This is a genomic window from Methanosarcina acetivorans C2A, from assembly GCF_000007345.1.
GTDB lineage: Archaea > Halobacteriota > Methanosarcinia > Methanosarcinales > Methanosarcinaceae > Methanosarcina > Methanosarcina acetivorans.
This window is the reverse complement of record NC_003552.1, coordinates 519045-1441790: the sequence shown is the minus strand read 5'-3', so window position 1 is coordinate 1441790 and position 922746 is coordinate 519045. Positions and strand designations below refer to the sequence as shown.

756 protein-coding genes, 12 tRNA genes, 3 rRNA genes, 1 other RNA gene and 34 pseudogenes (1 of these 806 cut by a window edge) are annotated in these 922746 nt (G+C 43.3%); 378 read left to right on the top strand and 428 right to left on the bottom strand.

Going from position 1 to position 922746, the window contains the following annotated elements; translation table 11 throughout:
- On the top strand, positions 1-1388 hold the 3' portion of the coding sequence (gene anfK, locus MA_RS06285) for a Fe-only nitrogenase subunit beta (RefSeq protein ID WP_011021230.1). It extends 1 nt beyond the left edge of the window; 1388 of the gene's 1389 nt are visible here — the last part of the coding sequence; the start codon is cut by the window's left edge — 2 of its three bases fall inside, at positions 1-2; the stop codon is at positions 1386-1388.
- 405 nt (positions 1389-1793) lie between these two features.
- A complete protein-coding gene (gene anfO, locus MA_RS06280) occupies positions 1794-2483 on the top strand; it encodes a Fe-only nitrogenase accessory protein AnfO (protein ID WP_011021229.1) in 690 nt (229 codons plus the stop codon).
- A 116-nt stretch (positions 2484-2599) separates the two neighbouring features.
- Here anfO (MA_RS06280) and MA_RS06275 read toward each other — a convergent pair whose 3' ends face one another.
- Positions 2600-3133: a pyridoxamine 5'-phosphate oxidase family protein gene (locus MA_RS06275; protein WP_011021228.1), complete on the bottom strand. Its 534-nt coding sequence runs from the start codon at positions 3131-3133 to the stop codon at positions 2600-2602.
- A 311-nt stretch (positions 3134-3444) separates the two neighbouring features.
- Positions 3445-4272 (bottom strand): nitrogenase iron protein, encoded by an 828-nt coding sequence (nifH, locus tag MA_RS06270; protein WP_011021227.1) that lies wholly within the window; start codon positions 4270-4272, stop codon positions 3445-3447.
- Between the two features lie 888 nt (positions 4273-5160).
- Here nifH and MA_RS06265 point away from each other — a divergent pair.
- From MA_RS06265 to MA_RS06255, 3 genes are all read left to right on the top strand, one after another.
- Positions 5161-6954, top strand: a complete 1794-nt coding sequence (locus MA_RS06265) for a radical SAM protein (RefSeq protein ID WP_011021226.1) — start codon at positions 5161-5163, stop codon at positions 6952-6954.
- A 352-nt stretch (positions 6955-7306) separates the two neighbouring features.
- Complete coding sequence (anfO, locus tag MA_RS06260) at positions 7307-7696, top strand: Fe-only nitrogenase accessory protein AnfO (RefSeq protein WP_248698083.1); 390 nt, start codon at positions 7307-7309, stop codon at positions 7694-7696.
- An 848-nt stretch (positions 7697-8544) separates the two neighbouring features.
- Positions 8545-8919: a hypothetical protein gene (locus MA_RS06255; protein WP_011021225.1), complete on the top strand. Its 375-nt coding sequence runs from the start codon at positions 8545-8547 to the stop codon at positions 8917-8919.
- A 434-nt stretch (positions 8920-9353) separates the two neighbouring features.
- On the opposite strand, the gene MA_RS28470 is transcribed toward MA_RS06255, so the two are convergent.
- A complete protein-coding gene (locus MA_RS28470; RefSeq protein ID WP_226990779.1) occupies positions 9354-9587 on the bottom strand; it encodes a hypothetical protein in 234 nt (77 codons plus the stop codon).
- Positions 9577-9762, bottom strand: a complete 186-nt coding sequence (locus MA_RS28465; protein ID WP_226990778.1) for a pyridoxamine 5'-phosphate oxidase family protein — start codon at positions 9760-9762, stop codon at positions 9577-9579. Before MA_RS28465 ends, MA_RS28470 begins: the two co-directional genes overlap by 11 nt.
- Before the next feature lie 550 nt (positions 9763-10312).
- Here MA_RS28465 and MA_RS06245 point away from each other — a divergent pair.
- The 4 genes from MA_RS06245 (at position 10313) to MA_RS06225 (ending at position 14555) form a co-directional block, all read left to right on the top strand.
- Positions 10313-11404, top strand: a complete 1092-nt coding sequence (locus MA_RS06245) for an iron ABC transporter substrate-binding protein (protein ID WP_048065059.1) — start codon at positions 10313-10315, stop codon at positions 11402-11404.
- Between the two features lie 174 nt (positions 11405-11578).
- Entirely contained in the window at positions 11579-12622 is a 1044-nt protein-coding gene (locus tag MA_RS06235) for a FecCD family ABC transporter permease (RefSeq protein WP_011021223.1), read from the top strand.
- Positions 12613-13395 carry an ABC transporter ATP-binding protein gene (locus tag MA_RS06230; RefSeq protein ID WP_011021222.1) on the top strand — a complete coding sequence of 261 codons (783 nt, stop codon included), beginning with the start codon at positions 12613-12615 and terminating at the stop codon, positions 13393-13395. Before MA_RS06235 ends, MA_RS06230 begins: the two co-directional genes overlap by 10 nt.
- Before the next feature lie 83 nt (positions 13396-13478).
- Positions 13479-14555 carry an ABC transporter substrate-binding protein gene (locus MA_RS06225; RefSeq protein WP_052279122.1) on the top strand — a complete coding sequence of 359 codons (1077 nt, stop codon included), beginning with the start codon at positions 13479-13481 and terminating at the stop codon, positions 14553-14555.
- Between the two features lie 254 nt (positions 14556-14809).
- Here MA_RS06225 and MA_RS06220 read toward each other — a convergent pair whose 3' ends face one another.
- Positions 14810-16312 (bottom strand): DUF4139 domain-containing protein, encoded by a 1503-nt coding sequence (locus MA_RS06220; RefSeq protein WP_011021220.1) that lies wholly within the window; start codon positions 16310-16312, stop codon positions 14810-14812.
- Positions 16313-16641: 329 nt separating this feature from the next.
- On the opposite strand from MA_RS06220, the gene MA_RS06215 reads away from it, so the two are divergent.
- Complete coding sequence (locus MA_RS06215; protein WP_048066190.1) at positions 16642-18138, top strand: PGF-pre-PGF domain-containing protein; 1497 nt, start codon at positions 16642-16644, stop codon at positions 18136-18138.
- A gap of 258 nt (positions 18139-18396) precedes the next feature.
- On the opposite strand, the gene MA_RS06210 is transcribed toward MA_RS06215, so the two are convergent.
- Positions 18397-19689 (bottom strand): condensation domain-containing protein, encoded by a 1293-nt coding sequence (locus MA_RS06210; protein WP_157860110.1) that lies wholly within the window; start codon positions 19687-19689, stop codon positions 18397-18399.
- Between the two features lie 43 nt (positions 19690-19732).
- Positions 19733-20674 carry a nucleotidyltransferase domain-containing protein gene (locus tag MA_RS06205; RefSeq protein ID WP_048065056.1) on the bottom strand — a complete coding sequence of 314 codons (942 nt, stop codon included), beginning with the start codon at positions 20672-20674 and terminating at the stop codon, positions 19733-19735.
- A 531-nt stretch (positions 20675-21205) separates the two neighbouring features.
- Between MA_RS06205 and MA_RS06200 the strand changes: the two genes are divergently transcribed.
- Positions 21206-22465: a M20 metallopeptidase family protein gene (locus tag MA_RS06200; protein WP_048065055.1), complete on the top strand. Its 1260-nt coding sequence runs from the start codon at positions 21206-21208 to the stop codon at positions 22463-22465.
- Positions 22443-22880 (top strand): GNAT family N-acetyltransferase, encoded by a 438-nt coding sequence (locus MA_RS06195; protein WP_011021215.1) that lies wholly within the window; start codon positions 22443-22445, stop codon positions 22878-22880. The genes MA_RS06200 and MA_RS06195 overlap by 23 nt, the downstream gene beginning before the upstream one ends.
- Before the next feature lie 38 nt (positions 22881-22918).
- Here MA_RS06195 and MA_RS06190 read toward each other — a convergent pair whose 3' ends face one another.
- Together MA_RS06190 and wrbA are read right to left on the bottom strand one after the other, a co-directional pair.
- On the bottom strand, positions 22919-24946 hold the full coding sequence (locus tag MA_RS06190; protein WP_011021214.1) for a glycoside hydrolase family 15 protein: 2028 nt from the start codon (positions 24944-24946) through the stop codon (positions 22919-22921).
- A gap of 1254 nt (positions 24947-26200) precedes the next feature.
- Positions 26201-26830 carry an NAD(P)H:quinone oxidoreductase type IV gene (wrbA, locus tag MA_RS06185; RefSeq protein ID WP_011021213.1) on the bottom strand — a complete coding sequence of 210 codons (630 nt, stop codon included), beginning with the start codon at positions 26828-26830 and terminating at the stop codon, positions 26201-26203.
- Between the two features lie 387 nt (positions 26831-27217).
- On the opposite strand from wrbA, the gene MA_RS06175 reads away from it, so the two are divergent.
- From MA_RS06175 to MA_RS06155, 5 genes are all read left to right on the top strand, one after another.
- A complete protein-coding gene (locus MA_RS06175) occupies positions 27218-28363 on the top strand; it encodes a glycosyltransferase family 2 protein (RefSeq protein ID WP_011021211.1) in 1146 nt (381 codons plus the stop codon).
- 9 nt (positions 28364-28372) lie between these two features.
- Entirely contained in the window at positions 28373-29536 is a 1164-nt protein-coding gene (locus tag MA_RS06170; RefSeq protein WP_011021210.1) for a glycosyltransferase family 4 protein, read from the top strand.
- Between the two features lie 518 nt (positions 29537-30054).
- Positions 30055-31005 carry an SDR family oxidoreductase gene (locus MA_RS06165; RefSeq protein WP_226990845.1) on the top strand — a complete coding sequence of 317 codons (951 nt, stop codon included), beginning with the start codon at positions 30055-30057 and terminating at the stop codon, positions 31003-31005.
- On the top strand, positions 30981-31925 hold the full coding sequence (locus MA_RS06160; protein WP_011021208.1) for a glycosyltransferase family 2 protein: 945 nt from the start codon (positions 30981-30983) through the stop codon (positions 31923-31925). The genes MA_RS06165 and MA_RS06160 overlap by 25 nt, the downstream gene beginning before the upstream one ends.
- Positions 31922-33061: a glycosyltransferase gene (locus MA_RS06155; protein ID WP_011021207.1), complete on the top strand. Its 1140-nt coding sequence runs from the start codon at positions 31922-31924 to the stop codon at positions 33059-33061. Before MA_RS06160 ends, MA_RS06155 begins: the two co-directional genes overlap by 4 nt.
- 162 nt (positions 33062-33223) lie before the next feature.
- On the opposite strand, the gene MA_RS06150 is transcribed toward MA_RS06155, so the two are convergent.
- Positions 33224-34186, bottom strand: coding sequence for a lysylphosphatidylglycerol synthase transmembrane domain-containing protein (locus MA_RS06150; RefSeq protein WP_011021206.1), 963 nt, complete (start codon positions 34184-34186; stop codon positions 33224-33226).
- Between the two features lie 1303 nt (positions 34187-35489).
- Between MA_RS06150 and MA_RS06145 the strand changes: the two genes are divergently transcribed.
- Positions 35490-37679 carry a hypothetical protein gene (locus tag MA_RS06145; protein WP_011021205.1) on the top strand — a complete coding sequence of 730 codons (2190 nt, stop codon included), beginning with the start codon at positions 35490-35492 and terminating at the stop codon, positions 37677-37679.
- A 555-nt stretch (positions 37680-38234) separates the two neighbouring features.
- On the opposite strand, the gene MA_RS06140 is transcribed toward MA_RS06145, so the two are convergent.
- Genes MA_RS06140 through MA_RS06115 form a run of 6 tightly spaced genes read right to left on the bottom strand, consistent with a single transcriptional unit; the run spans position 38235 to position 46319 of the window.
- Entirely contained in the window at positions 38235-39401 is a 1167-nt protein-coding gene (locus MA_RS06140) for a glycosyltransferase family 4 protein (protein ID WP_011021204.1), read from the bottom strand.
- Positions 39398-41821: a glycosyltransferase family 4 protein gene (locus tag MA_RS06135; RefSeq protein ID WP_048066188.1), complete on the bottom strand. Its 2424-nt coding sequence runs from the start codon at positions 41819-41821 to the stop codon at positions 39398-39400. Before MA_RS06135 ends, MA_RS06140 begins: the two co-directional genes overlap by 4 nt.
- A gap of 11 nt (positions 41822-41832) precedes the next feature.
- Positions 41833-43263 carry a class I SAM-dependent methyltransferase gene (locus tag MA_RS24405; protein ID WP_052279119.1) on the bottom strand — a complete coding sequence of 477 codons (1431 nt, stop codon included), beginning with the start codon at positions 43261-43263 and terminating at the stop codon, positions 41833-41835.
- Positions 43251-44480, bottom strand: coding sequence for an ABC transporter ATP-binding protein (locus tag MA_RS06125; RefSeq protein ID WP_011021201.1), 1230 nt, complete (start codon positions 44478-44480; stop codon positions 43251-43253). The genes MA_RS24405 and MA_RS06125 overlap by 13 nt, the downstream gene beginning before the upstream one ends.
- Positions 44480-45262, bottom strand: a complete 783-nt coding sequence (locus tag MA_RS06120; protein WP_011021200.1) for an ABC transporter permease — start codon at positions 45260-45262, stop codon at positions 44480-44482. The genes MA_RS06125 and MA_RS06120 overlap by 1 nt, the downstream gene beginning before the upstream one ends.
- Positions 45249-46319, bottom strand: coding sequence for a glycosyltransferase (locus tag MA_RS06115; RefSeq protein WP_011021199.1), 1071 nt, complete (start codon positions 46317-46319; stop codon positions 45249-45251). Before MA_RS06115 ends, MA_RS06120 begins: the two co-directional genes overlap by 14 nt.
- Before the next feature lie 389 nt (positions 46320-46708).
- Here MA_RS06115 and gmd (MA_RS06110) point away from each other — a divergent pair, with 389 nt between their 5' ends.
- The 3 genes from gmd (MA_RS06110) (at position 46709) to MA_RS06100 (ending at position 51387) form a co-directional block, all read left to right on the top strand.
- A complete protein-coding gene (gene gmd / locus MA_RS06110; RefSeq protein ID WP_011021198.1) occupies positions 46709-47731 on the top strand; it encodes a GDP-mannose 4,6-dehydratase in 1023 nt (340 codons plus the stop codon).
- Positions 47732-47757: 26 nt separating this feature from the next.
- Positions 47758-48786 (top strand): GDP-mannose 4,6-dehydratase, encoded by a 1029-nt coding sequence (gmd, locus tag MA_RS06105; protein WP_048066186.1) that lies wholly within the window; start codon positions 47758-47760, stop codon positions 48784-48786.
- Between the two features lie 99 nt (positions 48787-48885).
- A complete protein-coding gene (locus MA_RS06100) occupies positions 48886-51387 on the top strand; it encodes an oligosaccharyl transferase, archaeosortase A system-associated (RefSeq protein WP_048065054.1) in 2502 nt (833 codons plus the stop codon).
- Positions 51388-51620: 233 nt separating this feature from the next.
- On the opposite strand, the gene MA_RS06095 is transcribed toward MA_RS06100, so the two are convergent.
- On the bottom strand, positions 51621-53087 hold the full coding sequence (locus MA_RS06095; RefSeq protein ID WP_048065053.1) for a DHH family phosphoesterase: 1467 nt from the start codon (positions 53085-53087) through the stop codon (positions 51621-51623).
- 720 nt (positions 53088-53807) lie between these two features.
- Here MA_RS06095 and MA_RS06090 point away from each other — a divergent pair.
- The 6 genes from MA_RS06090 to MA_RS06065 all read left to right on the top strand — a co-directional run bounded on the left by MA_RS06090 (position 53808) and on the right by MA_RS06065 (position 59638).
- Positions 53808-55310, top strand: coding sequence for a bifunctional ADP-dependent NAD(P)H-hydrate dehydratase/NAD(P)H-hydrate epimerase (locus MA_RS06090; RefSeq protein ID WP_011021194.1), 1503 nt, complete (start codon positions 53808-53810; stop codon positions 55308-55310).
- A gap of 302 nt (positions 55311-55612) precedes the next feature.
- A complete protein-coding gene (locus MA_RS06085; protein ID WP_048065052.1) occupies positions 55613-55798 on the top strand; it encodes a hypothetical protein in 186 nt (61 codons plus the stop codon).
- A 243-nt stretch (positions 55799-56041) separates the two neighbouring features.
- Positions 56042-56509 carry a cyclic pyranopterin monophosphate synthase MoaC gene (moaC, locus tag MA_RS06080; RefSeq protein WP_048066185.1) on the top strand — a complete coding sequence of 156 codons (468 nt, stop codon included), beginning with the start codon at positions 56042-56044 and terminating at the stop codon, positions 56507-56509.
- Between the two features lie 96 nt (positions 56510-56605).
- A complete protein-coding gene (locus tag MA_RS06075) occupies positions 56606-57457 on the top strand; it encodes a ribose-phosphate diphosphokinase (RefSeq protein WP_011021191.1) in 852 nt (283 codons plus the stop codon).
- Between the two features lie 61 nt (positions 57458-57518).
- Positions 57519-58259, top strand: a complete 741-nt coding sequence (locus MA_RS06070) for a hypothetical protein (RefSeq protein WP_011021190.1) — start codon at positions 57519-57521, stop codon at positions 58257-58259.
- A 584-nt stretch (positions 58260-58843) separates the two neighbouring features.
- The gene (locus MA_RS06065; RefSeq protein ID WP_048065051.1) at positions 58844-59638 is read left to right on the top strand and encodes a C15orf41 family protein; all 795 of its coding nucleotides are present in this window, start codon (positions 58844-58846) and stop codon (positions 59636-59638) included.
- Between the two features lie 39 nt (positions 59639-59677).
- Here the strand turns inward: MA_RS06065 and MA_RS06060 are convergent, their stop codons facing one another.
- Together MA_RS06060 and MA_RS06055 are read right to left on the bottom strand one after the other, a co-directional pair.
- Positions 59678-62902, bottom strand: coding sequence for a DNA double-strand break repair ATPase Rad50 (locus tag MA_RS06060; protein ID WP_011021188.1), 3225 nt, complete (start codon positions 62900-62902; stop codon positions 59678-59680).
- Positions 62899-64743, bottom strand: coding sequence for a metallophosphoesterase family protein (locus MA_RS06055; protein WP_011021187.1), 1845 nt, complete (start codon positions 64741-64743; stop codon positions 62899-62901). Before MA_RS06055 ends, MA_RS06060 begins: the two co-directional genes overlap by 4 nt.
- A gap of 489 nt (positions 64744-65232) precedes the next feature.
- Here MA_RS06055 and mmrce1 point away from each other — a divergent pair, with 489 nt between their 5' ends.
- From mmrce1 to MA_RS06025, 7 genes and pseudogenes are all read left to right on the top strand, one after another.
- A complete protein-coding gene (mmrce1, locus tag MA_RS06050) occupies positions 65233-66102 on the top strand; it encodes an MmRce1 family CPBP family CAAX prenyl protease (RefSeq protein ID WP_011021186.1) in 870 nt (289 codons plus the stop codon).
- Positions 66099-67430, top strand: coding sequence for an MFS transporter (locus tag MA_RS06045; protein ID WP_011021185.1), 1332 nt, complete (start codon positions 66099-66101; stop codon positions 67428-67430). Before mmrce1 ends, MA_RS06045 begins: the two co-directional genes overlap by 4 nt.
- 31 nt (positions 67431-67461) lie before the next feature.
- A pseudogene (locus tag MA_RS29300) lies at positions 67462-67721 on the top strand (MmRce1 family CPBP family CAAX prenyl protease); the annotation flags it as partial.
- A 150-nt stretch (positions 67722-67871) separates the two neighbouring features.
- Positions 67872-67994 carry a hypothetical protein gene (locus tag MA_RS29740; protein ID WP_394295986.1) on the top strand — a complete coding sequence of 41 codons (123 nt, stop codon included), beginning with the start codon at positions 67872-67874 and terminating at the stop codon, positions 67992-67994.
- Between the two features lie 173 nt (positions 67995-68167).
- Positions 68168-68443 carry a hypothetical protein gene (locus MA_RS06035; protein WP_011021183.1) on the top strand — a complete coding sequence of 92 codons (276 nt, stop codon included), beginning with the start codon at positions 68168-68170 and terminating at the stop codon, positions 68441-68443.
- A gap of 86 nt (positions 68444-68529) precedes the next feature.
- Positions 68530-69042 (top strand): GNAT family N-acetyltransferase, encoded by a 513-nt coding sequence (locus MA_RS06030; protein WP_011021182.1) that lies wholly within the window; start codon positions 68530-68532, stop codon positions 69040-69042.
- Positions 69043-69352: 310 nt separating this feature from the next.
- The gene (locus MA_RS06025; protein ID WP_011021181.1) at positions 69353-69901 is read left to right on the top strand and encodes a rubrerythrin family protein; all 549 of its coding nucleotides are present in this window, start codon (positions 69353-69355) and stop codon (positions 69899-69901) included.
- 173 nt (positions 69902-70074) lie between these two features.
- On the opposite strand, the gene MA_RS06020 is transcribed toward MA_RS06025, so the two are convergent.
- From MA_RS06020 to glpX, 4 genes are all read right to left on the bottom strand, one after another.
- Positions 70075-70680: a sarcinarray family MAST domain-containing protein gene (locus MA_RS06020; RefSeq protein WP_048065049.1), complete on the bottom strand. Its 606-nt coding sequence runs from the start codon at positions 70678-70680 to the stop codon at positions 70075-70077.
- A gap of 18 nt (positions 70681-70698) precedes the next feature.
- Positions 70699-74844: a DUF7286 family protein gene (locus tag MA_RS06015; protein WP_011021179.1), complete on the bottom strand. Its 4146-nt coding sequence runs from the start codon at positions 74842-74844 to the stop codon at positions 70699-70701.
- Positions 74845-75182: 338 nt separating this feature from the next.
- Positions 75183-76490 carry a tRNA (N(6)-L-threonylcarbamoyladenosine(37)-C(2))-methylthiotransferase gene (locus MA_RS06005; RefSeq protein ID WP_011021177.1) on the bottom strand — a complete coding sequence of 436 codons (1308 nt, stop codon included), beginning with the start codon at positions 76488-76490 and terminating at the stop codon, positions 75183-75185.
- A 76-nt stretch (positions 76491-76566) separates the two neighbouring features.
- Positions 76567-77655, bottom strand: a complete 1089-nt coding sequence (gene glpX, locus MA_RS06000) for a class II fructose-bisphosphatase (protein WP_011021176.1) — start codon at positions 77653-77655, stop codon at positions 76567-76569.
- A 364-nt stretch (positions 77656-78019) separates the two neighbouring features.
- On the opposite strand from glpX, the gene MA_RS05995 reads away from it, so the two are divergent.
- Entirely contained in the window at positions 78020-78766 is a 747-nt protein-coding gene (locus MA_RS05995; protein ID WP_011021175.1) for a type 1 glutamine amidotransferase, read from the top strand.
- 32 nt (positions 78767-78798) lie between these two features.
- On the opposite strand, the gene cgi121 is transcribed toward MA_RS05995, so the two are convergent.
- The gene (gene cgi121 / locus MA_RS05990; RefSeq protein WP_011021174.1) at positions 78799-79329 is read right to left on the bottom strand and encodes a KEOPS complex subunit Cgi121; all 531 of its coding nucleotides are present in this window, start codon (positions 79327-79329) and stop codon (positions 78799-78801) included.
- Between the two features lie 227 nt (positions 79330-79556).
- Between cgi121 and MA_RS05985 the strand changes: the two genes are divergently transcribed.
- On the top strand, positions 79557-82106 hold the full coding sequence (locus MA_RS05985; protein WP_011021173.1) for a PAS domain S-box protein: 2550 nt from the start codon (positions 79557-79559) through the stop codon (positions 82104-82106).
- A 663-nt stretch (positions 82107-82769) separates the two neighbouring features.
- Here the strand turns inward: MA_RS05985 and MA_RS05980 are convergent.
- The 3 genes from MA_RS05980 to MA_RS05970 are packed head-to-tail and all read right to left on the bottom strand — an operon-like array spanning position 82770 to position 86499.
- Positions 82770-83534, bottom strand: coding sequence for a formate dehydrogenase subunit gamma (locus MA_RS05980; RefSeq protein ID WP_011021172.1), 765 nt, complete (start codon positions 83532-83534; stop codon positions 82770-82772).
- Between the two features lie 11 nt (positions 83535-83545).
- Positions 83546-85336: a nickel-dependent hydrogenase large subunit gene (locus MA_RS05975; protein ID WP_011021171.1), complete on the bottom strand. Its 1791-nt coding sequence runs from the start codon at positions 85334-85336 to the stop codon at positions 83546-83548.
- Positions 85336-86499: a hydrogenase small subunit gene (locus tag MA_RS05970; RefSeq protein ID WP_048065047.1), complete on the bottom strand. Its 1164-nt coding sequence runs from the start codon at positions 86497-86499 to the stop codon at positions 85336-85338. The genes MA_RS05975 and MA_RS05970 overlap by 1 nt, the downstream gene beginning before the upstream one ends.
- A gap of 596 nt (positions 86500-87095) precedes the next feature.
- Here MA_RS05970 and MA_RS05965 point away from each other — a divergent pair.
- The gene (locus tag MA_RS05965) at positions 87096-88058 is read left to right on the top strand and encodes a peptidoglycan-binding domain-containing protein (RefSeq protein ID WP_011021169.1); all 963 of its coding nucleotides are present in this window, start codon (positions 87096-87098) and stop codon (positions 88056-88058) included.
- Positions 88059-88508: 450 nt separating this feature from the next.
- On the opposite strand, the gene MA_RS05960 is transcribed toward MA_RS05965, so the two are convergent.
- The 4 genes from MA_RS05960 to MA_RS05945 all read right to left on the bottom strand — a co-directional run bounded on the left by MA_RS05960 (position 88509) and on the right by MA_RS05945 (position 92905).
- On the bottom strand, positions 88509-88994 hold the full coding sequence (locus tag MA_RS05960) for a hydrogenase maturation protease (protein ID WP_011021168.1): 486 nt from the start codon (positions 88992-88994) through the stop codon (positions 88509-88511).
- Positions 88995-89131: 137 nt separating this feature from the next.
- A complete protein-coding gene (locus tag MA_RS05955; protein ID WP_011021167.1) occupies positions 89132-89944 on the bottom strand; it encodes a formate dehydrogenase subunit gamma in 813 nt (270 codons plus the stop codon).
- A 14-nt stretch (positions 89945-89958) separates the two neighbouring features.
- The gene (locus tag MA_RS05950; protein WP_011021166.1) at positions 89959-91746 is read right to left on the bottom strand and encodes a nickel-dependent hydrogenase large subunit; all 1788 of its coding nucleotides are present in this window, start codon (positions 91744-91746) and stop codon (positions 89959-89961) included.
- A gap of 7 nt (positions 91747-91753) precedes the next feature.
- Positions 91754-92905: a hydrogenase small subunit gene (locus MA_RS05945; protein WP_011021165.1), complete on the bottom strand. Its 1152-nt coding sequence runs from the start codon at positions 92903-92905 to the stop codon at positions 91754-91756.
- A gap of 1440 nt (positions 92906-94345) precedes the next feature.
- On the opposite strand from MA_RS05945, the gene MA_RS05935 reads away from it, so the two are divergent.
- The 8 genes from MA_RS05935 (at position 94346) to MA_RS05900 (ending at position 100231) form a co-directional block, all read left to right on the top strand.
- The gene (locus MA_RS05935; RefSeq protein ID WP_011021164.1) at positions 94346-94624 is read left to right on the top strand and encodes a HypC/HybG/HupF family hydrogenase formation chaperone; all 279 of its coding nucleotides are present in this window, start codon (positions 94346-94348) and stop codon (positions 94622-94624) included.
- Positions 94625-94658: 34 nt separating this feature from the next.
- Positions 94659-95744, top strand: coding sequence for a hydrogenase formation protein HypD (gene hypD, locus MA_RS05930; protein ID WP_048066181.1), 1086 nt, complete (start codon positions 94659-94661; stop codon positions 95742-95744).
- The gene (hypA, locus tag MA_RS05925) at positions 95737-96138 is read left to right on the top strand and encodes a hydrogenase maturation nickel metallochaperone HypA (protein ID WP_011021162.1); all 402 of its coding nucleotides are present in this window, start codon (positions 95737-95739) and stop codon (positions 96136-96138) included. Before hypD ends, hypA begins: the two co-directional genes overlap by 8 nt.
- Before the next feature lie 220 nt (positions 96139-96358).
- Positions 96359-97030: a hydrogenase nickel incorporation protein HypB gene (gene hypB / locus MA_RS05920; RefSeq protein ID WP_011021161.1), complete on the top strand. Its 672-nt coding sequence runs from the start codon at positions 96359-96361 to the stop codon at positions 97028-97030.
- Positions 97031-97079: 49 nt separating this feature from the next.
- Complete coding sequence (gene hypE, locus MA_RS05915; protein ID WP_011021160.1) at positions 97080-98126, top strand: hydrogenase expression/formation protein HypE; 1047 nt, start codon at positions 97080-97082, stop codon at positions 98124-98126.
- 493 nt (positions 98127-98619) lie between these two features.
- Entirely contained in the window at positions 98620-98817 is a 198-nt protein-coding gene (locus MA_RS05910) for a hypothetical protein (RefSeq protein WP_048065045.1), read from the top strand.
- A 157-nt stretch (positions 98818-98974) separates the two neighbouring features.
- Entirely contained in the window at positions 98975-99520 is a 546-nt protein-coding gene (locus MA_RS05905; protein WP_011021158.1) for a gamma carbonic anhydrase family protein, read from the top strand.
- Positions 99521-99607: 87 nt separating this feature from the next.
- The gene (locus MA_RS05900) at positions 99608-100231 is read left to right on the top strand and encodes a GyrI-like domain-containing protein (RefSeq protein WP_226990775.1); all 624 of its coding nucleotides are present in this window, start codon (positions 99608-99610) and stop codon (positions 100229-100231) included.
- Between the two features lie 248 nt (positions 100232-100479).
- Here MA_RS05900 and MA_RS05895 read toward each other — a convergent pair whose 3' ends face one another.
- The 3 genes from MA_RS05895 to MA_RS05885 all read right to left on the bottom strand — a co-directional run bounded on the left by MA_RS05895 (position 100480) and on the right by MA_RS05885 (position 104008).
- Complete coding sequence (locus tag MA_RS05895; RefSeq protein WP_011021156.1) at positions 100480-101286, bottom strand: ABC transporter ATP-binding protein; 807 nt, start codon at positions 101284-101286, stop codon at positions 100480-100482.
- A gap of 4 nt (positions 101287-101290) precedes the next feature.
- Entirely contained in the window at positions 101291-102361 is a 1071-nt protein-coding gene (locus tag MA_RS05890) for a FecCD family ABC transporter permease (protein WP_048065044.1), read from the bottom strand.
- A gap of 333 nt (positions 102362-102694) precedes the next feature.
- A complete protein-coding gene (locus MA_RS05885; RefSeq protein ID WP_083755879.1) occupies positions 102695-104008 on the bottom strand; it encodes an iron ABC transporter substrate-binding protein in 1314 nt (437 codons plus the stop codon).
- A 167-nt stretch (positions 104009-104175) separates the two neighbouring features.
- On the opposite strand from MA_RS05885, the gene MA_RS05880 reads away from it, so the two are divergent.
- The 3 genes from MA_RS05880 (at position 104176) to MA_RS05870 (ending at position 107974) form a co-directional block, all read left to right on the top strand.
- A complete protein-coding gene (locus tag MA_RS05880) occupies positions 104176-105594 on the top strand; it encodes a cytochrome c biogenesis CcdA family protein (protein ID WP_011021153.1) in 1419 nt (472 codons plus the stop codon).
- A gap of 301 nt (positions 105595-105895) precedes the next feature.
- Positions 105896-107122 carry an iron ABC transporter substrate-binding protein gene (locus MA_RS05875; protein ID WP_052279118.1) on the top strand — a complete coding sequence of 409 codons (1227 nt, stop codon included), beginning with the start codon at positions 105896-105898 and terminating at the stop codon, positions 107120-107122.
- 24 nt (positions 107123-107146) lie between these two features.
- Entirely contained in the window at positions 107147-107974 is an 828-nt protein-coding gene (locus MA_RS05870; RefSeq protein WP_011021151.1) for a class I SAM-dependent methyltransferase, read from the top strand.
- 165 nt (positions 107975-108139) lie between these two features.
- Here MA_RS05870 and MA_RS24400 read toward each other — a convergent pair whose 3' ends face one another.
- Positions 108140-110734 carry a PGF-pre-PGF domain-containing protein gene (locus MA_RS24400; RefSeq protein WP_052279117.1) on the bottom strand — a complete coding sequence of 865 codons (2595 nt, stop codon included), beginning with the start codon at positions 110732-110734 and terminating at the stop codon, positions 108140-108142.
- Positions 110735-110825: 91 nt separating this feature from the next.
- On the opposite strand from MA_RS24400, the gene MA_RS05860 reads away from it, so the two are divergent.
- Entirely contained in the window at positions 110826-111743 is a 918-nt protein-coding gene (locus MA_RS05860; protein WP_011021141.1) for an IS481-like element ISMac4 family transposase, read from the top strand.
- A gap of 41 nt (positions 111744-111784) precedes the next feature.
- Here MA_RS05860 and MA_RS26590 read toward each other — a convergent pair whose 3' ends face one another.
- Together MA_RS26590 and MA_RS05855 are read right to left on the bottom strand one after the other, a co-directional pair.
- Positions 111785-112198 carry a hypothetical protein gene (locus MA_RS26590; RefSeq protein WP_157860108.1) on the bottom strand — a complete coding sequence of 138 codons (414 nt, stop codon included), beginning with the start codon at positions 112196-112198 and terminating at the stop codon, positions 111785-111787.
- 583 nt (positions 112199-112781) lie between these two features.
- A complete protein-coding gene (locus tag MA_RS05855; protein ID WP_011021148.1) occupies positions 112782-113480 on the bottom strand; it encodes a hypothetical protein in 699 nt (232 codons plus the stop codon).
- A 687-nt stretch (positions 113481-114167) separates the two neighbouring features.
- Here MA_RS05855 and MA_RS05850 point away from each other — a divergent pair.
- From MA_RS05850 to MA_RS05830, 5 genes are all read left to right on the top strand, one after another.
- Positions 114168-114623, top strand: a complete 456-nt coding sequence (locus MA_RS05850) for a MarR family winged helix-turn-helix transcriptional regulator (protein ID WP_048065043.1) — start codon at positions 114168-114170, stop codon at positions 114621-114623.
- 22 nt (positions 114624-114645) lie between these two features.
- Entirely contained in the window at positions 114646-116073 is a 1428-nt protein-coding gene (locus MA_RS05845) for an MATE family efflux transporter (protein ID WP_011021146.1), read from the top strand.
- Positions 116074-116245: 172 nt separating this feature from the next.
- A complete protein-coding gene (locus MA_RS05840) occupies positions 116246-117184 on the top strand; it encodes an ABC transporter ATP-binding protein (protein WP_011021145.1) in 939 nt (312 codons plus the stop codon).
- A 9-nt stretch (positions 117185-117193) separates the two neighbouring features.
- On the top strand, positions 117194-118627 hold the full coding sequence (locus MA_RS05835) for a COG1361 S-layer family protein (protein WP_011021144.1): 1434 nt from the start codon (positions 117194-117196) through the stop codon (positions 118625-118627).
- Between the two features lie 35 nt (positions 118628-118662).
- Positions 118663-119883 carry an ABC transporter permease gene (locus MA_RS05830; RefSeq protein ID WP_011021143.1) on the top strand — a complete coding sequence of 407 codons (1221 nt, stop codon included), beginning with the start codon at positions 118663-118665 and terminating at the stop codon, positions 119881-119883.
- A gap of 256 nt (positions 119884-120139) precedes the next feature.
- On the opposite strand, the gene MA_RS05825 is transcribed toward MA_RS05830, so the two are convergent.
- From MA_RS05825 to MA_RS05815, 3 genes are all read right to left on the bottom strand, one after another.
- The gene (locus MA_RS05825; RefSeq protein WP_011021142.1) at positions 120140-121015 is read right to left on the bottom strand and encodes a cation diffusion facilitator family transporter; all 876 of its coding nucleotides are present in this window, start codon (positions 121013-121015) and stop codon (positions 120140-120142) included.
- Positions 121016-121492: 477 nt separating this feature from the next.
- A tRNA-Leu gene (locus MA_RS05820) sits at positions 121493-121577 on the bottom strand.
- A gap of 106 nt (positions 121578-121683) precedes the next feature.
- Positions 121684-121771: transfer RNA gene (locus MA_RS05815), tRNA-Leu, on the bottom strand.
- A gap of 154 nt (positions 121772-121925) precedes the next feature.
- On the opposite strand from MA_RS05815, the gene MA_RS05810 reads away from it, so the two are divergent.
- From MA_RS05810 to MA_RS05795, 4 genes and pseudogenes are all read left to right on the top strand, one after another.
- Entirely contained in the window at positions 121926-122843 is a 918-nt protein-coding gene (locus MA_RS05810) for an IS481-like element ISMac4 family transposase (protein WP_011021141.1), read from the top strand.
- Positions 122833-123009, top strand: coding sequence for a hypothetical protein (locus MA_RS26585; protein WP_157860107.1), 177 nt, complete (start codon positions 122833-122835; stop codon positions 123007-123009). Before MA_RS05810 ends, MA_RS26585 begins: the two co-directional genes overlap by 11 nt.
- Before the next feature lie 698 nt (positions 123010-123707).
- Positions 123708-125237 (top strand): tetraether lipid synthase Tes, encoded by a 1530-nt coding sequence (gene tes / locus MA_RS05800; RefSeq protein ID WP_011021139.1) that lies wholly within the window; start codon positions 123708-123710, stop codon positions 125235-125237.
- 365 nt (positions 125238-125602) lie between these two features.
- A pseudogene (locus tag MA_RS05795) lies at positions 125603-126740 on the top strand (glycosyltransferase family 4 protein).
- A gap of 595 nt (positions 126741-127335) precedes the next feature.
- On the opposite strand, the pseudogene MA_RS05790 reads toward MA_RS05795, so the two are convergent.
- From MA_RS05790 to MA_RS05740, 11 genes and pseudogenes are all read right to left on the bottom strand, one after another.
- Positions 127336-128137 (bottom strand): annotated as a pseudogene (locus MA_RS05790) (DNA-directed RNA polymerase subunit D).
- 72 nt (positions 128138-128209) lie between these two features.
- Positions 128210-128590, bottom strand: coding sequence for a 30S ribosomal protein S11 (locus MA_RS05785; protein ID WP_011021138.1), 381 nt, complete (start codon positions 128588-128590; stop codon positions 128210-128212).
- 2 nt (positions 128591-128592) lie between these two features.
- Positions 128593-129249 carry a 30S ribosomal protein S4 gene (locus MA_RS05780; RefSeq protein ID WP_011021137.1) on the bottom strand — a complete coding sequence of 219 codons (657 nt, stop codon included), beginning with the start codon at positions 129247-129249 and terminating at the stop codon, positions 128593-128595.
- Positions 129250-129272: 23 nt separating this feature from the next.
- Positions 129273-129761, bottom strand: a complete 489-nt coding sequence (locus tag MA_RS05775) for a 30S ribosomal protein S13 (protein WP_048066175.1) — start codon at positions 129759-129761, stop codon at positions 129273-129275.
- Between the two features lie 418 nt (positions 129762-130179).
- Positions 130180-131754 (bottom strand): hypothetical protein, encoded by a 1575-nt coding sequence (locus MA_RS05770; protein ID WP_226990774.1) that lies wholly within the window; start codon positions 131752-131754, stop codon positions 130180-130182.
- A complete protein-coding gene (locus tag MA_RS05765; RefSeq protein ID WP_011021134.1) occupies positions 131741-132448 on the bottom strand; it encodes an ATP-binding cassette domain-containing protein in 708 nt (235 codons plus the stop codon). Before MA_RS05765 ends, MA_RS05770 begins: the two co-directional genes overlap by 14 nt.
- Positions 132449-133016: 568 nt before the next feature.
- A tRNA-Ser gene (locus MA_RS05760) sits at positions 133017-133099 on the bottom strand.
- Between the two features lie 112 nt (positions 133100-133211).
- Positions 133212-134228 (bottom strand): RNA-guided pseudouridylation complex pseudouridine synthase subunit Cbf5, encoded by a 1017-nt coding sequence (locus tag MA_RS05755; protein WP_011021133.1) that lies wholly within the window; start codon positions 134226-134228, stop codon positions 133212-133214.
- Positions 134229-134540: 312 nt separating this feature from the next.
- Positions 134541-135083, bottom strand: a complete 543-nt coding sequence (cmk, locus tag MA_RS05750; protein WP_011021132.1) for a (d)CMP kinase — start codon at positions 135081-135083, stop codon at positions 134541-134543.
- Positions 135083-135703, bottom strand: coding sequence for a DUF106 domain-containing protein (locus MA_RS05745; protein ID WP_011021131.1), 621 nt, complete (start codon positions 135701-135703; stop codon positions 135083-135085). Before MA_RS05745 ends, cmk begins: the two co-directional genes overlap by 1 nt.
- Positions 135704-136131: 428 nt before the next feature.
- A complete protein-coding gene (locus tag MA_RS05740) occupies positions 136132-137031 on the bottom strand; it encodes a formylglycine-generating enzyme family protein (RefSeq protein ID WP_011021130.1) in 900 nt (299 codons plus the stop codon).
- Between the two features lie 668 nt (positions 137032-137699).
- Between MA_RS05740 and MA_RS05735 the strand changes: the two genes are divergently transcribed.
- The 3 genes from MA_RS05735 (at position 137700) to MA_RS05725 (ending at position 141366) form a co-directional block, all read left to right on the top strand.
- The gene (locus MA_RS05735; RefSeq protein ID WP_011021129.1) at positions 137700-137936 is read left to right on the top strand and encodes a transcriptional regulator; all 237 of its coding nucleotides are present in this window, start codon (positions 137700-137702) and stop codon (positions 137934-137936) included.
- Between the two features lie 573 nt (positions 137937-138509).
- A complete protein-coding gene (locus tag MA_RS05730) occupies positions 138510-139502 on the top strand; it encodes a hypothetical protein (RefSeq protein WP_011021128.1) in 993 nt (330 codons plus the stop codon).
- Between the two features lie 1318 nt (positions 139503-140820).
- Positions 140821-141366 carry a carbonate dehydratase gene (locus tag MA_RS05725; RefSeq protein WP_011021127.1) on the top strand — a complete coding sequence of 182 codons (546 nt, stop codon included), beginning with the start codon at positions 140821-140823 and terminating at the stop codon, positions 141364-141366.
- A 47-nt stretch (positions 141367-141413) separates the two neighbouring features.
- Here the strand turns inward: MA_RS05725 and MA_RS05720 are convergent, their stop codons facing one another.
- The 28 genes from MA_RS05720 to MA_RS28060 all read right to left on the bottom strand — a co-directional run bounded on the left by MA_RS05720 (position 141414) and on the right by MA_RS28060 (position 157241).
- On the bottom strand, positions 141414-141692 hold the full coding sequence (locus tag MA_RS05720; protein ID WP_048065040.1) for a winged helix-turn-helix domain-containing protein: 279 nt from the start codon (positions 141690-141692) through the stop codon (positions 141414-141416).
- Positions 141693-141884: 192 nt separating this feature from the next.
- Positions 141885-142532 (bottom strand): adenylate kinase, encoded by a 648-nt coding sequence (locus MA_RS05715; protein WP_011021125.1) that lies wholly within the window; start codon positions 142530-142532, stop codon positions 141885-141887.
- Positions 142533-142624: 92 nt separating this feature from the next.
- Positions 142625-144100 carry a preprotein translocase subunit SecY gene (gene secY / locus MA_RS05710; RefSeq protein ID WP_011021124.1) on the bottom strand — a complete coding sequence of 492 codons (1476 nt, stop codon included), beginning with the start codon at positions 144098-144100 and terminating at the stop codon, positions 142625-142627.
- A gap of 142 nt (positions 144101-144242) precedes the next feature.
- The gene (locus MA_RS05705; RefSeq protein WP_011021123.1) at positions 144243-144665 is read right to left on the bottom strand and encodes an uL15m family ribosomal protein; all 423 of its coding nucleotides are present in this window, start codon (positions 144663-144665) and stop codon (positions 144243-144245) included.
- 10 nt (positions 144666-144675) lie between these two features.
- The gene (locus MA_RS05700) at positions 144676-145137 is read right to left on the bottom strand and encodes a 50S ribosomal protein L30 (RefSeq protein WP_011021122.1); all 462 of its coding nucleotides are present in this window, start codon (positions 145135-145137) and stop codon (positions 144676-144678) included.
- 1 nt (position 145138) lies between these two features.
- The gene (locus MA_RS05695) at positions 145139-145768 is read right to left on the bottom strand and encodes a 30S ribosomal protein S5 (RefSeq protein ID WP_011021121.1); all 630 of its coding nucleotides are present in this window, start codon (positions 145766-145768) and stop codon (positions 145139-145141) included.
- Positions 145769-145777: 9 nt separating this feature from the next.
- A complete protein-coding gene (locus tag MA_RS05690; protein WP_011021120.1) occupies positions 145778-146302 on the bottom strand; it encodes a 50S ribosomal protein L18 in 525 nt (174 codons plus the stop codon).
- Between the two features lie 16 nt (positions 146303-146318).
- Complete coding sequence (locus MA_RS05685) at positions 146319-146774, bottom strand: 50S ribosomal protein L19e (RefSeq protein ID WP_011021119.1); 456 nt, start codon at positions 146772-146774, stop codon at positions 146319-146321.
- A 1-nt stretch (position 146775) separates the two neighbouring features.
- Positions 146776-147252, bottom strand: a complete 477-nt coding sequence (locus MA_RS05680; protein WP_048066173.1) for a 50S ribosomal protein L32e — start codon at positions 147250-147252, stop codon at positions 146776-146778.
- A gap of 11 nt (positions 147253-147263) precedes the next feature.
- On the bottom strand, positions 147264-147794 hold the full coding sequence (gene rpl6p, locus MA_RS05675) for a 50S ribosomal protein L6 (protein ID WP_011021117.1): 531 nt from the start codon (positions 147792-147794) through the stop codon (positions 147264-147266).
- A 14-nt stretch (positions 147795-147808) separates the two neighbouring features.
- Positions 147809-148201 carry a 30S ribosomal protein S8 gene (locus tag MA_RS05670; protein ID WP_011021116.1) on the bottom strand — a complete coding sequence of 131 codons (393 nt, stop codon included), beginning with the start codon at positions 148199-148201 and terminating at the stop codon, positions 147809-147811.
- Between the two features lie 10 nt (positions 148202-148211).
- Positions 148212-148364 carry a 30S ribosomal protein S14 gene (locus tag MA_RS05665; RefSeq protein WP_011021115.1) on the bottom strand — a complete coding sequence of 51 codons (153 nt, stop codon included), beginning with the start codon at positions 148362-148364 and terminating at the stop codon, positions 148212-148214.
- Complete coding sequence (locus MA_RS05660) at positions 148365-148862, bottom strand: 50S ribosomal protein L5 (RefSeq protein WP_011021114.1); 498 nt, start codon at positions 148860-148862, stop codon at positions 148365-148367.
- Between the two features lie 4 nt (positions 148863-148866).
- The gene (locus tag MA_RS05655) at positions 148867-149574 is read right to left on the bottom strand and encodes a 30S ribosomal protein S4e (RefSeq protein WP_011021113.1); all 708 of its coding nucleotides are present in this window, start codon (positions 149572-149574) and stop codon (positions 148867-148869) included.
- Between the two features lie 13 nt (positions 149575-149587).
- Positions 149588-149938, bottom strand: a complete 351-nt coding sequence (gene rplX / locus MA_RS05650) for a 50S ribosomal protein L24 (protein WP_048065039.1) — start codon at positions 149936-149938, stop codon at positions 149588-149590.
- Between the two features lie 10 nt (positions 149939-149948).
- Positions 149949-150347, bottom strand: a complete 399-nt coding sequence (gene rpl14p / locus MA_RS05645) for a 50S ribosomal protein L14 (protein WP_011021111.1) — start codon at positions 150345-150347, stop codon at positions 149949-149951.
- Positions 150344-150673 carry a 30S ribosomal protein S17 gene (locus MA_RS05640; protein WP_011021110.1) on the bottom strand — a complete coding sequence of 110 codons (330 nt, stop codon included), beginning with the start codon at positions 150671-150673 and terminating at the stop codon, positions 150344-150346. The genes rpl14p and MA_RS05640 overlap by 4 nt, the downstream gene beginning before the upstream one ends.
- Positions 150674-150677: 4 nt before the next feature.
- Positions 150678-151010: a ribonuclease P protein component 1 gene (gene rnp1, locus MA_RS05635; RefSeq protein WP_011021109.1), complete on the bottom strand. Its 333-nt coding sequence runs from the start codon at positions 151008-151010 to the stop codon at positions 150678-150680.
- Complete coding sequence (gene rpmC, locus MA_RS05630; protein ID WP_011021108.1) at positions 151000-151203, bottom strand: 50S ribosomal protein L29; 204 nt, start codon at positions 151201-151203, stop codon at positions 151000-151002. The genes rnp1 and rpmC overlap by 11 nt, the downstream gene beginning before the upstream one ends.
- A complete protein-coding gene (locus MA_RS05625) occupies positions 151203-152159 on the bottom strand; it encodes a 30S ribosomal protein S3 (protein WP_011021107.1) in 957 nt (318 codons plus the stop codon). Before MA_RS05625 ends, rpmC begins: the two co-directional genes overlap by 1 nt.
- Positions 152160-152615, bottom strand: a complete 456-nt coding sequence (locus MA_RS05620) for a 50S ribosomal protein L22 (RefSeq protein WP_011021106.1) — start codon at positions 152613-152615, stop codon at positions 152160-152162. It lies immediately after the preceding gene.
- An 11-nt stretch (positions 152616-152626) separates the two neighbouring features.
- Positions 152627-153037 (bottom strand): 30S ribosomal protein S19, encoded by a 411-nt coding sequence (locus MA_RS05615; protein ID WP_011021105.1) that lies wholly within the window; start codon positions 153035-153037, stop codon positions 152627-152629.
- 15 nt (positions 153038-153052) lie between these two features.
- Complete coding sequence (locus tag MA_RS05610; RefSeq protein WP_011021104.1) at positions 153053-153769, bottom strand: 50S ribosomal protein L2; 717 nt, start codon at positions 153767-153769, stop codon at positions 153053-153055.
- Positions 153770-153779: 10 nt separating this feature from the next.
- The gene (locus MA_RS05605; protein ID WP_011021103.1) at positions 153780-154028 is read right to left on the bottom strand and encodes a 50S ribosomal protein L23; all 249 of its coding nucleotides are present in this window, start codon (positions 154026-154028) and stop codon (positions 153780-153782) included.
- A complete protein-coding gene (gene rpl4p / locus MA_RS05600) occupies positions 154025-154786 on the bottom strand; it encodes a 50S ribosomal protein L4 (RefSeq protein WP_011021102.1) in 762 nt (253 codons plus the stop codon). The genes MA_RS05605 and rpl4p overlap by 4 nt, the downstream gene beginning before the upstream one ends.
- Positions 154787-154792: 6 nt before the next feature.
- Entirely contained in the window at positions 154793-155806 is a 1014-nt protein-coding gene (gene rpl3p, locus MA_RS05595) for a 50S ribosomal protein L3 (RefSeq protein WP_011021101.1), read from the bottom strand.
- A gap of 981 nt (positions 155807-156787) precedes the next feature.
- On the bottom strand, positions 156788-157081 hold the full coding sequence (locus MA_RS05585) for a hypothetical protein (protein WP_011021100.1): 294 nt from the start codon (positions 157079-157081) through the stop codon (positions 156788-156790).
- 4 nt (positions 157082-157085) lie between these two features.
- Positions 157086-157241, bottom strand: coding sequence for a hypothetical protein (locus tag MA_RS28060; protein ID WP_162829676.1), 156 nt, complete (start codon positions 157239-157241; stop codon positions 157086-157088).
- Between the two features lie 1254 nt (positions 157242-158495).
- On the opposite strand from MA_RS28060, the gene MA_RS05580 reads away from it, so the two are divergent.
- A complete protein-coding gene (locus MA_RS05580) occupies positions 158496-159017 on the top strand; it encodes a VanZ family protein (protein ID WP_011021099.1) in 522 nt (173 codons plus the stop codon).
- Positions 159018-159574: 557 nt separating this feature from the next.
- Here the strand turns inward: MA_RS05580 and MA_RS05575 are convergent.
- Positions 159575-160207 (bottom strand): CPBP family intramembrane glutamic endopeptidase, encoded by a 633-nt coding sequence (locus MA_RS05575; RefSeq protein WP_157860106.1) that lies wholly within the window; start codon positions 160205-160207, stop codon positions 159575-159577.
- Between the two features lie 1351 nt (positions 160208-161558).
- On the opposite strand from MA_RS05575, the gene MA_RS05570 reads away from it, so the two are divergent.
- The 10 genes from MA_RS05570 (at position 161559) to MA_RS05520 (ending at position 177110) form a co-directional block, all read left to right on the top strand.
- Positions 161559-163091, top strand: a complete 1533-nt coding sequence (locus tag MA_RS05570) for a glycosyltransferase family 2 protein (RefSeq protein WP_157860105.1) — start codon at positions 161559-161561, stop codon at positions 163089-163091.
- 103 nt (positions 163092-163194) lie between these two features.
- On the top strand, positions 163195-164919 hold the full coding sequence (locus MA_RS28160) for a polysaccharide deacetylase family protein (RefSeq protein ID WP_011021096.1): 1725 nt from the start codon (positions 163195-163197) through the stop codon (positions 164917-164919).
- Between the two features lie 112 nt (positions 164920-165031).
- Positions 165032-165808: a hypothetical protein gene (locus MA_RS05555; protein WP_011021095.1), complete on the top strand. Its 777-nt coding sequence runs from the start codon at positions 165032-165034 to the stop codon at positions 165806-165808.
- On the top strand, positions 165805-166494 hold the full coding sequence (locus MA_RS05550; protein ID WP_011021094.1) for a class I SAM-dependent methyltransferase: 690 nt from the start codon (positions 165805-165807) through the stop codon (positions 166492-166494). The genes MA_RS05555 and MA_RS05550 overlap by 4 nt, the downstream gene beginning before the upstream one ends.
- 56 nt (positions 166495-166550) lie before the next feature.
- Positions 166551-167591, top strand: a complete 1041-nt coding sequence (locus MA_RS05545; protein ID WP_011021093.1) for a DUF354 domain-containing protein — start codon at positions 166551-166553, stop codon at positions 167589-167591.
- Positions 167592-167618: 27 nt separating this feature from the next.
- Positions 167619-168956 carry a phenylacetate--CoA ligase family protein gene (locus MA_RS05540; RefSeq protein WP_011021092.1) on the top strand — a complete coding sequence of 446 codons (1338 nt, stop codon included), beginning with the start codon at positions 167619-167621 and terminating at the stop codon, positions 168954-168956.
- 2 nt (positions 168957-168958) lie between these two features.
- A complete protein-coding gene (locus MA_RS05535; protein ID WP_011021091.1) occupies positions 168959-170128 on the top strand; it encodes a glycosyltransferase family 4 protein in 1170 nt (389 codons plus the stop codon).
- 5 nt (positions 170129-170133) lie between these two features.
- The gene (locus MA_RS05530; protein WP_157860104.1) at positions 170134-171384 is read left to right on the top strand and encodes a glycosyltransferase family 4 protein; all 1251 of its coding nucleotides are present in this window, start codon (positions 170134-170136) and stop codon (positions 171382-171384) included.
- A gap of 408 nt (positions 171385-171792) precedes the next feature.
- Positions 171793-173421 carry an IS1634-like element ISMac5 family transposase gene (locus MA_RS05525; RefSeq protein WP_011021089.1) on the top strand — a complete coding sequence of 543 codons (1629 nt, stop codon included), beginning with the start codon at positions 171793-171795 and terminating at the stop codon, positions 173419-173421.
- 752 nt (positions 173422-174173) lie between these two features.
- On the top strand, positions 174174-177110 hold the full coding sequence (locus MA_RS05520) for a disaggregatase related repeat-containing protein (protein ID WP_048065037.1): 2937 nt from the start codon (positions 174174-174176) through the stop codon (positions 177108-177110).
- Positions 177111-177447: 337 nt separating this feature from the next.
- Here MA_RS05520 and MA_RS05515 read toward each other — a convergent pair.
- From MA_RS05515 to MA_RS05500, 4 genes and pseudogenes are all read right to left on the bottom strand, one after another.
- Positions 177448-177951, bottom strand: a pseudogene (locus MA_RS05515) (ISNCY family transposase); the annotation flags it as partial.
- Between the two features lie 98 nt (positions 177952-178049).
- Positions 178050-178821, bottom strand: a pseudogene (istB, locus tag MA_RS05510) (IS21-like element ISMac9 family helper ATPase IstB).
- Positions 178818-180062: an IS21-like element ISMac9 family transposase gene (istA, locus tag MA_RS05505; protein ID WP_011021087.1), complete on the bottom strand. Its 1245-nt coding sequence runs from the start codon at positions 180060-180062 to the stop codon at positions 178818-178820. Before istA (MA_RS05505) ends, istB (MA_RS05510) begins: the two are co-directional and overlap by 4 nt.
- A gap of 78 nt (positions 180063-180140) precedes the next feature.
- Positions 180141-180738, bottom strand: a pseudogene (locus MA_RS05500) (ISNCY-like element ISMac19 family transposase); the annotation flags it as partial.
- 68 nt (positions 180739-180806) lie between these two features.
- On the opposite strand from MA_RS05500, the gene MA_RS05495 reads away from it, so the two are divergent.
- Entirely contained in the window at positions 180807-182435 is a 1629-nt protein-coding gene (locus MA_RS05495) for an IS1634 family transposase (RefSeq protein WP_011021085.1), read from the top strand.
- Between the two features lie 25 nt (positions 182436-182460).
- Here MA_RS05495 and MA_RS26575 read toward each other — a convergent pair.
- The 3 genes and pseudogenes from MA_RS26575 to MA_RS05485 form a co-directional block, all read right to left on the bottom strand.
- Positions 182461-182679 (bottom strand): annotated as a pseudogene (locus MA_RS26575) (ISNCY family transposase); the annotation flags it as partial.
- A 102-nt stretch (positions 182680-182781) separates the two neighbouring features.
- Entirely contained in the window at positions 182782-184926 is a 2145-nt protein-coding gene (locus tag MA_RS05490; RefSeq protein WP_011021084.1) for a DUF2206 domain-containing protein, read from the bottom strand.
- Between the two features lie 137 nt (positions 184927-185063).
- Positions 185064-186623 carry a flippase gene (locus tag MA_RS05485; RefSeq protein ID WP_011021083.1) on the bottom strand — a complete coding sequence of 520 codons (1560 nt, stop codon included), beginning with the start codon at positions 186621-186623 and terminating at the stop codon, positions 185064-185066.
- A gap of 241 nt (positions 186624-186864) precedes the next feature.
- Between MA_RS05485 and MA_RS26570 the strand changes: the two are divergent.
- Positions 186865-186978, top strand: a pseudogene (locus MA_RS26570) (IS1 family transposase); the annotation flags it as partial.
- 67 nt (positions 186979-187045) lie between these two features.
- Here MA_RS26570 and MA_RS05480 read toward each other — a convergent pair.
- A pseudogene (locus MA_RS05480) lies at positions 187046-187582 on the bottom strand (transposase); the annotation flags it as partial.
- An 82-nt stretch (positions 187583-187664) separates the two neighbouring features.
- Between MA_RS05480 and istA (MA_RS05475) the strand changes: the two are divergent.
- A pseudogene (istA, locus tag MA_RS05475) lies at positions 187665-188908 on the top strand (IS21-like element ISMac3 family transposase).
- Entirely contained in the window at positions 188905-189678 is a 774-nt protein-coding gene (istB, locus tag MA_RS05470) for an IS21-like element ISMac3 family helper ATPase IstB (protein WP_011021079.1), read from the top strand. The pseudogene istA (MA_RS05475) and the gene istB (MA_RS05470) overlap by 4 nt, the downstream one beginning before the upstream one ends.
- Before the next feature lie 100 nt (positions 189679-189778).
- Here the strand turns inward: istB (MA_RS05470) and MA_RS05465 are convergent.
- Positions 189779-190030, bottom strand: a pseudogene (locus tag MA_RS05465) (IS5/IS1182 family transposase); the annotation flags it as partial.
- Between the two features lie 224 nt (positions 190031-190254).
- On the opposite strand from MA_RS05465, the pseudogene MA_RS25140 reads away from it, so the two are divergent.
- Positions 190255-191352 (top strand): annotated as a pseudogene (locus MA_RS25140) (IS630-like element ISMac17 family transposase).
- 17 nt (positions 191353-191369) lie between these two features.
- On the opposite strand, the pseudogene MA_RS05450 reads toward MA_RS25140, so the two are convergent.
- Positions 191370-192185, bottom strand: a pseudogene (locus MA_RS05450) (IS1182-like element ISMac20 family transposase); the annotation flags it as partial.
- Positions 192186-192444: 259 nt separating this feature from the next.
- On the opposite strand from MA_RS05450, the pseudogene MA_RS25135 reads away from it, so the two are divergent.
- A pseudogene (locus tag MA_RS25135) lies at positions 192445-193028 on the top strand (IS1 family transposase); the annotation flags it as partial.
- Here the strand turns inward: MA_RS25135 and MA_RS29735 are convergent.
- Complete coding sequence (locus tag MA_RS29735) at positions 193011-193259, bottom strand: transposase (protein WP_083755878.1); 249 nt, start codon at positions 193257-193259, stop codon at positions 193011-193013. The pseudogene MA_RS25135 and the gene MA_RS29735 sit on opposite strands and share 18 nt — an antisense overlap.
- A gap of 142 nt (positions 193260-193401) precedes the next feature.
- Between MA_RS29735 and MA_RS05440 the strand changes: the two genes are divergently transcribed.
- Positions 193402-194886: an IS1182-like element ISMac1 family transposase gene (locus tag MA_RS05440; protein ID WP_011021076.1), complete on the top strand. Its 1485-nt coding sequence runs from the start codon at positions 193402-193404 to the stop codon at positions 194884-194886.
- A 17-nt stretch (positions 194887-194903) separates the two neighbouring features.
- Here the strand turns inward: MA_RS05440 and MA_RS29730 are convergent, their stop codons facing one another.
- Together MA_RS29730 and MA_RS05435 are read right to left on the bottom strand one after the other, a co-directional pair.
- Positions 194904-195263 (bottom strand): transposase, encoded by a 360-nt coding sequence (locus MA_RS29730; protein WP_011021075.1) that lies wholly within the window; start codon positions 195261-195263, stop codon positions 194904-194906.
- 449 nt (positions 195264-195712) lie between these two features.
- Positions 195713-196969: a right-handed parallel beta-helix repeat-containing protein gene (locus tag MA_RS05435; protein WP_011021074.1), complete on the bottom strand. Its 1257-nt coding sequence runs from the start codon at positions 196967-196969 to the stop codon at positions 195713-195715.
- 1576 nt (positions 196970-198545) lie between these two features.
- On the opposite strand from MA_RS05435, the gene MA_RS05430 reads away from it, so the two are divergent.
- The gene (locus MA_RS05430) at positions 198546-200081 is read left to right on the top strand and encodes a right-handed parallel beta-helix repeat-containing protein (RefSeq protein WP_011021073.1); all 1536 of its coding nucleotides are present in this window, start codon (positions 198546-198548) and stop codon (positions 200079-200081) included.
- 6 nt (positions 200082-200087) lie between these two features.
- Positions 200088-200240: pseudogene (locus tag MA_RS28455) on the top strand (RNA-guided endonuclease TnpB family protein); the annotation flags it as partial.
- Between the two features lie 345 nt (positions 200241-200585).
- Here the strand turns inward: MA_RS28455 and MA_RS25120 are convergent.
- A protein-coding gene (locus MA_RS25120; protein ID WP_085984836.1) for an IS1-like element ISMac25 family transposase occupies positions 200586-201681 on the bottom strand; the annotation gives its coding sequence in 2 pieces (ribosomal slippage) (positions 200586-201270 and positions 201269-201681; 1098 coding nt in all).
- Between the two features lie 75 nt (positions 201682-201756).
- Between MA_RS25120 and MA_RS28450 the strand changes: the two are divergent.
- Positions 201757-202052: pseudogene (locus tag MA_RS28450) on the top strand (transposase); the annotation flags it as partial.
- 151 nt (positions 202053-202203) lie between these two features.
- On the opposite strand, the gene MA_RS05410 reads toward MA_RS28450, so the two are convergent.
- On the bottom strand, positions 202204-203490 hold the full coding sequence (locus tag MA_RS05410; protein ID WP_011020086.1) for a transposase: 1287 nt from the start codon (positions 203488-203490) through the stop codon (positions 202204-202206).
- A 92-nt stretch (positions 203491-203582) separates the two neighbouring features.
- On the opposite strand from MA_RS05410, the pseudogene MA_RS25115 reads away from it, so the two are divergent.
- Positions 203583-203852: pseudogene (locus tag MA_RS25115) on the top strand (RNA-guided endonuclease InsQ/TnpB family protein); the annotation flags it as partial.
- 17 nt (positions 203853-203869) lie between these two features.
- Here MA_RS25115 and MA_RS25110 read toward each other — a convergent pair.
- A pseudogene (locus MA_RS25110) lies at positions 203870-204967 on the bottom strand (IS630-like element ISMac17 family transposase).
- Between the two features lie 106 nt (positions 204968-205073).
- On the bottom strand, positions 205074-205988 hold the full coding sequence (locus tag MA_RS05395) for an IS481 family transposase (RefSeq protein ID WP_011021069.1): 915 nt from the start codon (positions 205986-205988) through the stop codon (positions 205074-205076).
- 18 nt (positions 205989-206006) lie between these two features.
- Here MA_RS05395 and MA_RS29725 point away from each other — a divergent pair.
- Positions 206007-206124: pseudogene (locus MA_RS29725) on the top strand (zinc ribbon domain-containing protein); the annotation flags it as partial.
- Between the two features lie 412 nt (positions 206125-206536).
- On the top strand, positions 206537-207079 hold the full coding sequence (locus MA_RS05390; protein ID WP_226990773.1) for a metal-dependent hydrolase: 543 nt from the start codon (positions 206537-206539) through the stop codon (positions 207077-207079).
- 340 nt (positions 207080-207419) lie between these two features.
- On the opposite strand, the gene MA_RS05385 is transcribed toward MA_RS05390, so the two are convergent.
- The 10 genes and pseudogenes from MA_RS05385 to MA_RS05340 all read right to left on the bottom strand — a co-directional run bounded on the left by MA_RS05385 (position 207420) and on the right by MA_RS05340 (position 218991).
- Entirely contained in the window at positions 207420-207944 is a 525-nt protein-coding gene (locus MA_RS05385; protein WP_011021067.1) for an acyltransferase, read from the bottom strand.
- A gap of 141 nt (positions 207945-208085) precedes the next feature.
- On the bottom strand, positions 208086-209219 hold the full coding sequence (locus MA_RS05380; RefSeq protein WP_011021066.1) for a DUF362 domain-containing protein: 1134 nt from the start codon (positions 209217-209219) through the stop codon (positions 208086-208088).
- A gap of 272 nt (positions 209220-209491) precedes the next feature.
- Positions 209492-210484 carry an NAD(+) synthase gene (gene nadE / locus MA_RS05375; RefSeq protein ID WP_083755877.1) on the bottom strand — a complete coding sequence of 331 codons (993 nt, stop codon included), beginning with the start codon at positions 210482-210484 and terminating at the stop codon, positions 209492-209494.
- A 78-nt stretch (positions 210485-210562) separates the two neighbouring features.
- A complete protein-coding gene (locus tag MA_RS05370) occupies positions 210563-211579 on the bottom strand; it encodes a hypothetical protein (RefSeq protein WP_011021064.1) in 1017 nt (338 codons plus the stop codon).
- Positions 211560-213038 carry a class I adenylate-forming enzyme family protein gene (locus MA_RS05365; protein ID WP_011021063.1) on the bottom strand — a complete coding sequence of 493 codons (1479 nt, stop codon included), beginning with the start codon at positions 213036-213038 and terminating at the stop codon, positions 211560-211562. Before MA_RS05365 ends, MA_RS05370 begins: the two co-directional genes overlap by 20 nt.
- Before the next feature lie 15 nt (positions 213039-213053).
- Positions 213054-213299 (bottom strand): acyl carrier protein, encoded by a 246-nt coding sequence (locus tag MA_RS05360; protein WP_011021062.1) that lies wholly within the window; start codon positions 213297-213299, stop codon positions 213054-213056.
- 228 nt (positions 213300-213527) lie between these two features.
- Positions 213528-215137: pseudogene (locus MA_RS05355) on the bottom strand (IS1634 family transposase).
- A 256-nt stretch (positions 215138-215393) separates the two neighbouring features.
- On the bottom strand, positions 215394-215996 hold the full coding sequence (locus tag MA_RS05350) for an indolepyruvate oxidoreductase subunit beta (protein WP_011021058.1): 603 nt from the start codon (positions 215994-215996) through the stop codon (positions 215394-215396).
- Positions 215993-217795, bottom strand: a complete 1803-nt coding sequence (gene iorA / locus MA_RS05345) for an indolepyruvate ferredoxin oxidoreductase subunit alpha (protein WP_048065029.1) — start codon at positions 217793-217795, stop codon at positions 215993-215995. The genes MA_RS05350 and iorA overlap by 4 nt, the downstream gene beginning before the upstream one ends.
- Positions 217796-218199: 404 nt before the next feature.
- The gene (locus MA_RS05340; protein ID WP_011021056.1) at positions 218200-218991 is read right to left on the bottom strand and encodes a zeta toxin family protein; all 792 of its coding nucleotides are present in this window, start codon (positions 218989-218991) and stop codon (positions 218200-218202) included.
- A 506-nt stretch (positions 218992-219497) separates the two neighbouring features.
- Here MA_RS05340 and MA_RS05335 point away from each other — a divergent pair.
- The 3 genes from MA_RS05335 to MA_RS05325 all read left to right on the top strand — a co-directional run bounded on the left by MA_RS05335 (position 219498) and on the right by MA_RS05325 (position 223839).
- The gene (locus MA_RS05335) at positions 219498-220655 is read left to right on the top strand and encodes a mechanosensitive ion channel family protein (protein WP_011021055.1); all 1158 of its coding nucleotides are present in this window, start codon (positions 219498-219500) and stop codon (positions 220653-220655) included.
- A gap of 543 nt (positions 220656-221198) precedes the next feature.
- Positions 221199-222539 (top strand): dihydrolipoyl dehydrogenase family protein, encoded by a 1341-nt coding sequence (locus tag MA_RS05330; protein WP_011021054.1) that lies wholly within the window; start codon positions 221199-221201, stop codon positions 222537-222539.
- Between the two features lie 292 nt (positions 222540-222831).
- On the top strand, positions 222832-223839 hold the full coding sequence (locus tag MA_RS05325) for a type II glyceraldehyde-3-phosphate dehydrogenase (protein ID WP_011021053.1): 1008 nt from the start codon (positions 222832-222834) through the stop codon (positions 223837-223839).
- A 268-nt stretch (positions 223840-224107) separates the two neighbouring features.
- Here MA_RS05325 and MA_RS29720 read toward each other — a convergent pair whose 3' ends face one another.
- Entirely contained in the window at positions 224108-224620 is a 513-nt protein-coding gene (locus tag MA_RS29720; RefSeq protein ID WP_011021052.1) for a DUF134 domain-containing protein, read from the bottom strand.
- A gap of 2920 nt (positions 224621-227540) precedes the next feature.
- Here MA_RS29720 and cdhA point away from each other — a divergent pair.
- From cdhA to acsC, 6 genes are all read left to right on the top strand, one after another.
- The gene (cdhA, locus tag MA_RS05310; RefSeq protein WP_011021051.1) at positions 227541-229961 is read left to right on the top strand and encodes a CO dehydrogenase/acetyl-CoA synthase complex subunit alpha; all 2421 of its coding nucleotides are present in this window, start codon (positions 227541-227543) and stop codon (positions 229959-229961) included.
- Between the two features lie 2 nt (positions 229962-229963).
- Entirely contained in the window at positions 229964-230476 is a 513-nt protein-coding gene (gene cdhB / locus MA_RS05305) for a CO dehydrogenase/acetyl-CoA synthase complex subunit epsilon (RefSeq protein WP_011021050.1), read from the top strand.
- Between the two features lie 24 nt (positions 230477-230500).
- Positions 230501-231910 carry a CO dehydrogenase/CO-methylating acetyl-CoA synthase complex subunit beta gene (gene cdhC, locus MA_RS05300; RefSeq protein ID WP_011021049.1) on the top strand — a complete coding sequence of 470 codons (1410 nt, stop codon included), beginning with the start codon at positions 230501-230503 and terminating at the stop codon, positions 231908-231910.
- A 55-nt stretch (positions 231911-231965) separates the two neighbouring features.
- Positions 231966-232727: a carbon monoxide dehydrogenase accessory protein CooC gene (locus MA_RS05295; protein ID WP_011023761.1), complete on the top strand. Its 762-nt coding sequence runs from the start codon at positions 231966-231968 to the stop codon at positions 232725-232727.
- 236 nt (positions 232728-232963) lie between these two features.
- Entirely contained in the window at positions 232964-234274 is a 1311-nt protein-coding gene (gene cdhD, locus MA_RS05290; protein WP_011021047.1) for a CO dehydrogenase/acetyl-CoA synthase subunit delta, read from the top strand.
- Positions 234275-234277: 3 nt separating this feature from the next.
- On the top strand, positions 234278-235684 hold the full coding sequence (gene acsC / locus MA_RS05285) for an acetyl-CoA decarbonylase/synthase complex subunit gamma (RefSeq protein ID WP_011021046.1): 1407 nt from the start codon (positions 234278-234280) through the stop codon (positions 235682-235684).
- A 202-nt stretch (positions 235685-235886) separates the two neighbouring features.
- Here the strand turns inward: acsC and tnpA are convergent.
- Positions 235887-236242: pseudogene (tnpA, locus tag MA_RS05280) on the bottom strand (IS200/IS605 family transposase).
- Positions 236243-236326: 84 nt separating this feature from the next.
- On the opposite strand from tnpA, the gene tnpB reads away from it, so the two are divergent.
- Positions 236327-237439 carry an IS200/IS605 family element RNA-guided endonuclease TnpB gene (tnpB, locus tag MA_RS05275; RefSeq protein WP_011021045.1) on the top strand — a complete coding sequence of 371 codons (1113 nt, stop codon included), beginning with the start codon at positions 236327-236329 and terminating at the stop codon, positions 237437-237439.
- A gap of 195 nt (positions 237440-237634) precedes the next feature.
- Here tnpB and prf1 read toward each other — a convergent pair whose 3' ends face one another.
- From prf1 to MA_RS05255, 4 genes are all read right to left on the bottom strand, one after another.
- The gene (prf1, locus tag MA_RS05270; protein ID WP_011021044.1) at positions 237635-238882 is read right to left on the bottom strand and encodes a peptide chain release factor aRF-1; all 1248 of its coding nucleotides are present in this window, start codon (positions 238880-238882) and stop codon (positions 237635-237637) included.
- Between the two features lie 287 nt (positions 238883-239169).
- Positions 239170-240213 (bottom strand): cytochrome d ubiquinol oxidase subunit II, encoded by a 1044-nt coding sequence (gene cydB / locus MA_RS05265; RefSeq protein ID WP_011021043.1) that lies wholly within the window; start codon positions 240211-240213, stop codon positions 239170-239172.
- Between the two features lie 2 nt (positions 240214-240215).
- Positions 240216-241532: a cytochrome ubiquinol oxidase subunit I gene (locus tag MA_RS05260; RefSeq protein WP_011021042.1), complete on the bottom strand. Its 1317-nt coding sequence runs from the start codon at positions 241530-241532 to the stop codon at positions 240216-240218.
- Positions 241533-241752: 220 nt separating this feature from the next.
- On the bottom strand, positions 241753-242166 hold the full coding sequence (locus tag MA_RS05255; RefSeq protein WP_011021041.1) for a Fur family transcriptional regulator: 414 nt from the start codon (positions 242164-242166) through the stop codon (positions 241753-241755).
- A 1493-nt stretch (positions 242167-243659) separates the two neighbouring features.
- Between MA_RS05255 and MA_RS05250 the strand changes: the two genes are divergently transcribed.
- From MA_RS05250 to fumC, 4 genes are all read left to right on the top strand, one after another.
- Positions 243660-244466 carry a hypothetical protein gene (locus MA_RS05250; RefSeq protein WP_011021040.1) on the top strand — a complete coding sequence of 269 codons (807 nt, stop codon included), beginning with the start codon at positions 243660-243662 and terminating at the stop codon, positions 244464-244466.
- Positions 244467-245136: 670 nt separating this feature from the next.
- Positions 245137-246237: an alkene reductase gene (locus MA_RS05240; protein WP_011021039.1), complete on the top strand. Its 1101-nt coding sequence runs from the start codon at positions 245137-245139 to the stop codon at positions 246235-246237.
- 447 nt (positions 246238-246684) lie between these two features.
- Entirely contained in the window at positions 246685-247077 is a 393-nt protein-coding gene (locus tag MA_RS05230; protein ID WP_011021038.1) for a malic enzyme-like NAD(P)-binding protein, read from the top strand.
- Positions 247078-247111: 34 nt separating this feature from the next.
- Positions 247112-248596 carry a class II fumarate hydratase gene (fumC, locus tag MA_RS05225; RefSeq protein WP_342636662.1) on the top strand — a complete coding sequence of 495 codons (1485 nt, stop codon included), beginning with the start codon at positions 247112-247114 and terminating at the stop codon, positions 248594-248596.
- A gap of 646 nt (positions 248597-249242) precedes the next feature.
- Here fumC and MA_RS24395 read toward each other — a convergent pair.
- The 5 genes from MA_RS24395 to MA_RS05195 all read right to left on the bottom strand — a co-directional run bounded on the left by MA_RS24395 (position 249243) and on the right by MA_RS05195 (position 254662).
- A complete protein-coding gene (locus MA_RS24395) occupies positions 249243-249818 on the bottom strand; it encodes a methyltransferase family protein (protein WP_052279113.1) in 576 nt (191 codons plus the stop codon).
- Between the two features lie 314 nt (positions 249819-250132).
- Entirely contained in the window at positions 250133-251020 is an 888-nt protein-coding gene (locus tag MA_RS05210; RefSeq protein WP_011021035.1) for a class I SAM-dependent methyltransferase, read from the bottom strand.
- Between the two features lie 733 nt (positions 251021-251753).
- Positions 251754-252272: a hypothetical protein gene (locus MA_RS28435; protein ID WP_226990772.1), complete on the bottom strand. Its 519-nt coding sequence runs from the start codon at positions 252270-252272 to the stop codon at positions 251754-251756.
- A 714-nt stretch (positions 252273-252986) separates the two neighbouring features.
- Entirely contained in the window at positions 252987-253727 is a 741-nt protein-coding gene (locus MA_RS05200; protein WP_011021033.1) for a class I SAM-dependent methyltransferase, read from the bottom strand.
- Between the two features lie 182 nt (positions 253728-253909).
- Entirely contained in the window at positions 253910-254662 is a 753-nt protein-coding gene (locus tag MA_RS05195) for an AAA family ATPase (protein ID WP_048065023.1), read from the bottom strand.
- Positions 254663-255099: 437 nt separating this feature from the next.
- Between MA_RS05195 and MA_RS05190 the strand changes: the two genes are divergently transcribed.
- From MA_RS05190 to MA_RS05170, 6 genes are all read left to right on the top strand, one after another.
- Positions 255100-255552 carry an alpha/beta fold hydrolase gene (locus MA_RS05190; protein ID WP_011021031.1) on the top strand — a complete coding sequence of 151 codons (453 nt, stop codon included), beginning with the start codon at positions 255100-255102 and terminating at the stop codon, positions 255550-255552.
- A 542-nt stretch (positions 255553-256094) separates the two neighbouring features.
- On the top strand, positions 256095-256916 hold the full coding sequence (locus MA_RS05185; RefSeq protein ID WP_011021030.1) for an alpha/beta fold hydrolase: 822 nt from the start codon (positions 256095-256097) through the stop codon (positions 256914-256916).
- Between the two features lie 31 nt (positions 256917-256947).
- The gene (locus MA_RS28430; protein ID WP_226990771.1) at positions 256948-257181 is read left to right on the top strand and encodes a hypothetical protein; all 234 of its coding nucleotides are present in this window, start codon (positions 256948-256950) and stop codon (positions 257179-257181) included.
- Positions 257150-257443 (top strand): DUF302 domain-containing protein, encoded by a 294-nt coding sequence (locus MA_RS28425; protein WP_011021029.1) that lies wholly within the window; start codon positions 257150-257152, stop codon positions 257441-257443. Before MA_RS28430 ends, MA_RS28425 begins: the two co-directional genes overlap by 32 nt.
- 113 nt (positions 257444-257556) lie before the next feature.
- The gene (locus MA_RS05175; protein WP_226990770.1) at positions 257557-258045 is read left to right on the top strand and encodes a nuclear transport factor 2 family protein; all 489 of its coding nucleotides are present in this window, start codon (positions 257557-257559) and stop codon (positions 258043-258045) included.
- A 412-nt stretch (positions 258046-258457) separates the two neighbouring features.
- Positions 258458-259177 (top strand): polysaccharide deacetylase family protein, encoded by a 720-nt coding sequence (locus MA_RS05170; RefSeq protein ID WP_011021027.1) that lies wholly within the window; start codon positions 258458-258460, stop codon positions 259175-259177.
- A 143-nt stretch (positions 259178-259320) separates the two neighbouring features.
- Here MA_RS05170 and MA_RS05165 read toward each other — a convergent pair whose 3' ends face one another.
- Complete coding sequence (locus tag MA_RS05165; protein WP_011021026.1) at positions 259321-260175, bottom strand: MerR family transcriptional regulator; 855 nt, start codon at positions 260173-260175, stop codon at positions 259321-259323.
- A gap of 332 nt (positions 260176-260507) precedes the next feature.
- Here MA_RS05165 and MA_RS05160 point away from each other — a divergent pair, with 332 nt between their 5' ends.
- Positions 260508-261056, top strand: coding sequence for a YkgJ family cysteine cluster protein (locus MA_RS05160; protein WP_048065022.1), 549 nt, complete (start codon positions 260508-260510; stop codon positions 261054-261056).
- 120 nt (positions 261057-261176) lie between these two features.
- Here MA_RS05160 and MA_RS05155 read toward each other — a convergent pair whose 3' ends face one another.
- A complete protein-coding gene (locus MA_RS05155; protein WP_011021024.1) occupies positions 261177-261917 on the bottom strand; it encodes a site-2 protease family protein in 741 nt (246 codons plus the stop codon).
- Between the two features lie 249 nt (positions 261918-262166).
- Here MA_RS05155 and MA_RS28420 point away from each other — a divergent pair, with 249 nt between their 5' ends.
- Together MA_RS28420 and MA_RS27880 are read left to right on the top strand one after the other, a co-directional pair.
- Positions 262167-262310: a DUF433 domain-containing protein gene (locus MA_RS28420; protein WP_226990769.1), complete on the top strand. Its 144-nt coding sequence runs from the start codon at positions 262167-262169 to the stop codon at positions 262308-262310.
- Between the two features lie 51 nt (positions 262311-262361).
- Positions 262362-262592 (top strand): hypothetical protein, encoded by a 231-nt coding sequence (locus MA_RS27880; RefSeq protein ID WP_162013056.1) that lies wholly within the window; start codon positions 262362-262364, stop codon positions 262590-262592.
- 90 nt (positions 262593-262682) lie between these two features.
- Here MA_RS27880 and MA_RS05145 read toward each other — a convergent pair whose 3' ends face one another.
- Complete coding sequence (locus MA_RS05145) at positions 262683-263402, bottom strand: CDGSH iron-sulfur domain-containing protein (RefSeq protein ID WP_226990768.1); 720 nt, start codon at positions 263400-263402, stop codon at positions 262683-262685.
- A gap of 897 nt (positions 263403-264299) precedes the next feature.
- Here MA_RS05145 and MA_RS29625 point away from each other — a divergent pair.
- Complete coding sequence (locus MA_RS29625) at positions 264300-264488, top strand: hypothetical protein (RefSeq protein ID WP_345939368.1); 189 nt, start codon at positions 264300-264302, stop codon at positions 264486-264488.
- A 754-nt stretch (positions 264489-265242) separates the two neighbouring features.
- Here MA_RS29625 and MA_RS05140 read toward each other — a convergent pair.
- Positions 265243-266394 (bottom strand): ISH3 family transposase, encoded by a 1152-nt coding sequence (locus tag MA_RS05140; protein WP_011021021.1) that lies wholly within the window; start codon positions 266392-266394, stop codon positions 265243-265245.
- Between the two features lie 775 nt (positions 266395-267169).
- Between MA_RS05140 and MA_RS05130 the strand changes: the two genes are divergently transcribed.
- Positions 267170-267385, top strand: a complete 216-nt coding sequence (locus tag MA_RS05130; protein WP_048065020.1) for a type II toxin-antitoxin system HicB family antitoxin — start codon at positions 267170-267172, stop codon at positions 267383-267385.
- Positions 267386-267564: 179 nt separating this feature from the next.
- On the opposite strand, the gene MA_RS05125 is transcribed toward MA_RS05130, so the two are convergent.
- From MA_RS05125 to MA_RS05110, 4 genes are all read right to left on the bottom strand, one after another.
- On the bottom strand, positions 267565-267909 hold the full coding sequence (locus MA_RS05125) for a type II toxin-antitoxin system VapC family toxin (RefSeq protein ID WP_048065019.1): 345 nt from the start codon (positions 267907-267909) through the stop codon (positions 267565-267567).
- Complete coding sequence (locus MA_RS05120; protein ID WP_048065018.1) at positions 267906-268109, bottom strand: hypothetical protein; 204 nt, start codon at positions 268107-268109, stop codon at positions 267906-267908. The genes MA_RS05125 and MA_RS05120 overlap by 4 nt, the downstream gene beginning before the upstream one ends.
- A 427-nt stretch (positions 268110-268536) precedes the next feature.
- Positions 268537-268806: a type II toxin-antitoxin system RelE family toxin gene (locus tag MA_RS05115; RefSeq protein WP_011021018.1), complete on the bottom strand. Its 270-nt coding sequence runs from the start codon at positions 268804-268806 to the stop codon at positions 268537-268539.
- Positions 268796-268990 (bottom strand): hypothetical protein, encoded by a 195-nt coding sequence (locus MA_RS05110; protein ID WP_048065017.1) that lies wholly within the window; start codon positions 268988-268990, stop codon positions 268796-268798. Before MA_RS05110 ends, MA_RS05115 begins: the two co-directional genes overlap by 11 nt.
- 516 nt (positions 268991-269506) lie before the next feature.
- On the opposite strand from MA_RS05110, the gene MA_RS05105 reads away from it, so the two are divergent.
- Together MA_RS05105 and MA_RS05100 are read left to right on the top strand one after the other, a co-directional pair.
- Positions 269507-270904 (top strand): hypothetical protein, encoded by a 1398-nt coding sequence (locus MA_RS05105; RefSeq protein WP_011021017.1) that lies wholly within the window; start codon positions 269507-269509, stop codon positions 270902-270904.
- A gap of 1 nt (position 270905) precedes the next feature.
- Positions 270906-272306 carry an argonaute/piwi family protein gene (locus MA_RS05100; protein ID WP_011021016.1) on the top strand — a complete coding sequence of 467 codons (1401 nt, stop codon included), beginning with the start codon at positions 270906-270908 and terminating at the stop codon, positions 272304-272306.
- 257 nt (positions 272307-272563) lie between these two features.
- On the opposite strand, the gene frhB is transcribed toward MA_RS05100, so the two are convergent.
- From frhB to katG, 8 genes are all read right to left on the bottom strand, one after another.
- A complete protein-coding gene (gene frhB / locus MA_RS05095) occupies positions 272564-273439 on the bottom strand; it encodes a coenzyme F420 hydrogenase subunit beta (RefSeq protein WP_011021015.1) in 876 nt (291 codons plus the stop codon).
- Positions 273440-273449: 10 nt separating this feature from the next.
- Positions 273450-274256: a coenzyme F420 hydrogenase subunit gamma gene (frhG, locus tag MA_RS05090; RefSeq protein WP_048065016.1), complete on the bottom strand. Its 807-nt coding sequence runs from the start codon at positions 274254-274256 to the stop codon at positions 273450-273452.
- Complete coding sequence (gene frhD, locus MA_RS05085) at positions 274243-274722, bottom strand: coenzyme F420-reducing hydrogenase, FrhD protein (RefSeq protein ID WP_011021013.1); 480 nt, start codon at positions 274720-274722, stop codon at positions 274243-274245. Before frhD ends, frhG begins: the two co-directional genes overlap by 14 nt.
- 6 nt (positions 274723-274728) lie before the next feature.
- The gene (gene frhA, locus MA_RS05080; RefSeq protein ID WP_226990767.1) at positions 274729-276105 is read right to left on the bottom strand and encodes a coenzyme F420 hydrogenase subunit alpha; all 1377 of its coding nucleotides are present in this window, start codon (positions 276103-276105) and stop codon (positions 274729-274731) included.
- Between the two features lie 190 nt (positions 276106-276295).
- The gene (locus MA_RS05075) at positions 276296-276622 is read right to left on the bottom strand and encodes a DNA polymerase Y family protein (RefSeq protein WP_011021011.1); all 327 of its coding nucleotides are present in this window, start codon (positions 276620-276622) and stop codon (positions 276296-276298) included.
- A 437-nt stretch (positions 276623-277059) separates the two neighbouring features.
- Positions 277060-278346: a transposase gene (locus MA_RS05070; protein ID WP_011021010.1), complete on the bottom strand. Its 1287-nt coding sequence runs from the start codon at positions 278344-278346 to the stop codon at positions 277060-277062.
- A gap of 124 nt (positions 278347-278470) precedes the next feature.
- The gene (locus MA_RS05065; protein ID WP_048065014.1) at positions 278471-278656 is read right to left on the bottom strand and encodes a catalase-related domain-containing protein; all 186 of its coding nucleotides are present in this window, start codon (positions 278654-278656) and stop codon (positions 278471-278473) included.
- Positions 278657-278680: 24 nt separating this feature from the next.
- Complete coding sequence (gene katG / locus MA_RS05060) at positions 278681-280876, bottom strand: catalase/peroxidase HPI (RefSeq protein WP_281085471.1); 2196 nt, start codon at positions 280874-280876, stop codon at positions 278681-278683.
- Between the two features lie 255 nt (positions 280877-281131).
- On the opposite strand from katG, the gene MA_RS05055 reads away from it, so the two are divergent.
- Positions 281132-281581, top strand: a complete 450-nt coding sequence (locus tag MA_RS05055) for a Fur family transcriptional regulator (RefSeq protein WP_011021008.1) — start codon at positions 281132-281134, stop codon at positions 281579-281581.
- A gap of 423 nt (positions 281582-282004) precedes the next feature.
- Here the strand turns inward: MA_RS05055 and MA_RS24390 are convergent, their stop codons facing one another.
- From MA_RS24390 to MA_RS05040, 3 genes are all read right to left on the bottom strand, one after another.
- The gene (locus tag MA_RS24390; protein ID WP_052279112.1) at positions 282005-284440 is read right to left on the bottom strand and encodes a PAS domain S-box protein; all 2436 of its coding nucleotides are present in this window, start codon (positions 284438-284440) and stop codon (positions 282005-282007) included.
- Positions 284441-285504: 1064 nt separating this feature from the next.
- The gene (gene pyrF / locus MA_RS05045) at positions 285505-286170 is read right to left on the bottom strand and encodes an orotidine-5'-phosphate decarboxylase (protein WP_048065013.1); all 666 of its coding nucleotides are present in this window, start codon (positions 286168-286170) and stop codon (positions 285505-285507) included.
- Positions 286171-286174: 4 nt separating this feature from the next.
- Positions 286175-287128 (bottom strand): deoxyhypusine synthase, encoded by a 954-nt coding sequence (locus MA_RS05040; protein WP_011021005.1) that lies wholly within the window; start codon positions 287126-287128, stop codon positions 286175-286177.
- Between the two features lie 521 nt (positions 287129-287649).
- Here MA_RS05040 and MA_RS25095 point away from each other — a divergent pair.
- From MA_RS25095 to MA_RS05025, 3 genes and pseudogenes are all read left to right on the top strand, one after another.
- Positions 287650-287937 (top strand): ATP-binding cassette domain-containing protein, encoded by a 288-nt coding sequence (locus MA_RS25095; protein WP_052279111.1) that lies wholly within the window; start codon positions 287650-287652, stop codon positions 287935-287937.
- A 74-nt stretch (positions 287938-288011) separates the two neighbouring features.
- Entirely contained in the window at positions 288012-288170 is a 159-nt protein-coding gene (locus MA_RS28415) for a hypothetical protein (RefSeq protein WP_226990928.1), read from the top strand.
- 149 nt (positions 288171-288319) lie between these two features.
- A pseudogene (locus tag MA_RS05025) lies at positions 288320-288935 on the top strand (ABC transporter permease).
- Positions 288936-289108: 173 nt separating this feature from the next.
- Here MA_RS05025 and MA_RS05020 read toward each other — a convergent pair.
- A complete protein-coding gene (locus MA_RS05020; protein WP_011021003.1) occupies positions 289109-289501 on the bottom strand; it encodes a thioredoxin family protein in 393 nt (130 codons plus the stop codon).
- Positions 289502-290044: 543 nt separating this feature from the next.
- On the bottom strand, positions 290045-290479 hold the full coding sequence (locus MA_RS05015) for a hypothetical protein (protein WP_193589515.1): 435 nt from the start codon (positions 290477-290479) through the stop codon (positions 290045-290047).
- 583 nt (positions 290480-291062) lie between these two features.
- On the opposite strand from MA_RS05015, the gene MA_RS05005 reads away from it, so the two are divergent.
- Entirely contained in the window at positions 291063-291806 is a 744-nt protein-coding gene (locus MA_RS05005; RefSeq protein ID WP_011021001.1) for an RNA ligase partner protein, read from the top strand.
- Between the two features lie 345 nt (positions 291807-292151).
- Positions 292152-293384 carry a methionine adenosyltransferase gene (locus MA_RS05000; protein WP_011021000.1) on the top strand — a complete coding sequence of 411 codons (1233 nt, stop codon included), beginning with the start codon at positions 292152-292154 and terminating at the stop codon, positions 293382-293384.
- A gap of 134 nt (positions 293385-293518) precedes the next feature.
- Here the strand turns inward: MA_RS05000 and MA_RS04995 are convergent, their stop codons facing one another.
- Positions 293519-294388 (bottom strand): geranylgeranylglycerol-phosphate geranylgeranyltransferase, encoded by an 870-nt coding sequence (locus MA_RS04995; protein ID WP_011020999.1) that lies wholly within the window; start codon positions 294386-294388, stop codon positions 293519-293521.
- An 813-nt stretch (positions 294389-295201) separates the two neighbouring features.
- On the opposite strand from MA_RS04995, the gene MA_RS24380 reads away from it, so the two are divergent.
- Complete coding sequence (locus MA_RS24380) at positions 295202-296662, top strand: PGF-pre-PGF domain-containing protein (protein WP_226990766.1); 1461 nt, start codon at positions 295202-295204, stop codon at positions 296660-296662.
- A 450-nt stretch (positions 296663-297112) separates the two neighbouring features.
- On the opposite strand, the gene nadA is transcribed toward MA_RS24380, so the two are convergent.
- Both nadA and MA_RS04980 read right to left on the bottom strand, forming a co-directional pair.
- The gene (gene nadA, locus MA_RS04985; protein WP_011020997.1) at positions 297113-298027 is read right to left on the bottom strand and encodes a quinolinate synthase NadA; all 915 of its coding nucleotides are present in this window, start codon (positions 298025-298027) and stop codon (positions 297113-297115) included.
- 314 nt (positions 298028-298341) lie between these two features.
- Complete coding sequence (locus MA_RS04980; protein ID WP_011020996.1) at positions 298342-299157, bottom strand: aspartate dehydrogenase; 816 nt, start codon at positions 299155-299157, stop codon at positions 298342-298344.
- Between the two features lie 632 nt (positions 299158-299789).
- On the opposite strand from MA_RS04980, the gene MA_RS25090 reads away from it, so the two are divergent.
- The 3 genes from MA_RS25090 to nadC all read left to right on the top strand — a co-directional run bounded on the left by MA_RS25090 (position 299790) and on the right by nadC (position 305276).
- The gene (locus tag MA_RS25090) at positions 299790-303380 is read left to right on the top strand and encodes a disaggregatase related repeat-containing protein (RefSeq protein WP_011020995.1); all 3591 of its coding nucleotides are present in this window, start codon (positions 299790-299792) and stop codon (positions 303378-303380) included.
- A gap of 492 nt (positions 303381-303872) precedes the next feature.
- A complete protein-coding gene (gene queD, locus MA_RS04970; protein WP_011020994.1) occupies positions 303873-304244 on the top strand; it encodes a 6-carboxytetrahydropterin synthase QueD in 372 nt (123 codons plus the stop codon).
- Positions 304245-304442: 198 nt separating this feature from the next.
- Complete coding sequence (gene nadC, locus MA_RS04965; RefSeq protein WP_011020993.1) at positions 304443-305276, top strand: carboxylating nicotinate-nucleotide diphosphorylase; 834 nt, start codon at positions 304443-304445, stop codon at positions 305274-305276.
- Positions 305277-305312: 36 nt separating this feature from the next.
- On the opposite strand, the gene MA_RS26555 is transcribed toward nadC, so the two are convergent.
- The gene (locus MA_RS26555) at positions 305313-305456 is read right to left on the bottom strand and encodes a hypothetical protein (RefSeq protein WP_157860103.1); all 144 of its coding nucleotides are present in this window, start codon (positions 305454-305456) and stop codon (positions 305313-305315) included.
- A 1052-nt stretch (positions 305457-306508) separates the two neighbouring features.
- Between MA_RS26555 and MA_RS04960 the strand changes: the two genes are divergently transcribed.
- From MA_RS04960 to MA_RS04940, 5 genes are all read left to right on the top strand, one after another.
- Positions 306509-307777 (top strand): BatD family protein, encoded by a 1269-nt coding sequence (locus MA_RS04960; protein WP_011020992.1) that lies wholly within the window; start codon positions 306509-306511, stop codon positions 307775-307777.
- 55 nt (positions 307778-307832) lie between these two features.
- Positions 307833-308948 carry a tubulin/FtsZ family protein gene (locus tag MA_RS04955; protein ID WP_048066160.1) on the top strand — a complete coding sequence of 372 codons (1116 nt, stop codon included), beginning with the start codon at positions 307833-307835 and terminating at the stop codon, positions 308946-308948.
- 464 nt (positions 308949-309412) lie between these two features.
- Positions 309413-310621, top strand: a complete 1209-nt coding sequence (locus tag MA_RS04950; RefSeq protein WP_011020990.1) for an iron ABC transporter substrate-binding protein — start codon at positions 309413-309415, stop codon at positions 310619-310621.
- 18 nt (positions 310622-310639) lie between these two features.
- Positions 310640-311710 (top strand): FecCD family ABC transporter permease, encoded by a 1071-nt coding sequence (locus tag MA_RS04945; protein WP_011020989.1) that lies wholly within the window; start codon positions 310640-310642, stop codon positions 311708-311710.
- A complete protein-coding gene (locus tag MA_RS04940; RefSeq protein WP_048065008.1) occupies positions 311707-312501 on the top strand; it encodes an ABC transporter ATP-binding protein in 795 nt (264 codons plus the stop codon). The genes MA_RS04945 and MA_RS04940 overlap by 4 nt, the downstream gene beginning before the upstream one ends.
- Before the next feature lie 163 nt (positions 312502-312664).
- Here the strand turns inward: MA_RS04940 and MA_RS04935 are convergent, their stop codons facing one another.
- The 5 genes from MA_RS04935 to MA_RS28410 all read right to left on the bottom strand — a co-directional run bounded on the left by MA_RS04935 (position 312665) and on the right by MA_RS28410 (position 316325).
- Entirely contained in the window at positions 312665-313123 is a 459-nt protein-coding gene (locus MA_RS04935) for a 30S ribosomal protein S15 (RefSeq protein WP_011020987.1), read from the bottom strand.
- A 238-nt stretch (positions 313124-313361) separates the two neighbouring features.
- The gene (locus MA_RS04930; RefSeq protein WP_011020986.1) at positions 313362-314669 is read right to left on the bottom strand and encodes a DUF7284 family protein; all 1308 of its coding nucleotides are present in this window, start codon (positions 314667-314669) and stop codon (positions 313362-313364) included.
- A gap of 114 nt (positions 314670-314783) precedes the next feature.
- Complete coding sequence (locus MA_RS04925; protein ID WP_226990765.1) at positions 314784-315419, bottom strand: hypothetical protein; 636 nt, start codon at positions 315417-315419, stop codon at positions 314784-314786.
- Positions 315394-316026, bottom strand: coding sequence for a hypothetical protein (locus MA_RS04920; RefSeq protein WP_011020984.1), 633 nt, complete (start codon positions 316024-316026; stop codon positions 315394-315396). Before MA_RS04920 ends, MA_RS04925 begins: the two co-directional genes overlap by 26 nt.
- Positions 316023-316325, bottom strand: coding sequence for a hypothetical protein (locus MA_RS28410; protein ID WP_011020983.1), 303 nt, complete (start codon positions 316323-316325; stop codon positions 316023-316025). The genes MA_RS04920 and MA_RS28410 overlap by 4 nt, the downstream gene beginning before the upstream one ends.
- Between MA_RS28410 and MA_RS28405 the strand changes: the two genes are divergently transcribed.
- Together MA_RS28405 and MA_RS04905 are read left to right on the top strand one after the other, a co-directional pair.
- A complete protein-coding gene (locus MA_RS28405) occupies positions 316324-316509 on the top strand; it encodes a hypothetical protein (protein WP_226990764.1) in 186 nt (61 codons plus the stop codon). The two genes, MA_RS28410 and MA_RS28405, sit on opposite strands and share 2 nt — an antisense overlap.
- A 611-nt stretch (positions 316510-317120) precedes the next feature.
- Entirely contained in the window at positions 317121-318605 is a 1485-nt protein-coding gene (locus tag MA_RS04905) for an IS1182-like element ISMac1 family transposase (RefSeq protein ID WP_011020521.1), read from the top strand.
- Positions 318606-318722: 117 nt separating this feature from the next.
- Here the strand turns inward: MA_RS04905 and hisS are convergent, their stop codons facing one another.
- Complete coding sequence (hisS, locus tag MA_RS04900; protein ID WP_011020981.1) at positions 318723-319964, bottom strand: histidine--tRNA ligase; 1242 nt, start codon at positions 319962-319964, stop codon at positions 318723-318725.
- Positions 319965-320435: 471 nt separating this feature from the next.
- On the opposite strand from hisS, the gene cobD reads away from it, so the two are divergent.
- From cobD to MA_RS28045, 16 genes and pseudogenes are all read left to right on the top strand, one after another.
- Positions 320436-321926, top strand: a complete 1491-nt coding sequence (cobD, locus tag MA_RS04895) for a threonine-phosphate decarboxylase CobD (RefSeq protein ID WP_011020980.1) — start codon at positions 320436-320438, stop codon at positions 321924-321926.
- A complete protein-coding gene (locus tag MA_RS04890) occupies positions 321923-322882 on the top strand; it encodes a cobalamin biosynthesis protein (protein ID WP_011020979.1) in 960 nt (319 codons plus the stop codon). Before cobD ends, MA_RS04890 begins: the two co-directional genes overlap by 4 nt.
- Before the next feature lie 288 nt (positions 322883-323170).
- Entirely contained in the window at positions 323171-323713 is a 543-nt protein-coding gene (cobZ, locus tag MA_RS04880; protein WP_048065005.1) for an alpha-ribazole phosphatase CobZ, read from the top strand.
- 17 nt (positions 323714-323730) lie between these two features.
- A complete protein-coding gene (gene cobS / locus MA_RS04875) occupies positions 323731-324567 on the top strand; it encodes an adenosylcobinamide-GDP ribazoletransferase (RefSeq protein ID WP_011020977.1) in 837 nt (278 codons plus the stop codon).
- Positions 324552-325163, top strand: a complete 612-nt coding sequence (locus tag MA_RS04870) for an NTP transferase domain-containing protein (RefSeq protein ID WP_011020976.1) — start codon at positions 324552-324554, stop codon at positions 325161-325163. Before cobS ends, MA_RS04870 begins: the two co-directional genes overlap by 16 nt.
- A gap of 45 nt (positions 325164-325208) precedes the next feature.
- Positions 325209-325916, top strand: a complete 708-nt coding sequence (locus MA_RS04865) for an ABC transporter ATP-binding protein (RefSeq protein ID WP_011020975.1) — start codon at positions 325209-325211, stop codon at positions 325914-325916.
- A gap of 3 nt (positions 325917-325919) precedes the next feature.
- Positions 325920-326882, top strand: coding sequence for a SufB/SufD family protein (locus MA_RS04860; RefSeq protein WP_011020974.1), 963 nt, complete (start codon positions 325920-325922; stop codon positions 326880-326882).
- A gap of 118 nt (positions 326883-327000) precedes the next feature.
- Complete coding sequence (locus tag MA_RS04855; protein ID WP_226990763.1) at positions 327001-327366, top strand: hypothetical protein; 366 nt, start codon at positions 327001-327003, stop codon at positions 327364-327366.
- Positions 327367-327635: 269 nt separating this feature from the next.
- The gene (locus tag MA_RS04850; protein ID WP_048065004.1) at positions 327636-327833 is read left to right on the top strand and encodes a hypothetical protein; all 198 of its coding nucleotides are present in this window, start codon (positions 327636-327638) and stop codon (positions 327831-327833) included.
- A 2-nt stretch (positions 327834-327835) separates the two neighbouring features.
- Positions 327836-328486 (top strand): dimethylamine corrinoid protein MtbC, encoded by a 651-nt coding sequence (gene mtbC, locus MA_RS04845; RefSeq protein WP_048065003.1) that lies wholly within the window; start codon positions 327836-327838, stop codon positions 328484-328486.
- Positions 328487-328492: 6 nt separating this feature from the next.
- Positions 328493-329899 (top strand): annotated as a pseudogene (gene mtbB / locus MA_RS04840) ([dimethylamine--corrinoid protein] Co-methyltransferase).
- A gap of 589 nt (positions 329900-330488) precedes the next feature.
- Positions 330489-331976: pseudogene (gene mttB / locus MA_RS04830) on the top strand ([trimethylamine--corrinoid protein] Co-methyltransferase).
- 20 nt (positions 331977-331996) lie between these two features.
- The gene (locus tag MA_RS04820) at positions 331997-332650 is read left to right on the top strand and encodes a cobalamin B12-binding domain-containing protein (protein ID WP_011020969.1); all 654 of its coding nucleotides are present in this window, start codon (positions 331997-331999) and stop codon (positions 332648-332650) included.
- A gap of 124 nt (positions 332651-332774) precedes the next feature.
- A pseudogene (locus MA_RS04815) lies at positions 332775-333817 on the top strand (EamA family transporter).
- A 3-nt stretch (positions 333818-333820) separates the two neighbouring features.
- Complete coding sequence (locus tag MA_RS04810) at positions 333821-334117, top strand: hypothetical protein (RefSeq protein ID WP_011020966.1); 297 nt, start codon at positions 333821-333823, stop codon at positions 334115-334117.
- 15 nt (positions 334118-334132) lie between these two features.
- A complete protein-coding gene (locus tag MA_RS28045) occupies positions 334133-334282 on the top strand; it encodes a hypothetical protein (protein ID WP_162829675.1) in 150 nt (49 codons plus the stop codon).
- Positions 334283-334371: 89 nt separating this feature from the next.
- Here MA_RS28045 and MA_RS04805 read toward each other — a convergent pair whose 3' ends face one another.
- On the bottom strand, positions 334372-335055 hold the full coding sequence (locus tag MA_RS04805; protein WP_011020965.1) for a DUF5591 domain-containing protein: 684 nt from the start codon (positions 335053-335055) through the stop codon (positions 334372-334374).
- Positions 335056-335455: 400 nt separating this feature from the next.
- On the opposite strand from MA_RS04805, the gene MA_RS04800 reads away from it, so the two are divergent.
- A complete protein-coding gene (locus tag MA_RS04800) occupies positions 335456-335857 on the top strand; it encodes a helix-turn-helix domain-containing protein (protein ID WP_011020964.1) in 402 nt (133 codons plus the stop codon).
- A 547-nt stretch (positions 335858-336404) separates the two neighbouring features.
- On the opposite strand, the gene MA_RS04795 is transcribed toward MA_RS04800, so the two are convergent.
- The 3 genes from MA_RS04795 to MA_RS04785 all read right to left on the bottom strand — a co-directional run bounded on the left by MA_RS04795 (position 336405) and on the right by MA_RS04785 (position 338610).
- Complete coding sequence (locus MA_RS04795; RefSeq protein ID WP_048064998.1) at positions 336405-337586, bottom strand: aminotransferase class I/II-fold pyridoxal phosphate-dependent enzyme; 1182 nt, start codon at positions 337584-337586, stop codon at positions 336405-336407.
- Between the two features lie 81 nt (positions 337587-337667).
- Positions 337668-338159 carry an Lrp/AsnC family transcriptional regulator gene (locus MA_RS04790; RefSeq protein WP_011020962.1) on the bottom strand — a complete coding sequence of 164 codons (492 nt, stop codon included), beginning with the start codon at positions 338157-338159 and terminating at the stop codon, positions 337668-337670.
- Positions 338160-338232: 73 nt separating this feature from the next.
- A complete protein-coding gene (locus MA_RS04785) occupies positions 338233-338610 on the bottom strand; it encodes a 30S ribosomal protein S8e (RefSeq protein ID WP_011020961.1) in 378 nt (125 codons plus the stop codon).
- A 546-nt stretch (positions 338611-339156) separates the two neighbouring features.
- On the opposite strand from MA_RS04785, the gene MA_RS04780 reads away from it, so the two are divergent.
- The 6 genes from MA_RS04780 to MA_RS29295 all read left to right on the top strand — a co-directional run bounded on the left by MA_RS04780 (position 339157) and on the right by MA_RS29295 (position 342982).
- Positions 339157-339483 (top strand): DUF6951 family protein, encoded by a 327-nt coding sequence (locus tag MA_RS04780; RefSeq protein ID WP_011020960.1) that lies wholly within the window; start codon positions 339157-339159, stop codon positions 339481-339483.
- A 251-nt stretch (positions 339484-339734) separates the two neighbouring features.
- Complete coding sequence (locus MA_RS04775) at positions 339735-340421, top strand: DUF169 domain-containing protein (RefSeq protein WP_048064997.1); 687 nt, start codon at positions 339735-339737, stop codon at positions 340419-340421.
- A gap of 508 nt (positions 340422-340929) precedes the next feature.
- Positions 340930-341436, top strand: a complete 507-nt coding sequence (locus MA_RS04770; protein WP_048066159.1) for an NOB1 family endonuclease — start codon at positions 340930-340932, stop codon at positions 341434-341436.
- A 167-nt stretch (positions 341437-341603) separates the two neighbouring features.
- Positions 341604-342218 (top strand): orotate phosphoribosyltransferase-like protein, encoded by a 615-nt coding sequence (locus tag MA_RS04765; RefSeq protein ID WP_011020957.1) that lies wholly within the window; start codon positions 341604-341606, stop codon positions 342216-342218.
- A 169-nt stretch (positions 342219-342387) separates the two neighbouring features.
- A complete protein-coding gene (locus tag MA_RS04760) occupies positions 342388-342828 on the top strand; it encodes a GNAT family N-acetyltransferase (RefSeq protein ID WP_011020956.1) in 441 nt (146 codons plus the stop codon).
- 31 nt (positions 342829-342859) lie between these two features.
- Positions 342860-342982 carry a hypothetical protein gene (locus MA_RS29295; protein WP_281085335.1) on the top strand — a complete coding sequence of 41 codons (123 nt, stop codon included), beginning with the start codon at positions 342860-342862 and terminating at the stop codon, positions 342980-342982.
- A 118-nt stretch (positions 342983-343100) separates the two neighbouring features.
- Here the strand turns inward: MA_RS29295 and MA_RS04755 are convergent, their stop codons facing one another.
- A complete protein-coding gene (locus MA_RS04755) occupies positions 343101-345233 on the bottom strand; it encodes a DHH family phosphoesterase (protein WP_048064996.1) in 2133 nt (710 codons plus the stop codon).
- Between the two features lie 565 nt (positions 345234-345798).
- Here MA_RS04755 and MA_RS04750 point away from each other — a divergent pair.
- Both MA_RS04750 and MA_RS04745 read left to right on the top strand, forming a co-directional pair.
- Positions 345799-346596, top strand: coding sequence for a slipin family protein (locus tag MA_RS04750; protein ID WP_011020954.1), 798 nt, complete (start codon positions 345799-345801; stop codon positions 346594-346596).
- Between the two features lie 51 nt (positions 346597-346647).
- On the top strand, positions 346648-347952 hold the full coding sequence (locus MA_RS04745) for an NfeD family protein (RefSeq protein WP_011020953.1): 1305 nt from the start codon (positions 346648-346650) through the stop codon (positions 347950-347952).
- A gap of 87 nt (positions 347953-348039) precedes the next feature.
- Here the strand turns inward: MA_RS04745 and MA_RS04740 are convergent, their stop codons facing one another.
- The 3 genes from MA_RS04740 to MA_RS25085 all read right to left on the bottom strand — a co-directional run bounded on the left by MA_RS04740 (position 348040) and on the right by MA_RS25085 (position 350500).
- Positions 348040-349374 carry an AIR synthase-related protein gene (locus tag MA_RS04740; protein ID WP_048066157.1) on the bottom strand — a complete coding sequence of 445 codons (1335 nt, stop codon included), beginning with the start codon at positions 349372-349374 and terminating at the stop codon, positions 348040-348042.
- Between the two features lie 193 nt (positions 349375-349567).
- Positions 349568-350176, bottom strand: a complete 609-nt coding sequence (gene hisH / locus MA_RS04735) for an imidazole glycerol phosphate synthase subunit HisH (RefSeq protein WP_011020951.1) — start codon at positions 350174-350176, stop codon at positions 349568-349570.
- 177 nt (positions 350177-350353) lie between these two features.
- Positions 350354-350500, bottom strand: coding sequence for a hypothetical protein (locus MA_RS25085; RefSeq protein WP_157860102.1), 147 nt, complete (start codon positions 350498-350500; stop codon positions 350354-350356).
- A 384-nt stretch (positions 350501-350884) separates the two neighbouring features.
- Between MA_RS25085 and MA_RS04730 the strand changes: the two genes are divergently transcribed.
- The gene (locus tag MA_RS04730) at positions 350885-351238 is read left to right on the top strand and encodes a carboxypeptidase regulatory-like domain-containing protein (protein WP_226990762.1); all 354 of its coding nucleotides are present in this window, start codon (positions 350885-350887) and stop codon (positions 351236-351238) included.
- A 24-nt stretch (positions 351239-351262) separates the two neighbouring features.
- A complete protein-coding gene (locus tag MA_RS04725) occupies positions 351263-351709 on the top strand; it encodes a hypothetical protein (RefSeq protein ID WP_011020949.1) in 447 nt (148 codons plus the stop codon).
- A gap of 114 nt (positions 351710-351823) precedes the next feature.
- Here the strand turns inward: MA_RS04725 and MA_RS28400 are convergent, their stop codons facing one another.
- From MA_RS28400 to hisI, 4 genes are all read right to left on the bottom strand, one after another.
- On the bottom strand, positions 351824-351970 hold the full coding sequence (locus MA_RS28400) for a hypothetical protein (RefSeq protein ID WP_226990761.1): 147 nt from the start codon (positions 351968-351970) through the stop codon (positions 351824-351826).
- A gap of 108 nt (positions 351971-352078) precedes the next feature.
- Positions 352079-352945 (bottom strand): hypothetical protein, encoded by an 867-nt coding sequence (locus MA_RS04720; protein ID WP_226990760.1) that lies wholly within the window; start codon positions 352943-352945, stop codon positions 352079-352081.
- A gap of 223 nt (positions 352946-353168) precedes the next feature.
- On the bottom strand, positions 353169-355091 hold the full coding sequence (locus MA_RS04715) for a PINc/VapC family ATPase (protein ID WP_011020947.1): 1923 nt from the start codon (positions 355089-355091) through the stop codon (positions 353169-353171).
- Positions 355092-355566: 475 nt separating this feature from the next.
- Positions 355567-355929 (bottom strand): phosphoribosyl-AMP cyclohydrolase, encoded by a 363-nt coding sequence (gene hisI, locus MA_RS04710; RefSeq protein WP_011020946.1) that lies wholly within the window; start codon positions 355927-355929, stop codon positions 355567-355569.
- Between the two features lie 229 nt (positions 355930-356158).
- On the opposite strand from hisI, the gene MA_RS29715 reads away from it, so the two are divergent.
- Genes MA_RS29715 through MA_RS25080 form a run of 3 tightly spaced genes read left to right on the top strand, consistent with a single transcriptional unit; the run spans position 356159 to position 357232 of the window.
- Positions 356159-356248: a hypothetical protein gene (locus tag MA_RS29715; RefSeq protein WP_394295985.1), complete on the top strand. Its 90-nt coding sequence runs from the start codon at positions 356159-356161 to the stop codon at positions 356246-356248.
- Positions 356211-356567: a S8 family serine peptidase gene (locus MA_RS27875; RefSeq protein WP_162013055.1), complete on the top strand. Its 357-nt coding sequence runs from the start codon at positions 356211-356213 to the stop codon at positions 356565-356567. Before MA_RS29715 ends, MA_RS27875 begins: the two co-directional genes overlap by 38 nt.
- Entirely contained in the window at positions 356564-357232 is a 669-nt protein-coding gene (locus MA_RS25080) for a PKD domain-containing protein (protein WP_011020945.1), read from the top strand. The genes MA_RS27875 and MA_RS25080 overlap by 4 nt, the downstream gene beginning before the upstream one ends.
- Before the next feature lie 105 nt (positions 357233-357337).
- On the opposite strand, the gene MA_RS04700 is transcribed toward MA_RS25080, so the two are convergent.
- Positions 357338-359317: an amylo-alpha-1,6-glucosidase gene (locus tag MA_RS04700; RefSeq protein ID WP_048064995.1), complete on the bottom strand. Its 1980-nt coding sequence runs from the start codon at positions 359315-359317 to the stop codon at positions 357338-357340.
- A 160-nt stretch (positions 359318-359477) separates the two neighbouring features.
- Here MA_RS04700 and MA_RS04695 point away from each other — a divergent pair, with 160 nt between their 5' ends.
- The 4 genes from MA_RS04695 to MA_RS04680 all read left to right on the top strand — a co-directional run bounded on the left by MA_RS04695 (position 359478) and on the right by MA_RS04680 (position 363649).
- Entirely contained in the window at positions 359478-360623 is a 1146-nt protein-coding gene (locus tag MA_RS04695; RefSeq protein ID WP_048064994.1) for a hypothetical protein, read from the top strand.
- A gap of 291 nt (positions 360624-360914) precedes the next feature.
- Positions 360915-361232: a HesB/IscA family protein gene (locus MA_RS04690; protein WP_011020942.1), complete on the top strand. Its 318-nt coding sequence runs from the start codon at positions 360915-360917 to the stop codon at positions 361230-361232.
- Between the two features lie 87 nt (positions 361233-361319).
- Positions 361320-361682 (top strand): nascent polypeptide-associated complex protein, encoded by a 363-nt coding sequence (locus tag MA_RS04685; protein ID WP_048064993.1) that lies wholly within the window; start codon positions 361320-361322, stop codon positions 361680-361682.
- A 587-nt stretch (positions 361683-362269) separates the two neighbouring features.
- The gene (locus tag MA_RS04680; RefSeq protein ID WP_011020940.1) at positions 362270-363649 is read left to right on the top strand and encodes a sodium-dependent transporter; all 1380 of its coding nucleotides are present in this window, start codon (positions 362270-362272) and stop codon (positions 363647-363649) included.
- Positions 363650-363983: 334 nt separating this feature from the next.
- Here MA_RS04680 and rrf read toward each other — a convergent pair.
- The 3 genes from rrf to MA_RS04665 all read right to left on the bottom strand — a co-directional run bounded on the left by rrf (position 363984) and on the right by MA_RS04665 (position 368750).
- Positions 363984-364106: ribosomal RNA gene (rrf, locus tag MA_RS04675) — 5S ribosomal RNA — on the bottom strand.
- Between the two features lie 73 nt (positions 364107-364179).
- A 23S ribosomal RNA gene (locus tag MA_RS04670) occupies positions 364180-367083 on the bottom strand.
- 189 nt (positions 367084-367272) lie between these two features.
- Positions 367273-368750: ribosomal RNA gene (locus tag MA_RS04665) — 16S ribosomal RNA — on the bottom strand.
- The 16S, 23S and 5S rRNA genes sit together here, the layout of an rRNA operon.
- Positions 368751-369630: 880 nt before the next feature.
- On the opposite strand from MA_RS04665, the gene eif1A reads away from it, so the two are divergent.
- From eif1A to MA_RS04650, 3 genes are read left to right on the top strand one after another with little or no spacing between them, the layout of a single operon-like run.
- Positions 369631-369960: a translation initiation factor eIF-1A gene (gene eif1A, locus MA_RS04660; protein ID WP_048064992.1), complete on the top strand. Its 330-nt coding sequence runs from the start codon at positions 369631-369633 to the stop codon at positions 369958-369960.
- A 1-nt stretch (position 369961) separates the two neighbouring features.
- Positions 369962-370750 carry a serine protein kinase RIO gene (locus MA_RS04655; RefSeq protein WP_011020938.1) on the top strand — a complete coding sequence of 263 codons (789 nt, stop codon included), beginning with the start codon at positions 369962-369964 and terminating at the stop codon, positions 370748-370750.
- A complete protein-coding gene (locus MA_RS04650; protein ID WP_011020937.1) occupies positions 370747-371295 on the top strand; it encodes a KH domain-containing protein in 549 nt (182 codons plus the stop codon). Before MA_RS04655 ends, MA_RS04650 begins: the two co-directional genes overlap by 4 nt.
- A gap of 31 nt (positions 371296-371326) precedes the next feature.
- Here the strand turns inward: MA_RS04650 and MA_RS04645 are convergent, their stop codons facing one another.
- The 9 genes from MA_RS04645 to MA_RS04605 form a co-directional block, all read right to left on the bottom strand.
- Entirely contained in the window at positions 371327-372730 is a 1404-nt protein-coding gene (locus MA_RS04645) for a dihydroorotase (protein WP_011020936.1), read from the bottom strand.
- 283 nt (positions 372731-373013) lie between these two features.
- A complete protein-coding gene (phoU, locus tag MA_RS04640) occupies positions 373014-373664 on the bottom strand; it encodes a phosphate signaling complex protein PhoU (protein ID WP_011020935.1) in 651 nt (216 codons plus the stop codon).
- 6 nt (positions 373665-373670) lie between these two features.
- Entirely contained in the window at positions 373671-374447 is a 777-nt protein-coding gene (gene pstB / locus MA_RS04635; RefSeq protein ID WP_011020934.1) for a phosphate ABC transporter ATP-binding protein PstB, read from the bottom strand.
- Between the two features lie 50 nt (positions 374448-374497).
- Complete coding sequence (gene pstA, locus MA_RS04630) at positions 374498-375421, bottom strand: phosphate ABC transporter permease PstA (protein WP_011020933.1); 924 nt, start codon at positions 375419-375421, stop codon at positions 374498-374500.
- A gap of 2 nt (positions 375422-375423) precedes the next feature.
- Entirely contained in the window at positions 375424-376314 is an 891-nt protein-coding gene (gene pstC, locus MA_RS04625; RefSeq protein ID WP_011020932.1) for a phosphate ABC transporter permease subunit PstC, read from the bottom strand.
- Between the two features lie 31 nt (positions 376315-376345).
- Positions 376346-377269: a phosphate ABC transporter substrate-binding protein gene (locus MA_RS04620; RefSeq protein WP_048064991.1), complete on the bottom strand. Its 924-nt coding sequence runs from the start codon at positions 377267-377269 to the stop codon at positions 376346-376348.
- Positions 377270-377685: 416 nt separating this feature from the next.
- Complete coding sequence (locus tag MA_RS04615) at positions 377686-377973, bottom strand: hypothetical protein (protein ID WP_011020930.1); 288 nt, start codon at positions 377971-377973, stop codon at positions 377686-377688.
- A 344-nt stretch (positions 377974-378317) separates the two neighbouring features.
- The gene (locus tag MA_RS04610) at positions 378318-381125 is read right to left on the bottom strand and encodes a DNA-directed DNA polymerase (protein WP_048064990.1); all 2808 of its coding nucleotides are present in this window, start codon (positions 381123-381125) and stop codon (positions 378318-378320) included.
- A 190-nt stretch (positions 381126-381315) separates the two neighbouring features.
- Positions 381316-383448 (bottom strand): S-layer protein domain-containing protein, encoded by a 2133-nt coding sequence (locus tag MA_RS04605; protein WP_052279108.1) that lies wholly within the window; start codon positions 383446-383448, stop codon positions 381316-381318.
- Between the two features lie 936 nt (positions 383449-384384).
- Here MA_RS04605 and MA_RS04600 point away from each other — a divergent pair.
- The 7 genes and pseudogenes from MA_RS04600 to MA_RS04570 all read left to right on the top strand — a co-directional run bounded on the left by MA_RS04600 (position 384385) and on the right by MA_RS04570 (position 394013).
- The gene (locus MA_RS04600; protein WP_011020927.1) at positions 384385-385959 is read left to right on the top strand and encodes an ABC transporter substrate-binding protein; all 1575 of its coding nucleotides are present in this window, start codon (positions 384385-384387) and stop codon (positions 385957-385959) included.
- A 3-nt stretch (positions 385960-385962) separates the two neighbouring features.
- Positions 385963-389865, top strand: coding sequence for a cobaltochelatase subunit CobN (cobN, locus tag MA_RS04595; RefSeq protein WP_011020926.1), 3903 nt, complete (start codon positions 385963-385965; stop codon positions 389863-389865).
- The gene (locus MA_RS04590) at positions 389862-390149 is read left to right on the top strand and encodes a hypothetical protein (protein WP_048064989.1); all 288 of its coding nucleotides are present in this window, start codon (positions 389862-389864) and stop codon (positions 390147-390149) included. The genes cobN (MA_RS04595) and MA_RS04590 overlap by 4 nt, the downstream gene beginning before the upstream one ends.
- Positions 390143-391087, top strand: a pseudogene (gene nikB, locus MA_RS04585) (nickel ABC transporter permease). The gene MA_RS04590 and the pseudogene nikB overlap by 7 nt, the downstream one beginning before the upstream one ends.
- Before the next feature lie 115 nt (positions 391088-391202).
- The gene (gene nikC / locus MA_RS04580; RefSeq protein WP_226990759.1) at positions 391203-392057 is read left to right on the top strand and encodes a nickel transporter permease; all 855 of its coding nucleotides are present in this window, start codon (positions 391203-391205) and stop codon (positions 392055-392057) included.
- Complete coding sequence (locus MA_RS04575; protein WP_011020923.1) at positions 392054-392995, top strand: ABC transporter ATP-binding protein; 942 nt, start codon at positions 392054-392056, stop codon at positions 392993-392995. Before nikC ends, MA_RS04575 begins: the two co-directional genes overlap by 4 nt.
- Positions 392988-394013 carry an ABC transporter ATP-binding protein gene (locus MA_RS04570; protein ID WP_011020922.1) on the top strand — a complete coding sequence of 342 codons (1026 nt, stop codon included), beginning with the start codon at positions 392988-392990 and terminating at the stop codon, positions 394011-394013. The genes MA_RS04575 and MA_RS04570 overlap by 8 nt, the downstream gene beginning before the upstream one ends.
- On the opposite strand, the gene MA_RS04565 is transcribed toward MA_RS04570, so the two are convergent.
- Complete coding sequence (locus MA_RS04565) at positions 393994-396108, bottom strand: putative cobaltochelatase (protein WP_011020921.1); 2115 nt, start codon at positions 396106-396108, stop codon at positions 393994-393996. The two genes, MA_RS04570 and MA_RS04565, sit on opposite strands and share 20 nt — an antisense overlap.
- A gap of 20 nt (positions 396109-396128) precedes the next feature.
- Positions 396129-397886, bottom strand: a complete 1758-nt coding sequence (locus tag MA_RS04560; RefSeq protein WP_011020920.1) for an S-layer protein domain-containing protein — start codon at positions 397884-397886, stop codon at positions 396129-396131.
- 362 nt (positions 397887-398248) lie between these two features.
- Between MA_RS04560 and MA_RS04555 the strand changes: the two genes are divergently transcribed.
- The 9 genes from MA_RS04555 to MA_RS04515 are packed head-to-tail and all read left to right on the top strand — an operon-like array spanning position 398249 to position 411995.
- Complete coding sequence (locus MA_RS04555) at positions 398249-398842, top strand: hypothetical protein (RefSeq protein WP_011020919.1); 594 nt, start codon at positions 398249-398251, stop codon at positions 398840-398842.
- Between the two features lie 39 nt (positions 398843-398881).
- Positions 398882-400405 carry a WD40 repeat domain-containing protein gene (locus MA_RS04550; RefSeq protein ID WP_011020918.1) on the top strand — a complete coding sequence of 508 codons (1524 nt, stop codon included), beginning with the start codon at positions 398882-398884 and terminating at the stop codon, positions 400403-400405.
- 4 nt (positions 400406-400409) lie between these two features.
- On the top strand, positions 400410-402122 hold the full coding sequence (locus tag MA_RS04545) for a WD40 repeat domain-containing protein (RefSeq protein ID WP_011020917.1): 1713 nt from the start codon (positions 400410-400412) through the stop codon (positions 402120-402122).
- 9 nt (positions 402123-402131) lie between these two features.
- On the top strand, positions 402132-406040 hold the full coding sequence (gene cobN, locus MA_RS04540) for a cobaltochelatase subunit CobN (protein ID WP_011020916.1): 3909 nt from the start codon (positions 402132-402134) through the stop codon (positions 406038-406040).
- 16 nt (positions 406041-406056) lie between these two features.
- Positions 406057-407634: a hypothetical protein gene (locus MA_RS04535; RefSeq protein WP_048066150.1), complete on the top strand. Its 1578-nt coding sequence runs from the start codon at positions 406057-406059 to the stop codon at positions 407632-407634.
- 33 nt (positions 407635-407667) lie between these two features.
- Positions 407668-409569, top strand: a complete 1902-nt coding sequence (locus MA_RS04530) for an ABC transporter ATP-binding protein (protein WP_226990758.1) — start codon at positions 407668-407670, stop codon at positions 409567-409569.
- Between the two features lie 25 nt (positions 409570-409594).
- A complete protein-coding gene (locus MA_RS04525; protein ID WP_011020913.1) occupies positions 409595-410488 on the top strand; it encodes an energy-coupling factor transporter transmembrane component T family protein in 894 nt (297 codons plus the stop codon).
- On the top strand, positions 410485-411252 hold the full coding sequence (locus MA_RS04520) for an ABC transporter ATP-binding protein (protein WP_048064988.1): 768 nt from the start codon (positions 410485-410487) through the stop codon (positions 411250-411252). The genes MA_RS04525 and MA_RS04520 overlap by 4 nt, the downstream gene beginning before the upstream one ends.
- A complete protein-coding gene (locus MA_RS04515; protein WP_011020911.1) occupies positions 411252-411995 on the top strand; it encodes an ABC transporter permease in 744 nt (247 codons plus the stop codon). The genes MA_RS04520 and MA_RS04515 overlap by 1 nt, the downstream gene beginning before the upstream one ends.
- Before the next feature lie 327 nt (positions 411996-412322).
- Here MA_RS04515 and MA_RS04510 read toward each other — a convergent pair whose 3' ends face one another.
- The gene (locus MA_RS04510) at positions 412323-413327 is read right to left on the bottom strand and encodes a phosphate signaling complex PhoU family protein (RefSeq protein WP_011020910.1); all 1005 of its coding nucleotides are present in this window, start codon (positions 413325-413327) and stop codon (positions 412323-412325) included.
- A gap of 894 nt (positions 413328-414221) precedes the next feature.
- Between MA_RS04510 and MA_RS28395 the strand changes: the two genes are divergently transcribed.
- From MA_RS28395 to MA_RS04490, 3 genes are all read left to right on the top strand, one after another.
- Positions 414222-414869: a PAS domain-containing protein gene (locus tag MA_RS28395; RefSeq protein WP_011020908.1), complete on the top strand. Its 648-nt coding sequence runs from the start codon at positions 414222-414224 to the stop codon at positions 414867-414869.
- 30 nt (positions 414870-414899) lie between these two features.
- Positions 414900-417149 (top strand): GAF domain-containing protein, encoded by a 2250-nt coding sequence (locus MA_RS04495; RefSeq protein ID WP_011020907.1) that lies wholly within the window; start codon positions 414900-414902, stop codon positions 417147-417149.
- Positions 417150-417268: 119 nt separating this feature from the next.
- Positions 417269-418069 carry a helix-turn-helix transcriptional regulator gene (locus MA_RS04490; RefSeq protein ID WP_011020906.1) on the top strand — a complete coding sequence of 267 codons (801 nt, stop codon included), beginning with the start codon at positions 417269-417271 and terminating at the stop codon, positions 418067-418069.
- A gap of 896 nt (positions 418070-418965) precedes the next feature.
- On the opposite strand, the gene MA_RS04485 is transcribed toward MA_RS04490, so the two are convergent.
- The gene (locus tag MA_RS04485; protein WP_048064986.1) at positions 418966-419883 is read right to left on the bottom strand and encodes a hypothetical protein; all 918 of its coding nucleotides are present in this window, start codon (positions 419881-419883) and stop codon (positions 418966-418968) included.
- Between the two features lie 16 nt (positions 419884-419899).
- Positions 419900-420382, bottom strand: coding sequence for a hypothetical protein (locus tag MA_RS04480; protein WP_011020904.1), 483 nt, complete (start codon positions 420380-420382; stop codon positions 419900-419902).
- Positions 420383-420880: 498 nt separating this feature from the next.
- Between MA_RS04480 and MA_RS04475 the strand changes: the two genes are divergently transcribed.
- From MA_RS04475 to mtaA (MA_RS04455), 5 genes and pseudogenes are all read left to right on the top strand, one after another.
- The gene (locus tag MA_RS04475) at positions 420881-422785 is read left to right on the top strand and encodes a methyltransferase cognate corrinoid protein (protein WP_048064984.1); all 1905 of its coding nucleotides are present in this window, start codon (positions 420881-420883) and stop codon (positions 422783-422785) included.
- Between the two features lie 724 nt (positions 422786-423509).
- Positions 423510-425444: a hydantoinase/oxoprolinase family protein gene (locus tag MA_RS04470; protein ID WP_048064983.1), complete on the top strand. Its 1935-nt coding sequence runs from the start codon at positions 423510-423512 to the stop codon at positions 425442-425444.
- A 418-nt stretch (positions 425445-425862) separates the two neighbouring features.
- Entirely contained in the window at positions 425863-427470 is a 1608-nt protein-coding gene (locus MA_RS04465) for a TCP-1/cpn60 chaperonin family protein (protein WP_048064982.1), read from the top strand.
- 689 nt (positions 427471-428159) lie between these two features.
- Positions 428160-429263 carry a CobW family GTP-binding protein gene (locus tag MA_RS04460; protein WP_011020900.1) on the top strand — a complete coding sequence of 368 codons (1104 nt, stop codon included), beginning with the start codon at positions 428160-428162 and terminating at the stop codon, positions 429261-429263.
- A gap of 422 nt (positions 429264-429685) precedes the next feature.
- Positions 429686-430750, top strand: a pseudogene (mtaA, locus tag MA_RS04455) (methylcobamide:CoM methyltransferase MtaA).
- Positions 430751-431629: 879 nt separating this feature from the next.
- On the opposite strand, the gene MA_RS04450 reads toward mtaA (MA_RS04455), so the two are convergent.
- Positions 431630-432151, bottom strand: a complete 522-nt coding sequence (locus MA_RS04450; RefSeq protein ID WP_052279106.1) for a GNAT family N-acetyltransferase — start codon at positions 432149-432151, stop codon at positions 431630-431632.
- Positions 432152-432392: 241 nt separating this feature from the next.
- On the opposite strand from MA_RS04450, the gene MA_RS04445 reads away from it, so the two are divergent.
- From MA_RS04445 to MA_RS04420, 6 genes are all read left to right on the top strand, one after another.
- A complete protein-coding gene (locus MA_RS04445; RefSeq protein WP_048064981.1) occupies positions 432393-433316 on the top strand; it encodes an ABC transporter ATP-binding protein in 924 nt (307 codons plus the stop codon).
- Positions 433313-434089 carry an ABC transporter permease gene (locus MA_RS04440; protein ID WP_011020896.1) on the top strand — a complete coding sequence of 259 codons (777 nt, stop codon included), beginning with the start codon at positions 433313-433315 and terminating at the stop codon, positions 434087-434089. Before MA_RS04445 ends, MA_RS04440 begins: the two co-directional genes overlap by 4 nt.
- A 720-nt stretch (positions 434090-434809) precedes the next feature.
- Positions 434810-442510 carry a PKD domain-containing protein gene (locus tag MA_RS29290; protein ID WP_011020895.1) on the top strand — a complete coding sequence of 2567 codons (7701 nt, stop codon included), beginning with the start codon at positions 434810-434812 and terminating at the stop codon, positions 442508-442510.
- A 1007-nt stretch (positions 442511-443517) separates the two neighbouring features.
- A complete protein-coding gene (locus MA_RS28380; RefSeq protein WP_011020894.1) occupies positions 443518-450345 on the top strand; it encodes a PKD domain-containing protein in 6828 nt (2275 codons plus the stop codon).
- Between the two features lie 562 nt (positions 450346-450907).
- The gene (locus tag MA_RS04425; RefSeq protein WP_011020893.1) at positions 450908-452599 is read left to right on the top strand and encodes a methylamine methyltransferase corrinoid protein reductive activase; all 1692 of its coding nucleotides are present in this window, start codon (positions 450908-450910) and stop codon (positions 452597-452599) included.
- A complete protein-coding gene (locus MA_RS04420) occupies positions 452559-453101 on the top strand; it encodes a DUF6951 family protein (RefSeq protein ID WP_011020892.1) in 543 nt (180 codons plus the stop codon). The genes MA_RS04425 and MA_RS04420 overlap by 41 nt, the downstream gene beginning before the upstream one ends.
- 230 nt (positions 453102-453331) lie before the next feature.
- Here MA_RS04420 and MA_RS04415 read toward each other — a convergent pair whose 3' ends face one another.
- The 8 genes from MA_RS04415 to MA_RS04380 form a co-directional block, all read right to left on the bottom strand.
- Positions 453332-454408: a uroporphyrinogen decarboxylase family protein gene (locus tag MA_RS04415; RefSeq protein WP_048064979.1), complete on the bottom strand. Its 1077-nt coding sequence runs from the start codon at positions 454406-454408 to the stop codon at positions 453332-453334.
- A 172-nt stretch (positions 454409-454580) separates the two neighbouring features.
- Positions 454581-455345, bottom strand: a complete 765-nt coding sequence (locus tag MA_RS04410) for an ABC transporter permease (protein ID WP_011020890.1) — start codon at positions 455343-455345, stop codon at positions 454581-454583.
- Positions 455342-456334: an ATP-binding cassette domain-containing protein gene (locus MA_RS04405; RefSeq protein WP_048066146.1), complete on the bottom strand. Its 993-nt coding sequence runs from the start codon at positions 456332-456334 to the stop codon at positions 455342-455344. The genes MA_RS04410 and MA_RS04405 overlap by 4 nt, the downstream gene beginning before the upstream one ends.
- Positions 456335-456495: 161 nt before the next feature.
- Positions 456496-458217 carry a dipeptide ABC transporter ATP-binding protein gene (locus MA_RS04400; protein WP_011020888.1) on the bottom strand — a complete coding sequence of 574 codons (1722 nt, stop codon included), beginning with the start codon at positions 458215-458217 and terminating at the stop codon, positions 456496-456498.
- A gap of 2 nt (positions 458218-458219) precedes the next feature.
- The gene (locus MA_RS04395) at positions 458220-459158 is read right to left on the bottom strand and encodes an ABC transporter permease (RefSeq protein ID WP_048064978.1); all 939 of its coding nucleotides are present in this window, start codon (positions 459156-459158) and stop codon (positions 458220-458222) included.
- Positions 459159-459171: 13 nt separating this feature from the next.
- On the bottom strand, positions 459172-460155 hold the full coding sequence (locus MA_RS04390) for an ABC transporter permease (protein ID WP_011020886.1): 984 nt from the start codon (positions 460153-460155) through the stop codon (positions 459172-459174).
- A gap of 27 nt (positions 460156-460182) precedes the next feature.
- Complete coding sequence (locus MA_RS04385) at positions 460183-461043, bottom strand: class I SAM-dependent methyltransferase (RefSeq protein WP_048064977.1); 861 nt, start codon at positions 461041-461043, stop codon at positions 460183-460185.
- A complete protein-coding gene (locus tag MA_RS04380) occupies positions 461021-462712 on the bottom strand; it encodes an ABC transporter substrate-binding protein (protein ID WP_011020884.1) in 1692 nt (563 codons plus the stop codon). Before MA_RS04380 ends, MA_RS04385 begins: the two co-directional genes overlap by 23 nt.
- Positions 462713-463748: 1036 nt before the next feature.
- On the opposite strand from MA_RS04380, the pseudogene MA_RS04375 reads away from it, so the two are divergent.
- The 4 genes and pseudogenes from MA_RS04375 to MA_RS04360 all read left to right on the top strand — a co-directional run.
- Positions 463749-464213, top strand: a pseudogene (locus tag MA_RS04375) (transposase); the annotation flags it as partial.
- Between the two features lie 62 nt (positions 464214-464275).
- On the top strand, positions 464276-465106 hold the full coding sequence (locus MA_RS04370) for a DUF1670 domain-containing protein (protein ID WP_052279092.1): 831 nt from the start codon (positions 464276-464278) through the stop codon (positions 465104-465106).
- Positions 465094-465843, top strand: coding sequence for a DUF1670 domain-containing protein (locus tag MA_RS04365; protein ID WP_011020881.1), 750 nt, complete (start codon positions 465094-465096; stop codon positions 465841-465843). Before MA_RS04370 ends, MA_RS04365 begins: the two co-directional genes overlap by 13 nt.
- Positions 465844-465871: 28 nt before the next feature.
- Positions 465872-466600, top strand: a pseudogene (locus MA_RS04360) (IS630-like element ISMac13 family transposase); the annotation flags it as partial.
- A gap of 245 nt (positions 466601-466845) precedes the next feature.
- On the opposite strand, the gene MA_RS04355 reads toward MA_RS04360, so the two are convergent.
- A tRNA-Met gene (locus MA_RS04355) sits at positions 466846-466955 on the bottom strand.
- A gap of 842 nt (positions 466956-467797) precedes the next feature.
- On the opposite strand from MA_RS04355, the gene MA_RS04350 reads away from it, so the two are divergent.
- The 4 genes from MA_RS04350 (at position 467798) to MA_RS04335 (ending at position 472042) form a co-directional block, all read left to right on the top strand.
- Entirely contained in the window at positions 467798-468181 is a 384-nt protein-coding gene (locus tag MA_RS04350) for a molybdopterin dinucleotide binding domain-containing protein (protein WP_011020879.1), read from the top strand.
- A gap of 77 nt (positions 468182-468258) precedes the next feature.
- Positions 468259-469563 carry a formylmethanofuran dehydrogenase subunit B gene (locus MA_RS04345; RefSeq protein ID WP_011020878.1) on the top strand — a complete coding sequence of 435 codons (1305 nt, stop codon included), beginning with the start codon at positions 468259-468261 and terminating at the stop codon, positions 469561-469563.
- Position 469564: 1 nt separating this feature from the next.
- Positions 469565-471283, top strand: coding sequence for a formylmethanofuran dehydrogenase subunit A (locus MA_RS04340; RefSeq protein ID WP_048064976.1), 1719 nt, complete (start codon positions 469565-469567; stop codon positions 471281-471283).
- Positions 471284-472042, top strand: coding sequence for a formylmethanofuran dehydrogenase subunit C (locus tag MA_RS04335; protein ID WP_011020876.1), 759 nt, complete (start codon positions 471284-471286; stop codon positions 472040-472042).
- A 537-nt stretch (positions 472043-472579) separates the two neighbouring features.
- Here the strand turns inward: MA_RS04335 and MA_RS04330 are convergent.
- The 3 genes from MA_RS04330 to slmA all read right to left on the bottom strand — a co-directional run bounded on the left by MA_RS04330 (position 472580) and on the right by slmA (position 476450).
- Positions 472580-473395 (bottom strand): IS5-like element ISMac15 family transposase, encoded by an 816-nt coding sequence (locus tag MA_RS04330; protein ID WP_011020875.1) that lies wholly within the window; start codon positions 473393-473395, stop codon positions 472580-472582.
- 285 nt (positions 473396-473680) lie between these two features.
- Entirely contained in the window at positions 473681-474262 is a 582-nt protein-coding gene (locus MA_RS04325) for a hypothetical protein (RefSeq protein ID WP_011020874.1), read from the bottom strand.
- Positions 474263-474434: 172 nt separating this feature from the next.
- The gene (gene slmA / locus MA_RS04320) at positions 474435-476450 is read right to left on the bottom strand and encodes an S-layer protein SlmA (RefSeq protein ID WP_011020873.1); all 2016 of its coding nucleotides are present in this window, start codon (positions 476448-476450) and stop codon (positions 474435-474437) included.
- Between the two features lie 1036 nt (positions 476451-477486).
- Between slmA and MA_RS04310 the strand changes: the two genes are divergently transcribed.
- The 5 genes from MA_RS04310 (at position 477487) to MA_RS04290 (ending at position 484482) form a co-directional block, all read left to right on the top strand.
- Complete coding sequence (locus tag MA_RS04310) at positions 477487-478062, top strand: hypothetical protein (protein ID WP_011020871.1); 576 nt, start codon at positions 477487-477489, stop codon at positions 478060-478062.
- Positions 478063-478578: 516 nt separating this feature from the next.
- Entirely contained in the window at positions 478579-480222 is a 1644-nt protein-coding gene (locus MA_RS04305; protein WP_011020870.1) for a tRNA uridine(34) 5-carboxymethylaminomethyl modification radical SAM/GNAT enzyme Elp3, read from the top strand.
- 1445 nt (positions 480223-481667) lie between these two features.
- Entirely contained in the window at positions 481668-482063 is a 396-nt protein-coding gene (locus MA_RS04300) for a DUF1699 family protein (RefSeq protein WP_048066143.1), read from the top strand.
- 483 nt (positions 482064-482546) lie between these two features.
- Positions 482547-483089 carry a hypothetical protein gene (locus MA_RS04295; protein WP_011020868.1) on the top strand — a complete coding sequence of 181 codons (543 nt, stop codon included), beginning with the start codon at positions 482547-482549 and terminating at the stop codon, positions 483087-483089.
- Positions 483082-484482, top strand: a complete 1401-nt coding sequence (locus tag MA_RS04290; RefSeq protein WP_048064974.1) for a DHHA1 domain-containing protein — start codon at positions 483082-483084, stop codon at positions 484480-484482. Before MA_RS04295 ends, MA_RS04290 begins: the two co-directional genes overlap by 8 nt.
- A 110-nt stretch (positions 484483-484592) precedes the next feature.
- Here the strand turns inward: MA_RS04290 and MA_RS04285 are convergent, their stop codons facing one another.
- The 3 genes from MA_RS04285 to MA_RS04270 all read right to left on the bottom strand — a co-directional run bounded on the left by MA_RS04285 (position 484593) and on the right by MA_RS04270 (position 487371).
- Entirely contained in the window at positions 484593-485351 is a 759-nt protein-coding gene (locus MA_RS04285; protein ID WP_011020866.1) for a DUF128 domain-containing protein, read from the bottom strand.
- Between the two features lie 304 nt (positions 485352-485655).
- Positions 485656-486396 carry a glucose-6-phosphate isomerase family protein gene (locus MA_RS04275; protein ID WP_011020865.1) on the bottom strand — a complete coding sequence of 247 codons (741 nt, stop codon included), beginning with the start codon at positions 486394-486396 and terminating at the stop codon, positions 485656-485658.
- Positions 486397-486621: 225 nt separating this feature from the next.
- Positions 486622-487371 (bottom strand): ribonuclease H-like domain-containing protein, encoded by a 750-nt coding sequence (locus MA_RS04270; RefSeq protein WP_011020864.1) that lies wholly within the window; start codon positions 487369-487371, stop codon positions 486622-486624.
- A 436-nt stretch (positions 487372-487807) separates the two neighbouring features.
- On the opposite strand from MA_RS04270, the gene mdh reads away from it, so the two are divergent.
- The 8 genes from mdh (at position 487808) to MA_RS04240 (ending at position 496430) form a co-directional block, all read left to right on the top strand.
- Entirely contained in the window at positions 487808-488731 is a 924-nt protein-coding gene (gene mdh / locus MA_RS04265; RefSeq protein ID WP_011020863.1) for a malate dehydrogenase, read from the top strand.
- Positions 488732-489610: 879 nt separating this feature from the next.
- Positions 489611-489868, top strand: coding sequence for a PRC-barrel domain-containing protein (locus MA_RS04260; protein ID WP_011020862.1), 258 nt, complete (start codon positions 489611-489613; stop codon positions 489866-489868).
- A gap of 20 nt (positions 489869-489888) precedes the next feature.
- Positions 489889-490314, top strand: a complete 426-nt coding sequence (locus MA_RS29710; RefSeq protein WP_011020861.1) for a tRNA(His) guanylyltransferase Thg1 family protein — start codon at positions 489889-489891, stop codon at positions 490312-490314.
- A gap of 27 nt (positions 490315-490341) precedes the next feature.
- Positions 490342-490620 carry a hypothetical protein gene (locus MA_RS29705; RefSeq protein ID WP_011020860.1) on the top strand — a complete coding sequence of 93 codons (279 nt, stop codon included), beginning with the start codon at positions 490342-490344 and terminating at the stop codon, positions 490618-490620.
- A 38-nt stretch (positions 490621-490658) separates the two neighbouring features.
- On the top strand, positions 490659-491612 hold the full coding sequence (locus MA_RS04250) for a tyrosine--tRNA ligase (protein ID WP_011020859.1): 954 nt from the start codon (positions 490659-490661) through the stop codon (positions 491610-491612).
- 175 nt (positions 491613-491787) lie between these two features.
- The gene (locus tag MA_RS04245) at positions 491788-492960 is read left to right on the top strand and encodes a hypothetical protein (protein WP_048064972.1); all 1173 of its coding nucleotides are present in this window, start codon (positions 491788-491790) and stop codon (positions 492958-492960) included.
- A gap of 440 nt (positions 492961-493400) precedes the next feature.
- Complete coding sequence (locus MA_RS26535; RefSeq protein WP_157860101.1) at positions 493401-493544, top strand: hypothetical protein; 144 nt, start codon at positions 493401-493403, stop codon at positions 493542-493544.
- Positions 493545-493874: 330 nt separating this feature from the next.
- Positions 493875-496430 (top strand): CARDB domain-containing protein, encoded by a 2556-nt coding sequence (locus MA_RS04240; RefSeq protein ID WP_162013069.1) that lies wholly within the window; start codon positions 493875-493877, stop codon positions 496428-496430.
- A 71-nt stretch (positions 496431-496501) separates the two neighbouring features.
- Here the strand turns inward: MA_RS04240 and MA_RS04235 are convergent, their stop codons facing one another.
- The gene (locus MA_RS04235; RefSeq protein ID WP_011020856.1) at positions 496502-496858 is read right to left on the bottom strand and encodes a DUF5518 domain-containing protein; all 357 of its coding nucleotides are present in this window, start codon (positions 496856-496858) and stop codon (positions 496502-496504) included.
- 372 nt (positions 496859-497230) lie between these two features.
- On the opposite strand from MA_RS04235, the gene MA_RS04230 reads away from it, so the two are divergent.
- The 6 genes from MA_RS04230 to MA_RS04205 all read left to right on the top strand — a co-directional run bounded on the left by MA_RS04230 (position 497231) and on the right by MA_RS04205 (position 501361).
- The gene (locus MA_RS04230) at positions 497231-497650 is read left to right on the top strand and encodes an HIT family protein (protein WP_048064971.1); all 420 of its coding nucleotides are present in this window, start codon (positions 497231-497233) and stop codon (positions 497648-497650) included.
- A gap of 186 nt (positions 497651-497836) precedes the next feature.
- Positions 497837-498064, top strand: coding sequence for a sulfurtransferase TusA family protein (locus MA_RS04225; protein ID WP_011020854.1), 228 nt, complete (start codon positions 497837-497839; stop codon positions 498062-498064).
- Positions 498065-498083: 19 nt separating this feature from the next.
- Positions 498084-498503 carry a DsrE/DsrF/DrsH-like family protein gene (locus MA_RS04220; RefSeq protein WP_011020853.1) on the top strand — a complete coding sequence of 140 codons (420 nt, stop codon included), beginning with the start codon at positions 498084-498086 and terminating at the stop codon, positions 498501-498503.
- A 167-nt stretch (positions 498504-498670) separates the two neighbouring features.
- Positions 498671-499825, top strand: coding sequence for a cysteine desulfurase family protein (locus MA_RS04215; protein ID WP_011020852.1), 1155 nt, complete (start codon positions 498671-498673; stop codon positions 499823-499825).
- Positions 499826-499881: 56 nt separating this feature from the next.
- Positions 499882-500544, top strand: coding sequence for an iron-sulfur cluster assembly scaffold protein (locus MA_RS04210; RefSeq protein WP_011020851.1), 663 nt, complete (start codon positions 499882-499884; stop codon positions 500542-500544).
- A gap of 52 nt (positions 500545-500596) precedes the next feature.
- Positions 500597-501361 (top strand): DUF5602 domain-containing protein, encoded by a 765-nt coding sequence (locus tag MA_RS04205; RefSeq protein ID WP_011020850.1) that lies wholly within the window; start codon positions 500597-500599, stop codon positions 501359-501361.
- A gap of 99 nt (positions 501362-501460) precedes the next feature.
- Here MA_RS04205 and MA_RS04200 read toward each other — a convergent pair whose 3' ends face one another.
- Complete coding sequence (locus MA_RS04200; protein ID WP_011020849.1) at positions 501461-502630, bottom strand: cation diffusion facilitator family transporter; 1170 nt, start codon at positions 502628-502630, stop codon at positions 501461-501463.
- Between the two features lie 868 nt (positions 502631-503498).
- Here MA_RS04200 and MA_RS04195 point away from each other — a divergent pair.
- From MA_RS04195 to MA_RS26530, 3 genes are all read left to right on the top strand, one after another.
- Positions 503499-503636 carry a hypothetical protein gene (locus MA_RS04195; protein ID WP_226990757.1) on the top strand — a complete coding sequence of 46 codons (138 nt, stop codon included), beginning with the start codon at positions 503499-503501 and terminating at the stop codon, positions 503634-503636.
- A gap of 446 nt (positions 503637-504082) precedes the next feature.
- Positions 504083-504778, top strand: a complete 696-nt coding sequence (locus MA_RS04190) for a class I SAM-dependent methyltransferase (RefSeq protein ID WP_048064970.1) — start codon at positions 504083-504085, stop codon at positions 504776-504778.
- A gap of 149 nt (positions 504779-504927) precedes the next feature.
- On the top strand, positions 504928-505104 hold the full coding sequence (locus tag MA_RS26530; RefSeq protein WP_157860100.1) for a hypothetical protein: 177 nt from the start codon (positions 504928-504930) through the stop codon (positions 505102-505104).
- 208 nt (positions 505105-505312) lie between these two features.
- On the opposite strand, the gene MA_RS04185 is transcribed toward MA_RS26530, so the two are convergent.
- Together MA_RS04185 and MA_RS04180 are read right to left on the bottom strand one after the other, a co-directional pair.
- Positions 505313-506182, bottom strand: a complete 870-nt coding sequence (locus MA_RS04185; protein WP_011020847.1) for a helix-turn-helix transcriptional regulator — start codon at positions 506180-506182, stop codon at positions 505313-505315.
- A 531-nt stretch (positions 506183-506713) separates the two neighbouring features.
- The gene (locus tag MA_RS04180; RefSeq protein ID WP_011020846.1) at positions 506714-507607 is read right to left on the bottom strand and encodes a helix-turn-helix transcriptional regulator; all 894 of its coding nucleotides are present in this window, start codon (positions 507605-507607) and stop codon (positions 506714-506716) included.
- A gap of 464 nt (positions 507608-508071) precedes the next feature.
- On the opposite strand from MA_RS04180, the gene MA_RS04175 reads away from it, so the two are divergent.
- The 5 genes from MA_RS04175 to MA_RS04155 all read left to right on the top strand — a co-directional run bounded on the left by MA_RS04175 (position 508072) and on the right by MA_RS04155 (position 513698).
- A complete protein-coding gene (locus MA_RS04175; RefSeq protein WP_248698078.1) occupies positions 508072-508776 on the top strand; it encodes a cupredoxin domain-containing protein in 705 nt (234 codons plus the stop codon).
- Between the two features lie 1711 nt (positions 508777-510487).
- Positions 510488-511450 carry a TIGR00374 family protein gene (locus MA_RS04170; protein ID WP_011020843.1) on the top strand — a complete coding sequence of 321 codons (963 nt, stop codon included), beginning with the start codon at positions 510488-510490 and terminating at the stop codon, positions 511448-511450.
- A complete protein-coding gene (locus MA_RS04165; protein ID WP_011020842.1) occupies positions 511426-512556 on the top strand; it encodes a glycosyltransferase family 4 protein in 1131 nt (376 codons plus the stop codon). Before MA_RS04170 ends, MA_RS04165 begins: the two co-directional genes overlap by 25 nt.
- Positions 512531-513247 carry a polysaccharide deacetylase family protein gene (locus tag MA_RS04160; protein WP_048064968.1) on the top strand — a complete coding sequence of 239 codons (717 nt, stop codon included), beginning with the start codon at positions 512531-512533 and terminating at the stop codon, positions 513245-513247. Before MA_RS04165 ends, MA_RS04160 begins: the two co-directional genes overlap by 26 nt.
- A gap of 127 nt (positions 513248-513374) precedes the next feature.
- The gene (locus MA_RS04155; protein WP_011020840.1) at positions 513375-513698 is read left to right on the top strand and encodes a carboxymuconolactone decarboxylase family protein; all 324 of its coding nucleotides are present in this window, start codon (positions 513375-513377) and stop codon (positions 513696-513698) included.
- A gap of 201 nt (positions 513699-513899) precedes the next feature.
- On the opposite strand, the gene MA_RS04150 is transcribed toward MA_RS04155, so the two are convergent.
- The gene (locus tag MA_RS04150; protein ID WP_011020839.1) at positions 513900-514829 is read right to left on the bottom strand and encodes an SPL family radical SAM protein; all 930 of its coding nucleotides are present in this window, start codon (positions 514827-514829) and stop codon (positions 513900-513902) included.
- Between the two features lie 221 nt (positions 514830-515050).
- Here MA_RS04150 and MA_RS04145 point away from each other — a divergent pair, with 221 nt between their 5' ends.
- From MA_RS04145 to MA_RS04135, 3 genes are all read left to right on the top strand, one after another.
- Positions 515051-516196, top strand: a complete 1146-nt coding sequence (locus MA_RS04145; protein WP_011020838.1) for a radical SAM protein — start codon at positions 515051-515053, stop codon at positions 516194-516196.
- A gap of 116 nt (positions 516197-516312) precedes the next feature.
- Entirely contained in the window at positions 516313-517320 is a 1008-nt protein-coding gene (locus tag MA_RS04140; RefSeq protein ID WP_226990756.1) for an L-histidine N(alpha)-methyltransferase, read from the top strand.
- A gap of 32 nt (positions 517321-517352) precedes the next feature.
- Positions 517353-518324: an arginine deiminase family protein gene (locus tag MA_RS04135; RefSeq protein ID WP_048064967.1), complete on the top strand. Its 972-nt coding sequence runs from the start codon at positions 517353-517355 to the stop codon at positions 518322-518324.
- A 41-nt stretch (positions 518325-518365) separates the two neighbouring features.
- Here the strand turns inward: MA_RS04135 and MA_RS04130 are convergent, their stop codons facing one another.
- The 5 genes and pseudogenes from MA_RS04130 to MA_RS28375 all read right to left on the bottom strand — a co-directional run bounded on the left by MA_RS04130 (position 518366) and on the right by MA_RS28375 (position 523135).
- Entirely contained in the window at positions 518366-519331 is a 966-nt protein-coding gene (locus tag MA_RS04130) for a prenyltransferase (protein ID WP_226990755.1), read from the bottom strand.
- 188 nt (positions 519332-519519) lie between these two features.
- Positions 519520-520413, bottom strand: coding sequence for a prenyltransferase (locus MA_RS04125; RefSeq protein WP_048064966.1), 894 nt, complete (start codon positions 520411-520413; stop codon positions 519520-519522).
- A gap of 390 nt (positions 520414-520803) precedes the next feature.
- Positions 520804-521525: pseudogene (locus MA_RS04120) on the bottom strand (amino acid ABC transporter ATP-binding protein).
- The gene (locus MA_RS04115; RefSeq protein ID WP_011020831.1) at positions 521509-522150 is read right to left on the bottom strand and encodes an amino acid ABC transporter permease; all 642 of its coding nucleotides are present in this window, start codon (positions 522148-522150) and stop codon (positions 521509-521511) included. Before MA_RS04115 ends, MA_RS04120 begins: the two are co-directional and overlap by 17 nt.
- Positions 522151-522700: 550 nt before the next feature.
- On the bottom strand, positions 522701-523135 hold the full coding sequence (locus tag MA_RS28375) for a hypothetical protein (RefSeq protein ID WP_052279104.1): 435 nt from the start codon (positions 523133-523135) through the stop codon (positions 522701-522703).
- Positions 523136-523558: 423 nt separating this feature from the next.
- Between MA_RS28375 and MA_RS04105 the strand changes: the two genes are divergently transcribed.
- From MA_RS04105 to MA_RS04095, 3 genes are all read left to right on the top strand, one after another.
- Entirely contained in the window at positions 523559-524143 is a 585-nt protein-coding gene (locus tag MA_RS04105) for an IMPACT family protein (protein ID WP_048064965.1), read from the top strand.
- Positions 524144-524408: 265 nt separating this feature from the next.
- Positions 524409-525536 carry a DUF5050 domain-containing protein gene (locus tag MA_RS04100; protein ID WP_048064964.1) on the top strand — a complete coding sequence of 376 codons (1128 nt, stop codon included), beginning with the start codon at positions 524409-524411 and terminating at the stop codon, positions 525534-525536.
- A gap of 83 nt (positions 525537-525619) precedes the next feature.
- Entirely contained in the window at positions 525620-526480 is an 861-nt protein-coding gene (locus MA_RS04095; RefSeq protein WP_011020826.1) for a GNAT family N-acetyltransferase, read from the top strand.
- Positions 526481-526682: 202 nt separating this feature from the next.
- Here MA_RS04095 and MA_RS04090 read toward each other — a convergent pair whose 3' ends face one another.
- On the bottom strand, positions 526683-527414 hold the full coding sequence (locus MA_RS04090; protein WP_011020825.1) for a cupin domain-containing protein: 732 nt from the start codon (positions 527412-527414) through the stop codon (positions 526683-526685).
- A 107-nt stretch (positions 527415-527521) separates the two neighbouring features.
- Here MA_RS04090 and MA_RS04085 point away from each other — a divergent pair, with 107 nt between their 5' ends.
- Positions 527522-528496, top strand: coding sequence for a DMT family transporter (locus MA_RS04085; RefSeq protein ID WP_011020824.1), 975 nt, complete (start codon positions 527522-527524; stop codon positions 528494-528496).
- Here MA_RS04085 and mtaA (MA_RS04080) read toward each other — a convergent pair.
- Complete coding sequence (mtaA, locus tag MA_RS04080; RefSeq protein ID WP_011020823.1) at positions 528488-529513, bottom strand: methylcobamide:CoM methyltransferase MtaA; 1026 nt, start codon at positions 529511-529513, stop codon at positions 528488-528490. The genes MA_RS04085 and mtaA (MA_RS04080) overlap by 9 nt on opposite strands.
- A 166-nt stretch (positions 529514-529679) precedes the next feature.
- On the opposite strand from mtaA (MA_RS04080), the gene MA_RS26525 reads away from it, so the two are divergent.
- Together MA_RS26525 and MA_RS04075 are read left to right on the top strand one after the other, a co-directional pair.
- Positions 529680-529826, top strand: coding sequence for a hypothetical protein (locus MA_RS26525; RefSeq protein ID WP_157860099.1), 147 nt, complete (start codon positions 529680-529682; stop codon positions 529824-529826).
- Complete coding sequence (locus tag MA_RS04075; RefSeq protein ID WP_011020822.1) at positions 529796-530050, top strand: hypothetical protein; 255 nt, start codon at positions 529796-529798, stop codon at positions 530048-530050. The genes MA_RS26525 and MA_RS04075 overlap by 31 nt, the downstream gene beginning before the upstream one ends.
- 39 nt (positions 530051-530089) lie before the next feature.
- Here the strand turns inward: MA_RS04075 and MA_RS04070 are convergent, their stop codons facing one another.
- The 3 genes from MA_RS04070 to MA_RS04060 form a co-directional block, all read right to left on the bottom strand.
- Positions 530090-531784 carry a histidine kinase N-terminal 7TM domain-containing protein gene (locus MA_RS04070; RefSeq protein WP_048064963.1) on the bottom strand — a complete coding sequence of 565 codons (1695 nt, stop codon included), beginning with the start codon at positions 531782-531784 and terminating at the stop codon, positions 530090-530092.
- A gap of 785 nt (positions 531785-532569) precedes the next feature.
- The gene (locus MA_RS27855) at positions 532570-532737 is read right to left on the bottom strand and encodes a hypothetical protein (RefSeq protein ID WP_162013068.1); all 168 of its coding nucleotides are present in this window, start codon (positions 532735-532737) and stop codon (positions 532570-532572) included.
- 239 nt (positions 532738-532976) lie between these two features.
- Complete coding sequence (locus tag MA_RS04060) at positions 532977-534032, bottom strand: hypothetical protein (protein WP_011020820.1); 1056 nt, start codon at positions 534030-534032, stop codon at positions 532977-532979.
- A gap of 664 nt (positions 534033-534696) precedes the next feature.
- On the opposite strand from MA_RS04060, the gene MA_RS04055 reads away from it, so the two are divergent.
- The 7 genes from MA_RS04055 to MA_RS04030 all read left to right on the top strand — a co-directional run bounded on the left by MA_RS04055 (position 534697) and on the right by MA_RS04030 (position 540272).
- Positions 534697-535236 carry a GNAT family N-acetyltransferase gene (locus tag MA_RS04055; protein WP_011020819.1) on the top strand — a complete coding sequence of 180 codons (540 nt, stop codon included), beginning with the start codon at positions 534697-534699 and terminating at the stop codon, positions 535234-535236.
- Between the two features lie 426 nt (positions 535237-535662).
- Complete coding sequence (locus MA_RS04050) at positions 535663-535923, top strand: hypothetical protein (RefSeq protein WP_011020818.1); 261 nt, start codon at positions 535663-535665, stop codon at positions 535921-535923.
- Between the two features lie 311 nt (positions 535924-536234).
- Complete coding sequence (locus MA_RS04045; RefSeq protein ID WP_011020817.1) at positions 536235-537164, top strand: NADP-dependent oxidoreductase; 930 nt, start codon at positions 536235-536237, stop codon at positions 537162-537164.
- Between the two features lie 500 nt (positions 537165-537664).
- Complete coding sequence (locus MA_RS04040; RefSeq protein ID WP_011020816.1) at positions 537665-538057, top strand: YkvA family protein; 393 nt, start codon at positions 537665-537667, stop codon at positions 538055-538057.
- A gap of 400 nt (positions 538058-538457) precedes the next feature.
- Positions 538458-538622, top strand: a complete 165-nt coding sequence (locus MA_RS26515) for a hypothetical protein (RefSeq protein WP_157860098.1) — start codon at positions 538458-538460, stop codon at positions 538620-538622.
- Positions 538623-538669: 47 nt separating this feature from the next.
- On the top strand, positions 538670-538939 hold the full coding sequence (locus tag MA_RS29700; protein WP_083755873.1) for a protease inhibitor I42 family protein: 270 nt from the start codon (positions 538670-538672) through the stop codon (positions 538937-538939).
- Between the two features lie 340 nt (positions 538940-539279).
- Positions 539280-540272, top strand: coding sequence for a medium chain dehydrogenase/reductase family protein (locus tag MA_RS04030; protein WP_048066138.1), 993 nt, complete (start codon positions 539280-539282; stop codon positions 540270-540272).
- A 138-nt stretch (positions 540273-540410) separates the two neighbouring features.
- On the opposite strand, the gene MA_RS04025 is transcribed toward MA_RS04030, so the two are convergent.
- Together MA_RS04025 and MA_RS28370 are read right to left on the bottom strand one after the other, a co-directional pair.
- Positions 540411-541112 carry an alpha/beta fold hydrolase gene (locus MA_RS04025; RefSeq protein ID WP_226990754.1) on the bottom strand — a complete coding sequence of 234 codons (702 nt, stop codon included), beginning with the start codon at positions 541110-541112 and terminating at the stop codon, positions 540411-540413.
- Between the two features lie 18 nt (positions 541113-541130).
- Positions 541131-541367 carry a hypothetical protein gene (locus MA_RS28370; protein WP_226990753.1) on the bottom strand — a complete coding sequence of 79 codons (237 nt, stop codon included), beginning with the start codon at positions 541365-541367 and terminating at the stop codon, positions 541131-541133.
- Between the two features lie 281 nt (positions 541368-541648).
- Here MA_RS28370 and MA_RS04020 point away from each other — a divergent pair, with 281 nt between their 5' ends.
- Entirely contained in the window at positions 541649-542413 is a 765-nt protein-coding gene (locus MA_RS04020; RefSeq protein ID WP_011020814.1) for a class I SAM-dependent methyltransferase, read from the top strand.
- 51 nt (positions 542414-542464) lie between these two features.
- Here the strand turns inward: MA_RS04020 and MA_RS04015 are convergent, their stop codons facing one another.
- The 5 genes from MA_RS04015 to MA_RS03995 form a co-directional block, all read right to left on the bottom strand.
- Positions 542465-542971 carry a hypothetical protein gene (locus tag MA_RS04015; RefSeq protein ID WP_048064960.1) on the bottom strand — a complete coding sequence of 169 codons (507 nt, stop codon included), beginning with the start codon at positions 542969-542971 and terminating at the stop codon, positions 542465-542467.
- A gap of 239 nt (positions 542972-543210) precedes the next feature.
- A complete protein-coding gene (locus MA_RS04010; RefSeq protein ID WP_011020812.1) occupies positions 543211-543561 on the bottom strand; it encodes a HepT-like ribonuclease domain-containing protein in 351 nt (116 codons plus the stop codon).
- Entirely contained in the window at positions 543558-543854 is a 297-nt protein-coding gene (locus MA_RS04005) for a nucleotidyltransferase family protein (protein WP_011020811.1), read from the bottom strand. Before MA_RS04005 ends, MA_RS04010 begins: the two co-directional genes overlap by 4 nt.
- A gap of 238 nt (positions 543855-544092) precedes the next feature.
- Positions 544093-544326 (bottom strand): type II toxin-antitoxin system HicA family toxin, encoded by a 234-nt coding sequence (locus MA_RS04000; protein ID WP_011020810.1) that lies wholly within the window; start codon positions 544324-544326, stop codon positions 544093-544095.
- Positions 544323-544535 (bottom strand): type II toxin-antitoxin system HicB family antitoxin, encoded by a 213-nt coding sequence (locus MA_RS03995; protein ID WP_226990752.1) that lies wholly within the window; start codon positions 544533-544535, stop codon positions 544323-544325. The genes MA_RS04000 and MA_RS03995 overlap by 4 nt, the downstream gene beginning before the upstream one ends.
- A 443-nt stretch (positions 544536-544978) precedes the next feature.
- Between MA_RS03995 and MA_RS03990 the strand changes: the two genes are divergently transcribed.
- Positions 544979-548842 (top strand): ATP-binding protein, encoded by a 3864-nt coding sequence (locus MA_RS03990; protein ID WP_048064958.1) that lies wholly within the window; start codon positions 544979-544981, stop codon positions 548840-548842.
- Positions 548843-548877: 35 nt separating this feature from the next.
- Here MA_RS03990 and MA_RS03985 read toward each other — a convergent pair whose 3' ends face one another.
- The 10 genes from MA_RS03985 to MA_RS03940 all read right to left on the bottom strand — a co-directional run bounded on the left by MA_RS03985 (position 548878) and on the right by MA_RS03940 (position 567149).
- A complete protein-coding gene (locus tag MA_RS03985; RefSeq protein WP_011020807.1) occupies positions 548878-551745 on the bottom strand; it encodes a DEAD/DEAH box helicase in 2868 nt (955 codons plus the stop codon).
- A 502-nt stretch (positions 551746-552247) separates the two neighbouring features.
- The gene (locus MA_RS03980) at positions 552248-553897 is read right to left on the bottom strand and encodes an amidohydrolase (RefSeq protein WP_048066137.1); all 1650 of its coding nucleotides are present in this window, start codon (positions 553895-553897) and stop codon (positions 552248-552250) included.
- Between the two features lie 474 nt (positions 553898-554371).
- A complete protein-coding gene (lysS, locus tag MA_RS03975) occupies positions 554372-555907 on the bottom strand; it encodes a lysine--tRNA ligase (protein WP_011020805.1) in 1536 nt (511 codons plus the stop codon).
- A gap of 610 nt (positions 555908-556517) precedes the next feature.
- The gene (locus MA_RS03965) at positions 556518-560363 is read right to left on the bottom strand and encodes a PAS domain S-box protein (protein WP_011020804.1); all 3846 of its coding nucleotides are present in this window, start codon (positions 560361-560363) and stop codon (positions 556518-556520) included.
- A 414-nt stretch (positions 560364-560777) separates the two neighbouring features.
- On the bottom strand, positions 560778-563924 hold the full coding sequence (locus MA_RS03960; protein ID WP_157860097.1) for a PocR ligand-binding domain-containing protein: 3147 nt from the start codon (positions 563922-563924) through the stop codon (positions 560778-560780).
- A 298-nt stretch (positions 563925-564222) separates the two neighbouring features.
- Positions 564223-565077 carry a metallophosphoesterase gene (locus MA_RS03955; RefSeq protein WP_011020802.1) on the bottom strand — a complete coding sequence of 285 codons (855 nt, stop codon included), beginning with the start codon at positions 565075-565077 and terminating at the stop codon, positions 564223-564225.
- A 374-nt stretch (positions 565078-565451) separates the two neighbouring features.
- Positions 565452-565601, bottom strand: coding sequence for a hypothetical protein (locus MA_RS27845; protein ID WP_162013067.1), 150 nt, complete (start codon positions 565599-565601; stop codon positions 565452-565454).
- 170 nt (positions 565602-565771) lie between these two features.
- The gene (locus MA_RS28365) at positions 565772-565915 is read right to left on the bottom strand and encodes a hypothetical protein (RefSeq protein WP_226990751.1); all 144 of its coding nucleotides are present in this window, start codon (positions 565913-565915) and stop codon (positions 565772-565774) included.
- A gap of 11 nt (positions 565916-565926) precedes the next feature.
- Positions 565927-566748, bottom strand: coding sequence for a linear amide C-N hydrolase (locus MA_RS03945; RefSeq protein WP_011020800.1), 822 nt, complete (start codon positions 566746-566748; stop codon positions 565927-565929).
- Between the two features lie 50 nt (positions 566749-566798).
- On the bottom strand, positions 566799-567149 hold the full coding sequence (locus MA_RS03940) for a hypothetical protein (RefSeq protein ID WP_011020799.1): 351 nt from the start codon (positions 567147-567149) through the stop codon (positions 566799-566801).
- A gap of 24 nt (positions 567150-567173) precedes the next feature.
- On the opposite strand from MA_RS03940, the gene MA_RS26505 reads away from it, so the two are divergent.
- Positions 567174-567326, top strand: coding sequence for a hypothetical protein (locus tag MA_RS26505; RefSeq protein WP_157860096.1), 153 nt, complete (start codon positions 567174-567176; stop codon positions 567324-567326).
- Positions 567327-567900: 574 nt separating this feature from the next.
- On the opposite strand, the gene MA_RS03935 is transcribed toward MA_RS26505, so the two are convergent.
- The 3 genes from MA_RS03935 to MA_RS03925 all read right to left on the bottom strand — a co-directional run bounded on the left by MA_RS03935 (position 567901) and on the right by MA_RS03925 (position 570170).
- Positions 567901-568305 (bottom strand): hypothetical protein, encoded by a 405-nt coding sequence (locus MA_RS03935; protein ID WP_226990750.1) that lies wholly within the window; start codon positions 568303-568305, stop codon positions 567901-567903.
- A 300-nt stretch (positions 568306-568605) separates the two neighbouring features.
- Positions 568606-569523, bottom strand: a complete 918-nt coding sequence (locus MA_RS03930) for a S16 family serine protease (RefSeq protein ID WP_011020797.1) — start codon at positions 569521-569523, stop codon at positions 568606-568608.
- Between the two features lie 188 nt (positions 569524-569711).
- Positions 569712-570170 (bottom strand): CU044_2847 family protein, encoded by a 459-nt coding sequence (locus MA_RS03925; RefSeq protein ID WP_193589514.1) that lies wholly within the window; start codon positions 570168-570170, stop codon positions 569712-569714.
- Positions 570171-571050: 880 nt separating this feature from the next.
- Here MA_RS03925 and MA_RS03920 point away from each other — a divergent pair.
- On the top strand, positions 571051-571902 hold the full coding sequence (locus MA_RS03920) for a winged helix-turn-helix domain-containing protein (protein ID WP_011020795.1): 852 nt from the start codon (positions 571051-571053) through the stop codon (positions 571900-571902).
- Between the two features lie 32 nt (positions 571903-571934).
- Here the strand turns inward: MA_RS03920 and cysS are convergent, their stop codons facing one another.
- Together cysS and MA_RS03910 are read right to left on the bottom strand one after the other, a co-directional pair.
- Positions 571935-573356 (bottom strand): cysteine--tRNA ligase, encoded by a 1422-nt coding sequence (gene cysS, locus MA_RS03915; RefSeq protein ID WP_011020794.1) that lies wholly within the window; start codon positions 573354-573356, stop codon positions 571935-571937.
- A gap of 155 nt (positions 573357-573511) precedes the next feature.
- Positions 573512-574105 (bottom strand): Maf family nucleotide pyrophosphatase, encoded by a 594-nt coding sequence (locus MA_RS03910; RefSeq protein WP_011020793.1) that lies wholly within the window; start codon positions 574103-574105, stop codon positions 573512-573514.
- Between the two features lie 201 nt (positions 574106-574306).
- Here MA_RS03910 and MA_RS03905 point away from each other — a divergent pair, with 201 nt between their 5' ends.
- Positions 574307-575305 (top strand): NAD(P)/FAD-dependent oxidoreductase, encoded by a 999-nt coding sequence (locus MA_RS03905; protein WP_011020792.1) that lies wholly within the window; start codon positions 574307-574309, stop codon positions 575303-575305.
- 218 nt (positions 575306-575523) lie between these two features.
- Here MA_RS03905 and MA_RS03900 read toward each other — a convergent pair whose 3' ends face one another.
- Together MA_RS03900 and MA_RS03895 are read right to left on the bottom strand one after the other, a co-directional pair.
- The gene (locus tag MA_RS03900; protein WP_226990749.1) at positions 575524-575934 is read right to left on the bottom strand and encodes a rhodanese-like domain-containing protein; all 411 of its coding nucleotides are present in this window, start codon (positions 575932-575934) and stop codon (positions 575524-575526) included.
- A 308-nt stretch (positions 575935-576242) separates the two neighbouring features.
- Positions 576243-576878 carry a hypothetical protein gene (locus MA_RS03895; protein WP_011020790.1) on the bottom strand — a complete coding sequence of 212 codons (636 nt, stop codon included), beginning with the start codon at positions 576876-576878 and terminating at the stop codon, positions 576243-576245.
- Between the two features lie 235 nt (positions 576879-577113).
- Between MA_RS03895 and MA_RS03890 the strand changes: the two genes are divergently transcribed.
- The 7 genes from MA_RS03890 (at position 577114) to MA_RS03870 (ending at position 582893) form a co-directional block, all read left to right on the top strand.
- Positions 577114-578088, top strand: coding sequence for a phosphotransferase (locus MA_RS03890; RefSeq protein WP_011020789.1), 975 nt, complete (start codon positions 577114-577116; stop codon positions 578086-578088).
- Positions 578089-578258: 170 nt separating this feature from the next.
- Positions 578259-578726: a MarR family winged helix-turn-helix transcriptional regulator gene (locus MA_RS03885; protein ID WP_226990748.1), complete on the top strand. Its 468-nt coding sequence runs from the start codon at positions 578259-578261 to the stop codon at positions 578724-578726.
- 235 nt (positions 578727-578961) lie between these two features.
- Positions 578962-579222: a hypothetical protein gene (locus MA_RS28360; RefSeq protein ID WP_226990747.1), complete on the top strand. Its 261-nt coding sequence runs from the start codon at positions 578962-578964 to the stop codon at positions 579220-579222.
- Positions 579171-579461 (top strand): GNAT family N-acetyltransferase, encoded by a 291-nt coding sequence (locus MA_RS28355; protein ID WP_248698076.1) that lies wholly within the window; start codon positions 579171-579173, stop codon positions 579459-579461. Before MA_RS28360 ends, MA_RS28355 begins: the two co-directional genes overlap by 52 nt.
- A 1451-nt stretch (positions 579462-580912) precedes the next feature.
- Positions 580913-581080, top strand: coding sequence for a hypothetical protein (locus MA_RS26500; protein WP_157860095.1), 168 nt, complete (start codon positions 580913-580915; stop codon positions 581078-581080).
- Between the two features lie 316 nt (positions 581081-581396).
- Complete coding sequence (locus tag MA_RS03875) at positions 581397-581990, top strand: DUF3267 domain-containing protein (RefSeq protein ID WP_011020785.1); 594 nt, start codon at positions 581397-581399, stop codon at positions 581988-581990.
- A 279-nt stretch (positions 581991-582269) separates the two neighbouring features.
- Entirely contained in the window at positions 582270-582893 is a 624-nt protein-coding gene (locus MA_RS03870) for a 4Fe-4S binding protein (RefSeq protein ID WP_048066132.1), read from the top strand.
- Between the two features lie 1083 nt (positions 582894-583976).
- Here MA_RS03870 and MA_RS28140 read toward each other — a convergent pair.
- Both MA_RS28140 and MA_RS03855 read right to left on the bottom strand, forming a co-directional pair.
- Positions 583977-584993 carry a hypothetical protein gene (locus MA_RS28140; RefSeq protein ID WP_048064954.1) on the bottom strand — a complete coding sequence of 339 codons (1017 nt, stop codon included), beginning with the start codon at positions 584991-584993 and terminating at the stop codon, positions 583977-583979.
- A gap of 314 nt (positions 584994-585307) precedes the next feature.
- Positions 585308-585988 (bottom strand): dienelactone hydrolase family protein, encoded by a 681-nt coding sequence (locus MA_RS03855; RefSeq protein ID WP_011020781.1) that lies wholly within the window; start codon positions 585986-585988, stop codon positions 585308-585310.
- Between the two features lie 341 nt (positions 585989-586329).
- Here MA_RS03855 and MA_RS03850 point away from each other — a divergent pair, with 341 nt between their 5' ends.
- On the top strand, positions 586330-586737 hold the full coding sequence (locus tag MA_RS03850; protein WP_048064953.1) for a PaaI family thioesterase: 408 nt from the start codon (positions 586330-586332) through the stop codon (positions 586735-586737).
- Between the two features lie 130 nt (positions 586738-586867).
- On the opposite strand, the gene MA_RS03845 is transcribed toward MA_RS03850, so the two are convergent.
- The 3 genes from MA_RS03845 to MA_RS29620 all read right to left on the bottom strand — a co-directional run bounded on the left by MA_RS03845 (position 586868) and on the right by MA_RS29620 (position 588353).
- Positions 586868-587494: a methyltransferase family protein gene (locus MA_RS03845; RefSeq protein ID WP_052279101.1), complete on the bottom strand. Its 627-nt coding sequence runs from the start codon at positions 587492-587494 to the stop codon at positions 586868-586870.
- Between the two features lie 214 nt (positions 587495-587708).
- The gene (locus MA_RS28350; RefSeq protein ID WP_226990746.1) at positions 587709-587912 is read right to left on the bottom strand and encodes a GyrI-like domain-containing protein; all 204 of its coding nucleotides are present in this window, start codon (positions 587910-587912) and stop codon (positions 587709-587711) included.
- Positions 587913-588164: 252 nt separating this feature from the next.
- Positions 588165-588353: a hypothetical protein gene (locus MA_RS29620; RefSeq protein ID WP_342636702.1), complete on the bottom strand. Its 189-nt coding sequence runs from the start codon at positions 588351-588353 to the stop codon at positions 588165-588167.
- A gap of 599 nt (positions 588354-588952) precedes the next feature.
- On the opposite strand from MA_RS29620, the pseudogene MA_RS25020 reads away from it, so the two are divergent.
- Positions 588953-589276: pseudogene (locus MA_RS25020) on the top strand (transposase); the annotation flags it as partial.
- A 57-nt stretch (positions 589277-589333) separates the two neighbouring features.
- Here MA_RS25020 and MA_RS03830 read toward each other — a convergent pair.
- Positions 589334-590104: an inositol polyphosphate kinase family protein gene (locus MA_RS03830; RefSeq protein ID WP_011020776.1), complete on the bottom strand. Its 771-nt coding sequence runs from the start codon at positions 590102-590104 to the stop codon at positions 589334-589336.
- A gap of 418 nt (positions 590105-590522) precedes the next feature.
- Between MA_RS03830 and MA_RS03825 the strand changes: the two genes are divergently transcribed.
- Together MA_RS03825 and MA_RS03820 are read left to right on the top strand one after the other, a co-directional pair.
- The gene (locus MA_RS03825; protein ID WP_011020775.1) at positions 590523-590789 is read left to right on the top strand and encodes a hypothetical protein; all 267 of its coding nucleotides are present in this window, start codon (positions 590523-590525) and stop codon (positions 590787-590789) included.
- A 433-nt stretch (positions 590790-591222) separates the two neighbouring features.
- On the top strand, positions 591223-591633 hold the full coding sequence (locus tag MA_RS03820) for a hypothetical protein (protein ID WP_048066129.1): 411 nt from the start codon (positions 591223-591225) through the stop codon (positions 591631-591633).
- A gap of 144 nt (positions 591634-591777) precedes the next feature.
- Here MA_RS03820 and MA_RS03815 read toward each other — a convergent pair.
- A tRNA-Gly gene (locus tag MA_RS03815) sits at positions 591778-591849 on the bottom strand.
- Between the two features lie 211 nt (positions 591850-592060).
- Here MA_RS03815 and MA_RS03810 point away from each other — a divergent pair.
- The 3 genes from MA_RS03810 to lysA all read left to right on the top strand — a co-directional run bounded on the left by MA_RS03810 (position 592061) and on the right by lysA (position 597384).
- A complete protein-coding gene (locus MA_RS03810; protein ID WP_011020773.1) occupies positions 592061-593803 on the top strand; it encodes an ATP-dependent DNA ligase in 1743 nt (580 codons plus the stop codon).
- A 94-nt stretch (positions 593804-593897) separates the two neighbouring features.
- Entirely contained in the window at positions 593898-595664 is a 1767-nt protein-coding gene (gene polX, locus MA_RS03805) for a DNA polymerase/3'-5' exonuclease PolX (RefSeq protein WP_011020772.1), read from the top strand.
- A gap of 457 nt (positions 595665-596121) precedes the next feature.
- Positions 596122-597384, top strand: a complete 1263-nt coding sequence (lysA, locus tag MA_RS03800; protein WP_011020771.1) for a diaminopimelate decarboxylase — start codon at positions 596122-596124, stop codon at positions 597382-597384.
- A gap of 171 nt (positions 597385-597555) precedes the next feature.
- Here lysA and MA_RS03795 read toward each other — a convergent pair whose 3' ends face one another.
- Complete coding sequence (locus tag MA_RS03795) at positions 597556-598110, bottom strand: ferredoxin domain-containing protein (protein WP_011020770.1); 555 nt, start codon at positions 598108-598110, stop codon at positions 597556-597558.
- 326 nt (positions 598111-598436) lie between these two features.
- Between MA_RS03795 and MA_RS03790 the strand changes: the two genes are divergently transcribed.
- Both MA_RS03790 and MA_RS03785 read left to right on the top strand, forming a co-directional pair.
- Entirely contained in the window at positions 598437-599033 is a 597-nt protein-coding gene (locus MA_RS03790) for a hypothetical protein (protein ID WP_011020769.1), read from the top strand.
- Between the two features lie 115 nt (positions 599034-599148).
- Positions 599149-599487: a winged helix-turn-helix domain-containing protein gene (locus MA_RS03785; protein WP_011020768.1), complete on the top strand. Its 339-nt coding sequence runs from the start codon at positions 599149-599151 to the stop codon at positions 599485-599487.
- Between the two features lie 359 nt (positions 599488-599846).
- Here MA_RS03785 and pscS read toward each other — a convergent pair whose 3' ends face one another.
- The 8 genes from pscS to cofD all read right to left on the bottom strand — a co-directional run bounded on the left by pscS (position 599847) and on the right by cofD (position 609425).
- The gene (gene pscS, locus MA_RS03780; RefSeq protein ID WP_011020767.1) at positions 599847-601007 is read right to left on the bottom strand and encodes an O-phospho-L-seryl-tRNA:Cys-tRNA synthase; all 1161 of its coding nucleotides are present in this window, start codon (positions 601005-601007) and stop codon (positions 599847-599849) included.
- A gap of 333 nt (positions 601008-601340) precedes the next feature.
- Positions 601341-601619 carry a DNA-directed RNA polymerase subunit L gene (locus MA_RS03775; protein WP_011020766.1) on the bottom strand — a complete coding sequence of 93 codons (279 nt, stop codon included), beginning with the start codon at positions 601617-601619 and terminating at the stop codon, positions 601341-601343.
- A gap of 117 nt (positions 601620-601736) precedes the next feature.
- A complete protein-coding gene (locus tag MA_RS03770; RefSeq protein WP_011020765.1) occupies positions 601737-602672 on the bottom strand; it encodes an exosome complex RNA-binding protein Csl4 in 936 nt (311 codons plus the stop codon).
- Positions 602673-603299: 627 nt separating this feature from the next.
- Complete coding sequence (locus tag MA_RS03765; RefSeq protein WP_011020764.1) at positions 603300-603893, bottom strand: METTL5 family protein; 594 nt, start codon at positions 603891-603893, stop codon at positions 603300-603302.
- Positions 603894-604024: 131 nt separating this feature from the next.
- A complete protein-coding gene (dph2, locus tag MA_RS03760) occupies positions 604025-605032 on the bottom strand; it encodes a diphthamide biosynthesis enzyme Dph2 (RefSeq protein ID WP_011020763.1) in 1008 nt (335 codons plus the stop codon).
- Positions 605013-605582 (bottom strand): hypoxanthine/guanine phosphoribosyltransferase, encoded by a 570-nt coding sequence (gene hpt, locus MA_RS03755; protein ID WP_011020762.1) that lies wholly within the window; start codon positions 605580-605582, stop codon positions 605013-605015. Before hpt ends, dph2 begins: the two co-directional genes overlap by 20 nt.
- Before the next feature lie 458 nt (positions 605583-606040).
- Entirely contained in the window at positions 606041-608113 is a 2073-nt protein-coding gene (locus tag MA_RS03745; RefSeq protein WP_011020760.1) for an FmdE family protein, read from the bottom strand.
- 388 nt (positions 608114-608501) lie between these two features.
- On the bottom strand, positions 608502-609425 hold the full coding sequence (gene cofD, locus MA_RS03740) for a 2-phospho-L-lactate transferase (RefSeq protein WP_048066127.1): 924 nt from the start codon (positions 609423-609425) through the stop codon (positions 608502-608504).
- 124 nt (positions 609426-609549) lie between these two features.
- Here cofD and MA_RS03735 point away from each other — a divergent pair, with 124 nt between their 5' ends.
- The 5 genes from MA_RS03735 (at position 609550) to MA_RS03715 (ending at position 612702) form a co-directional block, all read left to right on the top strand.
- Entirely contained in the window at positions 609550-610767 is a 1218-nt protein-coding gene (locus tag MA_RS03735; protein WP_011020758.1) for an HD domain-containing protein, read from the top strand.
- A gap of 5 nt (positions 610768-610772) precedes the next feature.
- Positions 610773-611153, top strand: coding sequence for a hypothetical protein (locus MA_RS03730; protein WP_011020757.1), 381 nt, complete (start codon positions 610773-610775; stop codon positions 611151-611153).
- A complete protein-coding gene (locus tag MA_RS03725; RefSeq protein ID WP_011020756.1) occupies positions 611153-611704 on the top strand; it encodes a UbiX family flavin prenyltransferase in 552 nt (183 codons plus the stop codon). Before MA_RS03730 ends, MA_RS03725 begins: the two co-directional genes overlap by 1 nt.
- A 150-nt stretch (positions 611705-611854) precedes the next feature.
- Positions 611855-611929 (top strand) — tRNA-Pro (locus MA_RS03720).
- A 344-nt stretch (positions 611930-612273) separates the two neighbouring features.
- A complete protein-coding gene (locus MA_RS03715) occupies positions 612274-612702 on the top strand; it encodes a hypothetical protein (RefSeq protein WP_011020755.1) in 429 nt (142 codons plus the stop codon).
- A 295-nt stretch (positions 612703-612997) separates the two neighbouring features.
- Here the strand turns inward: MA_RS03715 and MA_RS03710 are convergent, their stop codons facing one another.
- Entirely contained in the window at positions 612998-615154 is a 2157-nt protein-coding gene (locus MA_RS03710; protein WP_011020754.1) for an ATP-binding protein, read from the bottom strand.
- Positions 615120-616460, bottom strand: coding sequence for a DNA double-strand break repair nuclease NurA (locus MA_RS03705; RefSeq protein WP_011020753.1), 1341 nt, complete (start codon positions 616458-616460; stop codon positions 615120-615122). Before MA_RS03705 ends, MA_RS03710 begins: the two co-directional genes overlap by 35 nt.
- A gap of 403 nt (positions 616461-616863) precedes the next feature.
- Between MA_RS03705 and MA_RS03700 the strand changes: the two genes are divergently transcribed.
- Positions 616864-617454, top strand: a complete 591-nt coding sequence (locus tag MA_RS03700) for an O-methyltransferase (protein ID WP_011020752.1) — start codon at positions 616864-616866, stop codon at positions 617452-617454.
- Between the two features lie 398 nt (positions 617455-617852).
- Here the strand turns inward: MA_RS03700 and MA_RS03695 are convergent, their stop codons facing one another.
- From MA_RS03695 to MA_RS03685, 3 genes are all read right to left on the bottom strand, one after another.
- Positions 617853-618215, bottom strand: a complete 363-nt coding sequence (locus MA_RS03695) for a hypothetical protein (protein WP_048064952.1) — start codon at positions 618213-618215, stop codon at positions 617853-617855.
- Between the two features lie 56 nt (positions 618216-618271).
- Positions 618272-619636 carry an NAD-dependent succinate-semialdehyde dehydrogenase gene (locus tag MA_RS03690; protein WP_048064951.1) on the bottom strand — a complete coding sequence of 455 codons (1365 nt, stop codon included), beginning with the start codon at positions 619634-619636 and terminating at the stop codon, positions 618272-618274.
- Between the two features lie 227 nt (positions 619637-619863).
- A complete protein-coding gene (locus MA_RS03685; RefSeq protein ID WP_011020749.1) occupies positions 619864-620361 on the bottom strand; it encodes a hypothetical protein in 498 nt (165 codons plus the stop codon).
- A 208-nt stretch (positions 620362-620569) separates the two neighbouring features.
- Here MA_RS03685 and MA_RS03680 point away from each other — a divergent pair, with 208 nt between their 5' ends.
- Positions 620570-621574, top strand: coding sequence for a PHP domain-containing protein (locus tag MA_RS03680; protein ID WP_011020748.1), 1005 nt, complete (start codon positions 620570-620572; stop codon positions 621572-621574).
- Here MA_RS03680 and MA_RS03675 read toward each other — a convergent pair.
- On the bottom strand, positions 621565-621807 hold the full coding sequence (locus tag MA_RS03675; RefSeq protein WP_011020747.1) for a hypothetical protein: 243 nt from the start codon (positions 621805-621807) through the stop codon (positions 621565-621567). The genes MA_RS03680 and MA_RS03675 overlap by 10 nt on opposite strands.
- Positions 621808-622166: 359 nt before the next feature.
- On the opposite strand from MA_RS03675, the gene MA_RS03670 reads away from it, so the two are divergent.
- The 5 genes from MA_RS03670 (at position 622167) to MA_RS03650 (ending at position 627705) form a co-directional block, all read left to right on the top strand.
- Positions 622167-623966, top strand: a complete 1800-nt coding sequence (locus tag MA_RS03670) for an ABC transporter substrate-binding protein (protein ID WP_011020746.1) — start codon at positions 622167-622169, stop codon at positions 623964-623966.
- Positions 623967-624159: 193 nt separating this feature from the next.
- On the top strand, positions 624160-625107 hold the full coding sequence (locus MA_RS03665) for an ABC transporter permease (protein WP_011020745.1): 948 nt from the start codon (positions 624160-624162) through the stop codon (positions 625105-625107).
- Complete coding sequence (locus tag MA_RS03660; protein ID WP_011020744.1) at positions 625104-626075, top strand: ABC transporter permease; 972 nt, start codon at positions 625104-625106, stop codon at positions 626073-626075. Before MA_RS03665 ends, MA_RS03660 begins: the two co-directional genes overlap by 4 nt.
- Positions 626072-627025: an ABC transporter ATP-binding protein gene (locus MA_RS03655; protein ID WP_011020743.1), complete on the top strand. Its 954-nt coding sequence runs from the start codon at positions 626072-626074 to the stop codon at positions 627023-627025. The genes MA_RS03660 and MA_RS03655 overlap by 4 nt, the downstream gene beginning before the upstream one ends.
- On the top strand, positions 627016-627705 hold the full coding sequence (locus MA_RS03650) for an ABC transporter ATP-binding protein (RefSeq protein ID WP_226990743.1): 690 nt from the start codon (positions 627016-627018) through the stop codon (positions 627703-627705). Before MA_RS03655 ends, MA_RS03650 begins: the two co-directional genes overlap by 10 nt.
- 91 nt (positions 627706-627796) lie before the next feature.
- Here MA_RS03650 and MA_RS03645 read toward each other — a convergent pair whose 3' ends face one another.
- The 4 genes from MA_RS03645 to MA_RS03630 all read right to left on the bottom strand — a co-directional run bounded on the left by MA_RS03645 (position 627797) and on the right by MA_RS03630 (position 631465).
- On the bottom strand, positions 627797-628516 hold the full coding sequence (locus tag MA_RS03645) for a dihydromethanopterin reductase (acceptor) (protein WP_011020741.1): 720 nt from the start codon (positions 628514-628516) through the stop codon (positions 627797-627799).
- A 147-nt stretch (positions 628517-628663) separates the two neighbouring features.
- Positions 628664-629302: a DUF447 domain-containing protein gene (locus MA_RS03640; RefSeq protein WP_011020740.1), complete on the bottom strand. Its 639-nt coding sequence runs from the start codon at positions 629300-629302 to the stop codon at positions 628664-628666.
- Entirely contained in the window at positions 629299-630339 is a 1041-nt protein-coding gene (locus MA_RS03635) for a triphosphoribosyl-dephospho-CoA synthase (RefSeq protein ID WP_011020739.1), read from the bottom strand. The genes MA_RS03640 and MA_RS03635 overlap by 4 nt, the downstream gene beginning before the upstream one ends.
- Positions 630326-631465, bottom strand: coding sequence for a methanogenesis marker 9 domain-containing protein (locus MA_RS03630; RefSeq protein WP_011020738.1), 1140 nt, complete (start codon positions 631463-631465; stop codon positions 630326-630328). The genes MA_RS03635 and MA_RS03630 overlap by 14 nt, the downstream gene beginning before the upstream one ends.
- A gap of 496 nt (positions 631466-631961) precedes the next feature.
- On the opposite strand from MA_RS03630, the gene rnpB reads away from it, so the two are divergent.
- Positions 631962-632323: RNase P RNA component (rnpB, locus tag MA_RS24895), an RNA gene on the top strand.
- A gap of 19 nt (positions 632324-632342) precedes the next feature.
- Here the strand turns inward: rnpB and MA_RS03625 are convergent.
- The 6 genes from MA_RS03625 to hdrE form a co-directional block, all read right to left on the bottom strand.
- Positions 632343-633512: a geranylgeranyl reductase family protein gene (locus MA_RS03625; protein ID WP_011020737.1), complete on the bottom strand. Its 1170-nt coding sequence runs from the start codon at positions 633510-633512 to the stop codon at positions 632343-632345.
- Between the two features lie 227 nt (positions 633513-633739).
- The gene (locus tag MA_RS03620) at positions 633740-634864 is read right to left on the bottom strand and encodes a geranylgeranyl reductase family protein (protein ID WP_048064950.1); all 1125 of its coding nucleotides are present in this window, start codon (positions 634862-634864) and stop codon (positions 633740-633742) included.
- Positions 634865-635039: 175 nt separating this feature from the next.
- Positions 635040-635672 (bottom strand): DUF116 domain-containing protein, encoded by a 633-nt coding sequence (locus tag MA_RS03615; RefSeq protein WP_011020735.1) that lies wholly within the window; start codon positions 635670-635672, stop codon positions 635040-635042.
- Positions 635665-636300 carry a DUF116 domain-containing protein gene (locus tag MA_RS03610; RefSeq protein ID WP_011020734.1) on the bottom strand — a complete coding sequence of 212 codons (636 nt, stop codon included), beginning with the start codon at positions 636298-636300 and terminating at the stop codon, positions 635665-635667. Before MA_RS03610 ends, MA_RS03615 begins: the two co-directional genes overlap by 8 nt.
- A gap of 113 nt (positions 636301-636413) precedes the next feature.
- Entirely contained in the window at positions 636414-637643 is a 1230-nt protein-coding gene (hdrD, locus tag MA_RS03605; RefSeq protein WP_011020733.1) for a dihydromethanophenazine:CoB--CoM heterodisulfide reductase subunit HdrD, read from the bottom strand.
- 1 nt (position 637644) lies between these two features.
- Positions 637645-638427, bottom strand: a complete 783-nt coding sequence (gene hdrE, locus MA_RS03600; RefSeq protein WP_048064949.1) for a dihydromethanophenazine:CoB--CoM heterodisulfide reductase subunit HdrE — start codon at positions 638425-638427, stop codon at positions 637645-637647.
- A gap of 256 nt (positions 638428-638683) precedes the next feature.
- Between hdrE and MA_RS26490 the strand changes: the two genes are divergently transcribed.
- A complete protein-coding gene (locus MA_RS26490; protein ID WP_157860094.1) occupies positions 638684-638860 on the top strand; it encodes a hypothetical protein in 177 nt (58 codons plus the stop codon).
- Positions 638861-639195: 335 nt separating this feature from the next.
- Here the strand turns inward: MA_RS26490 and MA_RS03595 are convergent, their stop codons facing one another.
- Positions 639196-639870 carry an NAD(P)/FAD-dependent oxidoreductase gene (locus tag MA_RS03595; protein WP_048064948.1) on the bottom strand — a complete coding sequence of 225 codons (675 nt, stop codon included), beginning with the start codon at positions 639868-639870 and terminating at the stop codon, positions 639196-639198.
- Between the two features lie 945 nt (positions 639871-640815).
- The gene (locus MA_RS03590) at positions 640816-641199 is read right to left on the bottom strand and encodes a ferritin-like domain-containing protein (RefSeq protein WP_011020729.1); all 384 of its coding nucleotides are present in this window, start codon (positions 641197-641199) and stop codon (positions 640816-640818) included.
- Positions 641200-641605: 406 nt separating this feature from the next.
- On the opposite strand from MA_RS03590, the gene MA_RS03585 reads away from it, so the two are divergent.
- The 6 genes from MA_RS03585 to MA_RS03560 all read left to right on the top strand — a co-directional run bounded on the left by MA_RS03585 (position 641606) and on the right by MA_RS03560 (position 647013).
- Positions 641606-641803, top strand: a complete 198-nt coding sequence (locus MA_RS03585) for a 4Fe-4S dicluster domain-containing protein (RefSeq protein ID WP_011020728.1) — start codon at positions 641606-641608, stop codon at positions 641801-641803.
- 36 nt (positions 641804-641839) lie between these two features.
- Complete coding sequence (locus MA_RS03580; protein WP_048064947.1) at positions 641840-642598, top strand: RNA methyltransferase; 759 nt, start codon at positions 641840-641842, stop codon at positions 642596-642598.
- 117 nt (positions 642599-642715) lie between these two features.
- The gene (locus tag MA_RS03575; RefSeq protein ID WP_011020726.1) at positions 642716-644821 is read left to right on the top strand and encodes a minichromosome maintenance protein MCM; all 2106 of its coding nucleotides are present in this window, start codon (positions 642716-642718) and stop codon (positions 644819-644821) included.
- A 146-nt stretch (positions 644822-644967) separates the two neighbouring features.
- Positions 644968-645258, top strand: coding sequence for a DUF424 domain-containing protein (locus MA_RS03570; protein WP_011020725.1), 291 nt, complete (start codon positions 644968-644970; stop codon positions 645256-645258).
- A gap of 137 nt (positions 645259-645395) precedes the next feature.
- Positions 645396-646019, top strand: coding sequence for a hypothetical protein (locus tag MA_RS03565; protein WP_048066125.1), 624 nt, complete (start codon positions 645396-645398; stop codon positions 646017-646019).
- Positions 646020-646050: 31 nt separating this feature from the next.
- The gene (locus MA_RS03560; protein WP_011020723.1) at positions 646051-647013 is read left to right on the top strand and encodes a coiled-coil protein; all 963 of its coding nucleotides are present in this window, start codon (positions 646051-646053) and stop codon (positions 647011-647013) included.
- 588 nt (positions 647014-647601) lie between these two features.
- Here MA_RS03560 and MA_RS03555 read toward each other — a convergent pair.
- The 5 genes from MA_RS03555 to MA_RS03535 all read right to left on the bottom strand — a co-directional run bounded on the left by MA_RS03555 (position 647602) and on the right by MA_RS03535 (position 654026).
- Positions 647602-648225, bottom strand: a complete 624-nt coding sequence (locus MA_RS03555) for an S-layer protein domain-containing protein (RefSeq protein WP_048064946.1) — start codon at positions 648223-648225, stop codon at positions 647602-647604.
- Entirely contained in the window at positions 648209-649186 is a 978-nt protein-coding gene (locus MA_RS03550) for a biotin--[acetyl-CoA-carboxylase] ligase (RefSeq protein WP_011020721.1), read from the bottom strand. Before MA_RS03550 ends, MA_RS03555 begins: the two co-directional genes overlap by 17 nt.
- A 117-nt stretch (positions 649187-649303) precedes the next feature.
- Complete coding sequence (locus tag MA_RS03545) at positions 649304-650785, bottom strand: acetyl-CoA carboxylase biotin carboxylase subunit (protein ID WP_011020720.1); 1482 nt, start codon at positions 650783-650785, stop codon at positions 649304-649306.
- Between the two features lie 22 nt (positions 650786-650807).
- Positions 650808-652526 (bottom strand): sodium-extruding oxaloacetate decarboxylase subunit alpha, encoded by a 1719-nt coding sequence (gene oadA / locus MA_RS03540; RefSeq protein ID WP_011020719.1) that lies wholly within the window; start codon positions 652524-652526, stop codon positions 650808-650810.
- Between the two features lie 528 nt (positions 652527-653054).
- On the bottom strand, positions 653055-654026 hold the full coding sequence (locus MA_RS03535; RefSeq protein WP_011020718.1) for a class I SAM-dependent methyltransferase: 972 nt from the start codon (positions 654024-654026) through the stop codon (positions 653055-653057).
- 314 nt (positions 654027-654340) lie between these two features.
- On the opposite strand from MA_RS03535, the gene MA_RS03530 reads away from it, so the two are divergent.
- Positions 654341-654562, top strand: a complete 222-nt coding sequence (locus tag MA_RS03530) for a histone family protein (protein ID WP_226990742.1) — start codon at positions 654341-654343, stop codon at positions 654560-654562.
- A gap of 135 nt (positions 654563-654697) precedes the next feature.
- Here the strand turns inward: MA_RS03530 and MA_RS03525 are convergent, their stop codons facing one another.
- The 3 genes from MA_RS03525 to MA_RS03515 all read right to left on the bottom strand — a co-directional run bounded on the left by MA_RS03525 (position 654698) and on the right by MA_RS03515 (position 656789).
- Positions 654698-654961 (bottom strand): 4Fe-4S binding protein, encoded by a 264-nt coding sequence (locus MA_RS03525; protein ID WP_011020716.1) that lies wholly within the window; start codon positions 654959-654961, stop codon positions 654698-654700.
- Between the two features lie 178 nt (positions 654962-655139).
- Positions 655140-655652, bottom strand: coding sequence for a COG2426 family protein (locus tag MA_RS03520; protein WP_048064945.1), 513 nt, complete (start codon positions 655650-655652; stop codon positions 655140-655142).
- 132 nt (positions 655653-655784) lie between these two features.
- Complete coding sequence (locus MA_RS03515) at positions 655785-656789, bottom strand: replication factor C small subunit (RefSeq protein WP_048064944.1); 1005 nt, start codon at positions 656787-656789, stop codon at positions 655785-655787.
- 232 nt (positions 656790-657021) lie between these two features.
- On the opposite strand from MA_RS03515, the gene MA_RS03510 reads away from it, so the two are divergent.
- From MA_RS03510 to MA_RS03500, 3 genes are all read left to right on the top strand, one after another.
- Positions 657022-657855 carry a hypothetical protein gene (locus MA_RS03510; RefSeq protein ID WP_048064943.1) on the top strand — a complete coding sequence of 278 codons (834 nt, stop codon included), beginning with the start codon at positions 657022-657024 and terminating at the stop codon, positions 657853-657855.
- Positions 657856-658325: 470 nt separating this feature from the next.
- Positions 658326-659378, top strand: a complete 1053-nt coding sequence (locus tag MA_RS03505) for an epoxyqueuosine reductase (RefSeq protein WP_048064942.1) — start codon at positions 658326-658328, stop codon at positions 659376-659378.
- 172 nt (positions 659379-659550) lie between these two features.
- Complete coding sequence (locus MA_RS03500) at positions 659551-660048, top strand: DUF2284 domain-containing protein (protein ID WP_011020713.1); 498 nt, start codon at positions 659551-659553, stop codon at positions 660046-660048.
- Between the two features lie 210 nt (positions 660049-660258).
- Here the strand turns inward: MA_RS03500 and MA_RS03495 are convergent, their stop codons facing one another.
- Genes MA_RS03495 through mmcA form a run of 8 tightly spaced genes read right to left on the bottom strand, consistent with a single transcriptional unit; the run spans position 660259 to position 666878 of the window.
- Complete coding sequence (locus tag MA_RS03495) at positions 660259-660594, bottom strand: DUF4870 domain-containing protein (RefSeq protein WP_011020712.1); 336 nt, start codon at positions 660592-660594, stop codon at positions 660259-660261.
- Between the two features lie 49 nt (positions 660595-660643).
- On the bottom strand, positions 660644-661429 hold the full coding sequence (locus MA_RS03490; RefSeq protein WP_342636699.1) for a Fe-S cluster domain-containing protein: 786 nt from the start codon (positions 661427-661429) through the stop codon (positions 660644-660646).
- A 1-nt stretch (position 661430) separates the two neighbouring features.
- On the bottom strand, positions 661431-662021 hold the full coding sequence (gene rnfA, locus MA_RS03485; protein WP_048064941.1) for an Rnf electron transport complex subunit RnfA: 591 nt from the start codon (positions 662019-662021) through the stop codon (positions 661431-661433).
- A gap of 1 nt (position 662022) precedes the next feature.
- On the bottom strand, positions 662023-662640 hold the full coding sequence (gene rnfE / locus MA_RS03480; protein WP_048064940.1) for an Rnf electron transport complex subunit RnfE: 618 nt from the start codon (positions 662638-662640) through the stop codon (positions 662023-662025).
- Position 662641: 1 nt separating this feature from the next.
- The gene (gene rnfG / locus MA_RS03475; RefSeq protein ID WP_011020708.1) at positions 662642-663208 is read right to left on the bottom strand and encodes an Rnf electron transport complex subunit RnfG; all 567 of its coding nucleotides are present in this window, start codon (positions 663206-663208) and stop codon (positions 662642-662644) included.
- Entirely contained in the window at positions 663201-664067 is an 867-nt protein-coding gene (gene rnfD / locus MA_RS03470; RefSeq protein WP_011020707.1) for an Rnf electron transport complex subunit RnfD, read from the bottom strand. The genes rnfG and rnfD overlap by 8 nt, the downstream gene beginning before the upstream one ends.
- Positions 664064-665380, bottom strand: coding sequence for an Rnf electron transport complex subunit RnfC (rnfC, locus tag MA_RS03465; protein ID WP_157860093.1), 1317 nt, complete (start codon positions 665378-665380; stop codon positions 664064-664066). Before rnfC ends, rnfD begins: the two co-directional genes overlap by 4 nt.
- Before the next feature lie 4 nt (positions 665381-665384).
- Positions 665385-666878 (bottom strand): methanogenesis multiheme c-type cytochrome, encoded by a 1494-nt coding sequence (gene mmcA / locus MA_RS03460; protein ID WP_048064939.1) that lies wholly within the window; start codon positions 666876-666878, stop codon positions 665385-665387.
- A gap of 1199 nt (positions 666879-668077) precedes the next feature.
- On the opposite strand from mmcA, the gene MA_RS03455 reads away from it, so the two are divergent.
- Entirely contained in the window at positions 668078-669097 is a 1020-nt protein-coding gene (locus tag MA_RS03455; RefSeq protein ID WP_011020704.1) for an FAD:protein FMN transferase, read from the top strand.
- A 201-nt stretch (positions 669098-669298) separates the two neighbouring features.
- Here MA_RS03455 and thpR read toward each other — a convergent pair whose 3' ends face one another.
- Positions 669299-669844, bottom strand: a complete 546-nt coding sequence (gene thpR / locus MA_RS03450; protein WP_048066123.1) for an RNA 2',3'-cyclic phosphodiesterase — start codon at positions 669842-669844, stop codon at positions 669299-669301.
- A gap of 427 nt (positions 669845-670271) precedes the next feature.
- Between thpR and MA_RS03445 the strand changes: the two genes are divergently transcribed.
- Together MA_RS03445 and MA_RS03440 are read left to right on the top strand one after the other, a co-directional pair.
- A complete protein-coding gene (locus MA_RS03445) occupies positions 670272-671147 on the top strand; it encodes a DNA integrity scanning protein DisA nucleotide-binding domain protein (RefSeq protein ID WP_048064938.1) in 876 nt (291 codons plus the stop codon).
- A 147-nt stretch (positions 671148-671294) separates the two neighbouring features.
- Entirely contained in the window at positions 671295-672014 is a 720-nt protein-coding gene (locus MA_RS03440) for a DUF1614 domain-containing protein (RefSeq protein WP_048064937.1), read from the top strand.
- A gap of 345 nt (positions 672015-672359) precedes the next feature.
- On the opposite strand, the gene MA_RS03435 is transcribed toward MA_RS03440, so the two are convergent.
- From MA_RS03435 to MA_RS03415, 5 genes are all read right to left on the bottom strand, one after another.
- Positions 672360-674549, bottom strand: coding sequence for an S-layer protein domain-containing protein (locus MA_RS03435; RefSeq protein ID WP_226990741.1), 2190 nt, complete (start codon positions 674547-674549; stop codon positions 672360-672362).
- 348 nt (positions 674550-674897) lie between these two features.
- Positions 674898-675950 (bottom strand): mRNA surveillance protein pelota, encoded by a 1053-nt coding sequence (locus MA_RS03430; protein WP_011020699.1) that lies wholly within the window; start codon positions 675948-675950, stop codon positions 674898-674900.
- Entirely contained in the window at positions 675947-678313 is a 2367-nt protein-coding gene (rqcH, locus tag MA_RS03425) for a ribosome rescue protein RqcH (RefSeq protein WP_011020698.1), read from the bottom strand. Before rqcH ends, MA_RS03430 begins: the two co-directional genes overlap by 4 nt.
- 354 nt (positions 678314-678667) lie before the next feature.
- The gene (locus MA_RS03420) at positions 678668-679363 is read right to left on the bottom strand and encodes a hypothetical protein (RefSeq protein WP_011020697.1); all 696 of its coding nucleotides are present in this window, start codon (positions 679361-679363) and stop codon (positions 678668-678670) included.
- Positions 679364-679618: 255 nt separating this feature from the next.
- Positions 679619-680542 carry a formylglycine-generating enzyme family protein gene (locus tag MA_RS03415; RefSeq protein ID WP_011020696.1) on the bottom strand — a complete coding sequence of 308 codons (924 nt, stop codon included), beginning with the start codon at positions 680540-680542 and terminating at the stop codon, positions 679619-679621.
- A gap of 511 nt (positions 680543-681053) precedes the next feature.
- On the opposite strand from MA_RS03415, the gene priS reads away from it, so the two are divergent.
- From priS to MA_RS03345, 15 genes are all read left to right on the top strand, one after another.
- The gene (priS, locus tag MA_RS03410) at positions 681054-682298 is read left to right on the top strand and encodes a DNA primase catalytic subunit PriS (RefSeq protein ID WP_011020695.1); all 1245 of its coding nucleotides are present in this window, start codon (positions 681054-681056) and stop codon (positions 682296-682298) included.
- Positions 682264-682989, top strand: a complete 726-nt coding sequence (locus tag MA_RS03405; RefSeq protein WP_048064936.1) for a hypothetical protein — start codon at positions 682264-682266, stop codon at positions 682987-682989. Before priS ends, MA_RS03405 begins: the two co-directional genes overlap by 35 nt.
- Before the next feature lie 399 nt (positions 682990-683388).
- Positions 683389-683667, top strand: a complete 279-nt coding sequence (locus MA_RS03400; protein WP_011020693.1) for a 50S ribosomal protein L44e — start codon at positions 683389-683391, stop codon at positions 683665-683667.
- Between the two features lie 6 nt (positions 683668-683673).
- Positions 683674-683862 (top strand): 30S ribosomal protein S27e, encoded by a 189-nt coding sequence (locus tag MA_RS03395; RefSeq protein ID WP_011020692.1) that lies wholly within the window; start codon positions 683674-683676, stop codon positions 683860-683862.
- A 72-nt stretch (positions 683863-683934) separates the two neighbouring features.
- Positions 683935-684741 (top strand): translation initiation factor IF-2 subunit alpha, encoded by an 807-nt coding sequence (locus MA_RS03390; RefSeq protein WP_048064935.1) that lies wholly within the window; start codon positions 683935-683937, stop codon positions 684739-684741.
- 6 nt (positions 684742-684747) lie between these two features.
- Positions 684748-684903 carry an RNA-protein complex protein Nop10 gene (locus MA_RS25015; RefSeq protein ID WP_011020690.1) on the top strand — a complete coding sequence of 52 codons (156 nt, stop codon included), beginning with the start codon at positions 684748-684750 and terminating at the stop codon, positions 684901-684903.
- Between the two features lie 9 nt (positions 684904-684912).
- Entirely contained in the window at positions 684913-685683 is a 771-nt protein-coding gene (locus MA_RS03385; RefSeq protein WP_011020689.1) for a proteasome assembly chaperone family protein, read from the top strand.
- Between the two features lie 118 nt (positions 685684-685801).
- Complete coding sequence (locus tag MA_RS03380) at positions 685802-687205, top strand: endonuclease Q family protein (RefSeq protein WP_011020688.1); 1404 nt, start codon at positions 685802-685804, stop codon at positions 687203-687205.
- A gap of 216 nt (positions 687206-687421) precedes the next feature.
- Positions 687422-687501 (top strand) — tRNA-Ser (locus tag MA_RS03375).
- Positions 687502-688708: 1207 nt separating this feature from the next.
- A complete protein-coding gene (locus MA_RS03365) occupies positions 688709-689476 on the top strand; it encodes a hypothetical protein (protein WP_011020687.1) in 768 nt (255 codons plus the stop codon).
- A gap of 185 nt (positions 689477-689661) precedes the next feature.
- Entirely contained in the window at positions 689662-690153 is a 492-nt protein-coding gene (locus MA_RS03360) for a rubrerythrin family protein (RefSeq protein ID WP_011020686.1), read from the top strand.
- A gap of 330 nt (positions 690154-690483) precedes the next feature.
- A complete protein-coding gene (locus tag MA_RS26485; protein WP_156157252.1) occupies positions 690484-690630 on the top strand; it encodes a hypothetical protein in 147 nt (48 codons plus the stop codon).
- 96 nt (positions 690631-690726) lie between these two features.
- A tRNA-Trp gene (locus tag MA_RS26480) sits at positions 690727-690918 on the top strand.
- A 276-nt stretch (positions 690919-691194) separates the two neighbouring features.
- Positions 691195-691998 (top strand): hypothetical protein, encoded by an 804-nt coding sequence (locus MA_RS03355; protein WP_011020685.1) that lies wholly within the window; start codon positions 691195-691197, stop codon positions 691996-691998.
- 200 nt (positions 691999-692198) lie between these two features.
- A complete protein-coding gene (locus MA_RS03345) occupies positions 692199-693287 on the top strand; it encodes a PEGA domain-containing protein (protein WP_011020684.1) in 1089 nt (362 codons plus the stop codon).
- A gap of 210 nt (positions 693288-693497) precedes the next feature.
- On the opposite strand, the gene MA_RS03340 is transcribed toward MA_RS03345, so the two are convergent.
- The 6 genes from MA_RS03340 to groES all read right to left on the bottom strand — a co-directional run bounded on the left by MA_RS03340 (position 693498) and on the right by groES (position 699866).
- On the bottom strand, positions 693498-694682 hold the full coding sequence (locus MA_RS03340; RefSeq protein ID WP_011020683.1) for a pyridoxal phosphate-dependent aminotransferase: 1185 nt from the start codon (positions 694680-694682) through the stop codon (positions 693498-693500).
- Positions 694683-694986: 304 nt separating this feature from the next.
- Positions 694987-695622, bottom strand: a complete 636-nt coding sequence (locus MA_RS03335) for a hypothetical protein (RefSeq protein ID WP_048064931.1) — start codon at positions 695620-695622, stop codon at positions 694987-694989.
- Between the two features lie 152 nt (positions 695623-695774).
- Positions 695775-696458, bottom strand: coding sequence for a queuosine precursor transporter (locus MA_RS03330; protein ID WP_011020681.1), 684 nt, complete (start codon positions 696456-696458; stop codon positions 695775-695777).
- A 131-nt stretch (positions 696459-696589) separates the two neighbouring features.
- Complete coding sequence (locus MA_RS03325; protein WP_048064930.1) at positions 696590-697417, bottom strand: hypothetical protein; 828 nt, start codon at positions 697415-697417, stop codon at positions 696590-696592.
- Between the two features lie 434 nt (positions 697418-697851).
- Positions 697852-699462: a chaperonin GroEL gene (gene groL / locus MA_RS03320; protein ID WP_011020679.1), complete on the bottom strand. Its 1611-nt coding sequence runs from the start codon at positions 699460-699462 to the stop codon at positions 697852-697854.
- A 125-nt stretch (positions 699463-699587) separates the two neighbouring features.
- Positions 699588-699866: a co-chaperone GroES gene (groES, locus tag MA_RS03315; protein WP_011020678.1), complete on the bottom strand. Its 279-nt coding sequence runs from the start codon at positions 699864-699866 to the stop codon at positions 699588-699590.
- A 255-nt stretch (positions 699867-700121) separates the two neighbouring features.
- Here groES and MA_RS03310 point away from each other — a divergent pair, with 255 nt between their 5' ends.
- Together MA_RS03310 and MA_RS03305 are read left to right on the top strand one after the other, a co-directional pair.
- Positions 700122-700529 carry an ArsR family transcriptional regulator gene (locus tag MA_RS03310; RefSeq protein WP_011020677.1) on the top strand — a complete coding sequence of 136 codons (408 nt, stop codon included), beginning with the start codon at positions 700122-700124 and terminating at the stop codon, positions 700527-700529.
- A gap of 93 nt (positions 700530-700622) precedes the next feature.
- Positions 700623-701762: a DUF362 domain-containing protein gene (locus MA_RS03305; protein WP_011020676.1), complete on the top strand. Its 1140-nt coding sequence runs from the start codon at positions 700623-700625 to the stop codon at positions 701760-701762.
- A gap of 36 nt (positions 701763-701798) precedes the next feature.
- Here the strand turns inward: MA_RS03305 and MA_RS03300 are convergent, their stop codons facing one another.
- Together MA_RS03300 and MA_RS03295 are read right to left on the bottom strand one after the other, a co-directional pair.
- On the bottom strand, positions 701799-703763 hold the full coding sequence (locus tag MA_RS03300) for a PRC-barrel domain-containing protein (RefSeq protein ID WP_048064929.1): 1965 nt from the start codon (positions 703761-703763) through the stop codon (positions 701799-701801).
- Positions 703764-703912: 149 nt separating this feature from the next.
- Positions 703913-704710, bottom strand: a complete 798-nt coding sequence (locus tag MA_RS03295) for a PRC-barrel domain-containing protein (RefSeq protein ID WP_048066121.1) — start codon at positions 704708-704710, stop codon at positions 703913-703915.
- Between the two features lie 567 nt (positions 704711-705277).
- Between MA_RS03295 and MA_RS03285 the strand changes: the two genes are divergently transcribed.
- A complete protein-coding gene (locus MA_RS03285; protein ID WP_048066120.1) occupies positions 705278-705496 on the top strand; it encodes a transcriptional regulator in 219 nt (72 codons plus the stop codon).
- A gap of 60 nt (positions 705497-705556) precedes the next feature.
- On the opposite strand, the gene MA_RS03280 is transcribed toward MA_RS03285, so the two are convergent.
- Both MA_RS03280 and MA_RS03275 read right to left on the bottom strand, forming a co-directional pair.
- A complete protein-coding gene (locus MA_RS03280) occupies positions 705557-706219 on the bottom strand; it encodes a hypothetical protein (protein ID WP_011020671.1) in 663 nt (220 codons plus the stop codon).
- A gap of 299 nt (positions 706220-706518) precedes the next feature.
- Positions 706519-707352 (bottom strand): helix-turn-helix transcriptional regulator, encoded by an 834-nt coding sequence (locus MA_RS03275; protein WP_011020670.1) that lies wholly within the window; start codon positions 707350-707352, stop codon positions 706519-706521.
- Positions 707353-707790: 438 nt separating this feature from the next.
- Between MA_RS03275 and MA_RS03270 the strand changes: the two genes are divergently transcribed.
- A complete protein-coding gene (locus MA_RS03270) occupies positions 707791-708894 on the top strand; it encodes a hypothetical protein (RefSeq protein ID WP_011020669.1) in 1104 nt (367 codons plus the stop codon).
- Positions 708895-709455: 561 nt separating this feature from the next.
- Here the strand turns inward: MA_RS03270 and MA_RS03265 are convergent.
- The 3 genes from MA_RS03265 to MA_RS26475 all read right to left on the bottom strand — a co-directional run bounded on the left by MA_RS03265 (position 709456) and on the right by MA_RS26475 (position 714281).
- The gene (locus tag MA_RS03265; RefSeq protein ID WP_394295999.1) at positions 709456-711423 is read right to left on the bottom strand and encodes an MASE3 domain-containing protein; all 1968 of its coding nucleotides are present in this window, start codon (positions 711421-711423) and stop codon (positions 709456-709458) included.
- Positions 711424-711967: 544 nt separating this feature from the next.
- Complete coding sequence (locus MA_RS03260) at positions 711968-713932, bottom strand: MASE3 domain-containing protein (protein ID WP_011020667.1); 1965 nt, start codon at positions 713930-713932, stop codon at positions 711968-711970.
- A 148-nt stretch (positions 713933-714080) separates the two neighbouring features.
- Complete coding sequence (locus tag MA_RS26475) at positions 714081-714281, bottom strand: hypothetical protein (RefSeq protein ID WP_157860092.1); 201 nt, start codon at positions 714279-714281, stop codon at positions 714081-714083.
- Positions 714282-714365: 84 nt separating this feature from the next.
- Here MA_RS26475 and MA_RS03255 point away from each other — a divergent pair, with 84 nt between their 5' ends.
- From MA_RS03255 to MA_RS03230, 7 genes are all read left to right on the top strand, one after another.
- On the top strand, positions 714366-715016 hold the full coding sequence (locus MA_RS03255; protein ID WP_048064926.1) for a phosphoribosyltransferase: 651 nt from the start codon (positions 714366-714368) through the stop codon (positions 715014-715016).
- A 15-nt stretch (positions 715017-715031) separates the two neighbouring features.
- On the top strand, positions 715032-715739 hold the full coding sequence (locus tag MA_RS03250) for a dienelactone hydrolase family protein (protein WP_342636689.1): 708 nt from the start codon (positions 715032-715034) through the stop codon (positions 715737-715739).
- A 36-nt stretch (positions 715740-715775) separates the two neighbouring features.
- On the top strand, positions 715776-715937 hold the full coding sequence (locus MA_RS26470; protein WP_157860091.1) for a hypothetical protein: 162 nt from the start codon (positions 715776-715778) through the stop codon (positions 715935-715937).
- A 191-nt stretch (positions 715938-716128) separates the two neighbouring features.
- On the top strand, positions 716129-717124 hold the full coding sequence (locus MA_RS03245) for a cation diffusion facilitator family transporter (RefSeq protein WP_011020666.1): 996 nt from the start codon (positions 716129-716131) through the stop codon (positions 717122-717124).
- 337 nt (positions 717125-717461) lie between these two features.
- Entirely contained in the window at positions 717462-717923 is a 462-nt protein-coding gene (locus tag MA_RS03240; protein ID WP_011020665.1) for a peroxiredoxin, read from the top strand.
- 708 nt (positions 717924-718631) lie between these two features.
- Positions 718632-720251 carry an MFS transporter gene (locus tag MA_RS03235; protein ID WP_011020664.1) on the top strand — a complete coding sequence of 540 codons (1620 nt, stop codon included), beginning with the start codon at positions 718632-718634 and terminating at the stop codon, positions 720249-720251.
- Positions 720252-720840: 589 nt separating this feature from the next.
- Positions 720841-721743 carry an NAD(P)-dependent oxidoreductase gene (locus tag MA_RS03230; RefSeq protein WP_011020663.1) on the top strand — a complete coding sequence of 301 codons (903 nt, stop codon included), beginning with the start codon at positions 720841-720843 and terminating at the stop codon, positions 721741-721743.
- A 466-nt stretch (positions 721744-722209) separates the two neighbouring features.
- On the opposite strand, the gene MA_RS03225 is transcribed toward MA_RS03230, so the two are convergent.
- Together MA_RS03225 and MA_RS03220 are read right to left on the bottom strand one after the other, a co-directional pair.
- Positions 722210-722281: transfer RNA gene (locus MA_RS03225), tRNA-Thr, on the bottom strand.
- 449 nt (positions 722282-722730) lie between these two features.
- Positions 722731-723741, bottom strand: a complete 1011-nt coding sequence (locus MA_RS03220; protein ID WP_011020662.1) for a class I SAM-dependent methyltransferase — start codon at positions 723739-723741, stop codon at positions 722731-722733.
- Between the two features lie 146 nt (positions 723742-723887).
- On the opposite strand from MA_RS03220, the gene MA_RS25010 reads away from it, so the two are divergent.
- Positions 723888-724313 (top strand): hypothetical protein, encoded by a 426-nt coding sequence (locus tag MA_RS25010; protein ID WP_083755872.1) that lies wholly within the window; start codon positions 723888-723890, stop codon positions 724311-724313.
- Between the two features lie 64 nt (positions 724314-724377).
- Here MA_RS25010 and MA_RS03210 read toward each other — a convergent pair whose 3' ends face one another.
- From MA_RS03210 to MA_RS03200, 3 genes are all read right to left on the bottom strand, one after another.
- Complete coding sequence (locus MA_RS03210; RefSeq protein ID WP_048064923.1) at positions 724378-725031, bottom strand: LysE family transporter; 654 nt, start codon at positions 725029-725031, stop codon at positions 724378-724380.
- Between the two features lie 199 nt (positions 725032-725230).
- Positions 725231-726244: a transcription initiation factor IIB gene (locus MA_RS03205; protein ID WP_011020659.1), complete on the bottom strand. Its 1014-nt coding sequence runs from the start codon at positions 726242-726244 to the stop codon at positions 725231-725233.
- A gap of 194 nt (positions 726245-726438) precedes the next feature.
- Complete coding sequence (locus tag MA_RS03200; RefSeq protein ID WP_011020658.1) at positions 726439-726699, bottom strand: Gar1/Naf1 family protein; 261 nt, start codon at positions 726697-726699, stop codon at positions 726439-726441.
- A gap of 318 nt (positions 726700-727017) precedes the next feature.
- Here MA_RS03200 and ppdK point away from each other — a divergent pair, with 318 nt between their 5' ends.
- Positions 727018-729669 carry a pyruvate, phosphate dikinase gene (gene ppdK, locus MA_RS03195; protein ID WP_011020657.1) on the top strand — a complete coding sequence of 884 codons (2652 nt, stop codon included), beginning with the start codon at positions 727018-727020 and terminating at the stop codon, positions 729667-729669.
- Positions 729670-729881: 212 nt separating this feature from the next.
- Positions 729882-730100 (top strand): hypothetical protein, encoded by a 219-nt coding sequence (locus MA_RS03190; protein WP_011020656.1) that lies wholly within the window; start codon positions 729882-729884, stop codon positions 730098-730100.
- A gap of 33 nt (positions 730101-730133) precedes the next feature.
- Here the strand turns inward: MA_RS03190 and MA_RS03185 are convergent, their stop codons facing one another.
- Positions 730134-731099 carry a polyprenyl synthetase family protein gene (locus tag MA_RS03185; protein ID WP_048066119.1) on the bottom strand — a complete coding sequence of 322 codons (966 nt, stop codon included), beginning with the start codon at positions 731097-731099 and terminating at the stop codon, positions 730134-730136.
- Positions 731100-731137: 38 nt separating this feature from the next.
- Complete coding sequence (locus tag MA_RS03180) at positions 731138-732481, bottom strand: RNase J family beta-CASP ribonuclease (RefSeq protein WP_011020654.1); 1344 nt, start codon at positions 732479-732481, stop codon at positions 731138-731140.
- Positions 732482-732559: 78 nt separating this feature from the next.
- Between MA_RS03180 and MA_RS26465 the strand changes: the two genes are divergently transcribed.
- On the top strand, positions 732560-732700 hold the full coding sequence (locus tag MA_RS26465; protein WP_156158777.1) for a hypothetical protein: 141 nt from the start codon (positions 732560-732562) through the stop codon (positions 732698-732700).
- A 1192-nt stretch (positions 732701-733892) separates the two neighbouring features.
- Here the strand turns inward: MA_RS26465 and fni are convergent.
- From fni to MA_RS28340, 12 genes are all read right to left on the bottom strand, one after another.
- A complete protein-coding gene (gene fni, locus MA_RS03175; RefSeq protein WP_011020653.1) occupies positions 733893-734990 on the bottom strand; it encodes a type 2 isopentenyl-diphosphate Delta-isomerase in 1098 nt (365 codons plus the stop codon).
- Positions 734991-734993: 3 nt separating this feature from the next.
- Positions 734994-735776, bottom strand: a complete 783-nt coding sequence (locus tag MA_RS03170) for an isopentenyl phosphate kinase (protein ID WP_011020652.1) — start codon at positions 735774-735776, stop codon at positions 734994-734996.
- A gap of 99 nt (positions 735777-735875) precedes the next feature.
- Complete coding sequence (locus tag MA_RS03165; protein ID WP_048064922.1) at positions 735876-736781, bottom strand: mevalonate kinase; 906 nt, start codon at positions 736779-736781, stop codon at positions 735876-735878.
- A gap of 215 nt (positions 736782-736996) precedes the next feature.
- Complete coding sequence (locus MA_RS03160; RefSeq protein ID WP_011020650.1) at positions 736997-737800, bottom strand: MEMO1 family protein; 804 nt, start codon at positions 737798-737800, stop codon at positions 736997-736999.
- A 68-nt stretch (positions 737801-737868) separates the two neighbouring features.
- Positions 737869-738612 (bottom strand): 30S ribosomal protein S2, encoded by a 744-nt coding sequence (rpsB, locus tag MA_RS03155; protein WP_011020649.1) that lies wholly within the window; start codon positions 738610-738612, stop codon positions 737869-737871.
- 72 nt (positions 738613-738684) lie between these two features.
- On the bottom strand, positions 738685-738867 hold the full coding sequence (locus tag MA_RS03150) for a DNA-directed RNA polymerase subunit K (protein WP_011020648.1): 183 nt from the start codon (positions 738865-738867) through the stop codon (positions 738685-738687).
- A 112-nt stretch (positions 738868-738979) separates the two neighbouring features.
- Positions 738980-739054, bottom strand: a tRNA-Pro gene (locus MA_RS03145).
- A complete protein-coding gene (locus tag MA_RS03140; RefSeq protein WP_011020647.1) occupies positions 739055-739243 on the bottom strand; it encodes a DNA-directed RNA polymerase subunit N in 189 nt (62 codons plus the stop codon).
- Positions 739244-739251: 8 nt separating this feature from the next.
- A complete protein-coding gene (locus MA_RS03135; RefSeq protein ID WP_011020646.1) occupies positions 739252-739656 on the bottom strand; it encodes a 30S ribosomal protein S9 in 405 nt (134 codons plus the stop codon).
- A gap of 13 nt (positions 739657-739669) precedes the next feature.
- Positions 739670-740092 (bottom strand): 50S ribosomal protein L13, encoded by a 423-nt coding sequence (locus MA_RS03130; protein ID WP_011020645.1) that lies wholly within the window; start codon positions 740090-740092, stop codon positions 739670-739672.
- A 10-nt stretch (positions 740093-740102) separates the two neighbouring features.
- Positions 740103-740483, bottom strand: a complete 381-nt coding sequence (locus MA_RS03125; protein ID WP_048064921.1) for a 50S ribosomal protein L18e — start codon at positions 740481-740483, stop codon at positions 740103-740105.
- 566 nt (positions 740484-741049) lie between these two features.
- Positions 741050-741217 (bottom strand): hypothetical protein, encoded by a 168-nt coding sequence (locus MA_RS28340; RefSeq protein WP_226990740.1) that lies wholly within the window; start codon positions 741215-741217, stop codon positions 741050-741052.
- A 38-nt stretch (positions 741218-741255) separates the two neighbouring features.
- Between MA_RS28340 and MA_RS03115 the strand changes: the two genes are divergently transcribed.
- Positions 741256-742908, top strand: a complete 1653-nt coding sequence (locus tag MA_RS03115; protein ID WP_011020643.1) for an alpha-keto acid decarboxylase family protein — start codon at positions 741256-741258, stop codon at positions 742906-742908.
- Positions 742909-742987: 79 nt separating this feature from the next.
- On the opposite strand, the gene MA_RS03110 is transcribed toward MA_RS03115, so the two are convergent.
- From MA_RS03110 to MA_RS03095, 4 genes are all read right to left on the bottom strand, one after another.
- Complete coding sequence (locus tag MA_RS03110; protein WP_011020642.1) at positions 742988-743506, bottom strand: DUF2240 family protein; 519 nt, start codon at positions 743504-743506, stop codon at positions 742988-742990.
- A 165-nt stretch (positions 743507-743671) separates the two neighbouring features.
- Positions 743672-745243 (bottom strand): phosphoglycerate dehydrogenase, encoded by a 1572-nt coding sequence (serA, locus tag MA_RS03105; protein ID WP_011020641.1) that lies wholly within the window; start codon positions 745241-745243, stop codon positions 743672-743674.
- Between the two features lie 145 nt (positions 745244-745388).
- Entirely contained in the window at positions 745389-746255 is an 867-nt protein-coding gene (locus tag MA_RS03100; RefSeq protein ID WP_048064919.1) for an RPA family protein, read from the bottom strand.
- The gene (locus MA_RS03095; protein ID WP_011020639.1) at positions 746248-747600 is read right to left on the bottom strand and encodes a Single-stranded DNA binding protein; all 1353 of its coding nucleotides are present in this window, start codon (positions 747598-747600) and stop codon (positions 746248-746250) included. Before MA_RS03095 ends, MA_RS03100 begins: the two co-directional genes overlap by 8 nt.
- Positions 747601-748187: 587 nt before the next feature.
- On the opposite strand from MA_RS03095, the gene MA_RS03085 reads away from it, so the two are divergent.
- Positions 748188-749300, top strand: coding sequence for a NosD domain-containing protein (locus MA_RS03085; RefSeq protein WP_011020637.1), 1113 nt, complete (start codon positions 748188-748190; stop codon positions 749298-749300).
- A 134-nt stretch (positions 749301-749434) separates the two neighbouring features.
- On the opposite strand, the gene MA_RS03080 is transcribed toward MA_RS03085, so the two are convergent.
- The 43 genes from MA_RS03080 to MA_RS02875 all read right to left on the bottom strand — a co-directional run bounded on the left by MA_RS03080 (position 749435) and on the right by MA_RS02875 (position 805068).
- Positions 749435-751150: a glutamate--tRNA ligase gene (locus MA_RS03080; RefSeq protein ID WP_048064918.1), complete on the bottom strand. Its 1716-nt coding sequence runs from the start codon at positions 751148-751150 to the stop codon at positions 749435-749437.
- Between the two features lie 427 nt (positions 751151-751577).
- Complete coding sequence (locus tag MA_RS03075) at positions 751578-751883, bottom strand: hypothetical protein (RefSeq protein ID WP_011020635.1); 306 nt, start codon at positions 751881-751883, stop codon at positions 751578-751580.
- A complete protein-coding gene (locus tag MA_RS03070; protein ID WP_011020634.1) occupies positions 751883-752617 on the bottom strand; it encodes a fumarylacetoacetate hydrolase family protein in 735 nt (244 codons plus the stop codon). Before MA_RS03070 ends, MA_RS03075 begins: the two co-directional genes overlap by 1 nt.
- 77 nt (positions 752618-752694) lie before the next feature.
- The gene (locus MA_RS03065; RefSeq protein ID WP_011020633.1) at positions 752695-753474 is read right to left on the bottom strand and encodes a dihydroorotate dehydrogenase electron transfer subunit; all 780 of its coding nucleotides are present in this window, start codon (positions 753472-753474) and stop codon (positions 752695-752697) included.
- Positions 753474-754379, bottom strand: coding sequence for a dihydroorotate dehydrogenase (locus MA_RS03060; RefSeq protein ID WP_048066118.1), 906 nt, complete (start codon positions 754377-754379; stop codon positions 753474-753476). Before MA_RS03060 ends, MA_RS03065 begins: the two co-directional genes overlap by 1 nt.
- 38 nt (positions 754380-754417) lie before the next feature.
- A complete protein-coding gene (gene hemC / locus MA_RS03055) occupies positions 754418-755371 on the bottom strand; it encodes a hydroxymethylbilane synthase (RefSeq protein ID WP_011020631.1) in 954 nt (317 codons plus the stop codon).
- 63 nt (positions 755372-755434) lie between these two features.
- Entirely contained in the window at positions 755435-756709 is a 1275-nt protein-coding gene (gene hemL / locus MA_RS03050) for a glutamate-1-semialdehyde 2,1-aminomutase (RefSeq protein ID WP_011020630.1), read from the bottom strand.
- A 489-nt stretch (positions 756710-757198) separates the two neighbouring features.
- On the bottom strand, positions 757199-757450 hold the full coding sequence (locus MA_RS26460; protein WP_011020629.1) for a hypothetical protein: 252 nt from the start codon (positions 757448-757450) through the stop codon (positions 757199-757201).
- Positions 757451-757570: 120 nt separating this feature from the next.
- On the bottom strand, positions 757571-758488 hold the full coding sequence (locus tag MA_RS03040) for an IS481-like element ISMac4 family transposase (RefSeq protein WP_011020628.1): 918 nt from the start codon (positions 758486-758488) through the stop codon (positions 757571-757573).
- Between the two features lie 498 nt (positions 758489-758986).
- Positions 758987-759961, bottom strand: coding sequence for a porphobilinogen synthase (hemB, locus tag MA_RS03035; RefSeq protein ID WP_011020627.1), 975 nt, complete (start codon positions 759959-759961; stop codon positions 758987-758989).
- A gap of 147 nt (positions 759962-760108) precedes the next feature.
- Positions 760109-761491 carry a glutamyl-tRNA reductase gene (gene hemA, locus MA_RS03030; protein WP_011020626.1) on the bottom strand — a complete coding sequence of 461 codons (1383 nt, stop codon included), beginning with the start codon at positions 761489-761491 and terminating at the stop codon, positions 760109-760111.
- A gap of 141 nt (positions 761492-761632) precedes the next feature.
- The gene (locus MA_RS03025; RefSeq protein WP_011020625.1) at positions 761633-762295 is read right to left on the bottom strand and encodes a precorrin-2 dehydrogenase/sirohydrochlorin ferrochelatase family protein; all 663 of its coding nucleotides are present in this window, start codon (positions 762293-762295) and stop codon (positions 761633-761635) included.
- A gap of 194 nt (positions 762296-762489) precedes the next feature.
- Positions 762490-762948: a siroheme decarboxylase subunit beta gene (gene ahbB, locus MA_RS03020; RefSeq protein WP_048064915.1), complete on the bottom strand. Its 459-nt coding sequence runs from the start codon at positions 762946-762948 to the stop codon at positions 762490-762492.
- 4 nt (positions 762949-762952) lie between these two features.
- The gene (gene ahbA / locus MA_RS03015) at positions 762953-763516 is read right to left on the bottom strand and encodes a siroheme decarboxylase subunit alpha (RefSeq protein WP_011020623.1); all 564 of its coding nucleotides are present in this window, start codon (positions 763514-763516) and stop codon (positions 762953-762955) included.
- On the bottom strand, positions 763513-764562 hold the full coding sequence (gene ahbD, locus MA_RS03010) for a heme b synthase (protein ID WP_011020622.1): 1050 nt from the start codon (positions 764560-764562) through the stop codon (positions 763513-763515). The genes ahbA and ahbD overlap by 4 nt, the downstream gene beginning before the upstream one ends.
- A 652-nt stretch (positions 764563-765214) precedes the next feature.
- Positions 765215-765637: a hypothetical protein gene (locus tag MA_RS03005; RefSeq protein ID WP_048064914.1), complete on the bottom strand. Its 423-nt coding sequence runs from the start codon at positions 765635-765637 to the stop codon at positions 765215-765217.
- A 330-nt stretch (positions 765638-765967) separates the two neighbouring features.
- Complete coding sequence (locus MA_RS03000) at positions 765968-766426, bottom strand: hypothetical protein (protein WP_011020620.1); 459 nt, start codon at positions 766424-766426, stop codon at positions 765968-765970.
- Between the two features lie 929 nt (positions 766427-767355).
- On the bottom strand, positions 767356-767766 hold the full coding sequence (locus MA_RS02990) for a hypothetical protein (RefSeq protein ID WP_011020618.1): 411 nt from the start codon (positions 767764-767766) through the stop codon (positions 767356-767358).
- Between the two features lie 291 nt (positions 767767-768057).
- Entirely contained in the window at positions 768058-768318 is a 261-nt protein-coding gene (locus MA_RS26455) for a hypothetical protein (RefSeq protein ID WP_157860090.1), read from the bottom strand.
- 253 nt (positions 768319-768571) lie between these two features.
- Positions 768572-768985, bottom strand: coding sequence for a hypothetical protein (locus MA_RS02980; RefSeq protein WP_011020616.1), 414 nt, complete (start codon positions 768983-768985; stop codon positions 768572-768574).
- Positions 768986-769095: 110 nt separating this feature from the next.
- On the bottom strand, positions 769096-770052 hold the full coding sequence (locus tag MA_RS02975) for a hypothetical protein (protein ID WP_011020615.1): 957 nt from the start codon (positions 770050-770052) through the stop codon (positions 769096-769098).
- A 375-nt stretch (positions 770053-770427) separates the two neighbouring features.
- On the bottom strand, positions 770428-770676 hold the full coding sequence (locus tag MA_RS26450) for a hypothetical protein (protein ID WP_226990924.1): 249 nt from the start codon (positions 770674-770676) through the stop codon (positions 770428-770430).
- Between the two features lie 363 nt (positions 770677-771039).
- A complete protein-coding gene (locus MA_RS02970) occupies positions 771040-771705 on the bottom strand; it encodes a hypothetical protein (protein ID WP_011020614.1) in 666 nt (221 codons plus the stop codon).
- A 112-nt stretch (positions 771706-771817) separates the two neighbouring features.
- Entirely contained in the window at positions 771818-773089 is a 1272-nt protein-coding gene (locus tag MA_RS02965) for a C39 family peptidase (protein WP_011020613.1), read from the bottom strand.
- Positions 773090-773455: 366 nt separating this feature from the next.
- Complete coding sequence (locus tag MA_RS02960; protein ID WP_048066117.1) at positions 773456-774634, bottom strand: outer membrane lipoprotein-sorting protein; 1179 nt, start codon at positions 774632-774634, stop codon at positions 773456-773458.
- A 71-nt stretch (positions 774635-774705) separates the two neighbouring features.
- Positions 774706-775212, bottom strand: a complete 507-nt coding sequence (locus MA_RS02955; protein ID WP_011020611.1) for a hypothetical protein — start codon at positions 775210-775212, stop codon at positions 774706-774708.
- Between the two features lie 188 nt (positions 775213-775400).
- Positions 775401-777740 (bottom strand): DUF3160 domain-containing protein, encoded by a 2340-nt coding sequence (locus MA_RS02950; protein ID WP_226990739.1) that lies wholly within the window; start codon positions 777738-777740, stop codon positions 775401-775403.
- Positions 777741-777827: 87 nt separating this feature from the next.
- Entirely contained in the window at positions 777828-780164 is a 2337-nt protein-coding gene (locus MA_RS02945; protein ID WP_048064911.1) for a DUF3160 domain-containing protein, read from the bottom strand.
- A gap of 972 nt (positions 780165-781136) precedes the next feature.
- Positions 781137-781661, bottom strand: coding sequence for a hypothetical protein (locus MA_RS02940; protein WP_011020608.1), 525 nt, complete (start codon positions 781659-781661; stop codon positions 781137-781139).
- Between the two features lie 182 nt (positions 781662-781843).
- Entirely contained in the window at positions 781844-784090 is a 2247-nt protein-coding gene (locus tag MA_RS02935) for a DUF3160 domain-containing protein (protein ID WP_011020607.1), read from the bottom strand.
- 189 nt (positions 784091-784279) lie between these two features.
- Positions 784280-786565, bottom strand: coding sequence for a DUF3160 domain-containing protein (locus tag MA_RS02930; RefSeq protein WP_394295984.1), 2286 nt, complete (start codon positions 786563-786565; stop codon positions 784280-784282).
- Positions 786566-786652: 87 nt separating this feature from the next.
- Positions 786653-788833, bottom strand: coding sequence for a DUF3160 domain-containing protein (locus MA_RS02925; protein WP_011020605.1), 2181 nt, complete (start codon positions 788831-788833; stop codon positions 786653-786655).
- Positions 788834-789083: 250 nt separating this feature from the next.
- Entirely contained in the window at positions 789084-790271 is a 1188-nt protein-coding gene (locus MA_RS02920) for a hypothetical protein (protein WP_011020604.1), read from the bottom strand.
- Positions 790272-790309: 38 nt separating this feature from the next.
- A complete protein-coding gene (locus MA_RS29280; RefSeq protein WP_281085424.1) occupies positions 790310-790432 on the bottom strand; it encodes a hypothetical protein in 123 nt (40 codons plus the stop codon).
- A 3-nt stretch (positions 790433-790435) separates the two neighbouring features.
- On the bottom strand, positions 790436-790648 hold the full coding sequence (locus tag MA_RS26445; RefSeq protein ID WP_157860087.1) for a hypothetical protein: 213 nt from the start codon (positions 790646-790648) through the stop codon (positions 790436-790438).
- A 349-nt stretch (positions 790649-790997) separates the two neighbouring features.
- Positions 790998-791858 carry a hypothetical protein gene (locus MA_RS02915; protein WP_011020603.1) on the bottom strand — a complete coding sequence of 287 codons (861 nt, stop codon included), beginning with the start codon at positions 791856-791858 and terminating at the stop codon, positions 790998-791000.
- 16 nt (positions 791859-791874) lie between these two features.
- On the bottom strand, positions 791875-792024 hold the full coding sequence (locus MA_RS26440) for a hypothetical protein (RefSeq protein WP_157860086.1): 150 nt from the start codon (positions 792022-792024) through the stop codon (positions 791875-791877).
- 338 nt (positions 792025-792362) lie between these two features.
- Positions 792363-796229 carry a PAS domain S-box protein gene (locus MA_RS02905; protein WP_048066113.1) on the bottom strand — a complete coding sequence of 1289 codons (3867 nt, stop codon included), beginning with the start codon at positions 796227-796229 and terminating at the stop codon, positions 792363-792365.
- An 812-nt stretch (positions 796230-797041) separates the two neighbouring features.
- Complete coding sequence (locus MA_RS25000; RefSeq protein WP_011020600.1) at positions 797042-801091, bottom strand: PAS domain S-box protein; 4050 nt, start codon at positions 801089-801091, stop codon at positions 797042-797044.
- 307 nt (positions 801092-801398) lie between these two features.
- Positions 801399-802496, bottom strand: a complete 1098-nt coding sequence (gene aroC, locus MA_RS02890) for a chorismate synthase (RefSeq protein WP_011020599.1) — start codon at positions 802494-802496, stop codon at positions 801399-801401.
- Positions 802497-802501: 5 nt separating this feature from the next.
- The gene (locus MA_RS02885; RefSeq protein ID WP_048064910.1) at positions 802502-803392 is read right to left on the bottom strand and encodes a cation diffusion facilitator family transporter; all 891 of its coding nucleotides are present in this window, start codon (positions 803390-803392) and stop codon (positions 802502-802504) included.
- 222 nt (positions 803393-803614) lie between these two features.
- Entirely contained in the window at positions 803615-804358 is a 744-nt protein-coding gene (gene ribB / locus MA_RS02880) for a 3,4-dihydroxy-2-butanone-4-phosphate synthase (protein ID WP_011020597.1), read from the bottom strand.
- Positions 804355-805068, bottom strand: a complete 714-nt coding sequence (locus MA_RS02875; RefSeq protein WP_011020596.1) for a winged helix-turn-helix domain-containing protein/riboflavin kinase — start codon at positions 805066-805068, stop codon at positions 804355-804357. Before MA_RS02875 ends, ribB begins: the two co-directional genes overlap by 4 nt.
- 157 nt (positions 805069-805225) lie before the next feature.
- Here MA_RS02875 and MA_RS02870 point away from each other — a divergent pair, with 157 nt between their 5' ends.
- From MA_RS02870 to MA_RS02815, 11 genes are all read left to right on the top strand, one after another.
- Complete coding sequence (locus MA_RS02870) at positions 805226-805711, top strand: HVO_0476 family zinc finger protein (protein WP_011020595.1); 486 nt, start codon at positions 805226-805228, stop codon at positions 805709-805711.
- Between the two features lie 286 nt (positions 805712-805997).
- A complete protein-coding gene (locus MA_RS02860; protein ID WP_011020594.1) occupies positions 805998-806633 on the top strand; it encodes an HVO_0476 family zinc finger protein in 636 nt (211 codons plus the stop codon).
- Positions 806575-807330 carry a protein-L-isoaspartate O-methyltransferase gene (locus MA_RS02855; protein WP_011020593.1) on the top strand — a complete coding sequence of 252 codons (756 nt, stop codon included), beginning with the start codon at positions 806575-806577 and terminating at the stop codon, positions 807328-807330. The genes MA_RS02860 and MA_RS02855 overlap by 59 nt, the downstream gene beginning before the upstream one ends.
- Before the next feature lie 140 nt (positions 807331-807470).
- A complete protein-coding gene (locus MA_RS02850; RefSeq protein WP_011020592.1) occupies positions 807471-808187 on the top strand; it encodes a protein-L-isoaspartate O-methyltransferase in 717 nt (238 codons plus the stop codon).
- A gap of 112 nt (positions 808188-808299) precedes the next feature.
- Positions 808300-808764: a bifunctional nuclease family protein gene (locus tag MA_RS02845; RefSeq protein WP_011020591.1), complete on the top strand. Its 465-nt coding sequence runs from the start codon at positions 808300-808302 to the stop codon at positions 808762-808764.
- A gap of 596 nt (positions 808765-809360) precedes the next feature.
- Positions 809361-810182 (top strand): imidazole glycerol phosphate synthase subunit HisF, encoded by an 822-nt coding sequence (gene hisF / locus MA_RS02840; RefSeq protein ID WP_011020590.1) that lies wholly within the window; start codon positions 809361-809363, stop codon positions 810180-810182.
- Positions 810183-810229: 47 nt separating this feature from the next.
- A complete protein-coding gene (locus MA_RS02835) occupies positions 810230-810517 on the top strand; it encodes a MazG nucleotide pyrophosphohydrolase domain-containing protein (RefSeq protein ID WP_011020589.1) in 288 nt (95 codons plus the stop codon).
- 347 nt (positions 810518-810864) lie between these two features.
- Entirely contained in the window at positions 810865-811266 is a 402-nt protein-coding gene (locus MA_RS02830) for a hypothetical protein (RefSeq protein WP_011020588.1), read from the top strand.
- A 256-nt stretch (positions 811267-811522) separates the two neighbouring features.
- The gene (locus MA_RS02825; protein WP_011020587.1) at positions 811523-814090 is read left to right on the top strand and encodes a DUF3656 domain-containing U32 family peptidase; all 2568 of its coding nucleotides are present in this window, start codon (positions 811523-811525) and stop codon (positions 814088-814090) included.
- A 66-nt stretch (positions 814091-814156) separates the two neighbouring features.
- The gene (locus tag MA_RS02820; protein ID WP_011020586.1) at positions 814157-814648 is read left to right on the top strand and encodes a nucleoside 2-deoxyribosyltransferase; all 492 of its coding nucleotides are present in this window, start codon (positions 814157-814159) and stop codon (positions 814646-814648) included.
- A gap of 151 nt (positions 814649-814799) precedes the next feature.
- Entirely contained in the window at positions 814800-815057 is a 258-nt protein-coding gene (locus tag MA_RS02815; RefSeq protein ID WP_011020585.1) for a pro-sigmaK processing inhibitor BofA family protein, read from the top strand.
- A 176-nt stretch (positions 815058-815233) separates the two neighbouring features.
- Here MA_RS02815 and MA_RS02810 read toward each other — a convergent pair whose 3' ends face one another.
- From MA_RS02810 to MA_RS02750, 11 genes and pseudogenes are all read right to left on the bottom strand, one after another.
- Positions 815234-816034 (bottom strand): class I SAM-dependent methyltransferase, encoded by an 801-nt coding sequence (locus MA_RS02810; protein WP_011020584.1) that lies wholly within the window; start codon positions 816032-816034, stop codon positions 815234-815236.
- Between the two features lie 39 nt (positions 816035-816073).
- Positions 816074-817687 (bottom strand): lysine--tRNA ligase, encoded by a 1614-nt coding sequence (gene lysS / locus MA_RS02805; protein ID WP_048066108.1) that lies wholly within the window; start codon positions 817685-817687, stop codon positions 816074-816076.
- Between the two features lie 704 nt (positions 817688-818391).
- Entirely contained in the window at positions 818392-819012 is a 621-nt protein-coding gene (locus MA_RS02800; protein ID WP_011020582.1) for a PepSY domain-containing protein, read from the bottom strand.
- 752 nt (positions 819013-819764) lie between these two features.
- Positions 819765-821168: pseudogene (mtbB, locus tag MA_RS02790) on the bottom strand ([dimethylamine--corrinoid protein] Co-methyltransferase).
- A 60-nt stretch (positions 821169-821228) separates the two neighbouring features.
- A complete protein-coding gene (locus MA_RS28040) occupies positions 821229-821378 on the bottom strand; it encodes a hypothetical protein (RefSeq protein WP_162829674.1) in 150 nt (49 codons plus the stop codon).
- A gap of 18 nt (positions 821379-821396) precedes the next feature.
- On the bottom strand, positions 821397-821693 hold the full coding sequence (locus MA_RS02785; RefSeq protein WP_048064905.1) for a hypothetical protein: 297 nt from the start codon (positions 821691-821693) through the stop codon (positions 821397-821399).
- A 1-nt stretch (position 821694) separates the two neighbouring features.
- Positions 821695-822756 carry a DMT family transporter gene (locus tag MA_RS02780; RefSeq protein WP_011020579.1) on the bottom strand — a complete coding sequence of 354 codons (1062 nt, stop codon included), beginning with the start codon at positions 822754-822756 and terminating at the stop codon, positions 821695-821697.
- 471 nt (positions 822757-823227) lie between these two features.
- Positions 823228-823878 (bottom strand): cobalamin B12-binding domain-containing protein, encoded by a 651-nt coding sequence (locus MA_RS02775; RefSeq protein ID WP_011020578.1) that lies wholly within the window; start codon positions 823876-823878, stop codon positions 823228-823230.
- A gap of 28 nt (positions 823879-823906) precedes the next feature.
- Positions 823907-825394 (bottom strand): annotated as a pseudogene (gene mttB, locus MA_RS02765) ([trimethylamine--corrinoid protein] Co-methyltransferase).
- Between the two features lie 26 nt (positions 825395-825420).
- Entirely contained in the window at positions 825421-826062 is a 642-nt protein-coding gene (gene mtbC / locus MA_RS02760; RefSeq protein WP_011020576.1) for a dimethylamine corrinoid protein MtbC, read from the bottom strand.
- Between the two features lie 927 nt (positions 826063-826989).
- Positions 826990-828138 (bottom strand): (Fe-S)-binding protein, encoded by a 1149-nt coding sequence (locus tag MA_RS02750; RefSeq protein ID WP_011020575.1) that lies wholly within the window; start codon positions 828136-828138, stop codon positions 826990-826992.
- Between the two features lie 341 nt (positions 828139-828479).
- Between MA_RS02750 and MA_RS02745 the strand changes: the two genes are divergently transcribed.
- Entirely contained in the window at positions 828480-829064 is a 585-nt protein-coding gene (locus MA_RS02745) for a CDP-alcohol phosphatidyltransferase family protein (protein ID WP_011020574.1), read from the top strand.
- Positions 829065-829241: 177 nt separating this feature from the next.
- A tRNA-Pro gene (locus MA_RS02740) sits at positions 829242-829319 on the top strand.
- 392 nt (positions 829320-829711) lie between these two features.
- Here the strand turns inward: MA_RS02740 and MA_RS28335 are convergent.
- Positions 829712-829951: a hypothetical protein gene (locus tag MA_RS28335; RefSeq protein ID WP_052279100.1), complete on the bottom strand. Its 240-nt coding sequence runs from the start codon at positions 829949-829951 to the stop codon at positions 829712-829714.
- Between the two features lie 521 nt (positions 829952-830472).
- Here MA_RS28335 and mutS point away from each other — a divergent pair.
- The 4 genes from mutS (at position 830473) to MA_RS02715 (ending at position 837730) form a co-directional block, all read left to right on the top strand.
- Positions 830473-833175 carry a DNA mismatch repair protein MutS gene (gene mutS / locus MA_RS02730; RefSeq protein ID WP_011020572.1) on the top strand — a complete coding sequence of 901 codons (2703 nt, stop codon included), beginning with the start codon at positions 830473-830475 and terminating at the stop codon, positions 833173-833175.
- 199 nt (positions 833176-833374) lie between these two features.
- A complete protein-coding gene (gene mutL, locus MA_RS02725; protein WP_011020571.1) occupies positions 833375-835345 on the top strand; it encodes a DNA mismatch repair endonuclease MutL in 1971 nt (656 codons plus the stop codon).
- A 645-nt stretch (positions 835346-835990) separates the two neighbouring features.
- On the top strand, positions 835991-837010 hold the full coding sequence (locus MA_RS02720) for a cobalt-precorrin-5B (C(1))-methyltransferase (protein ID WP_011020570.1): 1020 nt from the start codon (positions 835991-835993) through the stop codon (positions 837008-837010).
- A 132-nt stretch (positions 837011-837142) separates the two neighbouring features.
- Positions 837143-837730: a cobalt-precorrin-7 (C(5))-methyltransferase gene (locus MA_RS02715; protein ID WP_011020569.1), complete on the top strand. Its 588-nt coding sequence runs from the start codon at positions 837143-837145 to the stop codon at positions 837728-837730.
- 94 nt (positions 837731-837824) lie between these two features.
- Here the strand turns inward: MA_RS02715 and MA_RS02710 are convergent, their stop codons facing one another.
- Positions 837825-838589: an A24 family peptidase C-terminal domain-containing protein gene (locus MA_RS02710; protein ID WP_011020568.1), complete on the bottom strand. Its 765-nt coding sequence runs from the start codon at positions 838587-838589 to the stop codon at positions 837825-837827.
- A gap of 248 nt (positions 838590-838837) precedes the next feature.
- Between MA_RS02710 and MA_RS02705 the strand changes: the two genes are divergently transcribed.
- Positions 838838-838911, top strand: a tRNA-Val gene (locus MA_RS02705).
- Positions 838912-839268: 357 nt separating this feature from the next.
- Here the strand turns inward: MA_RS02705 and MA_RS02700 are convergent.
- From MA_RS02700 to MA_RS02690, 3 genes are all read right to left on the bottom strand, one after another.
- Positions 839269-839619, bottom strand: coding sequence for a hypothetical protein (locus MA_RS02700; RefSeq protein ID WP_011020567.1), 351 nt, complete (start codon positions 839617-839619; stop codon positions 839269-839271).
- On the bottom strand, positions 839616-839894 hold the full coding sequence (locus tag MA_RS02695) for a hypothetical protein (protein WP_011020566.1): 279 nt from the start codon (positions 839892-839894) through the stop codon (positions 839616-839618). The genes MA_RS02700 and MA_RS02695 overlap by 4 nt, the downstream gene beginning before the upstream one ends.
- A gap of 137 nt (positions 839895-840031) precedes the next feature.
- A complete protein-coding gene (locus MA_RS02690; protein ID WP_226990736.1) occupies positions 840032-840508 on the bottom strand; it encodes a GyrI-like domain-containing protein in 477 nt (158 codons plus the stop codon).
- Positions 840509-841306: 798 nt separating this feature from the next.
- On the opposite strand from MA_RS02690, the gene MA_RS02685 reads away from it, so the two are divergent.
- The 3 genes from MA_RS02685 (at position 841307) to MA_RS02670 (ending at position 844723) form a co-directional block, all read left to right on the top strand.
- Positions 841307-842179 carry a hypothetical protein gene (locus MA_RS02685; protein WP_011020564.1) on the top strand — a complete coding sequence of 291 codons (873 nt, stop codon included), beginning with the start codon at positions 841307-841309 and terminating at the stop codon, positions 842177-842179.
- 1109 nt (positions 842180-843288) lie between these two features.
- On the top strand, positions 843289-843495 hold the full coding sequence (locus MA_RS02680; RefSeq protein WP_048066103.1) for a hypothetical protein: 207 nt from the start codon (positions 843289-843291) through the stop codon (positions 843493-843495).
- A gap of 643 nt (positions 843496-844138) precedes the next feature.
- Positions 844139-844723, top strand: a complete 585-nt coding sequence (locus MA_RS02670) for a sugar O-acetyltransferase (RefSeq protein ID WP_226990735.1) — start codon at positions 844139-844141, stop codon at positions 844721-844723.
- Positions 844724-845046: 323 nt separating this feature from the next.
- On the opposite strand, the gene MA_RS02665 is transcribed toward MA_RS02670, so the two are convergent.
- The 8 genes from MA_RS02665 to MA_RS02625 form a co-directional block, all read right to left on the bottom strand.
- A complete protein-coding gene (locus MA_RS02665; protein ID WP_011020561.1) occupies positions 845047-846432 on the bottom strand; it encodes a beta-propeller fold lactonase family protein in 1386 nt (461 codons plus the stop codon).
- Between the two features lie 135 nt (positions 846433-846567).
- Positions 846568-847182 (bottom strand): UPF0228 family protein, encoded by a 615-nt coding sequence (locus tag MA_RS02660; protein WP_011020560.1) that lies wholly within the window; start codon positions 847180-847182, stop codon positions 846568-846570.
- 515 nt (positions 847183-847697) lie between these two features.
- The gene (locus tag MA_RS02650; RefSeq protein WP_011020559.1) at positions 847698-848561 is read right to left on the bottom strand and encodes a hypothetical protein; all 864 of its coding nucleotides are present in this window, start codon (positions 848559-848561) and stop codon (positions 847698-847700) included.
- 422 nt (positions 848562-848983) lie between these two features.
- Positions 848984-850420, bottom strand: coding sequence for a beta-propeller fold lactonase family protein (locus tag MA_RS02645; RefSeq protein ID WP_048064900.1), 1437 nt, complete (start codon positions 850418-850420; stop codon positions 848984-848986).
- Between the two features lie 182 nt (positions 850421-850602).
- Complete coding sequence (locus tag MA_RS02640; protein WP_011020557.1) at positions 850603-851532, bottom strand: C39 family peptidase; 930 nt, start codon at positions 851530-851532, stop codon at positions 850603-850605.
- An 814-nt stretch (positions 851533-852346) separates the two neighbouring features.
- Positions 852347-852865 carry a pentapeptide repeat-containing protein gene (locus MA_RS02635; protein WP_011020556.1) on the bottom strand — a complete coding sequence of 173 codons (519 nt, stop codon included), beginning with the start codon at positions 852863-852865 and terminating at the stop codon, positions 852347-852349.
- Positions 852866-853612: 747 nt separating this feature from the next.
- On the bottom strand, positions 853613-854536 hold the full coding sequence (locus MA_RS02630; protein WP_011020555.1) for a hypothetical protein: 924 nt from the start codon (positions 854534-854536) through the stop codon (positions 853613-853615).
- A gap of 12 nt (positions 854537-854548) precedes the next feature.
- A complete protein-coding gene (locus MA_RS02625; RefSeq protein WP_048064899.1) occupies positions 854549-855286 on the bottom strand; it encodes a DUF6345 domain-containing protein in 738 nt (245 codons plus the stop codon).
- Positions 855287-855483: 197 nt separating this feature from the next.
- On the opposite strand from MA_RS02625, the gene MA_RS02620 reads away from it, so the two are divergent.
- Complete coding sequence (locus MA_RS02620) at positions 855484-856026, top strand: winged helix-turn-helix domain-containing protein (protein ID WP_011020553.1); 543 nt, start codon at positions 855484-855486, stop codon at positions 856024-856026.
- A 484-nt stretch (positions 856027-856510) separates the two neighbouring features.
- On the opposite strand, the gene MA_RS02610 is transcribed toward MA_RS02620, so the two are convergent.
- The 3 genes from MA_RS02610 to MA_RS02595 form a co-directional block, all read right to left on the bottom strand.
- Positions 856511-857068, bottom strand: coding sequence for a hypothetical protein (locus tag MA_RS02610; protein ID WP_157860085.1), 558 nt, complete (start codon positions 857066-857068; stop codon positions 856511-856513).
- Positions 857069-857677: 609 nt separating this feature from the next.
- Positions 857678-858205: a hypothetical protein gene (locus MA_RS24355; protein WP_011020549.1), complete on the bottom strand. Its 528-nt coding sequence runs from the start codon at positions 858203-858205 to the stop codon at positions 857678-857680.
- A 335-nt stretch (positions 858206-858540) separates the two neighbouring features.
- Positions 858541-859017: a GyrI-like domain-containing protein gene (locus MA_RS02595; RefSeq protein WP_226990733.1), complete on the bottom strand. Its 477-nt coding sequence runs from the start codon at positions 859015-859017 to the stop codon at positions 858541-858543.
- A 554-nt stretch (positions 859018-859571) separates the two neighbouring features.
- Between MA_RS02595 and MA_RS02590 the strand changes: the two genes are divergently transcribed.
- On the top strand, positions 859572-861854 hold the full coding sequence (locus MA_RS02590) for a carboxypeptidase regulatory-like domain-containing protein (RefSeq protein ID WP_048064897.1): 2283 nt from the start codon (positions 859572-859574) through the stop codon (positions 861852-861854).
- Between the two features lie 95 nt (positions 861855-861949).
- Here MA_RS02590 and MA_RS02585 read toward each other — a convergent pair whose 3' ends face one another.
- The 3 genes from MA_RS02585 to MA_RS02570 all read right to left on the bottom strand — a co-directional run bounded on the left by MA_RS02585 (position 861950) and on the right by MA_RS02570 (position 864260).
- Entirely contained in the window at positions 861950-862276 is a 327-nt protein-coding gene (locus tag MA_RS02585; protein ID WP_011020545.1) for a hypothetical protein, read from the bottom strand.
- Between the two features lie 313 nt (positions 862277-862589).
- A complete protein-coding gene (locus MA_RS02575) occupies positions 862590-862997 on the bottom strand; it encodes a hypothetical protein (RefSeq protein ID WP_011020543.1) in 408 nt (135 codons plus the stop codon).
- A 612-nt stretch (positions 862998-863609) separates the two neighbouring features.
- A complete protein-coding gene (locus MA_RS02570) occupies positions 863610-864260 on the bottom strand; it encodes a YggS family pyridoxal phosphate-dependent enzyme (RefSeq protein WP_011020542.1) in 651 nt (216 codons plus the stop codon).
- Positions 864261-864557: 297 nt separating this feature from the next.
- Here MA_RS02570 and MA_RS02565 point away from each other — a divergent pair, with 297 nt between their 5' ends.
- Positions 864558-865235, top strand: a complete 678-nt coding sequence (locus MA_RS02565) for a hypothetical protein (protein ID WP_011020541.1) — start codon at positions 864558-864560, stop codon at positions 865233-865235.
- Positions 865236-865587: 352 nt separating this feature from the next.
- A complete protein-coding gene (locus MA_RS02560) occupies positions 865588-867804 on the top strand; it encodes a cation:dicarboxylate symporter family transporter (RefSeq protein WP_011020540.1) in 2217 nt (738 codons plus the stop codon).
- Between the two features lie 273 nt (positions 867805-868077).
- Here the strand turns inward: MA_RS02560 and MA_RS02555 are convergent, their stop codons facing one another.
- The 3 genes from MA_RS02555 to MA_RS02540 form a co-directional block, all read right to left on the bottom strand.
- Positions 868078-870624, bottom strand: coding sequence for a PocR ligand-binding domain-containing protein (locus MA_RS02555; protein WP_011020539.1), 2547 nt, complete (start codon positions 870622-870624; stop codon positions 868078-868080).
- Between the two features lie 443 nt (positions 870625-871067).
- Entirely contained in the window at positions 871068-873941 is a 2874-nt protein-coding gene (locus tag MA_RS24350) for a PGF-pre-PGF domain-containing protein (protein WP_083755870.1), read from the bottom strand.
- A gap of 490 nt (positions 873942-874431) precedes the next feature.
- Positions 874432-875721 (bottom strand): PGF-CTERM sorting domain-containing protein, encoded by a 1290-nt coding sequence (locus tag MA_RS02540; RefSeq protein WP_011020536.1) that lies wholly within the window; start codon positions 875719-875721, stop codon positions 874432-874434.
- Between the two features lie 279 nt (positions 875722-876000).
- Between MA_RS02540 and ygiD the strand changes: the two genes are divergently transcribed.
- Positions 876001-876777 carry a 4,5-DOPA dioxygenase extradiol gene (ygiD, locus tag MA_RS02535; protein ID WP_011020535.1) on the top strand — a complete coding sequence of 259 codons (777 nt, stop codon included), beginning with the start codon at positions 876001-876003 and terminating at the stop codon, positions 876775-876777.
- A gap of 49 nt (positions 876778-876826) precedes the next feature.
- Here ygiD and MA_RS29695 read toward each other — a convergent pair whose 3' ends face one another.
- Positions 876827-877162, bottom strand: a complete 336-nt coding sequence (locus MA_RS29695) for an N-6 DNA methylase (protein WP_248698127.1) — start codon at positions 877160-877162, stop codon at positions 876827-876829.
- Between MA_RS29695 and MA_RS29690 the strand changes: the two genes are divergently transcribed.
- The gene (locus tag MA_RS29690; protein WP_162829673.1) at positions 877120-877314 is read left to right on the top strand and encodes a hypothetical protein; all 195 of its coding nucleotides are present in this window, start codon (positions 877120-877122) and stop codon (positions 877312-877314) included. The two genes, MA_RS29695 and MA_RS29690, sit on opposite strands and share 43 nt — an antisense overlap.
- Positions 877315-877744: 430 nt before the next feature.
- Entirely contained in the window at positions 877745-878734 is a 990-nt protein-coding gene (locus MA_RS02525) for a hypothetical protein (RefSeq protein WP_011020533.1), read from the top strand.
- A 158-nt stretch (positions 878735-878892) separates the two neighbouring features.
- On the opposite strand, the pseudogene MA_RS29610 reads toward MA_RS02525, so the two are convergent.
- Positions 878893-879282: pseudogene (locus MA_RS29610) on the bottom strand (SAM-dependent DNA methyltransferase); the annotation flags it as partial.
- A gap of 237 nt (positions 879283-879519) precedes the next feature.
- On the opposite strand from MA_RS29610, the gene MA_RS02520 reads away from it, so the two are divergent.
- From MA_RS02520 to MA_RS02500, 4 genes are all read left to right on the top strand, one after another.
- Positions 879520-879786, top strand: coding sequence for a hypothetical protein (locus tag MA_RS02520; protein WP_048064896.1), 267 nt, complete (start codon positions 879520-879522; stop codon positions 879784-879786).
- Between the two features lie 251 nt (positions 879787-880037).
- On the top strand, positions 880038-880610 hold the full coding sequence (locus MA_RS02510; RefSeq protein ID WP_011020530.1) for a hypothetical protein: 573 nt from the start codon (positions 880038-880040) through the stop codon (positions 880608-880610).
- Between the two features lie 4 nt (positions 880611-880614).
- A complete protein-coding gene (locus tag MA_RS02505) occupies positions 880615-881010 on the top strand; it encodes a hypothetical protein (protein ID WP_157860084.1) in 396 nt (131 codons plus the stop codon).
- A gap of 356 nt (positions 881011-881366) precedes the next feature.
- Positions 881367-882143 carry an SDR family NAD(P)-dependent oxidoreductase gene (locus MA_RS02500; RefSeq protein ID WP_011020528.1) on the top strand — a complete coding sequence of 259 codons (777 nt, stop codon included), beginning with the start codon at positions 881367-881369 and terminating at the stop codon, positions 882141-882143.
- Positions 882144-882696: 553 nt separating this feature from the next.
- Here MA_RS02500 and MA_RS29275 read toward each other — a convergent pair.
- The 7 genes from MA_RS29275 to MA_RS02475 form a co-directional block, all read right to left on the bottom strand.
- A complete protein-coding gene (locus MA_RS29275) occupies positions 882697-882825 on the bottom strand; it encodes a hypothetical protein (protein WP_282679619.1) in 129 nt (42 codons plus the stop codon).
- 732 nt (positions 882826-883557) lie between these two features.
- Positions 883558-883929 (bottom strand): PRC-barrel domain-containing protein, encoded by a 372-nt coding sequence (locus MA_RS02495; RefSeq protein ID WP_048064894.1) that lies wholly within the window; start codon positions 883927-883929, stop codon positions 883558-883560.
- An 827-nt stretch (positions 883930-884756) separates the two neighbouring features.
- The gene (locus tag MA_RS28320) at positions 884757-884975 is read right to left on the bottom strand and encodes a type I restriction-modification enzyme R subunit C-terminal domain-containing protein (protein WP_226990922.1); all 219 of its coding nucleotides are present in this window, start codon (positions 884973-884975) and stop codon (positions 884757-884759) included.
- A 146-nt stretch (positions 884976-885121) separates the two neighbouring features.
- Complete coding sequence (locus tag MA_RS02490) at positions 885122-885565, bottom strand: hypothetical protein (RefSeq protein WP_011020525.1); 444 nt, start codon at positions 885563-885565, stop codon at positions 885122-885124.
- Positions 885566-885613: 48 nt separating this feature from the next.
- Positions 885614-886228, bottom strand: a complete 615-nt coding sequence (locus MA_RS02485; protein ID WP_011020524.1) for a hypothetical protein — start codon at positions 886226-886228, stop codon at positions 885614-885616.
- A gap of 66 nt (positions 886229-886294) precedes the next feature.
- Positions 886295-887173 carry a hypothetical protein gene (locus MA_RS02480; protein ID WP_048064893.1) on the bottom strand — a complete coding sequence of 293 codons (879 nt, stop codon included), beginning with the start codon at positions 887171-887173 and terminating at the stop codon, positions 886295-886297.
- Positions 887127-887333: a hypothetical protein gene (locus MA_RS02475; RefSeq protein WP_048064892.1), complete on the bottom strand. Its 207-nt coding sequence runs from the start codon at positions 887331-887333 to the stop codon at positions 887127-887129. Before MA_RS02475 ends, MA_RS02480 begins: the two co-directional genes overlap by 47 nt.
- A 110-nt stretch (positions 887334-887443) precedes the next feature.
- Between MA_RS02475 and MA_RS02470 the strand changes: the two genes are divergently transcribed.
- Positions 887444-888928, top strand: coding sequence for an IS1182-like element ISMac1 family transposase (locus tag MA_RS02470; RefSeq protein ID WP_011020521.1), 1485 nt, complete (start codon positions 887444-887446; stop codon positions 888926-888928).
- 106 nt (positions 888929-889034) lie between these two features.
- Here MA_RS02470 and MA_RS02465 read toward each other — a convergent pair whose 3' ends face one another.
- Positions 889035-889355 carry a hypothetical protein gene (locus MA_RS02465; RefSeq protein ID WP_011020520.1) on the bottom strand — a complete coding sequence of 107 codons (321 nt, stop codon included), beginning with the start codon at positions 889353-889355 and terminating at the stop codon, positions 889035-889037.
- Between the two features lie 1112 nt (positions 889356-890467).
- Positions 890468-891373 (bottom strand): hypothetical protein, encoded by a 906-nt coding sequence (locus MA_RS02455; protein ID WP_011020518.1) that lies wholly within the window; start codon positions 891371-891373, stop codon positions 890468-890470.
- A 521-nt stretch (positions 891374-891894) separates the two neighbouring features.
- Between MA_RS02455 and MA_RS02450 the strand changes: the two genes are divergently transcribed.
- Positions 891895-892089: a hypothetical protein gene (locus tag MA_RS02450; protein WP_048064890.1), complete on the top strand. Its 195-nt coding sequence runs from the start codon at positions 891895-891897 to the stop codon at positions 892087-892089.
- A 251-nt stretch (positions 892090-892340) separates the two neighbouring features.
- Positions 892341-892811 carry a hypothetical protein gene (locus MA_RS02445; RefSeq protein ID WP_011020517.1) on the top strand — a complete coding sequence of 157 codons (471 nt, stop codon included), beginning with the start codon at positions 892341-892343 and terminating at the stop codon, positions 892809-892811.
- Positions 892812-892983: 172 nt separating this feature from the next.
- On the opposite strand, the gene MA_RS02440 is transcribed toward MA_RS02445, so the two are convergent.
- From MA_RS02440 to MA_RS28310, 3 genes are all read right to left on the bottom strand, one after another.
- Positions 892984-893976: a metallophosphoesterase gene (locus MA_RS02440; protein ID WP_248698072.1), complete on the bottom strand. Its 993-nt coding sequence runs from the start codon at positions 893974-893976 to the stop codon at positions 892984-892986.
- 7 nt (positions 893977-893983) lie between these two features.
- Positions 893984-894187, bottom strand: a complete 204-nt coding sequence (locus MA_RS28315) for an AAA family ATPase (RefSeq protein WP_226990731.1) — start codon at positions 894185-894187, stop codon at positions 893984-893986.
- 395 nt (positions 894188-894582) lie between these two features.
- Complete coding sequence (locus MA_RS28310) at positions 894583-894798, bottom strand: hypothetical protein (RefSeq protein WP_226990730.1); 216 nt, start codon at positions 894796-894798, stop codon at positions 894583-894585.
- A gap of 110 nt (positions 894799-894908) precedes the next feature.
- On the opposite strand from MA_RS28310, the gene MA_RS28305 reads away from it, so the two are divergent.
- The 4 genes from MA_RS28305 to MA_RS02420 all read left to right on the top strand — a co-directional run bounded on the left by MA_RS28305 (position 894909) and on the right by MA_RS02420 (position 899171).
- Complete coding sequence (locus MA_RS28305) at positions 894909-895118, top strand: hypothetical protein (RefSeq protein WP_157860083.1); 210 nt, start codon at positions 894909-894911, stop codon at positions 895116-895118.
- Positions 895119-895299: 181 nt separating this feature from the next.
- The gene (locus MA_RS02430; RefSeq protein WP_011020516.1) at positions 895300-896799 is read left to right on the top strand and encodes an FAD-dependent oxidoreductase; all 1500 of its coding nucleotides are present in this window, start codon (positions 895300-895302) and stop codon (positions 896797-896799) included.
- Positions 896800-896857: 58 nt separating this feature from the next.
- Positions 896858-898819: an SWIM zinc finger family protein gene (locus MA_RS02425; RefSeq protein ID WP_011020515.1), complete on the top strand. Its 1962-nt coding sequence runs from the start codon at positions 896858-896860 to the stop codon at positions 898817-898819.
- A gap of 172 nt (positions 898820-898991) precedes the next feature.
- On the top strand, positions 898992-899171 hold the full coding sequence (locus MA_RS02420) for a 4Fe-4S binding protein (RefSeq protein ID WP_011020514.1): 180 nt from the start codon (positions 898992-898994) through the stop codon (positions 899169-899171).
- Positions 899172-899326: 155 nt separating this feature from the next.
- On the opposite strand, the gene MA_RS02415 is transcribed toward MA_RS02420, so the two are convergent.
- A complete protein-coding gene (locus MA_RS02415; RefSeq protein WP_011020513.1) occupies positions 899327-899803 on the bottom strand; it encodes a DNA-deoxyinosine glycosylase in 477 nt (158 codons plus the stop codon).
- Between the two features lie 170 nt (positions 899804-899973).
- Here MA_RS02415 and MA_RS02410 point away from each other — a divergent pair, with 170 nt between their 5' ends.
- Positions 899974-901893: an SWIM zinc finger family protein gene (locus MA_RS02410; RefSeq protein WP_011020512.1), complete on the top strand. Its 1920-nt coding sequence runs from the start codon at positions 899974-899976 to the stop codon at positions 901891-901893.
- Between the two features lie 89 nt (positions 901894-901982).
- Here MA_RS02410 and MA_RS02405 read toward each other — a convergent pair whose 3' ends face one another.
- A complete protein-coding gene (locus tag MA_RS02405) occupies positions 901983-902774 on the bottom strand; it encodes a helix-turn-helix transcriptional regulator (RefSeq protein WP_048064889.1) in 792 nt (263 codons plus the stop codon).
- Positions 902775-903010: 236 nt separating this feature from the next.
- Positions 903011-903865, bottom strand: coding sequence for a helix-turn-helix transcriptional regulator (locus MA_RS02400; RefSeq protein WP_011020510.1), 855 nt, complete (start codon positions 903863-903865; stop codon positions 903011-903013).
- Between the two features lie 392 nt (positions 903866-904257).
- Between MA_RS02400 and MA_RS02395 the strand changes: the two genes are divergently transcribed.
- The 3 genes from MA_RS02395 (at position 904258) to mtaB (ending at position 906947) form a co-directional block, all read left to right on the top strand.
- The gene (locus tag MA_RS02395; RefSeq protein ID WP_048064888.1) at positions 904258-904488 is read left to right on the top strand and encodes a hypothetical protein; all 231 of its coding nucleotides are present in this window, start codon (positions 904258-904260) and stop codon (positions 904486-904488) included.
- A 286-nt stretch (positions 904489-904774) separates the two neighbouring features.
- Positions 904775-905551 (top strand): methanol--corrinoid protein MtaC, encoded by a 777-nt coding sequence (mtaC, locus tag MA_RS02385; protein WP_011020507.1) that lies wholly within the window; start codon positions 904775-904777, stop codon positions 905549-905551.
- Positions 905552-905561: 10 nt separating this feature from the next.
- Complete coding sequence (gene mtaB / locus MA_RS02380) at positions 905562-906947, top strand: methanol--corrinoid protein co-methyltransferase MtaB (RefSeq protein WP_011020506.1); 1386 nt, start codon at positions 905562-905564, stop codon at positions 906945-906947.
- 62 nt (positions 906948-907009) lie between these two features.
- Here the strand turns inward: mtaB and MA_RS02375 are convergent, their stop codons facing one another.
- Entirely contained in the window at positions 907010-908008 is a 999-nt protein-coding gene (locus MA_RS02375) for a PHP domain-containing protein (RefSeq protein ID WP_157860082.1), read from the bottom strand.
- Between the two features lie 811 nt (positions 908009-908819).
- On the opposite strand from MA_RS02375, the gene MA_RS02370 reads away from it, so the two are divergent.
- Both MA_RS02370 and MA_RS02365 read left to right on the top strand, forming a co-directional pair.
- Positions 908820-909986 (top strand): UDP-N-acetylglucosamine--N-acetylmuramyl-(pentapeptide) pyrophosphoryl-undecaprenol N-acetylglucosamine transferase, encoded by a 1167-nt coding sequence (locus MA_RS02370; protein ID WP_048066094.1) that lies wholly within the window; start codon positions 908820-908822, stop codon positions 909984-909986.
- 57 nt (positions 909987-910043) lie between these two features.
- Entirely contained in the window at positions 910044-911183 is a 1140-nt protein-coding gene (locus MA_RS02365) for a UDP-N-acetylglucosamine--N-acetylmuramyl-(pentapeptide) pyrophosphoryl-undecaprenol N-acetylglucosamine transferase (protein ID WP_011020503.1), read from the top strand.
- 81 nt (positions 911184-911264) lie between these two features.
- On the opposite strand, the gene MA_RS02360 is transcribed toward MA_RS02365, so the two are convergent.
- From MA_RS02360 to msrB, 3 genes are all read right to left on the bottom strand, one after another.
- Positions 911265-911921, bottom strand: a complete 657-nt coding sequence (locus MA_RS02360; protein ID WP_011020502.1) for an HAD family hydrolase — start codon at positions 911919-911921, stop codon at positions 911265-911267.
- Positions 911922-912230: 309 nt separating this feature from the next.
- Positions 912231-912440 (bottom strand): hypothetical protein, encoded by a 210-nt coding sequence (locus MA_RS24980; RefSeq protein WP_011020501.1) that lies wholly within the window; start codon positions 912438-912440, stop codon positions 912231-912233.
- Between the two features lie 223 nt (positions 912441-912663).
- Positions 912664-913086 (bottom strand): peptide-methionine (R)-S-oxide reductase MsrB, encoded by a 423-nt coding sequence (gene msrB, locus MA_RS02350; protein WP_048066093.1) that lies wholly within the window; start codon positions 913084-913086, stop codon positions 912664-912666.
- A 209-nt stretch (positions 913087-913295) separates the two neighbouring features.
- On the opposite strand from msrB, the gene MA_RS02345 reads away from it, so the two are divergent.
- A complete protein-coding gene (locus tag MA_RS02345; protein WP_048064885.1) occupies positions 913296-913745 on the top strand; it encodes a hypothetical protein in 450 nt (149 codons plus the stop codon).
- A gap of 70 nt (positions 913746-913815) precedes the next feature.
- Here the strand turns inward: MA_RS02345 and MA_RS02340 are convergent, their stop codons facing one another.
- Positions 913816-915027: an ABC transporter permease gene (locus MA_RS02340; RefSeq protein ID WP_011020498.1), complete on the bottom strand. Its 1212-nt coding sequence runs from the start codon at positions 915025-915027 to the stop codon at positions 913816-913818.
- 137 nt (positions 915028-915164) lie between these two features.
- Between MA_RS02340 and MA_RS26430 the strand changes: the two genes are divergently transcribed.
- Positions 915165-915311: a hypothetical protein gene (locus tag MA_RS26430; RefSeq protein ID WP_157860081.1), complete on the top strand. Its 147-nt coding sequence runs from the start codon at positions 915165-915167 to the stop codon at positions 915309-915311.
- A 44-nt stretch (positions 915312-915355) separates the two neighbouring features.
- A complete protein-coding gene (locus MA_RS24975) occupies positions 915356-915487 on the top strand; it encodes an N-acetyltransferase (RefSeq protein ID WP_157860080.1) in 132 nt (43 codons plus the stop codon).
- Positions 915488-915626: 139 nt separating this feature from the next.
- Here MA_RS24975 and MA_RS02330 read toward each other — a convergent pair whose 3' ends face one another.
- From MA_RS02330 to MA_RS02320, 3 genes are all read right to left on the bottom strand, one after another.
- Positions 915627-916175 carry a flavodoxin family protein gene (locus MA_RS02330; RefSeq protein ID WP_011020496.1) on the bottom strand — a complete coding sequence of 183 codons (549 nt, stop codon included), beginning with the start codon at positions 916173-916175 and terminating at the stop codon, positions 915627-915629.
- 123 nt (positions 916176-916298) lie between these two features.
- Positions 916299-916904: a flavodoxin family protein gene (locus MA_RS02325; protein ID WP_011020495.1), complete on the bottom strand. Its 606-nt coding sequence runs from the start codon at positions 916902-916904 to the stop codon at positions 916299-916301.
- 183 nt (positions 916905-917087) lie between these two features.
- Entirely contained in the window at positions 917088-917828 is a 741-nt protein-coding gene (locus MA_RS02320; protein WP_011020494.1) for a hypothetical protein, read from the bottom strand.
- 348 nt (positions 917829-918176) lie between these two features.
- Here MA_RS02320 and MA_RS02315 point away from each other — a divergent pair, with 348 nt between their 5' ends.
- On the top strand, positions 918177-918386 hold the full coding sequence (locus MA_RS02315; protein ID WP_048064884.1) for a hypothetical protein: 210 nt from the start codon (positions 918177-918179) through the stop codon (positions 918384-918386).
- A 236-nt stretch (positions 918387-918622) separates the two neighbouring features.
- Here MA_RS02315 and MA_RS02310 read toward each other — a convergent pair whose 3' ends face one another.
- Positions 918623-920692 (bottom strand): DUF2341 domain-containing protein, encoded by a 2070-nt coding sequence (locus tag MA_RS02310; RefSeq protein WP_048064883.1) that lies wholly within the window; start codon positions 920690-920692, stop codon positions 918623-918625.
- A 275-nt stretch (positions 920693-920967) separates the two neighbouring features.
- On the opposite strand from MA_RS02310, the gene MA_RS02305 reads away from it, so the two are divergent.
- Positions 920968-921483 carry a deoxyuridine 5'-triphosphate nucleotidohydrolase gene (locus MA_RS02305; protein WP_011020492.1) on the top strand — a complete coding sequence of 172 codons (516 nt, stop codon included), beginning with the start codon at positions 920968-920970 and terminating at the stop codon, positions 921481-921483.
- Positions 921484-921594: 111 nt separating this feature from the next.
- The gene (locus MA_RS02300; RefSeq protein WP_011020491.1) at positions 921595-922398 is read left to right on the top strand and encodes a 2-amino-3,7-dideoxy-D-threo-hept-6-ulosonate synthase; all 804 of its coding nucleotides are present in this window, start codon (positions 921595-921597) and stop codon (positions 922396-922398) included.
- The last annotated feature ends 348 nt before the right edge of the window (positions 922399-922746 follow it).

The window sequence follows — 922746 nt, the reverse complement described above, 5'->3', positions numbered from 1 at the left end:
TGTCTTGTGAACTAAAAGAACGAGAACGTCCGGGAATTATCAACCCTATATTCACATGCCAGCCCTGCGGAGCACAGTATGCCAGTATAGGAATAAAGGACTGTATCGCAATCGTTCATGGAGGGCAGGGATGCGTAATGTTCGTCCGTATGCTACTCGCACAGCATTTCAAGGATAGCTTCGAGATCGCATCCTCATCTCTACATGAGGACGGTGCAGTATTTGGAGCTCTCAATAGAGTTGAAGAGGCTGTCGATGTGCTCTTGACGAGGTACCCACGTGTGAAGGTTGTACCAATCATCACGACGTGCTCGACTGAAGTTATTGGAGATGATATTGACGGTCTTATTCGGAAACTAAACAAAAAGCTTCTGAAAGAGAAATATGCAGATCGGGAGGTACACCTTATTCCTATCCATACTCCAAGTTTTAAAGGAAGTATGGTAACTGGCTATGATGTGGCGGTCCATGATATAGTAAAGGAATTTGCCAAAAAAGATAAACCTAATGGAAAAATCAACCTGATCACCGGATGGGTCAATCCTGGAGATGTTACTGCACTCAAGCATCTTTTGTCAGCAATGGACATCGATGCAACAGTCCTTTTCGAAATCGAAAGCTTTGATTCTCCTTTGATGCCGGATAAAAGTGGAGTTGCCCATGGCAGTACAACGATAGAAGATCTGACCGGAACTGCAAATGCAACAGGAACAATTGCACTGAACAGATATGAAGGTGCAAAAGCCGCCAAATATCTTGAAAGCGAATTTGATGTTCCTGCAATCATAGGACCGACTCCGATCGGAATCCGTAATACGGATACTTTCCTGCAAAATTTGAAGAAAATGACAGGAAAACCAATTCCAGAATCACTTGTTTGCGAAAGAGGAATTGCAATCGATGCAATTACTGACCTTACTCACATGTTTTTCGCAGACAAGAAGGTTGCTATATACGGAAATCCAGACCTTGTCATTGGTCTTGCTGAATTCTGCCTCGATATGGAGATGAAACCTATGGTTCTTCTTCTTGGAGATGACAACAAAACTTATCCGGATGATCCACGCATCAAAGAATTGCAGGAAAAAGTCGATTTCGATATGGAGATTATTATGAATGCAGATATGTGGGAACTTGAAAGGAGGATCAAGGATAAGGAAATTGAACTTGATTTGATTATGGGGCATTCCAAGGGTCGATGGACTGCTATCGACAACAATATCCCTATGGTACGTGTGGGTTTCCCCACTTTTGATCGTGCAGGGATGTACCGCCATCCAGTTGTTGGATATGAAGGCGCTATATGGCTTGCTGAACAGATGGCAAACACGCTCTTCGCAGATATGGAATATAAGAAAGACAGGGAATGGATATTGAATGTATGGTAAGGCTTATTCGTTGAATAAAACCTTTGAACTCTCAAGCATGTGAGAGTCACTTGAGATTTTTTTGGGGTCTGCCAGTTCACAGTGTTACTGATTTCTGGCAGGATCAATTAACAGTAAACATAAACTCAAATGTGATGATGCATCCGATTGCAAAAGATAAGCTTTCGCCCTCTTGCTCCTTTGCGAAACAAAAAATGCAGGGGTGCATCTACACTGCTTTTATCAGCTGCCTGTTTTTATGTTATCTTACCTTTATGTTAAATTGTTGTAAAGTTAGAATCATTTTACTTAAGAAATACAACCCTTCGGAACTTATGTGAAGGAGCAGAACGTTTCAGAGGAAAATAACTATTTTAGTTTTAATATAAATATACTCTAATTTCCAATCTGAAAGGAGGAAATATCTTGAAAATTGCAGTTGTGGAAGACAATAACCAAAAAACGAGTTCAATATTTGAACCTGGATTTATTTCAGTATATGAGGAAGACGGAGGAGAATGGAAAATTCTTAAACGTTTTGAAAACAAAGTTTGTGATGCGAAGGGTATTTCTGCTGTACGGGTAGCTGTGGGAGATGCCGTAAAGCAGCTTGACGATGTAAGGATATTGGTTGCAAGTGACATTCCAGGGATAGCTTTCGGAGCTTTTCAAGCAGCAAGCCTTAATATATTCCTTGTGGAAGATCGCGTACTGGATATTCTTGGTTCCGTCAAAAAAGGGATGCTTGAGATCGCTAAAAAGAGGCAGGAAGAACCCTCCAGATTCGATATTATGCAATTTTTGAAACCTGGTGTGAATAAAGGTGATTTTTCCCTTAATCTGGAAGAAGTCATGTTAATAAATCCTGATTTGAGTTCAAAGAAAATTTTAATTCCTTATCTAAAAGATAAAGGGTTTAACAAACTGGACATACTTTTCAGTCATATTCCGAAGTGGTTTGACACGGAATTAGCAGGTTTTGGGTTAAAGTATGAAATCATGAGTGAATTGCAAAATAAGGTGACTCTCAGAATAATGAATGAGAGTAATGAATGCACAAAATCTTTAACCAGCAAATCCATGACTCTCAGAATAATGAATGCACAAAATCTCTGACTAGCAAATCCATAGTGGACTCCACTATCTGATTTATTGCTGATAACGGCAGTATCAAGAGGCGTTTTTGGAGCTTTACCCCAAAGCGCCTTCTCTTTATGGAACCTGGCATATAATTATTTTATTTCCAAATTAAACAGGTTTTCGGACTCCACTGAGTTTTCTTTGGCTGTCATCCACTGCGGAGTTATTCGATAAACAGAAACAGGATTTTCGTCAAGTGATGACCGATACTTCTCAACAAAAGTACCGGTTAAAGGGTTATTGTAATACCCTGGCATATATTTATTAACCAGCTTCCAGAGGGCTTCAGCAGCTTCTTCCTGGTCACTCACCTTTTCAGCCTTTCCGAAAATCATTACGCTCATGTATGCAGTATCAGCATGGCAGGGAACCGGGTCGGTCACTGTACCATGTTCCTTATATATCGTGAAACAAACAGGCGGACTCCGGGAAAGAATCTCTTCCTTTTTGCCTGATCCCATTCCATGTAAATAAACAGAACCTTTGTGCCATACATAATTCATCGGGACAGCATAAGGGAAAATACCGTTTACCATCCCCAGTACACCGGTTCTTTCCTGCAAAAGAAATGATTCTATTTTCTCCTTATCTGTACAGTTTCTCTGGGTATAACGAACCTGATCCATTAAAGAACACCCTATGCATATTTGTTCTAGTTGAGTAAGAAAGATATTAGCGACTTAGTCCTGCTGGCATATTAAAGGCAAATAAGCAATTTTCCGGTATATTCAGCGGATAAAAGATTTTTTGGAAAATATTTATTAAGGAATAATGACTTCTGCCAGGTATTTTTCCAACTTCTACTTTCTATAAGAAGTTTTTAAAGCGATAATACCCGGCTTCTGCCAGTAGTCAGTTATTTTATTCTCTCGGCCAGACAATACATGGAGTAACTATTTATATGGAGTAACTATTTTTTCGACCTTCCCTGGAAAAATTAATCCATAAGACCGTATCTTGCCACCATTTTCTCCAGTTGATCCATACTTAACGGTTTGGGGATCACGAACATATCATTCTCAAGAATTTTCTTGGCAAGTTTTCCGTATTCTTTTGCCTGGTTGCATTCCGGGTCGAACTCCACAACTGTCTTTTTATTAAACTCCGCCTTTTGAACAATGTTATCTCTTGGCACAAAGTGTATCAGCTGTGTTCCAAGCGCGGAAACAAACTCCTCCATCATTTCCAGCTCATTATCGACCTTACGGCTGTTACAAATGATTCCACCCAATCTCACCCCGCTCTGTTCTGCATACTTCAGCAGACCTTTGCAGATATTATTTGCTGCATAAGTCGCCATCATTTCTCCCGAAGCGACTATGTATACTTCCTGAGCTTTACCCTCCCGAATTGGCATTGCAAATCCGCCGCAGACAACGTCGCCAAGCACGTCAAAGTGAACAAAATCCAGGTCATCGGAATAGGCTCCCAACTCCTCCATAAGGTTAATAGCAGTGATTACACCCCTGCCAGCACACCCAACACCCGGTTCCGGACCTCCGGATTCAACACATCTGATTCCTTTGAAACCGGTGTTAACTACATTATCAACTGTTACGGCTTCTTCTCCCAGTTCCCTGAGCGTATCCATTATTGTGGTCTGGGGTACGCCTCCAAGGGCCAAACGAGTACAGTCTGCTTTGGGATCACACCCGTGGATGAAAACATTTTTGCCATGATAATATGCCATAGCCGCTGCAGTATTTTGTTGAGTGGTGGATTTTCCAATACCACCTTTCCCGTAAAAAGCAATTTTTCTTGTCAATTACAACTCTCCAATACTTTTTGCAAATCGAATCTCAAAACTCAGAACTTACTTATTTGAATATCGAATTCGGAACAACTGATCGCCATATCCGACAGAATGAAAATACTTTTTCTGTAGACCTACTCCAGTTACACACCTCCACATATAGACCATAAAGTGTTATGTTTAATCAAACATAACTAAGCTTTATATTAAGGAATACAGTTTCCTATTTCCTATTTAATACTATAAATAAATATCTATTAACAAATTAGAAACACCCACAAATTAGAAAGAGAAAATGTCCGGGAGGTAAAAAGAAAGTCCAGAAGGAATAAACAGCATCAATAGACGTTTCCACTAAAAAAGAATACTGCAAAATTTGAATTCAAGGTAGAAAAGTAGATATGTTTATATAAACATAACGAAGTACCTGAAGAGAAAAAATAACATATTTGGGAAGCCAGATGAGTTATGAGACAGATGATACCGTTATGTTTAAATACATAACGCTCAAACACACAAATCGCGAACATGCAGCTGTTTTGGTAAAAAACATACCAAACAGTACATCACCATGTTTACGAAAACAGAACTTTCCTCCCCAAAAAGTGTAATATTTTTACTCATATCCGAGCAGATGCACGTGGTTATGTACAGTTATACATAATAAATTAACCAAAAAACGGTAGGTAGATTGCTTTTCTGGGAAAAAAGACCTGGAGCACAGAACTAATAGAAAATTGATACTGTATGTTAAAAAAAAGCCTATCAATAAAAATTCATCCCGGAAAAACTTGAGGCCATTAAGAAAACTTGAAGGTAGACAGCCATCCCCTGCCGTGCGGTTCAGGAGGAATCCGGCCGGTGCGGAACCGGACAGTGTTAAGCAACGGAGACTAAAAAATGCAATGCAATATATGTGAAGTCAGGTGCGAAATCGGAGGATGTAGCATGGGCAGATGTGGAGCTTATGTGTGTACAGGCGACAATATTGCCCAGTGTCCTGGGATGGGATACCTTGGGGCATATCCAATTTCAATAGAAGCAGTTCCTTTGCTTCATTATTATCCTTCAGGTAAATTCCTTCAGGTTTTTAGTACGGGCTGCAATTTCCAATGTCCCGGCTGCATGGCCAGGGTGCTGGCTTCAAGCAGACCCCTTAACCAGCTGGCCCTCAAACCCTCTCAAATAGTGGAAAAAGCCCTGCAGCAGAATTGCCTTGGTGTGGTTTCCACAATGAATGAGCCTGCTGCAAATTATTATCTCTTCAGGAACCTTGCGGTGAAGGCAAAAGAACAGGGTTTGCTTGCAGGCTGTTCAACCAATTGTTATTTCACAGAAGAGACTTTAGAAGAGCTTGGACAGCTTGTAGATTTCATGAACGTGGGAATTAAAGGATACTCTGACAGGAGCTACATGAATTGCGGAGTTCCTTCGTCAGCCCCGGTTTTCCGCAACCTTTCAAAGCTCTTCGACATGGGAGTACACGTCGAAACTTCAATCGTTTATTCCAGAGGAAATGAGGAAGAGATGATAAAAGTTGCAGAAGCAGTGGCTGAAATCTCCCCCACAATTCCCTTGCAGGTCATGAGATTTCTTCCTTTCGGCTATGCTCCGATGGAACTTGAACCTTCAATAGGAGAAGCGGAAAAATTGTGTTCTTCCCTGCGTAAGCATGTGGACTATGTTTACCTCTTTAATTCCCCGGGAACGGAATTATTGGGCACCTATTGTTCCGAATGTGGCAGCCCGTTAATAGAGAGGGAATTCCAGGAATTCATGGGTTCCAGGTTTGTAAAGGTGAGTTATAAGTGTGGTTGTGGCAACAGCATTCCGGTTAAAGGGACAACTGCCAATGAAAGTTTCAGTGAAACTGGCTTTATGGACGGTCACAGAGTAGTCCAGGCTTTCCGTATGGTCCACGCAGTGCTTACGTGCCTGGATATACGGGACGATAAGTTAGTGGATTTCTGGATGGATGATAAATTAATGGATGTCTGGAGAGAAGTTTCCGATACCAGAACCCTTATACACATACATAAAATGACACAGCAACCACATTCTTATCTGGATTTCATAGAACTTGTCGCTAAAAAAGCCAACGTACCTAAAAAAGGAGGAAAGCTTGTCTCTTTCATTCGCAGTCGCCTTGAAATTGTCCAGAATATTGCAGCAGAAGATGAAGGTTGTAAAAAAGCTTATTATTGCATGGGCTCTCCCCTCTTTGCCCTGAACGCCGAGAGAATGGAAAACAACCTGGTGACGCTTTCCGGAGGCATTAGTATCAATAAACAGCTTCAAAAAAAAGGAAAACCGGGAGTGAATGTATCTCCTGCATTTATCAATGAGCACAATCCGGAAGCCATTTTCATTTCCAGTTTCCTTTCGCGGCCCCTTAATGAGTTCTATGAGCTGTGCCAGAAATATGGAATACATGCAGATGCTGTAAAAAAAAGGCAGGTTTATGCGGTTCCGGCTGCATGGGATTTTGGAAACCCCCGCTGGATACTGGGCCTTTTATATATAACAGACAAACTACATCCCGGAAAACTTGGAATCGACCTGAAAGAGGAAGCTGATGACTTTTACATGCAGTTTTATGGTATGCGGTTTAAGGAAGCCATGCCTAACAGATCTTTTCATAGACCTTCTTCAGGTATCTGGCCACGGCATGCGATGAGATGTACTCATGCCTAATTACATCCAGATTATTACAGTAAAATCAAAGTTGTGCTAGCGCACCCCATAGCAACTGGGTATGTTCACGTTGTCGCAAACGTATATTCCTTTGATTGCAGAATTAATTCCACAGGATTGTAGGCGAATAGAGCAGATCGTTGCAACGGCGATCAATTGTTTTGATGATACCTGAACCTATCATGAATTTCAACATGCAAGGAGGACATGTCTTGAAAATTGCAGTTGTGGAAAACGATAACCAACAAACCAGTTCAATATTTGAACCGGAATTCATTGCAACATATGAGGAAGACGGGGGAAATGGAAAGTCCTGAGCCGTTTTGAAAATAAAGTTTGCAACGCGAAAGGCATGGCTGCGGTACGCATGGCTGTGGCGGATACCATAAAGCAACTTGGTGATGTAAAAATAGTGGTTGCAAGTGAAATTCCGGGGATAGCGTCCGGCGCCTTTCAAGCAGCAGGTTTTGACATATTCCTTGTGGAAAGTGACGTGCTTGATGTCCTTGATCCAATCAAAAAAGAAATGCTTGAGGCAATTGAGGAGCGACAGAAAGAACCCCGTAAGTTCGATATCATGGAATTTTTGAAACCTGGTATGAATAAAGGGGATTTTTCTATTAATATGGAAGAAATCATGTTAAAGAATCCGGGGTTGAGTTCAAGGAAAATTCTGATCCCCCATCTGAAAAATGAAAAATTCAACAGGCCGGATGTCGTTTGTAGTCATATTCCAAAGTAGTTTGTCACAGATTTAAGATCCATGGGGTTTGAATATGGAACTGTGAACTAATCGCAGAATAGGAAGACAGTCAGGATAGTGCGTGCGCAGACTCCGTGAAAGGCGGGAATTTTCCGGAAACAGCAAGTTCAAACTTGATTCTTTGAGGCTCGTTCAGCCTAATGTGGACTGCCATCTGGACTTGATAGACAAGTATAATCCAAAGCACTGATTTTAATACATGGGACTCACGATAGGTGGTAAAAAGGGTGCTGGAAAGTCACTTTACAGGACCTCTTCGATGAAGGCAGAGGGTAGAAAACTGCTATTAAAAATGATAGGAATACGGTTGAACTGAAAAATCATATGTATTAAACCTTCAACAGTCTAAGAGCCTATCCGAAAAGTCAATAACTGCATGTTGTAAAACTTGTAAGGTCTATAGGATTAGGGCATCCGTTCCGGTTTTGCATATTGCAGATTGTAAAAGTTATAGCAGGCAACCACTTTTTGGATAAGCTCTAAATCACGTTTTTGACATCAATATCTGTCGTTCATGATTTAGTCTCTCAAGTACGTAAGTCCGGACTAATTTATTTTTCGTGCAATTATTTGATGGATTTTCTATATTGATGGGTTTCATATATTTAATAAAAATTTTCCTTTCTAATCCATGTTTCTTTATATATTATATCACTTGAATTCTAATAGTTAAGTGTGGGGTTTTAAAGTTATTTCTGGGATTTAATAGTCAGATTTGAGTATAATATCGTCGTACTCGGTTTGTTTCTGACTGAACTATTTGACTAAAAAAATGTAAAATTATAACTTAAGTTATATTAACTAAATTTGATACGGGGGTAAAAAGTATGAGTAAATATAAAGGAACAAAAGCACTATCCCTATTTGTAGGGATGTTAATTTGTACAGCATTAACAGGGAATGCACTTGCTGCATGGAATATACCAGAGGATATGCAGCGGAATTGGGAAAACATAGATTGGGACGAAATTAGAGGAAACGCAACTGATGGGAATACGACAGGGAATTCAACAAATAGTTCTGTTTCTCCTTCAGATCTTGAGAATATTTCTGAGGTAATCAATCTCATGAATAATACGTTAAATTCAACAAATGGTCCTGTTTCTCCTTCAAATTTTGTGGATTTTTCTAAGTTGACCGATCTCATAAATAATTCAATACCTGAAAATGCAACTGTAACTAATGAAACTAATGGAACCTGATGTAATTAAAAAAATAATAACTAGTTTGTAAAATTACAAGATGGGCTACGGATCAAATCCGGCAAAAATACACAGGACTTACGTACTTGAGAAACTAAATCAAACTCGAAAAGCACTGAGATTAAAAGCTGTCTCCAGATGTTTCAGTTAAAATTTATTGGTTTTTCATTCAACTGCGTAAGTCCCATACTTTTAAACTGAAACAAATAAAGGGCAAGACCCTCTGGTTAATCCCCAACAACTCGCACAGAGCTTTCATATCTGATTGAAGGTAGCTTCCTTTATCCCTTATGAAAAAGTGCAAACTTCACGAGCATGTGGGATTAACCAGTTCGGCTTTATTAAAATTTGTTTTCTTGATTGTGAATCCAACAGACTAATTCTTCATGAATTTCTCCCAAAGTACCTTTGTTTCGTGTGACTACAGCGCGTAGTTACTGCGCTTCCAGGTTAAACAATTTGCCAGATTCTACCGAGTTTTCTTTGGCTGTCATCCACTGCGGAGTTATTCGATAAACCGAAACTGCATTCCCATCAAGTGAAGATCTATACTTCTCAATAAAGGTGCTGGTCAAGGGGTTACTGTAGTACTTCGGCATATATTTGTCAACCAGTTTCTGGAGAGCCTCAGCAGCTTCTTCCTGGTCAATCACTTTTTCACTTTCCAAAAAGCATTACGCTCATATATGCCGTATCAGCGTGACAGGGCACCGGGTCAGTCACGATACCCTGTTCCCTATATATTGTAAAACAAACAGGTGGATTTTGGGAAAGAAGATCTTCTTTCTTACCTGAACCCGTTCCACGAAAATAAACAGAACCGTTGTGCCATACATAGCTCATCGGAACAGCATCCTCAAAACAGGGAAATAGACTGTTTTTTTGCCACAAAGGAATCGAAAGAAATAATTTATTGAAAAATTAGTACAGTCAGCCGGAAATGAATATCCATCCAAGAGAAAGTCTCAGTTCTGAAGGCCTTCTTGGGATCAACTCGTTTATTGATCCAGTTTGTCGAGAGTTACAACTCCTTACTTTGTTGTTTTCAAGATTAAGAGCTATTTTTTTGCGACCTAAACTCAGAGGCCTCAGACCTTTCCTCTTATGATAAATTCTGATATGGAAGAGATACGCGCATATTTTGTGATAATGTTTGCAGAGTATTCGAGTTCCACACGAATAAAAAAATATTTATATGATTACTAGGAAATAGGTAACCGTTTTCCTATAATATATGAAGCGTGAAAATTCGAAAAACGCTACAAAAACGCAGGAATTATTAAATAACCATGTTCGACAGCGTTTTTCAATTTCTCATAAGATAGGACATCGACTTGCATTATGTTTATTCGAACATAACAACTATATACTCAAAAGTTTGTCAGGTATCTCTATGGGTGGAAAAATAGGTACAACATTGATACTTTATCTTCTGGTTCTAGTTGTTGCTTTCAGTGGATGTGCAGGAAATGCAGATCAACAGGTTGTTCCGAACTCAAGCACTGTGCATATCACCGACATGCTGGGCAGGCAATTAACCGTGCCTGCGGAAATATCCTCGACTATAGGTACTTCTTCGCCTTCCACCATCCTTGTGTATATGCTCGCCCCGGAGAAACTTGCGGGCTGGAACTCCAAACAAAATCTCACCCAACCCTTCATGGATGAGAATTACTCAAACCTGCCTGTAATAGGAAACTGGTTAGGATCCAAAACCGGAAATTATGAAACCATTATCGAAATGCATCCTGATATTGTTATTGAAAGTACCTCCACGGAAGGACAAATCAATGAAGCCATAGAACGCAGGCAGGAAAGTCTTGGCAGAATCCCGGTGGTGGTTATTGATGATTCTATTCTCCTTGTGACACAATCCGATCCCACTATCGAATATACGGGTAAGCTGCTCGATTGTGAAGCCAGGGCCGAAAAACTGATCGAGTTCCGCAGTTCAATCCTCAACGAGATCAACAGCACTGTAAAAGACATTCCCGAAGATGAAAAAGTACGGGTTTACTATGCCGAAGGCCCGAAAGGCCTGATGACCGACCCTTCGGGTTCTCCACACTCCCAGCTCATTGATATCTGCGGGGGCATCAATGTTGCCGACTGCCCCCTCAAGTCCGGAACCGGCATGACCCAGGTTTCAATAGAACAGGTCATGGACTGGAACCCTGAGATAATTATCACTTCCAATCCGCAGTTTTACGCATCCGTATATTCTGACTCTCTATGGACAAGTGTGGATGCTGTCCGGAACAAACGGGTATACCTTGCCCCTCAGAATCCTTTCTGCTGGATCGATAGGCCCCAGGGTCCTCACCTCATAATAGGGACTGCCTGGACTGCAAAAATGCTGTATCCGGATCTTTTTGCAGATACGGACCTCTCCGGGCTGACCCGTGAGTTCTACTCGGAATTCTTCCACTATGAGCTCACGGATGAAGAACTGGATATGCTCCTTAACCCTCAGGCAGGGACCTGAACATGAGCGAGAAGGGAAAATTTCCGGTTTTGATCCCGGAAACCGGGTTCTTTGGATCCTTATATACCGGAGCTCATGTAGAAACCGACGCTATCGGAAATATCCATTGCGGCAGCAGATTCCATAATACCATGTCCGACAAACGAGGTCTTCAGGTCAGGAGGTTGCATAGTAATGGAATTTTTTTTGCGAAATAAAAAAGAATTTGAGCTGCCTGTATTGACACTTCTGGCGATTGTACTTATCTTAACATTTTTCATTTCTGTATATATAGGAAGATACACGATTACCCCGGGTCAGCTAATAATGGCAGTGGCAGGCAAAATTGCAAATGTTGATTACACTTTGCCTGATACGGCTGACACGATTCTGTTTAAGGTAAGACTGCCAAGGATAATTGCCGCGATACTTATCGGTGCCAACCTGGCTACTGCAGGAGCCGCGTATCAGGGAATGTTTAAAAATCCAATGGTATCTCCGGACATCCTGGGAGCGTCACATGGAGCCGGATTTGGAGCAGCAGTAGCAATATTACTTTCATTTGGAACTGCCGGCATACAGATGTCTTCATTATTATTCGGACTCGGAGCCGTTCTACTCAGTTACACCATAAGTAAAATTGTAGGGCATGGAGATAATGCGACACTGACAATGGTTTTGACCGGAATGGTTGTTTCGACAATGTTCGCGGCATTTACCTCAATGACGAAATATGTTGCCGATACGGACGAAAAGCTGCCTGCCATAACATTCTGGCTAATGGGAAGTCTGGCATCGATAACAAGAAAAGATGTCCTCATTTTGTTGATCCCGACCGTATTGGGTATGATCCCCTTATTATTTTTAAGATGGAAACTGAATGTTTTGGCCTTTGGGGATGAAGAGGCACAGGCGATGGGAGTGGATACAAAAAAAGTGAGGTCAATAATTATTTTTTCTTCCACGCTACTTGTCGCATCATCCGTTTCGATAAGCGGAATGATTGGCTGGATAGGGCTTATTGTTCCTCATATCGCAAGACAGTTTGTCGGACCCAATTACAAACACCTTCTTTTTGCATCCATGTTTGTGGGCGGTTCGTTTCTGTTGATTGTTGATGACGTTGCAAGAAACGCTTTCTCAGCAGAAATACCACTGGGGATATTAACAGCACTTCTAGGAGCGCCGTTTTTCCTGTATCTTTTACTAAAAGAAAGGAGGAAAGCAAAATGGAACTGAAAGTTGTCAATGCCAATTGCGGTTATGGGAAAAAAACAATTGTCAGCAATATTTCGATGAAAATCAAATCCGGGGAAATTATGTGCCTTTTGGGTCCAAACGGTGTGGGGAAAACAACCCTGTTCAAAACTATTTTAGGCCTTCTGGCACTGCAAAGTGGAGAAATTCTCCTGGACGGGGAGAACGTGAAGAAATGGTCAAAAAAAGACTTTGCAAAGGTAATAGGGTATGTCCCGCAGGCCCATACCCCTCCATTTCCGTTTACCGTTTTAGAGGTTGTGCTTATGGGACGAACCCCATACTTAGGGGCCTGTGCCTCTCCGACAAAAAAAGATACCGTAATTGCGGAAGAGAACCTGGATTTGCTCGGAATTACATACCTGAAGGATAAAGTGTATACGGATATCAGCGGGGGGGAAAGGCAGATGGTCCTTATTGCAAGAGCCCTTGCCCAACAGCCAAAAATTTTATTTATGGATGAGCCCACTTCAAACCTCGATTACGGCAATCAGGTAAGGGTTCTGGAAAGAATAGTTACTCTGGCAAAGACGGGCCTGGGTGTGATAATGACATCACATTCACCGGATCACGCTTTTCTCTGCTCGACGAAAGTAGCACTTTTACAAAGAAACGGGATCTTTGAAATTGGGGCTGCCCACGAAATAGTAACCGAAAACAACCTGCGCTCCGCATATGGAGTTGACATAATGGTTGCAAGTGTTACTGGCAAAAATGGCGATTCAATTAAAACCTGTATTCCGATGCTGAGCTGATGTTCAATTTATACCACAAAAAGGGAGCTGCAACTACGAAGCTGCAACTACGATTATCAATAATCATCATGGAGAAATTTAATATGAAAACAATAAAAATAACGCTAGTTCTGCTTATTTTGCTGCCCTGCCTGCTGATAAGCGGATGTTTACAGCAAACAAATGATGTGGTAGAAACATCAGCCGAAACACCCACAGTAAAAGGCACAGGGCAGGAAACTGACGCGGAGGCGGAAACCAGAACCATAACGGATATGGACGGAGTGGTGTGGACAATTCCGAAGGAAGTAAAAAGCGTAGTAGCAAACGGAGCGGGAAATCAGATCGTGTTTATGGTCGGAGGCGCTGACAAGCTGGTCGGAACAGCTTCTGTCGTTCAACAGAACGAAATGTTCGTAAAGATATATCCCCGAATTACTGAAGTAGAAACCATCTTTGTTACAGGCCAGGATGTCAACTTTGAAGAATTGGTCAAATTAGATCCGGATGTTATCATTGGAAATCTTGATGACGCCGAAGAATACGGACTTGTTGATCTGGACATAAGAAACCAGAGTCCGGAAGACATTAAAAAAGAGGTTTTGCTTGTAGGCGACCTGTTTGGAGAAGAAGAATATAAAAAAGCTGAGGAGTTCTGCAATTATTATGACGGGAATTTAAATTATGTTACGGAAAGAACAAAAAACCTTACTGATGAAGAAAAAGTAAAAGTATTCGTTGCCGGAGCGGATATTCTTTCCACCGAGGGGATCGGTTCGATCACTACCTCATGGATTGAAAATGCCGGAGGAATAAATGTTGCGGCCGAAGCCGGAGTCAAAGAACGCGGCACTATCTCAATGGAAGATCTGATTACGCAGAATCCCGATATCATAGTAACAAGGGATAGCAAGACAAAGGAGGAACTGCTGACAAACGATCAGTATCATGATATCTCCGCGGTTAAAACCGGAAAGATCTATGTCAACCCAAAAGGCGTTTACCTGTGGGGAGTAAGAAGCGCAGAGACGGCGATGCAAACACTGTGGTCGGCAAAAATTACCCATCCCGAACTTTTCGAAGACCTGGATATGAATGCTGAGACAAGAAAGTTTTATTCTACATTTTACAATTATGAATTAAGTGAAGAGGAGCTGGACTTAATATTAAACCCCCAATGAAGGAATTAATTTATGTACCCTGCCTTCTGCAGATGTTTTCGAAAAAACGACACCTCCAATCGTGAATAATCTCATATGAGGTTATCAAATTAATCGGTAAAAAGAATACGAAAATCAAAACTACCAGCACCGAACGGAGGAAACTAATTAAGAAGGTATGAACCCTCTTAATTAATTTCTCAAAAATTTTTCATCCGGTTGGAACCCTGGACATTTTCAGTATATTGAATCAGGAGTTCACTAGCTTTGGAAACTCAATATCTGTATTCCACTGTGAAAGTGACTTTTTTCGAACCATCCGATGGCACGGTCACTTCCCATTCGACAGTATAAGCATCCGTCTTTTCAGAACTATCGGAACTTGTGATAATTTCCCAGTCACCATAGAAATGTTCCACAATCCTGACTGTCTGGGCTTCGGATTTATGGTTCTTTAATTCAACCTCATAACTTTGCCGCCGGACATCATTGCTTACCTTGTCGTAGTCGGTTTGAGTCCTTGTGGCAGTAACATCAAAGGAATCTCCGACAACAACTTCGACATCCTCGTCTTTAGGGGTGTGGTCTATACTGTCTTCTCCGAGGAACTGGAGCTGCCCATCGGAATCGCTTTTATAGACCCTCACAACTCCGGCAGGGAGAGGCATTCCAAGACCCTTTTCCTCGGAATTCTCGAGGTTCAGGACTGCCTGGACATTCTCGCTTTTTGAAACGTCAAAGATAAGTTCCTTTTCCACGGGCACGGAATCCGCAGAGAGCAGGGAAATCTGCTTTACCTGATTATTTTTCAGGGTAGCCGTCCTTTCAAGAGTATAAAGGTGGTACTCAAAGAGGGACTCTTCAACAAAACTACCCTTTCCCCCATCATACGCTACTTCTTCTTCTGTCTCAACCACATAATCATAGTACATAGGCTGAGGTACAGTTACGCGGTGGACTTCTCCTGCAACAAGCTTCAACCTGGCATCCTCATAGGTGGTCCCTGCCTCATTGTCAATACTGACCCAGCCCTGGATGTCAGCCTTTGTATCATCCGCATTCGTCTTCACGATGTAATCCGCATTCCAGCTCATGCCGCCCGTAAGATAGGAAGTAAGGACATCCCGGCTGCCTGCAACAGGGGAATAAACCTGCCAGACCAGGGTTGGCTTTGTAAGCAGCCCTGCAGAGTCAGGAAACTCGAATTTTGAGACTTCGGAAAGGCTTACTACCTTTCCGTCGCTTAACTGGAGCACAACCCCGCCGTCATGGCTGAGAAGCGTGCCTGTATAGGTCTCTCCTTCCTTTTCAGTTGCAGTGATCTCCTTTCCAAGGAATTTGTCCAGCAGCTTGTAACTGCTTACCAGGTCATACTCATAGTTCTGTTCAAGCACTGCAGTATTTTTGTTTTTTGTATCCTCAAACATAACCGAGGTAGGGTCAATGAGGGCGGCAACGTCCATATACTCAACGCTGTTGACCCCGGTCTTCAAATCGAGAGACCTGCGTTCTTTCACAAGAGCCAGGTTATCGTTGTAGACCGTAACTTCGGTGCTGGAATCAGTAACTGCGGCTCCGGCAGTAAGGAACTCCAGAGGATTTGAAGGTTCTACCTTTGTGATTACACTGGAAGAGGACTCAATCCCGTTCACAGCGATTTCCTGCTCATCAGCCTGAACCGTTTCCCTGGTAGAGCCGGGATAGGCAAACGCTGCGGTTGTGGCTATAATCCCTACAAAAAACAGAGCAAGCCATGGATAACTTTTTTTCGTTCTCATAACAGAAAATAGAACACTGTTTTATTTATATGTGACTTTAACTGCGGATTCACTCGCAGTTATCCCTCATCGGCTCAGATTTTTCGAAGCCAGAAGATACTGAAAAATAAATAGTCCTCAAAAATTAAAGAAATATCCGGTGGTTCACAGTTATAATAATATAGACCAAGACAGAATATAGAAATTAAGATAGATAAGAAGAAGACAGATGTTAAGATAGTTGCTAAAATGTTGCTAAAACAGCTGTTAAAATGGTTGCTAAAATAGCTGTTAAAATGATACCAGAATATATGCCAGTTACTCCCCACAAAACTAAAGGACTCGTTTTCATGAAAACTATTGAAACTTTTAAAGTAAAAAACCGGATCAAAAGCTCAAGTCTTACCTCCGGTTTTATATTTCTTCTATTTTTTGCTGTCACAGTACTGCCGGTTTCAGCCTCCGGAATCGAGGCGAGCAGGGAGCTTTCTGCAGGAACGGTTTATGCAGGCGAAACCTTTACAGTAACCGTGAATATAAAAGCAGCCCAGTACATTGAAGCCCCTACGCTTGATGAAAACCTTCCCGCCGGATGGGATGTAACCGTAATTGAAAATAACGGGGCTACATTCCAGAATTCCGAAACTTTCAAAGCGTCTACCCTGGAATGGATCTGGGTAGAGAACCTCCAGGCGGGAGGGAAAAAAACCGTAGAGTATAGGGTTACAGTGCCATCAAATACTGAACCCGGAAATTTCACAATCTCAGGTAATGTTTCGGCATATTCAATCTCCGCGGTGCCTGTTACGGGAGCTTCGGAAATAATAGTCACATACCCTTCTCCTGAAGCCGAATTTTCCGCAACCCCCCTCTCAGGCAATGTGTCTCTTGCAGTCCAGTTCACGGATCTGAGTACGAATAACCCGGATTCCTGGCAATGGGACCTTAACGGAAACGGAAGCATCGACTCTACAGATAAAAATCCGACATGGATCTATGAAACGCCGGGAACCTATACTGTCACCCTCACAGCAAGCAACAGTACCTACGGAAACGATACCGAGACAAAAACAGGCTTTATTACAGTCACTGAAGAAGCCTCGTCTTCCGAAGGAAGTAGCAGTAGAAGCAGCGGAAGCAGCGGAGGGGGAGGAGGAGGAGGGGGAGGCTCTCCGGAATCAAGCCGAAACGTAGAGCTTAAAGAGGTTGCAAATGAACAGGTCTTCAAAGGAATCCACACCTGCTACACCTTCCAAGGGGAAACAAACGAGATCGTTAGTATTGAGTTTGATCCGAAAAAGAACTTCGGGAAAACAACCACAATTGTGGAAATGCTGAAGAACACATCCTCAATAGTGGAAGAACCTGCCCCCGGAACCGTCTACAAGAACCTGAATATCTGGGTCGGAAACAGTGGCTTTTCAAGTTCCGATAACCTTGAAAATGCCCGGATAAACTTCAGGGTAAACGGGACCTGGCTTTCCGAAAACCGCATAAGTGAAACCACAATGACCCTGTACAGGTACAGTGATGACACCTGGAACGCCCTCCCCACTAACCTGACTGGAGAGGATCAGAATTACTTCTACTTTAGTTCAGAAACCCCAGGATTTTCTCCATTTGCGATTGCAGGGCCTGAAAAAGATACTCAGGTAATAGAGATAACTCCAATTAGAAATAAAGAAAATAATATAATGAGTACAGGAGAAACATCTAAAGAAGATGAAGAAAACCTGGCCTCAGATAACGAAAAAACCGATGAGGATTCCCCGGGAGCCGGTATTTCTTTTGCAGCAGCCGGACTTCTGGCATCGTATGCAGCCCTGAAGAAAAAGAAGATAAAATAAATCTCTAAAGACCTGGGGAGGTTCGGAGAAACCTTCCTTTCGATCTACTATTTTTTTCTTCTCCATTCTTAATTTCGAGTAATTTCGATTTAGTATTTAGGAAAGCCTTTCCGGTCCTCCTTTTACAAAAAAAGACCTGAACCAATTAAGCGGCACACTGGACTGGTATGGAATAACGGAAAACAACCTTAAATCGCGATGCCCCACTGATTGCAATCCGCCTGAATAACGGGTTGGTTGTTTCCTTTTCGTTGTTGGCTAAGCACGATCTGTTCGAATATCACAGGAACTCAGCCCACCAACAACCAGATCGAGAAAATGGTCGACGTCCTCTTTCTTTGTGGCAGACTCGTAATAGCCTGCCGTAAGAGTCAGTACCTCATTATATGTTGAAGCCCCTAGCATAAAGGCAGGAGCATGGAAGGCTGGAGTGACCACGTAAGCGTCTTCAGCTTCTACTTCTCCAAAAAAAAGCGGAGTTGGGCTGATTACTCCTAAATTGGTGAGCATAGGGGAAGATTTTCCGCTTACCAGAGATGTTTGCCACTCTTTTTTAACCGTTTCCAGGACTTCCTGAGAATTCATTCCGCGCATTAATTCGCAGGCAAGAGCACTTTGCATACCTGGAAAGTGAATTTTAATTCTTTTCATGGCGAGTACAACCCTTTCCAGTGTGGAAGTAAAGGATTCGCATTTTATCCCGGGAAGTCTCAAACTCTCGATCCCGGATAAGTTGGAGATGGATATATTTTCTTCTTCTGGCAAATAACGGCGTAAGTCCACGGTAAACTGGATTTCCATTGGAGCATAAAGTTTAGGTTCTATCATGTCAAATAGCGCTCGAAAATAAGCTGTCAGGATAATATCGTTTATTGTTGCTCCGTGGGCCCTTGCATAGGCCGCAATGTTCCGAAAATTTCCGGAAGGGATTCGAGTTACAGAGAATTGCATCGATTCCTGCTCTGCAGATCGCTGCCAGGGAAAAGCCCATGTAGGCTCCGTTTCCTCAGGAATGAGAGAAGATTTGAGTTCAGTTATTCCCTGGGCTTCAAGCACAGCACTCTGGTCTCTTTTTCCCTGCACATTCGGTTCGGGTTCAAAAGAAGGATCTCTGCAAAGCTTAGTATATAAGCCAGCCAGCAGTTTAAGGTATTCTCTGGCGCTCCTGCCATCGCAACAGGCATGGTTGAGCTTGATGCACAGGGTGTCTTCCTGACAGTAGCGCAGCAGGAGCGCCAGTATCTGCGGGTCAAGGTCCATATTCAAAGGTTCAAGCAGAAACTTCATAACCGAATCTTCCCTGTCCTTAGTCTCTTCCAGCCTGCACCAGGAAATTTTTTCCGGATCAAAAAGGCGCTGCCAGAATGGGCTGTTTTCCCTTTCTACAAAAAAGCAGCCCAGAACAGGCTCGGCATCAATAGAGAGTCTTACAGCCCGGGCCAGTTTCGCCTCATCCAGCTTATCTTTAAAATGTATTACAGCCTGAAGAGTATGATTTGAAATCCCATAACGAGCCGCATAATTAAACATATCCTGCGATGTGACGGGCATCGTTTGGGGAATATTTTGAGACTTCATTTCCAAACATACCTTTTTACCTATACCCGCATTTTTCAAGCCAGGTAAGGGATCGGATCCATTCCCCTTTTGGCTCCCTTGAGGTGCCAACGACCAGCCGCTTTATGTCTCCGACTTCTTCGACCACCCCGCGGGCTTCTATTGTCTCTCCGGGGAGAGCCTGGCCTGCATAGGTATGGGTGTAGGAGAGTACATGGTCGATCTCGTCGTGTTCCACTTTGTAGTAAGCAGGGCTGTCAAAGGCAAAGTCAGCGTTTGTGACCTCGGCTTCTATTTTCATTTTGACCGTATCTTTTCCCCGCAGGAGAGGCTCTTTAATCTGGTCCCATTCCCGCACGAAGAGGAGGTCAAAATAAGTGCCTTCGACCATGCCGCGGTTGCCTTTCCTGGACTCATGAAGCATGAATTCGTCAAAAGAAATCTCAGGGATTCTTTTCCTGTAGATCCTCTGCCACATCGCCTCATCGATTTCTTCAATGGGGCCCTCCTGCTGTTTTGCAATGGTTATGGCATCCCTTGCCCTGAACCACATGGGACCGTAGACAACAAAATCAATATCAGAACTCTCATTCTGCAGACCTGCAAGCATAGAACCCGTAACGCCCATGCTTGTCCAGGGAATTCCGGCCAGGTCAAGCACCTTTACGATCGCCCTTACCCGGCTGTCGGAATTTACGAGTTCGGGGATTACATCCGAGGGGCGCAGCACCTTTTTTACTTCGGACTCAGGGACAACATGCACGTCCCGGACCCACTCAGGCCTGTTTTGTTTCATAAATTCGAAAGCAGGGCCGAAATCGTATTTTTTGTATCTTTTCCCGTTTAACTCCCTCTCCCCGGTTTCATCCAGAACGTAGCGGAGTGTAGCTCTTATTCCATCGCTACGGAAGTAGTCCGAAACCGCAAAAAGCCAGTCGTCTTTTGTAAGAAGAAAATCTCTCAGGCGTGTTTTGAGCATTTGTACCATCCCTGTAAATATGAAGAGTATTCGGGTCTACTGAAACTTATTAACTGCCGCAGATTATCGTTCAGTTAAGAACATTTAAGAACATTTTTAGTTGCAATTAAGAGCACTGTTTTTAAGTTAGAACACTTTTGATTTCAATCAAAAACAACATTAATTGCAGCCAGAATAATTTTGATTTCAATCAAAAACACTATTAATGTAGCTAAGAGCACTTTATAATAACATTAAAGTGACTTCATAATGACAGTAATAACGTACTTAAAAAGACAGGTTAATAACCCTTCAACTGCCAATCCTTTAACTGCCGTTATTCAAAATTAACAGCAGGATAAAATGTATTGTGCCATTAATGTATTTAACTGTCAGTGTCTTAATTCCTGATTAATGGGGAAGAAAATGGAGTAATGCATACCTGGACTAATATATACATGGATCAATATATATTGAAGAAGTAAAAAAATATCGAATATATCGAAAATAAATGGAAGAAACTGCATATGCAGAAAATCCGAGGTAATACGTTTGAGAGAGGACCCGAGCGCAGAAACGTTTGAAGCCTGGATTATCCGGCTGAGGCGAGAATTTCACCGATATCCCGAACTCAGTTTCGAAGAATATGAAACCCAGAAACGAATCCTGAAAATCCTTGAAGAACTGGGAATAGAAGCCAGGAAAATTGCGGACACCGGCGTGCTTGCAAGTATAAAGGGCACGATGCCCGGACCCTGCATTGCCCTGAGGACGGATACCGACGGCCTGCAGGTGCAGGAAGAATTCACAGAAAGAAACGAAGGCTATATTTCCAGAAACGACGGGGTAATGCATGCCTGCGGGCATGATGGGCATATGGCAATGCTTTTTGGGGCTGCCCGGCTTTTTGTAGAAAATCGGGACTTTCCGGGGGAAGTCCGCCTGATCTTCCAGCCTGCAGAGGAGATCCCTCCGGGTGGTTCGGAGAGAGTTATTGCCGAAGGAGGGCTAAAAGGCGTGGATGCGGTTATGGGCATGCACATCTTTACCAACCACGAATCCGGAAGCGTGGGTTTTCGCCCGGGGCCTTTTATGGCAAGCACAAACCGTTTTGAAATCGTCTTTAAAGGAAAGGGAGGCCATATCTCAAAACCCGAAAGCTGCATCGACCCCGTCCGGATGGCAACGGACTTCATAAGCAGCATCTACCCAGCCCTTGAAAAACAGCTTGAACCTGATAAGTATGTCCTGGGAGTAGGCAGGATTCAGGGAGGAGCCCAGTTCAACAGGACCCCTGACAGAGTGGAGGCTCTCGGGAGCTACCGGACATTTGACAGCAGGACTACAGAAATCATCGACCTGACAATAAAAGAGTGCCTTGAAAGGATAAAGGAAAGATACGTAAAACCCGGAGAGGAGTTTGCAGGGCTTCCGGATTACGAACTTGATGTCCTTCACGGGTACCCGGTCCTGGTAAATGACCCGGTTTTCACAGATGCGGTTAACTTAAAACTGCAGGAAAGCTTCCCTGAGCTCACAATCTATCCGGAACTTGAAAAGACCTTTGCTGCCGAAGACTTTGCAAGCTATCTGCGGGTAGTGCCCGGCATCTTTATTTCCCTTGGCACTCTGAACCAGAAAGAAAGAATTGTGGAGATCAACCACTCGTCTACTTTCGATATTGATGAAAAAATCCTGCGCACAGGCACTGAAATTTTCTACACCATTTCCCTGGATTTCCTGAAGCACCCCGAAAAATACCTCGACCCTCAATCAAAGGAGAAAACAAATGATAATCCAGAGCTACGATGAATCCAGAAAGGAAGAAGTCCGTGACGTCGTCCTGGAAGTTCTGCTGGAACACGGCTTTGCGTACGACAGGCTTAAAGATTCTGACCTGAATGACATCAACGGCTACTATTTTGCAAAAGGAGGAACCTTTTTTGTAGGCCTGGCCGACGGCAGGGTGGTGGGCACGGCAGGAGTGCGCAAACTTGAAGGAAAACGCTGCGAAATCAGGCGCATCTACCTCAAAGAGAACTTCAGGGGCAAAGGGAACGGAAAAAAGCTTTTTCTGGCAGCCCTGGATTTCGCCGAAAAAAATTGTTCAGGTGTCGTGCTCAAAACCGATTCGACCCTTAAAAAAGCGATAGGCATGTATCTCAAGCACGGCTTTACTTTTTTAAAAGAAGAAAAAGGGTACCTGTACTATGAGAAAGAGTTTTAAAAAAACTTTCCAGATAAAGCAGGTATGAAATAACTGTTTTATTCTCCCGGTAAGGCACAGATACCGCCCTCGCTTTTCTCAAGGGCTTGCAGATATTCAAGCACAGCAAGCACAAAAGCTGAATGGGACCAGGCAAGCGGAAGTACAGAAAGGGGCCTGCCCCTATCATCCACCTGTTCTGACATAAGGCCTGTTGGATGGGCGTGATCAGCACACCACTCCAGAAGCTCGAGGGCTCTTTCCAGGTTTCCTATTGCAGAGTGCCACTGGGAAAGCCAGAGAGTACAGATTATCCAGCTGTTCATGTAGCCATAGTAACTGTCATGGAGATATCTGGCAATTCCGCCTGAGGGGCGCAGTAATTCACGCTCAATTGCTTCCATTGTCCGGACTACCCGGAGATCATCGGGGGGAAGGACCCCAAAGTACCAGACTGCAAATAAGGAGGAATCAAGGGTTGCTTCTTCCAGGGAACGCCGGAAACGTTTGAGTTTATTGTCATAAAGCCTCTTAATAATTTCCTCCTTTACCCGATCCGCAGCCCCTTTCCAGATGTCTGCATTGCCGTAATCTCCAAGGGAACGAGCGAGTTCACAGGCTCCCCTGAGCCCTGCATAGACCGTGCAGGCACTGTAGGTATGTACACCTTTTCGCTCTTCCCAGAGATCAAAACTCGGGATAGGAAGACCTGTCTCCTTTTCAATTGCTTTTGTCAGGTAATTAGCTGCAGGAATTACAAGACACCTATAATACCTGCCTGTAGTCCATACACTCCTTGCAATCTCCCAGTTGTTGTAAAGGGCATAGAGGGGAAGACCTGTCTCATCAATCTGGACCATGGGCACAGGATGCCAGGTGCTCCCGAAATCTCCTGCAGGCGTATATTTGTGAAGGAAGTTGCCCCTGGGAGTGAGGGTTTTTGAAAAGAATTCAAATGTCTCGGCACTCAGATGGTGATACCGTGCCCGATCGAGAGCAAGGCAGACCCAGGCGGCATCTCTGGGCCAGCAGTATGTATAGAGATCTGCTCCAAACTGTTTAATATCCGAATCGCAGGATGCGATTACTGAACCCTTGATATCCATATGTGCTACAGCCGTGAGGAGACTTCTATAGAAGCATTTTATGACCTTTTCCGGAAGCTGCGGCATCCAGGCATATTCGGGAAGCACGGATACCCGTTCGATAAATGAGCGCCAGAAGTTGAAATTGTAGTGGAAAATGTCCCTTTTTCCGAATTCTGTTACCCTCTTATGGATTTTAAGTACACTGCAGTAATTTTTCCCGAGAACGATCCAGTAATGAACCCTTGTTGTCTCCCCAGGTTTTAGTTCGGGCAGGGTCCAGCCCAGAGTGGAATCCACAGAGCCGTGCGCCACAGGGTTTCCACTCAGATTCGCATCTATTTCCATGTCTTTCCAGGTACCTTCAAGCCCCTTCCACTCAGCTGTTCCTACAGCATGCTGGTCAAAAGCAGGTTCACTTGCATGCAGGAAATAGCGGTCGCGTTTGTAATGGATAAGGGTATGCTTATCAATTACAGCAGTTTCTCCGATCTTATGCTCGAGGATCCTGTAATTCTGGTTGGAAAAAAGGCGGAGGCGCCTTGAGGAGTTGGAGATATTCCTGACTTCGAATGTTCTGTAGAAAATATTCACAGATGGGTGGACCGTCTCCCATACAGTAATTCTGAGCCCAAGCTCAGAATTTTCAAAAACAGTTTCCCCGATATTGGAGACTACTCCTTTGCAGACTTCAGGCACTCCTTCACCGCTTTTTTCCTTTTCATTCCCTTCCCCGACTTTGTCTTCTTCATGTTTTCCTGAGCTTTCAAGAATCCTGCGACAAAACTCCACCCCGAACTCTGGCTTATACCGCTGCCGGATCTTCCAGTTTTCAAGCCAGCTGCAGTAAAGGGAATCAAGGTCACATACACCGACCTTTATCGAGTTCCCGTGGTTCTCAAGCCCTACATATGGGAAATAGACGTCCCTTATAGTCCCTTTCTCATCTTCACAAATCAGGATTTTTCCATTCCCGAATATCAGCGGCCTAATTCCGGACACCTCCGACTCTTTATTATATCATTTTTCATTTTAGTTTATAAGTTCGAATGTATTCTGTGACTTATAGCTCAATTCCGTGATTTCGCATTCTATTCTGTAATTTTGAGTCATATTCTGTAATTTTGAGTCATATTCTGCACTTCAAATTATATTCAATAATTTCAAGTCAGATTCCATGATTTCAAATTATATTCTGAACTTTTCTTTGATTAAGTTATATCATAAGTAAGCAATGCAAACGTGATATGGTTATCAACGGAAACATGATATGGGTTACGGTTTACCCGGATTATTAGCCCTCACATGTAGAGCTTAATATTCTTTTTTGACTGTTTGTCCTGAACTATAAATAAACCTGTACCAGTCCCTGGAATTCATTAAAATTGAACCCCTCCCTTTACGGCTGCTTATGTAAAGGTTAAACCGTTTTAAAGGACGAAACCTCTTTTAAATTTTACTGTGGGCTGAACATGCTCAGGGTTTAAGTTTGAAAAATACATTTTTTTGCCTAAGTTGACCAGTAAAATCAGATAGATTTTCAAACTTAAGTTTCTATAATAGGACTTACACACTTGAGTACAAAATCAAGCACATTCGGCGTTGCAACCTGGTTATTGTCTTATACCGTTGAAGGTTTAATGCCATTGATTACTCGGTTCAACCGCGTAAGTCCTATATAAGAATTGAATATATTGTTGAAACATTTAAGGGGAAAGAAAGGTCCGGAAAAATAATTACTTTATACATAAAAACTGTTTTCTTCGGGGATTACATTGTGAAAAAAATGATGTTGACAACTGAAGGGCAGAAGAAATATAAAGTTACTGTTCACGATTGTGTTAAGTATTATTGGACCCACCCGTCAAAAAGAATTTAATTTCTTGTTAAAGATATATATAAATTTCATACGAAAGTTTATATCTAGTTGAGTTGTTGTTAGTATTGCATATAAAACTAAGTCTTTAAAGGAAGTATCCACATACGAAAATGTGCGTGTCTACTATGGTTTACGTAAAAAAAATATGCCCCGTTTGCGGGAAAGAATTCTTTGTCCTCAAGAGTGCTGAGGAAAAGGCAATATACTGCACTCTGGCATGCCTGGCAACAGCTCAGGAAAGATTTGAGCGCAGAGGCAGAGCCTTACCAAGCTTTAGCTGAGCATCCTAATTTAAGGCAAAAGAACTCTAAAAACTGAAAGGGAAAACACCCCGCAGAAGGGAACGTTTTTCCATACTTTTTTATTATTAAAGGTTTTTACTTTCCAGCGATTTTCTTTGCAATCAGAGTTACGTGCCTTCCCTGGTAACGAGCCATTGCAAGTTCGTTTTCTGACGGCTGGCGGCTCCCGTCTCCTCCGGCAATCGTGGAAACCCCATATGGGCTGCCTCCTGTGATTTCGTCCATCCTTGTCTGCCGCTTTTCCGAATACGGAAGACCCACGAGGATCATTCCGAGGTGAAGCAGGGTAACATGAAACGTGAGGATAGTGGATTCCTGCCCCCCATGCTGGGTTCCGCTAGAGGTAAAGACACTGCCTACCTTCCCTACAAAGGCATCCCTGTTCCACAGCCCTCCGAGACCGTCAAGGACTGCACGCATCTGGGCAGTCATATTTCCGTAACGGGTGGGGGTTCCGAAAATAAGCGCATCGGCCCCTGCAAGTACTTCCTCATTCATCTCCCTTGTCAGCACAGGGATGTGGGCAAAAAGTTTTTTTGTTTCTATTGCTCCCATCTTTTCCAGGACTTCTTCAGGAAGGGTTTCAGGCACCTGATATATCCCCACCTCAGCGCCTTCAACTTCCCTTGCCCCGGCAGCGACAGCTTCTGCCATCCTGTAGACATGGCCGTACATACTGTAGAATATAATGTTCACTTTAACCATTCGATCCCTCTGTCAAAAACCAGTTAAGAGTATATTCACTTTAACCATTCGATCCCTCTGTCAAAAACCAGTTAAGAGTATAATCAGGCTGTTTGAATTCCAACTCCATGCTGTTTGAATCCCAAATATCAAGCAATTTATTTCCCCAAATTTGTTTAAATGACCTGTGAGTTCCGGAAAACTCCAAAACCCTTCATAAAAAGAGTTTTCTGATACAATATATAGATTGCTAACAGAAACTGAAGCTTGTTAATAGAAGTCTGGATCTTTTTCTTCACTTTGTGTTTCAGCTCCTCCAATCCCCTGGCTTCAAACAGTACTGCAGGAAATATCCGGGAAGAATTAACTCCTGCTGCATGAGAAGTATCAAAATAGTTATTAGGAAATATGCTGTATAAGCAGGACATGCCCTCCCTTTCTGTCGTAATGCCTTCTATGAACGAGGAAGAAACTATCCGTATTTGCATACAGAAAGCTCAGACAATATTCAAAAACTATGGCATAGAAGGGGAAATAATCGTTGCTGACAATTCATCGGATAGAACCGCTGAGATTGCAGCGTCCATGGGTGCAAAGGTAATAGGCCCGATAAAGGGTTACGGGAATGCTTACCTCAAAGGGCTTGCCGAAGCAAAGGGAGATTATATTGCTATTGCAGATGCGGACAATACATACGACCTCCTTGAGCTTGATAAATTTCTGGATCCCCTTATGGCGGGAGAAGCAGATTTCATAATGGGCACAAGGCTTAAAGGAGAAATAAAAAAAGGAGCTATGCCCTGGCTGCACCAGTATATTGGGAACCCTATCCTGACTGCAATGCTCAATTTCCTTTTCAAAACAAAAATATCGGATGCACACTGCGGAATGAGGGCTTTTACGAAAGAATCCCTGGAAAAAATGAACCTTAAAACTCACGGCATGGAACTTGCATCCGAGATGATAATCGAAGCTGCAAGATGCGGGTTGAGGATTAAAGAAGTCCCCATTACCTATTACTCACGCAAAGCCCCCTCCAAGCTGCGCTCGTTTCAGGACGGCTGGCGGCATGTAAGGTTCATGATGCTATACAGGCCAGGCCCTTTCCTTTATATTCCCGGCGCTTTTGTGTTTGTCCTGGGTTTTCTCATAACTGCTTCCCTTTTGCTCACGGAAAATGCTGCATATAACCGGCTGCATTCATTTATTTTGGGCAGTATGCTCTTAATCATTGGCGGGCAAATACTGGCAACTGGCGGATATATGAAAACTTATGGCCTGATCCACGGCATGTATCGGGATGAAAAGGCAGGCAAGAAGCTACTCAGCTACCATTCCCTTGAAAGAGAACTGCTCGGAGGCTCCCTTATTCTGGCTTTAGGGCTCGTTATCGGGCTGAAAGTCGCCTATACATGGGTCATTTCCGGATACGGCTCCCTTAAAGAAGTAGAATCTGCAGTTATTTCAATGGTTCTGGCAGCAGTCGGGCTCCAGCTGATTTTCTCTGCAGTCTTTGTAAGCGTAATGCTTCTCGAAGTTGATACTGACTGGTAAAGTGATGCAATGAAAATTGCCTTCGTATATGATGCTGTATATCCCTGGGTCAAAGGGGGCGCAGAAATACGCATCTATGAACTGGGGAAGAGGCTTTCTTCACAGGGGCACGATGTGCACCTATTCGGAATTAAATGGTGGGAAGGCGAAGATGTTATTCGGCACGAAGGCATGACCCTTCACGGCGTCTGTCAAGCCCGGGAACTGTATGTAGACGGCAGGCGCTCAATTCCCGAAGCGCTCGTGTTTGCTGCAAAGCTGTTTCCACCCCTTATGAAAGAGAAATTTGACCTTATTGACGTAAGCGTATTTCCCTATTTTTCCTGTTTTACCGTAAAAGCCGTTTCAGTCCTGAAAAAGACTCCTGCAGTGTTCACCTGGCATGAGGCATGGGGAGATTACTGGTATGAATACCTTGGAAAAACAAAGGGTCTCCTCGGACTTTTAATCGAAAAAGCGGTTGCAAGAATCTCTAAGAATGATATTGCGGTTTCGGACTGGACAAAGGACAGGCTTGAAGCCCTAAAGGGAACGAACAGCAAGATAGCCGTCCTGCCTAACGGAGTTGACCTGAAGTTAATATCTGAGATCAAGCCTGCAGGGAAGGGGTCGTCGGACGCGCAGGGAGGCAAAATTTACGATGTTATCTTCGCAGGCAGGCTCATAAAAGAAAAAAATGTTGACGTTCTGATAAAAGCCATTTCCCTGTTAAAAAAAGATTTTCCCGAAATCTGCTGCTGTATTGTTGGAGACGGACCAGAAAGGAAAGCTCTGGAGAAACTCACCCGTGAGCTTGGGGTGCGAGAAAATGTGATATTTGAAGGGTTTCAGGAGTACAGGGCATTAATCGGAAAAATCAAGGCTTCAAAGGTGCTTGTGCTGCCTTCTTCAAGGGAGGGTTTCGGAATGGTCGTAATCGAAGCTTTTGCCTGCGGAGTGCCTGTAGTGACGGTTAGAGAAAAATATAACGCAGCACAGGGGCTTGTTGAAGATGGGGTTGAGGGGTTTGTTGTGAGGCTGGAGGGGAAGGAAATTGCAAAAGCCGTTGAAAAAATCCTTCAAATTGAGAATAATTATACGGAAATAGCATCCCACACTATCAAAAAAGCTGAAAATTTTGACTGGGATATACTATCTACAGAACTCCTTTTGAGTTACAAGAAATTATTATAACTAGTTTCCATTATTAATAGAACATTTCACTATTACAATAGAACAGCGACATGAGAAAAAGTTGGTTCCGGCCCTTACCAGGAGAGATTGATACAGATGTAATTGCTGCATATGTGGAGACATACGAAGTCAAAAATAAAGTTATTTTATATGTAAAAATGACTTAGTCCTCGATAAACGCTAAAAACGCTGCAATTGGAACAAATTGACGGGAAAAAATCTGAAAATAATTAAATGAGTTCATCCTGAAACTTAGAATTTGCTCCTGAACCGTACATGCTGAATAATCGTTCAATTTCTGTTCATGAAAACAGTTATAGAAATTATTAACTGGTAAAAGTGAAATGGTTTTTGGGATAGGCTCGATAAGAAAAAAGCTTTATATGGCATTTGACCTTCAACAAGTAGAAAAAACCTGTAAAAAGAACTTTCCTGTAGAATTATTCATTAAAAAATCTCAGATTTTGGATATGAACACGAATGTGGTATTTAAACTCTAAAAAGAAAAAAATATCTAAATAGGGGTATCAATCATAAATATCTTAGTAACTGGCGGAGCAGGCTTTATTGGTTCCCATTTGATAGAGAAATTGCTTGGTGAAGGCAACGAAGTCATATGTTTGGATAATTTTGATAATTATTACGATCCTCAAATAAAAAGAAATAATGTGGAACTTTTTCTGGAGAATGAAAACTTTCAGCTCATCGAAGGAGATATTAGAGATAAAGTTCTTTTGGAAGAAATTGTCCAGACAGTTGATTACGTTTTTCATGAGGCTGCCCAGGCAGGCATCAGAATATCAGTTAAAGAACCCATGAGACCTCATGAAATTAACGCGACAGGTACTCTAAATTTACTGGAAGCTACCCTTAATTCCAATGTTAAGAAAATTATTAATGCCTCTTCATCTTCAGTTTACGGAAAAGTGGAATATCTCCCTTTTGATGAAAACCATCCCAACCATCCAGTATCACCTTATGGAGTTTCAAAACTGCTGGCCGAACATTACTGTAGGGTTTTTGAGGAACTCTATGGCTTAAAAAGTGTATCTCTGCGCTATTTTACGGTTTACGGACCAAGGATGAGACCGGACCTTGCAATCAACATTTTTACTAAAGCCGCCCTGAAGAATGAAACAGTCGCCATTTTCGGAGATGGAAAAAAAACCAGGGATTTCACCTATATTGATGACATCGTGAGGGCAAACCTGATCTGCATGAAAAAAGGCAGCGATGTTTACAATATTGGTAGCGGGCATTCTATCACCATCAATGAACTTGCCTCGAAAATTATTGAGATCAACGAAAGCGAATCGGAAATTGTTTACACGGATTCTATGAAAGGAGACGCAGAACACACTCTGTCAAATTCTAAAAAAGCATGGAAGGAGATCGGGTGGAAACCTGAAGTAACGATAGAAGATGGTCTTGAGAGGTATGCAAAATGGATCTCGAACTCTCAGTTGTGATTCCCGCTTATAATGAAGAAGAAAATATCGAACCCTGCTACAGGGAAATCACATCTGCCCTTGAGCCTCTCGGGATTAATTACGAAATAATTTTTGTGGATGACGGTTCAAAAGATTCTACTTTTAAGGAGCTTCAGAACCTTAGCAAAAATGATAATAAGTTGAAAGTTATTAAGTTTAGGAAAAACTTCGGGCAGAGCGCAGCCTTAAGAGCCGGGCTTGATCACGCCGCAGGCAGAATAATTGTTACAATGGATGCGGACCTCCAAAACGACCCGAAAGATATCCCGAAATTGCTGGAAAAACTCGAAAAAGAAGATCTTGATGTTGTCTGTGGATGGAGATTTGATCGAAAGGACCCCCTTTCAAAAAAGTTTGTTTCAAAGTTTGCAAATCGGCTAAGAACGAGATTTACAGGAGAAACTATTCATGATTCCGGTTGCACTCTACGAGCTTATGTGAAAGAAAGCACCGAAGACCTGGAACTATACGGAGAACTGCACAGATACATCCCCGCCATGCTTTCCTGGAAAGGATATCGAATAGGAGAAATAAAAACGAATCACAGGGAGAGAAAATATGGGAAAACAAAATATGACTGGAAAAGAATTGTTAAAGGTTTCCTTGACCTTCTGGTTGTAACTTTCTGGCAGAAATATTCCCTGAGGCCAATCCATATTTTCGGAAGCATGGGAATTGTTTTGAGCTTTTTTGGTGGAATCGTTTCCTTGTATATAGTTATTTTAAGATTATTTTATGGAATCGGGATTACCGACAGGCCGTTATTTACAGTTAGTGTTATGTCCCTGGTTATAGGCATACAATTTTTTACTATTGGTATTCTTGCAGATATTTTGGTAAAGATATACTATGGCCAGAATGGACGGAAGAATTACCTTGTCGAGAGGATCATTGAATGAGGATTTTAATGTTAAATTACGAGTTCCCTCCGCTGGGGGGTGGAGGAGGGGTTGCTGCCAAAAAACTTGCAGAAGGTTTTATTAAACTTGGTTATCAGGTTGATTATGTTACAACCGGATTCAATGGCTTAAAAAATTATGAAAATGTTGATGGAATTAATGTTTATAGAGTTAATGTCATCGGGCGAAAAGAACTATCTACTGCTACACTTCCTTCTATGGTCAGTTTCCCTTTTTTAGCTTACACAAAAACTTGCAAACTGTGCAAAATAAATCAGTATTCGTTTATTAACACTCATTTTGCTGTTCCGAGCGGACCCCTGGGAATCTGGATATCTCGTAAATTTAACCTGCAGAATATTCTATCCATATATGGAGGAGATATCTACGACCCTTCCAAAAGTTATTCTCCTCACAAAAAATGGTACTTAAAGAAAATTGTAGAATGGGTATTAAGTAATTCAAGATATGTTGTCGCTGAATCATCGGATATTAAAGATAATGCATTAAAATACTATAATATTGAAAAAGACATAAACATTATTCCTTTAGCTTACGAGCCTATTATGTTTGAAAAAATCAACCGCAAGGGATTGGGATTGGATGAGAATTTATTTTATACTATAAGTGTGGGGAGATTGGTGAAAAGAAAAGGCTTTGATTTTTTGATTAAAGCTATAAAAAACACTCCTGATAATGTTCATGCGTTGATTATTGGAGAAGGCCCCGAAAAAGAGAATCTGGCTAATTTAGCTGAAGAATTGAATATTTCAGACAGAATTCATTTTTTAGGATTTGTTTCAGAAATCGAGAAGTTTCAATACCTTCAAAACTCTGATATTTACGTGCTTTCTTCAGTACATGAAGGGTTCGGGATCGTTTTGCAAGAGGCTATGCAGGTTGGTCTTCCAATAATTTCAACTGATAACGGTGGTCAGGTTGATTTTATAAAAGAAGGAAAGAATGGATATCTTGTTCGTTATGGAGACGTTGAAACTTTGGCTGGGATGATAAATAAATTCGAGCAAGACAATCAACTTAAAATTAATTTTACAGAGTACAATAAGAAGGAAATTAAAAAATTTGAAGACGAAAGAATATGTAAAGAATATCTTGGAATGTTGGATAGGAGTTAATTTAATTACAAACTATCTCTTGGGATGTTGGTATAAGAGATAATAAAATTACAAACCAATTTAAGCAACAAATTACTCCTTTTAAAACACTCTGAGATATATGAAACTTATATCTGGCAAAGCATCTACAATAAAGTAATTAAATACGGGATGGTTGGGATATTATTTTTTACATAAATATTGATATCCATACAATCCTAATAACACATAGTAAAAAACTCCGATAATATGAACAACTATACCTGAGTTGATTGCAAGCTCCTTAGACAATCCTATTCCAACAAAGCCAATTGTCCACCCAACTTCATAAGTTCCGAACCCTCCCAGTCCCTGGACAGGAAGAACGGACATAAAAACTACAAAAGTAGAAGCTAATAAAACTTCAAAAAAACCAATATTGATGTCTAAAGATTTAATTAAAGTATAATTCATAAAATATAAAGTAAACCAGATGATAAAAGAGATTATACACAATTCCATCATTTTACCGCTATTCTTTATATTTTGGAAGCTGTCAACTATCTCTTTTGATTTTCCTAAAAAGAGGTTAACTAAACCGTTTTTATCCAGTTTGAGAGTTATGAAAACTGCATCAGTAAACCTCAAAAAAATTTCACCTGCATAAAGCAAGACTATCAAAAAAATAGCCAGCAAAACCGTAAATGAAACGACTAACCAGATAATGCTAGAAAACGTTTCGGGAAAATCATGTACAAAAAGCGAAGAGATAAAAAACAGTAGTGAGATTGTAATAAAATCAAGTACCCTTGCAACCAATAATGTTGCAACTCCTTCTCCGGTAGATTTATTGTGATATCTTTTCAACATGTATATGTAGGAAAGTTCACCAGACCTTGCCGGAAGAATACTATTTACCATATTATGGACGCACACGACATGAAAAAGATCGTTGATAGATATTTTTTTGTCTAAAAGGAGATGGAATCTTAATCCTCGAAGAAGATAACTTAAGATATACAAAAAAAAACCCAGGATCAAATAAGTTATATCAATATTTTTAATTGTTGAGATAAGGTCCTCTATTCTGATCTGAGATAATATAATTCCAAGAAGCAAAAAAGTTACAAGCACAGATATAAGCTTTTTTCTAGTAATATATTTCATAAGTAATTACCCATTTTAGCCAAGACCAGATAGATTGCTGAGATAGTAAAATATTGTTAGCAACGGTCATAATATATCTATTTTACGCCTGTTCTATTTAGAGCCTATCCGAAAAGTGGTTACTTGCTGTAACTTTCACAATATGCAATATGCAAAACCGGAACGGATACTCTGATATTATAGACCTATTGTGACTTCTCAACATGCATTACTGACTTTTCGGATAGGCTCTTAGGCCTATTAGAACTTTCATATTCCTCAATGTTTAATATTAAATTCTGATGTTAAACTGAGAACAATACCTTACTTCAATTGAACGCTTGAATACGCTTTTCGTTGAATCGATTCTTTGTCCCCACTTTTAAGATATGAACCGCCATATTTGAAATGTTAAAAGAAGCATTAGTGATATTGCTGTTAGCGGAATTACTTTAGAACTATAAAAATATTTCTATTCATTATTTTGTGTATAGAGTTGAAGAAGAGTCCATCACCCATACCAATATAAAATTGGAATCATGAATTTAGAATCATATCTGTATGAAACCGATGATGTTCTACAGATAATAAAATATTATCTCCCATCATAGAATTTAGACATGGGGAAACTTTGTTCCGACTTAAGGAATTTAACGAATGGAGTTTTGTGCTTTGTTATGGATTTATACTTGGAAAAATGTTTCCGTAACCAAGGTTTAAGTCAACACTCATTAATTATAGTAACTGGAAGAAAGTAACAGGAGTAAAATTGAATATTTTAATTGTCTTGTTTATTTGGAGAGTTTGTCTTCCCTATCAGTGTTGTTCCTGCAAATAAGAGCAACTTAACTCTTTATATGATTATTTACAAATTAGTGCAGGGATCTAAAGGAAGGCTTATTCGCAGATCTTCTACATGACAGCTGATTCAATACACCAGTAAACATAAGAAATCTAAAGTAAAAGGAGAAGGAGATTCGGAAGGAAAATTGGGAAGAATTTAAAGAGAAAAATGCAATAGAAAGGTTTTTAGCCGAATAGAGTCGTGCAAGAAAGTATTAACAGGACATGAAATCAAAGAAATATCATACCCGAAAAATGTAGTTCAGGAATCACATAAGATAAATAGAGTTTGAAATAGGCTTTAAGAAACTTCCAGCTTAGCGGTTTTATATGGAAATAGTTCTGGGAAAAATATCGATAAAAAAATTATTTTTACATAAACCCAAAAGTGATAAAACCTTTTTAAGTTTGAACTTTCTGAATAAAAGTATATGGTATACATAATTTTATAATAACATATTTCTATTTAGAAGAGGATACAATGGTATTTAGCATCCCAGATAGAGAAAAATTAAAAAAACATATACATGTCCCAATTTGGTATTTTCAGAGAAATAAATTAAATGAAAATATCAAAATTTTAACATTGTATACCTTATTTACTTTTATACTCACTTATCCTGTAATTTTTAAAATACGCACACATATTCCGGGAATGACAGATGCATTTCAATGGATAAGATCACTTTGGTACACGCCAACAGCTTTATTCAATCCCGACCTCACAAAATTAACACATGATTACTTAATATTTTATCCTTATGGAGTGCCAGTAACACCATTACATTCTGCATTTAATCAAGTTGTCTCGTATGTATTATCTAGAGTAATGGAGATCCATATAGCATACAATATACTATTTTTATTCTCGTTTATTTTTGGAGCATATGGCACATATTTACTTATAACCTACCTCTCCGGGGACAAACTGGCTTCATTTATAGCTGGACTGGTGTTTGCATTCTCGCCGTACCACTTTGCACATTCTCTTGGTCATTTGGGGGCTGTCAGCATCGAGTGGTTACCCTTTTGTGCTTTATACTTAATGAAAATGTTTAGAGAAGGGGGAGTTCGAAACAGTTTTTTTGCAGGAGTATTCTTTATTTTTGTAGCCATGAGCGATCTTCAATACATGGTATTCATGGGAATTTTTGTAATGTTATTATTTTTATATGAAATCTATATTTTTTTAAGAGAAGAAAAAAAAGACTACAGAGAAATATTCGAAAAAATCTTTTATAAGTACGCTTTATTTGGAGTGGTCTCATTCTCAGGTTTGATACCTCTCACAATAGACAACCTCCTAATAGCTATATCTAATGAAAATTTTTTGAAATTAAACCCATTTGAAGCTGTTACGTTCTCGACTGATTTACTAAGTTTTTTCCTTCCATCTGTTTTTCACCCAGTATTCGGAGATTTTACTAAGGACATTTACAGCAATTTCTCAGGAAATGTCAGTGAGAATACAACCTATATCGGATATACTGTCATTTTACTCTCTTCGTTCGCAACCATTAGACTTAAAGGAGATAAATGTGTAAAATTTTGGTCAATAGCTGCATTGTTTTTTTCGTTAATAAGCCTTGGTCCACTTCTTCACATAAATGGTAACACAACGTTTACAGTGTTCAATACTACTGTCCCTCTTCCCCATTTAGTTTTATATTATTTGATCCCATTTCTGGACAACTGCAGGACAGTTGGGAGATTTTTTGTAATCGCTTCCCTCTCATTCGCAGTTTTGACTGGTTATGGAATTTCAGAATTACTAAAATCTAATAAAAATAATAAAAAGATAATTGCAATTATAATAAGCAGTTTGATAATTTTTGAATATTTAGCAATTCCTTTTCCGGTATCAGCTGTGAGCCGGCCATCATTTTATGAAGAAATCTCACAGGATAAAGACAATTACGCACTGCTCGAAATACCTGCAACTCTAAATTATAATGCAGGTGTAAGTATTATTTATTATCAAACAATACATGGAAAACCTGTCGTAGGTAACTGGGCTGCCAGATTACCATCCAATGCAAGAAATTTTGAATTAAATACACCTGTGGTAAGAGAATTAACCTATTTACAGCCTTTTACTGTCGATATTCTGAACCAGGATATAAATAGAGTCGGAACATCCATTTTGAATAATTATAACATATCGTATATTATATTACATACAGATTATATGGATAACAAAGAGGTTAATCTAGCCAAGAGATTGATACAGGAATCGCTCCATACGGAACAAAAAACATACGAAAAAGATTCTCTGATCGTATATCGTGTAAAAAAAGAGCCTGTAAAACCATTTATGATTTTAAAGGATAATTGGTATGCTCTGGAGGAATGGGACGGAGTCCCAACTAGATGGATGTCGAACAATGCTACACTAATAATATGCTCAAACGAAAAAATAAATAAAACCCTTAGTTTCCGAATACTCAGCCATCATAGTCCAAAAAACATAGAAATCTATGCTGGAGATGACTGTTTCGAGGAAACCATACCAACAGATTTCACTTATATGAAAATACCATTAACTCTTGAAAAAGGAGAGAATATTATAGAATTTTCTACCTGGGAGAAATCCATTTCTCCTGCACAAATTAGCGATAGTCCGGATACGAGAGAACTTAGTTTTGCAATGCAAAACATTACAGTATCTTAAAGAGTTTCTTATTTTCTTATGAAAGAAACTTCAGGTTGGTAAAGATGGAGAGTAACTCCCCATTTTCGGTGGATTAGAACTCTCCAGTTTTCAAAGATTGAGAACAGAAGACCCTGCCCTGTTTTTCTCGCCTCTGTCGGAAATTAAAAGACGGGTTTTGAGGGAGAAAATCAATGGTTAAAGGCTTTGTGAGAGAGGTTTGACCCTACTTTCGGCAGGTAACTTGATTTTTTCCAAGTATTTTTACTGATAGCGTTTTTGTGGGAAAACACATTTTCTTCCACATTAAACATTACTGCAAAAATGGTTCGTTACTTATATAGGGCGTAAGATTTGAGTCATATGTTAACCAGCTCCAAGTATATTACAAATTTGCAGAATGTTTAAAAAACAATATCAGCAAAAATATTTAATTCATAATGTCGACCTGCCGAATATAAGTTTGACATAATAAGGGATTCCTATGGTATTGATATGGATAAAACCGGTGTACAGGAGCAGGCAGGTTAGGCAAGATAGTAACAGTTAAAGTTGATAAAAAGGTAGTAGGACCACCTATTTTTTTACCAACTCCCCCAGTAAATGTAAATACTTCATTTCCACTTTTTCCCATGTATAAATTTTTTCAATAAATTTTCTTCCATTATCTCCCATTTTATTCAGAATATCTCTGTTTGAGCATAAGAAATTCAGACATTCACGAAATTCATCGTAACTCTGATACCAGAGACCTGCATTACTCCTTATGCAGTGACCTTTTAAGACATCACATTCCCCGTTTACAAGTACAGGAGTCCCGCATCCCATCGACTCAAGTGTAACTAATGATAAGCTTTCATAGGGGGATGGCATAATCAAAAACTGAGCATTTTTAAGAAGAGAGTATTTTTCAGCCTCGGAAACAAAACCAAGATATTTTATCTTATCATGTTTTGGAACACCTATGGCATCATATCCTGCCAGAACAAGAGAAGGAATTTCTGGAAACTCCTTTAACAATTTAAGATAATATTCGAACAACTTGTAACAGCCTTTAGAACCTTCAATCCTGCCGAGGTAGAAAATATAATCCTTATCTTCCAGACCCTTGTATTCCGTGATAATTTCAGGAATTTCGATTCCACACCCAACAATATCAAAGATTTTTCCTTCTTCTTTCAGGTCCGTTTTTGCTTTAATTAAGTTTTGTTCTTCAGGAGTGCTGTATATGATACCCCTGACATTCATAAATAGTTCTTTCGTAGTAGACAGGTCAAGAGCAGGGTCATTTTCTGCGAAAGGGGCAACCAAAGATTTGTTTCCTACCTCTTTGATCCCATAATAACTGGGGTAATACCTGAATGTAAAAAATACAAAGGCATCGTAGTTGTCTTTGTTTTTGGAGATATATTCTATCAATTCAGGGCAGTAAGGCCCCTGTTCATTTATCCATAAAATTTCGTCTTCCCTGTTGTGAGTGGTAAAAAAAGCCTTTTCCTGAATCTTGCTGTGCTTATTTAGATCTCGTTTTTTTGAATTTGCAAATCTTCGAACCAGGACACCATTTATGGTTTCAGTTCCTTTTTTGTAATCATTTTTCCATGTATGGTAATCTTTTGCACAGGTGGAGAGGACTTCTATTTCATGATATTTTATCATATGTTCAGCAATAAGTCTGGTTAGATATTCCGCACCTCCAATTATATCCTCGCCGTATCTCTGGACGACAAATGCGACCTTCATAAATCAACTCCCTCCTTTAATTTATCAACAATTGATTGGGCTATTATTTCCCAGGAGTACTTTCTTTCTACCAGATTTCTTGCACTTATTTTCAGTCTTTGTTGCAATTCCTCGTTCACCAGTAACACAGAAATTTTTTCCTGGAACTCTTCAGCAGGACAGATGAGAGCATGCACTTCATTTTCTGTATCCAAACCTCTTGCCCCTACAGAGGTACTGACTACGGGGATTCCTGCACTCATATAATCCAGCATTTTGAGGTTTGTACCTGATCCGCTAAACATGGGGTTTATGGCAATATCTGCCAGCTTATAGATCTCATACTTTTCGTCCTCGTCAACAGTTCCAAAAGACAGAACGCTTCGAGGCAGTTTCCCGTATTCGTCTAAATAATAATCTTTGACGCTCCCAACCACTAAAAATTTATATTTCGTATTTATTCTGCACAGTTTGTCTGTTATAAACTTTAAAGCTTCAAGATTTGGAGGGTGCCAGCTCCCAACAAAAATAATAGTGGTAAAGTCTGATAATCCTGTAAGTTCCTTTTGTTTTTTTCTTTCTTCATTTTTTATAAAATGTATTTTGGTGGTATCAACTCCATTTGGAGTAACCAGAATTTTTTCAGGATTAGCCCCATAAACTTCAATTAAATTCTGTTTATCCTCTTCAGATGTACAGAGTATTAGATCTGATTTTAAGGATGCCTCTTTTTCGGTATCATATATTTTAGTTATATACCCGGAATCCTTAACGTAATCTTTTTTAAGTAAATATTCAAGGTTGTGAGCTTCATAGATTACTTTTTTATTTTTGTTTATAAATTTATTTAAAGGCCACAAATATGGATGTGAAAAAACTACAATATCCGAATCTACTGCTAGTTCTTTTATTTTTCCTACATATTCTTTTGAATAATCAACGAAATCTATCATAGCTACATCATAAAGGTTTGCCCCAACTTTTTTCTCGGCTTCCCATTGATACCTCGCATGTTCTGTACTCTGAGGAATACAGATTTGCTTTAATCCATTGTCCAGAACAAGATTCTGATATTGCTTATTTGCTTCAATTATTGAACAGATTGTTACATCAAACTCTTTTGCCAGTAGAGAATATATATTATATAATCGGTGTTGACCTCCCCCTCTCGGGGGATAACATGAGTAAGTGGCCAACACAAGAATTTTCTCTCTATTAGACGTTATAATGTTCTTTTTAGCAGGACTAAAAATATCCTTCTTAACAGGAGCAGAAACACCCTTTTTAGCAACAAGTTGAGATGAAAAATTCTTCCATGTTATGCCCTTCACGCTCTGGTATGCAGCAAACCCCATTTTTCTGGCGATTTCCGGATTTTCAATAAGATAATTAATTTTTTCAGCAATTTTTTGAGGTTCCGATTCTACAATATACCCGGTTTCGGAATCTTTAACAAATTCCAGAGGTCCTCCACTGTCTATTGTAGTGATAACCGGTTTTTTGCTCATCATTCCCTCAATTGTAATTAAGCCGTAGTCTTCGTCAAAAGGAACAAATAGAACGGCAAGAGAATCAGAATATAATTTTATAAGTTCATCTTCGCTCACAAAATCAAGGAATTCTATTCTGAGATCGTTTTCTGCCATTTTTTTTAGTTTATCTTCATCTGGACCGGTTCCCGCAATTTTCAATTTCACATTATGGGGGACATGTTTCATTGCCTTAATTAGAAGATCGATCCGCTTTGGACCATCAAGGCGGCTTGCAGTAAAAAGGTAACTATATGAATTACACTCAAAATTCTCTATTTTTGAAGGAGGATAATTTACATCTACCTGCACATTGAGAGGAAAGTAATTTGCTCGCTTTTTTACATTATTCGACATTGTGAGGTATCTATCGACTCTTTCAGGAGCAAGTGCATATTCATCAAAAAAATGGATAATCTGCCTGATAAAGGGTCCCGGAAATCTGAAAGTTTCGTTATCATATTTTTTTTGCTCTTTTTTCAACTCAAAAAGCCTTTCAAACACTCTATCAACATTCTGTTCGGATTTATAAGTATGAACAAGATCCAGAACCTCTTTGACAAGGCCTGTTCTGAGTTTAGGTGCAACCTCGTAAGCCTCGTTGCAGAAGTGATAAGTATCAAACAATCCTCGCAAGTGATGCACCATATAGACAGTATGATTATCATGTTTAAGCATCCAAGAAGGATACTTGGTAGAAATCACCATATCAAAATGAGAAAGGTCTAGCTGATAAAACTTATAATAGGACTCGATTAGATCCCAGAAACTGTTTTCTTTAATTGGAACTTTTATAAGTTCACATTGGTGGGATGTATGTTTATTTATTGAACTTTGCATTCCAAGAAAAAGTAGTTCTGCTCCCCCAAGAGTGAAAGGTACAGGACTCGGTGCAACAATTGCAATTTTCATTACTTTCACCGTCATTTTTTACCTATTACAGCATAATCCTGTGCCCCATACAGGATACCATTCAGCTTCTCCAGATTATGGTTATAAATATCAAGATAGTTCTTTACCCATTCTTCCATATCGTTATTAATTGGAACTTTTTGCAGTCTTGCCTTCTCGGACACAGGAGAAAAAAACATAGTATCTACATCTCTAAATCCGGCTGAAGTTAGCAGGAACTTGAGGGTTTCCGGATGTATCGGTTTTTTATGAGTCATGTCTATGTAAAAATTAGCAAATGATACAAAAGATAGCGGATTTACAGTTTCCGCAAAAATATAATATCCATATTTAAGTTTCTGGAAGCAAAGCTTGAGCAACTTGATCAAGTAGTCAGGTTCAAGATGCTCGACCACCTGATCTATGAAAATTCCATCAAGACTTTTATCATCAACACTTTCTAGATACGAAATCGCTTCTTGCTTCACTACATTTAATCCCTTAGAAAGGCAGAAATCCACCATGGTATCATCAATATCAACACCTTTTGCACCGATACCATGCTCACTTGCTAATTCCAGAAATTCGCCTCTTCCACATCCAATATCCAGGACATTAGAGCATCCGAGGAAATAATTCATGAAACAAGACTGTCGCTGCTTTATATCTTCTCTTGAACCCCTGAACTGTTCCTCAAATCTGAAATAATTAATGTCTAAATCACCGGGATCAGGAGTTCCAGTCTTTTTGTTTTTATACCCTTTTTCAATTTTGCCGTCAAGTACACTGGCCAACCATGCCTTATTTTCAATGTCCAGATTCATTAAAGAAATTATGGAGTTAACTTCTGCTTTTATACTATCATCTATTTCAGACTTAAGCTGTTCAATCTGATTCTCAAATTCGGATCTGAGTCGCTCTATCTTATTCCCTAATTCCGGCCTGAGATGTTCTATCTTTGAATCCATTTCGGATTGGAGCTGCTCTATCTTTGAATCCATTTCGGATTGGAGCTGCTCTATCTTGTTGTTGTAATAGATAAACTTACCTGCAGTATCATTAAGAAGACGAACCGTACTCCCATTAAACTCTGTTTGCTTCCAGAAAACCGGATCTACATACCGCCTGATCTCTCCATGAACCAGGTCTCTGCCTCTAACCAGGAATTTTCCTACAAACGGACGATGAGAACTGATGAAATAACTATTGTTCTGGATATCCCAATTTGAATTTATATAATCAAGATCTCTCTGGATATTACTTTCACCTGGAGTTACCTCAAGCAAAGAACCTTGTTGAAGATCCCCATGAATTTTTTCTGGAAAAATCCCTGCTCCTTTCTGCTTACGGATGTTTTCTCTTATTTTTTCCATTATTTTCTCAACGTTGATTTCGTCTTCATTAATTTCAGTATTAATGTCAAAAGTATCCACAATTTCACATCCTGAACTCAGATCTTCCATTTGCAAGGGACTTCGAAAAGCCCAACATTTCTACAGGTCGGGATTACATCAAAAAAATACTGTTTATCATGCCAGTCGTAAGGTTTTTGGTCACGAGTATGTACCGCTACCGTAAGTAAAAACCTTCCTGCTATCATAGGGATTTTCTCTATCATGAGGTCAACATGTCCTTTGCCCTCGATAGTATAAAGCTCGACATTTTTTAATTCCGTATTTGTTCCAAAAAGGTTTTCCCTTTTTTCGGAATACAGAGAAATGCCAAATACCGGGTCGGAGACTTTTTTATGTGCATGGTAAAAGATTCTGATTGTCATAGGATCCAGAGAGTTGAACCTGGAACCTCTATTGCCAAATTTATCGTAAAACTCCACATCGGTAATCTCAACAATTCGATCTCCCCAGCGGGAAGCCTTATCCTCAATCGTTTCCTCTATTTCGGAGGGTTCGGATTCATTTTCTGATACAGTATTATCCGGACTGGAGGCCTCTTTTCCACCCCCGTATACATAACGGTCAATTACTTCTCCAGTGTCTCCTAAAACGACCTGTTCTCCTTTATTAAGAAGTAAAGTCCTATCACAAAACCTCCTTACTGCCCCAAGGTCATGTGAAACAAAAACGATAGTAACCCCTTCCTTTCGATACTGACTCAGGGTATCAAGGCACTTTTGCTGAAATTCCATATCTCCTACGGCGAGCACTTCATCCATCAAAAGGATCTCAGGGTCAGTTTGAATTGCCGTTGAGAAGGCAAGCCTTACCTGCATGCCCGAAGAAAAATTTTTAAGCTTCGTGTCCCTGAATTTTTCAAGTCCCGCAAACTCAATTATATCGTCCAGCTTATCATTAATTTCCCTTCTTTGCATACCCATGATGGTTGCATAGATTTTTATGTTCTCTGCAGCCGTAAGATCGGGCTGGAAACCAACTCCCAGTTCCAGAAAAGGAGTGATTTTCTTATTAATATTTACATTTCCTCCCGTAGGAGGCAGAATATTAGCTATAATCTTTAATAAAGTGCTCTTTCCACTCCCGTTTACTCCAATGATTCCAAGTGCCTCCTCGTCTTCAACTGTAAAATTGATATCTTTGAGTGCATGGAAAGTTTCATAGGTTGGAGGCTTGAAGACTCCGGTCAAAGCCTCAAATATGGTGGTTCTTTTTTCATGGGGTATGCGGAAAGTTTTGTTCAGGTGCTTAACTTCAATTGCAGGCATCAGATTTCCTCCGCAAATCGGGGTTCCAGTCTGGAAAAAATAATGTATCCTACAAGAAGGAAGATTATTGCTGAAAAGCAAATAAATAAAAGATCCTCTGTTTTCGCTGGAGAAGAATAGATAATAGTATCCCTCGCTGAAGTAAGAATCCGGGCAATTGGATTCAATAAGATGAATTTCTGCAGATTTTCAGGAAATATGTCGATGGTATAGATTACAGGGGTTGCAAAGAATCCTATTTGTAAAAGAACCTGCCAGATAAATTGCACGTCTCTGTAATATACATTCAACGCGGAAAGTACCAGAGAAAGCCCAAGTGAGAGAATAAAAAGGAACAACAGAATAAACGGGGCATAAACCAGGTTGATGGAAATTGGTACCCTGAAAAATGCCATAAACATTATGAAGATAAAGGACTCGAAAATGCTCATGAGCAGAGCTGTAATGCATGAGGAAACTACAAAAATATCCCGTGGAAAGTAAATTTTCTTTACCATACTTGGTTTTCCTACTATGGAAAACATTCCGATGGTAGTTGCTCTGCTAAAAAAATTCCATAGAATGATTCCGAGAAGTAAAAACAACTGGAAGTATTCAACCTGAACTCTCATCAAATTCGAAAAAACCACATATAGAACTACGAGCATAAGCATGGGCTCAAGTAGTGACCAGAAATAACCCAGTATAGAATTTTTATATCTTAATTTAAATTCACTCCATGCCAGCTGCCAGATAAGGTTCCTGTATCCATAGAGCTCTTTCAGATGCCTAACGATCATCATTTACCACATTTTTTATCTTTTCACTAAAAATCGAAAGATCAAAGCATTTTGCCTGCTTAAGACAGGCATCCCTGTAACTTTCGGGTTCACGAGATACGAATTTGACAGCTTCTATGACGCTGTGAATATCCGCATTTATAAGAAAACCCGTTTTTTCAGTAACGGTCTCTTTAAACCCTCCTTCGTTTGCCGCAACAACAGGTTTTCCGCTTGCCATTGCTTCTACAGGGGTCAGGCCAAAGTCTTCGTCAAGTGCCGTGCAGATAAAACCTCTGCATCTGGAGTAAAGGTCGATTAATTCCGTTTCCGAAACTTCTCCAAGTATGTTCACGTTGTCAGGTAGTTTATTACTTATATGTTTTGCATATTTTTCAGCATGGTCCCCCTTTGCATAGCCACCCACGATAATGAGTTTCTCATCAGGCATTTTTCTGAACGCTTCAATTTGCAATTCGACTCTTTTTTCAGGATAAAGCCTGTTCACCGAGAGCCAGAAATCCCCGTATTCCTTACATTCAAACTTAGAAACATCAACAGGGGGATAAATTATATCAGCGTTTCTGTGGTGATACTTCTCTATTCTTTTCTGGGAATTTTTTGAAATCGTGACAATCTGATCGATATTCCTAATGGATTTTTGATCCAGCCACCTGTGGCCGTATACCCAGATACGAAAAGCCTGCCTTGTAATAAAATCCTGCCTCTGTAAGAAAGTATCGTAGAGATCGTAAAAAGCTCTTACAGGCGTGTAGCAGTACCACATGTTAGGATGATGCCTGTGAGCTGCATAATGGCTCCAGTTCCCTGTGAAGATGAAAAAATCATAATCATTTGAAAAATTACAGGAATAAAATTTTTCTGTTGCAGAAATCTGTTTTAGCGGGGGGATTTTCTGTGTATGCCCTAGAGATATCACATTTACTTCGGTGTCCAGTTTATCAACTGCATCCATGTCTGTAGTGATAATATCAGCATTCAATAAATTTGCTAGAGTGATGACAACTTTTTCTCCACCACCAATAGCTCCGAAGTAATCATGAAAGATTGCTGTTTTCATGTTTGTTCTCATTTTTTAATTATTTCACGTTAAATTTAAATTGGGATTTATATGTGTTTCGAACCGAATTCTAACTTGGATAAAAACTTCGCCGCTTTATACTAAATATCGCCCTGTTTAATATCCAGATCTACTTAGCTGGACTTTACTTATCCCACAGGAGTCTCCAGTCACAACCTGAACAAAGGATTTAACAGGAATAACCTGGAGGCATCCATTCAAATCATATAGAGTAATAACAATTTAACAGTACGTTAACAAAAATATTGTGTATCAATTAGTTTATATAGATTAAGAAGATATGCTTTTTGCAAAGGGAGCTACGTTTTTAAGATAATAAATATCCGATCTCCTGCAGGAGAAGAATTGGGAGCAAACCAGGTGATTCCTTGACAAAGGTCGCACTGATAACAGGCATAACAGGCCAGGATGGAACATACATTTCAAAGCTTTTATTAGATAAGGGGTACGTAGTACATGGAATAAAAAGAGAATCTTCTACCAGAACCGAAGATAAGGATAAAGAGCAAAAAAACACAAATCTTCATTTTCACTTCTGTGACATGACCGATTATTCGAAGCTTCTAAGAATTATTCAAGAGATACGTCCGGATGAGATCTATAATCTGGCGGCCCAAAGCAATGTGCAAACCTCTTTTGACCGACCGGAATATACAGCAGAAATTAATGCACTTGGCACCCTGCGCCTCCTCGAAGCTATCCGTACTCTTGGGCTGAAAAAGAAAACAAAATTTTTCCAGGCTTCTACCGGGGATTTATTCGGGAACTCCCTGGAAATCCCGCAAAATGAAAATACCCCCTTTCACCCTAGGAACCCTTATGCAGTGTCCAAGTTGTACGCCTACTGGATTGCCATAAACTATCGTGAAGCTTATGATATGTTTGTTTGCAATGGTATCCTTTTTAATCATGAATCCCCGATAAGACCCGAAAATTTTGTTACGAGAAAAATTACCAGGGCTGCGGTCAGAATAAAAAAAGGATTTCAAGAAAAACTTTACCTTGGGAATCTGAATGCAAAAAGAGACTGGGGATTTGCAGGAGACTACGTTGAAGCTATGTGGCTGATGTTGCAACAGGATAAACCGGATGATTATGTGATTGCAACAGGTGAAACCCGTTCGGTACAGGAACTGGTGGAATTCGCATTCAGAGAGGTCAGTATTGAACTCGAATGGGAAGGAGAAGGGCTTGAGAAAAAAGGGAGAAATGCTGTAACAGGTGAGATTCTGGTCGAGGTAGACCCCAGGTTTTACAGGCCCCTTGAGTCAAGCTTATTAGTTGGAAACCCTTCAAAAGCCAGAGAAAAACTTGGATGGATTCCGGAAGTAAATTTTGAAGAGCTGGTTAAAATGATGGTCAAAGATGACCTGGAATTCGTAAAATGTTAAAATAGATTTGAAATTGCGTGGTAAAAATGTCTAAAGTTGCATTACTTACAGGAGTGACCGGGCAGGATGGAGCATACCTTGCCGAACTCCTGTTGAATAAAGGATATACTGTGCATGGGATGCACAGAAGATCGTCTCTGAGCAATACCGGACGTATAGATCATCTCCTGCAAGATCCCCATCAAGAAAACTCCAAATTTATTTTGCACCACGGAGACCTGACCGATTCGGCAAACGTTTTCAGACTTATTAAGGACATCGAACCTGATGAAATTTACAACCTCGGCGCCCAAAGTCATGTCCAGGTTTCTTTTGAGACTCCCGAATACACTGCGAACTCGGATGGACTTGGAGCCCTTCGTATTCTGGAAGCAATAAGAATTCTCGGGCTTGAAGACAAATCTAAGTTTTATCAGGCATCAACCAGTGAATTATTCGGGAAAGTACGTGAAGTCCCACAAAAAGAAAGTACTCCTTTCTATCCCCGAAGTCCCTATTCGGTAGCTAAACTGTATGCTTACTGGATTACCGTAAACTACCGTGAAGCTTATGATATGTTTGCCTGCAACGGCATCCTTTTTAATCACGAATCTCCTTTGAGAGGAGAAACTTTCGTTACCAGGAAGATTACAATAGCTGTATCAAAGATTAAAAAAGGGCTTCAGGATAAACTCTATCTTGGAAATCTCAATGCCAAACGTGACTGGGGATTTTCAGGGGATTATGTGGAAGCCATGTGGCTCATTTTACAGCAGGATAAACCCGAAGATTACGTCGTCGCAACAGGAGAAACCCATTCCGTTAGAGAATTCACCGAACTTGCATTCAGAGAGGCAGGCATTGACATCGAATGGGAAGGTGAAGGAGTTAACGAGATTGGCAGGGATGCTAACAGCGGAAAAATACTCGTGGAAGTTGATCCGATGTTTTACAGACCGACTGAAGTGGATATTTTGATAGGAGACCCTTCAAAAGCCAGAGAAAAACTTGGCTGGAAAACAAAGGTCAGCTTTGAAGAATTGGTCGGAATGATGGTAAAAGGCGATATGAGATAAGTACCTCTGGGATGAGGTAGAAATCCTTTTTATTGAAAAAGTTTGATTTCTTAAATAGAACTAAAATATATAAGTAGTCAAAAAATAAACGTGAGTGATATGGAGAAGCCAGAAAAAATCAACCAAAACAGAAATGCACGAAACGGATTTTCAAAAAATCTTCTCGTGCTTGGAGCTGTGCTCTTAGCCGGCTTCATTATCCGCATGCTCACCTATGCTCCACTCACTGCAGACGGGGGCATAACCTTCACGGGGTATGATGACTATTATCATATGCGGCGCATTCTGTATACGGTCTCCAGTTTCCCTCATTCCCTTAACTTTGATACCTATCTTAACTACCCTTATGGTTTTGAGATCGGGTGGCCGCCATTCTTTGACCTCTTAGGCGCCTTCCTCGCAATAATTATAGGAGGAGGACAGCCTGACACGCATACTGTAGAATTTGCGGTGGCTCTTTTGCCAGTACTGCTCGGAGTCCTGACAGTAATTCCTGTTTATGTGGTGGCAGCCTCAGTCTTTGACAAAAAAACAGGGCTTCTTGGAGCTCTCATTTTTGCCGTTCTCCCTGCCCATCTATACATATCCCGCTTTGGGGCAGCCGACCATCACGTAGCTGAAGTGCTCCTCTCAACGGCAGCCTATGCACTATTCATACTTGCCATAAAACTGGCAGGGGAAAGAAACCTTACATTAAGTTCGCTCAAAAACATATCTTCCGATAAAAACCTCATAAATCCCGTGGGACTTGCAGCAGCCTCAGGGATCTTTTTTTCGCTCCTAATCTTTACCTGGGTGGGGGCTCCGGTCTTTATCAGCTTTATTGGCCTGTACGCACTGGTTCAGAGAACAATAGACCTTAAAGCAGGAAAAGAATCAGATTATCTCTTCATCTGCTCGGCTATAACTCTATTTGCCACGCTCTTGTTCACAATTCCTCTCGCCGCAGGAGAAGTCCGGTCCGGGCTCGAAATGAGTGCAATATATCTTTCCTGGTTCCAGGTTGTATATGTACTGATCATGCTCGCAGGTTTATTCCTTTTATGGGGCTTTTCAACATATATCTCAAAGAAAGAAATGGACTGGAAATACTACCCCGGCGTTTTAATACTCGTTTTAGTCTCAGGGCTTCTTCTCGTCCGGATATTTTCCGTCGAATACTATGGTTTCATTGTTGAGGGCCTGAGGTTTTTTTCGGGGAAAGGAGAATACATAGGCACAATTTCCGAAGCAATGCCTCTGTTTCTGACCTTACAGGGAAAGCTTACCTTCTCATCGGTACTGGGAAGTTTCGGGCTTACTTTCCTGACGGCACTGGCAGGACTTTTCCTGTTCAGTCTTGAGTTAAAAGGAGAAAAGGCAAAACCTGAAGGGGTATTTTTCCTCTTATGGACACTTTTCTATACATACCTTGCTCTTTCCCAGAGACGTTTTACCTACCTTTTTGCAGTAAATGTCTCAATCCTTTCAGCATATATCCTCTGGGTGTTGCTGGAATCCCTTGATTTCGAAAGAGAAGTTAAAAAACTGATAAAACCCGAAAATAAAAAGGAGAAGGTACCGGATTCCTCACTTAAAAAAGGAAAAAAAGCAAGCTCAAAAACGAAATTTAAAAACAGACACGCAACAGAATCAAAGAACACGTCAGCCGAGCCTGATTACTTCAAACTGGTTTCAGGAGTGGCTTTGATAGGACTTATCTTCGTGCCCTCCATATGGTATGGGGTTTCTTTTGCTAAGGATCCGGCTTCAATCGATCCTGAATGGAAAGACGCTCTCAACTGGCTTGAAGCCTCGACCCCTGCAACTTCCTATTATCTTGAACCCACAGAAACCCCCGAGTACGGGGTCCTTAGCTGGTGGGACTACGGGAACTGGATTGTATACATAGGAAAACGGCCCGCAGTCTCCAATAACTTCCAGACAGGAGTAGAAGATTCTGCAAATTTCTTTATTTCCAATTCCGAAGAAGAAGCTAAAACAATAATAGACAAGCTCAATGTAAAATATGTAATAACCGACACACAAATGGCAAAAGGTAAGTTCGGATCTATTGTTGAACTCGCAGGAAAAGAGATCGAAGACTATTACAACGTCTCAACTGTTCAGGAAAAAACAGGTTTCAGAACCGTTGCAACTGCCAAACAGGCCTATATGGATACAGAGATATACAAACTCTATGAAATTGACGGGATCGGGCTTGGAAACCTCAGGTTGGTCCATGAAAGCACGCCGAATACCACAGAGGATAAAAACAGTAGCGGAAACACTGTAAAGGTATTCGAATATGTTAAGGGAGCCACACTTTCAGGCACCACAGCTCCTAACGCGACCGTGATTGCAAAACTTGAGGTCAGCTCGAACACTGGGAGGGAATTCTTATACCAGAACGGGGACGTGGCAGACGAAAAAGGTTCATTTGAAATAACTGTGCCCTATTCTACCGAAAATGCCGGAAACGGGGTTCATGCAACCTCTGCTTATTCCCTGACCGCTGGAGAGAATTCAACTATTGAAGGGATTCAGGTAACTGAAAACGATATTCAAAAAGGGACCATAATAGAGGCAAACATTCCCCAAAGTGAAGCCGAAAACGAATAATAAAGCTTGAAAGTGAGAAAACATAGGAATGAAAAATATTAGGAAGTAAAAGAAATCAAGAGAATAAAAAAATCAAGAGAATAAAAAAATCAAGAGAATAGAGGGAAAGAGAAAATCTTTCCTCCATTTCTACTTTTGAAAGATAAAGGATGGCTTTTCGGCTGAAAACACTACTTTTCCGAGTACTAATTTTTCCGAGTACTAATTTTTTCCGAGTACTAATTTTTTCCGGCTTATTCTGCCGTACTTTCAACTCCAACGGCATTCAGGAATCTCTTGACGACTGCTTCGTTAACGAGCCTCAAGAGGGTCTGTCGATCTTTTGTGGCGCTGAAAACTCCGAGGGGGATCTGGGCACCTGCTGCATTTGCATGCCCTCCTGCGTCTTCTCCGAAAGCCTGGCGCATAATTTCTCCCAGGTTGACTCTGATATCCGTGCTGCGGCCCGAGATATAGATGCGGTCTTCGGTGACTCCGAAGACAACGGTTGTTGAGATCCCTTCAAGGCTAAGGAGATAATCCGCAGCTTGAGGGAGAGTATCCCTATCACGGATGTTCCCCACATTTGAGAGGAGGTAACTCCCGATTACCTGTCGGTTCCGGATGGCTTCCCCGAGCACTTCGAGGGTTTCGGTAGCCATTGAGGGCTGCTCTAGCTGGTCCAGAATCCCGTGATTTGAGAGGGGATAGAGATACGAAGCAGCTGAGAGGTCTGCAGGATCGGTTTTCCGCTTGAAGTCCTGCGTGTCCGTCCTGATCCCGTAAAGCAGAGCCGTTGCAAGGGTCTTTGAGATGTTGATGTTGAGCTGCTGCAGGTACTTTGTCATTATAGTGGCTGTTGCCCCGAAGTTGGGCCGGATGTCTATGTAATCAGCCTTTATCTCAGTCTCTCCGGGAGGGTGGTGGTCTATAACGATCCCCACATAAGAGTTGGGGGGTACCATATTATTAACGCCAGGGATAGAGCAATCTATCAGGGCAATTTCATCAAAGTCCTTCGGGTCATGCTCTTCCATCTTGCTGAGGTCGATCCCGAGAAGGTTTACAAAAGCCTTGTTTTCCTGATGCCCGATCTTGCCGTGGTAAAGAATATTGGCTTCGACCCCCAGGCTTTTTGAAATTTCCTTTAACGCAAGCCCGCTTGAGATCGCATCGGGGTCGGGGTTGTCATGGATTACTATAGCAAGTTTTTTGTCTCTTATCCCTTTCAGCCACCTGGCAAGTCTGTTACCCCTGTGAACTGACTCGGCTCTCTCAAGGGAACGGGAAAGGGAGCTTGCAACAAGCTTAGAGGGCATAAAAACGTAATCTGCCCCCAGGTCTTCCATCTTTTCTTTGTTGATTATATCCGAAGAACGAGAAAAGATCTGGATATCAGGGTTTAATACTTTCTTGAAGTTTTCAATTCCTTTCCTGTTAGCCTCATTGTTAGAACTAAGGAAGAGTATTGCAACGACATTTTTAAGGTCAATATTATTAATAAGCTCGGGGTCAGAGATATCGCCGAGAATGGTTTCAAAGCCTTCTTCTCTGAGAGTCTCAACCTTGGCTTCATCCTTATCTACAATAATTACAAGTTTATTACTTTCCCTAAGCTCTTTTGCAAGCGCAAAACCAATACTGCCGCTCCCCAGGATAAGATACCTGGGTTTAACCGCGCTCTTAAGGCTGCTATCCGCATCTTTTAAAGAATTAGACAAAAGTTGTCCTCCTGCTCTCCTGTAAGTCCAGACATGTGAAAAGGAAAGCAAACATTTAGTATATACCTGCCTGGCTACAATTTTTCACATTTTTCTCTATTTGAATCACGATTAAGGAATGAAGTAAAAACATTAATTGTTAGGCATAAGGCTATTTAAGATTATTTCAATACCGAACATACTATATGAAATAATTTTAAGACTCAACTTCATTTTCGGTTTTAGAATTTAAATACTGAACATTAATCCGTTTTTAGATAATGAAGAAGCTACTTCCTCAAATCTGCTAACTTTAGTTTTTAGTTCCTCCTACTATACATCTGTTACCGTTAATGAAGCTACTTATTCCGAGTAAGTATGAAATCAAGACTCAAAAGAATACTCCGGCTCAAATCTCCGTACAGACTTCTTTCCTGCAGCATAGCCCGGTTTCCTGAGGTTTTCAACAGGGCTCTACACGGTGTGGATCTACACGGTATGACTCTACACGGTATGACTCTACACGGTGTGGATCTACCGGTATGACTCTACACGGTATACATGTTATATTGGAATGTAGCGTATATACTTAATGACACCAGATGAATTTTATTCAGCTAAAAATATCTCAGTATAAAAGCAGTCAGGAAATTCAGGTAATATAGAAAATTCGGATTATTAATATAAAGAATTCAGATTTCATAAAAAGATAACAGATTAAAAGACCTGCAGGCAACCAGCATGAAATATATAAGTTCTTTACGGATGAAGGCGATCGATACCAACTGTTCATATCTGGGACTGTCTCCACTTCAGTTAATGGAAAATGCAGGTGCAGCTATTGCACAGAGTGTAAAGGAAAAACTTGGCAGCGGAAAGGTACTGTTTGTGGCAGGCAGAGGAAATAACGGTGGTGACGCTTTTGTTGCTGCAAGACACCTTGCAGGCATTCCCGGATACATTGTAAGGGTGATTCTGCTCGGAAAAGACCGGGATATAGGAACTGAAGAAGCGTATCACAATTATTCCCTGTTAAAGTTCAGCAGAGTACAGACCCTTGAAATCAGAGATTCAGGCCAGCTTGCAGTTTCCGAGTTGTTTTCGGAAGCCGACCTGCTTGTTGATGCCATCTTCGGCACAGGGGTTAAGGGAAACATAAAGGAGCCCGAGTCAACTGCAATAGACCTTATAAATAACGAAGGGAAAGCAGGAAAAATCATAATTGCCGTCGACGTCCCTTCCGGGCTTGACCCTGACAGAGGAAACTTTGAAAAAGCCGTATATGCCGACCTTACCGTAACTTTTCACCGCATGAAAGCCGGACTCCTAGATGAGCAGGCAAAAGAGTATACAGGCACGATAAAGGTTGCAGAGATCGGAGTCTGCGCAGATGCAGAACACTATACAGGCCCCGGTGACCTGCAGATGCTTAAGAAGAGAAAGCTTGAAGCACACAAAGGAAATGCCGGGAGGATCCTGGTCATAGGGGGAGGCCCTTACTCCGGAGCGCCGGCGCTTGCAGCCCTTGCAGCCCTCAGGGCAGGAGCGGATCTGGTAACAGTAGCAGTGCCCGAATCCGTAGCCGGAATTGTAGCTTCTTACTCTCCGGACCTTATTGTCCGGAAACTCTTTTCCAGCGTACTCTGCCCCGAAGACCTGTCCATCCTCCCTGACCTTATCAACTCCCATGATGTGGTTGTAATGGGAATGGGGCTTGGGAGAGCAACAGAGACTCTTGAAACCGTTCGAAAGCTCCTGCCCTTCTGCCGAAAAGCAGTCCTGGATGCCGATGCCCTTGCAGCCCTCTCAGGCACTCTCTTTGAAACCCTTGCAGGGAACTGTGAAATAATAGTGACCCCGCACGCAGGAGAATTTGCGCGCCTGAGAGACATGGAAACTCCGGATTCCCCTGAAACCCGCGAAAAAGCTGTCAGGGAATTTGCGGCGGAAAAAGGCGTGGTGACTCTCCTGAAGGGAAAGGTGGACATTATTTCTGACGGAAAACAGACCCTTCTGAACAGGACAGGAAACCCGGGCATGACCGTAGGAGGGACCGGAGACGTACTGGCAGGCATTACAGGATCGCTATTTTCCAGAAACCCGGCATTCCTTGCCGCAGCCTGTGCAGCTTACATTAATGGGGCAGCCGGAGACCTGGCTTTCGAAAAAGCGGGAAATGCACTGCTTGCAACTGACGTGATTGGGAAGATTTCTGAAATAATCAAAGAAGCAGGAATCGGATGAAAGACTTGCAGCTAAAATAGCTCTGAAAATGGTACGGAAGCAATAGAAGCAATATATAGATAAAAATCAGGCAACACTCAGATCAAAGTAAATCATATAAAAAAAGCTCAGATAAAAATGGTTCGGATAAAAATGGTTCGGATAAAAATGGTTCGGATAAAAATGGTTCGGATAAAAATGGTTCGGATAATACTCAAATAGTAGCTGAAAAAACTGAAGTAATGCAAAAGTGATTGAAGTAATGCAAAAGTAATATTTCTGTATTGCAACATAAATTCTATACCATGAAGGGGGAACAGAGTATGACACACGATTTTGAGAGAAAAATAGATGTGGAAATCGAAAGGACAAGAATAAGGCTTACGATTTTCCATGGGGAAGATGAAGAAGTTGTAAAGCTTAACCTTGAAGAAGCCGAGGAACTGGTAGAAAAAATGGGACAGGCAATTGAGGACTATTCGCAGCGGAAACAAATTCGGATTGACTGAACAGAAAGTCTGCTTAACAGAAAATATGCTGAAAAGAAAATTCACTAATAAATTTGCTTAACAGAAATTACTGAACAGAAATTTGCCTAACAGAAAATAAAACAACCCGGGACTGCGGAGAAAATATACTTCTAGCAAAGAGATCCCGGGTAAAAGTTCAGAAATTACAAAAAGATTAAAAGTTCTATAGCCTTCCAGATAGATACGTAGAGTTCCGGAGCTAAGAAAAACGCGGTGATTTTTGTGGAAAAATCATTTACTCATATTGAAGCCGACAGGGCGCGAATGGTTGATATAAGCGAAAAAAACAATGTTCTCAGGATGGCAAGGGCTGCAGGAGAAATCGTACTTTCCGCAGAAACCATGGAAAAAATAAGGACAGGAACCGTGGAAAAAGGAAATGTGTTTGCAACTGCAAGGGTCGCAGCCGTGCTTGCAGTTAAAAAAACTCCCGAGACCATTCCTATGTGCCATCAGATCCCGATAACCGGGATAGATGTAGACCTGGAGATAGGGAAAGATTCGGTTTCTGCGGTTGTGGAGGTCCGGACCGTCGGGAAAACAGGAGTTGAAATGGAAGCTCTGACAGGAGTTTCGGTTGCGCTGCTTACCGTCTGGGACATGGTAAAATCTGCCGAGAAGGATGAAACCGGGAACTATCCGCATACCCTGATAAGAAATATCAGGGTGCTTGAAAAGCTCAAGGGGTAAAGGTCCGAGGGATAAAAACCGGAAAAATGGGGGTCCATTTAAAATAAGATTTTTAAAGGATGGAATATATCAAGACGGCAAACTGAGGTATGAATCTTGAAGATCATAGGTGGACCAGCATCACAGTTACTTGCCAGCCGCACGGCCAGGGCTCTCGGAACAGAGCCTGTACTCTGCGAGTTTAACCGTTTCCCTGACGGAGAACTTTACCTTAGAATCGCAGACGAAATAGAAAACGAAAAAGTGACCATTATCCAGAGCACGCCCACGGATTCCGATTTTGTTGCCCTGCTCCAGCTTATCGATGCCTGTGAGGGCGCAGCCGAAATAAATGTTGTGATCCCCTACATGGGATATGCCAGGCAGGACAAGAAGTTCAAGCCGGGCGAGTCCATAAGTGCCCGCGCTATTGCTCGCTGCATTAACGCCAGCCGGATCTTTACGATAAACATTCACGAAAGAAGTATACTTGATCACTTCCCCTGCCCTGCCGTAAATCTTGATGCGGCAAGCCTTGTGGGGGAATACATTGCAGGTTCGGGCCTCGAAAACCCAATGCTGGTCGCCCCCGACGAAGGAGCTCAGGGACTTGTAAAGAATGTGGCTGCAGGGCATGGTTTTGACCACGACCACCTTCAGAAAACAAGGCTCAGCGGAGATACCGTTGTGATCAAGACAAAAAACCTTGATGTAACCGGCAGGCACGTTGTCCTTGTAGACGACATGATTGCAACCGGAGGGACGATGGCAGAGTCGGTCAGGATGCTCAAAGCCCAGGGAGCAATTGATGTACACCTTGCCTGTGTGCACCCTGTCCTTACAAGAAATGCAGCTTTAAGGCTGTTCAACGCGGGAGTAAAAGATATAATCGCAACCGATACCCTCGAAAAGGCCGAAAGTCTGCTGAGTGTTGCTCCTCTTATTGCAGAAGCCCTGAAAAGGCTCTGATCATTTTACTTCTATTTTATTACCGTTAACTATTTTTTATATTCTGCGTATTCATAGTATTATGACCCTCCCAGAAGTTTGCCCACTTGATGAAAACCAGACATGTAAAGGGCGGGAATGCCACCTCTTCTGCCTGGAATGGAGAACAAGAGAACCTACCTGTATTATAGGCTACAATGCAACAAGTAAAGTAAGGTCCGGCAGGGATGACCGGAATAAAGATACCTACGCTGAAGACACCTTTCGTAAGTTAGGGAGACAGCCTCTGCCCCGAATGAACATCTCCGGAAAAGGAGATTGGACTCCTACAAGACCGGTAGAAAGACCTCCCGAAGGACATCTTGAAAGAAAGGGAGCAAAACCTTCTCAGGAAAAAGATGCCCGGAAATGTTTCTTCGGACGCCAAGAAGCAATTGTGGACGAAAAAATGGAGAAAGATTCGGAAGAAGATTCCGAGAAAAGGCTTCAAGGCAGGCAGGTTTCTAGCGAGGCTGAGAAAGCTTCCCTCAGGCTGGAAGCAAGGCTGAAAAAAGACCCGGCCGAAGAAGAAAGCAAGATTATATATGCCAAGCTCCAGCCAAAGGCTCAGGAAAAACCAAAAGTTCAGGAGAAAATAATCTCCAGGGATAAGCATTCAACAATATTTTCCTCCTGTGACGAAGAAGAAAAGAAAAATATTTATCTTTCCAGTAGGGAGGAAAAACCAGGAAAAACGGCTGAAAACAGGGATAAACGCAAAAAACTTGATGAAGTTATGGATATAGACCTCCCCGATAATTACGAGGAGGAGTTCTGGAGTTAAAAATTCCTCTTTGAGAAAAGAGATCTTTGAGAAAAGAGATAAAACTGAAATAAGTCAAAATTAACTTATAAGAGCAGAATTAATTTAGGGTAACTTCAGGCAAATTCGAAATTAACGAAGTGAACCGAAGTTCGTCGAACTGGTTAGAGGAAATGTAGAATTGACCTTTGGAATTGACCTTTGGAATTGATCTTTGGAATTGACCTGGAGTGAACTTATCATTATCCGGAATTATTCAAATTAATTTAAAACGGAGCCGCAGGTCGGAGTTACGGAAAAAACGTACGAGCCCAAAAAATGAGAAAAATGCTTTCTTCGTTTCCTGAGTTTCCAGACAGGCATGCAGAACCAGCCTGATGAATGCCTTCCGGCATTGGGCTTGACTCCGTTTATTACCTTCTTAGATTTTACTTTCTCAAGTACAGCAGGAGAATTGTTGTAAGAGTGTGAAGAAGAGGGATTAACGGTTTGGATTTAAGAAAACTCCTGCAAAAACTCCTGCGTGCTGTAAAAAGTTCACATTCATTCATGTTATTTGATTTTATATTTCTATTTTAAAAAGAACAGGACTATGATGATTGAGAATGGACCTCCAGACATACCAGAAAATATACAGTTCCCTGCACAACTTTGGAGACGTTTTTCGCCTCTCAGAAGAATATTCCAGACCTGCGGGCATGCTTGCTACCATTCTTAACCAGAAGATCGTGAAAATGACAAGATTCAAACACAGGAGGGTCTATTCCAGGGAAAAGGAGCTCTTTATGAAGTGGAAGCAGGGCAGGTCTATTCTTGAACTTGCAGAATATACGTACTTCCCTCCGACCCTCATGGCTTCCCTGATTCTCAAGAACTGCGACTTCTCCCGAAAAAGCATTAACTGGCTCTTCAAGCACCTCGACTGCATAGAAAACCGCCGCCTGAGAAAAGAGGTCCGAAAAGCCCTTAATGCCGATTATTTCTTTTCTCCCCGTGCCCATGAGATGCAGTGCAGAAAAGGCGAAATGGGGGAGGAGATCGTCCGTAAATGGCTTGACGACAGGGAGATTGCCTACTGCACCGAAGCTGAAATCAGGGCTAAGGGAGATGGCAAGACCCCGGATTTCGTCCTTTCAAACCCGATCTTCATAGAAGACCATATGGTCAGCTGGATTGAAAGCAAAGCCCTTTTCGGGGACGACTTCGAACACAAACATTACGCAAAGAAACAGTTCCGGGAGTATGCCGATATTTTCGGAGAAGGCATGGTTGTCTACTGGTACGGCTTTCTTGAAGACCTCTCCTCTGAGGACGAAGGCTACCTGATAAAAGACTACAGATTTTTTGAAGGATATCAGGAGCAGACTGACGAACTGTTCAACTACCTCGTGTACTGGTAATAAAAGCCAAAAAATGAAGCCTTTTTGCAGCCTTGTTTTTTACAGCCTTGTAATTGAGGACATATTGGTGAGAGGATCTTTTTCTACCTGGAAGACGTGATCTGCGGAATCGATGAGGGAGTCGTCGTGGGAGACCACTATGATCTGGCCGACTCCGATGCTGCGCATCATGTCTATGAGTTTCAAGAGCTGCCTGATGTGCCCGCGGTCCAGAAAAACGGTGGGTTCGTCAAGGATCATGGGAGGGAGGCCGTCGGCTTTATCTCCGCCAAAGCCAAGGGCAAGGAGCCTGTAGATGGCACAGCGCAGGACAAGGTTGAAGATTGCACGTTCACCTCCGCTGAGGAGTTTGGGTTCGAGGGGGGTGCCGTCTTTTCTGTAGACGGTCAGGTTGTATTCGGGATCAAGCTCGATGTGAGAGTAAGCGTTGTTTGTGTACATGAAAGCAAACATCTCATTTAAGAGGACGGAGAGGGCACCTATGTTCCTTGCCCGCATATCTGCCCGGACGCGGATATAGGTATTTTCAAGTTCTTCGGCATTGCTGTAGACGGCTTCAAGGTAGAGCTGCCTGTTTTCAAGGGCTTTCAGTTCCTTTCTAAGTTCCCTGAGGCGTTTTAAGCTGTTTTCAAGCATGCCGATTTCTTTGAGAAGGGAATCTTTTTCTTCGGTTTTTTCCCGGATGTTCTCGGTGATTTTTGCCTGCGCCTGTTCAAACTGGGCTCGCTTCTGCTGGAGTTCGGAAAGCCTGTTTCCTTCCAGTTTTTCTCCCAGCTGCCTTATCCTCTCACTGCGTTCAAGGATCTCACGGTCTAAGAAACCCACCTTTTCTGCAAGATTCCTTATGGCAGCCTCAAGCTCGGAGATTTTATGTTTGATGTTTTCCATGCTAAGCAGGTTAGCCTGGAGCTTTTTTGCCTGCCCGAGGAGTTTTTCACTTTCGGAGTGGGCTTTTTTGGCCTCGTTTTCCTTTTTCTGCGCAGCTTCGAGGGCGAGTTCAAGAGCCTTGAGTTTTTCTTTTGAGAGGTTTTCCTTTTCTGCTAAAGCCTTTAATTTATCATTTAATTCCCCGAGCCTTTCCCCGTAATTTTCGATCAGGGCAAGGGAGGTACGGATTTTTCCGTTAAGGGATTCGATTTCAGCGGTATTTTCGGCAAGCTTCCTGTCAAGGGTCTTTACCTCAATGAGAGTTTTTTCACCTTCAATATGCGCTTTCCGAGCCTCAGCTTCCTGGACCTGCAGGGTCTTGATGTCCGAAAGGAGTTGTCTCCCTGAGGTTTCAAGTTCCTGTTTTCGCTTATCAAGGCTCTCAAGCTTGAGAGCGTCTTCCTCTATCCGGGCCCTGTGCGTCTCTATCAGTTTCCCGGAGGCTTTTGCTTTCTCCTGGAGTTTTTCGATTTCAATATCATAATCCGAGATTCGCTTTTCCAGCTTCTTTGCATCCTTGAGCCGGGTGATTTTTTTCTCAAGTTCCGCGTGCTGGACTTTTATGTCCGCAAGTTCCGAGGCGAGTTTTTCCTTTTTATCTTCGCATTCCTCGGCTGTACAGGCAATTTCCGACCCTTTGAGTTCCTGCCCGCAGGTGGGGCACTTTCCCGCGGCGAACAGTTCTCGGTTTTTACGAATGTTGTTTTCAAGTTCCCTTAGAGTAGCCTCAAGCTCTTTTTCCTTTCCATGCAGCCTGCTTTTGTTTTCCAGCAGGAGCTCGCTGAAATCTTCAAGGTTTTCGAGCTGGTCTGCGGCAAAACCGAGCCCCTTCAGCTCCGCCAAAACCTCGGACTTCTGCTCCTGAATATCCAGTACAGCTTTTGAGTTCTCCCTGAGTTCCTTTTCAAGAGCCTCGATTTCCGTGCTTCCTTTCCGGACTGCAGCCCCGGCGTTTTGCAGCTCCTTTTCGAGTTCGACAAGGTTCAGGTCGCAGGTTTCTTTTTCCTTAAGGGAAAGCCCGAGTTTTGTTGATGCCTCGTTTTTCCGGTCTCTGAGAAGGCTTTCCTTTTCTTCAAACTCCTTTATCAACAGGGCAATTTCATCCGCAGCGCCTGAGGCTGCTTTAAAACCTGCTTTTTCTCTAAGCCCTTTGCTTTCCTCTTCGAGCTTCCTTATGTTTTCCCTGTACCCTTCAATTTCCTTATTTGCAGCCCCGATACTGGTCCTGCACTCAAGCAGGGTGCGCTCAGCCTGAGTTTTTTCTTTTTCAAGCTCGCATAAGGCCTGTGAACCTGTTTCTCCTTCTTTCAGGAGGAGAGCAAGATCTTTTGATACGGCATTTACCTTTTCCCTAGCAGAAGATTCCTCTTTTTCCTGATGTAAAAGCAGGGCTTCAATTTCAAGGTCTCCAAAGCCGCAATCATCTCTTAAACCGGTGTTTTCTTCCCCGAGCTCAAGCAAAATGCGCCTCTGTCCCTGGACTTCCCCGGAAAAAGCTTCTTTTTCCTTAAAACAGCCGGCTTTATCTTCCTGAGTCTTCCGGATAGCCTCTTTCAAAACCTCAATTTCCTGCAGGCGTTCCCTGTACTCGGCAATCCTGAGGTCAAGTTCTCCTTTACGGGCAGCAGCATAATCTTTTTTCTCGTTAAGTTCTTTTAATGAGCCATCAGTTTCTTTCGCCTTTTGCTTGAGCCCATTTAGGGCTTTAACTGGCTCCGTACTCTCAATCCCTTCGATTTCGGCTTTCACGCCCACGAGGCTGTTTTTTGTATCCCTTTCAAGCCTTCGGACAGCTGTCTTTGCATACCCTGTCCTTTCGCGATATTCCTCAAGCTTTCCAAGCTGGAGCAGGTCATCGATCATGCGCTGCCTGTCCTTTGGCTTTGCATTGATAAGCACGTCAATTTCCCCCTGCCGGATGTAAGCGCAGTTCCGGTATGCCTCTTCATCCATATTCAGGAGGGTACGGACCTCTTCATAGGTGCGGGTCGCCTGGTCAATAATATTTTCCCCGTCAGCATAGAGCACGCACTTTGAGCTTGAAGCGTTTTCACTTTTTGAAGAATACCTGAAAGCCTGTTCAATAAGATACTCCTTTCCGAGATGTTCGAATCCCAGATTGATTTTTGCAGTCTCAGCCCCCTTGAAGATCATATCCGCAAGCACAAAGTCCTTTGAAAGGATTTTGCTCCCGAAAAGCCCCATGAAGCAGGCTTCAAGCAGGCTTGATTTCCCGCTCCCGTTTACCCCGGAAATTACGGTCACTCCGTCCTCAAAAGTGAAGTCCAGCTTTCTGTAACTCCGAATATTTTCTATGTACAGGTTTTTCAGCTTCACAGGTAATCACCAAGGTTATACTGTCTGGGCACAGCAGACTTTCCTTTTCCTTTCCTCTGGCTCTGTTTTACCGGTTTTTCAGCTTTATCCGGAACATGAGCAGGTTTTTCAATCCTATCCGCATCTTCTTTTTCGGAACCTGCTTCTACTCCGAACCCGGAAAGCTTTCCTGTCTCTTTTTCGGTTTTATTTACGGCATCATCCTCAAGCTCAGTCCTTTCCCCGCCCTTTTCAGGAACCTCTGATGAAACAGTAGTCTCACACGACCCGAAGGTTTCAGGGGAGCCGATATTTTTAAATGCCGGAAGGGGTTCAGGAGGTTCAGGGTTCACATCAGGGGCTTCACGTACCTTATCAGGAGCTTCATAACTCTTCTTGAGAGCTTCGTTAAGAGATTCAGAGTTTTTAATTCTGACAGGAGCCCGAAAGGTTTCAGTTTTACCGGCAATTCCCGCCACAAATTCGGTTTCTCCGGCAGGGTCAAGAGTTTCAATCTTTTCAGCCTCAACTGCCGGAATAGGTTTTTCATTATTTTCAATTATGTCGGGACTGACATGGTCAGCAGAGCTTTCAGGACTAACAGCGCTGACCGAGTCAGCAGAACTTACAGGGTGGTTTATAGGGCTTACAGGATCAATAGAGTCTGTAGAACTTATAGGGCTGGCAGGGATCTCTATCCTGAAATCCGGGTCTTCGAAATCTATCGTTTCAATCAATCTCAAAAGCCGGTTTTCGGTTTCTTCGTCCACCCTTGACCTTACCACATCAGGGCTCCGGATGATTTCATCGACTATCAGGCCACCATCGTTTAAACTCATCCTGCGGATCTCTTCGGCAACCGCATGGTCCGGATCGGAAAATGCGACTTTCGCAACCTCTTCGGGAAGGGTCTCTTTTATCCTGGCATCTTTCACCTTTGATACAAGAGCTCCTTTGCTTAACAGGTATTCTTCGATCTCGCTGAAAGAAAGAACTGAGTCTGAATTTCCTGAGATGTCCAGAAACACGACAGATTCGGGAATCTCTTCAAGATGTTCATTTATTGCAGAAAAGATCTGCTCGTAAGGCTTTTCTTCTCCGTCGATTTTTGCCGTGATAAAAAGGAAATTGCGGGTAGGAATAGTCCTCCTGCTGATTTCCAGCCCTTCCCCGGAAAGAGTGATAATATTGTAAGAACGGGGCTCATTTTCAGACGCACTGTTGCGTTCGGTACTGCCTGAGTATGTGGCCCAGGTCTCTTCTTCCCCTACCTTTATTTTCTCGTATTTGTGGTAGTCCCCGAGGAGAATTGCGTCAACTTTAAAGGGAAGGTTTTCGAGCACCTCGGCGCAGTCCCAGTCCGCATACGGGAAAGGCTGTACGATCTGGTGCATCACAAGAAGCTTTTTGCAGTTTTCCGGCAGGGAATCGGGCAATTCAAACCCTGAATAATCGTAAAGAGGAATCTTTGACTTGGGGACGCTGTCAATCCCGTAGATTGTCGTATTCCCGACAAGCTTAGGCGTTTTTCCGAGCCTTTCCGCAAGCCCCATCTCCTCAAAGAGGTCCAGCCACTGGGTATTTTGCTTGCTTTCGTGGTTCCCGACAATGCCAAAAAAAGGTATGTCTACAGCCTTCAACCGGGAGAGGATATTCATGGTTTCAAGGAGGTCTTCAAGGGTCGGATTCCTCGAATCAAAAAGGTCTCCCGCATGCACGACAGCATCGACCTGCATGTCAACTGCGTCCTGAATGACCGTCTCAAAAGCCTTAAAAAAGTCCTGCCTCCGTACCTCGCTGTGGTACTGCCGGTATCCCAGGTGCGTGTCTGCGGTGTGGAGTATCCTTATTTCCCGGTCCATAATATCAGTCTCCAGTTTTTACGGTATAGGGATTTGTATATTAGTATTTAACTGATTTCCACAGACTCGTGGCTAAGAGTTTGTGTTAGTCCGGCGAAGCCTAAACACTATTCTTAATCATTTCGACCAATACGCTGGAATGGTCAGAACAGGATACTGGAATTAGATAAAAACATTCATTTATACAGGAAAAATTAGACTATCAAATACCATATATTTCATTTATTCACATCTTTCCGGTAAATTATTTATTGTTACTCATTATATAAAACGCATCTGTGTGATTCAAATCTATTCGTTACATAAAACGTCATGAATGTTCAAATGAAAATGCACATATGACATAAAATAATGTAAACCGCGATTATAACCAGTCATGTTTTTTATAAAATAAAAAATTGAGAATGAATTTATTACTTTTGACTGCAAAAATAGGGGTGAATAGCAAAAAATCAGAAACTGTCATGGTAATTAAAAGGTGGAAGAAAGATGATTCCTAGCTATAAGTACAAACCCAGAACCTATTATATTATGGTTTATATTATAACCTATGCTCTCTGGTTTTCAGCGGCATATTTAAGTTTTCATGATGATAGTGGACTGTATATATTATTAGCGTTACTAGGACTGATGGTACCTTTTTTTGTTGCACTATTTATGATATTTACATCCAAAAATTCGGATTTAAAAAAGGATTTTATCAATCGGTTTATTAATCTCAGGTTAATAAACCCAAAAGTGTTACTGGCATTTATGTTACTAATGCCACTCACTGTTCTGGCATCTATTTTCCTTTCTCTTCCATTTGGTGGATCGACGTCCCAATTTCAATTTGCTGAAGAATACTCTTTTTCATCAGGGTTTGTCCCCGCGTTTCTTACTCTTATCCTGGCTTCGATTTTTGAAGAGCTTGGATGGAGAGGATACGGCTTTGAAAGTCTGCAAAGCCGGCACACTTTCTTTACGGCATCGATTTTTTTCAGTATACTCTGGTCGCTCTGGCACTTCCCGCTGATCTTCGTTAATAACATGTATCAGTACGAGATTTTTCATGAGAATGTCTGGTATGCAGTGAATTTTTTTGTCAGCATCGTCCCTATGGGAGTGATCGTCAGCTGGATCTACATAAAAAACGGAAAAAGTGTTCTGGCAGCTATTCTCGTTCACATTTCCATCAATTTCTTGCAGGAAGCTCTGCAGATGACCCAATTTGCAAAGTGTATTGAAACTGTGCTTATTACTGTCGTTGCTGCCATTATTATCATATTAGACAAAGAGATGGCTTTTTCGAAAGAACATCTTACTACTGGAGTTGACGAGTTACCGAGAATGAAAGGACCACTGGAGTTAACTGAGTGACAAATAATTGTACAGATCACTATTCCAAATTTCTTTTTATCTGGTTTGGACAATTCATCTCAATAATAGGTAGTGGCCTTACTACTTTTTCCTTAGGAATATACGTATATCAACAAACCGGTACAGCTTCAAGCTACGTCTTTATACTTATGTGTGCTTTTTTGCCCCCCTTCTTACTAAAGCCCTACGGAGGTATACTGGCAGATCGTCATGACAGACGTTTAATGATGATCTTAGGGGATTTAGGATCAACGCTTGGGCTTCTCTTCATATTTGCTATGATGCTAAAAGGCAATATTGAACTCTGGCAAATTTACCTTGGGATTGCAATCAGCTCAGTTTTTTCAGCTTTTCAGGAACCAGCCTATAAGGCCCTGATTACTGACCTTCTACCTGAAAATCAATATGCTAAAGCAAGTGGATTAATGCAATTAGCAAGTTCAGCTCAATACTTGATTTCCCCATTTTTAGCCGGGATTATACTCACAATAATGGATATCAAATTTGTTTTTTTAATTGATGTTACCACATTCTTAATTGCCAGCTCCATTGTTATATGGATAAGAAAAATCTTAAGCAGAACCCAAATAACGAAACAAGAACAAAACAACATGGCTGATCTTAAAGAAGGCATTCAGGAATTTTCAAAAAATAGAGGAATAGTTAATCTGGTAATAACTACCACACTCATACTCTTTTTTGTTGGATTGCTTCAATCTCTTTTTATTCCAATGATGCTAAATTTAACAACAGTAAAAGCAGTTGGAACCATTCAATCAATCTGTGCATCCGGCATATTAGTTGGAAGCTTGTTTATTGGGGTATATGGCAGCAAAAACAAATATGTAAAAACATTATCTATCTCATTATTTGTATCAGGTATATTTTTTGCTAATCTTGGACTCTCAACAAATGTAATTTTTATTACTTTAGCAGGATTTATGTTTTTTTCCACATTGCCTTTTATTAACACCGCTATTGAAGTTTTAATTCGAAAAAACATTGAGAACAGTAAACAGGGGCGTATATGGTCGATTATTTCTATGGTTACCTATCTTGGCTCCATCATAGCTTTTGCAGTTGCAGGTTTTTTAGCAGATAAGATTTTCAATCCACTTTTAGAATCTGACGGTTTGCTGGTTGGAACAGCTGGTTTAATTGTAGGATCGGGAGAAGGCAGAGGAATTGCCTTAATGTTTATAATTTCCGGAATAATGATTTCTGTAGTTGCTCTGTTAATCTGGAAAAATAGAAAAATAAAACAATTAGACGATGTTGAAGATAAGGATGGGGAGCTATCCCAAAATAAATACTATGTTGAAACGTAAATTTAGAATTCTCAGGAAATTGGATACGGCTATGGGAGTGATTATCAGCTGATCTGCATAAAAAACGGAAAAAGTGTTCTGGCAATGATTCTCATTCACATTTGCATCAATATCTAGCAGGAAGCTCTGCAAATGACCCAATTTGAAAAGTGCATTGAAACTGTGGTTGTTACTGTCGTTGCTGCCATTATTATCATATTAGACAAAGAGGTGGCTTTTTCGAAAGAACATCTTACTACTGGAGTTGACGAGTTACCAAAAATGACAGGATCACTGGACTTAACTGAGTGACAAATCTCTGAGGTTAACTGAATTTCCCTATCAATTTTTGCCGTAATGAAAAGGAAATTGCGGGTAGGAATAGTCCTCCTGCTGATTTCCAGCCCTTCTATGGAAAGAGTGATAATGTTGTAAGAACGGACCTCATTTTCGGACGCACTGTTGTGTTCGGTACTGCTCGAGTATGTGACCCAGGTCTCCCCTACCTTTATTTTTGTATTTTTGATAGCCCCCGAGGAGAATTGCATCAACCTTAAACGAATGGCTGAAACCGATGTGCTTTGAGAATCAGAGAGAAATCATCAATCGCGCCGGAAAAAGTAGAGAGAGAAATCATCTACTTTTTTAATAGTCTCAATCAAAAATATCACAAGATCTCTGAAAAATGAGCATGCACTGAAGAATCATCACTTTGAAAACGTATCAACGTTGGATATCATCATTTTAATGGTGTCAAAATGAGAATTGTAACCTGGAATTGTAATATGACATTCAGGAAAAAGTATGAGAAAATTCTTCCATACAATCCAGATTTACTGATTGTTCCGGAATGCGAACATCCGGGCAAATTTACTGATGATTTTTATTCCAATGTTTTGTGGATAGGAGACAATAAAAACAAAGGCTTAGGAGTTTTCAGTTTCAACGACATCGAAATTCCGTTGCATGAGTCCTATTATGAAAAATATAAATATGTTCTCCCGATTAAAATAGCCAACCTGAAAAATGTTTAAAAATATTATATCTGCAACTCTTACATTTAGGAAATGGATATTAATTACCCACTCGAAACACCGAAGAACCGAAAAAGGAGAATAAAATGAAAATCACCAGGGAAATAAAAACCGAAAGGCTGGTAATCCGAAAATTTGAAAGAGGAGACTTTGAAGCTTTTCACAATTTTATGACAGATCCCGAAGCTACCAAATATCTATTATTTTCTAATGAGCAGAAAACTGAAAACGGAATCAGAGAATTGTTTGATTATACTATAAATTCTTATTCAGAGGACATGGATGCAGTGTCTTTTGCAATTGCAATTAAAAACACAAATGATTATATTGGTTCTGTGGGTTATGCTCCTGATTTCAACGGAAAAGACATACAGATTTATTGGTCCATTAACAGGGAGTTCCAGAATAATGGCTATGCAACCGAGGCAACAAAAGCATTGTTGCAGAATCTCAAATCTCAAAGTGAGAAAAAGATAAGGGCATATTGCCATATTGAAAATGCAAGCTCCGAAGCTGTTGCAGAGAAAGTTGGCATGAAAGATTTAGGAATATTATTTATTAAGGAAATTGCACAGGAAAGCAGAGTTTTTGAAACATAGTTTGCAATACCTCTGTAGAAAATAATGTAAAAGTCGATGTAAAAAATGCACGTTCACCTATGTAGTGTGTAATCATAATTTAGAAAAAACTGTACAAAATAATTAAACAGATTAAAAAGACTTTTATTCTCTAAACTCAAATAAAGCGTGAACTCGGACTTACACAGTTAAACCGAAGAAATAGCATGAAACTTCAAAAGGTCTCGATAAGAATATCTGTGACAGACCTGACCACACTTTATTTTACTCATTAAGTACGTAAGTCCTGAGCATATAAACTGTCGAATTTTATAAATTAGGGGTTATTTAAATGAAAAAAATGACAGAACAGCATCTGATCAATGCATTTGGTGGGGAAAGCCAGGCCCATATGAGATATTTGCACTTTGCAAACCAGGCCGAAAAAGAAAATTACACAAATGTAGCCCGCTTATTCCGGGCAATCTCCCATGCCGAATATGTACATGCAGGCGACCACTACAAGGCGTTGAAACACCTCAACGGGGGCTTTGTCGCAAACAGCATGGCAGCCTTCGGGCCGGGGGATACCCTGAAAAACCTTCAACTCGCAATCGACGGCGAGACATTCGAAATAGAGGAAATGTATCCCGTGTACATAGAAGTAGCAAAGTTCCAGGAAGAAAAACTCGCACAGAGAAGTTTCGAATGGTCCTATGCCACTGAAAAACTGCACAAACAGCTCTTTGAAAAAGCATTCGATGCGGTTAATGCAGGAAATGACGTCGAACTCGGGCCCGTCCACATCTGCGAAGTGTGTGGGTACACTCTCGAAGGGGAGGCTCCAGATAGGTGTCCTGTGTGCGGTGCCGTGAAAGAGAAGTTTACCGGATTTAGATAAGTATCTATCCTGTTTTGGCAGTTTTTATCGGGTAAGTTCATCTGTCGCAGGGTTCAATGAACCAGCTTTTCTGACAGGCGAGCTTATCTCAACTTAAAATTTACTTCTTTTGTTCCCTCTTTTGATGCACATATCTCAGGATAAGCTCAAAAAATGGAGTTTTAAGCAAGATTTCACCTGCGGAACAGGGCAAAAGCCAATGCAAGAACCAAAAGCGCACCGGCAAGTGTAAAAGCTGGAGCAGATGCAGATGTGGACGAAGGCTCGGTTTCTGAGGCTGGTTGCTCTTCAGAAGTGGGAATTTCGCCTTCGTAGTATTCGTTGGAAATATATGGATAAGCAATTGTGAATCCACTGTTAACTAAAATTTTCCCCGTTTCAAAATCATTAATTTGATAAACAAAGTTAACTGGTATAGAACCACCAGCCCAATTTTCAGTAGGAATTACCGTCCATTCAAATACCTTAGAGGAGTCTTTTTCCATGACTTTTGAGCCATATTTATTCATTTCTTTCGTGAATCCATTCAAAATTACAAAATCTCCATCACCAATTTCACTTAACATTACCGAGACTTCGGATTTTTGGTAAACAGTGAGATTTATACTCACGTTAAATGGCTCCCCTATTTTTAAAGTAGGTTTTGCAACTTCAGAGCCAGGCAATAATCTGTCATTGAAATAAACCTGCATTTCTCCATATGGGCTGCTTGCAGAAGATATGTTTGGAAATGCCACCAAACATATAAGGAATCCTAAAAATAGAGTTTTCATTTTCATTTTATCCACCAATCTTGTTTATAGCTCAACAAATCCAACTGATTTTTCTGAATAGCCCCCTTCTTTATCACCGACACCTTTAGGACCAGTTCCAACAATGGTAGACGCATATCCATTTATTTGGAATTGTATCCTTGAATTTTCACCTAACCAAATGCTACTTCCATCTGGATTCTTTTTATAAGGATGGCTTATGTGTTCATACTTTCTAACATATTTCTGTCCTTTATGCCCAAAGTAAGGCTTTGGGATCACTTCATTATCATTATCGATGAGAGTAAACGTCTCGTACTCTCCTTTTACCTCATACGTCCAGACATTAACCGTAAAAACCCAATGCGGTGGCAACACAGGCAGCCCGCAGGGAACAGCTGTCATAGTCCTATCCAACCTTTTTGTAACCCTGTCAGCTACCTCTCCCGAATACATATCAACGGTCTCATTTGTCAGGTTTTTCAGTTCACCATCAATATGTTCAAAAAGAATATCAATTGTTTCCCCTTTGCTGGCTGTAACTGCACAGATGCCGTTTGCAATGCCGATTCTAACATCCGTATCGACCCTGTTCAAAACGGCTTCAAGTTCATCAGGTTCAACCGAAGGCTTTGAGTTTCGAATATTTGTTTTTACGATGGCGGCAAGTTCGGTTGCAAGCTGGTCCGTTGTAGATTTTTCAATAATTTCTTCATCGGAGAGACTTTTAAGGTAACCGGCTGTGACTGCACGTACGCGTGTTTCGCTTATCCAGCCGGAAACAACAGGATTTGAACTTACCTCAGCGGCTACCTCTTCAGTAATCTGGAACCTCATTTCCCGGGCATAGACCAGTTTTAGGTTATGAACTTCTGTGTTAAGGCGGGCTGTGTCCAGAGAAACTCCCTGTTCGCTGAGGTTCTGCTCCAGCAGATTAACTTCCGTGTTCAGGGTGGAAATACTCCGGCTGATCTGCTGGGAAGTTTCGGTTTTTACGTATTCACCACTTGAAGAGATGGCATCTGCAATTTCTTCGGAGACGTTGGCCGTAAAAATGCAGGTGTTCCTGACGCCTAGAGGATAGATGGTTTTTCCGCCCATGGAATCAGCCCATTCGTATTCTCCTCTCAGGTCGAAATCAGGGTCATGGTAGAGGTAATTCGGTTTCTGGTCAACGATGAGGGTGAGGTTTTCGGTCCAGCTGTATTTGCTTTCGGGTTGGCCTGTAACTTTTATTGTGGAGATTATGCCCATGTCCTGCCCGAGAGCCGAGGCAGCCTTCTCCATTGCAGGGTTATCGAAAAGGGTCATGGGACCTGAGGTCACGCTGTCAAACGCGCCGGTACTGAGGCCTTTTTCCTCAAGGGCATCCAGAATATAGGAGTTGAGGTCAGAGTCCAGTTTTTTGTTTTTCTGCTCGATATCTTTAAGCAGCCTGTTGTAGGCTTCGTTTCTTGCAATATAACGGGCAGAGTCGCTGCAGACGTACATCTTTCCGGAGGGGGCTAGGTGCTGCTTTTTATTTACATAGGCTTCCCGGTTTGCTTCAAGGTTAAAAATGAGTTTTTTTGCAGTTTCCACCTGCAGGTCGGTTGGGTCCTCTCCGGGGGATTCAAGGAGCGAATAGCTGAAATTCAGGTTGTCTTTTTCGATGGCATCAAGCATTGCCAGCACTTCTTCAGCCATTACCCTGTGCAGCCAGGATGGGATATCGCAGTTGACGGCGCGCTCTGCGAGATACATCCTGTCGGGATAAGTCAGGAAAGTGCTTTCAAGCGTCCTGATATTCACATAGGCAGCCCTGTACTTGTCTGCAGCATCGGAACAGCAAGGGTCAAACCTCTCTGCTCCGGCAGTATACAGGGTTGTTTTCCTGTATTCTCTTTCTACAGGGTCGGTATAGGTTGAAAGTCCCGTGTAGCCGCCGGTGGGTGGGCGCTGGTGATAAATTACAGTAAGGTTTTCGGATTCGGTTTCTGTATGGTAGAATGACTCCAGATCGGTTTTGCTAACGGTTTCGGAATCCGAGCCTCTCGATGTGCCGTAATTTGCTTCTACGGTTTCGGTGCCGTCCGCGCTATGGCTGACAGTATACCAGACATACGTGTATTTATAGTCGTAATCGATTTCCCATGTTGTCCTGATGTTGTAATAAATAGCATAACGGATACCCCAATCAAAGATATGGTCCTCGCTACTGAGATAGCCGTCACCGGTCCTGTGCTCGGTAAGAAGCTGGTCATTAGCCCTGTAATAATATTGAGGCTCAACTCTTACGGCAGCTATATCCACGGACTTTAAACGAACAGAGGCAGCTGTAATATACCACCTTTTTACCCTCCCTCTCGGAGGGTCGATATTGGGGTCCAGGGTTTTTGAGTATGAGTTCGTAACGGAATCATTCCAGGGGTACGAGGGCACAAGTGAACCTCTGTGCGTACCCGATGCTAAATAATCCGAGTCCCAGCTGACGGTGTGCCCGCTATATGAAACCGAATCCGTGTCAAAATTCGCTGTAATTGCCGAAGCCAGAGGGACAGGAGAATTGAAGCCGTCCCTCAGGATCTGACCCTGAACCGGAGCCGTGTAAACGCTGTCGGCAATATCGTGGATAAGGTCAGGAGTTTCCTCGGCCCACACATGGTCGTTAAAGACCCAGCCATCGAGGACTCCTTCCGTATAGTCTGAGGCTGAAACTGTTATTTCCGAATATTCGGAAAGCTCGTCGTAGGAGATGTTTACCTCTTTAAGAGACTGTTCTATACCCTCCTCCACATCCAGGGAAAAAGACCTGTTTGCTGCAAGGGAAGAGTATGCAGTCGTAAGGTTTACTCCTTCATCTGCCTCATAGAAGGACGCAGAAGCACTCGAACCGGTCGTATTAAAACCGGTTGTATTCAAATTGGCAGAATCCAACAGGCTTGGGCTGGTTTTTGAATTGCTGGAAGAACAGACGTCTTCATACAGGACCTTTCCGTTGTAGAAAGTTGTGTATGTAAGGGCCAGGGGGTCAACCGAGTCAAAAACCCGTTTTTGAGTGTAGAGCGTGGCCCCGTTAACCGAACTTGCAAGAGCAGGATTGGTCAGGATGTTCAGAGGCCCGTTTGCATAGTGCTGCCAGGGGCCGTAGATAAAAGTCCTCAGGTTTGTTGCCCCAAGCACGATATTTGAAGTCGAGTCCAGGCTTGAGGAGGTTCCGAGGGCGGTTTCATATTCCCGTACAAGTTCTTCAAGCAGAGGTTCCCTTGAAGGGATAAGGGTGGAGAGGTTCATACTCAGATTGTACGTTTCTCCTGATTCAAGATCCACAAGGGTGTAATTCAAAACAGGGACTTCGAAGACGTAGTAGATCGTGTATTTTTTGTTTGTGTATTTTTTGTCATCAGAGGAAATTTCCCGCTGCAGGGTCCCGTTAACCTTCCTGACCTTTATCTCTTCGGGGGCTATGTCAGGTTTGACATTAATGGCATATTCCAGGAAAGTGTGGCTGTTGCCCTGGTAATTTGCCAGAAGCAGCCGGTTAAAAGCCTCTGCCGTAATATCTTTTATGGGGCTTGCTTCGATCTGAAACCAGTCCGAAGCTTTGAGTTCGTCTCCGTAATAAAGTTCTATGGATGCATATCCGGCTTCTGCACTTTCCGGGACTTCCAGGTATTCTTCAAAAGATACTTTCTGAAGAAAACCGGTAGCCTGCCCATAGTTCACACGTTTGATTTGCCGTCCGGCAGAGTCGTTTACGACCAGGACAATATCCCTGTTCTTCCAGAGGGATTCGATTTTGCCCCAGACATCTGAAGGCATGTTTATGGAGATTTGAAGAGTGTCTCCTTTCTCAAGGTTCTGGTTTTGCGGAGTTACCATAAAATTGTCTTCAGAGGACCTTTCAACCGGAGAGCCCTCAGGCAGGATAACAGGGTGTTCTCCCTGCCATTCCAGAGCCTCCATTCCGGCATAGTTAAGGCAGCGAGCAAGATCGGATGCCGCAAGGGATATAGCCGTCTTCCTGGGATTGCTTTTCTCTGTAGTATAGATTGTTTCGGCAACCTCACTGTCCATTTTCAGGAGGTAAACAGAGGTGAAGGTTGCAGCAAGGACAATGAAAATCCCGATTATGGAATAAGGAATATAGGCGCGGGTATCCTTAAAAAAACAGGAACACTTGGTAGATCTTTTCCCAGCTATGTGCTTCACCCCGGAAAAATAAACGATAGAAGAATTGAGATTTAGAAAAACTGAGATTTTAAAGTAAAAAATATTACAGAGTTATATACATAAATACTTTACTTTCGATTGGAAAGAATTAAAATAAAAAGAAAAGATTTTGATGGTTAAAAACCAGCAGGAATCAAAAACGAAGAAAATAAAACATCTAAACAGGGAAAAAAGCAGAATGAAGAAAAAAACTGATCATTTTTATTTGCTGATTTTTTTGGTTGAGATTTTCCATCCTTTGTTGAAACCATCCTTGCTTCTGCTGATATTTTCCTGCCTTCAACGGCAGCCCCTATCCTTTACGAAGATTTTCAACCTCAATCAATAATCCTCCCCAGGAAATAGCCGGGCTTTGCACCCGTAATTTCTACATTAGCGTATTCCCCAGGTTTGAGGTCGGAGCCGCTGATCACAACAGGACGGTAGGCGTCCGTACGTGTGAGTACATCCCCAATTTCCGTGTATTTTGAGACAAAAACCCTTCCCTTCCAGCCGATCATTTCCTGCTTGGACCCAAGCTTTATCTGCTCGCACACTTTGTGCAGCTCGTGAGAGCGCTGTACGGAAATCCGGGAATCAAGGTTCCGGAAAGAAAAAGCTTTCGTGTGAGGGCGGGGAGAGTATCTGGAAATATTGATCTTTTCCGGTCGGTATTTTTTTACCCACTCTATGGTTTCTTCGAAATCCTCATCTGTTTCATCGCAGAAACCAACAATTATGTCGGTAAACAGGGAGAGGTCTTCGAAGCGAGCCCGGAATTTCGTAATGATTTCATCCACTGCGTCCATTTTATGCAGACGGTTCATTTTCTTCAGGACCGAATGGGAGGCTGACTGGATAGGGAGGTGCAGGAGCTTAAAAACCTTATCAGAGTCGAAGGCATCTACAAGCCCGTCCAGGATGGGAAGAACCGAAAAGGGATTCATCATCCCGACCCTCACCTTGAAGTCCCCGGGGATTTCCGAGATCATGCGCAGAAGCTCAGGGAGTTTGACTCCCGTATCCATCCCGTACTGGCTGTCGTCTTGAGAGGTGAGCCAGATTTCCCTGCAGCCGTCAGCAACTGCGGAGCGGATGTCTTTTACGATTTTCTCAGGCGGGAAAGAGCGGAGCTTGCCCCTTGCATGCTTTACGATGCAGTAAGAGCAGGCGAAATTACAGCCCTGGGAGATCTGACAGATATGAATATTCGGGTTTGACCGTTCGCGAGGGACATTAAGAAAGCCCAGAGGCTCGGAAGTCCGCAGTTCCAGATGCCCTCCTGCAGGCAGCCCTTCCATTCTCCTCTGTTCGATTGAGGAGAGGAGCTCCCCAAGACGGGAAATCGCATTTACTCCAAGGATATGGGCTTCAGGGTTTGCATGGAGGATCTCTTCAAGCTGGACTTCAGGCATGCAGCCGGAAACTATAACCTGCACGCCCTTTTCGCCCATACTGCGGATCTTATAGAGGATCTTTTGTTCTGTTGTGTACTTGACCGTACAGGAGTTGCAGATATAGACCTCTGCCTCTCCGGCAGCAGCAGGGTTCAATAACTCGTGACCGAGCCTCTCAACGCTTGCTTTCATGATTTCGGCTGATGCCAGGCTTGCAGAACAGCCAAAACTCTCAAGATAGACCTTCATGTTTTAACTCGAAATTTTTGAAATTTGTGTTTCAAAAAAGGGTAAAGAAAATGGATGAAAAAGATGAAAAAAGGATTTACAGGTAGAGTGGAGTCTCCCGCTTATCCTTGATATAGATACTGTCCGTGAACCTGACAGCTCCGGATGCCCCCATAGAAACCGTGTGTACTCTGGCATCCCCGCCTCCGAAAAGGTTGACTTCGCGCAGGAAGTGGCCCGGAGTTACGGCTGTTGCGGAAAAAATGACATCCTTACCAGGAACAAGTTTATCAATATCAAGAATATCATTAATGTTCTCAAGGGTAATTCCCATCGCTTCGAGCCTGGGCATCTTTTCCTCTATTTCTTCGTCGATCTTTTCCTTGGTTTTACCGTTTGCTACGGTTGGCAGGACAAGCCTTGCAAGGATTTTTCCACCCAGGATCTTGATTGCTGCAGCAGTCAGGACAGCTTCTCCCGAACCGCCTGCCCCCATGACCACGTGAATGCCTGAACCTCGGACCGCAGTTGCAACGCCTGGCATGAGGTCTCCATCGGTAACCAGCCTCACACGGGCTCCAGCTTCCCGAATTTCGGTTATCTTCTGGGCATGCCTTGGGCGGTCAAGGATCACGACTACAAGTTCCTCAACCTTTCTTCCGAGGGCTTTTGCAACGATTTCGAGGTTATGACTGACAGGCGCATCAAGGTCGATCCTTTCGCCAGGATGCTCTTCTTCATACCGAACGACATCGGGCCCTACAACAATCTTGTCCATATAGATATCAGGGCCGTGGAAGATCCCTCCCCTTTCAGCCATTGCCATAACTGCAACCGAGCCCGGGCAACCGTCTGCCGTAAGGTTTGTGCCTTCCAGGGGGTCGACTGCAATATCAACCTCGAGATCTCCGTTCTCTGTCCCGACCTCTTCTCCTATATAAAGCATGGGAGCTTCGTCCCTCTCTCCTTCCCCTATTTTAATTATGCCTTTCATGTCAAGCTTGTTCAGCATTCTTCGCATGGAGGCGACTGCTACCTGGTCAGCAAAGTGTTTGTCCCCGCGTCCCATCTGATAGGCTGCTGCAATTGCAGCAGCTTCGGTCACATGAATGAGCCTGGGCAGTAACCTGTATTCAATCGGCCCGGCAGACTCAAACATCTCTTCTACGGTCTTTGGATGAGGCATGATGATCGACTCTTGTTTTTTGCTTCCTGATAATATCCTGATAATAAAAACTTTTTCTAACTATTCCCTTTGTTTTTTAATGTGATCTGTTGACACAATACTATATTAATGAATCTATTAGAAGGACCCGAAAGCAGATATTTATTTTATGAAACGTTTATCGAAGGAAACTCTATAAAAAACCAATAATAAAATAGCATCTGGTTGAGTTGAACCTCTATCGAATATGAAAAACCAAACACTAATGAAAAACCAAACACTAATGAAAAACCAAACACTAATGAAAAACCAAACACTAAAACTTATTATTTCATATGACTGAAATAAAAACTTAGAGAAACAGATAAAAACCGGGTGAAAAACGATGGAAATACATTGCCTCCTGCACCTTGAAAACGAGACACTTGGAAGCATAGGGACCTGGGTGTCCCTGAAAGGGCACAGACTTACAAAAACCCTGCTCTATGAAAACCCTGTCTTTCCCGAACCTGAAGAGTTTGATCTGCTCCTGATAATGGGGGGCACCATGAGCGTCTATCAGGAAGAAGAGTTCCCGTGGCTGAAGCCTGAAAAAGAGTTTGTGAAAAAAGTGATCGATGCAGGCAAACCTGTGCTTGGGAGCTGCTTTGGGGCACAGCTGATTGCCGAAGTCCTGGGTGGAAAAGTTACCAGGAACAGGTTCAAGGAAATAGGCTGGCACAGGGTAAAAGCTCCAGCAGGGGAAAACCTGAATAGCAAAGCAGAGTTAAACTCAGAACTTCCTTCATGCCTGTTCCCCGAATTTACCGCATTCATGTGGCATGGAGACACCTTTGAAATCCCGGCAGGCGCAGTAAGACTTTTCGAAAGCGAAGCCTGCCCTAACCAGGGTTTCATTTACAGGGAAAATGTTCTCGGGCTGCAGTTTCACCCTGAAGCCGACAGGCAGTGGATAAGAAACCTTATAGAGGACTCGGGGCATGAGCTGGTTGAGGGAAAGTTCATCCAACCCGAAGAGGAAATACTCAGACACGAACACCTTCTTGAAGACTCTCAGAGTATTGCCTTTTCTTTGATGGACTGGTTCGAGAAAAAGTGTGAGAAATTGAAGTTAAACCAAAAGCTGAAATAAGCCAGGCAAATACGTATTAATTTAAAGCCTGCTTATTTTAAGAAATCTGCCAGCGCAACCCTCTCGATCACGAGTTCCGGGATATGTTCTTCTCCGGAAGCCTCTATTTCTGCATCTGTAATTCTGAAGAGAGAAAGAATTCCCTGCCTTTTGGAATCGGAATAAGCAAGCAGTTCGGAACAGGGTTTTTCTTCAATGAACTTCCGAAGTTCGGAGAAAGCGAGAAGCAAGTCGTTCATTGTTCCAAGCAGCACGAAAACCGCATTATTTTCTCCTTCGTGCAGTCCTATAGAAAAACTCCTTTCAATCTGCCGTTCTCCGGCTGCATAACGCATGATCTCGATGCCCGGATCTTTTGCCACATTTGTGCCTGCTGCGACAGCTCTGAGAGCTTTTCCCACTGCAAAATGAAGATGCCTTTCACCCGCGATCAGGTCGGCATTCAGGCCCTGAACGGTTATCTCTTTTTCGGAAGCGATTTTGTTTATTGTTTTTAGAAAACCGGGAAGGTCCGAAATTCTCACCGCTCCGCAAATAAGCTGGATTTCCCTTTGCATTTCCATACTCCTGCCATATCCCGGGCTTTACAATAAGGATTTCGGTCGGAAAAAATGTGTGAGGAAATGAACAGACAGTCGGGATCATGATATAAAAGCTTTTATTCTTCGAGGGTGTAGACATAATTAAGAATAAAATAAAAAAAGTAGACATATATATATTACATAAGTTTACAAGATATTTTTCATTCAAAAGGGGGGAGTGGAGAACTGAGTTCTTCTTTTCCGGAGAGGTGTTAGGAATCCTGAAGAAAAAAGTCAAGTCAGAGTTCTGTTTCTGTTCGACTATTCCAGCCAATGGCCTTACTGCTATCTATAAGGAGACGGAAGAAAGGACGGACCTTATAGCAGCCTATATAAAAGCAGGCCTGCAACAAAACGAACATTGCATCTGGATTGTCCCGGATCCTGAGAGTGCAGAATTAGCAAAAGAATTACTTTCAAACTCAGAGCTTGATATCGAAAACTACATAGAGAAATCCAGGCTTAAGATAATTCCCCTGCAGGGAACAGAAGCCATTTCTGCCGAACAGACTGAGGGCTCAGGGAGCTATTTTGATTGGAATGCAGGAGTTTTCCAGAAAGAGATTCTTAAATTTATTCACACAGGAAACTGGCAATACCTGCGCATCAATCTTGAAGTAAAACCTTTGGGAAAGTCAATCCCCGGCTCCCTTAAGGAACTGAAGCGCATCCTTGACGAAAACAGACCTGAAAAGAAAATCTGGCCTCTTTTTACGATTAAAGAGGAAGACCTTTCCCCCGGAGAGGTTTTTGACATTATAGAAGCCGGGGGAAAATTGCTGATCTACAGAGACGGCAGATGGAAACATTTCAAAATAAAACGAGAAAGTAAGGATAAAAAATTTAAGACATTAATTGAGAGTTCAAATGACTCTATTCTCATACATGATATGAAAGGCAGAGTCATGGAAGCAAACCATGTAGCCTGTGAAATTTTCGGGTATACGCGCAGCAAAATTCTCGGAAAACACATCAAGGATTTGCAGACCGGCATCCACCTGATCGAGTTCGGACAGCAAATAGAGAAACTAAAGCAAACCGGATATTTTATTTTTGAGACGGATTCCCTGAGAAAGGACGGTACGGTCACTCCTCAAGAGATCAATAACAGGCTTATTGAATACGAAGGAGAAGCCGCCGTACTGTCCATAGGAAGGGACATCAGTGAACAAAAGAAAAACGAAGAAGCCCTGAGGGCTTCGGAAAGAAAATACAGAACCCTTTTTGAAGAGTTTCCCGGAGGAATAGCCCAGTTCGATACCGGGGGAGTTATTACTCTCTGCAATGAGAGTTTTGTAAACCTCACCGGAAACCGTGAAAAAGAAAAAATCAGCTTTAGTTTGCTGAGCCTTTTAGACGGAGGAAACCCGGATGAGAAAAGTGGAACATATCTCCCCGAAGTTTCCGTTCACAATGATCTGAAGTACATCTCCAGAAACGGAAAAGAGGCGATACCCGTTGCGATAACGTACAAGCCATTAATGTCTGAAAACTCTGAACTTGCCGGTGGAATTGTGCTTGTTGAGGACCTCACGGGAATAAAGAGACTGGAAGCTGTACGGCTTCAACAAACAGAATGCCTTCGAAAACTGGTGGATTCTGTACCTGTTCCCGCATTTTGTAAGGACAGAAATGGAATATATATTGCCTGCAACACGGCTTTTGAAACTTTTATGAGTATGCAAAAAGAAGAAATCCTCGGGAAGTCCATGCATAATTTTGCCCCCTCCGAAATTGCCGAAAAATGCCACACGATGGATATAGAATTGTTAAAACATAAAAAAACCCGGGTCTATGAAACTTCCATTAAGTTTGCTGACGGTTCGATACATCAGATAATGTTCAATAAGTTAGTCTTCAGCGGTGTGACCGAAGAAGACTCGATGCTTCTCGGCATTATGATTGACATAACCGAACACAAGCAGGCCGAAGAGAAAATGCTTCAGGCAAAAATGGCTGCTGAAGCTGCAAACCGCGCGAAGATCAATTTCATTGTCAACATGAGCCATGAACTGAGGACTCCCCTGAACGCGGTCATAGGTTTTTCGGACCTCCTCTTAAGTGAAACTGCCGGGCCCCTTAACGAGAAACAGAAGAGGTACACGGAAAATATTTCAAAAAGCGGGAGTCACCTGCTTGACGTGATAAATGATGTGCTGGATATCTCGAGGCTTGAACTCGGAAACATCGAACTTTACTATGAAACAGTGGACATACCCGGAGTAATTGAAGAGGTACGGAGAGTTCTCTCCTCCCTCTCCGCGGAAAAAAATATCCGCATAGAATATAAGGTTGAGCAGGGCCTGAAAACCATAGACGTGGACAGGGTAAAGTTCAAACAGATCCTTTACAACCTCCTGAACAATGCAATTAAATTCTCATCCGAAGACGGGAAAGTAAACATCAAGGCAAGATCTGAGGGAGACATGGTTGAAATCAGTGTAAAGGATGAAGGGATCGGCATTAATGAAGCTGACTATGCCAGAGTTTTCCTGCCGTTTGTGCAGATCGATGAGTCCATATCCAGGAAACACGGGGGGGTCGGGCTTGGCCTTGCGCTTGTAAAAAGATTTGTAGAACTCCACGGAGGACAGGTATGGGTTGAAGCCAGCCCCGGAAAAGGGAGTACCTTCACCTTCAGAATTCCAAAAAGACCTGAAAAAGAAATTAAGGAAAAAGAAGTCACAAATCCTTTACAGACCCTGTACAGCCTTGAAATTGAAAAAGAAGAAGAAAAGTTCGGAGAAAAAGGAACATAAAACAATTTGAAGAGAAGGAATCAAAGGAAAAGAATGGAAAAAAAGAGAAAAAAGGAAAAAGAAAAAAGGAAAAAGGAAAAAGAAAAAAGGAAAAAGAAAAAAGGAAAAAGCCGATTTTTCAGTATGGGCCCTGAATTATCAAACATTTGAGAGCAACCTCAACCACAACTAACCCGAGCATCACCATCAAAAAAAGAATGAAAAGGTTGAGGATGATCTGGCCGACTTTCGTCCTGACTGACGCCAGCTCATACATGCATATTCCCATATATTAATTATGTAGGAAACGATATATAACCATTTGGAAATTTTCATACTTATTAAGATATTCATACATGACAAAATATAAAAAATGTAGATAAAACCTTATCCTGCTTTTCTTACCTATTCCCGGCAAAATATCCCATAATTACCAGGAACTTTTTTTTCTGTGAACGTTAATTTTCAGAAATATTTATTGTTCTCCACTAGGTCATATTAAGCGAATTAATTCTTATTTAGCCCTTACCATCATTAATCGACCTTTATTATTCCCCGATAAGTCCGTTAGTTCCGCCCTTATAAGCCATTATCAGTCTCTATTACCTCATCAAGTCCGTTAGTTCTGCCCTTATCAGCCATTATCAGTCTCTATCAAACTCATTCAGTCAAGTAGTTCCGTTATCAATCTTCTTCCACTACCTTGACAAAATTCCTATCTGACAAATCTTCCTTTCCGGACCAGAAGATTGCTTTGTGGTATTTCCATACTTTAGGATCAAACTCAAGAATACCCACGTGGACGACAAGCTCAAAGACAAACCAGTAGCCTGCAAGCAGATGTCCCGTACGGATCAGGCCCAGAGCATTAACGTTAAACATAGACGCAAAATACCAGACTATTGAAAGGATCCATTCGGATACAGGGAGTCCGAGAGGAGCCCAGTTAATATCGTAAAGCACTATTCCTGTTATGGCAATAAGAACAATTGCGGTGCTTTCGAAAATAATCAGCAGCTTGAGCATGGGATGAAGTTTTGTAATATAATACCCTTCCCGTTCATCATAGAGCGTAAAAGCAGGATATCTGCCTTTCCCGAAAAAATTCCTGATGATGTCAAAAAGGCGTTCCGCATCCTCCTCCTCGAATATATAAGCTTCCCTGAAATGGTCTATCCTGGACCTGACACACCACCTTTCCCCCTTGCAGGAAAAGATATTGTAGGGAACAAGGATCCAGTTCGCGGCCAGAAAAAAAGGAACCGCAATCATATGGATCGCCCGGGCAGTCTGAAATTGCATGAAATCCCAGCCGAAGTAGATCCTGAATCCCGTGATCAGAAGGATAAACATGGCAAGCAGGTGAACCAGGTGAGTAATCCTCTCAAGCCAGGTATAGCGCTCAACTACCATCCTTCCGGAAGCAAGTTTTTCATCATGCCGTACCATACCAATCCCCCTTAAAGCACCCTGATAGTATGCCCCGGATGCTTTCCGGTTCTGTCGATTGTATGGACCGCACAGGCCAGGCAGGGGTCATAGGAGCGACCCGTATGTAAAATCCCGAGAGGATTTGCATAGTCAACACCGAGGGCATTTTCCGCAGCCGAGATTTTTGTGCCTATGAGGGCCTGCTCAACAGGACCCGGAATTCCCTGCGAGTTCCTCGGAGCAAGGTTCCAGGTACTCGGAACCACAGCCTGATACAGAGTAACCATCGAATCCGAACCTGTAGCAATCCAGTGCCCCAGAGCCCCTCTCGGGGCTTCCCACAGACCCATCCCTGTCGAATCCTTTGCCATCGAAAGATCGGTGTGCACTGCAACCTTTGCATCTGGCTCAAGATCCTGCAAAATCCATTTCATCAGTTCGGACATCACTACAAGGACCTCCTGCATCCTTGCAATCATGCGGGTATAATTGTTTACAGGAGAGTAACCGTTTTCCTGAAAAGTCTGAACCAGTCCGGTTGTGAGGGGCTCTCCCATGATCATGAGGCGGGCAAGTGGCCCTACTTCACAGGGAATGCCGCCATAATTAGGGGCCTTTGCCCAGGAGTAACGACTTTCCGAACCTTTTGTGTAATCAATTTTGTCAGGATCCCCTTCAGGAACCGTAACTCCGTTCCATGGAGAGCGGTCTTCTTCCTCGTCAATGTAAAAAGAGTGAGTAATGCTTTCAGAGATTATTCTGTAGTCGAATTCTTCAAGCTCCAGATTTCCGTTCATATATCCGGAAGGTATAACCCTTTCATCGGCAGGACTTGTGGGGTCATACCCGTCCCCATTTTCAGGCTTGAAGAAAACTCCGTAAGAAAGAAAACCGATTTTGTCAGGATCAGGATAAACTCCTGCCCGGTCCATTTTCATACTGATAGGCAGCCCGAGAAGCTGTTCTCCGACCAGTTCCGAGCCAAAAGCCGCAAAAAGAGGAACATCTCCCCAGCCGGAGGAGTGGGAGAAGTCATTGCTGACAAGGGAATTATCCAGAAGTTCCTGCAGGCGTTCCAGGACGAAATTGACAGCTTTTTGCGGAGAAGAAGCTTTGTAAGTATTTTCAATCCAGGTGTCGGGAGAGACCCCGAGAGTAAATGCTTCAACGAACTCCGCAGTTTTTTCAACATAGGCTACAAGCTCATTAATATCTGCAATAGTCGGGGAATAAACCACTCCTCCTACATGCTGTAAAACGGAATGAGGCATTTTGCCTGCAACAAGAGAAATGGCATCATGCATGTGACGCTGTTCCCTGATAGCACCGAGGTAAGAAGATCCGGCAGGATAACGTATTCCGTTAAACTGATTTACTATAGGCATAAAACGTCCGGCCAATTCTCCCCACACCGCATTTCCCATTTCTCCGTATTGCATAAGGATATTATGATAAGCCGGATTTGCGAGGTCCGGGCCCCAGAGTATATAGATGTGAGCTGCGTGACTGGCTATGAAATTAAAACCCTGATGAATATTTCTCATTACAAGAGCATCTTTGGGAACCTCTTCTATAACTCCGAAAAGTTCATCCAAAGCATTTGCTGCAGCTATGCTATGGCAGACCGGGCAGACCCCGCAGATCCTCTGGGTTAGAAGTGCCGCATCTCTCGGGTCTTGATTCAAAAGAAATTTCTCAAAACCTCTAAAGAGCAGGGCATTGCTCTGGGCATCGGTAATCACGCCATCTTCGTCGACTTCAGTATTAATCCTATAATGCCCTTCAATTCTTGAAAGAGGATCTATGGTCACCTGTACCATTACTTTTCACCTCCGGTCTTCTCGGAAATATTCTCTTCTGCACTCTCCTCTTTATCTACAGGTTTTTTCAAAACAGTCCTTCTTATAGCATGAGCACCTGCAGCAAGAAGTGCCCCTCCTATTGCCACACCTGCTACAGTATCAAGATGCGTCCCGACAATTCCAGCATCTTCACTTTCCACGAAAAAAGGCCTGGTACTATCCGGAAACCCCGGCTGTACGCAGCCTATACAAGGAGACCCTGCCTGCGGACAGAAAGATTGATGTCCGTTCCAGTGGCGAGTGGCACAGTCAGCATGGGTATACGGCCCTTTGCACCCCAGTTTCCAGAGGCAATTCGGTCCGCCTACTGTCAGGTCAAGTTCCCCACGGTCATAATATCCGCGGCGTGGGCAGTTGTCGTGTATAACATGATCCGGAGGGAAGAAAACTTTCGGACGGTTCCATCTGTCCAGCACGTAAGGGAGATCATCAGGTACCTTGATTTTTCCCAGGACAACCGCGCTTATTGTCAGAAACACCCAGTCAGGATGGGCAGGACAGCCGTTAATGTTGATAACCGGTTTGTCGATCCCGAGCAGATCAATAATTCCTTTTGAAGAATCTTCCATCGTAAAAGCTATTCCACGGTGGTCAAGAAGTTCTTTTACATCACTTTTCGCAGCATTTACTCCACTATTAGTAGCACATTGCCCGATTGCTATAATTACCGAGGCGCTTTTTGCAGCTTTCTCATAAATTTCCTTATATGTCCTGCCTCCGAGTACCAGATATTTTCCCGTACCATCAGGCCCGTTCGGGACCCCGCCTTCAGAAATGAAAACATAGTCTTTTTCGTTTTCCAGAATCTCATCCAGCAGAAGCTCAGAGTTCAGATCACTGGTATTTGCAGGTTTTCCGTCTACGAAAATTCCCTGTTGCATCATCAGGACCTCCTGATAGAGCAGGTTGAGGTTTAAATATTGGAGTAGTTCTACGATATCAGGTGTCCCTCCGTCAAGCATTGATATGCTGCAACCGGTACACTCTACCCCATGGAACCACAATACTTTAGTTTCCGAAAGTTCGAGGGCTTTTGCCAGGTCACTTTTATAGGTCTGTAAAAACAGCGAAGCTCCCAGTACCCCGACGGCTTTTATAAAAGTCCGACGGTCCATTTTCATGAAGTCGAGATTTTTAAACTTTTCAAGTAAAGATTCTTCACTCGTTCTGCTTCCCCCGGGATAATTAATATTTTTTTATATAGAGATATAATAAGACAAAGACGCTATTGTATTAAAAGACTATTATGGAAAAGCCTATTGCAGCCTTGAATAGCCTGTTAAGGTTCAGAGATCTAAGAGAGCCTCTTCTAAGGACCTGGTTTTAGTCCACCGGTTCGATGGGGAAACTATGCTCCTCCCAGCTCTTACGCGGATAAGTTCTGGAGAAAATTAAATATTAATTAGAAAGAATATTTACAAACATATCAAATATGAAAGAATTCCTCTTAAACCGGATATACTGGAGATATTACCACCATCCAGTATCCTGTTACTTATTCTGTTACTTATTATATTTTCTTTTAATTTATCTAGATATCCCGATTACAGTTAAAAGAAATATAGTTTTTCTAAAGATTTATATATTTTAATATCTATTTTATATATTGAAATATATATTGAAATTTTAAATTTAGTATTTGTAGTTAATATAGAAAAAAACAAGATGCGCTACGTATACATGGGGCTAGAATTATATATCAAGTGGGGTATGGAATATGACTATTGGGGACGGTCACGATTTAAAGTCGCGGAGATTTGCAGGCGACGAGGTTTTACAGGCTTGCTATGACAAAGAAAGAGTCCTGGGCAGAGGCGACAGCGGTCCTGCAGTGAAGAAAGTTCAAGAAGCTCTGATAATTCTGGGTATTCCCGTGCCAAAAGTCGGAGCCGACGGCGTCTTTGGGGGCGAAACCGAGCTAGCTGTCAGAAGTTACCAGGAAGCACGAGGATTGAAGGTTGATGGTATAATAGGGGCAGAGACTATAGGCAGCCTGGACTCGGAATTTTACACCGGACCCCCGGAGCCTTCAGCTTCGCCATCAACGGAACCTCAGATGTCGGAGATTCCAACTCCGTTAAAACCGGAATCTCCGGTCAGGTCACCGAGGGCATCGACAATTATACTGGAAGGGGAATCTCCGGTTGAGCCGAAAGTACCTCCTGCCCCTTCAGTAAAAGAACCAAAAGTTCCTCCTGTGGAGGAAGCTCCGGATCTTGAACCACTGCACGTACCTCCGGTCAAACATGCACATGTACCACCTGTCCCACCGGTACGGGAAGTTTCGGCTAGACCAGAACATACACTCAGGCATGTAGAAACAAAACCACCTTCAACTGCACCATTCGCTGCACCTGTGACTCCGGAAATCCCTCAGGCTGACAGCCAGGGCCGCAAATTCCACTCCTCAGGAATATGGAACGAGGATAGTTACCTTGAAATTCAGGGTGGTCAATCAATGCATTTTAAGGTAAAAAATCTCCATGTCCATGCGTCAACTATCCGGATAAAAGCCAATAACGGAGAATCCCAGGGTGCTGCGATTCAATCTCAAAATAGTTCCGATTTCGAGTTTTCCAGGGATGGTAAAGAGCCATGTGACTGGAGATTTGACATCGAAACTGACAGTGATACGGCTTTACTTGAGTGGTATCTCTACAGTAACTGGATACCGGAGTAAACAAAAACAAATAAGCCTTAAGATAATTAGAAACTGCACCTGATACAATCGATTTCTGGGTTACAATTGCTAAATCATAGAGTCGAGATCCAGGCTACAAAAGTGAGATAGTTTCGAAGCATCGGGTTTTTAGGTATTCTTCCTCCGATGACTCTATTTATATTTTAGCTCGAGGACTCTACTCATATTTTAGCTCCGGTGCCTCATCCTGAACCGGTTTTTGTTCTTCTAACTTTTCCCGTTCTACCGTTCTATTTTTTCCCGTTCTACCGTTCTATTTTTTCCCGTTCTACCGTTCTATTTTTTCCCGTTCTACCGTTCTATTTTCCCGAAGTCTAAAATTTGACAAGCACTTGACAGGGGAAAAACAAGAATACCTTCCAGAAAAATGATTCGATACACAATTATGGGAAAAAATGAAATCGAGTTACAAAAATATGATCAAAGAGGTCAAAATAGAGAAGAGACCTCTTTCCTGATAAGTTTTATAGTTTCATCCACAGCCCCGAGGACTTCAGGACTGATATCCCGGGAGATTTCAGTAGCCAGTTCTCCGATCTCTATTCCTATTACCACAATCTCCGGAAGAGTCTGCACCTGCTCTCCTATTCTCAACACATCGGTAATTGTGAGATCATGAACCGAGACCAGAGTGTGCGGTTCAGTTCCCTCTATCAGGTCCCTACCTTCGATGCGGTGTACCGAACCTTTCCGGTTGCCGGTCAGGACTGCATCGACAATTATGACTTTGCTCGCCCCGTCGAACAGGTTAAGGAGGTCAAGCCCGCAGACCCCGGCATCCGCTATATCAAGCCCGTCAAGCTCGTCAAGTTCCGTTTTTTTAAGGGCTTCGATAACTTTCAGGCCAACACCGTCATCTCCCATTAGCGGGCTTCCGCAGCCCAGAATCCGTATAGGAGCTTGCAATATAGGCATACTCTCACTTTATAAAGCACATATCAGTTTTAAAGCGCACATAAACTCTATAGATAAACTGTACATCCATTTTACAGGTTTTTCCGTTTTTTCGAACATGCCCGTATTATTTTACCCGGGAATTTAATTAGGGAAAATTACTCCTTTATGGCTTCAGGAGCCTTTTCTGACGAGTCGTGCCAGAGCTCGCTGTCAGGAAGGTGTTTTGGTTTGGGTTTAACGATTTCTGCGTAGCGGGAATCTGAAAGGTCCTCTTTTCCGGACCAGAAGATTGTTTTGTGGTACTTCCAGACATGAGGGTTAAACTCAAGGATACCCACGTGAACAACCAATTCAAAGACAAAAAAGTAAGTCATTAACAGGTGGAGAGCCCTGTAAAACTGCAGGGAAGACATATTGAAAGCAGGTGCAACCAGGTCTCCTGCCAGAAGGATCCATGACCCTATAGGGAGTCCTAAGAGTGCCCAGTCAAGCCTGTAAATGACAATGCCTGAAACAGCGATCACAAAGATGGCGGTGCCTTCAAGCACGATAAGGATCTTCATTAAGGGGTGGAGTTTGGTCTTATAGTGTCCCGACACCTCATCATAAATGGTGAATGCGGGGTACTCACCCTTTCCGAAGAAATTGAGAATTATCGCCTTCATGCGATTTGCATCTTCAGGGCCAAAGACATAATGGTCCATGAAATGTGCAATTTTTTCCTGAACCCCACCTTCAGTTGCAGAGAAGATGTTGTACGGGATAAGGATCCAGTTCACTGCAAGCAGGGCAGGAACCGTGATCATGTGAAGGGCGCGGGCATTGTGGAAACTCATAAAGTCCCAGCCTGCGTAGATTTTAAACCCGGTAATGATGAGCACCAGCATCGCCACGGCGTGAATGGTGTGGGCCGTCCGGTCAAGGACGGTATAACGCTCAACAACCATCGGGTTGTCTTTGGGTTTCATTCTGGATCGCCTCTTTATACTATTCTTAAAGTACGTGGAGTATTTTTCCCGGTGAGGTCAATGGTGTGAACTGCGCATGAAACGCAGGGGTCATAGGACCTACCAATATGAAGGATGTTAACAGGATTGGTATAATTGACACCAAGAGAGTTTTCTGCGGCATTGATCTTTGCCCCTATAAGGGACTGCTCAAGAGGTCCGGGGACACCTGCACTGTCTCTTGGAGAGAGGTTCCAGGTACTCGGAACGACCGGCTGGTAGTTAACGACCTTTGAGTTGCTGTCCGTAGAAACCCAGTGCCCGAGAGCGCCACGTGGAGCTTCCCAGAGCCCCATTCCCGTAGAGTCCTTGGCCATCGAAAGATCGGTGTCAACAGCGATCCTGCCGTTCGGGTCGTAATCTTCAGTTACCCATTTAAGGAGCTCGTTTGCGATAATTGCTGTTTCCTGGATGCGAGCCATCATTCTGGTATAGACGTTGGCTGCAGAGTAGCCGTTTTCATTAAAGGCCAGAGCAAGTCCGGTCACAAGGGGCTCTTTAGCTGCAAGCATACGTGCAAGAGGCCCTACCTCACAGGGGATGCCGTCATATCTCGGAGCCTTGTTCCAGGAGTACCTGCTATCGGAGCCCTGGTCAAAGCGGATCGCGTCAGGATCGGTAAACGGGTTTGTCTCACCTTTAGAGGGATGGAGATCAGCTGTGTCTTCATAGAAAGCGTGAGCAACACTCTCGGTAATCTTGCTCGTATCGAGGTTCTGGTACTCGAGGCTTCCGGTTACAATACCTGAAGTCAGGAAGCGTTCGCCTGCCGGGCTGCTCGGATCGTATCCGTCCCCGTTCTCGGGGTTGAAGAAGCCACCATATGCAAGGAAAGCGATTTTTGAGGGATCGCTGTATCCGCCTATCTTGTCGTGTTTAAGGCTTGCCGGAAGCCCGAGCAGAGTTTCTCCGACAAGTTCGGAACCAAAAGCTGCATAGAACTCCGTATCTCCCCAACCGGCTTCCCTGGAAAAATCATTTGAGGTTACGGATTTGTCAACAAGGTCTGTGAGGTGTTCTACCACGAAATTCACGGCTTTCTGAGGAGAGCTTGCCTTGTAGGTGTTTTCAATCCAGGTATCAAAAGGAACCCTCAGTGTGTAACTGGAAACGAAGTCCATTACCTGGAGATAATAAGAGGAAAGTTTGCCAATGTCTGCAACATTTGGCTTGTAAGTATATCCGCCAGGATAGGATGTGACCTGGTGGGGCATTTTGCCGCCGATGACTGCAATGGCTTCCTGGAGACGTTTCTTTTCAGGAATTGCTGCAAGGTAGGAAGATCCTACAGGCACGGATTCCCCGTCGATCTTGTAGCTGATCGGGGCAAACCTGCCAACCATTTCTTTCCAGACTGCAGTTCCGGTCTCTCCGAGGGGGGTAAGGACATCCCGGTATGCAGGATTTGCGAGGTCGGGCCCCCAGAGAATGTAGATGTGGGTTGCGTGACTTGCAAGGAAGTTCAGAGCCTGGTTAATGTTCCTTGCTACAAGGGCATCTTTTGGAATAGTGTCAGCCACCCCGAAGAGGTCATCAAGGGCGTTGGCAGCTGTAAGAGAATGAGAAGTTGGACAGACCCCGCAGATCCTCTGGACAAGAAGGGCAGCGTCCCTTGGGTCCTGATTCTGCAATATGCGTTCAAAGCCTCTGAACATGAGGCAGGAACTCTGGGAATCAGTGATGACGCCGTTGGCATCGACTTCAGTGGAAAGACGAAGATGACCCTCTATCCTGGTTAAAGGATCGACTGTAACGTTTACCATTTTTTACTCACTCTCCTTTCATTCTCCGAACAGCGTGTACCCCGGCAACTACGGTAGCAGCCCCGACTGCAGCTTTGGATAATGTGTCAATGTTTGCGCCAAGCAGCACTCCCTTGTCTTCAGCTTCAACATAGAAAGGTCTCGATGAGTCAGGGAAGCCGGGTTCAACGCAGGCAATACAGGGAGAGCCTGCCTGAGTACACATACTTACGGAACCATTCCAGCGGCGGATGGCACAATCTGCGTGAGAATAAGGAGCTTTGCAGCCTAATTTCCAGAGGCACTTTTCTCCACCGATCTGCTCATCGAATTCTCCGCGGTCATAGTAGCCACGGCGCGGGCAGTTTTCATGTACTGTGTGATCTGTTGGGAAAAAGACGATAGGTCTTCCATACTGGTCAAGAACGGTATCGAGGTCGTCGGGAACCTTGATCTTGCCAAGGATTACCGCACCTACGGTAAGGAGAATCCAATCAGGGTGTGCAGGACAACCAGGGATATTTATTACGGGTTTGTGGATCCCGAGCTCTGTGAGCATGCCTTTTGAGCTGTCTTCCTTTGTGAAAGCCACCCCCCTGTAATCCGTGACATCGGCAATGGCACTGTCAGCACAGGTGATTCCTCCGTAGGTGGCACAGGTTCCGACTGCAAGGATAGCATTGGCATTTTTTGCAGCTTTTTCAAAGAGCTCTTTGAAGGTCCTGTTCCCGATAACGCAGTAACGCCCTGAGCCATCTGGCCCGTTTGCAATTGCGCCTTCAACGACAAGGATATAGTTGCCTTCTTCGATGAGTTCGTCAACGAGAAGTTCGGAGTTCAGTTCAGAGGTGTTTACAGGCTCATCGTCCACAAAAAGCCCCTGTTGGGCAAGAAGAGTTTCATGATAAGCAAGGTTGACATTGAGCTTGTTGATTGCCTGAATAATATCAGGATTGCCTCCATTTAAAATAGATTCAGAACAGCCAGTGCATTCAGCACCGTGAAGCCAGATAATCTTGGTTTCTGCAAACTCAAGCGCACTTACAATCTCTGTTTTATAGGTGCCAAGAAAAGCAGTTGCTCCGAGAGCACCTACAGCCTTCATAAAAGTACGCCGGTCCAGTTTTAAGAAATCCAAACTATCCAGTGTACGGGCAAGGTTTTTCATTCCAGTACTCATCTCTACCACATCTTGTTTTTTACCCAAATATTACATCCGAATGAAAATCTAAATTTAGATTCGTATTAATTATATAAATGTGTATATAAATATACCAATAATGTTTTGAATGAGGGAATAGTATTTAAGGTTTTTTACAAGATGAGATTAATATATTAATTCAGTGGATAGAAGTTATATAATATACAATAAAATATAATATTTTAACAAAATTAATAATAAGCTTTAATATACCCAATAAAGCAGTAAAAAACGATTTAACAGGACCTGTTGACCCCAAAGAATGATAAAATAATTTCCATTTCAAAAGGATTTTTTACCCGAGAAGTTAAAGCCAAACTGCGGAAAAATAAGACTGAAAAAGGAGATATTTTTTAGATATAATAAATAAAATAAATACAAAATCAATAAATCCCCGGGAAAAGCAAAAAAACAGTTGCAAGATATAAAGACAAAATTTAATGATACGGAGCTCGTGTACTAAAAACAAAGGCTTTGTAAGCTCCGATCAGACCCCTGAAAGAACTACAACCTTTATTTACATAAGTTTCCATTTAAAAAGCTCCTCTCTTTGTTGTTAACCTAAATCTTAATAACCCATTAACCTGTATTATGTTCTCTTTCTGCACCTTACTTTATCTTTCTGCACCTTACCTTAATACCTAAGCTGTGTTTCAAGTCCTGCACCAGAGGGATCCCCTTTCAAATCTTGTTTTATCAGTTCTCAGATAAAGCCTCAACTTTTGGAAACAAAATCAAAAACAAAAAAGATATAAAAAATAACTATACAATTGTTTAAAATAATATTTGCCATTATACGTTTTTAAACCCGGATTTTCAGTTCCAGGTGTACTCTGTTGTCCAAGTGTACTCTGTTGTCCAGGTTTATTATGTTGTTTTACTAACTCTTGCTTATTATCTGCCTCCTTCGATCTCCGGGAAGTCTGAGCAAAATGAAAAAGGAGATAGGGAAAACGGGATATTTTGGTAATGGGCAACTTTCCCATTCGTTAGCCCTGCAAAACAAATATTGTAAAGGTTTCTTCTCAAAAGAACAATCAAATTTAATCCAGATATTAATTCTCCAAATATTAATTCTCCAAATATTAATTCAGATATCAGTTAAATATCATTTTGAGCATCATTCAAATAGAATTTGAGTATCAATTCAAGTATGATGCGAGTACTATTCAAACAGAACCCAAGAATTATCCAAACAGAATATGAGTATTAATTTAAATAAAATCCAACTATAATTCGAGTATCATCAGATAGAATTTGAGTATTTGAGTATATCAGATAGGAGTAATCGATTAAAGTCAGTTCATTTCAAGTAATTGCATTAAAGCCATTCTTATTAAAGGATTTAGCTCACTGGAAAGTAAATTTCATAATTATCAGATTTTGAAAAGAAAAACAGGGAAAAACAGTAGAGGTAATATGTGTATAGCTATTCCTGGTAAAATCAAGGCCATCGTCAACGAAAACACTGCAACGGTTGATATGGGCGGGATCTGCAGAGATGTAAATATGGACCTGCTCGGAGGTGCCAGTGAGGATCTGCTCGGGAAATATGTACTTGTCCATGTGGGATATGCAATATCCGAAATCTCAAAGGAGGAGAGTGAAGAGACCATGCGCCTCCTCAAGCAGATATCAGGCCTTGAAGGTACGGATATCTTTGAACCGGGGTTCTCCGACGAGACGGACGCTGAGTGAAATGAAAAACGAGGACTCTTCTTTAAAGCCTTCAATGCCCGAAATTGAAAAAAAGCTCCTGGAAAGAATTCAGAAATCCGGGACCTCGCTCCGCATAATGCATGTCTGCGGGACGCATGAAAGGACCATAGCAAAATACGGGCTAAGAAGTGTACTTCCTGAGAATATCGAAGTAATAAGCGGTCCCGGATGCCCCGTCTGCGTCACCCCCGAAAAAGACGTTGACATTGCAATTGCCCTTGCGAAAAGCGGAGCAACTGTAGTCACTTTCGGAGATATGATGAGGGTTCCCGGTTCAGCGGAAAGCCTTCTGGATGCAAAAGCAGAAGGAACAGACGTAAGGATGGTCTACAGCATTGATGATGCCGTAGCCCTCGCAAACAAAAAACCTGAGCTCGAAGTAGTCTTTTTCGGGATCGGCTTTGAGACTACAGTCCCTGCCAACGCAGCAGCTCTTCTGAGAAATCCCCCCGAAAACTTCAGCCTCCTGGCCTCCCAGAAACAGACTCCTCCTGCAATTGAGCTTCTTGCCAGTGATACCGTAGTTGATGCTTTCATTGCCCCCGGACATGTAGCAACCATCATAGGGACAAAACCCTTCGAACATCTTGCAGAAAAAGGTTTTCCTGTTGTGGTAAGCGGGTTTGAGGCAAGGGATATCCTCCTTGGGATAAATCTTCTCCTGACCCAGACGGAACAGGGGGTTGCAAGGGTGGACAACGGCTATCCGAGGGCCGTAAAGCCCGAAGGAAACCCGATAGCCCTGAAAATGATGAATGAGGTATTCGAAACCTCGGAGTCGGAGTGGAGAGGCATTGGAAACATAGAGAATTCAGGGCTCGTGCTCAGGCAAGAGTACGAAGAAAAAGACGCCTCAAAGAAGTATGAAGATTTTTATTCGGCTTCCCTTGCCGAGATAAAGGCAAAAGCTGAGAAAAAGGATAAGAAGCGCTGCATCTGTGCAGCGATACTCACAGGGAAAGCAAAACCCTCCCAGTGCCCCAATTTCGGGAAAGACTGTACCCCGAAAAACCCGGCAGGCCCCTGCATGGTCAGCCAGGAGGGCATGTGCTACAACTGGTTCAGGTACTCACGGGAAGGGGGAAGCAGGTTTGCATGAGTATTCCATCGCCTGTGAGATATTTGAACAAGTAATAGAAACTGCAAAAGTTCACGGAGCCCTGGAAGTGAGGCATGTAACCCTGGAAATGGGACGGCTCTCCCATACGAATCCAGAGCAGCTGAGCTTCTGTTTTAAGGCCATTGCCGAGGGGAGCATTGCAGAAAATGCGGAGTTCATCGTAGAGACGATCCCACCCTCCCTGGAGTGTGAATGCGGATATACAGGCACTGTCGATGAAACACAGATCGGAAAGAACGATGAACTCCAAAGTGAACTTCTGGAATACATTGCAGCGCTCGAATGCCCGGTATGCGGAAAAAATGCACGTATCATAGGCGGCAGAGAACTGATCGTAAAAAGCATTGAGATAGAGACAGAAGTAGAACAGTGAACTTTCGGGCAGGCAAATATATAAATGTGGTAAAAGGTTAGCAGGTCTATCAAATTATAAGGGATATTATAAGGGATATCAAATCTTAAATCCTGCCATACACGCTGCTCTGCAAGATCAGATTGAATGCAATAGCGGATTTTCCATCAAGATTTCCATCAAGATTTCCATCAAGATTTCCATCAAGATAACCAAGCAACCCCGAGTGATGTTTATGTTAATGCATGTAATCCACATGGGACACGATGTCTTCAAGGCAAATGACAAAGTTGCCGAAAAAAACAGGAAGAACCTTGACAAACACGGAGTCTTCTCAGTCAACGTCATGGGAGCCATCGGGTCAGGAAAGACCACCCTGATCGAAGAAGCGGTCAGGCACCTCAAAGATAAGTACAGAACAGCAGTAATCGCAGGTGACGTTATCGCAGAGATGGACGCCTCCCGTTTCAGGAAACTCGGGGTGCCGACAACCCCTGTGAACACTGGAAAGGAATGCCACCTTGACGCAAAGCTGGTGGAAAAAGCCCTCGGAGAGGTTGACCTTGACAATACCGACCTCCTTATTATTGAAAACGTGGGCAATCTGATCTGCCCTGTGGACTTCAAGCTTGGAGAGCATCTCAGGGTAGTTGTGGTAAGTGTCACCGAAGGAGACGACATCATCCTCAAGCACCCCATGATTTTTAAAACTTCGGAACTTGCAGTCATAAATAAGGTTGACATTGCCCATGCGGTTGACGTTGACGCCGAGAAAATGAGGGACGATATCCATTCCTTAAACCCGGACATACCGGTAATCCTCACTTCAAAACATGACTGGGAAAGCCTTGAAACCTGGATTGGCTTTATCGAACTCGGGATCGGAAGAACACAGGAAGCCCGGAAAAAGTAAGACAAATAAAAGCGGTTAAAACGGGAACGCAAAGAAAAGGAGACAGGATATGAAAGCCAACACGATTTCTCTGGAACACGGCGCAGGCGGAGAGGTAATGCAGGCGCTGATAGGAGAGATTATCCTTAAAAACTTCCGCAACAAAAGTGCAGGCTCGATAGGACTTGAAAACCTTGATGACGGGTCCACTATCAGGCTTGAAAACTTTAACCCTGCCTCCGAACTTGTGCTGACGACAGACAGCCATGTAATAACCCCTGCTTTCTTCCCGGACACCAATATAGGTCGCCTGGCAGTTTCAGGCACCATCAATGACCTCACCGTAATGGGAGCAAAACCCCTTGCCCTTACCTGTGCAGTCATAGTCCCCGAAGGCTTTCCGATCCTTGACTTTGAAGAGATAATCAAAACAATGGACGAAACCGCTACCGAAGTAGGAGTCCCTATAATTACAGGCGACACCAAGACCGTGGAAAAAACCGCTCTAGACTCAATAATCCTGAACACGGCAGGCCTCGGCATAACTGACAGCCCTATCAGAGACTCAGGCCTGAAACCGGGAGACAAACTCCTTGTTACAGGCACGATCGGAGACCACGGGATCTCTCTTATGGCCCACAGGGAAGGCTTTGACTTCGATACCGACCTTGCCTCGGATTCCGCCCCCCTCTGGAAACTCATAGAACCCGTCCTGAAACTCCGGACCCCGGAAGGAACCCCTGTTATAACGGCTATGAAAGACCCGACCCGCGGCGGACTTGCAAATGCCCTCAACGAAATGGCAGCAAAAGCCGGAGCAGGAATCCTCCTTGAAGAAGACCTGATCCCCTTCAAACCCGCAGTCACCGCAGCCTGCGAAATGCTTGGCCTTGACCCCCTCGAAGTTGCAAACGAAGGAAAAGCCGTCATCGGAGTCAAAGCCGGCTTTGAAGAAGAAGCCCTCTCCCTCCTCAGACAGCACCCTTACGGCAAAGACGCAGCCCTTATCGGAGAAGTCACCGCAGAAAACAAAGGAGAAGTAATCCTGAGAAACCGTTTCGGCGGCATGCGTTACGTGGACATCCCCGCCGGAGACCCGATCCCCAGAGTCTGTTAATCACAGGCTTTCCGATCGCTTTTAATTGGCGGTTTCTTTTGCACATTATCCCCCTATTCCCCCCCTATTCTTCTCAATTTCTTACCGGCTACCGGGCTTTTTTAGCTTTATTTTTTCCTTTAATTCCTGACTTCCGTCTTTTTAAGCGCATACATGTTTTTCCGCAAATCTGCGAAGTCAGTTGATTGCGGTTAAAAGATTCTACCTTGAATCTAATGTGCTTAAGTTTAAGCGCATAAGTCAGCATCAGACGACGTTTATGCCTTAAAAATGCGGAGCTAAAGTTAATTAGTCCTCTTGAGCGAAGCGGAGCTGAGCGAAAAGGAATGTTATTTGTCCTTAAATTAGTCTGCTTGAGCGAGCAAAGCGAGCGAAACGGACGGCGGGCTCCCGAATCGCAATTCGGGAGACACAACATATTTAAACTCGTGGTCAAAAATAAGCACGTAACAAAAAAACAGATACTGAAAGGCAAATAAGAAGGAGCTAAGGCTTGAAACGTGATCACATTGTGGAAGGCAGGAAAAAGGAATATTTGACAGACCCTTCAATCAGTTCAATAATCGGCCACATGCTTAAGCGACAAAAGCCTGAAAGAAAGAATACAGGATATACGGAATTGAAACCAAACCTCAGCCCTATTCTAACGATACTGGTCATCGCATATCTCGTGTATCGTTATGCGGTCTGAACCGTTTGCAGTTTGAACCTGAATCTATTTTTGAGACCTGCAGAAAAGTCCATACGTAGCTGAAGCTAAAATTAAGAAACGAAATAAACAATGCCGACAAAGAACAAGATAAGGAAAAGAAAACAAGGATGACGCCTGAAAAAGTAGAGGGATAAAAATGAGGATATATTTTAACGGGAAAACCCCGAAAATCTCAGAAACGGCTTTTGTTGCGAATTCGGCAGACATAATCGGAAATGTTGAGGTAGAGAGCTTTTCAAGCATATGGTTCAATGCCGTGATAAGAGGGGATCAAAACAAAATAAAGATCGGAAACCGAACAAGCATTCAGGACGGAGTTGTGATTCATGCAGACCCTGAAAACGGAGTTCAGATTGGAGATAATGTATCAGTCGGGCACGGGGCTGTACTTCACGGGTGCAGGATCGAAGATAACGTGCTTATCGGCATGAATGCAACCGTGCTGAACGGAGCAGAGATCGGAAAAAATTCCATCGTCGGAGCAAATGCACTTGTGCCCCAGGGGAAGAAATTTCCACCTAACAGCCTTATTATCGGAGTCCCGGGAACGATAAAAAGGGAGACAAACGAAGCAGAGGTCGAGGCTATAAAGGAAAATGCTGACGAGTATGTAGAGATGGCAAAAGAGTACAGGGAAGAGATGAAGAAATTTGCTTTCGCAGCATCAAATTCAATGACCTGAACAGGAAGTTATCGCGGGAAAAGGGGCAGGAGTAAGGGTTAAGGAAAGAGCAGAAATAGGGGGAGACTAGAAATGTCAAAGTTAGACTTGAAAAAGGAAAACAAAGAACTTTACAACCCATCCGCAAAAGAAGTTTCAATTATAGATGTTCCCGAAATGAATTTTTTAATGATAGATGGAGAAGGAGACCCCAATACATCAAAGGAATATCAGGACGCAATAGAAGCATTGTTTTCGGTATCTTTTAAAGCTAAATTCATTTCTAAAAAAGAGATCTCGCAGGATTATGCAGTAATGCCGCTTGAAGGGCTCTGGTGGATTGAAAATATGGAGGACTTTGATATTCAGAATAAAAGCAACTGGAATTGGACAGCAATGATAAGGCAGCCCGACTTTATCACGAAAAACATTATAGAAAAAGCCATCGAAGAAGTGGAAAAGAAGAAAAATCCTCCTGCCCTTGCCAGGCTAAGATTTGAAAGCCCACATGAAGGCTTGTCAGCCCAGATAATGCATATCGGTCCTTATTCCAAGGAAGGGCCCACGATAGAGAAACTGCATAATTTCGTAAAAGAGGAAGGGTATGAATTTGACGGCAGCATGCCTGGGGAGAGACACCACGAAATATATCTGAGCGATATGCGCAGAACGAAACCGGAAAAACTTAAGACTATTATAAGACAACCCATGAAAGAGAAAAAAATAGAGTGATGATCAGGAGAATAATCAGAAATAATCAGAAATGATCAGAAATGATCAGAAATAATCAGAAATAATCAGAAATATCAGAAATAATCAGTAAAATAATCAGTAAACAGTAAAATAATCAGTAAACAGTAAATAATAGTCAGATTACTGAAATTGCTCCTATTGTTATTGCGAATACGTAATAATGCTATCATCAGCAACTTTTAACTTAAAAGCGCTTATACTGGCAGCTTACCCGTCCGTTAATAATTTTATAACAAATCATTGTTTATAGTAGTTATTGGACATTCGGCCTGAATGTTTTTCGGGTATACCATCATCAGACGATCCATGTAGCCTACACTGCAGATATCACTAAATATAGTGCTTAGTAATTCTTCGGATACTACACTTTTTGGATTACCCTTTGCGACCAGGCCTCCCCCGTACATGACTATGACGTCATCACAGAACCATGAGATATGGTTAGGGTCATGGCTGCAGGCCAGTATGGTCGTCCCTTTTGCGGAGATTTTCTTCAGAATGTTCCAAATCCGTATCTGATTGCAGAAGTCCAGAGCGGAAGTGGGCTCGTCCAGCAGCATTAACGGCGTTTCCTGTGCCATAGCCCTCGCGATGAGTACGAGCTGGCGTTGGCCACCACTAAGCTGGTTGTATGGCTTATCGGCGATATGGGAGATCTCAAGCATTTCCAGAGCCTCCATGACCTTACTCTTGTCATCCTCAGAGACGCCGAATATACCACCCATGTGAGGAGTCCTGCCCATCAGCACGACTTCCTTGACGAGGTACGGAAAAGGCGGCTTATGTTCCTGGGGCACGTAGGCAACAAGTTTTGCCAACTCCCCTATCTTCTTCCTCTTAACATCGCATCCGTCAATGCATATGCTGCCGTTATCGTACTTAAGAAAGCTCATGCAGCACTTAAACAGGGTTGTCTTCCCGGACCCATTTGGCCCGAAAAGCCCGCATAAAGAACCTTTTTTTACCCTGAATGAAACGCCTTCGAATATGGGTATGCCACTATACCCAAAGCCCAGATTATCTACTTTTAACATCTAATCACCCGAAGATCTCCTTTTCTTTGCTACGCAGCAGATATATGAGGTATGGAGCACCTACGATGGAAGTGATGATTCCGATTGGGATTTCCGCCGATGTCAGCGTGCGTGCGATCGTATCGCAAAAGATAATGTAAACACCGCCCATCAGTGCTGCTGTAGGAATGACAAACCGGTTATCCGGCCCCTGGATAAGGCGGGCAGCATGGGGCATCATCAGGCCGACCCACGCAATAATTCCCACCGAAGATACACAGACGGCAGTCACAAGCGTGGCCAGGACAATAAAAATAAACTTGAAAATTTCCGGATTCACGCCCAGCGCCCGAGCTTCTTCATCACCCATGGAAAGGACATTTAGCTTCCATCCGAAGAACCACATGATAGCTACAGATATTAACACGACAGGCACAGTCAGATATACATCATTCCACGTGGTATAGTAAAAGCCTCCCATCATCCAGAAGACGATCTCTCTCAGTTGTGTATCATCGGAGATGTATTTCATGATGGAAACGCAAGCTCCAAATATCGAGCCAATAATGATGCCGGCAAGCACCAGCGTGACTACGGGAGTTTGTCCTCTGTTCCTTGCCAGCGTATACGCCAGGAATACAGAGAGCGAGGCAAACACGAAAGCACTTACCTGTATAGATATAAAGATATGAGGATAGACAATACCCAGCGCTGCGCCGAATGCCGCACCCGAAGATACTCCAAGGATGTATGGCTCCACAAGAGGATTGCGGAAACATCCCTGATAAATCGCCCCGGCCACAGAAAGGCCGATACCTACGGTTATGGCCGTGATGACCCTCGGGAAACGGATGTTCCAGACGATAGTGTTTCTCAACTTATTCAGGGAATCTACGTTATCCGGTGAAAACAAGTGAGTGGCAATGATGGTGTATACTTCCGGCATAGAAATTTTATAAGTCCCTAAACAGATAGTGACCATGCCGCCTGCCACCACAACGACAGCGAGAAAGAGCATTATAGACAGCTTCCTCGCCTCAAAAAAATCAAGGGCAGTTCGAGTCGATTTTTTCACATCAGTCGATATTTCTTCCATGACAAACACCTAGAAATCAGGTCCACCGTCAGTTCAGCCACTGGTTTGAGCAAAGACACGTTTGTATCCTTAGTCGCTTTCACCTGCAAGCCACATATGCCCTTAATAAGCCACATATGTCCTTGAATACTGCATCCATCCTAATCCGAGCCCGGCCCATGCAGGCGTCGACTTGACACCAGCATCTGAATTACCGGCCGGCCCGGTATAGTCTGCAAGAGGAGCAAGCAACATTATGACGATAAAGGATTACAACGTGCTTAATAAATCAGAATACACAAATCCGACCAAGTTTTGTTCCCATACTCTTTCATCATTGGTCTCACAGCGTTTTTAGAAATCGTACTCCACAGTCCAGTCAAGGTATTGAGCAGACCTGATTTTCTCTGCTGTTGTACGGTCCACTCCGTACACGTCCTGATACAGTTTCAATGCAAACTCATGGACCTTGATATCCTGGAACCGATCAGGATAGCAGCCCTTCGCGACAATCATGAGGTCAAGCGGATACTCGACACGACGGTCACAGTTTCTCGGGGTGTAAGGCATGGAATAGATACGCTTGTCTTTCACAGCCTGAAGTTCCTGCAAGTTTTGGTAATATATCGCATCTTGAAGTTCGATAGGCGGATGATACCCGGAATACGTGGGTAAAAAAATCACATCAGGGTTTAATGCCAGCACCTGTTCGGCATTGAGCAGCTTACCCGAGCCTGTATCCCTGTAAGCATTCTTGCCATTGGCAACAGTCTCGAGAATATACGATTCCGGAGTGTCAATGCCACTTACATACCCGGCACCACCACTTTTTCTGGCCTTTGAAGAGAGCCCAAGATACAATGCGGTGATCTTTTCCTCATCAGGGATATCCTGCGTCCTGTCCCGGATCATTTTTTCCGTATCACTCAGATAGTCTGCCAGGGCCATCGCCTCCTGCTCCTTATAGAACAACTGTCCGATTATACGCATCTCGTCACGCATGGTATTCAGATCGGAATTCTGGTAAGTATTCGGCGAATAAAGCACAATTACAGGTATGCCCAGCGACTCGATCATCGAGATCTTTTTATCATTGTCTTCGAGATTGGTGGCACTCATCTCGCAGTCACCGATCCGTATAATAAGTACATCAGGATTCGCACTGGCAAGTTTTTCGTAATTAATAATGGTCATACCTGACGAAGACTCCGTACAGGACACATTAGCTATCCACGGATTAACGATACACATTGTATTTGATCCGCCGCTAAAAGTGTAGTTTGTGCCGGAGTTCAGAGTAATATTTGACTGATAAAAGGATCTAGAACTAAGCCCGGCCGAGCCTATGGAAACTACTTTGTCAACCTCACTAAGATTCGTCAGGACGCCTTCGACAAAGCCGTCATCGATGGTAGCTACACGCTTGATCTCCTTAGGCACTTTCACCTGCACGCCACGCATATCAGTGATATATTGGTATTGCTCATCAAGAGAGGCTACTATCGCTGAGTCTGTGGATGTTGTCGTACCTGGATCTGTCTGCCCCGTGCATCCCTCTACAGAAACAATAAGGAGTATTACAAGTACACATAACACGAAGTCTTTTTTAAAATAACCCGAAGACTTGCCGATTCTGATTCTATCACTATTGTTAAACTTATCATTCATACAAAATACCTGTAGCAATAATTAATATCTTTGTATTACATTTTACTACATAATATTATCGAATTAGTGTTTGTAAATATGACTATTTGAAAATGTAGCAATTATTGTTAAAAAATAACGTATGATACACAGATGTGTAAAAGGTAAATTTAATATAAAGGGTTAAAATGGCAAGCCATCGCTACAATCTACTTCTCGAAAATCAAAGGATTGAAGCAATATGTGAGTCATGCATAGCGATAATAATCATATTTTTACTTCTATGTGTTCTGCCATCTGTCGCTTATGCCGATGATACAAAGCAAATAACTGTCTTGTATCTCTATGATGAAAGTTGCAATCGATGTACTGAAACGACACCTTTAATCAGGCAGGCCATTGAAGAAGCCTGCGATGAAGGTTTGCCTGTCAATTACCGGGAAATCAGGGTCAATTCACGAGAAGGCGCATCATATATCGACCGGTATCGTCTAATCGATATACCGGATCTGATCATCGATAACCATACCATCATTGGGCCTGCAAATCTGGAAGGGGAGTACGATACGGTTCTAAGGAGTATTAAAGATACAATCGTATCTTCTTATGGGTATGATTCTCCAGTGATCGTACATACGACTGCGGTAAAAAGGAGTAATAACGACAGCGAAGTCGCAGTGACAGTATATATATCCAATCAAAGTAACACAACAATCAACGCCAGTCTCTCTGGAGGGCTGACAGAAGGCTCTCGCTTAACTTCAGGAAAATTTTTCTGGAACGGTCAATTACAGCCTGGTGCCGAGGAAAAGATCACATATGTACTTTATGGCGGCAACACATCTTATGTATTCCCCTCGATCGTATATTATGAAGATAACTGCGGCAGTCACGTTGTTACAGACAGTTATGTGCCTATCAGGACGATACCGGCGCTGTCAGTTCCCATCGCATTTGCATCTGGCATCATAGCTGCGTTTTCCCCATGTATCCTCGCAGTCATGGCATATATGGCCACACTGGCAGCCTCCGGTGGAAGGCGATACTTGTTGCTGATTAATGTAATGGCATTTTCGGCAGGGCTACTCTTCATGTATTCACTTATAGGAATCTGTTTTTACATGTTCAGTGTAACCATACCCTCCCTGTATAGCATAGTCAGATATGCGATCGTTACTTCTATGCTCATTATCGGCTCCACCATGATAATCAGGACGCCACCCCTTCATGAACGCAGCTTCTCGGATGCGGGGTTCAAAAGACTTGTTTTACTGCTCAGGCCATATAGCCGAATACACACGACTGGCTTCAGCTTTGCCATGGGGCTTGGATTTGGCTTGATTAAAATGCCCTGTGCAGGCGGGCTGTATCTCGCGATACTCGGCATGATGGCCGCCCAGAACAACTCATTTCAAGGATTATATTACCTGCTGGCCTATGATGCCGGTGTTGTGTTACCTGTACTGGGGTTAGGGATGTTGCTTGCCACAGGGCTTTCCGCCCGCCGGTTGGATACGATCAGGACACGATACCGGACCTCTCTAAACACCGCAACAGGGATCATGCTCTTTATTTTGGCCACAGTGCTGGCATTTAACAAAATATAAACACATGAGCTGAAACAGATCAATATGATAAAACTTAGTAACTTTATAACATACAATAACACATATCTAATAAAATAGTCAATTTTATTAAGGATAAGATGGATTAACGTGCTACAAATCATTTATCATTAATTAACGATTTTCATGCACAACTTCGGATGCACACATGGTGATTTTCCGTACTTGAATGTTAAATATTTTACATAAAGATCGTGTACTTTCAGACATTTTTGTATCTTAACCTAATACAAAAAGTTACAATTAACGATTAACTAGTAAGCAATTGAGGTTGAGATTTTTTATGACTAAAATGATAGTTTATATGTTTCTAATTTTACTCATTAGCCTGCCGTTTGCCGGATGTATATCAGAAAAAACCACTTTGCCAGTAGCAGCTCCATCGACAAATGATGAATCTAATACTATCACGGATATGAGGGACGTCCAGGTAAAAGTGCCGAAAAACATTACAAGGGCCGCTGTAATCAGTGACGGTTTCGTCGAATGTGTGATGATCAGCCTGGGTGTCCAGGATACTATCGTGGCTGTTGGTACTACAATCACCAATGACTATACTTATGTATTCCCGAGTGCCAAGGGAGAAAATTTCACGTATGAAAACGGCAAAAACACGATGCTTTACTTGGACCCTTCATTAAGTGATACGGTCAGGTTGACACCCCAGCAGTACAACGTTATCAGCTACGAAGCGCTTGCGAGTTCAAACCCTGACATCATTATTCTTAGGGTAGGGGATTGTTCGGTCGGTTGGGACAACCGTGATACGATGAATAAGACGATCGACACGATGGAATCGCTTGGAATCCCTGTGATAGTCCTGTATTCCCCTACATATTACTCGAACTCAGACCTCTCTACTATGAGAGACGAGATAAAAATTATCGGACAAATTTTCGGTAAAGAGAAAGATGCTCTTGAGTTGGCCGATTACATTCAAAACACGGAGAAAATGATATCGAACAAAACCAAGGATATACCTGAGTCAAACAAACCTACGGTGTTGTACTTCGGCCTTTCGCCCAATGCCAGAAAAGCCGGGGGTGCAGGTCACTCCTGGGGCATCGATACACCTGAGTCGTACACCATCGAGGGCATTGTACATGCGAAGAATGCCTATCGGGATACCGGTACCGCAAAGATACTGAACACCGAGCAGGTTCTAGCCCTGGATCCTGATGTTATATTGCTGGCTACATCGTGGGGATACCATCCTGCCCGGGAACTTTATGAAGCGCCGTATTACCAGAACCTGAATGAGTTGAGTGCGATAAAAAATAAGAGAGTCTATTCGATGCCGTGGACGCCCTCAAACTGCGCCCGGCGTCTGGAATACCCTATCGACCTGATGATAACGGCGAAAGCAGCTTACCCGGATAAGTTCCAGGATATCACGGTCCACGAATGGGTACTGGACTTCTACAAGCAGGTCTATAATGTCGATGACGAAACTGCCAGAGGTCTCAGATCAGCACAATGGCTCGAATGGATGGAAGAGGAGAACTTTTGAGGTGGATTTTTAAGGAGGATTCCAATGATGAACAATGTAATCGACTATGGAGAGATCTGGAAAACGATGATGGCCGAGAGTAAGAAGACGAACTTCGAAACCGGCAGGTTCTGGACAATTGAGGAGGCGATTAAGTATGACACACAGATCAAGATGGACAACTGGAATTTTTCCAGAAACATAATCAAGAGAATCGATTTCACACCAGATTCGAAAGTCCTGGATATCGGGGCAGGTCCCGGTACCCTGACCATACCGCTCGCTGACATGGTTAAGCACGTCACTGCAGTCGAGCCCTCTGATGGTATGCTATACTGCCTGAAAGAGAATATCAAAGCAAAGGAGCTGAATAACGTATCCTGGATCCAGAAAAAATGGGAAGACATCGACCTCAAAGACCTGGATGCCCCATATGATGTGGTCGTTGCCTCGTTTTCCCTGTCAATGCCGGATATAAAAGAGGCAGTGATTAAAATGAACAATGTTTCCTCGAAATACGTCTATCTGAACTGGTTTGCGGGAATGCCGTCCTGGGAAAAAACGTATGCTGAAGCATGGAAAAGGATCCACGGCACCTCATATAACATTCACCCGCAGATCGACTGCATATACAAAGTGCTGTACGATATGAGAATATACCCGAACGTCACCGTATACCCTGATTACTGGGAACTGGTCTATCCTAGAATGGAAGAAGCAGTTAATCACTACAAACGAATCGTCAACGCGACCACCACCGAACACGAGGCGATACTAAAGAAATACATATCCGAGACCTTTTCCTGCGAGAACGGAAATCTCAGGATGAAGGAGAAATCACACACTGGATGGCTGTGGTGGAAAAAATCGTGAGTCGGTCCGGATGGCATATAAGATGCCATTCCACATATTTTCCATATCTATGTCTTTGCAATTTCTCTATTATGCTTTTAATTAAATTTTAAAGCATTAATAGAGAAATTGGCAAAGGATCAAATAATTAGATAGTAGAGTAAACTATCCCACCATCTAACTTAATTATCTTCTTCTATACAGGAACAATCCAAGCAACCAGATAACACAGTAAATCATTTCAAACCCAGGCGTACTTCTTTCCCTCTGCTCAGAAGTCTGTTCGATTTCTAATGTTGTATTGTTTTGCTTATTTTCCTGTGTTTTAGATGTAGTCGCTATTACATTCCCTGTTTCATCTACTATTGTTTTGCCCGCTATTGCAAAGGGAGAGAATTCAGGGGTTTTAGCTGTGAAATACATATATTTGTCATCCTTCCCGAGAAGGGTGGTTGGAAGCTCGTTCCATTTCTTGTCGCTGTACCTGTTCAGGATGATTGAAGACTGGTCAATCCCTTTATCCTGTATCCAGGATTTTTCAACTTTGAAGCATACAGTCGCGTTTTCAATGTTCATTTCAGTTGCATATCCGCCGTTGCCAACCCAGATATTGAGATAATTGTAGACTTCACCGGTGAGTGCATCGGGAGTAAGCGTAGATTTATTTTTCAGCATCTCAACAACGGTTGTGGTTTTTCCTGCAGTCTTTTTTGCATCAAAGCTCACATATACCACAGAAGTAGCATTCCTTGTGAGATCAAACCTTACAGGTTGTCCGTTTGTAATAAAAGCCTGTGAAAGTTCCCTCACTTCAACATTTCTTGCAGGTTCAGGGGAACCCCCACCACCACTGCTGCTGTGGCTGCTGCCACTGCTACTGCCGTCACTACTACTGCCTTCACCGCTACTATTGTCACTATTACTGTTGTCGCTACTACTATTGTCACTGCTGTCGAGAACGCTTCCTGATATAGTATACCTAAGCAAGGGATAGAAATTTTCAATTGCCTTTTCTTCATCTCCGCTTGCCCAATCCAGTTCGACATTAACGTCAGATACTTCCTCACAATTTTTAAGAGACACAATTGTTGTTCCAAACAAATACTTTCCCTGAGAAGGAATGTATTTAAAGGCAGTTACAGAATAGTTTTTTCCATATTCTAACCAACTGTCGCTGCCTAAATCACCGGATTTGTAATTTCCATAATCATCACACTTTCTAATCCCCGTAATACCGTTTCCTTGGATTACAACGTGTGTGTTAGAGACATTTATGTTTTCATTTTGAATATTAGAAAAAACGCTTCCTGAAAAAGAATATTTAAACAGGGGAAAGAAGCTTTCAATTATCTTTTCTTCAGCTTCATTTGCCCAGTCTAATATAATATTAACATCAGAAACGGTTTCAATATCCCCAAGAGATGTATTTGTTGTTCCAAATAAGTATCTTCCCTCAGGAGGAATATATTTAAAAGCAATTAAAGAATAATTTCCATACTCTAACCAATAATCAATACTGAGGTTACCGAACTTATAATTCCCGTACTCGTCACTTTTTCCAAGCCCAGTCATGCCGTTTCCCTGGATTACAACGTTTGTGTCAGAGGCGTTTACGGTTTTGTCTTGTACATCGGAAAAAACGTTTCCTGATATAATATATTTAAGCAAGGGATAGAAATTTTCAATTGCTTTTTCTTCATCTTCACTTGCCCAATCAAGTATGATTTTAACCTCAGATACATCCTCATAATTATTAAGAGACACATTTGTTGTCCCAAATAGGTATTTTCCCTCAGAAGGAATATATTTAAAAGCAATTAAAGAATAATTTCCATACTCTAACCAATAATCAATACTGAGGTTACCGAACTTATAATTTCCGTACTCATCACTTTTTCCAAGCCCAGTCATGCCGTTTCCCTGGATTCCGATGTTTGTGTATGAAGTATTTATACTTCCATCTTCTATCTCGGAAACAATGCTCCCTGATATAGTATATTTAAGCAAGGGATAGAAATTTTCAATCGTCTTTTCTTCATCCTCACTTGCCCAATCAAGTATGATTTTAACCCCAGATACTTCCTCATAATTTTTAAGAGACACATTTGTTGTTCCAAATAAGTATCTTCCCTCAGAAGGAATATATTTAAAAGCAATTAAAGAATAATTTCCATACTCTAACCAATAATCAATACTGAGGTTACCGAACTTATAATTCCCGTACTCGTCACTTTTTCCAAGCCCAGTCATGCCGTTTCCCTGGATTACAACGTTTGTGTCAGAGGCGTTTACGGTTTTGTCTTGTACATCGGAAAAAACGTTTCCTGATATAATATATTTAAGCAAGGGATAGAAATTTTCAATTGCTTTTTCTTCATCTTCACTTGCCCAATCAAGTATGATTTTAACCTCAGATACATCCTCATAATTATTAAGAGACACATTTGTTGTCCCAAATAGGTATTTTCCCTCAGAAGGAATATATTTAAAAGCAATTAAAGAATAATTACCATACTCTAACCAATAATCAATACTGAGGTTACCGAACTTATAATTTCCGTACTCATCACTTTTTCCAAGCCCAGTCATGCCGTTTCCCTGGATTCCGATGTTTGTGTATGAAGTATTTATACTTCCATCTTCTATCTCGGAAACAATGCTCCCTGATATAGTATATTTAAGCAAGGGATAGAAATTTTCAATTGTCTTTTCTTCATCCTCACTTGCCCAAGCAAGTATGATTTTAACCCCAGATACATCCTCATAATTTTTAAGAGACACATTTGTTGTCCCAAATAAGTATTTTCCCTCAGAATGTTTTATCCCGAAATTATTTCGCGCTAAATATGTCGGTTGTAATCCCTTATCTTTTGTGAAACTTAATGGAAAAAAGATACGTTGGATCATTGCTCAAAAATCGAAGGGTGAATCTACCTCGACGATAGCTGAGATCCAGGGGATCTCAGCCCGTCGAGTTCAGCAGATCTACAAAGAATACGTTGAAACTGGTCAGCTTCCTCAAGTTGGCATTAATCTTGGAAGACCAAAGAACCCCTTATCCTCCTCTGATAAGGAATTGATTGACCAAACTTACTCTGATTATAAGTTTGGAGCCTGTTACCTTGAGATTCTCATCGAAGGCAAATATAATCGTAAGATATCTCATAACAGAATCCATAACTATCTACTTAGCATGGACCTTGCCAAGGAAAACCGAAAAAAGAAACAGAGAAGAAAATGGTGTAGATACGAACGCGAACACAGCATGTCTGCTGCACACATCGATTGGCATGAGAATCCCCTGTTAGGACTGCAAGTCTGTGCCATTCTTGATGATTCATCAAGAATGATAATTGCAGGTGGAGAGTACGTTCATTGCAACACGGAGAACACCATTAAAGTGATTGATGAACTTGTTAAAGAGTACTGGGACATATACCCTTTAAGAGAGCTCATTATGGATCATGGAAGTGAATTCGGAGCTCACAGGATTAATAAGGATGGTTCATGGGATAGTGACTTTAAAAGATGCATTGAAGAACTTGGAATCAAACCAATACTTGCAAGGGTAAGACATCCTCAGACAAACGGAAAAATAGAGAAATGGTTCGATACATATCAAAGGTTTAGAGGAGAGTTTGAATCATTTGAAGAATTCGTACAGTGGTATAACAAGAGGCCTCATGGAGCTTTGAAACTTGAACAGTTAGAATCGCCACAGGAAGCATTCTGGAATAGATTACCAGTTGAGGCAAAGTTCAGAATAGGAGTGAGATTGTTTGGGTGGTGAAAACATGGACAAGAGGAAAAAAGTTTCAAAGCGAAATTATTTCAGGACAAAACATATTTTCCCTCAGAAGGAATATATTTAAAAGCAATTAAAGAATAATTTCCATACTCTAACCCATTGTAGTTGTCTAAATCACCGAACTTATAATTTCCATAGTCATCACACTTTATAATCCCCTTCATACCGTTTCCCTGAATTACAACATTTGTGTGAGAGGCATTTACAGTTTTGTTTTGTACATTGGAGAAAACGTTTCCTGATACTGAGTATGGGTTCTCGAGACCAGATGAGGAAGTGACAAAACTTTCATTATTACTTGTCGAGCTTACTGGACACAGAGTAAAAAAAAGTAAAGCGAGAATTATAAAATATCGGCAATAACTCAATTTATACCACCCAAACATGCCTGATATACAAGCTAATAATTTTTGACTTGAGGTTTTGACATTTTCCATATAGTTCCTTATTTTCAAATAATATCTACTAATAAAATTTATTTTGCAAAAAATTTGTTTTTAAACAGCTTAAAAGCAGTTTAACATCTTATAATGTCATTAACCATGAATGAAATTATTTTCAATCATTTAATGGCGAAAAAACTGTAATTAGATTTTAAACACATTACCAATATTTATATAAATATGAAATCCATTCATGCGAAATTTTGTGAAACAACCATATAAAATATTAACAATTTACACATATATAACAGTATTTGAGTTTTTACATAACATTGTTTAAGTTCATACAGTTAAACCTTGCATATGATAATATTGAATGGTAATTTTTTAAAGGTTTTAAATGTAATTTTTTGATAGAATAATCATTTAAGATCCTTTTTTAGTTTTTAAAGCCTTTTTGTCAATTTTGGCAAAACCTTAGTTGAGAAGAAAAGAATCAGGATTTCGGTATAATTTGAGAAGAAGCCGTTTATTGCCTGCTAAGGTTCAGTGAAAAGATGAGGATTCCCCGATTAACCAGGACTTGAGATGAATGCCAAAAAAAATAAAACAGGACCTGTGAGAATCACTATTAACTTCAACCCACCAGACCGACACTGAACTCATAATATTCACCCTCGATCTTGAGATACGACCTCATGTCATACGTGTTACTTATGTAATAGACTTGATCCCCGAATTTGAGAAATACACCACTATATTCTTCATTATACCCATTTGTGAATTTCAGAAAACTATCCCATTCATCCGAAGAGATCCCATACCATCTATCCACAGATGGATACGGTTGACTGATAGTCTTTTTAATGGGGGGAAATTGTTCAAGATCTTCAACAGTAATCTCCGTATAAGGAGGGGTATCAGTCGGGACTTCATCCGTACTCCATACCGTGGCACGGACCAACATTTCAAATGGATAAACCGGTTCAGCTTCTTTTTGTGATATCAGGTAAGATAACCGGTCCCTTTCATCACTAGTTGTTTCCAGTTCGGTGATGTGCCCGTATGTACTCTTATTATTCAAACCCTGAAGTGTGGGAAAATCTTTCAGTTCTTCAGGTGTTATTTCCACATAATACTCAGGTTCGTAGTCTAATTTAGCGAGCCATAAAGTAGGACCGTAGGAAAGCCTCTGCAATATGAGCGGGGAGATCATGACAACAACAATAACAAATAATACGGCAACGGCTACAGCCAGTACTTTTAAAACCCTGAAACTCTGGTTCCTCTCTCCTGATTTTGGATTTACTTTTTCTTTCTTATCCGGATCTTCCATTCTTATCCCATCTGAATTTACTTTTAAATTTGCAGCTTACCATAATTTTACAGATTTGTCCCCACTCCCACATGCATAAAACATGAATACACAGGGACAATTGCGAGGAAATCTTCTCTCAAGAGAGTTTAACCACCCTCTATTATTTCCTCAGAGACGCCTTACATTGATTCTTGTAACGAATGTCATCCGATTAATAATAAATTATACATATATAAATTAAAGAGAGATGATTATTCATTCTTTTTATTAAAATATTCACACCCTCAAGGCCCTAAATAATCAGACTTTTCTGTTAATTACAACAAGAACTCTTCAGTATGAATAAAATACTTTTCTATTCTACCCTGAAAACTATTTTCCATTACTTCAAATCCTCCAAATTCTCCCTGATACCAAAATTGGCACTCAATTTTAATTTCATGTGAAATTAAAATTCACAGAATAAATTTGTGCCGATGGTAGGTGTAATAAGTCCCTTGTTTTTTATTTTAGACAAAATAATCCTCCTTAGTCATATTTTTATACGAAAAATTGAGGATTATCACCCACATATTAGTTTCATACGAAACTAATATATACTCCATAATACAATTAAGCATCATATTAGTTTCACATGAAACTATTGCAAAAATAGTCTTGATTTCAAAAAAGCTTTCAGTTCCATAAATGAAGAAAGGAAAAATTATGGCAGACCCAAAAGAAATATTCGGCCCGATTGTCCACATCTACCGGACCCATCTAGAGTACATGGCAAAAGAACTCGAAGTTTACAGGATTGGAAGCGGGCAATATGATTTTTTAATGGTTTTATACCACAAAGACGGCATCTCTCAGGAAAACCTTGCAAGAATGTTGAAAGTAAGCAAAGCGACAAGCACAAGGGCAATCCAGAACCTGGAAAAAGAAGGGTATGTGTACAGGGAAAAGGACGAAAATGACCTTCGGGCTTACAAAGTTTACCTGACAGATAAAGGGAAAGAAATGAGAGGTGTGATTTTTGAAAAACTGGTTTCTTTTATTGATGTCCTTTTTTCGGATTTTACACCGGAAGAAAAAGAAATTTTCAGACTACTGGCCCATAAAGCTGCATTAAAATTTTTCGAACCCGGGTTTGAACCCCCATCTGAAAAGCCGGATTGAACGGAGTAAATAGCGACTGAGAATGAAGACAGAGACGAAAAACATGGAAGAAAAAAGTGAGTTTCTGGGAAAAGAGAGTACAGGAAAACTCCTGTTCAAACTCTCAACTCCTGTGGTAATAGGAATGCTGGTGCAGGCCATCTACAATGTTGTAGACACCTTTTTCGTAGGAGTGGCTTATGGAACGGAAAGTGTCCAGGCCATTGGTGGGCTTTCGATAGCTTTTCCGGTCCAGATGATAATAATGGCTTTTGGAATCGTTCTCGGGACAGGAGGCTCCTCCATAATCTCCCGTGCCCTTGGAGCAAGGGAAAACAAAAAAGCTGAGAGAACTCTTGGAAACGTTTTTTCCCTGAGTTTAATTTTAAGTATGCTTATAGCCGTCCCCTGCCTTTTCTATCTTGAACCGATTCTAAGAGTATTCGGAGCAACTCCCGGAGTCCTGCCATATGCGAGAGATTATCTTAACATTATAATTTTGGGAGGAATTTTCTTTGTATTCGGAGTGGCTGTTCAGAATATTGTCAGGTCCGAAGGAAACGCCCGCCTTGCAATGAATGCCATGCTTATAGGAGGCGGCCTCAACATTTTACTTGATCCGGTCTTCATGTTTGGTTTCGGGATGGGGGTTAAGGGTGCTGCAATTGCAACCGTACTGGCCCAGGCCGTAGCTTCAGTCTTTCTCCTGCTATACTACCTTAAAGGAATGGGGTCTGTTCATTTCAGGTCAGAAACCTTGAAACCGGACCTGAAAATCATTAAGGAAATCGGAGCTATCGGTACCGGGTCCTTCGTGATGGAAAGTGCGAGCAGTTTGATGATGATTTTCGTGTACAATGCGCTTGCAGATTACGGCGGGGATGTAGCAATTGCCGTTTTTGGCATAACAATGAAAATTAATTCCTTCATCTTCCTGCCCCTCCTGGGTATGGCTTTTGGCCTGCAACCGATTGTCGGGTTTAACTACGGAGCAAAGAAATATGGAAGAATAGTCGAAGCCGTAAAACTGGCTTTAGTAGCTGCAACGACCTTTGGGCTTCTTGGATTGCTTATCGTTTACCTCTTTGCAGAAAAACTTCTCATCATTTTCAGTGCAGATCCCGAATATTTGGAGCTTGGGAAAATTGCTGCAAGGATTATGTTCCTGGGAACGCCTTTGATAGGTTTGAATGTAGTTACAACCATCCTGTTCCAGGCACTTGGAAAAGCCAGACCTGCATTCATTCTTTCTGTTAGTCGACAGCTTCTCTTCCTGATTCCTGCCGTTGTCCTTCTTCCCCGTTTCTATGCTCTAAACGGGGTCTGGGCAGCCTTTCCGGTTTCAGACTTACTGGCGTTCATGCTTTCCGGGTTCATGCTTATCAGGATATACAGGATTTTCAGAAAGAATAAAACCTCTTCAAAAGTTGCCACAGAGTTGGAAGTGACAGATAAGCCGTTACACATCTGACAACTCATAACTGAATAATCAAACCGTACCATGAAACCGTTTGTTGAAAAGATGAATATTATGAACCAGAAAAGCTCAAATCTCCAAAAAAATGAAACTAAGCCGCCTTAAAAAGGTAAAGCACAGCCTGAAAAATTAAACCTGGATACAACTAGCTTTTTAGAGGAAATTTATGACACTTACTGAAATGATAGAGACCTTCAAAAAGGAGCTTAATCCCTCAAAAATTATGGATTCACTTGAAAAAACCGCGAGTTTCTACGATGAATCGGAAAACGATTCAAAGGCAAGTGGTTCATGGGAGGAGCTACAAAACCAGGAAAGAAGTTCAGCCGCTGGTTTTTTCCACAGCTCTGAAAGGAGCAGGCTCACCAGTGACGAAAGAGAACCACTTATCAAACTAACCGATGTCTGGAAAATATACCAGATGGGAGAGGTTGAATTTGCAGCTTTAAAGGGAATAGATCTGGAGATCTACGAAGGAGAATTTCTGGTTATTCTGGGTCCCAGCGGAAGTGGAAAAAGCACACTTATGAACCTGCTGGGCTGTCTTGACATACCTTCAGAGGGCACGGTTTACCTGGATTCAAATGACATCTCAGAACTCGAAGAATCCGAGCTTGCCCGCATCAGGGGACAGATGATTGGCTTTATTTTCCAGAGTTTCAACCTGATTCCCACATTGAGTACGGAAGAAAACGTGCTCTTGCCTCTGGAGTTTCAGGAAGAAGACGCACATTTAGCCCGAAAAAAAGCCGAATATCTGCTTGACATAGTAGGGCTTTCAAACAAGAAAACAAACCTGCCATCCCAGCTCTCTGGCGGGCAGAAGCAAAGGGTTGCCATAGCCCGGTCCCTGGCTGTGAACCCGCCTATAATCCTGGCAGACGAGCCTACGGGAAACCTGGACAGCAAGACCGGAGATTACATCCTGGAATTTCTGGACGGATTGCATGAAAAGGAAGGCAAGACGATTATCATTGTGACCCATGACCTGGACCTGGTAAAATATGCAACAAGAGTTGTGTACATCAGAGACGGTGAAATCGAAAAAATTGAAATACGCACGAAAAAAGAACCAAGTACGATAAACGAATCGGATATGAATTGAGGAATAAAAATGAAAAAGTTTTCTTTGCTAACAATTTTGCTGTTGTTTTCAGCGTTCATATGCCTGGGAGCCGTAACAGCCTTAGGGTCTACAGGGGACATAACGTCCTCATCCCTGGAGGTAAGCCTTACTAATCAGAACCCGGACTCTGCTCGCCCAGGAGAACCAGTTGAACTTACCGTTAGCGTGCAGAATGTGGGAACAAAGGATGCAAAAGATATTACGGTCACCGTCAACCCGGAATATCCTTTCAGCAAAATTTCAGGAGAATCCCTTGTAAAGACGGTTTCGTACCTGAATGCCCGGCAGGACGACGACGAGGGAGCTGTTCTCAAATTCAAACTCATGACAGATACCAACGCATCTGCCGATACATACGATATAGACATTGTAACAACCTATAAAACCGGATCAGGATCCTCGGCAACTACATACACCACTACAAAAACTGTCACTATCGAGGTCAGAGGGAAAGAATACGCTCAGATTGTGACCATAGACAAGGCGAATATCGACATTGCAAAAGAAGAAACTCTTGAGTTCATCGTAACGAATACCGGAACATCCCCTCTGAAAAACATGGTGATATCCTGGAAAGACCCTGACGGCGTGGTCCTCCCGGTATATTCGGACAACACCAAGTATATCAAGTATCTGGATGCCGGAGAATCCGTAACTATCACTTATTCAGTAATGGCAGATGTAAACGCGGATCCGGGACTCTACACCCTTGACATAACCCTGACCCTTGAAGACTATGACTCAAATGAACAAACCATCAATACTACAGCAGGAGTTTTCGTGGGCGGTGAAACCGACTTTGACGTTTCGTTCTCGGAAAGCGATGAAGGAGAAATTTCGCTTTCAGTTGCAAACGTGGGCAACAACATCGCATATTCAGTGAAAGTCTCGGTTCCGGACCAGGAAAATTACAAGGTATCGGGGAGTTCCTCAACAATTGTAGGAAATCTTGAGAAAGGAGACTATACAATCACTACCTTTGACGTTGCGAGCACACAGGGTGCCGTAGGAGCTGAAGGTAGTACAGGTGGACCGGGTACTGCAAAAGCAAGTACTGAAGAAGGAAATTTAACCGCTGCCTCCGTGGAAAACAATCCCCTGTTAGTCCAGATTGAATATACGGATGCAAAAGGAGAGAGAATAACCGTCGATAAGGAAGTAGAACTCGAGATTACCGGCGGAACCATGGGTCCACAGACAGGAGGACCTGGCAACAGCGGTGGCATCACTTCGTACCTGCCATATATCGCGGTAATAATACTTGCGGGCGGAGCATTCGTGTACCGGAAGAAAATAGGAGAAAAGATCCGGGAAAGGAAAGAGAAAAAATCCGGAAACAAAAAGCCTGAAGGCAACCGAATAACTGCAGCTAGCAAAAAGCCGGAAGAGCAGAAATACGTCAATGAGACGTCAAAAGACTGAAAGACCAACATCCACGGAAAACGGAAGGATGCAAGATGAGAAATTCAACCTACCTGAAAATGGGCCTGAACATGCTCCTGCACAGTAAACTCAGGAGCTGGCTGACCATTATCGGGATAGTTATAGGGATCGGGTCTGTTGTTGGTATCCTTTCTCTGGGAGAGGCGATGGAAGAACAGGTGCAGAGCAGACTTGACGAAATGGACCTGACCATAATTACCATTTCCCCCGGATATACCAGAGCATCTTCAAACATGCCAGGCCCCCCCAGGGGTGGAGGCACATCAACTGATGTCGAATTAACCGATGATGATATCAAGGCGCTTCAAGGTCTGGACGGGATCGAATATATAGCCGGGCAGATTTCCGGCAGCGAACCGGTGGTTTATGCAGGGGAAAATGCTACTATGACAATCACAGGAGTGGATCCCCAGGTCTGGCAGTATATGACCACGCTTGAAACGCAATCAGGAAGGCTGCTTGAGCCCTCAGATAAATATGTAGCAGTCATAGGAAGCGGTGTTGCCACTGATACTTATGACCAGGAAATTGGAGTCAATCAGGTAATAACAATCAACGGAAAATCAGTGAGGGTCGTCGGCATCCTTACGGAAGAGGGGTGGGGAGATAGAAGCATCTACATGCCAATAGATACGGCAGTAAACGTAATTGACGATGCAGAAGACGATGTCTTCGATACTATCACGGTAAAAGCCAAGAGTGAAGACCTGGTAGAAGGGCTGATGGAAGATATTGAGGACAAGCTCATGGTCTCAAGGCATATTATTCAGGAAGATGACCAGGACTTCTCCGTAAGCGCTTCAAAGTCGATGGCGGAGTCCGTTACCGAGATGACGAGTTCGATGACCCTCTTCCTCGGAGCAATTGCAGCCGTTTCCCTCCTTGTAGGGGCTGTGGGGATTGCAAACACCATGTTTACCTCTGTCCTGGAAAAGACAAAGGAGATAGGGACTATGAAAGCCATTGGAGCAAAGAACAAAGATATCCTCATGATTTTCCTTTTCAACTCCGCAATGGTAGGCTTTGTTGGAGGTGTCCTGGGAGTTACACTGGGAGCCTTTGTTTCATCCGGGCTTCAGGCAATGATGGGGCAAATGACTTCGGGAAGCGGAGTAAGTCTTCACCTAATAGTTGAAGGCCTGGTCCTTGCAATCACAATAGGTATTATCTCAGGAGTGGTGCCTGCGTACAGGGCCTCGAAGTTAAAGCCAGTAGATGCATTGAGATATGAATAAACAGATAAACGGAAAAAAGAAAGGGAACCAAACCCTTTCTTAAAGCCTGATGATTTTCAGGATTTGAAACAAGACTAATTTTCGAAGGTTGAGTTCTCGAAGGTTGAGTTCTCGAAGGTCGAACTCTCAAAAGCAGAATTACAGGAAAGGAAGACAAAAGGTCCTCAAACGGGCTTAAAGTATAGCACAGGGTTAATGGCATAGAGTTATTTAGTTTCAGAAATTAAAGATTTGCCTCTATGTCTTTCTCCGTACATCATCCTTTCAATTCGAAAATACATTCCGTTCCAGAACAAAATCCTTCGCTTTCCAGTTCAAGCGTTGAGTGTTCTATTTGATGTTTCTCTAATCTGCTTTTGATAGACTGTCTCATTTTATCCGGTCTTGCCAGATATTCGTCTTCCACAACAACGTGAGCTGTTAAAATATCCGTTTCTCCTTCCAGAGACCATATATGGAGATCATGAACCGCCTTCGTTCCTTCGACCGATAAGATGGATTCCTTAACCTCATCAATGTCGATATACTCCGGGACCCCTTCCAGAAGAAGGTTAAATGTTTCCTTTGCATTTTTAAAAACCCCCCATAATACAAAAATAGTGAACCCTATCGTCATTATGGGATCAATGATAGGTTGGTTCCAGAAGCCTATGATTACCGACCCGATGAGCAGGACTACCCATCCCAGAATGTCTTCCAGAAGATGCCATGATAATATTTTCTCGTTCTGGCTAATTCCTTTTTTCAATCTGAAATATCCCAGTCCGTTTATAGTGACCCCGATGATCGCAATTAAAAACATTCCTTCGGCATTTACGGGTTCCGGATTGAGCAGGCGCGGGATTGCCTGAGACAGTATAAACAAAGACCCGGCTATAAGTACAATGGTAGCAAACGCTGCAGATAAAAGAGATAACCTCCGATACCCGAAGGTCATCTTACTCGTTGCAGGTTTTTTTGCTTTCTTTTCCGCAAACCATGCAACTATTAATGCCAAACTGTCAGCAAAATCATGCATCGCATCAGCCAGCAGTGCCAGGCTATTTGTTAAGATTCCTCCGATTAATTCTATAATTGTGAAGAGTATGTTCAGAGATGCGGCAAATCCCACATTTTTTTCTCTATCCCCCATAAACAGTTCATTATTTCATATTGCTGTTAAACCTTATGTTCGCATGGAACTGAAAACCAAAACGCCAGAATGTGAGGTTTTTCTGAGAATCTTAAATTTATAACGGGAAAACACTTATAAGGGAATTATTGGCCGTTGAAGACGGCAGCGATCCCTCATAAACTGGAAGAGCCATCCCAGGACTGGAGGAGAAAGCCTTGCATTTATCTCTTCCTGCACGGCAATGGATCCAGACCAGCCGCTAACCGGATAAAAGCTACCTGAAAAAAGGCACCAAAGTTAAGAGGAAAATACTGAAGAAACATCTGTAATTTTAGTCTGCTTAAACAGAATTTACTACTCTCATTCATAAGTTAGTCCTCTTGAGCGAGCTAAGCGAGCGAAAAGGGCAGCGTGCTCCCGAATCGCAATTCGGGTGGCGCAACTCGGGAAACAAAAGGATTAAACAAAATAGTTACTCAAAAAGAAAAGATTGGATGCGAGGGATGGGATTCGAACCCACGAATTCCTACGAAACTAGGCCCTCAACCTAGCGCCTTTGACCTGGCTGGGCAACCCTCGCAATTTGATTAAGTAGATGAATAAGTAGATGAATGGATTTCAATGACTTTTTATAAAATTTTTCTGGGAAAACATACCGAATTTAAATTTGACACAATTAAGAAATCTGGTGCGAGGGATGGGATTCGAACCCACGAATTCCTACGAAACTAGGCCCTCAACCTAGCGCCTTTGACCTGGCTGGGCAACCCTCGCATCGTGTTTTTCCTGTAAAATTCCGGCGCTCCTTGCGCCTTGCACTCCCTCACAATATCATGGATAATATATAAACGTTTCGAGTCGGGAAGGATAATGTTTTATCCCGAAATTATTTCGCGCTAAATATGTCGGTTGTAATCCCTTATCTTTTGTGAAACTTAATGGAAAAAAGATACGTTGGATCATTGCTCAAAAATCGAAAGGTGAATCTACCTCGACGATAGCTGAGATCCAGGGGATCTCAGCCCGTCGAGTTCAGCAGATCTACAAAGAATACGTTGAAACTGGTCAGCTTCCTCAAGTTGGCATTAATCTTGGAAGACCAAAGAACCCCTTATCCTCCTCTGATAAGGAATTGATTGACCAAACTTACTCTGATTATAAGTTTGGAGCCTGTTACCTTGAGATTCTCATCGAAGGCAAATATAATCGTAAGATATCTCATAACAGAATCCATAACTATCTACTTAGCATGGACCTTGCCAAGGAAAACCGAAAAAAGAAACAGAGAAGAAAATGGTGTAGATACGAACGCGAACACAGCATGTCTGCTGCACACATCGATTGGCATGAGAATCCCCTGTTAGGACTGCAAGTCTGTGCCATTCTTGATGATTCATCAAGAATGATAATTGCAGGTGGAGAGTACGTTCATTGCAACACGGAGAACACCATTAAAGTGATTGATGAACTTGTTAAAGAGTACTGGGACATATACCCTTTAAGAGAGCTCATTATGGATCATGGAAGTGAATTCGGAGCTCACAGGATTAATAAGGATGGTTCATGGGATAGTGACTTTAAAAGATGCATTGAAGAACTTGGAATCAAACCAATACTTGCAAGGGTAAGACATCCTCAGACAAACGGAAAAATAGAGAAATGGTTCGATACATATCAAAGGTTTAGAGGAGAGTTTGAATCATTTGAAGAATTCGTACAGTGGTATAACAAGAGGCCTCATGGAGCTTTGAAACTTGAACAGTTAGAATCGCCACAGGAAGCATTCTGGAATAGATTACCAGTTGAGGCAAAGTTCAGAATAGGAGTGAGATTGTTTGGGTGGTGAAAACATGGACAAGAGGAAAAAAGTTTCAAAGCGAAATTATTTCAGGACAAAACAAGTCGGGAAGGATAATGACAAGAATTTAAGGAAGATTCCGAAAAAAACATTTCAAAAAGGTGTTCATATACAGGTTATGTCCTTGAATTACTGGTCAGTTCTAAAAAAATGAACAAATATCCTGCGCTTAATCAGCGGAATATAGCACAAAGAAATTGGGAAATTTTAGTCGGAAACAATCATTATAGGTCTTATAACCTGAATAAAAGATATTTCCTTTGAGCTCATCCCAAAACCCAGTTTTAATCTCAATTATCAGAATAATTCAAGATTGCTTTCGTAATCAGAACCTTTGTTGGTTACTTAAATTAAGAGATCCAAAAAAGCAAATTTTGAGTTTTGGGATAGACTCTTTAATAAAGTCAATTAAAGGCCAAAAAATGTTTTCTCACCTTTTTCATTATTTATTAAATATAAATTCAATGAATTTAAATAATAATAGAGCTTTATTTAATAGAAGGGGAAAGAAAAACGAAGGGGAAAGAAAAACAAACAATTCTATGAAATGGCAGAGGAAAAAGCTTAAAGAAGTATTTGAGAATTGTAACGTATCCTTCACACTTCATATTATAATCCAAAATATTATCTGACAGAGCTTTGATTGTGGGGGACTTTGTCCGATAAAATCTGGAAACTGGATTTTATGTAAAAAAATCGAAGATTTCGATTTTATTCGGGAAATGTGGCGATATATAACCAAACTGGGAAGGAACTCTACTAACAAACTCAAAAATCTTTGGTAGTGGGAGCTGTGGAAAAACTGCAACAAAAACCTCTCAAAACCTGACTACGCAACCGAGGTTGTGAATTATGGGATCAGCAGGTGTTTACAAAAGTTTGGTTTACAAAAGTTTGGGTAAGAAAAATGCGAGACAAACGAACTCTGTTTGCCCTGAATGCAAAAGAGTAATTGCAGCTTCGATCTTTGAGGAAAACGGAAAAGTAATAATGGAAAAAGACTGTCCTGAGCATGGAAACTTCAGAGATGTCTACTGGTCAGATGCAGAACTCTACAGAAAATTCGAAAAATATTCATACACGGGGCCAGGAGTCCCAAACTTCCAGATTTCCAGTTCACTAAACTGCCCTTTTGATTGCGGGATCTGTTCTGCTCATGAAACAGAGACTTTGCTTGCAAACATAGATGTTACCAACAGATGTAACCTTGCATGTCCTGTCTGTTTTGCAAATGCAAGAGTAAAGGGGTTTATATGCGAACCAGGTTTCGAAGAAATCAGAAAAATGATAGAATTACTGAGAAAAGAAAAACCTGCTCCCTGCAGTGCCATTCAGTTTACAGGCGGGGAACCGACAGTAAGGGATGACCTCCCGGAACTTATTGAACTGGCTGAAGAACTGGGTTTTGCGCAGATTCAGATTGCAAGCAATGGAGTTCGCCTTGCAAAAAGCACTGAATATTGCAAAAGGCTAAAAGATGCCAGGTTGCGTACTGTTTATCTCTCCTTTGACGGGGTTACTCCGGAGCCGTATATCGAAAATGTAGGTTTTAACGCTCTGCCTGTAAAGAAAAAAGCCATTGAAAATTGCAGGAATTTTGGGCCTGAAAGTATCGTACTTGTGCCAACCCTTGCAAAAGGTGTAAACGATTCCCAGCTAGGAGGGATTATCCGTTTTGCAGCCGAAAACCTTGACGTCGTAAAAGGAGTTAACTTCCAGCCAGTTGCATTTACAGGAAGAATCGACCAATCCCAGAGAGAAAAGAAGAGGATTACCATACCCGACGTCATGAAACTCGTGGAAGAACAGACCGGCGGGGAAATTCCCTGCAATGCCTGGTACCCGGTATCTTTTGTGGTTCCTATAAGCCGTTTCCTATCAGCTATGAGAAATATCCCGATTCCTGAGTTGACAGCCCACCCTCACTGTGGAGCCGGAACCTACGTTTTCTATGAAGAAGGGCATTTTATCCCCATTACAAACTTTTTTGATGTTGAGAGTTTTATTGAACTCCTGAAGGAAATAACCCCTGAGATAAATGGAAGAGTGAGCAGGGTTCTAAGCCTTGCAAAGGTTATCAAGCAAGTACCCAAATTCATCGACGAAAAAAAAGGACCGAAATCAGTAAATACCACCAGAATGATCCTCGACCTCCTTAAAAAAGGCGACATGGAGAATACATCACGTTTTCACAGAAACACCTTATTTCTCGGAACAATGCACTTTCAGGACTTATACAACATAGATCTCGAAAGGGTCAAAAAATGCGGGGTACATTATGCAACGCCGGACGGTAGAATAATTCCTTTCTGCACATACAATATCTTTCACAGGGATTCCGTTGAGTCAAAATTTTCAGTGCCTTATTATTCTGAAGCATAGACCTGAACAAAAATAACAGGTTTAAGAAGCTCGGAAAAAAAGTATGGTAACTTCCAGCTTGGAAAAGAATCATTACAAAATTGCTGAGTTAAAGGATGCATACTTTTCTTCATTATAGGCTAATCCGATCGGAAAATGCCATTAAGGTTGCTCTGGATAATACCAGTTGATTAACCAGAGACCACTAAGCCATTTGATGCTGAAAATAACGGTAAATTTTGACCAGTCCAGAAGACGTCTTAAAGTTTCAGATATATAATGGCATGTAACAGGTAAGGGAGGCCTGTTACTCTCCATTACTCAGTTTCTTAATTCTAATTTTAACAAAAAGGAGTCAGTGGGTTTATGAAAAGATCCGGATAGGAATGTTTTCCTGGGAAAGCTTGTATTCGGTACGTATAGGAGGAATTTCACCTCATGTGTCTAAACTCTCTGAAGTTCTTGCAGCAGAGAGACATGAAGTCCATCTCTTTACACGAAGCCGTGAAAACAACGACGAAATAATCAACCGTGTCCACTATCACAGAGTTGCCTGTGATCAAAATGGGGGGTAGTGGAGCAGATGAACAGGATGTGCGACAGTATGTACTGTCGGTTCCTGGATGTGAGAGAGAAGGTGGGGGAGTTTGACGTCCTGCACGGGCACGACTGGCATCCGGTAAATGTTCTCTGCAGGATTAAAGCCCGTTTAGGGCTGCCTTTTGTGCTGACCTTTCACAGTACTGAATGGGGACTTAACGGAAACCGTCACGGAGAATGGTGGGAGGCAAAGGAAATATCTCACAGGGAGTGGCTCGGAGGATACGAATCCTCTGACGTGATCACGACCTCGGCAATATTGACAGAAGAAATTCGGCACATTTACAAAATTCCCGATTACAAGCTCTGGGAAGTCCCTAACGGCATAAATGTGGGAAGGATAAAAAGAGAAATCAATACAGGAAATATAAAAAGGCACTATGGCATCCATCCGTGTCTTCCAGTTGTACTTTTCACCGGAAGGATGGCATATCAGAAAGAACCCGACCTGCTGGTTGAAGCTGCGGCAAAATTCCTCAAAAAAAGGCATGCTCAGTTTGTACTCATTGGAGAGGGGAAAATGCGCGCTTACTGTGAATATAAAGCTCAAAAGCTTGGCATAGGTAATTCCTGTAACTTCCTCGGGTATGCCCCTGATAATACTGTAATCGACTGGTTTAATGCCTGCGACCTTGTTTGCGTGCCCAGCCGGAACGAACCCTTCGGAATTGTTGTGCTTGAAACCTGGGATGCAAAGAAACCGGTAGTTGCAAGCGATGCAGTTGCCCTTGTGGAAAACTTCAGAACAGGTGTTGTTGCTTATAAAGAACCTTCTTCCATTGCCTGGGGTCTTAATTACGTTGTTGAAGGACTTGGCCGTAACAGAATGGGGAAAAAGGGTATGATCTTCTCCTAAAGAAATATAACTGGAAAACAATAGCTGAAAAAACCCTTGAAGTATATGAAAAAGTGATTGGAAAATAAGGTCCTATCATAGCTATCATAAAATTATGCAGGAAAAAACGGATAGGGCCTACGCACCTGAAGTGACTTAAATGCAAGTTTAAACTACTGTGTTTGATGTAATTGATTCTATACTTCCAGTGCGTAAGTCCTAAAATTGTATTTTTTCTAATTGGTATAAGAATAATTTAGGCTCTTCGCTGAGATTTCAACTCTAGAACTCGCCTGAAAAATGTACAGGCTCTCACCAGGGCTCCGATTAACAGAGTAATAAAAATTACATAGACAAATGTACCTTTTAATCCCCTTGAAGTTACAAACCAGATAAACCGGTTTAGTTCAAGTTTAACAGATACATATTTTCCGGCAACAAATAATTTAGTAATTTTTTTACAGCCACTTTACCACTTTATACATTAGCTTTTGTAGTAGGGCTCATATTTTCTTATTATTTCTTACTTATCAGAAATAGTTAATTAGCCAAGTTTTTAGCTTTGTCTGAAGGAAAAGAAGAAGAGAAACAAAATGAATCTCCAGAGAAAGAGCAGCCCCTTAAGAGTTCTCAAAATAAGAAGACATGAAAAAATGAGATTTGGGCCTGCATCTGAGCAGAGGCTCAGAGCTGGTCCAGAATTGCCAGCATCTCTTCAGCTTTGCCCTTAATCACATTCGCAGCGTTGAGGACAAGGTCTTTAGCTGTATATGAACCATCGGACTCCATGGTAAAGACAAAAGAGTTTTCATAGAAGTCCACTTTGATCGCGTTAATGTCGCATACCTGCTCACAGAGCCTGCAGATGGAACACTTCATGATGTCTTCCTCGGCAATCTTAGCTCCGGCCTCTTCAACACTGATAATTCCCTTCGGACATTCTGCCGCACAGTGTCCGCAGGCATCGCAGTTTTCAATGGTAATTACAGGCATGTTTTTGTAGCCGCATGCAACACCGGCCCTGCCACTTAACGCTGTCTCTACCGTAACCCATGTGGGCAATAGCCTCAAGCACAAGTTTCTGTCCCTTTTTCAGCTCAACAATCGGAACATTAGGATCTGCCGGCTGTATCTTGGGGTCAGAGGAGATCAGGTCCCGAGAATAAACGGTTCCTGGGCCTTCCGCACTGAGGGTCAGGGAGACCTCGCAGGCGGGACAGCCCTCTCCTCCGCAGACATCGCACTCAGCCTGAGGCAAATACGTCTCTATATCCGTTGCAAGCGGGATTAAGGAGAGACGGAGAGCCAGCTGTTCATCATAGAGTACGGAGGTGTTGTCGTAAAGATTTACATACTCGATTGCAAGAGTGGGTACATCGGCGACCATAGCGCGCCGGATGCCGTTGGCAAAAGCCGTGCTTACATTTGATAGCACAAACTTTGCAGATCTGTCCGATAACTCCAGAATGTCTACTTCCATCGTCATATGCCTTAATTCCCCTTAATTTTGAATACCTTAAAAAAAGAGAATTTTGAAGAATTCTCTGAATAATTCGCTTTATACACGCCTTCCGCCTTTCGGACGAGTGCCGTCGTGCGGGACAGGAGTGACATCCTCGATTCTGCCAATGCGGATTCCTGCTCTTGCAAAAGCCCTGATTGCAGCCTGTGCACCGGGCCCGGGACTTCTCTGCTTGTTTCCTCCGGGAGCTCTTACCCGGATATGGATTCCATTAATACCCTTGTCCTTGAGCTGGTCAGCAAGCTGGCCTGCCATCTGCATGGCAGTGTATGGAGAACTTTCGTCCCTTGCAGCCTTTACAACCATACCACCGGAAGACTTTGCAATGGTTTCAGCCCCGGTAATATCAGTAACTGTGATAATTGTGTTGTTAAATGAGGATTTGATGTGAGCTACAGCCCATTTCATATCTGCCATGTTTATCTCCTCCCTCCTCTCTTCCTTCTTCCGCCGCCTCTCTCAGGAGGCTTTTCTCTTGCCTGTTTTGCTTCGGCAGCAGCTTTAAGGGTTGTTCCGCTGTCCGCAAGGAAGGATGCAACCTGGACAGGTCTTTCAGGGTGGGATTCATTCTTAAGAGGGGAGTTTCCATAATACCCGATATGCATCTCGTCCTCCTTTGAGACCAGCATTCCCGGAATTGTAGCTTTTCTTCCGTTGATTGCAATGTGGCCGTGAGTAATAAACTGGCGCGCCTGGATAACGGTCCTGGCAAGCCCTAGGCGGAGAACCTGGGTCTGGAGCCTCCTTTCAAGGATATTTTCAGTCTTTAAAGAGAGAATATCGTCAATGTTGGCATCAGATTTTATAATACCGTAGCGAATGAGCTTGGAAAGAATTTCTTCTGACTGAGTCCTGTAGTGGCCCTCGAGTCCTCCTTCCTGCCCGCTAGCGACGTGTGCAAGAAGTTTCCTGGCTTCGGACCTGTACATCCTGAGCATACTGGCTGCTTTCCAGACTTCCTTCTTGTTCCTGAGGCCGTATGCCTTTACGAGCTGGACTTCAGTAGCCATCCTGGCTTCCTGCCAGGGATGCTTGGGAGTCTCATAACTTTTACTTTTCTTACCTGGATATGCCATTTCAAATCACCTTAACCGAAAAATTACTTCTTCCTGCTCACACCGACAGTTGATCCGCGGCGGCCTGTGGATTTTGTCCTCTGTCCTCTGACCTTGAGGCCTCTTTCGTGCCTGAGCCCTCTGTAGGCACGGACCTTCTTCAGGTTGTTGATGTCTTCCCTGAAAGTCAGCAGGATATCCGTTCCAAGCAGGTGCTTGTCCTGGCCGGTGGCAAGGTCTTTCTGCCTGTTAAGCATCCAGCTAGGGACAATGTCTTCAAATTTTCCGATTGCAGTGTCGAGTTTGGCTACTTCCTCTTCCGGAAGATATCCAAGTATAGCAGACGGGTCAACCCCTGCGCCCTTTGCAATGAGTTTTGCAGTACGTCTCCCGACTCCGGGAAGACCTGTAAGAGCATACTGTACGGGCTTTGCCCCCTGCAGGTCGGTATTCATAATCCGAACAAGATGCCTTAGTTCTTCGTTGTTATTTTCTTCTACCATATACTTCCTCCATTGGAGTGCATACAGCATCCTGTAGCCCCTGTCGAATACCCTCAAAGAATATGCGGAAAACTCAGGAGCAGCTCTCAAAAGGAGCTTCTTTACAGCACATACTGATGAGTTCCTTTACATGAAGCTGCCAGTATATAAGGATATCTGCGCTCACCCCCCACTGAAAGCGGATGTTCGGAGGAACTGAAAGCTGATAGCGGAAGAGTTACTGAATAATTAAAAGACGTGAAGAAAGGATGCATAATTAAAATTAAGCTAAAATTGTCATGACCTTTCTGCGTATGTGTGCCCACGAATAATTTATTTTCTTGAACGGTGTTTTTTCTGAGGATTAAAAGTAACCTGGGTCCGGATCAGGCACAAACTTATTTGACTTGCTACTGCAGAAAAGGGCGGTTCAACATCTGCCCTTTTTTTAGTTTACATAAGTCCGCTATTACCGCAGCTTAAATGTCTTTGGTGCAAGCTTGTATGCAAGAAGCAAGGCGACGGCGATATATACAATGCAAAATACGGAAACAAACGTGCCGAAAATTAGAGTTGGAACTTCCTTGCCGATAGCAAGATAACAGACGATATAAGTAAATGAATTGACAATGGCAAAAGTGCCGCTTTTCATTTCAAGATTGATATTGTAAGGCTGCAAAAGATAATAGAGCACCATGTTGTGCACCGAAAAAAATACCGACATGGCGATAATGGAAACAAACAGCAGTACATAATTGAGCGCATTATCCGTTCCGCCTGTAAACCATAACAGAAACGGTAGCCCAAGTGCAATTACCGAAGCTGGCATCAAGTTAATCAATAGAATGGATTTCAGCCGTTCCGTAAAGAGGAGCAGAATTGCACGCGGTTGCCTGTAAAACCTGTAGGCAAGCATACTGTGGTCACAGTTCATGAACATGGCCTGGGTGATAACCTTTCCGCGATTAACAAAATACATGACGAACAGAAAATAAGGCAAAAAGGTCAGCATCATCCCGTTTATTATCGGCTTTGCCTCCTGAAGAAGAAAACAGGCCATGATGGAAAACGCAAGCGCTACAAGGGAAATCAAGGTGATTTGTTTGGCCGATTTGGTCAGCAGACTGCTGTGCCGCTTAACAAAAAGGTCGTTGAAATACCGATAGCCGCTTTTGCTACTTGTTGCCTTAAGGTCTATTTTCTTTTGCAAAGATTTTTGAGTAGCCCGTGCAACCATATCTTTTCTGTTCATAGCAAAACTATCCGCTGTGAGAAGTTCCTTGCAAATCCTTCGGTATTCGGGGAATTTGAGCACATACAAAAAGGAAAACAACGCCATAACAGCGGAAATGACAAACAGAGCGAGGAAAACAGCTCCGTTCATGGCATAGCCGAGAAACGGCGGGAGATATGCCGCAGTCGATGATACAGCAATGCCAACCAGAGAAACCGGATTGAGCTGATTTTCATTTTTTGCATGGCCGGTCCTGACATAACTATGAAGCGCGAGGGCAGTAAAAATAAGTTTTACGGAAACAACAAAAAGCGGCATCAAAAGGCAGATAGCAAGATCTACCCCGGAAAGCAGTCCTAAAAGCAGCGTGGCAGGCAAAAATCCGACAACAGTTTTCAAAAGGAAATAGAAGTAATTCGAAAGCGTATACTCCCGCGCGCTCATTCGCATGAGAAAAATGGCATAATACTTGTCTCTGGTGGGGCGAAATATCTGCGTGTTAAGAAAACCACCTGCTATGGTCAGAAAGAAAAACATATGCATGAAGCTGTTTGCAGAACTGCTTTTCATAGAGTCTTTTAGAAGGAAGACCAGAATAAACATATAAAACAGCTTGCCCAAAAACATCGAGACAAGCTCCCACAGGATGCTGACAAAATTGGCAAATCTTTTCAGCCCCGGGCTTCCATAAAGCGAGACCGGTAGCAGCCCGTTGATTACAGGGATGGATTTGAGCGAATAGATGACGCCATTGGCTCTATATGTGTTTTTCAGCCTGAAGGACGTAAGAAAAGTTTCAATCACTCTCATCCCTTCTGAGGGCCTGAATAATCCTATCCTTAAAGGCCTCGTTACTGAGGCCATCCTTTTCCATTTTTTCCAGAACCCCCCCGCTCAGGATCACGATCTCGTCGCATAAATCCAACGCAAGCTCCATAATATGAGTGGAAAAAATAATAATGTGGTCTTTTTTGATTTGGCGCAGCAGCGTCTTCATTTCGTCGGCGACCACAACATCAAATGAGGTCAGTGGCTCGTCTAAAAGCAGAATTCCGGGATTTGCGATGAAGTTTACAAGCATTTGCATCTTGTTCTTCATGCCATGGGAATAATCTTTCAAAAGCCTGTCGCGATCCTCGCTTCCAATCATTATAAAATCGAAATATTCATCAATGGGCTTAATGTCCGGAATATTTTTCACGTTGATGTCAAGAAAGAACTTTAAAAATTCCCTACCTGTTAAAAACTCCGGAACAACCGGCGTCGACAGAACATATCCGATATCGTCCGGACAAACCTCTCTCTTCACTCCGTTTTCTTCAAGGAGAATTGAGCCGCCGTCAATCCTCAAATCTTCATTGATGCAATTAAACAGCGTAGTTTTGCCTGAGCCGTTTCTTCCGAGGAGGCCGTAAATTTCCCCCTTTTCAAAGGCAAAGCTTGCACCCCGCAAAACCTCTTTTTTGTCAAAGCTTTTCACGATATCGTTCAGGATCAGTTTCATTTTCAATATTCCTTCTCTGTTTGTTTCCGTTTATTTCTTTCGTTCCCGCCTGAAATCAATCGATCATTTTTCAACGGGGTCCTTGCCTTAACATTGTCAGATTAACTTCTTTTTTCGATCCCAATTCCTTTATAATCCCGTCTACTCCATGCTTATAGATTTTTATTCACTTTTTCATTATTCACATCCTATTTCTTTTTATTGAGAGCCTGATCTGTTGCAAATTTGCAACCAGTACCAGGAAAATGTAGATTTACCAGTCTCAAGAGCAAGAATTAATTCAATTTCATGCGTTTTCGGTTAAGTGAGGAAACGTGACAAATTGCTTCCATTTCCACAAAAGTTAATAAATAGTTTGATAGGTTACGGGATGAAAAATGGTATCGATTTCATGTAAACAGGCCAAAATTTAATTTATTGGTTAGTCTGAAGTATGAAAATTAAAACTTCTTCTCTTATTCCTTCCTGGCTATCAATAGCTACAGATGTAAACATAATTTAGAAAAAAACTTAAACATAATTTAGAAAAGGATTGTAAACGTAATTTAGAGAAGACTTGAAAACATGACGCCGAGGGGGAGATTTGAACTCCCGAGGGGCTAAGCCCCACAAGCTTTCCAGGCTTGCGCCCTACCGCTAGACTACCTCGGCACAGAGCTTATGGCACGGCTTATACCATAACGGAATAGTGGTATATAAATCTTATTCTAAGAATAGATAAGGAAGAAAGAAATTAAAAAGCAGGAAGAAGGAATTTTAAAGGTCAGAGCCGGACACTCTCCTCTTTTTTAGTCCAGCCCTTCGGGTAAGTTCCTGCTTCCATAAGCACGCGGATAGGAGAAGCTGCAATCCCGGCAGATGCTTTGAGAATCTCTTCAGTGTTCATTTCAGCTTTTGCAAGCGCAACGAGTTCCCCTTTTAAGGTAAAGAGCGCTGCAAGTTCCCCTTCAGCCAGACTGGAGTCCAGGCTCGTAATGCCCGGGACTGCCAGGGAAGCGCCTGAACAGACCGCATCCACTGCACTGTCCCGCAGGATAATTTTGGGGAGGTGGGATACGGCAGATTCCATTGGCCGAATCACCCTTCTCAGTTCGGACTCATCCCCGTCCTCCTTCCAGAACACATAGGCATCTTTCAGCTCATGGAGAGTGACAAGGGTTTTTTCCGTAAACGGCCCTGCTTTAGTCCTGCGGAGGGCCTGCATATGTCCGCCACAGCCCAGAGCAAGCCCGATATCGTGGCAGAGTTTCCGGATATAGGTTCCTGCCTCACAGCCAACGCGGAAGAGTACGGACATGCCCTCGATTTCGAGCACCTCGATATAATAGATTGTCCTTACCCTTATGACCCGTTTAACAGCGGACTTGATCGGGGGCATCTGGTAAATGGGCCCTGTAAATTCCTCGCAGACCTTGCGGACAAGCTTCGGAGGCATAGCCCTGTGAAGCTTCAGGTGGCAGACATACTCTTTTCCCGAAAGTCTCAGGGCAGGCACGGCTTTTGTGGCTTTCCCGAGCAGGGTAGGTAAAAGCCCTGTAACCTTCGGGTCAAGAGAGCCTGCATGCCCTGCAGTATTAACGCCAAGGATGGCTTTTACCCAGGCTGCAACTTCGTGGCTTGTGGGTCCACTGGGCTTGTCGATGTTCACCACTCCTTTTTCGATATATTCGAGGATAGGGCGCTTTTCCGGAGCACAGCCGTAGACCGGATTTGTCCAGGCGCCGGACTTCCGGACAAGGGTTCTTTCAATCTCAGATGGCAGTTTGCCGGCGGATGACATGGTTTTTCAAAACTCCTGGGTTCTGGTTAAGGATCAGGCACACATATCGTGGGCAGATATCCAGCAAGCACATAGATTTCCGGTATGGATATCCGGTTGAGATTCTCAGTAGGGATATCAGTTGAAAGATCAAGTTGAGATTCTCAGTAGGGATATCAGTTGAAAGATCAAGTTATGAGATCAAGCTGGGATTTTCAGTTGAAATTCTCAGTATGGATATCCATAGTATCAGGGTTTGCAGATAAAACCCTGCGCCTGCTTAAAAATCTGCCCGAGAAAAATGTCCCGAAAATAATCGGACCGGGAGAAAAATCACTCCGGTCCGACAAGAGCATCAATAGCGACCCTGAGGATATCAAGAGTCTGGTACTGGTTCCATTTTTCAGAATCGATAACGATGTCGTAAATTGACAGGTCCGTGATGTCAATCCCGTAGTAGTTCTTATAGCGAAGGGCTTCGGACTTTTCCCTTTCAACTGTTTTTGCCAGTTCTTCGTCAAAGGAAATTGTTTTCTCACGCCTCTGGATGCGCTTAACTCTTGTCAGCAGGGGGGCCTTTATCCAGATTTTAAGCACATTGGGCACTCCTTTGGCCATGTGACCTGCAAGCCGGCTTTCGAGAACGAGATCGTCCTGGGTGTGGATGATGGATTTCTGGTTTTTGTCGATATCAAGGTCAATTGAGGGGTCTTTTTCAGCCATAGCTCCGAAATCTGCCAGGCTCATTCCTCTCTCCTTTGCCATCCTCCTGAAAATTTCTCCGGAAGAAATCAGCTCGAGCTCATAGTAATCAGACAGGAGCCTTGAGAGGGTTGTTGTCCCGCTTCCGGGAAGCCCGCTCACTGTGATCTGCATCAGACCCCACCGATATTAAGGCCCTTCCTGATAAGCTGGCTGACCCCGAGAGAGGAGATAAAGTACCAGTAGATCCAGTGCTGGAAGGGACCAAAAACCGGAGTCGTAAGCAGCTGTTCGCCCCAGAAAGGAAATACCATGGTGGCATTCCCGTGCCCGCTTATGAAATAGTAAGCCCACATGAAGAGAGGCAGGGAGATAATACTGATGTAAGCCATGGGCTTGAACTGCTGCTTTGACATCTTCATCTGGTCTTCCATCATCTCCTTACGCTGGTCTTCAAGCTTTTTCAGCATATAGGTGTTCTGGGAAAGCTGTGCCTCCCTAAACTCCTTCTGAAAGACCTTCATGCGCTCCTGGGTATTTCGCATGAGTTCCCAGTCGATAGTGTATTTCTGTATAAGGGATGCATAGAGGGCAGTGATAATCGCCATTACCAAAAGGATCAGATGGAAATTTTCCTGTCCGACCAGAGAAAGTACGGGATCCATTATCACCCCTACCGCTTCTCCCATAGATTGCCTGAATTCCTGTCCAAGGATCATTATCCCGAACATGAGGGAAAAACCAAAGGCCAGCAGGAACCGGTCAATTTGCTTTTTTAATGTCTCCGAAACCAAGTTGTCCTCACCATTAAGGTTCGATAAATGTTAATTCTGAAATTTTGATTATGATTTTACGATTCCTTCAAATTAAGAACGAATCCAAGAAAATGAAACCTGATAAAACATAACGCACAAATAAACAAGCTCTAAGGAGAGCCCTATTTAAATTGTTTACGCAGGGTTTTCAGGTTAATAAGTTTCGATGTATATATAAGTTATACTATTTACTCAAAATTTGGTAGTGGGGTTTTCAATCTGGAAACATAAAGAGATGTTAAGGAGGAAAGCCATTTTCAATGCTCGATAACTTCAAGTCCCGGACCTTCTAAAATGCGGACCCTGCGCAATTATCTGCCTCTCCTGGCATAAACGTTATTACTGCAACGGATTCATTAAAAATTTTTCACCTTTTAGCTTCTCTAAGCAGATAAAGTAGAAGATGCTTAAATTTCCCTCAGGACTCGAAAACCAAGATCGTTGCGGTCGAGATCGGAGTAGCCTTTGCCAGCATACCCACAGTTCTGAATTCTATAAACATTAAGGCCACCTCCATCTTGAAAGCCGCCTCCTCGAATCCTACGGAAAACACTACTTTCATCCTCCCCGTCTTTATCCCGTTCCAGAATATTCTCATTAATCCATTCCATAACACTCCCATGCGTGTCACTTTCATTAACCCATTCCATGACATTTCCATGCATGTCATAAAGACCCCAGGGATTTGGCTCCTTTTGCCCTACAGGATGAGTTTTACAATCGGAATTTGGCACATACCACGCATAATCCCCAAATTTTGCTTCATCGTCTCCAAAAGAGTATCTGGTTGTTGTCCCGGCCTTGCAGGCATACTCCCATTCAGCTTCCGATGGCAGACGATATTTATCGGTACCTTCTATTTCATTGAGTTTTTCGATAAACTCCTGAACCTCATCCCAGGATACCTGTTCGACTGGAAGATCATCCCCTTCAAAATATGAAGGATTGCTGCCCATCACTTCACGCCACTGTCCCTGGGTAACTTCAAATTTACCCAGATAGAACGGTTTTTTAATCTCAACTTTCTTTGCCAAATCTTCATCGATATATTCTTCAGTTATAATTTCACCTGAAGGCGTCCTGACGTATCCCGTATTATAAATAGGCCCCATCATGAATTCCCCTGAGGGAATCTTCACGAACTCCATACCTATCGAATTTGTGTAGTTAGGTTCCGGCCCGATTGAACTTGCGTTGTCAGAGTCATCTGCTGATTTTCCGAATTCGGTACAACCCGGTACCCCACAAAAGAGAAGCATAACTATCACAGTAATGAATACCGTTTTATTCGCTCTTTCAACCATCATAACACCATTAAAAATCCAAATTTCAGTCCAGGTTAGCGGGCTCAGTACTCAGTCCTGGCGGCTTCGGAAGCCTCGGTCGAGGAGGTAGTTTTGCCGGATTACAAATCGGTTTTGCACTCAGTCTCAATTGAGAGTCCGAATTTCATATATCTCAGCTTACAGTCTGATTCAGTTCCAGACTAGGAATAAAAGTTAGTTTCACCTGCATATATAATGAAATTTTCGTTTTAAATTCGGAATCGATTTTTGTACAGACTCATGGACAATATCAGTACTTCACTAATTTTCATTTCCTCATAAACAAGTTCCTCCGTTATCATTATATGATGAAAACGCCACCATATATCTCATTCATCGTATAATCCCGGCTATAGCCCTAAAATTGAATTAAAATCAAAAGAATGCATTGATACCGTATTAAGACCCCTCAATGACCATGTAACTATAAAGATCAATGATTCTCTTACAAGTGAAGACATTTTTCGTACTGTCGTAAGTATGGCAGTTAACAGGAATTCTGTTCATACAGTCTCAACACAGTATCAGGATGTTGCTTGTGAAACATCCCTGCGATACCACCTTAATAAACTAAACATGGATGAACTGATCAAATCGAATGAAGAGATTCCCCTTCAAGAACTAATGAAAACCCTTTGCCCTTTTGCTGAATGCAATTTATCACAGAGTCCGAAATCTACGGAATGCCCCTTAAAGACATCAAGTATTTCATTGATTGGTGCTCCCAGGGAGATTGCACCTTGCAGCAGCGCCATGACATGTTTGTGGAACGGAAGGCAGTTGTAAGTGCTCAAATGGAAGAACTGAAAAAAACTATGAAAATTATCAATTTTAAATGCTGGTATTACAAGACTACATTGGAAGCCGGAACAGGAGATATTCATTAAAAAAATAGGGTGGAACAGCGCAAATGTATGAGCATAGGAAATTCAAACCTGTTGTGAACTACCGCTAAACTAAAGATTTAGCGGCTTCCTGAGTCATCCCCCCAACCAATGTTAGCGAGTCGTACAGGCTCTGCCCCTCGTTCCAAAGGTGAAACAGAATATGAACGTGAGATTATACTTGAGATGCTTTTCAGCTTCCGGTTTTCTCCGGCTTGGCGTTCCCGATCCCTTCAGGTATGAGGATACCCTGTTATCCAACTCCTCAGCTTGGTTTTCGCATTTTGGTTGTGGTGACAGTATTAAATATTATAATATAGTTAAGAATACAAACTTATTTGCAGAATCAATATCAAGAGAATGTTGAGAAGTTGACGCTTATACCCCCTGAGCTTAAAGCCTCAGGGGTTTTACGCTTCTTCATATAAAGTATAAAATATGTAAATGTATTGACAATAGTATATAATATAGTTAACAGGATAACCCCCCTTTCTTCATATTTTGTTTTGTGACTTGTTTCAAGGGGGATTTTCAGCAAATATATTGTCATTTAATTTAAGTTATGGGGATTAAAGTATGGATGAAGATTTAGTTTCGCGCAAAGATTTAGAAAAGCGCCTGCGTTTAGCCCGGCATGAAATGGAGGTTGCTCAAAAGCTGGAGAGTAAACTTGCGGTTGCGAGACAGCAACTTAAAACAGCTCAAACGGATAGCAAAAAACTGGCAAAAGAACTAACAAAAGAAAAAAATGATGTAGAAAATCTGGAGAAGCCCAGTATTACTCTGATTATAGCTAAAATTAAAGGAACTAAAGACAAGAAAATAAAAAAAGAACGCCAGGAGTATTGGGCAGCACAATTAAAATATGAAGCTTCTGAAAAAGTTATTGAAGAACTGGAAAAGGAAATAAATTCGCTATTGGGGCAAAGAAAGAAATCGTTCTATGATATAGAAAGTGAATACGGACAGTTGCTGCGAGAGAAAGAAGAAGTATTAAAAGGACAGCCTGGGGAAACCTCACAGAAACTGCTATATATTGCTGAAGAAAAGGGCAGGCTGGCAGCCGAAGAAAAAGAATTAAGGGAGGCTGAATATGCTGCCCAAAATGTTATATCCTCTTTGAATCAACTGATGGAAACCCTTAAGAGCGCCGATAATTGGGGGAAAGTGGACATACTTGGCGGCGGTTTAATAACAACTGCTATCAAACACTCCAGGATAGGGGATGCAAGGGAGCAGATTGCTGCTGTACAGAAAAATCTAAACAGCCTGCAGAGAGAACTTGGAGATATAAAAAAAATTGATCCTGATGAAGTTAAGATAAATATTGGAGGATTAGCTACATTTGCCGACTATGCCTTTGATGGATTAGTAGTAGACTTGATTGTTCAATCAAGGATAAATGAGGCCCAAAATAGATCCCAAAACCTTCATGGCCAAGTAGAAAGTATTTGTTGTACTATATATGAATGGCATAAGAATGTAAAAAGAGAAATGAAAGAATTAAATGAGAATAAACAGTCATTAATTGAGAAGAGTACTATTGATGAACATCAACCGGAAAGGTAAAGAAAAGAATTTGTAAAAGGGGCTGTAACAGGAAGCTGAACTGGAAACTGAACTAGGGTATAACAAACAGGAACACAAGGCCGATTTCGATGAAAAAGAAGCGAAAAATTACAGAAACGGATACAGCAAAAAGACTGAAAAAACGCAGCTTGGAGAAGTATCAATTCTTGATATAAACTCTGCAATCGAAAAACTTAATCATGGAACCTATATTCAGCAGCAAGCACATTTTAACATTTAAATATCCTTTATCGTTATTTTTTGTCGTTTCGGTTGAAAATCAGCGCCATAGGACTGGATATCTAATCCAGTTTGTCATTTCTCTCCATTTTCTATAAATATATATTAATACTGTTATGATTGATGTTTAGTAATTTTTAATTTAAATTTAATTTAAAAATTTCTGAAAAAAACGATATCAATAGAAAAATTGAATGGATTTTTATATCGACCTGCCGAAAGCAGGATGGAGATTCAGTTCAACCCATAAAAAGCATCAATAAACCTGTAGAAATTAACGAAATAGAGATTGACTACTATTCGGATACACCGGGAGAGAAACAGGATTTCTATAAACCAGTCTGGATTTTCAGAGGAACGGATGAGGAAGGAAATGACATAGTGAGGTATGTGGATGCAAACTCCTAATAAGAATCTTTGGCTTTTATCTTGTTAAGCCCTGGAAAAACCCAGATGAAAACTTGTTTCCAAAAAGAACAAATACTGAGGGGGTATATCACCAAATAAGGCTTTATTGCGCTCATTTTAACTTTTGCAGAGAACATGAGGGTTTAACAAAAGAAAACTAAAATGGTCTTTTGGATAAGATGACTCCCTCACAAGAATGTGGAATAACTCAGAAAAAAATGGACTTTAAAAGAGTTGTTGAATTATAAGCCTTTTAAAATATCAACCGCTTAATGGGAGCACCAGAACCTTTGAAGACTCAGAAGAGAAGGCAGAAATTACTGTTGAAGCAAAAATATCACCTGTCAGGAGCTATCCAAAAGAAAGAGAATCCAAAAGAAAGAGAAAAAAGATTAAAATTTTTAAGTCAAAATTCTAATTTGAGAGCCTCGAAGAGCCTCCAGACAAGCTGGCGGAGGTGCTGATTTTTACGCGAATTAAAATGAGGCTCTCAGGATCAAGAAATTACTCTTCGACCGGGAAAGTAAAGATCAAAACATAGATTTAAATAACTTATCATAATTTATCATAAAAATCATCGAAGCCTGAAAAATAGCGAACCGGATTCGGGATAGAAAATTCAAACGGGATTCGGGGCAGCCCCTTCAGGCATGGAAAAAGGAGTTTTAAAATGAACCTTCCAAACCCCCGTAAACAGCACCCGAGAGTCAGTAAAAGGGCGTGGATATCCGAAACTGCAGTAATAATAGGGAACATAAGTATTGCAGATTACGTATTCGTAGGGCCCAATGCAGTCCTCAGGGCAGACGAGCCCGGGTCGTCCATAACCGTTCAAAGCGGCTGCAACGTACAGGACAATGTTGTCGTCCATTCCCTCTCGCATTCCGATGTGCTTGTCGGCAAAAATACTTCCCTTGCGCATAGCTGCATCGTACACGGCCCCTGCCGGATCGGAGAAGGCTGCTTTATAGGGTTCGGGGCAGTGGTGTTTGACTGCAATATCGGGAAAGACACGCTTGTCCTTCACAGGTCCGTTGTCCGGGGGATAGATATTTTCTCAGGCAGGATAGTTCCTGACGGGACTGTGATCACCAGGCAGGCCTATGCCAATGCGCTTGAACCTATCACAAAAGAAATGACCGAGTTCAAAAGGTCGGTGGTCAGAGCAAATATCGAACTTGTGGAAGGGTATATGAAACTCAGAGAGGAAAGCTAAGGGAAAAAATAGAGCAGGAAATCAAATCGAAAAATTTTGGCAGGAGGTTAAAGGTATTTACCCTCCAGCTTTTCCAGAACCGTTTTTCCTTTATCCGTAAGCACGTATTTTTTCCATGTCGTTTTTTCAGGAGTCAGGCATTCGATTAAACCCCTGTCCTCAAGTTCTTTTAAGGCACGACTAATATTTTGCGTGGACCTGCTTGCTTCATGGGCGATATCCGAAGCCCTTACTGCAGTGTGCTTTTTCATGTATTGCATGAGTATCAGGCGGCGGTCAACGCTGATAACCCATTTCATCAGTTCTTCAATTGAGTTTTCAGTCATATGATTCTCCAGCAAAAGCTTCCTAGGGAAATAAGCAGCCGCATAATATTTAAAATTTAATCACTCTGTCGCATTGGGAATCATAGAGAGAGAGGATTTACGGACCTAAAAATACCAAAATTTCAAGGATAGATTGAAAACATGGGAACTTAAATGAAGAAAAGAAAAAACAAAGGAAAAAAAAGGAGGAATTCAGGCAAACTTTGCCAGAATTGCCTTCAGGTCCTCAAAGACCACATCTATCTCCTTTGTCCCGTCAAGGGTGACAAGGATGCCTTTCTCTTTATAGTAGTTGATCAGCGGCTGGGTCTGCTTTTTGTAGACATCCAGGCGGTTCTGGACGGCTTCTGCGGTATCGTCAGCACGCTGGAAGACCTCACCGCCACATATGTCACAGACGTTATCCTTCTTTGGGGGATTGGAAATAATGTGATAACTTGCCCCGCATTTGCACATAAGACGCCCACTTATTCTTCCTACAAGCACTTCGTCAGGCACCTCAAGGTTGAGGACGACATCGATGGGTTTTTCGATTTCATCGAGGATTGCTTCCAGGGCATCAGCCTGAGGGACAGTCCTCGGGTATCCGTCGAGAATGAAACCTTTTTCGCAGTCTGCCTCATTCAGACGGTTTTTAATTATGCCGATAAGCACCTGGTCAGGGACAAGTTCTCCTTTGTCCATATATGCCTTGGCTGCAAGGCCCAGTTCTGTTCCTTCTCTAACATTTGCCCGCAGGATATCCCCTGTGGAAATCTGCGGAATTCCGTAGAAATCAACCAGTTTTTTGGCCTGGGTACCTTTGCCGGCACCCGGGGGCCCGAAGAGTATTATATTCATTCGAAGATCCCCTTTTTTATCCTTTTTTACTTGGGATTGTTTTCTTTCTGCTCTATCATTTCAGTTATCCTGTAGTTAGAGGTTTACCAGCCTTACTGCTCCCCGAAGAAGGAGCGGATCATCGGGTGCATCTCCATCATCTGTTCGGATGCGATATCCTCGTACAGCCTGTACACAATACTGACAGTAAGCAAAAGCCCTGTACCTCCGGCGCTTCCGAGCGTACCGAGCAAGCTTGCGACCAGGGTAAGAATCCCAATGAAAGCTCCACCTATAACGGTAACCTTTGGAATGTAACGTTGCATAACTTTTTCAATACTGCCGATGTTCCGCCTAAAACCCGGAATCTGCATTCCTGAATTGAAAATCTTCTGGGCTGTGGGCTTTGCACCCATACCTGTGGTCTCTATCCAGAAGAGGGCAAAGATAATCCCGCCTCCGATCAGCATAATAGCGTCCGCCAAGACGTGAAGCCCGATCTGCCAGATTGCCGGAGCAGTTGCACCATAGCTTGCAAAGGATTCCCGTACGAGAGACGGGATCCAGTCATAGGGGCTGTGGATGGGAGCTAGGTAATACATTATCCCGTTCAGGGGCTTTGAGCCACTGAATTCTCCGAGGAAAGTAATCCCTCTGCTGGCAAGAATGATTCCGACCATCTGAATGTTAGCCTGAAGAGCCCTGACAAGGATCATGGGCAGAACTGAGGCGTATATGAGCTTGACAGGGAAACGGCCCCTTGCCCCTCTAACTGCGCTGTGGGCGAGAGGGATTTCTATTCTCGTACTCTCCACGTATACGACGAGCAGGAAGATAGCGACCGTGCTCAGAAGGGCAAGAATTCCTCCTCTGACCAGCAGGAACATCAGACCTTCACCGGAGAAGAGGTAGTCTGCACCTGTATTCTGGGCAATGTAGATCCATTTGGGAATGAGTCCTACTGGAAGCCCTTCCTCAAACTCCCAGTTAAATATTCCTGTAACGATCTGCTGGGAGATTCCCGCAACAATGAACAGCCCGACTCCTGACCCGATGCCCCACTTGGAAACCACTTCATCCATAAAGAGGATCAGCGTGCCTCCGATAAAGATCTGGACAAGGAGCAGTAAAGTGATCACTCCCAGGCCTACATTAAGAGTAGCAGCAAGCCCCGGATCCGGTTGGATGTATCCGCCAAGAAGCTGCGGTAGAGCCTCCAGTATGATCATGACAAAGACAAGAAACTTCTGAGCTCCCTGGAAGAATGCCTGATCTTTGGGGTCCGAAAGATCCATTTTAATTATATCTGCCCCAACAAGAAGCTGCAGAACAATCGAAGCAGTGACAATTGGCCCGATCCCGAGAAGGACTAAAGATCCCGAAGCCCCGGCAAAAAAGGCACGATAAGATTCAAAAAGGTCAATAGAATCCTGAGACATCCCGAAGAGCGGTACATTCGCAAGAGCAAAGTACAGCACCAGAACTCCCAGAGTCCACCAGAGTTTATCCTTGAAGTGGACGTGTTTTTCCGGACTCGCTACTGCAGGTAACTTATTAAAAAACGGTTCTAAGGTATCCCTGAGAGTCATCGATTACACCATTCAAAATATACGTTTATTGATACTATACTAAATATTAGATTATGTTTTTACCGTAAGATAATGGTATATATCACATCTAATATAAAAAGTTATTAAAAGAATAAAATAAGTAATGTCGGATTGACACTACTTATTCGGCATCGATGCAGCTTCCACCAGCATTTTCAATCTTTTCACGGGCAGAGGCGGAAAACTCCTCTGAAGTGACCACAAGATTCTTTGTGACACGTCCGCTTCCGAGTACCTTCTCGATTCCGAGGTTTTCAAGGTTAATGTGGTATGCCCCATCCTTAACTTCCGCAAGCCCTTCTTCAACAAGGTAGGAAGCAAGTTCGTCGAGCTCTCCGACATTTACTATGGAAACGTCCCTTGATACTTCATCAGGGCGCTTGAAACCGTGCTTTCCGTAGCTGTACCCACGCATCATAGCTCTTACGAAGTGGTGTTTGCAGCCCCCGGCTTTCCCGCGGCCTCCGCGGTTACCGGCTCCACGCCTGTTTTTGTGGGTCCCGCCCCCGCAGGTCCTGGACCCTCTAAACTTTTTAGTATCCATTTAAACCACCTTATCTCATCTTGTGCAGAAGCACGTTGATATTTTCATCGTGGTTTCCGAGTACTCCGCCCTGCTGGACTGTCCTCTTAATCCCTGCATGCCCTTTTCTTGGTGGGTGAAGCCTGAAAACAGGCTTCAGTTTGGGGATATCCTTAAGGGAGGATTTTCCCTCGATAACGGCTTCGGCAAAGGCCTGTATGGAATCATAGTCCGTGTTTTCACGGATGTATTCTTCTGTGAGGCGGGTGTCGCCTTCAAGCCTTCCGCGATTTTCAAGGACTTCCGCAAGGGTCTTTGCATCAATCTTGCCGTATGCAACGTAGTCCTTCACTTTCTGAACCATACCCTTGTAGTGAGGATTTTCCGGCACAAACACACAGTGGTTAACTTTGTGCAGGCGGAGCATCTTCATTGTGTCCTCAATAGTATAGCGTACGTTGACCTGACCTCTGAGTCTCACAACTGCATACATCTCAGACTTCCTCCTTACCGTAGTAGACAGGCAGCCTTACCACGTTGACCTGGTTAAGGGCATCGTAGGTAGCCTTTGCGAAGTTGAGGGTTGACCTGGTAGTCCCGAAGGTCTTGGTCCATACATCTTTAATGCCGGCTTTTTCGAGCACCTTGGTTGCAGTGTTTCCTGCGGCAATCCCGAGGCCCCGGGGGGCAGGGATGAGGGTCACACTTACACTGCCTGCCTTTCCTGTAACCTCGTAAGGTACGGTGTGCGGCAGCCCGCAGGCGCATTCCCAGGAACCGCAGCCTCTGCGGATATAGGTAATGTTGAGCTTTGCAGCGTCTATTGCCTTGCGTATTGCAGGCCCTACCTGGACGTCCTTTGCCTGTCCGAGTCCTACATAGCCGTTTCTGTTTCCTACGATTACGGTTGCTCTGAACTTTACACGGCGTCCGGAGTCAGTCATCCTCTGGACCATGTTAATGTCGAGCACCTCATCTTCCAGGTCAGGAAGCAGCATATCAATTATCTGGGGTTCCCTTATAGGCAGGCCTGATTTGATTGCCTCGTCCATGGAAGCAACCTGTCCTTCAACAACTAATTTTCCAAGCCTGGTCTTCGGAACCCAATCTTGATCGAATGCCATTTAATCACCTTAACTAAACTCAGCAAAGATTTTCTCTTTGGTTGCTTCAAACTGCTCTGGCAGGTCTGAGCTCTCTTCTCTGTATCCGGCTATGTGCTCTCCGCGGATCCTCTCGTCTGGGGGGAACACTTCAGGGCTGCAGGGGATTTCAAAGCCAGAGTCTACAACCCCTTTAAGGGCAGCATAAACTCTTGAACCTGCAGAGGAAGCCTGGAGACCGATATCCAGAATGCCTCCTTCATAGCCCTTCTGCAAACTCTTCAGCCCGAATAAGAGCCCTGTAAGGTATGCAGCCGTTGTATTTCCGGTAGCTCCTGTGTAACCGTATTTTGCAAGCTCATTCGAAACGGCTGAGGAATAAGTTATGTCCCCATCAGGGGTAGGAGCTATTAACTGGATCTGAACGTTTCTTGAACTTTTTCTGACGACCACACGGTCCTGCCTTGAGAGTAGTAATTTAAGGCGGAGGTGGTAGTTAGTGCGTCCTTCTCTTCTTCTTCTAAAAGGAACCTTATATCTTGGTCCTGTTGCCATCTTCAGCTCCTCCAGGTTATTCTTTCTTTAACAGTTTTTCGGACTCAAGGTGGGAGTTAAGGTGAGAAACGCTTCTGTATTCTCCGCCTTTTGCCTTTCTGTAGAGTCTGCAGTACACAGACTTATCAAGGGCTCCGTCTGCACGCAGCTCCTTGAGTCTTCTTCTGAGAGCCCTGATCTTTTTGATCCACTGCTCTTTCTTGGGAGTACGGGCTCCTTTCTTACCCTTTCTGGAACCATGCCCCTTGCAGTGCCCGTACTTACGCTTGGCAGCAAGTGCTCTGGCCCTACCTCTGCTGACCCCTTTTACAGGTTTTGCTTTAATTGTGCCTTCCTCAATGAGCCCGCGGATATCTTCTCTTGTGATCGCGGAGGCTATTTCTTCGGAGGCTTCGGGATTAAGCCATACCCTATCAAGCCCGCATCCGAGAACTTTGGAAGCCAGTTTCCTCTGGTTGGACAGATCGGACATTTTACTCACTCCTTCCAGAGTTCAGGACTTTAATCCCGGCTTCTTCAGCTTTTGCGAGAATAAGGGCTTTCTTTTGTGCGCCTATCGTCCCTGCTATCCTGATAGCTTCGTAAGACGGGTCAACAAGCTCAAGCTCAGCAATACTGGAAATAAGAACATCAGAATAACCCGAAGGGTGCAGGCCTTTAACTGCAGCCGGGCTTCCGTATCCTACCTGGACAAGCGCACCTTTTGAGACATACTTTCTGCGCTGCTTACCCTGAGAACCTCTCGGACGCCTCCAGTTGTCATCAAGTCTTTTGAACTTATGGCTGCAGGTTCTCTTGAACTGAGGTTTCTTTCCTTTCTGAACCTTTCTCACATTGAATAAGCGCCTGGATTCAGGATCCATATCAAGAGTGGAAACCGAAGTACCTTCAACTTCATTGATATCTTCAACTTCATTGGTACCTTCAACTTCATTGAATTCTTCTGCCATCATAATCACCTTCAGGCCTTCTGCACTATGTAGATTCCATCCTGGAAGATCCTCGGATCGAACCTCTTAATCTTGGTCTTCTGTTCTATATTTGCGGCAGTCTGCCCGACATCTTCCTTGTTGATTCCGGTAATTGTGACATCGTTCCCACTTACCTTAACCTTTGTCTCGCCAATGATTTTTGCAAATCTTGGCTTTTTTTCTCCAAGGAAGTTTCCGATTATGAGGGTTTTGCCATCAACTTTGACCTGCATCGGGAAGTGAGCGTACACAATGGACATCTTGCATTCAAAGCCTTCATTTACGCCTTTGACCAGGTTCCTGATATGAGAAGCAAAGGTTCCTACCATGGCTTTCTGTTCCTTCCTGGCGTATTCGGCGTCGACGACTACTTCGCCATCCTTTACGTCGATCATGATTCCGGGGTACCACAACTTTCTTTCGACAGTTCCCTTGGGACCCGTGGCTGTAAAGACATCCTGAGCGAGAGAGACGGAAACTCCTTCAGGAATCTCTATTGTTCTTGCAATTTCCTTAACCATTTCCTGTTCCCTCCTCAGTACACATAAGCAAGAAGTTGCCCACCAATCTTCTTATCACGGGCTTCGTATTGAGACATAACCCCGCTTGAAGTGGTTACTATAAGGGCACCAAAGTTCTTTGCCGGCAGGAACTGCTTTTCCCAGCGTTCGAAGCTGGCTGTTCCTACGGAATACCGCGGCTTGATTGCACCGCATTTGTTGATTCTTCCCACAAGGGTAACGCTGTAGATTCCGGCTTTCCCATCGTCGATAAATTCAAAATCTCCGATATAGCCGAGATCCTGCATAACCTTCAGGACATTGCCAATATTTTTAGAAGCAGGCCTGACAACACAGGAGCTCTTCCCAATGGCTTCCGCATTCTTGATAGTGGAAAGGGCGTTTGCAAGAGGATCAAGTAATACCATTTAAATCACCTTACGAATACTTCTCAAAGCCCATCTCGTGGGCAATCTCCCTGAAACAGTGCCTGCAGAGGTAAATGTCGTACTTGCGGACAAGGCCCTGTTTTCTTCCGCACCGCTTGCATTCGTTTACTCCTCTACCGGACTTTTTTATTGTCTCTGTCATTTACATGACCTCCACGCCATAACTTTCATTAAGGAAGGCGATCGCATCGTCCACCGTGACCCTATGGCCGGCCGGGATCTTTCGGGCTGCAATTCTCCTCTTGCAGATCCTTTCTCCCGGGCGCTTGAGTACCACGGTTACGTCCATTCCGAAAACCCCTATGTTAGGGTCATATCTCATACCCGGGAAGTCGGTGTGTTCTTCAATGCCGAAAGAGACGTTTCCGAAGGAATCGAACTGGGACCTGTTCAGGGTCTTTTCGACAATCCCGAGAGCGGTTTCAAGGAACTCCTGGGCTTTCTGGCCCCTGAGGGTTACCTTACAGCCTATGGGTTCGTTCTTTTTGATCGAGAAAGCGGGAAGGGTTCTTTTGGCAAAGCACCTTACGACTTCCTGCCCGGTGATATTCCGGAGAATGTCTTCGGCATTTACCAGATGCTGGCCACTTTCTCCGACACCCATGTGGACAATTACCTTTTCAACAATCGGGGTGCGCATAGGATTATTCACTTATCTCACCGCCAAGCCTTATTTCGGGTTTGTCCTCGCCGATAACGATTACGTAGTCTTCGATTGTTTCGAAATCGGTTTCTCCGGAAATCATTACTGTGTTGTGCCTGGAACTTTTAACTTCCCTGATCTCCATAATCTTTCCGGTTTCGCCCGAGTGCTGACCGCCTACAACCATTGCAAGGTTGCCGACCTCAAACTTCAGGTGTTTTACTACCTGCTTGTCAGGAATGGAAAGAATCAGGGAGTCCTTTGTCCCGTATTCATTGGATCCGATGATGTTGGTTCCGTCGTTGAGGTTAAGCTGGAATTTTCCTCCCTTGACGGTTGTCTTGTTGTTGATCCTGCACAGCTTGTTTACATTGGTTTCGTTGAGCTTGTGGAGGGTCAGACGTCCCTTTTCATCCTGGAGCATCCTGTATGCTTCATTTACGAGGGGGAGTGTAATTACATCAAAGAGCCCTACAGGGAACCTGAGGTCTTTTCTGGGAATCCCGTCAACAAGGACTTTTCCTTCGGAGAGGATCCTTTTACCTTCCCTGCTGTTGTCAACAAGCTTGAGAATGTCCCGGATGATAATTCCGAGCGGAAGACTGCGTGCCTGGCTGTGAGGCCCCGGGCGGGTAGTGGAGATCCACTTGTTACCTTTTTTCCCGACCTTCCAGCTCTTTGGGACTGATAATCTTTTCTGGTGTGTCACAAAATCACCTGCCTCACTTCTTAATGCTTGACGCTCTGCGCCCGTCCTTCATTTCCAGTTTTGTGATCATAACATTGGAAGGGTTTAAGGGCCTCGGGACTTCGGTGCCGTCCACCTTTGTGGAAATGACTCCGTCCACTGTGATCGTGCCGTCCATAAGGGATACGGACTGGACTTTTCCTTCGGTGCCCTTGAAGTCTCCGCGCATGACCTTTACTGTGTCGCCAGTGATAACTGCAGCGCTTCTTGTGCCGTACTCCTTGGTAAGCGCCTCACTGAGTCTTGCACCCATGAATTTCTGCCTGATATGGAGAGGTGCGGCGTATCTTGCCTTTCTCTGCTTTCTGGGCTGTTTGGATACCATTGCAATCACCTCAGACAATAATGGATGCGGTTGTCCCGATCTTCGGGAACCTTTCCGCCACTTCCCTGGCAACAGGGCCTTTTATGTCCGTGCCTTTCGGAATTCCTTCTTCGTCCGTAATTACCATTGCATTGTCTTCAAATGAGACATGCAGGCCGTCAGGACGGCGGAACTCCTGCTTCTGGCGAACCACAACTGCAAGGAGAACCTGTTTCCTCATTTCGGGTGTACCTTTCTTTACGGACACAACGCACATGTCCCCAATTCCTGCGCAGGGCATTCTGTTCTTGACACCCCTGTACTTCTTGACAGAGATAATCTCAACCACTTTTGCCCCGGTGTTGTCCACGCAGGCGATCTGGGCACCTGCATTGAGGGCTCTCGGGATGTTTGAGCGCATACCTTTCATTTGGGCACCTCTGCTTTGACGACAACGTAGGATTTGGTCTTGCTTATAGGTCTGCATTCCGCAATCGTGACAATGTCACCGACTTTTGCGGAGATGCAGGCCGGATTATGTGCATGAATCTTCGAGCGTCTCTTTTCATATCTCTGATATTTCGACACCATTTTCATGTATTGCCTTTCGATGACTACCGTATTGTCCATTTTGCTGCTGACCACGGTACCCACAAGGATCTGTCCTCTTACCGGGAGTGTTCCGTGGAAGGGACAGTATGCATCGTCACATTCCTCTGATGGCGCCGGTATATTTAATCCAATATCTCTTGCCATGAATTTAGCCCCATTTACGTAGCTTTTTAATGTTCTTGATCCGATTTTCGGGTTGTGAGAGCAGCAGGTTTCCCTGAATTTTAACGAATGTATCGGATCTGCGGCCTTTTTCTGAGAGCTCGGCAGGGATCCGGAAAAGAAATTCCGAATCCGCCTTGGGAATCTTCAGTTCCCGGGACTGAGAGTTTTCCACAACAAGCATATTTTTCGTCTCGTTGATTACTCTGCCCCGGATTCCTGTTAATGATGGATTAGTGGAGTTAATCACCTTGATTTCGAGCCCTATCAGTTCATGAAAGATAAGATTCGAAGGCAGAATTTCCACTTTAGATCTCATTTAGCTCATGCTGAATTGTCTTTATCCGGGCAATCGTTCTCCTGATTTCTCCGATCCTGCCAGGGTTTTCCGGAGCTCCGCCCGCAGAGGTAAGAGCTCTTTCCCTGACCAGTTCGTTATTCAGGTTTTCGAGTTCATCAGCCCGTTCTTCAATCGTCATGGTCCGGATTTCGCTGGTCCTGAGAATTGCCATTATTCCTTAGCCTCCTTGTGGACCCTTGCCATGGGATGCCAGTAATCATAGCTCCCATGCTTGTGCTGCCAGACGCCGTTGACCTGCCTGCGGACTTCATCCGAGCCTTCGACATAGACAAGTTCGGCTCCTTCAATTTCTTCGGATGTTTCAGCCTGGACTTCCTCTGCTTCTTCGGGTTCTGCAACTTCAGCTTCCTCTACGGGTGCCGGTGCAGGAGCTTCAGGAGCAGGTGCAGGAGCTTCAGGAGCAGGTGCAGGAGCTCGGGCTTTTGCTGCTTCCTTTTTGGGAGCGGCGGCTTTCTCAGCTGGTTTTTCTGCAGGCTTTTCTGCAGGCTTTTCTGCAGGTTCTTCAACTTCGACGGATTCCCTGACTTTGTAGGAGTCGGGCAGGACAACGCCAGGCTGAATGATCCTGACTTTGCAGCCAAGGGTTCCGAGCTTTTTGACTGCTACTGCAAACCCTTCGTCCACGACTTCTTCTACAGGGTTTCCGGAGTGCTTTATGTACCCGTCAACGAATTTCTCGACCCTGGACCTTGCTCCGGTAAGCTTTCCGGAGATTACGACTTCACAACCAAGGGCGCCTGCGTTCATGACTGCTCTGAGGGTGTTGTGTCCGGCTTTCCTGAAGTACCAGCCTCTCTCAATGGAAGCTGCAAGCCTGGATGCCATCATCTGGGCGTTAAGTTCAGGCCTCTTGACTTCCTGAGCGTCAATCTGCGGGTTTTCGAGGCTGTATTTGTTTGCAACGTCACGGGTAAGTTTTCTAATGACCTTCCCGGCTTTCCCGATTACCATTCCCGGTTTTTCGGAGTAGATAACAATCTGGGTGCCCATGGGGGTCCTGTTTAACTCCATGCCGCCGTATCCAGCCCTGCTGAGCTGTTCTGCAAAATACTCGTCCATGGAAGCTTTGACGTACCCGTCATTGACGAATTTTTTCTCTATTGCCATTTAGCGCACCTCGGAGAGAATCATCTCGATATTTACAGTTTCAGTATCTTTGGGCGTTGCTCTTCCCCTGGCCCTCGGCATGAACCCATGAATCACTCTTCCGCGCTGGATGGCGGCGTGGATGATGTACATGTTTGCAGGTTCAAGACCTTTATATTCGGCATTGCTCTCTGCGTTTTTAAGGACCTTTAAGATCTCTTTTGAGGCGCTGATGGGATATTTTCCTGCAGCCATGGGCCCTTTCCTGTGGCCGCTACCGTCATGGTGTTTCTTGAAGGGGACTGCCTGCTTCATGGCAATTACGTCTTCAAGGAACTTCCTGGCTTCGGAAGCCTTCATGCCCTTAATCTTGCAGCAAACCTCACGGGACTTCTTAGGGGAAATGTGAAGTTCGGAACCCATTGCCTTAGAGGTAGTTTCAGGGTCTCCGTTGATTGAGTAATTGATTCTTGCCATTCCCTTTCACCTCATTTCAGCGGTACGAACTTGCTTGAACGGGTTGCTCCCACCCCGGCACTGCCGTGTGAAACTCTTGATCTTGTGGGTGCAAATTCTCCGAAACGGTGCCCGACCATTTCAGGCTGGAGATCCACACTTACAAAGCCTTTTCCGTTGTGGATTTCGATAGTTTTTCCGATCATTTCGGGAAGGATGATCATGTCCCGGTGGTGGGTCCTGATCTTTTTTCCTTCCTTGAACTCATGCAGGACTTTCTTCTGGCCGTCGGTGAACCCGCGCTTGAGGCTCCTGCGTTCTCTTGAAGGCAGAAGTTCTGCAAACTCTTCAAGGCTCAGTTCCTGAAGTTCTGAGACGGTCTTCCCGCGGTAGGTATACTCACCCTTTCTCTTTGGTAACCTTGATGATGATTTTTTTGCCATAACGAATACACCTCATCAGCGCTTCATTCCGGTCCTTCTTGCTGCAATCAGTCCGACCTTTCTTCCGGGAGGGGCGTTTCTGCTAACTGTGGTTGGCTTACCCGGGTGTTTCCAGGCACCGCCACCGAACGGGTGGTCACGCGGGTTCATAGCAACAGCTGAAACCCTCGGATACTTTGCAGCCCTTGTTTTCATTTTGTGATACTTTTTCCCGGCTTTAAGCCACGGCCTGTCCACTCTGCCACTGCCGGCAACAATCCCGACGACTGCCCTGCACTTGGGGTTGAGCCATTTTATGTTCCCCGAAGGCATGGACACTGCAGTCCTGGTCGCTTCGTGGGTTACAACGGTTGCGTATACTCCGGAGGAACGGACAAATTTGCCGCCGTCGTTTGGCTTTGATTCAACATTGCAGATGAAGAAACCTTCGGGTACATTTCCGATAGGTACAATGTTTCCGGGTTTTACTTCAGCATCGTCTCCACACTCGATAATGTTTCCTACGGCAATGCCTTCGGAAGCAAGAAGGAAAAGTTCTTCCCCGTTTTCAAAGGCGACTTTTGCGATAGGAGCTGAACGAGCAGGGTCGTGCTCGATGCCTACGACTTCTCCCCGAAGGGAGCTGTTTTCATCGACACGTGGGTGCCTCAGGTCTGCCTTGTACTTGTGAGAAGGAGCTCTGTAGGTCGGAGTGCCTCGACCCCTATTCTGTGATATTAGTCTTTTACCCATGGATCACACCTCACATAAGTCCTATTCGGGTTGCAATCTCATGTGCCGCTTCAGGCTCTTCAAAGGCAAGGACTGCTTTTTTCATACCCTTCATTGTGGTCATGGTCCGCACGGATTTTACTTTGAACCCGTACATCTTCTCAACATCCTCTAAGATCTGCTTTTTGTTTGATCTGGTATCAACGATAAACTGGAGCTTGTTTTCATCAAGCAGCATCATCGCTTTTTCAGTAACAAACGGATAATTGATAGAACTCATTGGAACGCGCCCTCCAGTTTTCCAATTGCAGACTCCGTCCAGACAGTAAGGCGACCTGCGTGAGTGCCAGGTGCGAGCAGTTCGGCATTCAGTGAGTCCACTGTTACGACGTCTACTCCGGAAAGGTTTCTTGCCGCTTTCAGGATAGGAGTGTTTTCTCCTGCAACGATCAGGACGCTCTTTTTGTGCTTGTATTTCCTGCCTCTGAGCTTTCCGCGGCCTGCCCGGATGTGCCTCCCGTATTTTGCCCTGAGTACGTCTTCATAGAGCCCAGCAGCTTCGAGAAACTCGATTACCTGCTTTGTCCGCTCGAGACTTTCAAGGTCGTTTACTGCGACAATGGGAAGTTCGGCTTCAAAAATGTGCCCTCTCAGGCTTACAAGGGTAGGGTCTGTTGTTGCTGCGATTGCAGAGCGGATTGCATAGCGGCGCTCTTTTGTGTTGACCTTCTCGCTCCTGTCGGCTTCCGGTTTTGGCGGGTGAGCTCTCCTTCCGCCCTTAGCATGCGGGACTCTTGCAGCCCTGCTGCTGTTTACGAGCCTCGGGACATGGGACACTCCCCTTCCGGAACCCCAGCCTCTTGCCGATGTCTCCATGCCTGAGTAGAGGCGGGGACCGTAGGGCTGAAGCCTGTTTGCCTGGGCTGCGAGCACTGCCTTTTTAATCAGGTCAGGGCGGTAGTCTGCATCAAACACTGCAGGGAGCTCGACTTCCCCGACAGCTTTTCCTGTAAGGTCTATGGTTTTTGCTGTAGCCATCTTAGATCACCCCTGCTTGGATTCCCTGCTTATGTACAGGATGTTGGGTTCGCCAAGGTCGGCTTTCTTTGCCCTGATCGGGTCTCTGAGCCTTATAAGCCTCTTGGAAGGACCGGGGACGCTGCCTTTTATAAGGATGTAGTCACCACGGACAAGCCCATAGTTAATGAACCCGCCTTCCGGAGTGACTTCTTCCCCATCGGACCCGATCTTAAGGATGCGCTTGTTAAACTCAGTCCTCTGGTGATATCCCATCTGACCCATCTGCGGAACTCTCCAGGAGACCCTGGAAGGATTGAAAGCCCCAAGGGTACCGACCTGTCTAAGGCTGCCCTGCCTGGAGTGCTTGCCTTTCATAAGCTGAATACCCCAGCGCTTTACAGGACCCTGGGTGCCTTTACCTATGGTAATTGCTGCGGTGTCAACAAGAGTTCCGTTCTTGAAAACATCGGTGACACTTACCAGAGTGCCGAGGATTGTCTTTGAGTATTCGAATTTGGTACCGAGGTCTCTTGCACTGATCCCGGATTCCATGATGTCCGGTACCTTTTTGGGGACACCGGTAAGGCTCTTTGGCAGGGTGTAGATAACTGCCCTGACGTCGCTTACTCTGCCTTCTTCGATCAGTTTTCCGATATTTTCAAGAGCTTCAGCCTGGTTCCCTGCTGCCGGAATGGGGATCCTGCGTTTGAGTTCAGGATCAAGGTCTGCTGCCCATACCTCAGCGATTGCCTTTTCCCCGGTGCTGTCTTCTGCGTAAGCCCGGATGGCTGCGACCCTTATTGCAGGAGTTTCGATTACAGTCACAGGTACGGAGATTTCCATACCCTGGGTAAGGCTGTTCTTAGTATCATCAACCATGATCACGTGGGTCATACCCACCTTATAACCTGCAAAACTCTGCAGCTTTGGCTCACCTGTCGCTTCCGGCCAGGCTCTGAACCTTGGAATGTGGCTCTTAGCCCTCTTGCGCGGACTGAATGCAAGGGAACCTCGTTTTGGTCGGTGTATGCTTGCCATATTTCTACTCCGTAAACTTCAATTGAAATACCAGCCCCTCCGGTCGGGACAAAACGAGTGACAGAAAAGAAATGCTCTGGATTCCCCGAACGCTACCAGGTGGGGGGAGGGATGTCCATTTCAGACCTGCCGGCTTAAAAGCCTCGAGCAGACCGGAGCCCTGTGCTCCCGGTACCCTACATTCCTTCAGGCATCTGCAGATATTCGGTTCCTTCCGTTCCTGCCTCTGCAGGAAAGCTCTGATTGAAGGACCGACCTTACGATCCTGGCAGACCCAAATCCAGGCACCTTGCCCTGATTTGAAACATATAGCAATCTGATTTTGAAACTTCAGTATTCAGTAACCTGATTTCTAATTCAGTTAACCTGACTTGAACCTTCAGTATTCAGCAACTACAACCGCAACTCATCGAAAACCTGGAACAGTTTCGTGCGATTTCAGGCACCTTCAGGCGCCAAAAGCGGGCGTTTCAAAGCATTGGCCCTTTGACACTCATGTTGATCCGACTTTTCTCACTGGTTTATATTCAATGCAGGAAATTCAACCGTAAAAACGGTAGAAAGCCCATACTTCCGGAGATTTCCGGGAGTTTAGCATTAAGCATCACATTGATCTGATAAAGAGTTCCAGACACCTTATGCCTGAAACCTCACATCTCTGATGTACTTTGCCTTTAAATAGCACATCTAATATATAAAGCCTTTGCAGGGGGAGAAGTAAAATGAGGAAGAAGAATCAATTGCAGGGGAGAAAAAAGTCAGTAAATTAAAAAGTTGAAGGCTTCGAGGGTTATACAGATTAACATGCCGTTCCGAGCTGGCCGGTTAATAAGCCGTTGTGAAGCATCTTAATTACACCGCATGAAGCATCTTCACATATTGTGAAGCCCCTATATAATACATTCAGGACAACAAACCAGACAGCAAGCCGTCAGCAGCAGCGATTTATCAGCAGCGTCTGCAAGTTATAGCTCCCGGGAGTTAGTTCGGAAAACGGAGCCCTGTAAAAAAGAAGCAAAAAAGTTTTCGGATGGAAAAGAACCTGAAAAAGCTCAGGGCTCTGCCTGGTTCGGCAGAAACATTTTTTACGATTTTAGGGACCCTCCTGCCCCTGAAGTTTATCTCGCCTGCAAGCTCCACGCCCGATGTTCTCTTAACCAATTTGGCAGAGTTGCTATCAAGGCCGGCGATGATCGCCCTTCCGGCTACCATTTCAACCCGCCCTCCGACTTCCAGAACCACTTTAAGAATTCCCTGGATCTGAAACGAAAGCACTAACTTATACAGACATAAAAGAAGAAATATCCTCTCCCTTCATCCTTTCCTGAGAGATTAAAAGACATTCGAGAGTACAGTAAACTGCCTTTTCTTCCACCTCTTTCAGGACTATGAGCTCACTTCCGCAAATCGGGCAGATTTTTTTTACATATTCCATTAAATATCACCAACCTGTTTTAGTATCCAGTTTCCAGGATGTGTTCTGGCATACAGAACCATCCGTCCCTCTGCAATCGTAAGGGTCATTTTCGAATCATTCCCCCAGAGAGAACATTAAAAAGTTCCGGATCGACAATTCCCATATCATTGATCTCCTAACAATTAACAAAAATTGATTAAAAGAATAAGACCTCAACTTATAAGAAACTTTGTAAAAAAAATAATATGTATTTTAAAATATCTCTATGAATATATTACCCAAGCATACACAAAACTTTGCCTGGTAACAGTAGCAATGGGAAAAAACCACATAAATAAAAGAAGAGACCGGGAGTTAAAAATAAAAAAAACTAAAAAATAAATAAATCATACTGTTTACGATGAAACAGAATGAATTTATACAGACATGAAGGAGGAAGCTTTCTCTCTCTTTATCTTCCCCTGAGATGCTGAAAGGCATTCAAGCGTACAATAAATTGCCTTTTCCTCAAATTTTTTCAGGACTGTAAACTCGCGCCCACAAATAGGGCATATTTTTCTTACATACTCCAGAATATCACCCACTTGTTTTAACTTCCATTTTCGATAACGTTTTTTAAAAGGCAGCAGCCACGTATTTTATTCCACGAAAAGAAATTAAAGGCGTAGCGGAGCATTGTTAAATAAATATATTAATTAAGTAGGATATTATGCTGCCAGAACACTAACTCCCCAGAATTTTGCTCAAACCCACCTATCTAATCGTAAATACGATTGTAAATAGCTAGATATCAGATGAGTAAATAACTTTAGGAAACATAGTTTCTGAAGATAGACACTTGAGAAGTGAAGAAGTTTTGCAGGGTTTTAAAAGGAAAAAAATTAGTTAATAAAGAAAAAAAAGTTTGAAAATTTTAAGGAAAAGAAGAGTTGTGGGGGGAATTACAGCCCTTCTTTCTTACGTCCGATGATGAAAAGAAGCCCTAGTATACCTGCCATAGAAGCGGCAATGGTTGGGAATTCAGGTACATTTGCTGTTACATATACTTCAACTGTTTTAGAACTTAAGCGCATAAGTCAGCATCAGACGACGTCCATGCGCTTAAAAATGCAGAACTAAGGTTATAAGGCTCTTCGATGTTTTGAGTGGGTAACTATCAAATTCAAGCTTGATGTTTCCCTGTTTTTCCTGATTACTTTCTAACTGAGTAATTATTTTCAACCCATACGAAACAGCGAAGAGCCGGTTATAATTACCACATTATATTCAATTATGGTTTTTTACCTCTCAGTCAGCGCCGGAATAGGGTACCTCAAAAATCTCCTGAAAATGGACATGGGATATCCGATCAGAAATGCTCTCCTTGCGAATGATCTGTCTTCTGTAGTAGACTTTTTTACTTGCCTCGCTTCATACAGTTCAGAACGCATCCATAGACCTTGGGCATGTGGAGATATACTTCGGACTCGGAGTTTTACTATACTTCGTTTTTTAAGCTCAAAAAACTCGGCACTTGTAAAATATTCGGCAATTGGTGCAGTATTCATTGGGACTGCTTACGGCATATTGAACGAAATATTCCAGACTTTTCTGCCGTACCGTGATCCGAGTGTAGCAGATGCGATCTCAAACCTCATCAGGCTCGTACTTGCACATATCTGTGTTATCTTTTTTGTACTTACTCTGAGAGCAATTATAGATAAGAAAAAAGAACTGAAGGATCGGCGGACTAAAAAAATTGAGAAAAAAGGAAAGGCTGAAACCTTCCTGATTCAAAAAAAAGGAAAGATTTAGCTTTCCTCTACCTTCTGCCTTCCCATCTCAAAAGCCCTGACATTAATCTCAATTGTCTTCTGCGGCACAAGAGCCTTCACACTCTCAAGCAGAGCCTTTTTCGGGATGGGCAGGTAACCCCGAAACTACCCCGACCATTGCCACGTTTATTGCAAGCCTGCTCCCGGCTTCATAAGCCACTTGCTGAATTACAAAGCATTAAAAACACGATAAATGATTATCCAGATAAATAACAATAACAATGGAAAAATCCCCATATTGAAAGAACTTTCTGTAAACTCTTCCCAGAAACTTGATCCTGAAAGGACATACTTGATACTAAGAAGTAAACTCAATCCGACCATAGAGAAAATACAGTAATCTGGGAGACTGCACACCATATTCGTAAAAACTGTACTTGATAGTGTAGTATTGATTATGCTTGTAAACATACGAAGTCAACTCTTATAAAATTGAACATTTATGCTATTCGAAGCTTGGTACTTAACAATTTTGTATATTATCCAGAGAATTAAATATTAAAACTTGATGTTTTTTCCAAAAATGTTGACTCACATTCAGAAAAAGCCAAACCCATAACCCATAAGAGGTAGAATTCCAAACGAAAATACGTTTATAAAGCCGTGTGTCAGTGCAATGAAAGGAAGGCTTCTTGTCTTATAAAACAAATATCCAATTATAAATCCTGCAAAGGAAGCGTATAAGATCTCATATGAAGTCCCATAACCGGAGTTCATGAATCCAAAAACCAGGCTTGAAAGAACCAGACCACTTCGTGTCCCAAATATTTCCTCAAGTCTTGTCTGGAGGATTGATCTGAATATTAATTCTTCAATAATTCCGACAAATAAAACCATTACAACTATAAGTTTTAAGATATTTATAAAAGAAAGATCAGGAATAAGTGAGGTTGTCTGGATGAGAAGAGATTCACCGTACCCGAGGACGAAACCGATAAGAATAGAGATTGGGAGATAATAGCCTACATTTTTGAAATTGAGTCCTAGTTGTTCATATGTAAACTGTTGACGAATCACAACAATGGTTAAAGGAATTAGTATAGGACTGTAAACGAACACAAAGAAGAGAAGAGGGCTTTCCGGGAAGAACGGCACTGAAAAATTCGTAAGGCGGAGAATAGGAAATAACAGTAAAACCTGGCAGATGTTGCGGATTTCCTGCTCTTTCACAAATATTGAGATTGAAGATAGAGCTACCAGTAGAACTGCATACAGCAAGAGAGCAGTTTGAGTATGTTCAGAATAGATTAAAGATTCGGGTAGAGCGATAAGAAGAAGGAGAAAATATGCAAGGGTTTCCTTACCCTGATGCTTTGAGTTTTTCTGTCGTACTTCTGGATTTCCTGCTAATTTCCAGAAAATTCTTGTTTGTTTGTCGAAATATGTCATACTTATTTCTCCGTATTTGCTCAGCCTCTCATATATTTATCCAGATGTAAGAATCGCGATAGGAGAGATTTTCTTAATAGAAATAAAGCGGGATCTTAGGTCCCACTTTTTACTTCAAACGAAGGCAACTTAAGATGGTACTCTCCAAATCTGATTAATAAGCACGAATGTATTGATTGATGCTATAAAGATTATTATGGTTTAGAGATTGTAAGAAATTTTTGAATCCAGAGATTAATTCGCCAGGAATATAAATATTCTCTGAAAACGTTATCCATGAAACAATCACAAGTATAACCTATAAAGAGTATACATATAAAAATAATAGTTCAAAACATTCAAATATAATAGTTCAAAACATTCTTTTTTGATCAAAGATTTTTATAATTACTTGGAAACTTTTATTTCAGTCTTAGAACAGTCATTAGAAAATAACCAGGTGGATTACAATGATTAAATAAGGATTCAAATTTCCTTATATTATATGTACATGAAAATGACACTAACTTTTTAATATAGTATAATTAAAAAAATATATAATGTCTTGATATAGGTCCGGATTTTTCATAAAATAATCATGCTCCTCCTCTTTCTTTTTTGGATTACATTTTAAATAGAATCTTCCCTTATTTCTTAGGAGGAATACATTTCTTAAAAAAAATAGTTATGGGAGCCTCTCTTCTAAAATTATTGCTCTCACATCGAACTTTTACGGTTAATTGAATAAATTAAAGAAGAATTGGACAGAGATTATAAACAACTACGGAAATACTAATTATATATTTAATAGGATATCCCATTTATTAATACAATTTTCAGTAAATAGTTGTAAAAATACATCATTTAAAAAAGATTCCAGTTTAATAGATATTTATCCTTTATGAAATAAAGGAATATCCAAAGCTATTTATATTGATATGTTCAATTTGCAAATCAATCTTACAAACAATGGAATGTTAGGAAGAAATAAGAATTCTTTGCTATTATTTAGCATGTATTACATTATAAAATGATTTGTAGTTGGTGTACTACAATTTAGATACAGTTATTCCGAATTTAGTTGGTGGGTTAATCTTTTCCGATTCAAGAAAACTAAAATGAAAGATAGTATTTCGGCTGTGGGTGTATGAATATGTATAAGGAGGGTTTATCGGAGATTACAGTTATTCTTCCTGCTTTTAACCAAGAATTGGAAATAGGGACAGTCGTGCTTATCGCTAAGCGTTATGCAGAACGGATAATCGTTGTAAATAACTGCAGTTCAGATCAATGTTCAGAAGTGGCCGAAGCTGCAGGAGCTGAAGTAATTCAGGGTTTTTCAGGCACAAACAAAAATTTATCACTGAGAAAAGGTGTTGAAGCTGCAAAAGGTGCCGATATTCTGGTCACAATGGATATGGATGTTTGTAGAGATCCAAGATTAATCCCGGAAATGATTAAGCCTATTAGAGAAGGAAACTTTGACCTTACGGTAGGAACGTGTATTGGCAGGCATAAAAGGAATCACGAGAGCGTTCATTTGATAAAAAATAAAAAGACCGAAGAAAGACCAGTTGGGTTTCTGGCAATCTCAAAAGCCTGCCTCGAGGAACTTGATCTTTCTGATGTATATCTTAACTCAATTCGTTCTATTATGTCCATATGTGAAAGAAAAAAAATAAATGCCTATCACATAGACCTGCAGGAAGAGCACGAAAAAAATCTCTTTAAAGCCTACAAGATCGGAGTTGTGGTTCCGGCTTATAACGAAGAACTTTTGATCCAGGAAACAATTGAAGGAATCCCGGATTACATAGATAAGATCTATGTCATAAACGATAGTAGTTCCGACCGAACAGGAGAGATCATTGACAGAATGACCGATCCAAGACTAGTGCCAATACACCACAAAGTCAACAAAGGTGTCGGAGCAGCCATAATAAATGGGTATAAGTATGCTCTGGCTGATGAAATGGATATGGTTGCGGTTATGGCGGGAGACAACCAGATGGACCCCTCTCAACTACCCCGGTTACTCTTTCCTATTATTGAGGGAAAAGCCGATTATACTAAAGGCAACCGCCTTCTTTCAAAAGAAATGAGGAAAGGAATGAGCACCTGGCGAGCCTTCGGAAACGGGCTCCTAACTCTAATCACAAAAGTAGGAAGCGGATATTGGCATATTACCGACCCTCAAAACGGTTATACAGTAATATCCAGAGAAGCACTTGAAGATATTGATCTGGATTCAGTTTATACTTACTATGGTTACTGCAACGATCTTCTTATAAAACTCAACGCCCTTGGACTGCAAACAATAGATGTAGCCATGCCTGCACGTTATGGAAGAGAAAAGTCAACCATCAAATATAGTGCCTACATAATAAAAGTTGCCCCCATGATTTTTAGAGGTTTTTTGTGGAGATTGAAGATGAAGTACATGATTCTCGATTTCCATCCCCTTGTACTATTTTATATTCTCAGCATGGTGCTTGTGCCAGTAGGATTTTTGTTTGGGCTATGGATTTTTTTACAAAAAATAGTTTTACATGGATCTGTTTCGGCAAATTACCCACTTTTGGATGTGTTTATTTCGCTCATGGGTATGCAATTACTTCTTTTTGCCATGTTCTTTGACATGCAAGTTAATAAGACGACATCGCTGAATTATGCAAAACCAAACTGATTAATTGGGTGAAGTATGCCTTCAACCGGGAATAAAAATTTTCATAGAAAAGTAGAGGCTTAATGTCTCGCATACATTCCCCTAAAATTTACGGTGATCCCTGATGTTTATTAGTAGTGAGACTCGTGATTTTACCAGCCATAAATTCCTTAGGCTCTGTGAAGCAATATCGAGTAATTACCCCACAATAACGATGGCCGAATATATGGAGAAAGAGCATCCAGAATGTTTTGTATTGATGCGCCACGATATTGACAGGATGCCGGAACGTGCCCTGGTTACTGCCCGAATAGAACATGAACTTGGAATAAAGTCAACATATTATTTCAGGACTGTAAAAAATGTATTCAAACCTGAAATCATAAAGCAGATAAAAAGTATGGGTCATGAGATCGGTTATCATTACGAAACCTTAAGTGAGGCAAAGGGAGATCACAAAAAAGCACTTGCCCTCTTTCAATCAAATCTGGAAAAGTTGAGAGAAATGTGTGAGATAAAAACGATCTGCATGCATGGAAAACCTCTCTCAAAACATGACAATCGCGAGCTCTGGAAAAATTATGATTTCAGGGATTTCGGTGTAACCGGCGAAGCCTACCTATCCGTAAAAGACGACCTCAACTATTTCTCAGATACCGGAAGAACATGGGGTCATAGAAATAGTATAAGAGACTGTATTCCCGGAAAAACCGAACGGGTTTTTGCCGAAACAACTGATGAACTTATTGAGCTCATAGAGAAAAGAGAATTAAATAATTTTTATATTTTAGTGCATCCTGAAAGATGGCCTTCAAGTTTACTCGGATGGGGTTTATATTACTCTACAGATACGTCAGTTAATCTTGGGAAGAAAATCTTGATAAAATGGCGTGAAAAAAACAGAAATTTCCGGGTTATAAGTAAAAACAAGATGTTAAGTAAAAACAAGATGTCAATTACGGTTGACGTTGAAGACTGGTATCATATTCCATCGGTCTGCGGGTCCAGTTTTTCCGTATATAAAGATGTGAACGAATTTTTTAAAAAATGGAATGACAGGTATGATTACCTGAGTGAACCGACAAGAAAAACACTGGACCTTCTTGATGAGTTCAATATCACTGCGACATTCTTTATTGTTGCAGATGTTGTAAAACGTTATCCTGGACTTATCGAATCCATTTCTGAGAAAGGGCATGAGATTGCATGTCACGGAGCGGATCATAGATGTGTGGTCGATACGAAAACAAAAGAGCCTCTTATCGATGTTGAAGAATTTGAAGTAACGACCCTGAATGCAAAAAAATTACTTGAAAGGACATCCGGTCAGGAAGTTATCGGATATAGAGCACCAAACGGAGCAGTTACAGGATGGATGCTTGACTCTCTAGAAAAAATCGGTTTTAAGTACGATTCATCGGTATCGGTGAATTCACTGTATAATAAATCGGATTCTTCTTTAAGACATGTTTCTTCCTTTCCCTATTATCCGGCCCCGGGAAGCCTCGAACCTTCCTCCGAAAAGAGAAATTTTGTTGAATTTCCCTGGGCTTACTATGATATAGGTATTAAGATTCCTACATATGGCGGGCCTACTCTGAGGTTTTTAGGTTCTCATTTGAAATTCAGAGGACTGAAGCAAAGTTTGAACAGAGGCGATACAATCTTTTATTTTCACCCTATTGACATTTCCCGGGAAAAATTTCCATCTATCGGAAACAGGAGGCCTTTCTACTGGACTATAAAAGGAAAGATCGTTGAAGAGAGGCTTCGTTACGTGTTTAAAGAGATTGAAAATATCAATAAAGTTCCGTTAAAAAATCAAGCAAGAAGTTATTTTGAAATTTGAATAAAAATTAGAATGTTAAATAAAATTATAATGTCAAATAAAAATTGCGCCCGCTGCTTATCGATAGGACAATTGGATCGGAGAGCCAGATAATTGGGAATGGTGAATTTGAATGCTAAACTTTCATAATCTGGATTTTACACATGATAAATATCGTCAGCTTTGTTCTGCCATATCTGATAGGTACACATTCCTCACCATGCACGAATACGTGATAGCAGGCGACAATCTTCCTGAGAAATTTGTATTAATTCGTCACGATGTTGATAAACTGGCAAGGAATGCGCTCGAAACAGCAAATATAGAAAAAGAGTACGGCATAAAGGCTACTTACTATTTCAGAACCCATAAGAAAGCATTTGTTCCCGAAATCATACAGAAAATTGAGAAAATGGGACATGAGGTAGGATATCACTATGAGGTACTGAGCACTGCAAAAGGAGACCATGAAAAAGCCATAAAATTATTTGAAAGCGATGTGCAGAAGTTCCGAAAAATTTGCAACCTCAAAACTATCTGTATGCACGGAGCGGTACTGTCAAAGTATGACAACCGGGAACTATGGAAATTCTACAATTTAGAAGATTTCGGGATTCTTGGAGAAGCTTATTTATCTACAGGAGAGGACCTCAACTATTTTACAGATACTGGGAGGAGCTGGAATTCAAAAAATAATCTCAGAGACTTCATTCCAGGTAAAAAGGAACGGATTTTTGCCGAAAAAACGGATGACCTTATCGAATTAATCGAGAAATGTGAGATCAGCAATTTCTATATCTCCGCACATCCGGACCGCTGGAAGTCAAATATAGTCAATTGGAGTTTGTTCTGGATATATGATTTTATACTTAATTCGGGAAAAAAGATTTTGATGGCTGTGAGACCGTGAAATTCATTGACGGAATTATTCACAAACTGGTCTTAAGCAGGGGATTCAGATACTATCCGGAAGACAGATACTTCATAAAGCAGATTTTGAAATTTTCTGAAAATAAAAATACTAAGGTTCTTGACGTTGGGTGTGGAAACGGACATTACTCTTTTTTGTTTGAAGCTTGTGGAGCAGAAGTAACTGCTTTTGATTATGATAAAGCCCTGATTAAAAAAGCAAATGAGAGAAAAAAAGAATTGAACTCAAAAGTCGAGTTTCTGGTTGCTGACGGCAGGTATCCTGAAAAATATTTTACTGATAAATTCGGGATTATATTTCTTTCCGGATTTGCACTATTTGGCATTAAACAAGACAGCGAACTGATGGAAAAATACCTACTGCTACTTGACAACGGAGGTAAACTGGTTTTTGTGCACAGCTCCAACCTGACAGGAGATATCAGAAAAACGCGCTGGAGAAATCATAAGATAGAAGAGTTAAAGCTATTTTTTGAAGATCTTGACTGTATAGTTGAAGAGGTGTATTTTTATGACAGGCAGTTTATTATAAAAATGTTTCATTCTTTGGTATTTAACAAATTTTCAACAAAAATACACATTTTGATATCAAAATTAACAAAACTGCCCTGCTCTTTAGTCTTCATTGTAAAGAAACATGGTCAAAATGCGGAGTCATGCATTTAAACCAGGCATTCAAACCAGGCATTTAAATTAGAGAAAAAAATCGTAGTGGTGAGGAAATGAGAATACTCTTCAATATAGGTCATCCTGCTCAGGTCCATTTGTTTAAGAATTTACTCTGGAATCTGAAAGAAAAAGGGCATATTTGTAAAATTACAGCTGTTGATAAGGAAGTTTCATTGAATTTGCTGGATGCTTATGGATTTGAATACGATGTAGTAGGGAATGCAAAATTCACATCCTTTACTAAAGCAACTGAAATGATAAAAATAGAATATATATTGTACAGGATTGCTAAATCATTTAAACCCGATATCCTGGTTGGCGGCGTTGGGAATGTATATCTTTCACATCTTGGGAAATTGATTGGAAAAACTTCTATTATATTTGATGACACCGAACATTCAAAAGTTGAACATTTTTTGATGGATCCTTTTGCAACTGTTATCTGTACGCCATCAAGTTACAGGACTGATCTGGGTGAGAAGCAAATACGGTATAGTGGAAATCATGAACTTGCCTATCTCCATCCTGATTATTTCACACCCAATCCAGAAGTTATAAAAGAACTTGGGATCAAAGAAAACGATACTTTTATTATTTTGCGATTTGTCTCCTGGGGCGCAATTCACGATGTTGGACATGCCGGTTTAACTTTAGAGGATAAAAGAAATGCCGTAAGAGAATTTGAAAAATATGGACGTGTCCTTATAAGTTCAGAAAAACCTCTTCAGAAAGAGTTTGAGAAATATCGGATAAATGTTTCACCGGAAAAGATGCACGATCTGTTATATTATGCAACATTACTGTACGGAGACAGTGCAACAATGGCTTCAGAATGTGCAGTTCTGGGCACACATGCAATATTCTGTGATTATGCAGGTAGAGGATATACAGACGAAGAAGAAAAGAGATATGGATTAGTATACAACTTTTATAATGAAGGCTCGATGGGCAAAGACTCTTTAGCAACGGCACTGCAACTATTGAATAATCCGCTTCTAAAAAAAGAAGGTAGACAAAAAAGAGAAAAATTACTCGTAGAAAAAATAGACGTGACGAAATTTATGACGGAGACTGTAGAAAAATACGGAAAATAGATAATTGATTCATCAAGCTAACTGCTTATGGAAGAAAACATGTTTCATAAATCTTTATTCATATTCGCCCATCAATTAGGAGAGCGGGGATTTTATCCAACATATAAAAATTTAGTAGCCACTCAGTGGAAACCTTACTCTGAACAGAAAAAAGCTCAGGAAAAACAACTGAAGCATCTGCTCAACTTTTCTTATAAAAATGTGCCCTACTACCATAAATTATTTAATAAACTCAAGCTGGATCCCGGCGAGATCAGGACACTCGAAGATCTTGAAAAGCTTCCCATCCTGAATAAAGCAATAATCAAAGAGAACTTTGAAGATTTCAAACCACTTAACCTGAACTCGATGAAATACTACATAAATTCAACAGGAGGGTCAACGGGCAACCCCCTTCATTTCAGACTTTTAAAATATGATAGATTTTTCAATGGTGCCTCTCTCTATCGCGGGTGGGGATATGCGGGATATGAATTAGGAGATAAGATGGTATTTTTGGCAGGTTCCTCCCTGGACGTTGGCTCCAGCTCCTTTATTGTCCAGAAAGCTCATGGAATCACAAGAAATCTTCGGAAACTGTCTTCTTATGACATGAGTAATGAAGATATGCAGCAATATATAAAAACAATTAACTCCTTCAAACCCCAATTCATAAGAGGCTATGCTTCTTCGTTAAATTTTTTCTCAAAATATCTTGATAATAATGAAATTGATATTATTACTCCTCAGGCAGTTTTCACCGCTGCAGAAAAATTAATTCCCCATATGCGGAAAAACATTGAAAACGTATTCAGATGTGATGTATTTGATGGATATGGATTGAATGATGGCGGTTTGGGGGCTTATGAGTGCCAAGAGCATAATGGCCTTCACATTGACACTGAGCGGAGCATCCTGGAAATTGTGGATGATGAGGGTTTTCAATTAGAAAACGGATCTGGAAGAATAATTGCAACAAGTCTTCATAACTATGCAATGCCCTTTATCAGATATGATACCGGCGATATGGGGCATATTGTAAGTGATGATTGTGGATGCGGCCGTGGTTCCAGATTATTAAAGGAAGTCATGGGAAGACAACAGGAAATTTTGCAAACCCCGGAAGGAAAATTTATTTACGGGGGTTTATTTTCACGCATTTTCTGGGAAATTGATGGAGTCAAAGAATTCCAGATAATACAAAAAAAGTTGAATTTAATAACCATAAAAATGGTTTTAGAAGAGAATTTTGATGAGAATCAACTGGATATTATTAGAAAGATAATTAAAAGTAAATCTGAGCAATGGGAAATAGAATTCCTCTATGTAGACGAAATCGAAAGGACCAAAGCTGGAAAATACAAATTTATATTGAGTGAGTTATAAATATGACATCAAAAAATTTACTCATAATATCCAATGATTTTCCAAATGCTGATAATAAGTATGTGAGAGAAATCTTCGTAAAAGAACAGGTTACGGTTCTCAAAGAACATTTTGAGAACATATATGTAGTATCTCCAGTTGCTTTTGGAATGGAACTTTTAAGACATACACGGCATGAGAATTATGAATTTGACAACGTTCACGTATATTTTCCAAAATACTTAAATTGCCCGCTATTTTTCAAATACGGGCGAGATCTGTGGATACATTTTGAAGAAAAAACCATTAAAAAATTAATTGAAGATAAAAATTTGCACTTTGATTTAATTCATGCTCATTTTACATGGAGAGCTGGAACGGTCGCTATAAAATTAAAGGAAAAATATGATGTCCCGGTAGTTATTACAGAACATACTTCTCGGACATTCACCCATGCCGTAGAAAAGAAAGAATCTCAATTTATTCGAGCATGGAACTTATGTGACGCAATAATTCGTGTTAGGAAAGGTGATATATCACTTTTCCAGAATGTTGGAGTCCCCCTGAATAAAGTGTATTATGTCCCAAATGGTTATAGCCAAAAATATTTTCATGCTCTAGATTCACAAAGTTGCCGAAAAAAACTTGGATTACCCCCAGATAAGAAAGTAATATTAAATGTTGGGAGCCTGTACGGGGAAGTAAAAGGACACAGGTACCTTATTGAAGCTATGAGCAAAATCACATCAAAGAGAAAAGATATAATGTGCTTCATAGTTGGAGGAGGAAAATTAGAGAAGAAGTTAAAAAAGCAGGTTAGATCTGCAGGGCTGGAGGATTGCATAAAGCTTGTAGGGAGCAGGCCACATACTGAAATTCCATTATGGATGAATGCCTGCGATGTTTTTGTCTTACCGAGCCTGCTTGAAAGCTTTGGGATAGTTCAGATAGAAGCAATGAGCTGTGGTAAACCTGTAGTTGCAACATACAATGGGGGAAGTGAAGAAGTTTTGATTTCTGAAAATTATGGTTATCTGGTTGAACCAGCGAACTCAAAGGAATTAGCAGCAAAAATACTGGTAGCTTTAGATAAAGAATGGGACAATGAACAGATAAAAAAATACGCTAAGAATTTCAAATGGGATACCGTTGTTGGAGAAATTCTGAAGGTATATAAAAAAGTGGGAGTTTGAAACCCGTGAGAGTTCTACATGTAATGCCATATATCCCTTTTACTATAAGTGGTGCCCCTGTTAGAGATTACAATATTATAAAAAAACTTTCTGAGAAAAAAATCGAGTCACAGATAATTTGCAATTATTATAATGATAATAAATTTGATAATTCGATGTATAACATAACTCAACTTGAAAAAGAGTTAAATGGAAAAATATACACAAGAGAAATCCCGGATTTATCAGCATTAAAAAAAATAAAAACCGTTCTTTTAGATGGGATGTATCCCCCATTTTACAGATACAATTCACCAATTAATATAAAAACCATTGAATCTGTACTAAAAAAAAGCAATTTCGATATTATTCACGCCCAACACACCATAGAAGCAGCGCCTGTAATACAGGCTGCATCAAATTCCCACTTTGAAGGAGCTAAGGTCATAACTCTTCATAACGTTGACCATCTGAATTTTATAAGACAAATCAATCATCAAAAAAGCTTATTGATGAGATTTGCACATAAGCGAGTTGTTTCTGGATTCAAGGCATATGAGTTAAATATTCTTAACGAATTTGACCATATTTTTGTAGTTTCAGAAGTAGACAGAGATATATATATATCTTACGGAATTTCAAAAGATAAAATCAATGTAGTTCCGAATGGAGTAAATTGTGATTTTTATAAAATTGAAATAATTGAAAATGACATGAAATTAGTCCATCCAAATTTATTATTCATGGGGAATTTAACATATCCTCCAAACGAATTCGGGATTAAAAATTACTTGGAACATGTACATCCATTAATAAAAAAGAAATTCCAGAGTATAAAACTCTATATTATGGGTAAAAACTGCCCAAACTGGCTTAATGACTACTCAAAAACAGATAATTCAGTAGAGATTATTGGATTTGTAGAGGATGTGAGGCCATACATCTCAAACTCAGATGTTTGTATTGCACCGCTAATGAGCGGTTCAGGGACTCGTTTGAAGATACTCGAATATATGGCTATGAGTAAACCTGTGGTCTCAACTACAATTGGTGCTGAAGGTTTGGAAATTAGCGACAACAAAGATATTTTAATAGCGGATGAGTGGCCCAAATTTGCGAGTTTAATTATATCCTTGTTGGAAGATGAAGAACTTTCAAGTCGAATCGGTATGAATGCAAGAAAACTGGTTGAAGCCAGATACGACTGGAAAAAGTTGACAGAAACCCAGATAAATGTTTATAAAAAATTGATTGCTTACAATTCTTCACCTAATTGAGCAAAGGCCCTCTAAAATAAGTGTTCCTAACATTTCACTTATATGCTCAAGGGAATGAACTTAAACCTCCTATCAGAAGCTCTCCCCTTGATTTCGTCATTCAGAAAAGGCATCTAAATCCTTTTTTTAATCTCAGATTTTTGTCAATCCCACTGAAAGTTCTCAGCTAAAAAATAGTACTTTTGAACAAATCTCTGTATAATCCTTGAAATTCTACAGAGAATATGCCTTCTTCACTTGCATCTTCTAGATTGATTTCACGGATCTGAACTATCTCACAAATCTGAACTCCTTCTATTTGCGTATTAGTTCTTTGAAATATACAAGTATTTCATTATAAAACCTAGATTCGGCAGGTAAACAAATATCTTAATATTATTACTTTTATATCTCTTTCCTGGTCTTCCCATGGCAGAAAAAAACAGCAGTAGAAGAGTTGAATCCTCCCTAAAACGTACAAGGTTCTTAGGTCACCTTGGTCTTATGGCTGGAGTTTTCCGAGAACTTGAGGTTGACAAACTGATCGATGAAAAACTTCCCAAAGAAAGGGATCATACTGTCCCTCACTCAGTCTGCATCCTTGCCATGTTGCTCAATGGTCTTGGTTTCGTAGGGCAACGTCTATACCTGTTTCCTGATTTTTTTAAAAACATTTCTACGGAAAGGCTTTTCGGAGACGGTATAACAAGAGAGGATCTGAATCAATACGTTATCGGAGAGACTCTTGACAGAATCGTAAAATATGGCCCTACAAAACTGTTTACGGAAATTGCTCTTCACATTATGACTCGTCTCCCTATTCCTGTTCATTGTTTACACGCTGACACTACAAGTGTCAGCGTTTATGGGGATTATGATGACGAAGAAACTGAGTCTATTGACATTACTTTTGGAATTCCCAAAAACGGAAGATGGGACCTCAAACAATTTGTACTTAGTTTGATTGTTAATCAGCATGGGATACCTCTTTTCATGAACACACATTCAGGAAATTCTTCCGACAAAAACACAATTCTGGAAGCGATCCAGTCTCTCAAATCAGTTTTAAGACCTGAAAGCGAAGTTTACTACGTCGCTGATAGTTCCTTTTACACAGACAATAATATCAAGAACATGGGAAAGTCATTCTGGATCAGTCGTGTTCCTGCAACAATTACCGAGGCAAAGGAACTGCTAACTGCAAATCTGAACCTGAAAACGCTAAAAAGCGACGAAAGATACTCATTTTATCAAACCTTTGTGGAATATGGTGGAATCAAACAAAAGTGGGTTTTGCTGCTTTCTCACAAGATGAAAGAGAAGAAAGAGCAAACTCTCAGGACGAAGCTTGAAAAAGAGGTTGAAAAAGCAGAGAAGTCTTTTAAAGAACTGAAAGGAGAGGACTTTTTTTGCGAAGAGGATGCATTAAAAGCTGCAGAAAAATGGATTCAAGATTTCCCTTCTGTCTCATTTGAAAAAGTAGATGTGAAATCCATTAAAAAACGTGAGTTGGGGAAAAGAGGCAGACCTTCAAAAGATGAGCAATTAAAGACTTATTACAGGATTAATGGAATCATAAAGGTTAATGATGCTTTTGTTTTAAATGAAATGGATAAAATGGGACTTTTTATTCTTGCAAGTAATGATATCAATCTTTCTCCTGAGGATATGCTGAAGTATTACAAAGGTCAGGATAACGTGGAAAAAGGATTCAGATTCTTGAAAAGTAACACCTTTAGCATATCGAAGGTTTACCTCAAGAACAAAAAGAGAATTGAAGCGCTGACTATGATAATGGTTCTCTGCTTGATGATTTATTCAATTGCAGAATGGAAATTAAGGACAAAATTAGAAGAAGAAAATGAAACGATTCCAGATCAAAAAGGGAAACAAACAAAAAGACCTACAATGAGATGGATATTTTTCAATTTTCAGGGAATTACAGAACTTATTTATCAGAACGAAGGACAAATGAAGTCAGAAATATTGAATATGGAGGAGATTCACTGGAAGATACTGGGTCTAATGGGAGAGAAATATGAAAATATCTATCTCTAATTACGTTAACCTGCCGAATCTAGGATAAAATATTATTTTAAGTATTATTGTTTTTTGGATTAAAATTTTATATAAGATAGCTTAGTATATTGAAAAATTTCTTAAAAATTGCATTTCATTCCTGGAAAAATGAGTGTTCCACATTAAACTTTATGATATATAAGGAACAGTTTATATGAAAATTGTACCATCCATCAACATACACAAAGTCTTCTGCATTTATAATATCTTTTTTTTGACCCCCAAAATTACGATAAAAATTGAGTATTTATTAAGATGGATAATCGTGTAAGAATAATAATTATCCAGATTCATAAATTAATCATATGTAATCTATAAAATTAAAAAGTAATAAAAAAAAACAACATATTTGGGTATTTTTTAGATTGTTTAAATATTTATTTGGATAGTTTCATACATTATATTGGAAATTAGAAAATTTTCACCCCTACTGGGGCAAAGGACAATAAAGACAAAAAAGCTGTTCAAATTTCATTGAAACCTCTGAAATGTAATACTACTTAAAAAACAGAAAAATGAAACAGAGCCGTAAAAATGGAAAAGTCCCGAAACTTAAGCACAAAATATATAAAGTAAACCATCAAAACTATTAAAAAAATATGAAATAAAAAAAGAGTTGTATTTAAAACACAAAATATATTTTTTAAATGAGAATGTGGACTATACGAGGGGGCAAAAAACACTCAAAGTCCACTAAAAAAATCACGATGGAGTGAAAGGTAGTGAACACTATGGAAAGAAAGTTACTGATGCTATTTCTAGTAGCATTAACTCTATTAATAAATATTCAAATAGTACTATGCGCTTCGCCTACAGCGCCAATTGTATACATCGACACAGACGGTAGTGGTGACTACAACTGCGATGGAAAAAATGATCATATCGAAATAAATGAAGCACTTTCATTTGTAAACAAAAACTCTGATTTTACAACCGTCCATCTCAACGGTTCAAATACGTATTGGATAAACGATACGCTATATATTGGAAGCAACACAATATTGGAAGGAGATTCAGATGCTGTAATAAAACTGATTGATTACGCAAACTGGAATATAGAATATAAAGGATTTATTGAAGCAAAACAGGATCTTGAAAAGAATATAACCATACGCGGATTTGAGATAGATGGAAACTGCAAAAACCAGTATGAAAAAATTGGAAACAGTTTCTATAACATGATCAACCTGAAAAAAAGTTATAATGTAACTGTCCATGACATGTATCTCCACGACGGACTGGGGGACGGAATTAAAGTATTCCATGATTATTCAAGAGAATATGAAACTGTTCCGACAAATATCAATGTGTACAACAACACTATATTTGAAATTGGACATGATGCCGTATGGTTAAAACATTCGTCAAACGCGTCCATATATAACAACAATATCACTATAAAGGCAGACGCAGCCATTCGATTAACAGAAACGATGCATATCAAGATTTACAATAACACGATAACATCAAATTATAAAGGATATGCTGGAATAGAGCTGGATAAAAAAATGACTGATCGTTTAATGGACGATATAGAAATTTACAATAACTTAATTTATCATACACATGCATGGGCAATCTGGTTAGTAGGCTACGGCAAATATGATAAAGACAAAGCTAAGGGAGTATGGATTCATCATAACGTAATTTATGACACAGGAACATCGTCTACCCTTCATGAAGCAGGTGGAATTGTAGTTCAGGGATTTAATAACACCATAATTGAAAATAATGTAATAGATGGAAACAGAAAGTACGGTGTTGCATACGAACTATATCCAGCCTACGGAATCCCAAAAGATAATGGATTCGTGACTATTGTTAGAAATAATATAATTTCAAACACTATTCGAAATGTCGCAGATGTAGGTTCAGGCTGGGGAGTGAAAGATTGTGATCCTTCGAATCACACGTTTATACTGGAATACAACTGTGTATACAATAGCGCTGCTGGAAATTACGTAAATGTCGCCCCGACTACAGACATAAATGTTGATCCATTGTACGCCGACATCTCAAATCGTGATTACCACCTCAAATCAAAAGCCGGAAGATGGAGTAATGCCGGATGGACAACTGATAACGTAAGTTCCCCCTGTATTGATGCAGGGCACCCGTTGTCTGATTATTCAAACGAACCTGAAGATAACGGAGACAGGATCAATATAGGAGCTTACGGGAACACAAAATACGCTTCAAATTCAGGAGACGCACCGATAAACATCAACCATCCCCCTGTAATGGATCCTATCCCATCTGCTACAGTTGAGATCGGAAAAACTCTTAATTTTGAAGTAAATGCTTCAGATGAAGACGGAGACAGCCTTACATACTCCGTTTTAGACATTCCGGAAGAAGCAACATTTGATGGAAATTCCAGAATATTCAGCTGGACCCCGATTTCAGGCCAGGAAGGATCCTACACAGTAATTTTTGAAGTGAGTGACGGAGAATTGAAAGACTCCACTACTGCAAATATAACAGTAGTCGAAAATGATAGCAACCCGGATGAGGACATAAAAATATATGATAACCGCCTGCGGGAAGCTTCCCCAGATACGGTTATCCAGAACAAACCTTTCATTGATGTAGGGGGCACTGACAACGTAGGAAGGTACAGAGACGTTATGTGGTTTAACCTGAGCGAATATTCAGACCAGAAAATCAGTAAGGCAATTATCTCTCTTTACTGGTACTATCCAGAAGAATCAAGGCCTGAAGATACAGTCATTGAAGTTTACAGGCCGGCTTCCTGGAATCCCAGTTATGTGAGCTGGAATAACAGGGATAATGGCGTGAAATGGACGAATGCTGGAGGAGACTGGTACGACAAAGAAGGTGTTTCTCAGGGAAACACACCATATGCTAAGTTCACCATAAAAGGAAAAGAACTTCCAGACAACAGGTATTACGAACTTGATATAACTGATCTTGTTAAAGAATATGTAAGTGGGGAATACGAAAACACTGGATTCCTGATTAAAGCCCGCAGTGAAAGCAATAACTATATTGCATTCTACAGCAGTGACTGCGGAAACGAAAGTCAGGAGCCAAAGCTTAAGATAACAAAGCAAGTACCCGCAGAACCAGTAAACGTAGCAATTACTGGTGCCAAGGATAACCGCCTGCGGGAAGCTTCCCCGGATACGGTTTTCCAGGACAAACCTTTCATTGATGTAGGGGGCACTGACGACGTAGGAAGGTACAGAGACGTTATGTGGTTTAACCTGAGCGAATATTCAGACCAGGAAATCAGTAAGGCAATTATCTCTCTTTACTGGTACTATCCAGAAGAATCAAGGCCTGAAGATACAGTCATTGAAGTTTACAGGCCGGCTTCCTGGAATCCCAGTTATGTGAGCTGGAATAACAGGGATAATGGCGTGAAATGGACGAATGCTGGAGGAGACTGGTACGACAAAGAAGGTGTTTCTCAGGGAAACACACCATATGCTAAGTTCACCATAAAAGGAAAAGAACTTCCAGACAACAGGTATTACGAACTTGATATAACTGATCTTGTTAAAGAATATGTAAGTGGGGAATACGAAAACACTGGATTCCTGATCAAAGCAAAAACTGAAAGCAATAACTACATTGCATTCTACAGCAATGACTGGGAAATCGAAAGCCAGAGACCGATACTGAATATGAGAATAGTACAATAAATTTTCCTCATTACTCAAATGTGGAAAAGATATCAAAATACGCTGCACAGAAGGAATAATCTTTCTGTGCAGGCAATTTTTTGAGTTTAATGGATATTTTCATGCTGTGCCCGACACAATTCCATAATTTAGTGATTTCTCATTTTTTTCCATCCTTTAAACTTCAATTTCTCTGCTAACTTCCTAAATAAACTGTAATATAACCCTTGAGAAACAATTTTTTTGGCATTTCTGCCAAAGAATTCTTTTACTTCTGTAATTTTTCACTGAACCTATTGACTAAAATCGACACGCTCCGCTATGTCATTCTGAACTACTCTCTCAAAAATAGATATTACTAAAGCTTAAATGGAGAAAATAATCTGAACAATTCCATAAATGACTTTTGTGGTTTCTTAAGTAAATTTAATCTTCTCATCTGAGTAAGTTTAATCCGATTTTCAATTCCTTTGTCAGTTCTAAACTTCTTCTTGTTATCCGTTTTTAGACTTTTTGAATAATAGCTTTCGATAGGGTTATTTGTCGCTGGCGCTCCTGGAAGATAATGGAACAAAGTAAGATTTAACCAGTGTTTATTGATCATCCACAATCGTTTTTGAACCTTTTCATCATATGTTCTTATATTTTCCATTAATTTATCAAAGTTATATTTTGCTTTTTCAAGACTATTACGTGGAAGATTTTCCTTTTTTCTTCTGATTTCAAGCTTTAATTTATGTCTATACTGGCAAAATTCCTTTTTTGCTTTTTTAATCCATTCTTGATGCTTTTCTTTGTTATTAATTACGTTGAGTTCTTCAGATTGAAGTTTTTGCAGAAATTTAATCTCATTCTCTCTATTATTGTCAACAGCGGTTTAATTTTCCCCACATTGGTCGGTTTAAATTTCCCCATCTTTTGATATAAATTTTACTCAATTTTTCATAAACTTGTTAGAAATTACTGGTAAATATTTCCTGATTTTATACCATGTTTCTTCCTTTCTTTCAGCCTGTAACTTTCTCCTCTGATGTTAATTGTAGTACAGTGATGGAGAATTCTATCAAGTACAGCAGCCGTTATTACCTGGTCTTTGAATATCTCTCCCCATTCCATATGATTTATTTGACGTAAAGATGGTCGAACTCTTTTCATAACGTCTGGAAATCAACTGAAATAAACAGTGAGCTCCTTCCTCATCAAATGGGAGATAACCCATTTCATCAATGATCAGAACTTTAAATTTCATAAAGCCTTTGAGTTTCTTTTCAAGCATTCCTTCTCGATTTGCTATTTTCAACTTCTCGATAAGGTTTCCTGTATTGGTAAAGTAAACCGAAATCCCTGCTTTTGCTACTTCAATCCCAAGAGCGATTGCAAGATGAGACTTTCCAACTCCGGGAGGACCAAGGAAAACAACGTTTTCTACGTTATGAACAAATCTCAACGTTGCAAGGTCTTCTATGACTTTTTTATCAATAGATGACTGAAACTCAAAATCGAATTCATCAAGCGTCTTTTTCACAGGAAATGCTGCACTTTTCATCCTTCTCTCAATTGCAGCAGCTTCTCTGTGCTTCTTTTCCTGTTCAAACAGATAATCAAGTACTTCCATTGTTGTCTTGCTATCTCTTGCAGCAATTTCAAGATAGTTGTCCAGAACCTCTTCAATAGTATTCAGTTTGAGGTATTGCAGGTTACTGTGAAGTCTCTCATAGCTGAAATTGTTCATTCAAAATCACCGTCACTGAATGTTTCATAGATGTCAAGAGACCTCTTTTCAACTTCAGGACCTGAGAACTTCAACGGAATCTGTAATTCTTTCTTGCATTTTGAATTCTCTTTAAGAATCTCACTCAGGAGGCCCTGAAAATGTTCCTTTTTTCTGGAAACCCTACAATTACCTGAAAGAATTTCATGTTCACAAACCTTCTCATAATCAACATAGACCTCGAATATTCCTTCAAAAATCTGAAGCTCTGCAGTTCTTCCTGCAAACCTGTAAGGAACAGAATACTTATTTCCAAGGAACGAAATATAACAGTCTCTGGAGACCTTTCTGGTCTCCTTATGGACAACTTTGTAAGGAGGAACCTGATCCAGAGGGATCAGTTTCTCCTCCTTAAAACGTTCAAGGGGGATTTGATAGGTTGTTCCGTGGACAGTTGAATTTACCCTTTCCAACCACCTGTGAACTTGGGCGTTCAGGTCTTCGAGAGAGGTAAATCGTCTTCCAAGGAAGAAATCCCTCTTGACATAGCCTACCGTATTTTCAATTTTACCTTTTGTCTGAGGCCTGTAAGGCCTGCATAACCGTGGAATAAAACCAAAGCATTTGAAGAAATCCTCAAACTGTGAGTTCCATTCAGAATCTGATGATTTTAAGGCTCTTTTGATAACAACCTGTTTCATGTTATCATAGAGAATCTCCTGTGTAAATCCTCCAAAGTACTCAAAGGCGTTCAGATGACACTGGATAAGAGTGGAAGTGTCTATGCCCAGTGTAAATTCAACATATTTCATCCTGGAATATCCAAGAATCATGTTGAAGCAAAAGAGTTTCTTTATCTTTCCATCAACCTCAACTGTTCCCATCTCTGCCCAGTCAACCTGAGCCTGTACACCTGGTTTTGTTTCATAGCGGAATACAGCAGGGACTCCCTGCTGAGGTCGGACTTCTCTTACAAAGTCCTTGACGATGGTCATTCCTCCATCAAAACCCATTTCTTTGATTTCCCGATAGAGCCGAGCAGTAGTGTAGGAGCCTTCTTCAAGCTTTTTGAGCATATAAGGTTTATATGGATCAAGCTTGCTCTTTCTTCCGGGACGTTTCTGGGGTTCAGGTAAGGTTTTCAGCTGGAGATATTTCCTCACAGTTTTCCTGTCAAAACCGGTTTGTCTGGCGATTTCACTAATGCTCAAGTTTTGTGAACTTAAATCTCGAATCAAGAATAAATCCTCCTTTTTCAGCATGATTCACAATCCTCGAACTTTTCTCAAGGATTGAGAATTGGGGAATTTTAATCCGCCGAAAATGGGGAATTCTTAACCGCCGTTGACAATTATAAAATATACTTAATAACCTGTACTTCAAAAGTTCCTGTTCTATCGTTGTGTTCTTTGGAAAATCATTAACAATAAGCTTATTTAAATGCATCAAACAATATTGATGGACTAACTTATCCCTAAAAATTTCCTTTAATATATCAGGGTATCTCTTATCAAAATCCGTAACGATAAACACTGGCTCTGATGCATCAAGATTTTTCTTTAGAAATTTCTTGATGGTTTCTGGACTCTTATCTTTGAAAAGTTCATCTGCTATCGTTCTTTGAGCTTTTGCATCCAGTAAAGTTAAACGGTATTTCTGACATCTTCCTTCTTTTGGATGTTGTTCGTCATAATGCACCATATGTATATTTTCTGAATATGGAATAGTTTCCTGTTCCATTTCTTTGTAGAATGCTCTAAAAATCGTGCTTCTTGATCTTGGATATATGAAATCCATTAGATCAGAAATTCCATCATATGAAACGTTATGGTATCTGAGTAACTGGAAAAAATCATTGAATGTATCAAAAAGTAAAGTCTTCATATCTTCCCAAAAACTATAATCTTCTTCGTGTGTACTACCACAGTTTGAGCATTTATCCTAGATTCGGCAGGTAAACAAATATCTTAATATTATTAATTTTATATCTTTGTCCTGGTTTTCCCATGGCAGAAAAAGACAGCAGTAGAAGAGTTGAATCCTCCCTAAAACGTACAAGGTTCTTAGGTCACCTTGGTCTGATAGTTGGAGTGTTCCGAGAACTTGAGGTTGACAATCTGATCGATGAAAAACTTCCCAAAGAAAGGGATCATACTGTCCCTCACTCAGTCTGCATCCTTGCCATGTTGCTCAATGGTCTTGGTTTCGTAGGGCAACGTCTGTACCTGTTTCCTGATTTTTTTAAAAACATTTCTACGGAAAGGCTTTTCGGAGACGGTATAACAAGAGAGGATCTGAATCAATACGTTATCGGAGAGACTCTTGACAGAATCGTAAAATATGGCCCTACAAAACTGTTTACGGAAATTGCTCTTCACATCATGACTCATCTACCTATTCCTGTTCATTGTTTACACGCTGACACTACAAGTGTCAGCGTTTATGGGGATTATGATGACGAAGAAACTGAGTCTATTGACATTACTTTTGGAATTCCCAAAAACGGAAGATGGGACCTCAAACAATTTGTACTTAGCTTGATTGTTAATCAGCATGGGATACCTCTTTTCATGAACACACATTCAGGAAATTCTTCCGACAAAAACACAATTCTGGAAGCGATCCAGTCTCTCAAATCAGTTTTAAGACCTGAAAGCGAAGTTTACTACGTCGCTGATAGTTCCTTTTACACAGACAATAATATCAAGAACATGGGAAAGTCATTCTGGATCAGTCGTGTTCCCGCAACAATTACCGAGGCAAAGGAACTGCTAACTGCAAATCTGAACCTGAAAACGCTAAAAAGCGACGAAAGATACTCATTTTATCAAACCTTTGTGGAATATGGTGGAGTCAAACAAAAGTGGGTTTTGCTGCTTTCTCACAAGATGAAAGAGAAGAAAGAGCAAACTCTCAGGACGAAGCTTGAAAAAGAGGTTGAAAAAGCAGAGAAGTCTTTTAAAAAACTGAAAGGAGAGGACTTTTTTTGCGAAGAGGATGCATTAAAAGCTGCAGAAAAATGGATTCAAGATTTCCCTTCTGTCTCATTTGAAAAAGTAGATGTGAAATCCATTAAAAAACGTGAGTTGGGGAAAAGAGGCAGACCTTCAAAAGATGAGCAATTAAAGACTTATTGCAGGATTAATGGAATCATAAAGGTTAATGATGCTTTTGTTTTAAATGAAATGGATAAAATGGGACTTTTTATTCTTGCAAGTAATGATATCAATCTTTCTCCTGAGGATATGCTGAAGTATTACAAAGGGCAGGATAACGTGGAAAAAGGATTCAGATTCTTGAAAAGTAACACCTTTAGCATATCGAAAGTTTACCTCAAGAACAAAAAGAGAATTGAAGCGATGACTATGATAATGGTTCTCTGCTTAATGATTTATTCAATTGCAGAATGGAAATTAAGGACAAAATTAGAAGAAGAAAATGAAACGATTCCAGATCAAAAAGGGAAACCAACAAAAAGACCTACAATGAGATGGATATTTTTCAATTTTCAGGGAATTACAGAACTTATTTCTCAGAACAAAGGACAAATGAAGTCAGAAATATTGAATATGGAGGAGATTCACTGGAAGATACTGGGTCTAATGGGAGAGAAATATGAAAATATCTATCTCTAATTACGTTAACCTGCCGAATCTAGGATTTATACCGACCAATGTTGATTTCCCCAAGACCGTCTTTGGTATGGGGATTATAGCCATTATGAACCATTGGAGTATTACAAATTGAACAGACGGGAGGAATTTTTCTACGAAAAATTCCTCGTGTAGTATATTCATAATCGTTTCCAAAACAACCAAAAACGTCTAAGAGAGCATGGAGCTCAGAAAAGTTATTAAGTGTAAGATTTATAGTCACCATTGCTTCTGCCGTAACATCATTACATAATTATAGGATTATAATTTTGTGTAGTGATGTTACACTTACTTTTATCACTAGATTTTGGGACTGAGTCCTGTGCCCTTAATATTTATATATAAAATTATCCTGGTTTGAATAAATAAGATTTTTTTGATCAAGTAGTATGGGGTTATCAACAATGTTCCACTTCATCCCCTGTTTTGGCCCAAACATGAGACCATAATGGACGTTAGGATACCTTAAATAAATATAGGAACCTTGTTCTACCTTCGTGTTATTGGATAATCTGGTCTCGTTAGGAATCATACCATAACTGGAAAATAATAGGTCTGTCGATGACAAATCAGCGTATATCTTTGTCTGTAAGTTTCTATTTTTTGATAACCATTTAATACTGAAAACATCTTGAATGGGAAAATGCATTTTGTAGAGGAAGTACTGATATTCGAGATTATCTGAATTTTGTATCCATTCTCGATTAATAGAAACCGAAGTAGGGTTATCATGTATTATTTCCTGACCAAGTCCGATATTAAAAATCATAAACATTGCAAAAAAAACAGACAAGATTCTTAATGAGTGCTTAAAAGATTCCTCAGACCATTTTTTATTGAGAGCATTATAAATTAAATGAATAAAAGTAATCCCACCAATCACGCAAAAAACTGCTAAAAAAATTGATGTAATATGATACAACCTGTGGATATTCATACCTGTAAAAGAAGTGAAAAATGAAGTGATTAGTACAAGTAGAAGAATGAACGAGAAACTAAAATATTCACTGGAAATTCTAAAATATTTTGATTTAACAAATACTCGCACGAATCCAATAATTACAAAGAATTGAGACAGCAGATATAGTATCTTTAAAATTTGCCCACTCAAAAAAGGAGAATTACTGGTAGCCAGTTCAACTGATTTTGTTGCAAAAAATTCCATCATTATAGTTGCGTAAATGTGACTAAATATATTAACTATTGTTTCGAATAGGGATCCGCCAGATAGATAAAGATACCAGATAGATGCAGAAACAAAGAATATAAGCATAAAATTAATCGTATAGGTATCACTCTTAGCTTTTAAAACATAAATCATGAATAGATATCCTACTGGCATGAATAAAATAGTCAAATAAGACAAACCATAGTGAGACGTGATTAAACCGAATGTAAATAAAACTAGCAAAACCCGTTTTTTAAACAGATCTAAATTACTTAACATAATTATGAAGATTAAAACTAAAAACAATTCTGCAATTTGTTGTCTTGCTAATGCCAGCATCTCTGTATAAAATGTGTATATAGATATGAAATAAAATACTGACAGGAAAGAAATTTTGTCATTAATTCCCTGTTTTTGAGATATGTGGTAAATTCCAACAGGTACTATCGAGAAGAGGAAGGGATATATTATTTTAAATACGTATGTCAGCTCTAAATTGCATATCTCTGAATATATGGGGGCAAGCATTACAATACTTAACATTGCGTTAATGTTTGAGGGTATTGTAAAGTCCCATAAAGAGTGCATCATAACAAGGTTCGAAAAATAATATTCATCGTGAATATCCCATCCATCTAAAAAAGTGGATGACAATGAATTATGGTATAAAATTGAAATTGAAATTATGAATATTGCAAAAGGATATAGACGCTTTGGCAATAAATCTGTAAATGTGATTAGAATTGGTACCCCACAAATCAAGATAACAAATAAAATCATAAGGACGTTAGTATGAAAAAAGTTAATGAGATAACTTCCAAAGATACTGAAAAATGGAATCGTACATAAAAATAATAGAGATAAAGATAATGAATCTTCTGTATTACCTAAATGCAACACATCAGACGTATTTTTATCCTTATCACTCATATAGTATAGAAGAGATAAAATAGATACTATAGCACATAAAATTAAAGTTAGAGAAATAGATGAAATTGGATTTGGTAGAATAGAAGAGTGAAACTCGTTTATAAAAAATCCTGAGAACATTACGAATAATAGACTCAGACCAATAATACATGCAACTGATTCAAAAAAACTTAGTTTTTGCAGCTTGAAGATTCTATAAATAATAAGCCCAGGTACAAAAGTAAGAAAAATGAAACCCATTACTTGCCTTAAGATTGGAATCGGAAAGTTCAGAAAGTCCAATATAATTGAACCTACAAGTGCAAATTGTATAGAAAATACAATAATTATAAATTTTTTAACATCGCTATTGATTATTTTTTCGATGAAACTCATATACCCACCTAGTAAACAATAAAGTTATAAATAATTTAAAATATTGAGGATTTGGTTGAAGATATAAAATATCGAGAAAGTCATAGATAATACAGTAAATTCAAATTCTTGGAATGTTTTAAAAAAAATCTGCGAATTTAGTTAACTCCTTTATCACCCCATAGTTTTAAAAATTTGTGGAATGAAAACCTGATCCCACTGGTTTCCCAAATTTCAGCCATTAGTTTTAGATCATCTTTATCCAGTGATTTTGTATATAGCACAGAAATAGCATAGATTAGCAAAAACAAGGAATACAAAATTACCAAAGTCCAAAATGTTGTGAGAATTAAGTGCGTAACAAAATAAAAAAAACACACAATTGAGATAGCCACAAATGTAAACCTTAAATAGACATTTGTAAAGGGATGGATTTTCAAAAATTTATACAATTTTACAGTCATGTATACTTCTATAGAGGCAAAAGATAAAGCTGATGCAATAGCTGCTCCAACCATCCCAAATGGAGGAATCAAAATCAGATTTAATATTATGTTTAAAACGGAGCTGATTAAAGAGCAATTCATAAGGAAATAAGATTTCCCAGCAGACATTAAAGTATGATAGTTAAGACCAAAATAAGCGTTTGTAATAAATCCCAATACTAAAATCTGGAAAACAGTACTTGACGCGACATAGCGAGAATCATAAAAAAACGTCAGGATAAAATCGGGATACAAAAAGAATAAAGCGAACATTGGAAATGTAAACATGAAAGCCCATTTAGTTGAAGTTGCATTAACAACCCCGAGTTCTTCAATTTGATTTTTACTATACAGTTGAGAAATGATTGGAACATAGAGATAGCCTACAGAATTAATAAAGACTGAAAGAAGATTAGCTATAGTGTAAGCAGCGTTATACATCCCAACTACTTCAGGTGTTCTGAAATAACCGAGCATTAAAGTATCGGTCCATGACATTACTGTAAGCAGTATATTTACTGCAAGAAGTGGCAGAGAATACACTAAAAGTTCTTTTGTAATATGATTAATGCGTACCCTGTTCCAGTTCAGCTTAAGCGGAGGTTTTCTGATAAAATAAAACAAAAATGCAAGAAACGTTATTAAAATAGATATGACGTAGACGTAAACCATAGTATGAAACGAGAATTGTAAAAAGACTGCAGGGATCAAAAACAAGAGATAAGTAACGGGTCTTAAAATTTCATTTAAAAAAACCTTTATTTTAGACTCACCAAACCCTCGGAAGATTGATATGAATATATTGCTCAAAACCGACAAAGGAATTGCAATTAGCAATATATTGAATACTGGAGAAAGTTCAGGTAAATCGTATATATTTATAGCTATGTAGCCGGAAGCAGTGTAGGCTAGTATAGTAATCAAGACACTGGAAATTAATGCGATTAACATTGATGAAAGAACAGTATCTTGTATGTTATCGGATTTATTTTCTGCTCTAAATTTTGCAATATACCTAGTAGTTCCATCATACAAACCGAGAGTAGATATTGTGATAAGAACACTCATCAATGTAAAGGCCATTGAGTAAAGCCCATATTCATTTTGAGTTGTGAATCTTATAAGAAGAATTCTACCTAAAAACCCCAAAAACAAATTAATAATTGTTCCAATAAAGATAATCGTAGCACTTTGAGCTACCCTCTTAAGAGATTTATGAGTAATATGAGACATTAGGTAACACTGTTTTACAGATTAATATTCTTATTTCATTTTTCTAGAACAGTTCAACTTACTGCTATGATATAATTCTTTCTAAATAAACATCAATTTCGATTGTCTAACAAATGAAAGTATTTTAGTCACAACAATTTCATTTTGTTGGGGTTCCCACAATTTTATAGATATAAAGTATAAAAATATTAGGTATTGGTAATTAATTATAGTTACATATTATGAAAACCTATATTTCTGCATGAACTACCCAAGATGCAAAAGTTCCAATCACACAAAAAACAGTATAGTTTGTGGACGTCAACGCTACAAATGCCACGATTGTGGATATAATTATTCAGTCGAGCTAAAATCAAAGTTGCGGTGGCGCACCCCGCTGCAAGGAGGCTGTCCGACAATTACTGGTGGTAATAAATTAGCAGTCATCGGTTGTGAAACTGGAACTTTTTAGCTCTATTAAATTTGATTCTATCCACTATTTTTTTCTTAAAGTGAAAAGTTCCATTTATTCCATTTCTCTTTCTAATGATCTCGTTTTTATTTGAGTAAATCCATATTTTCTTTAAGTTAACTGCTGTACATACCAAATTAAATTCATTTCTGACTGATTTAATTCCCCTTGTGAGAAATTCTCTAAACCCAAGATTCTCTTTATAGTTTCCAATTGCAGGTTCTACTACCTGCTGCCTTTGTCTGTATATTTCTTTTGCTTCTTCAGTTTTCATTTTTTCGGCTAATTGCTTTCTTTCTTTTGAAAACTCTGCTATTTTTAAATGCCTAATTCCATCCTTTCTTTTTGTACAATTTTTGCTGAATTTACACTTTTTACATTCAGTTCCCTTATAAAGTCTGTATTTTCTCTTCCTTTCTTTCTCATAACCCTCATACAAAAACTTCAAGCTTTGTTTTTCAGGGCATATAAACTCATCATTTTCTTCATCATATTCAAACTTTGTCAAGGGCGGTTAAGAATCTTCCAATTTCGGCGGTTTAAAAACTTCCAATTCTCAATCCTTGTGAAAAGTTCGAGGATTGTAGATAATGCTGAAAACGGAGGAATGGCTATTGATACGAGATTTGTATTCACAAGGCTTCAGCATCAGTGAGATCTCTAGAAGAACAGGTTATGCTAGGGAAACTGTGAGGAAATATCTTAAAAAGAAAACTGCCCCAGAACCTCAGAAACGTCCGCCAAAACCGAGTAAACTTGATCCTTTCAAACCTTACATACAAGAAAAACTCAAAGAAGGTCCTTATACTGCTGTTCGCCTTTATAGGGAAATCAAAGAAATGGGTTTTGATGGAGGAAAAACCATAGTCAAGGACTTCGTAAGAGAAGTCCGACCTAAACAGGGAGTCCCTGCTGTACTCCGCTATGAAACAAAACCAGGTGTACAGGCTCAGGTTGACTGGGCAGAGATGGAACAGTTGAGGTTGATGGAAAGGTAAAGAAACTCTTTTGCTTCAACATGATTCTTGGATATTCAAGAATGAGATATGTTGAATTTACACTGAGCATAGACACTCCCACTCTTATTCAGTGTCATCTGAACGCTTTTGAGTACTTTGGAGGATTTACACAGGAGATCCTCTATGATAACATGAAACAGGTTGTTATCAAAAGAGCCTTAAAATCATCAGATTCCGAATGGAACCCACAGTTTGAGGAGTTCTTCAAATGCTTTGGTTTTATTCCACGGTTATGCAGGCCTTACAGGCCTCAGACAAAAGGGAAAATTGAAAATACAGTCGGTTTCGTCAAGAGGGATTTCTTCCTTGGAAGAAGGTTTACCTCTCTCGAAGACCTGAACGCCCAAGTTCACAGGTGGTTGGAAAGGGTAAATTCAACTGTCCACGGAACAACCTATCAAATCCCTCTTGAACGCTTTAAGGAGGAGAAACTGAGCCCTCTGGATCAGGTTCCTCCTTACAAAGTTGTCCATAAGGAGACCAGAAAGGTCTCCAGAGACTGTTATATTTCGTTCCTTGGAAATAAGTATTCTGTTCCTTACAGGTTTGCAGGGAGAACTGCAGAGCTTCAGATCCTTGAAGGAATATTCGAGGTCTATGTTGATTATGAGAAAGTCTGTGAACATGAAATCCTTCCTGGAAACTGCAGAGTTTCAAGGAAAAAGGAACATTTCCAGGGTCTCCTGAGTGAGATTCTTAAAGAGAACTCAAAATGCAAAAAAGATTCACAGATCCCGTTGAAGTTCTCAGATCCCGAAGTTGAAAAAAGGTCTATTGATGTCTATGAAATATTTAGTGAAGGTGGTTTTGAATGAACAACTTCACCTATGAGAGACTTCACAATAACCTGCAATACCTGAAACTTAATTCTATCAAAGAGCTTCTGGATAACTACCTTGAAATTGCTGCAAGGGACAACAAGACAACAATGGAAGTCCTTGATTATCTGTTTGAACAGGAAAAGAAACACAGAGAAGCTGTTGCAATTGAGAGAAGGATGAAAAGTGCAGTTTTTCCCGTTAAAAAGACTCTTGAGGAATTCGATTTTGAATTTCAGAAATCCATTGATAAAAAAGCAATCGAAGACCTTGCAACCTTGAGATTTGTTCATAATTCAGAGAATGTCGTTTTCCTTGGTCCTCCCGGAGTTGGAAAGTCTCATCTTGCAATCGCTCTTGGGATTGAAGTAGCAAAAGCAGGGATTTCGGTTTACTTTACCAATACAGGAAACCTTATCGAGAAGTTGAAAATAGCAAATCGAGAAGGAATGCTTGAAAAGAAACTAAGGGACTTGATGAAATATAAAGTGCTGATAATTGACGAAATAGGGTATCTCCCATTTGACGAAGAAGGAGCTCACTGCCTATTTCAGCTGATCTCAAGACGGTATGAAAAGAGTTCAACGATCTTGACATCAAATAAATCATATGGAGAATGGGGAGAGATATTCAAGGACCATGTAATAGCGGCTGCTGTACTTGATAGGATTCTCCACCATTCAACTACGATTAACATCAAAGGGGAAAGTTACAGGCTGAAAGAAAGGAAGAAACAGGGAATAAAAACAGGAAATATATGCCAGTAATTTCTAAAAGTTTATGAAAAATTGAGTAAAATTTATATTAAAAGGTTGGCAAATTCTAAACCGCCCAAAATGGAAAAAAGTTAACCGCCCTTGACAACTTACTAATATCGAACCTTAGATCTTCAACGTTTTCTGTTATTGTTTTAGTTACTTCTTGCTCTGGAATATATGGATCCAATTTTTTATCATTCAAATAATGTATGTTGTTTCCGCTATAGTATCCAGTGTCTGCACATATTTTAGTGCCTACTTTTAATAAACCACAATTTTTTTCTACCATTTCAATTTGAGGCTTCAATTGATAGGTATCGTTTCTGTCTTGACATACATCGTTTGCAACTATAATTCCTAGTACATCGATTCCATATATCCTCAATAAACCATGAATAAAAACAAGTGAACACAAATATTTTCAATTCGTGTTTATTCTTGTCCGCTTGTGGTTTTCTCATAGAAAAAACATTGACCAGTGCTGATTTCAAAGTCCAATTCTTCCCATAATTTGGAATCGATGTACTAGTACCTTGACAGCTTAGTTGTGAGTCACTTATATACTTTGAGTTCTTTTTATATCTTATGTTAAATATTAATCTTAACAATAATGAAGTGAAATTCCTTACAAACTTTATAAAAAAAGGACTGAAAAGTGCAAGATCAATTACCAGAGCACGTATTCTACTACTGGCAAATCAGGGAAAAGGAGACACCGAGATTGCAAAAACGTTAGGTGTTGGTAGGAGCACCGCTTTAAGGATAAGGAAAAGATATCTTGAAGAAGGTCTACAAAGTGCTTTGGTAGATAAGCCAAGATCAGGCCAACCTAAAAAATATAATGAAAGGCATACTGCAGAAATAGTAGCTTTAACATGCACCAAGCCTCCTGAAGGAAGAAAGAGATGGTCGCTTGCACTGCTCTGTGAGGAATTGAGAAAAAAAGAAGGCTTTGAAACGATAAACAAAGAAACTATCAGACTTATTTTGAAAAAGAATAAAATTAAACCCTGACTGAAAAAAATGTGGTGCATTGAAACGATTAATTCTGAATACAGAAAGAGAATGTACGACGTTCTTGACCTGTACGAAGAAGATTACGACCCGAAAAGACCTATTATCTGTCTCGATGAGAAACCCAAACAACTTATCGAAGATAAGCGAAAGCCCATTCCAATGAAGCCTGGAAGTCCAGAGAAGTATGATTATGAGTACACCAGGAATGGAGTGGCAAACATATTCATAGCTGTAGAATTCAAAGCAGGAAAAAGGGTCACTCAAGTTACTCAAAGAAGAACAATGACAGATTTTGCACGATTCATGAAACTTCTTGTCATCGATGAATATTCAGAAACTGAAGTAGTCCGGGTAGTTACAGATAATCTCAATATCCACAAAGAGAAATCATTCTATGAAACATTCAGCGAAGATGAAGCTGAAAAGATTCTGGAAAAGATAGAATTTCATTACACGCCAAAACATGCAAGTTGGCTCAATGCAGCCGAAATAGAGATTAGTGTGATGGATGAAGAGTGTACTGATAGGCGAATAGGTGACATTGGAATGCTGACGAATGAAGTGGATGCTTGGACCAGGAGAAGAAATGAAGATAAAAAGAAAATAAACTGGAAGTTCACAAAGAAAATTGCTAATGAGAAGATGTCCAAATATTATGTTTCATAATTAAATTGTCAAGGTACTAGTTTATGATCAACTGTTATTTGAGTATTATATGCCAGTTCAATCGTTCCTTTTTTGTTAATCATAATCCGAGATTCTTGATCAGTTAAGCTCACATTATCAATACTGTCTTTTTCAAATTCATTAAGTGCCTTCTTAATCGTATTTTCAATCTTCCCATTTCTATCGCTAGATTCATCCTTATTTACTTGCTTTATGTACTTCACGGCTACAGCTCTTACTTTATGTTTTTCACTTTCATTCAACTGATCATAACCACGGCACTTTCCAAAATGCTCATCCTCAACTTTGTCTATTTCAATACCTTTTTTTAATTCATTTTTGACATATTCTTCAATTACTTCCAAGACATTTTTCATAACCGCACTTTTTCTTGACGCAGAGGCTTTTACTTTGGATCCATCAACGCTTAATTGTTCAAGACCTATTACTCCTAGATCTTTGGCTGCCTTAACTGTGTTTTTGAACATTGCAGTAATCAGTTCTTCATTCTCTTTTCTGAAATCACTGATTGTTCTAAAATCAGGTTGTAGGTTTTCAGCTAAATACATGTAAACTATATTTTCTCGAACATTGCGAGCTATCGCTCGCGATGAACGAACTCTATCAAGCATAGATTGAATCAAAATCTTACACATTATGCAAGGATGATAAGCAGGGTGTCCAGAACCGTCATACCTGGTTTCAAATTCACTAAAATCCATCTCATCCACAAAAGACTCAACCAAATAGCAGATATGATCTGAAGGAATAAGATCTCGGATATCTGGAGGTAAAGTCCAAACTTGATTCTTTAAAGATTTAATAAAAACCATAAACCAAAAAATTAGTAGAATAGTATATAATAATTAATATATTAAAAGCGGAGACCTCGATTACCTAAAGTAATTGTCGGACAGCCTCCAAGCAACGGGGTATGTTCGCGCCATCGCTCAAAATTCCGTTAAAGAAGGCAATAAACCTAAATAATTTAGTTTAAGCAGAAGTTAACACCCAGAAAATGGAATTGATAAACCATATTATCATTAACGGTTGTCGGGGAAGTTTTCCATCCTCGCAGCAAGCTAGCGGGGTATTCGACTGAAATCAACTGCTAGTTCTCCTTTAGTTAAGAGACAGGCTTTGCAACTTTATCTTGAGGGATTAGGATTTCGCTCAATAGGACGATTTTTAGGGGTAAGTCATGATTCTGTCCAAAAATGGATAAAGAAATTTGGTCAGGAGATAGAGGAGCTAAAAAGCGAAAATGAGATCTCTATTGTTGAACTGAATGAGATGCACACTTACATCGGTAACAAAAAAAATATTGCTGGATCTGGATTGCTGTTGATAGAGTTGGGAAAAAGTTCATCAACTGCTCTTTTGGTAGCAGAGGAACGAAAACTGGACAACTACTCTGGGAAAAATTAAAGAAGAAAGAGATTAGAGAAGTGGTGACTGATCACTGGAGGGCATATGCAGAGTTTATTCCTGAAAATATTCATACTCAATCCAAAGCAGAAACGTATACAGTTGAAGGATATAACGGCATATTAAGGCACTTTCTGCCAAGGTTGAGACGAAAGACAAAGTGTTATACGAAGAGTCTTGAAATGCTAAAGTACTCTGTTCTTCTATTGATGAAACACAGAAATAAAAAGTTATCTATATTTAATTAACAATACCCTAATCTTAACTGTGTCATACATTCCATCAGCTGTCACTTTGGAAGGCCTGTTAACAGGCCTTCCTACAGGTCTCATAATCTTGAAGTTTTTAAGTGAAGGTATGTAAAGTGTTGAGTCATTCTTATTTGCAGGGACAACGATAATAGAAAGAGGTAGACCCTGTAAATCTACTAAAACGCTTAATTTTATTCCCTTTACTTTCTTGTGACCATCATAGCCGATATTTCCCCTTTTTTAGCCGAAATATCTTTTGTATCAGTAAAACAATGGGAAACAGGTTGTCTCAAAACTATACTCTATCATACATTTGGGTCAGAAACCCGTAATCTTTATCTTTTTTACAAAACAAATTCCAGTGTTTCCCATGTTTCGAAAGTACGATCAAAAGCAGCAGTTTTTACTTCCATTAAACCTGGAAGATTTTGTTCCTGAAAACCATATCGCCAGAGTACTAAACGACATCGTAGATGTCGTTGATATCACTGCTATTGAATCCACTTACTCTAAGGAAGGCTGCCCAGCCTATCATCCAAAACCTCTTTTAAAAATATTACTTTATGGTTACCTTATAGGCATTAGAAGTTCACGTAAACTGCAACAAATGACTCAAACTGATACTGCATTTATGTATCTGGCAGCCATGCAAAAACCTGATTTTCATACGATTTGTCGATTCCGTTCAACTCATCTTGGCCCTATAAAAGAAATCTTTTCCCAGGTTGTCACATTTTGTAAAGAAATGGATATGATTGGTTCCAGTATCTCAATTGACGGAACAAAGGTTAAGGCAAATGCTTCATCAAGACAGAGCAAGAGTTCGGATGCTCTCGAAAAAGAAATAGATAAGATACTCAAAGAGAGTATTGAGACAGATAAACATGAAGATGAAATTTATGGTGACTCGACACCATATCAGATTCCAGAAGAGCTTGTTGACAAGAAGAAAAGACTGGAAAAAATAAAAGCTGCTAAGAAGAAGCTTGATGAAGAAAAGCTGAAAAAAATAAACATCACAGATAACGATGCTCGAATTATGAAGCATAAAGATGGAAGCAAGAAACCTTCCTACAATTGTCAGGTTGCTGTTGATGAAAAAGAGCAAATAATCGTTGCAGCAGACGTTGTCAACGAAGAAAACGACCTTCATCAAATAGAACCAATGATACAGAATGTAAAAAACACACTGGGATATAAACCAACAATAGTACTTGCAGATGCAGGTTATTTCTCATATGGGAATCTGGAATTTTTACAGGAAGAAGGCATTGATGCTTATATTCCTGACAATTTCTATAAAGCTGAAAAAGAAGGAAAAACCAGGAGGTTCAGGAAGTCTCTTTTTACATACGATGAACAAAAAGACTGCTATTATTGTCCTGCTGCATTTGAAATCCCCTTTACAAGAATACAAAAGAGGAAAGGTGAACCTGATTTAAGGTATTATGTATGTAGCTATTGTTCTCAGTGTGTGCTGAAAAATGCATGTACTAAGAGCGGAAAAAGGACAATAACAAGAGATCCTAGGGAACATTTGATGGAGGATATGAGGGATAAACTGAACACAGAGAAGGGGACGGAAAAGTATCAGAAAAGAATGTCTACCGTAGAACCTGTGTTTGGTCAGATGAAACAGGATAGAGGGTTCAGAGAATTCTTATTGAGAGGAAAAAGGAAGACAGGAATTGAATTTGTTATGATGTGTACTGTACATAATATAAAGAAAATAGCAGACTTTATAAAAAGAGAAGGGAAAAACCTGAAAAGTATGCTGAAAATGATAGTTGGAGGAGGAAGTAAAGGATGGAATAAAGGGGGAATTCGAGCGAGAATAACAAATACTCTATGTTGACCCATGAAAATTATCTCTCATTGTTGAAATGAAATAAAAATTGAAATGGGTATTACCCAATTGTACAATTTAAAATGGTTATGAGACAGTCTGGAAAGATCTATTTTCTTCAAATCATAACCTTTGTTTAAAAGTTCATTGAAGATCTTCTGATAAATGCCATGTTCACACAGGTAAAGATGAAATCTATGAACTGTTGACTTAGATCCATAGCGGCGAGGAACATCTTTCCAAGCACAACCTGTCATAACAACGTATAAAATACTGTTAAATAACTTCCTCATATTTGCACGTGGTCTTCCTGTATATGATTTATGTGGAGGAAGATAAGGTTCTATGGATTCCCATAGAGCGTCATCGATTTCATGAAATGACATCAAAGTAAATTTATAATTTTAATATAATATTACTTTTGGGATGAGCTCCTATACATAAAACTAATTCAATAATTCGGGGAGACGACCTGAAAATCCATTAAATTTGAAGAGGATACTTCTTGCCTTGTATTTAGTTCTACACTTCCGAAAATAAAAATTGTAGATGCGGATTTGAAATTTGAATACCCCGTGATTTAATGATCCTGATGGATAACTAACCCTCCAGCATATCGAAATCATTGAAGCCTTCAATATCCACATCACTATATTCAATTTCAGTGTCAGAATATTTAGTTTCAATCCTTGTTGTGTAAGTAGCCGTTACAGAACAACCTATGCAGATTTCCTATTTGACGTTTTGATTTTCAATATCAAGGTCGCCAATCGAAGTTACAATAAATAATTAGTTGCATAGGTTATTTCGTTGCGGGCACTAAGGATCTACTCGATCAACATAAATAATTTTTCGTCTCGCTTCCACTAACGGTATTACCCTTCAAAACGAAAACATGATTACTATCAAGGATATTCGCTACACCATACCCCTGTTTATCTTTGGGATATTCAGATTTTACAGTATTCCTAATATTGTTATTTTTTAGAATGACTGTAAACTTTTCTCCTGCAGGTGGTTTGTAAGATTCACCAAGCTTACTATAACTCCAGTATTCAAAGGCTACCCCGAATTTAGCATTATCATCGATTATGTTATCCTCAATCAGAGCGTTAAAACCTTGAATGATAATTCCACCAGCTTCTCTATATTGATATGAATTCTCAGATCTTCCGCACCTAAGTATGGAGTTATCATGAATATGGATATTGTTTATTTGATCTGAATCATAGCCGGCACCATTTTTATAATATCCATACAGCCATATTCCCCAGCAACGTAAATCGTGAAGGTTATTATTATAAATTTCAATATTTTCCATTGATGTGCTGGAAGCACCCTTATCCAGTTCAATTCCTGCAAATCCCCTGTTATTCGAAGAAATATCATTATCATAGATCTGGACATTGCTACATTCAGTTAGCCGAATTCCACTATTCCCTTTGAGAGTAATTTCATTATCATAAATATCGACACTTGATGAATGTTTGATCCAGATACCATCATGACCGGACTCGAAAATTACATTATCATGAATTTTGATGTTTGTAGGGACTGTCGCATATTCATTAGTATAATCATGATGAATACGGATCCCATCGGATAAACCATCATGCAAATACATTCCATAAATTTCTACATTATATGGATGGGAAAGCATTATCATATCATGGTATCCTTTACCGTAAATCTCATCTTGATTTTCACAGTTACCATCAATCTCAAAATTCCTAATGACAATATTCTTCTGTTTAGTATTTTCAACTTCGATCATTGCTTTTTTAGAAGGCCAGCCTGCATCATCAACAAGTATTATTTTTGACAAGAGCTTCCCATTTTTTACGGTTCCCTCAAGTGTAGTACCATCCGGGATATAGATTGTATCTTCAATTTCAAATGTCCCAGCTGGAAGTTTGTAAGTGCCTCCTGCATGAGACTGCAATTTTGAGTTTATCCAGGTTTCATCACCAGCTCCCACTACTCCTACAAATAATAATAAAAAAATTGATACTAAAATGAATTTTCTACCACGATTCTGTGTGTAAATAAATTTACCAGTTGCTTTTATTTTATGTCTAAAATTCCGTACCATTTAAAAACCCCCTAATGAAAAATTCCCAATAAGTATATTCTTAAGTTTGATCCAGTAAAACAAAGGACACCAAACCTCGTAATTGAACTAATCTCATTTTTGGCCCTGATAGCTCGAGATAAGTTTTTACGAGCTTCTCCGCCATGCTCCCAAACGCAATCTAAAAAAAGATGATCACAAAAGGAACAGCTAGAGCAAGAGCTTCCACGTTGTTAAAAGCATACTGCATTAACTACTAAAATATCAGATATCTCGTGGTTAATCAACTAAAAATATCAGTGAAAAAATAACCACCCGAACCTGAAGTACTGTGCAGCAGTGAGGTTTTAATCCATGTTTGAGTGGATCTCACTTGCAAATATACAATAGGTTTTAAGTCGTCATCTTATTTAACTTTTTTTTATTGTAATTAGATAGTCTTCACTGAAAATCTGTGGTAATGAGCAGTTAAAAAAATAGAGGGATTTCAATCCTTGTTTTAGAGGGATTTGATTTCGAATTGACAAGATATATCGCTAAGTGCCTGAAACAAAATAAGAGACTTTTTATTATTTTCTGGTCTTCTTATTTTCTTCTCTCACCATGCAAAACAATAAAATTTTAATTATATTGAGATAATACATTTGTGGATGGGAAAAGGTAACATCGCAATAGACAAATCAATGGTAAAAACGGTTGCTTGTGGAAAAATAATAATTCCTCTACCAAAAGTTTTGGTTGAAAATCGATACTATCCTATGTTCTCTATACTTTCTCCTACTCATTGTGATGTTTGTGGCAGAAAATTACATGTGAACTCTCATTACACTCGTTTTCTTTTATCAACTTACGGCACTATAGCTCGGAATGTTACATACTGGTTTTGCCCTGCTTGTAAGAAACATTATCATAATCAGGTTATTGGTGTTTAGGGTTCTGCAAATTACAGTTCTGAATATTTGCTTCTTTGTATCTCTGATTTTCAGTGACCAATCGAACTTCTGATTAATAAAGTAATCATAAATAAAAGCGTCTTATAAAGCGATTTCTTATGCCGAAGAGATTTTCAGCAAGAATGTGAGCTTCTTGAAAAAAGGTTTTACGCTGAGATAGATAATACAATGGAACAGATATTTTCTTTGATATGTGATATCGTGGACAAAGCAAGGTCGTTCAAAACCGGTAATGTGCTAACTAATTTTTGTTACAATCTATTTACTTTTTTCAACAAACCGTGTTTCAGCACTGGAAAATGGAACGGTTTCTCACCTTTAATGAGAGCAAGATTCCAATATGGATAATGCTAGAATTGGAGAATAATTAGTTCTTAAACTTGATGGCTTTATAGCTGTAGCTGTCGGAAATTCCCACAAAAATAGTTCCACAATTTAGAAAATTTCGGTGAGTGATTGCGTGAATGAATCAACATTTCTAAATGAGTGAATTGATTTGCTCAAATTGGAATGAAATTTTGTGATTTTCTTAAAATTGAAGGAAAACCAGAAAAAATTAAAAAGAAAAGATAACATTTTTAATTAAAAAACTATATAATTATCATTCTCTTCGGGTCACTGGAAAAATAAGAGAGGAAGGTTTAATGAGTAGTAGAAGAGATTCAGAAACAAGAAGAGATATTATATTTTTTATATTTGTAACCATAATAATTATCGGGATAGTAATCTCTACCAAAACGACCTCCCACTTTCCTACACCACACATTATATATATTGATACAGATGGTAGTGGTGATTATAACTGTGATGGAAGAAATGACCATATCGAAATAAATAAAGCACTTTCATTTGTAAACGAGAACTCTAATTTTACGACCGTTCATCTCAATGGTTCAAATACATATTGGATAAACGATACGCTATATATTGGAAGCAACACAATATTGGAAGGGGATTCAGATGCCGTTATAAAACTGGTTAATCACGCAAATTGGGGAAAAACATATAAAGGGCTTATAGAAGCAAAACAGGATTTTGAAAAAAATGTAACCATACGCGGGTTTGAAATTGACGGAAACTGCAAAAAACAGTATGAAGACATTGGAAAAGGTTTCTATGACATGATTAACCTGAAAAACAGTTATAATGTAACTATCCATGATATGTATCTCTATGATGGACTAGGGGACGGAATTAAAGTATTCCATGATTATTCAAGAGAATATGAAACTGTTCCGACAAATATCAATGTGTACAACAACACTATATTTGAAATTGGACATGATGCCGTATGGTTAAAACATTCGTCAAACGCATCCATATATAACAATACAATCACTATAAAGGCAGATGCAGCCATTCGATTAACAGAAACGATGCATATCAAGATTTACAACAACACGATAACAGCAAATAATAAGGGATATGCTGGAATAGAGCTGGATAAAAAAATGACTGCTCCATTAATGGACGATATAGAAATTTATAACAATAGAATTTATCATACACGTGCATGGGGAATCTGGATAGTAGGCTATAGCAAATATGATAAAGACAGAGCTAAGGGAGTATGGATTCACCATAACATTATCTATGACACAGGAACATCGTCTACCCTTCATGAAGCAGGTGGAATTGTAGTTCAGGGATTTAATAACACCATAATTGAAAATAATGTAATAGATGGAAACAGAAAATACGGTGTTGCATACGAACTATATCCAGCCTACGGAATCCCAAAAGATAATGGATTCGTAACTATTGTTAGAAATAATATAATTTCAAACACTATTAGAAATGTCGCAGATGTGGGTTCAGGCTGGGGAGTGAAAAATTGTGATCCTTCAAATCACACGTTTATACTGGAAAATAACTGTGTATACAATAGCGCCGCAGGAAATTACGTAAACGTTACCCCGACTACAGACATAAATGTCGATCCATTGTACGCTGACATCTCAAATCATGATTACCACCTCAAATCAAAAGCCGGAAGATGGAGTAATACCGGATGGATAACTGATAACGTAAGTTCCCCCTGTATTGATGCAGGGTACCTGTCATCTGATTATTCAAATGAACCTGAAAATAACGGAGACCGGACCAACATTGGAAGATATGGAAATACTTATGAGGCCTCAAAAAGTTTAATCAATCTCACCATTTACGCAAATCCATAATTGAAATTTCGAGAGAAACATGGATTTCCAAGGTTTAAATCTAAGAAAAACCCTGTTCAATCATTTCCCGTTCCTCAACATTATGTAGTAGATTTTGAAAGAAATGTTATTAAACTTCCTAAAATAGGAGAAGTTAAAGCTATTCTTCACACTGCTTTCGGCAGGTCGACAAAAAATCCATTCAATTTTTCTATTGATATCGTTTTTTTCAGAACGTTTTAAATTAAATTTAAATTAAATATTACTAAATGTTGACCATAAAATCATTAATATATGTTTATAACAAAAGGAGAGAAATAACAAATCGGAGCAGATATCTAGTCCTCATGATACTGATTCATAACTGAAACTACAAAAAATAATGATAAATGATATTTAAATATTAGAATGTGCTTGCTGCCGAATGTAAGTTCACAGAAAGTTTGAAGGAGATTTGCGAGTAGCAACTAGTTCAAAAACTTCTACAGGGAAATATTTCATTAGCATTCTTGTGATGGTCCATCTTTATCCGATTGATGTTTTAAAACACCTGAATTTCATCAGCTCCTTCAAAGTCCATTTTGAATCCGCAATTCCTGCTTTTCTTGCAGGTGTATTTTTGCATTCAACCCCTCTTTCATCTTTGTACCTTAATCCTCCATGCCCTCTACAGAAGTTAAAATGCGTGCAATAGAGCTTCATCTGTATTTCTAACCATTCTTTCATTTTTGAAAACCCTATTGTTTTCCTTGACACTCTGTTGTTATCCTGCCTGAAGGTTAGGTTTTGTCTTTCCAGTAAAGTTGTTGAGATTTCGCTTTGTTCAATGTTTTCTCCAAAAATGATCTTCTTCTCTACTTTCTCAAGCACCCCATTTACTCTTGTTTTGACTACCTGAGCATACCTCAAATCCTCAGAGGGAACTATTTTTGGTTTCTTTGGTCTTCCTCTTTTCCCAGTTCTTGGAAACTCTCTCAAAACTCCAAATTGTTTCAAAAGCGCTTCTCTATAAAAGTTCAACCCATCTGTGACAAAAACAGGGATTTTATCCGAAATATGCTTATTAACTAACTCAATAAACTTATCCGCAACATACTGCTTTCTTGGCCCTATTACAAAGTCAAGTATTAGCCTGCAACCTGGTACAAAAGCTACCCACATCCAGGGCCCATCATCTTCATAATTTTTCATTCTTGGAACTATTTTTTTGGATTATAACCCATAGTTCGTCCATTTCTACCTTTAACACATCCACGTTCTTCATCAGAGTATCATTTAGTTTATCGCATTGTTCAGCTGCACGGGCTAGCCAGCGCTTTACACTGGCAGGTTGTACCTCTAAAACTTCGGCAATGGCTTGAATGCTCATACCTTTCATAGACATTTTTAAAGCTAAATCGATTGTTTTATCATCTTTGCGAAGATCATGATAAAAAGTGCCTGTATGGTCGCAAAATGCTTTGCCACATTCATTGCAACGATATATTCTTGTTTTTTCTCCACGGCTGATGTAAGTTCCATTTCCAGTAACATTGCCTTGACCAGTAAGGCCGTAGAGCTCGCAGCTTTTGTTCGGACAGGCAACGTCAGTAAATTGTGGTTTAGGACCTCTTTTTCCCATAATATGAACATATAATTTCTAATATATAATACCAATCAAATACAAATTGACCATCATTCTTGTTGAATGCAATAAAAAATACCTGAGAAACAGGAGTTTTCAGAATCAACTACGGTAGGTCTAGATGTAGGTATCAAAGATTTTGCAGTTCTTTCTACGGGTGAAAAAATTAAGAATCCTAAATCCTGAAACACTCACTTCAAAGGCTTAAAGTTCTTCAAAAGAGGTTTTCAAGAAAACCGAAAGGCTCAAAGAACAGAGATAAAGCAAAACACAGATTATCAATTTTGCATGAGAAAATTAGAGTCTTTTTAATTTTTTCTGGTTTTTCTTCAATTTCAAGACAACCACAAAATTTCATCCCAATTTGAGCAAATCAATTCACTCATTTAAAAATGTTGATTCATTTACACAAGCATTCACCAAAATTTTCCAAATTGTGGAACTATTTTTGTGGGAATTTCCGACAGCTACAGCTATAAGCCATCAAGTTTAAGAACTAATTATTCTCCAATTCTAGCATTATCCATATTGGAATCTTGCTCTCATTAAAGGTGAGAAACCTTTCCATTTTCCAGTGCTGAAACACCGTTTGTTGAAAAAAGTAAATAGATTGTAACAAAAATTAGTTAGTCCATTATCGGTTTTGAATGACCTTACTTTGTCTACTATATCACATATCAAAGAAAATATTTGTTCCATTGTATTATCTGTCTCAGGTGTAAAACCTTTTTTCAAGAAGCTCACATTCTTGCTGAAAATCTCTTCGGCATAAGAAATCGCTTTATGAGACGCTTCAGAAAGTTCAAGATCAGAGTTAAATTCTCGTATCTTCTGAATATGCGCAACAGCACTGATAACCGTATCAGAAAGTATCAATTGAGATATCTCATTGTAGGTAATCTTATCGTTATCTGGAATCTCTTCAACAGAACTGAATTCCTCATAATACCTCTTACTAACGTTTTTTAATTGATGAAACACACAAAAAGAATGAGTCACTTCAGGAAAGACCATTTTTACGGCTCCAATGATCGCTTTATCCTCATCAGAAACAATCTTTTTGATTTTATCTTCAGGAAATCGGTTCTTTATTCGTATGAAAAGAGGCATCAGAGCCTCAATTGTTGGTAACCTCTCAGTTACTTCAAAATCTAAAATGACCTTCTCTTTGGTAGCAACAACGTAAACAGATTTATATCGCATTTTTTTCCATTCTTTCTTTGTGAGTTTCGTTCCAATAAATTCTTCAAGCTTTTTTTTCCATCCATTCTTGATCCAATTCCCATCAACATACAATGTTTCTTCAAAGCTAACTCCTTGGTTCAAAAGTTCTTGCTTTGAAAGTTTTGCTAGTTTCTGTTCATATAACCACAATGAAGTGGGACAAGGAGCTCTTCCACAGACATTTATTACTCCTTCTGTATATGTTTCCCCAATTCGCCGAGAATTGTGCAGACTGCATCGTCCATCGTATCTGACATTTATTTGTGTATCATAATATTCAGAACTGTAATTTGCAGAACCCTGAACACCAATAACCCGATCATGATAATGTTTCTTACAAGTGGGACAAAGCCAGTATGTAACATTGAGAGATATAGTGCCGTAACGTGATATAATAAAACGAGTGTGATGAGAGTTAACATGTAATTTACTTCCACAACTATCACACTGAGTAGGGGAGAATATAGAGAACATAGGATAGTATCGATTTTCAACCAAAACTTTTGGCAAAGGAATTATTATTTTGCCGTCAACTATCGTTTTTATCATAGATTTATCTATTGCAATGTTTCCTTTTCCCATAAATAGAAAAAATATATCAATATAATTAAAATTTTATTGTTTTGCACGATATAGAGGGAAAACGAAAAACCAGAAAATAATAAAAAGTCTCGAAAATTAACAATCAGAGAAACGATTTCCAGCATAAACTCTCTTCTAAACTTGTTAGCGAGAACCAAGCTATTGCACTGGAAACTCTGAATGTAAAAGGTATGCAGAAAAATCATTGCCTTGCACAATCAATTTCTGATGCATCATAGAGCAGTTTTGTGACAAAAATGGAACATAAAGCTGAATGGTTAGGCAAAACCGTTTTAAGAACAGGACAGTTCGAGCCATCAACTAAAATCTGCCATGTTTGTGGATTCCATAACTCTAACCTAGTACCTTGACAATTTAATTATGAAACATAATATTTGGACATCTTCTCATTAGCAATTTTCTTTGTGAACTTCCAGTTTATTTTCTTTTTATCTTCATTTCTTCTCCTGGTCCAAGCATCCACTTCATTCGTCAGCATTCCAATGTCACCTATTCGCCTATCAGTACATTCTTCATCCATCACACTAATCTCTATTTCGGCTGCATTGAGCCAACTTGCATGTTTTGGCGTGTAATGAAATTCTATCTTTTCCAGAATCTTTTCAGCTTCATCTTCGCTGAATGTTTCATAGAATGATTTCTCTTTGTGGATATTGAGATTATCTGTAACTACCCGGACTACTTCAGTTTCTGAATATTCATCGATGACAAGAAGTTTCATGAATCGTGCAAAATCTGTCATTGTTCTTCTTTGAGTAACTTGAGTGACCCTTTTTCCTGCTTTGAATTCTACAGCTATGAATATGTTTGCCACTCCATTCCTGGTGTACTCATAATCATACTTCTCTGGACTTCCAGGCTTCATTGGAATGGGCTTTCGCTTATCTTCGATAAGTTGTATGGGTTTCTCATCGAGACAGATAATAGGTCTTTTCGGGTCGTAATCTTCTTCGTACAGGTCAAGAACGTCGTACATTCTCTTTCTGTATTCAGAATTAATCGTTTCAATGCACCACATTTTTTTCAGTCAGGGTTTAATTTTATTCTTTTTCAAAATAAGTCTGATAGTTTCTTTGTTTATCGTTTCAAAGCCTTCTTTTTTTCTCAATTCCTCACAGAGCAGTGCAAGCAACCATCTCTTTCTTCCTTCAGGAGGCTTGGTGCATGTTAAAGCTACTATTTCTGCAGTATGCCTTTCATTATATTTTTTAGGTTGACCTGATCTTGGCTTATCTACCAAAGCACTTTGTAGACCTTCTTCAAGATATCTTTTCCTTATCCTTAAAGCGGTGCTCCTACCAACACCTAACGTTTTTGCAATCTCGGTGTCTCCTTTTCCCTGATTTGCCAGTAGTAGAATACGTGCTCTGGTAATTGATCTTGCACTTTTCAGTCCTTTTTTTATAAAGTTTGTAAGGAATTTCACTTCATTATTGTTAAGATTAATATTTAACATAAGATATAAAAAGAACTCAAAGTATATAAGTGACTCACAACTAAGCTGTCAATGTTTTGTCCTGAAATAATTTCGCTTTGAAACTTTTTTCCTCTTGTCCATGTTTTCACCACCCAAACAATCTCACTCCTATTCTGAACTTTGCCTCAACTGGTAATCTATTCCAGAATGCTTCCTGTGGCGATTCTAACTGTTCAAGTTTCAAAGCTCCATGAGGCCTCTTGTTATACCACTGTACGAATTCTTCAAATGATTCAAACTCTCCTCTAAACCTTTGATATGTATCGAACCATTTCTCTATTTTTCCGTTTGTCTGAGGATGTCTTACCCTTGCAAGTATTGGTTTGATTCCAAGTTCTTCAATGCATCTTTTAAAGTCACTATCCCATGAACTATCCTTATTAATCCTGTGAGCTCCGAATTCACTTCCATGATCCATAATGAGCTCTCTTAAAGGGTATATGTCCCAGTACTCTTTAACAAGTTCATCAATCACTTTAATGGTGTTCTCCGTGTTGCAATGAACGTACTCTCCACCTGCAATTATCATTCTTGATGAATCATCAAGAATGGCACAGACTTGAAGTCCTAACAGGGGATTCTCATGCCAATCGATGTGTGCAGCAGACATGCTGTGTTCGCGTTCGTATCTACACCATTTTCTTCTCTGTTTCTTTTTTCGGTTTTCCTTGGCAAGGTCCATGCTAAGTAGATAGTTATGGATTCTGTTATGAGATATCTTACGATTATATTTGCCTTCGATGAGAATCTCAAGGTAACAGGCTCCAAACTTATAATCAGAGTAAGTTTGGTCAATCAATTCCTTATCAGAGGAGGATAAGGGGTTCTTTGGTCTTCCAAGATTAATGCCAACTTGAGGAAGCTGACCAGTTTCAACGTATTCTTTGTAGATCTGCTGAACTCGACGGGCTGAGATCCCCTGGATCTCAGCTATCGTCGAAAAAGATAAGGGATTACAACCGACATATTTAGCGCGAAATAATTTCGGGATAAAACACAACTAAGCTGTCAAGGTACTAGCCTTAAAGATAGGGAATGGATTTGTCCTGAATGTAATACATTGCATGAGGGATGTAAATGCTGCAATCAACATTAAGAAATTTGCACTTCAAGATCAAAATCTAATTACAGTCTGAATTATAATTCAACACCTACGGAACGTGGGGAAGAGCCTATGGACTCGTCTTCAGAAGAAGAGGGAATGAAGTAGGAAGCTCCGTCTTCTCTTTTGAAGAAAGCATGAAGGAGCAATTCACTATTACTTTATTTCAATTGTTATGATAGCCGGTTGTAGATCACTTCGGCACTTAATCTGAAAATAGATCAAAACGAAGATGGCAGACTTTCTATTAAGTTCTAATCCTCAGATAAAATAAATAAAATGAGTTATAATTTATTGAAAATAAATAATTTTTATTAAATTCTCAAAGAATATTTGTAATAAATCTTATATATTTTCGAAACATATTCTTTTTGACATATATATATTTCAAAAAGTGTCTTGTCATGCCCTATCCCGTTGCACATGTTCTGTTCTTTATATTCTGCATGAGCGCAGTAGCTGTCTACGCCATATTCAGGTTAACTTCCCTTAAAGAGCTTTCATTCAGGAGACTGCGGCAGCCCCTGTTACTCCTGTTTGTAGGCAGTCTGTGCACGTTATTTCCGGACATTATGATCCTGTATAATTTACCCGTAAAAGGTACTCTAGAACACTGCTGGATCGGTCCGATTGCAACACATTCGATTCTGTTCAGCTCTACTGCAATCCTTTTCGGAACGCTAGTAGGATACATTGCATACAGAAACCTCGGAAAAGCAATTTACCTGGGGCTCTTTGGAGAAGCTGCTTTCCTTACGCATTTATTGCTTGATGATATAGGAGAAGGTGGTACTGAATATTTATTCCCTTTATATGAAGAAAAGGTGAGTGTATTTTCGTTGATGGACGTGGGCTTTCAGGAAAATGGAATTCTTTATTATATGACAGCATCTCTTGCATCGGTCTTTTTTATCTGTTCGGTGATAATGATGGCGCTCTTTGCCCTGAGTCATCTTGGTTTTGAGTTCAAATACAGGCCCGAAAAGTGAACTTTCCTTTTAATCTTTCAGCTTATTTTTATTATCTTTTTTTCATTTTCTTTTCATTTTCTTTTCATTTTCTTTTCATTTCTCTTTTCATTTCTCTTTTCCAGTTATCTTTTCCAGTTATCTTTTTTTCGTTTCTAATTTCTTGTTTTCTTATCTCATTTTTCTAATTTATTTTCCACTTTATTTTTATAAGAGTATTCGGGGCTGAGTTATAACAAAAAACAATAAAATTTGGCTCAGAATTTACAGGACAAAAAATAGAAGAAAGAATTTGAACCTCCAAAGTTTGAATAAAAGAAAAAAGTATCGAGACTCAAAAAATAAGCAGGAAACATCAAAATCAGGTTTGGAGCTCACCTACGCCATCAAGCTTTTTAACAACTCTGGCAGGGTAGCCAAGAGCAAGACTGTTTGGGGAGATATCTCTCGTAACTACGGACCCTATTCCTATTATCGAGTTTTCACCAATCTCGACTCCCTGTATAATGATACATCCCGGGTTAATAGAAACTCCGGATCCTATTTTGATTGGAGCCATGGTTCTCGGATACGCTTGTCTTGTAGTTAAACTGCCTCTTGTATGGGCAGACAGTATACACCGGTCACCAATCTCTGCATAATCTCCAATTGTGATTAGCTCAGGGTGGAGCCGATCAAAAACCACACCATAACCGACGTATACGTTTTTCCCAATATTTACTCCCCTCATTTTGTGCAATTTTGCTCTCCAGGAAGGAACAGGAAAAACTGATGCAAGCTGTTCTAAAAACCAGTTCTTCAGATACCTGAATCCAAATAAGATTTTATTACTATGATAGTGATTGGATACTTCACCAAAAGTCACTTTATCTCTGTTGGATATCATGGTGTTGCCTTCCCAATTTTATAATGAAAAATAATTGTTGCTTATCATACTCTTTCACCAGAAAGTACCCTTTTCCTGCGTCCAGTATTCGAAATGTGAGAGAATATTGATACAGAAACTGATATTTAAATAAACTTTTCTTTAGCGTTTAATCCTGGTCACAAGCTTTAAAAGCATCGATTTCTTTATTTCCACCGCGTCGCTAGGACATAGTTCCCGGCAGCAGTAACACTGGATACATTTTTCCTGGTTGATTTTGAGTGCACTGCCTGTTTCTTCAATGGCATGTACCGAACAGTTCAAAACGCAAGCTTTGCAAAGTTTACAGTTTGAGGTATTGATAAAAGGTTTTACAGTTAACTGAGTTCGAAGTATCCTCATTAGAAAAGAGGGGACATAAGCAGTAACTCCACCCTCAGGGCTTTTAAACCTGACTTTTACTTCTTCAAAAGGTGTACCAACAACCTCTGGATGTTCCGTCCCAAACCCTCTTGAGATTGCAGCTCTGTTTGTAGGAACTTTCATAGGGTCGATCCCTATAAGCTCGGAAGCTATGATATCCAGAGCCACGCAGTCATGACTTGCCATTATCACTCCTGCCTTTACAGGCGTACCTCCCGAAGGGCCATTTCCTTCCATTCCGATCACGCCATCCATAACTGAGATCTGAGGCTTGACAACCGAGTATATATCAACAATGGCATTTCCAAAACGGTTACGGTCTTCAAGGGCATGTGCCTGTTTTCTTGTTTTCTGAGGAATGGCCCCAAAGAAATTTTTGACCGCTCCCGTATAGAGCGTGAGCTCATGTGTCTTGAGTTTAGGAAGGGAAATTACTACATCTGCTTCAAGTACTGCTTTTGCTATGTGCAGACGAGGGAACTGCCTTGAGCCAGGAACATCAACCTCTACATATCCTGAAGTCTCAAAATTGATGAGTTCTGCCCCGCAACTGAAAGCAACAGCTTCAATACCTGACACCTTCAACGCCTGAGAAGTACTGGTAGACCCGGGCCTTATAATTCCGGACCCATCACCTACTACCGGAACACCTCCTGCCTCTTTAACCAGTTCGCACATTGCAGCGACTACTGCCGGATGAGTGGTGACAGCGTCCTCTGGAGGTCGAATGGAAAGGACATTTGGCTTAAGCAGTACTTGGTTGCCGGGAGATATGATAGTCTCAAGACCGCCTATCAGGCTTAGTGATTCTCTGATCGCATCTTTTGCTTCCGAATAGTCATTGCAGCGGACAATAGAAACCCTGGTATTCATAGTTACACACTTGAGCTACTGAATTAATTTATGTTAGGCTATAACAGTTCACCTTTAATTAAATTCAAGTTATCTGTCTTAAAGAAAAAAATTTATGTTTGAAACATCTTCTCAAGTACAGATTGTTCAGATACGTTAATGGTTGGTTTTATGGTGTTCTTACAGAAGGCAAAGCCGTAAAAACCTTATTTATGACCATAATAATTTATTTCTGGCTCTGGCTAAAAAATCATTTTTTCTACCCGTTGCCTTCAATTTATCTATTAAGATAATTATCTATTAAGATAATATACAGGCGGAACAGCCCTAATATATTCTGTGGTGTTTTTAATTCTTCTGATGTGCTTTAAAGCCTTCTCTATCTTATCCGTTGACAGATCTGTGTTTTCACTAATAACACCAGGAGGTAAATCGTGTTCCTGAGAATACAGCAGCTGATCCATGATGTGCATGGGCATACGCCAGTAGAATTCCTCATCAGTCGTATAATGGCTCCATGTGTCAGCACTTGGGGGGCGTCTCATGATCTCGTCATTGATATTCAAATGTTTTCCAAGAGCATAGATCTGGGTCTTATAACAGTCAGCCAGAGGTTCGAGGTCCACACCTCCATCTCCATATTTGACAAACTGACCAAGGGCAACTTCAGTCTTGTTGGTTGTGCCGCACACAGCGTAATTCATCTTCTCAGCATACATGTACTGGACTATCATTCTGGACCGCTGTTTGACACCCTGCAACCCGATCAGCTCCAGATAGTCATTAGCCTTCAACCTGTACTTTCCGACCGTCTCGCCGTCCTTTATCAGCCGGATATAAGGAACGTTCAGGAGTTCCTGGTCAAGGAAATCCGGGAAGATTAGCGAAGTTTTGTGTATTGCAGGATCGTATTCAGGACAGGCTCTCTTTATAACCTGCTCTTTCTTCTCATAAATGTTAAGGGATTCCACAATTGGAGAGATTGGGACTTCCTCGTATGCTACACCCAGGCTTTCACAGATTTCTGCGCCCAGAACTTTACTTGAAGGGGCTGACTCTTTCTCAGGAAGTATAAGACCATAAACATGTTCCTTTCCCAGTTCCTGTACGCAGAGGGTAAGGGCTACAGCTGAATCAATTCCACCCGATACTCCCAGAACAGCTCCTTTTTTCTTAAAACCTGAGATCTGGCTTTTAATAAAACCCCTGATGTTTAATGCCAGATTTTCAATATCCTTGTTGAGTTCTTCCGTTATCTTAACACTGGGTTCTTCCGTTTCCTGCATAATATTTTCTCCTGAAGTGATTTTAATGTTCAATTAAAAGAATTTGAGTGTTTATTTTGAGCTTCTTTAAAACTCAACTTAATCTTCTTTGAGATTCAACTTAAGCTTCTTTGCAGCTTCTTCTATTAACGGTCTTGAAAGTTCCTGATTAATTTTTTCAAGCCCTTCTTCCCTTGACATTTCTCCGCTTCTGACAAGCCCTGCTATATCAAAGGTATATGGATGGAACCCATATTTTTCCAGATGGTTATAGCAGGCAAAAGAGTTTAATGTACAGTTGGTTGAGTTACTGTCATTGATTCCAGGTGGTTCCCATCCGATCTCCAGAAGTGTCTCAAGTACTTTATCCTCGCTATATTCCCATAGACAAAGTGGGTGAAGGATACTCGGAGCACTTCCCTCCAGATCTTCAATAACTTTATTTTTGACCAGGAAAAGTTCGTCCTTGTCATGGATGCCTATCTTTTGAAGTTGTGTTTCAAACATGTTTCTGGACCATTTTATAAAATTAGGTGAAAGGTTTATTATGGGGTTTGGAGATTGCCCGGCCGTGAAAGCAAATACAATAAAAGGTACTTTCTGAACAATTGCCTGCTCTATCAGTTTCTGTTTGATGATAGTTATACAGATATTGCATATGTCGCTGGCTCTATACTTAGCGAACTTGGGAAACGCATCATATGATTCGGCTGCCTTTCGGAATGTATCATAAAGAATCTTATTTTGCATTGTCAGCTGGTAGTAGTCGGAGCCTGTTATTTTGCATATTTTTTTTGCGTTTTTTACTGCGCCTTCGGAAATGAATCCGTTATTAAACTGGACAGCAAGAACCTTCAGGAAAGGATAGTCTTTTTTGAGTTTGTAAAGCGTGTATGAAGAGTCTTTCCCACCGGAAAGTGCATAGATAACATCGTAGTTGCCTTTTCCCCGGTGTTTTTCAAAAAGTTCTTCAATTTTTGCCAAGTACTCGCCCTTTTCCTGAAGAGAGAGAGGAGCATAAGTTTCACAAAAATGGCAGAAACCAGTTTCCATATTAATAGTTATACCTGGAATATCAGAATCCAGAATACACTTTTTACATACTACTTTTGACATGCTGGTATTCCTCTATTATTGATCTATTGGATATTTTCCCGTTCTCGCTCAACGGGATATAATCGATAAAAAGTATTTCTCTTGGGCAGAGATAACCTGGAAAATTCTTCCTGCAAAAAGCATAAAGGGCTTCAATTTCTGTCCCTTCCGCAGGCATGACCATGAGGCTAATAGCAGTCCCCATAAGTTCATGAGATACAGGCACAACAAAAACCCTGGAGACCGTGTTATTCTCCTCTATATATCTTTCAATTTCTCTGGGATTCACACGATGGTCCCCGATTTTTATAATGTCATCTTTGCGCCCAAGCAGCCGGATATATCCATTGGGCAGTTTTTGTGCAAGATCTCCTGTATGAAGCCATCCGTTTACAACCTTACTCTTAGTAGCAATTTCATCATCAAGATAACCTATCAGGATATTTTCCCCTCTGGCAACCAGCTCACCTTCTATGTTTGGCTCTACCGATCTGCACTCAAAGTCAAAGACGTCCAGAGTAACTCCAGGAATTGCTTTTCCTATCGTATCAATAAATTTATCCACGTCTTCTGCCGGCACATAGGCAAGCCTTGCCGTAGCTTCGGTCTGCCCATACATTGGCAGAATTTCAAGCCACGGAGCAAGCTCTCGGATCTCTTTTACGATTGACCTATCCATACCTCCGCCTGCTGAAGCAGCGGTTCTGACACCGGTAAAAACCTGCCTGAACCTATCTGGATACTTGAGAAGCATGCGATAGGTGCTGGGCACGCCATAAAAAATTGATACTCCTGACCCTATCAGATTAAAAACAGAATTCATAAAATTCATTGTTCCTATTCGGACAGAACCTCCAGCCATCAGATGGGAATTGAGAATAGAGTTTCCAAAAGCGTGATGCGGAGATATCACAAGCGCTCCTTTATCTTCAGAAGTTATGCCAAGCACTCCTATTATTGATTCTCCGTTTGCTATCAGGTTCCTGTCACTCAACATGACCCCTTTTGGAGTACCTGTTGTGCCGGAAGTATAGAGAACCAATCTCAGTTCAGGATTGTTGGTTTCGTCTTTAATCTCCTTACGGAGGATATTTACTGACATATCATTGTAAGTAACAACGACAGTTCCGAAACGCTCAAAAAAGCTCTTCCCAAACCTTGAGTACTGAGTATCTGTTGTAATTATATTGTTGACATGGGCAGAATCAAGAATTCGTTCAAGGCTGAACCTGGGAAATTCTATTGGCAGTGGGATTGCAATATTTTCAGACCGGTATACAGCCAGGAGAAGTTTTACATACTGTATATCGGATTCTGCAAGTATTGTAAATCTGGAACGTTTAAAATCCTTCAGATATAAAGCTATATTACTTATGTCCTTCTCGAGACAGCCATAGGAAACCGAGTTTTTGCTATCTTCCAGGGCAACGCTTTGAGGAGTTTTTCTGGCGTATTCTGATATATACGCATCAATTCGCATATTTTTCACTTCTTTTTACTTCGCCAGTTTGTGTATCATATTGCTAATTCCCTGTAGAGTGTCAAAATTTTCCGGTGTCAACATTTCTTCTGGAATTTCGATAGAGTATTTCTCAGTAATATAGTCAATTAGTTCCAGAAGGCCAATCGAATCTATGATGCCGTTTTGAGTAAGAGAATCGCTGTCTTCCAGGTGAGTATCTTTATCCATAAAAGAATTGGCTTTCAGATAATCAATTAAACAGTTTTTTATCTGTTCCATCCACCATTATCTCCTTCATTTTCACTTAAGGGTCATAGAGTTTAGTAATCGCACTCTTTAAAGTTAATTTCATATTAATTGAATATATTTTTTACTATTTAATTAAAAACCTAGTCTTTAATTACAAAAAACTTCTACACTTTATATTAATAGGAGATAATTAAAATAATTAAAGTAATATAATTATTTAATGTGGATATATAACGTTTATTCGGCATGTTAACTTAATCAGAGATAGACATTTTCATATTTCTTCCCCATTAGCCTCAATATCATCCAGTGAATCTCCTCCATATTCAATATTTCTGATTTCATTTGTCCTTCGTTCTGAGAAATAAGTTCTGTAATTCCCTGGAAATTGAAAAATATCCATCTCATTGTAGGTCTTTTTGTTGGTTTCCCTTTTTGATCTGGAGCCGTTTCATTTTCTTCGTCTAATTTTGTCCATAATTTCCATTCTGCAATTGAATAAATCATTAAGCTGAGAACCATTATCATAGTCAGCGCTTCAATTCTCTTTTTGTTCTTGAGGTAAACTTTCGATATGCTAAATGTATCACTTTTCAAGAAGCTGAATCCTTTTTCCACGTTATCCTGACCTTTGTAATACTTCAGCATCTCTTCAGGAGAAAGACTGATAACATTACTCGCAAGGATGAAAAGTCCCATTTTCTCCATTTTTTTCAAAAAAAAGCATCATTAACCTTTATGCTGCCATCTATCCTGTAATAAGTCTTTAATTCCTCATCTTTTCAAGGTCTTCCTCTTTTACCCGATTTACGTTTTTTAGTGGATTTCACATCTACTTTTTCAAGTGAGACAGAAGGGAAATCTGCAATCCATTTCTCTGCGGCTTTTAATGCATCCTCTTCGCAGAAGAAATTTTCTCCTTTCAGCTTTTTAAAAGACTTCTCTGCTTTTTCAACCTCTCTGTCAAGCTTCATCCTTAGAGTTTGCTCTTTCTTCTCTTTCATCTTGTGAGAAAGCAACAAAACCCACTTTTGTTTTATTCCGCCATATTCCACAAAAGTTCGATAGAATGAGTACCTCTCATCACTTTTTAGCGTTTGCAAGTTCATATTTGAAGCTATCAGTTCCTTTGCCTCGGTAATTGTTGCAGGAACACGACTGATCCATAATGACCTTCCTATGTTCTGGATATTATTGTCTGTATAAAAGGAACTATCAGCGGCATAGTACACTTTGCTTTCAGGTCTTAAAACTGATTTAAGAGATTTTATTCCTTCCAGAATTGTGTTTTTGTCTGAAGCATTTCCTGAATGTGTATTCATGAAAAGAGGTATCCCATGCTGATTAACAATCAAGCTCGGCACAAACTGCTTGAGATCCTATCTTCCGTTTTCAGGAACTCAAAAAGTAATGTCAATAAACTCAGTTTCTTCGTCATCATAATCCCCATAAACGCTGACACTTGTAGTGTCAGCGTGTAAACAGTGAACAGGAATAGGTAGACGAGCCATAATGTGAAGAGTAATTTCCGTAAACAGTTTTGTAGGGCCGTATCTGACGATTCTGTCAAGAGTCTCTCCGATAACGTATTGATTCAGGTCTTCTCTTGTCATACCGTCTCCTAAAAGCCTTTCCGTAGAAATGTTTTTGAAAAAATCAGGGAACAGGTACAGACGTTGCCCTATGAAACCAAGACCATTGATTACCATGGCAAAGATGCAAACTGAGTGAGGGACGGTGTGATCTCTTTCTTTTGGAAGTTTCTCATCGATCAGTTTGTCAACTTCAAGTTCTCTGAAAACTCCAGTCATAAGGGGATGTCCGACAATTATTGGTAGTAATAAAAAAGTGCTAAAAAGAAAGCAAATAAGCCCTTTAAATCAAAAAAGAAGGATTTCATTTATTACCGGAGGTAATTGTAGGACAGCCTGATAAGGCCGAGGTTACCTAAGAACCTTGTACGTTTTAAGGAGGATTCAACTCTTCTACTGCTGTTTTTCTCTGTCATGGGAAGACCGGGAAAGAGGTATAAAATTAATAATATTAATCTATATGTTTACCTTCCGAATGAAAGATACAAAACAAAATAGAGAAAAAAGTAGAAGACTGAAGTCTTCCCTACTTTCAGCTTTCCTCTACTTTTCTTCTCCCCATCTCAAAAGCCCTGACATTAATCTCGATTGTTTTCTGCGGTACAAGAGCCTTCACGCTCTCAAGCAGGGATTCTTTCGGAACAGGCAGGTAACCGGAAACTGCCCCAACCATTGCCACGTTCATTGCAAGCCTGCTCCCGGCTTCATAAGCCAGGTCGTCTGCATTAAAGGCTTTGACTATGTATTTTTCCGAAAGGGTGTCAAGGATTTCCTGGACATCCGGGTACTTTGCCATTCCGGAAGTAACGGTTACGGGGATGATAGGTTGAGTATTAACTATAATCACTCCGCCGTCTTTCAGGAAATCAAGGTACCGAACCGCTTCCATGGGTTCAAGGGCAAGCATGATATCGGCTCCTTTTTTAGGGATCATTGACCCGAAATCGGAACCCAGCCTTATGTGGTTTACAACCGAACCTCCGCGCTGTGCCATGCCATGGGTCTCGGCTGCCCGAATGGGAATCCCTGAAACGACTGCGGCTTTTCCGATAATGTCCGATGCAAGGATTGCCCCCTGCCCGCCAACACCCGTGATCAAAAGGTCGATTTTCTTTACTCCGGCTCTCTCGCTCATCTCTTCACCTCCCGGATAGCATCAAACTTGCAGATTTGCGCACAGACTCCACACCCGCTGCAGAGGGCAGTAATAACAGCACGCTTGTTTTCCTCATCAAATTCGATTGCAGGGCAGCCGAACTTAACACATTGCTTGCAGCCTTCGCACTTTTCAGGATCAACGACATACGGGATCCTTTTGATCCCCGCCCTCTTGCCTGAGATTACACAGGGCTGTTTTGCAATAACCACGGCTGTGCCTTCGAAATCCTTTGCGGCTTTGAAAGCTTCCTGAGTCTCTTCCAGGTTGTAGGGGTCAACAACCGCCACGGATCCGGTTCCCATAGCCCTGCAGAGTTCGGCAAGCGAGACCTCAACAGTTGGCTCTCCGGTAATCGTATAGCCGACTCCGGGGTTTGGCTGGTGCCCGGTCATGGCCGTGATGCGGTTGTCAAGAATTGTGACCGTAATATTGGCTTTGTTGAAGACCGCATTCAAAAGCGAGTTCATACCTGTATGGAAAAAGGTTGAATCCCCGATGGAACAGCAGATCGGGCGCTTTTCTCCTGCATGGTAAAGCCCCGATGCAATGCTTATGCTTGAGCCCATGCAGAGCGTGGTCTCAACGGTTCCGCTCTGAATCCCGAGGGTATAACAGCCGATATCGCTCGGGTAGATAGCATCTTTTCCAAAAACCTTCTTCATGGAATAGAAAGTTGCCCTGTGAGAACAGCCGGCGCAGAGGGCAGGCGGGCGGGGAGCAAGTTCAAGGGAAATGCTTCCTGTTTCGGGTTCGACATCCAAGTCAAAAGCTTTCTTCAGGGCTTCGAGGAAAGCGCTGATGTCCAGTTCTCCTTCCCGCGGGACAAAGCTGCCAGCTTTTCCCATGACCGTAACCGGAAGGCCGGCTTCCTGCGCAATCAGCTTTACCTGCTCTTCCACAATCGGTTCGAGTTCTTCAAAGATAAGAACAGCATTTACTGTTTCAAGCATTTCCAGAATAAGCTTTTTCGGGACAGGATAGGTCCCTATCTTCAGGAAGGATGCTTCAAGCCCCAGTTCCTCCAGGGCCTCTTTTGCATAAACGGATGCGATACCTGCTCCTATTACCCCGAGTTTTGCATCAGGTTTCAGTTCCAGGGAGTTCCAGGGGGATTCGGCAAGCGCGTCCTCCATTGCCTTCTGGATCGAGAGGAGATGGGTATGGCGGGGCCGAGCATTCTTGGGCAGCATGACCCAGCGGTCGAGCAGTTTTTCAAAATTAGGCTCGGGTTTGTCTGTCGGAATTCCCCCTAGCTCGATATCGGATTTCCCATGGGAGATCCTGGTTGTGGGTCGGAAGATAACCGGAATTTCAAATTTTTCAGAAAACTCAAAAGCATAAGGAATCATATCCTTGGCTTCCTGAGGGGTTGAGGGATCAAAACAGGGCACAAGGGCAAACTGGGCATAACGCCTTGTATCCTGCTCGTTCTGGGAAGAGTGGCAGGAAGGGTCATCAGCCACAATTGCGATCAACCCGCCTTTTGTCCCTGCATAGGCGAGGGTCATGAAGGGGTCGGCTGCAACATTTAACCCGACGTGCTTCATGGTCACCACCGAACGCACCCCGGCCCAGGCGGCTCCGACTGCCACTTCCATTGCAACCTTTTCGTTCACGGACCATTCTATATAGTAGTCCCGGCCCTCCCGGGAAGCAAGCGTGTCTATAATCTCCGAAGAAGGAGTTCCCGGATAGCCTGCAGCTAGCTGTACGCCGCCTTCCAGAAGGCCCCGGGCGATTGCCACGTTTCCAAGCATGTACTCGCGTGTAGTCATAATCATCATCTCCACAATTAAAACAGGGAAAATGCAATTCTAAAAATGCATTTCCCTGTTAATCAGTGTTAAATAAGTAAGAAATCCAGGAAAAGACAGCTCCGGTAAACAAGACCTGCTGTCCATAGACTAAGTAAAACTTTTGCATTATTCAAATAACACGATCAATAATATACTTTCGGATAATTGTCCGGAATTTTCCCGTGGAGTTGCACTAGTCGAGTTAAGGCTCGTCAGTGCTCCGTCCGTTTCATCGTCTTCACTCGCTTAAGCAGACTAATAAGAAAGAAAATTCACTCAGGGCTGAGTCCCTGAAAGTAAAGTATCAAAAAAAGAGAAGGGCTGCCCGGAAAAATTAAAATGGGCAAAATTAAATGTACTGGTTCACAGGCCCGGTTCATGAATCAATTCTGATCCAGGAACTCCGCAAGTTCTGCGATTCCATCAAGTTCAATATCGAATTCCGCACCTTTCAGGGACGCCCTGAAAAGTTCCCTGTCTGCCGGAATCACCGCGGCAACTTTCGAGGAATCAACCGCTTCAAGTAGCTCGCCTTTAATGTCCTCCTCAACTTTGTTCAGCACAAAGAAAACCCTGTTTCCGGCCTGTTCCCCGAGCTCATCGAACTTTTTGGACAACTTAAGGGATTCAAAGGAGGGGTCTACCACAACCAGGATCGTGTCAAAATCCTTTGCAACTCCTCGCCCGAAATGCTCCACGCCAGCTTCCGTGTCCACGAGAACGATATCATCTTCTGCAAGATCCAAGTTTTCGAGAAATTCCCGTGTGAGGACCCCCATAGGACAGGCACAGCCTTCCCCGAACTCATGGATTTTTCCAATTGCCATGAGCCTTATCTTTCCCCTCTCTTCCACGAATTCCGGAGGCAGGTCGGAAAAGCTCCACCTCTCTTCAAAAAAGCGGGACTTCGGCTGGCCTCCCAAAGCCCCAGGAACTGCAAGCCCGCCTAGAGGAGCAGTCTTCGGAGCTCTCTGTTTTTGCTTGAAACCCTGTTTTCCTCCGAAGTACTCCATAAGGTCCCTTGGAGCCGCAAGCCCGAGCTGGCCATGTAGCCCGTAGTTGGATTCATCGGTATCGAGCACAAGCACGTTCTTTGTTTTTGCCATCTGCTTTGCCAGGAGCGCAGAAATCGTGCTCTTTCCACTTCCGCCTTTCCCGCATACTGCGATTTTCATATCCAGTTCACCTATCACAAGAATTTATCCACAATAATTTATTTAAGAGCTTTTAAAGTTATTTCCCGCAGGACGGGAAGAAGAAAATTACGGCCCACGAGATCAGGTAGGAGTAAAAGTAAAAGTACTTTCCTTTTCAGATAGGAGTTTACCCATACCTTCCCCCCATGCATTTCTACGAATTTTTTGACAAAGACAAGACCCAGACCTGAGCCCCTGCTTCACCCACAAGTTTTGAAGTTAATAATATCAAGCATCAGAAACAAATTAACAGTAATTGACAGGATACGAAAAGAGCTAACAGGACGTAATAGGGTATAACAGGATGTAAGAAGATATAGCCGAGCTTGACAGAAAAAAATTATTTAAGGGAATCATGACGGCAAAAAAGAAAAAAGGAGAAGTTAAAAATTAGAGGAAGAAATTAGAGGAAGAAATTAGAGGGGGAAAAGAAGCTGAGCTATTTATCCCAGATTCTTGGGGACTATCTTGTAAGTATTATTACAGTGGCGGTTACCCTTTTTCTGATTTTTGCAGTTGACCGCCTGCTTGCCAGGACAAAGCTTCTCCACACAGACGTGAAATTTGCAAAGCAGCTAATCCAGTTTGTCATCCTCAGTATCGGCCTCATTTTTGTCGTGTTCAGCCTTCCGATTGCAGTCCAGTACAAGGAGTCGATTCTCAGCCTGCTCGGAATTATTGCCGGGGCTGCAGTTGCGCTTTCCTCCACCACTTTTATTGCAAATGCGATGTCCGGGATCATGCTGAAAGTTATAAAGCCCTTCCGGGCAGGAGATTACATTGAAAGCGGGAACTTCTTCGGGAGAGTTACCGACATCCACATCCTGCACACGGAGGTCCAGTCGATAGACAGGGACCTGGTAACCTTTCCGAACCTCAAACTGGTCTCAAACCCATTAAAAACAATCAGGACTTCGGGAACCATTATCTCTACCTGCGTCTCCCTTGGCTACGATGTCCCCCGCCAGAAAATCGAAAAAAACCTGCTCCTGGCCGCAGAAAAAATAGGGCTTGAAAACCCTTTCGTCCACGTCCTGGAACTCGGGGACTTTTCGGTCACGTACAAGGTCGGAGGGCTCTTAAAGAACATTGAGAGCCTTATCACAGCTCGATCGGACTTCAAAAAAGCTGTCCTGGACTCCCTGCACGAAGCTGATGTAGAAATCGTCTCCCCCAACTTCATGAACCAGAGGATCCTGAAAGAAGGGACCGTTTTCATCCCCCCAAAAGAGCCCCTGAAAGCCGAAGTGCCTGAAAAACCTCAGGAAAAGAAGCCTGAAGAAATCATCTTTGACAAAGCAATAGAAGCCGAAATCCTGGGCAAGATCGAACTTGTTCTCCTGAACCTGGAAAGAAAAGAAAAGGACCTGAAACAGCAGGTAAGCAGTGTACCGGAACAGAATAGAAAAGCAGAACTTTCAGGAAAACTGGAATTCTTAAAAGCCCGGAAAGAAGAGGTCAAAACCGAGTTCGAATCCATGAAAAAACAAATGGAAGAAACAGAGGAAATAATTGAGCCGGAAATGCGTTCAAGACAGCTTCAAAGCCTTAACCTGAAAGCCGATCACCTGGATATAAGGAGGAAAAAACTGGAAAAGGAATTGAAGGAAATTCTGGAAAACAAAAATCCGGAAAAGGTTTGAAATTTACAGGATTTAAAAAACCGTTTCCCGGTCAACAAGGATTTTCTCCAGTACGAAGCTCCTGATCAGTATCATTGTATGTTCCAGATCAGTATCATTGTATGTTCCTGATCAGTATCATTGTATTCTTTTCCATTGGTCATCGGTTAAGGAATTTTCTTGCCTGAAGGATATCGATTTCGCACCAAAAGTCGCCTTAAATTTTGTCCTATTTACATGAAATCGATACCCAGTTCCAACTCCCGATGGGATACAGTTTTTGAGAACTATTACGAAAATGGAGGCAATTTATCATGATTCCTTACTTAACCGAAGACGCATGTATTCTTTTTAGATCTGCTGAACTCGAAGAACTGAAACTCCCTGATTCAAGCCGTAATAGAAATCTTTCCTCCTTTCTTCATTGTATCAGGAACTTTTTTCAGGAAAAAAGTTCAGGTGAATTACTTATTCCTATAAATAAAATGAATAAAAGGATACAGGGGAGTAGCTATTTCACACTATCGTTTTTCCGGGAAGTCGCGAATAAAAAGGAAGGAAACTATGGAAAAGGACTACGATATTATAATTATCGGGACCGGAACCTCAGGCAGGACTTTTGCGGACAAAGTTGCAAGCTCAGGATTAAAAACAGCTATTATCGACTCGAGGGAATACGGGGGTGTCTCTCCTCCCATAGGTTGTGATCCGAAAAAGATGTTTGTAGATATCGCAGAGATTACGGACTGGAATAATCGACTTATAGGGAAGGGTGCGGGAACTCAAAATCCATTAAAGATTGACTGGCCTTCGCTTATCGAGTTCAGGAGGACATTTACGGAAAAATGTTCCAGAAAAACTGAGAACCATTTTGTGGAACTGGGAATTGATACATATCACGGAAAAGCTTATTTTGAAAATAAGAATACGGTCGCTGTCGGGGAGGATAAGCTTAAAGGAGAATATATTTTTCTTGCTACAGGTGCAAAGCCAAGAAAACTCAACATTCCCGGGGAAGAATACATAATTACGAGTGGGGAATTTATGGAAACCGAAAAACTCCCTGAAAGAATTATTTTCATCGGAGGCGGGCATATATCCATGGAGTTTTCTCATATTACACTGAAAGCCGGATCAGAAGCTATAATTCTGCACAGGAGTGAAAAACTCCTTAAATCCTTTGATTCCGACATGGTAAATTTTCTTATAAATGAATCCGAAGCTGCAGGAATCAAAATCTTCACAAATAAGCCGGTGATTGCGGTCGAAAAAGAAGGCAACAGCTTTCTGGTCAGGGCCGGGTCTGAATCCGAAATCCGGAGTTTCCGTGCGGATATGGTAGTTCATGGAGCAGGTCGTGTTCCGTATATAGAGGAGCTGCATCTCGAAAAAGCCGGGGTCAGGGTTGAAGGGGGAGCTATTGAAGTTGATAAGCACATGAGGACTTCAAATCCCCGAATCTATGCAGGTGGGGACTGCGCCTCGGAGGGTATGCAGCTTACTCCTGTGGCAGCCTATCAGGGAGAAGTTGCAGCAGTTAACATCCTTACCGAAGATAGTGTCGAGGCTGACTACAAAGGCATTCCAAGTGCGGTCCACACCATGCCTGTCCTGGCTTCGGTAGGAATCAGCACCGTTAAAGATAGCGATAAGTATAAGATAATCTTCCGGGACAGGAGCAGCGAAAAAACAGGCCGGAGCGAAGGAGCGGATTTTGTGGCTTCAAAGGTAATTATCGATGAAGCAAATGACCGTATAATGGGAGCTCATATTCTGGGTCCGAATGCCGGAGAAGCTATCAACATTTTCGCTGCAGTAATGAGGCTTGGACTCAAGGCATCTGATATGAAAAAGATGATTTTTTCCTATCCAACTGTATGTTCGGATATTCCTTATATGCTGTAAATATTCCGGCAAGAGCCAAACAGATAATCAAAATTATCTTCCAGTGCCTGATTTCATGGGGGTAAACAGGATTCCGGATCTCTTTGAGTTATTCAAGACTGGTTCAATATTCGGATCGTGCATTGTTCACGATATAAGTTTTCACGATATAAGTTACGAGATTGGGCTGAAAAATCAATATCGTTAAACCTGAAATTGCCCAAAAAGTGCAACAATAACGACTATTGCACTTGATTTAAGACATAAGAATACATAGGTTTCAGGATAGAATAAATACAGGACAGGATGACAAATGGCTAAAGCAAAGATTGCAGTAAACGGTTACGGAACCATAGGGAAAAGAGTTGCAGACGCCGTTAAGGCTCAGGACGATATGGAAGTTGTCGGAATTTCCAAGAGGACGCCAAACTATGAAGCTGCAGTGGCCCATCAGTTGGGGTATGATATATATGCCCCTGCTGAGAATGTCGGAGCTTTTGAGAAGGCAGGGATGCCTGCAGCCGGATCCGTTGAAGAAATGATAGAGAAGGCTGACCTGGTTGTGGACTGTACGCCAGGGGGAGTCGGGGAAAAGAATAAGCCTTTATATGAGAAAGCAGGGGTAAAAGCGATCTGGCAGGGAGGGGAGAGCCACCCGATTGCGGGTTTTTCCTTTAATGCAGTCAGCAATTACGAGGGGGCTCTGGGCCGCGATCTGGTAAGGGTTGTCTCCTGCAACACCACAGGGCTTTGCAGGACTATCACACCGATAGACAGGGAACTCGGGGTAAAGAAAGTAAGGGCGATTCTTGCAAGAAGAGCAACCGATCCCAATGATATTAAAAAAGGCCCGATTAATGCAATAGTACTTCACCCTGTCAAACTTCCGTCCCACCACGGACCCGACGTAAGAAGTGTGATCCCGCATATAAATATCACATCTGCAGCCCTGCTGGTCCCGACAACTCTCATGCACCTGCACACCGTAAATATGGAAGTCGACACGGATTGTACTGCAGAAGACATCAAGAAAATTTTCTCTTCCCAGTCCAGAATCCGGTTCATTGGACAGGGGATTACTTCGACAGCAGAAATTATGGAAGTTGCCAGAGACATCAAACGCCCCAGAAACGACATGTGGGAGAACTGTATCTGGCCCGAGTCCATAACAGTGGACGAAAAAGAATTCTACTTTTTCCAGGCCATCCACCAGGAATCCATAGTAGTTCCCGAAAATGTGGACGCTATCAGGGCCATGATGGAACTGGAAAGTGACGGTGCAAAGTCGATCGAGAAAACTAATAAAGCTCTTGGAATGTAATAAAGACTTTGGACTATAAGCCTCTATGGAAATCCCGGCTTTTGAAGATTCCGGATATTCAATCTGGATATCCGGAGTTTTGTTTCGGATTCGAAGGCTCAAGTTCGGGATTTTGAGATTCTGGCTCCGTAGAAATCCTCCCTGAACAGGGGGTATCATCAGGTCAAATTTGAATCCGGAAACTCGACATTAAAAACCCAATGCACCCATGAGCCAAAATGGGCTCATACATAAGACTCCAGTCCAGTATCACTTGTCGATAGTATAGCTATTGTAACTTTTTTTTGCTTCCTTCACTAGTATTCCTGCTGCTTCCCTTTTCTTTAGGACAACAGTAATCATTCTCGACAAATCTCTTTCCTCTTCCATCGCCGCCGAGTCGGAAAATTAGACTTGAACCACAACTCGGGCAGTTTGTCGGACGGTTCTGGTCGAACTTTGGTTCCCACATATGATCGCATTCTTTGCAGAGAAAATTGACCCTACATTCACCAGTATTAATGTATTCTCCTCCAGATATCTCGATCGCTTTTCCGTTGACAAGAGCATCAGCTACTTTTTGCCGTGCCCTTTGGAGGTCGCTCCAGAAAGTTTTTCGGGATATTCCCATCCGGTCAGCAGCCTCATTCTGCTCGATCTGGAGAAGGTCGCAAAGACGAATAGCCTCAAGCTCTTCTATGGATATATTGGCGATTTCAAGACAGCAAAGAGGGATTTCTCTGGGCTTGTAATAGGTGGCCTTTGGAAAGCAAGAAACCCTGCGCTTAACTTTATTGACCATCAAATTAACTAATGCGACACGTAATAAATATCCATCGATTAATTTTTAGAAAGCGTTCAAAGTATTGACTGTAACATCGTCATTAAGGATTAGAGTGAACACAAACTACCATAATAACACCAAAAGTGTATACTCAGCAGAATGCCACCAAACCGGGAATCCAAAAATTTGAGACGATTAAAGTTGCCAAAAAATCTCCGCATATAACAGTCATAAGTGTTTTGCTGGAAACGGATCAGAAATCGTTTTTTTCTAGCTACAAGTATCGTGAACATGCTTTCGAGTATCACATATTAAAGATAAAAGTATTCAACCCTGTGTAGCCACCGAGAGCCCAGGGTGGCTTATTCCAACATATGACCTTAATTTGACAGATTCCAACGTATGACCTTAATTTGACAGATTCTACGAATTGATACGGAAAGGCCATACAAAAAAGCGCATTTTTCATTATAATATTTAGGATTCTGTCAAATCAGGAATATACTTCTCAAAATAGCCTGCTCCAAATGCTCTAAATGGTATGATCCATATGAGTTATACAAGTACTCAATCGTTTTTTTAGAGATAATCTGGATTGGAAGAATTGCTATACCTCAAGGTTTTAAAATCCTCTTAACCTCAGCTATGGTTATTTCATCATTTTGAATGGGCTCTAGAAATCAGAAGCAAACCTGAAATCAAATATATTACATTTAAACTGAAGGTTTTTTAGATCAGCTTGACAGTCGACAAATTTTCGTCACCTGTATCCATGGTAGCATACTTTCAAAATTGTTTCTTAAGAATAATTTGGAAAAAATTTATAGTGCAACTTGTAGAATCTTGATACTCCGTGTAACTCAACCGACCGTCAAACTACACAAAAGCGAGGTGGTATAAATAAATAACGCCAAGGGAAATTAGATATTGATAAAACTAAAAAATTCGGATCCATTTTCAGGATTCTGTAATTTAAATACAAAACCAATATCAATAAACACTCAACTGTATAAAAATCAATTAAAACTATGACATTTACCTGATAGTTTTGTATCATATATCCGTTAGTCCTGTGGCTATTTTCTGCCTTTGACAACTGATTTAACGTAAAATTTCTGTAAATCACTGGTACTTTCGTTTTGCCACTTATCCGAATAAACTCATTTATTATCTTATAAAAAATGGGCAGATGATACCGTTTTTCATGATTCGTCACGAGTCAGAGACATTAAGAATGTAGATAGGATTTATATAACGGACTTTTTCCTATTTTTATATTTAAACCGGACATAAATGAAAACTATTTATAGTACGTCGCTTATGTGTAATTTAGGAGTCTATCCGAAAAGCGCTGTGACCTACTGTAACTTCTACAATCATCGATCATAAATGAACGGATTCCGGATAATAAACACTAATTGTCCAATTGTAAATTTTACAACATGCATAGACTTTTCGGATAGTCTCCAATATCTCTTTTTCTGAGATCAGAACGTTCACTAATATGAGGTTTACCCACTAAAAGTCTAAAACAAAAGCCGTAAACTTCCAACTCCATAACAACTCAAGTTTTAACTGCTTAATTTACTGTGCTTGATTTTGGAGTGTAAGTGTGCAAATTTGATAAAAAGTTAAAAACGATCTACTAAAGATGCCATTAAAATAGCCGGAACATTCAAGCAGATGTCAATATAAATTGCACAGTCATTATCGGTATGCTAGATATCATAAAACAATCCTCTGATAAAGTGGCTTTGACAAAGTGACTTTAAGCATATTAGGAGGTAAAGCTAAAATAAGCAAATTAACTACAGGGAATTTTTCTATAGAAAATCTTGAATCAGTCCAGACCAGTGCCAATGATTTTTTTGGAAGTCGTTCCTGAAAGTTTTCCAGGATACTCCATTCAGCCGGTAGCCTCATTCTGCTCTACCTGGAGAAGGTCGTAAAGACGAATGTTTCAAGCTCTTCCAGGACCCGTTAATAAATACGAGAACATTTATCCGAATTTCTTTGAGTTTGCAATAGGTAGCTTTTTGGCTTCTTGATATTCCACTTAACTCGGCTCACTGTCAAAATACACAAAAGAGACGAAGTATAAATAACTAATGCTTCAATAATACAACTATTGGTAAAATAAATAAATTATGAATCCATTTTCAGGATTCTGTATTTTAGGTGCAAAACCAATAGCATTAAACTCATAACTGAATAAAATACGATTATAACTATGATGTTTACCTACCAGTTTTGCGCCACATGTCCGTTAATCCAGTAGCTATTTTCTGCCTATTATACCTGATTTAATGTAAAAGTTCTGCTAATTACAGGTACTTTTACTTTGTCTCTCATCCGAATAATTTCATGATCTTATCTTATGAAAAATGAGCAGATGATGCCGTTTTTCAGGCTTCGTCACGAGTCAACGACTTGTAAGAGTTTAGATAAGATTTATACAACGGAATTGTTTATTTTTATATTTAAACAGAACAAAAGTGCAAATTATTTATAATACGTCGCTAATGTGTAATTTAAGGGTATATCCGAAAAGTGCTGTGACCTACGGTAACTTCTACAATTGGCGGATCATAAATGAACGGATTCCGGATAATAAACACTAATTATCTAATTGTAAATTTTACAACACGCATAGAGCTTTTCGGGTAGTCTCTAAGATCTCTTTTATTATTCTGAGATCACAACGTTTACGAATATAGGACTTACCCACTTGATGTCTAAAATAAAAGCAGTGAACTCCCAACTCCATAAAAATTCAAGTTTTAACTGCTTAATTTACTGTACTTAATTTTGTTTGTAAGTGTGTAATTTCTATAAAAAAATAAAAAACGATCTCTAAAAAAAAGTCATTTAAATAGCTGGAACTTTCAAGAATCGTTGAATAAAGTGACTTTAAGCGCATTTAGGAGGTAAAGCTAAAATGAGCAAATTAACTACTGGGAGTTTTTCAATAGAAGATCTTGAATCCGTTCAGATCACTATCAATAATATTGTAGGGGCAGCAAAGGAGGCTGCTGAAGAAAAAGCAAAGGAGCTCGAGAAAGCAGGTCCCACACTTTTCCCAGGACTCGAGTCCTACAGGGATGACTGGAACTTCAAACTGCTTGACCGCTACGAGCCTGTCATCACCCCCATGTGTGACCAGTGCTGCTACTGTACCTACGGCCCCTGTGATCTCTCAGGGAACAAGAGAGGTGCTTGTGGTATTGACATGCTGGGCCACAATGGAAGAGAATTCTTCCTCCGTGTGATTACAGGTACTGCCTGCCACGCTGCCCACGGCCGCCACCTGCTTGACCACCTGATTGAAACCTTCGGAGAAGACTTACCCCTCAACCTCGGGCAGTCAAATGTGCTTACTCCGAATATCACAATCAGCACAGGACTCAGTCCAAAGAACCTTGGTGAAATAAAACCAGCCATGGAATTCGTAGAAGAACAGCTGACCCAGCTGCTTGCAACAGTCCATGCAGGTCAGGAATCCGCAGAGATCGACTATGACTCAAAAGCTCTCTTCAGCGGCAGCCTGGACCACGTAGGTATGGAAATTTCCGATGTTGTGCAGGTTGCAGCATACGACTTCCCAAAAGCTGATCCAGAGGCTCCTCTGATAGAGATTGGGATGGGGACGATTGACAAGTCCAAGCCTTTCCTGTGTGTGATCGGGCATAATGTAGGCGGTGTCACCTACATGATGGATTACATGGAAGAACACGACCTCACCGACAAGATGGAAATTGCCGGGCTCTGCTGTACCGCAATAGACCTTTCCAGGTACAAGGAAGCTGACAGGAGACCCCCATATGCCAAGGTTATCGGTTCCATGTCCAAGGAACTGAAAGTCATTCGCTCCGGAATGCCTGATGTTATTGTTGTGGATGAACAGTGCGTCCGCGGGGATATTGTACCTGAAGCCCAGAAACTTAAGATTCCGGTTATCGCGTCCAACGCAAAGATCATGTACGGACTTCCGAACAGGACCGATGCCAATGTCGATGATGTCGTTGAGGAACTCAAGTCAGGAGCAATTCCGGGTTGTGTGATGCTGGACTACGACAAACTCGGTGAACTCTGTATCAGGCTTACTATGGAAATGGGCCCGATCCGTGATGCAGAAGGCATTACTGCAATTCCCACTGATGAGGAATTCGCAGACTGGGTCGCAAAATGTGCAGACTGTGGAGCCTGTATGATTGCCTGTCCGGAAGAACTCGACATCCCGGAAGCCATGGGCTTTGCAAAGGAAGGGGACTTCTCATATCTTGAGGAACTCCACGACCAGTGCATTGGCTGCCGCCGCTGCGAACAGGTCTGTAAGAAAGAGATCCCGATCCTCAACATAATAGAAAAGGTTGCCCAGAAGCAGATTGCAGAAGAGAAAGGCTGGATGAGAGCCGGCAGAGGACAGGTTTCTGATGCTGAAATCCGTGCAGAAGGCCTGAACCTTGTCATGGGTACCACTCCGGGTATTATTGCAATCATCGGATGCCCGAACTATGCAGAAGGCACAAAGGACGTCTACTATATCGCAGAAGAATTCCTGAAGAGGAACTTCATTGTGGTTACCACGGGCTGTGGAGCAATGGACATTGGTATGTTCAAGGATGAAGACGGCAAGACTCTCTATGAGAGGTTCCCCGGCGGATTCGAATGCGGTGGACTTGTCAACATCGGATCCTGTGTTTCAAACGCTCACATCACCGGTGCAGCCGAGAAAGTTGCGGCTATCTTTGCCCAGAGGACTCTTGAAGGCAACCTCGCAGAAATCTCAGACTACATCCTGAACCGTGTAGGTGCCTGCGGACTTGCCTGGGGTGCATTCTCTCAGAAGGCTTCCTCAATCGGTACTGGGTGTAACATCCTTGGTATCCCTGCAGTACTGGGTCCCCACTCCTCCAAGTACAGGAGAGCTCTGATCGCAAAGACCTATGAAGAAGACAAGTGGAAAGTCTACGATGCAAGGAACGGCCAGGAAATGCCAATCCCGCCAGCTCCCGAATTCCTCCTGACCACTGCAGAGACCTGGCAGGAAGCAATCCCGATGATGGCAAAGGCCTGCATCCGCCCGTCCGATAACAGTATGGGAAGGTCCATTAAGCTGACCCACTGGATGGAACTCCACAAGAAGTACCTTGGAAAAGATCCGGAAGACTGGTGGAAGTTCGTCAGGAATGAGGCTGACCTCCCGCTCGCCAAGCGTGAAGCGCTTCTCAAGGAGCTCGAGTCCAAACACGGCTGGGAAATTGATTGGAAGAAGAAGAAGATTATCTCCGGTCCGAAGATCAAATTCGATGTCTCGGCACAGCCCACAAACCTCAAGAGACTTTGCAAGGAGGCCTGAAAATGGTTGATACTGCCAAGAATACAAAGTTATTTACCAGTTATGGAGTGAGTACCTCAAAAACTGTTACGCCTGAAATAGCTGCAAAGCTGATATCAAAAGCAAAGAGACCACTCCTTATGGTAGGGACCCTGACCCTTGATCCGGAACTCCTTGACCGTGTGGTAAAAATTTCAAAGACTGCAAACATCCCGATTGCTGCAACTGGGAGTTCTCTTGCAAGCCTTGCTGATAAAGACGTGGATGCAGAGTACATCAACGCCCACATGCTCGGCTTCTACCTCACTGACCCAAACTGGCCCGGCCTTGATGGAAATGGGAACTATGACACCGTCATAGTCTTAGGATTCAAGAAATTCTACATCAACCAGGTATTGTCCGCAGCAAAGAACTTCAGCAACTTAAAAACAATTGCAATTGAAAGAGGCTATATCCAGAACGCAACGATGTCTTTCGGAAACCTTAGCAAGGCAGATCACTACGCTGCCCTGGACGAGCTAATTGACTTATTATAATTTTGATTTAGGAGGCGAAATATTATGGTAGAATTTCCATTTGAGATTTCCCCAATGTTTGAAGGAGAAAGAGTAAGGAAAGAAGGAATGTTCGTCGAACTTGGAGGCCCCAAATCCCTCGGTCTCGAACTTGTCCGTGCAAAGCCTATGGATGAGATTGAAGACGATAAAGTAACAATCGTCGGTCCTGACCTCAAAGAAATGGAAGAGGGAAAGACCTACCCCTGGGCAATGATCTTTAACATAGGTGGAGAACTTGTAGAGCCTGACCTTGAGTCTGTAGTCGAAAGGCGTGTCCACGACTTCATCAACTACTGCCAGGGCATTATGCACCTCAACCAGAGGTACGATGTCTGGATGAGAGTGTCCAAGGACACCGCTGCAAAGATGGACTCGTTTGAGCCCTTCGGACAGGCCGTCATGATGCTCTTCAAGACAGAACTGCCCTTTATCGAGAAGATGCAGGTTACATTCTACACCGAACAGGCTGAAGTTGAAAAGCAGATGGAGACAGCAAAGGAAATCTTCAAGGCAAGAGACGAGAGGACAAAGGACCTCCATGATGAAGATGTGGACGTCTTCTACGGATGTACCCTCTGCCAGTCCTTTGCTCCGACCAACGTTTGTGTTGTCTCCCCTGACAGGGTCTCCCTCTGTGGTGCAATCAACTGGTTCGACGGCCGAGCAGCAGCAAAAGTAGACCCCGAAGGCCCACAGTTTGAAATCGCCAAGGGTGATCTTCTTGATGCCAACACCGGGGAATACACCGGGGTCAACGATATTGCAAAGAAACTCTCAGCCGGAGAATTCGACAAAATCAAACTCCACTCCTTCTTTGATTCCCCACACACCTCCTGTGGATGCTTCGAAGTAGTAGGGTTCTATATCCCTGAAGTAGACGGTATAGGCTGGGTTAACAGGGAATACCAGGGAATGGCCCCGAACGGGATCGGATTCTCAACAATGGCAGGTCAGACCGGTGGCGGTAAGCAGATCGTAGGTTTCCTTGGCATCGGTATCAACTATTTCTACTCCCCGAAGTTCATCCAGGCTGACGGTGGATGGAACAGGGTTGTCTGGCTCCCCTCGATGCTGAAGGACAAGATTATAGACACCATTCCTGAAGACCTCAAAGACAAGATTGCAACCGAGAACGACTCCACTGACATTGAATCCCTGAAAGCCTTCCTCCAGGAGAAGGGACACCCGGTAGTTGCTACCTGGGCAGCAGAGGAAGAAGAAGAGGAAGAAGAGGAAGAAGAAGAGGAAGTAGCAGTTGCAGCAGCTCCAATGATGATGCCAGCAGCCGGCTTCCAGATGCCTGCAATGCCAATGATGTCAGGCGGTTCAAGCGGCGGAATTAAGCTGACCTTCAAGAACGCAAAGATCACCATTGACAAAATGATCATCAGCGAGAAGAAGGAAAAGAAATAACTGAGTGACGACAGGCAATTGCCTAAAACCGAAAAACAATAAAAAGGGGTATGCTGTGACCAAAGTAATTGCAATAACGGGAAAAGGTGGGACTGGTAAAACAGCGGTAGCGGCTCTTCTGATCCGCTACCTTTCCAAAAAAGGGAAGTTTCTACTGGCAGTTGATGCGGATGCAGATACTAACCTTCCTGAAACCCTGGGATGTGAGAATGTAAAAACAATCGGGGATGCAAAAGAGTTTCTACAGGCCGAGATTACAAAACCGAGACCTGATAACCCCGATATGAACAAAGAGTCAATACTTAAAAGCAAGGTCTATGAGATAATTGAAGAGATGCCGGGATACGACCTCCTTGTAATGGGAAGGCCGGAAGGCTCAGGATGCTATTGCTATGTAAACAACCTGCTACGCGGAATAATGGACAAACTGATCACGAATTATGAGGTGGTTGTAATTGACGCGGAAGCAGGGCTTGAGCATTTCAGCCGAAAGATTATCCGGGACATAGATGACCTTATTGTAGTAACTGACGCTTCACGAAGGGGATTTCGGACTGCCGAAAGGATAAGGGAACTGGTGAGTGAACTGGATTCAAATGTGGGAAGAATTCACGTTATTGCAAACAAAGTTACAGATGCTAACCGCGAAGAGCTCACTAAACTGGCAGAGGAGTTGAAACTAAGCCTGATAGGTATGATACCATTAGATCCAAAAATTGAGGAAATGGACATAAAGGGAATACCTCTCTATGAAATAACGGATGATTCGGTTGCTGCAATGGAAATCGAAAAAATAGTACAAAAACTGGGGTACTGAGCCCATAAGTTTGAACCTGTGGATGATGCTGAACCATACCTGAATCAAATGTGAGGAGACCAGGGCCAGTTTAAGAGCTTGAAACGGCATTTAAAGTAATAAGAGTAACGGGACAGGGAAATTCCTGCCCCGATCCCTGTTTATAAAGGGAAAAAGTGGAAACAAATCCTGTATTACATCCTTTATTATACAGTCACTCGTAAAAACGGACAAATTACGGAAACGGTGAGGTTTACATGGCAAAGAAAATGAAGTTATCTGATATAACAAACATGTTCGCGGGGATGGATGTAGAAGCCCTCGAAGGTGTGACTATTGAAGGGGACATTGAGATAGATCTCGGTGGACTCGGAGGCGGCTTTGACCCGATGCTTGCCGCAGCTCTTGGGCAGGAGAGCGCAGTACTTGCCCAGCACTTCGCAAGACTTGCAGGCATGTTCGGATACCCTGTGGGAATTGGCGCACCAGCAGCTCCGGCGGTTTCCCCTGCTCTGGCAGCCCCGAAACTGAAGGATCTAATCCCTGCAAAGTTCGATGTTGCTAACATCGCTGAGTGGGCAACCGAGATCCAGGAAGTACCTATAGGAAACACCTCGGCAGACGGCGGAAGCCGTGGAAAGAGAGTGATGTTGGGTGGAGAGAAAGCCCTTCCGTTCTACTTTGACGCACCAATGCCGAACAGGAACCAGGTCACTATTGACGTGTTCGACATGAGGATAGGGCTTGCAAAAGCTGTCAAGGAGAACTATGATGAAGTCATGGACAGCCCGGGAGAATGGGCAAAGAAGAACGTTGAGAAATTCAACGCTGACATGATCACCATACACCTGATTTCAACAGACCCGCTTATCAAAGACACTCCTGCAAAGGAAGCAGCCAAGACAGTAGAAGAAGTGCTCCAGGCTGTTGATGTGCCAATTGCCATCGGCGGATCAGGGAACCCACAGAAGGACCCAGAAGTACTGGCAAGAGCAGCAGAAGTTTCGGAAGGAGAGCGCTGCCTGCTTGCATCGGCCAGCCTGAACCTGGACTATGCAGCAATAGCAGAAGCAGCACTAAAATACGATCACGATGTGCTTTCCTGGACACAGCTGGACATGAACGCCCAGAAGGAACTAAACAGGAAACTCATGAAGCAGTGCAACGTCCCAAGAGACAGAATCATCATGGACCCGACCACTGCAGCCCTCGGATATGGTCTCGACTACGCTTACACCAACATGGAGCGTATCAGACTTGCAGCCCTAATGGGTGACGACGAACTGACATTCCCGATGTCTTCAGGGACCACAAACGCATGGGGTGCCCGTGAGTCATGGATGGTCAGCTCCCCACTAAAGGAAGACTCCGACTGGGGCCCGAGAGAGTACAGAGGTCCGATATGGGAAATCGTTACAGGACTGTCACTTGCAATTGCAGGAAACGATCTCTTCATGATGATGCACCCAACATCGGTTGCTGTCCTGAAACAGATAACCCAGACCCTATTCGGTATGATCGACACAGAGCAGGTTGATGTCGCTAACTGGATCGGAGCGGAGGTGTAAAACATGAAAATAAACAGCCCATTAGAAGCTTACAAGTACTTGCCCCAGACAAACTGTGGAGAGTGTGGTGAAGCTACATGTATGGCTTTTGCCTCCAAGCTGATAGACAGATCAGGAAAGACATCAGACTGTCCACCCCTTATTAAGGAGAAGAAATTTGCAAAGAAACTTGCAGAACTCGACAGGCTCCTTGCACCGGAAATTCGCCAGGTAACCATAGGAGTAGGAGAGAAGGCAGTCAATATTGGTGGGGACGATGTCCTGTACCGCCACAAACTCACATTCTTTAATAAGACGAAGATGTTCTTCGATGTGGCAGACAATATGGATGAAGCTGCCCTTGTTGAGAGAGTTAACAGCATCGCTAACTTCAGAAAGTTCTATGTAGGCCGAAACCTGCTCCTCGATGGGGTGGCTATCAGAGCTGTTTCCAATGATCCGGCAAAGTTTGCAGCGGCTGTAAAGAAGGTAGCTGAAGCAGGCTTGCCCATGATCTTCTGTTCTTTCAACCCTGCGGTCCTGAAGGCAGGACTGGAAGCAGCAAAGGACCTGAAACCGCTGCTCTATGCCGCAAACAAGGACAACTGGAAGGAAGTAGGAGAACTCGCAATTGAGTACAAGGTCCCTGTGGTTGTGTCAGCTTTCAATGACCTTGATGCCCTCAAGACCCTTGCAAAGACATATGCAGAGGCAGGAATTAAGGACATTGTGCTTGACCCCGGAACCTACCCGACAGGAAAGGGCCTGAAGGATACATTCACCAACTTCTTGAAGATAAGGAGAGCGGGAATTATGGGAGATACCGAGATCGCATACCCGATAATGGCTCTCCCGTTCACTGCATGGATGGCTGGAATTGCAGACCCTGTTAGTGCATCATACTGGGAAACCGTGATGGCTTCGGTGTTTACGATCAGGTACGGAGACATAATGATTCTCCACAGTCTGGAGCCATATGCAACCCTGCCTGAGGTACACCTGGCAGAGACAATCTACACTGACCCGAGGACACCTGTCTCCGTGGACGGAGGCATGTACAAGGTCGGAAGCCCGACAGCAGACTCCCCGGTGCTCTTTACAACAAACTTCGCACTCACATACTACACTGTGGAGAGCGATATCTCGTCCAACGGCATTGACTGCTGGTTACTTGCAGTTGACACCGACGGGATAGGTGTGGAAGCAGCAGTTGCAGGTGGACAGCTGACCGCTGACAAGGTAAAGGATGCATTTGACAAGGCAGGCTTTGACCTCAAGACAGCCGTAAACCACAACACTGTAGTTACTCCGGGACTGGCAGCTCGCCTCCAGGGTGACCTTGAGGACAAGCTCGGTGCAAATGTCAAAGTAGGCCCAATGGACTCAGGCCGTATCCCGGGATGGATGGAAAAGAACTGGCCGCCTAAATAAAGACAGAAAAAATTGAAAGTTAAGATTCCGTGTCGAAAAGACACGGTACTTTTTCTATTTTTTTAAAAGCTCAATTTTCGACTACAGCAAAAATCGAACCCATAAATTACCTTCCCGGTAGTTGACGGTATCAAATTGGGTAATTTATATAAAGAAGTGTAAAACCCCTGAGTCTTTAGCTCAGGGGATATAAGCGTCAACTTCAACCCTGATTCCTTATGTAATATTCTGCTGCCTCTTTACTAACATTTCTGATTGTAGAAGCAAAATATCCATCACTCCATAACGTATTTTCGCCCCAATAATACTTTTCCAGATATTCCCTTTGTGATTTCCATAACCTGTTAGTAGATTCTTGTTTCAATTTTCGGACAATTGATAGGACACTAACCTTTGGTTCACTCTTATCAGGAAATGGATGTGATCTTTGTCTGTTTCCATTTCCATGATTTCAAAATTAGATTCTTCCGCAATATCAAATATAATCTGTTTGAGTTCTTCGCTAATCGGTTCAAGTATGACTTTTTGATATTTGCAAACAAAGATAACATGGTACATTAACAGAAATTTGCTATGATTTCTCGTTTCATACTTTATATTTACCAGAAACTATACATATTGTTAAAGCATATAATACTTTGAATGATGAAAACGTTCAAATTTAGACTCTATCCTACAACTACACAAGCTGTTCAATTGAATCAGCATATAGGTAGTTGCAGGTTTGTCTACAATTGGGCGTTAGATCAAAAAATTAAAACTTACGAACAAACTGGGAAATCAATTTCCAGATTTGACTTAAACAAATTAATTCCTACTCTGAAGGCTTCTAATGAATGGTTAGGGGAAGTCAACTCTCAATTATTACAGGGGATGACTAAGCAGGTTGAGTCTGCTTTCACTCGATTTTTCCGAGAGAAGAATGGATTTCCGAAGTTTAAGTCAAAGAAAAATCCTATCCAGTCTTTTCCCGTACCCCAACACTATTCTGTGAATTTTGAAAACCATACCGTTAAACTTCCTAAAATTGGTGAGATTAAAGCAGTTCTTCACCGAAAGTTTGATGGAGAACTTAAAACAGCTAGGGTATCAAGGACTTGTAAAGGGCATTACTACATCAGCGTCCTTGTTGAAGACGGTAAAGAACTTCCTGAAAAACAGGGATTCTCAGAATCAACAACAGTAGGAATATATGTAGGTATCAAAGATTTTGCCGTCCTTTCCACAGGAGAAAAGATTGAGAATCCTAAATACCTGAAAAACTCTTTGCAAAGGTTAAAGGTCCTTCAGAAAAGAGTATCAAGGAAACAAAAAGGCTCTAAAAATAGGGCAAAAGCCAAACAGAGGCTTGCTGTACTCCACGACAAAATAACAAATCAGAGGAATGACTTCCAGAACAAACTCTCTTTTAGACTTGTTAGCGAAAACCAAGCTGTAGCTCTGGAAACTCTGAATGTTAAAGGTATGGTTAAAATTCATCATTTGGCACAGGCTTTAAGTGATTCAGCATGGAGCAGCTTTGTAACAAAGTTAGAATATAAAGCAGAATGGTTTGGAAAAGGCGTATTAAGGACAGGACAATTTGAACCTTCTTCTAAGCTCTGTAACGTGTGTGGATACCATAATAAAGAGCTTCAGTTAAAAGACAGAGAATGGACTTGTCCTGATTGTAAAACAAAACATGATAGAGACATAAATGCCGCTATCAATATCAAGAAATTCGCTCTCATAGATCAAAATCTAATTGGATTGTAACACCTACGGAACGTGGGGAAGAGCTTGGGGACTTGCCCTCAATAGAGGGAAGAATGAACCAAGAAGCAACTCAGTCTTTAGCTGAGTGGTAGTTCACGTGAATTCATTAACTATCAAACCCATTAACTATCAAACCCATTAACTATCAAACCCATTAACTATCAAACCCATTAACTATCAAACCCGTGAACCGACCTACACCCCCGTGTTATATCTAAGGATTGCAGCAATTCCGCCAAAAGCTATCATAAGTTGAGAGCCTTCGTCGAAATCTGTTGATATAAAAGCAATCCTTGCATCGCCTTTATCAGCGAGTTCTGAGAGTTCACCAACTGTATCGATAACATCCGTGACTTCAAGTTCAGAATCGCATTCAGGACAATGTCCAATCGCAGGAACAGCTTCACCGGTTTTCCATTTTCTTGTCCGTTTATTCTCATATCCGCAAACCCTGCACTTGAGAGTTACTCTTTCAGCCCGCAGTTCTTCAGAAAGCAAAAGCACATCAACCGCCTTTATCTCAAGATTTGCCCGTACGTTGTCCTCTCCATAAGATATTTTACCGGACTCGGTAGCGATTTCTTTAAAAAAGATTTCCATATCTTTCTTTTGCTTAAGTAAGTCAATACTCTGGAGCGTTTCCTCTGCTGCATTTATTAACTCTGAAAAACCCGATTCATCCGTATACCCCGTATCAAACAGTCCAAGAACCTTTTTCTGAAGTTCATAATGCAGAAATCCGCCTTCATTGAACTCTTCTTTAGTTGGGGAATGCCCCCCTATAAGAATGCCTTTAAGCTCAGCCGGATCCAGTTCAAGGAATGCCTCACTTGTAGCATCCCCTATTCTCTTGTAGAAATCATGAATCGCAATGCGCCTGAGCTGTTCAAAACGATGCGCACTCTGCCCTCCTTTTCGTTGTTTGCCTGGAACGGTAGAGTGAAGATGCTTAATAACTTCAGTTTGCCTGCCTACAAGCATTCCGATAGTCGCTTCTCTCAGATCAAGAAGTAAAAGCCCATAAGTTGTACACTCCCTGAGCATTTCTTCAAGAGGCTCAAGATAAAAAACGGAATCACAGCGATATATGTAATCTGCAACAGGTTCAGGAGGAAAAAGAACTTCGTTTACCATGCCTGTCCTGTTAGCTCCGGTATCGACAGTTCCTGTAAAATAGACGATCCCATTTTCCGGGATTTTGTGAAGAGACCTTAACTTTGCCAGCAAAGAATGAAGTGCTTCCTGTACATTATTGCGGATAAGTTTGGATATTATGTTCGAAGCCTGCTCATGTTCTTCTCTCAAATGCTTTGTAACATCTGAGATCTGTTTATCAGGAGGGATATAAAGGGAAATTAATTCTGTGCTCCTCCCATTTTTACTTTTTAGAGTTTCAAGCTGCTTTTTAAATACATATTTTTCATATGTACAGTATTCAGCCATTCCAGCTTCCTCCTTCTCTCATTTAAAATAGTTAAGGGACCTCAAAATGACATAAAACTATAGTGTTCATTTATGATTTATCGTTTAAAAAACATTTTTTAAATTTTCATTCAAAACTCCCCTCAAAGCTCGCCTGCTCACGAAGTAAGCAGATATGTTACGGTTGCTGGCAAAAAAGAGAAGAAGCGGAATCGGTAGCTACCCCCAAATTGATTTTTCATTATTTATGATAAATCCACGTTTCATAGATAAAATGACAAAAGAAATAAAAAATGAAAGAAAACAGGTCAGTATTCGACCTGTTCTGTTTCTGTTATCTTTTCCCTGAACAGCGTATACGCCCACAGCTGGTAGATGATAACTATGGGCACGAATACCAGTGCACCCCCTAACATGACGCTCAGAGTCATATGGCTTGATGCAGCCTCAAAGATATCTATCCCGTACTCAGGAGAGATGGAGGATTTGAGCATATAAGGATAGATACTTGCAAGCCCGCCTTCAACTATGAAAAGAAACGCCAGGAGGTTGCTGCAAAAGGCCGGAAACGCCCTGCCCTTTTTTGCGAAAAATACCGATAGGACAGCACCCCCTACAGCAAGAACCGGCAATAAGTACAGAACCGGCATGGACGAATAGTTGGTTGCAAAGCCTTCTACACCCGCAAAGGAGTATGCCAGATAGACCAGAGCAAATATGAGTACAAGAAGAGCGCTCTTTTTTGCCAGATCCCCTGCTTTTGCAGCTACGGCGCCTTCAGTTTTGACATTGATCCAGAGCGCACCTGATGTAACACTCATAAGCACGAACAGGACACCGCTAATCAATGCATACGGGCCGAAAAGTCCGGGAAGAGTACCTTTATAAACTCCTCCTGAAGCGATTTCGAGCCCCTTGAAGAAGTTTGCAAATGCAACTCCCAGAACCAGAGAGACCAGCAGGCTTCCAGCGAACCATCCCCACATCAGGAACTGCTGTATCCGGGGATTATCATCCTTGTGGAGATATTCCACGGAAATGCCCCTTGCGATCAGGCCGATGAGCAGCAACATCATAGGCAGATAGAGGAAAGTAAACATCTTCGAGAATACCAGAGGGAATGCAGCAAATGTTCCTCCTGCAGCAAGGATTAGCCATACTTCATTACCGCCCCAGAAAGGACCAACAGAGCTCTGGATCTGGATCCTCTGCACCTTATCTGCGGCAATGAAGGGTGTCAAAAGCCCTGCTCCAAGGGAAAAGGAGTCTGCAATGAAGTAAACTCCCCATATTACACACCACAGGAAGAACCAGACAACAGCAAGCATATCATGAGTAAGGAAATCGAACATCTTCACTCAACTCCTGTTGCATTGACTACGGTTTTCTTTATGAGGTATATCTCAAAGACTATAAGGACCAGATAGAATGCACTGATAAGGACAACACTTAACAACACATCCGATACGGGGACCGATGATATCCCGTTAACTGTCTTTAGCAGCCCGTATACTATCCATGGCTGCCTTCCTACCTCGGTTACAATCCAGCCGGCAGTAATGGCAATATACGGAAGAGGAATAGACCACATCAGCAGCTTCAGATACTTATCCGATGTGTACAGCTTGCCTGACTTTTGAAGATATAAACCTAAAAGAGCCTCTATGATGAATAGGGACCCGAGAATTGTCATCAGCCGAAAGCTCCAGAATACCATTCCTACAGGCGGCAATTCATCCTGAGCTAGCTGGTTAAGTCCTGTTATCGTCCCGCTGAAACTTCCCGTATACAGGAAACTTGCAAGCCCTGGAATTCCCAGCAACTGAACACTATTGGAACCGGTGCTCGAATCAGGTGCCTGTATCAGATACATGGGCACTGAAGTCCCTGTTTCCCATATCGCGTCCATTGCCGCTCCTTTAGCTGGTTGAAGTTCAGCAACATATTGTGCATAACCGTGACCGAGAACCGGAAGCATGACCGCAGTAACGAGTGCTATGACAACTGCTATGCCAAAAGACTTCCTGAACACTTCGCTATTGTTCCTTTTAAGGAAATGATATGCACAGATCCCCATGATCAGGAATGCTGTCAGAAGATATGCTGAAAGCAGAGTATGTACCAGCATGTACCACACATAACCGTTTGTAACCAGAGCAAGGAAATCGGTCATAATCACCTTGCTCCCATCAGCAGCCATCTCATACCCTACGGGGTTCTGCATAAAACCGTTAGCAGTGATAATCCATAATGAAGAGATGTTGGTACCCAGAGCGACCATCCACATGGAAAACGCCTTCAGTTTCTGACGGGAGCGGTCAAGGAATATCCATGCGCCAAAGAAAGTGCCTTCAAGAAAGAAAGCCAGTAACGCTTCCACCGCTAAAGGCGGTCCGAAGACATCTCCCATGAATTCCGCATAGGCGCCCCAGTTAGTACCGAACTGAAAAGTCATTGCAAGACCTGTTACCAGACCTATTGCAAAGTTTATCTTGAATATTCTTCCCCAAAAGTCAGCCATCCTTCGCCAGGTTTCATCTTTGTTTTTATAGTATACCGTTTCCATGACCGCCACCAGGAATGCGAGTCCCAGTGTTAGTGGAACGAACAGGAAATGGAATGCAACCGTTATGGCAAACTGAAGCCGGCTCAATAAAAGTAACTCAACCATTCGTTATCCCTCGTTTTTTTATTTACTGCACAAGATCATATTTACGCTGAAGCAAGCCGATGTCTTCCGGCATGGCTTGCAGATTATTCATGCTCAATCTAATAAATGAAAATCTGAAATGGAATGTCGTGTATCATCCGATTTTTATCTTTAACTATCTGAAAGAGATACCATTGTACAGCCGGATAACACACTGTTCCCACTCGACGCTCTGCTCAGGTTATGTTTCCTCCTTAAGCTCCTTACACTTTTTACATATCCCATAGAAGTTAGTGCTCGTTGAAACAATAGTAAATCCTTCTATTCCCTCAGCTATCTTCATTGAGTAATCCAGCAATTGTTCCGAATTAAAATCCTCCATCTTTCCGCATTCCCGGCAGATGAGATGGTGATGTGGAATGAAGTTCGCTTCAAATCTTGAGACCCCTTTTACATTCACCTCCTCCAGTAACCCTTTCTCCGTAAGGAATTTAAGATTCTTATAAACGGTAGCCTTGCTGATACGCGTCAGTTTTTTTCTAACCCCATCATAAACTTCGTCTACAGTGGGATGACCGTCGTGTTCACGCAGGAAATCAAGTATTTCGACTCTCTGGTTTGTGTATTTCATGTCAGCTTTCTCTGTGGGCTTCATTGTCGTCCACCTAAATTACCTGTGAAAACAGGTTTATTCCAACATATATGATATTCATTACTAAATGATATTAATTGTTATTTAACAATTGCTATCATCTTCTGTATTTCTTTACTCAGAGAAGGAATGTAACTGCCTTCTTTTCCTAATGCCGTGAATTACAGTTGTTCCCACTAAAGAACACTAAAAAAGAGCAATTTTGGATTTTAATAGAAATAAGAGGGATTTAAAACCTTTTCAATCGAATATACAGTCTTTTAAGGCTTTAATTGAAATATAGATCCAGATTTTAACGTTGTCTTTTGAGAGAATCAACTAAGAATCTATCCGAGAAGTGTTGTTCTCTCTGTGTCTAATAAAAGGCAATGTACACGAAATAGGCAAGGTACACAAAACTCTCTGAAAACTTCTCTCCATGTCCGCATGATTACGAAGTGAGCAGATATCGGGCGACCACTGAAAAAAGGAAAAAATAGAGTCTGCAGATGAAATAAAAAGCGTGTTAATGATGGCACATCAATAGTAGCGTCTATGATAACCAGTCTGGACCAGAACCTATCCGAAAATCTGCAATCTACAGTAACTTTAAAATATAATATGCATAGCTGAAGCAAGCATTCGATAATACAGACTGCAGTAACATTTGCAACATTCCATTTTGAATTTTCAGATCGGTTCTAAGTATCGATACAGTATATTATACAAAAAGAGTAACTACTTAGTATCTGTGGACTTCACAGAATTTTGTCAACATATTTCATTTTGATGATTAGAGCTCTACTTTGACAGAAGCATACAATTTGTAATGTATAAATGGGCTGGTTGCTTTTGTTTTTGGCAAACAGATACACATTATATATTGTGTTTGTAAATTCCTTGCTACTTTGTACATTTCTAAATATATGCCTTGACACGATGTGCTTTTTTAATCATATACTATATTGATTACCAGAATCTGTCAAATTTGAGTTAGAGTATTAAGATTTTTGTTTTGCCTTTTTTGGACTCTACCACTCCTGATCATTGAGTCTTGAAACGGTAAAGAGCTGGCCGGGCTCCCGGCCGAGCTGGTTGATATGTCACCCAGATTGGAGACATAATCGAGGCGGACGCGGTATTGAATATTTAGTGTCTATTTTATGTCCTGTAATCATATAAAAGTTCAGACTATTTGGAATTGTGGAATAGTTACAAAGAGTTATAATAAGTAATAAACTATTTAGTGATCCTCAGAAAACAGATCATCATGTAGTGGTTAATTTTAGCCATGTTTGAGTAAATGTATTTTGAATTTTTTTTGATATTTCAGGTTTTAAGAAAGGTATATCCTGCTAAATAATATAAAATCAGAGGTTCCTCAGATGAATAAACTCCCCAAAATTTTAAAATATTTGCTGTTGATATCTATAGGTTTGATTGTGCTTTTTTATGGGAGCCTATTTGTGCTTTTTATGTTAATTGGTAGTTCTGATCAAGCCTCTTATTATGGGGATATGGTTGATATCGGACCCATCGATTACAATTCCATTGTCACAAAAGCAGAGAAAGCAGGATATGACCTCAATGGACCATATACCAGACTGGACGAAGCAAATTTAATAGAACCCGGAAATGTCGAATCGCTTGAGAAAAGGTTTAAAATAGACTACAGGGCATCAAGAGTCGAGCTCTACTACAACTTAAACACGTATCTCGAATTTAAAAAAGATGAGAATAAGCAGACACTTGTAACACTCTATAATTATTCTCATCATAATGACGCCGGCGCTATTACGCCTCAGATGCCTTCCATGTTTCCGGACGACTCCTGGATGCTTAAAACGCTCGGAATGAGTTTAGAACTTAACGAAACTGATTCTGAGGAATTTCTTAAAAAGCTAAAGACTGAGGCACCAGACCAGAAGGGGTTTGTGAGTCTGGCTACAAATGAAAATGTGGATTTTCCAGCAATCTATGCCTACCTGAATCAAAGCAGCACAAAAACTGTCACTGGACCTGATACGTGGAACGAAGACAAATATGAGGACAAATTTTATAGAAATAATAAAAAGATTGGGTACGTAAGGTTTGTTATCCCTGAAACTACCATCAGCCGGATACATAATTCCAATAAATACAATATCTATGTGAGCAGTTCGGGACTTATACGTCTAAATATTGCAATGCCTGCAGGCAGCGCCGGAAAAGAAATCCCTGAAGAGGAGTACAGAACAGTATTCAGGGAAATGTTCGAAAACCTTGGCCTACCTGTCGAGAAAGTTGATGAAATCGAATTAAATTACAGTCCAAGTATCTGGTGAGATTCCTCTCACTCTATTAATTTATGTTTATTGAGTGATGACAATTTTCTTCAGGGAACCACAGACCAGGAGCATCTGGAGGCGGAGGGAGGGCCGTGGAGCGGAAACCAGTGAACCCCCAGGAGCACCCCCTAATAAGAAGATGCGAAATCCGAAGGACTCCCTGGCTCAACTTTTAAACTTGAGTTGTGAGTACTGTGCAGCTACGAAGGATGGACAATTTATAAACCCGACCGTAGCTGGAAAGAATTCTCATCCTCCTCAGATTACACAGTACCGAATGACACTCAAAGTACCAAATGACACTCTAAGTATCGAATGACACTCTAAGTATCGAATGACACTCTATTTTATAGACTCACTACCACTTTTACAAAACGCCATCTTTGACTTTTCAAAATGTAATTTGGTGGTTTAAACACCCGATAATTCATCAGGCAAGCTACGAATATTTAAATAAAAATTCCATAATAATTATCATATAAGTTTTCACCCGGAGCTCGTATTTAGTGATTCAGGGTTAAATTGTATGCGTTGCGCAATGGGGATTGTACCAGGCGCTGAGACAATAACCAGAACCAGTTCAATGACTGGGGGAGCATTGAAGAGATCAATGAGATTCTAAGAATCCGGGTAAAAAGATAGCTATTGATTTTGCAGGCTTAATGAGATGGTCATCATGGCAGAAGACACGGACCTTTTTTCACAGTATCGGATGGGCGATTTAACGCTGCCAAACCGCATGGTGATGGCGCCGATGACTCGCAGCCGCGCAGGGGATGACGACATCCCGGTCCCACTGACGGCCACTTACTACGTGCAGCGAGCCTCGGCCGGCATGATTATCACCGAGGGTTCGCAGGTTAGCCCGCAGGGTGTAGGCTTCATGCATACACCGGGCATATACTCTGCAGCACAGGCCGCCAGCTGGAAGAAGATAACGGATGCCGTCCACAAGGCTGGAGGCAGGATTTTCATCCAGCTCTGGCACGTAGGAAGAGTTTCCCACTCCGACTTACTTGGTGGCGCTCTGCCGGTCGCTCCATCCGCACTACCCGTCGAAGGCTATATCCACACACCGGGTGGAAAAAAACCAATTCCGGTGCCCAGAGCCCTAAAAACCGACGAGGTGCCGGACATTGTCAGGCAGTTCCGGCAGGCGGCAGAGAACGCCAGAGCCGCCGGCTTCGATGGTGTAGAGATCCATGGCGCTAATACCTACCTGCTGGATCAATTTCTGCGGAGCGGGTCCAACAAACGAACCGACAAATACGGTGGCAGCCTTGAGAACCGGGCCCGTCTGCCGCTTGAGGTCACAAAAGCCGTCATAGAGGTATGGGGTGGCGACCGTGTCGGCTACCGTATCTCTCCGCACAACATCGCACACTCTATGTCGGACGCAAATCCCGGGGAGACCTTTTCCTATTTTGCCAAGGAGCTGAACAAAACGGGTCTGGGATACCTTCATTTAATCGAACCCATAGGAGGCCGGTCGGGGTTCGTGCCACCCGAGGCACGGCTTGGGCCTATTCTGCGCAGAATTTTTGAAAGGACGTTCATACTGAACGGTGGCTATGGCCTCCAAAGCGGGAATGAAGCCATTGACAGCGGTGAAGCTGACCTGATAGCCTTTGGAGTGCCTTTCCTGGCCAATCCTGACCTGCCAGAGCGTTTCAGGCAGAATGCGCCTCTGAACGAGCCAAAATTGGATACCTTCTACGTGGGCGGAGAGAAAGGCTATACGGACTATCCGGCACTGGTCAATAGATGACGGGGCTCAAAGCGTGGTACTGTAGATATGTATAGTTTGCGGGGCTAACCTTCGACTGGCTTCAGAGCTTACTGAAAATTTATCGCAGCCTCCGTAAACTACATGGTACTCGTTAGTAAAAAATCTGTAAACTAAGCTGTGATGAAGTATCAATTCCTGGTCATACGAGTTGCTCAGATGGAGGAACAATATTAAGCAAAGCAATTTAAGGACAGGAGGGGTGCCTGCAAGGAAAGATGGTTGTTGTCACAGGTGCTTTCCGCGAAATCGGCAGTGCTACGGTTATCGCCTCTGCCCACGAGGGGGCGAGCGTAATCGGCATCGACATCTGTGCGCTGGTTTACCCGCGTTCAGGTGTCAAGCCTTCGATCCCAGAAGACTTGAAAGAGACAGGCAGGATTGTCAATGATGCCGGCGGACGGTAGCTGGAGATAGTCCTCGACCAGCATGACCTGCGACCCTGCAGGTGGCAGAGCTATTAATGCAGCCGGTGTTCAATTCCCTCCAGTTCATTATAATGGTGACATTTTTCTGCCCGGGCAAGCGAATAATTTTTACACATATCCGGCGGTTGGCCTCGCGGTCTACGTCACGCGAGCAAAACGCGCCACTGACGAGATGTTCATCAAGGCCGCGAGGGCAACGGCAAACCAGAGAACCGATGAACAGCTCAAGAAAGGTTTGCTATTCCCACCTCAAAGCAGTATTCTGGAGACCGAAGTACGCACCGCCGTACAAATTGCCACTTTAATTTTCAATCGGGATCTAGCGAGAGTGGATCAGCCAGAGGACATCAACGTCTGGCTCCGAGCGACGCTCTACAAACCCCAATACAGCTAATCCATCTATAGGAGGGCAGAATTTGCCGATTAACGTGGATATACAACGAAAAAATGCCGAAAAAGTGCCTTCAATCCTCGACCTGCCTATCGGTACTGGAGCGACTGGCAAACGAAAAGAAAGCGATTCTTTGGGGGAGGTTGAGGTTCCAGCCGACCATTACTGGGGGGCTCAGACCCAGAGGTCTCTGATTCACTTTTCCATCGGCGACGACTACATGCCAAAGGAGGTCTATCATGCTTATGGGTACGTGAAAAAGGCAGCTGCTCTGGTCAACGAAGCCGCCGGAATAATACCGCCGTGGAAAGCTGAATTGATAGCAAGGGTTGCAGATGAAGTTATCGCCGGTAAACTCGACAGCGAATTCCCGCTCTATGTCTGGCAGACTGGCTCAGGCACTCAGTCGAACATGAACGTGAATGAAGTCATCAGCAATCGCGCCATCCAGCTCGTGGGCGGAAGCCTCGGCAGTAAGCACCCTGTCCATCCTAATGACGATGTTAATATGAGTCAGTCGTCCAACGACACCTTTCCAACGGCCATGCACATTGCAACTGTGCTCGAATTCAGCAACCGCCTCATTCCCGCAGTTACCGTTCTTGAAGAGTCCATATGGGCCAAAGCACGGGAATGGGTGGATATCGTCAAGATAGGCCGAACACATCTTCAGGACGCAACCCCACTTACAGTGGGCCAGGAGTGGTCTGGCTACGCCACACAGCTCGATGACGCGTTGGCGTTTGTCAAGCATTCTCTCCGGGGATTATATCGGTTGGCCATCGGAGGCACTGCGGTCGGGACCGGCATCAATACCCCACCAGACTTCGGTGAAAAGGTTGCAGATGAGATTGCCAGGCTCACAGGTCATCCATTTGTCACAGCTCCAAATAAATTCGCAGCTCAGGGCTCCCTTGATGCAATGGTAACCTCAAGCGCGGCACTGCGTACATTAGCAGTCGCACTGATGAAGATTGCAAATGACCTGCAATGGCTTGGTTCGGGACCGAGGTCGGGTCTCCACGAGCTTATCCTCCCAAGTGACGAGCCGGGAAGCTCAATCATGCCTGGGAAAGTCAATCCGACTCAGGAGGAAGCCATGTTAATGGTTTGCATCCAGGTGATTGGGGAAGATAATGCCGTCGCATTTGCCGGGTCACAGGGAAACTTCGAGCTTAACGCAATGTGCCCGATAATCATAAATAATGTCTTACATTCTGCGCGCACTCTCGGCGATGCTTGCGTAAAGTTCCGTGAGTACGGAATCAATGGAATCATGCTCGACAGGAGTCGTATCGACAAATTTGTGGGCACCTCCCTCATGTTAGTGACAGCGCTTAGCCCTGTCATAGGCTACGACAAGGCTTCCGCAATTGTCCAGCGAGCACTGGACGAGAATACGACACTGAGGGAAGCTGCAGTGAAAGGAGGTTTCATCAGCGCGGAGGATTTTGACAGGATTGTGGATCCGAAGAAGATGGTTGGGGATCCGCGACACGACCTGAAGCTGGCTTCAGAGTAGAAGTATAACTTTACCGATTTTCTTTTGTTATTTATTTAGACATTCGGTACTGTAAGGTATTCTGGGAATGGGTATATTTATGGGCTCTACACTAGTACATCGATTCCAAATTATGGGAAGAATTGGACTTTGAAATCAGCACTGGTCAATGTTTTTTCTATGAGAAAACTACAAGCGGACAAGAATAAACACGAATTGAAAATATTTGTGTTCACTTGTTTTTATTCATGGTTTATTGAGGATATATGGAATCGATGTACTAGCTTGAAAAAATTCTCATCCCCGAAGACTTTGCAGAATTCCCCCAGACTACAAATTGCCTCTTTGCCTTAAGCAGGTACTGATATCTTCATACCTTTTTATCACCAAGACGATAAAGACTTTGTATGACAATGGGGATTTTATTCTGCCAGAGTTTTTTTGATGTCTAATTGTCTATCACGGAAGAAATGGTTGTATATCCCGGAATGAGTTCTGCATCGGACCGGCCTGATTTTGTTTATCAGATTCATTTATTAGGCCTGGGCGAGCCTGCCACTGCTGCAGTTCGGTAGGGGAGCTGCGGCGTACACCCCCCGTGAGAACCGCTACTTGCACTCGTTGCGTGAAGCTAGTGTTATGCGAAGACCTACAAAAAATGCATACTTTAAAAAACCCAGGGAATGAGTGCTTTAGTTTTATGCATATATGCAATGTATTCATCCCCAAACCTTTCTTTTAACTTTTTTTCCTCAATTGGAATGCGAAATAAAATTGTTATTAGTGCTATGCCTGTTCCAATCCATGCCCATTTGCTACAAAAATATATATTTGTCCCTATCAGGATACAAAAACCAGAAAAATACAATGGATGTCTGACTAAACTGTAAATGCCTGAGGTGACTAATTCTTGCCTGTTGGTCTTTTCAATAATAGGTGACCAGTTTGTTCCAATTTTTCTATTAGCAAACCATGCAACAACCCAACCACCTGTCACAATTACTGTCCCAATAATAATCGATGTTATAGGCAATACAGTATCTTCTCGTAATGCAGCTTCTAACAATGCCAGCCCCATTGCGAAGGCTGTTGCAATCACAGCAACTATTGCAGTATAATCTTTAACTATATTTCTCCATTGTGAGAGCTGTTTTCGTCTATTATTTTTTCGTTGCCTTTGGGAAAGAAAACGGCCAGTTACCGTTAGTACGATATAAATAACTATAGCTGATTGCATATCCATGCACATTCTTCCTTCAGCACTTGACCAATCCAAACTATGATAACTTTGTATTAGACCCAGGATTTCGTATAACGGTATGGTGTTCCTAACGTCCCCCGGCCCTAAAAGCGATGACCGGGCCTTACATACCTTTTATGTTAGGCCCGGCGAGCCGGATCCTGCGGTCTTGGGCTGGGAGGTGGGCACGGCTGGTCTTCAGCCCTTCCTCAAATACTACCCCGCTGAACTTACTAATCCGCGCCTTGTGGGAGTGCATCCTCTCTGATGTGCGGCAGGCTATATATTCAGAGCAGCCACGGACGGCTGCCCTTAAATTATCCCTTTGTTCCATATGAAATTATCATCGTTGGCGCAAATATAGTGTTATATTCAAGCCCTTTTTCTCTAAAGCACCTGCTTATGTAGTTCTCTGACTCTACCTGTTCTTGTGCTTCTTCAATAGTCAGTCCTCTATTTACCAAACCTTTTACAGCATTGTCTAAATTGTTACAAATGCTGCCAAATCCTTCATTACACAGTAAATTATATAGTAACTCCCTATTTTCAAGGCACAAATCAGGATTTAGATATCTCACACAATCGCTAACCCGGCTATTTACATTTTTCAATCCTAACTCCCTCATATAAACAGGTAGCTTAATCCCAATATTGCCATCTTTGCCAGTTCTATTTTTATCCATTTTATAAAGTTTTTGAAGTAATCCTAAGTTTATAGACTTAAACTCTTCCAGCTCATCAATATAGAAATTAGCCATACATGAGTTCCAATGGGGTTCAATGCAAATAATTTTCCCATTATTTTTTACACAATTAATCATGTTTAGTAGTACTTCCTTGGGGTCAGGTAAATGCAATAGTAACGCCTGGCAAATAGCAACATCATATTTCATTTCCCATAACTGAACCTGCTCTACATCACTTACAATAAACTCAGTATCATAAGGTAACTTTGAAAATATTTTTTTTGCTTCTTCAATTAATTTCTCTCCCTTATCAATTCCAATGTATGTTGACCCTTTTGGAAGTAGCGGTAAAAACTTTAAACCCAAATAACCTGAACCGCAACCAAAATCAATGATTTTGATTGGATTAGTAAAGCCCCATACTTTGTAAATCAGAAATTCGAGATAGTCATCATTAAAATATAAGTATCTACTTGTTTTTAAATAATCAAGTTTTGTATCCCAATAATACTCACTCATTATTCATAGCCCCTTAAATACCATTTACGCCCGTGGACAGGCGCGCCTTTATGTCGAATCCCAGAGAACATTTTCGCACTTCCGACGTCTTCTGACCTTAAGGCGGTGATGACCAGGCCTTACATAACTCTTATGCTAGGCCCGGATGAGCCGGGTCCTGCCGGCCTTGAGTCGGAGGATATGCCGGACATCTTCAGCCCTTCCTTAAATCCGGCCCCCATCTGAACAAGCTTATCCGCACATTGCGGGAAGACTTACTGTTAGACGGATGGGCGGCACCCTTCAACTGTAAATCACAAATTTCCTTAATACAGCGTGTACATTATGATGAGAGGAATTAACATTTCCATACTGAAACGTTCAATGACGCCTCAGTCTCTCTCCGACAAAATTAATATTTCGAGGGACATAATGGATTAGCACTGGCCCTTTTTGCACCTCGACACATGTACAATGATATAATATTCCAATTACCACTATACCTTATTCAGGGGGCTGCCACCTTTTGTCTAACGGCCTGCAGTCACAATGTCCCTGAACCGGATCAGCCGGAATCGCCCCTGGCGGTGAGGTGCTTCGCACCCGGTGAAGGAATGTGGCGCGGCAAGTTCTTCTTGTCCCTTCTTCCCGCGTCCCTTGTGTGAATTCAGTGTTCGATGACGTATCCTGCCCCATTATTCAGAGTGCACCACGGATGGTGCACCCTTTAAATATTCCCCCTAACATGCTAATATTAGTAGATCTGCTTTCTGTTTAACCATCTCACAGGTCTTGCTTCGATATAACCTCTATATCCCATTGGAGCAAGTTGGAACCTTGGTCCATCTTCATCCGCCCATTCAAATCCATGAATCTCAGGTTTATAACTTTTCATAACTTCCCATAACTCATGTATTGCTTCACCAAACTTTGAATCTTCAAAAGGCTGTCCCTGGAATACCAGCATCTTACATGGTGAAAGATCTATCAATTCGAACCCTTCGGGAATTTCGCCAGTATAATCATGCGGAACCTCAACGCCTTGAGCATATATCGACGTCTCCGGCTTGCGCAGATTTTCTGGCATCCACATTCCAATAGGTTCATAGATAGCCCCTTCAATATTTGAAAGCGTTTCCCACACATCGCACCCTACTTCTTCGCAGTATTCAAAGTAATTTGTTGCTTTAATACCTCGTTTTAAAATTAGTCTTCTTGCAGGACGATCAACGACTTGAACAAAAACGGTGTTTGTATTAGTATTTTGGTTCATGTTATTTCCTCCATTTTGTAACATGAGGTAGCGTTCCAGGATACAGCCAGATATAAAAAGCTTCAACAGAGGCTCATTTTTGCAATAATATTGCGGTGTCATTCCTAATTGCTTGGAAAATACTCTTGTAAAAGCCTTCACGAGAATCAAAAACAAAGTCAAACGCCACATCAATTATTTTTGCATTATCATCTCTCAACTTGATAGCTGATGGGACAGCCGAAGTTCAAATATGTTCAAACGGCGTTTTACCTGTTAATTCCTTGAAAATCCTTGCAGAATGTCAGGGTGAATATTTTTCTGCTTTTGCAATTATATGTAGGATATTGAATCTGTAATATGCTCATCAATATAATCCTACATACGTTGAACAGCATTTATCTATTCCCAACTATCCACTTTTTCTCCTCCTGTATAAAGAGTAACATAAAACTACTAATGTTTACTTGAATTGCTTTGTTAAAATTACCTCAGGACAAAACACGCAGGATGAATGAATAAAAAAAGCATAAATTAGCTTCACAAAATCAAACACATATACATCAAAGTGTATTTACCATTTCTCTGTGTGCCCGACGGCTGAACCCGAGCACCTATACGGCCACATTTCGTAGAACTTCCCGCGTCTTCCCAGCACCCCCTGTCCTAAAGCGATGCTCGGGCCTTACATAGTTCTTATGTTTAGACCAGAAAGCCGGGTCCTGCGGCCTTGTGTTATTTCTTTCGCGCCCTAGTAACTAAAAAGTTGGGTTTATGTAAGTCTTTTGCAGAAGAAGGGTCTCTTTCGATTGTTTCCTTTGTAGGAACGGGTTCCAGCATTTTTTCGATAATGAAGCCAGCATCAATTAAAGCGTTGATAATATCCGAAAAAGTCCTATGGTATTTCGTGATCCCGTCCACTATCCACGATACAGTTCGTTCTCCACTGATCGCATAATCGGTCAATGCATAGTGAGTGATCCTTCCATCTACGTTCTTAAACCATTTCGCACCGTTTTTTGGTGCTGTTGTAAGCGGATGTTCCTGAGAAAAAACAAAAATGCCATTATCTTTCAACAATGAGTTCACATTACAGACCAATTTATTAAAATCATTAATATAGTGCACTGCCAAAGAGCTTACAACTACGTCAAACTTCTCATTAATGCAGAAAATATCTTCCATACACATATTCTCATAAAAAATATTATCTCCACTGTTTTCATTATTGGCGATAGCAAGCATTTTTGAAGAAACATCTATACCGACTACCTTATTAGCACCCATTTTGGAAAACATGCTGCAATTTTCTCCATAACCGCACCCTAAATCCAGTACTTTTTTCCCTTTCAATTCTGGTAGCAGGCTAAAAATAGCTGGTTTTTCTTCCAATATATTTGCGCTGTTAGGATTTTCGCGAAGCTTTTTATAGCCCTGAAAAAAAACTTCATTATCAAATATATTTTGTGGTTGCATACTTTCCCTCCAAAAACATATTATTCCTGCGCCAAAAGGTGTGGTGCGTCACCGGCACACCCGCATTTTCAAATCTTCTTTCCGGGTTTGTGCCCTCGCGGGAGCATAGTGTTATCTGATACCGAACTCCCCACAAAACCGGGTCGTCCACGAATGACCGAGTCTTGAACTTCACCCCCTTATCATTCCAGTAAGATGCTAAGCATCTTCTGTGTATTATTTAGAAAAGACTGCGTAACCTGATAATGTTCCGTTTCTTTGTAACCTATTTGTTCAAATCCTTCTTTAATTTGGTAGATCACGGCCTGGGGATATGCCATTATTATTGGTGAATGCGTTGCAATAATAAACTGGGATCCTTCTTTTACTAAGTCATGCATTCTGGTAAGCATAGACATTTGCCGCGATGGTGATAACGCTGCTTCAGGCTCGTCCAATATATAGATACCTTCACCGGTAAATTTATTTAAAAATACTGCGAAAAACGATTCTCCATGAGATTGTTCGTGTAACGAACGGCCACCATAAGAATTAATTATGGGAGGCCCGAAAGATGCTTCATTATCCAGGTCATCAACGTTTGAAGCAAAATTATAAAAGCTTTCTGCCCTTAAGAAAAAACCAGTCCGGGGTTTTTTGGTACCTTTAACAACTTTTATATAACTACTTAATTTAGAATGTGTTGCTCTGGAGGTAAAATTAAAATTCTTTGTTCCGCCTTCTGCATTAAACCCATATGCAACAGCTATCGATTCTAAAATTGTAGATTTCCCGGAACCATTTTCTCCAATAATGAATGTAACTTTGGGATGAAATGATAGTGACTGTAGATCTTTTACCGCAGGCAAATTAAACGGATATTCAGAAAACGAGGGTACCTTTTCTCTATCTAACTCTATATATCTTATGTATTGTTCTAATTTACTGGATTTCATCAATTCATCTCCACGATAAATAAGTCTACGAAACCATTCTTAAGTAATTAGCGGCATGATGTCGCATGCGTTTGGTTTCATATAGTGAAAATTCCCGATGCCCTTGACCCTAAGACAATGACCGAGCTTTAGATAACTCATATTTTTAGATAACTCATATTATCAGTAGTTCCGATAGGATATAGTTCCGAATGGCTGAAATAGCCAATTTCAGTACTTCACTGATTTTACTCTTCATAAAGTGACTTTCAGGGTACTGTGCGGTTTGCCGGAGACTGCTTTGACTTCTTCGATCATCTAGGACTGCACGATGCGGTGTTACTCGGTCATTCGGCTGGTTGTACCGTAATTTGGAGCTTCATCGACCTGTTTGGGCAGGACTGCATTCGTGCGCTGGTGTTCTGCGACGAGATGATCGCGGGAATAAGGCGACCCGAGTGTGGTCCGAGGCAGAGTGCAGGCGGTACTGGGCATCGAGCGGCGGAGACGAGGCTCTGGCCCTGGCTGCCACCATCGCCGGACGGGAAGGCGAGCAGATGCTACGTAATTTCCTGGCCAGCATGTTCACTCCGGAGTTCCCGAAAGCCGACATTGCCAGGGTCACTGAGGGCAGTCTGAAAATGCCACGCAGTGCCGCGGCAAAACTCCTGCTCAGCGTGATGCAGGCAGACTTCCGGGATGTGCTACCCCTGATCCAGAGGCCCACGCTCTGCATCGGCGGAAAAGAAAGCCACCTTGGGCCCGAGGTGATGCCCTGGATCACCTCGCAAATCCCCGGGGCGAAGGTGGCCATGTTCGATACGCGCCACTTCGTTCACCTGGAGAAGCCAGCCGAGTTCAATGCAACGGCGTGCACTTTCCTAAAAGAGGTCGATGCTGCCTCGCAATGAATCCTGACATGCAAACAGCTTCTGACTAAGCTAAGCCATTATATAGTTCCTCTGAAAACTTCCCTCCACGCCCACATGCTCATGAAGTAAGCAGATATCTGGCAGCCATTGACAAGAAAGAAGAAAAGTAGAATCCGTTGCTGCCATAAAAAGTGTGGTATATGTGCATTGTTAGCAGAATCTTCCTTTGAAGGTTCTTATTTGAGGAGATAGCCAGGAGAAAGTTTGGGTTTCTTACAACAGTCCGGACTACTTAATGAAGCGGCACAGTCTGCCTCAGGAGCTGCTGCAAAATCTATCTATCGTAGAAACATTGGCAGCTATGGTAGGTGGGTAGCATTGAAGCCCTTGCTTACTTTGAGGTACAGAAATCAGAAACGGATCTGAAGCTCCAGACTAGTTCGAAAAACCAAAGCTGTGAATTAAATTTAAAAGAAAACTCGCATTTCAGTGACAGATTTGCCCAGTTTTTTTAAAGACTATTAATATTAAGAAGAAGTTATTCTTGAGATATTATATGATTTGGTGACAGATATCGTTTCATGACCGCGATTACGACTAAAGACGGTACGAGAATCTATTATAAGGACTGGGGCAGTGGACAGCCGGTGGTCTTCAGCCACGGATGGCCGCTGAATTCGGATGCTTTTGAAGACCAGATGTTCTTTCTGGCTTCCCGAGGATATCGATGCATCGCCCACGATCGCCGTGGTCACGGGCGTTCGAGCCAACCGTGGAACGGTAACGACATGGATACATATGCAGACGACCTCGCGGAGCTTATTGAAACGCTCAACCTGAAGGATGCAATCCTTGTTGGACACTCAACGGGAGGCGGTGAAGTCACCCGCTATATTGGTCGCTACGGCACAGATCGTGTGGCCAAAGCTGTGTTGATCGGCGCTGTGCCTCCGCTGATGCTCAAGACACCAGCTAATCCGGCAGGCACTCCGATCGAAGTGTTCGACCAGATTCGTGCAAGCGTCAAAGCCGATCGTTCGCAGTACTGGAAGGATCTCAGCCTGCCGTTCTACGGCTACAACAGGCCGGGCGCCAAAATCTCGGAAGGCGTGCGTGATTCATTCTGGCTCCAGGGGCTGATGGCCGGATTTCCGGCCTCATACTTTTGCATCAAAGCTTTTTCCGAAACGGATCTGACGGAGGATCTCAAAAAATTCGATGTTCCGACTCTGATCCTGCATGGCGATGACGATCAGATTGTGCCGATCGGCGCCTCAGCCATGCTCTCATCCAAGCTTGTCAAGGACGCCACGCTGAAAGTCTACAAAGGTGCACCTCACGGTATGTGCACAACTCATAAGGACCAAGTCAACGAGGACCTGCTAGCTTTTTTCAAAGCGTAAGGTCGGATAATAAAGTGGAAAGGAAAACAACGTGAGGATCAGAAAGGTAGAGATTGAACGGCTTAGCGTGACATCTTCCAAGCCTTTCGAGTTAGTCGTGACAGCGCTCGAAGAGGCTATTGGGCATCCGGATATGGTCGAGTTCGTGAAGGCAACTCAAAGCGTAAGGACCTTTGCCGAACTGGAAAGTACGGTCCACAGGGGGTCTCGGCAGGACGAAGATGGCGATGTTCATGAAACTCGATCACGGCGAAATTCTGCGTAAGGAGACTGAGCTCGACACGCCGAAAATCGTGCGCTTTTTGATCGGCAATCCGCTTATCATGAAAGAAATGGCAAAGCATATCCCCGACACTGGATCTTATGCTCCGGTCACAATTTCGGGGGATGAGGGGCTAGACGGCGTGAATTTGCCATATGATAAGATGGTCAGTCTCCTGGACCCTTACGGAAACCCTGATGCTCTTGCTATCGCCCTATATCTGGATTCGAAAATCAAGAACTTTCTTCGTGAATCTGCGATGTGACGATATGTAACGATACTACTGTTAGGCCACTTTCGCATCGCCATCAAACGCGCTAAACGCCTATTTACGGTATATCTGACAGTATATCTGACAGTATATCTGACTTTTGACCCATGATCGCGACCACGACAGACATAATGGCAGCTCAAACACAATCCAACAGGAAGAATAAGATGATGGCTCAAACACAATCCGACGAGGACAAGAATAAAGAAATAGTGCACGAAGGCTTTACCAAATGGGCAAATGGTACTGGCGACGTTTTCGACCTGCTGGCTGATGATATGGAATGGACGATTATCGGTAGTAGTCCTGTTTCCAAGACCTACACCAACCGCAAGCAGTTCCTGGAAGAAGTCATAACACCGCTCAACGAACGATTAAGCGTGAAAATAGTGCCCAGAGTGAGAGGCATTTATGCCGATGGAGACATGGTAATTGCCCTATGGGATGGAAAGGCCACAGCCAAAGACGGCAAACCATACAACAACACTTATTCCTGGTACATGACCATGAAAAACGGACGTATTGTAAAGGTAGTGGCGTTCTTGGATACTATCTCCCTTGCAGATCTATGGAAACGCATACCAGTGAGCAAATAAGTCAATAAATAATTTTCAACAGAAGCAGAAAGAGAGGGGAGCGCAAAAGAATCTGTGCAACAAATTGAAAGGATATTGTTATGTCAGAGGGAAATGTGCATCGTGCACTGTTGAATGACAAAACCGGAAAAAACCGCTCCGAGGGAAGAGGGGGACTTCTTCTTCGCCGCAGAGTTCGATGCCAGTTAAGCTGGTAGATGCGCTCAATCTCGTTTTCGGCAAGTAAACTTACGGTCGTGCAGTCCGTGCAGAGGGTATCGTGCTGGAGGGAAAATTTCTTCCAACCCCTGGAGAGTATACAAACCTCTAAAAAATTCTCTCCGCGTCCGCATACTCACGAAGTGAGCAGATATCAGAAGGCTGCTGGCAAAAAGGAAGGAAAGTCAAGCAAGAACTTACACAGGTATTTACGATGTCAAACAAAATAATTGTAAAAGGCAATCCTGACAGCCCTAATATTGCTCTGACCTTTGATGACGGTCCTGGCAGAGTAACTCCGTGTATTCTTGATTTACTTCGAAAGTATGGAGTTAAAGCTACATTTTTTTGTCTTGGCTGCTGTATTGAGAAAAACATTGCTGCTCAAAATCATGATGGAAAATACATAACGGGCAGTGAAGTTGTCAAACGTTCAAATGGCGAAGGCCATCTCATAGCCGTTCATTCTTATGATCATCGAGCTCTTCCAGAACTTGCTGATGAAGAAATCCTTAACAAAGAATTGGCCAGAACCAAAAATATAATCACTGATTTGATCGGAAAAACCCCTGTGTACTTTCGACCTCCATATGGAAGTGTTGACGATAGAGTAAATAATATAGCAAAGGCGTTTGATCTAAAAATCATTTTATGGAGCTGTCGCTCAGCAGATAGTTCTACCGAACATGGTATTATTCTTGACGGAGCGCTCAAATACAAATACGGACCAGTAGAGATTTACAACAACATAATGAGAAACACTGAAAACGGATCTATTATTTTATGTCATGATGGACACAGTGGAACCCACGACGCAAATTTCGGGATTGTATCGGCTTTAGACAGAGCGATCCCGGAATTACAGCAAAAGGGGTTTAATTTTGTAACAGTAGATGAATTATTGGCGACTGGAAATTACGTAATCCGAGATTGAAATACTGGAAATTACTTAATCCGGGATTGAAATAGAGAATTTTTTCTAATCTCATCTGCACTGATTAGACAAAAAAGAAAACTGCTCCAGAATTCCGGAGCTGTACGAAAACTACGCAATACAGGAAATATACTGCAGAAGAATTACCTCTCTCTGAACTGAACCTGGACTTCAGTCATTAGTTCTTCTTCCGGGACTTCAGCAGGGTCATTAAAATATAATTCCCTGCTTGGCAGAATTGTTTCCAGGCTATTTTCCTCTGCAAAGGAGAAAATCCTGTTGTATGCTACTTCAACTTCATGGTACGGGCCTCGATAGATAACTGAAATGGCCTTCATAGCCGGCAGTGTCTTTATCTCCATTTTTGGGTCTTCAACTGAGACCCTGCCTGAGACCGGAAGTGTGATCTCTATGTCCGCACCTGTTTCTTTGTATTCCTCATCGTGGCAGAGGAACATTATAGGGCCTGTAGTTTTTACGCGGTTACGCTGGTTTTCAGGACTGCTGACGCATGCACAGATTTCATTTATTAGCTTTCCTATGGTTACTACAAAAGTTCCTTTTTCACGCTTGCCCAGGACTCGAAGCTCTGGAATCTCTTTAATTACGGGTTCTGTAACTGACATTTTGAATATCTCCATAACTTTTCCACTATGTTTGCAGGCGCCCTGCAAAATGCTCTCAATCCTCTGCAGCTGCACAGCCTCCAGCCGGACCTCCTCAAGCCTCTTCCTGAAACAGGTCTCAATAAACTCGGAATTTCCTTTGCTTTCTGCGTCCAGAAGCGTGGAAATTTCCTCAAGGGAAAATCCCAGGAAAGTAAAGGTCTTGATCTTCATTCCCTGCTCGATCTGAGGAACCGTGTAATAACGGTAACCTGTAAAGGAATCTTTTATTTCCGGAACGAGCAGCCCCTTCCTGTCGTAGAGCCTGAGAGCTTTCCGGGAGAGACGAGTCATAAAGGAAAACTTACCAATTGGAATTTGATCGATTAGCATCTTGCTCAAAACCTCAATTGTCCTGAAATTAGATAAACTGCCTTACTTTTCCCTGGGGGAAACTTCGTGTGAACGAAGAAGAAAGGAGTAAAAGCCTCTACAAATGGTTAAAAACAGCTGCGTTATATCTTTAATTATGAAGTCGTACAGGCTTTACAAAGTATTCGACTGCGTCAGCCTTGAACAATAGGCACTTTTACAGGCAAATAGGAAATGGGAAATAATTTTGGGATAAATAAGTTTTTATCGGCATCTAAAGTCCTCATAATATAGGGCAATTGATAGCAATTATAAACTTAGCATCTCTTTTTTCTTTCAATCGGGTGAATGCTATGGATAGAAGACAACGTTTTAAAAAACACGACTGGTTAATCTCAAAAACTCAAAGCATACTTGAACATTATAGCTGTCCTGAATCATGCAATGCGAGTTGCTGCAAAACTCATATTATTGATTTTCGTAGAAAAGAATATGAGAGAATCTTAAAAAATGTAGATAAGGAAAGTGCGAATATATTAAAATCGAATGCGGTAAAGTCAGAGTTGGAAGGATGTTATAAAGCGATCGTCGGGAATTGTCCATTATTGATAAATTCGAAATGCAGAATATACGATAATAGGCCGGAAGCATGTAGAAGTTTTCCTTTTGTAATTATTCCGGATGAGGAAGCAGGATTCGGTTTAACGTTGTTATTGTGCCCTATGTCCGTTAACATAATTCAGGATTATGCGCAGTGGTATGAATCGGTAAACTCGACAATGCATAGTCGACTAAATGCCTTGTACGAACAGTATAAAAACATAGACAAAAATAATGATTTTTGTATTGAAATGAAAGAGCATAATTTAGATTCGTTCATAGAATTTCTTGAAAAGAGGTAATTATTATTCGTTTCCTTTTGGTATAACTATCAAATATACGGCTATGTTTTAATATTATGTTGAAATTTAATAATAAATTACCGATAATCTGATCCATACATAATTTTTAATGATATATAATTATTTAAATCTGGCAATGCTATGGAATATATCTTTAAAATCAAACGAATTATAAAGATATATTGCACTAATTGTTAAAGATAAAACCAATATACTATATATAAATATAAACTTTATTTTACTGGGTTTATCCAGCTTGTAATAAGGATCAGTTTTGTATTTCATAGTAAAATAATATGTTTGATAAATACCTGCTACTATAATAAAAAGCAATAGTATCTTACTTTTTAAACTATTTAATAATATAAACAAATATATTAAAACTGGAAATCCGATATAGCATAGAGTAGGAGAGATTGCTTCAGCTATCTGACCACCATCAAGAGGGCTTACAGGTATTAGATTACCTAAATTTAGTATTATTGAAGTAAAAGTTAATACTAAAAATGTATTATTCCCTGTAACATAATAAACTATGTAGTAAATGAGCCCAAGTAGGCCTCCAAATAACGGCCCTCCCATTGCAATAAGTGCATTTTCTTTACAATTTTTAGGATTTTCATGAATTATATATGCTCCAACAGGAGTGAATCCTCCAAAAGCAACACTTACTTTTAAAAATTTTGCTATAATATAATGACCTAATTCGTGAATAACAAGAATAAATATATATCCTACTGCATATTTATAATTTATAACAAATCCTAATACTAAAATTGATAAAGAAACAAATAAACTATTGAATAGCACCTTTTTTAGACTTAATTTCTTAGTTATATTTTCATCATTTTCTTTTTCCATAATCTACTTCACCTCTAAGAGGTTCTCAAATTAAAATTCTGCCTTAAAAAAGTATTCATAGAGTCATTAACCCACTTTCTGTTATTTTGGCGGTGTCGCGAATTTGCTGTAAATTCAATGTCAAATTTTTGGATACTGTACGTGAAACTAATCTATTGATTTCGAATTCTTGACTCAAAAACCTCTTAAAATTTGGAATTTTACAGAAAATTGGCACACTGCCTGGCAGAATCTTAACTGAATCAATTTGTGTATAAAAAAAGCATTGTAGAGATCTATGAACTGGAGAAAACATATGTTATCGACCCCGCAGTCCTTACAGGCAAGCATATTATCAAAGGTACACGCCTTGCAGTAGAGTTTATTATCGACCTGCTAGCTCATGAGGACTGAGTCGGAGATCCTCCGGAACTATCCCGGCCTGGCCCATAATGATACTCAAGCATGTCTGATGTATGCGAGCGATTTACTCAGGACAGAAAGGGTTTCTCTTGTAGAGATTTATCAGTAAGTAGACTGATGCGCCTGCTGGCAAACGAAAATATTCCTCTGAGCTTGCTGCAGGCTGATGAGACTTTGGCAGCATTTGTAGATCCAGAAGGAGTTCGAGGATATATTGAAATAAAGAAGGATACCCTCGAATTCTCTATTTTTTATCGCGGAATAGCCCATTGATTGCTTTCATATTGGCTTCTGGATTGCCTGAATGTTACGCGAGACTACTATTTCAACAAGTTAAGAATCTCTATGAATCAAGGAACTCACTCATTCCAGGCCCCACTTCTTCCTGAACTCGAGCTTCTGCTGACTGTTCATCCAGTGGCTGCCGTCACAGTAGGGCTTGTTCTCTGACTTCCCGCAGCGGCAGAGGGTAACTCTGTTTCGGGATTCGTACATGCTGCCATCTGCAGATTCAATGGGGATACCACCTCGAACCCAGAGGGGGCCTTCACAATTTTTTTGTTTGTCGTGAACCAGTACAATAGATGGTTCAAATTCTTTTTCAAAGGGTTTGCCTGTCTTCTTGTCCCACAGGACCAGCCGTCCCGACGGGCAGATCATGGCTTCCTCTATGGCGGTTTGTCTGGCTTCCGGGTCATCTGATTTTTGTATAAGATCCCTTATTCCGCCAGACCGCTGGCAGAAACGGGAATGATCACAGAGCTCGGGGGCATCGGTGAGCTTTAGATCAGGACCTTCAACCGTTTCCGCTTTTTCCATGTAAGGCTTTCTGCTGGCTGTTTCGCTACCGTCAAAACCGATCTTGCTGTGGGTCCCATCACAGAAGGGCTTGTTTTCGGATGAGCCACAGCGGCATAAAATATAGGATTCCCGCCGGGGGTATTCCTTTATATCAATTAATTCCCTGGTGTGGCCGGCGTCATCGGTAACAATTACCTGTTCCAAAAGCGGCACTCCACCTGTAACCCGATACGGTCCGTCTTTGACTATCTTAATCCTCATTTCTTTTTCATTGGCTGCCATTATCATAATCCCCCATTACCTCTTATAATGCAGTACTTGATGTTTAGTCTGACTATTCGTCTCTTTGATGATTTCTATTGTTTTCCGATTCGTACTGTCTCCAATAAAAGAGCATGTAATAGGATTGATTAGATCCTCAACCAGGCAATAAGATGGTTACTGCTGCGAACATATTCGATAGCTATCAGCTCAACTGACGGTTTCAAGACTGAGGGAGAGGGATCAGAGACAGACGATGATTACGGATTTCTAAATCTCACTTTTCCACTGGAGATAAAATAAGGTTTATCAAGTCTAAGGGTGCTGGGTGAAACAAAAAATCTTTTAACTTTTCAAAACATATAAGGAAGCGTGGACAATGAAAGTGCAATCATTGGTTCTGGTACAGGAGAAATAGAAGTTACGAGTCATGCTGTAACAACGAGTCATACTGTAGCATTATACGGGATACCGGTTGTTTACATTGTTATTGTAGCATTATTTGTATTATTTATTTTATATTTATACTGTAGGATGACAAGAAAAGAAAGACACCGTATGAGTAAATCGAGTTACTTAAAATTGTTTTTTGCTTTATTTATCCCGCTATTTTTTTATAATCTGTATAATATGTATAACAGTTCATGGTTTTACAATGTCTATGCCGAATCGTGGTGTAATACTTTCTGGTTTACCCATACTATTTTTATTATTAAGAATGCAAGTATTGTATCTATATTTGAATCTATCTTTCCGTATTTATTCATAACTCTGAGTATATTAATAATAAACTGTTATCGTAAACCAGCTTAGAGGGGGTCTTGAAATTAAATTTTTATTGCAAAAACATTTGTTTATTCTGTCATACACGGATATATGAAAGCTCTCCCTAAAGCTGTAAAATAAAAGTTCGTTATAATGATTTCTCTACATACACGCTCAAAGACTATCCCGGTCTGGACTTCAGATATCTTCGTAATTAGGAGGACAGATATGCAGCTACTTTCTGAGTTTATCGGAAGTCAAAAAATAAGGCTTGTGGATGTAGGGGTTTCAAGACTAAGGGAAAGGAATAAGGGGCAGACGCTGATTACGGATTTTGCATAAATGCGTTTTCATTAGAAAGATTAAAACCTACTGTAAGGGATATATCCTTGCTCAGCGCCTCATCGTTATGCGTTCGTATTATAGTTCTATACTGATTATAGTTCTATACTGATTTATAGTTCTATACTGATTTATAGTTCTATACTGATTTATAGTTCTATACTGATTTTCGTATTTACGACTACGATAATTATAATAAGTTGTAAATATAATATAGCATTAAGCTTTTGCTAATTAGCTTTGAAAATTAGCTGGCGCCGTGGCAAACTTTAGTGTTTTTGCTAGTATTAGAAAAAACTAGCATTCCGCCTGACGGCGAGGGATAGGAAAGAGTAAATGATCCCGCCTTACAAACGGGTGATATTCTAACTATCCATGGACATTATTTTAAATATATTATAAAAAGAGCCTTAAAGAGTATTAAAATGAGCTTGCAGGTAATAAATATCTATCCAGTTCCCAAATTTCTTATTTGAATATCTCAATCTCATTCAAATCTCAAGGGTTGATTGCTGGGCTATTATCCGAAAGTAATGTCAATATGGATTTTATCCAGGAATGCTTCAGAAGCGACAGCTCCCACGACTGAAGTCGCAGCATCTATGGAGTTTCAACCAAAGCTACACTGCCCTGGAGCGACTATTTAGTCCTGTCTCGCTTTCATCGTTCATTTTTCTTTTCTCCTGCTAAGTATACCAAGTACTATATCAGTACTTCGCTAAAAATCTCTCCTCCACCTTTCACTCACCTTCATTTACCTCAAACACTCCACCATTAACCTAACTCTCAACTTTCTTTTCAACCATTCCTCAATTAGAACTACAAACATTCTAAATCTGAACTTGTCCTCATCTATTACCTGAGGGCCTCTTTTGACAATCGTAAAATGCTTTTTCTGAAGAAATAGCCATACGTTTTTTAACAGGAAAGATATCAGTGCATAAAAGTACCTGATACTGGCGTTTTTGGATGAGGTCTTTGGTTTAACTACATTTCTCATCCTGTACGACGATTCAATAGCAAATCTTCTTCTGTAAACCGTACTGACCTTTCTTGGAGACCATTTGACTCCAAAAACCACAAAACCAAGGTTCTTACGTCCCTTTTTTCCTCTTTTGCCTTTCAGATACTTGACGTCAATTACAATGTCCAAAAGAATATTTTTCTTAGAGTTCCCCATAACATATTGTTCATTACGCGCCTTATTTCCCTTAAGTAGTTTCTTCATCCGCTCTCCTTTTTTAATAACCGGAACGATGTGTGGAATCTGCTTACTTTGCAAAAATTTAAAAACGTCAATAGTACAAAACTCTCTATCCAGGCAGAGAATTTTAATTTTAAAGTCCAGTCTTTTGATGAGATCAATGAAATGGGAGAGATATTCAACCTTTGTCTTTTTCTTTTCGACAGGAAGAACTGATAAGGTAAACCTCTCAGTTTTGTTAATGATATAAAGGGAGACATACGAGTAAAATGAGTTTGTTGACTTTTTAGCCTGTCCACCTATTACATATTTCTCGTTAGATGAATCTTTTTTCCCGTAATAGGGATCATTGGTATAATCGACAGCGAATTCGTAGCTTTTACCTGTTTTTAGGGTTTCTATTAGTTCTTGAAGGAGAATCTTTTCATTCGATTTGATCAGTTCATCCATATCCAGTTTCTTAAGGTGGTATCGAAGAGAGGTTTCACAAGCAACATCCTGATACTGTGTTGAGACTGAATGAACAGAATTCCTGTTGACTGCCATACTTACAACAGTACGAAAAACGTCTTCACTTGTAAGGGAACCATTGATCTTTATGGTTACATGGTCATTGAGAGGTCTTAATACGGCATCAATACATTCTTTTGCCTTTAATTCAATTTTAGGGGCATATCCAGATTTATATGGCGGAAAAGACATACGGAGGCAGATTTTATCACATATAAAGGTATCGAACAGCCTCGTTTATGAGGAAATGAAAATTAGAGAAGTACTGTATATCCAGACTTCCTATACACGCCCACATCACAGCTATAACTATATAGGGAAAGTATCCACCGATAAAATATGCAATAATAAAACCAATTGCTATAATATAACTCAACGAGGCAATCACGAACCATATGTTTTTTTTCGTCTTATCTCTCTCCAAATTACTGTTCATTATTCTTTCATAACTTTTAAGCCATCATTCTCAATAATTTATTACAAGAGACAGATTGTTCAATCCTAAAATTATTTTGCTTTAAGATTCATCATCCCGGGATGAACTCTACTCCACCCCATGTTCGTGTAGATAACGCTAATAATTTCAACGGTGAAAAATAGGAGAGTTTTAGGTGTAGGGATCAAGCAGCACCTTGTTGATTATGAAAGAGTTTTCAATTTTTTTTAAAAATTCATTTTAAAACGTCCCCCCACGCCCGCATGCCCACGAAGTGAGCAGATACCGGACGGTCCCACTGTCAAAAAAGAAGGACAGAACCTAAAAACTCAACCATGAATATGCACAGATTTTATGGTAAAACCTACACACAAAAATAAATTGAGTTTCAATCTCTCTAAAATTAATGGTATAAAGCAAGTTTTGTAAACTAAGCACACTACCTGACTGGACAGTTTCTACGCCAATATAAAATAGAATCGCAACAAATATTTGAAGAAAAACATGTGAAAACCAGACTTGGAGTAGACCATGAGACAATTTCTCGTAGCTATAACAAAAGAAGATGACTTTTTTATTGCAAGATGTCCTGAACTCAATGTGACTTCTCAGGGTGAAACCCTTGAAGAAACCGAAGAAAATATTAAAGAAGCTATAGAGCTGTACATTGAGAGCTTTGGGACTGAAGACCTTTCGCAACAAGTATCCAAACCTTACCTGACCCTCGTGGAAGTCTCCAATGTCTAAATTACCAGTTGTATTCGGTATTGTTTAGCATGAACTCGAAAGAAAATCGAAGAATAGAAAATAGTAGGGGTTTTGAAATCAAGTTTTCAATTGGTTGGATCAAGATTAAATCCAAGTCTCTTCAGGAGTTACTGCTTCAATATCTTCTATTCGAATGAAATGTTTTTTGTTTCTGGTTACTATTCTCTATTTATGCCTAGAGAAAGGGCTGTTGCTGCAATCAGGCAGTCATTCAACTCAATTCTCTTTCCGCTTCTGATGAGATCAGCATAAATTTTCCCTGCATCTATTGCTATTCTCGAATCAAGATCTATTACTTCTACAATATTAAGTAGTTCAAGTGTTTTTTCAAGGGCATCCTGGGATCTTGAAAGGTGAGCGCCAACACTCAGTTCGGCGACGGTAATTGATGACGTATAACCTGAATATTCATCTCCGATACGTTCCAGAAAGCTTTTGGAAGACGGAATGACCTCTTTTCGAAGACAGTCAACAAATATCGATGTGTCTACAAAAAATTTCATTCTACCCAATCCAGACGTGAAGATTTCCTCAGCTGGTCAACAAACTCTTCACTCTCTACATCGTAACCCCATGCCCCACAGGCCGATTCTACAATTTCCTTTGAGCTTTTTCCTTCTTTTTTTCTAACCATGTTGAGGATGGAATGAATTTCCTTATCGAGTTCGATAAGTCTCTTCTCGATTTCTGCTGTTGATCCCATAAATATCAATTAGTCTTAATTCCGTATAACCTTATTTAACCGGAAGCTTAAATTTTCCTCCGATTTACTAAGACATATTTCCAATAGCGTTTTCAAGCTTGATTTGAGTAAATTCAATTAATCTGAAACTTCCCTCCACGCCCGTATGCTAACGAAAGGAGAAGATATCGGGCAGATGCTGGCAAAAAAAGATAAGGAGAAGCCATGAGAGGTTCATATAGTCCAGGAAGAGAGGAAGAGAGGGAGAGAGGAAGAGAGTAACCCAGTAGCCCGAAGAGGAGAAAACAGCCAGGATCCCAAGAAGAGTGCACATGATGAGGATGAAGTGAGCCCTCGCCTCTTCGGATGTATCTTTATTATGTCTTCGACGTTCTGACTCTCACACTTTTCTGCCTCTTTTCAATCGTGAGAAAAAAACGTTTAGGGATTATTTAAAACGGTTGTACTTCTTATGCGCCTGTTCAGCCGTTATTATATTAAAAACAAGAACCTCGCTTCGTTCAAAATCAATTTCGTATAAAATACGAAAATCGCCTATACGAAGCCGATAGACAGTTTTGTGACTTCCTTTTACTTCTTTTTTGTTTCCCCCTGGCAAGGGGTCTTTTAGTTCTTGAAGGGCATCTTTTATTTGATCCCTACGATCTACAGGAACCTTTTCGAAGACCTTAGGGTGGATCAGAACTTTAAAGCTCATCGATGCTCACGAACTCATCACGATGTTCTCTTATGAGCCTATCGCCTTCTTCTATAAGTTTATTGCAGTTGTGTTCATGGATCAATTTTCGTATAACTGTATTGTAGTCATCCCCCATTTTCCCAATGGCTTTTAACTCATCACGGGTGTCTTTAGATATCTGTATAGTTGTAGTTTCTGACATAATAGTTACTATAGCAATTATAGCATTTATATTATGACAATTGAAAAACTGATAAAGTTACTCATGCTTTTACTTTCTCAGCTTTAACAATCTGCTTAAAATAAGCTTTTTTAGACTCATCTTAAAACTTCCCTCCACGCCCGCATGCTCGCGAAAGGAGAAGATATCGGGCGGAAACGGGCAAAAAAAGCGAAGTAGAATCAGTAGATTCATAAAACGCGTTACAGATGGTACAATATTAGCAGTATTTATCCTCATAATTAGGTTAATAAGCACCAAGGAACCTTATGATTATAACTTTACCTTTTACATCTTGACGCTGCGCCTACGATAGCAAAACATTACTTTTTGTTAGCAAAAATGTTTTCGAATACAATTACTACCATTATAAATATTAGAGTTGTCTTTATAATATTATGAATTTTTGATGTTAGTGAAGTGCTTACATTTCATGATTATAATTATATTACCTAATTAACTCAATGATTTCTCCTAAAAAGTTATGAAGGGAGCAGAATGCCGTTTATAAATTTGGAAGGAGAGCGCGAAGCTACAACACAAAATAGTAAAGAATATGGGAAGAAAATAATCGAATTCCTAAACTTGCAAGGTTATCACTTGGAACACGACTCAAATATTGAGGGTATTTTCTCAGATAAAGTATTTAGAAATCCAAAACTTGATGGATATAAAAGAACAGTTGTAGAAGTCAAAGAGACAAAACTGAGTTTAAGCGATACAGATTTTCTAAAGGAATTCGCTAAATATTTCATGAGCAGTTTAAAAGAAGAATTCAATCTGTTTATATTTGTTAGAGAGGTAGCTAATATAAACAAATGGAAAAAAATATTCGATTTGTCAATTCAATCTGAGGAAGAACTGCGCCATTTTTACGATAAGATTAAAAGGGTCACAGAATTACAAGATTCAAATTATGGATCCTTTATAAAATTTATCAATTCCACAAAAGTCTATCAAGCGAGTTATGTTAAATTATTCCAAAAAATCGAGCAAATTAGAGAAGATAATGTTTATGATTCTGGAGCAGACTACTTAGAAGAAACTGAGAATTTAGTCTTTCAACCCGAGAAGTTGGATAGTAACTGCTATTTAGTGAAATCATTCCCAGAATCTATTTGTTTAGCAGAGCTGAAGTCTCAAGTTGATTTAAACTCATATTGGGGAAATAATTCCTCGAAATTTCATGTTCCATTCAAAGGAATTTTATATTCAATTAGAGAAATTCCCGAAAATTTGTTGTCAGACTATTGTGAAATTAACTCTTACCGGAAAATTAACTTTTGTGACATAGGGCTTGAGTCTACCGATAAGAATAGCTTGATATCCCAACTGATTCGAACTCAAATAATTCAAAAAGCTTCAGAGCAAGGTTTTCGTCTCTTTGGAAAAAGTTTGTATAAACCACATACAGACTTTGATTGTGCAATATCAAAAATTAAAGTTGAAAATGAAAAGTTAAGGTACTTATCAAGAATTTATTTCAAAGAAGACGGCTCCATAAATTTCATTGTTCATAGGGCTTTGAAATTCAGGACGATGGTACTTAATGGACATTTTTTTGTACTATTTGACAACTATAGATTATTTAGTACTGACGGGAAAAATATAATAACTGGTGAACACGCAAAAAGGCTGAATTATAAGTTCCCTCCCACAAAAGCGTTTAATGATCCTGAGAAAAGTAAAATGTACTTTTTATTGAAGGCTATAGGTTTACAGATTTCCAATTCAAATATACTTGATTTTAACCAGTTTAATTATAAAAATCAATTTACTTTTGAGAGAATGATATTTGAGATGCCCTGCAAAGTGGAGAGTGGAGAAATATTCGATGAGAATTTTGACTACGAAGACAATTATTATCCAAAGTTGACTGATTATTTCGAGGAATGAAATGAAAGGGTTTAAAGTAGATTACATTAAAGAGCCAAAGCTGTTGTTTAATAGTGGAGGAACATCTTTAAATCCGTGCATTGGGCTAACAAAATATGGTCCCCGCTTCTCAGGTAGTAAAAATAATGATTTTAGAGAATTTAAAGTAGGAATTATTGGTTCTTCCAAATCTATTGCTCTGACAAAGGAGTTATTTGAAACCCTTCAGTATAAAATATTACCTTTAGGAGAAATAAAACCTTGGAAAATACCATTTCCAGGTTTGAATTCGAATTCAAAGTTAAAATTCAGGTTTGTTTTTAATCCAGAATGGGAATCAATAATAGAGCCTACTGATTTAGATAAACTACAAGCAGCAAATTCTTCTTCAGAAGCGGCTTTGAACCTAATAAAAAGAAAATTAAAACTAATTTATGAAAAAGAAACTCCTCCTGACATAATTTTAATCAGTTTTCCACAAGAATTTTATACTATTTGTGAATGCTCAGAAACAGATAAACCTTTGATTAAAGTTGGGATTGATGATTTTCGCAATAGAATTAAGCTACTGGCCATGCAACAAAAGATCCCATCTCAAATCGTTAGACCAGAAACACTTTTGTTAGACGGAACACAAGAGAGATGCATAGTTGCTTGGAATCTTGTAGTTGGTATGTTATACAAATGCCAAAAAGGACATCCTTGGAAACTTACGCACTTAGAGGAAAACACATGCTATGTTGGTATTTCTTTTTTTAATGAGAAGGGTAAAGAAACTAGAAGGGCTAGCTTAGCTCAAATTTTTTTAGATACAGGAGAAAGTTTTGTATTAAGAGGAGACTCTTTTAATTGGACTAATATGAAGCATCCTAAAAGTCCCCATTTATCTAAAGATGACGCCTACAATTTAATGAATTACGTTTTGGAACATTACAGATCAATAAGACGACAAAATCCAAACAGGGTCGTAGTTCATAAAAGTTCTAACTTCTGGAATGATGAGTTAGAAGGCTTTCGTGAAGCCACAAAAAATGTTCCTCAAAAGGATTTTATTACGATACTAGAGTCAAGTTTAAAACTATTCACCCAAGGCCGATATCCTATTTTGAGAGGAACATTACTGTCACTTGAAGATGATACATCGGGTTTCTTATTTTCAACAGGCTTTGTCCCTTCTTTAAACACTTATCCTGGTTTTTCAATTCCAAGAGCCTTGGAGATAAGGCCTTTCAATTTAGACACTTCATTGGTTCAAGTATGCAAGGAAATATTATCATTTACTAAATTAGACTGGAACAATACTTTTGTGTACTCAAGAATGCCTGTTACTATATCAGTCTCAAGGAAAGTTGGTCAAGTAATGAGTGAAACTGAGGCACAAAAATTCTCAGAACTTGATTCACATTATTATTTTTATATGTGAAAAATGGTTCCTAGTACTTTTTAGGTATGATTATGAGTTTGTGTTGCATAGGAATTATTGACACTGAAATTCTATTCTTTAATTCCCAAGTACAATATTTGAAGAGACTCCACTCCCATAGATTCGGCATCTCTCAGCCGCTATAGCTCGATAGATAAGTTACAGAGTTGGAAATCAGAATTTGAGGATGAGAACCTCCCATCTCTTTTTTTGGTGCAATAACGCCGAATAATTTCTATGACGAAAAAAAGATAAATTCAGGCGTAAGGATCCCTTAACGCCTTATTAACACCGAAATTCCTGCGTTCCTCGAGTGTCTTCCGGTTCCCGTCGAGCTTTATCTTCGCAAGCTTCATGACGAGCTCCAGGCCGGGTTTGACCTCCTCGATGGGCTTAGTCTCAAAAAGGCCTGCGTCGACTGCTTTGGACCAGATGTCATTCCCCACCCTGGTGCGGACGAAGACCGTGGACCAGCCGTCGGGGCTTCCGACCGAGCCGGTTGAGATGTCGCCGAGGTTTGAGACATAATCGAGGCAGACGTAGCAGCCGGGCTGCCCGTATTTATGGGTCGCTTGGAGCGGCGCGGTGGCTACGTTCCCACGCTCGGTGTAGACCTGGAACTTACCCTTCCCGATCCTCATCTTCTTTACGGAGCTGAGGCTCTGGTTCGTGTGGTCCTCGACAATGGCCTGTATGGAATCGTACAGGAAGTTCTCCATGCAGAAGAGCCCTACTACGAACGCGATCTTGCCGGGGACATCCCGCATGTTGATAGGATATAGCTGGGCCTTCCTGACAGCCTGTATCTGGCAGCAGACGCCGGTGACCCCGACCTTGTCGAGGCCGAAGGACCGGGTCGCCTCTTTGATCCAGGAGATCTGGGGGCTGATGTTGTACTTAGCCTTCTGTGCCTTGAGGATATCCTTGCGGCTCATCGCGACGAATGGCCTGGGCTTCCAGGGCAGGTCGCCCTCACCTGCCACAATGACCCCGTCGATTATCCCCTCTTCGAGGGCATAGACCATGAGAGTGGTGGCGATGCCGCCGTCCTGTGCCTTCTTCAGGATCTCCCTGTCCGTGCTCCGTGCCGAGATGCAGGTTGTGTATTTTCCGAGATACGGATCCGAAACCATCTTTCTCACCTCACCTAAGCGCGTCTGCGATTAGCTCGCTGATGCTCTCGAATTCAGGAATCACGTCGAAGTTGAAAAACGACCTCGGGCAGGCGCCATAGCAGGACCCGCACTTGACGCAGAGGTTAAGGTCACCCTGCGGCTTCCCGAACTCGTGGGTGATCGCCCGCACGGGACAGGATGCAGCGCAGGTGCCACAGCCTATGCAGAGGCCCTGGTTGATCACGTCGTTCATCAGGTCGCAGAAGCATCCGGTTGTGCCACGCTTCGCAAGGGCCATGAGGGGCTTTAAGTACCTGCCTGCAAGGGCCTTCTGTTCCTCATTCCCTTCCAGGAACAGGTACGCCATGACAGTGACGTTCCTTATTAGCTCCGGGCTTGGAGGGCATCCGGGGATGTAGACATCCACGTCGATGAGATCCCCGATAGGGAGGAAGGACTCATGCTGGGGCTGGTTGTGCTGCCCTCCGCGGCAGAACCGGGTGATGTTCCCGTAGGTCGCACAGGAGCCGAGAGCCACCACGATCCTGGACTTCTTCCGCGTCTCCTTGATATCCTCCACCGATTCACGGTCCTGGATGCAGACCGACCCCTCGACAAGCGCCACGTCCATCTCCGGGATATGTCGGACGTCGACAAGCGTGAGGGCGTAGACGAGGTCGGCGTAGTCGTCCAGGATTTTGAGAAGTCCCTGGTAGATATCGGCCACGGACACAAGGCAGCCGGTACAGCCGCTAAAGTGTACATGCCCGAGCTTGATCTTGTTTGCCACTGGTTTCGCCTCCTTTGTAGCTTCCACCTTCTTAAGCAGTTCCATAATTCATCCCGATTTCCTTCAGTATCTCGGATACAGCGTCCGGAATGGCTCTCTGCACCTCATCTGTAATCCCGATGACCATCTCAGGGGTAGAAACGTACTTCTTCTGGCATGCAAGGACCCGGATCCGGATATCATCCTTAATGTACTGGAGTGGCTCGGCCAGATCCCAGGAGTGGGCGTCCCGGTAGCTCCCGACGGGGAGCTCGTCAACGGCAAGCCACCTGAGTTCGCCGGGTTCCCCTCCGAAGTCCGCAATGTCCACGATGATAAGAGTCTTCGTGGACTCGGGATTGAGGAGGGTAAAGACAAAATGGGGACCTCCGAGCCCTGCGTCAACGACCGTGACGTTCTCGGGAAGCTCAAGTCCCTTGAGACTCTCCACGACTGCGGGTCCGAACCCATCGTCCGCATAGAGCGGGGTGCCACAGCCTGCCACCACGATCTCGGAGTACAGCGAATCCATTTCCCTTCACCACTGGAGGAGCTTCTTGGCAACTATCCTGTTCTCCTCGTCCGTTACGATCATGTGGGTTGCGCACGCAACGCACGGGTCATAGGCCCGGACAACCATCTCGGCGATCTGCCAGGGCGCTCCCGTCAGAGCGCGGCTACAGGTCGGGAGGTTCCAGGTTGTGGGTACAAGCATCTCATACCACAGCACCCGCCCGTCCTTCACCCGTGCGATGTGGACATCGGTCCCGCGCGGGGCCTCGTTTGCAGCCCAGCCCATGGACCCGTCTCCCTGAGGGATGTGGTCGGCGAGGACCTTTCCCGAAGTATCCAGATTGTCAAGGCACTTGAGGATGGTGTAGAAGCAGTTGGGGTACTCCAGCTGCCTGGCGATGTGCTGGGCGAAGGTGCCCTTCTCGGTGAAGTTCTTGAAAGTAGCGAGTCTTGCTCTCGGACCGACCTCAACCGGCTGGCCGTCGTAGGTCGGAACGGTGTTGCAGGCCTCCATCCGGGGATTGGCTTTAGTGCCGACCTTCGTGGTGCCGCCTATCGGGTAGCTCGGATCCTCAAGATCGATGGTAACCTCACCCATGTACCAATCCCATGGTCGGGTATCTTTCCACCGGGCAAAGTCCCACATGGGCTTCTCGTCCAGACTGGATGAGCCGTACATAGGGGCTGTGGCCATAACCCCCTGGTTGTGGTACCCTAGATTTCTGGGAATCGGGATCTCCTTGCCCGCGACATCGGTGAACCCCCTATTCTGCATGTTCCTGATGACCTCGAGCATGAACTCCATCTGTTCGTGGGCAAGGACGAGGCCTTCCTTTGCCAGGTCGGCCATCTTCTGCTTTGCCCGGGGGCTCACGTTGCGGTACATCCCGCCGACCCTCGGGTTGGAGGGGTGGATCGCCTCGCCGCCTGCGACGGCTATAATGGTCTGTGCAATCTCACGAATGCGGAAAATTCTCACCGCAACGCTCCTTAAAGGCTGCTCCTTGGAAAACGGGTTGATCTTCGTCTCCGTCCCGGGGATGTAAAAGTCCGGAAGGATCAGGATATTGTGCAGGGCGTGGCTGTGGAGGCGGTTCGCGGCATGGAGAATGACCCGCAGGAGCTTTACGTCCGTGGGGATCTCGCAGCCGATAGAGGCCTCCATAGCCTCGATGCTTGCCAGGGTGTGGGGGATGGGACAGATACCACAGACCCGAGATGCAATCTTCGGAACCTGTTCCATCGTCTTACCTATGGCGAGTTTCTCAATACCCCTTACCGGGGTGATAGAGAGCCAGTCTCCTCGCTCGACGATACCCTGATCATTCACCTTCAGGGTGAGCTTGGAGTGGCCTTCATGTCTAGTGGTTGGAGAGATCTCTACAACTTTCGTCAATGGCATCCCCTCGCTTTCGATTCTGTACTCTTGGATTTCCCCCTTCCAGAGTTACGATTATAGTGATATTAATCGATTATAGTGATATAATATTACATTCTATAATATTAGGTTCTATAATAATACATACTGGATACTCTGACTCAGATCAAGTTCTTCAGCTAATGATTCACTCCAGATGGAGTGCATACCTTCCTTAACATTTCCAGCCTCCGAAAATTACCGAATTTTTGGGAAGGAGGGGGGCCGGAGATCTTAAAAAATATAATCGATGCTTAAAGAGAGATTTGTGCACGCTCTCAGCAAGCATCTCTAAATACCCCGCTATTTTTATTGGATCGTTTGTGTTCTCCTTAAAAGTACTGCTCCAGATAATTGATTTTATAGCTTCCCCACTTTCCTCAATTTCACTGAAATCCAGACCATGTGCCGCCTGTTTCAACCGGAGACCCATTTTCCCGAACCTTTCAGTAAGCCTCTGGATATCGCAGTTCGCAAGCTCTTCAACTTTGCTTATTCCCATGAGTTAAAGTGCCTCTGTAGTTTTTTGATCAATTCCAGGGATTTATGAGACATCTGACGGGAAAACAAGAGTGGGGTCGTTGATTCATAGAGATTGTTAACTTGCGGAAATAGTAATCTAGCATAACAATCAGGCAACCCAGAAGCCAAAGTGAGTGCAATCAATGGACAATTCCGCGATAAAAAATAGAGAATTCGAGGATAGCCTTCTTTATTTCAGAGTCTTTTTAATTTTTTCTGGTTTTTCTTCAATCTCAAGACAACCACAAAATTTTATCCCAATTTGAGCAAATCAATTCACTCATTTAAAAATGTTGATTCATTCACACAAGCATCCACCAAAATTTTCCAAATTGTGGAACTATTTTTGTGGGAATTTCCGACAGCTACAGCTATAAGCCATCAAGTTTAAGAACTAATTATTCTCCAATTCTAGCATTATCCATATTGGAATCTTGCTCTCATTAAAGGTGAGAAACCTTTCCATTTTCCAGTGCTGAAACACCGTTTGTTGAAAAAAGTAAATAGATTGTAACAAAAATTAGTTAGTCCATTATTGGTTTTGAATGACCTCGCTTTGTCTACTATATCACATATCAAAGAAAATATCTGTTCCATTGTATTATCTGTCTCAGGTGTAAAACCTTTTTTCAAGAAGCTCACATTCTTGCTGAAAATCTCTTCGGCATAAGAAATCGCTTTATGAGACGCTTCAGAAAGTTCAAGATCAGAGTTAAATTCTCGTATCTTCTGAATATGCGCAACAGCACTGATAACCGTATCAGAAAGTATCAATTGAGATATCTCATTGTAGGTAATCTTATCGTTATCTGGAATCTCTTCAATAGAACTGAATTCCTCATAATACCTCTTACTAACGTTTTTTAATTGATGAAACACACAAAAAGAATGAGTCACTTCAGGAAAGACCATTTTTACGGCTCCAATGATCGCTTTATCCTCATCAGAAACAATCTTTTTGATTTTATCTTCAGGAAATCGGTTCTTTATTCGTATAAAAAGAGGCATCAGAGCCTCAATTGTTGGTAACCTCTCAGTTACTTCAAAATCTAAAATGACCTTCTCTTTGGTAGCAACAACGTAAACAGATTTATATCGCATTTTTTTCCATTCTTTCTTTGTGAGTTTCGTTCCAATAAATTCTTCAAGCTTTTTTTTCCATCCATTCTTGATCCAATTCCCATCAACATACAATGTTTCTTCAAAGCTAACTCCTTGGTTCAAAAGTTCTTGCTTTGAAAGTTTTGCTAGTTTCTGTTCATATAACCACAATGAAGTGGGACAAGGAGCTCTTCCACAGACATTTATTACTCCTTCTGTATATGTTTCCCCAATTCGCCGAGAATTGTGCAGACTGCATCGTCCATCGTATCTGACATTTATTTGTGTATCATAATATTCAGAACTGTAATTTGCAGAACCCTGAACACCAATAACCTGATCATGATAATGTTTCTTACAAGTGGGACAAAGCCAGTATGTAACATTGAGAGATATAGTGCCGTAACGTGATATAATAAAACGAGTGTGATGAGAGTTAACATGTAATTTACTTCCACAACTATCACACTGAGTAGGGGAGAATATAGAGAACATGGGATAGTATCGATTTCCAACCAAAACTTTTGGCAAAGGAATTATTATTTTGCCGTCAACTATCGTTTTTATCATTGATTTATCTATTGCAATGTTTCCTTTTCCCATAAATAGAAAAAATATATCAATATAATTAAAATTTTATTGTTTTGCACGATATAGAGGGAAAACGAAAAACCAGAAAATAATAAAAAGTCTCTTATTTCAATATATCCTCGAACTCCTTCTGGATCTACAGATGCTGCAAAGTCTCATCAGCCTGCCGTGAGTTTTCGTTTTCACGTCTCTGAATAGCTGGAATGGTGACGTGGCTCAGGTCGCCCACAAGTTTACCAATCATATGTTCCTGCCCTATCTTGTCAAGCGACCGATACCTTTCTCCAGCCTGGGTAAAGTCTTTTGTTTTGAAGATCTTCAAGCCCTTGAAGACATTTCTACTCGATCAGGCTAGGTCGAAGCGATCAAGGTTCATTACCTTGGTCCAGGCCGCCACGAAGTCCTGAACAAACTTCTCCTGCGCATCCGCGCTTCCGTAGACCTCGGCAAGAGCCCGGAGCTGGGAGTTAGAACCGAAGATGAGATCGACACGCGTGCCGGTCCACTTGACTTCGCCAGTCTTGCGATCGCACCCTTCAAATATGTCCTTGACGTCCGATACCGCCTTCCATTCCGTACCCATGTCGAGCAGGTTCACGAAGAAGTCGTTGGTTAGCGCTTCCGGCTTCTGGGTAAAAACGCCGTGCTGGGTATGTCCGAAGTTGGTGTTCAGCACGCGCATGCCGCCAACAAGCACCGTCATCTCTGGTGCGGTCAGAGTCAGCAATTGCGCCTTGTCAACCAGCAACTCCTCGGCCGGTAAGGGGTACTGGGCCTTGAGATAGTTGCGGAAGCCATCCGCGATCGGTTCGAGTAAAGCGAAGGAGACAACATCGGTCTGCTCCTGCAAGGCATCCATGCGCCCCGGCAAGAAGGGAACAGTCACATCGTAACCAGCATTCTTCGCAGCCTGCTCGACGCCTGCACAACCAGCCAGAACTATCAGGTCAGCAAGCGATACCTTCTTGCCACCGGAGGCCGCGCTGTTGAACTCGCTCTGGATACCCTCGAGAGTGTTCAGCACTTTCGCCAGTTCGGCTGGTTGGTTGACTTCCCAATCCTTCTGCGGCGCGAGGCGAATTCGTGCGCCGTTTGCACCGCCACGTTTGTCGGAGCCACGGAAGGTGGACGCCGACACCCAGGCGGTCGAAACCAGTTGCGAGATCGACAGCCCTGAGGCAAGGATCCTGTCCTTGAGGAAGGCAATATCCTTCTCATCGATCAACTCGTGATTGACCGCGGGGATTGGGTCTTGCCAGATGAGCTCTTCGGCAGGAACCTCCGGACCGAGATAGCGGGCGCGCGGACCCATGTCGCGGTGAGTCAGCTTGAACCATGCGCGGGCGAATGAGTCCGCTAATTGACCCGGGTTCTCGTAGAAGTGCCTTGAAATCTTTTCGTAGACGGGGTCGAACCTCAAGGAAAGGTCAGTGGTCATCATGCTTGGCGCGTGACGCTTGGAAGGGTCGTGGGCGTCCGGAATCGTGCCGGCACCTGCGCCACCTTTAGGTTTCCACTGATATGCACCGGCCGGGCTCTTCGTCAATTCCCACTCGTAGCCGAACAGGATCCTGAAGAAGTTGTTACTCCACTTCGTTGGTGTGTTGGTCCAGGTGACCTCCAGGCCGCCGGTGATCGTGTCATCGCCTTTGCCAGTGCCGAAGCTGCTCTTCCAACCGAGACCTTGCGCCTCGATACTGGCCGCTTCTGGCTCAGGCCCGACATGGGACGCAGGGCCGGCACCGTGGGTTTTTCCGAAGGCGTGACCGCCAGCGATGAGCGCAACGGTCTCTTCGTCGTTCATGGCCATGCGAGCGAAAACCTCGCGGATATCTTTGGCCGCCGCTATCGGATCCGGATTGCCGTTCGGGCCTTCCGGATTGACATAGATCAGCCCCATCTGCACGGCAGCGAGCGGATTTTCGAGGTCCCGGTCGCCGGTGTAGCGTTCATCACCCAGCCACGTGTCCTCAGAGCCCCAATAGACGTCCTGGTCCGGCTCCCAGACGTCCTCGCGACCGCCCCCGAAACCAAACGTTTTGAATCCCATAGTTTCCATTGCGACGTTGCCCGTAAGAATCATAAGGTCGGCCCATGAAATTTTCCGGCCATACTTCTGCTTGATCGGCCAGAGCAGACGACGCGCTTTGTCCAGGTTGACATTGTCCGGCCAACTGTTGAGCGGCGCGAAGCGTTGCTGGCCTCTACCGCCGCCGCCGCGGCCGTCACCGGCGCGATAAGTGCCTGCGCTGTGCCATGCCATGCGAATAAACAAAGGGCCATAATGGCCAAAATCCGCCGGCCACCAGTCCTGCGAATCGGTCATCAGCGCCGCAAGATCTTTTTTCACAGCCGCCAGATCTAGGCTCTTGAACTCCTTCGCGTAATTGAAGTCCTCGCCCATCGGGTTGGACTTGGAGGAATGCTGGTGCAGGATCTCAAGCTTCAAATGGTTCGGCCACCAGTCGCGGTTCGACATGTCTCTACCGGTTTCTTGTTTGTTTGCTCCGCTCGTTACAGAATTCATTTTGTCGTCAGTCATAACGTTACCTCCCATTGACTAAAAATTCAAGACCAAATCTCTAGTATGCAATCTCTTCAATCTTGTCTCCTCTTGGGAGATTTGAGTGCCGATTGCCAGAGTGATTAATTTAGGTCTACTTTCCAAGAGCTTGAAAATTCTTACATGCTGTTTTGATAGTCTAATGGTTTACTTCCCCAAAGAACTCATTCCAGTTCGATATTCAACTATATAACACAAATCTATTTAAGATTGATTATTACTTAATAATAAACTATGAGTAACCTTCAGGACTCAGACCCACTCATAATCAAAGCTCTGCGCGGAAAAGGATACAAGGCTACACCCCAGAGAATAGCGATCGGTCAATTTGTTCTCCACAATCATGCCCATCCAACGGCTCAGAGAATTTATAGCGAGGTCAAGAAGGTCTATCCAACAGTCAGTCTTGCAACAATATATAAAACTGTTCAAATCTTGAAAGAGGTAGGTTTGATCCAGGAATTCAATTTAGAGAAAGATCAGGCCAGATTTGATCCCAATATGGAGCCACACGCGCATCTGGTTTGCCTCCAATGCAAAAGCATCAATGACTGCACAGACCCCATGATTTCTGAAATTGTGGATCGAATGTCAAATGAAGTAGATTTTTCTGCTGGAGAATGGAATTTTAACATATTTGGCATTTGCAGCAACTGTAGACGGAAAAAGAGTATATGTGACTGACTCTGTTTATAACATTGTTTCAATTATAGACACAATAACTTACTGTTATTGCCACGATACATGTAGGAATATTTTCTTACGGAGATACAGTAACTCCTAATGGAAAAAAAGTTTATGTGATAAATAGAAAAGAAAAAATTGTTGGGCAATTATTCAGTTACCAAAAAGTATTTGAAGTTCTGTCCGGTTGGCGGAGGATGGGCATTTTTACGTTTAACCGTAGCTGGAAAAATTCTTTAGCTTCCGTAGACTTGACAGAGTAAGAATTTTACTTCAAAAAATAATTAGGGTATTTGAAGACCTGAATTTAGTTATAAATATATTTACTTCTTATTTTCTAAATTAGGTTAAAGTGTTTCAATCTTCCTACGAAAGTGTGCAGCTGGAATTTATATTAAATTTAAAAAATATTTAATAGGTACCTCAAAACTCATTAAACTGTTGTGTTGGAGAATTTGCCTGATTATCCCTTTCTGTGATAGAAAACCTAACAATGAACTCAGTCCCATCATCCCTTTTCAGCTCAAGTTCCCCATCTAACTGGTCTATGAGAGTAGTTACCAACTGAAGCCCCAGACTTTCAATATCTTCGATTTCAAGATCTTTTGGAATACCTATACCATTGTCTGAAACAGACAGAATGAAAGCGATACAGCAGTCTTCTATATCGGATTCTCTATTTTTCTTTCTGTGGAGCTTAATTCTAATTTCTCCTTTATCCCTGTCAGAAAATGCATGTTTTAGAGAATTGGAGACAAGTTCATTAACGATCATACCTAGTGGAACAGATGTATCCATATCAAAGAAAATGTCTTCTTCTATATCCATATCCAGGCTTATGCCATCATTTCCAAGCCTATAGGAGAGAAATAAATTACCAGAAAGTTCGTGTATATATGCAGAAAAGTTAAGAGTATCGATTTCTCCACTTTTGTGTAATTCCTCATGGATAAGAGCCATAGAAATGACACGGTCTTGACTTTCTTTGAAAGCTTCCAGAATTTTTGAATCTTCAATATTCTTCTTGCCTCTAAACTTTTCAGCCTGAAGGTCGAGAAGGGAAGAAATAACCTGAAGATTGTTCTTAATGCGATGGTGAATTTCCTGTTTGCGAATAATATCGATTTCTTGCAAAAACTTATAAGCTTTCTCAAGCTCAACTGTACGTTCTTTAACTTTCTCTTCTAAAGTGTTTGATAAGGTACGGAATTTTAGTTCTGATTCGCGTAGCGCCTCCTCGGCCTGCTTGCGCTCGCTGATATCCTGAATCGTACCCATCGCTGCTTTCCTGCCCCCAAAGGAAATAGGTGAAGTATTTATGGAAACCCAAACTGGCGTACCATCCTTTTTCTTGAACTTTGTCTCAAAATCCCGGACTACTCCCTTATCTTTCAAAGTACGACACCATGACTTTCTCTCTTCGGGGTTCCAATAGACATCCGTGGAGTTCCTACCGATAAGCTCGCTAGGATTATAACCTAAAATCCGATCATATGCAGGATTGGTGTAAATAATTTTGCTCTCTGCTGAGCTCACACCTACCCCAATTGGGGATGTTTCACTAAGTGTTCTAAAACGCTCTTCACTCTCTTTCAAAGCTTCTTCGGCTTTTGCCCGTTCGACCGCCGCCCAAGTACGCTCAGCCGTCTCCTCGATGAGTGCTACCTCCGCTGGAGACCACTGTCGTGGGGCAGTATGATGGACGACGAGCTCCGCCACAAACCGGCCGCCCTTGACCAGCGGCACCCCCATCAGGGAGGCAATGCCAAGATTCGCGTATCCCGACCGTTCAGCCTCCGAAAGTTCGGTCGAGGATGCGAGGTCCGGCACGACGATGGTGCGCCCCTCTTTTAGCGCAGAGAGGAGGCTCGGACCAAAGTCGGCCATCCGGAACCTACCGGTGACCAACGGGACGCCAGGCGCGACGTAGTTGCGTTCGAAGACGATGAACGTATCATCATCCGTGACCTCCCCGTAGGCCACGCGGGCGATGCCCAGGTGCTCGCCGAGGACGCGGGTTGCCACCGCCTGGATCTCGATAGGATCGAAGAGCGGCCGCAGGGCGTCGGAGAGCTGCAGCAGGAACGCCTGCCTCTCCGCGCTCTCCCGCAGCATCTCCTCTGCCCGCTTGCGCTTGGCGATGTCGTTGAAGAGGATACCTACCCGCCGGTGATCGGGATCGCCGGTGCGAAAGGCGTAGACGTCGTAGAAGTGACCGAGAGCAATAGCCGGATTCTCGAAGCGTACGGGCTCGCCCGTTAGGGCGACGTTCCCGTAGATCTGAAACCAATGCTCTTCGTGCTCGGGGGCAATCTCTCGCATCCGTCGCCCAACAGCGTTCTTGATGCCTGTCTGCCTCTCGAAAGAGGCGTTGATTTCCAGAAAGCGGTAGTCAATAGGGCAGTCTGCTTCATCAAACAACACTTCGATCACACAGAAGCCTTCGTCAATCGTGTCGAAGAGAGTGCGGTACTTCTTTTCGCTCTTCCTTAATTCTTCCACCAAGGTATCCCGTTCTGCTTTCTCTCGAGTTTCACTTACCATACCCTTTTCGAATTCTTTCTGGTCACTTATATCGAATCCAGAGATACTTACGCGTTGTTCTTCAGGTAAGGGAGAAAAAACAACCAAATATAGCTTATTTCCCACTTTAACTTCAGTTTTCTCAGGGCTATTTCGGGAGATTACCCTTTGTACAAGATCTACGATACTCGAAGGTAGTTTTTCTCCTACACTTACACCCCATTCTTTTAATATAGGCTCACTCGCTTCATTTGAGTGAATAATAGTACCATTATTATCTACACTGAGAACAAGATTTTGATTCGTTGCTGGGGTTTGTTCCACTTTAGCGTTCATATTCCCTTTTTGGATTCCCTTTTGTGACCATGAGTTTATTTTACTATATTCCTGCAATCACTAACAATAAAAGATCATATTTTAATTTATATAAATATATAATTGTGTGTGAAATCTAAGTACGCTTTGATTGTAATAATTTAGTTAAATTTGGAAGAGAATAAGATAGCAGATAATCTTTAATATTCTATGAGCCACAGATTTAAAAAGTTATCATTCAATTACGAAACACTATCTCCCAACATGAAAATCAAATGAATAATCAGAAAATTACATATCACAAACAGCTATCATTTCCCTTCCAAATGCTTAATGTTCAAGTTAATTCTTATGGGATTTTCTGGTACAACTTACGAAGATCTACAATTATCGAATTTTTTTCCGGTTGCTCATTTATCAATTACAAAAGTATTAGGTCACAAGACATTTCTGATTAGATCTAAGACTTCATTTCAAAATTCTCCACGTTGTCAATTGATTATTAATATCTCTGATTTCTTTTTCTGGTAATGCTAAATCCTGATAATGTCTCATGCATTTTAAAGAATCATGTCCCTGGCGAAGACAAAACGTAGACTCTAGAATTCCAGCTTGTATTATCCTACTTTCGACAGTCTTTCGCGTGGTCTTCGCAGAGAGCCCATAAGGTTGAACTCCGCAGCTTCAGCCCATTTTCGAAGGTCCCTTTCCAAACACTTTCTACAGGAGGCTGGGAAGCTCAAAAAAAAGTACCTCAAGAATAATTAAACATAATGGAAAGTGGGTGTGTAGTTTATTCTAGTTGAGATCGCCTGTGTTTTTGGTGAGTTTTCATTGCAGATTGCTTTTACAAAACACAGTACCATCACTTCTTAAAAATAGTTTGTTCTTAGCGCTTATGGGCTACATTTTATTCCAATATAGAGGGTTGCTACTGAGATTTACATTAAATATTGAAAATATTTAACAGGTGCCTCAGAACTCATAGGGCTCATCATGAAATCAGCCAGATTTTTCATCACAGGCACGTAATTGAGATTAGAAGTGTATTTTAAAAAAGCTGCCTCTTCCAGAAAAATATCCTTTCAGTATTCTCCCCGGAGCTCAGCCTGAATTTCCTCGGCAATCTGCCTGGCAGCTTCTTTTGGGGATTCTGCCTTGTAGATGCTCCTACCCACTATCACCCAGTCTGCGCCGGCAGCAATAACGTCCGAGGCTTTTCCGCCCTGGGCACCCACACCGGGGGAGATGATTGTGAGTTTGTCCCCGATGATTCTCCTGATTTTCTTCACTCTTTTGGGACGGGTAGCAGGGGCGACAAGCCCGAAAGCTCCTGCTTCAAGCGCCATTTTTGCAATTGCTTCTGCAACCGGCTGCATGAAATCGGCACCGCCGGGGTGGCTCATTTCGCTCACAACGAAGACGTCCTTTCTGTATTCGGAAGCGATTTCAATGCAGGCATCAAGGCTGTCCCTGCCTGTAAAGCCCTGTGCGATGACTGCATCGGCTCCGGCTTCAAAGACCTGGTCGCAGATAAGGCGGTTGGTGTTGGGGATATCGGCAACTTTGAAATCGGCTATTACCGGAGCGAACTCGGCAAGTTCCCTGATAATCCCGAGCCCTGTGGCAAGTATGAGAGGGTAGCCTACCTTTATTGCGTCCACGAATTCCCAGACGTCTTCTGCAATTTTCAGCGCTTCTTCCCTGTCGGTTACGTCCAGAGCAAGGATCATACAGGTATTCCTTTCCATCAAATCATCTCTTTGAAAGGCGCGTCCGCACAGCGGAAACGATAAGTGGGAGAGTGATTGTTGCATCTGCGTACACAGTTACTGATTTTGCATCTTCCCCAACCTTTCCCCAGGACTGAGCTTCGTCAAGGGTTGCCCCGCTAAGTCCTCCGGTTTCCGGACGGTCCATTGTCAGCTGGATTGCGTAGTCAAAGGACTTGGGAGTTACAAGCATGGACTGCAGGATATAGTTTTTTGGAACTCCTCCTCCAAGCAGCATAGCGCCTGCACTTTCAGCCTCATAGCAGATTTCCATGAACTCGTGCATGTCCGCAAAAGCATCCACATGCAGAAGGTTTCCTTCCTTATAGAGCCAGGCCTGAAGCCCTATAACCGAGTCCTGAAGCGCAGGGCAATAGACCGGCACTCCCATTTCAGCTGCGGTTTTGAGGATGGAAGAGTCATCGTCCAAATTCTTCCCGATCTCGGTAAGGACCTGCCTGATAGAGAGTTTTTCCTGCGGAAGCCCTGCATAGACGCTCTGTAAAAATTCTTCAAGGTCGGTAAAGTGCTGGTCAGGAAGGTAAACATCATAGATCCTGTCGATACACTCATGCCTGAGCTGGATATCGTTTGCACAGTCCGACCCTTTATAGTGGTGAAGGCCGAGAGCCTCGACCGTATCATGCACCATATTGGCGCCGGTTGTGACAAGCACATCGATATGCCCATCACGAATCAGGTCTGCAATAATACCCCTCATACCTGCAGGTGTCATCGCCCCTGCAAGCCCGAAAAACTTCGTAGTTTTTTCTGAAGCCAGCATCTCATAATAGATATCAACGGCTTCAGCCAGCCTGCCTGCTCCAAAAGCACAACCGGCGTACTCCCTCACAAGCTCATCCACAGACATATTCGGAACTATCTTTGCCCCTTTGACCGGAGTTGTAAGATCCCTAGCAGAAGCTTCAAAGTCCATTTTTTTTCCTCATAGTTACAAGATTATAAGACATAACTCCATTAAAAGCATAAATATATTGAAGAGTGATTATATTAAAATGTGTATATATTAAAAGGTAATTATGTTAATGCGTAAATGTGCTGAAATAAGTATTCAGGCATGAGAAGGTCTGTAAAGTTAGACGCTTATAATTGATGCCTGCAACTTGAACCTGCAAGAGACTGATATGCGCATTATGGTCAGCAAGCCATGCGTAGCATTTTATTTTAAATGTATCCGCGCTGCAGGAATTATATGGAACCGTTGATACGAATTGATTTATGAGAACACCTCTGTATAGATAAACTTTCTCTTATTGGGGCTGCAGGAAAGAAAACTTTTCTACAAAAAGGAAAGAAAAAAGCAAAAACCTGTGAGGAAATATCAGAAATGAATAGGAGGGATGCAAGAAACATATTAAGAAAGCAGGAAAATCAGGGGAAAAAAATGCAGGGTGAATAAGGTATGAAAATGCCAGTATACATTTCGGAAGCAAAAAAGTGCTTTCTAATTTTTCTCTCTGTATTCCGAAAGGGAAAAAAATCCTGCTGAAAGGGAAATCAGAAACCGGTAAATCAACCCTGTTCAAAATACTCCTGGGGTTTGAAAAGCTTTCAGAAGGCTCGGTCTATTACATGAGAAAGACTCTGAATCCTCAGGTAGCCTGGCAGGTCCGAAAAGAGGTAGCCTATGTTTCCCAGGATACGGACCTGGGAGAAGGGTCTGTAAAGGACTTGCTTGAGGAGATTCGTTCTTACAGACCGAATCGGAAAAAAATAAGACTTTGAAACCCTTTCCGGAGGGGAAAAGCAAAGGATAGGGGTTCTGATAGCCCTGCTGCTTGAAAGAGTGATTTTCCTGCTTGACGAAGCAACTTCGGCTCTCAATGCGGGCTCAAAAAAAGGTTGCTGACTACTTTCTAAAACATGACCAGTGGACTCTCTTTATAATATCTCACGACCGCAAATGGAAAAGGGACGGAGTAGAGATTGTGACCATAGGAAACAGTGGACCTGATTGAAAAAACATCTACAGGAAAAAGAATGGGTTGAATCCAAAAGAGAGATAAAGAACTGAATGAAAAGAATAGTATAAAAATCAAAAGAGGAATTTTCAGATGGCAAGCCCCATATACCGATACCTTCCCTGATACTCTGTTTTCTACTGCTTGTGATTCCTCTGGCAATCAGTTACAGGATAAAGCTCCATATCTCCCGAAGAACTATAAATGCAGTTGCTCGCATGACAGTCCAGCTGAGGATAGCGGGCATTTTTTGACCTATGTTTTTGAGCTGAACAATGGAGCTCTGAACCTGGCATGGGTTCTGGGAATGGTTACAGTTGCAAGCTACACATCCATACGCAACGTCGAACTCAAAATGGAAAAACTGCTTTTACCGGTTATACTTTCCTTTACAATAGCGAATTTAAGCGTGTTGCTCTACTTCAACGAATTCGTGTTTGACCTTGGGAACCTGTTGGAAGCCCGCCACCTGATCCCCATAGGAAGCCTGATTCTCGGGAACTCGCTCAGGGGAAATATTGTGGGCAAGAATCTTACACGGATATCCGCAGAAATGAAAACAGATACCTTTACTGCCTCTCTCGGGGCAAGCAGGTATGAAGCCCTAATGCCCTATACCGGAAATGCCTTCACTCCGCACTCAGGCCTACGCTCGCCAATATTGCAACTGCAGGGGTTGTCTTCCTTCCCGGGATGATGAAAGGGCAAATCCTCGGGGGGCAAGCCCAATCCTTGCAATCAAGTACCAGATTTCAATCATAGTTGCCCTGTATGCAGCCACATCCACGAGCAAGACCTTCAGCATCTTCAACACTGTCCATACCACTTTTGACGAGTGTGGGCTGGTCAAAAAAGAAATATACAGGAAAAAAAGAGGGAAAAAAGAGAATAGGAAACCTTTAAAGGAGCACAGGAAACCTTCGATCTGACCAGGATTATACATATCCCGTGATGTCCTGCCCTACTGGAGTGGTTTTTCTTATGCATTCCTCCCCATACTGGATCATGTCCCTGATCGCGTTCCCCAGGATGGAAGGGTAAATCTGGCCTACCTGTTCCCATACCGGTTTTCCGTGGCAGAAAAACTTGAATGTGGGCGTGCCCTGGACCCCATATCTTTCGGCAGTCCAGGGATTTACTATTATATTTATTCTGGCAAAAATGGCCGAAGCTCTGTATTCCTTTGCATACTCCGCAAAATATGGTTCCATAGCTTTACAATACGGGCAGGTAGGGCTGTAAAACATTACAATAACGGGCTTCTCAGAATCTTCTACCTGCTGTCCCCAAGTCGCATCTTCAATTTCAAACACATAATTCTCGTCCAATCAATTACCCCCTGAAATAATGAGCTAATGAATTAAATTCAGGAATAGAATCCTTCTCAGGTTTTGGAAAATATATGGTTTTTTCGATAACAATACTTTATGCTATTATTAAATCAATATTTATGTCTTCATTGAATTAAAATTCATTCATCTGCAGATTCAGGATTGTGAAAAATTTGTATTAATGCAGTAAACAAAGACTGAGGGGAGCAGAATCATAAAAGAAATAGAAAAAAGTACGAGAAATAAAAAAGAGAAGAAGAGCAAGGAAATTAAAAAGAGAAGAAGAGCAAGGAAATTAAAAAGAGAAGAAGAGTAGGAAAATGGATGGAATGAAGAAACAGAGGGACGATTAAAAAAATAAAAAAAGAGAAGAAAGCTTAAGAAAAAGCTGGGGAACAGAACCGGAAGATCAGTTCTGTCTTTTTTAGGATACAGTGATTTATAGGGTAGTTGAGCCCGGCTCTTTACCCCTCGTTATTTACCCGTGATTAGAACTTCGGGGGGAGCGGAGAACAGAATTCTACCTGTCAGGCTTTCTGTTCAAACTTCCTCTTTTTCGTACTCAGGGTTCATAATCTCTTCGAAACATGTGCTGCAGATGTATTTGTCATCGAGGCACGTTTCTTTGAAATTTACTTTGGGACCACCCGGCTTTGTAGTTGCTTCCTTAAATACATAGAATTTTTCATTAAACTCTATTGGCTGTCCGCACCTGGTACATACGAAGGGCGGGTTCTCAACCGAATCAATTGCACATTCAATGCATATCAGATCGGACTTATCCCCGTGAACGTCCTTGAATGGGATTGGTTTCATATCAAGACTGGTGTCCACAACCAGCACGTCTTCCAGCAATTCCCGACCACAGATATTGCAATACTCTTTCATTGTGTTGCCTCCCTTCCTAAGAGGATTCCTGACAAAACCCTGCGCTGAGCCTACAAAAGGTTTTAAACTCTCCGTGCTTGCACTCATTTGATTCCCCATTTTTAGCCTGTTTTATCCATTTTATACCGAACCGGGATATTTTCCAGAACTTCCACTCCGGCTCAGTACTTTTCACACCTTCAATCGAAATTTTCACCCTGCCGGATAACATAAGCTGCCGGCATATCAGCCTGAGAAGTCCAGCCCAAACGGGAACAAAAGCGATAAGAAGAATAAACATATTTATTTTTTTTAAAATGTATTCCCGGAAATACTTTACGCCCAAAGCAAGAACAATCCGAGAAAACAATATACAAAATATGTTTCAAACCGCTTTTTAGCTTCTGGTTTAAACTTCCCTATGTAAATATAGGTTTTAAGAGTATATACAGTTATTCATTTTGATCAAAATCCTGTGAATAATAACATAAATAATAGTTATGGATAAGGGAACGATATATAAGCATCGTAGTTACGGATAGATAAGAGGATTACAAGCATCAAAGTTATGGATAACAGATTAAAGGGCAACACGCAAAGAGCAGGAAGAAGAAATAATAAGACAAAGAATTTTATTGCTCCTTGATCAATACATAAGAAGGGTAAAGAAGACATAAAAGGACTCGAAAAAATGCTCAAGCAGAGATTCGTGCTGGATACCACAGCACTAACGGATCTGCAGACACGGGAGGTTATGGGTTATACATCTCTTTGTGAGGGGATGAAAGCGATACTTGACCTTATAGCCGACGCTCGCCTGCAGTTCGGGATCAGTTGTTATGTTCCCTATCCATCGGTATACAAGGAGATGTACGAATTTGCAAGTCGCAACGGCTGTGACAGAGAGGTGACGGCAAAGATAGATACCTGGCTTGTGAAAAAAGCTCCTGACCGCTATAGAGTTGATGTAACCTCCCAGATCTTCCACGAATATGTCTCCTACATGAGAGAAAGGATTAACCGGGGAATGGGGGTTGCAGAAGATGCAATATGGGAGGCAGCAACAGAATGCCTTTTCATGGAAAATCCTCAAAACAAGAAAAAAGAATACAGGGAAGAGGTAGAAAGGGAAGTTATTGGCGGGATAATAGGCAAATTCAGGAATAAGTACAGAGCAGCTCTCAGGTATGGAATTCTTGACAGTGCTCCTGATATTGATGTCCTGATCCTTGCCAAAGAACTTGATGCAGCTGTCGTTGCAAGCGACTACGGAATCGAAAAATGGGCAGAGCAACTTGGAGTTCGTTTCGTGCCCGCAAACACCTTTCCAATGATGATCAAAGAGTACCTGAAGCATTCTCCGGAAGGAGAAAAAGAAAAAGGGGAAGCGGATAAAAAGAAAAAAAGCCATTCGGAAGAAGCAGAATTTATTTAACAGACCTGAAGAACTCCGTAACAGGCGCAGTGGGCTTAACACAGACAGATTCAGGTCCTAACCGCCCTGGATTTTTAGTTTTTTTCAAGGGGCTTTCTCAACTGACATGTCTTTTAACTGACATGTCTTTTAAACTGACCTGCCGTTAGTCTGTGTTCACCAATATCTTCACTGAATGTCCTATCTTTACTGAAGACCTTACCTTCACTGAAGAACCCATCCGGTCTCTCCGAAAATCCAAACTTCACTGAGGGGAATTTTTAACAACATACGCTGTCTTCAAATACATAAATAAGATCGATAAAGTATCTGCCACGCCCTGAAGGGCGATCCGGGGGAAAGAGTTTGAGAAATATTGTTGTAGAAGAGTTAAAAGCTTCGGAAGTTTACCGCCAGAAGGTAGAGGTTGTTGAAAGAAAAGGGCTCGGGCATCCGGACTATATCTGTGATGCTATCATGGAACAGATTTCCGTGAATCTCAGCCAGAAATACCTTGAGACCTTCGGAACCATCCTCCATCACAACATAGACAAGGGTATGCTTGTTGCAGGCCAGGTGGAAGGAAAATTCAGAGGTGGAAGAGTTGTAAGCCCTATGAGGTTGATCATAGGGGACAGGGCGACCTTCGAATACGAAGGAGTTGAGCTCGATATTCCGGGGCTTGCGGTCGAGACTGCAAAGAACTGGCTTTCAGAGAACCTCCGTTTTGTGGACCCTGAAAGCGTCATTTACCAGGTGGAACTCAAAAGGGGTTCTGCAGAACTTACGGATATTTTCAGCAGGGGAGGAAATATTCTAGGGGCAAACGATACTTCCGCAGCAGTAGGGTATGCGCCTCTGAGCCCTACAGAAAGGCTGGTACTCGAAACCGAGCGCTACCTTAACTCAAAAGAGTTCAAGAAAGAGTGCCCGGAGTCCGGGGAAGACATAAAAGTCATGGGGCTAAGGCACAAAGAGGATGTCCACCTCACGGTTGCTACTCCTCTTGTAGACAGGTTTGTCGAATCCGAAGAGGATTACTTCAAAAAGAAAATAGAACTGCATGACCGGATAGAAGAGTTTGCTGCCGGGTTTGCAGAAAAAGAAAGAGCCGAATTCGAAGCCTGTATGTGTGTAAAACCAACTGCTTCCCTTAACACCCTGGACATTCCCGGCAGGGGAATGGAAGGAATTTATACAACGGTTACCGGAACCTCCGCAGAAGACGCGGACTGCGGAGAGGTGGGGCGTGGAAACCGCGTAAACGGGATAATTCCCTTAAACCGCCCGGTCAGCAGTGAAGCTGCAGCAGGGAAAAACCCCGTAAGCCATATCGGAAAGATCTACAACCTCCTTTCCCACAGGATCGCAGCCGAGATTTACAATCAGGTCCCAGATGTCTCCGAGGTATATGTCTGGCTCCTCAGTGAAATCGGAACCCCGATTGACCAGCCCCAGATTGCAACTGCCCAGCTGATTATGAGAAAAGGCGCAGCAGGCGAAGTAGAAAAAGAGGCTGCAGAAGTTATAGAAAAAGAACTCGAAAATATTCATTCCTTCTCCATGGAACTTGTTGCAGGAAAGAGGCCTATCTGCTAACCTGGGCCTGTCAAACTGTCTACCTGTTTCTCTCTGCCTGTTTCCGTACCTGCTCTTAATCCATCTGTTGAAGCCACAGACCCTGCGAAATAAAGGAGAAGAAAATAAGGGCAGGATCTGGGAATTTATGTAGTTCATACACCGGCAATGAAAGCGATTAGCGCAAAAAACATGGCTATTTTGAACATCTTGGAGGACTTTGTCGGGTTATTTTTCACAAGGAGCTGGACAATGGCTGCAAGAAAGCCCAGATCTGCCAGCAAGACCAGGTAAAGGTAGCGCAGGCCAAGGATGGACATAACGCACGGGAGAGGACTTAAAAGTACGGCAAGGAGCCCAATGAGCACTGCAAGATAGCCTGCTTTTTTTGCCCCGATCCTGAGAGGGAGGGTGTCTGCGTCTTCCAGCCTATCCCCTTCCATGTCTTCGATATCCTTAACGATTTCCCGGGCCGTAATGGCAAGAGCTGCAAGCAGGAAAAGTACGAAAAGAGTTTTAAGCCCTTCAAGCCCGAAAACCGAAGCTCCGAAGAGAAAAACAGAACCGGTAAGGTAACCTATGCTCAGGTTTCCCAGAAGAGGGGTGCCTTTAAGAGTTTTTGCATACAGTATCAGGAGCAGGGAGTTAAAAAGGGCGATTAACCCGCAGATCGAATTTATTGAGAAAGCCAGTAGAGTTCCAGCGGCAAACAGAAGGTAAGAAAAGTAAAGGGCTTCTTTTGCCTGCACTCTTCCGGAGGGAATGGGCCTTTCCGGACGGTTGATGGAATCTATCTTTATGTCAAAATAATCATTGATAGCGTTTCCTGCACCTGAAACCAGGAATACTACCAGAAACACAAAACCTGCATCAAGAAAAGGGAAAGGTCCCGTAAAATTTGAACTTAAAGGTCCGGAAGTCAGGATATTAAAGGCTATCAAAGTTCCTATTACGGCTGCAAAACCTGCCATCAGGCAGTTTCCGTACCTCATAAGTTCCAGGTATGTGCGTATTCCGGCAGACATTAGAAGAAAGCAGCATTATAAAGTATTAAAAGTATCGGATCTGTGGGATTGAATCTGGAGAATTGAATCTGAAGGATTGGATCTAAAGAATTGAATCTGAAAGATTGGATCTAAAGAATTGAATCTGAAGGATTGGATCTAAAGAATTGAATCTGAAAGATTGGATCTAAAGAATTGAATCTGAAGGATTGGATCTAAAGAATTGAATCTGAAGGATTGGATCTAAAGAATCGGATCAAAATGGCACCAATCAAGATAAGGTTTGAATGTTTAAACGAAAAAACTCCTCCTGTGCAGGGAAACTTAAGCTTTGAACCCGTTATCAGATTGAGATGTTGAAGAAGTGTATAATTCCATTATCGGATTGAAACAATTTAAAGTTGGGAAAAAATCCACCAGATTTATTAAGGAGGAAGTGGTTCCGGCCCCAGGAAGATGACTGGAGTATAAAAAGACCTCTGTCGTTAGCTCTCCTAAACTTAAGGACTCCTGCCAGAATATAGTACTAACTAGATTAATAATCTTCTGGATTTACTAAGAAAAGTCTTGAACCCGATTACTTAGGCAGAGATCTTGTTTTTGACAGCGGTTTATTGGGAGATCCGCTTGAAACAAGGCTCTAAATTTTGTTCATATGAATAATATAATAAATTGTCAATGACTTACTGGATACCAGAGACCTTTTGACTTACGGGTACCAGAGACTATTTGACTTACTGGGTACCAGAGACCTTTATTTACGTCTGTGTAGCCGGAGGCCTAAAAAAAATGAAAACTGGTTTTTTTACTTATTTAATTTATGTACTATTAGTAATGCTAATAATTCCAGGAATGGCTCCCGGAATGGCATCTGCTATAGGTGAAATAGCTGGAGATAGTGGAAGTTCGGATACAGGAGACTCCGGAGATTCAGGTACTGGGGACCCGGGTACTGGAGCCGATGATTCGGGAACAACCGATAATCCTGCTGATGACCCGGCAGACGATCCTGCTGATGATCCTGCTGATGACCCGGCAGATGACCCTGCTGACGACTCAACTGACGACTCAACTGATGATTCAACCGATGACTCAACTGACGACTCAACTGACGACTCAACTGATGATTCAACCGATGACTCAACTGACGACTCAACTGATGACTCAACTGATGATTCAACCGATGACTCAACTGATGATTCAACCGATGACTCAACTGATGATTCAACCGATGACTCAACTGATGACTCAACTGATGATTCAACCGATGATTCAACTGACGATTCAACCGATGATTCAACCGATGATTCAACTGACGATTCAACTGATAATTCAACTGATGATTCAACTGACGATTCAACTGATGATTCAACTGATGATTCAACTGACGATTCAACTGATGATTCAACCGATGATTCAACTGATGATTCAACTGACGATTCAACTGATGATTCAACCGATAATTCAACCGATAATTCAACCGATGATTCAACTGATGATTCAACCGATGATTCAACTGACGATTCAACAACTGAAGACACAACTGCTGAAGAATCGAGTACTGAGGACAACAATGACAGCGGGAGTTCAGGTTCAGGTTCCAGTTCCAAGTCCAGTTCAAGTTCTGGTTCCAGCAACATAGGAAGTGGTGTTTCGGCAGAACCGGCAAAGAATATCGAAATCAAGGAGCTTGCTACCAGGAATGTGATAAGCGGTTATCATATTAAGTATGAGTTCCCGGAAAACGTCACATGCATAACGTATATCGAATATGATGCAAAAAAGACATTCAGGCGGACAACAACAATTGTAGAAGTACTTAAAAACAAATCTACACTTGTCCCAAAACTTCCTTCCGGCAGAATATATAAACATGTGAATATATGGGTAGGAGATAGTGGAGAAGGACTTCCTACTTCTCTCAAAAATGGATCAGTAGGCTTCAAGGTAGAAAAGGAATGGATCAAGGAAAATAATATCAATGAATCCCTGATAACCCTGCAGTGGTATAACGAAAGCTGGAAACCTCTCTCTACGGAAAAAGTCAGTGAAGACGAGAATTATACCTATTTTAAAGCAAAAACATCCGGTTATTCCTCCTTTGCAATAACAGAGTATCAGGAAGGAAAAATACAGAAAACTCTGAAAAGCCTGGAAAATGAGTACCTGAACGGAAGCGTGGGAGAAAGCGGCATAGTCAAAGCTCCGATGGAAGCGGCCAAGACACTCATGGTAATTGCCCTGCCCCTGTTTGCGTTTATTGTGGGATACGCCGTTTTGAAGAAAAAGATCTAAGGTATTCTGGCATGAAAGGGAGGTGAGAGTTTGTTCCTCACCTGTTTTTCATATTTTTCCCATAATTCTGAAAATTGATTGTCCCTCATTAACTGGTCGGTCTATTCCGGTACCAGGAGAGAGCTGAAAACTCCCAGACTTTCGATCCCAAGCCGCTGGGGCCTGAGTAGGCCTGTAAACCAGGTAAAAAGGGATTTGAAGACGGACACCGCAACTAAGAAAGACAAAAAACACACATGATATTCTTCAAATAACAGGCACAAATAATGAAAGTAATTGAAAGTACTTTCATGCCAAAAGAAGAAAGTTATCGGTTTTCCCTGTCACTTTAGTATATTAATCCCTTCAGGCCCCACAGATCGTTTATTTTTATCTTTTTTCCTTCTTTCTTCTCATTCTTCTGGTTTTCAGGAAGATCGTTCTCCTGCTCCGAGCAGGACAATTCAGGGCTTATTTTACTTTTACCGCAAGCATCCGGTCAAGGGCCTCTTTTGCCCTGACTCTCACTTCTTCGGGAACGGTCACGACGTGCTGCATCTTTTCAAGGGAAGCCAGGAGTTTCTCAAGATTGACCATTTTCATGCTGGGGCAGCAGGCAAATTCAGAGATACAGTAGTAGGTTTTTTCGGGAGCTGCCTTGTGGAGCCCGTGGATGAGGCCGCACTCAGTGCCTATGATGAACTCCCGGGCAGGAGAGTTTTTCGCGTACATGATCATCCCTCGCGTACTTGCCACGTGGTCTGCAAGTTCAAGGACATCAGGGCGGCACTCTGGGTGAGCAATAAATTTGGCAAGGGGATGCTTTTCCTTCATTTTCAGGACGTCTTCTCTCAGGATCTGGTGGTGAGTGGGACAGTGTCCTTCCCAGGGAATGATTTTTTTATCGGTCCGGGATGCAACGTAGGCCGCCAGATTCTTGTCAGGCACAAAGATAACCTCATCGACGTCAAGGGAGTTTACCACTTCCACAGCGTTGGCAGAAGTACAGCAGATATAGGACTCAGCCTTGATCGCAGCCGAACTGTTTACATAGGAGACGACCGGAGCTTCAGGGTGCTTTTCTTTCAGTCTTTTAAGCCCTTCCACATCCACCATATCTGCCATAGGGCATGTGGAATCGATTTCCGGTAACAAGACCGTTTTTTTCGGGGAGAGAATTGCAGCACTTTCTCCCATAAAATGGACACCGCAAAACACGATAACATCCGCGTCCTGGCGGACAGCTTCCTGGCTCAGGGCAAGGGAATCCCCTACGAAGTCCGCAATATCCTGGACTTCGGGGCGGGAGTAATAGTGAGAAAGAATGACTGCGTTTCGTTTTACCTTCAATTCCTGGATCCTTTTTATAAGGTCTGCTTGCTGCATGGGACCACCATAATATTTGAGAGGAAAATATGAATCTGAAATTATAAAGGCATGTCAGACGTAAAAGAGTGCAATAAGGAAAATACTCTCCATAAGGCACTTTTTCGCGTACATGCCACCTTCTCCAAAGGGTTTACGTGCTTAACTCCTCCGGACTATATAATGCTTGTGAACCTGATGTTTTTAAACCCCGCCTGCTTTCAATCCTAAAAACGAAATTCGGATACCGAATTCCAAGCAATTTAGAGTCAGCCCTCAAGGGTCAAGCTTCAAGAGCCAAGCCTGAAAAGCTAAGCCTCAAGAACTGAAGGAATTCAGGTCCCTATCTGGACAGGGTTCAGGATCTTTTTAAGGGTAGAAACTGCAGAAAGGGCTGCAAGATAGCTTGTTTTAGGATTTTCCGGGGAAGGGAGGTTTTCCACTCTTGTGCTGAATTTTCCGAATTCTCCTTCCACGATGATTTCATGCACGTTCCTGAAAAGAGAAGGGTCAGCTATGACTTTTACCCGTGTCCGTTCAAAACCAATGCCTGCAAGGCTGATCGTAGCTGCCACGTTAACGTTTGCAGGGAAAGCTTTTACGGCTTCCGAGGCAGGACCTTCAAAAAGTACGGTTTTTTTTTCGAGTTTTTCAAGTTCTATGCCGTGTTCCACAACATAAGGAGCGCCCATGAGCCCTGCAGGAGGTTTCCTGGTGCTCAGGGTGACCGAAGAGATTCCAGCCGCAGATGCCGAGTTTAACCCGTCGATCCCGACAACTGCCCCCGAGGGAAAATACAGCTTGCAGTTATGCTCCTTTGCAAGCCCGAAAAGAGTATCTCGCAGTTCTTCATCGGCAAGGGCGCCTACACTCAGGATCATCACGTCACAGCCGGCCTTGAGGGCCTGAGGTACAATGAACCTGACAGCATTTTGGGAGGCGCTCTCTATAATAAGGTCCACACCGCGTATGAGTTCTTCGATCTTCATATATGAAGGCTTGCAGGTCTTCAGGGAAGCTGCAAGTTCAAGGGCTTTGCTTTCCGAAGAGTCGCAGAGGGCGTACAGCTCTGCACTAACTTCTCCTCCATCAATTGCCCTGCAAATCTGTCCGCCAATAAATCCGCAACCAACAATTCCTATTTTCAGTATTCCAGGCTCCTGAGAATAATCAATAAATTCAATTTAATTATCCATTTTAGCTGAGATTTTCAATCAGCCATAATCGCTTATATTATAATTATTTCTATATACCCGTCACAGAGAGTTCCGGGAATTGGAGTACTGTACTCTTTTCTCTCTCTTTAAACCTTCTGTTGCCCGACTTTTATTGTTTGCTTAAAATCCTTTAGCGTTCTGACTTTTTTCTTTGCCTGTTCCCGGAACCTTTCTTTGAGCCCATCCTGAAACCTGACTTAACTTTGTGTTTCTCATGACATCACAACTTCAAAGTATGACTCTCTAGCATACTGCTAATTTCAATTGTCATTTTTTATGTTACCTGCAAAATAGATCCAGAGAAATATATTGAGTTTTAGGATCAGCTTATGAAAACAAGTTTCAATACTCGCTTTTAGGCATTAATAGCTCATCCAAAGTTATAAGAAACTGTGTTAAGTAATACATATAAGGACTATTGATGTTTTTTTGGTGCATATTGAGAATACTTGTTTCTCATGAAAAACGGTCTTTTTCTGTCAACTGTCCACCTAATCAATACTGGGTTTGAAAATCCTGACATATGCTAAAAATGTCAGAGAAAAGGAAGATGAGGGAATAGGTATATGGGAACTAACAAAAAGCTGAATTCGCTATATTTAGCATCAGCAGCTCTGATTTTATTTTTGATTCTTTTTTCATATACGGCATCAGCAGCTACAACAACTTGCAATGTTAAGGGCAGCAACTATCAATACTGGTCTGATGAACAGTACCCATCAATCGACTTATTTGGAGAGGAGTATGTTCCTTTGCTTGAAGAAAACGACCAGATCTGGGAAGCTCATGTTGACAAGCTCACCAGGGTCGTTATTGATAATGAGAGCAGTTATAATCTTACGGGTGGTGAAAGCCTTGACATTGGTCAGGGATACAGTCTCCAGGTAAAGCAGATAGACGTAGACGGTGAGAAAGTTTGGCTAGAATTCTATAAAGATGGACAATATGTAGATGACCAGATCCTCTCAACTGGTTCGGGTGACGATACATGGAATTGTACACTTGACAATATACAGGGTATAAGTGATGTTGTTGTTTTGAAAGCCCACGTTAACCAGATCACCCAGAGTGCAACCGAAAGTGTTGTCCAGATTGATGGGATCTGGCTCATTGACTATGAAAATACTACGACCCTCCAAATTGGGGACCAATTAGGAAATTGTACACTTTCCGAAATTGTAAACGGGACAAATGAGTCTAATCTGGGAAGTCTTGTTTTCGAGTATGTGGTAACAATAACAGACCTTGGGACACTCGGAGGGAATTACAGTAACGCAGAAGGAATCAATAACAAGGGGCAGGTAGTAGGTACTAGCCAGACAGATACTGGTGTAGAACACGCTTTCCTGTGGCAAAATGGAGTAATGACTGATCTTGAAACAAGCGGATGTGATGGCTATCCCAAGGGGATCAATGACAATGAGCAGATAGTGGGCTTCACATTCATAGAGGATGATAATGCTGTTCACGCTTGCCTGTGGGAAAATGGTGTAGTAACCTATCTTGGAGTACTACCTGGAGGAACCGAGAGCTGGCCCGAAGGGATCAATAACAAGGGGCAGGTAATAGGCTACAGCGAGGGAATTGGTTTTGAAGTTCACGCCTTCCTGTGGCAAAATGGCACGATGACTGATATTGGACCGTCAGATGTAGAATATAGCGATGCAAGAGGAATAAATGAAAATGGGCAGGTAGTAGGCACCAGTCAAGACCGTTATGGTCCCTCACGTGCCTTCCTATGGCAAAATGGTGTGATGACAGATCTTGGAACACTCGGAGGATCTTACAGTAGTGCCCGTGGAATCAATGATAAAGGGCAAGTAGTAGGTGTCAGCCAGACGGATACTGGTGAAACACATGCTTTCTTGTGGCAAAATGGTGTGATGATAGATCTTGGAACGCTTGGTGGAAGCAACAGCTGTGCTTATGGAATCAATAACAAGAGGCAGATAGTGGGTGAAAGCGAGACGGAAACCGGTGAAACACATGCTTTCCTGTGGCAAAATGGTGTGATGACAGATTTTGGAACACTATCTGGGATATCTGGCAGCGGTGCCTATGAAATCAATGAAAATGGGCAGATATTGGGATCCAATGGTACTGCCGTTCTATGGACAATAACTGCACCAACCAATCCAGTTGCCAATTTTTCTGCATCTCCAACTTCAGGATATGCACCTCTAACAGTAAACTTTACTGATCAGAGTACAGGATCCCCCACTTCCTGGAACTGGGATTTTGGAGATGGAATGAACGCAACAGATCAAAACCCAACTCATACCTATTCAACAGCAGGAAACTATACTGTGACGTTTACTGCAAGCAATGCAGCAGGCAACAGTACCGTGACAGGGATTGTTAGTGTAACACCTCCCGAAGATTCGGAGGAGATAGTTTCCGAAATAGAGGTATCTGACAACCGTTTGCGTGAAGCGTCTCCTGACACCGTCTACAAGAGTTCATCCTTTATTGATGTAGGCAGCATCAGTGGAGTTGGCAGGTACAGAGATGCAATACAGTTCGATCTAAGCGAATACAACAGTGACTCCCAAATTACTAATGCGGTTCTTTCCCTCTACTGGTATTATCCCTCGGGAACTACAAGACCTGAAGATACTGTAATTGAGATTTATAGGCCGGCTTCTGCCTGGAACTCAAGTTATGTAAGCTGGAATAAAAGGGACAAAAATGTTGCATGGACTAATGAAGGTGGAGACTGGTACGATAGAAATGGTGTTTTGCAGGGCAGCACCCCATATGCTACAATAACTATCAAAGGCAGCAGCCTTCCTGACAACAGGTACTACGAGCTGGACGTAACCGATCTCGTAAAAGAGTATGTCAGCGGAAAATATGAAAACACGGGATTACTGATAAAAGCCCGCACAGAAAGTAACAACTATATAGCTTTCTACAGCAGTGACTGGACAGATGAAAACCAGAAACCTAAAATTACTGTAACTGAAAAGGAAGCATCCCTGGTGACTATTACTGGTGCAACAGATAATCGTTTGCGTGAAGCGTCTCCTGATAGTGTATATTCTGACACTTCATTTATTGACGTAGGCAGTATCAGTGGAGTTGGCAGGTACAGAGATGTAATGCAGTTCGATCTGAGCGAATGCAACAGTAACTCCCAGGTCGGCAATGCCGTCCTTTCTCTCTACTGGTATTATCCCTCGGGAACTACAAGACCTGAAGATACTGTAATTGAGATTTATAGGCCGGCTTCTGCCTGGAACTCAAGTTATGTAAGCTGGAATAAAAGGGACAAAAATGTTGCATGGACTAATGAAGGTGGAGACTGGTATGATAAAAATGGTGTTTCTCAGGGAAGCACGCCGTATGCTACAATAACGATCAAAGGCAGCAGCCTTCCTGACAACAGATACTACGAGCTGGACGTAACCGATCTCGTAAAAGAGTATGTCAGCGGAAAATATGAAAACACGGGATTACTGATAAAAGCCCGCACAGAAAATAACAACTATATAGCTTTCTACAGCAGTGACTGCGGAAACGAAAGTCAGGTGCCAAAGCTTAGCATAACAAAGAAAACACCCGTAGTGACCGTAAATGCAACTGTTACCGATGCAATGGATAACCGTCTGCGTGAAGCTTCTCCTTCCACAGTCTATCAGAGTTCATCCTTTATTGATGTTGGTAGCATCAATGGGGTTGGTAGGTATAGAGACGTAATAAGGTTTGACCTGAGCGAATACACCGGTTCTGTCGAAGTTAATAATGCGGCTCTTTCTCTCTACTGGTATTATCCCTCGGGAACTACAAGACCTGAAGATACTGTAATTGAGATTTACAGGCCGGCTTCTGCCTGGAACTCAAGTTATGTAAGCTGGAATAAAAAGGACAAAAATGTTGCATGGACTAATGCAGGTGGGGACTGGTACGATAGAAATGGAGTTTTGCAGGGAAGCACGCCGTATGCTACAATGACGATCAAAGGCAGCAGCCTTCCTGACAACATATACTACGAGCTGGACGTAACCGAGCTGGTAAAAGAGTATGTCAGCGGCAAGTACGAAAACACCGGATTCCTGATAAAAGCTCATACAGAAAGCAATAACTATATCGCATTCTATAGCAGTGACTGCGGAAACGAAAGTCAGGTGCCAAAACTTCAACTGGTATACAGCTAAAGGGTTAAATGCCTTTTAGAAGGTGATCCGAAACTCAAGCTACAGGAAATATAAATTTTTTAATGCTTGCCTTTCGGAAAAACCCTCTTAATTTTTTTATGAATATTTATACAAGTTCCTATTATTCCAGAATCTAAGAAACACATCCGAAAAAGCAGGAAGATACACTGTTAGCTTAACGGTAAAAAACGCAGTTGGTAAAGATACTAAAAAAGAAACGTAACATTCTATTCTTTATCGTCTCTTTACACCTGCTACCGAGAATATTTTCTTAATAAGAAATGTTCTTATCATATTGAATTTCGTTTTAAAGATTCCAGGTTTTTACAACTTCAAAGCCATAGTCTTAGATTATGCAGGCCTCGGAACTTTTCATAATTTCATAGGGGTTTATAAAAATAAATAACATACATAAAAATTGTTGCCGATAAATTTGGAAAGATATTTATTAATAAACAGTGTCTTAAAATTCACAAAGGAGGTCGAGTAACTATGTTTGAGTTAAAAGTTGTTACCCATTTTGCAGCAGCCCATCAGCTTAAGATGGTAGCCAAAAAATGTGAAAACCTTCACGGGCACAACTGGAAGATCGAAGTTTGTGTGGCTGGAGAAAAACTCAATGATGCCGGAATAATGATGGACTTTGGGGAATTAAAGCAGAATGTATCCGAAATCACGAAAACGCTGGATCACAATTTTTTGAATGAACTTGATTACTTTGATGACAACAATCCGCCGTCTTCGGAAAACATTGCCGTATATATCGCAAACTCCCTTAAAGCCATGCTCAAAGACCCTGAAATCAGGGTTGCCAGTGTCACAGCCTGGGAGTCGGAAAATGCCTGTGCAACATATTTACCGTAATCCATTTTCCACTTTGTAAAAGGCGGAACACCATTTCTTATTTGAACAAGCAACATCATTAAAGCACGGTTTAGGCCCTTTATTTCCAATGCAGATGGGTTATTTTAGAAAAATAATACCTTCTGGAAAGAGATATAAAACCCAAAATGCCCGTACCTCTTATAAATCCTGAAGGCATAAAATAGCAGGGTAAAAATCATGCTTATCAGAGAAGTAGAAAGCTTCATAGAAGAAGACCTGGGTTATGATGATGTTTCATGCACTATTGTTCCTGACAGGCCTGCAGAAGCCATTATTTTCACAAAAGAAGACTGTACGGTTGCCGGGATAAGCGAAGCTGCATCAATATTTATTTATTTTGGAATTCAGGCAGAAACCGATTTTAAAGATGGGGACCGCCTCAGCAAAGGAGATACAATTTTCAGGCTCAGGGGAGGAGCCATATCCATTCTCAGGGCAGAGCGCCTTAGTCTTAACTTCCTCGGGCACCTCAGCGGGATTGCAACCCTGACAAGGAACTGTGTGGATGCCGTAAGGAAGCACTCGGAAAGCACAAGGGTAGCGTGTACGAGGAAGACCACCCCCGGAATAAGGAAATTCGAAAAGCTGGCTGTTGCTGCAGGGGGAGGAGATACTCACAGATTTAACCTTTCGGATGCGGTTATGATTAAAGATAACCACATCAAACTCATGGGAATAGAAACCGCAATCAAAGCAGCTCGAAAAAGCAGCTTTACGCGGAAAATTGAGGTTGAAGTTGAGTCTGCAGAAGATGCGGTTCTTGCTGCAAAACTGGGAGCAGACATTGTAATGCTTGACAATATGCAGCCTGAGGTGATCAGAGAGACTCTCGCCTTACTTGAAGAAAAAGGGCTCAGGAAATCAGTCCTTGTGGAAGCCTCCGGAGGGATTTCCCCTGCAAACCTTGAAGGTTATGCAAAAACAGGGGTGGATGTAATATCAATGGGTTCCCTTATCCATAAATCAAGGTGGATAGATATTAGTCTGGAAGTAATCAGGTCCGAAAACTGAAACCAAAACTGAAATTGTATTCATTCCACGGAATCTTCATTTTCCGTGGGTAAATCTTTCCTTTTGGCCCACATCTTCTTCCTGATCAACATCTTTTTCCTGATCAACATCTTTTTCCCAATTCGTCAAAACCGCAATCCAGAATGCCCTTTCTCCTTCAGGCCTTCTGTTTTCGACCAATGTTTATGAAGAAGCAAGAAGGGCAATGATCATAATTGAAGGCGACCGCAAATACCTGAGCACAGACAAAATCTCAACTGAAATCGAAAAACTTTCCGGATCCGTACGTAGGGCATATCTTCAAGGGTATAGTCATAAGCAACGGTGAATACCCGCAAATCCTTTCACTTCTGACCCTGGAATCCGCCCACGAACTCGAAAAACTCTATAATGTGGCAGTCCATGCAATCCACTACGAAAAGGCAAAAAAACAGCGTGTGGAAGAAAGAGTGGAAATGGAAAAAGCCATTTCGTAGATTGAAGGGATGGAGCCTGAATACTAAAATTCAGGTCCTTCTTTTGATTTTTTCTCATCTTCTTTTGATTTTTTCTCGTCTTCTTTTGATTTTCATCTCGTCTTCTTCGGACTTTGTTCATCCTGAATTTTTTACTTTAGCCAGATGCTCCTCTAGCTTGCTGTGGGGATGGAAAAACTTTCCAGGTAAACATTAATGATAATATGATTTATCAAATCTGTTTTTGGTTGGTAAATTCTGCTCAAACAAAACTGTTTCGGGTCATTGTCTCCTTTAATGGAATTTGGAGCGGGGGCGCGAACATACCCCGCTGCTTGCAGTGGGATGTGCCAGCACAACTTTGATTTTATCATCTAAAGAAGAAAAAAGAAAGGATCACAAACTATATATCCGGCTTTGTAGAAGATATTTGGGGGCAAGGGAATAAGGTCGCTGTTAAGACGACTTATCTAAGAGCGTGTCTTAGAATTAAATTTGGTTATACAATTGGGGCGGAACTTACGCGTTTGAACTGAAAAACGGTAGAATTAAACCGTTAAATGTCTAAAGTGTACATTTTAACTATGATGTCTTATGTATTTGATTTCATACCTCTAGCGGGTAAGTCCGATGTAATTAATTTACGGCCTGAATTTTAATTCAACAATGCCTATTATCCAAATATGTAAATGATTTGAATTTTAAGACATCCTCTAAGATATTCGGGCAATAATCTGGAGTAAACAAGCTTATTATCAGGTCTTTGGGGTAGCAGAAGTGAAACTAAAAGGGATTTACATAACTGTTTTGTTTGCTTTTCTTGTCCTGCTGATATCTGGCAGTACAGCTTCGGCAAAAACTGTAGTATATGAGGGAGATATTGAGGAAGAACAGGCATATCAGCTTAACAATTACATAATCGAAATCACTGATATCTTTCCTGAAGCCAATACAGCCTCATATTATGTGTATGAAAAGGATAAAGAGGTAGCAAATGGCCTGCTGGATGTAAACGAGAGTGTTGAGTTTGACTTTGAAGAGGGGGGTAAAATCCAGATGCGCCTGAAGTCCGTGCACACTGGAGGAGTATTGCCCAGAGCAACGGTTGAGATCAGCATATCAGACTATAACGCAGGAGACCTCTACGTGAGTGAAGTTGTTGAAAAAGGGCGTTCTGAAGCAACTTTCGCAGGAGACCCGGAGATTGTAATAACAAAGTCTATAGATAAATCGAAAATCGAACTCGGAGAGGAAATAACCGTTACGGTAAAAGCAAAGAATACCGGAAACGATACTGCAAATAACGTTTTGTTTACAGACCCGAAACAGGAACACTTTGTCCTTGAAGAGACCACGTATGAAGTTTCAGGTGCAGTTCCCAAAATCGATTATGGAGAATCGGTTCCTGAGACTCTCGTTTACATATATAAATTAAAGGCAACCGAGGCAGGAACCTTCGACCTCAAAGCCGTGACCGCTACTTATACTAACAGCGCAGGCCAGACCTACCAATCTTCTTCTAACACTCCTTCTATAAACGTAAGTGAAGGAAATAAGCAAAGTGCAAATGTTGAAACCGTAATGAATGTGGATGTCTCATCCATAGAAAGAAATGGAGAGATAACCTCTACGGTCGTCCTGAGAAACACAGGCAATGCTCCTGCGCAGGCTGTCCGCCTTGATATTCTTGTTCCGGAAGGCCTTGAGTATGTGGAAGGCGAAGATGGCATTGAAACCGTAGGCGGAACTCCCAGAATATATATCGAGACACTGGAACCAAATAACGACAAAGAGTTCACATATACCTTAAAAGCAAAAGAAATTGGTACTTATAATGTAAGTTCTGAACTTTCTTATGAATACAACAACGGCATAGACGCCGGAAACCTGAAAGGGAGCAATAAGTCAACCACACCGAGTATCAATGTCAAAGAAGGGAAGTTCGATTTTCTCATTAAAAATCCGCTGTATATCATAATTTTTATAATTATCCTTGCAGCCATTGGGGTCCATATATATAGAAGACACAGGCAATACCGATATTAATAGGATAACTCCAGACAGGAAAAATGTGGAAATATTCTTGAAATGGAGGAGTTTTTTGCTCAATATACTGATAATAGGAAACGGGCAATGCGGGAACAGGATTCTTGATTCCATTAACCGGCATGCACTGGGAGGGGGGAAAAGCTGCGGCAAACTTGCCAGGTTTTATTCCACGCAGAGATTTAAAAGCCATGTCGAAACTCTTGCACTGAACACTGCAATTAATGACCTGAAAGAGATGAAATTTACAAAAGCGAAGGATAGAATCCATATTGAGCACCTGCATGGGGTTGGTGCAAACCGGAATGTCGGAAAGCAGGTTTTTGAGGAGAAAAAAGAGATAATAATGCGGCAGATTGAGGACAGGGGCAATTTTGATATGGCATTTGTGATAACCTCGGCTTCCGGGGGGACCGGTTCTTCGTTTACCCCTCTTCTCGTAAAAGAGATGAAAAAACGATATAATTATCCTGTTTATTGTCTCGTTGTCCTCCCTTTCAGGGAAGAGGGAACGCTTTATCTGCAAAATACCGCCTTTTCGATTCAGGAAATCCGCCAGAACGGAGCTGATGGAATAATCCTTGCAGATAACCAGTACCTTAAAAACATCGGAGGAAGCATTCAGGAAGCCTATGATGGCATTAACGACATGATTGCCGAACGTATACTCTTCCTGCTTGATGCCCTCGACAGTGAGATGATGATGGTAACAGACCTTGGGGATTTTCAGACTGTCATGAGCGGGGGAGCAGGCCTTGCAACGATGGGTTTTTTCAGGGCTGATAAGGAAATACCTATCAAAACAGCAATCCAGAATTCACTTTCCCCTTCAAGTCTTCTGTTTTCAACCGATGTTTATGAAGAAGCGAGCAGGGCAATGATTGTGATCAAAGGCGACCGCAAATACCTGAGCATAGATGATATCTCTACTGAAATCGAAAAGTTATCTGGAGCCGTAGGGCATGTATTTAAGGGGATAATCGTGCGCAGTGGCGAGTACCCTCAGGTCCTATCTGTACTCACCCTGGAGACAGCCCGTGAAATGGAAAATCTCTACAGCGTAGCTGTCCAGGCGATTAATCAGGAGAAGGCAAAAAAACAGCGTGTGGAAGAAGGATCTAAAATGGAAAAAGCCTTTTCGCAAATTGAAGGGATGGAGCCTGAATACTGAAATTTAGGTCCTTCTCCTTCTGATATTATTCTTTCGTTTTTCAGGTTTTTCAGACATTTTTATTGAACTTATTTTGAACTCGATTTTCCTATTCCTAGTTTTCGATTGCGACCTTTTTTGAGCCTGAATTTTCTATTCCGAGATTTCTATCGGAGCTTCCTTTAAGCCAGGGTTTTTCCGTTCTGAACCTATCAAAAAAGTTAACGGTTACAAGACATCACAGTGTCGGGAATGAATAATAACGGGTCCATAATAACGGGTCCATAATAATGGGTCCATAATAATGGGTCCATAATAATGGGTCCATAAAACACTACTTCCACAAGCACGGATACCATCAATCAAAATCAAAATCGTAACAAATCACACCAATTCTAATAAATAATTGACATTGTAAGAATTATTTGAAAAAATTAGTTAACTTTATGTAATACACATTCTCTAGTAAAATAGAGGAAAGTAACATGAAAATCTCCCCAGGTATTAAATTGAAGAAACTTATTTTCATCGGAGTGCTTATCGTTTCCCTGATCGCAAGTTCAGGATGCACGGACAACACCACATCGTCCGAAGATGCAAAAAGCACGGTTCAGGCTGATTCTGAAGGGATCACAACAGGTACCGATGAATCGGTAGAGTCGGCAGAAGTCACAATTACGGACGGGTTCGGTAGAGAAGTCACTATACCTTCAAACGTCGAAAGTGTCGTCTGTTCAGGAGCAGGGTGCCTGCGCTACCTTGTATACCTTCAGGCCCAGGACCTCATAGTCGGAGTTGACAGCATAGAGACAAGGGAGTCAGAGATCGAAGGTCGTCCCTACGCCCTTGCAAATCCTCAACTGAAGGACTATCCGCTGATAGGCGAATTCAGAGGCAATGATGACCCTGAAAAGATCATCGCAATCGGCCCGCAGGTCATCCTCAAAACGGATTCAAACGACCCTGCAACTGCTGCCGCAAATGCCGACGAGCTCCAGGAAAAAACAGGCATACCTGTAATCGCCTTCCCATACGGGTCTACAAGAAGCGAGGAAGATAAAGCTGATATTTACAGCTCTATCCGGTTAATGGGAGAAGTTGTCGGAAAGCAAGAAAGAGCAGAAGAAGTGATTTCTTACTTTGAAGCAATAATGGAAGACCTTGATAACAGGACGGCAGACATTCCCGAAGCCGAACAAAGGACAGTTTATGTAGGCGGAGTGAGCAGTGCAGGAGCCCACGGGATAATTTCCACAGAGCCATCTTATGCCCCATTCCTCTGGGTGCATGCAAACAATGTTGCCTCCGGAATCGGGGTGGACCATGCCGACATATCCAAAGAAAAACTCGTAGAATGGGACCCTGAATATATCTTTGTTGACGTAGGAACAATTCAGCTTGGGGACGGCGGAGCCATCAACGAGCTAAAGACAGATTCCTCACTCGCAGGACTTTCAGCTGTGAAGAATGGAAATGTCTACGGTGTAGTACCCTATAATTACTACAGTACAAACCACGAGTCAGTACTTTCAAACGCCTATTACGTTGGGAAAGTTCTCTACCCGGACCGGTTTGAAGATATCGATCCGGAGACAAAAGCTGAGGAGATATTCACCTTCTTTGTGGGAAAGCCTGTATTTTCAGAGCTGAATGCGCAATACGATGACCTTGGCTTCACACAGCTTTCTCTGTAAAACGGAGGGTACAAAGAAGTGCACCTTTACAATGGAGAGATTCCGGCTGACTACCTCGGATATGTACGACGCAAATCCATCTATATCCTGGGGGGAGTCATCCTCCTCTTCTTAATGTTTATATATTCTATCTCTGTTGGGGCCGTATCCATCCCCCCCTATGAGGTACTAAAAACACTGATGGGGCAAAATGTCTCAACCAAGTGGGATGCTATTATCTGGAACATCCGCCTCCCCCAGGCGCTTGCGGCAATTGTTGCGGGAATCGGACTCTCCATAACAGGAGTGGTGATGCAGTCGATCCTGCGCAATCCCCTGGGCTCTCCGTTTACCCTGGGGATCTCGAATGCAGGCGCTTTCGGAGCTGCCGTCTCTGTGATCATCCTCGGAACAGGAAAAATGCAGTCAACTGTTGCAAATGCAGTTACGATCAACAACCCTTACCTGACAACTATGACTGCATTCTTCTTTTGTCTCCTCGCAACAGGGATAATCCTCATCATCTCCCGGATACGGGGATCTTCTCCTGAAGTAATGGTGCTTGCCGGAGTTGCACTCTCTTCTCTCTTCACAGCAGGAACAATGTTTTTGCAGTATTTTGCTGACGACACCCAGCTTGCTGCCGTCGTTTTCTGGACATTTGGAGATGTTGGGAGAGCAAACTGGAATGAACTGGCAATTATGACAGGAATTGTCCTGCTTGCGATCTTATTTTTCGCCATCAACCGCTGGAACTATAACGCTATCGATGCAGGAGACGAGACCGCAAAGGGACTCGGAGTCGATGTGGAAAAAATAAGGCTTATAGGCATGGTTGTGGCAGCGCTGGTATCGGCAGTAATTGTAGCCTTTCTAGGGGTCATCGGCTTTGTTGGATTAATTTGCCCACATATGGTCAGGCGGCTCATAGGGGACGACCAGAGGTACCTGATCCCGGGCTCTGCCGTTATGGGAGGACTACTCCTTCTTATTTCGGATACAGCCGCGAGGCTTATAATAGCACCATACGTGCTTCCGGTTTCCGTGCTCACCGCTTTTATGGGGGCACCTACGTTTATTTATCTGCTTATTAGGGGGTATCAACGATAATCCTTTCTGTAGAAGAACTTCAGTTTTTATATCATAACCGCAAGATCCTTAACGAGATTGCCTTTTCGATCGATGAAGGCGAAGTTGTCGCAATCCTGGGACCAAACGGCGTTGGCAAGACTACCCTGTTAAAATGCCTGAACAGAATTCTCCATCCGAAAGAGGGAGCAGTCCATATCGACGGGGAAAACCTTTTCGACCTCGGGACAATGGAGATTGCCCGACGTATCGGATATGTCCCGCAGCGCGTGGAGACAGGAAGGCTGACAGCTTTTGATGCAGTCCTTCTCGGACGGCGGCCCCATATAAAATGGAATATTACGGAAAAGGACCTAAAGATCGTCGATTCAGTCTTCAGGCTGCTCTCGATGGAAAACCTGCGCCTGTCCTATATCGATGAGATGAGCGGAGGAGAACTTCAGAAGGTAGCAGTAGCCCGTTCCCTTGTCCAGGAGCCAAAAGTCCTGCTCCTTGACGAGCCGACAAGCAGCCTTGACCTGAAGAATCAGGTGGAGATCCTGGCTATTATCCGGAAGATAGTCCTTGAACACGGGATCGCGGCTGTGATGACGATGCACGACCTTAACCAGGCCCTCAGATATGCAGACCGGTTTATCCTTCTGAAAGGGGGAAAAATTCATGCCCACGGAGGGGTGGAAATAATTACCCCTCAGGTAATCGAAGAGGTATACGGTCTACCTGTGGTCATTGGAGAGGTTTCAGGAATTCGATGTGTCGTCCCGGGGAGCCCTGCATGGGACTGCAGCACAGGCTACGTTGCAAGTAGATAACGAAAGTTATAATGGAACAATGAAAAACGACTATGACCAAAAAAACATTGGACTACACTTTCTGAACTCTCATATCAGAGTACAGAAGGGGTTCACACATTAAAAAAGTATAGAGAGGTTTGCCTTCTGGCAAACCCTATTAATTAAATCAAAAATTCCAGGATTACCTGGTAATCATCATTTCTGCGGTTTCAGGCTTGTAGAACCAGTCTCTTGGGAGTACCTTTTCCTGTTTGTAGTATTTAACAAGCCTTCTGATCTTGGATTCTGTAAGGTTAAGGGAACGCTTGTTGTGGACGTCTTTCTTGTTAACAGAAAGGTGCTTCCTCAGTCCCAGAGCCTTTACGATAAGGTTGGTAAGGTCTTCGGGAATGTTAGGAGCAACATTGTTTTCCTTGAGAATCGTTGTGACCTTCTTACCTGTTATGAGCTTGGCGTCAGGGACTCCGTAGCGGTCTCTTAAAACCATGCCGATTTCGGCTGTGGAGACACCCTGTTTCCAGAGGTCGAGGACAATTGTGGTAACTTCGTCTGCTCCAATCTTGCACCACTCAGGCGGATCGGTTCTGATAGGCCTGGTGGAGGAAGACTTGCCTTTTCTTTTGGTGTGCATTTTTGCCATAATGATTCTCCTGATATCAATTGATCGATACCCGAAAGAGTGCTCTTCGGGTTGAAGTTATATCTTTACCGATTATAACGGACCAACAAATCGATCGGGAGATTTAATCCGCCACAGCAAACTGCTGCGTGGCTTTTTTCAGGAACTCCTGCAAAAGCATAAGTTTTCGGTAAAAACATGACTAGAGAACGCACCATAGGATATATACTTTGTGTCGGAATTCCGGGATTTCAGGTTGTTAAAACGGTTTCCAGAGATAAAGGACTATCCTTGCCCCCCCAGGATTTACCTGTCTGTAAATTTCCTCTATCCGGGCATCCCTAAGAGCCTGAGCCTCAGAGAGATCTTCAACTTCGATTATGGAATGAACAGTCTCATTAATCTCGCCCGAAAATTCAGCTTCAAGTTCTGCCCTTATCTCTGTTCGGATGTGGTCCGCCAGCAGGTCTTCAAGCAGAGAGAGTTCTGCCGCGGATACATTTTCGGAATAGTTTTCGGGATAGGGCTCCGAATCAGGGGCAAACCCGGATTCAAGAAGGGTTGAGAGATAAGCATTAAATTCGTCTTCCGTTGAGGAGGAATTGGCTTCACCCGCATTTTCAGAAACCCCGTAAAGCAGGGTCTCAAAAGATTCATCGGCTTCTTCTCCAAAAACAGACCCCGAATAGTCTGACGGGAAAATCAGTCCAACAACCGTTTCCGCCCCTTCAAGCGCTGCAGCATCAAGAGAAGCATTAAAAGCCCGGAAAAGTTCTCTTGAAGCCTCTTCCTCAGAAACGTTAAGAGAAGCTTCAAGCACGGAATCATTTACGCAGGCAAGAAGGGAACCCCTGGAAGGTGCACTGGCATAAAGGGGCATGGAGAGCTTTGTACTCTGCCGGATAGCATTTGCAGGAGGCTTGTCCCCAACTATAAGTTCACTCCCCAGAGGAAAAGCTTCCACGGGATACCAGTAAGCTTCAAACCGATAAGAAAACCTTCCTGCGATTTTCCTGTCCAGATAAATTGCGATAGCTTCGGAAGCCTGAGCCGAATAGTCCTCAGCAAGGGGATTGAGAGAAACGGCTGAACCGTTTTTTGACAGGGAAAGGGAGATGGCAAGGTAGTCGGCGGTCAGGTCAGCAAAAGTCCTGTGTTTCTGTTCCTTCCCGAAAAGAGTGTGAGCAGGACTTTCCACAACCGAGTTTTCGGGGACTGAAACATTCAGCACCGAAAGAGGAGAGATTTCGTACTCAAAGTCCTCAAGTTTGCAGGAAAGCAGGGACTCGAGCAGATAAGTGTCCATTTCTGAAGAAGTCACATATCCGGCTGCAACATACTGCTCATCGGCCTGCAGGGAAGGCATAAGAAGAACTCCGGAAAGTGAGATTAATACAAGCAAAAACAGGGCATCAAAAACTGTGGAATAAGCCGAAGATTCCTTAATAGAGGATTCTTTGACATGATTAGAAGATCCATTGATATAAACGGAAGACCCCGTAACATAAACAGATAATTCCTTAACAGCTTCTTCCTTTACTTTTTCATTATTTACATTGTTTGGCACTCCGGAATTTTGAGAAGCTTTCAAAGACTTCAGAGATTTCACCCCCTGAATCAGAGATCCTTTCCAGAACCCTGTCACTTTCTGTTTTCAATACTCTCTCCGGCCTGAGTTTTTTTACACCCAGGAAGTTTTATACAGCACCACAGTAAGGGTTCCGGGAACTGATTCCGCAGGGCTTAACTCGATTACAACCGGCACTGAAGCCGCAACTTTTTCCCGTTTCCCCGTAAGGTAACCGGGTTCCACCATATCGGGTTCGAGTAACCACTGCCAGCGCCCGTCTTCGGTCCGAACTTCGACCAGAAAAGGATAGTTTCCGGAAAAGGCTGCAAAAAATTTCATACTCTCATCATGCCCGTCGGCCCCTGAAAGCTTGTCAAGGGCTGACGCCGAAAGCGTACCCGGGTTTTCGGCATGAAGGACAGGTGCTTCTGCTACCGTTCCTGCAAGAAGAGACGCACTTTCGTAGTTCTCAAGGGCAAAAGAACTGTCTTCATACCCCATATATGCCCTTGACAGGAGAACTGTAAGAACCACTAACCCTATAACGGCAAGAGCAGTGGCTACAAGATCGGAATGAGGTTCAAGGACTCCCCTTTCATCCCTGAGGATCGAAATACCAGATGAAGTGCTGGATGAAGCGCCGGATTTTTTCCCGAATTTTGTCCCGGCTGCGAATATTCTCCCAGCTGACTGTAAATTACCGGTAAGTCGGGACACAACCTTACTGATAAACAAGGACGCAACCAAAAGCAGAGACCCCCTCACTATCCTTCAAATAAATAAGTTCTTTCTTTATGGAGACGTTTTCACCTGCGTTCAAAACCACTTCCCTGGCCCCTGAGACCTGAAGGAAAGCCTTAATTTCCTGAAGTTCAGCTGTAAGAGGAGAGTCTTCACATCCCTCCGCTCCGAACTCTGTATGCAGACTTTCCCGGAGTACGGACTCGTTGAAAGGCAGAACCCTGAAAGCAAAGGGTCTTACAGCGCTGAAACTTTTTTCATCATATTTTGCCTTCAAATGAACATACTCTCCTGAAACCAAAACCTCTATATTTTTCCCAAACGGAGAAGCCCGAAAGATTTCGTTCTCATCAAAGCGATAGGAAAACTCTTCCGAAGCCTCTCTCTCAAAACTCTCTGCTCCAGCTTCGTCCACCACTACTTTGAAATCCCTGGCAAGGAACTCAAGCTGTTCTTGAGCCTCAAGATCTTTAAACCCTGCAATCAATTGAAAAAAGGCTGCAAAGAAGATTACACTGGCAAGGATAAGGGCTCCCTTTGAGATTAAAAAGTCAGCCCACGCCGAATCATCCTTTAAAAGATCCTTTTCCCTGCGGATTTCTCCTGACCTCATGTTTTTCTATCATCCCCTGTTTCAGATATCAGGACGAAAAGCCTACCGGATTCGGGTTCGAGCTTTGTTGAAAGGACCAACATATGCCTGCCCGGACCAAGTGAAAATGGTCCATCACACTCCGGATTCGAAAAGGAAGCAGCCGCAGGATAGAAGGTTGACTTCCCTCCTATAGTTATACAGTAATTATCTGCATCCTCGGGCCAGTGTCTCTCCAAACCGGGCAGAGCTCCAAAGTCCACAGACACCCTTTGGGGTATCCTTATTTCAAAGGCAATTGCACTCCCTTCTCCACGCATGGAAAGCTGTTCGGCAGCCGCTGTTAGTTTTGAAACTTCATCCAGGGCTTCCTGTTCCCTTGCCTGCTCCAGAAAACCAGAAACATGGATTGCAGAAAGGAGCAGAAGTACGGCAAAGACAACTCCCGTAACTGTAAGCCTGAAAGGAAGCCCGCATACTGCAGACTCATCAGTTACAATTTGACAGGCTAAAACCTGTGCTTTCCCAGCCGTAACTCTACCCCCCGATCCGGATTTCGGAAAACTTTGGAAACTCGGTGCAATAAACTTTAGGCAGTCAGACTATAAAAAGATTGTCTCGGGATTAAATGAGAGCATAAGACAATAAATATACACAGTAGTCATCATTTAGTATAATAAGACTGATATAAATCTTACTATAAAAATAGCATAACACGTTTCACGTTATTATGTCGTTCCTTTCCAGTTCAACCAGGAGAGCGGAATACGTGCTAAAAATAGGTATCCACTTCTTTTTTGAAGAGTAGATAGGCAAGCTAGCAGAAGCAATTATGTTTGAGGGAATCGAAAAACGGCTTCCAGAGTTAAGAAAAGCATCATCTGGCTGACAGGCGGTTCCATCCCCCACGTGGCGCAGGAAGAGAAAAACGAAAAATAATCTCTGGAATTCCGCAATAGATCAACGTAACCAGGAGCTACTAGATTGCAAATGAAAAGAAAGGAAAAAATAAAAAAAAAGCCAAACAGGTTGTCTCAAAACTATACTCTATCATACATTTGGGTCAGAAACCCGTAATCTTTATCTTTTTTACAAAACAAATTCCAGTGTTTCCCATGTTTCGAAAGTACGATCAAAAGCAGCAGTTTTTACTTCCGTTAGACCTGGAAGATTTTGTTCCTGAAAACCATATCGCCAGAGTACTAAACGACATCGTAGATGTCGTTGATATCACTGCTATTGAATCCACTTACTCTAAGGAAGGCTGCCCAGCCTATCATCCAAGACCTCTTTTAAAAATATTACTTTATGGTTACCTTATAGGCATTAGAAGTTCACGTAAACTGCAACAAATGACTCAAACTGATACTGCATTTATGTATCTGGCAGCCATGCAAAAACCTGATTTTCATACGATTTGTCGATTCCGTTCAACTCATCTTGGCCCTATAAAAGAAATCTTTTCCCAGGTTGTCACATTTTGTAAAGAAATGGATATGATTGGTTCCAGTATCTCAATTGACGGAACAAAGGTTAAGGCAAATGCTTCATCAAGACAGAGCAAGAGTTCGGATGCTCTCGAAAAAGAAATAGATAAGATACTTAAAGAGAGTATTGAGACAGATAAACATGAAGATGAAATTTATGGTGATTCAACACCATATCAGATTCCAGAAGAGCTTGTTGACAAGAAGAAAAGACTGGAAAAAATAAAAGCTGCTAAGAAGAAGCTTGATGAAGAAAAGCTGAAAAAAATAAACATCACAGATAACGATGCTCGAATTATGAAGCATAAAGATGGAAGCAAGAAACCTTCCTACAATTGTCAGGTTGCTGTTGATGAAAAAGAGCAAATAATCGTTGCAGCAGACGTTGTCAACGAAGAAAACGACCTTCATCAAATAGAACCAATGATACAGAATGTAAAAAACACACTGGGATATAAACCAACAATAGTACTTGCAGATGCAGGTTATTTCTCATATGAGAATCTGGAATTTTTACAGGAAGAAGGAATTGATGCTTATATTCCTGACAATTTCTATAAAGCTGAAAAAGAAGGAAAAACCAGGAGGTTCAGGAAGTCTCTTTTTACATACGATGAACAAAAAGACTGCTATTATTGTCCTGCTGCATTTGAAATCCCCTTTACAAGAATACAAAAGAGGAAAGGTGAACCTGATTTAAGGTATTATGTATGTAGCTATTGTTCTCAGTGTGTGCTGAAAAATGCATGTACTAAGAGCGGAAAAAGGACAATAACAAGAGATCCTAGGGAACATTTGATGGAGGATATGAGGGATAAACTGAACACAGAGAAGGGGACAGAAAAGTATCAGAAAAGAATGTCTACCGTAGAACCTGTGTTTGGTCAGATGAAACAGGATAGAGGGTTCAGAGAATTCCTATTGAGAGGAAAAAGGAAGACAGGAATTGAATTTGTTATGATGTGTACTGTACATAATATAAAGAAAATAGCAGACTTTATAAAAAGAGAAGGGAAAAACCTGAAAAGTATGCTGAAAATGATAGTTGGAGGAGGAAGTAAAGGATGGAATAAAGGGGGAATTCGAGCGAGAATAACAAATACTCTATGTTGATCCATGAAAATTATCTCTCATTGTTGAAATGAAATAAAAATTGAAATGGGTATTACCCAATTGTACAATTTAAAATGGTTATGAGACAGCCTGCAAAACAGAATAAAAGGAAAACTTTCAATCCTGCTGTCCTGTAATTTTTTCAATAATCTCTTCCAGCGTTAGAAGTTCCTGTTCTCCGGATACCATATCCCTGAGAGTCAGTTTTCCTGCCTCGAGTTCTTTTTCTCCGACTATAACCACATAATCAGCGTTAATGGTGTTTGCATAGGAGAACTGGGCTTTAAAGTTGCGCTCCATTAAGTCTATCTGGACAGGCAGGTAATTTCTTAATTCGCTTGCAACCTTTACGGCTTCGATGTGAGTTGCGGGCTTTGAGACCAGCACAAGGTTTTTGGATGCAGGCGGCACGAGAGGGCAGATCTCCATAATCCTGTCAAAACCTATTCCGAAGCCCGTGGAAGGCACGTCTCCACCTCCGAAAAGCTGGATAAGCTGGTAAGAGCCACCCCCGCAGACCTGCTTCTGAGCTCCCAGGCCCTCGGCATAAACCTCAAAGACCATACCCGTGTAGTAGTCAAGCCCGCGGGCAATCCCGAAATCAAGTGAGTAATCGACTCCGTACGCATCAAGAAGTTTAAGAGTCTTTTCAAAGCCTACAAGTTCGGGGATATTCCCGACTATTTCTTTTACCTTCGGGAGAATATACTTGCCTTCAAGGTGTATCAGGTGGAAGAGGTCGGACTTCAACTGTTCTTCTGCCCCGATTTCCTCAAGCAGGGATTCAAGACCTGCATACTCTTTCTTGTCCACAAGCCTCATTACTTTACTTACGATCTCGGGTTCAAGCCCTTTTAAAAGCGTACGGATCACTGCAAGGTTTCCGAGCTTCATGTCACCCTGAATGCCCACAGCTTTTAACAGGGCATCGGCAAGGGCAATAACCTCGGCGTCAGAGTCGGATTTTCCGCTTCCGATGAGTTCGACTCCGAACTGCCAGAATTCTCTGAAACGTCCTTTCTGGGGGCGCTCGTAGCGGAAACAATTTTCAAAGTAGAATAACTTCAACGGCTTGGGAAAAGGCTGAAGTTCGTTTACATACAGCCGCATGACAGGAGCCGTAAGTTCCGGCCTGAGGGTCATATCCCTGCCTCCTTTGTCCGTGAAGTTGTAGAGTTCCCCCACTATGCCTTCCCCGGACTTAAGGGTAAAAAGGTCCAGATGTTCAAATGTAGGCGTAATGATTTCACTGTATCCCCAGTTGCGGACAACATTTCGCATAACGCTTTCCACGTACCTTCTCCGGGCAGTATCTGCGGGTAAAAAGTCCCGGGTCCCTCTTGGCCTGTTAACTGTCATTTTTTAATGCACCTGATAGATCGAATTTAGAGAAATATTGAAATTAAGGAAATATGCTGAAGACATACTCTGCTGAATACGCAGCCATATCTTAGGAAAAATCATTCTATACATTCCACAAACATAATATAAATTCTCGCAAATAGCCCGTATTCCTGTAGTTGTAAGAGATTTATTCCGCTTCTCTTCAGCTATCTGGATGGATTAGTTAAAAACAAGCTATTTTACTTTTTCGTTATTTGCCTTCCACAAATGAAAAATACAAACACAGATTGACAGATAAAAAAACCATATTCTGAAAGGCAGGAAATCATAAGAAATATATTTATTGAGTAAAATAAAGTAGAATGGATTCCAGAAGGCAGAGTTTTCGCAATCAAATAACCACAAAGCAAATAAAGGCAAGTTTGGACCGGCTAATATAATAAACAACTTAATATACAGGATTCACGCTAAATATTTGCGATCAACGTGTCAGAGCAAAGAAGTGTACCTTTAAGGGAGCATCTACTGGCCCTGAAGCCCTGCTTACATGGAGGGCTAATTCAGGCAACTTCGGAGATGTACGGGATCCCCGAAAACGAAATCCTCGACTTCAGTGCAAACTTTAACCCTCTTGGTAGTCCCTTTGACTATCCGAAAAGCGGGATAAACTTTGACAAAATAATTAGTGAGATTCGTGCGAAACTCCTGGAATACCCTGACAACAGGTATCTGGAGTTCAGGGAAGCTGCGGCCAGGTTTGTATGTCTGGGAGTAAAACCGCAGAATATTATTCCCGGCAACGGTTCAACGGAAATAATTAGGCTTGTAGTCGAATCTGTGGTCGAAAAAGGAGATAAGATCCTTTTACCCTGGCCCACTTTCGGAGAATATGAAATGCAGTGCCGGATCGCGGGAGCAGAACCGGTATACCCTGCGCAGGAAGAGGTAAATACACTTTCTGATGAGCTGCTGGAAGAAGCAAAGATCCTTTTTATCTGTAACCCGAACAACCCCACAGGAAAACTCCGCAGTAGAGAAGAGCTTAAAGTCCTTGCCGAACGCTGCAGAGAACATAAAACTCTTCTTTATGTTGACGAAGCTTTCATCGAGCTTGCAGACCCATCACAGAGCGTTGCAGACCTTCCTGCAGACAATGACTACGTTTTTGTCATGCGCTCCCTTACAAAGGCCTTTGCAATTCCCGGCATAAGGATGGGCTTCGGGATAGCATCTCCTGCTATGGCTGAAATCCTGAATACAGCAAGGCTGTCCTGGAACCTCGGAGCTATCGCAAATGCTACCGGAGTAGCATTTTTGAATATCGAAGGCGGGATTGACAGCCCATACCTGAAAAAAGCCAGGGAAATGATCCAGAAAGAAGGCGAAACACTCAAAGCCAAAATTGACAGGATAAGGGGCCTTGAAGCCGGGGAAGTGAATGTTAACTTCATCTTTGTCGATATAAGTAAGTTCATGCTTAACTCAAGTGAGCTGGCTGAAAGGCTTGCAGCCAAGGGTGTCCTTATCCGGGACTGCGTCTCTTTCCACGGCCTTGGTAAAAAGTACATAAGGGTTGCTGTCAGGACCGAAAAAGAAAATGACCGGCTCATTGCTGCACTCGGGGAAGTTATCACCGAATGGGGCAGGGAACAGGCAAAGAACGAACTGAAGCACGTGATAGAAAAGGCCAGTGAAGAAGGTATAGGAGGCAGGAAGACCTGCGAATATTACCCCTGCCATTTTGAAGGCCAGAACTGCACCTTCTGCTTCTGCCCGTTTTATCCCTGTGGAAACGAGAAAACCGGGGGAAAATGGATCCAGAGCTCAAGAGGCGGCAAAGTGTGGAGCTGTGTTGACTGTCACCTTGTCCATAAAAAGGAAATTGCCCAGAAGATTCTTGACTGCCTTATGCAGGAAGGAGACACGGACGAACTTGTAAAAGTAGCCTGGAAAAAAGTGATGGAGCCTATCTTATGATCATCCCGGACAGCGGGCACCTTGCGCTGGTACTCCTGCTTGCCGCAGGCATAGACATCATTTTCGGAGAACCCCCCGCTGCTGTTCATCCCGTTGTCTGGATAGGAAAATTAATCAATATTTTGAAAAATGCAGCCCCGAAAACCCACAGGAAACTTTACGGCACTGCAATGGCTCTTTGCTGCGTTTTCTTTGCGTCTTTTCTGGGTTATTCCATCCTCTATATTACAGCCCTTCCGGGAATCCCTGGTTTTTTAGCTCTCCTGATAGAAGCTTACTTCCTGAAAGCCACCTTTGCAATCAACTGTCTGCTGAGCCCTGCAAGAGAGATCTATAAACATCTTGAAGAAAACCAGCTGGAGAAAGTCAGGGAACTTCTTCCGATCTATGTAAGCCGGAACACCTCCAAACTGACAAAAAACCAGATGTCTTCGGCAGTTGTGGAGTCTGTATCGGAAAACTATGTGGACGGCATATTGAGTCCGATTTTCTACTACGCCCTTTTCGGAGAATTCGGGCTTGTGGCTGCCTACGCCTTTAAAGCCATAAGTACCCTTGACTCAATGGTAGGGTATAAAACCGAGCCTTACAGGGAACTCGGATACTTTTCAGCAAAGTCCGATGATGTATTGAACTGGATCCCTGCGCGGATTTCAGTTATCTTTATCCTTGCTGCAGCCATTACAGTATCCTTATTCCCCAGAAAAGGGAGAAAAATCAATCCCTTCGACAGCGTAAAAACTGCTCTCGCAGACGGGATGAAGACCCCGTCCCCCAATTCAGGCTATCCTATGGCTGCTACTGCAGGAGCTCTTGGAGTCAAACTAGAAAAACCTGACACCTATGTGCTGGGAGCCTCTTACCCGCAAACCGAAGTAAAAGATATAAAAAGGGTATCCCAATTAATAGCAATTGCCTCAGGGTTTTCACTTGTTGCTTTTGTGGCAGTGATCTAGATCACGGGAATTTACCTGTGACCTGATGTACCTTTGTGATCTGATTTACCCTCATATGAGGACACACTAATTTACGGAATTTCGATCAATTAGGATATGTGGAAGTCCGGATTCTGAACGGCCGAATATGTCCGGCAAGTGATGCCGGAAGCAGTAAAACCCATCGGGTTGATCGGCATAAAAGCTTAAACCCTGTTTGTCATTTAAGCTTAACCATTTAAAGATGAACCGCCAAAATAATTTAAGAAAGCCAACCATATACATTTTAATAACCCCGGAGTGATCAGTATGAAGTTATCCGATATTGAGGAAAAGGACCTGAAAGAAGGGCAACCTGAAAAAGTAGAGGGAAAAGCTACCGTTGATATCCTTGATGTCCTGGCTGAAGAAGGCATAAGCGTCCAGGACCTTGCGGACACGGCTCTCGAAATGTACGTCCCTCACCCGGGGCTTGAGACAAGGGAAAAAGCCGAAGCCCTGTTTAAAAGAGAACTCAAATTCGCTCTTTCGGATCCGAACCTCTGTCTCCTGATTTATTCCGGAATTCTGCTGGAGAGAGAAGGCAGAGCCGGAAACCTTCCGAACCTCAGCAAAAGTTCCTATGAAAAAGACCTGAGTTTCATAATTGCAGACGAAGTGCTCGGCAACAGCATCGCAAACTATATCAGCGGCTCTAAAGGGACATTCGAGTTTGTCAGGTATGACAAAATAAAACCCGGGATCCTTGCAAACCTGGGGCCTTTCATGGACGACGTGATCGGAGGGCTTATCGGAGGGGTCTCCTCCAATATGTATTCAAGAGGTATGGCAGAGTTTGAGGGGAAAGACTGAAAGACAGGCGGGAAATAATGAATTCATATTTACTTGCGTTTAAGTCGGGTTTTGGTTTCCTTACCACGATTCCTGTAGGAATCAGTATGGAAGGGATCGACGAACTCATGAAAAAGATCTACTTCTACCCTGTCGTGGGAGCCGTACTCGGGCTTCTCATAGGGGCAATTGCATACATAGGGCAGTTGATTTTCCCGGATCCCGTCCTGGCAGCTCTTATCATGGGGTCCGTGTATTACTTTACAGGCTTTAACCACCTTGACGGGGTCACTGATATGGGAGACGGCTTTATGGCCCACGGGTCCCATGAGAAAAAAATCAAGGCTTTAAAAGACACAACCCTCGGGACAGGAGGAGTTGCTTTCGGCATGCTTGTGCTGCTCGCCTTTTACGGATCCATAAGATCGATCCAGGACGAAGGCATTAATGTTTTTGGTTCCAATCTTCCGCTTCTTATGTTCGCATCCATGTTTATAGCGGAAGTCAGCGCCAAGCAGTCTATGTTAACAATTGCAGCTTTTGGAAAACCGCTCCCAAGGCCGGAAAATCAGGCATATCCTGGCCTTGGGGAAATGACAATAAACGGAGCAACCCGGAAAAATTTCCTGATAGGATTTATTTTCGGAGCGTTTGTATGCTTCCTGCCCTTCGGACTGATAGGGCTGATTCCCTACCTGGCAGCATGCATCTCGGCTCTCGTACTCCTTAACAGGAGTTATGCCCACTTTGGAGGCCTGAACGGCGACGGAATCGGAACGGCTAACGAGATTGGAAGGATAACTGCCCTGATAATTATTGCAGTTACCCTCGAACTTTCATTAAATACTGGAGGTCTGGAATGGACGCTATTGTAATGGCAGGAGGGTTCGGACAGAGGCTTGGGATGGGGGAAAAGCCCTGCGTAGAACTGCTCGGAAAGCCACTCATTACCTATGTGATTGATACCCTTAGATCAACAAAAAGTATAGACAAAGTTTTCGTAGCGGTCTCCCCTGTTACCCCGAAGACCGAAATCATGATTCAGGAACGCTACAAAGGCGAGGTCCAGGTAATAAGGACCTTTGGCGGGAACTATGTAGGGGACATGATTCATGCAGTGGAGACTTCGGCAACGACGGGTCCCGTAATGATAATCATGTCAGACCTGCCCCTGATCAACTCCGAGCTTATTGATTCGGTAATCGAGAAATACAGGGAAGAAGGAAAGCCGGCACTCTCCGTTTATGTCCCGATCAATGTCTGCAAGGGAGCAGGAACCAAACCGGATACCGTATTTCACAAGGATGGAAAACTTATCGTGCCTGTGGGAATAAATATCCTTGACAGTTCACAAATCCGAAACGAACAGGAAGACTTTAATCTGATACTTGATAATCCCAGACTAGCAATAAACATAAATACCGTTAAAGACCTGCAGCGCTGCAAGGATTTGCTGCAGTGCTCAAACTAAAATTTGCTAGAGGTGTCATAAATTCTATCCTTAAAAAACCTGATATTGAGCCGTGATGGAAAAAAAATTCTGCGTGGAGTCAACCTGGAAGTAGGAGACCGTGAAATCCACAGCATCATCGGCGCAAATGGCGCAGGGAAAAGTACACTTGCCTACACCCTGATGGGGCTCCAGGGTTATGAGCATGAAGAAGGCGACATCATTTTTGACGGAGAAGATGTTGCAGTACTTTCAATAACCGAACGCGCAAGAAAAGGCATAACCCTTGCATGGCAGGAACCCGCCCGCTTTGAAGGGCTGAAGGTAAGGGATTACCTTGCAATCGGGGCAAGAGATAATGGCGGCATTACGGAAGAAGAGATAAAAGAAGCCCTCAGGAAAGTTGACCTGAAACCTGAAAAATACCTTGACAGAGAAGTAGGCGAGGCATTAAGCGGGGGCGAAAGAAAGCGAATAGAGCTTGCCTCCATCATTACCATGAAACCGAAACTTGCAATCCTTGATGAGCCGGATTCCGGAATTGACGTGGTCTCCTTAAAAGAAATCATTTCCCTGATCCGGACATTCAAAGAAAACGGCTCTTCAGTACTAGTTATTACGCACAGGGAAGAAATTGCTGCCGCCTCGGATAAAGCATCCCTGATGTGCGAAGGGGTAATCCTCAGGAGCGGGGATCCCATAGAGATTAGTGAATTTTTCAAAAACAGATGCATACCCTGTGACAGCCGGGTATCACCGCCGAAGGTGGTCTGAAAAATGACTCAGATTACATTGAATGCACTTTCCAGAGAAACAGAAGACATAACTGCAGCTTATACAGCAGCCGGAGGAGACGCTGCAGTCCTGCATAACCACGGACTTTCAAGCCTTGTGGTAAGCGGGAACAAAGTGCTCAGCGCAAATGCAACCGAAGGCATAGTGCTTGAGAAAAAAGAGACCGAAAATGGCGTGGACATCAAATTGACCATCAAAAAAGGATACAAAATTCCACTGCCTGTCCACCTCTGCTTCGGACTGGTCCCTAAAGACGGGCTCCAGGAGATCAAAATGGACTTCGTAGCCGAAGAAGATTCGGCTGTGGAACTTATCGCCCACTGCACCTTCCCGAACGCTGAAAAGGTAATTCACAAAATGGATGCTGAGATGCTTATCGGAAAGAACGCATCCCTGAAATACACCGAGACCCATTTCCACGGGCCCCACGGAGGAATTCAGGTGCTTCCGAAAGCCCATATAATGATTGAGGAAGGGGGCAGATACTACACGAACTTTTCCCTAATTTCCGGAAGGGTAGGGTACCTGGAATTCGATTACAGTGTGGACGCCGAAAAAGATTCGATCTGCGAGATGGTCACCAAGGTCTACGGAAAAGCGGACGACAAAATAAAAATCCTTGAAAGGATCGCTCTTAATGGAGAAAACGCACGCAGTGTCATAAAAAGCCGGATTGCCATAACCGACAACGCAGAGTCCGTATTCAGGGGAATAACCGAAGGACATGCCCCGAGAGCCCGCGGACACGTTGACTGCATGGAGGTCATCCAGGGCGATGCAAAAGCTGAAGCCGTACCGATTGTCCGGGTGGACAATCCTCTTGCCAAGGTTACGCATGAAGCTGCTATCGGCTGTGTGGACAAAAAGGAAGTGGAAACCCTGATGGCTCGCGGGCTTGAAGAAGACGATGCAATAGACATCATAGTAAAGGGAATGCTGGCTTAAAACCTGGCATTCTATTCCTTTTATATTCTGACCAGGCATTCTGTAATGGAGTTTTCAGCTGGTCAGACAACTTATCAGGAAAATTTAGAGATCTAAACAATGGATGGAGGTGGAAAGTGTGGGTGACGAAATAATCGTCTCTGAGAAAAGGTATTCGGAAAGAAACATGCAGCTCATTACCGGAAAAAAGGACATCAGTTCGCATACGATGGATATTCCCGAAGAAATGTTGATTTTAAGCGAAGTAATCGAAGACCCGAGAAAACTTCCTTACCTGCTTGAAACCTTTTATACTGCGCAGATAAAAAACGAAAAAGCCTTTCATTTTGCCCTGCTCAGGGTCCAGGTCGATTCGGATATAAGGATGCATGAAGACATCCAGAAATACCAGCAAAGAAAATACGTAGCCGAAACCCTTGAGAAACTGCTCTATGGAGAACTTATGCTTTCAGTCGGAGAAAACTCCGGGCTTGATGACAACTGAACTGGCTGCAGGTAAGACTTACTTATTTTACCAATTTTTGCAGATTTCTTGCCGGGAATGTAGTCAATATTAAGCAGCCTGGTACACCTTTCAGAAACTTATTCTATCCAGAACCTTACGGATGTATATTTTGTTCCCCGACTTTATTTAAAATCCCGACTTTATTTAAAATCCCGGTTTTTCTTTCCCTACATAAGGCACTCTTTTCCAGAAATAAAAGTATATAAATGGTTTTTTTAAATGAAATTAATATATTTAAATAAAAGACATTGGATAGGGAGAATCTATCCGGAAAAATAAGATATCTTACAGGCTCCCAAGGAAACCACTCAAGAGGAGCAGATCGGACTTTTCCGGAGATTTACTTTCCCGAAAAAAGGGTTTTATTTTATAAAAAAGAGACAGGGGGGCTTTCAACACAAAGTATTTTTCCTGTTCTCAGACATGACTTTGGAAATGGGGGTTGAGAATGGCAAGCAAAGAAGAGCTACTTCAGGAACTTTCGGATGCAATAGTTTCCTGTAAAAAGGACAGGGTGATTGCGGCCGTAGAAAAGGCAAAAGAAGTCATGGAGCCTGCAGAGATAATTGAAAAGGGGCTTGCTGCAGGGATGAATCAGGTAGGCACGTTGTTTGAGAGAGGAAAACTTTTCCTGCCGCATGTAATGATGGCAGCCGATTCCATGACTGCCGGAGTCAACATCCTTGAAGCCGAAATGCCTGCAGGAACCGAGACAAAAAAATTGGGAGTTATCGTAAACGGGACGGTTGAAGGAGACGTGCACGACATAGGCAAATCAATTGTCTCAACCATGCTCCAGTCCGCAGGGTTTGAAGTCCACGACATAGGCAGGGATGTCCCGATCAAAAACTTTGTAGAAAAGGCAAAGGAAGTCAATGCAGATATGATAGGGCTTTCAGCCCTGATGACCACTACCATGCAGGGGCAAAGGGACGTCATAGAACTTCTCAAAGAAGAAGGAATGAGGGAGAGAGTAAAAGTGATGGTGGGGGGAGCTCCTGCAACCCAGGCCTGGGCTGACAAGATAGGAGCGGACTGCTACGCTGAAAATGCCAGTGAAGCTGTGGCAAAAGCAAAAGAACTGCTTCTTGGGAAGTGAAAAGATATGGCAACCGAATATGCTTTACGAATGGGAGACGGGAAGAGGATCTTCCTTACAAAAGAAAAGATCAGGGAGGAACTTGAGGCAGGTGCAGCCAATGCAGCAGACCTGGGGGAAATCCCTGCATTGAGCGGGGATGAGATTGACAGACTTGCAGAAATCCTCATGATGCCCGGAAAGGCTGTCAGTGTTGAACAGGGGATGGAAGTGCCGGTTACTCATGATATAGGCACGATCCGGCTTGACGGAGATCAGGGCAACAGTGGGGTTGGAATTCCATCCAGCAGGCTTGTTGGCTGCATGATGCACGAGCGGGCATTTGGCGCTGACACAATGGAGCTCGGTCACATCGACTACAGTTTCAAACCGGTAAAACCCGTGGTCTCAAATGAGTGCCAGGCGATGGAAGTCTGCCAGCAGAACATGATCATCCCGCTCTTCTATGGGGCAATGCCCAACATGGGGCTATACTACACCCCTGACGGGCCCTTTGAAAATCCGGGTGACCTCATGAAAGCTTTCAAGATCCAGGAAGCCTGGGAATCAATGGAGCACGCAGCCGACCACCTTACAAGGGATACAGTCTGGATAATGCAGAAACTCTTTGCCTCGGGGGCAGACGGTGTCAATTTTGACACAACTGCTGCAGCAGGGGATGGAGACTTTTACGGGACCCTGCATGCGGTTGAAGCCCTCAGGAAGGAATTTCCGGCTATGCACATCGAAGTAGGGATGGCAGGTGAGATGGTGCTCGGGATGCATGGAAACCTGCAGTATGAAGGGGTAACCCTTGCAGGACTCTGGCCCCATCAGCAGGCATCCCTAGTAGCAAAAGCCGGAGCAAACGTTTTCGGCCCTGTTGTAAACACGAATACAAGCAAAACTTCCCCATGGAATCTTGCAAGGGCGGTGACTTTCATAAAAGAAGCCGTAAAGGTCTCTTCCCTGCCCTGCCATGTTGACATGGGTATGGGAGTCGGCGGAATTCCAATGCTTGAAACACCTCCGATTGATGCCGTTACTCGGGCAAGCAAGGCGATGGTCGAAGTTGCCGGCGTAGACGGCATATAGATCGGGGTCGGCGACCCTCTGGGTATGCCGATTTCCCACATAATGGCCTCAGGTATGACCGGGATCAGAGCAGCCGGCGATCTTGTTGCAAGGATGCAGTTCTCAAAGAACATGAGAATCAAAGAAGCAAAAAAGTACGTGGCAAAGAAGCTCGATGTGGATGTAATGGACCTCGCAGACGAGCACGTTATGCGCGAACTCAGGGAAGAGCTCGACATCGGCGTGATCACCTCAGTTCCGGGGGCTGCAAAGGGTATTGCCGCAAAAATGAATATAGAAAAACTGCTCGATGTCAGGATAAACTCCTGCGAGCTTTTCAGAAAACAAACAGGAAGATAAGCCGAGACCAATAAAAAAATTAAAAGTGTAGAGAAAGGCTGCAAGAGTAATAAAAGGAACCGTAGGTAAAATAAGAAAGGATTGTCGGGAAAATATATATACAGAAATATTAAAACTAAAATAACCAGAATACTATAAAAAAGATTGAGAAAAAGTCAACCTCCAGGGGGGCATTCCGGAAAAAGGATGATATTCCCTTAGAAAAGGTAAAAAATTTCCGGAAATCGAAAAAGAAATGGTTGGCACATAAAAATTCTCAGTGAAAAAAAAGCAGAGACGCTAAAGAGAAGAATGTACTTTGGAGTGAAAAGGGAAAAAGTACAGGCTTTAAGAAAGTGGGGAGAAGAATACGGAGGGTTATCTCTTTTAGATTCCACCTGCTAACAAGAGGCAGGAGTTTAAAAGATGAAGTGGTTTTTGAGATTGATTTTGTGGCTGTTCCCATGAAAAATCTTTTTAATTTTCATGGAAAGACCCGATCTTTTCTTCATAGCCTCTGCCTCCTGAACTGAAGATAAAAACGGATTTGCCCCGAGTAAGCTGAGAAGCAAAGCAAACCGGAAAATATCCAGGAAAAAGGAGATAGAGAATGGCGCAAAATAATGCAGTTGCAGGATTTAGTTCCCTTCAGGGAGTGGAATTAAACCTTTTTACCATTGACGAACTCAAAGCGATTCACTATGCCACAATGGAAGTTCTGATGAACCCCGGAGTTCAGGTCTCTGACCCTGAAGCCAGGCAGATCTTCAAGGAAAACGGCTGTGAAGTCGACGAAAAAACCAATGTTGTAAAGATCCCCGAATATCTCGTAAGAAGAGCTCTCCAGCTCGCACCATCGAGGTTTGTTCTCTGGGGCAGGGACAAAAAGTACAACACCGTCCAGGAAGCCGGCGGAAAAGTCCACTGGACCTGTTTCGGCACAGGGGTTAAGATGTGTAAGTACCAGAGCGGCAAATACGTAACTGTTGATTCCGTAGAACAGGACATTGCAGACATTGCAAAGCTCTGTGACTGGACTGAAAACATCGACTACTTTTCTCTTCCGGTATCTGCGAGGGATTGGGCCGGAAAAGGTGCGCAGGACGTGCATGAGACCCTTACGCCGATAGCAAATACTGCAAAACACTACCATCATATTGATCCCGTGGGAGAGAATGTCGAATACTACCGGGACATTGTGAAAGCTTACTATGGCGGAGATGAGGAGGAAGCCAGGAAAAAACCGATCTTTTCCATGCTGCTCTGCCCGACCAGCCCGCTCGAGCTCAGCGTTAATGCATGCCAGGTCATTATCAAGGGTGCACGTTTCGGAATGCCTGTAAATGTCCTGAGTATGGCAATGTCCGGAGGGTCCTCACCTGTTTACCTTGCAGGGACCCTTGTGACCCATAATGCCGAAGTCCTCTCCGGAATTGTGCTTGCCCAGCTTACCGTCCCCGGAGCAAAAGTCTGGTACGGAAGCTCTACCACAACCTTTGACCTGAAGAAAGGGACTGCCCCCGTAGGGTCTCCAGAACTTGGCCTGATCAGCGCTGCAGTTGCCAAGCTTGCCCAGTTCTATGGGCTTCCGTCCTACGTGGCGGGCACCTAGGCTGACGCCAAGATCCCGGATAACCAGACAGGACACGAAAAGACAATGACCTGCTTCCTGCCTGCCCTTGCCGGTGCCAACACCATCTATGGCGCCGGGATGCTTGAGCTTGGAATGACATTCTCAATGGAACAGCTGGTAATCGACAACGATATCATCAAAATGGTAAAGAAAGCGATGCAGGGGATAGAGGTCTCGCCTGAAACCCTTGCAGTAGATTCCATCCAGAAGGTAGGAATAGGAAATAATTTCCTCGCCCTCAAACAGACCAGGCTGCTGGTTAACTATCCGTCCGATCCCATGCTTATTGACCGGAGGATGTACGGGGACTGGGCTGCATCCGGTTCCAAAGACCTTGCAGCCGTGGCAAACGAAAAGGTTACGGATGTGCTGAAACATCATGAGGTCCCGCCAATAGATACGGATATCCTCAAGGACATGCAGGCAATTGTGGACAGGGCTGATAAAGCCTTTAAGGAGAGTTAAACAAATCGGGGGGGTTAAAAATGGCAGGCAAAGAAGAAATTATTGCAAAAGCAAAAGATTCGATTACCGAGTTTGACGAGGAAATGGCACAGGAAGCTGCAAACGAAGCCCTTGTAGCAGGATTAGACCCCGTGGAAATCATCGAACACGGATACACCGCAGGCATGCAGTACGTGGGGGACCAGTTCGAGCAGGGAACCCTTTTCCTGCCCCATGTGCTTGCAGCCGCAGAAGCGATGAAAGCGGGAATCGAAGTCCTGCAGCCCGAAATGGAGAAGCGCAAGGCCAAAACCACAACTCTCGGAACTGTTATTATCGGGACCATTGAAGGAGACATCCATTCCATAGGAAAGGACATTGTTGCCTCGATGCTCAATATTGCAGGTTTTGAGGTCGTGGACCTCGGGAGAGATGTCGCGATAAAAACCTTCGTTGAAAAGGCAAAGGAACTCAAGCCTGATATTGTTGCAACTTCCGCCCTTATGACCACAACTATGGTCAACCAGATCCAGCTAGAAGAACAGCTGAAAGAAGCAGGGATCCGCGGACAGGTCAAAACCATGGTCGGAGGCGCACCTGTCACTCAGGGCTGGGCTGATAAAATAGGGGCAGATATCTATGGAGAAAGTGCAACCGATGCCGTAAACAAGATAAAAGCAGCCATTAAAAGCTAAAAGACTGTGCAAAAAGACAGGGGGCAGGGGACGTCAGAATGGAGCTTTAAGAAAAATCAGAGCTCCTTTCTGTTCCTCTTGGTTACTTTTCTGGAATTTGAATGAAAAAAAGGAGGATTTAACCTTGGACCTGAAAGCTTTGAAAGAACAGGAAAGCAGGAAGAGAATCAGTAAAGGGTATATGTGGGCTCTTTTCTGCGCTGTGTTCTGGGGGATCTGGTATCTGCCAGGAACTGTAATATGGGTGCTGAATCCTTTTGACTGTTCGGAGCAATTGCGGAAACAAACGGAGATGGGGTCTCTCTTGTAGTTACTGCGGCTTTGATAACCGCATTTAATGCGCTCACGGTCATGCTTGCACTTATACTCTGGAACGGAGTACTGCAAAAATTCGGGGAGCTTTCCCGGACTCTTAAGGAGTTCAATCCCTGTTCCAAATGGTTCTTCCTTGCTTCTATCTTCGGAGGACCGATTGCAATTCTCGGATCTTTTATGGCTATGGGATTCATAGGAGGAGCATTTGCAGCCGTGGCGGCTCTCCTTTACCCGGTAATAGGGTCCGTGCTTGCTTACTACTGGTATGGAGAGAAAATCACTAAAAGGGCAGCTACGGGGATTATTGTAATTATCCTTGGCGGAATTACCATCTTCGGAGGCGGACTGGTTACCGAACTTGGAGCAGGGGAAGTTCCCTGGATAGGATACCTGGGCGGGCTTATGGCTGCTGTCGGCTGGGGAATAGAAGGGGCTATCGCAGGCAAAGGGCTTGATATTTCCGAGCCGGACGTGGGCCTGACTCTGCGTTTCCTTGGAGAAAACATAATCTGGTGGATAATTATTGTGCCTGTTCTGGCAATTATCGGCTTCCCGATGTATTCTTATGCAATTCAGGTTTTCGAACCCCTTGCCCTTCTGGTCCTGATCTTTGCAGGGATCACCTTCGGATTCTGTTATGTTTCCTGGTATAAGTCCTTCCCTCTAATAGGAGTGGGGAGAGGGCAGGGAATAGGAAACCTCTATGGATTTTTTGCAGTCATCTTTATTTTCCTATTCTTCGGGGATGTCCCCCAGTGGACAATTCTCCTTGGAGGCACACTCTGCATCATAGGGAGTTTTGTAATGTTCACGGAAGAGGCTACGGAAATCGAAACCCTCAGAGGAGGATGAAAAATGGGCACAAACCGTCCAATAAAATTCAGGATACTGGAGCTTTTCCTGGATGGAGAAGAACACTGGAACTATGAAATCGTTTCAAAAATTCAGGAAGAGTATAATATGCATGGAAACTACGGCCGGGACAGTATCAACTTCGATATTATCGAGCTTGCTTCAGGAGGGATGCTGAAAGACCTGGAACAGAAAGTCGATGAAGAGGGAATCTATAAAAAAGGTTTCCTGCTGCACAAATATGTGATTACGGACTTCGGGAAGGTCCGGGGATCGGACGCCTGCATAAGGTACGTATAAGAGGAAGGAAAAAATATGGTACAATCTATAGCTGCTATGGAAGCTTACAATGCATACTGGGCTACTTCCTTTATCCCGGCCGCGGACATAATGTGGATGGTTCTCATCCTGATTCTTGCAGTTATTGCCCTCTGGCAGGCAAGAACCTTTGTCTCTCAATTCTGAAGAGATCAGAGGAATTTGAAAACGGCGGAATTCGAAATAAGCAGATTCGAAATTGGTGAAAGGCGAAACTGGTAAAAGGCGAAACAGGATTACAGGACATACCAGTCAGTGTCGTCCACGGAAAGGTCTTCCTTTAAGCCTACTTCCCGCCTGGGAAGCCCGAAAGCGTCAGTAATTGCATCGGAGAAGTCCTGCAGGTACTCTTTAGAGGAGAGGCTGTTGTAAATGAAAGGTTTATTGGGCTGGATCATCCTCTGAATGGTTGATTCTCTCGGGACAATATCCACTTTTATGTCGACCATTTCCAGGGCTTTTTCCATTGCAGTCCGGAAATCCCCGATACAGTAGGCTATCCTGTGCCTGTAGTTTGCCCTTGTCTTTTCGAGATAGGCAGCAATCCTTTCACTTTCGATTTTTATGAAATCTCTCTTGATCTTCGTTACATTACATTTACCCATCATGAAAGTGTAGTGCATGAAAGGGTACTCGGTATCAAGTTCCCTGGGGGCAATCCCACAGGTCCCGAAGGTCACTATATGTACGTCTTCGGGTTTTACGAGCCCGAAAATTATCCGGTCAAATTTTTTATGGGAAGGACTTTCATGGTAAGGCTTTCTCTTGGCGCAAGGAACGAAAATACATATCTCTCTGAAAGGGGCTTCATACTCATTGATAACCCATTCATTGGCTTTTATCATATCAGGATGGTAAATTATTCTCTCGGAATCAAGAGGCTCTTTGGAACGTTCATCTTCAGGGATAATGGGCTTCATAAGACCTCAGAGCCTATTGAGTCAGGAAATTATATATATAATTAACTAAGCAGATTTCCCTTAGAGTCGATATTTTTTTGAAAACAGCCAGAAAGGATATAATGGAATATTTAGCAAATATACTTAACAGATATTACCGGACAAAAATAATGGAGTTTAAGAGAGATAAATAAGTTTATAAATATATTCACCAATATTGATAGTAAAATAACACATAATTATATTCTACACAAATGGGAAATATGCTTTTAAATAGCAGATTCGGAAACCGGTAAAGGGTTTTCTTTTTTATGAGCATCCTCAATCCGCCTTAGAAAATTTCTGAACATGCAAGCCGGTATCTTCAAAGCTCAAAAGAAATTTTAAAAAATAGGGCAAACCGTCACCAAATAGTGGTTTTATGGCGAATTCTATTCACGAGATGATCAGAGCAAGCTTCAGGTGCGAGGACATGGTAAAATGTGTACTCGGGCTGAAGTCCCTTGACATCGATGCATACAAGGCTCTACTTATGCATGGTCCCCTGACCGCAGAAAAATTGGGAGAGATCCTCAACAGGGAAAGGAGCACTGCATACCGTTCCCTGCAGAACCTTATAGCCTGTGGAATAGTTTACAGGGAAACACGATCCATCGACAGTGGGGGTTACTACTACGAATATGTAGCTATCGAGCCCCAGGAAATGAAACAGATGGTAAAGAAAAACGTTGACGAATGGTACAGCCAGATGAACGAGCTGATCGAAAAAATGGATGACAAAGTAAGCGCTCTCGTCATGCGTATGGACGATGAAGAAAGCTGAATTAAAAAAACTCAAAGTACATATTCAAAGCACAAATTCAAAATAAAACTCAAAGAAAAAAGTCAAGGTAAAAATCACAGCAAGAAGTTAAAGTAGGAAACAGGGTAAAAAGTCAAAGTAGAAACAGGGTAAAAAGTCAAAGTAGGAAACAGGGCAAAAAGTCAAAGTAGAAACAGGGTAAAAAGTCAAAGTAGAAACAGGGTAAAAAGTCAAAGTAGGAAACAGGGTAAAAAGTCAAAGTAGAAACAGGGTAAAAAGTCAAAGTAGGAAACAGGGTAAAAAGTCAAAGTAGAAACAGGGTAAAAAGTCAAAGTAGGAAACAGGGTAAAAAGTCAAAGTAGAAACAGGGTAAAAAGTCAAAGTAGGAAACAGGGTAAAAAGTCAAAGTAGAAACAGGGTAAAAAGTCAAAGTAGGAAACAGGGCAAAAAGTCAAAGTAGAAACAGGGTAAAAAGTCAAAGTAGAAACAGGGTAAAAAGTCAAAGTAAAAATATCACAAGAAATAAAATAAGAAAATAAAAGTTAAACCGAATAAGATTCGGCCAGATTCACTGTTTTAATTCTTCTACAAAATCTCCCATTCTTTCGATTGATTTTCTTATGTCGTCCAGAGACGCCGCATAAGCGCATCGCAGGAAACCTTCACCTGCTTCTCCAAACACATCTCCGGGAATTGTAACAACCTTCTTTTCTTCCAGGAGACGTTCTGCAAAGTCAGAAGAGGATAGGCCCGTACCCCCAATATAAGGGAAAGCATAAAAAGCGCCTTTGGGGTTGCCGCATTCAAGCCCTATGCTGTTAAAGCCTTTTACGATGAAACGCCTGCGCCGGTCATATTCCCGGACCATCCGCTCCATTTCTTCTTTACCGTTGCGTAGGGCTTCGATTGCCCCTACCTGAGCAGTAATGGGTGCACAGAGCATGGAGTACTGGTGGATCATCATCATCGAATGGATAATATCCGGAGCTCCCATTGCAAAGCCGAGTCTGAGCCCTGTCATTGCATAAGCCTTGGAAAAACCGTTCAGCATGACAGTCCTGTCCTTCAAACCTTCGAGAGATGAGAACGGAACATGGGTGCCTCCATAAGTCAGGCATTCATAAACCTCGTCGGAGATTACAAATAAATCATTCTCAACAACAAGGTCAGCGATGTCCTCCATTCCCTCCTGTTCCATAATTGCGCCTGTAGGATTATTAGGGAAGTTAAGGATGATTGCCTTCGTTTTGCTGGTGATTGCTGGTTTCAGGGCTTCTGCAGTAAGGCTGAAATCGTCGTCCCTGCTTGTAGAAACAATAACAGGCTTGCCTCCTGCCAGAATAACTGAAGGGACGTATGCCACGTATGAGGGCTGAACCACGATTACCTCTTCTCCGGGATTGACCACAGCCCTGACTGCTATGTCAAGAGCTTCGCTTACTCCCGTGGTAACAAGGATTTCGGATGCCGGGTCATAGTCCAGACCGTAGCGTTTGTAATAGGTTCTTGCAAGTTCGTCTCTGAGTTCCGGAAGTCCGTAGTTTGAGGTATATGAAGTCTGCCCTTTTTCGAGAGAGTGGATGCACATCTCGCGGATATGCCAGGGAGTAATGAAATCGGGCTCTCCTACACCCAGGGAGATAATATCCTCAAGGCCGGAAACCAGATCAAAAAAACGGCGTATTCCTGATGGAGGGATACTCTTTACAGCTTCCGCAACGAATTTTGAAGGATCGCATGGAGGTCTCAAGCAAACACCTCTATAAAAAAACATATGAGTTTGACAGATGTAAAACGGGATAAGGTGGATCAGACCTTAAACGGTTTCACATTAAAACGAGACCGGAAGCCTCTTAATCGACTCCGGTTCATGGAGGATTACTCCGTCTTCTTTATAGGTCTTCAGCACGAAATGTGTGGACGTACTCTGAACCTGGTCAAGGGTTGCGATTTTTTCTGCCACAAAAAAAGCCACATCCTTCATTGACTTCCCCCTGACGGTAAGAGAGATGTCGTAGTCCCCGGATAGAAGCCTGACAGACCTGACTTCCGGGAACTTATAGATCCTTTCTGCAATTGCCTGGTAGCCCTGGTTACGCTCGAGAGTGACCTTCAACTCAATTACGGCGTAAACATAGTTTTCCCCAATCAGGTCCCAATCAACTATGGTCTTGTAGTGCCGGATAACTCCTGTTTCTTCAAGCTTTGCGATCGTCTGGGAAATTTCCTGTGCAGACATTCCTGTAAGGGCTGCAATTTCTTCCGGACTTGCTCGGGCATCATTCTCAAGAATTTCCAGTATATGTCGAATCATTTCGTCCATGCTGATCACCGGCACAAAGTTTAGGGAAAATTGGCACAGAACCCCTGATAAGGAGGGGCAGGGCTCTCTTCAATTACTCAATTAATACAGCGTTTACAACTCCGTCCTGTCCGGGTCTGCTTGTAACTCTGGCAGTGCCCATGGAGGTTCTTATAACGGAACCTTTTGTCAGAATGTTACGCCTGACATAGTGTTTATTTGCAGTGTTGTCAATTACGGTCTCAATAGGTGCGGTAACGGTCTTTCCATCCTTAGGATTGGTCACGTTTGCAACATTGGACTGGAGGAGCCTTACTTTCCTGTTGCCGCCCATAGTAGGAACTTTCTTTCTTTTTATTTCGCTGATACGGGTTTCCGCAGATTCGCGGCCCATTTCAAACTTGCGCTTTCCGCGGGCAGTAATAACTTTCCCGCCGGTAGCTTTTCTTCTTGAGCTGCCTTGCCATCTCATTATTAAAACCTCATTATTGTATTGAAATTTAAGCCAAAATTTAAAGTTAATGTTACTTATAGTGCTACTTAAGCTGGTTTTAACGAAACCTTAAATGGTCCGGATAGTAAATATCCTGTAATCCTGGTGATCCTGATCTGGTGATCCTTTTCAGGGAATAAGCATACCTATCAGTAGCTTAATTGCTCTGCTAATATATTAATGTATTAACAGGAGTACCCTAATTAGCATATTTGCTATGGACTTAGCAATACGAATAGAGATGTATAAGAACTTTGCGATCATGCCGCAGGAGAAAACTATACTTCAAGAAACACCCTGATAAAAGGAGGCCGCAGCTGAAAAAAAAGCATATGAAGAAGATAAAGTCCCTACAAAAAAGAGATTCGATGCGCAAGGTACAGAAAAATATATATGTAGAATTTAATAAAAATAAAAGATAAGAACAGGTCGAGGTACAGACAAAATAAGAATCTCGTCTCCATATTAGTACATTGAAAGTCCTTCAGCTTCCGGACGAGCATACAGATTACAGGAGATATAAAAATGGTTACTGAACTTTCACTCAATACCGTATGTGGACATACAACAAAAATTATTGCCACAAAAGAAGGAAAAAACACTCACGTACATATCAAAACCACCTGCGAAAAACTCAGGAAATGGGGCACACATTTCGATATGGGTATGAAAGACCTTATGGGCGGCCCTGATACCTTACTTGCCCAGAAAATGGCTGAAGCCCCTCTTACTCCCACCTGCCTCGTCCCGGCTTCAATAATGAATGCCTGCTGGCTCGCAAACGGCATGATTTCTAAAAACCTTGCCAGGGAAATGGGAAAAATGGAGATCATTTTTGACAAACTTGAGTGAACATTTTTTAATTTATCTCAATTTTACTCTTTTTTCTGTTTAAGACAGGAAGTTAAAAGCCGAAACTTAATAAAAAATAGAGAGTACTGCCAAAAACCCCCATTAAGGATCAGAACTCAAGAATATTTATATCAAATCGGGTTGTGTATAATTTAGTCAAAACTCAACAAACATACATATATGATAAGTAAATAATATATATTTAATTTCTTTCAGGATTGTTTTCAAAAAATATACGAGGAGTTGCGAAAATGGACTTAAAAGAAATCAACAATATCGGACTGGAAATGGTCGAATGCCTTAAACTCGATACTTCCCCGGTTGCAGTAAAACTGGTTCCAAAGGGAGAAGAAATTCCTGAAGGGATTAAGAAAGCGGATGCGACAATGAGACACTGCCAGTTCGTAGATCGCGTGAGAAAAAGCGGAGAAGAATTATATACTCTGGGAGAGGACCAGATGTGCAAAGGCGGAGCAGCTGTCATGGGTCTCGGAGCATTGCCTCCAAAAGTCGCAAGCGGAGAATTTTATTATAAAGGATTAAAACAGTTCAGCACCCAGGAAGCTGCAAAGCTCACTATTGACATGGTGCCAACTCTGGCTTCAGACACTACAGACGCTGTCCTGTATTCGCCCCTTGAGAAGAGCACATTCATGCCGGATGTCGTACTTGTCATCTGCAACCCGAAGCAAATAATGCTGCTCACTCAGGCTTATATGTACAAAACCGGAGGCAGGCTTGAAGTCAGTTTCGTAGGCAAACAGAGCCTCTGTTCCGACGGTGTGGTACAGGCTAAACAAGGTGAAATAGGAGTTACAGTAGGTTGCAGTGGCAGCAGGCTATACACTGAGATCTCAGATGATGAAATGACAATGGGCATCCCAATCGGCCTCCTCCCTGAACTGGCATCCGGACTCCGGGAAATCTGCCCCAATTAACGCAAAATCCACATCTTTAATTCAGATAAATTCCTCCATACTCAAGCCCCTAATTATGGAAAAGTCTTTATGGGGCAAGTCTTAATCAGATATGACATAACAGGCAAAATCTGTTAACCATGTCATATTTGAGAACTATTTTTTTCTTCCGTTTTCCTCAATAACCGCCCTTACAACAGATATTTCAGAGGATCTAACCAGTCTGTTTTAGTTCCAAATGTAATTCTCAAACCTGACCACGCAAGCCTCTGTCACCACAGAAAGCCATTCACAAATTGAAAGAAAAGGCTCGCGCTGGACTATAAAATAGATTGAATAAATCATCGCAGTCCCTTCTTAAGTAGAATTAAGTGCCCATATATTGTAGTCTTCTTGAGCTGAGTTCACCACTTAGCCCATCAATTAGTCCTCTTGAGCGAAACGAAGTGGAGCGAAAAGGACGGCGGGCTCCCGAATCGCAATTCGGGCAACAATGGATTATTATACCAAAAGAGAGAAGAGAAGGAAAATGACCTCTTACATAGCAGACTCGGCAGTCTTTATAATGGGAAACTGCAACGTGGACAGTTCACTGCTTATCACCGTCCCTTCGGTTGTGGACGAGTTAAAAAGCAGGGACGCCGTGCTCCGTTTTGACCTTGCAAAAGAGGGAGGGCTGAGGGTGGAATGGCCAGAACCGGAAATGGTGAAAGAGGTTCGGGAAAAAGCTGAACAGACCCGGGACTCAGAAGAGCTTTCAAAAACAGACCTGGAAATTCTTGCAAAAGCGCTTGAACACAGGGAGACGGCAGTACTGCTCACGGATGATTATGCAGTTCAGAATGTTGCCGTGCAGCTGGGGATTCAGGTTAAACCGATTGCCCAGAAAAAGATAAAGGATGTACTTATCTGGCAAAAACAGTGTATTGGTTGTAAAAAAACCTTTGAGAAAGGGGATGAATGTCCGATCTGCGGTTCACCTCTGAAAAAAAAGAGAAAAAAAAGACTTAAAAGCAAAAGTCATCAGGAAAGTTGAAGAAAAAGATATAACGCTTGATAGTGTAATAATGTCTTTAACTGAGAAAAGATAACCTTGAATTAAAATTTTTCAGGCAGTAATTCCAGGCAGTATTCGTAAGAAGAACTGCAGAAATCGGCCGGAAATACCGCCAGACAAAAAAAATTTCAGGTGGGAATGGAGGCATGAAGAATATAGAAGATCTGATTCAGAAAGCTGTGGAACTGCAGAACAATGGACTTGTCACCGGCCAGATTGCCGATGAGCTTAACGTCTCAAGAGAAACGGTTACATGGCTTTTAACCCGCTCAAAAAAAGAAGTAGCAGTCCCCGCTCCGAAAGACATATCCGTAAACTGGAGCAGCATAGGGAAAAGCGCTACAAGGCTCCACTATATCTCGCTTGCACTCTGCGACATGGTGCTTGAGACCCTCGAAAAGACAAACGCGGAGGTAGATGTGGTAGTAGGCGTTGCTGCAAGCGGAATCCCCCTGGCAAGCATGATGGCAAACGAACTGGGGGCAGACTTTGCCCTCTATCATTCCCGGAAAGGGCAGGATGTTGTCCAGCCGGGCCAGAAAGGGACAATAAGCAGAAACTTCGGAAGCGTTGTAGGTAAGAACTGTGTGATCGTGGACGACGTTATTACAACTGGTTCCACCACTATGGAAGTAATTGAGCAGCTGCGGGAAATGGGCGCAAAACCCAGAGTTGTAGCTGTTCTCGTGGACAAAAAAGGTGCAGATACAATTGCCAATGTCCCTATCCAGTCCCTGGTAAGAATCGTGCGCGTGGACTGATAGGTAAAACAAATACAGAAAGTAGATACAATTTACTTATGCGGAAAGTCTTTCCAGAAGAAAGCTTTTCCAAAATTTACTCCTTTTTTAAAAGGTCCAGAATAAATGAGCTCTGGGCATCAAAAATTTAAGGGAATAAAACAGCGTTAGGAATGGTTAGAGGTAATGGATGAAATACATGGTTACTTCCGAAACAGTATACAAAGAAAGCCCTCCCACCCGGCAGGAGTATTCCCTATTATTCTCAAGCACAGGCTGGACGCAAATTCTGAAAATCTCCGAGGACGACCTGAAGAAGGTCTTTGAGAACACCTGGTACTGGATAACCGCATATCAGGAAAGGAACATTGTCGGTGTAGGGCGTTTGCTTTCGGATGGTGCCCTGTACGCGCTGATTTGTGATATAATAGTGATGCCAGACCACCAGAATAGGGGGATAGGAACTGAGATCTTAACCCGGCTAGTTAAAAAGTGCCAGGAATCAAATATCAGGAGGGTCTGGTTATTTGCAGCTCCCGAAAAAGCCCGGTTCTACGAAAAACATGGTTTTTTTATCCGTCCAGATGAGGCTCCGGGAATGCAATTGAGGGAATTCGAACTTACTAAATGAAAAATGGCTCTTTTTCTATAGGGTCCGGAGCGTGACCCTGGACAGAATCCTGGATGTAGTCAGGGATATGACCCGGAACGCGACCTCGGATATGACCCGGGAGATATTAGCTTTCTGGTTTTTTTTCAATTTTGCATCTGATCTCAAAGCATGAGGCTGTAAATATTAGCCGGCACAGGTGTAGATTCCATTAGAAGAAAAGTTAATAGCTGTAAAGAAATTCAGGAGTAGAGAAGGAAGAGAGGATGAAAAAGAGGCTTATTAAAGCCAATTTAATACTCAACTTCCGTAGATGCTATCTTTTCGGCAAGCCTTGACAACACCTCGGTCCTCATCCCTTCTACAAACTTAATGCTGCCCACAACAAGGTGTCCACCACCGCTGACTCCGGCGCCTTTCATTTCCTCATGGAGTTCTCGAACAATACGAGGGATGTTCATCAGTACACCTTTTGAGCGGATGACGGCAAAGTCCGGACCGTAGCCAATTGTAACCACGGGCTTGTCCGGGTTTCTCTTGCAGAGCACGTCATGCATTTCCCCGGAGGTCTTGCCTGGTGGCGGGAAGGTAAACTTCTGAGCATAGTTTTCGACATCAATCACATTCATGATAGCACCGTTTGCCAGTTTCTGGGACTTGACATTAAAGAGGCAGGTCTCAAGCTGCTCCTTTATCATGGTGTTTGCCTGTTCGCAAAGCAGAGAGACCAGATTTTTATGGACTTTGTGGTCTCCCAGGTCCAGGATATCGTCAATAAGCCCTTTTCCACTGCTGAATTTAAGCCAGAACTGCTCATAATCAAGAGCAAGAGCCATATCTTTTAATTCCCCAAGTGTATAACGGTCCGAGACGAGCGAGATATACCTCCCGGCCTCAGGCGCCTCAGAACGGTCTCCTACTGCCGAAACCGCCGGGAGGTGCTTTATGGTATCGCTGATACCGGGATTAATCATCCGGGCGATTTCCGCGCAGAGCATACCTGCAGTAACCCCGAAGTCGCCCCCTACGTGAGCAGGGTTTGCGTGCCCTATAAGGTACTGGTCAACTATGTCGTCCGGATGGTGGTGGTCAACGACAAGCATATTAATGCCGTAGACCTTTGCCTGCCGCATTGAGGGTACATCCTCTTCGGTTGAGCCATTATCCACCAGAATCACAAGAGGCATCTTCTGCCCGTGCCTTGCATAATCCTCAAGTGCAAAAGAAATATCCCTTGTAACGTCCGCAAGCTCGTAAAAAGGAGCTTTGGAAGGAGCCCGTTTGTAGAAATAGTATTCCGCATCTGCCCCGCCTATTTCCGTAATCAAGGGAAGGATTGCTCTTTCAATGGCAATTGCCGAAGTGATCCCGTCAGCATCGGCATGGTGCCTGAGGATAATGGGTGTTGAATGGAATATTGCCTTTTTGATTTCCTTGGCGACATGGAGCATTCTGGGTTTGAGTCTCTCCATAATGGCACTTTCGACCAGGAAAGGAATATCAGCAGGCGCTGCTTTCTCCTCAATCACCTTCTCGACCCTGAACTTGACAGCAGCTTCCTTTTCTCCGGTCAGCAGTTTCATGCTCATGACTTCGATCTGGACCTGCTCGTCCCTCGGGGTCACCTCTCCGGTAATCGATACGATCATCCCTACATCGATGTGGGGATAGGACCTTTTCCCGGCACTCTCGAAAGCCGCGCAGGGGATAAAGCCTCCTTCATCGCTGATGGTGAAAATGGTAGGCCCGCTTGTCTGCTTAACCTGGATTACCTCTCCTTCGATCCGGATGAGCCTGCCCTTCATGCTGGTATCTATTTCGGAGGAATCCTTAAGTGGAAGCTCTTTTTCAAGCTCGATGGTCTCGTACTTTGTAAGCGTCTTCGGAATAAGGTCCAGTTTTCCTCCGGCTTTGATACTTTTCACCAAAACGATTAGTGCCTCCCCTACTTCTGGCGGGACCCCAACGTTACTGGAATGCATAAGCCCTCGCACGTGAGGGTTCAGATCCACAAAGACCCCGAAAGAAGCGATGCTGCTCACTATGCCGTGATAAAGTTTTCCTGCTTCCACATCTTTAAGGTCGCAGGATTCGTCCAGAGCGTAAACGTGCTGGGAACGTGCACAGGAACTGCAGATTTCTTCCTCTGCTTCCTGAGGATCATGAATTCTTACTCCACAGATTTTACATGTATAGATTTTTCCAAGCCCTTCACAGGCTTCACAGGGTCTGGTAACTTCAACACTTCCCTTACCTTTGCATTTCTCGCATACTGCACCATTTTTCAAGAAACTGTCAATATCTTTTTCTGAAATTTTCATGAAATCAACTGACTTTGACTTGCCTTTTCCCTTACACAAAGGGCAGACTTCAGTTGAAATAACCTCATAGCCACGCCCGTGGCAGTCTGGACATTCCTTACTCATTAATATCAACACCAGTGGTTCTTCCGAACCTGCGTTTTCTTACTGTCACGATTTTATGGAGTTAAAAAGTTCACTTTAAACTCACAGAATATTATGCTTTTGACTGTATTATGCTTGTGACTGACTTTTCAGTCTACTGGTAACGGTATGACCTTTATCGGCCCGGAAATCAGCGCCCATCTAACTCGGTACCCGTCTGCATAGTTCCTGTATTTCAGTCCAATATCTTCTGTATGCCAGATATAAGTATTTGTCAGCAGGGTATTTTGCACAGCGTTTACAGATATCCAGAACTTCAGATTTTTGAGGCACTGACCGCCACATATCCTGAATAATTAGAGAGTCGAAAGCGGGGAATGCAGCTCATGGAGAAATCAGAGTGAAGACCTGGAGTAAGAGCTTATATAGATCCACATCTATTTTGGATAGATGACAGGATATAAAAATTTTAACTTATGACTGTTTACTTTCTTTATTTTACAGAAGTTTATTTAGTAAAAGTTCCCAATAAAGAACAATTATTATTAAACCAAATTTTAAATTAATGGATAGGAGGGTATAAAATATGGTTACTATGATTGAATTATTGCTTCCTGTATTGATAATTGTAATAATAATATTCTCACAATCCATAAAAATGGTTAATGAGTACGAACGAGTTGTTATATTCAGGTTAGGTCGTCTTAGTGGCGTAAAGGGCCCGGGACTTTTCCTTATCATTCCTTTCATTGATAGAGCCCTGAAAATAGACCTGAGAGTTGTTGCAATCGATGTCCCCAAGCAGGCTGTTATCACACGGGACAACGTCACAGTTGAAGTGGATGCCGTTGTCTATTACAAAGTCGTGGAGCCCGGGGCTGCAATCACACAGGTCGAAAACTATATGTTTGCAACTTCGACTCTTTCCCAGACTACGCTTAGAGACGTGCTGGGCCAGATGGAACTGGATGAACTGCTTTCGGAAAGAGAGAACATCAACAAGCAAATTCAGGAGCTACTGGATGCGTATACCGACCCCTGGGGGATCAAGGTTACCGGGGTGACTATCCGGGATGTATCCCTGCCCGAAACCATGAAGAGAGCAATTGCAAAACAGGCTGAAGCCGAAAGAGAAAAACGCGCCAGAATTATCCTTGCTGAGGGAGAATATCAGGCTGCTGAAAAGATGAAAGATGCTGCAATTCTTTACCAGGGGATGCCGACTGCAATCAAATTAAGAGAACTGCAGACCTTTGCCGAAATTGCCAGGGAGAGAAACCTTATCGTGGTTACACAATCTCAGTCTGTTGAAACCGGAAACATAGCCGCCCTTTCTCAGGCAGTGTCCGGGAAGGCTCAGCCTCTGTCCGGAAAGGAAGAGTAAAGTCAGATAAAAAGCCGAAAAGAATGTAAAGACAAGAAAGGATCATTAATTATGCAAATGAAATGGGTTTCCCATTCTCTCTTTATTTTTTGTCTCTGCGTGACCCTCACAGCTTTTCTTGCACCTTCGGCAGGGGCAGCAGCCGAAGATAAAGTGCTTGTACTTGAAATAAGCGGAGCTATTACCCCGGCTTCCGATAATTTGATAGCTGACGCAATACAAAGCGCGGAGAGCGGGAACTATGAAGCTCTCGTAATTACCCTGGATACCCCCGGGGGAGGGCTGGAAGAGACTCAAATAATCATAAAGGCAATAGAGAACACGACCATGCCTGTGATCGGGTATGTGCCTGAGAGCGGAAAAGCCTGGTCTGCAGGAACCCTCATCCTTATGGGAACCGATATTGCCGCAATGGCTCCCTTTACAGTAATAGGGTCAGCCCAGCCGGTGCAGGTGTCCGCGGAAGGGACAGTACCTGTAGAGGATGAGAAAACAATAAATGCTCTCGTTAAATTCTCTACTGAAACGGCAAGAAAACACGGGAGAAATGAAACTTTTGCAGAAGAAGTAATTACCGAGAACAGAAACCTGAACGCCGAAGAAGCCCTGGAAGAAGGAGTAATCGAATACATAGCCATTTCCGTTCCGAATTTGCTGAACCAGGTTGATGGGGAAATTGTAAAAGGTAAAGAATTGCATACCGCAAATGCAACAACAGAGACCTACAAACCTCCTCTTCCCCTTTCTTTCCTGACACTCATTTCAAACCCAATTCTATCCTCCCTTCTTCTGACAATAGGGATTTACGGGATCATCTTCGGGATTTCAAACCCCGGAGCCGGAGCCGAACTTTTCGGAGTTATTGCAATTGTTCTCGGGCTAATAGGTACCGGCTTTGACATCAACATAGCAGCACTTTTCCTTATTATCGTCGGAATAGGGCTTCTTATCCTGGAACTTAATTCCCCTGGGTTCGGGATATTCGGGCTTGCCGGAATTATCTGCCTGGTTATAGGAAGCATCTTCCTTGTGCCGCTGGGAAGTGAGAATATTTACACACCGGAGTTCAGAAGACTTATGATCCTGACAATTGTTACTCCTACAATTGTTTTCGGAATTTTTCTGGTCTTTGCAATATATAAAGTCGCCGAAACGAGGAAGAAAAAGCCTGTTATCGGAGCCATTATCGGAGATACTGCCCGGACAATAGACCCGATAGGCCCGAAAAACCCGGGTTTTGTCCGCTATAAAGGAGAATACTGGCAAGCCAAGGCCGAAGAAGAAATAGGTGCAGAAGAAGAAGTTGAAATTACAGGAAAAGAGATGGAAGTGTTGGTTGTAAAAAGAAAAATATAACACTTCCTTTCTACTTATTCTTTTTTCAGAGTTAGTTTTTCAGAGTTAGTTTTTCAGAGTTAGTTTTCCGAATTTCTTTTTCCGGTTTTAACTTTTCTTTTTGGCTTTTATTTTTTCAAGAACCCTCTGCTTTTTATTGATGGCTTCTTCGGCTGCCCTGTCAATTGCATTCCTCATCTCCTCGAAATCGCGCGGATTATCTTCCCCGTGGATCTTTTTGACAGGAGTATAGGCAGATTCTCTGAACCTGGGCGCAAAGTCCCTGGTCTCTCCATTGACAATAATTTCAGCCCCGATTCCTTCTTCCACACGTCCTATGATATCAATCTCAACCCCGGCCGCCCGAACTGTTTTAAGAATTTCTCCGGCATATTCCGGAGGGGCAATAACCAGCAGGGCATCGAGAGATACGCCGAGATAGTCGATTTTAAGGGCCTCAAGCATGGAAAGCACCTTTGGGTTAACAAGGGTTCTCATTTTTTCTTCCTCGAAGACCATTTTTACTTTTGCAGTCTTTGAGATTTCCCGGGCATCCCCGCGGATTCCACCGTTGGTAACGTCGGTCATGGAGTGGACTTTTTTGTACAGGCCGGACTGAAGGAGAGCTTCGCAGGCTTCCAGAAAACGAATATTAATGGTCTCTTCCACCACGTCATGCATCCCGTAATAGAGGGCAGTTGTGGAAACCGTACCTCCGCCTGCACCTTCCGTCATAAGGATCAGATCTCCTGGCCTGGTCCGGTTACGGGAAGTAAGAGAAGACGTAATGCCAACAGCCCCTACGCCTCCTGTCATCCTTTCTCCTATGACCATGTCCCCACCGATCCGGAGAGTGCTTCCGGTAATAAGTGGGATTCCGGTAAGTTCGGAAACCGTGGTGATTCCCGCAATGTGGTCGAAGATTTTTGCTACATCTCCGTCGTCTGCGACATGGATATCGGAAAGCATGGCAAGAGGGCGGGACCCCATTGAATATACGTCACGCAGGGCTGCTCTTGCGACATGAAAACCCGAAAGGAAGGGAAAATCACTCAGGCGGGAGTGGATGCCGTCAATTGTAACAACCAGGTATTCGTTCCCTATTTTTACAACCCCGGAATCATCAAGCTGGGCACTGTCAACTACTGCCCCGGTCTGGCCTATGACCTCCCCCAGCTTGGAATGAACGTAAAAGTCCCCTGTGCCCCTCGAACCTACTCCGAACTCCCCCATAGAAACCCCTGAGAGAGTGGGGTTTAATACATCCCCTTCCGTGTGAAGAGTTGCTTTTGCTTCACAAATAACTGCAGCCGCAATCTCATGGGCCCTTTCTGGGTTTATGTTCTTGATTTCAAGAATTCGCGAAGCAAGCTGTGCCTCAAGCCCGGCTTCATTTGAAGAGTCCTTCCTGAGAGCCCGTTTTGCATAGCCTTCTATATCCATTGTAACCATCCTCATGCAGATATCTGTCACTGCTCCAAAAGAAGCAGGGCAGGATAATTCGGGAATTAAAGCATTAATTTCTGGACTGAATTCAAATTAAAAAATACCCCGGATGTCGAACTTAACGCCGAAAAACGAGAATAAAGGTTTAGCTTCAAAGCCGGAGTACCTGTAGATACACGTTTTCAAGATATTAACACATTTCAACGAAGTTTTTCAGAATCTTAAGCCCTGTGGTTCCACTTTTCTCGGGGTGGAACTGGGTACCCATAACATTTCCTTTTGAGTTTACGACAGAAGCTGAAAAATCCAGCCCGTATTCACATGACGCGAGAGTGTTTTCCGCAGTTGTGTCCACATAATAGGAGTGTACGAAGTATACGAAAGAACCGTCAGAAATGCCTTTAAACAGAGGATGATCCTGCTTGATCCTGATATTGTTCCAGCCCATGTGGGGCACTTTCAGCTCGGACTTCGGAAAGCGGAGCACTCTGCCCTGAATGAGGTCAAGCCCGCCGGTCAGCCTGCCTTCTTCGGAAGAGCTCATCAGAACCTGCTGCCCGAGACAGATCCCGAGCATTGGCTTTCCGGACTCTGCAAATTCCGCGATAACCCCTTTGAGGGGAATCAGACATTTCATTGCATCTATAAAAGCACCAACCCCGGGAAGAATGATACCATCGGCTGTCAGGATCTCCTCAGGGTTCCCTGAGATTGCGGGATTTGCCCCAACATGTTCAAGTCCTTTTTGAACACTTCTTAGATTTCCAAGCCCGTAATCGATAATTACGATTCTTTTCATAGTCCTAACAAACAAAGTTAAGATAGATTAAGCTTACGAACAAAGATTTTACAAAACGTGGGAAAAAATGAGAAAAGGAAAAAAAATGAGAAAATACACCTGAAAATATAAAAATAGAAATTTCAGGTCAGTATCGATCCGCAGAAAGATTACAGGGTCTTTTCTCCTGCTCAAAAATCACCTTGTACTTGCCACAGCGTACACATTCGTAACGTTTTTCGCGTACTGTTGGCATACAGCAGAGCGCTCCGCTTTTTCGTTTCCAGTCATGCAGTCCGAAAAGACATAAAAAATTTCGTCTATGGTCCGATTCACTTGGCTCATCAGAACATTCTTGAGTCAACTAACTGTTTCCCCTTCTTAGCAGTTAATAAGGCTGGTTATACGATAGTAAGGAGCGTATAGTAAAAGTAGTATATAAAAGTATAGATTTTTTTGAAAATTATACAACGATCAGACTATTAATGGTCTAATTGGACAAAATATTGAGAAGTTATAAATAGAATGATTGAATATTTATAGAATGTTGGTCGATAACGAAGAAATTTTACAGAGTTTTAACGAGGGGGGTAAAACATAAAGGGATTGCAGTTACTCAGAAATGATGAGAAAGCTATGGAATTACCGATAAATATTGTCGTCATGCTCGTTGTTGGGATGGTGGCCCTTGCAGCGCTTATTACAATAATACCGACTCCTACGAAGGAAATGTCAGTCTTTGTTGAAGGGACGGCACTAGGCGGAGGAAGCATTCAGCAGGGGAACTCAATAATAGTAAGTGCTGCTGTTGCAGAAAACCCATTCGCTGTATCAGCATTGATAAAGGTAACAGATAACGACGGGAACCCGGTGCGAGATGCAAATGTTGTCCTCAGCGGCCTCGGCGGGGCAGCCTCAAACACAACAGACATTAACGGAGTAACTGTGCTGACTACGCCCACAAATGCACTGGTCCGACTTGACCCGAACCAGAACGACGGGACGATGGACCTGAAAATCATTGCAGACGGCTTCTACGACTACGAGAAAAAAGATGCAATTATGATCATCAAAACTCGATAATGCAGAGCTGGAGAGAAGTCGCATATGCTGCCTGAAAACTTGAAAGAAAATGAAGCAGGAACTGTAGGACTTCCAATAAGGATTGTAGTTCTTTCGATCGTTGGTTTTGTCGGGTTTTATGCGATTCTCTCAGCCCTTACGGCTGCTCCGGCCCCTGATGAGCCCATGTATGCAATAACAAACATAAGCACAGTTTTACCCTCATCAGGAGAGGATTCCAACTTCAGCCTGCAAATAAGCGTGTTTGACAGGGAAAACCGCGGAATTGGAGAAGCAAACGTAATTGTCTGGAGTCCGGACAGAAAGAAAGCATATTCAGGCATTACGGATTCCAATGGAAATGTAATAATAAAGGTTCTAAATCCGGAGCTACCTACCGGAAAGTCCGAAGGATACGTTGCAGTAAAAGTAATGAGAACAGGGTATAGAGATTTTAGCGAGGAATATTTTCTAAAGGTAAAGAGGCATTAAGTTTCATAATAAATCTGGATGCCAAACACCGATGCTTTTTGAATTGTGAAGAGAAGCACTGCAAAATACTATTTTAACTATAAACCTTAACTATAAACCACAGTCCGAAAAACATCATGAAACCTCCGCTGAAACATGCCGGTTTTTTAGGCATGGATGGTGAAATTTCTTAGGTGTGGACTGTGAAATTACTTCCTTTCTTTCGGGAAAAGAGGAAAGTACAGCTACAAGAAATCCAAGATCCTGCTCCTCAGCCCTCATGAAAAGACTTTCCGATTGTTGAAAATAAGGGGCCCGGAAATATAGGAAAAATATTCTGGTTTATTGCAATCTATTTTACTCCAGTATATTAACCACACATTTCCTTAATCAGTTAGTTAACGATTTTTGCTTCCGGTTAACCGTATAAAATTTCAAAAGCACAGCTCCTGCCAGAATTACTGCAAGCCCTATTGAGAAGTAAGGAGACCTTATTATATCCCAGCGGCCTGACCAGATAAGCAGCCCTGTCAGAAAAAGGACGGAAGAACCGGCGATTCCCGAGATTTCTACAGGGACTTTTATCGATCCCAGGGTAAACCTGTCCCGGTTTTCAATGGCTTCAATCCGGGACTCAAAATTCCGCATATGTTCGCCTGATGCATTTTCCCGGACCTGAATGCCTTTTATTTCATTATCAAGTTTTTCGACCTCTGGCTCAAGGTTGCTATGCACAAAGTCGGACAGTTCGGAGATAGCAGCCTGTAGAGAATTAAGACTTTCTGAAAGACTGGTAAAAAGAGCACTCAGATCCTTTACCCTGTAACTGATCCCTGAAACTTCCGAAGAACTATCAAGGAAAATCGAGGAAATATTTGAGACTCCTGAAGAGGGGAGCACCGCGCTGAAGGCAAAAGTTGAAATATCATCTTCAGTTAGCGAGGAAACGGAGTCTGAAAGCGGAGAATTCCACGAGGAAGGAAAAGAAGCTTCAGGAGAAACGGAAAGTCCCTGTGGAGAAACCGAAGACCCTGCAGCAAGATTTGCGGGATTTGCCTCCTGAAAAGAATCAGGGGACATCCCTGAAAAAAACTTTCCGGCCTGCAAAGTGTGAGGAGCTTCAAGGGATAAGCGGCGCTCAACTGCTCTCAGCCGTTTTTCAAAACTTCTGATGCTCTGGTCAAAAACCTCGATCCTCCCCTGCAAGTCGTCCCTTATTTCGGGCTCTAACTGATGCGATTTACTCAACTGAACCATAACCCCCATAAAATTTCTACTATGAAATCACACCCCAACAGTATATAAATTTTTTTACAATGCTGTAGGAAATAGAGGAAGTTGCACAAAGTGCAAATTGAAAAAGGAAAGAATTGGCAACTCCTTATTGACCGAGAAATATGGAAAAGTAGAGCAAATATGAAAAATAAGAAGAGAATATAAAAAACCAAAATTAAGGGCATAAAAAGAAGAAATGAGAAGATCAGATAGATCTGACCTCAACAAGTTCTCCGCTGTCCTGAGCCTCCATAATCTCCGATGCCAGATCCGAGTTCATCCTGAGCTTCACATCCCCATGCCGGCTAACAGTTGCACTGAAGAGGTATTCGTCTTCGATGAAAATCTCCACGTCCTTTCCTGCAAGTTCTGGAACCCCAAGAATAAGGTGCTTCTTGGTCCTTTCGATGAGCGGATGAACCGGAGATACGGAAATGCCTTTATCAGGCACAGATTCCCTGGCCTTTCCCGGGAAAGTTTTAAGTCCAGCCCCACGTTTCGAGCCCTTTGCTCTTCCCGGAGCCTCAGCTTCGATCTCCCTGACGTCGATGTGAAGCCCAAGAATATTTTCGATCCTATCGATGACGTTTCCACCTTTACCGATAACCTTTCTCATATCCTCATGGTAAACCTTTACAATAGCACTATCGTCGGAGGTCACTTCAACTTCAACGGGACCTGTTGCATACCTGCCGATAACATTCCTTATCTCTTCTTCAGCAAGCTTCCATGCAGGTTTCCGGCTTTCCCTGGGAGAACCGATTGGCATGACCACAACCTGCTCTCCGTAAGTATAAATCTCATAGTCAACCTTGCCGGTCTCGAAATCCGCAATGGTAATTACCGGTCTTGCAAGATCCTGCTCGGTCATCCCGTGCGGGACTTTAACCGTAAAAGCGAGCACGAGGACTTTGGCAACCTCTCCTTTGTCGATAAAAATTACAGTATCCACGACCTGTGGGATAACTCCCAGCTCAACCCTGCCAATGAGGCGCTGTATGGCATCCACTGCCCGGGTTGCATGTACGACCCCGATCATCCCGACCCCTGCGAGGCGCATGTCCGCAAAGATAAGGAAATCCCCGGTCTTCCGGACTTCGTCATAGATAGTGTAGTCCGGCCTGACCAGAAGCAGGAGATCAGCAGTGTCCTCCATCTTCCCGTTGAGAGGGGAATATTGAGTGATCTCGGGAGGCACCTGCAGATCCCTTGGAGATTCCATTGTCTTGACTACCTGTCCGTGATCATTCAGATATCGCGCAACTCCGGCTGCAAAAGTGGACTTCCCGGCTCCGGGAGGGCCTGCGATAAGGATTCCACGCTGACTTACCATACGCTCTTTTAGCTTATCGTTCAGGCGGTAATGCTCGAGGTCAACTACAACCGTGGGTCTGACGACGGTTATCTCCATATCGTCGGAAAAAGGCGGATGGGCAATTGCAACTCTCATGTTTCGGATCTGCAGAACCGTAGCGCCGCTTGAAGACATTTCAATGAAGGATTCGGGGTCAAGCCTGGCTCTCTCGATAAGCTCTTTTGAGATGCTGGAAAGCTCCTGGGAACTTACAGGTTCGTCCCGAATCCGTACATAATGCACGTTTCCAACAGGGCCTTTCTTGGCCATTGGGGAAACCCCATTTTTAAGGTGTACTGACATCGTATCATCAGTGAAGAAATGATCAACTTTGAGGGGACCGAACTCTGACGGGTCCATAACTTTAGGAGGTATGTACTCAACTTCAAGGCCTTTTGCCCTGGCGATCGTAGACTGTACGCGGTCTTCACTAACAAACAGTCCCCCTACCTCAAGAGCCGTACGCCGAATAAGAGCATCCACCCTTCCCTCCTTAGAAAGCTTAATTTCCTCAAGAGTGGGCTGAACTCCGCTGAACTGAAGATGAATCTCCCCTCTGTCTGAGAATTTCCGAAGTTCCGAAAGCTCTTCAAGCCCTTTGAAACCTATTTCTCTGCCCCTGTTTGCCTGGGCTTCAAGCTCCGATACCACAGCTTCGGGAACAACAACCTCAACGCCCCTGAACTCACCACTTCTGACACGAGACGAGAGCCTCCCGTCAATTATCACGCTGGTATCCGGAACGATCCTCCATGTCCGCTTCTCATCAGCCATATAAAGGGATATAGAGCCAGAAAGTATATAATAAAACTTCTGCTGCTTTTTTTTAGATGAATGGAGTTAAAAAAACAGGACTTAGGAATAATAAAGATTAAAAAGATCCGGGAACGAAAAAGATAGAATAAAATAGGGTTCTTCGCTTTTTCGAGTGGGTAACTTAAATCCATCTCCTAAATATCGAAAGAACATCTATAAAAGTTAGATAAATTTGCCGTTGAAAATCACATTCAAGCTCAATATTTCTCTTTTTGGCCTGGCTACTTTATAACTATGCAAATATTTCCAACCCACAGGAAATAGCGAAGAGCCAAAAATAGAAATAAAAGCTCAATAAACATAATTAAGTCAATACTGGGCAGGATTGGCTTAATATTGAGGCAATAGTAAGACCACATAAGAGACACTGAAATAATATTGAGCCAACATTAAAGCAATGAATTAGAAAGCTTTAAAGCAATATAAATGAGTCTCAATAGACGTCTTTCGGTTCAAAGACCTTTTCTCCTACGACCTCTCCTTTGAGATTTCGGTAGAAACAGGATCTGTATCCCATATGGCAGGCCCCTCCAACCTGTTCTACGAGCAAAAGGACGGAGTCCATATCGCAGTCGATCCTGATTTCCTTCACTTTCTGGAGATGCCCCGAAGTTTCTCCTTTTTTCCAGAGCTGTTTTCGGCTCCGGCTCCAGAAATGAGCGATTCCGGTCTTGACGGTTTTTTCAAGGGCTTCCCGATTCATATAGGCGCACATCAGCACCTCCCTGCTCTTCTGATCCTGAACTACGGCAAGGATCAGACCGTTTTCGTACTTCAAAGTATCAAGGTCGATCATGGGGGATAGATTGCCAAACTAGTATAAAAAGGGAAGTCCACCATTCAGACAATAAATACCCAGGACTGACAAATAATGATAACATTCCAATTATGTTAAACAAGTATAAAATTTACAAATATGTATATTGTATCCTGCTTGAAAGTTTACGGAAGAAGGCAAAATATGGTACTTTATTCCTGTCCTTAAAGCTGCTCTTGACAACGCTTATAAAAGTGGGGTTGCCACTGTGGCTGCTGCCGGAAATGACATGAGTAGTAAGGTCAGCTATCCTGCTGCCAATGAGAAATGTATCGCAGTTGGAGCTACAAGATATTGATGGAAGTCGCGCATACTATTCGAATTATGGTTCGGCTCTGGATTTTGTAGCCCCGGGAGGAGACAACAGGGTAGACCAGAATGGGGACGGAAACGGAATCCTTCAGAATACATTCAACACCGCAACTAAAGACTCTACAGATTTTAGTTACCAATTTTTCCAGGGTACATCCATGGCGACTCCACATGTATCAGGTATTACCGCACTGTTGATAGCTGAAGGAGCAAATGGGCCCGATGAAGTAAGGGCTGTAATACAAAAACGGCAACCGATCTGGGCACTTCAGGCTGGGACCAATATTACGGATACGGACTCGTGAATGCAGCAGCTGCACTGGAATATATAACTCCAACATCCGGCGAAAACAACCCACCAGTAGCTGACTCAGGAGGCCCTTACACCGGGATCACAGGAACTGCAGTAACATTTGATGGTTCAGCTTCGTCTGACTCTGACGGGAGTATTGTATCATACGAATGGGACTTTGGGGACGGAAACACAAGCTCAGATATGAATCCGGAAAACACCTACTCCGCTGCCGGGACTTATACCATAACCCTCATGGTGGCAGACGACGAAAACGCCGTGGGAACTGATACAGCTAGCGTGGAAATTACTGACACGTCCTCAAAAAACGAAATCCATATTTCTGACGTAAGTGTGGAAACCAGTTCCAGAACAGCCGGGAAAAACACTTTTGTTTCTGCTAAATCAGTTGTGACCATACTTGACAACAATGGTAGCCCCGTTGAAGGAGCCACAGTCTCAGGCTTCTGGAAAGATGCAACTCGCGATCTGGATTCTGCCGTAACAGGCTCAGACGGAAAAGTGACAGTATACTCAGATGAGGTAAAATACAAAAGTGGTCCTCTGACTTTTACTTTCACAGTGGACGGTGTAAGTCATAGTAAAGTCATAGTATCCCATGGGACGGAAACACCGCAGAGGGAACAAAAACATATTATCCTTGAATCTATGAAGTGAGCCTGAAAAAAAGTAAATTGAAAGAAAGTAAGTTAAATTCATGTCCCTTAAAGGGACAAAACATTTCCTTTTTTAAAAACCTCTGAAAAACCAAATGTTCTGTTCTCACGGTTTGATCCCAAGAACATCCTCGACATATGCCCTTAGAATCTCTGCAACACTCCAGGCCTGAGCAATACAGCCCTCCGGAGAGTAAGGGAAATCCCCATCAAACACTTCGGAAATGGTGCCTATACCTGCGGTTTCAAGATGCATGTCAAAGCCCTTGAGGAGGGAACGCATATCTTCAAGGCTCTTTTTGGAGTAATTGTGAACCTTCCGGTAAGCTTTCACATAGGCCCCAAGGAGCCAGGGCCAGACGGTTCCGTTGTGGTAGGCAAGGTCCCTTTCCTTAGGCCCCCCATGATAGCGGCCTTTATAGGAAGGATTGTCCGTTGAAAGTGTCCTGAGTCCGAAAGGTGTGAGCAAATCTTTTTCCACCCGGTCCACAATAGCCTTTTCTTTCTCTGGAGAAAGCAGGGTATAAGGAAGAGCGACTGCAAAAATCTGGTTAGGGCGAATAGACGAGTCCTTGATCTGATTCCCGGCTTCATCCTTGGTCACGAGATCATAAAGGCAGTTGGTTTCCGGATTCCAGAAAACTTCTTCAAAGCTGGAAGCAACCCCGGCTGCGAGGGTTTCATACGAAGAGGTTTCTTTACCAAGAAGGCCCCCGATTCTGGAAGCCGTTTTCAGAGCATTATACCAGAGAGCATTAATTTCGCAGGCTTTACCTGCTCTCGGAGTCACCGGAATATCTTCTACTTTAGCGTCCATCCAGGTCAGTTGAGGACCCTGTCGAATAAGAAAATCGGAGTCCATGCCGATCCCGAAGTCTGTGCCCTTACTGTAATTATCTATGATACTCTCCACAGTATCCCATACCTCAGAGAGAAACAGTAAATCTTTCGTGTATGCGAAATATCGGCCAAGGGAGTGAATAAACCAGAGAGAAGCATCCACTGTATTATATACTGCTTCTCCTCCAAGAGCCGGAAATGCATTAGGGACCAGACCTCTCCGGCAGTGCCTTGAAAAGTTCTTGAGAGTTGACCTGGCTTCATCGAAGCGGCGAGTAACTAAAAAAAGCCCCGGCAGAGAAATCATGGTGTCTCTGCCCCAGTCCGCAAACCAGTGGTATCCCGCAATCACCGAACTCTCGCCTGTAGAGGGATTTTTTACAATAAAAGAATCAGTTGCCCTGAGAAGCTTAAGGGCAAAAGGTTCGGTAAGCCTGGAATTAAAAGCAAGAAGATTCTGTCGGTAGACTTCCCTTGTATAGAGTTCCTCAACCTGCTCAAGGGTAAGAGAAGAAATATCTTCGGTTGAAACAGCAATAAAAAAGCGGGAAGTTCCCATTTTGAGTTTGCTTTCGAAATAACCCGGGTTGAAGTTGTCTTCCCGGAAGGCAAGTCCGCGTTCCTTTTCAGCATCATACTCAAAATTGTAGTACCACATCGGATTACGATGATACTGGAGATTGGACGAAAAGGAGACAGAAAAACCATTGGAACTTTCCAGTTTCAAGCCTGTAGAATCAGTTTCCTGATAAAAGGAAAGATATCCTGAGTGAGTAGTATAATGAAAATCTCTGGAGTTTACCATGGGGAAAATTTTTAGTACAGCGCCCTCTTTTCTGGATCTGATATCATAGACGATGCAGGTGGTATTGTTATTATGAACCATGAAGACCTTTTTCTTCACGGTAAAAACGCCGGGCTGGTAAACCCAGATTGGAAATGGGGCAAGAATGAATTTGGAAAGGTAATTGAAGCCTGTGGGAGAAACAGTGCCTGGATATTTATGGGTCGCAAGGCGATAGACATCTTCATTAGTAGAAATTTCTTCATCAAGAGAAGAAAGTAACAGCACCCTACCGGGTGAATTTTCTGGAGCTGCTACGAGCAGTCCGTGATAAGTCCTTGTACCTGCCCCTATGACTGTGGATGAAGCATATCCTCCTAACCCGTTTCCTATAACCCATTCTTTTTTAATACCTTCTTCATAAGTAGAGAAAGAGTCTGCTCCAAGCCTTATCCCACTCATACATACCTGATTATGATTTGATTTCTTATATATTTGTATGTTTGGAAGGAGAGTTTTAAACATAGAAGGAAATATACAGTATAATAAGCTTTAAGATAATTATATTTCAATTGTAAACATAAACTATTTTAGTTTTACAGGACATAAGAAAGTGAGAATTATGAATCAAGACCTGTTAGAAATCCTTGCTGACATCTTCAAATCATCCGGATACAATGTTATAATATCCAGCCAGTCTGAGATCCTTGTGGAGAAAAACGGGCATCAAGCTTATGTCATGTGCGCCCAGAAGCCCGACTACGAGGAGATGAAATCTTTTTCCGAAAAGGTAGAAGCTTGTACCGGAATCTATGTGATGACCCAGAAAATTTCGAAAGAACTGAATGACTATGCAGCCGAACGCGGGATATATATCTGGGACAGGGACGAGCTGGCTCTCCAGATCGGAAGGGCTGTTCTGACAAATATGGAAAGAAAATCGAGTGCTTATCAGACAGAATCCAAAATACCTTCAAAGGGAACTCAAAATCATATAGAAACTATCTCTGAACTCGCCGGAGAAAACTGGGAAGAAGAAGACCTTGGACAGGAACTTTATTCAGGAGTGGGACTTGTACCCCTTCAAGATATTCAGAAAGAATCGGAAAAAATCTCTTTTGAACCCAGGATCCTGACAAAGCCGGTTGAAGAGAGAAAAACTTTAAAGAGACTGGAGGATGAAGAGGTTTCCAGAGTTGATTCATACGAGATTCTGAACATACAATCTGTAGAACCCAAAATCTCTAAAGATCAGGCAATTCTCATTGCAAAACCCTATCTCAGCAGCCCTAAGGATGCTATTTTGAAATTCGTGCCATTCTGGAAGTATTTCTACATTGTTGAAGCAGAAAAGAAGTTCAGGTCAAAAGTTATGAGCATTTCAGGAGAAGGAAAAGGCTTTCTCAATGCTCTGAATAAGTCAAAAGAAAACATGGACATAGAAGGTCTTGGGATTCCAACCAGGATTCCGGCAGTGGAGTATGAGGTAAAGCGTCCGAATGTGGATAAAAAACTGGCTGAAAAAGTTCTTATTGATTTGATTATACAGGAAAATACACGTGAGATGCGCTTTAACAACCTGGAAGGGCAGGCAATCATTTATGAACAAAAGAATATTAGCCCAAAAGCCAGTGAAATAGAACTCGACGTGGAGCTTGTGTATATCCCTGTCTGGGAAGTAAAGGGTAGACGCAATTCTCTCGAGATAAATGCGTATAATGCCAGCGTGCTTGAAGAACCCATAGACGAAGATGCCGAATTCATTTAAGGAAAGTCTTGAAAAAATATTAGAAGAAAAATATATAAGATAGAAAATATATTTACATATTGGTAGAAAACGGATTTCAGGAGATAGGAATCCACAATCTGCCTTTCGAAGACTTCTTTGATAAAAATTTTCTAGAAAAAGCGATGTTACCTCACATAAGCGTTATATGTATTAGATGCAAGAGTATATAACGCAGAGGAGTTATTTGTAAGCTGTAACGGATGGCATTTTACAGAAGATTAAGGTCTTCAGTATTTTAAAATTATAAAAAATAAATAGAGGTGTATATAAATGATTGAAGTAACAGAAAAAGCTGCTGCAGAGCTTAAAACATTACTGGAGCAGGAAGGTAAGTCTGACCTTGCACTCAGAATCTTTGTTGCTGGGGTAGCTTGCAGTGGAGTCCAGTACGGACTCGCCCTTGACGATGAAGTGAGCGAAGACGATGTGACTATGGAAAGCAACGGGATTAAGCTTGTTATGGCAAAAGATATCGAGAGAAGCTTCACTGATGGTAGCATCGATTACATCGAAGATGAGAACGGAAAAGGCTTCCTTATCCGCAACCCCAATGCCGGCGGATGCGGGACCTGTGGCGGGTGCCATTAAATAAAGTAAAACCGCGCTAGGGCATGAAAAAATACCCGAACCTGCAGAAGCAAATTAAGAAAATAAAAACAAAGGAGAAGGGAATCTATGTTTCCAGGAATGGGAGGCGTGGGAGGCCGGGGGATGAACCCGGCTAAAATGAAGCAGATGATGAAACAGATGGGGATTGATGTTAAGGAACTTAAGGATGTTAAAGAGGTTATTATAAAGACTGCCGACTCTAACATAGTTATTGAGAACGCAAACGTCACTATAATGACAGTCCAGGGTTCGGAAACATATCAGATTGTAGGCGATGCAAAAGAAGTCCCAAAATCTCTGGAAATCCCTGCCGATGACATCAAACTTGTAATGGAGCAGACCGGCGTCTCCGAAGAAGAAGCCAGGAATGCCCTGAAGAACTCAAACGGAGATCTGGCAGAAGCCATTGTGGCACTTTCCTCTGCCTGATTCCTTTTCATTTTACAAAATTCTCTTTTATAAAGTTTTCACACATAAAGTTCTCACTTATAGAGTTCTTTTTTATGAGGTTATTCTTTATAAAGTTCTCATATTATACAGATCTCATTTTATGAAGTTCTTAAAAAAATTATTTTAAATACAACACTTTGGAGATCTTGCCGGAAAGATCTTATCGGAACCATATCACACATTTTACATTCTCATTTTTGTAAGGAACTAATATTTGAGGGATATCACATCCTTGAATACCGGCTGCAAATAATATAAAGGATCTATCAATTCAAAGGAGGGACCTATAGCTTTATTCTGTAAATATAAAAAAGATATGTTTTTAAGCGATAAACCGATTATTTGGAAAAATAGACAAACATGGTACCGTTTTTCATAATATTCCCTCGCAGAACCCAGCATAGCCTCAATTTATGTAGGATTATGTACTGGATTAGGAAAACGTGAAAGTTGGAATACCGTATCGCAAATAACTAAACAAACGGAAATTTATCACTGAGAACCCTCAGAGTCTGAAATGGAGAGATAGATTAAGAAGAATATAATGAGAAAAATTAGGGAGAAAAATGTCAAAAAAGAAAAAGGTTGAAAGAGAGCAATTCGCAAGCAGGATAGGCTTCCTACTTATTTCAGCCGGGTGTGCAATTGGATTGGGAAACGTCTGGCGTTTTCCATTTATAACCGGGAAATATGGAGGAGCAGCTTTTGTCCTGGTCTACCTGGCATTTTTGCTCTTACTCGGCCTTCCGATAATGGTAATGGAATTCGCAATTGGTAGGGCTGGACACCTCAATATCGCAGGGTCCATGAGAGCCCTGGAACCTGTAAATAGTAAATGGCATGTCTTCGGATACCTCGGGATCATAGGAAATGTTATCCTGATGATGTTTTACACAACTGTAGCTGGGTGGGGTCTTGCCTATTTTTATAAAGAACTTACAGGTGCTTTCAACGGACTTTCCCCGGAAGAAATAGGAACTGCTTTCGGAATGTTCCTTGGAAATACCGGAGAACTGATCTTCTGGATGGCTCTGGTGGTAATCCTCGGTTTCTTCGTGTGTTCCCTCGGGCTCCAAGCAGGTGTTGAAAGAATAAGCAAATTCATGATGTCCGGCATGTTCCTCATGCTTTTAATACTCGTCTTCAAAGCTGTGACCTTACCCGGGGCGTCTGCAGGCCTGAATTTCTACCTTAAACCGGATTTTTCAAATTTTAATTGGGAAGGCGTATATGCTGCAATGGGACAGGCGTTCTTCACTTTGAGCCTCGGGATAGGAAGTATGGCAATTTTTGGTAGTTACATAGGAAAGGAACGCTCCCTTACAGGAGAAGCCCTGGACGTCATGGCGCTTGATACTTTGATTGCACTCCTTGCAGGGCTGGTGATTTTCCCTACAGCTTTCGCTTTCGGTGTGGACGCAGGATCTGGACCCGGACTTGTTTTCGTAACCCTCCCGAACATATTTAACCAGATGATAGGAGGCCAATTATGGGGAATCCTCTTTTTCATGTTTCTGACATTTGCTGCGATGACAACCGTTATTGCAGTATTCGAAAACATTATGGCCTTCACGATTGACGAGTGGGGATGGGAACGGAAAAAAGCTGCTCTAAGAAACGGGATTGGCATCTTTATTTTCTCTCTTCCATGTGTTCTTGGTTTTGGCCCCTTGAGTGGCTTTGCACCCCTTGGGGAAGGCACTATGGTTCTGGACCTTGAAGACTTCATCCTGAGCAATAATCTTCTTCCAATAGGAGCTCTCGTTTTTGTGCTCTTCTGCACCAGAAGACCCGGCTGGGGTTGGAACAGCTTTATAGAAGAAGCTGACACAGGTACAGGTTTCAAATTTCCGAAATGGCTCAAACCTTACGTGCGCTCCGTCCTCCCGCTAATTATATTGGTAGTACTCATCAAAGGATGGATGGATGTATTAATACTGAGATAAAACGAACAATAGTATAAGCTGAATAAAAAAGATTTCAGGAAGAACAATCTCTGAGATCTTTCTTTTCTTTTTTTGCTTACAAAAAGGACATCTGCTTCAAATAGGAATGTTTTTTATGAATCGGAAAAGGTAACGAAGCAGGTAAATATCTCCAATGAAGAAAGATTACATACAAAAATCTTAGGAAAAACAATAGAAAAAAATACAAGGTAAAATCAATAACATTAGAGAAAGAGTACCTGGTAAAATCAGTAACATTAGAGAAAGAGCAATTCAAAAACCAATTATCAACTTTTCAAAAAAAGCAATTTCAAAATAAAGTATTATAGGGTGAATTTGGCAGCGATCCAGAGTTCCCGAAGGCTCGCACACTTCAGTACAGTAAGGAACGCGGGGCAGGCTTATCTGCTGTGTTCGGGATGGGTACAGGAGTTACCCTGCCGCTATGGCCGCCAAACTCGACCTATAAATGGGATATGGAAAAGTCATGTATAGTTGTGCTGCATACGGGATTTCGCCTGGACCTGAATTAAGTGAAAGGAACGAATGGTTAGTAAACGCGGACTGAACACCTCGTTGCCTTGGTGCTTACATCCCGTTTCTATCAAACCGGTCTTTTACCGGAATCCTTAAAGAGGTCTCTTTTTAGGTCAGAGTTCGAGCTTAGATGCATTCAGCTCTTATTCCTGAGCGCGTAGCTGCCCGGCGATGCCTTGTCAGACAACCGGTACACCAGTGGCGCCGCTGCTTGGTTCCTCTCGTACTAAAAGCAGCTTACCCGCAGACCTCGGGCACCTCTAGTAGATAGTAACCGACCTGTCTCACGACGGTCTAAACCCAGCTCACGATCTCCTTTAATAGGCGAACAACCTCACCCTTGGCCGCTGCTGCACGGCCAGGATGGAAAGAACCGACATCGAGGTAGCAAGCTGCCGGGTCGATATGTACTCTTGCCGGCAACGACTCAATTATCCCCGGGGTAACTTTTCTGTCATTTTTGGCCCCCACCAAGGAGGCTCAAAAGTTCGCTAGAGCCGACTTTCGTCTCGTCATCCACTGCTATGCTGAATAACGTCAGGCTGACTTATGCTCTTGCACTCTTCAGCGAGTTTCCGACCCGCTTGAGTCAACCATTGCGCGCCCTTGATATCTTTTCAAGGGCGTCCCGCCCCAGGCAAACTGCCCACCTATCGGGGTCCTCTTCTCAGAGTTAGGGTCGTAGTCCCGGAAGGGTAGTGTCCCAAGGACGGCTCCACGAATGCTGGCGCACCCGCTTCGATGCCTCCTACCTACACTGTACATCCAGAACCACAACCCAACGACAGGCTGCAGTAAAGCTCCACGGGGTCTTCACTTCCCCCTAGAGGTCTCTAGACTGTGCACTAGAATGTAAGCTTCACCGGACTCCAGTTAGGGACAGTAGGGCTCTCATTGATCCATTCATGCAAGTCGCCAATTAAGCGACAAGGTACTACGCTACCTTAAGAGGGTCATAGTTACCCCCGCTGTTTACAGGCCCTTCTTCCCGTTGAACCGGGGTTTCAGGTACCTGCACTGAGCAGGATTCAGAGATTGTACTAGCCCTTACGGGTTTGCAATCTCCTATGTTGGTATTAGACAGTTAGAGCCCCCTGGTCACTGCGACCTGCTGTCTACACAGCAGGCACTCCTTATCCCGAAGTTACGGAGCTAATTTGCCGAATTCCCTTAACTGAATTACTCCGACACGCCTTAGCCTTTTCAGCTAGGGGCACCTGTGTCAGTTCTCGGTACGGACATTTAGCTGTCCTTTTCACGGGTCCCGGGGTGAAGCCGACTTGTGCCATTACAGATTCGCCCGCTTCTCGCCATTACGGCTCTCCACGGGGTTCGCTGCTTAGACGGCGCGACGACGCCGCTCGGCTTGCCCTGAGACGTCAGACTAAACGCTAAATGGTACAGGAATATTAACCTGTTTCCCTTTCGGCGTACTCGAATTACGGTACGTCTTAGGACCGACTAACCCTCGGCTGACGAACATTGCCGAGGAAACCTGGCCCCTTCGGCGGCAGGGAGTCTCACCCTGCTTTGCTGCTACTATTACCAGGATTTTCGTTTGTGAACGGTCCACAGGACTTCACAGCCCTGCTTCGACCCGAACACAACGCCTTCCTACGAGATTACCTTGCGGTACTCCGTGGTATCGGTGGTCGACTTGAGCCCCGTCAATTTTCGGGGCCCCAAACCTCGACTGGTGAGCTGTTACGCACTCTTTGAAGGGTAGCTGCTTCTAAGCTAACCTTCCAGCTGTCTGGGGCTTGGGACGCCCTTTAGTATTAACACTTAGTCGACACTTGGGGACCTTAACCACGGGCTGGGTTGTCTCCCTTACGGACTACAAGCTTACCCCAGCAGTCCGGACTCCGACTTTCTAGGATGACGGGGGGTTTGGAGTTTGACAAGCGAGCGAGGGATTTCTCCCCCGGAATCGCCAATCAGTGCTCTACTCCACCGACGATCTCAAGTCAGGTCATGCTGCGACATGTTTCGGAAGGAACCAGCGGATGCCGGGTTAGATTAGCATTTCACTACGAGACGCAGGTCACACGAATGATTTGCAGATCAATACCGTTTACGGTCCTCCACGTAGCTTTCGCCACGCTTCAACCTGCCCACGCCTAGATCACCCGGCTTCGGGTCGTACCCCGGTGACTCCACGCACTTGTATACGTCGTGCCTCGCCAAAAGGCTGCGCACATGTTGCTTTCGCTTCGGCTGCCCAGATAAAAGGTTAGCCATTGCCACCAAGATACACTCCCTGGCCCGTTCTTCAAAACGTAAGATACGACACTGGCAGTGACATTCGTACTACATCCTCGCGAATGATTCCTTCATGCCAGAGATCCTTTCATGCCGTATCGTTCCATCACTATCAGGTTTCAGGCACTTTGCACCTCCCTTCTCGGGGTACTTTTCAGCGTTCGGTCACCCTACTATTTCGCTATCGGTCTCAAGGAGTATTTAGTTTTGGAGGTTGGTGCCCCCCAGATTCACGCACGATATCCAACGCACGGTACTCAGGGACATGTTCCGGTCTTTTGGCGTACATCTAAGTGACTGTCACACTCTATGGTCTGCCGTTCCAGGCAAGTTCGATTTTACCGCCAGACGTTTGAACAGCCCTACAACACCACATGTCCCCGAAGGGATTCGGTTTGAACTGTGCCGGTTTCACTCGCCGTTACTTACGGCATCTCAATTGATTTCTTTTCCCGCTCCTACTGAGATGTTTCAATTCGGAGCGTTCCCGATCATGAATGATCACTACGGAGAGGTCCCATTCGGAAATCCCGGGTTCATTGGCTCCATGCACCTACCCCGGGCTTATCGCAGCTTGGCACGTCCTTCATAAGCTCTTGAGCCGAGCCATCCACCTGATAGCATAATTCCTAATTACCTAACCAGGTCCAGTAAGCGTCCAGTATACAGCACATATACACGACTTCATATGCCTGAGCTTCAGCACAGGCTATCCATCCTTCCCCGAAAAACTACTTTCCGGGTGCACTTGATGATTATAAAATTAATAGGGGTGAGGATTTGATCGGTTTATCGGCATCTGGGTGATAGTGTTTTTTCGGCTTAGGAGGTGATCCAGCCGCAGATTCCCCTACGGCTACCTTGTTACGACTTAACCCCCCTTGCAAAATTCAGGTTCGAACACGGCACGAAGTCCGTGCCCTCACCCATACCTCACTCGGGTGGTTTGACGGGCGGTGTGTGCAAGGAGCAGGGACGTATTCACCGCGCTATATTGAAACGCGATTACTACGGATTCCAGCTTCACGAGGGCGAGTTACAGCCCTCGATCCGAACTACGGATGGGTTTGTGAGATTACCAGCCCTTTTCAGGGGAGGGACCCATTGTCCCATTCATTGTAGCCCGCGTGTAGCCCGGGAAATTCGGGGCATACTGACCTACCGTGGCCCGCACCTTCCTCCGATTTAACACCGGCGGTCCCCACAGAGTACCCATCGTCCCGGAGGACATGCTGGTAACAGTGGGCACGGGTCTCGCTCGTTGCCTGACTTAACAGGATGCTTCACAGTACGAACTGGCGACGGCCATGCACCTCCTCTCAGCGATTCAGGCAAGGTCTTCGGCCTGGCCTACATATTGCTGTCGTCCCCGGTGAGTTGTCCGGCGTTGAGTCCAATTAAACCGCAGGCTCCACCCGTTGTTGTGCTCCCCCGCCAATTCCTTTAAGTTTCAGCCTTGCGGCCGTACTTCCCAGGTGGCTCGCTTCACGGCTTCCCTGCGGCACCAGACACGGTCGCGCCATGCCTGACACCTAGCGAGCATCGTTTACGGCTGGGACTACCCGGGTATCTAATCCGGTTCGTGCCCCCAGCTTTCGTCCCTCACCGTCGAACCCGTTCTGGTAAGACGCCTTCGCCACAGGTGGTCCCACAGGGATTACAAGATTTCACTCCTACCCCTGTAGTACCTCTTACCTCTCCCGGTTCCAAGTCTGGCAGTATCCCCCGAAAGCCTAACAGTTGAGCTGTCAGATTTCCCGGAGGACTGACCAAACCGGCTACGGACCCTTTAGACCCAATAATCACGATCACCACTCGGGCCGCCGGTGTTACCGCGGCGGCTGGCACCGGTCTTGCCCGGCCCTTGCTAACAGATGTATTTTACACATCCGGACAGCCAGCATATGATGCTGGCACTCGGTGTCCCCTTATCACGGTTTCCCGCATTGTAAAGTTTTCGCGCCTGCTGCGCCCCGTAGGGCCTGGATTCATGTCTCAGAATCCATCTCCGGGCTCTTGCTCTCACAACCCGTACCCGTTGTCGGCTAGTAGGTACGTTACACCCACTACTACCTGATAGGCCGCAGACCCATCCTTGGGCAGACGAATCCGTTTTACGCAGAAAGCATTCCAGCATATGTGCGTTATCCGGTATTATCCCCAGTTTCCCGGGGTTATGCCGGACCCAAGGGCAGGTTATCCACGTGTTACTGAGCAGTACGCCATGTTCACAAAGAACATATGACTCGCATGGCTTAGGCGAACACCGATAGCAGTAACCTCTGGCAGGATCAACCAGAATTGTTAAGGTATCGCACACTTAAAATTAAAGGTCTTGGTCGCAGAAACTTGCACTAACAACATCAATTCAGTTAGTTCATTTTTCGCGATAGATATTTGAAAAACATCTATCACCCAGAATTAACCGAACCGACAAATCCTCGTCAGACAGGAAAGAACTCCTGACCCCACTACATGATTAGTAATTACTGCATCTATGATGCAGGAAGTTGTAATTACGCATCCATAGTATTTAAAGATATTGATTAGCTCCTCAAAAAGGAGATATCTTTACAGGATCACTATGGAAAAAACCATCTAACATGTAAATGAACCCATGTTAGAACGGGAATATGCTTTTGTGCGCTCATAGTATTTAAGATCATTTATTTCCCATTTGACATAACGAAATATCAAACAGCAAAACTATGAGAAAACCAGTCAGCACAATAAGATTCATGCTGAGACTGGAAACACATATACATTAGTTTAGATATATAAAGCTTTTCATCCAAGATACATTCGAAAGAAAAACAAAAATAACATGTAATGAAATTTTGTTTTTTTCAGTTCCTGAATTCCACCCTTAAATTAACAATTCGAGAGCGGAGCACGCTTGTTCTGCGTGTGAGACATAAAAAGACACATCCGATATATATACCTGTCGCTCCGGCAATTACTTAGAAAAAAATAATAGTAAGAAGAGACAAAAAAGTAAGCAGAAAAGCGCAGCATTAAAATAACAACAGGAAGTTGAAAGTCGCACGACAAATAACCTTAAAGACCGAAAAAAGAGATATAGGATATTTAAGGCTATAAAAATAAAAAAGAGATATAGGATATTTAAGGCTATAAAAATAAAAGATACAATAATAATTGAACTAATATGACGAGGTATCACACTGGCAGACTTAAAGAAACCTACATCAAGAGCCACCCCCAGCACAGAAGAAACATTTACAAGAGTACGCACACCGCGCAGGGAAAATAACGAAATTCTGGCAACCGTTGAAAGCCTCCTTGGTGCAAATCGCCTCAGGCTTCGCTGTATGGACGGAGTCGTCCGCATGGGGAGAATCCCCGGTTCGATGAAAAAGAAGACCTGGATTAGAGAAGGAGACGTTGTCATTGTAGTGCCATGGGAGTTCCAGAATGAAAAGGCAGACGTGATATGGAAATACACAAGGCCGCAGGTAGACTGGCTCGAGAGAAAAGGATACCTGAAAGGGTAACATGGGAATGGACCAGGACGAAAAAATAAAGCGCATCGATAGTGCGAGGGACAAGTCGCGGGCAAGGAAGAAAGACTCCGACAGGCTGAAGGTGGAAGAAAATGTATTCGACGTACCCACCCTTAAAATCCTTTATACCCTTTCCAACAAAGGCATAATAAAGGCGATGGGGGGAGCCATCAGTACTGGAAAGGAAGCGAATGTCTTCTATGCAGAAGGCGAGGAAAGAGAACTGGCAATAAAGATATACCGAATTGTCAGCAGTACTTTCAAGGCAATGGATACATATATTATGAAAGACCCTCGCTTTACGAATATTCGAAATAACAGACGAGATATCATTTTTGCATGGACACGCAAAGAATTGCAGAACCTGAAGCGTGCAAAGGACGCAGGAGTGCGAGTGCCTGAACCGATTATTGCAGAGAAAAACGTTCTTATTATGGAGTTTATGGGAGAAGAAAAAGCACCCTATCCTCTGTTGAAAAACACGCCCCTGAAAAATGATGAAGCAAAACTTGTTTATGACAAAGTCGTTGAATATATGCGCCTTCTCTATAAAGAAGCAAACCTCGTACATGCCGACCTGAGCGAATACAATATCCTCATTGATCCGGCAGATACGACCCCGATTTTCATCGACATGGGGCAGTCTGTGACTCTTGAACACCCTAATGCCAGAGAGTTTCTCTACAGAGACGTGCAAAATATACTCAGGTTCTTCGGCCGTTATGGGATAATGGACAAACCTGAAGAACTACTTTCAAAAATACAGGCTGATACAACATGACCCAGTATGTCAAAATTCCCAAAGAAAGAATCGGAGTAATTATCGGTCCGAAAGGAGAAACAAAGAAATTTATCGAGGAGAAAACCACCTGTCAACTGGAAATCGAAAGCGATAGCGGAAAAATAGATGTTACCTGCGAGGATGATCCATTAAAAGAATTCCGGATTCTTGAAACCCTCAAAGCCATAGGAAGAGGTTTCAGCCCCGAAAAAGCCCTTCAAATCCTTGACGATGACATGCTGATGCTTGAAGTCATTGACCTTTCTGACATCGCCAGCACCCCAAAAGAGCTCCAGCGGATAAAAGGCAGGATTATAGGCAGAAACGGGCGAACCCGAGAGCTTGCGGAAAGCCTGATAAATGTCAAAATCTCCGTGTACGGGAAAACCGTATCCATACTCGGGTACCCCGAACAGAACACCATAATACGGACAGCCGTAAAAATGCTGCTTGACGGGGCTACCCACGGTGCAGTCTACAAATTCCTTGAAAAGAAGCACCAAGAACTGCTGCATTCGCAACTGGATTCAATCGACTTTTACTGAAAAAAGTTAAAAAAAGGAGAGTTCCGGAACCTCAATCCGATCCGGTCTCTTCAGAGTTTTCTTCTTCGTCTTCTTCTGACCTTTTTCCACTGCCCTCAAGGAACTCGCCCCTTCCGGGTTTTGCATTAATGGAATCTTCCATCCAGATTACCTCACCCCGGGAGAGTGTATACTCAGGGAAGACCGCATCCATCCCTTCAAAAGGCGTCCAGCCCGCCTTACTGTGCAGCATGTCAGCCCTTATGGGTTGAAGGTTTCGCGGATCCACAATCATAAGGTCTGCATCAAAGCCTACCTCAAGCCAGCCCTTACCCAGGCGGTCAAGCCCGAAAGCTTTTGCCGGGTTCCAGCTTGTAACCATTATCATCTGCGAAAGGGGCAGGATATTTTTCCGAACCGCGGCAAGCATGAGAGGCATTAGGGTTTCAACCCCGGGTACCCCGGAAGGAGCAGCCCTTATATCAAGGTCTTTTTCAGACTCAAGGTGAGGAGCATGGTCTGACGCCACCATGTCAATAGTCCCGTCATTCAGTCCGTTTACAAGTGCTTTGATACTGTGGCTCCCCCGCAGGGGAGGGTTCATTTTACCAAAAGCCCTGAGCCTTTCCCAGTCCTTTGCCGAGAGAAACAGGTGATGAGGGGTGACTTCGCAAGTAAAAAGAGGCTTTTTGTTCTCTCTTTTTGCAAGATATTTTTCTTTTCGGATCATTCCCACGGCTTCAAGCGTACTCAGATGGCAGAAATGTGCCCGTACCTGGAGCCTGGAAATGAGTTCAAGAGCACTCTGGACAGCCGAAGCCTCACAGGCGTTTGGGCGCACCTTTGAGTGGTAATCATAGGAAACATCCCCTTTCAACAGCTGTTCCAGTTCAAGGCGCATCTTTTCGTCCTCGGCATGGATTGTGGCAAGGGCTCCTAGTTTTTTGATCTCAGCCAGAGCTTCTTCGAATGTTTCTTCATTGATGTTCAGCCCCCCTGTGGACTCAGCCATAAAGATCTCCCCGAAAGCCGTAACTCCCAGCCTCCAGAGTTCCCGGAGTTTTTCTATGTTTCCGGTAACCCCCCCGTTAATCCCGAAGTCAACAATGGACTTTTTCCGGGCAAGTTTGAGTTTCTGTTCAAAAGAGCGCCTGTCGGTTGTGGGAGGTATGGTGTTCGGCTGGTCAATAACAGTGGCAATACCCCCGGCAGCTGCAGCGCAGGACCCCGTGTACCAGTTCTCCTTCAGGGTCATGCCCGGTTCCCTGAAGTGGACGTGTACATCAATCCCGGCAGGCAGAGTAAGTGCACCCTCTGCATCTATCACCATATCCGAACTTGAGACCCTGAAATCCTTTCCGATTTTTGTAATTTTGCCGTTCTCAATAAGGATTTCAGCAGGCCGAAGAGAGTTATTGTAATAAATTCTCGTGTTTTTGATGTGAATATCAGGCATGGGCGTCTATATGCTCAAAACGTACTTAAAACATGTACATCAACGGAAATTAAGAGCCAGGCAGTAAGAAAAAGCAAAAGCAAACGTAAGGAAAAGTCTTCTGAACAGGTAAAAGAAGGGAAAATTGTAGCCTATCAAAGGCTGCCAACAGGTACAAATCTATTTTAGCTTAGTTTAACTTACTTTAGCTTACTTTAACTCACGTTAACTTGCATTAACTTGCATTAACTCACGTTAACTTGCATTAACTTAGTTTAACTTACTTTAGCTAAATTTAGTCAATTTAGTTTAGTTTGACACGCTCAGCCGTGGTAAGGTAGACAACGCTTTCGCAGATGTTGCAGCAGTGGTCGGCAATCCTTTCCAGGTAACGGATCAGGAAGAGCAAATAGGTGGCCTTGGAAATAATATCTGTATCTTTAGCCATCATTTCTATTAACTCCACCCAGACAGAGTAAAAGAGTTTGTCAACCTCATCGTCCCTGGCAGCTGTCGCTCTTGCAAGTTCGGGATCCTGAGTCTCGAAAGCCCTGAGGGAATTTTTAAGCATATCCCCCGCAATATAGGCCATTTTCCTGGTATCTATGAGAGGTTTAACATGTCCGCCTTCGATTTTACCAGGGATTTTAGCAATATTGATCGAAAGCCCCAGAATCCTCCTGAGATCCGCTGCGATCTTGAGAGCTGATACGACAAGTCGGAGGTCGCTTGCCATGGGCTGCTGAAGCGCAAGCAGGTCACAAATTGAAACCTCGATCCCTTCCTCAAGCCTGTCCATTTTTGGCTCAAGAGCAAGCGTCTTTTTAGCAAGCTCAATATCGAGATTTATAACCGCATCCATAGAATCGCTGAAGACAAACTCAGCCATTTCTCCAAGGGAAGATACGGACTCCCTCAGCAGATCCAACTGTTCCAGATATCGTTCTCGAGCCATTATCGATCACCCGAACCTGCCGGTAATGTAGTCCTCAGTACTCTGCTCTTTAGGATTATGGAAAATCTGCCTCGTCTTCCCGAACTCAATCAATTCCCCCATAAGAAAAAAGCCGGTATAGTCCGAAACTCTGGCTGCCTGCTGCATGTTATGAGTTACGATTACTATGGTATAATCTTTTTTAAGGTTCATGATGAGTTCTTCGATCCTTGACGTCGAAATCGGGTCGAGAGCACTGCACGGTTCATCGAAAAGGATGATTTCCGGTTTCACTGCAAGGGTCCGGGCAATGCAAAGCCTCTGCTGCTGCCCCCCACTCAGGGAAAGCGCAGTTGACTTTAACCGGTCCGAGGTTTCATTCCAGAGGGCAGCCGAACGGAGAGCAAATTCAACAATACCGCCAAGGTCTTTCTTATTCGCACCATGTATGCGCGGCCCGTATGCAATATTGTCATAAATCGACATTGGAAAAGGGTTGGGCTTCTGGAAAACCATACCTACGCGTTTACGGAGTTCAACGACATCCACGCCTTTTTCATAAATATCCTCGTCCTCAATTGAGACTTTGCCTTCTATCCTGCAGTTCTTGATAAGGTCATTCATACGGTTCAGGCAGCGGATGAAAGTGGATTTGCCGCAACCTGAAGGCCCTATAAGAGCGGTTACGCTGTTTTTGGGAATCTGCATAGAGATATTTTTAAGAGCCTGCTTTTCCCCATACCACAGATTCAGGTTTTCTACTTCAATCTGGGGTTGAGCTACGTTTTGAACAGCTTCAGTCATTTATGGACCTCAATTATCGTATAAATCTTGAAAAATTACCAAAGATTTGATCAGATTTGCAATTTTTTTCTGTAATGCCTGCGGATCAAAACCGCTATGGCATTCATGCCCAGCACAATCATCAACAGGACAAGCGCAGTCCCATACTGAAGGGGCCTTGTTTTAACAATGCTCGTCCCGGAGGTCGCCAGCACGAAGAGGTGGTAGGGAAGAGCCATGAACTGGGAATATATAGAGTCAGGCAGCCTCGGCAGGAAGTAGGCGGCACCCGTAAGAAGAATGGGAGCCGTTTCCCCTGCAACCCTTCCGATGCTCAGGATGGAGCCGGTTACTATTCCCGGAATGGCTGCAGGAAGCACTACGTGCCTTATGGTCTGCCATTTGCTTATCCCAAGCGCGAGAGAGGACTCCCGATACTCTTTAGGCACTGCAATCAGGGCTTCCTGGCTGGATCGGATAATCACCGGGATAATCAGAAAAGAAAGAGTGAGGGAAGCCGACAGTATTGAAGAACCAAAACCGAAGTACTTAACAAACAGAGCCAACCCGAAAAGCCCGAACACCACGGAGGGGGTTCCTGCAAGGTTGTTAATTGCCATTTCTATAAGCCAGGTAGTGCGTGTTTCTCCTGCATATTCGTTCAGGTAGACGGCAGCCAAAATCCCCAGGGGAAGAGCTACAGCCATTGAGCCTATAATGAGGAGAACAGTGCCTACAATTGCCGGATATATTCCTCCCTGAGTCATTCTCATGCGGGGAATCTCGGTAAGGAATTCAACGTTAATCGCACTATACCCGTTGTAAACAATATAGGCAAGGATAATGACCACAAACCCGGCTACCAGCATTGCTGAAAGCCCAAGAAGTACAAAGGCGATTCTTTCACTTGTTCTTGCATTTAATCCCAGACCCAGTCCGCCCTGCACCCGAAAAGATTTATGATCATTTTCATTTGCTTGTGAATTTAGTTCCATGGTCAGTCCACCTTGAACCTGTATCGTTTTTTGATCGAATCTGCAATCAGGTTAATCAGGAAAGTTATGATGAAAAGCACTGTTCCGACCGCAAAAAGGGCATGGAAGTGAGCACTCCCCTGAGGCACTTCCCCCATTTCAAGTGCAATTGTAGCAGTCATCGTCCTTACAGGGCTCAGAATACCTTCGGGAAAAGCCGGGATTACTGCCGTATTTCCGGTAACCATCATGAGAGTCATCGTCTCCCCTATGGCCCTTCCTATGCCGAGCATTACGGCGGCTGAAATACCGGAAATGGCTGCAGGGACTATGACCTTGTACATGGTCTGCCATCTTGTGGCTCCCAGAGCAAGCGAACCCTGCTTGAGAGTGCTGGGGACCGAACTTATGGCATCTTCCGAAATAGAAATTATAGTGGGAAGCGCCATGATACCAAGCATGATGGAACCCGTAAGAGCGGTTTGTCCAGTAGGCAGGTTAAACATTTTCTGCACTACCGGAACCAGAATTACAAGCCCGAAGAACCCGAACACGACAGAAGGAATCCCTGCCAGGATCTCGATAAAGGGTTTCAGAGCATCTGCAACCTTCGGGTGTGCAATCTCAGAAATATAAATCGCAGAAGCAATCCCCAGAGGTACTGCAAAAAGGATTGCTCCGGCAGTAACAATAAGAGAACCGAAAAAGAGAGGCAATAACCCGAACTGCCTGTTCACGGATGTAGGGTACCAGAATTTTCCCGTAAGAAAATCCATAAGGGACGTGTCTTTAAAAAGAAGTAAACTGTCCCTGAATAAAAAAAGGCATATAAGGAAAAGGATAACGACCGTAAGGGCGCTTACCGAGAACAGCACCGACTCGATCGTTTTTTCCTTATAATTCCTGTTAAACATATTTTTCCCTTGAATATACCTTACCGTATAATTACTGACTTACAGGGAAGTACCCGACTTCGGTCACAAGGCTCTGCCCGGTCTCGCTCAGCACAAAGTCTACAAATTCTTTGGTGAGACCCGAGGGTTCCCCGTCGGTGTAGAAGTAGAGAGCTCTCGCAAGCGGGTATTCACCGCTGAGGATGTTTTCGGAACTTGGAGCTACAAAACCTTCCCCGGCGTCCAGGCTTAAGGCTTTCACGCTGTCATCGAGGTATGCAACTCCGATGTAGCCGATAGCATTGGCATTCTGAGATACCTCACTAACAATTCCGCCTGTAGCCGGCTGGGTAAGGGCATCAGGCCTGTACTCATCCTCGAGTAAAACTTCTTCCTTGAAGTATTCATAAGTTCCAGAACTGCTGTCCCTGGAAATAACTACAATATCATGATCCTCTCCGCCAACATCTTTCCAGTTGCTGATGCTCCCGTTGTAGATTCCGCGAAGCTGGTCAAAAGTGAGTTCAGTAACAGAGTTCTCAGGGTTTACAATTACGGTGATACCATCATAAGCAATAGTAGTTTCCACAGGAGTGATGCCATTTGCTTCGGCAGCTTCGATTTCTTCAGCCTTCATCTCCCTGGATGCGGTAGCAATATCCACCTCTCCGTCAATGAGAGCTGCAATCCCAACCCCGGATCCGCCCCCGGTAACGGTTACACTTTTCTCAGGATACTCAATTATAAATTCTTCAGCTTCAGCTTGAGCAAGAGGGAGAACTGTGTCCGAGCCTTTCAGAAAAATGCTCTGTGCTTCAGCTGCAGGGGCTTCAGCTTCAGAAGTTCCCTCAGAAGAGGTTTCCTGAACCGAAGAAGACCCCTCACTATTTTCATTACCAGTACAACCAATTCCCAGAAACACAAGCCCTATAACCACTAAGGTCAGGACTGCGTAAGTTTTTAAGTTATTCACCATATCTAATTTACTCCTTAAATTAAATAACAAACTAACAATCTATATCTATCTAAGACGTTTCCAGTACAATCCACTATAAAAAGAAAAGAATATATAAAGATTCGCCATATATAGTCTATTGAGGTATATACATATAATAAGCCCCATTAAAGGCATTTCACTATATAGAAGATATATAAAATAAATAGCGTCATTGGAAATAAGATTTCAAAGAGAATATTCTCCGAGGCTGAATGCTTGATGTCCTGACACAATAGCATCCAGCCGAGCTAAGCCTTCGTTTTTATCCTACCGTACAGCAGGCACAGAAGGAGCCCATTGAGGGAAAAAGAGTAAGTTACAGTGCCGGTTTTTCAAAACAATGTAAACACGAATCGCCAGGAGAACAAACGAGCTGGCAGTCTATGATTGATTATTTAATCCACTCCGAAACCCAAAGAAGAATCATTCAATTTTTCTCTCCTGCACCGCGCTGGGCCAAGTGTAGCGGCCAGCCCGAGAAATAACAATCTGTAAACCATTGCCGCAACAAAAAGAAACGATACACCGAATAAATGCCACCGGTTCAAGAAAATACTTGCTTTAACCCCGGAAACCGCATTTAATTTATCAGAAACATCAGCACCTCCGCCAGCCAGTCTGGATGCCCTGGAAAAAAGAAAGAAAAAGAAAAAGAAAAAGACAGTATCGGTTTCCCTTTTCAATTATTACATGTTAGTCCCTTGCAGGCGTTACAAGTCATTCCTACTTACTGGCTCGCTCCCTCCCTCTTCTATTTCTTCTCTGTCTTTTGGGGAAAGACTGTTCTCCTGCGTCTCTTTATTCTATCATTGTTTTAGTTGGACATCTTGAGCGAAGCTCACTTCTTCCCACAAATAGTCTGCTTGAGCGAAGCTCACTTCTTCCCACAAATAATCTGCTTGAGCGAAGAGAAAATTAACATTACTTACCATAAGTTAGTCATCTTGAGGGAGCGAAGCGAAACTAGAGAAAAGAAACTAGGGAAACGAAACTAGGGAAACGAAACTAGAGAAACGAAACTAGGGCATTAAAAATCAAACAATGAGCGCTGCTCGACACGCCCGTTCTCCGAATACCGAGCTTTCTCTTCAGGGGCTTTTTCCAGAATTTTCCCGTTGGTCCCTTTTTGAGAGGATGATTTTTCCTGCTTTTTCGCTTCAGGTTTCTTCACTTCGAAATCAAAGAGGCCTTTTTGCTTTGCATCAAAGTCAAGAGATGACATTTTGACCCCGAATACTTCAAGGATACGTTCAACCGGCGGCAGGATCTGTTTCTTAACATAATAGTCGACATCTATAGGTACGTTATTTTCGCGGACATAGTCAGGGTCTTCGGCCCGATCTACAAAGAGACCTTTTCCTGCAGTGATGACAAAGGGGATCCTTGTCCCTATCGAAGGCATGATCCCTGTCCGTTTTTTCAGGTTCTCCGCAACAGTCAGATGAGGCTGCTTATTCTTGTAGCTGTCTGCTTTCCGGGTAAGGGTCCGGGTCAGGACAAGTTTTTCGATAATCCCCGCATCTTTTCCAGGATCAAGGTTCCTGACATCACTGACAACCTTACGAACATGTTCTACAGCCTTGTCGACATCACCCTCTATAAGCACAAATTCAAGAACCCTGTTAAGGGTTATCGAAGTCAGTTCGCACCAGTCCCTGCGAACGGTTTCCATGCCTTTGACCTTGATCTTGTTTTCCCAACCCGAGTTTCTGGGCTCAAAAAGCCAGAGAGCATAACGTTTCTTTGCTATAAGCAGGGCGCGTTTTGCAACCGATTCGAACTCGAGTTCCATGGGGTCGGGAAGGGAGGCAGAAACGATTTCCGAAAGTCGGTTTCCTACAAGGCTGACCTCTTCAAGGGAAAGGTCCCCTTTTGCCTTGCAGTGCACAAAAACACTGTCCGTATCCCCATAGGCAACTGAAAGTTCAACTATCCTGTCCTGAGGGGAAAGTTTCCCTGCTTCCTCGAGCAGTAAAGCTGCCGAGTTCCTGAGGACGATTTTTCCGATCCTGCCGTTGATGAGGTCCCGGGTGTTGAGGATATTGCTTCTTCCAAAACTGGTTACGGCGTTTGCAAGTGTCAGGCTGTAGAGCCTTGCCCGGGCATATCCCGAATAACCGTAAAAACTATTCAGCAGGATTTTTATGGCGAGCTGGGTGGCATCAAGTACACGATGCTCGTTTTCATCCGAAGTCCGCTTCATCCTTTTCTTCGTGTCTCCCCTCTTGTTAAGCAGGTCTTCAAGAATGGAAGGCACAATACCCCTGAATACCTCGGGAGGCACGAATTCTCCCCCCGACGGAGGCTTGATAGTTTTCCCGTCAGGCCGGTCCCGGGTCACGACAGTTGTGTAACAGAGGTTATGGGCCATCATAATGGTCGGGTAAAGCGACTTGTAATCAAGGATCAGCACATTTTCCAGAAGCCCCTTCTTCGGTTCCAGGACTTCCCCGCCTTTCAGGTCCGAGCTCATATCGTACCTTTCAGCCGAAAGTTCATCTCCCGGCTTCGGGAGAATAACCCTGTCCTTCAGCCCGAACTCCCTGAGGAGGAGCGTCTCAACCATGGAAGTCTGGCCGCCGTCAACAATTTCCTGAAGCAGGCTTCCACTTACCTGGGCAAGGGCTATGTATTTGTCAAGGAGCCTCAGCTCAAGGACAAGCTCAAGGGCAAGCTCGGAGTCTCTGCGGGCGTAATCAACAAATTTCCGGAATTTATCCCCCGAATCATTCCAGTGCTCTTCCATTTCCAGGGGAGGGACATCGAGTTTTTCCCGGCTCAGGAGTTCTTTTGAAACAGCCCTCAGAGTATACTGCTTCAGGCTAAAAGCCCTCCTCACAAGAGGAAGAGCGTCGACAACGACTCTCCCTTTCATTTCGGTCCGGGTAATGAGCCCGAACTTTCGATACCCGATCGGGCTGCCGTCCCTGCCAACAACCGAATTGATAGTTTCCCCTTTTGCAACGAGGGCTTTGACCCTCTCCGTGATATATGGAATATCGAAATCCTGGTGGTTATACCCTGCAACAATATCAGGGTCATATTCGCAAATAATCTCGAAAAATTTGTTCAGCATCTCGGTTTCGTCCATGCAGGAAAGGACATCCCCGTCCATCCCGGCAGCAGGTTTTGCCAGCAGGATAAGGGTTTTGTGCCCTTTATACTCAGGCTCGAAAGAAAAACTGATCATGATTATAGGTGAGACGTCCGGAGAAGGCATCCCCCCGTCAAGGGGCAGGCACTCGATATCAAAAGCAAGGTACTTCAGAGGGGCAATTGCAAGGTTTTCAACCCTCTTTAGCCCGGACGCAAGGACTGCAGAATCACATGCAAAGTTTTCACAACGAGAACGCCATGCAGAACCTGCCCCTAAGTACCTGACAGGGTCAACAGGCTTTCCCTCCGCAGAAACCCAGACCATGCCTCCAAGGGCCCTGTCAATTAAAAAGCGGTTTCTGAAAAGAATATCACTTTCATAAACCTGCCAGTCTCCCTCGGCTCTCAAAACATCCCTGATTTTCAGAATCTCGTCCCTTATCTCAGGCACATCCTTCGGCAGGCGGGTTGTGACTCTGAGCATTTCTTTCTTTGTTTTCTGGTAGCCTACAGGCTCAAACTTTTCGACAATTTCGACCTTTTTGACCTGCTCAAAAGTGTCTTTTATAAGCCTTGCTACGGCATGCAGGTCTCCAGAGGCCTTGAGATAAAAGTAAGGCTCAAAATCCGGGACAAAGCAGCATACACTTTTTCCGTCCGCTCCCCTGCCGAAGAGGCGGATGACAGGCCCGCTGTCATTAACGACTTCGTAATCTGCATCCAAGATCTGAAAATCCATAGGCAGGGTTTACGGCTCTAGATAGACATATATCTTTTGTTGAGTGTAAAGGTGAAAGAATGAATGATAAATACAAGCTTATTAAATTATCAATTAAACCCGGACAGACGAACAAATTTTGGAACCGATATATTAGAAAAAAATAAGTAATAAAAAGGAGTGACTGAAAAGGCTCCTTAACCTGGGACGCTTAAAAATCGCTTTTTCTTGAAAGCAATAAAACCGCAAAAATCCCAGAAATTAAAGATAGGACTCCGAATCCAGGAGATTTTACAGCATCACTAGTCTGTCCTGCGGATTCGTTCTCTACAGTTTCCTGGTCCGTATCGCTGTGCTGAGGAGCAAGATCAACTTCAACTGTTTTTGGGCTATCAGCCGAATCCTGCATCAGAACCTCCTCATTCGTTTCGGAGTCTCCATAGTTACCATAGCCAGAGCTAACCGTAACCTCTTTTGCAGGATATATTGAAAATCCTCCATCCTCATGGGCTTTAGATGTTGTAAAGTACATGTCATCCGTAAAGTAAGTATCACCATCCAGTTCAAGAGTTATGGAATCCTCATTAGCCAGTTTGATTGAATTTTCAGAAGCTTCGATACATTTCATCTCACCAAATTTGTCCTCAGTCTCAATAGTTAGTACAGTGTCTTTGTCGAGAAGCAAGGTAGCCATAAGTTTTACAAAGGTATCCGATTCACTCTTGAAGGCTTTATCCACATAAGTGACAAAGTAAATAACATCTTTTTTATCTGCAAAGTCAGCTGTTTCCACAAAAATACGGTCATCAACATCATTTGTACTTACATTAAGAACTTCAGAACCAAGCTCAACTTCACCTTTGTAGAGAGAAAGCCAGATCTTGCCCCCATCTTCATCGAACTGGTTACAAATAAGGCTATAATTCTTGCCGAGATCCCAGGACTCTCCAACCTTAAGGACTTTTTCCTGTTCATAATACTGTTCAAAGACAACAGGGGTGATCTTCCGAGCATCTCCGCCGATAGCCACATAAAGGTTGCCCAGCCAGTAAACAACTGGATAATTGTCAACCATCTGGACCTCAAAATAGTGATCTAATTTTACCCTGTATGTTTTGTCATAAGAAGTAGTAGAATAGACAAGTTCACCCTCATCTATTACGTTACTGCCGGGAGAAGTATTATTTATTGCAGGATGTTCGGAGCCCTCTATATTTTGATAGTAGAGATTCTCGGAGTATTTCAATGAAGTCTCAGGGTCTTTAATGTCGAAATAAAACGCACTCCACAGGGAATTATTCCAGAGAAGAGAGGTACCAGAGCTGGTATTATAAGTGTTTCCCCGAAGCTCATAAGTTTCATCGGGAGTGGTGTATATTTTCGAAGCATAGAGATAATATCTTACTTTGGAAATTGCACCCGATCTTGGCATCAGGGCAGAAGTTTTAATGTACATATCATCTGTGAAGAACGTATCTCCATCTATCTTGAGTTCCATTCTATTTGCATTTGACAATTTGATCAAGTTTTCGGAAGCTTCGGTACATTCCATCTCTCCGAATTTATCGTCCACCTTAATAATGGTGACATCGTCTTTATCAATTAGCCAGGTGTATTTAAGCCTTACAAAGTTATCAGTGGCACTGCTGAAAACAGTATCCGCATAAGTTACAAAGTAAACGGCATCGTCCATATCAGCAAAACTGTCTTTTGCCACAAAAGTCCTCGAATCAGCTGATTCCGAATCAAGAATATCAGATTCGAGTTCAACTCCGTTTTTGTAAAGGGAAAGCCAGACCTTCCCACCATCGGTATCAACCTGGTTACACATTAAACTGTAGTTTTTCCCAAGGTCCCAGGACTCCCCAACTTTAAGAATTGTTTCAGCGCTTGAACCCTGCTCAATAACGATAGGTGTGATCTTCCGGGCATCCCCATCAACAGCTACATATTTTTTGCACATCCAGGGCATCAGGCAGTAACTGTCGACCTCTGTACTACCTCCTTTACTGCTTGCCTTATAGGCTTTAGAGTAGGGAGCCGTAGAATAGACGAGTTCACCTTCATCTATAATGCAATTAGTACCGCCTAGCGGAGGATTGCTACCGTCTTCTATGTTTTCATAATAAAGGGACTCGGTGTATGACGCTTCATTATTAATTTCACAATAAAGAGGACCCCAGTTTGAACTGCTCCAGCAGAGATATCCACAATTATTACTGGAGTTAATAATCGGGCCACGGGCTTCATTGGCAAACCAAGCTGCCGAACTTACAGAAACAATCGATACAAGAGCCGCTGTAAGAATCATCGTAACTGAAAGAAGATGAAATTTTCTTTTCATAAATAGACCTCGATACAACACAGAAATTTAGATTGTGCGTTTTTGAACTTAAAGAAGAATTCAACCGGAAAAAGTAACACATAATTGAGAGTGTATTCATATAAATATGTCGATTTGTAATACTAAATGTTACATAAAATACATAAAATAAATAATTTATAGCTTATTACTAATAAGTAAATAAGAAAAAATACGTTCTAAAAATTAAAAACAAATGTTAAAATTAAGAAAGAAAAAATAAGACATTTGAGAATTCACCTGGATTAATGGCAGAGAAAAAAATCCACAAGAGTAGAACTCTAGAATCTCCTGAATCCATCCCGTAATCACATTTCAGAAAGATAACAAAAATGAACCGAAAAACATAAGAAGAAAAACAAAAATAGAAAAACCATGTCAGAAGCCATTTAGAGTGGATAAAATTCAAGAAATATTGAACATAGTAAGGAAAGGTTCTTGATTTTACTAATTTGGAAACTATAAAGAATTAAAAGAATTTATTAACATAATATTTGAAAATAATAATAATTCATCAGATATTACATTATATAATTAGCATAAATTAATACAAAAATCGGCAGATTTATAAGTAAAATTGAGATAGTACATTTTAAGAAAAAGAAATATGGATTTTGAGATATAAAATATAAAAAATAGAACTGATGAGCTGAAAACGTATTTAGCACACCAAAGCCTGTAAACCACCAAAAATAACAGGAAACCGTGTGGCAGAAAGCGAAAAAACTTTTTTGTTAACAATATTTATGAGGGAGTTATATACAAAAAAATAAAAAAAGTGCGAAAATGAAGAAAAAAGCACTGGTTTAAGGTAAAAGTCACCTAACTCGCAAAAATTCAGGATACTTAGCTAATTTTCAGGTCAAAAAATGGAAGTATTGGATTAAAAGCACATTTTGATGCTTCGGAGATGAAAAAATGAAATTAAAAATTATCACGGTTTTACTTGCAATTTCAATAATCTTCTCAGGATGTGTATCCCAAAGTGCGGAAAATACCGATGTTGTGGGGGAAGGAACAACAGATCTACGGCAGGAGGTTACGGTTCCGGTGGGAGATCGGGAACTTTTTCTTGATCCTCTTCTCGGCACTTCAACCTCATGGCATACTCGTCCATTAATTTTTGATACTTTACTGGTCTCGGATAGGGAAGGCATTCATCCGGCCCTTGCGTCTTCAGTGGAAAAGACCGAAGACGGCAAAACATGGATGTTCCACCTGCTCGAGGGAGTAAAATTCCACGATGGAACTCCTTTTGACGCATATACCGCGAGTTACTCCCTTAATAAATCTTTTGGGGAATCTACCAGCAGGTACGGTCTTACGGTGGAATCCATAGAAGTAGTAGACGATTATACCCTGAATGTCACTCTGGGTAAACCCTTTGGACCCTTCCTTGATGAAGTAGCTGCTGCCTGGGTGGTCTGCCCCAATTGCTATGACAGTAAGGGGGAATTTAAAGAAGCAATTGGTACAGGTGCATATATTCTTGAAGAATATTCCAAAGAGGAAATCACCCTTAGGGCAAATCCCGACTACTGGGGAGGAGCCCCGAAAATCCAGGAAGTGATCGTTAAAGCGATTCCGGATGCAAGCACTCAGGTTATAGCATTCGAAGCAGGAGAACTGGATGTTATCGGGGCAGACATCTCCGGAATAGGACTATCAGACGTTAAGAGGCTTGGGGAAGACCCGAGATATGAGATATATACAAGGCCCGATGCCCAGATTGACATAATCGGGTTCAACGTGGAAAGTGAATTTTTCAATGACATGAGAATCAGAGAAGCTGTAAACTATGGAATTGACAGACAGGAACTGATTGATTCCGTCCTTGAAGGGTATGGAGTTCCGGCCGTAGGCCCTATAGGTTACGATGATTCTATCCCCTGGACAAATACCGAAATAGAGGGATACGCCTATGACCCTGAAACAGCTGCAGAACTTCTAAAAGAAGCGGGATGGGAAGATAAGGACGGAGACGGAATTGTAGAAAAAGACGGAAAAACCTTCGAAATAAACCTTATTGATGCGAATACCAGGCCCTATTACAGAGCCATGACAGAGGTAATTCAGGCCCAGCTTTCAAAAATAGGAATAAAGGTTAACATAAGAGTACTTGAACGCGGGGCTTACCAGACTGCATTAAAGGAAAAAGACTTTGACATGGCTACGATCCCCAACTACGGAAAGAGAGAAACTGACCCGTACCCCTACCTGTTCATGTTCTTCTGCTCGAAGGGTACGTACCCTATCATGAACAATGAAACCTTCGACGGACTCTATTTCAGATCCCTGAGCACCGTGGACCCCGAGCAGAGGGAAGCTCTCTATGACCAGATGCAGGAGCTAATCATGGACGAGTGTGTCTGTGCTTTCCTGATGCACCCTGTGAAAGTAGGCATTGCAAAGAAAGAACTCAAGAATTTTGAGTTAAGACATGGTTTTGACGGATTCATCCCCTTCAAAAAAGCGTACTTCAGCGAGGAGTAAAACATGAAAATCGGAGGGATGTTAGCAGTTTACGGCCCAAGCCGGGGCCTGATGCTTAAAACATACAGCAGTGCGATTGAAAATCTGAATAAAAAGGGATTTGAGATCACTGCAAGGTTTGAAAACTTTCTCGATGAGGATGCCCCCCCTGGGGTACCTCAGGCCCTAATGGAATGGTTTGAAAAGGAAGCCGATGCGATCCTGGTCAGTTTCCCCCCTGATTATGAAGGGGTTTTTGCGGATATAGAGGAGTTAAAAAAGCGCACATCAAAACCTATCATCCCTCTCTCCCCAATGTGCGCCGCCCTTGGCACGGTCTCCCCCCGGCATTTGAAGGTCTTCTGGGATTACCAGAATTATGGCGGCCCGGAAAATATAGAGAATCTTCTCCTTTACGCCGGAAAGCTGGCCGGGAAAAACAATCAAGAGGTAAATCCTCCGGTTGAGGTCCCCTCCTCGGGCATATACCACCCGGATGCAGGAGAAATTTTCACAGACCTTGAAAGTTACCTTGAATGGTATTCGGAAAACAGAAAAAGCATGTTCAAGACCGTAGGGCTTCTTTTCCCTAACCTTTACTATATGGAGGACTCCCTGGGAGTCTTTGACGCCCTTATCCGAAAATTGGAAGAAAAAAACTTTGGGGTGATTGCCGCCATCCAGAACAAATGGTCTCCCGGAGGAAGCTCGGACGAGATCATCAGGAAATACTTTATGAAGGACGGAAAAGTCCTGGTTGATGCAGCGGTCATTTATGCTGCATTTTTCCTCAACCTCACGGGCGGGAGGGGCAGAAGCATAGGCCAGGAAAAAACAAACATCCTCAAGGAACTAAATGTCCCGTGCTTGAAAATGATTCATTCTTCCCAGACCCCCGAAGAATGGAAAGCAAACCCGGAAGGGCTTAGTATCCCCCAGATTATAATCAGTGTTGCACTACCCGAATTTGACGGGCTTGCAGAACCGATCATAATAGGCACCGCCGAAAAAACGCTGGACCCTGTGACCGGAGCAGAGGTTCAGGACCCCGTACCCATTGATGACCAGATAGATTTCCTCATTCGCAGGGTAGGGAAATGGATCGAACTCGGGAGAAAACCAAATTCCGAAAAAAAAGTCGCAATAATCTTACACAATTCCCCTTGCAAGAGCGGAGTGGAGGCGACGGTAGGAGCGGGGTTTGGGCTTGACACCCTGGAAAGCATCTCAATTATTCTGAAAAGGCTCAAAGAGGAAGGATATTATCTCAACTGGGTCCCTGAAAATGGAAAAGAGCTTATCGATACAATACTTAAGAAAAAAGCCATAAGCGAATTCCGGTGGACTCCCCTGAGCGAAATAATCAAGCATGGAGGAGCTGCTGGCTTTGTTCCCCTCGGAACATATAAAGAGTGGCTCTATGAACTTCCCGAGGATGCAAGAAATAAAGTCTTTGAAGGCTGGGGCAACCCCTTTGAACAGGGCATTGAAAAGCTCGACAGGGTAGATAAGCTGAGTCTTGCCCTCCATAAGAACAGTATCACAATCCCGGGCCTTGATCTCGGGAATGTCTTTATCGGGCTGCAGCCCAAGAGGGGATGCGCAGGAGCCCGGTGTGACGGGACCGTTTGCAAGATCCTGCACGACCCGGACATCACCCCTCCGCACCAGTACCTTGCCTACTACAAATGGATAGAAAAGGAGTTCGGAGCCGACGTCATGGTTCACGTGGGCACGCACGGGAATATAGAGCTCCTTCCCGGAAAAACGGTAGCCCAGTCATCCTCCTGTTTCTCCCAGATATGTGTGGGGAGCATGCCCCACCTGTACATATACGTTTCAAGCAACCCCATGGAAGGGTCCATCGCCAAAAGGAGAGGGCTCGCGGTAATTGTGGACCACCTCCACCCCGTGATGGCCGCTGCAGAAACCTATGGGGTACTGGAAGAACTGGAAGAACCCCTTGAGGAATACAAAAGGGCAATGCTAACAAAAGACCTCGGGAGGGCAAAAGTACTGCAGGAGATAATCACGGAAAAAGCTGCAGAAGCCAATTTCCCCAGGTTGATCAGTGATTTCGAAACTTTTGAAGACTATATGGAATACCTGCACGGCCAGATGGATATGGTCAGGGAAACCATGATACGGGACGGGCTCCACATCCTGGGGCAGGCCCCGGAAGGAGAAGCCCTTGTTGACATGCTCGTTTCAATCCTGCGGTTTGACCAGGGGAATGTCCCGTCTATCAGGAGGGGGATCCTGGAAGCCATAGGGCTTGACTATGACAGCATACTGGACGACCCCACTGCGTTCATCCGGGAATTCGGCATGACAGGGAGCAAACTCCTTGACACCTGCACGGAGATTGCCGGGGGAATTATGACAGGAGTCCTTGAAAGAGACTTAATTTCCGAGGAAGAAATTTTAGGAATCTCAAAATGGGAAATGTCTGTCGCTACAGGGCAGAGCCTCGAGTTCCATTCCTCCGGTCTTGAAAAGATTGTCAAATCGGTCAGGCTGGCAGAAGACCTTCTCCCGAAAATCAACCGGACCCCGGATGAGGTTAACAACCTCCTGCGCGGGTTTAACGCCGAACATGTGGAAGCAGGCGCCTCGGGAGCCCTTGCTCGCGGTAAAATAGAAATTTTGCCAACAGGCAGGAATTTCTATGCCATTGACCCCTGGAAAATCCCGACCCCTGCCGCCTGGAAGGTGGGTGTGAAACTGGCAGAGAACTTCTTCCGCAAGTACCTGCATGAAAACGAGGGCTACCCGGAAAATGTGGGTTTTGTTTTCAGGTTCTTTGATACCTTCAGGGCAGATGGGGAACTGCTCTCTCAGATCCTTTATACCCTCGGGGTACGTGTGGAATGGGACGGGGCAAGGGTCAAAGGCTTAAAAGTAATTCCCCTGAGCGAACTTAAACGGCCCAGGATTGACTGTACCATACAGCTCTCAAGCATGCTCAGAGACGGGATGCCCAGGGCATTTGAAATAGTGGATGAAGCCGTGAGTATGGTTGCTTTCCTGGACGAGCCCGATGAAATGAACTTTGTCAAAAAACATGCCCTTGAGAGGCTGAAAGAGCTTGAAGCCGAGGGAACGGATAAGAAACTCAGCCCTGAAAGGCTTGCTACCCTGAGGGTCTTCACCACGCAACCTGGAACCTATGACTACGGGGTAAATACGACAGTTGCCGCTTCAGCCTGGGAAACCGACGAAGACCTGGCAAGCATATTCACAAAATTTTGCGGTTATGCATATGGAAAGGGGATCTACGGGCAGGCTGCCCGGAATGAGCTGGAATCAAACCTGAAACGGATCACGGTCACCTATGACAAATGGGATTCCGATGAATACGACATCCTGGAGTGCTGCCATATTTACGGCAGCCACGGCGGGTTTACCGTAGCTGCCAGGACGCTCTCCAAAAACAACGTGGATGTATATTTTGCAGATACCCACGACCCTGAAAGGCCCCGGATAAGAGATATGAAGGACGAACTTGAACGGGTTGCGAGGACCAGGCTCCTGAACCCGAAATGGATCGAAGGGAAAAAACGTCACGGGTACAAGGGAGCTACGGTTATCTCGGACAGGGTCTACCATATGTACGGCTGGCAGGCTACAACAAAGCTTGTTGGGGACTGGGTCTTTGACGAGATCGCCGAGACCTTTGTCCTTGACGACGAAATGAGAAAGTGGTTTGAGGAAAACAACCTCTATGCCCTCGAAAGCCTGGCAAGGAGACTTCTCGAAGCTGAACACCGCAAGCTTTGGAATGCAGACCCCGAAACTCTCGAAGAGCTCAAAGGCAAATACCTGGAAATCGAGAGCTGGATGGAAGAAAAAATGAGCGACATCGAAGGGGAATTCCAGGGAGGTGCAACCAGTATCTTGAAAATTAACGCAAATGAAAGGATATGAGCGTCGAGCGAGGTGAGAAGACGATTACCGCTCTTATCCCGGGTTTGGCAATCCAGAAAGTAGCGCCCCTGATAGTATTTGAGATAAAAGGAGTTTCCGGACTGCTGTCATCCCTGATATTTATGGTCCTGATTTCGGCCACCTTTGTAGGGATAGACCTTATATTCGCTTCAAAAATGGATGACATACACGGCTTCCGATTAATTACGAGACTTGTTGCATTCCCGGTTTTTCTGCATTCAGGCGCTTTTCAGGATTTATTCGCTGAAGTGATAGGATGCTGAAATTCATTTTGAAAAGAATGGTTCTGATGTTCATCGTTATTCTTGGTGTGACAATGCTGACTTTTTTGATAATGCATTTTACACCCGGAGACCCGGCCGAGATGATTGCCCTCGCCCGGCACGGGGCAGAGAGCCTGACCCCGGAAAATATCGAACGGATAAGAGTAGAAGAAGGCCTGGATGCCCCGGTCCATATTCAGTATATCAAGTGGCTGCAGCACTTACTCCATGGGGACCTGGGCTGCAGCCTGATAAACGGAGAACCGGTCTTATCAGAGATTTTGGACAGGTTCCCGGCGACGCTTAAGCTTGCACTTGCCAGTATGTTTATAGCTCTGATAATAGCAATCCCGCTCGGAATCATCACTGCAAGCAAGCAATATTCTCTATTTGACAATCTTAGCATGATGGGGGCAATGGTCGGCGTGTCCATGCCGAGTTTCTGGTTTGCTTTACTACTTATCCACCTCTTTGCCTTACACCTTGGATGGTTTCCGGTTTATGGGTCCGGGAGCTTTGAGCATATGATACTTCCTGCCCTGACGCTCGGAACCGGGATGGCAGCCGTCCTTACAAGATTTACACGCTCGAATATGCTTGATGCGCTCAGGCAGGATTATATAAGAACCGCAAGAGCTAAAGGGTTGACAGAAAAGCTCATTACCGTAAAACATGCCCTGAAAAATGCCCTTATTCCGGTCATAACAGTTATAGGCATCCAATTCGGCAGGATTCTTGAAGGGTCTGTTATAGTTGAAACGATCTTTGCCTAGCCGGGAATAGGAAAACTCCTTGTGGATTCGATATATTCGCGCGATTTTGCAATGATCCAGGGTGGCGTGTTGTTTGTGGCAGTAATATTCGTTCTCGTCAATCTTTTTGTGGACATATCATATACCTGCCTGGACCCGAGGATACGGTACGAGGAGAGTAGATAAACAAAGTAAACAAAGCCTGAAAGTAACAAAACCTGAAAACATGCACTCGATAGCCCATATTTAAAAAGTCCGGAACTCAAAAAAAATCAAAAAACACAGGAACGAGGCCAGTAATTTGAAATCAACTAAAAAGTTGACCTTCCAGCGGCTAAAGAAGAATAAAATTGCAATGATCGGCCTTGCAATGATCACCTTCCTTTTATTTTTCGCAGTCTTTGCACCCTGGATTGCTCCCCATGACCCGGTAGAGCCAAACTTAGGAAAGCGTTTCCTATCCCCATGCAAAGAATATCCCATGGGAACCGATGATCTTGGCAGGTGTGTGCTGAGCAGGGTCATATACGGTGCCAGAGTCTCCCTGCAGGTGAGTATGACTGTGGTTGGAATAATAACCGTTATCGGAGTAACGCTGGGTTTGATTTCCGGGTACTTCGGAGGGGCTCTGGACGAACTGATTATGAGATTTGTAGATATCGTCCTGGCATTTCCGGGGATTATACTGGCTATGGCAGTCGCAGGCGCCCTGGGGCCCGGGCTGTTCAATGTGATGCTTGCCCTAGCCCTGGTGTCCTGGACCGGCTTTGCCAGGGTTGTTCGCAGCTCGGTAATGGCTGTAAAAGAAAAGGAGTTTGTAGAGTCTGCAAGAGCCCTCGGTTGCAACGACCTGTATATCATGACCCGCCATATCCTTCCAAATGTGATAACCCCTGTGCTTGTGCTGGCTACACTTGACATGGGGTTTATCATCCTGGCAGCGGCCAGCTTGAGTTTCCTGGGACTGGGAGCGCAGCCTCCGATCCCTGATTGGGGATCCATGCTGAACAACGGAAGAGTTTTCATGCGAACTGCCCCCTTCCTGACGATCTTTCCCGGCATAGCTATTACGACAGCAGTTATGGCATTTAATTTCCTGGGCGACGGGCTGAGAGATGCACTGGACCCCCGACCGCAGAGGGAGTTGAAGAAATGACATTGTTGAGCATACGGGATCTGAGAACCTATTTTTATACCGAAGACGGCGTGGTCAGGGCGATAAACGGTATTGACCTGGATCTTGAAGAAGGAGAAACCCTCGGAATAATAGGAGAGACCGGATGCGGAAAAACCATGCTGGGGTTATCAATACTGCGTTTGCTTTCTGAAAATACAAAAGTAGAGGGGCAGGTCCTTTACAGGGGAACCGACCTGATTCGGCTCAGCAAGGCTCAAATGCGAAAGATAAGGGGAAAAGAAATAAGCATGATATTTCAGAATTCCCTTTCTTCCCTGAACCCTGTGCTCACTGTGGGAACGCAACTTGCCGAACCCGTAGAAATGCACCGGCACATGAAAAAGCAGGCTGCAAAACAAAGGGTCATTGAGATGTTAAAAGCCGTAAAGATACCCTCGCCTTCCGATAGGGCAGTAGAGTATCCCCATGAGTTCAGCGGAGGAATGAGGCAAAGAGCAATGATTGCAATGGGATTGGCCTGCACCCCTTCCCTTATCATCGCCGATGAGCCCACCACAGGGCTCGACGTTACAATCCAGGCTCAGATAATTGAATTACTAAAGGAAGTACTGGAGCAGTCGGGAGCCTCCATGCTCCTGATCACGCACAACCTTGGAGTTGCTTCCGAGCTGTGCAATTCCATCGCCGTGATGTATGCAGGGGAGATCATAGAATATGCCGGGGTAATAGACCTGTTCAAAAACCCCGGACACCCCTACACCCGTGGCTTTTTTGATTCCCTTCCGAACAGGGGGTTAAAACCCATGCCCGGTACATGCCCGAGTATGATAAACCTCCCGGCTGGCTGCAAGTTTCATCCGAGATGTCCCCATGCAAGCAGCCGGTGTGAAAAAGAAAAACCTGATATGCTGAAAGTAGAAGAAAAACACCATGTGAGGTGCTTTTTGTATGATTGAGGTTAACGGCTTAAAAAAGCACTTTTCATCAGGCCTGTTTTGTAAAAAGTACGTAAAAGCCGTTGACGGAATCGATTTCAGAATTGAAAAAGGGGAGACCTTCGGACTTGTGGGGGAAAGCGGGTGCGGGAAAACGACTGTAGGCAGGCTAATTGCAGGGCTTATTGAACCTAGTTTCGGAAAAGTGAAATTTGACAATGTAGATTTATTTGAACTGAATAAAAAAGACCTTAAAAAACTCAGGCCAAGGCTGCAGATTATATTTCAGAACCCCTATGCAGCCCTGAATCCTAGAATGCTTATCGGGGAGGCCATAGCGGAACCCCTCAAACTGTATAGTACAGTAAGCCGAGAAAAAAGAGATGAAAAAGTCATGGAACTGATAGAGATGGTGGGACTAAATTCCGAACACCTGAACCGGTATCCCCATGAACTGAGCGGAGGTCAGAACCAGCGAGCCGTGCTCGCAAGGATCCTTGCAATCAACCCCGAATTTATCGTAGCTGACGAGCCGACTTCGTCCCTTGACGTGAATGTGCAGGCACAGATACTGAACCTGCTCAGAGATGTGAATAAGAAATTTGGCCTGACATGTTTATTCATCTCCCACGACCTGGAAGTGATAAAACTTATTACCGACAGGGTAGCTGTCATGTACCTTGGAAAACTGGTAGAGATCGGAAAAACGGATGAAATATTCAGGGAGGCAAAACACCCCTATACAAAGGCCTTATTGTCTGCAATACCTGTTGTTGACCCCGAAGTGAAAAGGGAGAAAATTATCCTTCAAGGAGAGATCCCAAATCCCATAAACCCACCCTCAGGATGTAGATTCCACACCAGATGCCAATACAAAAAAGAGATATGCAAAATTGAAGAACCTCTCCTGATCGGAGAAGGGCACAAAGTAGCATGTCATAGAGCTGATGAGATACCCGGGGTTTTAAAGAGTCAAATATTTCCTGTAAAAATGCATAGTCATGGAGATTTCCAAAAACTCACATTGAAGAGCTGCTGAATTCCGGCTTAAAATCAAACGGAGCTGAAACTCGAACGGCATCAACTATTGAATCTGCTTTCAAATCTTCCAGGGCCAGATAATTGGCTCCAAGGGCACTCGAAATTTCCTGAGCAAGCCCGAATTTTATCATGCTGTTTTCCGTGTCGATTACGGCAGATTGTATGCCCCGATCCCTGAACAAAGAGGCTATTGTTTTTGTTTCCTGAAGAGGAGGTTCTCCGTTCATACTGACGTTCGCCCTGCCGTCGGAAATCAGGACCATAAAGGGGCAGGTGTCAGGATCGCGCCGAAGTTCGTTTTTTATGACCTCGTAACCTTTCGCAAGACCCCGGGAAAGAGGGGTCTTCCCCCCTGTGGGCATTTCCTGCAAATACTTTTGAGCCAGTTCTACACTGGAAGTGGGAGGGAGTAGCAGTTCAGCACTTTCTCCTTTAAAAGCGATAAGCCCCACTTTGTCGCGTTTCTGGTAAGCGTCCATAAGCATTGAAAGGACTGCTCCTTTGGACGCAACCATACGCTGCCGGGCTCCCATGGAACCGCTTGCATCAACCACAAAAAGCACAAGGTTTCCGATCTTTTTCTCCCGGATTTTTTCCCTGAAATCGGACTCATGAATTGCTACGGAATTGCCTTTCTTCTCCCGCGTAAGCTGGAAGGGGGCAGCAGCCCTCAGGGTTGCATCAAAAGCAAGGTCCGTGGTTTTTTCATGGGGAATTGAACTTTTTATATACCGGCCTTTTTTAGACCGGGTAAGGGTTTTGCTTCGCCTGCCTGAACCGTTCCGCTGCTCCTTGCGAAATTCTGGAGATAATTGTTTTACCTGGTAGATTTCCCCTATTTCAAAAGTCGTTTCCGTAGAAGCATCCGGTTGCTCTGCATTCTGGGATTCGGACTCTTCAGGGGGACTCCCTTCGGCCTGTCTCTGCTGCTGATCCGGGCTTTCGTGCTGTTCCTTATTTTGATGCTCGTGTTTTTCTTTTTTTTTCTCTTTTTCTTCCTCGTTTTTCGGTTTTTCTTCCTTGTTTTCGGGTTTTTCCTTCTTTTTTTCCTTCTGCTTTTCTTTTTGTTTCTCAATACTTTCGTCCAGTTTATCCTGTTTTTCTGGTTGATTATCAAAAGGCTTTCTGCGCATGCGGTGAGAAAGAGTAAGCTCTGCAGCCTCCCGGACATCATCCTCGGTCACTTCGGTCCTCCCGTAAAAAGCTGCAAGCGTAATTGAGGTCTTCATCATGGTGAGGTCTGCCCTGTGCCCGTCCACTCCCATATCAATACAGATCTGGCTTATCAGCTCAAGCATGTCGTCGGAGATCCGGACCTCGGGAAGTAATTGCTTTGCATTGAGGATCTGCTCGCAAAGCTCGGTTTCGGCAGCCTTCCATTTTGCTGCAAAAGCCTCGGGGTCTGCCTCATAACTGAGCCTGTATTTTATGAGTTCAACTCTCAGGGACAGGTCATTGATACCCCTTATGTCCACACAGAGCCCGAAACGATCCAGCAACTGAGGCCGCAGTTCCCCTTCTTCCGGGTTCATGGTACCTACAAGCACAAAATTTGCAGGATGAGTAAAAGAGATCCCCTCTCTTTCAATAGTGTTTACTCCCATTGCTGCAGAGTCCAGGAGTACATCTACAAGGTGGTCGTCGAGAAGGTTAATCTCGTCCACATACAGGATGCCCCTGTGAGCCATTGCCAGCACCCCGGGTTCAAAACGCTTTTCCCCTGTTTTGATAGCATACTCGATATCAAGGGTCCCTACAACCCGGTCTTCGGTAGCACTCACAGGCAGGTCCACAACTTTCATTTTTACCTGAGAAACTCTCAGGGTCCCTGCATTTAGTTTTCCAAGGCACTCCTCACAAAACTCGTTTGTATGGTTGGGATCGCATTTGAATTTGCAGCCCTCAACCACCTCGATTTCAGGCAGGAGGCTGGCAAGCGCCCGGACGGCTGTCGATTTGGCAGTGCCTTTTTCCCCCCTGATCAGGACCCCTCCCACTTTAGGGTTGATGAGATTTAAGACCAGGGCTTTTTTCATTTTTTCCTGCCCGACTATAGCGGTAAAAGGGTAGTTTATAATGTTGTGGTTCTTCATGGTTTGACCTCAAGAAATTTTCAGATTCCTATCAGGTATTCTTCGAGACTCATAACAGGTACGGACACGGAAGTGGTTGAAGGGAGGATCGACTCCACATCTTCCACCTTATTCATGTAAGGGTAAAAGGTCACGTAGAGATTCCCGGAGATCTTCTTTTCAAACCGTCCGATCCAGAGATCTTCGAATACATTGATGTCTGACCCGGACCAGACCTCATGCTTATTTTCAAGCCTGAGTTTCGGATAAGTCTCAACAACGGTAAGTTCCCCGACCTCCTCCCCGTAACTCATTTCCAGCGGGCTGTCAGAGAAATGCAGGAGATACTTCAGACTGACCGCAGAGAGCTCTTCCCCCTCTATGACACTGTCAACATATACCGAAAAGATAGGCACTTCAACCCCATTCAATTCCTCGGTGTAAAGGAGGGTATGGGTGCCAAAATCTGCCGATTTGCCGGGAGAGATGATGCTCGAATAAACCGGGAGATTGTTCCTTGAAACAGTCAGACAGGCATTATCCGAATCAAGGTCGGTAACCTTCAGGGTATACCCTTCTTTCAGGTCATATTCTTCATTCGGATGGAGGAGTTTTTCGTCCTCGTCAAGGAGGATATTTACAATTCCCCTGTCACTGCCGAGGTATGCATATTCTTCACCATTCCAGCCAAGCACGGAATATCCTTCATTAAACCAGTCTTCCCCGTAATCCGCCATTTCCGGGTTTTTATATGCCAATTTAACAGGCAGGGACTCGTAAACCAGTCCTCCTTCCGGAATCCAGTCACTTCCGGCATCAAGAGAAAGGCTAAGACTTTCAGTACTGAGATCGTATTCAGGGTCGTAAAACAGCATTCCAAAAGAATCAGCAGTCCAGCTGCAGGAATCAGGAGAAGAATCCGAACGGTTTACAGCCAGGGATGTGCCCCTGATCTTATACGATTTGATTGTATCTTTGGTCATGTTGTAAGAACATGCCCTGTAAACATTATCAGCAACCTGGAAATCAATCAGATTATCAAGAATAGTTGAATAATCCCCTAACTGCAGCCTGATAGGCACGCTGTTTTTCAGCTCAATATCGTTGCTCGTAATAGCAGTGACTTCGAACTTGCCGAATTCATCCCCTACTTCAAGCTTAAGAGGTGTATCCGAATAACGGTTTACGCTTTTAAGGCGCACAACGGGGTCCTTACTATCAAGAACCTTATCAAGAGTCCCTTCAAGTATCACATATTCCGTGCCTTCTATCCAGGTTTTGAAGCTAAATTTTGAGCCCTGTTCTACGGATTCAGTAGTAACCGGGGCGGAATTTTTCTGAAACTCGAGCAGAGCATAGTCCCCATTTATCCCCTGAAGCACCAGTTTATACCCGTTCCCGAGATCAAAGTCGTTCCCCTTCTGGAGATCCCGGCTCCCATAGCTCACCAGGCTTTCACTGAGCAAACCATCCTCAAGGACCTTGTATTTTTTTCCGAAAAAAGCAGTTGAACCGTAGCTGATCCCGGAGGTATAGATTGCATCTCCGGTTTCGATAAACCCGTCATCTGAAAAAGTAAGTTCCAAGGACTCGTAGTATGTCCCGGAACTTGTCGAATAATAAAATCCGGGACAGTTTTCTGCATTGAGGATGTGATGGTCTCCTGCTGCAATACTTATGATCTGTCCGCGTTGTTCGATAGCACCTTCTGCAGGTGAAATAATACATGAGAATACAAATATAAAAAAAAGAAGACTGGATGCTTGTAAAGTATATGATTTATGATCAACAATAGTCATAAGAATTTAGTCAATAATAAAACTAAATAACCCTTTCGTTTTTTCCAGGCTTCAAATAACATAGAGTCTTGAAATGATCTTAGAAAAAAACATTAAAACAGGATAAAGTGCTAGCATATCAGAGTTTTCATTTTAAGCAAAAAAATTTTTACTGAATCTCTTGATTCTGAAAAAATAGACCCAACAAATTTAAAATTGGATTTCTGAAAGATTACGACGAAAACTTAGAGATTATTTTTTAGGATATAAAGTAAAATTTTGTTCCGATAAGTATTCAGAATTTGTAAAGAAGTATAACTATATTTGTAAAATATAAATTTATTTCGAAATGTTTATTAACGTCCAGACATTGATTATTTTTTATGCTTCCGGGAAGAAAAATAGTGCTTGGATTCACGTTCCTGCTTTTTGCAGTTCTGTTAATAGTGTATTTTCAAGCAATGTCTACTGAAAAAATAGTATATGAGGGAAATTTCGAGGAGGACTGCAACCTTGAAGGCAGTTTTCTCAGATGTTCAGGCAACGAACTCTATCTTGATACCCAGAATTCCTCCCTGACCGGAGAAGGAGTATGGAATAAAGATGTTAGCCTGTCCCCGGGGAAAATTTCATGGAACTGGAAGGGCGAAGACCTGGACAACTTCAGCCTCTGGTTAAAGGTCACATTCAGCAACCATAAGTCAATTTATTATGTTGCTGCAGGGAGCAGGAACCCGCAATCAGAAGGGGACTATTACAAGGATCAGGAAAGCAGGCGGCGCTTTTCTCCTTCCGTTGTGATTGCAGGGATCCCACTGAGTGCTGTTGAAAGGGACCTTGTTGAGGATTATACTAAGTACTGCGGCCCTGCTGAAAATATCAAGGTGGTAAGCGTGAGTGCAGGGCTTGCAGATAACAGTACCCGATGCAGGAACGATTTAAGAATATCAGACCTGAAGATCTACGCCCAAGCATAAAAGAAATCAAAGAAGCCTGAAAGCCAGAGGGGCCTGAAAATGAAAAAGAATATTGTTGTATTGGTACTCATCGTTTTAATTATTTTTTCAGCCGGTTCAGGATGCATATCTTCCGATGTAATATCTTCCGCGAATACGTCTTCGGATGAAGCGGACGGAAACACAGGAGAGAATTCAGCCCTGGGAAAGAGTGCAGACAGCGAGCCTGACCAGGCAAATATAACACCTTATGGAAAATCCTCCCCCTACCTCTACTGGGAGTATGAACTCGGAGACGTAACCCCGGAAAACACCCTGGGAGGAAGATCGAGCGTCCAGGACTGTGTAAGTTTTGCTCCGGACGGAAAATCCGTGGCTACAGGGACAGGCTCGAACCTTACTGTCGTTAGCGTGTCAGAAAAGAACGTGCTCTGGACAAAGATCTTATCGGGAAACATTTCAGACCTCACATTCTCGGAAGACGGGAAGTACCTGCTTGTAGGGGAAAAGAGTGCTGACGGCTGTATATATTCCCTGGATGCAAACACAGGCGAGGAGATCCGGACATACAGGACCTCTGACGACCTGGGAACTGATTCCAATCCGAAATACCAGCCCTGCATATATAAGATAACAGCGGCCGAGGATTCGGTGTACGTTGCAGCCGGAAGATACTGGAAAGACTCCAAATACGGGCTGGCTTCGAGAGTTTACGGGTTCAGCCCCGATGGCACATTCTCCTGGAAACTCCCGGCAACAGAAAATTATGCTCGGAGTGTAAACTGGATTGATGCAAGCCAGGACGGAAAAAATGTCGTTTATTCAATAGGGGACTGGACAAATTCCCTTGAATCGGATGCCGTTGTCTACTCCGTGGATGCAGGCGGAAAACTCCGCTGGAAATACGAAATTCCTGCTCTCAGGCCTTATTTTGTTTCCGCAGCCATCTGGCACGGGCTTGATGTTTCGGAAGACGGATCCCTTGTAACAGCCTATACCGGGGACGGGAGAACATACCTCTTTTACGACGCGGAGATGAAAGATCCGGGAGACGGCAAATCCGAATGGTACTCCGAAGAATATCAGTCCAACGTGACAACTCCGGAAGAACTTGAAGGGAGTGCCATTTATACATATGGAGAAAATGCAAAAATCGCTGCCGACAATGAGATACTCTACCTTACGGGAGCCACCCTCCCTGCATATTATCCCGATAATATCCCGATGGCACACCCCCTTGAAAATTCCCTCATATCCTGTGATGCGGAAAAAGGAGAAACTTCCTGGACTTACAACCTCGGGGGACGCTGTGCAGGGATCTTCTTCTCTCAGGATATGAGGTACTTTGTCCTGCCAGTCGGAAAGGATACGTCCACAGGCGACACCCGGGTGCATGGAGTCTATGTCTTTGACAGCCGGAAATCCGGGAACGGAAATTCAAAACTGCTCTGGACCTTCAGGACCGAGGGAGTTGTTGAGAACGCTGCGATTTCTTCTAACTGTACCGTAGCCGCAGTTGAAGTCCCCCTGCAACTCGAAAATGGGGATGTAACCGGGAAACACAGGTTAATAATAGTCAGGTGAGAGAATGAAATGGAAACTTTTGATAGCCCTACTTATTATAGTTTTAATGACTGCTGGATGTACTGAAAAAAGTCAGGAATCCGGCAGCAGCACATCGGCTCAGGCTTCAGGGATAGAGGATACACAGGAAATCAGCAATTCCGAAGCCGGGGTACCAATAGACTCGGTAGTCTTCTCAAGGACAGGAGCCCTGCTGACGTTAAAAGACGAAACAGAGATCTCGGAGATCAGGATTTATTCAGGCGACAGCCAGATAGAGTCTCTTGACATTGAAAAAACCGAAGCTCAGGCTTTTTTTGCTTTTGACTGGGACCCTGAAACCCTGTACAGGTTTGAGGTGATAACGAGTACGGGAGCTTCCAGTACCCTTGAGGTATATGCTCCGGAAAAACCGGCCTTAAAAGAGGAGTACACCATAGAGCTTGAGGACGTAACGCCAGGTCCCATCGAAAAGACCTCCACGAATATAGATGGTGCAACAAAATTCTCTCCTGACAGCAGTTATCTTGCCATCGGGACCCACGGAGGTTCCCTGAAACTAATAGAAGTTGAAACAGGGGAAGAGGTCTGGGAAAAGCAGCTTGTTGAGGGGATAGCGGATGCAAGAATAGCTGACATAGAGTTTTCCGAAGACGGAAAACGTCTTTTTGTAGGAGAAGATAGCCCTGATGCTTATCTCTACTGTTTTGACCTCAATGGCACCGAGATCTGGAAATTCGGGGCAGGGGAAGAACTGGGTTCGGACCTCAAGTACATGCCTGCCATGAAAAAGATAAAACTTGATTCCGAAGGGAATATTTACGTCGCTGCCAGCAGGGCCTGCGGCTACATAGGTGAAAAATACAAGTACCTGGGAAGGGTCTACTCCTTTGACTCCGAAGGCAACCTGCGCTGGAAATTCCCGGAATCCGAACTTATGGACTCGGGAGTTACCTGGATTGATGCCACCCCCGACGGGAAATACGCAGCGTTTGGCACAACCTGCTTTACGAAGGCGGACAAATGGAAAGACGGGACCGTGCATGTCCTTAACGGGAACACGGGAGAAGAACACTGGAGCTACAAGATCCCGCCGGTTGAGCCGTTCTTTGATTATTCCGCAATCTGGTACAGCACCCAGATCACCCAGGACGGGGAACGGCTGATAACAATGACAAGCGACGGGCGAGCCTTTTTATTCAATAATTCCCGGATCATCGAGACCGGGACCCCGGAAATTGCCTGGCAGCAGAACATCTCAACCCCGATAGTCGTGAGCGGGGTCCCTATCTACGGCAGTGCAAATTACGCTTACATTGTCAACGACACCCTGATCTTTTCAATAGGGAGCACTTTCTCCAAAGATAAGAACAATGATGCTCCGTTTGAACACCCCAGCGGAAACAGCCTCTTTGCCTACGATTATGACGGAAACCTGCTATGGAAATGGAGGCTGGATGGCTATGCCGGGGAATGTGCACGGAATGACCGCTATCTCGTGATCCCTATTGCCCAGAACCTGGTAACCGAGGACAGGAGCGTGCACGGAGTCTATGTATTTGACGTCTCAAAAAGCGGGGGAGCAAGTTCCAGGCTCAGCCAGATCTACAACACCGAAGGAATAACGGTTGCTGCGGACGTCTCTTCAGACGGCAGGTATATTGCAGCCCTGGAAGCCCCTGCACGGCTTGAGGACGGCACGGTACTTGGAGAATATAGGGTACATATCCTGACCTGAGGGGGAAAAATGAAAATCGTTTCAGTGACCTGGAATTCATACATCCCCACTCTTCTCGAAGCCGCAGAGGGACTTGGAATAGAACTTGAGGCTTACTACTCAAAAATCCTGGAAGAAAGCCCTGAAGAAGCTGAGGAGGTACTCGCTGCGTGTGAGAGTGCCGATGCCATCTTTATTTACCATTTAGCCAACCCGTTCTGGGAAGAGTTCTATGAAAGGCTCGAATCCTTAAAAACAAGAATACCCGTAATCTGTGTTGGAAGCGAACCTTCCAGTTTAACCCTTTCTTCCGTGAAACTTGAGATTGCAGCTACATGTTTTTCTTACTTAATTTACGGAGGGAAAGAAAACTTTGCAAATATGCTGCGCTACATCTTAAAAGAAGTCTTTGGCACCGAAATAGAAGTAAAACCCCCGGAAAAGATCCCATGGGACGGGCTCTATCACCCGGATTCCGAAGAAATATTTTCAAGCCTCCGGGACTACCTGGACTGGTACGGCCCCCTTAAAGACAAAACCGTGGGGCTGCTCATTTCCAGGACTTACTGGGTAAATAACGACCTTGAGATTGAAAAGACCCTCATAAAGGATTTTGAAAAGCTGGGGATTTCTGTTGTTCCCGTTTTTGCGTATTCGTTAAAAGATGAAGAACTCGGGAGCAGGGGCATGAATGAGGTCATTGAAGATTACTTCATGAAAGACGGAAAAACCGTTATAGACGTCCTGGTGAAACTTTCCCCGTTTTTCATAATGAGCAACAAAAAGAAAGGAGATGAAAACTCATGTGCAGCGAAAGGCGTCGAACTGTTACAGAACCTTGATGTTCCTGTTTTCCAGCCAGTTGTTTCCCACCACGTTACCTTAGAACAGTGGCAGGAGTCGAATGGTTTAGACTCGGAGATCGGGTGGGGAGTAGCCATGCCCGAGTTTGAGGGAGTGATCGAGCCCATCCTTATAGGCGCAGGCAAAAAGAAAGAAAACTACATGGGACGAACCCCTATACAGGAACGCTGTTCAAAACTTACATCAAGGGTCCTTAAATGGATTGAGCTCCGGAAAAAGCCGGCAGACCGGAGAAAAATCGCCTTTATCCTGCACAACAGGCCCTGTACGGGGGTTGAAGGTTCGGTTGGGGATGCTGCAAACCTCGATTCCCTTGAAAGCGTGGCAGGGATATTAAACCGGATGCAGGAAGCAGGTTATGCCATTAACCCTCCCCGGGACGGAAAGGAGCTTATCGAGACCATCCTCAGGAAAAAAGCAATTTCCGAGTTCAGATGGACCCCTATCAATGAAATAGTAAAGAACGGCGGGGTTCTGGCTCTTGTGGAAAAAGCAGAGTATGAAGAATTTTTCAATACCCTGAGCCCGAATGTAAGGCAGCGGGTGATCGAAGGGTGGGGAAACCCGCCGGGAGAAGAAGTCAACGGCATCCCTGCTGCAATGGTCTATGAAAACAAGATCGTTGTGACCGGGGTCCGGTACGGAAACGCTGTGGTCTGTGTGCAGCCGAAGCGCGGCTGTGCAGGGGCCAGGTGTGACGGAAAGGTCTGCAAGATCCTGCATGACCCCGATATTCCTCCAACCCATCAGTACCTTGCAACCTACAGGTACCTTGAGAACACTTTTGGGGCCGATGTGCTCGTACATGTAGGGACCCACGGCAACCTTGAGTTCCTGCCCGGAAAAGGGGTGGGGCTTTCAAAAGACTGTTACCCTGATATCGCGATCGGAACAATCCCTCACCTGTACATATATAATTCCGACAACCCCCCGGAAGGCACCATTGCCAAACGCAGGAGCCTTGCCTGCCTGATTGACCACATGCAAACGGTCATGACCTCGGGAGGGCTTTACGGAAGCCTTGAAGAACTCGACAGGCTGCTCGGGGAATACGAACAGGTAAAATACGATAAGGGAAGGACACATGCCCTGAAACACCTGATCCTTGACGAGATTAAAAAATCGAACCTGGACTCCGAGATAAAAGCCGACCACCAGACTCCTTTTGAGGAGATAATAAGAAAAGCGCACGAAGTCCTCGGAAAGATCAGGAACAGCCAGATCCATAACGGGATGCACATCTTCGGCCAGCTCCCCGAAGGCGAGAAGAAAGTCGAGTTCATAAACTCGATTTTAAGGTATGATGAGCAGGAAAATGAAGGAAAAGGGGTTTCGATCCGGAGGCTGATTGCAGGACCTCTGGGGCTTGACCTTGATGAACTGATCTCGGACCAGAGCCTGATTTCAGCAAACGGGAAGTCAAACGGGCAGAGGCTTGAGGAAATCGATTCGCTTTCAAAAGCTTTCATCAGGACCTTCATAGCTAACCCGGAAAAAGAGCCGGTCTCGATAATTAATGAGGTTCTTTCGGGGCAGAATTTTACAGATCAGAGTATTACAGAGCAGAATTTTACAGGAAATAGTATAAACCCTGAAATTTCTCAGAACACTGTAATTTCTCAGAACCCTGTAATTTCTCAGGGCGCTGCCGCACTCTGTGACAGGATTCTGGACCTTGAATCCAGAATAGAAGCCTCTCAGGAAATTGAAGCCCTTCTGCATGGTTTTGATGGGGGGTACATCCCTGCCGGACCTTCGGGACTGATCATGCGCGGAAGGGATGATGTGCTGCCGACTGGCAGGAACTTTTACTCGCTTGACCCGAAACGGGTCCCGACAAAAGCCGCCTGGAGGGTGGGACAGCAGCTCTCCGGGGTTTTGATCGACAAACACCTCCGGGATGAAGGCCGTTACCCCGAAAACGTGGCATTTTACTGGATGGCAAACGACATCATGTGGGCTGATGGGGAAGGCATGGCCCAGATCATGAGTCTGCTCGGGGTCGAACCTCTCTGGCTCGGTAACGGGCGCCTTAAAGGGTTTTCCGTAATCCCCTTAAAAGAGCTGGGCAGGCCCAGGATTGATGTTACGATCAGGATCTCCGGAATCCTCAGGGACAACTTTCCAAACTGCCTGGAGGTAATAGATGAGGCAATCCAGGCAGTGGCTTCGCTTGACGAACCCGAAGACATGAACTACCCGCGAAAACACTCTCTCGGGATGCTTGAGGAAGGTGCGGATTCCAGAGAAGCTACTTTAAGGATCTTTTCAAGCAAACCCGGGACCTATTCCGCAGGGGTCCAGCTTGCAGTCTATGCGAGTGCCTGGAAAGATGAAAAGGACCTGGCAGATATCTTCCTTTACTGGAACGGGTATGCCTACGGAAAAGACGTTAATGGCAGGGAAGCCCACACCCGGCTTGCTTCGAACCTCAAGACGGTTGATGCTACCTTTAACAAAGTAGTCAGTGACGAGTACGACCTCCTGGGCTGCTGCTGTTACTTTGGAGTCCACGGAGGGCTTACGGCTGCAGCTAGGCAGGCTTCGGGCAGGGATGTAAAGGTTTATTTCGGAGATACGAGAGAACCGCAGCATGTGGAAGTCAGGGACATGGCCGACGAACTGCGGAGGGTTGTAAGGACAAGGCTCCTTAACCCGAAATGGATCGAAGGCATGAAACAGCACGGGTACAAGGGTGCACAGGACATTTCAAAGAGAGTGGGAAGGGTCTACGGCTGGGAGGCTTCTACTCAGGAAGTGGACGACTGGATCTTTGATGACATTACAAAGGCATTCGTGCTTGATGAAGAAATGCGCAGGTTCTTTGAAGAGAACAACCCCTACGCCCTTGAGGAAATGTCCCGCAGGCTCCTTGAAGCGCAGTCAAGAGGGCTCTGGAACCCTGACCCGCAGGTGCTTGAAGCCCTGAAAAACTCTTACCTTGAAATCGAGAGCTGGATGGAAGAACTGGCAGGCGAAGGAGAGTTCCAGGGAGGGGCTGTGGAGGTCATGAGCTTTGAAGATGTCCCGGACTGGGAGAAGAAGATGCAGGAAATCCGGAAAATTCTCAAATAAGGAAAAAGGCAGCAGAATGAAAAACATAATTATTTTCCTCCTTGTCCTTGGGCTCGCAATCCAGCCTGCAGCAGCCCTGGGGCAGGCGGAGGACTTTGAACCTGAAGATATGACCACGTTCCTGATTCAGGTCCCGCATGGTGTTGAAGGAAACGGCCTTGCAGTCGGAGGCAGCAACCTTTCCGCATATGTCTTCTTTGAGAGTTACTATGAAGGAAACATGAATGTGACAGTGGAACTTGACTTCCCTGAAGGTTTTGTGCTTCAGGACAAAACTGTCCATTCTTTTTTGCTTCGGACCGAGTACGATGACTGGTACAGGCTCGTGGATTTTTATGTGCCTGCCGACCTCCCCTCCGGAACCTACAATATAACTGCAACTGCGCTTGTTGAGGTTGGAGAAAAACAGCATACCATTGTGCGCAAAACCAGGCTTAAGGTTGCTTCGAAAGAGGAAGTTGCAGAAGAAATCGAAGTATCGGGACTCACGGTGCCCTCCGATGAAGACGGGTACGGAGACCCGAGCCACCCTGCCAGCACCCTGGTTATCCGGGAAACATCTCCTGCACTCAAAAAACTGCTCAAGGTTACAGACCTTAAGATCGATAGGGAGGAACTCACTTCAACCTACATAGGAGTGGAGCTCAGCAACAGAGGAGATAGCAAGGTCCCTGTTGTAATCACCTATGATATCCTCGATATCAAAACCGGAGAACCGGTAAAAGCTTTTAAGCCTGCCATTATGGGGATGGATGCGGATACCTTCTGCTATGCCACCTTAACACTTGATCCGGAATCGAGTTCGCTGGTGAGCCTCCCCCTCTATATATCCGAAAACGCGATGGGAGGAGAGTACCTGCTCAGGGTTAAGGTAAAACTTACAGGCAGCGACTGGGTTGCAGTAACAAAAGACCAGAAGATAACTGCAATCTCAAGGAAATGGGGACCCATAATTATCACTCTTGTTTCCACTTTACTCGGACTGACTGCCACGGGTTTTTTCTTCTCAAGACCCGAGCAGATAATGGACAGATTCAAAACCCGAAACCTTGTGCTTATCGCCCTTTTCGGGACCGTTTCTTTTGCCGCCATAAACCTGCCCATGACTATCCTGTGGGAGCTCTCCCATGCGATATTCGGGCCTTTCAGTTTCCTCTTTACAGGGCTCTTCCATGAAGTCCTCCTCTACATGCTCATTGCCTCGCTTGTTGTCCTGATCCCCAAACCCGGAGTTGTGAGCCTTTTTATGCTGGTCAGGTTCCTGCTCGGAGGCTTTATAACCGGGAGTTTCACCCCGATTACTTTCATAACAATGTCCTTGAGCGCGATACTGCTGGAAGGCCTGATGTATGCTGCCGGGATAACCGGCAAAAACCCAAACCCTGAAAACAGGTTCAGGATGGGAATTGTCTGCGGAATTGCCGACATGGCAAGCGGGTATGCGTCCTTCAGCGTCTGGATGGTGCTTTACAGGCTGTTTTACAGCGACTGGTATATTATGGCAAATATCCTGATCGACGGTTTCCTCTACACTTTCATAGGGGCCTGGTTCGGAATCAGCCTCGGAAACAGGCTGAAAAAGGTGGCGGAATAAAGTCGTATTTTGCGAAAGAAGGAAGGTAGGACGATGATAGAGATCAAAGATCTGTGGTACACTTATCCCGGCAGAACGGAACCGACGTTAAAAGGGGTCAACCTGAAAATAGAGGAAGGGGAATTCGTCCTCCTTACAGGCCCTACAGGCTGCGGGAAAAGCACTTTGCTAAAAACCCTTAACGGCATAATTCCCCATGAATCCGGTGGGGTATTTTCAGGCAGCATCCGGGTCAACGGGATAGAAACCAGAAACTCAAACCAGATGGAACTCTCAAGCGCTGTAGGCCTTGTTTTTCAGAACCCCGATGACCAGATCTTTTCCACAAGCGTTGAGGACGAGGTAGCCTTCGGGCCCGAAAACCTCTGTCTGGATAGAGAAGAGATCGATAAGAAGGTCGAAGAAGCCCTTCGGATGGTCGGGATGGCAGAACACAGGCTGGATTCAACGAATGCCCTTTCCGGAGGACAGAAGCAGAGGATCTGCATTGCAAGCATGCTTGCGATGATGCCTGAAATCCTTGCCATGGACGAGCCCGTAAGCCAGATGGACCCCCTGGGCACCCGGGAAATCCTTAACACCGTGAGAGAACTCAACAGGGAACTGAAGATAACCATCCTGCTGGTTGAGCACAGGCTGCACGAACTTATGTCTTTTGCAGACAGGGTTGTCATAATGGACGGCGGAAAAATAGTCCTTGACCAGCCCACCTCAAAAGCTTTTGATTATATTGAGGTCTTCCACAGGCTGGGGCTTCGGGTTCCCGAACCTGTTGAACTCTGCCACACCCTGGGGATAAAGGCCAGCCCCCTCAGTGCGGAGGAGGCTCTTGCCGTGCTGGGCGCTGGAAATTGTAAAGAAAAAGTAAAAACTCCCCGAAACTTTTCAAACCCGGAAGAAGAAACTGGCAGACGAACTGACCCTGCAGAAAGGAACGAATTTGTAAACACCGGTTCCGGAAATATAAAGTATGGAGACAATAGGTCTGAGAATAAGGGTTCTGAAAATAGAGATTCTATAATATCTATCCGGGACCTTTGGTCAGGATATGAAAAAAACAGGATGGTGCTCAAGGGTATAAACCTGGAAATCCGGAAAGGGGAAAGAGTTGCAATCATGGGAACAAACGGCTCGGGCAAATCAACCCTGCTTCTGAACCTTGCAGCCATGCTTAAACCGTATAAAGGGAGTGTAAAGGTCTTCGGGGGAGACATCCAACCAAGAAACTCATATTCTTTTGCCGGGAGGGTCGGATTCGTATTCCAGAACCCTGACCTAATGCTCTTCTGTGATTCGGTTGATGAAGAGGCCAGATTCGGGCCATTCCAGTTAAAGTACAAGGATATCGAGGAAAGGACAAAGACCTCCCTTGAAGCCATGTCGATTCTGGATCTCAGGCAGGACCTCCCACAGTCCCTGAGCCGGGGACAGAGGCTCAGGACAGCCGTTGCCTCGGTGCTTTCCATAGATCCCGAGATCATTCTCCTTGACGAGCCCACAACAGGGCAGGACAGGGTGAATATCGAACATATGATGAATTATTTCAAAGATAACTGCTCCACACTGGTTTTCTGTACCCATGATATCGAGATTGCAATGCTCTATGCTACAAGGCTCCTTGTGATGGATGATGGCAGGATTATAGCAGACGGGAAGGGAAGAGAGGTCATAAAGAACATCGAAATCCTGAAGCAAGCTTCCCTTACCCAGCCCCCGGTTGTTGAGATTGCGAATTATCTGGGAGTGGACGCTATTTCAATTACGGAACTTGTTGAAGTGCTGACCCGGAGAAGTTCTGAAGTGAAAAAAGATGATGGGGAAAATTATGAAAGAATGAGTTCCGAATTGACAAATTCCGAACTGGCAGATTCCGGAGTGGTAAATTCCGAACTGGCAGATTCCGGAGTGGTAAATTCCGAAGGGATAAAATGCTGACCTGTAGAGATCCTGAAGTGATAATATGATAGGTGCCAGATCAATTGCAGAACCGACGATTAAAGACACAATAATTCACAGGATGGACCCGCGGGCAAAAATCCTGATCCTTATCTCCACGGTTTTTGTAGCGGTAACCCTGGACAATCCCGAAACCATGCTTCTGCTGTTTCTGATCATACTTTCCGGATTTGCACTTGCAAGAATGCCGGCAATAAAGCTCAAAACCCTTGCAATATTACTCACGCTTTTGATCTGGGGAACTATCTACTCTCAGGCCCTTTTTTATTCCCAGCTTCCAAGGACCGTGATTTTTACCATAATCAGCCCTGATGTTCCGGTCCTTGGCTGGCTGACAAGCGGAGGGCTGTTCGTATATGCAGAAGGGCTTCATCACGGCGCAATTCAGGGTTTAAGGTCGGCTTCGATCCTGTCTCTCGGGCTCCTGATGTGCTGGACCACGGACTCAAGGGATATGTTAAACGGGCTTGTGGGGCTAAAAGTCCCTTACAGCGCAGCTTTTATGGTGGTTACAGCAGTCCGTTTCCTACCGATAATAATCACCGAAGTCCTGACCGTGGTCACGGTCCAGAGGCTCAGGGGTTTTAACCCTAAAAGGTTCGGGTCAGGGATCGTAAAAACGTCCCTTAATATCCTGACCCCGACACTCTCAAACTGCGTAAGGAGAACGGGCACCCTTGCAGTTTCGATCCAGAGCCGGGCTTTCCGGGCAAACCCGGACAGGACCTACCTCAAAAAACTGAAGTTTTCGGAATTTGATAAGGCAGTGGTTGCGGTCTGTATTTTTGCTGCAATAAGTATTGTGCTCATAAAGCTGCTTTACAATATGTATACAGGCGGAATTTATTATAGTGCAGGTTTAAGACCTGTTTATGCGCTTGCAAGGGGATACCTGTGATAGAGATAAGAGAATTATCAAAATCCTTCGGAAAACTGATTGCCGTTGATAAGCTCGACCTTGATGTAGGAAACGAGATCTTCGGCCTCCTGGGACCCAACGGGGCAGGCAAAAGTACGACGGTCATGATGCTCACAACCCTGCTAAAACCCAGCAGTGGAACTGCAAAGGTCTGCGGGTATGATATTGTAAGGGAATCAAAAAAAGTGAGGGCAAAGATAAGCTACGTCCCCCAGGATATGGCAGTGGACCGAAAACTCACAGGCAGGGAAAACGTGCTGCTTTATGCAAAACTCTACGGGATTCCGAACCGAAACTCAAAGGTCGACGAAGTGCTTGAGATGATGGCCCTCTCGGACCGGGCAGGCGACCTTGTCAAAACATACTCGGGAGGAATGAGAAGGCGACTTGAACTTGCCCAGGCCCTTGTACACGAGCCTGAAGTCCTTTTTCTGGACGAGCCCACCCTCGGCCTGGACGTAAGCGGCAGAAAGAAAATATGGGAACACATCAGGATGCTAAAAGCCGAAGGGATGACCATTTTCATGACCACACACTACCTTGAAGAGGCAGAAAAGTACTGCAACAGAGTTGCCATTATTGATAAGGGCCAAATAGCAGCTGTCGGTTCCCCTGAAAACCTGATAAGTTCCATCGGAGAAAATGCCTCTCTCAATGACGTCTTCCTCGAGAAAGTCAAGACCCCTGAAGAGCAGGCAGGGTTTAATTCAACCCAGTTCAGAAACCTTCTGAGGCGGAGATAATGAAAACAGGATTCTACTTGAAAGCCGTATTCTACTACTTCGAAAGGGACCTCGTAAAATGGCTCCGGGGCCGGGTAACCGTTGTTTCCTCCCTTGTAATGCCTGCCGCCTGGCTTGTATTTGTCGGGCTTGCCCTCCCCACAAAGTTTACCGATAATTATCTTGAGTTTATCACCCCCGGCATCCTTGTCATGACAATCCTCTTTTCCTCCCTTCAAGGAGGATCACTCATGATTTTTGATAAAATCCTGGGTTTTTTGAATAAATTTCTAGCCATGCCTTCCCCCCGGGAAAGCATGCTATACGGAAAAATCCTCTTTATCAGCATAAGGGGCCTCCTGCAGGCAACCGTAATCCTCCTGATAGCCACCGTCCTCGGAGTAAGAATATCAAACCCTGTAAACCTGGTCCTGATATATCTAACCCTGTTCCTGTTCTCAGTATTTTTCTCCGCCCTCTCAACCATGATAGGACTGCATTTAAGCGACCATGACAGCTATGCAGCCGTGAACAGCATGATCAGCATGCCCCTGTTTTTCACAAGCAGCGCCCTCATGCCCTACGACGTCATGCCCACCTGGTTGAGAACACTGGCAAAACTAAATCCTGTCAGCTATGCCATAGACAGCACAAGAATGCTGTTTGAAGGAGGAATCCCTATCCACGGGCTCATAGGCCTTACCATAGGAGCCGGAATAATGGTACTCCTCGGAACATATCAGTTCCGGAAGGCAGTTGTGTGAAAAAAGTGAATATTAGGAAAAAATGATCAGGGAAAAATAGGGAAAAATTGGAGAAAAATAATAGGGAAAATTTCCCCTTAACCCGGGAAATATTTCCATTGGCCCCGGAAAATGAGGCAAATCCACCATATTTAGCGACTCGGCCAGCCTGTCTGTAGATCCTTCATTTAATCTAATCCTCTTGAGCAAAGCACCTGACTCTACAATAAAGTAGTCCGCTTGAGCGAAGCACCTGACCCTACAATAAAGTAGTCTGCTTGAGCGAGCAAAGCGAGTGAAACGGACCGCGTACTCCCGAGGCGCAACTCGGGTGGCGCAACTCGGGAGTTAGAGCTGCTTTATGTTCATATTAATTGAGACTTCTGCGATATCAGCACTGTATTCGGATACTCTTCTCAGGCTCTCAAGAACCATGCTGAGTTCGATGCTACCTGAACCTTCGCCACTTCTTGGTTCCAGAGAAACTCCAAACTGTGAAACTTTCTTGGCTTCAACAACGATCTGGTTTATAGCCTGTAGGTCTTCTTGCTGCATGGAATCTATGGAGCTTTCAAACACTTTCGTGGAGAGGTCAGCCATCTTGAAAATCGGGTCATCAAGACTGATTCCTGACTCCATTTTAAGAACGTTCCTGGCAATCCTTACTGCGTGGTCTCCTACACGCTCGATACTCTTAGTAATAAGCCTGTAGCCAAGACATTCTCGTGGGTGTCTGATTCCGATTTTTTCTGAAAGCTCAATATCTTCAATTGAAGCCTTAAGCTGGCGGACAGCAAGGAGGTAGAAGCGGTCAACATCGTCGTCCCTCTGGATGACGTCCTCTGCAATCTCCACATTGTGGTCCCGAAGGGCGGTCATGGAGTCCTCAAGCATGGAAAGGACAAGCCCGTACATGTTCTTGATTACACGACTGAGAGGGAGGTCGTTGTAGTTGAGAAGACATTGGAAGACGAGTTCATTTCGGGATTCTTCCACAAGCTCGAGCCCTATGAGTTTCTGGCGCACAGAGTCCTTTATGAATTTGCGATCATAAGCGCTGAAACCTTTTTTGGTGGTCAGCCTGATCACGTCATACCCTACCAGATAATGAGAAATAAGGATTCTCAGGTTGTTTTCCGCACTATCGGAGTGAAGGTAATCTATAGTTGCCTTAAGGGCAGAATGATCTTTAGAAACCGCACTGGAGGAAACCAGCAGGGTTTTGTTCGGCATGGGTGTGAGGGTCAGTGTGTCTCCGGCCTCAAGCCCTATATCTCGGACCCATTTTATAGGAAGAGACACAATATAGGTAGAATTTCCGGTAAACTGGACTTTTCTTTTATCTTTGGTAATAAATAAGCCCCCTGAAGATACTAATGAATATATAAGAATCTATATAGACGATATTGATATATAAAGGTATCCTGAAAGTAGCGGATCAAAAGAAGAAATAACCCATGATCTCGATGTCTAAGTATAGTATATAGGATTGAGAACAAATAACAGAAAAACATAGGATTGCTAAGGATATTACATACAATTTGTGTATAAAAAGAGGATTATAAAAAAATACCTTTTTCCATAAACGGCTCTGGTGAAAACTGAAAATATCACCATCCAGGAAAAATAAAGCCGTCCGGTAACCATGCAGAAAAGAAAATTGCTGAAAAGAAATCAGATCTCCTGTCTTTACATCAACCGAATGACCAGATTCTGCATCATTATAAATAAATAGATTGAGTTCAAAGATATAACAGAAATGCAATTTAAATTGTTAAAAGAATAAATGAAAAATAAAAAAAATAAAAAAATAAATAAGCCAGTACTTCCATTTTATTTGGAAAGAATAAAGCTCTATTGAACTCAGGTAGATCCTGAGCCCACTTAACTGAAAATTCCAGAGGTATTCGGCCATGGAAGGGAAAATCACTTTTAAATATTTTTGCAGGTATGCCCCCGGCTTTCAACATTTACAGTAGTTCAAAATTGGTGATTCCATTCCCTGAACCTCAATATTAGATTTGCTCAAAATCAGTTATTTCGTAGAAATATTCCCTTAACCTCAATATTTACATTAGCTCAAAATCAGTTACTTTGTTGAAGTTTATCCCTTACCTTCCATATATATAGTAGCTTGAAAAGAGTTGATTACGTAAAAGTTTGTTCCCTAGATCCTGAACATTAACAGTAGCTCAAAATGTAATTCACGAATCAGGTAAATAAAAATAAAATTCGGGAAATGAATCGATGAAAAAGTTCGATATAAATCTTGAATCACTAATAAACAGCAGCCCTATAGTCATTTTTTTATGCAAGGCGACTGAAAACTGGCCTGTCGAACTCATCACTGAAAACGTCAGGAATTTCGGCCATGAAGTTGAAGAATTCACATTGAGAGGCGTACGTTACCTTGATATTGTCCACCCTGAAGACAAGGAAAAGGTAAAAGAGGAAGTTGCCAGATGTTCGGAAAAAGGCTGTGCGGAGCTGACCCAGGAGTACAGGATATTTACAGCTTCGGGGGAAGTGCGCTGGGTTGAGGTAAAGGTTCTGATCCGGAGAGATGAAAATGGACGCGTGAGCCATTACCAGGGTACTCTCTGTGATGCTACCCAGCGCAAAAAAGCCGAAGAATCGGTACAAAAGGCGCTGAAAAAGAAGAACGAACTCAAAAACATCATCAAAAGCAGCCCCGTGTTTGTGTTTCTGTGCAAGCCGGAAGAAAGATGGCCTGTTGAATTTGTCTCGGAAAATATTACAAAGCTGGAATATACCCCAGAAGATTTCACCTCAGGAAAAATAAAGTTTGAAGACCTGATACACCCTGAAGACCGGAAAAGAATCCGTTCCGAAGTGGCAAGGTTTTCCAGGGAAGGGTATGAAGAATGCACCTAGGAGTACCGGGTCCTGACAAAGTCGGGTAAAGTGAGGTATATAGATGACAGGACCCTTATCAAAAGGAATGAAAAAGGAGAAATAGTTCATTACCAGGGGATAGTCCTGGACATCACCGAACGTAAGCTTGCCGAAGAGATGATCAAAGGGCAAAACCGGGTACTGGGAAAACTAGCGTCGGGAGCCCCCCTGGAAGAAATGCTCCTGCTCCTCGTCCAGAACGTTGAAAAGATCCGGCCCGGTTCGAGATGCTCGATAATGCTACTTGACCGGGAGAAAAAGCACCTCTTTTACTGCGTTGCCCCCGAACTTCCTGCTTATTACATTCAGAAGACCGACGGGATTGAGATCGGTTTTGGGGCGGCGTCTTTTGGAACTGCTGCCTACATGAAAAAAAGGGTTACCACAGATAACGTGATGGAACATCCCTACTGGACTGAATACAGGGACCTTGCGGCTGAAGCCGGGATTAAAGCCTGCTGGTCCGAACCAATCATTTCGTCCTCAGGAGAAGTCCTGGGAGTCTTTTCCATGTACTACGGCGAAGTACACCGGCCTGAAAAAGAAGACCTGGACTTTATGAAAACAAACGCCCAGCTGGCAGCCATTGCAGTTGAACATAAGCTGGCAGAAGAAACCCTCAAAGAATCCGAACACAAGTTCAGGACCATCTTCAATAACATCAATGACCAGCTGTACATCCGCGAGCCCGAAGGAGAAAGTTACATGGATGTAAACCAGGCGGTGGTAAGCAGGCTCGGATATGACAAGGAAGAGATCCTGAAAATGGAAGCCGAAGAGATTATCCCTGCCGAGTACTGGGCCTCGGTCCGGGAGAACCTCAAGAAAATCCAGAGCGAGGGGTCCAGGGTCTATGAAGCCGGGGCGGTCTGCAAGGACGGCACTGTTGTCCCCCTCGAAGTAAGCGCCAGGATCATTGACTATGAAGGCAAGAAAACTATCCTCTCGGTTGCCAGGGACATCACAGAGCGCAAAAAAGCAGAAGCTGCCCAGAAACTGAACGAAGCCAGGCTCGAAGCCCTTGTGAAACTCAACCAGATGACGGGAGCCTCCTTAAAAGAGATCACGGACTTTGCCCGCGAAGAGGCGGTAAGGCTTACGGGCAGCAAACTCGGGTACCTTGCCTTCATGGATGCCTACGAAACCTCCTTGATCATGCACTCCTGGTCAAAGAGCGCCATGGAAGAATGTGCTATCGAAGACAAGCGCTTCATTTATCCCGTAAAGACTACAGGGCTCTGGGGAGAAGCCGTCCGGCAGCGTAAGCCTATAATCACAAATGACTACACAGCCCCGAGTTCCCTGAAAAAAGGATACCCTAAAGACCACGTACACCTTACCCGCCATATGAATGTTCCAGTGTTTGACGGGGACAGGATCGTTGCGGTTGCGGGAGTTGGAAACAAAGACGAGCCCTATGACGAATCGGACCTGCGCCAGCTCACTCTGCTTATGCAGGGCATGTGGCAGCTCATCCAGAGAAAGCAGCTTGAAGACGCCCTGAAAGCTTACTCGGAAGATCTTTCCAAAGCCAATGACGAATTGAGGTCCCTGAACAGGATAAAAGCGGAATTTATGACCGAAAGCCTGCCCCTTATGAGGGTTGACTACGGCGATTTTATTGATTTTGAGACCTGGGAGGCAATTGAAGACCAGCAGCAGAAGGCAATCGACACCGTTATCAACAGCTCGGAAAGGCTGAAACACATGGTTGATTCCCTGCTCTACCTGAGCCTGGAACAGGCAGGGAAGATAGAGTATTCCTTTGGCGAGGTAGAAATCAAGAAGATACTCTCGGATGTTTACCTCAATCTTGTCCTCCTGATTGATGAAAAAGAACTGAAGGTCGAAAAGGAACTCCCTGCAAGCCTCCCGCCTATCCGTGGGGACAAGCAAAAACTGACAGACCTTTTCACGACCCTGATGGGCAACTCTATCAAGTTTACCCCCCACGGCGGAACCCTGGAAGTGAAAGCTGAAGAGGAAGAAGAGACTATCCACATAACGTTAAAGGACAGCGGAACAGGCATCCAGAAAAGGCTTATCCCCCACCTCTTCCACAGGATCTACCAGGTGGACGATTCCCTCACCCGCAGGTATCAGGGCCTTGAATCGGGGTTCTATATCTGCAAAAACATTGTCAACGCCCATGAGGGGGAAATCTGGGTAGAAAGCGAGGAAGGTTCGGGCACAACCATGCATGTAAGGCTCCCTAAAAAGAAGCCTGAAACCCGACGCATGAATCAAATAGAGTCTTGAATGAATCCTGGATAGAGTCTTGACCTCGATAATATCCTGGATAAAATCTGAAACAGAGTCAGAGTCTTGAATAAAGTTTCAATTAAAAAATGTGTAAATGAAGCGGCTGGAGATTTAAGATGAAACTGGAACTGTTGGGTACCCTTTTTCTTTCGGACAAAAGAAAAGACCTTCTTCTGCTATTGATGGAGGAGCCCAGGAATATTGATGACATTAAAAACATCCTCAACGTGACTTCAAGTGCGATCATGACCCAGATCAAGATCCTCATCAGCCAGGGGCTTATCATCCATGAAGACGACCTGTACAAGCTATCAGATATCGGAAAAGTGGTCGTTAAAAAAATGAGGCCTCTGCTGAACACCCTGGAAGTATTTTCGGAGAACATGGATTACTGGGAAAACCATAATATAAGTGCTATCCCTGTCCACCTCCTGGACCGGATCGATGACCTCGGACACTGTGAATTCATCGAACCCGACCTGGACAGGATGTATGAAATTCCCCAGAAAATCGAAGAAAAACTGACCCGCTCAGCCCACGTCATGGAAGTCTCATCCTATTTCAACCCTGCTTACCCTTCAACCTATGTAGAGCTTATTAAAAAAGGAGCGGACGTATCCCTGATAATCACAAAACCTGTGTTTGAAAGGTTGAAAAAGGAATACAGCACAGCCCTCAAAGAATACCTGGACAGAGATAATGCAAAAATCTTCGTCTGCGATTGCCCCATAAGGCTTGCTTCAAGCCTGGTAACGGACCACTTCATGGCCCTGTCCCTCTTCTACAAAAACGGGATCTATCATAACCATGCAATGATGAGTCTGGAAAAAACCGCCCTCAAATGGGGAGAAGACCTCTTTTTGCACTATATGAAAAACTCAAAGGAAATAAGGGAAATCGAATTAGAGAAGACCTGAAAGTTCCATCGGAAAAATACCATCAGTAAAAGTTAGGAAATTAATCTCTACACGACCCGGTAGATGCAGCACCTGAGTTTCGCTTCGACACCCGAATTGCGATTCGGGAGCCCGCAGTCCTTTTCACTCGCTTCGCTCGTTCAAGAGGACTAAAAAGAATTAGATTACGAAAAATTCTGAACTGTACAACCATATTCACTATACAGAACCTTTCTTGTCCCGCTCGACGCAGGAGAGCGGTCTTTCCCGTAAAAATGAAGAAAAAAGAAAAATACGCAAAAAATAATCTACGTTTGCTTTTAACCTGCTTTCGGCAGGTAACTTGTTTTTTTCGCAATATTTTTACTGATAGCGTTTTTGCTAGAAAACACATTATTCCTGATACTAGACATTATTGCAAAAACGACTCATTGTTTATATATGCCGTGAGATTTGGGTCATATGTTAACCAGTTTTGAACCCAACATATATTACATAATGTTTGAAAAACGCCATCATTAAAAATACTTAAAATCTAATGTCGACCTGCCGACTATAGGTTTTAATGCTTATTACAGTATATTTAGGCTCTTCTTTCTACTTCTTTCACGATCTTCTTTCTACCTCTTTCACGATCTTCTCTCTACCTCTTTGAGACTTCTTCCTTCGACTCTTTCTGCTTTTTGGGAAGGGCCGCCAGACAAGCTGGCGGAGGCGCCCTAGGAATGTGAATTAAACTTCGGTTTCTAGGGTCAGGAAAGTATTCTTTTAAAAAGAAATACATTTCTGTACTCAACTTCTCTCAGAACAACAGGAATTCATCTGCTGTTACTATTCCTGCGTGGCTGGTAAGACGGCTTCAGCCCTGTATTGCTCGGGGAAAACAAAAAAAGAAAAAATAAAACTGCGGATACGTGTTACCAGTTACCTCCGCTGTATCTAAACTCAAACTCATCCACTTTTTCAGGGGGGAGTCCCAGATCTGTAAACATTCTTTTAAACACAGCTCTATACTCGTCTTCAGGGATGGTTTTTCCTGAACTACCTGGCCCGAGAGACACCTTAAGATACAGCCCTCCAAGCCTATCGATCTTGACCGTATAAACACTCCAGCCTTCTCTATGGCTTATTTCCACGTTTGGGACAATATAATATATACTTCCGATTTTCTGACTCTCATTGTAAAATGTCTCCGTACACCATCCCTCTCCAGACGTTTGAGCATCAAAAGTGGAGTCAGTAGCTTCTTTTACAAGGTATTTATGAATTGCTGCAAAATCCGGAGTTTCGGTTACAATTACCTGATCAAAAAAGACATCGTTAACCTCCCAGTCCTCTGCAGGGAGATAAGCCTCGACTTCCTCTCCACTCATGCCAAAAATGATTTTGAATATCTGGACTATCCATTCTCTTTCTGGAAGTTCGTCTGGCCTGTATTTTGCAAGCGAATCATCACTGTAAAAAGAAACACTTGATTCCTGATCGTCTAAAAAAGAGATTGAAATCCAGGAAGAATCGGAGTAGTAAATATCCAGGGAATTCACCAGATAATCAGAACCCAGCCTGGGATCAAGCCCTTCAATTGTACCGGGACGAAGACCCGGAATCTCTTTTTCCTTAGCATTCACATAATAAATTTCTGTCTTATATCCGGCCTCTCCAGCATTGTAGACTACTTTATCATAATATTCAGGAGAACCAAGGTTGGTGCCCTCCGAATAATAGTATGCCTGGTCATAATAGATCAGCATGAACATAAAGCTCCCGTAGAGCACTGTTATCGGAACCAGTACAACCAGAAGAAGAATGAGCAGTATTTTGAAATATTTGTTCATAGCCTCACCTTCATGTTTAGAACATTTCAACCTCCCCTTCTTCTCCTACGACAAATGTTGTACCGACAGTAGGTGAAGGGTCTTTTCCTTCTTCAAAAACGGAGACTTCAACATCATATGTTCCCGGACCGGGAACGGCTATTTGTACTGACTGATAAAGCATGGACCTGCCTTTCATGCAGTCAAGCTCTACATTTTTTATTGCCACCTCGCGGGAGGAGGACGGCTCAGAGGAGACGGTCTTCTCTAACTTAAACCGAACCAGAAGAGCCGAACTATCCGACTTGTCTGCATTTACAATGCAAGCGGTTACATTCAGGATATTTCCCCTCTCTCCGTTGACAGGTGTCGAATACTCTTCAGATAAGGACTTCACTTCAATATCTTCAACAGAAACAGAAGAAAGTTCGCCTCCATAGGAAGCCACACAACCGCTAACGGCACTTAAAACCCAACACATGGAGATCAGAAATAAGGACACACTCATGCATTTATTCAAAAAGGCTCCTCCTTAGAACCTTTATTTGACTCTTAATAAAAAGGAGTTCCTTTATTTGTACTTTTTTAGTTCTGCATGATTCTTTATAAGTTGGAGAAGAGGAACTCATATTTAAGAGAGTTCACTGTTTTTCCAATATCCTAGCTGATCGGATTTCCGCCCCGGCTGGTAAGACCCACTATCCGATCAAAGGCTTTGATCAGATGAAAGCCTCTGATCAAATGAGAGTTCCACACGAGATCAGAAAAGTTAACAAAATCAGGAAATATTACCGGATCAGGCAAATTTATAATATCAGGACAATTCACCGAATTAAGCATCAGGAGAGAGGTTAACTGCGTTAATCAGATCTCTGCGTTTATGTTATATGTTTTGCAGTTAATGTATCATCGTTCAAGTTAACAGTGATACAGGGACTTACAGGAGGAGTAGGTTCCTGATTGAGCTACTTACTGTTAACCAGGAAATAATCATAAAAATATGTTGGAAGCGTTTTTTATGGCAGCAGATATTTTGAACCAATTAGCGGAAGCTGTCGTCGACGGAGACGATGACCTCGCAGAAGAACTGGCATACAAAGCCCTGGAAGAAGGCGTTGACCCCTACGACGCTATTGTCAACGGGCTGGCAAGAGGGATGGCAATTGTCAGTGACCAGTACGAAAAAGGAGAAGCCTTCGTACCCCACCTGCTCCTGGCTTCAGGTGCAATGTATGCAGGCATGGACATCCTCAGCCCTGAGATGATAAAGGAAGGAGAAGCCATGCAGGCTGTGGGAGTCATCGGGACGATTGAAGGAGATGTGCACGACATAGGGAAGAACCTTGTAAAGACCATGCTCAGTGCAGGCGGATTTGAGATGATCGACCTCGGGGCAGATGTACCTATCGAGAAATTTGTCGAAACCGCAAAGGAACGCAAAGCCGACATCATCTCCATGAGTGCCCTGATGACCACAACCATGACCAATATGGAAAAAGTCATTGAAATCCTTCAGGAAGAAGGCATCCGCGACTCCATGAAAGTCATGATTGGAGGAGCTCCCGTTTCCGAAGAGTATGCGTCCGGAATCGGAGCAGACTCAACCCACCCCGATGCAATGCACGCAAGCGCCTGGGCGTCCGAAGCCGTAAAGGAACTTGAGCCCAAGGCTGCAAGGTGGAGTGAAGAGAAGATCAACCTCGGGAAGATCAAGTACAGGGAGATTCTTGCAAAGAAGACAGTTTCCGATAAAGTGGATGTCGGGCTTGAAACTGCTAACAAGATCAAAGAAGAGTTCGAAAGCATTGGCGTGAAGAGCAAGGAGGAAATGACCCACATCGACAGGACTATTTCTGCCATGTCCGACAAGAAGGTCGACCACCTGCCTGTCTACCCTCTCGCCTGCGGTGTCCTCAGGAAGTTTGTCCCTGTAACCTACAAAGAGTATGCCACAAATGAAGATGCATTTGTACAGAGCGCATACCTTGGCTCAAAATACCTGGACCTTGACATGTTTGTAGGCCTGATTGACCTTTCCGCAACATCTGCAGACTTCGGCTGTAAGATCAAATACCCTGAAGACGACACCCCATCCTCTGAAGGACATATCAAGGACTATGAGAAGATCGAAGTCCCCGAACTTAAGGAAGGTACCCGCGGCTATGAACTGGTCATGGCCTCAAAGAAAGCAAAGGAAAAACTCAACAAGGAACTCAACACCCCCTTTGTCGGCTTCCACGAGGGCCCCCTGCTCACCCTTACCCAGCTGATGGGTGCAGACCGCGTCCTTATGGACATGAAGACCCAGCCGGATGTTGTCCTTGAAGCTGTCCAGAAGTGTACTGACTATGTCTGCCAGCTCTCAGAGCTCTTCTTTAACGAAGACGCCTGTGATGCTCTCTGTATCGACAACCTCTGGTCCAATAATGTGATCATGAGCGAGCAGGACTACTGGAAATTTGACGGAAAGTTTGTCTACGACCAGCAGATCCCCATATTCAAGCAGTACAACCAGCCGTACATCATCCACAACTGTGCTGACGCCGTGCACTTCGAGACCCAGATCAGAAAGTTCGGAACAGCCCTCTACAGCTACGCCTACTACGAGAAGTCCAGAGACAAGGGGTCCCAGAACTACGCAGACCTCATCCCCAAATACGGAGATATGTGCTGTATGATGGGAGAAGTCAACCCCGTTGAGTTCATGGACGGATCGGCAGCCGGAGTGCAGAAGGTAAAGGACGACACCAAGAACCTGCTCGAAAACGTGCTGCCAGTGCTCAAGGAGAACGGCCTCCAGTCCAAGTATATCCTGTCCTCCGGCTGTGAGATCCCGCCAGGTGGTCCCCTGACAACCGTGCAGGCAATGGTGAACGTTGTAAAAGAACTTGGCCCGGAACTACAGAAAAACATAATGGGGTAAACTCTCCCTGACGGGGGAGACCATCTCTCCCCATTTTGATTTAAAATCGGGGCAGGATGTTTAAGAATAGTATTCAGAGCCCTAAAGCGGAAAATCTCCACAGAGCCTGTATCTTCATAGAGCCTGTAAAAGTTCGGAAAAACGAAAAACACCCTCAGGCAAATAAAAACGACATTTTAACCTCCATACAGGAGTTAGTCTAACTCCTGAGCTCCAGAATATAAGCAGAAGACAATAGAAGACCGCAGGAGTCATATGTTAGACAAAAAGCGGTAAACCTCCATTTAAAAAAAGCAACAGACCTAGTTTAAAAAAAGCAACAGACCTAGTTTAAAAAAAGCAACAGACCCCATTTAAAAAACGAAAGAAAAACGAGCAGTCCATGTAAAGATAAAAAAACGGGACTGAAAGTCAAAAAGAGACAAAAACGGTTGGACTCGCCATAAAGGCACCAAAAAACAGGAACGGCGGATTTAAGACTGATTTGTCTTCTCCGCCTCTCCCCATATAAAAGCCGTAAAGTAAAACTGTAAGATCTTTTTTGAAAAAGGTTTTTGCCTTTGAAATTACGCCTGGCCCTCAAGGGTTGTGAGAAAGCAGAGGGAAGGCTGGCTATAGAGATGTTAGAGACAGGGACAAAAGCATTAAAGACGGGACTGAAGCAGGCGAGAGGAGACCGGCAATAAAAGGTGAAGAGCCATAGAAATTGAAGAGGAGGAATGTAATGTATCTGGGACTGGGCATTGATACCGGTGGGACATATACCGATGCCGCTGTTATAGATATGTCAAACGGGACCGTGATCGAGTCAAATAAAGCGCTTACAACTTATCCTGACCTTATAAGGGGGATAAAGAACTCAATTGAGGGACTGAACCCGGATTACCTGAAAAGGATAAAATTCGCTTCTGTTTCCACAACCCTTGCTACCAATACTACTCTTGAAGGCAAAGGCTATCCCGCAGGGCTGATCCTTATAGGGCACACCATCCCGAAAAAACTTGCCAGCCGTTATGTAATCTCAATAGGAGGAGGACACGACTCCGACGGAAACGAAGTTGCCCCCCTTGAAGACCTGGAAACCGTAAAAGAATTTGTCAGGCAGATAAAGAACAAAGTGGCTGCTTTTGCCGTTTCCGGCTACTTCGGAGTCCGGAACCCGGAACATGAACTAAGAGTCAAGGAAGTAATTCAGGAAATAACTGATATGCCTGTTGTCTGCGGGCATGAGCTTTCCCTGAGCCTGGGAGCTTACGAAAGGGCAGTAACCGCCCTTTTGAATGCCGAACTGATCCCGGTAAGCAAGCAGTTTATCAAATCCGTCCAGGCAGTAATGGAAGAAAAAGAAATTAAGGCGACCCTGATGATGATGAAGTGCGACGGGTCCCTGGTCCGCATTGAAGAAGCCTTGCAAAAACCTGTCGAATCAATCTTTTCCGGACCCGCAGCAAGCCTTGTAGGGGCTGCCCACCTCACAGGCCTGGATACCTGTGCAACCGTGGACGTCGGAGGCACCAGTACCGACATTGCCATGATTACCGGAGGCATCCCCGAGATCAGCGATTCCGGAGCAAGAGTCGGGGGCTGGAAAACAATGGTAAAAGCGATCCGGATGGAGACCTCGGCCCTTGGCGGGGACAGCCTGGTCTGGATCAGAAGAAAACCCTTTCTTGGCCCTGCAAGAGTAATTCCCCTCTGTCTTGCCGCCTCGGAGTTCCCGGAGATTCTGGAGAAACTGGAGAAAAATGATACCCCTAACGAGCGCATAATGGACGAGATCATACAACCGACCTCTTTTTTCGTAAGGAACGGGATCAACTCCCCCGAACTTCTAAGCGGGGAACTCGAAGAAGACGAAAGGGCAATTATCGAACAGCTCGGAACAGAGCCTCTTTCGATATCCGAGATTTCGGAAAGGACAGGAAAACACCCGCTCTTGTTTGCAGGAATTCTTAAAAACCTCATCCGTAAAAGGCACTTAAGCCAGATCGGGTTTACTCCAACCGATGCCCTGCACGTGCTCGGAGAATATGCAAGGTGGGACGGAAGAGCTTCTTTTATAGGAGCAAAAATGCTTGGAAAAACCCTCAAACAGGGAGCAGAGGAGTTTTCAGCCCGGATAAAGGCTGAAGTCGTGGGAAAACTTACTCTTGAACTGGTTTCCTTCTTTGCCGAAGACCTGAAAAAAGAGGACATCGGAAAGCTTCTGGCAAAAGAAGATGTCATGAAATTCCGCATAAAAGTCCCTGTAGTTCTGGTAGGAGCCCCTGTAAGGGCATACCTGAAAGGACTGAATGAGGCGGTGGATGCAGACATAAGGATCCCCGCTTTCCATGAGGTGGGAAATGCTGTGGGTGCCCTTGCAGGAAAAATCGTCCACAGGACAGAGATCCTTATCCGCCCTTCAGCAGCAGGAAATGCAGAGTATTCGGTATTCTCCAGGCTTGGAAAAGATGTCTTTGAAGACTATGGAGAAGCCCTGGACTACGGGCTCAAGCTCAGCCACAGGCTGATTTCGGAGTACATGGACGGATACGGGCTTGACATGGACAATGTGAAATTTGACCTTAAACAGAACGATGTGGGAAGCAGGGGAAAAGCCCCACTGGAAACCCGCCTGGTCGGAGTCGGCGTAGGAACGACCGGAAAGCTGGCATAAGACAGGATATAAAAACAGAATACGAAGCAGGACCTAAAAAAGGCAGGCTTCAGCAGGTCATAGCAGCAAAAAATAGCAGCAGAAAACTCCAGAAAGGCACCTACCAGGATCCAACAAAAACAGCAAAACCTCCAAACTGAACCCACCAAGACCAATAAAAACAGCAAAACCTCCAAACTGAACCCACCAAAACCAATAAAAACAGCAAAACCTCAAAAAGGCACCTGCCAGGATCCAACAAAAGCAGCAAGGCCTCAAAAAAACACCCACCAAAAATCAAACAAAAAATACCCGGATAAAAACCCGAAAAAAGATCCGAGACTCGGATGAAATTTCGAAAAAAGGCAGAATATTGACCAGAAATAAAAACTTCCAGCAGGTCAGAAACAGCAAGAAAAGCAGCAAATGAGGAGAGGACATGGCAAGCGAACTAAAAACACCGGGCAGCACTAATCCCGAAAGCCAGGACGGAATGGCAAAACTGGCGCGGACGATAAGGGATAAGATCCTGATTGACGAGCCGGTAAAGGAAGAAGAGCTGATCGACCAGCTTGAAAGGGCAGCGATAGAAATTGACGAACTTCTTGGCTCATCCCTCGGCCCGAAAGGGATGAATAAGATAATAGTAAATCCGGTGGGAGATATTTTCGTTACAAGCGACGGGAAAGTCATCTTAAAGGAAATAGATGTACTTCACCCGATCGTGACCTCCCTCAAAAAGCTCGCGGAATCTATGGACAAAGCCTGCGGAGACGGTACAAAAACGGCAGTCATTTTTGCAAGCAACCTGATTAAAAACGCGGTCAGGCTTATCAGGGCAGGGGTACACCCGACAATTATTATCGAAGGGTACGAACTTGCCATGCAAAAAACGTATGAGATGCTGCAGTACAGCATAAGGCAGGCCTCAGAAGAGGATATCCGCACAACCATAATGTGCTCGGCAACAGGGAAGGGGATTGAAAGGCAGCAGGCACAGGCTGTTACGGATATTGTCCTGGGAGTTATAAGCCACCTTTCCGAAAAACAGGACCGGAGACTTGACCTGAATCGGAACGTCAAGATCCTCAAAAAGAAAGGCGGACCGGAAATCGTTGCAGTAGAAGGCCTGATCATGGACGAAAACCCGGCAAGGGAGGATATGCCAAAAAGCTACCAGAACCCGGCGGTCCTGATTACGAATTACGACCTCAAGATAAAAAGCGGATATTTGAACCCCCAGCATAACCTCAAAATGGATTCCGTGCAGACTGCGCTCCTTTTTGAGGAGAGGAAAAAGCAGCTCTGTGGGGAAATTGCCCGGAAGATTATTGATTCGGGAGCAAATGTCCTCTTTTCCGAAGGAGATATTGACCCCTATATCGAAACTCTGCTCAGGGACAGTAATATTCTGGCTTTCAAGAAGCTAAAGATGAAAGACCTCGAAAAGCTTGCGGAAGCCACAGGTACGACCCTGATGGCACAGCCGGACGAGATTCGCCCCTGCAACCTCGGAAAGGCAGACAGTATAAAACTTGAAAAGAAAAACGGGGAAAATTTTGTTTTCATCACCGTGAAAGAGAAAGCAATAGCCACCATCCTGATCCGGGAGCCTGTGAAATACGGGCTTGACAAGGTGGAAGAAGCTGTTGATGATGCCCTGAACAATGCGGCGTTCCTCCGGAAAAACAGGGAAATCGTAAACGGAGGAGGGGCAATTGAGTTTGAACTTGCGCATATGGTCAGGCTCTTTGCGACAACGCAGACAGGGAAAAGACAGCTGGCAGTCCAGGCATATGCCGAGGCCCTTGAAAAAATTCCTGTGATCCTTGCCAGAAATATGGGAATGAATGAAATAGATGCAATGGCGCAGATGAGGAATTCGTATGCAAGAGGACTGGAGGCAAGGATAGACCTATCAAGAAAGGTAACGGACAGGGGACCTGAAGTCTACGACTCGGCAACGGTAAAGAAACTCGCAATTATTGCGGGTACGGAAACGGCAAAAAAAGTACTCAGGATAGACGAGATAGTGCCTAAGAGATGAAACAGGCGTGGAAGCATAAATCCGGAAAGGAAACCGGAAAAATTAAAAAATATCATGCTGATAACAGTGCCACTCCCTCTCCAAGGGCATTGTTGTCATATGCACCGAAAAGGAAGTTAGACCCGCAATACTCTTTTCCGGAAAGGCACGGATTTGTCATTTAAAGACGCCTTTCCGGGAGGGTATCTGTACCCGGAAAAAACACTAAATAAAACTCTGAATGGGCGATATACTCCGGTTTTGCCATTTATCGGAAGATTGCCGTCCAGAAGCCGGGAAAAACGACTTGATACTCCAAACCTTAAGCACCTCGCAAAAAGAGTATCAAAGAGAAAAAAACAGATAAAAGGTCCTTTTCAAACCCTTTTGCCATTTTTTAGGGTTTAAAGGAAAGAATTTGAAACCTGAAGCATAGGACAGGTACGCCCCATTTACTGCTAACCCCAGGCAAGAAAGGGGTAATATTCCTGCTCTTATCGATATGTAAGGCAGGCTATCAGCACTATAATATCAGCACTATAATATCAGCACTATAATAATACTGCTGACAGTGCAGACGATATTCCGGTAATAATGTCCGGTTCTTACCTGATATTTGATTTAACCTTACTTGACGTTCAATCTTACCGATATTCAATTCTTATCGATATTAAATTTTTACCTGAAGGCATGAAAAAGCGGGCAGAGCCATGAAATGCATGATAATCGGAGGCTTCCTCGGGAGTGGAAAAACGACAACAATAAGAAAACTTGTCGAGTACCTTGGAGCCCAGGGGCAGCGAACGGCAATCATCGTCAATGAAATAGGGGAAGTAGGGATCGATGGGGAAACTATCTCAGGAGAGGGGGTAGAAACCAGAGAAATTACAAGCGGGTGCATTTGCTGTACTCTCAGGATCAGTATGGAATATACCCTGAGGAACCTTATGGCTTCCTATCATCCGGATACTATTATAGTAGAGCCCACGGGGATAGCCTTCCCAAGACAGATAAAAAGCAATATCGAAAGCATGGGTCTTCCGGAGATTAGTTTTACTCCGATCGTAAATCTTGTAGACCCCTCCAGCCTGAGCCCGAACGTAGAAGACCTGCAGAATTTTGTTCGAAATCAGAAAGAGGATGCCGAGATCCTGGGCATAAACAAAGTAGACCTCATAGGGCAGGAAAAACTTCTGGAGACCTGTCTGCTTCTTCGCAAATTGAACCCGAGAGCAAGGATCGTTCATTTCTCAGCCAGGCAGGGAGGAGAAGGTCTGGACAAATTTTTCAGGCTGGCCGGGGTAAGCAGCCAGGATAAAACTGCCTGTGAAATGAGAAATTCAGTAAAAGCAAAAAACTCAATTGAAGCAAGAAACTCCGTTGAAATGTCCGGGGTTTCGGCTTACTCAACCGAGTTTGAGATTACTTCGCAGGAAATATCTCTTGAAACGGCAGTCTCTGTTTCGGGGCAGATCCTGGACAGCATAAGAAAGAGAGTAACACAGCTTAACCCCGAATTCACAGGGCATATCAAACTTTCCTTTGCACACAAAGAGAATTTTGTAAAAGGTAGTGTGACTTCAGCACATGAAAAACCCGAAATTGAAATCCTCAAAAAAGAAAAGAATTCCCGCTCAAGGCTGAAGATAATCTCTGCGGTGGCATCCGTGCCCAGAGAAGAACTTATCAGAACTGTGGACACAACGGCAAGTGGGAAACTGGAAGACAGGCAGCTTTCATATATAAAGGCGGAAAAAAGCAATCACGGCTACAGCCAGACTCCGATTAGCTCCCTTAAACAGGAGAACTTCTGAAGGAAGAGAGTGTTTCCGGTTCCGAAAAGCCGTAACCAGACATACAAAAAGTCATGTGGTATCCTGTGCCGATTTAGAGATATAATTAGACCTGCGGGGGAGAAAGCCGGAAGACTTTATTTATGGGCACCTGGAAATGATATCAACCTCTGGAAAATATAAACCTATTAACCGCGTCCCTGGAAAATATAAACCTATTAACCGCGTCCAGCCAGTAAATAGAATAAAGAGGAGATAAACAGTTAAAATATCGGCCATTAAAATACCGCATATGTGGATTAATTTATATAATGAGTTCGCAGATATTTTAAATGAAAAATATAAAAGTGATGCTGTTTTTATTACTTCTCAGAAGAAAAAAGCTACAGAAGCTTACCGTAGCGCTGAACGTTATAAAAAGAGAACTTTAATGGCAGATTTTAATGGCAGATCCAGATTTAAGAGACCGTTTCCTGAACACGCTACACGGGAAAGCCGTGGATAAAGTCCCCGTTCTTGCAGTAACCCAGACCGGAACCGTCGAACTCATGAGAGAGAGCGGAGCGGCCTGGCCCGATGCTCATTTTGATGCGAAAAAAATGGCAGACCTTGCCCTTTCAGCCCATACCTTTGCAGGCCTTGAAGCCGTACGCTACCCCTTCTGCCTCACGGTCCTATCCGAAGCTCTGGGCTGCAAGGTCAACCCGGGCAGATAGGATATTCAGCCTTCTCCAGGCTCTAACCCTTTTGCAAAGGAACCGGAAAAAATGGAACTGCCCTCGGACTTTGCACAGCGGGGAAGAATTCCTCTTATTAAAGACGTAACCTCGATCCTGAGGGAAAAAGCAGGAGAAGAAGTCCCCCTCATAGCAGGTATGGAAGGACCGGCATCCCTTGCTTCAAGGCTGCTTGGGACTTACAATTTTCTTACATGGATGATCAGAAGACCTGAAACTTTAAGCCAATGCCTTAAAGTTACAGGAGCCACCTGCTCGGCGTATGCGGAAATCCTCTCCGAAGCCGGGGCAGATGCTGTCTGCATTGTGGATGGAATAGCAGGTCCGGACATGCTTGACCCCAGACATCTGGAAGCCCTCATAAGACCGGAGTATGAAAGCTTCTGCAAGTCAGGAAAAGGAATAAAGCTCATACACGTCTGCGGAAACTCAACCCCGATCCTTAAAACCCTTTCAAGGTGCGGTTTTCAGGGAATCAGCATCGAAGAAAAAGTAACTGACCTGCAAACTGCAAAAAAACTTGTCGGAAGCAAGACAAAACTGATAGGAAACCTTTCCTCTTCGGGAATTATGCTCAACGGGACCTGCGAGGAGATAAAACTGGAAGCGCAGAAGTGCCTGGAAGACGGTATTGATATACTAGCTCCCGGATGCGGAATTGCCCCGAAGACCCCGATCAAAAATATAAGAGCGATGGTTGAAGCGAGAGATGAATATTACCTGACCGGAAAAATCAGAGTTCGGACCCACCATGATTGCGCCTCGCCATAATTGCGCCACCCGAATTGCGCCACCCGAATTGCGCCTCGGGAGTACGCGGTCCTTTTCGCTACTCTACGCTTCGCTCAAGAGGACTACTTGATGGATTTTATCAATGAGCTGAACTCAAGAGGATTAACTGATAGTTCTAGCCCCATACCCTTATTCGTTATGCGAAACCTTTCCTGTCAAGCTCAACGAAGGAAAGCGACCTTTCCCACAAAGAAGAAGAAATAAAGAACAAATAAGCCAAATATTCAAACCTTGATCCAGGCTTGATCCAGGAGAATGGCAGACCTAACGTTAAACTACTTCCGGAGAATCTGGAAAATAGAAAGCCATGGTGGATGTTTTGGCGATAATCTTCTGCTCAAACTGGTCATAGCAGGCTAGCAAATAGCTACTGCAGCTCTAATCTGACCCGTTTTTCAATCCGGACAGGTCCCTTGCAAGCAGGTACTACCTTTTTTCCAGCCTTCTCCAGCCCAAACCAGTTCATTTTCTTCGAATTCCAGGCCTTTGCAAGTCCGAAAATCTACCTTTAAACTGTCCCCAATCCTTAAAAGCCAGTCTAACTTCAGTATATAAATCCAACCTAAACCCAATCCAGTCCAGAAAACTAGCTCAAACTAAAACCTTAAAAGACAGCACACAATCCAAAAAACAATATAGTTTTTCTGAAAGTTTTTGAAAGGAAAAGGCAAAAGCCAGATAAAAATCGACTCGTACAGGTTAACAATATGGTTATTATTTTACCTGTTTTATTGAAGTTGATTGTTCACTCATTTGTTACATCACACATGGGAATAGGCGCTACTTGGCCGGTTAAATAAAATGAAATGTAGAAAATGTATTTGAAACACATAGAAGAGTTGATAGGACAGTCCAATTTTACGCAGGTTTTAATAAAAGTTCCCATCGCTCTTCTACCACACCTTTTTTCCATGTATTATTTACGGCTTGTTCTACAGGAATAAATCCAAAGCTACTGTATAAATGATGTGAAATCTTCAAACTCTGTATTGTCCATAAGAACACCCGACTGAACTTTTTTTGCTTACAGTAGTCGACTGCTCTGATCATCAGCTGTCTGCCCAAACCTATTCCGCGAAATTCTGGCTCTATTAAAAACCACCTGAGCTGTGCCGTACTTTTGTCCGTACTGACAATTCCTATAGAGCCAACAATCTGGCCATTACACTCTGCCACCCAGATTTCCCCCGCAGGCCGGTGCTCAATATATTTTGCAAAGCTATCTAACACGTAATGCTCAAAAGTTCCGCCAAGTCCATATTCTTTTTCGTAAAGGACACAATGCCTATAAGCTATATACCCGGCATCACCAGGTTTTTGCGTGCGTATCGTAACGTCTTTGTCCTTCTGACTATCCATAATATTTCTTATTGCAACCATGCGATTAATAAATACCTCTGACCCTGGCAACCGTATCACTGCTTTAATTTTTTCTTGTCGTTCTCAACGCAGGATAGTGGTCTTCGGAAAAATGTAAAAAGAATAGCGCGGAAAAATAACGGTAAAAAACGATAAAAGAGAAGCTTGTTGAAGAGGGCGGGGAGCAAGTTTATAGTCAGACAACGGTATTTTTCTTAATTGGAATAATAGCAAAAAGGCTTTGCAGACCGAGGAAAAGTGGATGAATGAGGTAATTAAAACAGATAGATTATCAAAGGATTTTGGCGATTTACACGCTGTAAATTCTATTTCTCTGTGTGTGGGAAAAGGCGAAATATACGGTTTCCTCGGTTTGAGCGGGGCTGGGAAAACAACGACGATCCGCATGCTGCTCGGGATGATAAAGCCCACATCAGGAGCAGCCTACCTGAACGGCAAACTGGTAAATGCAGGGGAAACTGAATTATGGAAAAATGTCGGGTATTTAGTCGAATTGCCTTACTCCTATCCTGATCTGACTGTAAAGGAAAAACTTGAGATTATCCGCAGGTTAAGAGGCATAGATGATACGAATGCCATAAGTGCGGTAATGGGAAAATTGCAGTTGAATAAATACGCGGACAGAAAGGCTGGAAAACTCTCCCAGGGAAACAGGCAGAGGTTAGGGATTGCTAAAGCACTGATTCACAGCCCTGAGATTCTAATTCTTGACGAGCCTTCAAACGGCCTGGACCCGGCTGGTATTGTGGAAATAAGAGAATTACTCCTTGACCTTGCTTTAAATAAAGGAGTCACGGTTTTTATTTCCAGCCATATTTTAAGCGAAGTTTCAAAGATAGCGTCAAGAATAGGAATAATTCACGAAGGCGTGCTTATACAGGAAATTAATGCAGACAGACTGGAACAGTTGCGATTAAAAAAGCTTGTCGTTAATACCGTAGATAATGAAAAAGCAAAAACAATACTTTTCGCCGGAGGTTATGACGCTGTTTTATCCCCGGATAGAAATCTGATTATAACGGATGAAAGGGTCATAGGTCAGCCTGAAAAAATAGCGGAAATTCTCGTCTACTCGGGATGTCCGCCCGTGTTATTAATGGTCGAAGAAGAAGACCTTGAATCATATTTCCTGAGGAGTATACGAGAGAAAGTGAGCGTAAAATGAAAGGCATAGAAAGTGCGATATGGGCAGAGTTCCTGAAAATGAGGCGTTCTACCGCTTTATGGGCAACATTTGCGGTTGTCTCCATAATGATTCTGATGATGGGGCTAATGATGTTTGTACTGAAAAACCCGGTCCTTGCAAAAGACCTTGGCCTGCTCAGTGTGAAAGCCCAGCTCTTCGGAGCAGCTGATTGGCCATCTTTTTTTACGATATTCAGCGAGAGCATGCCAGGTATGGAAATGGTCATATTCGGATTTGTTAGTAGCTGGGTTTTTGGAAGGGAATATTCCGATCGTACTGCCAAAGACCTGCTTGCTTTACCTGTATCAAGGACGTCCATAGTTATTTCAAAATTCATCGTGATTTTGATATGGTGCGTTGTTTTATATTTATTCGCTTTCGCGCTAGCCATCACGGTCGGAAACGTGATACAGCTTTCGGGCTGGTCCTTTGGACATGCTTTTGACAGATTTATCGTCCTTTTTGAAGTTGCTTTTCTCGCAGTATTTTTAGATACGACTGTGGCGCTGATCGCAAGCTATACCCGCGGGTATCTGGCAGCTATTGGTTTTATAATTTTTGCCATGGTGATAGTCAATTTCGCGTTGACCCTTGGTTATGGGCAATATTATCCATGGGCTATAGCAATGCTGTATGCCACAGAAGGAATGGAGGAACAGTTGAGCGCCACAAGCTGGATAATTGTTTTTATTACGGGCAGTATAGGGTTTTTCGGTACACTCGCATGGTGGCGCTACGCGGACCAGACATAAAATTAAAAATCTGAAAGATGCAAACAAAACGAATACAGTAGTCATATGGTAAGGATTTGTTTCCCTCTCCTCATACTCTTTTTTGATCTTTGTTCTATTTCGGACTTACGCACTTGAGGTCCGAAATCAAAAGCAATAGGCATTGCTGAAAAATATATTTTTAGGCATTTGAAAGTTTAACGCAGTTGGTTTTCAGTTCAACCACGTATGTTCTAATTAGCAATATGAGTGTTACAAATAGATTTGTTTTTATTACTTATCACATATATAAAATGATACTATTCTTATTTTTTAGATTAATTTATATACATAGTAACCTTTTTTCACACTAAATAACCAGGTTCTGAAAACTGATCCTCTCCAGAAGATTCAGAATCCAAACTAGGATCAACTCCATAATATTGAATTAAATGTTGGAAGGATGAGAGGAGGCAGCAATACTTGAAAAGTTTCGTTCTTGACTTCAAAAGTGATAACTAAATTTTACAGAGTAATTAAAATTCAATAATTTGGGCTGATCTGAAAAACACCACATAACACAGTCCATGTTTTGGAAATACATCTTAAATATTTTTATTTATGGGGGGTTTTCCCCCAGATTAAAAGAACTACAAAATAATTGTGATTCAATCCCGAACAACCTCCCTCAGATCCTGCTGAAAAAGACCACATTCACAGGATTTGAGGGTGAAAATTTTAGAAATGTGGAGTGAGTGAAAAATGAAACGAATATTTCTAATTCTCTGTATAGCTGCACTGATGTGCATGACTTCGCTTGCAGCCCCCGTATTAGCAGGGAACAATACGGACTCTCAAGCTTCTGACGCCCAGTTGATGAACGTACATATTCCGTTCATTCAGAACCAGGGCCAACATCCAGAAGCTGTGAAGTTTTATGCCGACACATTCTACGGAACGGCTTATATAACCGATACTGACCTGACCCATTCGGTTGCAGTTACAAAGGATAATGTGACCTCTGGTGTCGCTTTGAAAGAGCAGTTCGTCACCGTTGAAGGTACTGTAATCTCTTTGATCCCGGAGGGAGAAGACCCGGCAGAGACAAAAGTCTCTTATTTCTTAGGGAACGACTCCAGCAAATGGCAGACTGGGCTTCCGACTTACAACCTTGTCTCGCTCGGTGAGCTGTATCCCGGCATTACCGTGAGTGCAAAGGCCCACGGGAATAATGTGGAGAAGCTTTTCTCCGTTGCGCCCGGCGCTAACCCGAATAACATACGGGTTAAGGTGCTTGGTGCTGATAGTATCCACGTTGCTGATGATGGGAGCCTTGTCGTTACCACTGGTGACGGAGATGTGACCATGGCTGCGCCGAAAGCGTTCCAAGACGGAGAGAGCGTTAAGGTTTCATACCGTGTGCTGGATTACGGTACTTACGGTTTTTCAGTAGGTGAATATGACCAGAGCCGGACTCTTCTGATTGATCCATTCCTCAACTTTAGTACCTACGTGGGAGGAAGCGCCGATGACAGGGGATACAGTATTGCAGTGGACAACTCTGACAATATATATATCACCGGAACCACAACCTCAACTGACTTTCCATATACTGTAGGTGCTTATAACACATCCAGCAGTGGCGGTAATGACGTTTTCGTGACGAAATTCGATTCCAGTGGAAATCAGGTCTATAGCACTTATATCGGAGGAAGTTCTAATGATTTTGGATATAGTATCGCAGCTGATAGTGCAAATAATGCTTACATCACCGGATACACAAGCTCTCAGGATTTTCCAATCACAACCGGAGCCTACCAGACAGCCCATGGAGGGGGGACTTACGATGTCTTCGTTACCAAGCTGAACACTGATGGAACAGACCTTGTTTATAGCACTTACCTCGGCGGAGGCAGCAGTTATGACTACGGATTCGGTATTGCAATAGACAGTGCAAATAATGCTTACATCACCGGATACACAAATTCTGCAAATTTTCCTACAACTACCAGCGCCTACCAGACAAGTAACAGTGGAATGGATACATTTGTAACCAAGCTGAATACTGATGGAACAGGTCTTGTCTATAGTACGCTTCTTGGAGGAAGTCTCTATGATTATGGATATGGTATCGCAGTGGATAATAATGGAGATGCTTATGTCACAGGGTCCACATTGTCTACTAATTTTCCCGTAACTAGTGGATCATTCCAGACCTCCCCTGGAGAAAGTTCTGGCAGTTTTGATGCCTTTGTGACCAAACTAAATTCAGATGGTACGGGTCTTGTTTATAGTACCTACCTTGGAGGAAGCGATACTGACAATGGATATGGCATCGCACTGGACAACGCAGGAAATGCCTATATAACAGGCACTGCCAAATCTACTAATTTCCCAATCAGCCAAGGTGCCTACAAAACAGGCAAAACCGGCTTTTTTGATATTTATGTGTCGAAGCTCAATCCTGAAGGAACCATTTTGGAATACAGCACTTACCTGGGAGGAGCTGTATGGGGGGCTTCAGGTGGCTCCAATGGATATTACTATCGAAATATTCTCGTTGACAGTGAAGGAAACGCTTACATCGCCGGAACCGCTCAAAGTTATTATGAATATCCTGTAACAAGTGAAGCATACCAGACAGCTAAACAAGGTGGTGATGACCCTGTCGTGACCGAGCTGAACCCTGATGGAACCGGTCTGGTCTATTCAACTTATCTTGGAGGGAGCGGAAACGACTACGGTTCTGGTATTGCAGCTGATAGTCAGGGAAACATTTATATTGTAGGATACACGGCCTCTACGGATTTTCCGGTAAACAGCAATGCCTACCAGAATGCAAGTTCTGGAAGTTACGATGTTTTTGTTTCAAAGTTAGATCTTAAGCTCCCAGTAGCTGCTTTTTCGGCTAATGTAACCTCAGGTGACAATCCTCTAATAGTTCAATTCACAGACCAGTCCACAAGTGGTATTCCAATCTCCTGGGCCTGGGACTTCAATAATGACGGTTCAATCGACAGCATCGAACAGAATCCCAGATACACGTATACTATACCTGGAAACTATACTGTCAATCTTACCGTAACTAATTCCCAGGGCAGCGATTCTGAAGTTAAAGCGGATTACATCTCAGTCAGCGGGTCTGTTCTTCCTCCAGTTGCTGATTTCACATCCGACGTGACCACCGGTATAGCCCCGCTGACTGTGCACTTTTCGGACATATCGACCGGGAGTGTCAATTCTGTTGCATGGGACTTCAACAACGACGGGATCACTGACAGTACTTTTCAGAATCCTGTATACACATTTGAGACTAACGGCATTTACACTGTGAATCTTACTGTTACCGGGCCAAGTGGAAGTGACTCTGAAGTCAAGAGAGATTATATCAATGTAATTTCCAATGTGGATCTCACGGTTTCTACGAATCCGACGCTTTACCCGAGCAACAATAACACAGTCACTGCAACGGTCACCAATATAGGTACCGAAAATTCTCCTGCTTTTTCGGTCAATTTCCTTATCGATGGGATAAACATGACTGCCGAAGCAGCGGGATTGGCTGGAGGAAGCAGCACCACGGTTAGTGTTGTTGATATAAAGCGGCATTTAGGCGACGTTGTAAACATCACTGTTAAGGCAGACCCGGAGAACACGGTTGCTGAAACTAATGAAACGAACAATGAATATACAACGACAGCAACCGTAGTTTCCTCAGGCAATTACTACACCGGCGGGAGATTTTACACAGGAAATGACCTGGAAACAGGAGCCTACCAAGAAGGAAATATTGCAGTAAAATACTCCCAGGGTGATTCCGGTTATAAGTCAGGTGGTGGCTGGTATTCTACGACCGTACACTGGACAAATACAGATCTGCCCATTCCTGCGGATGTAACAGTAAAAGAAGCCAGACTCTACCAGTCATATACCTGGAATAATCCCGGCAATCCCGATTTCATCTTGCGGTTCAATGGCAACACTGTTAACCAGACAGCTTTCTACGGTGACGGAACAGATAACTTCAACGGACAGGGGATTTTTGATGTGACCCCCTACTTCAACAAAAACAGCAACACAGCAATAATAAACGCATCCAACCCGGGAGTAGGTATTGGTGGACTTTATGGTGCGGTACTGGTAGTGATTTATGAGGATGCGAGCGAACCGTATCGGATGATCTGGCTTGATGAAGGCTGCGACAGCCTCTACAACGCTGACGGCATAAGTACTGATCCCTACGTCGCCTATGCTATGTTCAATAACGTCACTACCGAAAACCTTGTTTCCGCTAAAATGACAACGGTCCTGCCGTCAGGTGCAGATAACAGCCAGAGCACTATTCTTTTTAATAAGCAGAGCGTCCCAATCAAAGGAAGCGGCAGTGGAGACCCAGCGTACAAATGGTATGATGTAACTGACACTCTACAAAACGGTACCAACGAGCTTGGTGTTAGTTGTGACGGATACATGAACCTGGCCTCAGCTATTCTTGAAGTCACCAAGGAAACTGCTTCTGAAGCCAACTTCTCGGCAAACGCCACAAGTGGACATGCCCCTCTAACAGTGAAATTCACCGACATCTCAACAGGCACTCCAACTTCTTGGGCATGGAACTTCGGTGATGGTGAAAACTCCACTGAACAGAACCCAACTCACATTTACACGGTCGAAGGAACCTGTAATGTGACACTTACGGTATCTAACTCTCTCGGAAGTGATTCTGAAGTAAAAACAGGATATATCACTGTCGGTTCCATCGTTCTCGCTCCTATTGCCGAATTCAGTTCGGATGTAACCAGCGGTACAGCTCCTCTCTCAGTCCAGTTCACGGACGAATCGACAAATATTCCAACTTCCTGGTCCTGGGACTTTGGAGACGGCAAGAGTTCTACCGAACAAAACCCATCTCACACCTACGAAACCTTAGGTACGTATACAGTAAAACTCACAGCATCAAACTATGGCGGCAGCAACACCACAACAAAGACTGACTACATCAGCGTGACTTCTGATGTTCCAGCGCCTGTTGCCAACTTTACCATCGATGCAGACTCCGGCCAGGTACCTTTCACGGTGAACTTTACCGACACCTCGACCGGAAGTGTGAGCAGCTGGAATTGGGACTTTGGCAATGGTAGCACTTCTACCGAACAGAACCCGATTCACACTTACGTGACCGAGGGTAGTTACAACGTCAATCTCACTGCAACCGGGCCTGGAGGCAGTAATTCAGCAACCTTGCCCATAACTGTCAGTGCCCCGCTTACCTCTCCAAGTTACAATGGTGGTATCCCGCTGACAACCGTCCGGAGCGGAACCGTTTCAGGAGAACTCTGGTACGACTCATATTACGCTATGGAGACATCTGCTCAAAAAACGTTTACTCTGCCTTCTTATACCGACATCAAGTGGGCCAGGCTCTACGTTGACGTCTATGATGGCCACATGCAAAACAATTACCGTGGCAATGTGGATATAGGCATAGATGCAGATGGCGACAGCACATACGAAATCCAGAAGCAAGAGATATTCGATATCGCTTACTCCTTCCCAGGTGAGGGTGGAACCGGCCCTGTCTGGTTAAGCGACCACATGAACCGTGTGACAAGTGACTACCTGATGTGGTACGACCTCACCGATGAAATCAACGGGCAGACTGTAAATGTGCAGGCAACGACAACCAAGATAGATTCGTCATTTGACGGGCGTGTTAAGGCAATAACACTGGTTGTTGCGTACGATGATGGCGATTCGGATCAGGTTTATTACTGGGTAAACCAGGGCCATGATACTGTCAATCCGCTGGATGACACATATACCGGTTCGACTGCGTTTGGTACTTCAGCGCTTGCAAGCGGGTGGAATTCAGCCAGCCTTTCTGCAATCTACCTTGCCAGTGTGGATGGAATCTATGCTTTCCAGGGGACAACACTGAACTCCGGAACACCTCAGGGTAGCTACTATGGGGACAACACCTGGGACGTGAGTTCCATGCTTTCAGCAGGGCAGGACAGTACTTTTACCTACAACAAACAGGAAGAAAAGTACTACAAGATCCCGCTTGCCCTTATGAGTGTAAGGAATCAGTCAGCTTCACCTGCGCTTCCTGAAGCCGCTTTTACTGCTGATGTAACAAATGGGACTGCTCCTCTAACGGTTAATTTCACCGACCAGTCAACTGAGTCTCCAACTTCCTGGCTCTGGGACTTCGGGGACGGCAGCACCTCAACGGAGAAGAACCCTGCCCATACCTACACTGCGGATGGGAACTACAGTGTAAAGCTGACGGTAACCAATGCAAGCGGAAGTGATGACGAGCTTAAGACGGACTATATCACAGTTACCGGTGTGGGTGCATCTCTCCCGTGGCAGGACCCCTGCGAATCTCTTGACAGCTGGACCTACACTAACTGTGGTCTGTTTGATACACCGGTTTATGAAGGAAACTACAGCATAGGCTGTGATCCAGGTCAGTTATCCGGATACAATATATATACCTCAGCTGAAAGGACGATCTATATTCCAGAAGGAGCAAAGACTCTTCGATTTGATGCCTTGTCTTTATCTACTAACTATGTCTACAGCAACTGGGTAAAAGTCTTCCTGGATGATAATGAGAAGCTTTCTCTTCCTGTGATTCTGAACAACAAAGACTGGAAACATTACGAGATTGACCTCACGGGAATAGAGCCTGGTGAACACACCTTCAAGATAGGGGCATATATGGAATACTGGTGGGGAAATGCTGGATTCTATATCGACAACATCTGGGTTATTGCCGATGAAGAGGTGCTCAGTACCGTGACAGTTGCTCCGGCTGAGGCTGAAATAGAGGCTGGTGACAACCTCACCTTCTCGGCCCAGGCAAGCACCCAATATGGTGAGAGGCTTACCAACACCGTCTTTACCTGGTCCTCTTCGGATGAATCGGTTGGTACGGTCGACAATGATGGAATTTTCACCGCTCTCTCCGCCGGCACTGTCACGGTTAACGCCACCGCCGATGGTGTCACAGGATCTGCAACCGTATCTGTGGCTTCTTCCGTTCCCCCAGCTCCAGTAGCCGCTTTCTCGGCGAACATCACCTCGGGTGAGGCTCCCCTAACAGTGCAGTTCACTGATGAATCTACAGGCGAAGGAATTACTTCCTGGGCCTGGGACTTTGAGAACGATGGAGTAGTTGACAGTACTGAGCAGAATCCCTCGTATATCTATAACGCAGCCGGCAACTACACTGTCAACCTCACGGTAACGAACGATGCAGGCTCAGATGATGAGATCAAGACCGATTACATCACGGTAGTCATGCCTCCAGTACCTGAGGCTGATTTCAGTACAAATACAACATCCGGCAGTGCTCCACTAACCGTTGAATTTTCCGATGCATCTACGAACTCACCGACCAGCTGGGCATGGGATTTCGGGGACAACGAAACATCATCGGAACAGAACCCTGAGCATACTTATTCTGCAGCAGGTGACTATACCGTGAACCTCACGGTCACAAACGCTGGAGGAAGCGATTCCGAAGTGAAGATTGGTTATATCACTGTCTCTGAGTCCTCAACACCTGAGCCTGAACCCGTTGCTGCTTTCACTGCAGATGTAACGAGTGGTAGTGCTCCCCTCACTGTGAATTTCATGGACCAGTCCACAGGCACACCAACCTCCTGGTTCTGGGACTTCGGGGACGGAGCTAATTCAACCGACCAGAACCCTGTGCATACTTATTCTGCAGCAGGTAACTACACCGTCAATCTGACTGTAGAAAATGCCGCTGGTTCTGATTTTGAGTTAAAATCGGATTACATAAAAGTTTCCGAAGCTTCCGGGTCAACTGTTACTCTCTATTTCGACCCTGAAAGTTCCTCAGTTTCAGAAAACGAATCTATTGAAATAAATATCGTTGCCAGTAATTTCCCTGCAGGCCTTTCAGGCTACAACCTGACCATTGCTATCGACGACCCGGCTGTTGCCGAGATCGTGGACATCGAGTATCCTTCCTGGGCTCTGATTACTGAGAACTCTACCCTGCCTGGGACTTCTATCTACATGAAGACCGTTGACCTGGAAGATTCCGTTAAGGAAGGAGCAGCAGATGTTGTGCTTGCTACTCTCACTGTTTCTGGAAAGGAGAAAGGATCTGCGAACCTTTCGATCGGGGTTAAACGTCTGGAGGAAGATTCCGGAGACTCTATCGAGCCAGCTCTCCTGGCAGGGACAATTGAAGTGACTCTCCTGTCTCCATTGCCGGATCAGGAATATACCCCCAGGGACCTTGACGGAGACGGGCTCTATGAAGATCTTACCGGAAACGGGGAGTTCAGTTTCGTAGACATAGTGGCGTACTTCCACAATATGGACTGGATAGAGGAAAACATGCCGGTGGAGTACTTCGACTTCAACGGGAACGGAAGGATAGACTTTGATGATGTAGTGGATATGTTTGCAATGATATGAGTGAGGAAAAAAGAAGGAAAAACATGGGAAAAATGATAAAATGAAAGGGAAATTGAGATAAACTTTCTCAAATTTCCCACAACTTTTTTTCTTTCATTTATTTGAAAAATACTTTTAATGATGGGACTTACGCGGTTGAGCGTTTTCTGTAAATCAGGTAAAAATATTTATTCTATTATTAGGACTTATGAATTTGGGGTTCAAAATCAAGGGCAGTAGAATTTCTCAGAGGCATATAGTTTAGACAGTTGAAGATTTAATGCAGTTGATTTTCAGTTCAACCACGTAATTCATAATTAGCGAGATAAGTATTACAAATCGATTTATTTTTGTTACCTAATACATATATAAAAAGATACTAGTCTTATTTTTTAGATTGATTTATATACATCGTAACCATTTTTCATACTAAATTATCCAAGTCTGAAACGTGATCTTCTCCAGGAAATTCGGAATCCAAATTCGGATCCATTGGTCATCGGTTAAGGAATTTTCTTGCCTGAAAGCTATCGATTTTGCACCAAAAGGCTGCCTTAAATTTTGGCCTTATTACATGAAATCGATACCCAGTTCCAGTCCACAACACATTAAAATTATTGACAACTGTTGTGAGAATGAAGGCAATTTATCACGATTCCTCACTTAACCGAAGACGCATGAATTCGGATCAACTCCACAACATTGAATCGAATGTTGGAAGAATGAGAGAAAGCCGCGATACTTGAAAAGTTTCGTTCTTGACTTCCAAAATGAGTAATAAATTATATACAGTGACTTAAACTCAATAATTTGGGCTGATCTGAAAAACACAATATAACGCAGATCCAGGTTTTTTATATACACAGTAAATTTTTTTGTTTATTATTATTGGGAGATTCCCCCTTCAGACTAAAAAAGCTACAAAATAATTGTGATTCAATTCCGAACATCCCCTCAGATCCTGCTGAAAAAGACCACAATCAAGGGAGTTTCGGGCTAAAATTTCAGAAATGAGGAGTGAATGACAGATGAATAAAGGGATATTTCTAATTCTCTTTGCACTTATCTGCATAGTATTAATAGGACCTGCAGAAGCAAAGACCTGGTATGTAGACGATAGTGGCGAGGCAGATTTTACAGACATACAAACTGCTGTCAACAGCGCTTCTTCCGGAGATACGATCTTTGTTTACAGCGGAACATATAGCGGTTTTTATGTAAATATACCATACTTAAGCATCATAGGAGAAGGGGCTGATGTCGTAACAGTGGGTAGTAGCATATATCTACCTGAAGGATCTAGTGCATGGCAGAATGCAACTGGAACTGTACTTCAAGAAATGAAAATAACGGCTTCCCCGATGATTGGTTATAGTTCACTTGGCACTGTTTCAGATATAACTATAAGAGATTGTACATTTGAAGGAATAAGCTCGTCGATTGCAGTATATTTAAGGTCAACAAATCGCGTTGTTTTCGAAAATAATGTGATCTCAAATTGTACAGGAAATAATGCCTTAGTTGCAAAAGGAGATTCATGCATCATTACAAATAATTCAATTCAAAATAATAAAAATGCATATGCAATTGTTTTTTATCAAGCAACTAATACCACGGTTAAGAACAACCACATCGAATCAAATAATATTGGCTTTTATTTCAATAATGCAGGAAATGAAAACAAAATATATTTAAACAGTTTATCCAACAATTCACAAAGTGTGAAGGTTGCAGGGACAGTTCCTTCCATCACCTACTGGTCTTCTCCAGATCAAATCCTCTACACCTTTAACAGCACGACCTACACCGGCTACATGGGTAACTACTGGTCCGACTACACAGGTACAGACGCCAACGGTGATGGAATAGGGGACGATCCGTACGTCTTACCTGACAGCTTAGAAGCCGATAACTACCCCCTGATGCAGCCTTTTGAAAACTACTTTGGCGGTAGCGATCCTGTTGTCCCCGTTGCTGCATTCACAGCATCACCGACATCTGGAGATGCCCCGCTGGCAGTAAACTTTACCGATACATCAACCGGGTCTCCGACTTCATGGTTCTGGGACTTCGGCGATGGGGACGACACGAACTCGACCGTGCAGAACCCATTCCATGTTTACACATCATCCGGAATCTACAACGTGACCCTCACTGTGACAAACGATGAGGGCAGCGACACCGAGACGAAGACTGGTTACATCACCGTAACTTCAGGAGGGACAAACAGCGGACTTGCCGATTCGGCGTGGCCGAAATACGGGTATGATCTCAGCAACACCGGGCAGTCCCCGTATGCCGGGCCGCAGACAAATAATGTTATCTGGACATTAGATGTGGGAGGGTCCTACCGTGCGGTTAGTCCGTCGATAGGAGCAGACGGGATCATCTACGTGGGAAGTCAGTTTGACCACAAATTATATGCACTATACCCGGACGGAACTGAGAAATGGAGTTACTCAGGCAGCACATACTTCAGTTCGCCGACAATAGGGTCGAACGGGACTATTTATGTGGGCAGTATGGACTCTAACCTGTATGCGTTAAATCCTGATGGAACTCTTAAATGGAGTTTTGCCACCGGGGGTGAAATATATGCGGCTCCTGCAATAGGATCTGACGGTACGATCTACATTGGAAGTAATGACGATAAATTATATGCATTAAATCCTGACGGGACTGAAAAATGGAATTATACCGCCGGCAATGACTTTAGATATGGATCGCCTGCAATAGGACCTGACGGCACCGTCTATGCTGGTAACATGGATAATAATGTATATGCTCTGAATCCTGACGGTACCCTCAAGTGGAGTTACACAACCGGAGGATATGTACTCAGCGGTCCTGCAATAGGATCTGATGGTACTATCTTCGCAGGATGTTATGATTATAATGTATATGCATTAAATCCTGACGGTACCCTCAAGTGGAGTTACACAACTGGAGGGCATATTTTCAACATTCCTGCAATAGGATCTGACGGCACCATCTACATTGGATGTCAGGACAAAAACTTATATGCGTTAAACCCAGACGGAACTGAAAAATGGAAATATCTGCTATCTAATAGTGTAACCTACAGTTCGCCAGTGATAGGATCTGACGGTACCATTTACTTGGGAGTGAGAAACTCGGTAGGTAACTATTTCCATGCGATAAACCCTGACGGAACTGAAAAATGGAAATATCTGACAGGTAGTACTATTCAGAGTCCGTCGGTGATAGGATCTGACGGAACCCTCTATGTGGTAATGGATAATCGATTACTCTATGCCTTCAGGGATACCGAAGCGGAACCGTCCGTCGCAGACTTCAGTGCAGATCTGACATCCGGGACCACTCCTCTGACCGTCCAGTTCACCGATCTGTCAGAAAATTCGCCACTTGCGTGGACCTGGGACTTTGGTGACGGAGACGACACCAACTCATCAAAACAGAATCCGGTACATACCTACACGGCAGCCGGCACCTACACCGTAACCCTCACTGCGATAAACAGTGGCGGCAAAGGCACGGAGTCGAAGGTCGGGTACATCACCGTTACGGACGCTGTTCCTCCCGTAGCGGAATTCAGTGCAGAGCCCACCTCCGGTGAAATCCCCCTGACAGTCCGGTTCACTGATGAATCGACGGGTTATCCGACCGAATGGTTCTGGGACTTCGGCGACGGTGACGATACCAATGCAACCGTGCAGAACCCGGTACATACCTACGCCGAAGTCGGCACATACACCGTAACCCTCACCGCGACAAACAGTGTCGGCAATGATACAGAGTCGAAGACCAGCTACATTACCACTACATGCTTTGCTCCCGTAGCGGACTTCAGCGCGGAACCCACCTCCGGGAAAGTTCCCTTGACCGTTCATTTCACCGATGAATCTGCCAACAATCCGACTTCATGGTCCTGGGACTTCGGCGACGGTGACGATACTAACTCAACCTTACAGAATCCGGTACATACCTACGCCGAAATCGGCATCTACAACGTGACCCTCACCGCGACAAACACTGCCGGCAATGGTACGGAGTCAAAGACCGGCTATATCACCGTTGCAGACACTGTGCCCATAGCACACTTCAGCGCCGAACCGACCTGCGGGGAAGTCCCCCTGACCGTCCAGTTCACCGATCTCTCTGAAAATTTCCCGGCCTCATGGTCCTGGGACTTCGGCGACGGTGACGATACTAACTCAACCTTACAGAATCCGGTACATACCTACGCCGAAATCGGCATCTACAACGTGATCCTCACCGCGACAAACACTGCCGGCAATGGTACGGAGTCGAAGACCGGTTACATCACCGTTGTAACTACGCCCGTAGCAAACTTCAGCGGGGAACCGACCTCCGGGAAAGTCCCCCTGACCGCCCAGTTCACCGACCTCTCGGAGAATTTCCCGGATTCATGGTCCTGGGACTTCGGCGACGGTGACGATACCAATGCAACCATGCAGAACCCTGTACACACCTACATTGCGTCCGGCACCTACACCGTAAACCTCACCGTGACAAACGATGCCGGCAACGACACCGAGGAGAAGACCGGCTACATCACCGTTGAGAGCCTTGTTCCGGGAGAAGATGCACCCGTCTCTTCCTTCACCACCAACTCATCGTCAGGCAGGGTTCCCTTCATCGTGCAGTTCACAAACACCTCGACAGGCAACGTGACCGGCTTATCATGGGACTTCGGCGACGGGGAAACTTCAACCGAGAAGAATCCAGTCCACACATATGTCACTCAGGGAACCCACACTGCCACCCTTGCAGCCACCGGGCCGGGCGGGACCACGAAGGCGACCGAGACGATGGAGGTGGCCGCACCGCTCAACACGGGTAGCTATGACGGAGGATCACCGCTGCTCACCGTGCAGGAGGGCAATGTCTCCGGCGGGCTGTGGTATGATTCATATCCCGGTTTTGATACTTATGCCGAAAAGACATTCACACTGCCCGACCACACGGCGATCAAATGGGCGAGACTCTATGCTGACGTCTACTGCGGGCTAATGGATGGCAATAAATCCTTTTCGATGACGATAGACATCGACGGTGACGGTGACGGGACCTATGAACTGCAAAAATACGATGCCGCAAGCATCGGATACTCCGGCACTCCGGTATGGGTGAACGACCACGTGAACAGGGTGACTAGCGACTACTTCATGTGGTACGACCTGACCGATGACATAACGGGAAATGAAGTGAATATCAAAGCTACAGGCGGTGGCGATGACGGCAGGATCAAACATGTCACCCTTGTCGTTGCATATGACGACGGGGATAAGGACGAGATTCATTACTGGGTGAACCAGGGGCACGATACCGCCAACTATGATAGTTATATAGGCTCAACCGAATTCGGCACGTCCGCACTCTCTGACGATCCCAATGCCGTGAACCTTTCCTCCATATACTGTGCGAGCGTCGACGGCGTATACACATTCGACGGGGAGTCACTTGCATCCGGGGGACCGGCGATTAGTGGTGGATACTTCGGATACAACGACTGGGGTGTAACTGAATACTTCAATTCAGGACAGGACAGCACACTTACATATGCCAATACCGGTGGCGGTTATTACAAGATCCAGGTTGCACTCCTGACCGCATCCAATATAAGTTCATCCGGCAGTAACGCACCGGTCGCGGCGTTCAGCGCAACTCCCACATCCGGTCACACGCCTTTGACAGTACAGTTCACGGACGAATCCAGCAATTCACCGACCTCTTGGTCGTGGGACTTCAACGGCAACGGTACGGTTGACAGCACGGAGCAGAGTCCGTCCTATCTCTATACAGTAGCCGGTACCTACACCGTGAACCTTACCGTGACTAATGGGGACGGCAGCGATTCAGAGGTGAAGAGTGATTATATAACTGTTACAGCTCCTCCAGCCAGCGGACCTGAGTGGACCTTGAACTCTAACTGGAATACCCCTGATATAGGTAAATATTCCTCTCCGGCTTTTGCCGATATTGACAGTGACGGCGACTACGACCTTATGATCGGTGCATATGACGGAGTTACATATTGTTATGAGAATACCGGGTCTTCGGGCAGCCCTGAGTGGACTTTAAACTCTAACTGGAATGCGCCTGCTGTAGGTTTTGTTATTTCCTCCCCGGCTCTGGCCGACCTTGACGGTGACGGCGACTATGACCTTATGATCGGTGCATATGATGCAGTTACCTATGGTTATGAGAATACTGGGACTTCAGGTAGTCCCGTGTGGACTGCGAACACTTCCTGGAATGCGCCTTATATAGGTTCTATTACTGCATCACCGGCTTTGACTGACCTTGACGGTGACGGCGACTTTGACCTTCTGATAGGTAGTAAGAGTGGAGTTACCTATGGTTATGAGAATACCGGGTCTTCGGACAGCCCTGAGTGGACTTTGAACTCTAACTGGAATGCGCCTGCTGTAGATACATATTCCTCCCCGGCTCTGGCCGACCTTGACGGTGACGGCGACTACGACCTTCTGATAGGTAGTATGAGTGGAGTAACCTATGGTTATGAGAACATCGGGTCTTCGGGCAGCCCGGAGTGGACCTTGTACTCTAACTGGAATGCCCCTGATGCAGGAGCTAAAACCTCACCGGCTCTGGCCGACCTTGACGGTGATGGCGATTATGATCTTATGATCGGTGAATCTACAGGAGTTACATATGGCTATGAGAATACCGAAACCACAGGCGTTACAGTTCCTGTCGCCGGGTTCTCGGCATCGCCGACCTCCGGCACCGCCCCGCTGATGGTCCAGTTCACCGATAACTCCACCGGTTCTCCGACAGAATGGTCCTGGGACTTCGGCGACGGTGCGACCTCCAATGAATCGAGCCCCATGCATACTTATTCTGCAGCAGGTAACTATACCGTAAATCTGACTGTAGAAAATTCAGCTGGGACAGATTTCGAGGTGAAGACTGATTATATCACTGTATTGGAGCCCTCAACACCCGAACCCGTTGCTGCTTTCACCGCTGACGTAACGAATGGAGATGTACCTCTCACAGTTAACTTCACCGACCAATCCACAGGTTCACCGGCTTCGTGGCTCTGGGACTTCGGGGACGGAGCTACTTCAACGGAACAGAATCCAGTGCACACGTATGCTTCAGCCGGAAGTTACACCGTAAATCTGACTGTGGAAAATGGTGCCGGGACAGACTTTGAGTTGAAATCGGATTACATCGAAGTTTCCAAAGCTTCCGGGTCAACTGTTACTCTCTATTTCGACCCTGCAAGTTCCTCAGTTTCAGAAAACGAATCTACTGAAATAAGTATCATTGCCAGTAATTTCCCTGCAGGTTTTTCAGGCTACAACCTGACCGTTGCTCTCGACAACCCGGCTGTCGCCGAGATAGTTGATATAAAGTACCCTACCTGGGCACTGATTACTGAGAACTCTTCCCTGCCAGGGACTTCGATCTACCTGAAGACTGTTGACCTGGAAGATGCCATTAAGGAAGGGGCAGCAGATGTTGTGCTTGCCACTCTCACGGTTTCAGGAAAGGAGAAAGGATCTGCGAATCTTTCGATAGGGGTTAAACGTCTGGAGGAAGATTCCGGAGACACTATCGAACCAGCTCTCCTAGCAGGAACAATTGAAGTGACCCTTCTTTCTCCTCTTCCTGATCAGGAATATGCTCCAAAAGATCTCGACGGAGATGGACTCTATGAAGACCTTACCGGAAACGGGGAGTTCAGTTTCGTAGACATAGTGGCTTATTTCCACAATATGGACTGGATAGAGGAAAACATGCCGGTGGAGTACTTCGACTTCAACGGAAACGGAAGGATAGACTTTGATGATGTTGTGGACATGTTTGCAATGATTTGATTGAGGAAAAAAGAAGGAAAAACATGGGAAAAATGATAAAATGAAGGGGAATTGAGAAAAACATTGAGATAAATTTTCTCAAATTTCCCACAACTTTTTCTTTCATTTATTTGAAAAACATTTACTCCTGTCGAGAAATCCTGAATACTGTCTTCTTTTATTACGTTCCGGTTGTACCTGACGAATGATACTGCAGAGATTTTTGAAGAGAAAAAAGCTATTTTTCAGACAGTAATGGCACTTTCCTCAGTCCTCCTTCCCCTCTAATAATATCATAGCTTCTTTAAATCGATGCCCTTAAAAAATCAATGCCCCTTAAAAAATCAATGCCTTTACTGAAATCAAGCCCCTTTACGATAAGCTGCGAATTATGTTATATACATTTAAGCCCAAATTTAGATAAAAAAGATTGAATAACAGTGATGAAGCTGCGCAGCCAATTTCACTGCCTGAAGTTAACCCGGTATATGGTATTCCGATATACGGTATCCTGATGTGGACAGGATAGAGAGGGTATTTTTTTTTCTTAATTTTCAACAACTGCTGCAAGTGGAGTATAAAAATGTACGGGATCGCACTTGATCTGGGTACCAGCGGCTTTCGAGCGCAGCTCATAGACCTGGAAACAAAAAAAGTTGTAAGAACTGCCATGACGATGAGGCACCCCCTGCCAGGGGGCAATGTGATCGACCACCTGGACTTCGCACTGGAAGTCGGGGAAGATATTGCAAACAGCATCATACTGGACGCTGTAAGCAAGATTATTGCGACCTTTGGGGTAGACCCGACCTGCATTCGGAAACTTGTTGTATGCGGGAACCCTATCCAGCTTTCGCTTTTCCAGAACTCGGAGATCAGGGACCTGGCCTTTGCCGGAAAAAACATGCAGAGAAGGCTTGGAGTCGAAAATGTGGACCGGAGTGCCAAGGTCTTTCCGGCATCCGATCTTTTCAGGGGGGTCCTGAACCTTCCTAACTGCGAAATAACCGTGCCTCCGGCTATTGCCCATGAGATCGGAGCCGATGCCCTCGCGATGATGATCGAAACCGATTTCCTGAACCGGAAAGAGGTCTCCATTGTCACCGACTACGGGACGAATGCGGAAATGGCAATAAAAACAGGCGACAGAATTATCACAGGCAGTGCGGCTGCAGGCCCGGCCATCGAGGGACAGGGTATCAGCTGCGGAATGATTGCAAGCCCGGGTGCGATTTCCGACGTGAATCTTGAAAAGAAACGTATAGAAAAGGATATAGAAAAGGACTGCTGGCGGCTTACGGTCCTGGACGAAAAGATGGAAGGAAGACCCGGAGCCCTAATCGATCCTGTTACCGGCGAGACTGTGGAAAGAGGAGAAATCGAAGCTGTGGGAATTACCGGGACCGGGGTAATTGCAGTTATTGCGCTTGCAATGGAAACGGGGCTTATGGAACAACCTCCGAAACTGCCCGACGGACGGCTGATCCTTGGAAACGGGATAGAGATTACAGACGCAGATATTGCCGAAGCCGGAAAAGCCATAGGGGCAATCCGGGCAGCTCAGCTCACTCTGCTGCTTGAAGCTGGAGTGCCTTTTGAGGAACTGGAAAACGTCTATATGTCAGGAGCTTCCGGGACATATGTGGACTGCAGGAAAGCCAGAAAAATAGGTTCCTGTCCGGATTTCTCAAAGAAGGCGGTTCAGTTCGGGAACACTTCTATCGCGCTTGCACGCGAACTTCTCCTTGACGAGTCCAGGCTCGGGGAGGTTATTGCCCTTGCAAGGACAATAAAAGCCGACCACCTGATGATGGCCACCAGCGAAACCTTCAAGAACATCTACACATGCGAGCTTTCCTACTGGACCGAAGGCATGAGCCTGAAGTTGTACAAAAAGTTTTTTAAGATGTACAAATATCCGCCTCTCCCTGGACCGGTAGAAAATGCGGTGATGGAAAAGCGGGCCTCAAAGGATATCGAGGAAACCGGAAACGTGCCCGTTGAGATCGTGGAAGACGTGGGAATTACCATAGAGGTGCCTGTGGAAGGCTGTATCCAGTGCAGCCGCTGTAACGAAGAGTGCCCGGAAAATGCCCTTGTGACCATCGAGAAAAACGGGAGCTTCTTTGCAAGCTGCAGGACTCAGGACTGCCTGGGAACGAGCTGCAGACGCTGTGTCCGAGCCTGCCCGATAAAAGCTATAGACTTCAAGAATATCGCAATTCAAAACACGAGTGGGCTTCAGAAAGGCAGCATCACCGGCGGGGTCTACTGAGGGGGGAGAATCCCTGAAAACAGACAAAATGGCAGGGGCTCTGGAAATGATAAAAATACGTGTATCTTCCTGCATGTGCGGTTTTTGCCATACGGTAACGGGAAGGGTGAAAGGAGGCAGAATCATCGTAAAGATCGATACCCCCTGCGAGAAATTCCGGGAACTCACCTGCCTGGAATTCCCTCTTCGGGAACTGCCCGAGAACCAGAGCGAACTCACCCTTGAGCTGGAAAGACAAACGGATTGCTCCTTTGAGTGCACCAGGGAATGCGCCCTGGACTGCACACGGGGATGCCTTATTCCCAATGCAGTGCTTAACGCAGTCAGTATAGGAAAGAATCTTGCAAAAAAGAAGCTTGCAGAAACAGAAATTGTGGAAGTGGAAATTGCAGGATCAGAGCTTGCAGGATCAGAACTTGCAGAAGCAGAATTTACAGAAATGGAACTTGTAAAAATACCTTTTCTTGAGCTTGCAACATATACCACTTCAGAGTTCCAGTGACTGCTGCTCAGGGTTTAAAAAAGGCTGAAGGAGAAAATAAAAGACGAAAATGGAAACCACTTACAGAGTCCCGGTAATCTTTTATTCCCTTTCTTCTTTAATATTCAGGATATGGGGGAATTTTACTTTCTAAACCCCTTTTTTAATTCGAAACGTTTTAGTGTTACTTCCACTTATCCTGTGAGGATATTTCAAGACTTCTCAAGCACGCGGTTCAAGTTCTGCTTTCTTCATTCGTATCTACCGTATTTTTCTGCTGCATCTACCATTGCCATCACTTTTACAGGAGCAGCATTGACCGGAAACTCGCAACCGGGTGAAAGAACATACCCGGAAGGAGAATTAATTCCTTCTTCGATATTACGCCTGCATATTTCCAGGAGTTCTTCATATGAATTTGTGAGGAAAAGCGGAGGATTGATATTGCCACAGATAACATCGTGGTCGCCAAAAGCTTTGATCTGATCTTTAATAGGCGTTTCCGGTCCGAAGAGCCATAAATATTTACCAGCCCAATTCATCTCTTCCCTTAACTTTACATAGTAGGGGATATTCAGGTTCTGATTAGCACACGGGTGCATAAGCACGGCATGTATGCCCAGTTCTTTTACACGGGTATGAACTTTTTTCATATACGGGTATGCAAACTCCTCAAACATCTGCGGGGAAATCATATTATTTGATTCGGACGGCCCTCCATCAAAAGGAAGCAGGCTTTCGGAACCGTACTTATCTGCAAAATAATCCAGAGCATTGACAAACATCTCACTTACTTTATCAAGCAAGCGGTGGACAGCTTTTGGTTCCATAATGAGCCAGGCCAGGAATTCGGATGTATCCGCAACAACCGAAGCTGCAGTAAAAATACTGCCGATTTGCACGGTAGCTGGCATTCCAAGCTCAACACACCTGGTTGCGACTCTATCTGCAATTTTGTATGCGCCGGGTAATTCCCTGCCAAAATCCGGGACTTCGAGTTTGTCTATATCTTCAATAGTTTCTACAGGATGCTTTTTTACATAAGGCGCACCCTGCCCTTTTCCGTAAGGAAAACCTATCTCTCCTCCGAATTCCCACGCTCCGCACGAGGCATACCCATACATAGGAGTTTGCTCATAACCGTGAAGCCGCATGGATGCAAACTGCGCCTCAAAACATTTGTCCCCGTCCGCGTAAAAATCTCCAAGAGATATGCCTGTAATTTGCGCAGCATACCCCTCTATAAACGGGACCACTGGTATACGATCAGGTTTTTGGCCCGATATAACAGCTGCCATACGTTCCGGTGATGTCATTCTGGATGCCATTGAAATTATTCCTCCACTATTTATTTTTTTTAAAAATATGTAACTTAGAACATAAATATATGCCGAAATAGTAACAAGTCGAACAAGAAGACCAAAAGATCTCATCTAGCCGACGTAAAATTCGGAGAGCAGGAAAGAAAATCCATATCCTTCCGTTTTAAAACAAAAAAGATTATATCGTCTCTGCCCTCCGGAAGAAATAACCACTGGCGCAGACCATCAGAACCGACAGTGTAAAAAGAATGGAGATATCCAGAACAATTGAGAATTCACAGTGACCGATCAACACTCCCCTCAGAGCATCCACACCGTATGTCAGCGGATCGAAATAAGATAGAATCCTTATCGAAGCCGGCAAATTTGAAACCGGAAATAAAGCCCCGGATAAAAGAAACAGAGGGAACGCAATAAAATTAATAACCGTACTGAACCCGTGAAAATCCTTCAGTACGGAGGACAAAATCAAGCCTATATTTATAAAGATCATCGATATAAGAACCATTATCACGAAAGAGGACAGGATCGCAGGAAGAAAAGGCAGCTTAAAACCAAGTAATACCGACATCATCATAATAATAAGGGCCTGAATGAGCGATGTGGTTGCACTTCCGGAGATCATCCCGAGGACAATAGAGATTCTACTTGCAGGAGTCACCATAACCTCTTTTAAAAATCCGAACTGCTTGTCCATTATGACACTCATACCTGCATAAGCGGCCGTAAAGAGAAGGGTCATCCCGATAATACCCGGCACAAGATACTGAAAATATCCTATCGATTCGGGCAGGCCCGGAAATTCTACTTTTCTAAAGCCCATACCCTGAAAGATCAGCATAAAAGCCGGCATGCCAATAGCACCCGCTATCCTGGACCTTGCCCTGAAATACTTAATCATTTCACGCCGCCAGAGGACATATACAACTCTTCCCTGAATCATCGGAGCATCCTCCTTCTCATCCGGTCCCGCCGGGCTGACTGTCTGCTGCCTTCCTGTTCCCGTATTATCGAACCTGTCAGGCGGAGAAAAACATCTTCAAGACTCGGTTTACTGAAGTTTATTGAACTTATTCCGACCCCCAGACTGCCGGCGGTCTGAAAAATATAAGGAATATTTGTTCCATAATCCGATAGAATAACATCAAGCGTTTTTCCGTTAGGGACAATTTCCCTTACCCATTCCTTCTCCCCAAGGGCAGCCGCAATGAGCTCAACCCTCCCCTCAACAGTCAGGCTAACACAATCCCCCCGAAGGCAGTTCTTCAGACCTGCCGGGGTATCAAGCGCGATTATCTTTCCATGGTCAATTATCGCAATGCGGTCGCAGAGGAAATCAGCCTCTTCCATATAATGAGTAGTCAGAATGACACAGGTCCCGTAATTTCGGTTCAGCTTTCTGATGTGCTCCCATATCGATCTCCGGGTCTGTGCATCAAGCCCGAGAGTAGGCTCGTCAAGAAACAAGACTTTCGGATAATGAATAAGCCCCCTTGCAATTTCAAGCCGTCTCTTCATCCCGCCTGAATAATTTTCAACAAGGATATCAGCTTTATCAGCCAGCCCCACAACATCAAGCACTTCCCGGATTCTTTTTTTCCGCTCATCCGAACCGATGTTATACATCATGGCGTGAAACTCAAGATTTTCCATCCCTGTAAGCCCTATATCGAGCGAAGGGTCCTGAAATATTATTCCGATATTATTCCTGATCTCATGAGGATCTCTTCTAAGGTCATATCCTGAGATTTCAGCATCACCTGCCGTAGGAAGGAGAAGAGTGGTCAGCATATTGATTATAGTCGTCTTTCCCGCCCCGTTAGGGCCTAAAAGCCCGAAAAGCTCACCGGGCTCAACCGAGAATGAGACGCCGTCTACGGCAGTAAATTCTCCGAACTTTTTTGTCAGCTCTTTAACTATTATTGCGCTCATATCAAACAAGACCTTCAAACCTGAACAGAACCTTCAAACCTGAACAGAACCTTCAAACCTAGATTTTGAACAATTATTAGAAATTCACATATCAAAAACTCACCTTTCATTGACAAAAATAAACAGTGAAAATTCATAAATTGTAAAAAAATCTATAATGTTTAATGAGTATGACAGCACAGTCCTATTCTTGAACCAACAAGCCTTTTTGTATACTCATCCGAGGGTGAAAGCATTACATCATGGGAATTACCCACCTCTACGATCTTTCCGGAATTCATAACGGCTATTCTGTCAGCAATCTTCAGGGTGAGGGAGAGGTCATGTGAAATGTATATCATTGCAAACCCTCTCCTGTTCTGAAGGCCCTTCAAAAGACGCAATACATTTGCAGAGGTTGAAACATCCAGGGCCGAAGTTATCTCATCGGCAATAAGGAGTTTTGGTTCCATAACCATTGCTCTGGCAAGTGCAACCCTCTGCCTCTGCCCACCGCTCAATTCCCCGCAATATTTGCTAAGGAAATTATCAGTGTTTGGGAGGCGAACAAGTTCAAGGGCATTTTTAACCATTTGCAGCCTATCTCCATTGGACCCTATCTTATTGATATCAAGAGGCTCTTTGACTGCATCAAGCACGGTAAACCTGCTGCTGGTAGAACTGAAAGGATCCTGGAATACAATTTGAATGCCATTGAACCTGTTTCCATAGTTTCCCCCACTGACATTCCCGTCCATAAACAGTACCTCTCCGCACTCGGGCCTTATTACGTTTGCAAGGATATGTGCCAGGGTTGACTTACCCGAACCGGTCTGACCGACAAGTGCAAGAACTTCACCCTCTCTTACCTCCAGACTGACATTATCAACTGCCTGAAGATATTCGCCATCCGGAAGACGATACCTGAAATTCAGGTTTTTTGCCTCCAGAAGATCTGCTATGCCACCTCTATGGCATGCAATTTCCCGCCCGCCTCCGACAGGTGCCAGGACCGGGGGAGCTTTACTGCAAACATCGATTTTTTGTGTGCATCTCGGGCTGAAAGGACAGCCCTTAAACCCGTCCCCTGCCGGGATATCCCCGGGAATTCCCCATAAATCTTTATAAACAAAAATATCAGGGGTAGAATGGACAAGCCCTCTTGTATAGGGATGACGGGGAGATACGAGAATATCCCTTACAGGGCCGGTTTCAACAACCCTTCCGGAATACATAACAACAATCCTGGACGCCACCGAAGACACAAAAGTGATATCATGAGAGATCATTAACATCGTATACCCGTTCTTCTTCTGAAGGTCGACAAGAAGGTCCCTGATCTCCTTTCGGGTAAATGCGTCAAGGGCGGAAGTAACTTCATCAAGGATCAGTAATTTCGGATTGCATGAAAGGGCCATTGCCAGAAGAACCCTCTGTCTCATGCCCCCGGAGAGCTGGTGAGGATATGAATCCATCCATTTAGGGTCGAGGCCAACAGTTCGGAAGAGATCGGCACATTTACTCCTGGCTTTTTCAGGGCTGAGATCAAGATGCCTGATCATTGGTTCCGTTACCTGAATACCTACTTTCATAACAGGGTTCATAACCTCCAGACCGTTTTGAAAAACTATTGCGATATCTTTCCACCTGAGTTTATCCATCCCGGCTTCGGGCAGAGAAGAGATTAGCTCACCCCTGTACAGAATTTCCCCGGAAATGGCTGTATTTTCCGGCAAAAGCCCCATTATCCCGAGGGCAACAGTGGTCTTGCCACTACCTGATTCCCCGACAATGCCCAGAATTTCTCCTTCTTCGATTTCAAAAGAAATACCATCAACAGCCTTAACAGTATCAATGTCAGTCAGATAATGGCATTTAAGATCATTGATTTTAAGCAGACTCATAATCAGAACCCTTTTTTGATCTTTAATTTAGGATCAAGTATCCTTTCCATATCCCTGCTTATGAAAGCCAGACAGAGCAGGAGGAAAATGAGCATAAACAACGGAGGCAAGAGCCACCATTGCCAGTAAGGCGTAAAATATATCGAACGAAAACCGGTTGCATGATTAAGCATCATCCCCCAGCTCTTGGAAGTGGGGTCTCCAAGGCCCAGAAAGGCAAGGCCCGCTTCGGCTATGATTGCATGAGAGGATATGCCGATGACAAGTACAAACAGAACAGGCAAAACTTCAGGAAATATATGCTTCCGGAGAAGGTAAAATGGCGTTGCTCCGTAATTCCTGGCAGCAATAATGTAGTTGTTCTTCTTTAATGCCAGCGTCTGGGAACGTGCAATACGTGCGGGTTTTGCCCAGCTGAAAAGCACGAGTACAAAAATTACGTTAAGGATACTCGGTCCGAGAAAAGCGGATATTACAATAAGAAGAGGAAAACTCGGAAGGGCCATTGTCACATCGATTACTCGCATCAGGCCCTGGTCAATGTGCCCTCCCATATATCCGGCCAGTATTCCGATAGCTCCTCCCCCAAACCCAGACGCAAGGGCTACTGCAAGTCCTATTGTAAGGCTCATTCTTGCCCCGTAACATATCTGTGACCAGATATCCATCCCAAGTTCATCGGTTCCGAGAATGTGTCCGGGACCCGGAGGTTCAAGGGAATCCCCTGTGATCTTCTGGGGAGGATACATTGTTATCACAGGAGCAAAAACTGCCATTAAAATAATACAGAGAACGCCAAAGATCCCAATTTTACCTTCGGTACTGAACCTGGAGAACGGCCTGGCTACGCTGCTGACAATTTGGTTAATTCTGCTAATATTCAAAGCCTGAATAAAAGAGAGTATTCCGGCATTTCCAGAGGCAGCAATATCCTTTATCATATCCCAACTCCCATTATATCCCAACTCTCGGGTCAAGTTTTCCGTATATTTTGTCAACGAGCAGATTGCAGATAAGTATGGAAACTGCAATTACCAGGAGAATGCCCTGGATAAGAGGATAATCCCGGCCGACTACAGCACTTCGGAGTGTCATCCCTATGCCGGGATAAGAAAAAACACTCTCAACAAGCACAACCCCGCCCATCATTATGCCGATCATAAAACCTGTTCTTGTCACTACAGGAAGCAGGGCATTTCGGAGGGCATGCCGGATCCATACGGTTTTTTCCCCCAGCCCTTTGGCCCGGGCAGTCCGGATATAATCCTTGGTAGTCACTGTAATCAGGGTATTTCTGGTGAGCAGGTACACTCCGGTAAGCTGTGAAAGAGATAGGGTCACAATGGGCAGAAAGGCGTGGTACAGGATGTCCCAGGCCTGTTCTGCCGGGCCGTTATAGTCCATGAAGGGGGTAACAGCACCTGCGAGCGGGAAAAACCTTAGATATACACTGAAAACCAGAAGGAGGATCAGGCCGAGCAGAAATGAGGGGATTTCCGCAAAGGCAATCATACCCGTCATCATAAGTCTGTCACTCCCTTTTTTCCGGTTCTTTGCCGAAAGGGTTCCGAGAACCACCCCAGAGATTGTACTGATCACGGTTGCACCAACGACAATCAATACAGTCCAGGGGAGATGGAGCATAATTACATCACTGACAGGCATTTTGTAATAAATGCTCTTACCCAGGTCACCCGTCATCAGGTTTTTAATATATACCAGGAACTGTTCATGAAGCGGCCTGTCAAGGCCGTAATAGTTCAGGTAATAAAGCCGCTGCTCCTCTGTCATTACGATAATTTCTTCCCCTACCTCATCTGCTGAAGTGGTTGAGAACGGGTCTCCGGGCATCATCCTCGGAAGGAAAAAGTTTATGGCAAGAATTACAAAAAGGGTCGATAACAACCTGAAAATAAACGAATTCCTGTCCTTTACCATCCAATCATCTGCCCCTTTACCACCCGATCATCTGCCATTAAGTTCCCAGACCATCATCCCGGTATATACATCCGACTCGGAGCGGTAGGTTCCATCCGGAGAGGCATTCTGATAATAATCCATTATTTTTTCCTTTGTTTCGTCATCAAAATCCCGGCCTCTTCCAATGAACCCTATTGCCTGTTCTGCCGCTTCTTGCCAGTTTGTTTCGTCCTTCCATTCGGAATGGTTGATCCTGAGGGAGGGACTGTAGCCTGAGAGGTAGAGATACATGAATGGGTAAATTATGCCGTTCATGTTATTCTCGGACCTTTCCCCGAGTATAGAACTCCGGATATCACGATACGCCTTATCCTCAACTCTTCGAAGGAAGTTACTGTAATAACAGAGATTTTTTGAGCAAGCCATCATCATATTAAAGTTTTCAACATCCCTTATCCCGGGAGTCATGGAGGCAATTACAAGGTCGAATTTGTTCCGGAATCCAAGCTCATCTATGTCTGCCGTCCACCAGGAGCATTCAATGACATCCACCGGAAGAGACTCCTTTTTTACGGCATCTTTTAGTCTGTCGAGCATTCCGGATGAGATATCAAGTGCAGTCACCTCCGCTCCAAGCCGGGAAAGAGGAAGAGAAAGGGTACCGGGTCCGCACCCGATATCCAGGACTCTGGAACCTTCCGGATTAAAACCGGCTTCTTCAAGAAATTCGAGAATCTCATCGGTTCTCTTCTTTCTTTTATCTTTTTCAATGTTATTGGCATAATTCTCAGAACGTTTGTTCCAGAAATCTGCCATCCTGCCCTCATCCCGGATCAGCCCGTTTTCCGTGGCTTTTTTCCAGCATGCGATCAGATTATTAATATCATCTTTTTGCTGCAATTCCATCCCTCTCAAGGTACGAAAGAATACTGTGTGTTCTGGCATGGTGGTCATACATATTCATCCAGCCGTCATATTTTGAAATGCGCCATACATCATACGATGTAGTATAATAGAGCGGAATTGCGGGCACATCATTTGAAAGCACGGTCTGCATGTCGTATACTATTTCTTTCCGTTTATCGTCGTCCAGCTCCTGCAATTCCTGAGAACCAAGAGCATTCAGGGTATCATTGTGGTAACCAAATACTGCTGCACCTGATGAGACGCTTCCCGACTCTGTTGTATCACAGTACCTCGTACGGAGATAATCGGCATCTTTTCCCCAGCCGCCAAAGCCGCTGATCAGAAGTTCAAAGTCTCCGTTCTTCAGGTTGGTATCACGGGACTTGCTCTCCAGGGCTTTTACCTGAACGTCAACCCCCACTTCACTCAGCCTCTCTTTTATTAGTTCCCCTATACGGACCTCACCACTGCTAAGGGACAATACATATGACAGTTGTTCTCCGTTTTTATCACGTATTCCGTCCCCATCCGTATCAGTCCATCCGGCCTCTTCAAGCAGTGCTCCTGCCGTATCCGGATCATAGCTATATTCCGGCTGGTCGGGATTATACCAGATGTGATCTTCCGGGAGTATGCCCATTTCACCGGGTTTTCCTGCACCCCTTGCGATCTTTTCCACCAGTTCCCCACGGTCAATGGCATAAGCAAAGGCCTGCCTAATTTTGCTGTCATTAAGCTCCGGACATTCTTTCATGTTGAAGTAGAACTGGTAACCCCAGAAAGCCGGCTGCTGGACTACTCTTATATCAGAGTCTGATGTGAACCTGTCAAGAGTATCAGGGGATATGCTTGTGAAATCTATTTGCCCCTGTTCGAAAGCTATTAACGAATCACTGACCGGAATAAATTCAACGGTTTTAACTGCGGTCTCCGGCCCCCAGAAATCCTCGTTTGTTATAAAGCGGTATGTTCCGTGCTCCTTATTGTATTCACCAAGAAGGAATGGGCCGGTACCGGTCACTGCCTCAGGATCAAGGAAACTGAAAGGATCCGAGACATTTTCGTATATATGCTCAGGTATGATCTTAAAGCTCGTAAGCTTGTAAAGGAATGTTGAAACAGGCTGCTTCAGTACGAATTTGACAGTGTTTGAGTCCACAACCTGAACGTTATCTATAACCCCGGACTCAATTCCACCGGAGATAGGTACATTTTCCTGCTCATAATCAAAAGTAAATTTAACATCGTTTGCCGTGAAAGGTTCCCCATCGCTCCAGGTGACGCCCTGGCGGAGATGAAATGTATATTCCGTTCCATCTTCACTGACATCCCAGCTTTCACCCAGCCAGGGAATTATACCGACTTCATCTCTTTCTAACAGACTGTCAAAGATCATTCCAACTTTTGATGAGCCAGGACCTCTCGGATATATCGTAAATGGCTGAGGATAGCCATAATCCCCACCGCTAAGATAAGCAACATCCGTATGCTGTGATCCTTCAGCAGTATTCTCAGCCAGTGCTTCTTCAGCCAATGTTTCTTCAGCTAGCATCCCCTTAGCCGAGGTCTCTTCGGCCTGGGAACCGTCCTGACTAACGCAGCCTGCCGTCATTAAGATCAGGGCTGTCAGGAAAACAGAAAATAATACTAATAATTTTTTTTTCTCCATTACAGAACACCTTTTTTGTGAATTACCCTACTTATAACCTGATAATCTGAGTAAAGAAGATTAACAACACACAAAGGTATTACATAGAAATATAAAAGTATTACTAAACGTATTTGGACTGAAAAATAGATCAAATCATATCGCAAAACTCAAAATAATCTGCCAATATTTTCTTAAAAATTCTGTTTCCAATCATATTATTTATATATATCAGCACCAGTAGATGAGATATTATAAATTTTAATAGAGAATATAGTCTACTTTTTTCTTAATCTTCTGAGATCGAATTTTACTGTGTCCTTAATGCGTCCATGTATCTTTTCACATTTAACTCTCTTTTTGTGCTGTTCATCGAATGCTTCATCTCTTATGTTTTGGTTTTTCAGGTACATTCCAACTTGTTCTTTCCCCATTTTCGCACAGAAATTTTATTTGTTTTTTATTATTATGGACATCTCTGTCTATATTCAATAGTTGTTAACCCGTGATCGACTCTCTTCTTGTTACCTTCTTCATTGATTACAGAGTTTGAAGAATAAGAAAACGTCTTAAAATTCGAACCATTTCCACATTTGGATGATTGGTACTGTTAACTTTAAATTCAGACCCGCAACTTTCCCGAAATTTAGCTACACATTGACCTGAAGTTTTCCCGTATGAATTACATGATTTGAACATAAAATCAAAGACAGTAAACATTATGATTTGAATTTGCACTTTAGATATTTAACGGTTTAATGCTTCCTTTTTTCAGTTCAAGTGTATGAGTCCTATCCAAAATCATAGAACCAAATTTAATTTTAAAACACGCTCTAAGAGATAACAAGTTTTGCATTCAGGTTATAATTGATATCAGAATAGATAAGGAATGAATCATGATCTCCATCTGCTGAGTATAATTCAAGATCAGCATTTATCTCCATTCCTTAGCACGAAACCAAAAAAAGTGATAAAATATATTTTGTATGAAATACTAGTACATCGATTCCAAATTTATTATGTAAATTAACATATAATTAGTTTTATATTTTTATGTATGGCTCGCATAAGTCGTCGTCCCAAATTATCACTTACACATGAAGAAATAAAATATTTGGAAAAACTAAGCCACTCTAGAAGTGAACCTGCAAGTCTTGTTCAAAGAGCTAAAATTGTGCTTTTAAGCTTTGAGGGAATAAACGATACAGAAATCTCTCGGCAACTAAACGTTGCTTATAATACCGTAAGATCTCGAATACAAAGAGTTCTGGATTTTGGGGTCATAGAAGGCCTGAAGGATAAAACAGGAGCTGGAAGACCAAGGACAATTACAGATGAATCCCGTGTATGGCTGATCAAGGTTGCATGTATGAAACCAAAGGACTTTGGGTATCCGCATGAAATCTGGACACAGAGACTCTTAACTAAATATGTACAGGAAAACTGTATCAAGGAAGGATATCCGGAATTATCAAAGATCAGCCAGGGAACCATTTCAAAAATCTTGAATGCAAGTAACATAAATACCCCCTTCTGACCGATTGTTTATCTACTCTTGTCACCAAAACATTGTTGGTGGCACTAATGGTCTTGAAAATCCCAAAAGAATATCTCTCAACTTTTAATCGCCAATTACAGACTCAACTTTACAATGAACTGATGCAGGATTATTCCTTTCCTCGTGCTGTTTGCAGATCTCTGTCTGAGCTCTTCATGTCTTACATTGACCTATATTTCAGCAGTCAGCGCAAAGAAGGCCAGATTATCTTCCATGGAGTTTCCAAAGACGTTCCTCCTGGCGTACCAGTTAATGAGATGAATCTGGTTTCTGTCATTATCACTATCTACGACCCTGAAGACTGCAAAGTTAAGAACCAGCGAGAGCTGCTGGATAAACGGATCATGCGCATAAGTAATGAAGCACACACTCAGGGCGCTTTGCTCACCCAGGCTGACATCGCAATTCTTCTGGGAGAGAGTACAAAGACAATTTCACGACATATAGAAGCGCTGGAAGAGAATGGAGAACTGGTTCCAACCAGAGGAAAATGGAAGGATATAGGTCCCGGAGTAAGCCACAAAAAACGGATTCTGGAGCTATATCTTAAAGGGTACGAATATACTGAGATCGAGAGAAAGACCCAACATAGTGGCGAAGCCATAATGCGTTATGTAAAGGATTTTGCAAGAATACTGGTGCTGACTGAAGAGGGATTCGAAGATGAAGAACTCAGGATCATAACAGGGCTTTCTGAAAAAACAATTCAGGAATACAAAGAGCTGATTGAGACTTATTCTACCGAGGAATATCAGGAACGTTTAGACCAGCTTCATAGCATTTTTGGAAAAAAAGAGATCAGCAGAATGAACACGGAAACAGGTCCAAAAAACAGTTCGGGGAGATGGAGAAGATGAAAGTACCTTCAATGATTGAAACAAAGGTAACAAGCTCCCTGAAAGGTTCAGTTCTGGATCTGATACAAAATGATTACCAGTTTATTGCAGGTGACAAAATTCAGGAAATGTTTGCCAATGATCTCGTGGAAGTGGTGAGGAAATCTTATAGAGAGCCATGGAAACTAGAAGTTGGACAGATTTTGTGGTATGGAGCAAAGGCTTCAGAGAAGCCGAATTATGGTAAAAACAGTAAGAAAACACCATTAACACCAATTGTTTTGACCTTGATTTCCAAAGATGACCTGGAGATGAAGAAGGAAGGGTATTCAGATAGAGAAATAATGGAAACAAAAGTGGTTAGGATATTTAAAGAGGCATATGAACAGGAAGCACTGCTAACACATTCTGATATGGCATATCTGCTAAATGTTTCCACGGGTACGGTAAGCAAACAGGCAAAGGAGTATATGCAAAGAACAGGCGAGATATTGCCAACAAGAGGAATCATACATGATATTGGTAGAGCAGTCACTCACAAGAGGATTATACTAAACTTGTACATAAAAGGATATCAAACACCGGATATTGCAAGAATGACAAATCACACGCAGGAAGCGTGTGATAGGTACATTAAAGCATACAAGAAGGTAGAAAAGCTTAGCAAAACGATGAAAAGTGAGGAAATTGCACAAATTCTGGGAATGGGAAAATCCCTAGTAGAAGAATACATAAGAATTTTAAATGAGGAGGAATGAGTGATGGGCGAAACAAACTACGGCAAGTGTGAGTGCCTATCGGTCAAATGGGGGTTTAGAAAAACCACATAAAACAAGGTATTACGCCGCCAAAGTAGACCCGGATTTTGATGAAAAAGCAAGGAAGGTCCTGGGCACTTATAAGGAAGTTAAAAAACTAAAAAAAGAATTCAAAAAAAAGAAAAAGGTAGATAGAGTAATCCTTTCATGTGATGAAAAAACAGGCATTCAAGCTATTGAAAATAAATACCCGGATGTGATGCCAACAGAAGGAAAATATCCTATGATGGCAAGAGATTATGAGTATATTAGACATGGTACTCTTTCATTATTTGCATGTATTGATTTGATTACCGGGAAAGTTTATCACAAAGTTTTTGAAAAAGGTAGAAGTCGTGAATTTATTGAGATTATAAAAGAAATAGTATCAGATTACCAGGATACAAAAATCGTAGCAACTCTTGATAACCACAAAATACACACATCAGAAGAAACTAATAAATATATAAGTACCTTGGGAAAAGGGAAGTTAAAGTTCGTATTTACCCCAAAACATGCATCATGGTTGAATATTATTGAAAGTTTCATAAGCAAAATGAGTAGAGGCTTTTTAAAGGCAATAAGAGTAAAATCAATAATGGAATTAAAGAACAGGATCGATCAATACATAAATTTACTCAATGAGGAACCTGTGGTATTTGTGTGGAAATATAAAGTTGAAGGAGAAGACAGGATTCCCGGTGGAATTGAAATATGAAACAAATATGCAATTAATTAGGAATCGATGTACTAGTATGCATATAAATTCTAATCAACCACCACTTTCCTCGATGAGATGTTCAATGTGAAAAAAGGCCTATGATGGAGTTCTCAGAATTAAAAGCATTTTTAATCTTTTAATTGGGAAATAATTGAGTATACGGAAAAAATGATTTTAGCATGAAACACAGCAGCAAAAGATAAAAAACCAAAAAATACCTGTAGAGCACGGAAAAAATCAGGTGCCCGGAGCGTGACTCGAACACGCGACCTCCAGATATCTCAGGAGATTAAAGACGCCTCATATAAAGTCCCTATGAGTCTGGCGCCCCAACCGACTAGGCTATCCGGGCTTGCAACACACAGATGTATTAACATATATTAAAGGGTAACGATCGGAAGAGGGAAATGATGTCTTTTTTCATTATTTGAGCATGAAGGAAAACTCTCAAAAATCGGGGCCTCACGAATCTCTCAACTTTTTTTCAGAAAGCAAATGTTTGCTAAAGTTTGTACTTGTTTTTACAGATTTAATCGATGACTGCCCCCATAATCCATAATTTATTGTTCTGGAATGCGGCAGGAAAATAAAACAGACAGAACAGCAGGATTTTGGAAATAGAAAGGGTAACAGTAAGCACGTTATGTCGAACGTAACATAATATGGTAATATATAATAAAAGGGATTATTGGGGTATGGTTAGCATAACGGATAGATATATAATTTAAAAGAGATAATAATATTATTTCAAATGGATTTTTAAAAACAAGGGAAACCCGGAAAAGCCATCCCTGAATGTTCCCATCAATCAGGCATGACCAGGAAAATTACACCGCTTTATTAAATCTGTATAAGTATATAAATCGCATAATTATAACGAAAAAATGATACAAATCTCGGACAAGAAAAGCAGCCCTGTAATCCAATCCAGATAATATAGCTATTGGAACTAAGCTATTGGAACTGCAAGACCTGAAAAATGAACCTGTAAACCGAACCCCTCAGGGGGTTCACTCTCAAAAGAAGAACCCAAGCTATGAATCTGGTCCTTGCTTCAATTTAAACGTTATCAATGGCCTTCTGAACCGTTTTAAGCCTGAGAGATTAACCACTAAAAAGACTCGGCCATGATGACGATCCAGCTTATTGAAACTCATTATCGAAACTCTGTTACACCCCAGATGAGGAATTTCCATGAAAATAAAAGCAAATCTCATATCCGGAAGGACCGCCGACCAGGGCGCACATCTGGAAGCAAAAACGCATAAAGGCTACTTTGATGCCTGTGCTTACTGTGAGCTGAACTCTGCTGACCTCGAGAGGCTGGGCGTCTCGGAAGGCGACAGCCTGAAAGTTACCACCGAATTTGGGGAAGTGGTGGTATTTGCAAAGGCAAATGATGGAAACCCTGACAACCTTGCCTTTATTCCCATGGGCCCCTGGGCAAACGCCGTACTGGACCCTGACACCCACGGCTGCGGAATGCCCGGATTCAAAGGTGTCCCTGCTGAAATCGAAGTTACGGAAGAAAAACCCCTGGAAATGAAGGCCCTGATGAGGAAGTACCTGGAAGACTAAATTCCAGATCCTCCTGAAGCAAGAAATTCATATTTCATCAGATACCGGAGAAAACTGAAAAATTCGGAGGAAAAAATATGCCAGTAATTAAAGACGCAGTATGTTCCCTCTGCGGATCCCTCTGCGACGATATCACGGTCACTGTTGAGGACAACAAGATCACGAAGATAGAAAACGCCTGCATCCTCGGGCACAGCAAGTTTGTCGGCATGTTCGAACATGACAGGATAGAAACCCCGATGATCAGAAAAGATGGGGAACTTGTCCCTGTCTCCTATGAAGAGGCAATCGAAGCTGCCGCAAAAATTCTCGTAAATTCCAGGAGGATACTTTCCTATGGCTGGTGTTCCACTTCCTGTGAAGCGGTAAGTGGCGCAATTGAGCTTGCCGAAGAAACCGGCTCGGTTATAGATTCTACAGCAAACGTCTGCCACGGACCGTCAGCCCTTGCTGCCCAGGAAAAAGGCTCTCCTTCAGCCTCCCTTGGAGAAATAAAGAACAGGGCAGATGTAATCGTCTTCTGGGGCTGCAACCCTGTCCATGCCCACCCCAGGCATATGTCCCGTTACTCCAGCTTTTCAAAAGGCTTCTTTACCGAAAAAGGGCGAAAAGGCAGGACAATGGTGGTCATCGATGTCAGAAAAACCGACACCGCTAAACTCGCTGATAACTATGTGGAAATCGAACAGGGTTCCGACCTGCTCCTTATAACCGCGCTTCGCTCAATTGTAAACGGGCATGAGGACGTTGTTCCGGAAACCGTTGCAGGGGTTCCAAAAGCTGAGGTTCTCGAGCTTGCAGAGACCCTGAAGAATGCAAAATTCGTCTGTATCTTCTTCGGAATGGGAGTAACCCAGTCCCGCTCCAAGTACAAGAACGGAGATGCGGTGTCTTCTCTTATTTCTGACCTTAACCAGCACACAAAAGCCGTAATGATAGGAATGCGCGGGCACTATAATGTTACCGGTTTCGGGCAGGTAGCGACCTGGGAAACCGGTTTCCCGATGGCTATCGACTTCGCCAGAGGATATCCATATTACAACCCCGGAGAAACCGGAGCAAACGACCTGCTTGTGCGTGAAGAGCCGGATGCTGCAATTATAGCTGCAGCTGATCCCGGGGCCCACTTCCCACAAAAAGCAGTCAGGCACCTTGCAAAGATTCCTGTAATCCAGATCGACCCCTATGCCAACCCGACAACCGAAATTGCAGACGTGGTAATCCCCTCGGCAATCGTAGGAATCGAAGCCGAGGGTACGGCTTACCGTATGGATGCAATTTCCCTCCGCATGAAGAAACTGATTGATACCAGGTTTAAGACCGACGAAGAAATCGTAAAAGACCTGACTGCAAAGGTCAGGGAACTGAAGAGAGGTGCATAAGATGTCGGAAATCCTGATTAAAAACGCCAGTGTCTGTGACCCTGCGCAGGGAATTAACTGCGAGCCTATGGATATCTGCATCAGAGACGGAAAGATCGTAGAGAGAGTCTCCGGAAATGCTAAGGTTATCGATGCAGTAGGCAAGCTCACCATGGCAGGAGGCTTTGACGGGCACACCCACAGCGCAGGAAAAATTAACGTAGGCCGTTTCATCAATCCGAATGATGCAAGGAAAAACCCTGTACCCGGACTTTCGGGCCAGGTTGCACGTACCGAAAAAACAAGAGCGCAGGTAGGGTACAACACTCCCAATACTTACGCAATCGGGTACAGGTATGCAAAACTCGGATACACAACTATCTGTGAAGCTGCAATCCCCCTGCTTGCCGCAAGGCACACCCATGAGGAATTCAAGGAAATCCCTATCCTTGACAAAATGGGGCTTTCTCTCTTCGGAAGCAACTGGCAGGTTATGGAATATATCCGGGACAAGGAACCTGAAAAACTCGCAGCTTACATTGCCTGGGGCCTGAAAGCGTCAAGAGGTTACGGAGTAAAGATTGTAAACCCCGGAGGCGGAGAAGCCTGGGGCTGGGGAAGGAACGTTACGGGCCTTTACGACCCTGTCCCCAATTTTGATGTAACTCCTGCAGAGATCCTTATCGGGCTCGCAGAAGCTAACGAACGCCTGCGGCTTCCGCACTCCATACACGTGCACTGCAACAACCTGGGAAAGCCCGGCAACTACGCAACCACCATAGAGACCATGAAGCTCTTTGAGAAGGTTAAGCCGAGCCGTGACAGACAGGCCCTGCATGTAACTCACGTGCAGTTCAATGCCTATGCTGGCACTTCCTGGAGGGACTTTGAAACCGGAGCCCCGATGGTTGCAGACTATGTCAACGGGGCAGACCACCTGACATTTGACCTCGGGCAGGTAATCTTCGGCCCTGCCGTGACCATGACTGCAGACGGTCCCGTGGAGTATGCAAACGCAAGAATGTTGCACGAGAAATGGAGCAACCAGGACATCGAACTGGAAGATGCTTCCGGAGTCGTGCCCCTGTTCTATTCTCCAAAAAGTTTCGTAAACGCAGTCCAGTGGGCAATAGGGCTTGAACTCGCCCTGCTCGTAAAGGACCCCTGGAAGATTATGTTCACAACCGACAGCCCCAACGGCGGTTCTTTCGTTAACTATCCTGAAGCCTTTACCTACCTTATGAGCGCAAAGAGGAGAGCAGAGGTTATCTCAGGCTTTTCCAAGATGGCTCTTGACAGGATGGTACTTCCCGGAATCGACAGGGAACTGGACTTCTATGAGCTTGCCGTCATGACAAGGAGCACCCAGTCAAAGATGTACAGCAGGCCGGAGAAAGGAAACCTGAAAGTTGGCTCGGATGCAGACATTGCAATCTATGATCTCCTGCCCGGTCAGGTTGACCCCTCGACGGAGTACGCAAAGGTTAAGCAAGCTTTCTCAGGTGCGGCATATACCCTGAAAGGCGGAGAAATCGTTGTAAAGGACGGAGAAATCGAAGCCACCCCGAAAGGAAAGACTTACTGGGTGAACGCAAAAGTTCCGAAAAGCATCGATGCTGCGATGCAGAAAGATATAGACCGCAAATTCAGGAAGTACTACACCGTGAGTAAAGCCAATTATATGGTTGAGGACTCGTACATCCAGAAGCCTGTTGAAATCGACACCGAGGGGGTGTTCTGAATGCAGCTCGTAAAACTTTCCCTCAAAAAAGCAAATAAAATCCCCATCGAAGCCGACAATATAAACCCTGACAACTTTGCCGGCAAGTCCGCAGAAGAGATTAAGGCGATTCCCGTCTGGTACGGAAACGGGCAGTGCCCCCTCGGAGATTTCTTCTATATAGAGGTGGAAGGCAGTGACTCCGCAGAAAACACAAAGATAGTTTTCGAAGGTGATGTCTCCAGAGTTAAGCGCATAGGGCAGAACATGAGCGCAGGAGAGATCGAGATCAATGGCAACGTGGATATGCACTGCGGCTTTGGCATGAAGGGAGGAAAGGTCGTAATCAACGGCGATGCTGACAGCTGGCTCGGCTGCGAGATGGCAGGCGGAGAAATCATCCTCAACGGAAGTGCCTCCTATTATGTTGGAGCAGGTTACCGCGGAGAAGCCTGCGGCATGCGTGGAGGAAAGATTACCGTCAACGGCAATACGAAGGACTACCTTGGCGAACATATGTGCGGAGGGGAGATCCTCGTAAAAGGTGATGTAGGGCTCCTTCCCGCAATCTCAAACAACGGCGGAAAAATAGTCATCGAAGGCAATGCTACCATGCCGGCAAGCGAGATGAAGAACGGCACGGTCATCATCAAAGGCGAAGTGTACGACCTGCTACCCTCCTACAAAGAAGAAGGAACAGAAGAAGTCGAAGGTGTTACATACCGCAAGTTAGTAGGCGATGTTAACATCGGCGGAAAAGGCGTTTTGCTTATAAAGTGAACGACTTGAAGTACTTGAAATAAATGTATGGCGGATAAGATCGAAGTAAACAGAAACTCCAAGGAGTTTCTTTCTTATCCGTTTTACTGCCCTTTTTTACATTTCGGTTCTTCATAATCTCCTATTTATGTGCCTTTTTTCCCGATGTTCACCAGAGTTGTTCTTCCCTGGTTGATGGTTTAAGTAATGAGCTGAGCCAAGCAGACTAAATTAAAGATATCTCTGACCCTTTCGACGTTATTCGCTATACAGTGTCGCTCATTTCCCGCTCGACGTAGGAGAGCGGTCTTTCCCGAAAAGACAAAAAAGAGATAGACGAATGAAGAGAACACCCCGGCAAGTAAAAGTTTCTGAGACGTTTGTGAGCAAGGAGGAGAATCAAGCAGACAAATGAAAGAAATTTAGGTTTTTAATTTTCTTCCAAATCTGTATTTCTTTTTTGTAGAGTGTTGCAGACCAGCTAGTGGGGGCGCTGATATTTATTTTTTGATTAAAATAAGTTCCTGATATCTAAGAGGCTGTCTGAATATTCATTTTTCATCTGGATAAAGGTTCTATTTTAGCCAGTCGTCTGCTCATTATATGGATCATAGCCGCATAAATGAAGGCTTGACTGGACTCTGTTAATCCTTCATAATCTTTGCTCAACCGCCGATAACGACCCAGCCATCCAAATGTACGCTCTACTACCCATCTGCGAGGAAGTACTTGAAAACCTTTGACATCATCTTTACGCCTTACTATTTCCAAAACCCAACCACAGGTTATCTTGACCCAATCAACCAGTTGACCAGCATAAGCAGCATCAGCCCAAATAAGCTGCAATCGAGAGAATGTCCCCTTAATTTGTTCCAGAACAAGTTTAGCTCCATCTCGATCCTGAATATTCGCTGCATGAACTACAACCATTAATATTAGCCCTGTTGTATCCACCAGAATATGGCGCTTTCGTCTTTTGACTTTCTTACCAGCATCATAGCCGCGTACTCCACGTGTTTCTGTGGTTTTGACTGATTGACTATCCAAAATCGCTGCACTCGGTTCTGGTTCTCTGCCATTTGCAATTCTCAGTTCAGTCCTTAGCGCAGCATTTATGCGTTCCCAAATTCCATAAAGACGCCAAAGACGGAAATAGTGGTAGACAGTTTGCCATGGTGGAAATTCGTGTGGTAGCATTCGCCATGCACAACCAGAACGTAGCAAATAGAATATGCCATTCAATATTTCACGATAGGGGTGAACACGTTTTTTGCCTCGATTAGTTGGGGGATTTGGGATATGAGGCTCGATTAGTTTCCATTCTTTATCAGATAAATCGCTAGGATAAGGAAGTCTTTCAGTCTGTTCTGACATTGACGAACAATCTTGGGACAGGTATTATTTAATTTTAAGACAGCCTCTAAGGGAAGTATTCTCCGGACAGGGAAGAAGATTCACTTCTGTTTTTCCTGATAGCATTATGAGTTCTCCTGTTACTTTTTTGCATTGCAAACCTGACAAGTCAGCCCTTAAGAGTATAAAAGAAAAACAAAAGATTCCAGCTTTGGAGATTCAGAATATCAACCGATTAATCCGGAGCCGTCAATTTTAAAAAGGAAATAAAGAAAGTTGAGAAATATCAACTTTACTGAAAAGGAATTAGTATCCGGTTGCTTCTGCCAGCTGCCTGATGGGAGCTTCTTCAGCAGTGTTTCCGTAAACTACTATCACATAGTTTTCATTGCTCCAGATGTAGGTGTATCTGGGAACGACTTCTCCTCCCGATGTAATATATTTGGTGATTATCACGGCAGAGTGCCCGTTAAAAGAAACATCCGTAAAACGGGAACCATTACTAAGTGGAGGGAAAGAAGCTTTGTATGCATCGATGAAATTATTTGCAGCATCTTCATCTTCAAGTTCGATAACATCTACATAATAATTAGTTTCATTAGAGTCTTTGTAGACCCCTTCGGAGACGTTAAGAACCCCGGAGACATTTTCAGCGTCGTAATCACTTTTAATTTCATCTGTGGAGAGTGAAATGGTATCAACGTACTCAAAGCCCGCAGGAAGGGTTTCAAGTGTGCTTATTCCGGCTACATCTTCCTCAGAAATTGCATCTGTTTCCGGATTGGCCGAGTCTGTCCCGTTAACTGCAGGGGAATTGTTGCCCACGCAGCCTGAAAACGCGATCATCAAAACCGCAAACACGGATATTAAAGCTATACTTTTTTTCATGGTATTTCACCTTGATCTGTAACCCTGAAACAGACGGTTTAAAGAATCAGGATTTCAGAATTAAAAGCATCGAGAGAACTAAGAAATCCTACAAATAAAAACTTATCTGTAAAAAGAAACCAAAAAAGAATTTAAAAGAGAGAAGGGTAGGAAAACCCTTCACTCAGAAAATTTAGTTGTTCCTCCTGACGAGGTAAACTACTGCAAGGAGTCCTACAAGGCCGAACATGAATCCAAAGCCTGGAGTAGTACCTTCGCTTTCGGTAGTTTCAGTCTCTTCAGGTGCAGGTTCTCCCTCAGTTGGAGTTTCTGTTACTTCGGTTGGAGTTTCTTCTTCTCCTTCGGTTTCAGTAACTTCCCCGGTTGGGGTTTCTTCAGGAGTTTCTTCTTCGCCAGAAACCTCTTCACCGATGGTCTTCTCTACGTATGGGTAGTACCTGAGATCAGAGGATGAAGTGTCAGCGATCATGAAGTACATACCTTCGCCGATTTCCTCTTCGGAGTCCCTGGTCAGAGTGAAGGTATCTTCATTGCTGATTTTAAGGGTGTCACCGTCGATGGATACATCGTCAAGGTTACCGAATTCGTCGTCAGACTCGATGGTCATTGCGTTTGCGTAGTCAATGAGCCAGAGACCTTCGATCTGGGCAATGCTGTCGACTGCGCCCTGGAAGACCTGGTTGACATGGACTTTGAGGACAACAACATCGTCTTCGTCCTCGATGTCATCGAGTTCTACATCCCAGGTGTTGGCTTCATCGTCAGCAGTTGAAACTGAGATGATTTCGTCATCTACGAATTCTCCGTCCTTGGTGAATTCGAGCCAGACTTTCTCACCGTCAACATCGACCTGCTTGGCTTCGATAGCATAACCTTCACCGAGATCGAGCATTTCACCGGTTCTGATGGTGTACTTGTCATCACTGTCAAGGACAAGCTTTGCGATCTTGTCTGCCTTGTCAGGGTTGATTGGGATGTATTCTTCTGCAAAGAAACCCATAACAGGGTACTGGTCCCAGCCTGCGTCAGGGTTGTAGTACTCGAAGTCAACGTCTGCGATGGTGGTGGTGTAAACGAGACCGCCTTCAGGAATCACGTTTCCGTCAAGATCGGAGACTGTGAGGGTTTCAGTTGAGACATTGTCGTCGATGTCATAGTAGAAGCCTGCAAAGCTGCTTGCATCCCATGATTGATCACCGAAGCCGGAAGCGACCTGTCCCCTGATTTCATAGGTGCCGGGGTCTGTGATTTCCTTCATTGCATAGAACCTGAGCACATTGGATGGGGTGTCGGCTGTGGCGAAGTAGAGGCCCTCACCGATTTCCTCCTCATCATCCCTGGTCAGAGTGAAGGTGTCTTCGTTGGTAATTGTAAGGGTGTCACCGTCGATGGATACATCGTCAAGGTTACCGAATTCGTCGTCAGACTCGATGGTCATTGCGTTTGCGTAGTCAATGAGCCAGAGACCTTCGATCTGGGCAATGCTGTCGACTGCGCCCTGGAAGACCTGGTTGACGTGGACTTTGAGGACAATAACATCGTCTTCGTCCTCGATGTCATCGAGTTCTACATCCCAGGTGTTGGCTTCATCGTCAGCAGTTGAAACTGAGATGATTTCGTCATCTACGAATTCTCCGTCCTTGGTGAATTCGAGCCAGACTTTCTCACCGTCAACATCGACCTGCTTGGCTTCGATAGCATAACCTTCACCGAGGTCGAGCATTTCACCGGTTCTGATGGTGTACTTGTCATCGCTGTCAAGGATGAGCTTTGAGAGCTTGTCTGCCTTGTCAGGGTTGATTGGGATGTACTTCTCTGCGAAGAAGCCCATCAGGCTGTAGTTGTCCCAGCCAGCATCCGGGTTGTAGTATTCGTATTCAACTTCCTGGATGGTTGTCTCATAAATAAGTCCGCCTTCTCCAATGACGTTGCCTTCAGTGTCTGGAACGTCTTCAATGGAAAGGGTTTCGGTTGTTACGTTATCGTCAATGTCGTAGTAGAATGCTGCAAAGTCAGTTGCATCCATTGTAAGGATGGTACCGTCGCCATATGTATCAATAATGTCGTCGATATCAGAGCCATTGTACACTGGACCACGGATCTCAATTACGTCTACTGCGCTTGCGGCGGATGCAAATACAGTGAGAAGCATGAGGGCAGCCAGTGATAATGCTGCAAATCTCTTCATTTTATTGTTTCCTCCATGTTTGTTAAGATATATCGTATGTAAGAAGAAGTGTCGGGATCAAACACTTAAAGGGTTTTCACCGTTCTTCACCAAATCAGACTTGTCCATTTTCGTCTATTGCCGAAGAGGATTTCATTCCCTCCGTATCCCTCTAAATTGGATTACAAGTGTTCTATAAAATAATTGCATTATTAAATCTTTTGTGGTCTATTTCAGAGAAATTAGAGAGGAAAAGCGCAAAACAACGATACAAATGACGGTAAATGTCGAAAGAACCCGGGCAGAATATTCGTCAGAGGTTAACATAGAAGACAAAGTCGAAATACTTATAAAACACTATGGAAAAAGGATAATATGTTTCTGGAAGAAGAGCTAAAGAATTTGAAACAATACTAATTTTAAAAACCAATTATGTGGAAACCCCATTTATTTGAGGTTTGCCTGTTTTAAAAAGCTCTTGAAGCGGGAAAAATTGTTCCACACCTCATACAGATCAGCAATTTCTCAACTGCACAATCGGAGCAGAGGCTTTATTATTCCTAAAGCCGGAGTGAATTACATATTACAGTTTCAGCCATCTTCCGGAAAGAAACTGTACCTGACACCCCATAAAGGAGCTGTTTTTTACATATGCCACGTTGCTGAGCTGCCCCGGACAACAGGAAAAAAATAAGCTCAGAAATCGGCCCTTGAAAGCCGGCAAATTTAGGGAACAAAGCGGGAGGGGGGAAATCAACTTTTGGAATAATTAAGTTATTTTTCGCACAGACTTTCATTAATTTTACATAAATAAAAGTCAAAATTTGTATATATTGCACGGGTAGCAGTATAATTTATACAACGTATTAGAAATTGACGATATAATAAAAGAAATATAAAATAAGAAAAATATATAAAAGAAAAGAGTAGAGAGATAGCTTCAAGAAAGTATCCCCTGAAGAGTGGGTACCCGAAACTCGGACAAGTAAACTATATAAGATCATATTTTATATGAACAGCACAACATAGGATTAAAAAACAACACGGGGTATCAGCTTTGGAATGCCAAGATATTATCCAGGATGTCCTCTGCAGGATTAAAGCCATCAAAGGCGTGGAAGATACGTACATTTTGAATGAAGAAGATAAGGAGAAAATATTTGAACTCGAGAAAAAAGCCGAAGGAGCAGTCCTGATGGGCATGGGAGTCGGAGACAACCGGGGGATCAAAGAAGTTCTCAAGCGGGAGATAATCATAGCTTTTACAACCAACATGGACTATGTATGGCCAGAGGGACCAAATGTGATTCTCATGCAGTACGGGGAAAAAGTAGGCGAGGATATCTATGACCCCGAAAAAATCGAAGAGTGCAAAAAATGCAAAGATATGATGGTGATGGGGAATTTTGTAATTTACAGAAGTGCAGTACCAAAACCAAAAGAGGCAGGAAAGGAACCTCTCACCGTTGTCCTCCCTCCCCAAAAATGTGAGGATTTAGAGTGCGTGAGCAGAATAAACAACATTGTGCTCGCATCTCCTTCTACACCCTCGGACGAATATATAAGGTCTGTCATGGGCCTCAAGCCAGCAGTAGGGCTGGGAACTTTTATCATAGGATTTGATTTCTGTTGATCAAAACCAGACAAACGAAATTGCCAACCCTTCCGGATACCCGAGAAATATATCCGTGACAGACAACAACCATGATACTGGTCAATTGATTCCCTCTTCAAATCAATTGACTATATTTATACTATTATTGAGACTCAACTCAGAGAAATTGATAATCAGGTACTGGAATTGAGGCTCTATTCAGAGTAATCGATTACAGATATCTTTAGTTGATACAAATCACCTGATACAAATCACCCGATACAAATCACCCGATACAACATTAAAAACTGAAATGATCATCCGTACAAAAAGAAAAAGTAAAATTGTCTTTTTTAAAATGCAGTCGCAGGATAGTAGCAGGCTTACACACAGCTTTAAGTAAAGCGAGCTTATCGAAAGTAGCAAAAACGGGAGCTTAAAGTGTACGACTCCTAAAGTTCTGCAACAAAGTTACCAGTTCCAAAAGAACCTTTCAGCTAAACTGCTGCCGAAAGAAAGAGCCGGGAAAAATGCCCCGATAAGACGGAATTTGAAATGAAGGAAACTGATTATAACAGGGCCTGCAGGAATATCCTTGAAAAGGTACTTGCCGGGGAAATAAAAGACGAAGACCAGTTGAACAAAGTAAAAAAAGACGTAAGTAAACTATATCATCTTGCCAGCCTGCCCAGGAACGGAGATATAATTATGCAGGGTACACCCGAAGAGCAGGCAGTAATAAAGGAGTTCCTCAGGCGAAAACCCGTAAGAACAATTTCCGGAGTTGCGGTAATTGCCGTAATGACCTCCCCTGCCCCATGCCCCCACGGAGTGTGCCTGCCCTGCCCCGGTGGCCCCAATTCGGCTTTTAAATCTCCTCAGAGCTACATGGGAAGAGAACCTGCAGCTATGAGGGCAATTCAACACGAGTTTGACCCTTACGCCCAGGTTCAGTCCAGGCTCTCCCAGCTAAAGGAGATAGGCCATGATGTGGAGAAGGTAGAGCTGATAGTCATGGGAGGCACATTCTCAGCCCGCAGCCTCGATTATCAGGAATGGTTCAGCAAACGCTGCCTTGAGGCGATGAACGACTTCACAGGCACCGAATGGAGGGAAAATGTCCGGCAGATCGGAAAAGCTTCCCCTTACATCCCGCTTGAAGAGGTCCAGAAAGCTAACGAAGTAGCCGATATCCGGAACGTGGGCATAACATTCGAAACCCGTCCCGACTGGGCAGCAGAAGAACATGTGGACGAGTTCCTCAGGCTTGGGGGGACAAAGGTTGAACTTGGAGTCCAGAGTGTCTATGATTTTATTCTGACGCGGATGCAGCGAGGACACGGAGTTGCAGAAATCGTCAGAGCTAACAGGGTTTTAAGAGACAGCGCCTTCAAGGTAGGCTTCCACATGATGCCCCACCTCCCGGGAGCGAATTCCGAACTCGATCTAAGGGGGTTTAAAAAACTCTTTGAAGATCCTCGCTTCAGGCCGGATTACCTCAAGATTTATCCGACCCTAGTGACCGAAGGCACAGCGCTGTACAGGATGTGGGAAGCCGGAGAATATCAGGCCCTTTCCGATGAAGAGGCAGCAGAACTTGTTGCCGACATAAAATCCGTCCTGCCCAAATGGGTAAGACTCCAGCGCATCCAGCGGGACATTCCCGCCCACCAGATCTTTGCAGGCGTCAGAAAGAGTAACCTCAGGCAGCTTGCAGAGGAAAAACTCCGGGAAAAAGGAGGTAAATGCCGTTGTATACGCTGCAGGGAAGTAGGGCATAACAGCCTGAAAGGAAGAAGGATAAACGAAAAAGATATCGAGCTTACTATGGAAAGCTACGAAGCCTGTAACGGCACAGAACATTTCATCGCTTTTGAAGACCTTTCAGCAGACGTCCTAATAGGCTTTACCCGGCTGCGTTTCCCGGCTGCCCCCCACCGCCAGGAATTACAGGACTCCGCCCTTATAAGAGAACTGCATGTTTACGGCTCCATGGTCCCTGTGGGAAAAGGGGCAAAACAAAAGGAGTGGCAGCACCGGGGCTATGGGAAGGAACTTATTGAGCACGCGGAAAAAATCGCATCCGAGGCCGGCTATGGGAAACTTGCAATAATCAGTGGAATCGGGGCCAGAGAATATTACCGAAAACTCGGGTATAATCTCGACGGACTCTATATGGCAAAGACCCTTAAGGGCTGAAAAATAGCCTTCTTTTCCCGGTGTATGCTGCAAACGAAATTTTATACATTAAACTGAATACAATGCCTTTAAAGGATACAATGCCTTTAAACTGAGTTTTCCAGCTCGAGACTATGCAATAACTTTTTTTCAACTCTCCTTATAGCAACTTTTTTCGACTCTCTTTTATTTTCCGATTTATCTAAAACTGACTCCTGCAAAAATTCAGATTACGGGGAAATTTTCTCCATACAGTTTAGTTCAGATTTAGGGGAGAGGATGAACAATAGAAGAATATAAATTTTGGATATATATGAAATATCAATAAATTGTATCAACATAAAAATAGGACTTTATTAATTGACAGACAAAGTTCAAAGAGATTTGAGGGGATCAAACATTCTGGAATGAAGATAACTACAATCCCAATAAATAGGTCAATAAAGAGAGATACGTAATCAATAAAAAGGAAGCAATAAAATTGAATAGCGTAACTTATCTTACACACCACCAAATATATATTAAAGATATAAGGCATATCAAATATAATTAATGTAAAAATATAAATAATACTGTGTAAATAAAGTGAGACAACTGAATAGTAATATTGAAGTATAAGTCAAAATTTATACGTTAGTCAGTTAAAAGAATCAAGAGCTTCAGAACTTATTCTGAAAAATGGTAGTTTAACGGTAAGGGAAAAGAATAATTTGGGTCCTAAAAAAAGTTAAAAACTTAATGGAGATGGGGAGTATTTTATCCATGTACCTGAAAGATAAGGAAAAATAGACAATAAAAAAGAACTATTTAACTAAAATCCATGTCCGTAGCATTCGAATTAATGGATTTCACAGAGGAAATTACAGAAAAATGTTAAATAGTATGGTATATTAACGTATACCCGCCTTCGCTAATTATGTAAAATATTTATACCTTAGAATAAAACGTCAAATTTTGGTTTTGGAAAAATACTCTTCAAGATTCAGGTAAAGGGTAATGACCATTAAAGGTAAACCCGTAAACGATGAATTTTAAAATATGTGAGAGAAAAACAGAATGCTCAAAACATAAAGCTATTAACAGATGTATTTTCAGGAATAAATTTTTGATGTGAAAAAACATTCATAAAAAAATAAATATTATGAGATCTTAACATAATAAAAAACGTAATATATAAAATTCAAAGCCTCTTCCAGGCTTTGATTTTAAAAATAAAAACTAATAAGGAATTAAAAACCCAAAAAAGCTGAATAAAGTATAAAAACCTAAATTAAACGAAAAAACCTGAATTAAATTCGAATTAAAACTAAGAAACCCTAAATCAAATTCGAATTAAAACCAAAACTAGAAATTAAACCTTTAACTAGGAACCCTAAATTAAACCCTAATTAAACAAAGAAACCCAAAAAAGCCCTAAATTAAACCCTAAAACAAACTCTAAAAACCTGGAAAGAACGGTGATAAAAATGAAAATTAGAGTTGTAAGCTCAAAAGAAGAAATTGACACTTTAAAAATCAATGAGGAAATTGTCCATCTCGCATTCAGACCATCCAACAAGGACATTTTCAAGCTCATTCTGAAGTGTCCAGAGATGAAAGCGATCCACATCCCGAGCTCATACAAAAGAACAATTTCCAGTTCTGCACAGATGTATCTTTCAATGCAGAACATTGCTTTACTTGAAGGCGATGTGTGGGGCCACAGAAAAGACATCAACGAATATTCCGAAGTTTCCCAGCATGTTTTTGACCGCATAAAGGAACTGAAGGAAGAAGGTCTTTCCGATGAAGATACAATAGAAAGACTTGTAAGGGAAACAAGGCTCAGCCCGGACTTTATAACCTTTATCATATCAAATTGAAATAAAACCCTAAATAAGCCGATCAGAATCCTGGTCGGCATTTATTCTCCGGAAAAATTCCCTGCTTTACTTTTTTAATTAGCCGGAGGCATGGCCTGAAGCAAATATCATGTATTCCATAGTTGACTCCGGAAAAATGTATCCGAAAAATGTGTCCCGAATTAATGGATTTAGATTTTCCAGCTACCAGCAAGCTTTTAAAGGAAACTATCCTTCAGGTAAAAAATTACTTTTGGAAATAGTAATCAGATGTATAATGATTAACTTACCCTAATTCCAGTATTCCTATCACAGGCATGCGTACCCAAACTCCAGTATTCCTGTCACAGGTATGAGTTACCGGTATTTGTCGGCATTTATCATTTGCTGCACGTATGCATCATCATTGCCATCTTTAGAGAAAATTATAGATAACAGAGCACAGCCCTTACATTTCAAATAAAAAGATTAAATAAAATAGAGAAAAACAGGAGAACGGATTTTATGACCGAGTTCGAACGTGTGCTTGTAAACTCATTTAACGCATACATTGAGGAAAAAGGCATAAGAGCCATCTCCTATCGACTTAAACAGCACAGGTTTACTTCCCAGTTTCTTGACGTGCTTGTAGATTCCCTTGACCCTGACCTGTACCTGGGCATCGAATGCAAAAGTATTTCCGTGGATAAAGGAGCAAATGCACTTTACTTCTCCCAGCATTTTACTGTAGACAAAAAAGGCATCCATCAAATCGAAAGGATTTCGGACTACCTGAATCGATCGGGAAGGAGAGGCTTCCTTGCAGTGGAGCTTCGCCTCGGGACCGGGCGCGAAAGGGAAGCATATATGGTGCCCTGGGAAGATCTGGAGAAGCTTTATCGTACAAAAAACCTTAAACTCACAGTAGAGGAAATCCGAAGTTTTCCGGAAATCAAAAGGGACGGAAAAGATTACATGATAAACCCCAGAGAGTGGGGAAGAAAAAATCGCTGGGAAAAAGATAGCTTAAATGAGGCAGCAGAGAATCTCGGAGAGAGTAATGACTGAAACTATGGAAGCATTTAGAAAAGAAGCGGACAGGTGTGCCGAAGAGATAAGAAAACACAGGTCAGTGCATATAGTATCTCATATTGATGCGGACGGGCTGACTTCAGCAGGGATTATCTGCACAGCTCTTGAACGGGGAAATTTCGAATATACAACGCGTTTTGTAAAGCAGCTCGATGAAAAAGCCCTTGACACTATTGCAGATGAAAACCACGAATTTGTAGTTTTTACGGACCTCGGAAGCGGGATGTGCGAACAGATAAAAGCCCGCGGGATCAGTGCTGTTGTTTCAGACCACCATCAGCCTCAGGGCACTCTGGATCTCCACCTTAACCCACACCTCTTCGGGGCAAACGGGTCTTACGAACTGAGCGGCTCGGGGACCACCTACCTTCTGGCTTCAGCCCTCGGAAAGAACAGAGACCTTTCCTCACTTGCCATAGTAGGGGCTGTAGGGGATATGCAGCACCTGAAAATGGGGCAGCTTGTAGGGATTAACAGGCTAATTCTGGAGGAAGGGGTGCAAGGGGGGCACCTTGAGTTCAAAAAAGACCTGACCCTGTTCGGAAAGCAGACCCGCCCAATCTACAAACTTTTGCAGTACTCTTCTGATCCTTACCTTCCCGGACTTACCGGAAACGAAGAAGCCTGTATAGAATTTCTTCATGCCCTGAATATCCGCTACAGCCAGGACGAGCGCTGGAGACGCTGGATAGACCTGGAGGTTTCGGAAAAGCAGAAAATTGTCTCAGGGCTCTTCCAGTATTGCCTCAAATCAGGGATCCCGTCATACAGGATCGAGCGCCTGATAGGTGAGGTGTATGTCCTTCTCAATGAGAGGGAAGGAACGGAAATGAGAGATGCCTCAGAGTTTTCCACACTCCTCAATGCTACTGCCCGGTACGACCATGCTGACATCGGGCTTGCAGTCTGCATGGGAGACAGAGAAAACGCCTACGAAGACGCCAAGAAACTGCTTGCCGAACACAGGCAGAACCTCGTTAACGGGCTTATGTACGTTAAAGAAAATGGAGTTACACAGCTCGAGAACATGCAGTACTTCGATGCGGGCTCGCAGATAAAAGAAACTATTGTAGGAATAATTGCAGGCATGAGCTCCACAATAGTCGAAAACCGAAATCTTCCGATTATCGCTTTTGCAAACACAGAGGGAGGGATAAAGGTCTCGGCAAGAGGGACGCAGGACCTGATTCGCAGAGGAGTAAACCTGTCTGAAGCAATGTCAACGGTCTCGGCCGAAGTAGGGGGAGCAGGCGGCGGACATGATATCGCCGCAGGGGCAACTATACCTGTAAACATGAAGGAAGAGTTTGCCCGAAAACTTGACCATTTCATAGGAGAACAGCTTCGACGGAAAACAGGTACAGGATGATTAAAGCGGCCCACCGGAAAGAATTACGGAAAGCCGGCTAAGTGGAAAGCAAATTCAGGGTTCACTAAAAGAAGGGAAAGAAGGGCTGGAGCAGAAGTTGCAAACGGATTTCAGACCAGATCTTCAATCCGGCTCATTTCCTTGAAAGGAATTAGCCTTGACATTGCACTTGTGTCGATGGGAATTCCATACTCCTGCACGACAGCCATCGGATTTGTCCCTCCGATGACAACTATTCCAAGGTGATCTCTCTCAATCGGGATATCCAGAACCCTTGTGTTTGGTTCTCCTACTTCTAAAATTCCGCTGAAGCCTGCGTCCAGAAGGTCAGAAAGGGTGCTTTCGATTGCGTCTCTTGCAACCATGGGAGCTTCTCTCAGGTTTGCAAGAACCTTGCCCGAACCTGTCCTGAGCATTTCAGACACAGACGTAATTCCTTGCGACATCAGGACTTCCAGGGGATCTACGGTTGTACTCACATATGTCAGCACATCGGTAAAACGTATAGGAATGCCATTTCGGATCTGGACAACTCCCCCGAGTTTCGGATGCACAGGAATTCCTGCCTTTAACAGTACGCCATCAATAGTTATACTGCAAACAGTCCCGATCCCTACTTTTCCTTTTCCAACGGTCAGGTTTCCAATTGACTCCCCTTCGGAAATTACTTTTACGTAAGGAGTTACCGAAAGCCCGCTTGAGATTACCATCTTGAAGATCCCGAGCACATCGTCCAGGTCTTTTTTCTCGATAACTGAGAGATTAAGTATGACGTCGCCATCCATCTTTTTAGGATTAAATGTAGTCATGTACATGAGATCTCTGATTCTGGATGATGTAAACTGAATACGGTATCCATTTTTTTGCATTTCAACCCTCCTGTAATTGAAAGTATTAATACCTATTATAAGTTGTGTATTGTATGGAAAAATTATCCTCCCGCTAGAAAAAAATATCCTCTCGATATCATTGGAAAAAATATCTTTCCGATCGGCATCAACCCGATGCCTGCAAACATTGGATACAAATCCCTATCCTTTAAGGACACAATAAAAAGATAAAAATCAGGTTTTAAGACGATAGAAACTAAGGTTTAAAATTAAGGTTTCTTAGATGATTCTTCAGAAAAAATGCGGAATGTGAATCGCACACATCCCAAAACTCGGAAACCCCTCACAGAACTCCCGCCAGGAAGCCCATATAGTCCTGTGGAGCCGATAAGAACCCTAATTTCTCAACTTTATGCACAAGATCGTACATGTTTTCCCCGAAAGCAAGCCCTATTTCATCAAAACCCAGAGGCTTTAGATAACGAATAGGCGGGATATCCCTGTAAAGGGGGTTTTTGGCAAAGCCATCTTTAAGAAGGAAATATGCAGCCCCCGAAAGCCTTTTTATAGGCTCGTAAACCGATGAAAAATCACGACAAACCCAGTTTGCCATTTCAAGAGTCTTTTCAGAAGCGTTTATTGTGACATGCCCGTACCCTGGTGGGATAAGTACAAGGTCTCCTTTTTCTGCCTTGATAATTGCCACATCCAGAACAATGTCCTCTTCTCCAGGCTCCACTTTCTGCAGCAAATAGGTAGCAGAACCGTCAAGTACCTGATAAATCTCAGGATAGGAGACATCCGTGCCGGGAACCGGCGGATGGTAATGACCTACGGTTTTAACGTATTCCGACCCGAGCTTCCCGGGAGGGATTCTTGTAATATCATATCTGAGATGATGGGATTCAATTACCTCATGATCGGCATCACTTTTGGAGAGGTCCCTGAACATATAGTACATGTCCTGATTTCTCTCATAGGTCTTTTCGAACCATTCCCTGTCAAACACAACATCTTCCATGTCCTGGAGCTTTCTTACATCCGCAACAGTGACTTTATCCCCGAACTTCAGTGTTACTGCCATTGAATTCCCCTTTCTTTTAGAGCATACGGATAGCGTTCAATACCATAATGTGTCTGTGCAATTACGTACGAGATTTCATACAAGATTTTGCCATAAAAGCTAGCAATGAATTAGTAAGGCCAAAATCCAGAATAGAAATATAGCATATAAGTTATTAATTGACAATATATACCTGTTGCTGACATTTCTACTTTTTGGCAAGACCTTCAGAGGAAAACGACTGATTCACGTCTTCAGAGCCTTTTCAACCATTTTAGGATAAGTAAGTTCGATAATGGTTTTCAGGTTGACTATATCCTCCCGGTTATATTTAAGCAGAAGGTCCAGAGCTCCCTTATCCCCCTTCTCGTACTGCCTCCAGAGCCTGACCGCATCAAATCCGTCCATCCCATCCGTATCCTCGCTTCTGCGGATTCCAAGCACCTTCTCGATATTTTTGAGACCCCCGCCATACCCGATACGCCGGAGAGGATACATCAGGTCGATATGGAGCTGCTTGAACTCCAGTTCGGGAAATTCGGATTTTATGAAAGGAATATCAAAGCGAGCCCCGTTAAAGGATACAAGGAGCCTGTATTTTGAAAATTCCTCCACTATGTCATCGAGGTTGATTCCCCGCACATACATTTTGGACTCATTTCCGTCATAGATCCCAACAACGGTTATCCTGTCCCTGGCAGGAGAAAGCCCTGTGGTTTCGATGTCAAAGAAAGCAACAGAGTCGGAAAACAGAGAATACGTCCTCCAGTGTTCTGCAGACGGCAGGCGCTGTGAAAAAAAGAAACAATCTTTTTCAGCCAGATGCCTGCAAGAGGTCTTTATTTCCTCACAGATTCTGGTTTTCCTTGAGGGAGGAATAGAGATCCGATCCTCCATTTCCAGAAACTCGTCCCAGCTATTTATTCCCGAAGCCCAGATTTTCTGTTCAAGAGCCTTGCCTACGCCCGGAATGTGAATATATGTGTTCTTCAGCATTTTTCCCCTGACTCATTGGAGGTGATCTTTAATAAAAATACTGCATGAGGACTGAAAGTGATATAGAACGCAGACAGGGGTTTTCAAGAAATATGCAGTCGTTTTGAGATATTGTTAATGGTCAACCTTCCATGAGGACTAAACCCGTGGGCGTGCAGACAAAGTTAATATACTTATTCAGTTATAATATAACCTATTCTTTAATAGAATCTACTCTTTATCGCTTACGGGGGCAAAATATAAAGAGGACGAGAGGGTTCAACTAAATGAGATCGGGGAAAAGGTAAGTTCAGGATTTCTAGAAAGCCAAAAAAATAAATACAAAGAATAGTTACCACCAGACCGATTCGAAATTCAGGATCGATTTTTAATCAGGACTAAGAACAGAATCAGAAAAATCTCCTGAAAATAAATCTTTGATACAGGTGTACGAGTTATGGCTAAAATCTCTGTAATTGGTGCAGGAAATGTAGGTGCGACCACAGTTCAGCGGCTGGCCGAACTGGAACCTGGCGAAATTGTCATGACAGATATTGTGGAAGGGTTACCGCAGGGAAAAGCCCTTGACCTCATGCAGGCAGGGGCAATAAATGGTTATGATACGCAGGTAACGGGTACTAACGATTATGCAGACATTACAGATTCTGACCTGGTGATCATTACAGCCGGAATTGCCAGAAAACCCGGAATGACCAGGGAAGATCTGATGAAAACCAATTCAAAAATAATAGGGGAGGTCTCCCGAAACATTGCAGAGTATGCTCCGAACTCTATTGTTATAAATGTCACAAACCCGCTTGATGTTATAACTTATGTGGCTATGAAAACAACAGGCTTTGAGACAAAAAAAGTCTTCGGAATGAGTGGAGTGCTTGATGCAGGGCGTTTTGCAAGCTTTATAGCAGAAGAACTGAATTGTTCGAAAAAAGACATCGAGGCAATGGTAATAGGAGGGCACGGAGACCTTATGGTCCCCCTCCCCCAGTATACCACCGTATCGGGAATTCCGCTTCCGGAACTGCTCCCGGAGGAGACAATTGCCAGGCTTGTAGAAAGGACGGTGAACGGAGGAGCCGAAATAGTAGGGCTTCTCAAACAGGGGAGTGCTTTTTATGCCCCGTCTGCGGCCATTGTGAGCGTTGCAGAAGCCGTGCTTAAGGATTCAAAGCGCATCCTTCCGACGTCTGCATATCTTGAAGGGCAGTACGGGCAAGAAGGAATTTATTTCGGAGTGCTGGCGAAACTGGGAGCAAACGGGGTAGAAGAAGTCCTCGAGCTCAAACTTGAGGAAAACCAGTACGAGATCCTCAGGAAGTCTTCAGAAACGATCAAAAGGGGAATCTCAAAACTGGGAATATGAGAAATAAATCCAGAAGGGGAAAACAATTCAAGCTTAAAAAGTCAAAATTAAAAAGATCAAGAGTTAAAAGATCAAGAGTTAAAATGTCAACCTGCTTTCGGCAGGTAACTTGATTTTTCCCAAGTATTTTTACTGATAGTGTTTTTGTGGGAAAACACATTTTCTTCCACATTAAACATTACTGCAAAAATGTTTCGTTACTTATATAGGTCGTAAGATTTGAGTTATATGTTAACCAGTTTCAAACCACTTATCTATTAATATAATGTATGAAAAACATAATCAGTAAAAATTCTCAAAATCTAATGTCGACCTGCCGAATATAGGGTCAAGTTAAAAAACAAATCAAAACGAAGATAGATCAAATGGAAAGCGGGTAAGTGAAAAAAAGCAGAGTTGAAGGGGAAATCGAAAAAAAGACGAATTTTATAGAGGAAAAAATCAGCATATTTATCTAGGCGGATTGTAAAAACTCCTGGATATTTGCCTGATTTTCCGTTTTTGCTTGATTTTCCGGTTTATTCTACTATTAAGCTATAAAAAAGCAAAAATTCTTCTGCCTGGACAATTTAGAAAAGAATTTAATAGAGAAAATCCAGCTCACCTCCGATAAAACTTAAACATGGAGTATTTAGCCTAATAAGTAGATTTAAAATCATGTTTCCCGGAAAAATGGAAGAGGTAATTCGTTGATCGTAAACATTAAGACTTAGTATAACTGTAAAATCTGGGATTATATCATTTATAGAGAAAAGAGCTCAGTAAAACTGTAAGATATATAAGTATGTTTTTCATATAAGGTAGAGGAAGAGATTTAAATAAATTTAGGATGCATAGATAACTTAAATTAATGAAATAATTTAATAGAGCAGGGATATAATGCGCGCAGAACTCACATCACTCTTTGGCCTAAACATATACACAAACAACGGTGTTTATGTAGGAAAGTTGCAGGACCTTGTAATTGATGTAGAGGAACAGAAAGTTACCGGGCTTGCTGTTTCGGACATTAACAGGGAACTTTTCGACATCAGCAGCAGAGGTATTATCATTCCCTACCGCTGGGTTATAACAGCAGCAGACATTATTATAATCAGAGACGTAATCCAGAGATACAAAAAGAGGAAAGAAGACTGAATGGTCTTTAGAAAAGGTATATGAAAACCCGGGAAATATATGCTGAAATGCGCTGTATCCCGCCAGTGGTCTTGCGCGCTGACGGCAGGAATTTCAAAAATACACTTTCAGGCCTGGGCTTTGAGAAACCCTATGACAAAACCTTCGCCAGAGCGATGGCGGACACTGCCGAACTCTTCATAAAAAAAAGCGGTTTAAGCCCTCTTTTTGCCTATACTTTTTCAGATGAAATCAGCTTTCTGTTCACAGACCTCCCTTTTGACGGCAGAGTGGAAAAAATCGACTCTGTTGTAGCGAGCTTTCTGGGAAGTGCTCTTACGATAAAACTGCGGCTTGAAGAACCCATAGCTTTTGATTCCAGACTTGTGGCTCTTCAAAAAGAAGAAATCCCGGAGTATTTTCACCGGAGGCAGCTTGAAGCCTGGCGTAACTTTGTAGCTTCCTAGGGATACTATGCCCTCAGAAACGAAGGCATGGGGAGGAACGAAGCTGCAAAATATCTGAAAAGAAAAAAAGAATCGGAAATCCATGAGATGCTTTTTGAAAGAGGAATAAACCTTGCGACGCTTCCTTCCTGGCAGAGGAGAGGAGTCATTATCTCAAAAGAAGCAAGGGAAATACAGGGCTTTAATCCGGTATCCGGCAAAGAGGAAAAATCCCTGCGAAGAAAAATTACTCAGAACTGGGAAATCCCAAAATTCAAATCCGAAAAAGGGATCCCGTTTTTAGAGAAACTTATTAATAGAAACTGAGTTTTTCAGAATAAGAAAAGAAAAGGAATGTAGATGCAATGGACAGACTTGAGCTTATCAGAAGAAATGTTCAGGAAATTGTAACCGAAGAAGAACTTGAAGGACTGCTTAAAAATAAAGAAGCTCCCCGTGCTTACGTAGGCTACGAGCCAAGCGGAAAAATCCACATGGGACACGTCCTTACCGTAAACAAGTTAATAGATTTGCAAAAAGCAGGGTTCAAGATCACTGTCCTGCTAGCGGATGTACACGCTTATCTGAACAAGAAAGGCACGCTGGAAGAGGTCCGGAAGATTGCAGACTACAACAGGCGCTGCTTTATCGCTCTCGGGCTTGACGAAGAACAGACCGATTTCGTATACGGTTCGGACTTCCAGCTGGGAGCCGAATACATGTTAAACGTGCTCAAACTTTCAAGAGCAGTCACCCTCAACAGGGCAAAGAGAAGCATGGACGAAGTAGGACGCGCAATGGACGACCCCACCGTTTCCCAGATGGTTTATCCCCTGATGCAGGCTATTGACATTGCCCTGCTTGAGGTGGACGTGGCAGTGGGTGGGATTGACCAGAGGAAAATCCACATGCTTGCCCGTGAAAACTTAAAGAGCCTCGGGTTTGAAACCCCGATCTGTATTCACACTCCTATCCTCCTGGGGCTTGACGGAACAAAGATGGCTTCTTCAAAGGATAATTTCATTTCGATAGACGATACGGGAGAAGATATCTACAGGAAGTTTAAGAAAGCTTTCTGCAAGATAGGAGACGTAGAAGAAAACCCGATCCTTGCTCTTTTCCGCTACCACATCTTCCCAAGGTACGAGACAGTTGTCATTGAAAGGCCGGAAAAATTCGGGGGAGACATCACATACCACAGCTATGCTGAGATGGAGAGCAACTTTATAGAAGAAAAAGTCCACCCAATGGACCTTAAAAACGCAGCTGCAAAATATATAAATGAGATTCTGGATCCTGTCCGAAAAGTTCTTCTATGAATTCCGTAAGGGCAAAAACCTCCCAAAGATTTTAGAAAGAATCCGGGGCAAGGGCACGACGTAAGGGGAGAGGAAAACATGGTATAAAAATACCTGAAGATTCCGGATAAAATGTTATATAGCTATAAGGCATAGAATATTTGGAGAGTTAGTTCAGATATCCAGGGTGCTTTTCATGAAATATATTTATCAGGACTCTACGGAACTGCCTGTGCAGAGGGATTTCATTGAAGATTTAAAATCATTCATAGATATAACGGCCCGAGTAATCCCTCTGGAGAATTCCATAATAGAAATAAAGTGCAAAAATAAAGAAGCGCTCCATGAATTGAACAACAGAATTACCGGAATGGATATTTTTGAGGAGAAACTCAGCTTACTGGTCAAGAAATTAGCAAAAGATCTGGGCACCGAGGATTTGATGCCCTGTGCCGATGCAATCCTGATCATCTGCCGTGAAAATTTCGAGCGAAACCGTGAAATTCTCGAAATGGAGTCCAGAAAAATAGAAAGTGGAGCTGCCCAGGAATATCAAAAAATTGAGACAAAGGTTCTTGAAGTCCTTACTCCTTTTTTGATCTCAGGAATATATGGAGCAGAGAAGAGATTTGAGCTTTTCAGCAGTATAGGCGGAGTTTCAGGTGAAATGGAAGGTTCGGTTTCAGGCCTGCAATATTATTATAAACTCTGGTTTACAGAAGAACCTCTGACAGTAGAGAGGCTTATCGGAAGCCTTAGCCTGCCCGGCTGGACAAAGACAGGCATTCTGCGGAAAGAAGAGAAAATAAAAATGCAGGATCTCTCCGAGTTTCTCGTAAGTTCCCTCGAATACGACAGTGAGAAAAATGTTCGTATAATTCTTGAAAACAAAAAAGCAAACCGGAAGTTCAGGATAGAAGGAGGAGGGTTCAAGTACTTTGTATATGAGGATGAAAGGGAGATAACCGAAGACAAAGAGCTTGGGGGTTATATAGACATTGAAGATCTTGCCAAAATTCCGGTGAAGGTTCAGAATTACCTTCGGGAAAATCTTCGAACCTATACCCTCTCAAAAGTCCTGCTTGACGAAGAGGATGCAGTCTCAACAAATCAGATTTTCGACTGCCTGAAAGTAATCGCTGAACAGTACGGCGTGATAGTCCACGAATGCCTGGCAAGAGGGCACAATAAAGAGGAAATTACCATTAAAATGGAAGAGGCTGACGGGACGAGAACCGAGAAATATATCTCAAAAGCTGAGATGTATACCCGCCTTTCCGATGTAGGAAGTGAAGGCGTTGAAATCGCCGAAATCCTCGGTGTGGATAGCAGAGCTCAGATTAAGGATAGTAAATATCTGATTGCCTGAGTTTTGTATGTTTAGTTTCTTTTATTAAATTTAGTTTTTTTAATTTGTTTTTATAATTATTTTCGTTTATTATATATCTTCATCCATTAACTTTTTACACATCAATATTTTAGGACTTTGTTTACTTTTTAAACTTTTGTTCACTTGTTAGATCTTATTCCCTCCTTTTATCACTCACCGATTTTTAGATTAAACTCATGAACTGGAACATTTTGAGAAGGGAGAAATAAAAGAGCTTCCTCTACGGAAATGTTGATAGATTTTTGAGAAATTAGTAAATAGAGGCAATCAATGAGTGAATATAATGAATTTTGAGGAAAATCTTCCGAAGTTTGTCTCTGAAATAAAATAAACAGAAATAGATAAAATTATAATATATCAGGTCAGTCCTATAGAACCACAGAGAATAAAGCTTCAGGAAGGTAAGAGCTCGAACTGCTTTGACAGAAGATGCCTTGCGCGCAGCAGAAGAGACGTTTTTACTTAATACGACAGAGGATCAGGCAGAGCAAAACCCTCAGGAAAAAGGGCTTGAGATAGTTCCTCTTCTGAAAAGTAAAGTTTTCGAAGGAGAAAAGAATTGAGAGTGTAGAGCCTTAAATATGAAGCAGGAGAAGTAATGTATTGTATGAAGTAACCCTCGGGCAGGGTATATATATTCCGGAGCAGGAGTTGCTCGAAAATTTTGATCCGAGATAAAAATCAGAAGCTTAATTTCGATGAATTATATAGCTACTTGTCAATAAGCTAGTTATATACCTTAATTTCGACGAACCAGAGATCTACCTGTCATAAGTTACCAATCATAAGCTATTAGTGTACCTTAATTTCGACCAATTAGATGGGTACTTGTCATAGGCTACAATGTATCAGAAATTTCTGTTCATAGACTTGTGGGGCGGAGGCTAATAAAAATGAAAGTAAGTTATTTTCATTCTTTGATTAATGTATTGATAATAACGCTGCTAATTCCCGGAGTTATGCTGGCTGTGGCTGCTGCAGCCGAGGACATACCTTCTGGAGATGATGGAAATTCAACTGTTTTACTACCTGACCTGGTGATCGAGAATGATTTCTCCTGGAGCCCGACAACTCCAGAAGTTGGCGAAGAGGTGACCATCACAGCAACAGTAAAAAATCAGGGAGATGCAGCTTCAGGAGCAACGACTCTGGCCCTCTACATTGACGGAAGTTCGGTTAGAGAATGGGACGTATCCGAGCTATCCAGTGGAGAGAGCAGTTCCGTCTCATATACATGGATTCCGGGATCTGAAGGGTCTGTAGAGCTGAGAGCAGTTGTTGATGAGGACAACCTGATAACTGAGAGTAACGAAGGCAATAACGAAGAAACAGCCACTGTAACAGTAGCAGAAAATAGTCTCCCGGACTTGATAATAAGTACATTTAGCTATCCTGAGGAGCCCGAATCAGGTGAACAGCAGAGAATACAGATAAGCGTGAAAAACGAAGGAACAGCAGCAAGTTCAAGAGCAACGACTCTGGCCCTCTACATTGACGGAAGCTCGGTTAGAGAATGGGATGTACCCAGGTTATCCAGTGGAAAAAGCAGTTCTGTCTCCTATACATGGGTTCCGGAATCCGAAGGGTCCGTAGAGCTGAGAGCAGTTGTTGATGAGGACAACCTGATAACTGAGAGTAACGAAGGCAACAACGAAGAAACAGCCACTGTAACAGTAACAGAAAATAGTCTCCCGGACTTGATAATAAGTACATTTAGCTATCCTGAGGATCCCGAGCCAGGTGAGCATCAGAGAATAAGGGTAAATGTGAAGAATCAGGGAACTGCGACTTCAGAAGCAACGATGCTGGTTCTCTATATTGATGGGGACCTCGTTGAAAATTGGGCTATATCCAGGCTGTCAAGTGGAGAAATCAGTTATAACTCATATACATGGATTCCAACATCAGAAGGAACTGTAGAGTTAAAGGCAGTTGTTGATAAGGACAACCTGGTAGCTGAGAGTAACGAAGAGAACAACGAAAAAACAGCTACCGTAGCAGTAGCGGAAGATTTTTTTCCGGATCTGATTATTGAAGATCTCGTACCTGAATCGGAAGGGGAAGTAGGAAAGACCCTGAACCTCACCTTGAAAGTAAAGAACCAGGGTACGGCTCCCTCAGAAGGAGTTCAGGCAGAATATTATATTAACGGAACCGCCCCAACCCAAGATGATATCCAGGTTCCGGCTCTTTCGGTAGGAGAAGAGAAAGATGTTATGTTCTCTCTGGTTCCGGATAGAGAAGGGCAAATGGAAGTAAAAGTACATATCGACTCCGGGACGGACGTTTATGAGCTTGACGAAAACAATAATGAATTCACAAAAATTGTCGATGTAAAAACAATACGTCCAGACCTTATAATAGAATCGCTATCTTTAAACCCGGCATCTCCGAAAGTAGGGGACGATATTACCTTTACAGTCTCAATAAAGAACAAAGGACTCAGGGACTCGGGAAGCAGCGAGCTAAAATATTATATCAACGGGACCAACCTGACTCAGGAAGGAAAAATATCGATACCTGAAATTGCTATGGGAGAAACAACAACGGGTATTTTTCACTGGGTTCCCGAAGCAGAAGGAAGCGTTGATGTGAGACTGGTAGCAGATTCCGGAAATACCATACTCGAGGAAGACGAAACGGACAATGAACTAACAAAGACCGTGAGTGTCGCCGAAGAAACTACTTCGAACAATGAAGAAAACTCGGATTCCAGTTCCGGCGGTGGTGGCAGTAGCGGAAGTAGCAGCAGTAGCAGCATGGGAAGCGGTGTTTCCAAAGAGCCAGCCAAGAATGTGGAAGTCAAAGAACTTGATACAAGGCACATTATGAGCGGCTACCCTGTCAAATATGATTTCGCGGAGAATGCAACCTGTGTCACATATCTCGAGGTTTCCCCTCTGAAGACGTATAAGAAAACGACAGCAACCGTGGAGGTTCTCAAAGGAAAATCTATTTTTGTCCAGAAGCTTCCGCCTGGAAGAGTATATAAGCAATTAAACATCTGGCTGGGAAATAAAGGAGCAGGAAATGAAGATTCCATTAAGAGCGCCTATACAGGGTTCAAAGTTGAGAAGGACTGGATAGAAAATAACAGTGTTAATGAATCCAATGTAACCCTTCTCTGGTACGACAGCAAATGGATGCCTCTAAGCACTGAAAAAACCGGCGAAGACGAGGACTACGTTTATTTCAGGGCAAAAACTATCGCCTTCTCGTGCTTTGCAATAAGTGAATATACGGGAGAAGAAGGAACTGTAGAAACAGGAGAAGGGATACAGGAAACCCTGAGAGGCTGGGAAGACGGAAAGGCGATTCTGAACAGCAGCGCGGAAAAAGAAGAAGGCGACACAAAGAACCCGATGGGAGTAGCTAAAGTACTTCTTGCCATTTCCCTGCCCCTGTTCATGATTCTTGTAGAGTACTTTGTTCTGAAGAAAAAGATCTGAAAAGATTCTTTCCCTTCAGTCTCTATTTCTTTCATCACAAAGGAGCAGATTTTTAACCCTTAAACGTGGTTTTAGCCCGTTTTTCTTTCAGCAAGAAGAGCTCCAATTACAGAGCCAATAATACCTATTATCGCAGTATGAGCTACGATGACTACTGTGACTATAAAGGCGGAAGCTGCTACAAACCCTCCAAGGACAGGTGCATTACGCAGCACCACTCCAAGGATTCCCCCTAGAAGAAAGCCAGGGATTATCATGAAAATTGTCATCAGGATTCCGGACTTAAGCCCGCCTCCGGGACCTCCATCCGCATAATAACCACCCAGTAAGCCTCCCAGAAAAGGCGCTACCGAGTTTACGAGCGGAATAAAATAAAAAATTAAAGTACATACCAGACCTATTAATGCACCACCTATTGTTCTACCCAATGTTTATACCCCCTGATAGAGCAATTCGGACCTGAGACGAATATAATTACAATTTAATAATTGACTTAATATATAGTTGTGCCCTGCTGGATATACAGTTGCTCCCCGTACTTCATTTCCAGAAAGAGGTATTTTTGGGTTTCTCATCTTTCTGCCGAACTCAAAAATAGAACTTATACCGTCATTTTTATGCTTGAGCCCCGAAAATAATAAGTTTACTCTTCAGGATTCTAATCCGATACCTGGAAAACGTAAAGAGGAAAAATTTAGAATAAACTAAGAAGAGTAAGTGGCCGAGATGTAATTAAAACTTATTCAAGAAAGAGAACCCTGATATAAGTGTACCCTCCTAAACATTTATGGGGACAGCTTATGACAGAAAACTGCCTTTTTTGCAAAATAATAACAGGAGAAATCCCTTCGCACAGGATATATGAGGATGACGCCATTTACGCATTTCTTGACATTTACCCGGCAAGCGAGGGGCATACGCTCATTGCTCCCAAAAAACATTTAAGCAACTTTACGGATATGAACGCAGAAGATGTTGCCCTGCTTTTTGAAGCTGCAAGAAAAGTTACGGCTGCAGTTGAAAAAGCGTTTTCAGCAGAAGGGTCGAACATCGGCATTAATAACGGGGAAGTTGCAGGACAGGAGGTTCCTCATGTGCACGTGCACGTTATTCCAAGGAAAAAAGGGGATGGAGGAAGAGGAATTAAATCAATCGTGTGGACCGAGCCCGATACTGCCAATCTGGAAGAGGTCGCAGAAAAGATCAGAAAAAACCTATGAGAAGAAACTTTAATAAGAAAGCACCCTTTCAAAAAACAGGCGAAGATCTAGAGAATAGGAGACAGCTTCCGGATAATATTATCAATACGAAACGATAATATATTTTTTGGAATATAGTGAATTTAGGGGTAGAAGGCATAGTTGCCTTAGAAACGTTCCATTTCTCTTACTTCGGGGGTAAGAACATTGGCAGAACTGGAAATAGACGTTAGAGGGCAGACCTGCCCGGTTCCGCTGGTAGAGTGCAGAAAAGCATTAAAAAAAGCCTCTCCAGGAGACCTTGTAGTTGTAAAGGGCACGCATCCGGCATCAAAGAAAGAAATTCCCATGGCATGTGAGGCAATGGGACTCGAAGTGCTGGATATCGAAGATAAAGAGGGAGGAAAAGAGTGGGAGATAAAGATCCGGAGGTAAGGCCGGAAAAGGAGGGGAAATGGGGGAAAAAGCAGTTATTGTCCTGCACAGCGGGGATATGGACAAGGTATACAGCGCGCTTATAATAGGAAACGGAGCCCTAGCAATGGGAATGGAAGCCTCCATATACTTCACTTTCTGGGGGCTCATGCGGCTTAAAAAAGGAGAGCTTGAAAAGGGACCGCTTTCCAAAATGAACATGATGGGCATGGGAAGGCAGATGATAAAAAAAAGAATGGACAAAGCCAATGTCGCCTCACTTGAAAGGCTGATGAGCGATTACAAGGAACTTGGCGGAAAGATCATAGCCTGTGAAATGACCATGGAGATAATGGGTATAACAAAAGAAGAGCTTCGAACGGAATGGGTGGACGAATGGGGAGCCGTTGGCTCGTATATCCAGGAAGCCAGGGACGCGAACATAACCCTCTTTATCTGATCCGGGAAGGGGATCCGGAATTAAAATTTCCACGTTAGTCCGGACCTTCCGGGTTGTGTTTGGGGGCTCAAACCTCGGCGTGCCCATTTCGGCTGGAAGTCTTACAATAAATCGAAGAAACTGAGGAAATTGAATTATCTGAGGAGGGGAACAAGATATTCGAAAGTATGATTTATCTTGACAATGCTGCATGCACTCGGCTGGACGAAAGGGTGTTTGAAGCGATGAAGCCTTACTTTTTTGATACTTATGCAGTAGCTACATCCGAGTTTGGCTACTCTATGGGAATCGATGCAAAAGAGGGCCTGGAAAATTCCAGGGAAGGTATAGCTTCAGGGCTTGGGGCAGCTCCTGAAGAAATTGTGTTCACTTCGGGAGATACGGAATCAAGCAACATGGCGCTTAAAGGAGTAGCCTGGGCCCTTAGGGAAAAGAAAGGCAAACACATTATCATCTCGAAGATAGAAGATTTTCCGGTCTTAAATACTGCAAAAACCCTCCAGAAACAGGGCTTTGACGTGACTTTTCTGGATGTGGATGCAGAAGGGTTTGCCGACCTTGAGGAGCTCAAAAAAGCAATCACAAAAGAAACCATCCTTGTCTCGATCCAGCATTCCAATCAGGAAATAGGGACTGCCCAGGACCTTAAAGCTATTTCCGAGATATGCGAAGAAAAAGATGTGCTCCTGCATACCGATGCTACCCACAGCTTTACCCGGCTTCCTCTAAATGTGAAGGATCTGCCCGTAGACCTTGTGACAATGTCAGCCCATACAATTCATGGGCCCAGAGGGATAGGAGCGCTCTGTATCCGGAAAGATACTCCCATTGTTAAATTCATGGACGGGGGTTTTCAGGAGTTTAACCTGAGAGCAGGCGTAGAGAATATTCCCGGAGCCGTAGGGTTTGCAACGGCGGTGAAACTTGTAACTGAAGAAGAAAACCGGCAGCTTGCAGCTATGAGAGACAGGGTAATTGAAAGAGCTCTTTCCGAAATTCCGGAGGTTACCCTCAACGGAAGCCGGGAAAAACGTCTGCCTCAGAACGCAAATCTGACTTTCCACTATGTGGAAGGTGAATCCGTAACCCTGCATATGGATATGAGAGGGTTTGCGGTAAGTACGGGTTCAGCCTGTTTCTCCCGCTCCCTGGAAGCCAGTCATGTGATAAGGGGGATAGGGGGAGACCATGAGAGAGCCCACGGTTCGGTACGTTTTACTTTCGGGCGCTACAACCGAATGGAAGATGCTGATGCGGCTATTGATGCGATGAGTGAAATTGTGGCAAGGCTCAGGGAAATAAGCCCGCTTGCAAAAAAATGAGCTGAAAGAAAGAGAACACGTCGAAAGGGCGGGAAAAGAAAAGGGAGAGCAGGAAAATGAAAATCGAAAAAAAAAGTGAGGGTATAAAGTTTCCTTATAGCGAAAAAGTGCTGGAGCATTTCAGAAACCCGCATAATGTGGGGAAGATAGAGAACGCCGACGGAAAAGGGCTGGAAGGAAGTCCGGCATGCGGGGATATGGTTGCCGTATACATAAAAGTCGAGCCCGAAACAAAGGTTATTGAAGACGTTAAATTCGAATCTTACGGGTGCGCTTCAAATATTGCTACAGGGTCCGTAATCACGGATCTTGCAAAGGGAAAAACTCTGGATGAAGCTAAGAAAATAACCTGGAAACAGGCTTCAGAAGAACTGGGAGGGCTACCCCCGATTAAAGCCCACTGCTCAGTGCTTGCGGTTGAGGGCCTGCGTGCCGCAATCCGGGACTATGAGGAAAAGCACGGGCTTGTTACAGAAAAAGAGCCTACGACCGAAGATGTCGTCCGGCGGAGGCTCAAGCATGTTATGAACCCACTGACGGGACTTGACATTATCCGCACGAATCTGATTCTTAAGATCAGTGTTGAAGCCGGAGTTGTCAGAGTAGTTGTTGACCTGCCTGAGGACCATCAGTTTGCCCCGGCAATAAAAGAGGACATAATAGAAAAACTGGGAGCTTTGTGGGACGTGGAAAAGGTAGACGTGGTGTTTACAGCCTGAATAAACTCTGCATGGGGGGTAATATGAAAAAAAGCCAAATTGTAAGCTGTTTATGCGTGCTCACTTTAATAGTGCTTGTTTTTCAGGTTGCGTCGAAGAAGAATCTCAGACACGGGCTGCAACTCAGGCAGAAAACCAGCCCCTTACGGAAACGTTTACATCGGAAAGTATAGCCCTTGGAGACGGAATAGTTTATTCCTGGGTTACCCTTGATGCCGAAGGGAACCCTTCTGCAATAGGGGTCAATTTCACGGAATTAGCGATCTCAGGACTGCCGGAAGAAGTTGCGGAATACACTCTTCCCCTGCCTGAGGAAGCTTCAGCTACTGCCTTCAACCACATAGGGCTTGACTGGAACCCTGAAGGGCATGAACCTCAGGGAATCTATGACCATCCGCACTTTGATGTCCACTTCTATATGAGAAGTCCTGAAGAGAGGGACAAAATTACGGCGACTGAAGAGGATATGGCAAACCTGTCAAAAGAGCCTGATCCTGAGTTTATTCCGAAAGGATATGTCCCGATTCCCGGAGGAGTCCCCAGAATGGGAGCCCACTGGATTGATCCGACTTCTCCCGAATTCAATGGACAACCTTTCGAAGAGACCTTAATCTACGGCTTTTATGATGGAGAGATGGTATTTATCGAACCGATGGTCACAATAGACTTCCTTAAAACAAAACCTGAACTCACAAAACCTCTTAAGCTGCCGGAAAATTATCCGACAGAAGCTTATTACCCTACCGACTACTCCATAAGATATGACGAAAAAATGGAAGCATATACCGTCACCCTTGAAGGAATGACCCTCAGGTAAAATCATCCGGGAAAAAAGTCGGAAAGTGGAGAGAAGAAAAGTGAAAAGCAGGAGAAGAAAAGTAGAGGAAAAAAGAAGTAAGAACAAATCCGCCGGGTTTCAACCGGGATAAACGTTTAAAACGCGCTTCTGCCTTCCAAGCCTCTTGTCCGGACTTTCGGACCCACAGTGGCAGCACTCCCCTGAGGCTGTAACGGGATCGACATGGATAGTGGTTCCGGAAAGGTAGGAAAAGTTCTCCAGAAGCTTTTCCCTTACGGCATTGGCGATTTCATGCCCCTCCTCAACCGAAAGGGAAGGGTCAACGGAAGCATTGATCTCCGCATGGAGCCTGTGTCCGATCCAGCGTACCCTGAGATCTGTGACTTCACAGACCCCCTCGACACCTTCGGCAATGGCTTTTACCTGATCAAGGACTTCGGGCTCAACGCCGTCAAGAAGGCGGGTGAACACCAGTTTGCTCGAGTCAAGGACTATTTTGAGGATGGCAATTGTTATTAACATGCCAATAAGAGGGTCAAGAATCGGATACCCAAGCCAGACCCCTACTGCCCCTACAAGGACCGCAAGGCTGGTAAAACCGTCCATCCGTGCATGGTACCCGTCAGCGATAAGGGCTGCACTCCCGATTTCCTTTCCGACCTTCATACGAAACTGCGCCACTACCTCGTTTCCGATGCAACCTATGATTGCAGCAAGAGCTACAGCCTGCAAATGCTCCACAGGCCGGGGGTTCAAGAAGCGAGTCACGGATTCGTAACCTGCAACAGCTGCACTGAAGAGGATCAGGAAAACAATGATTACCCCTGCAAGGTCTTCTACCCTGCCGTACCCGTAGGAGAAGCGTTTGCTCGGTTTTCTTCTCGCAAGAGTAAAGGCGATCGCAAGGGGAATCGCCGTTGACGCATCTCCGAAATTGTGAATGGTATCCGCAAGGAGAGCAACACTGCCCGACATAATAACGATGAAAATCTGCAGAACTGCTGTTACCATCAGCCCTATAAAGGACCACTTGACAGCCCAGAGCCCTTTCTGGGTGGCAATTATGGAAGGGTCTACCCTTCCATGCGTATGGCTGTGCCCATGGGAGTGTTCGTGGGGATGAACATGTGAATGCTTGTGAAAAGGGGTATGAGAGAATTTGTGTGAGAGGGAATGGAGGAAAAGCCGGGGATTGAAAAGCCCGCTGTGCTTATGGCTTTGCTCTCGGGACTCCTCAGAAGTGCCCTCCCTTTCATGCAGGTGATTGCTGGAATTCGATCCGGACATTTGACTTCCCCTCATTTTGATTCAGTTCTGATATTAAACTTGATAATAGCTTTATAAATAGGTATTTATCTTTAAAAAATAATTTATTATGCACGTTGTTATACCTTTTATTTGGAAAATAACATAAAAAAGCGCTCTTTCATTTATACCGACTACTTTGAGATCCCTGTGAGATCACAAAAAATTGGATATTTGTTACCCGAAGCAAGGATATGGCTGAAAGCTTACGGGAATAACTGAAAATGGAACTGATTTTTCTCTAAAAAAGCTGCTTTTCGGGAAATTTAGCTTTTTACTTTGAAGCTCGATGTTTGATTTTTAAATAATATTTTTACTCCTAAGTTTACGGATTGGCACATATCAGCAAAAAAATATTAATTTTTCAAAAAAATCGCTTCATAGATGAAATACAGGAAACCAAGAATTTGTGTCATTATATGAACAAATAAGAAAAAAGGCATTTGAAAAAGAAGAAATAAAGACACATTAACGGGAGAAGACAAAGTTACTTTAAGGCAGAGACGATCCCGAAAACAAGAAAATTTAGTCGTTTCCGACTCAGAAAAAGGATGGATATAAAGCTGATATATTCTCCGCCCTGACATAATCCGTAAGCCTGAGTATAAAAATAAAAACAGATGGCCTTAAATCATTATCTTCCGAACTAAGACCTGTTACCCAAATCCGTACCCTTACGTAGTTTTCGAGTTTTAATTAAAGTGGATAGAAATCAATCCTCTATTCTGCAGAGCGAACAGAACTGAGATCAACTGGCGCTTATCCCGGGAACCGTGCAACCCCGGGAGAGATCCAGCAGGATAAGAAAAGGCAATTCTTAAAACCGAGAGGTTAAACAGGGAGGAATAAGATGATTCAAGCTAAAGCGATAGCTAGAAAACCCGAGGTCATGTGGGACCTCAATATAAGCAAAGATGGGAAATCTTACGAGGAAAATTACATGCTCTTGTTTCCCAGATATGTCAGCGCCATAGATGAAGAAGACTGAAATTTTTAGGGTGAAAGTTCTTACCCTCAAAAAAGTGCTCAAAAGAACAAAACCCAGTTTTCAAACCCAAATAAAATATCGCTCGAGGGACTGAAATTCTCTCGGGCAAACCTCCATTATCTTCAAATAATTAGAACTTAACTTGCCATGAAAAACTCAAAGATTTGACCTTTTTTCCAAAAACATCACCAGAATTTAATCCGGAATAACTTAATCCTTTTTTCTGTTCCGGAAAAATTAATCGTTTTCAGTTCAGAATAACCTGGCTTTTCGGATTCAGAATGGGTTAACCCTTTATAACTCAGAAAAACTTCCACAATTCAGAATGATTTCACTTCCACATTCGTTTTCTTTCCGGAGAAGAAATAGACAGTTATATTAAATCGAAATTATAAAACAGTAATGTGCAGGTTGAGAGGGAAGAAAATAGGAAGGAAGTGTATGAGATGAAGAAGGAAACTACAGGTAGTAAAAAAGTAGAAAACGGCATGGAGCAGGAGATCCTTAACGGGCAGCAGCCCCACTGGGAAAAAGTGTTTTCAAACACCTGCTCAAGGTTCGGAGACGAACCAAGTTATCCGGCCCGGAAAGCCGCAGCTATTTTTGAAAAAGAAGGGAAAAAGAAAATCCTGGAACTTGGAGGCGGCCAGGGGAGAGACACCTGTTTTTTTGCCAGCAGGGGTTTTTCAGTCCATTCCCTTGACTACACCGAAAGCGGGACAAAAGCGATGAAAGAAAAAGCCGAAGAATCAGGATTCGGAAAATATGTTACGGCCCTCAGGCACGATGCAAGAAATCCTCTTCCCTTTGAAGCAGAAACTTTTGATGCGTGTTATTCTCATATGCTTTACTGCATGGCCCTTACCACAGACGAACTCGAATTCCTCTGCAAGGAGATAAAAAGGGTGCTTAAGCCCGGAGGGATAAATATCTATACAGCCAGGCACACCGGAGATGCCCATTACGGGACAGGGACTCACAGAGGAGAAGACATGTACGAAATTGCAGGCGGCTTTATAGTTCATTTTTTCAGCAGAGAAAAGGTTGAAAACCTTGCAAAAGAGTACGGAAGCTTCGAGCTGGAAGAATTTGAAGAAGGCGAGCTCCCGAGAAAACTGTACATGGTAACAATGCGAAAATAAGGGCAAAGAGATTTTGGCTGTGCTTAGCGAAGTTCCCGGTAACATCTGAAAAGAAGGATATTTCAGAAGATAAGGATGTATTAATTGATAACAGTTAAATCAGGTTCCTGCAGGCGAATATTTTTTCTCTTCCTTTTGAGAGGACAGTTTTGATCACATTTTTGTCTGTTTTGTGCTCGAACTCCGGAAAATCCGGGAGAAGCCCTGAAAAGCCTGGAAAAAGTTCTGAAACCCGGGGGACGTTTACTGTAATTGAAGGGGACCACGGGTCCTGTTACTTCTATCCTGAAGGAAGAAATGCCCTCGACAACAGACTCTGGAAATGAAAATGATGGAAGAAGAAGCGTGGAAAAAAGGGGATAGAAGAACTCCATCAAACTGCAAGACCGGGAGGGACTTTCTGCTACACTTTTTTAAAGGCAGGGGAACAAGATAACACTCGGCGGGCAGGTAAATAAGAGAGTTAAAAAAGAGAGTAAGAAAAAAATCAGATAAAAGTAAAAAAGAAAGTAAAAATTCAGCGCGTGAAAGAACTCAAAGAGAAAGGACCTGCCTGGAATTCTGTTTGTAATATGCAAAAAGTTCTTCTCCCCATTTTAGGGCTCCGGGCTCAGAGCTTACAAGATAGTTGCGGTCAATTCTGTTATTTTTATCAAGCAGGGAAAGCGCAAAGATCTTATCGGTTACTACCAGCATCATTGGTTTTTTCTCCCCGTCCGACACAAAAAAATGTGAGTTCTTGCAGGTCAAAAAGAACTGAACTTCCTTTTTATATTCCGGTATTTCCAGCTTGAGAACGGAGCTGTCACTGAAAGATGTGGTTTCCTGGGGGAGACACTCATCCCGGATACTCTCGAAAACCGACTCCGTAAGGATAATTGTAACATCAATCCCTTTTTCGAGAAATTCCAGACAGAGTAAATGGTAAGCTGGATGAATTGCCGAAGCAAATACCATAATGCGGGAAGAATCCAGCATACATTTTACAATATCTTCCTGGACTTTAAACATATGAGAGAGATCGGGTTTCAGGACCTTACACTGCCCCAACTCCCCGATTCTGATAAGAAGATGAAAAGGAATCGGACTCAAATCGTGTTCGGACCAGAAAGCTTTGTTGTCGTCATATATCTTCAGGGTGTTCAGCAAAAACTGTACGTTTGTAGCTATCACTACTCCCATTTCAGAGAGGGAATACACCCCATCCGTATGTATGACCAGCCCCAGATCAACTAACTTTTTGATCTGAGGGATCATTGACTTCCAGGGAAAATCAAAGGCATTTTTGATTTCTTCACTGCTTTTTGGGCCCTCTTCTTTTAACAGCAGAAGAAGGTTCTTTCTTTTTTCAGAAAGGAAAATTGCATCAAGCAACGAAGAACTGGTACCAGAAACCGTGTTCATGGGTTTGTCTCACTTAATATGTTATACCAGAAATTATAAGTTCACAGGGGATTCTTCAAGGAATTCGGGATGAGGCTCATACTTCTCGACACTCACAACAAAGGGAGTGCGTTCCAATCGGAGTTGTCATTTCCAACGCCATTAGAATATTCCAATCTAAAAGTAAAAAACTTCATCGTTTTGGTTATATAGGATTATGAATTATATAAACGCGGCAGATAGATAATACTTTTCTATCGTCGTTTCGATTGGGTGAACATTAAAATGTGGTAGATATGCTGTGGTTTTCTTCAGGAGCTGTCGAAAAGCCATAATACTCTCTTCGAGTAGGACGTTTTTGATGAAAGAAGCCTCACCATCAATGCATTTCTGCAAGCTCTGAGGTAAAACCTACAGCGAATAAAACCCTACAGCAAATAATATTACCTTTTTTAAAAAATCCTTTCACGAGAGGGTAATCTTTTTTGAAGCCTGAAGCTGCACTGCCCATATATACCCATATCCGAAACTGCAGCCATATCCGGAACAACTTTACAGGGAAGAAAGAGATTCAGTAACGGGCTTTGACATCTCCTTATAATACATGAAAAGTTCTTCTCCCCATTTTAGAGCCGCAGGCTCGGAGCTGATAAGAAATTTGGTTGTTAATCTTCCTTTTCTGTCCAGAAGAGATAACAAAAAAATCCTATCAGTAACAATCATTGACATCGGTTTTAAGTCACCTTCGTAGACCAGGAAATTGGAAGCCTTACTGTTCAGAATATGCTTTATTTCCTGTTTGTATTCGATCAGGGCTCTGTTAAGGATTGAATTGTTCGTTTTTAGAAATGGAATATCGAAAGTACATTCTGTCTGAAGAATTTCAAGAATAGGTTTCGTAACAATTGCCGTAGCTTCAATGCCCTTTTCAAGATATTCAAAATAAAGAAAAGGAGAAGAGGGGTGGAATACCGAAACAAAAGACATAATACGCTTCGAGTCCACCAGATTTTTTGTGATCTCTTCCGGAATAAGGAAAATATTTGAAAGGTCTCTCTCAAGAATATTAACGTGTCCCAGCTCTCCAACCCTTGCAAGCAGATGGAGAGGAATAGAACTCAGGTCGTGATCATACCAGAAATTCAGGTTTTCTTCGTATATGGAAAGCGTATTCAGGAGAACCTGAACCTTCTCGGCAATCACCGAACCCATATCGGAGAGAACGTACAGCTCCCCTTCCTCAAGCACCAGACCCCAGTCGATTAATTTTCTTATCTGTGGGGTAATCGATTTCCAGGGGAAATCAAACACGTCCTTAATTTCCTCACCGCTTTTAGGCCCCTCTTCTTTCAGGAGCAAGAGAAGGTTCTTTCTTTTTTCAGACAGAAAAATCGTATCCAGAAGCGATGGTCTGGTTTCTACCCGGATGTGTGCTTTCGATTTCATCTCATTCCAATAATACTTGAAGGGATTATATAAAGTCACTGAAAAAGTCTTCTCTTCTGGAAAAGAGATCAGGAAACCCTCTATTCCCTTTCCTCATGAAAAGTTCCCTTTTCCTTTTCTCTAAAAAATAGATGGGTAAAGTGAAACGTCACAGATCAAATGAGACATCAAAGAACAGTGAAACACCAAAGAACAGGTGAAACATCAGAAGATCATGGTATTTCAACCATATTTAAGGCAACTCAAAATGGACAGTGCTTTTTGCTTTTTCCAGGGGCATTTGCCAGGCAAAACAGCCCGAACCATTCCTGCAATAAAGAGAAAAAACAACACCGTTTTGGCTATATGAAAATAAGTCGAAGTGTAAGATGGTATTCCCAGAAAGGAGTTGGTTAAAAAGCTGTGAAAATGGAGGTTTTAAGACGAAAAAACACAATAAAACCATAATTTTTGCCCTGCTGATAGTGACAATCCTTTTAATGTCAACGGGTATGGCAGCGGCAAAAGAGACAAAACTGGTTGTAAGAAGTGCTGATACCTCTGCTAACAAAGTGGTTATTTACGGCACATTTGCACCCGAGACAATCGAAATAAACGCCGGAGAGGAGGTAACCTGGTTCAACTTCAAGAAACCAAAAACCCCAATGGTGCTGGTAAGTGAAGAAGGGTTGTGGGAGGAAACTACTCTTTACTACGGGAAAGCCTTTTCATATACTTTTGAAGAACCAGGCACCTATGTCTTTGCCCTCAAAGATAACCCGGAAATAAAAGGAACAGTAAAAGTATCCGCTTCTGAGATGCAGGAAGAGGACTCGGAAACTGCCGGTGAAACCGCCACTGTAGAAAATCCCCAGGTTACGACAGAAGCATCCTCAGCTTCGAATTCAGGAAAAAGCGATGAAAAAAATGTCCGGAATGAAGAAAAAATGTTAATCTACTCAACAACCTTTTCTCCTGAAACCATAGAAATAGAAAAAGGGGATACAGTTACCTGGGTTAACCTCAAAAGGCCAAAGGGAGCCTCAGTGCTTGTAAGTGACGACGGACTGTGGGAAGATACAACCCTGTACTACGGAAAAGCCTTTTCGTACACATTTGAAGAAGCAGGGACTTACACCTTCAGCCTGGAAGCCATGCCAGAAGCAAAAGCCACAATTATAGTAAAGTAAAAAACAGTTTCGTAACTCAGAAATCAAAAAGGAACCTCGAAAGAGACAAACTAAAAAAGAGCCACACAACACAGAAATTAAAAAACAGCCTTTTAATATCGAAACAAAAAAGTGCCTCGTAAAAGAGTAAAACGAAAAAACAGAATGAAATTTGTGTGCAAAATCAAAGTTGGGCTGGTGCACCCCACTGCAAGCAACGGGATATGTGCGCGCCACCACTCAAAAAACAGGTCACAAAGAATGGGTAAATTTTGAAAAGTAAAAAACAGTCTCGTAACTCAAAAATCAAAAAGGAACCTCGAAAGAGATAAACTAAAAAAGAGCCTCACAGCATAAAAAATAACCTGAATACAGAAAAAAAGAGCCTCACAACACAGAAACTAAAAAACGGTCTCTTAATATCGAAACAAAAAAGTGCCTCGTAATCGAGTAAAACGAAAAAACAGAATGAAGTTTGTGTGCAAAATCAAAGTTGGGCTGGCGCCCCCCCCGCTGAGAGCAACGGGATATGTGCGCGCCAGCGCTCAAAAAAACAGGTCACAAAAAACAGGTAAATTTTGAAAAACATTTATCACCAACCCAACGAAACACTATAAACCAGATTTAATCTGCCCCGAAGATAAAATTAAAGGTTGTGGAAGTCAGTCATCGAAAAGCCTTAGCATCCAAAGATCTCCCTCCATTTTAAAAAATGCGGCGCATGTGCTCACTTATTGAGAAGAGACCGATGGTTTGCTCCCACAATCGATTCCATTGCCCGGAAGACCATTTTTTCACCAGAAGAGACTTTTCACCCAAAGAAATCAGGGAGAACTTTCATCTGCAACCTGTATTTTATTTTCCTTCGTATATTTTTTTCTACATGTCCGGTTGAAAGGTAGACCTTTGCCCGATAGCCGCCCTGAAATGCTTTCCTAGAAAACACACATGATGTTCTTCGAATAACAGGCACAAATAATGAAAGTAATTGAAAGTACTTTCATGCCAAATAAGAAGTTCATATCTCGTGATAAGGATAAGCCAAATTGATGTAATTGGCACTGAAACGGAAGGCATAACGGAGATCACACGTGCAGTTTTCCCTCATCAATCCGGCATGCTTCCTTCCTATTACCCCTTCCTATTATGGAAAATAGATGTTATATCTAAATTCAAGCTTGAGATATCTTCATCTGTGTTGCCATATTTTAGTTATAACAAGTCTTTTCCTCGTCCAGAAGATTAGATTATTGGAAGAAAAAAGGGAAAATTCCGCAGAAAAAAGTTACCTGAAGGTAGGGAATCAACTAAAAAATAAGGTGGAAGAAGCCTGATTTTAAAAAAAGATGATCACAGACCTTAAATAAAAAGAATTCAAACTTGAATGAGGGGAAAGAGATGGGACATAGGGTTTAAAATAAAAAAGGAAAATTCGCATTTTTATTAGAAGGGGGGAAGGCGAGGCTCTAGGTTGGGATATCTCTTTTCGAATGAATCAAAACACTTGAATCAAATAGTTTCCAGAAAGGGGTATCTTCAGCAATTGGATATCGAATTTTATTCATGATAAATGAAGGATAAGAGTTAATTTTCGGGCATGTGGGCAGAAAATATCAAAAACCGAATTTGACTATAAAATAATCCACAGGTCAAGAAACGAAAATTGAATGTTAAAGGATGAAAACCACCCTAAAGGAAACTCCCGCTTAAAACCTGTTATGAGGGTGTACTGTTGAAACGGGGAGTCTTAAGACGAAGCGTTGCAGTTATCTTACTGCTTATGACAGCATCAATTCTTGTATACGTTCGCTGGACAGAACTAACACTTCTTCTGGAGGAAAGCTGGAAGATGCTCCGGCAAATCCAGATCCGTTATTTTGTCCTGGCATTTTCAGTCTACCTTTTGAGTGTATATTTCTTTGCTATTCGCTGGCAAAAGGTGCTCTCTTCCATCGGGTACGATCTAAAAGCAACAGACCTTTTTCCCATTTTCTTTGGGGCAATATTCGTAAATAACTTCACCCCGGCAAGCAGGTTTGGAGGAGAACCTCTCCGAATAATCTGGGTCAATCGACGCTTTGGAATCGTCCATACTCATGCCCTTATAACGATCCTCTTCGAAAGGCTGGTCGAAGCAATTCCGATTGCTCTGCTATTTCTCTATTCGCTTTATTTTTTCCCTTTCACCAGGGATATCTTCCAGCTCCATAGAGGTATGCTATCGTGGAGTACAGCCCTTTTTCTTCCCTTATTCTTCCTTGGAGCAGGGACAGGAACCTGGTTATTCCGAAAAAGACTTGAGCCCTTTCTGAACAGGCTTCATCATAATTGGAAACAGCTACGCAAATCTTTTGTTCCTGTGCTCCTGCTCTCATGCGGGGTCTGGGTTCTTGATATTGTGCGCCTGGAAATGATCGCTTCAGCCCTGAAACTTCCCATCCCCCTGCATATTATAGCAGCGGTTTCGATCCTTTACTTCGTACTCGGATGCCTCCCTATCACACCTGGCGGGCTTGGAATTGTCGAAGGAGGACTTGTCTATCTGCTCCTGTATTTCGGGCTACCCCTCGCATCTGCTGGTAGTTTTGTGTTTATTGAGCGTCTCATATCCTATGGGCTCAGTAGCATGATAGGGTTTCTGTATCTGTCTTATTACGGAGGGGTTACGGCATGGAAAAACACAAAATCGCGCTGATCAGCGATTGGTATTTTCCGAAAGTAGGGGGAATCGAATATTCCATACACGCCCTTGCAAAAACCCTGAATCAGCGGGGTCATAAAGTACATGTCATTACCAGATGCTATCCGAACATCCCAGAATACAATATCAGGGACGGGGTCGCAATAATCAGAATCAAAAGCAGCCCCTTTCCCGGACAGCAGCGATTCCTGATGCCGGGTGCGTATAAAGAGCTCTACCGGCTTCTAAAAGAAGGGAATTATGACATTATTAATTCTCACGGGCTGGACTCCCCACTCGGCATGATAGCTCTTATCGCAGCCAGAAAACTCGGGATCCCCTCGGTGGTTACCAACCATTCTCTCGTAGGACATACGCCGCTTCGCCTTTATCTGTATCTTGCAGGAAAACTACTTGTAGGAAATGCCGATGCTGTAATTGCTGTCAGTTCAGCAGTTGAAAAGGATACGAAACTGATGACAAAAAAACCCGTTTACAGGATCTTCAACGGTATGGAATATGAGGAAAGTAACCCCATAGCCCCTCTTCCTTTTGACAGGAAAGGAAAACTTGTAATCATAACGGTCGCCCGAATGACAAAAAAGAAAGGGGTCCAGAACCTTATAGGACTTGCCCCTTCTTTCCTTAAAAAATATGAAAACCTGATATTCCTGATGATAGGTGATGGCCCCCTTCTAAAAAACCTGGAAAAAAAGGTGGAAGAATCCGGTTTGTCCGAAAACTTCTACTTTACAGGGGAAGTGCCCCGGAAGGCGGTACTGGAATATCTGGAACAGGCAGATATCTTTGCCCTCCCCTCCAGTGATGAGGCCTTTGGAATTTCGATTCTGGAAGCGATCTCAAAAAATGTCCCTGTTGTGGCAATGAACCACAGCGGGATCTCAGACATTATCACACACGGAGTAAACGGATACCTTGCAGATAACCTTTCGGAATTTGCATCCTGTCTTCAGGACCTGATAGAAAAGCCGGCCTTAAGAGCCGAATTTGCCCGAAAGGCTGGTGAAGGGCTTTCAAATTACGATTGGAACAAAATCTATGAACAGACCTGCCGGGTATATAGAGAGGTCATTTATGAAAAACATCACCATAACAGTTGATGTGGAAGAAGACTGCCCACCCATGCTTACAAGTACAAGGGGAATGGAAGAGGGGATGCCAGCACTGCTGGAACTCTTCAAAAAAGAAGGAATAAAGGCTACTTTCTTTGTGACAGGTATGATGGCAGAGCAGTATCCGGATCTTATCTGCCGGGTCCCGGAAGAGGGACATGAGCTGGGCTGTCACGGATATACCCATACCCGTTTTGACCGCATGGGAAAGGAAGAGGCAAAAATTGCCCTGAAGCAGGCGGGAAACGTGCTCAGGCAGTTTGAAAAGCGGGTGGTTTCCTTCAGGGCTCCAAACCTTCAGTTCCCTGAAAGCTATCTTGAACTTCTGGAAGAAGAGGGCTTTCGGTACGACTCCTCCCTTGCAGCTTACAAGCCTCCCTTTTTCCAAAAAACAAGGATAGAAGGCAAAATAATAAGGATTCCGGCAACAATTACCTCCTCTTTTCTGAGACTACCCCAGGATATTTTTATCCCGGTACTCAGGCGTATAACAGCTCCTGTGATTTTTGTCCATCCCTGGGAATTTGTGGACATGTCCGGAGTGCCTGTACGTCCGGACTGCAAGTTCAATACCGGAGAAAAAGCCCTTGAAAACCTTAAGGCTCTGATACATGCTTCTAAAGCTGAAAACTGTCTTTTTTTAACTCTGGAAGAAAAAGCATCCCTTGAAAAATTATGATTAGGGATTAAGAGAGCGGTTTCAAAAGATTTTGAACTAATCCTTAAATATAAAAAAATAGCATAATATCTGTACCGCCTTAACAGCGTGAACCTGCAGGCGTGCAGGTAAAAAAGGAGCCGTAGAAATGAGAATGCTGGAAGAATTTTTCCCTGAATTCACCCAGAAGCTGGACGAGATTGACCAGCTCTATGCCGAAAAAAGGATGATTGACGAAAAGACCTATCAGTTCATCTGCTTTGCCCTCTCGATAAAAGCCAGGTCAAAACCCTGCGTCCTGAAGCACTTCAAAGGTGCCCTCGAAGCAGGAGCTACAGTCAAGGAACTCTCATATATCTTTGCCCTTGTCATGCGGGAAGCTGCAGGAGCCGACGACTGCTGGACCCATGACGTAATCGGCGACTGGAAAGAGATCCTGAAAGGCAACATTTTCTGTAGCTGCGAAAAATAAAGAAGAAAACCAGAAATAAAGAAAAAATATTCACGGGAAAAAGTGTTCGGATTTACATAAACCGGAAGCCAAAAGTAAGAGCTTTCGGAACTTGTTTTTCCATGTGCATGTCCGAACAGACAGGTAAAACCTGAGACATGAAAGTTCAGATTTTTGTTTTCCTCATTTAAATGCTTTTATGAACAGCTCAAACATAGTTCCTTAAAAATCAGTGAGTTTAAGCTGTCGGGAACGGGAAAGCCCTGCTTCCAGAGGTTTCATATAATCGGCTGAAAGCCGGTATTTTTCCATGAGAGTCCTGATTACCCCGTAAAGTTCAGCCTTATAGCTGCTATCTACGCCTCCTTTTGCATACAATTTGCGGTAAGGGGCAGAAAATTCGGGGAAATTGCGGGAAAGGAAATTGAAAAAATGCTTTCTGGTTTCTCCCCTGAGATTAAGCAGGCCCGGAAGAGCATAATCGACTTCACATTCGGCTGCACGGGAAAAAACTTGCTCGAGATTTTCAGGGCTGTCCGTAAGAAAAGGGAGAATCGGCATCATATGTAGCCCGGTAGTAGCAGTGGAATCTTTGAAAGCCCGCAGGACTGAAAAACGTTTTTCCGGAGAAGAAGCCAGGGGTTCCAGCAGGGAACTGAGCTTTTCATCCGTCGTGGTGACCGTGACTGCGACATTTACATATGTCAGTTCAGCAAGTTCTTCAAGCAGGTCAAAGTCTCTGAGGATAAGAGCCGATTTTGTGGAGATGGTAACCGGATTTTTGTACTCGATCATCAGTTTCAGGACCTCCCGCATCAGGCCGTACCGTGCCTCGGCGGGCTGGTAGCTGTCACAAACCCCACCTATGTTGATCAGCTCTTTTTTCCAGGACCGGGCTCCAAGCTGCTTTTCAAGAGCTTCTGCAATGTTGGTTTTTACATAGATCTTCCGGAAAAAATCCGAGTCTTCTTCCCCTGAACATGAGGGTTTTTCTTCTTTTTCCAGATAGCTGTGGGAATACATTGCATAACAATAGCTGCAGCCGTGTCCACATCCCCTGTAAAGGTTCAGGTCCCAGCGGAAGGGTAATTTGAGCCTGCTAGTTCCCTTTATTTTATTCAGAGCTTTTTTAACCTGAATTTCTTCAAACATCCCGGAATAAGATTGAATTGAAAGCTATAAGAAACTTGAGAACAGAATAACTTAGAATAAAATAGGCAATTTCAATAAAAAATGGGGAAAAACATTTGGAAAAAACGAAAACAAATCCGAAATAAAAAATAAAAACATCAAAACAAAATCAACCATCTGATCCCGAAAATAACACTTAGTTTCTTGCAACTTGATAAAGGGGGATTTATATACCTTTTAATATGTTGGGGAAAGAGTCTAAGAATTTCGATGCGTTGAGCCTGTTTTCTCCTCCACCTATCCTGAGGGGATACATGTACGGGGCACAGGAAGCCTATGGAGCGAGGGATTCAAACAGGCTTTTAGCCATACGGCTTGAAACGAACACCTCATGTAACCTCCACTGTCGCTACTGCTATGCACAGAGCGGGGAGGACTCGGTGAAAATAGCGGACTTTAATGTCCTTAAACGCATAATATCCGAAGCAAAAGAACTCGGGATCAGGTCTGTGGTTGTGATCGGGGGAGGAGAGCCAACTCTGTACCCGAACTTTAGAGAATTGATTGCCTACATTGATTCCCTTGGAATCGTCCCGATGCTGTTTTCGAACACTATTTTAATGACAGAGGAGCTTGCAGACTTCCTGTATGAACACAACGCCTCTGTTATGGGAAAGCTCGATTCCCTCAAGCCTGAGGTCCAGGACTATCTGGCAGGCAGGGAAGGGGCTTTCAAAGATATAAAGACCGGACTTGGAAACCTCCAGAAAGCAGGCTTTTCAAAACCCGCAGAGCCCGGAAAACTCCGCCTGGGAATCTCTTTTGTGAGCAATAAGCTGAACCTTGAAGAGATTGCGGAGATATGGCATTTCTGTCGGCAGAACAATATTTTTCCCAATATGGAGATCCTTACGCCGACAGGCAGGGCAAATGACGAACTTGAAGATAAGCTGCTCACAGCCGATGAGATAAAAGAATACAAGCTGAGACTTCTTGAGATAGACAGGAATTATTACGGGTATAACTGGCTGCCCTATACCCCTATCACCGCAAGCGGCTGCCTCCAGCACCTTTACAGCCTGTACATCAATATAGAAGGGAATGTCAGGCCCTGTGCGCCTACGAAACTGGACGAACATCCAGCACTCAGGGTTAATGGGGAATATCCCTATAACGTGAACAGGATGAGCCTGAAGGAGATCTATGACTCCAAGCTCTTCACATATGTAAGGAATATCGACAAAGTACTTGAAGGCAGATGCGGGAACTGCGAATACATCAAAGAATGCATAGGCTGCCGCGGGTATGCCTACAGCGTCGGGATAAATAACGGAGCCGGGCCGCTTGAAGCCCTGAGGATGGAATGCCAGCAGTGCTTCAAAGAATAATGAAATAACAAAAACCGGATCCAGGCAAGAAATCTGAAAATTGCTCAGGTAAAGGGCACATCTAATACGGGATAGCCCCCGGAAGTGAGAAGGTGAACAGCAGAGGAAAAGCAATATTGGAACAGGATCCGGAACAAGAAGAAAAGATCATAACTATCAGTGAGAAAAGTCCCGAAGAGAAGCTGTACGAAAGCCTCAAGAAATACGAACTGCCCGATTATCTCCTCTATACAGGTTCAGGAGGGGCAAATAACTGGTTGAAACTGGATGGGGCAAAAATGTTTCCTGTTGCCCGTCAGCTCAAAGTCATGCTTGAGGAAAATGTCTCTTCGATTGTCCGATTTATTCCTGCATGCATGAGCCTTGTGAGCGTGGGAGTAGGGAGTGGGGAAAAAGAAAGAATTCTTCTCGAAGAGCTTATAAAGAAAAATCGGACTGAAAAGCCAGCCTCGGAAAAAGTGTCAATACGCTATTATCCCGTAGACATAAACAGCCATTTTGTAGACCTTGCCCTTGAAGAGGTAAAAGACCTGCCAGTGGAAAAGAAAGGGATAGTCGCTTTTATCGAGGACATGCCGCTCCTGAAAAAGCACTGGCACCTTCCTGTTCTGTTCTGCATTCTGGGAAACACCTTCTGCAATTACGAGCCTGAATTCATTCTCCAGCTCGTCCATGAAAATCTTGAGCAGGGGGACCTATTCTTCTTCGATGCCAACCTTCTCCCAACACAGGAATCCGGGGAAGAGACACAGGCTGCAAGAAAATCCATCCTGGGAACCTATGCCTCAAGAGAGAACGTGCTTTTCAATATGTATCCTCTGCTTCAGTACGGAATGGCTCCCGAGGACTTCGATTTCGAGATTTTGCTCGCACAGGTGGATTCCAGAATAGGGACGCTTTGCAGAACCCGGAAGAGCCTGAATATCCTGAAAGATGCTGAGATCAGGATAGGGACAGAGACCATAGATTTCAAGGAAGGAGACGTCATCCGCATGGGTTTTACCTACAAATATACATATGGGCAGATTCTCGCTTTTCTGGACATCTGCGGGTTTGAGCTTCTCAAGGCTTTCCTGAGTGAAGACAGGACAAATGTGATGATCCTGGCAAAAAAACGTATTTGAAAATGATAATAAATCAAAAGGGGGTTCTGGACATGGGTTGCCAGATAGAAAAATTGAAGGAGGAGAAAAAAACCGGATCAAGTATCGCTTACGGCTGCGATGAACTGGGGAGGCTGAAAAGCGTACTTGTACACACTCCGGGAGACGAACTCACCCTGGTTAACGAATCAAATTATGAACACTGGCTTTATGACGAAGTACCTGATATTTCCGGATATGTTGAAGAACACAGGCAGTATCAGGAACTGATGGAATCAAATGGGGTCAGGGTCTATGAGCTTTCAGACTATGTGGACGAAAACCGTGAACTTATCCGGAAGATGCCAAACCTTACTTTTCTGCACGATACTGCGGTAATCTCCAGAAAAGGCGCGCTCCTTTCAAAAATGCGTCCGCCTGCGAGGGAAAATGAAGAGATTGTCGTAAAGGAAGCCCTGAACAACCTGGGGATTCCCATACTCAACGAGTTTGACGGATGCGAAGGGTTTTTTGAAGGCTGCCTCCTGCTTTCAAAAGATACTATTTTTGTTGCGGATACGGAAAGGCACACCTATCCCTTTATCCGGGAATTTATTTCGAATATTCTTAACGAGTTTGAAGAGGTAATCTATGCCCGCATTCCGAAAGCCAGGCGCTACATGCACCCCGATACCGTCTTCAACAGGATCAGGGAAGATCTGGCTCTTGCCTACCTTCCTGCCTTTGAAGAAACCTGCCTGTTTACGGAAAACTCCAGCGAAAGGATCGATTTTAAAGCGTACATGCAGGAGAAAGGCATGGAGATCGTACCTGTGTCGGATTCCGAGCAAAGCCGCCTTGCCTGTTCTTTTGTCCCTCTTGAAAGCGGGACCATCTTCCACTATGACATTGCACTTGACCGGGACACAAGGAAAAACCTTGCAGGCGAAGGTGTTGAGATTATTCCTTTCCATCCTGAAGCCCTGCTTGCGGGAGGAGGGAGCCTGCGCTGCCATACCCTGAGGCTCTGCAGGAGAAAAAAATAAGGACCTGAAAGCCTGAGATCCGAAAAACTAAAAAGTTTGCGTTAGGAAAAGGAGTCAAAGATAATCGAACAGGAATAGAGCACGAGTGAGACGTGGAAAAGGAAAAGGGCAAACAAACCTGCCCTCTGGCTCTTTTCCTTCAAAAGCTTATAGTTTGCAAATCCGAGCACCAGGAAACCGAGCAAAAAACCATAAAGCGCAATATCACCAAGCTGTTTTAAGAAAAGAAGGGCTGCAAGGTAATGCAGGAGCGTAAAGCCGAAAATCCAGAATAATGTACCTTCAAGCCCATAAAGTACGGGAATTGATTTTATTCCCCTTGCCCTGTCATTTTCCGTATCAATGAAATCATTGACCGCAAGGTGGGAGAGGGTCCAGGGATAGAAAAAGACCAGGTAGAGCAATAGGGTAGTATCAGGTTTTCCGTAACAGAGATAACCTGCAACCGGAAAAAGAGTAAAGTCCATTCTTCCCACAAGCTGAGCGACGGGAAAACTCTGGTTTTTTCTTTTCACCTGATAAAAGTACTCAATGATGCATGAAGAAAGCATTGTGATAAACACATACAGAGAGTTAGGGAAAGGCAAAGTCAGCATCAGGACTCCTGTTAATGCGGAGAATAACAAGAACAATGCCAGGGCAAAAGCAGGCGAGAGCCTACCGGAAGGGAGAGGACGGCTCTTAAAAGGGCGCCAGTAAACTGTAAGGGCACCTTCAACATCAAGCCGATCCCTTTTCCGGTCGACATAATCATTGAGCACAAGCCCGCCTTCAAATCCGAAAAGTCCTATCAAAACAGCTTTGAAGGTTATTTCCCGGGAAAATTCTCCATAGTTTTTAAAAGCAAGGACAAGACCCGAGTAGAAAAGCAAAATCCAGACAAGAGAGAAATGAGCTCTGGTCAGGTCTATCAAGGCTTTAATAGTCTCTTTCGTCCCTTCAACCTTCGTTCCCTCAACCCCGATAATATAAAAGAGAATTATATGTTTATAGTTTTTGTAAGCCAAAAAGTGGAAATTAAAAACTTTTGGCCCAAAAGCAGGGATAAGTAAGGGAATGGCGAGTAGAAATGGAGAGTAAAAATCGTGAGCAAAAAGGAAGGGAGAGAAAAGGCGGTCAGTTTCAAGCAAACTGTATAAAGAAACCAGTTTCAAGCACCACTTCCCTCAGCTGCTCCGATTCCGCCTTTTCCGGATCAATACATGAAATCAAGAATAATCGAAACCGAATAGATTACCAGAGTCATGTGGTAAACAGGTAATATCTTCATTCCGGCATCCTGACTTTTTTCTTTCCACAGGTAAAGGTTTGACCCTGCAAGGAGTACAAAGCCTGCGAGGAAGCCATAGAGCGCAATAGTCCCGAGCTCCCTGAGGAAGAAGATAGCTGCAAGGAAATGCAGAACAGTAAAGCCTGTAACCCAGTACATGGCCCCTTTTGAACCATAAAGGACGGCTATCGATTTCATGCCCCTTGCCCGGTCATTTTCCAGGTCTATAAAGTCGTTCAACCCTAGGTGCGCCATCGTCCAGGGGTAGAAGAAAACCATATAGAGCAGCACAGTCATATCCGGCTGCCCGTAGCAGAGATAACCTGCTGCCGGAAAGAGGGTGAAGTCAGTCCTGCCCAGAAGCTGGGCAACCGGGTACTTCTGATCTCTTTTTTTCACCTGATAAAAAGCCTCAATGCCATAAGAATACAGCATAATTACAAAGACATAGAGGGAATTCGGGTAAGGTAGGGTAAAAATCAGGGCTGAAGTAACCCCCACAAGCAGGATAAACAGCCAGAAAGCATTTTTGGAAGAGATCTTGCCTGAAGGAATGGGCCTTTCTTTAAAAAGCCTCCAGTACCTTGTCATGGTATTTTCCACATCAAGCTTGTCCCTGTTCCTGTCCACGTAGTCATTGAGCACGAAGCCGGCTTCAAACCCCAGCAGGCCTATCAGCGCAGCTTTGAGAATTAAAGCCCAGGAAAAGCCGCCGTAATTAGCAAAAGCAAGCACCAGCCCGGAACAGAAAATAAGGGGCCAGGCCGGAAGAAAGTGAACACGGGTGAGGTCGATATAAGCTTTAAGGGTTTCTTTCATTTTTTTGGCCTCAGTAACAATAGTGATGAATAAGGGAAACCATTCCATAAAAATTATAAGTATAGGTTAAAACTGTTGTTTACAAGGAGGAAGTGATAGATTGGCGGAAGAGTTGATATTTACTTGAATTGAAAAAAGGTTTTTGGGCTTAGTAAAGTATTCTCTCGGCCAGGGAGCATTTCCAGTATATTATCTCCGTTTGTCTCTCTTAATTGCGTTGCTGGTTTTTAATTTGTAATTTACTGAGCTGGCAGCCTGGTTCAGGGCCCGCGCAGTGCAGGAAGAGAAAAAAAAGAGAGATTTCCTCTCCGGGTCCCGGAGCAAATTCCCCGATTAATCAGGGACCACTCAAGAAATTACTGAGATACAAAATCTGATTACAAAATCTTGTTACAGAACCTTGCTCAAAAACGACTTTGTCCTCTCGTTCCGGGCATTAAAGAAGATATCCTGGGGTGTGCCTTTTTCGACTATGATGCCCCCGTCCATAAAGAGGACGCGATCCCCGACTTCCCTGGCAAAGTCCATTTCGTGGGTCACGACGACCATTGTCATGCCTTCTTTTGCCAGGTCTTTCATGACGTTTAAGACTTCTCCGACCATTTCGGGGTCAAGTGCGGAGGTGGGTTCGTCAAAGAGCATTATTTGGGATGCATGGCAAGGGCGCGAGCGATTGCAACTCTCTGCTGCTGGCCTCCGGAAAGGGAACTAGGGTATACATCGGCTTTGTCTTCGAGTCCTACTTTTTTCAGGAGGTAGTAGGCGCGGTCATAAGCTTCTTTTTCGGGAAGGCCGCGGACCTTTATCGGGGCAATCGCTACGTTTTTAAGAGCTGTCATGTGAGGAAAGAGGTTGAAGCGCTGGAAAACCATTCCGACTTCCTCGCGGATCTTGTTTATATTCACATTGGGGTCGGTGACCTTTACCCCATCGATCCAGATTTCTCCCGAGGTGGGAGTTTCAAGAAGGTTCAGGCAGCGGAGGAAGGTACTTTTTCCGGAACCGGAAGGACCTATCACGCATACAACTTCGCTTTCTTCAACTTTTTCGGAAATTCCTTTAAGGACTTTCAGGTTTCCGAAACTTTTGTGGAGGTTATTCACTTCTATCACTTACACCAAGCCTCCTTTCAATGTAACCGAGTATATGCGAGATGCCCATGGTCAGTGCCAGATATACAAAGGCAACCGAGATGTACGTAGGGAAAGCTGCAAAGGTCTTTGAGACATAAAGCATCCCGTTCTTTGCTAGTTCGTGCACGCTGATGATTGCAAGCAGGGAAGAGTCTTTCAAAAGAGCGATAAACTCATTGCCGAGAGGAGGAATGATCAGCCTTACAGCCTGTGGCATGACAACTTCCTTCATGGCCTGCCCTTCGGTCATACCCAGGGAGCGAGCGGCTTCCATCTGGCCTCTGTCAACGGATTTGATACCTGCACGTATAATCTCCGCATTATAAGCCCCGCTGTTAATGCTGCATACGGCACCCGCTAGAATAGGATCCACCCTGAACGGATCTCCTGTGATCCCGATAATAAGGCCAGGGATGCTGTAGTAAAAAAGCAAAATTTGAACAAAAAGAGGAGTACCCCTGATAAAATCAATATACATAATACTGGGAATTCTGAAAATACTGGGAATTCTGAAAACAGACCTTTTAGAGAGCTTTCCGAAAGCCTCAATTGTTCCCAGAATTAATCCGAAGAATATGGCAAAGGTAGTGACCTCTACGGTGATTACTGCTCGCTGTTACAGAAACACCCTGTAAAAAAATAGGAGCTCTTTTGTGCATCTCACGGGACAGGGATTCTCAACAAATTTGCAGACATGTGCTTCCATTTATTTATAGAGTTCACTGAAGGTTCATCTATGAACCCAATTTAGAGTAGAAAATTCAGGTAGAATTCTGGAAAAGGGAGAAAGTTTTAGCATTTCCGAAAAGCAGATAAAAAAAATTATAGTTCTCGCCAGAGCTAGAATAAGAAAAAATGCTGATGTTAAGGTGACCCTGTCCAGAACCCTATTTGTAAAAATTTTATCAGGAAGCCCGAGATATTTAGAAGATTTCAGTGAGTTCAATATTTACAATACAGTCCCGGTATTTGCATAATTAGACTGTACTTCCAGAATTGAGGTAGAAAAACAGAAAAAAAGCTCTAAGAAGGGGATTTTTAAAAAAGATCATATTGCAATTTTACACAGATATAAACTATTATACCGATATTTTAAAAATAGAGAAGTGTAGCCTTAAAAGGCTACGTGAATAGTTATGAATTCACTATTCAGTTTACACTTCTTCTTCAGTAACTTCTTCAGTAACTTCTTCAGTAGCTTCTTCGTCAGTAACTTCTTCGTCAGCTACTTCTTCTTCAGTAGCTTCTTCGTCAGTAACTTCTTCGTCAGCTACTTCTTCGTCAGCTACTTCTTCGTCAGCTACTTCTTCGTCAGCCACTTCTTCGTCGGCTACTTCTTCGTCAGCCACTTCTTCGTCGGCTACTTCTTCGTCAGCCACTTCTTCGTCGGCTACTTCGCCTTCAGGGGCAACTTCAGCTACAGCTTCCTCTTCAGCTGGGGAAGCTTCTTCAGCTACGGGGGCTTCTTCGTGTACCGCTTCTTCTGCTCCTTCTTCTGTTGTTTCCTCACCGCTCTCAGCACAGCCGGCTGCGAAGACAACAGTAGCAATTACAAGGAGCATTGCTATTATCTTTAACATTTTTTTCATTAGTTTTACCTCTAAAAGTTCTCTTCCTTTTTTACACCCATCTCATACAAATTCGTGAAACCTTTATATGAGATATTTATGCATGAACCGCCAATTAGATTAAAACTTTTCGATTTGACAAAAAAAAAAGAGAACGAAGGACTCAGAATATCCCCGATAAATACTCCAGACAGATTTTTTTAGGAGAGGTCAGAGGGTTATGAATATATGATATGAATACTGAAGAAAACTCCAGACTATAAAAAATCCAACATGAGAAAATAGATGCATGGGTAGGAAAGCCGCAAGCAATAAGGCAGCAGAAAATTAATTAAAGATATCATAGAGTTCTTCCGGCGCGCAGCTGTAAAACTTAAAAGCCTCAAGTGCAAAACTAATTGAAAAAGAAGTCCTGAGGATAAAACCCTGAACAACTATAAAACCATGAGAAGCTCCGGCAGAGCCCGGAGAGAATTCAAAAACTCCATATTTATCGGATATGCCAGGCACGTAGAAAATGAAAACGAAGCAAAGGCTTTCATAAAAGAGATAAAAGAGTTGCATGCAGATGCAAACCATAATGTTTCAGCTTATATTGTAAAAGAAGGGAGTTCTTTTGCCCTTAGATACGATGACAACGGAGAGCCTGCCGGCAGCTCTGGAAAACCGGTTTTTAAGGTCCTCGAATCAAAAGGGCTCTATAATGCAGCTGTGGTTGTAACCCGGTACTTTGGGGGAATAAAGCTGGGCTTTGGGGGGCTGTCCAGAGCGTACAGGGAAACCGCAATTTCAGCCATTGAAGAAGCAGGAACTGTCGAGGTATTTGAAGAAGTAAGGCTCAGGATGCGATTCGGATATCCGGAGATTCAGAAGCTTAAAAACCTCATAGAAAAATACGGAAGAGTAGAGGAAGAAAAATATTCCGATGCGGTTGAATTTATTTTCCTTGTAAAAAAGAGTTTTGAAGAGCAATTTCTTGAAAAACTGGCAAAACTGACAAGAAATGAAGTTGAACTGGAGAGGCTTTAACTTCAGGAAGTGGGGCCAGGGCTTGCATTGAACTTCAAGGAAGTATCCCATCAAATAAAGAAAACACTAAATGCAAGAAACCGCTAAAAAGTATGGAGATATACATCTTTTAGAGATCAACCAGTATTGGAAATATTCTATGCTGGGAATACTTTAGCTTAAAATAAAATCGGAAGTTTTGACCGAAATTCAATCCGAAGTTGAAAGTATTTGTACTCAAAAAAACCCGCACTGAAACTCCAGAGGGAATATTGGAAGTGTAAGATTGAGGCACAGCAGATTTTCAATTATAGTTATTTCAGTTGTTTTATTCATTGTACTGAGCGCATGTGCAGGTTCAGCTGCCAGCGAAGCTTTGAAAGGGACTGAGCAGGAGATTAACTCGGCTATTAGTCACCAGACCAGCCCTGTGATCTCAGGGGACTACATTGTCTGGCAGGACGAGAGGAATGGAAACTGGGACATTTACCTGTACGACATGTCCGTAGGAATGACCGAAACTGCCCTGTTCACGGGCTCGGAAGACGAAATCGAACCGGCAATCTCAGGCAGCAGCATTGTGTTTTCTGATGACAATAGAGGCAACTATGACATTTATCTGTACGATCTCGACTCCGAGGTCAAAACCCAGGTTACCGAGGACAGGACAGACCAGAAAGAGCCGGCAATTTCAGGGAACTATATTGTCTGGACGGACCGCAGGAACCAGAATACTGACATTTACATGTATGACATCAGCTCCAAAAAGGAAACGCAGATAACAACAGATAAGGCAGACCAGAGCCAGCCTGCAATCTCCGGCAATATCGTCGTCTGGAAAGACACACGCAGCGGGAATGACGATATTTACATGTACGATATCAGTACAGGCAAAGAAAGCCCGGTGGTTACGGACCCTGCGAGCCAGACAAACCCCGTAATCGAAGGAAACTATATTGTCTGGGAGGACAGACGTGCCGGAAACCTTGATATCTACATGTATGACCTTTCAAGCGGAAAAACGACCCCTGTTTGCGTTGATTCAGCTCCCCAGAAAACCCCTGCGATCTCGGACGGAAGAATAGTCTGGGCTGACGGACGGATTAAGGGAACAACCATCTTCATATATGATATAGCCACTGGACAGGAAAAAACCGTTTCCACTTCATCGGAATATGAAAGCAACCCTGCGATCGACGGCAACCGGATCGTCTGGCAGGACAAACGTAAAGGTACCATGGACATCTACATGTTCACAGAAGAGGGTTATGAAACGGGCGCAGCTGCCGGAGAAGAAATGGGAGACGATGCCGGAGCAAAAGAATCACCCCTCGGGATCTTTCCGGTGTCAGTTGCGGTTATAGCTGCTTACTTTATAGTAAGCTCAGGGAAGAACAGAAGAAGAAAACTTTAATTCCTTGCAAGCTACGATATCAGGAAAAAGAAGCCGCATCAAGACACTTAAAAAATAAATAGGAAATGAGTGTATAAACTGTCATGGAAAAAAATTCGGAACATATAAAAGAACTTATAATCCGAAAAATGAGCCGGGAAGAAGTCGAATTTGCAGTTGAGATGGCTGCTGCCGAAGGCTGGAACCCCGGCATCCATGACGGAGAACTTTTTTACGAAGCTGATAACGACGGCTTTTTTATTGCAGAACTTGAAGGCAAGCCCGCAGGCTGTGCCTCTGCTGTTGCTTATGACGATTCTTTCGGGTTTTTAGGGCTCTATGTGGTCAAACCCGAATTCCGGAAAAAATACATAGGAAGGAAACTGACCGAAAAATGCCTGGAATACCTGGAAGACAGGAACATCGGACTTGACGGCGTTGTAGAAAACGAAAAGAAGTACCAGAAAATGATGAAATTCAGCTCCTCTTACAGCAACCTGCGTTTTGAAGGGAAGGGCGGAGGAGAAATTCCGGGTGGGATTGTGAAAATTTCCGAAGTTCCCTTTGGAAAACTGCTTTCCTACGACAGGAGGATGTTTCCAGCCCCAAGGTCCGGCTTTCTGAAGAAATGGATAAATCAACCCGATTCCTACGCCTTTGCAGCTCTTGAAGAAGGAGCTATGAAAGGGTACGGGGTGATAAGGAAGTGTCGGGTAGGTTATAAGGTAGGCCCTCTTTTTGCGGACGAACAGGACACCGCCGAGAAAATATTCAGGGCTCTTAAAGCTTCGGTTCCTGGGGAAACCGTTTATCTTGACGTCCCCGAACCCAACGAAAAAGCAATGGAAATAGCAAATAAATATCACATGAATGTGATGTTCAAAACTATCCGCATGTACAGCCTAAAAGAACCCGATATAGAGCTTGATAAGGTTTATGGGGTTACGAGTTTCGAACTCGGGTAAACAAAAAATAAAGTTTCGAACTCGGATAAACAAAAAATAGAGTTTCGGATCCGGATAAACAAAAAATCAAAGTTTCGAATCTGATAAGCTTCGAATATGATAAACAAAAAATAAAAAAGGTCGGGAAGAAAAACAGCGTAGAGCAAGAATTATCGTAGAGCAAGGATTACCGTAGAGCAAAGGTTGTAGTTCAGGATATCGGTTATAGCTCAATATCCCTGATGTGGTGTTCATACTTTTCTTCCCAGGCCGGAGCCGTTATACAGACCTGTTTCAGGCTGCCCCGGAACCAGAACCTTTTCCCGGCAGGCACCACGACCACGTCCCCTGCCCTAACTTCAAACTCCCTGTCCTCAACTACCCATGTGCCGGACCCTTCAAGAATGTAATACAGGAAATCACTTATTTCATGAACAAACTCTTCTGCATGCCCTTTTTCGGTTTCCTGGTAAAGGACAGCTGCATTCCGGCTGTCTTCTTTGGTGGTATGGATTCTCATCCGGACCCCGTGTTTCTCGATTACTACCGTATTTTCAGGTCTGAAAACTATCTGTTGAGTTCCCTGTAGGAGTTCTCCCGAGTCAACAGGAGATCCCGGAAGAGAGCGTTTCTCTTCCGAAGGATTGAACAGGAGCAGATTCTTTTCAAACCCACCCTTTTCCAGTTTTTTCTGCAGCCTGAGCGCTTCAAGGTTCTCTTTTGAAGAGCCCCGGAGTTCGGCAATTCGAGAGATAAGTTCAAGCAGGTCGGCAAGCTCCTCAAGCTCTTTACTCTCAAGATACTCGGCCAGTTCTTCTTCAAGCTTTCTTTCCAGCTCAGGAAGAAATTCAGAGTCTGAAAGTTCTTTTACGGCACATTCCCTGCCTGAATTCCGGATAATTTCCGGGATTCTGTCCCTGATCGCTTTGGGTCTGTTTTCTGCGGGAGATTTCATTTGAATTCGCCATCCTTACTCGATTTACCAGAAGTTAATCTTTTGTTAATTTATCTCAACGATGCAGATCCAATAAATATATAAATTCTATACGTATATGATGCAGAATGTTTCTGGAGAGCAAAAAGGCGCATCTGGCAGTAATTACAGGCTGCGTCTTCTACAGCATGAACGGGCTTTTTATTTCCAATATCCATGATATGGCTATTTCTCCAGTAATCTTTTACAGGTTATTCTTCGGACTTCTGTTTCTTTTTATATATATTGTTGCAAGAGGGAAAATTTCGGACCTCAGGTTAAAGAAAAAGAAAAAAAACCTGCTCCTGCAGGGAACACTCGTGGTTGCCTGTATGCTCCTCTATTTTACCTGCCTGAAGATTACCTGCGTCTCCATTGCAATTCTACTCCAGTATACGGCCCCGATCTATGTAATGCTGGCATCTCCTTTTCTCCTGAATGAAAAAATCGGGAAGGAAAGTATAGCTGCCCTCTTCATCGCAATCACAGGAGTCTTTCTGATAATCAGGCCCGAAGGCGGGCTTTCCGGCATTGAACTTACCGGTACCTACATGCTTGGCATGGTATCGGGGCTGCTTTCGGGGGTGGTCTTTGCGGCTCTGATCCTGAATGTAAAGGTTTTGAAAACAGAATACCCTGAACTTGCAATTGTCTTCTGGCCGATGGGAATAGCCCTTTTGTTGCTGAGCCCCTTTGCATTTGAGGTTTCCCCGCCGGTCCTTTACAGCAACCTGAAAATACTTGCTGCTTTCGGGATAGTCTCCATAGGTTTCGGAGAGATTTTTACAGTTCTCGGGCTTGCCAATATCAAAGCCCAGACAGGAAGCATCCTTTCCCTTATCGAACCTGTAAGCGGAGTCTTTTTTGATATAGCAGTTCTTGGAATCGCTCTATCTTCAGAAACGCTTGCAGGCTGCGCCTTGATTATTGGTTCGGCGCTGATAATAAGTCTTAAAGATGCGGAAAAACTTCCTGAAAAAATAAGTGAAGGAACGCCTCCAGGCTTTTTAAAAGACCTCCCTCCGCAGGTTCCTTCCGGCGTTCCTCCGGAAGATTCACAATGAATAGAACTCATCCCTTGCCCTGAAAAGCGCTTTTATATTTTCAAGCGGCGTATGGGGAGCAAGCCCGCAACCCGGGGCAAGGATATCGATCCCGTCTTCAAGGCATGCCCTGGCTTCGATTATAACCTCTTCGGGCCCTTTTGCCAGCAGGGTGTCGGAAGGAGAGACGTTGCCTATCAGACATACCCGGCTCCCCACAATTCCTTTTGCAAAACTGACCCCCACTTTCTCTTCAATGCTTATGCCCTCAAACCCTGCATCTGCCAGAGGATCAAGGACAAACGTTGCATCCCCACACATATGGAGGATTTTCAAACCCGGAACCTCCCTGCAGAACTTCCTGTAGAGGGGTAAAACCGAGGTCTCAAACATCTGAGGGGCAATAATATCAGGGCCGGCTTCGGAGTCTATAAGGGTTACGGCATCTGCCCCGCGCTCCAGCAAGCCTTTTGCGTATTCGATACAGGCTTCGGTCAGAACTCCCATCAGTTCCTCAACAAGCTCGGGATTTGTCACGAACCACATAAGGTAATTTTTCATGCCCGCAAGCATGGAAGCAAGTCCGGCAGGCCCCACAAGTCCTGCGACAACAGGCACATCTTCTCCTACACGTTCTTTCAGGATTCCAACCGCGTCCAGGACTACCGAGGTCCGCCTGCTTTCAAGGAGCGAGCCCGGGATCGTAATATCCTTTACATCTTTCTTTTTCTTGCATGGAAAGTCCGTAACATAAGGTTGTATATCTATACTGCCTTCAGCTACCGTACAGCCCAGGGTTTCGGCAAGCACTGTGGTGCAGAAAGGACAGCGAACGTTTTCAAAACCTGCAAGCTTGTACCCTGCCAGGGCAAGGTCCGCCATTTTGAGAGCATCGTAGTTAGCCTGAGGCCAGTAAGCGCCTGTCATTTCCATGAGTTCCACAGTGCCTGTTTGGGTTACGGAACAGACAGGAATCAGATCCGTGGGTCCACCTTTTAGCGCCTTTTCAAATCTTTTATTCAGGGTAAATTCACTCATAGTTTCACCAGACATAATGAAGAGGTATTACGAACGTTGAGAGTCAGCTGTCAACTCAAAGAAGTATTATTGAAAAACTTGTTATTATAATATAATAAAAACAAATATAAAAAATATAAATTAAGAAACTTCACACAAGTATGTAGAAACTGCGGGTGAGAAAAAAATGGGAAAACAATATGAGCTTAAAAAAGAGAAACGGTGGGTAGTAATTGCCTTTTCCATAGGTGCCGCCGTCGGAAGCCTTTATGGAGCTTTTATTCTTGGGCTCTGGGCAGTACTATGGAAGGGACAGCTACAGGCATTGCAGTAGGGATTGTAGCCGGGGTAAGTCTGGGAGCATTCCTCGACAGCAAGGAAAAACCCGAAAAATTTAACAAACGGGAAAGTAAACTGCTGATCATGGTTGTGATTGCAACTTTGATACTGGTACTGTCAACTGCATTTATGGCCTATTCGGGTATGCTTAATTTCTTGAAGTCTCCTTTCTGCATATTTTTGGATGTACTGAAAATATGTGGTGAAGACTTTTTTTAAGATTATTTTTCAGTCCGAAAAATTCCCGTTTTAGCCCGGTTATTTAGGCGGGACTCTACGCCAGTTCCCGGGAGGGACTTTGATTTCAAATCTTGCACCTTCCCCTTCGATTCCAGTCTCAGTAATTTCCATGCCTGTAATGGAAAGAATGCCTCGGACGAGGAAAAGCCCAAGTCCTGTATTTCTACCCACGGATTTCTCAAAAATAAGTTCTTTCATGACAGGAGAAACCCCTATACCGTTATCCTTTACTTCGATCACAACACTCTCCCCGACTATATGAGAGCTTACATCAATCTCGCTGACGTGATCCCCATGGGCTCTTGCATTGTCAAACAGGTTGTAAAAAGCTTTTTTGAGCAGAGGGTCGGCATATACTTCAAGCCCGTTATCCTCTATGGAAAACTTCAGCCCCTGCCCGGAAAAGGCAAAAGCAGCTTCTTTTGCAAGGCTGCTTATAGACTGCCATGTAGGAGAAACAACTCCAAGTTCCTGATAGTCCTTTGTAAAAATGATCTGGTTGTGGACTGTTTCGATGCCTTTGTTAAGATTTCTGAGGTATTTTGAGATCCTGAGGTCTCCTTTTACTTCGGGAGGAAGCGTTTCCGAGATCAGCTCGGTGTATCCTGAAAGTACATTCACCTGATTAAGAATATCGTGTCTGGTAATATTGCTCATGAGGTTTATCTTCTTGTTTGCCTGTTTCAAAGCTTCCTGGTAACGGTAGATCTCCGTGATATCGTGGATCATTACCAGCTTGCCGTCTTCATCATCCCTTGTCTGAAGGGGACTGACACTGACGGAGAAGAACTTAGTTTCCAGACCGATCTGGAGGGAAATTTCCCTGCCTAAACTTCCCTCGGAAGAGTTACCCAAAACCTCCACTCCTTCTTTGAAAAGCCCATTCATGTTTGTCCCCAGAACCTCTTTTCTTTCTTTTCCGGCAAGTTCAAGGGCTGCTTTATTGATATCCATTATAGAGTTTGAAAGATCCACAACAATATATCCGTCGTTCATTGACTCTATCACACTCTGCCTGGCAACCGGGATAATGTTAAGGAACTCATGTTCGATTGTTCCCCAGAAGAGGATTAAGCCGGTTATTGCAAAGGAAAAGGGAGTCGGATCAAAGAATTCAAAGGGCCCTACATCTCCTACGTGCAGTATATTTCCAATCACCGGGATACAGGCTGCCGAAAGGGCAATGGCTGCCTGGGTCCCGTAAGGGGTGGTAAGGCGGACAAACTGCCGGAAAAAGAAAAAAACTCCTGCAAGGATCAGAACAAAGGAGTAGACATAAAAGATCCAGAAAAAAGCCCCATGCTTGAATATAAGGAGAGGAAAGCCTCCTGAGAAGTCAAGATAGTAACCTTCGAAGTACAGCCCATGAAGGCTGTTTGTAAGCATCAACAGAACTGCAATTACGGGAAAAATAAAAAGCGGTTTTTCATACTTTCGTGCAAATTGTCTGCACACCCCGGTGTATTCAGCTGCAAATAAAAACCAGGTTACGGGAACAAAGGCAATCCCGAGGTACTGGAAACGAGCAAATAGATACTTATACTCAAGATCAACGAATCCGATTTCAAAGGCATAATTCACTGACCAGAGAGCCATACAGAGCATACTCAATACAAAATATTTTGAAAAAGGCAAACTGCGAGAATTAAAGACTTTATATGCCCTGACTGCAAGTGAGGTAGATATAAGCCCTGAAAAGATTAATACCCCCATATAGGGCAACGCAGTGGTGTGGATTTGCAGGCTGATAAGACTACCTTCCTTTTTTCAATTATTGATAGAGAATCGGGAGAGTCAGGAAATAAAAATAAAAAAAACATCAGACGTCTTAATAGTACACAAATACTATCTATATAAATTTATGGATCAGAGATCAGGAGGAAATGTTACCGGGCACCTCCCGCGATATATATTTATCCGGAATGTTTAGAGGCATATGCAGGCCCTTTACTATTGGCAGGTTAACCAGCATTGAAAATCCATAAGTTTTCCAGAGTTCTCTTACTTTTATTACCTGAGAATATTCCTTTTAACCGGGGCTCGCATCTTTAAATTTTGTGCTAGATAGCCCTACACATTATAATCTTTCTTCTTATTAAGCATACATTATAACTTTTATTCTTATTATATTATGTGCTGTTTAGAAGATACTCTGCATAAGTTTGGTTCCAAATGCAAATTCGAAAAAACGCACATGATATTCTTCAAATAACAAGCCCATATAATGAAAGTAAATGAAATGACTTTCATGTCAAAGAAGAAAAATGGAAATAAACCATTTTAACATGTGATCTGACATGCAGGCTCCTTTTCTGTGTATATAACACATGTAGGGGGCCAGGTTTGAAAATATTAACTTCAGGGTATCCTTCCGGTATCAATTTAAGAAAAATGAATGTTCAGGATAAACTTTTCATTGCCCGAAAAACGGATACAATCCCGTAGAGAAAAAAATCCAAGGAACTTGACCTCACTTATTAGCTTCTATAAGCAACCTTTTAATCCGGCACTGCAAAGGTTAAAAATTCTCTCAGGGCTGATTTTTCGTTAAAATTTTCGAACATTAAGGAGGGAAATAACCTTTCAGGATTGATCTTCATGCTCCCGCAGCATCCGGAGCCAGAGAAAATTAATCCTTCTGCACAGCAAAGACCTGAATCTTTCACGGGCTCGGTGATTCCAACTGGAAAAACTGCCATTCGGCCCTGAGAGCACTTTTACCCCATGGTTTAAAAAAGGTGGACATATATAAAATTTTTCATAAAAATCTAAATGTAAAATAATGAAGGATAAAGTGCACGAAAAAACTACAGTGAGAAGAAAAACCCGGATTAAAAAGAAAAACGGAAAAACAAAGGGCTCTGAATGAAACCTCAAATAAGAGGCAATCCAGAGCCTTTCCTGTTTAAAGGAAGCTGAGAATTCCGGGGAATTCAGTGTCAAAGGCGTACTTTTTGAAGTTTGAGGTATCGGAGATCCTCTGCTTTATGTAATAAAGTACACTCAAAAGGCTGTCACTGCTTTCAAATTCCATATCTCCTGCATACGGGTGGATATTATCTTCAAGAGCATTCAGAAGTTTCGGGTCAATGCCGTTTCCAAAGTAGGCATCCATAACCAGAAGGTTTGAGATCTGCTCATAGAAGCCCGTAAGCTCATCAAGCCAACCCACAGCATAGCTCGCGTTCTTCTGCCGGTTGAGGAACATCAGATAACCGGAGATGCTGGTAATCAGGTCCTCGGTCAGCCTGTCTTCCGGGAATACGATCGGGAAGCGTTTCATTGCTGCGGGGGTTGCAGAGCCTGAGTACAGCATTTCAGACTCACAGACCGAGGGGAAAAGTCTGGCAATCTGGCTGTTAAGGACTGCAGTTACATAAGGGTATTTTTCCGGTTCTTTAAGGACAACCCCACAGCCGTTCTTAAATACATGGTTTCCAGATGTGTCATAGGCTGCCTGCAAGTGGTATCCTTCGGTAGCAATGATCTTCGGAGTGCCAAGGTGCTCAAGAAGTTTCCTGCCTCTTACACTATAGTATTCTGCAGAGTCAAGTGGAGAGTCGTCGTGAGCGAACTGATTTTTGAATTCCAGGACCCTTCCGTATGCCATAGGGAACCTGATTTTCAGCTCTTCTGGAGGGATTACTCTGCACTCTTTCCTGCTGTCCCTGTCCGAAAACTCATAAGGAAGCATAAAGCGGTAAGGGGAGGAGTTAAATGCAAATTTTTCGGAAAATATGCCTGAGACATAGGGATAAACAAGTTCAGGCTCTAAAAATACTGGTTTACAGAGACCCTCACAAAGATAAAGCGAGTCAGAATCACTTCCTTCGGGAACGGTAAGCCTGTGCAGCAAACCGTTTTTGGTGCTGATGCCTCCGAAGATGCTTTCAGAGATGTCTCCAAGGGTGGTCGGAAGTTCACAGATTTTTTCTACAATTCTGTTTTTATTCAGGAACATCTATTTTTCACTTCTGTAAAAATATATTGAGAAAATTATTTTTCTCCTGTTTTTATTTTCAGGGCTGGATCTTCCCTGAGTCATTAAGAAATAATTTTTTCAGCCCTCTTGGATTCTGATGCCCCATTAACATCATCAAAATCCGGTCTGAAATGCAGGTCCTGGATTGGAAATTACCTGCAAGGAATAGTAGAATAGCATAAGTATATAAATATATTCGCACTGAAAAATAATTATAAATATAAATCATGATAAATATCCAGAACAAACACGGTTCGGCGCTCAAAAACGATACGCTACGACCTTTGGATTTTGGGAGAAAAATCTCAGACACAGCTCCAGGTATAATAAAATATAGAGATGTGAATAAATAAATCCCCTTCTACCGCAAAGTTTAAGGCACAGATTCTAAAAAATTCCGCGCCCCATCTGAGAAATCCAACACTTCTTTTTCACTGATTTAGTAGTCCTTTTTCACTGATTTAGTAGTCCTTTTTCACTGAGTCAGTATTCCTTTCACTGGTCCAGTATTCCTTTCTTGCTCAATAACCCATCTTTCAAACCTTGATTCTATATTCAAATGTTTGTCACTAATTAGATTTTTTGAGGGAGGGGCGAGAACTAACAAAAAAAATTTAAATACAAATTCCCAGACTACTAATATATGCAAGGAAGCAAAAATTCCGAGAAGTATTTGATCAGAGAGGCCACAGCCGAAGACATCTCCGGAATGCTTGAGGTCTTTAACTATTATGTGGAAAATAGTTTTGCAGCCTATCTCGAAACTTCTGTTGGACCTGAGTTTTTTCAAGCTGTCCAGAGTGAAAAAGAAGAGGATGAAAATGAGTACTTTCCTTTTTACGTTATTGAAGAAAGGGGCAAAATAATAGGAATAGGGACCCTCAGACCATATTTCCCGTTCCCGAATTTCCGGCACACAGGAGTGGTTTCTTATTTCATCCTGCCCGGCCACACAAGAAAAGGGCTCGGGTCAAGGATGCTGGACAAACTCTGCACGGAAGCCCGCGAGAAAAAAATGAGAAGCCTCCTTGCAAACGTGTCCTCAAAGAATGAGGCCAGCCTGAACTTTCATCTGAAACACGGTTTTATTGAATGTGGGAAGTTCCGGGAAGTCGGGACCAAGTTTGGGTACTATTTTGATATTGTTTGGCTGCAAAAGTTCCTTGAGGAAAATCAAAAATAAAAAAGAGGAGGTTGAAGGAACATTAAATAGAACCTGTAAAAGGAAAGAAATCAATGTATCCTCTACCCGGATAGTAAACCGTATCACAAATACCATTACCATCTTAAAATTTTAAGACTTAACTCTTATCCGGATTACGAAGATGAATCTTCGCTGCGCTTATTTGTATAAAAGGCTACGTTTTAAGCTCGGACACCCATATTTTAAATTTTATTGGAATTTAAGCAAAATAGGGTGGATATACAAAATTAATTCAAATTTAAAGAAGTTGTTTTGGGAATAAACATGGTTCCTACCGTCTTGATTTATAATGTTCCAATTTTACTAAAAATTTAAGCAAGTATGGAATTATTTAACATTTTTTAGGAAAAACAGGGAAAGTTAAAATACAATAATTAGAATATAAATAGATGGTGGGGAGTTAATTTGAAGGGAAAGAGAGCTTTGCTGCTATTCGTATTCGTTTTATTTCTTGTGTTTCCGGCTGCAAACACAGTTTGGATAAAGTATATGGGAAGTTCCGACCCCGAAGCAGGGGATTTGCCAGCGGACCTGACAGAAGGGGAGATAAACCTCAATAACGGTGGGAAGTACAGGGACGGCATAGTCGATAATTTTGATTATTTCAGAAATCCGGGATACCCGATAGGATACATGCATGCTGCTGAAAATACAGGAAGCGCATAAGTTCGCTATTCGAGTCGTCCGCATTCAAGTAGCCCGTTATTCAGGTATTGCGTTATCAGAGCATATACTGAATGCAGCATGAACCTGAGGAAATTATTAAAAAGTAGAATAAAGCAATCGTAACGAGGGAACAATTTCTCAGTTAAGGGGTAAGTTCTCAGGTTATGTAAAAAGCTGGACGTCAGAACCGTTAGCTCCGGCTCAGGTACTCACAGGTACTCAGATGCTCACAGGTTAATGCATGAAGGGGATTCCTGTGACAGGAGAAGGGGATAGGTAGCGGTTAAAGGGATCTTTTTGGAGGTGGAAATATGAAAGCAATAAGGATTCATGAGTTTGGCGGAAAGGAGGTTATGAAGTACGAGGACATTCCGCAGCCTCAGCCTGGTACGGGAGAGATCAGGATCAGGATCATTGCAGCCGGGGTCAACCCCATGGACTGGAAGATACGCAGCGGCATGATAGGGGAAATGCCTTTGCCAATGACTATGGGAATCGATGTTGCAGGTGTTGTAGATGCTCAGGGCCCGGGAGAAGTCTCTTTCCAGCCCGGAGAAGAGGTCTTTGCCAAAGTCTCGATAGGGCAGGGAAGCTATGCCGAATACACGGTTGTCAATTCTGCACAGGTGGCAAGAAAACCCAAAAGTATCGGGTTCGTTGAAAGTGCGGCAATTCCGACCGCAGGACTTGCTGCCTGGCAGTCCCTCTTTGATATTGCAGGGCTCGAAAAAGGACAGTCGGTCCTCATCCACGGAGCCGCAGGCGGAGTTGGAAGCTTTGCCGTACAGTTTGCCAGATGGAAAGGAGCTTACGTAATCGGCACGGCTTCCGAGAAGAATAAGCAGTTCTTGAAAAGTATAGGGACTGACGAATTTATCGATTATAAAAAACAGCGGTTTGAGGATGCGGCTGGCAAGGTGGACGTGGTACTGGATACTATTGGGGGAGATACCTTCGATAGGTCCTGGGGAGTGTTGAAGCCCGGTGGGTTCCTTGTAAGTACTGTGGCGAGAATTCCGGAAGGGGTTCCCGAAAAATACGGAGTACATGCACAAACCCTCATGACCCGGGCTGACGGAGAAGAACTCGCTCAAATCGCAGCCATAATAGACGAACAGCCGGTCAAGCCAGTTGTAACGACAATACTCCCTCTTTCCGAAGCCCAAAAGGCGCATGAGATGAGTGAAACCCACCATACGCGCGGAAAGATCGTTTTGAGGGTGGCAGAAGACCCGCAGTGAAAACGGGATAAAAGATAAAAAATTAGAAATCCTTTTCAAGGATTTTTAAAATTTTTCAATTAATTATCTGTTAAAGTTCATCCCTTCCCTGAGTTCGGATGAGATTTCGGAAATTTCATCGTTTACTGGCATAGTGACATCTGTAAAGAATATTTCAGTGAAACTTATCTGTTACACCCGATTAAAATGGATTTGAGTTTATATAAAATTGAAGAATGGAAAAGAAATTTTGAGAGAAACTTAATATCCTATTACCATTATTTTTATATATACTCGATTATTTTAGTGCACATGTATTTTTAGACAGAAATCGAGAGGGGGGACTTAATAAAAATTGTTTTCATAAGGATCAACAAGTCAGGATTTCTAAGAGCCAAAGTTTGATTTATTTTCCTGGAAAGACCATTAATTGCCTTAGTTGATACAAAGAAGAGAAAAGGCATCCAATTTGAGAGTTTAAGAGACCCGATATACAATCCAGCGTAAATTGGAGGATTATCATGGCTAAAATCTATAATAGCAGCAGGAAAAAAGTTGGATCAAATCTTGACCAATTTAATGAAAATCCGGATCAAGCTTCCGATACCAGCACGGCTTTTCCTGAAGAACTAAGAGATACTCATCACCGCCGAGCAGATCCCAGGAAAATCTGGTATTATCTGGAATTATTGTTTTCAATGTTAGCAGCTGCCTTCAACGGGAAATACCCGATTCCAAAGAAAACGGCATTGGTGATTACATTCGCTCTTCTGTACCTGGTAAGTCCGATTGACATCTCTCCGGATTTCCTTCCTTTAATCGGATTTGCGGATGATGTGGCTGTGCTTGCTTTTGCATTTAGCCTTATTAAAGACGACTTAGAAAAATATAGAGCCTGGAAAACGAGTTACTGATATGATTTTAACGAAACAAAAAGAAACCGAATTTTTAATCAACTTTTTTATTTAAGGACCTTTGGAAATAGCCCTGTAAATAAATTGATTTGAGACCTGTATCACCTACTTTTTTTGGCATGAAAGTACTTGATTTGAAAGTACTTTTATTAATTTGTGCCTGTTACTTGAAGAATTCCATATGCGTTTTATGCTTATTTATCAAAGGAAATTTTTATTCTGTTTGTTTTATGTATATGTCAACTGTGTGGATATTTAATCTTCCGCACATTTGATAAAAACTGTGACCCCCTGAAAATAAATCTGAGCTTTAAAGATCCTGTTAGACATATGTAAAAATCAAAATAATCACGAATAAAACAATTTCAAAAATAAGTTATTGTAGGTAACAGGTGATATTATGTCAAGAGCTGTACCCGGAGTGACAGTTGTAGTAATATATTTGATTCTGGCAACAATTCCAACAGCTGCATATGCCAAACCCTCTACAGCAAGTCAGCATATGATAACTGAGATGACAATGGAAAAACGACCTGTATTAAAGAAGGACAAACTTTCATCCTGAAGCTAAACGAAAACCCAAGCACGAGTTATTCCTGAGAACCAGTCGGCCTGAACGATGGGCTTAACCTGCTCCGGGATAAATATCATCCGTGGGAATCTGAAGGTGGAGATACCATTTTTGGGGCTGGGGGATTTCATTTATGGAAAATTGAAGCCACAAGTACAGGTTCCCATTCTATGGAAACAACATATAAAAGACCCTGGGAAGAAAGTGGAGTACGGACATTCACACATAATATTGAAGTGATCCGAGTCGTATACCTATTTTATACTTTTTTATTTCTCACATCCTGTAAACTTGATTTTGTTCAGGATTAGCTGAAAAACAACTTACTGTATTTCATATTTTCAGATTGAGATCATGAAAGACCTTCAGAGTCCCTCAGAGTCTAGACAGGCCTGTATCACCTCTCTTATACGTTCCATAGCCTGTTCCACAGTTTTACCCTGTGTATAGCAACCCCGATATGTCAGGAACCTTTGCAACGTATACACCAACTTCGTCCTGCTTATATCAGTACCGTGTAATTCAAGCTCCTGCCTTCCATCTTGCCAGAACAACATTTAATCTGTGAATACTTAAAACTGCTACAACCAGAATAAAAGACAAATTTTGCTGAGGACCGCAAATATCCGGGTAGGAAATGGAGAGAAAACCATGAAGTATAAAAGCGTCATCGTAACCAGAAGAGGCGGCACTGAGGTTCTCAAGATAATCGAGAATGATCTGCACGCCCCTTCTTCGGGGGAGGTTCGGATTAAAATCCTTGCCACACCCGTGTGTCAGGACGACATCGCGGCCAGAGTTGGAAACAGGCCTTTTTTGCCCAGGATACCGTTTGTGCCAGGGTATAGTATCCTTGGCATTGCGGATGCAATAGGAGAAGGAGTCACAAATGTAGCCGTAGGTGACCGCGTTGCAGCTTTGACGCGTTTAGGGGGCCATGCCGAGTATATTTTATTGCCAGAAGAAAAACTTGTTCACGTTCCTGAAACCCTGGACCCGGCGGAAGCTGTAATACTTATCCTGAACTATACGGTTGCTTACCAGGTGCTGCACCGATATGCACGGGTAAAGCCCGATGATAAGGTACTCATTATCGGCGCCAGCGGTGGTGTAGGGACTGCTTTTTTGCAACTCGGCAAGCTAGCCAACCTCAAAATGTATGGATTGGCATCTTCCGGCAAACACGGCACACTCACCGAGCTGGGTGCGATACCCATTGACTACCACACGCAAGACTTCGTAGAGGTAATCAGGCAGATGGAACCCGATGGTGTTGATTTTGTATTTAATGGGATGAGAGAGGAGTACATCGCGCGCGGGTTGGCAGTGTTACGGAGAGGCGGCGCAATGGTGCAATACGGTGGACCGCAGAGTTTTTCGCGCTTTTTGCTTCTTCTCGCCAAGTTTGCTCTGTTCAACTTGCTGCCCAATGGAAAGGCGATTAAGGGATATGGAACTCATAGAGTTGATATAAACCTCCCCAAGGAAGACTGGCTGGTGCTCTTCAAACTGCTTGAGAAAGGAAAAATAAAGCCCGTCATTGCAGAGAGGTTTCCGATCCTGGAAGCTCCCAAAGCCAATAAGTTGCTGGAAAGCGGAAAGGTAACCGGCAATATTGTCCTGCTGGCACCGGAACTATTGTAAGATCATACACCATAAATTCCGCCAGCCAACCGTCAGCCCTCGAACCAGCAAGCGCCACACCCATTGAATAGCAGAAAAGTAGAAAATAATAGTAGAAAATAATACATCTATGAAGGTAATACATCTATGAAGGATTTACTAAACCGCACTTAAGAATTCATTTAATTCTCTTCTAACTTTTTCCATTTGAGGCAGCATCCCGTGACCGCCAGTGTCAAACAAAATAAGTTTAGATTGTTTGATGTTCTTATGCGCATATTCAGCATGCTCATAGCTAACCAATGAATCATCTTTAGCATGTATTATCAGCGCAGGCGCAGTTAACCTATCAGTTGTTATGTGATAATTCTCGAGCATCTCACCATCGTTTTTTGTACCTCCGTACCTTGGGCTCATCGGATGCATTATATCCAGCATTTCTTGAGCCAGAACTTTCTGTTCAGGAGTGAAATGCCTGTATATTTGGGGAGGAATTCCCATGAGGCTCAGAATTTGTGATTGAAAAAATCTGGAAATGAGCCAGTATATGTAATCAGATTGCTGGACGCGATGAATAATATTAACGTAAAACGGTTCCCGATCACCGGGAATGTGAGCCCTGCTTACTGCAGATAACAGCAGCAATACCGAGCAACGCTCAGGATAATCATTAGCAAACTGTGTGGCTGACGGCCCCCCCGCCGAAGCGCCAAAAACGATAACATTTTTTATGTTCAGGTAATCCAGCAGAGCCTTATATTGGGCTGCCTGTAACTTAATGGAGGCACCTTCCGGGATTGGCGAGCGAAGAAAACCGAAACGAGAAACCGAGATGAATTTATAACCATTTCCAAGACCCACCCTGCCAAACCAGAGGCCCTAGTCATAACCACCGCCTGCACCATGCAGCAACAAAACAGGCTGTCCCTCTCCTTTTACTGCAAATTCGATGTCTCCGTAATCAGTTTTATAGATTTTGCTGCCAGTTGACAAGCAACCATAAGCCCCATGCATTTCACAATGGTAACGGGGGAAAGTGATTGCGATAAACACAGTACCTATGCCACTTAAAATCCCAATGATAAACAGTACAATCCTTAGGATTTTAGTTTTCATTTGATTAACTCCCCGGCTGCAAACGCAAAAGCTTTGACGTTTTCTGCTATTATACAAGAGTGCGTTTTAATATTCCTTTATTATTCGACGGACGTTTTATAATCCATAATTATTTCCTATTCATTATAAAATAAACCACCAGAATCAGGTGTTCTTTTAGTTAGTTTTTGATGCTAGCAAACAATCGAGTTGCCAGGGATTATAAAACTTTAAGACATGTTTTAAGAACATCAAAAATGGACTATTGTATCAATTGAAAGCACTAAAAGAGGAATCAAGATATGGCTATTCAGGATAAACAGATGAAACTGGATATTGCTCATGTCTGGGACATCTCATCCGCAACCTACGACAACAAAGAAGGGCATGGAATCCAGAGCGAAATAGAAAAGGAAGCATGGAAAACCCTGTTTCGAAGTCTGCTTCCCTCAGGCAGGCTGGAAGTGCTCGATGCAGGCTGCGGGACAGGGGAAATCGGACTCTTATTTACAGAAATGGGGCATCATGTTACCGGGCTTGATCTTTCGGAGCAAATGCTTGCAAAAGCAAGAGAAAAAACATCCCGGAAAAAGTATGACATTAATTTCAGAGCAGGAGATGCCGAAAATCCTCCTTTTGAAGCGGAAACTTTTGATGTTGTTGTAACCCGTCACTTACTGTGGACTCTTCCGCACCCTGATACTGCAGTCAGGAACTGGGAGAAAGTACTCAGGAAAGGAGGAGTGCTTATCGTTATAGACGGGCTCTATAATGGCGGTTCGATTGAAAGAAAAACAAGGCAATTTATCAGTGACTTCTTAACTTTTCTTGTCGAGAGAAGGTATCCAGGAAGAAAACAGTATCCTGACGAAATCAAAACCGAACTCCCAAACCCCTATGGAGTTCCACCGAAAAAAACGATCGAATACTTCAGGAAGACAGGGTTTAAAAACATTAAGGATCTGGACCTGAAAGAAATCTCTAAAATTCAGAAGGAAAAAATGTCCTTCCGAAAAAGAATAGTCTTCAAACCTCAATCCCATTTAATTTATGGGGAAAAAGTCTAATCATTCCGTCCTGAAACAGATTTCCGGGATTTGATAATCAGAAAATACATTTCATGTTATTCCTGCCAGCTCAGACGCGTTCTTGAGATGATCCGTACCGGAATTACGAGATATACTGGCATTCAGAAAATATTCAGCTCCTCCAGTACCGTTTTTCGCTTCATTTGCTCCCTGCAGCAAAAACTGACCTGCAGAGTTATAGTCCTGAAGAGCCATCCTCCATTCATTCTGTGCATCCTGAAGTTTGGGAGATACGGTATATTGATCATTTTCCTGAATAGCGTTATGAGTATCATTTACTGTTTGCTGTGCATACATCGCGAGAGCGGTATAATCAGAATTGTTTGTAGCATTGGATATATCGTCCAAATCTGCTTTAAGTATCTTCAAATTATTCTGGACATTAATTCCCCATGCAATATCCTGGTGGGCTGACTGTAAGGTATTTAGCGGTGAATCCGCTTGAGATGCATTTTCATCGTTTTGTGCTCCACCAAAAACCCAGCCAATAAGTGCAAATATCAAAATAAACAGGACGAAGTAGATGTATTTTTCCATATACACTCCCCTAAAAGCTCATTAAGGACTATCTAAATTAAGAGGATATGTATTATAAGTATTACCTATACTCTTTTTATTCTAAAGAATGTATGAAAAAATCATTTTGAGAAAACTTATATATGGAGACATCTAAATCAAAAATGAGCCAGTAGTTAACACTTTTATATTATATTTCTAACACAGCCCCTTCAAAGCCTTCGATTGGAAATTCTGCAATTGCGCCGCTGAATCCGTGGTTATTTTTCAGTCTTAAGTGCATCGAATATAGCCAGAATATCATTTTTCAAAGCCGGAATATCGACTTTCACAGTATACCAAACATCTTTCAGATTAACCCCGAAATAATGGTGAATTAACCGATCCCTCATACCCGCAATGTCCTTCCAGGAAACCTGAGGATTCTTCTCCCGAAAATCTCTTGATAAGTGTTTGGTAGCTTCACCTATGATCTCAATCTGCCTTATCGTTCCGTCTTGAACCAGATTGCTGGATAGAAAATCTTCTCTTTCCAGACCCTCAGTATATTCTTCAATCCTTTCGATTGAATTAAGGATATGGTTGAGGTAAACCGTATCATTCTTTTTCATGTAGAGATCACTTTTGCTTCCCTTTTGATCCCATCAATAAGATACGGACTTATCGATTCTTCGGTAAGCAAATCGACCTTTAACCTGAGCAACTCCGAGAGTTCCCTCTCAATCCGGACAAGGGTTAGCAGACCTTTTGTTTCAGAAAACTCTACAAGAATGTCAATATCGCTTTCCGGCTTTTCCTCTCCTCTTGCATAAGAGCCAAAAACAGCTACTTTTGTTGCTCCTTCCTTTTGGAGGAACAAAGAGATTTTTTCGAACAACTCTTTGTGCCGGTCAGCATTTTCCATGTCAGTATATTTTGTTTGTGATCATTTAAAGATATGCTGGAGCGAAATAACGGCAAAAGAGGGAGAAAACTGGAAACAAAAATAGAAGACAAAAATCAGCAAAAAGACGTAAAAAGACCTGGAAATATCACTTTTTTATTATATTCCCACCCCAGCCTCCCCTCAAATCATTCGATTGGAAATTCTACGATTGCGCCGCTGGTTTGGAGAAGAAAAGAAAAACTACGCCTTCGATTTATCAAACTTTTTTCCTTAATTCCTCATACGTCTCCCGAGAAATCCGGGTCTGCTTCAGGATTTCTTTAATCAGACCAGTGCCCAAATCTTCGTTTCCGTGAACAGGCACTACTGTTTTTCTGCCGTCAGGATGAACGTATCTCACATGGCTCCCAACCTGATGCACCTTTTGAAAGCCAAGCATCTCAAGTATTTTGCACATATCCCTTCCACTTACAGGAAGGAGCCTGCTCATACTTTTACCTCTACCTGCTGAATTCCAATAAATTTCAGCGGCAGGACATCTTCAAGTTCCTCAGCCCCAAGACAAACCTGGATCGCTTCCCTTATACGCTCCATAGCCTGCTCAACTGTTTTTCCCTGAGTATAACAACCCGGTATGTCAGGAACCTTTGCAACGTATACACCATCTTCGTCTTGTTCGATCAGAACCGTGTAATTCAAGCTCTTGCCTTCCATCTTTACCAGAATAACATTAGGGCTGTGAGTATTTAAAGATGATATGGAAACAAAAATAGAAGACAAAAATCAGCAAAAAGCCGTAGAAAGACCTGGAAATATCACTTTTTTTATAATATTTCCGCCCCAGCCCCCCTCAAATCCTTCGATTGGAAATTCGAAGGTTGCGCCGCTAACTTAGAATTTCCTGTTCCCAATTTATACTGCAGAAGATTGGAATTTATCATCAGAAACATTTAAAGCCTACTTGAGTTTTTCCGAGAAGTAGAACTCAATAAATGTTTAATGTATTTGCTTAGAGAATAATCCAGATAAATAGTCGAAAGCAAAATAGGAAAATATAATTAAAGGATATAGAAGCTTTATTTTATCTAAATATTTTTTAGAGATTAATGAGTTCAGAGTCAAAAAATGAACGGGAAGATCAAATGAGCTTTGGTGGAATTGTCGATGGAATTTTGGCCAACACTTTATATGATAGTGCCAAAAGAATAATTAAAAAATACCGTGATACTTACACAGATGTTTTTGATGATTCAATTAATGAAATGACACCAAAACACCCAAAGTTGACAAAGGTTCATATTGATAGTTTTTTATATGAATCTCCTGCGGAAAACTTAATGAAAAATTATATCGAACATCCAGAAAATTATATTAATTCTTCAGAAAAGAAATTATTTAGTGAAAAACTTATAGAAGAATTTATTATTTATTTTGAAGAAGGATATTTTTCGAGAGAAGAAGCTAAAGAAATTATAACTAATTTTATAGATATATTAGATGATAATATTCAAAAAAATCCAGACTTAAGAGGTAAATTAATATTAGACTATGCAAGAGATACAAATCAAGAGCTAAAAAAACATATAGAAGAAAGCCGAATTTATTTAAAGTCTTTTTTAACTTTAAACGAGTTCTTCTCTCGTTCCCTCGAAAGTACAAACCTGCTGAACCATAAATACCACTTTGTAGGCCGAAGTAATATTTTATCGCAATTAGATAGCTTCTTAGAATCTGACAAAAAGATAGCCCTTTTACCTGGAAGGGGAGGAATTGGAAAAAGTAGGATACTTTTTGAATTTGGGAAAAGTTTTGAATCAAAACACAATGAGTGGGAACTAAGATATGTTAGCGAAAATCCATTAACAGGGGATTCAATTCGTGAATTGCCTGAAAAAAAATGTATTATAGTGGTAGACGATGCCCATAGAAGAGAAGATATTATTACATTATTAGAAACGGCTCAACAAGCCGATGTTATAATAAAGTCCCCAATAAAAATAATTCTGGCTTTCAGACCTCACGGACGAAATTACATTAAAAACAGCTGCAATAGATGCGGATTTGATACTCGCGAAATTGAAGAAATTTCTGAAGTTGGAGAGCTTGAAAGAAAAGAAAAAGAGGAGCTTGGAAAAAGTATACTTGGATCAAAACATCATCAATATTTAGAACCTTTAATTAAAGTAGCCAAAGATTCCACTATAGTTTTAGTCCTCGGAGCACAACTTATTGCAGAAGATAACGTACAGCCAGCTCTTTTGGAACAAGACCAAGAGTTTCAAGAGACAGTTTTCAGAAGATTCAAGGAAGATATAATATCGGGTGTCATTAGTGAGGATCTTGACGCAACTTTTTGTAGAGACTTGCTTTCTATCATTTCGATATTATCTCCAATTCGAGAAGAAAATGAATTCATTGAAAGAGTGGCTAAATATTTACAAGTAAAAAAATCAAAGCTTAAAGGAGCAATTGATACTCTTAAAAGGAGTAAAGTACTCCATCCAGTGGGGTCTAAACTCAGGATAACCCCTGATGTTTTATCAGATCATATATTACACAATTCATGTATTACATCAGACGGTTGTTCAACTGGGTATTCTCAAGAAGTATTTGAAGCTTTTGGAGATGTATATCTCAAGAATATTTTAGAAAATTTGTCAGAATTGGACTGGAGAGTAACCAGACAAAATAGAGAAACTGACCTTTTAGTAGAAACATGGGAAAATATAGACGAACAATTCAAAAATTCATCAAACCTTGATAGAGCAATCTTATTGGGAAATTTAGATAAAGTGGCTTATTTTCAACCTCAGAGAACAGTGAGCCTAATTAAATATGCAATTAGTAACCCACTTAATAAATCCGAGAGTGACTGTACACAATTGTATGAATTCACTCACGAAGATGTATTAGGAAAAATTCCCCCATTACTAAAAAATGTTAGTTATAATTTTGAATACCTCCTCCAATCTTGTGAAATTCTTTGGGGTTTAGCTGAAAAAGAAATGGAAATAAAACATCAAAGTAATGATTTAAATGGTGCACTAAAAGTACTCGTAGATTTAGCCAAATATGAGATGTACAAACCTTTGGGATATAATTCCCAAATTCTTAGTTTTGTTGAAAAAAAGATAAAAAATTGTAAAGACCCGAAATATACTTGCTCACTTTTAGATATACTTGATCCAATACTAGAAAAAGAGATACTGTCAAATAAACTTGTAGGATACGAGATAAAGTTCATACCTTGGTCAATCCCTTATGAAAATACAAAAGAAATCAGAAGAAAAGCCATATGGTTAATTGAAAATCAACTAAAATCCGAATCAACTAAAGTTGTATTAAAAGCATTGAAAATTCATTCTGAAACATTGAATCCGCCTACTGGTTACTTTGGTAGGAAAGTTTCTACTGAAGAAATTATAAGATGGCTTCCAGAGCAAATGGAAATACTTAAAATTATAGAAGATTTTTCAAAAATCACGATAGATCCTATTGTTAAAATTCAGATCAAATCCTCACTTACTTGGCATGCTAGACAAACTAACCAGTCTGAGGTTGCAGATAAAGCCAGTTCAATTATAAAGTCTCTGCCTGAAGACTTTGATACAAAATTAATGAGAGCGATTTGGTATCATTATGACAGGGATTATGAAGACTTAGAGAAGAATAAGGAACAGATATTCCAAGAAATAGCAAGAGAATTCTTAGATAGATGTAATAATGAAGGTAAACAAGTTTTCAATTCTCTAAATGAAACCATTACCAAGTTCCAAATAAGTGAGATTACAATTTGCCCAGCTAACTTTTTGGTGGCTCTTTCCACTACAGATCATAAAATCGCTTGTGAGGTTTGCAATCATATTGTATCCGATACATCAAAGCCTTTAGCTAATTATTTGGAGTTTTTATTGTCAGGAATAAGAGGAAAAGATGAGAATACAGCTATAAGACTAACAGAGATTGCTATTAATAGTGATGATCTGATCCTCTGTCGTTCTGTAGCAGAGGGGTATGCAAATAGAGGATGGGCACTTAGACTAAAAAATGAAGAAATCAAAATAATAAAGAAATTACTAAGCTCGTTAGATATAGATACAAGAAGATTGGCTATTGAATCTCTTGGACATTTTCCCGATACCCAGAAGAATAAAGCTCTCGAAATTGCTTTAAGTATTGAAATTGGAGATAATGAGAAATTAGCTGATGCATACTGTAGTATATTTGATGAACACAGGATTTCACCTGTTGACTTAAATACAGAGCAACTAAAACTAATCCTAAAAAAAGTATCCCAAATTAAAATATTTGATGAGAACTTATGTTATTTGGAGACTTTTCTAACATATTGCAGTACCAGGATACCTGAGGAATTGGTCGATTTCCTTTTGGAAAGGATAGATTTAGATAAAAAAGTAAAATATAGTTCAGTCGATCGATTTCAACCTTTACCTTACAAAAATTTCTTTGACAAAGGATTAAATGGCATATCACTTAGTCCTCATTACAAAGAAATACTTCGGAAGGTCAGAGATCAATCTTTAGATCCAATGGATGAAGATTCATCTTGGCTTGCAAGGCTATATTATTACATTTCTGAAGATTTTTCATTAGATAGCTTGGAAGTTCTGAGCGAATGGATAGATATTGGAGATGAAGAAAAAATAAGGGTAGTTGGAACTCTTGTCAAAGAAGCACCCTCAGATTTCGTGTTTTCACACTCTGATTTTGTGTCAAATTTACTTACAAATGCACAAGAGATTAGCGATGATTGCTACAAAGAAGTAAGATCTGACTTATTAGAATCAGTTGAGAGTGAAGGAAGGTCAGGATTCGTCGGTGAACCAAGTTATGAAGACCAAAAGGTTCGTAATAGAGCTCAAGAATTTATAGAAATGTATCCAATTGGATCAACCACTTGGAATTTCTACAAATGGCTCTCAGAACGAGCCAAAAGATCAATAAAAGATTCGCTAGAAAGGGACGAAGAAACGACTGAAGATTAATAGTGGTTTTAAGATACTTTACCACTATTTCCCCCTCATTCCCAGAACTTCTTCGTCTTCACATACTGCCTCTCCGCCCTCAAAATATCCCTGTAAAACGCCTCTTCATCCACCCTCATCTTCTCAATCACCCTCGACGCCGTCTCAGGCCCGACCCCCCTGCTCGCAAGCGCAATAACAGCCTTTTTTCCCTGAGAGTTCACGATGCTGGCATTACGGTAGACTCTCTGGATGCGTTTCTTCTCCTCGGCTGAGACCGGGACGCCTTTTCCCTGCTTCCTGACCAGTTTGATTTCCTCGTCTTCCCAGGGCTTGAGGGCTGCAACCATTCTTGAGTCGCAGACCGGGCAGATGATTTCCTCGGGGACGTTTTTGACCTGGCGGCGAGAGGTCCATTTCTTGCAGGTCGTACAGAAGAGGATGATATTGTCGTTCATAATGCGTTCCTTTAAGGCAAGGACGATCGAACGGTCGGCTTTTTCCGGGGCTACGAGGTCTTTTTTCATGGCAAAGCCGGCTGAACCGATCGGGGTCGGGCCCGAGACCTCAACTGCAATTTCGCCGGCTGTAAGTTTTGTCAGGACTTCTTTTGCCCTGGGGACGTCGAGCATATCGTGGAAGATCTCGCGGACCACCTCGTCGTACATGGAAGAGCCCTCGTAGATTTCAAGGAGCTTTTTCATGCTGATCCTGTCGTAGTCGACGTCCCGGGAGAGGGCTCCGAACTTGCGGGCTACGTGGACCATTTTCCATTTCATCAGGGTCGTGTTCTTCAGGGTCATTTCGATGATGGGCTCAACGTGTTCCGGGCGGAGCGAGAGAAGCATGTCCCGGATCTGGATAGGGCCTACCCTGCGGGGGAGAGTAAGCCTGATCCTGTACGGGTCCACCTCTTGAGCGACACTGCTCCCGAAGCGGGCCGAAAGAAGAGAGGTCAGAACCCTTGCCAGCGTCCCGTTGGTGTTGTGCCCGAAACAGGCGTTCAGGGTCACAGCGTCTCCTTCGTCTTCGATTACGATCGTCTCGGCGTCCGGGAGCGGGAAATCTCCTTCAACCTGGTCCCGGATCAGGCGGATAAGTTCGAGTACGGCTGACCTGGAAACAGGATATTTCAACCGCAGTTTTTCGGCAACGGCTTCGTCCTCCAACCCATCCCGGAGGAGGGCAGCAATCTCAGCCCTGAGCTTTCCCACATCCTGGGCTACCTCAAAGGGCACGGGGATCTCTTCTCCGGTCCAGCTCGGGACTTCTCCCATACCCTCGACCGGTTCGACCTTGATCCGATCCCGGGAAGGCTCCCGTTCGCGGTCCGGCATCTCAATGACCCGCCACATATCCCCCTTTGTGATAAAAACGGCTCCGGGTTCGGCAAAGTTCACCACAAAGGCTTCGTCCAGCACGCCGATTGACCTGCCGCCAACGATGTCATAGATCTCGTACTTCTTTTCGTCCGGGATCATGGAAAGGTTATCGTAATAATATTGCCAGCTTTTCCTGCGTTTTTTCACAATCTGTGAGCCTTTTTCGTGCCAGACCAGCCTGTAGTCCCCGATCTGGTCAACAACCCGCTGTAGCTCTTCGGGCCGAAGATCTCTGAAAGGGTACGCCCGCCTGAGAATCCTGAAAATCTTTTCGATCCCGACTTCCCCGAAGTCCATAACCATGCCTGCAATCTGGTTAGCCACTACGTCCAGGGAGTTTACGTGCGGAGAAATGTCCTCAACCCTGCCTTCGAGTGCAGCTTTCGTAATTGCCATGCTCTCGGCAGTGTCATCAGCCTCCATGGAGAGGACCGTACCCCGCGAAACCTCATGCAGCCTGTGCCCTGCCCTCCCGACCCTCTGGAGCAGCCTTGAGACCTGGCGTGGAGATCCGTACTGGACCACCCGGTCAACGTTTCCGATATCGATCCCGAGTTCCATTGACGAGGTACAGATAAGGCCCCTGAGGGCTCCTGCTTTGAACGCCTCTTCGGCTTCAACCCTGGCTTCAAAAGAAAGGGAACCATGATGCACCCCGATGGATGCCCCCAGTTTCCGAAAACCTGCAGCAAGGGCTTCCGCGCTCTGCCGGGTATTCACAAAAATAAGAGTTGACTGGCTTTCTTCAACTATTTTCCGGATAAGAGACAGATGGGAGGCAAATTCAGGTTCGCAACCCACGGTCCTTGCAATTTCCATAACTTCCCGATCTTCGGCTTCTCCCGAGACCTGCGGGCTGATCACATCGAACTCCAGCAGCTTCAGAAGTGCCACTTCAATAACCGTAAAATCCCGGTTTGCCCCTGCCAGAAACTTTGCAATCTCCCAGGGATTCCCGACTGTTGCCGAAAGCCCTATCCTCTGGAACTCCCCTGAGATTTCCACAAGTCGCTCAAGCCCGATAGCCAGCTGGGCTCCCCGCTTTGAGCTCGCAAGCTCATGGATTTCGTCCACGACCACATGGGTAACAGTTTCCATGTTCTTCCGCAAACGTGAGCCGGAAAACATCGCCTGCAGGGTCTCGGGGGTTGTAATCAGCAAATCCGGAGGATTTCGGGACTGGCGCTGCCTTTCGCTTTGCGGGGTATCTCCATGCCTGACCTGCACCTTTATATCCAGCAGCTTCCCCATAACCTCAATTCTGGAGAGCATATCCCTGTTGAGCGCCCGCAGGGGTGTGATGTAAAGGGCAGAAATCCCACTCCGCTTCTCCGGCTTTTTCTTGAGGATAGCATTAAAGACCGGCAGGACAGCCGACTCGGTCTTTCCCGAGCCCGTTGGAGCAATCAGAAGGGTGTGTTTTCCATCCAGGATGTGAGGAAATGCCCTTTCCTGCGGCTCTGTGGGACGGGTAAAGCCCAGGGTCCTGAGAGCTTCCTGAATTTTCGGGTGAAAAGAGTTGAAGTCGTTATTGAAAGTCATTTTTCCTGAAATAGGTTTTTGGTTAGAATTTATTAGATAAACGTATTGAGTAGTAAATTTTAGTTAGAATGATTTAGTTGCTGTGTAGTTAATGATGATATAAATGCTTGTTATAAATGCTTGTGTGAAAGATAGTTCAATGAAATGAGCAATGAAATGAGCAATGAAATGAGCAATGAAATGAGCAATGAAATGAATTAAAAAATATCAGGAAGGAAATCCGAACTATCCCCATTACAGAGAATGTTCACACCCTATAAAACCGGTATGTTAAGAACATTAAACATTACAACACACCCAATTCACATATCCGAAACCAGAACCGATCCTGCAATATCCAGTCCGCCCATTGCGTCCGAACAAATTCATTTGTTTGAATCAGACTGGAGTTTCAAGGCTTTTTCAAGCGTGTTCTTGTAGATCTTATATCTTCATGAACACCATAAAGTTCTCTTCTTCCGATTGCCTGACCCGCCTTCTTTGGCAGTCTACTGCTCTTCATCTACTGCTCTTCACGGCGGTAAACACTTCGACCTTCCTTGATTGTTTCCACCACTTTGAGGTTGCGCACATCATCAGGTTTCACCTTCAAGGGATTCTTGTCAATGATTACGAGGTCAGCCAGCTTGCAAGCTTCAAGCGAACCTTTGGTTTTCTCCTCCCTGTATTGCCAGGCCGCATCGAGCGTGAGAGCCCTGAGTGCGGTCAAAACGTCCACGCACTGGTCAGGACCCAGCACCCGACCACTCCTGGTCTGACGGGTAATAGCTGTCCAGATGGTCATGAACGGATCGAGCGGTGTGACAGAGAAATCCGTGTGGTTGCTGAAACGAATGCCTCTGGCCTTTGACGCCGCCATCGGGCTGATGAAGGAAGCTCGCTCTTCACCGGTGTTCTGCACATGGATGTCACCCCAGAAGAAGACATGGTTAGTAAAAAACGAAGGAGTAAGCCCTATTTCCACATAGCGATCGAGCTGGTCATCCCGAACGAATTGAGAATGAACCACCACATCACGACGGTCCTGATCCGCTTTCACGCCGATTTCATCAAATGCTTTTATAAGGTTGTCAATGGCCCCATCGCCATTACAGTGGCAGTAAATGCGCGCACCGGTTGCATAGACAGCTGCCACCATTTTGGCAAAAGTCTCGTAAGGAAAAGTTGGCTCCCCACACCAGGCAAGTTCCCCTCCAGGCCCACGTGTGAGAAGGGGTTTTGACCAGTAGGCCGTCTTACCCTGGGGAGAACCATCACCAAACAGCTTCACACCCCCTAGCTTAAGACGATGGCGATACGCAGGGTCAAGGTTCTCTCCGCTGAACTGCCTCAGGTCGGTGACCATGGGGAGCACGACGAGGTCGAGGAAAAGGAGGTTTTTCTCCGCTGCTTTTCTGATCGTGACGAAATCAGCATAGTTCGTCGCACCTTCCTGAATCGTGGTGTAACCGTTGCGGGCGTACTCCAACTGCGCCTGCTTAAAGCTCGCGAATTTTTCCTCCTCTGCGGGCTGAGGCATATCGGCAAAAATAGGAAGAAATGCAGTTTCCATCAGGAGGCCGGCGGGTCTATTACTACCGGGAAGACGTGCAATAATGCCGCCAGCGGGCGTCTCTGTCTTCTCCGTCACATCCGCCTTAGCGAGACCGGCGGAATTCAGCACCGCCCCATGGTTTGATACGTGAATCAGCATGACAGGGTTATCCGGGAACACCGGATCAAGGTCGTTGATAGTGACATCACGTTTTTCATGTAGCTCGTTCGCATCGTAGCCATAGGCAATGATCCATTCACCTTTCTCGGGCTTCATCCTGTCAGCGTGTGCCTTAACAGTGGCAATCAAGCCCGGGATGTCCGTGACCGGCCCTACGGGCGGGGGTGAGACATTGGCCCAGCCGACAATCTGCAATGCATTATTGAAATGACTGTGTGCATCAAGGAAGCCAGGCAAAAGCGCCTTGCCGCCGAGATCAACGATTCTGGTGGTGTTGCCCCGTGTCTTCAGCACCTCCTCCTTGCTGCCTACTGCGAGTATTCTGCCATCCTTCACGGCTAGTGCTTCAGCCGTCGGCGCTGCGCAGTTCATAGTGATGATATCGCCTCCCTGGTAGATGACCTCAGCAACGGTACCCGGAGAAAAAGTCTGTCCCATGATGTCCCCCACGATTAATTCCCTTTCTAAAGAGTTCTACCCCCAGCAGTCTATATAACGCTGAAGCAATTCAATTTATGGAGGTAGATATATAAATTAGCGCACATTAATTTGCTTGTTGCTTACTTATAGATTCCCTTTTTTCAAAAACAAACATGAAACTCTTCAAATAACGCTCAAAATTGAAAAAATAAAAATAAAAATATGGAAAAAACAAAAAAATAAAAATAAAATCTGGAAAAAAGCAGGGAAAATTAAATTTCCGACAAGGCCTACTAAACTTATATGGGTTTCAGAATTCTTTAGGGTTCAATCTTCCTTTAGCTCAGTTTTCCTTCCGTCTCAGTCTTCCTTTAGCTCAGTTTTCCTTCTGTCTCAGTCTTCCTTTAGCTCAGTTTTCCTTCCGTCTCAGTCTTCCTTTAGCTCAGTTTTCCTTCCGTCTCAGTCTTCCTTTAGCTCAGTCTCCCTTCGGATTCAGTCCTCCCTTTTCATCTGCGGGAAAAGGATTACTTCCTTGATGGACTCAAGGCCCGCAAGAATCATTGTAAGGCGGTCGATTCCGAGCCCCATACCACCGGTCGGGGGCAGGCCGTATCCGAGGGCGTTTATGAAGTCATAATCAACGGTCTGGGCTTCAAGGTCTCCGAGCTTTCTTTTCTTGTCCTGTTCTTCGAACCTCTTTTCCTGTTCGAGGGGGTCGTTTAATTCTGAATAGCCGTTTGCCAGTTCCCAGCCGTTGAGGAAGAGTTCGAAACGCTCAACAAAACCTTCTTTTTCTCTGTGGTTTTTAGCGAGAGGGGAGTTTTCAACCGGGAAGTCGTAGATGAAAGTCGGGTTTACGAGCTTGTCTTCTACAAGACCTTCAAAAAGCAGGGCAAGGAACTCCCCATGACTCTTTGCCTTTTCGTAGTCCTCGATCCTGTTCTGGATTGCGATTTGCTTCAGTTCTTCAAGCGAATGGGAAAAGACGTCAAGACCCGCATACTCTTTTAAGGCGCCTTCCATGGAAATCCTCTTCCAGGGGGAGCGGAGGTTGATTGTGTTTTCGCCCATTTTGACTTCGTAGCCGCCTGTCAGCCTGAACACGAGTTCCGAGATCAGGGCTTCGGTTAAATCCATCATATCGTTATAATCCCGGTAAGCCTCGTAGACCTCGATCATTGTGAACTCGGGGTTGTGGGTGGTGTCGATGTCTTCGTTTCTGAAGTTTTTGGAAATCTCAAAGACCTTCTCGTAGCCGCCGACGACAAGCCTCTTGAGGTAAAGTTCCGGAGCGATCCTGAGGAAGAGGTTCTGCCCGAGGCAGTTGTGGAAAGTCTTGAAGGGCCTTGCATTTGCTCCTCCGTACACGGTCTGGAGGATTGGGGTTTCAAACTCCAGAAATTCCCTGTCAGCAAGGAACCTTCTGATTTCCGAGATGAGCTTGCTCCTCATTACGAAAATCTCCCTCTTTTCGGCATTGACTATGAGGTCAAGGTATCTCTTCCTGTACCTTGTTTCAACATCTTTTAAGCCGTGGAACTTCTCGGGGAGGGCGCAGAGGGATTTGGAGAGCAGAGAAAACTCGGATACGCTGATTGAATTTTCCCCTCTTTTTGTCCTGAAAAGCTCGCCCTGAATGCCTATGATATCTCCGGAATCCATAAGGTTCTTGAAAGTCGCGAATTCCTCGTCAGGGAGGTTCCCTTTCCTGATAAGAACCTGAATCCTGCCGGTCTGGTCCCCTAGATCGGCAAATATCATTTTTCCGTGCTTTCTGATATTGTAGAGCCTGCCTGCAGTCCGGACAGATAAGCCTTCGTTCTTTTCAAAGTCCTCGAACTTTACCAGGATCTCGCAGATATCCCCGTTCTTTTCGAATCTGTAGGGATAGGGATCGAGTCCCTGGCTTATGATACCGTTTAATTTTGCAAGTTTTGAGTCATCAAAAGCCCTGGAGCCCGATAAATCAACATCATCAGGCAGAGGCATATTTTCAGACGGGTCCGTATTGTTAATTTCCATAGTCATCGAATAAGTACATCCTTTTCAGGTGATACGAATAAATAAACCGGTAAATTGACCGGCAACTAACTGCCAAACTAAAGAAATCGATCAGTAAATCGATCTATTCCGATCAACAGCTGATCAGTAAGTAATCAGCAAATTGATCTATTCCGATCAACAGCTGATCAGTAAGTAATCAGCAAATCGATCAGTAAGTTGGCCATAAATCAAGAATCAAAAATCAGCCAGACCCAAAGCAGAAGAGAGTTTGAAAAGTTTATCCGGGTCATGTGAGTTCTGCATCCCTTCTATGGCCGAATGTTGAAATCTGAATTATCAGGAATAATGACTGTATTAGCCGAATTCCTGACATTTATTTTTTTCCATACATCCATGCATTTTATATAAACGTTGAGAAAAGGAGCAGACAGATTAATGAAAATGGCATGCTTCAGGAGAAAAAAATCGCTCCCACAGATTGCTGCAGAAACACTCTCTGTTTATCAATTCACAGGATTTTTTCCCTCGGGGATTTTCGTAAGGTATTCACAGGACCTTTTCATGGGATTTTTTTCACGGGATCTTTTCACGGGATTTTTTCACAGGACCTTTTCACGGGATTTTTTCATAGAATTTATCTTTCCATCACCTTGAATTCAATTCTGGATTCCATCCCTTGATCACGTTTAAGCTCAATATTCCCTTCCAGCTGGTCAACAAGGATGTTTACTAACTGCAGGCCCAGAGACTCGATATTTTCCAATTCTATGTTTTCAGGAATTCCTTTTCCGTCATCTGAAATTGTCAGGCTGAAAATGGACTCCTGCATCTCATTATTCTTTTCTTCCCTGCAAAGCTTGATTCGAATTTCCCCTTCCTTATTTTCAGTGAATGCATGTTTGAGGGAGTTGGAAACGAGTTCGTTAACAATAATTCCTAACGGGACAGCAATATCCATATTGAAGAAGGCATTTTCTTCCAGATCCATATACAGTCGGATATTTTTACTTCTAAAGCTGTAAGTCTGGAAAAGGTTTTCAGCTAATTTTTGGAGATATGTCGGAAAGTCCAGAGTATCGGTTCCTTCTCCTTTATAGAGTTCCTCATGGATTAAGGACATTGAGAGAACCCGGCTCTGGCTTTCCCTGAAGGCTTCGAGTACTTCTTTATCCCGGAACTTTTCAGCCTGGAGATCCAATAGGGAAGAGATTACCTGTAAGTTGTTCTTAATTCTGTGATGGATTTCTTTAATCCGGGTTTTATCGATCTCAGCCAGAGCTTTTTCTGTTTTTTTCTTCTCAGTAATATCGAGAACAAAAGCAATACCTTCACAACGCGCATGATCGAAGGTAGCTATTCCGAGAATGATAGGTACATGCGAGCCATCTTTGCGGATGTATTCCTTCTCGAAGGGCGCGTTCGAGAAGCCAGTGGTTTTCAGTTCCTTAATGCATAGCTCGTCCAGGAGACGGTATTCCGGTGGGGTCATCCTGTCCCACTTGATTCTTCCGGCTTGCAGGTCCTCACGCGTGTAACCGACAATCTCCAGAAACTTATCATTGGCGTCAGTAACCGAACCATCCAGGCTATAGAAAAGAATGCCGAACATATCCGATTCGTAAAACCGACGCAGGCGCGCTTCGCTTTCACGTAACGCCTCCTCAGCCTGCTTACGCTCAGTGATGTCTCTGGCAATAGCTGAGATAGCCACAAGCTCTCCGGATGCATCAAAAATCGGAGAAAGGGTTACTGAAGAATTTATAAGAGTGCCTTCCTTTTTTATACGTATGGTTTCGTAGTGTTTGACTCGTTCTCCCTTTTTAATCCTCTCGATTAACTGTTTCGTTTCCCCTTTTAAATTAGCCGGTTCAAGTATAGAAACATCTTTCCCCAGAATTTCTTCAGCCGAATAACCATAAATCTGCTGTGCTCCCCTGTTCCAGCTAATGATAATTCCTTCAAGAGACTCCGTTACGATAGCATCGTTCGATGATTCCAGAGCATTTGCCAGAGTCTTAATCTTCTCTTCTGATTTTTTACGCTCGGTAATGTCCTGAACTATTCCTATCATTCGAACAGGAGTGTTTTCATTATCAAAAATAACTTCAGCTTGTGCATGGACTACAAGCTCTTCTCCATTAACTGAGGTCATTCTGTAATCAATGTCATATGGAATTCCATTAAAAGCTTCTTCAACGGCATTAGCTACATAGTCTCGATCATCTGGATGTACATAACTTAAAGAGTCATTGTAAGATAAAGCTAATTTTCGAGGGGTGATTCCATAAATACGATAAAGCTCATCAGACCAGTTTGCTTTATCATTTACAATATCCCATTCCCAATTTCCAATATGAGCTATTTTTTGGGCTTTAGCAAGACCTTCCTCACTTTCTTTCAATGAACGGCAAGCCTTCTCAAGCTCTTCCGTACGCTCTTCAACCAGTTTTTCCAAATTATCATGTACTTTTTTTAGAGCTAGTTCTGCTTTCTTGCGTTCAGTGATGTCACGCGCGGCGGCAAAGACCCCAATAATCTCCCCGTTCCCGTCTCTATAAACCGAAGAATTGTACAGGACAGGGGTTACATGTCCATCCTTGTGTCGAATCTCAAGAGAATAATCCCGAGCCTCACCATCTATAAACACCTGCTGATAGCCTGCACGGGCTTTTTCAGGCTCAGTAAAATAGTCTGAAAAATCACTCCCTATCAACTCGCTTCTGGAATATCCGGTAACCTTTTCCGTAGCCACATTCACATCCGTAATCTTGCCGCTACGCCCGATGGTTATTAAAGGGTCCAGACTGGCTTCAATAAGGCTACGATTGTAAAGATTTGATAGTCGGAGGGCCTCCTCCGCTTTTTTGCGCTCTGTAATGTCCCTGATGATAATGACTATCCGGGGCTCTCCATTACCATCCATGAAAAGAGCACTGCTTATTTCTCCAGGAAACGTAGTTCCGTCCTTGCGCCTGTAAGTGAGCTGGGCTTTTGTTGATCCGGTGAGTATAAGTTCGTCCAATACATCGGATACCGCCGGGTCTTCCAGGTCAAACATCACATCGCGCCCCCTGCCGATCAGTTCTTCTTCCGTCCATCCCAGCATCCGGCAGGCGGCTTGATTAGCTGACAGAATTCTCCCTCTATCCCTGGGGTCACTCAGGATAAAGGCATCCACGCTGTGGTCGAACAGCATTCGATACCGCATCTCGCTTTCCCTCAAAGCATCCACCAGAGCATTGCGTTCCGCCAGCGACTGGGCAAGCCTGACATTGGTGTAGCTTAGCTGTGAGATCATGTGGGCAAATTTCATGAAGAAGGACATGACCGTATCCACATACTCCCTGCTCAAGCGCGGAACTTTTTCAAGCGCTGCTATGTATTCTTCCTCATTGAAACCGTATTTTCTGGCCTGAGCCCGGAAAAGCTCATAGTCCAGAGGCTCGTCTTCAAAAAAGAACTGTCCGGAGAAGATATTGCCTACATGCTGCCCTCCAACCACGATGGGAGTCGCTACGTCCCACATATTATTCTTGCACCTGTATAGCTTGAACTCACTAGGGGCAACACCTGCGGATAGCTTTGTGTCACTTTCTATGCAGTGCTTGCAGGCTTCGGGGTGAACTCTATGGAACCTGGTGCAGATGTCCTGCCAGCCAACCCATACAAGGACATTGCCTTTGAGATCGACCAGGCCTATCGTAACGTGTGAAAACTCATAGAAATCGTTCATCAGGGACTGGACCGCCCCGATATCAATGATATCAGCAAGCTCAAGGTTAGATGTTGTCTGTTGAGCAGGCGAAGGAATGTTCTTCGACCTCAGCACAGAGCACGGTTCTTCCGGAGGTATAGCTTCTTCTGCCTGCTTTTGCCCGGAAAGATTTTCCTGCCCGGAATTATCCATCCGTTCCCATTTTCCTTCCCTTTTGATCAAAGCAAATTGATGATTGAAGGCTACGTCAATAATATCGGCTGCACTGCACACATCGAAGGAATAAGGACACAGAGATATCATATGTTGTTTCCCGGTATTGGCATCCCCTCTTTTCTCATAAGCTGCAAAATCTTTCCATTCTTCTTTTTTCAGCCAGGGAGTAGCACCTGCCACCCTGAGCCCGTCATAACCTCTTGAAAGAGCCTGATCGAACTTTTTTGCCCATGCGTTTATGACCTGCTTGGAATCGAAAACCTCCCCATTTACATATCCCTGAGTGTAGGGAACAATTTCGATCTGCCCTTTAGCCAGATAGACATCAATATCAGGAATGGCCGTCCTCAGGGCTTCTTTTGCCTCCTCTACTACCAGTGGTTGCGATGTGACCCAGAAGCAAAATTCGTTATTTTCCAGCCCTGATTTGAAATATGGGATAAGTATGTCCGTCAAATCTTCTTTTGTCTGGTAGAATTGGCAGAAGTGTGTCCCCCAGGGTACATCTCCAATGATATCAATACCGGATTTTCTCAATTTTTCTCTCATTCCGCTCTTCTCCGACCAGAAAATAATTTTTAAAAATCGAAATAAATTGTCTGCGAGTACTTATTATGAGATTTGAGGCTTCTTAAACTTTTTATCGTGTCAAACAGAGTATACTTTATGGAACTTTCAGGAAAAAAATAGAGAATTGTCTGCTGATAATTTTAATATCATATGAAAATTTAAATAAATTATATATTAATATTTCTAAACGTTTTTGATATCCTCCAAGCTTCATGTTTTCTGCCCAGATCGGTCAAGAAATATCGAATGAGTAGTTGACTTCAAGAAAAGATTTGGATCTGATGGGAATATTAGGGTTAAGGATTCCCAAAAAAAACAGGACATAGATTACCGGTTCCTCCTGGAACCATCTAATAAAACTTTTTAATTCCTTCATTTCTTTAATGCCAGGATTTAAGATCTTTCCATCACCTTGAATTCAATTCTGCATTCCGTCCCTTGATCATGTTTAAGCTTAATATTCCCATCCAGCTGGTCAACAAGGATGTTTACTAGCTGCAGTCCGAGTGATTCGACACTTTCCAACTCCACATTTTCAGGAATTCCTTTTCCATTATCTGAAATTGTCAGGCTGAAAAGGGATTTGCTCATTTCACAATCCGATTCTTCCCTGCAAAGCCGGATTCGAATATCTCCTTCTTTTTCAGTGAAAGCGTGTTTGAGAGAATTCGAAACGAGTTCGTTAACAATAATTCCTAACGGGACAGCAATATCCATATTAAAGAAGGCATTTTCTTCCAGATTCATTGACAGGCAAATATTTTTACTCCTAAAGCTGTAAGTCCGGAAAAGGTTTTCAGCTAATTTTTCTAGATATGTTGAAAAGTCCAGAGTATCGGTTTCCCCACCTTTATAGAGTTCCTCATGGATAAGGGACATCGAGAGTACCCGACTCTGGCTTTCCCTGAAAGCCTCAAGTACATCTTTATCCCGGAACTTTTCAGCCTGGAGATCCAATAGGGAAGAGATTACTTGCAGGTTGTTCTTGATCCTGTGATGTATCTCTTTTTTCCTGGCGTCTTCAATTTTTGCCAGGGCTTCTTCTGCCCTGATACGCTCGGTAATGTCTCTGGCAATGGCTGAAACGGCTACAGGCTCTCCTGATGCATCAAAAATAGGAGAGAGAGTTATTGAAACGTTTATTATAGTACCATCCTTTTTTAACCCTAAAGTTCTGTGGCGCTGGATCTTTTCTTTCCGTTTAATCTTTTCGGTTAACTGTTTCATATCTCCTTTAAGATGAAAAGGCTCAAGTATTGACGCATTTTTTCCGAGAATTTCTTCGGCTAAGTACCCATAAATCTGCTCTGCCCCTTTATTCCAGCTGGTAATAATACCATCAAGAGACTTGGTTATTATAGCATCGTCCGAGGATTCCACGGCATCCGCCAGGATCTTAATTTTTTCTTCTGCCCTTTTGCTTTCAGTAATATCCTGGACTGCCCCTCTCATTCGAAGAGGGTTATTTTTCTCATCAAAAACAACTTCTCCCTGTACATGAACTACGCGGTTTTCTCCATCAGCCAGAACAATCCTGGGATCAATGCCAAAGGGCTTTCCTTTTAAAGCCCTTTTAACGGTATTGTCCACATATTCTCGGTCGTCGGGGTGTATGAGATTTAAAATGTCAGTATACGATAAGCCAGATTTCCGGGGACTGCACCCAGCAATCCGAAAAGCTTCATCAGACCAGTACATTTCATCGGTTACAAGATCCCAATCCCAGATTCCAATATGAGCCATTTTTTGAGCTTCAGAGAGACGTCTCTCGTTTTCCACCAGGGCCTTACAAGCTTCTTCAAGTTCAGCCGTGCGTTCTTTAACTTTTTCTTCCAGATTGTCGTATGCTTTTTGAAGAGCCTCCTCGGCCCGTTTGCGCTCGGTGATGTCTATGAATGCAGCAACGGAACCTCGCGGGTTGCCAATTTCATCATGTAGGGGCCTGGCGTTACCCAGCACGTGCCGAATAACGCCGTCAGGATAAACAAAGTCGAACTCGTAATCAAGTAACTCTGTACCGGCAGCCGAGACATGCAACGGCAGATCTACAGGTGAGAGCTCCACCCCGTTCCTGAATACCTTAAAGGTTTCGGGCCTTTCTCCTGGAGGAGAGGATTTGGATGCGTTTGAACCCAGAGGAATGCGGAGCCATTCGTATGAAAGTCGGTTACCGGTTATGTGAAGCGCCCGGGAATCATGTGCTATCCACACGGCAGTAGGTACTGCATCCAGTAATACTGCCATTTCATCCGAGCGAGCTCGTTCACATTTCTCGCTCTCCCTCAGCGCGTCCACCAGCGACTCACGTTCCGTCAGCGACTGGGCAAGCCTGACATTGGTGTAGCTTAGCTGTGAGATCATGTGGGCAAATTTCATGAAGAAGGACATAACCGTATCCACATACCCCCTGCTCAAGCGCGGAACTTTTTCAAGCGCTGCTATGTATTCTTCTTCATTGAAACCGTATTTCCTGGCCTGAGCCCGGAAAAGTTCATAGTCCAGAGGCTCGTCTTCAAAAAAGAACTGTCCGGAGAAGATATTGCCTACATGCTGCCCTCCAACCACGATGGGAGTCGCTACGTCCCACATATTATTCTTGCACCTGTATAGCTTGAACTCTCCAGGGGCAACACCTGCGGATAGCTTTGTGTCACTTTCTATGCAGTGCTTGCAGGCTTCGGGGTGAACTCTATGGAACCTGGTACAGATATCCTGCCATCCGACCCATACAAGAACATTGCCTTTGAGATCGACCAGGCCTATGGTAACGTGTGAAAACTCATAGAAATCGTTCATCAGGGACTGGACCGCCCCGATATCAATGATATCAGCAAGCTCAAGGTTAGCCATCTCCTGGGAAGGAGAAAAAATGTTCTCCAGATTCAGCCCTGGGCGCGGTTCCTCCAGAGGTATAGCTTCTTCTGCCTGTTTTTTCCCGGAGAGATTTTCCCATCCGGAATTATCTATCCGTTCCCATTTTCCTTCCCTTTTGATCAAGGCAAATTGGTGATTGAAGGTCACGTCAATAATATCGGCTGCACTGCACATCTCGAGGAAATAAGGGCACAGAGATATTATCGGTCGTTTCCTGATACTGGAATCCGCTTTTTTCTCATAAGCTACAAAATCGTCCCAGTCCTCTTTTTTCAACCAGGAGGTAGCCCCTGCCACCCTGAGCCCTTCGTAGCCCCTTGATAGAACCCGATCTAACTTATTTACCCACCCGTTTATGACCTGCTCGGAATCAAAAATCCCCTCATTTACATGTCCCTGAGTCTGGGGAACAATTTCGATCTGCCCTTTAGCCAGGTAGACATCAATATCAGGAATGGTCGTCCTCAGGGCTTCTTTTGCCCCCCCCACTTCCAGAGGCTTTGATATGATCCACACGCAAAGCTCGTTATTTTCCAGCCCTGATTTGAAGTAGGGAATAAGTATCTCCATTAAATCTTCTTTTGTCTGGTAGAATTGGCAGAAATGCATTCCCCAGGGCACGTCTCCAATAACATCAATCCCAGACGGTCTCAAGTTTCCTCCCATTCCACTCCTCTCCGGTCACAAAACAATTTTGAAATTCCAGTTTAATTGTCTGAGGGTAATTATTTTGTCTGAGGGTAATTGTCAATTTCATAAAGATAGTTGTATACTAAAGAAAAATGTTACTACTAAATGGTTCCAAAAGAGAAGCCAGGACATAAAAATCAAACAACATGTCTATTTTTGAGTGAAGTTTGGAAGTCAAAAAGAAAATGTACCAATTTTCCATGAAAGCCAGAGCATGTTACAAAATTCAAGCGAAAAAACTATTTTTGCATCAAAAGTTACATTCCATGACAGTTCACGGAGAACCTCCAGAGAGATGTGTCCTTCCCCTTTTTTTGGTTTTAGCTCTTGTATGCTCCAATTTCCGGATATTTTTAAGTAGCCCGAGCCTTGTCCCATCAAGGAGGTACACTTCAGCATTTTCAAGTCCAATCCCTCCTGAAGAAAAAACCGGACCCAGGAGGTCTTCCTGTGTTGACTCATTAAAGGGGACACCTCCGCAGAGTTCGTTAAAAGCTGGCATGATAAAGACCGCAGGGTCTGCCCAGTCTCTCCCGTTTTCAAAATCAAGGTTTCCGAAACGAGTTTTCAGTGTTTCAACATTGAATCGGGTCCTGATCCAGGCAGGTTCAACTATGGAATAACCGAAGTTATCCGTAAAACGGACTGTGGGATGGTTATGGGCGGTAATTACATGGGATGCCGCCAGTAATTCGGGAGCAAGCCAGGTATGCCCGTGGAAATATCCCACTCCGTCAAGGACAGAACCTCTTGCAGAATGGACTTTTATATCCTTTTGCCCGCTAAAGAGAAACTCAACCCCTCCATCGTGGTTTCCCGGGAAAATATCTACATGTGCGTGTTCTGCAAGTGTTTCAAGAAAGAGGGGGATCTCATCCTTCTCCTGCCAGGAAACCTGAGGGACATTGTGCTTCACATCCCCAAGGAGCACTATACGATCAGGGGAACATGTTTGCAGATATCCGAGAACCCGGTCCAGCCTGTCTTTGACCCGGCTAGGCAAATTGATCCCGCTCCTGCAGAGGTCCCACTCGATCCCGAGGTGGATGTCGGCAATGACCAGAGATGTTTCGGTGTTCGTGACTGTGAGAGCGGGTTCGTCAAGGATGGGGGTAATTTCTGGAGGCATAATCGGTGGAAGATCGTTTTCAAGGATTTGAAGAGATTATTTTCATTCTGAAAAGTGAGTTATTCTTGAAAAGAGAACATAAATTCTCAGACCGGCAATAATATGTAATTCACAATATTTAAATGGTCGGGCACTGGCAAATTGTATTCAATAGGTAGGAAAGGAATATTGTGATACAAAAGCACTATTCTTTTAAAAATCAGATAACTGAGAAAACCCGGGAGACACAGTCTCGTAGAGGGGCTGAGCGCAGTATTCCAGGTGGTCATCATCGGTGCCATCATTGCCGGTGCTTTGTCATGACCCCATCGGTTTGACGTGTTGAAAAGAAAACGATGAGAAAAGGATATGAGAGATTTTGGCACCTTACCCATCTACTCGCTACCACGCTCCTTCAGATCCACTTCGATATGCTCCTTCAGATCCACTTCGATATGCTCCTTCAGATCCACTTCGATATGCTCCTTCAGATCCACTTCGATATGCTCCTTCAGATCCACTTCGATATGCTCCTTCAGATCCACTTCGATATATTACTTGTTGTCTTCGCGACTTACATCTCCTTTCTTTTTTAACCTCCGTCACCGAGCCTTGTCCTACACCCCTGCAGGCGTTCTTTTTGATCCCCGAGTCTCAACAACGGACACGAACGCTGGTGCCGGCCAGGCAGGGACAACCTGAATAGTCATTCTCTTCACGGCGCGAGGAACTTGAAGGGCTCGGCCGGTTCGAACTTCGAGGAGACATCCCCACCCACATCCCCGGGAACGCCAAGCTGGAGCACCATCGACTTCGCGCCAGGGCTCAGATCGAGCCTGTCGACGTCCACCCAGATCACTGACGGATTTATCACGGAGTCGAAGTAGTAACGTTTTGCATCGTGGTCGATAACGGTTCGCCACAGCGTCGACGAGATGTTAGGCTTGTCGGGATCGCTCTGCCGGGCGGAACGCCTATGGACCGCATCTGGGATAGTACCGCCGCGACCGCTGCACGCCGATCCTTAAACCTGGGCGACGACTTGAGCGCGTAGCTGGCGCGCACGAAGCGGTCGGCGGCGCTGATGGTTCCGGGCAAGAAGTTCTTTCCGCCGATCAGATCCCAGTAGGCATTGATGGCCAGCTGCTGGTCGTAGATGGGCGAGTTCGTCATGACCCGGTACTCACGATCATGGTGGATCTGCAGCTTTCCGCCGATGTACTCGAGGACGGCCGAATCACCAGTGGCGTCGGAGAGCGAAAAGTGAACACTGACCGGCCTCCCGTTCGGAGCGTTGGCGGCAATTACCGTGACGGGGTCGGACCGTATCCCCTCGACGGCCTCAGCCACACTCCCATAGTTGTCTAACAGGTACTGGAGCAATGCCCCCACCGAAATCGTGGGCTTTCCGCTGGTCTTCGCGTCCCCGTAGTCGGCCTCAGCCAGGTAGAGCAAGTTGCCGGCCATCTCTGCTTCATTCACCCCATCGGAAGTTACCAGGTTGTAAGCGCTAAAGATCAGCGAGCCATACTTTGAGGTCCAGGTGATCGAATCAGCCCCAACGCCGCCATCTCGCTTCATGACGCGGGGAAAGATCCAGCAGTATGTATCCATCTGCAGGTCATTCCAGTCCATGCTGCGCCCCGTGACGTAGGTCCCGGTGCCCGTTTCGTAAAGAATGCGTGTACACATGTGTTAACCTCCTTCCTTCTGTTGCCTGTCGAGCTTGAAATCAAGTTTTCTCACAGGCAGATTTTTTCCGAAATGGATCGACGCTGTTGATAAGCAGAATTTCCCATTTCCATTCCTTTATCATCATGCGTTCGAATAGCGGTGGACAGGAACTCCGATAACCGCAGATTGTAGTAGAGGGCGTGGTCTCCGCCCATCTGGTAGTGGAAATTCTCGAAATACTTCCTTGCTTCTGCCACAAAGTCAGCAGAGAAGCCCTGTTTTGCTGCGCTGACCAGCAGGGTCGTCCTGGCCCCCGGAACCTCCAGGTATTTTGCCAGAGGGTTATCTGCGGCGATGGCGATGGTTCCTACCCCCACAACTAGAGTCGCCATGCTGAGTGGAAAAAACGTGTGCCTCATCGTGATCGCTCCTGATACTTTAGTTTGCTCGAATTAGAGTCCAGAACCGACATGCACCCGGATCCCGGGATCTCGTACCCCGCATTGTACATTCCCCACCAGACGTCCAGGTCAACCGGCTTGAACTGCGTCCTGACCTCGAGCTTGAAGCTGACCGGCTGCCTGAGGAAAAACTGAATTCCTCAGGGGTATGGACGAAGAAGGCAATCATTAATAATATAGGGCTTTTATAAAAAAAACATATTAATCTGGTATACTGAAACTAGATAAGGGATTTTAAAATAGAAGTTGAGATCCTTTACTATTGCATTATACTGTAATCAGGCACAGAGTAGTAGCTGTTCCGGGATGAACTATTTTTGATGAAGCTGCTAATTTAGAGAAATTAAAGCAGCTACTACCAAAAAAAGTAGACACATAAGAGACGGAAATGGAAAAAGTCCTCCAAAGAAACTTTCTTTTCTTCAATTTGAAAAGTTCAATTTTTCCCGGACCTGCGTACGTACACAATAACTGGTATGACTGCTGCCGCAGATATAAACTCAAAACTGGAAAAACTGGCATTCTCGCGTCCAGAAGTTTCGGAACCAAGATTCCCTGCATCTGAAACCTGAGCTTTGAAACTGCTGTAATCACCGTTTGAAAGAGAGAAAAAAGCCTTATTCGTAACTTTAATTAAAGGAGAATTCGATTCAGTCTCACCTCATCGTAAAACTCAAAACCGGCTCAAAGTACTTACCACACTCAGTGCTCATCTCGAATCTTTTTCCGAAAGTTTTTCGACCTTTTCCGAGAGTTCTTTGATCATCTTCCGCATCTCTGCAAGCTCATCCTGAACCTCAAGAATCCTGTCATACATGGGGCTCCGGTTGTCCTTAACCGCCTGTTCCTGGGAAAAACGCTGTTTGCTCGGCAAGACATAAACGTACACCATCCACATAGCAACAAAGCCTATGGTGCCCAACCCCGCAAGAAAGAGCAAATAATGCGGGAAAACGGTCCTGATATACGAGTCTCCTTCACTGTAATACTGAAGTCGGGAAATCATAAGGAAATTGAGGATTGAAAACAGAAACATTGCCTCCCCCACAAGGGTGAGCATTCCCCCGACCCGGGTAGACATTTTCCTCTGTTTTGGGATTAATTTATCAAGCACTCCGGTCACCTCTGGAATCAAAAGTAGAAGATAAAAGTTCAGATATAAGAATTATGACTATCGAAGAATATAAAATCTAGCAGGGCCAGGCTCATTAATTAATTACGCAGTCCAATATAACTCAGAACCGGGAGCCTGCTATTGGAGAAAATAGAAGATTTTCAGATCCTGATTTGTAAATATTCCATGCCTGTAAGGATAAAGGGAAGGAAAGAAAAACAAAAAGGTTAAAGGAAAGGGATGTAGAAAAAATCCCTTTTCAGAACTTTTTAAAAATAAAAATGTAGGAAGGCGTCAAGTTTACGTCTCATACTCCAGCACGTCCTCAATAGTGTCAACGTACTCGACATTTATCCCGACATTTTCCTCGATATATTCTTCGGCGTCCACAGTTTCCGGAACTCTCTGGACGACATCAATGCCTCCGATTTTTCGGCTTACAAGTTTATAAGTGACAAGCTCGCTGTTTTCTCTGGGCAAAAGGAAGAGAGTTTTTCCTCCGGCTTCTGCTGCCGTAGCTTTTTCAAAGACCCCGCCTATTTCTCCGACGTTCCCTTCATCGTCAATTGTGCCTGTAAGGGTGATGCTGTCATTAAGTTCGGTGCCGTTGATAGCGGAAATTGTAAGAAGGGTCATGAGAGCCCCTGCACTCGAACCGTCAACGCCCGGGATCTCCTGATCAGAGGCAATGCTGAAAATAACATCGCTGCCTGAGAGAGAAACTCCGGTCTCCTGCTGAGCCACGAAAACTGCAGTATTTGCAGCGTCCTGAAAAACCACACCCATAAGAGGAGTGGTCTGGACAAGCACCCGGCCTTTTCCGGATCTGGTTTCAGTCGAGATGTTGAGAAGGGTCCCCTCTTCGGAGATCACCTCCCTGACAAAAGGCCCTGACTTTTCCAGTTCAACGTTCTGGAAAACGGCAGGAGCCTGCAGAGTGGCAAAACCCTCCATACCTGCAGGGCATGCCTGGAGGTTATTTTCGAGTTCGAAAACCCTCTCCCGGTAGAAGTCCAGCTGGGAAGCATAGGACTGGAGAGACTGGTTATTCTGAGATACCTGCGTTTCAAGTCTATTATTGTCCTTTTCAAGGGAATTTATACGTTCCTGCATTTCCTGGACCTGCTCCCCCTCAACCGGAGCCTGATAGAAAAAGACAAAGTAAGCATTCGCAACAAGCGAAAGGACAAGGATAAGGGCAAGAAGTTTGGATTTCATATAGTGAATTACTTTGCGCAGCTTGTACTTATTTTTTCCTTCAAGAATCCAGTATTTTTAAGTAAATGTATTCGCTGGAAAGACAGCTATCAGGAAGACTGGATATAAGCGTTATCAGGATGGTTGACATAGCCGATTTTATCAGGAAGGCTGAACATAATCTATTTTTAGCTCTTATGGCTGGGCTTTCAGGAGTATAGCTTTCGTTTTTTGCCTTCGCCTTCCTGCATATATTGTTCCTCGCCCTGTTCTATAGCTTCTCCACTGTCTTTCCCGTCTTGCTTCCACATCAGTGTTACCTTCAGGTTTGTTTCCTTTTCGGACTTGGTAATGACCGCCTTTCCGTCCGTAGTAAGGCGAATGTTAAAAGCCAGGTGTACCTGAGAGGGACGGCGCTCGACAGGCATTTTCTCCACAGTATCTCCTACCTTTTTTGAGAGTTCCTTGATAAGAAGCATTGCACTGTTAATCGAATCTATGGATTTTTCTTCCACGGCTTTCGGAGATACGAGCGTCATTTTTATCGTGCCTGGAGCATGCCCCAGTTCGGCTAAAACCGGGCCTATTTTTACAGCTTCCTTGCCGGACTTTTCATTTTCATCCTTATTTGTGCTCGTGTCTTTAGTGATCAGGTCTTTAAAGTTCATGCATTCCCCCCGGAGACGATAAGGGACGTATGAAAGAAAAAAGGATACGGCCCAGAAAGAACGAAATAAGATATATGAAATAGTATATAATTGGATAAATAATTGTTGACACATTTCAGATGTTGCTGGATTCCGCAGTTTATCTTCCTGGCGAAGATAGAGAAAAAATCAGGGGTTTTGGCTCTAAAAACAGAAAATTAAGGGGAAAAACAGCTAAAAACAGAAATTGAAGAAAAAACAGCTAAAATAGAAGCTTGAGGAGAAAGCCTTAAAAATAAAAAAATAGAGGAAAAAACAACTAAAAATAGAAAATTGAGGAGAAAACAACTAAAAATAGAAAATTGAGGAGAAAACAACTAAAAACAGAGAAACTTTGCAGCATAGATTTTTTGCAGCATAGATTTTTTGCAGCATAGATTTTTTGCAGCATAGATTTTTTGCAGCATAGATTTTCAGTTTTCAAGAAAAAGAGAGCATTAATCCCCTTTTATTGAAGGGAAATTAATGCTGCAAACCTCTTTTTCGGGTGGCGTGTCGTTGTCAAATTGTAGGTTTACATTCATCTTTTGTTGTTACTTCTTTTCCTTTTCTTCCGCAAGAACAACCTTTTTACCGCAAAGGTTGCAGTTCCCTTCTTCGGTTATACAGGGCTGTTTCGGGGCTTCCCCTCCGCAAATACCGCATTTTACCATATTTTTCTCACCTCCGCCTTCAAGTACTGGCATTTATGCCATTAGTAATCTGTAAGTCATTGATTTATACTTAATCGGCACCAAAATATACTAAATGCATTCCAGTGCCCTGAAAGAATTCATATATCCCAATGACCTTTAGAGTTGTAACAGAAACTTATTAAGGAAAGCAGGAAGATGTAAAAAATATGAAAGATAGCGCTAGGAAAAAAGAAAAACTCCCTGAAAGCCCTGCAGCCCCGGAAGACCCGGAAATGGCGGAAATAAAGGCCATCAGGGAAAAGCTTTGCGATATGCACAGCGATATCAAAAAAGTAATGGAATACTCAAACAGGCTACGCTTTGAAACGGCTCTGGAATGTTCGAGAAAGGAGTATTCAAACGCGATTCTCAGTCACCTCTATGAGGATATCGAAACAGGACTTGAAAAAAATATGGTGAAAAAATGTCCTGAAAAAGAGAACTGCAGGTCTGCCTTTTCAGCCCTTCTTCAGAGGAATGCAGGGCTTATAAAACAGGGCAGAGTGGATGAGGATCTTGTTTCGGGGAATAGAGAAAAACTCCAGGAAATGAGATGCAGAGCCCCTTACAACAAGTGTGAACAGTGTTTTTCCGAGGTATCCACCCTTTTTACAAAACAGGTCAATCTTATGCGCTCGATGAGGATTTATGCTGACAACCAGGGACAGAAACCTGATATTTTAGCCCTTGAGCCCGGCATCCTCATGAGAGAAATCCTCGAACCGGTATCCAATCCCCAGCGCCTGGAAATCCTGAGAGCTGTGGCTTTTGAGACTAAAAGCTTCTCAGCCTTTTCCGAAATCACAGGCCTCAGAGGCGGAAACCTGCTCTTTCACCTGCAGAAGCTCATGGACAGCGGGCTTATCATGCAGCAGCACGAAAGAGGGGATTATATGATTACGGAAAAGGGGTTCAAGATCCTGCAGAGCCTGAACGAATTATATTCCTCTCTCCAGTGTTCCCCGCTGCAGATCCCTGCCGGCAAAAAAACAGGAGAAAAAGAAGAAATTCGAATTTGATTTTCCAGGAGTCGGGGCAGGGAAGTAAATTATTAACTCTCTTCAGCTTTCTTTACATTCGGCCCTTCTTTTTTATCCTGTATGATATAACCAAGGGTCCTTATTTTCTCCCTGAGGGTATCGGAAGTTCCCCAATCCTTCTTTTTCCGGGCAGCCTCACGTTCCTCCACAAGCCTGAAAACCTCTTCCGGGATTTCCTCTTTGCCTGCCTGTGCAAAAAGGCCCAGGACATCCGAAAACTTCCTGTAGAGAGTATGCACCTTTTCCAGAACTTTCCTGTTTTTTCCGGCTTCAAGGTATAAGTTAGCTGTGCGCGAAAGTTCCCTGAAAACGGTCAGGGCTCTGGGGGTATTGAAGTCGTCTTCAAGGGCATGCCTGAACTGAGTCTCAAGTTCGGGAAGAGCTTTAAGGGTCTCCAGGTCTCCGGGGTACGATTTATCGTCTGCCCCCTTCAGGGAAAATTCGAGGTTGTCGAGGGTCTCTTTAAGCCGCAGATAGTTGTTTTTTGCATTTTCTGCAAAGGCTTCGGAATAGTCCAGTTTTTTCCGGTAATGCACTGAAAGGAACATGAAACGGACAACTTCGCCCCCGTACTTTTCAACGATCTCGGGCAGGGTGAAAACATTTCTTTTGGACTTGCTCATCTTCTCCCCCTCGACTATAAGGTGCTCCCCATGAATCCAGGTGCACACGAAGGGCTTTCCGGTTGCGCCTTCGGACTGGGCTATCTCATTTTCATGGTGCGGGAAGATCAGGTCCACGCCTCCTGTATGGATGTCCAGGGTAGGCCCGAAACTGTTCATTGCCATTACCGAGCATTCGATATGCCAGCCAGGACGGATTTTTCCCCAGGGGCTGTCGTAATATATCCCCCTTTCGATCTCTTCAGGCGTTGAAGCTTTCAGGAGGGCAAAGTCCCGCGGGTTGTCCTTATCATACTCGTCAACGTCCACAGACGCTCCGATCAGGATGTTGTCAAAATTAAGCCTGGAAAGCTTGCCGTATTCCGGGAATCCTGAAATCCTGTAATAGACTGAACCGTCTTTTTCGTAAGCCAGCCCCTTTTCGATCAGTTTCCGTGCAAGTTCGATCATGCCGTCAACGTTTTCCGTAGCCCTCGGATACGCAAAAGCCCGCTTTATGTTCAACATGTCAAGGCCTTTGAAGAACTCGGCCGTGTATTTGTCCGTAAAGTCTTTAAGAGTCATCCCGGCTGCTTTTGAGTCCCTGATAGTTTTGTCATCGATGTCCGTAATGTTCATCACGAGTTTTACCCTGTACCCGAGGTATTCGAGGGCCCGCAAGACGTTGTCCGTCATCAGAAAGGTTCGGTAGTTTCCTATGTGGGGCATATTGTAGACCGTGGGCCCACAGGCATAAATCGAAATCTCGCCTTCCTTTACAGGTTTGAATATCTCCTTTTCTCGTGTCAGGGTATTGTAGACTTGCAACATTCGGAACACCTCTGGTTGTTAAATTCCAGATAAATTAGCCCTATCCGCTATTAGCCTTATCTGCTATTATTACTTCCAATTGCTTTATTACTTTTGCAACGCCTGGTAAACTCCCTGAATAAAACAGCCTGAAGTTTCCGGGTGGAAAAAAAGAATCAGGAAAAGCCTTCATCAAACACCGAAACCCCAAGCCTTTCCAGAATTTTCCCCAACCGAAAAAGAGGGAGCCCGACAGCATTAAAAAAATCCCCCTCTACTTTTTCCACCAGCACCGCCCCTTTTCCCTGAGCTGCAAAAGCCCCGGCTTTATCCAGAGGCTCTCCTGTCCTGACATAGGCTAAAATCTGTTCTTTGCTTAATTCAGCCAGCCAGACGTTTGTTGATTCGAATTCACTTGTTTCCTTCCCGCTGTCAAGGTCCAGAACGGTAAGCCCTGTTATGACCCTGAACTTTTTCCCGCTCAGCTTTTCCAGCATTTTTTCAGCATTTTCGGGAGAGCCGGGCTTTCCGAGCACCTCACCTTCACAGAGCACCGACGTATCGGCAGATATCACAAGCCCGGAATCAAAGTGTTTTGCCACATCCCTTGCTTTCTCAACAGAGTGCTTCAAAAGCAACTCTTCAGGGTCCAGCCCCGGCTGAGGAGGTTCTTCATAAGAACTCGGGTAAACAACAAAATTGTCTCCGATCAGCTGTTTAAGCAGTTCTTTTCGCCTTGGGGATGCGGACGCGAGAATTATCCTGCGCATGAGGAAAAAATCTGAACGGATAGGATATATTTGTATGGATAAAAGAAAAAAAGGAAAAAATGCGGTATAAATATGGCGCATGTAGAGTTTTTCAGCGTAGTTCATATTTTCCACAGTTTACGCCTTCACATTAAAAATCGCCGGTAAACTCCAAAAAACAACTATAAATAATACCGAGTTCCACTTTATGCTGGTGTTGACATGGAAAAAGAAGTAAATATCCTGGGTGGAGGAATAAGCGGTCTGGGATGTGCGATAATTCTTCGCAAAAACGGATACGATGTTAACGTTTTTGAAAAAAAGAATGATTCCGGCAAAAGGTTTCATAATGACTGGCAGGGCCTGGAAAACTGGTCTGAAAAAGTCGATGTCCTGAAACAGATAGAATCATACGGGATTGAACTGTCTTTTGATTACGAGCCGGTATCCGAATTAACCATTCATTATTCCAGCAAGGCAAAAACCATCAAAGGAAAAAATGCCTGTTACCTGGTAAGAAGGGGAAGCAGCACAGGCTGCCTGGATACCAGCTTACGCAAGCAGGCTGAGGAACTGGGCGTAAATATCCATATGGGTTCCGTACCTGGGGAAGGAGTACCTGTAAAAGTAAACGCAACCGGTCCAAGAAATGCAAATATCCTCGCAAGGGGAATCAAATTCGATACGGGCATTGAAAAAAGCTATCACATGGCTTTTGGCGATGATATAGCCCGGGGATTTTACTCCTATCTCCTGATTAAAAACGGGCACGGAACGATTGCAACTGTTTTTGACCGCAAAAATGTCCACCATGCCGATGAGTTCCTCAGAAAAACAGTTAACTATTTTTCGGAATACCTTGACGAAAAGGATGTAGCTTCCGGTAAAAAATTTGGCGGTTACGGGCACTTTGAAATAAAGAAAAATCTTTATGATGAAAACGACGCGATGCTTGTAGGAGAAGCAGGCGGATTTCAGGACTACTTCTGGGGATTTGGAATGAGATATGCTTTCCAGAGCGCCAATTTTGCCGCAAGAAGCATAATGGGGGAAGGGACTTATGAGGATTTGATAAAAGAGAACCTGACCAGGAAAATGGAGCACTCAAAAAGAAACAGGTTTTTGTTCGAAATGCTGGGCCCTCTGGCTTATCCTTTTGCATATCATTTGTTTGCCGTCAGTAAAGATCCCCTCAAACTTTTGAACCGAGTGTATAGATGATGAAATGTAAATCGGGCTGAAAGAACCCTGATACAAACGGAAAAACGGGTGACCCGACCTCTGTCCTGTTTTTCATCCCAATCATTTGCATACTTAATCAGAGGGATTGATCTTGAAGGGATTGATCTTGAAGGGATTGATCTTTAATTTTTAAGAGAATACAGAAAAAAATAATAGTATCTCAGTCTGAATATCCCAGTCTGAATATCCCGGTCTACTTAACTTACAACAGGATACCCTGCGCCTATCCAGGCGGTGATCCCGCCCTCCATATTGTAGACATCAGAGTATCCTGCAGTTACCAGGATTTTGCTGGCAGTAATGCTCCTGTGCCCCGTCCTGCAGTAAACGAGTATTTTTTTGTCTCTCGGGACTTCGTTTATTCGGGCCTCAAGCAGCTGATCAGGGCTCAAATTTGACCCGCCGGAATTCGTAACAGGAATCAGGGTTGCCCCTTCAATATGTGAGGAATTGAACTCTGCAGGGGTGCGGACATCAAGTATGAAGACCTCGTCTTTTTCGATCATTCCCCTGGCTTCTTCAACACTCACGGTCTCAAATCCGGCCGGACTTTCAGGTACGGAAGGACTGTCTTCAGGTCTTAAGGCGAAAAGCAATACTGTTATCAAAAAAACTAAAAAAATGGCTATATAGGTCAAATCCTGTTTGTTCAATTCGATCCTCTCGTTCTCAGAGCCTCTATTTTATTATTGATATCCAGATACCGATCTCTGAAAATGATTTTACATATGGTGTTTTCGTTCACATAATTTTTCCTTTCCGCAGGCACTCTTCTTGAAGACCATCTTCCTATAGGCTATCTTTCCAGAATCATTTTCCCTGAATCATTTTCCTGAATATCCTGCACAGACATTTCTTTCAGGAAAGAGAATTACGAATAAAATCTTCCTTTACCTTTATCAACAGGTTTCAATCGTTACCCCGCAAGAATGTAATTTGCAACAAGGCTGAACCCGATAAAACCGATTAAAGCAAAAACTGCATAGGCTTTATCGGATTTGGCAGGGTTGCCTTTTGTGAACCCGAAAAAAGAATTGATGTTAAGTAGATGCCCGAAAGCCCCCAGCGCCAGCAAACCTGGGATGTAAGCAGGAGGCATGACCAGAATGGTCACCAGCGCATAAAAAACATATTCGAATACGAAAGCAATGAGGGGGTATTTCCATAACCCGAATCCCACTTTTCTGCCACCTTTAAATCCGGTCACAGGAAGGTCATGCAGGTGCACGACAATGTCCAGGAACCAGTGCGAAACAGACGCAAAGATAAAAATGACTCCTGCCAGAGGGCTCATGAAAACTCCCAGGATAATACCCGCAATACATGAGATCAAAAAAGAGATCAATAGTGAATGGGAGTAAGGGTAGCTTACGAATTTGATATGCTTCTGGAGAGGCGACTCTTTGTTGATTTCCACTTTTTCGAGCCCGAGAAACACAAAGAAGGGCCAGAGTATATCCGGGAACCCGACTCCTATGAGGGGCACTAAAGGCGGAACTTCAGGAAACATGCCGATCAGTAAATACGCAACAGCAAAATGTCCGATGTACACAAATAAAGTTTGTTCCGTTGGGATTTAGTCCTTTTCTGGTTTAACAAAATAGGAGATTAAAGGGTATCAAGGTCCTGTACATAATTCAAAATTTATTGACTATGAGCAGGATAGTTCGGGAACTGTCCGGTGCTTTTATACCCTGAAGCTCAAATTGAGTACGGACAGGAAGATTGAATATTCCAGTACAGGTAATTATTTCAATATTTGATATACGAGATCGGGAAGAATCCCGATGTCTGTTGCTGAAACCGGGGGGATTTTAGTTTCAGAGAAATACGTTCGTAAATTGAAGCATGGAGATTCTTTCAGGGACTGGCTGGTCTGGGTGCAGGGGCACAGGATAAAGGATTTCAGGTGCAATGTCAGGGAATTCAGGGTCAGGCCGGCATCCCACAAGGTCTGCAGATATGAGTTTGAAGGGGAAGGCTTTAGCGTTATTGCAAAATTCTTAGAAAAACCCACCGGAAAGATAAAAAAATACGATTGCAAGAAAGCTATGCTGAACGAGTATTACAAACTCAAAAAGCTTGAGAAAATAATCGATATCCCCTGTCCTATTGCAGCAAACAGGCATTTCGACTGCGTGCTCGTGACAGAATACATTCCCGGAAAGCCCTTTTCCTGGTACCTGAAAAACGAAAAGGACCTGGACGAAAAGTTAAGAGCCGTAGCCCACCTGCTTGGCAAACTCCACAGGGACACGAAAAGCAATTACGAAAAAGAGAGGGATTTTACAAAGATCCGCAAAAATCTGGCCCATATGCCCCTGCGCGGCTCTACCAGGCGGCGGTATGAAAAAAAGCTTGAGAGATGGGAAAAAGGCTCGCGCCTGGACAGGGTTCACGGCTGCACCACACACACCGATGCCACTCCGGCAAACTACCTTTTCTGCAGGGGTAAAATCTATGCAATTGACCTCGAACTCTCCACAGAGCACGGATATTTTGCCCACGACCTCGGGATATTGAGCGCCGAAGTCTTCCACCATTTTGCACGAAAAGGTACCGCTTCTGCCGCTATTCCCCATATCAAAGGCTTCCTCCGAAACTACAGCCGGGACGAAAAAGAATACCACCAGATAAAGCAGGTCCTCCCCCTCTACATGAGCTACGGGCTGCTGAGAGTGGCCTGGAGGAGCAAGGATCCCGGACACCAGAAATACCTTATAAATAAAGCCCTCGAACTCCTGGACAGACCTGCCCTGTAAGTACAGGCATGTGAAGATATTAAGGACAAGCCGTCCCGGAAAAGGGAGTGGAAAAGAGCAGAAAGGGCAGGAATGAATTCTATCAAAAAAAATATAAGGAATTCATTCCCAATTCCTGCAAGAAAAGCATACATCAGGAATTACAATTAAGGAAAAAGCAGGTAGAGATTTTGAACCCGGACGAAAAGGTCACCACCCTTCTTGAGACTGGAATCCGTACCCTGAACAAAGCATACATGCTTGAAAAAAAATCCGTGGATCTCGGAAACGGCATACTACTCTACCCTTCGGAATTCCATATAATAGAAGTGGTCGGAAAATACCCGGAAAAGAACCTGGCGTCCATCGCTTCCCATCTCGGAGTGACCAGGGGGGCAATCTCCCAGATGGTGAGGAAACTCGAGAAAAAAGGGCTCGTAAAAAGAGTCCGAACCCCTAACAATAAGAAGAATATTATGCTTGAACTCACCGGTTTCGGAAAGGAAGCCTTCGAGTGGCACAAAGCCCTCCACGAGTCCCTCGAAACCGGAATCCGGGAAGAGCTTGAGCAGATGAGTGATGCAGATATAGAAAAGCTGCTCAGGGTCCACAGGCATTTTGAAAGAATGCTGGACCGCTGCATTGAACGGTACGAATGAGCAGAACAACCCCTAGACGTTCAGCCCGAAACTTTTGAAGGAACAGAGCTAAAGAAATAGGGGGAATTTTGTATAGTAGCTAAATTAAAATAGTTTGGGGATTATTGTACCAATATTGCTTAGTAGCTATACAATAGATCATACAATATGATTTTCAATATGGCTTTCAACATAGTTTCACAATTAACTTCTCAATATAGCCTCTGAGTAAAAAAATCCCAACAAGGGAAAACAGGTGCATGAAATGAAATATGACATGGTTCCTATGTCCCCCGAAGACCGGGAAACTGTAATCAATATATTCAACCACTACATCGAAAATAGTTTTGCCGCTTACCCCGAAAGGAAAGTCCCCTACGAATTTTTTGATTTATTCCTCGGAATACAGCCGGATATCCCACTGTCGCCGCAAAGGATGAAAACAACAATCTCCTGGGTTTCGGGATGCTTCACCCGCACTCCCCGATGCCCACCCTGGCAGGAACCGCCGAAGTAACTTATTTCATCAGGCCCGAATTCACCGGAAAAGGAATTGGAGCTGCAATGCTCGGATATCTCCTTGCAGGAGCCAGGGAAAAAGGGTTTCACTGCATCCTTGCAAATATTTCCTCCCTCAACGACGGAAGCATCCGTTTCCACCTGAATCACGGGTTTGAGGAGTGTGGGAGGTTCCGTGAGGTGGGAAAGAAGAAGGGAAAGCTCTTTGATACGGTTTGGATGCAAAAATTGCTGTAAGAGCTGTAAAAGTGACTTTTTTGTAAAGAATAATAGGATCTGAAGATTATACAGGGGGAAGAAACCGAGTTAAAAATCAGATACCTTTCCTTAAATTTTTATCGGATCGGAATCAAAAACCAGATTAGAATCAGAAAAAATGTAAAACCAGACAAATTCGCCGGTCAACTTTTATTTTCGCCATTCTTTATCTTGAAGGACCGTACGAACAGGCCATCATTGGTTTTACATTTTGCCTTTATTTAACTTTCTGCCTTCTCCCTCAGATCATTCAGAATATGCAGCAGCATGTTATGCAGTTAAAGCAATTTCCGAAAAACAGAAATAGGAAGTCAAACAAGAAGAAGCAACCGCATTTATTTTTATAGCCGCATTTGTCTTTGTAATCACACTTGTCTTTGTAATCACATTTGTCTTTGTAATCACACTTGTCTTTGTAATCACACTTGTCTTTGCAATCACAGTCATTTTCAGAACATGCACTTGCCGAAGCAATTGTCATTGACAGTACAAAACAGACTAACACCAAGATAGCCAATGCTTTCTTAAATCCCATATATTTACACTCCCAGAATGTATTTTTTGATACGATTTTCAGGTCGTTGATCCAGTCCACTTTCAGTAGGGGCATGCACAGAATAAGTAATACTTTGCCAATCAATAATCGGATTTATTCCTTAATTAATCGGTAAAGGTTAATTCCATTCCCGCCTCATGAACCGATGGAAGTACTTTCACATTATACCAAAAAATTGTACCAACACGCAATTAGTATTTGAAAGATATAATAGATAGAGAAATATAAATTAGAAACGAATGTTATTTAAGAAATATATAATTCACGATATGCTTATTAAACAGGAATATATCCGAAAGATTGGTTTACAGTGAGATTTCACTGAGTAAATTAATTTTATTCAAAAGACGCTCAAGTTTAACAGAAAGATCTCCTGTAAAGGTTATAAAGGCCCCAAATTAAGAATATAGTACAAAAAAGATATTTTTACTGAATTATACTCTTTAAACAGGTTTTTTACACCATTATACGAAGCAGCACCTTATATTTTCCTGCTGGTTGCCGGCATCACCGGACACCGGAAAAATAAAAAACCAGAAAAAGAAAGGTTAAAAGAAAGCCCTTTATGGGAGGAGTGGATGCAAAAACCTCCGTGACCATTGTAACGATTTACTATGCCGAAGAATGACGTTTTTCAAAAAAACCTGACTTTTCAAAAAAATGATCTATCAAAAAAACAGATTTCTCAAAAACCCGATCTATCAAAAAAACCTGATCTTGCAAAAGCCCTTCACACTTCAAATTTTCCTGCCAGGACCTCCGGCAGATAAATTTATGTAAAATTCACTAACAAAAGTTATAATGTGGATAGACTGACTACCTCGGAAAAGACTTTCTTGGGCCTGGTTTTATTGATGGGGCTTGGAAAAGCGACATGATAGATTTCGACGTGAACCATCCGATCGTACAAAACTGGACCGGAGCAGGGGCAGCAATAATCCTTGCAGCTTTTTTCGGGTTCATCGCCATAAAACTTGCCAGACAAACCGGTTTTCCGGACATACGGGGCGACAGAATCTCTAACAAAGAGCGGTATATATAACCTGCGCTCCTGGATTTTGCTTTTGCCGTAATCGGAATCCTGATCAGCTGGCAATGCACCTGCCCGAGATCCATGTGGCTTTCCCCTTTTTCATTCCTGTTTATCCGACCGGCGGGATTTCCTTGAAATCCCGTATCATCGGATCCCTGTCGTGTTTCTGGTCTGGCTCATCTCCAATGTCATCCTGAAGGAAATATTGTTGATTTCCCTGATCGGTTCATTTACTTTTTCAATTGGTTCCATTGATATAGCCGAATAACTGATTGATATCAGTAATAGAAAAAAGGGAGAAGATATTATCCGGCTGAGCAACAAGGTGCCGAAAACAAATCCCGAAAGGAAATCGGAACTAATAGCCAGTGACTGGATACAGCTGCGTGAACCTCAAAACATCGTAAGCATCGGATTGTTAATGGTTCCCATAATGGCCTTAAGCGCCCTTGCAACCGTAAAAATATTCAATATATTTACAGCCTTTTCCCTCGCCGACTTCGGAATAACCTCGCATGGGCTATCCGCAACCATAAGCCTGAAAGGCTTTGCAGGTCTTATGGGGCTGCTGTTAAGTCATGAACTCTTGCACCTGATCTTCATTCCCAACTTTATAAGATCGGAGAAAACATATCTGGGGATTACTTACTACGGAGGGTATGTTTATTCGGAAGAAAGCCTGCCAAAGCTGAGGTACATTCTAATAACGATAGCACCTTTCCTAATTATTTCAGCAGCCCTGCCCTTAATCCTGGGGTTTCTGGGCCTGCTGACCCCAATGGCAAAAATCCTGATTTTGTTAAACTCCATGGGTTCCTGCATGGATGTGATGAACCTGGGCTTTGTCCTCAGCCAGGTCCCTGCAGCTGCATACATAACCTGCAACGGGACAGAGACCTACTGGAAAAGGAAGGAGTAAAGTTTCCAGGATGAGAGGGGGTCAAAACCGGGGACTATTTCAGCTTCTTTGCAGACCTGGTGAAGTTATATATCATTACAATATCCAAAATAATAGTATACAGGCAGCGCAGCCATTATCAGAACTCGCTTCTTCGGAAAGGAAAACTACGATATAACCTCTATTATGCGCATTTACGAGATGTTAAGAGCAGATTTGAAACGAAGAAGATTTGAAACGAAGAAGACTTAAAACAAAAAGGATTTGAAACAAAGAGAATGTAAAAATGAAAAAGTAAAAATGAAAAAACTAAGGGGTGGAGGTATGGAAGATCCGCTTGAATTCTTAAGAAACATCAAATCCGTTGCTGTTGCAACTGTGGATGATGGAAAACCGGCAGTCAGGATGAGCGATGTAATGCTGGTTGAGCATGAGAAACTCTATTTTCTCACGGCAAGGGGAAAACCCTATTACAGACAGTTAAAGAAAAATCCGGAAATAGCACTTGTCGGCATGGATAAAAACTACGTTATGGTCAGGGTCAGAGGAAGGATAGAATTCGTTGAAAACATTTTTCTGGAAAAAATATTTGAGATAAACCCGGTTCTTGACGAGATATACCCTGAAGATACAAAAGATATTCTGGAGGTATTTTGTTTATCCTCCGGAGTAGGGGAAATGTATGACTTATCCGGCATCCCTCCGAAACGTGAAAGATTCGCTTTCGGAGGGGCAAAAGTGGCAGAGCCGGGTTATAAAATTACAGAAAAGTGTACGGCCTGTGGGATATGTAAAGAATTATGCCCTTCAAGGGCTATCAGCAAAGGGGAAATCTATAAAATTGACGGGTCGATATGCCTGGAATGCGGGAGATGCGCAGAAAATTGTCCTTACGACGCAATCGAACCTCCATCGGGAATATAAATCCAGAAAAAAAGTAAAAATAAGGAAGAGAGAAGGAAGAAAAGAATGCAGAAAAAAGATTGAAAAAAATCTAAATTAATACCTATATATAGATGCTTAAACAATTTAGAAGATATGAAGGTAGGTACTTTTGAATTAGGAGCCATGGAAATAGGGCTCATAGTAATCACAATTCTTACATTACTTTTATGCATAGTCCAATTGGTGTAATCTCATAATCCAGATGAGAACCTGAAAATAGGTTTTAATTTATTCTTCAATCCTAGCTTATTTTTTACTCTGCTACAATATTACAATATTTCACTCATAAACGTTTTTTTACATGAATAACCCTTCCAGCCCCGTTTTTGTCTTAGCCTTACGAAAAGAAAGGGGCCAGCCGGCATCTTACTTTTGCCTTGTAGTCATTATATCCCGGAAGTTCCTCGCAGAGCAGCCTGTCTTCATACAGGTGCGGAAAAAGAAAGAAAAACAATTAACAGGGAAAGAAAGGATGAAGGTGACAGAAAAGACAGAAGTAACGAGCAGAGGCAAGGAGTAATGAGCAGAGGCATAGTCAATGAAATATATCGAGATACTTACTTGAAAATCACCTTTTTCCCTTTCCCTGTAAGAAAAACTGCTGATTTCATTGGAAAGCCACTGTACTTCACTGCGCAGGTCTACAACCTCTTTTGAAGAAGTTTCTTTTTCTTTGCCTATAAGAAGGTTTGCAAGGGCGGCCTTATAAAAAATCTGTGAATATTATAGCCTCGTGAAGACATTTAAGGTATCCCAGATGAATATATTTAGCCAGAGAACTGAATTTAAGATGAAAATCAAAAAAGTTCGTTTCTGATGAAAATAGCTCTATTGAGAATAGATTTGCAAAGAATAGGTTTGTTGAAGACAGGTTCTATCCAATGGGTCGGAAGAAAAACAAATTTTATTCAGGGAATTCTACAGCTGTTATAATGTAATTCAGAAATGAAAAAGGATGAACTGTGAATATGCAGATTCACAGCCCTTATTCCAGACCGAAGTTTGTAATGGAAACGAACTTGAATTAACCTGTCCATACAATTCTTTCGGTCACGCTATCGTTCACTCATTCATATTTCTGATTGTAGACCTTCTTTCAGTCGCGTTCAATGTAATGGGCTTGGCCACAACTCCAATCGCACCATCCATATTTTTGATCACAATGATCTTTCCGGTTGTGTTGTACGCGGCCTTGTCCATTTCCATCGTTTTATCCATATTTCCGATTACAGCCGTATCTCCATCCATCTCGACCATATCATCCATGTCTTCTTCCATTTCGGTCATGTTATCCATAGTTTTGATTACAAGCATTTTTCCGGTCATATTACATGCCGTGGATTCAGTCATGTTATCCGTGTCTTCGGCTATCCAGGTCATATTACTCATTTTTTCGGCTATTTCTTTCATATCGCCCATATTCTTGATTATAATCGCTTTTTTGGTCATATCACCTGTTATGGTTCCGGTCATGTTTCCGGCCATGAGTACGGTCATGTTATCCGCACCCTCGATAGTCTTATTCATTTCTGTCATGTTGCACATCATGGTTCCAGTCATATTTCCGGCCATGAATACGGTCACGTCACCTATGCCTTCGGTCATGTTACCCATGTCTTCAGTCATGTTATCCATTTTTCCGAAAATAACCACGTTTCCGGGCATACTATCCGTTTTTCCGACTATAACCGCCTTTTCGGTCATATTACTTAGATCTTTGATCAAAATCATTTTTCCAGTCACAGTACACGTTATCTCTTCAGTAGCGTTGTCCGCCTCGGTAGCGTTGTCCGCCTCGGTAGCGTTGTCCGCCTCGGTAGCGTTGTCCGCCTCGGTAGCATTGTCTGCCTCGGTAGCATTGTCTGCCTCGGTAGCGTTATCCGCCTCGGTAGTCTTATTTATTTCTTCGATCACAGCAGCGTTACCGGTCATATTACACGTAATGGTCTTAGCAATATTTCCGGTCACGATCAGATTTGTGCTATCCATGTCCTCTTCCGCGTCTGTCTGCGCTTGCACGGATACGATGGACAGGGCTAGACATAAAGCTATCAGAGAAACTATTAGTTTCACTTTCATTCTATACCCCCATACACGAATTTGGTCTTCTGACCAGTTGAATAAATAATCCCCTATTAAATAAAAGTAGGTTTAATAAAAACCAATTTAATAATAAATGGAGAATTTATAAATACTTAATCTCTATTTAACTATATGGAGGGTTAGTCAGCTTTTCACAATCAGTAAGCACTTTTGAAGCCAGAACTATTAAATGGAAATTAAATATTGAGCTTTAATAAAGAACGGTTGAACAGAAATAACAGTTGAACAAAAACCTGAAGGAAAAAAATATAAAACTTATAAAAGATAGTAGCCCGGAAGGCGTAAAGGACTCATTTTAAGTAGTCTTCAATCCAGCTCTTTACTTCTTTATACACTTCATCTGATACTTCTGCTAAATCATGCCCTGCCCCTTCGTATATCGTGAGTTTCTTCGGTTCATGAGCCAGAAAATATGCGTATACCGAACTCCCTGACAGCAGTGTTTCATCCTTATCCCCATGGATCAAGAGCGCTGAAACCCCTTCGGCAAGATTGGAGATCGGGCTAATTCCGAGACTCTGAGTGGAAAGAATGACTATGGTTTTTACAGCGCTCTCGTTATGCGCAGCCTGAACGACCACAGCACCTCCAAAAGAATGGCCTATCAGCCCAAACCCGGAAATGTCCTCACCTTTTAAAAATTCAATTCCTACAAGCACATCCATAGTAGCTTCTGCCAGATCGGTAGGATACCTGAATCTGATCCTTAGCGAACTTATTCCGGAATCCAGCAAATCCACACACAAACGGGGATAAAGACCATCTGCAGGAGTGTCAAAACCCCCTCCTATCCCTCCGACCATAATCACCGCTTTGCTCGCTCCTTCTGCCGCATAGTAACGGCATTCCACCCTTCCACGATCTGTTTCGATCATAACGGTTTTAAATCCGTCTCCGGTTTCTTTTTTAATTCCCAGTATATTGGTTTCCAGCAATTCAACCCCAAGTTCGGATCTCTTCCTCCCATCCATAAACGTATCTAAAACTCCGGCTTATTAGACGCTTACGAGTAGTGTAAAATTACTTAGTAATAAGTAGTGAAATTAGTATTAAAAAGCGAAACAAGTAGTGAAATTATCATTAAAAGGCAAAACATGAAACGCAGTTTCAAAATCAAAAGTTTGACTGAAATCTGTATTAAAAGGAATTCAAAAGTAACTGGAGTTTGAAAACAAATTAGAGAAAAACGTGAATAGGCTTTCGAACGAAAGAGAAGAAAATGTGTTTCCGAGTTTAATTCGAAAGGCATAACTTTAATTAAAAATATAGCAAATGGGAAGTGACTTTACTGATAATTACCGGAGTCGCTATTATGGAAGACCTCAAACGTTTTTTTAAAAAAGATAAGTTTGCCGCACATGCAGGAATAGAACTGCTGGAAGCTGCTCCAGGCTATGCAAAAGCCACGCTGGAGATAGAAGAAAAACACCTTAATGCTTTAAGGGCAGTGCAGGGAGGCGCAATATTTACCCTTGCAGACCTTGCTTTTGCCGCAGCTTCAAATGCATACGGAATTGCTGCAGTTGGAATCAATTCAAACATCTCTTTTGTAAAAGCTGCAACAAAAGGGACTCTCACGGCCGAAGCAAAGGAAACTTCAATAAATCCTAAAATCGCCACATATACTGTGAACGTCACGGATGATGCAGGAGACCTCGTGGCAATATTTCAGGGAATGGTTTACAGGAAAAAATTTACACTTGATTTTTCGGATATTTAAACCCATAAATTGTGGGGATTCTGCTGAAAATAAGTACCTGGGAAATAACTTATTTTCAGCCGGAATCGATACTTTTCAAAAACAGGCCATCTCTAAATCCAGTACAGAGCCATTTTTCCCTATAACGTCCTCACCAGACAAATGGCAAGAGGCGGTACTTTACCTTTTTCGTGTATTCCTTGTATCCTGTAAGCTCCTCGTAGAGCAGCCTGTCTTCAAAATATGTGCGAAAAACAAAAGCAAAAGCAAGTAATATTACAGGGATCAGCCCGTAGAGAGAACCGATGATAAACGGAGAGCAACCGTAAAACAGAATCATTCCGGCATAACCCGGATGCCGGATAATCGCATAAGGGCCCGTGGAAACAACCCTGTGCTCTCTTTCCATCTGAACTCGGACTGTGGTTTCAAAAAACTTGTTTTCAACCATTGCCCATACCGCAAATGCCCAGCCCACAACGAAAATTATCACGCCTACCACTAAAAACCCTATCCCGATGCTGGAAAGATGTAATCTCCCTACATCGAGCCCGCAAACAATAAACATTGAGAAAAGAAACACGAAATAGAGCACTGCAAACACCTTATCCCACCACTTCATTTTTCCCCAATTAGTTTCACTCCGTGCTCTTATGATCTCAGGGTTGAACCTGAGGAAAATTACCGTATTGAAGAGAAACGAAACAAAATAAATGGCAAAGAAAAACCATGCCCTTGGCAGGTCGATCCGCCCGGCTGAAAGAAAAAACACTACCATAAATAATAATAAGCCTGCGATAACCTGCGACGCTCGTCTGGCAAACGCCTTCCAAAACTCCACGTCCTTTTCCACAACCTTGACCCAAGGAAAGAATACTATTTTGATGCTAAAAAAGATTTGGATGGTTAAGTATAGGATTCGGCAGGAGAGATTACAATTGTATTTCTTGAAAAAAAGATAACTGCTCCAGGTTTCTGGAGCAACGCATAGATTACCTCTCTCTAACTTGAATCTGGGTCTCAGTCGTAAGCTCCTCTTCAGGAACTTCTGCAGGATCGCTGAAGTAAAGTTCCCTGCTGGGACCGAAAGTTTCCAGATTATTTTCTTCGAGATATGAGAAGACCCGGTTGTAAACGGCTTCAACTCCGGGATACGGACCCCGATAGATAACAGAAACTACTCTTGCGGCAGGCATGGCTCTAATCCCATTTTCGGATCTTCGACTGAAAATCTGCCTGAAACCGGAAGGGCAACCTCAATCTCGGCGTCAGTTTCTTTGTATTCCTAGTCGTGGCAAATGAACATAGTAGGACCTGTGACTTTTACCCTGTTCCGCTGATTTTCAGGACCGCTGATGCATGCACATATCTCGCCTATGAGTTTTCCTATAGTTACTGCAAATGTTCCCTTCTCACGTTTGCTTACTGCTCTAATTTCCGGGATTTCCTTAATAATGGATTCTGTTAACAGACATACTGAATAACTCCATAATTTTTTTATTATGCTCGCAGGCGCCCTGCAAGATGCCTTCAATCCTCTGCAGTTTCCCAATTTCGGCTCTCGTTTCTTCAAGTTTCTTCCTGAAGCATTCTCCCATCTGCTTGAACTCTCCCTTACTTTCCGCATCCAGAAGCATGGAAATCTCCTCCAGAGAAAAACCCAGGAGCTTAAGGTTTTAATTTTCATTCCTTTTTCCAGTTGAGAAACAGTATAAAACGATACCCGGTAAAAGGGTCCATTGCCTCCGGAACAAGTATCCGGTCATATAGCCTGAGAGCTTTTTGCAAGAGGCGGGTCATGAAGGAAAACTTACCAATTGGAATTTGATCGACTGACATCTTGCTCAACCCATAAATTGTCCTGAAATTAGATAAACTGACTTACTTTTCCCTGGGGAAAAACTCATGTAAGTAACCGCAGATGATAAGTGCTTATCCGAGAAGTAAAAAAACACATTTAAGAGTAATTTTGATTAGTAGCGAAACGAAAAAACGAACACAATTACGAGATATCTGACGAATTCTGGAATAAAACCAAACAATTGTTACTTCTTCCCAAACCCCAAAAGAAGCCTGGAAGACTTCAAAAGCTTGTAAAAAGGACTTTAAATGACATTATTTTTAGGACTTACGCGGTTGAAACGAGAAATCAATAACATCAAACATTTTTCAGATTAATTCTCATATATGACTACAATGCTATTGTGCTTGATTTTTGATCTCAAGTGCGTAACTTCTAATTTTTAAAAAACCTTCTCCAGATAATGTTATTCAGAATATGTGTGTGGACAGAGGATATGACTTTCTTGATATCGGAGAATTGGTTAAAGAATACAGTTATAATGCCCGTATCAAAAGTAGGGGAGAGGTAAACATAAGAATGGAAATACAAGGTTTTAAGGCAAGAAAATAGGTTGTGGAAAGGTCACATTCCTGGTTAAACAGATTCAGAAGACTCATTATAAGATGGGAAAAGAAAATTGAGAATTACCTTGCTATGCTTCATTTAGCATGCATACGGATAACATTTAGAGTAGCAGGAATTTCGATAAGCTCTTAACGTGAATTAATAACCACTCGTGTAACTTTTCTGTGTGACCGGTTTTATTTTTACCTCTTATTCGGCGGCACAACTTTTAAAAAAAGCAATAAGTGCATTTATTCCTTCATTAAAATTTTCTTTATATTTTTGGAACAGTTTATTATTCACATCGATGGGATGCGCTAAATCAATCAATTTTGCACGTACATCCTCTGGATGCTGAAGATCGATTACAATCAGGATACTAGATGCGATAAATGTTTTTTGACTTTGCTCCATTTTCTTTTTAATCAAATCAAGTTGACATATAATACTTCTTAACACGGGATCTTTATCCACATTTATTCTATCAAGTTGTTTCCTCAGGAATATCTCGGAATTTCGACCTACTTTTGCCCTATTTCCATCATTTACGGGAATAAAACGCCATCCTCGAGTAGAAGATTTAGTGTAACTGTCATAAAGCTTCATCTTTACTTCTTTAAAAAAAGCCCCAGCTCGACTTTTTTCCCCGGACTCCAAGAGTTGAGCTCTCGAAGCTGTACTTTTCCCTATTTTTATATCCAGAGCCACAAGTGATTGCGCCTGGATACCGTAAAACAAGTTCTTCATTATTACAGCATTCTCGCCCATATCACTTACTTCTTGATTATCCTTACGTGTTCGCTCTACAGCAGGTATAATCTCTCGAAGCTCACCTTGACTGGCATAAATCTCATATTCTTTTTGATTTGTCCTCTTTGCTATTTTCCTGCCCTCATCGATTTTTCGAAAATTTTCAGCATGTCCTGCCATTAGAATGAGATTTAAGGACTGTTCCCCAACAGATCCAGACTTTGCTCCCATAATATCATTTCTCGCTCAAGGTTGACACTATTAGAGTTGGTTGTAGTCGATGTTATTGTTTATTATTGTTTGTTTATTATTCAACTGCTTCATCTGAATATCTTCAACCTGCTTGGAGCCTACACTAAAAGTTCAGCAAAAAGAAGCGAGAGTGAAATCATTAAAAAAGAACTATGCACATAAGAATCTTCTATGAAATACATGAACCTTGCTACAAATAATATTAGAATTACGGCGGGAAAGACCGGTATCCAGCTCACCGTTTGATGAGGGACAGCTTAATCAGGACTGAGAATTAGAACCTCAAGCTAAAGCCTGCAGGAGCCAGGAAGATTGTTAATGAGTTTTCCAACATGCTGAATAAAAAGTAAGTTACCAGGGTAAAGAAAGCAAACTGAGTTATGTTATCTTTCTCAAGATGAGAGAATTAGCCAATTATTCTACAAGTAAAAAGGGAAAACTGGATTTAGTTAAGTCTGAATATGGGATTGAGAGAATTGCTTCTCAAGAGATCAGGCAAAAAATCCTGAGCATTTCTTATGTTGAGCGGAAGAAATTAGGGTTTTCTAAGGGAATTTTGCATAATATGAAACAGAACGCCAAGTCAGATAAACCGTTTAGTCTTAACGCTCATGTTCTGGAAAAGGTAAATAAATTGGAAGCATTGGTTTCAGGCCGAAAGTAAAAATATGTATGATTGCTTGTAAAATGTAAAAATGAGCTTTGCAGGCTGTCTCAAAACTAAAGTTAATTCTACAATTGTGTCAAATTTTTCTACTACAAGGTTAATTCATGTATAAATTTCTCTAAGTTAGGTGGTCTTGTTTTTAAATTCAACGTTGCTCATTATCCAATTGTAGAAATGGTTTGAGTTTTGAGACAGCCTGTTTGTAGAAAACTTATAATTAATCTTACGAATCAGAGTACAAAAAATTTGACTTTCTTTAGATAAATTTTGAAAAAAGAGAAAAACTATTTTTTAGAGATCACTCAAGGGTTCTTCCAACTCAAAGGTTTCTACTTAAGTATTTTTTTGAGATTTAAAGAATTTAGGCACACGGAATATTAACTACAGATGCAGTAGATAATTAATATATTTTAACTACATGAGTAGTAGTATGAAGCAATACAAAACTATCAGACTTTCTAAAAGTGTATTTTCAGACCTGAAAGCTTTGCAAAAAAATGGTGAATCGATTCCAGATACCATCAGAAGACTCAATAACGATTACTCTGATTGTGCTGAAGAAATTCAGTACAGATATGCAAGAGATATAATGAATGATGGATCGTTTATTCAGTACATCTCCATCACTGCGTGTGATAATAGTAGGTATGGTTTACGATATGCTGAATATTTCATGACGATAGGAGAAGAGATGAACGATATTGTTAGGCTTCCAAAAGACGTTCTTGATGAAATCAGTTGGATGCCACAACACCCAGACGAAATATTCAATACTACTATGTTCACATTAATATCTATAGAGAAGGCTTTGATGGAATGGAATGAAAAAGACAAAAAATAAAAACTAATATTATACTTCTAGTTGCTAAAACTTCTATAACCGTAATTATTTTTGGTGAGCTAACTTTTAAAAATAAACTATTGTGCACTATTAATACAAAACAGCGTACAAAAAATTTAAGAAACCTATATCCCTTCACAGAAATGCGACTGCCGGGATTCGAACCCGGGTTCTAAGCTTGGGAAGCTCAGGTCATAGCCACTAAACCACAGTCGCAAACTGTCTTAAGGAACTGCTGTGTACTCTTCTCATGCATCTTTTAGATATTAAATGTTTCGGTAAAAGGGAGGAGGATACCGAAGAGTACTGGTTATCCCGTACTGGAAGTGCAATCTGTTTCTGAAAATTAAGGATGCAAAGCGTAAAGACCGGAGCAGGGAATAGTAATTGGGGGAATTTCAAACCGCTTTTGTGGAGAAAGAGGGCAATGGTGCGGTTTAAGGAGCTTGCCGAGCTTTTTGAGGAGCTCGAACGGATCACGTCCCATAAGGAAATCGTAAGGAAGCTTGCAGGATTTTTTGGGGGACTTAAAGGGGACGAGGTAAAGGATAGTGCCTATCTTTTTCTTGGGAGCATAGGCCCTGCCTTTGAGAACACAACTTTAGGGATAAAAGATAGGCTTGTTACAAGAGCCATCGCAGGAGCCTATGGAGTTTCCGAAGAAGAGGTCAAAAAGCGATATGCAAGGGCAGGAGACCTCGGAGATGTAGCTTTTGAGCTGAGTAAAAAAAGAGAAGCTTCACTGACAATTGAAGAAGTTTTCAAAAGGCTGAGACAGATAAAAGAAGCCTCAGGGAAAGGAAGCCAGGAGAAGAAGACCGGGCTTCTTTCGGATATCCTGCAGAAGGCCACACCTGAAGAAGGGAAATACATAATAAGGATTGTACTCGGGAGGCTCAGGCTGGGATTTGGAGACCAGTTTTTACTCGAAGCCTTTTCAATTGCCTTTACGGGAGATAAAAAGCATGCAGGAAAAATAAAAGAAAGCTACAGTGTCTGCACGGACATCGGAGAACTTGCACAAACCCTTGCAGAGCATGGAGCCGGGGCTCCAGGGTATTTCTCCATAAAACCGGGAAGACCTGTGAAATCAATGCTTGCTCAGCGTGTTGAAAGCTTTGAAGAGCTTGAAGAAAGGATTAAAGGGAAAAAAGCAGCCGAGGAGAAATACGACGGTGAGAGGGTGCAGATCCACAAAGCCGGAGACGAGATTAAAGCTTTTTCCCGCAGGCTTGAAGACATCACTGCCCAGTACCCGGACATTATAGAAGCTGTAAGGGAAAGTATCTCTGCGGACACAATCGTGCTTGACGGGGAAATCGTTGCATATGCCGAACTGGAAAAAGAGAATACCCGGATAGAAGAGTTCTACCCGTTTCAAAACCTGATGCAGAGGCGTAGAAAATACGAGGTTGAAAAGTACAGGGAAAAATGCCCCGTTGCGGTATTCTTTTTTGATATCCTTTACCTCAACGGAGAATCCCTTCTGAAGAAAACCTACCCTGAAAGAAGAGCTCTCCTCGAAGAGCATGTTAACGGGTCAGGAATAGTGCACCTCACCAGAAGAACTGTTACGGAAAATATAGAGGAGCTTGAGGACTTTTTTAACGAAACTGTCGAAAAGGGGCTGGAAGGAATTGTGGCCAAATCCATGAGCAGCAACTCTGTCTACGAAGCCGGGAAAAGGAGCTGGCTCTGGCTCAAATGGAAACAGGAATACTCCGAAGGCATGAGAGAAACCTTTGACCTTGTGGTTGTAGGGAGCTATTACGGAAAAGGGAAAAGGAAAGGCTCCTTTGGGGCACTCTTATGTGCAGTCCTGAACGAAGAGGAACAGCAATTTGAAACCTTCACAAAAGTAGGTACGGGTTTTACTGAAGCGGATGCTGAAGAAATCAACAGCCTGCTTTCAGCCCACACGGTAAGTGAAGCTCCAAAGAATGTCATCATAAAAAAAGGGATGCTTCCTGATATCTTCATAGAACCGGCAGTTGTTATTGAAGTCCTCGGCTCGGAGATCACAAACAGCCCGGGGCATACTGCGGGAGAAGGGGAAGAAGAAACAGGGCTTGCACTGCGTTTTCCCCGCTTTTTGCGTATAAGGTATGACAGAGCGCCCTTTGATGCCACGACGGTCAGGGAAATAAGGGATTTGAAGGAAGGAATTTGAAAGCCGGCCTGGGAATCAGAGACAAATAAAGCAAAAAGGACGAAAAAGAAGTATAAAACCATTAAGGGGTAGTGAGCTAAGGAGTAGGAAGCTATTGAGAAACCGCGAGATTGCCGAATTGTTATACGAAACTGCTGACATTATGGAGTTCCAGCAGATAGAGTGGAAACCGCGAGCCTACAGGAGGGCAGCTCAGAATATCGAAAACCTCGGAGAGGACATCGAGAAAGTCTATGAGAAGAAGGGGAAAAAAGGACTGACAGAAATTCCGGGGATTGGGGAAGCCATTGCTGACCATATAGCCGAATACCTCGAAACCGGAAAGGTTAAAAAATTCGAAGACCTGAAAGGGAAAGCCCCTTCAGGCACCACCGAGCTTATGGAGATCAGAGGGCTTGGAGCAAAAAAGACAAAAAGGCTTGCTGATGAGCTCAAAGTAAAAACTATTCCGGACCTGAAAGCTGCGGTTAATGCGCACAGGATCAGGAGGCTTGAAGGCTTCGGGGAGATAAGTGAAGAAAATATTGCCCGATCACTTAGAAATTACGAAAAAAGCCACTCCAGAATGGCGCTTGGAAAGGTACTCCCACTTGCCGAAGAGATTATATCTGCCCTCAAAACTACCCTGAAAACCGAACTCGGGAGCAAAACCCCGGAAATCGACTTCTCAAAGCTCATCTACACAGGTTCCCTGCGCAGACTGAAAGAGACGATAGGGGATATCGATATCCTTGCAGAAGCAGAAGGAGAACAGGTGGGGAAGGTAATGAATGCCTTTGTTTCCCTCCCTGCTGTTGGACAGGTAGTCTCAAAAGGTAACACAAGAAGCAGCGTGATCCTCAAAGAAGGACTGGAAGTGGACCTGAGGGTTGTTCCTCCTGAAAGTTACGGGGCTGCGCTTCAGTATTTCACGGGTTCAAAGGAGCACAACATAGAACTCCGGAATATTGCCCAAAGAGAGGGTTACAAGCTTTCAGAATATGGACTGTACGAAAAAGCTTCGGGAAAACAGGTTGCAGGAAAAAGTGAGGAAGAAGTCTACAGGAAACTGGGACTTGAATACATCGTACCCGAACTCCGAGAAAACCGGGGAGAGATTAAGGCTGCAATAAAAAAAATCCTTCCAAAACTTATAGAAGCAAAAGACCTCAAAGGAGACTTCCATCTGCATACGGACTACAGCGAAGGAAGGGCCAGCCTTGAGACAATGGTGAAAAAAGCCGAAACTATGGGGTACGAATATATTGCCGTTACAGACCATTCGCGCTCCCAGAGAATTGCACACGGAATGGAAATCGATACTCTGAAAGCACAGTGGGAAGAGATCAAAAAACTGTCAAAACGCTTCAAAATAAAAATCCTCCGAGGTTCCGAGGTCGAGGTTCTTAAAGACGGGAGCCTTGACTACCCGGATGAAATCCTTAAAGAGCTCGATATCGTGGTCGGAGCCGTGAACTCAGGTTTTTCCTCTTCGGAAAGAGAGATGACAGGAAGAATTGTCACCGCTCTTGAAAACAGGCACCTTGACATACTTGCCCACCCTTCAGGCAGGCTGCTCGGGAAAAGGGAGGCTTATGCGGTTAATTTCGGAACGGTCTTTGAGACGGCAGCGGCAAACGGGAAGGTAATGGAGATCAATAGCCAGCCCTCAAGGCTGGACCTTAACGACGAGCTTATCCTTAGGGCAAAAGAGTATGGGCTGAAATTCTGTATTTCAACAGACAGCCATTCCATGTCGGACCTTGCTTCCATGCGCTACGGGCTTGGGCAAGCGAGGAGGGGCTGGCTTGAAAAAGAAGATGTTGTGAATACCTACCCATACTCCAGGCTCAAGGAAGTTTTCAAAAAACTCCGGGATTGAGAAGGAAAATGAAAAAAAAGCTAACTTCGCCAGTCCAGATGTAGCCGGTATATCAGAAACTTATGTTGGCTCTTCGCTATTTCCTGTGGGTTAGAAATATTTGCATAGTTATAAAGTAGCTAAGCCAAAAAGAGAAATATTGAGCTTGAATGTGATTTTCAACGGCAAATGTACCTAAATTTTATAGATGTTCTTTCGATATTTAGGAGGTGGATTTAAGTTACCCACTCGAAACAGCGAAGAGCCCTTATGTTAAATAACAGAAACTTAACGTTTGTTTGAGACAATGTGATCCGTTTCTGTAAATCAATACTTTTTCAGGACAGTATAAGAAATAGAGGAAAAACTAATAAAGGAGTAAAAATTCAATTTGATACAAAACTGATTAAACAAAAATCGATTAAAAAAACCGATTAAAAAAACCGATTAAACAAAAATCAGGTAAAAGGTTAAGATAATGGTTTCAAAGGACCTTCCCTTCACAAAAGAAGAAATACTGAAAATAACGGAAAAATATCCCACTCCCTTTCATATTTATGATGAGAAAGCCATCAGGGAAAACGCCAGAAGAATGAAATCAGCCTTCAAAGACGTCCCCGGCTTTAAGGAATTTTTTGCTGTAAAAGCCCTACCCAACCCTTTCATTCTAAAAATCCTCAAAGAGGAAGGCTTCGGGGCGGACTGCAGTTCCCTGCCGGAACTGATCCTTGCGGAAAAAGCAGGGATGACCGGCGACGATATTATGTTCAGTTCCAATGATACGCCAGCTGAAGAGTTTGCAAAAGCAAAAGAGCTTGGCGGCTTTATCAACCTTGACGACATCAGCCACATCCACTACCTGGAAAAGGCTGCAGGGCTTCCGGAAATCGTCTGCTTCAGGTACAACCCCGGCCCTCTCAAGGAAGGAAACGCAATCATCGGAAAACCCGAAGAGGCAAAATACGGTTTTACGCGGGAACAGATGTTTGAAGGGTACAGAGTCCTCAGGGACAAAGGTGTAAAGCGCTTCGGGATGCACACAATGGTTGCTTCGAACGAACTTAACTCCGACTACTTCGTCGAAACCGCGAGGATTCTCTTCGAACTCATTGTGGAAATCTCAAAGGAACTTGGAATCCAGTTCGAATTCGTAAACCTGGGAGGTGGAATAGGCATCCCCTACAGGCCCGAACAGGAGCCGGTATCCCTCGAAGCTGTAGCAAAAGGCGTAAAAGAAGCTTACAATGCTACCATAACAGCTAACGGGCTTGCTCCCCTCAAGGTCTACCTTGAATGCGGAAGGATCATCACAGGCCCCTACGGTTACCTTGTCTCACAGGTCCGGCATCTGAAAAGCACGTACAAGGACTATGTGGGCATGGACTCCTGCATGTCAAACCTGATGCGGCCGGGTATGTACGGGGCATACCACCATATAACCGTCCTCGGGAAAGAAAACAAGCCCCCTGTCCATAAATACGACGTAACCGGCTCCCTCTGCGAAAACAATGACAAGTTCGCAATCGACCGGATGCTCCCTGAAGTAGAAGTAGGAGACATCCTGGTGATCCACGACACCGGAGCCCACGGACATGCCATGGGATTCAACTACAACGGAAAACTTCGCTCTGCCGAACTACTGCTGAGAGAAGACGGAAGCGTTGTGCAGATCCGCAGGGCAGAGACCATCGAGGACTACTTTGCAACCCTTGATTTTGAGCAGTTGAAAAGTTTCAGATGAACGATTTCTTGGTTAAATATAAGAAAAAAATATTGAAGAAAAAAATAGTGAGAGGCGGAGCTAATTTCTTTCGTATCTGTCCGCCTTTTTCTTTGTTTTGGTTCCTTTTTCTTTACACTGATTTATTTAGCAGAATTCCTAGAATCTAATTTTCCACTTTTAATTTTTGATTCAGGGCTTTCTCGTAGACTTCCTGTCAAAAAAGACATTTTTCCCTGTGACGCTCAGCGGAATCCCCATGGCCACATCCGCATCGATCATCTCAAAATAACAGGCTGCAGCCCCTGCAGAATACATTATCCTGTTATCGATGCAGAGATCTTTTGCTTTTGCGGCAGCTGAGCCCACGGCAATCCCGAGGTCCAGGTACTTGATCATGCACTGGGGGCCCAGAAACTCTTTCTGCACCTTTTCATGCTCAAGCATCTCTTTACAGGTTTCAAAACCGCAGGCTCCGCAGTCCAGGCTGCTCACACCCGAAGCTTTTAGCCCGATCAGGATGACGGCATCGGCGTCCCTGACATTCCGGGCGTCCCGGAGCAGGAATTTAAGGTCTTTGATCTCGCTTAATTCTTCCATCCTGGAGGCAAGTTCGGTTTTTTCTTCAGGTGAGAGGAGGCAGGTCACAATATCATCAATCCCTTTGCCTTTGGGGGCAGTCCGGGCTGCGGTAAGAATGATTTTTGCAAGCGTTTCGATTGCTTCGAGTTCAGAGTTCAGTTTCATGTGAATAAAAAACTTCTTGTCTATTTATAAATTAAGTGGCGGAACTTTGGACTGCAAAACGAAAGAACCGGTGATATTAGTAAAGGTACCTGAAAAGCAATAGAATCTTTACATGAAATCTTAATGAAAGATCCTCTGAAAAATGAAATATATATATATAGATAACGATACATTTTTATACTAAAAAGATGAAAAAATAGAGAGACAGATATCAAAAAAGACTGTTCCAGAATTCCCGGTTTTGTGAGAAATGAAAACTTCGGGTTTTGAAACCGTTTTTCATCAGAAAGTTGCTTCTGCTTGGTCAAATATTCCTGGAGATTTCAATGAAACTTGTGCTGGATGAAGAAGAAATCTGGATAATTGAATGCATTAAAAAAGCTCACGTGGACTGTGGTTTCCATATCCGGGATGTTATCAAAAAGGCAAAAGCCGAATATGGACTATGCAGGTCAACAGTTTACGAAATAGTGAGTTATCTTGAGTTCCACGGCCTAGTAAAAACGAATAAATCCGGGAACCGGGAACTTGATCCAGACGTCCTCTATTTTGTAATGTGCCCAGCGTGCGGGAAAGAAATTCAGGAAAACGAATCCGTCAAAGAGAACGGTCGGATAATCTGTGAAGACTGCTATCTGGAAGAGCATCAAAAAATAAAGTTTGCAGACCCAATGGCAGTGCGTTCAATGAAACTCTTCAGGAAACAGCACGGATTTAAAGGGACTGAAGGCCTGACCGAACTGCAAAAAGAGATCTATAACTTTATCCTGGAAGATGGGGGGGCTACCCCCGAAAAACTCTCAAAGCTTTTTGGACTCACCCTTCAGGAAACGATGAACCAGCTTGCAATACTAAGACACTGTGAACTGGTGAAAGAGCGTAAGCTTGGAGATGAAATGTACATTGTATCGTTTGATTCTTAATTTTATAGTAAACGGTTTAGTGATTGAAAAAATGATATAGTTGAAGTAGTTAAAAAAGCAACTCCAGTAAGGCAAATATAGGGAATAATGAATGCTATTGGAAAGGTGACCGAATATGGATTCAGATGAAAATGCAAGAAAAAAAGAAGAATGGCTCGAGCGAATGAAACGTGAAGGTAAACTGACGAGAAACCCGACCGAAGACCATAAATTCGGACTCAAGGTTCTTCAGAATACCACGAGAAGAGAGATCCTTATCTCGCTCGGAAGTGAGAGAAAATCCTATGAGGAGATAAAAGAAAAATTCAACCTGAACGACAGCATGGCAAATTTCCACCTCAACATGCTGGAAGATGCACTTTACATCGAAAAAATAGAAGAGGAAGGAAAAGTATTTTATGCCCAAACCCCGCGGGGAGAAGGGTATGTGGAAAACGTGGAAATGAAGAAGTAAAAACAGGTAACTCCCCGAAAACAGGGCTTTGTTTTTTTACAGGAAATGTTGAAAAACAGAACATACAATCCCAAAACTTTTTTAAAAATTTTTCCATCCGGGGCTGCCGTAGAGCATTTAAACTGAATTTTCTCCTGAAATTGAAATCAAAAAATAAGGATCAGACGGTGAAAAAACAGTCATCTCAGCTAGCTTATCATCCAGAATGAGACCTTTTCAGAGAAATCTATCATTCAGAATGAGAGTCTAAAATAGATTTCAAAAACCAGATTCAAAAAAAGTAACCCGGATACCCAGTATAAGGAACAGACTATTAGATTGCTCCAGGGCATCAGAAAAAAAATCGATTTTGAAGTTTTTTAAACATTCTCGTATTTTTTCAGGATCTCCTCAAAAGAGTCCGCAACAACGCCGAGCTTTTCTTTTCCGAGCCCGAAAGTGCTGAGCTTGAAATATTTGGTAAGCCCGGACTTGATGCCGTGGATGTTCCTTTCTTTGAGCTCTTTATAAAGGAAATACCTGCCTTTCTTGATCTTCTGGGAAATCTCGTAGAAGCCGGGAGCTTCAAAGAACATAAGGTCGTGAGAATGTGGTTTCTGCCCGCGCTGGATAAAGCCCATGTCCTCAAGCCTTGCAGAGAACCAGCGGGCGTTTTCGACTTCCTGGTCCCAGTTCCTGACGCGCTTTACCACTTCCGGAAAAGATGCAATCATGGTCATAACCGTTGCCCCACGGGCAGTGCAGCCCAGAAGTTCAACTTCCTTTACCTTGCTGTATACGGATTTCCTGAATACGATTGGGGCATATTCTTCGCTTACGCCGAGCACTCCGACAGGTCCGGATGCTGCCATTGACTTATGCCCGCTGCCCACTATGAAGTCAGCTCCGATTTCTTTTGCGGATACGGGCATCCTTCCCACACAGTACGCCCCGTTCAGGAGAAGAGGGACTTCATACTCATGGCAGACGGACGCGATCTTTCCTGCATCCGGGATGTTTCCGTAGCTCCCGTCAGGATATGTTACAAGGGCAAGAACCGGAGGTTTTCCGCTTTCCTTTGTGACCTCTTCGATTGCGGTCCCGTACCCTTCGGGGTCAAGATAATATTCGGGACTGCCTGCATGTGGTACCACTTTTACATTCAGACCGGCTCTCTCAGCTGCAACATAAGAGGAGTAATGGGCAAGCCCGTCAAGCACGATCCAGTCCCCGGGCTTGCCCATGGAATGCATAACCGCAAATTTGGACTCTCTTGCCCCGTTTGTAACCCTTGCCTCATCACAGCCTAAAAACTCAGGGAGAGCTTTATGTACGAAATCATGGATAGGGGGTTTTTTAATCTGGTCCAGAACCCCACCACAGAAGTCGCAGACAGAGTAACCGTCTCCCCATTCCACAAGGGCCTGCCTGGCTGCCTCGGTCAAAAGCCCGCCAGTCTGCAGAGGGTCGATATTTATGCTGCCGAGGGTTTCTCGCTTTATGAAACCATACTTCTGTAAAGATGAATCGTCAAGTGTCATTTTATTTATACCTCAGTGATAACGGAAAATTTCCTATTCAAACGAAAAATTTCTCCTCTGGTTTCTGTCCTGGTTATGAGAGCAGATCTGAGAAAATTAACTGTCTGGAGCCCTATATATCCAGTGATATATCAGGAATTCATAAAAAGGTATTCCAGAAGCAATTTATAAAGAGACAGTAAAATCCCGTAAAAATCCTTGTGAAAGCGAACAAATACTATCCGGAAACCCTTATCTAAAGTATATAGAGTAGGAGAAAGCCCCCTGGTAAGAAAAAAGGGCAAAACGTCTTTTAAGAGACGTTTTAAGAGACGTCCTGCAGGTCATCCGGCTTCAGGCATTTGCTGCCTTGCTGAAGACATCGATGAACTCATCACACTGAGCAATAATGATTGCTGCCGTTTCCTTTAAGACCAGAATCGGGTCTGTACCATCGGTTTTGATGTAAAGGATAGGATCGCTGATGCTCACGTGTTTCATGTCATAGAAAGCCGCTTCAACCCTTTCATCTTTAATCAGGAGGTCCTTAAGAAGATTGAGAAGGGTATGAGTTTCGCCTCTAAGCTCGACTTCAAGCTCGTTATTTGTTTTATTAAGAATGTTCAGTTCCATTGGTGACCACCTGTAAATGGTGAGTGATATAGCTGGTTATATTACAACCTGCCGCAAAATGCATAATCCGTCATAAAATGCCAAAACCTGCATAAAGTAAGATGGGGAAAGAGAAAATTACCGGATTCCTTTCCCGTACTCGGTTGAGATCTTACGGGTTTCAGTCATATTGCAGACCGGGCATTTAAGCTTTTTCCCTTCCAGGACAAGTTCGCCTCTGCAGTTTGAGCAGTAAGCTTTTACAACTCCAAGGGAATCTTCGGATGTGGTAAGACGCATTCTATCAACATCAATAACTCTGGCTTTTACGATATCAGAGGGCCTGAACTCATCTGAGAGTCTCTTTACATAGGAGTCCCTCACATTTGAAACATGGATATCCCCAGGCCTTGTGTTGACAATTTCCCTGTTCTCTTTTCCTTCGATTCCTGCAACTTCCACCATTGCCCCGGACTCTCGGACGTCAGTGATCTTGCCGTAAACTATGTCCCCTACCTTAAGGATATTTGGGGTAAGGGTGTTTGGCTTAACCGAGACAACTCTGGATTTTCTGTCAATGAGCACATTTCCCGTGGCAGTGGAATAGATATCCCCACCAATTACTGTTGTTCCGGCACCCGATTTGAACTCCTCTGTAGTCCCGACAAGTTCGCCAGGAAGGACAAAACCTCCTTTTTCGAGGTCTTCTTCGGATCTCACAGGCTCTCTGGCAGGAGGCCTGAACCCCGGAATTTCCTTCCTATCTCTGGGAGATTTCTTAGAATATGGGAATCTTCTCTTTTTTCCAAGGTCACCTTTGAACTGATCCTTTGACTGATCTCTGGACCCACGGGACTGGCCCTTAAATTGATCCCTTGAATGACCTTTAAACTGGTCTCTGGACTGGCCGCGGGACTGACCTTTAAACTGATCTCTTGGCTGATCCCTTGGCTGGCCTTTAAACTGTTCCCTGCTTTCTGCAGCTACCGGAACAGATTTTTCAGCAACCGGTTTTCCTTCCCCAGGGCCTGTTAATTTTTTCCTGGTAGTCTTATTTTTTCGGATTCTAATCATGATCCCTCATTTGAATTATCGCTATTAGTTATGTAAATAAGTCATTCTACTGGTTTTCAGTAATCTTTATAGAGTTTTTGGCGGCAACTTAACCCATCGAGAATTCAACTTCAGGAGGCACAGGAGCAATCTCCTTCCTCAATATTTTCCAGTTTAGTTCTTCCCTTACAGCATGGCATACGTTTCAATACATGTAGCTATATTAATTAGGACTTACGCGGTTGAACCGAGTAATCAATGGCATTAAACCTTCACGGTATAAAACAATAACCAAGTTGCAACGCCGAATGTGCTTGATTTTGTACTCAAGTGCGTAAGTCCTATTAATGCAAAGTAACCATATTATTCTACTAGCCATCAAATTATTTAGATAACCTTCCCGAAGTACCTATCTACGCCATAGACCTGTTCCATTGTTATGGATAATTGGTTCCAATCTTATGGAAGAATTTGTTCCATTGTTACGGATAAATTGTCCCATTGTTGCGGAGATATTCTCTGCACTATTGACCCGTTCTCCATTAAGGAGATTTATCAATCCCGCCTTTTAAAGTGAAATCTGAAAATTTAAGGCTGTAAAACATGAGACCCTGAATGACTCCTGAACACAGGTTTTGAACACCAGCCTCATCCATGAACAGCGATCCTGTAAATTTCTACCTCAATAATTTCTCTTTCTTTTTGATGGAAGTCGAAAGTCCTTTTAAGAGGGAATTTCGCAACGTAAGAGTGTGTAATGACCGCAGGCTTAATGAACTTTTGGATAAAAGCAAGGCTTCCACGGTTATGGATGGAATATATTACCTCACTTGTTCTTAATGCTGACGAAAGAAAAGGCCTGTCCCTGCCTTTAACTCTTGCCCCGAAAGGAGGGTTCATGAGTGTGGTTTTTACATGCCCTGAAACTTTCTTAATATCTGAGCAAACGAACTCAACCTCCACTCCGAGCCTTTCGGCGTTTTTTCTGGCAACCTCAAGCGCCTTTGGGTCTGTATCGTACCCTACAACTTTCCTGGCTCCCAAAAGTTTTGCCCCTATTGCAAGAATCCCCGTACCGCAGCCCAGGTCCTGAACCGATTCGTCAAGGTCTCCCTGCATGTAAGCAAAATGGAGGATTTCCGCCGCAAGAGGAGAAGGAGTCTGGTATTGCTCCAGCTCAAGTTCGGGACTGGAAAAACCTTCGACTTCTTCAAGCAGCATCTCGAGTTTTCTCTGTTTCATATCTTTTGAATTCTATTGGTTTCGGATTTGAGAATATTCTCTGATTTCATTTCGTGAGTATTCTCTGTTTCGTTTTAAAAGTCTTCTCTGATTTCATTTTGCGGGTATTCTCTGCTTATACCTGTAAAAGGTTATACAGGCTCCTCGGTAATTTCATCGAGCACAAGCTTTTCCCATTCCCGCTCTCCAAGCACGATCTCAAACTCCTGTGGAGTAAGCATGGGCGAGGGAAAACGCCCCACTTCGTCCACGGCAAGCCGGGGACAGGCAGTGTTTACGAAAGCGTCCACCTTGAACTGAAGCAGCTGGTCTGGGGTTACGAGATCGATAAGAATCAGGTGGGCTTCTTTTCCGTGTTTTTTTGCAATTTCTTTGAGAGAAGAAGCAAGTTCCATCCTCATTTGCCCGTTTTTGCTTGAGACAATGATCCCGAAAACCTGTGCATCCAGAGACTTTGCAATTACCGCACTCCGCTGGCGGAGAATCCTTGAAGGGTCAACTTCCCGGACTTCCCCGGAAAAAGGATCGGCTGCAAGGACACGTTTTTTTGTGGAAAGAGCTACTCCCAGGGGATGGAAATCCCCGCTTCCGATATAAAGGTATTCATCACAGACTTCATCCCTTGCTGCCGAGAAATTGCAGCCGAGCACCTGCCCCGCATAGGCAAGCCTTGAGTCCCCGCGCCCAATGACGCAGGTCTTTCCCCCGGCCTCTAGCACCCTGCACACATCATGGAGCTTATGGACATGCTGGACAGTGGTGATAAGCCCGATTTTTTCCCCTTTAAGCCCCGGGAGAGCCTTCTCGACAACGGGCCGAACATCAACTGAGGAGCGGGTTTCGATAAAGTACACCTTATCCGAAAGCCTGACATCTTCCAGTTCCGCATGCCCGAAGTGGAAAAGAAGCTCAACATGGTCAAGAAGCGTCCTGTCAAGGTCGCACGCCCCGAAACAGGGATCACCCGAGATGAGCACCTCAGCTCCGGTTGCTTCCTCAACAATTTTTGCAAGCTCCGGACCCTTGCGTTTAAGCCCTTCGGGAAACTGAAAACCTACAAGCTTTGCTTTCGTATCCTTTATCACGCTGATTATATAGTCGGGTCTTAAATCGAACGCTTCACTGATCCCCAAAGACATCCTGAATCTCCACGCCCTTCTCGCTCACATCAATTGTGACGAGAATCTTGGGTTCAACTCCCAGTTCCCTTAACTTAAAATAGCCGGCTCCGCGTCCTATAACGGAAATTACATCCGTGATCTCGACACCCATATTCTGCAGCGCCTTTACAAGGGCGAGAAGCGTCCCACCCGTACTTATAACGTCATCCACGATGACTACTCTGTCTCCCTTTTTGAGCCCGTTTATATAGAGGACCCCTTTCGAATAGCCTGTGCTCTGGGAGAGTTCAACTTCCCCTTCAAGGAAGTAAGGCCGCTTCCGGACAATAGTGAGAGGAATTCCGGTTTTCAGGGAGAGGGCATTTGCAACCGGGATGCCCATAGCCTCTATCGTAAGAATGGTGTCAACATCCATATCTGCTATCCTGATGATGTAATTGGCGATCTCTTCTATCAGACGGGGATCGATGGAAGGGACACCGTCAGAAATAGGATGGATGAAATAGTTATATTCCCCTCGCTTGATCACAGGAGAATTAACCAGTGAGTCTTTCAGTCTTTCAAGCATGGTTTTAACCTTTTTTTGGCGGTTTCAATATTCCGGGAAGTAAAAAATCCTGAAATATAATCCTGCTCCCTCAAGTATATGTCCTTCTAAAGCGGATAATGACAAACAAACCCGCTTTCTGGAAAGATAAATCGAATTCAGGAAACACTGAAGTACTTCATATAGCTTTGGTTTTCCAGATGCTATTTTTATTTACACCGGAATGCAGGAAATTTGTAATAGATAGTTAAGTCAGTGTTAATAAATTTAAGGATAATTAAAGGTAAGAGGCTATCAAAAATAAGGATATATGTAAAAATCCATGAAAAAATAAACAAGGTAAGAAAGAAATCAAGGGAAAAAAGAAATCAGGATAAAAACCTCAAAGCTTTCAATCATCAGCACTGGGAATTTTACCCTGTTTTAGACATATTCATCCAGCTCCCTATTTCAGAAGCTCTATGTTTCAGGCGCTCACATCAGTCGAGCAGCCCAAGAACTTCATAGGCATTCGTATCTGCCAGTTTCATCTCGCTCAGGGTATCCGAATCAATGTCGATAACTGCGATTTCCGTAACAAGGCCGTCCCAGTTATCCGGTTCCATAAGCCAGAGGTCTTTCAGGTATTTCGAGACCCATGAAGGATCGGTGTCTTTTGCCCCGCACTGCGCACTTGCAATATCAGAGTTATATCCGAGCACCACTGCTTTCAGAGTTCCGGCATTATTATCTTTGACAACGAAAATTCCGGCAAGGGAGCTGTCAATTGCTTCTATATCTTCGTCAGTCAATTCGGCAACCCAGATTCCTCCTGTTCCGGGAGTGGCATCCCAGCGCTGTAAGAAGACATCGTCCTTACACCACTGAGGGGAGGAAAAGACCGTATAACTTACCCCATCCTCAAGCGGGTAATTCTCTTCCATCCAGTTTGCAAGCACATAGCCGCTTGAAACTCCGGGACAGAAGTGGTTGTGCAGTTCCAGGCACTGCATCAGTTCATAGTCAAGATCTCCGGTGGCCCAGGCGTTGCAGATTGTAAGAATGGCAAATTCACGCCCGTCAAACACTTTAGAGCTCACTTTTTCACTCCAGGCATCTACAGACTTCTTGTTTTTGGAAAGGGTATCAAAGTCTATATTTTCCGTTACCTGATAGCTGATCTCATTCTCATCTTCGTATGAAACCTCGATATAAGTGCAGTCCCCGCTGGATTTGTCAAAGAAAGCAAACCAGAGAGGGGCATTTCTTGCGTTCTGGACTGCAAGCAGGTTCTGTGTGTACTGTAAATCCCTTCCGTAAAACTCCGAATAGAAGTCATTCAGAAAAAAATCGGACTCTGCAGGAGAGCCGATATCCGTCATTATGAAAGTATCTTCAGAGCTAAGGTCTCCAAGACTTTCTTCGGCTGCGGCAAAAACCTGACCCATCAGCTCACTGTCCTCAACTGAAGAATTGCCATTTCCTTCCGGGTTGAGCAGGCCGAGAACAACATAAGGATTGACTCCCGCCAGTTTCATTTCGTTCAGGGTATCCGAATCAATATCAATGACTGCAATTTCGGTAACAAGACCTTCTTCATCCCAGTTACCCCGGTCCATGAGCCAGAGGTCCATAAGATATTTCGAAATCCAGGAAGGATCATCGGCTTGTGCTCCGCACTCCGCATTCACGACATCGAAATCGAACCCGAGCACTACAGCTTTCATTGTTCCGGCGTTCTTGTCCGTAACCACAAAGATCCCGGCAGGAGAGTTCCCTATTTCTTCTATTTCTTCGTCTGTCAGGGCAGAAACCCAGATTCCTCCTTTTCCAGGAGTGGCATCCCAGCGCTTTACGAAAACATCATCTTTACACCAGTTAGGACAGGAAAAAACCGTATAACTTACCCCGTCCTCAAACGGGAAATTCTCTTCCATCCAGTTTGCAAGTATATAGCCGCTTGAAACTCCGGGACAGAAATGATTGTGCAGTTCCAGGCACTGCATCAGTTCATAGTCAAGATCTCCGGTGGCCCAAGCGTTGCAGATTGTAAGAATGGCAAACTCGCGTCCGTCAAACACTTTAGAACTCACTTTTTCACTCCAGGCATCTATGGACTCCTGGTTTTCGGAAAGGGTATCAAAGTCTATATTTTCGGTTACCTGATAGCTGATCTCATTCCCATCTCCGTATGAAACCTCGATAAAAGTGCAGTTCCCGCTGGGTTTGTCAAAGAAAGCAAACCAGAGAGGGGCATTCCTGGCGTTCTGGACTACTAGCAGGTTATCCGTATACAATAACTCCCTATCATAAAACTCCGAATAGAAATCGTCCAGAAAAACATAAGATTCTGCAGGAGAACCAAGATCCGTGATGATAAGGGTATCTTCAAGACCAAGATCTCCGAGGCTTTCTTCGGCTGCGCCAAAAACCTGAGCCATCAACTCAGAATTATCAGCTTCAAATGCCATCCCAGGTATGGAACCCAGGAAGAAAACGAGCATCGTCAGCAAAACAAAATCCGTGATTTTTGTTTTGATTTTTCGATTAGCGATTCCACTTTTTCCAACCATAATTTTTCCTCTACTGCTTATAAATCAGTTCTTTAAACCTGACAAAAAGATAATATTTGTCAGAAAAATAGAGTTTAATAATTAAGATAAAATTTTAAATTCATGTTTTTTAGTGTTACAAAGTGTAGAAAAAGTGATACATAAAACTTTCGAATTTTGTTAACGTCGAAGACTACGTAAGCAGAATAAACGCACATGAAATTTCGGACTACAGACACAAAAAATGAAAGGACTCCGGAACTTTCATGCTAAAAGAAAAGAGAAATATGAAAAACAAGGAAGAAAAAAGAGAAGAGAAAATAGAAAAAAGAAAAAAGGGAAGAAAAAGAAAGGAGAATTTGGAGAAAAAAAATCAAAAAAAGAAAAAAGAAAAAAGGAATTTGAAAAATCAGCATACGGTGTCGAAAAGCCCGACTACGAACTCTGCCAGTTCCCTGCTTTTCTCCGTGGAGGTCATGAGGGTATCTGCACGGGAGGCACGGCAACCAAGCCTCTCAAACGCGAATTCATCTGCCCTGTCCCTCTCATCGAAGACAAAAACGTCAAGGAATTCCTGATAATACTCCGCAACGCCCATGGAAGAGACTTCAAGCCCGCATGCCTGCATAAGCTTCCCGGCAGGGCCGCTGACCGGAGCATTCCCGATTATGGGGCTGACTGCAATTACCTTTTTCCGTTTCAGCAGTTCTCTCATTCCCGGCAGGGAAATTATGGGCCCTATGCTGGTTATGGGATTACTCGGGCCGATGAGGACGTTGTCATCTTTTTCGAAGGCTTCAAGAACCTTTTTAGCAACCGAAGCTTCGGAAACACCCCGGATATCAACTCCAAGTACATCGGGGTCCCCGTGTTTTCCGACCCAGAAGTCCTGGAAATGCATAACCCCTTGAAGAGTCTCGACATAGGTAGAAACCGGGTCATCGGACATGGGCAGAATGTTCGCATCTATCCCGAAGAGGGAGGCAAGCTTTACCGTAGCTTCCGTAAGGGACGTTCCGCCCCGGATGAGGTTTGAGCGGATAATATGGGTTGCCCTATCCCTGTCCCCGAGCTTCATGCTTTCTTCGATCCCGAGTTCATGCATGCGCTCGTAAGTCCTGAAGGTATCGTTTTCTATGCCCCACCACTTCTTCCGGTCGATCTGGTCCGAGAAGAGATAGAGCACTGTATCAAGGTCTGGAGAAATCAGGTTCCCAGAAACCCACAGGTCTTCGGCAGTATTTACAACAACGGTCAGTTCCTCCAGAGGGAGGATTTCCTTGAGCCCGTCAAGGAGTTTGGGAGTTCCGGTGCCGCCTGACAATATGATCATGATAATACCTTTTCTGGATTTATTCAGCCATCGGGTAGCAAGTTCTCCTGCAATTTTCACTATCAAAGTAACAGCATCAAAGTAATAGATACAACAATATATAATGACATCTGTCTAAAGAACAATGAAAGTAGTCCTTGATCCCGTACACGGTTACATCGAACTGGATGAAATCGTCCAGGAACTTCTGGCTACCCCCCAGGTGCAGCGCCTAAGAAGAATCAGGCAGCTAGGCTTTTCAAACCTCGTTTATCCGGGAGCAAACCATACCCGATTTGAACACTCCCTGGGAACCATGCACCTTGCCTCCATGCTGATGAAAAACCTCGACTCTATTGAAAAGGATAAAAAAGTGGAGATAAGAGCTGCCTCCCTTTTGCACGATGTGGGACACGGGCCTTTTTCTCACGTAACCGAGAACGTCATAGACAAGTATACTAGGCGCAGGCATGACGATGTGATGGATATTGTAAGGAAAGGGGAAATAAAAGAAGTCCTGAAAAAGCACGGGATTTCCCCCGGAAACCTTGCAAAACATATTAAGGGTGAGACTTCGTTAGGGCAGATCCTCAGCAGCGAGATCGATGTGGACAGGATGGACTACCTTGTCCGGGACTCCCATTATACAGGGGTTGCCTTCGGGGTCGTGGACTACAACCGCCTGATCAACCAGATGAGTTTTTACGAAGACAGGCTTGTTATTGACTACGGGGGATTGAAAGCTGCCGAATCCCTCCTGGTCTCCCGTTTCTGGATGAATACCTCGGTTTACTATCATCACGTAACCAGGATCTCGGAAGCAATGTGCTCAAAAGCCGTGGAGTACATGATCGAAAACGGAGAACTCGACCCAAAAAGGCTCAGGCAGATGGATGACATAGACCTGATAGCCGCCATGAGAAACTCAAGCGGGCATGGAGGAGAGCTTAGCAGGCGGCTGGACGCACGCAAACTCTATAAGCGGGCGCTCTATACAGGGCTTGAGGAAGCAGGAAAAGGGGTGCTCAAGTACCGGGATAAAATAGAGAGAGCCGAGAAGGAGATCGCAGAACTTGCAGGGGTAGGCCAAGAATGCGTGCTTGTGGATATTCCGAAGACCCCTGAAATGCTGGAAATGAAAGCGATGATAAAAACCGACCACAAAATGATCCCGCTTAAAGATGCCTCTCATTTCGTCTCAATCTTGCAGGAAGCCCACATGGATAACTGGAGAATAGGAGTCTATAGCCCGAAAGAGCACTGCGAAGCCGTAGGAAAAGCTGCAAAGGAATACTTTAACATCAAGAAAGCCACAAAGCAATTTAAGCTGAATGATCTGGAAAAATACAAAGCAGAGGAGTAAAACTTTTGTTCAAAACCACAAGGAAAGTCGGCAGGATAGAAATCATACTCGAAGCAAAAAAGCTTGGGGAAGACTACCTGCTGACCCTTACCGGCGGGAAAGAGCATGTGGGTGCTGTTGCGGTAGGGACGCTTGATAAAAAAAGCGGGAGAGCCAGTTCTTCCGTACTCACCCTTCCCGGACACAGGGAAGAACAGCTTGCCCTTGACAGTGCAAGACGAATAAGCGGGGCAACAGGAAAGACCTCGGTAGTTGTTGCCGGTATCCATGTGGATAATATCATCCCTGAAGAGATTAAGGAGATAATCTCAGCCGCAGAGGAAATGGTCGGAAGTTTCATTGCCTCCTGCGAAAAAAGTGAAGTGACTGCAAGGAGAAGCGAATAATGGAAATAATCGTAGGTATCAGCGGGGCTTCAGGGGTACAGTACGGGATCCGCCTGCTTGAAGTGCTGGCAGAAAAAGGGATAGAGACCCATCTTGTACTGACCGAAGCTGCAAAACAGATAATCGGGATCGAAACTGATTACTTACCCCTTGAAGTGGAAAAGCTTGCAACCTGGAATTATTCCCAGAAGGATTTTTCAGCCCCCATAGCCAGTGGCTCTTATAAGACTGCAGGGATGGTCGTTGCTCCCTGCAGCATGAAAACCCTTGGGGCGGTTGCAAACGGGATATCTGACACTCTGCTTACACGGGCTGCAGACGTCTGCCTGAAAGAAGAGAGAAAACTGGTTCTTATGACAAGAGAAACTCCCCTGAACCTGATACACATCGAAAACATGCTCAGGGCTAAACAGGCAGGTGCAAGTATTCTCCCGGCATGTCCGGGCTTCTATTCGCGACCGAAAACCCTTGAAGACCTCATAGACACCATGACTGGCAGGGCACTTGACCTTTTAGGAGTGGAAAACGACATTTACCGTCGCTGGGAGTGAAGAAAAAGGCCTGAGATGGGAAAGATCCCGGAACAAAGTCCAGAATTGAAGTAAGTAATCCGGAACTTTTGATCCGTAAAGTCCGGGTACATGTGCATGTTCTAACGAAAGCTATATAAAGGATAATCGCCTTTGAGAGGAAGCCCTTATGGGATAGTAGGGTAGCTTGGTCCATCCTCGAGCGTTTGGGACGCTTGGACCGCGGTTCAAATCCGCGCTATCCCATCCTTTTTCATCTTTTTTATAGAATTCCTGACAGGTTGCTTAACGGCTTATTTCCTCGGAATTGCTTTTTTACTCAGTTTTACCACGCAAAAAATAGCACGCATCAGAACTACATCAAAAAAATATTAATTTTTAAATATGATGTTTATAAATGACGAGCAATTTTAATACAGAAAACAGACAATCTTGTATTAGGTGTGAGTGAAGCACTCCGCGGAATTAACTGATTTAGAATCATTTTAATACAGAAACTGATTACTTATTTTAGGTGTGAATAAGTACTCCTTGGAACTCACCCATTAAAAATACAATATGTGAGCCATTGAATGTAGGGGTAAAATATCATGAAACAGACTCTTGAAACATTAAAAGAAAAGATCGCCGAAAACACCCTGACATCCGAAGACATCTTTGCATTCACGGATAAACTGAAAGAAAGCATGCGAGAAGGAACTCCGATTGTCAGGAACGTCTCACCTGCAAACATCGACCTGCTCGAAGTATATGCTTTTACCCTGCGGAAGATGGAGATGACACAGGAAGATCAGGCAAGCGAACTGAGGGCCGGAGATTGGAGGGAAAGCATCGATGACTTCAGACAGCTCAAATATTTTATAGATGAACTGCAACAAAGCGAGCTTGTCAACAACGTTGCCTGGAACGTTCATGCAAATGTAATTTATGATATCCCTAACCCGGTTGCATATAAAAGGTATGTATACTGGAAGATCAAGTCAGTTCTCGATAATATGGAACTCTGTGAACTGATTTAATCTTAAAAGCAGGGACAGAAAACATAGGAAAATAAAAAGAAAGAAGAAATATAAGAGAAGAAGCACATGCCTGTACTTCAAGCAGGCATGCGCTGATGACTCTTTTTTGAAAAAAGAAGGGGCCGTAAATATTCAGGCACTGCGCATTTTTTCATCAAGTTTTGCTTTTTAATATCTGGTTTCGCTTTTTATTTCTTGGTTTACTTTTCGTTTCTTGGTTTTACTTTTCGTTTCTTGGTTTTACTTTTTAGTTCTTACTTTCGCTTTTTATTTCGCGTCTTTGTTTCATATCATCTTAGCGGTGCCTTACAACGCAGTTTGAAAGCCCGAGGATTTCCACAATGTCACTGTTATCAGGGCTGTGAATTATCATCTGCCCTTTTTTGAGATAGGGAATCCTGCGTTCGTATTCTTTGGGGACTTTCAGGGACGAGATTGCAGCATCGTTATTGAGGTTAAGGATCAGCTTTGTGTTGATCTGCTTGATGACCGTGTCATCGATATCCTGAGGGTCCTGCGTGATCAAAAAGAGCCCAAGTGCTTCTTTTCTGCCCTGGCGGGCTGCATCTGCGAAACGGGAGATGATAAGGCGGGCATGTTCCCCGTTTGCCTTTGAAAGGTAGCGGTGAGCCTCGTCAAGTGTCAGGATAATCGGTGTTTCTTTGATGGCATCAACCCCTGTGGTGTTGAGCTTGTTGTCAACAATCAGGCTCATGATTGTAAGTACTATGAGGTCCCTGATCCTTGGAGAACTTATGTACTCGGTCGGGAAAACCGAAACCTGCCCCGGCTTGAAGATTTTGTCCAGAATTTCGGTAATAGGGGTTGCATCCCGGTCAAACACCTTTGAGAAAAAGCGGCTACTTACTCTCCGCACGATCCCGTCATAGGAAGACTCGTGCAGTTTTCCGCTGTCAACGTAGTGGGAACGCGTACCTTCGTTTTCAATATGGTTAATGAAATTCTGATAGGTATGCGGCACGCTGGACTTGAAAAAGTCCCCGAGAAGGACTTCAAGCCCGATATACTGAAGTTCGGACATCCCGGCTGCTGCAATCAACCAGGAGTTGTGTTCCACAAGGGAAAAAGGAATTGTGAACTCGACCTGTTCCGCCCTTGACTTATCGCCCGGGTACTTCTGCCCCTCGACCTTTGCCACAAAAGCCTTTGTGGACTGAACCCTGCCGTAAGTGACGTTTTCGGACTCAAACCTGAACTTATCCTCTTCGGTCAGGGTTTCGTTATCCTCGAAAATCTGGGAGTATTCGTCCTGAGGGTCCATAATCACCAGGCAGGGATTTTTCCGGGCTTTGTCCTGAGAATTCCGCAGCCTGTACCGGTTATCTTCCGTCATGAATTGGCGCAGGATGTTTTTTGAGAGGAAAGTCTTTCCTGTCCCCGTACTCCCGCAGACCAGCATATGCCTGAAAATAAGAGGGTCGCCCATCAAATAGTCGTTTCTCAGATAATAAGCAACGGTTTCGGGCTCGGAGTGTGTCTTCACAAGTTCCCCACCAACACTGAGATGTCCCAGGAAAACCCCTTCTTCCGGGATGTTAAGCCCGGTCTGGACTTCAAGCCTGTCCGTAACAGGCAGAATGGGAGTATTAGGACGGGGAATCCTGTCTGCCATCCTCCGTGTGAGTGAACTGTCCGCTTTCTTCCTGTAAAGGATACAGAGGGGATCAAGGCAGGCAAGGAACTTGTAATCGGCTTCGTTTACAGGGCTTGCCCTGGCATTCAGCATGCGCCTTGAGTGGATTTCGGTTGCATCATCCACTGCAAACTCCTGCCTGTACTGAAGCTTTCCTACCCTTGCAAAAAGCTTTTCTCCGCCTTCATACGGCACGACAACATATGTCCCGAGTCGTATCTCACTCCTGCGGGCAGAAGCAATGTATCCAGTAATCGTAGCGCCCGAGTGGGTAATTTCCAGAGGCTCTATGCCGGTTGTGACAATTCCGAAAGCTTCGTCCAGAGAAGGAACGGATCTGGAGGGTTCGAAATCATAATCGTCAAATGCTTCAAAGGGAAGTTCGTCTTCTCCGGGAAGAGTGCTGGCGGCTGTAGTTGAACCTGTAGTAGGACCTGTACTTGAACCGCCATTTAAAAAGTTATGCGGATCGACTTCCGAGGGGGATTCGGCTGATGAAACAGGGAATTCTTCAAAACCCGGCAGCGAGTCCGAGACGGGGGACTCCGTAAGCAGATCCTTTTCCAGATCTTTATGTTCCAGATCTTTATGTTCCAGATCTTTATGTTCCAGATCTTTATGTTCCAGGGATTTCTGCTCCAGCTGTTCATTTTTATTCCCGGGAATTTCCTCCGAGCCTGCGTTCTTATCTGAGGAAGCATCCTTTTCAGGATCCTGAGTCGGTTTTGACTTCCCGGAAATAAAAGCCAGAATATCGGCATCTTCATACTTCATTGAACTTACCCCACCGAGTATCATTATAAGATATATCAGGATTCATGTTTTCGAAGAATTTGTCGATCTCCTGCCTCTCCACTTTCCTGATTTTTGCGAGGTGGTCTGCCTTTGTGAGGGTGAGAGGAAAACCATGCAGAGAAAGGTCAAAGAGCACTTTTTTGGTAATTTGCATGCGCAGGAAATCATCCTTAATAAGTCCATAAGGAGCTTCAACTTTAAAAACCACATCCGTGGACGGTACATAAAGCATGAAGAAACAGAGGGCATAGCCCTCAGGCGAAAACTTATGCCTGAGCTCTTGCTGGAACGCATCCCCGGCTGCAAGAGGAGAAGTCCCGTTAAGCATCCTTTCATAAAACCTGTTGGGCTGTAAAAACCAGTTTGTGTAAGTAATGTAAGTATTTCGGGAACCGTTATACTTGCCGTTTTTCCCGTTGGTTTTCGAATTCCGTCCTTCATGTCCCTGCCCTCTCTGACCTTCAACTTTGTAAGGGGAAAGGAGGTTTCGGAAAAACTGAGAATCAAGCATCCAGGGCAGGTCAAAGCCTTCCCTCTTCTTCCGGACGCTGTCCATGATCTGCACGTCAGTCGGGTTTTTTACAAAGCCTATCACAGGTCTCTTTTTTTCCAGAAAATGATCCATAATGTCAATGTAATTCTGAAGGATTTTTCGGGCGTCATTGTTCCGCCGGATCTGCACTTCCTCGTCGTCCAGCACCATCCAGTACATGAGCTGTTTCGGATAAAGAGGGCCGTCCATTATGAAAAAGCTCTCGGGCTCCAGCATATCCTTCATGAAAAGCATGTGTTCGGATTCTGCCAGGTACATGGCAAAACTGTGCACCATGTCAGGAGCCTTTCTTTTCAGCTCGTCCGGAGCAATTGTGACAAGCTTTGCCCTTCCAAGCCCTTCATCGAAGGTTTCCCAGCCCGCTATTGCCCGCATTGCAATCCTCTGCGAAGAAGAATAAGCCGCACAGACAATTGTCCTGCACCTCTGGACATCAAGGTCGGTAGGGGTTGCAGCCAGCCCGCAGTGACAGAAATCCACAAAAAGCCCGCTGTCATAAGTCCTGGGATTCGTACTCCCGCTGTCACAGGCATAAGTAACCGGATACGGGTCCTCTCCCTGTGCCATCAGCTCGGGCCTGACCATCCCCCTAAAGAGCCTGTCCACAGCCTTCAGGATTACCTTCCCGTCAATCTTCAACTCTTCAAGCAGAGAATAAACATCCGCTGCCGTTTTCGGTTCATCAAGCTCAAATGAACGGTCAATCCTCTCTGCAAGCTCCGAGATTTTATGCATATGCACGGGCTCAAGGGTCATGAATAAAAGATACTTAAAGAGTAATATATATTTGTTGAGTGGAGAGAAGAAAAACGCAGCACTATTGAGGAAAATGTACAGGAGATAAATAAATATGGCTTCAGTCTATTTATTAAAATTTTATTAAGTAACTGATAGTGCATAACATAAACAAAAAAGTTGTAGAATAATTTGAGCTAAATTGAGAATTTCTACAAAGCCGATTGTAGGGCTTCTGACTCATTCTCCTATTTTTAACTATTCTTTTTTCTTGTACGTCTAAAATTTTAAAGCAATATGATTCTGTTTGTGGACGTAGTTAAATAAAAAATGACAAATAAGCCGATATCTATGAAGCTTTAAAGATAGGTCTTAAATACATAACGAGTTATAGGAAATTTAAACTGATACTGAGGATGACGACATGTTCCATGACATATTTGACCCTATAAAGGAACGAATGAATTACCTTGAGCTTATCGATAAAAATGATAGAATTGATGGAACACCGAAATTACACAGGTTAAGACAGATTCCGCCGGAAACCGGTAAGTTTATTGCGCTCATGCTATCTGCCTCCCCGGATGGGATAGCTATGGAGATCGGTACAAGCGCAGGTTATTCATCCATGTGGCTTGCACTTGCATGTAGAGAGACAAACCGTAAATTAATCACATTCGAGATACAGGAAGAGAAAGTAAAAATGGCACGTGAAACCTTCTCGAAAGCCGGAATAGAGAACATCGTAGAACTCGTACATGGCGATGCCAGACACCTGATAAGCCGATACGCTGGGATTTCCTTTTGTTTCTTAGATTGCGATAAAGAATATTATCCTGATTGTTATGAGGCAGTCATACCTAAAATGATTAGGGGTGGCATATTGATAGCTGACAATGTGATAAGTCACGCTGCTATGCTCAAGCCATTTCTTGACTATGTGTACAATGACCAGCGAGTCGACACAGTACTTGTCCCACTTAAAAACGGAGAGTTGGTTTGCCGGAAAAGATGAATTCCCCGAATGTACAAGAGCAGTATAAGTAGCTATATATTAAGAGCCGATCGGGGTACTATTAGGTCTTCATCTGCTACATAGAATGTGTTCTTTCCGAGAAAGAAACCGCTAATGGTACAATGGCTTCTATATATTCTGGAAGTTACTATTCTGGAAGTTACGCACTTGAGATCAAAAATCAAGCACAATAGACGTTGTAATTATATATGAGAATTAATCTGAAAAATGTTTGCTGTTATTGATCTATCGTTTCAGCCGCGTAAGTCCTATAAAAAAGAAGACTAAAAGGGTATAAAGTAAATTCTACAAAAAAGAAGACTAAAAGGGTATAAAGTAAATTTTACAGAAAATTAGGCACACTGCCCACGTTACTCAGTTTACTTTTATTTATTATTTCATTTCTTTTTGCTTATTTCATCTTTTATCTCTGCTAATTTACCACGAATATAACTAGACTCATTTTTTAACTTTTCGATGTCCGTCGGTACGGATTTCATCCTCGACTCCACCAGTTCTTTCATCTGTTCATTTTCGATTTCATCGGACAATTTGCAGCTTAAGTCTTCTTTGATTTTTCCTACCTCTTCTATATGCTCATTGAATTTATCGACAAAATCTGTCATCTTTAATTCTCTGGCCACCGTTTGCAGGCTCTCTAATTCATCTATCAGAGCATTCGCCCTATTATCCAGATCGTTCATTTTTCGTTCTAACTCGCTTAATCTGGACATCACATCCTGCTCAGCTAATTCGGACAACAAATCTCCTCCTTAAGCTATTGAATATATTGCCGTATTGTTTTTACAGAAGCCCTTTATTTATTAACAACTACAGTCTTTATGTTCACAAATTCCTTGAGTCCGTAGTGGGAAAGCTCCCTCCCGACACCTGACTTCCCGGTCCCGCCAAAAGGCAGTCTCGGGTCAGACCTGATCATTCCATTGACAGCCACAGATCCTGCCCTGATCCTTTTTGCCAGCTTTTCGGCCCTTTCAAGGTCTCCTGACCAGATCTTGGCCCCAAGCCCGAATTCTATGGAGTTTGCAACTTCCACTGCTTCGTCCTCATCCTTTGCAGTGATAACCGGTGCAACAGGCCCGAAAACCTCGATATTGCATACTTCCATATAGGTACTGGCTGCAGGGATAATAGTCGGATTGAAGAAAAAACCTTTTTTATGCTTTTCTCCGTAAGTTTGAGGCTCTGCTCCTTTCTTTCTTGCATCTTCCAGAATTTTTTCAAGTATTTCGACGAATTCTTTTTTTGCAAGAGGCCCGATATCGGTTTCCTCATCAATAGGATCCCCGATTTTCAGTTCCTGCATATGGAGTTCAAATGCCTCGATAAAATCCCCCACAACTTCTTCTACAACAATAAATCTCTTGGCAGCGGTATAGCTCTGTCCTGCGTTCAGAAAACGGGACCTTACACCCGCCTGTGCAGCCCTCTCGATATCGGCATCCTCGAGCACTATGAAGGGGTCCGACCCTCCAAGTTCCAGTACCTGAGGCTTGATAGCTTCTCCTGCAAGTTTTCCGATTTTCGAGCCTGCGCCTGTGCTGCCGGTAAGCGAAACCCCGTCCACCAATTCTTCTTTAATAATTTCCATTGCAGTTTTCGAGTCAATTAAAAGGGTTTTGAAAACATACTCCCGAAATCCGGCTTCCAGAAAGATCTTTTCAATCTCAAGAGCTGATCCTGGCACATTTGAGGCATGTTTGAGCACACAGACATTTCCTGCACATATTGCAGGCACTGCAAACCTGAAAACTTGCCAGAAAGGGAAATTCCAGGGCATGATCCCGAAAACCACTCCCAGAGGCTCAAAAGTAACATAACTTTTCTCAGCCCCGAGCTCCACAATTTCAGCCTTCAATAATCCAGCCGCATTTTCCGCATAATAGTCACAGAGCCTGACACATTTTTGGACTTCACTTCTGGACTGCCTGATGGGCTTCCCCATCTCCTCTGTAATAATCCCGGCATAAATTTCAGTATTCCGTCGAAGCAGCTCCGCAACATTCAAGAAAAATTTTGCTCTTTCCTCTGCTGGCAATGAACTCCACCCTGAAAAAGCAGCCCTTGATTTCTCGATCCTGTTCCTGCATTCTTCGATAGGAAAAGAACCATAAGTCCGGTTTATTTCTTCGGTATAAGGATTAATGGATTTGATTTTCATGCTCTTCCCCCAAAAAGAGTCACTTATTAATATTGAATTCACCCGGTATTATAATTTAAGGGAAAATAAAACATGAAAAGGACAAAATGTGTTGATGAAGTCTTATTATGTCCAGAATAAAGGTACGGAGAAAGAAATATGTTTTTTCGGGGGAGGGACGCATGAATATGCTGAAAAGCAGAATGATAAAAAATAAAAGTTTAGATCTAAAATTATTTCAGTGACTCTCATTTCAGCATCCCATTTTTCCAGAGAAACTTCTTCTTCGGACTCCGTTCAAACTTCTCAAAACACTCTGGAGAAAGTGCAGGATACTTTGCCTCCTCAAGAGGGATACAGAACATCCTTTTTGGTTTTCGGGCATTTCCACCGAGTCCTATAACCACAAAAAAAGGGATGAGATTATCGTTTGCAAAGGTTCTGTAACGCCCGAGCTGCTTTGGACTTGACCACTGGAGTTTGCCTTTGAAGAGTTTTGACCTGTACTTGCATTCCACGCAGAAGATTTCATTGGTCCGCCTGTAGCGAAGGACGAGGTCAGGACCACAGTCGGATTCTACGAAACGGGTGTGCTTTCTTGCCATATCCGTGGTCCACTGTACGATGGAGAAGCTTTTTTCATCGAATAGGTTAACCACATATTTTTCAAAGTCGTCTCCTTTTTGCTCGGCTTCGCTTTCAAAAATAACACTGAGAATTTTTCTTAGTTTTTGGAATAACCCCATATCTGATCACTATCGTTTTTGTGAAACTATCGGGATACTTTAGCATATTTATAAACATGGTGGTATGAAACACAAAAAATATGGATTGTACGCCAAGAGAAATTCCCGGAAAACCTTAATTTAAAAAAAGGACTATATTATAGTAGGAGAAATATAAAGCCAAAATAAAATAATCCGGAATAAAATTAAAATCTCAGGATTCTACGCCATGGGGGGAAGGCAGAGGAATTACGAGGAAAAGCTGATTGCACCTGAACGGGCAGCCGAGCTTATGGAAGCGGGCTGGAAACGGGCAGACCTGCACGTACATTCTACCTGTTCTTTTGACGTGCTCCCGGCAAAAGATTTGCAGCCCGAGAGCCTCTATGAAAAAGCCCTCGGAATGGGTATGGATTTTGTCACATTTACGGACCACGATACGGTCGATGCATACGATATTCTCGGATGGGACAGAGAACAACTGGTCCCTGGCGTTGAAATGGCCGTTTATGACCCGGAGTTTGCAGGGCACACACTGCACGTGAATGTTTTTGAACTTTGTAGAGAGGACTTTTCAGAACTGACTGAGATTTCAAAAGTAGAACATGACCTGAAGGGTTTTATAAGATACCTCAAACGCCATAAACTGCCTTTTATCTACAACCACCCCTTCTGGTTTGAGCTTCACCAGGAGCCTGACATCTTTGCAGTGCCTAAACTGGCAAAACTCTTTCCCGTACTTGAATATAACATGCATGAGCTCAAGCAGAAAAACGAGCTCACGATCGCCCTTGCGGAAAAGTTCGGCAAAGGCATCGCTGCAACAACGGACAGCCACTCGGGGGGTATTGGGAAGGTGTATACGCTTGCAAAGGGAGACAGCTTCAGGGAGTATTTCAAAAATATAGAGAGAGGAAAAAGTTACATTGTCCCTGAAGACCTGACAAGGGAAATTCTGATGGAAGAAATAAATACATGGATAGACCTGATATTTGAAAAGAGCCAGAGAACCCGCGATATAAAAAGGTACCTGACAGGAATAAAATCCCTCGATGCAATGGTAAGGATCTCGAGGAGCACACTTTTAAACTACTCTCCAAGGCTGAACAGGACAACCATGAGCCTGCTCTACATGATTTCAAATACCGGACTTCCGGCTTCGCTCTATATTCACTCGAAAGAAAACTTAGCACGAAAAATTGAAAAAAAGATTGAGATTAAAGGTCAAAAGTAAAACACATTTTTCCTTAACTTATTTCTATCTGATGATTTTTTCTTAGTTTTACCTGATGACTCCTCTTTATTTTTTCCTGAAGACTCCTCCTTATTTTTACCTGAAAACTCCTCCTTATTTTTATCTGAAGACTCCTCCTTATTTTTATCTGAAGATTTCTTTTTATCATTGTCTGATGTATTTTTTCTTATTTCCGAGTAGATTGGAACCCTCAGTAAAAAAAGATACTGCATCTGGATCTGTTTTTTAAATGAACATTAAAAATCAAAAGATTTATATTACAAATTGTTTAGAGTCTTTTACATAAAAAACAGTAATTTAGTATGATTTTTAAATATCTTCGAACTCATTGTTATTAAAGATACAGATAAAATTGAAAAAAATAGCACATAAAGGTTACCATCGTCATTCTTACTCAGAATTCATGTAAGTATCCGGAATGTAAGAATTACTCAGAATCTACGCAAGGTATTACCCACACCTCTATAGGTACGTGGGGACTGGACACCAATGAATTTTTCAAAAGAACCGGAACCTTTGTGCTATTTCTGCAACTCAGGAGAAAGAAAGTAAAACAGGAAGAGGCAGCAGGATGAAACTGGGGAAACATTTCAAGGAAGCAGGGTTAAACAGATCAGGACTAAACAGAGGATTGAAACAGGGACTAACACTTGCCATACTCATTTTTATTTTTTGTGTGAACATGTATCCGGCAGGAGCGGCGGACTCTGAAGTTTCCGGAGAAAACCTTACGTCTTCGGAAGGAGGAATTTTTGACCGGTTTATTACATATATAAAAGCCCTGTTTGGAGGAGAAGAAGAATTGCAGGACCCTGAAGAGGTCTCCGAAGCAAAAGCCGCGGAAATGCAACAGTCAGCAGCTTCCGAAGGAGCGGTCCTGAAAATCGCAACTCCAAACGTAATAAAATCCGCATCATTTATAGGGGACTCAAACCTGGGGGTTTTTACCCATCTCTCAAACCCTCCACTCATGAAAATGGACTCCGAGGGACACCTTGCAGGCCAGCTTGCCGAAAGCTACGAAGTCTCGGAAAATAACACGTGCTGGACCTTTTACCTGAGAGATGACCTATACTGGAGTGACGGAGAACCGGTAACCCCGGAAGACATTGAGTTTTCGATCCGCTACTACGGGAAAGAGACCCCATGGGCCAGCTGGATCAATGATACCCTGGAAAGTTCGGCCGTATCGGAAGCAAACAATTCCGTGACCTTCAAATTCAACAAGCCTTACACCCGTATTAACCTGGAGTTTGCAACCTACAATATTCTTCCTGCCCATGTGTGGGAAACGGTAGAAAACCCGATGGAATACACAAACAGCGGCCCATATGTGGGCTGCGGACCTTACTATCTCAAGCTGATAGACCTCAATGCCGGAAAACTCGTTTTTGAGAAAAACCCTTACTGGAAGGGAAAAGTCCCGGAGGCTGAAACCGTGGAAGTCCATTATTACTCAAACGTGGACGTTGCCACCCTTGCCCTCAAAAACGGGGAGGCCGACACTTACTACAAATACGCAGGGTCATACCCTTATTCCGGAATTGAGCAGCTTGAAGAAACCGGAGATTTTGAGTTTCTGGAAAAGACAGATATCGGACTGATCTTCCTTGCCCCGAATCTGGAAAAAGCTCCTTTTTCGGACCTGAAATTCAGGGAAGCTCTTGCATACGCCATAAATTATGAAGAAATCGTCAGGCTTGAAACCCTGGGATACGGGGAAGTCCCGAACCGTGGCTTTGTGCCCCCTGCAATGGAAAATTTCAAGGAAACCGAAAAACTTGAATATGACCCGGAAAAAGCCAGAGAGCTTCTGGAAGAAGCAGGATATTCGGACAGCAACGGGGACGGAATCCTGGAAGGGAAAGACGGAGAAAACATCGAGATTGAAATCCTTATCCGGCCGGATTACGCCCGCACCGGGGAGCTCCTTAAAGAATATTTTGAAAATGTAAGCCTTGGCGCCGACCTGAGGACTGCGGATTCGGATACCTGGATGACCCTGAAAGACAATTATGAATACGACCTGACCGTTACTCGTTCCACTCCCTGGGGTATGCTCATGCACGCAAGCTGGGGAAGCGGCTATTTCGATTCAAGGAGGTCGGGCCAGGGAGTAATGCATAACCTGGACGACCCCGAGTTCCTGCAGCTCTGCGACAATATCCTTGCAACTACAGACTCCTCAGAACTTCAGGATTATGCATACGAACTTCAGGATTATTATGCAGAGAACCTGCCTGCAATTCCGCTCTACTGGAACACCGTGCTTACCCCCTATAACAGGCATTTTGAGGGCTGGTATACTGACCCTCTTTACGGGATTTACAACCTGGATAACTTTGTAAATGTAAGAAAAACAGAGGCATAAAGAAATAGAGGAGCCAGAAAAAGGGCGCAAGGAAAAGAAAAAGCAGAAAAAGAGCATAAAGGACTTGAGGAGTCAGGAAAAAGAGGAATGAAAGAAGAAAAGAATCAGGAAAAGGAGGAATAAAGGAACAGAAGAACCAGGAAAAGGAGGAATAAAGGAACAGAAGAAGCAGAAAAATGGGAAAATAATGACAATGCAAGGAATAACAAGAAAAGTAATCCGATATTCAGCTTCATTCATGCTCATAACCATCATCAATTTTACCCTCCCGAGGCTAATGCCCGGAGATCCGGTAAAAAACCTCATAGGAGAAGATGTTTATGTGTCTGAAGACGTGATGGAAGAGCTCAGGACAGAACTGGGACTGAACAGACCTCTCCATGAGCAGTTCACGTCTTTCCTTTTGGACCTCCTGCACCTTGACCTGGGATACTCCTACCACCTCCATGCTCCTGTTGCAGAGATCCTCCTGGACAGGATGGGCTGGACCCTGCTGTTTGTGGGGGTATCAGTGCTGATAGGAGCCCTCCTGGGAAGTCTGCTGGGGGCTCTTACAGGCTGGAAACCGGAAAGAAAGATGAGCCGTTTTACCGGTTTTGCTTTTGTCATGTTCTCCTGTACACCGCCTTATTTTCTTGCCCTTCTTTCTCTCTATCTCTTTTCTTTCAAGCTGGGGCTCTTTCCTTCGAAGGGATTCTATGATGCGCCGGAAATCGGAAGTGTAATGCATCATCTCTTTTTGCCTGTCTGCGTAATGTCAGTATTTTCAGCGTCCAGGAATTTTCTGGTCATGCGCGGAAGCGTGATCCAGGAAAAAAAGCAGCTCTATGCCCTGTATGCCAGAGCAAAGGGCCTGCACAATACCGGCATACTTTTCAGGCACGTCATAAAAAACGCTTCACTCCCTGTCATTACCCTCCTTGCCCTGGATTTCGGGTTTCTCTTCAGCGGGGCACTCTTCACAGAAATTATCTTCTCTTTAAACGGCATGGGAACCCTCATCTACGACGCAATAATGGGAAAAGATTATCCTCTGCTCCAGGGGGCTTTTCTGGTAATTGCCCTTACGGCCCTGTTTGCAAATATGCTTGCCGACCTGCTCTATGCCTTAATTGACCCCAGAGTCAGGAGGCCCGTATGAACCCTGAAGCTGCCCATATCGAAGGGACTTCCATCAAAGAAACCCGCGCTGACGGGCATTCCGAAAAACAGCTAATAAGTCCTGAAACTTCCGGTTTAAGCCTTTCAGGAGAAAGAGCATTCCGGAGTATCCAAAAACGGGAAGGGGTTCTCGGGAAATTCAATAGGGGAGGCATTTTTCTCCTTGCATTTTTCCTGTTTATGGCGCTGTTTCCTTCCCTTCTTGCCCCCTATGCTCCGGATGAGCGATTCATACCCTACGAAGAGCCTTCAGGAGAGCACTTCCTCGGGACAAACGACATAGGAAACGATATCCTCTCCGAACTTGTATACGGAGCCAGGATCTCAATGACCGTGGGCTTTGCTGCAGCCCTGATCTCAACCCTGATAGGGACCACCCTGGGCCTCTGTGCAGGCTACTTCAGGGGAGCTCTGGATGAGCTGCTGATGGGTTTTACCGATGTTGTCCTTATTATCCCGAAGATACCTCTTATCATAGTCCTGGGCGCGTTCCTGAGGCCGAGCATCTGGGTACTGATCCCTGTCCTGGGATTCCTTTCCTGGGAGTCAACTGCAAGGGTCACACGCTCGAAAACCCTGCAGCTAAGAGAGGCAGGCTACGTCAAGAGTGCTCAATGTATGGGTTTTTCCTCCAGCCATATCATGATATCGGATATTCTCCCAAACATCGTCCACGTCCTGCTGCCAAAGTTCATGCTAGCTACAGCTTCGGCAATGATTTCCGAAGCCTCCCTCTCTTTTCTGGGACTCAGCGACATAAGTATGAAAAGCTGGGGAAACATGCTTTCTTTTGCCTTTTTCCGGGGAGGTTTTATCAGGGACATGTGGTGGTGGTATTTGCCTCCCGGGATCTGCATCACCCTCTGCGTGATGGCTATCGCACTGATAGGATTCGGGCTTGAGACAGAGGAAGAGAAATACTCGGGAGAAGGAGCGGATGTGGCATGAAGCCGCACACCGTGAAAACATTGCTTGAAGTTAGGGATCTTGAGGTCTCTTTCCAGGGAATAAAAACCGTAACAGCTCTTTCAGGAGTCTCCTTTTCGATTGAAGAAAGCGAAACCCTGGCTCTTGTGGGAGAAACAGGCTGCGGAAAATCCGTGGTCGCACACGCAATTATGCGCCTCCTGCCCCCTGAATCCAGAGTAAAAGGAACTGTAGAATTCGGGGGAAAATCCCTCCTTGAACTGAGTGAAAAAGAGATGGCAAAGATAAGAGAGGAAGAAATTGCCATTATTTTCCAGAACCCCTCCCTGGCTCTTAACCCTGTATATTCCATAGGGCACCAGCTCGCAGAACCCCTGAGGGTACACCGGAAAGAAAAGAAAAAGGAAGCGTTTTTGAAGGCCGCGAAAGCCCTGAAAAATATGGGTTTTTCAAACGTCTCAGAGTGCATTCGCTATTACCCGTCATGGTGCTCGGGAGGGATGAACCAGCGTTTTTTGATTGCAGCTTCAATCATACTTAATCCTGCCCTCCTGATAGCAGATGAGCCCAGCAAAGGGCTTGATAGGAAATGCGTAACTGAGCTGGAGACCGAACTTACGAAATTGAAAAGGGAAAAGAAAACTGCCCTGCTCCTCATAAGCCATGACCTTGGCTTTGTGCGGAGGCTTGCCGACCGGATCGCCGTAATGTATGCAGGCGAAATTGTGGAGATTTCCGACCCCTCAAGCCTTTTTGAAAGCCCCATGCACCCCTACACCCGGGGGCTCCTGAACAGCCTGCCCGAAAAAGGCTTCGTTCCCATACCGGGCTTTTCCCCGCCTCTCAGCTCCCCTCCTTCAGGCTGCAAATTTCACCCGAGGTGCCCTTTCAGGGAAAAACGATGCAAAGAGAGCCATCCGGGACTTAAAGAGATAGGCAGGAGGGCTGTGAGGTGTTTTCTATGTCCCTGAGAGCAGCCAGTATCTCAAAAATTTACGGAGCTGGCCTGCTGGGTCCGGGAAAGTGTATTTTCCGGGAGATTTCCCTCGAAATAAGCCCGGGCAAAACATTCGGACTTATGGGTCCGTCGGGAGAAGGAAAAAGCACATTGGGAAGAGTCGTTGCCGGGCTTGAAAAGCCCACGAAAGGCACCATATATTATAAAGGCTCTCCTCTTACCGGGATGAAAAAAACAGAGTATACAGCCTTCCGCAGCAAAGTCCAGATAATGTTTCAGGACCCAACGGACGCTTTCAATCCCGGGAAAAAGATGGGACACTCGGTTTCTGAAGTCCTTGCTCTCCTCAGAGTCCCTAAAGTCAAATATGCCCCAAAGATAGAAGAGCTGCTTATAATCACAGGTCTCCCGGAAGAAGTGCTTTCCCGCTACCCATCCCAGCTCTCGGGAGGGCAGCTCCAGCGTCTTGCCCTCGGCAGGCTTCTCCTGCTCGACCCGGAATACATCATCCTTGACGAACCGACTTCTGCCCTGGATGTTTCAGTACAGGCCCAGATCCTCCACATGCTTAAAAAAGTGCAGGCTGAAAGAAAGATAGGTTACCTCCTTATCTCCCATGATGAAGCTGTGATTCGTTTTATGTCCGACAGCTACGGAGAGCTTGAAAAAGGGCACCTAAAGATAATTGGTTAACAGCAAGAGAAAAACAAAAGGTTTCACAGGTGGTTGCAGGAAAAAAGAAGAAAAGGAAAAAGAGAGAAGAAAATGGGCTGAAATCCTGGATTTAAAATAATTCCAGAATGGCTTCCGGGCTTTCAAGTACGGTGATTCCCTGCAGCCCTTTTACAATCTCAACATTGCGCATGTCCACGTCCCTGACAAGGACTTCAACAGGCCCGCCCTTGATGGCGTTATAAGGGCACAGTTCCTTGCAGATCCCGCAGCCTTTGCACTTCAGAAGTTCTATCTGGTCTGTGACACCGTTTTTCTCAGTGATTGCCCCGTGAGGGCAGTTTTCCCGCGGGGGGCAGGTTTCGCAGTGCCTGCACTGTTTCCGGTCAATGTTATAGGGCATTTCCGATATGATCGAGCCTTCGATGTCCACGGGCACAACATAAACAGGAACCTTTCCCTTAACAGCCTGGGCAACGGCATTGGTTACAAGGGAATCGGCAATTCCGTAGGCGATTTTCGAGACTGTGTTTGAGGTTGCTGGTGTAACGAAGAGAGCATCGTACCTGTCAAGCAGAAAGCGCCCGACCTTGGGGGAACTTGAACCCTGCTCGCTTTCCCGGAAGATCTCTTCAAGGTAGTCCCCTCCTGAGATTTTCACAAGTTTCTGCTCAAGCCCGTACATCCTGAGCACTTCTTCGGCTGCCCTGGAAATATACGTGTTTACGGAAAGTTCGGGGTCTCTTTGTTTAAGTTCTTTAAAGACCTGGTAACTGCGGTCCAGGAAATGCCCTGCTCCAGTAATACCCCATGCAATGCTCTTAAAACTCATGAAAAGAACTCATGCAGGAGGGAGATAATATAATTTTCTAAAAAAGGTAACCTGGGACAGGGAAAGGTAACTTAAAACAAAGTAACTGAGAATTGTAATAGAAAATTGAAACTAAAAAATCATAGCTGGTCTAAATTAGAAAGAAAATCAAATCCCCAGTACTTCATAAAGCAGTTTCATCGCCTTCTTTTCCTCATCGCTCCCGCATTTGGAAGCAAGGGTTTCATAGTGCCGGATCCATTCAAGGTATTTTTCTTCTCCTGTGAGCTGATAGCGGGTTGCATGGACCGTAGCCTCAAGCACGGCATTGAATCCCCTGTTGGGTACTGGAAGGTCTTTTCTGTGCTCTTCGTTAAAACCTGCCTCCACAGGCACAAGCTCGGCAATAAGAGCCTGGTCCGTGTTCTTTACATTAACGCATTCGAAAACAACCCAGGCAACGGCTTCTTTGAGAATTGGGAACTTAAGCCCGCCTGCAGGCACATATTCAAATTCGGAGAGCTCAAGATCGAAGAAGGTCGAGCGTACAAAGAGCAGGGGGTCATAAACAACGTTTGAAGCAAGATACCTCTCTTTAGCCACATTTGTCCAGGTGTGGCTGCCTTTGAAAAGCCGGACAAAAGGCTTTCCTCCCTTTGTGATGACACCTATGGGCGCAGCATTCGGGTTTTCAAAACCCGTGCTTACTATTACTTCCGAGATTCCTTCCCGGATCCCGAAAGAAGAAAGGTCGATAGCATGATATGACTTTTCAAATCCCCTGCAATCAGAAGAGAAATTCGTCAAAAGCGCAAGCCTCCGAGAAGAGCAATAAAAAGTCCTGCAATAATGATATCTGCCGTAGAACCCGGATTGATCCTTTTTTCCAGAAGCTCGGAGTCAAATTCCTGTACTGCAGGCAAGATGAAGGCAAAATCCCTTGACGTCTTCCCGGAAGCTTCCCAGCCCGAAAGAAGTTCGCCTGCTCTGGCAGAGACATAATCTGCAGTTGCGGGGTCAAATTTGGTCTGGATGAAGGTGTCCCTGTGCCTGGAGAGCATTTTCAGGAAAGTATACACCACAGCCTCGTTGATTCCTGTGCCGGAACAGGTGGAAACCGAGCCCCCCGTTAAAGCTTCGGCTTCACAGTTTCTTGCCTGCATGAACTCAAGGATGCTTTCTGCGCCCTCCAGGCAAAGCCCGAAACCTGATGTCCACTCGTTTGCGATCAGATCATATCCTCTGGAAATTTCCATAAGGTCGTAAAGGGTAATGTTCTGTTCCCTGAGATCGGCAGTTGCTTCGGGATCTTCAAGATCGAACTCGCCCACACTGTTTACCCTGACTCCTGCGTGCCCGAAAGCCCGGTAGAACTCAACTGCGTCTTCGCAGCTCGTTGCGCGGACAAAGGCGTGGGCTCGAGCAGCAAGGAATTCAAACTCTTCGACCTCAAGCCGGAAACCGGCTTTCCCGGGGGAAGGAGTTTCCCGGGAGATTTCGCCTGCAGCCATTGCCAGAGGAATCAGGAGCAAGAAAGCTCCGAAATGGGTATTTCCTCCCTTCTGCCAGACAGAGCTTTCGTAAACCGCTCTCCTGAGAAGTAGACCTATCCCGTCTCTACTCCTTGCAGCAAGTTCCAGAACAGGATAGACAGCAACCGAGGAAGCTACAAAATGCTCAAAACAGGTATCCGGGTAATTGTGTTCCCTATCAACATTTCCCGGTTTTGGGGAAGCTGAGACCTCGAGCAGCATGGCAAGCTGGGCACAGCGTGCAATCAGGCTCGGGGCCCCTTCGGCCCATTCAGGGATATGTGAGGAAAAAGCAGTGTCAACGTGATTCATTTACCGGAATCCTGGCATGGTCAAGGATGTATTTTGCCAGCTGCTCCTTAAGCTTCATGTACTCTGCATCGGAGAGGTCAAGTGTGTTCAGGACACCATCCCTGATCCAGCAGGGTTTTGTAATTTTACAGCACCAGACAAGGCTACCAAAACAGGTATCTTCTCCGTACTCCAGCATTGTGCCCCTGGCAAATTCCATCTTTGTCCGGGCAAATTCTTCTGCAGTATATCCCAGCTTTTTGAATTTCTCGTGCACAGGGCAGGGTTTTACCGGAAGGCAGCAGAAAGCCAGCGCCCTGAAGTCCCCTTCACTGCAAACGTGCTTGGGAGCATTGTACCAGCCTATCGATTTCTGATATGAAGTAACACTTTCTACCAGTTGTGAAATCAGCTCTGGGTTTTCCATAGCTCCTCTCGCAACCGAGACCATGTCGGCTCCCCGGGAAAACATATCCTTTGCCGTGGCGAAATCGGTAACCGAGTTGTTGCCTATAAGGAAAAGCCTCGTGGCATCCCTATAATTTACAATCGCATCAAGGTCGGCTCCGAAACCTTCGAGCATGGCATCCACATGGATAATATCAGCCCCGGCTTTATCAATAAGCCTGGCAAGTTCGATATCATTTATTACATTTGCCCTTACCTTTACGGAAAGCACGACTCCGGTTTCCTTTATTGCCTTTATCCAGGCAGAAAGCCTCGGAAGGTCCCGCAGAAGGGCTTCTCCTATGCCTGCCTCAAGCATTTCAGGCTGCTTGCAGTGGGCGTTTAATTCAAGAATTGCTCCTTCTTCTTTCACTATTTTTGCAGCTTCAATTAAGGGCTCAAGGGTGGTGCTTCTGACGTTTACCGCAACAACACTGCCCGAGTTTACGGCCCGGATTTCCTTTTTTATAAGCTCCATAGGTTCATCGGAGATGAACTCTTTTCTACCTCTGGCTACGAGCTTTGATGCAACTTCAATAGATCCTTCATCAAGGTTGAAGGCTCCGAGCACTACCAGCCCGGCATCACCTGCATACTGGTTGGCAAAAGCACCGTCGACAATTCCTGCCATTGGCGCCAGTGCTATGGGGTTTCTAAAACGGACATATCCAATATGCAAATCAAATAGACAATCATTCATGTTTTACCTCTAAAAATAAGCCTGGAAACTGAACACAAAAATGATAGTTATAGTCACATATTAAACTAACGAATCTTTTGTAGCTTAAGAGAATCTTCTTTCAATCTTCTTTCAAAGAATTTATGGGAATGGAAAATTCACTTTATTTTCTTGATTACAATACATATATATTAATATTTAGGCATATCCCCGGCACGTAAAAGTTATAAAGAGTACACGGAAGGAATGAGCCTGTTTATCCCGAGCCGAGAAAGAGTGATATCGCCGACCAGAAAAAAATCAGTCCAAAGACCCATGAAAATTACTGAAAAACTATTGAAAAACTACTGAAAAAATAAGGCATAAAATAAGTTAGAAGCCATTGAAAGCAATTGAAAACAATGTTTCATTCGTCTGCCTGGAAGCCCTCGCCGGTGAGGCTCCTTTTGCAGAGATGTTGTCCCATAAATATATATACCACCAAAAAATATATAGAGCCAGTTAATCAGCAAAATGCGAGAGAGGCTGGACGGTTGCCGGACCTACTGGTCTGAGGAAAGTCTCCCCACCGTTCCGGACACACGAACATCTGTAAAGGATGTCGGGCGAGAGCCCGGGCTCTGGCACAGAAACGATAACCATCCCCTGGAAATGCGATGATGTCATAAGCTGAGGTCACAGGGAGAGTGGATGAAACGGCGAATCCTCGTGGGTGCAAGTTGGAAATCGGGAAAGCACGAGCAGTCTGGACTCATCCCGGTTGTTTTTGGTAACGCTTAGCCGAATGCCGTCGATGCAAGAGTCCCCAGGGACCGTTCCTCCCACTGATGGGTGGCAGGAATATTTGCATGAACAGAAGGGAGCTTACGTGCCTCACTCGCATACAAACTCCATTATCTTACTGATTTTTCCCTGCCATGGACATAATTCTGGAAGCAGGTTCAGCCAGACTGAAATTGAGCAACAACCACCGGACGTAGTCTTTATGACTTCTATTTATTACAACTTCATCCAGATATTTGTCCAGAATTTCCTCCCTGCTGAGAGCGAGTTTGAAAGATGTCTCAGGGAAACGGTGCATGACCTTTTCCAGCTTAAGGGAACTTACAAGAAAATTCCCGAATTCCTGTCCGCATCTGGATTCGTATTCTTTAAGGTCGCTCAATTTCCGGTTATAAAGCACAAGATCCGCTACTATCTCGGCTGCAAGCTGCCCTGACCGAATGGCGTATGCAATACCTTCCCCTATGAAGGCGTCCACGAAACCTGCGGCATCTCCGCTCAGAAGAATTCTTGAACTCACGGTTTTTCGTTTTATTCCTCCCACGGGAATAATATGGGAACAGACCTGAAATTCCCCGGAAAAGTCATTTGCCTGTAAAAAATCCTGCATTACCTTTTTCGGATGTTTCAGATGTTCGGCTGTTCCCACAACTCCCACGGAATAGTACCCTGCATGAGGGAAAACCCAGCCATACCCTCCGGGTGCAACCCCGAAATGAATGTCTACCATACCGGGAAAACGATTTCTTATCACCTCGTCCTCTTCAGGGATTTCCGAAACAAGAGCAAGGTCATATTCTGTTCTTCGAGCTCTCTGCGGTCTTACTTTATATTTAAGTATACCTTCGGAACCTTCCGCAATGAGGACAAACTTTGCAAGGTAACTGTTCCGCGAAGTCCTGACTTCAACCCATTCTTCCCCTTCTTCACAGTCCAGGACCTTTTCTCCGCAGTGAACCTCAATTCCCGTCTCCCGGGCTTTATCAAGTAGAAGATTGTCAAAGGCCTTTCTGGAGACCAGTAGAGCTAACCTGTAATCTCTTTGCCTTTCAAGACAGAGCTCCCTGAAATGAACCCTTACCTTTGAAATATCCCTCTCAACTACGGACTCAGGAAGTTCGAAATCAAGGCAGGAAAGAGCATACGGAGATAGAGCCCCTCCGCAGGGCTTATACCTGGGAAAATTTTCTTTCTCGAGCAGAAGGGTTGAGATTCCAGCACTTCCAGCTACCCTTCCAGCAGAAGCTCCAGAAGGTCCTCCCCCTACTATAATCAGATCATACATTCTAAGGACCCCTATTTATGGATAAGAGGCTTGCCGTGAACAGACAGCCTCAAATGAATGATTTACCCCAAAAGTAAATTGATGCTCGAACAATAAAAAGGTAGAGGAAAAAAGAGAATCAAAGAAGACCGGCTAAAACCCCGGAGGGCCTTTGAAGATCCCGGCTTATTTTAGAAAGATACCGATTTTTTTAGACATGCCTTGCTTGTTTTAAAATATCTTTTTGATTACCTGAGTTTAAAGTTCAAGAGGGACCAGCGGAGGTAATCCTTATAATTAATCTTGGAATCCACAACATCAAGGTATTTATCAATCATTTTTTCATTTGATGTGAAGATCTTAAACGTCTTATCAGGGAAACGATGCATAATCCTTGAAAACATAAGGGAATACTTAAGATGGGGTCCGAACTCAGCCTGACAGAGGTACTCATACTTTTTTAGATCTTTTATTTTTCCATTACACTGGCAAATTCCGGCAATCACTTCAGCAGCAAACTGTCCCGAACTTATGGCATAGGCAAGCCCTTCACCTAAAAAAGCGTCTACAAATCCTGCAGCGTCCCCGCTCAGAAGGATCCTTGAACCCGTGACCCTTCTTTTAACCCCACCCAGAGGGATTTTGTGCCCTTTTAATTTGTAATCGCCGGTAAAACCGTTACATCTCAGAAACTCGAGCATGGTCTCCCTAGGGTGTGGGAGATCCTTAATGAGACCGCCGATTCCAACCGAATAATAAGTTCTGTGAGGGAAAAACCAGCCGTATCCGCCGCCTGCCACTCCGAAGCGCATATAAACGGTCTTGCCAATTCTTTTCTCCATTTCTTCTTCGCCTGCAGGGACTTCGGTAACCACACAGACTCCGCAATCTTCATCGCTATCAACAGGTCTTACAGAGGTCTTGAGCAGCCCGTTTGCCCCCTCAGCAATTATGGCAAACCTTGCCTGATAGGTCCCTTTTTCTGTTGTGACCTCCACACACTCAGGAGTTTCCATACATTGGGAAACCCTTTCTCCGGTGTGGACTTCAGCCCCGCTCTCCTTTGCTTTTTCAAGCAGGAGATTGTCAAATACATCTCTTGAGACCATCACGGAAAGGCAGTGGTCTTTGTGAACTTCAATTATATGCTCTCTAAAAGAGACTCTTGCCCCTGTTACCTCCCACTCGATAATATCCTGAGGCAGCTCGAAGTCAAGGTAAGAAATCGCATGTTTCGAAAGCCCTCCTCCACAGGGTTTGTACCTGGGGAATTCTTCCTTTTCAAGCAGCAGTGTATTGAGGCCAAGTTTTCCTGCCCTTCTTCCGGCCGAGGCTCCGGAAGGGCCGCCACCTATGATGATTACGTCATACATGAAAGTAGTACCTTCAAAAATGTCATGAAATAATCTGAACTTCACTTATATTCAATCAAGAGCTAATTTAAAGTGTCAATCTTAATTTAAAATTACGATTGGGTTAAGAAAAAGAGAAGAAGTGGGAAAAGAGTAAAAAGATGAGACAAATCGACAGAAAACATTGATATGTATTTCAAAGTGAGGGAAAACTTTTAAAATCTTCAAAAACCTCAAGCACTTTCTGGTAATCCACCACTGTCCCGAAACAACCATCGTTTTCCATGGGAATTCCATAAGTTGTCACTTTTTTTCCTTTGAGAGCCCGCATGACTTTGTTGATTTCATAATCACAGGCAATAAGAAGGACACCATCTGAAGCCTCCATTTTAAGGATATTTTTCACATATGAGGAGCCTGTGAGGATAAACACCTTATACCCGTATTTCTCAGCATCCTTTTTTAACTGGGTAAAGACGCATTTTCCGCAGGACTTGCACTGGATTCCGGTCTGTGTGGAATGGGCAGGACAGTCGAGGCTGCGCATACAATGAGGGGCAAGGACAATCCTTTTCTTTGTTTTCGCAAAAGCAGACTTATGAGCCCGGTTTTTTAGAGACGCCATCCACTTGTCCAGAACGCGAGTATCCGAAAACTTGAGAAAAATCTGTCTCAGAGGCAGATAAAAGAAGTCAAGAACATCCGCAAAAAAACCTGCAAGATAGACGCTGCGTGTAAGGCTCCACCGGCTGACAAGCAGCGCCATACCTGAAAGGATGAAGGATGCCAGCATTGAGATAAAAAGAGCCTGCCCGATAATGTTATACATTGCACATCTCCATTTTTTGGATTATTTCCTCAACATTTGCTTCCGTATTGAAGCAACCATCCTTGAGGAGAAGAACCCCCTGAACAGGGACAAATGAAACAGCCTGCATGTTCTCCGAAAGCTCATTATAACAGGCAACCCCCAAACAGGCTTCAGGCCTGTATTCTTTGAAAATCTTCTTAACAAAACTCCCCCCCGGAACTACGAAAACTTTAAAATTGCACCTGTCAGCAGCGTCACAGAGTTTTGCGATATCGCAAAGCCCACACCGCTTGCACTCATAACCATAAACAGGGTCGCACCTTGCCTTACAACTGGGATGGCGCAGACACTGCGGGAGAAGCAACATTCTTCTCCCTTTTATATTAAGGAAATCATCATACATAACAGCATTCCGGACATCAATCAGAATATCATCAACAAGGGTGCCCCTTATCCGGAAAACTCTGCAGATCCATTTTGCAGGAGAATAGAAAAGATACAATGTGAATAATACGAAGTCCGGAAAAATGATTCTGTGCTTTTTAAACGAATAAGCCCCTATCAAAAGGGCGAGCCCGGTGCCCAAAAGGGCCAGGAACAGCATAAGGACGAAGATTTTTCCTAGAAATTCGTAGGGGATCTGCATATGAAAGGGGAAGAAAGTATCGGTATTTAAGCCTTACTATAAGACAGTAAAATACGGGATAGAAAAAAAGAGAAATGAAGAAAGCTGGAAAACAGCTTTCACTCTTTTTTGGGTTACTCTACGCTGAGCCCGAGCGCCTGGGCGACCAGTACGATAACGTCTTCAACTTCAATATCGGCTTTGAGAGAGTCACGACCATCCATAAGGTTCCTCTTACAGAAGGGACATGCGCTTGAGAGGACATCGGCGTTAGTATCGAGGGCGTCCTTAACACGAGACTCTGCAACTGAAAGGGCAAGATCGGGGATACCTGCCTTTACACCGCCACCTGCTCCACAGCAGCGCTGGAATTCCTTAACCCTGTCCATCTCGACAAACTTGACACCGGGAATATGAGAAAGCACATATCTCGGAGGCTCAAAGACCCCAACATGGCGGCCCAGGTGGCATGGGTCGTGATAGGTGACTGTTTTATCCAGAGATTTTTCCCATTTGATTTTGTCTTTTTTGATCAGGTCTTCAAGGAACTCGGTAATGTGGACTACTTCAAAGGGCAGTTCTTCTCCTAAGAGCCTTGGCCAGTCGACTTTGGAGGCACGGAAGCAGCCCGCACATGCGTAGAGAACCTTTGTGGCTCCCTTTGCCTTAATGGCTTCCACATTGTGCTTTGCAAGCTCCTTTGCTACGTCATTGACATGGACCTGGCCTGTCCTGATAAGGGCAGAACCACAGCACCATTCATCTTCCCCGAGCATGGTAAACTCGATGCCCAGCTTATTAAGCACACGGGAAGTTGCAAAGGCCAGAGCAAGCTGCTTGTACCCTGCAGTACAGCCTGTGAAGTAGACGATGTTTGCCTTGTCGGCAATCTTTACGTCCGGAGGCACCCAGGCAAGCCTGTCTTTCTGGTCAAGCAGGTAGGGGTTGTGGTATTGTCCTATAAGTTTTGGGAACATTCCCTGCTTTCCAAAGGGACCGATTCCTTTCTTAACAAGGTTTGTCCTCAGGGATTCCCAGAGTTCAACGGTGTTGATACCGGATTCACAGACAGTTGCACAGATACCACAGGTGGTACAGCCGTGAACATCGTCTTTGAATTCTTCAAGTTCGGACTGGGGGATTTCCGTAGGGCCGAAAAGTTTTGCTTTAAGCCCGTAGGATTTGTTCATGTACTGCCTCCAGCGTAGAATTTTGTCCCTGGGTGCTAACCCGGGCTTCTGACCGGAAGCTGCATAAGTTGGACACCATTTTACACATTCACCGCAGCGGGTGCATGAGTCTAGCTCCATGAGCTGGACTGCTGTAAGGTTTTTGGTGTCAATTGATGGAGTTTTTTTTGCCATTTTATTCTCCTCCCTTGTTTGCAAGGATTGCAAGCGGGGTGGCGATTACGTGTATGTACTTGCTGTACGGGATGTATGCGATACAGAAGAACAGGGAAATCACAGAGTGGAAGAGAGCTGCCGGTGGTGCTGTGGTAGGATCAAGTCCAAAGCCCCAGATAATTCCGGTCCTGATACCATCGGCGACAAAACCGGAAATAGTGACCAAAAAGACTCCTCCGATAAGGATCCAGTCATACATGATGGAAGCTTCCCTTACATCCGAGACAACGATTCTCCTGACTAATGCAATGAGGACTCCGATAAGCAGGATGTATCCAAAGATATAGTTCGGGATGGAAAGGAACTCCCTAAATTCAGCGGGGGTAAACGGGAGTTCGATTCCGAACTTTTCAGTCATTTCGACTGCAAACATAAGCCCGGAAAGGGCAAACAGAGTCATCCAGCCTGCAAAAATCGTGAAGTGCATGAACCAGCGAAGAGGGCTTCTCTTAAGGATTCTTCTCTGGAACAAAATGTCGAGGATCAGAACCTCCAGGATAGGCTTTCCGTGTCCGTGGTGGGATTCCTCTACTACCTGTCCCCACCAGGTCTTTAAAAACCTGATCGCGCTTCCCTTACTTCCTGCCTGAGGTTCAAGGGCATAGCCTGTCACCCCTGCTCCCCATTTCTGGAAGTTAAGGATCATACCGTATAAGAAAACCACAATGGCTATTGTGCTAAGTATCATTATCTGGACAAACGTCAGTCGGAGTGCATCCGTGAGCCCAGAGAAGTATGCCATCTCACTGCTAATAATTTATTCCTCCTATATATGGGTAAAAACTGAGAACTGATACTGCTAAAGAAGTATCGCTAATGTCATAGAATATCAATAACAGTAAAGACAGAACAGGAACCGTAGCAACTGTCTGTATAAGGTTTGAATAGTCTGTTAGTCTTTGTATCTATTATATTTAAACATTATCTTTATCATACAATCCATCGAAAAGCTCGCAAGAGGCGCGAAAACAGGGGAAAAATTTAAGAAGTCCAACAGGGTGAGAAAAAGAAAATTCGGAAGAGAGACGGAAAATTATAATAAATGGATTATAAAGTCCCATTCTGAAATTCTTCCTGCTGAAAATGGGAAAAAAGGACTTCAGAGAGAAAGAAAATTGCTGAAAATGGGAAAAGGACTTCAGAGAGAAAGAAAATTGCTGAAAAAGAAAAAATGACTCGAAAAAAACTGAAAACTAGATTGAAAAACCGAAGCAAATAGAATCGAAAAAATATGAGAAAAGGAACATCCAGATGAGATTCCCATAGATGCCTGAAAGTCCCTTTTGCTCTGAAAAATCCAGTATTCTTTCTGCTTAACTCTTATTAAGGAATGAATCAAATATAATGTCAAGGAATTTTGTTGCCGAGAATGGTTATCGGGGAAAGTGTAACGATCGATCAATTCCCAAGCTGAAATTTATAAGTTATATTTTCGTCATTCCTAAGTTGGATAGAGAACTGCTTACAGCCTGAGCTCTTCACAGACTGAGCTCTTTACAAACTGATCTCGTTACAGCCCGATCTCTTCTTTGAATTTCTCAATCCCGATCTCGTCTATAACTTTTCCAAGCCTTTTCGGTTTCCCATAACCTTTGTAAAAATTAATTATCTTTTCAACAAGATCCAGCACCTGCTCCTCGGAAAGATCCTTTGCCACCAGATCCCCAAGCCTCGGACTCGGCCCTGCGCTTCCTCCAACAGTCAGGTTATAGCCTTTTGCTGTCCCCATGATACCCAGGTCCTTTATGCTCGTTTCGGAACAGGAATTCGGACAACCTGAAACAGCCATTTTGAATTTGGAGGGAAGCTGCATTCCGTGGTATTTTTTGTCAAGCTTCAGGCCAAGTCCGACTGAATCCTGTTTTCCCCTCTTACAAAACGTAGTCCCTGGGCAGATTTTTATACTCCGGACACAGAGCCCGATGGCAGCTCCCGGACTCATGCCCAGTTCACCCCAGGCTGCATCCAGGTTTTCTTCCTTGAGACCTACAATCGCAATTCTCTGGGCTGAGGTAACTTTCAGAGCCGCAGCTCCATACTTTTCTGCAATGTCTGCAATCTTTCTGAGGGTCTCCGGATATACGATCCCTCCGGGAATGTGGGGAGCAATTGCATAGGTTTCTCCATCTCTTTGCAGGATTGCAGCCTTCTCAGGAAGGTCGCCTTTAACATATTCTTTTGTCATATTTTTACACACTCCAAGTAAATAGTTCCAAATTTGTTTCAGGATCTAATTATCGCTTAGCCTGAGCCCGATGTCCAGACATCAGAGCAAAAACTAAGATTGATGAACAGTAAAGTTCCCGAACAATAGCTTTGCCCCGTGCAAAAACAGATATGTAAACCTGTTTTAGCCGTAAACCTGTTTTAGCCCCAGGAAATTAGACCCCTTCCATAACCAAAGAACCTCGATAATCCGGCACCCTTCCGGATTAAAGAGATTTTAAACTTCTGGACCCGTAAAAGGGGACCAGACCAGATAATATATTGCTCGAAACAATATAAATTCTATGTGCCACAAAGACCTGTTTAAGAGAGTGAATTAAATTTCCGGAGCAAATGCGCGGCTGGTTTCGGATTAATCGGTTGCGGTTGACTTCGAAAACCTCATTTAAATTCACGAAAAATAAAAACGTCTCCGCCAGCTTGTCTGGCGGCCCTGCAAAAAAGAAGAAAAAGCAAAAAAAGATTTATTGGTTCCACAGGTCACTTAAGTTAATTTCTTACAAGCGCCACCAGTCGTTTTTACTTGACGGCTTTTATTTCCGTTCTAGTTCATCTCTCCGCTCTCTTTTGTCTTTTGGGAAAAACGCTCTCCTGCGTCTCTTTATTTTACTATCGTTTTTAAGTTCATCCGCTTGAGCGAAGCTCCCAACTTTACTATAAAGTAGTCTGCTTGAGCAAAGCGAGGACCGCGTACTCCCGAGGCGCAATTCGGGCTGCAGAGCCGCAACTCTACCAGGACAAAAATGACAAAATACAGCGAATAAGGTTGTCTGGGTAAGAAATATCTAGAATTTAGTCCTTTTTTAGTCCTCTTGAGCGGAGCAAAGCGTAGCGAAAAGGACAGCGCACTGCAGAGCCGCAACTCTGCTGGGAAAGAACGGATCAGTAGATCCGTTAATAGTTTTTACTGCTGCTTTTTTATCCTTTCCAGAAAACCCCTGAGCCCTGCTTTGTGTCTTGCTTCGTCAAGGGATGCCCTCTCGAAGAAAAGAGCGGCTCTGGTATTGCCTTCTTTCCGTGCAAGTTCTGCAGCTTCGGCTTTTTCGACCTCGGCTTTGCTTTCCCCTTCAAGCATCATTTCAAGGTTTTCAATTGTTGTGCCTTTCACAAGCCCCAGAATTTCAGCCACTTCTGTAGCATGCCAGGCTTCATCCATTGCAATCTGACGGAGGTAGACTGCAACATCTGCAAACCCTTCCTGTTCAGCAACCTTGGACATTGCCAGGTACCATCCAACTTCGGTGGTCTCTCCTCTAAAGGTATCTTTCAGAATCTTTTCAAGATCCATTTAATCACCATTTATCCTTAAAATAGCCTTATTTATAAATTAAACGCATGAAAGGCTTTTGAATCCAAGATTTCTTCCCATTTAGAGAGGATATAACTCATCGGGAGCATTTTATCCCTGAAAATTCCGGAAACGTTAATCCTTGAATATTATCCTTCCCCTTATAAACCTGAAAAGCCTGATACCGGAATTCAGGGAAATTAATCGAAGAAAAGGGCAGAAAAAAATGGGCAAAAGAGATGAAAAGGAGATATGAGCAAGATAAATAAACAGGAGATATAAACAGGGGTTCTGTGAATACTTAAAGACTAAAAAGATTCCAACTGGCAAAGAATAAAAATAAAAAGAGAATTATAAATGAAAAATCCAGTGTGATAAACTATATAATAAATGGAAAATAGCCAGTATGAAAATCTATATTGATGAAAAGAAATGCACAGGCTGTGGAAAATGCAAAGCTGCTTGTCCGAAAGGGCCGAGGATTTACTCCATAGAAGAAAAAGACGGGAGAAAGGTCTGTGTCTTGAAAGACCCCTCCTACTGTCTGGGCTGCAGAATGTGTGTTACTGTCTGTACGGAAGATGCAATCACCCTTGAAAACTGATTTTAAGTAATAAAAAAGTATTAAGGATTGAGAATTTTGTCACTTGAGATTCGCGTAGTGCTTGTAGAACCCATGTATCAGGGAAATGTGGGGTCGGTTGCAAGAGCAATGAAAAACTTCGGATATTCGGACCTGGTTCTGGTAAATCCCTGTGAGCTTGAAGGACAGGCAAGAGCAATGGCTTCCCACGCAAGGGACGTTCTCGAAGGGGCAAGAATTACCTCAACCCTTGAAGAAGCCGTTCGAGGGGCAGACCTGCTCGTTGGGACAACAGGAGCCTCAAGCCTGAAGACAGGGGAACATATCCGTCTTCCCCTTTATCCGGCAAGGGAATTCAAAGAAAAAATCAAAGAATACAGCGGCACTATTGCAGTCCTCTTCGGGCGTGAAGACAACGGCTTTAACAATGACGAACTTAAAAGTTTTGACATGCTCATCACGGTTCCGACCTCCGAGATCTACCCGATTATGAACCTATCTCATGCGGTTTCAATTGTGCTGTACGAGCTTTCGGAACTTGAGGGAGGAAACAACCCGCTTGCAGAAGGCTTTGACCTGCAGCTCCTGTACGGGCACCTGGACGAACTGCTTGAAGAAATAGACTACCCGGCACATAAAAAAGACAAGACTTCCCTGATGCTGAGGAGGATATTAGGAAGGGCCGGGCTGACTCCGAGAGAGGTCCAGACCCTGAGGGGGATAATCCGGAAAACAGAGAGAAAAATGGGATTTGCAACGGAAGCCGAAAACCTGCAAAAAGTCGAAGATTCGGAAAGCACAGAAAAGTTCATATGATAATACACCCGTTTTACATCAAAATCTATTGTACGTTTTTTAACTCTTTTTGGGGTCACTTTTAACCGGATCACAAATGAAAATTTTACATAAAACCCAAATATTTTTGAGAGCGCCATGACCGAAACAGAAAGCAAGTGGGGCGAGAAGCTAAAAAAGTTCTTTAAAGACTACTACTGGAATGAAATCCTCCAGCTTGCAAACGAATATCCTGACCAGCGAAGCCTTGAGGTGGATTTCACCGATATGGAAAAGTTTGACAGGGAGCTTTCGAAAGAGTTGCTTGAGCACCCCGGAGAACTCATATTTGCAGCCGAAGCCGCCCTGAAAGAAATTGACCTGCCTGTAGAAAAGAGCCTTGAGCAGGCGCATGTAAGAGTCATTAAAATCCCTAACAGGATCCCTATAAGGGAACTGAGAAGCAAACACCTCTCCCGCTTTGTTGCAATCGAAGGCATGATCAGGAAAGCTACGGAGGTCAGGCCAAGGATTACAGAAGCCGCTTTCCAATGCTTAAGGTGCGGACACCTTACCCTTGTCGAGCAGAACAGCTTCAAATTCGAAGAGCCCTATGCAGGCTGTGAAGGAGACAATTGCGGAAAAAAAGGGCCTTTTAAGGTTTCAATCGAAGATTCCACCTTTATAGATGCTCAGAAACTCCAGATTCAGGAGTCCCCGGAAAACCTGAAAGGAGGGTCGCAGCCGCAGAGTCTGGAAGTGGATACCGAAGACGATCTCACAGGAAATATCACTCCCGGAGACCGCGTCATCATTAACGGGATCCTGAAGTCAAGGCAGCGAGCCCTTAAAGACGGAAAATCCACCTTTTACGACCTGGTGCTGGAAGCAAATTCCATCGAACGCCTGGACAAAGATTTTGACGAACTTGAAATAACTCCCGAAGACGAGGAACAGATCCTTGAGCTTTCCCGCGACCCGGCAATCTATGAAAAAATTATAGGGTCCATTGCCCCCTCGATCTACGGATACGAAGATATTAAAGAAGCCCTTGCCCTCCAGCTCTTTTCAGGGGTTGTGAAAAACCTTCCTGACGGAGCGAGAATCAGAGGCGATATCCATATGATGCTTGTAGGCGACCCCGGTATTGCAAAAAGTCAGCTGCTGCGTTATGTGGTTAAGCTTTCCCCAAGAGGGGTCTTTGCTTCAGGGCGAAGTGCATCTGCAAGTGGTTTGACCGCGGCTGCCGTTAAGGACGACATGAATGATGGCAGGTGGACTATAGAAGGCGGGGCCCTTGTGATGGCTGACATGGGGATTGCTGCAGTTGACGAAATGGACAAGATGAAAACCGAGGACAAGAGTGCCCTGCACGAAGCAATGGAACAGCAGACAATAAGCGTAGCCAAAGCCGGGATCATTGCAACCCTGAAGTCTCGCTGTGCCCTCCTGGGAGCTGCAAACCCCAAGTATGGCCGTTTTGATAGGTATGAAGGACTTGCAGAGCAGATCAGCATGCCTCCGGCACTGCTTTCCCGTTTCGACCTTATCTTCGTTTTGCTCGATACCCCGAACCATGCCCTGGACAGCAGGATTGCAAACCATATCCTGCAGTCGCATTATGCGGGAGAACTCTCCGAACAGCGACTGAAGCTTCCGGGCTCCAAGGTCACGGAAGATTTTGTTGATGCGGAATTGGAAGTAATCGAGCCTGTAATCCAGGCAGAAATTATGCGGAAGTATGTTGCATATGCACGGAAAAATGTGTACCCTGTAATGGAAGAAGATGCAAGGCAGCACCTTATCGATTTCTATACGGGCCTCAGGAAAAGCGGAGAAGGCAAGAATACGCCCGTACCCGTGACTGCAAGGCAGCTTGAGGCGCTTGTTCGCCTCTCGGAAGCCAGTGCAAGAATACGCCTGAGCAATGTTGTCACTCTGGAAGATGCAAAACGGACTATAAGAATTACCATGAACTGCCTTAAAAACGTGGGTGTTGATCCGGAAACCGGAGCCCTCGATGCAGACATCCTTGCTTCGGGCACAAGCATGAGCCAGAGAAATAAAATAAAGCTCCTTAAGGACATAATAAAAAAGGTTTGTGAGCGACATACAGGCGCCAAAGCCCCTCTCGAAGAAGTTTACGCAGAGGCGGAAAACGAGCACGGGATCGATAGAGGACATGCCGAGGAGTATATAAAGAAAATGAAGCAGAGAGGAGACATTCTTTCTCCAGACCAGAACCATATCAGGCTCATTAATTGATTCAAAAAACGGCGGATATTACAAACCTGAGAGAAGTTCCAGAATACCAGAAATTCCCGCAGGCGGGAGCGTCTACCCATAAACAAAATAATGATGGTTAAGCTGTAAATACTAAAAGGGCGAAATAGTATTTAAAAAGGGTAAATATGTATCTAAAAATCTATAAAAATGGAGGGCACGTGCTTGTTGCGGCCTGTGATAAGGAAGTGCTCGGAAAAGCCCTGAAACATGGCAACAGCGTCGTAGAGATCAACGAGGCTTTCTACGGAGAGGAGCTCGCCTCCGAAGAAGAGCTTCAGAAGGCCCTGGAAGAAGCTACGACTGCAAATCTTTTCGGGGAAAAAACAATCAAATGTGCCATAAAGTGCGGGCTTATCGATCCTGACTCCGTAATCGTGATCGACTGCGTACCACATGCCCAGGCATTCAGAGTTTGAAAAAACTCCTGTTTAACGCTGAATTGTGTTAACGGCAAATGGTATATGGCAATTCCCGGCTTAAATTTCCGGGCTGGCTCTCCGGGAGCCGGATAAAAATAAAATATATAAAAATAAAATTGCAAAATCGTGATACTGTGAGCGGAAATATCGAAGAAGCCGGGGTCAGAATGCTGACAGAAGAGGAACTGATTTCCGGGGTTGTGGAAAAACACAGAAGGTTTCTGGAAGAATACCGAAAGGAGTTTGAAGAACTGGACAGCAAGATAAACCAGTTTGAAGAAGACGCAAAAAATGCCAGAATCTCCAGAACCCAGATGGCGGAGCGCAAAGAGGTCCTGAAGGAAAAACGCCAGCAATACTACCATCAGGTAGAAGGCCTGCTCGAAAAGGAGCTGTTTCCGAAGCTGGATCCGATAACTGCCGATAAAATAATGGAAGACATTAAAAAACTCAAAGGACAGATCGAGTCCGACGAGGAACAGAAACTTATAGACTCTTTTATGGAGAACCTGCAGGAACGCATCAGGGAAAAGGAAGTCGGAGAAAGTCTTCTCCAGCAAACCAAAGCCAGGGTGGAAGAAGCCAGGAACTCGAATCTTGAGTTAAAAGAGATAACAGAGTCTGAAAAACAACTTGAAGAGGATAACGGAAGCAAGAACAGTGAAATTTCCAAAAACAAACCCCAGCACAAATGGCTCAGCAGCAAAATAAAAAGCCACGAAGAAGCCTTGAGTTACTGGGAAAAACAAAAAACATAACAATTTTCGGAAAACACGTGGGTGGTAGGACATGAACAACGACGTTTCAACAGCAGAAACTGCAACGGCTGACCTTTCAAACCTTAATGAACGGGAGCTCAAGGGCAAGGTAAACGAGCTCAGGAGCAGGATAGAGAAAAGCGAAAGGCAATTGGCTTCGATTTTCAAGGAACTGAAAATAAACAGGACCGATATCGACGAATTGAAGGAAAAGAGAGACGCTCTAAACCAGCAGGTAAAAGAAAGGGTTGCAAAAGCGCAGTCACTTAGAGACCAACGGGACGAAATTAATAAGCAGATTGGCGAGTACAAGGAGAAAAGGAGCGACGTAAATTCCAAAACTCAGGAACTTTTTTCAGGAATTGCGGATCTTAAGGAAAAGCGTGACGAGTGCAACAAACTCTCTCACGGGAGCGTAGAATCCCTTTCAAGAGCGTATGAAGCCGAACGGGAAGCTTTTTTAAATAAAGACCTTCCCCTTGCAGTAGAAATCAAGATACTCCAGAAGTTAAAAGACCTGAGCCAGCGCCTTGAAGCTGCAAAGAAGGCAAACGAATTGCATGCACAGATTCAGGAGAGCTATAAAGAATCCAAAGGGATTCATAAAGAAGGGGACGAATTCCACGAAAAAATTCAGAAACTTTCGGATGAGTCTCAGGCGTGCCACCTGGAAATGCTCGAAAACTTCAAAGCGGCAGACGAGATCCGAAAAGAAGCAAATATGTACCATGCTCAGCTCACGGATAAGATTGCAAACATAAATTCCATTAAAGAAAAAATAGATCCCCTCAAGAACAGCATCGCAGGCAATAGAAAAGAACTCTCGTTATACCTTGACAGGCTGAAAGACCTTCAACTAACGAAAGATGAGCACAAAGTAAACCAGAAACACAGTGATGCCCGCGAAAAGCTGCAGAAAAATGCCCGCCTCAGCCTGGAAGACCTCAAGCTCCTTATAGAGAAAGGCGATGTGAAGTTCTCTTCAAACGACTGAGAAGGCAGAAGAAGAAAAAGTAATAAATCAGCGGCAGAAAACCGGTATTAAAAAAAATCTATCTCAGATTCACCTTTTACCTGGGAACTCTGGTTCAAGACTTCAGTTCCCACTTTTAAAACCAACTTCTATTAGACAAATAGTTTTGACTTTCAAACCAGCCTCTACCTGTTAAATCAGACGCTTATTTTTAAGACGCTTATTTTTAAGACGTTTATTTTTAAAACAAATTATTCCGCAGACCCTGATTAATTGTTTGATCTATTTCCAGGGCCTAGAAAATAATTTTTCTTTTTTCTCTCTACTCTGCCCCGTGGGCATGACGGCCTGTCAGTCAGAGAGATAGATGCTTTTTAAGCCCGGAAACCATATTTCGGACAACACAAGATAGCGAAGATGATTTACGAGTCAGAAATATCTGTGATTTTGTTCTTTTTAGCCTTCTGGAACGAAACTGATCATAGAAACCAAGAAAGTTAGTCCTCTTGAACGAGCGGAGCGAGTGAAAAGGACCTCGTGCTCCCGAAGCGAAACTCGGGAAGCGAAACTCGGGAAGCGAAACTCGGGAAGCGAAACTCGGAAAGAAGATCACTTTTCCTTATGTCTTCCCGAGAAAATACCGGTTACCAGAAAAACAGCTCCGATACTCAGAAGAAAAAGGGGCATATCAAAACCCTTTACCTGGTGTTCTTCAGGTACAGGAGATACAGAAGAGTTGTTCTCAGAGCTGTTAACAGGGGCAATCTGCTGGCTCTGGGGCATGGGAAGTTTGGGATTAAGGTGCTGATACACCGGAGAAAACCTTACCAGTACTCCATCTGTCCCGCCATAGATAGTATCCACTGTGAGGTTTAGAATCTCCGTAGTGTTATTCGAATATACAAAAGTGTCGCCCTCACCGACAATAGCGTCTTCCAGGAAAACCCCGTCTCTGCTGAGTTCGATCCAGATCCTGCTGCCCTCGGTATCAGCACCTTTTACGTAAATTCGATACTCTTGCAAGAAATCATGGAAGTCTCCGGACTGCACATAAATTTCATCACCATCGACCAGCACAATGGGAAGTTTTTCCTCTTCTGCACAACCCGGGACAGAAAGGACTGAAAATAAGAGAACCGAAAAGAAGAATAAGACCAGAAAGGAGAAAAAAAATGCAGGCAGGACACCTGTTCCTTTCCTGCTTTTTCTTTCATGTTTATTTGGGACGAGCATAAATGCATCTACCTGCAATAATTTCTTCCTTAGTATCATCGGATTTCCTGATTATAAGAGCTCCGTCCGGAGTTACTCCAACAGCTTTGCCTTCTATAATCCTTGAAGGGGTGGTTACCTTCACCTCCCTACCTATGGTATCCGAGAGAGCAAGCCAGTCATTGAGGATCTGGGAAAAGGGCTGGGTCTTGAACCTTATGTACTGCTGCTCAAGTTCAAAGAGTAAATCCTGCAGGAACGAAACCCTCCTGATATGCTTCCCAGTCTCGACTTTCAGCGTGGTCGAGCCTGCGCGGAAAGACTCGGGAATATCCTTTAACTCCATGTTTACATTGATTCCTATCCCGAGAATGACATAGTCCACCCGGTCCACTTCAGCTTTTGCTTCGGTAAGAATCCCGCAGACTTTCTTCCCATTGATACGGACATCATTTGGCCACTTAATGCGGGCATCAAGCCCCATATCGCGGATTACATTTGCAACTGCAAGCCCGGCTACAAGGGTCAGCCTTGAGGCATGCCTGAGAGGAATCCCAGGTTTCAGGATCACGGACATCCATATCCCGCCGTGAGGTGAGATCCATTCCCTGCCCATGCGGCCTCTTCCCACTTTTTGTACCTCAGCTATAACAAGAGATCCTTCTTCTTCGGAAGCTGCAATTTCTTTAGCAACACTGTTAGTGGAGCTAACTTCTTCGAAGTAATGGATCTTCTGTCCCAGAAGAGTGGTTTTGAGCCCCATCTGGATCTCATCAGGGTACAGGAGTTGAGGCACGGATTTCAGGACGTAGCCTCTCTTGGGGGAAGATTCGATTTCATATCCGTCGGCCTGGAGGGATTTAATATATTTCCATACCATTGTCCTGGAAATCCCAAGCTTGAGCCCCAGGTCTTCCCCAGAAACAGGGGTCTTCTGTGCATCCTTAAGTGCCTTTATAATTCGAGATCTTTTATCTCCCATCCGTGCACCCCATACAAATGTATACGTTCCACCGTATATATTGTCTTAGTCCAGACATATGTTCATACCAAACAATCAGGAAATCTCTTTTTAATGATTTCCAAAGAGTAAACGGGATCACCGCTGTGTTTTCTGTGCCATGTTAACATAGGCATGTACGGCAGCCGTGATCGCTGCGACCTTTTTATCCTTTGCCTCCAGAGCCGAAGCCAGAGTAGCCCCTTTTTCACTGTCAGCCTTAACGACATCTTCCACAGCCTCAAGGATATCCTGCTCTTCGATAAATCCGGTTGTCAGGTCTCCCCTGCGGAATGCCGGGTTCCTCATGACAGCTTTATGGAAGGGGATATTGGTTTTTACTCCTACGACCACATATTCGTAAAGAGCCCTTTCCATCCTGGCAATGGCATCCTCTCTTTTTCTTGACCAGACGCAGAGCTTGGAAATCATGGAGTCGTAATATGGAGAGATTGTATACCCGGTGTGCACACCACTGTCCACCCTTACTCCGGGCCCTCCCGCCGAACGGTACCTCCGGATCTTTCCCGGAGATGGGGCAAAGTCGTTTAAGGGATCTTCAGCATTGATTCTGCATTCGATTGCATGCCCATCAATAACTATATCTTCCTGATCAAACTCGAGCTTCTCACCCCAGGCAATACTGAGCTGTTCCCTCACAATATCAATCCCTGTGATCATTTCGGTGATTCCGTGCTCCACCTGCAGACGGGTATTGACTTCAAGGAAATAGAAATTGCCTTTAGAGTAGAGGAACTCAACGGTTCCTGCATTTATGTAACCGATAGCTTTTGCAACCTTTACGGCAGCTTCTCCCATCTGCTTCCTGAGTTCGGGAGTCATGATAGGGGAAGGAGCCTCTTCGATCAGCTTCTGGTGCCTCCTCTGGATAGAACATTCCCTGTCCGAGAGATAAACGGTATTCCCAGAAGCGTCAGCAAGGATCTGGATCTCTATGTGCCTGGGTTCTTCCACGTATTTTTCAATAAACACCGAAGAATCTCCGAAAGCCGAACCTGCCATCTGCTGCGTGGAACTCAGGGAAGTGGAAAGTTCTTCTATGGAATGCACGACTTTCATCCCTATCCCGCCGCCGCCCGCAGATGCCTTGATAAGGACGGGATAACCTATTTTCTCAGCGATTTCAAGAGCTTCGTTTACGTCCTCAACTGCATCTTTTGTGCCCGGAACTACGGGAACCCCGGCCTTCATCATCAGATTTCTTGCCCTGATTTTACTTCCCATTTCAGCAATCACATGACTCGGAGGCCCGATGAAGATGATACCCTCTTCCTCGCAACGTTTTGCAAAGGCAGGATTTTCAGAAAGAAAACCATAGCCTGGATGGATTGCCTCGGATCCGGTATTTTTTGCAACTGCAATGATAGCTTCCATGTTCAGGTAACTCTGGCTGGAAGGGGCGGGGCCTATCAGATAGGCCTCATCGGCATACTTGGCAAAGAGGGCATTTTTATCAGCCTCCGAACAGACAGCGACTGTGGAAATTCCGAGCTCTCTGCAGGCACGCATGACCCTGATTGCAATTTCACCGCGATTTGCAACTAGTACTTTTTTGAACATAATACCTTCCACCTTGCTCAATTCACTCTATTGACAGGATAATGTCCCCGGGAGCAACCGTATCTCCCTCAGCAACAAAGATTTCCTTAACAGCGCCTGAGCAGTGAGCATGGACCGTGTTTTCCATTTTCATGGCTTCGATGACTGCAACGGTATCTCCTTCTTTTACGACATCTTCCACCTTTACCTTCAGGGAAAGTACCATACCCTGCATCGAGCTGCAAACGCCGCCTTTAATGGATTCGGCGCTAGGCTTTTTAGGGGCGGCCTCGGAAATGGAAACGCCGCCAAAAGGCTCGATTTTGACCTCATAGACCTCGTCGTCCACCTCGACCTTGAAGTGAGTAGGGATTTTGTACTCCGGGAGAGCTGCAGGAGCGGGAGGAATAACTGCCAGGGCCTCTTCTTCCATTTCCCCTTTCAGAAACTTGGGAGCAATTGCCGGGTAAAGAATGTAGGTAAGGACATCTTCTTCGGATTTTGCAATGCCCATTTCCTCTGCTTCTTTTTTCCTCTTCTCATACTCAGGCTTGAGAAGGTCGGCAGGACGGCAATGAATCGGTTCTTCGTCCCCGATGATCTTTCCTATGATCTCAGGGCTTATCGGGGCAGGAGAGCGCCCGTATAGTCCGCGTACGTAGTCCTTTACCTCTTTGGGAATGACCTTGTAGCGTTCTCCCATAAGCACGTTGAGCACAGCCTGTGTTCCTACAATCTGGCTTGTAGGAGTAACGAGAGGCGGATACCCGAGTTCTTCTCTGACCTTTGGCATCTCTTCAAGTACAGCTCCATATTTGTCAAGGGCGTTTTGCTCTTTTAACTGAGAAACAAGATTTGAGAGCATACCTCCGGGAATCTGGTAAATGAGGACATTGGTGTCGATCTGTTCGGAAATAGGGTCCAGGATCCCGCTGTACTTCTCCTTCAGATCTTTGAAATACCTGACAGCCTCTTCAAAGGCTCCAAGGTCAAGCCCTGTATCATACGGGGTCCCCTGGAGAGCTGCAACAACGGTCTCGGTAGGAGGCTGGGAGGTTCCCCAGGCAAGGGGAGAAAGAGCCGTATCCAGAACATCTACTCCAACAGCACAGGCTGCCATATAACTCATCGGGGCCATTCCCGAAGTGCAGTGGCAGTGGAGAGAAATGGGGATTGATATTTCTTTTTTCATGGCACTGATAATCTGGGTAGCTTCATGGGGAGAGAGAAGACCTGCCATGTCCTTGATGCAGAGAGAGTCACATTCCAGCTCTTCAAGCTGTTTTGCAAGCTCCACATATTTTTCTACGGTATGTACCGGGCTTATGGTATAGCAGACCGTACCCTGGACATGAGCTCCCAGGCCTTTTGCTACCTTGATTGAAAGTTCCATGTTCCGGACATCATTAACTGCATCAAAAATTCGGAAAATATCAATGCCGTTTTCATAGGCTTTGGTGACGAACTTTTCAACAACGTCATCCGAATAGTGCCTGTACCCTACAAGGTTCTGGCCCCGGAGCAGCATCTGGGCATATGTATTGTTCATCTTTTTCTTGAGGTCCCTGAGGCGCTGCCAGGGGTCTTCGTTAAGGTAGCGAATAGAGCTGTCAAAGGTAGCACCTCCCCACATCTCGAGGGAAAAATACCCAATCTGGTCCAGTTGTTCAGCCACTTCGAGCATATCCCTCGTCCGCATCCTGGTTGCCAGGAGAGACTGGTGTGCATCCCGGAGGACGGTTTCAGTAATTTTTACGCGCATGGATGAGCCTCTTAAATCGGATCAAAAAACAGAGGTTATTTGAATATACTCAAAGCTACTTTTCCAGAGTGACTAATTCAGAGCTTCGAGTATGGGAACCTGTTTTTTGACGCGGTTTCTGTCAAAGCATTATTAGTCTCCTGATCGCGGTTAATTGCAGCAGCCTGCAATTTGTCTGGAGATGGGGGTTTAATTCGGCGTAGATAACCGAATCTCCGGTACCGCATGATGTCTCAGGAGAGGATTAATATGATACACACGCAAAACACAACGTGTCCTGCATCGATTAGAATATTTTAATTAATACCATTGTTAACAAGTAAATACTTTTCGCTGCCGTTAACATTAGGGACTTCTCTTTCCCAAAAGAAGCTCCCGGGCCAGAAAAATAATCAGAACACAATAGTAAAGAACTTCTGAACTGAGGGAAAAAGAAAGAAAAAGAGAGCTGAAAGAAAAGAAAGAGAAAATTAAACAAAAGAAAAAGAGAATTAAACGAAAGAAAGAGGAAATTAAACAAAAGAAAGCTCATTTTCGGGGAAACATATTTTTTTGCTTTCGCCCTACAAAGATCCATTGGTCATAAGTACCTTCCGAATCCGTGTTGTCTACAATCTCTCCCTCGACCCCTGCCTTAAGGAGGGTATCGGCAAGAATTTCAATCTCGGGTTTGCTGCTTACGGAAAAGAGCAGGACAGCCTCGTCAGCTGCAACCGCAACCGCCTCTCTCATAATGCCGGTCCAGAGCCCTTTGTTAAATTCGTAGACAAGCCCCAGCATGAAACCCATTACCGCGTCAAAACTGCCCGGCTCAAAGTATTTTGAAATGGCTGTTGCATCCATAATCACTGTCCTTTGAGGGTTCAGAACCTGCTGCTCAAGTCCCTGGCAGACAGTACACTTATTGATTTCTACTGCCAGAGGGTTCAGCCCGAGCCTGTAAAGGGCAAGCGTGGACATTCCGTTCCCACAGCAAACCTCAAGGAGCCTGCCTTCAGGGTAATAGCCTTTTTTTCGGAGAAGCTCAAAAATTTCCGTGACCCTTTTTACACGATTTTCTGAAAAAACACTTTTGTAGGACTCAGATTTGACCGAACAGCCAGGACAGAGGTTCCGGCTGACAAGCATCAAGGAGTAATATTCGTTTATTGCGTCCCGCCAGATTTCGGAAGAAAGTTCGACTTCCTTTTCAGGGGGATTTGAAGCAAGAATAGAGTCTGCAAGGGCTTCAAAACTGGCCTTTGGAGGAGCTGACGCAAGGGCTCCGGTAAATACTGACCAGAAATCCACAGGAACTTCTTCATCGGCAGGATTGAAAAACAGCAATCCCATCGTGTGTCCCTTCTCTCTGACCCTTATAAGCCGAATGCTTCCCGCGCCCGGAAAGTTTCGGACCCTGTTAAGGTACTGGAGCGTAAGCTCAGGAGTCCTCTGAGCAGTGTAACTTTCTTCTACAAGGTAGATCTCTTCATCTATGCCAAGGAGTTCCTGTAAGAGCATGCTGGACTAGATTCGAATAATCCAATATCAAGATTTCGAAAAAGAGGGGGAGAATAAAATGAGAGGAATTAAATAAAAGTTTATAGAAATAAAAGAGCAAGAGATTTCCAGAAATTCACGGATATTAGAAAATCCTTATAAAAATAATAAGAAACAAAAAAAGAGATAAATAGGCTTTACAAAGTAAATAAAGGGGAGAAAAAGGGTTAAAACCTGAATAAGAAGTAAAGAAAACTCCGATATAAGCAAAAGTATTTATAGAATCCGATTACAAAATCAGAGGTTAGAAGGAATTTATATTAACAAAAAGAAGCTTGGAGGATAATATGGCAAAAGTTATACCATTTGCACCAATCGAACGCCTGATAAGGACGGCTGGTGCCCACAGAGTAAGTGAGAGTGCAGGAATGGCCCTTACGGAGATTCTGGAAGAATATGGACTTCAGATTTCAAAAGAAGCTATAAAACTTGCAGAGCATGCAGGCAGAAAAACCGTAAAGGCTGAAGATATAAAACTGGCAAAAGAAATGCTATAATTTAAAGCGGTATCCCTGAAGAATGTGGAAAAAAGGGTTCCTGGTTTTCTGAAATCCCGGTTCAGGAATAAGAACCTCGCTGAAAGGGGTAAAAACGAAATGCTGAAAAACAGCATTTCCTATTTTTACCAAAGATTAAGCGGTTGCAGTTTCAAGCTCAACCAGAGTAAGGGATTCCACGGGGCAAATCTTTGAGCAGGCTCCGCAACGGATGCAGACATCGTCACTGATGATTGCCACTCCGTCGATGATCCGGATTGCGAGTTCGGCAGTCTCGGGGTCAAAATCATCTTTTTTCATTAATTTTGCATTCACAGGGCAGACGGAATAGCATATCCCGCACCCAATACACTTTTCGGACTGAACTATTTTTTTGTTTTTCTTATCTGCCTTTACCATTGAAAATCACCTCGAAAAACTCAAGAGAATTGCCATACAACGGAAAATATACCGTGTAAGAAGCTATGGAAGCAGGAGTGACTGCAAATATAAAGAGAAATTTATATTTGTTCTGTTTATGAATGATATATTTGATATTTTTAAGGTATATGAAGATTTCGAAGAGCTTGACCCCAGGTCAAACTCCGAAAATAAGGTCGGCAAGGTTCATGCCCGTCATTGTGATTACAGTTACAACGACTCCTGCTATCATTACCCCTGCAGTGATTGCCGGGAACGAATGCCGGAATTTGATCCCGAACACAAAAGCGGCTGCACAGCCTGTCCAGGCCCCTGTAACTGGCAGCGGCACGGCAACGAAGAGGGTCAGGGCAAGGAGCCCGTATTTTTCAAAGTTTTCAGTGTGCTTTCGCCGGGTTCTTGCAAAGAGCCAGGTGAAAAAAACATCGAAGATATGGTATCGCCTCAGGTACCCGGAGACCGGCTCGAGGTAAAGCAGAAGGGGGACCACAGGAATAAGGTTTCCAAGTACCGAAAAGAAATAAGCCTCAAAAGGTCTCATCTCGTAAATGCCTATGGCAACGGGGATTGCCCCCCTCAGTTCGGAGATCGGAAGAGCCCCTATGACCATTACTGCGAGCCAGTGGGGCACGGACCCCAGCATATCTACCAGTAAATTTTCAACAGACATAATGATCAGGAGTAATAACTATAAATCTTTTAACAGAAAAAGGCTTGCTTAGGTCTGCCTTTTCCACTTTCATTTCAGAGATCTGTATGTGGAGCCTGTAACAAAACCGTTTTTTCAGGAATACCGGAAACCTCAGTTTTCTCTTGAAAGAGCAAAATGTGCGAGCAGGGCTTCCAGCTGGATTTTCTCGCTGGCTCCTTCGGTCAGTCTGAAATCGGTTTCCCCGATAACATCCACAAGGGCGACAATATCTCTCTCCGTTAGCCCGAGATCCAGAACCATAAGGTTATCCATTTCGGAAACCACCCTGTAGATCTGGCCCACAATGTCTTCTCCTGAAAGCCCTTCTTCATAGAGCAGCCTGTTAAGCTCTTTTCGGGCAATCCTGAAGTTTCCGCGCAGGGCAGTCTCAATAAGGTTCTTAATCTCCTCAGGGTTCGCAGTTGCAGTGGTCCTGTAGATGGTTTCCCTGGAAATAGATTTGTCCGTATCAATGAAGGCAGCCGCTTGAAGAGAATTGACAGCTTTTCGCATGTCTCCCTGAGCTACGTAAATAAGAGCTTCATACCCGCCTTCGGTAATGGACAGACCCTGGTCTCCTGCAATGTATTCAAGACGTTCTTTGATGGCTTCGTCTGAAAGCCGCCTGAACCTGTAAACAGCACACCTGGACTGAATGGGCTCAATGATCTTGGAGGAGTAATTGCATGAGAGGATAAAACGACAGTTGCTGCTGAACCGTTCCATGGTCCTGCGGAGTGCGGACTGTGCATCCGCTGTTAGAGCATCGGCTTCATCAAGAAAAATGATCTTGAACGGAGCTCCGCCTATAGGAGCGGTTTTTGCAAAGTTTTTAATTTTGTTTCTGACGATATCAATGCCCCTTTCATCGGAAGCATTAAGTTCGGTAAAGTTTTCCCTCCATAGATCTTCCCCGAAAATCTCCCTTGCAATCGAAACTGCAGAGGCTGTTTTTCCGACACCCGGAGGCCCGGAAAAGAGGAGGTGAGGAAGATTTTTAGTTGCCACGTAAGACTTCAGGCGTTCGATTGTTTCGTCCTGTCCTGCCACCTGGTTCAGCCTGACAGGCCTGTATTTTTCAATCCAGATCTCTTCTTTAATCTTAGAGTCCTCCATTAATGCTTGCACCTTAATTAGAGAAGATAATATTTAAACTTTCGAATGTTTGCGATATTTAAGGCATACCGACTGCATTTCGAAACAGGAAAGCTTCGATTGTGAAATAAGGTGGACGAAAATAGATAAGAAGGTAAGTATGAAGGAATATAAGGATTTGAAACAAAAAGTTTCGAACTTAAGAGAAAACGAAAGTTGAAGAAAATCTGTTAAATTGATAAGGAGAGGAGAGATGAAAATAAAAGTACTGATAACGGTTTTGCTTGCCCTTACCCTTATAACCTTCGGAGCCGGATGCGTGTCGGATTCAGGAGGGGAAGACAACCCTGCAACGGAAGAGGGGACTGGAGATGGAATCGAAGAAGCGGAAGCAGGAGAAGAGGTAAACGAAGTGAGTTTTTCCGGAAATGAAAGCGAGTTAATGACCGCTGAATTCGATGCCCTGATGCAGAAAGCAAACTCAAATTATGTTAAAGCTCTGGTTTCAACCAGCAAGAAAGATTATAGCGCTTCTTCAGAAGCCCTTTCCGGCCTTGTGGAAGACCTTACCGCAGTAAGTGAAGGATATACTGAAAAACCTCCTGCGATCTACGCATCCGATGAACAATGGCCTGAAACCATTGATAAAGCCCTTGCAATTGCAGTAGATTCACAGGAAAAATTGCTGGAGAATGACATCGATGCCGCACATACCGCCCTTGAACCCGTGAGGGACCTTTTCTTTGAACTACATGCAAGAAACGGGATCGACCTGATGGGAGACCGCATGACTGAATTCCACACCACAATGGAAATTGCAATTGAAGATGCAAATGAAAATAATACTACCGCAGTTGCGGCCCATATCCCCGAACTTGAGGAAGAATGGGAAAGCGTAAGCAACGCCGAACCGCCCGCCAGCGCGGACGAAAACTACGAAGCCAGCCTGCATGCCGTAGAGCTGAAGATAACCGAGCTCGAGAGCGCTTCAAACCTCAATGATACCGAAGAAACGATAAAGGTAGCAGAAGAGTTAAGACAGGCGTTTGCGCAGGTTTTTGCCAAATATGGAGTTGTGATTGCATAAAACCCCAGTTGAGCCACCCGAATTGTGCCTCGGGATCACATAAAATCGGAGATTTCATGGGAATTGCGATATAATCGCAACAGTACGCGGTCTGTTTCGGCAGAGTTGCGGCTCGGTAGTGCGCGGTCTGTTTCGGCAGAGTTGCGACTCTGCAGTACGCGGTCTGTTTCGGCAGAGTTGCGACTCTGCAGTACGCGGTCTGTTTCGCTTCGCTCAAGCAGACTATTTATGAGAAGAAGTGATCTGAGCTCAAGCGGACTAACTTTTCTTTTATTTTCATATTTATTATTACATTTTTTATCCTGGGGCTTCTAAATTCGGAAAACCATTTTCATACAGGCTGCTTAAGACAAAAGGTCACTGGACTATACCTGAAGGCTCAAAGTCATTCCAGTGCCGATCAAGTAGATAAAAGTGACCTTACATAAACTAATCTGGAAATTAATCTTTTTTGTGTGGAGGACTGGAAAATGAGCGAATTGACCGAAGAACTTAAAGAGATGGCTCTAACTCTTGGAGCTTTCAAAGTGGGAATTGCAACAACTGAAACGCTTGCGGGTGGGCCTCCATCTGCCGACCTGACATATGTACTTCCAGAGGCAAAATCGGCTGTCTGTTTTGCCCTGGCTTTTGACCAGAATCTTATTGACCCGTACTTTAGAAAAGAAGACCATGAATCCCTTGAAACAAATAAGGTACGGATCACCACTCTTGCTAACGGGATCGCCCTTGAAATGGCAGGGTTCCTGCAGCAGTACGGATACAAAGCTGTCCCTCAATCCGCAAATTTCGTTTACCGAATGGATACCGAAAACTGGAAGCTGGACATGCATCCCCCTATTTCCCATAGGTATCTGGCCGTCCGCTCAGGGATAGGGCACTTCGGATACTCGGGAAACATTATCACAAAAGAATACGGATCGGCAATTGTCCTGGCTTCGGTCGTTACGGACGCGGAATTAGTCCCGACAGATCCCCTTCCGGAAGAAGAAAACTACTGTGACGAATGCAAACTCTGTCTTTCAGTCTGCTCCTCCGGATACGTAGATCCTGTTGAGAAGGTCACCGTAACCCTCGGAGGAAAAGAGTTTAGCTATGGCAAACGAAGAAGCAATAGCCGTTGCTTCCTTGTCTGCGGAGGGCTCACAGGTCTGAATGCTTCCGGGAAATGGTCAACCTGGTCTCCGGCGCGCTTTGAGATCCCGGAAAAAGACAAAGATTTCATTGCTGCATTGCCCGGTACAATAGAAGCTTACCTTGGAAGGCCGAAGATAAAAGGCGGATTTTTTATATGCCTGATTCCAGGGTCCAGAATGGAATATACCTGCTCCAACTGCCATTTCGTCTGCCATCCTGACAAAGGGATCCGAAAAGCAAGATACAGGATGCTCACAGAAAGCGGCGTGGTCATACAGGAACCCGATGGAACCCGCAGGGCGGTCTCGCCTGAAGAAGCAAAAGAATATCTCAAATCCATGTCCCAGGAAAGGAGAAAACTTTACGAGTCGGTTTCAGAGGAATAAATAAGCAGAAGATTGCAAATGTTTTCTTTTTTTCACATTACTATCTTAAATAAGGGATAAGAGGAATCTATGAGAGTATAAAAGAGTAAGAAGATTAAGTGTAAAAGGATTTGGAGTAAGAGGGATTTTACTGCCCGAAAATGTACAGATTTTAATTGAAAAGGCTTCAAGTATGGGGCTTACAGCTTTCCCGCTCGAATCAGGGGATCTTGTGGTGGAGAACCGGACAGCCCTGAAGTGTGCCCATGGCTGCCGGAACTATGGAGAGAGGCTTAGCTGCCCTCCCCACATTCATTCCATAGAAGAGTTCAGGAAGATCCTTTCGGAATACAGCGATGTGCTTCTCCTTGTGGAAGAACACGATACTGCAGATGTGCAGGATGTCCTCGAAGCCTGGGGAAAATTCCAGAAAGAGTCCTTTCGTAAGATGTTTGAGCTGGAACAGGAAGCTTTCAGGAAAGGTTTTATCTATGCCCACCTGCTCCGACCCGGCCCCTGTAGTGAATGCAAGAAATGTAATCTTGAAAAGTGCGTAAAACCCGAGATCAGACGTTTTCCCCCGGAAGCCGTGGGAGTAAATCTGCAGAAAGTTCTGGAAAAGGCAGGTATCAAGCTTGAGTTTTGCAAACCCGATAAAACGGTATGTGTGGGAATTCTCCTTGCAGGATAAAAAACTGAATGATCGGCCCTACTAGGGACTGAGACCAGTAAAGAATCAAAAAAGAGAGGGGTCCAAAAGCAGAGAACTCTCAAAAAAGAAAACAAACCAGAATGAGAAGAAATTAAAAAACATAAAAAGAGTCCAAAAATAAAAGGTTGAATTGCCCTTTTTGAGGACAATCCGGTTTTTCAGGTTGTTTTTTAGGTTAAATCTGTTTGCTTATTCACCATAGGCAAAATTGTAGGCAATATTTCCTATGATAGGGATTTTGAACTTTGAGCCCCTGAAGGCCATGTACATAGGAATCAGGATAAGCAGCATAGCTGTCATGCCTGCACCATCTGCAATGAACCAGCCGATTGTTGGGATCCATGCCACCAGGAAGATGAAGAGGGCGATCGGCATGAAAAGCAGGACAGACTGCATGGCGTGGAAGCGGACGAACTTGTTCTTGCGCTCAAGGAGCAGGAAGAACAGACCTGAGAGCCAGCCTACAGGGTAACAAAGAGCTGCCACGATATTTTCAGACAAGCCAAGGGAAGTATTGTAAGACATATTTTCTACCTCTCAATTTCGGTTCAAGGTCAAAAAAACGAGCCCGGAATTACCGGAGCTCGATTGCCTTCTGCGGGCAGATTGCTACACAGGCTCCGCATGCTGTACACTTTTCCTGGTCAATTTCAGCCAGGAATTCGGTGACCCTTATAGCCCCTGCGGGACATTCTTTTTCACACTTCTTACAGCCGATACATCCGACCTCGCAGACAGCCTTAACGTCCTTACCCTTGTCATGGGAACGGCAGAGCACATGTACTTTCTCCGAGTCCCTGGCAAAGGTGAGCACTCCGTTCGGGCAGGCTGCAATACAGTTACCACAGCTTGTACAGAGGGCTTTGTTCACAACAGGGAAGCCGTCTTCTCCCATTGAGAGAGCCCCGAACTGACAGGCCTGGACACATGTCCCCAGACCGAGGCAGCCGTATGTACAGCCTTTCCTTGAATCGCAGAGCATCAGGGCAACTTTACAGTTTTCCACTCCATGATAGTCGTAAAGAGTGGTACAGTGCTGATTACCGCCCTGACAGCGGACAAATGGAAATTCCTTTTCGCTTTCCGTAACTTCCTGGCCAAGAAGAGCACCGATCTGCTTTGCAACCTCAAAACCGCCTACAGGGCAACTGTTTACAGGAGCACCCTGTTCAACGATTGCTTCAGCGCATGCTGCACAACCTGCAAATCCGCAACCTCCACAGTTTGCCCCTGGCAAAAGGGAAGCAACATCATCAATAAGGGGATTTGAATCGATCTTAAAGACCTTGGAAGCAATGACCAGCATTACCCCAACTGCAAACCCCAGACCCGCAAGTACGGCTATAGAGTTTATGAGCACACTACTCAAGCGGAATCACCCCGAAGAAGTTCACGAAAGACATTGACATAATAGTCGCAATGAAGAAGGCGTATGTTACACCCCTTCCTACGGACTTCGGCACTTCTACCAGGTCGCTCCTTTCCCTTATTGCAGCCATCATCAGCATAGCAACCGTATAGCCAAGCCCTGCGGCAACTCCGAAGACAACGCTCTGAGCGAGATCGTAATCGTTCATGACATTGAGGAGCACAGCCCCGAGCACCGCACAGTTGGTGGTAATCAGAGGCAGGTAGATCCCGAGGGAACGGTAGAGGGCAGGCACATGTTTCCTGACGATAAACTCTACAAGCTGCACAAGTGCTGCGATAACCACGATGAAAGCGATAGTCCGCAGGAACTCCAGCTTGAGGGGTACTAAAATGAAATTATACAGAGCAAAGGATACGGTTGCTGCCATCGCCATGACGAAGACTACAGCGCCCGACATCCCTGAAGCACTTTTCAAGTCCTTGGTCACGCCCACAAAAGAACATAGACCCAGGAACTGAATGAGAAGAAAGTTCTTGATGAACACTCCTTCAAGAAAGATTGTAAATAGAGATTCTGCCATTTTAACCACCCTTTGCAGCTTTCTGCTGCCTGCGATAGTTCACAATGGTCATCAACACTGCAATTGTGAGGAAGGCACCCGGAGACATGGTCATGAACATTGCAGGGTTTATTACACCACTCAGGTTGATGAGAGTCATTCCGAACGGATCAATTATGCCGGTCCCCAGCAGTTCTCTGATTCCTCCGATGAGGATTAACACGAGCAGAAAACCCGTACCCTCACCAAGAGCATCGATAATCGAATAAAAGACCCCATTCTTCAGGGCGTAGGCCTCAGCCCTTCCAATAACAATACAATTGACCACGATCAAAGGAATGAACACGCCGAGAGATGTGTACAGGTCAGGTGTAAATGCTTCCATCACCATGTCAACGATCGTAACGAAAGTTGCAATGACAATAATTTCAACGGGAAGCCTGACTGTTCCCGGAATTCCTTTTCGGATCGCAGAAACCATCATGTTCGAACCTACCAACACGAACAGTGTACCCATGGCCATACCGATCCCGTTTTCCACGGATGTTGTGACTGCTAGAGTCGGACAGAGCCCGAGCACAAGCCCAAAGGTAGGGTTGTCTTTAGTAATTCCGCGTATAAATTCACTTATAGGATTCATATCAGCCCTCCTGTGCGGATACATAATCAACTGCACTATGCAGCGCATCTACCACTGCCTGTGAAGAGATCGTAGCTCCGGAAATGGCATCAACTTGACCACCGTTTTTGGTTAAACTCGTATCGGCCACCGGAAGATCCACAAACTGTCCCTGGAATTCAGGGGTGGTAATAAGGGCTCCTAAACCAGGAGTTTCGGAATGTTTCATAACCTGAAACCCTGTGATCGTACTGAAATCCGAGGAAATTCCCGCAAGCAATTGGATCATGCCCTGGGCTCCTACCTGGTTCCGTTCGACCACATAGCCTACAACATTTCCTGAAGAATCAACTCCCTTGTAGTACAGCACAACAGGATTTCCATCATCATCTACCTCAGACCCGGTAACTGGTTCGAAATCGGCAGCCTGCGGAAGGATTTCCTTCATGGCTTCTTTCTGCTGCTCTGCCTGTAAAAGTTTCAGCTGGGCCTGGGTAGGAGTATAGGTGAGCGCAAGCAAAGCTGCAGCAACAGCAGAAATTACCACCATTGTTACAATAACTTTCGTTATTTCCTTACTATCACTCATTCGCTACACCTCCCATGGGTTTTGGAAGAGTCTTAAGTTCAATGAATGGAGCTACCGCGTTTGACAGAAGCAGGGCATAAAGGGTACCCCATACATAGTTTCCTGAGAAATACCCATAAATCACGGTAAGAAACCCACAAAGGATTCCGTACACAATTCTTCCATTCTGGGTTACCGGACTTGTAACGGTTTCCGTGGCAATGAAGAACACTCCAAGAAGGAAAGTCCCCGAAACCACATAAGCTAGGGGGTCTCCAAGCACTAAAGCCAGGATAACCGTTGTCAAGAGATATGATAGCGGGATCCTCCACTCAATATATTTCACAAGTATGAGTATAACTCCTGCAAGAAGCACAAGGATCGGAGAAACATCTGTAAGGAATCCGGCTCCATTCTCCAGGATCAGGTCCGAAAAGCTGCTTAAAATCGGGATAGTTCCCGGAAGCATGTCCTGAGCCCAGGCAAGGCTTAAGAAAACCCAGGCTGCAAGTGAGGGATGAAAAGTATAAGACCCGATTCCTCCAAATGCATGCTTCCCAACTCCTACAGCAAACGCCCCTCCTATAAAAATCATCCAGGCAGGAAGTGTAGGCGGACAAATGAGAGCAAGCAAGAGCCCGAGATAGATGGCATTTCCATCCATTATTGTAAGCTTCTTATTGAACGCCTTTTGGATTACAAACTCGATACCCACTGCCCCTAAAATTGAAGCAATTATGTTCCCTAGAGCAGCAAATCCAAAGAAATAAACAGCTGCTGCACTGATGGGTAACAGGGCAACAATCCTACTCCATATGAGATTTTTGATGAAAATTTTCTTTTTTATATGAGGAGGGGGAGATACCGTAAAGGATGTCATTCCGTCGCCTCCACTGTTTCGTTCTTTTGATTCATAATCTGAAGCTTTGAATAGCGTATGAGCTGCACAAGATGTCTCTTAGCAGGACAGACTACAGCACATTCTCCGCATTCGATACAATTTAAAGCAAAATACTCTCTGCACCTATCAAACATGCCCATGTCAGCCATAGCGGCAATTCTCCCAGGCAGCAGGTTCATGGGACAGACATCCACGCAACGTGCACAGTGGATGCAAACAGTTGCTTCGTCCCTCAGGACTTCAGCTTCTGTCTGGACGACAATTCCGACGGTATTCTTAACCACAGGCGCCTCGTCCGTATACACGGCTACTCCACCCATGGATCCATTAACAATAACCTTGCCGGGTTCGCCTTTATACCCTCCGCAGGCCTCGATTACGTCCTTAATCGGAGTCCCGAACTTGACAATTACAGTCTTCGGGTTATTAACCGCCCCTGTAACTGTTACTGCACTTTCGAGATAGGGTTTTCCCTCGTTGATTGCATCGTATACTGCTTTGGCAGATTTTACCCCGCATACTACTACATGCACGTCTGGAGGCTCGTATCCTAGAGGAAGTTTTCTACCCATTACATTGGCTGAAAGCAGGTTCATCATCGTAGGAGTGTATGTGATCTTTCCTGCGGCAACAACTATGATCTGATCCTCTACATCCTCAAGGTAGTAGTCAGCATGCCTCATTCCAACGATAGGAGCAACAGTAAGCGGTTTACCATCAACCTTTGCATTCTTGAAGGCTTTAATGGATTCCTTATCATCTGCCCTTAAAACAATTACCCCTCGTGAAATCCCGCTTGCCTCAAGCATAAGCTTGAACCCTTCAAGGACTTTGTCAAGAGAACTCAGATAAGCATGGGTAATAAGAGGAAAAGTTGCATTCATAAGCAAAGTATCGATCCTCTTACCAGGCTTAAGAGCAAGGTATGTGGGCTTTTCATAATACTCTACAATTCCCGCTTCCTTGATAATCTCAATTAACCTTGAAGGGGGTGCATCCTTTTCAGGCACGAAATCAACCGTTTGTGCACACTCCGAAGGGGTGAGCACAACACTGAGGATTCTCTTTCCGCTGGGGTTTGGCATTAGTTCAATTGAATTAACAGTCCCGCAGAAAGGGGAATGGACATAAGCGAGGTCACTGCCCTCACATTCCCCCAGCTTCTGGCCGACGATAACTTCTGCGCCTTTCTTAACCAGAGGAGCACAAGCAATTCCATCGTGCTGCCTCATGGGTATAATTGCCTTTTCAGGCAGTTTGTCAATTTTAATAACGTCACTCAGGTTTGCCACCTCCTTAGAGTGCAGGCTCCGTTTCAACTTCTACAGGTCTTGGCTTATCGTAAGTTACAGCAATACTCTTCACGGCCGAAGACTCTCCTCCGGGATCCTGCTCATAACCGAGGGCTGCCCAGTCAATCACGGCTTCATTCCCGTGACAGTCCTTGCAGGTGTACGGATCAGCAAGTCCAATATCACTACTCACAATACTGTGAGCAACCTGGTAGTAGAGCTCCACGGTTCTCAACACCGCATTCGGGTAGTCGGCCTCTCCGTCTCCGTCAGCATCATAAGCCTGCATTTCTTCCACTGTGACTTCGCCGTCCCCGTTGGCATCTGCTGCCTTTACATACTGTACCGGGATCGGGTCGCCGGTGGAGATGCTGGTGTTCGGGTTTGCGAGAACTTCAGGATCGGTGCCTGCATCCCACCAGGTTCCGGTAATGTTGTTGAACGGAGTGACCTTCACATCTGTGTCATTCCTTGTATCCACACTTGGAAGGACATCTCCGAAGTTCCCATTATACCAGGCAAGTGCAGGCTGGAAGTCCGAATCCCGGTAAACGTCTTCGCGTTCTCCATTCTGCCAGCTGAAAGACTCAAGCACATTGCCGCCCGGCAGATCTCCTCCAGGAAGCTCAGGGGTGTGGCAGGCTTCACAGGCAAGGAATTCCATGTGAGAGTCAGCAAACGGACCGTGAGAGATTCCTGCATGGCACTCGGCATCGTCACAGCTGCGCATGGTATCATCATAGTGGCTATCCGGAAGATCCGGGGTACCAGAGGTGTTTCCACGTCCGATCTGGTGATCGGAGGTTATGATGAACGCTTCAGTATGGTGACATTCCGTACATTCAACACCGTTTGCTGCATGGGCGTCAGACTCCTCAAAGTCCTCTTCATCAGCCCACATAACGGCACTCGTTTCCACATCGATTCTGTGACATCTCTGGGCACAGGATATTGGAGCCCCGTTTACAGCATCATGGAAAACGATCAGCAGAGGGTAGGGAGTAAGGACGTTAGCAGTGTAGACAAAAAGGTGCAGAGGATCACTCTGTGCGGTAGCACTGAAATTCGCCACCGCTAAACTATTCGCATTTGCAAAATCCCCATTTGCAATAGCTTCGGCACGTGCATCAAAGTCATAGAGCCCGTACTTCTCATGGCACATCATGCAGTCAATGTCTATACCATATTTTGCAAGCGGACCTCCGCCGGGATGATACATCCCGAATTTTTTGACCCATTCCTCTTCTCCGGATGTTTCAAGATCAAAATTTGTGAGGGGAGACCATCTACTCATATTTACCTGTACATGATAAGAATTATTGACGTTTTCGTAGACACCGAAGTGACAGCCTCCGCAGACCGAATCGGACCATTCTCCTTTGGTCATATAGTGGGATGCGATTGCATCATTCCCTGAATACCCAAGAGAAGAATAGGCACCAGCAGCCAGTAGAAGCAGCACAGCGACTCCCGACACCAACAGATTTAACCTATTCATAATGACCACATTCTCTTTTTTTGTTCACGTTGTTATGTTATGCTTGGAAAGAAACAAAGTTCAAATTTCAACAACTTGAAGCTTATATTGAGTAATGAATGAGATTGAAAGACATTTACGGCTGGATCGTACACGGCCAGTGGGTGTACACTGCCGTTCCTTCCAGACCTCCAGTGGCATAACCCAGAGACCGAAAGGAAATCAATTAACGGAAAACTGAAGCGAGAAGGAACTGGCATGAACGACTAGCCTAGCTCTTTTTAGCATCATTGGTTTTCCTGAAGGTTTTTTTGATCACCGGCTTTTTCCTTTCCTTGCTTTAGATAGCCATTTTACTCCGAAAAACAAAGCTAAATTCCACTTCAACGAAAAATGTTTGCGTGAGGTAATACTTATTTCTTTCGAAATAAGTTTTAGGGAATTGTACAGACTTTTATAATGTAATTAAAATATATACTTAATATATATCATATTGCGTATATTAGTTAAATATATAAAATATCCAAAATATAAGTAAAAACTTACACTTTTTTTATATATATAGTTATCTGAAAAGAATATACATGATTATACATTAAAATCATGAAGCGTACCTGCATAGTCAACCGGAAGAAAAAACTTTATTTAGCCTTCAAGGATGAGAAAAATCTCGAAAAATAAGAATAACTAGAGAAATATATAAATTATATTAAATTTAAAAAAGTAATCAATAATTGATCATTCATTAACCATTAATCATGAATCTACCAGTAGATCAGAAAGAAAAAACATAGGATGTATTGGACCAAACAGGGGACGGATGTAATAATGAAAAAGCTAACTAAAGAGCATGACAAGCTTTTATCGATAGAAGCAGGGAACGAAGAAAAAACAAAAAAAATGGGATAAGAAAAAAGAAGTAAAAAGTAAATGAAAACCGCGAGAAATAAAAACAGAGTAAGAAACTAAAACAAAACTTCATTTTCAAAATAAAATTTTATTTTCTATTCATTCCACCTAAAATCCCATCCACTTTAAATCCCATTCGCTTTAAATCCATTCACTTTAAATCCCATTCACTTTAAATCCATTCACTTTAAATCCCATTCATTTAAAATCCCATTTATTTTTCACCTTGTTTTTATACTTTTGGAAAAGACCCGGATAAAGTAACGAAACAAACCCAAAATTAAAAAACTAGCAGGAAAAATTGATAGATCATGGACTTAAAATACAAAACACCACTTGCATTTCTACTTGTCATATCGATATTAGCATCGGGTTGTGTACAGTCTGAACCCCAAGAAGAGAAGGAACTTCAGGAGTTTCAACAGACAAAAAACATTATGGACACTACGGTTACGGTAGCTGTCTACGCTCCGAATGAAAGCGAAGCTTCAAAGGCAACAGATGATGCCTTCAGTGAAATATACCGAATCGACGCCCTTATGAGCCCTTCAAAAGAGGACAGTCAGCTCACTATCCTGAACACCGTAGGAGAAGTTGAAAATGCTGACCCTGATTTTATTTACGTGCTGGAGCAGTCGAAGTACTATTCGGAAAAAAGTGGAGGAGCCTTTGATATCACCATCCAGCCCGTACTTGATCTCTGGAAGAGTAAATTCCTCCCGGGAGGCTCGCAGGAACCCCCGACTGCAGACGAACTGAATGAGACCCTCAAACTCGTAAACTACTCGAAAATAAGCATAGAAAACGGGACTGTAAGCCTGGAACCCGGGATGAAGATAGCCTTGGGAGGTATCGCAAAAGGCTACGCCGTTGATAAAGCAATAGAGGCTTTGGAAGAAGACGGGATTGAGAATGCCTTCGTAAACGCGGGAGGAGACGGAAAATATATAGGCCAGAAGTCAGACGGCACACCCTGGGTGGTAGGCCTTCAGAACCCTGACAGAAGCGGCCAATATGTCACTGCAATTGAAGCCCGGGATATTGCAGTCGCAACAAGCGGGAACTACGAACGTTACTTCAATGAGTCGGCTAAAGTATCTCACATCTCGGACCCGAGAACAGGATATCCATCAGAAGGCATTATTAGCAGTACCGTAATTGCCGGAAATGCTATAGATGCCGACTCTTTTGCAACTGCAATCTTTGTGCTGGGAGAAGAAGAAGGGCTTGAGATGATAGAAAATCTCGAAGGGGTCGAATGCCTTATAATAACCGAAGACCGCAGGCTTGTGTATTCGAGCGGATTCAAAGAATATGAAACAGAAGATTAAGCTGAGATCAAATCAGTGTGTTGTTAATAAACACAGATTAATAGACAAATGTGATACAAAAATAAGTACAAGTCAGATACACGGATCGGTACAGATACATAAATAAAATACGAAAAAAGGAAATAAGATACATAGAGAATTTAGATACATAAAAAGAAATGGTCAGGGTTAAAGGACTGATGCGGCTGTGCAGGCAGCCTGTCAGTCCAGATATACCGTATGCAGGGTCTCATAAATGGGACCGTCGGGGGTTAGGGTGCTTTTTTTCAGAAGCACTTTATTTACCCTCATGCTTCCAATTTTTGTATCTTTTAATTCATTCAGGACACCTGCAAAAGCATTTTTTTGGTCTTTATTCAGGACTTTTACCCTGGCAAGGGTAGCATGGGCAGTAAATGCCCTCTCATCCTTTTTGAATTTAAAAGGCTTCAGTAAGGTTTCCACATCGTCGTGAAGGACCTCGAAGTTTCCTTTTGCCCCCAGCCACAGAACTTTAGGGTTTGAAGGCTTCGGGAAAACCCCAATGCCTTCAATTTTTGCATCAAAAGGCTCACAAAGAAGAGAATCAAGAGCTGCTGAAAGGGATTTTACCTTTGATTCCTCGATATCCCCGAGAAATTTCAGGGTTATGTGAACGATTTCCGGGTCAACGAACTTCAGGTTAAAATCGGAAAATTTCTCCTGGATCTGGCGGATTTCCTCCCTGAAACTCGGGTCCAGTTCCACTGCTATAAATGTCCTGATCAGAGTTTTCACCAGTATGAATTAGATGAAAGAACCAGAAAAAAGTTTCTATCTCTTTGCCTCCAGAGAAAGCTAATTCAGGATACCGTTTTCCAGAAAAAATTGTAAACCTGTACGACCGGAATAGATTCAAAAAATGGTAGAGATAAGCGGCTGGGATTAAGGATAAAATAAGAGAGAAAGAGAAAAAAATGAACCAGACCCAGAACAATTATAATATATAAAATATTACACTACACAGTAAACAGACCTGTTAAGTGTGGAATTACCGCAAATGTTAACTCTGAGAACTAATGTTAACCTATGGGGATAACATTAGCTTGAAGAAACAATAATTATCTTCAAAAGCAAACAGCAAAATATAAACTAGCTCAGGACAGAGAAGCAGGACCGCAAATATAGTTGGGTCAAAATAAAAAGGGGTGGAAGAATAGACAGAGCACGTATAATTGCAGAAGCGGCAGCCCGTATTTCCCAGGAACTTGACGCTGCCGCGATTATGGTCTCAGGAGATCTGAGCTTTGAGGGGATCGAGACCGGGGGGATTCCGGTATATTATATCTCCATGCGCCCGAAAAGCATAATAGACCACCTCGTGGCAACCGGCAAAGAAGGAAAAAGTCCTGCAAAAGAGCTCAGTGACCAGCTCAACCGGGAAGCTTCGGGCAATGTAGACCACCTGCAGCATGCCGCAGCCATAGAATACGTGCTTGAAGGACCAAAAAGCGGGACAATTGTTGGGGTTGTCGAAACTCGCGGTTCCAGCTCTATCATAGTCCACAGCCTCGATGAAAACCCCCTGATAAAAGCAATGAAAGAATGCGAAGAACGAGTCCGGCCTGAAGTCATGAATGCAGTTCTGAAAATTGCTTTTGATATTGCCCTTACAGGTAGGGAAGGGAAAAAAATAGGAGCGGCGTTCATTGTGGGGGATTCCGAAGAAGTCCTGAAACGCTCCCACCAGATAATCCTTAACCCTTATGAAGGCCATGAAGAAGCCTGCAGAAATGTCCTTGACAGGAAAAACTGGGAGTCCATAAAGGAATTCGCCCAGCTTGACGGAGTTTTTGTGATCGATGAGACGGGTATTGTCCATGCAGCAGGGAGATACCTTGATGTGGACGGGAAAAATATTGAGATTGAAAAAGGACTGGGAGGGAGGCATGTCTCAGCAGCTGCCATCAGCAGGGATACGGTAGCAATTGCCGTTACAGTCTCGGAGTCAGGCGGAGTCCTGAGAGTTTACAAAGACGCGAAAGAAACCATCTGTATGGAATCCCTACAGCCTGCAACAAGATACATCTGAATCTGGAATTCAGACAAAAATATTTAACTACCTGTTTTATAGAATCTCCGGCAAAGGTCTGAAAAACCGAATGAAAACGGATATTAATTAATAAGAGTGCGAATAACTCTTAAATATGGAAAAAGCCGGAGAAAAGAGAGTGATTCCATGAGCAGACAGATCCTCTACATGCCTTTCAGTCTGAGATTCCTTTTTCTTTTACTTCTCATCATGCTCTTCGGGCTTGGATCTCTGTTTCTTGGAATTATCGTTTCCGCTTTCATGAAAATAGGATTCTCCGCAGAAGATGCCCTCTTAATCCTGCTCCTGTCCCTCCTTGGAAGCGGAATCAATATCCCACTGGCAACCCTGAAGTCTGACACCCCTGTTGTCAGGGAAAATTATGTAAAGGTTTTCGGGGTCTCCTACAGAATTCCTGTCCGGGAGATGGTCAAGAATGAAACCTTACTTGCAATCAATGTAGGAGGAGCAGTTATACCTGTCCTGATTTCCGCCTATCTTCTAACCAAATTTTCATCTGCCATCTATCTTGCAGGAGCCGGTGTAGCAATTGTTGCAGCCGTAACCCATTCCGTAGCAAAGCCAATTCGGGGGATAGGCATTGCAACTCCGGCTCTGGTCCCTCCCCTGACAGCTGCCCTTACCGCAATCCTGCTTACTTCATTGATCCAGATCTCCGGCTGCCCTGTCGAACCCTGCCGCGTGATCATTGCCTACACGGGAGGAGTGCTCGGGACCCTTATAGGAGCCGACCTGCTTAATCTCGGAAAAATCAAAAACCTCGGAGCTCCGATTGCAAGCATTGGAGGAGCAGGCACCTTTGATGGAATTTTCTTAAGCGGTTTTATTGCCCTTCTCCTGATCTGAAAAAGACAACTCCCTATTAACCGTTAGATCTATTCCAGACCCGAAGCTGAATTTTCATATTTTTCTTCCTGTGCCACACAGGATATAGGTCAGCCTGCATGGAACGAAAAAAAATAACCTGTAAACCGGTTCTGCGATTAAGAGGATAACTACTAAAAAAATGAACCCGGAGCTTGAAGAATAATTTCCTTCGGAACGGCATAAGATAGCAAATATGGTTGTACGAGCCATTAAGGAAGTGCAACTATAAAAAAAACATTAGAGATATTCTCTCAGAAAATAAACCCCTAAGAGATAATTTTCTGAGAGAATAATTCTCTCATTATTCTTCACTTAAAAAACAAATTAACTCTTCTTCCTGAGAGCCACGCATATTATAACCCCAAGAACCCCGGAAATTATTCCAAAACCGGGAAGTTTAGAGGTTTCCTCTGCGGCTTCTTCAGGGTGACTGCTGTTATCCTCATCCGCTATATCGGAAGAAGCTGCTCTGTAATCAGAGGAGACATCAGATCCCTTTGAATCCGAGGTCATGTTGAGATTTTCTGTAGAATTCTCTGCGGATACAGAGGCATCTTCAGCTTCAATAACCATATCCGTTGCAGGATGAATAACGTAGCCGTTAGGAGAGGTACTGCCCTTTCCTTCATCTGAAGTCGTGAAATACCAGGAATCCGTAAAGTAATTCTTTACATCCTTATCGAGATTCAGGGTAATCGAATCAGTATTTTTGAGAACAAGTTCATCTTTTGAAGCTTCTTTTACCTCAAAACCCTGGTATTCATCTCCGTTTTCAATAATCAGGATGTTATCTTTGTCGATTAACCAGGTATACTTGAAGACTGCAAAGGAATCGGTAGCACTCACAAAAACGGAGTCAACGTAGGTGATGAAATAGAGCTGGTCGTTTCTGTCTCCACAATCTGCCTTTGCAGTAAAGGTCTGACTTTCAACAGTCCCGTCTGCATTAATAATCCCGGACTCAAGTTCCTCACCGTCTTTAGATAAGGAGAACCAGACCTTGTTGCCTTCGACATCAACCTGGTTTACGGAAAGAGAGTAACCTTTCCCGAAGTCCCAGACATCTCCGGCCTTAAGTATTTTTTTATCACTTCCGGACTGGTCGATTACGATGCTTGCAAGCTGGGTAGCATCGTTTTCAACAGTAACATACGGTTTGCCAAACCAGGGAAGCTTGTAGTAAACCATACCTCCGAGTTCTGAAGGCGTTGTATTAGCATCAAGTCCAAGCTCGGAAACAACCTTGTATTTGTTGGGGAACGGTCTTGTAGAATACACAAGCTCATCTTCACCAATAACATGGTTTCCGGGGTTGCTTTTTCCGAGTTCGTACTGGCCGTCGGTTTCGATGTACTGGAGATGTTCTCCAAACCAGTTTTCAGAGGCAACAAGATCCTTATGTTTGTTTATAGAATAATAAAGGCCTCCAAAAGTACTTGAATCCCAGCAAAACTCATCCGAGGAAGTTGTATTGGTGTCAAAAGGCATACCTCTCAGAGTGTAAGTTCCGGGCTTGCTTAGTTCTTTTACAGGACAAATAACATAGCCATTAGGAGAAGTACTACCCTTTCCTTCATCTGAAGTCATGAAATACCAGGAATCGGTAAAGTAATTCTTTACATCCTTATCGAGATTCAGGGTAATCGAATCGGTATTTTTGAGAACAAGCTCATCTTCGGAAGCTTCCTTTACCTCAAAGCCCTGGTATTCATCCCCTTCTTTAATAATAAGGATGTCATCTTTGTCAATAAGCCAGGTATATTTGAAGACGGCAAAGGAATCGGTAGCACTCACAAAAACGGAATCAACATAGGTTATGAAATAAAGCTGGTCGCTTCCGTCTCCAAAGTCTGCTTTTGCAGTAAAGGTCTGACTTTCAACAGTCCCGTCTGAATTAATAATCCCGGACTCAAGTTCCTCACCGTCTTTAGATAAGGAGAACCAGACCTTGTTGCCTTCGACATCAACCTGGTTCACGGTCAGCGAATAGTTTTTCCCGAGATCCCAGACATCCCCGGCTTTAAGTATTTTTTTATCGCTTCCGTCCTGGTCGATTACGATGTTTGCAAGCTGGGTAGCATCGTTTTCAACAGTAACATACGGTTTGCCAAACCAGGGAAGCTTGTAGTAAACCATCCCTCCGAGTTCTGAAGGCGTTGTATTAGCATCAAGTCCAAGCTCGGAAACAACCTTGTATTTATTGGGGAACGGCCTTGTAGAATACACAAGTTCCTCTTCACCAATAACATGGTTTCCGGGATTGCTTTTTCCGAGTTCGTACTGGCCATCGGCTTCGATGTACTGGAGATGTTCTCCAAACCAGTTTTCAGAGGCCACAAGATCCTTATGTTTGTTTACAGAATAGTAAAGACCTCCAAAAGTGGTTGAATCCCAGCAAAACTCATCCGAGGAAGTTGCATTGGTGTCAAAAGGCTTCCCGTTGATATCCGTAGCCGCAAGACCTAAAGGCGGGAGCAACAAACAGATTGCAAATGCAACAAAAAGTGAAGACAAAGTTTTTTTGATACCTGAATACATAAACATCATCACTTATCTTTTTTAAATATTACAAATTGAGCCACACACTACTGGAAAGTAAAAGCAAACAGTGCTATAAATTAAACTGAAAGTAACAACAAATAAAGCTGAATAGTTAATAAGTTTTACGAATTTGAACTAAGGAGAAGTAAAATAATACAAAATAAAGCATAATAAATAGAAAATGGAATTAATCGCTTAAAAATTTCATAAATTTGAAAAATAAAAATCACAGAAAAAAATTAAAACGAAAAGAAGGAACAAAAAAAATTATACAAAGAATATGAAAAGTAAAAGAGCTGAGATTAAAAGTTCAGTATCAATTCAACCTGTTACTTTGAAGCGGAGAAGTGCCGCAACTCCCCCCAGTTTGTGAAGCTTTTCCCCGGGTTCAAAGGCTGTGCTGAATACAACAACCTTCCCCTGTGCCTGCTCAACCTCCATCAGAACTTTGTCTATGTCTTCCCCTTTCTCCCGTCCTTCCCGCAGGGTTTCGTCAGCAATGAGCAGGGTTTCGACAGCCCCGTATTTGAGGGCATTTTTGACGTCCGCAAAACCGTAAGCTGCCTTCCCATCCATTGAGATTTCCCTGAGGAGGTCTTCCATGAGAGAGGACTCCCGGGCTATACGAGACTCCTGCATGATCCGGTCCACAGCTCCCCTGCGGAGCACTTCCTGAAAACCGGACATCCCTATCATGGAGGTGTCTTCGGTAAGCGCCTTTGAAGCCATCTCAGGCTCGGTTTCATGGAAATATTTCAGGAAATCTTCTTTGGTAAAGCCGGGGCCTGCAATCACTATAGAAGCATCCTCGGGAACCGCATGCCTGAGCTGGTCAACAATTTCCCTGAAAAATTCACTCCTGAGCCCGTTTTCTCGCTTCCCGGACGACTGCCGGATATGGGAGTAGACCTCAATTCCGTAGTGGCGCACAAAACCGATATCTGCGTCCCCTTCCTCAACTGCCACAATCACAACTTTAGGACGTTTCCCGGCCTCTTCGGCATCCTGGATTCGCTGTAGCTGGTCATTTTTCCAGCGCTCCTTGATTATGGAAATGTTGGTCCCGATTTCGACATTAAGGGTATGATAGGAGCCGACGTCCATCCCGTGCTCTATAGGGCCGTGGATTCGCAGTCTGTTTGCGAATTTATGGAACTCCATTTCCTCGACCCTGATTCCGAGCCTGACCTTTACTTTTTCCACTTTTTCCGGGCGGAGTTTGTCGCTTGCGGAATCGGCTTTTCTTTTGGTGAGGGCAAAGACCAGATCCCCTTTTTCAATTATGTATTTCAGGTGCCAGAGGTCATCCAGGGTCTCAGCTGTTATGGCAATTTCCCCTTCCCGACCTCTCAGAGAACGGTTAGTGACCCTCATACCTTTTTCACTCCATGAATTTCAATTTCCGTTTCAATTTCCTCTCTGGCTCCCTTTTCAATTTTCACGTCTTCCTCCTCTCCTACTTCCATTTCAATTTCTGTTTCTTCCCCCTCGCCGACTTCATCTCCAGCCTCTTCTTCGAATTCCTCGCCGGCTTCGTCCCCGAACTCCGTTTCAGCCTCTTCTCCACCGCCTTCAAATTCGGCTCCCAGTTCGGAAATCCCGTATCCTTCTCCTTCGGACTCTGTTCCCTGGCCTTTTCGTTCGGGTTTCTGGTTCCTGAGGTCTGACTCCCCGGCAGGGATCATCATAGCAATCTGGTCAGGGGATGCAATCTGCTTTACAAAGCGCGGGTCGCCGAGCTCGTCAGCATAAGTCCTGTAGATCTTCTTCGAGATATCGTTCTGGTTGAATTTGCCCGGAACAATTTCAAGGATATAGTCCCCATGTTTCCGGACTGCAGAAGCAGGACCACCTATAACCCTAGTCTCCCCCTTCAGTTCAAGCCCGACTGCAACTCCGAGAGGGATATCCTTGAAGTAATTGCGCTCTCCACGGATAACAAATGCTCCTTTTTTCAGGTATTCTCCCGATTCCGGAGTCTTTGTAACCTGCTCGGCTTTAATCCAGTAGCAATCTCCGCTGAACTGCCCGGATTTCCAGAGGCTCGAATAAGAAACTGCAAACCGGGCAACTTCCAGAAGGGTAGACTCAGGAATCTCCTCCCCTCCGGTCTTTACGACGGTCAGAGGAGCCCCGGGAGTCTGGGTATGGAAGACGATATCCCGCTTTTCCAGGTATTTTTTGAAAATTTCTTCATTGGTGTCGGCATCCCTGCCTCCTACAACCAGGAATCCGTCCGAGGATACAAACCACCTGAACCTATCGTACCAGTGCTTTTTCCTGAAAGCCTGCAGCTTTCGCCCTGCCTTTGCGGCCTTTGATGCAGCCTTTTTCTCCATTGCCTTTTTCGTTTCCTCAATAGCTTTGAGAGCCCCGTCCCTCTTTTTGGAGAATTTCTTCACTTTCTCATAATATTCCTGAGCGTTCTGGGGCACCGTCTTCCGGATATCAAGGTTGACGTTCCTGCCGTCAAGATCAACGGTTACAGTCCCGGTTTTCTGGTCAATGTTTGTAATCTTTTGCGCCGCAGGCACGGTCTTTTTCGCCTGCTTCAGGATAGAACGGATTTCATCCCAGGAATAGCCCTTTGCCCTTGCGCCGTTGAGTACGGAAAAAAGCTCTTCGATAAGCTGGTAATTCGCATAGACGATCTCTGCAAGCGTGTTATTTTTCTCTATTTCTTTTCCGAACTTTGCAAGGCTCTCTTCCTGCTGGAGCAAGCGACGCTCGTAAACGCCCAGGGTTTTTTCCTTCTTTTCAGCCGCTTTTACTTCAGCAACCTGTTCCAGTGCCTTTTTCCCGAAGAACTCATCAAGTGCCGTATTAAAGGAATCAAAATATTCTTTTTCGAATTCGGAATAGCGAATAAGGTCAAAAGGAACCACATCGAAGGTTTCTATCTTTCCGTTGATTTCTTTTTTCACGTGCTGGGGCCTGAGTTTCGGAGCTTCCGCTTCAACTCCGGTTGCAGGCTCTGTTCCAACTCCTGCCTCCGCTTCGCCCTTCCCCTCACCTGCAGCCCTGCCTATAAAGAGTGGAGAAAAGAGGTCCTGCAACGCATCCCGGAGCCCTTCGGCATCTTCGACAGTGGCTTCTTTTGCAGGTTTAGCCTTATCAACACCTGCACGTACACAGGCTTCTTCTGCCAGAACTCCCCCGAGATTGAACCTTGTGGCAATGGTCCGGACAATATCAGCCGTCGATTTCGAAAACGCCTCCATAAGGTCCGAAACCTTAGCCTCCAACGGGCTCAACTGTGCCTCCGGAAGCTCATAAATCTCCCCGCTCCTCAACCTGCGGTCCTTGAGGGTCACGGGATTCATGGGCAAAATGATCTTGTTTTCCGAATCCACTATCAGGACATTGCCTCGCGCAAACAGTTCTACAATAAGGGTACTTCTGACTCCGGCCCTTTCAATCCCTATCTTTATGATCCTGTCGAAGTCGTGCTGCTCGACAGATATGATCCTGCCCCCCATCAGGTATTTTCGCAGAAGCATGGGAAAAGCCTGAGGAAGCGTGGGGCTTGCCCGGACGTATTTTGTCATATGGAGGCGCTTTCCTGCCTCGATAACCAGGTTGTCCCTTCCCTGGTGAAAAACGTAAAGGTTGATGCGGATCTCCTCACTTGCAGGCTGGTAGATCTTTCCGATTTTCGCATCAATAATGGACCTTGGACCCGCTGACAGTTCTGCAACAACTGCAGCAACGTCGGCACTTGACATATCCTGTTTCATGAAGTGGATATAATAGAGGATTCAGGTATAAGTGTTTTCCACCCCGAGTTTCGCTTCGGGATCACAGGAAATCAGAGATTTCCTGGGAGTTGCGATGTAATCGCAACAGCACGAGGTCCTTTTCGCTTCGCTCAAGAGTACTTATCGATGGGAAAGGATGGATGGTAATTAATTCAGTAGAAAGTCCACATTTTCGCTAGCAGGTGCAACTGGAGTAGCATGACATTTCCGGCATCATTTATGGCTTTGAAGGTGGAAGTAGTGGTTTCAGCGAAATTCACGCTGATGGAGTTGCCAGGTGAAACACTTCAAATTGGATCTTGGTAGTTTCCGTGCCATCAGAGGTGCTCCAGCTCAATATGAACTACCGTCAGAAACAACTCTTTCGGTATCCGAATACTCAGTTCTCGTTGGAGGTTCCACATTTTCGTTAACAGATACAACTGCAGTATCATCGACGCTTCCAGCATCGTTTGTGGCTGTGAGGGTATAAGTAGTAGTTTTAGTGGGGCTCATACTGATGGAATCATTAGGTGAAACACTTCCAATATTATGATCTATGGTAATTTCCGTAGCATCCGAGACGCTCCAGCTCAATGTGGCACTATCTCCAGAAACAATTTCTTCAGGATCTGCATCAAAAGATTCGATTGTCGGAAGCTCCTCATTTTCGCTAACAAATATAACCGTAGTGGCATCGACAGTTCCGGCATCGTTTGATGCTGTAAGGGTATAAGTAGTGGTTTCAACCGGGCGAACCGTTCTGGACCCTCTTAATGAAACACTTCCAATATCAGGATCTATGGTAATTTCCGTAGCATCAGAAACACTCCAGCTCAGCGTGCTACCCTGTTCGGAAGTAATTTCTTCAGGGCTTGCACCGAAAGATTCGATTGTTGGAGGAGACACACCACCATTACCATTATTGTCGAAAGCACCAAGTGTATTAAGGGCAAGCAAAATTCCGCCTATGGCAGTAATTATTGCAGCAATTCCGGTAAGAATGCCTGGCAATGTAGTCCAGAAAGATTTATTATTTTCCCCACTCATGATTTAGACCCCCAAGGAATCCCTAAATAATGAATAGTAATATTATGGATTCCATCTTTATACTATTTACCATATAAATTTCAGTATCTAAAGTATGAAGAGTATGAAGAATGAATTTTGATACTGATGAAAAATTATTGTAAAAATTTGCTTAAAGAAATATGTATTAAATGTAAAAATGAAGACATTGACATAAGATAGATTAATTTAAGAATTAGGAAAAGAGCTTCTTAAAAATAATAAAGTTTAAAGATATTACGGATCCCTCAATAGGCGAAAACCCAGATTGGCGAAATGGCTATCAGGCTCACGCCCGAAACGGCCAGCCGACCGGCAGGATTCAGCGTTGCAGTACCAGCTCCCCCCACGAGAGACCCGTAGAGATCCACCCCCATCTTCCCATGCACTTCCATCGGAAGGAGAATCTTTGTAGTTTTCGTGCCATTTATCCTGAACCCATTCCCAGACATTCCCATGCATATCGTAAAGCCCCCAAGAATTTGGCTGCTTCCGGCCAATCGGATGAGTTTTACGACCTGAGTTTTTAACGTACCATGCGTACTCGTTAAGCTTTGATTCGTCATCACCAAAGGAATACCTTGTTTGTATACCTGCCCTGCAGGCGTATTCCCACTCGGCTTCGGAAGGTGAACGGTATTTATCGGTATTTTCTGCTGCATTCAGTTTTTCAACAAATTCCTGAACATCATTCCAGGAAACCATCTCAACAGGCAGGGTGTCCCCCTTGAAGTGGGAAGGGGAATTTCCCATAATATTCTTCCATTGTTTTTGCGTGACCTGAAATTTGCCCATGTAAAAGGCGTTTTTAATTGTCACTTTATGGGCCGGAGATTCGGAATCAGATCTGCCCTGCTCTTCAGAAGGTGAACCCATATAAAATTCCCCTGGCAGGATCAGGACAAATTCCACACCTGTAGAAGAGCTGGTAAAGGTTTCAGAAGTTTTGGAATTTCCAGGCTTTGCCATAACATATGGATCTTCGACAACATGCGAATCTTCAACAACATATGAGTTTGAGACAACATGTGAGTCTGCGACAATATGTGAGTCTGCGACAATATGTGAGTCTGCGACAACATGTGAGTCTTCAATTTCTTCCCTTTTCAAATGACTTAAAACTGCATTAATGTGATTTTTAAGGCTAATTCTGCTTCCCATAAGACCTCCCCCAAAAGTCCTTATTTCGTTGCCGGTTTCGAGAGTTCATCCGAGCTATCATGACGCTAACAGGAACATGTATAGAGATATTATATATATTAATAGGAAATTCATTTCCAGGCTTCCGAAACAATTTAGTTTCATTGTATATTAGAGATCGGAAAAAGAAACTTAGAGATCGGAAAAAGAAACCTGGAAAAACCAGATAATCATCCGCTTCTTTTAAGATTCCAACTTTTCATCCAACATGATGTATTTTCAGACACGATGTTTTTCAAGCATGATTTTTTCTTGATCCTGAGTGGGGTAGTTTTCGATCAATTATGAAACCTCTGACCTGAATCCGAATCGACTAAAAAAACTGTTTTAAAAAAATTCATATAAACAAAAGTAAAATATGAGTTAATTATCTAAGGAACTTCTTAACAAGAAACTTCTGAACTTATAGAAAGCCTGGACTTAAGAAACTTCTGACTCAAATATACCCTAAAAACCTACCCAACCCAGAACCATGGACAAACGAACCACCCAGTTTTTGAAATCCCGCTTCCAGAGTTATTACAAAAACGCAGAGATAGGGCTTCCTGACCACCTGCCTAACCGGGAATGGGCTTTCATTTTCTACGATGATATGCCGGAAAAGATGATGCACCGGCACAAGTCTTTCGGCTCGCCGGGAGAGGCTCTTGACTACCTGTACGGCATGGCTCCTGCACATGTTTACAATTCTACGGCGTATTACGAGTATCCAGACGCAAAGAAGATGAACGAGAAGAACTGGCTTGGAGCCGAGCTTATTTTTGACCTGGACGCAGACCACCTGCCCAATGCCCCGAGAAACTATGCGGATATGCTTGAGCTTGTGAAGAAAGAGGCCCTCAAGCTTCTTGACTTTCTTTTGGATGACTTCGGGTTTTCCGAGCAGGAGATACAGCTTGTGTTTTCCGGAGGGAGAGGATACCATTTCCATATTGTGAGCCCTAAAGTCCTGACGCTCGGGAGTTCCGAGAGAAGGGAGATCGTAAATTACGTGAGTGGTCGAGATCTGGAGTTCAAGTACTTTTTCAGAGAGGTTGCAATGGACGGAGACTTCGGGACGGGGTCAAAGACGTTTAAAGGCATGAAAAACGTGCCCATGAAGTGCACGCTTGTGGGATACGACTCCGGCTGGGGGAGGAGAATTGCGCTTTACCTTACGGATTACATGAAAAGGGAAAGCGAAAAAAAGTACAAAAAAGACATGTTCCCCGAACTCCGCAGGCATGAGAAAGTCGGAGATACCACAATAAAAAAGCTGATCAATATTGCAAACAGCGAAACCGGCTTAAAGGACATCCTGGAAAAAGGAAGGCTGGACTTCGACGTCAGAAACTTTAAGGAGATTGCGGCATATTTTATGCAGGAATCAGCCGAGGATTTCCTGCACAGGTTCGGGGCCAGCGTTGACGAGCCGGTGACAGCCGACATCAAAAGGCTTATCCGTGTGCCCGGGTCCCTGCACGGTGGGTCCGGGATGCTGGTAAAGAAACTTGCTTTATCCGAACTGGAAGAATTTGATCCGCTTAATGATGCAGTTGTTTTTGGTGAAAGGCCGGTAAAAATAACTGCTTCAAAACCTTTCTCAGTACAGCTGAAGGGCAAGGATTTAAGAATAGAAGAAGGCATACAGGAAGTTCCGGAGTATGCAGCCGTATATCTAATATGTAGAGGTGTTGCAGAATATGGACATAGAAGAAATCAGCCAGACACTGTATAAGGAAAAAAACCAGACATTGAAAACAATTCCGGCTGATTTTTACCTGGAAGCTGAAAAATATATCCGGGAACTTGAAAAAGAGATAGGTAAAATCAATAATCCCCGTTCCCCGGAATCAAAGATGCTCAACGACGAGCATGAAAGAGCGCTTTCGGACCTTGAGACCATCTTTATGAAAAGGATAGGAAAGGTCATTACCAGGGCAACGATCCAGTCTCATGCTGATAAACCCATTTCAAAGGATATCGAAAAACTGCTTCCTGCGGAAAAATTGCTTTATGACCTCGTGCTTCAGGGCATCGAAGCTGCAAAAATAGAGCTATTAGGGCCCATTCTTTATCCTGATTCCGGGAAGACTGCTGTCTGGCCCTGTATATGGGCTTCAAGACAGGCTCCTGCCGCGGTTCATCCGGAAGCAAAGACAGGAGAGGAAGTAACCACAACTGCTGGGGGAAAGGAAGCAGGGACAGAACCGGGCAAAAACAATATAAACGAAGAATATGTTGTTGTTCGAATACTGAAGGACCTGCCTACCTTCACGGGCGCAGACGGCCGAAACTATACGGTCAGTGCCGAAGATGTAGTTGTTTTGCCGCAACTGAATGCGACAGGGCTGATAAAGCGGAATGCAGCAAAATTGATTGCTGCCGGAGAGGAAGGCTCCGGAGAAAGGAATTTTGCAAAGAACTGACCTCTTAAGACATGCAGCTTATTTTTGCCAGAAAAGCAGTTGTAGAAGGTGTATCCGATATCCTTCAAACAACTTATTCATACTTTATGAAGAAAAAGTCCTTCAGGCAATAGTATTAGTATATATATGTGTAGCTATATCTGTGTAGCTTAACCTTGTTAGCGTGCTCTGACCTCGTCTTCGATATGAGACCGCTACTCATGATATCAGGACAAAAGAGGTCAAGACAATTTCAAACTCATCAATCAAGCTTCCCAAATTAATAGCTTCCCAGGAAAAAATAAACGCCATACGTAACGCCATACGTATATTGAATAAGTTATATCTATCGGTGCTTTTCCGCAAAAGCCGGAAAATGCACAACAAATTAACCAATAATCATCAAAAAAGGTGTAAAGAATGAAGATTCCAAAGAGGTTCAGAACTTACTGTCCGTTCTGTAAGACCCACAACGAAGTCGTCGTTGAAAGAGTAAAGAAGGGGCAGGCTTCATCAATGACTCACATTGCAAGACAGAAGAAGAGACAGGAAGGTATAGGAAACAGCGGAAAGTTCTCCAAGGTGCCCGGTGGCGACAAGCCAACAAAGCGCATCTGGCTCAGGTACCGCTGTACCGTGTGTAAGAAAGCCCACCAGAGACCCTGCTTCAGGGCAAAGAAGTTCGAGTTCAAGGAGTAAGATAATATGGTAGACTATACCCAGAGACCAAAGAGCAGGTTCCTGCGCGTAAAGTGCAACGACTGCGAAAACGAACAGATCATATTCGGAAGCGCAAGCCGTAAGATTACCTGCGTTGTCTGTGGAAGAACCCTTGCCGAACCAACCGGTGGAAAGTCAACAATTACCACTCACATCCTGGAAGTGCTCGAATAACCGGATCAGGGAAAGCACTTAACAGGAATAGAGTAAAGAATAATAAAAGGCAAAAATTGAGAAGTGGTACGAATGGGAAACGATAACTGGCCCGAAATTGGAGAGTTTGTTGTCTGTACGGTGAAGAATGTCACTGATTTCGGCGCCTACGTCGAGCTTGAGGAGTTCGGAGGCAGGGAAGGATTCATCCATATCTCCGAAATTAAAGCAGGCTGGGTCAAATACGTCAGGGACTACGTCAGGGAAGGGCAGAAAATTGTCTGCAAGGTTCTGAACGTGGACCCTTCCCGCGGCCACATAGACCTGTCATTGAAAGACGTGAACGAGCACCAGCGGCGGGCCAAGATCCAGGAATGGAAGAATGAGCAGAAAGCCGCCAAGTGGCTCCAGTTCGTGGCTGAAGAGACAAAGACCGATGAAAACGGCCTGCAAGCTCTGCACGAGAAACTTGTAGAAGAGTTCGGAAGCGCATATTCCGCCTTTGAAGAAGCAGCTATCGAAGGGGAAAAAGCCTTCAAAGGACTCAAAGTCAACAAGAAATACCTGAAGAGCATAACCAAGATCGCAGGAGAGAATATCAAACTGCCCTTCGTGGATATCGCTGGGTATGTGGATCTGACCTGCAATCATCCAAACGGCATAGAGGTCATAAAACAGGCCCTCAATGCTGCAAATTCCATCAGCGATGTAGATGGAAAAGATGTCAGGCTCGAAGTAAGTTACACAGGGGCTCCGAGATACAGAATCAAGGTAATAGCTCCTGACTATAAGAAAGCCGAGTCAGTCCTTAAAAAATCCGCCCAGACGGCAATAGACACTATTTCCAAACTTGGCGGCCACGGGACTTTCAAACGGCACATCGAATCCGCAAAGGCGTGATGCCCTTTGGGACAAAAGATCCGCAAATGCAAAAATTGCGGCAGGTACACTTTAAGGGAAAAATGTCCGGTTTGCGGGGGAGTAACCTTACCCGCTATCCCGGCTCGCTTTTCTCCTCAAGACCCTTACGGTAAGTACCGAAGACTGGCAAAGAAAGGATAAGGGATTTTTATGCAGCAAAGTACACTTGTCCGCCTGAAAGAAAACCTTGAGCTCAGAAACCCTATACTGGTAGTAGGACTTCCGGGAGTAGGGCTTGTGGGCAAGCTGGTGGCAGAACATCTTGTAGACGAACTTGGAGCTGAGAAGATTATAGAGGTTTTTTCCCCGCATTTTCCACCCCAGGTTCTTGTCAATAAAGATTGCACGGTCCGCCCGGTAAGCAACACCATATACCATGGGAAAGCAAACGAAACTGATGTTCTTTTTCTTGTAGGAGACCACCAGAGCACCACCTCACAGGGACATTACGAACTCTGCTCAATTTATCTGGACATTGCAGAGGAACTTAAAGTGCCCAGGATATACACCCTTGGAGGCTACCCGACAGGCAAACTGACCTATGAAGAAACCGTACTCGGGGTTGCCAACAGCACGGAACTGATTGAAGAGATTAAGCAATACGGGATCGAATTCCGGGAATCGGAGCCAAGCGGAGGGATCGTAGGAGCATCCGGCTTGCTTGTAGCTTTCAGCGGGATGAGAGGAATAGATGCTGCCTGTCTGATGGGAATGACACCCGGATACCTGATGGACCCGAAAAGTGCCCAGTCTCTTTTGAAGGTGCTGTGCAAAATGTTCGGGATCGAGGTAAACACTGACTCCCTTAAGAAAAAAGCCGAGGAAATGGAAACTATCCTCGAAAAGCTGAAAGAAAAAGAAGAGCAGCAGAACCTTCCAGAAGTTAAACCCTCGGAAGAAGACCTGCGCTATATAGGATAAATGTGTAGATAATACAAAGGTCGGGAAGTTCCGTAGAGAACAACGGACCGGAGAATCCGGGTAGAAAAATACAGTTACAGGACCTGAAAGTTAAAAACTTCTTGCGAAAGGTTCGGAAATGAAAGTCAATGCAGACCTCCATCTCCACTCAAAGTACTCGATGGCGTGTTCCGGGAAAATGGAACTGCCCACAATCGCGAGTGAAGCTTCAAAAAAAGGGATGGAGCTTATAGGTACAGGGGACTGCACTCATCCAGAATGGCTGAAAGATATTAAAAAAGCAGCTATTTCAGATGAAGAAATTCGGATAGGAAATACATTTTTTATCCCTACCACCGAGATTGAAGACAGCAACCGTGTGCACCACCTTCTTATTTTATCCTCGGTTTCAAAAGCCGAAGAGCTGGCAGAAAGAATTGCTCCTTTCGGGAACCTTGAAGCAGACGGGCGCCCGACAGTTAAGCTGGATGGCTGCGAAATTGCAGAGATCGCAAAAGACCTTGAGGCTCTTATCGGCCCCTGCCACGCCTTTACTCCCTGGACCGCTCTCTATGCCTACCATGACAGCCTGGAAAGTTGTTACGGGGATATGATCGATTATATTTCATTTATTGAGCTTGGCCTGAGCGCAGACAGCGATTATGCAGACAGGATTGAAGAACTGCAACGCCTTACCTTCCTTACAAACTCCGATGCCCATTCCCCTTACACCAACAAACTGGCAAGGGAATTTACTCAATTCAATGTTCCTGACATCACCTTTGAGGGCCTCAGGAAAGCCATCCTCAGGGAACAGGGCTACGGGCCTACCCTGAACGTCGGGTTTTTCCCTGAAGAAGGGAAGTACAACCGGTCCGCATGCATCAAATGCTTTACCCGGTATACGCTTCCGGAAGCCGAAGCAAACCGATGGCGCTGCCCGAAATGTGGGGGGATTATGAAAAAAGGAGTGGCTGACCGGGTCAACGAACTTGCAGATTTTGAAACTCCCAGGCACCCCGACCACCGCCCCCCGTACCTTCACCTGATCCCTCTTGCGGAGATCATACAGATGGCACTCGGCCATGCAAGCATCCAGACAAAAGGCGTAAAGACTGCCTGGGAAACCCTTGTGGAGAATTTCGGAAACGAGGTTGAAGCCCTTATCTATGCAGAGCCCGATGCCCTGGGAATAGTGGATGACAGAATAGTAAACGCAATTCTCGCCTTCAGGAAAGGAAACGTTATAATCCACCCCGGCGGAGGTGGCCAGTACGGCTGGCTTGAACTGCCCAAACCTCTGAAAGCCGAAAAGCCCGGAACTGCGGAAAAGAGTGCCGGGGAAAAGAAAAAAACCTCAAAAACAACAAAAAGAGAGAAAGAAAAAACCGGAGCTCAAATCTCTTTTGCTGACCTTGAGAGTATAAAATCGGCAGAACTAGCAAAAACTACTGAAGAAAATACCGCAGGAGAGGAAGCAAAGACACCGGAGGAAAAAGGTCCGGAAAAGCCGGCAGGGCAGAAATCCCTTTTCGATTTTTAAAATGATGGAGCCCGCTGAGAATAAAATATATAAGATAGAAAGTATATTCACTTTACTCTGCACCAGAATCACCGGGCTCGGCCCGGAAACTTCCTCATTAACTAAAAATTCATCCGGAATTTAAGTTAACCTGAAACTAATTAATCCGGAATTTAAGCTAACCTGAAACTATAAGTCAAACAAAAACCAGTCTGAAACGTTCTTAAATCACAAAATGCCCAGGTCGTCTAGTGGTATGGCGACGGTCTCGAAAACCGTTCCCTTTGGGATCGCAGGTTCAAATCCTGCCCTGGGCGTGACTCTCAATCTTTGACACTTACTCCATGTTTAACATTTCCTGACTATCAACGTATTGGCCTAAAATGTAGCTTATTTTTAGTACCCGCGTAGTTCTTGCCTGCTTGCAGCTATTGCCCCAAATAATAATGCTATAAAAATTGAATCGCGAGATGTTGAGGAGGTTAAAGTTTTCGTTTTTGAAAAATATAGAATTGCTGCTACAAATGTTATTATAGAAATGATGATTCCCAATACTACATTCATCTTGTTTCAAGATATTAAACATATAACTTAACATTTTCGAGAATGTTCCTTTTCCTAATTTTGATAGCAACATTTAAGTTAAAACGTTGCTATTCCTTTAGTTTTCAGGCTATTTCCCACAGATCAGGCGTGCAGCTGTAAGGAAAAGAAACTTTCGGGAAGATTATCAAAGAAGTTGATAAAAAAATTCCTTTTTGCCTGAACAATGTAGAATTCTTTTTATAATATTTTCACCACCCGTACACTTGATATCGAAATAATTAAACCTGAAATAGCTATAGCTAAACCTATAACAATTATCCTTTTAGCATTATTTGTCGGACTTCGTGGACAACCTTCATTGTTGAATCCCAACGTTGGGCTAAAAATAACCATAAACACTATAGCAAAGCCTAATAAAAACATCCTAAATCCGGTTGAAAATAGGCCCGAGTTATCATAATAGCATATACTCGATATTAAATCACCAAATAATTTAAAATTCATACAGATTCTTACTCCAAATTCTCTTGCTTTTTCCTCTCAATTGAACGGTTAATATTTTTTTTAAAGATTCACCAATCAAATGGATACATAAGTTATGTTTAACATGTGAATTTTTGAAGATTTGAGAGAGGAATAGAGCAGGAAATACAAAATATAAGAGTAATTGCACAGGTTTTATGATAAAAGTTGTGTATTCAGGAAGTTTTTTAATTTTACTTCTGAACAGAGCAAGATTAAATAAAAATTTAGATTAATAAGCTCAACTACTGAAAGTAAACTTAATGTTGAAGTCAAAATAAAATTATTATTCATTGGTGGGTGGAAATTTGTTACAACGAGAACACATAGGAAATAGAGAAACTGTAAAATCAACTACAGTAGGCGTTCTCTTAAAACCTGCCAAGTACAATATAGGCCTTGTTAAATACATGAGAAGTTGAATCATCTCATTTTTCATTTAAGGATGATGAAAAAATGAAAAAAATAATCACTTATTTTTTAATACTCTTATTGATAGTATTAAGTGGACTATACATTGTTGAGCTGAATCTAAGGGACTGGAGGGCTGAAGAATTAAGGCCACATTACGAATATACGGTTAAAATAAGTGGTTTTTCAGGAACTGAAGTATTGGGAACAACTAAAATTTTAGTTCCGATTCCTGCAACACAAGAAGGAGTTTTTGCAATCACACCTTCTCAGGAAGAACCACCTTATTTCAAAAGTCTCCTACAAGAGCATGTATTCCACACACCGGAGAAGTACATAAGAGGAATATATTTTGAAAATACTACTGAGTCACTCGACAATAAATCACTCAATGGAAACTGGACGACTTCTATTGTAAATACCAACCATGGTCCAATGCTAGAATTTAGGACAAACGAATCAGTTCTTTCAGATATTTCCTTTTCAAAGATTGTAGTATTGGAACAGATGAACAAGGAAGAACCTATTAATGAAAACAGTCCGATTTTATATCCGACTGCAAGTGAAGTATCATTAGTAAGAGAAGACTATCAATATTTTCGATTAATGTCCCGACTAATCACATATGAAACTTATATTGAAATGAGTGATAATATTGACAGTAAGGCCATAAAATTTGATATTAGCCTTGAAGTCTATCCAGATGTTACTGAACGCGATGGAGAGAACGGAACTTATAAAAATAAATTGGATATGGTTGTTGCCGAATCTGGCGAATTAAAAAAGAATGCCACAATTGAAACATATTTCTAACTTATTTTTACTCAATGAATTTAGAGAGATTGGATGACTATCGAAGCAGTATTAGTAATAACAATCATATTAATATCATTAACAACAGTTGTGGAAGCAAAACTCACCATTTTTACGGGCGTTAAGAATAATAGATATGACTGTAAAATAGGGTGAAAAAAGATCCAAATCAAGGGGAGATATACATGAGTTCCAAAGATAACCTTAAGGCTGCATTTACTGGCGAATCGATGGCAAACAGGACATATCTTGCTTTTGCGAAAAAAGCAGATGAAGAAGGGTATCCCCAGGTAGCCAAACTCTTTAGAGCCGCTGCTGCTGCGGAAACCATCCATGCTTTCAACCACCTCCAGCGTATGGGCGGCATCGGAACTACAATGGAAAACTTGAAAGAGGCCGTTAATGGGGAAACATACGAATTTGAGACAATGTACCCCACGTTTATAGAAGAAGCAAAGGCAGAGGGGGACAACAGGGCTCTTTGGAGCTTTGAAGTAGCAAATAAAGTAGAAAGAGTCCATGCCAGACTATATGAAAAAGCCCTGGAAGAACTCGGGAACAATAAAGAAGTCGATTATTACGTCTGTGGGGTCTGCGGACATACCATAGAGGGTGAACCTGAAGGGAACTGTCCGATTTGCGGAGCCCCTGCATCCAAGTTCGAGAAAATCAACTAAAACCATTAAGACAACAACGTTTCAGAAAGAAAACTGAACACATCGGGAGCTAACAGGAAAAAGCTCCCCATCCACTTTTTTGTACTCATACACCCACCTGACAGAGAACGATGCTCAGAGATGTCGACTCCTCACATTTTCCAATATCTTTTTTTACAACATATCCTGAAAAAAACCGTATATGACCTTTTCTCATTTTCATGAGGGCACCAGGCAAATCAGGAATTTGATTCTCAGGGAGTCATATAAATAGCTTTATTTGTAAAACCCCTGATATAGAACAAGACTGAAAAGGGAGACCTGAAACCTTTGAAATTAAGCAAGAAATGGATGAAATACTTTGACCGCCGGAGAACAGGCAAATGGACAGGCGAGGTAAGCACATACGATTTCACGGTCCGTCTGCTCGGATATATTTCCTTTGTAATAATTGTGCTCGCAATTCTTGCAGGAATAATATATTACCTGTTGATGTGAGAAAGAAATAATAATTCTTAGAAATCTGACCTCAGAAACATTAGTTCCTGCCGTTAACTATTTAAAATAGAAGGGCTATTTCAGTATCCTTGTAAAGGGGCTGTGGCCTAGCCCGGCATGGCGATGGGCTCCAGCGGATAAATGATGAACAACGGGTCTACCGAGTCCTTCCCGACGGGGCAGGACAATGAGGAACCGTTGGAGCACTGATAGATGCTCACCAGAGAACTGTAAAAGCAGTTGTTCGGAGATACCCGTCGATCGTGAGTTCGAATCTCACCAGCCCCACCTTTTTTCTTTTCTTTAATTTTGATTTTTGGATGTCTATTCAGTTTTTAATGGGGCATTTATAATTCCTGTGTCAAGTTTCTCAATATTTACCTCTTTTGACAATACCTCTTCTTGGAATCTCCAGATCTGACCTGTTATGCAGAATCTAACCTGGTAGATTCAAATAAACAACATTCTCAAGAAAAAACACTTTCACCTCGCGTTCTCAAGGATTAATATCCCTAAAAACCAATCTTTCTCCAGATTCACTCAAAAACAACTGAGGTTACCCCATTGAGGCGAGAAAAAGAAGAAATTACTGTCCTTGTCAGAGCTACCCCCGAAAAGAGCAGAAGAAACGGGGACGTGCATGCCGTTGGAGTTACTGGCATCAACAAAGCCGGAGAACTCCTGAGGCTCTACCCCCTCAGGTTCAGGTACGGCGAAGGGCTGGTCGATTTCAGGAAGAACGACCTGCTTGAGGTTACGGTTACGAAGCCTGAGCATGACCTGAGGTGGGAAAGCAGAAAGGTTCTTGATTACGTAAACCTGGAAAGACCCGCAAAGGACAGGAAAATAAAAGAGCTTATCCTACCGCTTGTGACGTCTCTAGAAAGGCTGAACATAGAAGGAGCAAGCCTTGGAGTGATAAAGCCCGAGCTTCTGAAAGCGGAAGTTATGGTAAACAGCATTGAGACCTGTGACCGGCAGCAGTACTTTAACCTGATGGGGGATTTTCTCGAAAAAGGGGAAAAAGCCGGGATGCCTGTGGAGGTAAAATATATCTTCAGGTGTGAGGGGGAAGAAGCCTGCAGGGGACATAAAATTATCCTGCTCGATTGGGAACTCAATGAAACCGTAAGGAATATCGTGAGGGGAGAAAGGGAACCTGGAGCCGTGAAAAAGAAAATTAGAGAGCAACTCTTCGAACTCCTCAAAGAAAAAGAACTTTACTTTATCATGGGGACGCATTTCATATATGGAACCTGGATGATTACAGGGATTTTCTGCCCTGAAAAAGAGAATAGAAATCAGAGCAGTATTTTTGATTTTAAGCAGGAAAAAGCAGCATCGGCAGTGGAAAAAATAATAACCTGAATTCAACGAATTAAAAGGAAACTGAAGATTCTGCTCATTCAAGTTATTCTCATTCAAGTTATTCTCATTCAAGTTATTCTCATTCAAGTTATTCTCATTCAAGTTATTCTCATTCAAATTCTGCTCAATCAGATAAAGAATGGTTATAAATACCAGTTACTTGAAAAGAAGAGCCATCATTCAAAACGAAGGGGTTCCGTATAAAAAAGAGATCTGATCTCAAATCAGGGGGCTTCAGAAAAGCCCTGATCTGCACAGTATTTTCCTTCCTGATACTTACTTTAGCTGCCGGCCCTGTATTTGCGGATGTTTCTGCCGCAGATCTCGGGCAGGGCAATTCTACAGTCGAAGAGACTGAGAATCCGACGGCAGCGGAAAAAGGAGACTCAGGAAATATCAAAATCACAACAGTTCCAAACGGCTCCGAGATCTATATAAATGAAATGCCTGTTGGAAAAACCCCGGCCCTGATAGAGGACGTTCCTTCCGGTTTTTATGAAGTGGTATTGAAGCAGGAAGGGTATGAGGACGTCTTTGAGCGAGTTCCTGTTACAGCCGGGGAAACGTATTCGATCTCAAAAAAGCTCCGGATAAGCAGGTGGACATACAGCGTTTCTTCAAGCCCCTCAGGAGCAAAGGTCTACCTTGACGAGGGATATAAAGGGGTTACCCCTGTCGTATTTAATGCCGAAGGAAGGCAACACAAACTGACTATAAAAAAGACAGGATACGGCACGGTCTCAAAAGAAATCAATGCTTCCGATGATCCCTCGATTTTAATAGAGGAAAAACTACACCTCAGTCTCCTTACATACCTTGCTGCAACCATGGTTCTGCTGGCTGCAGGTTTTTTTGTCAAAAGAAATCCCGAGAAGCTGAAGTTTAAATCCCCGAAAAAAATCCCTGTGGATCGTACAGCAATCGAAAAACTCCGGAAGATGCCGGAGAAGAGAGAAGAAAAAGAGAGAGAAAAGGCTGAAACTCCCGTTTCTGGCAAAAAAGAGAGGACAGACGGAACCATGAAAGAAACATCAGTGGAAGCATTGAAGGATACATCAACTGAAGCTACTAAGGAAACATTAACAGAAACAACAACGAAAACTATTGCAGAAACTACAAAAGAAGGTACAAAACAAACAGTCTTCGAAGAGGATAAAAAATCTGTCCCTGAAAATGAAAAAATACGAGGAGAATCAACAGGTTCTGATGGTCTGGTAGCTCTGGAAAAGCTTTCTAAACCAGATTTTGAGTATACGGTAAAAAGAAAGAATGATACAAAGAAAGAATGATACAAAGAAAGAATGATACAAAGAAAGAATGATACCAAAAATGATTATCTGGAAAGGTTGATTAGCAAATAAATACGGAAATTCTTCAAACACGAGCACAGAGAAATAAAAGGCATAAAGAAATGAAAGTACCTGTCAAATCACAGTACTTTCACGCCAAATAAATTAGAAAAATTAATTAGCAGAACTGGCTTCCGAATTCCGGAGTTCTCATCCATCAAGTTCTTTTTCCAGAAAAGCCTCCAGACGGTCCATACCCTCTGCAATGTTTTCAAGGCTGTTGGCATAGGAAAAGCGCAGGTAGCCTTCTGCCCCGTTTCCGAAATCTACGCCGGGAGTTACTGCCACGCCTGCTTCATTGAGAATACTGCGGCTCAGTTCAAGGGAATCGTTGCCGAACTTGCGAGCATCGGCAAGGACATAAAAGGCTCCCATTGGCTCTTTTCGAACTTCAAGCCCCATACCTAGAAGTCTTTTTAGCATGTACTGGCGACGCATATTGTAAATTTGGACCATCTCGACAACATGTTCCTGGGAACCTTTGAGGGCTGCAATGCCTGCTTCCTGGACAAAGGAGTTAGCGCAGATAAAGAAGTTCTGGTGAATTTTCTGAATCGCACGCACACATCCGGGAGGGCAGATAATATAACCGAGCCTCCAGCCGGTCATCGCATAAAGTTTGGAAAAGCCGTTCAGGACAAAGGCATTTTTGGTATATTCCAGGATGCTGTGTTCTTCTCCACTGTAGATCAGGCCCTGGTAGATCTCGTCCGAAACGACAGGAATTCCTTTTTCGTCTGCTATTGCGGCAAGGCCCTGCAAAGTATCTGGAGACATAACATGCCCTCCGGGATTTGAAGGGCTGTTAATGAGAATGGCTTTGGTGTTAGGGCTCAGGCACTGCCTTACGGTTTCCGGTTCAAGGGCAAAGCCGTTTGCCTCGCTTGTATAGACAAAAACAGGGGTCCCGCCCAGATATTTTACGAAATTCGGATAGCAGGCATAGTGAGGGTTCGACATGATTACTTCGTCCCTCTTTTCAAGCAAAGCCATAAAAACCATCAGGAGCCCGGGGCTTGTCCCCGAAGTAACGATAACCTGATTAGGGTCAAGGTCAACCCCAAACTTCCGGTAGTAAGATTCAGCTATTGCCTCTCGGAGGGCAGGGAGCCCCTGGCTGTGGGTGTACTTTGTAAGCCCCTTTCCAATAGCAGCACAGGCAGCCTCACATATATGGGGAGCAGTAGGGAAATCAGGCTCTCCGACCTCAAGGTGGATTATATGCCTGCCCTGAGCTTCCAGCTCCTTGGCACTTTCCAGTACTTCCATCACATAGAAAGGAGGGATATCTTCGGACTGTTTTGAAAGGATGCATTCGGAATTTATCGAAAACATAAAAGACCTTCTGAAAAGCGATTACTATAAAAGCCACAAGGGAAAAGCAAGGAATATCGTCAAATATGTACCATCGTTGAGTAAATACTATCACTGAGTATGTACCTGAAACTGCGTATGCTTTCAATATTTAAATATTCTGTGGGAAAAACAAAGAATAAGAAATGAGAGAGCAGAAAAGAAAAACAAATTCCCGGAAGAGGGTGAAAAGAAAAAGCGAACGCTCTGAATGGGATAGATTCTATAAAAACTTGAGTTTCAAATATACATGAGTTTTTAGCGAGACATAAGTTTTCAGAGAAACTTAATCTTTCGGCATGATTTTTTCAACTACCTCCACGTCCTGTCCGTCCCAGCCCTGGTCTTCAATCATTATTGCAAAATCACGCTGAGACGCCTGGAATTTTTCAACGTTTTCAGGGACGATATTGAGAAAATCGTAATCCCCATAAGCTCCCGTAAAGAAGGAGGCAACCGTTTCTTCAAATTTTTCCTCTATTCTCTGCGGGTACCAGACGCCGTATTGAGAAAGCAAAACGAAGTTGGGATCGGGAACAGGAGTTTCTTCCTTATAGCTATAAAAACCTATAAAGACTTCCTCTCCGGATTTTGCAAGAACCAGTTTCTTTTCGAACTTCGGCTTCTGCAGTTTGAGGAACCACTCCCCCTTTAAAAGGTCTCTAGGTTCGTTAATAACCCTATGGGCCTTCAGAAGCCTTTCAGCTACCTGCTGGATCTCCAGAACCATGCCCTTACGCTGTTCCTCAGGAATATCCATACAGGAGATACAGAATTCTTCAGGGGGGACTCCTTTATTGGGTTCTTTACCTGACTTTTCCTGCTCTTCAGTCTTTCTTTCATAAGTCTTTTCGGAATTTTCTTCATTACTTTGAATATCAATCCTTGCCTGCCCTATTTCTATCTCAGGATGGTCTGCCATAATCAGCACCCCCGTTAATATAGAGGTATAGGACGGGGATATCCATAAGCATTGGGATTCAAGACCCGAAAATGTATCCCCGGGTCACTTCCGGATCAAAGCTGGTTTCAGGAACCTTCTCTTTTGAAGCTGGTTTCAGGAACCCCCTCTTTTTAACCATTAACCGGACCTGTCTCCAGGCTTTCTCCAAGATAGGTGACATCGTCCATACTTTCAGGAGCAAGCCACCGGACTCCAAGATATACAAATGGAGTATCAAGGAGAGCAAAACCCACTTTAAGGACCCAGAGAGGCACGATCATATAAAAAATCTGGACTGCCCCAAGCTCGGGAGTGGCGTGATAGAAAGCGATAAACGTGAAAACAATAGAGTCAATCAGCTGGGAAACAATTGTTGAAAGATTGTTCCTAAACCAGAGGCATCTGCCATTTGTCTTCTGCCTCCAGAAATTAAAAGCCCAGAGGTCATGGTACTGGCTTATAACAAAAGCGGTCATACTTGCCAGGATAATCCGCAGAGAGTTTGAGAAAACACTATTATAAGCCTCACTATGAGGATACAGAGAAGAGGAGGGGAAGCCCGTACTTACAAATACGAAAAGTACGGCAATGAAGAGTGAAAGTAAGCCTGCATGTACGAAGATCTTTGTTATTTCTTTTCCTCTAACCTCTTCTACTATATCCGTAATAAGAAAAGTAACCGGATATCCGAATAAGCCGACAGAGGTTACAATTCCGAAGATCTCAATTAGCTTACTCCCAAGGAGATTTCCGAGGAGCAGAGAGCTTATGAAAACTGCTAGTAAAATCTGTGTTTTGTAATCTATGGATTTCATGGATTCTCAGAAGTTAAATTTGGGTTTAAGGGTTGTATAACACATATAAAGGGAATACTTCAACTTTTACAACGCCGGTGTTGGATTCCGGAGAGAGGGGCTATAAGAAATGGGTTTTCGGAGTAGGATAATTACCTGAAACGTTCGGCTCTTCTGAAAAGGTTCTGGGCTGACCTGTCCACTTCATCACATATGACCCTGTGGGGAATGGAAGAGGGCAGAATGGAGTAAGCCTGACTGTCCGTACCCCGAAGCCCCCAGGTCTCGTCCGTGAGCAGGAAGTAAGAGTTTTCAAGCCTGACACCTTTTGATTTCAGAAAAGAAAGAACTTCAGGGTTTGAAAAGTCTTTTCGAATCTGTTCCGCAGCCTTTATCTGAGTTCCAGGGCCTCCTTTTTTTACCGGATAGATCATGTCATCGGAAAGGATCTTTTCCATTGTCCGAACTATCAATCTATAGCAGGTTTTTTTATTTGTAGACATTTCCGGAACTTTTTCCAGATAAAAAACGTTGCTTCCATTCCGGGCAATATCTAAAAGAACGTCTTCCCGCCTCGAAAAAGACTCCACCTCGGATGTGGACGTGCTCGAGAAAAAAACAGGAAACTTTTTAGAGAGGCTGTCTGCAGCTGCCTGGTTCATTTTCTCCCGGGGAATATACTCGAAGCTGAGTCTGGACCCCGAAAACTCCTTTTCTACCTGCTTCACCCTTCCCTGGAAAGCTTTTACGGCTTCGGTCGAATCGTTATAGACGACTATTTCGGTATCGCCTGCTGAAAAAGTCCTGACAAGAGAGATGGCAAAGTTAAGGGCCGAAAGTTCACATTCAAGATTGTTCTGAGGATGACCCGGGACTTTAGTTGTTGATTGGTGGAGCTGCATACCATCCCGTAGCACCACACAACCGATGTAGGAGTCTTCACCCTCATTATAGGACGAATCACAGTAGACTTCAAGCATCTTTACTTTCACCTTTCTGACAGGGGGCGTTTTTAGTAATGAACCTGATGATAAGAGAGAATAGAATGATTACGAATAATTATTGGAAGTATAACAGTTCGACTACAGATCTACAGATATAAATATTGAGAGTTATGTTTTTACGAACATATTGCGCTAATAACAGAAAAAGGTTTTCAGTTCTTTTCAGAGAAAAAGAGAAAGTTAAGGGGCTTATGGTGATTAGGGAAAAGGAAGAATGAAGTCAGGAAAAAGGAAAAGGAAGGGAAAGAAAGAAAAATAAGAGAAAAATGAAAATAAAAATTAAAAGAAGAGAAGAGAAAAATGAAAATAAAAATTAAAAGAAGAGAAGAGAAAAATGAAAATAAAAATTAAAAGAAGAGAAGAGGAAAAGAAAAGAAAAGAAGAAAAAAAGAGAGAAAAAAATACTGCAATCAGATAATTATTGCAGCTGTCCTGTCGTCCTTTTCTTCATCAAAATCGGTTACAAGAGCTTCAGTCGTGAGCACCATGCCTGCGATTGAGGCAGCGTTCTGAAGCCCACTTCTTACCACTTTTGTCGGGTCGATTACACCTGCTTCGAAAAGGTCTTCAAAGACATCTCTCTTTGCATTGTACCCGAAGCGTTCGCTGGACTCGGCTCTTATGGTTGCCACAACCTCGGCGCCTTCTCTGCCCGCGTTTGCAGCGATCTGGCGGACAGGATCTTCTATGGACCTCTGGACGATCTTTACGCCCACCTGCCTGTCACCACCAAGGCTGAGGGAATCTAGGGTTGCAGCTGCCCGGAAGAGGCTGACTCCTCCTCCCGTAACCACACCTTCTTCAACTGCAGCTTTTGTGGCGTTCAGGGCATCATCAATTCTCATCTTCTTTTCCTTGAGCTCGGTTTCGGTTGCAGCTCCCACTTTGATTACCGCGACACCGCCTCCCAGCTTTGCCTGGCGCTTTTTAAGCTCGGTCTTTCTGTAGTCGGCTTCGGCAATATTGACCTGGGCTTCGATGATCCTGACCCTCTCCTCAATCTTTTCCTTATCGCCCCTGCCCTCCACGATTATGGTTTTATTGTTGTCAACTGTGACCTTCCTGGCACTTCCGAGCATGTAGTCACTGAATTCTTCAAGCTTCATGCCTTTCTCTTCACTGATAACCTGCCCGCCGGTCAGGACGGCAATGTCTTCGAGCATCTCCTTTCTCTCGTTTCCGAAGCCCGGAGCTTTTACAGCGCAGACCCTCAGGGATCCGCGGATGATATTAAGGATCAGAGCTGCCTGGGCATCCCCATCGACGTCCTCAGCAATAATCAATAGGGACCGGCCTTCGGAAGCTACCTTTTCAAGCACGGGCACGATCTGCTTCATGCTGTTGATCTTCTTATCCGTAATCAGGATATAGGGGTCTTCGAATTCACAGTTCATTTTTTCAGTATCGAGTGCCATGTATGGGGAGACAAAGCCGCGGTCAAACTGCATCCCCTCAACCACATCAAGGCTGGTCTCCATGGTCTTTGAGTCTTCAACCGTGATTACCCCATTGTAACCTACCCTTTCCATAGCATCGGTGATCAGGTTGCCTATTTCTTCGTCATTGTTTGCGGAAACGGTAGCTACCTGTATGATCTTGTCCTTGCCCTTAACCTCCACACTCTTGTTCTTGAGATACTCGACAACCTTTTCCGTTGCAAACTCGATCCCTTTCTTGACTTCAATAGGGTTTGCCCCGGCACTGATGTTTTTTAAGCCTTCCCGGATCATGCTCTGGGCAAGGAGGGTTGCGGTAGTTGTCCCGTCTCCTGTGTTGTCCTGGGTCCTGGAAGCAACTTCCTTGACAAGCTTTGCCCCCATATTTTCGAACTTATCATGGAGCTCTATTTCTTTTGCAATGGTGACCCCGTCATTTGTGACCACGGGTTTTGTGCTTTTGTCCAGCACAACGTAGCGGCCTTTGGGGCCCAGGGTGATCTTAACAGTATTTGCAACTTTGTCCACACCGGTTAAGAGGGTTTTTCTTGCATTCTCATCAAACATTATCTGCTTTGAAGCCATCTGTATTCACCTGAATTCCGATCAAACATTCTTACTAAGTTGATTCATGATTTATCCGGGTCAGGGTTTACCTGACCTCCGCGAGATATCTGAGGTAGTATTTTCAGAAGCGGCCTCATTCAAAATCATTCTTCAACAACGGTTGCCAGGATATCCTTGAAATCGACAAAAATGTATTTTTCGTCATCGATCTCAATCTCATCAGCCTGGTATCCCCCGTAAATTACGTGATCTCCCTTTTTCAGGGGGAGTTCCTTTCCATCTTCAAAAGTCCCCACAGCTATGACGATTCCTTCTTTTTTCTCCTGCCGGGCAGACTCCGGGATATAGATCCCACCTTTAGTCACTTCTTCTTTCTTCTGGTGTTTGAGTAAAACTCGTTCGCCAATAGGTCTGATAATCACTCTTTGTTCCTCCTTATATGTAAGTGACCTCAATATTAGCTGAACATTCACTGGTACAGGTCAGCATGGGAATTGATGAATGTATTGGGCTTTAAGCACCCAACTATCTGCATATAATGCAAAACTTATATTTAAAAATTACCGGGGAACAGGAGATATTTTATCAGTAAAATAAGAATAATTTCAAAAAAACCGATATGATATCGACAAATCAAAATAAATTATATATACATGAATCTCTAAAAGAATACAGAGATGGTTCAGCAGATTATCCTCAGAAACATTGAAAAACCCCAGATCAAGAGCCTTGAAGAAGACCTGTTTTGGTTCTGTGACAGTTTTGGCTTTTCTTCGGGCAGAGATACCGAAAACACAGCCAACAGGATAATCTTCAGCCTGCTTGAAAAGCTCTCAAACGAGAGGGTCAGCTCCTCGGAAGCTCTGGCTGAAGACCTTGATATGAAAATCTCAAGGGTCAACCATCATCTCCGGAACCTCAATGACTCCGGGCTCCTTTACAGAAAAAAACGTCTGATTTACCTGAGAGGAGGCAGCCTGAAAGCTGCAGTGAAGGAGATGCGGAAGGACTCGGAAAGGATACTCGACGAACTGGAAAGTATAGCTGAAGAAATCGACTCAATAATGGGCCTGAAAAACAGATAAACCCTTTATAAAGAGAGATCCGAAAACCGAGAAATTGAGAAGAAACTGGAACCGGAAAAGAATTCAATAATTATTTCCATTTATTTTTTAGCAATGAACAAAGTCTCCATAGTTTCCTGCCCTGATTATTCGGATACTAAAGAAGCAATAGCTAAAGCTCTTGATCTTCTGGGAGGCATTGAAGACATAATTGAGCCCGGAAACAGCGTACTTCTCAAGCCAAACATCCTTACAGCCAGCCCTCCGGAAGCTGCCACAACCACCCATCCTTCGGTTGTAGCAGCAATGTGTGAATTCGTGCTCTCCGCAGGAGGGGAACCGGTAGTTGGAGACGGAGCAGGCATATCAAAACCCGGGGCTACGGCAATAGCCCTGAAGACTTCGGGTATAGAAGAGGCTGCCCGAAAAGCCGGAGCAAAGGTAGTGAATTTTGAAACTGCAGGCTTTACCCTGGTAGAAGTCCCGGAGCCGCTTCAGTTCCGGAAATTATATATTGCAAACCCTGTTCTTGAGGCCGATGTCGTAATATCCCTTCCGAAACTGAAAACCCATGAACTTACGTATTACACGGGTGCGGTCAAGAATTTCTTCGGAGCCCTGCCCCTGAAATGCCGAAAAGAAATGCACCTCCTCGGAAAAAGGGAACTTTTTGGCGAAGCCGTTGCCGATGTTTACTCTGTTGTCAAACCCTCTTTTTCGGTCATGGACGGGATCTGGGGCATGGAAGGAAACGGGCCTTCCCACGGAATTCCTGTAAACTCGGGGGTAATTCTGGCAAGCAGGGACTGTGTTTCCCTGGATATTGTTGCAGCGGAAATGATTGGCTTTGACCCTATCAAAATCCCCACTACAGCAGGAGCCCTGAAGAAAGGTTTCGGAAACCAGTGCCCTGTGGTGGCAGGAAAGCCATTAAAAGAAGTCAAAACAAAATTCAAGCCATCAAGCGGAGGGGTCAGTACAACCCCTGCTTTTCTTAAGCGCAGCCTCGGCAAATATTATACAATTTATCCCAGAATCAACCAGAGAAAATGCACTCAATGCGGAACCTGCTATTTGAACTGTTCCCCCAAGGCGGTGGAACGGCAAAAAAACGGAACTTACAGGATCAATCCGGAAAAATGCATCCTGTGCTACTGCTGCCGGGAACTCTGCCCTAACGATGCGGTGGAGATAAAAAAGTCCCTGCTTGCACGGCTTTTAACAGGGACTGAGAATTTGATACGCAGAATATAAACTCAGAGAGACATATGGTACTCCCCGATGTATCAATTACTGATATTTGTGTTCCCGCCTTTCTGCGACCATGCGTTCTCTTTCTAACCTCTCTTTTTTCTCTTTGTCTGTCTCTGTTGCTTCCTGCTTTTCTATTCTTTCTTTATCCTGCTGCGCCATTATCTCTTCTGCGGTTTTTAGTTGTTCGTGCCTCTTTCTTTCTGCCCGGGTCATCATTTCCGATTCCGCCCCCCCGGGCATTCCGGCTCGTTCCGCCATTTCTCTATGCCAGTAGGGCTGGTACCCGTAGTAAGTGTAGGCCCCGGAGAGTTCTTCACGAGTCAGAGGCCAGGTATCCTTGTCAAAGCCTTCTGCACTTTCCAGGACGTCCCTGGGAATATCAAGGGTAAAAGCATGTTCGTGCGCTCTGTATGTAAGGAAATTCCAGGGAATAGCAAACAGCTTATCGCTCATACCCAGGAATCCGCCAAAAGAAAGGACTGCATACGCTACCCTACCGTTATCGAGATCAATCATTAATTCATCAATCCTTCCGAGGTCTTCTCCAGCTGTATTGACAACCCTGTCTGTTTTTATCGTGTTTGCTGACAAAAAGTCCGGGATCTCTTTACCGGCAGCCTCCACCCGCCTCTCCACTTCAGTTCTCTCTCTTTCCAATTGAGCCAGCCTCTCTCTCTCGACTTCTGCCCGCCTCTCCACTTCGGTTCTCTCACTTTCCAGTTGAGCTAGCCCTTCTCTTTCCACCTCTGCCTGTCTTCTCGCCTCCGTACATTCTCTTTCCAGTTGGACCAGCCTCTCCCTGCGAATCTCTTCCTGTGCCTGTACTTCCTTCAGTTCTTTCTCTAGCCTGGTCACTCGTTCGGTCTCTTCCTGCCTTCTTGCTTCCTGCAGCTCGCTTTCCAGTTGAGCCAGTCTTTTTCTCTCGGCCTCTGCCTGCCTTTCTGCCTCAATACGTTCTCTTTCCAGCTGAGCCAGTCTTTCTCTCTCAGCCTTTGCTTGCTTCTCTTTTTCCATCTGCTGTTTCTCTAGCTGCGATAACTTCTCTTCCTGCGTGCCTCTTAGTCCTTCCAGTCTTTCCCTTTCCTGACGCACCCTTATCTCTTCATCAGTTTCTACTACATCAGTCCTCTCTGTTTCTGTCCCTCTAATGACTCCTGCCGAAACTCCAGCTTGCCTGATCTTTCCTGTAGAAACTTCTGGTTGTTCTGCAGCTACGATCTGCCAGTAAGGCTGGTATCCATAGTTGGTGTAGGTTCTGGAGAGCCTCTCACGAGTTAGAGGCCAATTGTCCTTATCAAAGCCTTCTTCCTTGTCAAGAGTCTCTTTAGAAATATCAAGAACAAAAGCATGCTCGTGCACTTTCAGTTGGAGAGCCTGCCAGGGAATAGCAAAGAATTTGCTTCCTACACCCAGGTACCCGCCATGGGAGACTGCAGCATATGCAACTCTACCATTTTCGAGATCAATCATCAATTCGTCAATCTTCCCAATATCCTCCCCGGTGCTACTGATAATCTTGTCCCCTTTTATCGTACTCGCTGACAAAAATTCGGGACCCTCGCTAGCTGCCGTGCTTTCCATCCGCGCTTCCCTTTCCGGTTCCACCTTCCCCGGAACTCTTCCAGTTTTTCCTGTCACTCCAGGCTGCCAGTATGGCTGGCATCCATAGTAAGTGTAGGTTCTGGAGAGTCCCTCCCGGGTGGTTAGAGGCCAGTTATCTTTGTCGAAACCCTCTGCATTTTCAAGAGTTTCTTTAGGAATATCGAGTAAGAAAGCATGCTCATGCACTCTCAGTTGGAGGGCCTGCCAGGGAATAGCAAAGAATTTATCGCTCATACCCAGGAATCCCCCAAACGAAAGTACAGCATATCCGACTCTACCGTCCTGGAGGTCAATCATTAGTTCTTCAATCTTCCCAATATCCTCTCCTGCTCTATTGACAACCTTATCCCCTTTCAGTGTGTTTGCTGACAAAAAATCTGGATTCTTTCCATCTGCCATGTTCACAACTCCCTGGTTCGGAGGAGGTACATTTTAAAGCCTGCGTCCCCCGTACAATATTAAAATCTTTCCTCCGATCAATTTCTTCCCAACCTCCCGATTTGCCGGTAAGGCTGATGCTTTTATCTGTTTGTAAAATTAAAGAGGTTTTAAATGTTACCTGGCCGGCTCTCGATTCGTTCTCGTTCCCACTGCCAGTATGGCTCGTATCCGTAGTAGCCATACATAGTGGAAAGCCACTCACGGTTAGTTATAGGCCAGTTATCTTTATCAAAGCCCTCTGCTTTTTTCAGGGTTTCTTTAGGCACATCAAGTACAAAGGCGTGTTTGTGCACTTTTAGTTGAAGAGCCTGCCAGGGAATAGCAAAGAATTTGTCACCCATACCCAGAAACCCGCCAAAAGATAGCACTGCGTACGCGACTCTACCATTTTCGAGGTCGATCATTAATTCCTCGATTTTCCCGAGGTGCTCTTCAGCCTTATTGATGACCTTATCCCCTTTTATCGTGCCTGATGACAAAAAATCCGGGATTTCTGTACCTGCCGCTGTACTTTCTGTCCTTACTCCGGCCTGCCCCTCCACTCCAGGCTGCCAGTAAGGCTCGTATCCGTAGTAAGCGTATGTCTTGGAGAGCCATTCGCGGTCTGCTAATGGCCATTTGTCTTTATCAAAACCTTCTGCCTGTTCCAGCACTTCTTTGTTGACGTCAAGTACGAAGGTATGTTCATGCACCTTCAGCGACAGAGCTTTCCAGGGAAGTGCAAACAGCTTATTGCCCATACCCAGAAATCCGCCAAAAGAAAGCACTGTGTACGCGATACTTCCGTCCTGAAGATCGATCATTAATTCCTCAATTTTCCCAATATGCTCTCCTGCTCTATTAAGGATCTTGTCTCTCTTTATTGTGCTTGCCGACAAAAATTGTGGATCATCTCGACTAACCATATTCCCAACTCCCAAAAGTAAGAGACATATATTTTAAAGTCCTTGTCCCCCGGGACAGAACTTTAAGACCTCTCCCTCGATGATTATTATTTTTTTAATGTTACTTAAAACTACTGGAATCATTAAAAATATTATTTTATGTTACCATCAGGGGAAGTTATCAATAAAATTTATCAAGAAAGAACAGGAAAAAAATATTCCACTGAAAAGCTCCCTTCAGGTCAGAAAATGTCGGACTGGCAAAAGGCCTCGAATAGAGCGAAATTCCGGCTCCTGCGGTTTAAAGCCTTCCAGAAACAGGCAAATGAAAAGAGGAGAATTTACAGGCAGAATTTTTAACCGGAGAAAAGGCTTAAAACATTACATATCCCCGAAACATTTATAAGAATATTTGAAAAGACGTATACGGAAAAAAGATAGATGTCAACTAAAATCCGGCAATTACGTTATAACACTTTCTTTTTTATCTTTTTGCAAGATTTTTTAATCCAGAACGCTGAAAATATGTATCAAAGAATCTTTTGTTTGGGAAATACCCCTGTGCTGGTAAATCAAGAAGGTGATGGGATGCTTCATACTTATATCGATACAGAGTATGCTCCGGAAAAATGTTCTCTTTGCAACGGAACCGGGTATGCCGATGGTAGAATCTGCGAAGCCTGCGGAGGACAGGGGAACGTGCTTGTTGCCCAGCCTGCAATAATATGTCCTCTCTGCGGGGGATCCGGAAACATGGAAACAGGAACCTGCAGGGCATGCGGAGGAAGCGGTTGGGCTCTATTCTGATAAAATCTGGCGTTCCCCGATTCATACCATAATAGATTCATACCATAGCATAAAGTGAAACTATGGCTCTTCAGGAAATGATTTATTAGAAAACCGCTCCGAATTCTCAGGAAAATCTTCTTTTTCCTTTTGCTTTGCCATAACTTCGTTCTTTTTCTCATCAGGCAAACAGTCAAAGCAGGTCCCATACCTTGAAGGCTTATACTTTTTTTTGCACACCGGGCAGAGCTCCATACCCTTCAGGCTCGCAAAATGACAGCGATTGCAGAGCACAATTGCATGTTCAAAAGAGGAGTATTCTTCCTCGGCTTTTCGGGTTTCTTCTTCAATCAGCTCTTCAATCCCGTTTTCTTCGAGCCATTCATGATAAAGCTTTTTGAAGTTCCCTTCTTCCTTATCTTCAACAAGCACCTCGATATATTGATCTTCAAGGTCGGTATGGTCAGGCTCGGCTTTATGAACAGTTGTAGCTTTGTGCCAGGCAGGATGGCTTTTATGGCGGTGTTTGCCGGTAAGGACCTGCTCGAATTTCTGGTACTTTTGCCTGTACACTTCCCTGAATCTGACATAGGCAAGACTGTAAATCCCGGAACGGACCTCCGCCGGAGAAAAAGCTCCGGGAGTATGGACGCACAGGCGTTCAGCGGAACCGCACCAGGTACAGGTTTTACCTTTAATGAATTCAGCCCTTTTTTCTTTCCATTCCTTAGAGTTTCGTTTCATTTAGATCCCTGTAAGAGCTTTCGGGAATAAAAGATATTTAAAAACTGAAGGCTCCATGTTCCGAACATAAGTCCATATTCCGGTCCTTATTCTTGCCTTTATCGGACTCTTATTCTTGCCTTTTATTCTGGTCCTTATTCTTGTCTTATCGGACTCTTATTCTTGCCTTTTATTCTGGTCCTTATTCTTGTCTTATCGGAATCTTATTCTTGCCTTTTATCCTGGTCCTCATTCTTGTCTTATCGGAATCTTATTCTTGCCTTAATCTGACTCTTATTTTTGTCTTTATTCCGGACTTATTACAGGTCATGGGAAACTTTCTGGTCATCAGAGCTACAGTCCGAACAATCCATTGAACAGACTTTCTCTGACCTCCCCATGTAGTATTCAAAAAGCTCATTTCCCCAGCTCAGAGCGCGAGGTTCGAAATTGAGAATGTATTGCCCTTCAAACCGCCCTTTCGTATTGAAGAACCCGATCAACAAAGCACTTTCCGAAATCGCAATCAATGCAGGAATTTCAAGGGGAGCTCCGACATACACAAAAATAGAGGCATTTTTCTTCGCCAGGATTTTCTCTCCCGTATCCCGGAAATCTTCCGAAAACCTATCAAATGAATCCCTGCTAAGGATGAGCTGCACCTGAATATCTCTTTTTGCGAGTTCCAGGGAAAAAGAGGGGATCTGAGGGTGAAAATAAGAAAAAAGGAGTATAACCTTTGAAGAACCGGTAAAATGATTGATCAGCTCAGGAAACAGATCAAATCCGTGGGTTAGCCCGGGTTCGAGAAGCTGGCTCCCTTTAAGGTCACCTAGCCGCTTTAACAGATGAAAAGGAATGGAATCCAGTTTCCTGTGGCTCCAGAACAAATCGTTTTCCTCAAACATACTGACCACATCCAGTAAAGGCCTTGCTTTTTTAACCAGTATGTTACCTATGATCGAGAGACTATACACTTCCCCATTCTGAATGATCAGCCCTTCTTCTTTTAATTTTTTAATGTGAGGGAGTAGGGAAATCCTCGATACCTGAAGTAGATCAAGAATTTCATCAATATTTCTGGGTCCTTCTGTCAGCAGTAATAAAAAATTCTTCCTTTTGTCCGAAAATAAAAGGAGGTTAACAAGTTGCATTTTCATCTGGTTTGCGCCTTCTAACGTAAATAAGCATTTTTTAGAGGAATCATTAATATAAAAATTTCAAATAATTATAGTACTGAGATAATCATTAATGTACAGATATAAATGTTATCTTGGATTTGAACCGAAAATATAGAGAAACATGGACAAAAATCGAAAAATGATGTTTACAAATTATATATCTGGATGAAAAAAGAATAAAAAGTCATATTCTTAAAAAAACATATTCTTAAAAAAACATATTCTTAAAAAAACATATTCTTAAAAAAACATATTCTTAAAAAAGATATATTCTTAAAAAAGATATATTCTTAAAAAAGATATATCCTTAAAAAAGATATATCCTTAAAAAATACAAATCGCAGAACAGGTTTTAGTTTAGAAAGCAACCCTGGAAGTAGAGATCCAAAAAGGAAAAGTAAGGAGGAGATTTTGATAAACAAAACAATTCCTGTACTACTGATTTTGCTGTTGATTTTTGTAGCCGGATGTGCCGAGAAACAGACAGAGATCTCCGAGAATGCGACCATAACCCACAAAACGTACGGAGCGTTCACACTTCCGGAAATGCAGCTGCAGGAGCTAACTGTAAACAGCACATCGGTTGTATTTACAACCTCGGACAATGAAGGGGGATCCAAGAAAATATATGAAAAGCCCTTCAATGAAAGCGCTTTCAAAGAACTCATCAGCCTGTTTGAAGAAAACGGGTTCCTTCAGATGGAAGACTGCTATGTTCCACAGGAAGGACAACCTCTGGTTACGGACGTGGGAACTCTGGAAATCAGCCTTATTGAGGGTACCCGCACAAAAACCGTAACTGTGGATCCCTATTATTCCGAATATATGCCTGAAGGCCTTCAGGAAGTCGATTCTGCCCTTGTTGAACTGCGGGCTTATGCCATGTACACATCTCCGGAAGAAGCTGAAAGGATAGCCGAAAACTGGATAGAAACCGCCCCCACATACAGTTTTGATGGCTTTGACCTTGAGCTGGAAACCCATGAGGCGCTTGAGAGCGTCCCGGAACAACATGTCCTGAACTATACATTTACAAGCAGTCATGGCGGTTACGGAAACAGGACAGACAAGATAGTAACCGAAGCTCTCACCCCTCACAGCATAGAAGTCATCATTTCTGAGGGAAAAGTGACATCCGCCGTAATCGACGGCGAATGGGACGAAATTACTCAGGAACCCCTGGAAAAAGAACCTGATACTACCGATAACACCACAAGTACCTCAGGGGCAGAAGAAAACACTGTAGAAATGAAGTATCTAATATCCGAAGAAAAGGCTCCCTGGGACCAGTGGTACGAAGAAGGGAACATCCAGTTTATTAAAGCTCCCACCCCCTCAGAACTGATAATCGCTTATTACGGGACCGTTTATGGTATAGAGATCTCCGATGTACGGATAGTTGAAAGCTGCGATCTTGGATACCTCTGTGGGGAGGAGTATTATGTTGGGTTGGTAAAAGAGAGCGACTCTTCGAAAATGAAGGAACTGGGGTGGACATACATCGGAGAGTACTAGACCCATAGCTGAAAAGCCCTTAGCTGGGAGGCCCTTAGGGAAAAAACTGGCAGGAAAAAAAACCTGGAGTGTAAGACCCAGATAAAAAGTTCTTAGCTGGAAAGTTCTTAGCTGGAAAGTTCTTAGCTGGAAAGTACTAGCCGGGAGGAGATACAGGGCTCCCCTCTAGTGGTTAATTCACTATTCCGGACAAATTTGTTGACCCATTCTGGGGGCAATGAGGCAATTTTTCAGTTTTCTCTTCCTGCACTGCACGGGATCTGCACCTGCCTGTCAGCCAGATTAAAAGCAACATGCAAAGAGATCCTGCAATTAAGAGATAATATACTGTAGAAATACCCTGGGGGCTGAAGAAATATTTTCTTAACCCCATGAGGCTGCGTTTTAATTCACAAAGTAAATATAAGCGCCTCCGCCAGCTTGTCTGACGGTCCTGTAAAAAAAGAAGAAAAAAAGGAAGGGAAAAGAAGTAAAAGGAAGAAGGAGTCGAAAGAAAAACTTAAAATTCGGGTGAATCGCAACTCAAGAAACGAAATTCAGACTTTAGAAATTCAGACTTTATTATAATTTTTCGGAGTTGCCAAAATTGATAACGAACTCTGTCCCATAATCTCTGTTAAGTTCTATACAGCCACCGATCTGTTCAACAAGAATAGTTATGAGCTGGAGTCCGAGAGAGTCGGTATTTCGAAAGTCCATTTTTTCAGGGATTCCTCTTCCGTTGTCGGCAACAGTCAATGTATAATGGAAATCATCATTTTCCAGAAATTCCGGCTCCGAACAGGAGAGTTCGACCAGAGAGTGAGACGCATCATTACTGTGCAGGTTTATGCTGATTTCTCCTTCATTTTTATCTGAGAAAGCGTGCTTCAGGGAATTTGAGACCAGTTCATTGACAATTATCCCGAGAGGAATTGCGGTATCCATGCCAAGATAGACATTCTCAAGGTCGAGTTTAAGGCTTACCCCTTCCTTGCCCACACGATACGAATCGAAAAGGTCTGCAGTCAGTTTCTGCAGGTAGTCCGCAAAATCAAGGGAATCCAGGTTTTCTCCTCCATGAAGCTCTTCATGGATCATGGCTATGGAGGCAACCCTGTTCTGGCTTTCCCTGAAAGCTTCAATCACTTCCCTGTCTTCGAACTTTTCCGCCTGCAGGCTAAGCAGGGAAGAGATAACCTGAAGATTATTCTTTATCCTGTGGTGGATCTCTTTTATTCGGATGCGGTCTATTTTTTCGAGGGCTTCTTCAGCCACTTTTCGCTCAGTGATATCATAGACCAGCCCCTGGAATTTTCCTGAGCCTTCAGAACTTCCCTGAATACTCCGGGTAATTTCCCTGACCCATATTAGCTCTCCATTTTTTTTGCGTATACGGAATTCATTCTCAGCTACAAATTTGGGATTTGATTTCAACTTCTGCTGGTTTTCAATAATCAAATGCTGATCTTCAGGTACAATTAGTTCCATCAAACTCACTTTTTCGGAAAGGAGGTCCTCCTTCCTGTAACCTGTCATTTTCTCTACAGGCCCCTGCATGGATACCGGTGAAAAGACCTCGTCAAGCTGGAACCCTATCCCCGGAAAGTGTTGTAAAAAAGAGTGGGAACCTTCCTGATTTTCATCATCCCCAAAGCTTTTGTTATTCGGCTCAAGACTCCTGTTTACTCCTATCATTCTGCATATATGGCTGTACTCGTCCCCGAGGAAAATTGCTTTTTGCCTGAAGTCTTCTTCCCTGTGCTTGAGTTCCCTGAAAAGAAGGCTGCACGGCTCTTCAAATCCGACATCTACGACGGCTTCGTAGATCAGGTAAAAAGACAACAGTTTAAAGTAGTGACCTATGAGATTTGGTAATTCGTCTACATGAGTATAGAGGGCAAAAGATAGCTCCCCGAAGATTGTAAGGATTATGGAAGCTGCAAGCAGCCTGAAAACTTTAGTTTCAAAACCGTCCCGGGTTATATACAGGAGAAGTAAAGAACAGAGGAGTATGAAAGAGACCATGTATTCACTCAGGATTTTGAAAGGAGTAAGTCCTGAACCTTCAATATAAGCAGCCGGGAAATTATTGAAAAAAAAGACTGAAAATAGGCAGGATATAGTAATTACTGCATATACGAGAAAAACTTTCCAGGCAAAAACGGAGTCCTCAAGAGACTCTCCATACATGTTTTCAGCCTCTTTGCTTCCGGATTCTCTGTTACGTATTAAGAACAGAGGGGCAACTAAGAAGGAAATGCCTTCCAGATATCTTGCAAGTACCCAGAGCTGGATAGTCAGGTTAATTCCAGGAACCCTGAATACTCCCATTCCACTGAATGTGAGGGCATGCAGAAGGTCAACGCTGCCGATGAAAAAAAAAGCAATACCTACGAGTATAAGATATCTGTTTTCCAGGCATTCTCTTGATTTCCACACTATCAAAAAGATTACATATGCAACGTAGACACTGAATAGCTCTACCAGAGTATGGAAAAGAAGGTAGTTGCCAAGGCTGATTAAGTAGAGCAGGCCTATTATCGCGATCCAGACCGCTGCCTCATGAAGCTTTACTTTAAATGTGTTTCCCCCAATATGATATATGCAGTTGCCCCCCTTGAGTGTACTACCTGAAGGTGCTGATCGACCTGATACAAATTACATTGAAGTATACTGAAATACCAGGGGGCTGAAAATCCCTGATTTTACACACTTTGATATAAAATAACGGATAGAGAAAAGAACAGTAAAAAGCAGCATAAGAAGAAGCCCGGAGGCGCCACAACCCTTTTACTGGATTCCCCAATACAGCAGCCCCGAAGTATATACTCCCCAGGCATATTGATCCGGAGCAGGATCAATGGCCTCCAGGCAGTCCTTTACTTATTATCATACCTACTAACTTCCTAACTCCGCGAATATAACATTATATTAGTAACTATTTTAAATTAATTACCAAAAAAATTGTTTTAAAAAAAAAAATAATTTTATGTTAAAAATTTCAACGCGAACATAAGATAGTATACGTGTTTATATCCGGTTGAAAACACCTGCAAATTTCCGAGAAATCAGGATTTCATTTACCTGAACCTCATTCATTCCCCGGATTATCAAAAAAGATCGCGAACTCCGACCCCCTGTCCCTTTTAAGTTCAATACAACCATCTATCTGCTCAACAAGGATATTTACGAGCTGGAGCCCCAGGGATTCAGAGTTCTGGAAATTTATCTCTTCAGGAAAGCCCCTTCCGTTATCAGTTACCGTAAGCATGTAATGGAAAACTTTTCCGTTCTGGCAGCCGGGAACTCTTTCCGGTTTTGAGGTAGAATCCTCCATTCTACGCAAGTTGATTCGGATTTCATCTTCGCCGCCTGAAGGAAAAGCATGCTTTAGAGAATTTGAAACGAGCTCGTTGACAATAATTCCAAGAGGGATTGCAGTGTCCATACCAAGATAAACCTGTTCGAGATCAAGGTTAAGTCTGACCTTTCTGGTCTCTACAGTGTACGAGTTGAACAGGTCAAGGGTTAATTTCCGAAGGTAAACCGCAAAATCTATTGTGTCCATGCCTTTGCCTTCATAGAGTTCCTCATGGATGAGGGCCATCGAGACAACCCTGTTCTGGCTTTCCCGAAAAGCCTCAAGAGTCCGTTCATCACTGAACTTTTCAGCTTCAAGGCTGAGGAGGGAGGAGATAACCTGTAAATTGTTTTTTATTCGATGGTGGATTTCCTTTATCCGAGCTTCCTGTATTTTTGCCAGAGTTTCTTCTGCAGTTTTACGTCTTGTAATATCACGGACAAGACCCTGTGTCCTTCCCTGTGACCTGGAACGCTCCGGAAGTTTCTGGAGAACCTCTCTGACCCATTTGGTTTCTCCGTCTTTTCTGCGTATTTTATACTCGAGCTCTCTGGAAAGATCCGGATTGGAAACTGCTTTGTTCATGTTGTCGAAAAATAGAGGCAGGTATTCAGGCAGGATTAATTCAACCCATTTGACCTTACGGGAAAGGAAATCTTCCTTACTGTAACCTGTAATCTCTTCAACAGCCCCGTCCATGAATACAGGTTCAAGATTCTCATCAAGCCGAAAGCCTAGAAGCCCCTCTATGTTTTGCACAAAAGAAGGGTAGTCTTTCTCGTCTATTGGGACCTTTTCTACACACGATTCCGCTTCAAACGGATTTTCCTTTAAACCGAGTAATTTATACAGGTAACCCTGATCGTCCTTGAGGAAAATTGTTTCCTGTCTCAAAGCCTCTTCTCTATGTTTAAGTTCCCTGAAAAGAAGGCTGAAAGGATCTTCAAATCCGGTCTCAACTATCGCTTTATAGATCAGGTAAAAGGAAAGAATTTTGAAGAAATGTCCCATCAGGTCAAAAAATCCGCCTTCATTTGTATAAACCCATAAGCTCAGTTCTCCCAGAACTGTCAGAACAATAGCTGCTGCAAGCAATCTGAAGACATTGTTTTCAAATCTGTCCCTTTTTACGTAAAGAGCCACCAGAGAGCAGAGGAGAATAAAAGAAATTACATATTCACTTGCCATTTTAAAAAAGGTGAACCCTGAACCTTCAATATAAGCAACCGGAAAGCTTTTGAAAACAAGGATAGAGAGCAGGCATAAAACAGTGATTCCTGCATACGCCAGAAAGACTTCCCAGGCAAAACTTGCTCTTCCAATATATTTATCATTCTTTTTCAGGTGTTTCATACCGTAACCTGTTAAAAGCAGCGGAGCCAGCAGAAAGGATATACTTTCCATATACCTTGCAGCAATCCAGAACTGGGAGTGTATATTTGAATCAAATTCAGGAAATACCCCCATTCCTTCGTAGGAAAGTGTGTATAATAGATCAAGTCCTCCGATAAAAAAGTAAGCAATCCCTATAAATACAAAGTACCGGTTTTCCAGATGGTTTCTTGATTTCCACACTATTAGAAATATCACGTATGCAACATACACACTGAAGAGTTCCGCCAGAGTATGGAAGAACAGATAGTTACTGCGGCTAATCAGGTAGAGCACACTAATTATGGCTAGCCAGAGTATCACTTCATAGGGCTCGATTGTTACCGGTTTATCTCTACCTTGAGATATTCAATCCGCCTCCCTCAATCCCCAACCTCCCTAAATCCCCTATAGATTTAAAAAAGTATGATATATAAAATTGTTCCGAACTATTTTTGTAAATAGGGAGTATTCAATTGAATACAGGTTTCTGCTCAAAACCATCAAAAATTTGAGAATATAAGGGATATTTTTTGAAAACTTTATTCACATGAAATTCTGGGCTTGCTTCTCTCTTGAGCTTTTTTACCCTTACTTCCATTAATTTTTGTAAACTGGATATTCCTGCTCCAGGAAAGCACGAAAGTTTAAGTTTTAATTTATAAAAATCCATGCATTTAAAAGATTAAACGTGGATATTATAAGTTAATATTCATCTTATGGACTAATCCGTTTCAACAGGGGGTTGAAGGGAATAATGGCAATATTTAAAGACAGAGTAGACGCAGGAAAGCGGCTGGCAAAAGAGCTTTTAAAATACTCAAACCGCCCGGACGTGCTGATACTGGCACTTCCGAGAGGTGGAGTCCCTGTAGCTTTTGAAGTTGCAAAAGCCCTGAATGTAAAAATGGATGTTTTCATAGTACGGAAGCTGGGAGTTCCTGGCAATGAAGAACTGGCAATGGGAGCGATTGCATCTGACGACATCCGTGTCCTGAACGAAGACATTGTAAAGTATTTCCAGATACAGGATAGTGTAATTGCTACGGTAGCTGCAAACGAACTCAGGGAACTTGAACGCCGGGAGCACAAATATCGGGGGGATCACCCCAAACCGAATATAAACGGCATGACCGTACTCCTGATAGATGACGGACTTGCAACCGGGGCAACAATGCATGCGGCAGTTGAAGCCCTTAAAACTAAAAACCCGGCTAAACTGGTTGTCGCGGTCCCTACGTCTTCCCCGGACATGTGCAGGTTCTTTGAAGATAAAGTCGATGAAGTAATCTGCGCTGCCACACCGGAGCCATTTTATGCGGTAGGAGCCTCATATGGGGATTTCAGCCAGACTACGGACGACGAAGTATGCGAACTGCTGCGTAAAGCAAGAAATTTTCCAGAATAAAGCAAGAAATTTTCCATCGAAATAAAATCTTTCCAGGGGGTAACGAACATACCATCGAATACCGATAAAAGAGATGCCGAAGTCCGCATTTCTATTGACGGAATACATCTTGAGGGAATTCTATCTATCCCTGAAGGAGCCAGGGGGATTGTCGTTTTTGTGCACGGAAGCGGGAGCAGCCGCCATAGCCCACGCAACCAGTACGTTGCAGAGGAACTTCAGAAAGGCGGCCTTGGAACCCTTTTATTTGATCTCCTTACAGTCGAAGAAGAGAGAGTCGATATGCTAACGCGCCATCTCCGTTTTGATATAGACCTGCTTTCAAAACGCCTTATTGACACGACAAACTGGCTTTTACATAACCCTGATACTGAAAAGCTTAACATAGGTTACTTTGGCTCCAGTACAGGTGCTGCAGCCGCACTCATAGCTGCAAAAGAGCACTCTGAAACTGTAAAAGCAGTGGTCTCGAGAGGAGGGCGGCCTGACCTTGCTGAAAGTGCTCTTATGTGTGTAAAAGCCCCTACACTGCTTATTGTTGGGGGAGAAGACATTCAGGTAATAGACCTGAACCGGTGGGCATTAGACAGAATGGTCATGCCTGAGAAGGAACTGAAGATTGTTCCCGGTGCTACACATCTTTTTGAAGAGCCTGGAACGCTGGAAGAAGTTGCTCGTTTAGCCGGGGAGTGGTTTAAGAGATATATTTCAGAGCAAACTTAAAATTAAACATTAAAATTAGGGTTACGGGGAAAATAATTGACCAAACCTGAAAAAAGAAGCGTATACCTCATGTTCGGAAAAGATATGGGGAGATTCGAAGGCCTGTGGTTTTCGGCAACTCACCCCACGACCGAATTAGCCTTAGCAGAAAAAGTTTTAGGGGATCATTTTAAAAATAAAACATATTACCCAAAGTAATACAGCAAATCAGAATTATACAGCAAATATCTGATAGAAAAGTAATATCATGAGACATTGAAAATTCTGGAACTGGTGAAAGAAAATATTTATATCTTTTGATAACTTATCTATATTTTCCTGTCGAATAGAGGAAATAAAGGTATGAAATTTTAAATAATTCGAATAAATTACGGCTTTTCTGAGAAATTATGAGAGAAACTGATGGTACAGATAATGAAGCTCTCTCTCACTCCGAGGAGACTGAAAATTCCCGGTACTCCCAGGCAATTTACGTGACAAAGGTTGCGATGGCTTCAAACCTTTTGCTGACCGGGTTTAAGTTTTTTGCAGGGATAGTGGGAAACAGTTCAGCAATGATTGCTGACGCCGTTCATTCCACATCAGACTTCATGACCGACATCGCGGTAATAGCAGGTTTGAAGGTTGCCAAAAAACCGGGGGACAGCACACATAATTACGGACACGGGAAAATAGAAACCCTTTCGGCTGCATTTATAGGGCTGGTACTTATTGCAGTGGCTTTCGGAATTTTCTGGAGCGGCCTCCAGAAGGTCCTCGCTTTTTACCAGGGAGAAACACTCCCGGCTCCGAGCAGGGTCGCCCTTGCAGCAGCAGTCATTTCAATTGCGATAAAAGAGTGGCTGTACCATTATACAATGAGATATGCCCTAAAACTCAGAAGTGATGCTCTTACTGCAAATGCCTGGCATCACCGCTCTGACGCCTTCTCTTCCATAGGGACCATGGTAGGGATTGGAGGTGCAATCCTGCTTGGAGGCAGATGGGTAGTACTTGACCCGATAGCTGCCGTTATATTGAGTTGCTTCATCTTCAAGGTAGCCTTCGAGATCTCTTACAAAAATCTGAACGAACTGCTGGAAGCCTCCCTGGACTCGGAAACTTACAGAAGCATTGAGGAGATTCTAATGTCCACAGAGGGTGTACTGGGTTTCCATGAGTTAAAAACCCGAAAGATAGGAAACGCAATGGCTGCAGATGTCCATATTGAGGTGGACAGAAACCTGAACATTGTAGATGCGCACGAAATTTCAACGCAGGTTGAAGACAGGTTAAAGGAGGTCTGCGGCAATAACGGGCACTTCTCAATTCACGTGGAACCCTGTTCAAACTCAAATTACTATTCAGAACGCGAAGGAAAAAATAGAGGTCACAGGGGCTCTTGAAACAGAATATTTACATGACATCCAAAAGAATATCATGGGTTTTCTGAAAATATGCCGACAAATTCAGGGATCCCATGTTCTTTTTCTGAGAAAACCCATCATGGATAATTTTTGATAGCGTCGTAAACCTCTTCTCGGGATTTATCGGGTTTTCCATTCTTTCCCGGAGTTCTCCGGTAGAATTCGCGTACTCTTTTTATTTTTCAATTCCTGTACCTTTTCCTGTACCTTTTCCTGTGCCTTATACCTACTCAAGTCGGGCATAAGCTATGAAAGTCATAAGCATGAAGCCGTTAAGAACTTAAACGTATAGAAGAATGTTAAATCGGGGAGACTTATGACGAACGAGATAAAAATCGGAGAAACAATTCAGGACTTTCGCTTAAGGGATCAGAAGAGGGACGAAGTGCATCTTTATGACTTCAAAGGAAAGAAGGTCCTCCTGTCCTTCCACCCGCTTGCCTGGACAAAAGTCTGTGCGGAACAGATGAAGTCGCTTGAAGAAAACCATGAACTATTTACCGAACTGAACACGGTAGCCTTTGGTATAAGTGTGGACTCCACACCATCAAAGAAAGCCTGGGCAAAAGAACTCGGAATTATGCATATAAGGTTGCTTTCGGATTTCTGGCCGCATGGAGAAGTTGCCAGAACACACGGGATATTCAAGGAAAAAGAAGGAGTTTCCGAAAGGGCGAATATAATTATTGATGAAGACCAGAAAGTGATATTCTTCAAAAAATATCCGGGACACGAGCTTCCTGACATAAAGGAAATCATAGAAGTTCTGAAAAAATAAGGATATTAAGAAAAGACTTTTATCCCCTCACAGTTCCAGCAAGCAGGTTTTGAATCAAAAAGTGGAAAGCCACCGGAGGCATTCGAACCCTCGGCCGGCTGATTATGAATTCACAGACTCTCGACTGGCACAGCAATCGGGTTGCACGAGTTACTTTCTCTTTTGGGGAACGCTGTGTTAAACATGCTGACAGAAATAAATGCTCAAGAGGTTCTCATACAATTATCACGATCGTAAGATCGCACTGCACAGCCCGATACTTGCTGATAACGTCATGATATCCATCGAACTCCATTCTGTTTGAGAACAATAAGCTGAAAATGATCCGCTTCTAGCAGGAGGAGCTTTCTTAAAACCTGTCTGGTACTGTCTCAGTGGCGTAATATTTAAAGCCCCGTCAATGATACTATCTGTTAACGTGGGGGAATAATGTTTTGGGGTGTCCGGAATCGACATAATGCAAAAGGTACCGCTGCAAAATTCCAGCTATCTGGAGACTCTAAGCGAAACCGAGCAAACCATGCGGAATGCTGTCTCTGCAGGCGTGCCAAAAATGTAGACAGTTTTAGCGCCCCATATATTTTGTGCTCGCGTTCATACACAAGGATTTTAACCTGATTCTGAGGGACGAAGGGAAATTTTTCGTTCATAACCAGGTTCATGCGGGAGCTGGCGGATGCAACTGATCAGAGATAATGAGGTAATCGAATGCCAGTAGAATCTTCATGGGCCCCGTTCCGTTATACATCATACACGGTTCTCTGGACCGCAACGGTAATCTCGAACATCGGCACGTGGATGTACAATGCGGGCTCGGGGTGGATGATGACGAGTCTCAACGCAGACCCGTTAATCGTATCACTGGTTCAGGTAGCAACCAGCCTACCGATGTTTCTCTTTGCCATGCCTGCGGGCGCGTTGAGCGACATCGTCGACCGGCGTCTGTTTCTGGTAATCGTCACCTCAGTAACAACAGTCATAGCGACGATAATCGCAATGCTCGTCGCTTTCAACCTTGTTACCCCCTCAATACTGCTCCTGTTCACATTCTTACTTGGAACTGGCGCCGCGCTGACCGCTCCGACCTGGCGATCGATCGTACCCCAACTTGTTCCCAGGGACGTCCTGGCTCCGGCCGTGGCGGCGGACAGCATGGGAATAAATATAAGCCGCGCGGTGGGTCCGGCAGTTGGAGGTTTGATCATCGCCGGCATCGGGATTGCCTCCCCCTTCTGGCTCAACGCTATCAGTAATCTGGGAATTATCGTGGCTCTGCTGTGGTGGCGGCCAGGCAAAGCAGTTGCTCAACGGCTGCCGGCTGAAAGGTTCGTCTCTGCCATGATCACCGGCGTTCGTCATGCAAGATATAATTCACATCTGCGCGCCACCCTGATGCGTACGGTCGGGTTCATCCTGTTTGCCAGTGCCTACTGGGCGCTGCTACCGCTAGTGGCTCGCAGCCAGATCGCCGGTGGGCCGGAGCTTTACGGCTTTCTGCTGGGCGTGATCGGGGCCAGTGCAGTCATTGGTGCGTTCATCCTGCCCTGGCTCAAGGAAAGGCTGGGGCCTGACCGGCTGGTGGCAGCTGGAACGGTCGGCACGGCTGTCACGCTCGTGCTTTTTGGCCTGGCGCGAGAACCCTCCGTCGGCCTGCTGGCCAGCATCATTGCCGGCATGTCCTGGATCACCGTCCTCGCGAACCTCAGTATCTCCGCACAGGTCTCGCTGCCGGACTGGGTGCGAGGGCGCGGACTTGCGACTTTCGTTACTGTTCTTTTCGGAGCCATGACGTTGGGCAGTGCGGCCTGGGGACAAATTGCCGGACTGGTCGGCCTGCCCGATGCCCACTTTCTTGCCGCGGCAGGGGTTCTCATCAGTATTCCATTTACCTGGCGCTGGAAGCTGCAGACGGGTGCCGGAGTCGATCTCACGCCGTCGATGCACTGGCCCACACCAGTCCTCACCCACAAGGTCGAGTATGACCAGGGGCCGGTGCTGGTGACCATCGAATATCGTGTTGAACCCGGGAACCGCGAAGCATTCCTTGACGCTCTTAAAAGACTGTCTAATGAGCGGCGTCGTGACGGCGCCTACGCCTGGTACGTGTTCGAAGATGTTGCCGATCAGGGGCGTTTCCTGGAAACATTCATGGTGGAATCGTGGCTGGAGCACCTGAGACAGCATGGCCGCGTGACAAATGCGGATCGCATCATTCAGGACACCGTTAACCGGTACCACGCCAGAGGTGCGCCCCAGGTCACGCATTTTGTCGCTGCTGAGGCACGCGAGAGACAGGAGGAAGAAGAACGTCATGCAAACCAGGTGTGATCGCACTGGCACAGACCGGAGAAAACGCCGGGACACTTAGAGAATTATGTGAACACAGCATAATTCGAAGCCAGGCAACTTAATGGAATCGACTACCTTCGAATCCGGGGAGCCCTGAGCTGCAAATTTACCCGTTGCTGTGACGAACGCATCCTGAAGATAAGTGAGGACGATCTTGAAGATATCTACTCATTCCAGTGCTTTTGTCCATATGGACTACTCTTCAAAGACGGCAACTGTGAGAATGATTTGGCTGCTAAATTCGAACATAGTTAAGGTGCGAACCCGGATATGCTTAATTGCACCAGGCCACGGATCTTCGCAAATTTAATAAAACTTGCTGGATGTGCGCTTCACCAGGGGGCAGAATATTTAAAAGCCCTGTCTATAATCTATCTGTTAACGCGGGGGAAATGATGTTGAGGGTATGCTCGTAATTGACGTAATTCGAGACCTCACCAGTATGCAGGCCAGGCCTTATTCGAGGATTTATCGTAGGAGAACAGGCTAAGCATCCAGGGCTCTCATGTGATTGTTATGAAAGAGTAAATTCACTTTTTAAATTGTATATTAGAGAAGAGGTGATCAATTGACTACTTCCGGTTGTGATAAAAACATAACTGTTGGCGTGATTGGTTTAGGGATTATGGGGAGTTCTTTTGCTTCCAATCTTCTCTCACGAGGTTACAATGTTCACGTCTACAACAGGACTAAGGAAAAAGCTCAACCACTTATCGAAAGAGGGGCCACTTTCCATTCCACACCACGCGAACTTGCTTCGGTGGCAGACATTATTATGACGTCACTGACTGATGAAGCCGCTGTTAACAGTGTAGCCTTTGGCGAAGACGGACTTCTCAATGGAGCGAAGAAGGGTTGTTTATGGATTGACCTGAGTACAATAGACCCTTCGTCATCAGTCAAACATGCCGAAGCAGCAAAAAAGGCAGGACTGGAAAGACTTGACACTCCCGTGGTGGGAAGCAAGGACCTGGCTTCAAAAGGAGAGCTTATAATTCTGGTTGGGGGAAGCCAGGAAGTACTCCGGAAGCATGAGAAATTTCTCAACAAACTGGGAAAAAGTGTAATTTACTTAGGAGCAGACGGCAACGGTCATAAAATGAAGCTGGCAATAAACCTGCATCTGGGACTTCTTGCAGAGTCGTTCTCTGAAGCGCTTGTATTCTCGCAAAAGCTCGGGTTCGATGCTAAAACTTTCGTTGAGACTATTAACAATACTCCAATCAGGAACTATATTTCCCAGGGCAAGGGACCAAGGATCGTAGAAGGCAATTTCGAACCGGCTTTCTCACTAAATAATTTAGCCAAAGACCTGAGGCTTGTAAATGAACAGATAACTAAAACCGGGGCTATATTGCCGATGACAAAGGTGTCCATTGAGGAATACTCCAGAACGGTACAGAATGGTGAAGGGCAAAAAGACTTCAGCGTGATTGCACTGGAAATCCAGCGTAAAAACGGAATAGCTTAAGCAATAATGACCAAATAGAATTCAGGAATTGAGAATGCAAAACAAAGAAAGCAGATGCTCTATCCTGACTTTGACAGTCAAATAAAGTCAGATAGAAACAAATACTATTTGTTTCGTGATATTCGGCCCGATAAATATAGACACAAAACAGATTGCATACCCGACAATTCCTAACTGGTATTGTTCCTATCGGATCGGATTATGTGTTCCTGTCGGGTCGATTCTTACTGTCCAATCTTTTTACTAAAAACTTATAGTTTCACATAATTAGAGCCTATCCGAAAAGTGTTGTGACCTATGGTAACTTACCATTAGCAATATGCAAAACCGAAGAGGATGCCCTGCTATTATAGACCTGCTGTAACTTTTCGATCGCATTACCGACTTTTCGGATAGGCACTTAGTCGGGGACATAATTTATTTAAGCCGTTAGATGAAGCAGGCTTTGAACCAAAAAAAGATACAGAGCCGCCGGAGGGACTCGAACCCTCGGCCTGCTGATTACGAATCAGCCGCTATACCACTAAGCCACGACGGCACGTATGTTTGAGGATAAGCAGAATTAAAATAGCGATCAAGAATTTAACTATTTCGCTCAACCTATTTCTTATATCCTGGCCTGTATGTACTTTATTTGGAAAGATTTTCTCATTTTTTATAGTACCTGATGTAGAACCATATAAAGATAAGGGCAAGCAAAACTGAGAAACCTATAATGAAATAGGCAAATGTGGACACAGGAAATCAGCTCCCTTTATTTATAAATGCGAGATGTAATTGAACATTTTTAAGCATTTTTATTGAAATTGACCTGCAGATGTTTAAATATTTCTTTTATTCAAGGCACCGAATTCTGATTCTTATGATCCCTTCTTTTCTGCCTGCAAAAGAATTTTTTACTGGTGCATTGGCCGGGATACCTATAAGAGACAGCACACAGAAAGCATTCTTTTCAAATCCTGCCAGGAGATGGCAGAGGAAGAAAACTCAAATTATCCTTGCTTCGATGCATATATTATACTGATGAGGAGCATATGAACGGACTACCCTTCTCTCCAGGATTTCAATCTTTCTTCCTGCTTTTTCTGCTGCTTTTCGGATAAGCTCGACGGAACTTTCAAAGAGGTCGTCTTCAGGAGTTATTCCGTAGTAATGGATTATCCCAGCCGGTTTTGTAAGGAGGACAGCAGAGTCAAGAAACTCGTAGGCATTGTGAGGCAGGTTCATGATCACATGGGCGGCAGTGCCTGCAAACCTTTCTGCCTCTTCCCGGGCATCACCTTCTATTGCTTCGATATTTTTTGCGGAATTAAGGCTTATATTTTCTTTAAGATAGTGCACTGCGTCAGGATTTTTATCGATTGCCACAACTTTGGAAGGCTTGTTGCTCTTTGCAAGCAGGATGCTGTAAGGACCGACCCCGGCAAACATATCGACAACGGTATCACCTTCCTTAACCCAGGAGAGGATTCGTGAGCGCTCGGTAGAAAGGCGGGGGGTAAAATAAGCCTTTGAAAGGTCAACTTTGTAGCGGCAGCCGTACTCCCTGTGGACGGTCTCGGTCCTGGGCTCACCTGCGATTACCTCAAATTCCCGGACCCTGAACTCACCAATAACAGGGGAAAGGGCCTTGACCACGGTTTTAATGTTTGGCTGAGTAAGGAGGAGGGCTTCGGCAATTCTTGAAGCTTTTTGAGAATCAAGATCCTGGTCTTCCAGAAGCGCAATATCCCCTATGAGCTCATAAGCCGGATTGAAACCAAGAAGATCTCCAGGGGTGGGTTTTTTCTCCTGAGCCTCAAAATCAAACTCAGCTAGTTCGGCTTCTGCGGGAAGATCTGCCAGTTCATGCGAAAGAGGTTCCCGGGAAAGAGGAAGATAAAGAAATGTTTCATCCGAACCTATTTTCAGGGAGTTATCAAGGATTTCAAAATCAAGGAGTACTCTCCTTGCAGATTCTCCTTTCTTTTTGGGAATTTTTATGCATTGCCGTTTCATGGGACTCCCACCTTCTGAACCTCTAAAGCTATCCTTTTGTTATTAAGTTTTCTCAATATCGAAATTGAACCGGAGACTTATTTTAAAAATGTTTTTACCAGAGGCATCTTTATACCTTGAACCGTATAAAAGAGGAATAATTAAAAGTGTTAAAATCGAAAGGAAGGGGTAGTCTGGCATTTGAAACAATCGTATATAACCTGAGGACGATATCACTCGGGATGCAAATAGTGGTTTTACTTCTATTTTTGATAAGCCTGATAGTAAAAACAAAAAAAGGAGGCATAAAAGAACATGGAAAGGTAGCAACCGGAGGGTATGCTCTTGCCGTACTATCGGTCCTATATATGCTTTATTCGGCTTACAACCTGACAATTAGCGGGAGGACTCCTTCAGTCATATATACTCACGGTCTTTTTGGAGCCATATCCCTGGCTTTTGGCTTTATTTTTGTAATTAACAGATGGAGATGGAAAACTCGTAGAAATATGAGGATACTGCTGGCTTTATGGGTGCTCACCTTCATTGGAGGGTTATCGATCTATCTGACCTTTACTGGAAGGCTCCCCTGAAGAAAAACATTGAAGAAAAAGATAAAAAAGAATTCCATTAAATGAGAAAAATTAAGGTCTTACCTCACGACAGTTGAATGGGATTATTATAGTTAAGCATGAAATAAAGCCCGAAAATCACTAAAAATCCTCCGCAGGCGTAAAGTATCATTTCATGGGTACGCCCGGAGAACAGGGCTTTTCCCCGGCTGAATGACCCGGATACGGCAGTGAACCAGCTAAGGTCTGCTATCCAGTGCCCCAGAATATAAGCCAGTGAAACAAGAACTCCCAGTTCATACGCTTTCAACACAAGCGCACTGCCCGCAGTCAGCCACCAGACCCAGAAGTAGGGGTTTGAAACCGAAGTGACAAGACCCAATGCTATGGGATTTGAACTTAATTTCAAGCCTGAAGTACCCGGAGAAATCCCTGCAGAAGCCGCAGCTTTTGCATCCTTTGCCGTAAGCAGTCCGAATATCACAAGTGCAAGTCCGCCAATAACGGAAATAGCTGAGATTGTATTGCTGCCGATAAGTGAAGCAGCTCCAAAGAGGATCAGCAAGGAAAGTACAAGCTCAACCAGCATATGCCCGAAAACAACTTTCGGACCTGCAAGCCAGTCTTTTTTGAGAGAAAGCTCTATGGTTGCAAAGAGCATCGGTCCCGGGACAAGGGCACCTGTAAGCCCTATAGTGAAGCCCAGGAGAAGGGCGTTGAAAGTCTCAATTGTCAGCATTCTCAACCTGCAAACGAACTATAAATCCATACTATTAAAAAGGAATGTAAAATACGATCTGAAAAAGAATATATGCACAGCTAAAAGGCCCCGATCCGAGAGACAGAAAGCAGAAAAAAGAGGGCGCGTCTATACCCTCCATAAACAAAAACTTAAATCAGGCTGGCTGAAAAAAAGAAGAAGCTTTTTAGAGGAGAGTTTAGAGGATAATCTCTATATCCAGTTCTTCTGCAAGCTCCTTATACCTGTTCCTGATGGTAACTTCCGTAACCCCGGCAACATCTGCGACTTCGCGCTGAGTCCTCCGCTCCCCGCAGAGAATGGATGCGATGTAAATTGCAGCTGCGGCAACTCCTGTAGGCCCTCTTCCGCTTGTGAGTTCTTTTTCTGATGCCTGCCTGAGAATCTCGACACTCTTTGACTGAACCTCACCTTTCAGGTTGAGCCCGGAGCAGAACCTCGGGACGTAATCGATAGGGGAAGTTGGCATGAGTTTTAAGGCAAGTTCTCTGGAAATGAAACGGTAAGTCCTTCCGATTTCTTTCCTGCTGACCCTCGAAACCTCTTCGATTTCATCAAGCGTCCTCGGGACACTGCACTGGCGGCAGGCTGCATAGAGAGCCGCTGCGGCTACACCTTCAATACTGCGCCCGCGGATAAGGTTCTTGTCCACAGCTTTTCTGTAGACGACTGCTGCGGTTTCCCTGACAGTTCTCGGCAGACCAAGAGCCGAAGCCATTCTGTCCAGTTCGGAAAGGGCAAAAGCCAGGTTTCTTTCAGTTGCGTTGCTTACACGAATTCTACGCTGCCATTTTCTTAAACGATAAAGCTGAGCACGATTTTTGGAGGAGATAGACTTTCCGTAGGAATCACGGTTCCTCCAGTCAATCATTGTGGAAAGCCCTTTGTCGTGGATTGTATACGTCATGGGCGCACCCACACGGGAACGCTTCATGCGCTGATCGTGATCGAAAGCTCGCCATTCCGGTCCTTCATCCACAAAGTCGGCATCGATGACAAGTCCGCAGTCCCCACACACGAGCTCAGCTCTCTCATAATCGTGAACAAGGTTCCTGCTACCGCATTCTGGACACACGGCCTTTTCGTTCTCAAAACTTTGCTCTTTTTGCTTTTCTTTGCGAGCTTTAATCATGGCACGTATTTTTTCTCTTTCAAGAGTGTCCGAATAGCGAACTCTTTCGACTTCTACCATATTATATCACCTTACAAATTAACATGACTATGTTTATGATTTCCTACAATCTCAAGCCTGCACCATAATAGATTACAGTATATATATAAAAGAAGGGATAAGAAAACCTGTGACTATAACTAGCAAAAAACATATAAACCAGTTAAAGTTAAACCATAGCAAAGGATTAAAACCTTCATTGAATGTCAGAGATCTCACCGAATATAGACCCTTTCATTGACGAGAGCCCGAGTTTCTGAATCCGGAATTCGCTTAAAGCCCTTCACTAAAAAATATGGATGTTTCACGGGTCCAAAGACACTGGCAATTGTGCCAATCCGATTCAGGGCCTTGTCAACAACAACCGAATTCAACTTAGGAAGACTACCTGAGACGTTATCGGGTCTTACCTCATCCCCTCTAATTATCAGGTTTCTATGACCTGACCTGTGCAGCACGGTACCGAGTCGTTTCATATCAGCCACGAATAGTTATGCCTCTATGCACAGGGCAAAATACCCCGGCTTCGAGTGGATTTAACAGTCAGTCCCAATAAGAATATATATCATAGACTGAAAAGCATATGTAGTCTACGCTTATTATATATAAAGATATCGCAAGACCTATATTATACATTGGGTTTAATAAGTTCAAAGAGTAAAGTATAAGATACAGAAGGGGGGAATCCACAAGCTTATATATTAAATGGACATTGTTGGCAACAACCAGACCATATGTCTGGGAATATCCAACTTTAACTCCGATTAATGATCTCGTTCCAGGGAGGAGAATCATTGTCCAAGTTCGTATATTTTTTTGGAAAGGATGTAACTGATGGCAAGAGTAGTATGAAAGACCTGCTTGGAGGTAAGGGTGCAAACCTTGCCGAGATGGCAAATCTTGGAGTTCCCGTACCACCAGGTTTTACGATAACAACCGAAGTCTGTGTACTTTATTTAAATGAAAAAAAATATCCCGAAGAAGTGCTCAGTCAGGTAGAAGAAGCAATCGATAAGTTAGAAGCCTTAAACGGCAAAAAGCTTGGAGATCCCGAAGATCCGTTGCTGGTCTCAGTAAGATCTGGTGCCAGGGTGTCCATGCCGGGAATGATGGACACAGTTCTGAATCTTGGACTCACAGACAAATCCGTAATCGGGCTCGCAAATAAAGTCAATGACGAAAGATTCGCTTATGATTGCTACCGAAGATTTATCGCCATGTTTGGGGACGTGGTACTTGGAGTTGAATTCAGAAAATTCGATTCCTTAATAGGGGATAAGAAAAAGGAACTGGGAGCAAAATCCGACACCGAACTCGATTCAAAAGCACTAAAAGAATTGGCAGAGAGATTTAAGGAAGTTATCAAACTCGAAAAAGGATTCGAGTTCCCCCAAGATCCTAAAGTTCAGCTTCAGATGGCTGTTGATGCTGTTTTTGATTCATGGAATAACCAGAGAGCCATTACCTACAGGAAGCTTAACAACATTGGCGACGGCTGGGGCACAGCTGTTAATGTGCAGACCATGGTTTACGGGAACAGAGGAAATACCTCAGGTACAGGCGTTGCTTTTACCAGAAACCCATCTACAGGTGAAAAGAAGTTCTTCGGAGAATATCTAATCAATGCCCAGGGCGAAGATGTAGTTGCAGGGATAAGAACCCCGGACTATATTGATACCCTCGGGAACAAAATCCCGGAAGCTTATGCCCAGCTTGTGGATATCTGCCAGAAACTAGAATCCCACTTCAAGGACATGCAGGACATTGAGTTTACCATTCAGGAAGGAAAACTCTACATGCTTCAGACCAGGACCGGAAAGCGCACAGCTGCTGCAGCTGTGAAGATTGCAACCGACATGGTCGAAGAAGGGCTCATAGATAAGGAAACTGCCGTAAACAGAGTTAACGCCGAACATATCGACCTGCTTCTGCACCCGAGAATTGACCCTGAAGCAAAACTTGAAATAATTGCAACAGGGCTTCCCGCTTCCCCCGGAGCCGCTGTCGGAAAGGTAGTCTTTACTGCCGAAGCTGCTGAAGAGATGGCAGAAATAGGCGAAAAAACAATTCTTGTCCGCACCGAGACCTCCCCTGAAGACATAGGAGGCATGGCTGCAGCACAAGGAGTTCTTACCGTGCGTGGAGGGATGACTTCTCATGCAGCAGTCGTTGGAAGGGGCATGGGCAAGCCTTGCGTCGTTGGCTGCGGAGAAATTTCAATTGATATTAAGAGCTCACTCTTCATGGTAAACGGCTTCACCATCAAAGAGCACGACTATATTACAATTGATGGAAGTATCGGAAGCGTCATTCTCGGGAAAACAGACCTGATTGATGCCGAGATAAATGAGGACCTTAAAAAGCTCCTCATCTGGGCTGACGAGATCAGGACCCTCGGAGTAAGGACAAACGCCGATAACCCGGCTGATGCTGCCCTTGCCCGCGAACTCGGGGCAGAAGGTATCGGGCTTTGCAGGACAGAGCACATGTTCTTCGGAGAAGACAGGATCCCTGCAGTAAGGGAAATGATCATGTCCGAAGATGAGAAAGCCAGGAAGAAAGCCCTCAAGAAACTGCTCCCCATGCAGAAAGAAGATTTCCTTGGGATCTTCCGCAGCATGGAAGGCTTGCCTGTAACCATAAGGCTCCTTGACCCGCCTCTGCACGAATTCCTTCCGGATAAAGAAGAACTCGATGAAAAGCTCAGGGAACTTGAAACCTCTGGAGACTGCGGAAAGATCGAAGACGTTAAGAAAGTTATCCAGCGTGTGGTTTCCCTCAAGGAACTCAACCCTATGCTCGGACACAGAGGCTGCAGGCTCGGGATCACCTATCCTGAAATCTACAACATGCAGGTACGCGCAATAATGGAGGCTGCCTGTGAACTTACAGCCGAAGGACTGAAAGTAATCCCTGAAATCATGATCCCGCTCGTGGGCCTTGTAAAAGAGCTCTCCCTCACCAAAGAGGAAGTCTGCAAGACTGCAGAAACAGTAATGACTGAAAAAGGCATGAAGATCGACTACAAAGTCGGAACCATGATCGAACTGCCCAGAGCTACAATCGTTGCAGACCAGATCGCACGGGAAGCCGACTTCTTCTCCTTCGGGACAAATGACCTGACCCAGACGACCTTCGGGTTCAGCAGGGACGACGTATCCAAATTCGTGCCAATCTACCAGAAGGCAGGCATCCTTGAACACGACCCCTTCGCAGTCCTTGACCAGGAAGGTGTTGGGGAGCTCATGAAGATCGGTATTCAGAAAGGACGCTCCGTCAAACCCAAACTCAAGATGGGAATCTGCGGAGAACACGGCGGAGAACCGAGGTCCATTACCTTTGCCCACGGGATAGGCATTGATTATGTGAGCTGCTCCCCCTACAGAGTCCCGATCGCAAGGCTTGTAGCTGCGCAGAGCACGATGCAAATGAGAAACGCAAAATAAAAATTTTAAATTTTAAAACCCTGGCGGGATCATATCCTGCCTACAATCCTCATTTTGAGAAATAATATTCAGGAGTGTAGCGGCTGCCCCTGCCCAGCTATTTCTGTTCTGCTACACCAACCTCAAAAACAAAAAATCAGTAGTCCTTTACTAATTGATCTCTTCCGGCACCCTTTTGAAGTTTTCAGTTTCCTCTCTTCGCCACTCCGATTATGGCCGCGGTCTGCCAGCCAGATTATAAGTTACATGCAGGCCAGCAACCCAATCAAGAAAGAGATGTAAATCGAAAACTCAAAAAAAGAGATACTCAAAAAAGAGATACTCAAAAAAGAGATACTCAAAAAAGAGATACTCAAAAAAGAGATACTCAAAAAAAGAGATACTCAAAAAAAGAGATTCGAATTGTAGCAGAATCTGCCACAATTCTTTAATAACGATTCAAGAACAATAAATATTCTGAAACTTCAGTATTCCCTTGCAATCATATAGTCGGCAATCTGAAGGAGAAGGTCTTTTTCGGGACAGTCTCTGAGGACGTCCAGTTTTGCCTTTCCCTGATTGATATATGAGATTGCAAGATTTTTCACGTAATCGATGGATCCGCACTCGGTCAGAGTCCGGACGGCAGCTTCGGTTTCTTCGACGGTGGCTTCTCCTTTTCCGAAAATGTCCAGTGTTACGCCTTTGCCAAAGGCTTCAATGACAATGAGGGTATACTTTCCTTCCATAAGGTCGCTGCCTCGAACCTTTCCGAGCACTTCTTCAGGAGCGACCATGTCCAGGACATCATCGTACATCTGGAAACCGATCCCTATAAGGCGTCCATATTCGGATAGGGATTCGGCGACCTCGTCCGAGGCCCCTCCGAGAAGGGCTCCGATCTTGGCTGCGGCTGCGTAAAGGACGGAGGTCTTCTTTTCCACCATTTCGAGATATTCAAGTTCAGTTACCCTGTCTCTTTTTTCGAAGTCCATATCAAGCCACTGGCCTTCACAGATTTCGGTACAGGTCTTTGAAAGGACATCCATACACTTTAAAATCCTTACCGGATCGTTTTCGACCTTTGAGAGGATCTCGAAAGCTTTGGAGTAAAGGGTATCTCCGGCAAGGATAGCTCCGGCTTCACCCCATTTGACATGGACTGCAGGCATCCCTCTGCGGATATTGTCCTTATCCATAATGTCGTCATGGATCAGAGTGAAATTATGTACAAGCTCCACTGCCACGGCTGCAGGCAAAACGGACTTGAGATCGGAGCCAACAGCTTCTGCTGCCAGGATAAGGACCGCCGGCCGAAGGCGCTTTCCGCCGGCATCCACGAGATAGCGGGAAGCTTTGTAAAGCTCCTCCGGATGGGTTACCGGGAGCAGTTCGTTAATTGCAGCATCAACATGGGAACTTCTCTTTTTGATCTCATCAATAAGCATCATAAGCATCACGAGAATACAGGGGGTTTTTCATTATAGGGTTACTCTTCTATATATAACACTTCACCGTTTCTGAGCAGGTGTACGGTATCTCCGAGTACATAACCCGCATCTTCCGCCATCTCGATGTAGTGCCCGTGCATTTCCATATCTCCATGGGCAGGGATTACATGTTCGGGGTTCACCATGCGCAGAAGCTCCCAGTGGTCTTCCCTGTATGCATGCCCTGAGACATGGACGTTGTCATAGATCCTGCCACCTTTCATCTTGAGTTTGGTCTCAAGAGCATAACGGTTTGCCTGAGTCATCGGGCTAGGGATCACATTTGCGGAGAAAATGATCCTGTCTCCGGGTTCGATAGTATAAGGTGTTTCCCCGTTTGCAACCCGCACGAGAATGGAGCCCGGTTCTCCCTGGTGTCCGGTAACAATAGGCAGATACTTGTTCTTACCGTCCTGCATGATGCGTTTGAATGCCCTGTCGATATCTTTTCTCATGCCGTAAATCTCCACATTGGAGGGGAGTTCAAGGTAGCCGAGATCACGGGCAGCACCCACGTAGCGTTCCATGGAGCGCCCCATAAGCACCGGAATTCTGCCCATTTCTTCGGCAGCCTCGATAATCGCTTTGAGCCTGGCAATGTGAGAGGCAAAAGTCGTAATTATCATCCCGACATCGGACTCTTCTGTCCCGAGCAGTACATCCCTAACCATGTCCTTTGCGATCTGTTCCGAGGGAGTCTTTCCTGAACGTCCGGCGTTTGTGCTTTCAGTAATCATTGCGATGACCCCTTCCTTCCCGAGGGACTTGAAGCGGTCAAAGTCAGGAGCTTCTCCCATTGTCGGAGTCCTGTCAAGCTTGAAGTCACAGGCATAAAGGACTGCTCCTGCCGGGGTGTGCACGGCTGCAAGTATACAGTCGATAATACTGTGTTGGACCCGGATGAATTCTATGGAAATGTCTTCCGTAACCTGGTAAGTTCCACCTGCCGGTAGAGGAATGACCCTGTTGCAGACTTCGAACTTGCGCTCGGACTCTATCTGCTGTTTGATGATAGCTGCGGTATAGGGAGTGGCAAGTATGGGAGCATTGTACCTGTGAGCGAGCTTCGGGATTGCACCTATGTGGTCAAGGTGCCCGTGGGTACATACAATCGCCCTGACGGTCCCGTTAATTTCTTTCATAATAGTATCGTCAGGAATTGCCCCCATCTCGATCAGTTCAAGAGAATGCATCTTGTCAATTTCAACATCTTCATGAATTTGAACCCGGTCAAGCCTGAGCCCCATATCCAGAATGACAATATCTTCACCTATAATGATTGCAGTCATATTGCGGCCCATTTCGTTGTAACCGCCGACTGCAACAATACCTATTTCAGTCATATTTTTAACCTCGTGTTTAACTTATTAAATATTTTATCCTTGTGAAACCGAAACCTCAAAAACAAATCGGGTGACGGTATGAAATCAATGACCATGAATGTAAACGGGATAATAGAGAAGTATAGAACCATCTTTAGAAAAGTCACTTCTAAAAGCTACTTCCCATACCCTTTAAGAAATTCTCTCCAGGGTGAAAATGCACCAGGCTACAGTTTCTGAAAGAAGAATACAACTTTTAATATATATTTGTTTCAGTATACAAATATTATAACCTGCAAGAACTTCCGGAAACTACCTCTGATCCTGTTCTCATATAATACAGAATTTAACAGGGCTTTCCGACCCATTGAGAGAATTTAAGATCCGGGTTTGATCTACAGGCCCTCTCAGTATCTTTCCTCAGTCACAACTATTTCTCAAAAAGCCTGACTCCAAACTTACTCCTGATTAAGGGTAAGCTTTTACCGTGAAATGACTTTACTAACCTGTTTCCTATATTCCAGTTACCTATTTTTTCAGATTCCAGTGATTTGCCTTCAATGATTTGCCTTTAATATTCCAATAGCTTATTTTCCATATCTTCAGGATTTTCCAGATTCCAAAGGACTTCCCATACTTCAAGGATTTTCCATAGTCAGTTTGTTCGGTATGGAAAAATCACTCCAATACTTTCCCATAATGACTTTTTTATAATTAATCCCTTATACCAGCTGATCTTACGACGATTCCTGGTTTAATGAATTTAACAGGCGACCTTTAATCGAACAATTTCGTAAATGACTCAAATAAATGACTTAAAGAAGTTGATTTTTTAAATCAAGACTTTAAGAACCAATTCCTAGAATTGGCCATGAAGTTGATGAGCGTAAAGAATGAATTATCAGGGGAAACTAACAATTCCGGATAGACTGCTTTCAGGTTTTCCTTAACTGCGTAAGTGTCCTTTAAACTGTATCCAGTGTTTCGGATGAAATAAGGAAAACTCTGAATCCTCATGAAATTTTAATAAACTGCATTCTTTTACTCTTCCGGCATACCTAAAGGGGAACAAAGGTAATTACTTTTTCCCTGATAAAGAATTCAGAGAGTAACCATTTTTTAGATTATATCAGGAGTTAACCATTTTCTTTTGAGACATTACTTCCGTCTTACGTATAAACATTGTCATGGAATAAATCTGTAATCGAATAAATCTGTAATCGAATAAATCTGTAATCGAATAAATCTGTAATCGAATAAATCTGTAATCGAATAAATCTGTAATCGAATAAATCTGTAATCGAATAAATCTGTAATCGAATAAATCTGTAATCGAATAAATCTGTAATCGAATAAATCTGTAAAGGGCCATGCAGGCACTTGGAAGATAGAAGGAAGATATGAGGGAATAATTAAAACTCTCTTCCTTTGATTAAAGCGCATTTTTGGGCAGAGAATAGTCTTTTACATTAAAACCGCGCTGCTCAAGGTATTTGAGGGTCCATCCGGTGACGACCACCGGGGAATTATGCAGGGCCTGAATGTTTGCACAGCCGCAAAGAAACATCGCAGCTCTGAACTCGTCCAGCATGCAGGAGAGGACTTTGACAACTGATTCTTTGCCTTCAAGCGAAGGACCCACAAAAGGCAGGGCTGCACTTGCCGCACTTGCTCCGAGAGCGATAGATTTTGCGATATCTAGCCCTGTCCTGACTCCCCCTGTTGCAATAAGAGGAAGAGACACCCTTGATTCAATTAAACTGGCAACAGTAGGGATTCCAAAGTCCCAAAAAAGTTCCCCAAGGCGTTCGGAAACCGGATCCTTGCTTTCTTTTGCCCTGTAGACCTCAACTCCTGCCCAGCTGGTGCCCCCGACTCCTCCGACATCGATTGCAGAAACTCCGGCTTTATGCAAGAGAAGGGCATCTTCTCTGGAAATGCCTGCACCCGTTTCTTTTGCAATCACGGGTATTCTGACCATAGAACAGATTTCAGCAATCATATCCAGGCAGCCGGTAGCATCCCTGTCCCCTTCGGGCTGGATGGCTTCCTGTAAGAAGTTCAGGTGAATAGCAAGGGCATCGGCATCAATCATTTCAATGAGTTTTTCTACCCCTTCAACCCCGTACTGACGAATCTGGGCAGCCCCGACGTTTCCGTAGACAAAGGCGTTCGGAGCTTTATCCCTGACAACCCTGAAAGAGTCTTCCTGAGCAGGATCATCGATTGCGGCTCTCTGGCTGCCAACCCCTATACCGACTCCCAGCTCTTCGGCTGCAGCCGCAAGGGCAGCATTGACTGGAAGGGTATCCGGGTGTCCACCTGTAATGGATGCAATCAAAAATGGAGCTTGCATCCGTTTTCCAAGAAAGTCCACAGTAAGGTCGAGCTCGTCCATGTTTAATTCGGGAAGCGCCCTGTGAATCAGGGTCACATCCTCAAAACCCGCACTGACTCCCCTGGCTTCAACCGGGCTTTCCGCACAGAGCTTCAGGTGTTCTATCTTTCGCCTTGAGGTAGTATTGATCATGCTTCATACCCTTTTATCCGGACTGATCCTGGTCCCTATGGATTCCCCATTTAAGAACCTGTAAATGTTATCCGCTTTTCCTGCATTGAATATATAGGAAGTGATACTAGAATTTTTGCTAAGTTCCAGAAGTTCCAGAACCTTCCCGAGCATTCCGCCCGTTACATCCGTACTTCCCGAACCCCCGATACACTGCCGAAACTCTTCAAAGTTTTCAGGTGTAATCTCAGGTACAGGTTTTCCGTCCATATCAAGCACCCCGTCCTCAGCCGAGCCCAGCCCGAGCCGTGTGATCCCGAGTTCTTTTGCAAGGTAGGGAACGATCTGGTCTCCGGAAAGGATGCAGGTTCCTAGTTCAAGGTCCATAACAACGTCTCCGTGCAGGACAGGGACAAAGCCTTTTTCGAGCATGAGCTTTATGCTTTCAAGGTACATGCTCTCTATCCTTCCGTTTCTGCAAACAGTGCAGCCCATGGGATGAACAGCAATAGCCCGCACTCCGAAACCGTTCAGAGCTTCCACGACCCTTGAGGCGAGTTTCTTTACGGATTCATGCGTTACAATTGACCCCTCAGGGTCAAAATTCCTGTCAAGCCCGTATTTTTTGGCATAGGTATGTCCGAAAGAGCCGGCTCCATGTACAATAATCATTTTGCCCCGGAAGCCTGAAACTTCCCGCGCAATCCTGAGAAGGGCAGCCTCTTTTACAACCCCTTCATATGCGCCTTTATCGGTAATGGCGCTGCCTCCGAGTTTAAGGATTACAGGTTCGGTTGAAGCATTCATTATATCACTTGATGCCTTTTTTAAATAAATTCCCAGCTTCCATTATAAATAACGCGAGATTACGAAATAAGATTCCAAAAAGCTCAAGATTTGAGTTATTCATTCTAACCTTAAGCCCTGTTCTGTGGGTTTTGTTACGATTGCTTTACCCCCTGCACCTGTAATGGCTTCAGCAACCTGTGTACATTTGTCAGATGCTGCAAGGGCAACCATACATCCCCCGCCTCCACCTCCTGTACTCTTTGATCCGAAAGCTCCAGCTCCCCGAGATGAGTATATTAATTTGGAGAGTTCTAAAGTATTTACTCCAAGTGCGTCCAGAAGACCCTGGTTCACATTCATAAGTTTGCCAATTGAAGAGTAATCTCCTGTTTGGAAAAATGGTTCTGCGGTCTTGGAAATGCCTCCAATAACAATCATTAGAGGCTCTATAAGATGTGGATAACTTTCACGGAGTTTTCTCACATTTGCTACCAGCTCTTTTGTAGAAGCAAAAACTCCTGTATCCCCGATAACTATCCCGCAATCAGGCGTTTTCAGCTTCTTCCTATCGGGAATGGTCACAACCCCTCCGAATGTAGAAACATAAGTGTCAGTCGGACTTGCAGCTCCCTGTACCTGTATTTCGATTTCATGCCCCATTTTAGCGATTTCTTCTAGAGAGAGACCACAACCAAACATTTTATTGAGTGCACCTATACTTGCAATCGTAACAGCGGCAGAGGAACTGAGTCCCGAGCCTACAGGAATCTCAGAATTAACTTTCAGATGAACACCATCTATTGGCACTATTTCACTCATTTTCTCAACCACTGCGGAGATATAAGGATGTTTTTCAAAATCAATCCCTGTTCGGCCAATTTCCGACTGAATTATTATAGAGTCACATAATTCCACCCGCACACGGGTCCTTAATTCAATTGCACATCCTATTGCGGTTTCTCCGTAAACAACCGCATGTTCTCCGAAAAGATAGATTTTCCCGGGGGCAGAACACGAAATCATATTATTCCTCAAAAATTTTTAAGTTTTGGTGAATTTGGGCATATAAATTAATGAACCTTATCCTCGAAAAGGCCGACCATATGTAAAAGTAAAAAATCTATAAAAAAACTTACCCTACCTGAACCTCATCCCGGGTGTTTTCCGTATTGGGTATTTTTCGTATAATAAAAAATGAGAATACTTTGTTGTCGTGAGATTTACTCCGCAATCATTACTCACTCCACAATAATCGCAGCGTATCCGACAACTGCACTCATATCTCCGGAAACGTCCCCGCTGTTTGCATATTCAAGCAGGGTTGCCCTGGAACCTCCGAGTTTTTGAGAAGCCGAAAGCATTGCTGCAATAGGCCCGTATCCGCATACAGAGGCGTTTCTTCGATAGAGGCTGTCATACATGCCAGGGACATCGAGCTTCAGGATAGCATCTATAACCTCGGAATCCGTCTCCCTTGCATGCTCTGCAGTTTCATAATGAGTAAAATCACTGGACGCTATGATTACCGCACGTTTCCCGCTTTCGGAAACAAGGTCGGCAACAAGGCTTCCCACCTCAACTGCCGTATCTTTATCCTGCATGCCCATGCAGATTGGAAGAATTTTAAAATCACGTCCGAAACGGTACTGAAGGAAAGGAAGCTGGACTTCAATAGAATGCTCGTATGTATGCCCCAGTTCATCCGTATCAACGATGCTCCCGAGAAATCCGTCGGCAAGTTCGAGGTCAACATCAATAGTTCCCAGGGGAGTTTTCCACGTTTCCCTGGATAATGATACCGGCGAACCGTACCCGGTGTGGTTGGGACCGAAAAGGACATAGGTATCGGCTTCAGGGAGGGTTGCATAAACATGTGCCGCCACTTTCCCGGAATAGATATACCCGGCATGCGGGCAAACCGCCCCAAAGACTTCTCGTTCCCTGATCTCCAGACCTTCGAAACAACGTGTAAGCTCTTTCTCCAGATTTTCACAATGCAGAGGATAGAACTGCCCTGCAACTGCTGGCTGTCTCATTTCCAATCACCCATAATATAAGATATGGGCAATTTTTATAAATGCTTGCAGTATGCAGGACGGATGTTCCGGGATCAGAGAGGAGTTTCGAAGTCGGTCAACTCGTAATTGAAGGGGGTGTCGTTGAGTCTGGAGACTTCCCTTGCAAGTAACCAGTAGACAAGAGAAAGGGCTTTTCTACCTTTGTTGTTTGTCGGGATTACGAGGTCCACATTTGAGGTAAGGTTGTTGGTGTCACAGAGTGCTACAACAGGTACCCCAATGCTTGAAGCTTCCTTCAGGACCTGGGCATCTCCGGCCGGATCGGTTACGATAATAACGTCCGGTTCAAAGAAACCGTGGATCTGAGGGTTTGTAAGGGAACCCGGGATAAACCTTCCGAGCATTGCCCTTGTACCGAGTGCTCTTGAGAACATTCTGGCAGGGTGCTGCCCATACTGCCTTGAAGATACTACAAGGATTCTGGCAGGGTCATAGTGAGAAAGTAATTTGGATGCAACTCTGATCCTTTCGTCTGTGGACTGGATATCAAGGACGTATAACCCGTCAGTTCTGACCCTGTATACGAAACGCATCATATCCTGAGTTTTCTGCTGTGTACCGATGTGAACACCTGCTGCCAGGTACTCATCAATGGATACGAGGGAAGTGGACCCCTCTTTGTGAGAAGCAGTTTCATCTTCCGATTCTGAAGGTATAGATCCGGTCTTTACTGCGGCTTCCTTTTCAAGTGCAGGTTTTGCTTCAGCCACAACATCTTCTTCAGGCATAGGCTGTGCTCCGGTTTCCTCCTGCCCTGTCTGCTCAATTTCCTCCATAAAGTCACCTCATAAAATATAGAATCAACAATAAAACGCATTTAGCATCTGAAATGTATCCCATTACGTTTTTCAGCTTTTCTTACGTTTGACCGTTATAGGAATAATTTCGGCCTTCAACTCTGCAATGGCTACACCCAGGGGGTCCAGCCGCCCGTCATCATCAACCAGGACAGGAGCCCCCATTGCTATCTGCAATGCTCTTGCACCTACAATTCGTGCACGCTCGAACCGGGTATACTTTTCCTTGACCAACAGATCACCCTGAAACTTAAAAACGCTCCGATGAATTCCAATAATCGAGAAGCATGATAGATTTAATAGTCAGTACATACACCTGAAAACCAGTACCCATTAAAAAGGGAAATGGGACCGCTGAGATTCGAACTCAGGTTACGGCGTCCCGAACGCCGAAGGATGGACCAAGCTACCCTACGGTCCCTTACTGGTACGGTGAAAGCACGTCAACAAGCTCAACGTGGCTGAGGAACATTCTGCGGCAGCAGTAGCGGGTGATCCCTAGATCATCCAGCACTGCAGCAGATCCTTCGCCGTCGGTGACGCGTCTTTTGTACTCATCCCAATAGTTAGAGATTACTTTTCCACATGAGAAACATCGGACTGGGATCATATTTTTCCTTACCTGTAAGATTTCTGATATTTAGCCCTTGCTCCAGGTCCACCGAAGTTCTTGGATTCTTTCTGCCTGGAATCGCTTACAAGTAAATTGCGGTCATAGGCTGCAAAGTTGTCTCTGATGGCAGTGTCATTTGTCCATTCCACAATACCTCGGGCAACTGCAGTTCTTACTGCGTTGGCCTGCCCTATGATCCCGCCACCCCGAACATCAACATTGATATCTAGCCCGGAAACAACATCGTTTCCTGCGATCAGCAGTGGTTCGGAGATTTTCATCATTGCAAGCTCGGGGGTGTAGAGCTCGAGCGGAATTTTGTTGATCCTGACCTTACCGGTACCTTTCATGACTGTTGCACGTGCAGTTGCAGTCTTGTGCTTTCCAGATGAATTAACTACTTTGACCATGAGGACTCACCCATTAGAACTTCGAACCCATTTTCTGGCTCACTTCACCAAGCTCCACATACCTGCTGGAACTCAGAAGCCTCATATCGGCGTCCGGAATGGTGACCGTTTCAGCGCCCTTAAGTTCATAGGGGACACCTACATAGACTTTGAGCCTGGACATTGCGTCTCTGCCTCTTGCTCTCTTATAGGGCAACATGCCACGAATAGTCCTCTTCAGAATGCGGTCCGGACGCTTCGGGAAGTAAGGCCCGAATTCCGTTGCACCTCTTTCCCGGGTTTCCCGGTACTCTCTCAGAGTGGCTGCCCTTGAACCAGAAATGATGGCTTGCTCGGCATTTATGATATAAACCTTCTCGTCTCCTGAAAGCAGCTGTTTTGCAACTGAACTTGCAAGACGCCCCAGAATAAGTCCTTTTGCATCGATAACCGTCATCTTCAACACCTCAGCGGAATATCCGGATACCGGATCCTTTCGGATTTGCTTCCATGATCTCTTCGAGACTCAGGCACTTCCCGCCGGCTTCAGTGATTTTTTCAAATGCGGAATCGCTGAATGTCAAAGCCGCAATCGTAACAGGATGATCAAGAAGCCCTGCACCCAGAACCTTTCCGGGGATAAGCAGAACATCATCTTCAGCAGTATGCCTGTTGATTTTGCTTATATTCACAGCCGCATAGTTTCTGGACGGCGCCTCAAGACGTTTCGCTATATCCTTCCAGATAGGGGCAGAATCTCCATTTGCCCTCTCTTTCAGGGTAAGAATCAGGGAAACGATTCTTGGATTCGTTTTTCTTGTTAGTTTTACAAGTGATTTTTTACCCAATGTATGTTCCTCCGCAAGATTTTTATGAAATCTCACTCACGCGGAAAAAAATTCCCTATCGCGTTCGAACATCGCCAGAACTGCCAGGGCAGTAAATTAAAAATCAAGCGATTAGTCGGATTGGTATGATGTGAATAACATTTCTAGTACATAAAGATTATGTGCAGCAGTAGTTCCTGGAAATATTCATTCTTGCACTATCAACCCGTACATCCCAAAGTGCTACACGAATTAAAATTGCACTGGCACGTCCAGCTGAGGTGACATACAGCATACCGGACAAAGCCGACTTTCAAAGCCAATTTAAGAAAGCCGGGAATGTATTAAAGAAGGACAACTATTTTTTAATTAGTCCTGCTTTTTATAATTAGAGGAATTATAATAATTGGGGAACGGTCAACGTTGAGGTAACGATCGATTTTGGGTAATGATCAATGTCGTGTAGAGTTAGTATCCGATCTGAGAACAAGCGCCAGACGAACATCGGATTGCTTTGAAAATGTCAGAATGGAAGACTGACAGTTGGTCGAGCTGCAAAACTAAGAAAACCGCGCGATTGGCCCGGGCTATCCCCGCCCGGTTGCCCCGCCTTTTATAGTGCAGCGGTCACTATCAGGGCTCAGCGGCATGGGCACGTTGACTGCAAATGTTTCCGAATAGTCGGCATCAAAATTCGGGTTGACACGTACAGAAATCAAATTTTTGCGGATTGATGAATACGGATTCCGGTCCAAAAAGGTGAAACAATCAAACATGACTTTGGTGGTATATCATGCCTGAGACAGTTATTCAATATCTTCTGAATCGATTAAAGCAGCTGGGCATCAGGGACATTTTCGGTGTGCCAGGGGACTATGCATTTCCCATCAATAACGCCATTTGTGATGATAAAGAGCTGCGATGGATAGGCTGTTGTAATGAGCTAAACGCTGCTTATGCTGCCGACGGTTATGCCCGTATCAATGGCATGTCAGCGCTGTCCACTACCTTTGGGGTGGGGGAATTATCCGCACTATGCGGCATAGCAGGCTCTTACGCGGAGCACAATCTGGTGTTCCATATTGTCGGAATGCCGGCAACGCCGGTTCAGGAAAGAAATGCCTTAGTACATCATACGTTTGGCAACGGAGAGTTCGATCAGTTCATGACCATGGCTACGCCGGCAGTATGTGCTAAGACAATGCTCACCCCGGGAAACTGCATTCAAGAAGTCGAGCGCGTCATTGCGGCAGCCCTGGGATACCGCCGTCCAGTCTACATTGCCATACCTCACGACTATGTACATGAAAACATCTCACATGTGCATGAAAAGATCTTATCTTCCCAGGCACCGGCAAACGTACCTGTAAAAAGCGACCCTGAAGTACTGGAAGAAGCAGTCTCAACCATTATAAACAGGTTATCTGGTGCAGAGAAAGCCTGTATTATACCGGGTATCTTTGTTGACCGCTTCGGGCTCAAGGACCTGACCACTGAAGTTGTTAATGCTTCGGGCTTGCCTTATGTGACCATGCCGATGGATAAATCAGTAATCGACGAAACTAATCCCTCCTATCTCGGACTATATATGGGACAGCTTGTGAATCCCGAAATCAGGGAGTTCGTGGAATCCTGCGACTGCGTACTTACTATAGGCACTATTCTGTTTGATGTTAATACGGGCATGTTCACGGCAAAACTGGACAGAGACCGCATCATCAGTATCGTGCCTTACGATGTCCATATAGGATATGCCGGTTATACCAATCTGAAAATGTCCGATGTGCTGGAGGAACTCGCCAGAAGACTTCGTAAGCGTACTGATATCAGGGGACCTGCGGCCAGGCAGCCCGCAACGCCAGAAGTAGATGCCGGCAGCCCGATAACTGCTGATTACCTGTACGCGAGCTGCACGAAATTTTTTAAGCCTGACGATATCATCATAGCGGACTCAGGCACATCTTTCTATGGCTTACTGCCAGTATTTTTACCTGAAGGAGCCAGGCTCCACAGCCAGACGCTCTGGGGTGCGATAGGCTGGGCTACTCCGGCTTCCTTCGGGGCCGCACTGGCTGCCCCGGACAGGCGAGTAATCCTTATAACGGGAGAAGGGGCGCACCAGATGACTGCTCAGGAGGTAAGCCAGTTTTACCGCTATGGCTTGAAACCTATTATTTTCGTGCTGAATAATCACGGCTACCTGATAGAAAGGATGCTATCCAGGAAGTTAGATTACTGTTACAATGACCTGGCACAATGGCAATATCATAAATTGCCGGAGGCACTTGGCTGTAGTGGCTGGGTGATAAGGAAGGCTACCACCTGCGGCGACCTGGATAAGATTATGGCAGAGCTGGATAATGCCGGAACAGGCGCATATGTAGAGATAACTACGCCGGAGATGTCGGCGCCCCCGATTATGGAAACAGTTCATAGCAATTTATGAAACCCACCAAACAAAATTATCCTGCAGGCACACTCTCATCCAAACCTTCCGGTCCCCACCAGAAAAACGAATAGCTTCGTTAATAAGAAGAGCCAAGAACCGCCTTCGAAACCTTCCCGATTACCCCGTCTATATCGCATCCGAACTTCTTTGCAACAATTAAGGCCACTATCCGGATGTCCACAAGATAAGAAAGCCGGTCCTGCATGGAATTGATTTCGGCAACAAGCCGTTGCCGGTTCAGGCCCGTGTCCGCGGAAACGAAGTCAAGGATCTGTTCAAAGGATATGTCTTCCTTTTGACGTCCCGCAGAAGAGTTTCCCGGTTTTCCGGGTTTCTCTTTGAGTTCGAGAAAACCCTCCGGTGGCTTGTACGCATGAGGAAGCCGGACACTTTCAACCTCAAAACCGGGAAAAAGGGCACCGTTTTTAAGGGAAAGCAGACCTGCTTCAAGGGCGCGGCTCTTCACCTCAGAAGCAACCTTTGGAGAAAACCATTTCAGGTCAAAGGCAAGGGAAAACTCAAAGTCTTTTTCCGGGAGGGAAGCTACAAGATTTTTCTTAAAAGGAGCCGAAACAACACGTTTAAGTTCTTCCATTCACGAACCTCGAAAAATAATCGGAAAATAACTGCACATGGAAGGACTGGACAGTATATGAGTCCGTCCCGAGCGCGTTTCATATATAAGGAATTCCTGGAAAAGTAAATGTCTCCGGCACAGAAATCAGCTCTAATCCCGTGCCGAAGCAGAAGATTTTTTGAATCAGAGGGTCACAAGCTTGGCATTGAGGATGCCTGGGACCTGCCTGACCTCATCAAGGATCGCATCGGAGACATCGGTGTCCACATTAAGGACCATCATGGTCACGCCACCGACTTCTGACCTGCCGACCTGCATACCTGAAATGTTGATGTTGTTTTTCCCGAGCACCATGCAGCAGGGTCCGATAACGTTCGGCTTGTTAATGTGCTTGGCAAAGATCATGCGGCCTGCAGGGAAAATGTCTACCCTGTCCTCATCGATGGAAACAATCTTGGGCTCATCTCCAACAACGGTTCCTGCAACCAGCTTTGCGGTTTCTCCGCTGGAGAGTTTGATGCTGACAGTGGAAGAATACTCTTCTGCGGATTCGGACTTGCTTTCCACAACTGCGATCTGTCTGGACTTCGCAAGGGCAGGGGCATTGACATAGTTTACCCCGGCTCCGAGAGCCATCTCAAGCAGGCCTTTGAGGGCGGAAACCGTAAGGGGCCTGGTATCTTTTCCTGAGATTTCCCCATTATACCCGATTTCTACTTTTTCGTAGTTGCTGTCCACGAGCTGCCCTGCAATCTTGCCCATGAGTTCTGCAAGCCTGATATACGGGGCAAGGACTGCCATAGCTTCGGGCTTTACGGACGGAATATTGATTGCATTCTTTGCAAGCCCGCCGGTAAGGACGGAAACAACTTCTTTGGCGATATCGATTGCAACATTAACCTGAGCTTCCTGGGTGGAGGCTCCGAGGTGAGGAGTTACGATAACATTGTCAAAGTTGAGAAGAGGGCTGCCAAAAGGAGGCTCTTCGACAAATACGTCCAGGGCTGCCCCGCCTACCTTCCCGCTTTCGAGGGCTCTTACCAGAGCTGCTTCATTGATAATACCGCCGCGTGCGCAGTTGAGTATCCTGACTCCTGACTTCATGAGGTCAAACTGCTCGTCATCGAGGATGTTTCGGGTCTCCTTGATAAGGGGAGTGTGCACAGTGATGTAGTCAGCCTCTTTTGAGATCTCATTAACCGTAGCCAGCTTGACTCCGAGTTCCATAGCCCGCTTCTCGGAGATGAAGGGGTCGTATCCCATGAGGTTCATCTCAAGCCCTGAAGCCCGCTTTGCAACTTCAGACCCGATTCTTCCGAGCCCTATAATTCCCAGAGTCTTACCCTTGACCTCAACGCCCATGAACTTGTTGCGCTTCCATTCCCTGCCTTTCAGGGAAGCATTGGCCTGAGGGATATTCCTGGACATCGCCATCATCATGCCAATTGTGTGTTCTGCTGCCGAAATCATGTTTCCTTCGGGAGCGTTGGCCACGATAATTCCTTTCTTTGTGGCTGCGTCCACATCGACATTGTCGACTCCGACTCCCGCTCTTCCGACAATCTTCAGGTTGTCAGCAGCCTCGATTACTCTCTGAGTAACCTGGGTGCCGCTGCGTATTACGAGGGCATCGTATTCCCCGATCTTTTCCACCAGCTCATCTTCGGAGAGACCGGTGTTAACGTCAACAGTAAAGTGCTCTTTTAGGATCTCCAAACCTTCATTGGAGAGTGAGTCGCTGACTAATACTTTCATGTCAATTTCTCCAGATAAATACTATAAACGTGAGATGCTAAATTTTAACAAAGGATATCAAATAACTTAATCACACTTAAGCATTGTCACATTTTTTGGTGGCAAATTTTTCCTCATCAGGAGCGTTTAAGTCCTGCCCGTAAGGTCAACCCACAAGCCTTATGATCCCGATCCTGGGCTCGTAACACTGCCCTCCCGCAAGAAGAGAGCGGACAACTTCCTCTACTACCTCTTCAGGGACACCTTTTGCGACCGCACTATCTACAAAAGCAGCGTAATCAACTCCCTTGTTTCCGCCCATTTCCCTGAGCAGTTCAAGGACGAACTCCTTCTGGTCGGCAGCTTCTGCAGTGCCTTCGGCTTCAAAATCAAGAGCTTTAAGCCCTTCCCTGATAGAAGCCCTGAGCTGTCTTGCAAACTCCCGGGGGAAGCGTTCCCTTTCAAGGGCAATAGAAATCCCCTCCGCAAACTCTTCGGAAACTCCCCTCTCAAGCAGGTATTCCCTGAGGGCCTCTCCACGGTATCCGACTTCAAGAGCTTCCGAAAAAGCCTCCAGCCTGTCAACGCTCTGTTCTGCGGTATCCACAACCCATCTATTGCGGATCTCTTCATCCACAACATTTGCCTCTTCTGCCCGGATAGAAATAAAAACCGAACCTGGTTCGGGCTCGTAAATTCTGGCTTTTCCGGTAAGGGCTATGAAAATAGGGACCCGGACCATTGAAAAGAAAATGGATGCATCGGGCTGGTATTGCCCTGCGTATACCGTAAAAGCGCCTGTAGGATCAACAATCCTGGCTTTCCACATTTCATTTTGCGTGCCTATGCTGTCGAGTTCGGTAAGCACCCCGACAACAAAGACCCGGTTGAGAATAAGCCCCAGAGGGCTGATAAGCAGGTTGGGGGACTTCGAATCCGCGAGTTCGGACGCCTGCCTTGCGGACTTCTCAAGCTCCCTGCAGGCTTCGAATTCCTTTGCAAAAACCCTTTTTGCAACTTCCCTCTTAAGCAAGGTTAATTCCTCCTTCGAAGCCGGAATCTTCTTCGTCCTGCCCGAGCCTTTGTAGCAGCTCAACTGCCCTGACAGCAAGGTCATCTTCAGGCACCCAGGAGCTTTCCGCAACAAAAGAAATCCCATACTCCCCCTGTGAAGCATTCCCGCGCACTGCAAGATAACGCCCGGTAAGGAACCTTCTCAGGTCTTCGTAAACCGCATCCTTGGAAATATCGGAAAACATCAGCTGTTCAGCTTCCTCAAGGGTCTTTCCGTAGATGGTTTCAGCGAGTTCCCTCGGAAACATAACGAACATTGCCCCTGTCCCGTCGTCCAGCACGGCCTTGATCCGCATGTCCCTTATGCCTTCCACCTTGCCGTGCACCCTGCAGTTTCCTTTCTGGACCACGCGGCTGCATTCGGGGCAGCGGGTAATTATTCCCGACCCCGGCCTGACCGAAACAACGTTGCCTGCAGTAGCTACGTCAAACATGCTGTCTCTTGAGGCGATTTCTTCAATTTTCAGGAGGGCAGGTTCTTTTGCTGCGGACTCGAAAGTGAAAGCAAGTTTTTCGGCTTCTTCAGGCCCGACCAAAGAGACTCTGGTACTGCTGACGAGGTTGATCGAAGGCATTCCCCTGAACATGCGGATCTGGGCTCCTTCGACCCGGATTAAGCTTCCAATGTCGATGCCCGGAAGTTCGACCCAGGCGGTGAAAGGCAGTCTGGAAGTCTCATCTGCAAGCACGCCGGAAATCACCTTAGACTGCTTTCCCCTGACCAGGACTTCCCTGTGAGAAAGCTGAAGTACGCAGGCAACGGTACTTACGGAGAAATCCGCAGCGCCTATATCAATCAATTTTTTTGCGGGGCTTTCGGAAAGTTCGGAAAGCGGCGGAATGGAAGAATTGGGAACTATAGATACCAGAGACTGCTCCCCTATGGATAGCCTTATCCGGTTCTGCCAGAGGCGGGTATAGGCGTTCCGGATATTGAGAACATCTCCGATCGAACCCGGAAGCTCCTTCCAGGAGGAAAACATGACCGAACCCGTTTCATCTGCAAGAACCCCGGTGTACAACCTGGAAGGACTTTCCTGAACCCCTTCCTGAGGGCGGATTGCCTTTTCCCCGAGGTCCAGGATCCTGCCGGTTATTTCGATATTCTTCAGGGAAGCCGAAAGGTCTTTTACCTTCAGGATTTTTCTTTTTCCCCCAAACTTTCGGAGGATACTCTCCTTTGCAAGCTCCGGAGGGACGCGATAAGCAAGAAGTTTATCGAATTCTGTCCGGATGCCGGTTTTTTCAAGGTCTCCAAGCGCCCTGGTTAGCTCTTCAAGTTGGGGCGCAATTTTCTCATCCATTTTAAGCCTCCATTCGAGACAATAATAAAACGATTCAGATATAAGGGTTTTAGGTTTATGGTTTTAGGTTTTATTTTGTGCCTGCAGGCATTTGAAACTACGGACCTTTAAAGGCGGTCGGATTTCAGTCCCCATCGGGTTTCAGTCCATATCAGGCTTCAGGCCTTATCAGACTTCAGGTCTTATTAGTTTTCAGGACTGATGAGGCTTCAGAACATTATGCCACAATTTATATTTCTGGACCTGAGAGGCGCAGATGTCCGGTTGACCAAAAAAATCTGGAAATCCTCAGCGTTTATTTTAGACAAATTTCACTCCTGCAAGCTTTGGACCCTACTTTTTAAGAAGGATTGTTCAGAAATTGTGATTCAAAAAATATATCTTTTCAGGACAAAATTCTTTTCCTGACAAAATATTGCAAGACTTATCTCCTAAAAAATAAACAGGATTCATTCTTGAAAACCTGATAAAAATCCGTTCCTGAAAAAGAGGTTAAATTCGAAAAAAAGAAGTTTAGCGGTTTCTAAATAGATATAACCTAATGAAAAAAACCAAAAGAAAAGGAAAAGTAAAGGGAGAAACTAAAGATGGAAAGAATAAAAGAAAGGCATTTACAGGCGTTGAAAATCGTCTCAGTGGCATTTATCCTGGCAGTCATATGCACAACATGCACTGCCATTTCCGCAGCAAACCTGAACGTGAACCCTGAGGCAGAAGGGGGCTATGCCACAATACAGGCTGCAGTGGACGCCGCAAACGACGGAGATACTATTTTTGTGAGCCAGGGGACTTACAATGAAAACCTCAAAATCAACAAGCAGGTCAGGATCTGGTCGGACTCGCGAAACCCTGAGAATACGATTGTAAAGGCAGCGGACCCTGCAGAAAGTGCCGTGGAGATAACTGCGGACAGGGCGACTTTCAGCGGCTTTGGAGTCGAAGACTCGAATAAAGCCGGGATTTTGTTGACAGGAGTCAATAACTGCTATATCAACAATAACCTGGCAAAAAACTCGGAATACGGAATTCTGCTGCAGAATGCGGGGACCAATAACATAAACGGCAACACCATGACCCTGAACGAAGTCGGGATAAGGCTCGAAGGCTCGGACTCAAACACGATCCAGGACAACCTCATCGCTTACAACTACGAGTACGGAATCTCCCTTAAAGAGAGCAGCAAGAACATCATTTATAATAACTACTTCAAAAACGCCGAAAATGTCGAGGAAAACACCGTAAATTCAGATAATAACTGGCATAGTACCCTTTCAACCAAAAGTAACCTTATCCGGGGCCCGTATATTGGCGGAAATTTCTGGGCAGACCTTGAAGGCACCGGCTACAGTGAGACCTGCGTGGATGAAAACAGCAATGGGATATGCGATGCCTCATACGAGGTAAGCGGAGGTGGGACCGACAACTCCCCGCTTTATCCGAAAGTCCCGGCTGCGGTCACAGCCCTCGAAAACGAACTGGATGCCGAAGCTTACGAGCAGGGCCTGGAAGACAGGGAAGGAGCAGCCAATGTGACTGAAACCCCTCTTGAAGCGGTAACGGAAGAAGTAAACGAAACTGCGGGTGAAGGGGAGGAAACTCCCGAAACCGAGGCCGAAGAAGAAAACGGAGCCCCCGGGCCTAGCCTGGGACTTGCGGTTCTGGCAACAGGAGCGGCTTATATCCTGAAACGGAAAAGATAAAACTAATTTAAAATCGAAAAAAGAGAAGGAAACGGAAGGGATAGCCTTTCTGTCTTTTTCCTGCCCTTCTTTATTCCCTTAATTATTTGTGGATAAAATTTACCCTTAGTTATTGAAAGCAAATTTTCCCTTAATCATTTGTGGGCAAAGTACGCCACAACTTTTTCTTCGCTTACGGCATCAATTCTGCAGAAGCCGAAACGTTCAAACTGTACAATTTTGTCAAGTTCTCCCACTATTCCTTTTTCTCCGATTCCTTCAAGATCGCCTTCTGGGCCGCGCACTTTAACAGAAATTCCGTCAACTGGAGCCCAGTGGACGATCTTTGCTTTTGCTTTTTTAAGGGCTTCGAGAGAGACATCAGAGTGTTTTGCCTGAAGCGGGGAAAGGGAAGTGATTTCGATGTTGCAGAAATCTTTTAAGCGGATGACGGAACCAAGTTCCAGCTTTTCAACGTCTTCAGCGCAGACAAGCACCTTATTTCCCACGGCGATTTCCCTTACACCTCTGGAATGATCAGTCGGGTGGAGCGGAAGTTTTGCAACCGTAGGCTCCATACCTGCAATTTCCAGTTCTACAGGAGCCCAGACAAAGAAGTACCTGTTTGCAACGGGGTCCACGATTTTGCGGTTTTCGGCATAAAGGGACTCCATACTGATACTCACATCAGTCATCCCGACTCCCATTTCGATCATGAACTTTTTAAGGGCTTCAGCCTGTATTCCACGGCGTCGGATTGCCCTTATTGTGGGAAGCCTGGGGTCATCCCAGCCGCTGTATTCTCCGGCTTCAATGGCTTTCCTGAGGCTGCTCGTGCTGAACTTCCCGAACTCGTGGATCTTGACCCTGCCCCAGTGAGTTGTTTTCGGGTAGGTCCAGCCGAAGTATTTGTAGATGTAGCCCTGCCGCTTTTCGCTGTCTATAAGGTCTTTACCCCGAATGATATGGGTCATGCCGAGCTCATGGTCTTCGATTGCGCCTGCAAAGTCCAGAAGGGGCCAGACAACGTATTTGTTTCCGATTTCAGCGCGGGGGTGGGACATCTTTCTGATCCTGAATGCCCCCCAGTCCCTCAGCGCAGGATCCTTATGTTCGATATCGGTCTTAATCCGGAGCACTGCCTGCTGGTCTTCATATTCCCCGGCAAGCATCTTTTCCCAGTGCATGAGGTTTTCTTCAGGGCTCGTGTCCCTGTGCGGACAGGCCTGCTTGGCGTCCTTTAACCTTTTGAAGTCTTCCCCTTTACAGAAACAGACATAGGCTTTGCCCATCTCGATCAGCTTTCTTGCATAATCGTAATAGATGGGGAAATGGTCCGAAGCGTAGACAACCCGGTCAGGCACGACCCCGAGCCATTTGAAGTCGTCCAGGTACCAGTCATAAGCTTCAAGCATGGGGCGCTTAATATCAGGATCGGTATCGTCAAAGCGCAGGACAAACTTGCCCTTATACATCTTTACGTACTCGGAATTGACCACCATACCCCTTGCACTGCCCAGGGTCCCGGGCCCATTGGGGTTCGGAGCAAAACGCATTACGACTTTTCCGGGCTCTGCCCCTTCGAGGGGCTTTAAACCCTTCTCAGGCTCTTTCTTTACATTCAGGGCTTCTATTAGCTCGGGGGCAATTTCCGACAGCCGGGTTTTCCAGGCTTCGGGGTTTCCTTTAGCGATTTCAGAAACAATGGATTTAAGTGCCGTCGAGACGGCCCCAGGATTGGCCCTCAGCTGGGGACACTCCCCCATTACCTTGCCCATTACAGCTTTGGACTGAGGGGCTTTTTCGTATTTTACAGCATTTTGAAGGGCGTATTTTTCTATTGTTTTAAGATCTTCAGGACTTAAGGTCATAGGAGTTTCTCCTGAAATAAACAAGGATTAAATCTTGATTGAATCAATAAACATGAATTAAACCTTAAATGGATTATCAAACATGAATTAAATCTTGATCGGTATCAAACACGAATTAAATCTTGGTCGGTATCAAACACGAATTAAATCTTGGTCGGTATCAAACACGAATTAAATCTTGATCGGATGGGATAGAAATATCACGCAGGTCCAACTCAGAGGATAAACCCCAAAAGGAGAAATCCATAAAATGAGCCGAATCCGATGATTGCGGAAAAACATGTAAATAGGATTATAAAAAGTCACCGAAGCCCGGGACTCCATAGAAAAATCCAAACAGTAAAAACGAGTGTCTTGAAAAGGCTTTTCAAAATCAGAACCTTTACCTTGAGGGCATTTACCTTAAGGACATTTACCTTGAGGGCATTTACTTCGGGATTGAAGCTTCAATCTCCCGGAGGCGGGACACTTTCTCATTGATTTTACTCAGGTCTCGCTCAAAGTTCTGCAGGAATTTAGGGACAGCATCCCCGGGTACAGCTCCCTGAGCTGAAGGCTTGATAAGATTTGCCTGCTCAAGGACTCTGAGGGAATAACGCACCTTGTGGTTCTGCATCCCGGTAACTTCTGCAAGTTTGAGGATTCCTATGGGGCCTTCTTCAATTACCTTTTTAAGCACTATCAGGTGGCGTTCCGTAAGGTCAAGTTCAGTTCCAATATGCTCAAGCAGCATCAGACAACCTCGTTTCTAAGTGTTCCGATTCCCTGGATCTCGACTTCTACGGTATCCCCTCTCTGCAGTTCTCCAACTCCAGGAGGTGTCCCGGTAGCAATTACATCCCCAACTTCCAGGGTCATAATCTCGGTGATGAATTCGATAAGAAAAGGAATGTCAAAAATAAGGTTTGAGGTGCTCGACTCCTGTCTGGTTCCCCCGTTTACCCTGCAGGAGATCTTCAGGTCAGAAACATCAATTTCGTCCGTAGAAACAATATAAGGTCCGAATGCCGCAAAGGTATCAAAACTCTTTGCCCTTGTCCACTGTCCGTCCTTTTGCTGAAGATCACGGGCAGTCACATCATTAAAACAGCTATAGCCTGCGATCACGTCCTCAGCCTTTTCGGCGGAAATGTTTTTGCAGCGCTTTCCGATCACGACTGCAAGTTCAGCTTCGTAATCCACCTGAGAACTGGATGCAGGGTAAATGATCTTGTCTCCATGCCCTATAACCGCAGATGGGGGCTTTAAAAAGAGAATAGGATTTTCAGGGACTTCCATGGAAAGCTCGTCTGCGTGGTCCTTATAGTTCAGGCCGACACAGACGATTTTAGAGGGAAAAGAAGGAGGTAGAACCCGAAGTTCCGAAAGTTCGAATGTCCCGGCCGAGACCCCTCCATTGGGATACACCCGCCCATCTTCGATTTCTCCATAAAAAACATTATCTCCTGACCTGAACCTTCCAATCATAGTTTTACCGTCCTCGTCCTGTTTTCACGGAGCTGTTTACCTGCTCTCTTTCATTTTTTAAAAGGATATATCGAAACTTAAATTTTAATTCTTCGCCCGCTGGCGTCCCGTGAATATTTCCCGAGCTCCGAACCAAGGAGCTGAATCCCGGAAAACACAGGCCCGTCCTTGCAGACCCGGAGTCCTGACAGGTCTATGCAGCACGCCCCGCAGACGCCGATGCCACACTTAAAATAGCGGTGGAGGCTGAACTCTGCCTTTTCCAGAACCTTCCTCTCTTCAAGGAGCCTGAACACCGAAGCCATCATTATTTCAGGACCGCAGACTGCAATTCGGTCATAAGCTGCAACATCAAGCCCTTTGAGGACATCGGTAACAAACCCTTTAACGCCTTTTGAACCGTCATCTGTAGAGGCATAGATATCTCCGAGAGCCTCGAAACGCCATTCAAAAAGCAGGTCTCCGGCACTCCGCGCCCCAAGAATTGTATGCACTTCCGCACCTGCGGCAGAGGCTGCCTCGGCATAAGGTGAGAGAGGAGCAGCTCCGACCCCGCCGGCTATAAGAAGGACTTTTTCGCCTCTTGAGGGAAGGGTAAAGCCCTTTCCGAAAGGCCCCCTGAGTCCGAAAGAGTCCCCTTCTTTTAACTCAAAAAGCTTTGAAGTCGCCTCGCCTACCTTCTGGACCGTTATGGAATTATTTCTGGAAAGGCCCATGGGGACCTCATCCACGCCTCTGACCCAGACCATCACAAACTGGCCCGGATCCATATCCTCAAACCTGTGGTCAAAGAAAAAAGTCCTGACCAGAGGGGATTCTTCAGTTATCTGTGTTATTGTAACATTAAGAGGAAGCATCAGACCATCTCGTGGGAAAGCCCTATAATTTTCTGAATATCCGAATAGCCTTTTCTTTCGAGGAAGGCTTCTATTCCTGCCCCGATTTCAGAAAAGATATCCACCCTGTCATATACCGCAGACCCGACCTGGACAGCTGCAGCTCCTGCCATCATCAGCTCCACAGCGTCTTCCCAGGACGAAACTCCTCCCACCCCGATTACCGGAATTTCCAGGGCAGTATAGAGATCGTAAACGCATTTGACGGCTACTGGCTTGACAGCTTTTCCGGAAAGCCCTCCCGAACGGTTACCAAGCACCGGGTACCCGGACTCGATATCAATAGCCATTCCTTTTACGGTATTGATCGCAACAACCGCATCCGCCCCCCCGGATTCGGCTGCATTCCCTATACAGGTAATGTCTGCAACATTGGGGGTTAGCTTGACCCAGACAGGAACGTTGACGACGTCCTTTACCGCTGCTGTCACTGCCTCTACCAGGCAGGGGTTTGAACCGACTGCAGCCCCGTACCCTTCGGCGTGGGGGCAGCTCACATTCAGCTCTAAAGCGTCAGGCTTTGCGGGAAGCAGCCCCTCGGCAACCTCAGCAAATTCCGAAGGAGCCCCCCCGAAAATACTTGCAATTACCGGGACCGCGGAGTTATTTTTTGCAAACTCAAGCTCCTGAAGGAAGCCTGGATAGGAAGGGTTCGGAAGCCCCATTGCATTTAAAAAGCCACAGTCCAGCTTTATCATGCTGGGGTTGGAGTGGCCGGTTTTGGGAGCCGGACCTATGGATTTGGTCACAACTGCGCCTGCCCCCCCTTCACGCGCAACCCTGCAGAGGGAAGCCCCGGTTGTCCCGAGCACCCCGGCTGCAAGAATGGTCGGATTTTTTAATTCAAGTCCGGTGAGATTATACATTGGATAGCTCCATTTCCTGCCCGCAGGCAGGCTCTGTATCAATAATCGAACGAATTCTCCGTACCGCACGCATTTCGGGAGATCTGAAGGAGCGCCTCTTCGGCAAGCCGCTTGCCGCCCATCTCCACAAGCCTGTGCCCGAGTTCCCTGGCTTTCTCAAGCCCCCCAAGCATCGGAATAAACTCGTCAATCCGGACATCTTCCTTGCCGTCAAGGGAAAGGACTTCAGCCCGGATATGGATTTCTTGCTTATCAGAGGTAAGTTCAGCGTAAGAACCGATCGGAGTCGTACAGCCTCCTCCAAGTTCGGAAATAAGGATGCGCTCGATTTCGGTAACAATCCGGCTCTCAGTATGGTCGAGCCCGGAAACCGCAGCTTCAATCTCGGGATCTGCTCTCGTAACCACTGCAACCGTGCCCTGGTTAGGAGAAGGGCAGAAAAAATCCGGGGAAAGGATTTCTCCGTCGATTTCCCAGCCCATGCGCTCAAGCCCGGCTTTTGCAAGCAGGATCCCATCATACTGCCCTTCTTTGAGCTTCCTGAGCCTGGTGTCGATATTGCCCCGCAGTTCCTGAGTAATAAGGTCAGGCCGATACCGCCGGATCTGGGCAGTCCTTCTCAGGGAACTGGTGCCTATAATGGCCTGTTCGGGAAGTTCGTCAAGAGTGGTCCCGTCGTATGTGAGCAGGATATCAAAAGGAGTGTCCCGCTTCAGAACTGCAACCGTAGGGAGCCCTTCGGGGCGGATTGTGGGCATGTCCTTCATTGAATGGACAGCAATATCGATTTCTCCTGCAAGCATGACATCGTCCAGTTCCCGGACAAAAGCCCCGACTCCTCCGGATACGGCATGCAGAGGGCGGTCAGTAAACCGGTCCCCGCTGGTTTTTATGATCTTGATGCTGGTTTCAACGCCCCGCTCTTTAAGCAGGCGTGCAACATTTTCGGTCTGGGCAAGCGCAAGCTGGCTGCCCCGGGTACCTATTATCATGTAAAATCCTCAAACGTTTTCAACGATAAATCCTGAGAGACATGAGTTCTCAGATCTAAGCCCTCAGAGATTTTCCACATAAGCTTCAAGGGTCTTTTCAATGTCCTCCTCGCTGTGAGCTGCAGATATGAAGTTGGTCTCAAACTGGGAGGGAGGCAGGAAAACCCCGTTTGCAAGCATCCTGTGGAAGAAGGAAAGGTAGCCTTCCTTGTCACATTTCAGGGCTTCCTGGTAATTATGGGGCTCGGCCCCGAAGAATATCTTGAACATGGAGGCAATGCCGCAAACCGTATAGTCAAGCCCTTCGTCCTCAACTATTTCCGAGACCACGGCGCGCATGTAATCTCCGGTTGAATTCAGCTTTGCGTGAATATCTTCCTTTTTCAGGTAATCAAGCACGGCAATTCCCGCAGCCACGGAACAGGGGCTTCCGCTGAAGGTCCCTGCCTGATAGACAGCTCCGGAAGGAGCGATCATTTCCATAATTTCCCGGCGGCCTCCGAAGACTCCGATGGGCAGGCCTCCACCTACAATCTTTCCTAGAGTAGTCATGTCAGGCACGACTCCGAAGTATTCCTGCGCCCCACCCATTGCGAGCCTGAATCCGGTAATGACCTCATCGAAAATGAGCAGGACATCATTCTCCTTTGTGAGTTTTCGGAGTTCTTTCAGGTACCCAGGCAACGGGAGGATAGGCCCTATATTCCCAAGCACAGGCTCTATGATAACTGCTGCAAGGTCGTCCCTGTTCTTCTCCACAAGCGTGGTCATTGTTTCAATGTCGTTATACGGAGCCTGCAGCGTATATTTGGTGAAATCGGCAGGGATGCCGAGGGAATCAGGCTCTCCAAGGGTTGTGGCCCCAGAACCTGCCTTTACGAGCACCGCATCATGGGCGCCATGAAACCCGCCTTCAATCTTGATAAATTTGTTTTTGCGGGTAAAGCCGCGAGCAAGGCGCAGCGCACTCATGGTGGCTTCCGTCCCTGTAGAAACAAAACGGAGCATATCAATACTGGGATAATAGCCTGCGACCTTTTCTGCGAGGGTCACCTCAAGCTCGGTAGGAGTCCCGTAGAGCCAGCCCTTATCAAGCTGCTCTTTGATTGCTGCCTTTATCACCGGGTGGTTGTGTCCGAGGACAGCAGGCCCGTAGGCAAGGCAGTAGTCAATGTACTCATTTCCGTCAAGGTCCCTTATCTTCGAACCGTCAGCTGACGCTGTATAGAAAGGATAGGGTTTGATTGCGCGCACCGGACTGCTAACCCCGCCCGGAATTAGGGTCTTTGCTTTCTCATACATCTGTCGGGACTTATCAAGTGTTACCTCAGATACCATGAAATCTCACCGGATAGACTTAAATGTTTGATAAAGGGGGTGTAAATAAATTGAATTGAGTATGTAAATCAAAGTGAAGAGGCATCGAAAATTCTAAATTATAACGAGCCTCTGGATTAAGCTAGTGTTCTTTTCTGTATTAGTTACTTATCCTTATACAGACCTTTCCTCTATTAAGCAGTTATTGATAGAGCCGTAGTTCCAAATCTCCTTATTTCCGAACTCCATTTTTACAAATTAAGATATACTCAAAAAATATTGAAGACCATGGAGTCTTTTGTTATGGTGTCAAGAAATGACTCCATATCTAAGATAGACTGAGTCAGCTTGCTGACTGTATCCTCCGAATTGCTTAGCATTGCTAATATAATAACTAGGACTTACAGTCTCGCCTTTGATATTTATATATAAATGAGAGCATTGCAAATATAATAATTAGGGATTACGCAGTTACCTTCTTTGCAGGCACCTTTTTAATTTTCTTAATTTTCAGGTTAAGATATAGATTGACCTTCTTATAAATTGATTAATAGCATTTCTTGTAATGTTCCATTTCGCTTCAAACCATTTAATGCCTGTTCTTATTGAGGCTATCCCAAAAGTCACCTTTATTCTTAATCTTTGGGAATTTTCAGGATTGTTTTCAGGATTGTTTTCAGGATTGTTTTCAGGATTGTTTTCAGGATTGTTTTCAGGATCATGAGCTTGATTGATTACTCGAAATACAAGCTCAAGAAGCAAATTTTGAGTTTTGGGATGAGCTCGTCAATAATCAGGCAGCTAGGGCTAATACCTGAAGAATTTATCTGTTTTGTCCTGAAATAATTTCGCTTTGAAACTTTTTTCCTCTTGTCCATGTTTTCACCACCCAAACAATCTCACTCCTATTCTGAACTTTGCCTCAACTGGTAATCTATTCCAGAATGCTTCCTGTGGCGATTCTAACTGTTCAAGTTTCAAAGCTCCATGTGGCCTCTTGTTATACCACTGTACGAATTCTTCAAATGATTCAAACTCTCCTCTAAACCTTTGATATGTATCGAACCATTTCTCTATTTTTCCGTTTGTCTGAGGATGTCTTACCCTTGCAAGTATTGGTTTGATTCCAAGTTCTTCAATGCATCTTTTAAAGTCACTATCCCATGAACCATCCTTATTAATCCTGTGAGCCCCGAATTCACTTCCATGATCCATAATGAGCTCTCTTAAAGGGTATATGTCCCAGTACTCTTTGACAAGTTCATCAATCACTTTAATGGTGTTCTCCGTGTTGCAATGAACGTACTCTCCACCTGCAATTATCATTCTTGATGAATCATCAAGAATGGCACAGACTTGCAGTCCTAACAGGGGATTCTCATGCCAATCGATGTGTGCAGCAGACATGCTGTGTTCGCGTTCGTATCTACACCATTTTCTTCTCTGTTTCTTTTTTCGGTTTTCCTTGGCAAGGTCCATGCTAAGTAGGTAGTTATGGATTCTGTTATGAGATATCTTACGATTATATTTGCCTTCGATGAGAATCTCAAGGTAACAGGCTCCAAACTTATAATCAGAGTAAGTTTGGTCAATCAATTCCTGATCAGAGGAGGATAAGGGGTTCTTTGGTCTTCCAAGATTAATGCCAACTTGAGGAAGCTGACCAGTTTCAACGTATTCTTTGTAGATCTGCTGAACTCGACGGGCTGAGATCCCCTGGATCTCAGCTATCGTCGAGGTAGATTCACCTTTCGATTTTTGAGCAATGATCCAACGTATCTTTTTTCCATTAAGTTTCACAAAAGATAAGGGATTACAACCGACATATTTAGCGCGAAATAATTTCGGGATAAAACACCTGAAGAATTTATCAGATTAATTTAAAACCTTAACTTAATCAATTGAGTTAACCGACTCACTTGAGCAAATTAAAGCAAACCAGAGCAAATTAAAATAAAGCAAATTTTCATTTTTGAATAAGCTTCTGGATCAAGTTATGCTCATCCTGTACTCCACTTATCATTTCCACTTATCTTTATCTATGCTCCAGCCATATTTATCTATGCCCCAGCCATCTTTATCTATGTTCCAGCCATCTTTATCTATGCCCTACTTATCTTTATAACAACAGAGCCTTCACCTATTAAGCAGCTATCGATGGAAGCACTCCTTAAGAACAGTATACAGGTAAAATTAACAGGCAATTAACAGGCAGGCTCAAAAATAAAATGCAAAAAGGAGCCGGGAAGGAAGCCCTGGTCTAAGCTCCAGAAGAAGGGAATACCTGAAAAGGAGTTCTTACTTCAGCATCCGGGCAGCATCTTTTGCAAAGTAAGTGATAATGAAATCCGCCCCTGCCCTCTTGATCGAGATAAGAGACTCGTAAATGGCTTTTTTCTCGTCAAGCCACCCGTTAGCTGCGGCTGCCTTGATCATGGAATACTCTCCGCTTACGTTATATGCGGCTGTTGGCATGTCGAACTCGGTCTTGACTCTGTAGACAATATCCAGATAGGGGAGAGCAGGCTTTACCATCAGGATATCTGCACCTTCCGCCACGTCAAGAGTTACCTCCCTGAGCGCTTCGTCACTGTTTGCAGGATCCATCTGGTAGGTCGAACGGTCTCCGAAAGAATAGCCGGATTCGGCAGCTTCCCTGAAAGGACCGTAGAAACAGGAATGGTATTTTGCGGCATAGGACATTATGGGAACATTCTCAAACCCACTGAAATCAAGTGCCTGTCGGATTGCGTCTACCATTCCGTCCATCATTCCCGAAGGAGCTACCATATCAGCCCCGGCTCTTGCATGACTGACAGCAATCTTCCCGAGGACTTCGAGCGTCGGGTCGTTGAGGATTTCCTTGGTTTCAAAGTCTATTATCCCGCAGTGCCCGTGGCTTGTGTACTCACACATACAGATATCCGTGATCACCACAAGTCGGTCTCCAAGTTCGGCTTTGATCCTCCTTACAGCTTCCTGGACAATATCGGTTTCCCCGCAGGAAGAGCTCCCTTCAGCGTCCTTGAAGGCAGGAACTCCGAAAAGGATCACTGCCGGGATCCCGAGGTCCGCAGTCTCTTTTGCCTCTTTTGCAACCTCGGAGAGGGGAAAATTGTATATCCCGGGCATGGAAGAGATTTCAACCGGGGAATCGATATTCTCGTTCACAAAAATAGGCATGACCAGGTCGTTAACCGACAGTGTCGTTTCACGGATAAGATCCCTGATTTTTCCCTTTCTCAACCTTCTCAACCTGACATCTGGAAACATGTGATCACTCCTGAAATATGAATTTTTTACTGCAAATTGCTTTAATCCGGAAATTAATTCCCGAGAAGTTGATTTTATCTGAATGATTCTTTCGGAATTATTTCTACATACGGGTAATTTGTATCGGCTTTCCAGCACATTGTGGATTTAATCCTTAACAGCTGCCTGTTCTTTAACCACGGCCTGCTCTTTAACCGCTGTCTGTTCTTTAACTGCAGCCTGTTCTTTTGCACAGCCGGGTTCTATCTGTTCAAACTTTGCCTGGTTTATTTTTTCAAGTTTTGCCTTATCCTTTTCAAGACAGAAGACCCTTGAAACCACATCAAGGAACTCCTCATTTCCGAGTTCTGCAGCCTGGCGGAGGACTTTGGTAGGCTCGGCCAGGATCTTGTTAACGATCGAATGAGTGAGATCGTCAAGCACCTCGGTTTCGATCTCCCCGATAGTATGATAGGCGCTGAGCCGGTTGACGGCTTTTTCCCTCTCCCTAACCCGGACATCGTAGACCTGCCTGTAAAGCTCGGAAATCAAACGGTCGGCTTTCTGGCGTTTGTACTGGATATTCAAAAGCCGGATTTCTTCCTGGATAATGGCCTCAGCCTTTTTTGCTTCTTCTTTTCGCATCTTCAGGGTCCTTTCACTTATGACCCTCAGGTTATCAATATTGCAGAGCTCAACATTTTCAAGCTCTGCGACGGATTCCTCAATATCCCGGGGATTTGCGATATCGATAAGAAGAAGTTTTCTTTCTCTGCCATCCAGGGCTTCTTCAATCATCTCCCGAGTAAGAATATAATGAGGAGCTCCGGTACCGCTGATCACGACATCTGCGTCCGGGAGATGCCCTCTTATATCATCAAGCCTGACCGCATACCCTCCGAGCTCGTAGGCGATTTCTTCAGCTTTCTTAAAAGTGCGGTTTGCAATGTAAATAGCCTCGATGTCCTTTTCGGCAAGAGCCTTTGCGACCAGGACTCCTATTTCTCCGGCTCCGATTACGAGCACGGATTTTCCCGTGAGCCCCCCGAAGATATCTTCGGCAAGATCCACAGCCGCAGAACCTATGGAGACCGAACCTTTATTGATCCGGGTTTCGTTCCGGATTCGCTTACCTACCTGGATAGCTTTTTCAAAAGCCGTATCAAGGATTTTGCCCGTGGTTCCGGCTTTCTTTGAATAAGCGTAGAGATCCTTTATCTGCCCGAGAATCTGGTCTTCTCCTACAATCATGGACTCAAGCCCCCCTGCAAGCCTGAGCAGGTGTTCAAGGGACTCGTCATGCCCGTAAAAGTCGATGATATGGGTGGAAGCTCCCATTTCTTTTGCAAAAGAGAAAAGTACACTGCTGCTTTTGGGGGAAACAACGTAGATTTCAACACGGTTGCAGGTTTTTAAGACGACGCACTCGTATACATATTCATGGTGGTACAGGTTATTGAGCAGCCCGTCCAGATCTCCGTGCCAGGCGGACTCCATTTCCTCAATCTTTGCTTTTTTATGGGATATAACCATACTTGAGATTTCTGTCACAGAGAGCCTCCGGATAGAATGAATACAGGAAATAGAATGAATAATATAGGGAGTTGTAAATTAAACTTGTCCGGAAATCTTCAGCCATTTTTTTACTAAAGGGTTTCCATTTAAAGATTGATTGTTCGATATTATTTGAAATTATTCGAGCTTATCCGAGATTATTGCATACGCATTTTCTGCAGCCTTTTCATAAGATTCGGAAAAGCCGTTCCAGACACCCTCGCTTTCCAGGACCTTCCAGAGAAGCGCTTTCCTTTTCCTCTGCTCCTTTACGTGCAGTTTGAGATAAGTCCTCAGTTCGTCCTGAAGCCGGATCATATCGGAATATGCAGGAGTTATCACCCCTTCTATCTGCCTGCGGGTGTATTTCGAGACCGCAGGACTGTGCCCGAGGGTGGAAATCCCTATCACAAGGTCTCCTCTTTTGATGACAGAGGGGATTACGACACTACCTAAAGCATCCACCTGATTAATCAAAATATCGCTTTCCCCTGCAATATCAGTGATTTTCCGATTAAGTTCGGAACTGCTGGTTGCAGGAATAACGAGAAAAGCCCCTGAAATGATTTCCCCTAGCTCGGAGTCCGTCGCTGCTGCAAGGTCAAGCCTGAGCAGCCGAACCTGCCCTGATGCCCCGAGTTCCTGCAGCTTTTCGGAGAAGTCAAGGCTGACGACAACGGTATCCGCGCAGCCGCAGAAAAGCTCAGCCTTGCGCTCCCCAACGGAGCCACCCCCAAAAATCACGATTTTCCTACCTGAAAGGTCAAGCATGAGGGGGAGAAAATTATTTGTTTCAGCCATTTTCAGGGACCTCGCAAATGAAAGCTCTGGTGAATGAATATAAATAATTAATAAATTTTGCGTAAATATATAATAAATTGACAATAATATGGTAATAAGTGTTTAACAAACGAATAATAAATGGATGATTAATGCCTTAAAGCCCGCTTTTACAGCCAGCCTCAAAGCCGCTCAGTCTTATTTACCTCCGGCTTTTAAAGCCTTACTCCTGTTTTCTTGAATTCTCTGTCGCTGAAGAAAAGGGTATAATCCTTAATCCCGGTAGCTTCCGAGATCCTTTCAGCCACTTTTTTGCAATCTTCGGGAGTATAGGAATGCACCATCGTAAACAGATTGTACTGCCAGTCAGGATAACGGGGACGCTCATAACAGTGCGTCACTTCGGGAAAGTCCGCCATGATATTCCCTACCGTTTCGATCTGCTCATCAGGAACATTCCAGACACACATTGCATTGGCTGTTATGCCTATGGCTCTGTGTCCGATTGAAGCCGCAAAGCGACGGATCTTCCCGGCTTTCTGGAGCTTTTTAAGCCTGTCAACAACCTCCTGTTCACTTATTCCAAGTTCGGAAGCAAACCCTTTGAAAGGAGAATGAGTGATAGGAATTCCATCCTGCACGAGTTTTAGAAGTTTTACATCCGTTTTATCCATAATTTCACCTGATATCAAACTTTACCTGAATCTTAAACAGATGCTTTGTAGGAAGATCAAGAAGAGGGCAACCTGTTTTCTCCCGAATTTCGCCGAGAATCCTCTCAAGCCTGTTTTTATTAGGAGCAGAAAGCGTAAACCAGAGATTATATTGTGCAGCACTTCTGAGATAATTATGGGAAACCTCGGGATACTCGTTAATAAAAATAGCAATTTCCTCTATGCGGGAATCGGGCACTTTCAGGGCTACAAGAGTACTTACGCCCCCCATATTTCTCATGCTGAGGACAGGGCCTACCCTTCTTACTGCCCCTTTCCTGTTGAGTTCACGCAGCCTTTCAATGACTTCAGTTTCCGGAAGCCCGAGAATCTCGCCTAACCTTGCAAAAGGTTCGACTTCGAGGGGGACTTCCTGCTGGATAAGGTTGAGGATTCTTTTGTCGGTCTCATCAAGTTCTATTACCGGAACTTCCCCGTCATAAGGATCCATATCACAGGAAAAATCGGCAGCCTCTTTATGGAGCCGATCTTTATAATTTTCAATGTCAATCATCTGGATCACTATCATTTTTTTCCGGGCCTGTATATGCAGTAAGGCTCTTCTTCGAGATAGTCGCCCGTAGCAGCATAGGCTCTTGCCCTGCAGCCCGCGCAGACCTTTTTGTATTCACATATCCCGCACTTTCCTTTAAGCTCTTCGGGATCTCTCAGCTTCCTGAAAACTTCGGAGTTTTCCCAGATCTCTTTAAAAGGCTGTTCCCTGATATTTCCGGCAAGTACGGGAAGGTAGCCGCAGGGATAGACCTCTCCAACGCTTGATACGAAACAGAAGCCTGTCCCTCCGAGGCAGCCCTTTGTCATGGCTTCGTAGCCGTGGGTCTTTACGGAGATTTCGATGCCTTCTTTTTTTGCCCGCTGGCGCATTATCCTGAAATAGTGAGGAGCACAGGTCGCCTTCAACTGGATTTCCGATTCTTTCTGCATGTCATAGAACCAGTGCAGAACACGCTCGTAATCTGCCGGGGAAACCTCATCGGATTCTTCTCCCCTGCCTGTCGGCACAAGGAAAAAGACATGATACGCAACTGCCCCGAGATCTTTTGCAAGCTCAAAGGTCTTCGGGATTTCCTCAAGGTTGCGCCTTGAAATCGTGGTGTTGATCTGGAAAGGAAAACCGTCTTTCCTGAGGACTTCAATGCCTGCAAGGGTCCTATCAAAGGCTCCCGGAACGCCCCTGAACTCGTCATGGGTCTTTGCAGTCGCTCCGTCGATACTTACGCTGAGCCTCTGCACTCCGGCAGCTCTTAATTTCTCTACAAGTTCAGGGGTAAGAAGGGTCCCGTTTGTTGCAAGCACCACACGAAGCCCGGCATCGGTAGCGTAGCGGGCAATTTCAAAAACGTCCGACCTGGTAAGAGGTTCACCTCCGCTCAGGATGAGGATGGGCTTTCCAAGCTCTACAACCTCGTCAATGAAGTGCTTGGCTTCTTCGGTAGTAAGCTCGCCTTCGGGAACCGAGGATGTGGAAGCTCCCCTGCAGTGTACGCAGTTAAGGTTGCAGCCCGCAGTAAGTTCCCATGCAATAAGCCTTGGTGGATTTGTCATGGCAATCATGAATTAAGGGTTTTATTGATGACAGTCAAAGGTCAATGAAGGTTACAGATTAACGATAATAATGACGTAAGAATCATAACCTGAAGACTGAATGTAGATAAGGATTAATTTTACTGATAGTTAATCTTATTGAAACTTGAGAGACCATATTAATAAAGTAATATTAATATTCTGTCATTTCGAACAGGAACCTGTGAAAAGAGAATAGGAATTTCGGTTAATTTGATCGAAGTCCAGGGATTAGCTATCAAACGCTTAAAATCCTTACTGTCTCAGGACGGGAGAGTTCCGGAAGTTACGACAGCCTTGCCATTGGAACTCCGGTGGAGAGAACATTTCAGGAAAACATAGCTTCCAGCGAAAAGTCCGGCCCCGGAGATGAATTAAGTAGAAAATAACTTCTTACCAGGCATAACTATTTGTTATTATGGCATACCATTAATGCGCTCCGGTTTTAACATTAATCAGTTTGAGCTTTCTCCTGAAAGCCAAAATGAAAAAATATGGTGGTTGGAACTTCAGGTTTGTGCCACCAATAGGGTTTGAGAGAACTACACTTTTGAAGTAGACGGCTTCCTATCATACAAAGATGTGATATCAGTGATGTAAAAAGTATCAGAGAATACCTGAATAATCAACTTCTCAAACCATTTCAATGGTTACCAGTTTCGACCTTTACCATTGTCGTTATTGGATACCTGTTATCCCAATCTATAACTATGATAGCTGTGCTCCAACGATGTAAAGTTATTGTAATAGTTGATTCTTCAGTTCCATTATCCAGTGTAGTCCTGAATGTATATTCTTTCATATAAATAGAATATAGAAGACTAAACGGCTTTGCCTCAGAAATCGTTTCGTTTGGATGCAGCTTATATGATTCTTTGAATATGGAACTGTTATGTGAGTCCAATACTTCTACAGTTACTTCGTGGGGCTCCGTATCGTTATTTCTGATTTCAACAAAATCAGGTAAGGCTGGACCGCCTGCAAGAAGCATTAACACATAATAACTCACAATTACAGCTATGGGTATGATCAACAGGCGGAAAAGTATTTTTCTGATATTTTGCATTCGAAATTCCTCTATGACCGCAGGTTCAAAAGCTTATACGGTTATTTCTGATATACAGATTTGAGAGTTAGAATCATTCATTTCATCTATACCCATAATTACAGAACTCCATGTATGCGGCAGTGTAAAGATAGTTGTCATGCCTGAATTCAGTCCGAAAGGCGAGGACTGTGTCAAGCCGCTCTTCCTAAGCCTCAGTCTGCACGAATGTAAGTAAGCTGTGAGTACGAGCTACTTTGATTCTATGATGTCAAAGGAGTTAGAGACCGTTTGAGTATAGTAAAGGAAGGTCAAAAGTTATAATGTAAATAACATGCCAAAACTATTCTGTTATTGCCCGAAATCTGAAATTTCATATAGATTCTTTCTCATTAAAAAATAAATGGAAATTATTATAATGTATCCACCGGCTATATTGAGAGAATAAGGAATAGTAATTTTAGATAAAAAAGTAATTATTGCTATTAAGAGCCACAGAATAAAGCCTATTAATGCGCTTTTCATACCGATGATGTCACGACTTTTTTCAATACTGCTCATGTTCTTACTATACAGTAAATAGTGTCCAAAAATCAAAAAAAATAAAATAAGACCTGCTCCAAGCCATTGATCTACTTGACCCCAATATTGAGCCTTGGTCATTTCGTTGCCATTTACAAACATCGTTTCTGAAAAAAATAACATTTTTATATCAGATATAAATATGAGCCAAGAATAAAATAATACGACTCCAAATAAAACTCCAACTACTTCCTGAGTTTTATTTAGAACCGAGGTCGTGTCTTCCATACAATAAAACCTCTCAATAATTCAACTTGAGTTTCTATGTTTGAACTCCATAAACTACATTTAGATAGCTCTTTATAAGTTTTCTTACCAGCGTATTCAACAACCAAATTGCATGTAATAGTTATGATTATATTTTTTAACAGTAATATATAATAAGGAGAATTGTTTGAGAGTTTGGTCAGAAAAATATATACTGTTAAATATTACCAGTACTTTTTTTGCAATGAAATAAACCACTTAAAAATAGGTATTATGTGGAACCCATCCCCATTTTTAATTTTTCCTTTTTTACGTAGTTTCTGTAATGAATACGTTGAATTCTCCACTTTCATTGATTAGTTCAAAGATTACAGTGTTTGTAAGGTGCGGAGTAGAATAATAAGTTGTTGACATATTCTCAGATACAATATAGTAATGATAATCCCCGGACGCATAGTGTAAATACCCATCTTTAAATGGGTTCGACCATTTCATTAAGAGCTTTCTTGGTTTTTCTACACTTACAGTTTGTCCTGAATTGAGTTGATAATCTGTTTCTCCAAAATACTCTCCATTGTACCCAGTAATTCTGACAGTTGCATTATGTGGATGTTCATCATAATTCTTGATTGTATAAAGTGGTTCGATTGTTGTGAACGCCATGGTGCTGTTATAAGAAGCATTGTCAAAACAAAGAAAATTAGAAATACTGCTATTATTTTATTAAATAGACTCACCTTGTCACTCCTTTCTAAAATAGTAAGATAACAATCTGTGTTATTCTGTAAATGTACGAAAATATTCGCTTAGTTATAATAGCATAAACTCATGCCTCCGGGAACAACGGGATTTTGAATCTACTCCGGAAGGTTCGTTTGAACCCCTATAATACAAAAATATAATTTCAGTGATGTGTAAACTTGTTAGAAAATACCTGGACAAGCTTCCTCTCAAACAATATCCATCATTATCATTATCGGGTCTTCGTTTTCCCAATCTATAACTATGATAGCTGTGCTCCAACGATGTAAGGGTACTGGAATGGTTTCCTCTTCAACTCCGTTATCCAGTGTAATCTTGAATGTATATTTTTTCATTCCAGTAGAATATTGAAGACCGAACGGTTTTGCTTCTGAAGCCCTTTCATCCGGATAAAGCTTGTATGATTCTTCAAATATGGAACTATTGTGCGAGTCCAATATTTCTACAGTTACTTCATGGGTCCCTGCATCATTATTTCTGATTTCAAAAAAATTAGGTAAAGCCGGACCGCCCAGAAGAAATATCAATGCATAATAACCCACAATTGCAACTATGGGTATGATCAGCAAGAAGAGAAGTATTTTTCTGATATGTTGCATTTGAAATCCTCCTATGACCGCAGGTTCAAAAGATTAGACGGTTATTCATGCGTCTTCGGTTAAGTGAGGAATCATGATAAATTGCCTCCATTTTCGTAACAGTTCTCAAAAACTGTATCCCATTGGTGATTGGAACTGGATATCGATTTCATGTAAAAAGGACAAAATTTAAGACGACTTTTGGTGCAAAATCGATATCCTTCAGGCAAGAAAATTCCTTAACCGATGACCAATGGACGGTTATTTCTTTTATGCAGATTTGAGAGTTAGAATCATTCGCTTCATCTATATCTATGAGCTTATCCCAAAACTCAAAATCGGCTCTCCGAATCTTGAATCTGAAATAGTCAATCGAGTCACAGATAATGAAAATAATTCTGAAATTTTGACCGATGCAGGGATAAAAATAGGTTTTGGGATGAGCTCTATAATTACAGAATTCCATGGGTGTGGCAGTGTTCCGTAGGTATCCGTAATTTCACCTTCAAAAATAACTTTAAATTCATATTCTCCCTCTGCCCAATACGTATATTTTCCTTCGGACCATGGCATCGACCATCGAAGTAGCCATAATGATTTGGGTTGTGCTATGTGTTTTGGGTTGTGCTATGTGTTCTTCGGGAGCCAGTTCATACGTTTCTTTGAATATAGATTTATTATATGAGTCAATACTTCAACTGTTACTGAAAGATGATTCAGCATCACTCCATATATCTGCTACATCTCTCACACACCGTTTATAGTCAACCCTTCAGGAGTATTACCCCCAAATTATTAAATTATTGCCATCAGTTAGATTTTAAAATCAATTGATTCCACTTAAGAAAACCGGAGTCCACATTATTCCAAAAAAAATGGAAATAATAAGGTACTTTAATTCTCTCTTTGATGAAAAATACCCGGCTAAACCACCAAGAGTTGCCAAACTCACAGCATAGACAAGAATAGTCAAAAACCGGCTGATGTTGAGACCGTCCTTATAGATAAGATTTCCAAAAAATAAATTTCCAAAAAACAAAAGAATGAAAATAGGAACTGTTCCAACTATAATTGCCCCTATCTTATCTTTTACAATCCACCCATAAATAATCGGAGTTGCAGGGAAGATAAGTAGATTAATAACTGTCTCAAATCTCTCACCATAAGTTCCAAATATCCTGTAAAGATCTATAGTTTCAAGACCAGCTACGATGCAAACAACTACAAAAGAGATTATCAAAGGATGAAATAATTTCTTTTGGAAATTAATGTTTAAGCCCCCTAAAAATAGGAAAGATGATTTTTTTTCATCATTTTCCGTTTGATATGTACTTGCAGAATTTTGATCCCTTAACTTCCTACTTTATATATACAAGTGGCTTCTCCATCATTCCATGGTTCTGAATTTGGCGTTCCTACTTCATTATCAAGCTCTCGGTGATCATATAATACCCACCAGTTATTTACATTGCCGTCAAAGAATTCAGCAACCACATCTTCAGCAGTTTCAAATTCATCTGCTTCATGAGGGAATGGATCATCATGATGCGCGCCACCCACGACATCTCCGTTATTCAATTCAAACAATCTTGTGTGATAACCGCCAAGATAACGTTCTTCGTCAGTGGCAACGCCATCATCTTCAATCCAACCATTTACCGGGTCCGATACATAATAAGTATATTCGAAAATGTTGTCCTTCCATCCTTGGTCTAAAATCACAGACTTTACAGTATTGAGATTTGTATATTCCCATGCAAGATTTATCGGGTCTTCTCTGGCATACTGGTCATTGTCTTCTGACCATGTCCACTGAGGATATTGATAGCCATAATCCCACCAGGGGTATGGATCAGTTTGACTTGTTATTACTACTGTTTTTTCAGTTACGATAACTTTCTCGTTTCCTTCTTCAAGAGTGAAGGACTCACCATTTAAAATCGTAATTTTATCTTTTGCGCTGATTGGTATTTTACTTATTTTTGTAAAATCATTGACTTTAGCTTTATTTTCAGGATCTTTACTTGTATAAACTTCTTTTATTTCGAGTTGCCCATTATAGTATTTGTAAGTTGTAGTTGATGTTACATTTACAGTATGATTTTGCATCCATTGTTCGGTTTGTTTCGCTCTCCAAATTTTTGTTTCTTCATCCACCGTATTTTTTTCAATCCATTCTTTTACTTCTTCTGGCATCTGTTGTTCATTGGTTTTCTCAAAAGAGGCACTCACAGCCGGCACAAACGCCATGCTTACCAGCAGAATTGCCAAAATTAGCATTTTTATTCCAAATTTATTTTTTATCATTTGTTTCTACCTCACCATTTTGTTACTCCAGAGGCAGAATCAGACAAAACTTAAATAACCGCAAAGCTAACACTAACCATGCCTTCGGGCACAATGGAGTTCAAATCTACTCTGGAATGTGCGTTTGAACTCCACAAACTATTTTATCAGACATATTATATAAAGTATAAAGTTTTTCACCATATCATTTAACAATAAACGCTGAATTTACGATTATTTTCATCAGTTGTAACACTTTATATGAGAAATTACATGATGATTTTGACAGAATGATTGTAACTCCCAAATGTTGCCAGTACTTTTTTTACAACAAAAAAGAATGTGAAGTCTGTAACTTCACCTTTTATTTTATTCGTTCTGAAAACTTCTCGGATATCAGGAGAAGGATTCGGAAATATTAAGCATCTCCCCCTTATCAAGAGAAGAAATAATAGTAATTTCGAATTCCCCATCTTGCCAGGTTAGAGCTTTCATATTTCCTCCAAATACCGAAGAAATCGTACCGGACTTGTCATTGACCGGAACAGGCTCTCCTTCACTTTCAAAATCCTGAGTTTCAGGTAAACTCTTTTCAGAAATGCTTTCTACAATACGGATTTCGTCTTCCCCATTCGTATATACCAGAGTGACCTTTTCGTTAGGGTATCCTGCAAAAATGCTAAAGCTGCTATGGAGAAAAGTGGAATAAGGCGTATCGATACCGGAAGATACCGTTGAATAATTAAATTCATATCCATGCGTCTTCGGTTAAGTAAGGAATCGTGATATATTGCATCCATTTCCACAACAGATGTTCAAAATTTTAACGTATAAGGAGATAGAGCAGGTGTCAATTTGAGGAAGATTGGGCAAAATTGAGGCAGACTTATGGTGCAAAATCGATAGCTTTCGGGCAAGAAAATTCCTTAGCTGATGACCAATGGAGTCACGTATTGAATTTTGGGATCTGCTCATCGAAAAAAATGCAAATGAGGGCTAACCTTTTTGTTAAAACCATGGAAGTAACGAATTACCCGTTCCTTTTTTATTCCCCATCTTTAAACCGTCAACTTTTCCTTCTTCATTAGACATATAAAAGGATTCTGCAATCAATTTTTTCAGCGCTGGAGTTTCTTCAGAGAGATTTGTTGTTCCCATGATTCCGTAATACGCTATGAAATAGTCTTCTCTCCCTTTAAGGAAAGGTCTCTCGTATACTATAAAGTATCCCGACGTATTAGGGCTTTCATATCTTGTTGAATTAAAAGATGTGATATTAGGGAAATTTTCAACTTCACGTCTTTCAATTTCTTCATGAAGTTCTGTACTAATATTCAGTTCCTGATGGAACACATTACCGTTTTCTTCCAGATGGAGATAAAGCATCTCTTCTCCGTTTAGAAATTTAGATTCATCATCAAAGTACCAGACACTTATAAATTTTCCTCCGGAAAATACTCCAACTTTGCAATAAGGTGAAATTTTCGGAAAAGATGAAGTACAGCTCTCTACATTTCCTTGCCAAGCTCCAGGGATGTACCATTTAGGCATCGATTCTGAAGGGGGCAGTCCTGGACCTATTTTAATGAGGTCAAGCACAAGCCATACTCCGATAAGAACAACTATCAAAAATATTAAAAATATTATCTTTTTATTCACTTTCTTATAAAACATTTACATTCCCCATTCAAAAAAATATAATGGGCGATTAAGGTCTCACCCTTATTGTCATATCTTCCAGTCCAGCCCCCAAACGGCATCTAGTGAGTTCATGAACTCACACACTTCACCCAGTCACATACTTGACCCATGTTGCCATAGCTCCGGTCCAGCTTCCAAAAGCCAGGTAGCGTGTAGTGGTTGTACTCCATGTATCATGTAAAAGTACATAATCAGTACTCCCCTCATAATATCCCATACAAGTAACACTATGCTCACCATAGTCCTGACTGCAACCAATAGCTGTCCCGCCGTTTAACATGCTAAGTACGAAAGGTCTATTTGCATTCACTTCGGTTTTTACCTCGCTCCATGAGACATAATCATTACTTGCCTGAAACCTGGGATAATTGTACGTATCACAAACCGTCTCTATGCCATCATCAATATTCCATGGCCAAGTTGCTCCATTTCCTGGCCAATCTGTACCCATTGCTTCCGCTAATTCATCTATTAGATAATCTCTTGATGGGAAATTAGAATACCCATGAGTATCCCAATATCCTAATACCATTCCAGCCGCAGTTGGAGAACAGCCATCGCGCCAGGGATAATATGGCACACCACTGATCGAATATTCTACACTGGAAGAGGCAGAATAACTTGAGGAATCAACCATTTCTTTTTCTAAGGCAGTCCATTGTGCATTTGCATTTTGTATTCTCATTTCTTGTTGCTGTTGTAAATATGTGTTGTTAAAAAAGTAGTCTTCACCTACAGGAACATTCACATTTGATTCATTAAAGTTTACTATAGTAGAAAATGGCAAATCCACTATTACTTTTTCTTTGATATTACCTTTAGTATCGGTTAGGGTATACTCTGCATAGTAAAATGTTGGGCCTAAGTAAAGAGGTTTCATCTTTCCAATAGTCAGCTCTTCTTTAGAATTATTTTCAGATATTAGTTTGTTAGCATGTTCTTGTACCAGTGATTCAGAACGAGTTGTAAATTCTGGAATTTCATTAGGTATCTTACCTTTTGAAAACTCCAGAACTGGGCAATTATCCTTTGTCGCTGAAATAAAAATATGACCTATTTGTTGCTTATTTTCGATAATATTAAATGAATAGGCTGACTTTTTACCATCAAGATCGTAGTAGACAGTAGAAAGTTTCACTGTTGCATCCCCCCATTCTGAAAAATTAGATAAAGATCCAGAAATCTCTTTTATAGAGAAAGACGCAACTTCCTCAGCTTGTTTTACGCTGACTACATTTAATGTGTCAGTCCCATTTAATGATTCTTCCTGTGCACTCACAGCCGGCACAAACGCCATGCTCACGATAAATATTGCAGCAAGTAATGTGCCGATCCCAAATTTTCTGTTTGCAATCATTCTTTAACCTCTTTACTTTACTCCAGAGGCAGAATCAGGCAAACCTTAAATAACCGAAAAGCTAACACTAACCATGCCGCCGGGCACAATGGAGTTCAAATCTACTCTGGAAGGTGCGTTTGAACTCCTGAAATTATTTTCTCAGACATATGATATAAAGTATAAAGTTTTTCACCATATCATCTAACAATAAACGCTCAATTTACGATTAATTCCATCAATTGTAACACTTTATGTGAGAAATCATTTGATTGATTTTGACAGAATGATTGTAACTCCCAAATATCACCAGTACTTTTATACAGAAAAAAAAGAATGTGAAGTCTGTAACTTCACCCATACTTCATTCTGAAAACTTCTCGGATGTCAGGAGAAGGATTCTGCGATATTAAGCAGCTCCCCCTTATCAAGAGAAGAAAAAATAGTAATTTCGAGTTCCCCATCTTGCCAGGTCAGAGCTTTCATATTTCCTCCAAATACCGAAGAAATCGTACCGGACTTGTTATTGACCAGAACAGGCTCTCCTTCACTTTCAAAATTCTGAGTTTCAGGTAAACTCTGTTCAGAAATGCTTTCTACAATACGTATTTCGTCTTCCCCATTCGTATATACCAGAGTGATCTTTTCTTGAGGGTATCCTGCAAAAATGCTGAAGCCGCTATGGAGAAAAGTAGAATAAGGCGTATCGATACCGGAAGATACCGTTGAATAATTAAATTCATATCCTTCCGGGAGAGAATCAGGGATAAGTATTTCAAAATCAGTAAGTTGTTTTGCTTCTTCAAGTGTCATTTTTTCAGGCTCATTTTTGAAGTCCTCCGGCTCCAATACCTTTACCTGTGCCCCATCCGGAATATTAAACTCAAATTCAGAATCCGGAATTTCCGTATTCAATCTCAGGTCCCGAATTTCCATATCAAGATAAACATTTCCTTTGCTGTCATATAGTTCATACCCGAGAAGCATCCAGTTTTCGCTGTCGACCCATATTCTTGATTTCGATTGAAGTGATTCATTATTCCCATAAGGTGTGAGCTCAAGCAAATATACGCTTTCTCCATCTATATTTTCGGTCCCGAGGAGGGAAGGTGACCTCCCACTAAGGACGAAACCGTTCAAAAAACCAGCATAAATATCAGGCTCAAAAAGTTTCAAACCTTCAAAATCATCCGAAGTTTCCGCTTTGAAAACAGTCTCGGATTCGGAACTGTAAATCCATTGAAAATCTCCGTCAGAGACCATAATTATTTTCGTATCATTATCCGGACCTAAAAGAATCATTTTCATTAAATCAGGTTTTTTCCAGACAACTTCATATATTTCCGGATTCTGCCCTCTTGAACTTGAATTTACATACATTGTGAAAGAATAGTCTTCAAGACTATCCATTTTCATCTGCATGTTAGATACGACTTCTTCACCGTCGGGCCGTATGTCAGATGTAAACCCTTCAACACCGGATTTCTCCCCACAACCTGAAATAAAAATGGATAGGGATACCAGGAACAGGATGAGCAGAAAATGTCTTTTGGATTTATTCTTCATGTAGAGTTCTCCACCGGTCATTTTATTACCGAACGTATCTGCATGATTATGTCAGGACATGTCAGGTCATGTCAGGGAATAAGCTCAGATCCCACTACTTCAGCTTCTGCGGTCCATTCAGGCAATTCGTCCACCTTTTCAATCGATTTCACTGTCCCGTTTGGCGTGTCAACGGTTATCATGTAGAATTCTCCGCCGGTCATTTTCGAATAAGTGGATATTACGGATCCGTTCAGGGAATCAGCTTCCATATAAAGATCTTCCAGGGAATCGGACGGTCCAATGGTTTTTAATGTACCATTTTGCAGCTCAACAGTTACTTCGCGAAGATACCAGCCGTTAATCCGGATATATACTACAGATTCCCCTGTTTCATTGAAGATTCCAACTTCATAGGTATAGTTCCCTTTTGTCAGGTTTTGAAAATCACTATCGTTCGCGTATATTTTTCTTAATATTTCCGATCCGGGCTCTCTGTTAATCCCTCCAGAATTATCAACGTCATTCATACCCAGGGGCAAATTTCCTGATTCATAGAGGGATAAAAGAAAAATTGCCGAGAGAATACCAAGAATCACCAGCGAGAACCATTTACTTCCGTCCAGAATTATTCCTCCCTGACCATCAGTGTCTATAAATATTCTGTATTTTATTTAGAATTTTAGAGTTATAGAGCTCTTGGATGCTACTGTTTTTTTCCGGGTTACGTAAGCATATCCATGAAAGAAAAAAGAAGGGGAAAAGAAGCCATAAAGAACAGCATCTTTTACGACTTAAAAGACTCAACCCATTCCGGCCTTTCAGGAGGTTTATTTTCAAGCATTTCTCTCCACTCTTCATCAGTCAATCTTTCCCCTGAGGGCTGCCAGAACTCATAATAACTCATTACAGGGCCTGCTCCAAGAACGATCCTGCCGTCGGGCTGTTTATAGGCTACTACTATCAGGTCCAGTTTTCCGGTTCCTTCTTCCAAAACTCTCCCTTCCTGATCTGTATGAACATCCGCAACCACAACAGAGCTCTGAGTGTCTTCATCTATGTTCTCAAGCATTGGAGCTATATTTTTTTCGAAACTTTTGATGAACTCATATTCTTCATCTGTCAGCTCTTTATTTTCAAGCTCTTTAATCGAGATTTCCAGCAGTTTTTCAAGAGTGCTTTCAAGAGTTGTAAAGTCTTTATCCGACTGTTCGTCAAGTACTTCCATTTCAGCCAGCCCACTATGCGCCATTTTTGTAAGGGCAAGCATCCTGGCATAGAATTCAGGCACTGGCTCTACATATCCCTGAACAGGTATTTCTTCCAGATCATAGAACGCACCTACAAAGTAAGCCTGCTTTGCATAGAGAATGGTATCATGTCTGAGCTCGGTCCAAGAAGCAAGAGCCGCGTTCAGCTGTTTATCTTCCCAGGCTTCTGTCTGCATAAAAGTAGGATAGCCCTCTGGATAACTTACAAGCAGGGGCTTTAAGGCGTATAGCTGTGCCCAGTAGAGGTTTTTATTCCAGTCCTCTCCTTCAAAAGCTTCAAATTCATTTTCCAGAGACAAATGACGTTCTTTGTATTCTTCGTTTTCGGAAAAACCCATATTTTTCAGGTGTTCTCTAGCTTTTTCGGAACCGAGAAGGTCCATGATGTTCAGGGCTGGAGGATAGAGTTTCTGGAGGATATACGAGTCGGGAGTATAGCGCTGACCCATGAACCTGAATCCCTTTGTAGCCTCAAGAGTTTTGTTTTCAGTTTCTGAGCCTGCCGGAATTATTTCCCCTGTACCTCCATAGATTTTCGGGTTTTCATATCTTTCCAGCTCGGTCTTCAGTGCTGTAAGGTTTTCGTTGTCGAAGCTTGATTCTTCTCTATCATTCCCAAAGACGGTGTCCAGAGCTTTTGCATATTCATAAGGCCCGAGATCGTCGGAAAAACCGACATAAAAAGCCGTCACATCGTAAATTCTGTCCCATTCAGCCCGGAGGTTTTTGTCCCTATCAAAATGGTCAGAAATCAAAAGAGCCTGAATTGTCTGAATTCTGGACTCCTTTTCAGATTCTTCCGCAGCTGATTTTTCCGTAACTGATTCTTTTACCATTGATTCTTCTGAAGTGATCATGTTCGGCCGAAGGAGCATGCTCATTCTACCGTGCCACATCATGGTCTTAAAATAATTAGTTAATTTCTCAGATGTTGTATAGTGCCCTCTTGGAATGTACTGAGAGTAATCTTCATAATACTTGAAAATAGGAGATATTCCTCCTTTTTGCGCTCCTATCAGGGCAATTTCGGCTTCTACATCAGCTTTTACAAATGAAGGGATTTCTACACTGTACTGTTTCGCATTCTGTGGATCAAAAAGTGTAGCTTTCCCTAAATATCTCTGTGATTGCTCTATCTGCTCAGGTTTCGGCTGGAGCAGGCTCAAAGCCACGGCGAAGTACGCAACATTTCTTCTTGCAGCTTCCGTTACTTCTTCAGAGGCTTTATCCTCTATCGACCTGTTATAATCCTCTATGGAGGTTTCAAGAAGAGCTTTGTCAAGTTTCCACAAATCATCATAAAATTCGTCCTTTTCTACCTGTTTTAAGGTCTCATCAAACTGGATGTGGTAAAGATGAAGAAGAGAGTCCGACGTAATGAAGATAGGAATATCAGCCGATTTCAGGGCGCTGTAAATCTCGTTTACTCTTACCGGCTCGGCCTCAAACAGGTTTCCAGAAGCTCTGCTTTCAATTACAACAAACCCGTTTTTGTACAGTAAGTCCCTGTTCTTGTTCGTCAGAGGAATTTTTTGGATAAAATCGTCATAATTTGTAATTTCGGAAGCCTTTAGAGGCAGAGAATAAGCGGGAACGCCGGCCTCGAACTGCAGGTTTTCTTTACTGTAATATCTGGAAAAGGAGCTTCCTGTTTCAAGTTCAAGGGTATTACTCTTCTCGGAGAAGTTTCCCTCAAGGGCAGTTTCTACTGTGACATCGGGCGAACTGTCCTGTTTATCGGTTACTTTTTCCAGTCCTGTTTCTTTGACTGGTTCACTATTGCTATCAATACAGCCGGACCCGGGAATAAGTGTTATCGCCAGCAGACAGATAACTATCAATGTCTTTATTTTCAAGTCAAATTCCTCACATCTTGAATTTGGTTTTAGCAAACAGGCTCAAAAAAGAAAGTGAAAAAGATAACCTATTCAGAATGGCATATTTTATCCCCTAAAGGAACTTATCCACTCCGGCCTTTCAGGAGGGTCATTTTCTAACATTTCTCTCCATTCTTCATCAGTCAACCTTTCTCCTGAAGGCTGCCAGAACTCATAATAACTCATTACAGGACCTGCTCCAAGCACGATCCTGCCGTCAGGCTGTTTATAAGCTACAACCATCAGATCCAGTTTTCCGGTCCCTTCTTCCAAAACGCTCCCCAGATTTGTGTAGACATCTGCAACCATGACAGAGCTCTGGGCATCCCCATCGATGTCCTCAAGCATTGGAGCTATATTCTGGTCGAAATTTCTAATGAATTCATACTCTTCATCCGTTAGCTCTTTATTTTCAAGTTCTTTAATTGAGATTTCCAGCAATTTTTCAAGAGTGGTTTCAAGAGTTGTAAAGTCTTTATCCGACTGCTCATCAAGCACTTTCATATCAGCCAGCCCGGCATGTGCCATTCTGGTAAGAGCAAGCATCCTGGCATAGAATTCAGGAGCTGGCTCCACATATCCTTGAACCGGTTTTTCCTCCGGCGGCACGTAGGGAGCACCTGTAAAGTAAGCCTGCTTTGCATAGAGAATAGTATCATGCCTTAGTTCGGTCCAGGAGGCGAGGGCGGTGTTAAGCTGCTTATCTTCCCAGGCTTCGGTCTGCATAAAGGTAGGATAACCCGCCGGATAACTTACAAGGAGGGGCTTTAAAGCATATAGTTGAGCCCAGTAAAGGTTTTTGTTCCAGGCTTCTTCATCAAGAGCTCCAAATTCATTTTCAAGGGATCTGTAACGCACTTTATAACCTTCACTTTCGGAAATATTCAGGTTAATAAGATGTTCTCTGGCTCTTTCAGAACCGAGGAGATACATTATATTCAGAGCAGGAGGGTGCAGAACTTGGAGAATATAGGAGTCCGGAACATATCGTTGACCCATGAACCTGAAACCTTTTGTAGCGTCAAGAGTTTCATTTTCAGTATCTGGACCTGCAGGAATTATTTTCCCCGTTCCGCCGTAGATTTTCGGATTTTCATATTTTTCCAGCTCGGTTTTCAGTGCCGTGAGGTTTTCGTTGTCGAAGCTTACCCTTTCTCTATTGCCACCAAAAACAGCATCAAGAGCTCTTGCGTATTCATAGGGCCCGAGGTCATCGGAAAAACCGACATAGAAAGCTGTTACATCGTAGATCCGATCCCATCTGGCCCGAAGGCTTTCGTCCCTGTCAAAATGGTCAGAAATTAAAAGGGCCTGAATAGTCTGAATTTTTGCTTTCTTTTCTGATACTTCCAAAGCTGATTCTTCTGCTGTTGAATCTTCTGTAGCTGAGCCTTCTATTGTTTGCTCTTCTGCAGTGATGAGATCCGACCGGAGCAGCATACTTATTCTACCGTGCCACATCATGGCTCTGAAATAGTTCATCAGCTTTTCAGAGGACGTGTAATGTCCTCTTGGGACGTACTGAGAGTAATCTTCTTCATACAGGAAAATCGGGGAGCGAGCAAATCCTTCGTGAGCTTCTATCAAAGCAAGCTCGGTTTCAACCTCTTCTTTTACAAATGAAGGGACTTCAAAGCTGTATTCTTCGGAACCCTGCTCCTCTGTAGATTTGACTTCGGTCCTGTTTGGATCCGGTTTCTCTTCAAGCAAACTAAGGGCAACTGCAAAATATGCAACATTTCTTCTTGCAGCCTCTGTTACTTCTTCAGATGAAGAATTGTTTTCTTTTGCCTCATTATAATTTTCTATGGAAGCTTCAAGAAAAGCTTTATCAAGTTCCCAGAGCTTGTCATAAAACTCCTCTTCTTCGACTCTTTTTAAAGTCTCATCAAACTGGATATGATAAAGGTGAAGAAGAGAATCCGTTGTGATGAAGATCGGGACCCCAGCCACTTTAAGGCTCCTGTAAGTTGCATTTACCTGCTCCGCTTTAAATCGATCTTTAGTAACCTCATTTTCAATTACAACAAACCCATTTTTGTACAATAAGTTCCTGTTTTCGTTTGTAAGGGAGATCTGTTGGGTGAAATGATAAAAATTTTCAAGCTCTGAAGCCTTCAGGGGCAAAGAATAAGCAGGAACATCGGCCTCAAACTGCAGGTTTTCTTTACTGTAATATCCGGAAAAGGCTCTTTGTTTTTCAAGTTCAAGGGCATTGCTCCTGTCAGAGAAATTCTCTGGAGGAGAGGTTTCTGCTGTATCAATGGACGAAACGTCCTGATTGTCTGTTCCTTCATCCAGTTTCGTTTCTTTGACAGGTTCGCTACTGCTGTCAATACAGCCTGATCCAGGTATCAGTGAAACCACCAGTAAAAAGATAACTATCGATGTCCTTATTTTCAATTGAGATCCCTTCAAAACTGCAATAATAAGTATATCTGTGGCTGGCACGTTTATAGAAAATCGGAAAACTAACTTTACACGAAATTTTATTTATATCTTTATATGTTTTCCCGGTAAAACTTTCGAAATGACTGTTTTCACATTCTTTTCAGGTATGTGCTTATTCCCCTACCTTTGATTGTTTGAGACTCTGGACAGAAAGCTTATATGACCATACCTGCTGAAAGTGTATTTGAAGCGAAATACCAAAGGTCCTGTGAGACATCAGGTACCTGTAAACATTGGGTACCTGTAAACATTGGGTACCTGTAAACATTAGCTACCTGTAAGACATTAAGAACCTATCCGAAAAGTGCTGCAGTTTGCTATAACTTTTACATTGGGCAATAAGCAACCGGAACGGAACCCAGATAGTATATCCTTCTCGTAATCTTTGCAACATGCCATTATCGACTTTTCGGATAGGCTCTAAATCTTCTACGAAGCCCAAAAACTAATTGAAAGCCCAATGGTATATCCCCGAGCTGACAGATCGATTAAAATTTTGAGAATTTTTATAGACGGCATTTTTCCTGAAATCATACTTAGAGCGTGTCTTAAAATTCAATTTGATTATACAATTGGGATAGGACTCATGTATTTGGATTGAAAAACGGTAGAATTGAACCGTTAAATGTCTAAAGTTTAAATTTTAACCATGATGTCTAATGCATTTGATATTATGCATCGAGCGAATAAGTCAGATCTAATTAATTTACGGAGTGAACTTAAGATCAACAATGCGTACTACCCAAATGTAGAAATGATTTGAATTTTAAGACAGCCTCTTAATATTAGTTATCTTAAATATTACACATATCAGGAGAGAGATTCTTCACTTTTGTTCGTTTTATTGCCAAATGGATTTACAGGGTCGAGTTACTCTTCCCTTGAATACTCACTTGTTTCCAGAAGTTTGGAAATAGCCTCTTCTTAATCAGCAGGTTCATATTCTGAAACGATTATAGGACCTCTAGCCCATTCAGGCAACTCGTCGTACCCGCTCACTTTTTCAATAGATGTCACTGTTTTATTCGGTGTGTCAATAGTTATCATGTAGAATTCTCCACCTGTGATTCGCGAATCAACGGATACTACGGACCCGTTCAGGGAATCGGCTTCCCTGTAAAGATCTTCCAGGGATTCGGACGGTCCGATGGTTTTTATTGTACCGTTCTGCAGCTCAAAGGTTACTTCATGAATATACCAGCCGTTTATCTGGATACATACTACGGATTCTCCGGTTTCATTGAAGATTGCCCCCGGAGTTGTGTAGTTACCTTTTGTCAGGTTTTGAAAATCGCTATCATTACTGTATATTTTACGCAAAGCTTCTGCAATATCTAACCTGTTTATTTCATCACAATTATCAACGTCATTCATACCCAGGGACAAATTTCCGGATTCATAGAGGGATAAAAGAAAAATTGCCGAAAGAAAACCAAGGATCACCAGCATAAACCATTTACTTCCGTCCAGAATTATTCCTCCCTGACCATCAGTGTCTATAAATATTTTGTATATTATTTAGAATTTTAGAGTTATGGAGCTCTTGAATGTTACTGTTTTTTTCCGGGCTACGCAAGCACATCCATGAAAGAAAAATGAAAGGAAAAAGAAGCCATAAAGAACAGCATCTTTTACGCCTTAAAAGACTCAACCCATTCCGGCCTTTCAGGAGGGGCATTTGCCAGCATATCTCTCCATTCTTCATCCGTTAATCTTTCTCCCAGGGGTTGCCAGAACTCATAGTAACTCATTACAGGGCCTGCTCCAAGCACGATCCTACCGTCGGACTGTCTGTAAGCTACAACCATCAGGTCCAGTTTTCCGGTTCCTTCTTCCAAGACATTCCCTCCCGGACCTGTATAAACATCCGCAACCAGAACAGATGTCTGGGACTTTATATCCACATTCTCAAGCATGGGAGCTATATTCTGGTCAAAATTCCTGATGAATTCGTACTCTTCCTCTGTTAGCTCTTTGTTTTCAAGCTCTTTAATCGAGATATTCAACATCCTTTCAAGAGTGTGTTCAAGAGTTGTAAAGTCTTTATCCGACTGCTCATCAAGCACTTCCATATCATTTAATCCGGAATGTGCCATTTTTGTAAGGGCAAGCATCCGGGCATAAAATTCGGGAACTGGCTCCACATATCCCTCTATAGGTTTTTCTTCCTGAATTTGAGGATAGCCCATGGAGTAAGCCTGCTTCGCATAGAGAATAGTATCATGCCTGAGCTCGGTCCAGGAGGCGAGAGCAGCATTAAGTTGTTTATCTTCCCAGGCTTCGGTCTGCATGAAAGTGGGGTAACCATCAGGATAGCTTATGAGGAGAGGCTTTAAGGCATATAGTTGAGCCCAGTAAAGGTTTTTATTCCAGGCTTCTTCATCAAAAGCTCCGAATTCGTTTTCCAGAGATTGATGGCTGAGTTCATATTCTGCATTTTCGGAAACACCCATATTTTTAAGGTGTTTCTTGGCTCTTTCAGAACCGAGAAGATCTATGACATTCAGGGCAGGGAAACCGAGATTCTGGAAGATATAGGAATCCGGGATATAGCGCTGACCCATGAACCTGAAGCCTTTTGTAGCTTCAAGAGTTTTGCTTTCAGTTTCGGAGCCTGCCTGAATTATTCCACCGGTTCCGCCGTAGATTTTCGGACTTTCATATCTTTCCAGCTCGGTTTTCAGTTCCGCCAGGCTTTCGTTGTCGAAACTCACTCCATGTCTATTACCCCCAAAGACGGTATCCAGAGCTTTTGCATACTCATAGGGCCCGAGGTCGTCGGAATAACCGACATAAAAAGCCGTCACCTCGTAAATCCTGTCCCACCTGTCCCGGAGCTCTTTATCCCTGTCAAAATGGTCGGAAATTAAAAAGGCCTGAATAGTCTGAATTTGGGCTTCCTTTTCCGGGTCTTCTGCAGAAACCAGGTCCTGTTGGAGTAGCATACTCATTCTGCCGTGCCACATCATGGCCTTAAAATAGTTTTGTAGTTTTTCAGAGCGAGTGTAATGTCCTCTTGGGGTGTACTGCGAGTAATCTTCTCCGTATTTGAAAATTGGAGATGTTCCTCCTTTTTGAGAGTCTATTAAGTTCAATTCATCCTCTACATCGGTTTCTACAAAAGAGGGGACTTCGACACTGTATTGTTTTGCTTCCTGAGAATCAAAGAGTAGAATTTCTCCCGATTCTTCCCATGACTGCCCTACCTGGTAAGATTCCGGTTCAAGAAGCTTCAAAGCCACTGCAAAGTATGCAACATTTCTTCTTGCAGCTTCCTTTTCTAGCCCTGAAGCGCTGTCATAATCCTTTATGGAGACATCAAGGAGAGCTTTATCAAGTTTCCAGAGTTCGTCGAAAAATTCCTCAGATTCCGCCCTTTTTAGTGTCTCATCAAACTGGATGTGATAAAGGTGAAGAAGAGAATCCGAGGTGATGAAAATAGGAACATCAGCCACTTTCAGGTCTTTATAAGTAGAAATTACCAGCGTGTCCCCTACTCCAGGTGAGTTTTCGTAATCTCCACTTTCAATTACAACAAATCCATTTTTGTACAGCAAATCCCTGCTTTCGCTTGTCAGGGGAATTTTCTGAATGAAATCGTCATAATTCGCAATTTCGGAAGCCTCTATAGGCAGGGAATAAGCTGGAACATCAGCCTCAAACTGCAGGTTTTCTTTATTATAATATCCGGAAAAGGAACTTTCCTTTTCAAGTTCAAGAGTATTGCTCCTCTCGGAGAAATTCTTTGCAGGAACAAGCTCTACAAAATCATTAAATAAATTGCTCTTTTCGGAGAAATTCTTTAGAGTAGAAGTTTCTATGATATCATTAAATGAATCGCTCTGAGTACCTGCTTGATTATCTGTTATTTCTTCCATGCCGGTTTTGTTAACCGGTTCGCTGCTGCTGTCAATGCAGCCGGAACCGGAAATAAGTGTTATCGCCAGCAGACAGATAACTATCAATGTCTTCATTTTCAAGTCAAATCCCTCACATCTTGAATTTGGTTTTAGCAAACAGGCTCAAAAAAGAAAGTGAAAAAGATAGCCTATCCAAAATAGCATCTTTTACCCCCTAAAGGAACTTATCCACTCCGGTCTTTCAGGAGGGTTATTATTCAGCATCGATCTCCATTCTTCATCAGTCAACCTTTCTCCCAAAGGTTGCCAGAACTCATAGTAACTCGTTACTGGACCTGCTCCAAGCACGATCCTGCCGTCGGGCTGTTTATAAGCTACAACCATCAGGTCCAGTTTTCCGGTCCCTTCTTCCAGTACTCCATTAGGAGAAGTATAAACATCCGCAACCAGAACAGATGTCTGGGACTTTATATCCACATTCTCAAGCATGGGAGCTATATTCTGGTCAAAATTCCTGATGAATTCGTACTCTTCCTCTGTTAGCTCTTTGTTTTCAAGCTCTTTAATCGAGATTTTCAAAAGATATTCAAGATTAATTTCAAGAGTTATGAAGTCTTTACTCGACTGCTCATCAAGAACATTCATTTCTGCCAGCCCGTAGTGTGTCATTTTTGTAAGAGCAAGCATCCGGGCATAGAATTCAGGAACCGGTTCTACATATCCTTGAACCGGTTTTTCCGCAGGAAGAAAACCCATGAAATATTCCTGTTTTGCATAGAGAATAGTATCATGCCTGAGCTCGGTCCAAGAAGCAAGGGCGGCATTAAGCTGTTTATCTTCCCAGGCTTCGGTCTGCATGAAAGTGGGATAACCATCAGGATAGCTTACGAGGAGGGGCTTTAAGGCATATAGTTGAGCCCAGTAAAGGTTTTTATTCCACTCATCTCCATCAAGAGCTCCAAATTCATTTTCAAGAGCTCGATAGCGTACATTATAATCTTCACTATCGGAAATGTTCAGGTTTACAAGATGTTCTCCGGCTCTTTCAGAGCCAAGAAGATACATAATGTTCAGGGCAGGAGGATGCAGAACACGGAGAATATAGGAATCAGGGGTATAGCGCTGACCCATGAACCTGAAACCCTTTGTAGAATCAAGAATCTTATTTTCAGCATCTGGACCTGCTGGAATTAGTCCACCTGTTCCACTGTAGATTTTCGGACTTTCGTATCCTTCCAGTTCGGCATTCAGTTCTTCCAGGCTTTCGTTGTTAAAACTCATTCCATGTCTCTTATTCCCAAAGACGGCATCCAGAGCTTTTGAATATTCATAGGGTCCAAGATCATCGGAATAACCCGCATAGAAGGCTGTTACCTCGTAAATTCTGTCCCATCTGTCCCGGAGGTCTTTGCCCCTGTCAAAATGGTCAGAAATCAAAAGGGCCTGAATAGTCTGAATTTTTGCCTCCCTTTCCGGGTCTTCTGCAGTAATCGCATCCGGCTGGAGGAGCATACTCATTCTGCCGTGCCACATCATGGCCTTGAAGTACTTTTTCAGGAGTTCGGAGTGAGTATAATGTCCCCTGGGCACGTACTGGGAATAGTCTTCCTCATAAAGGAAAATCGGAGAGATCTGAGAGCCTGCGTGAGCTTCGATAAGACTCAGCTCGGCCTCAACATCATTTTTTACAAATGAAGGAACCTTAAAACGATATTTGATCTGATTCCCTTCGGGCTGGAGCAGGCTCAAAGCAACCGCAAAGTATGCAACATTTCTTCTTGCAGCTTCCTTTTCTCGTCCAGAGGCACTGTCATAATCTTCTATGGAGGCGTCAAGGAGAGTTTTATCAAGTTTCCAGAGATCGTCGTAAAACTCCTCAGATTCGACCCTTTTTAGCGTCTCATCAAACTGTATATGATAAATGTGAAGAAGAGAATCCGAAGTGATGAAAATAGGAACGTCAGCAACTTTCAGGTCTCTATAAGTAGAATTTACCAGTGAATTCCCTGCTCCAGGCAAATTTTCGATAGCCGGATTTTCAATAACAACAAATCCATTTTTGTACAGCAAATCTATGCTTTCGTTTGCCAGGGGAATTTTCTGAATGAAATCGTCATAATTCGCAATTTCGGAAACCTTTAGAGGCAGGGAATAAGCTGGAACATCAGCCTCGAACTGCAGTTTTTCTTTATTGTAATATTCGGAAAAAGAACTTTCCTTTTCAAGTTCAAGAATATTGCTCTTGTCAGAGAAATTCTCTACAGGAACGAGCTCTACAGAATCATTAAATAAATTGCTTTTTTCGGAGAGATTCTCTGCAGGAGAGGTTTTTATGGAATCATTAAACGAACCTTCCTGATTATTTGTTTGATTATCTGTTATTTCTTCAAGGCCGGCTTCTTGGACTGGTTCGCTGCTGCTGTCAATGCAGCCGGACCCGGAAATAAGAGTTATTGCCAGCAGACAGATAACTATCAATGTCCTTATTTTCAAATCAAATCCCTCACATCTTGAATTTGGTTTTAGTGAACAGGCTCAAAAAAGAAAGTGAAAAAGATAGCCTATCCAAAATAGCATCTTTTACCCCCTAAAGGAACTTATCCACTCCGGTCTTTCAGGAGGGTTATTATTCAGCATCGATCTCCATTCTTCATCAGTCAACCTTTCTCCCAAAGGTTGCCAGAACTCATAGTAACTCATTACTGGACCTGCTCCAAGCACGATCCTGCCGTCGGGCTGTTTATAAGCTACAACCATCAGGTCCAGTTTTCCGGTCCCTTCTTCCAAGACATTTCCTCCCGGACCTGTATAAACATCCGCAACCAGAGTGGACATCTGGGACTTGATATCTACGTTCTCAAGCATTGGAGCTATATTCTGATCAAAATTCCTTATGAACTCATACTCTTCATCCGTCAGCTCTTCGTTTTCAAGCTCTTTAATTGAGATTTCCAGCAGCCTTTCAAGGGTGTTTTCAAGAGTTGTAAAGTCTTTATCCGACTGCTCATCAAGCACTTCCATATCATTTAATCCGGAATGTGCCATTTTGGTAAGGGCAAGCATCCGGGCATAAAACTCCGGAACCGGTTCCACATATCCCTCTACAGGTTTTTCTTCCTGAATTTGAGGAGAGCCCATGAAGTAAGCCTGTTTTGCATAAAGGATAGTGTCGTGCCTGAGCTCGGTCCAGGAAGCAAGGGCGGCATTAAGCTGTTTGTCTTCCCAGGCTTCGGTCTGCATAAAAGTAGGATAACCCTCAGGATAACTTACAAGGAGGGGCTTTAAGGCATATAGTTGAGCCCAGTAAAGGTTTTTATTCCAGGCTTCTTCATCAAAAGCTCCGAACTCGTATTCCAGAGATTGATGGCTGAGTTCATATTCTTCGTTTTCGGAAATACCCATATTTTTAAGGTGTTCCGTGGCTCTTTCAGAACCGAGAAGATCCATGATATTCAGGGCAGGGAAACCGAGATTCTGGAAGATATAGGAGTCTGGCGTATATCGCTGACCCATGAACCTGAAACCCTTTGTAGAATCAAGAGTTTTGTATTCAGTTTCGGAGCCTGCCTGAATTATTCCACCGGTTCCGCCGTAGATTTTCGGACTTTCATATATTTCCAGCTCGGTTTTCAGTTCCGCCAGGCTTTCGTTGTCGAAACTCACTCCATATCTATTACCCCCAAAGACGGTATCCAGGGCTTTTGCATATTCATAAGGCCCGAGGTCGTCGGAATAACCGACATAAAAAGCCGTCACCTCGTAAATCCTGTCCCACCTATCCCGGAGCTCTTTGTCCCTGTCAAAATGGTCGGAAATTAAAAAGGCCTGAATAGTCTGAATTTTTGCTTCCTTTTCCGTATCTTCCGCAGAAATCATGTCAGGTTGGAGCAACATACTCATTCTGCCGTGCCACATCATGGCCTTGAAGTAGTTCTGCAGTTTCTCAGAGCGAGTGTAATGGCCCCTTGGGGCGTACTGAGAATAATCTTCCCCGTACTTGAAAATTGGAGACACTCCTCCTTCCCGGGCTTCTATTAAGCGCAGTTCGGCCTCTACATCGGTTTCTACAAAAGAGGGGACTTCGACACTGTATTGTTTTGCTTCCTGAGAGACGAAGAGTAGAATATCCCCCGAATCTTCCCGTGATTCCCCTATCTGGTAAGATTCCGGCTCAAGTAGTTTCAAAGCCACTGCAAAGTATGCAACATTTCTTCTTGCAGCTTCCTTTTCCAGCCCTGAAGCGCTGTCATAATCCTCTACGGAGACATCAAGGAGAGCTTTGTCAAGTTTCCAGAGCTCGTCGTAAAATTCCTCAGATTCTGCCCTTTTTAGTGTCTCATCAAACTGGATGTGATAAAGGTGAAGAAGAGAATCCGATGTGATGAAAATAGGAACATCAGCCACTTTCAGGTCATTATAAGTAGAATTTACCAGCGTGTCTCCCACTCCAGGTGGGTTTTCGTAATCTCCACTCTTGAGCACAACAAATCCATTTTTGTACAACAGATCCCTGCTTTCGTTCGTCAGGGGAATTTCCCTGATGAAATCGTCATAATTTTCAATTTCAGAAGCCTTTAGAGGCAGGGAATAAGCAGGAACATCAGCCTCGAACTGCGGGTTTTCTTTACTGTAATATCCGGAAAAGGAGCTTTCCTTATCAAGTCCAAGAGTATTGCTCTTTTCGGATAAATTATCTGGAGAAGCGGTTCTTATGGAATCGTTAAATGAATCGCTCGGATCATCTTCTTTATTATCTGTCATTTCTTCCAGGCCGGTTTCGTTAACCGGTTCGCTACTGCTGTCAATGCAGCCGGACCCGGAAATAAGAGTTATCGCCAGCAGGAAGATAACTATCAATGCCCTTATTTTCAATGCCTTTACTTTCAAGTCAAATCCCTCAAATCTTGATTTTGGTTTAAGAAGGCAGATTCATAAAAAGTAAGAAAATTTAAAAATTAGAAAATTAAAGCAGCATACCGAAACCGGGAATGTAAAGCTTAGTTTATTACAATTACAATCCCAAAAATTTCCCGGATTGTTGAGCATAACCCAATCGGTGCGGCATGATGAATATCCCTATAGGAAAGACATTATCCCCTACCGAAAAAGTAGTATTTTTATCTCCTACCGAAAAGGTAGTATTTTCCGGATCGTTTAATCGGGCCGAGCTGTTTAATGTGGAATTTTCTATCCCGCCGCTACTCCATGAAGTTAGGTTACCGGGCCGGAAATATGATTTATTATAGTAATTATCAAAACGCACTTTACCCTTCTCGTTGTAGAACTCAACGGAAACGCCATCAAGACCGGCTCTTTTTGCATGTTTTTCCACAATATTATATATTTCAGTAAGTTCGCTTTGGGAATAGATTGTTTCGTTTCCTTCATAATAGAGTTCTATAGGGAAAATTTGATCCATGGTGTCGGAACCGTAGGCAATTATCGGGCCTTCGGGGTAGAGGTATGGTTTTATTTCGGGGAGCGAACTGTTTTGTATAATTTGCAATGAGGAGGAATTAACTATATAATAAAAACACGCCGGGAAGCAAACATCTGTTAGCTGGACAACATCTTTGCCGAAGCCAGGTTTATTTTCAGGAAAACAAAATATTGCTGTCTTATCCCAGAGACAAAATATGACCGGGACTTCATCAAGTCCGGCTTTATTAGCATTCTTTTCCACAACGTTGTAGATATCTTTTAACTCGGTTTCGAGATAAGCGGTTTTGTTACCCCCATAGTCATAGAGTTTGATCAAAAAATACCCTGGCATAGGACCGCCCCCGTAGTAAACTATCGGACCGTCAGGATAAAGATAAGGCTTTGCCTCACGAATAGAACTGTCCCTTACAGCCTGCAGGGTTGAACTGAACTCAGTTAGCTGGGAAGCATTTTTAATCGCCGGAACACTTCCATATGCTTGTAACACGTTGGGGTCATATACAGGACTTTCAGGGTTCGTACAGTTTGTAAGAGATTCTTCGCTTAATTTTGAGAGCAGGAAGATTGTTGTCTCCGGACTATCGTGCCAGGTATAGTACGGTACATCATACACAGGTATCTCTGACCAGCCATTATTTTCCTCTAAAGTCTTTTCCCCTAATATTTCATTCTGGCCGGACACATTGTAAGTATCTGCAGATGCAAGTCCTGAAAGCAGGACTAACATCAAAAAAATAAGAACTGATTTTTTACCCATATTATCACCAAATCTCCCTAAAAAAGGTAAGAATAATACTATTTTACAAAATTTTTTCCACCAGCAGTTCCTCTGCCAGAATAATTATCCCCAGCTCTATCCCTGGCTCCAAAACCGATATAACAGTCCGTAAATGTTATAACAACCGTTTCTTCGGTCAATGTTTAAGTACCCAAAAAAAACACAAATTCGCTCAGCAACATTGCTGAAATTATCGTTCCTTCAGGTTTCTTCTTTGGTATCACACCTTCAGCCCTTTTCTTTACTCGAGAGGCAGAACCAGAGAAACCAGTACTTCCAAAACTGGTATAATCCTGCCCCAAGAGCATGGAGTTCAAGCGAGTCGGGAAAGTCAATAAGAACTCCATACTTGACATTTAATAGACACTATATAAGTTTTCTAGCCAGATCATCAAACTAATGGTTTACCATACTTATTTCAAATACACAAAAAGCCTGTAATTAATGATTGTTAAAGACTCTGGTCAGAAAACTTATAAGATGATAGTTCCCACATTCGTTTTCCACACTGAAAAATACTAAAGTTTTCAGCTCTTCTCTATTTTGTGTAAGTTGAAGATAATTGCTTAGTTAGGAAGAGCGTTCACATAACCCAATCCCTGCATATGATTGATGGATGTTTCTAACCGGTCAATAGCTTCTTATAATTTCAGCCAGCTATTAAGAGGCTCTGACAAAGGCGACCAATAGTCGCAACTCAACAGTTTAACTTTCAGTGTCAGAGGTCTCCTCACCATAAAAATCTAAAACATACTGACTACTCCATAAAGAAGCAGAGTTACTCCTATGCGGCACGACCTGTCCGAGAATAGCCCGGACTTTTACATAGCCTGTGTCATTAACTTTTGTTAATAGTAGATTAGTGTAATAACCACAGTACTCTTCAGGCCATTCCGTCGGATCATTATTTGCCTCCAATTCGATATTGAAAGATACTGTTTCTCCTCCTTCCAGATTATCGCTTAAGTAGACATATGTGTCATATGTCGGATTTGAGGCATACTTAGCGTATCCATAAGGAACTACAGAGATTTCAGAAACGTTTTCAACGGGATACAATACAGGGCTTCCATTATTTATGGGATCGAAAATATCGAAGTAGTCTGCAACGAATTCTCTACCAAAAGAGATATCTTCAAGCCTTGTCTCATTTGTCCTGAACCCATACATATAACCTTTATCAGTTTCTGCAATGAATGTTGTCCAGTTCCCGGATATCTTTTTGTTGTCAAAAACTTCAGTCGCATTTTTGAAATAGGGTCCTTTACGGTGTTGTTCAGGCCAGTCAAGGATTTCATGTATCAGTCTCTGGCTAAAATAGGGATCCTTCTGGGCAGGTGGAGTAAAAAACTTGCCTTCTTTTGTTGCAGGAATAGGAACCATTATCACCGTAGTTCCGACAACTTCCCTTCCGGAAAGGCCGCCCACCCTGACACTATATACACAACTATATCTTCGACCCGGCTCTCTCCAGTCCTCTGCATCCATATAAATAGCATGAGCAAATATGCCTACAACAAAAAGAACGGTAAATATAGCCAGGAGTAGTAAATTCTTTTTTCTCACTTTTACTCATCCGCTTTTATCCTTTCACATAATTAACAAGTTCCCTAATTTCCCGAGAAGCAGGGCCAGATAAGCCAGTACTTCCAAAACCGGCATAATCCTGCCCCAGGAGCATGGAGTTCAGGCGATGAGTATGGAAAGTATATTTGAACTCCATAATTGACATTTAATCGACTATATATAAGTTTTCTAGCCAGATCATCAAACTGACGTTTTTTAGTACTATTTTGGAGTAAACAATTATTCTTTGACCTTTGATGTTTAATATCCGGGAGAGAAAACTTATAAGGTTACAGTTGACCCAGACTTTTTTCATGATATAAAAAAGGACTTCATATTCTACAGTTAATGCTCTGACATTTAAAAAGGAAGCTGCGAAAAGAGAACAGGAAGTAAAGCTCCGGTCGAGTGCAGGACTGAAGATTTTACTATCAACGAGAAAAGAGGGCATGAAAGGTCATTTGGATGTGAGCGCTTTCAGGACACTGTATAGTTTATCAGGGATTATGGCCTTTCCGCTACCTTGAATGTAATTCTGAATTTTGTCCCCTGCTCTTGCTTAAGCTCGATTTTTCCATCCAGCTGGTCAACAAGGATGCTCACTAACTGCAGTCCGAGTGATTCAAAACTTTTTAATTCTACGTTTTCAGGAATTCCATTTCCGTTATCTGAAATTGTCAGGCTGAAAAGAGATTTATCCAGTTCGTTATTCTTTTTTTCCCGGCAAAGCCGGATTCGAATTTCCCCTTCTTCTCCCTCAGTGAAGGCGTGCTTGAGAGAGTTAGAAACGAGTTCATTAACAATTATTCCTAACGGGACAGCAATATCCATATCAAAAAAGATTCTTTCTTCAAGATCCATTTTTAAGCTGATATCAGCCTTTCCAAGGCTGTATGTCTGGAAAAGATTCTCAGCGAGTTCCTCAATATACGATGAAAAGTTCAGGGTGTCAAACCCTCCACCTTTGTACAGTTCCTCATGGATAAGAGCCATTGATATTACTCTGTCCTGACTCTCCCTGAAGGCTTCCAGAATTTCCGAATCCTTAATATCCTCTCTGTTATTGAATTTTTCAGCCTGAAGATCCAGCAGAGAGGAGATTACCTGCAGATTATTCTTGATCCTGTGGTGGATTTCCTGTTTGCGGGCGATTTCGATATTTTCCAGAGCTTCTTCAGCCTCTTTTCGCTTGGTGATGTCAGTTAGCATACTTATCGAGCCCATAAACCTGCCATCTTTGCCAAAAAGGGATTTAGCACTTATTAGCCCCCATAAGGATGAGCCACCTTTACATATTAATTTCAATTCGTAGCTCTCATTAATACCCTGCCGTCTTCTTTCCTGATTCAGTTTGATTATAGCCTTACCCTCTTCAGTGACGAAGTCCCATATAGCTCTGCCAATAACTTCTTCCAGAGTGTATCCGAGCATATCCGTCATTTTCTTATTAGCATAGGTGACTATGGTCTCGGCATCTGTTATGAATATTCCTTCGTTGGCTGTCTCTACGATGTTGCGGTACTTCTCCTCACTTTCCCGAAGTTTTTCTTCAACTCTTTTTCTTTCGGTTATATCCCTGGAGATAAACGAGATTGCAGTCAGTTTGCCACAGCTATCAAAAACCGGAGAAAGAGTTATTGAAACATGTATTATCTTCCCGTCCTTTCTTAACCTTGAAGTCTCATAGTGGTGGATCTTTTTCCCCTGTTTAATAAGTTCACTTAATTTTTTTGTTTCTGTATCTAAATGAGGTGGAGCCACGAAGGATGTGTGCTTCCCGATAATTTCTTCCGCTGAATAACCATAAACACGCTCTGCTTCTTCATTCCAACTTGTAATAATTCCATCAAGGGATATAGTGCCAATAGCATCATTTGATGATTTCACAATATTCGCTAAGATCTGAATTTTCTCTTCTGATTTTTTACGCTCAGTGATATCCTGAGTTATTCCTTTAATTCGAATAGGAACATTTTTCTCATCAAAAACGACTTCACCCTTCGCATGAACTATACGTTCTTTCCCATTAGCTAAAATCATCCTATAATCAATGCCACCATATGGTTTTCCTTTTAAAAGAGCCTTAATTGCATTAGCCACATAGTCTCGATCGTCGGGGTGTACATAATTAAAAAGTTCGTCGTAAGTTGCACCTGATTCTTGGGGATTACATCCATAAATACGATATAATTCATCAGACCAGTATGCTTTATCAGTTGCAATATCCCAGTCCCAGTTACCGATATGAGCCATTTTTTGAGCTTCAGCCAGACCTTTTTCGCTTTCTTTCAATGATTCGTAAGCTTTCTCAAGCTGTATTGTTCGCTCTTCAACTAATTTTTCTAAATTTTCATGTGCTTCTTTCAACCTGGCTTCTGCTTCTTTTGCATATGTAATATCCCGGGAAATCACAAGAACAGAAGTCACTTCACCGCCAGCAAACTCCGGTACTATTAGTGTATTAAAATAGTACTTTTTTTCCTGGGGCGATGTATGCTGAAATTCCACTGTTTCGGGTTTGCCTGTGGAAAAAACATTATCATGGTGTTCTTCCAGGAATTGTACTTCCTCAGGATTCATTCCCAGTTCAGCGTGAGTTTTCCCAATGATCTCTTCCGGAGAGCGGCCATATGGTTCCACAACTGCAGGATTGGCATATATATGCCGCTTTTGTCTGTCAAACCGGGTAATTATGTCGGGAGAATTTTCAGCCAGTCTACGGAATTTGTTCTCATTCCTTATCAGGGCCTCTTCAACCTGCTTATGCTCGGTAATGTCGCGGACGATACCTCCCCTGAAGAGGGGCCTGCTATTCTGATCCTTTATCTCCGTGAAGTGATCTGCAAGCCAGCGGTATTTTCCGTCCCTGCACCTGAACCGGTACTCGACGGTCCCACGACCTGCATCTAATGCCCGGGCCAGTTCCGCGCTAACCAGAGAGAGATCGTCGGGATGAATGCGACCAAGAACTTCATTTATGCTCATCGTGCTCATCTCCCTCGCAGAGAAGCCTGTTATTTGCTTTATCACCGGGCTCATGTAATCATAGCTGTCAGTCTGAAGGTTTCGCCGGTACGCCGCATCGAGGGAATGCTCAAGAACCGAGCGGAACCGCTCTTCGCTCTCCCGTACCGCGTCCAACAGGGCATCGCGTTCCGCCAGCGACTGGGCCATTTTGATATTGCTGTAGCCTAGCTGCGAGATCATGTGGGCAAGCTTCATGAAAAAAGCCATGCATGTGCCTACAGTCTCCCTGCTCAGGTGCGGAACTTTTTCAAGCGCCGCTATGTATTCTTCTTCATTGAAGCCGTATTTTCTAGCCTGGGATCGGAAAATCTCGTAGTCCGGAGTTTCTTCCTCAAAAAAGAACTGCCCTGAGAAGATATTGCCCACATGCCGGCCGTCCACTATGATAGGGGTTGCTACGTCCCACATGTTGTTTTTGCATTTGTACAGCTTAAATTCTCCAGGGGCAACGCCAGCGGACAGTTTTGTGTCGCTTTCTATGCAGTGCTTGCAGGTTTCGGGGTGAACCCTGTGAAACCTGGTGCAGATGTCCTGCCATCCGACATTTACCAGAACATTGCCTTTGAGGTCCACCAGAGCCATGGTAATGCGAGCAAAGTTATAGAAATCATCCATCAGGGAACGGATCGCACGGGCATCAACTATATCGGCAAGCTCCGGCTCAGCCATCTGCCGGGAAGGCAAGGTAAGCGAAAGCATGTTCTCCGGCCTGAAGTGCTGCTCACTCCGGCGTAGAGCCTCTTCTGTGCGCTTTCGGCTGGAACTTTCTATCCGCTCCCATTTTCCTTCCTTTTTGATCAAAGCAAATTGATGGTTGAAGGCAATTTTGAGAATATCTACGGTGCTGCACATATCGAGAAAATATGGAAACAGAGATATAGTCTGATATTTGCCGATATTCGCATCCACTTCACTCTCATAATCAACAAAATCATCCAACTCCCCTTTTTTTGACCAGGGAGTGTCCCCTGCTGTCCTGAGCCCGTCATAGCCGCCTGCCAGAAACGGATCTGATTTCTTAACCCGGCCTTTTATGACTTTCTCTGAACCGAAAACACCTTCATTTATATGTTCGTGAGTGCAGGGAATGATTTCGATTTGCCCTTTCTCCAGATAAACATCAAAATCAGGAATAACCCTTCTCAAGGCTTCTTTTGCCTCTCTCACTTCCAGAGGCTTTGATATGATCCACACGCAAAGCTCGTTATTTTCCAGCCCTGATTTGAAGTAGGGAACAAGTATCTCCACTAACTCTTCTTTTGTTTGGTAGAATTGACAGAAGTGCGTCCCCCAGGGCACGTCTCCAATAATATCAATGCCAGATTTTCTCAGGCTTTCTTTCATTCCAAATTTCCTCCTACCTGAGGATGTGTAAAGCGAAAGTCCTGTTATCTCTGTGGTATGCAGTTTCACCTTTCCATGTTTCAAATTAAACTTATTGCATCCTTTGCTCTGGAAGTCAGTTGCTGAAAACCATAGCACAAGAATCTCTCTGTTTTTTCCCAAAATCCGGGATCTATTCATATTTCAGATTTGAGAATGACTGCCCACGATCATGTTTTGTATGACGATTTCATATATAAAACAAAATGCTTGCATTCCAAACTATAATGAAACTTGAATTTTAAGAATAAGCTTTGAGCTTGATAAGTATATAGCTTGCATTTTCCTGAACAGCAAACAAAAAAGCACAACTCGTTCTTTTTCAGACTAATCTATAAACATAAAGAAAAATTTTATTATATAAATTAACGTATGTGGAAAAAAATTGAAAGGGATGTACTCGTAATTCACATAATCGTAAGCAATACACTCACTATTCACATAAATGAATATGTGCTCGATAAGGGGAAAAATCCCGTATGAAAGCAAGAAAAAAGAGAGAGACACCCTCACAGCAGTTGGCTAAAATAATAATATTCAATCTTATGTAAACCCGTAAGTGTAAATTGAGATAGATAGCTGACCGCAGTAGTCATTTAACGCTAAGAGATTCCTTGACCGAATAACAAGAAAGATCTTTTGAATGTGAGTGCTTTTAGGACACTTATTTAGCATGAAAGTTCCGGAGTACTTTCATTTAGCATGAAAGTTCTGGAGTACTTTCATTTTTTGTGCCTGTAATTCGAAGAATTTCATATGCGTTATATCCAGGTTTATGGTCTTTCTGTTACGTTGAAAGTAATCCTAAATTCCGTCCCATGAGTTCTTTTAAGCTCAATTTTCCCATCCAGCTGGTCAACAAGGATGCTCACTAACTGCAGGCCCAGAGACTCAATACTTTCCAGCTTTGTACTTTCAGGAATTCCTTTTCCGTTATCTGAAATTGAAAGGCTGAAAAGGGATCTATGCATTTCATTACCCTTTTCTTCTCTGCAAAGCTTTATTCGTATTTCCCCTTCTTCTTCCTCAGTGAATGCATGCTTGAGAGAGTTGGAAACGAGTTCATTAACAATTATTCCTAACGGGACAGCAATATCCATATCAAAGAGTGTATTCTCTTCCAGATCCATACACAGGAGGACCTTTTTACTCTTGAGGCTGTAAGTCTGGAAGAGATTTTCAGCCAGCTTTTGAAGATAAGTAGAAAAGTTCAGAGTATTGTTTTCTCCCCCTTTATAGAGTTCTTCATGGATAAGAGACATTGAGGTTACCCGATTCTGGCTTTCCCTGAAAGCTTCCAGCACTTCCTTATTTTGGAATTTTTCAGCCTGGAGGTCCAGCAGGGAAGAGATTACCTGCAGGTTGTTCTTAATTCTGTGATGAATTTCTTTTATCCGAATTTTATCTATTTTCTCCAGGGCTTCTTTTGCTTCTTTACTCTCTGTGATATCGTGGGCGTAAAGATTGACATAACCGGCACCCGTGAACGGAGCTATATCTATCATATATATCCGATTGGCATAGGTGCACTCAAGTTTACGCCGGATACCGTCCCCAAGGGCGGCAACGGAGGGCTCTGTGATTTCTTCGGGAGCTTCCTTACCGATTGCACTTCCCCAGTATTTCAACAACACCTGGGCAGAGGGATTAGCATAATTGATGATAAGTCCCTGGTTCAGGCGCATCACCGGATCGGGATTTTCCTGAGACAGGCGTGCTACTAACTCCAGTTCAGCCTCAATTCTCTTACGCTCAGTAATATCCTGAACTATTCCCTTCACTCGAACAGGGTTTTTCTGCTCATCAAAGATAATTTCAGCTTGTGAATGGACTGTACGTTCTTCTCCGTCAGCCAAGATAATACGATAGTCAATGCCACCTTTAGGTTCTTCTTTTAGCCCGTTCCGGATGCTTTTATCTACATAGTCTCGGTCGTCGGGGTGTATATAATTTAAAAGTTCATCATAAGAGGGAGCTGATTTCTGAGGACTGCGCCCAAAAATGCGGTACAGTTCATCAGACCAGTATCCTCCACCATTTATAAGTTCCCAGTCCCAGTTTCCGATATGAGCCATTCTTTGAGCTTCAGCAAGTCCTTCCTCGCTTTCTTTCAATGAATTGTAAGCTTTCTCAAGCTGCATTGTACGTTCTTCAATTAGTTTTTCCAAATTGTCATGTGCTTCTTTTAGAGCTTCTTCTGCTTTCTTACGTTCAGTAATATCACGTGCAGCTGCAAAAACACCAATAACTTCACCCTTCTCATCTCTATAAACCGAAGAATTGTACAAAACAGGAGTTATATGTCCATCCTTATGCTGAATCTCAAGAGGATAATCCCTGACTTCACCATCTGTGAATACTCTTCGATAAACTGTACGGGCTTTTTCAGGATCAATGAAGTACTCGGAAAAATCAGTTCCAATTAATTCGTTTCTGGAATATCCGGTAATATGTTCAGTAGCAACATTTACATCCATTATTTTACCGTCACGTCCAATGGTTACCAGAGGATCCAGGCCGGCCTCAATCAAACTACGGTTATAGAGATTTGATAATCTGAGAGCCTCCTCAACCCTTTTACGCTCGGTAATGTCCGTGATCATGCCCAGAGACCCCGCGTACTTTCCACAATCATCAAAAAAGGGACTGGAGGAAACAATGCACCAGAGTTCCGAGCCATCCTTCCGGATGAACATGTAATCGATTACCTGGTTAATCCCCTGTAGATGTTTATGCAGTTTATCATCAGCCTTTGCGCGAAACTCCGAGGACATGAACTTTCGAGGGGACTGTCCCAATATTTCCTCAATACTGTAGCCCAGCATTTCGGACATCTTCCGGTTGACGAAGACAGTTCGTTCATCACTGTCGATTAACCAGATACCCTCACTGGCAGTCTCCACTATCTGCCGGAACTTCTCTTCGCTAGCCCTCAAAGCTTCCTCAATCTGCTTGCGTTCCGAGATGTCTCTAATGATCTGACTTGTGTTTATATTCCCATCGGCACCCACAAAGAGTTTAGAGGTTGCATCGCAGACTAAAGTTGACCCATCTTTTCGTCTGTATGTCAGTTCAGCCCTCGCCCGGCCGGTCAGCTTTCGTTCTTCAAGTGCAGCAGCAAGCTTCTCATCGTTGACTACCAGCCCTTCTCTTCCAGCCCGGATAATTTCATCTTCAGCCATGCCAAACATTTGACACGCTTGAGGGTTTGCACAGAGAATAGTGCCGTCGGGTTTTGTCAGCAAGATTCCGTCGAGGCTGTTTTCATATAGAGATCGGTAGCGCTCTTCACTTATCTGTAGAGCCTCCTCTGCCTGCTTCCGCTTCTGTTCTGCCTTTTTCCTCTGCAGAACCTGCACCACTGCCGGCGCTATAGCTTCAAGATCCTCCTGCTGCTCGCAGCTATATCCGCCTTCACGGTTTGCAACCGCTATCAAGCCTATCGTTTTTCCGTCCTGGACAAGGGGAACGCCAAGAAACGATCTGATTGGCGGATGTCCTTCCGGCAAGCCTCTGCTGTCCGGGTGTGACTGTGGATCATTGGTAAAGAAGCCTTTATCATTGTTAATTACAATGCCGTACAGGCCGTGGACAGCGAAATCGCTCTGAGGATGCAAATGCCCTGTCTTGTCGTACATAAAGCACCGTTCCCATCCCAGTTCGCTTTTTGCAACATCGTGCAGCAACCCGTCGGCGCCCATTTCGTTAATGAAACCGAACTCGCTGCCGGTCACTTCCAAGGCTACAGATAGACATACATTTCCCACTTCTTCTTCTGTTTTTGCCTGCACCACATTGCTGAAGATCCGGTTGATTCCCTCAAGAATACGGTTGTATCTGCGTATTTTGTGCTCTTCTTGTTTGCGTTCGTTGATATCATGGGCGACACAAACACTCCCAGCGAGTCTTCCTTCCGAATCATGTAGTGGAGAAGCGATTACTGCGAAATTACCACCAAGAAGAGCCTCGCAAACCTCTGCGGTGTGCTCAGCCCCGTCCTTAAGTAACTGCTGGTGCGGACAAAAAGGGGGGGGACTGTTTGTCCTATGGATTACACGATAGCAGGGTAACCCTGCACACTCTTCCGGTGTTATCCCCAATCTTTCCGCCATGGCTCTGTTTGTGCGAATAACTCTATATTTATCATCGATTATAGCTATCAGGTCCGGCACAGCATCAAAGGTCTGTTTCCAATTTTTTGCAGCCTGAATAGCTTCTTTTTCCGCCTTCTTCCTCCCGGAATTTTCTGTCCGCTCCCATTTCCCCTCCCTTTTGATCAAAGCAAATTGATGGTTGGAAACCACATCAACAATCTCGGCTGTGCTGCACATATCGAGATAATAAGGGCACAGAGCTATCACCTGGTGCTTGTCGATAATGGCGTCCATTTTATTCTCATAATCAACAAATCCATTCCAGCCTTCTTTTTCCAGCCAGCGATTGTCCCCTGCAGCCCTGAGCCCGTCATAGCCTCTTGCCAGAGCCTGATCGATTTTTTCAACCCAGCTATTTACGATTCCATCCGGGTCGAAAATACCCCCTTTCAGATACCCGTGAGCATAAGGGATGATTTCTATTTGCCCTTTCTCCAGATAAACATCAATATCAGGAACAACCCTTTTCATGGCTTCTTTTGCATCTTCTACTTCCAGAGGTTGTGAAATAATCCACACGCAAAGCTCGTTATTTTCCAGTCCTGCTTTGAAGTAAGGAACCAGTGTGTCCATCAGATCTTCTTCTGTGTGGTAAAACTGGCAGAAGTGCGTTCCCCAGGGCACTTCTCCAATTATATCAATGCCAGATTTTCTCAGGCTTTCTTTCATTCAAAAATTTTCTCCTACTTGACGATGTATAAGGCAAAAAATCCGTTGTATCTATAGTTTGTGATCTTGTCTTCCCGTGTTTCATAACTAGACTTTCACTTAAAAAATTCTGTGCAGAACGATATTCGGGAGAATCAAAAATCCTATTTGACGGAGAGTTGACAGCTCACAATAATATGCCAGCCATATGACAAATATAAATAATAATCATTTTTTATTAATTTTGGCATATATATAATTTATCAAGCCTGCAACAGTAATCCAATCTGCAACAGTTATCCAATTTGTTGCATAGAACCACATATCTTTATTCCAGAAGAGTCCTGGGGTTGATAAAACCACTCCTGAGCATATGATCGGAAAGTACGAGAGCAACCATAGCTTCGGCAACCGGCACCATGCGCGGAGGGATAGTGGGATCATGCCGGCCTCTAATCGAGATTTCAGTATTTTCCCTGGTTGTGAGGTCAACGGTTTGCTGGACTTTTCCTATTGAGGGAGTAGGTTTTACTGCTGCCCTGCAGATGATATCCAGACCTGTCGAAATTCCTCCGAGAATTCCGCCGGCATTATTTTTCGAACAGGTTATTTCCCCTTGTTCCATGCGGAAAGGATCATTCATTTCACTTCCGCGCATGCGAGCTGCCTCAAACCCGGCCCCGATTTCAAAGCCTTTGACTGCGGGGATGCTCATAAGGGCTTTTGAAAGGTCTGCGTCCAGTCTGTCAAATACGGGTTCTCCGAGCCCTGCAGGCACACCTTTTACAATAAGTTCTACAATTCCGCCGACGCTGTCTCCTTCCTGCCGCAGGGTTGCAACTTTTTCAAGCATTTTTTCAGCAGCCTCAAGATCGGCACAGCGCACAGGAGTTTTTTCCACGTTTTCGAGAATTTCTTCAAAAGAAAGGGGTTTTGCCCGGATTCCGCCAAGTTCGAGAACATGCCCTGCAATCCGGACTCCGTAACGGGAAAGCAGAAGCTTTGCAAGAGCCCCGCCTGCGACCCTGCCGATTGTTTCGCGGGCGGAAGACCTGCCTCCTCCGCGGTGGTCCCGAATTCCGTAGCGGGCCATGTATGAAAAATCGGCATGTCCTGGACGGGGAGTATTTTTAATAACATCATAAGAAGAAGACCTGGCATCCGAGTTCCAGACCAGCATGGAGATAGGAGTACCTGTACTCATGCCTTCGAAAATTCCTGAAAGGATCTCCACCCTGTCAGCTTCGCTTCTCGGTGTGGAAACCTCACTCTGTCCCGGGCGCCTTCTGTCCAGTTCTTTCTGAATATCGGCTTCTGAAAAAGGAAGCCCTGCAGGCAGCCCGTCAACCACGACTCCGACAGCCCTGCCGTGGGACTCGCCCCAGGTCGCGATTCGAAACATCTGCCCGAAAATGTTTCCAGCCATGCATCTTAACTGGTTTTTTTGCTATTTGATCCTTGGGGTGAGGCAGGTTCCAGATGCACAACTACATCGGAAACGTCTTTGTATTCAGCCTTCAACATTTTGCTAACCCTGTGCGCTATAAGGTGTGCGTCTTCAAGCGGCATATCAGGCCGCACAAGCACGTGCATGTCTATCCGGATATCACCCATGCCTCCGCGAGTCCGGATCTTATGGCAGCCCAGAACTCCCTCAACTCCCAGGACAAGGCTGCATATCTCTTCTTCCTCAAGCCTGGACATATCGAGGAGGACTCTTGAGCTCTCCTTCATAATCCTGAACCCGGCCCTGAAGATAAGGAACGATATGAGAAGAGCAATTAGCGGGTCCAGAAGAGGAAAACCGGACTTTATAGCAACCAGGCTTGCGATAACCGAGAGAGAAACATAGATATCACTTTTAGTATGCATGGAGTCCGCAATAAGGACCTGGCTTCTCAGGGCTACGCCCTTCAGGTATTCGTAGCGGGTGACAAGGTAGTTTATGCCCATTGTCCCGAGCATAATGACAAAGCTCAGGGTTGTCACCTTGGGGGTGCTCCTTACAAGAAAACGGTTCAAAGCATTCTGGAAAATCTCAAAACCGACAAAAAGGAGCAGGATAGCTATAAAAATAGAAGCAAATGTCTCGTACTTCTGGTGGCCGTAAGGATGATCCCTATCAGGAGGACGGGATGAGATATAAATTCCCACAAGCCCCACAATATTGGAAACCCCGTCAAAAAGAGAATGGTATCCATCCGCAGTCATGCTCAGGGTGCCGGTAAAGGTTCCGTAGATGATCTTAGCAAAAGCTACGGCAAGGTTCAGGAAAAGTACAAGAACAAGAACTTGTTGAATTTTTTTGTACCTATGGATCATCGGATGGTACCCCGGATGTGGCTGCAAAACACAGGAATAAGGCACTAAAGAAACAAAAGATTCGGTATAGTCGGAAGAAACTGCTGTTATATAGTAACTTATGTTTTATGTTATAATATTCTGCTGTGCCTGACTTGCAAACAAGAGAAAAATAAAAAAGGAAAAAGTAATCAAAGGTAGAAAATAAAAAATAAGGTCAAAAGAGGGAAGAAAAAAGGTATTTCAGCACTCTGAACCTGTCCACAGCATATAAGCTTCCAGGATTTCCTGCCCTTCAAGGAAGACAAGCCCGTGATCTTTACCGTAATCTTTTGAATTTTCTTTTGAAAGAGCTCTCCCACTCTCGTCATCCAGCATTTCACAGACTACCATTGCAGGGGTAATTCCTGCCATTCGGGCGAGGGCAACTGAAAGTTCGGTCTGGCCCATACGTTCATCGAGGAGCCCCTCGGCAGCCCGGAGGAGAGCCACATGCCCCGGCGTCCTGAATTCATTTCCAAAACGGATTCCGTTTCCAGAAAGGGATTTTTCGGTGATTTCACCTATTTTCCTGATTGTAAGGGCTCTTTCAAGGTCAGGAATTCCGGTCCTTGTGTCCCTGTGGTTGACCCAGATGGAAAAGGAGGAATGAGAATCGTACTTAAGGTCCCCGTCTTTTTCAACAACTTCTCCAAGGGATTCGCTGGTTCTGCTGGCTTCCCGGACAAGGTCTGCCATAAAAGGCAACTTGAGCTGTTTTGAGGCAACAGGATCCACTGCCACACAGATAAGTCCGCCTGCGTCTTTCCGCATCCACTTCACGTCCTTATAAGTGACAGCCTTTGCAGGGATCACAAGATCAGTTTCCCCTTCTCTGGAGTCCGAATCATAGATCTGGATCATTTTTCCGGCACGCAGAACTTCCAGTGCCCTGTTAATGTTTTCATTCCCGTACTTCAGGCATTCATATACCGTGCTTTCGTTCACTTCTGTCCCTCCATACCCTGTTTTTTTACCCTTGTCACAATTCTGTCTCCATCTTTCAATTTCAGGGCATCCCTGAGTTTGACCGGTGCAATAATCTCAATCAAATCCGCGGGGTAATGTGTCCTGTCAGGAACGACCACAGCAGCTTCGATCCCCTCTACTTTGATAGGATAACAATTCCCACCTCCGAAAGTGCGTTCTCCGTCATTAAAACCGTCTATTCGGACAGCAGGCATTTCTTTAAGCCTGTTTCGAAGAGCCGAGCTGCTTTCCGAAAGCTGCACGTTCAGAGTACCCGGAAAAGGCACAAAATTCAGTTTTTCTTCAAATTGATTCCTGTATCCGGGGATATTTATATAGTACTGGCCTTCACCAAGGCCTTTAAGCACATTTCCTTCGAGCTCCAGAACATCGGGCTCTGAGGAAAAGATTCTGCTGTATTCGATATATTCGTTCTTCAGGATTTCAATCCCTTTTTCTGTCATTTTTATCAACTGGCCACCGGGAACTATCTTTCTTTCAATTAAACGCTCTTCTTCCATCTGTTTTAGCTTTCTTGCTGCGGTTTTAGAGCTGTCCCCCGTATGCTTGTGAAACTCACTCGAAGAGACCTTAACAGTTTTGTTTACTGCCCCTCTGAGGGCAAGTTTCTTCAGGTATTCAATGTCCGGCACTGTCGGCACCCATATTGCCTTAATTTTGAGACGCATCTCAATAATGAGATGTTAGACTACGCGTTTCATTATAATAAAACTTTTGATATTGAGTAAGGTAGAAGGCAAACGGAAGCGGTATTCCTAATATTAATATAAAAAGTTTTACGAAACAATTAAGTAGGATAATGAGAATTAGAAATGCAGACTTGCTATGACACAACATATCAATATCGAATGCCCCTCCTGTTCACCGGAGGAAAAAGTTTCTCACGAACTGATAAAATTCGGAATAAGCCCTATGGTACACTGTCTTAATTGCGGACTTGTCTACACTGCCTCAGGACTGAAAACCCCTGACAAAATAAGCGTAAGAGTTTATGTAAACAGGATCGAGCGACCCTTCACCCGTTGGGTAAAACTGAATGCAGGAGAACTTCTTCACAAAGATGAGGAAATAGTTCTGGATTCAGGAAGAAACAGTGATGGAAACCAGTATATTATAACCTCGCTCCAGGTAGGAGTCAGGCGCGTGCCTTCTGCCCTCGCAGAGGAACTGGACACAATCTGGGCAAGACCTCTTGACGAAATAGCTTTCGCAAAGAGAAGGAAAGGGAGACAAAAACACCCCGCAGCTCTGGAAAATATGATCGGAGTTCCCACCCCTTCAGAAGCCTTCGACATAGTACAGGAAACATAATTTGCGAAACCTCCCGGAAAATTGGCCGGTATTGCCCGGAACATCCTCAAGTAGCTTTTAAGCCTGGTTCTCCGCGCGCCGAGAGTCTTCGGAGCCTTCCTTGGAAAAGAAAAAATTCGGGTCCGAAATAGGAAGTTATTTGCTTTTTTACTCTTCTTCGATATCTTGAGTTCATTTTTAGTGGAATTTTCTCAAGTCCTGACTTCTCCTGGAGGATGCCTTCGGAAGAAAACATCACCGGAGAAGTTAAGTATTTAGTATTTTGAATCCATCTACTGATTAGACTATGATAAGAGAAATTGAGATTGAGTGCCCTTCCTGTTCCCCGCAAGAGGAAGTCACGCATGAAGTTTTGAAAGAAGGACAGAGTCCCCTTGTCCGCTGTATGGAATGCGGTCAGGTGCATCCTGCAAAGATGAAAACCCCGAAAAATGTCAGATTAAAGGTCATCGTCAGCAAGATGGACGTCTCAAATACCTTCAAAACCGAGCTAGACTCCGAGACTGTACTTCAGGTGGATGATGAGCTGGTTGTTGATGACGAAGAAAGCGGAATAGTATGTCCCATTCTGATCACCTCCCTTGAAGCCGGAGGAAAAAGGGTCAATGCAGGAAAGGCAGAAGAAATCGAAACTGTGTGGGGCAGGGCAATTGACGAAGTAACGGTAAAATTCTCCGCACAGGAAGGAACTGAAAAAACGGAAGTAATAGAAAAACGCGTTCCCGGGGACTATGAATTTGTAGTGGGAGCGGAAGAAAAAGTTGGGAACACCAGGCTTTTCATTAGCAAAATCAAGGTCCGGGACGGGAATTTCAGATCAAGAAAAGGGGACGTTGTACTTGCAAAATATGTAAAACGCATATTTGCCAGAAAGAAAAGAGAAGGGTCAGGTCAGCGTGGGAGCAGCAGAGGACCGTGGTAAAAAAGGCCACAGCGAAAAAAAGGACAAAAGAAAACAGGAAGAAAACCAGGAAGAACTGCATCAACTCGAAGAGATGCGAGAGCGTCTCATAAGAAGAATTGGAATCCACGGAGCGGATGAAAAAGTCCTCAAAGCCATGCTCAGGGTCCCCAGGCATTTATTTGTCCCGGAATACGCGAAAAAAGGGGCTTATATTGATACACCCCTTGAGATCGGCTTCGGGCAAACTATCTCTGCCCCTCATATGGTTGCTATCATGTGTGATCTCCTTGAGCTTTCGGAAGGGCTAAAAGTCCTGGAAATTGGGGCAGGGTCAGGTTATAACGCAGCAGTAATGGGGGAGTTGGTAGGAAAAAGCGGGCATGTTTATACTGTTGAACGCATCGAGCCCCTTGTGGATTTTGCCAGGGAGAACCTGAAAAAAGCGGGCTATGAAAACGTTACAGTGCTGCTTGATGACGGGTCCATGGGCTACTCCAAATGTGCTCCCTATGACAGGATAGTTGTAACATGCGCAGCTCCCGATATTCCCGAGCCTCTGCTGGAGCAGTTGAAACCCGGAGGAATAATGATAATTCCCGTGGGGGACTATATCCAGGAACTGGTCAGAATTAAGAAAGATCCTGAAGGCAAGATACACGAAGAAAAAAGAGGGGGAGTTGTTTTCGTACCTTTGATAGGCAAATACGGGTTTTAAAAAAGGAGAGAAATGAAGATGGAAAAAATCGGGAAATACACGCCTTTTCACCGATAAAAGCCAGGAACGGGGGTGTTCAGGTCCAGAAAAGGCGACATTGTGCTTGCAAAATACATAAAAAAATTTGCTAGAAAGAGGGGATTGTTCTGGTCAACGCGATTTCCGAAAAGGACTATATCAAGGATAGCAGGAGAAGAAAAAAAGAAGAAAAAGAATTCGAAAAGCTTCGCAAGCTCCTTGTAGAAGGGCTTGAAGATATCGTACGGGATAAAAAAGTGCTCAAGGCCATGTTCCGTGTTCCCAGACACAGGTTTGTTCCGGAATATGAGCAAAGGGCAGCTTATACGGACAGACCTCTAGAAATCGGTCATGGGCAAACAATATCCACCCCTCATACGGTTGCGCTTATGTGTGAAATCCTGGAGCTGTCTGAAGGGCATAAAGTCCTGGAAATTGGAACCGGGTCCGGATATAACGCTGCAGTAATGGCAGAGCTCGTAGGAAAAACCGGACATATATACAGTGTGGAACGCATAGAACCTCTTGTAAATTTTGCAAGAAAGAACCTGGAGCAAATGGGGTACGATAATGTTACAGTATTACTTGAGAATGGGTCAATGGGTTATCCCAGATATGCACCTTATGACAGGATCGCTGTAACATGCGCGGCCCCCACCATCCCCAAGGCTCTGTTGGAACAGTTAAAGCCTGGAGGAATAATGGTAATTCCTGTAGGAGATTATTCCCAGGAACTTATCAGGGTTAAAAAAGATAGCAATGGCAACATATATAAGAAAAGAAAAGGTGAAGTTATCTTCGTGCCTATGCTTGGAAGACATGGCTTCCCAAGAAGTTGAATATGCAAAAATTTGGCACCAGAAAAAGTATGAATCAGGGTATACGCATCTCCTTTAATAAATTAAAAAAAATTAAAAAAGGTATTAATATTTGTTAAATTAACTACTGGATATGGACATCGATGACTACGAAGATTTTGAAGAAATTTATGTTAAGGATGTCTATATAGTCGATGTTTTCAGTGACCCGACCCCTGTTGTACTTTTAGAGAATTTGAAAGGTGAGATGCTTCCCATATATATAGGACATCTGGAAGCCCTTTCAATAGGAAATGTGATTAAAAATATCTCTCCTCCTCGCCCGATGGCCCATGATCTCATGGTCAATATTTTCGACCGCCTGGAAATAAAGATTGAGGGCGTAATGATCGATGACAAGGTAGACAAAGTCTATTATGCCCGCCTCCTGGTCAGAAAGGACAATAACATAATGCAGTTTGATGCCAGACCAAGCGACTGTATCGCTCTTGCCCTCAGAGTGGGAGCCCCCATAAGGATCAGAAAGAAAGTGCTGGAATGTTCCGAAATAGAAATGTCGAGACTTGAAGGCGCCCGTGTAATGAATATTTTTGGCTGAACCGGCAGAGTTGCGCCAGCAGAGTTGCGGCTCTGCAGTGCGCTGTCCTTCCCGAATTGCGCCCCGGGATCACAAGAAAATCATAGATTTTCTGGGAGTTGCGATGTAATCGCAACAGTACGCGGTCTGTTTCGCTCCGCTCAAGCAGACTATTTATGGGTTAAGAAGTGAGTTGCGCCCAAGAGGACTACTTGATGGGTTTTAGCATTTAAGATCTGCTTTTTCTGCTTTTTTGCATGACCTCCGGATCGGCTGGCCGGAGCGCTTATAGTCCATGTGACTTGAAAAAGCATATTCTGGAAAAGAGAAAGTATTCTTTCGGCCCGGGGATATTTCCTTCAAGATCTATCTCTCTTAATTGCGACGCCGGCTTTTAGACCGCATTTTATTGGACTGACGGTTGACCCGAGCCCCTTGCGGCACAGGGGGAGAAAAACGGAAGATCTCTGCCGGGACTCTGCAAGAAGCCAACGAGTTAATAACAGCCCACCGGGGGTTATTTTGTCTCTGCTTATTCTGGCAGCCTGCTGTCTTCAGGACTTCTCCCACTCAATTTCAATAAGCTTTTAATAACAGTTAATTTCATAATCCCTTAGATGCTCACCAAAAGAATAATACCATGCCTTGATGTGACCCTTGACAGGGCAGGCGGCTGTGTAGTCAAGGGTGTGGAGTTTGTGGACCTGAAAGAGGCCGGAGACCCTGTGGAGCTCGCCAAGCGTTATAATGAAGACGGCGCAGATGAACTTGTTTTCCTGGATATCACAGCTTCAGCCCACGGAAGGGAAACAATGATCGATGTAATCGAAAGGACTGCAGATGAGGTTTTCATTCCCCTCACAGTGGGAGGCGGGATCAGTTCGATCGACGCAATCCGCCAGATCCTCAGGGCAGGCGCGGATAAGGTTTCGGTCAATACCTCGGCAGTAAAGAATCCTGATTTTATCAAAGAGTCTTCGGATATATTCGGGGCCCAGTGTATCGTTACTGCGATTGACTGCAGGCGAAATACCGATATAAAGAATAATCCCGACAAAACCGTCCTGGAACTTGAAGACGGGACCCCGGCCTGGTACGAAGTGGTAATTTACGGAGGCAGGGAAGCGACAGGGATTGATGCCGTGCAGTGGGCAAAAAAAGCTGAAGAACTGGGGTCCGGCGAAATCCTCCTTACAAGCATGGATCGGGACGGGACCTGTGCTGGCTACGACCTACCGATTACAAGAAAGCTCTCCGAAGAGCTCGACATTCCCATCATCGCCTCCGGAGGAGTAGGGAACCCGCAGCACATCTACGAAGGATTTTCCGAAGGAAAAGCCGATGCAGCCCTTGCAGCAAGCATTTTCCACTTCAGTGAATATTCGATATGGGAAGTTAAAGAATACCTGAGAGAGCGGGAAATCCCTGTAAGGCTCTGAATGCTAGAAAAACTGAGGGCAAAACAGGAGAGGCAGGAGAGAGAAGAATGGAGATTTCCAAGTTTCAGAAGCTTATGTATGAACTCTACGCCCATAACGACAAAAGGCGAGGTGGGAAGGCTACCATGCTCTGGCTGGTTGAAGAAGTAGGAGAACTTGCCGAAGCTATTCGCAGAGAAGAACCCGAAAATATAGAAGAAGAACTTGCGGACTGTTTTGCCTGGATAGGAGCTCTTGCCAACCTTTACGGAATTGACCTTGAAGAAGCCTTTCTTAAAAAATACCCTGGAGTTTGCCCTACCTGCAGTCAAAAACCCTGCATTTGCACTGACTGAGGATACAGAAGTTCGGAGTTAGTTTTTGTTCAGGCGGTTTTGTTCAAGCAGAAAAACCTGAGAATTGGGACCACGGTATTCAAAAGTGAGAATCCTCATGATCCCACTTTCAAGGATTCTACTTTTTCAAAACAAAAAGTTTTTTGGGAATAATCTGCTTTTTCAGGACAACCTGTTTTTAAGGGATTTAATCTGTCCAGAGCCGATGCTATCAATTTTATTCTCTCCAATTAGATATAATTATAAAAATACTCAGTTTCAGAGATTTTGAGATACTTTTTTATTTATTAGAGGCAATCTCTTGTTCGGAGTTTTATCTGATTTGTTATTTCTCGGGGTAATCGAAGATGTCAGAAACAGAAAACATGGAAACTCTTGAAGGTTTGCAGTTGAAGATCCTTAACAACACCGGTGATGACTTTGTACTTCAGGCTCAGAAAATCGAGAAGGGAATGTACAAAAAAAGCCACATTGCTCCAGAAAAGATTGGGTCTTACGAGGAAAAGAGTTTTGGACTGGTTGCATGCGAAGGAAGCTGCGAAGGTGGAGCGGACATTGAAGGCTGGATAAAATACGGAATAGGGTGTTCGGAAGGATATTTCAAGATACACTTCAAGTACATAGGGAAGCAAGACAAAGTCAGCTATTCCTGTGAATCCCACATGCATGAGGGAAAGATACTCTGCGAAACCTCAAAAGATAAGAAAAGCGATAGGATCATTACCTGGATAATAGGGCCAAAGGCATAACCCGAAAAAACATTCTATCGGACTCTGTCCGGTAGCTCTGCAGTCTAACCCTTTTTTGTTTTTTACTTTTTACTTTTTATTCTTGGTGTTCCTCCTTTTGATTTTAGAACATTTTGTTTCCCATAATCCTTGATTTCAGAACATTTTGTTTCCCATAATCCTTGATTTTAGAACCCTTTGATTTTAGCCCCTTGAGTTATCCGGCAGGAAAAGGATGCCAAAGCTTAATTAAGAGCATCCTCTGTAATCCCAACTGATGAAACCTGCAAAACCTGAACTGCTGGCACCGGCTGGCGGCATGGAAGCCCTGAAGGCAGCTGTGGAAAACGGAGCTGACGCTGTATATATAGGAGCCAGGGCTTTTAGCGCCCGGGGATATGCATCTAATTTTTCAGAGGAAGAGCTTGAACAAGCTATTGATTATGCCCATCTCAGGGGCGTAAAAATATACGTAACCGTAAACACCCTGCTCAAGGAAGGGGAAGTTGAAAGTGCACTTATACTGCTTTCCCGGCTAAGAGAAACGGGAGCAGACGCGATTATCATTCAGGACCCGGGACTTATTGCCCTTTCCAGAAAATACCTGCCTGACCTTCCTCTCCATGCAAGCACGCAGATGACCCTGCACAATAGTGAAGGAGTTGCTTTTGCAAAGGATCTGGGAATCGAAAGGGTCGTACTCTCAAGGGAAACTTCGCTTGAAGAGATCAGAAAGATAAAAGAAAAAAGTGATATGGAGATAGAGGTTTTTGTACACGGAGCCCTCTGCATTTCCTATTCGGGCCAGTGCCTCCTGAGCAGTCTTATAGGGGGGAGGAGCGGGAACAGGGGATACTGCGCCCAGCCGTGCCGCAAAAAGTACAGGTTGTACTGTGCAGGCAAGCAGGTTAAAACAGGCGGTAGTTACCTTTTAAGTCCCAGGGACCTTAACACGGCTTCATACCTCGGAGCCCTCATTGAAGCCGGGATAGAATCCTTCAAAATAGAAGGCAGGATGAAAAGACCTGAGTATGTTGCAGGAGTTGTAAGGATCTACCGCCGCCTGATTGACAGGTACTTTAAAAACCCTGCCAGGTATTTTGTATCCGAAGAGGAGCAGGAGACTCTTACCCAGCTTTTTAACCGCGGTTTTACCTCAGGCTACTTTTTCGAAAACCCACGTGGAAAACTCATGAGCCGGGAAAACCCCCACAACCGCGGGATTCCTGCAGGCAAGATCGTCAGCTATGACCGGCGCACAAAGCGAATCCGTGTAAAACTCTCAAACACCCTCCGCCCGGGAGACGGGATAATGGTCGAAAACGCCGAGACCAGACCGGAAGATAAGGGAAAAATCATCTCTTCGATGTATACTGAAAAAGGCCCCGTATACAGCGCAGGGAAAGGGGAAGTCGTGGAAATCCCCTTTGATTCAAGGGCGCCCTCAGGAAGCACGGTCTACAGGACTCATGACAAGAAGCTTATGGATTCCCTGAAAAAAGAAAGCGAATCAGGAACCCTGAGGCCAAAGATCCCTGTATCCCTCACAGCAACCCTTACCCCCGGAAAACCTGCCCGGCTCGGGATAAAAGACAGCGATTCAAATGTAGTTACTGTGGAATCCGAATATCTTGTTGAGGAAGCAGAAAAGCTCCCGACCTCAAAAGCCCAGATCGAAAAACAGCTCACCAAGCTTGGAAACACTCTATTTGAGGCATCCGAACTTAATGTAAATGTTGAAGGGGACATCTTTATTCCCGTAGGAAAGCTGAACGAGCTGAGGACAAAAGCGGTTCTGCAGCTTGAAAACCTGCGTGTCTCAAAGTGGAAGCGGAAGCCTCTCGAGAATCTGCAGCTCCCTGCCCCCGGAGAAAAAAAGACAGAAGGAATAAAGGGAATAGAGGGAACAAAAGCTCAAAAACTTGCAAAAAAGCCCTTACTTTCGGTTTCCGTATATTCCCCCGAGGGGTTGGAAGGAGCAATTGCAGGAGGAGCTGATTGTGTATATTTCGGAGAAGGGCTTTTCAGGAAGCCAAAAGCAACCGAAGGAGAGAAAGCCTCCAATAAAGAGGGGCTTTCCGGCGGAAAGCCGGACTCTATTTTTGAGAACGCAGTCATGAAATCCAGGGCTGCAGGCAGAAAAATCTATTTTAATACTCCAAAAATCGTTAAGGATTCCGGGATGGAACAGGTAGAAGAACTTTTTTCCCGTGCGGAAAAGTTCGGAGCTGACGGAGTCCTTGTTTCAAATCTAGGGACGTTTAACCTTGCAAAAGAAAAAAAGGTTCCGTGTATTGCAGGCAGTCCCCTGAATATCTATAACGGTTACACCTTTGCCCTCCTTTTGCAGAACTGGGCAGAAATGGCGGTACTGTCTCCCGAACTAACGCTTGAAGAGCTAAAAGAAGTAGCGACTTACGGACCTGCCGAATGCATCGTCCACGGCCGCCTCGAACTGATGGAATCCGAGCACTGCCTGGTAGGTGGGCTGCTAGGGAAAGCAGGAAGCAAATGCAGTGCGCCCTGTGCCTCAGGAAACTTTACTCTGGTAGATGAAAAGAAATATGAATTTCCTCTCCTCATGGACTACCAGTGCCGGACTCACCTTTTGAACTCAAGGTCCCTCTGCATGCTCGAATATATCCCCTTACTTGTCGAAAGCGGAGTTGCAAGCCTGAGGATTGAAACGCTCGGGATGGACAGCGCAGAAGAAATCAGGCGAGTTACAGCAGAGTACAGAAAGGCAATTGATGCGTTTTGCGAGACCGGAGAGAAGATAAAGGAAAAATGTGAGAGTCTCGGAAAAGGTTTTACCGCGGGGCATTACTTCAGAGGCGTGCAATAAAGGGCTGAAACAGAAAAAAAATATGTTACAGGCAGGAACAGGCGGGAAAAGAAAGAACAGAATAGAATGGAAGAAAAGAATAGAGTAGGAAAGAAGGAGGACAGGATAATGGGAATAAATAACGGCACAGGACAGCAGCACCCGAAAATATTCCTTTCAGGCTCGATCCGGGGAGGGAGGCAGCTTCTTGAGATATATCGGTTAATGTACGACTCCCTCGAAGAAGCAGGAGCTGATGTACTCAGCTGGCATGTTGCAGACCCCGGGCTCGAAGAAAACGAATCGAAAATGACCGAACAGGAGATCTATGCCAGAGATATCGGTTTACTTACAAAAAGCGATGCCCTGATTGCAGAAGTGACAGTACCGTCCATAGGTGTGGGCTATGAAATCTGCAGGGCGCTCGTCCGGAAAATTCCCGTGCTCTGCCTGCACAGGCCTGAGGCAGCAGTTTCTGCAATGGTGCTCGGGAACCCTGACCCTTCGCTGGAGGTAAGGACTTATTCAGACAAGGTTGCACTTAAGGAAATTATTGTTGAATTTGCCCTGGCTCTTTAAGGGAAAAAGTGCCGTAAAATAGCATTTCATTCTCAAATAAAAAATGTCGAGCGGCATTTTCAAGTACACCGGGCACAAATTTCCAGAAAGCCACTACTGTTTCATAAAACTCAATGATAAATATAAATAATTTGAACACTATGTATAATCTATGGTAGTTGGAATTACCGAAATTTCAGTATTGATTCTGGCAGTTGTGGCGGCAGTTGTGCTGTACAAAATCCTCAAGACTGCCACCAGCCTTGCAATAAATGCAGTGCTTGGGATCTTAACCCTGATCGTAGCAAAATTTTTGCTGGGACTTGAAATTGCAATCACGTGGGTAGCAGTTCTGATCTGTGCAATAGGAGGAATCTTCGGAGCCCTTGTAATAATCGTGCTCAATTACCTTAAGTTAGCCTTTGTATGAAAAACAAAAACAAAAGTAAAAAAAGAAAATTGAAGCTGAAATTAAAAATGAAATCAAAAACGAAATTACAACTATAATAAGAATTAAAATCAAATATTCTCAGGCTTGTTTGAAGTTGTGTAGAGGATCTGAAACGGCGAAAACAGATGGGTCAGAAGATTCAGAAAATGTCTGAATCAAGTTCGAAGTTTTCGAAAAACTCCTCTGACCATGTGCCGGACATAAGATTCCCCTCCAAAAGTTTTCTCTTTTCTTACACTTTCCAGTTCAAGAACTTCAAACCCACAGAAAAGTTCCTTCACCTCTTCTTCGGTAAAATAATGGTAGATTATCCCGTTTTGCCGGACAAAAGTGTTATTTTCAAACGGGCTTGAAGGCTCTCCCCCACAGCGCATATCCTCCCTGCCGAAAGCCTCGAAAAAAATTAAACCGCCGCAGTTGAGCACGTGCATGAACTCCCTGACTGCAGCCTCCCGCTCTTCTTTGAAAAGGTGCTGAAGCACCCCGTAACAGAGAATTCCGTCAAAAGACCCGGATTTGAAAGGAAGAGCGTGCACACTTGCCCCAAAGTGTTCTGCAAATCTGCCGCTTCTTGCAAGCTGGGTACGGGAACTGCGAAGAGCAATTAAGGAGATGTCAACCCCGACCGCACTGTAGCGCCTTGAAAGTTCCCCAAGGTACCTCCCGTTCCCTGAACCGGCATCAAGAACCTTCATACCCGGCGCAAGGTAAGCTTGCAGGCTCCGGATAGATGCAGGCCCCCCCCATTTGAGGTGGGAGTACTCCTTATCCCAGGCAAGGAAGTGCTTTTTTGAAGAGCCTGCCTTTGAAGGGCTTGAAGATTTTTTCACCGGTATGTCCAGATCCTTTGATGCGACCAGATTATTTGATGCGACCGGATCCTCTGGTGCGGCGGTCAGATCCTTTATTTCTACCGTGCCTGGAATCTCTGAGGCTGGGATGTAGAAGTCCTTCATATCCAGTTAGTTATCCGTTTCCATATTCATCGTTTTTATTCAGCTGCTTTTTTCAGGGTTGTATGTTGAAGCTTCCCTGAACCGGGTTATCAGGAAGCCCTTCTCAAAGGAAGACAGGAACCAACCAGCTTTCGGGCCTGAGCTCTGCCCGAGAATTGAGGTATAAATCGCTTTGAAAAGGTCTTTTGGATCCACCTGCGGGACAGGTACGTTTACCTTTTGTGCAATCAGCCTGTTCAATTCGGAACCTTCGTCTTTTGCGGAATAGACCAGCATATGGTATTCTTCTCCGCTGATTTTTCCTTTCGTCTCTATAAGATCGGCAAAAGCTCCGAGAAAGGCTTTCTGGAGTTCCGAAAGGGTTGCTGTCTGCACGGGCACCTTTTCTTTTACGCTAAATTTCGCAAACGGAGGCGCATAGAGTTCAAGCCATCTGGAGACGTTATCTGCAAGTTCCCTGATGCATTTTTCATTCTCAGTTGAAAAGCCCGAACGCTTTACGATCTTCAGCACCTGCTCGAAGTCTCCCCTGGCAACCTGGTAGATCGTAACCATCTGCTTGAAAGGAATTTCAGGATGGCAGATCCCGGTTGCCCTGGAAAGCTCATAAATCCTCTTTTCAAAGTCCCCGAGGGAGGGATCATTTTCCCGGAATTTGTCCCTGAGCCGCTCGTATTCGTCCACCAGGTTAAGGAGAGGCTGCCCTGGGTCGAACTGGATATGTTTTTCAGGTTTTGTACGGATGATCAGGTAGCGCAGGACTTCCGGAGGCACGACCTCAAGCATGTCCGAAATCGAGACAACAACTCCCGTAGAAGATGACATTGCTCCCCGCTTTCCGAGCATTATCCACTCGTAGACGATAGGGAAGGGAGGCTCATGCCCGTAGATTTCCCTTACTATTCGCTTGCCGGTGTCATAGGAGCCGCCCTTTGAGGCGTGGTCTTTTCCGAAAGGTTCCACAGTCACCCCAAGTACAGCCCAGCGGGCAGGCCAGTCCACTCTCCAGGTGAGTTTACCTCCCCCTGCCATTGGCACCGTTCCCGAGTGCCCGCAGGCACAGACGTAATCCACGGTTTCGGCTTCGAGGTCAAAACCCGCAACCTTAGTAGTCGTGATTTTCCCGCACTCGTTACAGCGGGGGTTGAAAGGGCTCCAATCTTCTGCAACTGTTTTGCCCGAGACCTCTTCAAGGATCTTTGCAATTTCATCCCTTTTTGCTAGGGCAGTCTTTATCGCTTCGGTATACAGTCCTGCCCTGTACATTTCGTCTGCCCTTAAGACCTCGGGGTTGATGCCCAGGCGCCTTAAGGCTTCAATGAAAGGTTTCAGGAAATGTTCGGCATAGTTTGCACAGTCCCCGCATGGGCAGGGCACCTCGGAAATTGGTTTTCCCACATGTTCGGCATAACTTTCAGGCAGGAAAGGGTAAACCTTGCGCAGAGGGTCGTAGTTGTCAGCAATATAGATTAAACGGGCGTCTGCCCCCATGTCAAGGAGAGCCCTGTAAGCAGCATCTGCAGTCACGACCTCCCTCATATTGCCTATATGGATATGCCCGGAGGGAGTGATTCCTGTGGCAACAAGGTGCTTGCCACTCTTATTTAACACGTCTTCGGCTATGACGTCTGCCCAGTGAATTGTGTCAGCCATAGTTCTCACCAGAATAATCAGATAAACCGTAGAATCAGGTATGGAAACAAGAAATGAGGCCCTGTTCATGCATTAATCTACAGGTTTGGGTCTCCTGCATAATTATCGTTTCAACTGATAAACTTTGGGCTGGAAATGAAAAAACCTGAAGTTACCTGATTTCGTTCCATATCAGAGCACAGGATAGAAAAAGAGGAGCAAAAGTGAACGAGAGAAGAAAGAGAGCATCAACTAAGAGGCAGAAAAAAATGAAAAAAAAATGGAGGTTCAAAGGCAAATTGATTAAGGAGTCTGTAGAATTACGGAGACTTAAAATGGCGCTTTAAGAGGAAAATCAAGTAAATTTGATTTCCCAATAAATAAAAGTATGTATAAATATATAAATTTATCGCATTAAGTAGAGTACATATTTAAAAAAACAAAATATACAGAACAACAAGAGTGAAAACAACTTAAACGGACCTCCAAAATTAAAACCTTTCAGACCCGAAGGAAAAACTGCAAATTGGGAAAAAAGAAGAAAAATGACTGCAAAAAAATAAAAAGGTTTAAACTATGAAAATCCGTAGAAATGGCGGTTTCTAAAACCCGGGTTTCAGAAAAGTTTTATAAAGATGACTCTGCTGAAACCAACAAAAATTATGCTGACTTATTTTGACTCTGAATCAAGAATGGTAAAGCTTTTGTTTCATTTTCCGCCCGTATCAATCATCAAAAACAGATTCGACATTCCAATCCACAATTGTTCCAGTAGTTGCATCAATTTCAAATTCATACTCCATACTGTCAAAAACAATAGATCCTTCATATACTGCCATTCCATCTTCATAGTCCAGATAAAGCCGGATGTCAGATTCCGTTGCTCCTGAAACTTTTTCAAGTGCTATGGATTTTGCCTTTTCTTCACCGATATACGTACTGTTATCACCTGACTGTGTACTGCCGGACGCCGAATAGTTTTCAGCATCATAGTCATAACTCAAAATTTCTCCCGTAGAAGCATCAATATCATAATCATACTCGGTATTACCGCTATAAAACTCGATTTCATACTCCTGCTTGCCATCTTCTGTGTCAAGTTTTGCTGTAACAAAAGTGACATTAGCTTCTGCAAGTCCGGCATGAGAAAGAGCGATTTCCTTTGCTCGGTCTGCAGTCATATTATCCGGGCTGGCAGTAGTTTCATCTGTTGATGAGTTTGCAGAAATTGTAGGGGAGATTGCTTCATCAGCAGTGCTGGGTGTCGTATCATCTGTATCCGCACAGCCGGCAACACTGATCACCAATAAACCGACCATCAATACCGTAAAAAGTATTTTTTTCACCAGAATACCTCAAGATGTAAGTTTATTTCGTGTTAAAAGGAGTTTAAATTATATAGACATAAGCGTTACTATTTAGGCAAAGGTTTGAACTTAAAGATTAAAGCCAGATTATGATCTGGTACCTGCAGAACCCGGAGATAAACACAGAGACCTTTTACGGAAAGAGAAAGATATGAATCAGGAAGCCCCTTTCTCACTTATGAAGGAAACGAGGAGGAGTAGTTAGCCTGAGATCCAAAAGACACCAGAGAAAGAGATTCAAGAAGAGCTCCAAAAAGATTTAAAAAATAAAAGCATCAGGAAGATACTGTCGTCATCCATCAGAGGATTACTTTTCTGACCTGCACCTGTGAAATCGGCTTTTTCGAGCTTTCTGTTTTTAGCTATCTGTTTTTAGCTATCTGTTTTTAGCTATCTGTTTTTAGCTATCTGTTTTTAGCTATCTGTTTTTAGCTATCTGTTTTTAGCTATCTGTTTTTAGCTATCTGTTTTTAGCTATCTGTTTTTAGCTATCTGTTTTTAGCTATCTGTTTTTAGCTATCTGTTTTTAGCTATCTGTTTTTAGCTATCTGTTTTTAGCTATCTGTTTTTAGCTATCTGTTTTTAGCTATCTGTTTTTAGCTATCTGTTTTTAGCTCGTTTTCAGGACAGGAGAGTGCTCCCTGCTGCACAAAAAATAGAAGGAACGCAGGCTCATGCCTGAGATTCCTTCAAAGGTCTGTTCTTACCTGATCCGTTTTTCAGATCTTTTTTTACTGGATCTGTTTTCTGAAGAGATTGCAGGAGTTTATCTTGATGTCAAGCAGCTTCTCGATATTCATTTTCGCAGCAATGCCTTTTGCAGCACCCGGGACTGAGGTGATCACTCCGATATCGAGCTCTTCACGGAGTTCGCGCATAACGTGCTCGTCTGCGAGGTCCATTACGTCCACATTGAGTTTCTTTGCCACGTACTCTTTTGCCTCTCCGATGCGCATGTTCTTTGAGAACTGCATCCTTGCAACAAGGTCGCCTGCTGCTCTGATCCCGGTCATACCTGAAGCCATTATGTGGGAAATCGGCATACCCAGAGGGTCGCCGACCCCGATCTATATGCCGTCGACACCGGCAACTTCGACCATTGCCTTGCTGGCCCTTGTAACAGCATCCACAGGTGGAGTTTCAAGCATGGGAATTCCGCCCACACCCATCCCCATGTCAACATGACAGGGAATAGGAGAAGCCTGAACAGCTGCCTTCATGAAGTTGACTGCGCGGGCAAGGTTCCAGGCTGAGGTCTTGCTGGTGTTGGTGTTGCACACAGGTCCGAAAACGTTTGCTCCGGCTTTTGCGACAAGAGGAGCCTGCTGGTGCGGCCAGAGCCCGGCAAGGGTCACGCCGTCGTACTGCAGGTTCCCGTGCATACCGAGAACACATTCTCCAGCCATGCCGGCTTCGATGTACATGTCAGGGAATTCCTTCCTGAGGGCCTCGATTGCGTGCAGAGTCCCGTACATGTCAGCATCGCCTGCTGCTGCAGTTGTATCAAAGTTGACACCGTCCGTCCCGGAGGCAAAGAGCTTCTGCATGACCCAGACAGTGTCCCTGGTCAGGTGCTCTGCGGCATGTTCCATGGACTCCCAGGCTTCCTGAATCTTGAAAGCTTTCATGAGGTCACCGGGATTTTCGAAAGGTCCGTCAGGGGTGTAGTAAAGCCCCATGTTGGGCATTGCGCCGTAGAAGAGCGGAATAATCATGTTCTGCTGGCAGACTTCCATTGCCTGGCACTCGTTTGAGACCACGGGTTTTACCGGCTTGAAACTGTAGTCGATGTGCCCGAGTTCCATTGTATCGGCGCCAAAAGCACGTTCATGCGTCATACAACCTACAAGCCGGCTGGAAGGAATTCCAACTCCGCTGTTGCCCTGATCTCCGTCAAGCCGGATTGTACCGATGTCGTGGGTGACAGGGACTTCCATGCCCTGTTCGACACTCACGGCTTTCCCGGGCATCATAAGGATTTCTGCAAGCTTGTCAATCTCATCGGCACTGAGATCAGGGATTTCCCCGAGGTCTGAGGCATTCGCCATACCTGCCTCAAGTTCCTCCAGGATTTTCTCTTTTGTGAGGAAGACCCTCTTCCCGTCTCCCATCCTTAAAGCATATTCAGTTGCCATTTTTTCACCATTTATGTTGATTATTGGACATTAGGTTTGGAAAACTGTATTCACTCGGGTTCAGAACTTGGACACGAAAGTCCTTGCCTGCCAGAGGGCGATTACCGCCAGGACCAGGATGAGAACCATCCACATAATGTCCCCGGCAGGGATGAAGGAGTTTGCCCAGTAGGCATTGTAAGCTTCCATTGCAGCTGCTGTTTGTACCATGTTTAACCTCCGATAAGATTATACATATCTCAGACAGGCATCTGAGCCACGGGCCTTTCCGAAGTCGGTGATCACGTATTTGTGCAGGAGGAAACCTTTTTTGTAGATCCCGTCCTCATCGACTTTCTGCTCCACGTCCTTCAGCATCCCTCCGGACGCCAGTTCGATGATATCGAAGTTGATGCTGTCCCGGTTGTAATTCCCATGCATGTTGTACTCTTCCTGGATCTTTGAAACAATCTCATAGTTCCAGCGTTCCTTTTCATCCAGCAAGAATTCCAGAATCCTGAATTTAATCGGGCGGTTTCCGCTCACTTCACTCACCTCTCAAAGTTTCAAGTTCACTTGTGTCTTCCGTAAACATAACGAAACTACCAATAACACAGAGAGTGCCTCCGACAAGGATGGTCCACTGCGGGACATCTCCGAAGAAGAGGAAAATGAAGATAATAGCAAACAACCCGTAGAGGTTTCCTATACCCTGGCCTCTCCCTACCCCGATAAGCGGGAAGGACTTGTACCAGCAGACATAACAGAAACCAAAGGTAATTCCTGCGAAGATCAGAACCAGCAAAGTCAGAGGTTCGAAAGCCTGGAATGCAAAGGAATACATCGGGTAACCGACAATTGCGAGTATCGGAACGATAATGACCCACCAGATCAGATTTTCTCCGACGAACCTGAGGGTCAGCCCCACATCGGGTTCGGAAATGTCGAGACCTTTTCCTGCGATTGCACCTTCAATTCCCCAGCCGGCAGCAGCCATCAAACCTCCGAGGTATCCGATCCACTGGACATTGCCTGAGGAAAGCTCGGTCAGAAGCCCGCCTCCGAAGATCGTAACGCCTCCTACAATGATGACAGCAATACCGATTGCCGCTCTTTTGGAGATCTTTTCCCCGTACCAGTAGTAGGCAAGAATCGAACCCACCACAGGGTAAAGAAGAGCTGCAACAGCTGCGAATGCTCCGCCAATGAAGCCCATTGCAATGAACGAACCGAGAATTGCCATCGGACCTCCGAAAATTGAAGCAAGGAAGAACCATTTGGAGCACGGATGGAATTCTTTCATTGTCCGGACAAGTTCTCCGAATTTACCGAGAACCCCGTTCCAGAGCATAAGCGCAAGCATTACCGTAAGCGCATTGAAGGCCGTAATAAGAACAGCAGTTATGATCAGAGCTGTGCCGTCTCCACCGGTTTCGGCAATAGCCCCATACATCTCATCAAAAGGGTTAAGCACCCACACAACGGTCCCTGGAAGATACCAGATACCCCAGAATACAGCACAGAAAAGGGCCCACATATACCCTTTACTGATCTTTCGTTTACTTTCCTGTTTTTTTAAGGCTTTTAAATCCACGGAAAATCCCTCCATTTTTCAGATGCGCTATGGAATTCCCTCAGGGCATGAGTCCGTCTCAGCCCTATTCCACAGCCTGAAAGTACAGCTTGCGAACCGTCTCTATGGGCATTTGCATCTCAGGGAACCAGATTGACATTAAAGTTGAATTTCTACAATACCGTTTTTTTGGTCATCTGATTTTATTGAACTACAATTATATAGCTAGTTTTAATTCCTGTATTTAACCAGAAATCAGCAGACCAGGAATCAGCAGCTTTGCAGTTTACTGCCATATTTTCCCTGAATATGCCAGAGGAGAATATAGAGCAAAACTGCTGCACTGCCTTTTCTATGATTACTGGATTTTCCCGTGAGTATGACCGAATATGCAAGAACTTTTTTGTATACCCTTAGCTATCGGTTTCGCAAAAACCACACAAAATAAAGTTGGGCAGAAAACGCATTTGATCAGGTCACCTGCGTTTACTGCTTACTGAACCTTTTTTAGAGTAAGACTGCTCTTACCTTGCTGACTACATCGGTGGCACTTTCTCCGTAGAGGTCTGCGCCGATCTTGTCAGCCCAGTCCTGGGTAACGGGTGCGCCTCCGACCATGGTCTTAACCTGGTCGCGGATACCTGCTTCTTTCAGCTGTTCCTCGATCTGGATCTGGTTGACCATGGTAGTGGTCATAAGGGCGGAGGATGCGATGATCTGTGGTTTGACTTCCTTTGCCTTTTCGACAAAGGTCTTTATCGGGACGTCTCTTCCGAGGTCCACTACTTTAAAGCCTGCAATGTTGAGCATGGAGGCAACGATGTCCTTTCCGATGGAGTGGATGTCGCCTTCGATGGTCCCGATGACAACGGTTCCAAGGCTCTTGGTCTCAGACTTGCGTTTTTCCATTTCCGGCTTAATAACTTCCATGCCTGTGTTCATTGCTTCGGCAGCTGCAAGCACATGGGGGAGGAAAAGGGAACCCTGTTCGAACTGTTCACCTACTTCTTGCATGCCTGCGGTAAATCCTTTCTCAATGAGCTCTACAGGGTCAATACCTGCAGCGAGGGCTTCTTCTGCAACTTCTGCTGCGAGTTCCTCATCAAAATCGGTGATTGCATCTTTTGCTTTTGCAATGATTTCTTCTTTGCTTGCCATTTTTAGATCTCCTGAATATCTGGTATAATTACATGCCTCTGAAGGCTTTGTCAGCTCTGTCCACGACAGCCTGCATATCCTTAAGAATGTCTGCATCGATTGGTTTGACGACGTGGTTTTTGAGAACATCTACGACCTTGTCATGTGCAGCGGATGCGAGGTCCTTTGATCCGGCTGCTGCCCAGTCTCCGAACATGCGCCTATCAATAAGCATGGGGTCAGATGGGTAGTTCACAAGTTGTCTGGTCTGTTTGAGGGCAAGGAAGTTGTTTCCGATACCTACCTTCTGGATGGATTCGACAGCAAGAGTTTCCTCATTTACAGGAACTCCCTGAAGAGCTTTCTTTGTCATCTTGATGATGTCGTTGTCAATAACGAGCTGTTCCATAGAGAAGGTCATACCGAGCTCAAGCATCCCGGCGCCGTACAGAGTGTTTGCGCCTGCAAGGGCTGGCAGGAGACAGGTCATTGTTTTTTCGTGCCCTGCCTGGTTGTCCGGGATCTTTGCATCAGACTAGGTGCCTGCCACGAATGCGGGGAGGCCATAGAACTGGGCGAGCTTTGCGACAGATGCGCTGATCAGGCCGAGTTCGGGAGATCCAACGGGAGCAGTGCCCTTCTTCAGGTCAAATGTTGTGGTAGAGCTTCCGTACCAGACCTTAGTCCCGGGGACTGTAAGCTGGGCAAGGGTGATACCTGCGAGAACTTCTGCGTTGTGGGTTACAAGAGTTCCAGCAAGGTAGACAGGTGAAGACCCACCGGACATTGCCATACTCAGGACGTTTACAGGCATTCCGAAACGTGCACCCTTAATGATGACCTGACAGGCATTGACACTGAGCTCAAGAGGGCTGGTCGGGCAGAGGAGCATGGAGAAAATAGGTTTTTTCCTGGCTTCTTCTTCATCGCCACCGTAGTAGGCTGTTACGATGTCCCGGTAGTATTCGACATTTTCGCCGACGGGGTCGATGTGGTGGTAGTGCTTTGCGGTGTTTGCGATAGGAGTGAGGGTTTCGTGGACGTCCTGGGCACCCTGACCTGCAATGTCTCTTGCGGAGACAGGGAGGGAGAAATAGTCGATGTTTTCAGCCCAGTCACAGAGCTTTGCGATGTCTGCGATGTCCTGTTCCACGGAGTCAACGGTTACGTACTTGCCGTCCTGGTACTTGCACATCTTAACGCCTGTACCGAAACAGGTCCAGTGCACTTTACCGCCGCATTCCTGGACGGTGTTGAACTTCTTGTCGCGGCCCCAGAGGACAAACCTGGAGGGAGCAAGCTGAAGGGCTCTTCTTACAAGGTATTCAGGGATCTTTACAACATTTGTCTTTTCGTCTACTTCGCAGCCATTTTCCTTGAAGATCTGCCTTGCCTCGGGGTCAGAGACCTGTACACCGGGGTTCATCAGAACATCCATGGTAGCGTAGTGGATTGCTTTGAGTTCGTCAGTAGTAAAAAGGTTTAATTCTACACCGTTAAGTGCATTGAATCCTGCAACTGCATTATTTTTTGCCATTTTTGTAACCTCCGAATAAGAATGATTTATGCCAGCAGTTCTTTTGCCTTGGCAACAGCCTCGCTTGCGTTTTCAGCATAACAATCTGCACCGATCTTGTCAGCCCAGGCCTGGGTAGCCGGAGCGCCTCCGATCATGACCTTTACATTTTCCCTGAGACCTTCTTCTTTGAGGAGCTCGATAACATCTCTCTGGCCCGGGAGGGTGGTGGTCATAAGAGCGGAAAGTCCGATCATGTCAGCATTGACTTCCTTTGCTTTTTCGACAAAGTTCTTGATCGGAACATCACGGCCGATGTCGTGCACTTCAAAACCAGCGGACTGGAGCATGGTGGATACGATGGATTTCCCGATGTCATGGACATCGCCTTCCACAGTACCATTCACAATAACGCCCATTTTCGAGCTGGCAGAGCCTTCAGGCATAAGGTCCTTTAAGGCTTCAACTCCGGCAGTCATTGCGTCAGCAGCCATCATCACATGGGGTAAGAAAAGTTTGCCCCTTTCAAAGAGGACACCCACTTCGTTCATGCCTGCTGCAAGCCCTTTTTCAATGATTTCGGAGGGATCCAGTTCTCCTTTTGCCTTTTCAACGGCAGCGAGTACCGCATCCTTCTTACAGGTGATTACAGCGCCTGCAAGTTCCTGAAGCAATTCTTCTTTGCTAATATTGCATCCTCCGTTTTAGTTTTTCAACTATGGAGACGTCTCGACCCACAATTACCATGAATAATCATGAACTATTGGGTTGCCAGCTCATACTCTACGAGTCATGAGTGCACAAGAAGTAATTCACGATAACCACAGGTAGGGAATCATGATTACTACAGGCGAAACTGAGAAATCAGGCAAAATTTTTTATTTTCCTGATCGGGGTTCATGAGTACTTTAGCAGAGGGAGTGTTTTTGGTGCCATTTTAAATCCCGTCTGTTTTACTCATCATTTCAGATGTCTCCAAGTTAAAGTTCGATTTACTGATATAAATATTTTGTCAGAAGGTGTATGGCAAAACCAGGGGTTGCATAAATACTTTTTGGTTAAAATATTTTGAAGGGAGTGCTCAGGAGAGGGAAAGAGAGGACATAACGAAAAATATAAATATAAAATATTAAAGATGGACTTTTGAAGGCATATAAGAGCAGGAAAATAAAGTTAACGGTAGAAATTTCGGATAAAATATTAAAAAAGTAGAACATTTCATTATTAAGGGCGCAATGATATGCAATGGCTATTGAAGCTGTTTTTTATCCGAATTTTGAGCCATATAATTTGATGGACGATAAGAAATTCCTTTTTTGAGCAAGACTTTTGTTCTCTCCCGGGATTTGAACAGAATTCAGGTTGGAAAAACGGAAAAAAGAGAAAACATTATATATAAGAAATATTGCTGGGTTAGATTTTTGCTACGATTTTGTGCCCCAGTAAAAGGATAAAAAGTAAGGGAAAACGGAAAAAGAGAAAAAGAGAGTCGAGGGAATCAGAAAGAAGTAGAATTCCAAAGAGAAAGAATTCCAGGAAAAAAATTCCAGAAAAAAGAATTTCAAGAGAAAGAATCCCAGGAAAAAGAATCATGAAGAAAAAATTCCGGGGAAAATTTATGGCAAATCGGGCTCCTGATATCCTGAAATACAGAACCTGTAAGCCCTGTTTACAAGTTCAAGCATTTTCTCATCTTCCCGCTCTATATTTAATCCGCAAGCAAGGCAAAGGTATTCAGCGAGGTCAAAGACCTTTATCTGTTCGTCTCTACCGGCTTCAAGAAGGTTTTGCATACAGCCGCCACAGTTGGTTATAATCACATCACAGCCCAGTTTTCCGGCAGCTTCGTAGCGGTCAGAAGCAACTGAAAGGGATTCGGAAGGGTAGTTAACTCTTACCCCGCCTCCGAACCCGCAGCAAGCTGAATTTTCGGGGGTTTTGTTTGCAAGCTCGGTGCCGGGAATATTTTCGAGCACGTTTCTTGCTTCCCTGTAGACACCCATGCCCCGGGTAAGATGGCAGGGATCATGGTAAAAAACCCTGTGTTTAAGAGCAGCACCGGGAGAAAATTTGCCCTCCCCAAGCAGGCGTTCCAGGTACTGTGAGACCTGCAGCACCTCAAAGTCCAGTTCTCCGAACATTTTGGGATAGATTTCCTTAAAAGCTTTAAAGCAGCCGGGACAGGCTGTAAGCAGGATTTTGGCACCCCTCTTCCGGACCTCTTCGATATTTCGCTGTCCGTTCCGCAGAATCGGAGCCGGATTTCCCGCCCCTGCAGAAACTGCTCCGCAGCAGTATTCAAGCCCGCTCAGGACCGTATAATCGACTCCTGCATTTTCCAGCAGGGCAACGGTTGCCTGCGCCATATTCTTGTTAATATAGGTGCCCGCGCAGCCCGGAAAATACACGACAGAGCCGGGGCCGTCTTTGTAGTCGGGAACTTCATCCATTTCAGCAACCTTCTTGAAAAGATTATTTTCAGCATCAGGGTCTGCCATAGTCTGCCTGTCTGTAAGCCCGTGTTCACTTACCCATTTCTGCCGGGCAGGAGATATAAGCATCTTTATTCCCAGGGCTTCGGGACAGGCATCGGCACAAAGCCCGCAGGTCAGGCAGCTCAGCAGGGAGTCAGGCTCAATTTCTGAAGTCCCTTCCAGATACCCGTAAAGCAGGTCAAGCAAACCGAGATCATCGTACCGGGGGCAGACTGAAAGGCACTGTCCGCATTGCGTGCATTTTTCCCTGTGTTCTTCCACAATATTCATATTTTAACTCCATATCATTTTAAACTCATGTGACTTTATTCATATAACGATCCTTAAAACCCTTTTCTGGAGAATTCCATTCCTGCAGACCATTCAATCAGGAAAGTTGCCCTTCAAGTTTTTAAAGGACTCTTTCAAAGAACTGTGCGGAACCCCGAAACCCAAAATCTTTAGAAAAAAGATAAGACTATATCCGGATATGCGGTATCAATAACCAGATAAAATAGCCAGATAAAAAAATAGTCAAATAAATAAGAATATTAGCTCGATAAAAAGGAAGAGTAGCCAGATAAAAGGATGGGATTGAAATATTCGAAGACCTGAAAAACAGCGCAAGAAAGATGGTAATTCCGTTTGCCCGCTCAGTGCCCCTCTCTCCAAACACTCTAACCCTGCTGGGTTTTGCGGTAAGCGTGGCTGCCGGAGTTGCATTCGCGCTGGGAAAACCTTTTGAAGGAGGGTTCCTGATCCTCTTCAGCGGAGTTTTTGATATCCTTGACGGAGGGGTCGCAAGAGCAAAAGGAAGGATCACTCCCTTCGGAGGTGTCCTCGACTCGGTTTGCGACCGCTATTCCGACGGCCTGATGTTCCTTGGAATCATGGCCGGAGCAATTTATGGCCGGCTCAGCTTTGCCCCCTTCCTCGGGGTGGAAGGCTGGCTCTGGGCAGGCTTCGCACTGATCGGCTCTTTCCTGGTAAGCTACACCCGCGCCCGTGCCGAGTCCGCAGGTTGCAGGAAACTATCAGTAGGAATTGCTGAAAGAACCGAAAGAATGGTCATCCTGGCCCTTGGTGCCCTCTCAGGTTTCCTTGGCTGGGCTCTTGTGCTGATAGCCGTATTTTCCCACATCACCATGATCCAGAGAGTGCTGAGGGCAAAAAGCATACTGAGCAGTCCATCGGAACCCGAAAGCCAGAAACCGTAAGCCGAATTCCTGGAAAAAATCCACGCAAAAAACGCAGATCAACACTCAAAAAAATAACAAAGATAGGGAGCTGATTTTTCCCTACCGATACTCATTTATACTACATGTTTAATTACAGTAGTTGGTTGATGGCAAATAAAGTAATCCGTTATCATCAAAAAATATAATCTACTCTGCGGGGCCGTAGGGTAGCTTGGTCCATCCTGCAAGGCTGGGGGTCTTGCGACTTGAGTTCGAATCTCAGCGGCCCCACCAGATTCATTCAAGTTTTTGACATTTTTACACATTTTGCTGCGTTTTTAGAACCCTATTTTGCTGCATAGTTCATTTTCAAGCCTTTTTCTCTTTTTTGAGCTTATTCCGGAACTCGTTCCCGGATTTTTAAATTTGTTTTTGAACCCGGGGAACTCACCGACTGCGAAGCATTCGGCCTTTTCCAAAAGAGAGAAAAGAATCCACGAAAGCCAGATACTATGAAAAACCTAAGGTCAATGAGATGAAATTACAAAAACAGATACTTTTAGTTTCTTTCACTCGTTATCGGCTACTGCATAACAAAGAATTATTTCAAGGAATCAGGCAGGAGCTTTTTTAGCAGATTTTAAAGTGTCAGAGAAATATAAAAGAAGTAAAGAGATAGTTGGAATTTATTCCTTTTCCTCTTCCCCCTCTTCCATTTTATCTTCGGTTTCCTTTTCCTCTTCCTCTTCCTTATCCTTTTCCTCTTCCTCTCCCTCTTCCTTATCCTTTTCCTCTTCCTCTCCCTCTTCCTTATCCTTTTCCTCTTCCTCTCCCTCTTCCTTATCCTTTTCCTCTTCCTTTTCCTCTTCCTCTTTCTTTTCCTTTCTCTTTTCCCGCTTATACGTTTCTTTTATTTTCTCAATCATTTCCTCATTAGCCTCAACAACAAAAGCTCCGACATATCCGCACTCCTTGCAGTGGTATACTGAACCTACATATCCTCCAACCTCATAGTAAATATCGGCGTTTCCGCAGACTGGACAGACTTCAACTAATTTTTCCCGGCTCAGAGCAATCCCTCCTTTGATAAGGCTTACAATCCCGAATTGTTAATTATATATAAGAAGCATGATTCAAGATAAAGACATAGTATTTTAAACTGATCTTCGAAATGATGTTCAGGCTGGTACTCAAACTGAGGTTCAAACTAATACTCAAATTAGGTCCGAGCTAATGCTCAAACTCGTATGCTGGAAGGAAGCATGCTGCTTAACTAAAATATCCAACCACTAAAATAACCAACCGTTTATTCAAGGTTCCTGCTCCAGATTCAGGTATTGTTCCTGATTTGGAGAATTATATACTAAGAAATTTAACTGTGGATCTAATTGTGGATATAGATCTAATTGCGGATATTAAAGATTCAAGGCTTACAGTGAGTTGAAAAATGACAGAAATAATGACCCCTGCAATGCGCCAGTACTACGAAGCCAAGCAGGCATACCCTGATACCCTTATCTTCTTCAGGATGGGAGATTTCTACGAATCTTTTGGGGAGGACGCAAAAACCATTGCAAAGGAACTTGAAATTACCCTGACAGCTCGGGGAAAGGACAGAACAGGGGAGAGAATGCCGCTTGCAGGGATTCCCTACCATGCCATTGACACCTACCTGCCCAGGCTGATAAATAAGGGGTACAAGGTAGCCATCTGTGAACAACTCGAAGACCCGAAAAAGGCAAAAGGCGTTGTGAAGCGGGGGGTTGTCAGGGTTGTAACACCGGGGACGGCAATAGATTCTTCCATGTTTTCGGATGCCTCAAACAATTACCTCATGGCAGTTGCAGGAAGAGAAGGCGGAAAATCCGGAAAGAACGGAGAAAAAGAAATGGAATTCGGAATCTCCTTCCTCGACATCTCGACAGGGGAGTTCCTTACAACCCAGTTTACGGACTCGGAAAACTTTGACAAACTCCTCAGCGAACTTGCCCGCATGCATCCTGCAGAATGTATCCTGCCTCCTTCCCTGTACGGGAATTCGGAGCTTACAGGCAAGTTAAGGGAGCATACAATTGTGCAGGAATTTGCTCCCGAGGTTTTCGGAACCGAGGAAGCCGGAGAAAAATTAAAAACCCATTTCGGGGTTGCAACCCTCGAGGGCATGGGCTGTCAAAAACTGGAGTTTGCAGTTTACTCGGCCTGGGCCGCCCTTGAGTATGCAAAAACCACACAGATGAGGGATCTTACCCATATCAACACCCTCAGGACCTACTCAAACACCGAGTTCATGATCCTTGACTCGATTACCCTGCGCAACCTCGAAATCGTAAAAAACGTGAGAGATGAAGGAGACGAAAATTCCCTTTACAGGACCCTGAACTGCACAAGAACTCCTATGGGGAACCGCACACTGAAAAAATGGCTTTTAAAGCCCCTTCTTTCCGTGGAAAAAATCAACCCCAGGCTGGATGCGATAGAAGAACTCGCAGAAGACTCGCTGCTCCGCTACGATATAAGGGACTGGCTCTCAGATGTAAGGGATATCGAACGCCTGGTAGGGAGGATAGTATACGGAAACGCCAGTGCTCGAGACCTCGTAGCCCTGAAGAAATCTCTGGGCGTTGTTCCCTCCCTCCGGGACTCCCTGCTGGAAAAAGCCAGGTTCGAAATGTTAAAAGAGATTGCAGAAGGGCTTGCATCCTTTTCCGAACTGGAAGAACTGGCTGAGATGATCGAAATAGCAATCATGGATGAACCCCCTGTATCCGTCCGGGAAGGAGGAATGATAAAATCCGGATACAGCCCGGAACTCGACGAACTCCGGGATATTTCAAGCAACAGCAAACAGTGGATTGCGGCTTTCCAGCAAAAAGAAAGAGAACGAAGCGGGATCAAGTCCCTGAAAGTCGGATACAATAAAGTCTTTGGGTATTATATCGAGGTTACCCATGCAAACAGCAGCCAGGTGCCTGAAGATTACATAAGAAAGCAGACAATGGCCAATGCCGAGCGTTTCTTTACCCCCGAGCTTAAAGAAAAAGAAAGCCTTATCCTGACAGCAAACGAAAAAGCAGTGGCTCTGGAATACGAAATCTTTGCCGAAATCACACGAACCCTTTCAGCCCGTTCAAGGGAACTCCAGGAAACCGCGGAAAGAATAGGAACCCTGGATGTCCTTGCAAGCCTTGCCGAGGCTACGGAAAACAACAACTATACACGCCCGCAGCTTACCGAAGACTGCAAGATTCTCATAAGAGACGGAAGGCATCCGGTAGTCGAAAGTACCGTATCGGGAGGCTTTGTGCCTAATGATACCGAAATGGACTGCAAGGAAAACCAGTTTTTGCTTGTTACCGGCCCGAACATGGCAGGAAAGTCCACCTATATGCGCCAGACAGCTCTTATTGCAATTATGGCCCAGGTGGGCTCCTTTGTCCCGGCTTCTTACGCTTCCGTAGGCATAATAGACCAGGTCTTTACAAGGATAGGAGCTTTTGATGACCTTGCAAGCGGGCAGAGCACTTTTATGGTCGAAATGGTGGAGCTTGCAAATATCCTGAATAATGCAAGCCCGAAAAGCCTTGTACTGCTTGACGAAATCGGCAGGGGGACGAGCACATACGACGGATACAGCATCGCAAAAGCCGTTGTTGAGTTCCTGCACAACAGGGGAAAGGTTGGAATAAGGGCTCTTTTTGCAACCCACTATCACCAGCTCACAGCTCTTGAAGAGAAATTGAAGCGGGTCAAAAATTATCATATTGCAGTAAAAGAAGACGGGCATGAGCTGGTTTTCCTGCGGAAAATCGTTCCCGGAGCAACAGACCGGAGTTACGGAATCCACGTTGCAAGGCTTGCCGGAGTCCCGGAAAAGGTTATCGAAAGGGCAAATGAGATCCTGAAGGAACTTGAAAGGGAAAACGTGCTTGAAGAAGCCGAGGACGGCGAAAACGGGAAAAAGAAGAAAAGCAAGGCAACAGCTCGCTATACCCAGATGCTGCTTTTCGACCCAGGCAGCGGAAGCAGAAGTTCAGAGAAGGCGAAGGGGCTGAGCCCTGTGGAAGCTGCCCTGAAAAAGGTTAACCCGGATGAGATGACGCCAATAGAAGCCCTGAACAAACTTCATGAGCTGAAAAAGCTGCTCGGCTAAAAGAAACAGGTTAAAAAAAGGAATGGAATAGGTTAGAAAAAGGAATAGAGGAACAGATTTAAAGTCAGGTGGAAAAACAGATGGGAAGCAGGCAGAAGAGCAGATAGAATAGAAGATTGAAGAACGGATGAGAGAGCAGATTGAAGAAATGACGGAAGGGCAAACCGGAAAGTAAGCTGAAGAGCAGGTTGAAGAAAAGATGGAAGAGCAGGGAAATAAAATCCGGATTCTTGACAGGGACACGATAAATAAAATCGCAGCCGGTGAGGTAATAGAACGCCCGGCATCTGTAGTAAAAGAGCTAGTGGACAACTCAATAGACGCAGGAGCCACGGAAATTCGCATCGAAGTTGAGAAGGGAGGAAAACATTCCATCCTTATCCGGGACAACGGATGCGGGATGAGCAAAGCCGATGCTCTACTCTCGTATGAAAAACACGCAACAAGCAAACTCACGAGGATCGAAGACCTAGATACGGTCTCAACAATGGGATTCAGGGGAGAAGCCCTTGCTTCGATTACCGCCATTGCAAAGGTAGAAATCCTTACCCGTCCCCCTGAAGAGCTTACCGGCACAAAACTGGTCATCCACGGAGGGAAGGTTCAGGAAACATCGGATGCGGGCACGGCTCCCGGAACCTCGGTATACGTAAAAGAGCTCTTCTACAACACCCCTGCAAGGCGAAAGTACCTGAAAAGCGACCGGACCGAGCTTGCCCACATCACGGATACCGTAACAAGGCTTGCCCTTGCAAATCCCGGAATTTCCTTTACCCTGTTAAGCGAAGGAAAGCCGGTAATAAGAAGTACGGGCTCAAGTGACCTTTTCAAAAGCCTGGTAAACCTTCTCGGGCCTGATACTGCCCGCTCAATGCTGCCCCTTGAGTACAGGACAGAAGACTTTGAAATCCGGGGATATGTCTCAAAACCTGAAACCAACAGGGGTGGAAGTGATCAGCTTTATGTTTTCGTAAACACGCGCCCTGTAACTTCCAGAGCTATTAACATGGCTGTCCGCGAAGGATACTACACAAAGATTCCTAAAGGCCGCTATCCTGTGGCAGTGCTTGCTCTGACCCTTAACCCTGAAGAAGTAGACGTAAACGTACATCCCCGCAAAGCCGAAGTCCGGTTCAGCCGGGAAAAAGAAGTAGGGGATGCAGTTATCCGCGCAGTTGAAAAGGTCCTTTCGGAACACGGGCTTGCCCCCGAGGTCAGGGAAAAGGAAGGAAAAAGGCTTCAGAAAACCTTTGAAGACCCCGGATTATCAGAAAAAATTCAGCCTCAAGAAACCCCTGCAACCCTGCCGGAGAAGGCAGCTGGAAAGGAAATCGGGGTTCGAGAGGAAGCAAAGGTATCTGAGAACAGCAGGCTCCTGAAAGAAAAATCCGAAGCTTACACTTATCCGATAAAGGATACGGAGAGAAGGCTGAAGAAATCCGAACGCCTGCTTGATTCTGACGGAAAGGCAGGAATTCAGGATGGCTTGAAGAAAGTAGAGCCGGCAAGTAAAAAAGAAGAGGAGAAGGTAAATGAAAGAATAAAGGCAGAGGAGAAGCAAAGTCAGAAGCTGAAACCGAAAGCAAACACTGACCTTCTCGAAGACCTGCGGATCATAGGTCAGGTCTCCAAAATGTATATCCTTGCCGAAAAAGGGGAAGACCTTGTGATAATCGACCAGCATGCGGCCCATGAAAGAGTCCTTTACGAGCAGGTCCTGAGGACGAAAAAAGCCAGGGTGCAGGAACTGATCACTCCTGTGATGATCGAACTTACCCCCAAAGAAAGGGTGTTGATGGAGGAATACATCCCCCACCTGGAGGAATACGGTTTCGGGATCTCGGAATTTGGGGACAATACTTATGTCGTGACCTTTGTCCCCGAGGTTTTCGGAAGGCTTGAGGACACAGGCGTAATCCATGACGTGATATCGGATCTGCTGGCTGAAGGGAAGGTCAAAAAAGACACCGGGATCTCAGAAAAAGTTAGCAAGACCCTTGCCTGCAGAGCAGCAATCAAAGGAGGGGCAGCCTGCAACACAAGGCAGATGGAAGAGTTGATAGAACAGCTCAAAGCCGCTGAAAGTCCCTACTCCTGCCCGCACGGGAGACCAACAGTGATAACCTTTACGAAAGGTGAACTGGACCGCATGTTTGCAAGAACCCAGTAAACAACCTCCCCCGGAAAAAAGTAAAAAGTAAAAAATACCCGGGAAAAATAACTGCCCAGAGGAAAGTACTGTCCACACCAAACGTAATCTTTCGATGGAGTGAGTGGGAAGAATACTGAAAATTACCTATGAAGAGGTTCGAAGGGATTTCCACTGGAAACCTACCATTTTTTTCCTATAGATTTATATAATATAACTGGAAATTTAGAGGTAGATGTCAGTACCCACCTGACATCTGAAAGGCATCATTCCGTAAGACTATTTTTTACACACCAACCCCCCAAACACCCCAACAGAATGGTACCCCCCATTCGAACCCCAAGAGAAATACCCCAACTTCCGGAAAAACGAACAAATCCCCACCTCTGGAATGATGCCACTTTTTTCTATATTATCCTGTGATGTTTACACTGTTTTATGGTCTTTTATGGTATTTTTCAAGAATCGTTTTTTCAAGAATCGTTTTTTCAAGAATTGTTTTTTCAAGAACTGACCCTTATCCGGACCCAGGCTTTTTTTCAGGGTTTGCATAGAAAGCCTGCTGGGATTTCATAAGTATCAGTTTTGTTTTATTGAGGCTCTTCGGGCTCTTTTCCAGGCTTCAGGTCAATACATTTATAATAAAAAACCTCCGAGTATTCTTCCATGATAGATCCGGTTAACAATTTCAAGATCCCTGAAGAATGGATTGCCCGTAGTGGGCTGCCCAGGGAAGAACTTGAAAAAAACGTAGCATCCGGGATGATTGTGATTCTGAGTGACGGGTCCGTGCTCAAGAGAGGATATACAACAGGAACCACAGCCAGTGCCGCTGCAAAAGCAGCTGTACTCTCCCTTAAAAAAACAGTTGACAGCGTGTCCGTGCCCACCCCGGTAGGGCTGAGAGCTTACCTTGAAGTCAGCAAATCCTCTCCCGGGCGTGCAGTTGTAAAGAAGATTCCTAACGACCATGAATCCGATGTTACCCGGGGGCTTGAATTTGTAGGGGAAGCCAGAGAAGCCGAGGGGATCAGCATCCTGGGCGGAAAAGGCATAGGGATTGTAAAAAGGGACGGACTTCAGGTCCCAAAAGGAAAGCCGGCCATCAATCCGAAACCCATGGAGCAGATCCGGGCTGCGGTACAGGAAGCCGTCGAAGAGCTGGGCCTGAAGGGTGCCGAGGTCACGATTTTGATCCCTGAGGGAGAAAGGATAGGAAAAGAGACTTTGAACAGCAGGATAGGAGTCGAAGGCGGGATTTCGGTCCTCGGGAGCACAGGCTTTGTCGAGCCCTGGAACGACCACCTTGGAGAGATGAGAGGAGACCTGATCCGCTGCACGGATAAAGTGGTCCTGACCACGGGCCGGATAGGAATGAAGTATTCTCACATGCTCTTTCCCGATTACACTGTTGTTATGGTCGGGAGCAGGATTTCGGAAGGGCTTGATAACGCTTCAGGCGACATCATTATCTGCGGGCTTCCGGGCCTTGTCCTGAAATGGGGAAACCCAAAGATGCTGGAAGGCAGCGGCTATGCAACCGTTGTTGAGATGCTTGAAAAAGCCCCGGAACACGAGCGCCTGAAAGAAGCTTTTGAAATGGCGGTTGAGAAAGGCAAAGGTGCAAGAATCGTTGTGATTGACAGGGACGGGTCTGTCCTTATGGACAGCAAAAGCGGAAAATAAAAACGAATTCGGAAATTGAATTAAAACTAAATTGAGACTTTGAATTGAAATTAAATCCATAAATTGAATTAAAAGTAAAATCCAGAGACTAAGATCTCGGAAATTCGAACCGGACAGAGGGGAAGAAAAACTATGATTGTGGTAGGAGTCGGAGTCGGACCCGGTATGCTCACGGAAGAAGGAATAAGGGCGATTAGGAAGGCATCGGTGGTTTACGGGGCAAAAAGAGCCCTTGAAATCGCACAGGAATATATCACCTGCGAAGCAAAGACGATTAAAGACTATAAGTCACTCCACCTCCTGCCTGCAGATTCAGTTGTCCTGTCAACAGGGGACCCCATGTTTTCCGGGCTTGGAAAATTTGCAGGGGAAAAAGATACCGTAATTCCCGGAATCTCTTCAATGCAGGCAGCCTGTGCCCGAACAAAAGTGAACCTGACCAACATCTGTGCAATAACAGCCCACGGAAGGGACTTTGAGCCTGCAAAAGCCGAACTGATCCGGGAATTGAAGAACGGAAGAAACATTTTCCTGCTGCCGGAAGAGGCATTCGGCCCCCGTGAGGTTGCAGAAATTCTTAAAGAACTTGAGATAGATGCCGAGCTCTATACCTGTGAAAACCTCGGTTACCCCGAAGAAAGGATCGCAAAAGGCACTCCTGACAAACCCCCGATTGCCGAAACTATCCTCTACGGGCTGCTTGTCGTGCAGAAAAGATGAAAAAAGAAGGCGAAAAAGTAGAGTAAAGAAAAGAAAGAAGATAGAAAAAGTAAAGAAGAGAAGAGAGACAGGAAAAAGAAAAGAAAATCCCTGTTCAGATCACAAGAAAGCTGACGACGGCGTAAAAGATTAAATCCCCGAAAACGACTGCGGTTATAAAGCCTGCCGTTATTGAGAGCATGAAAGGCAGGCCCGGAGTAACCCAGACTTCTTTCTCGATAAGCCCTTTTTTTGCGTATTCCTCGAGCTCAGGCTTCCGGTTTGCATCAAAATCGAGCCCTGTCCGTGCAAACTTCCTGATGATAGCCCCGTTTTCATCAAGCTCGAACTTTTCAAGCAAACCCAGATGTTCCTTGTTTTTCAGAGAGGACACATCAGTCCTGTATCCGAGAAACATGTAAAAGGGTTTTTTGAGCATTCCGGACGAGAAATGCAGGAGGTTGTAGCAGAACATCCCGAGCGGCACGAGAACGGTTACCAGGAGAGCATTTTCCAGCACCGTGAAGGCAAAAAGCCCTATAGGAGGCAGCCCGAGCAGGGGATAGACTTTTCCCGAGAACTGGAAAACCGGATAGAGCGGAAATAAGATAGAAAGCACTATCAACCCCTTTGCATCTCCGCCCCCGAAAGCTCCGAGCTGGAAAAGGATGTAAACCGAAAGGAAAACAATAACTCCAGAAAAAATAAGAGCCTTAAGGCAGGGAACACCTCCTGTAAAAACTTCATAGATTATAAATACCGACCCCGATGCAAGCATGTACTTCCACACCTTATTTGAAACTCTGCGTGCCTTCAGGTCAGTGTAGCACGCATAGAGCAAAAACGGCATGGTAAAGAGGATTTTCAGGATTTCTATCATACAAACCAGACAATTAAATAATTTCTATAGTTATTAACATTATTACTTATTTACTTCTTTACTTTATCGCCGGACTTAAAACCCTTAAAATATACAAAGAAACCGAAACCCCCTTGCCAAAAAGATAAAAAAGTACTCCCATAACAGGTCCGGGCAAGCCCAAAAACAGCCTGCAAGCGATAAGCTTATACATAAGAAGTTCTATTTTATGGTTGCTTAACCCTTATTAGTTTTCAATTTCATTTCATGGGCTCGTGGTCTAGACGGTTATGACGTCGCCTTCACACGGCGGAGGTCCTGAGTTCGAATCTCAGCGGGCCCACTCTTTGTTTCTTCCTTGTTTTCGGATTCCAAGAGCGTATAGAACTTCTTATCTAATACTTTATTAATGAGCTGATCCCAAAGCTCAAAATTGCTTCTATAACTCAAAAAAATTGATTTTGGAACCAGATTATATATCAATACATAACAATATAGAAAATCAAAAGTACGTAGAAGATAGAGAGTTAATCTAAAACCCCTTTATTTCCAGTGGAGATTGAGTATAACATTTCATTTCAATATATATACAGATATAAAGTAAATGAAAAATAGGCATAAGCATGCAGTTGAGGTTCAAACTTAGATTCAGGAGAATAACAGGCTATTAAGTTGTGAATCGTTATCAATTGACCAAAACTCACTTACTATAACCGAATTTTTTATCGTACTTTTTATGGTCAATTATGTCAAGCACCAATACGATAATTTCAATGCCTGAACTTCCCGCTGTAAGCGTATAAAGCATCCTCCAGAAATTAGGAAGTTCAACTCTAAACAGATTAGTTATTCCATACCTGGTTTTATATTCCGCAGGAATTAGTTTTTTGGCAATGGGTTGACCATAATGGACATTCTCCTTTAGAAGTTCCACTTTCTGAAGGAAAGCATTAAGGATTATCTCTTCCTGCTTTGATTCGGGTGCTTTACTCATGAGAGAATTATATGCATCTGCGGCTTCCGGGGTCAGGATTACTCGAACATATTTCATAATTCAAGTCCCTGAACCACTGCCTTTCTCAGGTTTTCATTCCTGCTGTGAATCCAGGTTATTCCCCTAAGTCCGACAGCAATCTTATTGCTCTGCTCCAGATAGTCCAGAATAACCATCAGTGTGTTATGGTTTACCTGTCTTGGCAGCATTTTTTTGAGTTCGGCAACTGTCACAACACTGTCAGGGCTGTTTTGCAGAGTGTCTTCTACCATAAGAATAGTGTTAAGAGTTGGAGAGGGTTTTGCTTTATCGGAGTTTAATGCTTCTGCCATTTCTTTGTCTCCAGTAGGTTTGTAACAGCTTTTAGGATTTTGCTTTTAATGATGACTATGTAATAAAAGGTTATTAACTAATAACTAACTGATATTTACAAATACTTATGTTTTCCGGAGTAAGATTCTTCACCGTATCATTCCAGAGAAGCATAAATTTCAGTCAATATCTCTTCAGGCTGAACTTCTCGAGGATCATTCAGATATACTTCACGGACAGGACCAGTAATTCTTTTTCCATTCTCTGTAATCCAGGAAAATAGTTTTTCATAAGTGAGAATACTCTCTTCATAAGGACCCTTATGAACAATCTTTGCCATTTTTCCCCCCGGGAGTTCATATGCCCGAATTTCCTCGTTCCCGGTCATTTCAACAAAATCTGATATGGGAAATGCAACTTCGATGTCGGCATTTTCTTCTTCATCGGCTTTTTGAGCTTCTTCAACTGTAGTTTCATGCCAGAGGAAAACAGGATAGGCGGTAATCGGAATATTTTTCCTGACAGCAAACTCACAAATTCTATGAAGCATTACCGGAATTTCCCGATAAGCTCCTGTTTTGCGAATGCCAAGTACGAGTTGGGGACTAAGTTCGACAATAGTAACCTCGGACATCAAAAACCTCCTTTACTATTGAAAATGTATGGAAAGACTGTATTATAAAGTTAAGGATTATTGATCCTCATTCAATTAGATGGTCTGTTAATTCACACTTTCACATTCCTTAGCCTTCACACGGTGGAGGTCCTGAGTTCGAATCTCAGCGGGCCCACCACTTATATCTGGTTCTTTTGATGCTGATTAGAGTAAGAGCTGTTTTTCTAGTGATTCTACTCTTGCCTCAAGGTTGGATTGATCCTTCGGTTTTATAACTTGTACATCACCATCGAACTCATCATCCAATGATATCACATATATTGGCTTACCATTATAATTTCCTCAATTGGTAGCATTTTTGTTTCTTCCTTTGTAGTGGAGGCAATCTACAGGAAGAAACATTCACAGGATAGGCAATAACAACCGGAAATGAAATGTTTCGAAATTTTAATTCCTAAAGGTATATAGTCCAGGAGTAAAAACTTTATTTGTAGTTGTGTGCTGGTAATTATCTCATGATTGTAGTGTTATTCTGATGGCAGATGATACCTGGAGCATAAGCATTAAAGGTCATGATGGGGAAAAGTGAATAAAGGGAGGATCTGGCGCCGAGGCTTCAATAGATGAGCTTATGGGGAAACTGTCTTCATCTCTTTTGCGTGATGATAACCTCAGCTGACAATACTATCACCAACGGTTTTATGGAGATGTGAAAAGAGTGGGACTCAAACACCCAAAGGACCAGGGCATAATACTATCCACTGGAATCTGACCATGCCTGGCTGGTTGACAGCTAAATCGGAGAGATAAACGCTTATGTCAACTTCAATTAAACGAGGCTACATCTATTTTCCGGATACGTGGGAACATATCGAGTCACAGTATATGGGTCCCTTTGTTACCCGCATTGTCCACCGCCGGCCTGATGGCACTGTGGATGTCAGAACCTCCCGGCGACATCGCAAGCAGTTCGGTCCGGAACCAGGCCCTGAAGCGGCGGAAAAAAAACAACCCAAATACCTGCTTTGGCGCCCCCGCTCATTAAACTGGTGGATCGCCGTTTTGTTCATGATTGGCGCCAGCCACTTTGCACTGGGCAGCATCTTATTTCTGGCCGGGTTCAAAAGATATCTCATTCTCAACCTGATTTTTTTCATCGGTTCGATCTTCTTTACCTCTGCCGGTTATTCCCAATATCATCAGTCTATCAACGCCGAGACTACCGTTGACGGTGATGTCCAAAACGCTAAACGCAAATGGTTGGCCTGGCAGCCTATTCGAATTGATTTTTGGGTTACATTTAGTCAATTTCTGGGAACAATTATGTTCAACTTCAACACGTTTGATGCTTTTCTCAATCTGGGTTGGGTAGGGCAAGACCTGTTGATCTGGGTACCGGACATGGTTGGCTCTATTTTCTTCCAGATCTCCGGTACGCTTGCGGTATTTGAAATTTGTCATCGCTGGTGGTGCTGGAGCAGTCGCAACATTGACTGGTGGATTACGATTATTAACTTTATGGGATGTGTTGCATTCTTAATTTCGGCATTTCTGGCTTTTATCAGACCTGCCCCCATATTTAACAATCTCGCGCTGTGGGCCACTGCTTTCACCCTGATCGGAGCAGTTTGCTTTTTTGTCGGCGCTTATTTGATGTGGCCGGAGATGGCCCAGGAAGAGTCGGCATAAACGAAAAAGGGACGGGGACCTTACGTTGAATAATTTGATCGTGGAAGGAGGAAGTGAAACAATGAATAAAACCGTTGCGTTTTTTGGTTATTACTATTACCCCTCAGAGGCTGTCTTAAAATTCAAATCATTTCTACATTTGGGTAGTACGCATTGTTGATCTTAAGTTTACTCCGTAAATTAATTAGATCTTACTTATTCGCTCGATACATAATATCAAATGCATTAGACATCATGGTTAATATTTAAACTTTAGACATTTAACGGTTCAATTATACCGTTTTTCAATCCAAATACATGAGTCCTATCCCAATTGTATAATCAAATTGAATTTTAAGACACGCTTTCAGAGGCTGTCTTAAAATTCAAATCATTTCTATATTTGGATAGTACGCATTGTTGATCTCAAGTTCACTCAGTAAATTAATTATGTCTGACATATTCGCTCGATGCATAATATCAAATGCATTAGACATCATGGTTAAAATTTAAACTTTAGACATTTAACGGTTCAATTCTACCGTTTTCAGTCCAAATACAGGAGTCCTATCCCAATTGTATAATCAAATTGAATTTTAAGACATGCTCTTAGAGAATTCAGACAAACAAGACTAATATGCTCTTTCTCTTTGACTTTAGCTTGATGGAGATAGTCTCGCCAAGGATGAAGCTGAAAGAAAATACTGATAGTAATTATTTGGCCAAACTTTGAGAAAAATTTATGAAAATTTCTTAGTAGAAATTGAAATAAAGAGAGAAAAACTACTCTACAAAAGAGCTTTTATGTTTCTAATTTCCAGGTTTTATTATACCCATCCAACTAATATGATACTACCAGTATCTCTGAGATACTATCAAAATAATATTAGTTTAATAAGATAACTATTTATAGAAAGTTTTTGTATATCAGTGTACCTAAAATTTTCTGTAAAACCGCAAATCACAAGAAGTTACAAGGTAGAAAATTCCACATCGGAAGAACAAAATTACACACAGTACACAAAAAATTGACTTGGAATTTACAGCAAATTCGCGACACTGCCTTTTGTAATCTAAGTACAAGTAAAAAAGAACTTTACAGTGGGGAAGAAAAACTGCAGGTGAAATATATGAAAAAGGATGAGACATATTTCAGGCTGTTTGACAGCGTAATAGGCTATGATGGTGCTGTAATTCGTGGGGGAAACAGCATTGAAGTCCGGATAATGAGAGGTCTGGGCTCTCTTGGATATCTCCTGTACATGATCTTAGTATTATTGCCAATAGCTTACTTGCTGATTATCCTATTCTCAATGATCTTTGAAAAAATAATGTAAATACACGCTTCTACGCAAAAAAACTCTCTATCAGGTGGGTTGAGAGTGAGATCGCGGATGAAACAATAAAAACGATTTAATTAAAAAAATATTAAGGAGAAGAAAACTCAGTAAAAAGATATATAGACTTAGGTTTCATTGGGGCACCAGCAGCTTTTTGGGTGACAGTTGCCGCATGAATGGCTATATCCAGAACAAGGAAATGCCTGCCTGATCCTCATGGAATAAAGTATATCTTTGAAGCTACGCTGGAGATTAGATCGTACAGCTCATCGATTCCACATATCCTTTATCTGATCTTCAACTTAACATTTTTTTATCAGTATCCTACTGTTCGGTTTTTTTCATTCAATGAACGAGAAAGACATAATATGCTTTTGCTCGTCAAACAAGGCGCTTGCGTCGCTTATTCGCCGGCCTTCACACGGCGGAGATCCTGAGTTCGAATCTCAGCGGGCCCACTTGTTGTTATTATTCTTATTTTCGGATTCTAAGAACGTATTTAGCTTTTTTCTAGTGCTTAAATTCTTGCTTAAAGATCAGATTTCATTTCTGGGCGTAGAACTTTGAGTTTCCAGTTAATTCATGATCAAGAGCAATTAAATAAAACAAGATTACCATTTTACTAATGAGGAAAACAACAATGGATGAAATGACTGAGAAAGAAAAAGCAGCCCGGGGTTTATTATACAATGCAAGCTATGATAAAGAGCTGATAGATGAACGAGCTTATTGTAAAGCACTTTGCTATGAATATAATCAGCTTCATCCAGCGAAAATCGTGGAAAGGACAGCTTTAATTCAGAAACTCTTTGGCAAAACTGGGGGTTCTTTTCTTATTGAGCCGCCATTTATATGCGACTACGGTTACAACATAGAAATAGGCAGCAATTTCTATGCAAATCACAACTGTATCATCCTCGACGAAGCAAAGGTTGTTTTTGGCGATAACGTGATGATCGCTCCAAACTGTGGCTTCTATACAGCTGGACATCCTCTTGATGCAGAACGTCGTAACGCGGGACTGGAGTATGCTTATCCGATAAAAGTCGGGGGCAATGTATGGATAGGCGGCAATGTTGTTGTACTGCCCGGGATAACTATTGGAGATAGTACTGTCATCGGCGCTGGAAGTGTTGTGACAAAAGACATTCCGTCTGGCGTTGTTGCTGCTGGGAATCCTTGCAGGGTTATTCGTGAGATAAGCGATGAAGATAAGAAATTTTAATCCTTGTTTTTGTGGATCTGGCTCTCGAATTTAAACGCAGATCAAAAATATGTGCATCACAGTCTCAATTCAACTACGATAATCCAGGCTATTATCAAAGAAAAAAAATCTAATCAATGGAAATAACAGAGTGCTTTCCTTTACTCCTTCTATACCACCTTTACACGAAGGAGGTCCTGAGTTTGAATATCAGCGAGCTCACTTTTTTTATCTTTATTTCCGGATTCTAAGTATTTGTAGAACTTCTTTTCTAATGCTTCAACTTGCTTTGAGGTTGAATTTTACTTCTGACTGCATAACTCTAACTTATCCATCAAATCTTATTACTTTGTTCTGAGTTTCCATCCTGCATACAGACACGTCAAACTTCCTAATAATCCAACTCCTGAAGTAGAGTTTTTCTTACTCGGTCCATTTTCTTTTGAGCTACTATCAATATCAGATTCAGAATTATTATTGTTTGAATTATTGAGTTCAATAGCATTTATTTCTTCAGATGATAGGTTTACTGTTTCCCCAACTTCCATATCTTCAGTTACAGTGGAATTTGTTGTTATACTTGAATCAGTCACATCAGAATCCATAAAGTGCCCAATGGCAACTCTAGCAGGATAGATTCCTACTTTCACTGTGTCTGTAACTCTGCTTGTAGCGGTGTCAATTACGGAAACAGTGTGGCTTGCACAGTTAACCACGTATACCTTTGTTCCATCTGGAGTGACTATAATCCCACTGGGTGCCTTTCCTACAGACACTGTGGCTTTAACCTTGTTTGTGGCTGTATCAATTATATTAACAGCACCTGTAAGCGAATTGCTGAGATACTGTATAGATACATATACCTTTTTCCCATCCGGGCTGACTGCAACTCCACAAGGAATGTCTCCTATGTTCACCACGTCTGTAACTTCGTTTGTACTTATGTCAATTACATAAATTGCAGCTGTAGAGTCACGATAAATATTGGAGTTCATCACATATGCCTTTGTCCCGTCCGGACTGACTGCAACCCTAAGAGAGTTGTTTCCTGTAGGTATAGTGGCTGCAACAGTGTTCGTGGTTGTGTCAATTACAGAGACTGTGCCTGTAAAGTTCGTTGAGTCACCACCGGAATTCGCCACATATACCTTTTTTCCATCCGGGCTGACTGCAATTCCAAGAGGAAAGTTTCCTACTTTCACTGTGGCTGTGACCTTGTTTGTGGTCGTGTCAATTACAGAAACAATATTGTTGCTGAAACTCGTCACATATGCCTTTGTCCCGTCCGGACTGACTGCAATTTCTTGAGGATAAGTTCCTACTTTCACTGTGGTTATAACTTTATTTTTTGTGGTAGTGTTAATTATGGAAACCGTATCGTCATATGAGTTAACCACGTATACCTTTTTTCCATCCGGACTGACTGTAACTCCGGCAGGATGTTCTCCTACACCTACCGTGGCTGTAACCCTGTTTGTGGCTGTGTCAATTACAGAGATATTATTGCTGTCGGAGTTAGTAACGTATGCAAAAGGAGTTGCACCTGCTACTCCCATCAATATTAAAATCGCAAGTGAGGTTATTCCTGAAACTTTCATGATTTTAAGCTGTTTGTGTACCTTATTGGATGTAGCTACAGATGAGAGTAGACTCGAAAAAATGGCAATATTTATTGTAGATAGAATTTTACTTTTCATTTTCCCCAGGCAGTGTTTATCTTTCATGCTCATACCTTATCAAAAATGTGGACTTGGGATCTTTTTATAAAATCTTCATTAATTTAAGTTAATTTCAAGATAAAATAAACGAGTTACAAGAAGAATAATTTCAGGTGAAATAGTTAAATCTAATTTTCAGGCAGGCTCTTACGTTGTGGGATCAAATGGAGGAAAAAGGTAATCAAACTGTACAGAAAAAATATTATCATTTTGTTCTAACTCATTTTTTATCCGTATTGCATCTTCTTTCGGAATCCAGTACGTCAGAGGTCCATCACTATAAAGAAAACTAATATCGCACCAGAGAAACTTTTCTACCCCAATATCATATTTGTCCAGTATTGCAAGAAATTTTTCGTCCTTAATCGCTTGTCCAGAGATCGGAAGAACGTAATAATCTTCTTTTCTGATAACGTGAGCAGGAGTGGATACAGTCCAATTTTTTTTATTGGTTTCTTTCATTTCGTCTACAAGTTCGCGTCTGATGTCACTCCAATTATCTTTGTCCGCCATTATGTAATAGTCTTCTGAAGAATTATCATATGTCATTCTATAGTTCCGAGTCATATTGCAGTTTTGAAGAATGGTTCTTACCTCTGACTCCGAAATTCCATCTTTAAATTGAATAGTCATACCACTTACTTGAGATTCAGGATCTGGTGTTTTTGTCTCCTCTACTGGTACTTTTACAAATAACCCCCAAAGCGCTACAAGAATTAGAAAAACAATAAAAATCGCAATTTCCTTGTTAATTTTGCTCATGTCAACACCTCAGAAATGAAGAAAGTTCGATAAACATTATAGACCAGTTATTTGTATAACAAGCAACCTTCCTTGATCATCGGTTAAGAAATTTTTTGCCTAAAACTATAGATTTTGTACCTGATATCTCCCTTCATTATTGATATTTTTACATGAGATCGAGATCATGCTTTAGTTCAGAATATATTCAACTTTTTGAAATTGGGCAGTGTAGCGAAAGTTCTGTAAACTTAAAGTCAATTTTTTGGAAATTGTATGTAAAACTAATCTAATTATCTCGAATTTTTGACTCAAAAACCTCTTAAAATTTGTAATTTTACAGAACTTTCGGTACGCAACTAACTGTCCAATATATACTGCTTCATGTAGTATGTACACAGATTTTTTTGTTGCTAATATCGCGGGACAATCTATCCCCATATTAAAATTCAATCCATTAATGTAATTTCATAATGTCAAATTTTTCATAATGTCAAATTTAAGGACTTCATGCAACTTCTGTGTATCTGGGAGTTTCATTTAACAACGTGAGACGCTTTGTTATCATAGAAATCTCTGGCATATTGACTGCCCAACACGCTAAGACTTTTGTTCCTTATAGGCACTTCCTGTCCTAGAATAGCACTGACTTTTACATAACCCGTATCATTAACATTTGCGAATAATATAGTGCTGTACTTACCTACATATTTTTGAGGCCACTCAGTAGGGTCATTATTTGTAGTCAACATAATCTTAAAAGATACATTTTCTCCTCCGTTTAGATTATTGCTTAAGTATACGTAGGTATCATAAGTCGGATATGAGGTATATTTAGTGTAGTCTCCATAAGGGACAGAAGAAATATTTGATAAATTTTCTACAAGAAACAACATAGGACTTCCATTATTAATAGGATCAAAAATATCGAAATAGTCTCCAATTAAACTCACGCCACAATGAATATCCTCAAGCCGAGTATCGTTTGTTCTGAACTCAAGCATATAGCCTTTATCTGATTCTACAATGAAAGACGTCCAATGATTACATAGCACTTTGTTATCAAACTTTTCAGTCATATTTTCAAAATAGGGCGTCTTACCACTTTTATCATTCCAATCAAAGACTATATGTGTCAGCTTCTGGCTAAAATAAATATCTTTCTGAGGAGAAGGAGTAAAAAATTTACCTTCCTTTGATGCGGGTATGGGAACCATTATCACAGTCGTGCCCTCTACTTCTCTCCCGGAAAGACCTGTAACTCTAACATGATAAAAACAGTGGTATCTTTGAACATCATTTCTCCAATCGACTTGGTCCCTGTAAATGCCATGGACAAAGGTGCCCACAGTTAAGAGAATGAAAAATATAAAAATGAACAGAAAATTTCTTTCTCTCACTTTACCCCGGCCCTGTTTTCTTAAATAGAAATAACATCATGCCTGCCTGATCCTCATGAGATAAGATATGATCCTTGAGGCTAGCTGTAGATTAGATTGTACAGCTCATCGATTCCACATATTCTTAATCCGATCTCCAACATAACATTTTTTATCAGTATTCTACTGTTCGGTTTTTTTCATTCAATGAACGAGAAAGACCTAATATGCTTTTGCTCGTCAAACACGGTGCTTGAGTCGCTTATTCGCCGGTCTTCACACAGCGGAGGTCCTGAGTTCGAACCTCAGCGGGCCCACTTTTTCATCTTATTTCTTTTCTGATTTAGAAGTTTTATAGACTTTTTTTTCTAATGCTTCGATTCTTGCTTTTAGGTAGGATTTTGCGTCTGGTTGCACAATTCTAACTTATCCACCAAATCCTATCACTTTGTTCTGAGCCTCCACGTTCCATATAGACAGGCCAGGCTTCCCAATAATCCAAAACCCGGAGTAGAGTTATTTTTGCTCGATTCATTTTTACCTGAGCTACTACCGTTATCAGATTCGGAATTATTATTTTTTGAATTGTTGAAGTCGACAGCATTTTGTCCTTCAGATGATAAATTAGTTTTTTCAGTTCCGACATCTTCAGTTACGTTGGAGTTTGTCCCTGTGCTTTGGGCAGTCATATCAGAATCTGTAAGAGGTACAATTACAACATTAGTAGGGTAGACTCCTGCATTCACCGTAGCCGTAACAGTGTCTGTGGCTGTGTCAATCACTGAGACATTATCGCTTTCAGCGTTTGCCACATATACTTTCTTTCCATCCGGTGTGATTGCAATTCCCATGGGCCATTCTCCGACTGGCACTGTAGCTGTTACAGTGTTTGTTTCTGTATTAATTACAGTGACGCTTTTATTGTAGAAGTTTCCTAAATAGAACTTATTTCCATCTGGACTGACTACAATTTTACTAGAATAAGTTCCTACAGGTACGGTGGATATTACATTATCCGTAGCTGTGTCAATTACGGAAACAGTGTTATTGTTAGCTACATATACTTTATTTCCATCAGAAGTGACTGCAACAAGATTGGGCGAGTTTCCTACAGGCACAGTGGCTATTACATTATCCATGTCTGTGTTAATTACAGAGACAGTGTTGCTGTCATAGTTAGGTACGTATACCTTTTTTCCGTCCGGTGTGACTACACCTTCATAAGGACTGTCTCCTACAGATATATTGGCTGTAACTTTGTTTGTAGCTGCATCAATTGCATAAATAGTGTTGTTGAAAGTGTTTGTAGCGTAGATTTTTTTTTCATCCGGTGTAAATGCAATACTATAAGTACTCGGTTCCACAATAATCGGTGCCATTAAAGTGTTTGTCGCTGTATTAATTACAGAGATATCGGTGTTGTCACGCTGCTTCGTCACATAAACTCTTGTTCCTGCAGGGTTAAATGTAATTCCCGAAGGATAACTACTTTCTATATTCACTTTGGCATTGACAGTATTTGCGGCTGTGTCGATTACATAAACAATGCAGACGTTGTCTATAGTTGCGGACGCTACATATACCTTTGTTCCTCTAGGGTTGACTGCAACTCCTACAGGCCATCCTCCACCGAGAGGCACTCTGGCTGTAATATTGTTAGTTGCTGTGTCAATTACAGCGACATAAGGAGTAGGAACAGTACCATTATAATTCATATCGTAATAATAACCTCCCTGATCATAATCTCTCAGATTTGTCACATATGCAAATGAAGCCGCACCTGCTACACCAGCGAATATTAAAATCGTAAGTGAAGTAATTCCCAAAACTTTTATGAGAGTATGCTCTTGATATGTTTTATTACATATTATTTCTTCCATTTTAAACCCCAACTTATGAACTTATGAAAAAGTAACGACATCAGCGACTCCCCCTTATATTTTGTTCATATCAGCACTTTATAAACAAAGAGGTTTCGATAAACCTCAATCTTTGGCTGGTTGTTATAGGTTCATAAACAACCGTTGAAACGAGAAGTTTATCGAACTCCTCTGAGGGATTTTTAACTTATATATATACGCACAGATTCTGAGCTACCATATGTGCGTTCAAGTAATCCTGGAGTACCATACGTCGAACCAACAGGTTCTGGATCATTAAGACGCAAATATGTATACCCATTTTGAGTTATGTATCCTTTACAAATTCGAAAATGATTTGGATTTGTAGTCATACTGAAAAATGGTCTTTCATTTTCAATTTCTGATATAGCGTCACTATTAAAAAGCCTATTAGTTATGGTTCCCGTTTTACCCCATTTCTCTTCAGCCCATTCTACAATATCATTAGATGTGAGCCCAGATGAATATGGGGTGGAATCAGGATCCCAAGTCCACAGTCCTTCCCCCATATAGATGGTTTCCTGTGAAGGGGCGGGGTCAGGATTGTGATAGTACACACAAAGCATTCGGATACATGCTGGACCACAAAAAACACTTCGTTCTTGTCCAATACCGTTAATATCAAGTATTTTACCTGTAAATGAACTTCTCACTACTACATCATCACTGATCTTTGTAATATTTTCTTCAGTGACTGCAGCATTAATATTAACTCCTTTATTAGCTGCTGCTTGTTCTATAGATTTGGTAATTTCATCACTTTTTTGCCATTCTTTTAAATTGTTTTCCTTTCCATAAGTCAAAATCTTGTCATATAGTGACCATATTCCGGGTTCGGTTTCAGTTGCGGTTTTATCTTCAACCTCATTAAGGGAGTACGCATCTACAAATATCCGGTGTTCAACTCCAGTGGTCTTGTCTTTTACTACAGTCATCGCCCCTACACTTGGATAGTTGTATACAACCAAATTGGTTGATTTGATTTTCCCATCTGAATATTCACTTTTGGCTATTTCTATTGATTTTTTCATAGCTTCAGCCGCTTTATAAGGTTCAGGATCAAATACAATATCATAGAGTGAAGGTCCCAATGTTTTATCGGCACAGATGTCAATTACACCTATCTATTTTTTTCTTTGTATACTTAGAATTGATAAAATAATTTCTGACCATTTATGTCATAAAGCTTAACCGATTTGGGATCAACAGATGCCCCTGTCCAGTTTTCAAAGCCTGGTGCATCGGCTGCTATGAAACTTATCATGTTCGCATTGGCATGCTTAAAAGCTTCCTCAGCAGTTACACTATAATTTTACTCTTTCTGTGCACTTACTGCCGGGGTTAACGCCATACAAACCAGCATTGCCAAAAGAAGTATGCTTATCGTAATTTTGTTCTTAATCATTCGTCTAACTCCTAAGTTGTTTTTCCTTTAGGAGGCAGGATCAGGCAAGCTTAAATACAGACAAAGCTAACATAATCACTGCCTTTTAGGGTGTATTTTATGGAGTTCGTATGAACCTGGAAAATACTTTTGAACTCCATAACTCCTTTTTATTAGTTCATTAAAAGTTTTATGGCCAACTCGTTTAACAATTCGACTCTCTAACTAATTTGGAGCATATATGTTACTTTTAAGTCTTTGATTGTTAGAGGATTTGGAGAGAAGATATAAATATGAGCATACCGCCTTGACTCAAAATCCAATCGTCTTACTAAAAAGAGAAATTATCCTGAATATTAGTGGGAGAAAATTCATATTAATATTCCTCGACGTATGCAGAACGTAGAAGATCATTACAAATAGGACAAATAATCGGGGCGTTATCCTTCAAGAAAACACACATAAAATTCTACGAATAAAATGTGAAAAAATTCTTCACCAGGAGATGCTAAAACAGTGGTTTATCCCAGTACAATGTCATAAATGTCCAAAAGGGAAATAACTTCAGGAATAGAAAATACTGTCTTTTTTAGAAAATTTTCATTTGGATTTATATCATAATTTTTTGCATTCTTGAACGATGTAAAGCTAAGGTTCGATTTTTTAAAGAGACTGTTCTTAAGATCGGAATTTTCAAAATTCGCATTTGTAAGATTAGTATTCACAAAATCACAGTCATATATCTGGCAATTGGTAAAATCCGTATTTTCTAAATTCATATTGGAAAAGACTGACAGGGAAAGAAAAGAATCTTCAAATCCAAAAGCGAGTATAAAGTCATTACATTTTGAAAAATCCAATCCCAGAATTTTGCAGCTTTTGAATCTTATATTCTGAAATTTTGTGTTATCCAGATCGACGTTTGATAAGTTGCAGTTTTCAAAATCACAATCAATAAACCTTGAATCCTTGAAAGATACATCTGTAAGATCAGTATCTTTAAAGGTTTCTGCTTCAAACTCTTCGTTCTGGTATTCCACGATTTAGACGTATTGTTTCTTACTTATATGATTTTTTCGGCTTTTTGCTATTTCGAGTGGGTAACTTACATTCATCTATTGAATGTCGAAGTAACACATCTAAAATATAGAAGCACCTATGGTTGAAAATCACGTTCAAGCTTGATGTTTCTCTTTTTGGTATAACTACTTTTTAACTGAGCAATTAGCTAGCTGTTTTCCTTAAACTCGACTACCTTTTGAATTCTCACCACATTACAGCAAATACAAACCCATTGGTCAGAAATCTATAAAGACACCAGAGCGAGAAACAACGATAGAAGTTATGGGAGTTTCATTGACAATGGAAATCAAAATATATAGGAGAATATAGAGTAAATCAAAACCCCATTATTTCCAGTGGAGTTTACAGAAATAAATTTAATTCAATATATTCTGAAGCTAACGAGATTAGTATAAGAAAACGATTCAGATTCAAACCTGAGCCAGGAAAAATCCCAGGCTAAATTTGTAATCAGGCTAAATTTGGAATATTTCAGTAAAAGAACAGCAGAAGCCATGATGTTACTCTGGCAGATGATGATTTTACTATAAACTAGAATGGGAATGAGGTATTTTGGATTTAGGGAGCTGTATTAAAGTATATGAAATCTCTGATTTTGCCTGGAGTCTTGCGAGATTTGATTTCCCTATAAACAATGATATCTATATCACTTTCAAAATTCATTTAAAAGTCAAAGGACCCAAAATTTAAAAAATAAAGAGAGATTAAGTTAATCCTCCTTCGATGGCGTATACATACCCTTCATACTGTCCCGAATATTCAGCATTTGAGTCAATAACATCTCCTTTGAAGATATATACTGGCAGTACATTTGTTTGTTCTTTATCAGCAGGTTCCATCCAGTAGCCAAGTGTTACATTTTTTATGATAACTTTATCGCCATCTGCACGTACTGGTAATACGATATCGTTACCTTCGACCAGATCCGAATATGCCTTTTCAGGAGTTTTGATCTTAATGTCGATATCTGGCATTACATCTCTCCATACTTTGAACATCCCCACGACTTCGTTATTATCACCTATGAATACCTTGAGTTTGCTTCCAGGGCCTACCACCGGAATCCCATCGATCTCCCTCTGGTATCTCACCTGCAGAGTCGTATCATAGCTCTGTATAACTTTGTCAGTCCCCTTTTCGGCAGTTATTTGCCGATCTGCAACAATCTCATTGAACTTTGCGTCTTGAGGCAAGCAGTTTGTTGAGACCAGGAAATCGGCTGCTATTTTTTTTGCGGTCTCATCATCAGGGAGATTTGGCTGCATATCCACTACCGGATCCATTTTTGAAGGAATTGCATACCATATGGCACCAGACTTCTCGTAGACAGACAAATGCTTTTCCCCATCAAACATCCCTATTGTTCCGGGATCGGCATTGCTGGGACTGCAATTCACAAAGCCAAATTTGCTGCCGATTTCTGCAACAGATTCCGTAGTCACAATCGAATTCCGTATCGTGTAGATTTTAACAGTGTCATTAATAGACGGGAGAGAGCCTTCAAGTTCGTACTGAACACTGCCCTCATCTTTTGTATTTATTACATTGCTTCCAAAATTAGTAGCCTGACCAAATGATAAAACAGCCAACATTGCCACGATTCCGAGTACTATTATCAATTTTCTCATTCCAACACACCTTTATCCCATATTATATGTCCAATATGTGTATGAGCTGTCCACGGGAGGGTCAGTAATTACGCTCCCCTGCCCCCAGATATAATCATTTCCACAACTTGAGGTTTCACCGAAAACTTTTGCTGTTACGCCACTCGGTTGATCTACATCCGCCCCATAGAACCATGAATTCTTGACTGTATATGCAACATCGTTTGAACCGTCATCCACAAGATAATTTGCCCAATGAAGTCCCAGATCGGAATCATAGCAGTTTGTTGAAAATCCCAGGATAAGATGCGCCCCATTCAATGAAGACGAAAAATCTCCTGACCCGGCCAGACAACAATCTAAGCCTATCCACTCAAGATCATAATCTCCCCATTCAGCTTCATCATGGTATACCTTTTCAGTTACAGTTGACACATCCAGTTTATCTGTAGAACCATGACCTGAATAAAGAGCAATATCTACTGCATCAATGTACTGTGAATCTTGGTTGGCTTGCTCGAAATGAGCTGCTTTTGCATTGCTATTTCCTTTATTGAAACTCTTTGTCCAACCCTCATTCCCTAATCTATTGTACAGGCCATTTGCTGAATCATCACAATATGACAGATCTGAATATGGCCATGTATAATCGTTTACCCATTCTACACCTACCTCTGGAGAAGAAGCATCACTATCATCTCCGGTACCTGCAAGCGATACAGAAGGCGCAAGCAGGATCAATATTACGGATAAGGTAACCGATGCTGTCATACGACACCATGTTGATCGTATCAATTTCCTCATTTTTATTCACCCTTCATCATTAAGATATATACTTAATTTTTTATCCCCCCAAATAAGTATCAAAGAAAAAATAGTAAATAACATACTAATATATTCCTTTTTAAGTAACCACCAGGTGACTCAAAAGCATAAGTTTATAAAATGAGATTCACATCTGATATTATGTGTCTGAGAAACTTCATCAAAATAGGTTTAAAGCAAATGATAATGAGATTCTCAAAGCAATATTATCAGACACACGGTTAAAAATTCTTAAAAATCTAAATAAAAGGCGCATGACAGTTGCTGAATTGGTAAATAATGTGGGGGTTCAGAAAAATGCAATATATAAACATCTGGATAAACTCACCAGCGCAGGACTCGTTGATAGAGTAGAAAGCAGTGAGCGTAAGTGGGTGTATTACGAACTTACCTCTAAAGGCAAGAAGATAATATCTACCGGCAAATACCAGGTTCTTATATTGTTATCTTCAGGGATCGGTTCTCTAATAATTGGAAGCATTGGAATTGTTTTATACTTCTTAAATGAAGTGCAGTCTCCAAAGACAAAGGGATTGGAGATATCAGGGTTGGATATTGGTATAATATTCATAGCTGTCTCAATAATTATGTTGCTGGCAGCAAAATTTGTATCAAGACGCCGATGGAAAAAAATCAATCAATGCTTAAAAATTACGGAGAGTCAAAACATAAATACTGAAAACTGAATCAAATTACATGCGACCACTCCACCCTAAACAGGCTGTCCGATAATTATTGATCCCACTTTCCGCAGTATTTTTCGTATATTCATTATTTTTCTTGCTATCGATTTTCTTCTAATGTGAATTTATCGGGTTTCTGTGCAGGAGTTAAAAATGGCTATACAGTGTGTTCAGATACCAAAAACGTAGTATTCAATTTTTATCAAAATCTCAGTTTGGCTCTATTATTTGGGGATTTTCAAAAAAATACTGCGGAATGTAGGATTGAATGTAGGATTGATAGTAATAAAAAAGTGTTAAAAAAGCAAATAAAACCTTTAAATCAAAAAAAGGAATTTTTTTATTACTAAAGGTTATTATCGGCTATTGTCGGACAGCTTCCTGAAGGCGGGGTATTCGTGGTCCTCTTATTAGTATCTGGGTTTTGAATCTATTGCAGTCAATTCCCAGTGAAATTAATGGTCAACTTTTGCGATTCCGGAACATATTAAAAACTGTCAGCTATTACCATGAAGCAGAAACCAATAAGAAGAGTAGCTATTAAAGATATCAAAAAGGAGTGATAGACTACAATACTTTCTACTGTTATCCATCCCAATATAAAGCGGACCAAATTCGAAAATGCTGCTATGAGAGAAAGTGCAAAAGGAGCCATCAATTTTTTTCTCTTTTCTTCCGGGACAGAGAGGCAGAATAGTGCAACGGAAATCGAAAAGAAGATATAAATGAAAAACAAGACAGTGGAATTCACTATAGAGTCATTCGGAGACAGAAACTCTAAAATATGCCATCTGTAAAGGATGGGAAAGGTGGCTATGAATGGCTGACCATAAAAGAGGTTAACGGCATAGGGGCTAAATGGATTCATAAACATGAAGTCTCTGAGAAACGTATTTAGAATAAGTCCCAGAAGAAATGGAATTCCCAAATACCATCTGGATGAGATTTTTCTATTATTTTTCATAAAAACTAAAAGTCCGGCTGCAGGAAGAAACAGTGAAAGGAGGTACAACATCAGGGGATTTATAAACTCCCTATAAGGCATATGCAGTGTAATAAAATTACAAATAATGAATTCGATCCACATAGTTAAAAAAGTGAGTGATATCAGGAACAATGACACTCTTGTCTGACGTATTGAAATTCTATTCATTAGTATAGCTCCAAGGTGTCGATAATACACATAGCTAACAGAACTCATGTCTCCTAGGGCATATTTTATGAAATTCGAGTAACCCGAAAAGTACTTTTAAACTCTATAAATTTCTCCTTGTTACCCCTTATAAATTTTCCGACCATATCATCTAACTATCTGTATTTCAACTCATTTTGAGTCTGTAATTTTTCTTTTACTTTTGTTTTGTGAAGACCCTGGATGAAACTTATTTTTGTATTCTTCATATCCCTGGAAATAATAATATCCTGAACAATATCCAGAACACCTCCGTCCTTGATACCTGCAAACAGTAAAAAAAGAGACATGGTATAATTTTTACAAAAAGAGATTAACAAAAAGAGACTAACAAAAAGAAACATAGCATTTTAACCGAGTCTCATCCTTTACAAGTAATAATACAGCATTTAATACAGCATTTCTTCCATCTTGATAAGAAAGTGAATTTAAGAGAACCTTATTCAGTTAATATCATCAAATTCATGGAACAGCAATGCTTAGATCCAATGAATCATCTCGATGTGCATCTATATAGATATATAAGATCGCTACATCACTCAAATCTCCGAGAACGACTTCATTTTCTGTAGTATTGTTATCCAATGTAACTTCAATGCGTGTCCTATCTGCTAATCCAACAGAGGATTCGCTTTTTATTTGTTCATCAGGAGCTAGAATATATGATTTGTTAAATATAGAGGAATTTTTTAAGTCAAATAATTCTACAGTGACTTCATGATTTATATTTCCATGATTGTTTATGATATACAGAGTATAGCCTTCTTTTTTGTCAGAAGGAAAATTACTTTCATTTTGAGCAGCTGTTTGTTCAGTTGTCGGAACTGGTGCAGGAAGTTCTGTGGGCTGTGGTTCTGTGGGCTGCTCGGCTGAAGATGTTTCTTCAGTAAGATTTGCCTCTGAAGGAGTATCGGCAGAATCTGTGCATCCGGCTGCTATAAGTGCCAGGGATAGACAGATGATTGTGGCAATCAGTTGTGAAAATTTCATAAATATATCAATGTCTCAGAAGTATTAGAAATTTGCATTGAACATCCTGAAGCTTTTTTTCTCTTTTCAAAATGGGATCATTTTAAGTGTTAAAATGCATAGAATTTTGGAGCCCGGCGTTTGAATAGACCTCTGTACCTTAAGTGAATTAGAATAGACCACTTTATTAAAACGACGTTTTAGAACAAGTAGACCCTGAGGCTAACTATGGCTGTGTTTCTACTGCGGGGAATAGTTTTCGGGCGTACCAAACAATTGCCAGAAGCAACCATGTAAAGTCCGGTTATCGATCAGGAGTCTGATTCGCCAGGGTCACTACCCGGTTTTTTCCCAAATCATTCCAGAGGAGCATAAATTTCAGTCAATATCTCTTCAGGCTTAACCTCTTGAGGATCATTCAGATATACTTCACGGACGGGACCAGCAATTCTTTTTCCATTTTCTGTAATCCAGAAAAACAGTTTTTCATAAGTGAGAATACTCTCTTCATAAGGACCCTCATGAACGACCTTTGCCATTTTCCCTCCCGGAAGCTCATATACCTTAATTTCCTCATCCCCGGTATTTTCAACAAATTCTGATATGGGAAATGCAACTTCGATATCGGCATTTTCATCTACTTCCGCTTTTTGGGCTTCTTCAACTGTAGTCTCATGCCAGAGGAAAACAGGATAGCCGGTAATCTGAATATTTTTGCTGAAAGCAAACTCACAAATTCTATTAAGCATCACCGGAATTTCCCGGTAAGCTCCTGTTTTTCGAATGCCAAGCACAGGCTGTGGGCTAAGTTCGACAATAGTAACCTCGGACATCAAAAACCTCCTTTATCTATTGAAAATAGATTGAAAAACTGTGATATAAAGGTAAGGATTATTTAGCCCCATTCAATTAGATGGTCTGTCAATTCATACTCTTGCATTCCCCAGCCTTCACACGGCGGAGACCCTGAGTTCGGATCTCAGCGAGCCTACTACTATTATATTCTTTCTTTTCGGATTCTAAGAGCTTATAGAGCTTTTTTTCAAATGCTTCAACTCTTGCTTTGAGGTCAGATTTTTCTTCGAGTTGTACAACCTTGAACAGAATTCAAAGGCTCATATTCCATTTACATTTCTAAAATTGAAATTCAGATTTAGGGCTATTCAAAGGAGACTAGCTCAAATACTTATAGAAGAACAGTACATTAACATTTGGGGAAAGTTAAGAAGGGGACAACAAATAATGTTGACACGGCACTTCAAATCAAGTAATGAATTTTCTTTGATTGTAACTAATTTTGAAATTTGTCTTTAGTTTTGATAATAAAAAAGGAAGTAGATATAAAAAATAGAATTGGGTTCGCCTATCAGAGAGGTTATTAATAAGCATGAAATCTAAAAATCTTTTTATCTCTTTCCTTATATCTATCTGCTTTTTTTCAACAAATTGTTCAGGTTCAGTTATCAATGTAGGTCCGGGAACTTCCTTTAGCCCTGCAGGTTCAGACGACCAGAAGGTTATTAACGCTGCCATAGAATCAGCAAATTCGGGTGACACTGTACAGCTTGCATCGACCACGTTTCACATAAGTTCCCCCATAATCATGAAATCAGGGGTAACCCTTAATGGAAATGGGATTGGGGCAACCGTTATCTATTGCGACAATCCGAGCTCTAATTTTGCAACTCAAAATATTATTCATTGCGAAGGTGTTTCAGATATTGAAATCTCGAATTTCTTAATTGATGGCGGTTGGGAGTCTTTAAGCATAATGCATGCCGCAAGCAACAGGTATAGGGAGTATGAAAAAGGAGTTTATTTACGTGGCTGTTCAAATGTAGCTGTTCATGACTTAAAAATGCAATACAGTATGGGAGACTTTATTTACTGTAGTAGAAATACGAACAATGTTCAGGTTTATAATACAGTATGCAAACCCGGGCATGACAGTTTTGATGCATGGTCAGCCGGGGATGGAATTTCGATATATAATAATTGCTGGGGCACTTTTATAAATTCTTGCATTAAAATTCATAATACGAAAAACGTTCAAATTTACAAAAATACTTTCTACACTGATACCGGTTCCGGGAATGCTGGTGTAGAAGTAATGGGAGGGGATGTAACAGGCCTTAATATTCATAATAACATATTTTCGACACTTCGACTAAATACAATTTATCAAGACCTTGCGGATGGAACCAGTTCAGGCAGCGGTACCGTTTCAAACAATATATTCTATAACAGTCCGTCATATAATGGAATTGGCGGGCTGGATATTGTATCAACTGGCAATATTGTAACCAGCTCCTATTCATGCTCCAGGGGTACGGAAGATTACGGGTATGTTGCAGATAATGGCACCAGAAATTTGCCTGATTACAATGGTTCTGTAATACCTTCCGTTACTTTTCCAGCTGATGACAGTACGATTTCAACTGTCAACGGATACGTAAGTATAAGCTGGTCATATTTAAATGCAACAAGTTATTCTATCAATGTATATAACAGTGCATCACAATTCGATTCTTCTCACTTAATATACAGTCTTAACACTTCACAAACATCTGCAAATGTACCGATAAGCTCCACAGGGACGTATGCTATAAAAATCGGTGCACATGATGATGTTCATAATTCATGGGTATATAACAGTCCAGTAAGTTTCTTCACCGTAAATGGAAAAAAATCGGCTACAGTTTATTCCGGGGTATACGGATACTTAACAGATGCAGCTACAGGTCAACCTGTTCAGAGTGCTGTAATAACATTATCAAATGATCAGGAGGATTGTACTCAAATTACAGATGTTGACGGGCTTTACCAGTTCACCGTAAACAATGAAGAAGGCACTTATTGTTTAACTGCTTCAGCAACAGGCTATCATAACAGTCCTGAATTACCGGTAAATATGACAGGTATAAACACAGAAATAAATTTGAAAATGGTTAAAACCCCTGATTATTCAGAACCACACTATGTACAGTTATATGTTTGTACTGATTCAAACAAGAGTGTTCCCGGATGTGAAATTCGGATTTATGCACCAAATAACGACCTGGCTAATGAAAAACCGAATTTTTGTGCCTGGACAAATAATGACGGAAGAGCAACTTTCCATTTGATTCGGGATGTAACATATAAAATTGTAACAATTACTCTGGACGGTCAAAAGTACACCAGCACATTGACCCCGAATCTGGGCCAACATATTATTACAATACCTTCAGGCGACACAGCTGCAATACCTCCAATGCAGACTGTGATCAGTACAAATTGTACATATAAACCGATAAACAATACAGCCGCTTATATTAATGCAAGCTATTATGATTCGTCATCACAATCCAGCGACCTAATTTTTGTACTGGGTACTATGAGTGAGGGAAAAACATTTGTACCTCTTGGAATCTCAGGCACCAATGACAACGTAAGTAACCCTGTAGGAGTGATAACTGACTCTTTTATAGTCACTGACTGTTCCGGAAAAACGTACACTGTCAAAATTAGTGCGCAGTCTCAAACTTATGGTGCTGTGTATGAAACTGTTAATGTAACGGTTCCGGGCAGTAATGTGCCGGATGTAGGGTCTACTTATATGAGTTATTTCTGTGTTTTGATCTTAATTATTGCAGGACTTGTATTGTCAAAAACTCGTAAAGCGCATTAATCTCTGTGCCTTATTTCCGAAGTTAGGACTACGTTTCACTTTTTGCGTCCTTTTTCGACATACCTAAATGGTTCAGATCCACCTTGCCTCAGATTTCATTCTTTACCGTATTCACCAATTCCACGAGTACCGGTACCCAGATAAGTCTTCGATTTAACATACCTGAATGCTTCCAGTTCTTCTTTTTCGAATTTGGCGCGCTTCTCAAGAGCTTCTATATCCGGCCATTCCTCGATCCCAATAAAATCCCACTCTTCGCTGGACCAGCGGCAGTCAATCGTCATCAGGAGCTTCATCCCGAGCTCGTCCATTTGCTTGCGATCCTTACCCATGAAAGCTTGCTTTTCCTCTTCGGATAGGTTATAATATTCTTCCTTAATTTTGGCAAAATACAGTCTGAGAATGGGTTTTTTCTCATCCATATTATCAATTCTCCCACCTGATTAAAGCAGCAGAACTGCTCATATGAAAAATGGCACTAATTACATATAAGTTGACGAACTCAGTTTCAAAATCATAAAAAATCATAAGACACATTCACACGGCGGAGGTCCTGAGTTCTAATCTCAGCGGGCCTACTCTCTGTTTCTTCCTTGTTTTCCTTTTTTTCGGATGATAAGAACGCATTGATTATCTGGTTGTGTTCTGTGTCATGGCTACAGGTCCTCATTGTAAGCCCGGAATTGAAAATCCGATATAGACCATCCTGGGGAATATCAATTTTGGTAATTAAGTTCATGGAATAGCAATGCCTAGGACCAATAGATCATCAGGATATCTGTCTATGTCTATATATAATACTACATCACTAGCATCTTCAGAAATAATTTGGGTCTTTGTAATATTGTTGTCTAATGTAACTTCAATGTATGTCCCCGATTCCAATCTAAATGGAAATTGGCTTTCTATATCTTTTTTAGGATCTGAGATGTACGATTCGTTAAATATAGAAGTTTTTTTTGAGTTAAATACTTCTACAGTAATTTCATGGCTTTTATTACCCCAATTAATTATAAAAAACGAATTACCGCTTTCCTTTTTGTCGAAAAGAGAGTAGTGTTTAACAAAAGAAGTAAAAATAATAATGCTTACTAACAGGAGGCAGATGATCACAAATGTGATTTGAATTTTTTTTCTTGACATTTTGATTCCTCTATTAAGATCTATCTAGTTAAAATTTCATTAGTTATAGGTTAAGGAATCTTTTACTAATTCTCATGTTCTTTCTCCTGCGTGTATATTACCCAAGAGGCAGAATCAGGCAAGCTTAAATATACGCAAAGCTAACATACCATGCCTCTTAGGCGTCTGTTATGGGGTTCAGGTGACCTGGAAAGTACTTCTGAACTCCATAACCTCCTTTTTATTGGTTCTTTAAGTATTTTATGACCAAACCATCTAACAATTCATTTTTCAACTAATTTGAAGCTTAGATGTTACTTATTAGTCAATTATTGTATAGATGATTTGGAGAGAAAGTAGATATATGAGCATACAGCTTGGCTCAAAATCCAACCTATATATTAAAAGAGGACTTCGTCCAGATATTTATATGAAAGAATTTAGATGAATATTCCGCAACGTATGCAAAACGTAGGAGATCATTGCAAATAGGACATAATAATCGGTGCGTTACACTTTAATAAAACGCACATAAAATTCTACGAATAAAATGTGAAAAAAATTAAACGCTGAGTAAATTCCAGTCCATATTCCATTTTGGTACTGTGGAATGGTCATGTAAAAGAAACAAATTCAGTACTCCCTCTTCCCGAATATGGCAGAACCCACACGTACCATCGTGGCTCCTTCCTCGATGGCAATCCTGTAGTCACCGGACATGCCCATGGATAGTGTCCTGATATCGATGTTGTCCCGGTTTTCCTGCTTCATTTCATCAAAAAGGGCCTTCATCTTCTTGAAATAGGGACGGGTTTGTTCAGGGGGTACAAAAGGAGGGATGCACATGAGACCTTCCACACGGACATTCCTTAAAGAGCGGATCTCTGTTATTGCGTTTTTTATCTCATCAGGTCCGAATCCGTATTTTTGTGGCTCGTTGCCGATGTTAACCTGAAGATAGACTTTCTGTACTTTGCCAATATCCCTGGCTCTCCTGTCAATATCCCTTATTATCTTCATGGAGTCAATTGACTGAATAACATCAAATAGATGTACGGCTTTTTTGACTTTATTTGTCTGTAGATGGCCTATAAGGTGTGTCTCACAGGGCAGTATATCATCACGTTTATCCTCGTACTCCTGAACCCGGTTCTCTCCAATGATAGGAGCTCCGGCCCGAATGGCTTCGTTTATCCGTTCAGGTTCAATCGTCTTGGTAACGCAAACCAGTGTTGTGCTTCCAATCTCCTCAAGAATCAACTTTGTATTTTCATAGACTGGCATTGCTGTCCCTAAAACTGTTTTTATTCAAAAGTAGTTGTATATAAATGATTCCAATTATGGTTTTATGTAGCGAGAATATGATTTTAATAGAATAAAAATAAACTGATAAACATTTCAAATACGCAATTCATATAAAAAAGCGAATACTAGTTATAAATATTTATTAAGCTTTAATCCCGGAGTCCAATTTCATTCTGATAGAGTGAGGATATTATAGTGTAGGATATTATAATATTATTTAATTTACAATGGTTGATAGCCCTGGAAAGTAACAACAGCGATGAACGGGGTTGAACGATGGAACAGGAAGGTTTCACCAGCCAACATCGAATGCTGGGAAGAGCTGCAGCCTTTGCCGTGTTCTTTCTCTTGATAGCATACGCGGTTACGCTGGTTCTTGGATTTCTCTCACTCAAGTCTCCCCAGGACCCAATCGGTGATCCTTATTTCTCCATATTAGAGCTGCTTATCGTTGTGATAGCGCCATTGATGGTCATTGTCATGATTGCGGTTCATGCTTATGCTTTTTCCGAGACCAAAATGTATAGTCTTGCTGCGCTTGCATTTATGATCATTATGGCGAGTATTACCTGTACTGTTCACTTCGTTATCCTTACCGTAAGTCGGCAGATAGAGTCTGCAGGATTCCCGTGGGCTTCGCTATTCTTTTCCTTCAAATGGCCATCCGTAGCTTATACAATGGACATACTCGCATGGGACTTTTTCTTTGCCTTCTCGATGCTCTTTGCAGCACCTGTATTCAAGGCGGGGAGACTTGAGAAAACTGTTCGGGTTCTTATGATTGTCAGTGGTTTACTGAGTCTTGCAGGGTTAATCGGGGTGCCACTTGCAAACATGAATGTCCGAAATATCGGGATCCTGGGCTACGCCGGGGCCTCTATTTTTGTGTTTCTACTGCTGGGGATAGTTTTCGGGCGTATCCGAGAAGGCAGTCTTAAAGAGAACTTTGATTAATCTCTTGTATTGTAATAAGAAGTTCGTGCAAGAATCTCTCCCGTATTAGATCTGAATTTCTTCATCCCAGGGAGTTTCAACGGATTCTAAGACTTACATGACATTCAGGTACGATTCTGCATTTGGTTTTTGTGGAATAAGGTTACTATTTTGCTTTTTATTTACGAAGATCTTTAAAACTTTCAACCCCAATTATTGAATAAAACGTGTAATATATAAACTACGCAATATTAGAGGAGCACCGTTTCCATAAAAAAATTAATGAAGTTGTTTGAAGATACTCTTTTATCAGAATGTATACTCATCCCGGCTCAGAAATGAATACTGCAATCAGGTAAAGGAGATGAACTAAATGAGATGGCCAAAACTTAGCATGACCGCCTGGATATTCCTGGGTTTCTTCTTTGGCGTCTTCTCCGGCCTTTTCTTTGGCGACCTTTTATCGGTTTTGATGCCTTTAAGTCAGGCCTTCATCAAGATCTGGCAGGTAACCATTCTTCCTTCAGTGATGATATCGCTTATACTGGGCATAGGCAGCCTGAACCATTCCAATTCCAGAGACCTGATGTTCAGGGCAGGGCAGGTTTTGTTAATGTTCTGGGGCCTTGGGATAGCACTCTTTTTTTCATTTCAGCTCGCCTTTCCGGTTCTGAAAACAGCTTCTTTTTTCAGCACTCAGGATTTGAGTACTCCCGAAGAACTGGACCTCATAGAAATGTTCATCCCTTACAATCTTTTTCATTCCTTATCAGAGGGTTTTCTGCCTGCTGTTGTAATCTTCTGCATATGCCTGGGTCTGGCCCTTATGGGAAATGAAGAGAACAGGCCGCTCATGAATTTACTGCAAATCCTCCAGACAGCTCTTGACCGGGTTACTGGCATTATTGCCAGAACTTTTCCCATAGTAGTTTTCGTCACAACAGCCCAGATAATGGGCACCATCACGTTTGAGGGATTACTGGAACTTCAGGTATTTCTGGTATCTTTAGCTTTCCTGGCTGCTCTGGTGGTCTTAGGGATCTTGCCCCTACTGGTCTCCTGTTTCACGACCTTCAGTTATCGGGATATCATCTCTACATCTTCAAAGGCAGTTATCCTTGCATTTTCGAGCGGTACGGAGTTCATAACTCTTACGCTCATCATTGACGGAGTTAAAAAGCTCTTTGAAGATTCGTCATGTAATGGAGAACTTAAGGATGGAAATGAAATAGAGTCCTATACCAGAGTTCTGGTCCCCCTGGGATACACTTTTCCTTTGATGGGAGCTTTTGTTCCTTTTCTCTTCATCCTCTTTATAGCCTGGCTTTATAAAAATCCCCTGAGTCTGTTCGAACAGCTGCAGCTTGCAGCAGTGGGAATTCTCAGCTTCTTCGGCCCGGCCAAGATTGCCGTGGGGTGGCTCCTGAATTTGATGCGCCTTCCTGCTGATGCGTTTAACCTGTACATCAGCACAAGCATACTTCGCCAGAGTTTTACCGCCTCGATGGCGTGCATGTCGATCTTCTCATTTGCTACAATCAGCGCCGCTTTGGTCTCGGGCCGCTGCAGGCTACAACGGAAAAAAGCGGCATTTTCTTTATCGCTAATCATTCTGGTCATGGCTGTCCTTATTACAGGACTTAATTTTGCCTTTGCCCAGCTTCTTGAAAATACCTACCACGGAGGGGATATAATCTCCAGTATGGAGCTTCCCGAAGATGAACAGGGAGTAAGGCCCGATGAACTGATTAGCACCAGGGTCTATTTCTCAGTAAATGACTCGCTATCTACTCTCCCACCAGACTATCCGCCCGAGGGAGATACTGTAAAACTCATCAAAAACAGAGGGACTCTGCGAGTAGGGTACAACAGCAACTGTATACCCTTTGTCTATTTTAACAAAAATGGATCACTTGTCGGGTACGACGTGCAAATGGCCTATGATCTGGCTCAGTTGCTCAACGTTTCCAAGATCGAGTTTGTTCCAGTGACAGGGGACTCGCTTCCCGACGACCTCAATAGTGGTGTCTGTGATATTGTCATGTCCTCCGTAACCGTAACTCCTGAGAGACTGGACGAAATAAAATTCACCGAATCATACATGACGGTTCACATGGCTTTTGTTGTAAGGGACGAGAGAAAAAAAGAATTCCTGAAGCTTGAGGAAGTCCGGAAAATAGATGACCTGAGGATTGCAGTTCTCAATAACACGGCATTTGCAGGCGTAGCGTCAGAACTATTTCCAGGGGCAAAGATTGTAAAGATAGATTCCATCTGGGATTTTTTTGATGGAGATCAGGCAGACGTCCTCTTTACAACCGCAGAGGAGGGATATACCATGACCCTCGTCCACCCCTTCTATGATGTGGCAATATTTGAGCCGCATGGTTCTTATGAGGTCCTGTATGCTTATCCCGTAGCAAAGAATAACAGTGAAACGTTCCTCCCGCTTTTAAACTATTGGATTAAGATAGAAAGAGATTACGGGGAACTTGATAGTAAATATGACTACTGGATACTGGGAAAAAGCCAGAAAGGGTACGAACCAAGGTGGTCTGTAATACAAAATGTTCTGCACTGGGTCAACTGAAGTCAGTGATAAGCTAAGTTACTCTGATTGGGACGTATATTATAATATCCTACTTATAATACATCGATTATAATATATATTGGAAAGGCCACTCAAGATTCGCAATCCTGGCACAAATAGAAAAGCAGTAGACAGAGTGGCAATTTTATTGATAAACCATTTCAGTACTTTTTGATAATAATCTTTTGTTTCTTTCTGTACTTTTTTGTACCTTTTTGTACCCGTTTAGAGTTACACTTCGATGAACTCAAATAAAGAATGAAAAGAGGGGATTCAGAACCAGATAGTGAATTTTGTTCCGGAATCACTTTTGAGTTCTATATAACCATCTATCTGCTCAACAAGCAGGTTTACAAGCTGGAGTCCGAGAGAATCCGTATTTGGGAACTTTATTTCTTCGGGAATGCCTTTTCCGTTATCCGCTACGGTGAGTATGTAATGCAAGTTATTTTTACCTGTACAGAAAGGACACGGACCGGGAATATCATCGTTTGCGGCAAAACTTTCTTTTTTGCAGAAACTGATATGGATCTCGCCTGCTTTTCCAGCGGAGAAAGCATGCTTCAGGGAATTTGAGACGAGCTCGTTTACAATAATGCCAAGAGGTATTGCGATATCCATATCAAGATGAATCTTCTCAAGGTCCAGCTTCAGGCTGATACCACTATCTCCAAGATTATATGAGTCGAAAAGATCTGCAGTCAGCTTCTGAAGATAAGCTGCAAAATCAAGTGTATCCAGCTCGTTTCCTTTATAGAGTTCTTCATGAATCAGGGCCATTGAAGCTACACGATTTTGGCTTTCCCGGAAAGATTCAAGCATTTTTTCATCACTGAATTTCTCAGCTTCGAGGCTTAGGAGAGATGAGATTACCTGCAGGTTATTCTTGATCCTGTGGTGGATTTCTTTTATGTGGGTTTCCTGGATTTTTTCAAGAGCTTCTTCAGCCTTTTTGCGCTCGGTAATATCCTGAACTGTCCCTCTCATTTTAATAGGGTTATTTTCTTCGTTAAAAATGACTTCACCCTGTGCATGAACCACACGTTCTGTCCCGTCAGCTGAAATTATCCTGTAGTCAATTTCATAGGGTTCTCCATTAAAAGCTCTTTTAACGGCATTATTCATATGGTCCCGATCGTCAGGGTGTATGTAATTCAAAGCTTCACTGTAAGGTAAGCCGAATTTTCGGGGTGTAAACCCAAAAATTCGATACAATTCATCAGACCAGTAAGACCTGTTAGTAAAAGTATCCCAGTCCCAATTTCCAATATGAGCCATTCTTTGAGCTTCGGAAAGGCTTTTTTCGCTTTCCTTCAATGAGTTGTAAGCTTTCTCAAGCTGTCCTGTGCGCTCTTCAACCAATTTTTCTAAATTATCATGTGCTTTTTTCAGAGCTTTCTCTGCCTTTTTAAGTTCTGTGATATCACGCGCAGAAGCAAAGACCCCGATAACCTTGCCGGATTCATCCTTATAAACCGAAGCATTATACAGAACAGGAGTTGTATGTCCATCTTTATGCTGAATCTCAAGAGGATAATCCCGTACCAATCCTTCCTGGAAAACACGCTGATAACCCTCTTTGGCTTTTTCAGGCTCAGTAAAATAGTCTGAGAAATCTGTACCTATAAGTTCATCGCGAGAATAGCCGGTAGCTATTTCGGTGGAATTATTGACATCGGTTATTTTTCCGTCTGACCCGATGGTTACAAGAGGGTCCAGACTGGCTTCAATCAAACTGCGATTATAAATATTTGATAATCTGAGAGCTTCTTCTGCTCTTTTGCGCTCGGTGATGTCCTGTGTTATACCAAAGCCGGCAATCAGCGATCCGTCCCTGTCAAATTCAAGATAAGCTTTTTCACGTACCCACTTTACCTTATCATCCGCGATAATGCGGTGCTCGATGTCGTATGGTTTGCCCTCCATCCCCTCCTTCCATTCCCCATCGACATATTCCCTATCATCCGGATGAATCGTTGAGAGAAAAGTTTCATAGGTCAGATGGGTACCTTTTGGGATGCCAAAAATACGGTGATTTTCATCGGACCATGTCAATACATTATTACATAAATCCAGGCGCCAGCTCCCGATATTTCCCACTGCCTGGGCGCGGTCGAAATCCTCCCTGGTCTTCTGCAGCACATTTACCAGGACGTCGCGTTCCTCCAGCAACTGAGCCAGCTTGATATTACTGTAACTTAGTTGTGAGAGCATGTTGGCAAATGTCATGAAAAAGGCCATACCCGTGTCCACAGCTTCCCTGCTTAACCTTGGAACTTTTTCAAGCGCTGCTATGTATTCTTCCTCGTTGAAGCCGTATTTCCTGGCCTGGGCCCGGAAAAACTCATAGTTCAGAGGCTCGTCATCAAAAAAAAACTGCCCTGCGAAGACATAGCCGACATGATGGTCCCCCACCATGATGGGAGTCACTGCATCCCACATATTATTCTTGCACCTGTAGAACTTAAACTCGCCAGGGGCAACACCTGAGGATAGATTTATATCGCTTTCTACACAGTGCCTGCAGGTTACGGGATGAACCCTGTGGAATTTGGTACAGATATCCTGCCATCCAGCACCTGCCAGAACATTGCCTTTGAGGTCGTTTAAGCCTATGGGAATATGAGTAAGTTTATAGAAATTATCCAGCAGAGGCTGGATAGCCTGTACATCAATAATCTCGGCCAGCTCCAAGTTCTCTACCGCCCGAGCAGGCGAGAGACCTTTCTCCAACTTCAGCCTGAAACGCTGTTCATTCTGGTTCAGAACGTCGTCCACTAACTTTTTATCTATACCGGAATTTCGCAGGTTTTTCCTCATTTCATACCTTCCCCGACCGGAGAAAATTCATTTCGTTTTTCGCTTCAAATAGGACATGTCCGGTCATCTGTTTCCCAGGGAAATCATACCTGCTTGCGATTGACATCGTAATTATATATAAATTTTCATATAATAGAGAACATATTAAGTTCGTAAGGAAATTACTGAGTTTGAAGTTATTGCAATAAGTGGTATATGTTTTCGATTTATACTGAAAAACAGGAACTGCCTTTGTTCAGGTTTGAAAGTATGGATAGAAGGCAAAGTTTTATGAATAAAATGGAATTCTCTGGCGTACCGCTCAAAAAAGATTATCATTCACCATTATTTCATAAAAAAGTTATCATTCACCGTTCTTTTCTAAAAAATAAGATAGTAGTGGAAGTAGTTACCGAATTAGATCAATAACTCTCCGATACCTGACTGTAATTCACTCTATTTAATTATCTTCTGCCAACTTTATGTAAAAACATACAGAATAGACAGAAAACTCCGCTGGCTATCCCAAATCCTGGAGCTTGGGCACCCTCTCCCTCCTCAGAGGTCTGCCCGGTTTCTGATTCCAGACATTTCAAACCTTCATCTGCGAGTCGAGTTTCCTGTTTCGACCCCGACTCTGTTTCATTTTCTTCGGATAGCCCTTTTGCCATTCCTGTTATTGCAAAGGAAGAAAAGCCCGGGACTTCACTTGTGAAATACAGATAAGTATCATCTTCTCCTGAGAGGTTGGCTGGCAGCTGTTCCCATTTTTTATCATTGTACCTGTTGAGTAAAATGGAAATCTGATCTATCTTTTCATCCTGTATCCAGGCTTTTTCAACCCTGAAACCGATGACAGAATTTTCTATGTTCTTTTCAGTTGCAAACCCGTTGTTTCCAACCCAGACATTAAAGGACCTGTAGACCTCACCTTCAGGCAGTTCGGAAACAAGCGCAGACTTATTTTTCAACTGCTCAACAATCGTTGTAGTCTTTCCGGCAGTCTTTTTTGAATCGAAACTTACATACATAACACAGGTTGCATTTTTTGCGAAGTCAAACTTTATGGCCTTGCCATTGGTTATGTAAGCCTGTGAGAGTTCTTTAGTTTCAACGTTTTTTGCAGGTTCAGGGGAACCACCCCCGCCACCGCTGCTTCCACCACTGCTGCTCTTTTTCAGAACGTCTATCGTGCGCGTTTTTGAGACAGCACTTTTTTCGTTGCTAACTGTTAGATTCACCGTATAAGTTCCTGGAGCAGTATACACATAAACAACATTAGCATCAATAGAATCAGTTACTCCGTCATTATTGAAGTCCCATACCCTTGACACGGCATTTTTTGATAAGTCTGTAAACTGGACAGAAAGAGGGGAATAACCACTGGTTACATTGATATTGAAATCTGCAACTGGTGGTTTTAGTTCTGCTTTCTCCACTGATACGATGCATAAGTAGATATCAGGATTTCCATTGCGCCAATCCTCCCACACGATCTTGTTACCATAAATCGCAGGATTTTTCTGATCCGACTTATCGGTAGTTACCTGAGTTTCCATATCAATGGAAAGATTATAAATATAAATATCGGAGTTACCAGGCAATCCATTTCCATTTCGATCATCTGTCCATACGATTGTATTACCATAGATAGAAGGAAACTCCTGTGTTGATTTATTGGTAGTAATAAGAGTTTTTTTGGAAGTAGAAATATTGTACATTAATATGCGCCAATAATTATTTCGAGACCCTTGCCACACTACCCTATCCTCCCAAATAGCAGGGGAGAAATGATTCAAGCCATCAGTTGTGATTTTGGTCTTCCTGTAAGTTGAAAGATCGTACATGTAAACATTGGAGTCGCCATAGGCTCCAAATTCTTGCCATGTTATAATGTCACCATAGATAACAGGAAAACTCTGTTCCAATTCATCGCTTGTAATCTGAGTTTCCTTGCAAGTGGAAAGATTGTATACATAAATTTCAGAGACTAGGCCTCTAGGGTTAAAATTACGATAATCCATCCATACAATAATATCACCATAGATAGCGGGGTCCGATTGATACGAATCATTGTTTGTGATCTGCGTTTCTGTATGGGTAGAAAGATTGTACATGTAAATATCAGGATTTGAGTAACCATTGCGCCAATCTTCCCAAACGATTATATCCTTATAGATAACAGGCTTACATTGTTTTGATTCATTAGTTGTGATCTGTGTTTCCTTGTCGCTAGAAACATTGTACATGTAAATATCGGAGTTTGAGTAACCATTGCGCCAATCCTGCCACACGATTATATCCCCATAAATAGCCGGCACTTCCTGTGATGATGGATTTGTGGTTATTTGAGTTTCCACAAGAGTTACCTGACTATTTATAGTTTTTATGACCTCAGCGTCTATAAGATTACATGCATAGATATCAAATTTTGAAACCCCATTGCGATTGTCTGACCAGGCTAGCCAGTCCCCATAGATAGCAGGGTTGTAATGATCCGATCCGTCAGTTGTAACCTGAGCTACCGTGAAAGCGGAAAGATTGTAGCGATAGATATCTCTGCACCCATTGCGCCAATCTTCCCAAACAATGATGTCATCATAGATAATAGGAGAATACTGATTTGATTCATCGGTTGTCATCTGAGTTTCCGTAAAAGTAGAGAGATTGTACATGTAAATATCCCAGTTTTCAAATCCATTACGCATATCCTCCCATACAATCCGATCACCATAAATAGTAGGATTTGCCTTTTCTGACGCATTGGAAGTTATTATAGTTTCATTCGAAGTAGAAATATTGTACAGATAAATTTCGTGTTTCCCGCTACGATACTCCCTCCATACTATTCGATCCTCAAAGATGGACGGCTCCCATGCGTTTGAATAATATTTAGTAATCTGAGTTTCCGTATTATTGAATAAATCATACATATAAATATTGGAATTTCCATAGGTTCCAAATTCTTGCCATACAATCCTGTTACCATAGATAGTTGGGATAGTTGGGTTTGCTTTTTCTGATACATTGTTAGTGATTTGAGTTTCCTTACAGGTAGAAATATCATACATGTAGATATCAGAGTTTCCAGTTCGATAGTCTATCCATACAACCCTGTTACCATAGATAGCAGAATTTGCCTTACTTGATCCGTTTGTAGTTATTTTAATTTCCTTGGAAGTAGAGAGATTGTACATATAAAAGTCACAACTTCCATTGCGTTCATCTATCCACACTACTCTATCACCATAGATATCAGAGGAATATAGAGATGACCTACCGGTAGTTATTTGAGTTTCATTTACAGCAAGTTGGGTACTTTGTACGGGAGATGCCATTGCAACCAATGAAAAGGAAGTAAAAAAAATGAAACTAGAAATGAAGCTAAAACTATAAAAAAAGGCTTTTCATTATTTTTCATTTGTATTCCCTAGTACCATGAAAACTTAATTATGGATCATCAATTTAGATCAAAACAATATCAGCTGATGGTAGTCACTAAAATGTATGTTCAACATTTGGGTTTTCACGGTACTAGTTCACTATTAATTTCAAATATAATTACATCATATACTTTTTAGTAATGTTTAAAACTTTCCTTTTAGACACAAGTTCTATAGAAATCTTTAGTTTGAGAAGTTATCAAGAGGCAAAAGTAAGATCTGACTCAATATACCTAAAAATCTCAAGATAAGAAGCAAAAAAAATCATGGTATACTGAAGGAAGTAAGGTTGGCTGTGAGATTTCTTAAAAATAAGTATAGTAGTGGAGAAAATCCCTGAATAGGATCAATAACTCTCCGATACCTGACTGCAATTCACCATGTTTTATCTTCTCCACTGCAAGAACACACCAAGCAAACTGACAACACCATAAACAGTTTCAAACCCTGGGGTGTTTTTGCTTGTGCTTTCTTCCTCTTCCGGTTCTGGTTCAACATCTGATCCCGGTTCCGGTTCAACATCTGATCCCGGTTCCGGTTCAACATCTGATCCCGGTTCCGGTTCAACATCTGACCTCATTTCGAGTTCAACTTCTGATTCTTTATTCTCTCCTGAGACCGTGCACATATAGATGTCATTGTTCCCATTGCGTTGATCCCGCCAGACGATCCTATTTCTCCAGATATCAAGATCTCCCCACTGGTTTGATTCGTTGGTCGTGATCTGAGTTTCAGTGGAGGTGGAGAGGTCATAAAGGTAGACATCCAGGTTTTCCCACCCTTTGCGATAATCCATCCACACTATCCAGTTTCCGTAGATAGCAGACCCGGATTCGATTGACCCGCTAGTGGTTATTTGGGATTCGGCAGAAGTAGAAATATCGTACATGTAGATGTCCGATTTTCCATTACGAGCATCGGTCCAGATTATTCTGTCCCCGTGGATGGCAGGAGAGTACTGGGCTGCAGGGTCAGTGGTAATTTGAGTTTCCCTGGAAGTTGAGAGGTCGTACATGTAAATATCCAGATTTCCATTGCGGAAATCCTGCCAGACGATCCTGTCCCTGTAGATAGCAGGGTACTCCTGCACCGACTCATTGGCGGTGATCCGGTATTCGGTTGAGGCAGAAAGGTCGTAAAGGTAGATATCCCAGTTTCCGGTCCTGTTACCATCTTTGTCCCAGCTTCCTCCGTTACGGGTATCCTCCCAGACGATCCGATCCCCGTAAATATCAGGGGCATACTGACCCGACATGTTTGTTGTAATCTGAGTTTCGGTGGAGGTGGTCAGATTGTACAGATGAATATCCGCATTTTGATAGCCATTGGAAGTGTCCTCCCAAACAATCCGATCTCCGTAGACAACAGGCCCCCTGTGGTCGAAGCTATCATTCATAATCCGGGTTTCCTCGTGAGTAGAAAGATTGTACATGTAGATGTCCCAGTTCTTCCCATCGCGCAGGTCCTGCCATACCACCCTGTCCCCGTAGATTGAAGGGCAGGCTTCATCCGAACTATTTGCGGTGATCTGAGTCTCATTTATGGTAAGCCGGTTACTGTTCAGAGAAAACGCCAGCACCACAGGTAAAGTGCAGATAAACAAAACAAAAAGCAGAGCTGTTGAAGCTAAAAGTATTAAGTGCCGATCTAAGTACCGATCTTCCCTATTTACCATTCACCATTCCCTCAACAATCTATATATCTGAACCTCAGGTAATTTTAAATGTTTTTATTTGGCTCCAGATTTTGAGGAAGTCCTTCAGATAAGGACTATTTGTAAGGGACGGGAAGAGGAACGAAGATTTTTGAAATAAAAAAAATGGTATTAACGTTCCCGGCCATTGATGGTATCTAACCCTGAAAGCAAAAAATATCCGAATCAGATGTACTTTATTTTATACCACAAATGCGTATACTATAATAAGCAAAAAATAATTAAACCGGGGTCAAAAGCATGGAAAAAGTGATGCCTGTCCTGTTTGTGGGTCATGGTTCTCCCATGAATGCTATCGAAGAAAATGAGTTTACAGAAAGCTGGAGAGAGATTTCCGAAAAAATTTCCAGGCCGAAAGCAATCCTGGCAATATCCGCACACTATGAGAGAGAAGACAGCAGTGTTACTTCAAACGAGAAGCCGAAGACAATCCACGATTTTTACGGGTTCCCAAAGGAATTATATGATCAAAAATACGATTGTTCCGGCTCAAAAGAGCTAATTACCAAAGTAAAAGACCTAGCTCAGGAGGTTGATTTTGACAGCAGGTGGGGCATTGACCACGGTGTCTGGTGCGTACTTTCGAAGATGTACCCCAATGCTGATATCCCGGTAGTCGAACTGAGCATAAATCGAAAACTCAGCATGCAGCAGCACTACGACCTGGCAAGGAAACTCTATAAATTAAGAGAAGAGGGAATTCTTATCTTCTGTACCGGAAATGTCGTGCATAATCTCATGCTGGCAAGAATGTCCGGAACTCCATATAAGTGGGCAAGCAGTTTTGATGAAAAAGTAAAAAAGTACGTTACAGCCAGAGACGACCTGAAGCTTGTCAACTACGAATTACTCGGGGAAGATGCATTATTGTCCGTCAATTCCGCCGAACATTATATTCCTTTAATCTACGCTCTTGGCGCAACAGATAGAAACGAAAGTGTCAGCTTCTTTTGTGAAGAAATAGTTCTAGCATCGGTTTCCATGCGCTGTATATTGTTTGAAGATAAAAATGGATAAAAAAGAAGGGCTCTGTACTATTTAAACTGGATTAAAAATAATTGCTTGGTTAGGAATTTTCCAGACTGTAGCAATTGATGAAGTTTTCCAGATTGGAATATTTCATAGGGTTCTTCTTCAAGGTGTGATTCACATTGGTGTGGTAGTCGTAGATCCACACCTCTTTTGTCCAGGGCTCTTTAGCTACGGATTTTGCTTCAAAGAAAAGCAGGTTTGTTTTCACGCTGTTTGCATAGAAGATACCTGTCGGCAGGCGCAGGATCGTATGCAGGTCGGTGATTTCAAGAAGTTTTTTGCGGATGGTCTCTCCTGCTCCTCCTTCAAAAAGAACGTTGCCCGACAGTGCCACTGCTGCCTGCTTTCCAGTCCAGAGGAGGGTATGAATATGCTGAAAAAGTTGAGCTGCTTGTTGCTTGTGGTTGTCCAGAAGCTCTGGCGATTGTAAGTGAAGTCTTATTTTTCCTGCTCCCTTCTTCGTTGGTGGAGGTCATGCTGCTCTTCTTCCCAAAGGGTAGATTTGTAAGAATGGAATCGTGACAGTAGCCTGGATAAGCTGGTAGAGCCGGAATTGGATACCATAAGCTCTCCGTCAATTTCCCCGATATGTGTATCTTGACAATTATGTCCCTGAGATATTGCTGTTTTTTGATTTTTCCATATACCTCAGGTCTTAAAACAATTTTTGATATTGGATTGAAGTCTGTAATTTTAATTCATAACAAAAATTGAGATGTAACAAAGGTTGGAAAAATATTTTATTCGCAAAATTATATAATTACTTAGTCTCTTTACTAATTTATCACATAATTGGCTGGGCAAATAGTCCAGGTTTGGATCAATGCGACGTTAGTAATAGATGATTCAGATATTATTACAGAACCTGAAAAATATCCGAATCATATGAACTGTACAGAATCATATAAACTGTACATTAACTTCAAAAAATAAAGCTACCCGGGGGAAATAAATGAAAAATAAGGGAAAGATATGGTCAATAGCTTTAGCTTCAGCATTCCTAGTGTTTGTTTTGTTGATTTTAATTGCAGTTGCAGCTTCAACGGCTCAGGTTACGAAAATTGGCACCGGATACGATCCTGCTGTTTATGGTAACGAGGTAGTATGGACAAATGGGGTTGTTATTCATCTATACGACCTGACCAACGGAACAGACACTACTTTTAGCTCTGCTGGGGCTTCCAGTCCGGATATTTACGATAACAAGTTAGTGTGGCGTGATGAAAGCGGTGGAACACCAAGGCTTGCCGTATACGATATACCAACAGCCACAAAAAGTTACATCACGCAGAATGTAGACCAATTTAGCAAACCTGCTATTTACGGCAACAGAATCGTCTGGAGTGCAGATGATAATGTGTATCTCTGGGACATATCTACATCCACACAGACTAAAATAGGAAACGGTAGTAATCCCGACATATATGACACAAAAGTGGTGTATTACTCATATTCGGAAGATCCGGAAGCGGATATAACTATCAGAATGTATGACATCGATATGCAGGAAAAAATAACTGTTACTTCATATGGAGATCCAAACATACCGCGTATATGGGGTACTAACGTCATCTGGTCTGACGTATATAATCATCAGGGATATATTGAGATGTATAATACATCAACAAAGAAAACCATAGACGTTACACAACCACTTGGCACCGATCCAGAGGGAAATGAATACGGCGCCAGTACAGGGACACATATTGCCATACAAGATGACAAAATTGTATACAATAAATGTGTTGATGATTATGAAGGAAAAACTGGAGTATATGTATATAACATATCTACAGGACAAAGCACCCTAATATATGAATATCCTGAAGAAGTTTATACGACACCAGAAGTATACAATAACACTGTTGTATGGGGAATGGACAAGAACTATGTTGATAGTATGGCTAGCAATGATATATATTTATACGACCTTGCAGCCTAACCCGAAAAAATCTCAAGTAATATAAGTGATTAATAGTAATAAGTGGTGGATATCCACCACAACATTTTATTGAATAACATCTGAATTTTTGGATTCGGCGATGATAAAAAGGATATCAGCACATTCTTTAATCTTCAGACCTATATGGGATTTATTTTTTAATTCTCTCCACTTTCTCCGTTGCTCGTAGCCATAATTTCTTTGAAACTTGCCAGGGAAGCTTCCATATTCTCAATTATCTCGTTTTCAAGAATATCAGGATCCGGCAGGTTGTCCAGGTCAGCGAGGCTTTTGTCCTTGAGCCAGAAGATGTCCAAGTTTGTTTTGTCCCTGTACAGGTTCGTTTTGTCCCTTGATATAATTTCATCATAGCCGAATTTTCGGAACCTGTCTTAGGGAGCTTCTTCACTCCATGTCTCTTTGCGACTGAAGCGATTTTCAGGGTTGTAGCATTTAGTAAAGTCTTCAAGATCTGAAAATTTCATAGGATTCTTTTTCAATGTATGATGCACGTTTGTGCGGTAATCATAGATCCATACTTCTTTTGTCCGGAGCTCTTATGATGCCCGTATATCTAGGAAATTAAACCCCGTTTCAAGCCAACAGAGTGATCATACGAAAATTTTTGTACTTTTATGGGGTATAACTGTTGGTTTTTTGGACTTTTTTCAAAGACAGGCCTTTATTTTTTAGCTGTGATTCAAAGTTTGTTCATACGGCCTACTGTTTACCCTGTCGAATGTACAGCCAAAAATGAAAATTTTAACAGTATAAGGAGGAAAATTATGGGTGGATGTGATCCGGTAACGTTTCACAACGTTAATCAGAGTGTATTTGATTGCATAAAAAAGAAACTTTCAGATGCCTGCACTCCTGTGCCTCCAGGAAACTGCGGGCGGATGAAAGGACTGGGAATTACGGCTGATTTTAGCTGGGATGGCGCGTCAAATCTCACGATACATGTCATAGAGAAACCCTGGATTCTCTCAAGTGAAACTGTGATAGAAAAAATAAGTGATTTTGTGCACAGTTGCGGTGGGACTGAACAATGAAGCAAAGTAGACAAGCTGGAAAGGCGATTAAATTTTGGGTCTTCAAGGTGTGATTCACATTGGTGTGGTGGTCGCAGATACACACTTCTTTTGTCCAGGGCTCTTTAGCTGTAGGTTTTGCTTCAAATCTCTAAGGAATGCTAATGAGAAATATAATACAACGTAGTCACATATAATCACATATTCTTTGAAAAAGAGAATACTATTCCAGATAGCAACGAGCATCGAATTAAAGGCTAAGGGGGAGTAGATTGAGAATTTCATCGGACAATATTGAAGAGGACCTTTCTCCTTTAAGCATTACGATACTTGAATTATTGAAAATGAACGAAGAAGAGCCGGTAAAAGGAAAGGTTGCTTTTCAAAAAGAAATGTTTCTGATATCGAATTACGTTGATAAAGTGAACGAGTGGACAGAATTCGTTCCCCATTACCTCGGGCCGTACAGCGAGATTTCCGAGGTCAGCATGGATAATCTGATATCAATGAACCTTGTTGAAAAAGAAGAGGGTTATACTTATAAAATCACCCCTTCAGGGATAAAGGCACTTGACCTGAAGCAAAACCTCTTCTCTTCAGAAGAAAAAGAAGCAATTGCTGACTTCAAGAAATTTATCAGTAATCTCACCGATGACGAAATTCTTTTGTTTATCTATGCTTCACATCCGGACTTTACCATTGAATCAATCAAATATCGGGCAATTATGAGAACAAGGGTTAAAGACTCGATTTCAATCTACAAAAAAGGGGTCGTAAGTCTGGAAAAGGCGGCTTTCCTTGCCGGTATAAATATCGAAACTCTTCTTGATTTACAGGAGGCGTAAAGGCATGATAATCTTTGATGCTTCCTCGATCATCTATTTACTTCGGGAAGCTTACTTCCCAAGAGCTTTTGGAATTTCCAAAAAACATGGATATGATCTGGCAATTACGGAAAAGGTATATGACGAGCTTGAGAAAAATCCCGAAACCTTCAATTTATTAAATTCCTGCAAAGATTTTTTAGTTATACATAATGTTGACGAACAGTGTATATCAAGAATTTCGAAACGTTATCCCTGGCTTCATGAAGGAGAAATTAGTGTTCTCTGTGCCTGTATGGAGAAAGAAAAATCGGGAGAGAATTATAAATGTATCATCAATGAAATAGCCGAACAATTAAGTTCCAGGTTTGGAATAAAAGCAAATGGGACCATAGACTTGCTCTTAGGGCAAAGAGAATAATTTGAACGAGCTGACAGATGCCGATTGCAGGGAAGTATATAGCAATATGATATATTTATGAAGATTGTTCAGACAGCAAAGAAACTGTGGGTAAGTGCATATCAGTAAATCTGTGATAAGTCAGCAACAAATTTGAGATGCCATCTCTGGCTCAACTCATCAGAGAAAAAAGCTCGTTGAGTTGAAAGTCAGAGCTTTCCATTCAATTTGAAGAAGATACTATAAAAACTTTACATAGGATTTACAGCAAATTCGCGACACTGCCACAGTACAATAACTATAAGGTTTTGTCACTTTCACTCCACTTGAGTTAGAGTCTTATTACTTCAAATGCAAGCCTGAGTGAGGACTATCACATGAGCCAAGCATTTAAAATAATAGAAAACGAATTCGAAGGAAAAGTTGCTATTGTAACCGGAGCAGGAACAGGCAATGGCGAGTCTATTGCTGAGAGACTTTATGCAGGGGGAGCTTCTGTTGCGCTTGTTAGTCGTCATATCGCACCACTTGATGACATATGTAATAGAATTGATTCGTCAGGAAAACGCACTTTTCCCATAGAAGTTGACGTTCGAGATCCACACAGTGTTCAAATAGCAGTGAGCTCCATAATCGAAAGATTCGGAAAGATTGATATTGCTGTCAACAATGCCGGAATTACAGGACCAGCAAACACTCCACTTCAAGATCTTGATATCGAAATATGGCGAGATGTTATAGAAACCGATCTAACTGGTGTTTTCTATTGCATGAAATACGAAATACCAGCAATGCTTAAGAATGGCTCTGGCGCTATTGTGAACATGTCATCTGCCAATGGACTTGTCGGCTTGGCTGGCATGGCAGCTTATACAACAGCAAAACATGGCGTAATCGGGTTAACCCGTTCAGCAGCTTTGGAATTAGCAGAATCCAATATTCGAGTATGTGCAGTTGCCCCGGGTTATGTTGCAACTCCCAGAATCATAGATTCTGGAAAGGAAGCTATGGATTACATGGCAGCTGCACACCCCATGAAACGTCTTGCTACAAGAGAAGAAGTAGCTGACTTGGTCGCCTATTTACTTAGTGAGAGAGCTGCATTCATAACGGGCAGTGTTCATTGCATAGATGGAGGGTACACAGCCGAATAATAGATATGGGCTCATCCATCTGAGTCGGGGAGGGATGGAAACACAGACCTTGATAAGCTTGAGACATATTCGAACTCCCGATATCAACTTATTCAGTTTTAACTTTTCAATCACAAACTCTGCAGTACCGGCAGTGTACCGATAAAAATTGTAATTTCAAAAATTGATTGAGTCATAAATTCCATATCAGAAGATCAACATTTCCAATTGTATACAAAAACTTGATTCAAGATTTACAGCAAATTCACGACACTGCCAGCTGGATTGTCTCAGGTGAAAGCTATTATAAAAAAAATAAGTGATTTTGTGCACAGTCACGTTGGGACTGAACAATAAAGCAGAGTAGACGAGCTGGAAAGTCGATTAAATTCTGGGTATTGAGGAAAATATCCCGGAACGAAAAGATAAGAGAAGCAGTAAAAGACGAGAAAAAGATATCTGTATACTTTAGCGTTGATTAAAAGAGTGAATAAAAGGTCCACAAGGTTTGGTCTGCAACAATGAAATTTATTGCAGGATCAGAACTCTGTCCTGAATTTGCTTCATTTTAAGCTTACGCGTCAATGAAGTATATTACGGGATCAGCTTTCAGTCTGTCCTGAATTTGCTTCATCTCGCAGTTTACGCCATAAATGAAGTATATTACGGGATCGGTTTTCAAGCCGTCCTGAATTTGCTCCACCTTATAGCTACGCGTCAATGAAGTTTATTACGGAATCAGCTTTTAGCCTGCTTTCAGCCTGTCCTGAATTTACCTCATTTTATAGCTTATGCGTCAATGAAGTAGGTTTCGAGATCGGTTTTCAAGCCGTCTTGAATTTGCTCCATTTTACAGCTTACGCGTCAATGAAGTTTATTACAGGATCAGATTATTACTCTGTCCTGAATTTTCTTCATTTTACAGCTTAGTTCCTTGTGAACAATATATAATATGTAAGTTCAAGTATAAAATACTGACGGTGGTATTACTGATAGTAATATACACGGTTCGTTTTTTTTATAGGTCTGCCTGTAAATCATCAGTCATACATTCTGTTGATCAGCGTGTGCATAAAATGCTGTATTAATTTTTACATTCTTAAACAACGTCCTATGGTTCCCATATATGGCTAAAAAGCCTTCAGATTACCGTTTATGCGACTTCTGGGACATCATCCTGAATAGTTTTAATCTCTATTTAGAAATGAAGTTCACTTTTTTAATAGAGTTTGTTGAATAATAGATAATCAAAGTTGTGCGAACTCACCTCTCTGCAAGCAACGGAGGTATTCAACTGAAATAAATTATTCAATGGAAATGGGCACATTCTCAAAAACAGTAAGGTTTCCGAGAACCTCAAATCTTTCCTGTATTCTTCGGAAAGAAAATCGGATCGGAAACAACAATTTTCACATCATAGCCGGAAAATGAGCTTTTAAATTTCCCAGTAAGGATGAAGATTATACTGTTCATACACTTTAACCAAATCGTTATGGTTTAAAGTCCACACATTTTCATCTAGGCCTTCTGCCGTTTTGAATGCGTCCTTATCAACTTTAAGGATATAATCCCCTCGACTTGTATGAAGCGCCCCCCAGGGAATGGCAAAGAATTTACACTTCATACCAAGAAAACAATCACAAGCGAACACTACGTATGCGATTCTTCCCCATTCAGAGTCAATCATGACTTCTTTAATCGTTCCGAGTTCTTCATCTTTAACGGTGAGGATCTTAGATCCTTTTATTTCAGTTGCCGCCACAAAAGTCCTGTTCCTTGGAACTTGCGTTTCTTCAGCTATTCCCATACACCTCACTCCTAATATATTATTCACTTGTTATCTGTAGTTATTTCTTCCAAAAGCATGGAGAAGCGTTCCATGCTTTCCACCTGCTCATTCTCCATCCCGGACTTAAGCGTATTGTCACGATCTTTAATCGTTTGGAAAAGGGATGTGACTGTCAGCCCTTTGCCAGAAATTCTTCGAAAGTTGCCGCTATAAGGAATATTGACCTAGAGTCTATCCCAAAACTCAAAATTTGCTTTTTTGGATCTCTTAATTTAAGTAACCAACAAAGCTTCTGATTAAGAAAGCAATCTTGAATTATTTAGATAATTGAGATTAAAACTGGGTTTTGGGATGAGCTCCTAGCATACCTTCAAATTCAAATGTGTAAATAAGCCGTTCAGGTATGTTCTTGATCTCCTTTAATTATAGATTTATGAAAAAGTATGATGCTGATAGCCTATTTTAAGAGCAACAGGTTACCTTTTGAGAATCTCAAAACCAGAGACTTTTGGTTTCCTATGCTATAACCGTCGTAACCACTGCCCCTTAACAGAAGCAGGTTTAAGTTCCGAAGGTGTAGGTTTCCTTTCCTGGTTGCCCTATCAGCTATCCCATCATAAACCTTCCCACTAATAATAACAACTCATTAATAATATACATTCTTTACGCACTTGAGATCATGTCCACCAGTAACTGAAAACAGTAAGCAAAAGAACGTCTATGAATTTTCCCAAAATGATAGTTTTTAACCCAATTTTTCCCCACAGTTTTCTCCGAACTTTTCTCCGAACCTTTCTCCCAGCTTATCTCCGAACTATCATCCACCAGTTCGTCTCATTTAATTTTTAAGTCACCAGTGCCTCATTCAATTCAATAATCACAGTATTCATTTTGTCCCCGAAAAGCTGGTACATTCTGCCACGCCCGCCAAAAGTATCAAAGGGTACGTAATCGAGATCCCCTATTTCCAGGTGGAAGTTCGTTACAACATAATCTTTTATCGTTCGGAGCCAGCTCATCAGGTCTTCACCGAACTTGAGAATTCCAGCCTGTTTTTTGAAGATCCAGCCTTAGAAGTTGTGGCAAACCGTAGAGATTAGTGAATTTGAATCCCGATGAACCCGTTTTTCTTCGTTGTTTTGATCTTCTTTATGATTAAATTGAAATTCTGCGTATTCTATAACATTATGGTAAAAAGGAAAAATGACACTTAATCATAATCCCACTTCCTACCTTCCCCAAGCTCAAAAGACATTTCATCTACGACAATTGGATAATATTCACTATCTTCATCATACAATACAATATGAACTTTTTTAAAGTTATCAGTTTTTCCTTCGTATGTTCTTACCGTTTCATTATCCAGGTTGACTTCATATCTATAATCTGTCCAGCGGTTAAATTTAAACCAGAATGTCTTTGGATAATCTGCCCCGCTCCCGGGACCTACAGAATACTTCTCTTTGATTATGGATTGATTATATACTCCAAGTACCTCTACAACTACCTCATGCCGCGTATCGTCTTTGTTATATATGCTATAAAGAGGAAGCAAAGATCCAAATAAAATATAAGAAAAGGTGCTATAGATATAAAAGCCAGAAAGAAGAAATACCAGAATTACTGCAATTACAGTCATCCGCTTTGGTTTCATACTTCACCTCCCTATAACTAATAGAAGGTAGCCGGTTTTGTAGGAATCTCACGAATTAAGAATTTCAACAATTTTCTCTGCAACTGTTCTTGCTTCTTCTTCCTCATCATACACTACTATTTCTATGAAAGCGTTTGAGATCTGAACAAGATAAATATATCGACTGCTATGTTCCTCTGAAACGACAGCAGCTTCATCTCCAAATCCTGTTATTTTTGTTCCGCTGTTTTTATCTATTCTGTGATCAAAATATTTTTTTGCACCCTTACGGTCGTTGAAGACAAAGATATCAAGTTCAATGAAACCTGTTGTAATTTCATGATCCAAGTTCCTCAATTGCAAAATAGATCCGTCTTTCACATTTGATTCGTTAAGTTTAGTTGACATTTCCAGCAAACGTTCTTTGTCTTTTTTTGCTTCCTCGGGATTAAATGCTGTTTCATCAAATTGATTAACAAAGTCCTCAAGAAATTCTACCGGGTCACTCATATATTGGTAACTTTCTTCTTTCCATCCGGGTCCAATTTCATTTGCGCCTATTTTAAGTTGTTTTGCACTGCTAATTGTTGATGGCTTTTCCCCATAATAATGCGTATTCGACACTAAAGTAAAAATAGAAACTATGATCAAGCAGCCAATTATCAATAGCCTGTATTTTTTCATTTATGAATTTTCCCCAGAATTTTGTATACAGTTTACAGTCAAATTTACAAACCTGATATCAGCAAATTATACCCTGCTATTATTTTCCAGCCACTCCCCTTTTTTAACAATTATCGTTGAGATAGGGTAGTAATTACCATAGTATGATGACCAGATCCCAAGTTCCATCATATCAGCCTCTGATAGATCAGTTACATACGGAGGTGTATGCATGATGATCCTCCATCCATGCAGTTCTTCGGGTTTGGCAGTATTTCCTAATCCATCAATTATCATATCGATATCAAAAACAATTGTCTGGTTAGCGTTGCTCCTTATATCCCAACGGTAAAAGTAATCTATAGAGTTGCTCCTTTTTTTAGGAGAGGAAATTGTTAGAGTATGTGTTTCACGATTTCTCATCTCTTTCCAATACTTAGATGGGATGCTGTCATTACCGGATAGAACATCTGCACCCTTATCACCAAATAAAAGCATTCCCAGATAAAAATTTCTATACCCAACGTCAGTAACCTTTTTAACTTCCAGCTGGTACTTCATTTCAGGTTTTTTAGTGGATTCAGGAGCTAAACTTATGTTCTCATGGCCTTCTATTTTGAACTGGTAAAACCAGAATGTTTCGAGCCAACCACCTGGGTAGGTGTTCATAGATATCGAGGAATCAAGTGAGATTCCATCCCCTTCTTCATGGATATAATCACTTATTACCAAACCGGAATCCGGATCAAAATCTTCGTGAGTTTCATCTTCTTTAATGCTAACTTTTTTACTGTTCATATCAATGTAAAATCTGTACACAACCCCGTCAACCATTCTGAAACCTTTCGAATACCTTGACTTCTCAGGATGAAAGCCAACAATGTAAATAGCTTCTACCAAACTCTCGTTATGTATTATTTCATAAGCCCTGGAAATGTGTCTTTTCGTCCAGTAAATCCTGTACATCAGGATCTCCTGTTAATATTCTGTCAGATTCAGCCTGCAAGTTCTTTATGTACTCTAACTGTTCGCTGGTTTCATTTGCAATTTGAGCATTTTCTGTTGAAATGTCCTGTTTCAGGGTCTCAATTTCAAAAATGCCTGCCAGCAGGATTAGTATTAACATAAAGAAAAAAATGAGTTTAACAGGTTGTCTCAAAACTATACTCTATCATACATTTGGGGCAGAAACCCGTAATCTTTATCTTTTTTACAAAACAAATTCCAGTGTTTCCCATGTTCCGAAAGTACGATCAAAAGCAGCAGTTTTTACTTCCGTTAGACCTGGAAGATTTTGTTCCTGAAAACCATATCGCCAGAGTACTAAACGACATCGTAGATGTCGTTGATATCACTGCTATTGAATCCACTTACTCTAAGGAAGGCTGCCCAGCCTATCATCCAAGACCTCTTTTAAAAATATTACTTTATGGTTACCTTATAGGCATTAGAAGTTCACGTAAACTGCAACAAATGACTCAAACTGATACTGCATTTATGTATCTGGCAGCCATGCAAAAACCTGATTTTCATACGATTTGTCGATTCCGTTCAACTCATCTTGGCCCTATAAAAGAAATCTTTTCCCAGGTTGTCACATTTTGTAAAGAAATGGATATGATTGGTTCCAGTATCTCAATTGACGGAACAAAGGTTAAGGCAAATGCTTCATCAAGACAGAGCAAGAGTTCGGATGCTCTCGAAAAAGAAATAGATAAGATACTCAAAGAGAGTATTGAGACAGATAAACATGAAGATGAAATTTATGGTGACTCAACACCATATCAGATTCCAGAAGAGCTTGTTGACAAGAAGAAAAGACTGGAAAAAATAAAAGCTGCTAAGAAGAAGCTTGATGAAGAAAAGCTGAAAAAAATAAACATCACAGATAACGATGCTCGAATTATGAAGCATAAAGATGGAAGCAAGAAACCTTCCTACAATTGTCAGGTTGCTGTTGATGAAAAAGAGCAAATAATCGTTGCAGCAGACGTTGTCAACGAAGAAAACGACCTTCATCAAATAGAACCAATGATACAGAATGTAAAAAACACACTGGGATATAAACCAACAATAGTACTTGCAGATGCAGGTTATTTCTCATATGAGAATCTGGAATTTTTACAGGAAGAAGGAATTGATGCTTATATTCCTGACAATTTCTATAAAGCTGAAAAAGAAGGAAAAACCAGGAGGTTCAGGAAGTCTCTTTTTACATACGATGAACAAAAAGACTGCTATTATTGTCCTGCTGCATTTGAAATCCCCTTTACAAGAATACAAAAGAGGAAAGGTGAACCTGATTTAAGGTATTATGTATGTAGCTATTGTTCTCAGTGTGTGCTGAAAAATGCATGTACTAAGAGCGGAAAAAGGACAATAACAAGAGATCCTAGGGAACATTTGATGGAGGATATGAGGGATAAACTGAACACAGAGAAGGGGACAGAAAAGTATCAGAAAAGAATGTCTACCGTAGAACCTGTGTTTGGTCAGATGAAACAGGATAGAGGGTTCAGAGAATTCCTATTGAGAGGAAAAAGGAAGACAGGAATTGAATTTGTTATGATGTGTACTGTACATAATATAAAGAAAATAGCAGACTTTATAAAAAGAGAAGGGAAAAACCTGAAAAGTATGCTGAAAATGATAGTTGGAGGAGGAAGTAAAGGATGGAATAAAGGGGGAATTCGAGCGAGAATAACAAATACTCTATGTTGATCCATGAAAATTATCTCTCATTGTTGAAATGAAATAAAAATTGAAATGGGTATTACCCAATTGTACAATTTAAAATGGTTATGAGACAGTCTGTTAAACTTCATTTTTAGAATTCCCGATCCATGCTATATGAAGTATCTTCCTCATCTTTTGTAATCGTTTTTTTACCTTCAAATTTACATGATTCAATTTTTATGTCAGGATTAGTTATAACATATAGTGGCTCTCCTAACTTAATATGCTCGCTAACGATTGCAGTTGGTAAACCAAGATCATATGCATGTTTTTCGAAATCACTAACAGGGATTTCTATTAAACCATATTTCTTTTTTTCTATAGATGACATGCTTTCTTTTGGTGGGGCTGTTGGAAAGATCCATACACTTTCATTCCCAATATAACGTGTGGATGGTGGCGAAGCCATCATTTCAAGACCATAAAATTCATAGTTTAATTTAAATCTAACTAATTAAAGAAGGTAACAATTAGTAGTAAATTAAGTAACTTTAAAAAGGAACCTATAAAAATATTGTATTATAATATATCAATGAATTTATACGAGTAACATTTGTTAGCTATTGAGGTAACATGAAAAAACTGATAGCTTACGAATAATTATTTTGAAAATCTTTCTGGCAATGTACATGATTTTCTGTAAACCATAATCTAAAAAAGCTATTATGGAAAGAGTTTCACATCAAGAGAACGATGTTTCACAAAATGTAAAAAAATTAGACTTTAAATAGTACAACGAATTCTCGACATGCCCTTTAGACATAGAGCAAAGTCGCAAACCCAAAAATTTTACGGTGTTACTTTTTTCCTTCCGTTTGTGAAACTTTAATTTCACTATCAACGAAAAAGAAGGCAGGAACGTATTGAGAAATTACACAAAACAGGCCATTGTTTTGGGAAAAATAAAAACGGAGGGTAAAAACAATTTCAAAATGAAAGAAAAAAGAGATGATGAAGGGAAGTGTTTTTTATTGGGAACGTTTTTTGCATTCATCAGAGTATTTAGTTCTGTAATCTACTGCTACGGTTGTCGGGTTTTCATATGGTCGCCCGGTTCTTTCGAGCCGGGCAAAGGAGGTACATTTTGATACTAATCAAGCGATATTCAATTTAGGTATAATCTAGTGTAGGGATTTGTTCGATATGTTTGTTCTGTGTTTAGTTCCAGTCCGTCTGGAAAGATGAGAAGATTCAAATCATCTCCTTTCCAACTTTCTATCATCTCCTTTTGAGTTTTTCATCATCTGGATTTTTCATCATCTCTTTTCGCTTCCGATCTCATGTAGGACTCCCTATCACCTCCTTTTGAGTATGTCTATTGTGTTTATCATCATCGAAGCTGATTTGTGCATCACTAAGCCTGTTATTCGTCCATTAAGCCTGTAATTCGTTTTAGTTCGTTTTTAAGTGTTCAAACCTGCAGAACTTACCTTACAGAGTTCCTGCCGGAGTTTACTGTCACAGCTTACCCATCACAGGTTATCTGTCACCACAGGTTATCTGTCACGGGTTATCCGTCACAGCTTACTCAGTGCTGTCGTCAGTGCTGTCATCGGTACTGTCATCAGTACTGCTGTCCTGAGCTTCGGAGGGGGGCATGGGGCAGTCGCAGCCACCATGCTGCATCGGACCGCCTACTCCCATTCCGGGCATTCCCTGGGAAGAGGACATGACCTCCATAAAGTCTTCGAGAGACTCTGCTCCGTTGATATCGTCTATCAGGGCAGTAAGTTCCGTGATCCTGCTGCTGAGCTTCTCACTCATGTTGTCGTCGGTCTCGCTGTTACTTTGCATCTCTTCGAGGTGTTCTATTTCCATTTCGAGAGAGTCAACAGCCTGGGTCTGTAAATAGGTGAACACAACGTCCTGAAGCTCATCCGCACTGGAAGCTGCACTTATTTCGCTGGATAGGGTTTCAAGCTTGGTTATTTGTTCGTTGAGCATCTCGGTCATGTTTTCATCAGTCGTGTTATCCAGCTGACTGTTAAGCATCTCAGTCATATTTTCAAGGGAATCAACAATTGCTGTCTGGACTTCGGTATAATTGTCGTCAGTTACGCTTTCAACCTGAGCGAAACCGAATAAGCCAGACATTCCACAGGGTCCCTTGCCCATTCCACCGGGGCCCATATTCCCGTCATGTCCGCCTCCGTTTTCCGGCATTCGGCTGGACAAAACTTCCTGGAGCTCCGAGGCATCGGAGGCTTCACTTACATTGGAATAGAAGCTTTGAAGCTCCGAGATTTGTTCGCTGAGAGAGTCAAGGATCTCTGCCTGAACATCAGCATAATTTTCTTCTGTTATGTTCTCTACAGGAGCAAATGCAGGAGAATTCTCCGATGCAAAAGCCCCTGAAGGGATTATACATAACACCATTAGTACCGCTGCAATGCGGTAAATCGAATTGAATACTGTTGTTTTTATTTTCATAACATACTCCCATTACTGATTTAGGTCCATTTTTTGTCCATTTTTTGTCCGTTTTATGTCCATTTTTCGTCCGTTTTACGTCCATTTTTCGTCCGTTTTTTGTTCTTTTTTTGTCTTGTGTATTTTTTATGTCCTTTTGACTTGTTTTTCAATTATTCTTTTATTCTGGGGATTCATTTGTTCCATTTGTCTTGTTATTCAGTTGTTCCGTTTGTCCTGCAGGCTTCTCACCTGCTGACAGTCATGAGATCAGCAGGCTAAAATATAAACTTACTTTCAATAATAAAGGATCTAAAGCGTTTTAATTTCAAAAAAAAGCTTTATAAAAACTTATAAGCAACAAAAAAGCTTAAATGTTTGAATTAATTCTAATCAAAATCATTAAAAGTCGTATTTCCTAAAGGAAAGAAATTATATATTTATCTTCATGAGAGCTCAAGACGCGAGTTTTCTTCTAAACAGTCCTGACCCCCCTCTTCGTTAGGAGAAATCAGGAGAAATATGCGGCGTCGGGGTGCTGCATGAGAGAAAATATTCCAATTATAGGGTTCCATGCCAATGATTTTCCGCCAACAGGTCCTTCCCAAAGATTTCCTGCAGCGGGAATTGTTACCCGGATAGGCTCAAAAAAGAATTTCCAGGATAAGATGACAAAATATCATATCCCGGGAGTGAAGGACTTTATTCGGCGCGCCTTAAAATTCAACGTGCCTTAAAATTCAGTATGCCTTAAAATTTCCTTTTCGGTTGAAACCTTGCGGTTTTCCGGAAGAGAGTTGAGCACTTTTCTCTTCCCCCGACGCCTTGAAGTTTTCGAGGAGAATGTCGACGGTTTTACTCAACCTGATAAGGCAAGTTGTTTCTCGTTACCTTCTCTATATCCTCATCGATTACAGGAAGTTACCGGAAGTCAGGGCAAAAATTACATAATTACCTGCAAGCATAGTAAGACGGGGGAGTATATCTTATGTCTACGATAAGCGAAATGTACCCGATTCCTCCTGAAATAAAAAGGCTCCATGTGTTTCTTGGGGACTGGAATGCGGAAGGAACCATTAAAATCGGAGACAATAAGCTGAAACTGGAGGGAAAGTGGAGATTTAGCACAGCTGCGGGTGGCTGGGGCCTGAAATCAGCAAATAAGTTCGAAGTGGAAGAACTGGACACCTATGAACTGGATAACTTATTTGGCTTCGATAGAGAGACCGGGACACTGCATATTTACAGCCTTACTAACATGGCAGAAACACATGACCATACAGCTTCCTGGTCTGACGAAAATACCCTGAAAGGGGGATACGAAGGACTGAAAGACGGCAAAAAGTTTCGAGAAGATTTCACAATTAAGCTGGTGAGTCCTGACGAGATTACAATTGATTATATAGAGAAGGTTGATGACCAGATAGACTCTATTATGAATGTGATATTAAAGAAGTAAGCAGGGCAGGGAAATAAACCAGAGTAAAGAGCCAGGAAGGTAAGTTGAATAAATCCGGGCGAGGAGCCAGACGGGTAAGGAAAAATACGTAGAAACAGAAACAATCCTGCTGCCTGAACTTCAGGCTTCCCGTATAATCCAGCAGATATCAGACCCCTAACTTCTATCTTGACTAATATTTTTTCAGGATACGGTGGATATGGAATCCCCCATTATCAAGAGTAAGAACTCGAAGGAATCTTCCGTTCCGGCCTCCATCACATAAATTAAATGTCCTGCCGTTTTCAACCGGGAGATTTTCAGGGTTCCTGTGTCCATGGATCTGATATGTGCTCTCACCTGTGTTTTTGTTGAAACTTTCAGCAACCTGAGTCGTATCTTCAGGCTCTCCAACGCCGTTAATCATCTGTTCGGTTCCCACAAAAACCAGATTATCAGGAAGGTTGCTCAGTCCTCCATGTGTTACAAGCACACGCTTGTTATGGAATTTGTAATAAACACACGGTACCGTTTTCCTGTAGAGTTCAGAGATATCATTACCTGTAACGCCTGCCTGTTCGAGTTCTGGCAGGGAATACAGGGGCAGGGAATGTAAAGTACCCATGAACTCTGATATCCGGGTTTGTTCTTCACCCGCTTCCGGATTGCAAAGACATTTTTCACTGTCTCCTTCGAGCAGGACCACATTCTCTCTGCACATGACTGAACTCAGGAATTCAATGACCTTTGAATTTTCGGGCCCGGTGCCGATGTAATCTCCCAGGAAAATATACAGGTCGCTATCTTTCAGGCCGCAAGCCAGGTATTTCTTCAGGGCAGTATAACTGCCGTTTAAATCTCCGATATGATGGATTTTTCTGTAGCCGGAAAAATCAGTAGTCCCATACTGCAGTTTCTCATGGAATTCGCGAGGTTTTATTACCGTTACAAATGACGGCACGCTCTGCCTGCTAATTATGGAATGCATATCTTCGATAACAGCCTCAGACACAACCTCATGTGCAGGCCTCTTCATGTTCCTTTCTTTCGCAAGCTCAAGAGGCACGTCCGAAAAGTCAACACAGAATGCCCTATACCTGTAAATTTTGACGAGCTGCCTGTACTTTGCAATATCTGCATTTCCCGCATTGGTCGCATTAAGGATCGTAAATTCTCCCTCTGCCATACGGCTTTTAATAAGCGAGTAAATGAGCCCCCAGGCTCTGCGGTTGATTTTCTGGGAAATCGCGGTTTTTCCCGGTAACAGAGAGTACCGGGGGCTTTAAGAGAAGCCTGACCTCATCCGAGGAAATGGTATAGGGCTCAAGCCTGTTTTCCTTAATAAAGGTTGATTTGCCGGACCCGGGAATTCCTCTCAAAAATACCAAATACCTCATATGATACCCCATAGTCGATTTTGAAACAACTTCATAGATAATACCTGGGTTAGTAATATACGGGTTAATAGCACCCGAGCAAATAACAACTGAGTAAAATTAATATCCAGGTCAATAATACCTGAGTTAATATTACTATTAATTTTTATAATATTTAATTGGATAATTTTACAGTATCTATTGGGGATAGATACTATTGGGGAATAGATACGACGGGAGCACCTTTAGCAAAGGGACTGGACGGAACGTGAGCAAGTTCCTGATAGCTATACTATCGGTCGGGAAGGAAGTTCCATGAGAAAAAGCTAACGAGGCACAACCCCGGGAATTGATATGGTGACAGATATGAGAGAGCGAGAGGAAACTGGTTATACTCTTCCCGGCAAGGCAGAATCTTACTGGATGGCGGCTATTCCGTCAATTCCATTGATTACCACTGGTCGACCCACGATACCATAAGCATTGACCATATTTCCTACATTGGCAAGCTGGCCCCTGGCAGCGAAAACTCGTATCTGGCAACAGGGTTCAATAAATGGGGCATGACAGCAGGCACTGTTGCAGCAATAATTCTTACGGATATAATCCTCGGAAAGTCCAATCCCTGGCAAGAGGTATATGATCCTTACAGGTTCAAGCCGATAGAGTCGGCAAAGATTATTCTTTCGCAGGTTGCCGAAGCCACCAGAAGTTTTGTGGGAGACCGGAACTCCCTACCCATATGGAGGCATCACAAATTTCCCCTGGAGAAGGTGGGATTGTCAAAGTAAAGGGGGAAAGAGTAGCAGCGTACAGATATAAGGAAGGAGTGCTCCACACACTCGACCCCTCCTGCAGGCATCTGGGGTATTGTTTCCTGGAACGATGCAGAAAAGACATGGGACTGTCCCTGCCCCGGCTCTCGCTACAGTACAACAGGAGAAGTCATTGACAGTCCAGCAGTTTCCAGGCTTCCGGAAAAGAAAGTTGAGAAATGAGGCACTGCACTATAAAGTGCGAGTTGCGGGATAGAGAACACCCAGTAGAAAAGGGCTCCCGAAAATGAATTTCAGGCTGGGATAACTCTACAAAGTAAAGTAAAGTAAAGTAAAGTAAAGTAAAGGGGAATATCAATGTTAGGTAGGAATGAAACCGGGTACACTCTGCCTGGAAAAGCAGAATCTTACTGGGTGGAGACCACTCAGGAATCAAATTATCCTGCTCTCCCGGGAGACATTCGGGTTGATGTGGCAATAATTGGGGGAGGGATAACCGGAATAACCTCAGCCTTTCTTTTGAGGGAAACCGGAGTGTCCGTTGCAGTTATTGAAGCGGACAGGATTCTAAGGGGTACTACCGGAAATACGACAGCAAAAATCACCTCCCAGCATGGCCTGATCTATAACCGCCTCATATCGGAAGTGGGAAGAGGGCAGGCAAAACAATACGCTGACTCCAACCAGGCAGCAATCGATAGGATTGAGTTTATAGTCCGTTCATGGGATATTGACTGCGACTTTTCTCACAAACCTGCTTATGTCTATGCAGGTTCGGAGGCTTCTGCACAAAAGATTCTGGACGAGGTTCGTGCAGCCAGGAGCCTGGGCCTTCCGGCATCATTCGAAGGGGATTTGCCGCTTCCTTTTAAAACCTTCGGCTCGGTCCGTTTCAGCCATCAGGCGCAGTTTCATCCCAGAAAATACCTCTGCGCCCTTGCAAAAGAAATCGAAGGAGGCGGCGGCCACATATATGAGAAGACCCGGGCTCTCGGAATCGAAGGGGGTGGTCCCGTTATTGTAAAAACGGATCGAGGAAACGTAACAGCCGAGAATATCATTCAGGCAACGAATTTCCCTATAGTGGACAGGCCTGGAGAACTATTCAAAAAGCTGCACCAATCGATGTCGTATGCACTCGGAGCATACATAGAAGAACCGTTTCCGGAAGGTATGTTCATTAACGCCGAGGAACCTGTGCGATCTCTGCGTTCGCAACCTACGGAAAAAGGAGAAATGGTGCTGGTAGTCGGAGACGGGCACCCTACCGGGCAGGGAAATCCCACACATGAGCACTACAGGCACCTTGAGGACTGGGCGAGGTCGATCTATAAAGTACGGTCCATTGACTATCACTGGTTGACCGAGGATGTCATGCCCGAAGATAACATTCCGCTTATTGGCAGGCTTACCCCGGACAGCGAACACCTGTATCTGGCAACCGGCTTTAAAAAATGGGGTATGACTGAAGGCACTGTTGCAGCAATGATTCTTACGGATACGATCCTTGGGAGAGACAACCCCTGGATCGAGGTATACGACCCTTCAAGATCCGGACAGGCGTCTCCGTTTTCTATGGAAGAGATATCCGGAATCGGACCCGGGCAGGGAACTATTATTGAGAGAGGAGAAGAGGAGGCAGTGGCAGTATACCGGGACCCCCAGGGAGTACTCTACACCCTCAATCCGGCCTGCAGGCACATGGGCTGCTTTGTCTCCTGGAACGATGCCGAGAAAACCTGGGATTGCCTCTGCCACGGTTCCCGTTATAATGCCAGGGGAGAAGTTATTCAGAGCCCTGCAGTATACGGGCTCCTTGAAAAGAAAGTAAGGGGAGAGAATAGAAAACCGTATTAATACATAAGAGACAATTCATGATTCCTATTTTTATATGACAATATCGAAATAATAGTTTATGCCATCAGAAAATAAATGTGCCGACCTCTTCAAAGAACTCAGGTGGAGCGACCTGCAGGACTGGGCGGGAGGGAAGGCAACTGCAAAGGGGATCGCGTATCAGGAAGAAGGAAGGGTAAAAGAGCTTAAGCGAACCCCTACAGGCAGCCTTGTAGCCCGGGTGGAAGGAACAAAAGAATATTTCACGGAAATCTTCCTGGAAAACGGAAAATTAAGTTCGATCTGTACCTGCCCCGTAGGACATGACTGCAAACACGGCGTTGCAGCCGTACTTGAATATCTCGAACTCGCAGAACAGGGAGAAGAAGCTCCTCTTGCTTCCGAAGAAGACCCTTTCGTAATAAGAGCCAGAAAAGGGTACACTGAAGCCGAAACCGAGTCTGAAGAGCCCTCAGCCGGAGCTCTCCGCGAATACCTGGAACAGCTGACAAAAAGGGAATTGATAGAAATACTGGTGGCATTTGCAGAAAAAGATGCTCTGCTTGGCAGGTACCTCAGAGACAGGCAGAACCTTGCAGCAGAAGATGTGGGAGAAATTATAGGGGAGGTCTATTCCGAACTTGACGAGCTTCTGGAAGAAACCGGGTATTCTGCTTATGAAAATTATGAAATTGATTTGCCCGATTTTTTGAATGTGCAGATAGGGCTGGAAAGCCTGCTTGATTCGGGATACTCCGATGAACTGCTTGATATCGGAAAAGAGCTGATGGACAGGTACGAAAAAATAGCAGAATATGACGAAGAAGGAGAGATCGGGACAAAAATATCCTTCTGCATGGACGTCGTGTTTGAAGCCCTGTTCAGGTCATCCCTCCCTGCCCACGAGAAAATGCTTTATATGCTTGAAATCGAACTCAGAGATAACTATAATATTCTTAATGAACATGCGTTCTGGGAAGAGGATTATACTTCTGAAGAATGGGAGCTTTTTGCAGAAGCCCTGAAAGTTAAGCTGCAGGAAGTCGAAGAGGAAAAAAACTCTCTCTACAGCCCACCCTGGCAGAGGGACTATGCCGTTGACAGGCTGATTGATGCCCTTGGAAAAGCCGGGCTTTCCGAAGAGATAATCCCTACCTGTGAACGCGAAGCCGAAAAAACAGGCAATTATATCCGGCTGGTAGAGCTGTTACTCGACTCCGGAGAGAAAAAGAAAGCAGAAGAATGGCTTTACAGGGGAATCAAAAAAACCAGAGAATATCAGCCCGGAACTGCCCGCCAGCTCTTTCAGACCCTGTTTGAGCTAAAAGAAGAAGAAGGGAACTGGCTTTTTGCAACAGCCCTTGAAGCAGAAGAGTTTTTCAGGGCCCCTCATACGGCCAGTTATCCCGGAATGCAAAAAGCTGCCAGAAACGCGGGGGTCTGGAAGGAAGTCCGGGAAGCTGCCCTCAAATATCTGAAAACAGGAGAACTGCCTGCGGGTCAGGCTAAAGCCGGTAAAGCCGAAAGTAAAGAAGAAAAAAGTAAGGAAGAAATCTCAGGTAAAGAAGAGTTTTCAATTCTTCCCGGCATCCTCCCGAAAACAGGTCTTCTGGAAGCGGGTTCCATACATAAGATCAGGACTCCTGCCCTCGACCTTTTAATAGAAATAGCAATTCAGGAAGAAGACCCTGAAGAAGTGGCTCACTGGTATGAGGAACTTAAAAAGAGTGGAGCAGAAGCCGAAAGCTACTGGAAATCAATCTCTGAAAATAAAATTGCAAACGCCGTCAAAGAAAAATATCCGGAAATTGCGCTTAAGATCTGGAAAAAACTTGCAGAAAGGTTGATTTCCGAAACAAAAGTAAGCTCATACGAAGAAGCGTCCCCATACCTGCGGAAAATAAAGGAAACTCTCGAAGCCAGAGGGGAAAAAGAAGCATGGGAAGCCTATCTATCGGAGATAAAGGAAGTAAACAAACGCAAAAAAAGGCTGCTTGAGATTCTGGACAGGCTTGGGGCAGACAGGATCATCGGAGAGTGAACAGGGATAAAAAAGAAAAATGAGATGGAAAAGAGCAGGAGTAAATTTTTATATATAAAAAGAGATAAATAAAAATTAGACCAGGATTTACCTGGATCCTATACTTGCCATACTTCTAAAATACTGATCTGACAGAACAAAACAGAAAAACGAAATGAGGAGTTGAAAACTAATGCCAGCAAAAGTCAACAAAGAAGAATGTACAGCATGCGGAACCTGTGTGGAAGAGTGTCCTGTAGAAGCAATCGTTATCGATGAGGATGCGGGTTGTGCGGTTGTGGACGAAGACGAATGCGTGGACTGCGGCGCCTGTGAAGAAGCCTGCCCTGTAGGGGCTATAAAGACCGAATAATCCAAAACACCGGAAAAAACAGAGAAGTAAGAATAATCCAAAAAATCGGAAATCAGAAATATACAGATTTAAAATATACAGATTCAAACTTGTTTTCTTAACCCGGATTTAAAGTCCCTATGGAAAAAAGAGTGGGCTTAGGGTAGGGCATTGTTTTAATGCCTGAAAACAGCCTCCCACTCCGATTCCCTATTTTTTGAGAATCTCCGGTTAGCCCCGCTTGAAGAGGGTAAGACCTTTGTTTCATACCCCATTCCCCTCAGGAGAGGTTCGTATTCTCCGGCTTTCCTGCCGTTGAAACAGATGAGCCTGAGCTTCGGGACCATTTCTTTCAGGCCTGAAAAATCATTTATTTCTTCGTCCCCGATCTTTGAGTCCTGACTCCCTTCCCGGCTCCCGGCTTTAAACACGTCCCAGAGCCCTATTCGGTTGTGTTTCAGGGTTTTAAGTTTTTTTTCATAAGCCATGTCCTGAAGGTTTTCTCCAATCGCATGTCCGACTAGCCTCCAGAAATCGTTGCCCGGATTTCCGTAGTACTGCTGCTTCCGGATGGACTCATCACTCGGAAGGGACCCCAGAATAAGGATCTCGGTATTTTCATCAAGGACTGCAGGAAAACCTCGCTTTATCATTATTAAAGAAAGCTGGGTGAGGCTATTTCAATTTATGGAAAGCAAAAGATCCTTTCGCTGAAACGGGTTTCTGGAAGGGACCAAGATAGAGGGGAGACCAGAGAAAAAAAATCTTTCAGAGTTGGGGATTTTTCTGCTATTATATATAATGATTCTCCCAATAGTTATTCATGGTTTCGGAGAGAGAAAACGCCGACCCGTTCCGAGCTCTCAAATGGAGCGACCTCAATAAATGGGCCGACTCAAGGACCACTTCAAGGGGAAAGGACCATCAGCAGACAGGAAAGGTAGAGAAGATAAGACGTACCCCGGAAGGAAAGCTGCTCGCAATGGTGCGGGGAAGAAAGGAGTATTTTGCAGAGGTTACCCTGGAAAACGGGGTACTGAATTCTATATGCACATGTCCTGTGGCCCACGACTGTAAACATGGGGTAGCAGTTGTTCTGGAGTATCTTGAGCTCCTGAAACAGGGAAAAGAAGTCCCTGTCCTTTCCGAGGGAGACACGTTCCTCCTGAGGGCCAGGCGCATGCAGGAGGGAGCCGAAACTTTTGAAAGCCTTAAACCCGGAAAAAGTTCTCGGATGCCCCTGCGGGAATGGCTCGAAGGGCTGAATAAAGGCGAACTGGTAGATATCCTGATGGAGTTCTCGGAAAAGAGTCCTGTTTTCGGCAACTACCTCCGGGACAGGCAAGACCTTGCAATGGAAAATATAGGGGGAATTCTCGGAAGCATCTATTCCGAACTGGACCTGCTCTGGGGAGACGCACAGGAGTACGAACCGTGGGATTATGAAAGTACAAGGCATGATTTTTCAAACGTGCAGGCTAGGATGGAAATCCTGCATGATGCAGAGCACTACGATGAGCTGATAAGTATCGGGAAAGAAATCATGGACCGCTATGAATATATTGTGGAGTATGATTCGGAAGGGGAAATCGGGATGGAAATTTCCGACTGTATGAGCATTGTATTCAAAGCCCTTTCCGCATCCTTCCGCCCGGTCCACGAAAGGATGCTTGAAGCCTTAGAGTTTGAATTAAAAGACGAATTCGACATCATTGGGGAACATAAGTTCTGGGGAGAGGAGTTGCCCCCGGAAGAGTGGAAAAGCTTTGCAGAAATCCTGAAAAACCGCCTGCATGAAATTGAAGAAGGGTACTTCCCTGACTATTCAAAATCGGACAGGGACCATGTGGTTGACCGGTTGGTCCAGGCCCTGCAAAACGCAGGCCTTTTTGAAGAAGCTATCCATCTTTGTGAACGCGAAGCCGAAGAGAAGGGCAGTTATGTCCGACTGGTTGGGATGCTGCTTGAATCAGGACAAAAAGAAAAGGCAAAAGAATGGATCTACCGGGGAATCAGAGAAACCCGGAAAAAACCCAGAATTACCACACAACTCCGTCAAACACTTCTCGAAATTAAAGAAAAAGAAGGAGATCTGTTTTTTGTAGCGTCCCTTCAGACTGAAAATTTTTTTAGAGATCCGAACCTTTCTTCCTATCTTGACATGTGGATAGCAGCCGAAAAAGCCGGGATCTGGCAGGAAGTCAGGGAAAAAGCTCATCGATACCTTGAAAATGGAGAAATACCCTCAATCCGGCTCAAAAACCGGGCCGAAATTTTAATCATCCCCGGGACTCTTCCCGCAACAGGGCTTCTTGATCCCGATGACTTCAGAGAGATTAAACCTCCTGTTCTTGACCTGCTGATCAAAATAGCCATCGAAGAAAAAGCTCCAGATGAGGTTGTCAGGTGGTACCGAGAACTAAAAAAGGGAGGGGAAACAGCAAAACGCTACGCATATCATATCGACGAAAACAAAATCTCAAACGCCGTTCATGAGAAATACCCCGATATTGCGACAGAAATATGGAAAAAGCTTGCCGAAGAGCTCATTTCAAAAACAAATGTGAATACCTACGGAGAGGCTGCCGTACACCTCCGGAAGATCAAAGAGACCATGGAAGCAGGGGGACAAAAAAGAGAATGGGAAATATATCTCCGTGGGATCAGGGAGGAAAATAAACGCAAAAAGAGACTTATTGAAATTCTTGATACGCTGGGAAAAGAGCGGATCATTGAGGAGTAAGGGAAGATTCCCCTAAAATAACCAGATCTCAAAACAAAATTTCCTTTACCTCTCAAATTTCCTTTACCTCTCAAATTTCCTTTACCTCTTCAGATTTCCTTTATCTCTTCCGACATGTCCCTGTAATAGGCGTAAAGTTCCTGCCCCCATTCAATGGCGCTTTTCTCAAAGCTCACCATTTCATGGTTATAGTATCTTCCATCTTTGGAGATCATGGACAGAGAGATAAAGCGGTCCGTAACAAGGCTGGACGCAAGTTCGATTTTATTTTCACAGACAAAGATCTGCGTATTTTCCAGGTTAAGGAACTCTACAACTTCCGGTCTGTAGTCGGAGACCAGTTTTCTGTAGATGGGTTTTTCGAGAACAAGAGAAACTTCAATGCCTTTATTCGCAAGGTCAAGGTAAAGGCCCGGATACCCGGGGCGGAAAAAAGAAGAAACCTCCATGACTGTTTTTGACCTGTAGAGGGGATCCATTATTTCAGGAGGGTAATCAAAAATATGAGTCCTGTCAGGCACAAGCTCCATACAGCTGCCGAGATCCCCGATCCGATCAAGCAGGTGGGTGGGAAGAGTGAGGAGGTTCTGCCTTGCCCAGTAATCATGGTTTTCATCAAAGACCCGGAATGTGGAAAGAAGAGGTTCCATTTTGGGGACTACAAGTTTCCCTTTTACAGAAAGTTCGTAACTGTTCTCTTTCTGCACCAGCAGCCCGTCTTTGAGCAGGATACGGATCTGAGCCATAATCGGGCTGGAACTGACTTCAAGTTCAGTCTTGATCTCTTCAATCGTTTTTGGCCCATTCTTCAGGAATATAAGCAGATTTTTTCGTTTGTCTGAAAAGAAAATAGTATCTATTAACTGCAGTTCCATACTCATTCTGTTCGGCCTCCTTCCGGTAGGAGTTTTGGATTAAATAATGGTATCTATTAAGATTATCCTGAGTTGCTGAGGTTGAAGTTACCGAAGTTTGAACAGGAATATTCCAGCTGTTCGGAATAATTCCCGAATAATTTCCCGAATAATTCCAGTTGCTCCTGATAATCTCAATTCCCTTGCTGATTTTGGGGAAAAGCCTCAAAACTGTATTAAGCTGTTGATATACAGGCATAATATCAGTGGAGGCTTAAGAGCAGAGATTCTGAAAAAGCTCCGCTTTCGGGTGTGCATATAAAACTGTCAAGGCTCTTCTCGCCATCAACCCTTAATGCCCTTGATTCGTAGAAATCAAAGAGCTCTCTTGCCCAGGAAATAGCCTGAGGTTCGGAACAGTACATATATTCGTGATAGAACCTTCCCTGGCTGTCAAAAAGAGAGATCATCATCCCGCGATCCGAGACAATAAGTTCGGCAATTTTTACACCATCCTTACAGACGCAAAGTTCGGTGTTATCCATTGTGGCAAGCCTTCTGATTTTCTTTTCATAGTTATACAGGAACTTTTCGAGTACCGATTCCGTGAAAATAAGGGAGACCTCTGACTCAAGCCTTCCTAGCTTGGAATAGAGGGGCAGGAACTCCGGCCTGTAGAAAGATGAAAATACCATAAGGTAGCGGGAAGAAGCGAAATATTCCAGAAGCTCGGTATTCGGCTCGAAAATCTGGCTGGGATCAGCTTTAACCAGATTGCAGTCCTTAATTTCCCCGATCTTATCAAGTAGGTACTGGGGAATTCCCCCCAGGTCGTGTTCGATCCAGTAGTTATCTTTTTCAACCAGGGTAAGGACATCAACAAGGGCCCTGGCTTTTTTGAAGACCTGCTCTCCCATATCTGTCAATTCATAGCTGCCATTTTTCTGAATAACAAGGTTACTGTCCGTAAGCCTCTTGATCTGGGGCAAGATAGCCGTGGGAGAAACATCAAGGAGGACTTTAATATCTTCCATTGTGCGGGGTTCCTCTCCCAGCAGTAAGAGGAGGTCTCTTCTTTTCTGAGAACGAAATACTACATCTATTAACTCAGATTGCATTCAAACCACTCCTATCTCTTTTTTCTTTAAATATAGGATAATCTGCATTATGCGGCAAGGAAAAAATGTTTACATGTGGGCGAATAAGGATTTGAGTTACACTCGGGCCATATACGACCCTAATAGGAGGAAGAGTTTGCGCCATATATTAGAGATTACCGTTATATGGATTTATATAAAAGAATTTGGATGAATAATTTAAAACGCGAGATAATCTAATTGAGTTTACTTTAACAGTTGAAGAGAGTTGCAAGATAGAAGGAAAAACAACATCAGTCACCTAAAAAGAGAAAACGAATTACACGATCACTAATTTTAAATTTTATATATGTTGACTGAGATTGCAAATTTGAACATTGAAATTTTTTACCCGCTTGATCTGAATAATGACATTGTTCAAAAAAAGTACAAATGATAAAAAAGAAAGCTTCTCAAAAAACAGTAAAGAAGTTCTCCCCAAAATCACCTCAAAAATTCAGAGCTCTATTATCAGAAAAAGCGAGCTTAAAAAATTCAAAGGAAAGATACCCCTCTGCACCCTCAAAATTTTAGACCCTGTGTTGACCTGTAAAAATCAGGAAAAAATTTCCGTCGGTTATGGTATATGTGATGATTTCCCCTAATTATGCTGTAAGCACATGTCCGCATGCAGGCATGAGATACAATAAAAAAAGGAAAAGTTTCGGTAACAGGAGAAAGAAATTCTTTCACCGGCATCGTACTGCAGAAATCTGGAATTTACACCCTCAAAAATTTATAAACTTCAGATGTTTCTCAGAGTACTACCACAGGAAGAAAATACTTTACAAAGGCAAAACCGGAATATCCCATGCCTAATATATCCGGAAACTGCAGAGCCGGAATGGCAAGGACCTTTTTGTTGTTTGATCTAAATGGAGGTTTAGAAATATGTTGGACTTTACAGAGGCAAGTCTGAAAAAGGTATTAACCAGATACAATGTGGCTCTGGAAAAGGCAATGACGCCAGAAGAAGCCGCAGAAGAGCTCTATCCTAAGGACGAACTTATTTACCCGATCTCAAAAGCCATCTTCGAAGGAGAAGAAGATGACGTGATCGAGGGTCTCCAGGCTGCAATGGATGCAGGTAAGGACCCAATCGCACTCATCGATGATGCCCTCATGATCGGTATGGGCGTTGTCACCAAGCTCTACGATGAAGGTATAATTTTCCTCCCCAATGTCATGATGTCTGCCGACGCCATGCTCGAAGGTATCGAATTCTGTAAGGAAAACTCCGAAACTGCCCCTGTAACAAAGGGAACTGTTGTCTGCCACGTTGCAGAAGGCGACGTCCACGACATCGGTAAGAACATCGTTACCGCTCTCCTCAGAGCAAACGGCTACGATGTAGTAGACCTCGGAAGGGACGTCCCTGTGGACGAAGTTGTCAATGCAGTTATTGCAAACAAACCTCTTATGGTCACAGGTACTGCACTCATGACCACCACCATGTACGCATTCAAGGAAGTTAATGACAAACTCCTCGAAAAGGGTATTAAAACCCCATTCGCATGCGGTGGCGGAGCAGTTAACCAGGACTTCGTGTCCCAGTATGCACTCGGTGTGTATGGTGAAGAAGCAGCCGATGCCCCCAAGATTGCTGACGCAATCGTTGCAGGTACCACAGAGATCGCAGCATTAAGAGAGAAATTCCACAAGCACTGAGGTGAGTTAAATGGCAGCAAAAAGATACACTTCAATGGCATATGCAAGCGCAGACGAAATGAGCTTCGGCGTATCCAAGTACCCAGTAAAGGCAGGCCTTGGCCTTGAGATCGGTGCAGGCTACACAATTCCTGAAGTTAACTATGCACCCAGGCCTGAAGCCGGTGCATCCAAGGAAAAACTCGTAAAGGAATACGAGAGAATCACCACCGACATTATGGGCAGAATGGTCCAGGTCGGTTTCCCTGCAGTTATCCTTGAAACCGAACACGTTCAGCAGATGTCCAACAACCCCTCCTGGGGAGCAGAAGTCGCACACGCCCAGAAGACCATCATGGAAGAATACCACGATGAATACGGCATAAAGTGCGCCCTCCGCCACACCATCGGTGACATCCGTGAAAACAGAGACTTCCTCCAGCTCAGAGGCGACAAGTACTCCGTCTTCCTCGAGGCTTTCGAAGAATGCGCAAAGTCCGGTGCTGACCTGCTTTCCGTTGAATCGATGGGTGGTAAGGAAGTATTCGACCACGCAGTTCTCAGAAACGACGTCGCTGGTATGCTCTACGCAATTGGCTGCCTCGGTTCCATCGACATGGAAATGATCTGGTCCGATATTGCAGCAATTGCACAGAAGACCGGCACTGTTGCAGCCGGAGACACCGACTGCGCCCAGGCAAACACCGCAATGTTCATCGGCGGCGGTCTGCTTGACAAGAACCTCGCACACACCCTTGCAATCCTCGCAAGAGCAATCTCCGCACCCAGGTCCCTCGTTGCATACGAATGCGGCGCAATGGGCCCCGGAAAGGACTGCGGATACGAAAACATCATCATCAAAGCCATCACAGGCAAGCCGATGACCCAGGAAGGTAAGACTTCCACCTGCGCTCACTCTGACGTACTGGGTAACCTCATTATGCAGTGCTGTGACTGCTGGTCCAATGAATCCGTCGAATACCACGGTGAATTCGGCGGTACCACTGTTCAGTGCTGGTCCGAGACCCTTGCATACGACTGCACCCTCATGAACACCGCTCTTGAAACCAAGAACGAGAAAGTTCTCAGAGACCTCTTCATGCTTTCTGACAGGTACAGAGACCCACAGGGATATGTCCTTGCCTACGACAATGCATACAAGGTCGGCGAAGCAATTGTTAAGGACGGAGAAGACATCTACCTCAGAGCAAAGAACGCTGCAGTTGCATGCTGCGACATTGTCAGCGAAGGTGCAGCCGGTAAGCTCGAGCTCTCCAGGTTCGAAACCAAAGCCCTCGCAGACGCAAAGGCATCTCTTGACTCCCTCACAGACGACATGGACAAGTTCATGGACGACTGTCTCACAAAGTACAAGAGTGAAGTTAAGGTCTTCCTCCCCGAGAACTACGGCTTCTAAGCCCTCAGTTCTCTTTTTCTTTTTCTTAAACTTCACGCACTGCACTTTTGTCCTCACTTTTTTCATGCCGTCAGATTAACTACTTTTTCTATCCTTGAAATCAGCGGCTTTTCAGCCCTCATGTACATATAAGCAGGAAGTCCTGAGCGAGAAAAATTCTGGAAAAATTTCATTGCCAGCCCGTTAATCCTGGGAAACTCCCTTATTTTCCCGTTTGCAAAAAAACCTATCAACCTGTCAAAAGTCTTCACATTTGTGGTGAAACCCACTTCTCCCCTTGCATTCCGGTCCATGGAAAAGACCAGTTCGACCCAGGCATTCAGTTCTTTTGTAAGGTGCCGCCTGGCTCCCCCCTCAATCACCATATAGGACCTGCCGTTTTTGATGTTATCAAAATATTCTCTGAAAGAATCGCCTTTTGCGAGCGTATAGACGGCCCCCATGCCTCCGGTGTGGCTGTCCGTAGTGGCAGCAAGCCCTTTTCCATATTTTCGGGCAAGGGCAGCCGTTATCAGGTTTTTTTCCGTTAAGTCCTGCATGTTGTATTCGATAACAGGGAACTGTTTTATGAGTTCAGGCACAGCCCGGAGGTTGGGCCTGTCCCCTATGGCAAACCAGAAGGGGTGGTTATAGATGTGCGGGAGGTCGTGAAGCCTGAGGTAGCGGATAAAGCTTTTAAAGTCATGTTCCTGGTTTACAATTGCCTCAAGCTCTCCGAACTCTTCGGAATCGAGTTCAAAAACATTAACGTGAAGGGTATGTCCTATGTTTTCAGGGTCTTTGATTGAAATCTCGACCCCCGGGACCAGCCCTTCCCTGTCCCAGCCAAGCAGGTTATATGCTTCGACAGTATCATGGTCGGTAAAGGTCACGTAATCAAGCCCCTTGGCCCTTGCCTTTTCAAAAAGAACCGAAGGGTGCATTGCCTTTGCGGGAGGGACATCATAGGAACAGGAGGAGTGCACGTGCAGATCCACCTTTTTCCATCCCTCCTGAACTAAAGTTTCTGCAAGCTCAGAGCTTACCGTTGTTCTTGGATTATTTTTGGGTTTTCCTCGCATAATACGCACGACCATTTTATTCGAATATTCTTTCGGTGCGAAATATTCAAGAAATTCTTATCCAGTTAAAAGAAGACGGAGAAAATATAAATATATTTCGCTAAAAAATATGTTTTCCATAATTAATACATAGATCAATTAAAAATAAATTGGTAATCCATAGAAATAGAGAGAGGAGATCAAAAAAGTAAAGAGAAACTGGGAAGGAAGAAAATGAGAGAAAAAAGGATTAAGCCGAGAGAAATAAGGAGAAAAGAAGAGAAAGATGAAGCTTGAAGGCACTATTTTTTTTGTTTTGAATGAATATGGCAAATAAAAAGGTTAAGAAAAATTTAAAGCAAATAAGACCTTTTTTTTGTAAAAAACTTATTTTAAGGCAAGTATTTCTGACCTGAAATCTCCGAAAAATGGGAGGGATAGAAAAATAAGAAATATAGTTTTCTAAAAATAATAACCATACTTAAGAGAATTATTACATAGAAAAAGAGAAAGTATATATACAGGAAATGAGTATCTATTAACTAGTAGCGTGGGATCAAAACAACCGGAATATACGAACAGATCAAAAAGCATACGAACAGACCAAAAAGCATGCTATCAGTCAGGAACCTACCAAAAATCTCCTTCCCATGTTACTTCCTTCTAAAAGGATTTTACCTCAAATCTCTTCTTTTTAATTTTTTAGTCATGCAGACCTTTTTTGAGGCTATTATTTTTGAAGTTATTACAACTCTACAACTCTGCAGGCAAAGGTTTAACCTTAGGAAAATATTTGGTATTACAGCTTACGGCAGGGAAGGATGACAGGAATATGAAAATCTTGCTGTTCATATGCGGAGAAGGGCTCGGGCATACAAGCCGATGCCTTGCGCTGGGGAAAGAGTTTCTGGCTGCAGGGCATGAGGTGAGCTTTGGAGCTTATGGATACTCAAGGGAGCTGGTGAGAAAAACAGGCTATTCGGCATGGGAGATCCAGCCGGAAATAAGGCTGATAGGAGAGACCGGGATCTTTGACATCGGAAAATCCATCAAAGAAACCCTGAGAAATCTTTCCCCTGTCGGGTTCAGGAAACTCCTTAAGCTGATCGAAGTCCTGGAGCCTGATGTGGTCCTTTCTGACGGGTACTACTCAGGTATCCTTGCGGCACGTTCAAGGAAAGTTCCTGTTTACTTCATAGGGCATCAGTTCAATATGGAAGAATTTTTTCAGAAAAAGGGACCTCTTTTAGCTGTGGCAGGAAAGCTTGTCCGAAGGTTTTACAACTACATCTTTAGCAGCGTTGACGGGATAATGGTTCCTGATTACCCGCTCCCTTACTCCGTAAATCGAAGAAATTTCACCATCCCAAGAGCGCTAAATCCCAATATCTTTTTCAGCGGTCCCCTCATCCGGAGCAGGTACAGGGAAGTTGAAGCAAAAGCCTTCCGACATCCGAATGTCCTTTCAACAATCGGAGCCTTCGGGTACAGGGCAGCTATCTTCCGGAAGGTTCTTGAGGCTGCAAAACTCGACCCGGACATCCACTATACTTTTATTGCAGGTCCCGGGATAGTCCCCGAACAGTTTCCTGAAATCCCTGAAAACGTTGAATTTACGGGATTTACGGATAATCCCTTTCCTTACTACAGGGGCTCGGACCTGGTAATTACTGCCGGAGGGCACGGTACCATTATGGAGAGCCTCGCCTTCGGACTTCCCGTGCTTTCCTTTCCGGATGAAAAACATACGGAGCAGGAAAATAATGCCACCGTGCTCGAAGATGCAGGATACGGAAAGCGGATGAGTTACCTGACGCGCCCGGAGGTTATCCTTGCCTGTATCCGGGAAGTCCTGGAAGATGAGAATTACAGGAGAAAAACCCGACGGCTGATGGAACTTGCCGAAGTGCTGGACGGACCTGCGGCTGTCAGGAAACTTCTTGAAGAGAAGTTTGGAGAAAGGTCCGCGGGAAAAGAAAACTCAAAGGAAGAAACCTGAAGTCCGGGAGAAAAAGCAAATAGAAATAAACACATCCTGAAAAACGAGGAAAAAAGGATGAAAATAATGATTTTTATATGCGGAGAGGGGCTTGGTCATACTAGCCGCTGCCTTGCGCTGGGAAAAGAACTTCTAAATGCAGGGCATGAGATCAAATTCGGAGCTTACGGCTATTCAAAGGAACTGGTGGAAAAAACAGGGTATACGGCTCAGGAAATCCCTTCGGAAATAAAACTGGTAGGGAAGGCAGGGAGCCTTGATTTGACAGGATCGATCGAAGCAACCCTCAAAAGTGCCCAGCTCCTCGGAGGCCCGAAGCTTCTCAAGCTGCTCAGAGAATTCAAACCCGATGTGGTGGTTTCGGACAGCTACTACCTGGGGACTCTTGCAGCAATGGTCCTTAAGCTTCCCGTATATCTGATCATCAACCAGTCGAATATGGAAGAGTTTTTCAAGAACAGGGGAGTTCCGGTTCGGATTATTGGGAAGCTGACAAAGAAGTTCTACAAAGAAGTCTTTGAAAAAACCGATAAAATAATTATTCCTGACTACCCCCTGCCCTACACCGTCTGCAGAAAAAATCTGAATTTTGCCCCCAAACTCCGGGGAAAACTGTTCTACAGCGGCCCTCTTGTGAGGGAGAAATATGAAGATATAGACAGCATCCCTCTGGAAAAACCGCATGTCGTTTCCCTGATAGGAGGCTTCGGGTACAGGGAACCGATTTTCAGGAAAGTACTAACAACTGCCATGCTTGACCCGGGAATTAACTATACGCTTATTTCAGGCCCTTCCCTTGACCCTTCAAAGCTCGGGGGAGTCCCGAAAAACGTTCGGATTCTCAACTTTGTTGAAGATACCTATCCTTATATCAAGAGTTCGGATGCCGTAATAGCTCCAGGCGGGCACAGCACAATCATGGAAGCTTTAAGCTTCGGGGTTCCCATCCTCTCTTTCCCGGACGAGGGGCACAGCGAACAGGAGAGTAATGCTGCAGTGGTGGAGGAAGAAGGCTATGGAAGAATGCTCAGTTACTCCACCCCTCCCGAGGTCATTCTTGAATGTATAAGGGAAGTCATTGAAGATGAGGCATACAGAAACAAAGTCGAGAGATTGCAGCGCCTTTCCGGGGAGCTTGACGGGCCAAAAACGATAAGAAAACTGCTGGAAAAAGAAATAGGGAAAAAAGCCTCCTGAAAACTTTCCTGAAAAAGATGATTCCCGGTAAATAAAGATCGGATTCTCAGAAAAGAAGAGCCCCATTCGGGACGAGACTCATCAAGTGTGAGACTCCCCGGGTATGAGGCTTTTCAGGTAATCAAGCAGTGCAGCATGGTTTTCGAACACAAGGTCAGCATGCTTCACCTTTTCAGGGGCAAGCATACTTGCAACCGCAACACAGTAAAGTCCGGCTCTTTTGGCGGCAGTAATTCCAAGAGGGGCATTTTCAACTACAATGCACTCATTCGTTGCCAGATCGAGTTTTTCAAGCGCCTTAAGGTACGGGTCAGGACAGGGTTTTCCACGCGCAAGGTCGCCGCCGGTAATAATGACCTCGAAGCAGTCTGGAAAAAAGGAATTTGCAAATGTACTGACGACATCAAAGTTCGACCCCGAAACCATTGCAAGCCTGAAATGTTTTTTCAGTTGATTAAGACAGGAAGGCATGCCTTCAAAGGGTTTTATGCGGTCAAACTCAAGAACTTCTCGTTTTTTTACAGGCAACTGCTCATAATGCCAGGGTTCAGGCTCTTTTCCTGCCTTCTCAAAGACCAATTTGATCAGCCCTAAATTATTTGAACCCTCAAGCTCGTAAATGTCTTCCCTGCTGACGGTGACACCCACTTCCTTGAGAGTCTTAACCCAGGCCTCAGCCTGAAAACGCATGGAGTCAACAAGAACCCCATCCACATCAAAAATGATTGCTTTTAACATCTGTGCAGGAGATTGTTATGCTTCTTAATAAATATTGTGAGAAATCCGAACTTATCAAATTTTCTATATAGACAACCAAGATAAACATATTAAGATAAACGTGTCCAGATTGAAACATTGAGATGACGTATGAGATAGGCACATTCGGATCTTGAAGAAAATTTAACAAATTCTTGAATTTGATTCTCTGTTTGCTTCCAGGGTATTTCCTGTTTGTTTCCAGGGTATTTCCTGTTTGTTTCCAGGGTATTTCCTGTTTGCTTACAGGGCATTTCTTGTTTGCTCACAAGGCGTTTCTTGCTTCTTTTTTCATCCGGGTTTTCGTCCCAGATATTTATCGTAAAGATAGCCACCCAGCCAGTACCCGAGGAAAGCAAAGATAAGAGTTCCCGGGGCGTAAATAGGGTAACCAGGGCCTTTAAAGTGGAATACCAGGTTGAAAAAAACAAGGTAAAAGAACAGAAAAACTAAAAACCCACCAACTTCGGCTTGCCTTTTCGTCAGGTTCAAACTTACCATGACCTCCTTTAGCCGGATCTAAAGCTGACTTGAAATTCCAGTTTCCTGTGTATACTTTCCGGATTTTACTCAATTTTTTCTTTTTTCTCTTACCGTCCCAATTACTTCTTTTCTTACTATTTCTCTTAATGTCTCTACTGCTTCTCTTAATTTCCGACTTCGTCTATTGCTTTATCTATTGTTCTCTTACTCTCAATTCTTCCGATCTCGCCTATTACTCTTATTATTTCTCTTCCCTTTCTGCTTCTTCTTCTTTCTCGAAACCGAGAGAAACGGAATTGATGCAGTAACGTTTCCCTGTTGGGACAGGTCCGTCTTCAAAAACATGTCCTAGGTGGCTTCCGCATCGGGAGCAGACCACTTCGATCCTGTGCATGAAATAACTGTTATCTTCCTTGAGCCTGACTTTGTCACTGGAAATCGCATCATAGAAACTTGGCCAGCCGGTTCCGGATTCAAATTTGGTATCGGACGAAAAAAGTTCCTGCCCGCAGGCAGCACAGGTATAGACCCCTTTTTCTTTGTTATAGTACAGATTGCCGGAAAAGGGCTTTTCCGTGCCTTTCTGCCTCAAAACGTGATATTGCTCAGGAGTAAGAATCTTTTTCCACTCCTCTTCGGACTTTTCGATTTTGTTCTGTGCCAGTTGCAGACCCCCTTTATGCACATAACTCAATTATGCCGGAAAAGACTATCGTCCTTTGGTTCAGGAAAAAGCCTGAATTCTCCTGACGGAGGGACATTGTGTACTATTAGAGATTATTAGATTATTATATGCCGAAGAAGTATAAAGATTAGTATATAACTATTCAACCTAACTGCATTGAATGAATAAAACTCGTGAGTCGGGGGGCCATGGAGGAAAACCAGGGGAAGAGAAAAAACCACAGCATAATAGTAGCTGCCCTTGTATTTCTCATTCTTACGGTTGTGTTTGTCCTGGTAGTTACCAGGAAGATCTACCTGGGAAAGTTTACTCTCCCGTTTTATCTCGTTGTCTCAGGAATGTATCTCTTTGCTACCTCCCTGGAAGCCGAGGGAGGTATTGGAGAGTGGATTGCTTCTTTCAGCTGGACTCTTAACATGTTTGGCCTGATCCTCTTCTACCAATACGGGACAGGAGACACGGAAAGCTGGGCTTACGCCTGGCCTCTTATATTCCCTACAGGACCCGGCCTGGGGCAGCTAAGCTATGGAGCAGTGAAAGCCAGAAGCGATCCTTTTGAACGGGGGAAAGTCCTTATCCAGATAGGGCTTGGGCTTTTTGTTCTGTCCCTGATAGTTTTCAAGCTCTTTGTTCAATAACTTGAGATTAGTTCCGGGAATTATAAGTTCAGAAAATCATAAGTTCAGAAAATCATAAGTTCAGGGAATCTTATTCGTATCTGAGCGAGTCTACAGGCTTCATTTTAGCAGCTTTTCTTGCGGGATAGACGCCGGAAACAAAACCAACTGCAACAGCAACTATAAAACCTGCAAAGATCAGGCTTAAAGGAAAGACCACAGGCAGGTTGAGGAGGCTTTCTACGCTGTACGCACCTGCAATTCCGACAGCCCCTCCGAGAATTCCCCCGAAGACTCCGAGCAGGATTGACTCGACCATGAAAAGAAAAAGGATGTCAAAACCTGTGAAGCCGAGAGATTTGAGTACTCCTATCTCCCTTGTCCTTTCGGTAACGCTTACCAGCATGATGTTCATGATCCCGATTGACCCTACCAGGAGGGAAATCAGGGCAACTGCAGTCAGGAAAGAACTGAGGGCTGCTGCCATCATGTCAGTCTGCTCCAAAATCTCAGCCTGGTTAACGAGCATGTAAGGCCGGGAATCTTTGTCGTCAAGCTCCCTCTCGGAAATCCCGAAGCTCCGGGCAAGCCGTCGGTCCACCTCATCCGAGGTCTCCTGAATAGCCGCAGGGTCTTCAGCCATTGCAAAAACCCCTCCATAGTCCTTTTCGCCAAGAATCTCGTTCATGACATCAATGGGGATCAGGATAGCTTCGTTATCGTTGTACGCCTGGACCATGGTGTTTTCCGGGTTCTGGATAATTCCCTTAACCTTGAAGGTTTTTGTGATTTTCTCGTCTTCCCCTACCCTGAATGTCATATCTATGGAATTCCGGACCGAAAGGTTCCTGCCGAACTTCTCGTTTGCAATATCGTACCCGACAATTGCAACATACCTATCATTGTCATTGATAAAAGTGCCTTTCCCGATCTGGGTATTTGCAACCTCGTCATAAGCTTCCCCTACTCCGCTTACCATGATACTTTTGGTCTCGGACATGTACGTGACTTCGGCAGCCTGGGACTTCAAAGGCGAAACCCCGGAAATTCCCGGCGTATTTTCAACAATCTTCAGCTGGTTATCATAGAAGAGCTTGGGTTGCATTCCCTGAATGTAAATGAAATTTGAACCGAGGTTCGAAACCTCATTCGTAAAATGCTGGTTGAAGCTTGCCCCGAGGGACACATTGGCAATTACAGCCGCAACTCCGATAACAATTCCAAGCACGGTAAGGGTTGAACGCATCTTTGCACTTTTAATGCTCCCAAGAGCTATTTTTCCTGCATTTAAAAGAGGGATCATGAGTGAAGACTCCGTTTTATATCATTTTTTGGGGGAAGGATAAAATTGAGATTGAGGGTCAAACTGAGATCCTTAAACTTTATTTAAATGAATATATCAAACATATAAATCCTGCTAATTAAGAGGACAGGTCCGGAATGAAAAAAGACCGGGGAGGAAAAAAGAGACTATTTTCACTTACCCCGGTAGCAGTCCTGCCTGAGTTCCAGAAACAGGGTATTGGAGGCGAGTTCGTAAAAGAAGGGCTGAAGGCTGCCCGAGGCCCGAATACGATTCTGTCATAGTCCTCGGGCATCCCGAGTATTACCCGAAGTTCGGGTTTGAGCCGATGGGAAAATGGGGAATAAAAGAGCTCTTCGGGGCGCCGGCTGAAGTGTTCGTGGCGCTAGAGTTAAGGACAGGAGCTCTCGAAGGTGCAGGTGGGGTTGTGGAATATCCTGAAGAGTTCAATAACATGTGAAGAATAACGTGTGAAGAATAACGTGTGAAGAATAACGTGTGAAGAAAAAAATCAAAAAAACTGGAAATGGGAAATAGAACTCCCACAGAGAAAAAGTCCGGTAAAGAATGATTTAACTGATTTATCGGTTTTTACTTTTTTAAAGGCTCTTTCCGATTTCTTTTGCTTTTTCAAGGATATCCGGCTGTTGAAGAATATCTTCAGGGGCGTGGGTGCCGGCTGCGACTATACTGCCCTGGACATCGAGGTGGATGAAAGAGAAGAGCCCTTCCATATAATCGAAGTACTGTTTGAAGGTATTCGGATCGGGGTTGCCCTGAGTATAGGCGAGGACGAGTTTCTTGGACCCCTTAAGCCGGGTGGAAAAATCAGGATTAATGAAGGCGATCAGACGGTCTATAAAGAGTTTTGTCTGGGCAGTGACTTCCCACATATAAAGAGGAGAGCCGAGCACAATAGCGTCAGTTTCCTGGATTTCATCATAAAGCTGTTGCATATCGTCATCGATCACGCATTTGCCATTGATCTTGCAGGTCATGCAGCCCTTGCAAGGGTTGAGATCCATTCTGGAAAGATTATAGGCCTTTGTTTCAGCGCCATTTTCTGCAGCTCCTTCAAGAATTGCATTTACAAGCTTTGTGGTGTTTCCGTCTACTCTGGGGCTTCCGATTAATCCTAAAACTCTCATCAAAAATCTTCCTCCGAAAAAGAAAATGAAAAGTAATAAAATAGATTGGCTAACCGAGGTATAAAATATTCCCTCAAAAAATTTGAGGTTAACCAGTCTTTACTGAAAAAAAGATAAAGAAATTTATAGTGAAGGAGTCCGGCTTAATTCGATCGTGCTATACTCCAGACCTGGAAGGTTCGAAACCGAGATTAATCTCCCGAGATCCTTTGCATTCTCCAGCAACTTGGGCCTGAATGCAACTTCAAGTTTATCCGTGCCTGCTGCAATGATTGTATCAAGAACATCAAAGCCCAGATAATAGAGAAGACCTGCTGTATATTCGAAATACGGTTTAAAGGCATCCCTGTCCTGAATTCCCTGAGAGAAGACAAGGATTAGTTTTTTATGTTCAAGCCTGCTCGAAAAATTTGGCCTTAAGAAAGCTGTCATGCGGTCGATAAGGAGTTTTGTCTGGGCTGTCACCTGCCACATATACACAGGAGAACCGAGTACAATAACATCGGCTGCCTGAATTTCACGGTAAAGTTCCTGCATATCATCATTTATAACGCAGCAGCCTTGTTCCTGGCACCTGCCGCAGGCATCACAGCCTTTGATGTCAAGAGAAGCTATGTTATAAACTACAGTTTCTGCCCCCTTTTCCGCAGCCCCCTCGAGAACTGCATTCACAAGTCTTGAGGTATTACCATCGATCTTAGGACTACCCACCAATCCGAGAACTTTAATGTTAGAACCCCCATCAAATTTTAAATAAGTTGCTGAACGTTTTTGAGCAAAAGTATAAACGACGGATCAGGATAAAAAAGTTTCTCTTGTGTAAAAAAATACATAAGTTTGTATAGAACGCTCCAAATAAAAAAATAAAAAAGAGAAAAAGAGAATTCCGCATATTTTAACCAGTTATCCAGATTACTTTTTAATTACATAGAACGCTCCAAGAAGTGCTGTAATAAAAAGCAACCCTGTAAAGAATGTTGAATAGCCTGATTCTTCGGTACTTTCGGTTTCCCCCTCATCTGCTTGAGAAACAGGATCGGACATACCAACAGAACTTTCAGTTACTCCTTCTGCAGAACTGGTTTTCTGGGAGTCTCCTTCTTCTGTGGAACTCTCTTCTGCGGAATCATCTTCTGCGGAATCACCAGAGTCAGAATCTTTTGTCACAATTTTAACTTCCCCTACCGAATCGCCGCTGCCACTCGAACTCGTACTGCTCGAACTCGTATCATTGTCCGCAGAGGAAGCTGAAACTTCAAGATCAATTTCAGAGATCGACCCGGCAGTTTTGTTTACAGCTTCAATTTCAGAGACAGGGATCTTAAAACTGGAATTATTTTCATAGATATAGAGTTCCACATCCCCGAGATTAGTGTAATTTTCGGGAGTGAGATTCAGGTTCAGGCTGTATTTGCCCTCTTCTCCGACAGTACTTTTTGCAATTAGCTCTCCGTCATAATATGCCAGAATCTCAGAGCCCTCCGAGACAGGGTTTCCATCTACATTTAGCCCGCCACGCAGGATAAGCGGCAGGGCAGGCACATCTTCAATCGAATCATTTTCTTCGGATAAGGCAGTCCCACATAACACTGCAAACACGGATAAAATCATCAGGCTTAAAGTAAGCACTCCGAATTTTCGGTACTTAATCAAACTACTTCCCCCAACTCCATTTTAGTTGATGTAAAGCTCAAACCACTATCCGGACTTTCCCCCTGCTTCATACAGACTCTGGCTGCATGATTTGCAGGTTCTTTGTCAGAAAGGGTTTTTGTTCAGGTTTTTTATCCCCTCTTGTTCAGGCAGGATTTACCCCCGACAAAACTCCCAGATATACGGCTTGAAAATATTTCCTGCCCAGAAATGCAATAGGGCAAAAGTTATTGAAATATAATATTATTAGATATTATAAATAGCAGTATATTGAAAAATAATAATTAATTGATAATAATAACATGCTCAGCCTTCATGCCCCTATCAACCTAAATCGAATCCGGATATTTGGAACACTGTTCAGCACTCTGCACACAGGTTCAAGCTGTAGAACGACGAAGCAATGAAACTCCACGCAATGCAAATGAAAGAAATGAGGGCAATGAGAGAAAAGAAATAAATGAAATAAAAGGCAGAAACAGGACAAAAATAAATAGAAAGAAAGGAAGGAGAAGAGGAAAAACAGATAAAAAAAGAAGAAAGGGGAAAAACAGATAAAACACACATGATATTCTTCGAATAAAAGGCAAAAATAAATGAAAGTGATTGAAAATACTTTCATGCCAAAGGAAAAAGAGGAAAAAAATGGAAAAAAGGAAGAAGAGGAAAAAAATGGAAAAAAGGAAGAAGAGGAAAAATAGATAAAAAAGGAAAAAATTCCCTTCACTCTTTTCTCACTACTTTATTCTCTTTTTGCCTTAATCTTAATCAATCTTTTATTTTCCTGATTTTGCTCAATTTTTCCTCGCTTTAAGGAGAGCAAACGCTCCAAGCCCTGAAAGCAAAACAGAAAGCGTTTCAAATCCAGGCAGTGGCGATTTTTCTTCTTCGGGTTCGGCTTTCACAGGCAGGGCTTTATAGGTATCATAGTTAGAAATTGAAACTCCCATAAAAGCCGAATCATTGGCATAGTATTCCGCAAGGGTGGCAAAGAGGTTCTGTATCGAATACTTGTCCTCAAAGCCCTCATCTACGGAAATTTCAATTATTCCTTTTGAGTTCACACCTCTGATTTCTCCCATCTCAAGTGCAATAGCATCAACAATATCGGATTCGGAGGTGAGGTTTTTCTTCTCACGGTCATAAGCCCTGACAACGAAGAAATCTACCAGAGGAGCGATTTCTTCAACGTTTGACGTATCATAACCGGGAGGAAGACTTGCTGAAATGGACACTTTGTCTCCGGCTTTCTTTTCTGCAGCCTCAAGAAGGGTTACATAGTCCATACAGCCCTCTTCAGAATCATTGGACGATTTCATGTAGATGTTGATCCCATCAAAAGGTGCAAGCGACTTTTCGTTATAGTCAAGGATGGCATCCAGGGAAGCCAGGGAGCTGTTCGTGGCTCTTTCTTCCGTGCAGTCAAGTTCTTCAAAAAGCACTGCATGCACGGTCGTTCCTTCCTCGTGAGCCATCTTTACAAAGCGCTCGTACTGCCAGACATCTTCCCCGCTCATGTTCAGGAAGATTGTATCGATTCGGGATGAGTCAAAATCTTTTGAAAGTGCAGGGAAATCGAACCTGTATGGGGAAGAAAGTTTAATGCCCGAAACACTGACACTGTATCTGGGGAACAGAGGTTCGGGGGCATTAGTTGCGTTTGCACTCTGGTTTTCCTCCATCTGTGCCGGGATTTCAGAGGATTCTTCAGAAACCGAAACCTCAGAAACAGGAGTCTCGTTCTCGGTAGAAGTTTCAGAGTCCGAAATAGTTTCGTTCTCGGCGGAAGTTTCAGAGCCCGAAATAGTTTCTTCCGGGGTTTTGTCTTCGATCTGGGCCGAAGCAAATGTGACAGTTGGTTCGGGGTTCACGAATTTACGGACAAAAACATAGTCTACAGCCATATAGCCGGTGTTCTTCGAAGCATCGGAGTAAGAAGCTGCATAAAGATAAATATGCATCGGGATGTTCGTAACATACTCACTTGAAGTATAGTCCATCTTTGTATCCCGAACCCCGTCCTTAAACCAGGCAATGCTGCGATTATCGTTTTCTTCGTACCAAGCAATTCCCGAGGTGTACCATTCCCCTTCAGGCACGCGGACATTGGTAAGATCAAAAGAGTTGTACCTTTCCTTTCTGTTAGAAGTTTCCCAACTCACACGGGTTTCATTGGCAAGCTCGGTTTCGTGCTGGATTTCGTTTTTCTTACTGCTAATCTGATCTATGAAACCCTGCCTTAGCAGAGGGCCTCTCTCATCCTTTCCTGTGGTAACCTTCATTCTTTTGACCACGAACATGGAATTTATGTCAAAGCTGGCTTTGCTGTAGATCATGGAGGAATCATAAGCATGTACCTTGGGAGCTGAAACTTTACATATGCCATCTTCAACTTCAACAAGACCTCCCCCGGCACTTTCGGATCTCCATAAAAGGCTCTGGAGTTTATCGTCCTCAAAGCCATCGAAAAAATCAAAGGTTTCTTCTCCGCTGCTAACTGCCGTGACCTCCGAATCTCCGCACTTCATAAGCAGCGTAATGTTGCTGTTCGCAAGCAGGAAGGGAATCCTGACCCAGATAAGAGCCTTTTCGGCCTCCGGATCCCAGGTTTCAATCCAGTAATTAAGACTTCGACCTCCGGAAGAAAAACGAAGGTCAGAACCATCTTCATTTGCCTGCGAGAAATTAAAGTTAGAAGAGTCCAAATAAATGGGAACCTGATAGCCTGTTAGATTTTCTCCGGAGTTTTCAGTAATTGTGATCTCCTGGGAACAGGCATCTGTAGTTGAAGCCAGAGCAAAGCCTGTGATCAAAACCAGGAAAAAAGTAGAAACAATCCCATACGTGAGCAGTCTCTTTTTCATTTTTAGCAGCCTCTTATTAAGCCCTTATATCAAACACGATAAAGAATACTATCCAGATATATCAAGAGATTATCAAGACGTCGTCAAGACCATATAACAGATACTATATTTTACCTACTAATTTAACTACTAATTAACCCAAAAACAATAAACCTTTTCATAAATACTTGTACAGAATAATAGTTAAAATAATAATAATAGTCAATATAAAAATAAGTGAGAGAGAAGAGGAAGTCCGAAATGATAATAAAGAATCTTTACAATTACAGTTTCCAATGACTCTCCTATCCAGCAATGAACTGAGAAAACTTATACAGGCAACTCCTCATTTGCTTGAAAATGCAGTTGATATCGAAACCCAGATCCAGCCAAACGGGCTTGAACTTACCCTGAAAGAGATTAAGACAATAGAGGGTGTCGGAGCTGTCGACTTTGACAACTCTGAAAGAAAGGTTCCCGACGCAAAACCTCTTGAGTTTGAGGACGACGACTGGATCCATCTACCCAAAGGGATTTATAAAGTAATATTTAATGAAATCGTAAATATTCCCATGAACCTGGCTGCAATTGCAAAACCCAGGTCAAGCCTCATTCGCTGCGGGGCAACCCTTGAAACCGCGGTATGGGATGCCGGGTACAGGGGGCGAAGCGAATCCATGCTTGTAGTTTACAACTCCGCAGGCTTCAGGCTGAAGAAAAACGCCAGGATCATGCAGCTCCTTTTCTATACTCTTAACAGCGAAGTAGAAGAAGGTTATTCCGGAGTATACCAGAACGAAAATACAAAATGATTTTCGGGATTGACCTCCGGGAAAGAGGACAGTGTTTAGAAGGCCGGAGAAGGGGGTCTGTCGAAAATATATAGATAAAGTATATATCATCTGATTTGTATATCAAAGCCTATGAGTACTATAGGGAAATCCGTAAGGATTGAGCGTATTTTCAACAGGAATACAGGTAATGCTATTATCATTCCCATGGACCATGGAGTCGGGGCCGGTCCAATTTCAGGGCTTACAAACCTTCAGGAAGCTGTAAATAAGGTTGCAGAGGGGGGGGCCAATGCCGTTCTCGGGCATATGGGGCTTGCCAAACACGGGCACAGAGGATACGGGCACGATGTGGGCCTTATAATCCACCTCTCAGCTTCAACATCTCTTGCTCTTGACCCGAACCATAAAGTGCTTGTAACGACTGTGGAAGAAGCCATAAAAGTCGGAGCTGATGCCGTCTCGGTCCACATTAACATAGGGGCTGAGGACGAATTTGAAATGCTGCAGGATCTCGGTTATGTTGCAGGAAAATGCGATGAATGGGGAATCCCCCTCCTTGCAATGATGTATCCGCGCGGGAAAAAGGTCCGTTCCGAATACGACGTGGATGTTGTAAAACACGCAGCCAGAATCGGGGCCGAGCTCGGAGCAGATATCGTTAAAACAAACTACACCGGAAGCCCTGAAACTTTCAAAGAGGTTGTCAGTGGATGTCCCGTACCTGTGATTATTGCAGGCGGGCCCAAGATGGGCTCGGAAAAGGAACTGCTGGAAATGATCGAAGGCTCTCTTGAAGCAGGTGGCAGGGGTGTCGCAATCGGAAGAAACGTTTTCCAGGCAGAAGACCCCACAGGCCTTGTGCGGAGAATTGCAAAGATCGTTCACGAAGGCATGACCACAGAAGAAGTGATAAAACTGGGCAGCAATGTCTGACACCTGAATGTTTAAGGTAAACAAGGTAATTTATTAAAATAAATTTTGAAACTAATTAACTTAAATAAAATCTGAGTTTCGAATGGACTTAAGTAAAATCCGAATTTCAGATATGAGGGAGCGGGAAATTTACCATTCAGGAATTTTCCCTTACCCTTCCATCAGAAATGGAGGAGCAGCTCTTTTTCAGGAAAAATCCTTCTTAAGAGATTTAACGAACAAAAGTGAGGAGTTGACCTTAGAAACTCAACTCAGCTTTAGAAAAAGCGAAGAATACCTAACCAGATTTTTAAGTTTCAACTCGACTCGCTCCGGTGTTTTTAACTGAGTAAACCTTGATTGGGTAAG

What these genes read in the sequence shown, in the direction of transcription:
- MA_RS05040 (WP_011021005.1), bottom strand. Translation starts at nt 287,128, where the DNA reads ATGGACTTTGAAGCTTCTGCTAGGGATCTTACAACTCCGGTCAAAGGG.
- MA_RS04010 (WP_011020812.1), bottom strand. Translation starts at nt 543,561, where the DNA reads ATGAAAAAGAATGATACGGTTTACCTCAACCATATCCTTAATTCAATC.
- MA_RS04055 (WP_011020819.1), top strand. Translation starts at nt 534,697, where the DNA reads ATGCAAGGAAGCAAAAATTCCGAGAAGTATTTGATCAGAGAGGCCACA.
- MA_RS05170 (WP_011021027.1), top strand. Translation starts at nt 258,458, where the DNA reads ATGTCAAACAAAATAATTGTAAAAGGCAATCCTGACAGCCCTAATATT.
- MA_RS03980 (WP_048066137.1), bottom strand. Translation starts at nt 553,897, where the DNA reads ATGGGACAGACTTTTTCTCCGGGTACCGTTGCTGAGGTCATCTACCAG.
- MA_RS03360 (WP_011020686.1), top strand. Translation starts at nt 689,662, where the DNA reads ATGAGTTCCAAAGATAACCTTAAGGCTGCATTTACTGGCGAATCGATG.
- MA_RS04475 (WP_048064984.1), top strand. Translation starts at nt 420,881, where the DNA reads ATGGCAGCAGATATTTTGAACCAATTAGCGGAAGCTGTCGTCGACGGA.
- MA_RS02370 (WP_048066094.1), top strand. Translation starts at nt 908,820, where the DNA reads ATGAAAATCTTGCTGTTCATATGCGGAGAAGGGCTCGGGCATACAAGC.
- MA_RS04240 (WP_162013069.1), top strand. Translation starts at nt 493,875, where the DNA reads ATGAAAGTAAGTTATTTTCATTCTTTGATTAATGTATTGATAATAACG.
- cgi121 (WP_011021174.1), bottom strand. Translation starts at nt 79,329, where the DNA reads ATGGAAATGCAAAGGGAAATCCAGCTTATTTGCGGAGCGGTGAGAATT.
- MA_RS02440 (WP_248698072.1), bottom strand. Translation starts at nt 893,976, where the DNA reads ATGGCAGAGGGAGAATTTACGATCCTTAATGCGACCAATGCGGGAAAT.
- MA_RS04395 (WP_048064978.1), bottom strand. Translation starts at nt 459,158, where the DNA reads ATGATAAAGGATATTGCTGCCTCTGGAAATGCCGGAATACTCTCTTTT.
- pstB (WP_011020934.1), bottom strand. Translation starts at nt 374,447, where the DNA reads ATGACTGAAGCTGTTCAAAACGTAGCTCAACCCCAGATTGAAGTAGAA.
- MA_RS03065 (WP_011020633.1), bottom strand. Translation starts at nt 753,474, where the DNA reads ATGCTTCCTCTTAATGTTACAATAACACAGATAACTGAAGAATCCCCT.
- MA_RS02455 (WP_011020518.1), bottom strand. Translation starts at nt 891,373, where the DNA reads ATGAAAATAAAAACAACAGTATTCAATTCGATTTACCGCATTGCAGCG.
- MA_RS02375 (WP_157860082.1), bottom strand. Translation starts at nt 908,008, where the DNA reads ATGCGAGGAAAACCCAAAAATAATCCAAGAACAACGGTAAGCTCTGAG.
- MA_RS04950 (WP_011020990.1), top strand. Translation starts at nt 309,413, where the DNA reads ATGAAAATCTCCCCAGGTATTAAATTGAAGAAACTTATTTTCATCGGA.
- MA_RS05535 (WP_011021091.1), top strand. Translation starts at nt 168,959, where the DNA reads ATGACATCAAAAAATTTACTCATAATATCCAATGATTTTCCAAATGCT.
- MA_RS06265 (WP_011021226.1), top strand. Translation starts at nt 5,161, where the DNA reads ATGCAATGCAATATATGTGAAGTCAGGTGCGAAATCGGAGGATGTAGC.
- MA_RS03085 (WP_011020637.1), top strand. Translation starts at nt 748,188, where the DNA reads ATGGAAAGAATAAAAGAAAGGCATTTACAGGCGTTGAAAATCGTCTCA.
- cobS (WP_011020977.1), top strand. Translation starts at nt 323,731, where the DNA reads ATGAATTCATATTTACTTGCGTTTAAGTCGGGTTTTGGTTTCCTTACC.
- MA_RS28060 (WP_162829676.1), bottom strand. Translation starts at nt 157,241, where the DNA reads ATGGAATATGTAAAAAAAATCTGCCCGATTTGCGGAAGTGAGCTCATA.
- MA_RS28355 (WP_248698076.1), top strand. Translation starts at nt 579,171, where the DNA reads ATGCTTCACCCGCACTCCCCGATGCCCACCCTGGCAGGAACCGCCGAA.
- MA_RS02845 (WP_011020591.1), top strand. Translation starts at nt 808,300, where the DNA reads ATGGACATCGATGACTACGAAGATTTTGAAGAAATTTATGTTAAGGAT.
- MA_RS02425 (WP_011020515.1), top strand. Translation starts at nt 896,858, where the DNA reads ATGCCATCAGAAAATAAATGTGCCGACCTCTTCAAAGAACTCAGGTGG.
- MA_RS02405 (WP_048064889.1), bottom strand. Translation starts at nt 902,774, where the DNA reads ATGAGTATGGAACTGCAGTTAATAGATACTATTTTCTTTTCAGACAAA.
- MA_RS04700 (WP_048064995.1), bottom strand. Translation starts at nt 359,317, where the DNA reads ATGAGTGGGATAAGGCTTGGAGCAGACTCTTTCTCTACTTATGAAGAA.
- MA_RS02870 (WP_011020595.1), top strand. Translation starts at nt 805,226, where the DNA reads ATGACACAACATATCAATATCGAATGCCCCTCCTGTTCACCGGAGGAA.
- MA_RS03500 (WP_011020713.1), top strand. Translation starts at nt 659,551, where the DNA reads ATGGGGCTTACAGCTTTCCCGCTCGAATCAGGGGATCTTGTGGTGGAG.
- MA_RS05160 (WP_048065022.1), top strand. Translation starts at nt 260,508, where the DNA reads ATGGATAGAAGACAACGTTTTAAAAAACACGACTGGTTAATCTCAAAA.
- MA_RS04045 (WP_011020817.1), top strand. Translation starts at nt 536,235, where the DNA reads ATGAAAGCAATAAGGATTCATGAGTTTGGCGGAAAGGAGGTTATGAAG.
- MA_RS03680 (WP_011020748.1), top strand. Translation starts at nt 620,570, where the DNA reads ATGGGGGGAAGGCAGAGGAATTACGAGGAAAAGCTGATTGCACCTGAA.
- MA_RS04400 (WP_011020888.1), bottom strand. Translation starts at nt 458,217, where the DNA reads ATGAGTCTGCTTAAAATCAATGATCTTAAATGCCATTATCTGACTGAC.
- pyrF (WP_048065013.1), bottom strand. Translation starts at nt 286,170, where the DNA reads ATGGAAAGGAATACCTGTATGATCCTTGCTCTGGACGTAACCGACAGG.
- MA_RS03430 (WP_011020699.1), bottom strand. Translation starts at nt 675,950, where the DNA reads ATGAGGGTCACTAACCGTTCTCTGAGAGGTCGGGAAGGGGAAATTGCC.
- MA_RS04345 (WP_011020878.1), top strand. Translation starts at nt 468,259, where the DNA reads ATGCCAGTAATTAAAGACGCAGTATGTTCCCTCTGCGGATCCCTCTGC.
- frhB (WP_011021015.1), bottom strand. Translation starts at nt 273,439, where the DNA reads ATGGTTTCGGATCCGTATCTCGGAAAATACACAACCTGCATCTCGGCA.
- MA_RS05670 (WP_011021116.1), bottom strand. Translation starts at nt 148,201, where the DNA reads ATGGTATTACTTGATCCTCTTGCAAACGCCCTTTCCACTATCAAGAAT.
- MA_RS03795 (WP_011020770.1), bottom strand. Translation starts at nt 598,110, where the DNA reads ATGAAACTGAACTCTGAACTCGAAGCAATCGAAACGCTTGCAAAAATC.
- MA_RS02430 (WP_011020516.1), top strand. Translation starts at nt 895,300, where the DNA reads ATGTTAGGTAGGAATGAAACCGGGTACACTCTGCCTGGAAAAGCAGAA.
- slmA (WP_011020873.1), bottom strand. Translation starts at nt 476,450, where the DNA reads ATGAAGAGATTTGCAGCATTATCACTGGCTGCCCTCATGCTTCTCACT.
- MA_RS04800 (WP_011020964.1), top strand. Translation starts at nt 335,456, where the DNA reads ATGGCGAATTCTATTCACGAGATGATCAGAGCAAGCTTCAGGTGCGAG.
- MA_RS28410 (WP_011020983.1), bottom strand. Translation starts at nt 316,325, where the DNA reads ATGCGTGGAGAAGGGAGTGCAATTGCCTTTGAAATAAGGATACCCCAA.
- MA_RS03330 (WP_011020681.1), bottom strand. Translation starts at nt 696,458, where the DNA reads ATGAAATCCATAGATTACAAAACACAGATTTTACTAGCAGTTTTCATA.
- MA_RS05360 (WP_011021062.1), bottom strand. Translation starts at nt 213,299, where the DNA reads ATGGAACAGATAAAAAACTGTTTAATTGATTATCTGAAAGCCAATTCT.
- MA_RS03200 (WP_011020658.1), bottom strand. Translation starts at nt 726,699, where the DNA reads ATGAAACGACTCGGTACCGTGCTGCACAGGTCAGGTCATAGAAACCTG.
- MA_RS05780 (WP_011021137.1), bottom strand. Translation starts at nt 129,249, where the DNA reads ATGGCATATCCAGGTAAGAAAAGTAAAAGTTATGAGACTCCCAAGCAT.
- MA_RS24390 (WP_052279112.1), bottom strand. Translation starts at nt 284,440, where the DNA reads ATGAACGCTAAAGTGGAACAAACCCCAGCAACGAATCAAAATCTTGTT.
- MA_RS03000 (WP_011020620.1), bottom strand. Translation starts at nt 766,426, where the DNA reads ATGGAAGACACGACCTCGGTTCTAAATAAAACTCAGGAAGTAGTTGGA.
- MA_RS02820 (WP_011020586.1), top strand. Translation starts at nt 814,157, where the DNA reads ATGGAAGAAAAGAATAGAGTAGGAAAGAAGGAGGACAGGATAATGGGA.
- nadC (WP_011020993.1), top strand. Translation starts at nt 304,443, where the DNA reads ATGCTTATCAGAGAAGTAGAAAGCTTCATAGAAGAAGACCTGGGTTAT.
- MA_RS04515 (WP_011020911.1), top strand. Translation starts at nt 411,252, where the DNA reads ATGAAAACAGGATTCTACTTGAAAGCCGTATTCTACTACTTCGAAAGG.
- MA_RS05325 (WP_011021053.1), top strand. Translation starts at nt 222,832, where the DNA reads ATGGCTAAAGCAAAGATTGCAGTAAACGGTTACGGAACCATAGGGAAA.
- MA_RS06150 (WP_011021206.1), bottom strand. Translation starts at nt 34,186, where the DNA reads ATGAAATATATTACTAGAAAAAAGCTTATATCTGTGCTTGTAACTTTT.
- cobN (WP_011020916.1), top strand. Translation starts at nt 402,132, where the DNA reads ATGAAAATCGTTTCAGTGACCTGGAATTCATACATCCCCACTCTTCTC.
- MA_RS04935 (WP_011020987.1), bottom strand. Translation starts at nt 313,123, where the DNA reads ATGGCAAAAATGCACACCAAAAGAAAAGGCAAGTCTTCCTCCACCAGG.
- cysS (WP_011020794.1), bottom strand. Translation starts at nt 573,356, where the DNA reads ATGTTGCAAGTCTACAATACCCTGACACGAGAAAAGGAGATATTCAAA.
- MA_RS03965 (WP_011020804.1), bottom strand. Translation starts at nt 560,363, where the DNA reads ATGAGAGAAAAATTGAGAAAATCCGGTATTGATATCATTGGAGATGTA.
- MA_RS04535 (WP_048066150.1), top strand. Translation starts at nt 406,057, where the DNA reads ATGAAAAACATAATTATTTTCCTCCTTGTCCTTGGGCTCGCAATCCAG.
- MA_RS04600 (WP_011020927.1), top strand. Translation starts at nt 384,385, where the DNA reads ATGAAATTAAAAATTATCACGGTTTTACTTGCAATTTCAATAATCTTC.
- MA_RS05200 (WP_011021033.1), bottom strand. Translation starts at nt 253,727, where the DNA reads ATGCAACCACAAAATATATTTGATAATGAAGTTTTTTTTCAGGGCTAT.
- MA_RS04490 (WP_011020906.1), top strand. Translation starts at nt 417,269, where the DNA reads ATGAAACTGGAACTGTTGGGTACCCTTTTTCTTTCGGACAAAAGAAAA.
- MA_RS03235 (WP_011020664.1), top strand. Translation starts at nt 718,632, where the DNA reads ATGCCAGTAGAATCTTCATGGGCCCCGTTCCGTTATACATCATACACG.
- MA_RS05730 (WP_011021128.1), top strand. Translation starts at nt 138,510, where the DNA reads ATGGATGAAGATTTAGTTTCGCGCAAAGATTTAGAAAAGCGCCTGCGT.
- MA_RS06025 (WP_011021181.1), top strand. Translation starts at nt 69,353, where the DNA reads ATGAAAAAAATGACAGAACAGCATCTGATCAATGCATTTGGTGGGGAA.
- MA_RS04425 (WP_011020893.1), top strand. Translation starts at nt 450,908, where the DNA reads ATGTACGGGATCGCACTTGATCTGGGTACCAGCGGCTTTCGAGCGCAG.
- MA_RS04305 (WP_011020870.1), top strand. Translation starts at nt 478,579, where the DNA reads ATGAAGGAAACTGATTATAACAGGGCCTGCAGGAATATCCTTGAAAAG.
- cdhD (WP_011021047.1), top strand. Translation starts at nt 232,964, where the DNA reads ATGGCAAAGAAAATGAAGTTATCTGATATAACAAACATGTTCGCGGGG.
- MA_RS02875 (WP_011020596.1), bottom strand. Translation starts at nt 805,068, where the DNA reads ATGCGTCTCAAAATTAAGGCAATATGGGTGCCGACAGTGCCGGACATT.
- MA_RS03510 (WP_048064943.1), top strand. Translation starts at nt 657,022, where the DNA reads ATGAAAATAAAAGTACTGATAACGGTTTTGCTTGCCCTTACCCTTATA.
- MA_RS04060 (WP_011020820.1), bottom strand. Translation starts at nt 534,032, where the DNA reads ATGTTCCTGAATAAAAACAGAATTGTAGAAAAAATCTGTGAACTTCCG.
- rnp1 (WP_011021109.1), bottom strand. Translation starts at nt 151,010, where the DNA reads ATGAGATCTAAAGTGGAAATTCTGCCTTCGAATCTTATCTTTCATGAA.
- ygiD (WP_011020535.1), top strand. Translation starts at nt 876,001, where the DNA reads ATGGAAAAAGTGATGCCTGTCCTGTTTGTGGGTCATGGTTCTCCCATG.
- MA_RS26500 (WP_157860095.1), top strand. Translation starts at nt 580,913, where the DNA reads ATGATAGATTTCGACGTGAACCATCCGATCGTACAAAACTGGACCGGA.
- hemL (WP_011020630.1), bottom strand. Translation starts at nt 756,709, where the DNA reads ATGGTATCTGAGGTAACACTTGATAAGTCCCGACAGATGTATGAGAAA.
- MA_RS03310 (WP_011020677.1), top strand. Translation starts at nt 700,122, where the DNA reads ATGGTTCAGCAGATTATCCTCAGAAACATTGAAAAACCCCAGATCAAG.
- MA_RS02475 (WP_048064892.1), bottom strand. Translation starts at nt 887,333, where the DNA reads ATGTTAATACTAATCCTGCTGGCAGGCATTTTTGAAATTGAGACCCTG.
- MA_RS03295 (WP_048066121.1), bottom strand. Translation starts at nt 704,710, where the DNA reads ATGGTTAGTCGAGATGATCCACAATTTTTGTCGGCAAGCACAATAAAG.
- mutL (WP_011020571.1), top strand. Translation starts at nt 833,375, where the DNA reads ATGGAAGAGCAGGGAAATAAAATCCGGATTCTTGACAGGGACACGATA.
- MA_RS03785 (WP_011020768.1), top strand. Translation starts at nt 599,149, where the DNA reads ATGGATTCAGATGAAAATGCAAGAAAAAAAGAAGAATGGCTCGAGCGA.
- MA_RS05720 (WP_048065040.1), bottom strand. Translation starts at nt 141,692, where the DNA reads ATGACTGAAAACTCAATTGAAGAACTGATGAAATGGGTTATCAGCGTT.
- MA_RS03985 (WP_011020807.1), bottom strand. Translation starts at nt 551,745, where the DNA reads ATGACTTTCAATAACGACTTCAACTCTTTTCACCCGAAAATTCAGGAA.
- MA_RS05875 (WP_052279118.1), top strand. Translation starts at nt 105,896, where the DNA reads ATGACTAAAATGATAGTTTATATGTTTCTAATTTTACTCATTAGCCTG.
- MA_RS04155 (WP_011020840.1), top strand. Translation starts at nt 513,375, where the DNA reads ATGAGAATGCTGGAAGAATTTTTCCCTGAATTCACCCAGAAGCTGGAC.
- MA_RS04555 (WP_011020919.1), top strand. Translation starts at nt 398,249, where the DNA reads ATGCTTCCGGGAAGAAAAATAGTGCTTGGATTCACGTTCCTGCTTTTT.
- MA_RS04905 (WP_011020521.1), top strand. Translation starts at nt 317,121, where the DNA reads ATGTTTCGAAAGTACGATCAAAAGCAGCAGTTTTTACTTCCGTTAGAC.
- MA_RS02470 (WP_011020521.1), top strand. Translation starts at nt 887,444, where the DNA reads ATGTTCCGAAAGTACGATCAAAAGCAGCAGTTTTTACTTCCGTTAGAC.
- MA_RS03710 (WP_011020754.1), bottom strand. Translation starts at nt 615,154, where the DNA reads ATGATACTCGGTGGGGTAAGTTCAATGAAGTATGAAGATGCCGATATT.
- MA_RS06275 (WP_011021228.1), bottom strand. Translation starts at nt 3,133, where the DNA reads ATGGATCAGGTTCGTTATACCCAGAGAAACTGTACAGATAAGGAGAAA.
- MA_RS02480 (WP_048064893.1), bottom strand. Translation starts at nt 887,173, where the DNA reads ATGTACAGGATTTACTGGACGAAAAGACACATTTCCAGGGCTTATGAA.
- MA_RS05240 (WP_011021039.1), top strand. Translation starts at nt 245,137, where the DNA reads ATGGTCATCATGGCAGAAGACACGGACCTTTTTTCACAGTATCGGATG.
- MA_RS03415 (WP_011020696.1), bottom strand. Translation starts at nt 680,542, where the DNA reads ATGGGAAGCAGAATTAGCCTTAAAAATCACATTAATGCAGTTTTAAGT.
- MA_RS04380 (WP_011020884.1), bottom strand. Translation starts at nt 462,712, where the DNA reads ATGGAGAAAAAAAAATTATTAGTATTATTTTCTGTTTTCCTGACAGCC.
- lysS (WP_011020805.1), bottom strand. Translation starts at nt 555,907, where the DNA reads ATGACTATGGAAATTAACAATACGGACCCGTCTGAAAATATGCCTCTG.
- MA_RS04530 (WP_226990758.1), top strand. Translation starts at nt 407,668, where the DNA reads ATGATAGAGATCAAAGATCTGTGGTACACTTATCCCGGCAGAACGGAA.
- MA_RS03130 (WP_011020645.1), bottom strand. Translation starts at nt 740,092, where the DNA reads ATGACGGTTATCGATGCAAAAGGACTTATTCTGGGGCGTCTTGCAAGT.
- MA_RS06030 (WP_011021182.1), top strand. Translation starts at nt 68,530, where the DNA reads ATGAAAATCACCAGGGAAATAAAAACCGAAAGGCTGGTAATCCGAAAA.
- ahbB (WP_048064915.1), bottom strand. Translation starts at nt 762,948, where the DNA reads ATGGATAAAACGGATGTAAAACTTCTAAAACTCGTGCAGGATGGAATT.
- MA_RS05850 (WP_048065043.1), top strand. Translation starts at nt 114,168, where the DNA reads ATGGCAGACCCAAAAGAAATATTCGGCCCGATTGTCCACATCTACCGG.
- MA_RS04390 (WP_011020886.1), bottom strand. Translation starts at nt 460,155, where the DNA reads ATGGTAAAGGACAGGAATTCGTTTATTTTCAGGTTGTTATCGACCCTT.
- MA_RS04810 (WP_011020966.1), top strand. Translation starts at nt 333,821, where the DNA reads ATGGGCACAAACCGTCCAATAAAATTCAGGATACTGGAGCTTTTCCTG.
- MA_RS04590 (WP_048064989.1), top strand. Translation starts at nt 389,862, where the DNA reads ATGAGCGTCGAGCGAGGTGAGAAGACGATTACCGCTCTTATCCCGGGT.
- MA_RS03630 (WP_011020738.1), bottom strand. Translation starts at nt 631,465, where the DNA reads ATGAATGATTGTCTATTTGATTTGCATATTGGATATGTCCGTTTTAGA.
- MA_RS04105 (WP_048064965.1), top strand. Translation starts at nt 523,559, where the DNA reads ATGAGAAGCTCCGGCAGAGCCCGGAGAGAATTCAAAAACTCCATATTT.
- MA_RS03240 (WP_011020665.1), top strand. Translation starts at nt 717,462, where the DNA reads ATGACGAACGAGATAAAAATCGGAGAAACAATTCAGGACTTTCGCTTA.
- MA_RS04370 (WP_052279092.1), top strand. Translation starts at nt 464,276, where the DNA reads ATGGTCTTGAAAATCCCAAAAGAATATCTCTCAACTTTTAATCGCCAA.
- MA_RS02810 (WP_011020584.1), bottom strand. Translation starts at nt 816,034, where the DNA reads ATGAAGGACTTCTACATCCCAGCCTCAGAGATTCCAGGCACGGTAGAA.
- MA_RS04740 (WP_048066157.1), bottom strand. Translation starts at nt 349,374, where the DNA reads ATGGATATAGAAGGCTATGCAAAACGGGCTCTCAGGAAGGACTCTTCA.
- MA_RS03905 (WP_011020792.1), top strand. Translation starts at nt 574,307, where the DNA reads ATGGAAAAAGAAGTAAATATCCTGGGTGGAGGAATAAGCGGTCTGGGA.
- MA_RS03140 (WP_011020647.1), bottom strand. Translation starts at nt 739,243, where the DNA reads ATGATCCCAGTCCGATGTTTCTCATGTGGAAAAGTAATCTCTAACTAT.
- MA_RS03920 (WP_011020795.1), top strand. Translation starts at nt 571,051, where the DNA reads ATGAAAGATAGCGCTAGGAAAAAAGAAAAACTCCCTGAAAGCCCTGCA.
- MA_RS03420 (WP_011020697.1), bottom strand. Translation starts at nt 679,363, where the DNA reads ATGAGTGGGGAAAATAATAAATCTTTCTGGACTACATTGCCAGGCATT.
- MA_RS05125 (WP_048065019.1), bottom strand. Translation starts at nt 267,909, where the DNA reads ATGAAATTTTTTGTAGACACATCGATATTTGTTGACTGTCTTCGAAAA.
- MA_RS02540 (WP_011020536.1), bottom strand. Translation starts at nt 875,721, where the DNA reads ATGGTAAATAGGGAAGATCGGTACTTAGATCGGCACTTAATACTTTTA.
- MA_RS02565 (WP_011020541.1), top strand. Translation starts at nt 864,558, where the DNA reads ATGGAACAGGAAGGTTTCACCAGCCAACATCGAATGCTGGGAAGAGCT.
- MA_RS26440 (WP_157860086.1), bottom strand. Translation starts at nt 792,024, where the DNA reads ATGTCAATTATGGAGTTCAAATATACTTTCCATACTCATCGCCTGAAC.
- MA_RS03570 (WP_011020725.1), top strand. Translation starts at nt 644,968, where the DNA reads ATGTATCTAAAAATCTATAAAAATGGAGGGCACGTGCTTGTTGCGGCC.
- MA_RS04445 (WP_048064981.1), top strand. Translation starts at nt 432,393, where the DNA reads ATGAATGAGGTAATTAAAACAGATAGATTATCAAAGGATTTTGGCGAT.
- MA_RS03190 (WP_011020656.1), top strand. Translation starts at nt 729,882, where the DNA reads ATGGCCGCGGTCTGCCAGCCAGATTATAAGTTACATGCAGGCCAGCAA.
- MA_RS04290 (WP_048064974.1), top strand. Translation starts at nt 483,082, where the DNA reads ATGACTGAAACTATGGAAGCATTTAGAAAAGAAGCGGACAGGTGTGCC.
- MA_RS02885 (WP_048064910.1), bottom strand. Translation starts at nt 803,392, where the DNA reads ATGATCCATAGGTACAAAAAAATTCAACAAGTTCTTGTTCTTGTACTT.
- MA_RS02585 (WP_011020545.1), bottom strand. Translation starts at nt 862,276, where the DNA reads ATGGATGAGAAAAAACCCATTCTCAGACTGTATTTTGCCAAAATTAAG.
- MA_RS04340 (WP_048064976.1), top strand. Translation starts at nt 469,565, where the DNA reads ATGTCGGAAATCCTGATTAAAAACGCCAGTGTCTGTGACCCTGCGCAG.
- MA_RS05545 (WP_011021093.1), top strand. Translation starts at nt 166,551, where the DNA reads ATGAGAATACTCTTCAATATAGGTCATCCTGCTCAGGTCCATTTGTTT.
- MA_RS05960 (WP_011021168.1), bottom strand. Translation starts at nt 88,994, where the DNA reads ATGCCTATATTGCAAGCTCCTATACGGATTCTGGGCTGCGGAAGCCCG.
- MA_RS06145 (WP_011021205.1), top strand. Translation starts at nt 35,490, where the DNA reads ATGGTATTTAGCATCCCAGATAGAGAAAAATTAAAAAAACATATACAT.
- MA_RS02685 (WP_011020564.1), top strand. Translation starts at nt 841,307, where the DNA reads ATGTCAACTTCAATTAAACGAGGCTACATCTATTTTCCGGATACGTGG.
- MA_RS04575 (WP_011020923.1), top strand. Translation starts at nt 392,054, where the DNA reads ATGACATTGTTGAGCATACGGGATCTGAGAACCTATTTTTATACCGAA.
- MA_RS03025 (WP_011020625.1), bottom strand. Translation starts at nt 762,295, where the DNA reads ATGGCTGAAACAAATAATTTTCTCCCCCTCATGCTTGACCTTTCAGGT.
- cmk (WP_011021132.1), bottom strand. Translation starts at nt 135,083, where the DNA reads ATGCAGATCACAGTGAGCGGGCTTCCCGGAAGCGGGACAACAACCCTC.
- MA_RS03335 (WP_048064931.1), bottom strand. Translation starts at nt 695,622, where the DNA reads ATGGCAGACCATCCTGAGATAGAAATAGGGCAGGCAAGGATTGATATT.
- MA_RS04090 (WP_011020825.1), bottom strand. Translation starts at nt 527,414, where the DNA reads ATGAAATCTCCCGCAGAAAACAGACCCAAAGCGATCAGGGACAGAATC.
- MA_RS02965 (WP_011020613.1), bottom strand. Translation starts at nt 773,089, where the DNA reads ATGATTGCAAACAGAAAATTTGGGATCGGCACATTACTTGCTGCAATA.
- MA_RS06255 (WP_011021225.1), top strand. Translation starts at nt 8,545, where the DNA reads ATGAGTAAATATAAAGGAACAAAAGCACTATCCCTATTTGTAGGGATG.
- MA_RS05250 (WP_011021040.1), top strand. Translation starts at nt 243,660, where the DNA reads ATGGTTGATATCGGACCCATCGATTACAATTCCATTGTCACAAAAGCA.
- MA_RS03325 (WP_048064930.1), bottom strand. Translation starts at nt 697,417, where the DNA reads ATGCTTGAAGTCTACTGTGATTCGTCCTATAATGAGGGTGAAGACTCC.
- MA_RS02830 (WP_011020588.1), top strand. Translation starts at nt 810,865, where the DNA reads ATGTCAGAAACAGAAAACATGGAAACTCTTGAAGGTTTGCAGTTGAAG.
- MA_RS28040 (WP_162829674.1), bottom strand. Translation starts at nt 821,378, where the DNA reads ATGGTACAAACAGCAGCTGCAATGGAAGCTTACAATGCCTACTGGGCA.
- MA_RS26525 (WP_157860099.1), top strand. Translation starts at nt 529,680, where the DNA reads ATGGGAAAACAATATGAGCTTAAAAAAGAGAAACGGTGGGTAGTAATT.
- nadA (WP_011020997.1), bottom strand. Translation starts at nt 298,027, where the DNA reads ATGCAGCAAGCAGACCTTATAAAAAGGATCCAGGAATTGAAGGTAAAA.
- mmcA (WP_048064939.1), bottom strand. Translation starts at nt 666,878, where the DNA reads ATGAATAGGTTAAATCTGTTGGTGTCGGGAGTCGCTGTGCTGCTTCTA.
- MA_RS03765 (WP_011020764.1), bottom strand. Translation starts at nt 603,893, where the DNA reads ATGAAACAGAGAAAACTCGAGATGCTGCTTGAAGAAGTCGAAGGTTTT.
- cofD (WP_048066127.1), bottom strand. Translation starts at nt 609,425, where the DNA reads ATGATCATATTGTCAGGCGGCACCGGAACTCCCAAACTCCTTGACGGG.
- MA_RS03585 (WP_011020728.1), top strand. Translation starts at nt 641,606, where the DNA reads ATGAAAATCTATATTGATGAAAAGAAATGCACAGGCTGTGGAAAATGC.
- MA_RS02495 (WP_048064894.1), bottom strand. Translation starts at nt 883,929, where the DNA reads ATGGGAATAGCTGAAGAAACGCAAGTTCCAAGGAACAGGACTTTTGTG.
- MA_RS04890 (WP_011020979.1), top strand. Translation starts at nt 321,923, where the DNA reads ATGATCATCCCGGACAGCGGGCACCTTGCGCTGGTACTCCTGCTTGCC.
- MA_RS04820 (WP_011020969.1), top strand. Translation starts at nt 331,997, where the DNA reads ATGGCAGGCAAAGAAGAAATTATTGCAAAAGCAAAAGATTCGATTACC.
- MA_RS27875 (WP_162013055.1), top strand. Translation starts at nt 356,211, where the DNA reads ATGAGAAATGTATCGCAGTTGGAGCTACAAGATATTGATGGAAGTCGC.
- rnfE (WP_048064940.1), bottom strand. Translation starts at nt 662,640, where the DNA reads ATGAATCCTATAAGTGAATTTATACGCGGAATTACTAAAGACAACCCT.
- MA_RS28160 (WP_011021096.1), top strand. Translation starts at nt 163,195, where the DNA reads ATGTTTATTAGTAGTGAGACTCGTGATTTTACCAGCCATAAATTCCTT.
- MA_RS02645 (WP_048064900.1), bottom strand. Translation starts at nt 850,420, where the DNA reads ATGGAAGAAATAATATGTAATAAAACATATCAAGAGCATACTCTCATA.
- MA_RS05690 (WP_011021120.1), bottom strand. Translation starts at nt 146,302, where the DNA reads ATGGCAACAGGACCAAGATATAAGGTTCCTTTTAGAAGAAGAAGAGAA.
- MA_RS29290 (WP_011020895.1), top strand. Translation starts at nt 434,810, where the DNA reads ATGAAACGAATATTTCTAATTCTCTGTATAGCTGCACTGATGTGCATG.
- MA_RS06085 (WP_048065052.1), top strand. Translation starts at nt 55,613, where the DNA reads ATGACACACGATTTTGAGAGAAAAATAGATGTGGAAATCGAAAGGACA.
- MA_RS04655 (WP_011020938.1), top strand. Translation starts at nt 369,962, where the DNA reads ATGGGAATGGACCAGGACGAAAAAATAAAGCGCATCGATAGTGCGAGG.
- MA_RS03650 (WP_226990743.1), top strand. Translation starts at nt 627,016, where the DNA reads ATGTCCCTGAGAGCAGCCAGTATCTCAAAAATTTACGGAGCTGGCCTG.
- MA_RS06055 (WP_011021187.1), bottom strand. Translation starts at nt 64,743, where the DNA reads ATGGACCGGGAAATAAGGATACTCCACACCGCAGACACGCACCTGGGA.
- MA_RS28335 (WP_052279100.1), bottom strand. Translation starts at nt 829,951, where the DNA reads ATGATTGAGAAAATAAAAGAAACGTATAAGCGGGAAAAGAGAAAGGAA.
- MA_RS02445 (WP_011020517.1), top strand. Translation starts at nt 892,341, where the DNA reads ATGTCTACGATAAGCGAAATGTACCCGATTCCTCCTGAAATAAAAAGG.
- MA_RS05825 (WP_011021142.1), bottom strand. Translation starts at nt 121,015, where the DNA reads ATGGGGGATAGAGAAAAAAATGTGGGATTTGCCGCATCTCTGAACATA.
- rnfD (WP_011020707.1), bottom strand. Translation starts at nt 664,067, where the DNA reads ATGACATCCTTTACGGTATCTCCCCCTCCTCATATAAAAAAGAAAATT.
- MA_RS05945 (WP_011021165.1), bottom strand. Translation starts at nt 92,905, where the DNA reads ATGAGTACTGGAATGAAAAACCTTGCCCGTACACTGGATAGTTTGGAT.
- MA_RS02555 (WP_011020539.1), bottom strand. Translation starts at nt 870,624, where the DNA reads ATGAGGAAAAACCTGCGAAATTCCGGTATAGATAAAAAGTTAGTGGAC.
- MA_RS02560 (WP_011020540.1), top strand. Translation starts at nt 865,588, where the DNA reads ATGAGATGGCCAAAACTTAGCATGACCGCCTGGATATTCCTGGGTTTC.
- MA_RS04775 (WP_048064997.1), top strand. Translation starts at nt 339,735, where the DNA reads ATGGACTTAAAAGAAATCAACAATATCGGACTGGAAATGGTCGAATGC.
- MA_RS05580 (WP_011021099.1), top strand. Translation starts at nt 158,496, where the DNA reads ATGGTTTTTTACCTCTCAGTCAGCGCCGGAATAGGGTACCTCAAAAAT.
- MA_RS04725 (WP_011020949.1), top strand. Translation starts at nt 351,263, where the DNA reads ATGCTGCCTGAAAACTTGAAAGAAAATGAAGCAGGAACTGTAGGACTT.
- cdhC (WP_011021049.1), top strand. Translation starts at nt 230,501, where the DNA reads ATGGTAGAATTTCCATTTGAGATTTCCCCAATGTTTGAAGGAGAAAGA.
- MA_RS06215 (WP_048066190.1), top strand. Translation starts at nt 16,642, where the DNA reads ATGAAAACTATTGAAACTTTTAAAGTAAAAAACCGGATCAAAAGCTCA.
- MA_RS05185 (WP_011021030.1), top strand. Translation starts at nt 256,095, where the DNA reads ATGACCGCGATTACGACTAAAGACGGTACGAGAATCTATTATAAGGAC.
- MA_RS04185 (WP_011020847.1), bottom strand. Translation starts at nt 506,182, where the DNA reads ATGAACACGGTTTCTGGTACCAGTTCTTCGTTGCTTGATGCAATTTTC.
- MA_RS03115 (WP_011020643.1), top strand. Translation starts at nt 741,256, where the DNA reads ATGCCTGAGACAGTTATTCAATATCTTCTGAATCGATTAAAGCAGCTG.
- MA_RS05440 (WP_011021076.1), top strand. Translation starts at nt 193,402, where the DNA reads ATGTTTCGAAAGTACGATCAAAAGCAGCAGTTTTTACTTCCATTAAAC.
- pstA (WP_011020933.1), bottom strand. Translation starts at nt 375,421, where the DNA reads ATGGAACTAAATTCACAAGCAAATGAAAATGATCATAAATCTTTTCGG.
- MA_RS02410 (WP_011020512.1), top strand. Translation starts at nt 899,974, where the DNA reads ATGGTTTCGGAGAGAGAAAACGCCGACCCGTTCCGAGCTCTCAAATGG.
- MA_RS03955 (WP_011020802.1), bottom strand. Translation starts at nt 565,077, where the DNA reads ATGCCTCCAGAAATTACCCCCATCCTTGACGAACCCGCTCTCACAGTC.
- MA_RS05980 (WP_011021172.1), bottom strand. Translation starts at nt 83,534, where the DNA reads ATGGTACGGCATGATGAAAAACTTGCTTCCGGAAGGATGGTAGTTGAG.
- MA_RS05610 (WP_011021104.1), bottom strand. Translation starts at nt 153,769, where the DNA reads ATGGGTAAAAGACTAATATCACAGAATAGGGGTCGAGGCACTCCGACC.
- hpt (WP_011020762.1), bottom strand. Translation starts at nt 605,582, where the DNA reads ATGCTTGAAAGACTGAAAGACTCACTGGTTAATTCTCCTGTGATCAAG.
- MA_RS06235 (WP_011021223.1), top strand. Translation starts at nt 11,579, where the DNA reads ATGGAATTTTTTTTGCGAAATAAAAAAGAATTTGAGCTGCCTGTATTG.
- MA_RS29625 (WP_345939368.1), top strand. Translation starts at nt 264,300, where the DNA reads ATGATTTCTCTACATACACGCTCAAAGACTATCCCGGTCTGGACTTCA.
- MA_RS03960 (WP_157860097.1), bottom strand. Translation starts at nt 563,924, where the DNA reads ATGGGAGGAAACTTGAGACCGTCTGGGATTGATGTTATTGGAGACGTG.
- MA_RS02330 (WP_011020496.1), bottom strand. Translation starts at nt 916,175, where the DNA reads ATGAGAGTTTTAGGATTAATCGGAAGCCCCAGAGTAGACGGAAACACC.
- MA_RS04245 (WP_048064972.1), top strand. Translation starts at nt 491,788, where the DNA reads ATGAAATATATTTATCAGGACTCTACGGAACTGCCTGTGCAGAGGGAT.
- MA_RS02520 (WP_048064896.1), top strand. Translation starts at nt 879,520, where the DNA reads ATGGGTGGATGTGATCCGGTAACGTTTCACAACGTTAATCAGAGTGTA.
- hisI (WP_011020946.1), bottom strand. Translation starts at nt 355,929, where the DNA reads ATGATCGACCTTGATACTTTGAAGTACGAAAACGGTCTGATCCTTGCC.
- MA_RS04720 (WP_226990760.1), bottom strand. Translation starts at nt 352,945, where the DNA reads ATGGTTCAGTTGAGTAAATCGCATCAGTTAGAGCCCGAAATAAGGGAC.
- MA_RS03830 (WP_011020776.1), bottom strand. Translation starts at nt 590,104, where the DNA reads ATGGGAGCAAAGTCTGGATCTGTTGGGGAACAGTCCTTAAATCTCATT.
- MA_RS28465 (WP_226990778.1), bottom strand. Translation starts at nt 9,762, where the DNA reads ATGAGCTATGTATGGCACAACGGTTCTGTTTATTTTCGTGGAACGGGT.
- MA_RS05895 (WP_011021156.1), bottom strand. Translation starts at nt 101,286, where the DNA reads ATGTTAAAAGTAGATAATCTGGGCTTTGGGTATAGTGGCATACCCATA.
- MA_RS03110 (WP_011020642.1), bottom strand. Translation starts at nt 743,506, where the DNA reads ATGGAAGAACTTAAACGTGTTGTTTCGGCTCCTTTTAAGAAAAATCTT.
- MA_RS04805 (WP_011020965.1), bottom strand. Translation starts at nt 335,055, where the DNA reads ATGAAGCCCATTATCCCTGAAGATGAACGTTCCAAAGAGCCTCTTGAT.
- MA_RS05555 (WP_011021095.1), top strand. Translation starts at nt 165,032, where the DNA reads ATGCTAAACTTTCATAATCTGGATTTTACACATGATAAATATCGTCAG.
- MA_RS04550 (WP_011020918.1), top strand. Translation starts at nt 398,882, where the DNA reads ATGAAAAAGAATATTGTTGTATTGGTACTCATCGTTTTAATTATTTTT.
- MA_RS02920 (WP_011020604.1), bottom strand. Translation starts at nt 790,271, where the DNA reads ATGGGTAAAAAATCAGTTCTTATTTTTTTGATGTTAGTCCTGCTTTCA.
- hdrE (WP_048064949.1), bottom strand. Translation starts at nt 638,427, where the DNA reads ATGGCATACTTCTCTGGGCTCACGGATGCACTCCGACTGACGTTTGTC.
- MA_RS03770 (WP_011020765.1), bottom strand. Translation starts at nt 602,672, where the DNA reads ATGATTAGAATCCGAAAAAATAAGACTACCAGGAAAAAATTAACAGGC.
- MA_RS03400 (WP_011020693.1), top strand. Translation starts at nt 683,389, where the DNA reads ATGAAGATTCCAAAGAGGTTCAGAACTTACTGTCCGTTCTGTAAGACC.
- katG (WP_281085471.1), bottom strand. Translation starts at nt 280,876, where the DNA reads ATGACTGACGACAAAATGAATTCTGTAACGAGCGGAGCAAACAAACAA.
- MA_RS02680 (WP_048066103.1), top strand. Translation starts at nt 843,289, where the DNA reads ATGAAAAAGGATGAGACATATTTCAGGCTGTTTGACAGCGTAATAGGC.
- MA_RS04730 (WP_226990762.1), top strand. Translation starts at nt 350,885, where the DNA reads ATGTCAGTCTTTGTTGAAGGGACGGCACTAGGCGGAGGAAGCATTCAG.
- MA_RS05430 (WP_011021073.1), top strand. Translation starts at nt 198,546, where the DNA reads ATGAGTAGTAGAAGAGATTCAGAAACAAGAAGAGATATTATATTTTTT.
- MA_RS03775 (WP_011020766.1), bottom strand. Translation starts at nt 601,619, where the DNA reads ATGGAACTGAACATTCTTAATAAAACAAATAACGAGCTTGAAGTCGAG.
- MA_RS02505 (WP_157860084.1), top strand. Translation starts at nt 880,615, where the DNA reads ATGATAATCTTTGATGCTTCCTCGATCATCTATTTACTTCGGGAAGCT.
- MA_RS03645 (WP_011020741.1), bottom strand. Translation starts at nt 628,516, where the DNA reads ATGAGTTTTAAGAGCATTGCATGGGGTATTACTGGAGCAGGGCATTTC.
- MA_RS03555 (WP_048064946.1), bottom strand. Translation starts at nt 648,225, where the DNA reads ATGCTCGTCCCAAATAAACATGAAAGAAAAAGCAGGAAAGGAACAGGT.
- rpl6p (WP_011021117.1), bottom strand. Translation starts at nt 147,794, where the DNA reads ATGGTTAAGGAAATTGCAAGAACAATAGAGATTCCTGAAGGAGTTTCC.
- MA_RS04485 (WP_048064986.1), bottom strand. Translation starts at nt 419,883, where the DNA reads ATGAACAAATATTTCAAAATACTGCTCATTCTTCTTCTGGTTGTACTG.
- MA_RS05210 (WP_011021035.1), bottom strand. Translation starts at nt 251,020, where the DNA reads ATGAGTGAGTATTATTGGGATACAAAACTTGATTATTTAAAAACAAGT.
- MA_RS04335 (WP_011020876.1), top strand. Translation starts at nt 471,284, where the DNA reads ATGCAGCTCGTAAAACTTTCCCTCAAAAAAGCAAATAAAATCCCCATC.
- MA_RS24380 (WP_226990766.1), top strand. Translation starts at nt 295,202, where the DNA reads ATGCTAATAATTCCAGGAATGGCTCCCGGAATGGCATCTGCTATAGGT.
- MA_RS05130 (WP_048065020.1), top strand. Translation starts at nt 267,170, where the DNA reads ATGAGACAATTTCTCGTAGCTATAACAAAAGAAGATGACTTTTTTATT.
- MA_RS02690 (WP_226990736.1), bottom strand. Translation starts at nt 840,508, where the DNA reads ATGTCCGAGGTTACTATTGTCGAACTTAGTCCCCAACTCGTACTTGGC.
- MA_RS02630 (WP_011020555.1), bottom strand. Translation starts at nt 854,536, where the DNA reads ATGAGAAAATTGATAATAGTACTCGGAATCGTGGCAATGTTGGCTGTT.
- MA_RS05105 (WP_011021017.1), top strand. Translation starts at nt 269,507, where the DNA reads ATGCCGTTTATAAATTTGGAAGGAGAGCGCGAAGCTACAACACAAAAT.
- MA_RS04860 (WP_011020974.1), top strand. Translation starts at nt 325,920, where the DNA reads ATGACTCAGATTACATTGAATGCACTTTCCAGAGAAACAGAAGACATA.
- MA_RS04560 (WP_011020920.1), bottom strand. Translation starts at nt 397,886, where the DNA reads ATGACTATTGTTGATCATAAATCATATACTTTACAAGCATCCAGTCTT.
- MA_RS04230 (WP_048064971.1), top strand. Translation starts at nt 497,231, where the DNA reads ATGACAGAAAACTGCCTTTTTTGCAAAATAATAACAGGAGAAATCCCT.
- MA_RS02665 (WP_011020561.1), bottom strand. Translation starts at nt 846,432, where the DNA reads ATGAGCATGAAAGATAAACACTGCCTGGGGAAAATGAAAAGTAAAATT.
- istB (WP_011021079.1), top strand. Translation starts at nt 188,905, where the DNA reads ATGAACAACTTCACCTATGAGAGACTTCACAATAACCTGCAATACCTG.
- MA_RS02670 (WP_226990735.1), top strand. Translation starts at nt 844,139, where the DNA reads ATGGATGAAATGACTGAGAAAGAAAAAGCAGCCCGGGGTTTATTATAC.
- MA_RS04745 (WP_011020953.1), top strand. Translation starts at nt 346,648, where the DNA reads ATGCAAATGAAATGGGTTTCCCATTCTCTCTTTATTTTTTGTCTCTGC.
- secY (WP_011021124.1), bottom strand. Translation starts at nt 144,100, where the DNA reads ATGACTCTCAGGGATACCTTAGAACCGTTTTTTAATAAGTTACCTGCA.
- tnpB (WP_011021045.1), top strand. Translation starts at nt 236,327, where the DNA reads ATGATGAAAACGTTCAAATTTAGACTCTATCCTACAACTACACAAGCT.
- MA_RS27880 (WP_162013056.1), top strand. Translation starts at nt 262,362, where the DNA reads ATGTCTGATGTATGCGAGCGATTTACTCAGGACAGAAAGGGTTTCTCT.
- MA_RS03685 (WP_011020749.1), bottom strand. Translation starts at nt 620,361, where the DNA reads ATGGGGTTATTCCAAAAACTAAGAAAAATTCTCAGTGTTATTTTTGAA.
- MA_RS03185 (WP_048066119.1), bottom strand. Translation starts at nt 731,099, where the DNA reads ATGATGCTTATTGATGAGATCAAAAAGAGAAGTTCCCATGTTGATGCT.
- mutS (WP_011020572.1), top strand. Translation starts at nt 830,473, where the DNA reads ATGACAGAAATAATGACCCCTGCAATGCGCCAGTACTACGAAGCCAAG.
- MA_RS06205 (WP_048065056.1), bottom strand. Translation starts at nt 20,674, where the DNA reads ATGCTCAAAACACGCCTGAGAGATTTTCTTCTTACAAAAGACGACTGG.
- MA_RS05230 (WP_011021038.1), top strand. Translation starts at nt 246,685, where the DNA reads ATGACCTGCGACCCTGCAGGTGGCAGAGCTATTAATGCAGCCGGTGTT.
- pscS (WP_011020767.1), bottom strand. Translation starts at nt 601,007, where the DNA reads ATGACACTTGACGATTCATCTTTACAGAAGTATGGTTTCATAAAGCGA.
- MA_RS26485 (WP_156157252.1), top strand. Translation starts at nt 690,484, where the DNA reads ATGAAATACTTTGACCGCCGGAGAACAGGCAAATGGACAGGCGAGGTA.
- MA_RS04765 (WP_011020957.1), top strand. Translation starts at nt 341,604, where the DNA reads ATGAAGAATATAGAAGATCTGATTCAGAAAGCTGTGGAACTGCAGAAC.
- MA_RS03455 (WP_011020704.1), top strand. Translation starts at nt 668,078, where the DNA reads ATGGACTTAAAATACAAAACACCACTTGCATTTCTACTTGTCATATCG.
- MA_RS03285 (WP_048066120.1), top strand. Translation starts at nt 705,278, where the DNA reads ATGCTTCATACTTATATCGATACAGAGTATGCTCCGGAAAAATGTTCT.
- MA_RS05120 (WP_048065018.1), bottom strand. Translation starts at nt 268,109, where the DNA reads ATGGGATCAACAGCAGAAATCGAGAAGAGACTTATCGAACTCGATAAG.
- MA_RS05660 (WP_011021114.1), bottom strand. Translation starts at nt 148,862, where the DNA reads ATGCGCACCCCGATTGTTGAAAAGGTAATTGTCCACATGGGTGTCGGA.
- MA_RS04690 (WP_011020942.1), top strand. Translation starts at nt 360,915, where the DNA reads ATGATTGAAGTAACAGAAAAAGCTGCTGCAGAGCTTAAAACATTACTG.
- MA_RS02595 (WP_226990733.1), bottom strand. Translation starts at nt 859,017, where the DNA reads ATGTCCGAGGTTACTATTGTCGAACTTAGCCCACAGCCTGTGCTTGGC.
- MA_RS03210 (WP_048064923.1), bottom strand. Translation starts at nt 725,031, where the DNA reads ATGCTGACAATTGAGACTTTCAACGCCCTTCTCCTGGGCTTCACTATA.
- MA_RS05110 (WP_048065017.1), bottom strand. Translation starts at nt 268,990, where the DNA reads ATGTCAGAAACTACAACTATACAGATATCTAAAGACACCCGTGATGAG.
- lysS (WP_048066108.1), bottom strand. Translation starts at nt 817,687, where the DNA reads ATGGCTGACACAATTCACTGGGCAGACGTCATAGCCGAAGACGTGTTA.
- MA_RS05075 (WP_011021011.1), bottom strand. Translation starts at nt 276,622, where the DNA reads ATGGGAATAAGCAAAGTTGAAGAGCTTGCGAACTGCGATATCCAGAGG.
- MA_RS03870 (WP_048066132.1), top strand. Translation starts at nt 582,270, where the DNA reads ATGAAAAAACTAAGGGGTGGAGGTATGGAAGATCCGCTTGAATTCTTA.
- MA_RS03535 (WP_011020718.1), bottom strand. Translation starts at nt 654,026, where the DNA reads ATGCTCTTACAGGAACTCCTTGGCATAGATGAAGAGATCTACCTTGTA.
- MA_RS04685 (WP_048064993.1), top strand. Translation starts at nt 361,320, where the DNA reads ATGTTTCCAGGAATGGGAGGCGTGGGAGGCCGGGGGATGAACCCGGCT.
- MA_RS04365 (WP_011020881.1), top strand. Translation starts at nt 465,094, where the DNA reads ATGGAGAAGATGAAAGTACCTTCAATGATTGAAACAAAGGTAACAAGC.
- MA_RS02815 (WP_011020585.1), top strand. Translation starts at nt 814,800, where the DNA reads ATGGTAGTTGGAATTACCGAAATTTCAGTATTGATTCTGGCAGTTGTG.
- MA_RS24980 (WP_011020501.1), bottom strand. Translation starts at nt 912,440, where the DNA reads ATGGTAAGTTTGAACCTGACGAAAAGGCAAGCCGAAGTTGGTGGGTTT.
- MA_RS05380 (WP_011021066.1), bottom strand. Translation starts at nt 209,219, where the DNA reads ATGAATACCAGGGTTTCTATTGTCCGCTGCAATGACTATTCGGAAGCA.
- MA_RS05520 (WP_048065037.1), top strand. Translation starts at nt 174,174, where the DNA reads ATGGAAAGAAAGTTACTGATGCTATTTCTAGTAGCATTAACTCTATTA.
- MA_RS04020 (WP_011020814.1), top strand. Translation starts at nt 541,649, where the DNA reads ATGGCTATTCAGGATAAACAGATGAAACTGGATATTGCTCATGTCTGG.
- gmd (WP_048066186.1), top strand. Translation starts at nt 47,758, where the DNA reads ATGTCTAAAGTTGCATTACTTACAGGAGTGACCGGGCAGGATGGAGCA.
- MA_RS05260 (WP_011021042.1), bottom strand. Translation starts at nt 241,532, where the DNA reads ATGGTTGAGTTACTTTTATTGAGCCGGCTTCAGTTTGCCATAACGGTT.
- MA_RS05350 (WP_011021058.1), bottom strand. Translation starts at nt 215,996, where the DNA reads ATGAGCGAGAGAGCCGGAGTAAAGAAAATCGACCTTTTGATCACGGGT.
- rpl3p (WP_011021101.1), bottom strand. Translation starts at nt 155,806, where the DNA reads ATGGCAAGCATACACCGACCAAAACGAGGTTCCCTTGCATTCAGTCCG.
- phoU (WP_011020935.1), bottom strand. Translation starts at nt 373,664, where the DNA reads ATGGCTCGAGAACGATATCTGGAACAGTTGGATCTGCTGAGGGAGTCC.
- MA_RS28400 (WP_226990761.1), bottom strand. Translation starts at nt 351,970, where the DNA reads ATGAGGGCTGAGGAGCAGGATCTTGGATTTCTTGTAGCTGTACTTTCC.
- anfO (WP_248698083.1), top strand. Translation starts at nt 7,307, where the DNA reads ATGGCTGCGGTACGCATGGCTGTGGCGGATACCATAAAGCAACTTGGT.
- wrbA (WP_011021213.1), bottom strand. Translation starts at nt 26,830, where the DNA reads ATGGTTAAAGTGAACATTATATTCTACAGTATGTACGGCCATGTCTAC.
- MA_RS03925 (WP_193589514.1), bottom strand. Translation starts at nt 570,170, where the DNA reads ATGAACTTTAAAGACCTGATCACTAAAGACACGAGCACAAATAAGGAT.
- rpsB (WP_011020649.1), bottom strand. Translation starts at nt 738,612, where the DNA reads ATGGAGGAAATTGAGCAGACAGGGCAGGAGGAAACCGGAGCACAGCCT.
- MA_RS02775 (WP_011020578.1), bottom strand. Translation starts at nt 823,878, where the DNA reads ATGGCAAGCAAAGAAGAAATCATTGCAAAAGCAAAAGATGCAATCACC.
- MA_RS05700 (WP_011021122.1), bottom strand. Translation starts at nt 145,137, where the DNA reads ATGTATGCAGTTGTGAGACTCAGAGGTCAGGTCAACGTACGCTATACT.
- MA_RS29730 (WP_011021075.1), bottom strand. Translation starts at nt 195,263, where the DNA reads ATGTCATTTCATGAAATCGATGACGCTCTATGGGAATCCATAGAACCT.
- MA_RS02575 (WP_011020543.1), bottom strand. Translation starts at nt 862,997, where the DNA reads ATGTCAAGAAAAAAAATTCAAATCACATTTGTGATCATCTGCCTCCTG.
- MA_RS29720 (WP_011021052.1), bottom strand. Translation starts at nt 224,620, where the DNA reads ATGGTCAATAAAGTTAAGCGCAGGGTTTCTTGCTTTCCAAAGGCCACC.
- MA_RS03275 (WP_011020670.1), bottom strand. Translation starts at nt 707,352, where the DNA reads ATGCAACTTGTTAACCTCCTTTTATTTTCGGACAAAAGGAAGAATTTT.
- MA_RS02860 (WP_011020594.1), top strand. Translation starts at nt 805,998, where the DNA reads ATGATAAGAGAAATTGAGATTGAGTGCCCTTCCTGTTCCCCGCAAGAG.
- MA_RS05340 (WP_011021056.1), bottom strand. Translation starts at nt 218,991, where the DNA reads ATGAAAATCGCAGTATGCGGGAAAGGCGGAAGTGGAAAGAGCACGATT.
- MA_RS04920 (WP_011020984.1), bottom strand. Translation starts at nt 316,026, where the DNA reads ATGAGGTCAGGAGAAATCCGCAGGGAAAAGGATCTTTTAAAGGATGAT.
- MA_RS26590 (WP_157860108.1), bottom strand. Translation starts at nt 112,198, where the DNA reads ATGGAAAATGTCAAAACCTCAAGTCAAAAATTATTAGCTTGTATATCA.
- MA_RS28380 (WP_011020894.1), top strand. Translation starts at nt 443,518, where the DNA reads ATGAATAAAGGGATATTTCTAATTCTCTTTGCACTTATCTGCATAGTA.
- lysA (WP_011020771.1), top strand. Translation starts at nt 596,122, where the DNA reads ATGGTTTCAAAGGACCTTCCCTTCACAAAAGAAGAAATACTGAAAATA.
- MA_RS28045 (WP_162829675.1), top strand. Translation starts at nt 334,133, where the DNA reads ATGGTACAATCTATAGCTGCTATGGAAGCTTACAATGCATACTGGGCT.
- MA_RS03365 (WP_011020687.1), top strand. Translation starts at nt 688,709, where the DNA reads ATGAAAAAAATAATCACTTATTTTTTAATACTCTTATTGATAGTATTA.
- MA_RS05140 (WP_011021021.1), bottom strand. Translation starts at nt 266,394, where the DNA reads ATGTCTTTTCCGCCATATAAATCTGGATATGCCCCTAAAATTGAATTA.
- MA_RS04610 (WP_048064990.1), bottom strand. Translation starts at nt 381,125, where the DNA reads ATGGATTTTCAGATCTTGGATGCAGATTACGAAGTCGTTAATGACAGC.
- MA_RS04015 (WP_048064960.1), bottom strand. Translation starts at nt 542,971, where the DNA reads ATGGAAAAATACATCTACTTCGTCCTGTTTATTTTGATATTTGCACTT.
- MA_RS03715 (WP_011020755.1), top strand. Translation starts at nt 612,274, where the DNA reads ATGAAACAGACTCTTGAAACATTAAAAGAAAAGATCGCCGAAAACACC.
- MA_RS04525 (WP_011020913.1), top strand. Translation starts at nt 409,595, where the DNA reads ATGATAGGTGCCAGATCAATTGCAGAACCGACGATTAAAGACACAATA.
- MA_RS02720 (WP_011020570.1), top strand. Translation starts at nt 835,991, where the DNA reads ATGATAGATCCGGTTAACAATTTCAAGATCCCTGAAGAATGGATTGCC.
- MA_RS03340 (WP_011020683.1), bottom strand. Translation starts at nt 694,682, where the DNA reads ATGTTTTCGATAAATTCCGAATGCATCCTTTCAAAACAGTCCGAAGAT.
- MA_RS03660 (WP_011020744.1), top strand. Translation starts at nt 625,104, where the DNA reads ATGAACCCTGAAGCTGCCCATATCGAAGGGACTTCCATCAAAGAAACC.
- hisF (WP_011020590.1), top strand. Translation starts at nt 809,361, where the DNA reads ATGCTCACCAAAAGAATAATACCATGCCTTGATGTGACCCTTGACAGG.
- MA_RS04085 (WP_011020824.1), top strand. Translation starts at nt 527,522, where the DNA reads ATGTTTCTGGAGAGCAAAAAGGCGCATCTGGCAGTAATTACAGGCTGC.
- MA_RS03625 (WP_011020737.1), bottom strand. Translation starts at nt 633,512, where the DNA reads ATGTATGATCTGATTATAGTAGGGGGAGGACCTTCTGGAGCTTCTGCT.
- MA_RS05855 (WP_011021148.1), bottom strand. Translation starts at nt 113,480, where the DNA reads ATGGAAGATCCGGATAAGAAAGAAAAAGTAAATCCAAAATCAGGAGAG.
- MA_RS03890 (WP_011020789.1), top strand. Translation starts at nt 577,114, where the DNA reads ATGTCTGTTGCTGAAACCGGGGGGATTTTAGTTTCAGAGAAATACGTT.
- MA_RS05845 (WP_011021146.1), top strand. Translation starts at nt 114,646, where the DNA reads ATGAAGACAGAGACGAAAAACATGGAAGAAAAAAGTGAGTTTCTGGGA.
- MA_RS04125 (WP_048064966.1), bottom strand. Translation starts at nt 520,413, where the DNA reads ATGAAAGAAACCCTTAAAGCTTATATCGACCTCACCCGTGTTCACTTT.
- MA_RS03515 (WP_048064944.1), bottom strand. Translation starts at nt 656,789, where the DNA reads ATGGAGGACTCTAAGATTAAAGAAGAGATCTGGATTGAAAAATACAGG.
- MA_RS05885 (WP_083755879.1), bottom strand. Translation starts at nt 104,008, where the DNA reads ATGAATGATAAGTTTAACAATAGTGATAGAATCAGAATCGGCAAGTCT.
- MA_RS03180 (WP_011020654.1), bottom strand. Translation starts at nt 732,481, where the DNA reads ATGACTGAAATAGGTATTGTTGCAGTCGGCGGTTACAACGAAATGGGC.
- MA_RS03820 (WP_048066129.1), top strand. Translation starts at nt 591,223, where the DNA reads ATGAAGCAATACAAAACTATCAGACTTTCTAAAAGTGTATTTTCAGAC.
- pstC (WP_011020932.1), bottom strand. Translation starts at nt 376,314, where the DNA reads ATGTTTAACAGGAATTATAAGGAAAAAACGATCGAGTCGGTGCTGTTC.
- MA_RS03440 (WP_048064937.1), top strand. Translation starts at nt 671,295, where the DNA reads ATGAGCAGACAGATCCTCTACATGCCTTTCAGTCTGAGATTCCTTTTT.
- MA_RS06160 (WP_011021208.1), top strand. Translation starts at nt 30,981, where the DNA reads ATGGATCTCGAACTCTCAGTTGTGATTCCCGCTTATAATGAAGAAGAA.
- MA_RS28425 (WP_011021029.1), top strand. Translation starts at nt 257,150, where the DNA reads ATGAAACTCGATCACGGCGAAATTCTGCGTAAGGAGACTGAGCTCGAC.
- MA_RS04770 (WP_048066159.1), top strand. Translation starts at nt 340,930, where the DNA reads ATGACCTCTTACATAGCAGACTCGGCAGTCTTTATAATGGGAAACTGC.
- MA_RS03655 (WP_011020743.1), top strand. Translation starts at nt 626,072, where the DNA reads ATGAAGCCGCACACCGTGAAAACATTGCTTGAAGTTAGGGATCTTGAG.
- MA_RS06225 (WP_052279122.1), top strand. Translation starts at nt 13,479, where the DNA reads ATGAAAACAATAAAAATAACGCTAGTTCTGCTTATTTTGCTGCCCTGC.
- MA_RS03690 (WP_048064951.1), bottom strand. Translation starts at nt 619,636, where the DNA reads ATGAAAATCAAATCCATTAATCCTTATACCGAAGAAATAAACCGGACT.
- MA_RS25090 (WP_011020995.1), top strand. Translation starts at nt 299,790, where the DNA reads ATGGGAACTAACAAAAAGCTGAATTCGCTATATTTAGCATCAGCAGCT.
- MA_RS05385 (WP_011021067.1), bottom strand. Translation starts at nt 207,944, where the DNA reads ATGATATCCAACAGAGATAAAGTGACTTTTGGTGAAGTATCCAATCAC.
- MA_RS03385 (WP_011020689.1), top strand. Translation starts at nt 684,913, where the DNA reads ATGCAGCAAAGTACACTTGTCCGCCTGAAAGAAAACCTTGAGCTCAGA.
- MA_RS02960 (WP_048066117.1), bottom strand. Translation starts at nt 774,634, where the DNA reads ATGAAGAATAAATCCAAAAGACATTTTCTGCTCATCCTGTTCCTGGTA.
- MA_RS03080 (WP_048064918.1), bottom strand. Translation starts at nt 751,150, where the DNA reads ATGACCTTAAGTCCTGAAGATCTTAAAACAATAGAAAAATACGCCCTT.
- MA_RS04470 (WP_048064983.1), top strand. Translation starts at nt 423,510, where the DNA reads ATGTATCTGGGACTGGGCATTGATACCGGTGGGACATATACCGATGCC.
- MA_RS03910 (WP_011020793.1), bottom strand. Translation starts at nt 574,105, where the DNA reads ATGCGCAGGATAATTCTCGCGTCCGCATCCCCAAGGCGAAAAGAACTG.
- MA_RS28370 (WP_226990753.1), bottom strand. Translation starts at nt 541,367, where the DNA reads ATGAAAACTAAAATCCTAAGGATTGTACTGTTTATCATTGGGATTTTA.
- MA_RS05765 (WP_011021134.1), bottom strand. Translation starts at nt 132,448, where the DNA reads ATGAAACTGATCCTGAACGATATCGTGAAAAGCTTTGACAAAAAAGAG.
- MA_RS03280 (WP_011020671.1), bottom strand. Translation starts at nt 706,219, where the DNA reads ATGAAACGAAACTCTAAGGAATGGAAAGAAAAAAGGGCTGAATTCATT.
- MA_RS04000 (WP_011020810.1), bottom strand. Translation starts at nt 544,326, where the DNA reads ATGAGCAGGCTCCTTCCTGTAAGTGGAAGGGATATGTGCAAAATACTT.
- MA_RS05905 (WP_011021158.1), top strand. Translation starts at nt 98,975, where the DNA reads ATGAGGATATATTTTAACGGGAAAACCCCGAAAATCTCAGAAACGGCT.
- MA_RS03060 (WP_048066118.1), bottom strand. Translation starts at nt 754,379, where the DNA reads ATGTATAATCTCACCGGACTTGAATTAAAAAATCCGACCATTCTTGCA.
- MA_RS05175 (WP_226990770.1), top strand. Translation starts at nt 257,557, where the DNA reads ATGATCGCGACCACGACAGACATAATGGCAGCTCAAACACAATCCAAC.
- MA_RS04200 (WP_011020849.1), bottom strand. Translation starts at nt 502,630, where the DNA reads ATGTCCGGATCGAATTCCAGCAATCACCTGCATGAAAGGGAGGGCACT.
- MA_RS04075 (WP_011020822.1), top strand. Translation starts at nt 529,796, where the DNA reads ATGGAAGGGACAGCTACAGGCATTGCAGTAGGGATTGTAGCCGGGGTA.
- MA_RS02975 (WP_011020615.1), bottom strand. Translation starts at nt 770,052, where the DNA reads ATGATAAAAAATAAATTTGGAATAAAAATGCTAATTTTGGCAATTCTG.
- MA_RS02360 (WP_011020502.1), bottom strand. Translation starts at nt 911,921, where the DNA reads ATGTTAAAAGCAATCATTTTTGATGTGGATGGGGTTCTTGTTGACTCC.
- cdhA (WP_011021051.1), top strand. Translation starts at nt 227,541, where the DNA reads ATGAGCAAATTAACTACTGGGAGTTTTTCAATAGAAGATCTTGAATCC.
- MA_RS03165 (WP_048064922.1), bottom strand. Translation starts at nt 736,781, where the DNA reads ATGATTTCGTGTTCTGCCCCCGGGAAAATCTATCTTTTCGGAGAACAT.
- MA_RS04785 (WP_011020961.1), bottom strand. Translation starts at nt 338,610, where the DNA reads ATGAGATGGCAAGGCAGCTCAAGAAGAAAAGCTACCGGCGGGAAAGTT.
- MA_RS05620 (WP_011021106.1), bottom strand. Translation starts at nt 152,615, where the DNA reads ATGGCAAGAATCAATTACTCAATCAACGGAGACCCTGAAACTACCTCT.
- MA_RS02835 (WP_011020589.1), top strand. Translation starts at nt 810,230, where the DNA reads ATGGAGATTTCCAAGTTTCAGAAGCTTATGTATGAACTCTACGCCCAT.
- MA_RS03505 (WP_048064942.1), top strand. Translation starts at nt 658,326, where the DNA reads ATGAGCGAATTGACCGAAGAACTTAAAGAGATGGCTCTAACTCTTGGA.
- MA_RS05680 (WP_048066173.1), bottom strand. Translation starts at nt 147,252, where the DNA reads ATGGCAGAAGAATTCAATGAAGTTGAAGGTACCAATGAAGTTGAAGAT.
- MA_RS06135 (WP_048066188.1), bottom strand. Translation starts at nt 41,821, where the DNA reads ATGAAAATTGCAATTGTTGCACCGAGTCCTGTACCTTTCACTCTTGGG.
- priS (WP_011020695.1), top strand. Translation starts at nt 681,054, where the DNA reads ATGGACAAACGAACCACCCAGTTTTTGAAATCCCGCTTCCAGAGTTAT.
- MA_RS02300 (WP_011020491.1), top strand. Translation starts at nt 921,595, where the DNA reads ATGAGTACTATAGGGAAATCCGTAAGGATTGAGCGTATTTTCAACAGG.
- MA_RS05640 (WP_011021110.1), bottom strand. Translation starts at nt 150,673, where the DNA reads ATGGCAAGAGATATTGGATTAAATATACCGGCGCCATCAGAGGAATGT.
- mtaA (WP_011020823.1), bottom strand. Translation starts at nt 529,513, where the DNA reads ATGAGTGAATTTACCCTGAATAAAAGATTTGAAAAGGCGCTAAAAGGT.
- MA_RS02340 (WP_011020498.1), bottom strand. Translation starts at nt 915,027, where the DNA reads ATGATCCCTCTTTTAAATGCAGGAAAAATAGCTCTTGGGAGCATTAAA.
- acsC (WP_011021046.1), top strand. Translation starts at nt 234,278, where the DNA reads ATGAAAATAAACAGCCCATTAGAAGCTTACAAGTACTTGCCCCAGACA.
- MA_RS04695 (WP_048064994.1), top strand. Translation starts at nt 359,478, where the DNA reads ATGAATCAAGACCTGTTAGAAATCCTTGCTGACATCTTCAAATCATCC.
- MA_RS03940 (WP_011020799.1), bottom strand. Translation starts at nt 567,149, where the DNA reads ATGAGGCACACGTTTTTTCCACTCAGCATGGCGACTCTAGTTGTGGGG.
- MA_RS26475 (WP_157860092.1), bottom strand. Translation starts at nt 714,281, where the DNA reads ATGGATTTTTATAAATTAAAACTTAAACTTTCGTGCTTTCCTGGAGCA.
- MA_RS02750 (WP_011020575.1), bottom strand. Translation starts at nt 828,138, where the DNA reads ATGAATATTGTGGAAGAACACAGGGAAAAATGCACGCAATGCGGACAG.
- MA_RS05365 (WP_011021063.1), bottom strand. Translation starts at nt 213,038, where the DNA reads ATGCGAATTGATGCGTATATATCAGAATACGCCAGAAAAACTCCTCAA.
- MA_RS03725 (WP_011020756.1), top strand. Translation starts at nt 611,153, where the DNA reads ATGGAAATAATCGTAGGTATCAGCGGGGCTTCAGGGGTACAGTACGGG.
- MA_RS05890 (WP_048065044.1), bottom strand. Translation starts at nt 102,361, where the DNA reads ATGGAAGAAATATCGACTGATGTGAAAAAATCGACTCGAACTGCCCTT.
- MA_RS26465 (WP_156158777.1), top strand. Translation starts at nt 732,560, where the DNA reads ATGAAATCAATGACCATGAATGTAAACGGGATAATAGAGAAGTATAGA.
- MA_RS05755 (WP_011021133.1), bottom strand. Translation starts at nt 134,228, where the DNA reads ATGTCATCCGCCGGCAAACTGCCATCTGAGATTGAAAGAACCCTTGTC.
- MA_RS26455 (WP_157860090.1), bottom strand. Translation starts at nt 768,318, where the DNA reads ATGCCATGGTCCGAAGGAAAATATACGTATTGGGCAGAGGGAGAATAT.
- MA_RS02365 (WP_011020503.1), top strand. Translation starts at nt 910,044, where the DNA reads ATGAAAATAATGATTTTTATATGCGGAGAGGGGCTTGGTCATACTAGC.
- MA_RS26445 (WP_157860087.1), bottom strand. Translation starts at nt 790,648, where the DNA reads ATGTCAAGTATGGAGTTCTTATTGACTTTCCCGACTCGCTTGAACTCC.
- ahbA (WP_011020623.1), bottom strand. Translation starts at nt 763,516, where the DNA reads ATGATAGTGATCCAGATGATTGACATTGAAAATTATAAAGATCGGCTC.
- MA_RS24405 (WP_052279119.1), bottom strand. Translation starts at nt 43,263, where the DNA reads ATGGAAGATCTGAGTTCAGGATGTGAAATTGTGGATACTTTTGACATT.
- MA_RS04715 (WP_011020947.1), bottom strand. Translation starts at nt 355,091, where the DNA reads ATGGCTGATGAGAAGCGGACATGGAGGATCGTTCCGGATACCAGCGTG.
- MA_RS04460 (WP_011020900.1), top strand. Translation starts at nt 428,160, where the DNA reads ATGAAATGCATGATAATCGGAGGCTTCCTCGGGAGTGGAAAAACGACA.
- MA_RS02940 (WP_011020608.1), bottom strand. Translation starts at nt 781,661, where the DNA reads ATGCTGGTGATCCTTGGTTTTCTTTCGGCAATTTTTCTTTTATCCCTC.
- MA_RS02660 (WP_011020560.1), bottom strand. Translation starts at nt 847,182, where the DNA reads ATGAGCAAAATTAACAAGGAAATTGCGATTTTTATTGTTTTTCTAATT.
- MA_RS05255 (WP_011021041.1), bottom strand. Translation starts at nt 242,166, where the DNA reads ATGAAGCCCACAGAGAAAGCTGACATGAAATACACAAACCAGAGAGTC.
- MA_RS03245 (WP_011020666.1), top strand. Translation starts at nt 716,129, where the DNA reads ATGAGAGAAACTGATGGTACAGATAATGAAGCTCTCTCTCACTCCGAG.
- MA_RS05955 (WP_011021167.1), bottom strand. Translation starts at nt 89,944, where the DNA reads ATGAAACCCAAAGACAACCCGATGGTTGTTGAGCGTTATACCGTCCTT.
- MA_RS03495 (WP_011020712.1), bottom strand. Translation starts at nt 660,594, where the DNA reads ATGTCTTACAATACTTCCCTTGGCTTGTCTGAAAATATCGTGGCAGCT.
- MA_RS03005 (WP_048064914.1), bottom strand. Translation starts at nt 765,637, where the DNA reads ATGCAAAATATCAGAAAAATACTTTTCCGCCTGTTGATCATACCCATA.
- MA_RS04270 (WP_011020864.1), bottom strand. Translation starts at nt 487,371, where the DNA reads ATGCTGAAGAACACATATATTCACATTCCGGGCGTAGGCAAGGCTCTT.
- MA_RS03735 (WP_011020758.1), top strand. Translation starts at nt 609,550, where the DNA reads ATGAAAGTAGTCCTTGATCCCGTACACGGTTACATCGAACTGGATGAA.
- MA_RS05685 (WP_011021119.1), bottom strand. Translation starts at nt 146,774, where the DNA reads ATGTCCGATCTGTCCAACCAGAGGAAACTGGCTTCCAAAGTTCTCGGA.
- MA_RS28405 (WP_226990764.1), top strand. Translation starts at nt 316,324, where the DNA reads ATGGAAAGCTGTTCGGCAGCCGCTGTTAGTTTTGAAACTTCATCCAGG.
- serA (WP_011020641.1), bottom strand. Translation starts at nt 745,243, where the DNA reads ATGAAAGTATTAGTCAGCGACTCACTCTCCAATGAAGGTTTGGAGATC.
- MA_RS05695 (WP_011021121.1), bottom strand. Translation starts at nt 145,768, where the DNA reads ATGGCATTCGATCAAGATTGGGTTCCGAAGACCAGGCTTGGAAAATTA.
- MA_RS02345 (WP_048064885.1), top strand. Translation starts at nt 913,296, where the DNA reads ATGGAGGAAAACCAGGGGAAGAGAAAAAACCACAGCATAATAGTAGCT.
- MA_RS04620 (WP_048064991.1), bottom strand. Translation starts at nt 377,269, where the DNA reads ATGGTGAATAACTTAAAAACTTACGCAGTCCTGACCTTAGTGGTTATA.
- MA_RS04565 (WP_011020921.1), bottom strand. Translation starts at nt 396,108, where the DNA reads ATGAAGAACCACAACATTATAAACTACCCTTTTACCGCTATAGTCGGG.
- MA_RS03135 (WP_011020646.1), bottom strand. Translation starts at nt 739,656, where the DNA reads ATGGTCAAAGTAGTTAATTCATCTGGAAAGCACAAGACTGCAACTGCA.
- MA_RS28315 (WP_226990731.1), bottom strand. Translation starts at nt 894,187, where the DNA reads ATGAGGTATTTGGTATTTTTGAGAGGAATTCCCGGGTCCGGCAAATCA.
- MA_RS06125 (WP_011021201.1), bottom strand. Translation starts at nt 44,480, where the DNA reads ATGCCTGCAATTGAAGTTAAGCACCTGAACAAAACTTTCCGCATACCC.
- hemC (WP_011020631.1), bottom strand. Translation starts at nt 755,371, where the DNA reads ATGATAATAGGTACCCGGGGCAGCCAGCTTGCGCTTGCCCAGACCGAA.
- MA_RS05390 (WP_226990773.1), top strand. Translation starts at nt 206,537, where the DNA reads ATGAGCGCAGTAGCTGTCTACGCCATATTCAGGTTAACTTCCCTTAAA.
- frhD (WP_011021013.1), bottom strand. Translation starts at nt 274,722, where the DNA reads ATGGATTCGCTGTACTCCGAGATCGTGGTGGCAGGCTGTGGCACCCCG.
- MA_RS03560 (WP_011020723.1), top strand. Translation starts at nt 646,051, where the DNA reads ATGAACAACGACGTTTCAACAGCAGAAACTGCAACGGCTGACCTTTCA.
- MA_RS05995 (WP_011021175.1), top strand. Translation starts at nt 78,020, where the DNA reads ATGGAAATACATTGCCTCCTGCACCTTGAAAACGAGACACTTGGAAGC.
- MA_RS03930 (WP_011020797.1), bottom strand. Translation starts at nt 569,523, where the DNA reads ATGAAATCCAAACTTCTTGCCCTTATCCTTGTCCTTTCGCTTGTTGCG.
- MA_RS02570 (WP_011020542.1), bottom strand. Translation starts at nt 864,260, where the DNA reads ATGCCAGTCTATGAAAATACAAAGTTGATTCTTGAGGAGATTGGAAGC.
- MA_RS02695 (WP_011020566.1), bottom strand. Translation starts at nt 839,894, where the DNA reads ATGGCAGAAGCATTAAACTCCGATAAAGCAAAACCCTCTCCAACTCTT.
- cdhB (WP_011021050.1), top strand. Translation starts at nt 229,964, where the DNA reads ATGGTTGATACTGCCAAGAATACAAAGTTATTTACCAGTTATGGAGTG.
- MA_RS02525 (WP_011020533.1), top strand. Translation starts at nt 877,745, where the DNA reads ATGAAAAATAAGGGAAAGATATGGTCAATAGCTTTAGCTTCAGCATTC.
- MA_RS05950 (WP_011021166.1), bottom strand. Translation starts at nt 91,746, where the DNA reads ATGGTAAACGTTACAGTCGATCCTTTAACCAGGATAGAGGGTCATCTT.
- frhA (WP_226990767.1), bottom strand. Translation starts at nt 276,105, where the DNA reads ATGCCATTGACGAAAGTTGTAGAGATCTCTCCAACCACTAGACATGAA.
- MA_RS03620 (WP_048064950.1), bottom strand. Translation starts at nt 634,864, where the DNA reads ATGTATGACGTAATCATCATAGGTGGCGGCCCTTCCGGAGCCTCGGCC.
- MA_RS03405 (WP_048064936.1), top strand. Translation starts at nt 682,264, where the DNA reads ATGGACATAGAAGAAATCAGCCAGACACTGTATAAGGAAAAAAACCAG.
- MA_RS04415 (WP_048064979.1), bottom strand. Translation starts at nt 454,408, where the DNA reads ATGGCATCCAGAATGACATCACCGGAACGTATGGCAGCTGTTATATCG.
- MA_RS04405 (WP_048066146.1), bottom strand. Translation starts at nt 456,334, where the DNA reads ATGAGCGCAATAATAGTTAAAGAGCTGACAAAAAAGTTCGGAGAATTT.
- MA_RS02610 (WP_157860085.1), bottom strand. Translation starts at nt 857,068, where the DNA reads ATGCCTTATAGGGAGTTTATAAATCCCCTGATGTTGTACCTCCTTTCA.
- MA_RS04165 (WP_011020842.1), top strand. Translation starts at nt 511,426, where the DNA reads ATGGAAAAACACAAAATCGCGCTGATCAGCGATTGGTATTTTCCGAAA.
- MA_RS26515 (WP_157860098.1), top strand. Translation starts at nt 538,458, where the DNA reads ATGTCAAGAGCTGTACCCGGAGTGACAGTTGTAGTAATATATTTGATT.
- MA_RS03595 (WP_048064948.1), bottom strand. Translation starts at nt 639,870, where the DNA reads ATGACAAAAGAATATGTTAAAGGCGACCTTCCTGAGAAGGCTGCAATC.
- MA_RS05490 (WP_011021084.1), bottom strand. Translation starts at nt 184,926, where the DNA reads ATGAGTTTCATCGAAAAAATAATCAATAGCGATGTTAAAAAATTTATA.
- MA_RS25085 (WP_157860102.1), bottom strand. Translation starts at nt 350,500, where the DNA reads ATGAGCCAAGTGAATCGGACCATAGACGAAATTTTTTATGTCTTTTCG.
- MA_RS04750 (WP_011020954.1), top strand. Translation starts at nt 345,799, where the DNA reads ATGGTTACTATGATTGAATTATTGCTTCCTGTATTGATAATTGTAATA.
- MA_RS04330 (WP_011020875.1), bottom strand. Translation starts at nt 473,395, where the DNA reads ATGTCAGAACAGACTGAAAGACTTCCTTATCCTAGCGATTTATCTGAT.
- MA_RS04195 (WP_226990757.1), top strand. Translation starts at nt 503,499, where the DNA reads ATGATTCAAGCTAAAGCGATAGCTAGAAAACCCGAGGTCATGTGGGAC.
- glpX (WP_011021176.1), bottom strand. Translation starts at nt 77,655, where the DNA reads ATGCCTCATCCAAAGACCGTAGAAGAGATGTTTGAGTCTGCCGGGCCG.
- MA_RS03670 (WP_011020746.1), top strand. Translation starts at nt 622,167, where the DNA reads ATGAAACTGGGGAAACATTTCAAGGAAGCAGGGTTAAACAGATCAGGA.
- istA (WP_011021087.1), bottom strand. Translation starts at nt 180,062, where the DNA reads ATGCTGAAAAAGGAGGATTTATTCTTGATTCGAGATTTAAGTTCACAA.
- MA_RS04645 (WP_011020936.1), bottom strand. Translation starts at nt 372,730, where the DNA reads ATGCCTGATATTCACATCAAAAACACGAGAATTTATTACAATAACTCT.
- MA_RS05965 (WP_011021169.1), top strand. Translation starts at nt 87,096, where the DNA reads ATGACTATTGGGGACGGTCACGATTTAAAGTCGCGGAGATTTGCAGGC.
- MA_RS05570 (WP_157860105.1), top strand. Translation starts at nt 161,559, where the DNA reads ATGTATAAGGAGGGTTTATCGGAGATTACAGTTATTCTTCCTGCTTTT.
- MA_RS04070 (WP_048064963.1), bottom strand. Translation starts at nt 531,784, where the DNA reads ATGGGGGTATTAATCTTTTCAGGGCTTATATCTACCTCACTTGCAGTC.
- MA_RS06175 (WP_011021211.1), top strand. Translation starts at nt 27,218, where the DNA reads ATGCTGTATAAGCAGGACATGCCCTCCCTTTCTGTCGTAATGCCTTCT.
- MA_RS05735 (WP_011021129.1), top strand. Translation starts at nt 137,700, where the DNA reads ATGCAATTTATCACAGAGTCCGAAATCTACGGAATGCCCCTTAAAGAC.
- MA_RS03075 (WP_011020635.1), bottom strand. Translation starts at nt 751,883, where the DNA reads ATGCTGCTTGAGCATATTGGAACTGAACTTGACCTTACGGAACGCCAC.
- oadA (WP_011020719.1), bottom strand. Translation starts at nt 652,526, where the DNA reads ATGCGCGTAAAAATTACTGAAACCGTCCTCCGGGATGCACACCAGTCT.
- MA_RS29620 (WP_342636702.1), bottom strand. Translation starts at nt 588,353, where the DNA reads ATGCTTCTGGATGCGGAAAGTAAGGGAGAGTTCAAGCAGATGGGAGAA.
- groL (WP_011020679.1), bottom strand. Translation starts at nt 699,462, where the DNA reads ATGGCTTCAAAGCAGATAATGTTTGATGAGAATGCAAGAAAAACCCTC.
- MA_RS04410 (WP_011020890.1), bottom strand. Translation starts at nt 455,345, where the DNA reads ATGATTCAGGGAAGAGTTGTATATGTCCTCTGGCGGCGTGAAATGATT.
- MA_RS03990 (WP_048064958.1), top strand. Translation starts at nt 544,979, where the DNA reads ATGAGCTTTGGTGGAATTGTCGATGGAATTTTGGCCAACACTTTATAT.
- MA_RS04135 (WP_048064967.1), top strand. Translation starts at nt 517,353, where the DNA reads ATGGGTTGCCAGATAGAAAAATTGAAGGAGGAGAAAAAAACCGGATCA.
- MA_RS05970 (WP_048065047.1), bottom strand. Translation starts at nt 86,499, where the DNA reads ATGAAAATGGACCGTCGGACTTTTATAAAAGCCGTCGGGGTACTGGGA.
- MA_RS03520 (WP_048064945.1), bottom strand. Translation starts at nt 655,652, where the DNA reads ATGTCTGTTGAAAATTTACTGGTAGATATGCTGGGGTCCGTGCCCCAC.
- MA_RS04180 (WP_011020846.1), bottom strand. Translation starts at nt 507,607, where the DNA reads ATGAAATCGAAAGCACACATCCGGGTAGAAACCAGACCATCGCTTCTG.
- MA_RS05785 (WP_011021138.1), bottom strand. Translation starts at nt 128,590, where the DNA reads ATGGCAGATATGAAATGGGCTGTAGCTCACATCAAATCCTCATTTAAC.
- MA_RS04205 (WP_011020850.1), top strand. Translation starts at nt 500,597, where the DNA reads ATGCGTGCTCACTTTAATAGTGCTTGTTTTTCAGGTTGCGTCGAAGAA.
- queD (WP_011020994.1), top strand. Translation starts at nt 303,873, where the DNA reads ATGTTTGAGTTAAAAGTTGTTACCCATTTTGCAGCAGCCCATCAGCTT.
- MA_RS04440 (WP_011020896.1), top strand. Translation starts at nt 433,313, where the DNA reads ATGAAAGGCATAGAAAGTGCGATATGGGCAGAGTTCCTGAAAATGAGG.
- MA_RS02490 (WP_011020525.1), bottom strand. Translation starts at nt 885,565, where the DNA reads ATGAAACCAAAGCGGATGACTGTAATTGCAGTAATTCTGGTATTTCTT.
- MA_RS05015 (WP_193589515.1), bottom strand. Translation starts at nt 290,479, where the DNA reads ATGAGTGCAAGCACGGAGAGTTTAAAACCTTTTGTAGGCTCAGCGCAG.
- MA_RS03850 (WP_048064953.1), top strand. Translation starts at nt 586,330, where the DNA reads ATGGAAGACCTCAAACGTTTTTTTAAAAAAGATAAGTTTGCCGCACAT.
- MA_RS02465 (WP_011020520.1), bottom strand. Translation starts at nt 889,355, where the DNA reads ATGATGGCTTCGCCACCATCCACACGTTATATTGGGAATGAAAGTGTA.
- hemB (WP_011020627.1), bottom strand. Translation starts at nt 759,961, where the DNA reads ATGTTTCCAGATGTCAGGTTGAGAAGGTTGAGAAAGGGAAAAATCAGG.
- MA_RS05830 (WP_011021143.1), top strand. Translation starts at nt 118,663, where the DNA reads ATGAGAAATTCAACCTACCTGAAAATGGGCCTGAACATGCTCCTGCAC.
- MA_RS05070 (WP_011021010.1), bottom strand. Translation starts at nt 278,346, where the DNA reads ATGGGAAAAGGAAACATTGCAATAGATAAATCAATGATAAAAACGATA.
- MA_RS03675 (WP_011020747.1), bottom strand. Translation starts at nt 621,807, where the DNA reads ATGCAGTATCTTTTTTTACTGAGGGTTCCAATCTACTCGGAAATAAGA.
- MA_RS02825 (WP_011020587.1), top strand. Translation starts at nt 811,523, where the DNA reads ATGAAACCTGCAAAACCTGAACTGCTGGCACCGGCTGGCGGCATGGAA.
- MA_RS04650 (WP_011020937.1), top strand. Translation starts at nt 370,747, where the DNA reads ATGACCCAGTATGTCAAAATTCCCAAAGAAAGAATCGGAGTAATTATC.
- rpmC (WP_011021108.1), bottom strand. Translation starts at nt 151,203, where the DNA reads ATGGCAATTCTCAGGACCAGCGAAATCCGGACCATGACGATTGAAGAA.
- MA_RS05975 (WP_011021171.1), bottom strand. Translation starts at nt 85,336, where the DNA reads ATGGTACAGGTGACCATAGATCCTCTTTCAAGAATTGAAGGGCATTAT.
- MA_RS05165 (WP_011021026.1), bottom strand. Translation starts at nt 260,175, where the DNA reads ATGCTAATCGATCAAATTCCAATTGGTAAGTTTTCCTTTATGACTCGT.
- MA_RS02500 (WP_011020528.1), top strand. Translation starts at nt 881,367, where the DNA reads ATGAGCCAAGCATTTAAAATAATAGAAAACGAATTCGAAGGAAAAGTT.
- MA_RS05435 (WP_011021074.1), bottom strand. Translation starts at nt 196,969, where the DNA reads ATGGTACGGAATTTTAGACATAAAATAAAAGCAACTGGTAAATTTATT.
- hypB (WP_011021161.1), top strand. Translation starts at nt 96,359, where the DNA reads ATGCATGTAATCCACATGGGACACGATGTCTTCAAGGCAAATGACAAA.
- MA_RS02710 (WP_011020568.1), bottom strand. Translation starts at nt 838,589, where the DNA reads ATGATAGAAATCCTGAAAATCCTCTTTACCATGCCGTTTTTGCTCTAT.
- MA_RS28305 (WP_157860083.1), top strand. Translation starts at nt 894,909, where the DNA reads ATGGAGGCATCACAAATTTCCCCTGGAGAAGGTGGGATTGTCAAAGTA.
- MA_RS03705 (WP_011020753.1), bottom strand. Translation starts at nt 616,460, where the DNA reads ATGACCCTTGAGCCCGTGCATATGCATAAAATCTCGGAGCTTGCAGAG.
- MA_RS02990 (WP_011020618.1), bottom strand. Translation starts at nt 767,766, where the DNA reads ATGCAACATATCAGAAAAATACTTCTCTTCTTGCTGATCATACCCATA.
- cobN (WP_011020926.1), top strand. Translation starts at nt 385,963, where the DNA reads ATGAAAATCGGAGGGATGTTAGCAGTTTACGGCCCAAGCCGGGGCCTG.
- MA_RS24350 (WP_083755870.1), bottom strand. Translation starts at nt 873,941, where the DNA reads ATGGCATCTCCCGTACAAAGTACCCAACTTGCTGTAAATGAAACTCAA.
- MA_RS03550 (WP_011020721.1), bottom strand. Translation starts at nt 649,186, where the DNA reads ATGGGAGATAAAAGATCTCGAATTATAAAGGCACTTAAGGATGCACAG.
- MA_RS03255 (WP_048064926.1), top strand. Translation starts at nt 714,366, where the DNA reads ATGGCAATATTTAAAGACAGAGTAGACGCAGGAAAGCGGCTGGCAAAA.
- MA_RS04545 (WP_011020917.1), top strand. Translation starts at nt 400,410, where the DNA reads ATGAAATGGAAACTTTTGATAGCCCTACTTATTATAGTTTTAATGACT.
- cobZ (WP_048065005.1), top strand. Translation starts at nt 323,171, where the DNA reads ATGAAGTTATCCGATATTGAGGAAAAGGACCTGAAAGAAGGGCAACCT.
- MA_RS04300 (WP_048066143.1), top strand. Translation starts at nt 481,668, where the DNA reads ATGAAAATTAGAGTTGTAAGCTCAAAAGAAGAAATTGACACTTTAAAA.
- MA_RS06170 (WP_011021210.1), top strand. Translation starts at nt 28,373, where the DNA reads ATGAAAATTGCCTTCGTATATGATGCTGTATATCCCTGGGTCAAAGGG.
- MA_RS06245 (WP_048065059.1), top strand. Translation starts at nt 10,313, where the DNA reads ATGGGTGGAAAAATAGGTACAACATTGATACTTTATCTTCTGGTTCTA.
- MA_RS29710 (WP_011020861.1), top strand. Translation starts at nt 489,889, where the DNA reads ATGAAAACCCGGGAAATATATGCTGAAATGCGCTGTATCCCGCCAGTG.
- MA_RS03700 (WP_011020752.1), top strand. Translation starts at nt 616,864, where the DNA reads ATGTTCCATGACATATTTGACCCTATAAAGGAACGAATGAATTACCTT.
- mtaC (WP_011020507.1), top strand. Translation starts at nt 904,775, where the DNA reads ATGTTGGACTTTACAGAGGCAAGTCTGAAAAAGGTATTAACCAGATAC.
- MA_RS02925 (WP_011020605.1), bottom strand. Translation starts at nt 788,833, where the DNA reads ATGACAGATAATAAAGAAGATGATCCGAGCGATTCATTTAACGATTCC.
- MA_RS06020 (WP_048065049.1), bottom strand. Translation starts at nt 70,680, where the DNA reads ATGAAAATGAAAACTCTATTTTTAGGATTCCTTATATGTTTGGTGGCA.
- MA_RS04160 (WP_048064968.1), top strand. Translation starts at nt 512,531, where the DNA reads ATGAAAAACATCACCATAACAGTTGATGTGGAAGAAGACTGCCCACCC.
- MA_RS03635 (WP_011020739.1), bottom strand. Translation starts at nt 630,339, where the DNA reads ATGAATCACGTTGACACTGCTTTTTCCTCACATATCCCTGAATGGGCC.
- MA_RS02780 (WP_011020579.1), bottom strand. Translation starts at nt 822,756, where the DNA reads ATGGAGGGATTTTCCGTGGATTTAAAAGCCTTAAAAAAACAGGAAAGT.
- MA_RS05625 (WP_011021107.1), bottom strand. Translation starts at nt 152,159, where the DNA reads ATGGCAATAGAGAAAAAATTCGTCAATGACGGGTACGTCAAAGCTTCC.
- MA_RS03205 (WP_011020659.1), bottom strand. Translation starts at nt 726,244, where the DNA reads ATGGTAGAAGTCGAAAGAGTTCGCTATTCGGACACTCTTGAAAGAGAA.
- hdrD (WP_011020733.1), bottom strand. Translation starts at nt 637,643, where the DNA reads ATGGCAAAAAAAACTCCATCAATTGACACCAAAAACCTTACAGCAGTC.
- iorA (WP_048065029.1), bottom strand. Translation starts at nt 217,795, where the DNA reads ATGACTACACGCGAGTACATGCTTGGAAACGTGGCAATCGCCCGGGGC.
- MA_RS04145 (WP_011020838.1), top strand. Translation starts at nt 515,051, where the DNA reads ATGTTGGGGAAAGAGTCTAAGAATTTCGATGCGTTGAGCCTGTTTTCT.
- MA_RS04450 (WP_052279106.1), bottom strand. Translation starts at nt 432,151, where the DNA reads ATGGTTGCAATAAGAAATATTATGGATAGTCAGAAGGACAAAGACGTT.
- MA_RS03745 (WP_011020760.1), bottom strand. Translation starts at nt 608,113, where the DNA reads ATGGTTGGAAAAAGTGGAATCGCTAATCGAAAAATCAAAACAAAAATC.
- MA_RS06115 (WP_011021199.1), bottom strand. Translation starts at nt 46,319, where the DNA reads ATGAAAACAGCAATCTTTCATGATTACTTCGGAGCTATTGGTGGTGGA.
- hypE (WP_011021160.1), top strand. Translation starts at nt 97,080, where the DNA reads ATGAAAGCCAACACGATTTCTCTGGAACACGGCGCAGGCGGAGAGGTA.
- MA_RS02590 (WP_048064897.1), top strand. Translation starts at nt 859,572, where the DNA reads ATGAAATCTAAAAATCTTTTTATCTCTTTCCTTATATCTATCTGCTTT.
- MA_RS02700 (WP_011020567.1), bottom strand. Translation starts at nt 839,619, where the DNA reads ATGAAATATGTTCGAGTAATCCTGACCCCGGAAGCCGCAGATGCATAT.
- prf1 (WP_011021044.1), bottom strand. Translation starts at nt 238,882, where the DNA reads ATGGCTGAATACTGTACATATGAAAAATATGTATTTAAAAAGCAGCTT.
- MA_RS06035 (WP_011021183.1), top strand. Translation starts at nt 68,168, where the DNA reads ATGAGAATTGTAACCTGGAATTGTAATATGACATTCAGGAAAAAGTAT.
- MA_RS06070 (WP_011021190.1), top strand. Translation starts at nt 57,519, where the DNA reads ATGACCCTCCCAGAAGTTTGCCCACTTGATGAAAACCAGACATGTAAA.
- MA_RS24355 (WP_011020549.1), bottom strand. Translation starts at nt 858,205, where the DNA reads ATGAAATTTTCACAACTGATTGCCACAATCATCTGTCTATCCCTGGCA.
- MA_RS02415 (WP_011020513.1), bottom strand. Translation starts at nt 899,803, where the DNA reads ATGATAAAGCGAGGTTTTCCTGCAGTCCTTGATGAAAATACCGAGATC.
- rqcH (WP_011020698.1), bottom strand. Translation starts at nt 678,313, where the DNA reads ATGAAACAGGATATGTCAAGTGCCGACGTTGCTGCAGTTGTTGCAGAA.
- mtbC (WP_048065003.1), top strand. Translation starts at nt 327,836, where the DNA reads ATGGCAAGCAAAGAAGAGCTACTTCAGGAACTTTCGGATGCAATAGTT.
- MA_RS05705 (WP_011021123.1), bottom strand. Translation starts at nt 144,665, where the DNA reads ATGGATACTAAAAAGTTTAGAGGGTCCAGGACCTGCGGGGGCGGGACC.
- MA_RS04190 (WP_048064970.1), top strand. Translation starts at nt 504,083, where the DNA reads ATGAAGAAGGAAACTACAGGTAGTAAAAAAGTAGAAAACGGCATGGAG.
- mmrce1 (WP_011021186.1), top strand. Translation starts at nt 65,233, where the DNA reads ATGATTCCTAGCTATAAGTACAAACCCAGAACCTATTATATTATGGTT.
- MA_RS24395 (WP_052279113.1), bottom strand. Translation starts at nt 249,818, where the DNA reads ATGGATATGCAATCAGCTATAGTTATTTATATCGTACTAACGGTAACT.
- MA_RS04605 (WP_052279108.1), bottom strand. Translation starts at nt 383,448, where the DNA reads ATGAAAAGAAAATTTCATCTTCTTTCAGTTACGATGATTCTTACAGCG.
- MA_RS05665 (WP_011021115.1), bottom strand. Translation starts at nt 148,364, where the DNA reads ATGACAGAGACAATAAAAAAGTCCGGTAGAGGAGTAAACGAATGCAAG.
- MA_RS02305 (WP_011020492.1), top strand. Translation starts at nt 920,968, where the DNA reads ATGACTCTCCTATCCAGCAATGAACTGAGAAAACTTATACAGGCAACT.
- MA_RS05540 (WP_011021092.1), top strand. Translation starts at nt 167,619, where the DNA reads ATGGAAGAAAACATGTTTCATAAATCTTTATTCATATTCGCCCATCAA.
- MA_RS04040 (WP_011020816.1), top strand. Translation starts at nt 537,665, where the DNA reads ATGGCTAAAATCTATAATAGCAGCAGGAAAAAAGTTGGATCAAATCTT.
- hisH (WP_011020951.1), bottom strand. Translation starts at nt 350,176, where the DNA reads ATGAAAAGAATCGTAATTATCGATTACGGGCTTGGAAATCTAAGAAGT.
- mtaB (WP_011020506.1), top strand. Translation starts at nt 905,562, where the DNA reads ATGGCAGCAAAAAGATACACTTCAATGGCATATGCAAGCGCAGACGAA.
- rplX (WP_048065039.1), bottom strand. Translation starts at nt 149,938, where the DNA reads ATGGTATCCAAACAGCCCAGAAAGCAGAGAAAGGCAAGATACGCCGCA.
- MA_RS05485 (WP_011021083.1), bottom strand. Translation starts at nt 186,623, where the DNA reads ATGTCTCATATTACTCATAAATCTCTTAAGAGGGTAGCTCAAAGTGCT.
- MA_RS28140 (WP_048064954.1), bottom strand. Translation starts at nt 584,993, where the DNA reads ATGAAAGTGAAACTAATAGTTTCTCTGATAGCTTTATGTCTAGCCCTG.
- MA_RS04325 (WP_011020874.1), bottom strand. Translation starts at nt 474,262, where the DNA reads ATGAAAAAAAGTATAGCTTTAATATCCGTGTTTGCGGTTTTGATGATC.
- MA_RS05770 (WP_226990774.1), bottom strand. Translation starts at nt 131,754, where the DNA reads ATGAGAGTGATTGAAACTTTTCTTACGTCCTTCAGGCTGAAAAACACA.
- MA_RS06120 (WP_011021200.1), bottom strand. Translation starts at nt 45,262, where the DNA reads ATGATGATCGTTAGGCATCTGAAAGAGCTCTATGGATACAGGAACCTT.
- rpl4p (WP_011021102.1), bottom strand. Translation starts at nt 154,786, where the DNA reads ATGGCTACAGCAAAAACCATAGACCTTACAGGAAAAGCTGTCGGGGAA.
- MA_RS03070 (WP_011020634.1), bottom strand. Translation starts at nt 752,617, where the DNA reads ATGATTGGAAGGTTCAGGTCAGGAGATAATGTTTTTTATGGAGAAATC.
- MA_RS03305 (WP_011020676.1), top strand. Translation starts at nt 700,623, where the DNA reads ATGAACAAAGTCTCCATAGTTTCCTGCCCTGATTATTCGGATACTAAA.
- MA_RS03810 (WP_011020773.1), top strand. Translation starts at nt 592,061, where the DNA reads ATGGTGCGGTTTAAGGAGCTTGCCGAGCTTTTTGAGGAGCTCGAACGG.
- MA_RS02485 (WP_011020524.1), bottom strand. Translation starts at nt 886,228, where the DNA reads ATGAAAAAATACAGGCTATTGATAATTGGCTGCTTGATCATAGTTTCT.
- MA_RS05005 (WP_011021001.1), top strand. Translation starts at nt 291,063, where the DNA reads ATGCTCAAGCAGAGATTCGTGCTGGATACCACAGCACTAACGGATCTG.
- MA_RS06210 (WP_157860110.1), bottom strand. Translation starts at nt 19,689, where the DNA reads ATGCCCGTCACATCGCAGGATATGTTTAATTATGCGGCTCGTTATGGG.
- mdh (WP_011020863.1), top strand. Translation starts at nt 487,808, where the DNA reads ATGGCTAAAATCTCTGTAATTGGTGCAGGAAATGTAGGTGCGACCACA.
- MA_RS03790 (WP_011020769.1), top strand. Translation starts at nt 598,437, where the DNA reads ATGAAACTTGTGCTGGATGAAGAAGAAATCTGGATAATTGAATGCATT.
- MA_RS05840 (WP_011021145.1), top strand. Translation starts at nt 116,246, where the DNA reads ATGACACTTACTGAAATGATAGAGACCTTCAAAAAGGAGCTTAATCCC.
- MA_RS02400 (WP_011020510.1), bottom strand. Translation starts at nt 903,865, where the DNA reads ATGCAATCTGAGTTAATAGATGTAGTATTTCGTTCTCAGAAAAGAAGA.
- MA_RS05525 (WP_011021089.1), top strand. Translation starts at nt 171,793, where the DNA reads ATGGCAGAAAAAAACAGCAGTAGAAGAGTTGAATCCTCCCTAAAACGT.
- MA_RS03390 (WP_048064935.1), top strand. Translation starts at nt 683,935, where the DNA reads ATGGGAAACGATAACTGGCCCGAAATTGGAGAGTTTGTTGTCTGTACG.
- dph2 (WP_011020763.1), bottom strand. Translation starts at nt 605,032, where the DNA reads ATGTCTTTGGGGATCAGTGAAGCGTTCGATTTAAGACCCGACTATATA.
- MA_RS03575 (WP_011020726.1), top strand. Translation starts at nt 642,716, where the DNA reads ATGACCGAAACAGAAAGCAAGTGGGGCGAGAAGCTAAAAAAGTTCTTT.
- MA_RS04095 (WP_011020826.1), top strand. Translation starts at nt 525,620, where the DNA reads ATGGAAAAAAATTCGGAACATATAAAAGAACTTATAATCCGAAAAATG.
- MA_RS02935 (WP_011020607.1), bottom strand. Translation starts at nt 784,090, where the DNA reads ATGGAAGAAATAACAGATAATCAAGCAGGTACTCAGAGCGATTCATTT.
- MA_RS05605 (WP_011021103.1), bottom strand. Translation starts at nt 154,028, where the DNA reads ATGAGTTCTATCAATTATCCGTTTGTTACTGAAAAAGCGATGATGCTG.
- MA_RS05715 (WP_011021125.1), bottom strand. Translation starts at nt 142,532, where the DNA reads ATGAATATAATACTCTTCGGGCCCCCGGGTGCCGGCAAAGGTACCCAG.
- cydB (WP_011021043.1), bottom strand. Translation starts at nt 240,213, where the DNA reads ATGTTCGATTTCCTTACTCATGATATGCTTGCTGTTGTCTGGTTCTTC.
- MA_RS06195 (WP_011021215.1), top strand. Translation starts at nt 22,443, where the DNA reads ATGATAATCCAGAGCTACGATGAATCCAGAAAGGAAGAAGTCCGTGAC.
- MA_RS26430 (WP_157860081.1), top strand. Translation starts at nt 915,165, where the DNA reads ATGAAAAAAGACCGGGGAGGAAAAAAGAGACTATTTTCACTTACCCCG.
- MA_RS06100 (WP_048065054.1), top strand. Translation starts at nt 48,886, where the DNA reads ATGGAGAAGCCAGAAAAAATCAACCAAAACAGAAATGCACGAAACGGA.
- MA_RS04465 (WP_048064982.1), top strand. Translation starts at nt 425,863, where the DNA reads ATGGCAAGCGAACTAAAAACACCGGGCAGCACTAATCCCGAAAGCCAG.
- MA_RS03855 (WP_011020781.1), bottom strand. Translation starts at nt 585,988, where the DNA reads ATGGATGGGAGGAAGAGATCCGAACTTGGGGTTGAATTGCTGGAAACC.
- MA_RS06155 (WP_011021207.1), top strand. Translation starts at nt 31,922, where the DNA reads ATGAGGATTTTAATGTTAAATTACGAGTTCCCTCCGCTGGGGGGTGGA.
- frhG (WP_048065016.1), bottom strand. Translation starts at nt 274,256, where the DNA reads ATGGAACTGCTTAAGAAGGTGGAAGCTACAAAGGAGGCGAAACCAGTG.
- MA_RS28435 (WP_226990772.1), bottom strand. Translation starts at nt 252,272, where the DNA reads ATGAACCAAAATACTAATACAAACACCGTTTTTGTTCAAGTCGTTGAT.
- MA_RS04780 (WP_011020960.1), top strand. Translation starts at nt 339,157, where the DNA reads ATGGTTACTGAACTTTCACTCAATACCGTATGTGGACATACAACAAAA.
- MA_RS04755 (WP_048064996.1), bottom strand. Translation starts at nt 345,233, where the DNA reads ATGAGTAAGGAATGTCCAGACTGCCACGGGCGTGGCTATGAGGTTATT.
- MA_RS03300 (WP_048064929.1), bottom strand. Translation starts at nt 703,763, where the DNA reads ATGGCAGATGGAAAGAATCCAGATTTTTTGTCAGCAAACACACTGAAA.
- MA_RS03615 (WP_011020735.1), bottom strand. Translation starts at nt 635,672, where the DNA reads ATGTATAACATTATCGGGCAGGCTCTTTTTATCTCAATGCTGGCATCC.
- MA_RS05195 (WP_048065023.1), bottom strand. Translation starts at nt 254,662, where the DNA reads ATGAAATCCAGTAAATTAGAACAATACATAAGATATATAGAGTTAGAT.
- MA_RS05740 (WP_011021130.1), bottom strand. Translation starts at nt 137,031, where the DNA reads ATGATGGTTGAAAGAGCGAATAAAACGGTATTCATTACTGTGATAGTT.
- MA_RS03665 (WP_011020745.1), top strand. Translation starts at nt 624,160, where the DNA reads ATGCAAGGAATAACAAGAAAAGTAATCCGATATTCAGCTTCATTCATG.
- MA_RS28395 (WP_011020908.1), top strand. Translation starts at nt 414,222, where the DNA reads ATGAAAAAGTTCGATATAAATCTTGAATCACTAATAAACAGCAGCCCT.
- MA_RS05880 (WP_011021153.1), top strand. Translation starts at nt 104,176, where the DNA reads ATGGCAAGCCATCGCTACAATCTACTTCTCGAAAATCAAAGGATTGAA.
- MA_RS05115 (WP_011021018.1), bottom strand. Translation starts at nt 268,806, where the DNA reads ATGAGCTTTAAAGTTCTGATCCACCCTAAGGTCTTCGAAAAGGTTCCT.
- MA_RS04995 (WP_011020999.1), bottom strand. Translation starts at nt 294,388, where the DNA reads ATGTCTGCCGGAATACGCACATACCTGGAACTTATGAGGTACGGAAAC.
- MA_RS05100 (WP_011021016.1), top strand. Translation starts at nt 270,906, where the DNA reads ATGAAAGGGTTTAAAGTAGATTACATTAAAGAGCCAAAGCTGTTGTTT.
- MA_RS02745 (WP_011020574.1), top strand. Translation starts at nt 828,480, where the DNA reads ATGGTAATTCCGTTTGCCCGCTCAGTGCCCCTCTCTCCAAACACTCTA.
- MA_RS04005 (WP_011020811.1), bottom strand. Translation starts at nt 543,854, where the DNA reads ATGGAAAATGCTGACCGGCACAAAGAGTTGTTCGAAAAAATCTCTTTG.
- MA_RS04570 (WP_011020922.1), top strand. Translation starts at nt 392,988, where the DNA reads ATGATTGAGGTTAACGGCTTAAAAAAGCACTTTTCATCAGGCCTGTTT.
- MA_RS04210 (WP_011020851.1), top strand. Translation starts at nt 499,882, where the DNA reads ATGAAAATCGAAAAAAAAAGTGAGGGTATAAAGTTTCCTTATAGCGAA.
- aroC (WP_011020599.1), bottom strand. Translation starts at nt 802,496, where the DNA reads ATGGCTGGAAACATTTTCGGGCAGATGTTTCGAATCGCGACCTGGGGC.
- MA_RS04285 (WP_011020866.1), bottom strand. Translation starts at nt 485,351, where the DNA reads ATGCAAAAAAATGGATACCGTATTCAGTTTACATCATCCAGAATCAGA.
- MA_RS04150 (WP_011020839.1), bottom strand. Translation starts at nt 514,829, where the DNA reads ATGTTTGAAGAAATTCAGGTTAAAAAAGCTCTGAATAAAATAAAGGGA.
- MA_RS06090 (WP_011021194.1), top strand. Translation starts at nt 53,808, where the DNA reads ATGAAATATATAAGTTCTTTACGGATGAAGGCGATCGATACCAACTGT.
- MA_RS02715 (WP_011020569.1), top strand. Translation starts at nt 837,143, where the DNA reads ATGATTGTGGTAGGAGTCGGAGTCGGACCCGGTATGCTCACGGAAGAA.
- MA_RS06140 (WP_011021204.1), bottom strand. Translation starts at nt 39,401, where the DNA reads ATGAAGGTCGCATTTGTCGTCCAGAGATACGGCGAGGATATAATTGGA.
- MA_RS28375 (WP_052279104.1), bottom strand. Translation starts at nt 523,135, where the DNA reads ATGAAAAAAATGTTAAAGATAATAGCAATGCTCCTTGTAATTGCTACT.
- MA_RS03590 (WP_011020729.1), bottom strand. Translation starts at nt 641,199, where the DNA reads ATGGATCTTGAAAAGATTCTGAAAGATACCTTTAGAGGAGAGACCACC.
- MA_RS03525 (WP_011020716.1), bottom strand. Translation starts at nt 654,961, where the DNA reads ATGGTAAAGGCAGATAAGAAAAACAAAAAAATAGTTCAGTCCGAAAAG.
- rnfG (WP_011020708.1), bottom strand. Translation starts at nt 663,208, where the DNA reads ATGAGTGATAGTAAGGAAATAACGAAAGTTATTGTAACAATGGTGGTA.
- MA_RS04790 (WP_011020962.1), bottom strand. Translation starts at nt 338,159, where the DNA reads ATGGACGAAATGATTCGACATATACTGGAAATTCTTGAGAATGATGCC.
- ahbD (WP_011020622.1), bottom strand. Translation starts at nt 764,562, where the DNA reads ATGATTGCCATGACAAATCCACCAAGGCTTATTGCATGGGAACTTACT.
- rpl14p (WP_011021111.1), bottom strand. Translation starts at nt 150,347, where the DNA reads ATGAAAGGTATGCGCTCAAACATCCCGAGAGCCCTCAATGCAGGTGCC.
- MA_RS05330 (WP_011021054.1), top strand. Translation starts at nt 221,199, where the DNA reads ATGGAAAAGGACTACGATATTATAATTATCGGGACCGGAACCTCAGGC.
- MA_RS04220 (WP_011020853.1), top strand. Translation starts at nt 498,084, where the DNA reads ATGGGGGAAAAAGCAGTTATTGTCCTGCACAGCGGGGATATGGACAAG.
- hypD (WP_048066181.1), top strand. Translation starts at nt 94,659, where the DNA reads ATGCCCGAAATTGAAAAAAAGCTCCTGGAAAGAATTCAGAAATCCGGG.
- MA_RS04760 (WP_011020956.1), top strand. Translation starts at nt 342,388, where the DNA reads ATGAAATACATGGTTACTTCCGAAACAGTATACAAAGAAAGCCCTCCC.
- MA_RS02625 (WP_048064899.1), bottom strand. Translation starts at nt 855,286, where the DNA reads ATGACAGCATCGGTTACCTTATCCGTAATATTGATCCTGCTTGCGCCT.
- MA_RS05615 (WP_011021105.1), bottom strand. Translation starts at nt 153,037, where the DNA reads ATGGCAAAAAAATCATCATCAAGGTTACCAAAGAGAAAGGGTGAGTAT.
- fni (WP_011020653.1), bottom strand. Translation starts at nt 734,990, where the DNA reads ATGATCAATACTACCTCAAGGCGAAAGATAGAACACCTGAAGCTCTGT.
- MA_RS03220 (WP_011020662.1), bottom strand. Translation starts at nt 723,741, where the DNA reads ATGAAACGGCAATGCATAAAAATTCCCAAAAAGAAAGGAGAATCTGCA.
- MA_RS02420 (WP_011020514.1), top strand. Translation starts at nt 898,992, where the DNA reads ATGCCAGCAAAAGTCAACAAAGAAGAATGTACAGCATGCGGAACCTGT.
- MA_RS05835 (WP_011021144.1), top strand. Translation starts at nt 117,194, where the DNA reads ATGAAAAAGTTTTCTTTGCTAACAATTTTGCTGTTGTTTTCAGCGTTC.
- MA_RS04215 (WP_011020852.1), top strand. Translation starts at nt 498,671, where the DNA reads ATGATTTATCTTGACAATGCTGCATGCACTCGGCTGGACGAAAGGGTG.
- MA_RS05725 (WP_011021127.1), top strand. Translation starts at nt 140,821, where the DNA reads ATGAACCTTCCAAACCCCCGTAAACAGCACCCGAGAGTCAGTAAAAGG.
- MA_RS04260 (WP_011020862.1), top strand. Translation starts at nt 489,611, where the DNA reads ATGCGCGCAGAACTCACATCACTCTTTGGCCTAAACATATACACAAAC.
- MA_RS05935 (WP_011021164.1), top strand. Translation starts at nt 94,346, where the DNA reads ATGTGTATAGCTATTCCTGGTAAAATCAAGGCCATCGTCAACGAAAAC.
- MA_RS05145 (WP_226990768.1), bottom strand. Translation starts at nt 263,402, where the DNA reads ATGGCAGCCAATGAAAAAGAAATGAGGATTAAGATAGTCAAAGACGGA.
- rnfA (WP_048064941.1), bottom strand. Translation starts at nt 662,021, where the DNA reads ATGGCAGAATCTCTATTTACAATCTTTCTTGAAGGAGTGTTCATCAAG.
- MA_RS04680 (WP_011020940.1), top strand. Translation starts at nt 362,270, where the DNA reads ATGTCAAAAAAGAAAAAGGTTGAAAGAGAGCAATTCGCAAGCAGGATA.
- MA_RS03395 (WP_011020692.1), top strand. Translation starts at nt 683,674, where the DNA reads ATGGTAGACTATACCCAGAGACCAAAGAGCAGGTTCCTGCGCGTAAAG.
- MA_RS05775 (WP_048066175.1), bottom strand. Translation starts at nt 129,761, where the DNA reads ATGCTGTATGCACTCCAATGGAGGAAGTATATGGTAGAAGAAAATAAC.
- MA_RS04250 (WP_011020859.1), top strand. Translation starts at nt 490,659, where the DNA reads ATGGACAGACTTGAGCTTATCAGAAGAAATGTTCAGGAAATTGTAACC.
- MA_RS03945 (WP_011020800.1), bottom strand. Translation starts at nt 566,748, where the DNA reads ATGTGTACACGCATTCTTTACGAAACGGGCACCGGGACCTACGTCACG.
- MA_RS02970 (WP_011020614.1), bottom strand. Translation starts at nt 771,705, where the DNA reads ATGTTTTATAAGAAAGTGAATAAAAAGATAATATTTTTAATATTTTTG.
- MA_RS03170 (WP_011020652.1), bottom strand. Translation starts at nt 735,776, where the DNA reads ATGAATGCTTCAACCGAACCTGTAATCCTTAAACTCGGAGGCAGCGCC.
- MA_RS03825 (WP_011020775.1), top strand. Translation starts at nt 590,523, where the DNA reads ATGAGAGAATTAGCCAATTATTCTACAAGTAAAAAGGGAAAACTGGAT.
- nadE (WP_083755877.1), bottom strand. Translation starts at nt 210,484, where the DNA reads ATGCAGGAAACGGAAGAACCCAGTGTTAAGATAACGGAAGAACTCAAC.
- MA_RS04030 (WP_048066138.1), top strand. Translation starts at nt 539,280, where the DNA reads ATGAAGTATAAAAGCGTCATCGTAACCAGAAGAGGCGGCACTGAGGTT.
- MA_RS04275 (WP_011020865.1), bottom strand. Translation starts at nt 486,396, where the DNA reads ATGGCAGTAACACTGAAGTTCGGGGATAAAGTCACTGTTGCGGATGTA.
- MA_RS04385 (WP_048064977.1), bottom strand. Translation starts at nt 461,043, where the DNA reads ATGGAATTGCAGCAAAAAGATGATATTAATAATCTGATCGCATGCTGG.
- MA_RS05155 (WP_011021024.1), bottom strand. Translation starts at nt 261,917, where the DNA reads ATGGAAAAAGAAAATGATGAAAATATAACTAAGAAATTAAGTCTAAAA.
- MA_RS06005 (WP_011021177.1), bottom strand. Translation starts at nt 76,490, where the DNA reads ATGAAGGTCTATCTTGAGAGTTTTGGCTGTTCTGCAAGCCTGGCATCA.
- MA_RS04295 (WP_011020868.1), top strand. Translation starts at nt 482,547, where the DNA reads ATGACCGAGTTCGAACGTGTGCTTGTAAACTCATTTAACGCATACATT.
- MA_RS04870 (WP_011020976.1), top strand. Translation starts at nt 324,552, where the DNA reads ATGGACGCTATTGTAATGGCAGGAGGGTTCGGACAGAGGCTTGGGATG.
- MA_RS02310 (WP_048064883.1), bottom strand. Translation starts at nt 920,692, where the DNA reads ATGAAAAAGAGACTGCTCACGTATGGGATTGTTTCTACTTTTTTCCTG.
- MA_RS02450 (WP_048064890.1), top strand. Translation starts at nt 891,895, where the DNA reads ATGAGAGAAAATATTCCAATTATAGGGTTCCATGCCAATGATTTTCCG.
- MA_RS03380 (WP_011020688.1), top strand. Translation starts at nt 685,802, where the DNA reads ATGAAAGTCAATGCAGACCTCCATCTCCACTCAAAGTACTCGATGGCG.
- hisS (WP_011020981.1), bottom strand. Translation starts at nt 319,964, where the DNA reads ATGACAGTTAACAGGCCAAGAGGGACCCGGGACTTTTTACCCGCAGAT.
- MA_RS03610 (WP_011020734.1), bottom strand. Translation starts at nt 636,300, where the DNA reads ATGCAGATCCCCTACGAATTTCTAGGAAAAATCTTCGTCCTTATGCTG.
- MA_RS03095 (WP_011020639.1), bottom strand. Translation starts at nt 747,600, where the DNA reads ATGGATGAGAAAATTGCGCCCCAACTTGAAGAGCTAACCAGGGCGCTT.
- tes (WP_011021139.1), top strand. Translation starts at nt 123,708, where the DNA reads ATGGGATCAGCAGGTGTTTACAAAAGTTTGGTTTACAAAAGTTTGGGT.
- MA_RS06230 (WP_011021222.1), top strand. Translation starts at nt 12,613, where the DNA reads ATGGAACTGAAAGTTGTCAATGCCAATTGCGGTTATGGGAAAAAAACA.
- MA_RS05410 (WP_011020086.1), bottom strand. Translation starts at nt 203,490, where the DNA reads ATGGGAAAAGGAAACATTGCAATAGATAAATCTATGATAAAAACGATA.
- MA_RS02905 (WP_048066113.1), bottom strand. Translation starts at nt 796,229, where the DNA reads ATGAAAGAAAGCCTGAGAAAATCTGGCATTGATATTATTGGAGACGTG.
- MA_RS03545 (WP_011020720.1), bottom strand. Translation starts at nt 650,785, where the DNA reads ATGTTCAAAAAAGTACTAGTTGCAAATCGCGGTGAAATTGCAATCAGG.
- MA_RS05055 (WP_011021008.1), top strand. Translation starts at nt 281,132, where the DNA reads ATGAGTAACCTTCAGGACTCAGACCCACTCATAATCAAAGCTCTGCGC.
- MA_RS24975 (WP_157860080.1), top strand. Translation starts at nt 915,356, where the DNA reads ATGGGAAAATGGGGAATAAAAGAGCTCTTCGGGGCGCCGGCTGAAGTG.
- MA_RS03845 (WP_052279101.1), bottom strand. Translation starts at nt 587,494, where the DNA reads ATGGTAGTGTTTTTTCTTTCAGCCGGGCGGATCGACCTGCCAAGGGCA.
- MA_RS05370 (WP_011021064.1), bottom strand. Translation starts at nt 211,579, where the DNA reads ATGTCAAAAGTAGTATGTAAAAAGTGTATTCTGGATTCTGATATTCCA.
- MA_RS28350 (WP_226990746.1), bottom strand. Translation starts at nt 587,912, where the DNA reads ATGCCTGCCGCAAGAGTAGTTTCTGTTATCTATCGGGGTCCGTATCCC.
- MA_RS06220 (WP_011021220.1), bottom strand. Translation starts at nt 16,312, where the DNA reads ATGAGAACGAAAAAAAGTTATCCATGGCTTGCTCTGTTTTTTGTAGGG.
- MA_RS04350 (WP_011020879.1), top strand. Translation starts at nt 467,798, where the DNA reads ATGAAAATAAAAGCAAATCTCATATCCGGAAGGACCGCCGACCAGGGC.
- MA_RS05495 (WP_011021085.1), top strand. Translation starts at nt 180,807, where the DNA reads ATGGCAGAAAAAGACAGCAGTAGAAGAGTTGAATCCTCCCTAAAACGT.
- MA_RS29705 (WP_011020860.1), top strand. Translation starts at nt 490,342, where the DNA reads ATGGGGAGGAACGAAGCTGCAAAATATCTGAAAAGAAAAAAAGAATCG.
- MA_RS25000 (WP_011020600.1), bottom strand. Translation starts at nt 801,091, where the DNA reads ATGAAAGAAAGCCTGAGAAAATCTGGCATTGATATAATTGGAGAAGTG.
- MA_RS05870 (WP_011021151.1), top strand. Translation starts at nt 107,147, where the DNA reads ATGATGAACAATGTAATCGACTATGGAGAGATCTGGAAAACGATGATG.
- MA_RS06065 (WP_048065051.1), top strand. Translation starts at nt 58,844, where the DNA reads ATGGACCTCCAGACATACCAGAAAATATACAGTTCCCTGCACAACTTT.